Annotated in this window: 678 protein-coding genes, 10 tRNA genes, 6 rRNA genes and 24 pseudogenes (2 of these 718 only partly in view); 312 read left to right on the forward strand and 406 right to left on the reverse strand. The window is 41.8% G+C overall.

The genetic code is table 11. The features are described from left to right. Positions 1-6, forward strand: the final stretch of a protein-coding gene (gene tsaE, locus AXF23_RS07225; protein ID WP_107624837.1) for a tRNA (adenosine(37)-N6)-threonylcarbamoyltransferase complex ATPase subunit type 1 TsaE. It extends 405 nt beyond the left edge of the window; 6 of the gene's 411 nt are visible here — the last part of the coding sequence; its start codon lies off the left edge, out of view; its stop codon occupies positions 4-6. An 858-nt stretch (positions 7-864) separates the two neighbouring features. On the opposite strand, the gene AXF23_RS07230 is transcribed toward tsaE, so the two are convergent. The 3 genes from AXF23_RS07230 to AXF23_RS07240 are packed head-to-tail and all read right to left on the reverse strand — an operon-like array spanning position 865 to position 2,567. Further along, positions 865-1,137, reverse strand: a complete 273-nt coding sequence (locus AXF23_RS07230; protein WP_107624838.1) for a DUF4834 domain-containing protein — start codon at positions 1,135-1,137, stop codon at positions 865-867. Between the two features lie 18 nt (positions 1,138-1,155). After that, positions 1,156-1,860, reverse strand: coding sequence for a CDP-diacylglycerol--serine O-phosphatidyltransferase (pssA, locus tag AXF23_RS07235; protein WP_107624839.1), 705 nt, complete (start codon positions 1,858-1,860; stop codon positions 1,156-1,158). Positions 1,861-1,862: 2 nt separating this feature from the next. Next, positions 1,863-2,567: a phosphatidylserine decarboxylase family protein gene (locus AXF23_RS07240; protein WP_009012285.1), complete on the reverse strand. Its 705-nt coding sequence runs from the start codon at positions 2,565-2,567 to the stop codon at positions 1,863-1,865. A 131-nt stretch (positions 2,568-2,698) separates the two neighbouring features. On the opposite strand from AXF23_RS07240, the gene dnaE reads away from it, so the two are divergent. The 4 genes from dnaE to AXF23_RS07260 all read left to right on the forward strand — a co-directional run bounded on the left by dnaE (position 2,699) and on the right by AXF23_RS07260 (position 10,999). Next, positions 2,699-6,418 (forward strand): DNA polymerase III subunit alpha, encoded by a 3,720-nt coding sequence (dnaE, locus tag AXF23_RS07245; RefSeq protein WP_107624840.1) that lies wholly within the window; start codon positions 2,699-2,701, stop codon positions 6,416-6,418. 77 nt (positions 6,419-6,495) lie between these two features. Continuing rightward, positions 6,496-6,810, forward strand: a complete 315-nt coding sequence (trxA, locus tag AXF23_RS07250; protein ID WP_009012283.1) for a thioredoxin — start codon at positions 6,496-6,498, stop codon at positions 6,808-6,810. A 397-nt stretch (positions 6,811-7,207) separates the two neighbouring features. Continuing rightward, positions 7,208-9,517, forward strand: a complete 2,310-nt coding sequence (locus tag AXF23_RS07255) for an outer membrane beta-barrel family protein (RefSeq protein WP_107624841.1) — start codon at positions 7,208-7,210, stop codon at positions 9,515-9,517. A gap of 507 nt (positions 9,518-10,024) precedes the next feature. Further along, on the forward strand, positions 10,025-10,999 hold the full coding sequence (locus AXF23_RS07260) for a DNA-methyltransferase (protein WP_107624842.1): 975 nt from the start codon (positions 10,025-10,027) through the stop codon (positions 10,997-10,999). 577 nt (positions 11,000-11,576) lie between these two features. Here the strand turns inward: AXF23_RS07260 and AXF23_RS07265 are convergent. The 10 genes from AXF23_RS07265 to AXF23_RS07310 form a co-directional block, all read right to left on the reverse strand. Beyond that, a complete protein-coding gene (locus AXF23_RS07265; RefSeq protein ID WP_107625824.1) occupies positions 11,577-14,096 on the reverse strand; it encodes a zinc-dependent metalloprotease in 2,520 nt (839 codons plus the stop codon). A gap of 20 nt (positions 14,097-14,116) precedes the next feature. Then, positions 14,117-16,666, reverse strand: a complete 2,550-nt coding sequence (locus AXF23_RS07270) for a zinc-dependent metalloprotease (protein ID WP_107624843.1) — start codon at positions 16,664-16,666, stop codon at positions 14,117-14,119. 7 nt (positions 16,667-16,673) lie between these two features. Continuing rightward, the gene (locus AXF23_RS07275; RefSeq protein WP_107624844.1) at positions 16,674-18,101 is read right to left on the reverse strand and encodes a PKD-like domain-containing protein; all 1,428 of its coding nucleotides are present in this window, start codon (positions 18,099-18,101) and stop codon (positions 16,674-16,676) included. Between the two features lie 41 nt (positions 18,102-18,142). Continuing rightward, on the reverse strand, positions 18,143-18,850 hold the full coding sequence (locus AXF23_RS07280) for a DUF4843 domain-containing protein (protein ID WP_009012277.1): 708 nt from the start codon (positions 18,848-18,850) through the stop codon (positions 18,143-18,145). Positions 18,851-19,196: 346 nt separating this feature from the next. Beyond that, entirely contained in the window at positions 19,197-20,654 is a 1,458-nt protein-coding gene (locus tag AXF23_RS07285; protein WP_107624845.1) for a RagB/SusD family nutrient uptake outer membrane protein, read from the reverse strand. An 18-nt stretch (positions 20,655-20,672) separates the two neighbouring features. Then, the gene (locus tag AXF23_RS07290) at positions 20,673-23,924 is read right to left on the reverse strand and encodes a SusC/RagA family TonB-linked outer membrane protein (protein ID WP_009012275.1); all 3,252 of its coding nucleotides are present in this window, start codon (positions 23,922-23,924) and stop codon (positions 20,673-20,675) included. Positions 23,925-24,527: 603 nt separating this feature from the next. Further along, positions 24,528-26,627: a protein-disulfide reductase DsbD family protein gene (locus AXF23_RS07295; RefSeq protein ID WP_107624846.1), complete on the reverse strand. Its 2,100-nt coding sequence runs from the start codon at positions 26,625-26,627 to the stop codon at positions 24,528-24,530. 227 nt (positions 26,628-26,854) lie between these two features. Continuing rightward, positions 26,855-27,565: a UMP kinase gene (pyrH, locus tag AXF23_RS07300; protein ID WP_107624847.1), complete on the reverse strand. Its 711-nt coding sequence runs from the start codon at positions 27,563-27,565 to the stop codon at positions 26,855-26,857. 54 nt (positions 27,566-27,619) lie between these two features. Then, positions 27,620-28,411 carry a biotin--[acetyl-CoA-carboxylase] ligase gene (locus AXF23_RS07305; protein WP_107624848.1) on the reverse strand — a complete coding sequence of 264 codons (792 nt, stop codon included), beginning with the start codon at positions 28,409-28,411 and terminating at the stop codon, positions 27,620-27,622. 14 nt (positions 28,412-28,425) lie between these two features. Further along, complete coding sequence (locus AXF23_RS07310; protein WP_004360454.1) at positions 28,426-28,791, reverse strand: YraN family protein; 366 nt, start codon at positions 28,789-28,791, stop codon at positions 28,426-28,428. Positions 28,792-29,023: 232 nt separating this feature from the next. On the opposite strand from AXF23_RS07310, the gene AXF23_RS07315 reads away from it, so the two are divergent. The 4 genes and pseudogenes from AXF23_RS07315 to AXF23_RS07330 all read left to right on the forward strand — a co-directional run bounded on the left by AXF23_RS07315 (position 29,024) and on the right by AXF23_RS07330 (position 31,245). Beyond that, positions 29,024-29,476 carry a nucleoside deaminase gene (locus AXF23_RS07315; protein ID WP_107624849.1) on the forward strand — a complete coding sequence of 151 codons (453 nt, stop codon included), beginning with the start codon at positions 29,024-29,026 and terminating at the stop codon, positions 29,474-29,476. A 444-nt stretch (positions 29,477-29,920) separates the two neighbouring features. Then, on the forward strand, positions 29,921-30,370 hold the full coding sequence (locus tag AXF23_RS07320; RefSeq protein WP_233251255.1) for a hypothetical protein: 450 nt from the start codon (positions 29,921-29,923) through the stop codon (positions 30,368-30,370). Between the two features lie 6 nt (positions 30,371-30,376). Continuing rightward, positions 30,377-30,859 (forward strand): annotated as a pseudogene (locus AXF23_RS07325) (RNA polymerase sigma factor). Next, entirely contained in the window at positions 30,856-31,245 is a 390-nt protein-coding gene (locus AXF23_RS07330; RefSeq protein ID WP_107624851.1) for a PTS cellobiose transporter subunit IIC, read from the forward strand. Before AXF23_RS07325 ends, AXF23_RS07330 begins: the two are co-directional and overlap by 4 nt. A 234-nt stretch (positions 31,246-31,479) precedes the next feature. Here AXF23_RS07330 and AXF23_RS07335 read toward each other — a convergent pair whose 3' ends face one another. After that, a complete protein-coding gene (locus AXF23_RS07335; RefSeq protein ID WP_089365544.1) occupies positions 31,480-32,394 on the reverse strand; it encodes a Cbp1 family collagen-binding glycoprotein adhesin in 915 nt (304 codons plus the stop codon). Continuing rightward, positions 32,391-33,113, reverse strand: coding sequence for a 16S rRNA (cytidine(1402)-2'-O)-methyltransferase (gene rsmI, locus AXF23_RS07340; protein ID WP_089365543.1), 723 nt, complete (start codon positions 33,111-33,113; stop codon positions 32,391-32,393). The genes AXF23_RS07335 and rsmI overlap by 4 nt, the downstream gene beginning before the upstream one ends. A 527-nt stretch (positions 33,114-33,640) precedes the next feature. Between rsmI and AXF23_RS07345 the strand changes: the two genes are divergently transcribed. Continuing rightward, positions 33,641-34,240, forward strand: coding sequence for a thymidine kinase (locus AXF23_RS07345; RefSeq protein ID WP_107625825.1), 600 nt, complete (start codon positions 33,641-33,643; stop codon positions 34,238-34,240). An 8-nt stretch (positions 34,241-34,248) separates the two neighbouring features. Continuing rightward, the gene (locus AXF23_RS07350) at positions 34,249-35,373 is read left to right on the forward strand and encodes an AI-2E family transporter (RefSeq protein ID WP_107624852.1); all 1,125 of its coding nucleotides are present in this window, start codon (positions 34,249-34,251) and stop codon (positions 35,371-35,373) included. Positions 35,374-35,489: 116 nt separating this feature from the next. Here the strand turns inward: AXF23_RS07350 and AXF23_RS07355 are convergent, their stop codons facing one another. Further along, the gene (locus AXF23_RS07355) at positions 35,490-36,452 is read right to left on the reverse strand and encodes a type I phosphomannose isomerase catalytic subunit (protein ID WP_107624853.1); all 963 of its coding nucleotides are present in this window, start codon (positions 36,450-36,452) and stop codon (positions 35,490-35,492) included. Positions 36,453-37,008: 556 nt separating this feature from the next. Continuing rightward, positions 37,009-38,286 carry a glycoside hydrolase 5 family protein gene (locus tag AXF23_RS07360; RefSeq protein ID WP_199222170.1) on the reverse strand — a complete coding sequence of 426 codons (1,278 nt, stop codon included), beginning with the start codon at positions 38,284-38,286 and terminating at the stop codon, positions 37,009-37,011. A gap of 218 nt (positions 38,287-38,504) precedes the next feature. Here AXF23_RS07360 and AXF23_RS07365 point away from each other — a divergent pair, with 218 nt between their 5' ends. The 4 genes from AXF23_RS07365 to AXF23_RS07380 all read left to right on the forward strand — a co-directional run bounded on the left by AXF23_RS07365 (position 38,505) and on the right by AXF23_RS07380 (position 42,672). After that, positions 38,505-39,506, forward strand: a complete 1,002-nt coding sequence (locus AXF23_RS07365) for a methylenetetrahydrofolate reductase (RefSeq protein ID WP_089365539.1) — start codon at positions 38,505-38,507, stop codon at positions 39,504-39,506. Between the two features lie 18 nt (positions 39,507-39,524). Beyond that, the gene (locus AXF23_RS07370) at positions 39,525-40,664 is read left to right on the forward strand and encodes a DNA polymerase III subunit (RefSeq protein ID WP_107624855.1); all 1,140 of its coding nucleotides are present in this window, start codon (positions 39,525-39,527) and stop codon (positions 40,662-40,664) included. Positions 40,665-40,828: 164 nt separating this feature from the next. After that, positions 40,829-42,157 (forward strand): PSP1 domain-containing protein, encoded by a 1,329-nt coding sequence (gene ricT, locus AXF23_RS07375; protein WP_107624856.1) that lies wholly within the window; start codon positions 40,829-40,831, stop codon positions 42,155-42,157. A 20-nt stretch (positions 42,158-42,177) separates the two neighbouring features. Beyond that, the gene (locus tag AXF23_RS07380; RefSeq protein WP_107624857.1) at positions 42,178-42,672 is read left to right on the forward strand and encodes a gliding motility lipoprotein GldH; all 495 of its coding nucleotides are present in this window, start codon (positions 42,178-42,180) and stop codon (positions 42,670-42,672) included. Positions 42,673-43,742: 1,070 nt separating this feature from the next. Here AXF23_RS07380 and rodA read toward each other — a convergent pair. From rodA to AXF23_RS07415, 7 genes are all read right to left on the reverse strand, one after another. Further along, a complete protein-coding gene (gene rodA, locus AXF23_RS07385; protein ID WP_089365536.1) occupies positions 43,743-45,218 on the reverse strand; it encodes a rod shape-determining protein RodA in 1,476 nt (491 codons plus the stop codon). Then, positions 45,208-47,574, reverse strand: coding sequence for a penicillin-binding protein 2 (gene mrdA / locus AXF23_RS07390; RefSeq protein WP_107624858.1), 2,367 nt, complete (start codon positions 47,572-47,574; stop codon positions 45,208-45,210). Before mrdA ends, rodA begins: the two co-directional genes overlap by 11 nt. 3 nt (positions 47,575-47,577) lie before the next feature. Beyond that, positions 47,578-48,078 (reverse strand): rod shape-determining protein MreD, encoded by a 501-nt coding sequence (mreD, locus tag AXF23_RS07395; protein WP_107624859.1) that lies wholly within the window; start codon positions 48,076-48,078, stop codon positions 47,578-47,580. 111 nt (positions 48,079-48,189) lie between these two features. Next, complete coding sequence (gene mreC / locus AXF23_RS07400; protein WP_009012253.1) at positions 48,190-49,074, reverse strand: rod shape-determining protein MreC; 885 nt, start codon at positions 49,072-49,074, stop codon at positions 48,190-48,192. 12 nt (positions 49,075-49,086) lie between these two features. Then, complete coding sequence (locus AXF23_RS07405) at positions 49,087-50,109, reverse strand: rod shape-determining protein (RefSeq protein WP_009012252.1); 1,023 nt, start codon at positions 50,107-50,109, stop codon at positions 49,087-49,089. A gap of 47 nt (positions 50,110-50,156) precedes the next feature. Then, on the reverse strand, positions 50,157-50,753 hold the full coding sequence (locus tag AXF23_RS07410; protein WP_107624860.1) for an IMP cyclohydrolase: 597 nt from the start codon (positions 50,751-50,753) through the stop codon (positions 50,157-50,159). 194 nt (positions 50,754-50,947) lie between these two features. After that, complete coding sequence (locus AXF23_RS07415; protein WP_233251256.1) at positions 50,948-51,307, reverse strand: outer membrane protein assembly factor BamD; 360 nt, start codon at positions 51,305-51,307, stop codon at positions 50,948-50,950. Positions 51,308-51,518: 211 nt separating this feature from the next. On the opposite strand from AXF23_RS07415, the gene mutY reads away from it, so the two are divergent. Then, complete coding sequence (gene mutY, locus AXF23_RS07420) at positions 51,519-52,523, forward strand: A/G-specific adenine glycosylase (protein WP_107624862.1); 1,005 nt, start codon at positions 51,519-51,521, stop codon at positions 52,521-52,523. 155 nt (positions 52,524-52,678) lie between these two features. On the opposite strand, the gene AXF23_RS07425 is transcribed toward mutY, so the two are convergent. The 11 genes from AXF23_RS07425 to AXF23_RS07475 all read right to left on the reverse strand — a co-directional run bounded on the left by AXF23_RS07425 (position 52,679) and on the right by AXF23_RS07475 (position 67,856). After that, entirely contained in the window at positions 52,679-53,947 is a 1,269-nt protein-coding gene (locus tag AXF23_RS07425) for an MFS transporter (protein WP_107624863.1), read from the reverse strand. 956 nt (positions 53,948-54,903) lie between these two features. Continuing rightward, positions 54,904-56,319: a tetratricopeptide repeat protein gene (locus AXF23_RS07430; protein WP_107624864.1), complete on the reverse strand. Its 1,416-nt coding sequence runs from the start codon at positions 56,317-56,319 to the stop codon at positions 54,904-54,906. A 624-nt stretch (positions 56,320-56,943) separates the two neighbouring features. Beyond that, a complete protein-coding gene (locus tag AXF23_RS07435; protein WP_009012246.1) occupies positions 56,944-57,909 on the reverse strand; it encodes a PstS family phosphate ABC transporter substrate-binding protein in 966 nt (321 codons plus the stop codon). A 13-nt stretch (positions 57,910-57,922) separates the two neighbouring features. After that, complete coding sequence (locus AXF23_RS07440) at positions 57,923-58,804, reverse strand: energy transducer TonB (RefSeq protein WP_107624865.1); 882 nt, start codon at positions 58,802-58,804, stop codon at positions 57,923-57,925. A 35-nt stretch (positions 58,805-58,839) separates the two neighbouring features. Next, positions 58,840-59,526, reverse strand: coding sequence for an ExbD/TolR family protein (locus AXF23_RS07445; RefSeq protein ID WP_009012244.1), 687 nt, complete (start codon positions 59,524-59,526; stop codon positions 58,840-58,842). A 12-nt stretch (positions 59,527-59,538) separates the two neighbouring features. Beyond that, the gene (locus AXF23_RS07450; RefSeq protein WP_009012243.1) at positions 59,539-60,189 is read right to left on the reverse strand and encodes an ExbD/TolR family protein; all 651 of its coding nucleotides are present in this window, start codon (positions 60,187-60,189) and stop codon (positions 59,539-59,541) included. A 30-nt stretch (positions 60,190-60,219) separates the two neighbouring features. After that, a complete protein-coding gene (locus tag AXF23_RS07455) occupies positions 60,220-61,059 on the reverse strand; it encodes a MotA/TolQ/ExbB proton channel family protein (RefSeq protein WP_107624866.1) in 840 nt (279 codons plus the stop codon). Between the two features lie 228 nt (positions 61,060-61,287). Continuing rightward, a complete protein-coding gene (locus tag AXF23_RS07460) occupies positions 61,288-62,481 on the reverse strand; it encodes a pyridoxal phosphate-dependent aminotransferase (RefSeq protein WP_107624867.1) in 1,194 nt (397 codons plus the stop codon). Positions 62,482-64,105: 1,624 nt separating this feature from the next. Beyond that, positions 64,106-65,311: a bifunctional 3,4-dihydroxy-2-butanone-4-phosphate synthase/GTP cyclohydrolase II gene (locus AXF23_RS07465; protein ID WP_107624868.1), complete on the reverse strand. Its 1,206-nt coding sequence runs from the start codon at positions 65,309-65,311 to the stop codon at positions 64,106-64,108. Between the two features lie 4 nt (positions 65,312-65,315). Next, positions 65,316-67,262 (reverse strand): LptF/LptG family permease, encoded by a 1,947-nt coding sequence (locus AXF23_RS07470; RefSeq protein WP_107624869.1) that lies wholly within the window; start codon positions 67,260-67,262, stop codon positions 65,316-65,318. A gap of 201 nt (positions 67,263-67,463) precedes the next feature. Then, complete coding sequence (locus AXF23_RS07475; protein WP_009012237.1) at positions 67,464-67,856, reverse strand: START-like domain-containing protein; 393 nt, start codon at positions 67,854-67,856, stop codon at positions 67,464-67,466. A 451-nt stretch (positions 67,857-68,307) separates the two neighbouring features. Between AXF23_RS07475 and AXF23_RS07480 the strand changes: the two genes are divergently transcribed. Further along, positions 68,308-68,381, forward strand: a tRNA-Met gene (locus AXF23_RS07480). A gap of 589 nt (positions 68,382-68,970) precedes the next feature. Here the strand turns inward: AXF23_RS07480 and AXF23_RS07485 are convergent. Next, a complete protein-coding gene (locus AXF23_RS07485) occupies positions 68,971-69,138 on the reverse strand; it encodes a DUF362 domain-containing protein (RefSeq protein ID WP_008822033.1) in 168 nt (55 codons plus the stop codon). A 354-nt stretch (positions 69,139-69,492) separates the two neighbouring features. On the opposite strand from AXF23_RS07485, the gene AXF23_RS07490 reads away from it, so the two are divergent. The 3 genes from AXF23_RS07490 to AXF23_RS07500 all read left to right on the forward strand — a co-directional run bounded on the left by AXF23_RS07490 (position 69,493) and on the right by AXF23_RS07500 (position 72,107). After that, positions 69,493-70,239, forward strand: coding sequence for a type IX secretion/gliding motility protein PorT/SprT (locus tag AXF23_RS07490; RefSeq protein ID WP_107624870.1), 747 nt, complete (start codon positions 69,493-69,495; stop codon positions 70,237-70,239). Positions 70,240-70,440: 201 nt separating this feature from the next. After that, on the forward strand, positions 70,441-71,604 hold the full coding sequence (locus tag AXF23_RS07495) for an ATP-binding protein (protein WP_107624871.1): 1,164 nt from the start codon (positions 70,441-70,443) through the stop codon (positions 71,602-71,604). Between the two features lie 170 nt (positions 71,605-71,774). Continuing rightward, positions 71,775-72,107, forward strand: coding sequence for a hypothetical protein (locus AXF23_RS07500; protein ID WP_089365520.1), 333 nt, complete (start codon positions 71,775-71,777; stop codon positions 72,105-72,107). Between the two features lie 441 nt (positions 72,108-72,548). Here AXF23_RS07500 and AXF23_RS07505 read toward each other — a convergent pair whose 3' ends face one another. Together AXF23_RS07505 and AXF23_RS07510 are read right to left on the reverse strand one after the other, a co-directional pair. After that, complete coding sequence (locus tag AXF23_RS07505) at positions 72,549-73,388, reverse strand: bifunctional metallophosphatase/5'-nucleotidase (RefSeq protein ID WP_107624872.1); 840 nt, start codon at positions 73,386-73,388, stop codon at positions 72,549-72,551. A 20-nt stretch (positions 73,389-73,408) separates the two neighbouring features. Continuing rightward, the gene (locus AXF23_RS07510; RefSeq protein WP_107624873.1) at positions 73,409-74,173 is read right to left on the reverse strand and encodes a 5'-nucleotidase C-terminal domain-containing protein; all 765 of its coding nucleotides are present in this window, start codon (positions 74,171-74,173) and stop codon (positions 73,409-73,411) included. A 319-nt stretch (positions 74,174-74,492) separates the two neighbouring features. On the opposite strand from AXF23_RS07510, the gene AXF23_RS07515 reads away from it, so the two are divergent. The 3 genes from AXF23_RS07515 (at position 74,493) to rplS (ending at position 78,311) form a co-directional block, all read left to right on the forward strand. Then, the gene (locus tag AXF23_RS07515; RefSeq protein WP_107624874.1) at positions 74,493-76,628 is read left to right on the forward strand and encodes a TonB-dependent receptor; all 2,136 of its coding nucleotides are present in this window, start codon (positions 74,493-74,495) and stop codon (positions 76,626-76,628) included. A gap of 451 nt (positions 76,629-77,079) precedes the next feature. After that, complete coding sequence (locus AXF23_RS07520; protein WP_089365516.1) at positions 77,080-77,814, forward strand: acid phosphatase; 735 nt, start codon at positions 77,080-77,082, stop codon at positions 77,812-77,814. A gap of 134 nt (positions 77,815-77,948) precedes the next feature. Then, positions 77,949-78,311 carry a 50S ribosomal protein L19 gene (gene rplS / locus AXF23_RS07525; protein ID WP_009012229.1) on the forward strand — a complete coding sequence of 121 codons (363 nt, stop codon included), beginning with the start codon at positions 77,949-77,951 and terminating at the stop codon, positions 78,309-78,311. A gap of 355 nt (positions 78,312-78,666) precedes the next feature. On the opposite strand, the gene AXF23_RS07530 is transcribed toward rplS, so the two are convergent. Both AXF23_RS07530 and AXF23_RS07535 read right to left on the reverse strand, forming a co-directional pair. Then, positions 78,667-78,951, reverse strand: a complete 285-nt coding sequence (locus AXF23_RS07530) for a hypothetical protein (protein ID WP_107624875.1) — start codon at positions 78,949-78,951, stop codon at positions 78,667-78,669. A gap of 848 nt (positions 78,952-79,799) precedes the next feature. Further along, positions 79,800-80,174, reverse strand: coding sequence for a RidA family protein (locus tag AXF23_RS07535; RefSeq protein WP_009012227.1), 375 nt, complete (start codon positions 80,172-80,174; stop codon positions 79,800-79,802). A gap of 104 nt (positions 80,175-80,278) precedes the next feature. Between AXF23_RS07535 and AXF23_RS07540 the strand changes: the two genes are divergently transcribed. Next, positions 80,279-81,583 (forward strand): phosphoribosylaminoimidazolecarboxamide formyltransferase, encoded by a 1,305-nt coding sequence (locus AXF23_RS07540; RefSeq protein WP_107624876.1) that lies wholly within the window; start codon positions 80,279-80,281, stop codon positions 81,581-81,583. A gap of 11 nt (positions 81,584-81,594) precedes the next feature. Next, the gene (locus tag AXF23_RS07545) at positions 81,595-81,780 is read left to right on the forward strand and encodes a hypothetical protein (RefSeq protein ID WP_089365513.1); all 186 of its coding nucleotides are present in this window, start codon (positions 81,595-81,597) and stop codon (positions 81,778-81,780) included. 85 nt (positions 81,781-81,865) lie between these two features. Here the strand turns inward: AXF23_RS07545 and AXF23_RS07550 are convergent, their stop codons facing one another. The 5 genes from AXF23_RS07550 to hpt form a co-directional block, all read right to left on the reverse strand. Further along, positions 81,866-82,957, reverse strand: a complete 1,092-nt coding sequence (locus AXF23_RS07550; protein ID WP_233251258.1) for a hypothetical protein — start codon at positions 82,955-82,957, stop codon at positions 81,866-81,868. Between the two features lie 288 nt (positions 82,958-83,245). Continuing rightward, positions 83,246-84,025: a peptidoglycan editing factor PgeF gene (gene pgeF / locus AXF23_RS07555; protein ID WP_107624878.1), complete on the reverse strand. Its 780-nt coding sequence runs from the start codon at positions 84,023-84,025 to the stop codon at positions 83,246-83,248. Then, positions 84,018-85,190 (reverse strand): GTPase ObgE, encoded by a 1,173-nt coding sequence (gene obgE, locus AXF23_RS07560; protein ID WP_009012221.1) that lies wholly within the window; start codon positions 85,188-85,190, stop codon positions 84,018-84,020. The genes pgeF and obgE overlap by 8 nt, the downstream gene beginning before the upstream one ends. 153 nt (positions 85,191-85,343) lie before the next feature. Further along, positions 85,344-85,916, reverse strand: coding sequence for an adenylate kinase (locus AXF23_RS07565; protein ID WP_107624879.1), 573 nt, complete (start codon positions 85,914-85,916; stop codon positions 85,344-85,346). Further along, entirely contained in the window at positions 85,916-86,455 is a 540-nt protein-coding gene (gene hpt, locus AXF23_RS07570; RefSeq protein WP_009012219.1) for a hypoxanthine phosphoribosyltransferase, read from the reverse strand. Before hpt ends, AXF23_RS07565 begins: the two co-directional genes overlap by 1 nt. An 81-nt stretch (positions 86,456-86,536) precedes the next feature. On the opposite strand from hpt, the gene AXF23_RS07575 reads away from it, so the two are divergent. Then, positions 86,537-88,054, forward strand: a complete 1,518-nt coding sequence (locus AXF23_RS07575; protein WP_107624880.1) for an NAD(P)H-hydrate dehydratase — start codon at positions 86,537-86,539, stop codon at positions 88,052-88,054. 144 nt (positions 88,055-88,198) lie between these two features. On the opposite strand, the gene AXF23_RS07580 is transcribed toward AXF23_RS07575, so the two are convergent. Continuing rightward, entirely contained in the window at positions 88,199-89,212 is a 1,014-nt protein-coding gene (locus tag AXF23_RS07580; protein ID WP_107624881.1) for a class II fructose-bisphosphate aldolase, read from the reverse strand. A gap of 203 nt (positions 89,213-89,415) precedes the next feature. Further along, positions 89,416-90,126, reverse strand: a pseudogene (locus AXF23_RS07585) (MIP/aquaporin family protein); the annotation flags it as partial. Between the two features lie 253 nt (positions 90,127-90,379). On the opposite strand from AXF23_RS07585, the gene AXF23_RS07590 reads away from it, so the two are divergent. Continuing rightward, a complete protein-coding gene (locus AXF23_RS07590; protein ID WP_107624883.1) occupies positions 90,380-91,195 on the forward strand; it encodes a Cof-type HAD-IIB family hydrolase in 816 nt (271 codons plus the stop codon). 250 nt (positions 91,196-91,445) lie between these two features. Here AXF23_RS07590 and AXF23_RS07595 read toward each other — a convergent pair whose 3' ends face one another. From AXF23_RS07595 to AXF23_RS07680, 17 genes and pseudogenes are all read right to left on the reverse strand, one after another. Further along, complete coding sequence (locus AXF23_RS07595) at positions 91,446-93,263, reverse strand: MutS-related protein (protein WP_107624884.1); 1,818 nt, start codon at positions 93,261-93,263, stop codon at positions 91,446-91,448. 30 nt (positions 93,264-93,293) lie between these two features. After that, entirely contained in the window at positions 93,294-94,616 is a 1,323-nt protein-coding gene (locus AXF23_RS07600; RefSeq protein ID WP_107625826.1) for a thioredoxin family protein, read from the reverse strand. Positions 94,617-94,644: 28 nt separating this feature from the next. Beyond that, positions 94,645-95,310: a T9SS type A sorting domain-containing protein gene (locus tag AXF23_RS07605; RefSeq protein ID WP_107624885.1), complete on the reverse strand. Its 666-nt coding sequence runs from the start codon at positions 95,308-95,310 to the stop codon at positions 94,645-94,647. A 43-nt stretch (positions 95,311-95,353) separates the two neighbouring features. Further along, positions 95,354-96,142, reverse strand: coding sequence for an Omp28 family outer membrane lipoprotein (locus AXF23_RS07610; protein ID WP_107625827.1), 789 nt, complete (start codon positions 96,140-96,142; stop codon positions 95,354-95,356). A 5-nt stretch (positions 96,143-96,147) separates the two neighbouring features. After that, positions 96,148-97,775: pseudogene (locus AXF23_RS07615) on the reverse strand (DUF6029 family protein). 4 nt (positions 97,776-97,779) lie between these two features. Next, the gene (locus AXF23_RS07620) at positions 97,780-98,271 is read right to left on the reverse strand and encodes a TlpA family protein disulfide reductase (RefSeq protein ID WP_107624886.1); all 492 of its coding nucleotides are present in this window, start codon (positions 98,269-98,271) and stop codon (positions 97,780-97,782) included. 2,053 nt (positions 98,272-100,324) lie between these two features. Further along, entirely contained in the window at positions 100,325-101,191 is an 867-nt protein-coding gene (locus AXF23_RS07625; RefSeq protein ID WP_107624887.1) for a hypothetical protein, read from the reverse strand. 23 nt (positions 101,192-101,214) lie between these two features. Next, complete coding sequence (locus AXF23_RS07630) at positions 101,215-103,185, reverse strand: TonB-dependent receptor plug domain-containing protein (RefSeq protein ID WP_107624888.1); 1,971 nt, start codon at positions 103,183-103,185, stop codon at positions 101,215-101,217. Positions 103,186-103,260: 75 nt separating this feature from the next. Then, on the reverse strand, positions 103,261-104,055 hold the full coding sequence (locus tag AXF23_RS07635; protein ID WP_107624889.1) for an HmuY family protein: 795 nt from the start codon (positions 104,053-104,055) through the stop codon (positions 103,261-103,263). Between the two features lie 14 nt (positions 104,056-104,069). Next, positions 104,070-105,011 carry a calycin-like domain-containing protein gene (locus tag AXF23_RS07640; protein ID WP_107624890.1) on the reverse strand — a complete coding sequence of 314 codons (942 nt, stop codon included), beginning with the start codon at positions 105,009-105,011 and terminating at the stop codon, positions 104,070-104,072. After that, positions 105,008-105,487, reverse strand: coding sequence for a hypothetical protein (locus tag AXF23_RS07645; RefSeq protein WP_107624891.1), 480 nt, complete (start codon positions 105,485-105,487; stop codon positions 105,008-105,010). Before AXF23_RS07645 ends, AXF23_RS07640 begins: the two co-directional genes overlap by 4 nt. A gap of 615 nt (positions 105,488-106,102) precedes the next feature. After that, complete coding sequence (locus AXF23_RS07655; protein ID WP_107624892.1) at positions 106,103-107,416, reverse strand: DUF58 domain-containing protein; 1,314 nt, start codon at positions 107,414-107,416, stop codon at positions 106,103-106,105. A 124-nt stretch (positions 107,417-107,540) separates the two neighbouring features. Next, on the reverse strand, positions 107,541-108,515 hold the full coding sequence (locus AXF23_RS07660) for an AAA family ATPase (protein WP_107624893.1): 975 nt from the start codon (positions 108,513-108,515) through the stop codon (positions 107,541-107,543). A gap of 48 nt (positions 108,516-108,563) precedes the next feature. After that, positions 108,564-109,820: a DUF4350 domain-containing protein gene (locus AXF23_RS07665; RefSeq protein WP_107624894.1), complete on the reverse strand. Its 1,257-nt coding sequence runs from the start codon at positions 109,818-109,820 to the stop codon at positions 108,564-108,566. Next, positions 109,817-110,428 (reverse strand): DUF4129 domain-containing protein, encoded by a 612-nt coding sequence (locus AXF23_RS07670; protein WP_107624895.1) that lies wholly within the window; start codon positions 110,426-110,428, stop codon positions 109,817-109,819. The genes AXF23_RS07665 and AXF23_RS07670 overlap by 4 nt, the downstream gene beginning before the upstream one ends. A gap of 11 nt (positions 110,429-110,439) precedes the next feature. Further along, positions 110,440-111,432, reverse strand: coding sequence for a hypothetical protein (locus AXF23_RS07675; protein ID WP_107624896.1), 993 nt, complete (start codon positions 111,430-111,432; stop codon positions 110,440-110,442). After that, entirely contained in the window at positions 111,407-112,384 is a 978-nt protein-coding gene (locus AXF23_RS07680) for a stage II sporulation protein M (RefSeq protein WP_107624897.1), read from the reverse strand. The genes AXF23_RS07675 and AXF23_RS07680 overlap by 26 nt, the downstream gene beginning before the upstream one ends. A 102-nt stretch (positions 112,385-112,486) precedes the next feature. Between AXF23_RS07680 and AXF23_RS07685 the strand changes: the two genes are divergently transcribed. From AXF23_RS07685 to AXF23_RS07695, 3 genes are all read left to right on the forward strand, one after another. Beyond that, positions 112,487-113,212, forward strand: a complete 726-nt coding sequence (locus AXF23_RS07685) for an RDD family protein (protein ID WP_107624898.1) — start codon at positions 112,487-112,489, stop codon at positions 113,210-113,212. Positions 113,213-113,478: 266 nt separating this feature from the next. Continuing rightward, complete coding sequence (locus tag AXF23_RS07690; RefSeq protein ID WP_107624899.1) at positions 113,479-114,327, forward strand: SDR family NAD(P)-dependent oxidoreductase; 849 nt, start codon at positions 113,479-113,481, stop codon at positions 114,325-114,327. Beyond that, positions 114,324-115,835 (forward strand): class I adenylate-forming enzyme family protein, encoded by a 1,512-nt coding sequence (locus AXF23_RS07695; RefSeq protein WP_107624900.1) that lies wholly within the window; start codon positions 114,324-114,326, stop codon positions 115,833-115,835. Before AXF23_RS07690 ends, AXF23_RS07695 begins: the two co-directional genes overlap by 4 nt. A 337-nt stretch (positions 115,836-116,172) precedes the next feature. On the opposite strand, the gene AXF23_RS07700 is transcribed toward AXF23_RS07695, so the two are convergent. Both AXF23_RS07700 and AXF23_RS07705 read right to left on the reverse strand, forming a co-directional pair. After that, positions 116,173-116,586: an EamA family transporter gene (locus tag AXF23_RS07700; protein WP_107624901.1), complete on the reverse strand. Its 414-nt coding sequence runs from the start codon at positions 116,584-116,586 to the stop codon at positions 116,173-116,175. Positions 116,587-117,467: 881 nt separating this feature from the next. Further along, positions 117,468-120,491 (reverse strand): PEP/pyruvate-binding domain-containing protein, encoded by a 3,024-nt coding sequence (locus AXF23_RS07705; protein ID WP_107624902.1) that lies wholly within the window; start codon positions 120,489-120,491, stop codon positions 117,468-117,470. Positions 120,492-120,748: 257 nt separating this feature from the next. Here AXF23_RS07705 and gdhA point away from each other — a divergent pair, with 257 nt between their 5' ends. Next, entirely contained in the window at positions 120,749-122,086 is a 1,338-nt protein-coding gene (gene gdhA / locus AXF23_RS07710) for an NADP-specific glutamate dehydrogenase (RefSeq protein WP_107624903.1), read from the forward strand. 89 nt (positions 122,087-122,175) lie between these two features. Continuing rightward, positions 122,176-122,970, forward strand: coding sequence for a septal ring lytic transglycosylase RlpA family protein (locus tag AXF23_RS07715; protein WP_107624904.1), 795 nt, complete (start codon positions 122,176-122,178; stop codon positions 122,968-122,970). Positions 122,971-123,370: 400 nt separating this feature from the next. Here AXF23_RS07715 and AXF23_RS07720 read toward each other — a convergent pair whose 3' ends face one another. The 3 genes from AXF23_RS07720 to AXF23_RS07730 form a co-directional block, all read right to left on the reverse strand. Next, complete coding sequence (locus AXF23_RS07720; RefSeq protein WP_107624905.1) at positions 123,371-124,219, reverse strand: hypothetical protein; 849 nt, start codon at positions 124,217-124,219, stop codon at positions 123,371-123,373. Between the two features lie 856 nt (positions 124,220-125,075). After that, complete coding sequence (locus AXF23_RS07725; protein ID WP_107624906.1) at positions 125,076-126,560, reverse strand: hypothetical protein; 1,485 nt, start codon at positions 126,558-126,560, stop codon at positions 125,076-125,078. A 414-nt stretch (positions 126,561-126,974) separates the two neighbouring features. Further along, complete coding sequence (locus tag AXF23_RS07730) at positions 126,975-129,950, reverse strand: leucine-rich repeat domain-containing protein (RefSeq protein WP_233251259.1); 2,976 nt, start codon at positions 129,948-129,950, stop codon at positions 126,975-126,977. Positions 129,951-130,896: 946 nt separating this feature from the next. Between AXF23_RS07730 and AXF23_RS07735 the strand changes: the two genes are divergently transcribed. Together AXF23_RS07735 and AXF23_RS07740 are read left to right on the forward strand one after the other, a co-directional pair. Beyond that, entirely contained in the window at positions 130,897-134,283 is a 3,387-nt protein-coding gene (locus AXF23_RS07735) for a SusC/RagA family TonB-linked outer membrane protein (RefSeq protein WP_107624908.1), read from the forward strand. A gap of 12 nt (positions 134,284-134,295) precedes the next feature. Beyond that, the gene (locus tag AXF23_RS07740) at positions 134,296-136,209 is read left to right on the forward strand and encodes a SusD/RagB family nutrient-binding outer membrane lipoprotein (RefSeq protein WP_107625828.1); all 1,914 of its coding nucleotides are present in this window, start codon (positions 134,296-134,298) and stop codon (positions 136,207-136,209) included. A gap of 805 nt (positions 136,210-137,014) precedes the next feature. Here the strand turns inward: AXF23_RS07740 and AXF23_RS07745 are convergent. After that, positions 137,015-137,209 (reverse strand): annotated as a pseudogene (locus tag AXF23_RS07745) (PDDEXK nuclease domain-containing protein); the annotation flags it as partial. A gap of 187 nt (positions 137,210-137,396) precedes the next feature. Here AXF23_RS07745 and AXF23_RS07750 point away from each other — a divergent pair. The 9 genes from AXF23_RS07750 to AXF23_RS07790 all read left to right on the forward strand — a co-directional run bounded on the left by AXF23_RS07750 (position 137,397) and on the right by AXF23_RS07790 (position 147,172). Continuing rightward, positions 137,397-138,023, forward strand: coding sequence for a hypothetical protein (locus AXF23_RS07750; protein ID WP_107624909.1), 627 nt, complete (start codon positions 137,397-137,399; stop codon positions 138,021-138,023). A 22-nt stretch (positions 138,024-138,045) separates the two neighbouring features. Further along, on the forward strand, positions 138,046-138,528 hold the full coding sequence (locus AXF23_RS07755) for a hypothetical protein (protein ID WP_107624910.1): 483 nt from the start codon (positions 138,046-138,048) through the stop codon (positions 138,526-138,528). 792 nt (positions 138,529-139,320) lie between these two features. Continuing rightward, on the forward strand, positions 139,321-139,539 hold the full coding sequence (locus tag AXF23_RS07760; protein ID WP_107624911.1) for a DUF6140 family protein: 219 nt from the start codon (positions 139,321-139,323) through the stop codon (positions 139,537-139,539). Between the two features lie 27 nt (positions 139,540-139,566). After that, the gene (locus AXF23_RS07765) at positions 139,567-141,384 is read left to right on the forward strand and encodes a dynamin family protein (protein ID WP_107624912.1); all 1,818 of its coding nucleotides are present in this window, start codon (positions 139,567-139,569) and stop codon (positions 141,382-141,384) included. Between the two features lie 5 nt (positions 141,385-141,389). After that, the gene (locus AXF23_RS07770) at positions 141,390-141,782 is read left to right on the forward strand and encodes a hypothetical protein (RefSeq protein WP_146156734.1); all 393 of its coding nucleotides are present in this window, start codon (positions 141,390-141,392) and stop codon (positions 141,780-141,782) included. Position 141,783: 1 nt separating this feature from the next. Further along, positions 141,784-143,688: a dynamin family protein gene (locus AXF23_RS07775; protein WP_107624914.1), complete on the forward strand. Its 1,905-nt coding sequence runs from the start codon at positions 141,784-141,786 to the stop codon at positions 143,686-143,688. 3 nt (positions 143,689-143,691) lie between these two features. Further along, complete coding sequence (locus AXF23_RS07780; RefSeq protein WP_107624915.1) at positions 143,692-145,800, forward strand: dynamin family protein; 2,109 nt, start codon at positions 143,692-143,694, stop codon at positions 145,798-145,800. Between the two features lie 177 nt (positions 145,801-145,977). After that, on the forward strand, positions 145,978-146,643 hold the full coding sequence (locus AXF23_RS07785; RefSeq protein ID WP_107624916.1) for a hypothetical protein: 666 nt from the start codon (positions 145,978-145,980) through the stop codon (positions 146,641-146,643). Positions 146,644-146,653: 10 nt separating this feature from the next. Then, positions 146,654-147,172: a hypothetical protein gene (locus AXF23_RS07790; protein WP_107624917.1), complete on the forward strand. Its 519-nt coding sequence runs from the start codon at positions 146,654-146,656 to the stop codon at positions 147,170-147,172. Between the two features lie 77 nt (positions 147,173-147,249). Here the strand turns inward: AXF23_RS07790 and rplQ are convergent, their stop codons facing one another. The 36 genes and pseudogenes from rplQ to AXF23_RS07970 form a co-directional block, all read right to left on the reverse strand. Next, positions 147,250-147,732 carry a 50S ribosomal protein L17 gene (rplQ, locus tag AXF23_RS07795; protein ID WP_107624918.1) on the reverse strand — a complete coding sequence of 161 codons (483 nt, stop codon included), beginning with the start codon at positions 147,730-147,732 and terminating at the stop codon, positions 147,250-147,252. 58 nt (positions 147,733-147,790) lie between these two features. Further along, on the reverse strand, positions 147,791-148,789 hold the full coding sequence (locus AXF23_RS07800) for a DNA-directed RNA polymerase subunit alpha (protein WP_107624919.1): 999 nt from the start codon (positions 148,787-148,789) through the stop codon (positions 147,791-147,793). 13 nt (positions 148,790-148,802) lie between these two features. Beyond that, a complete protein-coding gene (gene rpsD / locus AXF23_RS07805) occupies positions 148,803-149,411 on the reverse strand; it encodes a 30S ribosomal protein S4 (protein ID WP_009012408.1) in 609 nt (202 codons plus the stop codon). A 37-nt stretch (positions 149,412-149,448) separates the two neighbouring features. Continuing rightward, positions 149,449-149,838 carry a 30S ribosomal protein S11 gene (gene rpsK / locus AXF23_RS07810; protein WP_004383890.1) on the reverse strand — a complete coding sequence of 130 codons (390 nt, stop codon included), beginning with the start codon at positions 149,836-149,838 and terminating at the stop codon, positions 149,449-149,451. A gap of 20 nt (positions 149,839-149,858) precedes the next feature. Further along, positions 149,859-150,239: a 30S ribosomal protein S13 gene (gene rpsM / locus AXF23_RS07815; protein WP_004361628.1), complete on the reverse strand. Its 381-nt coding sequence runs from the start codon at positions 150,237-150,239 to the stop codon at positions 149,859-149,861. A gap of 97 nt (positions 150,240-150,336) precedes the next feature. Further along, positions 150,337-150,453, reverse strand: a complete 117-nt coding sequence (gene rpmJ / locus AXF23_RS07820) for a 50S ribosomal protein L36 (RefSeq protein WP_004352823.1) — start codon at positions 150,451-150,453, stop codon at positions 150,337-150,339. 13 nt (positions 150,454-150,466) lie between these two features. Continuing rightward, a complete protein-coding gene (gene infA, locus AXF23_RS07825; protein ID WP_004352768.1) occupies positions 150,467-150,685 on the reverse strand; it encodes a translation initiation factor IF-1 in 219 nt (72 codons plus the stop codon). A gap of 7 nt (positions 150,686-150,692) precedes the next feature. Further along, complete coding sequence (gene map, locus AXF23_RS07830; protein ID WP_107624920.1) at positions 150,693-151,493, reverse strand: type I methionyl aminopeptidase; 801 nt, start codon at positions 151,491-151,493, stop codon at positions 150,693-150,695. 16 nt (positions 151,494-151,509) lie between these two features. Continuing rightward, complete coding sequence (gene secY, locus AXF23_RS07835) at positions 151,510-152,850, reverse strand: preprotein translocase subunit SecY (RefSeq protein WP_107624921.1); 1,341 nt, start codon at positions 152,848-152,850, stop codon at positions 151,510-151,512. 4 nt (positions 152,851-152,854) lie between these two features. Further along, the gene (gene rplO / locus AXF23_RS07840) at positions 152,855-153,301 is read right to left on the reverse strand and encodes a 50S ribosomal protein L15 (RefSeq protein ID WP_004361624.1); all 447 of its coding nucleotides are present in this window, start codon (positions 153,299-153,301) and stop codon (positions 152,855-152,857) included. A 26-nt stretch (positions 153,302-153,327) separates the two neighbouring features. Then, positions 153,328-153,504: a 50S ribosomal protein L30 gene (gene rpmD / locus AXF23_RS07845; protein WP_089366983.1), complete on the reverse strand. Its 177-nt coding sequence runs from the start codon at positions 153,502-153,504 to the stop codon at positions 153,328-153,330. A 19-nt stretch (positions 153,505-153,523) separates the two neighbouring features. Then, the gene (rpsE, locus tag AXF23_RS07850; RefSeq protein ID WP_018911353.1) at positions 153,524-154,036 is read right to left on the reverse strand and encodes a 30S ribosomal protein S5; all 513 of its coding nucleotides are present in this window, start codon (positions 154,034-154,036) and stop codon (positions 153,524-153,526) included. Positions 154,037-154,042: 6 nt separating this feature from the next. Continuing rightward, complete coding sequence (gene rplR, locus AXF23_RS07855; RefSeq protein ID WP_107624922.1) at positions 154,043-154,387, reverse strand: 50S ribosomal protein L18; 345 nt, start codon at positions 154,385-154,387, stop codon at positions 154,043-154,045. 21 nt (positions 154,388-154,408) lie between these two features. After that, on the reverse strand, positions 154,409-154,975 hold the full coding sequence (gene rplF, locus AXF23_RS07860; protein ID WP_107625829.1) for a 50S ribosomal protein L6: 567 nt from the start codon (positions 154,973-154,975) through the stop codon (positions 154,409-154,411). A 14-nt stretch (positions 154,976-154,989) separates the two neighbouring features. Next, complete coding sequence (rpsH, locus tag AXF23_RS07865; protein WP_004361620.1) at positions 154,990-155,385, reverse strand: 30S ribosomal protein S8; 396 nt, start codon at positions 155,383-155,385, stop codon at positions 154,990-154,992. 125 nt (positions 155,386-155,510) lie between these two features. After that, positions 155,511-155,813, reverse strand: a complete 303-nt coding sequence (rpsN, locus tag AXF23_RS07870) for a 30S ribosomal protein S14 (protein WP_004361619.1) — start codon at positions 155,811-155,813, stop codon at positions 155,511-155,513. A 5-nt stretch (positions 155,814-155,818) separates the two neighbouring features. After that, positions 155,819-156,373 carry a 50S ribosomal protein L5 gene (gene rplE, locus AXF23_RS07875; RefSeq protein ID WP_004361618.1) on the reverse strand — a complete coding sequence of 185 codons (555 nt, stop codon included), beginning with the start codon at positions 156,371-156,373 and terminating at the stop codon, positions 155,819-155,821. Continuing rightward, entirely contained in the window at positions 156,373-156,690 is a 318-nt protein-coding gene (gene rplX, locus AXF23_RS07880) for a 50S ribosomal protein L24 (protein WP_004383897.1), read from the reverse strand. The genes rplE and rplX overlap by 1 nt, the downstream gene beginning before the upstream one ends. A gap of 20 nt (positions 156,691-156,710) precedes the next feature. After that, positions 156,711-157,076, reverse strand: a complete 366-nt coding sequence (gene rplN / locus AXF23_RS07885) for a 50S ribosomal protein L14 (RefSeq protein WP_004352833.1) — start codon at positions 157,074-157,076, stop codon at positions 156,711-156,713. A gap of 2 nt (positions 157,077-157,078) precedes the next feature. Continuing rightward, complete coding sequence (gene rpsQ, locus AXF23_RS07890) at positions 157,079-157,345, reverse strand: 30S ribosomal protein S17 (RefSeq protein WP_004361615.1); 267 nt, start codon at positions 157,343-157,345, stop codon at positions 157,079-157,081. Between the two features lie 2 nt (positions 157,346-157,347). Next, positions 157,348-157,542: a 50S ribosomal protein L29 gene (gene rpmC / locus AXF23_RS07895; protein ID WP_004361614.1), complete on the reverse strand. Its 195-nt coding sequence runs from the start codon at positions 157,540-157,542 to the stop codon at positions 157,348-157,350. A gap of 5 nt (positions 157,543-157,547) precedes the next feature. After that, entirely contained in the window at positions 157,548-157,976 is a 429-nt protein-coding gene (rplP, locus tag AXF23_RS07900) for a 50S ribosomal protein L16 (RefSeq protein WP_004361613.1), read from the reverse strand. A gap of 14 nt (positions 157,977-157,990) precedes the next feature. Next, positions 157,991-158,719 (reverse strand): 30S ribosomal protein S3, encoded by a 729-nt coding sequence (gene rpsC / locus AXF23_RS07905; protein WP_004352815.1) that lies wholly within the window; start codon positions 158,717-158,719, stop codon positions 157,991-157,993. A gap of 8 nt (positions 158,720-158,727) precedes the next feature. After that, entirely contained in the window at positions 158,728-159,141 is a 414-nt protein-coding gene (rplV, locus tag AXF23_RS07910; protein WP_004383898.1) for a 50S ribosomal protein L22, read from the reverse strand. A gap of 36 nt (positions 159,142-159,177) precedes the next feature. After that, the gene (gene rpsS, locus AXF23_RS07915) at positions 159,178-159,447 is read right to left on the reverse strand and encodes a 30S ribosomal protein S19 (protein ID WP_004361611.1); all 270 of its coding nucleotides are present in this window, start codon (positions 159,445-159,447) and stop codon (positions 159,178-159,180) included. Positions 159,448-159,469: 22 nt separating this feature from the next. Further along, positions 159,470-160,297, reverse strand: a complete 828-nt coding sequence (gene rplB / locus AXF23_RS07920) for a 50S ribosomal protein L2 (protein WP_004361610.1) — start codon at positions 160,295-160,297, stop codon at positions 159,470-159,472. Between the two features lie 7 nt (positions 160,298-160,304). After that, on the reverse strand, positions 160,305-160,649 hold the full coding sequence (gene rplW / locus AXF23_RS07925) for a 50S ribosomal protein L23 (RefSeq protein WP_009012400.1): 345 nt from the start codon (positions 160,647-160,649) through the stop codon (positions 160,305-160,307). A gap of 22 nt (positions 160,650-160,671) precedes the next feature. Continuing rightward, entirely contained in the window at positions 160,672-161,301 is a 630-nt protein-coding gene (gene rplD / locus AXF23_RS07930) for a 50S ribosomal protein L4 (RefSeq protein WP_107624923.1), read from the reverse strand. Next, positions 161,301-161,915, reverse strand: a complete 615-nt coding sequence (gene rplC / locus AXF23_RS07935; RefSeq protein ID WP_036866539.1) for a 50S ribosomal protein L3 — start codon at positions 161,913-161,915, stop codon at positions 161,301-161,303. Before rplC ends, rplD begins: the two co-directional genes overlap by 1 nt. Before the next feature lie 71 nt (positions 161,916-161,986). Beyond that, positions 161,987-162,292: a 30S ribosomal protein S10 gene (gene rpsJ / locus AXF23_RS07940; RefSeq protein WP_004352787.1), complete on the reverse strand. Its 306-nt coding sequence runs from the start codon at positions 162,290-162,292 to the stop codon at positions 161,987-161,989. Between the two features lie 87 nt (positions 162,293-162,379). Then, positions 162,380-164,497: an elongation factor G gene (fusA, locus tag AXF23_RS07945; RefSeq protein ID WP_107624924.1), complete on the reverse strand. Its 2,118-nt coding sequence runs from the start codon at positions 164,495-164,497 to the stop codon at positions 162,380-162,382. 28 nt (positions 164,498-164,525) lie between these two features. Beyond that, positions 164,526-165,002 (reverse strand): 30S ribosomal protein S7, encoded by a 477-nt coding sequence (gene rpsG, locus AXF23_RS07950; protein ID WP_008821977.1) that lies wholly within the window; start codon positions 165,000-165,002, stop codon positions 164,526-164,528. A 220-nt stretch (positions 165,003-165,222) separates the two neighbouring features. Beyond that, entirely contained in the window at positions 165,223-165,606 is a 384-nt protein-coding gene (gene rpsL, locus AXF23_RS07955; RefSeq protein ID WP_004335835.1) for a 30S ribosomal protein S12, read from the reverse strand. 213 nt (positions 165,607-165,819) lie between these two features. Further along, positions 165,820-166,206, reverse strand: a complete 387-nt coding sequence (locus tag AXF23_RS07960; RefSeq protein ID WP_107624925.1) for a DUF1634 domain-containing protein — start codon at positions 166,204-166,206, stop codon at positions 165,820-165,822. Between the two features lies 1 nt (position 166,207). After that, positions 166,208-167,044 carry a sulfite exporter TauE/SafE family protein gene (locus AXF23_RS07965; protein ID WP_107625830.1) on the reverse strand — a complete coding sequence of 279 codons (837 nt, stop codon included), beginning with the start codon at positions 167,042-167,044 and terminating at the stop codon, positions 166,208-166,210. A 205-nt stretch (positions 167,045-167,249) separates the two neighbouring features. Next, positions 167,250-168,170, reverse strand: a pseudogene (locus AXF23_RS07970) (hypothetical protein). A 374-nt stretch (positions 168,171-168,544) separates the two neighbouring features. On the opposite strand from AXF23_RS07970, the gene AXF23_RS07975 reads away from it, so the two are divergent. From AXF23_RS07975 to AXF23_RS16585, 4 genes and pseudogenes are all read left to right on the forward strand, one after another. Further along, positions 168,545-168,904 (forward strand): hypothetical protein, encoded by a 360-nt coding sequence (locus tag AXF23_RS07975; protein WP_233251260.1) that lies wholly within the window; start codon positions 168,545-168,547, stop codon positions 168,902-168,904. 714 nt (positions 168,905-169,618) lie between these two features. Then, positions 169,619-170,311: an ankyrin repeat domain-containing protein gene (locus AXF23_RS07985; RefSeq protein WP_107624926.1), complete on the forward strand. Its 693-nt coding sequence runs from the start codon at positions 169,619-169,621 to the stop codon at positions 170,309-170,311. 298 nt (positions 170,312-170,609) lie between these two features. Next, positions 170,610-171,041, forward strand: coding sequence for a hypothetical protein (locus tag AXF23_RS07990; protein WP_107624927.1), 432 nt, complete (start codon positions 170,610-170,612; stop codon positions 171,039-171,041). 453 nt (positions 171,042-171,494) lie between these two features. Then, positions 171,495-172,201, forward strand: a pseudogene (locus AXF23_RS16585) (IS30 family transposase). Positions 172,202-172,451: 250 nt separating this feature from the next. On the opposite strand, the gene AXF23_RS08000 reads toward AXF23_RS16585, so the two are convergent. From AXF23_RS08000 to tssD (AXF23_RS08020), 5 genes and pseudogenes are all read right to left on the reverse strand, one after another. Continuing rightward, positions 172,452-173,099, reverse strand: coding sequence for a hypothetical protein (locus AXF23_RS08000; protein ID WP_107624928.1), 648 nt, complete (start codon positions 173,097-173,099; stop codon positions 172,452-172,454). Next, positions 173,083-174,288 (reverse strand): hypothetical protein, encoded by a 1,206-nt coding sequence (locus AXF23_RS08005; protein WP_107624929.1) that lies wholly within the window; start codon positions 174,286-174,288, stop codon positions 173,083-173,085. Before AXF23_RS08005 ends, AXF23_RS08000 begins: the two co-directional genes overlap by 17 nt. Continuing rightward, entirely contained in the window at positions 174,285-175,157 is an 873-nt protein-coding gene (locus AXF23_RS08010) for a hypothetical protein (RefSeq protein ID WP_107624930.1), read from the reverse strand. The genes AXF23_RS08005 and AXF23_RS08010 overlap by 4 nt, the downstream gene beginning before the upstream one ends. A 23-nt stretch (positions 175,158-175,180) precedes the next feature. Further along, positions 175,181-176,964: pseudogene (locus tag AXF23_RS08015) on the reverse strand (type VI secretion system Vgr family protein). Positions 176,965-177,145: 181 nt separating this feature from the next. Next, on the reverse strand, positions 177,146-177,544 hold the full coding sequence (gene tssD / locus AXF23_RS08020; protein WP_004384141.1) for a type VI secretion system tube protein TssD: 399 nt from the start codon (positions 177,542-177,544) through the stop codon (positions 177,146-177,148). Between the two features lie 824 nt (positions 177,545-178,368). Here tssD (AXF23_RS08020) and AXF23_RS08030 point away from each other — a divergent pair. Both AXF23_RS08030 and AXF23_RS08035 read left to right on the forward strand, forming a co-directional pair. Then, positions 178,369-179,052, forward strand: coding sequence for a DUF8188 family protein (locus AXF23_RS08030; protein ID WP_107624932.1), 684 nt, complete (start codon positions 178,369-178,371; stop codon positions 179,050-179,052). A gap of 152 nt (positions 179,053-179,204) precedes the next feature. Further along, positions 179,205-179,882, forward strand: coding sequence for a DUF8188 family protein (locus AXF23_RS08035; protein ID WP_107625831.1), 678 nt, complete (start codon positions 179,205-179,207; stop codon positions 179,880-179,882). Between the two features lie 293 nt (positions 179,883-180,175). Here AXF23_RS08035 and AXF23_RS08040 read toward each other — a convergent pair whose 3' ends face one another. From AXF23_RS08040 to AXF23_RS08050, 3 genes are all read right to left on the reverse strand, one after another. After that, positions 180,176-180,685 (reverse strand): hypothetical protein, encoded by a 510-nt coding sequence (locus tag AXF23_RS08040; RefSeq protein ID WP_233251263.1) that lies wholly within the window; start codon positions 180,683-180,685, stop codon positions 180,176-180,178. 66 nt (positions 180,686-180,751) lie between these two features. Then, positions 180,752-181,582 carry a PoNe immunity protein domain-containing protein gene (locus tag AXF23_RS08045; RefSeq protein WP_107624933.1) on the reverse strand — a complete coding sequence of 277 codons (831 nt, stop codon included), beginning with the start codon at positions 181,580-181,582 and terminating at the stop codon, positions 180,752-180,754. Positions 181,583-181,616: 34 nt separating this feature from the next. Then, positions 181,617-182,711, reverse strand: coding sequence for a hypothetical protein (locus AXF23_RS08050; RefSeq protein WP_233251264.1), 1,095 nt, complete (start codon positions 182,709-182,711; stop codon positions 181,617-181,619). A gap of 732 nt (positions 182,712-183,443) precedes the next feature. Here AXF23_RS08050 and AXF23_RS08055 point away from each other — a divergent pair. From AXF23_RS08055 to AXF23_RS08080, 6 genes are all read left to right on the forward strand, one after another. Beyond that, on the forward strand, positions 183,444-184,634 hold the full coding sequence (locus AXF23_RS08055; RefSeq protein WP_107624935.1) for a hypothetical protein: 1,191 nt from the start codon (positions 183,444-183,446) through the stop codon (positions 184,632-184,634). Positions 184,635-184,857: 223 nt separating this feature from the next. Next, positions 184,858-186,060, forward strand: a complete 1,203-nt coding sequence (locus tag AXF23_RS08060; protein ID WP_107624936.1) for a hypothetical protein — start codon at positions 184,858-184,860, stop codon at positions 186,058-186,060. A gap of 755 nt (positions 186,061-186,815) precedes the next feature. Beyond that, entirely contained in the window at positions 186,816-187,493 is a 678-nt protein-coding gene (locus tag AXF23_RS08065; RefSeq protein ID WP_107625833.1) for a DUF8188 family protein, read from the forward strand. 638 nt (positions 187,494-188,131) lie between these two features. Next, positions 188,132-190,951 carry a TonB-dependent receptor domain-containing protein gene (locus AXF23_RS08070; RefSeq protein ID WP_107624937.1) on the forward strand — a complete coding sequence of 940 codons (2,820 nt, stop codon included), beginning with the start codon at positions 188,132-188,134 and terminating at the stop codon, positions 190,949-190,951. A gap of 16 nt (positions 190,952-190,967) precedes the next feature. After that, positions 190,968-192,254, forward strand: a complete 1,287-nt coding sequence (locus AXF23_RS08075; protein WP_107624938.1) for a hypothetical protein — start codon at positions 190,968-190,970, stop codon at positions 192,252-192,254. A gap of 329 nt (positions 192,255-192,583) precedes the next feature. Then, positions 192,584-193,270 (forward strand): four helix bundle suffix domain-containing protein, encoded by a 687-nt coding sequence (locus AXF23_RS08080; protein ID WP_199222171.1) that lies wholly within the window; start codon positions 192,584-192,586, stop codon positions 193,268-193,270. Positions 193,271-193,614: 344 nt separating this feature from the next. Here AXF23_RS08080 and AXF23_RS08085 read toward each other — a convergent pair whose 3' ends face one another. The 20 genes and pseudogenes from AXF23_RS08085 to rpsU all read right to left on the reverse strand — a co-directional run bounded on the left by AXF23_RS08085 (position 193,615) and on the right by rpsU (position 211,746). Further along, entirely contained in the window at positions 193,615-193,944 is a 330-nt protein-coding gene (locus AXF23_RS08085) for a DUF3467 domain-containing protein (protein WP_004361672.1), read from the reverse strand. A gap of 194 nt (positions 193,945-194,138) precedes the next feature. Then, complete coding sequence (locus AXF23_RS08090) at positions 194,139-195,884, reverse strand: WG repeat-containing protein (RefSeq protein WP_107624939.1); 1,746 nt, start codon at positions 195,882-195,884, stop codon at positions 194,139-194,141. A gap of 34 nt (positions 195,885-195,918) precedes the next feature. Next, positions 195,919-196,224 (reverse strand): annotated as a pseudogene (locus AXF23_RS16590) (energy transducer TonB); the annotation flags it as partial. Positions 196,225-197,118: 894 nt separating this feature from the next. Beyond that, positions 197,119-201,489 (reverse strand): DNA-directed RNA polymerase subunit beta', encoded by a 4,371-nt coding sequence (gene rpoC, locus AXF23_RS08100; protein WP_107624941.1) that lies wholly within the window; start codon positions 201,487-201,489, stop codon positions 197,119-197,121. 28 nt (positions 201,490-201,517) lie between these two features. After that, positions 201,518-205,327, reverse strand: coding sequence for a DNA-directed RNA polymerase subunit beta (gene rpoB, locus AXF23_RS08105; protein WP_009012377.1), 3,810 nt, complete (start codon positions 205,325-205,327; stop codon positions 201,518-201,520). 149 nt (positions 205,328-205,476) lie between these two features. Beyond that, on the reverse strand, positions 205,477-205,854 hold the full coding sequence (gene rplL, locus AXF23_RS08110; RefSeq protein ID WP_009012376.1) for a 50S ribosomal protein L7/L12: 378 nt from the start codon (positions 205,852-205,854) through the stop codon (positions 205,477-205,479). A gap of 63 nt (positions 205,855-205,917) precedes the next feature. Continuing rightward, on the reverse strand, positions 205,918-206,436 hold the full coding sequence (rplJ, locus tag AXF23_RS08115) for a 50S ribosomal protein L10 (protein ID WP_009012375.1): 519 nt from the start codon (positions 206,434-206,436) through the stop codon (positions 205,918-205,920). 18 nt (positions 206,437-206,454) lie between these two features. Next, entirely contained in the window at positions 206,455-207,147 is a 693-nt protein-coding gene (gene rplA / locus AXF23_RS08120; protein WP_009012374.1) for a 50S ribosomal protein L1, read from the reverse strand. 21 nt (positions 207,148-207,168) lie between these two features. Beyond that, on the reverse strand, positions 207,169-207,609 hold the full coding sequence (gene rplK / locus AXF23_RS08125; protein WP_089366551.1) for a 50S ribosomal protein L11: 441 nt from the start codon (positions 207,607-207,609) through the stop codon (positions 207,169-207,171). A 54-nt stretch (positions 207,610-207,663) separates the two neighbouring features. Further along, positions 207,664-208,212 carry a transcription termination/antitermination protein NusG gene (gene nusG, locus AXF23_RS08130; protein WP_009012372.1) on the reverse strand — a complete coding sequence of 183 codons (549 nt, stop codon included), beginning with the start codon at positions 208,210-208,212 and terminating at the stop codon, positions 207,664-207,666. Positions 208,213-208,223: 11 nt separating this feature from the next. Then, the gene (secE, locus tag AXF23_RS08135) at positions 208,224-208,415 is read right to left on the reverse strand and encodes a preprotein translocase subunit SecE (RefSeq protein ID WP_004361442.1); all 192 of its coding nucleotides are present in this window, start codon (positions 208,413-208,415) and stop codon (positions 208,224-208,226) included. A 17-nt stretch (positions 208,416-208,432) separates the two neighbouring features. Beyond that, positions 208,433-208,505: transfer RNA gene (locus AXF23_RS08140), tRNA-Trp, on the reverse strand. Positions 208,506-208,565: 60 nt separating this feature from the next. After that, complete coding sequence (tuf, locus tag AXF23_RS08145; protein WP_009012371.1) at positions 208,566-209,762, reverse strand: elongation factor Tu; 1,197 nt, start codon at positions 209,760-209,762, stop codon at positions 208,566-208,568. Between the two features lie 71 nt (positions 209,763-209,833). Then, positions 209,834-209,905, reverse strand: a tRNA-Thr gene (locus AXF23_RS08150). Positions 209,906-209,915: 10 nt separating this feature from the next. Then, positions 209,916-209,988 (reverse strand) — tRNA-Gly (locus AXF23_RS08155). Positions 209,989-210,006: 18 nt separating this feature from the next. After that, positions 210,007-210,088: transfer RNA gene (locus AXF23_RS08160), tRNA-Tyr, on the reverse strand. Between the two features lie 27 nt (positions 210,089-210,115). Next, positions 210,116-210,189 (reverse strand) — tRNA-Thr (locus AXF23_RS08165). A gap of 87 nt (positions 210,190-210,276) precedes the next feature. Further along, positions 210,277-210,576 (reverse strand): ribosome hibernation-promoting factor, HPF/YfiA family, encoded by a 300-nt coding sequence (gene hpf, locus AXF23_RS08170; RefSeq protein ID WP_009012370.1) that lies wholly within the window; start codon positions 210,574-210,576, stop codon positions 210,277-210,279. Between the two features lie 22 nt (positions 210,577-210,598). Continuing rightward, on the reverse strand, positions 210,599-211,483 hold the full coding sequence (gene xerC / locus AXF23_RS08175; protein ID WP_107625835.1) for a tyrosine recombinase XerC: 885 nt from the start codon (positions 211,481-211,483) through the stop codon (positions 210,599-210,601). Between the two features lie 71 nt (positions 211,484-211,554). Then, complete coding sequence (rpsU, locus tag AXF23_RS08180) at positions 211,555-211,746, reverse strand: 30S ribosomal protein S21 (RefSeq protein WP_009012368.1); 192 nt, start codon at positions 211,744-211,746, stop codon at positions 211,555-211,557. A 662-nt stretch (positions 211,747-212,408) separates the two neighbouring features. Between rpsU and AXF23_RS08185 the strand changes: the two genes are divergently transcribed. Next, positions 212,409-212,609: a hypothetical protein gene (locus AXF23_RS08185; protein WP_107624942.1), complete on the forward strand. Its 201-nt coding sequence runs from the start codon at positions 212,409-212,411 to the stop codon at positions 212,607-212,609. A 164-nt stretch (positions 212,610-212,773) separates the two neighbouring features. Here the strand turns inward: AXF23_RS08185 and AXF23_RS08190 are convergent, their stop codons facing one another. Further along, positions 212,774-214,558, reverse strand: coding sequence for an aminopeptidase P family protein (locus AXF23_RS08190; RefSeq protein ID WP_107624943.1), 1,785 nt, complete (start codon positions 214,556-214,558; stop codon positions 212,774-212,776). A 266-nt stretch (positions 214,559-214,824) separates the two neighbouring features. On the opposite strand from AXF23_RS08190, the gene AXF23_RS08195 reads away from it, so the two are divergent. After that, a complete protein-coding gene (locus AXF23_RS08195) occupies positions 214,825-215,817 on the forward strand; it encodes a malate dehydrogenase (protein WP_107624944.1) in 993 nt (330 codons plus the stop codon). Between the two features lie 249 nt (positions 215,818-216,066). On the opposite strand, the gene AXF23_RS08200 is transcribed toward AXF23_RS08195, so the two are convergent. From AXF23_RS08200 to gltX, 8 genes are all read right to left on the reverse strand, one after another. Continuing rightward, positions 216,067-217,314, reverse strand: a complete 1,248-nt coding sequence (locus tag AXF23_RS08200) for a hypothetical protein (protein WP_107624945.1) — start codon at positions 217,312-217,314, stop codon at positions 216,067-216,069. A gap of 115 nt (positions 217,315-217,429) precedes the next feature. Beyond that, a complete protein-coding gene (locus AXF23_RS08205) occupies positions 217,430-219,604 on the reverse strand; it encodes a TonB-dependent receptor plug domain-containing protein (RefSeq protein WP_107624946.1) in 2,175 nt (724 codons plus the stop codon). A gap of 1,356 nt (positions 219,605-220,960) precedes the next feature. Then, positions 220,961-222,550, reverse strand: coding sequence for a SusD family outer membrane lipoprotein NanU (nanU, locus tag AXF23_RS08210; RefSeq protein ID WP_107625836.1), 1,590 nt, complete (start codon positions 222,548-222,550; stop codon positions 220,961-220,963). Between the two features lie 19 nt (positions 222,551-222,569). Then, positions 222,570-225,923 carry a SusC/RagA family TonB-linked outer membrane protein gene (locus AXF23_RS08215; RefSeq protein ID WP_107625837.1) on the reverse strand — a complete coding sequence of 1,118 codons (3,354 nt, stop codon included), beginning with the start codon at positions 225,921-225,923 and terminating at the stop codon, positions 222,570-222,572. Between the two features lie 649 nt (positions 225,924-226,572). Then, positions 226,573-227,661, reverse strand: coding sequence for a tryptophan--tRNA ligase (trpS, locus tag AXF23_RS08220; RefSeq protein ID WP_107624947.1), 1,089 nt, complete (start codon positions 227,659-227,661; stop codon positions 226,573-226,575). 40 nt (positions 227,662-227,701) lie between these two features. Beyond that, on the reverse strand, positions 227,702-228,190 hold the full coding sequence (locus tag AXF23_RS08225; protein WP_089366541.1) for a hypothetical protein: 489 nt from the start codon (positions 228,188-228,190) through the stop codon (positions 227,702-227,704). Then, positions 228,187-229,422 carry a 3-deoxy-D-manno-octulosonic acid transferase gene (locus AXF23_RS08230; protein WP_107624948.1) on the reverse strand — a complete coding sequence of 412 codons (1,236 nt, stop codon included), beginning with the start codon at positions 229,420-229,422 and terminating at the stop codon, positions 228,187-228,189. The genes AXF23_RS08225 and AXF23_RS08230 overlap by 4 nt, the downstream gene beginning before the upstream one ends. Before the next feature lie 33 nt (positions 229,423-229,455). Beyond that, positions 229,456-230,973: a glutamate--tRNA ligase gene (gltX, locus tag AXF23_RS08235; protein WP_107624949.1), complete on the reverse strand. Its 1,518-nt coding sequence runs from the start codon at positions 230,971-230,973 to the stop codon at positions 229,456-229,458. A gap of 141 nt (positions 230,974-231,114) precedes the next feature. Here gltX and AXF23_RS08240 point away from each other — a divergent pair, with 141 nt between their 5' ends. From AXF23_RS08240 to priA, 13 genes are all read left to right on the forward strand, one after another. Next, a complete protein-coding gene (locus AXF23_RS08240) occupies positions 231,115-233,166 on the forward strand; it encodes an HD family phosphohydrolase (RefSeq protein ID WP_107624950.1) in 2,052 nt (683 codons plus the stop codon). 532 nt (positions 233,167-233,698) lie between these two features. Further along, positions 233,699-235,384, forward strand: a complete 1,686-nt coding sequence (locus AXF23_RS08245) for a hypothetical protein (protein ID WP_107624951.1) — start codon at positions 233,699-233,701, stop codon at positions 235,382-235,384. 258 nt (positions 235,385-235,642) lie between these two features. Beyond that, positions 235,643-236,251, forward strand: coding sequence for a hypothetical protein (locus tag AXF23_RS08250; protein ID WP_107624952.1), 609 nt, complete (start codon positions 235,643-235,645; stop codon positions 236,249-236,251). A 36-nt stretch (positions 236,252-236,287) separates the two neighbouring features. Further along, positions 236,288-236,863: a cob(I)yrinic acid a,c-diamide adenosyltransferase gene (locus AXF23_RS08255; protein ID WP_107624953.1), complete on the forward strand. Its 576-nt coding sequence runs from the start codon at positions 236,288-236,290 to the stop codon at positions 236,861-236,863. Positions 236,864-236,916: 53 nt separating this feature from the next. Further along, positions 236,917-237,138 (forward strand): DUF2795 domain-containing protein, encoded by a 222-nt coding sequence (locus tag AXF23_RS08260; protein WP_004337463.1) that lies wholly within the window; start codon positions 236,917-236,919, stop codon positions 237,136-237,138. Between the two features lie 580 nt (positions 237,139-237,718). Beyond that, positions 237,719-238,672: a PorP/SprF family type IX secretion system membrane protein gene (locus AXF23_RS08265; RefSeq protein WP_199222172.1), complete on the forward strand. Its 954-nt coding sequence runs from the start codon at positions 237,719-237,721 to the stop codon at positions 238,670-238,672. 9 nt (positions 238,673-238,681) lie between these two features. Continuing rightward, positions 238,682-240,163, forward strand: coding sequence for a T9SS ring complex lipoprotein PorK/GldK (locus AXF23_RS08270; protein ID WP_107624954.1), 1,482 nt, complete (start codon positions 238,682-238,684; stop codon positions 240,161-240,163). Beyond that, positions 240,164-240,961: a type IX secretion system motor protein PorL/GldL gene (gene gldL, locus AXF23_RS08275; RefSeq protein WP_107624955.1), complete on the forward strand. Its 798-nt coding sequence runs from the start codon at positions 240,164-240,166 to the stop codon at positions 240,959-240,961. Between the two features lie 64 nt (positions 240,962-241,025). Then, complete coding sequence (gene gldM, locus AXF23_RS08280) at positions 241,026-242,615, forward strand: type IX secretion system motor protein PorM/GldM (RefSeq protein WP_107624956.1); 1,590 nt, start codon at positions 241,026-241,028, stop codon at positions 242,613-242,615. A gap of 118 nt (positions 242,616-242,733) precedes the next feature. Further along, complete coding sequence (gene gldN / locus AXF23_RS08285) at positions 242,734-243,777, forward strand: type IX secretion system ring subunit PorN/GldN (protein WP_107624957.1); 1,044 nt, start codon at positions 242,734-242,736, stop codon at positions 243,775-243,777. 259 nt (positions 243,778-244,036) lie between these two features. After that, complete coding sequence (locus AXF23_RS08290; RefSeq protein WP_107624958.1) at positions 244,037-244,666, forward strand: porin family protein; 630 nt, start codon at positions 244,037-244,039, stop codon at positions 244,664-244,666. Between the two features lie 714 nt (positions 244,667-245,380). Continuing rightward, positions 245,381-246,220 (forward strand): alpha/beta hydrolase, encoded by an 840-nt coding sequence (locus AXF23_RS08295; RefSeq protein WP_107624959.1) that lies wholly within the window; start codon positions 245,381-245,383, stop codon positions 246,218-246,220. Between the two features lie 4 nt (positions 246,221-246,224). Further along, on the forward strand, positions 246,225-248,531 hold the full coding sequence (gene priA / locus AXF23_RS08300) for a replication restart helicase PriA (protein WP_107624960.1): 2,307 nt from the start codon (positions 246,225-246,227) through the stop codon (positions 248,529-248,531). Between the two features lie 1,402 nt (positions 248,532-249,933). Here the strand turns inward: priA and rrf (AXF23_RS08305) are convergent. The 7 genes from rrf (AXF23_RS08305) to AXF23_RS08340 form a co-directional block, all read right to left on the reverse strand. Continuing rightward, positions 249,934-250,046 (reverse strand): 5S ribosomal RNA (rrf, locus tag AXF23_RS08305). Between the two features lie 299 nt (positions 250,047-250,345). Continuing rightward, positions 250,346-253,248, reverse strand: a 23S ribosomal RNA gene (locus AXF23_RS08310). 225 nt (positions 253,249-253,473) lie between these two features. Then, positions 253,474-253,547, reverse strand: a tRNA-Ala gene (locus AXF23_RS08315). A gap of 62 nt (positions 253,548-253,609) precedes the next feature. Beyond that, positions 253,610-253,683, reverse strand: a tRNA-Ile gene (locus AXF23_RS08320). A gap of 184 nt (positions 253,684-253,867) precedes the next feature. Further along, positions 253,868-255,398 (reverse strand): 16S ribosomal RNA (locus AXF23_RS08325). A gap of 568 nt (positions 255,399-255,966) precedes the next feature. After that, positions 255,967-256,329: a DUF1304 domain-containing protein gene (locus AXF23_RS08335; protein ID WP_107624961.1), complete on the reverse strand. Its 363-nt coding sequence runs from the start codon at positions 256,327-256,329 to the stop codon at positions 255,967-255,969. Positions 256,330-256,780: 451 nt separating this feature from the next. After that, positions 256,781-257,641, reverse strand: coding sequence for an OmpA family protein (locus AXF23_RS08340; protein WP_107624962.1), 861 nt, complete (start codon positions 257,639-257,641; stop codon positions 256,781-256,783). A 635-nt stretch (positions 257,642-258,276) separates the two neighbouring features. Between AXF23_RS08340 and purL the strand changes: the two genes are divergently transcribed. The 3 genes from purL (at position 258,277) to AXF23_RS08355 (ending at position 263,517) form a co-directional block, all read left to right on the forward strand. Beyond that, positions 258,277-262,023: a phosphoribosylformylglycinamidine synthase gene (purL, locus tag AXF23_RS08345; RefSeq protein WP_107624963.1), complete on the forward strand. Its 3,747-nt coding sequence runs from the start codon at positions 258,277-258,279 to the stop codon at positions 262,021-262,023. Between the two features lie 166 nt (positions 262,024-262,189). Further along, positions 262,190-262,783, forward strand: coding sequence for a chromate transporter (locus AXF23_RS08350; RefSeq protein ID WP_107624964.1), 594 nt, complete (start codon positions 262,190-262,192; stop codon positions 262,781-262,783). 158 nt (positions 262,784-262,941) lie between these two features. After that, positions 262,942-263,517: a chromate transporter gene (locus tag AXF23_RS08355; RefSeq protein WP_107624965.1), complete on the forward strand. Its 576-nt coding sequence runs from the start codon at positions 262,942-262,944 to the stop codon at positions 263,515-263,517. Positions 263,518-264,045: 528 nt separating this feature from the next. On the opposite strand, the gene rseP is transcribed toward AXF23_RS08355, so the two are convergent. The 6 genes from rseP to tsaB form a co-directional block, all read right to left on the reverse strand. Further along, entirely contained in the window at positions 264,046-265,446 is a 1,401-nt protein-coding gene (gene rseP, locus AXF23_RS08360; RefSeq protein ID WP_107624966.1) for an RIP metalloprotease RseP, read from the reverse strand. A 14-nt stretch (positions 265,447-265,460) separates the two neighbouring features. Then, positions 265,461-266,618 (reverse strand): 1-deoxy-D-xylulose-5-phosphate reductoisomerase, encoded by a 1,158-nt coding sequence (locus AXF23_RS08365; RefSeq protein ID WP_107624967.1) that lies wholly within the window; start codon positions 266,616-266,618, stop codon positions 265,461-265,463. 25 nt (positions 266,619-266,643) lie between these two features. After that, positions 266,644-267,165 carry a ribosome maturation factor RimM gene (gene rimM, locus AXF23_RS08370; RefSeq protein ID WP_107624968.1) on the reverse strand — a complete coding sequence of 174 codons (522 nt, stop codon included), beginning with the start codon at positions 267,163-267,165 and terminating at the stop codon, positions 266,644-266,646. Between the two features lie 226 nt (positions 267,166-267,391). Then, positions 267,392-268,705 (reverse strand): UDP-N-acetylglucosamine 1-carboxyvinyltransferase, encoded by a 1,314-nt coding sequence (gene murA / locus AXF23_RS08375; RefSeq protein ID WP_107624969.1) that lies wholly within the window; start codon positions 268,703-268,705, stop codon positions 267,392-267,394. A gap of 11 nt (positions 268,706-268,716) precedes the next feature. Continuing rightward, positions 268,717-269,316, reverse strand: a complete 600-nt coding sequence (locus AXF23_RS08380; protein WP_107624970.1) for a DUF4290 domain-containing protein — start codon at positions 269,314-269,316, stop codon at positions 268,717-268,719. A 57-nt stretch (positions 269,317-269,373) separates the two neighbouring features. Continuing rightward, positions 269,374-270,066, reverse strand: coding sequence for a tRNA (adenosine(37)-N6)-threonylcarbamoyltransferase complex dimerization subunit type 1 TsaB (gene tsaB, locus AXF23_RS08385; RefSeq protein WP_107624971.1), 693 nt, complete (start codon positions 270,064-270,066; stop codon positions 269,374-269,376). Between the two features lie 90 nt (positions 270,067-270,156). Here tsaB and AXF23_RS08390 point away from each other — a divergent pair, with 90 nt between their 5' ends. The 3 genes from AXF23_RS08390 to nadD all read left to right on the forward strand — a co-directional run bounded on the left by AXF23_RS08390 (position 270,157) and on the right by nadD (position 273,112). Continuing rightward, positions 270,157-271,035: a YicC/YloC family endoribonuclease gene (locus AXF23_RS08390; protein ID WP_107624972.1), complete on the forward strand. Its 879-nt coding sequence runs from the start codon at positions 270,157-270,159 to the stop codon at positions 271,033-271,035. Positions 271,036-271,239: 204 nt separating this feature from the next. Further along, positions 271,240-272,343 carry a guanylate kinase gene (gene gmk, locus AXF23_RS08395; RefSeq protein WP_107624973.1) on the forward strand — a complete coding sequence of 368 codons (1,104 nt, stop codon included), beginning with the start codon at positions 271,240-271,242 and terminating at the stop codon, positions 272,341-272,343. A 142-nt stretch (positions 272,344-272,485) separates the two neighbouring features. Beyond that, positions 272,486-273,112 (forward strand): nicotinate (nicotinamide) nucleotide adenylyltransferase, encoded by a 627-nt coding sequence (gene nadD, locus AXF23_RS08400; protein WP_199222173.1) that lies wholly within the window; start codon positions 272,486-272,488, stop codon positions 273,110-273,112. A gap of 141 nt (positions 273,113-273,253) precedes the next feature. Here the strand turns inward: nadD and AXF23_RS08405 are convergent, their stop codons facing one another. The 8 genes from AXF23_RS08405 to AXF23_RS08435 form a co-directional block, all read right to left on the reverse strand. Beyond that, positions 273,254-274,147, reverse strand: a complete 894-nt coding sequence (locus tag AXF23_RS08405) for a helix-turn-helix domain-containing protein (RefSeq protein ID WP_107624974.1) — start codon at positions 274,145-274,147, stop codon at positions 273,254-273,256. A 279-nt stretch (positions 274,148-274,426) separates the two neighbouring features. Continuing rightward, on the reverse strand, positions 274,427-274,600 hold the full coding sequence (locus AXF23_RS15950) for a hypothetical protein (protein WP_158267688.1): 174 nt from the start codon (positions 274,598-274,600) through the stop codon (positions 274,427-274,429). Positions 274,601-274,603: 3 nt separating this feature from the next. After that, positions 274,604-274,807 carry a hypothetical protein gene (locus tag AXF23_RS08410; protein ID WP_009010846.1) on the reverse strand — a complete coding sequence of 68 codons (204 nt, stop codon included), beginning with the start codon at positions 274,805-274,807 and terminating at the stop codon, positions 274,604-274,606. 130 nt (positions 274,808-274,937) lie between these two features. Further along, a complete protein-coding gene (locus tag AXF23_RS08415; RefSeq protein ID WP_107624975.1) occupies positions 274,938-278,372 on the reverse strand; it encodes a leucine-rich repeat domain-containing protein in 3,435 nt (1,144 codons plus the stop codon). An 830-nt stretch (positions 278,373-279,202) separates the two neighbouring features. Beyond that, a complete protein-coding gene (locus tag AXF23_RS08420) occupies positions 279,203-280,105 on the reverse strand; it encodes a hypothetical protein (RefSeq protein ID WP_107624976.1) in 903 nt (300 codons plus the stop codon). Continuing rightward, a complete protein-coding gene (locus AXF23_RS08425) occupies positions 280,102-281,151 on the reverse strand; it encodes an NAD-dependent epimerase/dehydratase family protein (RefSeq protein WP_107624977.1) in 1,050 nt (349 codons plus the stop codon). The genes AXF23_RS08420 and AXF23_RS08425 overlap by 4 nt, the downstream gene beginning before the upstream one ends. A 54-nt stretch (positions 281,152-281,205) precedes the next feature. Further along, positions 281,206-281,940 (reverse strand): IspD/TarI family cytidylyltransferase, encoded by a 735-nt coding sequence (locus AXF23_RS08430; RefSeq protein ID WP_107624978.1) that lies wholly within the window; start codon positions 281,938-281,940, stop codon positions 281,206-281,208. 77 nt (positions 281,941-282,017) lie between these two features. After that, positions 282,018-282,848, reverse strand: coding sequence for a LicD family protein (locus AXF23_RS08435; protein WP_107624979.1), 831 nt, complete (start codon positions 282,846-282,848; stop codon positions 282,018-282,020). A gap of 925 nt (positions 282,849-283,773) precedes the next feature. Between AXF23_RS08435 and AXF23_RS08445 the strand changes: the two genes are divergently transcribed. Together AXF23_RS08445 and AXF23_RS08450 are read left to right on the forward strand one after the other, a co-directional pair. Further along, on the forward strand, positions 283,774-284,289 hold the full coding sequence (locus AXF23_RS08445; RefSeq protein ID WP_107624980.1) for a hypothetical protein: 516 nt from the start codon (positions 283,774-283,776) through the stop codon (positions 284,287-284,289). 487 nt (positions 284,290-284,776) lie between these two features. After that, positions 284,777-286,219 (forward strand): lipopolysaccharide biosynthesis protein, encoded by a 1,443-nt coding sequence (locus AXF23_RS08450; RefSeq protein WP_107624981.1) that lies wholly within the window; start codon positions 284,777-284,779, stop codon positions 286,217-286,219. Between the two features lie 11 nt (positions 286,220-286,230). On the opposite strand, the gene AXF23_RS08455 is transcribed toward AXF23_RS08450, so the two are convergent. The 9 genes from AXF23_RS08455 to AXF23_RS08495 form a co-directional block, all read right to left on the reverse strand. Then, complete coding sequence (locus tag AXF23_RS08455; protein WP_107624982.1) at positions 286,231-287,193, reverse strand: glycosyltransferase; 963 nt, start codon at positions 287,191-287,193, stop codon at positions 286,231-286,233. Between the two features lie 7 nt (positions 287,194-287,200). Next, positions 287,201-288,625 (reverse strand): DUF6080 domain-containing protein, encoded by a 1,425-nt coding sequence (locus AXF23_RS08460; RefSeq protein ID WP_370445507.1) that lies wholly within the window; start codon positions 288,623-288,625, stop codon positions 287,201-287,203. A gap of 3 nt (positions 288,626-288,628) precedes the next feature. Then, positions 288,629-289,978: a DUF6080 domain-containing protein gene (locus AXF23_RS08465; RefSeq protein ID WP_107624983.1), complete on the reverse strand. Its 1,350-nt coding sequence runs from the start codon at positions 289,976-289,978 to the stop codon at positions 288,629-288,631. A 1,231-nt stretch (positions 289,979-291,209) separates the two neighbouring features. Further along, positions 291,210-291,599: a GtrA family protein gene (locus AXF23_RS08470; protein ID WP_107624984.1), complete on the reverse strand. Its 390-nt coding sequence runs from the start codon at positions 291,597-291,599 to the stop codon at positions 291,210-291,212. A gap of 2 nt (positions 291,600-291,601) precedes the next feature. Next, positions 291,602-292,207 carry an HAD family hydrolase gene (locus tag AXF23_RS08475; protein ID WP_107624985.1) on the reverse strand — a complete coding sequence of 202 codons (606 nt, stop codon included), beginning with the start codon at positions 292,205-292,207 and terminating at the stop codon, positions 291,602-291,604. A gap of 3 nt (positions 292,208-292,210) precedes the next feature. Further along, a complete protein-coding gene (locus AXF23_RS08480) occupies positions 292,211-293,101 on the reverse strand; it encodes a decaprenyl-phosphate phosphoribosyltransferase (protein WP_107624986.1) in 891 nt (296 codons plus the stop codon). Then, the gene (locus AXF23_RS08485; RefSeq protein WP_107624987.1) at positions 293,098-294,123 is read right to left on the reverse strand and encodes an acyltransferase family protein; all 1,026 of its coding nucleotides are present in this window, start codon (positions 294,121-294,123) and stop codon (positions 293,098-293,100) included. The genes AXF23_RS08480 and AXF23_RS08485 overlap by 4 nt, the downstream gene beginning before the upstream one ends. Before the next feature lie 35 nt (positions 294,124-294,158). Continuing rightward, positions 294,159-295,328 carry an acyltransferase family protein gene (locus AXF23_RS08490; protein ID WP_107624988.1) on the reverse strand — a complete coding sequence of 390 codons (1,170 nt, stop codon included), beginning with the start codon at positions 295,326-295,328 and terminating at the stop codon, positions 294,159-294,161. 52 nt (positions 295,329-295,380) lie between these two features. Further along, positions 295,381-297,291 carry a phosphoethanolamine transferase gene (locus tag AXF23_RS08495; RefSeq protein WP_233251265.1) on the reverse strand — a complete coding sequence of 637 codons (1,911 nt, stop codon included), beginning with the start codon at positions 297,289-297,291 and terminating at the stop codon, positions 295,381-295,383. Between the two features lie 268 nt (positions 297,292-297,559). Between AXF23_RS08495 and AXF23_RS08500 the strand changes: the two genes are divergently transcribed. Then, complete coding sequence (locus AXF23_RS08500; protein WP_107624990.1) at positions 297,560-300,133, forward strand: DUF2339 domain-containing protein; 2,574 nt, start codon at positions 297,560-297,562, stop codon at positions 300,131-300,133. Between the two features lie 137 nt (positions 300,134-300,270). On the opposite strand, the gene AXF23_RS08505 is transcribed toward AXF23_RS08500, so the two are convergent. Further along, positions 300,271-301,446 (reverse strand): ATP-binding protein, encoded by a 1,176-nt coding sequence (locus tag AXF23_RS08505; RefSeq protein ID WP_107624991.1) that lies wholly within the window; start codon positions 301,444-301,446, stop codon positions 300,271-300,273. A gap of 766 nt (positions 301,447-302,212) precedes the next feature. On the opposite strand from AXF23_RS08505, the gene AXF23_RS08510 reads away from it, so the two are divergent. From AXF23_RS08510 to AXF23_RS08545, 8 genes are all read left to right on the forward strand, one after another. Further along, positions 302,213-304,240, forward strand: coding sequence for a M13 family metallopeptidase (locus tag AXF23_RS08510; RefSeq protein ID WP_107624992.1), 2,028 nt, complete (start codon positions 302,213-302,215; stop codon positions 304,238-304,240). Between the two features lie 623 nt (positions 304,241-304,863). Beyond that, positions 304,864-305,760 (forward strand): diaminopimelate epimerase, encoded by an 897-nt coding sequence (gene dapF, locus AXF23_RS08515; RefSeq protein WP_107624993.1) that lies wholly within the window; start codon positions 304,864-304,866, stop codon positions 305,758-305,760. A 76-nt stretch (positions 305,761-305,836) separates the two neighbouring features. Further along, the gene (locus AXF23_RS08520) at positions 305,837-307,069 is read left to right on the forward strand and encodes an LL-diaminopimelate aminotransferase (RefSeq protein ID WP_107624994.1); all 1,233 of its coding nucleotides are present in this window, start codon (positions 305,837-305,839) and stop codon (positions 307,067-307,069) included. A 430-nt stretch (positions 307,070-307,499) separates the two neighbouring features. Then, complete coding sequence (bcp, locus tag AXF23_RS08525) at positions 307,500-307,955, forward strand: thioredoxin-dependent thiol peroxidase (RefSeq protein WP_107624995.1); 456 nt, start codon at positions 307,500-307,502, stop codon at positions 307,953-307,955. An 82-nt stretch (positions 307,956-308,037) separates the two neighbouring features. Continuing rightward, the gene (locus AXF23_RS08530; RefSeq protein WP_233251266.1) at positions 308,038-308,931 is read left to right on the forward strand and encodes a TIGR02757 family protein; all 894 of its coding nucleotides are present in this window, start codon (positions 308,038-308,040) and stop codon (positions 308,929-308,931) included. Positions 308,932-309,464: 533 nt separating this feature from the next. Continuing rightward, positions 309,465-311,621: a helix-turn-helix domain-containing protein gene (locus AXF23_RS08535; RefSeq protein ID WP_107624996.1), complete on the forward strand. Its 2,157-nt coding sequence runs from the start codon at positions 309,465-309,467 to the stop codon at positions 311,619-311,621. A gap of 205 nt (positions 311,622-311,826) precedes the next feature. Next, positions 311,827-312,927, forward strand: coding sequence for a helix-turn-helix domain-containing protein (locus tag AXF23_RS08540; RefSeq protein ID WP_107624997.1), 1,101 nt, complete (start codon positions 311,827-311,829; stop codon positions 312,925-312,927). A 765-nt stretch (positions 312,928-313,692) separates the two neighbouring features. Then, entirely contained in the window at positions 313,693-315,882 is a 2,190-nt protein-coding gene (locus AXF23_RS08545) for a glutamine synthetase III family protein (RefSeq protein WP_009010878.1), read from the forward strand. Between the two features lie 151 nt (positions 315,883-316,033). On the opposite strand, the gene AXF23_RS08550 is transcribed toward AXF23_RS08545, so the two are convergent. Continuing rightward, positions 316,034-317,026, reverse strand: coding sequence for a GNAT family N-acetyltransferase (locus AXF23_RS08550; protein WP_009010879.1), 993 nt, complete (start codon positions 317,024-317,026; stop codon positions 316,034-316,036). A gap of 79 nt (positions 317,027-317,105) precedes the next feature. After that, the gene (locus AXF23_RS08555) at positions 317,106-317,933 is read right to left on the reverse strand and encodes a glycerol acyltransferase (RefSeq protein WP_107624998.1); all 828 of its coding nucleotides are present in this window, start codon (positions 317,931-317,933) and stop codon (positions 317,106-317,108) included. A gap of 747 nt (positions 317,934-318,680) precedes the next feature. Here AXF23_RS08555 and mraZ point away from each other — a divergent pair. The 13 genes from mraZ (at position 318,681) to ftsZ (ending at position 335,161) form a co-directional block, all read left to right on the forward strand. Further along, complete coding sequence (gene mraZ / locus AXF23_RS08560; RefSeq protein WP_107624999.1) at positions 318,681-319,166, forward strand: division/cell wall cluster transcriptional repressor MraZ; 486 nt, start codon at positions 318,681-318,683, stop codon at positions 319,164-319,166. A 23-nt stretch (positions 319,167-319,189) separates the two neighbouring features. Further along, a complete protein-coding gene (rsmH, locus tag AXF23_RS08565; protein WP_107625000.1) occupies positions 319,190-320,134 on the forward strand; it encodes a 16S rRNA (cytosine(1402)-N(4))-methyltransferase RsmH in 945 nt (314 codons plus the stop codon). Then, entirely contained in the window at positions 320,127-320,720 is a 594-nt protein-coding gene (locus tag AXF23_RS08570) for an FtsL-like putative cell division protein (RefSeq protein ID WP_107625001.1), read from the forward strand. The genes rsmH and AXF23_RS08570 overlap by 8 nt, the downstream gene beginning before the upstream one ends. Before the next feature lie 3 nt (positions 320,721-320,723). Then, positions 320,724-322,880 carry a penicillin-binding protein gene (locus AXF23_RS08575; protein WP_107625002.1) on the forward strand — a complete coding sequence of 719 codons (2,157 nt, stop codon included), beginning with the start codon at positions 320,724-320,726 and terminating at the stop codon, positions 322,878-322,880. A gap of 63 nt (positions 322,881-322,943) precedes the next feature. Beyond that, a complete protein-coding gene (locus AXF23_RS08580; RefSeq protein ID WP_009010885.1) occupies positions 322,944-324,401 on the forward strand; it encodes a UDP-N-acetylmuramoyl-L-alanyl-D-glutamate--2,6-diaminopimelate ligase in 1,458 nt (485 codons plus the stop codon). Positions 324,402-324,464: 63 nt separating this feature from the next. Further along, positions 324,465-325,736 carry a phospho-N-acetylmuramoyl-pentapeptide-transferase gene (locus AXF23_RS08585; protein WP_107625003.1) on the forward strand — a complete coding sequence of 424 codons (1,272 nt, stop codon included), beginning with the start codon at positions 324,465-324,467 and terminating at the stop codon, positions 325,734-325,736. Between the two features lie 180 nt (positions 325,737-325,916). Continuing rightward, a complete protein-coding gene (murD, locus tag AXF23_RS08590) occupies positions 325,917-327,248 on the forward strand; it encodes a UDP-N-acetylmuramoyl-L-alanine--D-glutamate ligase (RefSeq protein ID WP_009010887.1) in 1,332 nt (443 codons plus the stop codon). A gap of 92 nt (positions 327,249-327,340) precedes the next feature. Beyond that, entirely contained in the window at positions 327,341-328,627 is a 1,287-nt protein-coding gene (locus tag AXF23_RS08595) for an FtsW/RodA/SpoVE family cell cycle protein (RefSeq protein WP_107625004.1), read from the forward strand. 86 nt (positions 328,628-328,713) lie between these two features. Next, entirely contained in the window at positions 328,714-329,820 is a 1,107-nt protein-coding gene (gene murG / locus AXF23_RS08600; RefSeq protein WP_107625005.1) for an undecaprenyldiphospho-muramoylpentapeptide beta-N-acetylglucosaminyltransferase, read from the forward strand. Between the two features lie 89 nt (positions 329,821-329,909). After that, entirely contained in the window at positions 329,910-331,286 is a 1,377-nt protein-coding gene (gene murC, locus AXF23_RS08605; RefSeq protein ID WP_089365749.1) for a UDP-N-acetylmuramate--L-alanine ligase, read from the forward strand. Positions 331,287-331,325: 39 nt separating this feature from the next. Then, positions 331,326-332,264 carry a cell division protein FtsQ/DivIB gene (locus AXF23_RS08610; protein WP_107625006.1) on the forward strand — a complete coding sequence of 313 codons (939 nt, stop codon included), beginning with the start codon at positions 331,326-331,328 and terminating at the stop codon, positions 332,262-332,264. Between the two features lie 50 nt (positions 332,265-332,314). After that, positions 332,315-333,769 carry a cell division protein FtsA gene (ftsA, locus tag AXF23_RS08615; RefSeq protein ID WP_009010892.1) on the forward strand — a complete coding sequence of 485 codons (1,455 nt, stop codon included), beginning with the start codon at positions 332,315-332,317 and terminating at the stop codon, positions 333,767-333,769. Between the two features lie 63 nt (positions 333,770-333,832). Then, on the forward strand, positions 333,833-335,161 hold the full coding sequence (ftsZ, locus tag AXF23_RS08620; protein WP_089365748.1) for a cell division protein FtsZ: 1,329 nt from the start codon (positions 333,833-333,835) through the stop codon (positions 335,159-335,161). An 83-nt stretch (positions 335,162-335,244) separates the two neighbouring features. Here ftsZ and AXF23_RS15830 read toward each other — a convergent pair whose 3' ends face one another. Continuing rightward, a complete protein-coding gene (locus tag AXF23_RS15830) occupies positions 335,245-335,424 on the reverse strand; it encodes a hypothetical protein (RefSeq protein WP_146156735.1) in 180 nt (59 codons plus the stop codon). A gap of 1,049 nt (positions 335,425-336,473) precedes the next feature. Here AXF23_RS15830 and AXF23_RS08630 point away from each other — a divergent pair. Together AXF23_RS08630 and AXF23_RS08635 are read left to right on the forward strand one after the other, a co-directional pair. Next, complete coding sequence (locus tag AXF23_RS08630) at positions 336,474-337,142, forward strand: hypothetical protein (RefSeq protein ID WP_107625008.1); 669 nt, start codon at positions 336,474-336,476, stop codon at positions 337,140-337,142. Positions 337,143-337,282: 140 nt separating this feature from the next. Further along, entirely contained in the window at positions 337,283-339,235 is a 1,953-nt protein-coding gene (locus AXF23_RS08635; protein ID WP_107625009.1) for a hypothetical protein, read from the forward strand. Between the two features lie 447 nt (positions 339,236-339,682). Here AXF23_RS08635 and AXF23_RS08640 read toward each other — a convergent pair whose 3' ends face one another. Then, a complete protein-coding gene (locus AXF23_RS08640; RefSeq protein ID WP_107625010.1) occupies positions 339,683-340,726 on the reverse strand; it encodes a YeiH family protein in 1,044 nt (347 codons plus the stop codon). A 1,251-nt stretch (positions 340,727-341,977) separates the two neighbouring features. Here AXF23_RS08640 and AXF23_RS08645 point away from each other — a divergent pair. The 6 genes and pseudogenes from AXF23_RS08645 (at position 341,978) to AXF23_RS08670 (ending at position 355,038) form a co-directional block, all read left to right on the forward strand. Further along, positions 341,978-345,055, forward strand: a pseudogene (locus AXF23_RS08645) (SusC/RagA family TonB-linked outer membrane protein). A 25-nt stretch (positions 345,056-345,080) separates the two neighbouring features. Next, complete coding sequence (locus tag AXF23_RS08650; protein ID WP_107625011.1) at positions 345,081-346,628, forward strand: RagB/SusD family nutrient uptake outer membrane protein; 1,548 nt, start codon at positions 345,081-345,083, stop codon at positions 346,626-346,628. 850 nt (positions 346,629-347,478) lie between these two features. Beyond that, positions 347,479-350,664, forward strand: coding sequence for a SusC/RagA family TonB-linked outer membrane protein (locus AXF23_RS08655; protein WP_107625012.1), 3,186 nt, complete (start codon positions 347,479-347,481; stop codon positions 350,662-350,664). Positions 350,665-350,691: 27 nt separating this feature from the next. Further along, positions 350,692-352,311: a RagB/SusD family nutrient uptake outer membrane protein gene (locus tag AXF23_RS08660; RefSeq protein WP_107625013.1), complete on the forward strand. Its 1,620-nt coding sequence runs from the start codon at positions 350,692-350,694 to the stop codon at positions 352,309-352,311. A 423-nt stretch (positions 352,312-352,734) separates the two neighbouring features. Beyond that, on the forward strand, positions 352,735-353,646 hold the full coding sequence (locus tag AXF23_RS08665) for a helix-turn-helix transcriptional regulator (RefSeq protein ID WP_107625014.1): 912 nt from the start codon (positions 352,735-352,737) through the stop codon (positions 353,644-353,646). Positions 353,647-353,796: 150 nt separating this feature from the next. Continuing rightward, positions 353,797-355,038 (forward strand): SGNH/GDSL hydrolase family protein, encoded by a 1,242-nt coding sequence (locus tag AXF23_RS08670; RefSeq protein ID WP_107625015.1) that lies wholly within the window; start codon positions 353,797-353,799, stop codon positions 355,036-355,038. Positions 355,039-355,368: 330 nt separating this feature from the next. On the opposite strand, the gene AXF23_RS08675 is transcribed toward AXF23_RS08670, so the two are convergent. The 4 genes from AXF23_RS08675 to AXF23_RS08690 all read right to left on the reverse strand — a co-directional run bounded on the left by AXF23_RS08675 (position 355,369) and on the right by AXF23_RS08690 (position 358,746). Next, the gene (locus AXF23_RS08675; protein ID WP_233251267.1) at positions 355,369-355,905 is read right to left on the reverse strand and encodes a PoNe immunity protein domain-containing protein; all 537 of its coding nucleotides are present in this window, start codon (positions 355,903-355,905) and stop codon (positions 355,369-355,371) included. A 330-nt stretch (positions 355,906-356,235) separates the two neighbouring features. Beyond that, positions 356,236-356,514, reverse strand: a complete 279-nt coding sequence (locus tag AXF23_RS08680; protein ID WP_107625016.1) for a hypothetical protein — start codon at positions 356,512-356,514, stop codon at positions 356,236-356,238. A gap of 37 nt (positions 356,515-356,551) precedes the next feature. Further along, entirely contained in the window at positions 356,552-357,274 is a 723-nt protein-coding gene (locus AXF23_RS08685) for a hypothetical protein (protein WP_107625017.1), read from the reverse strand. A gap of 224 nt (positions 357,275-357,498) precedes the next feature. Next, positions 357,499-358,746 (reverse strand): hypothetical protein, encoded by a 1,248-nt coding sequence (locus tag AXF23_RS08690; protein WP_107625018.1) that lies wholly within the window; start codon positions 358,744-358,746, stop codon positions 357,499-357,501. A gap of 409 nt (positions 358,747-359,155) precedes the next feature. On the opposite strand from AXF23_RS08690, the gene AXF23_RS08695 reads away from it, so the two are divergent. The 7 genes from AXF23_RS08695 (at position 359,156) to AXF23_RS08725 (ending at position 364,987) form a co-directional block, all read left to right on the forward strand. After that, positions 359,156-359,620, forward strand: coding sequence for an energy transducer TonB (locus AXF23_RS08695; protein WP_107625019.1), 465 nt, complete (start codon positions 359,156-359,158; stop codon positions 359,618-359,620). Between the two features lie 12 nt (positions 359,621-359,632). Beyond that, entirely contained in the window at positions 359,633-360,115 is a 483-nt protein-coding gene (locus tag AXF23_RS08700; protein ID WP_107625020.1) for an energy transducer TonB, read from the forward strand. 362 nt (positions 360,116-360,477) lie between these two features. After that, a complete protein-coding gene (gene gpmI / locus AXF23_RS08705; protein ID WP_107625021.1) occupies positions 360,478-361,995 on the forward strand; it encodes a 2,3-bisphosphoglycerate-independent phosphoglycerate mutase in 1,518 nt (505 codons plus the stop codon). Positions 361,996-362,141: 146 nt separating this feature from the next. Next, the gene (locus tag AXF23_RS08710; RefSeq protein ID WP_107625022.1) at positions 362,142-362,678 is read left to right on the forward strand and encodes a tail tape measure protein; all 537 of its coding nucleotides are present in this window, start codon (positions 362,142-362,144) and stop codon (positions 362,676-362,678) included. 278 nt (positions 362,679-362,956) lie between these two features. Continuing rightward, positions 362,957-363,259, forward strand: coding sequence for a hypothetical protein (locus AXF23_RS08715; RefSeq protein ID WP_009010914.1), 303 nt, complete (start codon positions 362,957-362,959; stop codon positions 363,257-363,259). Positions 363,260-363,421: 162 nt separating this feature from the next. Then, the gene (gene ung / locus AXF23_RS08720; protein ID WP_009010915.1) at positions 363,422-364,087 is read left to right on the forward strand and encodes a uracil-DNA glycosylase; all 666 of its coding nucleotides are present in this window, start codon (positions 363,422-363,424) and stop codon (positions 364,085-364,087) included. A gap of 309 nt (positions 364,088-364,396) precedes the next feature. Continuing rightward, positions 364,397-364,987, forward strand: coding sequence for a DUF3109 family protein (locus tag AXF23_RS08725; protein ID WP_107625023.1), 591 nt, complete (start codon positions 364,397-364,399; stop codon positions 364,985-364,987). 184 nt (positions 364,988-365,171) lie between these two features. On the opposite strand, the gene AXF23_RS08730 is transcribed toward AXF23_RS08725, so the two are convergent. Both AXF23_RS08730 and gyrB read right to left on the reverse strand, forming a co-directional pair. Next, positions 365,172-366,056 (reverse strand): helix-turn-helix domain-containing protein, encoded by an 885-nt coding sequence (locus tag AXF23_RS08730; RefSeq protein WP_107625842.1) that lies wholly within the window; start codon positions 366,054-366,056, stop codon positions 365,172-365,174. 549 nt (positions 366,057-366,605) lie between these two features. Further along, a complete protein-coding gene (gyrB, locus tag AXF23_RS08735) occupies positions 366,606-368,579 on the reverse strand; it encodes a DNA topoisomerase (ATP-hydrolyzing) subunit B (protein ID WP_009010918.1) in 1,974 nt (657 codons plus the stop codon). A gap of 231 nt (positions 368,580-368,810) precedes the next feature. Here gyrB and AXF23_RS08740 point away from each other — a divergent pair, with 231 nt between their 5' ends. The 4 genes from AXF23_RS08740 (at position 368,811) to hemG (ending at position 375,163) form a co-directional block, all read left to right on the forward strand. Then, complete coding sequence (locus AXF23_RS08740) at positions 368,811-370,868, forward strand: TonB-dependent receptor (RefSeq protein ID WP_107625024.1); 2,058 nt, start codon at positions 368,811-368,813, stop codon at positions 370,866-370,868. 111 nt (positions 370,869-370,979) lie between these two features. Beyond that, positions 370,980-372,182 carry an MFS transporter gene (locus AXF23_RS08745; RefSeq protein ID WP_107625025.1) on the forward strand — a complete coding sequence of 401 codons (1,203 nt, stop codon included), beginning with the start codon at positions 370,980-370,982 and terminating at the stop codon, positions 372,180-372,182. A gap of 184 nt (positions 372,183-372,366) precedes the next feature. Next, positions 372,367-373,731 (forward strand): oxygen-independent coproporphyrinogen III oxidase, encoded by a 1,365-nt coding sequence (gene hemN, locus AXF23_RS08750; protein ID WP_107625026.1) that lies wholly within the window; start codon positions 372,367-372,369, stop codon positions 373,729-373,731. 67 nt (positions 373,732-373,798) lie between these two features. Further along, complete coding sequence (gene hemG, locus AXF23_RS08755) at positions 373,799-375,163, forward strand: protoporphyrinogen oxidase (protein ID WP_107625027.1); 1,365 nt, start codon at positions 373,799-373,801, stop codon at positions 375,161-375,163. 248 nt (positions 375,164-375,411) lie between these two features. Here the strand turns inward: hemG and rpsT are convergent, their stop codons facing one another. Then, positions 375,412-375,666: a 30S ribosomal protein S20 gene (gene rpsT, locus AXF23_RS08760; RefSeq protein ID WP_004358670.1), complete on the reverse strand. Its 255-nt coding sequence runs from the start codon at positions 375,664-375,666 to the stop codon at positions 375,412-375,414. A gap of 210 nt (positions 375,667-375,876) precedes the next feature. Here rpsT and recO point away from each other — a divergent pair, with 210 nt between their 5' ends. After that, positions 375,877-376,602, forward strand: a complete 726-nt coding sequence (gene recO, locus AXF23_RS08765; protein WP_107625028.1) for a DNA repair protein RecO — start codon at positions 375,877-375,879, stop codon at positions 376,600-376,602. Positions 376,603-376,764: 162 nt separating this feature from the next. Here the strand turns inward: recO and AXF23_RS08770 are convergent, their stop codons facing one another. After that, complete coding sequence (locus tag AXF23_RS08770; RefSeq protein ID WP_107625029.1) at positions 376,765-377,367, reverse strand: ribonuclease HII; 603 nt, start codon at positions 377,365-377,367, stop codon at positions 376,765-376,767. Between the two features lie 168 nt (positions 377,368-377,535). On the opposite strand from AXF23_RS08770, the gene AXF23_RS08775 reads away from it, so the two are divergent. Then, the gene (locus AXF23_RS08775) at positions 377,536-377,829 is read left to right on the forward strand and encodes a hypothetical protein (protein WP_107625843.1); all 294 of its coding nucleotides are present in this window, start codon (positions 377,536-377,538) and stop codon (positions 377,827-377,829) included. Between the two features lie 95 nt (positions 377,830-377,924). Here the strand turns inward: AXF23_RS08775 and AXF23_RS08780 are convergent, their stop codons facing one another. The 10 genes from AXF23_RS08780 to AXF23_RS08825 form a co-directional block, all read right to left on the reverse strand. Beyond that, positions 377,925-379,142 (reverse strand): aminotransferase class V-fold PLP-dependent enzyme, encoded by a 1,218-nt coding sequence (locus AXF23_RS08780; RefSeq protein ID WP_107625030.1) that lies wholly within the window; start codon positions 379,140-379,142, stop codon positions 377,925-377,927. A 94-nt stretch (positions 379,143-379,236) separates the two neighbouring features. After that, positions 379,237-380,580: a Fe-S cluster assembly protein SufD gene (gene sufD / locus AXF23_RS08785; protein WP_107625031.1), complete on the reverse strand. Its 1,344-nt coding sequence runs from the start codon at positions 380,578-380,580 to the stop codon at positions 379,237-379,239. A 252-nt stretch (positions 380,581-380,832) separates the two neighbouring features. Next, positions 380,833-381,588 (reverse strand): Fe-S cluster assembly ATPase SufC, encoded by a 756-nt coding sequence (sufC, locus tag AXF23_RS08790; protein WP_008823623.1) that lies wholly within the window; start codon positions 381,586-381,588, stop codon positions 380,833-380,835. Positions 381,589-381,600: 12 nt separating this feature from the next. Further along, entirely contained in the window at positions 381,601-382,005 is a 405-nt protein-coding gene (locus tag AXF23_RS08795) for a hypothetical protein (RefSeq protein WP_107625032.1), read from the reverse strand. Between the two features lie 18 nt (positions 382,006-382,023). Beyond that, positions 382,024-383,469 carry a Fe-S cluster assembly protein SufB gene (gene sufB, locus AXF23_RS08800; RefSeq protein WP_107625033.1) on the reverse strand — a complete coding sequence of 482 codons (1,446 nt, stop codon included), beginning with the start codon at positions 383,467-383,469 and terminating at the stop codon, positions 382,024-382,026. Between the two features lie 356 nt (positions 383,470-383,825). Continuing rightward, positions 383,826-386,687: a translation initiation factor IF-2 gene (gene infB, locus AXF23_RS08805; RefSeq protein ID WP_107625034.1), complete on the reverse strand. Its 2,862-nt coding sequence runs from the start codon at positions 386,685-386,687 to the stop codon at positions 383,826-383,828. A gap of 135 nt (positions 386,688-386,822) precedes the next feature. After that, complete coding sequence (gene nusA / locus AXF23_RS08810) at positions 386,823-388,088, reverse strand: transcription termination factor NusA (RefSeq protein WP_089365723.1); 1,266 nt, start codon at positions 388,086-388,088, stop codon at positions 386,823-386,825. Positions 388,089-388,092: 4 nt separating this feature from the next. After that, a complete protein-coding gene (rimP, locus tag AXF23_RS08815) occupies positions 388,093-388,560 on the reverse strand; it encodes a ribosome assembly cofactor RimP (RefSeq protein ID WP_107625035.1) in 468 nt (155 codons plus the stop codon). A 392-nt stretch (positions 388,561-388,952) separates the two neighbouring features. Continuing rightward, on the reverse strand, positions 388,953-390,182 hold the full coding sequence (locus AXF23_RS08820) for an alpha/beta hydrolase family protein (protein ID WP_107625036.1): 1,230 nt from the start codon (positions 390,180-390,182) through the stop codon (positions 388,953-388,955). A 336-nt stretch (positions 390,183-390,518) separates the two neighbouring features. Next, a complete protein-coding gene (locus tag AXF23_RS08825) occupies positions 390,519-392,267 on the reverse strand; it encodes a S41 family peptidase (RefSeq protein ID WP_107625037.1) in 1,749 nt (582 codons plus the stop codon). 194 nt (positions 392,268-392,461) lie between these two features. Here AXF23_RS08825 and AXF23_RS08830 point away from each other — a divergent pair. Continuing rightward, positions 392,462-392,535 (forward strand) — tRNA-Asn (locus tag AXF23_RS08830). A gap of 231 nt (positions 392,536-392,766) precedes the next feature. On the opposite strand, the gene AXF23_RS08835 is transcribed toward AXF23_RS08830, so the two are convergent. After that, a complete protein-coding gene (locus AXF23_RS08835) occupies positions 392,767-393,135 on the reverse strand; it encodes a desulfoferrodoxin family protein (RefSeq protein WP_107625038.1) in 369 nt (122 codons plus the stop codon). A gap of 464 nt (positions 393,136-393,599) precedes the next feature. After that, positions 393,600-395,576, reverse strand: a complete 1,977-nt coding sequence (locus AXF23_RS08840) for an alpha-amylase family glycosyl hydrolase (protein ID WP_107625844.1) — start codon at positions 395,574-395,576, stop codon at positions 393,600-393,602. 630 nt (positions 395,577-396,206) lie between these two features. On the opposite strand from AXF23_RS08840, the gene AXF23_RS08845 reads away from it, so the two are divergent. The 3 genes from AXF23_RS08845 to AXF23_RS08855 are packed head-to-tail and all read left to right on the forward strand — an operon-like array spanning position 396,207 to position 399,941. Then, positions 396,207-396,701 (forward strand): sigma-70 family RNA polymerase sigma factor, encoded by a 495-nt coding sequence (locus AXF23_RS08845; protein ID WP_107625039.1) that lies wholly within the window; start codon positions 396,207-396,209, stop codon positions 396,699-396,701. Beyond that, positions 396,698-397,390, forward strand: a complete 693-nt coding sequence (locus tag AXF23_RS08850) for a DUF4974 domain-containing protein (RefSeq protein WP_107625040.1) — start codon at positions 396,698-396,700, stop codon at positions 397,388-397,390. The genes AXF23_RS08845 and AXF23_RS08850 overlap by 4 nt, the downstream gene beginning before the upstream one ends. A 4-nt stretch (positions 397,391-397,394) precedes the next feature. Next, the gene (locus AXF23_RS08855) at positions 397,395-399,941 is read left to right on the forward strand and encodes an outer membrane beta-barrel family protein (RefSeq protein ID WP_107625041.1); all 2,547 of its coding nucleotides are present in this window, start codon (positions 397,395-397,397) and stop codon (positions 399,939-399,941) included. Positions 399,942-400,316: 375 nt separating this feature from the next. On the opposite strand, the gene AXF23_RS08860 is transcribed toward AXF23_RS08855, so the two are convergent. The 4 genes from AXF23_RS08860 to AXF23_RS08875 all read right to left on the reverse strand — a co-directional run bounded on the left by AXF23_RS08860 (position 400,317) and on the right by AXF23_RS08875 (position 407,413). Next, positions 400,317-401,324 carry an Outer membrane protein SusF domain-containing protein gene (locus AXF23_RS08860; RefSeq protein WP_107625042.1) on the reverse strand — a complete coding sequence of 336 codons (1,008 nt, stop codon included), beginning with the start codon at positions 401,322-401,324 and terminating at the stop codon, positions 400,317-400,319. Positions 401,325-401,406: 82 nt separating this feature from the next. Further along, positions 401,407-402,588, reverse strand: a complete 1,182-nt coding sequence (locus AXF23_RS08865; RefSeq protein WP_107625845.1) for a SusE domain-containing protein — start codon at positions 402,586-402,588, stop codon at positions 401,407-401,409. 105 nt (positions 402,589-402,693) lie between these two features. Continuing rightward, entirely contained in the window at positions 402,694-404,325 is a 1,632-nt protein-coding gene (locus AXF23_RS08870) for a RagB/SusD family nutrient uptake outer membrane protein (protein WP_107625043.1), read from the reverse strand. A 22-nt stretch (positions 404,326-404,347) separates the two neighbouring features. Then, positions 404,348-407,413, reverse strand: coding sequence for a SusC/RagA family TonB-linked outer membrane protein (locus AXF23_RS08875; RefSeq protein WP_107625044.1), 3,066 nt, complete (start codon positions 407,411-407,413; stop codon positions 404,348-404,350). Positions 407,414-407,697: 284 nt separating this feature from the next. Here AXF23_RS08875 and AXF23_RS08880 point away from each other — a divergent pair, with 284 nt between their 5' ends. The 7 genes from AXF23_RS08880 (at position 407,698) to AXF23_RS08915 (ending at position 418,875) form a co-directional block, all read left to right on the forward strand. Then, positions 407,698-408,723: a LacI family DNA-binding transcriptional regulator gene (locus AXF23_RS08880; RefSeq protein WP_107625045.1), complete on the forward strand. Its 1,026-nt coding sequence runs from the start codon at positions 407,698-407,700 to the stop codon at positions 408,721-408,723. 172 nt (positions 408,724-408,895) lie between these two features. After that, positions 408,896-410,221 carry an MFS transporter gene (locus AXF23_RS08885; protein WP_107625046.1) on the forward strand — a complete coding sequence of 442 codons (1,326 nt, stop codon included), beginning with the start codon at positions 408,896-408,898 and terminating at the stop codon, positions 410,219-410,221. Positions 410,222-411,023: 802 nt separating this feature from the next. Then, entirely contained in the window at positions 411,024-413,717 is a 2,694-nt protein-coding gene (locus tag AXF23_RS08895; protein ID WP_089365276.1) for a 4-alpha-glucanotransferase, read from the forward strand. A 76-nt stretch (positions 413,718-413,793) separates the two neighbouring features. Further along, positions 413,794-415,707 carry a type I pullulanase gene (gene pulA, locus AXF23_RS08900; protein WP_107625047.1) on the forward strand — a complete coding sequence of 638 codons (1,914 nt, stop codon included), beginning with the start codon at positions 413,794-413,796 and terminating at the stop codon, positions 415,705-415,707. 244 nt (positions 415,708-415,951) lie between these two features. Beyond that, positions 415,952-417,838 (forward strand): glycoside hydrolase family 13 protein, encoded by a 1,887-nt coding sequence (locus tag AXF23_RS08905; RefSeq protein WP_370445513.1) that lies wholly within the window; start codon positions 415,952-415,954, stop codon positions 417,836-417,838. A 289-nt stretch (positions 417,839-418,127) separates the two neighbouring features. Further along, on the forward strand, positions 418,128-418,703 hold the full coding sequence (locus AXF23_RS08910; protein WP_107625049.1) for a zeta toxin family protein: 576 nt from the start codon (positions 418,128-418,130) through the stop codon (positions 418,701-418,703). Then, positions 418,693-418,875, forward strand: a complete 183-nt coding sequence (locus AXF23_RS08915) for a hypothetical protein (protein WP_004358753.1) — start codon at positions 418,693-418,695, stop codon at positions 418,873-418,875. Before AXF23_RS08910 ends, AXF23_RS08915 begins: the two co-directional genes overlap by 11 nt. Before the next feature lie 121 nt (positions 418,876-418,996). Here AXF23_RS08915 and AXF23_RS08920 read toward each other — a convergent pair whose 3' ends face one another. The 6 genes from AXF23_RS08920 to AXF23_RS08945 all read right to left on the reverse strand — a co-directional run bounded on the left by AXF23_RS08920 (position 418,997) and on the right by AXF23_RS08945 (position 426,476). Further along, the gene (locus AXF23_RS08920) at positions 418,997-419,524 is read right to left on the reverse strand and encodes a DUF6646 family protein (protein WP_089365372.1); all 528 of its coding nucleotides are present in this window, start codon (positions 419,522-419,524) and stop codon (positions 418,997-418,999) included. Between the two features lie 13 nt (positions 419,525-419,537). Further along, on the reverse strand, positions 419,538-420,986 hold the full coding sequence (locus AXF23_RS08925) for a hypothetical protein (protein WP_107625050.1): 1,449 nt from the start codon (positions 420,984-420,986) through the stop codon (positions 419,538-419,540). Positions 420,987-421,668: 682 nt separating this feature from the next. Further along, the gene (locus tag AXF23_RS08930; RefSeq protein ID WP_107625051.1) at positions 421,669-422,166 is read right to left on the reverse strand and encodes a hypothetical protein; all 498 of its coding nucleotides are present in this window, start codon (positions 422,164-422,166) and stop codon (positions 421,669-421,671) included. Positions 422,167-422,696: 530 nt separating this feature from the next. Next, positions 422,697-423,629, reverse strand: coding sequence for a redoxin domain-containing protein (locus AXF23_RS08935; protein ID WP_107625052.1), 933 nt, complete (start codon positions 423,627-423,629; stop codon positions 422,697-422,699). A gap of 128 nt (positions 423,630-423,757) precedes the next feature. Beyond that, complete coding sequence (locus tag AXF23_RS08940; protein ID WP_009010957.1) at positions 423,758-425,437, reverse strand: ABC transporter ATP-binding protein; 1,680 nt, start codon at positions 425,435-425,437, stop codon at positions 423,758-423,760. Positions 425,438-425,585: 148 nt separating this feature from the next. After that, positions 425,586-426,476 carry an NAD kinase gene (locus tag AXF23_RS08945; RefSeq protein WP_107625053.1) on the reverse strand — a complete coding sequence of 297 codons (891 nt, stop codon included), beginning with the start codon at positions 426,474-426,476 and terminating at the stop codon, positions 425,586-425,588. A gap of 134 nt (positions 426,477-426,610) precedes the next feature. Here AXF23_RS08945 and AXF23_RS08950 point away from each other — a divergent pair, with 134 nt between their 5' ends. The 4 genes from AXF23_RS08950 (at position 426,611) to AXF23_RS08965 (ending at position 431,714) form a co-directional block, all read left to right on the forward strand. After that, on the forward strand, positions 426,611-427,180 hold the full coding sequence (locus AXF23_RS08950; RefSeq protein WP_107625054.1) for a DJ-1 family glyoxalase III: 570 nt from the start codon (positions 426,611-426,613) through the stop codon (positions 427,178-427,180). 23 nt (positions 427,181-427,203) lie between these two features. Beyond that, positions 427,204-427,890 (forward strand): 2-C-methyl-D-erythritol 4-phosphate cytidylyltransferase, encoded by a 687-nt coding sequence (locus AXF23_RS08955; RefSeq protein WP_107625055.1) that lies wholly within the window; start codon positions 427,204-427,206, stop codon positions 427,888-427,890. A 448-nt stretch (positions 427,891-428,338) separates the two neighbouring features. Further along, complete coding sequence (gene recG, locus AXF23_RS08960) at positions 428,339-430,435, forward strand: ATP-dependent DNA helicase RecG (RefSeq protein WP_107625056.1); 2,097 nt, start codon at positions 428,339-428,341, stop codon at positions 430,433-430,435. 274 nt (positions 430,436-430,709) lie between these two features. Beyond that, positions 430,710-431,714: a M23 family metallopeptidase gene (locus tag AXF23_RS08965; RefSeq protein WP_107625057.1), complete on the forward strand. Its 1,005-nt coding sequence runs from the start codon at positions 430,710-430,712 to the stop codon at positions 431,712-431,714. Between the two features lie 133 nt (positions 431,715-431,847). Here AXF23_RS08965 and AXF23_RS08970 read toward each other — a convergent pair whose 3' ends face one another. From AXF23_RS08970 to AXF23_RS09015, 10 genes are all read right to left on the reverse strand, one after another. Further along, entirely contained in the window at positions 431,848-433,065 is a 1,218-nt protein-coding gene (locus tag AXF23_RS08970; RefSeq protein ID WP_107625058.1) for an anaerobic sulfatase-maturation protein, read from the reverse strand. Positions 433,066-433,525: 460 nt separating this feature from the next. Then, complete coding sequence (locus AXF23_RS08975; protein WP_199222174.1) at positions 433,526-433,969, reverse strand: hypothetical protein; 444 nt, start codon at positions 433,967-433,969, stop codon at positions 433,526-433,528. A 160-nt stretch (positions 433,970-434,129) separates the two neighbouring features. Beyond that, a complete protein-coding gene (locus AXF23_RS08980) occupies positions 434,130-434,909 on the reverse strand; it encodes a glycosyltransferase family 2 protein (RefSeq protein ID WP_089365289.1) in 780 nt (259 codons plus the stop codon). Continuing rightward, positions 434,906-436,180, reverse strand: a complete 1,275-nt coding sequence (locus tag AXF23_RS08985; protein ID WP_107625847.1) for a glycosyltransferase family 4 protein — start codon at positions 436,178-436,180, stop codon at positions 434,906-434,908. The genes AXF23_RS08980 and AXF23_RS08985 overlap by 4 nt, the downstream gene beginning before the upstream one ends. A gap of 692 nt (positions 436,181-436,872) precedes the next feature. Next, complete coding sequence (locus AXF23_RS08990) at positions 436,873-437,352, reverse strand: pyruvate ferredoxin oxidoreductase (protein ID WP_107625060.1); 480 nt, start codon at positions 437,350-437,352, stop codon at positions 436,873-436,875. After that, positions 437,342-437,854: an RNA polymerase sigma factor gene (locus AXF23_RS08995; protein ID WP_089365291.1), complete on the reverse strand. Its 513-nt coding sequence runs from the start codon at positions 437,852-437,854 to the stop codon at positions 437,342-437,344. Before AXF23_RS08995 ends, AXF23_RS08990 begins: the two co-directional genes overlap by 11 nt. Before the next feature lie 487 nt (positions 437,855-438,341). Then, a complete protein-coding gene (speA, locus tag AXF23_RS09000; protein WP_107625061.1) occupies positions 438,342-440,234 on the reverse strand; it encodes a biosynthetic arginine decarboxylase in 1,893 nt (630 codons plus the stop codon). Between the two features lie 91 nt (positions 440,235-440,325). Next, positions 440,326-440,898, reverse strand: a complete 573-nt coding sequence (locus AXF23_RS09005; protein ID WP_107625062.1) for a shikimate kinase — start codon at positions 440,896-440,898, stop codon at positions 440,326-440,328. A 94-nt stretch (positions 440,899-440,992) separates the two neighbouring features. Next, the gene (gene topA / locus AXF23_RS09010) at positions 440,993-443,329 is read right to left on the reverse strand and encodes a type I DNA topoisomerase (protein ID WP_107625063.1); all 2,337 of its coding nucleotides are present in this window, start codon (positions 443,327-443,329) and stop codon (positions 440,993-440,995) included. 78 nt (positions 443,330-443,407) lie between these two features. Then, positions 443,408-443,944 (reverse strand): NUDIX domain-containing protein, encoded by a 537-nt coding sequence (locus AXF23_RS09015; protein WP_107625064.1) that lies wholly within the window; start codon positions 443,942-443,944, stop codon positions 443,408-443,410. 327 nt (positions 443,945-444,271) lie between these two features. On the opposite strand from AXF23_RS09015, the gene AXF23_RS09020 reads away from it, so the two are divergent. Next, positions 444,272-445,096: an alpha/beta hydrolase gene (locus AXF23_RS09020; RefSeq protein ID WP_107625065.1), complete on the forward strand. Its 825-nt coding sequence runs from the start codon at positions 444,272-444,274 to the stop codon at positions 445,094-445,096. Between the two features lie 259 nt (positions 445,097-445,355). Here AXF23_RS09020 and AXF23_RS09025 read toward each other — a convergent pair whose 3' ends face one another. From AXF23_RS09025 to AXF23_RS09065, 9 genes are all read right to left on the reverse strand, one after another. Next, complete coding sequence (locus AXF23_RS09025) at positions 445,356-447,035, reverse strand: sulfatase family protein (protein WP_199222175.1); 1,680 nt, start codon at positions 447,033-447,035, stop codon at positions 445,356-445,358. 27 nt (positions 447,036-447,062) lie between these two features. Further along, positions 447,063-448,607, reverse strand: a complete 1,545-nt coding sequence (locus AXF23_RS09030) for an arylsulfatase (RefSeq protein ID WP_107625066.1) — start codon at positions 448,605-448,607, stop codon at positions 447,063-447,065. A gap of 589 nt (positions 448,608-449,196) precedes the next feature. After that, entirely contained in the window at positions 449,197-450,078 is an 882-nt protein-coding gene (locus tag AXF23_RS09035; RefSeq protein WP_107625067.1) for a carbohydrate kinase family protein, read from the reverse strand. 7 nt (positions 450,079-450,085) lie between these two features. Beyond that, positions 450,086-451,249 carry an MFS transporter gene (locus tag AXF23_RS09040; protein ID WP_107625068.1) on the reverse strand — a complete coding sequence of 388 codons (1,164 nt, stop codon included), beginning with the start codon at positions 451,247-451,249 and terminating at the stop codon, positions 450,086-450,088. Positions 451,250-451,414: 165 nt separating this feature from the next. Next, entirely contained in the window at positions 451,415-453,088 is a 1,674-nt protein-coding gene (locus AXF23_RS09045) for a glycoside hydrolase family 32 protein (RefSeq protein ID WP_107625849.1), read from the reverse strand. A 59-nt stretch (positions 453,089-453,147) separates the two neighbouring features. After that, positions 453,148-454,647, reverse strand: a complete 1,500-nt coding sequence (locus AXF23_RS09050) for a DUF4960 domain-containing protein (protein WP_107625069.1) — start codon at positions 454,645-454,647, stop codon at positions 453,148-453,150. A gap of 32 nt (positions 454,648-454,679) precedes the next feature. After that, positions 454,680-456,428, reverse strand: coding sequence for a RagB/SusD family nutrient uptake outer membrane protein (locus AXF23_RS09055; RefSeq protein WP_233251269.1), 1,749 nt, complete (start codon positions 456,426-456,428; stop codon positions 454,680-454,682). Positions 456,429-456,465: 37 nt separating this feature from the next. After that, on the reverse strand, positions 456,466-459,585 hold the full coding sequence (locus AXF23_RS09060; RefSeq protein WP_107625070.1) for a SusC/RagA family TonB-linked outer membrane protein: 3,120 nt from the start codon (positions 459,583-459,585) through the stop codon (positions 456,466-456,468). A gap of 198 nt (positions 459,586-459,783) precedes the next feature. After that, complete coding sequence (locus tag AXF23_RS09065; RefSeq protein WP_370445508.1) at positions 459,784-462,420, reverse strand: substrate-binding domain-containing protein; 2,637 nt, start codon at positions 462,418-462,420, stop codon at positions 459,784-459,786. A gap of 16 nt (positions 462,421-462,436) precedes the next feature. On the opposite strand from AXF23_RS09065, the gene AXF23_RS09070 reads away from it, so the two are divergent. Next, positions 462,437-462,622 (forward strand): hypothetical protein, encoded by a 186-nt coding sequence (locus AXF23_RS09070; protein WP_146156736.1) that lies wholly within the window; start codon positions 462,437-462,439, stop codon positions 462,620-462,622. Positions 462,623-462,629: 7 nt separating this feature from the next. On the opposite strand, the gene AXF23_RS09075 is transcribed toward AXF23_RS09070, so the two are convergent. From AXF23_RS09075 to AXF23_RS09085, 4 genes are all read right to left on the reverse strand, one after another. Then, complete coding sequence (locus tag AXF23_RS09075; RefSeq protein WP_107625073.1) at positions 462,630-464,534, reverse strand: glycoside hydrolase family 32 protein; 1,905 nt, start codon at positions 464,532-464,534, stop codon at positions 462,630-462,632. Between the two features lie 303 nt (positions 464,535-464,837). Then, positions 464,838-467,225 carry a hypothetical protein gene (locus tag AXF23_RS09080; protein WP_107625074.1) on the reverse strand — a complete coding sequence of 796 codons (2,388 nt, stop codon included), beginning with the start codon at positions 467,223-467,225 and terminating at the stop codon, positions 464,838-464,840. A gap of 80 nt (positions 467,226-467,305) precedes the next feature. After that, positions 467,306-467,467, reverse strand: a complete 162-nt coding sequence (locus AXF23_RS16095; RefSeq protein WP_199222177.1) for a hypothetical protein — start codon at positions 467,465-467,467, stop codon at positions 467,306-467,308. Positions 467,468-467,931: 464 nt separating this feature from the next. Beyond that, complete coding sequence (locus AXF23_RS09085; protein ID WP_107625075.1) at positions 467,932-469,026, reverse strand: lactonase family protein; 1,095 nt, start codon at positions 469,024-469,026, stop codon at positions 467,932-467,934. An 848-nt stretch (positions 469,027-469,874) separates the two neighbouring features. On the opposite strand from AXF23_RS09085, the gene rplM reads away from it, so the two are divergent. From rplM to AXF23_RS09135, 10 genes are all read left to right on the forward strand, one after another. Further along, on the forward strand, positions 469,875-470,339 hold the full coding sequence (gene rplM / locus AXF23_RS09090; RefSeq protein WP_107625076.1) for a 50S ribosomal protein L13: 465 nt from the start codon (positions 469,875-469,877) through the stop codon (positions 470,337-470,339). Between the two features lie 11 nt (positions 470,340-470,350). Then, positions 470,351-470,737, forward strand: a complete 387-nt coding sequence (rpsI, locus tag AXF23_RS09095) for a 30S ribosomal protein S9 (RefSeq protein WP_004358788.1) — start codon at positions 470,351-470,353, stop codon at positions 470,735-470,737. 254 nt (positions 470,738-470,991) lie between these two features. Further along, positions 470,992-471,807, forward strand: coding sequence for a 30S ribosomal protein S2 (rpsB, locus tag AXF23_RS09100; RefSeq protein ID WP_089365308.1), 816 nt, complete (start codon positions 470,992-470,994; stop codon positions 471,805-471,807). A gap of 128 nt (positions 471,808-471,935) precedes the next feature. After that, entirely contained in the window at positions 471,936-472,934 is a 999-nt protein-coding gene (tsf, locus tag AXF23_RS09105; protein WP_107625077.1) for a translation elongation factor Ts, read from the forward strand. A gap of 249 nt (positions 472,935-473,183) precedes the next feature. Further along, the gene (locus tag AXF23_RS09110; protein ID WP_107625078.1) at positions 473,184-473,801 is read left to right on the forward strand and encodes a fumarylacetoacetate hydrolase family protein; all 618 of its coding nucleotides are present in this window, start codon (positions 473,184-473,186) and stop codon (positions 473,799-473,801) included. A 208-nt stretch (positions 473,802-474,009) separates the two neighbouring features. After that, entirely contained in the window at positions 474,010-477,600 is a 3,591-nt protein-coding gene (gene porU / locus AXF23_RS09115) for a type IX secretion system sortase PorU (RefSeq protein ID WP_107625079.1), read from the forward strand. 60 nt (positions 477,601-477,660) lie between these two features. Further along, positions 477,661-478,827 carry a type IX secretion system outer membrane channel protein PorV gene (porV, locus tag AXF23_RS09120; RefSeq protein WP_089365310.1) on the forward strand — a complete coding sequence of 389 codons (1,167 nt, stop codon included), beginning with the start codon at positions 477,661-477,663 and terminating at the stop codon, positions 478,825-478,827. Positions 478,828-479,014: 187 nt separating this feature from the next. Continuing rightward, the gene (ispF, locus tag AXF23_RS09125) at positions 479,015-479,518 is read left to right on the forward strand and encodes a 2-C-methyl-D-erythritol 2,4-cyclodiphosphate synthase (protein WP_107625080.1); all 504 of its coding nucleotides are present in this window, start codon (positions 479,015-479,017) and stop codon (positions 479,516-479,518) included. Between the two features lie 856 nt (positions 479,519-480,374). After that, positions 480,375-482,099 (forward strand): hypothetical protein, encoded by a 1,725-nt coding sequence (locus AXF23_RS09130; protein ID WP_107625081.1) that lies wholly within the window; start codon positions 480,375-480,377, stop codon positions 482,097-482,099. Between the two features lie 81 nt (positions 482,100-482,180). Beyond that, positions 482,181-483,266 (forward strand): DNA/RNA non-specific endonuclease, encoded by a 1,086-nt coding sequence (locus tag AXF23_RS09135; protein WP_107625082.1) that lies wholly within the window; start codon positions 482,181-482,183, stop codon positions 483,264-483,266. Positions 483,267-483,511: 245 nt separating this feature from the next. On the opposite strand, the gene AXF23_RS09140 is transcribed toward AXF23_RS09135, so the two are convergent. The 3 genes from AXF23_RS09140 to AXF23_RS09150 form a co-directional block, all read right to left on the reverse strand. Then, the gene (locus tag AXF23_RS09140; RefSeq protein WP_107625083.1) at positions 483,512-484,666 is read right to left on the reverse strand and encodes a TlpA disulfide reductase family protein; all 1,155 of its coding nucleotides are present in this window, start codon (positions 484,664-484,666) and stop codon (positions 483,512-483,514) included. Between the two features lie 292 nt (positions 484,667-484,958). Beyond that, the gene (locus AXF23_RS09145; RefSeq protein ID WP_107625084.1) at positions 484,959-486,230 is read right to left on the reverse strand and encodes an NAD(P)/FAD-dependent oxidoreductase; all 1,272 of its coding nucleotides are present in this window, start codon (positions 486,228-486,230) and stop codon (positions 484,959-484,961) included. 110 nt (positions 486,231-486,340) lie between these two features. Continuing rightward, positions 486,341-487,582 carry a M16 family metallopeptidase gene (locus tag AXF23_RS09150; protein ID WP_107625085.1) on the reverse strand — a complete coding sequence of 414 codons (1,242 nt, stop codon included), beginning with the start codon at positions 487,580-487,582 and terminating at the stop codon, positions 486,341-486,343. 141 nt (positions 487,583-487,723) lie between these two features. On the opposite strand from AXF23_RS09150, the gene AXF23_RS09155 reads away from it, so the two are divergent. From AXF23_RS09155 to AXF23_RS09175, 5 genes are all read left to right on the forward strand, one after another. Beyond that, positions 487,724-488,662 (forward strand): carbohydrate kinase family protein, encoded by a 939-nt coding sequence (locus AXF23_RS09155; protein WP_107625086.1) that lies wholly within the window; start codon positions 487,724-487,726, stop codon positions 488,660-488,662. A gap of 103 nt (positions 488,663-488,765) precedes the next feature. After that, positions 488,766-489,956 (forward strand): FprA family A-type flavoprotein, encoded by a 1,191-nt coding sequence (locus AXF23_RS09160; RefSeq protein ID WP_107625087.1) that lies wholly within the window; start codon positions 488,766-488,768, stop codon positions 489,954-489,956. Between the two features lie 11 nt (positions 489,957-489,967). Continuing rightward, entirely contained in the window at positions 489,968-491,101 is a 1,134-nt protein-coding gene (locus AXF23_RS09165) for an acyltransferase family protein (RefSeq protein WP_107625088.1), read from the forward strand. Positions 491,102-491,498: 397 nt separating this feature from the next. Further along, the gene (locus AXF23_RS09170) at positions 491,499-492,017 is read left to right on the forward strand and encodes an LOG family protein (protein ID WP_107625089.1); all 519 of its coding nucleotides are present in this window, start codon (positions 491,499-491,501) and stop codon (positions 492,015-492,017) included. A gap of 699 nt (positions 492,018-492,716) precedes the next feature. Further along, on the forward strand, positions 492,717-494,735 hold the full coding sequence (locus AXF23_RS09175) for a glycoside hydrolase family 16 protein (RefSeq protein ID WP_107625090.1): 2,019 nt from the start codon (positions 492,717-492,719) through the stop codon (positions 494,733-494,735). 330 nt (positions 494,736-495,065) lie between these two features. Here the strand turns inward: AXF23_RS09175 and AXF23_RS09180 are convergent, their stop codons facing one another. From AXF23_RS09180 to AXF23_RS09200, 5 genes are all read right to left on the reverse strand, one after another. Further along, a complete protein-coding gene (locus AXF23_RS09180; protein ID WP_107625091.1) occupies positions 495,066-498,395 on the reverse strand; it encodes a glycoside hydrolase family 66 protein in 3,330 nt (1,109 codons plus the stop codon). Between the two features lie 140 nt (positions 498,396-498,535). After that, positions 498,536-498,754, reverse strand: coding sequence for a hypothetical protein (locus AXF23_RS09185; RefSeq protein WP_107625092.1), 219 nt, complete (start codon positions 498,752-498,754; stop codon positions 498,536-498,538). Continuing rightward, positions 498,751-501,045 (reverse strand): leucine-rich repeat domain-containing protein, encoded by a 2,295-nt coding sequence (locus AXF23_RS09190; RefSeq protein WP_107625093.1) that lies wholly within the window; start codon positions 501,043-501,045, stop codon positions 498,751-498,753. The genes AXF23_RS09185 and AXF23_RS09190 overlap by 4 nt, the downstream gene beginning before the upstream one ends. A gap of 910 nt (positions 501,046-501,955) precedes the next feature. Continuing rightward, positions 501,956-503,512, reverse strand: a complete 1,557-nt coding sequence (locus AXF23_RS09195) for a DUF6377 domain-containing protein (protein WP_042855983.1) — start codon at positions 503,510-503,512, stop codon at positions 501,956-501,958. A gap of 241 nt (positions 503,513-503,753) precedes the next feature. Beyond that, positions 503,754-505,892, reverse strand: a complete 2,139-nt coding sequence (locus AXF23_RS09200; protein WP_107625094.1) for a glycoside hydrolase family 97 protein — start codon at positions 505,890-505,892, stop codon at positions 503,754-503,756. Between the two features lie 252 nt (positions 505,893-506,144). Here AXF23_RS09200 and AXF23_RS09205 point away from each other — a divergent pair, with 252 nt between their 5' ends. Together AXF23_RS09205 and AXF23_RS09210 are read left to right on the forward strand one after the other, a co-directional pair. After that, positions 506,145-507,815, forward strand: a complete 1,671-nt coding sequence (locus AXF23_RS09205; protein ID WP_107625095.1) for a DUF6377 domain-containing protein — start codon at positions 506,145-506,147, stop codon at positions 507,813-507,815. 191 nt (positions 507,816-508,006) lie between these two features. Beyond that, on the forward strand, positions 508,007-508,561 hold the full coding sequence (locus AXF23_RS09210) for a DUF3332 domain-containing protein (RefSeq protein ID WP_107625096.1): 555 nt from the start codon (positions 508,007-508,009) through the stop codon (positions 508,559-508,561). Between the two features lie 431 nt (positions 508,562-508,992). On the opposite strand, the gene AXF23_RS09215 is transcribed toward AXF23_RS09210, so the two are convergent. From AXF23_RS09215 to pnp, 7 genes are all read right to left on the reverse strand, one after another. Further along, entirely contained in the window at positions 508,993-509,457 is a 465-nt protein-coding gene (locus AXF23_RS09215) for a copper resistance protein NlpE N-terminal domain-containing protein (protein WP_009011014.1), read from the reverse strand. A 114-nt stretch (positions 509,458-509,571) separates the two neighbouring features. Further along, on the reverse strand, positions 509,572-510,036 hold the full coding sequence (locus tag AXF23_RS09220) for a DUF4625 domain-containing protein (RefSeq protein WP_107625097.1): 465 nt from the start codon (positions 510,034-510,036) through the stop codon (positions 509,572-509,574). A gap of 202 nt (positions 510,037-510,238) precedes the next feature. Further along, positions 510,239-510,976, reverse strand: a complete 738-nt coding sequence (locus AXF23_RS09225) for a DUF4625 domain-containing protein (RefSeq protein WP_107625098.1) — start codon at positions 510,974-510,976, stop codon at positions 510,239-510,241. 196 nt (positions 510,977-511,172) lie between these two features. Then, positions 511,173-513,329 (reverse strand): TonB-dependent receptor, encoded by a 2,157-nt coding sequence (locus AXF23_RS09230; protein WP_107625099.1) that lies wholly within the window; start codon positions 513,327-513,329, stop codon positions 511,173-511,175. A 325-nt stretch (positions 513,330-513,654) separates the two neighbouring features. Further along, positions 513,655-513,993 carry a hypothetical protein gene (locus tag AXF23_RS09235; RefSeq protein WP_107625100.1) on the reverse strand — a complete coding sequence of 113 codons (339 nt, stop codon included), beginning with the start codon at positions 513,991-513,993 and terminating at the stop codon, positions 513,655-513,657. A gap of 546 nt (positions 513,994-514,539) precedes the next feature. Next, positions 514,540-515,151 (reverse strand): hypothetical protein, encoded by a 612-nt coding sequence (locus tag AXF23_RS09240; RefSeq protein WP_233251270.1) that lies wholly within the window; start codon positions 515,149-515,151, stop codon positions 514,540-514,542. A gap of 460 nt (positions 515,152-515,611) precedes the next feature. Beyond that, complete coding sequence (gene pnp, locus AXF23_RS09245) at positions 515,612-517,867, reverse strand: polyribonucleotide nucleotidyltransferase (RefSeq protein WP_009011020.1); 2,256 nt, start codon at positions 517,865-517,867, stop codon at positions 515,612-515,614. A 526-nt stretch (positions 517,868-518,393) separates the two neighbouring features. Between pnp and AXF23_RS16475 the strand changes: the two genes are divergently transcribed. Both AXF23_RS16475 and AXF23_RS09250 read left to right on the forward strand, forming a co-directional pair. Further along, positions 518,394-518,516: a hypothetical protein gene (locus AXF23_RS16475; RefSeq protein ID WP_254919360.1), complete on the forward strand. Its 123-nt coding sequence runs from the start codon at positions 518,394-518,396 to the stop codon at positions 518,514-518,516. Positions 518,517-518,990: 474 nt separating this feature from the next. Next, on the forward strand, positions 518,991-520,913 hold the full coding sequence (locus AXF23_RS09250) for a DEAD/DEAH box helicase (RefSeq protein WP_107625101.1): 1,923 nt from the start codon (positions 518,991-518,993) through the stop codon (positions 520,911-520,913). A 177-nt stretch (positions 520,914-521,090) separates the two neighbouring features. Here AXF23_RS09250 and AXF23_RS09255 read toward each other — a convergent pair whose 3' ends face one another. The 3 genes from AXF23_RS09255 to AXF23_RS09265 form a co-directional block, all read right to left on the reverse strand. Continuing rightward, the gene (locus tag AXF23_RS09255; RefSeq protein ID WP_107625102.1) at positions 521,091-523,214 is read right to left on the reverse strand and encodes a S46 family peptidase; all 2,124 of its coding nucleotides are present in this window, start codon (positions 523,212-523,214) and stop codon (positions 521,091-521,093) included. A gap of 161 nt (positions 523,215-523,375) precedes the next feature. Further along, positions 523,376-524,827 (reverse strand): oligosaccharide flippase family protein, encoded by a 1,452-nt coding sequence (locus AXF23_RS09260; protein ID WP_107625103.1) that lies wholly within the window; start codon positions 524,825-524,827, stop codon positions 523,376-523,378. A 90-nt stretch (positions 524,828-524,917) separates the two neighbouring features. Then, complete coding sequence (locus tag AXF23_RS09265; protein ID WP_107625104.1) at positions 524,918-526,144, reverse strand: nucleoside recognition domain-containing protein; 1,227 nt, start codon at positions 526,142-526,144, stop codon at positions 524,918-524,920. Positions 526,145-526,570: 426 nt separating this feature from the next. Here AXF23_RS09265 and AXF23_RS09270 point away from each other — a divergent pair, with 426 nt between their 5' ends. Then, positions 526,571-527,005, forward strand: coding sequence for a hypothetical protein (locus tag AXF23_RS09270; protein WP_107625105.1), 435 nt, complete (start codon positions 526,571-526,573; stop codon positions 527,003-527,005). Between the two features lie 637 nt (positions 527,006-527,642). Here the strand turns inward: AXF23_RS09270 and AXF23_RS09275 are convergent. The 6 genes from AXF23_RS09275 to AXF23_RS09300 form a co-directional block, all read right to left on the reverse strand. Further along, positions 527,643-528,659, reverse strand: a complete 1,017-nt coding sequence (locus AXF23_RS09275) for a M28 family peptidase (RefSeq protein WP_107625106.1) — start codon at positions 528,657-528,659, stop codon at positions 527,643-527,645. A 65-nt stretch (positions 528,660-528,724) separates the two neighbouring features. Beyond that, entirely contained in the window at positions 528,725-530,587 is a 1,863-nt protein-coding gene (locus AXF23_RS09280; protein ID WP_107625107.1) for a gamma-glutamyl-gamma-aminobutyrate hydrolase family protein, read from the reverse strand. 51 nt (positions 530,588-530,638) lie between these two features. Next, a complete protein-coding gene (locus tag AXF23_RS09285; protein ID WP_107625108.1) occupies positions 530,639-531,106 on the reverse strand; it encodes an Lrp/AsnC family transcriptional regulator in 468 nt (155 codons plus the stop codon). A 170-nt stretch (positions 531,107-531,276) separates the two neighbouring features. Further along, entirely contained in the window at positions 531,277-532,287 is a 1,011-nt protein-coding gene (locus AXF23_RS09290; RefSeq protein WP_107625109.1) for an FKBP-type peptidyl-prolyl cis-trans isomerase, read from the reverse strand. Positions 532,288-532,689: 402 nt separating this feature from the next. After that, the gene (locus AXF23_RS09295; RefSeq protein ID WP_107625110.1) at positions 532,690-533,598 is read right to left on the reverse strand and encodes an FKBP-type peptidyl-prolyl cis-trans isomerase; all 909 of its coding nucleotides are present in this window, start codon (positions 533,596-533,598) and stop codon (positions 532,690-532,692) included. Positions 533,599-533,688: 90 nt separating this feature from the next. Continuing rightward, positions 533,689-534,294, reverse strand: coding sequence for an FKBP-type peptidyl-prolyl cis-trans isomerase (locus AXF23_RS09300; protein ID WP_107625111.1), 606 nt, complete (start codon positions 534,292-534,294; stop codon positions 533,689-533,691). 256 nt (positions 534,295-534,550) lie between these two features. Here AXF23_RS09300 and AXF23_RS09305 point away from each other — a divergent pair, with 256 nt between their 5' ends. Together AXF23_RS09305 and AXF23_RS09310 are read left to right on the forward strand one after the other, a co-directional pair. After that, positions 534,551-535,243 (forward strand): SIR2 family NAD-dependent protein deacylase, encoded by a 693-nt coding sequence (locus tag AXF23_RS09305; protein WP_107625112.1) that lies wholly within the window; start codon positions 534,551-534,553, stop codon positions 535,241-535,243. A 158-nt stretch (positions 535,244-535,401) separates the two neighbouring features. Further along, entirely contained in the window at positions 535,402-536,016 is a 615-nt protein-coding gene (locus AXF23_RS09310; RefSeq protein ID WP_107625113.1) for a glutathione peroxidase, read from the forward strand. 249 nt (positions 536,017-536,265) lie between these two features. On the opposite strand, the gene AXF23_RS09315 is transcribed toward AXF23_RS09310, so the two are convergent. Further along, a complete protein-coding gene (locus AXF23_RS09315; RefSeq protein ID WP_107625114.1) occupies positions 536,266-537,201 on the reverse strand; it encodes a YitT family protein in 936 nt (311 codons plus the stop codon). 262 nt (positions 537,202-537,463) lie between these two features. Between AXF23_RS09315 and ruvB the strand changes: the two genes are divergently transcribed. Beyond that, positions 537,464-538,498 (forward strand): Holliday junction branch migration DNA helicase RuvB, encoded by a 1,035-nt coding sequence (gene ruvB / locus AXF23_RS09320; protein ID WP_089365342.1) that lies wholly within the window; start codon positions 537,464-537,466, stop codon positions 538,496-538,498. A gap of 477 nt (positions 538,499-538,975) precedes the next feature. Next, on the forward strand, positions 538,976-539,968 hold the full coding sequence (locus AXF23_RS09325; protein ID WP_233251271.1) for an acyltransferase family protein: 993 nt from the start codon (positions 538,976-538,978) through the stop codon (positions 539,966-539,968). A gap of 91 nt (positions 539,969-540,059) precedes the next feature. On the opposite strand, the gene yfcE is transcribed toward AXF23_RS09325, so the two are convergent. Next, complete coding sequence (gene yfcE / locus AXF23_RS09330) at positions 540,060-540,599, reverse strand: phosphodiesterase (protein ID WP_089365344.1); 540 nt, start codon at positions 540,597-540,599, stop codon at positions 540,060-540,062. A 359-nt stretch (positions 540,600-540,958) separates the two neighbouring features. Between yfcE and AXF23_RS09335 the strand changes: the two genes are divergently transcribed. The 4 genes from AXF23_RS09335 to AXF23_RS09350 all read left to right on the forward strand — a co-directional run bounded on the left by AXF23_RS09335 (position 540,959) and on the right by AXF23_RS09350 (position 547,727). Beyond that, positions 540,959-544,147, forward strand: coding sequence for a SusC/RagA family TonB-linked outer membrane protein (locus AXF23_RS09335; RefSeq protein WP_107625115.1), 3,189 nt, complete (start codon positions 540,959-540,961; stop codon positions 544,145-544,147). 29 nt (positions 544,148-544,176) lie between these two features. Then, positions 544,177-545,940, forward strand: a complete 1,764-nt coding sequence (locus tag AXF23_RS09340) for a RagB/SusD family nutrient uptake outer membrane protein (protein ID WP_107625116.1) — start codon at positions 544,177-544,179, stop codon at positions 545,938-545,940. Positions 545,941-546,039: 99 nt separating this feature from the next. Next, positions 546,040-546,969 (forward strand): DUF7017 domain-containing protein, encoded by a 930-nt coding sequence (locus tag AXF23_RS09345; RefSeq protein WP_009011041.1) that lies wholly within the window; start codon positions 546,040-546,042, stop codon positions 546,967-546,969. Positions 546,970-547,193: 224 nt separating this feature from the next. Further along, the gene (locus tag AXF23_RS09350; protein ID WP_009011042.1) at positions 547,194-547,727 is read left to right on the forward strand and encodes a hypothetical protein; all 534 of its coding nucleotides are present in this window, start codon (positions 547,194-547,196) and stop codon (positions 547,725-547,727) included. A gap of 502 nt (positions 547,728-548,229) precedes the next feature. On the opposite strand, the gene aspA is transcribed toward AXF23_RS09350, so the two are convergent. After that, complete coding sequence (aspA, locus tag AXF23_RS09355) at positions 548,230-549,642, reverse strand: aspartate ammonia-lyase (protein WP_009011043.1); 1,413 nt, start codon at positions 549,640-549,642, stop codon at positions 548,230-548,232. Between the two features lie 228 nt (positions 549,643-549,870). After that, entirely contained in the window at positions 549,871-551,079 is a 1,209-nt protein-coding gene (locus AXF23_RS09360) for a porin (protein WP_107625117.1), read from the reverse strand. A 662-nt stretch (positions 551,080-551,741) separates the two neighbouring features. Here AXF23_RS09360 and AXF23_RS09365 point away from each other — a divergent pair. After that, positions 551,742-552,377, forward strand: coding sequence for a DUF4294 domain-containing protein (locus AXF23_RS09365; RefSeq protein ID WP_009011045.1), 636 nt, complete (start codon positions 551,742-551,744; stop codon positions 552,375-552,377). A 278-nt stretch (positions 552,378-552,655) separates the two neighbouring features. Here AXF23_RS09365 and AXF23_RS09370 read toward each other — a convergent pair whose 3' ends face one another. The 3 genes from AXF23_RS09370 to dapB form a co-directional block, all read right to left on the reverse strand. Beyond that, on the reverse strand, positions 552,656-553,327 hold the full coding sequence (locus AXF23_RS09370; protein ID WP_107625118.1) for a WbqC family protein: 672 nt from the start codon (positions 553,325-553,327) through the stop codon (positions 552,656-552,658). 193 nt (positions 553,328-553,520) lie between these two features. Continuing rightward, positions 553,521-555,050, reverse strand: a complete 1,530-nt coding sequence (lepB, locus tag AXF23_RS09375; RefSeq protein WP_107625119.1) for a signal peptidase I — start codon at positions 555,048-555,050, stop codon at positions 553,521-553,523. Between the two features lie 314 nt (positions 555,051-555,364). Beyond that, positions 555,365-556,120, reverse strand: coding sequence for a 4-hydroxy-tetrahydrodipicolinate reductase (gene dapB, locus AXF23_RS09380; RefSeq protein WP_107625120.1), 756 nt, complete (start codon positions 556,118-556,120; stop codon positions 555,365-555,367). A 430-nt stretch (positions 556,121-556,550) separates the two neighbouring features. On the opposite strand from dapB, the gene AXF23_RS09385 reads away from it, so the two are divergent. From AXF23_RS09385 to ybeY, 12 genes are all read left to right on the forward strand, one after another. After that, positions 556,551-557,861, forward strand: a complete 1,311-nt coding sequence (locus AXF23_RS09385; RefSeq protein WP_107625121.1) for a DUF2851 family protein — start codon at positions 556,551-556,553, stop codon at positions 557,859-557,861. Between the two features lie 85 nt (positions 557,862-557,946). After that, positions 557,947-558,354: an acyl-CoA thioesterase gene (locus tag AXF23_RS09390; RefSeq protein ID WP_009011051.1), complete on the forward strand. Its 408-nt coding sequence runs from the start codon at positions 557,947-557,949 to the stop codon at positions 558,352-558,354. Between the two features lie 74 nt (positions 558,355-558,428). Further along, on the forward strand, positions 558,429-559,547 hold the full coding sequence (gene dprA, locus AXF23_RS09395) for a DNA-processing protein DprA (RefSeq protein WP_107625122.1): 1,119 nt from the start codon (positions 558,429-558,431) through the stop codon (positions 559,545-559,547). A gap of 437 nt (positions 559,548-559,984) precedes the next feature. Beyond that, positions 559,985-560,497, forward strand: a complete 513-nt coding sequence (locus AXF23_RS09400) for a DUF4252 domain-containing protein (RefSeq protein WP_107625123.1) — start codon at positions 559,985-559,987, stop codon at positions 560,495-560,497. A 13-nt stretch (positions 560,498-560,510) separates the two neighbouring features. Beyond that, complete coding sequence (locus AXF23_RS09405; protein WP_107625124.1) at positions 560,511-561,023, forward strand: DUF4252 domain-containing protein; 513 nt, start codon at positions 560,511-560,513, stop codon at positions 561,021-561,023. Positions 561,024-561,060: 37 nt separating this feature from the next. Further along, a complete protein-coding gene (locus AXF23_RS09410) occupies positions 561,061-561,570 on the forward strand; it encodes an RNA polymerase sigma factor (RefSeq protein WP_107625125.1) in 510 nt (169 codons plus the stop codon). Then, a complete protein-coding gene (locus AXF23_RS09415; protein WP_107625126.1) occupies positions 561,557-562,039 on the forward strand; it encodes a hypothetical protein in 483 nt (160 codons plus the stop codon). Before AXF23_RS09410 ends, AXF23_RS09415 begins: the two co-directional genes overlap by 14 nt. A 2-nt stretch (positions 562,040-562,041) precedes the next feature. Further along, entirely contained in the window at positions 562,042-562,500 is a 459-nt protein-coding gene (locus AXF23_RS09420; protein ID WP_107625127.1) for a DUF4252 domain-containing protein, read from the forward strand. 66 nt (positions 562,501-562,566) lie between these two features. Further along, positions 562,567-562,815: a hypothetical protein gene (locus tag AXF23_RS09425; RefSeq protein WP_089365361.1), complete on the forward strand. Its 249-nt coding sequence runs from the start codon at positions 562,567-562,569 to the stop codon at positions 562,813-562,815. Further along, entirely contained in the window at positions 562,812-563,225 is a 414-nt protein-coding gene (locus AXF23_RS09430; protein WP_107625128.1) for a type II toxin-antitoxin system VapC family toxin, read from the forward strand. The genes AXF23_RS09425 and AXF23_RS09430 overlap by 4 nt, the downstream gene beginning before the upstream one ends. Beyond that, the gene (gene coaD, locus AXF23_RS09435; protein ID WP_107625129.1) at positions 563,222-563,668 is read left to right on the forward strand and encodes a pantetheine-phosphate adenylyltransferase; all 447 of its coding nucleotides are present in this window, start codon (positions 563,222-563,224) and stop codon (positions 563,666-563,668) included. Before AXF23_RS09430 ends, coaD begins: the two co-directional genes overlap by 4 nt. 46 nt (positions 563,669-563,714) lie before the next feature. Next, positions 563,715-564,143 (forward strand): rRNA maturation RNase YbeY, encoded by a 429-nt coding sequence (ybeY, locus tag AXF23_RS09440; RefSeq protein WP_107625130.1) that lies wholly within the window; start codon positions 563,715-563,717, stop codon positions 564,141-564,143. A 503-nt stretch (positions 564,144-564,646) separates the two neighbouring features. Here ybeY and AXF23_RS09445 read toward each other — a convergent pair. From AXF23_RS09445 to AXF23_RS09485, 9 genes are all read right to left on the reverse strand, one after another. Beyond that, complete coding sequence (locus AXF23_RS09445) at positions 564,647-566,230, reverse strand: S41 family peptidase (protein WP_107625131.1); 1,584 nt, start codon at positions 566,228-566,230, stop codon at positions 564,647-564,649. A gap of 167 nt (positions 566,231-566,397) precedes the next feature. Then, the gene (locus tag AXF23_RS09450) at positions 566,398-566,781 is read right to left on the reverse strand and encodes a GxxExxY protein (protein WP_009011063.1); all 384 of its coding nucleotides are present in this window, start codon (positions 566,779-566,781) and stop codon (positions 566,398-566,400) included. A 216-nt stretch (positions 566,782-566,997) separates the two neighbouring features. Further along, the gene (locus AXF23_RS09455; protein WP_199222178.1) at positions 566,998-568,980 is read right to left on the reverse strand and encodes a DNA topoisomerase IV subunit B; all 1,983 of its coding nucleotides are present in this window, start codon (positions 568,978-568,980) and stop codon (positions 566,998-567,000) included. Positions 568,981-569,166: 186 nt separating this feature from the next. Continuing rightward, complete coding sequence (locus tag AXF23_RS09460) at positions 569,167-570,315, reverse strand: N-acetyltransferase (protein WP_089365366.1); 1,149 nt, start codon at positions 570,313-570,315, stop codon at positions 569,167-569,169. 294 nt (positions 570,316-570,609) lie between these two features. Beyond that, complete coding sequence (locus AXF23_RS09465) at positions 570,610-572,007, reverse strand: THUMP-like domain-containing protein (RefSeq protein ID WP_107625132.1); 1,398 nt, start codon at positions 572,005-572,007, stop codon at positions 570,610-570,612. Between the two features lie 125 nt (positions 572,008-572,132). Beyond that, the gene (locus tag AXF23_RS09470; RefSeq protein WP_107625133.1) at positions 572,133-572,867 is read right to left on the reverse strand and encodes a M15 family metallopeptidase; all 735 of its coding nucleotides are present in this window, start codon (positions 572,865-572,867) and stop codon (positions 572,133-572,135) included. A gap of 38 nt (positions 572,868-572,905) precedes the next feature. Beyond that, the gene (locus tag AXF23_RS09475) at positions 572,906-573,436 is read right to left on the reverse strand and encodes a hypothetical protein (protein WP_146156737.1); all 531 of its coding nucleotides are present in this window, start codon (positions 573,434-573,436) and stop codon (positions 572,906-572,908) included. A 10-nt stretch (positions 573,437-573,446) separates the two neighbouring features. Beyond that, a complete protein-coding gene (locus AXF23_RS09480) occupies positions 573,447-573,746 on the reverse strand; it encodes a hypothetical protein (protein ID WP_107625135.1) in 300 nt (99 codons plus the stop codon). A gap of 324 nt (positions 573,747-574,070) precedes the next feature. Further along, positions 574,071-575,267, reverse strand: a complete 1,197-nt coding sequence (locus AXF23_RS09485; RefSeq protein ID WP_009011070.1) for a serine/threonine protein kinase — start codon at positions 575,265-575,267, stop codon at positions 574,071-574,073. A 2,084-nt stretch (positions 575,268-577,351) separates the two neighbouring features. Between AXF23_RS09485 and tssD (AXF23_RS09490) the strand changes: the two genes are divergently transcribed. From tssD (AXF23_RS09490) to AXF23_RS09575, 20 genes and pseudogenes are all read left to right on the forward strand, one after another. Then, entirely contained in the window at positions 577,352-577,750 is a 399-nt protein-coding gene (gene tssD, locus AXF23_RS09490; RefSeq protein WP_004384141.1) for a type VI secretion system tube protein TssD, read from the forward strand. A 181-nt stretch (positions 577,751-577,931) separates the two neighbouring features. Continuing rightward, positions 577,932-579,743, forward strand: a complete 1,812-nt coding sequence (locus AXF23_RS09495; protein ID WP_107625136.1) for a type VI secretion system Vgr family protein — start codon at positions 577,932-577,934, stop codon at positions 579,741-579,743. 7 nt (positions 579,744-579,750) lie between these two features. Then, positions 579,751-581,055 (forward strand): tetratricopeptide repeat protein, encoded by a 1,305-nt coding sequence (locus AXF23_RS09500; protein WP_107625137.1) that lies wholly within the window; start codon positions 579,751-579,753, stop codon positions 581,053-581,055. After that, a complete protein-coding gene (locus AXF23_RS09505; RefSeq protein ID WP_304598327.1) occupies positions 581,052-585,365 on the forward strand; it encodes an RHS repeat-associated core domain-containing protein in 4,314 nt (1,437 codons plus the stop codon). Before AXF23_RS09500 ends, AXF23_RS09505 begins: the two co-directional genes overlap by 4 nt. 12 nt (positions 585,366-585,377) lie before the next feature. After that, positions 585,378-586,463, forward strand: a complete 1,086-nt coding sequence (locus tag AXF23_RS09510) for a hypothetical protein (RefSeq protein WP_107625138.1) — start codon at positions 585,378-585,380, stop codon at positions 586,461-586,463. Positions 586,464-586,558: 95 nt separating this feature from the next. Further along, positions 586,559-586,744, forward strand: a pseudogene (locus AXF23_RS16595) (RHS repeat-associated core domain-containing protein); the annotation flags it as partial. A 364-nt stretch (positions 586,745-587,108) separates the two neighbouring features. After that, complete coding sequence (locus AXF23_RS09520) at positions 587,109-587,594, forward strand: Imm26 family immunity protein (protein WP_107625139.1); 486 nt, start codon at positions 587,109-587,111, stop codon at positions 587,592-587,594. A gap of 620 nt (positions 587,595-588,214) precedes the next feature. Then, positions 588,215-588,469, forward strand: a complete 255-nt coding sequence (locus tag AXF23_RS16100; protein ID WP_199222179.1) for a hypothetical protein — start codon at positions 588,215-588,217, stop codon at positions 588,467-588,469. Then, positions 588,463-589,542, forward strand: a complete 1,080-nt coding sequence (locus AXF23_RS16520; RefSeq protein WP_304598328.1) for an RHS repeat domain-containing protein — start codon at positions 588,463-588,465, stop codon at positions 589,540-589,542. Before AXF23_RS16100 ends, AXF23_RS16520 begins: the two co-directional genes overlap by 7 nt. Before the next feature lie 5 nt (positions 589,543-589,547). Further along, on the forward strand, positions 589,548-590,219 hold the full coding sequence (locus AXF23_RS09530; RefSeq protein ID WP_107625140.1) for a hypothetical protein: 672 nt from the start codon (positions 589,548-589,550) through the stop codon (positions 590,217-590,219). A 183-nt stretch (positions 590,220-590,402) separates the two neighbouring features. Continuing rightward, on the forward strand, positions 590,403-590,801 hold the full coding sequence (locus AXF23_RS09535; protein ID WP_107625141.1) for a DUF2750 domain-containing protein: 399 nt from the start codon (positions 590,403-590,405) through the stop codon (positions 590,799-590,801). Between the two features lie 226 nt (positions 590,802-591,027). Then, positions 591,028-591,105: pseudogene (locus tag AXF23_RS16485) on the forward strand (hypothetical protein); the annotation flags it as partial. A 63-nt stretch (positions 591,106-591,168) separates the two neighbouring features. After that, the gene (locus tag AXF23_RS09540; RefSeq protein ID WP_233251273.1) at positions 591,169-593,337 is read left to right on the forward strand and encodes an HNH/ENDO VII family nuclease; all 2,169 of its coding nucleotides are present in this window, start codon (positions 591,169-591,171) and stop codon (positions 593,335-593,337) included. A gap of 12 nt (positions 593,338-593,349) precedes the next feature. Then, positions 593,350-593,805 carry an SMI1/KNR4 family protein gene (locus AXF23_RS09545; protein ID WP_107625142.1) on the forward strand — a complete coding sequence of 152 codons (456 nt, stop codon included), beginning with the start codon at positions 593,350-593,352 and terminating at the stop codon, positions 593,803-593,805. A gap of 104 nt (positions 593,806-593,909) precedes the next feature. Then, positions 593,910-594,782, forward strand: a complete 873-nt coding sequence (locus tag AXF23_RS16525; RefSeq protein ID WP_107625143.1) for an RHS repeat-associated core domain-containing protein — start codon at positions 593,910-593,912, stop codon at positions 594,780-594,782. Positions 594,783-594,785: 3 nt separating this feature from the next. Continuing rightward, entirely contained in the window at positions 594,786-595,346 is a 561-nt protein-coding gene (locus tag AXF23_RS09555) for an imm11 family protein (protein ID WP_107625144.1), read from the forward strand. 146 nt (positions 595,347-595,492) lie between these two features. Then, positions 595,493-597,124 (forward strand): RHS repeat domain-containing protein, encoded by a 1,632-nt coding sequence (locus tag AXF23_RS09560; protein ID WP_107625145.1) that lies wholly within the window; start codon positions 595,493-595,495, stop codon positions 597,122-597,124. A gap of 11 nt (positions 597,125-597,135) precedes the next feature. Beyond that, a complete protein-coding gene (locus AXF23_RS09565; protein ID WP_233251274.1) occupies positions 597,136-597,879 on the forward strand; it encodes a hypothetical protein in 744 nt (247 codons plus the stop codon). A 222-nt stretch (positions 597,880-598,101) separates the two neighbouring features. Further along, positions 598,102-598,842: an RHS repeat domain-containing protein gene (locus tag AXF23_RS16490; RefSeq protein ID WP_255413677.1), complete on the forward strand. Its 741-nt coding sequence runs from the start codon at positions 598,102-598,104 to the stop codon at positions 598,840-598,842. Further along, positions 598,842-599,171, forward strand: coding sequence for a hypothetical protein (locus AXF23_RS09575; RefSeq protein ID WP_233251275.1), 330 nt, complete (start codon positions 598,842-598,844; stop codon positions 599,169-599,171). The genes AXF23_RS16490 and AXF23_RS09575 overlap by 1 nt, the downstream gene beginning before the upstream one ends. Before the next feature lie 48 nt (positions 599,172-599,219). On the opposite strand, the gene AXF23_RS09580 is transcribed toward AXF23_RS09575, so the two are convergent. After that, positions 599,220-601,100: an IS1634 family transposase gene (locus AXF23_RS09580; protein ID WP_107625146.1), complete on the reverse strand. Its 1,881-nt coding sequence runs from the start codon at positions 601,098-601,100 to the stop codon at positions 599,220-599,222. Between the two features lie 429 nt (positions 601,101-601,529). Here AXF23_RS09580 and AXF23_RS09585 point away from each other — a divergent pair, with 429 nt between their 5' ends. The 4 genes from AXF23_RS09585 to AXF23_RS09595 all read left to right on the forward strand — a co-directional run bounded on the left by AXF23_RS09585 (position 601,530) and on the right by AXF23_RS09595 (position 605,777). Next, positions 601,530-602,201 carry a hypothetical protein gene (locus AXF23_RS09585; RefSeq protein ID WP_233251276.1) on the forward strand — a complete coding sequence of 224 codons (672 nt, stop codon included), beginning with the start codon at positions 601,530-601,532 and terminating at the stop codon, positions 602,199-602,201. A 131-nt stretch (positions 602,202-602,332) separates the two neighbouring features. Beyond that, entirely contained in the window at positions 602,333-602,788 is a 456-nt protein-coding gene (locus AXF23_RS16300) for a hypothetical protein (RefSeq protein WP_233251277.1), read from the forward strand. A gap of 6 nt (positions 602,789-602,794) precedes the next feature. After that, positions 602,795-603,193 (forward strand): GLPGLI family protein, encoded by a 399-nt coding sequence (locus tag AXF23_RS16305; RefSeq protein WP_255413683.1) that lies wholly within the window; start codon positions 602,795-602,797, stop codon positions 603,191-603,193. A gap of 4 nt (positions 603,194-603,197) precedes the next feature. Then, positions 603,198-605,777, forward strand: coding sequence for a TonB-dependent receptor (locus tag AXF23_RS09595; RefSeq protein ID WP_233251278.1), 2,580 nt, complete (start codon positions 603,198-603,200; stop codon positions 605,775-605,777). Between the two features lie 619 nt (positions 605,778-606,396). On the opposite strand, the gene AXF23_RS09600 is transcribed toward AXF23_RS09595, so the two are convergent. From AXF23_RS09600 to AXF23_RS09615, 4 genes are all read right to left on the reverse strand, one after another. Continuing rightward, the gene (locus AXF23_RS09600) at positions 606,397-607,155 is read right to left on the reverse strand and encodes a succinate dehydrogenase/fumarate reductase iron-sulfur subunit (RefSeq protein ID WP_009011083.1); all 759 of its coding nucleotides are present in this window, start codon (positions 607,153-607,155) and stop codon (positions 606,397-606,399) included. A 47-nt stretch (positions 607,156-607,202) separates the two neighbouring features. Next, the gene (locus tag AXF23_RS09605) at positions 607,203-607,556 is read right to left on the reverse strand and encodes a four helix bundle protein (RefSeq protein ID WP_107625148.1); all 354 of its coding nucleotides are present in this window, start codon (positions 607,554-607,556) and stop codon (positions 607,203-607,205) included. A gap of 110 nt (positions 607,557-607,666) precedes the next feature. Beyond that, positions 607,667-609,649 carry a fumarate reductase/succinate dehydrogenase flavoprotein subunit gene (locus tag AXF23_RS09610; protein WP_009011084.1) on the reverse strand — a complete coding sequence of 661 codons (1,983 nt, stop codon included), beginning with the start codon at positions 609,647-609,649 and terminating at the stop codon, positions 607,667-607,669. Positions 609,650-609,686: 37 nt separating this feature from the next. Then, the gene (locus AXF23_RS09615; RefSeq protein ID WP_009011085.1) at positions 609,687-610,364 is read right to left on the reverse strand and encodes a succinate dehydrogenase/fumarate reductase cytochrome b subunit; all 678 of its coding nucleotides are present in this window, start codon (positions 610,362-610,364) and stop codon (positions 609,687-609,689) included. Positions 610,365-611,142: 778 nt separating this feature from the next. Between AXF23_RS09615 and AXF23_RS09620 the strand changes: the two genes are divergently transcribed. Beyond that, positions 611,143-611,688, forward strand: a complete 546-nt coding sequence (locus tag AXF23_RS09620; RefSeq protein WP_233251279.1) for a hypothetical protein — start codon at positions 611,143-611,145, stop codon at positions 611,686-611,688. A 160-nt stretch (positions 611,689-611,848) separates the two neighbouring features. Here the strand turns inward: AXF23_RS09620 and AXF23_RS09625 are convergent, their stop codons facing one another. Together AXF23_RS09625 and AXF23_RS09630 are read right to left on the reverse strand one after the other, a co-directional pair. Beyond that, on the reverse strand, positions 611,849-614,434 hold the full coding sequence (locus AXF23_RS09625) for a beta-N-acetylglucosaminidase domain-containing protein (protein WP_107625149.1): 2,586 nt from the start codon (positions 614,432-614,434) through the stop codon (positions 611,849-611,851). Positions 614,435-615,516: 1,082 nt separating this feature from the next. After that, the gene (locus AXF23_RS09630) at positions 615,517-616,722 is read right to left on the reverse strand and encodes an MFS transporter (protein WP_107625150.1); all 1,206 of its coding nucleotides are present in this window, start codon (positions 616,720-616,722) and stop codon (positions 615,517-615,519) included. A 444-nt stretch (positions 616,723-617,166) separates the two neighbouring features. Here AXF23_RS09630 and AXF23_RS09635 point away from each other — a divergent pair, with 444 nt between their 5' ends. The 8 genes from AXF23_RS09635 to deoC all read left to right on the forward strand — a co-directional run bounded on the left by AXF23_RS09635 (position 617,167) and on the right by deoC (position 625,530). After that, positions 617,167-617,982, forward strand: coding sequence for a transporter (locus tag AXF23_RS09635; protein WP_107625151.1), 816 nt, complete (start codon positions 617,167-617,169; stop codon positions 617,980-617,982). Between the two features lie 124 nt (positions 617,983-618,106). Next, a complete protein-coding gene (mnmG, locus tag AXF23_RS09640) occupies positions 618,107-619,978 on the forward strand; it encodes a tRNA uridine-5-carboxymethylaminomethyl(34) synthesis enzyme MnmG (protein WP_107625152.1) in 1,872 nt (623 codons plus the stop codon). Positions 619,979-620,095: 117 nt separating this feature from the next. Continuing rightward, positions 620,096-620,626: an adenine phosphoribosyltransferase gene (locus AXF23_RS09645; RefSeq protein WP_107625153.1), complete on the forward strand. Its 531-nt coding sequence runs from the start codon at positions 620,096-620,098 to the stop codon at positions 620,624-620,626. A 303-nt stretch (positions 620,627-620,929) separates the two neighbouring features. Beyond that, entirely contained in the window at positions 620,930-622,765 is a 1,836-nt protein-coding gene (uvrC, locus tag AXF23_RS09650) for an excinuclease ABC subunit UvrC (RefSeq protein ID WP_107625855.1), read from the forward strand. Between the two features lie 31 nt (positions 622,766-622,796). Next, the gene (gene dtd / locus AXF23_RS09655; RefSeq protein ID WP_107625154.1) at positions 622,797-623,249 is read left to right on the forward strand and encodes a D-aminoacyl-tRNA deacylase; all 453 of its coding nucleotides are present in this window, start codon (positions 622,797-622,799) and stop codon (positions 623,247-623,249) included. Between the two features lie 98 nt (positions 623,250-623,347). Then, on the forward strand, positions 623,348-623,680 hold the full coding sequence (locus AXF23_RS09660) for a nucleotide pyrophosphohydrolase (RefSeq protein ID WP_025838401.1): 333 nt from the start codon (positions 623,348-623,350) through the stop codon (positions 623,678-623,680). Positions 623,681-623,690: 10 nt separating this feature from the next. Next, positions 623,691-624,527, forward strand: coding sequence for a CPBP family intramembrane glutamic endopeptidase (locus tag AXF23_RS09665; protein WP_107625155.1), 837 nt, complete (start codon positions 623,691-623,693; stop codon positions 624,525-624,527). Positions 624,528-624,582: 55 nt separating this feature from the next. Then, on the forward strand, positions 624,583-625,530 hold the full coding sequence (gene deoC, locus AXF23_RS09670) for a deoxyribose-phosphate aldolase (RefSeq protein WP_107625156.1): 948 nt from the start codon (positions 624,583-624,585) through the stop codon (positions 625,528-625,530). Positions 625,531-626,250: 720 nt separating this feature from the next. On the opposite strand, the gene AXF23_RS09680 is transcribed toward deoC, so the two are convergent. After that, positions 626,251-627,231, reverse strand: coding sequence for a polyprenyl synthetase family protein (locus tag AXF23_RS09680; protein ID WP_089365704.1), 981 nt, complete (start codon positions 627,229-627,231; stop codon positions 626,251-626,253). 92 nt (positions 627,232-627,323) lie between these two features. On the opposite strand from AXF23_RS09680, the gene polA reads away from it, so the two are divergent. The 3 genes from polA to AXF23_RS09695 all read left to right on the forward strand — a co-directional run bounded on the left by polA (position 627,324) and on the right by AXF23_RS09695 (position 634,258). Next, a complete protein-coding gene (polA, locus tag AXF23_RS09685; protein WP_107625158.1) occupies positions 627,324-630,086 on the forward strand; it encodes a DNA polymerase I in 2,763 nt (920 codons plus the stop codon). 538 nt (positions 630,087-630,624) lie between these two features. After that, a complete protein-coding gene (locus AXF23_RS09690) occupies positions 630,625-632,151 on the forward strand; it encodes a GH3 auxin-responsive promoter family protein (protein WP_107625159.1) in 1,527 nt (508 codons plus the stop codon). Between the two features lie 61 nt (positions 632,152-632,212). Beyond that, positions 632,213-634,258, forward strand: coding sequence for an Ig-like domain-containing protein (locus AXF23_RS09695; RefSeq protein WP_107625160.1), 2,046 nt, complete (start codon positions 632,213-632,215; stop codon positions 634,256-634,258). Positions 634,259-634,414: 156 nt separating this feature from the next. Here AXF23_RS09695 and AXF23_RS09700 read toward each other — a convergent pair whose 3' ends face one another. From AXF23_RS09700 to AXF23_RS09730, 7 genes are all read right to left on the reverse strand, one after another. Continuing rightward, entirely contained in the window at positions 634,415-635,740 is a 1,326-nt protein-coding gene (locus AXF23_RS09700) for an ATP-binding protein (RefSeq protein ID WP_107625161.1), read from the reverse strand. 656 nt (positions 635,741-636,396) lie between these two features. Then, positions 636,397-637,269 (reverse strand): acyltransferase family protein, encoded by an 873-nt coding sequence (locus AXF23_RS09705; RefSeq protein WP_370445514.1) that lies wholly within the window; start codon positions 637,267-637,269, stop codon positions 636,397-636,399. Positions 637,270-637,445: 176 nt separating this feature from the next. After that, positions 637,446-639,464: a type IX secretion system anionic LPS delivery protein PorZ gene (locus tag AXF23_RS09710; RefSeq protein WP_107625162.1), complete on the reverse strand. Its 2,019-nt coding sequence runs from the start codon at positions 639,462-639,464 to the stop codon at positions 637,446-637,448. 24 nt (positions 639,465-639,488) lie between these two features. Further along, a complete protein-coding gene (locus tag AXF23_RS09715; protein WP_107625163.1) occupies positions 639,489-640,382 on the reverse strand; it encodes a glycosyltransferase family 2 protein in 894 nt (297 codons plus the stop codon). Between the two features lie 13 nt (positions 640,383-640,395). After that, positions 640,396-640,977 (reverse strand): non-canonical purine NTP diphosphatase, encoded by a 582-nt coding sequence (locus tag AXF23_RS09720; protein WP_107625164.1) that lies wholly within the window; start codon positions 640,975-640,977, stop codon positions 640,396-640,398. A gap of 167 nt (positions 640,978-641,144) precedes the next feature. Then, positions 641,145-642,131 (reverse strand): YitT family protein, encoded by a 987-nt coding sequence (locus tag AXF23_RS09725; protein ID WP_107625165.1) that lies wholly within the window; start codon positions 642,129-642,131, stop codon positions 641,145-641,147. A gap of 155 nt (positions 642,132-642,286) precedes the next feature. Next, a complete protein-coding gene (locus tag AXF23_RS09730; RefSeq protein ID WP_107625166.1) occupies positions 642,287-645,193 on the reverse strand; it encodes a leucine--tRNA ligase in 2,907 nt (968 codons plus the stop codon). A gap of 593 nt (positions 645,194-645,786) precedes the next feature. On the opposite strand from AXF23_RS09730, the gene AXF23_RS09735 reads away from it, so the two are divergent. The 9 genes from AXF23_RS09735 (at position 645,787) to AXF23_RS09775 (ending at position 657,581) form a co-directional block, all read left to right on the forward strand. Beyond that, complete coding sequence (locus tag AXF23_RS09735; protein WP_233251281.1) at positions 645,787-647,964, forward strand: outer membrane beta-barrel family protein; 2,178 nt, start codon at positions 645,787-645,789, stop codon at positions 647,962-647,964. A 718-nt stretch (positions 647,965-648,682) separates the two neighbouring features. After that, positions 648,683-649,330 carry a hypothetical protein gene (locus AXF23_RS09740; RefSeq protein WP_107625168.1) on the forward strand — a complete coding sequence of 216 codons (648 nt, stop codon included), beginning with the start codon at positions 648,683-648,685 and terminating at the stop codon, positions 649,328-649,330. Between the two features lie 46 nt (positions 649,331-649,376). After that, the gene (gene rpoN / locus AXF23_RS09745) at positions 649,377-650,891 is read left to right on the forward strand and encodes an RNA polymerase factor sigma-54 (protein WP_107625169.1); all 1,515 of its coding nucleotides are present in this window, start codon (positions 649,377-649,379) and stop codon (positions 650,889-650,891) included. 40 nt (positions 650,892-650,931) lie between these two features. Then, positions 650,932-651,549 (forward strand): hypothetical protein, encoded by a 618-nt coding sequence (locus AXF23_RS09750; protein WP_004358931.1) that lies wholly within the window; start codon positions 650,932-650,934, stop codon positions 651,547-651,549. A 128-nt stretch (positions 651,550-651,677) separates the two neighbouring features. Then, a complete protein-coding gene (purE, locus tag AXF23_RS09755; RefSeq protein ID WP_004358933.1) occupies positions 651,678-652,184 on the forward strand; it encodes a 5-(carboxyamino)imidazole ribonucleotide mutase in 507 nt (168 codons plus the stop codon). A 167-nt stretch (positions 652,185-652,351) separates the two neighbouring features. Next, on the forward strand, positions 652,352-654,292 hold the full coding sequence (locus tag AXF23_RS09760; RefSeq protein WP_107625170.1) for a 4-hydroxy-3-methylbut-2-en-1-yl diphosphate synthase: 1,941 nt from the start codon (positions 652,352-652,354) through the stop codon (positions 654,290-654,292). A 515-nt stretch (positions 654,293-654,807) separates the two neighbouring features. Next, positions 654,808-655,866, forward strand: coding sequence for a sensor histidine kinase (locus AXF23_RS09765; RefSeq protein WP_107625171.1), 1,059 nt, complete (start codon positions 654,808-654,810; stop codon positions 655,864-655,866). 148 nt (positions 655,867-656,014) lie between these two features. Next, positions 656,015-657,004, forward strand: coding sequence for an aminodeoxychorismate synthase component I (locus AXF23_RS09770; protein ID WP_107625172.1), 990 nt, complete (start codon positions 656,015-656,017; stop codon positions 657,002-657,004). After that, complete coding sequence (locus AXF23_RS09775; protein WP_107625173.1) at positions 656,988-657,581, forward strand: aminotransferase class IV; 594 nt, start codon at positions 656,988-656,990, stop codon at positions 657,579-657,581. The genes AXF23_RS09770 and AXF23_RS09775 overlap by 17 nt, the downstream gene beginning before the upstream one ends. A 162-nt stretch (positions 657,582-657,743) precedes the next feature. Here AXF23_RS09775 and AXF23_RS09780 read toward each other — a convergent pair whose 3' ends face one another. Next, complete coding sequence (locus AXF23_RS09780; protein WP_107625174.1) at positions 657,744-659,069, reverse strand: reverse transcriptase family protein; 1,326 nt, start codon at positions 659,067-659,069, stop codon at positions 657,744-657,746. A 531-nt stretch (positions 659,070-659,600) separates the two neighbouring features. Here AXF23_RS09780 and AXF23_RS09785 point away from each other — a divergent pair. The 6 genes from AXF23_RS09785 (at position 659,601) to AXF23_RS09810 (ending at position 666,880) form a co-directional block, all read left to right on the forward strand. Further along, complete coding sequence (locus tag AXF23_RS09785; RefSeq protein ID WP_107625175.1) at positions 659,601-660,095, forward strand: RNA polymerase sigma factor; 495 nt, start codon at positions 659,601-659,603, stop codon at positions 660,093-660,095. A gap of 108 nt (positions 660,096-660,203) precedes the next feature. Continuing rightward, positions 660,204-660,812, forward strand: coding sequence for a hypothetical protein (locus AXF23_RS09790; protein ID WP_107625176.1), 609 nt, complete (start codon positions 660,204-660,206; stop codon positions 660,810-660,812). Between the two features lie 461 nt (positions 660,813-661,273). Beyond that, entirely contained in the window at positions 661,274-661,771 is a 498-nt protein-coding gene (locus AXF23_RS09795) for an RNA polymerase sigma factor (RefSeq protein WP_107625177.1), read from the forward strand. Beyond that, on the forward strand, positions 661,768-662,460 hold the full coding sequence (locus tag AXF23_RS09800) for a DUF4974 domain-containing protein (protein ID WP_107625178.1): 693 nt from the start codon (positions 661,768-661,770) through the stop codon (positions 662,458-662,460). Before AXF23_RS09795 ends, AXF23_RS09800 begins: the two co-directional genes overlap by 4 nt. Positions 662,461-662,466: 6 nt before the next feature. Beyond that, positions 662,467-665,043, forward strand: coding sequence for an outer membrane beta-barrel family protein (locus tag AXF23_RS09805; protein ID WP_107625179.1), 2,577 nt, complete (start codon positions 662,467-662,469; stop codon positions 665,041-665,043). Between the two features lie 532 nt (positions 665,044-665,575). Then, the gene (locus AXF23_RS09810; RefSeq protein ID WP_107625180.1) at positions 665,576-666,880 is read left to right on the forward strand and encodes a Fic family protein; all 1,305 of its coding nucleotides are present in this window, start codon (positions 665,576-665,578) and stop codon (positions 666,878-666,880) included. A 100-nt stretch (positions 666,881-666,980) separates the two neighbouring features. On the opposite strand, the gene mutS is transcribed toward AXF23_RS09810, so the two are convergent. The 6 genes from mutS to AXF23_RS09840 form a co-directional block, all read right to left on the reverse strand. Next, the gene (gene mutS / locus AXF23_RS09815) at positions 666,981-669,641 is read right to left on the reverse strand and encodes a DNA mismatch repair protein MutS (RefSeq protein WP_107625181.1); all 2,661 of its coding nucleotides are present in this window, start codon (positions 669,639-669,641) and stop codon (positions 666,981-666,983) included. 638 nt (positions 669,642-670,279) lie between these two features. Next, positions 670,280-671,122 carry a prolipoprotein diacylglyceryl transferase gene (gene lgt, locus AXF23_RS09820; protein WP_107625182.1) on the reverse strand — a complete coding sequence of 281 codons (843 nt, stop codon included), beginning with the start codon at positions 671,120-671,122 and terminating at the stop codon, positions 670,280-670,282. A gap of 72 nt (positions 671,123-671,194) precedes the next feature. Further along, positions 671,195-672,298 (reverse strand): redox-regulated ATPase YchF, encoded by a 1,104-nt coding sequence (gene ychF, locus AXF23_RS09825; RefSeq protein ID WP_107625183.1) that lies wholly within the window; start codon positions 672,296-672,298, stop codon positions 671,195-671,197. Positions 672,299-672,602: 304 nt separating this feature from the next. Beyond that, the gene (locus tag AXF23_RS09830; RefSeq protein WP_107625184.1) at positions 672,603-673,412 is read right to left on the reverse strand and encodes a DUF3108 domain-containing protein; all 810 of its coding nucleotides are present in this window, start codon (positions 673,410-673,412) and stop codon (positions 672,603-672,605) included. 1,001 nt (positions 673,413-674,413) lie between these two features. Then, positions 674,414-675,460 carry a ribonucleotide-diphosphate reductase subunit beta gene (locus AXF23_RS09835; protein ID WP_089365720.1) on the reverse strand — a complete coding sequence of 349 codons (1,047 nt, stop codon included), beginning with the start codon at positions 675,458-675,460 and terminating at the stop codon, positions 674,414-674,416. A gap of 90 nt (positions 675,461-675,550) precedes the next feature. Continuing rightward, positions 675,551-678,070 carry a ribonucleoside-diphosphate reductase subunit alpha gene (locus AXF23_RS09840; protein WP_107625185.1) on the reverse strand — a complete coding sequence of 840 codons (2,520 nt, stop codon included), beginning with the start codon at positions 678,068-678,070 and terminating at the stop codon, positions 675,551-675,553. 725 nt (positions 678,071-678,795) lie between these two features. Here AXF23_RS09840 and AXF23_RS09845 point away from each other — a divergent pair. From AXF23_RS09845 to AXF23_RS09855, 3 genes are read left to right on the forward strand one after another with little or no spacing between them, the layout of a single operon-like run. Continuing rightward, a complete protein-coding gene (locus AXF23_RS09845; protein WP_107625186.1) occupies positions 678,796-679,575 on the forward strand; it encodes a polysaccharide deacetylase family protein in 780 nt (259 codons plus the stop codon). Between the two features lie 13 nt (positions 679,576-679,588). Then, on the forward strand, positions 679,589-680,533 hold the full coding sequence (locus AXF23_RS09850; protein WP_107625187.1) for a glycosyltransferase family 2 protein: 945 nt from the start codon (positions 679,589-679,591) through the stop codon (positions 680,531-680,533). Positions 680,534-680,545: 12 nt separating this feature from the next. Continuing rightward, a complete protein-coding gene (locus tag AXF23_RS09855) occupies positions 680,546-680,953 on the forward strand; it encodes a GtrA family protein (protein WP_009012475.1) in 408 nt (135 codons plus the stop codon). A gap of 181 nt (positions 680,954-681,134) precedes the next feature. Here the strand turns inward: AXF23_RS09855 and AXF23_RS09860 are convergent, their stop codons facing one another. Together AXF23_RS09860 and AXF23_RS09865 are read right to left on the reverse strand one after the other, a co-directional pair. Beyond that, the gene (locus AXF23_RS09860; protein ID WP_107625856.1) at positions 681,135-682,259 is read right to left on the reverse strand and encodes a glycosyltransferase family 4 protein; all 1,125 of its coding nucleotides are present in this window, start codon (positions 682,257-682,259) and stop codon (positions 681,135-681,137) included. Beyond that, positions 682,252-683,433 (reverse strand): glycosyltransferase family 87 protein, encoded by a 1,182-nt coding sequence (locus AXF23_RS09865; protein ID WP_107625188.1) that lies wholly within the window; start codon positions 683,431-683,433, stop codon positions 682,252-682,254. The genes AXF23_RS09860 and AXF23_RS09865 overlap by 8 nt, the downstream gene beginning before the upstream one ends. A 270-nt stretch (positions 683,434-683,703) precedes the next feature. On the opposite strand from AXF23_RS09865, the gene AXF23_RS09870 reads away from it, so the two are divergent. Next, a complete protein-coding gene (locus AXF23_RS09870) occupies positions 683,704-685,569 on the forward strand; it encodes a DUF3413 domain-containing protein (protein WP_107625189.1) in 1,866 nt (621 codons plus the stop codon). A gap of 63 nt (positions 685,570-685,632) precedes the next feature. On the opposite strand, the gene AXF23_RS09875 is transcribed toward AXF23_RS09870, so the two are convergent. From AXF23_RS09875 to miaB, 6 genes are all read right to left on the reverse strand, one after another. Continuing rightward, a complete protein-coding gene (locus tag AXF23_RS09875; RefSeq protein WP_107625190.1) occupies positions 685,633-686,523 on the reverse strand; it encodes a glycosyltransferase family 2 protein in 891 nt (296 codons plus the stop codon). 277 nt (positions 686,524-686,800) lie between these two features. Then, positions 686,801-688,783 (reverse strand): LTA synthase family protein, encoded by a 1,983-nt coding sequence (locus AXF23_RS09880; RefSeq protein WP_107625191.1) that lies wholly within the window; start codon positions 688,781-688,783, stop codon positions 686,801-686,803. 626 nt (positions 688,784-689,409) lie between these two features. After that, a complete protein-coding gene (locus AXF23_RS09890; RefSeq protein ID WP_107625193.1) occupies positions 689,410-690,357 on the reverse strand; it encodes a lysophospholipid acyltransferase family protein in 948 nt (315 codons plus the stop codon). Beyond that, on the reverse strand, positions 690,354-692,366 hold the full coding sequence (locus AXF23_RS09895) for an LTA synthase family protein (RefSeq protein WP_107625857.1): 2,013 nt from the start codon (positions 692,364-692,366) through the stop codon (positions 690,354-690,356). The genes AXF23_RS09890 and AXF23_RS09895 overlap by 4 nt, the downstream gene beginning before the upstream one ends. Before the next feature lie 22 nt (positions 692,367-692,388). Further along, on the reverse strand, positions 692,389-694,248 hold the full coding sequence (locus tag AXF23_RS09900; protein ID WP_107625194.1) for an ABC transporter ATP-binding protein: 1,860 nt from the start codon (positions 694,246-694,248) through the stop codon (positions 692,389-692,391). A 100-nt stretch (positions 694,249-694,348) separates the two neighbouring features. Next, positions 694,349-695,677: a tRNA (N6-isopentenyl adenosine(37)-C2)-methylthiotransferase MiaB gene (gene miaB / locus AXF23_RS09905; protein WP_009012463.1), complete on the reverse strand. Its 1,329-nt coding sequence runs from the start codon at positions 695,675-695,677 to the stop codon at positions 694,349-694,351. Between the two features lie 291 nt (positions 695,678-695,968). Between miaB and AXF23_RS09910 the strand changes: the two genes are divergently transcribed. The 3 genes from AXF23_RS09910 (at position 695,969) to AXF23_RS09920 (ending at position 698,505) form a co-directional block, all read left to right on the forward strand. Continuing rightward, positions 695,969-697,213, forward strand: a complete 1,245-nt coding sequence (locus AXF23_RS09910) for a peptidase U32 family protein (protein WP_107625195.1) — start codon at positions 695,969-695,971, stop codon at positions 697,211-697,213. 62 nt (positions 697,214-697,275) lie between these two features. Beyond that, on the forward strand, positions 697,276-697,692 hold the full coding sequence (locus AXF23_RS09915) for a SufE family protein (protein ID WP_107625196.1): 417 nt from the start codon (positions 697,276-697,278) through the stop codon (positions 697,690-697,692). Between the two features lie 201 nt (positions 697,693-697,893). Beyond that, a complete protein-coding gene (locus AXF23_RS09920; protein WP_107625197.1) occupies positions 697,894-698,505 on the forward strand; it encodes a TrmH family RNA methyltransferase in 612 nt (203 codons plus the stop codon). A gap of 523 nt (positions 698,506-699,028) precedes the next feature. On the opposite strand, the gene AXF23_RS15960 is transcribed toward AXF23_RS09920, so the two are convergent. Next, positions 699,029-699,166, reverse strand: coding sequence for a hypothetical protein (locus AXF23_RS15960; protein ID WP_158267689.1), 138 nt, complete (start codon positions 699,164-699,166; stop codon positions 699,029-699,031). After that, positions 699,141-699,890: a protein-ADP-ribose hydrolase gene (locus AXF23_RS09925; protein ID WP_233251282.1), complete on the reverse strand. Its 750-nt coding sequence runs from the start codon at positions 699,888-699,890 to the stop codon at positions 699,141-699,143. The genes AXF23_RS15960 and AXF23_RS09925 overlap by 26 nt, the downstream gene beginning before the upstream one ends. A 937-nt stretch (positions 699,891-700,827) precedes the next feature. On the opposite strand from AXF23_RS09925, the gene AXF23_RS09930 reads away from it, so the two are divergent. Then, on the forward strand, positions 700,828-701,658 hold the full coding sequence (locus AXF23_RS09930; RefSeq protein ID WP_107625859.1) for a hypothetical protein: 831 nt from the start codon (positions 700,828-700,830) through the stop codon (positions 701,656-701,658). Positions 701,659-701,762: 104 nt separating this feature from the next. Here the strand turns inward: AXF23_RS09930 and AXF23_RS09935 are convergent, their stop codons facing one another. From AXF23_RS09935 to rnr, 4 genes are all read right to left on the reverse strand, one after another. Beyond that, positions 701,763-702,764, reverse strand: a complete 1,002-nt coding sequence (locus AXF23_RS09935) for a C1 family peptidase (RefSeq protein WP_107625198.1) — start codon at positions 702,762-702,764, stop codon at positions 701,763-701,765. A 162-nt stretch (positions 702,765-702,926) separates the two neighbouring features. Continuing rightward, positions 702,927-703,742, reverse strand: coding sequence for a hypothetical protein (locus tag AXF23_RS09940; RefSeq protein ID WP_107625199.1), 816 nt, complete (start codon positions 703,740-703,742; stop codon positions 702,927-702,929). A 27-nt stretch (positions 703,743-703,769) separates the two neighbouring features. Next, positions 703,770-704,426: a PAQR family membrane homeostasis protein TrhA gene (locus AXF23_RS09945; RefSeq protein ID WP_107625200.1), complete on the reverse strand. Its 657-nt coding sequence runs from the start codon at positions 704,424-704,426 to the stop codon at positions 703,770-703,772. Positions 704,427-704,434: 8 nt separating this feature from the next. Continuing rightward, positions 704,435-706,732: a ribonuclease R gene (rnr, locus tag AXF23_RS09950; protein WP_107625201.1), complete on the reverse strand. Its 2,298-nt coding sequence runs from the start codon at positions 706,730-706,732 to the stop codon at positions 704,435-704,437. Positions 706,733-707,041: 309 nt separating this feature from the next. Between rnr and AXF23_RS09955 the strand changes: the two genes are divergently transcribed. Then, on the forward strand, positions 707,042-708,031 hold the full coding sequence (locus tag AXF23_RS09955) for an NAD-dependent epimerase/dehydratase family protein (RefSeq protein ID WP_107625202.1): 990 nt from the start codon (positions 707,042-707,044) through the stop codon (positions 708,029-708,031). Between the two features lie 81 nt (positions 708,032-708,112). Further along, positions 708,113-709,081, forward strand: a complete 969-nt coding sequence (locus AXF23_RS09960) for a phosphatase PAP2 family protein (protein ID WP_107625203.1) — start codon at positions 708,113-708,115, stop codon at positions 709,079-709,081. A 140-nt stretch (positions 709,082-709,221) separates the two neighbouring features. On the opposite strand, the gene AXF23_RS09965 is transcribed toward AXF23_RS09960, so the two are convergent. The 8 genes from AXF23_RS09965 to AXF23_RS10000 all read right to left on the reverse strand — a co-directional run bounded on the left by AXF23_RS09965 (position 709,222) and on the right by AXF23_RS10000 (position 724,507). Next, complete coding sequence (locus AXF23_RS09965) at positions 709,222-710,355, reverse strand: AAA family ATPase (protein WP_107625204.1); 1,134 nt, start codon at positions 710,353-710,355, stop codon at positions 709,222-709,224. A 369-nt stretch (positions 710,356-710,724) separates the two neighbouring features. Continuing rightward, positions 710,725-713,202 carry a TonB-dependent receptor domain-containing protein gene (locus tag AXF23_RS09970; RefSeq protein WP_107625205.1) on the reverse strand — a complete coding sequence of 826 codons (2,478 nt, stop codon included), beginning with the start codon at positions 713,200-713,202 and terminating at the stop codon, positions 710,725-710,727. A 1,051-nt stretch (positions 713,203-714,253) separates the two neighbouring features. Continuing rightward, positions 714,254-716,275: a glycoside hydrolase family 97 protein gene (locus AXF23_RS09975; protein WP_107625206.1), complete on the reverse strand. Its 2,022-nt coding sequence runs from the start codon at positions 716,273-716,275 to the stop codon at positions 714,254-714,256. Between the two features lie 20 nt (positions 716,276-716,295). Continuing rightward, positions 716,296-717,528, reverse strand: coding sequence for a glycoside hydrolase family 99 protein (locus AXF23_RS09980; RefSeq protein ID WP_107625860.1), 1,233 nt, complete (start codon positions 717,526-717,528; stop codon positions 716,296-716,298). Positions 717,529-718,044: 516 nt separating this feature from the next. Then, on the reverse strand, positions 718,045-719,607 hold the full coding sequence (locus tag AXF23_RS09985) for a RagB/SusD family nutrient uptake outer membrane protein (RefSeq protein WP_107625207.1): 1,563 nt from the start codon (positions 719,605-719,607) through the stop codon (positions 718,045-718,047). 40 nt (positions 719,608-719,647) lie between these two features. Continuing rightward, positions 719,648-722,584 carry a SusC/RagA family TonB-linked outer membrane protein gene (locus AXF23_RS09990; RefSeq protein ID WP_107625208.1) on the reverse strand — a complete coding sequence of 979 codons (2,937 nt, stop codon included), beginning with the start codon at positions 722,582-722,584 and terminating at the stop codon, positions 719,648-719,650. 59 nt (positions 722,585-722,643) lie between these two features. Next, positions 722,644-723,864 carry a hypothetical protein gene (locus AXF23_RS09995; RefSeq protein ID WP_107625209.1) on the reverse strand — a complete coding sequence of 407 codons (1,221 nt, stop codon included), beginning with the start codon at positions 723,862-723,864 and terminating at the stop codon, positions 722,644-722,646. A gap of 136 nt (positions 723,865-724,000) precedes the next feature. Next, positions 724,001-724,507 (reverse strand): DUF5004 domain-containing protein, encoded by a 507-nt coding sequence (locus AXF23_RS10000; RefSeq protein ID WP_107625210.1) that lies wholly within the window; start codon positions 724,505-724,507, stop codon positions 724,001-724,003. A gap of 1,190 nt (positions 724,508-725,697) precedes the next feature. On the opposite strand from AXF23_RS10000, the gene AXF23_RS10005 reads away from it, so the two are divergent. Both AXF23_RS10005 and AXF23_RS10010 read left to right on the forward strand, forming a co-directional pair. Then, entirely contained in the window at positions 725,698-728,601 is a 2,904-nt protein-coding gene (locus AXF23_RS10005) for a right-handed parallel beta-helix repeat-containing protein (RefSeq protein WP_107625211.1), read from the forward strand. 174 nt (positions 728,602-728,775) lie between these two features. Then, the gene (locus tag AXF23_RS10010; RefSeq protein WP_107625212.1) at positions 728,776-730,374 is read left to right on the forward strand and encodes a DUF6377 domain-containing protein; all 1,599 of its coding nucleotides are present in this window, start codon (positions 728,776-728,778) and stop codon (positions 730,372-730,374) included. Positions 730,375-730,714: 340 nt separating this feature from the next. Here the strand turns inward: AXF23_RS10010 and rnc are convergent, their stop codons facing one another. From rnc to AXF23_RS10025, 3 genes are all read right to left on the reverse strand, one after another. Then, on the reverse strand, positions 730,715-731,779 hold the full coding sequence (gene rnc, locus AXF23_RS10015) for a ribonuclease III (protein WP_107625213.1): 1,065 nt from the start codon (positions 731,777-731,779) through the stop codon (positions 730,715-730,717). Then, the gene (gene fabF, locus AXF23_RS10020; protein ID WP_107625214.1) at positions 731,769-733,031 is read right to left on the reverse strand and encodes a beta-ketoacyl-ACP synthase II; all 1,263 of its coding nucleotides are present in this window, start codon (positions 733,029-733,031) and stop codon (positions 731,769-731,771) included. The genes rnc and fabF overlap by 11 nt, the downstream gene beginning before the upstream one ends. Before the next feature lie 88 nt (positions 733,032-733,119). Beyond that, a complete protein-coding gene (locus AXF23_RS10025; protein WP_004358972.1) occupies positions 733,120-733,356 on the reverse strand; it encodes an acyl carrier protein in 237 nt (78 codons plus the stop codon). A 334-nt stretch (positions 733,357-733,690) separates the two neighbouring features. Here AXF23_RS10025 and AXF23_RS16110 point away from each other — a divergent pair, with 334 nt between their 5' ends. From AXF23_RS16110 to AXF23_RS10150, 26 genes and pseudogenes are all read left to right on the forward strand, one after another. Continuing rightward, on the forward strand, positions 733,691-733,831 hold the full coding sequence (locus AXF23_RS16110) for a hypothetical protein (RefSeq protein ID WP_199222212.1): 141 nt from the start codon (positions 733,691-733,693) through the stop codon (positions 733,829-733,831). Positions 733,832-734,685: 854 nt separating this feature from the next. Further along, a complete protein-coding gene (tssD, locus tag AXF23_RS10035; protein ID WP_004384141.1) occupies positions 734,686-735,084 on the forward strand; it encodes a type VI secretion system tube protein TssD in 399 nt (132 codons plus the stop codon). A gap of 182 nt (positions 735,085-735,266) precedes the next feature. After that, positions 735,267-736,802 (forward strand): annotated as a pseudogene (locus AXF23_RS16600) (type VI secretion system Vgr family protein); the annotation flags it as partial. A 1,547-nt stretch (positions 736,803-738,349) separates the two neighbouring features. Next, positions 738,350-739,030: a hypothetical protein gene (locus AXF23_RS10045; protein ID WP_107625861.1), complete on the forward strand. Its 681-nt coding sequence runs from the start codon at positions 738,350-738,352 to the stop codon at positions 739,028-739,030. Between the two features lie 27 nt (positions 739,031-739,057). Then, entirely contained in the window at positions 739,058-739,402 is a 345-nt protein-coding gene (locus tag AXF23_RS10050) for a DUF4280 domain-containing protein (RefSeq protein ID WP_107625216.1), read from the forward strand. Positions 739,403-739,453: 51 nt separating this feature from the next. Continuing rightward, a pseudogene (locus AXF23_RS10055) lies at positions 739,454-739,799 on the forward strand (phage baseplate assembly protein V); the annotation flags it as partial. Positions 739,800-741,400: 1,601 nt separating this feature from the next. Further along, on the forward strand, positions 741,401-741,553 hold the full coding sequence (locus tag AXF23_RS16115; protein ID WP_199222180.1) for a hypothetical protein: 153 nt from the start codon (positions 741,401-741,403) through the stop codon (positions 741,551-741,553). Between the two features lie 117 nt (positions 741,554-741,670). Continuing rightward, a complete protein-coding gene (locus AXF23_RS10065; protein ID WP_009013422.1) occupies positions 741,671-742,195 on the forward strand; it encodes a hypothetical protein in 525 nt (174 codons plus the stop codon). 1 nt (position 742,196) lies between these two features. After that, entirely contained in the window at positions 742,197-742,541 is a 345-nt protein-coding gene (locus AXF23_RS10070) for a DUF4280 domain-containing protein (RefSeq protein WP_107625219.1), read from the forward strand. 51 nt (positions 742,542-742,592) lie between these two features. After that, positions 742,593-743,075: pseudogene (locus tag AXF23_RS10075) on the forward strand (phage baseplate assembly protein V); the annotation flags it as partial. A gap of 1,731 nt (positions 743,076-744,806) precedes the next feature. Continuing rightward, positions 744,807-745,331: a hypothetical protein gene (locus AXF23_RS10080; protein WP_233251284.1), complete on the forward strand. Its 525-nt coding sequence runs from the start codon at positions 744,807-744,809 to the stop codon at positions 745,329-745,331. 1 nt (position 745,332) lies between these two features. Next, positions 745,333-745,677, forward strand: coding sequence for a DUF4280 domain-containing protein (locus AXF23_RS10085; RefSeq protein WP_107625219.1), 345 nt, complete (start codon positions 745,333-745,335; stop codon positions 745,675-745,677). Positions 745,678-745,728: 51 nt separating this feature from the next. Next, positions 745,729-746,196: pseudogene (locus AXF23_RS10090) on the forward strand (phage baseplate assembly protein V); the annotation flags it as partial. A gap of 1,475 nt (positions 746,197-747,671) precedes the next feature. Then, entirely contained in the window at positions 747,672-747,800 is a 129-nt protein-coding gene (locus AXF23_RS16495; protein ID WP_255413678.1) for a hypothetical protein, read from the forward strand. Between the two features lie 297 nt (positions 747,801-748,097). Then, complete coding sequence (locus AXF23_RS10095) at positions 748,098-748,622, forward strand: hypothetical protein (protein ID WP_107625862.1); 525 nt, start codon at positions 748,098-748,100, stop codon at positions 748,620-748,622. Positions 748,623-748,653: 31 nt separating this feature from the next. After that, a pseudogene (locus AXF23_RS10100) lies at positions 748,654-748,969 on the forward strand (DUF4280 domain-containing protein). Positions 748,970-749,020: 51 nt separating this feature from the next. Next, positions 749,021-749,404 (forward strand): annotated as a pseudogene (locus AXF23_RS10105) (phage baseplate assembly protein V); the annotation flags it as partial. Positions 749,405-749,452: 48 nt separating this feature from the next. Beyond that, positions 749,453-752,650 carry an AHH domain-containing protein gene (locus tag AXF23_RS10110; RefSeq protein WP_158267690.1) on the forward strand — a complete coding sequence of 1,066 codons (3,198 nt, stop codon included), beginning with the start codon at positions 749,453-749,455 and terminating at the stop codon, positions 752,648-752,650. A 3-nt stretch (positions 752,651-752,653) separates the two neighbouring features. Continuing rightward, on the forward strand, positions 752,654-753,250 hold the full coding sequence (locus AXF23_RS10115; RefSeq protein WP_233251285.1) for an imm11 family protein: 597 nt from the start codon (positions 752,654-752,656) through the stop codon (positions 753,248-753,250). Positions 753,251-753,483: 233 nt separating this feature from the next. Then, entirely contained in the window at positions 753,484-754,371 is an 888-nt protein-coding gene (locus AXF23_RS15965) for an RHS repeat-associated core domain-containing protein (RefSeq protein WP_107625222.1), read from the forward strand. A gap of 35 nt (positions 754,372-754,406) precedes the next feature. After that, the gene (locus AXF23_RS10125; protein ID WP_233251286.1) at positions 754,407-754,826 is read left to right on the forward strand and encodes an SMI1/KNR4 family protein; all 420 of its coding nucleotides are present in this window, start codon (positions 754,407-754,409) and stop codon (positions 754,824-754,826) included. Positions 754,827-754,855: 29 nt separating this feature from the next. Next, positions 754,856-756,130, forward strand: coding sequence for an RHS repeat domain-containing protein (locus AXF23_RS16530; RefSeq protein WP_158267691.1), 1,275 nt, complete (start codon positions 754,856-754,858; stop codon positions 756,128-756,130). Continuing rightward, a complete protein-coding gene (locus AXF23_RS10135) occupies positions 756,123-756,677 on the forward strand; it encodes an SMI1/KNR4 family protein (RefSeq protein ID WP_107625224.1) in 555 nt (184 codons plus the stop codon). Before AXF23_RS16530 ends, AXF23_RS10135 begins: the two co-directional genes overlap by 8 nt. Before the next feature lie 135 nt (positions 756,678-756,812). Next, positions 756,813-758,144, forward strand: a complete 1,332-nt coding sequence (locus tag AXF23_RS16335; RefSeq protein WP_233251287.1) for an RHS repeat domain-containing protein — start codon at positions 756,813-756,815, stop codon at positions 758,142-758,144. An 8-nt stretch (positions 758,145-758,152) separates the two neighbouring features. Beyond that, entirely contained in the window at positions 758,153-758,713 is a 561-nt protein-coding gene (locus AXF23_RS10145) for a hypothetical protein (RefSeq protein WP_107625225.1), read from the forward strand. A 172-nt stretch (positions 758,714-758,885) separates the two neighbouring features. Then, positions 758,886-760,766, forward strand: coding sequence for an IS1634 family transposase (locus tag AXF23_RS10150; protein WP_107625226.1), 1,881 nt, complete (start codon positions 758,886-758,888; stop codon positions 760,764-760,766). On the opposite strand, the gene AXF23_RS15845 is transcribed toward AXF23_RS10150, so the two are convergent. The 9 genes from AXF23_RS15845 to AXF23_RS10195 all read right to left on the reverse strand — a co-directional run bounded on the left by AXF23_RS15845 (position 760,722) and on the right by AXF23_RS10195 (position 772,656). Further along, on the reverse strand, positions 760,722-761,129 hold the full coding sequence (locus AXF23_RS15845; protein WP_146156738.1) for a hypothetical protein: 408 nt from the start codon (positions 761,127-761,129) through the stop codon (positions 760,722-760,724). The two genes, AXF23_RS10150 and AXF23_RS15845, sit on opposite strands and share 45 nt — an antisense overlap. Positions 761,130-761,838: 709 nt before the next feature. Then, positions 761,839-763,719: an IS1634 family transposase gene (locus AXF23_RS10160; RefSeq protein ID WP_107625226.1), complete on the reverse strand. Its 1,881-nt coding sequence runs from the start codon at positions 763,717-763,719 to the stop codon at positions 761,839-761,841. Positions 763,720-763,827: 108 nt separating this feature from the next. After that, the gene (locus tag AXF23_RS10165) at positions 763,828-764,961 is read right to left on the reverse strand and encodes a hypothetical protein (RefSeq protein ID WP_107625227.1); all 1,134 of its coding nucleotides are present in this window, start codon (positions 764,959-764,961) and stop codon (positions 763,828-763,830) included. 2 nt (positions 764,962-764,963) lie between these two features. Next, the gene (locus tag AXF23_RS16340) at positions 764,964-766,283 is read right to left on the reverse strand and encodes a hypothetical protein (RefSeq protein WP_107625228.1); all 1,320 of its coding nucleotides are present in this window, start codon (positions 766,281-766,283) and stop codon (positions 764,964-764,966) included. A 310-nt stretch (positions 766,284-766,593) separates the two neighbouring features. Beyond that, positions 766,594-767,619, reverse strand: a complete 1,026-nt coding sequence (locus tag AXF23_RS10175) for a hypothetical protein (RefSeq protein WP_107625229.1) — start codon at positions 767,617-767,619, stop codon at positions 766,594-766,596. Between the two features lie 146 nt (positions 767,620-767,765). Next, positions 767,766-768,857: a hypothetical protein gene (locus AXF23_RS10180; RefSeq protein ID WP_233251288.1), complete on the reverse strand. Its 1,092-nt coding sequence runs from the start codon at positions 768,855-768,857 to the stop codon at positions 767,766-767,768. A gap of 139 nt (positions 768,858-768,996) precedes the next feature. Next, positions 768,997-769,281 (reverse strand): M23 family metallopeptidase, encoded by a 285-nt coding sequence (locus AXF23_RS16605; protein ID WP_107625864.1) that lies wholly within the window; start codon positions 769,279-769,281, stop codon positions 768,997-768,999. After that, positions 769,257-771,320, reverse strand: coding sequence for a hypothetical protein (locus tag AXF23_RS10190; protein WP_158267692.1), 2,064 nt, complete (start codon positions 771,318-771,320; stop codon positions 769,257-769,259). Before AXF23_RS10190 ends, AXF23_RS16605 begins: the two co-directional genes overlap by 25 nt. A gap of 169 nt (positions 771,321-771,489) precedes the next feature. Beyond that, positions 771,490-772,656 carry a hypothetical protein gene (locus tag AXF23_RS10195; protein WP_107625865.1) on the reverse strand — a complete coding sequence of 389 codons (1,167 nt, stop codon included), beginning with the start codon at positions 772,654-772,656 and terminating at the stop codon, positions 771,490-771,492. 277 nt (positions 772,657-772,933) lie between these two features. On the opposite strand from AXF23_RS10195, the pseudogene AXF23_RS16610 reads away from it, so the two are divergent. Then, positions 772,934-773,344 (forward strand): annotated as a pseudogene (locus AXF23_RS16610) (hypothetical protein). A gap of 64 nt (positions 773,345-773,408) precedes the next feature. On the opposite strand, the gene AXF23_RS10210 reads toward AXF23_RS16610, so the two are convergent. From AXF23_RS10210 to tssD (AXF23_RS10255), 11 genes and pseudogenes are all read right to left on the reverse strand, one after another. Further along, the gene (locus AXF23_RS10210; protein WP_107625232.1) at positions 773,409-774,611 is read right to left on the reverse strand and encodes a hypothetical protein; all 1,203 of its coding nucleotides are present in this window, start codon (positions 774,609-774,611) and stop codon (positions 773,409-773,411) included. A gap of 4 nt (positions 774,612-774,615) precedes the next feature. After that, positions 774,616-777,288: a hypothetical protein gene (locus AXF23_RS10215; RefSeq protein ID WP_233251289.1), complete on the reverse strand. Its 2,673-nt coding sequence runs from the start codon at positions 777,286-777,288 to the stop codon at positions 774,616-774,618. Between the two features lie 102 nt (positions 777,289-777,390). Next, positions 777,391-777,753 (reverse strand): annotated as a pseudogene (locus AXF23_RS16615) (PAAR-like protein); the annotation flags it as partial. Between the two features lie 6 nt (positions 777,754-777,759). Beyond that, a complete protein-coding gene (locus tag AXF23_RS10220) occupies positions 777,760-778,551 on the reverse strand; it encodes a hypothetical protein (protein ID WP_107625234.1) in 792 nt (263 codons plus the stop codon). A 432-nt stretch (positions 778,552-778,983) separates the two neighbouring features. Next, a pseudogene (locus tag AXF23_RS16620) lies at positions 778,984-779,370 on the reverse strand (phage baseplate assembly protein V); the annotation flags it as partial. A 25-nt stretch (positions 779,371-779,395) separates the two neighbouring features. Next, complete coding sequence (locus tag AXF23_RS10230; RefSeq protein ID WP_107625235.1) at positions 779,396-779,800, reverse strand: PAAR-like protein; 405 nt, start codon at positions 779,798-779,800, stop codon at positions 779,396-779,398. A 1-nt stretch (position 779,801) separates the two neighbouring features. Next, complete coding sequence (locus AXF23_RS10235) at positions 779,802-780,515, reverse strand: toxin-antitoxin system antitoxin subunit (RefSeq protein WP_107625236.1); 714 nt, start codon at positions 780,513-780,515, stop codon at positions 779,802-779,804. Between the two features lie 29 nt (positions 780,516-780,544). Then, positions 780,545-782,140 carry a T6SS phospholipase effector Tle1-like catalytic domain-containing protein gene (locus AXF23_RS10240; RefSeq protein ID WP_107625237.1) on the reverse strand — a complete coding sequence of 532 codons (1,596 nt, stop codon included), beginning with the start codon at positions 782,138-782,140 and terminating at the stop codon, positions 780,545-780,547. A 3-nt stretch (positions 782,141-782,143) separates the two neighbouring features. Continuing rightward, the gene (locus AXF23_RS10245; RefSeq protein ID WP_107625238.1) at positions 782,144-783,283 is read right to left on the reverse strand and encodes a DUF2931 family protein; all 1,140 of its coding nucleotides are present in this window, start codon (positions 783,281-783,283) and stop codon (positions 782,144-782,146) included. A 4-nt stretch (positions 783,284-783,287) separates the two neighbouring features. Continuing rightward, complete coding sequence (locus tag AXF23_RS10250) at positions 783,288-785,144, reverse strand: type VI secretion system Vgr family protein (RefSeq protein ID WP_107625239.1); 1,857 nt, start codon at positions 785,142-785,144, stop codon at positions 783,288-783,290. Between the two features lie 182 nt (positions 785,145-785,326). Further along, positions 785,327-785,725: a type VI secretion system tube protein TssD gene (gene tssD / locus AXF23_RS10255; RefSeq protein WP_004384141.1), complete on the reverse strand. Its 399-nt coding sequence runs from the start codon at positions 785,723-785,725 to the stop codon at positions 785,327-785,329. A gap of 2,165 nt (positions 785,726-787,890) precedes the next feature. Between tssD (AXF23_RS10255) and AXF23_RS10260 the strand changes: the two genes are divergently transcribed. From AXF23_RS10260 to AXF23_RS10290, 7 genes are all read left to right on the forward strand, one after another. Continuing rightward, positions 787,891-788,496 (forward strand): DUF4254 domain-containing protein, encoded by a 606-nt coding sequence (locus AXF23_RS10260; protein ID WP_009013131.1) that lies wholly within the window; start codon positions 787,891-787,893, stop codon positions 788,494-788,496. 166 nt (positions 788,497-788,662) lie between these two features. Continuing rightward, on the forward strand, positions 788,663-789,715 hold the full coding sequence (locus tag AXF23_RS10265; protein WP_107625240.1) for a glycosyltransferase family 9 protein: 1,053 nt from the start codon (positions 788,663-788,665) through the stop codon (positions 789,713-789,715). A 56-nt stretch (positions 789,716-789,771) separates the two neighbouring features. After that, positions 789,772-790,371: a hypothetical protein gene (locus AXF23_RS10270; RefSeq protein WP_107625241.1), complete on the forward strand. Its 600-nt coding sequence runs from the start codon at positions 789,772-789,774 to the stop codon at positions 790,369-790,371. 313 nt (positions 790,372-790,684) lie between these two features. Then, complete coding sequence (locus AXF23_RS10275; RefSeq protein ID WP_107625242.1) at positions 790,685-791,689, forward strand: glycoside hydrolase family 16 protein; 1,005 nt, start codon at positions 790,685-790,687, stop codon at positions 791,687-791,689. A gap of 69 nt (positions 791,690-791,758) precedes the next feature. After that, positions 791,759-793,657, forward strand: coding sequence for a 2-oxoacid:acceptor oxidoreductase subunit alpha (locus tag AXF23_RS10280; protein WP_107625243.1), 1,899 nt, complete (start codon positions 791,759-791,761; stop codon positions 793,655-793,657). A gap of 106 nt (positions 793,658-793,763) precedes the next feature. Continuing rightward, complete coding sequence (locus AXF23_RS10285) at positions 793,764-794,774, forward strand: 2-oxoacid:ferredoxin oxidoreductase subunit beta (protein ID WP_107625244.1); 1,011 nt, start codon at positions 793,764-793,766, stop codon at positions 794,772-794,774. A gap of 77 nt (positions 794,775-794,851) precedes the next feature. After that, the gene (locus AXF23_RS10290) at positions 794,852-795,685 is read left to right on the forward strand and encodes a LytTR family DNA-binding domain-containing protein (RefSeq protein ID WP_107625245.1); all 834 of its coding nucleotides are present in this window, start codon (positions 794,852-794,854) and stop codon (positions 795,683-795,685) included. 670 nt (positions 795,686-796,355) lie between these two features. On the opposite strand, the gene cysS is transcribed toward AXF23_RS10290, so the two are convergent. Continuing rightward, a complete protein-coding gene (cysS, locus tag AXF23_RS10295) occupies positions 796,356-797,843 on the reverse strand; it encodes a cysteine--tRNA ligase (RefSeq protein ID WP_107625246.1) in 1,488 nt (495 codons plus the stop codon). Positions 797,844-797,998: 155 nt separating this feature from the next. On the opposite strand from cysS, the gene AXF23_RS10300 reads away from it, so the two are divergent. Then, on the forward strand, positions 797,999-798,316 hold the full coding sequence (locus AXF23_RS10300) for a heavy metal-binding domain-containing protein (RefSeq protein ID WP_107625247.1): 318 nt from the start codon (positions 797,999-798,001) through the stop codon (positions 798,314-798,316). A gap of 151 nt (positions 798,317-798,467) precedes the next feature. Here the strand turns inward: AXF23_RS10300 and AXF23_RS10305 are convergent, their stop codons facing one another. The 11 genes from AXF23_RS10305 to AXF23_RS10355 form a co-directional block, all read right to left on the reverse strand. Continuing rightward, positions 798,468-798,668: a DUF4250 domain-containing protein gene (locus AXF23_RS10305; protein ID WP_009013122.1), complete on the reverse strand. Its 201-nt coding sequence runs from the start codon at positions 798,666-798,668 to the stop codon at positions 798,468-798,470. Positions 798,669-798,695: 27 nt separating this feature from the next. After that, on the reverse strand, positions 798,696-799,175 hold the full coding sequence (locus AXF23_RS10310; RefSeq protein ID WP_107625248.1) for a cytidine deaminase: 480 nt from the start codon (positions 799,173-799,175) through the stop codon (positions 798,696-798,698). A gap of 180 nt (positions 799,176-799,355) precedes the next feature. Beyond that, positions 799,356-800,822 (reverse strand): hypothetical protein, encoded by a 1,467-nt coding sequence (locus tag AXF23_RS10315; protein ID WP_107625866.1) that lies wholly within the window; start codon positions 800,820-800,822, stop codon positions 799,356-799,358. 60 nt (positions 800,823-800,882) lie between these two features. Beyond that, the gene (gene murI, locus AXF23_RS10320) at positions 800,883-801,722 is read right to left on the reverse strand and encodes a glutamate racemase (protein WP_089366938.1); all 840 of its coding nucleotides are present in this window, start codon (positions 801,720-801,722) and stop codon (positions 800,883-800,885) included. Positions 801,723-801,737: 15 nt separating this feature from the next. Next, positions 801,738-802,253 carry an OmpH/Skp family outer membrane protein gene (locus AXF23_RS10325; protein ID WP_089366939.1) on the reverse strand — a complete coding sequence of 172 codons (516 nt, stop codon included), beginning with the start codon at positions 802,251-802,253 and terminating at the stop codon, positions 801,738-801,740. A 455-nt stretch (positions 802,254-802,708) separates the two neighbouring features. Beyond that, positions 802,709-803,212 carry an OmpH/Skp family outer membrane protein gene (locus AXF23_RS10330; protein WP_089366940.1) on the reverse strand — a complete coding sequence of 168 codons (504 nt, stop codon included), beginning with the start codon at positions 803,210-803,212 and terminating at the stop codon, positions 802,709-802,711. Between the two features lie 95 nt (positions 803,213-803,307). Then, a complete protein-coding gene (locus tag AXF23_RS10335) occupies positions 803,308-803,853 on the reverse strand; it encodes an OmpH/Skp family outer membrane protein (RefSeq protein WP_042856459.1) in 546 nt (181 codons plus the stop codon). A gap of 136 nt (positions 803,854-803,989) precedes the next feature. Further along, a complete protein-coding gene (locus AXF23_RS10340) occupies positions 803,990-806,605 on the reverse strand; it encodes a BamA/OMP85 family outer membrane protein (protein ID WP_089366941.1) in 2,616 nt (871 codons plus the stop codon). A gap of 12 nt (positions 806,606-806,617) precedes the next feature. After that, entirely contained in the window at positions 806,618-807,370 is a 753-nt protein-coding gene (locus AXF23_RS10345) for an isoprenyl transferase (protein ID WP_009013114.1), read from the reverse strand. A 99-nt stretch (positions 807,371-807,469) separates the two neighbouring features. Then, positions 807,470-808,162 (reverse strand): type IX secretion system protein PorG, encoded by a 693-nt coding sequence (locus AXF23_RS10350; RefSeq protein WP_107625249.1) that lies wholly within the window; start codon positions 808,160-808,162, stop codon positions 807,470-807,472. Positions 808,163-808,184: 22 nt separating this feature from the next. Further along, complete coding sequence (locus AXF23_RS10355; RefSeq protein WP_107625250.1) at positions 808,185-809,546, reverse strand: DUF6242 domain-containing protein; 1,362 nt, start codon at positions 809,544-809,546, stop codon at positions 808,185-808,187. A 434-nt stretch (positions 809,547-809,980) separates the two neighbouring features. On the opposite strand from AXF23_RS10355, the gene AXF23_RS10360 reads away from it, so the two are divergent. Beyond that, positions 809,981-810,844, forward strand: coding sequence for a KilA-N domain-containing protein (locus tag AXF23_RS10360; protein ID WP_107625867.1), 864 nt, complete (start codon positions 809,981-809,983; stop codon positions 810,842-810,844). A 970-nt stretch (positions 810,845-811,814) separates the two neighbouring features. Here the strand turns inward: AXF23_RS10360 and pckA are convergent. Then, positions 811,815-813,428 carry a phosphoenolpyruvate carboxykinase (ATP) gene (gene pckA, locus AXF23_RS10365; protein WP_107625251.1) on the reverse strand — a complete coding sequence of 538 codons (1,614 nt, stop codon included), beginning with the start codon at positions 813,426-813,428 and terminating at the stop codon, positions 811,815-811,817. A 279-nt stretch (positions 813,429-813,707) separates the two neighbouring features. On the opposite strand from pckA, the gene upp reads away from it, so the two are divergent. Further along, positions 813,708-814,367: a uracil phosphoribosyltransferase gene (gene upp / locus AXF23_RS10370; protein ID WP_009013109.1), complete on the forward strand. Its 660-nt coding sequence runs from the start codon at positions 813,708-813,710 to the stop codon at positions 814,365-814,367. 214 nt (positions 814,368-814,581) lie between these two features. Continuing rightward, the gene (locus AXF23_RS10375; protein WP_107625252.1) at positions 814,582-815,844 is read left to right on the forward strand and encodes a S41 family peptidase; all 1,263 of its coding nucleotides are present in this window, start codon (positions 814,582-814,584) and stop codon (positions 815,842-815,844) included. Positions 815,845-816,005: 161 nt separating this feature from the next. Here AXF23_RS10375 and AXF23_RS10380 read toward each other — a convergent pair whose 3' ends face one another. The 12 genes from AXF23_RS10380 to AXF23_RS10435 form a co-directional block, all read right to left on the reverse strand. After that, a complete protein-coding gene (locus AXF23_RS10380; protein ID WP_107625253.1) occupies positions 816,006-817,736 on the reverse strand; it encodes an MAG1210 family protein in 1,731 nt (576 codons plus the stop codon). Between the two features lie 14 nt (positions 817,737-817,750). Then, positions 817,751-818,500, reverse strand: a complete 750-nt coding sequence (locus AXF23_RS10385) for a LemA family protein (RefSeq protein WP_013264589.1) — start codon at positions 818,498-818,500, stop codon at positions 817,751-817,753. A gap of 234 nt (positions 818,501-818,734) precedes the next feature. Continuing rightward, the gene (locus AXF23_RS10390) at positions 818,735-819,370 is read right to left on the reverse strand and encodes a hypothetical protein (protein WP_107625254.1); all 636 of its coding nucleotides are present in this window, start codon (positions 819,368-819,370) and stop codon (positions 818,735-818,737) included. A 570-nt stretch (positions 819,371-819,940) separates the two neighbouring features. Continuing rightward, positions 819,941-820,096 carry a hypothetical protein gene (locus AXF23_RS15975; protein WP_004359295.1) on the reverse strand — a complete coding sequence of 52 codons (156 nt, stop codon included), beginning with the start codon at positions 820,094-820,096 and terminating at the stop codon, positions 819,941-819,943. Positions 820,097-820,157: 61 nt separating this feature from the next. After that, entirely contained in the window at positions 820,158-820,511 is a 354-nt protein-coding gene (locus AXF23_RS10400; RefSeq protein ID WP_004359294.1) for a DUF6984 family protein, read from the reverse strand. A 26-nt stretch (positions 820,512-820,537) separates the two neighbouring features. After that, positions 820,538-820,858, reverse strand: a complete 321-nt coding sequence (locus AXF23_RS10405) for an RHS repeat-associated core domain-containing protein (RefSeq protein ID WP_009013104.1) — start codon at positions 820,856-820,858, stop codon at positions 820,538-820,540. 209 nt (positions 820,859-821,067) lie between these two features. Then, complete coding sequence (locus tag AXF23_RS10410; RefSeq protein ID WP_009013103.1) at positions 821,068-821,703, reverse strand: hypothetical protein; 636 nt, start codon at positions 821,701-821,703, stop codon at positions 821,068-821,070. Positions 821,704-822,167: 464 nt separating this feature from the next. After that, positions 822,168-822,698 carry a hypothetical protein gene (locus AXF23_RS10415; protein WP_107625255.1) on the reverse strand — a complete coding sequence of 177 codons (531 nt, stop codon included), beginning with the start codon at positions 822,696-822,698 and terminating at the stop codon, positions 822,168-822,170. 129 nt (positions 822,699-822,827) lie between these two features. Further along, positions 822,828-823,355 carry a hypothetical protein gene (locus AXF23_RS10420; RefSeq protein WP_107625256.1) on the reverse strand — a complete coding sequence of 176 codons (528 nt, stop codon included), beginning with the start codon at positions 823,353-823,355 and terminating at the stop codon, positions 822,828-822,830. Positions 823,356-823,379: 24 nt separating this feature from the next. After that, on the reverse strand, positions 823,380-824,459 hold the full coding sequence (locus AXF23_RS10425) for a Gfo/Idh/MocA family protein (RefSeq protein ID WP_107625257.1): 1,080 nt from the start codon (positions 824,457-824,459) through the stop codon (positions 823,380-823,382). Then, entirely contained in the window at positions 824,447-825,532 is a 1,086-nt protein-coding gene (locus tag AXF23_RS10430; protein WP_107625868.1) for a radical SAM/SPASM domain-containing protein, read from the reverse strand. The genes AXF23_RS10425 and AXF23_RS10430 overlap by 13 nt, the downstream gene beginning before the upstream one ends. 92 nt (positions 825,533-825,624) lie before the next feature. Continuing rightward, positions 825,625-827,334, reverse strand: a complete 1,710-nt coding sequence (locus tag AXF23_RS10435; protein ID WP_107625258.1) for a sigma-70 family RNA polymerase sigma factor — start codon at positions 827,332-827,334, stop codon at positions 825,625-825,627. A gap of 931 nt (positions 827,335-828,265) precedes the next feature. On the opposite strand from AXF23_RS10435, the gene AXF23_RS10440 reads away from it, so the two are divergent. Next, positions 828,266-828,994: a DUF1266 domain-containing protein gene (locus tag AXF23_RS10440; RefSeq protein ID WP_107625259.1), complete on the forward strand. Its 729-nt coding sequence runs from the start codon at positions 828,266-828,268 to the stop codon at positions 828,992-828,994. 30 nt (positions 828,995-829,024) lie between these two features. Then, the gene (locus tag AXF23_RS10445; protein ID WP_107625260.1) at positions 829,025-829,555 is read left to right on the forward strand and encodes a hypothetical protein; all 531 of its coding nucleotides are present in this window, start codon (positions 829,025-829,027) and stop codon (positions 829,553-829,555) included. Between the two features lie 481 nt (positions 829,556-830,036). Here the strand turns inward: AXF23_RS10445 and AXF23_RS10450 are convergent, their stop codons facing one another. After that, the gene (locus tag AXF23_RS10450; protein WP_102048133.1) at positions 830,037-831,746 is read right to left on the reverse strand and encodes a Na/Pi cotransporter family protein; all 1,710 of its coding nucleotides are present in this window, start codon (positions 831,744-831,746) and stop codon (positions 830,037-830,039) included. Between the two features lie 113 nt (positions 831,747-831,859). Here AXF23_RS10450 and AXF23_RS10455 point away from each other — a divergent pair, with 113 nt between their 5' ends. Next, entirely contained in the window at positions 831,860-833,527 is a 1,668-nt protein-coding gene (locus AXF23_RS10455; RefSeq protein ID WP_199222183.1) for a nucleoside kinase, read from the forward strand. 866 nt (positions 833,528-834,393) lie between these two features. Then, entirely contained in the window at positions 834,394-835,665 is a 1,272-nt protein-coding gene (locus tag AXF23_RS10460) for an O-acetylhomoserine aminocarboxypropyltransferase/cysteine synthase family protein (RefSeq protein ID WP_107625261.1), read from the forward strand. Positions 835,666-835,858: 193 nt separating this feature from the next. Here the strand turns inward: AXF23_RS10460 and AXF23_RS10465 are convergent, their stop codons facing one another. The 4 genes and pseudogenes from AXF23_RS10465 to AXF23_RS10475 all read right to left on the reverse strand — a co-directional run bounded on the left by AXF23_RS10465 (position 835,859) and on the right by AXF23_RS10475 (position 840,915). After that, positions 835,859-836,476: a Gfo/Idh/MocA family protein gene (locus tag AXF23_RS10465; protein ID WP_233251291.1), complete on the reverse strand. Its 618-nt coding sequence runs from the start codon at positions 836,474-836,476 to the stop codon at positions 835,859-835,861. 33 nt (positions 836,477-836,509) lie between these two features. Beyond that, positions 836,510-836,683 (reverse strand): annotated as a pseudogene (locus AXF23_RS16625) (Gfo/Idh/MocA family oxidoreductase); the annotation flags it as partial. Further along, positions 836,668-837,588 carry an IS982 family transposase gene (locus AXF23_RS10470; RefSeq protein ID WP_009013095.1) on the reverse strand — a complete coding sequence of 307 codons (921 nt, stop codon included), beginning with the start codon at positions 837,586-837,588 and terminating at the stop codon, positions 836,668-836,670. The gene AXF23_RS10470 and the pseudogene AXF23_RS16625, both read right to left, overlap by 16 nt. Positions 837,589-838,404: 816 nt before the next feature. Continuing rightward, positions 838,405-840,915, reverse strand: coding sequence for a TonB-dependent receptor (locus tag AXF23_RS10475; protein ID WP_042856463.1), 2,511 nt, complete (start codon positions 840,913-840,915; stop codon positions 838,405-838,407). 301 nt (positions 840,916-841,216) lie between these two features. Between AXF23_RS10475 and AXF23_RS10480 the strand changes: the two genes are divergently transcribed. After that, positions 841,217-842,878 (forward strand): IS1182 family transposase, encoded by a 1,662-nt coding sequence (locus AXF23_RS10480; RefSeq protein ID WP_107625262.1) that lies wholly within the window; start codon positions 841,217-841,219, stop codon positions 842,876-842,878. 161 nt (positions 842,879-843,039) lie between these two features. Here the strand turns inward: AXF23_RS10480 and AXF23_RS10485 are convergent, their stop codons facing one another. Beyond that, positions 843,040-843,984, reverse strand: a complete 945-nt coding sequence (locus AXF23_RS10485) for a Gfo/Idh/MocA family protein (RefSeq protein ID WP_042856461.1) — start codon at positions 843,982-843,984, stop codon at positions 843,040-843,042. Between the two features lie 163 nt (positions 843,985-844,147). Between AXF23_RS10485 and AXF23_RS10490 the strand changes: the two genes are divergently transcribed. Next, positions 844,148-845,074 (forward strand): DUF3298 and DUF4163 domain-containing protein, encoded by a 927-nt coding sequence (locus tag AXF23_RS10490; RefSeq protein ID WP_009013090.1) that lies wholly within the window; start codon positions 844,148-844,150, stop codon positions 845,072-845,074. Positions 845,075-845,189: 115 nt separating this feature from the next. Here the strand turns inward: AXF23_RS10490 and AXF23_RS10495 are convergent, their stop codons facing one another. Then, complete coding sequence (locus AXF23_RS10495) at positions 845,190-845,882, reverse strand: alpha/beta hydrolase (protein ID WP_107625263.1); 693 nt, start codon at positions 845,880-845,882, stop codon at positions 845,190-845,192. Between the two features lie 474 nt (positions 845,883-846,356). Between AXF23_RS10495 and AXF23_RS10500 the strand changes: the two genes are divergently transcribed. From AXF23_RS10500 to AXF23_RS10515, 4 genes are all read left to right on the forward strand, one after another. Beyond that, positions 846,357-847,887 (forward strand): 16S ribosomal RNA (locus AXF23_RS10500). Between the two features lie 416 nt (positions 847,888-848,303). Continuing rightward, positions 848,304-851,206, forward strand: a 23S ribosomal RNA gene (locus AXF23_RS10505). 233 nt (positions 851,207-851,439) lie between these two features. Continuing rightward, positions 851,440-851,552, forward strand: a 5S ribosomal RNA gene (gene rrf, locus AXF23_RS10510). A 499-nt stretch (positions 851,553-852,051) separates the two neighbouring features. After that, the gene (locus tag AXF23_RS10515; protein WP_107625264.1) at positions 852,052-852,723 is read left to right on the forward strand and encodes a DUF4112 domain-containing protein; all 672 of its coding nucleotides are present in this window, start codon (positions 852,052-852,054) and stop codon (positions 852,721-852,723) included. Between the two features lie 109 nt (positions 852,724-852,832). Here the strand turns inward: AXF23_RS10515 and AXF23_RS10520 are convergent, their stop codons facing one another. Beyond that, complete coding sequence (locus tag AXF23_RS10520) at positions 852,833-853,321, reverse strand: hypothetical protein (protein ID WP_107625265.1); 489 nt, start codon at positions 853,319-853,321, stop codon at positions 852,833-852,835. Between the two features lie 147 nt (positions 853,322-853,468). On the opposite strand from AXF23_RS10520, the gene AXF23_RS10525 reads away from it, so the two are divergent. Beyond that, the gene (locus tag AXF23_RS10525) at positions 853,469-855,115 is read left to right on the forward strand and encodes a glycogen/starch synthase (RefSeq protein WP_107625266.1); all 1,647 of its coding nucleotides are present in this window, start codon (positions 853,469-853,471) and stop codon (positions 855,113-855,115) included. Positions 855,116-855,166: 51 nt separating this feature from the next. Beyond that, a complete protein-coding gene (gene glgP, locus AXF23_RS10530; protein ID WP_107625267.1) occupies positions 855,167-857,722 on the forward strand; it encodes an alpha-glucan family phosphorylase in 2,556 nt (851 codons plus the stop codon). A 242-nt stretch (positions 857,723-857,964) separates the two neighbouring features. Here the strand turns inward: glgP and AXF23_RS10535 are convergent, their stop codons facing one another. From AXF23_RS10535 to aroQ, 12 genes and pseudogenes are all read right to left on the reverse strand, one after another. Continuing rightward, the gene (locus AXF23_RS10535) at positions 857,965-858,498 is read right to left on the reverse strand and encodes a hypothetical protein (RefSeq protein WP_107625268.1); all 534 of its coding nucleotides are present in this window, start codon (positions 858,496-858,498) and stop codon (positions 857,965-857,967) included. A gap of 122 nt (positions 858,499-858,620) precedes the next feature. Beyond that, positions 858,621-859,148, reverse strand: coding sequence for a hypothetical protein (locus AXF23_RS10540; protein ID WP_107625269.1), 528 nt, complete (start codon positions 859,146-859,148; stop codon positions 858,621-858,623). 360 nt (positions 859,149-859,508) lie between these two features. Continuing rightward, positions 859,509-860,105, reverse strand: a complete 597-nt coding sequence (locus tag AXF23_RS10545; RefSeq protein ID WP_107625270.1) for an HU family DNA-binding protein — start codon at positions 860,103-860,105, stop codon at positions 859,509-859,511. Between the two features lie 442 nt (positions 860,106-860,547). Beyond that, complete coding sequence (locus AXF23_RS10550) at positions 860,548-861,375, reverse strand: DUF4595 domain-containing protein (RefSeq protein WP_107625271.1); 828 nt, start codon at positions 861,373-861,375, stop codon at positions 860,548-860,550. A 460-nt stretch (positions 861,376-861,835) separates the two neighbouring features. Continuing rightward, positions 861,836-862,057, reverse strand: a pseudogene (locus AXF23_RS10560) (DUF3791 domain-containing protein); the annotation flags it as partial. A gap of 97 nt (positions 862,058-862,154) precedes the next feature. Then, positions 862,155-863,150 (reverse strand): virulence protein RhuM/Fic/DOC family protein, encoded by a 996-nt coding sequence (gene rhuM / locus AXF23_RS10565; protein WP_107625272.1) that lies wholly within the window; start codon positions 863,148-863,150, stop codon positions 862,155-862,157. Between the two features lie 134 nt (positions 863,151-863,284). Continuing rightward, positions 863,285-863,977, reverse strand: a pseudogene (locus AXF23_RS10570) (virulence RhuM family protein); the annotation flags it as partial. Positions 863,978-864,159: 182 nt separating this feature from the next. Beyond that, positions 864,160-864,410 (reverse strand): annotated as a pseudogene (locus tag AXF23_RS10575) (hypothetical protein); the annotation flags it as partial. 86 nt (positions 864,411-864,496) lie between these two features. Further along, complete coding sequence (locus AXF23_RS10580) at positions 864,497-865,729, reverse strand: FtsX-like permease family protein (RefSeq protein WP_107625274.1); 1,233 nt, start codon at positions 865,727-865,729, stop codon at positions 864,497-864,499. A 229-nt stretch (positions 865,730-865,958) separates the two neighbouring features. Beyond that, positions 865,959-866,294 (reverse strand): 30S ribosome-binding factor RbfA, encoded by a 336-nt coding sequence (rbfA, locus tag AXF23_RS10585; protein ID WP_004361056.1) that lies wholly within the window; start codon positions 866,292-866,294, stop codon positions 865,959-865,961. 150 nt (positions 866,295-866,444) lie between these two features. Continuing rightward, positions 866,445-867,110, reverse strand: coding sequence for an O-methyltransferase (locus tag AXF23_RS10590; protein WP_107625275.1), 666 nt, complete (start codon positions 867,108-867,110; stop codon positions 866,445-866,447). A 32-nt stretch (positions 867,111-867,142) separates the two neighbouring features. Next, the gene (gene aroQ, locus AXF23_RS10595; RefSeq protein WP_107625276.1) at positions 867,143-867,562 is read right to left on the reverse strand and encodes a type II 3-dehydroquinate dehydratase; all 420 of its coding nucleotides are present in this window, start codon (positions 867,560-867,562) and stop codon (positions 867,143-867,145) included. Between the two features lie 75 nt (positions 867,563-867,637). Between aroQ and xerA the strand changes: the two genes are divergently transcribed. From xerA to AXF23_RS10615, 4 genes are all read left to right on the forward strand, one after another. Next, entirely contained in the window at positions 867,638-868,582 is a 945-nt protein-coding gene (gene xerA / locus AXF23_RS10600; protein ID WP_107625277.1) for a site-specific tyrosine recombinase/integron integrase, read from the forward strand. Positions 868,583-868,694: 112 nt separating this feature from the next. After that, positions 868,695-871,511 carry a M16 family metallopeptidase gene (locus tag AXF23_RS10605; RefSeq protein WP_107625278.1) on the forward strand — a complete coding sequence of 939 codons (2,817 nt, stop codon included), beginning with the start codon at positions 868,695-868,697 and terminating at the stop codon, positions 871,509-871,511. Between the two features lie 626 nt (positions 871,512-872,137). Further along, the gene (locus AXF23_RS10610; RefSeq protein ID WP_107625279.1) at positions 872,138-873,073 is read left to right on the forward strand and encodes an AEC family transporter; all 936 of its coding nucleotides are present in this window, start codon (positions 872,138-872,140) and stop codon (positions 873,071-873,073) included. Positions 873,074-873,265: 192 nt separating this feature from the next. Continuing rightward, positions 873,266-874,216, forward strand: coding sequence for an alpha-hydroxy-acid oxidizing protein (locus AXF23_RS10615; protein WP_107625280.1), 951 nt, complete (start codon positions 873,266-873,268; stop codon positions 874,214-874,216). Between the two features lie 53 nt (positions 874,217-874,269). Here AXF23_RS10615 and AXF23_RS10620 read toward each other — a convergent pair whose 3' ends face one another. From AXF23_RS10620 to metK, 7 genes are all read right to left on the reverse strand, one after another. Continuing rightward, entirely contained in the window at positions 874,270-875,520 is a 1,251-nt protein-coding gene (locus tag AXF23_RS10620; protein WP_107625871.1) for a clostripain-related cysteine peptidase, read from the reverse strand. 128 nt (positions 875,521-875,648) lie between these two features. Further along, a complete protein-coding gene (tyrS, locus tag AXF23_RS10625) occupies positions 875,649-876,947 on the reverse strand; it encodes a tyrosine--tRNA ligase (protein WP_009012990.1) in 1,299 nt (432 codons plus the stop codon). A gap of 104 nt (positions 876,948-877,051) precedes the next feature. After that, on the reverse strand, positions 877,052-877,351 hold the full coding sequence (gene yidD, locus AXF23_RS10630) for a membrane protein insertion efficiency factor YidD (RefSeq protein WP_199222184.1): 300 nt from the start codon (positions 877,349-877,351) through the stop codon (positions 877,052-877,054). 57 nt (positions 877,352-877,408) lie between these two features. Next, positions 877,409-877,864: a ribonuclease P protein component gene (locus AXF23_RS10635; protein WP_107625281.1), complete on the reverse strand. Its 456-nt coding sequence runs from the start codon at positions 877,862-877,864 to the stop codon at positions 877,409-877,411. An 83-nt stretch (positions 877,865-877,947) separates the two neighbouring features. Beyond that, complete coding sequence (locus tag AXF23_RS10640; protein ID WP_009012993.1) at positions 877,948-878,703, reverse strand: uroporphyrinogen-III synthase; 756 nt, start codon at positions 878,701-878,703, stop codon at positions 877,948-877,950. 6 nt (positions 878,704-878,709) lie between these two features. Continuing rightward, positions 878,710-879,642: a DUF4271 domain-containing protein gene (locus tag AXF23_RS10645; RefSeq protein WP_107625282.1), complete on the reverse strand. Its 933-nt coding sequence runs from the start codon at positions 879,640-879,642 to the stop codon at positions 878,710-878,712. Between the two features lie 6 nt (positions 879,643-879,648). Beyond that, positions 879,649-880,941 (reverse strand): methionine adenosyltransferase, encoded by a 1,293-nt coding sequence (metK, locus tag AXF23_RS10650; RefSeq protein WP_107625283.1) that lies wholly within the window; start codon positions 880,939-880,941, stop codon positions 879,649-879,651. A 371-nt stretch (positions 880,942-881,312) separates the two neighbouring features. On the opposite strand from metK, the gene AXF23_RS10655 reads away from it, so the two are divergent. Next, a complete protein-coding gene (locus AXF23_RS10655) occupies positions 881,313-882,608 on the forward strand; it encodes a Fic family protein (protein ID WP_107625284.1) in 1,296 nt (431 codons plus the stop codon). A 286-nt stretch (positions 882,609-882,894) separates the two neighbouring features. On the opposite strand, the gene AXF23_RS10660 is transcribed toward AXF23_RS10655, so the two are convergent. The 5 genes from AXF23_RS10660 to AXF23_RS10680 all read right to left on the reverse strand — a co-directional run bounded on the left by AXF23_RS10660 (position 882,895) and on the right by AXF23_RS10680 (position 887,801). After that, the gene (locus AXF23_RS10660) at positions 882,895-884,124 is read right to left on the reverse strand and encodes a glycoside hydrolase family 27 protein (protein ID WP_107625285.1); all 1,230 of its coding nucleotides are present in this window, start codon (positions 884,122-884,124) and stop codon (positions 882,895-882,897) included. A gap of 234 nt (positions 884,125-884,358) precedes the next feature. Then, entirely contained in the window at positions 884,359-884,679 is a 321-nt protein-coding gene (locus AXF23_RS10665) for a hypothetical protein (protein ID WP_045167659.1), read from the reverse strand. 108 nt (positions 884,680-884,787) lie between these two features. After that, positions 884,788-885,594, reverse strand: a complete 807-nt coding sequence (locus tag AXF23_RS10670) for a hypothetical protein (protein WP_199222185.1) — start codon at positions 885,592-885,594, stop codon at positions 884,788-884,790. A 21-nt stretch (positions 885,595-885,615) separates the two neighbouring features. Next, positions 885,616-887,160: a hypothetical protein gene (locus AXF23_RS10675; RefSeq protein WP_107625286.1), complete on the reverse strand. Its 1,545-nt coding sequence runs from the start codon at positions 887,158-887,160 to the stop codon at positions 885,616-885,618. A gap of 32 nt (positions 887,161-887,192) precedes the next feature. Further along, positions 887,193-887,801: a DUF1643 domain-containing protein gene (locus AXF23_RS10680; protein ID WP_088438624.1), complete on the reverse strand. Its 609-nt coding sequence runs from the start codon at positions 887,799-887,801 to the stop codon at positions 887,193-887,195. An 87-nt stretch (positions 887,802-887,888) separates the two neighbouring features. Here AXF23_RS10680 and AXF23_RS10685 point away from each other — a divergent pair, with 87 nt between their 5' ends. Further along, a complete protein-coding gene (locus tag AXF23_RS10685; RefSeq protein WP_088438625.1) occupies positions 887,889-888,122 on the forward strand; it encodes a helix-turn-helix domain-containing protein in 234 nt (77 codons plus the stop codon). Between the two features lie 66 nt (positions 888,123-888,188). Here the strand turns inward: AXF23_RS10685 and AXF23_RS10690 are convergent, their stop codons facing one another. The 5 genes from AXF23_RS10690 to AXF23_RS10710 form a co-directional block, all read right to left on the reverse strand. Further along, the gene (locus tag AXF23_RS10690; protein ID WP_107625287.1) at positions 888,189-889,202 is read right to left on the reverse strand and encodes a hypothetical protein; all 1,014 of its coding nucleotides are present in this window, start codon (positions 889,200-889,202) and stop codon (positions 888,189-888,191) included. Between the two features lie 12 nt (positions 889,203-889,214). Continuing rightward, the gene (locus tag AXF23_RS10695) at positions 889,215-890,549 is read right to left on the reverse strand and encodes a tyrosine-type recombinase/integrase (RefSeq protein WP_107625288.1); all 1,335 of its coding nucleotides are present in this window, start codon (positions 890,547-890,549) and stop codon (positions 889,215-889,217) included. Between the two features lie 224 nt (positions 890,550-890,773). Then, a complete protein-coding gene (locus AXF23_RS16355) occupies positions 890,774-892,735 on the reverse strand; it encodes a DUF6371 domain-containing protein (RefSeq protein WP_233251292.1) in 1,962 nt (653 codons plus the stop codon). Between the two features lie 26 nt (positions 892,736-892,761). Next, the gene (locus AXF23_RS10705; protein ID WP_107625289.1) at positions 892,762-893,046 is read right to left on the reverse strand and encodes a helix-turn-helix domain-containing protein; all 285 of its coding nucleotides are present in this window, start codon (positions 893,044-893,046) and stop codon (positions 892,762-892,764) included. 645 nt (positions 893,047-893,691) lie between these two features. Then, positions 893,692-893,762 (reverse strand) — tRNA-Gln (locus AXF23_RS10710). A gap of 212 nt (positions 893,763-893,974) precedes the next feature. Between AXF23_RS10710 and AXF23_RS10715 the strand changes: the two genes are divergently transcribed. Further along, complete coding sequence (locus AXF23_RS10715; RefSeq protein WP_107625290.1) at positions 893,975-894,739, forward strand: winged helix-turn-helix domain-containing protein; 765 nt, start codon at positions 893,975-893,977, stop codon at positions 894,737-894,739. A gap of 201 nt (positions 894,740-894,940) precedes the next feature. Continuing rightward, the gene (locus AXF23_RS10720; RefSeq protein WP_107625291.1) at positions 894,941-897,004 is read left to right on the forward strand and encodes a TonB-dependent receptor; all 2,064 of its coding nucleotides are present in this window, start codon (positions 894,941-894,943) and stop codon (positions 897,002-897,004) included. Positions 897,005-897,395: 391 nt separating this feature from the next. Here AXF23_RS10720 and AXF23_RS10725 read toward each other — a convergent pair whose 3' ends face one another. Then, positions 897,396-897,671: an HU family DNA-binding protein gene (locus AXF23_RS10725; protein WP_009013001.1), complete on the reverse strand. Its 276-nt coding sequence runs from the start codon at positions 897,669-897,671 to the stop codon at positions 897,396-897,398. Between the two features lie 215 nt (positions 897,672-897,886). Between AXF23_RS10725 and AXF23_RS10730 the strand changes: the two genes are divergently transcribed. The 8 genes from AXF23_RS10730 to AXF23_RS10765 all read left to right on the forward strand — a co-directional run bounded on the left by AXF23_RS10730 (position 897,887) and on the right by AXF23_RS10765 (position 909,916). Continuing rightward, the gene (locus AXF23_RS10730) at positions 897,887-898,843 is read left to right on the forward strand and encodes a rhomboid family intramembrane serine protease (protein ID WP_107625292.1); all 957 of its coding nucleotides are present in this window, start codon (positions 897,887-897,889) and stop codon (positions 898,841-898,843) included. A 206-nt stretch (positions 898,844-899,049) separates the two neighbouring features. Then, positions 899,050-900,150: an endonuclease/exonuclease/phosphatase family protein gene (locus AXF23_RS10735; protein ID WP_107625873.1), complete on the forward strand. Its 1,101-nt coding sequence runs from the start codon at positions 899,050-899,052 to the stop codon at positions 900,148-900,150. Between the two features lie 105 nt (positions 900,151-900,255). After that, positions 900,256-903,276: a protein translocase subunit SecDF gene (gene secDF, locus AXF23_RS10740; RefSeq protein ID WP_107625293.1), complete on the forward strand. Its 3,021-nt coding sequence runs from the start codon at positions 900,256-900,258 to the stop codon at positions 903,274-903,276. A 604-nt stretch (positions 903,277-903,880) separates the two neighbouring features. Then, on the forward strand, positions 903,881-904,699 hold the full coding sequence (locus tag AXF23_RS10745) for a pyridoxamine kinase (RefSeq protein ID WP_009013005.1): 819 nt from the start codon (positions 903,881-903,883) through the stop codon (positions 904,697-904,699). A gap of 9 nt (positions 904,700-904,708) precedes the next feature. After that, the gene (locus AXF23_RS10750) at positions 904,709-906,370 is read left to right on the forward strand and encodes a putative transporter (protein WP_107625294.1); all 1,662 of its coding nucleotides are present in this window, start codon (positions 904,709-904,711) and stop codon (positions 906,368-906,370) included. A gap of 18 nt (positions 906,371-906,388) precedes the next feature. Then, positions 906,389-907,099, forward strand: coding sequence for an ABC transporter ATP-binding protein (locus AXF23_RS10755; protein ID WP_107625295.1), 711 nt, complete (start codon positions 906,389-906,391; stop codon positions 907,097-907,099). Between the two features lie 81 nt (positions 907,100-907,180). After that, positions 907,181-907,726, forward strand: a complete 546-nt coding sequence (locus AXF23_RS10760; RefSeq protein WP_009013008.1) for a hypothetical protein — start codon at positions 907,181-907,183, stop codon at positions 907,724-907,726. Positions 907,727-907,921: 195 nt separating this feature from the next. Further along, positions 907,922-909,916, forward strand: coding sequence for a helix-hairpin-helix domain-containing protein (locus AXF23_RS10765; RefSeq protein ID WP_107625296.1), 1,995 nt, complete (start codon positions 907,922-907,924; stop codon positions 909,914-909,916). A 50-nt stretch (positions 909,917-909,966) separates the two neighbouring features. On the opposite strand, the gene AXF23_RS10770 is transcribed toward AXF23_RS10765, so the two are convergent. Then, the gene (locus AXF23_RS10770; RefSeq protein WP_107625297.1) at positions 909,967-910,716 is read right to left on the reverse strand and encodes a hypothetical protein; all 750 of its coding nucleotides are present in this window, start codon (positions 910,714-910,716) and stop codon (positions 909,967-909,969) included. 363 nt (positions 910,717-911,079) lie between these two features. Here AXF23_RS10770 and AXF23_RS10780 point away from each other — a divergent pair, with 363 nt between their 5' ends. Further along, positions 911,080-911,880 carry a hypothetical protein gene (locus tag AXF23_RS10780; protein WP_107625299.1) on the forward strand — a complete coding sequence of 267 codons (801 nt, stop codon included), beginning with the start codon at positions 911,080-911,082 and terminating at the stop codon, positions 911,878-911,880. Positions 911,881-912,194: 314 nt separating this feature from the next. On the opposite strand, the gene AXF23_RS10785 is transcribed toward AXF23_RS10780, so the two are convergent. Both AXF23_RS10785 and AXF23_RS10790 read right to left on the reverse strand, forming a co-directional pair. Further along, complete coding sequence (locus tag AXF23_RS10785; RefSeq protein WP_107625300.1) at positions 912,195-912,944, reverse strand: hypothetical protein; 750 nt, start codon at positions 912,942-912,944, stop codon at positions 912,195-912,197. 166 nt (positions 912,945-913,110) lie between these two features. Further along, positions 913,111-914,109, reverse strand: coding sequence for a virulence RhuM family protein (locus AXF23_RS10790; protein ID WP_107625301.1), 999 nt, complete (start codon positions 914,107-914,109; stop codon positions 913,111-913,113). A gap of 294 nt (positions 914,110-914,403) precedes the next feature. Here AXF23_RS10790 and AXF23_RS10795 point away from each other — a divergent pair, with 294 nt between their 5' ends. Then, complete coding sequence (locus AXF23_RS10795; protein WP_107625302.1) at positions 914,404-915,438, forward strand: Fic family protein; 1,035 nt, start codon at positions 914,404-914,406, stop codon at positions 915,436-915,438. A gap of 252 nt (positions 915,439-915,690) precedes the next feature. Here the strand turns inward: AXF23_RS10795 and metG are convergent, their stop codons facing one another. Continuing rightward, positions 915,691-917,754 carry a methionine--tRNA ligase gene (gene metG, locus AXF23_RS10800; RefSeq protein WP_107625303.1) on the reverse strand — a complete coding sequence of 688 codons (2,064 nt, stop codon included), beginning with the start codon at positions 917,752-917,754 and terminating at the stop codon, positions 915,691-915,693. A gap of 142 nt (positions 917,755-917,896) precedes the next feature. Here metG and AXF23_RS10805 point away from each other — a divergent pair, with 142 nt between their 5' ends. Continuing rightward, the gene (locus AXF23_RS10805; protein WP_107625304.1) at positions 917,897-919,885 is read left to right on the forward strand and encodes a KUP/HAK/KT family potassium transporter; all 1,989 of its coding nucleotides are present in this window, start codon (positions 917,897-917,899) and stop codon (positions 919,883-919,885) included. A gap of 13 nt (positions 919,886-919,898) precedes the next feature. Here the strand turns inward: AXF23_RS10805 and AXF23_RS10810 are convergent, their stop codons facing one another. Continuing rightward, positions 919,899-921,614 (reverse strand): RluA family pseudouridine synthase, encoded by a 1,716-nt coding sequence (locus AXF23_RS10810; protein WP_107625305.1) that lies wholly within the window; start codon positions 921,612-921,614, stop codon positions 919,899-919,901. 201 nt (positions 921,615-921,815) lie between these two features. Between AXF23_RS10810 and AXF23_RS10815 the strand changes: the two genes are divergently transcribed. Continuing rightward, positions 921,816-922,746: the 5' portion of a patatin-like phospholipase family protein gene (locus AXF23_RS10815; RefSeq protein WP_107625306.1), read on the forward strand. It continues 62 nt past the right edge of the window; the window shows 931 of its 993 coding nt (coding positions 1-931); it begins with the start codon at positions 921,816-921,818; the stop codon falls past the right edge of the window.

The raw sequence follows: 922,746 nt of genomic DNA on the forward strand, positions 1-922,746 counted from the left end.
TGCTAACGAAAGATAGCAGGTGAGAAGGAACCTTACAAGGGCATGAGATGTCTTTCCATTCTTTGTGATTGATAGTGTCAAATACAGAGAAAGGGAAGATGTCTTGACATATTGACGTCGAACGGTGATGCTATGCTCCACAAGACAGCTCATAGAAATCACAGAGATACTCCCCTTGAAAATGTTCGCAGAAGTCGAAAGGAGCTTTCTTGCACATCAACAGCACAGATAGAAAGAGGTCTATTTGCACACATGTAGAGCCAGAGAAGGCGTTTCATCCGACAGATACCACAGTGTTCGTCTACTATAGTTGGTCGCTATGCCCTGTGCATTCGTGTACCAGAACAAGCCTCTCGGAGCTCTGCTTGTAGACAAGAGATTGTCTGGTTCCATGAGAAAATATCACTGAGACACCACAACAAGGAGAATGACAAAGAGTGAGAAAACGCTAAACTTGCAGGCATACATTGTCAAGATATTTCTGTAATCACACTCCCCTCTATTCGGAAAGAGGCTGAGCTTGATAGAAGAAGACGCCCTTCAACGTTCGAGAACATGCCCTTCTTGATGCAAGAAGACGCCTCTCTTGGAGCAAGAAAGGCGTCTTCTTCGGTACTGTTTGTAACCTACTGACCTGCTGTATGTTACAAACTAAGATTTAGGAAATATTCTTCTCCCATCTTAAGAATGTATGGTTCGATGCGTTGTAAGGATTTTTTATGATATTACAGGTAATCCCGACATGAAGAGATAAACCTCAATTCACGTCCTATCAAGCTGCAATTAAGAGAGAGAAGATAACAAAAAAGGACAAATCAAAGCGATTTGTCCTTTATTGTTTTGTATATAATAGAGTGTTATCTCTTATTCAGATTTAGTATCATCATCCTCCGTAAAGTCAACATACTCGCCCTCGCTGTCTGGTATCACCTGTTTATGGCGCTCCTCCATAGGCCGATTATCGATGATAGTATTCTCTGTTGAGTTTGCTTCCTGCTGTTGGTAGTCGTAAGGATTGTACTGACGACGCACACGAGTCACCTGCTTATAGAACCTGTAAAGCAACCATAAGATGAATACAAAGAAGGCTATAAAGAGGAAAAAAGCAAACTTGAAAAGGAAAGCAAAAAATGTCATATCTTTGAAATTATGCCCCTACTTTTGTGTAGAAGTCTGTTGTACGATAGCTGATAATATCACATACCATGCGACGATGATAGCGAATGCAGAGATACCGAAGATGGCCACCAATGGACAACAGGTTATCAAGAAGATATACTTCACCTCATTACCCTTAAATCCCCAGTGCTTGAACTTCAAAGCAAACATTGGAATCTCTGATACAAGCAACCATGAACTGATAAGAATACCCGCTATGATAAAGTATAATACCCATGAATGGTTTTCTAACTTATCCCCTACTCCAACAATGAGTGACCCCCAGAAGAGTGCGTTGGCAGGTGTTGGCAATCCGATAAAACCTAAGGCCTGACGCTCGTCGAGATTGAACTTTGCAAGACGCAATGCCGAGAAAGCAGCCATGATAAAGGCTACGTAAGGCAGATAGTCACGCAGTGGCTCAAGGAAAACAGGATAGGACATTACATGCAACATGGAGAAGATGATAGTAGATGGCGCCAAACCAAAGGTGATAACATCTGCTAAAGAGTCTAACTCCTTGCCGATTGACGAACTAACATTAAGTAAACGAGCCACCATACCATCAAAGAAATCAAACACTGCACCTATGATAATAAACAGCAAAGCCATCTCTATGCTGTTACCAAAGGCAAAGCCAGTAGCAATACAACCTGAAATAAGATTGCAACAGGTGATGCTGTTAGGAATATGTTTCTTCATCTTTACTTATTATTAGGCTTCAACTTAGCAATAACCGTTTGGTCGCCTGTTGTCGCCTGACCCATCTTTACACATACCTCAGAGCCTACAGGCAGGAAGATATCAACACGACTACCCAACTTAATAAAGCCAAGATGCTCATCAATATAACAATCCTCACCAGGCTTAGCGTAGGTCACGATACGACGTGCCATCGCTCCTGCAATCTGACGACAGAGTACATCTGTGCCATCAGGAGTTGTGATAATAGTGTCAGCGTGCTCGTTCTCCTCACTTGCCTTAGGTAGCCAAGCTTTGTGATAATTACCATCAAAGTGCTGTACGGACTTTACCACTCCGTCAACAGGGAACCAATTGGCATGCACATTCCACAGACTCATGAAGATGGATATCATCAATCGGCGATCATGGAAGTATTCATTCTCGTCTACTTCTTCAATGACAACGATATGACCATCGGCTGGAGCCACGACAATACCATCTGTCTCCTCACTACCAAAGTATCGGATAGGACACCGATAGAAGTTTAGTACTATACCATAGACGGTACCGAAGACTACTGCAAATATCCAAAATGGTATCTTAGTTGGAACTGCAAACCAGAGAATCAAGGCGATCAGGACAAGAGCGATGCCTCCGTAGAGTAACGTATTAGTCCCTTCGTGATGGATTCTAATCTTTTTGAGTTTCTTTTTTATTTTTCCCATGGTCGATAAACGACGTATTTGTTTTGTTGCAAAGGTACTTCTTTTTTGTCATTTCCACAAATTTTCACTCTCAATCTTTTGTTATGTCGCCTTTTCATAGTAACTTTACAGCTCAAAAACGCATAAGTTCAATGGAAGATTTCGTACATTTACACGTCCACACCAACTATTCTATTCTTGATGGTCAGTCGAAGGTCACACGTCTTGTTGATAAGGCTATTGCTGACGGAATGAGGGGTATGGCGATTACTGATCACGGTGTGATGTTTGGCATAAAAGAGTTTGCTGACTATTGTGCTAAGGTCAATAAAGGTAGGAAAGAGAAGGGTGAAGAGCCTTTCAAACCTATCTTTGGTTGTGAAATGTACGTAGCCCGTCGTACTATGCACGATAAGGATAAGAGTATGCATGATAATTCTGGCTACCACCTTATTGTATTAGCGAAGAATTATACAGGTTATAAGAATCTTATCAAACTGGTATCCAATGCGTGGGTAGATGGTTATTACTATCGCCCTCGTACGGACCGTGAGCAGCTTGAGAAGTATCATGAAGGATTGATTGTATGTACAGCTTGTATAGCAGGTGAGGTACCTAACAAGATTATCCATGATGATATCGAGGGTGCAAGAGAGGCTTGTGAGTGGTATCATCGTGTGTTTGGAGATGATTACTACCTTGAGCTACAGCGTCATGAAGTAAAAGATCCAACCTTGATGGCTAACCGTGAGGCTTATCCTCTACAGCAGAAAGCCAACAAAGTGCTCATGAAGTTTGCACAAGAATATGGTATAAAGTTAATATGTACCAACGACTGTCACTTTGAAGACAAAGAGACTGCCGAGGCTCATGACCATCTACTCTGCCTTTCAACGAACGAGGATTTAGACGATCCAAAGCGTATGCGCTACTCTAAACAAGAGTGGTTTAAGACGAAGGCGGAGATGAATGAGGCCTTCTCTGATGTCCCTGAAGCTATGGCAAACACGTTGGAGATTCTTGACAAGGTAGAGACGTATAATATTAATCATGGTCCTATCATGCCGTTCTTCCCTATCCCAGAGGACTTTGGAACCGAAGAAGAGTGGAGAAAGAAGTTCACTGAAGAAGACTTATACAAGGAGTTTACCACCGACGAGAACGGTGAGAACCCACTAACAAAGGAAGAAGGACAGAAGGTTATCGACCGTTTAGGCGGCTATGAGAAGATATATCGCATTAAGTTCGAGGCCGACTATTTAGCTAAGTTAGCCTACGATGGTGCAAAGAAGCTATATGGCGATCCTCTATCAGATGAGGTTAAGAACCATATCCGATTTGAGTTACACGTTATGAAAACCATGGGTTTCCCTGGTTATTTCCTTATTGTGCAAGACTTCATCAATGCTGCACGACAAGAGTTAGACGTGATGGTGGGTCCTGGTCGTGGCTCTGCTGCAGGCTCCGTAGTGGCTTATTGCTTGGGAATAACGCAGATTGACCCGCTGAAATACGACCTTCTGTTTGAGCGTTTCCTCAATCCTGACCGTGTCAACCTACCTGATATTGATACTGACTTTGATGATGATGGGCGCGGACGTGTGCTGCAGTGGGTAATGGATAAGTATGGACACGAGAACTGTGCACATATCATTACCTATTCTACCATGGCTACAAAGAACTCTATCAAGGATGTGGCACGTGTAGAGAAACTACCGTTAGATGTATCTAACGCTCTTTGTAAGGCGATTCCAGAACGCTTACCTGATGGCATGAAGATGAACTTAACGAATGCTATCAAGTGTACCCCAGAGTTGCAAGATGCTGAGGTTAGCGAAGACATAAGGGAGCGCAACACCATTAAATATGCCAAGATGTTGGAAGGAACAGTGCGTGGAACAGGTATCCATGCCTGTGGTTTCATTATATGTCGTAATCCTATTGATGAGTGGGTACCTATCTCTACGGCAACAGACCCAGACTTTCCAGAGAAGAAAGTACCTGTAACACAATATGACGGTCACGTGATTGAGTCTACAGGACTTATCAAGATGGACTTCCTCGGACTGAAGACTCTCTCCGAGTTAAAGGAGGCTTGCAAGGTTGTTAAGCAGACGACTGGCGACGTGATAGACCTTGAGAAGATTCCTATTGACGATGAATTAACCTACCAACTCTACCAACGTGGACAGACCGTTGGTACTTTCCAGTTTGAGTCGGCAGGTATGCAGAAGTACCTTCGTGAGCTTCATCCAACCGTGTTTGAAGACCTCATCGCCATGAATGCGCTCTATCGTCCGGGTCCAATGGACTATATCCCTGACTTTATCAAGCGTAAACACGACCCGTCACTGGTGAAGTATGATATCCCATGTATGGAGAAGTACCTCAAAGACACCTACGGTATCACTGTCTATCAAGAGCAAGTAATGCTCTTGAGTCGCCAGTTAGCCAACTTTACACGTGGTGAGAGTGATGCTCTTCGTAAGGCAATGGGTAAGAAGATGAAGGCTATCGTTGACAAGATGAAGCCTAAGTTCATCAAGCAAGGACAGGAGAATGGGCACGACCCACAGATACTTGAGAAGATATGGAGCGACTGGGAGAAATTTGCCAGCTATGCTTTCAATAAGTCACATGCCACTTGTTACTCATGGGTAGCTTATCAGACAGCCTATATGAAGGCGCATTATCCAGCCGAATATATGGCTGCGTTGATGACACGTCGCTTCAGTCAGATTACCGAAATCACCAAGTTAATGGAGGAGTGTAAGGCATTGAAGATTGCAACCCTTGGACCTGATGTCAACGAGAGTCAGATAGGCTTTGGTGTAAACAAGCATGGTGAGATTCGCTTCGGACTCTCTGCTATCAAGGGAATGGGTGCGAGTGCTGCAGAGAGTATAGTACGTGAACGTGAGAAGAACGGCCCTTACAAGGATATATACGACTTTGCAGAACGTGTCGACTTCAGTAATGTCAACCGCAAAGCATTTGAGAGTTTAGCCTATAGTGGGGGCTTCGATAGCTTCGGATTGCAGCGAGAACAATACTTTGCTATTACTGGGAAAGGTGATTCCTTCTTAGACACCATTGTCCGTTATGGGCAGCTTTTCCAAGCAGAAAAGGCCCAACAACAGAACTCTCTCTTTGCTGGTATGGATGCTATAGATGTAGTACATCCTGTCGCTCCAAAGGCTGAGAAGTGGCCAGTCATTGAGAAATTGAATAAGGAACGAGAGTTAGTTGGTATCTATCTATCGGCCCATCCCCTCGATGAATACAGTGTTGTACTGAACAATATGTGTAACACTCACTGTTCTAAGATAGGTCGCAATGCTGACATGACACAATTGGCAAAAGCTGACGAAGTGACATTCGGCGGTATTGTCACATCTGTTAACGAACGTTTCTCACAAAAGACAGGAAAGCCATTTGGCTTTGTCACGATAGAAGACTTTGGTGGAACGGGTGAGTTAGCACTGTTTGGTGACGACTGGGCACGATGGAACAACCTCTTGAAGATGAACTATACCGTCTATATCACAGCCAAGTGCCAACCTCGTTATCGCAACAATCCAGAACTGTTAGAGCTGAAGGTGCAGAAGATTGAGCAACTTTATGACGTGAAAAAGAATCGTTTGGAACGCCTCACCATCTCTATGGATGCGACAGCATTAGACGAAGCCTTTGTCAAGGAACTATCAACAGTCATCGAGCAACATACAGGTAACACACAACTCTACATACAGTTGCGAACGCCTGACAGCACAGTACTTATGCTAAAGAGCAAGAAAGGCGGTGTTAACGTTGACCGTAAGCTGATAGACTTTATCTCATCTAATGAGAAGATGGAGTTCCATATCAACTAAACCGAAAGTGGCACAATCTTTGATAAGAGGTTATAAACAGAAAAGACAATATTAATAAACTTATAAAAAGAATAACAATGGAAGTAGTAATTACTAACGAGAATTTAGAGACTTATAAGAATGGTGAGTTACCATTGGTAGTTGATTTGTGGGCAACATGGTGTGGTCCTTGTAAGATGATTGGTCCAATTATCTCAGAACTTGCCGAAGAGTACGACGGTAAAATCGTCGTTGGCAAGTGCGATGTAGAGGAAAATGACGACGTAGCCATCGACTTTGGCGTACGTAACATCCCTACCATCCTCTTCTTTAAGGGTGGTAAGTTGGTAGACAAGTTTGTTGGTGCTGCCTCAAAAGATGTTTTGAACGAGAAGTTCAAGGCATTGCTCTAAGCTAAGACTGATAAGTATAAGGCCATATTAGACTATCCTCTTGCAGGATGTCTGATATGGCTTTTTTCATGCAACAGCATTTTCCAAGTCCTCTTCTATTATTATACATTATATAGTAAAAGGTTCTGAACAACCATATAATACCAAGACTTTCATAAAGCAAAGGATAATCCTATAGCATGGCATCACACATCACTGACACGCAACATTATACTCATATTTCGTATAAAACATCATCTATAAACCACCTTACGCCTAAGAAAAACGTACGAAACTAAAAGTTTTTCCTTTTTTTTTATTGGTTTCCATATCTTTTCATACCTTTGTAGCTGAAACCTATCGCTTTTAAAAAGCGCAACTGAGTTTGAACCTTTCGTTTCACTTATCTTCATTAGTTATGGAAAAACTATTACTTATCCTCCTTCTGTTCTGCACTGGACTTCGAGCCAGCGCACAATCCGTATCTGGAAAGGTGCTTGATGAAAACAAGAAGCCTATCCCCTACGCAAATGTCATTATTCTTTCAGCCAAGGATTCTACCTTCATTGTTGGTACAACAACCGCTGATGACGGTAGTTTCAACTTCAAGGAGGTTACAGTAGGTAATATCCTTAAAGCCTCCTTTGTAGGTTATGAGCCCTTCACTACAGTTCTTTCCAACCAAGACAACCTTACTATCGTACTGAAAGAAGATGCAAAAATGATGAAAGAGGTGGTCGTCAAAGGCAATGCTCCCCTACACAAGATGACAACAGAGGGTATACAAACGAACATCGAGAACACCATACTGAGCAAACTCGGCACTTGTGAGGATGTACTTGCGCATGTCCCAGGACTGACAAAGAAGAAAGATGGCTACGAAGTATTTGGTAGAGGTACACCTATCATCTATATCAACGGTCGTCAGATGCGCGATGCAGCTGAGCTTGAACGCCTGAAATCAAGCGATATCAAGAGCGTTGAGGTGATAAGCAATCCCGGAAGCCGATATAATGCAGCAGTAAGAGCAGTCGTAAAGATACGAACGAAGAAGGCTGTAGGCGACGGCTTTGGCTTCGATGTACGCTCCGCCTACTACCAGTCGGAAAATGTAGACCTCTCAGAACAGCTGAACTGGAAATATCGCCATAAGCATCTGGAACTCTTTGGTACGCATGGCTATTCACTTGACAACAGCCTCGAACACAGCACAACAACTACTATTGTTCACGCTGACACCCTCTGGCAGCAGGATTTCACGCAAAAAGTCCCCGATAAGAATTCTATTGTCAAGAATACTATAGGAGCAGACTATCAGCTGAATGACAGCAATTCTGTCGGTATCAAATACATGATTAACTTCCCTCATAACTTCCCCCTATCTGTTTTTCTTAGTAGTGATGTAACGGCAAACGGGACTTTCTACGACCATATTAACACCTTTGCAACATGCAAGCAGTCCCATCGTCCTTCCCAATTCATTAATCTCTACTATGTTGGAAAGATAGGAAAGATGGACATAGACTTCAATGCGGATTATCTTTATAACAAGCAAAATAACCATACCACCTATCGAGAAGAAAGTCGCAACAAGGTTAGTCGCACCGTGACTTCCGACAATCAAGAGCGCAACAGGCTCTTTGCTTCTAAGCTAACTTTGGGCTATCCAGTTTTAGGAGGTAATCTGTCAGTGGGTGCAGAATATACCTATACGAACCGCAATGATGCATATAGCAATCCTGAAAACTATGTCCCAAGCTCATCCGCACAGCTAAAAGAGTCGAATATAGCCCCTTTTATGGAATACAAACACCAGCTATCTATCTGCCAGTTGACAGCTGGTCTGCGCTGGGAGGCGGTACGCTTCAACTATTATGAGAACGGACAGCACATTGCTAATCAGAGTCGTTCGTTCAGCAACTTATTCCCAAGTATCTCTGTAGCTACTCAATTAGGAGACCTACAGATGCAATTAAGCTATGCAGCGAGGACGCGTCGCCCTTCTTATAGTCAGTTAAGCAATAACGTTATATACGGCAATCGTTTCTTGATGCAGTCGGGTAACCCACTGCTTCAGCACGAATATATCCACGACATAAGCTTAGGAGCTATGTGGAAGTTCATCCAGTTTGGCATCTCATACAATGACCGTCGCCACGCCATTGTCTTCTGGAGCGAACAAAACAGCCATAATTCAGCTATCTCACGTCTTACCTACACGAATCTTCCAAGCATCAAGACAATATCTACTCAGTTAGCTTTTTCGCCAACAATCGGTATCTGGACACCTGAGTTCACGGCATTAATGAAGAAGCAATGGCTCACATTACATACGAGTACAAAGACTTATAAGCTGAACAAACCAATCTGGCAATTCAGTTTTAACAACACATTCGATTTCGGCAAAGGCTGGTTACTATCAATGGAGTCCTACCTCGTTACAAAAGGCAATAGCGAAATTAGCTCATTAGCAAGCAATAGAGGTTCGCTTGACATCAACCTTACCAAGTCTTTCCTAAAGGACAGACTCGCACTTCGTATTGGTGGAACAGACTTGTTCCATACCCAAAAAGAAGGAGGAATTAGCTACACAGAGTCTATGGAGACTCAATATATTGGTACATACGACAGCCGTCAGTTTGTTCTAACTGTTACTTATAAGTTCAATACTTCACGAAGCAAATACAAGGGTACAGGTGCTGGACAGGCTGAAAAGAACAGATTATAGCCTTCATTAAAGGCGTAACCTATCAAGCCATCAAGCTTCCAATCAACTATAAACGACAAGCCCCTCGCAAGGAGAAAACTACCTACGAGGGGCTTATTTTGTGTCGAAACCAAATTATTCTCATGAGTAGAAAGAATTATTTTCATGACAAAAAATATTTTTCTTCACGACAAGAAATATTTATTTTCATGAAAATAATTCGGTAAGAAGGATTAGGAAGGAGAGAAACAACCTGAGGCACTATATCCTCTGTCGTAGTTTACTATCTGCCGAAAGTGCTCGTTCGTAAAGAGAAAGCATTGGGTTAGATCGTAGAAAACGACGTTTTCGTTCTTATAAAACTATTGGATGGTAATAAATTAGAATTATTCATTTATTCTATCAAAAAACAAAATAGATAGTCGGAATAACTCACTTAAAGTTGTACCTTTGTATCAAGGAGTTCTTCGCCATAGTAGATACTCATGGACGAAGGGACACAGAAACGATAACAAAACAATATTTAAGATGCCTAATATGGAGAAAAATCGTGCAACACGAAACCGTACTATTGTCTTGTCTGATAGCGAACGAACAGACTTAAAGAAGGATTTATGTCAACTTAACACGTCGTCATCGGTAGATGAAGTACTCAATAAAATTTATAATCAAGATTTATTTGAGGCTATAGATTACCTACCCAAACATTTTGTAGACCTGCTTATCATAGATCCTCCTTATAACCTATCGAAAGACTTTGCAGGATTTAAGTTCAAGGCTACGGACGACAAGACCTATATTGAATATGTAAGATGTTGGTTTCCCAAGGTGTTAGAACTATTAAAACCTAACGGGAGTATATATGTCTGTTGTGATTGGAAAAGTACAAGTGCTATCTATCAAGTCATGAGTGAGTATATTACCATCAAGAACCGTATTACATGGCAACGTGAAAAGGGTCGTGGAGCTAAAACAAACTGGAAGAATGCTATGGAAGACATCTGGTTTGGTGTCCTCAATGATAAAGACTATTACTTTGACGTAGCATCCGTAATGCAGAAAAGGAGAGTTTTAGCCCCTTATAAAGTGGACGGAAAACCCAAAGACTGGATAGAGACTGAAGACGGAAACTTTCGCCTTACCTACCCATCTAACTTCTGGGACGACATCAGTATCCCTTATTGGTCAATGCCAGAGAATACAGACCACCCAACTCAAAAGCCAGAGAAGCTGATAGCTAAACTCATTTTAGCATCATGCCCAAGGCAGGGTGTCGTGTTTGACCCTTTCCTCGGAAGTGGAACAACATGCGTTGTTGCAAAGAAATTAGGTAGACACTATTGTGGTATAGAAATCAATGAGGAGTATGCCTTATTGTCATCTAAACGCCTACGTATGGCTGAAGAGAACAAAGACATTCAAGGTTACTCTGACGGTGTCTTTTGGGAACGTAACACATTAAGCCTACAAAAGAAATCGCAAAAGGCATCTGCAGAACAATAGAAACACATCATTATTTGTCTAATCTCGCCCTAAAATAACCTAAATAGAGAATTAAAAAGAACGGAGAACAATATCATAAAGGCTCATTGAAAAATCACTTGAAAAAACTAACAAACCGTAGTGATGGCATAAAGATGAAGTTTTCTAAGTCAAAAATCATGCGTTAAAACAAGAGACCATAGTAACCTAATTCTACCAAAACCAATTTTCCTGTCACTCCTGTCACCATCTATAAACATATAACTAATTAATTCCTATGCACTTACACGAAATGTTAAAAATGACAGCAAAGTAAAATTAAAAAAATATAGTATATAGGGAGATTGGCTTACGTAAGCAATTTATGGCTAACAAAGGACATTATCATCACACGTTAACAAGACTTTCCATATCATATCATAAAGCTACATCAAACCTCACAGAGAGATATAAAGATTTACGGAGGGACACTCAGTACCACCATAAAGAATAACAACAAAACGATACTCTATCCTAACACTGAACAAAAAGAAAGAGGGTATATCCAAGACACAGACGCCTGAGATATACCCTCTGAGATGTATGTTAACACGGTAGATTAACCATTCATATAACGCTGGACACGTGCATACATCAACTCATATTGAGACCTTACGGTCGTGTCCTTCGTTGTCTTGATGCGTTCCTGAAGAAGTTTCTGAAGCTTCTGTGCATAGTGGAACACATATTCAGCTGTACGGTCGATGGTCTCCGTCCACATTGTATCTGGTTCACCATAGCCAACACCAAAGCCGAGGAAAGCAACATCCTGCTTGTCATCACGCAAGCTGCGCACCTTACCAACCTGTTTAACCTCAACAATGTTTTCCTTCAGACGCTCAACATAGAGTTGCTGCATGGCGATATCATCGTCGTCGAGATTCTCATCACCTGCGATTGTCTTAGCCCAGACATTATTATACGTGTCTTCGCAATACTCCAAAGGAGAATAAGAAGTAGAGTCAGCATAATAGCTCAGTGCCAAACGTGCTGTTGCAGAGAGTGCCATCTCTTGGATACCACTTGCCAATGTCTTGTAAGGATGCGAGTTGATTTGAGGTAAACGGTTCTCAATACTCTCAACACCACGCTTACCAAACTTGCGTGCTTCCTGTAACAACCACATTGCAGCAGCACGTTGTTTCTCCTTAGGCATGACCTCATAACGAGGAATACCAGATGACTCTGTGCTCTGATTCAACTTGATACCACCAATGACAGCATAGACATTACGTGCATAACCGTAAGCTTGAGAAACCATCTGACGATAGAGCTTTGCCTTACGAGTACCGTCTGTACCATCAGGAATCCACTCATCAAAATGTTTGAGAATATACTCAAGGTTCTTCAGACCGTATGTACTTGACTTCACAGCATCGTCACCGAGATCCTCCTCAATGGCAGTCGGGTCATAACGATAGCGCGACTGCTGGAGAACATAACGATACATTGGGTCATCAGCATGGGCTGCTACGAGGGCCATCAACGGTTTCACATCATCCCTAAAACTCTTTGAGTTAGGGAAGACACGGTAGCCCCACTCTATTGCATACTTGTCATAAACACCGAGGTAAGGAGGAGTCAGCGACACACCCTTATCTGTTGGCTGTGCAACATAGTTGAAACGAGCATAGTCCATGATAGATGCTGTCGTCCCATACTTCTGTGTGAAGCTTGCAGAACGTAGCGAATCAGTTGGGATTGCAGCCGATGAAGCCATGTTGTGCATTAGTCCGAGTGTGTGACCCACCTCGTGCGTAACAATATACTCCAATGTTGGAAGCATAATACTGTCAGGCATATCCAATGTACGAGCAGCCGGATCAATCTGCGACGTCTGGATAAAACGCCAACTGTTGATGACATTTACGACATCATTATACACCAGTACGGTAGCTGTGATAATCTCACCTGTACGTGGATCGACCCATGATGGTCCCATAGCATTCTCTGTTGCCGTAGGCAGATAACGAATACAAGAATATTGGAAGTTATCTGGGTCGAAGTTTGGGTCATTGGTTGGGAAGTCCACAGCCTGCATCACATTCTTAAAACCAATACGTTCGAAAGCCTTATTCCATCTTAGAACGGCATTTCTAATCGCTGGTTTCCACTTTTCAGGGAAGGCATTATCGATATAGAACACGATTGGTTTTACAGGTTCACTGAGCTGACCAGCAAAATAAGCAGCAGGATCCTTAGGTTCTACACGCCAACGATTGATAAAGCTTGCATGGTCGATAAGACTGTCATTAACGATTGACTTCGGTGTGAGGAAGTAACCAAGACGTGTATCACTCAGACGTGGAGTCATCTTATCCTCTGGCAGGAGTGCTAAAGTAAACTGTACGCCGATAGAAACAGGATGATTGCTAATAGCAACACTACCACTATTACCAGTCATATTGGTAACGTAGTTGCGTATCATTGATATGCAAGCATTGTTAGCAAACGACTTCAAAGACGTTACCTTAATCCACTCTGGCCTCAAGTCAGCATCCACACGATATGGACCAGCAATCTTTGCAATCACTGGGAAATACTTACTTTCTCTCAAGAAGAAAGAAGACGCATCAAAAAGAATACCACCCGTCTTCTTGTTTCTCGCCTTGATAGGGAAGCTATAGAAGTCGAGGTTACGATAGTTCGTGGCTTGTGCTTGCTTCGCATCACCTGTAGGCAGTGCGTCAAGCAACTCTGAATTGATAGCCTGCATAACGATAGAACTATCTTTCTCTATAAAGCGTACGTGAGAGACAGAACCTGCACGTGTACCAACCTCAGCAAACTGTGGACTTGAAACAGAGGATATAGTAGCACCGATAAGCATGTCGCGACCAATAGACGATGGTGGTAACTCAACAAGAAGTTTCTCACCTGTCCTGTAGAAGGAAACGAATGGTCCCTTAGCAGAGTCTGTCTTCTCTTCAGTCAGAATGCGCTCATAGGCATCCTTCTTAGCCACCGTAGTAGTGGTGGTAGCCTTCTTTTTCTTCTTCTTAAAGAAAGGGAAAGCCTGTGCTGACAGTGAGAGACCTAAGAAGCCCACTGCCAGTAGGGTTACATGAACCGATTTCATTGATATAAATGAAGTCTTTCTCATTTCTTCACCTCCATTGTCTTATTGATTTTGAAGAGCATCATCTCATAGTGTGTACGCGCTTCAAGTGGCAAATTAGCCTTTAGACACTTCTCTAAAGCCGTTCTTAACTTCAACATACAGTTGTAGAAATAAAGCTCAGAGTTGTCAGCAAGAGAGATATCAACAGTTGGAGCAAGGTTCTGAGAAGGGTCGCCAAATCCTGGAGTAGCACCGAGATCATCACCCTTCAAAGCTGTACCAGCACCAGAACCACCGCCAGAACCACCGTTTCCAGTAGCCTTAGAGACAACACTCTGTGCCTGACTCATAAACGCACGCTGTAAAACACGCTCGCCCTGAGAGGGTGCGCGCATCTCAGCAACACTCTTGAAGAGGGTGTTATAGATATCATCAAAGTACTCTTTCTGTGTGTAACTGTTTGGATTCAAGTAAGAAGTGATAGCCACACGCATACGTGCTGCCATCAAATCGTAACCCATAAACTCTAAACTCTGGTCATAATAGCTCACTGACAAGTAGCCCTTACGCTCGTAGTTACGGTTAGCATACTTCTTAAAGCTCATTGCCTCTTGTAGACACCACAGGAGAGAACGACGCTGAAGATCCTTTGGAACAACCTGATACTGCGGTACTCCTGCTGAAATCTTCATGTTGTTAAGGTACATTCCACCAACATTACTCAACACCTGCTTGAACAAAGCGTAACGATTCTGTGATATCTGCAGGTATAACTGATCTTTGATACGAGTATCCTCATCGTTCTTAATCCACTTAGAGAGGTTGTTTTCAACGATTGTATAGTTCTTATTTGCAAGGTTTGCACTTGCAATCATATCGTTACCAAGTGCTCCTGCAGCAAGACGTGGGTCCCATTTAGCATTGCGCTCAGCATAATAACGAAGACGTGGGTTTGTCACCTTCTTGTCAACAAACGCCTCAAGTGTATTCTTCTCATCATTGATAGAAACATTATCGGTATCGAAGTAACGATAGTTCCAATCAATTGTAAAGTAGTCGTACATACCAAGTCCTGTTGGAGCAAGGCGTACACCATTATCTGTTGGCTGTGCAACATAATTGTAATGAACGTCATCCATAACAGAAGGAGCAAGTCCCATGGTAGTCGTGAAACGTGCATTATGCAATGAATCAGTAGAATAAGTAGCTGAAGCACCAAGGTTATCCAAGAGTCCTAACATACTACCAGTTTCCTTTGTAACCAACATCTTCAAACCTTCAGCAAACTTAGCTGCAGACAAACGGTTGCTACGTACTGATGGGTCAACAGCACCTGTTTCAATTAAACGCCACTTATGTAACAACTTCTCGACATCAGAATAGATGAACATAGAGGCTGCCATAATCTCTCCAGTATTAGGATTGACATAGATATCACTCTTTGGAGCAGATGAAGAACCACTTGGTATGTAGCGAATACAAGAATACTGAATGTTGTCTGGGTCGAAATCTCCTTGCTTCTGAGGGAAGTCAACAACTTCAATAGCATTCTTAAAGCCTATTCTCTCAAAAGCTTTGTTCCATTCAAGGATACCTTCACGGATGGGTTGCTTCCATGACTCTGGGAAAGTATTGTCCAAATAGAAACGGATAGGACTGACAGGTTGAGTCAACTTACCCTTTGCATACGCCTTCTTATCCTTTGGGACGAGGTTCCAACGATGTGAGAAGAAGATGCGCTTAGTACTTGCACCTTCCTGAGGAATACCCAAACGAACAGAATAATCCACACCGATACGTGAGTCCATGATACGTGGACGCATTGCAGACTCAGGCACAAGTGCTACGCTATAACTAACACCAACAGTTGTAGGACGCTCGCCACCGATAGGCATAGACATCAGAGAGGTTGACACACCATACGTAAAGTCATTGTTAACGATAACGTTTGTATCAAAACTCTTTATCCCACGAATGAACGAAAGTTCTGATTTTGGAGTTGCCTTAAGGCTATAATTACCATTCTTCGTTGGCATAACCGAGATAAGGTTAGTTGGCTTACCTAACAAAGAGGTTACATCAAAGACAACAGCAGAGCTGTCATTGTTGTAAGCTAAGATGTTAAAGCCCTGCCAAATACCATCACGATAGTTCAAGGCCAATGCACTATCAAGGTCTGCTGAGTTTGCATTCTCCTTGAAAAGAACATTGTTAGGAGTCTTCATAACGACCGAGCTATCCTGTATGTCAAAGTAGAACAAGACAGGGTTAGAACTTGTAGAACCAACAGTGACTGTAGATGCATCAGTTGTTGAGTTTACTACTCCACCAAGCATCATCTGTTTTTTCAACAAAGTACGTGGCAACTCAAAGTAAATCTTGTTATCAAGCTTATGAACAGTAATAAACTTACTGCGTGCAGTCTCTGTCTTCTTATCCTTAAAGAGTCTGTCATACTTCGTTTCCTTCTTAGGCTTAGACTTAGACTTGTCATCATCAGCTTTTGCAACAGTACTTTGCAATACAATGAGGAGCAATAATGCCCCTCCAAGTAAAGAGTTCTTAAATGAGAAATTCATTCTTATCATTTGTATGTTATTTATTTCTGAATAATGCCTTCACAATACGTCCCGTAATGTGCTGCTTTGACCAAAGTAGAGCATTTGTCTGCGTGTCATAACAATATAGACTACCTGGCATAGATGCCGATGTATCATTGGTTGCAACATAGATGAGATTATCATCATCTGAGAATGTCATATCAACTATCTTCTCCGTACTGTTCCCTACTGTAAACAGTGCAGAAGTTGGGAAGTTACTATTAGCAAGTACGTTATGTGCATAGACAGCATTGCCATTAGTGTAATAAACAATGTTCTTGCTACGAGCCGAGCGTACGACAGAGCCATTAGCGATACCAGAAGTAGAAGGCATTGCAACACGGTAAAGCACATTAGCTGCAATTCTCTTATCTGCAGAAGAAGAGTAGTAGCCTGGGAAGATGTATGTAAAGTAGAATGTTCCCGTGCTTGTCTGATTGGTAATCAAAGCAAGGTTACGCTGCTTGTTAACACTACCCATACCTACCAACGTATCACCAGTAAAGGTTCCCTTCAAGATTTCAGCAGGAACAGATGTATTCTCAATAGCCATTGCCAGCAGAGAACCATGTGCGTTGTCGAAATAAGCATCACCATGAGCATAGAAGAGGTCGTCTCTCCACCATGGTGTCATGCGGTCTGCAAACTTGACAGAACCTCCTACTGCGCTTGTGAAGCGTGATGTCTGTGAAATCAAATTGGTTGAATTCAAGCCCAAAGAATACAAGTTGTTCTTTGTGATCGCCATTACCTTCGGTGAACCTGGGTCAGAGTTTGCCTCTACCTGTATTACCTTCTCACCAACAGGAGTTTGGAAAAGTGATAGCATCTCATAGCCATCAAGCTGATAAAGTGTTGATGGATTGCCTGCAGCAATGATGAGAACATTATTTGTCTGACTACCAATCGTCTTGTTCCAAGCCATTGAGCAAGGTGTACCGAAGTTAGTATTCGGATTGTTAGCACCCAACACATCAAGTTGGAAACTCTTATTCACATCCTCTGTTGGTACGTAGGAAAGGATTGCCTTGTTGTCCTTTTCAGCCAAGAGGAAGACACCCTTCGTATAAGCATACTCTACGTTCACATTGAACTCATAGATCTGAATATTCTGACCATTGCTCAGACGCAGACGTCCAGTATAGGTTCCAGAGGTCTGAATAGGATAGACAAGTGCAGAATCACTCGATACCAACTTATGATTTATCTCCCATTCGTAGGTGAGTTTCTGCTTCCCATTGCTCTGCAATACCGTAGGATTAATCTTCAATGTATCTCCTTGATTAAGCGTATAGCTACTGTTCAGAGGTGTCTGCAGGCTGATTACAGACACATTATCGCCTCCTTCTGTCGAATCATCTTTAATACATGATGAGAAGGTAAGGGCTGCTATAGCCAAGAGATATAAATATTTCTTTACCATATTTCGTGTAATTATATTAATGGTTATACCAATGAATGTGATTACTCAGGGTTAGCAGCAAAGTATGCTTTCAACTTCTGAATATTCCTGTAAAGCTGTGTCCAACTTCGTGGGTTACTTACAGCCTTCTCTATCGCTCTTGCATCTGAATTATACAAGGACAGTAGATAGCGATACTTAGCTGGCGTATAAGCAGGAAGTCCCATTGCTTGGAGTGTAGGATTTGACCACCAATAAGGCTTTTCAAGTACATTATCGAAGGTGATTATCCTCTTTATCTTGTCAGGAAAACGAACACCAAGGTCGTCAGATGCTTCCAAACGCAGAACAAGACGAATACTGTCATTCTTCGTATCACTAAGGTTCTGACGCAGAAGAACTACTGGGAAACTCGCAGAAAGACTGTCAGCTGGTATTGTCTGGTCACTATTGATTGCTACAAAGTGAACCCCAGCCTTTGCCGAACTACTTGGGTCAACAACCACCTTATAGTGCTGTACCTGTGACTTTCTTACTCCTGCGAGTTTCACCTTCACATTGATTGTGTCAGAGGTCACGCTGGTAGGCAGTGTTCCGAATGAATAATTATATAATGTGTCAGAAGCATTATTGAGGTCGAAATAAACCTGATTTGCCCCTTCGAAAGTACCATCTTTTGAGTATTCTCCCTCGTAGTTATCGTTTGAACACGCTGTCAACGATAGTGCTATAGCACCGATAGCGAAGATGTTTGTGATTGATTTATACATAATCATTTGTTTTTTAGTGTTGTCCGATAAGTAATTCTCATGGTGAATCAGTCTTTTTTGCCCTACTGCATAAGACCATCATAAACTCACCATACCATATTCTACTCTGGTGTTAAGACTTATCATACACCATGTAAAGGGTAAACATCAATGGAATAGTATATTAGTCAGCCCTTTTAAAAGTATATCCTATTTAAGTCTTTACGAACTACAATATCTGTCTATACGTTTATATCTTTTCTTTTATACACTTAAGTCTGTGATTTAGCATAGCTAAACGCTTATTACAAATCGCCTTGCTCTTGTCGTTTAGCAGTGCTAAAACATACAGACTGCTTGATATGTATTATTCGTTATGAACTGCCTGATCACCATACTCATTCTCTCTATCTGGCCAAGGGAGATTAAAGATGGCATCTGAAGGCTGATATGTGTCAATATTTCTAAAGTCAGTAAAACTACGGTTGTAGTGCTTCAACGCATAGAAGGTCTGACCCATACCAGGGAACTCACGCATACGTTCACGCATCATCTCCTGCTCGAAGAGTGTACGTGTAGCTACCTTAGCTGCATCAACATCGCCTAATCCCCTACTCTTTCTAACCTGATTGAGCAGACTGATAGCCTCTGTCTTGTTTGAATCATAAAGACTTTCACTCAAGATGTAATACATCTCTGGCAAACTAATTAACACAAAGCCTTTCAATGCACCTCTTGTAGCCTCAGCATCATTCTGGATTAGACGAATAAAGCTGAAAGAAGAAGCTGAACCCGACGTATTTTCTCTAAAGAAAGAGGTGTATCGGAGGTCAGAGCTAAGAGCCGTGAATTGGTCGACCTCATAGAGACTACGCAAATCACGACGGCCTTCAACGAAGGACCCATAACCTGTTGAACGCAGGAATGTTGAACGAATAGTTGTTGAACGGTCGGCTGCATAAACTCCAAAAATCATCTCTTTACTTGCAGGGAAACGCATCACAGAATCAAGTGATGTACTTGTATTCAACTTAAAGTTCTGTGTTGCATTGATAACCTCACGGGCATATTTAGCAGCTGCTGTGTAGTTACCCATAGCGTAATACACACGAGCTTTCGTAGCTTTAACGGCAAACTTATTGAAAAGTATCACACGTCCCTTGCTGTAATCACGTACGAAATTGTTATCGTAGGTAACATCATTGTCGTCTGTCAATAATGAGTCTGCTTGGTTCAAGTCCTTAAGAATAAGGTTGAACGTTGCCTGCAAGGTGTAACGAGTGCGGTTCTTCAGATTGAACTCTGTTGCGTATGGTAATCCAAGCGTGTTTGCATCACTGCGCGTATAGTCTGTACAGTAGAGGCGAGCAAGGTCGAAGTGCATAAAGCCACGCAGACCCAAGGCTTCACCGTGAATCATCTTACGCTCCTGTGCACCTGCACTAATATCATTAATGTGCCTCAACACATTGTTGACATTAGAGATGTTGTTATACATATTGCTCCAGACAGCATCTACAACGTTGCGTGCTTGCTGGTTAGTATATTGATAGCGGTTCAAGTAGTAACTTACGTCTTGTGTATTGTCATAACCGAACTGCTGGCCTAACTCATCCACCATACCCCATGAGAGATTACTTCCATAGAGGTTAGATGAAGCTAACTTACCATAAATACCAAACATAGCATCCTCATAACCAGTAATATCAGTGAACATCTCGTCATCTGTAAGCTGCCCTTTAGGCTGTACATCCAAGAAGTCGTTACACGATGTAAGCAGCGCAACCACCATGGATATTCCTATATATTTCGTTATCTTCTTCATTGTTATCCTAATTTAGTTTTAGAGTGAGAAACGTACTGAGAACTCAAAACTCCTATCGTATGGATAATTCAAACCACGTTCTCTCTTCGCTGTTGACAGATAGAAGAGGTCGTTAGTGAGGAGTTCTAAGAACATACGCTTCAAGCCGTACTTCTGAATAAAGGTCGTTGGAACCTCATAAGAGAGCGAGAGACTGCTCATACGTAGGAAGTTATTCTTCTCTACAAAGCGTGATGTCTGATACGGAGTAGTTGTATCGTCAATACGCTTGTACTTTGCTATTGTTCCAGGAGTCTTCCATCTGTCATTTAATACACGCTCATCAGCATTGTATTTAGGATTAGCTCCCTCAACCTTTGTTGCTAAGGTTTCGTTGTAAAGAGAACCTCCGAAGGAGTACAAGAATGAGCAGCTCAAAGCAAAACGCTTATAGGTGAGATAAGAGTTGATAGATCCTGTACCTATAGGATTGGTATCTCCGAAGATTACCTTATCATTTGAGTCATAAACAAAGGTGTATGTTCCATCACGCTTAATGAAGATTTCCTGACCTGTTACAGGGTCGATACCTGCAGAAGGAACAACCTTCAAAGCAGTTAAAGACTGACCTTCTTCATAGATAGGAAGTGGTGCAACACCATTATCAGCCTTGTTCTTCTCATTTTGTTCACGCAGAGAATTACTGATCTTCTTAATCTTATTCTTGTTATAAGCGTATGTTAAACCGAGCGACCACTGCCAGTCTTTATTCTGAATTGGGAAGGTGCGCAGACGGAGCTCAAATCCTGAGTTCTGCACCTCACCAATGTTTTCACGTGAAGTAGTCACACCCACAGATGGTGCCTTGGTGATATCCAAGAGCAGGTTATCAGTATTCTTGATATAGTAATCGGCTGAAAGGTCGACACGACCACGGAAGGCAGTGAAGTCAACACCGATGTTGGTGCTCAATGTACGCTCCCACTTCAAATCTGGGTTACCGATAGTAATTGGCGTAGCACCAGTTCCCTTGCCATAGAAATATGAACTATTATAGCTATAAGTAGTCAGTGCTTGATATGGGTTAAAGTTGATGTTACCCAAATAACCTACACTGGCACGGAGCTTCAAGAGCGATACTTGCGAGCCCTTCATGAACTTTTCATTGTGAATATTCCATCCACCACCGACACTCCAGAATGGGGCAAAGCGCTGATTCTTACCGAAACGAGATGAACCCTCATAACGATAGATAAGGTCGAGGAAGTATTTATTATCCCAGATCGTATTGGCATTAACAAAGAATCCAACTCCTCTCGTCTGTGTATCAGAGCCACTTGGACGCGTTGCAGCATACGCTGTAGCAAAAGCTGGGTGTCCTAACTTATCAGAATAGAATCCTATTGAAGTATAGGAAGCCGCATCTGTTGACGTAGACTCCATACTACTACCTCCCATTGCAGTAAGGAAGAGCTTCTTAAAGAAGTAGTTGTTGTATGACAACATAAGTTTTCCCTGCAATGTAGTGGTGTTTACCCAACTATCAGTCAATGAACCACGCTGATCAGCCGTCTTGTTACGAATCTCATTATAGGCAAAAGGAGATGTAAAAGTACGTCTATCTTGCTTGCTACGGTCAATAGTGAAATCACCATCCAAACGAATCTTTTCACCGAACCACAACTGAATATTAGTTGTATTGAGGAAGTCGAAGTTGTTTGAATTACTATAACTACCTAACGAAGCATCATATAATGGGTTTGCTAAGTCATGATATAGCGAAGAACGCAACTGTCCATCAGAGTTATATGGGTTCTCATAAGGGTTCATCTTAACCCAGTCTGAGAAATCACCATAAGGTGACACGTTACTCGTTACAGACGAGAGTGTCGAACTGTTAGACACGAAGAACTTACCTGCAATATTGTAAGAGAGGCGGAAATTGGTTGAAAGACGAGTACGATCAGAGCCCTTCATAACACCAGAATCCTTTCCATAACGTACACCAAGATTATATTTCGCACGGTCGTCACCACCATCTACACTCAAGCTATGTGACTGAGAGATGGCATTACGCAATGGCTTAGACAACCAATCAGTCTCTACACCTCTTTGAATGTCATTATATATACGTGCATAATCCTTATCAAGTGTATATTGAGTTGCAGGACTTGTATCTGTAAACAAACCTGCAAGGCGCTCATACTCAAGTTTCTGACTTGCATTCAACAAGTGATAATCATGTAAGTCAGGCGTTGACAGACGTACTGTACCGCTATAGTTCACTTTCAGCTTACCACCTTTCAGTGTCTTTGTGGTAATAACGATGACACCTGCAGAAGCCTTCGCACCATAAAGAGCAGATGCTGAAGCATCCTTCAATACGGTTACGGTCTCAATATCGTTCATATCCATATCGGCAACATACTCTGCTGTTACCTGTGCACCATCTACCACATAGACCGGTGTATTGGCCTGTCCTTCGAAAGTGGCACGTCCACGAATATTGAGTTCTGCCACCTTATTAGGGTCAGAACCTTTGAGGTTATCATCTGCGATGACCATACCAGGGACGAAGCTCGCAATACTCTGCAATACATTCTTCGTACCTACATTCATCAACTGGTCACGACTTACAGCTACCTGAGAACCTGTAAACGAGTTCTTATTCTTAGTCTGATAACCGGTCACAACCACTTCTTGCATTTCCTTTGAGTCTTCACGCAACGTGATGTTGGCTATAGCACCATTCTTTACAGTCTTAGTAACAGTCTTATAACCAATATATGACACGGTCATGTGCACCTCTTTGAGGTCGGTCACAATGTCGTATTCACCATTAATATCGGTCACATAACCACCATTCACACCATCCACACGGATAACGGCACCAATGATAGGATCACCGTTATTATCGGTAACCTGACCACGAACACCACCTTTACGTTGCACCGTTTCCTTCTTTGCAAACGTCAAGGTGTTGCCCTCAACGGTATATGAGAGTGGGAACTGGTTTGCCAAGTTCAGTAACAAACTTGAAACTGACTGATCGCGTACATCAAGGGACACACCCTTAAACGCCTTCACATCATCATCTGCAAACTTTACATTCAATCCTGTCTGCTTAGCAACTTCATTAGCAAAATCCTCTACTGTCGCATCATGCATAGAGAGAGTTACTTTTGCACCATTCAGTTCTTGTGCTGACATAGGGAGACTTAATGGCCCAATGCATAAAAGGTTCAGTAGAAGAACACATATTACGCGCTGGAGGAATTTAATCTTCTGCATCGTTCTCTAAAATTATGAAATTCTGTTACTTGAAAATACAATCCTTTTTTAACTCGAAAACTCTTACGTTAATAATTGTTCAGAGAGAAGAAATGTCTTCTTTATAACTATTTATACTATTAATTAGTCACCTTCACAGGTAGACTATACCTATTTACATATTATTCTGCAAAAGTACGAAAAAAAAACAAAAATACAAGTGACTTTATTATTAAAAATAAAGAATTCTATTCATTATTATTGTTTTTTGATAGCCAAATGTACGTTTTAATGGTATTTTTTCACTTAACATTAACATCTACCAAACCAAATGACATATACTCACAGACTACCCTCTTACGATCTTCATCCTTACACCTTTTTATTCTTAAAAGCATTAAATAACATGGAAGAAACTAATGCTTTATCTGTACAAGGTACGTTTACCAAATAGTACGTATCCCCTCGTGCGTTAGTAAAGGCTTCAGGTATAAATAGAACAAAGGGTTGTATCAATCAAGACCTTCCAATGGTCTTTTTGATACAACCTCTTTCAGAACACATGACTATGCGGCTCTATACTATCTACGAGATAGTTAAGCGCAATATTGTCAGCCTATATCATTATTGCTGTTTGGCGTGATAATTTTCCAAGCCCTTATCGAGGAATTCAAGATAAGCAGGTACATCCTCCTTAAAACTAAAGCTACCATTCAACGGCTTACCCGCATTATCCAAAGGAACATAGAATGGCTGAGCCAGGTAACCGAACTTAGTCTGTTCCAGATAACTCCACTTGTCACCGATAGTACGCAGTGTACGTGACGTTCCATCAGGTAGTTTCACCTCAACAGGCTGCTTCAATGGAGTCTTGTCGTCTACATAAAGCGAAATAAGGACATAGTCTTTATTTAGCTTCTCAGCGACACGTGAGTCGGTCCAGACAGATGCCTCCATCTTACGACAGTTAACACATCCGAAACCAGTAAAGTCTATCAAGACGGGTTTACCAGCTGCAGCCGCTGCACGCATACCCTCATCATAATCCGTATAAGCAGCATGCACGGTCTGTGGAGCAAGGTTGAAGTCCTGTGTATTAATAGGTGGTGCGAACGCACTAACCGCTTTACAAGGTGCACCCCAGAGGCCTGGAAGCATGTAAACAGAGAAAGCTAACGAGCAAAGGCCCAACATGATAGCTGGTACTGGCATTGCCTTCTGTTCGAGATCATCATGAGGAAACTTGAGTTTACCAATGAGGTATAATCCCAAAAGGCCAAAGAGAACAATCCAAATGGAAAGGAATGTCTCACGATCAAGGATATGCCAACCGTAAGCGAGGTCGGCTACAGACAAGAACTTCAGTGAGAATGCCAACTCGATGAAACCCAACACGACCTTAATCATGTTCATCCATGAACCAGACTTTGGCGCTTTCTTAAGCAAAGTTGGGAAGAGAGCAAAGAAGGTAAATGGTAAGGCAAGAGCCAAAGCAAAACCAAACATACCCACTGCAGGAGCTACCCAGTCACCACTTGTTGCTGCCTGAACAAGGAGAAGACCTACGACAGGAGCTGTACAAGAGAAACTTACCAATGACAAGGTGAATGCCATAAGGAAGATAGAAAGCAAACCTGTTGTCGCAGAAGCCTTATTATCAACCGCATTACCCCATGAAGAAGGCAATCGAAGTTCAAACCATCCAAAGAAACTGAAAGCAAAGACTGCTAACAAAAGGAAGAAGAACACATTGAACGGTGCATTTGTTGCCAACTCATTCAACTTCTGTGGACCGAAAGCCCAAGTAACAAGCGTTGCCAAACCCATGTAAATAACAATGATTGACAAGCCGTATGTCACTGCATCACGTATACCCTTCTTACGGTCATCCTTCGCTCTTTTGAGGAAGAAGCTTACCGTCATTGGAATGATAGGCCATACACAAGGGGTAAGCAAAGCGATGAAACCACCTAAAATACCCATAAAGAAAATGCTCCAAAGAGAGCTATTAGTGCTGTCCTTGGTGCTATTGAAGGCTGATAACTCTTTGATAACAGGTTGCCACAAGTTAACATCTGCATTTACTTGTGCATTCTCTTGCTTTACAGATCCTGCAGTATCGCCTGGCAAAACATCAGACTTTTTTGCAGTATCTGCAGTCATTGCGGTAAGTGCAGATAAACCATCAGCTGCTACATCAGTAGCAGCTGTCGTTGTTTTTTCCGTTTCTGCGTTAGCAGCTGTTGGTGTTGCTGCGGGCGCTGAAGCTGGTCCATTGCCTTTAAAATTAAATTCTACCTGTGTTGGTGGCAAACACATCTCATCATTACAAGCACCATATTCCAAGTAACCTTTTATACTGTAGGTCTTGGCTGTTATCTTGTAACGCTGAACGAAACCAACGCTATTCTCGAAATAACGTAGTTTCATCTCGAAAGTCTTATCATAGACATTCAACTCTTTACCACGTGTTGTGAGCTTACCAACCGGTGTTACGCCCTCAGCTTTGTCCACATGTAAGGATGCAGATGTAGGACCATCAGCAGGAAGATTCGTTGAATATACATGCCATCCCTGGTCAATCTTCGCTGTGAAGATAACCTCTACCTCTGTTGGAGAGACCTGCTTCTGCTGTACAGAAAAGTGAACAGGGTTCTGCTGTGCCATAGCTGTGAGGCTAAACAACAGCGTAAAGAGGATAAATAGTGTATTTCTTCTTTTCATCGTTTTATACTATTAGAATTTGAACTGCAAAGATAAGAAAATTATTTTTATATCATTACATAATGTATATATTTAATATTTATATTCAATAACTTTTTATCAATCTATGTTCAAAAGGTTTTCAGGATTAAGATGAGTTCTCTCGTCGATTTTTATTTTACGTATATTGTTGCAGACAGATAGTCACCTACCTGCTGCAACGAATATTAGTTTAAGTACAATCAGGCTTAATTGTGCACCAATGTACCAATATCTTCACCATCCATAACCTTCTTCAGATTACCGACAACGTCCATATTGAAGACATAAATAGGTAGGTCATTCTCCTTACACATGGTCGTTGCCGTGAGATCCATTACCTTAAGACCCTTATTATAAATCTCATCATATGTGATTTCAGAGAACTTTGTTGCCGTTGGATCTTTCTCAGGATCGGCAGTATAGATACCATCTACACGTGTACCCTTAAGCATTACATCTGCCTCAATTTCAATACCTCTCAGACTTGAACCGGTATCCGTAGTAAAGTAAGGACAGCCCGTTCCTGCTGAGAAAACACATACATAACCAACCTCCATAGCCTCGATAGCTTTCCACTTGCTATAGAACTCACCGATTGGTTCCATACGGATAGCAGTCAAGACCTTTGCTTTCACATCGATTGCCTCAAGTGCTGAACTGAGTGCAAGGGAGTTGATAACAGTGGCACACATACCCATCTGGTCGCCTTTCACACGGTCGAAGCCTTTCTGGCTACCGCTTAAACCACGGAAGATATTACCTCCTCCGATTACGATACCAATCTGTACGCCCATTTCATGTACTTCCTTAATCTGCTTAGCATAGTCACTAAGACGCTCAGGGTCGATACCGAAGCCCTGCTTTCCCATCAAGCTCTCACCCGAAAGCTTTAAGAGTATTCTTTTAAATCTTGCCATTTTTATTGCTGTTGGAGGTGCTGAGGGAACTTCCTTACTTCCACCTACACCTTATTATATAATAAACTCTACTTCTTTGAATTGATATTCTCGTATCATACCCTTACTATCACGGAGGATAAGATGCCCATTGTCTTCTACCTCAACGATAGCTCCTTCAAACTCGCCATCGCTATCGCGGAATTTATAAAAGCCTCCACGGCGATACAAGGCTTCGTGATACATAGCACTGACATCATTGTATCCACCCATCTCTAACAGCCGATAGAGTTCTGAGAACTTCTTGACTATCTTCTTCAATAGTTCTTCTTTGTCTACCTCATGCCCTAAAATCTGACAGAGAGAGACAGGATTAGGAGCATCACTATGGAACGTTTCCTGATTTACATTCAGTCCCACACCGAAGACACAGTCTTTTATACGTCCCGCAGCGAGCTTTGTTTCAATCAGTGTTCCGCTCAGTTTCTTATCTTTCCAATAGATGTCATTGGGCCATTTCAGACGGATATCGTCTTTCACATAGTCTGCTAAAGCTTCTTTCAGAGCCAAAGCACCAGCTTCAGAGAGTAGGAACTGACTACGAACAGGCAGCATCGTCGGGTGTACAAGTACCGAGAACAACAGGTTCTTACCAGCTTCACTCTCCCAAGTGTTCGTCCCCTGCCCTTTTCCTGCAGTCTGATAATCAGCAACAACGACTGTCATTGGCTCATCTTCAGCAGGCTTGTAAGTGCGCAGATAAGCATTTGTACTATCGACAGCATCCAATCTTACGACTTTCACCTCTCTTTCTTTCTCTACTACTGTTGGCTTGAAAAAGCCTAATACGGCATCTATTATCTTCATTTACAATCTATTCTTTATATGAATGGAAGAAAGGCATCCTTCACGTGGCGCACTTCATTGGTTCCTGTTGGCTGCCCTACGACAGTGATTATATCAAAGCGGATATCCAAATTGATATTATATCGCTTGACGTATGCATTGGCAGCTATCGAGAGCGAACGCACTTTCTGCACGGTGACAGCCTCATCGGCATCAGCAAACTGCTCATTCTTTCGGGTCTTTACCTCAACGATAACCAGCGTACCATTATCTATAGCAACAATATCTAAGTCTCGATGATGATAATCCCAATCACGATGAAGAATGACATAACCCAACTGTTGGAGATAGCTTACCGCCACATCCTCTCCCCATTTACCTAATTCGTTATGGTATGCCATGCGTCTTTCTTTCCTCAACTTGCAGAAGTTTTAGAAGTTCAGACTATTAGAAGGAGATAAGATAATTCTTTATACGTATCAAATCGATTTACGGATGAAACAAAGGTATTGCCTACTTCTTCTAAAATCCTAAAACTTTATCACTCCCGTCAAGAATTGTGTACATTATTATTCACGCACAAAGTTAGAATAATCTTTCGTAAAATCAAAATAAAACCCGTATTTTTGCAGTATGAGTACAGAAGAACAAAGCAAGAAAGACCTATACTATATGCAGCGTGCATTGGCTGAAGCCGAAGCCGCTTATAAAGAAGGTGAAATCCCTGTTGGTGCTGTTGTGGTATGTCGTGACCGTATCATCGCTCGTGCCCATAACCTGACAGAGACACTCAATGACGTTACTGCACATGCAGAAATGCAAGCAATAACCATGGCTGCCAATGAGTTGGGCGGCAAATACCTGCAGGACTGCACGCTATATGTGACTGTTGAACCTTGCATTATGTGTGCTGGTGCCATCGGTTGGGCGCAACTCCGACGTATTGTCTATGGCTGTCCCGACGAAAAACGGGGCTACCACGAGTATGCACCCAAAGCCTTTCACCCAAAAGCTAACGTCACCTATGGTGTTATGGAAGAAGAATGTCGTGCCTTGATGCAGCAATTCTTCCAAGAAAGAAGGTAGGTTTTGAGGAGTTAAAGAGTGCGAAGAGAGTGAAAGGAGTTAAGACATTACTTTTGCTCCTAATACTAATAAAGATATAGAAAGAAAGGAGGAAGGATTTTACCCATGCTCTCTACGAATATTAGAGGTAAGAGATAAACTGCTGATAAATGCCCTTTTAACTTCTTATAGCTACATTCCAACGAATTATTTTCATGAAAAGAAATATTTTCTTTCATGAAGAAAAATAATTATTTACACGACAATAAATATTTATTTTCATGAAAATAATTCGCACAAAAGCTACAGTAAGCATAAATAAAACCGTTATCAGAAAAACAATTAATACCATAAAACAAATAAATTTACGCCTTTTAATGTCACCTTTTACAAACCAATAACGTTATACAAGTGAATCGGTTCAGAAAGAAAACCAAATGTATAACATATTAAAAACAAATGATTATGAATTATGTAATATTAGAATCAATCATTAAAAGTCTCGTTCCAATAGCAATTGTAGTAGTTCTTCCTATCATAATGGCTTGGCTCTCTTACCGTAACAAACAACACGAAACAGAAAAAAGAAGCGAGATTGTTACGGCTATTATTGAAAAGAATCCTGACATTGACGTGCAGGAGTTTCTCGACAAGCTGAACCCTTCAAAGAAATCATACAAAGAGCAACTGATGACAAAAATGCACCAGGAACTACTTTGGGGGACAATCTGTCTTATCGGAGGGGCGGCAACCATATTGGTTATTATAGTTTTGAGCATTTTGCAAAGTTTTGACAAAGGATATATCCATATAGGCTCTGTATTTGGTGTTGTCCCATTGGCAGTAGGCTGTGGGCTGTTAGCCGCCTACAACAGTGCCAAAAAGACTTTGGAAAACTTGAAAGACAACGATTAGGTTATTATGACAAGAGAACAATTCGTCGAACAGGTCGGTCGGGAACAGGCAGCATTACGCCGGTTCCTGACGGCCCTATGCTGCGGCAATAGTGCTGAAGCTGACGATATTGCTTAAGAGGCTCTCATCAAAGCTTACCTTCGCAGTAGTCAATATGACGAACGGGGACAGTTTTCGGCTTGGCTGATGAAAATAGCTTATCGTGTCTTCATCGACTCACGTCGCAAACAGAAACACCAACAGGAACTACCCCTTGAGAAGGCTATCACGCTCCAAGGAAACAGTAAGAGTGATGATGCCTTCCGCTATCAGGAACTACACACTGCGTTGGCAACGCTCTCGGAGACAATGCGCACAAGTATCCTGCTCTATTATATGCAGGGTTATCAGATAAAAGAGATTGCAGAGATAACCGAAAACAGTGAGGATGCAATTAAGAAACAACTCTCACGTGGACGGCAAGAACTTAAACACATATTGGAAAGATGAACGAAGATAAATTCTTGAAAGACTTACTCTCGGACTATCATCCACAACTGTCGGATGACAATGCCTTCATGCAAAGACTGCAACGACAGATGGAACTCATCGAAGAAGTCAAGGCGTATCAACGTGCGGAGAGCCGAAAGAACAAGCTGATGTCGCTTAAACTGCTTGTTGTCGGGGTTGTTTTGGGCTGTATTGTGACGCTTGCAAGTTTCACACTGCCTAACATCTTTGATAGATATATCAATGGAACTGAATCAGAATTCATCCTTACCTTGCTTCACAACGTTCAGTATATTGGATTGGCAATAGGCGCAGGCTTCGTCACACTCAGCCTATTGTTTACCACGAAATTAGTAAATCTAAAAGACGAAGTACCACTTCAATAGTAGTTTCTTTGGGCTTTGCTGAAGTTGACATAACAGATAACGCGATTACAAAAAAGGTAGACCTTTTTGGGCAAAAAGGTCTACCTTTTTTGAAGAAACCGTCAACCTTTTTTGAAGAAATAGTCACCCTCCTTCTGAATATATCCAATTATGAGAATGGAGTAAGTTTGGAGAAATAAAAAAGGAGATGTGCTGTTATAACACATCTCCTCTTTCTTATTTTGTATTTTATGATTATCTAACCTGAATAACCAAGTATTTACTTGTGCTCCAGAATGTCTGTGGGTCAGTGATACGGAGTACATACTGTCCGTTTGTATCAGTTGTTAGCGTGTAGCTGCTGCTTGGATGCGCTGTCAACAACTGTGCACTCTTACTATAAAGTTTGATCTCCTTGTTGATACGGATATCTATCTTTGTGAAATAATTCTTGTTGAACGAACCCTGTAACACCTTTCCTCCGTCGAGAATACGTTGTGCCTTCAACTCGCTCTTAGTACCGAATACATACCAACCAGTGTTCAACTGCTTGTCTTGTGTATTAATGGTTTCGGTCTTCTGGTTGCTTTCTGTTTGCAAACTCTCCTTCTCTTTCGTAAGGTTCTCTTTATCGGCTGTAAGGTTCTCCTTATCTGTCTTGAGATTAGCAACGTCTGTATTCAAGCCAGTGATAGTCTCATCAAGTTCCTTGATATGAATGTTCTTTGACTCTAACTCAGCCCGCAACTGCTTCAACTCACGCTCCTTAGAACTCAGTTGATTGGTCAAACGATTCAAAGTCTCCTTCATTGCGTCACCCTTAAAGCCTGTCTCGCGTAATTGCTGCTGTAGTTTCTTGATGAGTTCACGGTTTTCTTGCATACGCTGAGCGATAAACTGAATGTTTTCCTTCATCTGTTCTGCCTTATCAACACGCTCACCATCCTTCGCTATCGTCACTCTATTCTCAGCTTCATTGATAGCCGCAAAGCCCTGTTGGATGTCGTTCAACGTTCCCATCATATCGTTTATCTCGTGGTCACGAGCGTCAATGATGTTACGCAAAGAGTCACTCTTTATCTCAGATGGGTTTAATGCCGACTTCTTGTCTTGGTTGCAGGATGCCAGCGCAAGGGCTCCACATACTGCAAAAACTAATAGTTTATTCATACTTTCACGTTTTTATCCATTTGTTTCTTCCGTTCAGAAGACTTTACTTTGTCCTTTCCTGCCACAACAATAACGAACTCTCCTCGTGGTTCCGTCTCTTTGAAATGGGCGATAACATCTGCCAATGTTCCTCTAACACTCTCCTCGTGCACCTTTGAAATCTCACGACAGCAACTTACTTGTCGCTCTGCTCCAAACACCTCAGCGAACTGCTCCAACGTCTTCACTACTCTATAAGGTGACTCATAGAACACCATTGTGCGCGTCTCATCGGTTAAGCTCTCTAAATGAGACTTGCGTCCTTTCTTCTGAGGGAGGAATCCTTCAAAGCAGAAGCGGTCGCATGGTAAGCCACTTGACACTAATGCAGGTACAAAAGCGGTTGCTCCAGGAAGCGTCTGAACGGTTATCCCGTTAGCAGCAGCCTCACGAGCAAGGAAGAAACCAGGGTCGCTAATGCCCGGAGTCCCCGCATCCGAGATAAGAGCAATCGTCTCTCCAGCCTTCAGTCTATTGACAATATTGGCAGTACTTGCATGTTCATTAAACTTATGATGAGACATAAGACGGTTCTTAATCTCAAAGTGCTTCAATAGAATACCCGATGTTCGAGTATCCTCACACAATACTAAATCAGCTTCCTTCAGGACTCTGATGGCACGGAGTGTCATGTCCTCCATGTTTCCAACCGGTGTCGGTACAAGATATAATGTTCCCATTGTTGAATGCAAATGTAAAGCAATTGTGTAGAAGAACAAAATAAATTAGCTTTTTTTACATAACAAACATCTCCATTTGCAAGGGACAAAACTTAGTAACAATGATGTTATAATTTTAACCCAAAAGCGTTATTAAACATCATACTTATCATCTCATCCTTTCAAGCGTAAAGTCTTCTAAAACACAGTCTGTCAGTATGTTTTATAACAACAAGGCTAAAACAAACTCTTAATAAATCCTTTACTTTCCAAGAAAACTTAACAGACAAAAACCTTTCCAACAACATTTAATAACGCATTGAAAGCTAAATAAAGTTGATATTCAGTATGCCCACCACTCCTAATTAAGCCTCATCACGACCATAGAGAACGGTTGAAGAAAAGACTATTCTTATCAAATAACACTGGGAAAATCCGTCGAGTTGCCCAATTCTCACCCTCAAAAGAACAAAGAATAGGCCTACACAATAACTTTTAACGCTTATAGTATGACTATTCCTCGTAATTTATCTATCTTTGCAATAACTATGGCAAAGATAGATAATCATAATGGTGAAAGACGTCGACAAGGACGTATTGAGGTGATATGTGGCAGTATGTTCTCTGGTAAAACAGAAGAACTCATCCGTCGTATGAAGCGTGCTAAGTTCGCAAAGCAGAAGGTTGAGATCTTTAAACCTTCTATTGACACACGTTATTCGGACGAGGATGTAGTCAGTCATGACCAGAACTCCATCCATTCCACCCCTATTGATTCATCAGGAAACATTCTCCTTCTTGCCTCTGACATTGACGTCGTGGGTATTGACGAGGCCCAATTCTTAGACGAAGGACTAACAGATGTGTGCAACAAGTTAGCATACAACGGTGTGCGTGTTATCGTTGCAGGCCTCGACATGGACTATAAGGGTGTTCCTTTCGGCCCTATCCCAGCTCTTTGTGCTATTGCAGATGAGGTAACAAAGGTGCATGCAATCTGCGTGAAGTGTGGTGCCTTGGCATACGTTAGCCATCGTCTCATTGCCGACAATCGACGAGTGATGCTCGGAGAACAGCAGGAATACGAGCCTCTATGCCGTGAATGCTACAAGAAGGCGACACAGGAAGAAGCAAACAAAAACGTTTAAAAAGACTTATGAGACAAACAATTACTTTCGATAAGTTCATCCGTTGGGCACTCATAGCACTTGCTGTTCTAACAGTTGGATTTATCATCAATGCACTATCTGAGGTACTCCTACCCTTCTTCATAGCATGGTTATTAGCTTATCTCCTCTATCCGATTGTTAAGTTTGTACAGTATAAACTACACGTACCAGGCAGAGCTTTAAGTATTATAGTTACCTTACTATTTGTTATAGCTATCTTTGCTGCTATCTTCTATTTCATTGTTCCGCCAATGATAGACCAAGTAGATCGATTCATGCACATAGCCAATCGCTATCTAAACGAGACGACTCACACAAACAATGTATCGACAATGGTGCAGCAGTGGATAAAGGAGAACCAATATGAAATCGAACGATACCTGAAGAGTCCGGACTTTAGAAACACCATCAGGACCGCTATGCCGAAGCTTTTCTCGGTAATAGGACAGACGGCGAGTGTCGTTCTCTCCGTCATAGCCTCATGTATCACCCTGCTGTATATGTTCTTTATCCTGCTTGATTATGAGGTGTTGACTAACAATTGGATTAAGATATTCCCTAAGAATGCACGCCCTTTCTGGGCCGGACTGGCACAAGACGTAGAGCGAGAACTCAATAACTACATCCGTGGACAAGGACTGGTATCACTCTGTATGGGAGTACTCTTCTGTATTGGCTTCACCATTATAGACTTCCCAATGGCTATCGGACTGGGCATACTCATCGGTATTCTCAACCTTGTACCTTATCTTCACACCTTTGCCCTCGTCCCAACAGCGTTCTTGGCACTGCTCAAAGCGGCTGATACAGGGCAGAATTTCTGGATTATCTTTGGCTCGGCATTGGCCGTGTTTGCTATCATACAGGCCCTTATGGATATGGTGATAACACCGAAGATAATGGGTAAAGCCATGGGACTTAACCCTGCTATCCTACTCCTCTCACTCTCTGTATGGGGTGCCCTCTTGGGTTTTATCGGACTTATCATAGCCCTTCCACTCACCACGCTCATCATTGCCTACTGGCAACGATACGTAACAAAGGATATCGACAAAGACGGGATAGAGGTACTATCGACCCTCACTGAGGACGCAAAAGAGACGAAAGAGTAAACTTATCATCCATTAGTTATAAAGAAAACGGCTCTCCTTTTCATTCGAGAAGGAGAGCCGTTTTCTTTATAATCACCTCACAGATGATGCTTCAGAAACGTTACTTGCGTCATTGATTACACGTATGACTCCAAGAATTTGATAGTTCCTGAAACCTTGACAACCGTTGTTGTAGCAGGAAGGAGCACACTCTCACCTGCACGGAAAGAGATAGTATTACCCTCGGCATCGGTTATCTCACCTTCACCCTTCAGTCCAACGAAGATAACAAAAGAGTCTAAGTCACTGTAATCGAGTGTCATTGGCTCGGTAAGGTCATAGACAGAAGTAGTGAAATAAGGACAGCTAACGAGCTCTACTGGCTCATTCTGGCGTGCCTCATACTGTGTACGATAGTCTGGATAGACAGTATAATCAATGCACTCAGCAGCTTCCTTGGTATGCAACTCGCGATAATTACCCTCTGCATCCTGACGCTTGAAGTCATAAATACGGTAGGTTACGTCGCTTGTCTCCTGTATCTCTGCCAAGAAACAGCCTGCACCGATAGAGTGAATACGACCAGCTGGCAAGAAGAATACGTCGCCCTCCTTAACAGGATATTCTGACAAAGCCTCAGTAATGGTATCATTTTCAACCATTTCCTTGTACTGTTCTGGTGTAATCTGTTGCTTCAGACCACTGCGAAGAGATGCATCTGCATCGCTTTCCATCACATACCACATCTCAGTCTTACCACGACCCAGCCCCTGTGCCTGCGCCTGCTCGTCTGTTGGGTGAACCTGTATAGAGAGTTGCTGACGTGCGTCAATAAACTTGACAAGCAGAGGGAACTCATTGCCAAAGCGCTCAAAGTTCTCCTTACCCACCAGTTTATCCTTCAACGTGTCGACAAGCTTATTCAGTGTCCAGCCTTTGTACTTGCCATCAGAGACAACACTCTCATTGTCCTTAACGCCAGACACTTCCCAACTCTCGCCCACCTGTTTCTGATCAGAAGTCAGATGCTTGAAAGGTACTATCTTTTCTCCACCCCAAAGGATAGACTTCAAAAGAGGATTAAACTTAAACATTTCCATTTTTTATTGCTTTTTTAATGTTTCAAACGTCCTTATGACGAGGCCTGCACATGGCCTTCAATTGTACTGCAAAGTTACACTTTATTCCGTAGATAACCAAAGATTATACAGAAAGAAGACAAGTGTACGTCTTTAAGTAGGCAATTGCTTAATATCAGTAACTAAATGTCAAGACCCTTCCACACGTCTATCAAGTAGTGTAAAGCTCGTTTTTACACGCATTAAAGACCAAAGATACTCTACTTGCTATCGGTATGATAGATAGCGAAAAACCGTCGGGTATAAATTATTTTCACGAAGAAAAATATTTTTCTTCATGATAAAAAATATTTTCTTTCACGATAAAAAATATTTTTCTTCATGATAATAATTCGCAGACCAGAGACGAGAGAGCATGAAAAAAGGTGCCTAACTGAATCTCAATTAAGCACCTCTTTTTCTTTTATCGAGCATTGACGGCAACGCTATCAAAGCCTGATGATAATATAACTAAGCATTCTTTAACGACAAGAACACCATCGTTTATTGACTAAAAATAGTTCTCAAACAATCCAAACTACTTGATTTCAGACATACGTTTCGTATGCTTTTGAATAATCTTCAAGGTTGACTTGTCTGATGCAAACACACTATAAAATCCTTGTGGTTCATGTGCTGGGTCGCAGGTAAAGTCATCTCCTGCCTGCCAACGTTCATGTCGAGGCTTTGCATAACCTCCCCAACCCCAGAAGTTGCAGGCAACAAGGAGTCCACCATGCGCTGCATTCTCTGCAACAGCGTCCATAACATACTTGTAATAAGCATCGCGAGCCTTCGTCGAACTCTTCAATGAGAACGAAAAACCGTCCCGAGGATAACCAAACTCTTCAAGTATAAGTGGCTTATTAAGGCGCTTGCAGATGGCAAGATGGCTGTCGATATACTCTTGTGTCTGCTTAAAACTTGCCTTGAGGTCCTCCTTCAGATGTGTCTTTCTTGCCCATTGCCAGTTATAAGGCCAGATATGAATATTACAGTAGTCAACGTTCTTGTCAGCACAGATACGCTCAAAGCAACCATAATCACGTTCACAACCGAAGGCACCTTCGCTTCCAAGACTGATAAGATGGTTCTTATCCAGACTGCGAACAAGTGCTGTAGCCTCTGAAAGCCATTTCTCAAACTCTGGTAAAGCTTCCTTCGAGAAGGCACGAGGTTCGTTACATATCTGCCAAGACATGATGGTTGGGTCGTCTACATACTTTATTCCAGAGTATCTATTGGTACGGCTAAGGATGAAGCGGATATGGTCATAGAACATCAAATGAGCCTTCTGATTAGCAGCAAACTTACTGGCAAACTTCGTGTAAGCGCCATAGCCGTCCCTACGTGGTATCAAAGCTGGTCCCTCATCAGCCCACTCCAAATAAGCACCATAGCCTCCACTCCACTCCCAAGAGTTAGTGAGATAAAGCACAGCAACCATCTTTCGCTTGCTCATCTCCGTCAGGAGATAATCAAGACCAGCGAGGATAGAGTCGTTATACACCCCCGGACGAGGCTGTAAGACAGGTTCAACCTTATCTTCAACACCAGGCAGACCATCCGCACCCACCAAGATGCGGAGGTTATCTATGCCTAAACGCTGTAGCTCATCAAGCTCCCGACAAAGGCGCACACGGTCGCCCCCCGGCCCTTCAGAGCCAAGTATGGCTCCATACCAGAAGTTAGCTCCCACGTAATAGTAGGGTTTTCCACCACGGATAAAGCGTCCGTTCTTTACTTTCACAAAGTCTCCGGCCATCATATTTACGGCCATTGCTAAGGCAAGAATTGCCATAAAAACTCTTTTCATATATTAGTAGTAATTCTAAATAATACTCATTCGTCCTGCTTTATACCCCCTCTTTGAGAAGAAGCATCTACTTATTAATACACTTGAAGCATGTTTTTCCCTTACACAGAGAGCTACTTTTAGAAGAGCAAATAGGCTTTTACTTTTTTACTCTTTAAGTGTTTTACTTATCCAAACCTGCCCCTTTTCTCACAATTATTTACTAACTTTGTAGCCAAATGGACAACAACATAACATATATAAAGCAAATACTAAATGACGAGACGGGCGAGAAACATTTCTCATTTGAGGTTCTTCCCCCTTTGAAAGGTAGTGGAACAGCGTCTCTCTTTCGCAATATTGACCAGCTCAAGGAGTTTAATCCGAGCTTCATAAACATCACTACTCACCACAGTGAGTTTGTATATCACGAGCGTGAAGACGGTCTGCTGGAACGCCAGAGTGTACGTCGTCGCCCGGGGACAGTGGCTATCGCAGCTGCTATTCAGCAGAGGTATGGCATTCCTGTCATCCCTCATGTGATATGCTCAGGCGCTACAAAGGAGGATATTGAGTACGAACTACTCGACTTGCAGTTCTTGGGTATTGAAAACCTTATGCTCCTGCGTGGTGATAAAGCACGTGAAGACCGCTTCTTCACACCGACCGAGGGCGGGCATAGTCATACAACAGAACTGATTGAACAGGTGAACAGCTTCAACGAAGGAATATTCACTGATGGTTCTACAATGAAACATCCTGGTAAGCCTTTCGTATATGGTGTAGCATGCTATCCAGAGAAACATGAGGAGGCACCGAACCTCGAACAGGACCTACGATACCTCAAACAGAAACAGGACCTTGGTGCTACTTTTGCCGTAACACAGCTTTTCTACGATAATGAGAAATTCTATAATTTCGTAGATCAGGCTCGTAAGATGGGTGTTACCATCCCTATCATACCGGGAATTAAGCCGTTTGCAAAGCTGTCTCAGCTGCATGTCGTACCAAAGACATTCCACTGTGACATCCCAGAAGAGCTTGCTGGGTTGGCTTTGCTGTGTAAGACGGATGAGGAGGCACGCCTGTTAGGTATTGAATGGGCCGTTAGACAGGTGAAAGACCTTTATGCGCATGGTTTCAACAACGTACATTTCTATACCGTATCGGCTGTAAGTAGTGTGCACGAGGTGATGAAGCGGATAGTAGAGAGTGGTCTTCTACAACAGAACAGCAAATAAATAAGAATAGAAGAGAAGATGGACTTTTCAGAAGTTATAGGACAAGAAGCAGTTAAGGAACGGCTTATTCAGATGGTCAAAGAAGACCGTCTGCCTCACGCCTTGCTCTTCTGCGGTCCTCATGGAGCGGGTAAGATGGCACTTGCAATGGCTTTTGCCTGTTATTTGCTCGCTGGTGACGAGACGAAGGGAGAATCATCTCCATCCGTGTCTAATGCTCGTGCCATGCTTCGCAACTGGGAACATCCTGACCTTCACTTCTCTTATCCTACCATCAAACTGCCAAGCATGAGTAGTGAACACCAACCCGTAAGTACTGACTTTGCGAAGGAATGGCACGGACTCATCATGCAAGGGACTTATTTCACCATGAATCAATGGATGAGTCAGATGGGGGCTACCACACAGCAGGCTATCATCACGGGTGCTGAGAGTGACGAGCTGTCACGTGTCTTGGCGTTGAAATCAAGTCAGGGAGGCTATAAGGTGTCTATCATCTGGCTGCCAGAGCGAATGAACCTCACATCAGCTAACAAACTATTGAAGCTGTTGGAGGAACCACCACAGGGCACTGTCTTCCTCATGGTATGCGAGGAACCAGAGAAGCTACTCGAGACTATCGTTAGTCGTACACAGCGTATTGATGTGAAGCGGATAGAAGACAAAGCGATAGAAAAGGCCCTCGTCGACAAGAGGGGTATTGATGCTGATGCAGCTCACCGCATTGCCCGCATTGCAAATGGTAGTTGGTTGAAAGCATTGGAATCACTGGACGCTGGTAATGAAAACCGTGAGTTTCACAACATGTTTCAGATGCTTATGCGCTTATGTTACCTCCGTAACGTAAAAGACCTCAAACGTTGGAGTGAGATTGTGGCTGGCTATGGACGAGAGAAAGAACGTCGTATGCTTACTTACTTCCAACAGCAAGTGCGCGAGAACTTCATGTTTAACTTCCGAACTCCTGAACTTAACTACATGACACTGGAGGAGGAGAATTTTGCAAAGAACTTTGCTCGATTCATCAACGAGGCTAACGTCATTGAAATCAACGAACTCTTCCAACGTGCCAATCGTGATATTGGACAGAATGCAAACGCTAAGATTGTCTTTTATGACATGGCTCTGAAACTCATTGTGTTGTTGTTGAAGAAATAGACGAGTTGACAAGTAGACGAGTTGACAGGTGGACAAGTTGACAAGTTATATGCTTGAAAGCTGTACAATATAATTTATCATTGCTTATCACAGCCTACCATCCTTCTCTATCAGAGGTCAGCATGGAGGCTTCCAATATATATATAAACAAAAAGAAACAATCAATGGATTACAAAGATATGAAATTCAAGGTCTGGCATGGGTGTGACCGAGGTTTATGCCACAAAGGGTGTGGCAGACAAAACCACCAGCTGAACACCTTCGACTGGCTGGCTGACGTGCCTGGCAACAACCAGACAACCGACCTTGTTGAGGTTCAATTTAAGAATACTCGTAAGGGTTACTACCACAATGTCAACAACCTTGACTTGAAGAAGGGTGACATCGTGGCTGTTGAAGCTAACCCTGGACACGACATCGGAGTCGTTACGCTGACAGGAAGACTCGTCAAACTGCAAATTAAGAAATCGTCGACAGTGAAGTCACCTGACGACATCAAGCGTGTCTATCGCCTTGCTAAAGAAGTTGATATGCAGAAGTATCACGAGGCTAAAGCACGTGAGCACGCCACAATGATTGAGAGTCGACAGATTGCAAAGGGCTTAGGACTGAAGATGAAGATTGGTGACGTAGAGTATCAGGGCGATGGGAACAAAGCTATTTTCTACTATATTGCTGACGAACGTGTCGACTTCCGCCAGCTTATCAAGGACCTTGCTGCTGCCTTCCACGTACGAATTGAAATGAAACAGATTGGAGCACGACAGGAGGCAGGCCGCATCGGAGGTACAGGACCTTGTGGTCGTGAACTTTGTTGTGCTACTTGGATGAAGAATTTCTCAAGTGTCTCTACCACTGCTGCACGTATTCAAGATATCTCACTCAACCCTACTAAACTGGCGGGAATGTGTGCTAAATTGAAATGTTGTCTGAACTATGAGGTTGACGACTACATGGAGGCTGGCAGGAAACTACCAAGTAAGGAAGTGATATTGGAGACTATGGATGGTGAATACCATCTCTTTAAGACTGACATACTCAATGGTCTATGCACCTACTCTACCGATAAGAACCTTGCAGCCAACCTTGAGACCATCAGTGCTGAGCGTGCTAAGGAGATTATCGAACTGAACCGACGTGGTGAAAAGCCTCTATCGCTACTTGAAGATGGTAAGGCCAAACCGACGAAGAAGCCTGTCGACCTCCTTGCAGGTGCTGATCTCAGTCGATTCGACAAGGCTAAGAAGCGCAAGAAGAACAACCAATCGCGCAATAACAACGGTCAACAAGGGGGTAGACCACAACGTGAAAACCGTCGTAACCAGCGAGATGGACAGGATAACGGCCGTCAGCCAAATGACAACAGACGTCCACAGAACGACAACCGTCGCCCACAGAATGGTAATCGACGCCCTTATAACGGTCCTCGCCCTGCTCAGCAACAGAACGAAGATGGACCTCAGAACAATAGAAATGAAGGCAGACAGCCTTAGCAAACGGAAAGAACACAAGAATGAAACATAAGGTTTCCACCTTATTATATATAATAGTACTCATGATTACCATCATGAGTACTACTTCATGTAACGACCCACGCACCTACGACCAATACAGAGGTGTGTCGCTACAGGGATGGTTGCGCAATGACACACTTACTTTTGATATTCCTCGACAATGGGAGGGTAACTACCAGTTAGACCTTTGTCTACGTGCTGCGCGAACTTATCCTTACCGCAATATAAGTATGATTATTGAACGGAAGGTTATCAACTACAAGCAACGTAAAAAACAAGAGAGAACATACAACGATACTGTTAACTGCGAGATTGTCAACGACAAGGGTACTTTGGTTGGTCAGAAAGGTATCACAAGCACTGAGATACGTCAGCCTATCACTTCCTTCCAGCTCAATCGCAACGATTCGTTGCATGTCACAATACATCATATCATGAGCCGTGAGTCCGTCCCAGGAATTAGTGACGTTGGTATCAGACTTCTTAAGAAATAAGTAGTAAAGACAAATAATAAAGGCTGCTTCAAGCTCCACACATCGGAGTCTTAAAGCAGTCTTTATCTATACTATAATCTGTCCTTAGCTGAACAAAATAAGAAAGGGCGATAAACCGCAATAAACAAGTAATGCTAATCAAAGCGACATTACTATACTTGACAGTGTTGCTATTATTGGTGTATGGTAAATCTAATATCCTATTAGATAAGCACTTACATTATACTTTCTTTCATTCAACGGCGATTAATCCTCTTACTCACCATATTCTGTAATGATATAGACCATTATACACCTTACAAAGAACCGTGCCGCGTGAAATATTATGACCAATGACAAAGACACACAGACACATACTTTCAAAAGCAACAGACACCCCAAAAAGGGTTCTTCCGTTAAATGTGTAGATTGTAAATAGAATGAGATTAATCCACATACATGGTAAGCTTACCTCCAATAAAATTGTTTTATAAGGGGGAGGTAAACTATATGATAAATGTAATTAGGTGTGATGTCTATCTGTCATCTATAACCTACTTATTCCCTTATTAAATCATGTTTGTAAACTATTTTTGTACAGCTCAGACCCAATACATGCTCTTTTGGCTTCTAAAAGACGCCCTTCTGGCTTGCAAAAGATGCTCTTTAAGACCCTTGCTAACGCCCTTTTGAAGTCCAACTAAGCACCTTTTACTTTACTGCTTATAACTAATTGATATTCTGTTGATTGTAAACCTGCTTCATGTGTGTATTTTTGCCGTTATTTATAGATGTTTTCTTTGAAATTATGTAATGATTTTTTAACCCTTATCTGCAGGTTTTCGATGTCTTAAAACGAAAAGATTTTCAATGAAAGAGGATGAAAATAGGATAAATAGTTGACGACTTTCTCAGCTATATTTTTGTTTTATGAGTAACTTTGGCTCTTACGTTAAAGCACTACGAAAAGCGTCCACACATTTAACGGAAGAACTCCAAAAAGGGCTATTCCACATACAAAAAGAGCAAAGGAATATCCTTTTATCAGCATAAATCATAAAAGGAAAATCATCTAAGCGTAATCTTATCTCTTACTGACGGATAAGATTACGCCCAGCATCAATGCGGAGGAAGATAAATAAAAGTAATGTGAAACCCCAAAGAGAAGAACCTCCGTAACTAAAGAATGGTAACGGAATACCGATTACAGGCGTCAGACCGAGTACCATCCCGACGTTTATAAACACGTGGAACAGGAAGATTCCTGCCACACAATAGCCATAGACCCGTCCGAACTTAAAGGGTTGTCGGTCGGCAAGGTACATCAGTCGAAGGATAAGACAGAGGAACAACACAAGTACTGAGGCCGAACCAAGGAAGCCTTCCTCCTCTCCTACAGTACAGAAGATAAAGTCGGTGTCTTGCTCAGGCACGAACTTCAACTTTGTCTGCGTCCCATTCAAGAACCCTTTACCCTGCAAACCACCAGAGCCGATGGCAATCTCACTCTGATGCACATTATATCCCGCTCCTGCAAGGTCCTCATCCAATCCTAAGAGTACATTGATACGTACTCGTTGGTGGGGCTGCATGACATCGTTCAAAACATAGTCTGCTGAATAGAAAAAGGCTATTGAACCTAAAGCAAACAATGCTATATAGAAATAGTTGGCAAAGCGAGTATTCATCGCATTATAGACTAAATAGCCTATGACACATGCTGATATAACCAACTGAACCCAAACAACATCAAAAGGTATGACAAATTCAGAGAATAATAAGGCAAGGGCTGTAATACCAAAGACGTAGGTTAATAACAAGCGCATACGTCCCTTGTCGCCCACATACACCCATACCATAACGGATGAGAATACCTGAACAAGCAAGAGGACCACAAACTTTCCTAAAGACGTTGGTGTGTCCCACAACAATATATCCTCATACTTGATTCCAACAACGAAATAAATGATCATTGCCAGTCCCGTAAAGAGAAATGCACCAGACATTCCTTCACGATAAAGCATGAGGAAGAAAGAAAGATAAACCAATGCTGAACCTGTCTCGCGCTGCCCTACAATACATAACATCGGTAGGAATATGATTCCACAAGCACCTGCGAAATGCTTCCAATTCTTAATTGTAAAGCCGTAAGCAGACATAAACTTGGCAATTGCCAATGCCGTTGCGAACTTAGCAAACTCGGCAGGTTGAAGTCGGAGTGGACCAAGCACTATCCATGAACGTGAACCTTTAATACTATGAGGATTAAAGATTGTGGCAAATAGGAGGAGCACTAATAAACCATAGATTACGTAAGCAAAGGTGTCATAGAAGCGGTCGTCCATCATTAGAAGCACAAAGCCTAAACAGATAGAAGTACCAATCCACACGATTTGCATACCCGAACGAGTTGAAAGTGAGAAGATCTCTGTATCTCCATAAGTATAACTCGCACCGCAGACGCTTACCCACCCGAAAGTGAGTAACGCTATATAGATACCAATCGTCCACCAGTCTAATGAACGAAGAACACCCGGCTGTCTGTCTGCTGTATAATTACTTGGCACGATTTACTTTCTCCTTACTATTTTGTTTCGCCTTGGATTGACCCTTAGACTTATCTTTAATCTGCTCCTTAGGCTTATCTTTTACTTGCTCTTTAGTTTTATCCTTCGACCGTTCCTTAGGCTTATCTTTTGCCTGTTCTTTGGACTTCACCTTGGTTTGTTCCTTGGGTCTGTCCTTTGGTTGGTCCTTAGGCTTTTCCTTGTCCTTAGAATTCTCTTTACTCTCCTTTCGTGTTTCCTTATTCTTTTCTTTATCTTTTTCCTTCTTATCGTCGCCCTTATCCTTGTCTTTCTTTTCTGTCTTGACCTTCGTATCAGGCTCTACACGGATAGCAGGGTCGTTCTGAGGTTCCTTCTTCTTCTCCTTATCTTCTGCATCCTTCTTTGCCTTTGCCTCTTTAAGTTTCTCGGCTACAGCCATGTCCTGCTTTTCTCTGACCTTCTTCAGTGAGTCGCGAATAACATTCACACGTTTTATTGAATCGAGACGAACTGAGTCTGCACGTGAGAGAGGACGCTTAAAGGAGTAAGAGATGTGACGGCTCTGAAGAGCTGCAGCACGAGCTTCATCCCCTGGGGTCAGTTTACCGTTGATATACTGCTCTATCATGAGTGAGCCGATAGGCACACCGTAATCAGCACCAAACCCACCATTCTCAACATAAACGGCAATGGCTATCTTCGGAGTATCGACCGGTGCAAAGCCCATAAACACTGAGTGGTCCTTACCACGGTTCTGTGCTGTACCCGTCTTACCAGCTAACGAGTAACCAGGATGGACTGCATGCGCACATGTTCCACCACGAACGGAGGACATCATACCCGCTATTACCTCTTGATAAGCTTTAATGCTTCCCTTTGTACGATGCTTCTCAAGATACTTCTTATCCAGTTTCTTGCCTTGAATATTACGTACAACGTGTGGCGTAATGAAATATCCACGATTGGCAATCGTAGCACCCAAGTTGGCAATCTGTAATGGGGTAAGGTTGACCTCACCTTGTCCAATAGAGATAGAGATTACTGATAATGGGTTCCATTTCTTAAAGGCATTATCATAGAACTTCGCATTAGGAATCATTCCTCGCTTCTCTCCTGGAAGGTCAATACCAAGTTTATAACCAAAGCCCATTGATACCATATAATCGCGCCATACGTTCATCGCATCCTCCAACGTCTTATACTTCCTACGATTGGAGAGCATGTGATAGAGTCCCCAACAGTAATAACTGTTACAAGAAGTACTAATGGAAGGTACCAAAGAAATTGGGGAGGCATGAGCGTGACAACCTACATGGAGTCCCTTAAAGTTAAATCCATGATGACAAGGATAACGAGTTGAGTCAGTAACAATCCCTTCTGTGAAATAAGTAACAGCCTGTCCGGTCTTAAACGTTGAACCTGGAGGATACTGACCCATTATCGCACGATTGAGCAGAGGCTTAGCTGGGTCTAAGGTCATCTCACGCTGATACTTACCACGCAGTTTACCTATCATAGCACGAGGGTCGAAAGTAGGCGCTGAGACCATTGCTAAGATCTGTCCCGTCTTAGGTTCAATAGCCACGATAGCACCGAGTTTTCCTTCCATCAAACGTTCGCCAAGGGCTTGAAGATTGGCATCAAGACCAAGCTGAATGTCTCGTCCAGGATGTGGACGCTGATCATACTTACCATTCTGATAGCGACCTTGTATCTGACCATGCGCATCTCGCAGAAGTATCTGTACTCCCTTTACACCACGTAAGTCTTTTTCATACTCACGCTCGATACCCATCTTACCGATATAATCGCCTGCCTGATAGTAGTCATCATCCTCTATATCACTCTGACTTACCTCGGCAACGTCGCCAAGGACATGGGCTGCAATAGGTTGTTGATACTGTCGAACACTACGTTTCCTTATATAGAAGCCTGGGAAACGATAGAGTTTCTCTTGGAAAGCACTAAAGTCTTTATCACTTAACTGGCTCAAGAAGAGTTGTTGCGTGAAACGTGAGTATCCTGGATTCTTGTTTCTATCCTTGATATTAACCATCCGGTTAATAAAGTCGGCCTTAGTTATGTTCAAAGCCTTACAAAACTCGAGCGTGTCAAGATGGCCCCTCATCTCGTTAGTAACAACCATGATGTCGTAAGCAGGCTGATTATAAACCAGCAGCTTACCGTTCCTATCAGTGATAGTACCACGCGATGGGAACTCAATCTTCTTTAGGAAAGCATTAGAATCAGCACTCTTCCGATAGTCGTCACTGGCTATCTGAAGAGCAAAAAGGCGTATGATATATATCGCCACGATACCTATTGCAACAGCACTAAGCACGAGGCGACGTTTTTCTAAGTCATAATTCTTCATTTCTTATCGCCTCCTAACGTTCTCAACAACAAGAATAAGAATCACAGTGAGCAATGAACTACCTCCAATACACTGTAGCCATTCAAACACATTAAAGAAGCTGAACATCTCTAAAGAGAAGAAGACAACACAGTATATCAAGGTGAGAATGGCCACATACCACGTATATTGCGGTATACTTAACGTATCCATACCTGCTTGGAAGTTCTCACTACTATCGCGAGGAATGAACAGCTGCAACACAAAAGGTTGTAAAGCAGCTATTAAAGTCAACGAACTTGCAGCTACACCTGGCGTATTCGAGAAGGTGTCAATCGTTAGTCCCATCACAAAAGCCCATAACAGAATAGCCCACTGAGGATAATTACGAGGGAAAAGAAGAATGAAATAGATATAAAGCAATGGCGTGGCAACAGCAAACAGATGGATGTGATTAAGTACAAACACCTGTGCTACCGTCAAAACAGTAAACCAAAACAAACGTTTTAGAAAATCTATATTCATTCTTTCTATACGTGTATATAAAGGGGATAATAGTCACACAAAACGAAGAAATTGCTTATAAAGTGGACTTATCCGGCCTTTCTCCAAACTAATACTATTGATAGTCACAGCTTACTGTGCTTTATTTCCTATCTGCTCCTCAATAGGCTTGATAGAATCTTGTGCTGCTTTTATAACTTCTCGTTGGTCTCTTATAGAAGCATCGTCTATTACACAAACATCACGAAGATTACCGAAATCAGTTGAGAGCTGTATCTGCAAGCGATAAGAGAGACCATCCTCCGAATTATAGACATGCTTTACCTTGCCTACTAACACCCCAGCTGGGAAAACGGAAGAATATCCACTCGTCACGACACGATCGCCTAACTTAAACTTAGCATGTCGAGGTATATCATCCAAATAGGCTACATCAGATGCGCCACCATTCCAATGAAGATAACCAAAGTAGTCACGTCCTTGAATGGAACAACTGATATTTGACTTTGAATTCAGCACTGGGATAACAACAGCATAATGGATACCTGCCATATAGACAATACCTACAACGCCATTACCACAGGCTACACCCATATCCTTCTGTACTCCATCCCATGTTCCCTTATTGATGGTGATAAAGTTATTTGGCTTATCCAGCGAGTTAGCAACAACCTTTGCTTGTATCAAACGGAACTTAGATAGAAAACGATACTGACCTTTATGAAGAAAGGTAGAATCCTTTGTTTTATCATACAGTTGGGCGGACAATGCCTTAACTTGCTGTTCCAATTCGAGGTTACGCTTGGTTAAAGCTTCATTCACCTCACCCATTGTCAGATATGATGTAACCTTCGAACTCCCTTCATAAGCCAAACCAGCAACGTAGTTTGCCGACGTGAACCACACACTGCCCTGATAGTCATTGAATCGGAACAGGAGAACCATACTCAAGACTTCCAGGGCAACGAACAAGAACCAATGCTTGTACTTAGCAAGGAACTCTGTCAGATTGTGCATGAACAGTTATTGTTATCTCATTAAGAACGAGAATCGGTCTACGTTCTTCAATGCAATACCGGCACCCTTAGCCACACTGTGCAATGGGTCTTCGGCTATATGGAATGGAATATTAATCTTATCAGTCAGACGCTTGTCGATACCACGAAGCAAAGCACCACCACCACTGAGATAGATACCATTCTTTACGATATCAGCATAAAGCTCAGGTGGAGTGTTTTCCAATGCTGAAAGTACAGCATTCTCAATTTTTGCTACTGTCTTATCAAGGCAATGAGCAATCTCTTGATAGCATACAGGTACCTCCATAGGAAGAGCTGTTATACGGTTAGGACCATGTACGATGTAATCCTCTGGGGCCTCCTCACCAAGATCCGTCAGCGCTGAACCCACATGAAGCTTGATACGTTCTGCCATACGCTCACTGACCTTTACATTGTGCTGGCGGCTCATATATTCTTGAATATCAGCTGTAAGATCATCACCAGCAACACGGATAGAGTTGTTACATACGATACCTCCTAAAGAAATCACAGCTATCTCCGTACTTCCACCACCGATATCAACAATCATGTTACCCTCTGGTGCCTCTACATCAAGACCCATACCAAGGGCTGCTGCCATTGGTTCGAAGATAAGGTAAACATCACGACCATCAGCGTGTTCTGCTGAGTCACGCACTGCACGAAGTTCTACTTCTGTAGAGCCAGATGGCACTCCTATCACCATACGAAGTGAAGGAGAGAAGAAGCGATTACCAGTGTGAACCATCTTAATAAGTCCACGCATCATCTGCTCACAAGCCGTAAAGTCTGCAATAACACCGTCGCGTAAAGGGCGAATAGTACGAATATTGGGATGTTCCTTCTCGTACATCATCTTCGCATCACCTCCCACAGCAATCATCTTATCTGTGCGACGGTCCAGAGCTACTACTGACGGCTCATCAACAACAATCTTATCATCACTGATAATGATTGTGTTTGCCGTTCCCAGGTCCATAGCTATTTCCTGGATAAATGAAAATAATCCCATTAATAATATGTGTATTTTGTAAATTCCTAATTCTTTATCTTATGTGCTTATTCCGCTGCAAACCAACGATGAATAGCGGTATCATAATGACTACTAACACCAAAAGCACGCTCTGCAAACATCTTTCGGTCTTCAATATCTGTCTGTGCTCCGTTCGTGTTAAGTATCTGAAGCAACACAGGATATTCTGCTTTACTTGGCACAATGACAACATCCTTGAAGTTCTTAGCACCTGCACGTATCAGCGAGATACCACCAATATCAATCTTCTCAATGATATCCTCTGCACTGGCACCACTGGCTACTGTCTGTTCGAAAGGATAGAGGTCTACGATAACAAGGTCGATAAATGGAATATCATACTCCTCCATCTGTTCTTGATCGCCTGCATTATCACGACGAGAGAGGATTCCTCCGAATATCTTTGGGTGGAGTGTCTTTACGCGACCACCAAGAATAGAAGGGTAAGATGTAACCTCTTCAACCTTTTGGCACTCATAGCCTAAGGACTCAATAAACTCCTGTGTACCGCCAGTACTTAGGAACTTAACGCCTTCTTCGTGTAATTTCTTGAGCAAATCCTCAAGTCCATCTTTGTGAAAGACCGAAATAAGAGCAGTCTTAATTTGTTTTTTACCAGCCATTGTAAAACATTTTATGGATTTGATGTGCAAAGTTACTAATTAAAGGTGACTAAACAATATTTTAAATCAAAAAAAAACAAAAGGTGAGCAACTAATTGATTAAAGTCTAATAAGCTGCCATCTTTTGTTTTATTATGCTTGTTCTCTGAGCGCTGCTGTTTTGTTCTTAACTCCCTACAAAGCTCTCTTTAAGTTTATTCATTACGCTTGATACCGAGAGCATCTAATATACCTTGTATCTCACTACCGAGACCAAAGACACTATTCACCACTCCGTCCTTAGCTCCTCGCACCATATAGCGTGCACAATCGCCTTCGAGTCTACCGATACGCTGGCGTTCTGCAACGGTATAGTCATGCCGTGCTATCTCACGACGTATCCTACCGAACTTGTTCACAGCCTTACGCCACTTCTTTGCAGTATAATACTGACTGTTATCTCGCAATTCGTACGAAAATTTCTCTAAGTCATTAACAGCTGACTCACGTGTGGCACATGAGCTTACCGAGAGTGTTGCCACAATGAGGGCAAGGCCCATTAGTATTTTCTTCATCTTGTTTCTCATCTTTTATAACCTCTAATTCTACATTAATTTTCCCTATCCTCGGCTTGTATTTACAATACTTCCACTACATGATAAGTAATGTCATTTTATGCCATCGCAGGGTAATAGTCATGGCAAAAATAGGAAATAATAATGATTTTAGCAACAAATCGCCACGTTACTTTTCATTCTTTTTCTACTTTTTAACTACCTTTGCCCCATGAATTTCGCTGCAACACTCCTTCAATGGTTCAAAAACAACGGACGATGCCTGCCTTGGCGGGATACGAATGACGCATACGCTATTTGGCTTAGCGAGGTCATTCTACAACAAACTCGTATCGCTCAAGGTCTGAGCTACTGGCAACATTTTATGGAACAATGGCCTACGGTAAACGAACTGGCTGCTGCTACGGAGGACGAGGTACTAAAGGCTTGGCAGGGATTAGGCTATTACTCCCGTGCACGAAACCTACATACTGCTGCCCAACAGGTGGTTGAATTAGGTGGATTTCCACAGACTTTCAAGGGATTGAAAGCACTGAAGGGGGTGGGTGATTACACTGCTGCTGCCATTGCTTCTATTGCTTTTGGCGAACCGGTAGCCGTGGTGGATGGCAATGTGTATCGTGTCCTCTCTCGTTATTATGGCATAAAAACTCCTATTGACAGCACCAACGGCAAGAAAGAGTTTCAAACACTGGCTCAATCTCTTTTACCTACAAGCGAACCAGCTGACTACAATGAGGCAATAATGGACTTTGGTGCTATTCAGTGTACACCATCTTCTCCTCATTGCAACACTTGCCCTTTATGTGAAACATGCATCGCTTTCCGTGAGCAACGTGTTAATGAACTACCCATAAAAAGCAAGAAGGTGAAACAACGGGAACGCCATCTCACCTATTTATATATTGAATATGGAGACGAGATTGCCATCCATCAACGTGGTGCTGGCGATATTTGGCAGGGATTATGGGAATTTCCACTACCCGAACTGCTTGCTCCTTCCATAGGAGATAGATGGGAAACAGAAGCACAACTACTACGGAAAGGGATGAAACATGTTCTTACTCATCAAATTCTACTTGCTGATTTCTACCTTTGGCAGCCCAAGGTACAACCACAGTTACCCTCCGACTTCATCTGGATAGACAAGCAAGACCTTGAGAAATATGCCTTACCTCGCCTTATCGAAATTCTCCTGAAGGAAATTCCAACCTAAGCTTCTCTCCCCTTTCATCCTCCCTTCTCGCCTTCTGACTATTATCGCCTTTTCCACGGTCCATTTCTACAAGCCACCGCCTTTTAGCCAGTCTTCCCATGCAATGGCTACCTTCTCGCTCCTTTCCTTTCTCTTCAAAGCCCAGCCCCCAACCATTACTTCTTTCCAAAGTCCTCATCAATACGTAGCTGATGAGCTACCAAGAAGGGGAAGATGCAGACTATCATCACGATTACAAAGAACCAACGATAACCCACAGCCTGTGCTAATGTTCCCGCAAATAGTCCCGGAACCATCATTGACAATGCCATAAAACCCGTACAGAGGGCGTAATGACTGGTTTTGTGTTCACCCTGACTGAAATAAATCATAAAGAGCATATAAGCACTGAACCCAAAACCATAACCGAAATTCTCGATAAATACGGCTACACTAACGGCTATTACGTTGTCTGGAAGCATATAGGCGAGGTAAACGTAGGCCAAATTAGGCAACGTGATAGCTGCAGTCATCGGCCATATCCAACGCTTCAAACCATCACGACTAATCATCATTCCTCCTATAACACCACCTATCAAGAGGCCTACTGTACCAACTATACCATTCACTGTACCATACTCAATCTCGGAAAGTGCTATCCCTCCCTTTGCCTTCGATGCTTGTAGGAAAAGTTGAGAGATAGGTATAATTAATGCCTCTGGCAATCGAAAGAGTAATAGAAAGCAAATAGTGGTTAGTGCTTGTTCCTTTTTGAAGAAGGAGAGAAAGGTCTGCCCAAAGCTGCGTAATAAATGGCAAGCTGAAACTTGTTCTCTCTCTGCGTCTTCAGATGGACAAGGGAGTATCAAACGATGATAGAGAGCAAGACCCATAAAGAGTGCCATCAGGCCATAGAACACAAGCGACCACGTCCATTGTACATCAAAGCTCATGTGCAGAAAACCTGCAAGAGCAATCAGTCCACCCTTTCCGACGACCATAGAAATACGATAGAAGGTAGAACGAATACCAACGAAAAAGGCTTGGTCGTGCTGGTTGAGTCCCATCATATAGAACCCATCGGCAACTACATCATGCGTAGCACTACTGAAAGCAAGTAACCAGAAGAAACAGATGGTTCCTTGAAGCCATAGAGACGTGTTAACCGTAAAAGCTACTCCAGCAAAGGCTGCTCCCACAAGCGTTTGCATAATGATAATCCACCATCGTTTTGTCTTTATCAAATCAAGGAAGGGACTCCACAAGGGTTTGATAACCCAAGGCAGATAAAGCCATGATGTGTAAAACGTAACTTCGGCATCTGACAGCCCCATCTGCATATAGACTTGAAGTGACAACACCGTTACGGCAATATAAGGCAGGCCCTCTGCGAAATAAAGAGAAGGAATCCATGCCCACGGACTTATCTTTCTTTCTGTTTTCAATGCTTATCGTGTTATATGTTCTATTATTTTCACTATTGCTTGAGGTGTGTTCATCTTCTACCGTCTACTATCTGCAAACCAATTAGAGGTTATCCTATCATGTCAGCCAAGAGAGACATATAGGGCTAAGTAGACAAGCCGAACACTATTGAACACTTTGTTTTGTGACTTTTCAAACGTTCACAAAGATACACAAAATTAACGAGAAAAGATAAAATGACACTCACGAAAAAGGATAAGAAAGATAATTTATACATTAGAGTGCAATGATTTTCGCTTTTCTTGAAAGCATCTTTGAGAAATTTAACCTATCTTTGTGAACAGAAAAATGACATCCGTCATATTGTCACTTATATTCTCTACATGTGTTTAGATTAGTTCATAAAATACGAACAAAGAAACGACTCTAATACACTCTACCCTCTCTATTGGATATAGAGAACCATAGAGTAACACGATAAGGAAGCATGACACTAACAAAGGTCTGTCTAAAACTCAAAGTGATATGCTTCCTTCTTCGTTTGCAAAAGAATGAACAAGAATATAGCTAAACTTTACCTCCATTAATAACAGCCCAATCTAAGGGTAGAACCTATCATCTCTAAAGCTATAGAAACACCAATATTATCTGCTTAATTATTTCTTTCTTCTATCGCAAGAATCTATCTTCGACAATTTATTCTCGTGTGAAGAAATATTTATTTTCACGAGAAGAAATATTTATTTTCATGAAGAAAAATATTTTTTTTCATGAAAATAATTTGCAACACACTATTCTCTGTTATTGATAAGAGTAACTAAAACTCATCTATAATGGGGATTTAAAATGTTAGAACGACATAGGCAATAACGGATCTTACCTACGACAAGCCTCCTACGCCAGCGTTGTAACATTAAAAAAAAGGGCGATAGTCATTACGACCATCGCCCTTATACCTAATAAATATTACGGATAATTACATTCCTAAAGCCTTCTTTGCACCCTCATTGTTAGGGTTAACCTTCAGCACCTTGTTGAAGTACTCGTCTGCAAGAGGCTTATTACCCTTCTTTGAGTAATAGTAACCAAGACCATAGTAAACGTTCTCCAAATAGCTCTTGCTATCTTCGTCGAGTGTTGGCTTTGCCTCTTCGTATGCAGCAACCTTCTGATATATCTCAGCAACCTTATCTGGGTCGTTCATTAACTGAGCTACGTTAGCTTGGTTCAACCATACCCAGTCAGAGATTGTTGGGAACTTGGCAACCATCTGCTCATAAACGTCAAGAGCCTTAGCGAGAACCGCATTCTTTGCAGCACGGTCTGTCAAGCCATCTGCCTTTGCAATGTATGTGTTGGCAAGTGTTGCCCAGTCGTTGTTAGTAGCCTTCTTGCTCTTTGAAAGATACTCCTGCTGAACCTCAAGTGCTTTATCATCATTACCCTGTGCAGCATAGATAGCGGCCAAAGTCTTCAATGGTTCAATATTGTTCTTATCAGCTTCAAGTGCCTTGTTGACAGTGCTAATAGCCTCGTCATACTGCTGAGCACCACAGAGAGCCTTTGCATATACATCGTAGTCGTTAGCTACCTTCTTACCAGAACCAGCGAATACAGCCTTTCCATAGTTGATAGCTGAAGCATAATCCTTCAACTCAACAGATGCCATCATTGCTATACGGCTCAAGTACTCACTGTTAGGGAATTTCTGTAAACCCTGCTTTACAACATCCAAAGCTCTCTGGTAGTCTTTTGTTATGTATGCCGCGAAGCCATAGTTATAGAAGTTATCCTCTGACATATTAGCAGGATTAGCCTTACCATACCACTCCAAAGCTTCCTTATACTTACCGTCATTCAACATGATTTCAGCTGCAGTTGCCTCTACAGGATAGTCTGGCTTAACCTTACGAAGTTCTTCAAGTTTCTGAACAGCAACCTTTGAATTTACATGACGAAAAACCTTTGCATAACGCTCGTAAGCTGTTACGTTCTGTGGATCAACAGTAATTGCGTTCTGATACTGTGTAGCAGCTGCACCCGCATTACCAATAGAGTCCTTAAGAGCAGCAATGTCGCCCAAAAGAACGTATGCTAAGCTGCCCTTAAATTTCTTATTATTGATAACATTGTTGGCAATCTCTGTTGCTGCATCGTAGTTATGCTGCAAAAGATAAACATTACCCAACGCAACAATAGCCTCTTCACTCTTCTTAAAGGTCTTTTGATACTCCTTGATGAGGTCCTTGGCTGCCTTTGGATCATTTGGTGCAGCTTCGATAGCAGCTACAATAGGCTTTAGAGCTACTGCGTAATCAACATCCTGTGCCATTACTGGAGTTGACATTGCCAACATCAAAGCTCCAGCTATTAAATATTTCTTTGTCTTCATAATTCTCTCTCTTTAATTTTCAATTTAAGTGAACACATTATTTATTAAGACGCCTATCATGACATAATAGTTTAAAGAAAATATCCATAATTGATTATTATCAAGGATAAGCAAGATCATTTATCTCTATCTTATAACTACTTACTCTACGTCTATAACTACCTCTAATTTAATGTTTCTTGCCAAGACTTACCTGTTAGATAACACGTAATTAATACTTAAGCTACATACTTTGGTGATTTGTACAATACCTCCATCCAACTAAAGGGCTCGTAGTTAATTGCTTAAACCACATGTGATGAAAATTTGTACGGCTTTTCCAACACAACATGATTATCAGTAGTTAAGAATTAGACCATTTGTGATGGCTGTGCCTTTACCATACTTCCGACTTAGCAAGATGACCTATACTTAATACTTAAACCACCTGCGATGGCTGCTTGCACGATATGTCCAACTTAGCAAGAGGACACATAATCATTGCTCAACCACTTACAATGGTAGCTTACACCAATATCTTCGTCCCAGTTTGGGAACAAGTAATCTGATGCTAAAACCACATGCACTGGTAGCTCTTATTACATCTGTATCCTGTCAGATGATCCGTAGTTAATCATTAAACCACTACTGTGTCTTTACCTCTACCTCACGGATGTTAATCTCTCCACGATAAGGTAATAGACCAGCCTTGAAGATAATCTTCTGCCCAATAGGGTTCGTTACGAAGTTAGCAAATGCCCATGGAAGTGCCTTATGAGGGTCAGCAACTATCGCATAGATTGTTCTAACAAACGGATACCTTCCATCCAAGAGATAAGCTTGGTATGGCTGCCAACTGTTACCAGGCTGTGCTACAGTAGCCTGTGAGATACCTACTACGGTAATATCTTTCTTAAATGTAGTGTTTGTTGAGTCTCTGTGGTCATTCAACCAGTTTGAACCAATAACACCTATGGCGTTAGGAGTCTTATGAACATAGTCGACAACCGACTTACTATTGCTTGCAGCAACAATGTTCGCCCCCTTAATATTCTTTCCACCTAATATCGAATCGACTACATAGTGCAATGTTGCTGAAGCCTTGTTATCAAAGACAACTTCTATGTTACCTTTGTTATTCTTCGGGTTCAGTTGATTCCACTTAGTAATCTGTCCGCTGAGAATCTTCTTAACATTTGTGACCGTAATACATGAATCAGCATTCGTATTGTTCACAATGAAAGCAATTCCATCATATCCTATCGGGAATACCGCTGGAATAGGACCTTTCTCTCGTAACATGGCATCCTCTCCCTTCGTCAGTGCATGAGAAGTAAAGAAAAGATTAACCTTCTGGTCGAGAATCAGTTGCATACCTTTGTTGTCATCTGTATAGATTGGCAACAAGTGAGTTTGTGGGTAGCGGAACTGATAATTCTGTAACAGTTCCTCTATAATAGGACTAAAACTTTCGTCAGAGGCGAATTGAATCGTCCCTGACGTCGGTGTATCTGTTCTGCCGTCCTTAGCTTTCTTCTGTCCGCAAGCAGACAGAAGGAAGCCGAGGGATAGCATCAATCCTACTGTTATGTAGAATCTGGTTCTTTTCATATAATATTTGCTTTTACTGCAGTTTGAAGGTAATAGGGAGAGTAAACCAAACGTTTGCTGGCTGACCATTGTTCATACCAGGAGACCACTTCGGCATGCTGTTAACAACACGAAGCGCCTCACGGTCGAGTGACTGGTCAACACCACGAACAATCTGTGCCTGACTTACGCTACCATCGCGTCCTACAACGAACTTAACGATAACACGACCCTGCACACCATTCTCAGCTGCTACAGCTGGGTACTGGATGTGAGAAGCCAACCAAGCATTTACGTTCGGGAACGAAGGCATAACCTCTGCCACTGTGAAGACCTTATTCTCAACCTCCTGCTTTGGCTCTGGTTTTGGAGCCTCAACAACAGGCTTTTCGATCTTTGGTACAATCTGCTCAGGAGTAGCAACGGTACTACGAGCTGCAGTTTCAGTACGATCTTCCGTACCTTCCTTGTTCTCAACACCGACTGCCTTGGTCTCCTTGTTCATCTTGACCATTGGTGGCATCTCTTCCTTTACATCCTTATCATCCTTGATGACAGGGGCTGTAAACTTAACAGTTGCACGAGTTTCAGGAACAACCTTTTCAACGTCAACCTTCTTAGGTTCTTCCTTCTTCTGTTGCTTCTTACGCTCAGCCTGATCTTTCTTAGCCTGCTCAAGAGCAGCTAATTCCATCTTAGCAGCATAAGCAGCTTGAGCAGCCAACTCGTCGTTGTGCTTCTTAATCTGATAAGCTAAGTAACCACCACCGAGGAATGCAGCACAAAGCAGAATAGCTAACGCTTTGATGTTACGCTGAGAAACAGTTTTACGAAGCTTGTATGCACCGTACTCCTTGTTCTTGTCGGCGAACACCATGTCGACCCATTTAGGATCGCATAAATCTATTTTTGCCATTGTCTTTCTTTCTTTAATTGTTTACGAATCAGTGATTAAGCCTTTATACCTTTCTTGGCTAAGAGTGCCTTGTCTTGGTCTGTCAGCTTGTCAATGACGTAAGTTCCAATATATGAAATCTGCATTTCATCGAGGATGTCTACCAAGTGACGATATGAAGCATGATCAGTTGGTTTAATAATGACAGTCATGGTTGAAACCTTCTTGCCATCAATCATACCACCTTTAATCGATGCAATCTCAGCCTGATAGATGCTATCAGGATAAGCCTTAGGGTTCTCAGCCTTCTTGCGATTCAGATCCTTTACAGCGATATCCATATCCTTATATGGGATAGAGATAGCTTCACCAGTAGAAGGATCACCCACTTGCTTATGTTGAAGAACGTAGCGAATACCTTTTGAAGTATTACTCCAATCAGCAGGCTTCAGCCAATTAGCGTTATCATACTCTGGTTTACCATTACCATAGAAGATTTTATCTCCGTCAGCAATGTAAATTGTAATAGAGTGTGACTCCTTAGCCTCATTCTTCTGGTTCTCATTCTGAGTTTTATCATTACTTGGCATCGTCAACTCCATAGTTGAAGGCTTGCTAAGCGAAGTACAAAGCATGAAGAAAGTAATCAGCAACATAAGCATATCCACCATCGGCGTAAAGTCTACGCGGACGGTCATCTTCTTCTGCTTGCCGCCTCCTTTTCCTGTATCCATCATTTCCATACTTTGATCTCCTTACTTATTAGCTGCCTGAGCAGCCTTTTTAGCGTCCAACTGTGTGATCATATAGTAATGGCTCTCATCCATATCTTGGAGTTCGCTCATTACCTTCTTAACGGTACCATAAGGAGAGTCAGCATCAGACTTGATAGCAAGTCTAACCTTTGGGTTCACCTGGCGGGCTGCGTTAACCCACTGTTGGAACTCAGTCATCTCCTGTCCTTGGATACTATCGAGAGGAATACCCATCTTAGGGAGTTCTTTACTACGCTCTGCAGCAGGCTTAGACAAATAAGCAGCCAACTTATCGAGCGGAGTACCAAATGTAGACTCAGCAACAAAAGTTTTCTTCTGTGCAGGAGTCAATGTAATGCCCATATTGCCTACGATCTGTCCCAACTCATTGGTATTATCGTAGCTCATGAAAACCTGGCCTTCGCCAGTAGGCTTTCCATTAGGTCCTTTTTCAGGACTAACGAGAATTGTCAAGACACCATTCTCAGGCACCTTAGTTTCAGACACAGAACCCGGAGTATTTACCTTCACTGGCTCATTCTTAACGAAAGTAGAAGTCAGCATAAAGAAGGTAAGCAACAGGGTCATAACGTCTGACATAGGCGTCATGTCGATAAAAGTGTCATTCTTCTTAACTTTTACTTTACCCATAGCGATAAATTATTAAAGGGTTAGCAAAAATTAAGCCTCGTCTGTGTGGTTTACTTCGTATGTCTGAGCGATAGAATAACCAACCTCGTCGAGGGCGAAAGTCAACTTGTCAACCTTGTTAGAGTAGTAACCGTATGATACCACTGCACACCAAGATGTTGCAATACCGAAAGCGGTGTTGATCAACGCCTCAGAAATACCAGCAGAAAGTGCAGCAGAGTCAGCACCACCACCTGCAGAAAGAGCAGAGAACGACTTGATCATACCGGTTACAGTACCGAGAAGACCAGTAAGAGTACCAAGAGTTACGAGAGTAGCAATGATAGGGAGGTTCATTGTCAGAGTTGGCATCTCGAGCTGAGTAGCCTCCTCGTGAGCCTGCTGAATCTTAGCTACCTTCTGAGCCTTCTTAAGGTTAGCATTAGCACCAGTCTCCATATCCTTGTAAGCGTTCAAAGAAGCCTTAACAACGTTTGCTACAGAACCCTTCTGCTGATCGCAGAGTTGGTTAGCCTTAGCAAGGTCATTAGCGTTAAGAGCACTCTTGATGTTTGCAACGAACTTTGGAAGGGCACCCTTACCGAAAGCAGTCTTCAAAGCCATCCAACGCTCGATAGACATAGCGAGCACTGTCAACAAGAGAGTGTGGATAACAGGAACGACTACGCCACCCTTGAAGATAGTACCCCAAACGTCTGCTGGGTTCTCACGTGCAGCACCATCCTGGAAGTGCATCTGATTGCCGAACCAAAAGTAGAACAATGCGAACGCAACGATAGCGCAAAAGATGATAATCCAAAATGCACCTCTAACTCCTGTGAAGCCCTCAGACTTTTTCTGTGGGACTGGTTTTTGTTGTGTAGTTGCCATAATTTGATAAAATTTTAATTTTTAGGTTATTAATGAATTAATTTGTTAATATCTTTCTGATTTATAAGCATTTGTATGATACGAGCCGTATGTGAGCTCGTTCAACACAGTGTCTTATCTCCGCAAAGATAGTAATTAAAAGAAAAATAGAGATAGGATTAATAACATTTAACAGTTATAAATGTACGGTTTCTCTCTCTACTTTATTACTATCTACTCTTTCGAGCCCTATTTAAGTTTTGAAAGTACTTCTTTGATACGACGTAGTGCTTCCTTAATATTATCATCACTTGTTGCGTAACTCATTCGGAAACATTCTGGGGCACCAAAAGCGTCACCACCCACTGTTGCCACGCCTCCTTCTTCAAGAATATACATTGCGAGGTCTGACGAACTACGAATGACATGCTTACCATCTGTCTTGCCAAAGTAGCTTGAACATTTAGGGAAGAGATAGAATGCACCCTGTGGTACATTCACTTCAAGGCCAGGTATCTCCTTTGCCAACCTAACTATCAAGTCACGACGACGTCGAAATGCTTCACGATAGTCAGCCACGCAAGCTTGATCAGCCTCGTATGCAGCCACAGCTGCCATTTGACTTACACTACATGTACCTGACGTATATTGTCCTTGTAGCTTATTAATTCCTTTTGCAATCCACTCTGGTGCAGCAATCCAGCCTAATCTCCAACCTGTCATAGCGTAAGCTTTGCTAACACCATTGCAGAGTATCGTACGGTCTTTCATCCCTTGGCAAGAAGCAATACTACAATGACCACCTATATAATTAATGTGTTCGTATATCTCATCTGACAGAACGAACAAGTCATCATGTGCCAAGACGACCTTGGCTAAGCTCTCCAACTCTTCTGCAGAGTAGACACTACCAGTAGGATTACTTGGAGAACAAAGAATAATCATCTTTGTCTTGGGTGTAATCGCATACTCCAACTGTTCAGCCGTAATCTTGAAATCCTGTTCAATACCAGCAGAAACAATTACAGGAACGCCTCCAGCGAGTTTTACCATCTGTGGGTAACTAACCCAATAAGGTGCAGGAATAATGACCTCATCACCAGGATTAACCAAAGCCAAAATAGCATTGCATACACCTTGCTTACCTCCTGTGCCAACAACTATCTCTGAAACAGCATATTCAAGGTGATTCTCTTGCTTCAGTTTCTTAACAATTGCCTCACGCAGAACAGGATATCCAGGAACAGGAGAATACTTAGAGAAGTTATCATCAATAGCTTTTTTGCCCGCTTCCTTCACATGGTCGGGTGTCATAAAGTCTGGTTCACCCACACTCATATTGATAACATCAATTCCCTGCGCTTTCATTTCACTACTCTTCTGCGACATTGCTAATGTTTCAGAAGGCGCCAGTCGATTCAAACGATCTGATAGTTGTGCCATTTCGAACTTTATCTTTCTTTATGAATAATATCAAGTACAAAAGTACGTAAATTCATTCTGATAACGTAACTTTTCTTTCTTTATTTTATCATTATAACATTTTTACTGCCGATTTGACAGCTAAAACCACAAAAATATGGTTCTTCCGATACTAAAAGTGATAGAAATTAAATACTAAGAAGAATCTTGTTACAAGAACTGAACACCTATTCTACTCACCGAGTAACACATGAGTTATACTCAAATAGAGTTGATGGGTGGTGGGTGATGAGTGTTAGGTGATCGGTGTTAATGATTTGTGTTTGGTGGGTAGTAGGTGATGGAAAATGGGTGTTAGGTGATGGTGGATAGGTGTTAAGGGCTTGTGTTTGGTGGGTAATAGGTGTTGGATTATGGGTGTCAGGTGATGGTGGATGGGTGTTAAGGGCTTGTGTTTGGTGAGTAATAGGTGTTGGATTATGGGTGTTAGGTGATGGTGGATAGGTGTTAAGGGCTTGTGTTTGGTGGGTAATAGGTGATGGATTATGGGTGGTAGGTGATGGTGAATAGGTGTTAAGGGTTTGTGTTTGGTGGGTAATAGGTGATGGATTATGGGTGGTAGGTGATGGTGAATAGGTGTTAAGGGTTTGTGTTTGGTGAGTAATAGATGATGGAAAATGGGTATTAGGTGATGGTGGATAGGTGTTAAGGGCTTGTGCTTGGTGGGTAATAGGTGATGGAAGATGAATGTTAGGTGATGGTGGATGGGTGTTAAGGGATGGTGTTAGTGATGGGAGTAGGTAACGACTGATGGGTATTAGAGGCTATGGAAATCGCTCTCCCTCCCCTTTCTGTCAACTATTTTTACCCTTCATGAATAGAGTACACGCTTTTTAAGATAATAGAAGAGGCCTAACTGCATTCAAGAACATGCCCTTCTTGCATGTTGAAGACGCCCTTTTTGAAGCAAGAAGGGCGTCTTCTTTAAGACAATATGTAACCTATTGACTTATTGCATATTATAAGCTCTATCATAAGAGTTCTTATACTCATATTGTAAGGGTAATTAGATCGATATTATGTAATGATTTTTTACAGCTAAGCAAATTCCCTTAAAGTATAGAGCGGTACTTTTAAGATACTTATCGTAAAGCCAAACAGACATGAAATACAATAATATTTACATACCTAATATACTTTACTTTGCAAACAAAGACTTACCATATTCGTCTATATAAAACCTCCTTTTACATCTATCGACCTCTCTAACTTACATTCACTCAAGCAATTCATAGCTTTGTGCCTACCCTTCACACAACTTGCAACAAAAGCCCACACTTACCCTATTGAGTAACATCTCACCTGTCATAAACCTATAAGTGCAGCATTTTTCTCATATTTCCACATAGCAACTGGTAGCTAACAAACTTACACGAGTAACAACTGTCAGAGGTCACAAAACACTACCACCACTCTATCCTACTCCATTCGCCACCAGCCAACAGACCATTTTTGATTCGAACAGATTATGAAGATGAACTCCCAAAAGCATAAACAACAATCCCACTATAAAGAGACAGAACGCCTCTCCATAGTGGGATTGATAACAAGGCTTACTACAAAGCCTTTCAATAGTATATTATCTTTATAGATGCAAGTCGTGACCCATGCGATCACGCTTCGTCTTCAAATAGCGATAATCAAACTTATTAGGAGTAATCTCAATAGGGACATTCTCCTCAATCTCCAATCCGTAAGCTTCAAGCCCCACACGCTTCGTTGGGTTGTTTGTAATCAGACGCATCTTATGGACGCCAAGATGGCGCAACATCTGTGCTCCGCAACCATAATCACGTTCGTCAGGACGGAAGCCAAGGTGGAGGTTTGCCTCAACAGTATCAAGTCCTTCTTCCTGCAGTTTATAGGCAGCAATCTTATTCATCAAGCCGATGCCACGTCCTTCCTGTTGCATATAGATAAGGACACCCTTACCTTCTTTCTCAATCATCTCCATTGCCTTGTGCAGTTGCTCACCACAATCACAACGTTGACTACCAAGAATATCGCCCGTCGCACATGAAGAGTGTACACGCACAAGCACCGGTTCGTTTTCTGTCCACGTACCTTTAATAAGTGCCATGTGCTCTAATCCATTCGCTTGACGGAATGGAATCAGATGGAACATACCATATTTAGTAGGGAGATCTACCTCCTCACCGACAACAATACTTGTCTCGGTCTTCAAGCGATAAGCTATGATATCCTTGATACTAATAATCTTCAGTCCCCATTCCTTTGCACGTTTCTGCAAATCAGGCATACGCGCCATCGATCCATCTTCGTTCATTATCTCCATCAACACACCCGCTGGGAAACAGCCAGAGAGCTTACAGAGATCGACGGCAGCCTCGGTATGACCCGAACGACGCAGGACTCCATTGTCTTGAGCATACAATGGGTTGATATGACCAGGTCGGCCAAAGGTCTGTGGAGTAGATTTTGGGTCGGCTAACGCCTTGATTGTCTCAGCACGATCATGTGTAGACACACCTGTCGAACAGCCTTCCAGCTTATCAACGGTGACGGTGAACGGAGTACCAAGCATTGATGTGTTATCAGAAACTTGGTGAGGTAGGTCCAATTCTTCCGCCCGTGATATCGTAATAGGTACACAAAGCACACCTCGTGCATTCTTCAACATAAAGTTAACCTTCTCTGGTGTGATCATTTCTGCAGCCATAATAAGGTCACCTTCATTCTCTCGGTCTTCGTCATCAACAACGATAACGAACTTTCCCTCCCGAAAGTCTTTCAGCGCATCTTCGATGCTATCGAGTTTAAAGTCTTCCATATTGTTACTGATTGTTTGTTGTTTCGATACCAATAAACCTTTGTTCCTCTCTTTCCTTCATCCGTATTATCTCTGAGATAATCGTCACGTTACATCCAATAATCGTATGGAGATCACGATAAAGACGCAAGCGGAAACGCCACATGCGGAAGTAGAAGAAGATACCAGCTGGCAGTATCACTGCTGCAAGAATATTAGACCACTTATGGTCGAACGGTCTTGTATGTGCCTTAACAGCTAATATTGGGTATTTATTCAGTTCTGTCATGATGACCTTATTGCGTGTATTACCCAAGTCTTCAATGACAGTTTCAAGTTCGTCATTAATCTTCTCGATGACATGATCCGTATGATAACGGAAGAACACCTTTATTACATTAGGTGCTGACTTAAGTCTTCGAGTCTTAGCATAGTCCTCAATTCTAACGTTCAAATCCTTCAGTAGTTCTGCATCTTTATCATAGTCAGGGTCATGCAAGATAACTTCTTTGCTCGCAACGCTACGTTTCACCCTCATTCCAAACATCTTCATCAACATTCTCCTATACATATCTGCATTGAATACAGTTGAGTCATTGTTGGCTTTGTACGTAAAGAATATCGCCATTGGGATAAGTATGGCCATAGAAAGCCCCTTACCAAACCAGATAGCCCAGTCTCCCTGTCGCGACATTCGATAACCAGTGTTATCGAGGATATAAAAGATAATGAACACAATAACGCTGATAATGATTGGAATACCCAATCCTCCCTTTCGGATAATAGCACCGAGTGGTGCACCGATAAAGAAGAAGATAATACATATCAGCGATAACGTAAACTTATTAATAATCTCTATTTCATGCAATCGGATAAGCTTATCACCATCACTGGTTATCATACTCTTAAAATCAAGGTCGCTTACTTCTTGCTGAACAGTCGATAAAGCTTGGTCAACAACATAACGTCGTTGATCGGCAGGTAGCTTATTAAAGGCCGAATCTATGTTGAACGCCTTTTCTTCCGACAGTTTTATGGCCTCCTTCCTTTCGACAGCCTTTAACTTAGGCGTTCGATAATAAAGGGACTGTGCATCCTTATAGAAAGCGTTACCCACACTATCGTAGACGTGAACAAGGGAGTCCTTATCGTGCTGTATCTTCGTAATACTCTTCGTACGAGCATCATTTGAGATACCAGCCATATCCGTTAAGTTGAAGTCACCATCGAAGTCAAGGACGATATGCTTATGTGCAAAGGTCTCTCGACGATATGGGACACTGGCACTATTACCCATTTCTTGTGAGCGCATGTTCTCAAACCATTCTCCACTCCATAGGTTCAATACAAGGTGTTTCTTGTCTGCTGTAGACTGTAACATACCTGAATCAGCAAGGATAATAGCCTGGTCTTCGTAGCTGTCCGTCATCCTATACACCATAATATTATATAGGTGGCCAGTCTTCATATCCTTCTTTTCAACATAGAGGTTCGTCTGTGGTATACCATCATAGAAGATTCCTTCTGGTATTTCCAGCTCAGGACTCTTCTGTTTCATGGATATAAGTAATTGAGCAATATGCTTTTGTGCTGTTGGCCCCACATTGTTTTGGAAATAGAACGAGCCAAAAGCGATAAGAACACTAATAAAGATTAGTCCTCTAAACGACTGAATAAGAGAGATGCCAGCAGCCTTGATAGCCGTCAACTCCGAACTTTCGCCAAGGTTACCATAGGAGATTAGCGATGAAAGAAGAATTGCCAACGGAAGAGCCTGTGGTACCATCATTAAGCTCATGTACCAGAAGAATTGTCCAAGAACGTCCATTGACAATCCTTTACCTATCAAGTCATCAACATATCTCCACAAGAACTGCATCATCAACACGAACAAGCTGATGAAGAAAGTTCCCATGAAAAGCATACCAAATTGCTTGGCAATAAAGATATCTAACTTCTTGATTCGAAACATGATATAATGACAAGGAGTTTATTCTCCCTTATTTACATACGAGCTAAGACACATTAAGGATACAGAGGTCCCATCAGTGGAGAATAGCTTACCTTTTGCAAATTTACATAAAAATATCAGAGTAATTGTCTTTTTTAATATTTTTATTCTTTAACCAGCCTCTTTCATCTATCTGTTCACGCCAAATTAGCATCAAGGAGCTTACATTCCCGTTATGACATGTAGACGTTCTATGTTTTGATTCCACATCTGTTCTAAGCCCTCGACGTCATCGTCCTCTGCAAAGTCAGTTATATATAGATGGTAATTACCCGCAATCTCACTATGAAACATCTTTATCTCCCAATAAGCTTCATCCTCCGAAGCCTCCCAATGGAAACGTACATGGTCGTTCTTGACCATTTCAACGATTTTTGCTGTATGTATATCATGCTCACGAAGCGGGTCGCCCCATACAAAGGTTGCGACATCCTCATTTATTGTCACGTCATCTGCTAACCACTTCTTCAGCCCTATAGGTGTGCTAATCAGTGCCCACACAGCACTGCCTGAGCGTGTTTTCAATTCATATTCTAATTCTACTTTCTTACTCATAACTAAGTAAAGCGTTTTGTTTATGCTTATTTATCAACTTTCTATTGTGTCTCTTCGCCCTCATATTATCCTCTTCCAGGAATAAAGTCATCATATAAGTTTGTTCTTAGCAGTTACTTAAATAGCCGTTAGATATACTTGCGATAATATCATCATAGAACCGTTTTCTTCTCTTACTGCGCCAAACAGAAAGACATCCTTTAAACGTCTAAGTTCATACTTTTATTGTATTCCATCACTAATAAGCATAAATTAGGATGGTGTTCTTACTCAAAAGCATATCTTCTATCCTTATTATAATAAGCAGCAAACCATCGCCTCCCCTGCAGTATCCGACACAGAGAAAGAATGTTTTTAATGAATAAACCGCAAAAAAGTGAATTATTATTTGCAAGTATGATTTTTTCTTCATACCTTTGCACCCGCTTTCGAGAACGAAAGTAATATGGATGGCGGGATAGCTCAGTTGGTTAGAGCGTCGGATTCATAATCCGGAGGTCCGGGGATCGTAGCCCCGTCCCGCTACAAAAAGGTTGATAATCATTTTTGATTACCAACCTTTTTTGTTTATATACTATCCGTTTAATATAAAGAGACAGATATACCTACTTATAATGATTGGTATCTGATAAAGCTAACTCATATCTATAAGAAAGAAGTAATCTGGCATATAGTATTAGATTCAGCCCTCGTTTCAAGTGATTACACAACCTTTCTTTATTGCATTAGATTTCTCGTATTACTTTACAGTTGCCCATGCCAACAGAAAGCTCACTACATGTTCTATTTCTATGTACCAACTGCAAAGTAATTTCCAACCAAAACTCAACTTGCTGTCACTGCCGTCACACAAAGTTATCACTTAACTATCTTGTTTACAGAGGAGTTACGTCAAATGTTAAAAATGACAGCAAAACGAATTTAAAACTATTCTTGTAGTAGTACGTATTATATCCCTCTTATTTTAAAAAGTTGCATTCCTCCGTTAACCAGAACCATCATAAACTTTGCTGTTAAGAAAGAAAAGGCTAATAAAAGTTGCTCGGACATAAAACACAAAAAGGCGAGCCTTACGACTCGCCTTATGAATTTAATCAGTAACAGGTTATAAACCTTATGGAAGGCTAATAGCCTCATTTGGACAAACTGACGCACATGTGCCGCATTCTGTGCATGCGTCTGCGTCAATCTTATAGATATCACCCTCAGAGATTGCCTCTACTGGACATTCGTCGATACATGTACCACAAGCGATACAATCATTACCAATTACGTAAGCCATAATATAAATAATTTATAATGTTAATAATGTTCTTGTATTACAAATAGGTTTATACCTAAATTTGATGGTGCAAAGTTAGGAATAAATTCCTTAATACCTAAACATAATGAGATAAATTACAAATATTTAGACGACATAAAAATAGAATCACAAGGCCTTTCATAAACGTAACTAACTATTAAATAGAAACTTATAAACAAATAACACAACTATCACGAAGGCTACCCTCTATTACATTAAACAACATCGTTTTTCTTGCTTCATACCTAAAAAGGATGAGAGACACCTAAAGAAGAGGAAATATCAACAGGAAGATAGACAATAAAACAAGTAGATAAACGTTTGAAGAATAATATGAAAAGAATACTATTCGCACTTATCTCATTGGCTATTGTGCTTTCAAGCCATTCACAGGAACGGAGAGTTCAGAACCGTCCCTACACCGACTTGCGTGAATTTCATTTCGGTGTACTCGTCGGAACACATCTACAAGACCTCGAACTCAATAATGTCGGACCACAGATGGTAGACCTTGGAGATGGTAACGGACTGGTTCAGAAGACTATTTCAGTAGACCAAGACCGTTGGGATGCGGGTTTCACTGTTGGCGTCTTAGGTGAGTTACGACTCAACTCAACCCTCCAACTGCGTATGGCCCCAGCCATGTACTTTGGCACACGACATCTCACTTTCCGAAACCTCACAGACCTTAATACGCAAGGCGAACCTACTGAACAGGTGCAAGAACTAAAGACAGCATATATCTCATGCGCTTTCGACCTCATTGCAGCGGCCCCACGATTCAACAACCACCGCCCATACGTAATGTTAGGATTGAACCCTATGCTCAATCTCTCAGGTAAGGACAATGATTATATCAAGCTCAAACGTAGTGATGTCTTCGTAGAAGTGGGACTTGGATGTGATTTCTACCTCCCTTACTTTAAGTTACGTCCAGAATTAAAGTTCATGTACAGTCTTACTAATAGCCTTGACAAGAGTCATTCAAAGAACCTCCAAGACAAGAATATGCTCATGTACACCAACTCTGTCAACGATACACGGACAAAGATGATAGCCCTCACTTTCTACTTTGAATAAATCGCTTGTTTGCAAAATTAGCAGATATTACATCGAAGAAAGGCAACGGAAGAAGACTTACCATAACACTTATAGAATCTATGCAATATTGAAGTACAACTCCAAAATTGCATAGATTTTTTATTAAAAACACGCTTTTCACTTGTACACAGGCCCTTTTTTATGTAATTTTGGAGTTGAACTTCAATTTTACATAAACTTATGAACGATTATATACATCGCAAAATAGAGGAAACGATACTTGAGGCATCAAAATATTTCTCCGTGATAGCAGTCTCTGGACCACGTCAATCAGGCAAGAGTACATTGCTAACTCAATTATTCCCACTCTACGAGAAATACAGTCTAAAGGACCTCAACATTCTTGATTACGCAAAGAATGATCCCATAGCCTTCCTTAATCAGACAGATGAAGGAATGTTTATTGACGAGATACAAAGGTGTCCTCAACTATTAGACTACATACAAGGCATTGTAGATAACAATCCCAAGAGACATTTCGCATTGTCAGGAAGTTCGAATTTCGAGGTAATGAAGAATTTATCAGAATCTCTTGCTGGTCGTGCAGGGGTGTTCGAACTGTTGCCAATGTCCATACAGGAGGTTACAGGAAAGGTTGATTTAGACAATCTAAATCAAATCCTTTACAACGGGCTCTACCCTTCTATCTGTGCAAAGAAGAATATTGCTAAGTTCTTTTACCCCTCTTATGTTAGGACATACTTGGAGAAAGACGTTAGAGATCTCCTACAGATGAAAGACCAAATACGCTTCACAAAGTTCTTGAAACTGTGTGCAGCACGAATAGGCTCACTCTTCAACGCTTCTGAATTAGGCGCAGAGGTAGGCGTAAGTTCCAAAACTATCAGCCACTGGCTTTCTGTCTTGCAGGCTTCTTACCTCATAATGCTCCTCCCACCCTACTATGAGAACATACCCAAAAGACTGGTGAAGAGTCCTAAACTCTATTTCAACGACCCTGGACTGGCCTGTTATCTACTCGACATCGAGACTCCTCAACAGTTAGATAGGGATAAGATGCGTGGTGCTATCTTTGAGAATATGATTGTTATGGAGGCCATCAAGCATCGCTATAACATGGGCTTAGAAGGTGGAGTGTTCTTCTATCGCGACTCTAATCAGAATGAAGTTGACCTCTTAATCAAGCAGGAAGGAGAACTAACAGCCATTGAAGTGAAGTCTTCTATGACTTATAGTTCATCATTTGAAAAGACACTTACACAGATTGAAGGCTGGATAAAGACTCCCATAAGTAAGAAGGCTATTGTCTACTCTGGCGACTTTGAGAACTCGAGTGGTGATATCAACCTTATCAACTATCGCCATATATCTTCCATTCTATGAGTCTTTATTATCCAAGATAAAGTACTGCTTCTCTCCTACAGAAACTCTCCTCTTCTTTTTCCAATGCCGAATAGGTAGACAACAAAAGATGTTAAAAAAGTAAGAACTTTGTTTCACAATATAAAAAAATAGTATCTTTGTTACATTACTAATCGTAAACAAAAGTAGTTATGAGAAAGTTTATTATCCTTCTTTGTGCACTCGTTGCAAGTATAAACATTAGCGCACAGACCAAAGAAAAGCAAGATAGTCTGAACATCCCAGTGTTTCTTGTAGATGGAGTTGAGGTACAGAGCATCGATGACCTTGACCAGAAAGACATCATTAGTGTGCATGTTATCAAAAACAGCGACCTCAATAAGCTGTTTTATCCACGTACTGGCGGTATTTTACTGATTACAACAAAATCAAAGAAGTATCTGAAGCCTATCATCCAAAAGCATCAAGATGAAATGAAGAAGGCAAAGGGCAACAAGAAATCTGGGGAGATTTATATAAGATAAGGGCACCCACGAGCCTCTTTCATAACCCGAGAAAACTATCAGACTATAGCTTTTCACGTCATAACCCACGTCCAATAGTAGCCGTAATAACCGTCACCTCCAACTATTGGGTTTGGTTCTTGTAAACAAATGAGACCGCTTTCCACGAATTATTACCATGAATAAAAGAATTTATGTTCATGAAAAAAATATTTCTCATCATGAAAATAAATATTTCTTTTCATGAAAATAATTCGTATCAGACCATCTGCACGCTCTTTTATCTTTCTCTTCACGCTTATAGAATGGCGGAGAATGCGACAGTAGAAAGCATCTATTCACATACTCTCAACAACGTTCATAGCGCATGAACGACAATGGGCTGAATCAATAAGATATCCATTAACAACCTTATTGATACAGCCCACATTATTTATATATAGGTCCTATCGATTGAAAGACTTACTTTTTCTTCTTCATATCAAGTACTAACTTACCGACGTAAATAGCATGCTTACCATTCTGATCATCGCCAACCATCTTACCATCAAGGTCTTTCACGTATTCTAACTTAGTCAGGAAGGTATGCGAATGACCACCCAAAATGAGGTCGAGACCACGAGTTCCTGCGATAACCTCCTCATCACTGACCCCTTCTATATTCCATCCAAGATGGGAGATACAGATAATCAAGTCGCACTTCTTTGCTTTTAACTCGTTAATAACCTTCTGTGCACAAGCAACAGGGTCGTTATAAACAATCTTACCATAGTTAGCTTTCACCACAAGACCATCCAACTTAGGAGCAAGACCGAATACTCCTATCTTTAAGCCATTACGTTTCAAGATAACGTAGGGCTTTACCAAGCCCTGAAGTGGCGTACCCGTAAAGTCGTAATTAGCGCATACAATAGGGAACTTAGCCATCTTAAAGAGGCGAACCATATTGTCCATACCAAAGTCGAACTCATGGTTTCCTATCGTAGCAGCGTCATAGTGCATCTGATTCATTAGTCCCACTTCAACGTCACCCTTGAACATTGTATAATAAGGAGAGCCTTGTGAGAAGTCGCCACTATCGAAGAGTAGCAAGTCAGGTTGCTTCTTTCTCTCTTCTTTAATCATAGCCACACGACGCACGAAACCGCCTCGCCCAGCCTTCATCGTATCTGCGAGATTTGTATTAAGCGGATAGATCTGACTATGCGCATCGTTAGTATGCAAAATTGTTAAGTGCTTATCCTGACCGAAAGCGAGAACAGCCAGGAAGCAGAAAGTAATCAATAATATATTTCTTTTCATACATGTGTATCGTTAAAAGATTATTCCACTCGGATACGTCCTTCTTTATGTGAATTGACAACCTTACCTTGAGCAGTCTGCTCCTTAAAGTAGTTCATGATAAGGAAGCGTGTATTATTACTGCTTGCTTGGGGTGATACGACATTAGTAGCCGACTTGAAAGCCTCCATCTTATCATTACCTTGCGCCAAGTAGTCAAGTGTTGCAATACGATAAGTTGCCTTTGGGTCAATCTCCTTACCATTGAGACGAGCCGATTTCAACTTGTGGTCACGTGTAAAAACGAGTTCTACCCCATGGCTGACAGCCTCACCACCAGTATGTGCCATCTGTGAGAACAACTCTAAAACCTTCTCACCTGTGAGTGTCACAAAGCATATCTTATTCTCAAAAGGAGCAATGTCTAACACATCTCCATAGGTCACTTTACCCTTAGAAAGGGCTGCACGGATACCTCCCATATTGTAAACACCGAAGTCAACCTTCTCATTATAGCTGCCAGCAGACCATACCATAATATCTGCTAACAGGTTAGAAAGGTCACTCTCAGGCCGATGTGCCACCATCTCGTGGTCGACCTCGCCCACAACAGGTCCCATCACAGAGTCAACCTTATGCTTAAATGGTTCCATAAACTTTGCTGCTTCAGCATCAGGAGTAGCATCATACCTACTGTCAACCAGCACACGTGTACGCTGAATGCCCGCTAACTCATAATGAGAAGCACAGCCTGTCAACGCTAATACCGCCGTTAGTCCAGACAGATAAACTGTTTTCTTATACATATATAATGACATTTTATAGTTCTCATAAAGACCTGTCAGAACAAAGAATACACATCCTTTATTTGATAACCGATAATTTCCACCTAATTATATATAGGTAGCATCGCAAACTGACAACATCTAAAAAGACAATGCAAAAGTAAGAAAAAAAATCGAATACACTGCTTGTCTAAGAATGAAAGATAATCTCTCTTTTCATGAAAAAACAAACAACAGCATCCTCTACGACTCTAACTATACCTTGTTTTAGGTATTGTGAGTTTGAAAGACTATTTATACTTTTGTAACCGATTATTAATATTTAACGGATAGTGTTCACATGAAGAAAGAAGTAATTTACCTATCTCTTACAATGCTCACAATGGCTGCAATGCCTTGTAATGCACAAGCACAAGAGATGGAAGACACCACATTACAACTCAAAGAGGTAACGATTAGCACAACACGTATGCCTGAAGTAAAGCAGAATGCGGCTGCTACTGTTACCATCATTGACCAGAAGCAAATAGCAGAAATGAGTAAGGCTGCACCTGACATCACCCACCTTTTGGGTATGCTCACACCTGGTATGGCTCTATCGAGCAATACCACAAGCTCGCGCTCACAATCACTTCGCGGACGAAGTGCACTTATCTTGATTGATGGAATCCCTCAATCAACTCCTTTACGTTCAACCGATCGTGACATCAGAACCATTGACATCGCTGCTATCGACCATATAGAAGTAGTGAAGGGATCTACTGCTCTCTATGGTAATGGGGCTATCGGTGGATTGATAAACATCATCACTAAGAAGAATACTACCAATAAGTCTTTTGCAGGAGAGACGACTCTCTCAGGGTCAACCTACAATTTCTTCCGTAAAGGAAAAGGCCAAGGTTATCGCATCAACCAGCAAGTCTATGGACGTGTGGGTAATTTCGATTATCTCGTAAATGGTGCTTTCGGACGTACAGGTAGCGCTATTGACGGTGACGGAGAGTTTATTTCTCCACGTTACGGACTCGGTGATACTTACACCACGAATGCCCTCGTCAATCTCGGTTACAGCCTGTCTCCAAAGAACAGAATTGAGTTGATGTATAATTTCTATCGTAGTTTGCAGGACACAAAACTGATTCCTTTCGGTGGAAAGTATCTACAAAGCCCTTCTATTGGTGTCATTGGTAACAAGGACCCACAGGCAGTTGACGAGGGAACAAGGTACAACCACAATGCGTACCTCAAGTTTACTTCAAAGGACATATTCAAGCACACCGACTTAGAAGCGTCTGTTTATGGTTCAAGTTTATACACCGTATTCGATTTCCGAAAGGCTAATCCAGCACAACCAAGGTGGGAGGAAACAAGCGGACAGTCGGCTGTTAAGGACCGTAAATTCGGTGTTCGTGCTCAGTTCAATAGTCGTCTTATATTCTCTGACGATGCCTTTGCGCACATAGTCTACGGTTACGACTACCTCTATAATAAGACTTCTCAACCCTTAGTAGACGGCAGGTATTGGATGCCATGGCTCACAAGCAACAACCATGCACCCTTTGTTCAAATCAAGACAACGCTCTGGCAGCACCTTAACGTCAAACTTGGAGGTCGTTACGACTACATTAGTGTGAAGGTACCAGACTACGATGTACTGCGTAATAAGCTCTCCGACCCACAGGTTCAGGTCAAAGGTGGAACGCTGAAGTATAATAACATGTCTTTTAACGTAGGTCTTTCCTATAACAAATATCCTGCTTTTCAACCCTTCGTAGCCTACTCTCAAGGCTTTTCTATCTTCGATTTAGGTCGCACACTACGTGCTGCTAAGGCCGATGTACTCACTAAGATCTCCACAGAACCAGTCAAGACTAACAACTACGAGATTGGTGCTTACTCTAATATCAACCATTGGTTGCAACTCAATGGCTCGTTCTTCTACACCTATTCTAAGTTAGGAAGTGACCTCAAGATAGACCACGGCTTCTGGGTAGTCAATCGTACCCCACAGAAGGTATATGGCGTTGAGTTGAGTGCAGACGCACAAATCCTCAGTAACTTAAAGGCTGGTGCTAACTTCTCATGGTTCGAAGGTAAGCTCAAATCAGCTACTGGTGATTGGGACACATACATGTCGAATATCTCTATCCCAGCCGCTAAGTTGGCAATGTATGTCAACTATGCTCCAGTCAAGAACACCTATCTCCAGCTGCAATACATGCATACTGGTAAGCGCGACCGATTTGCTCCTAACGCATCAGGAAAGTATAATGAAGGAGAAGGAATAGTAAGTCGTATCAACTTACTAAACCTCACTGCAGGTGTTAAACTGAAGGTTTGTGACTTGAGTTTGGCTGTATCTAACTTGCTAAACTACACTTATTACACACCAGCATCTATGATGATGGCACGTAATGCAGAGTATGCTCATGCTGATGGACGCAAGATTACGCTCACAGCAGTGTTTAAGTATTAAGATTGAAACACTCTCTTAAAGATATTCACAGGTGTTGGGGGTATCCTAAATAAGGAAGCTGAGGTTGATTAAACAGTCCTCTTACACTTATACAAAAGGTCCTTTTAAACACTGACACACCTTATTTATATATTGTAACCCACAGGCAGGGAAGACGGAAAGCAACGCATGTTGCTCCTCTTCCCTGCTTTTCATTTACTCTCTTAAAGCCCTTATCCTATTAGCACGATTGTTGTTACGCAAACGAAGAAGTATTACGACACTATAATATAAGGTCACACTATCAGCCCTTTATACGTCAAGAAGCCAATAGTTGCAACCTCTCAGAAAGGCTGTCAATACAGAATGCAACTATTAAAAACCTATTAAACCTTTGAAAAACACGTACAATTCCCTACTTTTGCAGCATATAACACATATCAACTTAAATTCATTAAAACAATTATTCATTATGAGAAAGAGTTTGTTCGTAAGCTTTGTTATGCTATTAATAGGCATGACGGTGAATGCTCAGGATTACAAGAAGCAGTCGTTCATACCAGAGGCTGACATGCCAGATGCCGGTATCTACCTCCCAGCCCCACCAGACACAGCATCCTATCAGTTCGACTATGACTTCCGTCAATATTGGTGGGGTCGCAAGATGAGAGAGGATAAAGAGCGTGCTGCACAGGCTAAGTTCGATGCTAACTTTGATGTTGATTCAGTCCTCGTAGGCTTTGCTCCTTCCTTTGGCATGCTCATCACACCAGAGAAGACACCTGAGACTTACAAGCTCATGTGTATGATTGGTATTGATGGTAACCATGCTGTCGACCGCGCCAAGGCTAAGTATATGCGCAAGCGTCCATTTGCTCAGTTCCATGAGCATACCCTCCAACCACAGTTCGAGGCAGAGTTAATCAACAACGGTTCCTATCCTTCTGGTCATACTTGCCGTGGATGGATTTTCGGATTGACCTTAACAGCGTTGAACCCATCCCGTGGCAACGAAATCATGAAGCATGCCTACGAATATGGTCAGAGCCGAGTAATCTGTGGATATCACTATCAGAGCGATGTCGACGCAGGCCGTCTCTGTGCAAGTGTAGGCTTTGCTGCCGTACAGTCATCAGATGCTTTCCAGAAGCAGATGGCTAAGGCAAAGAAGGAGATTGCAAAGGTGCTTGCAACAAATAAGCATTAAAAAGCATATAAATACTTTGTCATTTCATTGAAAAGTAGTAACTTTGCATCGCTTTTGGCGTAACCGCTGGTCGTGGAAGAGTCATGGACTATGTTACGTTGGAACGACAAACAATATTTAATTAATAAAAGACAATGGATTTAATTAAAGTTGCTGAAGAAGCATTTGCAACCGGCAAGCAGTTCCCAGAGTTCAAGGCTGGTGACACTATCACTGTCGCTTACAAAATCGTCGAGGGTAATAAGCAGCGTATTCAGCTCTACCGTGGCGTAGTAATCAAGATTTCTGGTCATGGAGAGAAGAAGCGTTTCACTGTTCGTAAAATGTCAGGCACCATCGGTGTTGAGCGTATCTTCCCTATTGAGTCACCTAACATCGATTCTATCGAGGTGAACAAGCGTGGTAAGGTTCGCCGTGCGAAACTCTACTACCTACGTAATCTTACAGGTAAGGCTGCACGCATCAAGGAGAAGAGAACCGTTGCTGTTGAAAAGTAAATCCTTGAGAATCCAAGAAAATAAAAGCTCGAAACCATTGGTTTTGGGCTTTTTTATTTGTCTCTCAAAAGGTTTATTTACCACTACCTCACCTGTGACACGTTAGAAAGAGAGCGAAATCAATAACCCTGAGAACTTACATACAAACTTACATCTCACCTTTCGCTTAACTGTGAGACATGATATACCTCTGTCAAAGGTGGCATTAAAACAATGTAGGGATATACGCCTTGTTTATCTCATAACAGGCCTTACCTGCGGATAAACCTACCGTATGTCCCTACAAATCCTCACAGATAGTCTTTCAGCATCCAGTCTTCAAGACCATCCTCTACCCCATCATACAATGGAGTACTTAATCTTCATAATTCAACTTCGCATCGTTTTCGCCATGCAAAGCAGCACTTAAATCCTTCCAGTTTTGGAACCCTGCAAAGAGAGCCAGCCTATCTAATGTTTTTTTAGAAGGTTTTTCTATCCCCTTGAAATAGCCTATCAGCTTCTTCAACGATGCTGAACCCAAGTGGATGTGATAAAGTGCTAACCTGTCAGACAATCTCTCCAAATCGGAAGCCGACTCTTTACGCATATACGTCCTTTGCCCAAGCTCCTCGATAATGGTTCTAAGCTTCTTTCTCATACCTCATTCTCCAGTATAAATACTAACGTGTTACAAAAGTAATAAAAGAATAAGTAATTAAGTAATATTCAACGGCTTTTCTCAACGTTAAATATGTTAATTAAACTTGTAAACGAAGGGGTAATAATTTAATGAGCTCCATCACTATGCGATACCGCGTTGACTTAGAACGCCTTACGTCGTTTTCTAATAAAGAAAAACCTAATCTAACAAACCTTATTCTGAGTTATCTAACGCCTCATCCGCCCCCTTTCTATCCTCCATCCAAACAGTATCTCGGAAGGCGATTAAGCCTTAATACCATTCGTGCGAACACATCATATAACGACAGAAAAAGGGTGATTATCGTCTTTCCTACTCTTTCTATCTATCTTCCTAAGCAACAAAACGTTCCTCTTTTAAGCTTTTCTACCAGTGCAATAGACTTTTTAATGGATGTTCCATACCTTCTTCTCCCTATCTCAAGGGCATTTGTAGGTGTGTAAAAAATCATTACATATTATAGAGAAAAACTCTCTCATAGCAGGAATATAACATCCTCAACTATCGAGCTTATAATCCTCACTATATCAGCTTATTACAAACAGCATTGCAGAAGACGCCCTTCTTGCATCAAGAAGGGCGTCTTCTATAAGCAAGAAGGGCATGTTCTGCAATCTAATTAGGCCTCTTCTCTTAGCTTGAAGGGCATATACTGCTTTCAAGAGGGGTGAAAAATATTTACATCAAGACGATTGGGATAAATCCAGATGAGCGTTGCTTGTATGTAAACATCTGTACCACTCCGTGAGAGAACAAGTCATCCTCTCCACAAGCTAAGAGCATGCGATTAGATAAATCACACCACCTTACTTCACAGCAATGCACTCTACCTCAACGAGTGCACCCTTTGGCAAAGCTTTGACAGCGAAGGCTGAGCGGGCAGGATAAGGTTCCTTGAAGAACTCAGCATAAACCTCATTCATCGCTGCGAAATTCTCCATATCTGAAAGGAATACTGTTGTCTTAACGACATGAGACAGGTCAACACCAGCTGAAGCCAACACGTTACGTGCATTCGTGAGTGATTGGCGTGTCTGTTCCTTCACACCTCCTTCAGCGAAAGCATTGGTAGCTGGGTCAATAGGGAGCTGACCAGATGCGAAAATGAAACCATTAGCCTCGATGGCCTGGCTGTAAGGACCTACTGCAGCAGGTGCCTTGTCTGTGTGTAATGCTTGCATATCTATTATAATTTGTAAGGGATTAAAGGTAGCCGAGGGTGTATAGTCAATGACAAGACAGCCCTCTATGCTCCAAAGATTAATTTTTATCGAGTGTAAAAGTAATGATTTCTTTCAAAAGAAACAAACCTGAAGGACTAATTTACTTAAAAACAACGACCGTAACAACGTATTCCATTATTTTTCCTTACCTTTGCATAACCATTTACATATACCACATAAGTTATATGAAAGAATTAGCTCTTAAGTACGGATGCAATCCGAACCAGAAGCCTTCACGTATCTATATGGAGGAAGGCGAACTCCCCATCACAGTTCTCAGTGGTCGTCCAGGCTACATTAACTTTCTTGATGCACTCAACAGTTGGCAGCTTGTTAAGGAGCTGAAGGCTGCTACGGGTCTTCCTGCAGCCGCATCATTCAAGCATGTCAGCCCAGCTGGCGCTGCAGTAGGTCTTCCTTTGAGTGAGACACTCAAGAAGATTTACTTTGTCGACGACGTTGACTTCGAGCTTACACCGCTTGCCAGTGCCTATGCACGTGCTCGTGGAGCCGACCGTATGTGCTCATACGGTGACTTCTGTGCCCTTAGTGACACCTGCGACAAGGAGACTGCGCTACTTATCAAACGTGAGGTTAGCGACGGTGTGATAGCCCCTGACTATACTCCGGAGGCTTTAGAGATTCTAAAGGCGAAGCGTAAGGGGACATACAATGTTATCAAGATAGACCCTGACTATGTACCTGCTCCTATTGAGAGGAAGCAAGTCTTTGGTATTACCTTTGAACAAGGGCGCAACGAAGTGAAGCTTGATGACCCCAAACTCTTCGAGAACATTCCTACAAAGAACAAGACTTTCACTGCGAATGCCAAGCGAGATCTTATCATATCGTTGATTACTTTGAAATATACTCAGAGTAATTCGGTTTGTTATGTGGCTGATGGACAAGCTATAGGGATTGGGGCTGGACAGCAGAGTCGCATCCACTGCACCCGCTTAGCTGGTAATAAGGCTGATGAATGGTGGCTACGTCAGTGCCCAAAGGTTATGAATCTCCCATTCAAGAAGGATATTCGCCGTGCCGATAGGGACAATACTATCAACATCTACATCTCTGACGAGTATGAAGACGTGCTGCAAGATGGCGTATGGCAACAGTTCTTTACAGAATGTCCAGAGCCTCTGACACGTGAAGAGCGTAAGGAGTGGATTGCCAAAAACACTGGTGTTGCACTTGGTTCTGACGCATTCTTCCCATTTGGCGACAATATTGAGCGTGCGCATAAGAGTGGTGTAGAGTATATAGCACAGGCCGGAGGGAGTATTCGTGACGACCATGTCATCGACACATGTGATAAGTATAACATCGCAATGGCCTTTACGGGCGTTCGTTTATTCCATCATTAAAGAGATTAAATATGAGCGATATAGATGAAATCATCGAGAGTGGAGTGGTCTTTCGAGGTGCCTCGAAACCCAAGACCGATGATGGCAAGGTGAAAACCAAAGCCAAGAAAAAGAAGTATATAACTGGTGCTCATGGCTCTGGCAGTGCTAAGCAGAAGGCGAAATACCGTCAGCAACGTGCCAACCGACACAAGTAAATAAATCAACAAACGCCCTCGTTTGTCCGTCCCTATCGAAAGGAGCTGGAGAAATGAGGGCGTTTGCTTTTGGTTTTATAACTGTTTATTCATATCCATCACCAAAGTCTTCACCAGGATACTTCCTTAATAAGCTGGAAAAACGAGGATTATAATGAGACAACATAGCCGAATGGAAGTTTGTTGCCATCGTTATATCAGAGTCATACTCATGGTCTTTCTTTTTTGAAGACAAGGCAAGTGTTGCGTCAATAAAGTTGTAGGCCCACTGGTTATTATAAGCCATTACTGCCTCAAATAAGTATTTGTTACGAGGCAGCATACTACTATCATCTTTCTTTATTTCATAGTCTCGGATGCGAATCAGCAAAGGGACGAAATCTTGACAAGCCCAAACCGTAACAGCCAACAAAGCATTATCGGTTTCATCATCTTCCCTATCAACATCTTCATTCTCATTATCATAATGTGATAAAGCATCCAATAAGATAGATTTATCCTCCTCTCTACGATAGGAAGCTAAAGCTTTCAATGCCTGATAGGTTCGTTCTTTAAGAACGATCTCCTTTACCCTTGAGTAATAGCTTTCCTTCGGTGGAAGTCTCAATAAAAGTTTCTTTGTATATTGATATTTGGACAATCCGGGTGTATAGAGCGCTAAAGAGTCATTACGCAAAGAATCTTCCTTACTAATGACCGTCTTTTCTCTGCATGACTGAACATTACGTAAGAACACACTACCAGCATATTCCTCTTCTATAACATCATCTGACCGCACATAAATCTTCGTCGTATCTGTATAATTCGAGAGTAATATTTCCTCTAAGTGTGCATACTTTCGACGTATCAAAGCATCTGTAGCTGCAAGTCGAACACCCACAGAATAGCTCCTATTAGTAAGTTCGCAAAGTTCTTTCGTAGTACATAATGAATCTAATAAAGACTGCACCACAGGAAAAGCTCTTGGTCCTTTGCATGTTTTAATATAAGTCGTATCAATACCATCCAACAGACTATCCACATTCAGATAATACTGTCTACCGTTAGTATTTTGCATTTCATTGTATGCTCCAGTTCTATTCAACAGGAAGAGAACCTTCGCTATCTGCTCCTGTCGCTTGTCTGTACAAGCCACCAACAGCATACATATTGATAGGAAAAACAGGATTTTCTTCATACGATACAACAAATATCTCGGTACGGAATAAACGTCTCCTTAGACAGCAAAGATACTAAATTATTCACAAAGACATGCCTTTCAATCGCATTTCTTCACCTTATTATATCCCGACCTGAACGCTCAACACCACTTACACAAACACCCTTCTCGAATTCTTTTCATGATAAAAAATATTTTTCTTCACGACAAGAAAGATTTATTTTCACGACAAGAAAGATTTATTTTCACGACAAGAAAGATTTATTTACATGACAATAAATATGTGACAACACGTCATGTGGAAATTTATCGCAGGGCTATACCAGTGTAAATAGTGCCAAATCCCTCCTTTAGAATACGTGCTGAGAAGAAATCTGAAGCATTATCATAGGTGCAGATAGCCGTTTGAAGGATGTTAGCAGTTGGTACACCGAGTTCTTCTAATTGAAGTTGATTACAGAGCGGAAGGTCGATATGCCATTTCTCATACATCCGTGCAATACGTTCCATAGGGAAGCCTGCTTCAGAAAAGGCGTCATATACCTCCTGACCAACCTCAAAGTTCTTTAATGAGATGCATGGTCCTACAACCGCCTTAAGCTCCTTTGGGTTGGTACCGTACAGTTCTGTCATCTTACGAAGTGTATGTTGAGCGATACGTTGCACCGTGCCACGCCAACCAGCATGGGCTGCCCCAATAGCAGAGTGAACGGGGTCGTAAAAAAGAATAGGAACGCAATCGGCCGTATGAACACCAATGCAAACGTTACGACAATCAGTAACGACAGCATCTTTCCCTTCTTCCCTCTCATACTGTTCAGCGGCTGAAAGATGGAAGAAATCATCCGTCACGGTAAGACAGTGCGTCTCATGTATCTGATGAAGACGGACAATCTTATCTGCTTTGACACCAATCTCTGCAGCTACAGCCTGCAGGTTTTCAGCTACAGCAGATGGGTCATCCCCCCGATGAGGGTTGATATTCAGTGTTGCAAGTTTCCCCTTGCTAACACCGCCATGGCGGGTAGTGCTAAAGCAGACTACCTCGTCGGCAAGATTAAAGTAATGTAGAACAGGCTTAATCATCCGTATATTCAAAATCTTCGAGGTCTTCCACCTCATCTAACTCGTCTATTCCAACCTCTTCAACATCATCTATATCAGCATCCTCAGCCGCTAACTCGGCTGCAAAACGTGACATATCCTTATCACGATGGACAAGTGTGTCTTCTGAGAGAATACCCTGTAGCTTATTACTCTCAGCGTTCAGTTCCCTCCATAGAATATCCTTCAGCTCATCAAGACCTTGTCCGGTAACAGCTGAAATGAAGACTACAGGAAGGTCGGTTGGCAATGTCTCGCGCAGCATCTCAATGAGTTCATCATCAAGAAGGTCGCTCTTTGTTACCGCTAAAACACGGTGCTTGTCGAGCATCTCAGGATTAAACTGCTGCAACTCATTAAGTAGTATCTCATACTCGCGCTTGATGTCGTCTGTATCCCCTGGTACCATAAAGAGGAGAAGGGAGTTACGTTCGATATGACGGAGGAAGCGCAAGCCGAGTCCCTTACCTTCGCTTGCCCCTTCAATGATACCTGGAATATCGGCCATCACGAAGCTCTGATTGTCACGATAGCTGACAATGCCTAACGAAGGTTCCATTGTTGTGAAGGGATAGTTGGCTATCTTGGGCTTTGCACTTGAGAGAGAAGAAAGCAAAGTAGACTTACCTGCATTCGGGAAACCCACCAGACCGACATCAGCCAGCAACTTCAACTCAAGAATAACAGTCATCTCCTGCATTGGTTCACCTGGTTGTGCATAGCGGGGAGCCTGATTTGTGGATGTACGGAACTGAAAGTTACCCAATCCACCACGTCCACCTTTCAACAGCAATACCGTCTGTCCGTCGTGCATAACATCACAGACATACTTGCCCGTCTCGGCATCGTAGACAACAGTACCACATGGAACGTCGATATAAACATCCTTACCATCCGTACCATGACACTTGTCACGGCCCCCATTACCACCATGTTCAGCATAAATATGACGCTGAAACTTCAAGTGCAACAGCGTCCAATAATTGTGGTTACCACGCAGATAAACGCTCCCACCTTTGCCACCATCGCCACCATCTGGGCCTCCATTAGGGTTATACTTCACATGACGAAGGTGCATGGAACCTCTACCTCCCTTACCAGAGCGGCAGTATATCTTTACATAATCAACAAAATTCGAATCAGCCATAGCAAGTGATGAATGTTAGAGAATAGTATGAATAATCGTTTATATCAACTGACCCTTTGTTATTTAAGGTCTAATTAGCAAAAAGCTGATAGGCTTTAGGAAAAGACAATACATATAGTATCTGCCCATACCTAACACCTATCAGCCAGTATATTAAAGTTCTTCAATAACAGACGCAATACGTGCGAAGATCTCATCTACAGTTCCGAGACCTTCCACATGATGGTGGATATTCTCACCCTTGTACCAGTCGATTAATGGAGAAGTCTGATTGTGATACACGTTAAGACGCTTCTTAATTGTCTCCTCGTTATCGTCTGAACGGCCACTCTGCTGTCCACGGAGAAGTAGACGCTTCATCAACTCGTCCTCTGGAACAAATAGTTCAATCATTGCTGCTACGTTGTGACCACGCTCAGCCAGCATCTTCTTCAATGCTTCTGCTTGTGGGATAGTGCGTGGGAAACCATCGAAGATAACTCCCTTATGCTCTTTACCAAAGCTATCATAGACGCTTGCAAGGATGTCTATCATCAACTCGTCTGGAATGAGCTGACCATTGTCAATGTAGCCTTTTGCCGTTTTACCGAGTTCTGTACCATTCTTTATCTCATTACGAAGTACGTCACCTGTAGAGATATGACCGAACCCATACTTCTCAATCATCCTGTCGCTCTGAGTGCCTTTACCTGCACCTGGCGCACCGAAAATCACAATATTCTTCATTATTCTTGTACTAATGTGTATATATCCCTTAAGTTACGACCCTCTTGATCGTAGTCGAGTCCATAGCCAACGATAAAGTCGTTTGGTATTTCAATAGCTGCATACTCTATGTTCAAAGGTACTGTAAGCTTACCTGGCTTCAATAGTAAGGTTGTAATATGTAGTCCTGCTGGCTCACGTGTACCAAGTGTCTCGAGCATACGCTTCATCGTTGCACCTGTATCAACAATATCTTCTACAATGATGACCTCCCTGCCACGGATGTCTTCATTCAAACCGATAATCTCCTTGATAGTGCCTGTTGAAGTAACACCTTGATAAGAGGCTAACTTGACAAAAGATATTTCACATGGGATAGTGATATTCTTCATCAAGTCAGAGGCATACATAAAAGAACCATTCAACACGGCAAGGAACAATGGTTTCTTACCTTCAAAATCCTTATTAATACGCTCTGCTACCTGTTTCACCCTATCCAGAATCTCCGCTTCTGGTATAGATGTCTCAAACGTTTTATCCTTAATTGTTACGCGACTCATGCTTCTTTATTTATAATTTAGCGCAAAATTACGAAAATAATACCAAACTATCCGCATTTATTTTGTAAATTTGCCATCGTTATGAAGATATTTACAAGTGCCCAGATTCACGAACTGGACAGATACACTATAGAGCATGAACCAATCAAGTCGATTGACTTGATGGAACGTGCGGCCAAGGCTATTACTCGTGCTATCACTGAGGAATGGTCTACAAACACGCCAATTGTTGTCTTTGCAGGCCCTGGCAACAATGGTGGGGACGCTCTTGCTGTGGCCAGATTACTGATAAATGAAGGGTATAAGGTAAGTACATACCTCTTTAATATCACCAATCATCTATCGGAAGACTGCGTAACAAACCGTCAGCGACTGCTTGATGGTAAGCATGCAAAGGACTTTACGGAGATTACAGCAAAGTTTGATCCACCAGAGCTGACCGCTGACACTTTGGTTATTGACGGTCTCTTCGGATCTGGACTCAACAAGCCTTTGGCTGGAGGATTTGCTTCTTTGGTGAAATATATCAATCAGAGTCCTGCAAAGATTGTAAGTATTGATGTGCCATCAGGCCTGATGTCTGAAGACAACACTTATAATGTACGTGCCAATATCATCCATGCTACACTCACGCTGACCCTCCACGAGCGGAAACTCTCCTTCCTTTTTGCTGATGCACAGCAGTTTATTGGTAGACTGAAAGTACTTGACATTCGTTTAAGTCAGGAGTTTATTCAGAAGACAGAAGCACAGTATTATGTATTAGAAGAGAGCGACATTCGTTCACGTCTTATCCATCGAGACGATTTCTCACACAAGGGAGACATGGGGAATGCGCTTATCATAGCTGGTAGTTATGGTATGTCGGGGGCAGCAATATTGTCTGCTCGTGCTTGTCTACGCTGTGGTGTGGGCAAGACCACCGTACATACACCCAAGAAGAACTACGACATCATGCAGATTGCAGTCCCTGAAGCAGTCTTACAGATGGACCACGAGGAGACAGCCTTTACCGAAGCCGTTGATACAGATGACTTTGATGCATTAGCCATAGGACCCGGCTTGGGCAGACAAGAGCCTACAGCGATTGCGATGATAGCACAGATAAGACGTGCGCAATGCCCTATTGTTGCAGATGCGGATGCTTTGAACATCCTTGCAAGCCATCGTGCATGGATGCAACAACTACCAAAAGGAATCATAATGACACCTCATGCGAGGGAACTCGACCGTCTGACAGGCTCCCCTGCCAATGCTGATTACGAGCGACTCCACCGTACACGTGAGTTGGCAAAGTCGTTACAAGCCTACATTATACTTAAAGGACATAACAGTGCACTATGCCTTCCTAATGGCAACGTTATCTTCAACTCTACTGGTAATAGTGGTATGGCAACAGCTGGAAGTGGTGATGTACTCACCGGCATCATCACTGCCCTCCTTGCACGTGGCTATCATCAACAGAACGCTTGTATGGTGGGAATGTACTTACACGGCCTTGCTGGCGACTTAGCCGCTAAAGACTTAGGTAAGGAGAGCCTTGTTGCAAGTGATATCATCAACTATCTTCCTAAGGCCTTTAAGCTCTTAGATGATTAGCTAATCACCCACCCGTAGCCTATTATAATAAGGTATCAGCCTACAAGACATCGTCTCGTAGAAAACGAAATAACCAAAAAGCGGCAGCTCCAAAAGGAACTGCCGCTTATTTTTGTATCTAATCAAACTGATCTCAACTGACGATTAGTCGCAGTTAACGAGCTTGTTATCAGAACCAAGAACATCAGTGATCTTGTGCTTGTAAAGGTCCTCCATGTACTCACGAGCCTTACCACAGTACTGACGTGGATCGAAGTACTCAGGATGTTCATCAAATGTTTGACGAACGCCAGCAGTAAAGGCAAGACGAGAGTCAGAGTCGATGTTAATCTTACATACAGCACTCTTAGCAGCCTGACGGAGCTGATCCTCTGGGATACCTACAGCGTTTGGCAACTTACCACCGTGCTCGTTGATGATGTCAACATACTCCTGAGGAACAGAAGAAGAACCGTGGAGAACGATTGGGAAGCCTGGGAGCTGCTTCTCGATAGCTGCGAGAACGTCGAAAGCCAATGGAGGAGGAATCAAACGGCCAGTCTTTGGGTCACGTGTACACTGCTCTGGAGTGAACTTGTAAGCACCATGAGAAGTACCGATTGAGATAGCCAAAGAGTCACAACCAGTGCGAGTAGCGAAGTCAACAACCTCTTCTGGCTTTGTATAGTGAGATACCTCAGCAACAACGTCATCCTCAACACCAGCGAGAACACCGAGCTCAGCCTCAACAGTTACATCATACTGATGTGCATATTCAACAACCTTCTTTGTCAAAGCAATATTCTCCTCGTATGGAAGAGCAGAACCATCAATCATCACAGAAGAGAAGCCGAAATCTACACAAGACTTACATGTCTCGAAGCTATCACCGTGGTCAAGGTGAAGTACAATCTCTGGATGATGGCAACCCAACTCCTTTGCATACTCTACAGCACCCTCTGCGAGGTAACGAAGTAGAGTCTGGTTAGCATACTTACGAGCACCCTTAGATACCTGAAGGATAACAGGTGACTTCAACTCAGAAGATGCTTTGATAATAGCCTGAAGCTGCTCAAGGTTATTAAAGTTGAATGCTGGGATAGCATAACCGCCTTTGATGGCTCTCTTGAACATCTCACGTGTGTTCACGAGACCTAATTTCTTGTAATCTACTACCATAATTTCTATTATGCTTAAAAAATTAAAATTAATAAGTCTATACCTATTTTGTATTTGCAAAAGTACGGTTTTATTTTCTCATAACCAAGACATCACACATATTTAATAGCCTTTAAGTGTTAAAATCCCTAACAATTGCTCGTTGCCTCAAGATTATAGATTAATAGGCTTATTAGAACCGTCTGTCTAATAAGCCTATTCTATTACTTCTCTGATGAGTCGAGAACTCGCCAAATGACTGACGCTATTGCACCGCCAACAAACGGTCCGACGATGAATATCCATAGGTTACTCCATGCTGTGGAAGGACCTCCTACGAGCTTAACAAACAAAGCTGGACCAAATGAACGTGCTGGGTTGACTGATGTTCCTGTATAACGAATACATACAAGGTGTACGAGGATGAGCGACAAACCTATTGCTAATCCTGCAAACTTACCTGTTGTTCCATTGGTCTTTGACGTTGTACCCAACACTACAAGTACGAATACGCATGTAAAGATAATCTCTGCAAGTAGACCACTTACGACACTTATCCCTTCTTGCAACCCATTTGCGCCTAAGCCTGCACCTGCGGCTGCAAAGCTACTACCGGCATTCGTGACAAGAAGGAACAGTAGTGCTGCACCTATCAAACCGCCAATAAACTGGAAAAGCATGTACATCACGCAGTCTTTCGCACTCATTCGACCACTAAGGAAGACACCGAGTGTAATCGCTGGATTGATATGACAACCAGAGATACCCCCTATCGTGTAAGCCATCGCGACTACAGAAAGACCAAACGCCATGGCTGTTCCAACCACAGCTGCTTGATTGTTAACAGGGTCACAACCCAAAGATACAGCTGCGCCACAGCCCATGAGGACCAATACCATTGTACCGATCATCTCAGCTAAATACTTCTTCAGAACTCTCTTCGATTTTAATTACTATTTATTTATCCTGACTTTAATGTCTTTAGAATGGTTAATTCGCTGTATAAACGCTTTCGCCTACGATATATTATATTGGTCGTCTACTTTTTGAAAGTTTTTGTTTTATATCAAGAGAAACACGGCCTTTACTTCATAAAAAGCCGTACCTTTGCAAAGAGATTCGTGCGTCTCGATAAGATTTAGATGTTTTCCACAACCGAAAATACAAAGAATAAAGTATTAAAGCAATATGAAGTATAAGATGATAGTGCTCGACTTGGATGGCACACTGACCAACAATAAAAAAATCATAACCCCTCACACCCTGCAAGCCCTCATGCTGGCACAGGCTGCTGGAGTGCATGTTGTACTGGCATCTGGCCGCCCCACATACGGTATCGTCCCTTTGGCGGAGGAGTTAAAACTGAAAGAAAACAACGGTTATATCCTCGCTTTCAATGGAGGAAAGATTATCGACTGCACCAACAACAAAGTTCTTTTTGAACAGAAGCTGGACGAGCAGCTTGTTCCTCTGCTCTATCAGGAAGCGAGAAAAGCTAATATGGAAATCCTAACCTACCAAGGGGAGGGTATTGCGGCTACCAACAAAGACGATAAATACGTACAACACGAGGCATTCATCAATAAGATGCCCGTCATGCAATACGATGATTTCCTTCATCAGTTGGTCTATCCTATCAACAAATGTCTCATTGTTGGCGACCCTACCCCACTCCATGAGTTAGAATTAAGATTGTCTAAAGAGTTGGAGGGGAGGATGGATGTCTATCGTTCGGCCGACTTTTTCCTTGAGTGTGTACCGCTCGGCATCGATAAAGCCCGCTCTCTCGACCGCCTCATCTCATCGCTCGGTATTAGCCGCGAGGAGGTTATCGCCTGCGGTGACGGGTATAACGACCTTAGTATGATACGCTTCGCAGGACTCGGTGTAGCGATGGCGAACGCTGCAGAAGACATACAGAAAGAGGCCGACTTCGTCACCTTATCGAATGAAGAAGATGGTGTGGCACATGTCATCGAACGCTTTATTCTTCCAACTGAGTAGGCGAATTAAATTAGTTAACATCACTAAGACTGAATTATGTTCATGAAAAGAAATATTTTTCTTCATGAACATAAATATTTTTTATCGTGAAAAGAAATATTTCCCTTCATGAAAAGAATTCGAGAACAAGCTAAAGTCGACCAGTCTTTATAGTCGATTTAGCTTATTATTTACCCTTATTAAACACGCTGAAAACGATAGGATAGCCGTTCACCAACTATCTTATCCTGCCCTCAACTTACTCGACTATTCAAAAGACATTGGGCTTTAAGATTCCTTTCAGCAAGTATGTAGCATTCTGATTACGAGCTACTCCCTTGGTAATCTTATACGAATAGGTGATGTCCTCACCTAATTCTATCTCAAAACAATAGTTATGAAAACGTCCCTCATACTCATTCTCCATCTTTGAAAGCTCAAGGTCGTGCGTGGCAATGACGCCTGTCACATTGCGTTCTGCGATGTATTGTAAGAAAAGACGAGACCCATTCAACTTGTCGAGGGAGTTTGTTCCCTTCAATATCTCGTCCAAAATAATCAGACTTGGTACATCATCACGCAACGAGCCTAACAACTTCTTCAAACGAAGCAACTCCGCATTGAAATAAGAAATACCGTGGGTAAGGTCGTCTGTGGTGCGCATGCTCGTGAAAAGATGGAACACTGAGACCTTCAACTCGTCTGCAAAGACGGGCAAGCCATTCATCGCTAAGAGGTAATTAATACCTAATGAACGAAGGAAAGTACTCTTTCCTGCCATATTCGCACCCGTGACGATGTAGTACTCATGGTCGTGAATAGTGAAGTCGTTTGCCACAGCCTTCTCACCAAGGAAGGGATGGTAAAGACCCTTCGCTTCGTAGACAACCTTATTCTCCTCGCTGATTTCGGCCTTTACTGCTCTATCTTCATTCAGTCGATAGTTACCCATTGACACCAAAGCATCAAAGAGATTAAGACCGTCAATCCATTCTTTTGTGCGTTGCTCATACGTGTGTTGCCAACGAAGGAACAGTCTTACAATCGCAAGATCAATCAAGGCAAAGCTATTAAAGATGAATACCCCGACCTCATTACTTCTGTTATCTATCTTTTGTAAGATAAGTTCTAACTGCTCAAAGGAGGCCTCTGCACCCGAAAGCTGTGCTTTCAACGCTTGGAGTTCAGCCGACTTAAACTCAGTCGTGTTAATCAACTTCAATACTTGCAGGTAACCATCTACCTGTGCGTGTACCTTTGCTATCAGTTCAGAAATGACACGCATGTGCTTGTGTCCACAAAGGAAAGCGAACATAAAGTTGAACATTCCCCACCATAGAGGGAGTAAGGAGGGAGCTAAACCCATAATGGAAAGCACGATACTCACGTAGAACCCGAGTAAATCGGCATAACAGAAATAACGCAAGAGAGGGTTGTGGAAAATCTTTGGAAAAGTCTGCTGATGAATAGCCGTCAGTGCTTTCAACACTTCTGCTGTATTAATTCGCTCTTTAACGCCCAAAGACTTGAAGGTAGACAAGAATGTTTCGTCTTGTCCTAACTCGTCAATAGCGTCCATCCTCATGCGTATCTGTCCGATAAGCTGCTCCCTTTTCGTATGTCCCCACTCAGTAGACAGACAGGCAGCCAACTGGTCGCTACCACCAGTAGAGATGGTGCGGTTCATCCTTTGGAACAGTGATCCTACACCGAAGACATCCATATCAAAGGTGTAAGGATGTTGCGGATTAACATACTGTTCGCCAGCTTCAAAGCCTGAAAAATTGCCATGCTGGTAGTCTATCTCGTTCTGATAGACCCCCAGCAGTGCCTCTCCGTGCTTTATCTTTCGGTCGTTCAATACATCACGACGACGGATATAAAGATAGAAACACAAGGCGGCTACGGCACAGAGGAGTGTCCAAGCCGCATCAGCCAATAGCGTGTAGAGAACTACAAAACCAATGGCTACTAAAAAGGAACCGATTTCTGTCAAGATAAAAAACCGACTACGACTACGAAGAGAGACGAGTTGAGCGTTCGTTTCTTCCGCTTTATGCTGATACAAATCAGTTAAGTCTTTATTCATGCTTACACCTATATAATATTAAAGGAAACTTTATTTTGTCACCACCTCTTTGCTCACTCGCCCATCACTGTACCTCACGATGTTAATACCCCTTTGTGGAGTCGTGATGCGTCGACCGTCAAGTGTGTAGCGTCCTACCACTACTTCGCTACGAGTACCATCTGAAACAGAAGAGATGGCAGTGGCCTTTGGTTCAGAGATAACACACTTAGCAGCATTCTCAACATGCCCCGTTTGTGTGTTAATCAGTAGGACACAGACACGAAGATTCTCTTTCTTTTGTATGACTTTCTTACTATTAATATTCTTAAAGACATACGTGTGACTCTGTGTTTCATCTGCCTTGATTGGAGATTTAAGGTGACCTGTTCGAGCAGACATTACTCCATCTGCAGCAATAGCTACAAAGTTGTTATCAAGATTATAAATAGTTCCAGGCGCATTGACAAAATAATCGAGTTCATCTGATATGCCATAAAACTCCGTACGACCATTATAATAGTTAGCTTGTTTCCAATTGTGGCTTGACATTCCATCCTCTGTCAACACGTAAGCGAAGCCATAAGGAGCTTCTTCTCGGTTCAGTCGGAAGGTTACTTTAGGAGTCACTGTGATATTATTCTTCTCCTTGTCCCACATTGCTGACACTTCCAAATCCATATAAGCACCTTTTGATCGTTCCGTTTCAAACTCTGTTTGTGCTATATAAGACCCAAGTGGTACATCTCTATTCATAGTCAATGAAGGCCGATTCCTGTATTCTGCAGCTTTCCAAGCATAGTCCTCACAGTTTAATGGCTCATAACCACGCCCCGTATGAATAGCAATACCAATGAAATCATCACCATACTTATGTGCAAGATTCTCCATTAATGCTATACCACGTGGACAGTATTGGCACCACATTCCAGTGTACTCTTCGACAACAACTCTCCTATGAGGCACCTTAGTAACAGTTACTCTCGGAAGCGAAGCATAGTTGATTGTAGCATTATTCCGCTCTCCATTTACTTTCGTAATCGTGAAAATAAGATCATCTTCACCTAACTCCGTATATGGTGGGACATCAACTTCTATCGTAGTATCATCATAACGATTCAACGCTTGGGGCAGAACATAGTGCTTAGATTCTATTTCTTGCCCATTAAAAGAAAGTGTATAGTCGAAGTTTCGGACAATAGTTCTACCGTAATTGGAAACTGTCATCTTTCCCTTTACAGTCTTTGCTGAGAGAGGAACATATACCTTCTGCCCTGCTGCAGCAATAAGACTATGGTCTTGTGCCTTAACGTTTACCGCATAACAGATGACCGCAAGAAACGTTAGAAACTGTATATAAAACTTACTTAACATGTCAATTTGTGGTAAAAAAGGTATATGTTTAACGAACAACATATTTCTTTGTAGAGGCAACTCCCTTCTTCTTTACAATGTAAATACCCTTAGGGAGATTTGATAAAGACGTAATTTGCTTATATAACAACATACCCTGAGTATTGAAAACATCGTAATTAAGTCCTTTCTGTGACGCTACCGAAGCAATACCTGCTGCATTAGCATCAAACTTAATAGTAATAGATGGCCCCTCTATCTGCTGTTCAGATTTAGACTCTTTAGTAGTAAGCTTCAGTGTAATTGAGCCCTTCTCGCTATGCTCGTAAGTGTGTTCTATCGCAATAGACTCCCTCTCCGAGCCTGCCAACAGCGGTTGACTTCCTATCTCAGTACTGTTATCTTCTTCCAAAGGAGTACATCCGCCGAGTGCACAAACCGTCACATTGCCCCCATCAATGCTGCTAATTCTACTGTAAAGGGTTACTGTCAGGTCCTTATCCGACGTATTCTTAATATACACCTCACCTGCTATTTCCTTCCATCCAGGTGGGAACATGGCATCTTTCACAGCGTTTAATACCACCGTTGTACCGTTCGGAATAACCTTACCTTGCGCATCCACGAAGGCAACATCATTGTTACTTGTCTGTGCTTGAGCACTAACTAAAAGACTGGTCAGCAGTCCGATTAATACGAGTAAGCGTAATTTCATATTGTTCAATTTATATTTATCTACTTAATTGATGATGATTTATTTACGAGAGCGAAACCTTCTGGCGCACAGCCTGCAGTACTCCGCTATCGTTATAGACGAATCCTACGATCCACGCATTGCCTGGTACAACATCTTCTGGGAGTGTGTACGATGTATGCTCCACGTGCGTTCGCATTGAAGAGAGCGTTAACTCCGTTCCCCACTCCCCATTGATAGCAGCACGGAACACGTGGTTATGCACATACTCCTTATCCATCTTATTGTTTGGAAAGAGCTGTGGAGCCACGACACTATCCTCTACTAACCAAAGCTGAAGCCTTCCCTTCACATCATCGGACAATGTTTTTAAGTTGGTTTCAATCTTCACTTGACGTGTAGCAGCGTCATAGTGACATTGAAGGGCTATATTGATTGTAGTCGTTTGAGCGAACTCTTCGTAGATACGCCCAGCCCAAGTATCTTTCTGTAGGACGCCTCCACGACGATTGATAATGGCTTTCGGCACATTAGGAACTGCCCAATACTTGTAATAAACATCCCCTGCATCAGTGCGCAAGCCCTTAACTCCACCCATACTCTTTATTGCGAGCGGTCCAGCATGTATGCCCACGGCTATCAATCTGTCTGCTCCATAAAGTTTTTGCAGCTCTTCTATCGTCTGAGAAGCTGCCGGACAGAAGATACAACGCTGCCCTGTAAAGTCCTCTATGAGTACATTTCGCTGAACAGTTGCAGGTGGAATCTCTATCAATCGTTCGTCAGAACCAACTGAATCACAGCCTGTCAAGAGTGCAACAGCAGCCAAGATAAGTATATAAAAACGTCTCATTTCCATCAAAAGTTATAATTATAAGAGAGTGTCAAACCCTTTGTTGCAGGGATATAACGGCATACTCCACCCGAACAATTAAAGCCCGCACGTGTTCGACCATAGCCTAATTGCAGTCGATGTGCCCCGCCGCTATAGGTTACATAGCCTTGGTAGTAATGCACATGACTGTTACCTGCATTGTAGAGATCGCTCACAGTGACCATCCAATGCGGTGCGAACGATAGTTCTCCCAGCCCGAATAGCCAGTCTTTATCGCCCTCTTTTGATGCAAGATACTGCCCTTCGACACGCAAGATGGCGTTCGTTCCGAGTTTCTGTTTGACATCTGCGACGAAGATATGCGTGTTTAACATTCCTCCATGCCCTTCTAACAAGGTCTGATTGTACCGTTGATACATATACATCAGGTTTAACTTCGTTGCTTTAGAGAGTCGCTTCTCCAACTGCACATCAATATCTTGATAATAGGTAGCGTCCCCCATGCCCAAAACGGGCTACCATAACCCTCTGTACCCATCTCTCCTGCACCCTTCTTAAGCACTGAATGGACATGAGAGAAGTTCACTTTCGTTGTTGTTCCATACTTTCCTCCCATCCATGAGCCCTTTGGAAAGGTGTAAGCTGCCGTTGCTTGATAAGCCCACTCACCCTCGGGGCGTGTAGCGTAAGGGTAGAGTGCTGCCAAGGTATAGGTATGCTCCACCGTGAAAGGCGGTAGATGATTGATGAAAGAGGAGATACCTTCCATCCCTCTACGGCTTCGGAAGCCCATATTCGTACTGCGTTTTGCTTGCAACAATAGGCTCATTCCACGCTTAGAATAGGACCCAGAGAGCATTGCCACATAGCCATTACGATAGATGTAACCATTATCATGCGAAGGATCCTGCGTCTTCATTGCCATTTCTGCCAATACATTGAAGCCGTGATGTTGCACTCGTAGACGTAAATCGAACGCATTGACATAACGAGGAAGGCGCAACCGATGGGTCGGGTCGACCATCACCACCTCGTCTCTCTCGTATTTATTAAGGTAGGAACCACCCAACATTATATAGGTATTATGCTCTTGAAGCGACTTAAACGACTCTTCCATGTTCCATTCCACATCCGCTCCTGTCATCCAACTCTTATTGTGGTGCCAGTAACGACGCTGTCTACCCGTGAGCAACTTGACCGCAACTCCCGCACAAGGGAGATAGTTCAAGCGTGCACCTTGCAATGAGTTATCAATTCCAAGACTGCGTTCTTCATACGAACGGAGGATGAAACCAGAGCCAAACTGCTCATAGAAGCTACCCAAAGTAAGCTCCGCATTCTTATAACGACCCTTCAAGTAGGCGTAAGGAACGCCCCAACCCTTAAAGTCGCTCTCGTATCCTGGAAGCGGATGGGGCATATATTCCAACCTTGCACCAGCCTCAAAGTATCTGTTTGAAAGCCTCAAGTCGAGATAAGTATTCGTTCGGAAACGACTGCCTGTAGCCTCTGCGCCTGTCGCACTGTCCTTTTGTGCCAACAGCATATCACTCTGAAGACTTCCAGAAAGGTGTAATTTGTCGGACTCTTGTGCATAAATCGATGCACTACTCAGGCTTATGAGCAGTCCTATCATCATCCATCTTTTCATAAAATCACTTTCCTGCTACCTCTTTCACCTTCTTATATAGCTCCATCTCAGCGCCATCTGTGTAGCCATTATGCTTATAAACAATCCTGCCCTGACCATCAAGTAAGATCGTATAAGGCACAGACTGAATACCTAACGAGCGTCGGAACTCACCATTAGGGTCGAGTAATACATCATAACGCCAGCCATTCTGGTCGACCATCGGCTTCACTTTATTGACGTTTTGAGCCTGATCAATAGATACAGCAACGATTCGCACACCTGTTTCTTGGCGCCAATCGTCATAAAGCTCATCAATGCTTTTCAACTCACGGTCGCATGGCTTGCACCAAGTAGCAAAGAAGGTAATAACAAGAGGATTGCCATTATTAGAGATAGTGTCGGTTTGTACGGTCCTTCCTTCTATGTCTTTGAGTATCACTTTGGGCAGTCGCTCTTGTGCAGACAACGCAAAGCTCACCAACAACAAACAAAGGGATAGAAATAACTTATTCATTGTTTTTAATTATATTGGTGCTACAAAAATACGAAAAAAAAGCGATATAGCAAAGAAGAAACAGGCAAAGACAAACAACATTATACGTCTTGACCGATTTTAGACTTGTCCGTCATGTGAATTATGCTCACTTATCTCATTCGCTCGGGGTGGTTTTCTGCTATAATAATGATGTTGCTTGAGAGCGATAGGGAGTATTATCTCTCACGAAGGACATTTCTTTCTCTCACGAAGAACATTTCTTTCTCTCACGAAGGACACTTCTTTCTCTCACTAAGGATATTTCTTTCTCTCACAGAACTCACAGATCTGACAGAACTTTTTTGCGCACTGTTTCGAACTCACAGAAGGCCTCCGGCATACAGAATTCACAGAACGTTACTGCCAAAGATGGGTGTAAGGTTCTGTGAAATCGGTTGACTTAATGTCTCTGTGGAATGCTGTGTGTTCTGTTCTTCTGTGTTTTTCTGTGAGAGAAAGAACAATTGCGAGACTCGCTGGGGAGTTTTTTCTCTCACAGAACTCACAGATCTAACAGAACCTTTTGCGCACAGTTTCGAACTCAAAAGATAGTGGCCCCTCCCCCAACCCCTCCCCCGCAGGGAGGGGCGTAGTATGTGAGGTTACCCCTACTGGCCTGCTGACACGAGGTGTGAGTAAGCATTTCTTTCACGCTGGGGAGTTTTTTCTCTCACAGAACTCACAGATCTAACAGAACCTTTTGCGCACAGTTTCGAGCCCACAGAAGGCCTCCGGCATACAGAGTTCACAGAACCTTTCAGCTATTATCATTACTAATAAGGGACATAACGAAGCCTACATCCTCTCCATAGGGGTATCTCGGTGATCACGCCCCTTCCCTTCGGGGGAGGGGAAGGGGGAGGGGCCAACTGGTAGTTAGTATGTGAGGTTACCCCTACAAGACTGCCATTAAGGGACATAACGAAGCCTACATCCTTTTTATAGGGGTATCTCGGTGATTACGCCCCTCCCTTTTGGGGAGGGGAAGGGGGAGGGGCCTCTTCCTCACATGGGTATCTCGGTGATTACGCCCCTTCCCTTCGGGGGAGGAGAAGAGGGAGGGGCCAACTGGTAGTTAGTATGTGAGGTTACCCCTACTGGCCTGCTGACACGAGGTGTGAGTAAGCATTTCTCTCACGCTGGGGAGTTTTTTCTCTCACAGAGCGCACAGAGTTCACGGAGCTTTTTGGCGCACAGTTTCGAGCCCACAGAAGGCCTTCGGCATACAGAGAACACAGAGCGTTACTGCTAAAATCGCTTGTAAAGTCTGTGATAGCTTGTGCCTGAATGGACCTCTATGGGAACTTGATTCTGTAAGAGGAAATGTCCTTCACGACAAGAGGGAATCACTGAGAGACACCAACAAAGGTAATAGGAAAGAAAGAGGGAAGGCTAAACAAATTAGTAGAAATTATAAAACTATTTCATTAACAATCCCTTCTTAATTTGGAGAAAAGGCTTGACTCGATGCAAGAAAAGGCCCTTCTTCATACAAGAACATGCTCTTCTTGCCTCAAGAAGACGCCCTTCTTGAACGAAGAAAGGGCTTCTCTTTAACGCTACTTATAACATTCTGATTTCTTGCAGGTTACAAACTCAATTATAGAACACATCATACTCCTATATCGAGGACACTTAGTTTGAATGCTTGTAACGATTTTTTACCGTATTGTCAATTCCTCCAAAGTGGGAAGAAGATTGTTTGAGCCTATACTCATAACGATGAACAGAACTTATACAGATTGTTTGAGACTATCCTCAAAACGATGGATAGGACTTGTACAGATTGTTTGTAATCGACATCAAAACAATAGAAAGGACTTATATGAAACGTTTTTCATAGTAGAATACTAATGGGTATCGCCCGCTATCAATGGCTTAGTAGCCTTTTAGTGCGGCTGAAAGAAACAAAAAAAATTACTTGTCAGCAACCTCGCTATTGCCAACAAGTAATCTATACTGTATATATCATATTTCTTGAGAATAGGCAACACGATTACACATCGCCTACAGTAGTCCTCGTTATCACTTATTATCCACGCTTCTTCTTAGCACCTTTCATCCACATATAAACTATCAAGATGATGAAAGCAGCTAAGATGCAAAGTAGTTGAACACTGTATTCTTGTGGATGAACCCAGAACTCCTTGAAGAAATTAATACGTCCGAGAATCTCAATAGGAGTCCAAAAAACAATCACCGTTGCCACTGACATACGGATATTAGCACCCCATGAAGCGATGTGGAGCTGCTTCTTGAACATGAACAACGAACCGATAAAGCAACTAAAACCTATGAGATAAGTCACGGGATGATGGTCGCCAAGGAAGTTCTTATCGTAACAGAACATCAATAAAAGATAAGAAGCCCATAGAATCATATTGACTTCCATAAACGTGACAATAGACGTGTGGCGGGTCATCGGTTGAAAGGCTATCTCGTTCTTACGCTTTCCAAACAGTCGTTTCTGTATCCATGTTATAAAGTCACAACCATTACGTGTACTGAAGATGTACATCGTCATCATCATCATCCAGAACCCGAATGACGCAGGAAGTATCAGATATTCTGGCTTAGTAACGACCTGTCCGTGTTCAATCTCTGGTGGTACGCCATAGCGATTGGCGTAATATTGGAAGAGGAACTCTACCCATCCGGTCCAGAAAAGCAACCCTCCGATAAGTCCCCACAGTGTTTGACGAGTATCACCTTTAACAAATACACCAATGATAACGATGACCAATCCCACAAAACCCATGGCAAAGCCTGCATAATGCACAGCTTCTGGTGCCATGTTCTTATCCATCATAATCATAAGAGCATGACCTAAAGGCATCGTGAACAACACTAAAATAAACGAGGCGATGGCTCGCCAGAAGTAGATCTTATCCTTTTCCATAAATTAATTAAAGCTTTCAGTGCTTAAAAGAGTTTGTCCACATCGACCGACATCCCTATCATTAGGTTTGTTCCATCAGTCAATGGGCAGTTCAAATAATAATATTCTGGTTTATAATTAAAGATGTTATCGAGTAAAACACTTACCTTCACAGCCTTGCTGATACGCTGTACTAAGGATAGTTTGAAGAGTGCGTATGCTGGGTAATGGATATTCTTTATACCCTTAGAGATGTCATAGTAATCGACAAACTCTTCATTGTCGACTGCAGAGAGGAAGCGTCCATCGAGTCCGATGTTCGTTCCATAGTTCTTCGTCCACTGATGGTCCCAATCGACATGACCTGTCATTGAGTGTTTGCGAGCAGGTATATACTGGTTGTTAACAGCGTTGTTATTCTTGTCCTTAGGCAGACGCTCATTGGTATAAGCATAACTTAAACGGGCGGTAAGACCATTCGTCCAACGCGCTTGTGCCGTTGCTTCTCCCCCACTTACCGTATAGTTATTTAGGTTAAGATAAGGAAGATGAGGCATAACGTCCGATGGGTTCTTATAGTAAGGAGCACCCGTTGCTATCTTATTATCAATCTTGTTGCAATAAGCACTTACTGTAAAGTTATAGTGACCCTTTGTGTAATCAACCGAGGCATTGAAGTTCTGGCTCACTTCTGGCCGTAAAGAAGGGTTGCCTTCGACCACCCATATACCCGACATATCAAAGTTGTAGTACTTTTCTTTTAGTGTTGGTGCACGGAAGCCCATGCCATAACTGAGTCGAACATTTAGGTTTCTTATTGGTTGATAACGTGCACTTACCTTCGGAGTCAGTCTTGAAATGCGTCCATCAGAGAAGTAGTCGTAACGCAGCGCACCTACTATTTCCCAATACTTATTGATGTTCCAGTCGTATTGAGCAAATGCATCGAAGGAGTCTTGCTTACGTACTCTACCCTCTAAATTCGTATTGAAGAGGTAATCATGCATATAGTCTGCACCCACAGAGAGGACATTCTCGTTTTCAAACGTGTGCGTATAAAGTAGTCGAAGACTGTTCTGTACATTTGAATAGTCACGGATGTCCAGTCGAGTAATGCGCTGATAGTCTGACTTATCATACTGGTCGAAAGCATAAGAGAGGTCTACACTGTTGAAGAGGTCGGGTGTCCATGTTCCACGAAGGCCGCCTGTAAAGTCACGATAACGCTCTGGTACCTCCTCTGTACGTACCAACTGACGATAGAAATAACCAGCACGTCCTGTCAAGCGTAGCTTCTCATTCAGTGTATAAGTTAGCTGTTCCTTAAAGTTCCAGACGGCATCACCATAGATAGTAGATACGACGCGCGTAATAGGATTAGGTCCGTTGTGCACATTAAAGTTGTTGGAACTATTCCTGTTGACCGTCAGCAAGTTATTCCACTTGCCCCTTGCGTATTGCCAAGACAGTCCATAGCGTTGCTCATGATGGCGACCAAAACGCATGTTAAGGTTGAGTGCGCATGGATTGGGCTTTTTCTTTGTGATGATATTGATAACTCCACCAGCGGCATTAGAGCCATAGAGCGCTGATGCAGCACCTTTCACAATCTCGATATGGTCAACATTTTCCATACCAATACGGGTGAAGTCGACATCATCCATCGTCTCTCCAGCAAGGCGTTCACCGTCAACAAGTATCAACATACTCTGTCCACCAAAGCCAGAGAAGTTCATGTGTACCTGCTGATTCATGGCGTATGAGAACTCAACACCTGGTATTATCTGCTGTAAGACATCACGTAGATTGGTGGCATCTGTCTTCATTATGTCATTAGCAGTGATGAGTTTCGTCAACACAGGGGTATTGGCAAGCAATTTTGGGGTACGTGTTCCCGTCACTACTACTTGGTCTAACTCTATCGTCTGGGGGATAGAGTCATTGGGAACATCAGCCGACATACCTTCAAAGGTGAGGCTGAGTAGGACTGACAATATAATGGTCTTTCGCATCATAGCCAATAACAAATATTAATGAAGCCCCTTTCTTTTCCTCGAATAAAGCATAACGAAAGGGGTTGCATGTCTAATTTAATATGGGTACTTATAGTTAATAGTCAACCAGCACTTGGTCCCATCGGTACCAATATAGTTCTGTAACTGCAAGGCAGCATACTTTCCATTCTTCAGACGAACGATGAATACATGCTTGTTCATCGTGAAGGCTGGTGGCATTGGGGGTATATCGATTTTCAACCAAGACGATAGTACCTTATTAATACGTATTCCCTGGCATCCAATCAGGCTCATAAGCATCTGCGACTGGTCCTCCCAAACCTCGTTCTCTGTCCATTCATCTTCTTGGAATGATGCTCCTAAGAAATAGGAACTATTCTTTGGAAGCTCATTCAAAGAGGTATACTTCGTTTCAAGTACGGCCCCACCGTTCGTCCTTACATTGTTACGATGAAAGGCAATGCTCCACGACTGTGGTTCAGGCTGCGAATCAGTAGCAGTAAAGCCACGCTTTTCATTTACCGAGATACCTTTCCCGAAGACATCAAACCAGTAAGTGTACATACCCGTTTTCCCATCACCACTACCCGACGACAGACTTGTAGGGATGGCATAATGCGTGAAGTGCGTCTGTGCCTTGAGCAGTCCTGCCGTGTCTTTACGCTCGATATACATCTGTAAAGAGTCAAAGTCTATATAATACCAGTCCTTCCAACTGGCGGCATTAACAAGGAGTTGACCCTCTGTAGTTACACTTGATGAAGCAGAAGCCTCATCATATATATCATCAAAAATGCCATTGCAGGCTGTTACCAACATCATAATGGCACAGCCTGCAAGGATAGAAATAGGGCGAAATACTCTGTGCATGAGCGTATAACGTTTTACTTAGCCTTCTTACCAGTATATGTTGCTGAGATTGGGAGTGGCATATGTGTAAGCTTATAGCTATTTGTAATTGTCAAAGTCCCATTCTCATCAAGTTTTACAATAATCTTACTTGGTGACTCGAAAGCATAGTCTTTATTAAGACTCATCAAACCTCCTTCAGACTTAAGATAAACCTTGAGATCATCACTGCTATAATCACGACTAAAACTATTGGTTGCCTTATCGTAAGCAAGGTTCTTTACGGTGTATGTTCCTATTGTCAAGTTTCCTACCATAGGAACTCCAGTGTACTTCTCTTCTGATGTTGTCACATTGATAGAGCCATCTTCATTAGCAGTAACCTTATACCCAACCGTTGGAGATATGTATGAACCAGGCATTTCACCAATCTTCAAAGAGGTTGTACCAGTATAGTTTCCTGCCACCTTAGATGCTGCTGAAGCCTCAGCATAATGCCAAGTAATTTCAGTACCACCCATGAGTGATGGGATTGAAATCTTTATTTCTGTCATCGAACCACTCATTGTTGCATCATATTCCTCCACTGCACCGCCTGCTCTTGGGTTAGCAATCTTCATCTTACCAGTACCGTTAATGGCGTGATTAGCCATGGTTATCACGAAAGAACCAGTACCCCACTGAGTGTCAGAGAACTCTGCATGGAACTTACCACCGTCCTGCAACACCTTAATCTTAGCACCAGTGTCAAAACGAGCATTGTTGAGTACTCTGTTCTTTACAGTCAAATAGCCTGCAAACTCGTGTATCAACTTTGGCTGTGAAGGTGTCTCACTTGGCAAGAACTCAATCTTTGAAATATCTGATGCGTTATAAGTTACAACGCTACCATCAGTTTTTGTTACCTTTAATGACTGTGCCTGTACTGCGAGTGCACTCAAGAAAGATACGATTACTAAAGTAAAGATCTTTTTCATTTACGTATGAATTTAAATGTCTTAGATAATGATTTAACTACAAAAACGCCTGTTTGTCCGTCGAGAGGAATCTCAACAGTACCGCTTTGGCTTACGGTGGAACGACCTACCAACTGTCCATTAATGGTGTAAACAGCTACTTGGCTACCTGCTTTCAGGCCTTCTCCCTTCAAGGAGTTACCAAAAGAAAAGACTGCATTGTTGCTCTCTGCATTAAGAGACTCGATGCTTGTTGGCTGATCTTCGAAGGCAAAAGCACGGAAATCTGTCAGAGGATACTCTATTGTTTGGCTTCCAGCAGTCAAAACCATGGCAGTGGAAGTGAAGGTAACAGTAGGCTTATCAGACAGAGCAAAGTAAGTGTTATTGCCATCTTTGTCACTTACTTTCACATGGTTAGCCGCAGAGACAGGGATAGAAGTCATCGAAGCTAACAGCACAACAGCAAGTGTAAGAAATAAATTTTTAATTCTCATGTTACTGATTCAGTTTATATTAATTCTATTCGAATGCAAAGTTATAAGAAACATCAGTATGCCACAATACCTATTTATTATGATTTTAGCCCACAGAACACTTAAAAATTACTTACAAATGCTTATGAACAGCGACCTAAACGACGACAGAAGGCAGCGCAACGTACTGATTTCTCGAATTCTCCCAAGCAAATGCTACACCCTAACTTGGCTTCTTTATGCCCTCTTATCATCATCGTCAACATACAAGAAGAGCGTTAGGAACGAGCAACTCCTTGTCGTTTTCAAATTCTTTTCATGAAGAAAAATATTTTTTTTCACGACAAGAAATATTTATTTTCATGATAAAAAATATTTTTCTTCATGATAATAATTCGGCATGACTACTTTTGCCTATTTGGGAAACACGCCTTGCTGACTCTTTACCAGTAATATTCTCTATCGTTCATAGCCGTTATATCCTATCGAACGGAACGCATATAACGGTCGTTACGGTCGTCTTGTTGACCCATGAAAACAATAAAGGCTGAAACCCACTGTCGGATTTCAGCCCTTAAACTCTATGTATAAAAAACGCTACCAACCATTGACATTCATAATGCCAACAGCGGAATATTACGTTAGAATCTGCCTTTGCTTCATCTCTAAATACTTATTGATGACATCAATGCTAAGCTTGTCGGGGGTTGTCAATACGCTATATATACCATATTGACGCAGTGTTGAGACTATCAAACGCTTCTCGTAGGCGAATTTCTCAGCTATAACGTGCTGATAATACTCCTCCATAGAGCGTTTAGGGGAACGTATGTAATCGTTCATTTCAGCATCCTCAAAGAAGACAACGAGTACACGGTGCCACTGACTAAGCAGCTTCAAATAAGCTAACTGCCTATTGAGAGCTGTTATACCAGAGAAGCTCGTGTATATAATAAACAAACTCCGTTTGCTTACCTGCTTATGTACATTAACACACAAATTACTGAAATCGGTCTCACCGAAATTGGTTTCTTGTGCATAAAGAGCCTCCAAAAGGGTCTGCATCTGTCCTGTTCGGTGCGATGGAGCTACGAAAGTATCTATCTTATCAGCAAAGGTTATCAATCCCGCTTTGTCATCACGACGCATAGCAACGTAGGACAAGACCAAAGAAGCATTTATACTATAATCGAGAAGCGTCATTCCACGGAAAGACTGCTGCATGACACGCCCCTTATCAATCACCGAGAATATCTGTTGAGAACGCTCATCACGATAGACATTCACCATCAGCTGGTTGCGACGTGCACTTGCCTTCCAGTTTATACTACGGTAGTCATCCCCTTTCACATAGTCTTTTATCTGTTCAAACTCCGTATTGTTACCCACACGACGAATACGTTTTATACCCATCTCTGTGAGGTTATTGCTCATTGCAAGAAGTTCATAGCGATTTAACATCAGATAAGAAGGATAGACCTTAACGTCCTTTGCATCGCCCAAAGTATAGCGTCGCTCTACAAGTCCGATGCTGGTACGTGTGAAGCAACGTATCTTACCAAAGGAGTAGACGCCCCGCTTGACTGGTGTCAGTGTGTAACGAAGTACCGTATGACCCATAGCAGCAAGAGAACTCTTATAACTGATATCTCTTCGTTGGAACACTTCTGGAGCCTCATCGATAATCGTCAGCCACACTGGGAAGGAATAATTACTCTCAAGACTTATCTTGACAACATTCTTATCACCATTAGAGAAACGCTCAGAACAGCTTCGTTTTGCACTTATCCCACGACGATGATAAAGCATAACGGCATCTATCACAACCATTACAGCAAAGATAAACAGAAGTATCTTTACGCCTATAAAAAGCTGTGGGAACACATAACCAAACCCTGCTAAGAGGGTTAGACTTGCTAAGATGATATAAAACCGTTTGGTAAGGAACATTTCTTTATCTTTTGTTAGGTGTTAGCGGGTGTCGAGAGAGGACCATAAAGAAGATAACAAACTATCTTCCAGCATACAACATCAGTATGGCGACGCTGAGTTTATCATCCTCCGTCAGACACCATTACTTAGGTACTTCCACCTTATCAATCAACCTCTGTGCAACTTTCAACGGAGTGTAACCCTCCATTTCGGCCTCAGCTGTAAGGATAAGACGGTGTTGAAGAATACTTGGAGTGACGAACTTAACATCTTCAGGCGTCACAAAGTCGCGTCCACCCAATAGTGCACTTGCCTTAGAAGCATTGAGCATTGCCACAGAGGCACGTGGACTGGCACCAAGGAAGACAGCCTTTGAGGTGCGTGTCTGCTGTACGATGTTTGCGATATAGCGTAGAAGGCTCTCTTCAACATATACAGTATCCAACTTCTTACGCATCTGCAAAAGTTCGTCAATGGTCAACACGGGTCTAACATCGGCTAACTTAATGAGGTTTCGCTTCTCTTGATGACGTTTGAGGATGTTCATCTCTTCATCAACAGATGGATAACCCATGCTTATCTTAAATAGGAAACGGTCGAGTTGGGCCTCTGGTAGACGATAGGTACCCTCCTGCTCGACTGGATTCTGCGTCGCTATAATCGTATAGACATCACTCATACGATGCGTAGTGCCGTCTACTGTAACCTGACGTTCCTCCATTACCTCGAAGAGAGCTGCCTGTGTCTTTGCAGGAGCACGGTTGATTTCATCGACAAGGACGAGGTCTGAGAACACAGGACCTTCATGGAAGTCGAACTCAGAGGTCTTCATATTGAAGACAGTTGTACCGAGTACGTCGCTTGGCATGAGGTCTGGCGTAAATTGAATACGGCTGAAACGGGCATCTATCAAGCGTGACATCAATCGTGCTAATAAGGTCTTTGCTACTCCTGGCACACCTTCTATCAGCACATGACCGTCTGCAAGGATCGCTGTTAACAACAAGGCAACTGCTTCTTGTTGCCCAACGATAACCTTACTGATTTCCTCTCTCAACTGTCTAACCTTCTGACTAAACAATTCAAGGTCAGCTCTTTCTTCTTTATACTCTTCCATCTTATCTATTGTTTTCGCTTCATTAATACTTTACTTATTATGCGTCTATCACATTAAAAGATTATTGATTATCTTATCCATACCGTCTATTGCCTTCCGCAAAGCGGCATCATTGATATATTCATCAGCCTTTAGATAATGGTCGACACGGTCGAGAATCATCCTGACCTCAGCCTCTGGCATTCCTGCTCGGAGTGCTATCTGTGCTATATCATCTTTTCTTGTTTCGGTGTCCTCCACATCAACCATCATCAAACGACGAAGGGTTTCAGTAAAATAGGCATACTTCTTCTGCAATAAGTCATGGTTGATATGCTTCTGATAATAAAGAGTTCCGATCAGTTTCACAAACTCTAACGAACGGTTCTTAGGCTCTTCTACGACTGGGATAACACGCTGTCGTCTACGTGCATAGAACACACAGAAGAGTAATAGTCCTCCTAAGGTGAGATAGATAGCCCATCGGAGAGGCTCATTTTGTAGCCAAAAGCGCAGTGGAGTCTCCTCGTTAATCTCTGCTTGAGGCGTATAAGCCTCCGTACGAACGATTGGTAAGCCACGAAACTGTGACATCAAACGAAAGACAAGACCATTAGCTTGCTCGTCAAGAATACCATAGTTGGTTAATAACAATGGTTCACAAGAAAAGAAGAGTTCTCCTTTCCCTCGTTGAATACGAACTACACGGGGCACCCAGTAGCTATCAACCTTATCAGTATACTCATCTGTCTGCCTGTTCTTAACCAAGATATCATACTTAGCAGGCTTATCCACATCGACTTTGTCGCCTGACATTGCAGAATAAAGAGTGTATTTTTTTTCTTGATAAGGCGACTGCCTACACCAAACTAACGTATCGTATGGAATCTCTTGATTCTCAATTGAGGCCTTGACCTGCATGGGAGAGAAGACATATTGGCCACTAATCGTTAATTGTAGGTCGGGATAGAGAGAGTCAGGGTCTATTGATGACGTTGCAATAAACACCTTATTACCTGCTTTCAGAAGTCGGTCTAACGCACGGAGGTCGGTTGGTGAAGGGTTAAAATCGATTGATTGAATTAAGAAGCCGTGTGGTTTCTTTCCATAACCCTCGCGTTCCAACTGTGATAAAGTCTTTCGTGTCACCTCATAACCAGCAGGTACTGATTTCTTCATCAGCGAGTCGAACACCTCACAACCAAAGGGTTGCTTATCATGATGACTAAAGGTAGGACCCCAAACAAACTTTGAAGGCGCATTCCACTCTAATAGGAATACAAAGACAAGGAAGCCAACTATAAAGATCAAGAACTTTTTGTTCATCGCTTACCTCCTTCCTTTATCTTGCTTTCTAAGTCTAAGAGCAGCTTAACAGTTTCTTCCGAAGCTTGGTAATTACCGTATCTTACACGCATAAAAGCAGTTGTCATTCGCCCAAATTCAGCAGATAAGAATTCACGAGTGTACTGTGTTGGCGTCTTATAGAGTTGCCAACTAATCATATTATTATCTGATAACCATCGAAGTGTACGCAAATAGACTATTCGAACAGCCTTATAATAATCCTTCTGTGCCATTGCCTTCTCATAGACAGCGTCGAAATTGACTCCATAGATATTGTCTTCCTCGTCGTCGTCAGCCGTCACCTTGCCCGTTCTACCAAAGAGTTTGAATTGATGACGATACAAGATAAAAGCTATCAGACCCACAACTACAAGCCCAAGGAAGATGTAAACGACCATTCGAAAGTCCAAATCGCCACCATAATCAAAGATGTCAGAGAAGAAATCACCTATCTTCTGCATCAACCAACTCGTCCAGTCGAGTTCTGGAGCCTGTAACTCGCGTGCATAATCGTATGCTCCATCAGCGCAATACTGGTGAAGTAAGGTTGTGTCACACGACAGAGTATCAGTCAATGGTTGTAACATACGAATGGTTATCAGAGTTTATCAAAATTGTCAATATCGTTATCTTCCTCCTTCAACTCCTCAAAACGCTGTATATCCTTCTCTACTGAGAACCCATCTTCTTCCTCTGCTATACTTCCATAGTGGAACGCCAAGGCAAAAGTAGAGAGTGTCATCGTAAGATACATACAGAAGTTCATGAATACAGATGCCAAGTACACGCAGAAGCTATAGACTGGACTACCTACAAAAGCAGCCTGACTTGACTGATCTACTATAAAGACTCCTCTCACAATAGTCAGCATATACCATGGTAGAGTAGTAAAGGAACTGATGGTATTGCTTAGGAATCCCATCACAAAAATCAATCCTAACAATGACCAGAAGGATTTGAATCCTAACCTTATACCACGTAGAAGCGCATTGAACAAAGACTCGTCTTCTTCAAAGACATATACTGGTATTGCCATTGAAACAGGTAGACTGAACACAAGAATGCCCAGAAAGAAGAACACCACCAGTATCACCGTATCAAGAAGTACTGTGAATGTGATGAGAAGAGCCATAAGAACTATCAGGATAGCAACCAAGACCAAGGACATTACCAACGACCGTTTGATTACCTTAATAATCGTCGGTTTTAAGTCACTCATCATCACTCCACGTAGTCTGTTAGGGCTTGCTTGATAATACTTAACCATTCCAAAGCAGATACCCGTCAATAGAATAGTTCCAACCATCATACAAAGACAGTAGCCCAAGTACGCTCCTCCCATTCGAAGCAACATGCTATCTGACAAATCCATGTTGTTGCCTATACCCAACGTATTGGTATAAAAAGGCGTCAACACATTCATCATCACCTCCATAACAACCCCCTGTACCAAGCAAAGAGGCAAGAGTAGGTAGGTACATGCACGTAGTAACAACTTGAAATTCTCACGTATAAAGCCGAAAACAGCAGAGAATTTCTCGCCGAAACTACGCATCTCATAAAGTTCAATCTTTGGTCTTTCTATTTGCATTGCGCTGATAATTACGTTTATAAGGTAAGTAAATAAAATAAAACACGACAAAAGCTAATGATAACAGGATGATACTGAGCCGAACAATATCGTTCAGTTCCGTATGACGAGTTATGAAACTCTCGATAAAACCTGCTAAGATAAAGATTGGGATAGTCCCCACAATAATCTTCATTCCCCTCTTTGCGCCACGTTGGAAGCTAACAATACGTGAATAAGTACCAGGGAATAGCCATCCATTACCTATCGCCAATCCTGCAGCACCTGCCACAATGATAGCCGAGAGTTCCAATGTTCCATGCAACATCGTGGCTAAAAGACTTTCTCCTAATAGTCCGTGCTGATAAAAGAAGGTGTCGAAACAACCTATCATGATACCATTTCGGAAAAGTAGTATGCCCGACATAAAACTTGTCAGTACGCCAGAGACAAAGACATTAAACGACACCATGATATTATTTAGCGTAATACTGAGGAACATGTTTGCCTCGCTTTCTTGGCCATATACTCCCATTGGCTGACCCTTAGCTATATTTTCAAGTGTCATATCCATGTATCCATCACCCAAAATAAGCCGTGGGAAAGACTCGTCGCCTAATGTAGACACAACGCCAACCAGCACACTTATCATGAAGATAACAAAGGACAGAAGCAGCAAACGACGTTCTTTCCACATCACATCAGGCACCTCTTGTGTCCAAAAGGTTATCAGTCGTCCCCATTTCTCACGTTTATTGCGATAGATCTCATTATGTAGTGCTGAAGCAAGGTTGTTCAAGTAGATAGTTATACGCGAACGGGGATAATGTGTTTGAGCAAAGGCAAGATCGGCCGTCAGCTCGGTATAAGCATCAGCCAACTGGTCGGGCATCTCAGACTTAACATTCTCTATCATCCCTTCCATAGTCCTCCACTTAGCAATGTTATTGCGTATAAATAGTATCTCCTTCATGAAAAATCACATGTATAAGCGCACATTATTATTCAATTGAGCGCAAATTTAGAGTTTTTTTTCTACATTTGCAACAGAAACAACATATAATTAACAATAGATATGTCGGAAGCCAACATCATTACCGGACAATATGTGCAAATAAGTCAATCTCCTGCCAGCTTAGGTGAACGCATCATGGCGCAGGTTATTGATAGTGTTTTAATCATCTTTTATGTGATTGGCATCTCTATTCTCATTGTCGAAACCAAAGCTGACTTCTTTACGAATAACATCTTCTTCGCACTCGCTATATACCTACCAGCACTTTTCTATTCGTTCTTAATGGAGCTGTTTAATCACGGGCAAAGCGTGGGAAAAATGGTCATGCACACCCGTGTCGTGAAGAAGGATGGTACGACTCCGGGGATTGGTAATTTCTTCATGCGTTGGCTTCTGCAACTTGTCGACATCGGTTTCTCTTGTATTGGAGTCTTGATTATACTCGTTTCGAAGGATTCTCAGCGACTTGGCGACCTTGCTGCAGGCACTATGGTGATACGTATCAACAACTACCACAAGATACAAGTGTCGCTTGATGAGTTCTCATACCTCGATAGGAAGTATAAGCCAGTATATCCACAAGCAGAAGACCTCTCCCTAAATCAACTTGATGTCATCCAACGTACGCTTAACACAGAATACGGATATGAACGTGAAAGGCGCATCACCTCGCTTGCTGCTAAGGTTAGGGAGCATCTGAAGATTACTGATACTAAGACTGATGACGAGAAGTTTCTCTATACAATCTTACGTGATTACCAACATTTTACGTTGGAAATAATATAAAGAAATAGGGAAAAGACAAGTATAAAACAGCATGAATATCTAAGAAAACTGCGCTGTATAACTTTGGTATTAACGCCTTATGATGCCATGTTATAACGACAACTATAAAGCGTTCTACCCATTTTCATTCAACGTATTATTGCTTAGCACATAATGTGCGGATGCCCAACACACATGGTGTTCATGCCTAACACATGATGTGCGGAGCATTAATCACATCGCTATTGGTTATCAAAACAAGCACTACTGATTGTTAGAAAAGAGTTATGATGACGTCTCTCAGAAAAAAGATAATAGTTATTGGAGGTGCATTGGCTTACCCATCCATAAGTCTAACACCTGACATTACAAGAGAACACTTCTCTGGGAAGTGGGTACTTGTGACGGGTGCATCGCATGGAATAGGGAGAGCATTAACCGAAAAACTAATTAGTGCAGGTGCAAATGTCTTCCTCATTGCTCGAAGCGAAGCGGACTTATGCCTCTTATGTGCCAAAGCTAAGCAAATAGGAAGTAGTGCAGACTACTGCGCAATAGACCTAAGAGACAGAGAAAAACTGGAACTGCTTTGCCAAAAACTAAGGGAAACACTACCACGGTTAGATTACTTCTTTTGCAATGCCGGTAAATCTATCCATCGCAAGATCAATGATGCGCAGGACCGCCTACACGACTATGACCGTACGATGGACCTCAACTATCGTTCCTTGGTTGCACTTTCATTAGCTATCTTACCTGCCTTGAAGGCAAGTAAAGGGCATATCGTCTACTCTTCATCAGTGAGTACACTCTATCCAATGGCACCAGGCTGGTCGGCTTATCATGCTTCAAAAAGTGCGGCAAACACATGGTGCGAAACGGCAAACAGCGAGTTTGCGCCGTTAGATGTTCACGTGCAGATAGCTTATTTACCCTTGGTTCACACTGCGATGTCAGATGTCAACAAACAATACAAGCACTTACCTGCATACACACCAGCTGATGCAGCCAATATTCTATTGAAACTTGCTATACGGAAGGTCAGGACTTATAAACCTTGGTGGACAAAGTTTTCTGTCCCAATAGCCTATCTCATTGCTCCGATTATCCATCTATATTATAAGCGATTGCCATGAGAAGAAAGAATGAAGCTATCCTTTCTATTCTCTATCGCTTACACATAATCTCACCAAAGGGCATATTTGTGTGGGCTAAAAGCCTCATCTCTGAAGGCATCAGCCTAATGGCACTGCTCCGGTTTGCGGCTCATTTCTATCCACAACGCTGTGCCCTGAAAGATGGAAAGATGTCATTGACCTATCAAAAGGCTTACCAGAAGGCACAAGACCTTGCTCAGCTCCTTTATACGCAATACCATCTACGCCCTAACATGCGTGTCGCCATCTTAGGACGAAACAGTCTTATCCTTACTTTACTCCTCCCTGCTCTCTCTCGACTTGGCGTACAAACCGTCTTATTAAATACGGATATGGGAAGAGAACAACTATCCTACCACCTTAGAGGACGACAATATCAACTCTTTATCTATGACGACGACTTGATAGAAAACCTACCTCCTATCTCGTATCAGACTGTCACTACCACCGAACTTCACCACCTTATTATATATAGGGAATATCAGTACGAACGAAAAAGACTCCCTCGAATAGGGCGCGGAAGGGAGATTATCATCCATACTGGCGGTTCGAGCGGGAACTATCAGCGTGTGGAACGGCGCCCATCTGTCACGTCCTTTCTCCCACCACTCGTTGCCCTCCTTCGAGAGATAGGGGTCTATCAATATGAGAGTGTACTCATCGCTCTCCCTTTCTATCATGGTTTCGGACTTGCCACGCTCATCGTTTCTCTCTTGATGGGAAAGGAAATCTACTTACAAGGACGCTTCGATGCTCCAAAGACCTTAGAGATTATTCAGCATGAACACATCGAAGTGATGCCTATCGTCCCTGCCATGCTTTCAAGAATTTGGCAGACAAAAGGGGCAAAAGAGATGATGAAGAGTCTGAAATGTATGATTTGCGGTGGAGATAGTCTCCCTAAAAGCCTCATCAACCTAACCCATAATCAACTTGGCGAGATACTCTTCAATCTTTATGGTACGTCTGAAGCGGGCTTCTTCTTGCTGGCTACCCCTCATGACCTCGCTTCTTTCGACGAGCCAACACTTGGTAAGGCTATATGGGGAGTGCGCTGTAAGATTAAAAAGACCGACAAGGAGAATACGGGTGCCTTGTGGGTACAATCAAGTTGGGCCATGACAGGACGTAAGAATAAGTGGCAGAACACAAAAGACATTGTCTATCAGAACGCTGAAGGTTACTTTTTTCATCGTGGCCGTACCGACCGAATGGTTGTTTGTGGTGGTGAGAATGTACATCCCGAACACGTAGAGCAGGTGCTTCTCTCCCACCCTCTCATCGCCGCAGCACGTGCGTTCAGTGTCCCCAACCCCGACTTTGGCAATGTTATCCACGCTGAAGTAGAATGTGCTCACAATTCCTCTCTCTCCCAGTCTGCCCTCCTCAACTGGCTTCGTCCCCAACTCTCACGAGCAGAAATGCCACATGCTATCACCTTTAAGACCATTGATATGCTCTCTACTGGTAAGCAGAAAGCGCATTGAAATCCCTTATCTTCATCATCCTCCATAAGTCGTTTTGATTTATTTTCATGATAACAAAGATTTATTTTCATGATAAAAAATATTTTTCTTCACGACAAGAAATATTTTTTATCATGAAAATAATTCGCTAACAACCAAATGGGATGCTACTAACAGCATTGAATGGAACAAACTTAGAACACGTCTTTATAGTATTATTAGGGGTAAGGAAACACATTAGAAGAGCATAGACTTTCTACCAACAAACCCACTTCTGGCATAAAAGAACAATGGTTCTGTTAAGATATTGGGCATTCAAAGGAGGCAGACGGTGTAACTTGTTTATGAGTCTATCCGCTTATATTATCATAAAAATACTGCCCACGGCAATAAGCAAAGCACCTAAGATAACCTTAATTGATGGCTGTTCGTGTAGAAACAAGAAGGCTAACAGCATAGTGATAACGACACTCAACTTGTCAATAGGTGCAACGCGAGACACATTACCCAGTTGAATTGCCTTGAAATAAAAGAGCCAAGACAAGCCTGTAGACAGACCAGAAATAATAAGAAAGAACCACGTGTTCCTACTTACATCCTTCATTTCATTAAGATGACTACCGAAAATTACAATGCCCCAAGTCAGCATGAGGATGATAGTGGTACGTATGGCTGTGGCAAGGTCTGAGTTTATATCCTTAACACCAACCTTTGCAAAGATGGCTGTTAACGCAGCAAAAAGAGCTGAAAGCAACGCATATATTTTCCACATAATGACTTCTTTTAGTAGAACAAATTATCTTGACGTCAGGAAATCGCACCATTCCACGGCGACAACTATATAATATTTTAATCTTAAAGCAATTACTTACTCTTCATCCTTACTATTGTCGAATAATTCTATAACACATAAGCTTTACGCTGCCAGGCTATAACCATCCATCCTAATAAAATCCTTCTCGTTGTGTCGTACATTATCTGAAAGTCTGTATCGACACACTTAACGCTATCTGATAAGCCATCTGTCTATCTTCATCATCCCCGCTTTGTTCAGATGATTATTGCCCTATTCACTTAAAAACCTTAGCTAAATCATTCGCTTCTATAGCTCAATCAAGCCAACAAGGTTTATGACTATCCACAGTTCCAATCTTCTTCCCGACTTAACAAATGCAAAGGTAACATATCTATTACACTCCCCAAAATCTTTATACAATACTTCTGCGCAAGTAATCAAGAGTTCGCATAAATTAAGACAGGGGAAGACAAGAGTTCACAATATTATCTTTTGCACTGGCTGTTTCCACAGTGTTCCTTCTTCATACAAATTATTTGTTAGCCATAGGGAGTTATCGTTCCCCACAAACTTACCAAGGTTAATAGCACGAAAAGCAAAACCAAATTTGCTGTCATTACTGTCATGCTATGTACGCATCAAACTTATTGAGTACAAAACACTTACGAGAAATGTTAAATGTGACAGCAACTTAAAATAAAAAAAATAGTAGTATATTGTCACCAAGTCCTACTGATTTTAGCAGGTACTACCTTCGTTGAATTTATGGGGCTTACAACAAAGCCATCATCCACAGACTACTTCCGTGGATGATGGCTTTACTTTTATAGAATCATACCCTCTTTTAGAGAGGAAGCCTATTCCTTTTTCTCTTGAGGAAGCATGATAAGGGCTTCTTGTTTCTTACCATCCATCATAATCTTTAATGGATTTGGGAAACGAACATGGCGTACCCACTGAGTTTCTTCCACAGCAGGAAGGGCATCAAGTACACTGCGTTGATAGAATCCATCTTCCTTATAAGGATTAATTGTAAAGTAGCCTACACCGAAAGAAGTGAGGTTTTGGAAGAAATGCGTTCCTTGACTTGGGTCTACACGATAGTGTTCCAGTCCCTCCTCAACGATGACACGCGCTGCCGAGATATGTGGCCACTTCACTGGAATACCCAACCAAGGGTCGCTTGAACCCCAACGACCAGGACCAATGAGCACATAATTCTTGTCAGTATCAAGGAACTTGCGGTTTATCCGTTCTATCTCATCTGCTATAGTAGGATTGTTTGATGCAGAGAAAGAGCTGTCGGTCTTTACATATACAACATCTTGTACATCATCCGACACGCCATGTCCCAAAGAGTTATGGCTCCGCAAGAGACATTGATCGTCATGAATAGCCGTGAGGTCCTCGTCTAACATCTGTTTAGAATCAACTATCGGACGAATCTGCAGAAGGTATAGTTCACCCGTACGATCACTATTCAGATTGACAGCAAACTCAATTTCAACAGGGCGACGCATAGCCTCAGCACCATAAGTCATCGCCATTTGGAGTAACTCTGGTAGTGGGAAGACATTCTGCTGAAGAACTCCACAGAAAGAGATAACCTTCCGTCCACCCTCGTAGAGCCCATCATAGATAGCATTGTCCTCTGGCGAGTAAGTAGAAACGATATATTGTAGACTGCCATCAGCCTCAGCGTCTTTCACACGCAACTTGAGGATATTAAATCCATCATCCACCTTAAAGTCCTCGCTGATATGCTTCATGTCAAGCGCATAGAACTGGGTCTGTGTTTCACGCAAGGCTATTGCCATCTCACTCATCTGCAACACCTGATGTGGATGGAACGGACAAACACGCAGGGTCTGTCCTCCATCGACAATATACTTACCCAATCCCAATGCCAAAGAGGCAATACCTTCCTCTGCTTTCTCTTCTCCTATCGGGTAATAGTTGAGAGAACGAAGCACACCAGAGATGTTTGGATAGAAATGATCTCCATACTCCTTACCGACAACCTGCTGTAAGATGACTGCCATCTTCTCCTGATCAATTACATTACTTGTGGCTGTCATATAAGCTTTGGAGTCACGATAATAAACCGAAGCATAGACGGCTTTAATCGCACAAGCCAACATTCGGAGCATCTCATACTTATCCTCGAGATAAGGAATCATATAAGTAGAATAGATACCAGCAAAGGGTTGATAGTGACTATCCTCTAACAACGAACTTGAACGGACGGCTATTGGTGAGCGAGTAGCCTCAAAGAAGGTAAAGAAGTCGCCTATATACTCATCTGGTAACTGGGCACGAAGGAAGGATTGGAGTATCTCTTCGTCGCTTGCATCACTCAAAGCAATCTGGTAAAGATTGTTTTGTTCCATAAAGCTATCGAAGACATCCGTACAAAGGACGACCGTCTTCGGTATCTGTACCTTTGCATTGGAGAAACGATTGAAGTCTGGCCGGAGTTTGATGACGTTATCCAAAAAAGCCAAACCACGTCCCTTGCCACCTAACGAACCGTCTCCGATACGTGCGAAATGGGCATATCGGTCGAACTTATGTCTATCAAATAGGGCAACGACACCCACATTGCGCATCCTACGATAGGCAACAATGGCATCAAAGATAATCTGTCGGTGCATATCTACATCCTGTAGTTTATGCCATGTAATACCTTTTAGGAAGGAAGAAACTGGGAAAATGGCACGTGCAGAGAGCCAACGACTCATGTGATTACGAGAGATATGATAGAGCATAGAGTCACGAGGAATCTTAAAGATATTGTCTTGCAACTCTTTCAGATTACGAACACGCATCACCTCCTCATGAGTCTTCGGATTACGGAAGATGAAGTCGCCAAAGCCCATGTGTTCCTCAAGTAGTCGACGGAGGTCTACACTCATCTTCTTTGAGTTCTTATCAACAAAGCAGAAGCCTTCTGCCTCAGCTTTCTCACGGTTCTCACTTTCTGAACTCTCTATAATCAAAGGGAGATATTCATCCTCCTTTCGAATGGCACGAAGCAATTTTAAGCCTGCCTCAGGGTCTTTCTCTACGACAGGTACACTACCTTCTGCAGTAGTCTGAGTGTTTTCGTCTACATTATTAATAGGGAATCTTACATCAGAGATAACACCCAAACAGTTGTCCTTATAACGTTGATAGATATCCCATGCTTCCTCGTATGTACGCGCTAAAACAACCTTTGGACGTCCACGCTGGCGCAAAGAGGCATCGTGTCGGGTCAAGGCTTCAGTGGCAAAGTTCTGACTCTGCGTAAGAATATAGCTATATAAGTTAGGTAGAATAGATGAGTAGAAACGGATTGAATCCTCTACGAGTAATATCATCTGTACACCGACCTCATGGATATCATTGTCTATATTCATCTTATCCTCCATCAACTTAATGATAGAAAGGATGAGATTGGTATTCCCCAACCAGCAGAACACATAATCAAAGATACTGAGGTCTTCGTTTTGTATACGCTTTGTAATACCATGAGAGAAGGGAGTCAGTACGACACAGTGGATGTCTGGGAACTCTGCCTTTACAGCTCTTGCCACATCAAAGGCATCATTATCGGCATTACCCGGCATACAAATCACTAAATCAATGTCTACTGTGTTTAGCACCTTAGATGCCTCTTCGATAGTAGACACCTGTGTAAAGGTTGGCGGATAACGCAAACCTAACTCCATATACTCATTGTAGATCTTCTCCTCTACACGCCCATCATCTTCCAACATAAAGGCGTCGTATGGATTTGCTACAATCAAAACATTGTAGATTCGTCGCATCATTAGATTGACGAAACTAACGTCTTTTAGGTAAAAATTACTCCATTGCGCTGGTACTTGCTCACTCATAACAGAAAACTTAATTTTGAACAAAAATACAAAATAATTATAAGGTAACCTATCTTTTAGCTACTTAAATAATATTTTTTTTATTACTTTGCACACTGGTTACGTTCTTTTGCGACCATAGACACGTCCAAAAAGAAGCAAAGGAATAAAAAATTATTGCTTTTCATTTGGAGGTTTGATTTTATTTGGATATATTTGCCGTACCATTCTGAACTGAATGATACTATCTAACATAAACAAATAAAAGTCAATTTACTATGGAAGTCGAAAAAATCATGCAAGCACTGGAGCAGAAGCATCCAGGTGAGTCAGAGTATTTACAGGCCGTACATGAAGTACTCATGTCTGTAAAGGACGTTTACAATCAGCACCCAGAGTTTGAGCGCGCAAGTATTATTGAGCGCATCGTGGAGCCTGAGCGTATTATCACATTCCGTGTTCCTTGGGTTGATGACCAGGGAAAAGTACAGGTAAACATCGGTTATCGCGTACAGTTTAATGGCGCTATCGGCCCATACAAGGGTGGTTTGCGTTTCCACGCATCAGTAAACCTTAGCATTCTGAAGTTCCTCGGCTTCGAGCAGACATTCAAGAATGCACTCACCACATTGCCTATGGGTGGTGGTAAGGGAGGTTCTGACTTCTCTCCACGTGGTAAGAGCGATGCTGAAATTATGCGTTTCTGCCAAGCTTTCATGAATGAGTTATATCGCCACATTGGTCCAGATGAGGACGTTCCTGCAGGTGACATCGGCGTTGGTGGTCGTGAGATTGGTTATCTCTTCGGTCAGTATCGCAAGTTGACCCACCAGTTCCAGGGTATGCTCACAGGTAAGGGCAGAGAATGGGGTGGCTCTATCCTCCGTCCAGAGGCTACAGGTTATGGTGCACTCTATTTCGTTCATCAGATGATGGAGACTCATGGTCTTGACATCAAGGGTAAGACTGTTGCTATCTCTGGTTTCGGTAACGTTGCATGGGGTGCTGCTAAGAAGGCTACCGAACTTGGTGCAAAGGTTATCACATTGAGTGGTCCTGACGGTTACATCTACGATCCGGACGGCATCAGTGGTGAGAAGATTGAGTACATGCTCGAACTTCGCAACAGTGGCAACGATGTTTGTGAGCCATACGCAGAGAAATATCCAGGCGCAAAGTTCTTCAAGGGTCATAAACCTTGGGAGCAGAAGGCAGATATCTATTTGCCATGTGCTACTCAGAACGAGCTCAACGGTGAGGATGCCGACAAGATTCTTGCATTCAAGCCATTGTGTGTTGCTGAGGTTTCAAACATGGGTTGCACAGCTGAGGCTGCTGAGAAATTCACTGAGGCTAAGCAGCTCTTCGCTCCTGGCAAGGCTGTCAACGCAGGTGGTGTGGCAACATCAGGTCTCGAAATGTCACAGAACTCTCTCCGTCTCTCATGGAGTCCGGAAGAGGTTGACCAGAAGCTCCATTACATCATGAGTTCTATCCATGAGCAGTGCGTGAAATATGGTAAGCAAGCTGATGGCTACATCGATTATATTAAGGGCGCTAATATTGCGGGCTTCATGAAGGTAGCGAAGGCTATGCTCGCACAGGGTGTCGTATAATAAAGACCAGTCTTTCTATTCTCTCCCTGCCTTCAAGGTAGGGAGGGAATATATTCTCTTTGAGAAGGCTGGTAATACTTAACAATAAAATGTATAGAACCAAACTTCTCTTGATAGCGTTATTTACGCTATGCAATATCTTTACGCTGACCATTCAAGCACAGTCAGACGGTAAAGCTTCTTATTATAGTAATGGATTGCACGGTCGCCGAATGAGTAATGGCGAACGCTATGATCGTAATGCATTTACTTGTGCACATCGCACGCTTCCCTTTGGCACACGTCTAAAGATTACAAATCCTCGTAACGGAAAGTCGGTTATTGTCCGTGTAACGGACCGTGGCCCTTTTGTTCGTGGTCGTGTGGTTGACTTATCATACGCTGCTGCACGCGAGTTAGGTACGCTTGCCAGCGGTGTAGCCTACGTCAAGGTTGAACTGGTACGTAAAGAGACCGAGATTCCGTACCCTTCTGAGTCAAATGGCACAATTGAGATACCTGAAGTAGAATATGGTACTGCAGGTATCTGTTATGAGTTTATCCCAGAATGGGAGAAGGTTGAAGAGGATAAACCTAAGGAGATTGAACGTAAAGTGGATACTCACTTGAATAACAAGAGGGTGTCTAATCAGGCGAAGGTTGAGAAAGAATACAATACATCATACAAACAAAAACAGGCTGTTAGTTCTAACAATCAACAGACCTCTAAAGTTAAGCCGACAACAATACCTGCCCGTTCGTCTCAGCAAACAGCTAATCGACAGCAAACAACCCAACAGAACAAGACAAACACACAGTCACCAACGTCTAAAAATGGGTCAAGTAGTAGTTGGATGGACTTCTTTAAGCGAGTCAAGGATGGGGTAACAGGCCTCTTTGAATAAGTAATCAATTATCAATATATCAGCTCGTTAGGGATTTAGCATGCCTCATCTCATTGTCAAACAGATTGTTTCTCGTTATTATAAAGTTATACATTAAGCTACATAAACTTAGGGAGACAAACAAGATAACGACAAGATGTGTTAGCCTCAACACCATCTAATGAATTAAGGAACATCGTAGTCTAATAGCTTATTGCGCTTAAACTATTAGACTCAACATAGAAATAGGGGATGCATCAATTACCAGATGCATCCCCATTCCGTCATTTAAAGTTATCGTTATCAGTAGTTAGTACTTACACAATAATATCTTTATAATCTCTATCTAATTATATTCTATTAAGCAACAAGCACTTAAAAAGCATCCTTAGCTTTTGTCATCCATGCCTTGTTGACATTTCTATCGACTCGTATTCACACTTACGTTTGAGACCTTACAGATACTCTTCTGCCCTTGCAGAATAGTCAATGCAAATTGTGACACGCCATTCTTCAATTTCTTATCACCTCTTATATATATGATGTAACTAATGGTCTTGCCTGGCTCTATACGTTCTATTGGTCCAGAAGGATTGACGATAACATTCGCATTCCCTGTAGTCTCCATGACTGAAGGGCGCAAATTGTTAATAACACTTTCGCCATGATTAGTTACGTCAAACACTATCTTTCCTGCTTCATTGCGTGACAACAGTCCATCGTGGTTCTCATCTTCAAAACGAACGTTTGACAACTCAATCCTTGGAGCATTTTGATAAGTAGCCGATAGCCTGTCTACACTAATCTCCTTAGGAGTTGTCTTGTTCGGCTGAGCGACATTACTATTGTTCGCTACATCGCTATCTTGGAAGTTATAAATACGGTCGTCACCAGAGTTAGTATTATCAAAACCACTACTATCTACACCGCTTGGCTGAATATAATCATCCGTCTGATTATTATAATCATATCCCGTACGGTCTCTCCTCTCACGTGCCTTGCGTTGCTGCACCTTCTCATAGTGGTCGTGTACATCCTCTCTCTGACGCTGGTCTGCCTTCTGACCCATCTTAGCACCAATGATAGCACCACCAGCCATACCGACTATTGTACCAATATCCGAACCTCTTGCTCCACCAGTAATACCACCGATAGCACCTCCAAGAATACTCCCTAATGAGCCTCCGGACATTGCACCCGACCCAGCGTAAGTACCACAACTACTTAGCACTACTGCTGCGGATAGAGAAAGAATGAACCCCTTCGTCATAACTTATAATCTTTTAACGTTAGCAAATTTAGCTACATTTTTTCACACTTACAAAGATATTTCCCTACTCGATGGAGGGAAAACCCTATAACACACTTTTCGTATCTCAGAACTCATGATTATAAGCAATCCAAAACGCCTCTGTCAACCTTTTTTACCTCCGCTAAGAATCTACTTTTATCACCTCTCCTAAGCTCAAGTTTACCAACGAGACACTCCTATAAGGACATTAAGAAAGAGAATGAAAAAGTCATACATGCAGACAGGAATGTAGGGGTATATCGGTAAGCACTCCCCTTTTCTATTCGAAAAGGAGGCGGAGAGAAGACAATAGAGACCATGAGAAGAATTCCCTCTATTATCTTTTTGTCATCATTTTTCGCGCTACTACAATCCAACACATGCTCTTCAAGCTTTAAGAAGACGCCTTTCTATATTCAAGAACATGCCCCTCTTGCACGTTGAAGAGGCCTCTCTTAGAGCAAGAAAGGCGTCTTCTTCAATACTAAACGTAACACACTGATTACTTGAAAGTTGAGAACCCAAATAAAGAGGATATTGTAACCTTACATTTAGAGCCTTTTACTCGGTACTATGTAAAGGTTTTTCATAACATTGTTAACACCTTCGCTGTATGCGATAATTACCAAGAACATCTCATAAGCATGCAAAAGATATAAAAAGATGTATTTATCTTCTAAGAGACTAACAAGGATATTTGCACACAGGGTGAGCACAAACACAGGTAGCCCCACCTCCACTTCTTGTTTAAATACAGAGCGAAACTATCACAGAAATACCCCTACAACAGAGCTTGTAAACTTAGCAGACATCCCTTTCCTGCCTCATGCTTCGACTACAAAAGTGTTATAGTATCATTCGAACTGTCTGAAGTATTCTCTTTTATAGGGATGTACAACAACTGATTGTCAAAGGCGACATAACGTTTATCACCCCATGTAATAATACCAACAGCATCATCTAAGGTGCAACTCCTCAATTCCTCATGTTTAGAGACCGACACTCTATACTCTTTCCCAGCCTCATCTCTAACAGAAATGTATGTCGGCGTAATTGCTTCTAAGCCAAGATAGAAAGTATAAGAATAGGCCTCAAAGTCGTTTATAAGCTCTGTCCCTTCTCTCGTTGGAGGTATCCATCCTTCTTTTGCACGCCTCAACTGCATCGGCTGAAACCATGACACATCCATCATAAACGAGTCGAACGACATCAACAAAGGGTCATCCTCGTCGCTGAATGAGAAATATAAATAGGTAACATCATCCTTTGACAGTAGATCGTTATTAAGCCACTGCGCTACAGAGCGGGGATGTTGCACACAGGCATAGTCCTCACCATTACTGTGAAAAGTGACCGTGAATTGTTGCTGATGTAGCGTTTTATCCTCGTCGTCTTTGTGAAAATAATGAGTGAAAGCATACCCCGTTGCCGTCTCCTCAACTTCCCAATAGTCTGCATGATGTTCATTATGATGTTTGCCCAACCAATATCCGTCAAGATTAGGGTAGACTTGATTCCACTGTTCACGGCGACCAGTCTCCGCAAGTTGCTCTGTACTAACAAGAACAGAAAGATTACTAAGTACGTCTATCGTGAGCTTTATCAATCGAATACGGGTCAGCTTCTCCTCTACATCCTTCAAAGCTTTATGGAAGAGGGCCATTCGAGGTGTCTGTACAAAGAGTATATTCCGATGACAAACACCCGAAAAGAAACGATAGACACGCTCATATTGTGTTCGCATCTCCGCCACATTACCCTGTCGTGTCTCGACAGACTGAGGCAGAGCACCAAGCATTATCAAGAGGAAAATAGCCAGACAATAAACGTCTTTTGCCTTCAACTGCTGGAGAATTTCTCGTTTGCAACCCTGTTGCTGTTCGTCGATCTCATCATCGAAGATACATACATTGACTATCTGTTCACACCATGCAGTCTGATTGTTCACTTTATCTCCGCCTGTCAAGTACGCTTTATACTTCTCTATCAGCTTGGCAACTTGACTATAAGCATCCAACAGCCACTCAATAGAAACACCCATTTCGTCATACCATTCACGTGCCAACTCATGAAAGATGGCCCTACGAAGGAACGCATCTTTCCCACCAACACGACCAAAAGAGTTGTTGCCTCCACCCGACTTTCCTATATGTTGCCACAGTTCCTCACCGCTATTATAGAGTAAGCGGAGCTTAAACAGAGTGTTCAACTTCTCTTTCATCTCCTCATCATCTCTATCTATGGCTACCGACTTGCCTGATGACTCGACAGTTGTATGTTCTAAATTAAGGGTCTCATCACCTTTATTCTTATCTTTCATACTATTCTTTGTAAGTCGCTTCCTTCTTCTATCCGCTACTTTTCTTATATGTCTACCTCCCCTCCATGTGGAGAATAACAACTGGGTTTACGCACTTCAAGAAGAAAACAGACTCTTCCTTTCTTCATATATTACTAATCGCAGCACTAAAGCCACTCTCCTGCAAAAATACAAATTAATTCCTTTGTGCCTCTCACGAAGTTACATTTATTTTGCAGACTGAGTCAAATACTCTAAAGAAATATGAACGACACGACACTAACCGTAACTATCTGTATTATGCAAAACTATAGCACTACCCTACTCACAACGTCCTATATAATAAGAAAGAACAATCCCGAAAGTCTATAAAAACCTTCGGGACTGATAAATCCAACCTTCCCGCTTTCTCATGCGGACAAGTTTGAGGTCATTCTATTCAACAGCTACAACTTTTGAATAGCCCTTCGTTTTAATGATATAGACACCTGATGGTAGGCTAACCGTCTTACTCCCTCTCACCATACCAGAATACCTCAGTTTGCCATTTAACGTATAGATATTCAAATGTATAGGTGATGCAGTCGTAAAACTTAGGCAATTCTTGCCCCCAGATACGCTAAGTGCATCATTAGAAAGAGTGTCTATTTGATCCGAAACTGTGAAGATTCCTCCAATAGTCACAGAAGAAGTAACCTTGAAATTAGGCGAATCAACATCTTCATCGTTCAGTATTAATGTTTCAAGTTTATATCCAGACGCAGGTATTGCTTTAATAGTAAGCTCTGTATTCTTAGCCACCTTTGTACCCGTCAGAACCTCAACACCATCCGCTGTAAACACCTTTAATGTTCCACAGTCAGGCTTCTGTATGGTGATATATGCCATGTTACAACCAGTTCCATCACCCTCATAATCGATCGTCCAACCCTTCAACTTAGCTATAGACGCCTCTGCGTGCTCAGCATCATTATACTCTCCGTCTTTCTCACCACGAACGAACAGTGTGTTACCACGTGGCGTCTTTCCACTCTGAAGCGTAGGATAACGTGAAAGGCTATAATAAAGATCATTTAGAGTACATGCATCCCATCTATTACCACCTACGTTAAGATAGGTCAACTGATCATGTCCCGTGAGATCAAGACCCTCTAATCTATTGCCATCAACAGTAAGTGTCACAAGTTGAAGATTATTCTTTAAGTCTAAGTTTGAGACTAAATTATTAGAAAGCTGCAATGTCTTCAATTCAGGGTTCTTGCTAACATCAAGAGTCGTAATCTTATTATTTGAAACATAAAGTTCTACAAGTTCTGGCATATCCTTCACGTCAACTGCCTCTATCTCATTGCTACTTATATTCAAATAAACAAGCTTCTTGTTATGACTTAAATCTAAGCTTTCTAACCAATTATTCTTTACATCAAGATAAGCTAAATCGACAGCACCAGTAACATCTATATTATCAACTTGATTACCATAAACACGTAAATTAATAAGTTTGCTGTTCTTGCTTACATCCAAGGTGCTAAGATCCGAATAAGAACAATCAAGAGACTCAAGATCAGTTAGTTTAGAAACATCTATGGACGTAATTGAATTCATATACGTAGACAGAGAACGCAAATGAATATTATGACTCAGATCGACAGCAGTTATCTTATTATCAACACCTACACCTGGATAGCTTGAGAAATCAGCTCCTGTAACAGCACCATATATCGTTACAGTCGCACCAGACGTTTGCCCCTCTACCGTTGTTGGAGTCGATTTAACCTTCATCTTTACAAGTTCGCCATCTCCCCAGTCAATTGAAACATCTTTTTCCTCACCACTTACTGAAAGGAAATACTGTTGATCTATACCTGTAGGAACTGTTAGTTTGATATAATCATCATCACCAGAAACACTAAAAACAGGCTTTATAACTGCTGCTTCTGACACGACAAAGATACTATCAGCAATCAATTTTCCATTCACCTCCACGCCAACAAACTTTGCACCAGTAGGTGCTGTAGCATCAATCTTAATTGGGAAGCCAGGCAGAACTTTCCCTTTAATAGGCTCGTAAGTTGCAAAATACCCATTATCAGGGATTTGACTTAGTGTATAACTACCTCCATTTTCAGCCGCTTGCATCGTTATAGTGACAGAATCCATAGATGCAGTAGCATCACCATGAACATCTAATTTATAAGAATTGTCGGCATCATCATCTAAAGTCCCAGTGTTGGCATGCTCGTAGTTAGACCCTGATAGGAAAACATTCGTACGATAAGAATTACCTGTATGTGCCGGCATTGCCTTGAAAGTGAAGTTGAGTGACTGAGGAGTAGTATTCTTACAGTCACGCATATCAAGGTGATTCAGTCGATTAGTACCGATAGCACCATGCATATCAAGGAATTGTATTCCAGTATTCCGTACGCTCACACTACGTAAAAACCGTTGGTGAGATAAATCAATACGTTGTATCTTCGTATTATCAATATTAATTGTATGAAGATAAGCAAGGTTAGACACATTTAAACGAGACAACTTTGAGTCACTGAGTTCAAGCGTTGTTATATTCTTATTACTACTTAAGTCAAGCTTTGTGATGTCAGTATTAGACGCATCAAGCATAATAAGTTCTGGATTATTAATAAGGTTTAGCTCTGTTATCTTTGTTCCCTTTATAAGGAGTTTCTCAAGTTTAGTTTGTTGCGTAACGTCAATAGATGTTACTCCAATATTGTTACTGACATCAACATCACGTAACTCCGGATAATTATTACCCAATTCTAATTCTAACAAACTACCGTTTGAAAGATTAAGATAACGCAGATTAGGGAGACTGATAGGATAAAAGTGTGTAATATCTCCATCTGACAAATCAATATTTTTTAGCTCTGTACTGCCATTAGGAAATAAGACAGTAGCCAACAATTCATTATGATTGGCCGTAAAATTAGATAATTTCTTAAAATTGCGCAGGTCTAAACGCGTAATCTTATTATAGCTAAGGTCAAGTATAACAAGATTAGGAGCACCAAAGAAATCAACACCTTCGTAGGTTAATTCGTTCTTCTTTGCTTCAACTTGCTTTAAATTAGGCTGATTCTTAAAAGCAAGATATGTTGCTTTTGCGTCAGAGACCTCAACGGCCGAAAAGTCACCATAGACAACGATTGTGTCCTTTAGTAACTTTCCTGTTATCTTCTTATTACTACTCCACCCTTCTAACGTAGCCTCTTGTTTATTACCATCTCCCCAGTCAACAAATACTTTGCTGGCATCATCGGTTCGAGTAACACGGAATTCAAAGTCTTTCCCTACGGCTGTTGATGTTGCAATCTTCATTTCACCATTTGTTTGTGCGAACGTCACTAAAGACACAAACAAAGAAAACATCAGTAAAAATTTCTTCATAAGCTGTAATGTCTAAGCACTTTATAAGAAAGGTTTATCAAACGACAGAACATAGAAATTAACCATAGTTCTGTCTACCAAAACGTAAAGAACATCGTGATAGTGCTATTAAACCACAATATAAATCACGCTTTTGGTTGCAAATATAAGTAAAATAAATATAATCTGCAATATATTGTAACATTAACTATTATCATTTATTACATATCACAGAATAAGAGTCAGGTGTAAGTCCACAACAAATACTTAGATTTTGACATTAACGAATAAAGGAACATGAACTATACAATATCACCTGAAACATCTGAAAAATCGAGATTTTTAGGTAACAAAGTCTATTGTCGCATGGTAGAAGATGAGGGAATTGTAAGCAGCAACTGATTGTAAATAGCTGATTAGCCTATTCTCTCTACTTCGTTACAAATAATCATCTTAGTCATCTTAACCAAAGGACAACTCTTTCCGACCCACTCTCTTGTCTACTTACCTATTTACAAGTACCTCATCTTACCGCCTTTACATATTTACAAAAATTAATCGTCATTTTTATTGCTTAATATATTTATTTTATTTATATTTGCTCACATAATAAGAAATATATAGACAACCGTTAAGCAACACTTTATGTGTCGTAAAACATACTAACACTAACCTACAATCGAAATTACAATATCTACAATACTTAAAAACCATCTTTAGAGTATCAATCTGTTTACTCAAAGATATCAGAAATTATTAATAAGAACCTATAACTAACCAAATAAAAGTCTCTCTCAATAAGAGTTACAAGAGCGATAAATTCATTGCGGTAATAGCTGCTACACATAGCTAATATTCAAAACAACAAAACCTAACACAAAGAGCTGATACCGAATGAAAGTAAAATAGAGACATATATAAAACCTAAACAATAAATTTTACATATTAATCTTTAACTATAAGCAAAATGAACAACAAGCAGAACAAAGCGCAAGCCTTATGGCGAATCTGTATGATGGCACTGGTATGGATGTTCGCTACTGAGCTTTATGCGCAAAATGTCACGGTTAGTGGCATTGTGAAAGACCCAACGGGCGAGCCTGTAATCGGTGCTTCGGTAACGGTGAAAGGTACAAATATGGGTACTGTGACTAATATCGACGGGCAATACACCCTACAATGCCCCACAAAAGGCACATTAGTATTCTCATACTTGGGGATGAAACCTAAAAATGTAGATGTTAATGGTCGACAACAGATAAACGTTGCCCTTGAAGAAGAAGCCACTGCGCTTAACGATGTGGTGGTTACGGCATTGGGAATTAAACGACAAACAAAAGCATTGGGTTATGCTGTCACCGAGCTGAAAAGCGATGAACTGGAACGAGCTAACACTGTTTCTCCTGTCACAGCATTGCAAGGTAAGGTGGCTGGTGTAGAGATCAGCCAGTCAGACGGTGGAATGTTTGGATCTACTAAAATTCAAATAAGAGGTGCATCTACTCTTAATGCCAACAACCAACCTATCTTTGTAGTAGACGGTGTGATATTAGATAATGCTACAAGCCAGTCAGGGGACGCTGACTGGAATAGCAATATCAACGACTATGGTAACCAACTAAAGAACCTTAACCCCGACGACTTTGAGAGTGTGAGCGTACTAAAAGGCGCTGCAGCAACAGCATTGTATGGTTCACGCGGCTTGAATGGTGCTGTAGTAATTACCACTAAAAGTGGGAAAGCAGGCAAAGGTGTTACTGTAAAGGTTTCGCAAACTATAGGATTAGAAACAGTCTATCGTTCTCCAGATCTACAAAACACCTATATGATTGGTGCTTTCCCTGGTGCTGTAGATTACGGAGACGAATACACTGCCACGGGCAACCTTTGGAGCGATAACATGACATCGTTCGCTCGTAACTCTAAAGGTGAATACTCACTCATCGAACAATATGGGAACTATGCTTGGGGACCTGATATCTCATGGGCTGAGGGTAAACAGTTTGAACAGTACGATGGAACAATGGGAACGGCGAAGATGTTCCCGAACAACTATAAAGATGCTTACGACACAGGCTTTAATACTAATACGAATGTATCATTGCAAGGTGGTAATGAACGTACACAATTCTACGCTTCAGCATCTTATAAATACAATAAGGGTACTACACCACGCAACACCTTTAACCGTCTGTCGTTCTTAGGAAAAGCTTCACAAAAGATTGGGAACATCGTGACGGTAGATTTCAGCGTGAACTTTACGCAGTCACAGCCCCGTAATGCACCATTAAACATCGGAGAATACTTTGCTAATAGTACATTCCCACGCGAATACGATGTTAATCGTTATCGTAACCTTTACAAAGGGGAACATGGTGGACTTGCCAGCGAAAGATATGGCGATCTCTATCGTGCTGTACCTGGAAAGGAGCTGTGGTGGAGTATCTTTGAAAACGATTACAAACAAACAGAAACCATGTTTCGCCCTGTGCTTAACATCAATATTCAAGCACTGCCTTGGCTACAGCTTTCAACTGGTGGTTCGCTCAACTATTATGCCATTGATGGCGAACTAAAAGCCCCTGGTAGTGGTTATGCCAACGAAGGTGGTTCTTATGCTCTCTCTCACACGCACACTACACAAGAGAACTTGTACCTTGCAGCTAACCTAAACTATCAAATTAATAAGGACTGGGAAGTACATGGGTTCTTACGCGAGGAATATTTTAACCAATATGCACAGTATAATAGTGAGAGTACGAACGGTGGACTTATTGTGCCCAACCAATTCTTTATCAAGAATTCAAAACAACAAGCCAGCTTTAATGCGTATAAGTTCAACACCAAACGTATCGTTTCTACCATCTTTATGATTGGAACAAGCTGGAAGAATCAACTATTCCTGGACATAACGGGACGTAACGATTGGTCGTCAGCTTTGGTTTACAGCTACGGAACAGGTAATTTCTCTTATTTCTATCCTTCTGTTTCTGGCTCATGGATTATCACAGAAACCTTTAAAGACAAACTTCCTAAATGGGTTAGCTTTGCAAAAGTACGCGGTTCTTGGGCCCAGGTGGGAAACGACACGTCTCCTTATTATATTAATTCTGGCTATTCTGTGGCAACATATCAACGTGGCGACAAGAAGATTTACGGAATGAATATCCCTGAGAATATGAAGAGTACCAACTTAAAACCTGAACGTAAGAATGCTTGGGAAGTGGGACTTGACTGGCGTTTCCTTGACAGTAGGATTGGGTTAGACCTCACCTATTATAAGGAGAACACTCGAAACCAAATTATGACTATCAATGTACCTTGGGAATCGGGCGTAAAAGAAAAACTAATCAACGCAGGTAACATACAAAACTCAGGTATAGAAATAGCACTCAATACTACTCCTATAAAGAAAAAACAATGGCAATGGGACCTAAATTTCACCTACACTCGCAACCGCAATAAGATTGTAGAACTTAGTCCTGATGTAACATCTTACATTAATCTGGATGGTGCAGCAAACTATGGTAACTACCGCATAGCATCTGTTGCCAAAGTAGGTTCCGACTATGGTATGCTAATGTCTGACTCTTGGATAAAGACCGACGAAAAGACTGGCAAACCAGTTGTGGGCTACACAAATAAATTCCGAACAGTGTATTATAAGCGCGGAGGTACTGTAAAAGAAGTTGGATCGATGTTGCCTAACTTCCTTGGATCACTAAACTCTACCCTGAGATGGAAAGACCTTAGTCTCTATGTGCTCTTCGACGCACGCTTTGGAGGATACGTTGCTTCGTATAACTCACGTTATGCAACTGCATACGGTTTCTCTGGAGAGACCGAGAAATACCGTAAGGGGATGACTTGGACCAGCAAATACGCTAATGCGCAAGATAAGGTATTTACTGATGGCTTCATTCCAGATGTTGTTTTCGATGCTGGAACGATTGTTACAACACCAGGAGGGACTAACCAAGACGTTAGTGGAATGACCTATCAGGAGGCTTATGAAAAAGGTTATGTAGAACCAGCACACCTGCAAAGTGCTGCATACTTTAAGAATAGTTGGGGAACAGGCGTTATTAACGATGACTGGTTTAAGAAAATCAACTACATCGCTCTGCGAGAAATAACTCTCTCGTACAACGTTCCGACCAAAATTAGCAGCTATATCGGTGCAAAGAACTTATCCCTTAGTTTCACCGGACGTAACTTGGCATACCTACTGAACACTGCGCCAAATCACGAGAATCCTGAATCGGTACGTGGAACAGGAGCTGCGCAGTTCCGTATGCGATCATTTATGCCTTACACAGCAAGCTATCTCTTCACATTAAACGCTACATTCTAAATGCCTTTCATTATGAAACAGAATATTATAAAATTCAAGTCGCTCGCCTTTAGTATATGTGCCGCAAGCATGGTACTGACAACAGGATGTAGCGAAAGCGAATACGCAAAAATAAATACTGACCCATCGACTATCGCCGAAGGAAATCCTGTTTTCTTGTTCACTCAGGAGCAGGTGCAATACCAACCTTTCGATTACCTGCTGTGGTATTATGATGGGGCTTACACGTCAAAAATAGTTCAAGCATATTCACCATCAAGTAGTTTTAATGACTTGTATAACAAGTTGGCTGAACTGGGCGGTGTGGGTTCTCAACTCATTTATGTTAAACGATATGAGAACGATATTAAAGCTACTATCGATAAGATGCCAACCAACAAGGCTGCTCAATACTCGCACCTTTCGGCTATGGCAAACGCTCTAACAGTTTACATGGGACTGTTCGATACCGACCTCTTTGGCTCAAGACCTTACTCTGAAGCTGCACAAGCCAAGTATGGAGGCACATTAACTCCTAACTACGAATCGCAAGAGAGTCTATTCGACCAATGGTTGACTGAACTAAACACCGATCTGGATAAGCTGAAGTCAACGACAACGCAGATAAGTATTGGAGACAATGACTTAGCCTACGGGGGAGATACTAAGAAATGGGTGAAATTTGTAAACGGCATAAAACTTAAAATTGCGGTAAGACTTCTTCACCAAAACAAAGCTAAGGCCTTAAAAATAGCCGAGGAAGTGGGTGCTGACGATGCAAACGTGATGCAATCTATTACAGACGACTATGTATATAACAAAGGTACAGGTGGAGATGGCGGCAACAACACCTATGGAAGTGATAATAGTGTGAACTTAGGTGTTAGTAGTAAAAACGTTATCGACTTCATGAAGCGTAACAAAGATCCACGTATGCTGGTGATGTTTACTAAAAACGATTTCAACTCTGAGGTGGTGCAAGCTTTCTTTGATGCACAAGCAAGAGGAGATAACAACTGTGCTATTCCTAAATATATTTTAGACCAGGTGAACTATACAACAGATGCTTCTGGCAAGAAACATTTCGACAGTTGGAAAGGTGATGGGGAACCATGGGTGCGCTATCAGGGATTACCTATCGGTATGGCTATATCTGAAAAGACAGAATACACTGGCGTCAACAATTATTTTGTAACAACCAGATGGAAAGTAACTGACGGAGAAAAAACAAAAACCTACTCACCGCTATCGTACTTTAACGAGGAATTAGTGCGTGGCCGCGTTGACTTCACTTTTCCAACAGCTCCAAAAGGTAAGGTGGTACAAGACACTGAAGATAACCCGCTTTACGAGATGACCCTTTCCACAGCTGAAATGAACCTCTATCTGGCTGAGTTTAAGTTACTGGGTGCTAACTTGCCTCATACTGCAGCCGAATATTTCAAACTTGGCGTTGAGGCTTCAGCTAAGGCTTATAACCGTTTAGCGATACTGAACAAAATACCTTATTATGATAAGGCACATTGTAACGACAAGTTAGACGAGCCTGTTACCTACGACGATGCAGCCATTGCTACGATGATGGCTAATTCTGACTACCAACTAACAGGTAGTGTTCCAAGCGATTTAGAGAAGGTTTACATCCAATTGTATCTACATTTCTTCTATCAACCACTTGAGCAGTTTGTAACAGTGCGCCGCTCTGGCGTTCCTAAAGTTGGTAGCTCGCTCATTCCTTGGATTACAATGAAGCCCAACACTGAGTTGCCTCGCCGATTCTATATCGCTCAACCCGACCCAGCTGATAAGATGCGTACTATTATCGAGACAGCGATGACACAACAAGGTTTCACCTTTACCGATGGACAAAGACCTGAACTGCTTAACTCTGAAAGGGTGTGGTACGACAAGGGGGCTCCAAACTTTGGTGAAGGTCCTAACTACTAATAGGGAGACCTGCAGAATAAAGAGGCATCAATAAATACTGTGAAGAAGCAAGTGGGCAAAAACGCCCATAAACTTGCACTAATCTGCCTCAAAGTCGTTTTTCGTTAGATTATTAAAAGAGAGGGTGTGTCAATTATGAGCACACCCTCCTTCTTCATGAATTAAAAGAATCACAAGAGGTTTTACATCTCTTTTTGTCATATAAGCCATAAATTGTGGTTCTTCCGTTAAATGTGTGGACGCTTTTCGTAGTGCTTTAACGTAAGAGCCAAAGTTACTCATTAAACAAAAGTATAGCTGAGACAGTCAACTATCTATCCTATTTTCATCCTCTTTCATTGAAAATCTTTATATTTTAAGACTTCGAAAATCTGCAGACAAGGTTTGAAAAATCATTACATAATTTCAAGGAAAACACCTATAACTAACGGCAAAAATACACACATGAAGCGAGTTTGCAATCAACAGATTATCAATTAGTTACCAAGTGTAAAGTAAAAGATGCCTAATTGGTGTTCAAAAGGGCGTTAGTAAGGGTTTTAAAGAGTATCTTTTGCAAGCCAAAAGGGCGTCTTTTAGAAGCCAAAAGAGCATGTGTTGGATTTGAGCTGTACAAAAATAGTTTACAAACATGATTTAATAAGGGAATAAGCAGGTTATAGATGACAGATTGGCATCACACCTAATTACATTTATCATATAGTTTACCCCCCTTTATAAAACAATCTTATTGGCGGTAAGCTTACCATGTATGTATATTAATCTCATTCTATTAACGATCTACGCATTTAACGGAAGAACCTAAATTGTTCTGCCCTATATATTCGGCTTTGAATGATGTGACTTTAAGTTCGATAACATTGTATGGATGTCGTAGGATATCATAAAGGATGACATCGGCATAGAAATCAGAGGCACCAACCTCAAAATACTTCTGTTAGGCAACAAAAGTAAAACCACTGTCCTTTTCCAGAAGATATTTAGTGATATGAGAAACTAATTACCGCTCTAAGAGAAGAAAAACATCGGTGTTACGTCACATCAAGAGGTAAAACGCCTCATCTTTTCTTCATATATTACTAATCACAGTACTAATGTCATTCTCCTAATAAAATACAAATAAAATCCTTTGTACCTCTCACGAAGATACATTTATTTTGCAGACAAAAACAAAGACCTAATAAATTATGAACAAAACAACATTTATCTTAATTACTGGCATTACGTTGCTCTGCAGCACTACCTTACTCACAACTACCAGTTGTTCTCCTAAGACCCCTGAAGAGATACGGCAAGATAGTATCGAAGCATTCTATGCTACACCTGAGGGTGAGGCAGCTACTACTGTTGAGAAATATTTTGAAGCATTAAAAACAGAAGGACTTTCTGAAGCTGCGTCAAAGTTCTGTACTGGGAAACTGGCAAAACAATTAGAGTCCATGGCAGCACTTCTCAACATGGCGAATGGCGGTAGTGGTTATGATAGGTCAGACATGGGTTTCGAATCCGTAAAAGCTGCTACACTAACCAACTATCAAGATGTAGCAATGGTTGTACTTAAGAACAAAAAGGGAATCTTCACCGCAACGCTAATCCTACAAGAAGATGGGTGGCGGATTTTCTCCATAGAGCCTAATGATATGACTGGTTTTAAGAATATGATATTTCAAAACAAATTATCTGACAGCTATGACGTCTACCCTACAGACGGAGAAGACCCTAATGGTGGTGCTTCTGCTGCACGACAGTTAGAAGAGGATATGAACCAAGACTTCGACGACATATACGATAATAGCGATTCATACTCAGAATAAGAACCTCAAAATATACAGAGACATGACAACAGAAAACCTCATCAAAGCTATAAAAGATTACGAGTGCCATGCACTTCCCATAAGTAAAAATGTCTTTACAGGCAATAATATCACAGCAGAACTCATCGAAAAGCATTGCAGTCGCTATGGCATTAACTGTCAAGGAGAGCAACCGATACTCATTGTCAATGACTCTATCGTGGGTTCATTTGGTGGATATGGCTGGACGGGGCTGATGATTACCGACAAGACACTCTATTATAAGTGTACAAAGGATTCCTTCCTCAGTGGTTTAATTGCATTCAGTTCAAAAGGTATACTTCCTTTAGATCAAGTGCAGACCATTGCTATCGGAAATCACGATGCCTGCTTCGGCACAGCCTACGTAGGTCATCAACTTGTTATCAACAATGGAGTAATGGGTCTACTGCGTATGGGTGGGGGTATTGAGTTTGACGACAAGGCTATCAGCCAACTGAATCATATCTTTAAAGCCGCCAGATAAGCTTGTTCAACTCTGTCTTTCGCTATTAAAAAGTTGAAGAATAAACGTCCTTAGCAAATATGTTATATTTGGCTTTGGCAGTTATACCCTCTCTTAGCAATAAGTTGCTGGCATACTAACATCGTATAATAATGTGTTAGCACTTCAATTGCATTCGTATTAACATTCCGCACCAGTGGTGTTAGGCCTCCGCACCATTGGTGCTGAGCCTTAGCACCACCCGTACTGGACATAAATACGCAAATTGGAGAGAAGAAGAAAGATTCTTCACAATCATTACATTCTACGGAGTAATAGATCAGCAACCAACCTATATGAGAAAGGAAATGTGATAGCTTCCATTAGCTAAAACAGTAAACAAACTTTCTACTAAACATATTTTAGCAAGCAAATATATCGTAATTATATTCTTTAGAGTAGTATTAATATATACTTTTCATTGTGTTTTATTTACTTTATTTCATTATTATTTTGCTATTTCCAATAAATTCCCTACATTTGTGCCATGTTTGGTGGGCACTTTACAAACTACTCACCATTCATTGCACAAAACTTGCAAACGAGGTTATTCGACCCGGTTAAATCTGGAAAATTCAACTAAGGAGTCGTCACTAATCGAGTTTAGGCAGGTTCTGTGCCCCTATCCTATATGGGGGCATGGACTGTCTTTACTTTATTTTGACTCCAAGGTGTTTTCCAGAACCGAACCGGATAAATAAAGATAAAGCGGGCCGTGTCCCCTTTCTTCTTGTATCCTCGTCTAATACAAACATAACTAAAAACAATATTATTATGGCACTATTCAAAATTACCGTGAAGATGTCAAAGCACTGTGATGGCATGGTTATAGAACCAGGCATGAGCATCCAGTATGCTGCATTCTTCTCAAACGTTCTTTCAAACGACAAAGAACGAGACAAAATCAACACTCTCTTCTTCAACCACTTCGGTGTAGACCTTAAGAAGATGAATGCTTTGACCCCTGCGTATTTAATTGTAGAAAAGATATAATAAGAATACAATACAACTTAAACTATTATGAATAAGATTGAAGACTTACGTTCTATTGCAGAGTCCATAGGACTAACCAGCATAGTTGAAGAGTTAACATTAATAGAATTGCGGTCTAAGCAGGAAAATGCAAACATTATCCTTCCTTTAGTCGGCGAATTTAGCTCGGGTAAAACAACGCTTATCAATGCACTGACTGATAGTAAGGGTTTGGAAAGTGCTACTAAACCTACAACAGCAACAATTTATGAAGTGCATTTTGGCAGTGATTCTTGTCACGCAGAAGTAATCGATGCCAATGGTAACTGTATAGAAGTAGAAAATATAAATGACTTAAAAAACGAAGAATTAGCAGATGCAAAAGTTGTGACAGTATTTGACACATCTACACGCATTCCTGCTTCTACTATAATTGTTGATACCCCTGGACTTTCATCTCCTGATCCTCAACACAAACAAACACTTGTCAATTTTCTACCTAAGGCTGATGGGATATTACTTGTTACCGACATAAACCAGCAGATGACTCGTTCACTGACAGACTTTATCGAGATGATAAAATTATCTCAACGACCAATTTATTTAATACTTACCAAAAGCGACACTAAGTCAGAGGAAGATATCGAGTCTGCAAAACAATACATCAGCAAAAATTGTAAGATTCCTTTAAAGCAAGTAGCTGTTGTATCTGCAACAAAAGACTCACTCGAAGAGTTATACACCTTACTTGATTCTATTCAGGAGGAAAAGAAAGATATTCTGAAACGTGTTGATGATCAACGCCTGAAAAATATATCAAAAATGATGCTAAAGCAGGTTGAAGAACTAATGTCTGCCTCTTTATCCGACGAAAACACTGACGAAGCTATCAGAATGTGTCAGCAAGAACTTGACAGAGTCAAACGACAAATAGAACGTTTAGTTGATTCTGTTGCCGATGATATTGATGAACAGGAACGCACAACCACACGTAAATTTGAAGATATAATATTCGATAAACTTAACACGCTTGTAACAGGAAAAAGTTCAGATTTCGACAATGAAGCAATGACAACTATTAATAATACAGCTTCATTATTAATGAATAGCTACAAAAATGGTATACAAGCTGCTATCTGTGAGAAAGCAAGAACTCAGAGTGAGCGTGAAAAAGAAGATGGCATTTCATTAGAATCTCTAAAAAGTATGAACCTCTCAAACATCCAAATGACAGGCTTAACTTATAATATGGATTTGAATGGAATGGGACATGAATATGACCAATGGATAAAGGTGGGTGTAATTGCTGCAGCTGCTGTTGGAACAGTTGCTGCTGTTGCAGCAACTGCAGGAGGAGCAGCCGCAGCAGGTGGAGCATTAGCAAGTGGAAAAGCTATTGATGCTATTGATACAGTTTCTGACGTTGGTAGTATTATTTCTAACCAGAAAGCTGTTAGCAGAATAGAGAAGGCAGTTACATTAGCAACAAAAGTTACTCAAAAATATGAAACTATTGAAAATGGAGCACAAGCTCTATCAGGAAAAGTTGGAAGCGACAAGGGGCTAATAGACAGCATGGTTGGTTTTGTTACAGATAAACTCCTTTCCAAGCCACAACGTGCTCGCGCAGTTCGTAATTATATAGATTCATCTTTATCACCCGATTTCAATAACAGATTAAAGGAGATTTCGCTGGAATTAGTTAATATAGTTAGGGTTTCTTTGAATGAAGAAGCTACTGAAATTATTAACCAGAAAACAAATTCTCTTAATCAATTGAAAGCAGAACGTAAAGAACAAAAAGAACAATTTGAGCAAAGAATAAGTCAATTACGAGAATATAAAACATTATTATTAACTATATAAAACAAATGAAAATGATAGAACTAATTGGTGGAATTGTTATTGGTGGCGTTGCTGGAGTAGCTCTTAAGGACAAAATCGTAGGAAATTCTTCACAGTATGATAATAAACAAAGAGAGTTAGAAACACTTTATGCTGAAAATGAAAAATTCCGTCAGCGTAACAAAGAGGCTGAACGTCAAGTAGAGGATCTGATGGCTGAATTAGAAAGAATCCGAAAAAAGGCAAAAGAGAACAACGAAGAACAAGAAGACTTAGAAGACGAACTCGATAAAGCTAAATTCGAGTTAAAGTCCCTTCGTCAACAGAATGACGAACTTGCACGTAAAGTAAAAGAATATAAAGATGCATGTGAAGCACAAGCGGCTCAAATTTCTCTTTTGAAAGAAAAAATAGGATAGTATGGATTCAACAATAATCATATACATAATTGTAGATATTATTATAGCGGTTTTCATTTGGCTTTATTGTTCAGGTCAGACATCAAACAGTAAAACCTTGGCTTCTCAACTTTCAGTAGAGAATGAGAGGTTGAAGACCAAATTAGCTGAAACAGAAAAGAAACTTACTAACAGCGTTGACCTTGAGAACGAGTTGGACAAAATTGAGTCGAAATACAAGGCTTTGCTGAAAGAAGCAAATGAACAATGTGCACAGCTTGATGAACAGCTAAAGAATGCTATAGATGGGAAAATAGACAACTCTTTCAAAGAACAGTTAGCTCAAACTGAAAAACTGAAAAAAAAGATTGAAGATCTTGAAGAAGAAATCGAGGAAAATGAAGATGACATCTCTGATTTAAAAAAGAAGCTTCATTTAAAAGATGACGATATTGCTGAACTACAAGACAATCTAAAAACAGAACAAAAAACCACGAATTGTCTTAAAGAGGAACTTTCTTCTCTTAGTCAAACACTTGACGATAAACTTGAAGAACTAAAAATCAAGATGGGATCTTTGGATTTCATTCAGGAGATTCTTTCCGCAAAAGAAATCAGTACAGAAGATACACAGAAGTTATACAAAAGAATTAACGCTTTTGAATCTTTTGTAAAAGGATCATACCTTGATTTAAACTCTTATTTATACAATAGTGATGATATACCTTGGAAAGAGTTTATAGGAAAGCAAGCTATTGTTCCTAAGAAGCAATACGTCATAGACCATTGTGACCAATGGACTGCTACTAAGCGTAAAAGCTGGTTGGATGGGAAAAGAACAATAGCATTTGTAGGAGAGTTCTCAGCTGGTAAAACTTCTATCGTCAATAGAATTCTGACTCAAGATAATCCTGACATACCAAAACTTCCTGTTAGTACAAAAGCTACAACCGCTATTCCTACATATATTGCAGGAGGTTCTGTTGTATCCTATAGTTTTATCTCAGGTGACGGAAGGCGTAAAGAAATTCTTGAAGAAACATTTAAAAAAGTTTCAAAAGAAGTTCTTGACCAGATAAAAGGTGTATCTTCGCTTATAAAATACTTTGTAATGACGTATAAAAATCCTAATCTCAATGGATTAAGTATTCTTGATACACCAGGATTCAATTCTAATGACAGCGAAGACCGTGACCGCACCATTGATGTCATTAATGAGTGTGATGCTCTTTTCTGGGTATTTGATGTAAATGCTGGAACCGTAAATCGAAGCTCAATCTCTATTATCAAGGAGAAACTTAATAAGCCATTATATATTGTCATTAACAAAGTTGACACGAAGTCTGAATCCGAAATTCAAAAAGTTGAAGAACTTATTCAAAAAACCTTGAAAGAAGAAGGACTTAAAATTGAGCAGTTCATTAGATTCTCATCTAAAGCATCAATCGAAGATATTATGACACCTATTCATAGTGTCAAAAAGATAGAATCTCGTGAGAATTTTATTTCTGAAATAAAAGAAGACTTAGAACATCTACTCAAAGAACGCAAAGAGAAAGTAGATGAACAATACAAGTCATATACAGAAGAGTGTCAAAATGGTGAGAACATTATTGATGATTTGAATGAAAACTTCAATTTGCTATACAAGGATTGTGAGGCTGCCAGCCAAATTCCTCGATGGGAGACTCATATCTTCAGTAGTGATCGTTATGAAATGTCCGAAGAAGAATATGACCAATTAATCCAAGTTCTTAGTACCATTGCTGAAGAAAGGCCTAAAATAATTGCCGACAAAATAAACAATCTTATAGAAAATGCAGAAAAAGCACAAGAGACCTATTCAAAGCTATGTAATATAGAAAATGCATGGCAGAATATCAACGATTGTTTAGAACAGTATAAAAAAATAACAAAAGAGCTATAAGATATGGAACACAATTTGTTTGAAGAGTTACAAGCAAAAAAACAGCAACTCGTTGCATTCGCAACAAAGGCTGTAGAATATGGATGGATTTCAGCAACGAAAGAAGAATCAACGAACAAAGGAATAATCTCCTTAGAAGAGATAAAAGAAAAAATAGAAAAGGACACTCTAACTATTGGTGTCATTGGACAGATGAAATGTGGAAAATCGACTTTCCTAAATTCTTTTGTTTTTAAAGATAATGTTCTTCCTGCAGCAACTACGCCTATGACTGCTGCACTTTCAGTCATCACGTATGGAGAGAAAGAACATATCGTAGCCGAATTTTATACTGCTGACGAATGGGCAGAACAAAAGATACAAGCCTTAAGAGAAGAGAGTGAAGCGACAGACACACTTGATGCCTCAAAAATAAAAGCAGCAAAAGAGTTAGTTTCTAAAGCTCACAAATTAGGGACATCACTGGATAGTTACCTTGGTAAGACAAAAGAAGATAGTTTTGGACAACTCATAGAATACGTTGGAGCTGAGGGTAAATATGTCTCTATAACAAAGTCTGTCACCATCTATTATCCTAATGAATATCTAAAGGGAGTTGAAGTCGTTGATACTCCAGGATTCAACGATCCAATCGTTTCACGTGAAGAACGAACTAAAGCATTTCTTGCAAAAGCAGATGTTGTCATCATGATGCTTTATGCAGGCCGACCATTTGATGCAACCGATAGAGACATTATCTTCAAAAATGTACGCCAATGCGGAATCGGTAAAGTCCTTGTAGGTATTAATAAATACGACATACCTTATTGTAGCGAAACAAATCCTGAGGATGAAAACCAAATTAAGGATTATGTAAAACAGGAAATCAAAAAAGCCTGTCGCGAATGTAATGACAATACACTTGTTGAGATTCTGAATGATGTTGAGCCTATACCACTTTCCGCAGAGATGGCGTTACTCTCTGAATTACCAATGAGCAAGATTACCTCTTCTGATAGCTTTGAATTCGCATGGAAACGTCATTGCTCTAACTTTGGGATTAGTACACAGACTGAGATGTACAGGTGGAGCCACATAGATCAGTTTATCAAAGCTGTACAGAATATGATTGACAATGAGAAAGGAAAAATCCTATTCAAAAAGCCAATAAATGCAATACTTGCAGCAGGAGAAAAAATAAAAACAGATAATGAAGATGCTCTTAGCCTACTCTCAAATAAAATTACTCTCCTTTTAGCCCCTGACTCTGACCTTGAAGAAAGAGAAGAGAAACTATCAAAAGCAAAAAAGAGAATATTAAAGAAAATCGATTATCTTGAAGAAGACCTTAATGCAGAAATCCGTAATCTTGTTGGAAAAGGTAAAAATGAATTAGAAGACATTGTTGATGCAAGCTGCCGCAGAATGCTCAATATTGTACAAAACGAATGGGGAACTTTTAAGAGCTTTGATAGTATAAGTCCAAGACTTGATACGGAACTACAAGCTTTAAAAACAAGAAAACTTAAACGTGCAACAGAAAATATTTCAAAAGACTGCGAGAATAAAATAAAACGCAGTATTAAAGAATTTTTCTCTGACACAGAAGATATACTTTTGAAATATCTACCTGATTTCAACAACAAAGATTTTATAAAGTCCACTCAAAACAACATAACAATGGATATGGGTAAAAGTGATTTATTTTCTTATGCAAATGATGATGAGGAAGAGATTACTTGGGGTGATGTTATTGGCTCAATATGCAATGGTGCTCTTAATGGAGTCACATTAGGATTATGGGAAAAAACTATAGATTCAATAAGCCATAGTGGAATAAAAAAAGATGTTTCAGACGAAATTAATTCTATTAGTAGGGAATTCGACCCTAAACCATACCTAAATCAGGCTTTCAAGAGCAAAGATAAGATTATCGAGTATGTTCGCAATAGGTTTATTAATGAATTGATTGAGCCACTTCAAAAGCAATTAACAAGTGTACGTTCAAAAATTAATAACAAAGAACAAGAACTACATAATGCAAAAGAAGAATGTAAAGTCTTAGAAGAAACAAAAAGGGATATAGCAAGGCAAATAGAAGATATTCAAGCATTGCAAACAGAACTTTCTTAAGGTTTGAAGGCTTTAAAATCAATAAAAATCCATCAAAAGAGTACGTTAGTTATCTTCTATCGTACTCTTTTGTTACAAAAGGGCATAATTAAGTCTTTAAAATGTTTTGTGTAGATATTTTCAGAAAACGATATTAAATAATATCTATTACACACATAAACAGATTTAATATTGAGAATGAATAAAACAGTAAAACGCGAAATCAATAAGACTGAGTCTTTACTTCTGACCTATTACGAGAACCCACAATTAATAACATGTGACGAGAAGATGGAAGCACTCATCTTTAATCGTCGAATGCTCCTTAACCAACTATTCAAGCCAACAGATGAAAACTATCAGCTGTTAAAGGAATTCAACGAAACACTTAAAGAAGTAGTAATAAAAAACTATCAACAAAGTAGAGAGTTGTATTACAACACAAAAAAAATGTTGGCAGATAGTGGAAGTAGTTTGCTGTTTGAGGGTGTAGAATGTAAAATCTTCTTAGGAAAAGACAGACAATACTCAAAAAGTAATCCTTTTCAAGGAGAAGAATCAGAAATGATATGGGAGATTCTCAATGATGAAGGTTATAACGACATCTATTGCAAATATGGTTGCTGTATGAGCTTCGACGGATATCATGGAGAGGAAGATGACAAGACAGAAATGGAACTCATGGGATTGCAAGATGCTGATGATTGTTGGAATGAAGGGTTAGACCGAGAATGGAGTTACGACTTACACCTTCATCAGCACTTTCACAATCTATACGACCATACAAGCTTCAGCATCTTCGACTTCGTTTATGTTAGGGACTTCTACACAGAGTTTGAACTAAAATTTAATCAGAATACTTAAACAAGAATAAATGGAAAGAAAAGAGTTATGCATAATATCCGACTCTGATATCCCATCGGGTTCTGGTGGTATCAACGGAGAAGGCTATACATACGGACAATTACGCCATCAACCGATTATCGCAGAGATATTACAACGTATCACCCACCCTATTGCACGTCAAATGGCAGAGGACTGTAATGTACGCAACCGTAAAGATGGATTTACAATGTATAAGGTAGATGGTGAATACTGCTTTGAAGGGCTACGTGTTGGTCCAAACGTTAAGATACCAGAAAAAGACGAATTATTAGCTCTGTTAGGTGATCAACCCGTCAACGCTGCAACTATCCGTAACATCACATATACGCTCATACGTGAAGAATTAGCACGGTTATACGGAACATCTGTACAAGAGGCCGCTGACATCATTGGCAACCAACTTGATTGTGCTCCACACGAAGACATCTCTGGCTATATCTTTATGGTACCCAACTGGGCACATAAATGGTTCCGCCACAATGGCTATGTATCAAGAATGCTAAAGTAGAAAGCTTAATCTACAAAAAAACTCCCGATACATTAAGTACCGGGAGTTCTTTATTATAGAGATAAAATCTATTCGGATTATTCAGCCTTTGCCTCTTCAGCAACGTTCTCAACAGCCTCTGCAGGTGCATCAGCCTTCTTTGTAGAACGACGGCTACGACGAGTCTTCTTAGCTTCAGCCTTTGGTGACTTAGCCATATTCTCATTGTAGTCAACAAGCTCGATGAATGCTATCTGAGCAGCGTCACCCTGACGGGTACCGAGCTTGATAACACGTGTATAACCGCCTGGACGATCAGCTACCTTTACTGAAATCTCCTTGAAGAGCTCAGTAACAGCCTCTTTGTTCTGAAGATAACGGAATACAACACGACGTGAGTTAGTTGTATCATTCTTAGAACGTGTAATCAGCGGCTCAACATACTTCTTAAGAGCCTTTGCCTTAGCAAGAGTCGTAGTGATTCTTTTGTGCTGAATCAAAGCAACTGCCAAGTTTGAAAACAACGCAGCGCGGTGGTCAGCAGTACGACCCAAATGGTTGAATTTCTTATTATGTCTCATTTTGTTTTTAACTTGTTGTGGATAAACCCGTCAACTTGTCGTTTAGACAACTCGTCAACTATTCTTTATCCAATTTATACTTTGTAATGTCGGTTCCAAACGACAGATTCAGACTCTCGAGCAAATCATCAAGCTCAGAAAGCGATTTCTTACCAAAGTTACGGAACTTAAGAAGATCCGTCTTGTTGTACTGTACGAGGTCACCTAATGTCTCTACATCAGCAGCCTTCAAGCAGTTGAGAGCACGAACACTCAAGTTGAGACTTGTGTCGGTCAACTTGGTCTTCAAGAGTTGGCGCATGTGCAGAACCTCCTCATCAAACTCCTGGTTGCCCTCCTGATCAGGATTCTCAAGAGTAATCTTCTCATCAGAGAACAACATGAAGTGATAAATAAGAATCTTTGCAGCCTCTTTCAGTGCATCCTTTGGGTGGATGGAACCATCGGTCGTAACTTCAACAACCAATTTGTCATAGTCGGTCTTCTGTTCAACACGATATGGCTCAACAGCATATTTAACGTTACGAATAGGGGTGTAGATGGAATCGATTGGGAGTACGTTTACATCAGTGCAGTATTCACGATTTTCCTCAGCAGGAACGTAACCACGTCCCTTGTTGATGGTCAAATCAATCTGCATAGAAGCCTTGGAGTCTAAATGACAAATCACCAAATCAGGGTTTAACACTTCAAATCCAGTCAGATACTTACCGATATCACCTGCTTTGAATTCGGTAGAATTCTCTACGGTGATACTAACTTTCTCATTCTCGAATTCTTCTACTACTTGCTTGAATCGAACTTGCTTGAGATTCAAGATGATGTTGGTAACATCTTCCTTCACACCAGGAACTGAAGAGAACTCGTGCTCAACACCAGCTATACGGATAGTGTTGATTGCGAAGCCTTCCAGCGATGAAAGGAGGATGCGACGAAGAGCGTTACCAATGGTAACACCGAAGCCAGGCTCAAGTGGACGGAATTCGAACTTGCCGAAATGGTCATTGGCCTCCAGCATCACTACTTTATCAGGTTTTTGAAATGCTAATATCGCCATTAATTTAATGATTTTATTGTTTAGAGTACAACTCAACGATTAACTGCTCCTTAATATTCTCTGGGATGTCAGCACGATCTGGACGATGAAGGAACTTACCGCACTTAGCGTTATCATCCCATTCAAGCCAAGGATACTTGCTGTGGTTAAAGCCTGCCAAAGCGGCCTCGATAACCTCAAGTGACTTAGCCTTCTCACGAACGCCTACAACGTCACCAGCCTTTACTTGATAAGAAGCAATATTTACGACATTACCGTTAACAACAATATGTTTGTGGCTAACGAGCTGACGCGCAGCTGCACGAGTAGGAGCGATACCGAGACGGAACACTACATTATCCAGACGGCTCTCAAGACTCTGAAGAAGAACCTCACCAGTAATACCATCTGCCTTAGCAGCCTTGTCGAACAGATTACGGAACTGACGCTCCAAAACGCCATAAGTGTATTTAGCCTTCTGCTTCTCTGCAAGCTGAGCACCATACTCAGAAACTTTGCGACGACGGTTATTACCGTGCTGTCCTGGAGGGAAATTTCTCTTAGCTAATACCTTATCTGCGCCGAAAATTGGCTCACCGAAACGGCGTGCAATTCGTGATTTTGGACCTATGTATCTTGCCATAATTAATATGAATTCTTTTAATTGTTATAAGATGTGATTATACACGACGACGCTTTGGAGGACGGCAGCCGTTGTGTGGCAATGGAGTAACGTCAACGATTTCAGTTACCTGAATACCTGCTGCATTCACCGCACGGATTGCGCTCTCACGACCGTTACCTGGACCCTTAACAAATGCCTTAACCTTACGAAGACCGAGATCGAAAGCTACCTTTGAGCAATCCTCTGCTGCCATCTGAGCAGCGTAAGGAGTGTTCTTCTTTGATCCACGGAATCCCATCTTACCAGCTGAAGACCAAGAGATAACCTGACCCTCGTTATTAGCCAAAGATACAATGATGTTATTGAATGAGCTATGTACATGGAGCTGTCCAAGTGCATCAACTCTTACGTTTCTTTTCTTAGATGTTGCTGATTTCTTTGCCATAATTAATTTCCTCCTTAGAATTACTTAGTAGCCTTCTTCTTATTAGCAACAGTCTTCTTCTTTCCCTTACGGGTACGAGCATTGTTCTTAGTACTCTGACCGCGAACAGGAAGACCATTACGATGTCTAACACCACGATAGCAACCTATATCCATGAGGCGCTTGATGTTCATCTGGATCTCAGAACGGAGATCACCTTCAACTTTGAATTCAGCACCGATAATTTCACGGATCTTGGCTGCCTGGTCATCAGACCACTCGCTGACCTTCAGGTCGCGGCTAATACCAGCCTTATCCAATATCTTTGCTGAACTACTTCGACCGATACCATAGATATAGGTCAATGCGATTTCGCCACGCTTATTCTGGGGCAAATCTACTCCAACAATTCTTATTGCCATTGTTTGATAATTAAATAAATAAATGTCATTTAACGCTAAAAAGCACGCAAAGGTAAGCATTAATTACGAGAAAACTTACTCTTTACGCTTTTTTAACTTAACCCTGACGCATTTTGAACTTAGGGTTCTTCTTGTTAATAACGAACAGGCGACCCTTACGACGAACGATCTTGCAGTCAGCTGTACGCTTCTTTAATGATGCTCTTGTCTTCATATCTCTATGTTGTTTATTTGTATCTGAAAACGATTCGACCCTTAGTCAGGTCGTATGGACTCATCTCAACCTTCACTTTATCACCAGGAAGAATCTTGATGTAGTGCATTCTCATCTTACCGGAAATATGAGCGGTGATATCAACACCATTCTCTAATTCCACTCGAAACATCGCATTTGATAGTGCTTCGAGAATTGTACCGTCCTGCTCTATTGCAGTTTGCTTTGCCATATACTAATTAAAAATTTTGTCCTTCTAAATGTTCTACTTCTTCAAAAGAAGATAAAATATCAGCCTTACCAGCTCTAATCGCAATGGTATGCTCAAAGTGTGCTGCTGGACGACGGTCACGTGTAACAATACTCCATCGGTCTGGTAATATACCAATTTCTCGACTACCCAAAGTAACCATCGGCTCTATTGCTATACACATTCCTGCCTTCAGTAATACTCCACTCCCCCGCTTTCCATAATTAGGAATTGCTGGGTCCTCATGCATCTCACGTCCAATACCATGACCTGTTAGTTCACGAACAATACCATAGCCTTGTGCCTGACAATAGTCCTGAATAACTTGACCAATATCACCGACGTGATGCCCAGCCTGTGCCACCTCAATACCCTTATAGAGAGACTCCTTAGTCGTACGAAGTAGCTTCATCACATCTTCACTTACTTCTCCAACACAAAAAGTATAACAACTATCTCCATTGAACCCATTAAGTAAAGTTCCACAATCAATAGAAATTATATCACCATCCTTCAGCACAACATCTTCACTTGGTATTCCATGTACGACTTCATCATTAATAGACGCACATATACTACCAGGAAAAGGAGGGCCATAAGAACTGGGAAAGCCTTTAAATGTAGGTATGGCACCATTGTCACGAATAAACTCTTCAGCTATTTTATCTAACTGGAGAGTTGTGACACCTGGCTTAACATGACGACCAACCTCTGCCAGAGTTCTACCTACCAGCAGGTTGGCCTCACGCATGAGTTCAATTTCATCTTCAGTCTTTAGAAATATATTCATTCCCTAAGATAAAGATCTAATAAGCTGCAACACCAGCATTGCTACGTGTATGTCCTGAATTAAGAAGTCCATCATAGTGGCGCATCATTAAATGAGATTCAATCTGTTGAAGTGTGTCGATAACAACACCAACAAGAATCAACAATGAAGTTCCACCGAAGAACTGACCAAAGGCATCAGCAACATTTAAATATCCTGCCAATGCAGGCATAATAGCAATGAAAGCGATAAACAAAGCACCTGGTCCCGTAAGACGAGACATTACAGTATCAATATAATCTGCTGTATCCTTTCCAGGTTTAACGCCAGGAATAAAACCGTTATTACGCTTCATATCCTCAGCCATCTGAGTTGGATTAAGTGTAATCGCAGTATAGAAATAAGTAAACACTACGATAAGGAGCACATAAATACAGTTATACGCCAGACTCTTTGTGTTCATCAAAGACTGGAGGACAGGACTGGTATTATCAGATGAATACTGTACAATTGCCAATGGTATAAACATCAAAGCCTGCGCAAAGATGATAGGCATAACATTAGCAGCAAACAGTTTCAAAGGAATATACTGACGAGCTCCACCATATTGTTTATTTCCAACGATGCGCTTAGCATACTGCACAGGAATCTTTCGAGTACCTTGTACAAGGAGTAAAGCCGCACATACAACAGCATAAAGGACAATAATCTCTATGATAAGCATCACGATACCACCACCGATAGCCGCAGAAACGCGATTACTAAACTCCTGAATAAGAGCCTGGGGCAAACGTGCGATGATACCAATCATAATAATCAAAGAGATACCATTACCAACTCCTTTATCCGTGATACGCTCACCGAGCCAAAGAATGAACATAGAACCTGCAGCAAGAATAATTGTCGCAGGAATCATAAATGTAGTCCAATCGATGCCTGAAGCCAAAGCACCACCAGCCTGCACTTTTAAGTTCAACAAGTAAGACGGTGCCTGAAACAGTAGGATTACTACTGTCAGGACACGCGTATACCAGTTTATCTTCTTGTGGCCACTCTCGCCTTCACGCTGCATCTTCTGAAAATAAGGTACAGCGACGGCAAGGATCTGCAAAACGATAGAAGCTGAGATGTATGGCATAATTCCTAATGCGAAGATTGACGCATGAGAAAATGCACCACCGGAGAACATGTCCAAAAGTGACATAAGACCGCCCTTGGTCTGTGCCTGCAATTTTTCCAACAGGGTAGGATTGATGCCTGGAAGCACCACAAACGACCCAAACCGGTAAATAGCTGTGAACAGAATAGTAATGAGAAGTCGCTGACGCAAATCCTCAATTTTCCAACAGTTCTTCAGTGTCTCAATAAACTTTTTCATTAACTTAGATTATAGTTGTGTTACCACCTACTGCCTTGATAGCCTCTTCAGCAGTCTTAGAGAAGGCATTTGCTGAAACCTCCAACTTAGCCTTCAATTCACCATTACCGAGAACCTTAACAAGTTCCTTACCATTGGTAAGTCCAGCAGCCTTAAGCTCCTCAACACCAATCTTAGTAAGATTGTTCTTCTCAGCAAGTGCCTGAAGAGTTGAAAGATTTACAGCGAAATATTCCTTGTGGTTGATGTTCTTGAAACCAGCCTTCGGTACACGACGCTGGAGAGGCATCTGACCACCCTCAAAGCCAATCTTCTTCTTATAACCAGAACGTGACTTTGCACCCTTGTGACCACGAGTAGAAGTACCACCGAGTCCAGAACCTGGACCACGACCAATACGACGACGTGAATGTGTAGAGCCAACAGCTGGTTTCAAATTATTTAATTTCATAATTACTGTTTTCTTTAAAAGATTACTTAATCAATTACTGATACCAGGTGATGAACCTTACGAATCATACCACGGCAGCTTGGGGTATCCTCAACCTCTATAACCTGAGAAATCTTGCGAAGACCCAATGCACGTAAAGTCTCTTTCTGGTCTTTAGGAGCACCAATCTGGCTCTTAATCTGCTTAATCTTAATTTTTGCCATAATTAAATACCTCCTAAAATTAACCGTTAAATACTTTATCCATACTGATACCACGCTCACCTGCAACTGTATATGCATCACGCATATCAGCGAGGGCAGCAATAGTAGCCTTCACAAGGTTATGAGGGTTAGAAGAACCCTTTGACTTTGCAATCACATCAGTAACACCTGCACTCTCAAGAACAGCACGCATAGCACCACCAGCCTTAAGACCAGTACCTGCTGCAGCAGGCTTAAGGAGAACATGAGCACCACTGAAACGAGCCTCTGCTTCATGAGGAACAGTACCCTTCAAAACAGGAACCTTAACAAGGTTCTTCTTTGCTGAATCAGTACCCTTCTGAATAGCTGCAGTTACTTCTCCTGCCTTACCAAGACCCCAGCCAATAACGCCCTTACCGTCACCTACAACGACGATAGCTGCGAATGTGAAAGTACGACCACCCTTTGTAACCTTAGTTACGCGGTTGATTGCAACCAAGCGATCTTTCAGTTCTACGTCACTATTTACTTTTACTCTATTCATTGCCATAATCGTTTAGAATTTAAGTCCTCCCTCACGTGCAGCATCAGCTAAAGCCTGTACACGTCCATGATAGAGATAACCGTTACGGTCAAAAACAACCTGCTCTACGCCAGCAGCCTTAGCATGCTCAGCAACGAGTGTACCAACTTTCTTAGCCTGTTCAATCTTAGCCATCTTTTCAAGGCCAAGTGAAGAAGCAGAAGCGAGTGTTGTTCCCGTCAGATCGTTAATAACCTGTGCATAAATCTGCTTATTACTGCGGAAAACGCTCAAGCGTGGGCGCTCTGCAGTACCGTTCACACTCTTACGAATGCGGAACTTTATCTTAATTCTTCTTTGTTCTTTCTTTGTTGTCATAATCGTAATGATGTATTAAAGTTACTTAGCTGCAGCTGTCTTACCAGACTTTCTGCGAATAACCTCACCCTGGAACAGGACACCCTTACCCTTGTAAGGCTCAGGCTTACGGAAAGAACGAATCTTTGCACAGATGAGACCAAGCAGCTGCTTGTCAGCTGATTCAAGAGTGATGATTGGATTCTGGTTACGCTCGCTCTTTGTCTCAACCTTAACTTCTGAAGGAAGCTGAATAAAGATTGGGTGAGTATAACCAAGAGAGAACTCTACCAAGTTACCCTGGTTAGAAACACGATAACCTACACCAACAAGTTCCAATGTCTTTTTGTAACCCTCACTTACACCAACAACCATATTGTTAACAAGTGAACGATAAAGACCGTGGAAAGCCTGCTTCTGCTTGTAGTTTACTGGGCTATTCTCATCAATTTCGAATGTTACCTGACCGTCCTCGATGATAGTCTTAATAGAAGAATCTACCTTCTGAGAAAGCTCACCCTTAGGACCCTTTACTGTAACAACACCATTGTTAAGAGTAACTGTAACGCCAGCTGGAACACTAATTGGTAATTTTCCTATTCTTGACATATTCAATCCTCCAATTAATAAACATAGCAAAGAACCTCACCACCAATTTTCTCAGCAGCGGCCTCTTTGTCTGTCATTACACCTTTAGACGTGGAAAGAATTGCAATTCCAAGTCCGTTAATTACTCTCGGCATGTCTTTGTAACCAGTATACTGGCGAAGACCTGGGGTAGAAACACGCTTCAATTTCTTGATAGCGCTCTGCTTTGTTACAGGGTCGTACTTCAATGCAACCTTGATTGAGCCTTGGGGACCATCCTCGATGAACTTGTAGTTCAAGATGTAACCCTTCTCGAAGAGAATCTTTGTAATAGACTTCTTCAAGTTAGACGCAGGAACCTCAACAACACGGTGATGAGCCATGATTGCGTTTCTGAGTCTTGTCAGATAATCTGCTATTGGATCTGTCATAAAATATAAATGTTTAATTAATCGGGGCTACCCCGACAATATTAAAAAATCGCTTGAAAGCGGATAATGAGCTGCAAAGATACAAAATCTTTTTCACAATTCACTATCCGCGTCGATATATTTGTTTACCAGCTTGCCTTCTTTACACCTGGAATGAGTCCCTGAGATGCCATCTCACGGAACTGAATACGAGAGAGACCGAACTGACGAATGTATCCCTTTGGACGTCCAGTAATCTTACAACGATTGTGTAGACGAATAGGATTAGCATTCTTTGGAATAGACTGCAACTTACGAGCAGCCTCATAAGCCTCTTCAGGATCATTTGAAGTAGCGATAATCTTTTTCAGAGCTGCGCGTTTCTCCGCATAACGAGCTACAAGCTTTGCACGCTTTACCTCGCGAGCTTTCATTGATTCTTTTGCCATATCAATTAATCGTTTTTAGCATTCTTGAATGGAAGTCCGAAGCCCTTCAGCAAAGCATATCCTTCTTCATCAGTCTTAGCAGATGTTACGAAGGTGATGTTCATACCCTGGATACGGTCAACCTGATCGATATTAATCTCTGGGAAAATAATCTGCTCGGTAATACCGAGAGTATAATTTCCACGACCATCGAACTTGCTCTCGATACCCTTGAAGTCACGAATACGTGGCAAAGATACGCGAACGAGCTTCTCGAGGAACTCATACATACGCTCACGACGCAGAGTTACCATTACGCCAATAGGCATCTTCTTACGCAGTTTGAAGTTTGCAATATCCTTCTTTGAATAAGTTGCAACCGCCTTCTGACCTGTAATAGAAGAAATCTCGTTAACAGCAACCTCGATAAGTTTCTTATCCTGAGTTGCATCACCAAGACCCTGATTGATAACAATCTTCTTCAAAACAGGCACCTGCATAGCTGAAGAATAGTTGAACTGCTTCTGCAAAGCAGGAGCAATCTGCTCCTTATACTGTTTCTTTAACTGAGCTGTATTCATTACTTAATTTCCTCCCCTGACTTTTTAGCGATACGCTTAACAGTCTTGCCTTCACGCTCAATCTTGATACGTGTAGCCTTACCGCTCTTCGGATCGATGAGACTTAAATTTGAGATATGAATTGCAGCCTCCTGCTTAATGATACCACCCTGTGGGTTAGCAGCAGAAGGTTTTGTGCTTTTAGAGACCATATTCAAGCCCTCTACAATAGCACGTTCCTTATCTGCGATGACCTTAAGCACCTTTCCAGTCTTGCCCTTATCTGCACCAGCAAGAACAATGACCTGATCGTCTTTCTTTATATGGAATTTTGCCATTTTATTATTCAATTTAATAATTAAAGAACCTCAGGTGCCAAAGAAACGACCTTCATGTTCACTGCACGCAGCTCACGAGCAACAGGACCGAAGATACGGCTACCACGAATTTCGCCTGCGTTGTTCAGTAATACACATGCATTATCATCGAAGCGGATGTATGAACCATCAGCACGACGAATCTCCTTCTTTGTGCGAACGATCAAAGCCTTTGATACTGCACCCTTTTTCAATTCACTTGATGGGATGACGTTTTGCACAGCAACTACGATAACGTCACCAACACTTGCGTAACGACGACCAGTACCACCAAGTACACGAATGCACTTAGCTTCACGAGCACCGCTGTTATCACATACTGTAAGTTTTGATTCTGTCTGTATCATAATTACTTAGCTTTTTCTACGATTTGAACTAATCTCCATCTCTTTGTCTTAGAAAGAGGACGAGTCTCCATAATGAGTACTGTATCACCTACATTTGCCTCATTCTTCTCGTCATGAGCATGGTACTTCTTTGTCTTCTGGACAAACTTACCATAAATAGGGTGCTTCTCCTTGAACTTAGCTGCAATAACGATGGTTTTATCCATTTTGTTGCTGATAACGACACCCTGTCTTACTTTTCTTAAATTTCTTGTTTCCATCTGGACCATTGTTATTTATTAAGTTCTCTCTGAGAAAGTTCTGTTTTCATACGTGCAATATCACGACGAGCGGCCTTAATCTGAGATGGATTCTCAAGTGGAGTAATCTGATGATTCAGCTTCATTTTTGCAAGAGCTGTCTCAGCATTCTCAATCTTCTCAACCAAATCCTTGGTCTCGAGTTCTTTTACTTCTTTAATCTTCATCTTTCTTAAGCGTTTTTATCGAAATCACGTCTAACAATAAACTTTGTCTTAACAGGCAGCTTCTGTGCAGCGAGACGAAGTGCCTCCTTTGCAATATCAAAGCTTACGCCCTCTACTTCAAAGAGAACACGACCTGGAGTAACTGGTGCAACCCATCCTGCTGGATCACCCTTACCTTTACCCATACGAACATCGGCAGGCTTACGAGTGATTGGTTTATCAGGGAAGATGCGGATCCAGACCTGGCCCTGACGGTTCATATAGCGGTTTACTGCTATACGAGCGGCCTCAATCTGACGGCTGTCGATCCACTTAGCCTCAAGTGTCTTGATGCCGAATGAGCCGAAAGCCAGCTGTGTACCTCTGTGGGCGTTGCCTTTGTTGCCACGTCCGTCTTGAGGTCTTCTATATTTTACTCTTTTTGGCTGTAACATGATAGCTTCTTCTTTTAACGGTTATTGTTTCTTCTACGATTACCTCTTCCAGAACGGCCACCATTGTTAGAACGGCCATTGCTCTTCTCTTGAGTAAAGTTAGGTGTAAGATCTACCTTGTTGTAAACTTCACCACGGCAAATCCATACCTTGATACCCAACAGACCTACCTTAGTAAGGGCTTCTGTCTGACAATAATCGATGTCTGCACGGAATGTATGTAGAGGAGTACGTCCCTCTTTGAACATTTCCTTACGAGCCATTTCGGCACCGTTCAGACGACCTGTAATTTGAACTTTGATACCTTCAGCACCAGCACGCATAGTGTTAGCAACTGCCATCTTGATAGCACGACGGTAAGCTATCTTACCCTCTACCTGGCGAGCGATATTGTTACCAACGATGTTTGCATCAAGTTCAGGTTTCTTAACCTCGAAGATATTAATCTGAATCTCCTTCTTGAAAAGATTCTTCAACTCTTCCTTAAGCTTATCAACATCCTGACCACCTTTACCGATAACGATACCCGGACGAGCGGTGCAAATAGTAATGGTGACGAGCTTCAATGTGCGCTCAATGACAATACGGGAAACGCTTGCTTTTTCCAAACGCTTGTTCAGGTAAGTACGAATCTTACGATCTTCTACGAGATTATCCCCGAAATTCTTGCCACCGAACCAATTTGACTCCCAACCGCGGATGATACCAAGACGGTTGCTAATTGGATTAACTTTCTGTCCCATTCTACTATTTATTTATCATCATTATTAGCATCATTCTTTGAATCAACGAAAAGAGTGACGTGGTTAGAACGTTTGCGGATTCTGTAGCCACGGCCCTGAGGTGCAGGACGCATGCGCTTCATTGTAACACCTTCATCTACGAAGATCTTAGAGATAAAAAGTTCACCGTCTTCAGCCTTGCGGTCATTCTTTGTCTCCCAGTTGTTAATAGCAGAACGCAGAAGTTTCTCAACATTCTGGGCAGCTGCTTTCTTGGAGAATCTCAGTACGCCAAGGGCACGATTGACTTCCATACCACGAACCATGTCTACAACATAGCGCATCTTACGTGGAGAAGAAGGACAGTCCTTGAGCTTTGCAAAATACTGGCTTCTCAAAGCTTCTTTACGAGCTTCAGCCTTTATATGTTTTCTTGCTCCCATTATATTTTTCTATTTTCTAAATGGATTATGACCTGCTTACCTCTTATTATTACCAGAGTGACCACCGAAACGGCGTGTAGGACTGAACTCACCGAGCTTATGACCTACCATGTTCTCAGTAATGTAAACAGGGATAAATTTATTTCCGTTATGAACTGCAACAGTGTGACCCACAAAATCAGGGGAGATCATTGATGCTCTGGCCCATGTCTTTACTACATTCTGCTTACCACTCTCATTCATAGCAAGAATCTTCTTCTCGAGTGATACGTTGATGTATGGACCTTTTTTTAATGAACGACTCATAATTTACTCTTAATTACTTTGATTACTTCTTGTTAGCTCTCTCAATAATGTACTTGTTTGAAAGCTTCTTAGGTGCACGAGTCTTAAGACCCTTAGCGTACAAGCCCTTACGTGAACGTGGATGACCACCAGACTGGCGACCTTCACCACCACCCATTGGGTGATCAACAGGGTTCATAACAACACCACGGTTGTGAGGACGACGACCCAACCAACGAGAGCGACCAGCCTTACCAGACTGCTCAAGTGCATGATCAGAGTTACCCACACTACCTACAGTTGCCTTACAAGCTGACAAAATCTGGCGAGTTTCACCAGAAGGGAGCTTGATAACACAATAACTGCCTTCACGAGAAGTAAGCTGAGCAAAATTACCAGCCGAACGAACGAGCAATGCACCCTGACCTGGACGTAACTCAATGTTATGAATTACAGTACCAACAGGAATGTTAGCCAAAGGAAGAGCGTTACCAACCTCAGGTGCTGCCTCAGCACCTGACATCAGTGTTGCACCAACCTGCAGTCCGTTAGGAGCAATAATGTAACGTTTTTCACCATCAGCATAGTATAACAGCGCAATACGAGCTGATCTGTTTGGATCATACTCGATTGTTTTCACTACAGCTGGAACACCATCTTTCTCTCGCTTGAAGTCGATAAGACGATACTTCTTCTTGTGACCACCGCCCATATAGCGGACAGTCATCTTACCGGTGTTGTTTCGACCACCGGTAGAACGTTTACCGTAAACGAGAGACTTCTCTGGCACGGATGCAGTAATATCCTCGAACGTGCCAATAACCTTGTGTCTTTGTCCCGGTGTAACCGGGTTTAATTTACGTACTGCCATTTTTTATTTAAATATTGCTATAAAAATCGATTGAATCGCCATTCTTCAAAGTGACGATAGCCTTCTTGAATGCGTTCTTCTGTCCTTTCACAAGACCTGCCTTGGTATAACGTGCTTGACGCTTACCTGCATAACGAACGGTATTCACATCTACTACTGTAACGTTGTATAAAGCCTCAACTTCTTTCTTAATCTCAAGCTTGTTGGCCTCAGGCTTAACAATAAAACCATACTTTGGCTGTGCCAAAATAGTTCTCTTCTCACCCTTGTGCTTTACAACCTTATCCTCAGAAGACTTGTCTGTCAACTTGGTCATCTTTTCAGTGACCACTGGTTTAATGATAAATCCCATAATTCTTCTTGTCTCCTAATTATTACTTGGTTAAGATTTCGTCAATAACCTTCAGAGAGTTTTCTGTGATAACTACTACATCAGCATTCAAAACTTTGTATGAATTTACCTGTGAAGCAGTCATAACCTCAGCCTTCTGCAGATTACGAGCTGACAAATATACGTTTTTCTCTACTTCTGGCAAAACGAGAAGGACTTTCTTGCTATCAATTTTAAGATTTTTTGCAATATTTACGAAATCTTTAGTCTTTGGAGCGTCAAGATTGAAATCTTCTACTACAACAATAGCATTGTCCTGTGCCTTATAAGCCAATGCAGACTTACGAGCAAGAACCTTTACCTTCTTATTCAGCTTGAAACTGTAATCGCGTGGCTTAGGACCGAATACACGACCACCACCTACGAGGACTGGAGAATTGATATCACCACGACGAGCACCGCCGCCGCCCTTCTGACGACCCAACTTACGAGTAGAACCAGCGTGCTCACTTCTTTCCTTTGACTTAGCTGTACCCTGACGCTGATCAGCGAGATACTGCTTAACTGCGAGATAGAGGACGTGATCGTTAGGCTCAATTCCGAAGATATTCTCGTTAAGAGTTACCTTACGGCCGGTCTCCTGACCTTTGATATCTAATACGTTAATATCCATTACTTCTTAATTATTACGGTTGAACCATTACATCCAGCAACACTACCCTTAACAAGGATAAGATTGTGCTCTGGAATAACCTTTAACACCTGAAGGTTCTGAGTTGTTACTCTGTCGCCTCCCATCTGGCCGCCCATGCGCATGCCCTTGAAAACCTTAGCTGGGTAAGAACAAGCACCAATAGAACCCGGCTTACGTGCGCGGTCATCCTGACCGTGAGTAGACTGACCTACACCACCGAATCCGTGACGCTTAACAACACCCTGGAAACCTTTACCCTTAGATGTACCTACAACGTCTACGAATTTAGCATTGCTGAACAATTCAACAGTAATAGTGTCACCGAGGTTATACTCCTCGTCAAACTTGAACTCGGCCAAGTGCTTCTTTGGTGTTGTGCCGGCTTTCTTAAAGTGTCCCTGCTGTGGCTTAGAAGTTCTCTTCTCCTTAGCCTCGCCGAAACCTAACTGAACAGCCTTGTAACCATCCTTTTCTACAGTTTTAACCTGGGTTACAACACAAGGACCAGCTTCGATAACAGTGCACGGTACATTCTTACCGTCGGCACTGAAAACGGATGTCATTCCGATTTTCTTTCCTAATAATCCTGGCATTTCAATTAATGATTTTAAAATGAATGTAAATGCTTTTTGTATTAATTTGTTTCTTACTTATCAACAGTCGACTACACCTTAATTTCAACCTCAACACCTGAAGGCAACTCGAGCTTCATCAATGCATCAACAGTCTTTGCTGTAGAGCTATAGATGTCGATAAGACGCTTGAAATCTGAGAGCTGGAACTGCTCACGTGATTTCTTGTTAACGAATGTTGAGCGGTTAACAGTGTAAATACGCTTGTGTGTTGGCAATGGAATAGGACCGCTAACAATAGCACCTGTTGCCTTTACAGCCTTCACAATCTTCTCTGCTGACTTGTCAACCAACTGATGGTCGTAAGACTTCAGCTTAATACGAATCTTCTGACTCATGTGTAATTTATTATTTATTATTAATATGCATAAAGGTTGCTCCCTCATAAGAGTCATTCGCTATGAGAGAGCATTTCCCTATATTATTTACTTAACGAGGTCTGAATTACCCTTCAACTCATCAAGAATCTCCTTTGCAAGAGAACTTGATACTGGTGAGTGGTGATCATACTCCATAGAAGAAGTAGCACGACCAGAGGTAATTGTACGGAGAGCAGTTACGTAACCGAACATCTCTGCCAATGGAACCATAGCCTTAACGATACGAGCACCGCTACGAGCTTCTTCCATACCCTGTACAAGACCACGACGTTTGTTCAAGTCACCGATAACATCACCCATGTTCTCCTCTGGAGTAACAACCTCTACCTTCATGATAGGCTCCATAAGAACAGGGCCAGCCTTAGGACAAAGAACCTTGAATGCTTGATGAGCTACGAGTTCGAATGACAACTGGTCAGAGTCAACTGGGTGGAAAGAACCATCAGTCAAAGTAACCTTAAGACCAGTCAATGGGAATCCACCAAGTACACCACTATTGAGACAGTCTTTGAAACCCTTCTCTACTGATGGAATGAACTCCTTAGGTACGTTACCACCCTTAACGACATTGATAAACTGTAAGTCGCCCTCTTCGTAATCCTCATCTTTTGGCTCGATTGTTACATCGATACAAGCAAACTTACCACGACCACCAGACTGCTTCTTATAAGTCTCACGGCTCTGTGCAGCCTTTGTGATAGCCTCTTTATAGTTAACCTGTGGCTTACCCTGGTTACACTCTACCTTGAACTCACGCTTCAAACGGTCGATGATAATATCAAGGTGAAGCTCACCCATACCAGAGATAATAGTCTGACCACTCTGCTCGTCAGTACGAACGGTGAATGTTGGATCCTCCTCTGCAAGTTTAGCAAGACCATTATCGAGCTTAGCAACGTCTGCCTGGCTCTTTGGCTCAACTGCAATAGAGATTACAGTATCAGGGAATGTGATAGACTCAAGGATGATTGGTGCATTCTCATCACAGAGGGTATCACCAGTACGAATATCCTTGAAACCTACACCAGCACCGATATCACCTGCATCGATTGACTCCATAGGGATTTCCTTATTAGAGTTCATCTGGAACAGACGGCTGATACGCTCCTTCTTACCAGAACGTGTATTGAAAACATAAGATCCAGCAGAAACCTTACCTGAGTAGACACGGAAGAATACCAAGCGACCCATGAATGGATCAGTAGCAATCTTAAATGCCAACGCTGCAGTAGGCTCACTCTCACTTGGCTTACGAGACTCTTCTTCTTCTGTATCAGGATTAACACCCACAATAGCTGGTGTATCCAATGGAGAAGGCAAGAAAGCACAAACGTAGTCGAGAAGTGGCTGTACACCCTTGTTCTTGTAAGAAGAACCGAGGAGCATTGGGCAGCATTCCATTGAGATACAACCCTTGCGAATAGCTGCAATAAGTTTATCCTCTGGAATATCCTGACCTTCAAGATACATCTCCATCAACTCATCATCGTAGTTAGCTGCACCCTCAAGCAACTTCTCACGCCACTCTGCAGCCTCATCAGCAAGATCAGCTGGGATTTCTTCGATGTCGTATTCAGCACCCATAGTCTCATCGTGCCACAAGATAGCCTTCATCTTGATGAGGTCTACTACACCCTTGAAATTCTCCTCCGCACCGATAGGAATCTGAATAGCGATTGGGTTAGCACCAAGAATATCCTTCATCTGCTGTACTGTCTCGTAGAAATCAGCACCAGAGCGGTCCATCTTGTTTACATAACCAATACGTGGAACATTGTACTTATCAGCCTGGCGCCATACAGTCTCTGACTGTGGCTGAACACCATCAGCTGCAGAATAAGTAGCAACTGCACCATCAAGAACACGAAGTGAACGCTCTACCTCAGCAGTAAAGTCAACGTGTCCCGGAGTATCAATCAAGTTAATCTTATAAGACTTGCCAAGGTAGTTCCAGTTACATGTTGTTGCAGCTGATGTGATAGTGATACCACGCTCCTGCTCCTGTGCCATCCAGTCCATGGTGGCAGCACCGTCATGTACCTCACCGATCTTGTGAGTCTTACCTGTATAAAAAAGAATACGTTCAGATGTTGTCGTCTTACCGGCATCAATATGTGCCATAATACCGATATTACGAGTCAAATGTAAATCGTGATTTGCCATTTCCTTTTACCTTATTATAAAAACTTGATTAGAATCTGAAGTGAGCAAATGCACGGTTAGCCTCAGCCATGCGGTGCATATCTTCCTTACGCTTGTAAGCACCACCTTGGTTATTGAAAGCATCCATAATCTCTGATGCGAGCTTGTCAGCCATGCTCTTACCACCACGCTTACGTGCGAAAGCAATCATATTCTTCATAGACACACTTTCCTTACGATCAGGACGAATCTCTGTTGGTACCTGGAAAGTAGCACCACCGATACGACGGCTCTTCACCTCTACCTGTGGAGTGATATTATCAAGAGCTTGCTTCCACACCTCAAGTGGAGATTTCTCTTCATCCTTCATCTTACCACCTACGATATCGAGGGCTGCATAGAAGATTTCGTATGAGGTATTCTTCTTACCGTCATACATCAAATGATTTACGAACTTTGATACCTTCTGATCGTTGAACTTTGGATCTGGAAGGATTACACGCTTCTTTGGTTTTGCTTTTCTCATTTTTTATTTTAAACTTTAATTCTGCGGAGGCTGTCGTCTTTCGTTCTTCAACACCCTCTCTTGGGTATTTACTCAACCTTTGTGATTACAAATCTCCAGCAAAACTGTTTGTTTTTAGTTTGTTCTTTTTGAAAGAGCCTTGGAGCATCGACCATCACCGGCCGTTGCACCTCGGCTTTATGGATTGAAGTTTCTTTGTTGCCTTTGCACAACGCAGATATTACTTCTTAGCTGCCTTTGGACGCTTAGCACCGTACTTAGAACGACGCTGTGTACGATTAGCAACACCAGCGGTATCAAGAGTACCACGAACAATATGATAACGTACACCAGGAAGGTCCTTTACACGACCACCACGAACGAGAACAATACTGTGCTCCTGCAAGTTGTGACCCTCTCCCGGGATGTAAGAGTTAACTTCCTTCTGATTGGTCAAACGAACACGGGCAACCTTACGCATTGCCGAATTAGGCTTCTTAGGAGTTGTTGTGTAAACACGAACACAAACGCCACGACGCTGTGGACAGTTGTCCAAAGCCGGAGACTTGCTCTTGTCTACGATGTCCTTTCTGCCTTTTCTTACTAATTGTGAAATAGTAGGCATAATTTTACTTTTTATTGTTATATATTTATTTTGTTTATTTTCAATCCATTACAAACAAGTGCGATATAACCCAAAAGCCTATAATTCACACTGTTGTTTCGGGTTGCAAAGGTACAAATATTCCCTCAAACGACCTAATAATAAGAAAGATAATAAGCTCGCAAACTGCCTTTGTTAACAATAAATAACTTTTTACTTATTATTTAACATTACTCATCCCACTCCAACAAGCGAGTTCATGACAATTATGAGGAGAACTATCCCCGTTATGACGACATAAAGCCAGTCACGTTGAATGCTGAAATCTACCAAAGATAATACAACACGCATTACTGGTGTGAGCATGAGAACGACTACGCCTAATTGTACCCAACCTGCAGCTGACATCGCAAATACCGACTTGAAGATGCCTTCAAAGGTTGTATAACTTTCATCTCCTTTATAGAAAACCTTATAATCTGGTAATGCTGTTCCCGAAGTACTTACAACATACCAGATACCGCCTATCAAGGCTATAATACATGCCGTAAAGACTCCAATACGCAAGGTGTTACCTATCAGAGTATTCATATCATTCTTAGTGTTTGTATTTTCTTCCATATTAGAACTTTCCTATTATACCATTATATATCATGTTTAATGCTGCCAGCAGTATGGCTACAGCAAATATCTTTCTCAACACTTTTACATCTAAGTGTTTCAGTAACTTTGCTCCACTCATTGCACCTGCTAACACACCTACCATTATTGGGAAGGCAAGACCTGGCTCTATATAACCACGCTGTAGATAAACGACGGCGGAGGTTACAGCTGTCACACCTATCATGAAATTACTCGTCGTTGTACTGACCTTAAATGGGACTTTCATACATCCGTCCATTGCCAACACCTTCAACGCTCCACTACCTATTCCTAATAGTCCCGACAAAGCTCCAGCAAGTACCATCACCGAAAAGCCGCCTGACACGTTGGTTAACTCGTAATTTTGCAAATTCCCTTCCTTTGTAGGATAAGAGCCAAAAAGCTTCAGTTTCATCGCTAACCGACTACCTTTTACATTGACGTAATCGGCTTTCTGACGAAATTGTAAGGCTATTGTGAGAAGGAGAACTGCGCCGAAAACGATAGCTATACCATTGGTGGGCATCCACAAAGCAACTGCAGCTCCTATAACGGCACCAATACTTGTTGCTATCTCAAGAAACATTCCTAACCGGATATTGGTCATCCCTTCTTTTACATAAGCACTGGCCGAACCTGAAGAGGTTGCAATGGATGCTACTAAAGCTGCTCCAATAGCATAATGGAAATCGATACCGAAAACTAAAGTGAGCAGAGGAATAACTATTACTCCTCCTCCTAAACCTGTCAAGGAACCTAACAAACCAGCACAATAGGCACCTAATAATAATAGAATAGTAAATACAATAATACTCATTGAGATATTTTTTATGTGCAAAAGTAAGTAATTAGTATGAAAATAAAGAGGCCTCATCAAAAAAACACATATAATTAATGTGTTTATTCTACCGATAGGAACTAACTAACTAACGTTTTCCACCCCTTAAAACACTGTCTTTTCCCATTCACCTTTGCTTGTCATCCCCCATATTCATTGACTTTTAACACATGACTAATAGAAGTTATGCAGTCTGTCCATATACTTCATCCCACTTTCTCAATGCTTCAGCCATTACAAAGATTGTGCTCAGCTCTTTGTCGTTATCGCTGATTATAGCCATAAGGTATTGGGGCGTCACCCAAAGTGTTTCTTCTAAAATGCGAAGAATGTGTTCAATATAGGATAGAACTCGCTTCCATAACATGAGTGCCACGAGAGCATTCTTCATATCAGAAAAGAGTTCACCCAAAATTTGATATTCTGTGCCCCCCTTTTCCAAAGCCAAGACGATATATGTAAGGTAACACAGCGTTGCATCGGCTATCTAACCATTAAAGTCGCAACCTTGATAAGTTCCTAATCCACGATACTGCTTAGTTTCCTTGTTTTCTCTTTTCCTGATGCAGTAAAAAATCAAAGGGTATGATTGTATAACCGTCAAAGAATACACAAAGTAATAGTTTATAACCAATACACACCTACCTTTTACATGGTCGAAAACAAGACTGATACCCTCCATTCTCACACCACTATTCTCAAGCACAGTATCATCTATAATGAAACATGTCGTGGTATTGGATTGAGGAGCTTCGCCATACTTACGCAAAAGGCACATATAACGCAGGGCAAAGTGGTTCATCAAGCGTATCCAATCCATCTGCGGGCGAATCATCATGCGATAGAAACAGTTCTTACCATGATTTGAAAGCTCATATATCTTATGTTTGCATATACTATGGATGCTCTCACCGACAATGCGGAAGAGGCAAAGAGAAAGTATCAACTCCGAAGCGTAAACCCCGTCATGTTTCTCCAATGACAGGCGAGATAACAGGTGACCGATGCCAAACTTGCCAAAAAGATGAAACAAATCATCACTCATTCGAGTTTTAAAACTCAAAAGTTTGGATAACTCACTTATTTTCTCTATTTTTGCTTCCATAACAGTTTTGTTGTTTTGTCTTTAAAATCAGTTCTTTAGTGATTACTAATTTACAAAGAAAATTCGACAAACTGTTATTTTTCTATCTATCTATTAGGGTGGGAAACTTTAGTAATTAGCTTGCTGAGAGAGAATTCGCCGTATGGATGTGCATGGGGATTGTTATAAGAAAGTTAATATGCAAGGAGTATGAACATTTAAGATAGAAGGCTATAAAATTCAAGTTCATGCGAATGATGTAGACTCTTTACCTTATTTCTTCCCATACTCATACTCTTGATAATAAACTATCTATAGATAAACGGTAATGTTTCTAAAGTTCATAATGAAACTCAAGTTGATAAGTTAGGCAAGAATTCTCTGAAAAAATATAAATGATGAAAGTACTTCATATAGATAAAACGAAGATTATATGTGATTTCAAGAGATTAAGTGATATTTGGGACAGTTCAAATAATATCACTCTGTCACTTAATATAAGGCAACAAGATTTTGATTTTGTTGTAAGAAGATTAATAACATCTTTACCAAATGACTTAGCCTATAGTATAATGTCAGAAATCGCAGAATGTGAGAACTTAAATGAAGAACTTATGCAGCTTATATATGACAAAGGAGATAAAGGATGTAAAGTTGCGATTTGTTTAAATAAGAATTTGTCTCAAGAGTTACAGAAATATTGTGAGCAGTCTAATGATGTTGATATTAAGGAACATTATCAACAGAGAGAATGACAAACGATGATAAATGAAAACAGATAACTAATTTAGAACAGGTTAGTCAGTATGATTGCATGACAAACGGTGAATATGTTTATGACTGGTATGGCAACATTATTCAATAAGCTGATCACGATATCCATACTGACCTCAGTAACCATAAGGGTATCTGTGATTTCATTCCTTTCTGTCAGTTAGGACAGTACGAAGACTATGGGTCTCGCCTCTACTACAACAATTTTAGATATACATGTTACAAGAAATTAAAGTAAATAGGGATAGGTACTACAAAGTTGGTTACTATCCAGAACTCAAACATTATATTTTAGCCAAAACAATTACTTGGATTGCTTGGTATGAAAGGTATTATTCTATTTCGGAAGACAAGTATAAATGGTTTAATAATGATATAGATAAATTAAATCATTTGGCGGATGAGTTATATCATTCAGGAATATCTACTCCTCGTTTTACCTTTTCTGAAATGAGTACTGAGAACAACTATTATCAGACAATACTATTAAATAAAGTGTTTCAGAGAAGCATTAAAAACAAACCTCAACAAAATGAAGAGCACTATTCTGAGATTATACAGATATGTCATATAAATATGAACGAACGGTTCCTGTGATCCCTAATTTGTTATATATCAAAGATAAAGTAGGTTTAGCAGTAGTATTATAGCATAAAAAATGAACCAGCAATCCATGTTGGAATTAATCAATAAGAATGAATATGAAAAGAATAACTATTTTATTTGTGTGCCTATTTGGGGTATTAGGTTGTGGTTACTGTCAAGAAAAACGTCTTTATGACCATTATTATCTAACCATGAAGGCAATAAAAGAAGACAATCTATCTGACTTTGAAAACAACGTTAAACATATAAAGAATATTGACTCTTTGTTTCACACAGATACTGACTATTCTTATACACTGTTAGGTTATGCTTGTCTTTATCAGAATAAACGCTTTATCCAAAGACTCATAGGAATGAAGGCTAACATGGAATGTGTATACTCTGATGATATGTATTGCTATGATGCTCTGTATATGGCAATAGATAAGGGAAACAGTGAACTGGTAAAGTTGTTTTTGTCATTAGGTGCCAACCCCAACGAGGCTTATAATGAGGATGGACTTTGTCCTTTAGCAATGAGTTGCAATACGAACAACTTTCCAGTTGCTTGTCTTCTTTTACAATATGGAGCAAAGGCAAATGGCTTGGGTAACCTTGGTGGAGACTATATAACTTATCCTCTAATAATTGCAGTAGACAAGAATAATATAAACATGGTGAAAGTCTTATTGAAGTATGGGGCAAGGACAAAGGTGAGAGATAAGAGCGGAATATCACCTCTAATCATTGCTCGTCGTCATAAGAATGTCGAAATGATAAAACTATTGGAAAGATCGCGATAGGCAGCAATGGTCTATCTCAGTGATTAAGCGAGAATTTGATTCCTACCTTCTAATTTCAAATATCCCTTATAGGTTGGCAAACTTGTAGAGCCTATTGGATAGAGTGGAAGGCGGCTAATATAGGATGCTTACAATTAAGTATATACCCAAATATTAGATAACTATTGGTTCCACATAAAAGTGCTTCATACCCACATTAGTAGAAAGACTATTTCGTCCTTAAGATTTAGACATTAAAAGGTTGTTTGGTATGGGAACGTCGCTTATATGCTGGTAATAAATTAAACATTCAATGTGTATGGATTTTTCGATTGTAACAGATACTGCTGGTGCCAATGTTTCCGAACTGGGAACATCTTTAAGGGATTTACTGACGGATAAGGTAAACCAGAAATACAACAAGTATGATATCAGTATTGGCATTGCCATTCGCTGTTTACCAGAGTCTTACGGGAGGAAGTCCTTTGTTCGCTATACGAAATCCGACAATTATTTAACAATAGATTTCTGTGTTTCTGTTGAAGACTATGAGACAAAATATAAAGTAGAACAAAAGTTCGAACTGGGGAAAGTGTTTCTTCTATGGTTAGACAAGGGACTTACAAATAAAACCTTCAAAGAGAATAATCCTGACTTTGATAATGAGTCCTTTAAAGATTACGTTGTAATGTTAGGAGAAGAAAATGGATGGTTTAGCGATACTATTAACTGGGAATTAGAATTTACCTAACAAGAAAGTGATAGAACTGATACATTCTTCCCTATTTACCACGAGTAAACACGCAAGTTCAACATGGAACCGCAACCCCAAGTGCTGGTGTAGCTTAATGATCCATACCTGAAAACACTGAGGGGCTTGGGGGGCGAGCAGCTCCCATGAGTGGAAAATCAATGAGCAATGCATAAAAAAAGAGACCTCCGTCTCCCAAAGATTAATTAATTTTGCATTGCAATGTACAAATAATTAACCTCGGAGCAAAGGTACACAATTTCTGTGCTACTCCAAAATAGAACGAAACAAAAAGAGATAACCAAGGCGATAAATGTAAGTGCAAGTACAGTGTCTCGCGAGAAAAGACATAATAGTGGAGTCAGAAGACACTATAATTGGAAAACTGCTCAAGCAAATGCAGTACAAACAAGGCGCAGAAAGCCAGGCAATCGTTCAGTCGACAAGAATGGCATGGAAGAGGCGAAACGCCTTCTTATTACCGAGCAATGGTCTCCAGAACAAATATCTGGTGTATTGGCCAAGGACGGCAAGTATATTAGCCATGAGACCATATATCGTATGATACGTAAGGATAAGGCAGAAGGGGGAACATTATATAAACACTGTCGTCACAAGCTTAAGCATCGCACCAGGCCTGTTGGTGGCAAACGCATATCCATACCCAACAGAACAAGCATCAGTGAGAGACCTACTGAAGCTGATGGCAAACGCTTGGGGACTTCGAGATGGATACGATTGTTGGGAGAGGAAACCATGGTGCCATTGTAACACTAATAGAGCGTAGTACAAACATGCTGTTTATGAGAAAACTTAAGAATGGGAAAAATGCCAAAGAACTGGCACGAACTGTAATACACTTACTATCTCCTTTCAAAAACCATATCAAGTCTATTACAACTGACAATGGTACAGAATTCGTTTGTCATGAAATGATAGCCAAAAGCCTTGGTGTTACCATATATTTTGCTGACCCATACGCTTCATGGCAGAAAGGCGCTATAGAAAATGCTAACGGACTAATTAGGCAATACGTGCCAAAAAAAGAAACCTTTGAGCATATCAGCCAGCAACAAATAACTAAGTATTCAAAGAAAATTAACATGAGACCAAGAAAGAAATTAGATTTTAAACACCACAGGACTGCTTTTAAGAACTAATTAAGTAAATTTGCACTTGCTTGTTGAATTCACGAGTATGAACTTATTCCGCTTAAAGTTAATAAAGTTTTATAGAATCTCTATCGCCAAATATCCTTTCCACTTCATTTTTACTCTTTCTATTCTTTTTCTTTATTGCTGATTATAATCTTGTACTCACTATCGATGTCGGATATAATCTTATAAGTTGATTAGTTTATAATGATGAGACTTTTAAGGACTTTCGAAAATAAGTTATTCTAAACTTAAATTACCGAATGAATATATTTTGATTATAAAAGTATTTCTTTATTTTTTTATCAATATTTTTTTTATTATACCACATACCAAAATCAATAACGAACAGACACCACCAGATGTAAAAACAAATTGATCCTACCCCCCCTAACCATGCAAGGGGAGTACGTATAAAAGCTGCAACAAGTGGAGATGCTATTTCTTTCCCATTTACTATCAAACTTTCTGTATAGATAACTTCATCTGATTCAAAAGAATGGCCTTCTTCGGGGATAAAACGATCACTCTTTATATAATTACCATTTTTATCGTTATCAATAAAGAAACTTATAGTATCTCCTTTGTGGATTATGTAGTTGTCAAGTTTATATTTAGGAGGAAATAAAAAGAATGGATAAGAATTTTCATATCCTTGCCAGTAGGTATGACTGGTATCACCTTCCAAAGTAAAATTTGCCTCCCATCCACTATGAGATTTCTGCAGTATATGTATTCCATTTACAACACCTGTTCTATGTGGCAAATCATCTTTTACCGTGAGGAGACCTATCACATAGAAAGGTATCAAGAAAAATAGAGTCGCTGCCATAAAATATATTCTGGCAGGAATATTCCAAAACTTTAATAGCGAGTTGATCTTAAATTTATACTTTAATTTCATAAATACCAATTTTAGATAATGCACTAATTTCTTTATCCATGTCCTTATCTACTCCTGTTTTTAAAACCTTAATTGCGGTTTGACCGGCTATATTGGTTCCTATACATGCTCCATTCACTATAAAAAAGTCTTTAACGCTTTTTAGTATATTTTCCTTCAAAGCCATTTCTTTACTTAATGATGCGTTTCTCAATTTAACTTCTGCAGAAACTTCTTTCATATATTTGCTCAGAAGTTTATTAAGTTCACTTTTGGGCATACCTGTACGGTAAGTTGGGTCAGCTTTCACACGTCCCCATGAGACTTTCTTGACCTCTCCAGTAGCCCGAGTGCCAATGTTTAACTCAGTATTTATTCGAGACTGATTAGTATAAGGAGGTATTACCTCACTATCTCCTGGCTGATTAGAGATTCCTTTTTCAGCCTTATCTATATATTTTTCATCGTCATTTCCTTTCTTCGAATTTTCATATTTATCATAGTTCCCTGCAGTAATCCAGTTTGCTAATCCCGTCGAACTACTATCTTGGAGAATATCAATATGATGCCCTATTATATAGCCACCACCCATTAGTCCTGCGGTTACTAATCCTGCAGTAGTAGATCCCATTAGTCCTCCGCCAACTCCTGTAAAAACTTTAGCTGCAATTTTTCCTAAGCCAGTAATTCCAGTACCAAACGCAGCTCCTTCTAATATATTTAGGCTGTTTTTTAAGAAGAATATTGTTGCCATTCTACTTGCCACCGACTTATCAAAGAATAATTGTATATTACCAGAAGGTAGAAAGCCTAAAGGTGTACAAGTTATTTGAGCGGTGTGTACTAAAGCCTTGTTGCCAGAAATCAAAATATTTGGATGCGCACTGCCAGGTTGCCATAGTATTTCTTTAAGACAGAAATAACATAACATTGAACCTAAGGTAAAACTCCCAAGAACACCCGCTATGGTTGCTATAATTAGAGCAGCTAAAGGCCCTAATGTTGCTGCTAATGCTAATAGCATAGCCGCAACGACAGCAACTATAATTCCAGCCCATACACAACTAAAATTTGTAGGCTTATCTTTCAATGTCGCAATGAGTTTACCTTTGCTATTTTTGACGGTTGTTTGAGATGTAACTATCATTTTCCCCATTTTCATCCCATTTGTACATACTGCATATGTTCCTGCGGGTACCAGTGCTTTCATAAATTTTCCTTTATAAGTTCAATCTTGCATGCTACGTCAGAGACTATCGGTTCTAACACTTCACTTATGGTTAGTTCAATAGAGTTTGGCCAACGACTTTTATTATCTCTCTCAACTGAGCAGAATAAATCATATTTATATTCTCCCATCTGTTTCTTTAAGAACGGAAAGTTTCTAATAAATTCTGACTTAACCTCAGAATCTTCTCTACTATGTTTGTTTTTAAAGATTAGTAGATATGATGGTGTATCACTAAAGTAAACAATGTCATCTAAAGCGATAGAAACTTTTTTATTAATTTGAGGGAATAAAAGCGAGGAGGTATTATAAGGGAAAGTCTTATCATCTTCTCTTCTTATTCCATCAAAAGACAACAACCCCATTCCAAGAGTTTTATACAATGTCGTTTTGTTAAGTTCCGCTGCAAAAAATTGCGAGCCATGAGTATATTGCTGGTCTCCATCTGAGATAATTTTGGCAATCTCTGCCGATGGGTCTGTTATATCTGTTTTAATGCTTTCCCATTTTTCGTGTAGTTCTGAAAAATTCAATATATCCTTCAGTTTACCACTTAAATCCATTGATACAAATAAGTGTGACTGAATATCATTAACTTTATCAAGTAAGTTTAGATATTTCTGCTCTAAAAATTCTAGACCATAGTTATTGGCTTGGCTTAGTATTCTAATATCAAGCAAATAATGATTGCCTACAATCTCTGAGCATACAATACTCATTTTTATCTTTGAGCTTGTCTCAAATAGTGGTCTGCCAGCAATCGTATACTTAGAAGTAGTTTCAACTTGATATCTCCTAACGATATTATCAGGTAATACTTCTGATTTAGTAAAGTTATTTTTATTGTCCATTATATATTATACGTATTTTGCAATTAATTTATTATAATATCAGGCGCTCCTGATAATGTTATATTATCTTGTACTGATATTTTACTATCTTCTCCTTTTTTTATCTCAGTTTTTGTTGAACCATTGATAGTTATATTTGTGCCTTCACATTCTATGTTCTCTGCATGAAGAGATATTTTTCCTGTAGACATCTCAATATAAGTATTTTCATCAATCTTCAATTTTATTTTTTTATGTCCACTAAGCTCTATAACACCATCCTTGTCCATTCTTAAAACACTGGCGTCTTTACCAACAGTTGTTGTTGCAGATGCTCTGGTAGCTAAAGTTTGGTTACCAGCACCATCAAAAGTCATGGTTACGCCGCCCTTGTCGTGCAGCGTGACACTTCCTTTAGAATCATCAAGTTTCAAGGCACAGCCAGTGCGACTGGTGAGGCTCTTGCAGTTGTTGCCTTGGCCACCGCCACCACCTGTCGTTCCATTAAACAGGCTACCCATAACGTATGGCCTTGCTGGATCTCCGTGGCGGAAGCCGAGGAGAACTTGGTCGCCTACCTCTGGAATGAAAACGAAGCCACGGTTGCTTTTTACGTCTTTGCTGCCACCGCCATCTGGTGTCATCACACGCACCCAACTTGTTCGCATGTTGTCGGTCTGCCAGTTCATGCGCACCTGTACACGCCCCGCTCCATGTGGATCGGCATTGCTGAGTACCGTTGCCATCTGCGTTTCAGCCAGAGGCATTTCAACCTTTGGGTTAGGCAGACTCATTACAGTACCAGAATGGCTTTGAAACGGTTTTTGTAATAACAGCTCTCGCTAACTTCATGGGTCATCTCGATGATGATGAAATCGCCTAAGCTCTCTTGGGAGAGATTGCCAACTCCCTTTAAGAAAGAACTATACAAGCTAATCACCGAACCCACATGTAGCCTTGGGTCCTGGCTTTCGGCTGTGACGTAATGGGTTTCAGCCGTTTCGGCTGCTTGTTTTAGGAGTACATAATTCTCAAGATCATTGATAGAGCTGACACGCTGTATGGAGTGCTGGCGAGCTGCTTTAGGGTAGGAGGGAAGCGCAGCACGGAACGCATCACCCGCCATCCTGTCATGTCCGTAAGCTTTATCGGGCGTCTTGCGGTCCATCTCACGGTTTGCACCAGAATGGAACGTAAATACCTGCTCTGGACGAGCTAATGTTTGTAGGCCAATATTGAGGGAACTCAGCGACGTACCAAATTCCATCTTGATAGGGTCTGGTAATCGTCTTGGCTTACCGAAGACAAGTTTCAGACCATCATAGTACATCCACTCTTGATACTGCAAGGCGAGGCGACGAACGAAATCGAAGTCAGATTCCTCGTATTGGCAGATGTAATCCAACTGTTTCTTGTGTGCTGCATTCAATGCCAACTGCACCTTACCATCACTGCACAGACTCTTTACGACATCGCCAATCGACCTGTCGTTCCATGAGTAACAGCTCGGTGCCGTCTCCATACGATAAGTAGAGGAGTATCCAGACACCTGTATACATCCGAAGTCGCTACCATCACGATGCAACTCAATGTTCGTCACTATGCCACAGAAGAATGGTTTGTTCGCAGCTTTCACTATGATATCCTTGCCGAGCCACTCTTTACTACTACTGATGTTATGTACCTGTCTGTTACCTCCCGACTCAAGGTCAACCGTGAGGTCAAAGTGATGATGTGCCCCAGTACTTTGGTCGATACGAAGTGATTTGAAAGAAGAAAGTCCATCCTTCCCTATGGTGATGGAGATGGGATTAAAAGGTATTGCCATTGAATATATTTTTTGAGGTAATTAAGGCTGAAAAGCGATTTAATAAGATTTGTTCCCTATATATAATAAGGTGACGATCTCAGCAGCTTATAGGTATGTCCTACTGCGATGAGACCTAAATAGAAAGCTAAAAGGACCATGTCAAGCACGTAGCCCGACACAGTCCTTAAGTTTCTTAGACCTATGAACGAGGCCAGCGGTTGTCGAGTTCGGCATTACCCACGGTGATATTCTCAGCAGAGAAGGTCATCGCGATGGTCATCGGCGCCTCGTTGTTTACGTCGAGTGTCTCCTTGTAGTGAACGATGTAAGCATTCTTGAAAGAAATCTCCTTCATCTTAGCATCCTCCTCACTCTTCTTGTAAACAATCTTACCCTCAACAGGCTTGAACTGACTGTTGAGCATAGCCTCGATAGTAGAAGTGTCATCAGTAGACTCGATAGTGACGCTGATACGACCACCAGAGATACTTGATGCAGGCTGACCCTTCTTGTCAGTCGTACGACTGAACTCGTAGTTAGAATAGAGTACGTCGTACTCCTTGCCACCTAATTCCAATGTTGCTCTAAATGAACTCATGATAGATAATTTTAAAGTAGTTAGAAAAATAAGAAAACGAGGTCATCTTAATTTCCCTCACGTATGAGAAACAAAAAAGAGAAAACCCCTAACAACGTTTTGAAGTCTCCTCTGCGTGTGGCTGTAAAACAGTCTTGCTCTTTGGAAGAAGAGGAAGATTTGCAATCTGTTGTCATTTTCGTTGTCAAAAGTAATTATATAATTTCATAAAAGCAATTGATACAACACAAAATAACAAAGGTTTAATATCTTATACACATTCAAAGCCATATTCGCTTTACCCCTCATCCAGTATTAGCCATACCGTTTCATGCTGCAAACTTAGACTCATTCAGCCATATAAATTAAGCTCTCCGCTTCTTCTCCGCCTTCAGTCTCTCCCTGTCATTCTGTCATTCTATCTGAGAACATTAAAAGCGTTGTTCATTTTGTACCCTCCTTCTTTATGCAATTTGCACAATTCATAGTTCTATGTTGATGGTTGTTTTGTATAGTCCATACCGTTTTTATTCTTGCTGTATGCTACCGAAATAGAGGCAACTTATTGTTAGCAAATACCGAAAATCAAGTCAACCTATATAAAATCTATCCAACGTTTGTTTATTTAAAAACTATTATCTACATTTGCAGCAATATTATTCCACCGAAAGAAGTGATATTCTCGTTTTTAATTGCTACTTTTGTCATGTCAGATGTTTTATTTGTTTTTTTGTAGGTAGCACTAAGGTAAGTGAAATTTCTGACATATCCAAGTGTTTTGAGAACTTTGTTTCTCAGACACTTGGAGTTCTTACAAGAATTTATGCTGCGGAATTAAGGATATAATGACAAACAGATATTTTATACAGGGGACTAAGATATTCTCAACAGCAGGTACGCTCTTTGCTTCTATCGTTGGCGCACCGATACTTATTTTTATATTAACAAGATTTACGCTTGGTGGGAATAAAGATGCTATTCCTTATGCTGACACGTATATAAAGAATTCTGACACAATAGTAGTACACATACCCATAGACCATCGCAAAATAAAAGAGGATGACGATATCTTTACTACCAGCGGGTGGTTCATGGGAGTAGCACAAACACGCTCGGCAACCTATAGTATGTATTATTTCTATTCCCCTAAACATAAGAAGTATTTAGGAGTTGTTACTTTTATAGGCAGCTATAATACCATTCAGAGAGGTAGTGGCGAGAAAATCTGGTATGATGACATAGAAGGTAATAGACTAACTTTTCTCTATAGTATTAAAAGTTTCTCAGCCTACGTTAATCGCCAACAATGGCAGGATCCAACCTACGGCACAAAAGATAATCCTGTTCCCATCTTCTTTAAGCGGGCATTATCTTGGCCTGAAAGTTTAGGTGGTATAGAAGAATATATTACCATAAAGCCCAGTGTTAACAAAAAGTTCGTTGAACTATATCTTGCACACGAATTGTCTTCAAAAGAGTTCAACCGCCTTTATGGGGCGGATATGAAACGCTTGAGACTAAAGGATTGAACTGGTTGACAAGTTGACAAGTTGACAAGTTGCTTGATAAGTAAGAAGAGTGAACGAAAAGTTGAGAATGCTCCAGATTATTTGTACTTTTGTAATGAGAACTATTCGGATGTATGTACATGATATGGGTATTATCGCAAATTCATAAACTTATGAGCAACTTTTATTCAAGGATACCAGCCATAGGATCTACACTTGGGACTGTGTTTGCACTTACTGTAGCAACACCACTGGTAGTTAGCCTTATTGCAAAGTTCACCCTCGGTGGTAACAAGTCTGCTGTTCCCTATGCAGAAACATACATTCATAATTCGGATACAATAGTGGTCCCTATACCCTTTATCACGGCGATAACGCCAGAAGACAAAACATTCACTTCGCGTGCTTGGTTTGCAGGAACGGCACACACCGAGGTCTCTACTTATTCACAGATATGCTTCTACTCTCCTAAATATAAGAGATATCTGGCAGTTATTTCATTTATAGGAGGGTATAATGTGACACGAAGAGGAGTGGGAAAAGACGCATGGAAAGAAGACTTAGAAAAGCAAAGATTAGGAATAATTTATGAATCTAAGTCGATTTCAGCATACATTAATAAAACGCAATGGCAGGATCCTACGTATGGGACTAAAGATAATCCTATGCCAATATTCTTTAAGCGAGCTTTGTCTGGGTTTGAATGTGCTGGAGGCGTAGAAGATTACATTTATATCAAACCTTCTGTATATAAGAAATTTGTTGAGCTTTACCTTGCGCACGGACTGGAACCTGCGGAGTTCGACAGGCTCTACGGGACGGATATGAGGCGCTTAGGGCTGAAAGACTGAACATGGAAGATGGCAAGTGAATTGGTCTACGTTTGGTGGCAACAAGGTGGCTGTGACCATAGATACACATATTCGTAATCCATAAACGATAGTAGTTCTTATGAACTCCAATAGGATAAATTAGTACTCTATATTTAAGTGATAAATCCTAAATGTTATCGAGGAAAATGTCACAATACATCTTAATATTATCTTGCCAGTGTTATGTTGAAAACTTACACTGCGTTCAAGTATGTTTGTTAAATACCCTTCGTTAGAAGAACAAAAGATATTAAAACAGTTAATCGTCACTTCTATTTCCTCTTCGGTCTCCTCAATACTATTCTTAACGAATCAGTGAGTACTCTTTTGTCATTTCTCATAATGAAATCTGATGGTAAAACAAATAGAGCTAAAGAATCGTTGAGCTTATGCACCTCATCTTTACGCTCATAACCTAACTGTACAAGAACTAAACGATTCTTTACGTATGTATTGTTTTTTTTATATGTATCAATTGCAGAATAGGGATATGATTTTCCTACCCTTATATTCTTATCACAAAAACCCAATTTTAAGGAATCAGGATTGATTACATATTCTCCTTTTAAATCAAAGATAAGGTAATGCCAGCCATTAAAGTACATACCACTAACCTTAACCTTATTATTCTCCGATACAGAAATGTCATAGCTAAACTTGCTGTTATCTAACGGAAGCACAAATCCCGTATCACAGGATTGGACAGATAACATAAGAAACATGCAAAGCCCAAACCATTTAATGTGTCGACCACAATCTGTAACAATTGATAAAATCTTCATAATAATTCCTTTCTACTACAATGTTTTCTTTTAATAGTAATGCCCTCAAGACTTGACAAACATAGTTTAACGAGAATAACTGTTATGTTGATGCCCCTCAGTTGTTACGTTGTCCTTCCAATGAACCATATCATAAGGATAAAACGGATTGTCCTTAAGGTCAGAATCATCGATGTGCATTATCTTTGCAACAGCTGCAACCTCCCATGCCCAATAGCCTCGGTAACAGTACTTCATCAAATGATTATCGTGCCAAGGTGCATCTTTATTTAGATTATACCATTTCCCTATATAATCCTCAAGAGCTTTCTTTGCTTCTTGTGTATCTATTATCTTCGTTAACTTAAAAAGTCCTTTATATAACTTAGGGAAAGCAAGTTTATCTGCATACGTTTGTTTCTTATCATCTCCCAATCGAGCGTTCAGCAGAAACCAAAGTAACTGATCAGGTGTCCAGTCTACTGATTTAGCCTGCCCATCCATCTGCAGCACATAGTCAGCCAAACGATAAAAAGCTATATTATCTATGTCTAATAATATTCCCAATGATATTCTATCTAAATCATCTGCATACGTTGGATTCCTAAAATTAGCTCCAAGTATATAATTATCCAATGACCTTGTGTATAACTTTCTTAATTGTCCTATATCTTCACCCATAGAGTAATTTATTTCTATTGCCCGTATATGATCCACAGCAGAGCACCAATATAAAAAAGGTCGTACGATTCCATCATTGTTATTTCTTTCTTTTTGTATATACTTTTCATCATCTGCTATTTCACCTAACTTAATACTCAGCATCTTTTCAAAGTACTTTTTGTCCTTTAATTTATCCCTGATAGGTTTATCTTGTTCCCGCTTAGAACGGCAAAAGAAAGAATTTAATAGTCTCATAAATTATTACTCTTTAAATGATTAAAAGGTTATACTATTCACCAGACATACGATGTCTTTCTATCTCAACTCCTTCCTGATACCGGTCATAGTGCCTTTGTATTATCTTATCAAAGTCCTTCAGTTGGAAATAGTTATTCTTCTTGATGTATGAAACAAAGCCTTTCTGATAGTACAAGGCATATCCAAAACCTTGATTATCACAAGGTGTCCCCATACACTTCTCATACATAAGACCATAATAATACCCAATGTATGCACCGGCTTTGTATCTCTCTTCCTTCGTCAGATCGTCGAACTCTGGTTCATTCTCCAGGTCCAGCAAGGATGATAAATATTCATCCAACATACAGTAATATAGGTTCTGTCTGTTAGCATGTTTCAACATATACTGCAGCAGTGCTTGATGAATGAGAAGCCTTCCATCCATACCTTTTGAAACAAAGAGTTTCTTGTATTCTTTTCCTATAGGGAGTCCTTTCTCCCCTTTCACCTCATCTATCATCATCTTATTGATTACATCAGACTTGTCATAGCCGTATTTCAGGAACAAATCACGAAGGAAGTCCTTATCATTATTCATAAGCCAAGTGAGTGCATCCTTGCTGTCGTGGAAGATGAACTGATTTCTGTAAAAGATACTCTTATCTAAGGAATAGACGATCTTGCCTTTCTCTGTATCCATGTATTCCTCTCCATCTGCACCTTTAACGGTTCCTTTTATGGTAACAACTTGATCGAGCGAGGGTGAAAGAATTATACAATTGTATTGAGGTACGAACGTCTGTAAATCCCAAAAGGCACCAAAGGTCTGACCATCAGGGACCGTTTTCAAAGCCATGATATTCTTTTGCATATTTCGTTCCCTTGTGTTCCTTTTACCTGTATATATCCAGAAACCCTCCTGTATTAGTTCTACGGGACGTTTATTCAAATCGACTCCGAATATCTGATATACCTTTTTATAGGCTTCCTGGGAAGGAAGAGGCTTGAACCCCCTTCTTATAAGTTCCTGACAAATCAGACGAACAGCCAGGTCAGTACATTTCACCTGCATATCATTGGGCTGCACTATTATGCCTTCTGGCTCTTCTATTTCATAATAATCTCTTATCAATTGCTCTTCCATTGGCGAAAGTTTAAGTGTCGATTGGACTTGTTCTTTTCTTGTCTCAACCTTTTGACTCTTCCTTGGATATTTCTGACTTGTATTCTTACAGCTAATTATCAATAATAGTAATATTATTATTAAAAATTTATTCTCCATACTTTATATGATTAAATAAGCCTTAATTCGGCAACCAAATATTATAAGTTTTTGAAGAGCTATGCGTCCTCCAGTGTTTGCTATCCGTAGAATCCACACTAACTTTATGGTGCTAAACGATAATAGAACAGTTCTACGAAGCATGACAAAGATAGTAATAAAATATTAGAACATTACTCCTTATGATAGTCTTTTTTGTATGATGGGCGAGTCATGACCATTGGATTAGCAGACAATGGGACATAGAGCTGATACATTCTCCCCCATTTACCACGAGTAAACATTAAAGATTCGAACTGTAAATATAACATGTAAATGCGAACTTAGACTAAACACTACGCTATAATTCAACATCCATCTATGTCATAACAAATCGATTAGAAGATTTTATGTCACCAATACAATGCTATTATGAAAAGATTTTCTAAATTTGCACATGCTTGTTGAGTCCTACCAATAGACATTCATGTGATGTTAACAAAACGAGCTTAAGCTTACATGCTCATCATTTAACTTGGGCATGATGAGGAGAATTAAAAAAGAAAACGTCGCATCCTTTATCCCTTTATCACCCACCGCTCAAAAAAATAGAATATGAAACAAATAGTATTGATAGCGATATTAATGGTTTACACTGTCTCATTCTCACAGTGTAAATCAGAGCCTACAAAACCTGTTTCTCTGATGTCTAACAAAAAGGTCAGTGAGAATAGCGAACAAGAGGGAATAACAAAGGATTCTTTAAGATATTGGGGTATTGACAAAAGGGAACTTTTAAAGCACCTAAAACTTCAAGAACTTGCTTGGTATGGTGGTGACTTTCGAGATGATCAATCCAAGCCGAGATATGAGCCGAAACGGGAGGATTTTCTCTTAACAATACCATTGGTAGAGCATTATTTATATACGCATGGATGTAAGAAACCTTCAAAAGCATTATTCACAAAAAGGATAAAGGAGGTTTTTGGAAAGAGTCTAAAGGCAGGAGAGTTGCTTACAAGCCTTAAAGATGATATTAGTTATGACTTTGCTAATCCATTCTATGCCGTAAGTGAGAAGGGCTTTATTACTTACAATTGGCCACTCCGTGATTTAATTACTATCAAAAACAATAATGTTAGCCTAAAGAATGGGGTCCTACGACAAATCTTATTACTAAACAAGTTCTTGATTTATAATGATACAGACGCTTTGAAACAATTAGAGCGGTATCAATATCAAGGGGAGACAGACGACATTGGCGATTACTACGACAGCTCCCGAATGTTAGAGGATTTATTAAAAGAATATTCTTATTTTGGTAGTCCTGAATTAAATCAATGGTTCTTTAATACAGAAAGAAAGAATCCTTTTGCTTTCCTTTGCTATATCTTTGACAAAGGGAAAGGGAACAACCTAATCGTTCACCCAGAACTGATAGAGACTATTGAGAGGAATACAACAGGCAAGAACAGTTCTTTCTACAATGATAAGTTCCTAATATATGTGTATCAAGTGTTACAAGATGAAGATGGAATGAACACCGCACAATTTAATATAGACCAAAAAGCACGAATATTCTGTTATCTGGCAAATTCAGAATATAAGATGCGCAACAAATATGCTGATTATATTCCATCAACCAATTGGGGCCGAACATCTATGACGTATGTAATAATGACCAACTGTAAGAAAGTCTACCAGTATGCACGTGCACACATGTTCTTTGGTATCAGCAGTCCTAAAATGATGGATGAAATAGAACGGGAAGGATTAGACCTAAACCCTCCTATAGACAACAAGTAGAACAACAATGATGCATAATTCATCTTATCACATGGGAGTCAACACAAGGATATAAGACAGAACAGATAAACATGGTCATTATAGGAGCATTGAGACAAGACAAGATTAACTATATTCGCACACGTTACTTGTGTCTGTTGAAAAGGATTCCATTTGATTGAGCACAACCCCATTCGATATTGTTTTTATACTTTTGCAGTAGGTTATTCAAAGAAAAAGAGAGATGAGAAGAGTATTAGAATTAGCCCTTTTATTAGTACTGACAACTATGCTTGTTCAGTGTACTGAAAAGACAAAGCGCATGAACATTGTTTCTATGCAGGCACATAAGGCTACACATGCTCATTATGACAGCATAATCAGTATGGAAAAGTTAAAAGAGATGGGCATTGACAAAGGTACCTTGCTAAAACATATAGCATTACAAGAGAATGCATGGAATGGAGGTGACTTCCGTGATGACCAGTCCACGCCCCAATATATGCCTACAGAGACAGACTTCCAACTGACCATCCCCTTGGTAGAATATTATCTTACTACTCATAGCTACAACCAACCTTCTTCAAAGCTATTCCAAGAAAGGATCAAATATGTCTTTGGGACTCGATTAAAAATGGATAAGACAAAAGGCTATGAGGGAATTGGAAGCGATGGTGACTTCAGCTTTGCCCTACCCTATTATGCGATTTATAAAGACCGATTCATAACTTACAACTGGCTACTTCGTGACCTTTTATCCATAGAGGGAGATAAGATAAAACTAAAATCACAGGTCTTTCAACAAATTAAAGCACTAAATGACTTCATCTTCTATAATGATATGAAGGCTTTTAAGCTATTAGAAAACTTACAGGCGCAAGGGGATGATGACGGCCTTGGAACGCCTTATAATGGAGTAGACATCTTAGATGACTTATTTTCTACATACCGTTATTATCAAAGTCCCAAACTTAACCAATGGTATTTTCTCAGGCATGTAGATGAGCCATTTGACTTTGTAAATAGAATCTTTGATAAAGCTCCCAACAACAATATAATAGCACATACATTATTGATAGAGACCATTGAGAATAATACTACAGGCAAAAAGCATGACTATTATGATGACCATTTTGCCAATTACATATATGATCTTATGCGAGATGAGAATGATATGAATAGTAAGCACTTTACCCTTCAACAGAAGGCACAAATCTTTTGTTATTTCGCAAACTCAGAACATAAGATGCGTGAGAAGTATCGACAGTATATCACATCAAACCTATGGGACCCCATGCCATGGACTTGTCTGATAATGCTCCGCTGTAAAGAGGTTTATCAATATGCACGTACACATAAATACTTTGGTATCAGTAGTCCTAAAATAATGGAAGAGATGAAACAAGAAGGTTTTTCAGAAGAATCAGACGGACCTGATCCAGAGTAAATAACGAGGAGCTTTTCTGAATTATGTTCTACACCTTAGCAATAAATCAAATTCTTTTATAGCATATAGACAGCTACTAAGAATCTGCAAATATCTACCTGATTACTCGAGTGTTTTCCAAATACTCCTTATCGCCTTAAGGTTTGTTACGCAGCAAACTTTTAGTTTACTCTGTAAAAAAATGAAATAATCTACTTCACTTATCAGTATCTTCATGACGGTATCTCGGCGTTTTTGCCACAAGTTAGCAGAAATAACAATGTCGTAAAAAATCATTACATCGTATTAAGCTAAGCACCCACTAAACACAAATATATCGTCCCCATAGTATAACTTATAACATGCAATAAATCAATACGTTATACACAACATTATAGAAGATGCCTTTCTTTCCCCAAGAAGGGCGTCTTCAATAGGCAAGAAGGGCATGTTCTTGAACGCAGAAGGGCCTCTTCTTCCACCAAGCTCAGCCTTTCTTCGAATGTAAAGGGGAGTAGATTAAGAAATATCCTTACAATCCCTATCTGCACATTTGACGTTCCTCCACCTCCTATCGACAGTCTTACAAAGACAATCTCACATTCTGTTCCTCTCTCTATTCCGATGGGTTGCGAGGGTGAGGACAGCCTTCTGCGCTAAAAAGTCTTAAAGAATATACGATAACGACCGTTATTTCTATAGGAATGAATACCTTTGACAGTGCCTACATACATTTAGTAGCACCTAAGCAGCGGAGCTTTCAAAACCATAAGACAATGAATGACTTTATCAGATCAAGGATTCCTTCGATAGCCTCTAACCTTGGAACGGTGTTTGCACTTACCGTAGCAACACCACTGGTTGTCAGTCTTATTGCAAAGTTTACCCTCGGCGGCAATAAAGCTGCTACACCTTATGCAGATACATACATTCAGAATTCGGATACAATAGTGGTCCCTATACCCTTTGTCACAGCGATAACACCAATACACAAAACATTCACTTCACGTGCTTGGTTTGCAGGAACGGCACACACCGAGGTCTCTACTTATTCACAGATATGCTTCTACTCTCCTAAATACAAGAGGTATCTGGCTGTTATTTCATTTGTTGGAGGATATAACGTAATACAAAGTGAGACGGATAAAAATGTCTGGTATGATGTAGAGAAAGAAAGATTAAGTATAATTTACGACTCCAAAATGATTTCTGCTTACGTCAATCGAACACAGTGGCATGACCCTTCTTATGGAACAAAAGACAACCCTTTGCCTATTTTCTTTATAAAGAGCTTAACCGGTTTAGAGTTTTGTGCAAGTGAAACAGACCTACTTACGATTAAACCTTCGGTCAATAAGCGTTTTGTAGAGCTCTACCTTGCCCACGGACTGAAGCCTAAGGAGTTTGAGAGGCTTTATGGCAAGGACATGGAGCGGCTGGGTTTGAATGAGTAAAGGAGTGGACATGGAGCCTGAGAAGATTTCTTAAATTGGATAGACACGATAGAATAAATATCATTTGAACCATTTGAGAAATTGACAGTTGCGTTTAAGTGATAGCTTTACTGCATCACGTCTTTCTTTGAAGAAGGCCATGCTACCCATGGATGAGCTTAGAATACTAACGTTGTAAGGCACAAGTAGCAGAAAGAGGGCTCATAGGCTATATGAATGTAAACAATTTCATGGATAGAGTAGAGCCATTTTAATGAAGGTGAATACTCTCATCAGAATCATTAAGACCGCACTTGACTTTTGAGTCTATAGCCCTTCAAAACTTAAAGAAAGACGGACTCTAAAGACATGTGGACCATTTGGAACATCATTTATAAGGTAAGAAAAAGTCTCTATCGTTCCTATTGTTCATTAGTGTCTAAGATGTTAGGAAACCAAATAAAGTATAAGAAAAAGGGGTATTAAAACTAATAACTGATTGAGACAACAAGCCATAAGCCCATCTAACAGCCCTTAGAAATCACAATTTTTAGGTATTGTGTCATCGAGACAAAAAGGTTATCTTTGCTTTGTATTAGATTATGTTTTAGAAAAGATAGTCTAAATAGTATTTTTAAAGGGTAACCCAAATCCATTTCATGATAAAAAATTTCAAACGAGGCATTGCTTTATTAGCAATCACCTCTACTGTTAGTTTGAATGCGCAGACTATGTACAAGGCGCGTGTTATTAATAAAGACACAGGAGAACCAATTATTGGTGCTGTCGTAAGAGGCCAGAAAGGCATAGAAGCCGTCACAGATGAAGATGGTTTCTTCTCTCTAAATACAAACGACGACCAGACCCTCCACATCAGTTATATAGGTTTTAAGGAACAAGACATTAAGGCACAAACCTTAAAAGGTCAGCCAACCATCGGTCTTATCCCTGGTATAGACCTTCAGGAGGTACAGGTCACTGCCAGTATTTCCAGTGCTCGCAGTCAGAAAGCACTGGGCAGTAAGGTTGACCATATAGATATGTCTAACCTTAGCAAGAACGCCCATACCAACTCTCTCAGCGACATGCTTGATGGTAAGGTGGGTGGCGTCCAGATGTATCAGAGCAACGGTAAGGTGGGAATGCCTATCCGTTTCAATATGCGTAGTGGTGCAACAATGAGCATGGAGCGTGACCCTATTATCTATGTAGATGGTGTCAAATACAACAGTTCGCACATCTCAGACATCAATAGCTCGCAAGATGCGCTCAGTGCACTCAACGACTTAACCATTGACGACATAGCCTCTATCGACGTTATCAAAGGTCCTTCTGCTGCTGCCAGCTATGGTGCAGAAGCCGCTAACGGTGTTATTGTCATCACAACGAAACGTGGCAAGACGTCTAATGCGGAGAACAGAAAGGCCGATATACAGGTGAAGATGTCGTTAGGTGCGGCCACCCTTGCAAAGAAATACGACCAGTTTGTTAACAACGACCCCATCAACAATTTCTTTCAGACAGGTTGGCAGAAGACGATTTACACGTCAGTGTCAAAGGCCTTTAAGGGTAATCAGAACCTTTTCTTCTCATACAATATGAACGATGTAGCGGGTATTGTACCAGGCAACAAAGACAAGCGTCATAGTGCAAAAATGGCCTATGACCTTCGTTCTGGTCGTTTCTCTCTTGGTGCTACAGCCTCTTACATACACGGAAACATCAGTTTGCCGCAGACAGCAATGGGCCGATACGATGCCATTTGGAATCTTATGATTAATCAGACTCCATGGCCATACGTGGATGAAAGCACGTGGAGAGCACAGAGCTGGACCTACGGAAACGACCGTTTCATCGGTAACCTACGTCTGAGTTATATGTTACCAGCCGACGTAAAGATTGAGACTATCATCGGAGCAGACATCAATCATACAGAAGGTATCTATCGTCTGCCATTCGGCTATAAGTTAGGTAATAACGCAGAGGGAGCAAAGAATATTAGCAACCGACGCAACTCTAACTTTAACTGGGACATAAAAGCTACTCGTAAATTCCACCTTGCAGACAGATGGGACCTCACGGCTACGCTTCTCTCACAGATTGCACGCCAGTACGAAACACTGAACAGTATATCGGCTTCACGCTTTAGAAGTGATATTGATAACCTATCAGCTGCTACCGAACGGACGGTGACAGAATCGACCTTTGAGCAACGAACATGGGGTCTTTACGGCGAAGCCTTCTTGAATTATGATAACCGACTGTTTATTAATGCAGGCCTAAGACGTGACGCATCCAACCTCATTGGTAGGAATGTGGCAAGTATCTTCTATCCTTCTTTAAGTGCGTCATACAACCTCAAGAACCAAAAGTTCCGCATTGCCTACGGTGAGAGTGGTCGACTCCCCTACCCTACAGATGCCCGCACATCCTACGTGATGAGTGGGACCAGCGCCTACGGTCCTATTGTCAAGCCACAATACAAAGGAAACCCAGACATTAAACCTGAGCGCATGAGGGAGATTGAACTGGGAACAGACTGGACTATTCGTAACAACCATACGCTAAGTCTGACACTCTATGCGCAGTACACATCGGATGCCATTATCTATGATGAGCTCCTTTCGAGTGATGGATGGATTGGAAGTATCCCTCGCAACGTTGGACGTGTAAAGGGTCATGGACTTGAATTAAGCTACAATGGAAATCTGTGGAGGCAGGCCAATCGTCATTCTCTCGATGTATATGCAAACCTTAACTATCAGATGAATAAGGTGACTGACACTGGTGGAAGGGATATCGACAACTATCCTAATGTAGTGAAAGAGGGTCAACCAGTTTATGCATTCTATTATCATACAGTAGAGAAGCCAGCCTTCAATGCTGATGGTACATATAATGCAAATATAGGAGCAATAGAAAGCAAGGATTATCAGTATCTTGGTAAACCCTTCCCATCGGTCAATGGTTCGTTTGGTTTCGATTTGAAACTATTTAAGAACATCACTTTCGGAACAAAATGGAACTATGCATTAGGGGCATCAGTCTATAACCAAAGTTTCTATAACGTATCTGGATTGGGCGATAACCTCAAGAAACGTAACGATCAACTGCAAGCATTGTCTAACACCACAGTAGGGACAGCAGAATACAATCAGATAGCTGAGGAGTTAGCTCATAGTGCACGCTATAGAGCAAACTACATAGAGAAAGCCGATTTCCTGCGTCTGTCGACCCTTTACTTAGGTTATGACCTTTCGTCACTCTCACGTAAGCTAACAAAGAATGTCGTTAATGGTATGCGTTTCTCCTTTGCTATACAGAACGTGTTTGTCCTTACCAACTACTCAGGTGCTGACCCTCAAGTAGAAGGCAATGGTGGGACACGCAAACAAAGAGGTATCGGAAGCTTGTCACGTGACATCACCAACACGCCTCATCCACGTACTTACACAGCAACGCTAAGTTTCACATTATAAAAAAGAACACATGACAATGAAGAAGTCTATATATACCCTCCTTGCCCTCGCACTACTGCTCACAAGCTGCGACTCGTGGGTAGAGAATGCAGGGACGCCAAGTAATACACTTACAAAAGAACAATTGAATAAGTCTGCGATGATTGCTATCGTCCAAACAAATACTATCAGTGATGGTCCGTTGACTGCTTATGTGAAGACACTACAGGGTGATGCAGCTTCAGCAGCCTTCCTCGCATTAGGTACGACAGTCGACGAACTGACCGAAGGGACAATTCCTAATGCTCTACTTTACCGCCAGATAGCAACAGACAACCTCACTCCTACATCGGGAACACAAAGTGACTTGTGGAATAAAATACACAACTACTATGCTCGAAGTGTCGAACTGTCAGAGATTGCAGGTCAGATAACAGGAGCTAACGCTGAACAGACTGAGATTATAAAGGCATACGGCAAATACGTGGGACACCTCCATGCTGGCTATGCACTTCAACTGCTTGCAGAGTCATTCTCAACCACTCCTGCGGCAGAAGGTGGTTCTGTCATCCTTAACAAGACTGTGGTCTCACACGAAGCGATGCTAAATCAAGCTAAAGAACAGTATGAAGCAGCATTGAAAGAGGTTCAGTCTGACGCACTGAAGAACTATAGGGGGTTTGACAATGAGGCTGCCAGTAGACAGATAAAAACCTATGAACTGAAACTCGCTATGCACCTTGGACAGTATGCTGAAGCAAAGTCCTTGATAGGAGATGCACTGAAAGATGGTGAGAGCGTAGAGGTTATCTATAACAATGATGGGACTGATAACCCTCTTTACAGTGCGATTGGTCCTAATAGTCGTGACGTACAGGTAAGTCCGTCATTAGAGGCTGCAAGAACAACAGATGCTGAGAAGAAAGCTCTTCCACTGGCCCATGCAAGTGTCGACAAGAAGAACCCTAATCGTTATAACATTTATGCTTCGGCTTTAACAAGAAAGGGTACATTGACAATATCAGACGAGAATGATATCCATCTCGTCAAAGCAGAACTCATTGTAAGGGGTGTTATGACAGGTGATGCACTGACAGAAGTAAACAAAGTCATTGGGAAATATGATACTGCAAGTCAGCTATCAACGGTCCCTACCCTCCCTCAGATAGCCGCTCTGCGTCGTATCTTCCTTGCTTTTCGTGGTGAACGAACTGCAGATATCCGCCGTGGTTTGGAACAAGGAACAGCTGCAACAACTTGGTCAAACCGTAAGATTAAGTGGCTGCCAATGCCTGAGAAAGAATTACAAAGTCAAGGGCTATAAAGCATATCATATAACTATATTATCTGTAACGGACGCACATTTTCTGCGTCCGTTATTGTTTTCTTCTCTTTCAAACAGGTGTAAAGCTGAATAAGAATAGGTGCTTGACGAGTTTTCAAGGGAGTGTTTGTAGGCCCTCAAAAAGATATCTTCTTGAAATCAAACGGACATTTAGTCATAATCAACTCAGTACCTATATTATCTAAGCCATGCTTTCTACGTCGCTATAAGCTAACTATTAATTCTATGGGAGGAATAACTTTTGAAAGACATCTATTGACTTTATTCCTCTCTTTTTGTATCTTTGCTTTCAAAAGAAAACAATTTGTATGAAAACAAACCTACCTGAGAGTGCTCAAGATAATAATGAGGACAAAAACCTACTACGAAAGAACCAACAATGGAAGACATTGCGTTTCTATCAAAAGACTGATACTCTATATCAGTTAACTTTCTCCTTCTGTAAACGATTTCTTCCTCTCTATGGGGACCGCACAGTTGACCAGATGGTACAAGCGGCTCGGTCGGGAAAGCAAAATATCATCGAAGGAACAGAAGATGGTGTGACGTCTACTGAAATGGAGCTGAAGCTTATTAATGTAGCACGTAGCAGTCTACAAGAACTAAGAGCTGATTACGAAGATTACATCAAATCGCGACATCTTCAATTGTGGGGAAAGAATCATCCTCGCTATATCCCTCTCCTCAATTTCTGCAGGGTGAATAATGATTATGCTGCCTATAAACCATTCATCTATCGGTGGACAGCAGAAGAGTTCTGTAATACTGCTATAACCCTCTTACATATTACTGACCGAATGATGTGTCGCTATCTTGAACATCTTCAGAAAGCTTTCATTGAACAAGGAGGGATTAAAGAGCGAATGTATGCTGCCCGAACAGGCTATCGAAGGCAGCAAGACGAACTTATAAAAAGACTACAGGAAGAAAACAATGAACTGAAAGCTGAAAATGAGAGGCTAAGAAATGAGTTATTAATAATGAAGAATAAATGACAAGAGTATTCCTTTAGAGAAACAAGCAGGACTGCCAGAATTGGCAGACTCATCAGTAAAAGCAAATAACCAATAAGCTGATTGCTTAGCATGGCTAAGAATGCTAGCATGCCTAGAAATGCTAGCACGGCTAGGAATGCTAGCTTGCCTAGGAATACTAGTATGCCTAGAAATGCTAGTACGGCTAGGAATGCTAGCTTACTAGAGACGCTAGCTTGCTAGAGACGCTAATATAACCAGAAGGACCCTCACCGCCCTCCTATCCCACACCGTCCTATCATATAAACAACAAAGCCACCCAATACCTTGGGCGGCTTCATTATTTATTCCTTAAAGAGAGCTGTTTATGCATCAACCTTACCAGGACCGAATGGAGCAATCGTACGTGGTTCCTGCTCTGGCTCATGGCGATCAATCTTTCCAAACTCTTTCTCATAGCGAACAACATTGTCCTGCAAAGCTGCAAGAAGACGCAATGCATGTTCTGGAGCTATGATAACACGACTTGTAACAGTTGCCTTTGGTACACCTGGAAGAAGTGTAGCAAAATCAAGTACAAACTCTGAACTTGAATGAGAAATTATCTGGAAGTTTGTATAAACACCTTTAGCGATTTCTGGTGAGAGATCAATCTGTAACTGCTGACCCTCTTGATTCTGATTGTTATTGTCCATTTTAATTAAAAGATTTAGATAAATAATTCGTTTGTATTGCTTGAATAAACCGAACAAGGTTAAGCATTATCTACAACTTATATGCCTCGTATGGTCTAGCTTATGCAAAGGTAATACTTTCATTGCACTTACCCAAATCTTAACGCAATAGTTTTACAGAACTTATCAAAGGTCTGTACAGAACAACTAATCGACTAATAGGCTACGGCAGAATCTAGACAAACACTATCAACGTAATCCGCATCATCAGCATATGAATCACTTGTGGTCGTAACAGCATCATCAATACCCGTAAACATATTAAGGTTTATGGCATTAACATCAAAATTACCATAATTCAAATACACCTTATCACCATCGCTACCCACAAAGTAATAAGCATTGCCACTAGCGACTATCAACGCATACTCAGTCTCCTTGACAATCGTACCCACCTTCTTCAGCTTCGCCTTTAAACTTCTCGTAAGCTGACTCAAATGTCCTTTTAATAGCTTTTCATTGTAGAAGGTAACAGATATTTGATTAGGACTAATATTACTAAAGCCTGATGAGAAAGTGTAATCAGCAACATTATCATCAAACAAAGCAGCTATCTGAAACTTCACATTGTTGAAGTTCAAGTCAACACTAATATCATTAGAACACCTATACGATGAAGCATTGTTGCTAAAATCTCCTTCTCCATACTGCTTATCTAGGAAACTAAACGACTTTATGACATCTGCTACTTCCATGGTTAGGTTAAGCCCCAAGAGCCCATCCCTCTTTATATGTAATTCGTTAATGAATGACGTAAGATCTAAGTACTGACTTTCAAACTCGGTGTCTCCCTGATTATAGCTGAACTCATAAATATCAGCTTTCGTCTTAACTTCTTTACCCTTATCATCTATAATAATCCAACTATCACCATCATCCTTAACAAAATACTTATCACCCGGCAAAGGGTAAACTTCATCAAACTCATTAGGAGAAATAACATCTTCCTCCTCGGTAATTAGTTTCCATTGTGGGTCAATATGGTCATCAAGAACAAAAAGTTGGTTAGCCCCCGTAAACTTAATATTTGAATATTTTGGACGTATCAGAACTTCACCATTAAAGTCCATCAAGCCACATTGTTCACCATCACTAAAGATGAACTTACCATTCCTCATTCCTTTAATAGATCGTATCTTATGGGAGACATGAAGAATCCACTCCCCTTTCTCATTGATAAGTCCCCAATAATTATTACCATCGGTACCCTCCTTTGCTACAGCCAAGACATCATCACAGAAATAATCAACACCATCGGAAATCTTTGCTAAGGGGAACTCGGAAAGAACCTTACCAGACGTATCCAACACTGTTATTTTAACCTTAGATCTATCTTTTACTCCCTTATATTTGTTGTGAACTCCTATGAACTTACCATCTTTAGCTGATTCCAGTGCAAGATAGTCTGGCTTTATAACTACATTACCTGATGCGTCAATTGCTCCATAGTAGCCGCCACACTTAAATATTGCAAGTCCATCAGTGAAGTTCCTACACGAGGTAATAGCTACGCCATCTACATTACCCAATGTAAACCTTACTTTGCCGTTCTTATCAATAAAGTCAATAGCTTTACCTTTCTCAACGACAGGAGCTACATCCTCAATAAAAGCTCCTGCTTGCACATAATCCTTACCTACTTGTCTCGCATTCTTATCAGCGGTGTACATCTCCCAATACCCTGCTTTATTCTTAGCAAAGAATCGGTCATTCGACACGATAGTTGGCTCTCTCTTAAATTCATCTTCTAAGAGTACATCTCCATCTAAATTAATAAATCCCCATTTACCATCCTTTTCTGATCTAAAAGGTATATACTCTGCTACACTTTCCTCTTTCTGACAAGATGACAAAAAGGAGATAAGGGCGAACACGAAACTTAGTAATAGGTACTTTCTCATTATAATAAGGTTTTTAGGTATGTGACATTGATAATTATTGTAGTTTAAAAGTAATAGGAAGAGTAAACCAGACATTAGCAGGTTTTCCATGATTCATTCCTGGATTCCATGTTGGCATACTATTCACAACGCGTATTGCTTCTCTATCGAGCGACTGGTCAACTCCCCTTACAACTTGAGTCTGACTAACATAGCCTTCAGCAGTTACCACAAATTTCACGATTACACGCCCTTGAACACCATTCTCTGCAGCAACTGAAGGGTATTGAATGTGGCTAGACAACCAAGCATTCACATTCCCCTTAAACGAAGGCATTTGTTCTGCAATCGTATAAATTTTATCAGCATCTTCTGATGACATATCATCCGAGCTGTCGTATTCAAGCTCTTCACAATCAGGGTCCTCGCACGAATTACGGCTCTTGGATTTCGCTTTCTTCTTCGCAGTAGGACAATCATCATATACATATACATCATAGTCGCTAACTGGCCTAGATGGACGAGGCTGCACCGAACGTGGCTTAACAACACGTGGTCTATTCACAACTACTTTACGCTGTGGTGCAGGCTTCTTCACTGTTACTCTTACAGCAGGAGCCGTAGAATGTTGCCGTCTGGTGGGGAGCCTCAAGCCTTGTGCTTCAACATTCAAAGCCATTAGACACAATAAAACAAGATATATCAATCTGAGCATAATAGTTATATTTTAAAATTAATTATTAACATACCACAAATCGGTCTGTAGAATATCGGTCATCATCAAATTACATAATGACTCAAGCCATAAGTAACACATGCAAAAATACAAAATAATATGCCTCGTGGCAAACGAATATGTAAAAAACTACTAAAAAAAACGAATAAAAGCCCTTCTTACAAGTATCATTCCTTATGAAACCAACTTTCTAACCGTTCAAAACCACACTACTCCTCTCTTTATAAGCTTAACTTGTTCCTCTTTGCCAAATATTATTTTTCATTTCCCCTATTTGAAAAAATGCTGTATAAGGAACATTAATATTCCTGCTACAAGAACATTAGCCATCGCTATAAGAAGAGAAATTTAAAATAGAAGGTGTTAAATTGAATTAAAGTACAACCTCTCCTCGCTTGTCACTTTTACACCTTCACTTCTCGTACTAATAAAAACTTAAATAGCCAGAGCAATATACAAAAAAGGGACTTGCAAAATTATTGCAAATCCCTTTTAATCTTATGTATGAAAGGCTAAGGATTACTCCTGCGTAGCCTCTGCTTCTTGCTTAGAGAAATCAAGAACATTCTTCTTGTTTGCCTCCATGCGCTCATGCTCCTCCTGAGAACCAACGATAATCTTCTGCCACTGACGAAGACCAGTACCAGCAGGGATAAGGTGACCACATATAACGTTCTCCTTCATACCCTCAAGATTATCACTCTTACCACGGAGAGCAGCTTCATTAAGAACCTTAGTTGTCTCCTGGAAGGAAGCAGCACTCATGAAGCTCTTCGTTCCAAGAGCAGCACGTGTGATACCCTGGAGTATCTGGGTAGCAGTAGCCTGAACAGCATCACGCACCTGAACGAGCTTGAGGTCGCGACGCTTAAGACTTGAGTTCTCATCACGCAACTTACGTACAGAGAGGATCTGACCCTTATAGCAGTTTTCAGAATCACCTGGATCGGTAACAACCTTCTTACCCCAGATACGGTCATTCTCTTCTGCAAAGTCGAGCTTGTCAATAAGCTCCTGCTCAAGGAATGTAGTATCTCCTGGATCATCGATACGTACCTTACGCATCATCTGTCGAACGATAATCTCAAAGTGCTTATCATTGATCTTCACACCCTGAAGACGATAGACATCCTGAACCTCATTAACGATGTACTCTTGAACGGCTGTAGGACCCATGATAGACAAGATATCAGCTGGAGTGATAATACCATCAGACAATGGTGTACCAGCACGAACAGCATCATGTTCCTGTACAAGAATCTGCTTAGACAAGCTTACGAGATACTTACGCTGCTCACCTGTCTTAGAAGTAACGATAATCTCACGGTTACCACGTTTCACCTTGCCCATAGTAATCTCACCATCAATCTCAGATACAACAGCAGGATTAGATGGGTTACGAGCCTCAAAGAGCTCAGTTACACGTGGAAGACCACCAGTGATATCACCAGCACCTCCAACAGAACGTGGAATCTTAACGAGTGTCATACCCGTCTTAATCTCAGCACCATCGAGAAGTATCTGCTCCAAGTGACCACCTACAGGAAGGTTATATGTTCCGAGGATATCAGATGCAGCATACTGCCCATCAGCACCCTTCTTAGCGCCAACCTTAACAATGTTAACTGTAGGAAGTTTTGTCTTATCACGTGAATCAATAATGATACGCTCAGTAAGACCTGTTGCATCATCAGTCTCTGCCTTATAGGTAACACCTTCTATCACGTCATGTAAACGGAGAATACCAGCATACTCACTTACGATAACAGCATTGAATGGGTCCCACTTACAAATCAAATCACCCTTCTTGACAGTATCACCAGACTTGAAGTACAGAGAACTACCATAAGGAACATTATCTGTAAGCATGACAATACCAGTAGTTGGATCAACGAAGCGGATTTCTGCCAAACGGCTTACAACCATTTGACACTCCTTATCTTCATCGTCAACGAATGGTACGACACGAAGCTCATCAAACTCAATCTTAGCATCATTCTTAGCTGTGATAGTTGCATTTGCTGCAGCATTACCAGCCACACCACCAGCGTGGAACGTACGAAGCGTAAGCTGTGTACCTGGCTCACCAATAGCCTGTGCAGCGATGACACCAACAGCCTCACCCATCTGTACCATACGGGCTGTAGCAAGGTTACGTCCGTAACACTTCTTACAAACACCCTTCTTACTCTCACAAGTGAGTACAGAACGAATCTCTACCATCTCGATTGGAGACTCCTCAATAGCTTTAGCCTTTGATTCTGTGATTTCTTCACCAGCAGCAACCAAAATCTCACCTGTAGTAGGATTGATGACATCATGAACAGACACACGTCCTAAGATACGCTCATAGAGACTTGCAATCGTTTCATCACCATTCTTTAAGGCACGACACTCAAGACCACGAAGTGAACCACAGTCCTCCTCATTGATGATAACATCATGAGAAACGTCTACAAGACGACGTGTCAAATATCCAGCATCGGCAGTCTTCATAGCCGTATCAGCAAGACCCTTACGAGCACCATGAGAAGCAATAAAGTACTCCAATACTGACATACCCTCCTTAAAGTTAGAGATAATCGGGTTCTCAATAATCTGAGCACCTTCAGCACCGGCCTTCTGTGGCTTAGCCATAAGACCACGCATACCAGCAAGCTGTGCAATCTGGTCAGCAGAACCACGAGCTCCTGAATCAAGCATCATATATACTGCGTTGAATCCTTGGTCAGCCTCTGTCATGTGTTTCATCACACTCGCCTTAAGGTTATTGTTTACGTGTGTCCACGCATCAATTACCTGATTATAACGCTCCTTATCTGTGATGAAACCCATTTCGTAATTAGCCTTCACTTGGTCGACCTCACTCTGACCCTTACCTACGATATCTGTCTTCTCAACAGGAACGATGATATCATCGAGGTTGAAGGAAAGACCGGCAACGTAGGCCATACGATAACCGAGGTTCTTAATACCATCAAGGAACTCACAAGCACGAGCCATACCAACTGCCTTAATAACGTCAGCGATAAGACCACGAAGTGATTTCTTAGAGATAATACCATTGAAGAATCCAATCTCAGTTGGGATAATCTGATTAACAATTACACGACCAACTGAAGTCTCAACCATGCGCTTCTGGAGTTTACCATCAACGAGGTCATCAACGATTACCTTTACCTGTGAGTGGAGGTCACACTTCTTCTCATTGTAAGCGATAATTGCTTCCTCAGAGCCGTAGAATGTAAGACCTTCGCCCTTAGCACCTGGACGAATCTTTGTAATATAGTAGAGACCAAGCACCATATCCTGTGAAGGAACGGTGATAGGCGCACCATTAGCTGGATTAAGGATGTTATGGCTCTGAAGCATCAACACCTGTGTCTCCAACACAGCCTCATTACTCAATGGGAGGTGAACAGCCATCTGGTCACCATCGAAGTCAGCATTGAACGCTGTACATGCCAATGGATGCAACTGAATAGCTTTACCCTCGATAAGTTTAGGCTGGAATGCCTGAATACCAAGACGGTGAAGTGTCGGAGCACGGTTCAACATTACAGGGTGACCCTTCATTACATTCTCAAGGATATCCCAAATAACTGGCTCGCGGCGATCTACAATCTTTTTAGCACTCTTTACTGTCTTCACTATACCGCGCTCAATGAGCTTACGAATAATGAATGGCTTGTAAAGCTCTGCTGCCATCAACTTAGGCAGACCGCACTCACCCATCTTCAACTCTGGGCCAACAACGATAACTGAACGCGCAGAATAGTCAACACGTTTACCGAGGAGGTTCTGACGGAAACGTCCCTGCTTACCCTTCAGAGAGTCAGAGAGTGACTTCAAAGGACGGTTGCTCTCGCTCTTCACAGCTGAAGACTTACGACTGTTATCGAAGAGTGAGTCTACAGCTTCCTGCAGCATACGCTTCTCATTACGGAGAATAACCTCAGGAGCCTTAATCTCCATCAAACGCTTCAAACGATTGTTACGGATGATAACGCGACGATAGAGGTCATTAAGGTCAGATGTTGCGAAGCGGCCTCCATCCAATGGGACCAATGGACGAAGCTCTGGTGGAGTAACAGGGATAATCTTCATAATCATCCATTCTGGATTATTCACACCGATTGACTGACGGAAACCCTCTACAACCTGCAGGCGCTTCAAAGCTTCTGTCTTACGCTGCTGACTTGAGTCAGTTGTAGCACGATCACGCAATTCACCTGCCAAACGATCAAGGTCAATGCCTGTGAGGAGATCGTAAATTGCTTCTGCACCCATCTTAGCAATGAACTTACTTGGGTCAGAATCATCCAAACGTTCATTACCCTCTGGGAGTTTATTATCAAGGATATCAAGATATTCATCTTCAGAAAGAAGGTCGAACTTATGAGAACCATTCAAATCCTCATCTGTATCGGCATTCTTCATACCCTCTACGACACCCGGCTGGATGACAACATATTTCTCATAGTAAATAACAGCATCAAGCTTCTTGGTTGGCATACCGAGAAGATAACCAATCTTGTTAGGAAGGCTACGGAAATACCAGATGTGAGCAACAGGGACAACTAACTCGATATGTCCAGCACGTTCACGACGCACTTTCTTTTCTGTTACCTCAACACCACAACGATCGCAGACAATACCCTTATAACGAATACGCTTGTACTTACCGCAGGCACACTCGTAGTCCTTGGTAGGACCAAAGATACGCTCGCAGAACAAACCATCGCGTTCTGGTTTATAGGTACGATAGTTGATAGTCTCTGGCTTGGTTACCTCACCAAAAGAGTTCTCGAGAATCTCCTCAGGTGAAGCCAGTCCGATAGTAATCTTGCTGAAATTACTCTTTACTTTATTATCTTTCTTAAAAGCCATGTTTTACTTCTATTATGGGGTGTACGTATTAATCAAGTTTGATACTCAGACCGAGACCACGAAGCTCGTGTAACAACACGTTGAGTGACTCTGGAATACCTGGAGTAGGCATTGGCTCACCCTTAACGATTGCCTCGTAAGCTTTTGAACGTCCTACAACATCATCAGACTTGATTGTCAAGATTTCCTGGAGAACATGAGATGCACCGAAGGCCTCAATAGCCCAGACCTCCATCTCTCCAAAACGCTGACCACCAAACTGTGCTTTACCACCGAGTGGCTGTTGAGTAATCAATGAGTATGGACCGATACTACGAGCATGCATCTTATCCTCAACCATGTGACCAAGCTTCAAGAAGTAAGTAATACCTACTGTAGCAGGCTGGTCGAACTTCTCACCTGTCTCACCATCATAGATATAGGTAGAGCAGAGATTTGGCAGACCTGCCTTATCTGTCCACTCCTTCAAGTCAGAAAGCTTAGCACCATCGAAGATTGGAGTAGCAAACTTAACACCCAGCTTACGACCTGCTGCACCAAGGATAGCCTCGAATATCTGACCAAGGTTCATACGTGAAGGCACACCCATTGGGTTCAATACCAAGTCTACAGGACTACCATCCTCAAGGAATGGCATATCTTCGGTACGTACAACCTTTGATACAATACCCTTGTTACCGTGACGACCAGCAAGTTTATCACCTACCTGAATCTTACGTTTCTTAGCGATATAAACCTTAGCCATCTGCAGGACACCAGAAGGAAGTTCATCACCAATAGTGATAGCAAATTTCTTACGCTTCATCTCGGCATCCATCTGCTTGTACTTACGGATGAAGTTCATTATCAACTTCTGAATAAGAAGGTTGGTATGCTCATCATCAGTCCAGCCATTAGATTGAATACCCTCGTAATCAAGGTTTTTCAATGCAGCTACAGTGAACTTGCTTCCCTTCGTGATAATCTCTGCATCAGAGTAGTCTTTAACACCTTCTGAAACCTTATCTTCTGTCAGCTCAAGCAACTTATCAACCAAGAGATCCTTCAAGTCATTTATCTTAGCTTCCTGCTCTTCGTCAATCTTAGCAAGAATATTCCTATCCTGACGCTTGCTCTCACGAGTCTTAATAGCGCGGCTAAAGAGTTTCTTATCGATAACAACACCACTCAATGATGGGTTAGCCTTCAATGAAGAATCCTTAACGTCACCAGCCTTGTCACCAAAGATAGCACGGAGAAGTTTCTCTTCTGGTGAAGGATCACTCTCGCCCTTAGGAGAAATCTTACCTATCATGATATCACCTGGCTCTACACGAGCACCAATACGGATAATACCATTATCGTCAAGATCCTTTGTAGCTTCTTCGCTCACGTTAGGAATGTCAGCAGTGAACTCCTCAACGCCACGCTTTGTTTCACGAACTTCAAGTGAATACTCATCAACATGAACAGAAGTCAAGACGTCTTCACGAACCATTCGTTCGGAAATAACGATAGCATCCTCATAGTTATAACCCTTCCATGGCATGTAAGCCACTACAAGGTTACGACCCAATGCCAACTCACCATTCTCCGTAGCGTAACCCTCTGTGAGGATATCTCCCTTCTTCACACGCTGCCCCTTGTCACAAATAGGACGAAGGTCTACAACCATATTCTGGTTAGTGCGACGGAACTTAGGAATACGATATTCTTTCAGAGCAGGCTCAAAGCTTACAAACTCCTCATCATCTGTACGATCATAAAGAATACGGATTGTTGTAGCATCAACATACTCGATAACACCATCACCTTCTGCTGTAACCATAGTACGTGAATCTTCACATACCTGCTTCTCAAGACCTGTACCAACGATAGGCGCATCATTATGAAGCAAAGGAACAGCCTGACGCATCATGTTACATCCCATCAAAGCACGATGACCATCATCATGCTCCAAGAATGGAATAAGACCAGCTGATACAGACGCAATCTGCTGTGGAGAAACATCAATAAGTGAAACAGAATCAGGAGCAACAACTGGATAGTCAGCATCCTGACGACACTTAACGACGTCACGAATAAATGTACCATCTGCATTCAATGGAGCATTACCCTGTCCGATAATCCTATCCTCTTCCTCTTCAGCTGTTAAGAAGACAACATCCTTATTGTCCATATCAACCTTAGCATCATGTACACGACGATAAGGTGTAACGATGAAGCCAAGATCATTAATCTTAGCATACATACAGAGTGATGAAATCAAACCGATGTTAGGACCTTCAGGAGACTCAATAGGACAAAGGCGACCATAGTGTGTATAGTGAACGTCACGAACCTCGAAACCTGCACGCTCACGAGACAAACCACCAGGACCAAGAGCAGAAAGACGACGCTTATGAGTTACCTCTGCCAATGGGTTGGTTTGATCCATAAACTGACTCAATGGATTAGTACCAAAGAATGAGTTAATGACACTTGAGATAGTCTTTGCATTAATCAGATCCGTTGGCTGGAACACTTCACTGTCACGAACGTTCATACGCTCACGGATAGTACGATTCATACGTGCAAGACCAATAGAGAATTGGTTAGCTAACTGTTCACCTACAGTACGAACACGTCGATTTGATAAGTGGTCGATATCGTCTACTGTCGCATTTGAATTAATCAAACTAATGAGATACTTAATAATCTCAATGATATCGTCCTTTGTCAGCACACGTACATCCATATCCGTTTCCAAATTCAACTTCTTGTTGATACGGTAACGGCCTACCTCACCCAAGTCATAACGCTTGTCTGAGAAGAATAAGTTCTGGAACACCTCACGTGCACTCGCATCATCAGCAGCATCAGCATTACGCAACTGACGATAGATATAATTTACAGCCTCAATCTCTGAGTGGCTTGGATCCTTAGCTAATGTGTTGAAGATAATAGAGTACTTACTTGCAGCCTCTTCATCTTTATGTAGTAAGATTGTTGAAACAGAACTATCAAGTATCTGATCAACATTATCTTCTGTAATGATAGTCTCACGTTCAACAACAACCTCATTACGTTCGATAGATACAACTTCACCGGTATCCTCATCAACGAAGTCCTCAGTCCATGACTTCATCACGTTACCGGCAATCTTACGACCAATAGCTGCCTTAAGGTTTTTCTTATTAACCTTTACCTCCTCACAGAGATCAAAGATTTGAAGAATATCGCGATCCGTCTCATAACCAATAGCGCGAAGCATTGTGGTTACAGGCAACTTCTTCTTACGGTCAATATAAGCATACATAACATTATTTATGTCAGTAGCAAATTCTATCCATGAGCCCTTAAATGGAATGATACGTGCACTGTAAAGAACAGTACCATTTGCATGAACACCTTGACCAAAGAACACACCCGGAGAACGATGTAACTGGGAAACAACAACACGCTCAGCACCATTGATAACGAATGTACCATTGCTGGTCATGTAAGGGATTGTACCCAAAAATACATCCTGAATAAACGTTCCGAAATCCTCGTGATCAGGGTCAGTACAATACAGTTTCATCTTAGCCTTCAAAGGTACACTGTATGTCAATCCACGCTCTAAACACTCATCAATAGAGTATCTTGGTGGATCAATATAGTAATCCAGGAACTCAAGGACGAAATTATTACGCGTATCGGTGATAGGGAAATTCTCTGCGAACACCTTATACAAACCGTCATTCTTGCGTTCCTCAGGCGGAGTATCCAGCTGTAGGAAGTCACGGAAAGACTTCAACTGCACATCGAGGAAATCCGGATATGGATACGGATTCTTAACGCTGGCGAAATTTACTCTGGGTTTATTTTCTAATGCCATAACTGAAATTAAATATTCAAATGTTTAAAGTCCAGCGGCGGACTAAAAAAGGGGATAGTACCCTTATATATGTCAAAAGACACAAAAAGGTTAGGACTCACCTACTTGGTAAATCCTAACCATATTATATTATGTAAGGAGAAGTAGAATTACTTCAACTCTACCTTAGCACCCTCAGCCTCAATAGCAGCCTTCAGGTTCTCAGCCTCAGCCTTAGCCATGCCTTCCTTCAAAGTAGAAGGTGCACCGTCTACGAGGTCCTTAGCTTCCTTCAAACCAAGACCACAAGCCTCCTTAACTGCCTTAACAACCTTGAGCTTGTTAGCACCAGCTTCAACGAGAACTACGTCAAACTCTGACTTCTCTTCAGCTGCGCCACCTGCAGCAGCTGCAGCAGGACCAGCTACAGCAACAGCTGCAGCTGCAGGCTCAATACCATACTCGTCCTTGAGGACAGTTGCCAACTCATTTACTTCCTTAACAGTAAGATTTACTAACTCTTCTGCAATAGCTTTTACGTCTGCCATTTTATTCTAAATTTTAATTTTTTGTTCTAAAAATAATATATCTATTTGACTTTATTAGATTTTTTACTCAGGACGCTCGCCTAAAGTCTTAAGCACACCGTGGATGGTGCCAGCACCTGACTGGAGAGCAGAAACAACGTTCTTTGCAGGAGACTGCAGCAATGCCACAACGTCTGCAATAAGTTCGTTCTTGCTCTTGAGAGCTGAAAGTTCTTCGAGTTTTTCAGCACCAACGAACAGAGACTCCTCTGCGTAAGCAGCCTTAAGAGCAGGAATACCTTCCTTCTTATACTCCTTCAACAACTTTGCTGGTACGTTAGCAGTATGTGTAAACATAACTGCAGTATTACCCTTCAAAGAACTATACAGTGGTTCAAAATCTACATCTGAAGCTTCAAAAGCCTTATGAAGAAGATTATTCTTCACAACAACCATATTGATTTCGCTCTTGAAACACTTGCGGCGAAGAGAACTTGTAGCCTCAGCATTCAATCCAGTTACATCAACCAAATAGAAATGAGGATAGTTCTTTAACTTCTCACCGAGTTCAGCGATAATTGTATCTTTTACTTCTTTTTTCATTGTACAAAACTTTTAGAGTTATTCAACTGATTTAGGATCAATCTTGACACCCTTACTCATTGTGCTAGAAATAAAGATACTCTTGATATATGTACCTTTAGCAGCAGCAGGCTTCAACTTGATAACAGTAGAGATAAACTCCTTAGCGTTACCATAAATCTGCTCAGCAGTCATGCTAACCTTACCGATTGAAGTATGGATAATACCAGCCTTATCAACCTTAAAGTCAATCTTACCCTGCTTAACATCCTTAACTGCCTTAGCAACATCCATAGTTACAGTACCACTCTTTGGGTTTGGCATCAATCCACGAGGACCGAGAACACGACCCAAAGGACCTAACTTACCCATGCATGATGGCATAGTGATGATAACATCAATATCAGTCCATCCGCCCTTGATCTTTTCGATATATTCATCGAGACCAACATGATCAGCACCAGCTTCCTTAGCGGCAGCTTCCTGATCAGGAGTACAGAGACAGAGCACACGTGTGACCTTACCAGTACCATTTGGAAGTGACACGACGCCACGAACCATTTGGTTAGCTTTACGTGGGTCAACACCGAGGCGAACATCAACATCTACAGAAGCATCAAACTTAGTAGTAGTAATATCCTTTACCAACTGTGCTGCTTCATTCAATGAATATGCCTTCCCTGCTTCAACCTTCTCAGCTACTGATTTCTGATTTTTTGTCAGTTTACTCATTTTTACTTTTGAAGTTTAAAATTATTTACCAGGGAAGTCCCCTTTTACAGTGATACCCATACTACGAGCTGTACCAGCAATAAGTTTCATTGCACTCTCTACTGTGAAACAGTTGAGGTCTGGCATCTTATCTTCTGCGATAGCCTTTACCTGCTCCCAAGTTACGGATGCAACCTTTCTGCGGTTTGGCTCTCCAGATCCGCCCTTCACCTTGGCAGCCTCCATCAGTTGCACTGCAGCAGGAGGAGTTTTGATGATAAAGCTGAAAGACTTATCGTTGTAGTAGGTAATAACGACTGGAAGAACTTTACCAGCCTTGTCCTGGGTACGGGCGTTGAACTCCTTACAGAATCCCATAATATTAATACCCTTAGAACCCAATGCTGGGCCTACTGGAGGGGAAGGATTTGCAGCGCCACCTTTAATCTGTAATTTGATTAATCCAGCTACTTCTTTAGCCATTTCTTTGTTAATATTAAAAATTAAACTATAAGTTGAATAGTATCCGTAACAACACTATTCCTCTTTTGCGACTTGCATAAAACTTAGTTCCAATGGATTTTGACGACCAAAAATCATCACCATCACCTTCAGTTTATGTTTCTCAGCATTAACCTCTTCGATTATACCATGGAAACCACTGAAAGGACCATCAGTAACCTGAACAGTTTCACCAACTACGTATGGTACATTCTGAACTTCTTCAAGTTCAGTATCTTCCACATTACCCAACAGACGATTAATATCTGCCTGGCGTACTGGTGAAGGGTCAGACATACCTCCGAGAAAACCTAAGACATTAGGCATGAAACGCAACGTAGAAGCGATATCAGCAGTCATGTTAGCTTGAACAAGTACATAACCAGGGAGACTTAACTTCTCCTTTACAACACGCTTCCCATCTTTACGCACAGTAGCGTGTTTTTCCATAGGTAACAAAACCTCAAAAACACGCTCAGCAAGTTTTTCGTTCAGACGCAATTGAGCATCGATATATTCCTTTACCTTTGCCTCTTTGCCACTGACAGCACGAAGAACATACCATTTCTTTTCTGTCTCTGCCATTTCCTAATGAATTATCTTGGGTATACAAATTCCATAACACGCTGGAAAACTGAATCCATAGCAAACACTACCAATGCAATGATAACGGAAGCAGATATAACTACCATTGCACTATGTGTAAGCTGTGCGCGTGATGGCCATGTAGTTTTATGCGCAAGTTCGTCGTAGCAAGCCTTGCAATAATTAACTATCTTATTAAACATAAAATCTATTCTTTTTGCACGGGTTGAAGGGCTCGAACCCTCGACACCTGGTTTTGGAGACCAGTGCTCTACCAACTGAGCTAAACCCGTAAGTTAGTTCCCGATTCCCAAGAAAATCGGGAACTATATCTTGTAATATAAGATTACTGATTAGTTTACGTCTGGGAGAATCTCTGTAATCTGACCAGAACCTACTGTACGACCACCCTCACGGATAGCGAAACGAAGACCCTCGTTCAAAGCAACCTTATAGATCAATACAACCTCAATCTCTACGTTATCACCTGGCATAACCATTTCAACGCCCTCTGGGAGGTGGATTTCACCTGTACAGTCCATTGTACGGAGGTAGAACTGTGGACGATACTTGTTACCGAATGGAGTATGACGACCACCCTCTTCCTTCTTCAATACATAGATAGATGCCTTGAAGTGATCGTGAGGAGTGATAGCTCCTGGGTGTACGACAACCATACCACGCTTAACCTCAGCCTTATCGATACCACGAAGGAGGAGACCTACGTTGTCACCAGCCTGACCAGTTGGAAGGTTCTTACGGAACATCTCAACACCAGTGATAACAGACTTCTTGTCCTCACCGAGACCGAGCAACTGAACCTCATCACCTACCTTACAGATACCAGTTTCGATACGACCTGTAGCAACAGTACCACGACCTGTGATAGAGAATACATCCTCAACAGGCATCAAGAATGGCTTATCGATCTCACGCTCTGGCTCTTCAATCCAAGTATCAACAGTGTTCATGAGCTCCATTACAGAGTCAACCCACTTCTCAACACCATTAAGAGCACCGAGTGCAGAACCACGGATGATAGGAGTATCCTCCTCATAACCGTACTGCTCGAGGATCTCACGAACCTCCATCTCAACGAGGTCAAGCATCTCCTCATCGTCAACCATATCACACTTGTTCAAGAATACAACCAAGCGAGGTACGTTTACCTGACGAGCGAGCAATACGTGCTCACGAGTCTGAGGCATAGGACCGTCAGTAGCAGCTACAACCAAGATAGCACCATCCATCTGAGCAGCACCAGTTACCATGTTCTTAACATAGTCGGCGTGACCCGGACAGTCTACGTGTGCGTAGTGACGGTTAGCTGTTTCGTACTCAATATGTGCAGAGTTAATGGTAATACCACGCTCTTTCTCCTCAGGAGCATTATCAATCTGATCGAAAGACTTAACATCTTCTGTACCGAAGCCCTTCTCGTGAAGAACCTTTGAGATTGCTGCAGTAAGAGTGGTCTTACCGTGGTCAACGTGACCGATAGTACCAATGTTTACATGCGGTTTGGTGCGCACGAATTCTTCTTTAGCCATAGCTTTTTCTTATTTAATATTAAATGAATAATCTGTGCTTTTAGTTACACTAAATTAATAACAATTAGCAGAGCTGTAACTGAGAGTTGAACTCAGGACCTCTTCCTTACCAAGGAAGTGCTCTACCACTGAGCTATTACAGCAAAAGCTTAGAGCGGAAAACGGGGCTCAAACCCGCGACCCCCAGCTTGGAAGGCTAGTGCTCTATCAACTGAGCTATTTCCGCAAATTACATTTCTCAGTGTGGGTAGTGATGGATTCGAACCACCGAAGCTAGAAGCAGCAGATTTACAGTCTGCCCCATTTGGCCACTCTGGAAACTACCCTCAGAAATGTATCCCCCTTTCAAGGAGAGCCTCTTGTCGGATTCGAACCAACGACCCCGAGATTACAAATCACGTGCTCTGGCCAACTGAGCTAAAGAGGCATTACTTTGCAGCCGAAGGCTACTTGTCGTAAAACGGCTGCAAAGGTAAGACTTTTATTTTAATCTCCAAAATATTTGAGAGATTTTTTAATGCTTTCTTTGTTTTTCCTTAAACTTGGTGAGCTGAACCTTCATCGCATCTAAACAATTATCGATACCTTCTTCAAAAGTATCGCAAGTCTTTTCAACAAACAAGGTGTTACCTGGTACTGTTACTGATAGACTTGTTGTTTTATTTAAAGCTGTTGCTGGTTTCTCAACCTTCAATTGCACCTCTACTTTCTGAATGTCTTCGTAAGACTTTTCTAACTTCTCAGCCTTCTTGGTGATAAAGGCCTGTAATTTCTCGGTTGTGTCGAAATGAATCGACTGGATCTTAATTTCCATAGTTACCTCCGTTTTTAAAAGGTTAAGCCCTTGGATGGGCATTTTTATAGACTTTCTTCAACTGCTCAAAGGTTGTATGAGTATAAATCTCTGTCGTTGACAGACTCTCATGTCCAAGCAGTTTCTTTACACTTTCCAGTCCTGCATCATGATTGAGCATTGCCGTGGCAAATGTATGGCGAAGAACGTGTGGTGAACGTTTTTTCAACGTTGACACCTTTGATAGGTTTTTCTTAACCAATTCTCTCACCTGTTCACCTGTCATCCTTTTACCCTTCTCTGTCTGAAAGAAGGCTACGGAATCACCTTTTACAGTCGTATTGCGTACCTGTTGGTACTGTGCAAACAACTCGGCGAGTTCCTTTCCAAAGGGGATAATTCGTTGCTTATTTCTCTTACCTGTTACTTTGATTTCACAAGTGATATTATCAATATCCTTATCATCAAGACCTATCAATTCCGACAGACGTACACCTGTCTCATAGAATGTCACAATGATCGTACGTGCAAGTACATCTTTATAACTATCTGTCCACATCTTTGGATCCAGCAGTCTATCCATCTCTGACTCCTTAAGGAACTGAGGGAGTGGCTTTTGCTTTTTAGGACCTTGAAGACCATGAACTGGGTCTTTCTCAATAAGTTTACGGCGAAGTGCAAATCGATAGAACGATCTCAACGCACTGAGCCTTCTATTGACCGACGAAGCAGAGTTACCTCTGTCCATCATGTACTCCATCCAATTTCTGACAACATCAGAGTCTACAGACTCCCAAGAGAGCAGCGGGTCAAGTTCTTTATAAAACCGTTCAAACTCTATCAAGTCTTTACGATAATTGATTACCGTCAGTGGAGAATAATTTCTCTCGAACTTTATGTAATCTAAGAACTTATCTACCATCGGCACATTGTCAAACCATTTATATGGCAACGAATTTACGGAAATTAATCCAGACCACCAAATTTTTAAAGAAGATTTTACTCTTCTGCGTCGCGAAGATGCTGTACGTAAACGGCACGTTCCATCTTCAGGCGCTTCTTAACAGATGGCTTGTCAAACTGCTGACGAGCACGAAGCTCCTTAACAACACCTGTCTTCTCAAACTTTCTCTTGAACTTCTTGAGCGCGCGCTCGATGTTCTCACCGTCCTTTACTGGTACAATAATCATGCTTTTTGTTTTAAATTATTTATTAGTTAAACGTATTCAAAAGGGTATGACGCCACTTTTGCGCCTGCAAAGTTACACTTTATTCTCCTAACCTCCAAACGTTTGTGGATTTTTCTGCTTTGTTACCTCGTCTATACATGTCAAACAGAACATTTCTTTATGTTAATTATCTACTGTCTTAATCAACTATCTAATTTATCGTAACAAGACTAATGTGCGTCTTATTATATGAGCATTTTAGTTTATCACTACATATTTTGGAAGAACCAAAAATATGTTCTATTTTGAGAGAAAGTCCCCGAGCCAGCCCTATAAGGACCTTGATAAAAGAAGATAAAGTACGACACACGTGAGCAAAATTTGTAGGGATAATTCAATCTTCCTTTTCCTCTCCATTCGAGAAGGGCTTGGGGATGATTCGAGAGGGGCCCCTTCTACATTCAAGAACATGCCCCTCTTGCCTAAAGAAGACGCCCTTCTTGGGCCAAGAAGGGCGTCTTTTTCAACGCTATATATAACATGCTGATTTATTGTAGATTACAAGTTCTAACATAGAAGACATCTTACCCTTAATTAGAGGGTGTTTAGTTCAATACGCTGTAAGATTTTTTTGCAATTTTACTTTACCCTCCAAAGAATGGAACTATAATCGAGTTACTCGCATGGAGATGACGACAACAGTAATAGCACATATCATGCTTACAGGTTTCCACAGCCGAAACAGATGTATAGTCACCCAAGCAGGGACTATGAAGAATGGTGGCTACTCCTCTTTCTACGAGTTCCCAACGTGTGCTACAAGCTGTCGCTCTATAAAACCAGACCATGAGAGAACGAAAGCCTCATCAACTTGTGCTACATAAAAAAGGACTACGTGGAGCACTCTCATGCATCATTACGGCATCTAAACACTTGCAGAGAAATAGAAACACAACCCATAAGTTCTGTTTGAGACATACCTCACAATGTCTGATAAGTCCTACCTTCTTCGTATTGGGACGGAAGTTTTTTTTACGTACTATTGTACTTAAATAGCTTGAGTAGCTTCCTTTAGCCATGTTTTTTCAACCTCATCAAGATAAGGCGACAGACTCTCGTAGACACGACGATGATAGTTGTTCAGCCATTCACGTTCCTCAACACTCAACATCTCAAGTACTATCGGGGCTGTATCAATCGGTGCAAGTGTAAGGGTCTCAAACTTGAGGAACTCACCAAAAGCGGTTGTCTCCGCAGGAACAATGAGTAAAGTATTCTCTATGCGCACACCGAATTTCCCTTCAAGATAGAGTCCTGGTTCGTTCGTTACCGTCATACCAGCTTGCATAGGTGCTGGTCGCCACTCCATACGAATTTGATGAGGACCTTCATGTACATTGAGGTAACTCCCTACCCCATGTCCTGTACCATGCAGATAATTATAACCTTCACGCCACATCGGTGCACGAGCTATCGCATCCAACTGTGAACCACAGGCTCCTGCAGGGAAATGAAGCCTATCAAGTTGGATATGTCCTTTCAATACTAAGGTATAGACTCGTCGTTGTTCCTCCGTTAGTTCGCCCAAGGCAATGGTTCTCGTTATGTCTGTCGTACCATCTAAATATTGTGCACCACTATCAATGAGTACCAATCCATGTGGCTTTACTGGGATATCCGTCTCTGGTGTTGCCTCATAATGTACGATTGCTCCATGCTCTTCATACCCCACAATGGTGTCGAAGGAGATACCCTGAAACATAGGTTGCTCTGCACGTAGACCCGTCAGACGCTCGTCAAGCGATATCTCTGTCTCTTCACCTTTCTCAACAGCAGCCTTAATCCATGCTAAGAACTTAACCATTGCGACTCCATCACGCAACATAGCAGCACGGAAGCAGTCCTGTTCAACCTTGTTCTTTATAGCTTTCATCATCGGGATTGGAGACGTTCCTACATGTAACTTCTCACTCTCCACCGCAGTAGATAAGTTGTAGTTAGTAGAACTAACGTCTATCAAAAGTGCTTTCCCAGCATATCTCTTCAAGTCCTCCACTACCGCATCATACTCCTCTACATCTACATGCTCTGTAGAAAGATAGGCCTGCACTTCCTCTGATAATTTATCCTTATATATATATAAGGTAACTTTATCAGGAGCTATTAATAGATAAGAGACAAAGACCGGATTACAATGAACATCGTTTCCACGCAAATTCAGCACCCAAGCAATCTCATCTAAAGCCGTAACTAACAGTCCGTCCGCACCTTGTTTAACTAAACATTCACGTATTCGAGACAGTTTACTTTCTGTTGTCTCACCAGCATACTTCAATGGATGAAGACAGATCTTATTATTAGGAATGACAGGTCGGTCAAGCCATAGCACATCCATTGGATCATCAACACAACGCACCTGCATGTTCCCTTTTGTCGCCAAACTCTCTTTCAAATCAGCAACACTAACAAAAGTATTGACACTTCCGTCCACTCCAACAATAGGACTATCGTATTCTACCAGCTCACTTGCTAACCACTCACTAATAGAAGGAGTACCTTCTACATGTTCTTTCATCAATAGGAACTCACTCCCCACAAGCTCCTTTGCAGCTGCAATAAAGTAACGAGAATCCGTCCATAAGGCGGCGTGATGCAACGTTACTACGGCTGTACCAGCCGAGCCCGTGAAACCAGATATCCATTCACGAGTCTTCCAGTGGTCGGCCACATATTCACTATTATGGGGGTCACTACTTGGGAAAATAAAAGCAGTAAGCGCATTCTCCTTCATCCATCTGCGAAGAGCAACAAGGCGTTCATTGATTGTTTGCATAATATTTATTGGGTTAGAGGTTATAAAACAATACAAGAAAAGGAAATCTCTCCTATCCGCCTGCTAAGTTAATCAATAATTTCATAACATCCAAATCAAGAAGAACAAGAAATATCTATAAATGCAAAACCGACTTTGCAAAGGCTTACCCTTTTATAAATAATAACACAAATAATTCATTCTTTTTCTTCTCACATACTCTTTTTTTATTAACTTTGCGGTATCGAACAAAAGGGAAAATATACTTTTAAAATAAAATATTTATTATGAATTACTTAACAAACGAGAAACTTGTTATCGTCGGTGCAGGCGGTATGATTGGTTCAAACATGGTTCAGACCGCTCTTACACTTGGTCTTACTCCTAACATCTGTCTATATGATATCTATGAGCCAGGCGTTCATGGTGTATTCGACGAGATGGAGCAGTGCGCTTTCCCAGGTGCTAACCTTTCTTACACCGTTGACCCTGCAGAGGCTTTCACTGGTGCTAAGTACATCATCTCTTCTGGTGGTGCTCCTCGTAAGGAGGGTATGACTCGTGAGGACTTGTTGAAGGGTAACTGCAAGATTGCAGCTGATTTCGGTGAGAACATCAAGAAGTATTGCCCAGATGTAAAGCACGTTGTTGTTATCTTCAACCCAGCTGACGTTACAGCATTGACAGCTCTTATCCACTCTGGCTTGAAGCCAAATCAGTTGACATCACTCGCTGCTCTCGACTCTACTCGTCTACAGCAGGCTTTGGCTCATGAGTTCGGTGTACAGCAGGATAAGGTTACTGGTGCACACACCTACGGTGGTCACGGTGAGCAGATGGCTGTATTTGCTTCTCAGGTTAAGGTTGATGGCAAGCCATTGTCAGAGATGGGTCTCTCAGCTGAGCGTTGGGAAGAGATTAAGCATCATACAGTACAGGGTGGTTCAAACATCATCAAGCTTCGTGGCCGTAGCTCATTCCAGAGCCCAGCTTACAATGCTGTTAAGATGATTGAGGCTGCTATGGGTGGTGAGAAGTTCACCTTGCCAGCAGGTTGCTACGTTAACGACGAGAAGCTCGGCTTCAAGAACGTTATGATGGCTATGCCTACAACTATCGATGCTACTGGTGTTCACTACACTGAGCCAACAGGTACTCCAGAGGAGATGGCTTCTCTTCAGGCTTCTTACGAGCACCTCTGCAAGATGCGTGATGAGATTATCGGTCTCGACATCATCCCAGCTGTTGCTGAATGGAAGAACGACAACGCGAATTTGTAAGCAAGTTGACGAGTTGACAAGTTGACGAGTTAACGAGTTAACGAGTTAACAAGTTGACGAGTTATCTGATTACAAAGCAAAACATAAAAGGCAATCAACTTTTCGTTGGTTGCCTTTTTTATTGTACAAAGCTAAGTTAGTTGACGGGTTAACAAGGTGACGAGTTAACAAGTTATATGTTTACAAAGCAAAATAAAAAGAGGATGTATCAATTTTGACACACCCTCTTCTCTATTGTACAAAGCTAAATTACTTCTCAAAGCTATGGAAGAAACAAGGGTTACCCTTTACTTGAAGGATAGGACCTGCAACTTCTTTCGTATCTGGATTGTAAGTGTAGAAGCCTGTAGCCTTCTTATTAGCACTACCGAAGACTATCAAATTCTTATGCTTAGCAACTGCATTACATTGAGGATTAGAAATCTCCATTCCGTTGATAAGCGTCATCGTCTTTTGCTTCAAATCAACAACGATTGGAACACATGTAAAGCTGAGGTATGGATTTGTCAGACCATCAGGAGCAAGTGCAAAGGAGTTTCCATAAATATATAGTAAACCCTTACCCGCATAACACATAGCTGCGATATAGTCTATATGCTTGGTTGAAAGACCAGCAACCTCTGTCTTATCAAGACGAATCAGGAAGTCTGGGTCAATCTCTGTAGAACCATTCTTTATACGAGCGATACCACCATTCAGTCCAGGAACAAAACCGAATGAACCTACACAGTTAAAGTAAATATCCTTATTCTCATCCATAAAGATTGAACCAGCATCAATAGGACGAGTAGCAAAGCACATACCCAAAGACTCATTAACAATGTGTTTCTCTACCTTATTTGTCTTCACATCAATCATAGCCAGTTCAATGTTATTACGTGTTGGCATATACTGAGCATTCATTTGGTTCAGTCCAACGAAGAGTTTACCATCACGAATAATCATTGCTGCTGGTGCAACCCTCGTATCTGACTGTTTCAGATTATTAAGGTCAATATCAGCAATCTTTGTCATAGTTGTTGGGTTGAATACCATCACAACACCAATACCTTGTAAACTTAGATATGCTTTCTCACTACTTGCCTCAACGATGTTACATGCTGCAGCACCAGCAGGAATAGACAAGGCGCCTTCTTTCTTCCATGTACCATCGTTCATAATTCTATAGCGATTTATCTCCGCCTTCGTGTTACCCATATAATCAGGGAATGAGTAGACATTGCCCGACTCTGTTACAATTGGCGTAGCACCAAAACCGCAAGGAATACTATTGCTATTATCATAAGTACCAGGCAAGAAACTTGGTAATGCTTGTAAATATACATTACCACTACTACCCTCTGGATTGGTAATTCCCGTTGCGAAGACAACTCCATGGAAGTCCTTATTACCAGGATTAGGTTTAGGACCCGGTGTTGGGTCGTCACCATTATTTCCACAAGCGGTAAACATAGCCATCACAACAATGGCTGAAAGAATTGATTTAAGCTTTTTCATTGTTCTCTTTATTTAATATTAATATTATCTCTATAGACACACAAGATGCCCTTTCTTTATGAATCATACTTTATTCTTTCATATTACTTAATCCAAAATAAAGTCTTATTGCTTCTTACTTCAGAAGGTATCTAACCTTTACTCCTATATATCTTCCTGGCAGAGGACGATTAAACTCTGATACAACATGGCGATCCATAAGATTCTTTACCTTAAACGTTAAAACCCATTGGTCATTCTTGAAACTATGTTCTATTGCTGCATCCATTGTCAAAGCAGAAGGAATCTTCTTATCTTGATACCGACTTACTTCAAAATCATAGTAATATGTATGAACGTATGATGCATCAAAGAGGAAACGTGTGTTCTGTTCCTTTCCTCCAAAGAGGTTTTCTTTATGGAACTCTGCACCAAAGTTTGCTAATAGATAAGGTACGTTTGGGATACGTTTCATATAGGTGGGATTCTCGACAGTAGTACCGGGAGTTAGCTTTCTCACGTCACGAAGGTCTTGATAAGTACCATTCGCATAAAGATAAAGTACTGGACAGACATCTCCCTTAACATCAAGTTCAACACCTCTCGTACGTACACTACCAAAGTTACGATAGCGAGCCATCGTAGGAATCATATCAGGCGTGAACCTAATCATGTCTTTCAACTGATTATAAAAACCATTCAACTCTATCTCAACAAGTCCACCATCTTGTTTTAAGTGACGATAAAGCATACCAAGATTGACACCAGATGTACGTTCAGGCTTCAAAGCTGGGGATGCAAGGATAGAATATCCATTACCTATCAACTCCTCACTTGTAGGTATTCGCACCTCTGAATTAAAAGAGCCCTTTAGCATCAAGTCGTCTGTAAACTTATAACGAAAGGCATCACTAAAACCGAAATAAGATTTAAACACCCTTACAGGCTCTGGCGAACGTACCGAATAAACATCTATGCTGCGGGAATGAGATGAGAAAATAAAGTTCTTTAAAGTAAAAGCATTTTGGAAACGACCATCAAAGAGAGTCAAATCGTATGATAAACCCGTTGTTAAGGTTTTCATCTTACTTGGGAAATTTGATTGAAATCCCAAGGCTTTATCCATTAAAGAGTCATTCGGATGAAGTGAATTCCTATCAAAGTAAACATTCAGATTGATGCCATGATGCTTATCTATGGTATATCCCAAATTAAGCTTCGATGTCAACTCATTTGACCGGTTTCTTCCGTCTGAAGGGAAGTTATTCTGCTCTCCTCCGTATGGAGAGACTGCAGGCAACTTGTTTCCATCCCAATCATAACGATTTGAAGCCTTATCATTCAAACCATACTTACCTATGAAATAACCTATATCAAAGTCAAAATCAAGACCATCTAAAAAGAAATTCTTACGTTTTAGTGCCAATGTCGTCAATCCACTAACAGAATGGTTATAAGCCTCACGCACATCAAGGTCTATCCCTTGTATCTCCTGACGTGTCTTTAAGAAAATCAATTCCCACTTCACTTCATCAAACCACCATTTCGTAGCCTTAACTGACATTCCAGCCATGACTTTACTGAACTTATCATGATCTCTTTCTACTATTCTATTATCAAGATTTGCCAAGGTCATCTTATAATTGTTCTTTGAGAACGAGAAGGCTCCGCCAATACCAAATTGTAGACCAGTTTTATGATTGGTACGTTTAAACACCGTTGATACTTGATGTGTGTTAAATGAACCTAACTCGTATGAGAAATCAAAATAAACAGGTGGATATTCCTTTGTTACTACATTGACTGCTCCGCCTAAGGCTGAGCCACCAAACTTATAAGGGACAATACCTTTATATACCTCAATGCGCTCTATCATATTCGTAGGAATATCGTTTAAGGCAACAAAGTTACTCAACTGCGACATCGGAATTTCATCCACATACATTCCCATACGTTTACCTTCTAAGCCACGAAGTGAAATGCGAGAGGCACTACCTAAGCCTCCTGTGTTTCGTACTGTGACACCAACTGTACGCGCAAGTACGTCATTAATATTTGTCGCTGTACCTTGTAACTGACGCTGTCCTATAACGGATATAGGCATAGCCGACTCCTTCAGCTTCCTAATCTCGCTACGTGCTGTCACCATAACTTCTTTCATTTCAACAGTTGTATCACGCTTATTCACCTCTTGTGCATTTCCACTAAGCATGAAAAAACATGAAAAAAGTATTAGACAAATCGCCTTTTTATATAACGAATAAGTATTATACACCCCTGTACAGATAAGTCTTTTTCTGTTATTCTTCATCTAACTTGTAGTTTAAAGACTCCATGTTACAACGAATAGAGTCTTAAGTAAAAAATATGTATTCAACTATCGATGCAAAAGTATTAATATTCTATAGAGTGTGCAATACCTAAAAGTTAGTAAACCAACTGACAATAAGCAAGTCTACTATTAGAACAAATAGTCAAATGTATAGATTATTGGTTACCCATCACCATCAGTGTTCGCTATAAATATTACATGTACTAAATATCAGTTCACCATTAAAAGATAAAACATAAAACTCTTTATAATATATAATAAACATACAATAAGGTACAGCGAAATAATTGATATAAAATGCTTATCTGATAGTACTTATAGAAAATATACCATCGTGCTAATTACAAGCAAAAAAAAGGTCTTCAGCATTTTAGGGTGATAATGATTTGCCTAAGCTTAGGTCTCTGGCAAAATGTCACGCAGGGAAAAGGCGAGTTCGGAGTTTATCAAAACAAAACACTGGCACGCACGTAGGCACCGTCGGTGCGGGGAGCGACGTAGATAGTTTGTCAGCTTCGTTTGAGACTTTATACCCAAAGCATTTATCTCAAGACTTATCAAGAATATGTACGCTACACCTCTTTTGATCTTTGTGCCATCGGCTCCTCCGTGCTATTGCCTTTACCTCCGTTCACTCCGTAACTCTATGTACCTTATTATATATGAGTTTTAGTTTATCGCTCTATATTTCGCAAGAACCAAAAACCATTAAACGGTAGACAGATATTGTTGAGATTTTTTACTAACCACTTTCTTCTCCATTCGACAGAAGGCTGAAGAGGCAAGAAGAAGAGGCTCGTCAGTATTCGAGAACATGCCTTTCTTGCGTGTTGAAGACGTCCTTCTTGATGCAAGAAGGGCGTCTTCTTTAATATAGAATGCAACTTGTTGATTTACAATTTATTATAAATCCTATGAATAAGGATATTATACCCTTGCATTGAAGCTATCTGACTCGATTGGATGTAAGGTATTTTCATAAGCTTGTGGTAGCAACGTTCTACTGGCGAAGTCCCCTTTCTAAAGTGTTTCTCTATCCCTAAGGATGTTATGAAGGATACCAACAAAACTGTTAGATCTATCTTCAGCCAACTTTGTCAGTGATATAACAGTCAGCTTCGTCTCACATGCCTACTAAAAAGTTATTAGGAATCTGTACGCTACACCTCCGTGACTTTGCCTTTACTTCCGTCCCTCCTGTCCTTCTGTGTGCCTTATTATATGAGAGTTTTAGTTTATCATTCCAAATTTTGGAAGACCCAAAAGAAAAAGGGGAAAGACGAGAACACCTTCCCGCACTTCCCCTATAGAAATAAAATTCAATGGTCTTTTTGATTAATCTCCGTAGCCCGGAGTTTGTACCAACTCAGCATTGGTTGACTTCGTTGTCTCATCAATAGGCCACAACAAACGACTTGCGTTTGCCGTTGAATACTTAGTAGCCTTATCAACCAAACGGATATCGTGCCAACGCTTCCCTTCAAACAAGAACTCACGCATACGCTCTTTAAGGATAGCTTCTATTGGGTCCTCATCACCACCAACAAATGGGTTATCGGTATAGAAGTTGGTCAGTGCGGTACTTCCTCCAGTACTTACATCATTTGGATATTGCACCTCTGTATGAGCATTGAAGTAGGTTGCACCGTATGCACGACGACGAACTTGATTGATTTCTGTTGATGGGTCCTGACCTAAGAAAGCCTTAGCCTCAGCAATACCAAGCAAACACTCTGCATAACGATAGATAGGTTGATCATCATACCATGATGTGGCAGAACTACCAGCAAGCAATGTCCCGTGGAACTTATTACAGATATTACCCACGTAGGAACCATCTGAAGCCTGATAAACATCAGCCAGAGAAGCTTTCTTACGTTTGTCATTATCATTTGTATAGAGCTTAGTCCACAAACGTTTATCCAATGGGAAACGCATTACGCCACTACCTAAACGCAAGTTCAAATTATGTGACTCACTAAACTGAATTGCCTGACCAGCATCGTTATGCAGACGATAAGCACCTACATTCTGCTTGTTCATTACGAGTGAGGTATAAAGACCTCCCCATAAAGAAGTTTCGTTCTCACGATTATGGAGTGCATAGATAATCTCTTTGTTCTCCTTGTTATCATAAGCAAAGACATCTTCAAAATTATCAAGCAGACTCACATCCGCATTATTCTGAACATCTTGATAAGCTGTAAGCGCAGTCTGATAGTCGGCTGTACCACCACCCATCTGCTTTCCACTCCACAGATAAACCTCGCCCTTGAGCATCTTCGTTGCAGCAAGTGACCAATAAGTACGACCATTGGTGAACTTATAGTTATTGTTATAAGCCGTCTCTGAAGCCAAAATATCTGCCTTAATCTGCTTCATTACGTCAGCAGCAGCATCCTGCTTACGGGCAACCTTACTCAAGACGATAGTTTTTCCTTCCGTATGTTGTAGATAGACAATAACATCACCATAGGTGCGGAGCAACTGAAAATACAAGAAGGCACGCATACCATGAGCCCCTCCAAGATAGCTATTCTTCTCCGCATCGGTAAGATAGTCGGCTTCCTTCACCTTATCTATCATCAAATTGATTTGGTTGATACCAGTGTAAAGACCTCCATAGTTGCCTACCACCGCACTACTCTTCTCAAGTGTGTTATTCCATAGACGGTCATAACCCTGTGGAGCCTCACCACTAAAAGCGGTTCCACTATAGATATTACTTCGCATCTCACCCCAGACGATATACTTATCAGCATAGCTTCGCATCCAAGAACTCAGTCCTTGATTGAAAGCTTGTACTTGATCAGGATTCTTCCAGTAGTTGGCGTCGGTAATAGTACTAACTGGCTCAATGTCCATACAGCCTGTCAGCGAAAGGCTGAGAGCTGCAGCTGTTATATAGGATAGTAACTTTTTCATTGTAAGTAACATTGCTTAATTAAAATGTAACGTTTAATCCAAAGATAAGTGTGCGAGGAGTTGGGTAGCGACCGTAGTCATATCCACCTGCCGGCTCTGGCGAAGCACCGTCGTACGGAGTAAGATAGAAGAGGTTCTGTCCTGTCACATAAACATTGGCATTCGCCATCTTCATTGCCTTAATCCATGTTCTTGGTAAGGTATAACTCAATGTTATCTCACGCAAAGCCATGTAACCAGCCTTCTCAAAGAACTTAGAGCCTTCACGCCAGATGTTCTGTTTATTCAACTGGTCGGCATAACTGAATGCTGGATAGCTGGCACCTGGATTGGTCTCAGTCCACATGTCCTCTACATTCTCTATAAGATTGAACTGTCCTTGATACTGTCCCATAGAACGAGCCTTGAGGTCATTGTAGATTGTATGACCCAAAGCGTAATCGAAACGAGCAAATAAAGAGAGGTTCTTATAGCTTAACGTACTTGTCCAACCTCCTGTTACCGTTGGTCTTGAGTTACCCAACACCTTACGATCGAGCGAGTTGATGATACCATCTTCATTGATATCCTCCCAGCAAACATCACCAGGTTCAATAGCCTTCCAGCCTGTTGAGTTCTTATAAAGCACTCCAGTCTGTGGGTTTACTTCATCAGCAAGACCAGGACCGTACAACTTTGCAATGTTATCAATACGTTTGTTAGCATTTGCCTTTACATCATCCCAGTCTCTGAAGATGTGATCTTGGCTGTAACCATAGAGTTCTCCGAGTGTTCCACCCTCACGATAACCACCAATCCACTTAGTTGGAGTCTTGCCATCAGCGCCAACCTTGCCCGCAGCAACCTCTACTCCTTGAAGTTGATTGAATGGACGGTCGCTCTTAGGAAGCTGAATAATCGTGTTCTTTACGGTTGAGAGATTAAAAGAGAGGTCCCAACGGAAACTGTTCTTCAGGTGAATAGGAGTAGCACGCACCTCCATTTCAAATCCTTGATTACGCAACTTACCCAAGTTTGTTTGGATAGAAGAGAAACCTAAGTAGGAAGGAAGACTCACGCTCTGAAGCAGATTACTCGTATTACGAACATAGTAATCGAGAATCAATGACAAACGATTCTTAAAGAAGCCGAGGTCAAGACCAGCCTCAAACGTGTGACTCTGCTCCCACTTTAAGGCTGTATTCACAAGCGAACGGTCGTAGAAAGCTGTGTTACCATGATAGTTTGTAAGTTGGTCATAGATTCCATAGATATAGAAATCACCAATACCACTCACATTACCATTGCTACCATAACTGATACGAGGCTTGATATTGCTAACAAAGTTCGACAACTTAGACTCCTTCCAGAAGTCTTCTTCCATCATGTTCCAGCCCAAAGAGATACCAGGGAAGAAACCCCAACGATTATCTTTTAGCTTAGAGTTACCATCATAGCGGAAGGTAAAGCTAAGCAAATACTTCTGTTTGTAATCATAATTGAAGCGTCCGAAGAGAGACTCGATACGATTACCAGACTTCTCAGACTTTGGATTGCTATCCTTATCAGCACCAGCATTGAGTGTAGGGATATCATCTGTAGGTGAATTCTTTGTAGAAGCATTCATCCAGAAGTAGTTATAATCATAATACTCCGCACCCAACATGAAGTCGACATTATGATGCTCAGCAAACGTATCGAAGTAATTCAATATCGTATTAAGCTGTATCTGCGTATCCTTCATCATATAAGCATATGCACGACGTGTCGTATTGATGCTATTAGGATTGCTCTGTGTGTAATAAGCTTTATTGAAACTTTCATTCTGATTCAGCACATGATAAATAGATCCATTGGCTGACATCTTCAGATGCTTAGGTATCAATGTCAGGTCAAAGCCTATATTGAAGGTCTCTGAACGTGAACCATTCTCCATCGTGAGTTTATCATTCCAATACATATAGTTACCATCTGAGCTACTCCAACCTGGTGCTGGAGAACCATCAGCAAGGTAAGGATTCCATGTAGGACGCTGTGAACGGGTACGATAGAACAAAGAACTCCATGAGCCAAAATAACTATCTGGCTTCGTAAACCAAGTGTATTGCGCACCAGCACGTACCTTCAGCCAAGGCTTGATTTGATAATCACCCTTCACGCTACCAGTGAAACGACGGAAAGAAGTATTGCGTACAACACCATTCTCATTATAGTAACCTAAGGAAGCTACAAAAGATCCCATGTTATTACCACCGCTGAAGCTCAGATAATGGTCTTGTGTAAGGGTTTGATTATGGTAGATTGCATCTTCTAAAAGACCTCCATAATCCTTAAAGATAAGCTTTGCACCATTTGTTGCACCATAGTAAGGGTCGTCCATAACCTCCCATCCTTCCTCGGCAAGCAGTCTCTGGTGCTCAGGATTGGTTGCATCGTAATACATGACATCCGTACGTGGAGTGTAATCAGTATATCCACGACCAGAATAACCATTCTGTGCATCAACATTAGCAGCCCTTCCATGACCTTCCATAGCATCAGCATAACGCTTGAAACCCATTCGGTTATAGTAAAGATAGTTACGGGCATTCATGAACTTATAGTCATCACGTTTGAAATTTACACCGACCTTCAAACGATAGTTGATGCTGGAAGTTCCTGCTTGAGCACGTTTTGTTGTTACAAGGATTACACCTCCGTTTGCTCTCGCACCATAAATTGCTGTTGAAGCAGCATCTTTCAAAACTTCGATAGACTCGATATCAGCTGGGTTAATCTCTGATAACGTGCGTTCTACTCCGTCAACAATAATCAAAGCAGGGGCACTTCCTGTGATAGAAGCACCACCACGCAAGGTAATAGAAGGCGCAGTACCCGGCTGACCAGAGCTATTGACAACCTGAAGACCAGTCACACTACCCTGCAATGCACTACCGACATTGGAGAAAGCTGCCGCATCTAACACCTTATTATCCATCTTAGAGATAGCTGTTGTCAACGTAGCACGCTTCTGTTGACCACCATAACCTGTCACAATCAGCTCGTTTAGCGCATGTTGCTCCTCCTTCAACTTCACTTTAATGTCCTGTCCATCCCATTTCAACTCCTTTGTTTCCATACCAATGTAACTGATAACAAGAACACTACCAGGAGGGATATTCGACAGTGTGAAACGACCGTCTAAATCAGTGGCGGCCCCATTACTTGTACCTTTCACTTGAACAGTGGCACCAACAATAGGTTCGCCTTGTTCATCAAGAATAACACCTGTGCATCTTCCTGATTGCTGTACGCTCTGAACAGGCAGCTTTGACACAGCATACCCTTGCGTAGGCATAAAGAATGACACACTCATGCATAACGTAAAACCAATTGGCTTGATGTGTAAGATCATACGCATCTAACTTTTTAATAGATAAAGATTGTTTAGTTTCCTCCGCAAAGCAGTTGGCAAAGAGAGACATGCCTCAACCACACGAAAGAATATAAAATTATTATATGAAATCTTATTTATGTTCACGATTATTAATAGGTCAATACGGAAGAAAGACTTTTCTCCTCACCGCTGAAGACGCTATTCACCGATATTATATTGTTTAAGTTGGTTGAGACAAAAGTAGGGACTTTTTTTATTTGCCACAAATTATACTAATAAATATTTTCTAAATAATCATTAATTTTAATCAAGACGAGTGTAAACTCTACTGACTATCAGACAAAAAGGGATTCTTCATCTACCTTCCTCCACTCAATATAAATAATAACTAAGGCTTAAGAAAATGATTAACCTTTAGTAATATGGTTCTTCCCGACCAATAAATCGTTCGAAGAATTAGGACTTCTTGTAGCGTGCTAAGCCTCCGTACCAATGGTGTTAGGCGTCCGCACCATACGTGCGGGGCGTTCGCACGTACGTTAGAACAGGTAAGAAAACTTAATCAAAAGTACTAACTGCAAGACTAATAGACACAAAAAACAGTCTTATTCCTTCTATAGAAAGATGGAATAAGACTGCTATATGACTTTAAAGCAGAGCTAAAGACTTACTTCTGTCTGAATCGCTCAGCCTGACTCTGAATCAAATCGGTATCCTCGAAATAGTTAATCTGCATAGCTGCACGTACCTCATCCATTGTCTGGGCAGCGGTTTCTCGTGCTTCCAATGAACCCTTCTTGAGGATGTTATAAATCTCTGGAATATCCTGTTCGTACTCATGACGGCGCGCACGGATTGGATCCAACATCTTGTTCAAGACACTATTGAGCAACTTCTTACACTTCATATCACCGATACCACCAGCTGTATAAGCAGCTTTCAGCTCATCAAGGTTCTGGAACTCTGGCCAGAATTCAGCGAAGTCTTCATCGGTAGAGAAAGTATCAAGGTATGTAAACACAGTATTTCCCTCAACATGACCTGGATCAGACACATTCAAGTGAGTTGGGTCAGTGTACATTGTCTTCACCTTCTTCCATACGGTATCAGCATCATCAGAGAGGTAAATGCAGTTACCAAGACTCTTACTCATCTTCTCCTTACCATCTGTACCAGGCAAACGACGTGCCGTTGCGTTCTCTGGCAACATAATCGCAGGCTCAACAAGTACTGGTGCATAGATCTGATTGAAGCGACGCACAAGTTCACGAGTCAACTCCAACATCGGCTCTTGGTCCTCACCTGCTGGCACAGTCGTAGCCTTGAAGGCTGCAATGTCAGCTGCCTGAGACACAGGATAAGCAAAGAAACCCATTGGGATATTGGCTTCAAAGTTGCGCATCTTAATCTCTGTCTTCACCGTTGGGTTACGTTGAACACGGCTTACGCTGACAAGATTCATCAAGAAAGTGGTCAGTTCGGCTATTTCAGGAATCTGACTCTGTATATAGAGTGTACATTTCTCTGGGCTCAAGCCAGCAGAGAGATAATCTAAAGCTACCTCAATAATATTCTGTCGGATCTTCTCTGGGTTGTCAGCATTATCTGTCAACGCCTGTACGTCTGCCATAAAGACAAACATCTTATCGTAGTCTCCGAGGTTCTGAAGTTCCACACGACGGCGGAGAGAGCCTACATAGTGACCCAAGTGAAGTTTACCTGTAGGGCGGTCACCAGTCAAAATAATTTTTCCCATTTATCTTTTTCTATTTTATTCGTTATATATACTGTTGAAGCTATTCATCATGTGCATGTGAAGATAAGGTATCCTCTTCCTCTTCCTGATTCTCTTCAACCTGTTCTTCTTCCTTTTCTTTCGGCACTTCAGGTGCTGCAACAACCGTATCAACAGATGGAGTCTCCTCTACTTGGACCGGTGTTTCGTATGGAATCGTATCGTTAGGAATAGAATCACTCACCGTGGTCTCTGGCGAAGATGAACCCATAGCATAATAAGCCCCTACACCTCCCGCCAGTAAGAGAAGTCCAATCACAACACCCCAAAGGATTGCATTATTACCCTTCTTAGCTGTTTCTGCCTGTAACTGCTGGGGTTGCGGCGTCATACCAACAGACTGATCATATTGTTGACCAGCACTTACCAATGGCAGAGTCACCTCCATGATACCATGACAATGAGGACAAGTACACTCGATGGTCTGTCCTTCTTCAGCCTCAACGATAAACTGTGTACCACAGTTATCACATGTTATCTGATATTTCATAACTTTACGTTGCTTAGAACTTTATTTGTTGCACCAGCCAGACTCTCGACATAATCTCCCGCTAAAGCCCCACAAGTATTGCGGTATTCTTCATCTTCAGCAAACTGATTCATCAACAGACTGAAACTCTCAAGATCGAAGATCTCAAAGCCTCCACCAACCCGTAAGAGTCCTTGTGCCTCTGCAAAATGCTTATTGTTTGGACCGAAAAGAACTGGCATATCCCATACTGCAGCCTCAAGAACATTGTGGATTCCTACTCCAAAACCACCTCCTACGTAGGCTACATCGCCATAATGATAGATGGATGACAGCAATCCAAAACAATCAATAATCAACACATCTGCATCAGCAACAGTCTCTTCAGTTGCCTGCGTGTAGCGTATTACCTTCTTGTCCTCAATCAGTGAGAGGATGGTCTTGAGATGGTCTTCCCCTATAACATGCGGTGCTATGATGAGTTTCCAGTCTTTATGCTTATTAAAGTACTTAAGGAAGATTTCTTCATCAGGCTGCCATGACGATCCTGCAACGAAGACTTTTCTACTATCAGCAGCATCCCGATTGACGAAATTCTCCACCAATGGCAGTTTCTTGCTTGCCTCCTTAATTTGCAAAACACGGTCGAAGCGAGTATCACCCACAACAACAGCGTCAGAGATTCCCATCTTATTCAAGAGTTCCTTACTCTCCTCATTCTGTACAAAGAAGCGACTGAAACATCTTAAGACACGACCGTAACCACTGCCATACCACTTAAAGAAGATCTGATCTGGACGGAAAATGCTTGACACACTATAGACAGGAACACCACGATACTGCAGGACATGCAAGTAATTATACCAGAACTCATACTTAATGAAGAAAGCCATAACAGGCCGTACTGTACGTAGAAACTTACGTGCATTGCCCACCGTATCTATTGGTAGATAGGTAATAATGTCTGCTCCTTCATAATTTTTCCTTACCTCGTAACCCGAAGGAGAAAAGAAAGTAAGCAATATCTTGTATTGCGGATAGTCTTTCCGTATTTGCTCTATCAATGGTCGTCCTTGTTCGAACTCGCCCAATGAGGCTGCATGGAACCAAACATATAGAGCGTCTGGCTCCACTTTCTCACGTAAGACCTTCACTGCCTCCTGCTCACCTCGCCACATCTTACGTAGCTTTTCATTGAAAAGACTACCGACAGCGATGCCAAGCTGCATGGCATACATTATTATATTATACATACTCGGATCAATTAATTTAGCCTTTCAGAAGGCTTATCCCAACACCTCAATGGCCTTGCGCATACGCTTCAAGGTCTCCTCTTTGCCAAGAAAGGCAGATATATCGAACATTCCAGGACCCTTACCAATACCTACGAGGGTGAGACGGAAGGCATTCATAATATCTCCAAGCTTATAGCCTTTGTCCTCTACCCATTTCATTACGACAGGTTCCTGACCCTCAATACTGAAATCTTCTATTCCATCCAACACCTCAGCAAGTTCGCTCATCTGCTGTGCAGAATATTCCTTCCAACGTTTCTTAACGGTCTTCTCGTCATAGCTTGTTGGTGCAATGAAGAAGAAAGAGCAAAGCTCCCAAAGTTCCTTAACGAAGCTAACACGGTCTTTCATCATGTGTACAACCTGTGTCACCTGCTCCATAGTAGCCTCAACACCGTTGTTAGCAACGATTGGTGCGAAGAGTTGTGCTATCTCATCATCTGACTTACGGAGAATGTATTCGTGGTTAAACCACATACCCTTCTGATAGTCAAACTTAGCTCCACTCTTTGAACACTTCGTAATATCGAATGCTTTTACGAGTTCCTCAAGCGAGAAGAGTTCCTGTTCTGTACCCGGATTCCAGCCCAACAAGGCCAAGAAATTAACTACTGCCTCTGGGAAATAACCACTCTCACGATAGCCTGAACTAATCTCACCAGTCTTAGGGTCGTGCCACTCCAATGGGAACACAGGGAAACCAAGGCGGTCACCATCACGCTTACTAAGCTTACCCTTACCCTCTGGCTTCAACAACAAAGGCAGATGGGCAAAACGTGGCATGCTATCTTCCCAACCAAAAGCACGATAAAGCAATACATGTAACGGTGCACTTGGTAACCATTCCTCACCACGAATAACGTGAGAGATTTCCATCAAGTGGTCATCAACGATGTTTGCAAGGTGATAAGTTGGTAATTCGTCTACGCTCTTGAACAAGACTTTATCATCAAGGATATCGCTCTTGATACAGACATCACCACGAATCATATCATTGATATGAACTTCCTCGCCTGGCTCAACCTTAAAACGAACAACATACTGCTGCCCATCCTCTATCAGACTCTCAACTTCCTCCTTAGACATCGTCAAAGAGTTACGCATCTGCAGACGTGTGTGCGCATCATATTGGAAATTCTCAATCTCCTTACGCTTCGCATCCAACTCCTCTGGCGTATCGAAAGCAATGTATGCTTTACCAGCGTCTAAGAGCTGATTGACGTACTTTCTATAAATATCACGACGTTCGCTCTGACGATAAGGACCATGTTCGCCACCGAAGCTAACACCCTCGTCAAACTTAATCCCCAACCATTCGAAAGAATCAAGGATATACTCTTCTGCTCCAGGAACGAAACGATTAGAGTCTGTGTCCTCTATACGGAAGATTAATTTGCCGCCATGTTGACGAGCGAAAAGGTAATTATACAAAGCAGTACGCACACCACCAATATGCAAAGGACCCGTAGGACTTGGGGCAAAGCGTACTCTCACATTTCTTTCTGCCATTGTCTTAAATATTATTTTTCCTGCAAAATTAATGTTTTTTTTTGACTATACGCTATATTTTTAGTATTTTCGCAAGTTGTAAGAGGATAAACGTCAAGTTATTCAAACATTTATGTAACAAGATAATAACAATAGAATAAGATGATAAGATTTAAAAACATCAGCAGTCCCTACTGGCGCAATATGGTCTCAAGAATGGCATTGGTCATCGTTGCCGTCGTTTTGATAGTGCTTTTCTTACCACGTACGCAAGGTAAACTTTTCCATTATGACGAGGGAAAACCATGGATGTATGGGCAGTTGATTGCTAAGTTCGACTTTCCTATCTTTAAGACTGAAGCAGCGTTAAAAGTTGAGAAAGACTCCATTACTAAACATTTTCAACCTTATTATAACATCAATAAGACTGTCGAGCAAAAGAAGATTGAACAGTTCCGTGAGGCTTATAAGAATGGTATCCCTGGCTTATCAGAAGCCTACGTCGATGCTATTGCACACCGTCTACATGAGATTTACGAGGCAGGAATCATTGACCCACAACAATACTCCACACTTGCCAAGGACAGTAACAACCTTATCCGTGTCGTTACAGGTAAGCAGGCTGTCAGCGTACCTATCAATAAGACCTACTCAACACTGGGTGCTTACGAACAACTTTTCATGGACCCGTTGTTAGGTCCGAAGCGTTCCGTACTTCAGCAATGTAATCTGAACGACTACATCGAAGCAAACCTTGTCTATGACAAAGACCGTAGTGAAACGGAGATGAACGACATGCTAAGTCTTATTCCGCAGGCTTCAGGCATGGTGCTGGAGGGTCAACGCATCATCGACCGTGGTGACATTGTCGATGCAAAGACCTATCGTGTGCTTAACTCCTTTGAGCAAGCAATGGAGAAACGTAAGGCTACTGAAGACGAGATAACATCTACCTTCATCGGACAGACCATCTATGTCTTAATCTTCATTTGCCTTTTCACACTCTACTTGGCACTCTTCAGAAAAGATTACTTTAATAAGCCACGTTCCATATCACTCCTTTATGTGATGATAGTCATCTATCCTATCCTCACATCTCTGATGATGGAACATAACATACTGAGTGTTTACATCCTGCCGTTCAGCATGGCACCTATTTTTTTCCGTGTCTTCATGGACTCGCGAACGGCTTTCATCGGACATATCACAATGGTCCTTATCTGTGCTGTAGCCGTCAAATACCAGTATGAGTTTATTATCGTACAAATCGTTGCAGGACTCATTGCGATTTATTCCCTACGCGAACTATCAAAGAGAATTCAGATATTCCTTACCGCACTCCTCGTGACCATCGGGTCGGCAGCTGTCTATCTTGCCCTCCAACTCATACAGGCCGACGACTTGTCAAAGCTCGACCACACGATGTACTATCACTTTGCTGTGAATGGTTTCTTCCTTCTCTTCACCTATCCACTGATGTTGGTCATCGAGAAAGCCTTCGGTTTCGTGTCTACAGTAACGATGTTTGAGTTGTCAAACACAAATAACGAACTCTTACGCAGACTGAGTGAGGTGGCACCAGGAACTTTCCAACACTCTATCACTGTTGGTAATCTCGCTACTGAAATAGCAAGTAGAATTGGCGCTAAGAGTCAATTAGTGCGTACGGGAGCTCTTTATCATGATATCGGCAAGATGCTTAATCCAGCCTTCTTCACTGAAAATCAAGCTGGTATCAACCCACATGATAAACTAAACGACCTTGAGAGTGCACGTATCATCATCAGTCATGTGACGGAAGGACTTAAACTTGCCGAGAAATATAACCTCCCACGTGAGATTAAGGAGTTTATCACGACACATCATGGTACAGGTCTGGCAAAATATTTCTATATACATTATAAGAACGAACACCCAGACGAGGAGGTCAATGAAGACCAATTCCGTTATCCTGGTCCAAACCCTTTCACACGTGAGCAAGCTATCCTCATGATGAGCGACACTGTCGAGGCTGCCTCTCGTTCACTACAAGAATATACCGAAGAGAGCATCAGCAACTTGGTTAATCAGCTTATAGATGGACAAGTTGCCGATGGTAAGTTTACGGATTGCCCTATCACTTTCCGCGACATCACAGCTGCAAAGTCTGTACTCATCGAACGCTTGAAGGCTATGTATCACACACGTATTCAGTATCCACAGCTGAAAGTATAAGGAACTGAGAAGGAAAAAGAAAAAAGGGTAGAACAGTAATGAAGGTTGGGGTTTCTTCCTTACCCTCCTACTGTCTTACCCTTTTGTCATTTACAAAACTCCTTACTATTATTCCCTTTCGTTTTCTTCTCCCTACATGTCCGCTTTTTAGCCTCGTACAAATAACATGCAACAATAATGCTCTACATACGCTCTTGCCTTGTCAATGCCTAAACTCCCTACCCTACCCTACCAACAAGACCACTATCCTTCATTAGAAAGCAACCATACCACCTAATTCCAACATCCTTATTACGCTCAGCAGCCCTATTACGCCTAAACCAATACTATCTTATCCACCTACCCACCCCTCATTTGAGACACACTATAATATAAGGAATATCCGTCTACAACAACTTACTACATCCTCTTATCCTACTGCACATTTTAACTAATAATGAGAAAAAGTAGGCTTTTATTTGGATATTTAGAACAATATTCATAACTTTGCAACCAAATTATATAAGTTTTATATACACTTACAATTCAAAAGATGAAGTATCAGAAGACAGCTCTTGCCGCTCTATTGCTTGCAATGGCAACATCAACACAAGCCGGAGGATTGCTCACAAACACCAATCAGAACATCGCTTTCAACCGTAACTTTGCACGTGTCGGTGCAATTGGTATCGATGGTGTCTATTTTAATCCTGCTGGTGTAGCCTTCCTCGACCAAGGTTTTCACCTCTCTCTCAATTTCCAGAACGTATATCAGACACGTCAGATAACATCGGCTTTCAGCGTACCTGCTTTTGCTAACACCCCTTACGAGTATCCTTTCACGCTCAACGGTGGTGACAAAACTGATGGCAGTAAGTTTTATGAGGGCAAGGCTTCTGTACCTATTCTCCCATCTTTTCAGGTAGCATATAACAAAGACAAGTGGAGCTTCCAAGCTGGTTTTGGCTTGACTGGTGGTGGTGGTAAGGCTACTTTCAATGACGGTCTACCAACTTTCGAACGCCAGATAGCTATTCTACCAGCACTTATCAACCAGCAGCTCCCTACTTTCTCGGCACTTCTCGGACAGCAGGAGACACCTGCAACATCCTATAGTATGCAGAGCTACATGAGTGGCCATCAGTATAACTTCGGTTTACAGTTAGGTGTTGCATATAAGATTAATGAGAACCTCTCAGTCTTTGGTGGTGCAAGATTTAATTATATCTACAATAAATACGAAGGTAATATTACCAACATCTCGGCTGACGTGAACGGAAACAGTCAAAATCTCTACGAATATTTTGGTTCAAAAGCAAAACTGCTAACCGAGAAGGCTGCTGCGCTACAGGCTCAGGCTGTGGCTGCAAAGACCCAAGCTGATGCCTATCAGGCACAGGCTAACGCTGCTACCGACCCTACAGCAAAAGCTCAACTGCAAGCAGCTGCCAACCAATATGCAGCTGGCGCACAGCAGGCAAGTGCTGGTGCAAAGTTGGTCAGTGCTGGTGCTGATAAGTTAAACAGTAGTAAGGAACTCGTGAAAGACCGCTATGTAGAGGTTTCTCAACGTGGATGGGGTATCACTCCTATCCTTGGTATTGACTACCGCACAGGTAAGTGGAACTTTGCTGCACGCTATGAGTTTACGACAAAGTTCAATATTGAGAACAACACAAAGCGTGATGACACTAAAAAATATGAGAATGGTGTGAACACACCAAACGATATTCCTGGTATTCTGGCACTTGGTGCACAGTATGAAGTACTGAAGAACCTTCGCGTGATGGCAGGTTATAACCACTATTTCGACAAGGATGCCCGCATGGACAACAACAAACAGCGTTTCCTTAAGCACAACACACAGGAGTTCCTTGCTGGTGTTGAATGGGACATCAATCCATCTGTAACAGTCAGCGCAGGCGGCCAACGCACACTCTACGGACTTGGTGACGGTAAGTATTTGACCGACCTTAGCTTCGTGACAAGTAGCTACAGCTTCGGTGTTGGTGCTAAGATAAAGGTTGCCAAGAATGCTCACCTCAACGTAGCTTACTTCTTTACAAACTATTCTAAGTTTACAAAGAATTACGAAGATGCTATTACGATTGGTAGAGAACAGGTGACACAGCCTGACGGTACAATAAGCGTACAACCAAAGACACTTGCAACAAAAAATACTGACATCTTCACCCGTACGAATAAGGTGCTCGGTGTCGGACTCGATATTGATTTCTAAGCCACAACAAAACTACCGTTTTCATTACTAATACCATTATGAGGTGGTCGGAGTGATTCCGACTGCCTCATTTCTTTTCCTCCCCTCACATACTCATCATGAACAGATGCTTTACAAAACGCCATCAAAACAGAAAACAGAGACGATTTGTAAGGACCGAATAAAAGCGTTTCTGATAACGAAGAAACTACGTTTTTATTTCAAACCCTTCTGTAATAGAGGAAAAAATGTTAACTTTGCTGCCTATAATTATTCATCATGCTATATTATATTAAGCGTTCTATCGTCTGGCTAAGACGTGCACACCGTTCCAAAGGGTTTGGTGTACAGTCGCCTTGGGCATACCGTTTTATACGATATGTGGTGAATGAGCCTTATCCTTACTATAAGTATGAACAACTTGAAAAGCAGGTGTATGGCATTGACAAAAAGACTCGTAAGCTATGCAAACTATACTTCCGCTTGGCGAATTATCAACAACCTCATACCTTTATCGATTGTCACTCTACATCCTCATGCTATAAGATTTACGTAGATGCTGGCTGCCAAAAGGCTCAGTATAAGAAGCTAACTGGTGAGATGTCAGAAGCTGATTATTCGCAGTTGTTTGCCAACGTTGGGGAAGGTAGTATGCTGAGAGTACCCCTCATAGAGAACTATCGCTCAATTATCGATAAGTCGTTAGAACACCTTCCCTCGTCATCTATCCTCATTATAGAGAACATCAAGCGAGATAAGGAGGCGGCAGCCTATTGGCAAGAACTCGTTGCAGACCCACGCACAGGTATCAGCTTCGACCTATATTACTGTGGATTGATTTTTCTTAATAGAGATATGGTGAAGCAATCATACGTTGTCAATTTCTAAACCTACACACTGAAACGTTATAAATGTAATACTGTCATGAAGATATACACAAAGACTGGCGATAATGGCAAGACTTCCTTGTGCGACGGCAGTAGATTGCCGAAAGACGATATGCGCATAGAAGCATACGGAACATTAGACGAACTCAACGCAAACATTGGGTTACTCATCGCTATGCTACAGTCAGACACGCCCAAAGAAAGTCCTGTCCATGATAACAAACTCACGGAACGATTAGAAGAGATACAGGCTGAATTATTCGTGATTGGGACGGAACTCGCCTATATCGAATGCAAGGTCAAGACGATTGTTACTACAAAGGAAATGATTAAGAAGATAGAAGGCGACATAGACCTAATGGCTTCACAACTCCCTACACATCATCACTTTATACTACCAGGAGGGACCCTCTCGGCAGCACAAAGCCATGTTTGCCGCACAATCTGTCGCCGTGCAGAGCGTCGGATTGTCACTCTTTCCCAGATGACAACATATCCAGCAGAAATCTTAGAGTTTGTCAACAGATTATCAGACTACCTCTTCATTTTGTCACGATATTTGAACAATAATAGTAGAACAGGCGAAAAAACATGGGAAAATACTTGCAGATAAGAAAATAAATGTTACTTTTGCACGCACTAAGAAATATGTAAAAGAATAAGAATATGTATTGGACACTGGAATTGGCCTCTAAGCTGGAAGATGCTCCATGGCCTGCAACAAAAGATGAACTGATTGACTATGCAATGCGATCAGGTGCACCACTTGAGGTTCTTGAGAATCTTCAAGAGATTGAAGATGAAGGAGATGTCTACGATAGTATCGAAGATATATGGCCTGACTACCCTTCAAAGGACGATTTCTTGTGGAATGAAGACGAATATTAAACAATAGGAAAGAGTTTGTATCACACTGGTACAAGCTCTTTTTTGTTGTAGGTTATGACCTACAAAGGCCGAAATTACTCCTCCAACTAAGATGTATATGCACCCTGTGGCGTATATATAGAAGGTGTAATTGGCCTTTATTCGCCTCAAACACATGCGCTATTAAAGAGAAGACTTACACTATTGCGATAAGAAATATCATTACAAAACAACCACTATTATACTTAGTTATTTATTGACCCATTCCCGCTATTATCCGCTTTATAACCTTCTTGTTATCAAATAGTTGTAAACTCTATTTTAGAAGAGGCTTAGTAAGGACGAAGAAGGGCGTCTTCAACATGCAAGAAGAGCATGTTCTTGAACATAGTTAGGCCTCTTCTTGAAGCAAAAAGGGCGTTGAAACAAACTGAACCTATGAAATATAATTACAAACAACAGTTCTCTATGTACTCCTTCATACAATTAAGAAGATAGAAAAACACACGTATGTTTATTCTTCCACAGCAAAGAGATAGGTTTACATCTATATCAATCAGCCTTAATATTTATAGCTTAGAAGGCAATAAACCAACCTGTGATGCGTTATAAAAGCGTGTTTAAACGTTTCATATTCATATTTTCACTTGTCTGCCTGACAGTAATCTCTGTCAAGGCACAGTATGATCCGTCTTATAGTCACTACTGGGCGATGGAGCCATCGTTCAACCCTGCGACTGTAGGAAAGGATAATAAGCTGAATGTTGTGGGTGCATACGCACTCGACTTCGCTGGTTATGAACACAACCCAAACACTTTCTACGTAGGAGCTGACATGCCTGTCTATTTCATGAAACAATATCATGGAGTGGGACTCTCGATACTTAACGATAAGTTAGGAGCCTTTGTGCATCAGCGAGTGGCAGGACAATACGCCTTCCGCAAGGATCTTTTTGGGGGAATGTTGGCTGCTGGTGTTCAGGTAGGGATGCTCTTTGAGAAATTAGATGGCTCTAAGTTAGACCCAGAAGAGGCAAGCGACCCAGCTTTAACACAGGGAGAAGTAAGCGGACACAGCCTTGACTTGGGAGCTGGAGTTTATTATATGCGTAAGAATTGGTATGTTGGTGCATCCGTACAGCACCTCAATGCGCCCTTAGTAGAACTCGGTGAGACCAATGAACTACAGATAAATCGAACATATTATTTAACGGGTGGATACAATATTAAACTACGAAATCCGTTTCTAACAATACCGACTTCGGTCTTGGCACGGTATGATGGTGTGAACTATCGGGCTGACATCACGGCTCGACTGGTCTACACACATGAGAAGAAAGTGCTATATGGAGGTGTATCTTATAGTCCAACAAACTCAGTAACAGCCATGATTGGCGGTACGTTCCATGGCATCAACCTGGGCTATAGCTATGAGATGTACACAGGGACAGCAGCTTTCAAGAATGGTAGTCATGGACTATTCGTCAGCTATCAAACTGATATCAACCTGCAGAAGAAAGGGAGGAACAAACATAAAAGCGTAAGATTTCTATAGAAAGATATAATGAAAATGAAGAAAAGTATAGTTGCCATTTGCCTTGGTGCACTCGTCTTGGGAACATTGACAGGCTGTTTCGCTGGTAAGTCAACCGCTTCGTCTGGTCGTGGCGGTGAGGTTACTGGCGTTGGTGGAGGGCGTCCCTTCCGCGAACCGGCCCCTTACGGCATGACACTTGTCAAGCGTGGCTGGTTGAGAATGGGTTTGGAAAAGCAGGACTCCCTATGGGGTAAGAAGACTCCTGTTAAGGATATCTCTGTTGATGGGTTCTGGATGGACGAGACAGAGGTGACCAACTCCGAGTATAAACAGTTCGTTGAGTGGGTTCGTGACTCAATTATTCGTACACGCTTAGCCGACCCCGCATACGGTGGTGATGAGACTTATATGATTACAGAAGATAAGAATGGCGACCCTGTCACACCTCATCTTGACTGGAACAAACGTCTCCCACGTAAGCCAAACGAGGATGAGCAGCGTGCGTTCGAGAGCCTTTATGTGACGAACCCTGTCACTGGCGAGAAGAGTATCGACGCACGTCAACTGAATTATCGTTATGAGATATACGACTACACATCGGCTGCCTTGCGTCGTAACCGCCTAAATCCACAAGAGCGTAACTTGAATACTGACATCACTGTCGACCCTAATGAGGTGGTGATGATATCAAAGGATACGGCATATATCGACGAGAATGGCACTATTCATAACGAGACTATCAATCGCCCATTGACGGGTCCTTGGGATTTCCTCAACACCTATATTGTCAATATCTACCCTGATACAACTTGCTGGGTGAACGATTTCCGCAACTCAGACAATGAGATCTATCTCCGAAACTACTTTAGTAACCCTACTTATAACAACTATCCTGTTGTCGGCGTAACGTGGGAGCAGGCCAATGCCTTCTGTGCTTGGCGAACAGAATACCTGCTTAAAGGACTCGGTAAAGAGGCTCGGTACGTACAGCGTTATCGCCTTCCAACAGAGGCTGAATGGGAGTATGCGGCTCGAGGAAAGAACCAAGACGAATTCCCTTGGGACAATCAAAACGTGAAGAACGGTAATGGTTGCTTCTATGCTAACTTTAAGCCAGACCGTGGAAACTACACGAAAGATGGCAACCTGATTACGAGTAAGGTGGGTATCTATGGTGCAAACTCTAATGGACTATATGATATGGCAGGCAACGTTGCCGAGTGGACAAGTACTATCTATACAGAGGCTGGTGTCGATGCGATGAATGATCTCAACCCGCAGTTGGACTATAAAGCAGCCAAAGAAGACCCTTATCGCCTGAAGAAGAAGAGTGTTCGTGGTGGTAGTTGGAAAGACCCAGAGAGCTATATCCGTAGTGCTTGGCGTACTTGGGAATACCAGAACCAACCTCGAAGCTACATCGGTTTCCGTTGTGTTCGTAGCCTTGCAAGCTCATCAAGTGAGGCCGCTAAAGAGAATAAGAAAAGCAGTAAGAAAAAGAGAAGATAAATGACACAGTACAGCAAATACAACTTTGTTTACCATCTACAGAAGTGGATGGATAGCGTTCCAGGACAAACATTCCTCAACTATGGCTATAGCTGGGGTGCTTCGGTGGTTATTCTCGGAGCTTTATTCAAACTTACTCACCTCCCAGGAGCTAATATTATGCTCTACTTCGGCATGGGTACTGAGGTTATCGTGTTCTTCCTATCTGCTTTCGACCGTCCTTTCGATAAGACAGACGATGGTCGTGACCTCCCAACACACGTCACCGAGGAGTATCTTGAGGATAAGGAGAGTACTGTGGAACGCCCTACTGCTGCAAAACAGGTACAATACAGTGCCACAGAGAACCTTGCACAGAGTGTTCAACAGGCAATGCCTTCTGCCAGCGACATCGCTGCTGCCGTTGTTGGCCAGCAGAGTAAGGCTATCGCAGACGCACAACAACAGACGCCTGAGATGGTTGAGGCACAGACGAACTACGTCTCTGCACTGCAGAGTCTGACGGAGATGTTAGGCAAGGTGAACGACCAGAGCCAGCGTCTGACACGTGATAGCGAAGAGATGGAGAACCTTAATCGTACGCTTACGGGTATTGCAAAGGTTTATGAGATGCAACTAAAGGGTGCGAGCCAACAGATTGGTACAATCGACCAAATTAATGAGCAGACCCGTAAGATGGCTCAACAAATTGAGCAACTCAATAGTATCTATGCCCGAATGATTGAAGCTATGACGGTCAATATGCGGGTGGCAGCACCGGCTGCGACTGCTCAACAGACCAATTCTGAGAGCTTATAACGATGTATTATGGTAGGGAAGAGAATGCTTTATAGCCCTCTTCTCACTGCAAATAATAGAATTAATGGCTATTAAAAAGAGAAAGATTTCCCCTCGCCAGAAGATGATTAACCTCATGTATATCGTCCTCATGGCTATGTTGGCATTAAATATCTCCACCGAGGTACTCAATGGCTTCTCCGTTGTTGAGGAGAGCCTTAATCGCACAACGGGAAATTCATCCAAGGAGAACGAGGCTATCTTTGGCGAAATAGACCAAATGATGCGCAAGAACCCACAAAAGGTTAAACAGTGGTTTGTGATGGCATCAACGGTTAGAGAGATGAGTGACTCTCTCTATAATTATGCACAAGCGTTGAAAGTAGCCATCGTTCGTGAGGCTGATGGTGAGAAAGGTGACCCCTTGAAAATAGAAGGGAAAGACAATATTGAGGCTGCCAGCTATATCATGTTGAACCCTGCTAACGGACAGGGGCACAAGCTCTACGAGGCTATCAACAACTATCGAGCACGTATCCTACAGTTCGTAACAGACCCACGACAAAAGAGAATCATCGCAAGTAACCTCTCTACGGATGTTCCAAAGCATTCCATGGGGAAGAATTGGGAGGAGTATATGTTCGAGAACATGCCTGTTGCGGCGGCCGTAACGCTCCTCTCGAAACTACAGAGCGATGTTCGCTATGCTGAGGGAGAGGTTTTACACACCTTAGTGGCCAATGTTGGCTTGAAAGACCTACGTGTCAACAAACTACAGGCTTTCGTTGTTCCAAGTCAGACACGCCTTTATCCTGGCGAGACCATGACGGCACAGATGTTTATGGGGGCTGTTGACTCTACACAACAACCGCAGGTCTATGTCAACGGACAACTTATCAAGGGTAATCAGATTACCGTTAAGGCGGGTGCACCAGGTAAGCATACATTAAGCGGATACATCCTTATTAAGGACCTGACCGGTAATGTATTGCGTAGAACCTTCTCACAAGACTACTGGGTAACGGGTGGTCCGCAACCTAAAGAGTATATCAGTCCACAAGGAATGCAGAAGGTTCCTCCATTCGATGGCATGGCCACGATAGCAGCCGACCTCATGAATGTTCTCTATGCGGGCTTTGATAACCCCATCACCATCAGTATTCCGAACACGTCTCAGAGTGATGTACAGGCAACGATGTCGGGAGGATCACTCGTCGCAAGGGGTGGCGGCCATTTTATTGCACGTCCTTCAACCGTAGGTCAACCTGTGACAATAGCCGTTTCTGCCAAGGGTAGGAAGATTGGAGATTATAAGTTCCGAGTAAGAAAATTGCCGGATCCATCGCCATATATCGCTATGGGCGCAGATAGATTTAAGAGTGGAGCCCTCTCTAAGGCTGCCCTTATGTCAGCACCAGGCATCCAAGCTGCTATTGATGATGGTCTGCTTGACATTCCTTTCAATGTAACCAGCTTCCGTGTAGTCTTCTTTGATAACATGGGCAACGCTGTTCCATTAGCAAGTAACGGTGCTTCGTTCTCTGCACAACAGAAGGAACAGTTCCGACAGTTGAGTCGTAACAAGCGTTTCTACATCACTAATGTTGTCGTTCATGGGCCTGATGGTACCACTCGAACGCTCAATGGCAGAAATATGGAGGTTATTGTGAGGTAGTAGTTGACGAGTTGACGAGTTGACAAGTAGACGAGTTATTAGATAACACTGCTGCTATAACGGCTCATCACATGCTATGTCTGCCCCTTGCTTTTAGTAAAGAACAAACAAAACAACAATGAAAAAGATATTTCTCATAGTCTGCACAGCGTGTTTGGCACTCTCTGTAAGTGCACAGCCTGCTGCACGTCGTAATCAACAACAGCACCAATCGCCTGCTAACACCATTACAACACGTGCGCAGATATCCTTCCCTACAACGGCTCCTATGCAAGAGGATGTTGTTTGGAGACGTGATATCTATCGTGAACTCAAACTTACCGAGGATGCAAATGCTGGTTTGTACTATCCAACAGAACCTGTTGGCTCGCAAATGAATCTCTTTACTTACATCTTCAAGTTGATGATGAGTGGCCCTAACCGTGGTGGTATTGCGGCATATAACTACCGAATGGATGGCAATGAGATATTTACTGACTCTGCACGTATCAAACCTTTGCAGTTCCTCGATAACTATCATATCTTCTACGAACGCACCGACCACGGTATTCGACTTGATAATAGCGACATTCCATCAGGTGAGGTTAAGGGCTACTACCTCAAAGAGAGTGCTTATTATGACCAAGGTACAGCTACCTTCCATCGTAAGGTTGTTGCCCTCTGTCCGATTATGTATCGTGAAGATGACTTCGGTGATGGGGAGGTTAAATACCCATTATTCTGGGTTCGTTACGATGACTTGGCCCCTTTCCTTGCTAAGCAAACGATTATGACAAGTAATCTGAATAACGCTGCAACAATGAGTGTTGACGATTATTTCACGATGAACCTCTATAAAGGAAAGATTTACAAGACAACCAATATGCTGGGTAGAACACTCGCACAATACTGCCCTAATGACTCTGCGATGGCTGCTGAACAGAAGAAGATAGAGCGTGAATTGGTTGAATTTGAGAAGAACATCTATGGTGACCCTGCTCGACGTGATAGCCTTGATAGTATTACTGCTGCCAAGGAGGGTGAGAATGCACCACGAAAATTGGGCCGTTCACGTCGCACAAGTCCGTCTACAAGCAGCGTTAGACGCTCTCGCCGCCCGTCTTCTAATGGTAGTGCTGCTGCTTCACCAGCACGTGTCACGGTTCGCCGCGAGCGTCATTAATAATTTTTCTTAAGGTTGGTTCTATAAATTCCTCGATGGAATCTGCCTTTAATGAGTTATACTTAAAACATCATTAAAGGAATTTTATAGAACCAACCTTAATTAATTCTAATTGGGCAATAATACTCTTTCTGATAGGGTTTATGTATAAAGATGCTCGAATAGTAGTACTATTTCGGGTCCTCTCTCAAATGTGTAAGCATATAAACTTTGCATGATGAGGAGTGAATTTAGTTCTTTATCATTAACACTTAAGGTTATGAAGAAAATTATCTCATTGGCTTTCTTAGCCCTATCATTTATCTTCTCCACCCCTATTCAGGCTGACGAACCATTGAAATTTGGTGTGAAGGCAGGATTGAATGTAAGTGATTTCTACTTTGATAGTGATGTCTTTGACAAAACTAACCAAGCTGGCTGGTTCATTGGACCAACGGTAAAATTCACATTACCCGTTGTTGGCTTAGGTATGGATGCTTCTGTCCTATACGACTATCGTTCTGCTAAACTCGATTATGCCACGATGACGCAGACTGTTAAGCAACAGCAGATTGCAATACCAGTGAATGCACGATACTCTATCGGCTTAGGTAGCGTGGCAAGTGTATTCTTCTTTGGTGGTCCGCAAGTCGCTTTCAACATTGGAGAGAAAGAGTATCAATGGAACATGAGTAGTACCTACGCCTTAAAGAATAGTAATTTCAGTATTAACCTTGGCTTTGGTGTTACTGCATTTAAGCACCTGCAGGTGAGTGCCAACTATAATATCGCTTGCGGAAAGACTGGTCATGCTACCTGGAAGACGGCTACCGATGCTGCTACATCGGCCTTTAAGAAGAAGGATAGTCGTAATAGCTCATGGCAGGTGGGGGTGGCTTATTTCTTCTAAAACGAAGGACATCAGCATTACTCGTCTCAAATACGCACAGAGGGAACTGTCCGACAGATACAAAACGAGCATCCTCACCAGTGAGAACAGTATTCTCAGATTGGTGAGGATGCACTTATAAGAAGGGGAGAAGACGACGAACGTTCTAACAGGGAATGTAAATATATTTCATTAACCATTCTTCTCTCCATGCAAAGAGAGGCCGAATAAGAGGCAAGAAAACGCCTCTCTACGATCGAGAACATGCCTTTCTTGGATATAGAAGACGCCCTTCTTGAAGCAAGAAGGGCGTCTTCTTTAATGCCATATATAACAAGTTGTTTTACTGAATGTTACGAGTTCTACTTTAAGAAACATCATACGCATATATTGAGGGAATACATACTGCTACGAAGTAATGATTTTTCATAACCAAACTAACAGTTTTGAAACATAGAGGGATTAATGCACATAGCATAGATGAAGTATTTCTTCACACGAGAAGATAGAGTTCATGAGTTAAAATCTTGCTATTCGTCTGTCATTTCAATAGACGATTAAGTGTGTGTTCTCCTCATATCTCTCCCTAAACGTAAACTTGTTGAGACGCATGGTGACCTTAGCTAACCGAAATCACATGATATTGTTTTTTTATATTATTGTTCTATAAAGTTATCGTTCTTTCTTTTTTTCTTTGTACATTTGTATTCAGACTGACTTAAAATACTTGATAGAATGATGCTGAATAGAATAAAGTTCTTCTTAATCGTCGCAGTGTTGTTACTTACTCAATCATTGGTATTAAAGGCGCAAAAAAACTCTTCTGATGTAAATTACATGACAGTGAATGACATTCCTTACTCGATAAAGACGGATTCATACGCCCGCGAACGTCTAAAAGTTGATGTCTATTACCCACAAACGATGAAGGATTGCCCAGTTGTAGTCTGGTTTCATGGTGGTGGACTTACTTTTGGGCATAAGGGAATACCCATCGAACTGAAGAAGAAGGGTTTGGTTGTTATTGGTGTCAATTATCGACTGCTACCAAATGTGACGATTGATAGCTGCTTGGATGATGCCGCCGAGGCCGTAGCTTGGGCTTTTCATCATGCGAAAGAATACAACGGAGACTGTCGAAAGATATTTGTGACAGGACATTCTGCTGGTGGTTATCTGACAATGATGGTTGGTTTGAATAAGGCACTGTTGGGCAAGTATGGGATTGATGCTGATAGTATTCGTGGCTTGATACCCTTCAGCGGCCAGACTATCTCCCACTTTTCTTATCGAGAGATGCATGGAAGGGGTGCACTTCAACCGCTTGTTGATGAGTATGCCCCACTCTATTGGGTTCGTAACTTGGTCCCGCCAATGGTCTTAATCACAGGAGATCGAAATATGGAACTATTCGGTCGTTATGAGGAAAATGCTTACCTATGGCGGATGTTGAAACTCTGTGGACACGAAGAGAGCTATCTATATGAACTCGGAGGACACGACCATGGGGCGATGATGCAGCCTGCTTTTCACATTCTCTTGGATAACATAAATAGAATATTGGATAGAAAATAAGCTAATGACATACGCAAATATCATATTACCCTTACCTTTAGATGGGTTGTTCACCTATACGATACCAGATGCACTGGCTCCTAAGGTACAGGTCGGTGTACGTATTATTGTCCCATTAGGCAAGAGTAAGCGATATGTGGGTATCGTTGCTGAGTATCCTATTACTCCCCCTGCAACTGAAAAAGGAATAGAGAGTGGCGAAAAGAAGATTGTTTATAAAGACATTCTTGAGGTATTAGACGCTACTCCGGTGCTTCTTCCACAGCAGCTGAGACTTTGGTATTGGATTGCAGACTATTATATGTCACCTATCGGGGATGTCTATAAGGCTGCTTTGCCATCGGGTTTGAAGGAACAAGATGGCTATCGACCACGAACAGAACTTTATATCCGACTGGCAGATAACTTTCGCAATGAACGTACACTTACGCTTGTGATTGACTCTATGAAGCGTGCAACAAAGCAAGTGGACGTTCTTATGGCTTATCTACAGCTGGCTGGTGTCGATGAAATGGACCAAATTTCGCCCCAAACAGAGTTTCGTGAGGTGACAAGAGAGGAATTGATGAACGTTACCCACGCTTCTATCGGTATCATTCGTGCATTATTAGATAGGAAAATCCTTGTCACCTACGAGAAAGAGGTTGGCCGATTAAATCATGGTAGTCCTTCCCGTCCTGAGAACATGAAGCCTCTAAACGAAGCACAGACTGAGGCTTACAATCAGATTCTCATACAGATGATGGGGCATAGAGTGACTTTACTGCATGGAGTGACGTCTTCGGGAAAGACTGAAATCTATATTCACCTTATTCAAAAGGCTATCAATGAGAAGAAGCAGGTACTATATCTCTTGCCTGAAATTGCTCTTACAATACAGATTACAGAACGTCTGAAGGCTGTATTTGGCGATCAGTTGGGTATTTATCATAGTAAATACAGCGATGCGGAACGTGTTGAAATATGGCAAAAGCAGTTATCTGATAATCCATATAGTGTTATCTTGGGTGCGAGAAGTGCCATTTTTCTCCCATTTCATCGACTTGGATTGATTATTATCGACGAAGAACACGACCAAAGTTACAAGCAACAGGACCCTGCTCCACGTTATCATGCTCGTTCGGCCGCTATTGTCTTGGGACAGATGTATCCTGAGGCGAAAACGCTCTTAGGGACGGCTACGCCTTCAATGGAAAGCTATTACAACGCAAAACAAGGGAAATATGGACTTGTGGAACTGACTCGTCGATATAAGGACATACAGTTGCCGAAAATAGAAATCGTAGATATAAAAGATCTCTACCGCCGTAAGATAATGAAAGGGGCTTTCTCTCCTCGCCTGCTCTCTGCTGTTCGTGAAGCTTTGGGACGTGGTGAACAGGCTATCTTGTTCCAAAACCGACGAGGATTTGCACCGATGGTGGAGTGTAGACAGTGTGGATGGGTACCGAAATGTCCGAATTGTGATGTGTCTCTGACGCACCACAAGAATATGAACTACCTGTCTTGTCACTATTGTGGATACACGATGAAGGTGCCGGATGTGTGCCCTTGTTGTGAAAGTGAAGACATACGAGGACGTGGGTATGGTACGGAGAAGATTGAAGACGAGATAAGCTTCATTTTCCCTGAGGCTCGCATTGCACGTATGGACCTTGATACTACACACACACGCAATGCTTACGAACGTCTAATTAACGATTTTTCTGCAGGTAAAAGTAACCTTCTGATAGGCACACAGATGATTACGAAGGGGCTTGACTTTGATAAGGTTTCGGTCGTAGGTATCCTTAATGCAGACTCGATGTTGAACTTCCCTGACTTTCGAGCATACGAACAATCATTCATGATGATGAGCCAGGTGAGTGGACGTGCGGGTAGGAAGGGGAAACAGGGATTAGTTATTCTGCAAACAAAGAGCCCTGACTTGCCAATTATTCAGCAAGTCGTACATAATGATTATCAGTCGTTCTACAACGATTTGCTGGTCGAGAGGCGTGATTTTCATTATCCTCCGTTCTATCGACTCATCTATGTCTATTTAAAGCACAGAGACGAGAATATTGTAAATACTGCTGGTTTGGAACTTGGTAGTAGACTACATGAGGTTTTCGGTGACCGTATCCTCGGTCCTGACAAACCTGCTGTGGCACGTGTCAAAACTTTAAGTATAAGAAAAATCATGCTTAAACTGGAGATAGGCATCGATTATGCTCGTGTCCGCCAATCTCTCCATAATACAATACACGAACTTCTAAAGGATAAAAGATATGGTGCTCTCCAAGTTTACTTTGATGTTGACCCATTATAATTCAGCCCTTCCACCAAGCAAACACCCCATATACTTGATTCTCAACTATTACAATAAACGATTAATAGCCGTCTTCTCTCTAACTCCCATCAGAACCTTCCAATTTCTTCCAAATACCTCTCAAAATCCTCTCTAAATCTCCTCTATCCACTCTAAAGTCCCCTCTTAATCAACTCTAAAGCTCCATCCAAATACACTCTAGAGCCCTCTCTAAATCCATTCTACTCACTAAAGTTTCACTCTAAATACCTCTCTAACTCCATTCTACCCACTCTTGCTCCACTCTAAAGTCCTCTCTAATTCCATTATACCAACTTTAGTTTCACTCTAAATACCTCTCTAACTCCATTCTGCCCACTATTGCTCTACTCTAATTCCCTCACCATGTCCCCTCTAAATCACCTCCTCTACATGCCAGCCGTACCTTAACCACTGTCACCCAAAGCGCAATAAATAACATCCTTTTGTGCCTCTTAATATGTTAGAGAAAACGATTTAGGACATCTTCTAATAACATACTAAATAAAACTAATTACCCATCACAATACTTCTGTAAATCTAACCTATAGCCATTCTAAAGGGACTTTGGTGATATAATCTATTATACATTATATTACATTAATATATACCAATGCGTCTCACAATAAATCAGTGGTTATCCTAATAATCTCATTAATCTTATCAGCCATATAACATTAGACTTATAATCCTCATTACCCAATACTATCATCCCTATTAGTTATTAGTTTCAATAGCCCTATCCGCCCTACGCTATTAGACTCATTTGTCTTATCAGCCCAACGCCATTAGGCCCATTAGCCATATCAGCTCTGTCTATTAGGCCCATTAGCCATATCAGTCCAGTTCTATTAGGCCCATTAGTCCTATCAGCCCTACACTATTAGGCCCATTAGCCCTATCAACCCAACACTATTAGACCAATTACCCTTATCAGCCTTACGCTATTAGGCTCATTAGTCCTATCAGCCCTACGATATTAGGTTCATTAATCCTATCAGCCTTACGCTATTAGGCTCATAAGCCCTATCAGCCCTATTCTATCTGGCCCATCAGTCTTATCAGCCCAACGCTATTAGGCCCATAAGCCTTATCAGCCTTACACTATTAGCCCCCTCAGCCCAATCAGCCCCTGTTCTATTAGGCCCATCAGTCTTATCAGCCCAACGCTATTAGGCTCATTAGCCCTATCAGCCCAACGCCATTAGGCCCATTAGCCCTATCAGCCTTACGCCATTAGGCTCATTAGCCATATAAGGCTCATTGCTTTTATTAGCCTCATTAGCCCATAAACATCCACTAACAACACACTATCAACACCTATCAATAATCAACTAACAACAAAAAAAGAGCCTTGAAGATTTCTCTTCAAGGCTCTCATAAAAGAAGGCGGCCACCTACTCTCCCGCATTGCATTGCAGTACCATCGGCACAAACGGGCTTAACTTCTCTGTTCGGAATGGGAAGAGGTGGGACCCCGCCGCAATAACCACCTAATATTTCTCTCGGTTGACTAGTTCACAGTTGACAAGTTGACTAGTTATTTGTCTTTATCCTTGTCTTCTTTATATCTTCTTATCAGTAGAGCCGTTGTTAAACATTGTCTATAAAACTAATAACTCATTTACTCGATAACTCGTTATCTTGTCAACTCGTCTACTGACTTGTCAGCCGTATAAGGTGACGTATTTCCACAAGCAAAACATATAGAACTCATATCTTCCTATCAAGAAGATTACACAACTCAAAGTCTGAGTCACTGGTCTCCGCTCTCCAAACTCTGGAGGCGGAAGACCCGAAGAAAGTTTCGGGCAATTAGTAGTGCTCGGCTTTGACGTCACCGTCTTTACACCTACACCCTATCAACGTCATCGTCTATGACGACCCTTATGAGGAGCTCTCATCTTGCGGCTGGCTTCGCACTTAGATGCTTTCAGCGCTTATCCAATCCAGACTCAGATACCCAGCGGTGCACCTGGCGGCACAACTGGTAAACCGGAGGTCTGTCCAACACGGTCCTCTCGTACTAGTGTCAGCACCACGCAAAACTCCAACGCCCACGATAGATAGAGACCGAACTGTCTCACGACGTTCTGAACCCAGCTCGCGTGCCACTTTAATGGGCGAACAGCCCAACCCTTGGGACCTTCTCCAGCCCCAGGATGTGACGAGCCGACATCGAGGTGCCAAACCACCCCGTCGATATGAGCTCTTGGGGGGGATCAGCCTGTTATCCCCGGAGTACCTTTTATCCTTTGAGCGACGGAGTTTCCATACACATCCGCCGGATCACTATGCCCCAGTTTCCTGCCTGCTCGGCATGTCTGCCTCCCAGTCAAGCGCCCTTATGCCATTGCACTCTATAAGGCCGGTTACCAATCGGCCCGAGGGCACCTTTGGAAGCCTCCGTTACACTTTTGGAGGCGACCACCCCAGTCAAACTACCCACCAAGCAGTGTCCGCGCCACAGGCGCGTTAGACCTCAGACAGCCAAAGGGCCGTATTTCAAGGATGGCTCCACGAATGCTGGCGCACCCGCTTCAAAGCCTCCGGCCTATCCTACACATCGGATGACCAAGGTCAATGCTAAGCTGTAGTAAAGGTTCACGGGGTCTTTTCGTCCCATCGCGGGTAATCGGCATCTTCACCGATACTACAATTTCACTGAGATCATGGTTGAGACAGCGTCCGGATCATTACACCATTCGTGCAGGTCGGAACTTACCCGACAAGGAATTTCGCTACCTTAGGACCGTTATAGTTACGGCCGCCGTTTACTGGGGCTTCAATTCAATGCTTCCTATTGCTAGTGACATCTCCTCTTAACCTTCCAGCACCGGGCAGGTGTCAGGCTGTATACATCATCTTTCGAGTTTGCACAGCCCTGTGTTTTTGTTAAACAGTTGCCTGGACCTATTCTCTGCGCCTCATATTACTATGAGGACCCCTTATCCCGAAGTTACGGGGTCAATTTGCCTAGTTCCTTAACCATGAATCTCTCAACGCCTTAGTATATTCTACCCGACCACGTGTGTCCGTTTGCGGTACGGGTCGCAGTATCATTAAGTTTAGCGGATTTTCTCGGAAGTATGATTACCTGCACTCAACTCTTCCCGAAGGAAATGCTGTACTTTCGTGTTTCAGCTCAAGTGGTGGATTTGCCTGCCACTATCATAACCTACGCACTTAAACGCCCTATTCCGTCAGGGCGCGGCAGTGTCACTGCTCCGTCTCCACGTCACTGATAATGCGAGTTGCGGAATATTAACCGCATCTGCCATCGCCTTCGCCATTCGGCTGAGACTTAGGACCCGACTAACCCCGGGCTGATTGGCATCGCCCGGGAAACCTCGGTCTTTCGGCGAAAGGGAATCTCACCCTTTTTATCGTTACTTATACCTACATTTGCTTTTCCATAAACTCCAGGATCAGTTACCTTCACCATTCAACGTCGATGGAATGCTCCCCTACCGATACTTTTAATATACATTACTATCCCGCGCCTTCGGTATCTGACTTATACCCGATTATTATCCATGCCCGGACCCTCGACTAGTGAGCTGTTACGCACTCTTTGAATGAATGGCTGCTTCCAAGCCAACATCCTAGCTGTCACGGGGACCAGACTTCGTTAGACTAACTTAGACAGAATTTCGGGACCTTAGACGGCGGTCTGGATTCTTCTCCTCTCGGGGACGGACCTTAGCACCCGCCCCCTTACTGCACATCTGCTGTCCATAAGCATTCGGAGTTCGTCAGGTCTCGATAGGCGGTGAAGCCCTCTTGACCTATCGGTCGCTCTACCTCTTATGGAGATCGATGCACGCGGCACCTAAATGCCTTTCGGGGAGTACGAGCTATCTCCAAGTTTGATTGGCCTTTCACTCCTACACTCACCTCATCGGGAAGCTTTTCAACGCTTATCCGTGCGGTCCTCCATTCGGTGTTACCCGAACTTCAACCTGGGCAAGTGTAGATCACTTGGTTTCGCGTCTACCCCATCTGACTTGACGCCCTATTCAGGCTCGCTTTCACTGCGGATACGTAACTCTTGTTACTTATCCTTGCCAGACATGGTAACTCGTAGGTTCATTATGCAAAAGGCACGCCGTCACCGCTTACGCGGCTCCGACCGCTTGTAGGCGCATGGTTTCAGGAACTATTTCACTCTCCTAATCGGAGTGCTTTTCACCTTTCCTTCACAGTACTCGTTCACTATCGGTCTCACGGGAGTATTTAGCCTTACCGGATGGTCCCGGCAGATTCGCGCAGAATTTCACGTGTTCCGCGTTACTCAGGATACCACTACGTCTCGTCATGCTTCGGATACAGGATTATCACCTTCTATGATTCTACTTTCCAGTAGATTCTCCTCACAATCTAAGTACGACAACGTGGTCCTACAACCCCTGCTAAGCGTTGCCACAAAGCAGGTTTAGGCTCTTTCCCGTTCGCTCGCCACTACTAGGGAAATCATTAGTTTATTTTCTCTTCCTAGAGGTACTAAGATGTTTCAGTTCCCTCCGTTCGCCTCACTACGTCTGTAGTGATAACAGGTCTTCAACCTGCTGGGTTGTCCCATTCGGAAATCCTTGGATCAAAGGTTATTTGCACCTACCCAAGGCTTATCGCAGCTTATCACGTCCTTCATCGCCTCCGTGAGCCAAGGCATCCGCCATGCGCCCTTTCTTACTTTCTTCGCCTTCTTTGTAATTAATTACAAAGAATGTAGCTCATACTTTCAGCTGTTGTATGATTCTAAACATTATGAAGATTAATCTTCATGAATGAGAATACTAATTCTTCCTATATAATAAGGAATATTAGTTCTACTTACAGTCTTGCTTGTGTCAATATGTCAAAGATCTTGTGCTGTTACTCTTTGTATTCTGAGGCAGTGCCTCAGAAGCATGGAACAGCGAAGTGGAGAATAACGGATTCGAACCGTTGACCCCCTGCTTGCAAAGCAGGTGCTCTAGCCAACTGAGCTAATCCCCCAAGGGATAGAGAAAAGGATTAAAGGATATTCAGCCTGTTACACATTTGACTTAATCTATGTGTAGTCCCAGGCAGACTTGAACTGCCGACCTCCACATTATCAGTGTGGCGCTCTAACCAACTGAGCTATAGGACTGAGTTGGAAGAAATCACTTCGGCTATTCATGCCAGACTTCCTTTCTCTTATTCTTAAAACAGTATCAGTGAGTACAAGAAGAAAACGAACCAAAGGTTCTTTTATTTTCTTGATTACCGTTAACTTGTTAACATGTATACTTAAATACTTATCAACTAAATCAACTAATAAGCGAACTCTCCAGAAAGGAGGTGTTCCAGCCGCACCTTCCGGTACGGCTACCTTGTTACGACTTAGCCCCAATCACCAGTTTTGCCCTAGGCCGATCCTTGCGGTCACGGACTTCAGGCACCCCCGGCTTTCATGGCTTGACGGGCGGTGTGTACAAGGCCCGGGAACGTATTCACCGCGCCATGGCTGATGCGCGATTACTAGCGAATCCAGCTTCGTGGGGTCGGGTTGCAGACCCCAGTCCGAACTGGGACCGGCTTTCAAGATTTGATGCAATTTGCATTACACCATCCCTCTGTACCGGCCATTGTAACACGTGTGTAGCCCCGGACGTAAGGGCCGTGCTGATTTGACGTCATCCCCACCTTCCTCACACCTTACGGTGGCAGTGTCTCCAGAGTGCCCAGCATTACCTGATGGCAACTGAAGAGAGGGGTTGCGCTCGTTATGGCACTTAAGCCGACACCTCACGGCACGAGCTGACGACAACCATGCAGCACCTTCACAGAGGCCCCGAAGGGCGTCATTATCTCTAAATCCTTCCTCTGCAATTCAAGCCCGGGTAAGGTTCCTCGCGTATCATCGAATTAAACCACATGTTCCTCCGCTTGTGCGGGCCCCCGTCAATTCCTTTGAGTTTCACCGTTGCCGGCGTACTCCCCAGGTGGGATGCTTAATGCTTTCGCTTAGCCGCTGATACCAGGTACCAACAGCGGGCATCCATCGTTTACTGTGCGGACTACCAGGGTATCTAATCCTGTTCGATACCCGCACCTTCGAGCTTAAGCGTCAGTTGCGCTCCCGTCAGCTGCCTTCGCAATCGGAGTTCTTCGTCATATCTAAGCATTTCACCGCTACACGACGAATTCCGCCAACGTTGTGCGTACTCAAGGAAACCAGTATGCGCTGCAAGTCAGACGTTGAGCGTCTACATTTCACAACACACTTAATCTCCGGCCTACGCTCCCTTTAAACCCAATAAATCCGGATAACGCCCGGACCTTCCGTATTACCGCGGCTGCTGGCACGGAATTAGCCGGTCCTTATTCGTATGGTACCTGCAAACAATCACACGTGATTGACTTTATCCCCATACAAAAGCAGTTTACAACCCATAGGGCCGTCATCCTGCACGCTACTTGGCTGGTTCAGGCTCTCGCCCATTGACCAATATTCCTCACTGCTGCCTCCCGTAGGAGTTTGGACCGTGTCTCAGTTCCAATGTGGGGGACCTTCCTCTCAGAACCCCTACTGATCGTCGCCTTGGTGGGCCGTTACCCCGCCAACAAGCTAATCAGACGCATCCCCATCCATTACCGATAAATCTTTACTTCAAATCTGATGCCGTCATCGAAGACTATGCGGTATTAGTCTGCCTTTCGGCAGGTTATCCCACAGTAATGGGTAGGTTGGATACGCGTTACTCACCCGTGCGCCGGTCGACGTCCATTCAGTGCAAGCACTAAATGCCGTTTCCCCTCGACTTGCATGTGTTAAGCCTGTAGCTAGCGTTCATCCTGAGCCAGGATCAAACTCTCCATTGTAAAATATGTGTTGGTGATAAGTGATAGGTGATAAATGATAATGGATACCATGTTAACCTAAGCACTCCACCGAGTAATCTCTGTTTCAGAACGCTTATCCTAAAAGTATCAAGTAAAAAGCACCTTTTCTTTTGTTCCTTTAGTTTTGAGGCGGTGCCTCAAAAGTAGGGACAACGAATTGATCGGTTCGTTTCTTTTACCCATCCATTTGATATAAAACCAAACAGACGCTTCTTGTACTACTTCTCTGTTTATGTAAATCTTTTCAAAGAACTCTTTCTTTACTGCTTTAAGTAACTTGCCGGGTGGCTTGTTTTGTAAAGCGAGTGCAAAGGTATACAGAATTTCCGTTCCCTCCAAATGTTTTGAAGAATATTTTTCAAAAAACTTAAAAATCAATCAAAACCTTGACGCAAATCAACCAAAACGGCACCAAACACACCCCTACCGCAGCTCAGGAAGCCATAAAAACAAAAATAGCACTACAAAGCCATAAAACAAGGAATAGCCCCTTAAACGCAAAATCGAAAACAAGGGAAGTTTCAATTTTAGCCAAAACAACAAATACCTACAATAGAACAAAACTATATATTAATGCCACCAAAGCTGGCGCACCCTGCTTTAAAATAATAGTCGGACTACTTGTAATACCGCCATAAATAGCCACCAATGTTACATATAATAAAAAACAACGTGTCCAAAATAAATCATTCGTAACCCAAACTGCTATTAAAATCAGCACTGCCAATAAAAGATTATAGACACCTTGATTCTTAAATAACGTAGATACAATTGGGCGACTTAATTCCTCCACTTCCATATTGAATGTACGCGCAGTAGTTTCCGATTTAGTAAATATCGTTTCAAGACACATTATATATATGTGTTCGACAGCTACCAATGTAGCTAAAATCATAAAAGTAACATCCATATACAAACCTTATATTATAGGTTCTGCGGGATTTAGTGTGAATTAACATGCCGTATCCCGCATTAAGCGGCACGAAATTCGTATCTTTATAGTCAGTATAAAGAAATCAAGACCATCGGCAGAGGATATGGTACTGCCGAACGCTATCGGATAGCGATTCTATTCTTCTATGGTGGTCTAGACATATGTTAACTCACACTAATTACAGTAGAACCATATTATATATAAAGAAAAAATCTGCACCTTGTCAATATGATATAGACAAGATACAGATTCATATTTAATCAACGTTTTCGTTTCTATCAATGCAGTAAATACCACATTGTTTCTCCTAAAACACTTACCACAGGAACAAAACACATATCTGGAAAGTGTAACCAACAACCAATTTTATATAGCCATGGGCGTTACAGGAGTATTCCGAATAAAAACGTTTTTACTCATCAACAAGTTACTTTGCAGCCTTCGTTTCTGGAGCTTCACCAATGAGATCCATGAACTGGTCAAGTTTAGGAGTAATGATAATCTGAGTACGACGGTTACGCTGCTTACCTAACTCCGTATCATTCGTTGCAAGTGGGTTATACTCACCACGACCACCAGCAGTCAAACGCTTAGGATTAACACCGAAGCGATCTTGCAGATACTGTACAACAGAAGCAGCACGTAAACAAGAGAGATCCCAGTTATTACGGATATTTCTCATCTTATCATTTGCCGTATTAATAGGCACATTATCCGTATTACCCTCGATTAGCACATCATAATCTTTATAATCAGTGATAATCTTAGCAATCTTACTCAACGTCTGTTCAGCACGATCATTCACCTCATAAGATCCACTCTTATACAGCATATTATCAGCCAAAGAGATATAAACAACACCCTTCAGAACCTGTACATCAACCTCCTTCAACTCCTCACGGCTCAAAGAACGGGTAAGATTGTTTGTCAACACCATATTCAGTGAGTCGCTCTTAGACTTCACCTCAACCAAGTGACGGATATACTGATTACTCTCATTAATCTGATCAACAAGCTTAGAAATGTTGATATTGTTTGAATTGGCATTTCTCAAACTGTTATCAAGACTACCCTGCAACGCAGCAGCACTCTCTCTTGCCTGTGCTAATTGGTCCTCCAAACTCTTAATTCGTGCATTGTTAGCAGCGATAGTCTCCTTAGCATTTTGATAGTCAGCCGTCAACTGATTATTCTGTGTACGGCAATCTTCCAAATCCTTCTTGCTGGCACAGCTACTAAAAGCAAGTGTACCAACTGCTAAAGCCACCATAAAAAGACTCTTTTTCATATTTACTATTTTATTTTGGTTATTATTCTTATTTGTAATAAATCTTTTCACACAACTCGAAAGAAATTTGTTCTTATATCCTCGAAGGTGCCACCTTAATAATAATAGCGACCTCTCTCTAAAAATCCATTTCCTTCTCTATAATGCAGCAATCTCATGCAAAGATATTATAAAGACGTGTAAAACAAAGGGTTGTATAACGAGTTTAGGCATTTTTAACCTAAAACAATCAAATAGCAAGGCTTTTTTGATGAAATTATACAGAATAAACTGTTGATAGACAAAATACGGACAAGTCCTATAATAAGCCAATTTAATCATCGTTTCAACAATTTCTACTATACAAAAACACCTTCTGCAAGTCCAAAATACACCACCATTCCTAAATTATTTTCATGAAAGAAAGAAATTATTTTCATGAAAAAAAATATTTTTCTTCACGACAAGAAATATTTATTTTCATGAAAAGAAATTCAAGTCAACAAATACCACTTTAGCAAAATAAAGCAGACAAAAACGAGTCTGATTATTTATAATACCTAAGAAGACTAAAAAACACTGGACAAAAGGGCAGTATATCCAAAGAATATCGTATCTTTGCAAACAGAAGTAACACCAAATTTTATATAAAGACTATGATTCTTTTCTTCAGAACTCAGTCCAAAAGCGTGATTGCCACAGAAGTCAATCATGCATTGTCCGACGCGGAAATCAACGAACTTTGTTGGCTCTATGGCGATGCCACCTACTTGCAGAACGAACAGACACTGCAGGGCTACTATGTGGGACCACGCCGTGAGATGATTACTCCTTGGAGTACGAATGCCGTCGAGATTACTCAAAACATGAGTCTTGACGGCATTTTGCGTATAGAGGAGTACTTCCCTGTAAGCAGCAAAGAGGCTGATTATGACCCGATGTTGCAACGTATGTATGATGGTCTTGACCAGACTATCTTCACTGTCAACCACGAGCCAGAGCCTATCAAGCGTGTGGAGGTCTTGGAGAAGTTCAACGAAGAAGAAGGTTTGGCACTCTCACCAGAGGAGATGGAATATCTCCACAAGATTGAGAAGCAGAATGGCCGCCCACTCACCGACTCTGAAATCTTTGGTTTCGCCCAAATTAACTCTGAGCATTGCCGCCATAAGATTTTCGGTGGAGAGTTCGTCATTGATGGCAAGGTGATGGAGAGCAGTCTCTTCAGTCTCATCAAGAAGACTACAAAAGAGAATCCTGGTAAGATTCTTTCAGCCTATAAAGACAACGTAGCTTTCGCACAAGGTCCAGAGGTTGAACAGTTTGCACCAGCAAACCAGAGCACATCTGACTTTTTCCGAGTAAAGCCTATCGAGAGTGTTATCTCTCTGAAAGCTGAAACTCACAACTTCCCAACTACCGTTGAGCCATTCAATGGCGCCGCAACAGGTACGGGTGGTGAGATTCGCGACCGTATGGGCGGTGGCGTTGGTTCATGGCCAATCGCAGGAACAGCAGTCTATATGACCGCTTACCCTCGTCTGACAGAAGATGACGGTACAACTCCAGCCTTACGTGATTGGGAAGACATCCTTCCTGTCCGTCAGTGGCTCTACCAGACTCCAGAGCAGATTCTTATCAAGGCATCTAATGGTGCGAGCGATTTCGGTAACAAGTTTGGTCAGCCTTTAATTACCGGTTCACTACTCACATTTGAACATCAAGAGAATGGTGAGAAGTATGCTTACGATAAGGTAATTATGCTTGCTGGTGGCGTTGGTTATGGTACCAAGCGCGACTGTCTGAAGGGTGAACCACAGGCTGGTAACAAGGTAGTTGTCGTTGGTGGCGATAACTACCGTATCGGACTTGGTGGTGGTTCAGTATCATCAGTTGATACGGGTCGTTACTCAAATGGTATTGAGTTGAATGCCATACAGCGTGCTAACCCAGAGATGCAGAAACGTGCCTACAACCTTGTGCGTGCATTGGTAGAAGAGGACAACAACCCAGTTGTATCTATCCACGACCACGGTTCTGCAGGACACCTAAATTGTCTTAGCGAGTTAGTTGAAGAATGTGGTGGTAAGATTGATATGACACAGTTACCAATTGGTGACAAGACCTTGAGTGCCAAGGAAATCATCGCCAACGAATCACAGGAGCGCATGGGCTTGCTCATTGACGAGAAGCACCTCGACCACGTGAAGAAGATTGCTGAGCGTGAGCGTGCTCCAATGTATGTTGTTGGTGAAACTACAGGTGATGCCCACTTCGCATTCGTACAGGGCGATGGTGTAAAGCCATTCGACTTAGACGTAGCACAGATGTTCGGTCATTCTCCAAAGACAATCATGAAGGATGAGACCGTTGAGCGCAAATATGAGAATGTATCTTATAGTATAAATAAGGTGGAGGAATACCTCCAGCGGGTGCTTCAGTTGGAAGCTGTGGCATGTAAGGATTGGTTGACGAATAAGGTTGACCGCTCTGTTACAGGTAAGGTTGCCCGTCAGCAGTGTCAGGGTGAGATTCAGTTGCCACTCTCTGACTGTGGTGTTGTAGCCTTAGACTATCGTGGTCATAAGGGTATTGCGACCGCACTTGGTCACGCTCCACAGGCAGGACTCGCATCACCAGAGGCAGGCTCAGTCCTTTCAGTAGCCGAGTCATTGACCAACATCGTATGGGCACCATTGGCAGATGGCATGGATAGCCTGAGTCTTTCAGCCAACTGGATGTGGCCTTGTCGCTCACAGAAGGGTGAGGATGCACGTCTTTATAGTGCGGTTAAGGCATTATCAGACTTCTGCTGTGCTATCGGTGTGAACGTTCCAACAGGTAAGGATTCACTTTCTCTGACCCAGCAATATCCTAATGGAGATAAGATTATCTCTACAGGAACCGTCATTGTGACCAGTGGTGGTGAGGTAAGCGATGTTCGTCAGGTGGTTTCTCCAGTACTTGTTAATGATAAGAACACACGCCTCTATCATATCGATTTCAGTTTTGACGAGCAGCGTTTAGGTGGTTCAGCCTTTGCACAGAGCCTCGGCAAGATTGGTAGTGACGTTCCAACCGTGAAAGAACCACAGTATTTCTGCGACTGTTTCGATGCTGTACAGGAGATGATTCGTCGTGGATGGATACTTGCTGGACACGACATTTCAGCAGGTGGTTTGATTACAACATTGCTTGAAATGACCTTTGCGAATGCTGAAGGTGGTTTGCATATCAACCTCCATGACATCAAGGGTGACGATGTAATCAAGAAGCTTTTTGCAGAGAATCCGGGTGTAGTTATTCAGGTTGCTGATGAACATAAGGAAGAAGTTAAGGAGTTCTTAACGGAGAACTGCATCGGCTTTGCCCGTATCGGTACACCAAGTCCAGACAAACGCACGCTCAGTATTGCTGATGGTGATTGGAAGGTAGCGTTCGATATTGATGCAATGCGTGAAACATGGTATAAGACATCTTACCTGCTCGACCGCAAACAAAGTATGAACGGCATGGCTAAGAAGCGTGCTCAGAACTATAAGAAGCAGCCAATCGAGATGAAGTTTAATGCTGACTTCACCGGTACACTTCAGCAGTATGGCCTCGATGCAGACCGTTGGAAGACTTCAACACCTAACACCCATCACCAAACACCAAAGGCAGCTATCATTCGTGAGAAGGGTACCAATGGTGAGCGTGAGATGGCTTATGCACTCTATTTGGCAGGCTTTGAGGTGAAGGATGTTATGATGACCGACCTTATCACTGGTCGTGAGACTTTGGAAGAAGTAAATATGATTGTCTTCTGCGGTGGTTTCTCAAACTCTGACGTACTCGGTTCTGCAAAGGGATGGGCTGGTGCTTTCCTCTATAATCCAAAGGCTAAGCAGGCACTCGACCGCTTCTATGCACGCGAAGATACACTTTCATTGGGTATCTGTAACGGTTGTCAGTTGATGGTTGAGTTGAACCTTATCAACCCAGAGCACAAGCATCGTGCTCACCTCTGCCACAATACCAGCAAGAAGTTTGAGAGTTCATTCTTAAACTTGACCATTCCACAGAACAATAGTGTAATGTTCAGTTCTTTGAGTGGCAACAAACTCGGTATCTGGGTAGCACACGGCGAGGGTCGTTTCTACCTCCCAGAGGCAGAAGATAAGTACAATGTCATCGCTAAATACAACTACGCTGAATATCCTGGTAACCCTAACGGCTCTGACTACAATGTAGCAGGTATCTGCTCTGCAGACGGTCGTCACCTTGCAATGATGCCACACTTGGAGCGTGCTATCTTCCCATGGCAGCAGGCTTACTATCCACGTGAGCGTAGTCAGGACGAGGTTACACCATGGATTGAGGCATTTGTAAATGCTCGCAAGTGGGTTGAAAGCAAACTGTAAAGTTTACCTCTCCCCTATTGAAGGTGTAATAGATTAGCACACCTTTATATATAGACTATACTGAGAAACGCCCTCATCTGAGTAATATTACCTAATAGGTATATGTGAACAGATGGGGGCGTCCGTAGCTCTCAAACATTGATTTCACTATAAATAACAAGACACAGTGGACAAAGATAACATTTCATCAACACCCAACACTCAATATCCAACACCCAAAGGATTCTACTGGGAAGCCTTCAAAACCTTCTTTAAGATTGGAGCCTTTACACTTGGCGGTGGCTATGCTATGATATCAATCATTCAAAATGAGGTAGTAGTGAAGAAAAAGTGGATTCCCGAAGACCAGTTTGTTGACCTGATAGCTGTTGCACAAAGCTGTCCTGGTGTCCTTGCTGCAAACATCAGTGTCTTTGTAGGATATAAGATGCGAAAGACACCGGGTGCACTCGTAACTTGTTTAGGAGCTATCCTCCCCTCATTCCTCATCATTCTTTGTATAGCTCTCTTCTTCCATCAGTTTATGGACATCCCATGGGTGGCAGCAATGTTCCGCGGAATACGCCCCGCAGTGGTTGCCTTGATAGCTGTACCAACCTTCACATTGGCTAAAAGTGCTAAAATATCATTGGCAAACTGTTGGATTCCTATTGTCACCGCCATTGCCATTTGGCTGTTAGGTGTCAATCCTGTTTACGCCATTCTTGCTGCAGGATTAGGTGGATTCCTTTATGGGAAGTTTATTAAACCGACGGAATAAGAAAACCTCCCCCAGCCCCTCCAAAGGAGGGGAGAGCCTAACGGGATATAACTTCGCAAGAGAAATAGCAAACGAAAGTTTCGAAGGAAGAGAGAGACGAATGGGATAATTTCGGGAAAACAGCACACTAAGAACAGACTAATAAGAGAAATAACAACATGATATACTTAGAACTTTTCTACACTTTCTTTATCATCGGACTCTTTGGATTCGGTGGAGGATATGGAATGTTATCACTGATACAAACAGAAACGGTTGTGAACCATCATTGGCTTAGCTCTGCTGAGTTCACAAACATCGTTGCAGTATCACAAATGACACCCGGCCCTATTGGTATAAACTCTGCTACCTATTGCGGTTATACAGCTGTACATAATGCAGGCTTTGGCGCAGGTATGGCAGTATTGGGTAGTCTCACCGCCACCATAGCCCTTGTACTTCCATCGTTGATAATAATGATTCTTATCAGTAAGATGTTCCTCAAGTATATGAACACACCTGTTGTACAATCAGTCTTTGCAGGTCTACGCCCTGTAGTAGTGGGTCTATTAGCAGCTGCCACCTTATTATTATGTAATACTGAGAACTTTTCTGCACCAAGTGTAAACCCTTGGCAATTTTGGATTAGCTTGTTCCTCTTTGCTGCAACCTTTGTTGGTACGATGTGGTTAAAGATTAATCCTATCCGCATGATATGTTATGCAGGAATTGCTGGGTTAGTCTTACTTTATTAAGAAAGTCTCATCTGCAACCACCCTATAATGTGAGAAGGAGTGAGAACACAATATTTGTAAGTGCTATTGCTAAATGTCTTCTTCTATACTACATTATGGTCACAATAAAGAATTACGCAATATCTACCGTGGTAGGTGTTGCGTAATTTCGTATTAAGCCACAGCAGTATCGAATGAGACCTCATTATACCAGTTAAACATTAGTGCATATCGCACCTAATAACGCTTGTCATAGAGCTTTATAACCATCTTTTATTATTGTGTTAAGGCTTAGCACCTTTGGTGTTCATGCTTAGCACCATTAGTGCGGAGCCTCAACACATGAACAACATGTAGTATAGAAACGAGTATCCTACTGTACATAGAACTGCAAGAAAGGGAGAGAAAACTGCTAAACCTTTATAAATAAGCGACAAGAATAAACAAAAATCACGCAATACTTGCTATAGCTTGTATTGCGTGACTTCGTATTAAGATACTATTAACGGACTATTCGATAGAACTAAGTCCATTAAAGAAAACTTGTTCTTACATAATATGCAACCAACGAAGAATGTCGTTGAGGTTGGCAAATATCATAAGGAGGATTAGGATGGTTATACCAACATACTCCGCACGTACCATAAACTTCTCTGACGGTTTACGACGAGTAATCATTTCATAGAGAAGGAATACCACATGACCACCATCCAAAGCAGGGATAGGAAGAATGTTCATGAAGGCAAGCATGATACTCAAGAAGGCAGTCATTGACCAGAACATATACCAGTCCCAGAATGGAGGGAAGAGACTACCGATAGCTCCGAAGCCGCCTATACTCTTTGCACCGTCAGCTGAAGCAAGGTAACGGAAGTTACCAACATAGCCACGTAATACATTCCAACCATGCTTTATACCTGCAGGGAAACTCTCAAAGAAGGAGTATTCCTCCTGTACAGGCTTATAATAACTTGCCAATGTTGACTGTAAAACACCCAACTTCAAATCAGGTGTCAACATAAGTTTTAATGTATCGAGCTTTGCTGCGCCCTTATGCTGAACAGTCAGCACAACAGAACGAACTGCAAGAGAATCCTTATGCGTATTCTTCACTGCCAAGACATCACTCAAGACACCTGTCTGATAATTCATATCTGTCCATGTCTCAACAGGCTTTCCATTGATAGACTTAATGAGGTCGCCTGCCTTAATACCTGCTTTCGCTGCTGGTGTATCACCCAACACGCTATCCACCTGCGCTGGAATGAAAGGCTCCGCAAACAAAGGACGTGTCTTAATCATTGGCAGCATATCCATATCGCCAGGCAGAGCAATACTATGTTTCTTGCCATTACGCAATACGTCTACACGCTTTGCTTGTGCTATCTGACGGAAGAAATCACCATTCACATTCGCATACTCACGGAAAGGACCTTGGTCTGTTCCCAACATTACGTCATGGTCATGGAATCCCAAAGCCTTTGCATCAGCATTGAAACGCATACCCATACTCATGTCAGACACCTTGAAATAGCTGTCTCCCCATACAAACATCACCATTGAATAAATGAAGAGAGCGAGGACAAAGTTGACCAACACACCACCTATCATAATCAAAAGACGCTGCCAAGCAGGCTTTGTACGGAACTCCCATGGTTGTGGTTCCTGCTTCATCTGGTCGGTATCAAAGCTTTCATCTATCATACCAGAAATCTTGCAGTAGCCACCAAGTGGCAACCAACCCATACCATATTCCGTATCGTCTTTCTTAGGTTTCCAACTGAAAAGTTTACCTTTCCACTTACCGATGCCCACATCGAAGAATACGAAGAACTTCTCAACGCGAACGCCAAAAAGTTTCGCAAAGAACATGTGTCCGCCTTCATGCAGCAGGACAAGCAGAGAGATTGCCAGAATGAACTGAAGCAATCTGATCAGAAATGTTTCCATTATTTATCTATTCATTATTTATTATTCATAATCTCAAGTGCTACACGGCGTGCCTCAGCATCCGTCTGCACATATACATCATAGTCTGGATTGCTATCAAAAGCAACAGTTTGCATTGCCTTCTCAATGATGTCGCCCATTGCCAAGAAACTACAAGCACCCTTACGGAAGCCTTCATTGACAATCTCATTGGCTGCATTGACAATACAAGGCATATTGCCACCCTTGTTAATAGCTTCGTATGCCATTGCAAGACACTTAAACTTCTCCACATCAGGCTCAAAGAACTCTAATGGCTGACGGAAAAGATCTAACCTATCGCCGTCTAACGATAGACGTTGTGGGAATGAAAAGGCATATTGGATAGGTAATCTCATATCAGGAACACCTAACTGTGCCTTTACACCACCATCACAGAACTGTACCGCACTGTGAACAATAGATTGGGGATGAACCAATACTTGTATTTTATCAGCAGGTACACCAAAGAGCCATTTAGCCTCAATCACCTCGAAACCTTTGTTCATCAAAGATGCAGAGTCGATAGTAATCTTCGCTCCCATATCCCATGTTGGATGTTTGAGTGCATCGGCTGCAGTAACATACTTCAACTGTTCATGGGTAAAGGTACGGAATGGTCCACCAGAACAAGTGAGAAGAATCTTCTCAATCTCGTTCTCGTCCTCACCAACCAAACTCTGGAAGATAGCACTATGCTCGCTGTCCACAGGCAAGATAGGCACGTGATACTGCTGAGCCAACTGAAGAATCAACTCGCCAGCTACGACAAGTGTCTCCTTGTTTGCCAAACATATCTTCTTCTTTGCTTTGATAGCATGGATTGTTGGAGCAAGACCCGAATAGCCAACCATCGCTGTAAGTACCATATCTATTGATGGTGACTCAACGATGTCCTCCAAAGCTTTACTACCTGCATATACCTTTATGTCAGGCATATCAGCTAACTCTTGCGTCAAAGCGTCATAGTAAACCTCATCAGCAATGACAACCGCAGCAGGATTAAAGCGACGAGCCTGCTCAGCAAGTTCCTTCCAACGATGATTAGCAGTGAGTGCATAAGTCTCATAAAGGTCAGGATGCTGACTGATAACATCAAGGGCTTGCGTACCAATGCTACCTGTTGAGCCTAATATACAGATTTGTTGTTTCATTAATTCTTTTAGTTTATACCGCGAATCAGAGGTCAAGCAGTCCTGCTGGAATCCGCATCGTAATCGTCTTTGACGCTATGTCTGTCGCAACAATAAGTTCATCACTGGCAGGAATGAGTATTTCCTCGCCTTCAGGTGTGCTCACTTCAAAGAGCGTATTGACAGTTGTTTCATCTACAGCAACAATCTTGCCAATCACATTATTCGTTGCTTCATCTATCAAGGAATAACCGACAATCTGCGCCCATGACACATCATCTGTCCCTTCTTCTGCCAACTTATGTGGGAAATAGACAATACATCCCGTCAGTTCGCGTGCTTGTGCATCGCTATTGATGTCACAAAACTTCATCAGGGCTATCTCGTCAGAACGGAACCGATATTCCTCCATAAAGAAAGGAACAAGGATTCCGTCAATGTCCAATATCAGGTAATCGGCATCTACCACATCAAAAACGTCATCGGAGAACTGCAACTGCAACTCTCCGTGTACGCCATGCGGTTTCCCGATGCGCCCAATCTTATAGACTTCTTCCTTCTTTATCATCTTTTCATCTTATATCAGTAGTACTGATAAAACTACAACTTATTTCAATACTAAATTGTTTTTTCAATAAAACGGTCGACCCTTTCGCCTAAAACCGTCTACCTTTTGAGGAAAAAGGTCAACCTTTTTGCAAGAAAACGTCAACCCTTTTATGAGAATAGGTCAACCCTATTTATCTAAAATTCACAACACACTCTTTCAAAGTGCGGTTTTAGATACGATGGGATTAACAAACCTCTGCTCGCTGAATCTTTGCACCAAGGGCATTGAGACGTCCTTCAATGTTCTCATATCCTCGGTCAATCTGTGCGATATTATCAATACGGCTTGTTCCCTGTGCTGTTAGTGCTGCGATAAGCAGTGCAATACCGGCACGAATATCAGGACTTGACATACGACCTGCACGGAGTTTCTTGGCATTATCATGACCAACAACTACGGCACGGTGGGGATCACAGAGGATTATCTGTGCACCCATGTCAATGAGTTTATCCACGAAGAACAAGCGACTCTCAAACATCTTCTGGTGGAAAAGTACACTACCCTGTGCCTGTGTAGCAACTACGAGCAACACAGAGATCAGGTCTGGTGTCAATCCTGGCCATGGAGCATCGCTGATAGTCATAATCGTTCCATCAATAAAAGAGTCTATCACATAGTGGTCCTGACGTGGAATAAGGAGGTCATCACCATCTTCGATAATCTGTACACCGAGTCGACGGAAGGTATCAAGTATCAATCCCAAGTTAGGAACTGACACTTCCTTAATACGAACACCATCACCAATCATCGCAGCAATACCAATGAAAGAGCCTACCTCGATCATATCAGGCAGGATTCTATGGTCAGCAGAATGCAATTCCTTCACACCCTCGATAGTAATCAAGTTGCTGGCAATACCGCTAATCTTCGCTCCCATTGCATTAAGCATCTTACAGAGTTGCTGGATATAAGGCTCACAAGCAGCGTTATAAATAGTTGTTGTTCCTTCTGCTAACACTGCTGCCATAACAATATTGGCAGTACCCGTAACAGACGCTTCATCTAATAGCATATAGGTTCCAACAAGTTTATCAGCTTGTATCTCATATACATTACGGTCTTCAACACGCCCAAAGTGTGCACCAAGATTCTTGAATCCAAGGAAGTGGGTGTCCAAACGACGACGACCAATCTTGTCACCACCTGGCTTAGCTATCGTAGCCTTACCAAAACGGCCCAACAATGGACCAATCATCAAGACACTTCCACGCAGAGAAGAGCACTTCTTCACAAAGTCGCTACTCTCTAAATAATCGAGGTTTACTTCGTCTGCTTGGAAAGAGAATTCATTAGGGGCAAGCTTCTTAACCTTCACACCAATGTCCTGTAAAAGCTTGATGAGATTGTTCACATCGAGAATATCAGGAACATTGCGAATGATAACTTCTTCTGTTGTCAACAGGGTTGCGCAAATCACCTCCAAGGCTTCATTCTTTGCACCTTGTGGAGCAATCGTGCCACTCAGCCGATGTCCACCTTCTATGATAAAGGATTCCATGTGTCGCTATTTTACTTTTTCTTCTTATTACGAGGCTGGGCAAACTCTCTCGCATTACTTTTCTCAAACTTGAATGTATCAAGATCAAGCTGAATCTTACCATCCGTAAAGCGGGCAAGGTCCGAAGCTATCTTCTCATCATCACAGGTTCCATGTCCCCACTGCATCAGACTACGTTTCATCTGATTAGCAACCGAACGCACGAACGCATCCCGACGAGTCCCTGGTTCCATTGTCTTCAGCTCTTCAAAAGCTTCAAACAACAATTTTCCATAGTGTCTTACAGGAATATTCGACATCGGATAGCTCATTGGCTCTGGCTTAGTAGCAATCTTCAAAGCCTCTGACACATCGCAAGGATAGTCAATATCCAACTCAAAGTTTGCCATCAATGCCAGATGATCCCATAACTTCTCCATGTGATCAAAGTTACTACGGTTCTGGGCATTCATCCTATCCATAATGGAAATGATGGTTTCTGCACACCGCTGACGCTCTTCCTTTGTAGGGAGGCCAATGGCATAATCTACCATGTTTTGTATCTCTCGCCCATACTGTGGTAGTATGAGTCTCTCTCGCTGTGTGTTATAATCTAATCCTTCTATATTCATTGAGTGATGAATGTTTAATTGTAAGTGATGAGAACTATCCTAAGATAGTTACCTATACTATAGCAAAGGCTTAGCTTGCTTAGCAACGAAATCTTTCAAATAGAACGGTACAAAGTATGCTACATCCTCATATTTCTCTTGTGCAATACGCTTCTCTGCCAAAGGGAACATATTCTTTGCCAAGGCATCAATACCTTTAATCAAGTGTGCATTAGGATGATTAATAACATCCATACACTTCTCTGCGCCATCTCCAAAGAAATAGACAGGACCTCGATCAAGGTATTCTTTGTAAGTATTCTCGTCGACAACATCTGCTTGAATACCACGAACCTCCTTCAAAGCACGGTCATAGACAGCAGAATAAACCTCCATACGACGCGCATCTATCATAGGAACAAGGAGTGCTCCCTCCTCTATCTCTTCATGATGCAGCAGTACTGGTACTGCCAAAAGCTCGAGTGTAGGGATAGCTACGAGTTTTACTCCACGACCATAACAAATTCCCTTTGCCATAGACACACCAACACGCAAACCAGTATATGAGCCTGGTCCGCTACTAACGGCTACCGCATCAAGTGTCAAGGCGTTATCATCAATAAAGGCGAGCGCCTCGTCTACAAACGTTCCTAACTTTTCTCTATGCTTAGGATCGAACGTATCTTGCTTATCGAAAATACAAGTTCCATCCTGACTTACTGCAACAGAGCACACATTTGTACTCGTATCAATATTTAATATACAAGTCATAAAACACAATTATGTTCTAAATAACTTGCAAATATACTCTTTTTATTCCACATTTTTTGTACATTTGCAGAAAAATAATGCGAAAAGCTCATGATACTATCAATGACAGGCTATGGCAAGGCAGTTGTAGCCTACAAGGAAAAGAAAATCAACGTTGAAGTGAAATCACTTAATAGTAAGTCACTCGACCTATCTGCCCGCATCGCACCCCTCTACAGAGAAAAGGAAATGGAAATCCGTCGTATGCTTGCACAAAAGCTGGAACGCGGTAAGGTAGACTTCTCATTATGGGTAGAGAAGGAAGCAACGGTTGATGCTACTCCTATCAATGCGGCACTTGTAGAAAACTATTATAGACAGATTAAAGTCATCGCAGACAATACTGGTATTCCTGAACCAGAGAATTGGTTCGCTACTCTTCTCCGCTTACCTGACGTAACGACAAAGACTGAAGTTGAGGTGTTGGACGAGGAGGAATGGGACGTTGCACAGCAGGCTATCAATGACGCCGTTGAAAGACTTATAGATTTCCGTAAACAAGAAGGGGCAGCACTTCAAAAGAAATTTACTGAGAAGATTGATAACATTGCTGAATTGCTTAAAAGCATAGAGCCTTTTGAGAAAGGACGCGTGCCTAAGATTAAAGACAAGATTATCGATGGTCTTAAACAAATCCCCGAAGTCGACTATGACAAAAATCGTCTTGAACAAGAATTGATTTACTACATAGAGAAACTTGACATCAACGAAGAGAAGCAAAGACTTGCTAACCACCTCAAATATTTCCGTGAGACGATGAAAGAGAGTGGACATGGTGTAGGCAAGAAGCTCGGTTTCATTGCTCAAGAGATGGGTCGTGAAATCAATACTACTGGTTCTAAGAGCAATCAAGCTGAGATGCAGAACATCGTAGTTAAGATGAAAGACGAGTTGGAACAGATTAAGGAACAAGTGTTGAATGCGCTGTAAAGACCTCCCCCAGCCCCTCCGAAGGAGGGGAGTGCCTAACGGGATAAAGTTGGATAAAGGTAGTCACTACAATTGGAGATAATGAGGATATTGAAATAAGTGAGTAAACATACCTTCTTCTGAAAATAAGGAATAGTATCGCAAATAAGAAACATCTCCTATGTCAAAATATTCATAGATTATAAAACAAACTAAGTCGAAGCTATGGAAAAGAAAGATAAAGGACACTGTTATTTTGGGAACCTTCACTACCATACCAATGATGCTTCTACTTATCAGCTACTTTGTCAAAATGCAAAATATAATAGGAAACATCCTACTGAGGCAGAGGCACTTTTATGGGAATACCTTAGGGGAAAACAATTAGGTGTACGCTTTCGCCGACAACATCCTATCTATGACTATATCCCTGACTTCGTCTGCCTTACATTAAACCTTATAATAGAAGTTGACGGAGGATATCACACTATAAAGGAACAACGATTAAACGATGAGAAACGAGATGCCTACCTTGCATCCTTTGGTTTTCAAATCATACGATTCACCAATGAAGAAGTGCTTTACGATCTCAATAATGTATTAAACAAAATAAAAACAGCTATGAACAAGCTTTCATCTGAGAACCAATCTGCTAATACGACACCAACAGCAAAGATACAGGAAGACATTTCTAATTTCAATTCGTCTCCTAACATATCCCAAGACTGTCTGTTAGGCACTCCCCTCCTTCGGAGGGGTGGGGGGAGGTTACTCATTCTTTCAGCGCCTTCTGGTGCTGGTAAGAGCACCATCGTTCAATGGTTAATGAAGGAACATCCCGAATTGAAGTTGGCTTTCTCCATCAGTTGTACTACTCGTGCACCACGTGGTACAGAGCAGAATGGTGTGGAATATATCTTCCTCTCACCAGAAGAGTTCAAAGAGAAGATTCATAATGGAGAATTTTTAGAGTTTGAGGAGGTCTATGAGAATCGCTTCTATGGTACATTGAAATCACAAGTAGAAAACCAGGTAGAAGCTGGTCAGAACGTAGTCTTCGATGTAGACGTTAAGGGCGGATGTAATATTAAGAAATTCTATGGTGAACGTGCTTTGAGCTTATTTATTCAACCTCCATCTGTAGAAGAGCTCCGTCGTCGCCTTGTTGGCCGTCAGACTGATTGTGCTGAAGCCATCGAGAATCGTCTTGCTAAAGCGTCCTACGAGCTTACCTTTGCTAAGAATTTCGATAGAGTCATTGTCAATGATGACCTTGAAAAGGCAAAACAAGAGACATACGAGATTGTAAAAACATTTTTGGAAGGATAAGAAACTTCCCTCAGTTCTCCAAAGAGATAGACCTTAATGGGAAGACTAAGAGGAAGAATATCTTTATCATAAAGTTTAGAATTTCGGACATAACAGTTGCCTCTATGTTAATTCAAGTGATTAGTTCCACAACAACCTCTCTATGAAACCATCAACTAACTTTATTCCGTCAAGCTCTCCCGTCCCTTCGGAGGAGTCAGAAAGAGTTTCCATTGGTATCTTTGGGGGCTCCTTCAATCCTATTCATAACGGACATATTGCGTTAGCTGAGGCTTTTCTTAAGAAGAAGAAATTAGACGAGGTGTGGTTCATGGTGTCTCCTCTGAACCCTTTCAAAGTTAATCAACAACTCTTAGCCGACCAACAACGATTAGATTTAGTGCGCAAAGCAACAGCTGACAATCATCATTTTAAGGCTTCGGACTACGAGTTTCATCTTTCGAAACCTTCTTACACATGGAACACTCTACAGCATCTTAGTAACGACTACCCCACTCATCGCTTCACTCTTCTCATTGGTGGCGATAATTGGGAAGCCTTCGACCGATGGTATCATGCAGAGGATATCCTCTCCCACTACCCTATCGTGGTATATCCACGACACAATCAAAGACTCTCTGAGACCTCACTACCTCAGGGAGTCACTTTCCTTCAAACACCTTTTATTGATATCAGTAGTACAGACATACGCCAACGCGTAAGCCAAGGAAAGACTATTGACGGTCTGGTACCTACAACGATCATCTCTGATGTTCAGCGCTTATATTAAGTTGTTTCACAAGAGCAGTTTACAATAGTAGATTATCCATATTATATACAGACGAGCAAATAACCGACTAATAATAGGATGGTTTTACTAACATGCAATTGTCTCCTTCACCTATTATCTCATCCTTTCAAAAGTCAAACATCAACTCTTTGTTACTCTAAATGCAGTGGCTGTAATGCCTGTTCTCCGTTTATAGAACTTGCACAGCGAACTCAGAGACACAAAGTTGTACTCATCAGCAATCATCTTCAAAGACTTATTAGAATAACGCAATTCAAGTTCTATAAGCGTAATCAGGGTCTTATCAATCCACTCTTTTGCAGTAATTCCTGTTTCCTTTTTAATTATCATTCCTAAATAATGGGCAGTCATGCATAATTCAGAAGCATAGAATTCTAATTCATGCTCAATCTTAGCATTCTCATTTACCAATCGAATAAATCGCTCCACCACCTGCTTATTCCTCGACCAGCCACCTCGTGACTCTGTTGTCATCAGTTTATACTGTGACTGAGCATAATTCAATACAGAAACAAAAAGGAAGTGTAATGTCTCGTCACTTACTGATTGAAGAGATGACAAACTATAGAGCATTTGCGTATATTGCTCCCAGACCATTTGTTCTTTCTCATCCAAATGAATAGAGAAACATAAATCTGGAGACAGAAACAACTCCGGTAATTTTCCGCCAAAGACCATACGCATAAAGTCTTCTGTCATCGTAAAGCCATCAAAAGTCGTATCATGCCCAAAGGCATCATCATTAACCGTTGCTCCCCAGTTAATAAACAATAAGTCACCAGGCTTACAATGATACTTCTTATATCCAACAGTAGGCTCACACCATCCCCTCTTAACCATCGCTATTCGTGCTACATTTGCTTTCACAGGATAGTTATTATCAAGGAGCGGCTTAAAGAAGCTGTTGCAATTACGTGTAATAAGAAATTTAGAACCAACATAGATGTCGCCCTCTATATTTGCTCTTTCATTCCTTACAAAAGACAGAATGTCTCTGAAGTCCGATACCATCATTTTCGTTTTTCGTTTTTTCTAATTTAGTTCAAATTATTTTGTAAAATTAATGAATATCCTCGACATATTAGATAAAATGACCAAATTATTTCATTAATACGACAGTTTTATGCTACAAACAGCAACTATATTTACGATATAGCAACTAAATAGGGATTATATTCCATGTGATAAAGTACATTAATAACAAAAAGGGCAGACCCTCGTCACAAAGAGTCCACCCTCAAAACAAAGAGGTTAAATACTTAACTCACATTATTATTTTATTATAAAGACTATTTATCCAATAAGTCCATACATATATGCACAAAGGGCAATCATCATCAACGAGCATACACCAAGTAAACCTAATGCAACACGTTTCAGTATTTCTTTCATGCGATTGTGCATCATCTCTTTATAGAAATAGGTTCTTGCATCCATCATTTCAGAATGATGTGATAGTCGTATCATAGGTTATTCCTCCTCTTCCCAAGCTGTGAATTCATAAATAGGCTTTGCTGCTACCTCATCATCATCATCAAGGTCACCACCTTGACCAGGGGCTGTAGAAGACACGCGAGGACTTGTCTGTAAAACAGCTGTATGGTCGTCCATCAATCCCTCTGCCCTTAGATCACAACAAAGTATCTCCGGTGTTATATATTCTTTCTTTTCCATTATCTTATCTCCTTTAATTTTCTTTTTTAGTGAACTTGCTAATCATGGTGCTTCTTTTAGCTGTAGGGGAGTCGTTATGATTATGGACACTCAGACATCCCCTACAACATAAAAGCATCTTAGATTATTCTTACTTCAATACTACCTTCTTACCATTGTGGATGAACACGCCATGTTGTGGGTTCTCTACACGCTGGCCCTGTAAGTTATAATAAGCATTATTGTCTACGACATTGTTGTTCTCTACTGTTTCGATAGCATTTACAATGTTATGATCCTCACCATCGTCAAAGACAAACATTACCTTTACTGAAGCAGACAACGTTACCTTTGGACGAGCAACAGCCTTATGAACAGGGATCGTACGGTCAGTTCCTATCTTGAGAGGCTTAAAGATACCAGCAGTTGTCATTGCGAAGATTGGGTCAGAAGTAGATGACTGCTTCTTTGTATCCTTCACCGTCACACCTTCCATGATATTATTTGAGAGACTATATGTAACATTGTCCTTCTCACCGATAGCATAGTAGAAGTCTGCAGGAGTACTTGCTCCACTACGGCTCTCCAGTAACACACCTGTTTCTGCAGGTACATAATCATAGTCAGTTACGTTAGTATTACCATAATTAATACTCTTCATGATGAACTTAGTAGTCTGTACACCAGTAGCATCTGTCTCTGTTGACATACCAGCAGTCTGCGTAATGAAAGCACCAATGCGTCCTGCTTCATTGTTTTCACGTGCATAGATACCGAGGTCAGCATCAAACTCACGTGCGAAAGTACCATACCAATGTGCTATATTAATCTCACCTGGTATCTTATAAGATGTCTGACCTGCATAACGAGACCAACCTGTAGCAGTCTTATAAGCATTCTCAGCAGACTTCTTTACATAGACCTTAAGACTTGGTTCAAACTCCTTCTGGGTATAGTTACCTAAGTTGTCAAAGTATTCCCACTTTGTTGCACTCATATCCTTTGTAGGTTCAGTAGCGGTGAAGTAGATACGCTTAACGCTTGAAGTACCATTACTCTTCTTGAAGGCATCGAGACCTACATAATCAAGTGTATTCTTAAAGACAACCTCCTGTATATTGGTTGTGTTGTCATTCATCGCATAGTCGCCCCAAAGACGCACCTCGTATGTGTTATTGTTGTCATCTGTTACGGTTGGCTTTACTACGTATGTATAGACATCAGCTTGTGTACCAACAATCATTACAGCCTTCTTTGACAATGGGAAATATTCTGTTGTACCATTGCCAGCACCATTAGTTTCTTTGAAGAAAGAGACACCTCTGGTACGGAACTGACTCCATAACGGATCACTATCAAATGCTGCTTTAGCATCTTTACGTACACTAAGGTCTATCTTAGTCTTATCTACATTAGCAGGATTGAATGCTGATGCTGCAACATCAGTAATAGGAGTCTTACCTAAGAAGGCTATTGTATTCAAGTTACCAACACGGTCAAAAGCGAAATCTTCAATCTTCTTTACCTTCTCTGGAATTGTTACGTTCTCAAGAGCCTGTACGAAATAGAATGCTTGCTTACCGATTGTCTCAATAGTTGGAGGCAACATCGTATAATAGGTATTGGCCTTTGCAGGAGGGAATGATACTAATGTCTTCTTATCTTTACTCAATAAGAAGCCATCTACACTGGAGTAAACGGTATTGTTCTTATCTACTGTGAACTTTTCAAGTTTAGCACATTCTTGGAAGCCTGTAGCGTCAATTGTGGTCACACTTGCTGGGATTACAACCTCCGTCAAGCTCGAACAAGTATTGAAAGCATCCTTACTAATCGTTGTAACAGTACTTGGAAGCTCTATTCTCTTTAATGCTTTTGCATTTTGGAACGCACCTTCACCAATAACAGTCATTGTAGCAGGTTGCTTAAAGGTGATAGTCTCCAAACCAGAAGCACCATTGAAAGCTCCTCTCTCAAGGACTGTAACCTTCTCTGGAATAACAAAGCTCTTCAATTTATCATCACCACTGAATGCATCTGCCTGAATCTTATTCAATGTAGAAGAACCCTCAAAGGTAAATTCTTCAAGGTCCTTACACCCATTGAAAGCACCCGTATTGATTGATTGCAACTGTGAACCATCTGCAACAGTAACCTTCTTTAATTTAGTTGAGCCAAAGGCACTCCAACTAACAACTTCTAATGATGCTGGTATGTTAAGTTCGGTTAGTCCTGAACCTTGGAAGGCAAACGTACCGATAGTCTTAATCTTTGCTGGTGCTTCAAAAGTGATGTTCTCTAATTTTGTAGTTGCTTGGAAAGCATCATTATCAATCACTTCAAGATTACTATTGAAGTTCACCTTGGTTACCTTCTGAGCATAGTAAAAAGCTCTTTTACGAATCTTCTTTGTGGTTGGTAAAGTAGTATATTCACCAGCCTTACCAGCAGGGAACAACACAAGTTCTTCCTTATTCTTTGTGTAAATAACACCATCAGCAGCTGTATAGTTAGGATTTGCTGGGTCTACATCAAATGCAGAAAGGTCGTTATTACCACCGAAAGCGCCATCTTCTATCGTATCAACAGAAGGACCAAGCAATACATTTCTTAATTTAACAGCCTTGTCAAAAGCACCTTTAGCGAGTTTCTTTACACCATTCAGTTCGATAGCAGTAAGTCCATTAACCTGTGCGAAGGCTGCTTGCTCTATAGATTCTACACCATCAGGAATCTTGTAAACACTTGCGTTAGGCTGCCCTGTCACACCTTGATAAGCTGGATTAGTTGAAGAAGAACCTGCTTTCCCATTTGGATAAGCAATCAACTTTTTACCATCAGCCGATAAGAGGATACCATCAACAGACTTAAATGCCGTGTTACCAGCAGCAACAGCAATCTCTTTAAGGTTCTGAGCACTTGTATAACCATTGAACTCTGCTGTTGAAGGGGATTCCTTTAACGAAGCTGGTAAAGTAATTTTTGTTAGGTAAGATGCACGTTGGAAAGCATTTGTGTATACACCATAAACACCTTCTGGCACTGTATATTCTGCATCAGGTCTTGCCAAAGGATATGCTGCTACCCACTCTTTTGAATCCTTCTTCTCAATGAGCACACCATTATCAGAGCGGAAGTTTGGGTTCGCAGCATCAACGTTAATTGCTGTAAGGTGGCTCATCTGACCAAAAGCACCACTTTTGATTTCAGTGACAGATTTTGGTATTGTGATGCTTGTGATATTACCACCCTTAAACGCATTAGCCTCAATTCTCACGATTGTGTTAGGCATCGTGACAGATGTTGCATTAGGAACTGTACTGTTATTAGCAATAGCCGTTACATTAAAAGTATACTGGTTATTAGGATCCGTAACAGTTGCAGGGATGTTTACGGTAGTGTTCGTAGATGATACAAACGCCACATTGTAAGTTTTAGTAGTGCCTGGCACTGTCCCTGGAATCATCTCAGTAACTACGTACGTATTACCATCCCGAGTAAAGATGTCGTTCTTTATCAGTGCACTTGCATTGGTCACATATAGCAATGCAAGCAATACGAACAAAAGGAATTTAATTTTCTTCATTTTCGTCTTTAGTTTTAATTATTTGATATATCTTTTCCTTCTCTATTCAAAAGGGGGCTTTATCAAAAACTTCGAGTCCTGCGATGATGTCACATAATTATATATATACCATTCATTACCCAGACACACTGTACAACGGATAACCATCTTCCAGTCGTTAGAAAGACTCTCACGGAGTAGAACTTTGAGTTATTAGGCCGCCTCAGCGTGCTTGAATATTTTTGTCCTGACACCTATGTGGAGATATCTTAATTTTAGTATTGCAAAGTTAAAGCAAACCGCTTATAAGAAGATTATCGAATAATTGTTATAAATTTCCTTTTTATTCGTTTAATTTTCCTTTCCTTCTTTATTATTGCCCTTTTAGTTAAGCACTCCTAATCAAAGTTAAGTTGACCCGTAAAAATTACGATTATGAATATTATTTACACTTACAAATAATCTTATTAACTCTTGCTCGCCTTATATACAAACGTCATGATATTAAGAACAAAAATGGTTCACCACGAAAAGCGACTGCTATTACCTATTTAAATAAGGAAGACAAACACTCCTATTACCCTAATTTAATTTTAGTTTTAGTTGCTGTCATTTTAACATTTGAAGGATATCTTTTGATTATCAAGGTATTAGGAGCACACAAGACATGACAGATATGACAGGAAAATCATTTTCATATCAAATAGAGGTAATAAGAAAGTATAACAGACAAGAGGGCTGGGAGCGCATATTAGTCCCCAGCCCTAAAAGCTTACATATAAAAGAATATTTATCAAGAACGAATAGGATTGAGTGAGAACATACCTCTCTAAACAATCCATCACCTTATATTATATCTCATTCTTTAGTTTCTGGAAACGTTTCTGACACCGTTTCTTATAATTGTATTTGAAGATATGCTTTTCTATTTTCCGCATATTATAAGTAAACGAGAAGCACACCTTATCAAGCCACTTTGACTGCTCATCCGTATAGATAGAACGAGGAATCCTTACGAAGTAGAGGTCGGCTATTGTGTCAAATGCCGAGAACTGTCGATGGTTTCTCTCAAAAAGCCATACCTCAGAATAGAAACGATTGGTAGAAATAACCGCTTTATCAAAAGTTGGTAGTGTCCTTATATAAGCCGACCTTGCCCACCAGAAACTACCAGAATACATTGTATAGTTTCGTGGTGGCCATCGATAACAGCTATAGGTATCGTAGCCTTCATTCAGAATATTCACGGCAACCTTCCATTTATCAAAGATGAAATATTCCAACATCTCTCTCCAAGCCTCTATCTTCTTCTTAAAAGAGCAGAAGAGACGGTCGTTAGAGGTTAGCGACTGGTAAGAGATGCCCTTCGTATGGAAGTAATAGAAGAGACAATCCTCCTTTTCAGACAGTTGCTTAATAAACTCTAAAGCAGGATACTCATACCGCTTAGGATCGGTGACATTAGATATTATCACGAGCTTATCACTATTGATAATACGCTTCAGACAGTCCACATCCTCTTGATGGGCTGCTATACAACTCACGTAGAAAGTCGTTGTCGCATCCAGCAGACCACTCTTACGCAGATTATCTATCTGCCTTCTCACCAATGACTCCCATCCAGAGTCTAACATGACATGATAAACACCATAGATTGGCAGTTCATTCTTAGGGTCGCCCTCCCATCTTCGCAAGTCTTTTCGGTCGTAGACATGGAAGAGGCTCTCTCTTATCCGTTGCAGAAAACTACTCATACCTGTTCTTCCTCCATTGAAAGGATGAGTCGACGGAACATCTCCTTCATCCCATAATGAGGTTTCCATCCTAACTCCTGAATACGCTGTGTGGCAAGTCTGAGCTTGGTTGTTGGCGAATATCCCAAGCCTTCTTGTGGCTGTATCACCACCTTCACTCTCTGAGGATTAAACGTTGATGCAACCAACTCTGCCATCTCACGGATAGAGATATAAGTGTCTTTGTTTGCTACATTGTATGCTTCGCCATCCTTACCACGCAAGAGAATATACAGCATTGCCGTGACGGCATCTATCGTATAGCAATAGCAACGACTGAGCTCGCCTGTCGTATGTAGAATGATATCCTCATTCTTCATAACACTGCGTGCAAACTGTGCAAAGACACGATTGTCATTACCATTCACACCAGCACCGAAAGTCTGTGCCAAACGTGCCACCTTCACGTGGACACCATACTCGTCTGCGTAATTATGGCACAATGCCTCGGCAGCTCTCTTTGCTAACGGATAACTGCTACGAGTTGCCATTGGGTCAAGATAGCCCTGCATGTCTTCCGTAAGTGGGTGTCGGTCGTCAGTTACAGTACCATAGACTTCTAACGTTGAGGCTAACACCATCGAACTTACTCCATTCTCATGGGCGTAAGACAATAGGTTTTGCATACCGCCATAGACGGTGTTCATCGTCTCTACAGGGTGTTCAACAAAATCTTTTGAAGCTGTCGGGGCAGCAAAGTGGAAGAGGTAGTCTATTTTTTTTGTAGGTATGAATGGTTCAACACAAGAGAAGTCGTATGAATAATAGCTGATTTCATCGCTTGCCTGACCAAACATTCTCTCTGCCTTTTGTACGTTCCTTACAACAGCCACCACGTGTAAGTTGATACCTTTTTCTGTGCGTAGAGCCAACAGACAACGTACCATACACGCCCCCAACAAGCCAGTTGCCCCCGTTACAACAATCGTCTTCCCTTCCAATGCTGCTGAGAAAGGGAACGTATCAGCAAAATAGCTTATATCTTCTTTTAGTATTCTTTCCTTCATTCTAACCCTATAAAGTTATAAAAATCTCCATTCCATCGACACATAACAACAACTTTACAATCCAAATATCTGCTGATCTTCATGCACCTTCACCATCGCACGCAGCACGAAGAAATCTGTTGGGGTTGTAATCTTAATATTCTCCATCGGTCCGATAATCGTCCCTAACTTATAACCATAGTGGCTCATCATCGTACAAGAATCGATGAAATCGGCTTTTCCTTCCGCCAAGGAGCGTCTATGAGCAGTTATTATATCGATCAAACGAAAACTCTGTGGTGCACGAGCAATGAACGAATCGGCACGCGAAGGAATCTCTAAAGCATCATCAGCCTGCTTCACGATAAGTGTTTCTGTTGCTGGGATACAAGTGATACAACTCCCGACCTCTTCTACTTTCTTGATGTTATCTGTTATTGTCTCTTCTGTTATCAGCGGACGAACACCATCGTGAATAAGAACGGTTGTCTCTTCGTTGCTTACACCCTTGCTCTGTGCATATTCCTCTGCAGCACACAGTCCCTTGTAGATAGACTCTTGTCCAGACTTTCCACCTGGTATAATCTTCACTACCTTATTAATCTCAAACTTACGGAGCTGCTTCTCAAGGAAAGGAATCCAGCTTTCAATACATGCTACTACGATAGCATCTATATCTGTGTGGTTGTCAAACAACTCTAATGTATAGATGATTATCGGCTTTCCGTTTAGGTCAAGAAACTGCTTAGGGCGCGACTTCGTGTGCATACGTAGTCCAGAACCTCCTGCAAAGATTACTGCTATGTTCATACTTATATTTGGTTAATTGTTATTTTGAAGATGGAGATATCACAGTCTACTAATACCTACATTACTACACTATCCTACTACTTAAAGACAACATCTATCTTGTGTCTATCACGCTTGTCCCTTGGTGGTAAGTCCATGTAGTTCCCATAGGCGATACGACATAACTCATCAGCATCGGCTGGCCCTTCAAAGGTATGACCTTCAAAGACGATGTCTTTATGTGGTATCATGCAACGACGCGGGTTCTGCTCATAAAACCATGCACCGTAAGAGTGCATATAGAGGTCGGGATTACCAAATAGTTTCCCTATAAAGCGGAACACTGGAAAGACGATGACATGTAGGAACTTATAACCCATTTGCGCCAACTGAGGGTAACGACCAGCTAACTTTGTGTTAACATTGACTGATAGTTTGGCTGCCAAACGCTGCAACCAAGGAATCATGTTACCCTCATAGGGGAAGATGTCTACATGGAGTCCTCTAAATTTCTGCGCCTCGTGCATTCTTCGGTCAGCACTCTGCTGATTATCATGACTCCTGTTCTCGCTCTTTAAGTCACGCAGACAAGCCCATTCCTTATAGAAACCAGGGTCGGTATCGTTGTCTTGTAAGACGAATTGAGGGTGTGGATGCGCCTTCAGATAGTCACAGAGCCGTTTAAAATCCTTGTAGTCTACAACCATGTCAATATCATCATCCCAAGGAATAAACCCTCCATGACGCATTGCCCCTAACACATTTCCGCCATCAAGTCGGCAAGGAACACCTAGCTTCTTTGCTGTTTCTTGCAGATAGATAGCCATGTCGAGCAGCCTCAACTGTGCCTGTCGTAGCACAGAACCGTCTGGGTTATATTCCTGTCGGAGGCTTTCTTGTGTCTCTCCTGTGTTGAACGTTTCTATCATCTTCCGTTATTATACTTGTTGCAAAGATAATAAAAGAATATGACTTCACCTTCTCTCTCTATAAAAACTTATCCTTCAATATTGTTATTAGAACCAATATACATATATATGCACGGCCGAGAGGTCACAAAGGGAGAGGTGGCACCACTTGCTTTAAGCCCTGTGTGTTCTGTTCTTCTGTGTAAATCTGTGAGAAATAGAACGCACCCTCTCTATGAGATAACACACAAACAATTCGCTGGAGATTTTTTTCTCTCACAGAACTCACAGATTTAACAGAACATTTCAACCAACGTTTCGAACTCACAGAACGCCTCCGGCATACAGATATCACAGAGGCCTTTCAACTAAGATTGGCTGTAACGTTCTGTGAAATCGGTTGACTTAATGTCTCTGTGGAATGCTGTGTGTTCTGTTCTTCTGTGTAACTCTGTGAGAAAAAGAAATATCTTCTATGAGAGAAAATATCACAGAATTTTCCCTACAAAGATACTAATATAGGGCATAAGAACGTTAAACATACAAACAGATAGTATGAGAGACTGGCGGTGATTACGCCACATCCCATGAGGGATAAGTAGCGGGAAGAACCGCCACGAGGATAGGCTTGAAACAAGAAGAGGCCCTTCAATGTTCAAGAACATGCCCTTCAAGGGGCAAGAAGACGCCCTTCTTGAGGCAAGAAGGGCATGTTCTCAAACACTATTTATAACACGCTGATTTATTGTGGGTTATATATCAGCTTTTTCGAGACTGTTTCCTCCTATTGTGAGAGCGTTAAACGCTAACATTTATACAGGTTCTCTACCGTCAGAAAGATGCTCATCCAGCACTGCTTTTACAGCTAACATCAGCAGAGACACTCATTCTCTCTGCTGACAAAAGACCATCATGAACTCCCAACAGTACGAAATCATTATACGAAATGTGTACACAACAGCACAATATCTATAGGAAGGTTCGAAGCGCATTAAGCTACTTGATGTGGGCAGAACTGTTATGGCTAATATTCAATTGGATATCACCTTGGAAATTATGGAGCGATGCAAACACCTTGATTGTTTGTACATTACCTTGGTTGATACTCTTCTTTCTCATACGATATATCAAACGGAAATGGGAAGAAGAGGGTAATGCCAGTATAGGCTGTTTGTACACAAGCACGTGGATGACCGTCCCACTTATCATTGCACTACAACTCTTTTATCTTTGGATATCACCGCTATTCGACAAAAGCAACGAGATTGTGTACGAGGACACCCATTATCGGGTTACTATCCTTTATGGTTTCCTCGCTACAAATACTGACTTCATACGGATAGACGAGGTTTTCGGGCCTTTTCATCGTGAAGTTTATCAAAGCGAACGCTACGGAATTGACACGAAGAAATTAAATAGTACTACAGCCATCGAAGCCTTCCTAAAACAACAGGAACAGTAGGCAGCTGACTAACTCACGATAACAAGTGATTCTATTAAAACTAATTTTCCTGTCATTCCTGTCATGTATTGAAGGCAGATAACCAACTGTTTCTTAGCCTCTTACCGCAAATGTTAAATATGACAGCAAATGAATTTAAAACTAAATTAGGGGTTTGTGTAATCATTTTATGCCCCTCTTAGGGTAGACTTCACCGATGCGGCTATCAGAAAAAACGCCCTCATCGGGGTTGTTCGACCGTCCCCTGCTGAATACAACACAAAGGATATGATATTTGGCATTTCCAAAGAAAAACGCTACATTTGCAAGTTATATAAGGTAAACATAAAAAGATAGGAGCAAAGGAAAGGGGGACTCGCTATCACAAAGACCAATAAAGTGCTTCAAAAAGGATGTTAGTGCGAGGGGAAAAGACGCAACGGCAGACAAGCAGAGAGGCACTTCACAAAAGAAAAAAATGACTACGTATCACAGAGATACAAACAGAATGGAAAAAGAAACACTAAAGGAGAAAACAGCCAAAGGGCTCTTTTGGGGTGCATTGAACAATGGTACAATGCAGCTACTGAATATAGTTATCGGCATATTCTTAGCTCGTCTACTCACACCATCAGACTATGGTTTAGTGGGGATGCTGGCTGTCTTTACTGCAATAGCAGGTGCTTTGCAAGAGAGTGGGTTCACCACAGCACTTGCAAACATGGAACATCCCACTGACAATGACTATAACTCTGTCTTTTGGTTTAGTGCTATAACGGGGTGGGTATCCTATAGCGTACTATTCTTTTCAGCACCTTTAATAGCCAACTTCTTCCACCACACAGAGCTTATCAACCTATCTCGTTTCCTTTTTGCCTCCCTTTTGTTCTCATCATTAGGAACTGTTCCTGCAGCTTATCTATTTAAGAACATGATGGTAAAAGAAACAGCCCTTCTGCGTATCACAAGTCTTATCATCTCAGGAGTAGTGGGTATCGTGTTAGCCTTAAAGGGTTATGCCTATTGGAGTTTGGCCTGGCAGCAACTGCTTTATATCACCCTCACGAGTCTTTGGCGCTTCTTTATCATTCCTTGGCGTCCCTCATTTCACATCGATTTCAAGCCCGTCAAGAGAATGTTTCCTTTTAGTTATAAGATACTCGTAACGACCATCATCAATACAATTAGCCAAAACATACTAACCTTTATCTTCGGTCGTTTATACTCAGCAAAGGTGGTAGGTAACTTCTCTCAAGCCTTCAAGTGGGATACGATGGCAAGTACCTTCGTGTCTGGAACAGTGTCACAAGTAGCGCAACCAGTATTGGTAGAGGTGAATAATGACGTCAAAAGGCAAGTAAATGTGTTTAGAAAAATGATGCGTTTTACCGCCTTTTTGGTCTTTCCCGCTATGTTCGGATTAGCGATGATATCGCACGAATTTATCATTCTTCTTATATCAGATAAATGGGTAGAGAGTATTCCTTTGTTGCGTATTTTGTGTATTAGTGGGGCTTTCCTACCCTTTTATACAATGTATCAAAACCTCATTCTCAGTCGAGGTAAGTCTGCTGTCTATATGTGGTGTACGGTCTTATTAATCGTAGCACAGGTAGGACTCATTATCCTTTGTTACCAACAAGGAATCGTCTTCATGGTGAGTGTCTATACAGTTATTACTGTCCTTTGGTTGGGTGTGTGGCAGTTCTTCGCACATAAAGAGATTGGCATACGCCTCATAGATATCCTTAAAGATCTTTGTCCTTATCTATTAACATCCGCTGCGGTAATGATTTCCACTTATCTCATTACTTTATGGATACAGAGTCTTCTACTTCTATTATTGACGAGAGTCGTCTTGGCAGCCCTACTCTATTATATCGTAATGAAGTTGGGAGGTTCGCAAACACTAAAGGAATGTCTCAATTACTTTCATCGAAAGAAAGGATAATAGCATTCATCTTAGTGATACATGTACAACTGCATGATAGGATAAAGCATAGCACGAAGTAGTTTGACTGGTCCACCACCTCGTGTATGAAAGAGCTTCTTATAGTTCTTCGTTAGTAGATATTGTAAATGTAAGAAGGCAAAGACGCCCTGCTTGGTCTCCATTCGCATTACTTCGCGAGCTTCGATGAAATCGTGTATATTTGAATGTAAGCCCTCCATCAACATAAGCTTACCTTGAAAGATGGGGACAACCTTCTTACGTATCTCTTTATAATGGTTCAGACTCCACGTTAACTCAGTGAGAGCGTTCCTCCATGAGGGCAGACTACTACTATAATCATTGTAGGTAGTAGCCTCTGCATGGCGTCGGAAGTTCACTAACACCTTATTACAATACACAATACTGTCGTAGGATGCGGCAATAATACTCAACACTGCATCGTAAAGGGTGACCTTATAAACAAGACTCTCGAGGGGTGGTAGGAGATGAATCAATGCTCGCTTACATAATAAAGTATGGCCCGGAAGACCTAAGAACATCATTCGAAAGATATTCACATTGCGTGGTCTATTGTCAAAATAAGCAAAGGAACCATCTGTCGAGAAGGGTCGTGAGTGTCCACTACATAGCATCTTATCTTCTATACAACGCATCTGTGTCTCTATCTTATCCCTCTCCCAGATATCATCTTGGTCGGAGATGGCAATATAATCACCTGTTGCACGATGCAATGCAGAAAGGAAGTTCGCATTAACACCATGTTCGCCTTCATTCTTAAAAGTACGAATAACAGTATGTTTTGACGCATACGCTTGTAGTATCTCCCATGTATGATCCGTCGATCCATCATCTTGAATGATAATCTCATGGATAGGATAAGACTGAGCGAGCAGTGAGTCTATCTGCTCCCTCACGTATTTCTCACCATTGTAAGTACAGAGGACTATTGATACAGAGGCTTTGTTTTCCATAACTTTACTATAGTGTGAAGATAATTAGAGCACTGTTATAAACAATGAGATAGAAAGCTATCAAGGCTGTCAATAGGGTAATAGCATGCCTAATCCCACCTTTCATTGACTTTATCAGGCAACCTATACACAACGGAATGACGTAAGCCCAATGCGCAGTCATTATATATACCTCGTTAATACCAAACCCTAAGCCTATATGAAGTATCATGTCAAGGGCGAAGAATGATAAACACATCCACATCAGCTTACTACGTTTACCAGCCCAGATTCCACCTAAAAAGAGTAAGACGATAAGACCTTCAACAATATAGTTTACGACCCAATTATAACTAACAAAGACTGGACGGTCGCGAATAACATCACATAACGTGTACTTCTGGTGCAACTGTATAGACTCACCAAAGAGGTTTTCAACGAGTGTCTCACGCCGAGAAGTAGTCACATCTGTCCAGTTCAAGAACGGTTGTTTACTCACTGGCGTACCAGAATGAGCATATTGTGGTGCGCTATACTTTGCCTTCAACTGCGCCTTTCGGTGTTTTTTCCATAGTAACGCAAACGCTTCTGCCTGTTGTTGACTGTCTTTAAGATGCGTCGTATCGCTGAACTCTTTCCACATCTTGGTCTTCTCATCCTTTACAGCTTTCTTTTCGTGTGCCTTTCGTGTGTTAACACTATCGGCAACGAACGTTTTGTACTCCCAAAGACCAAAGCTCCAGATTGTTGCAGCAGGTAAGATGACAACAAGAATAAGGTTCTTAGGATGAAAGAAACGCTTCCCCCTTGAGAAAAGATCAGCTAATAACACCTTTAACCCATTATTAAGTGATACGCCAGCAGTAAGGATAAAGAAGACTATCGTCTGCCATCTCTTCAATGGTTTACGCTCTGTCATCTGCTTACCTGTCACATAAATCACTAAGAGAATGAGGAATAACGAAAGGATGAAATGGTCGGGAGAGATAGCTGCTAATAGTACGTATGCGAAGGAAAAGAGTAAGAAAGCGAGCACAGAAGACTCTCGTTGCGAGAGGTGAAGAAGCTCTTTTCCTATTCGCATCATCAATAGGAACGCATAAAGCGAACTAAGGAGAAGGACAATGGCAACGAGAAACTGTACACAGTTAATGCCCAATAAGCTCATTAATCCCTGATTGATAAGATAGACGGGATAGTAGAAGAAAGCCAACAAAGGGTGTCTATGCACATCGTAGGCTGTTGTCCAGTCGGTAACAACGCAGTAAGTGAGTGGGTCAAAACCAGAGACATGAAACCAATCGAGGAAGTTCTTTCGATAATCCTTTGATATTCTTGAGAACACCGAATAGTAAGGAATAATCACTGTAGCGTGCATGATGAGCTGCCACAGGAGGAATAAACAAACCGAAAGACGCTCGTCTTTTCTTATCTTAATAAACTTCATCCACATAGCTTACGACATTAAGTAATAGAATGTCTGTCCTGCATTGTAAATCCAAAGATAGATGGTTAGCATGATTAACGTCACACGCATCACTCTTAGCCATTTCATCGATAATTGTCTCAGTAAGTAACCGTAGGAGATGGGGATGATGAATGCCCATCCTGAGGTCATTATATACACCTCAGTGACGGCAAATCCAAGGATGAGATGCAAGGTGAGGTCACAAGCAAACCAAGCTAAAAGCATTTTAAAGAACCGCTGCTTATAGCTGAACACAATACCTACTATAAATAAGAGGACGATAAAAGCCTCAATGATATAGTTCACACTCCAGTTGTACTCCACGAAGATAGGACGTTCCCACGACACATCCATTAATAACGAACGCTGGTGAAGCTGAATAGACTCACCGAAGAAGTTCTCTACAATGGTTGGAACACGTGGCGTAGAGACATCCATCAACTTCGTTATTACCCCATCTCCCACAGGCTGACCAAGGTGTGTTCGCTGCCATTCGTCTCTTTGCTTCTTATGTTCGAGCACCTTCTGCGGGTTCTTCTTCAGTGTTTCGCTTTCGATATGACGCACAACTGCTTGCTGTGGAACCTCCAAAAGATAATATTGCGACTGTTGAATACCGAGCAATAAGAGCAAAGGAAGGACTACTCCAATAGAGATAAACTTAACGGTAAAGACCTTCTTTCCATTGGTGAATAAGCCTGCTAACAAAGTCTTCGCCCCGTTTGATGTTGCCATTCCTGCTGTAAAGAAGGTCAGAACCAACGATTGCCAAGCGGTTAGTAATTGTCCTTTCTTCATCTTCTTTCCCGTGATGTAAAGCGTCAGAGAGAGCAGCATCAGAGAAACAACGAAGTGGTCTGGCACCATGGTTGGAATGAGTACGTGTCCAAAAGAGAATAACAACAAGGTAAGTAGTCTTGCGTCTTTGCGCCTCAACTCCAATACCTCTCGGAAAACTCGGTACATAAAGAGTACTGCATAGAAGGCTGAAAAGACGATAATGACGGCCATGAAATACACTGCAAAGTTATATCCTACATTCTGTATGAGCCAGTCATTGAGCAGATAGAGCGGATAAAGAAAGGTAAGATACAACGGATGACGTGATGTAACGAAATGGATACGTCCTCCCGAAACCGTTATCCATGACCAACAATCATAGCCTGACATACGAAAGTTCTTGGTAAAGATGCTCCAAAAACCACCATGTACATCCATGGTGTAGACGTGATAGTGGCTTGCTATCACCATCGCATTGAACGTAACAAAGACTGCTAACATGACGAAAGCCAGCCAGCGTTCTTCTTTCTTCACCTTGAAAATATTGAATATGTGCATTGAGTAGCTTTGATTATTTGGTACAAAGGTACGAATTAAAGCACATTTAACAAAAGAATTTGGTAATGTCAGGCAAAACTTTTATCATTTACAGCAATCAATGGCATATTTGACTATACAAGTGAGTGGTCTTTTCTAAGAGGTTTTCCACTTCTCACATTCATGGTCTTAGTACTCATTACTCCTTATCGACATGTGTTTACTTGATTCAAAAAAACTATAATTATCTGCGTTAATTAATCGTCCTTTACAGCTGATTCTAATATTCCCATGTGCCTATTCCAGCAATTTCTCCACACTTTAAAATAGCAATCAGTGCTATGAAAAATCATTACATACAATCAGAACAAACGCCCCTAAGACCAGCGTATTACATCTTCTCTAACCGAAGATATAACCTTCAATAAATCAGCACGTTACGAACAGCAACAAAGAAGACGCCCTTCTTGCTTCAAGAAGGGCGTCTTTAACCTGCAAGAAGGGCATGTTCTTGAACATAGAAGAGCCTCTTCTTGTTGCATACTCGGCCTTTTCTCGGAAAGAGAAGGGAGTAGCTTGCAAAATATCTTGACATTTTCTGTTTACATGGTTAGTATGCTATCTCTCACGGAGGATATTTCTTTCTCTCACAGAAGAACACAGATGAACAGAACACACAAATGTCCACAGAGACATTAAGTCAACCGATAACACAGAACATTACAACCATCATTAGCAGTAACGCTCTGTGAACTCTGTATGCCGAAGGCCTTCTGTGGGATTGAAACTGTGCGCAAAAAGGCTCAGTGAACTCTGTGCGCTCTGTGAGAGAAAACCTCCCTCCCAACAATTCTCCAATGTTCTTTCTCTCACAGAAGAACACAGAAGAACAGAACACACAAATGCCCACAGAGACATTAAGTCAACCGATAACACAGAACATTACAGCCACAGAGGCCTCACCCCCAGCCCCTCTCCGAATGGAGAGGGGAGTGATTACCGAGATACCCCTGTATGTCATCCATGCGTTTAGCGTCTCTTCTCCATTTCTCAGCAGGCCAATAGGGGTAACCTCACATACTACTCCCCTCTCCAATCGGAGAGGGGTTGGGGGTGAGGCCAGCCCAATAGGGGTAACCACACATGCAACATCCTTGCCTGCTGGGGAGGTGTTGTGGGAGGTGCCAGCTATAGATAGGAGGGAGGCCACCTCCTTTCACTCACTTCTTCGGTTCTATCAAGAAATTTATCCTTACTTCCTACGTAGAAAAAAGCGCACCAAAAGGAAGTTTATTGGTACACAAATAGCAAACATAGGAATTAAGGCTAACTGCTTACTAAGCCCTAACCAAAGGAAAAGTTGTAGGAAAGTACTTTGTAAGACATAGTTAATAACATGTGAGAAAACAAAACCCACCCCTCGTTTCGTAGTAGACTTCACACGGAAGGTGTATCGTGTTGAGGCAATATAGTTGAATGTGAAGCTTACAAGATAAGCGATGGTATTAGCAATAAGAGGCTGTAACCAGCATATCATCAACAGATAAGTACCATACTGAATGGCTGCAGCTAATGACCCTACAATGATAAAACGCACGATTTCACTGAGCTTTTTCTTATCTTTAACCTGTCTGCTTAGCATCTTTACTCCGTCTCTCTAAAAGGTTTATAATATCCTTTGTCTGCATGGGCAAGTAGCTCCTTATCTCCTCTACTATCCCCAAAGGCAATCAACTCATAAGACTCACGTTGCGGATAGAGCTCCTTCAGTCGACTTACTTTCTCTTGTCCGTAGCAGTTCTTAGTGATAAACCGCCCAGTAAGATATCCTCCTTCCACTTCGATTTGAGTACCTATCACTTGTATCTTTTTATCGATTTCATCGAAGAAAGGACATACCCAGTTATCAACACTCGCACTGATTATGAGTACAACACTATCTTCTTCCTGTACAGCCATCTGTAGTCTCTTTACACCAGCAGGGCGAAGTAGCTGCTTGTTCTGCTGGGCAAAGTCAACACATAACCGATTAAAACTATCGAGGCTCATCCCCCTAAAGAACCAAGCGAAAACTCTTTGCTTAGCTTTCCAATTAGGATAAAGATGAAGCTTCATTAATATAAGGAGAGGAGAAAAGAGTAGGAAACCCAAGAACAGACGCACACTCCCCTTTGAGAAGCGGATAAACTCTATGAGTGTGTCCTTGGTTGTTAGCGTACCATCGAAGTCGAAAGCGTATATCCTCTTCATCTCTTATTGACTATTCTTAAATACATAGATAATAAAGAGGAAGGCAAGTCCGAAGGCTAACACTATCAGCTGCATGAAACGATCGTGTATCATCACCTTCGTTGGGTCACCACTCTTCTTATCAACAACCGATATCTGGATATAACGAAGTAGGCCCAAGAGCACAAAGACACTGGTCAGATAAAGGTGATCTGTGTGGAAATTAGCGATGGTTTCGGGACTTACTGTGTACATGATATAGCACACCAAGGTAACACTTGCCGTTATTGTTATCGCTTGATTAATGAAAGTAAGATTATATCGGATAGTATTCTGGCGAGGTGCATGGCCTGTCTCGTTCATCCTCACAACATCGTCACGTCGTTTAGCAAAGGACAGGAAGAGCATTAACAAGAAGGTCATCAGAACAATCCACTTACTCAGATGAATGTCTGTTGCATATCCTCCTGCCAGGATACGGAGAACGAATCCGAAGGCAACAACACACACGTCAATGATTGCATAACGCTTCAAACGAAGGCAATAACCTATATTTAACAGCCAATAGAAGATTATTACACTGGCTGTTTCAACCTGACGTGCATGCAACAAAAAGGTCGAAATCATCGATAAAGCAAACATCAACCCCATCAGGATATATCCCTGAACAATACTGACAGCACCAGAGGCCATCGGACGATGACACTTCACAGGGTGTTGACGGTCGTCATGAACATCGACAATGTCGTTCAGACAATAGATAGATGAGGCCGTCAGACTAAAAGACAAGACTGTGATAAATCCTGCGTAAACCGCTTCCCATTGCAGTAAAGCACCTCCAAAGAAGACTGGAAGGAAGACGATAAGATTCTTAATCCATTGATGTGGACGTATTAACAGTATAAGGTTCTTCATTTTATTCTATTCTCTATGGGCGTTATAATCCCTTTAATTATAGTTTGTAAGAGCCATGCAAATATCAGACTGAGGACAATCGTCACAACAAACTTAGGCCAATAAGACCAATCAGTCCGCTCAAGATAATCGAGTACGAAGTGGGAATGTATCAAATAAAGCTCCAAACTCAATGCACCAAAGACTTTTAGTATTTTGTTCATATACTTTGGTGTATGATGAAGGACTTGATTGAAGAGGATAATCGATGTAAACGTAAGGGGGATATAAAGCATACGTTCAAGGAATAAGGGGAACTGTCCGTGCTTCTCTTGTTCAAGAAACAGACAAGAGGAAAGAGCGATAACGAATGTTATCACTATCATCCAAATAGCCGAACCACCCACTGTTTCTTTCCGTTTCACCGCCTCTGCGATGTTAATACCTATAAAGAAGATGGGCGCACGGCTCCAAAATATCTCTAAATGACCCACTGCTTCATGCAGTGGGGTAATATATTCGACCACAACACACCACATTATCATGACTACAGGAGTCCAACGATAGATAGGATTCTTGGCGATAAGCATCATATAAAAAGGACTCACAAGATAGAAAACCATGATAGCAGGGATATACCAAAACGTTAGCTCGTTGTGCATCCAGAAGTCCCAGTTAATCGTTATATCCCCGATGAGATCGATGATATTCATACTGTGCCCACTATGTCCTGTGAGATTGATGTTAAGGAAATCAGGTATATAGTAGAGACAGGCCATGAAGAGCCAAGTAGGATAGACACGTAAGAAACGTCGAAGATAAAACTTTCGCAGCGAAGGGTGCTTTGTCCAAGAGAACCACAAGCCCATACCGCTCAAGAAGAGGAAGAAGTCTACACCGATGTTGCCCATTCTCTTCAAGCCAAAGAAGGCATCTTCACGTGGCAGCCCCACATGAAAAAGAATAACGAAGATGATGGCCAACCCCATCAACTCTCCTCGGTAACGGCTTATATCAGCTAATTCAATGTTTCTTATCTTCATTTATTGCGATGAAATCGTGTATTTATAAGACTCCTTTACTTTAACTTTGGACTCGGTATCTTCTTCATTAACTCTTTGAACAACCATGCTAAACAAAGTGAAGAGATAATGTAAAGGAGGAGCCCCGTCCAATATTCTCCCCCTCGAGAGATTGGAATAAATATCTTTCTTGTGATAGGATGACAGACGAAAAGGGCTGCTGAGATGCTGCCAACCCACGAGAGAATATTCATAACAGAGAAATACTTATTGCCAACTACGCCTTCTATCCAACTGAGTAATCTCACAAAAGTAATAGAGGCGACACATATTACAAGGGGTACAAAATACCATGTTATGTAGTTGAAGCTCATCAGCAATATGGCAAATAACGAAAGGACAAAGGCAACAAGGTTTGTAGCAGTCGTCCAGGCGTGTGCGAATCTCGCATAAAGTACACCAAAACCGAATGGCAGCATACCACCGATAAAGTTATATCTCCAGCGGTTCAAAGCCTCACTCTCTGGTTCACAAGATAACTGTATGGCAAAACAAAGCACTATCAACACAACATTCCACGCCCAATGTCGGCGATAAAGGCAAAGTCGATACACGATATACAACTGTATCATAAGCCCAAAGAACCAGTAAGGACCAGGCCAAATAATATCGTCAGGATTGGGAAGTAGATTATTAAAAAGTCCCATTTGACCGATAATATCCATCACATGGTAATCGTGGGGAGCGTCGGTAATAGCGTCAACCATCGTAAAAGCTACAAAACCAACTATCATCATACGGAAAAGTTTTACCCAATGATATTTGATAAAACCAAAGACTGGAAGACTTGACTGTACTTGCAGCATACTTGTTGGCACTGTTGGCTGTTGCTTCTCGTACTTCATCGTCAGACCGTAAGCCGATAAGAAGAGGAATACAGGTACTCCATAATGCCCAAAGAACGAAAGGATATGAAAGAAGAACAATTCGTTCCACGACCCCTGTAACACTTGATAAAGTTTGTCTACATTACGTTGGAAATACTGATATTCGTTCTCCTTTACCACTGGACGCAACCAATGGCAGTAATTATGTAGGAAGATTCCGATAATGGCAAGCCCTCTCAACGCATCACACTCTACCCGTGTAAGCAACGCTTCTCGGCGTTCTTTCCTATACTCTGGTGCGGAGTGTTCTGTATATGTATTCTTTTCCTTATTAAACATCCTAACTTTAATAATTAATTTTGTGGTCTTTTACGAATTACTTTACACTTCTCTAATTCATTTCTCTACGTTCACTACCCACCTTACAAGCTATCTTCTCTTTTGACATAGACTTCTGCTTTGGTAAGAGATGCTTCTCAGAAGGACGAGTAAGCTTATCGTAATCCGTTGTATTCTTTAATATTCTCGGTCTCATCTCATTGTATTGTGGACTGAGGATATTATATTCGGGATGATAGTCTTTCGTATGGATACCAGCTAAGTAAAGCAACAGATGCGGTAATGCATCCGTCATATAACGACGATGCTTAGCAGCGATGATTTCTTGGAAAATATCAGGGTGCTTCACAGCATACTTATGTGTACAGAAAATCCAGAAAGGTATTTCAAACTCATAGCGTGCTAAGTCATAATCAATAGCTGCTGAATGTTTACGACAAATGAAGCCTCTATTACCCTCAAAGCATTCTTCTCCGTGGTCAGGCATATAGATAATGATAGCCTCTTGATTCTCAAAACGACTAATGATAGCATCCACGATGGAGTCATTATATAGGATGGCATTATCATAATCAGCCAAGATACTACGCTGTTTACCATCGAGGTCAGAACGCTTTTCCGCATAGTCATCAGCCGTGAAATGGTGACGATCGCTCGGATAACGCTGTTTATAAGTGACATGCTGTCCGAGTAGATGGAAGATAATAAGGTTATGGTTTGTATTGTGTTGCTTTTGATTCTTATCGTAATCATCGAGTAATCCTCGATCAAATCGGTATAATTGGGAGTTACGAGAGTCGAACATTGCCGATGAAAGTTCTGGGTGATTTAAGAAGAAACCACCGCTGAAATCATATACAGCCTGCTTCGCTTTCGGTAGGAACTGATTGGTTATAAAAGTAACATGATAGCCTGCCTTACGGAACAGTGAAGGGAAGAGCGGATAATCACACCACTCCCCTTTCTCTCCAACAACATGCAGAGAGAAAACGTTCTTGAACACAAAGCTGGTTAAGTTCCATGGTGCTACGACATCACTGAACGGTACGAGTAATCCCGACTTTTCCCGTTTAATCTGACGAGGGGTCGTCGGCATGAAATAACCATATTGTTGTGAATGATGCTTACCATAGCTTTCTCCAATGATAAGGACAATATTTGGCGATTTATACGAACAGCTATCCACTTTCATCTTGTCCTTTGCTTCGATGAGACGATCGATTTGTTGCGATGCTAACTCATTTGAGAAGATACTGAACACAAGTCGATAGACAGGCAGATAGAACTGTGCACAATCGCTGGTTGTCAGTTCGTGCTCTACAGAACCAATAGTATCTAAGGAGAACATCTCCACCATCTCTTTCTTATTATGCGCTGATGAGTATGCCGACCAACAGAACAATACAATGCAAAGAGCCCCTAAGACAGGTTGCAGCCGAGCAAATACTCGATACATAACATCCATTTTATCGCTAACACCAATAGGGAGTTTGATTTTCTGTCCTACTACTACAAGAATCTGCAGAAGCATAATCAGTAGTAATAGTCCGACACTCGAGAAGAGGATATCGGTGGTCATGTAACTACTAAAAAACTCACCCGCCTCACGGCCATCAGTCTCACCTACAAGAAGGAGCATGGAGGGGTTTAATGTAGACTGGAACTTCACCCAACAAAAAAGGTCTGTGATACTTGTTGCGTATGCAATAACATACAATAAAGCACGTATCCATCGACGTACTTTCAAAGGAATAAGTGAAAGGAGAAGACAGATTATATACAAGTCAAAAAACAACTCTAACCAAAGATTACTATAGACAGTAGCATCAGGATTATTGGTAGGCAATTCCTCATACGACACCACAATGCCGATAAGATACATAAAGAAGAAAAAAGAGGCATTGCCCTTTATTGGTTGATACGCCTTGTTTAATAGATTGACAACTTGCTTAATAACTTTCATTCTCTCAACTATATTTACTTGCAAAGTTAACATTATTTTTAGGAGTAGTCAACTTTTACTTGCGTATTTAACATTGTTCTCATAGCATAACAGCTTTTTCACCTTATTACATGTGACAAACTCTTCCTCCTTATCATTAGACTTATATACGAGAATAAACAGTATGTTAAGAGGTAAAAAAACATGGCAATAAGATTTATTAGGAGTAATTATTTTTTTATTTCACACGTAATCATTAACTTTACCGCCTAAATAAACTCATAAAATCATGGATGAAGTATTTTTAGTCTTTCTTGGTCTCGCTTTATTAGCAGCCCCTTTTCTGCTGTTTTTTGTACTTATGTCTAAGATAAATGACATAAATTACACACTTAACAGCATCAGTTTTGAAATCTCCACACTGAAATCCATAATGGAAAAGATGCAGCGTGAAAAGGAGAGCAAACCTAATACTCCAATAGAGACAAAGCAAGAAGAAATCGCTACACAGCCAAAGGAGCAGCCAGAAGAAGCTCCGAAGGAAGAGACAAGACCTACTATTGTTCAAAACACGAACTGGTGGGAGGAAGAGATAAAGAATGAAATAGAGACCAAGGAAAAGACGGAAGAACCAGTAATCACACATGATAGTGAGCAATTAGAGGGACAGGAGACACCAGAGACCGTGGAAGTTCCTGTTGTAAACAATGAGAATGTAAGACCTTCTACTGTGGAAATCCCTGTCAAAGACACGAAAGAAGAAGCCTCTGAAAATACTGAAGAAAAACCAGAAACTACTGAAGAGCCAGTAGAAGAACCGAAGGAAGATCCAGCCATGGCCATGGAAGAAAAGTCTTCGATACGTGAAGAGGAGTCTTCTATGCTTGAAGAAGAACCACAAACAGAAGAATATACTATAAGAGAAAGCAACTTTGAGAAATATATTGGTGAGAACCTCTTCGGTAAGATTGGTATTCTCATCTTTATCATTGGTATTGGCTTCTTCGTTAAATACGCCATCGACCAGAACTGGATCAACGAGACAGCACGTACGTTGATGGGTTATGCCGTTGGAGTAGGTATGTTAGTACTGGCAGAAAGACTGCATAAACGCTATCACGCATTTAGTTCTTTGTTGGCAGGTGGTGCCTTTGGTATATTCTATCTTATCACGGCAATCGCCTTCCACTACTATGCTCTATTCTCTCATACGACCGCCTTCGTTATCTTATGTGCGACAACATTATTCATGTCAGCCGTCTCCATACTATATGATAGGGTTGAGTTGGCAGTTACGGCACTCGTAGGAGGATTTATAGCACCATTCATTATCAGCACAAACGCAAGTAGCATCATCTCTTTACAGATCTATATTAGTATTCTGAATGTGGGTATGTTCTGTCTTACAATGTATAAACGATGGGCAATACTACCTATCATATCCTTCTGTTTCACCTATTGTATTTTATGGGGAACTCAAGCAATAACATACATCTCAAGCAGTGAGACAAATAACATCTACCCTACTCTATTTGCTTTTGCTACATTATTCTATTTCATCTTCTTGCTGCCCGTGGTTTATATCCTGCGTACACAGTGTGAAGGAAAGACAAGGACAGGATTGTTATCTATCGTTACGATTAACAGTTTCCTCTATTTACTCTATGGCAATTATATCTTACAACAATATGAATCTACCAACGATGCTACGGCTTACTTGGCTTTCTTCATTGCAGCAGTCAACCTTGCTATCTATCTGTACGTACGCTTCCGCGTCGAAGGACAGGACACGCTGCGCAATTTAATGTTAGGACTTGGCATTACATTTGCGTCTATCGCCATCCCACTCTACTTCAGTACAGCTAACATAGCCATGGTATGGGCAGCTGAGGCAGTACTCCTTCTGTGGCTCTTCACCAAAGAAAAGAACCTATTATACGAATGGGGCGCAACGATACTTTTGCTCTTAACACTCGTTGTATTGGCATGCTATAGAGAGAGTGATGTGTTTATACACGATGCTGGCCATAGTTTGTTCTTCAATGGAAGTTTCTTCGTGACCATGTTCGTAAGTGTCGCCTTCTTTGTGACAGCCATCATCCTACAATGCAATAAAGAGTTATTTAAGGAGAACAACCGCATTCTCAGCTATACTCCTTGTAATGTGATAGCATGGGCGTTAGGATTTAGTATCTTATACCTTGCCTTCTGGGATGATTTCCACCTGCACCTTGCATACCCAGCGTCCGACTATGCGTCCTTACTCACAGCGAATGTACTAATCTTAGTAGGTGCACTCATCCTGCGTAAACGATTTGAGATAAGTAAATATCCTATTGCCTACGAAATAAGTATCTATATCACAGGAATTATCTTTGCGATAGCTGTATGGAACTCTGCAGTACCAGACCAACTAACTTACAGATGGTTGATAACGCTCGTAACGATTGCTTATATGATTTATAGTATGCGTGGAGTGCTATTGGCAACATCAAAAAGAGGAAACCTATACACTGAGTACGCTATCATCTCAACGCTGGTATGGCTCACAACGACAAGACTCTTGCTCGTCACATTTGGCGAGACAGGCTTTAGCACAGCCTTCTCACTGTCATTAGGTGTTGCAGCCTTCATCTTAATGTGTATCGGTATGCGCTATCATAGTAAGGAGATAAGAATTGTCAGCCTGTGTGAGTTTGCAATTATCATTGGTAAGCTCGTCCTCAATGACGTATGGGCAATGCCTGCTCTCGGTAAGATAATAGTCTTCATCAGCCTTGGAGCCATTCTCCTTATCCTCTCATTCCTCTATCAGAAGCTTAAAGATGCTCTCTTCAATGAGAAGGAACAAGAACAGGAGTAAGCCTCAGCATCAGACATTAACATAACAACAATCACCCTCATCTGTCCAAACTTCTTTTTTATCTTGGACTGATGAGGGCGATTGCTTTGGTATAGTATTCGTGTTTCTTACCTATTATATTAGGAGAGAGACAGTTCCTAATAATTCAAGCCAAACATCCAAAGAGGTATGATATTACCTGTACCAACCTCGATATCATCTTTTACTATATACCCCTTCTTAGCTTCAACAATCTGTTTCTGCCCCTTACTCTTTCCTCCGACTTCAAAGGTTACACCATTAATCTCAAAGTCTGAGATACGAGAAACTATAATATCATTATGTACTCTCAACTGATTATAGAAAAAGGTCTCCCTTATATTCCCAATATTAGCTTCACTACCTGCTAAGATATAAGCTAAATTAGGGTTATCAAGATAAACCTTATCGACCTTACCTAATCCTCTTATCCCACCAGTAGCATCTCGTAGTTGACTAATAATTCCAGCCTTCTCCATATACAAGAAATAATCTGGAAGCACATTCCTACTCACTCCCACCATTGTTGCCAAAGAATCCATAACAGGCTTAAAAGGTACGCTACGTGAAATTATAGCAAGTAACTTCTTTAGCTTACGACTTGTTGAAAGTGTCATATTTGCAAACTGTGGTATATCAACCTCCATCGTAAGATTGACACTTTGGTTTAGTAACATTATAAACTCAACGTCATCTCCAAATGGATAATACCCATGACGCAAATACTCTTTAAACAAAGGTAGTGGATGCTCCAGTCCTTTGGGGAGTTTCACACGATGTTGAAGAATATCTTCTAAACTATAAGCTGGAACAACAATGCCCTTAAACATCTCCAGATACTCTCTGAAAGAAAGTCCCTGCAAATGATAAACAGGAGCGCGACGACTAAGGTCTGCCTCTCCTTGTATTATATCAAGAACCGACGAACCAGTAAAAGCAACTTTCAAATCAACATGGGTATCATATATTTGCTTTAGTTCTTGTGCCCAACCTGAATACTTATGAATCTCATCAATAAAGAGATATTCTCCTCCTTCTCTGCAGAATTCATCTGCTAAATCAACAAGTGTATGAGATGAGAAATAGACATAATCAGCTGAAACATAAAGCATATTCTGCTCTGACTGATGCTCCTTTATATATTGTAGAAACATCGTTGTCTTACCGACACCACGTGGACCAACCAGTCCTAACATCTGTCTTCCCCAGTCTAAACGATTATATAGATAACGATGAAAAGTAGTAGAGGTGTACTCTATTCTTTCCCGCATAAATTGTATTAAACTAATATCCATAGATCTTCTTTTTGCTACAAAGATACAAAAAATGCACTAACCATAGTGCAAAATAAGCAATAAATTGCACTATAAGCAGTGCAATTTGTGTTAAATAATGCACTATCTACAGTGCATATCACAACGATTCCTGCACTATCCGTAGTGCAATTGAAATAATGCATAGCATAAAAGAATGCTTATGAGTACTGCACTCTGGCGAGTCTTTCCCATATATTGATTAGTTATTAGGCTCTGATTATCATCATTATAATAACCTTTAAATTTCTTTCTTCCCATCTTCAACCTATGTGCGAGTACTCCGCACACGTCGTGCTAATGGTTCGCACCAATGGTGTTTGGTGTCCGCACCATTGGTGCGGAGCACTAAACACATTAAAGAAGCTTACTAAAATAGATTCAAATTGTTGACAGAAGCATGTTATACTACCCAAACATATTAACCAATAAAAGGTTAAAGAAGTTCCACAGACAAGAGAATATCATTTTCTTAAGCAGATAGTCATAACACATAAAGCAGTTCTTGTAGTAGCTTAAAGACATAGAATATTACCGACGATGCGTGTTAAAAGAATTAAAAAAAGGTATTCCTTACGTAGTTTTTTATCAAAAAGAACGACTAATAAAATGACATTAGGCTTTTTTATTTACCTTTGTAGTAAGATAAAAAGGAGGGAAAGATTCTTTTCAATATTGCTATCCAAGATGAGAAATAGTAGTATTTAAGTATCAAAACAGAAATATTTATCACATAAACAAGATGCACATGAAAGCAAAAATTTTATTATTTGCAGCCTCATTCATAGCTACATCAGCTATGGCACAGGGCTTAAAGTCGGGCGTAGACCGCAACAACATGGACTTTAACGTGAAGCCCGGTGAGAACTTCTATGAGTACGCTGCAGGTAACTGGTTGAAGAGCCATCCACTTGACAAGGAACATCCAATGAATGGAGCCTTCGTTGATTTGGAAGAACTAAATAAGAAACGCATCCGTGAAATGGTTGAGGATTATGCGAAGAAGCCACAGACAAAGGGTACTGTAGCACAGAAGATTGCATCAATCTACAATCTCTATATGGATAGCGTACGCCGTAATCGTGAGGGATATGCACCTATTAAGCCTGTATTGGCAAAGATTCGTGCTGCGAAGAATCGTAAAGACCTCATCAAACTGATGTATGACCTCGACGTGAAAGGCTATGGCACCTTCCCTGTTGGCTTTGGTATGACAGTTGATGCAATGAACTCTGACCGTTATATCATAGGTATCTCACAAGGTGGTATTGGTCTTGATCCTGAATATTATACAAAGCCTAACGACCAACAGAAGGCTGTTATAGCAGCATATAAGAGTCTGAACAACGATTTGTTCAAGATGACTGGCAACGATGCTGCAACTGCTAAGAAGAAGATGGAGGCTGCTTTCTCTATTGAGAACCAGATTGCAAAGGTTAGCTATGACCAAGTAAAGTCACGCGACCCACAAGCTAACTATCACCCAATGACTTGGGAGCAATTCTTGAAAAACTATCCTGGCGTCGATTGGAACTATCTTTTGAAGGCTTCCGGCTACCCTAATAACGGCGGAAAGGTAGATGTTGGACAGCCAGAGCCTGTACATGAAGTTGAGAAGATACTTGCTACAGCTCCGTTAGACGCATTGAAAGCCTACATGGAACTTGCTGTTATCTCAAGTTCTGCAGGTATGTTGTCTGATAACTTCTCTGATCGTAACTTTGAATATACCAAGGTAGCATACGGTGTTCAGCAGCAACAGCCACGTTGGAAGCGTGCTTTGTCTTTCGTACAGGGTATCATGGGTGAGGCTGTAGGTAAGCTCTACGTACAGAAATACTTCCCTGAAAGCAGCAAGCAACGTATGATTACATTGGTAAAGAACCTCCAAGATGCTTTTGCACAGCGTATCGAAGAGAACACATGGATGACTGCTGCAACAAAGAAAAAAGCCATAGAGAAGTTGCAAGCATTTGATATTAAGATTGGTTATCCTGATAAATGGCAGAATATGGATAGCGTCTTCGTAATTGATGATAATAAGTCATTGATTGAAAACGTGAAAGCTGTACAGGAAGCAGCTATGAAGTATCGTATTGCTAAACGCTGGGGTAAGCCTGTTGATAAGAAGGAATGGCACATGACTCCACAGACGGTTAATGCTTACTATGACCCAACAACCAACAGTATTAACTTCCCTGCAGCTATTCTCCAGCCTCCATTCTTCGATCCAACAGTGGATGATGCAGCTAATTATGGTGCTATCGGTGCTGTCATTGGTCATGAGATGAGCCACGGATTTGACGACCAAGGTTGTCAATTTGATAAGGATGGTAATATGAAGAACTGGTGGACAGAAGAGGATAAGAAGAACTATGACGCTCGTACAAAGGTCCTTGTAGACTGGTTCAACAAGCAGGAAGTAATCCCAGGCTTGTATGTTAACGGTGAGAAGACACTCGGTGAGAATATCGGTGACAACGGAGGTTTGAACATTGCCTTCCGTGCACTTCAGAACAGTATGAAGACAAAACCATTGAGCGATATGGATGGTTTCACACCTGCACAACGTTTCTTCCTCGCTTGGGGACGTGTCTGGGCAAGCAACGTAGCACCTCAGTTTGTTGCTTATATTGTCAATTCTGATGTTCATTCACCAAGTATCAGCCGTGTGAATGCTGCCCTACCAATGATTGACAACTGGTATGATGCGTTCAATATCAAAGAAGGTGACAAACTCTTCGTACCACAACAGAGTCGTGCACATATTTGGTAAACGATAAACAACAAATAAGAAGATGCGTAAAAGAGAATTTATAAAGATAGTCATATTATCATATATATAAGGTAAGCAGCATCTTCAAAATATCAAAATAAGGGAGTGTACTCATTTAACTTGGGTATGCTCCCTTTCTTCTGTTACAACAACGAATGCCACAAAAGTTATTTATGAACAAAACGAGAGATTTGTAAATTAAAAAACAAGTACCTTTCGCTCTATAATAATTGCTTAAAATAGATAAAAAGTTTCCTTCAAATCAAACTTCACCTATATACAAGACGTACCCCAAAATAAAAACTTCAACAGGAAAGAACAAAGTGCACATCAATGAAGGAAAGGTAAAAAACCTTGATACTAATAACTATATATGACAAAAAACGAACAAATACTGAAAACTTTGAAAGTCAGTTATCAGTCACAAGCATACACTTCAAACATAGAAGGAGAAAAACTTTTGTAATAAATTAACAAGTAGACTAAAACAAACAACATAATCAATAAAATATATATTCTTGATAAGAAATACGATTATTTATCTATTAATTCAATAAAATATTGTATATTTGCACCCGATAATAAAATTAACGTCCCTCTAAGAGAGTAAAGAAAATTACACAATGGGTCAGAAGATAAAGTTTACCAAGATGCATGGTGCAGGTAATGACTACATTTATGTTGACACATTGAAGTATGATATACCTCACCCAAACGTTGCTTCTATCGCATGGAGTAATCGTCACATGGGTATTGGAAGCGATGGTTTAGTCTTGATTGGAAAGCCAACTGTAAAAGATGCTGACTACAGAATGCGCATCTTCAACGCTGATGGTTCCGAAGCAATGATGTGTGGCAACGCCAGCAGATGCATCGGGAAATATCTCTTCGAGAAAAAGCTCACTGAGAAAACAGAGCTTAGACTTGAGACGCTATCGGGGATTAAAGTGCTACAACTACATGTCAACGCTGACACAAAACATGTGGACTCGGTTACAGTCGACATGCTTGAACCTAAGTTTGATGTAAAGGAACAATACCAAGGGGCTTCTCCTAACCTCGTTCCTTACCATCTCCCCTTAGAAACAAGCAATGACGTGCACCCCACCTTCGTAAGTATGGGTAATCCACATTTCGTTGTCTTCCTTGATCAAAGCAAGATTGACGACACAAAGCAGCTCATCACTGACACCGACTTAACAGTCATTGGCAAAGCGTTAGAACATGACTCGGCTTTCCCTGAGCGTTGCAATATTGAGTTTGCATGCTTAACAGGAGCCAATCATCTACGTACACGAGTATGGGAACGTGGCAGCGGAATTACAATGGCATGCGGGACAGGAGCTTGTGCCACAGCGACTGCGGCTATAAAGAACAACATTGCCGACCGTTCTAAACCCGTTGAGATAGAAATGGATGGCGGTACGCTCTCCATTGAATGGAAGGATGATAACCACATCTACATGACAGGACCTGCGGCTTTTGCCTTCGAAGGTGAAGTCGAACTTCCTGAAGGATAAGAATAAGAAAGGATGTCTCTACAAGAAACGAGCGACACTATGCTTATAGACATATCCAAAACAGTACAAGCACAAGATGGCACATATAAACGAAGAGTTTCTTAAATTACAAAAGAATTACCTCTTTGCTGACATTGCAAAGAAAGTAAATGCTTATAAAACTGCTCACCCTGATAAGAAAGTTATCAGTCTGGGCATCGGAGATGTTACCCAACCTTTAGCACCCGCAGTAATTGAAGCAATGCATAAGGCGGTCGACGACATGGCGACTAAGGAACATTTCCATGGCTATGGACCAGAACAGGGCTATCTATGGCTCCGCAAAGCTATCGTCAAAAACGACTACGAGGCTCGTGGCATACACATTGACCCTTCTGAAGTATTTGTCAATGATGGAGCAAAGAGCGATACCGGAAATATTGGCGACCTATTGAGTCAGGACAATACAATGGCTGTGACCGACCCTATCTATCCTGTCTACATTGACTCTAACGTCATGGGTGGTCGCGCAGGAGTCTTCGAGAATGGCCGTTGGAGCAACGTCACATACATGTCCTGCAGTGAGGAAAATAAGTTTGTACCACAGATTCCCGACCATCGTGTCGATATGGTTTATCTCTGCTATCCAAACAATCCAACGGGCATGGTGATAACCAAGGAAGAACTTCAGAAGTGGGTTGACTATGCACTGGCACACAATGCTATCATCTTCTACGATGCTGCATACGAAGCTTATATTCAAGACGATGATATTCCTCACTCTATCTACGAGATACCAAATGCTAAGAAGGTTGCGATAGAGTTCCATAGTTACAGTAAGACTGCCGGATTTACGGGTATTCGTTGTGGCTATACCATCATTCCAAAGGAGCTGACAGCAACAACAAAGGATGGCAAATGTGTTGAAGTGGCACAATTTTGGGACCGTAGACAATGCACAAAGTTCAACGGAACAAGCTACATCTCACAACGTGCTGCAGAAGCTATCTACAGCTCAGAAGGTAAGAAGCAGATTAAGCAGACCATCAATTATTACATGGAGAATGCTCGTATCTTACGCAAAAGCCTTACCGAGTTAGGACTTACCGTCTACGGGGGAGAGAATGCACCTTACCTATGGGTGAAGACACCGGCTGACACTCCTTCATGGAAATTCTTTGAAGAGATGCTTAATGGTGCACAGGTTGTTTGTACATCTGGTGTTGGCTTCGGCTTAGCTGGCGAAGGTTTCATACGCATCACAAGCTTTGGAGACCGCAACGATTGCATCGAAGCAATGGCAAGAATTAAGAAATGGTTAAATAAATAAGAATACAGAAAGTCTTTTTCAGATAATCATACGTAAGAAATAACTACCAAATCCTATTTTTTATGGGATATTTTTAGTTACCAGTGGGATTTCATCGGGAGATGAGATCCCACACCTTTTTTTAATAATGAGTTACTTTTGAGGTCTGTTCCTATATTTAGCGTAATACAACAATAAGACTTGAGCAGCTCTTTGTCATGCAGAAGGAAATGCCGCACAAACCCTACAAAACGATAAATTCATAGTTATCAGACCTCCATCCAAGAGCTAATAAGTTCGTAATAACCTATGAGGAAACCCATACCAGCGTACCTATTAACTAATAATTATCTGCTAACATGTCATCTTTATAACCCCGTCCTGTAATCATGTCATTTCTTTTCAGTAACTTTGCGCACGGTTATATCATTAATTAAAAACAGAAAGAATTATGAACGTAGGAGATAAAGCACCAGAGATTCTTGGTACTGACCAGGACGGGAAAGAGATTAAGTTGAGTGATTATAAAGGTAAGAAGATTGCCCTCTATTTCTATCCAAAGGACTTAACATCAGGCTGTACAGCACAGGCTTGCAACCTTCGCGACAACTACAAAGAGCTAACGGATAAGGGTTACGCCATCATCGGAGTAAGCATCCAAGACGAGAAATCACACAAGAAGTTTATCGAGAAGAACGAACTTCCCTTCCCTCTCATTGCTGACACCGACTTGAAACTCGTCAACACCTTCGGCGTCTATGGTGAGAAGAAGATGTACGGGCGCACTTACATGGGTACTTTCCGCACCACGTTTATCATCAACGAAGACGGAGTTATCGAACGTATCATTGGGCCAAAGCAGGTTAAGACGAAGGATCATGCCGCTCAGATCCTTGCAGAGAAGTAAGTCCTTCGACAAAACGCTACCCTCTAATCTGTAACCCCTCATCTGATTGTAGAGGTGAGACAACAGAGCTATTAATACAACAATGTCTAAGAAGCAAAACGTAAAGAAGACATATCCTAAATGTCCAAGGACTACGAAAGCTGCGTCTCACACCCCTACCCCTCCACAGACAAGGGAAGGAAGAGGTGTGAGACGCCTTCTTAATGAAACAGAAGTAAGGTCATTACGCCGCAAACTCCTTTCGCTTGCGAATAAATACGAGGTGTCTGATTTTCTCAATGGCGACCCATCATGGTTTATGCACCAAGTGATTGGAGAACGAAATCAGGAGACTATCGCTTTCATTGCGTCCTGTCTTAGCTATGGTTCAAGAAACGTTTTCATGCCTCGCATTCAATATCTGCTCGACTGTTCGCGCTATGAACCTTACGAATGGATAAAGAGTGGGAAATACAAACTTGATATCCCTAACGACGACACGTGTTTTTATCGTCTTTATACCAATGCGATGATGTACGATCTCTTCAATGCGCTCCAAGCGATGTATGAGGTGTATGGAGACATGAAAACCTTTATTCGTTGTCATACTGGGCATAATGACGACAATTATCAACTCGAGGCTATTGAGGCAGTAGAGGCCATCTGTCATTATTTCCAAGAGCAAGAAGCTGTGGGAATCGTACCCAAAAACGCAAGCTCAAGTTGTAAACGTGTTTGTATGTTCCTTCGTTGGATGGTGCGCACTGACTCTCCTGTCGACCTCGGTATATGGTCTGACCTTATCCGTCTACGTTCGCTCATCATGCCGCTTGACACCCATGTCATACAACAGTCCTTACAATTAGGTCTTATAACAAGTAAAACCACCTCTATGTCGGTGGCTCGTAAACTTACAGACAAGTTATTAGAAATCTTTCCCGACGACCCACTAAAAGCCGACTTTGCCCTCTTTGGTTATGGCGTAAACCAGAAATAACATACAAGTCCCTACTTTTTCATGACTACGACAAGGAATCCTGATAAATCCTCCCATACCTTCTTAGGTCCTATTACTCGACCTTTCTAAAACGTCGTAAAGGAACAAGGCAAACTCATAAAAGTAAATAGAAACAGAAATCCCGACCACGTCATAAACGGAGTCGGGACCTTGTAAATACTCTCAAATTTCTAAATTACCTTTTTAATTAGGCAGCGATGTGATTGTTAACACTTACTGCCTTTGCTACTAATGCTGCTACTACAACAGCTGAAATTACTAATGAAACCATAATCTTTCTACCTTTAATGGGGAACGTTTTCCCCCAATTCATAATATGTTATCCTTTTAATTACGAGTGCAAAGTTAGGCAGAAAAACACTATCCAACAAAAGATACGCAGATGAACGTTGCCTTTTTGGCCTTTTATTATGCTGTATCAAGCCGATTGACATAAATCAAAGTAGCAACACTTGCTTTTCTCAAATATTTAAGCTAACTTTGCCTGCCGCAAACAAAAAAGGCACAAGAGAATGGAGAAAAACCAAGAATTACGCAATGCATGGGACTTTGTAGAACACACCGGAATTAGTATTTTCCTAACGGGAAAGGCTGGTACGGGCAAAACCACATTCCTTCGCGCACTTAAAGAACACAGCAACAAACGAAACGTCATCGTTGCCCCCACTGGTGTGGCTGCAATGAATGCTGACGGCATGACCATCCATTCCTTCTTCCAACTCCCCCTCTCGCCTTTTGTTCCTAATGCAAACATTAAGAATCGATTTGATTATAGCAAAGAGAAACGTAAGATTATGCGTACGCTCGACCTACTTATCATAGACGAGATAAGTATGGTAAGGGCCGACGTACTCGATGCCATCGACTCTGTGCTGCGCCGTTTTCGTGAACCCAACAAACCTTTTGGGGGTGTGCAGCTCCTCATGATAGGCGACCTACAACAACTCACTCCTGTCGTGACGCCCACAGAAGAAGAATTACTACAACGTTACTACGATACTCCTTACTTCTTCGGTTCAAAAGCTTTGCGTAGTATTAACTACGTTACGATTGAACTTACCCATGTTTATCGACAGCAAGACGAGACCTTTATCACCTTACTTAATAATATAAGGGAGGGTAACGTTTCGGAGAGCGACCTCCAAAGACTCAACCAACGTTACGACCCCACTTTTCAACCGAAGCAGGGAAGCGACTATATCAGACTGACGACACACAACAGGATGGCCGAAAGCTATAACGAAGACCAATTAAGAAATCTTCCGACAAGGGCCTATACCTTCAGTGCAGAGACAGAGGGAAACTTTCCAGAATACAACTATCCAACAGACTTCAACCTAACATTAAAGGTTGGGGCACAAGTGATGTTTATCCGTAATGATAACATTGGAAGATACTATAACGGCCGCATTGGACACGTCACCTACGTAGACAATGAGAAAATCAGCGTTCTTTGCCCTGGTGACGAAGAGCCCTTTGATGTTGAAGCAGAAACCTGGGAGAACACCAAATATACCTTGAATGAAAAGACTAAACAGATAGAAGCTGAGGTACAAGGAACTTTCAAACAGTATCCACTCCGCTTGGCATGGGCCATAACCATACATAAAAGTCAGGGATTAACCTTTGAACATGCTATCATAGACGCACAGGCATCCTTTGCGTCAGGACAGGTCTATGTCGCACTGAGTCGTTGTAAGTCATTAGAAGGTTTAGTCTTAGCCTCTCCTATCGGCAATACGGCTATCATTAACGATAGTAGAGTGAGCGATTATATCTCTCATCAAACAGAAGAGGCACAGAAGAGTATCTCCGTATTACCAACGCTCAAAGAGGAATATTATCGCCAGCTACTCATTGAGATGTTTAATTTCAACGACCTTAAAGTATATGAGGCCGCTCTCTTCCGAGTCCTTACAGAGTTCTTCTTTAAGTATACTAAGATAAATGCACTCCATAAGATGGCGTTGTCTGACTTAGAGAACAGAGTCATCGGAGTAGCGATGAAATGGGAGAAAACTATCAAGTCTATGACTACCGAGCAACTTCAGAGAGAAGATTTCAAGGAGAGAATAAAGAAGGGAGCTCTCTATTTCCATAGTGAATTGACGGAGATATTCAGCAAGACCATACCATTAACGAAAGAGGTAGAAACGAATAATAAGGTTGGGGCTAAACGCTTTGATAGTACTTACACGGAACTTAAACAGACATACGACGCCAAGCAGGACCTATTAGAGAGCATGATGGAAGAAGACTTCACCATAACAAACTATCTGACAAGGAAGCAAGAGGCTATTCTCAACAGTATTGGCGATGAAACCGAGAGAAAAAGAAGAAAGAGAAGAGAAACAAAAGACAGCCCAGCAGCTAAGAAGATTAGCACATACGAGCAGTCTTACATCCTCTATAAAGCAGGTAAAAGCATCGAAGAGATTGCTAAGGAACGTGGGCTCACCGAAGGAACCATTCAAGGACACCTCATTCCTTACATCAACAATGGAGATATAAAACTTGAAGATGTCATAGAGGAAAAGAAAATTAATATCATTAAACGTATCGCAAAAGCTGTAGGAAGAGAGAACGGCATCAAACCGATTAAAGAACAATGCCCTTCTGACATCACCTACAACGATATAAACTTAGTCATCAAAACAACCGTCCCCTGAGAGGGCCTATCGTTCTCGAGCATAGTGCTCACCTATTAGTATTGACAATATCACCTCCCCTCAGGGGCTTTATCAACCTTACAAACGAAGTTGTCTGATAACAGAAGATATGTTATCTCCTTAATCTTTCCAAAAAGAAGACTAAGAAACAAAGATTACGAGATAAATTTATTATCTTTGTATTAGACAACAACACAGACATATCATGATTTTAAGTTATGCAACATCATTAGTGGCTATCGCTGCGACAGCTATATGCTTTATCATCATTACATTAATGTATTGGAGGTCGCCAAGCGGTCCACTCACCTTCAAACGTAGAGTAATTATAGCAGACTACTGCCTGTTATTATTATATCTATGTTGCCATTTCTTTAGAAGCAGAAACGATGAAACGGAGATACTATGCGTTCCATCAATCCTTTCCTTGTATCTTCTTTGGGAATCCTTCCTCATTACTTGTACGACATTCAGTAATGGCAAGATCTATGCAAACAAGTATGCCTTATTGTTCTATAACCTTCTGCCCTTGTCTCTTCTGACGCCTCAGATGATATATGCGGCAAATGGTCATATCTATCATTTCCAGAACTACGACCAAGTGATGCAGGCTCTTAACCAAGCAATACCGATGGAGGCATATATGCGAATTGCTTTTGTAGCTGGTATCATATTCTGTATGCTACTAATGATAGTTGAAATCCTACTTCAACAGATAAAATACAAGCAACAGATCATAGAGGATAAAGGCGATATTAGAGGTGTTGCCCGACGCAACACACTGTACTTAGGGACGGGAATCCTCTTAGTTACTATAACCATAGGACAATTTATCCCTACAATAACATTCCATGCTATCTTAAAGATAGGGATTATCTTCACCGTCATAGCCATCACTCGATTCTATGTGAACCTACATAAGCACATCAAGAAATTAGAGTCTCACAGCTATAACCGGGGTAAAACAATCAAAGAGAAGATTGACCAATGGTTAGACCAAGACCCGTTCCCATTATCCAACACCGAGCTCACGATGGAGAAGACGGCAGCTTCGATAGGTATTCCTACCATGGCCCTCTCCTATTATATATATGAGTTTGCAGGTAAGACCTTCCTCTCATGGCAGAGTGAATGCCGTATGCTTCAGTGCCGCGAATTACTTAAAGACAACAACAAAAATATCTCCGAGATAGCCTACGAATGTGGCTATAGCGACCTCGCTGCAATGAGTAAAGCCTTCAAAAAGCGGTTCGGAGTGGCTCCGACAGTTTATAGAAAGAAACTTTCTGGGGAAAAAGGCCAATAACAAGACATACTTCTCAAAGGGCAACATTTATCGATGAAAAGGCCGAAAATAGAGGATAATTACAGTGAAATCTATAGTTATAATAAAAAAATAGGCTTATAACAAATATAAATCGTTTGCATGTCCTTTGTTATTCCAAAAAAATAACTACCTTTGCGAAGTCAATTAAAGATATTTCTTGAGTAGCAATCAAATTACGTTTAAATAGTTATTAGTAAGTTAATAGTCAAATTAAAGTAGTTAGGACAGTCCTCGTGAGAAGATAGCCTAATGATTTTTTTGAGTCAAATAATTTTTTGAGTTATTTAGTTAAGTGGCTGAGTGTATGTCTGCGTGAGCAGATATGCACTTTTTTTATGCCCGAAAGTTACACCTATCCAATATCTAACTTTCATCTTAATGACCCAACATGGCATTAGCACATACATACGATAGTATGCGAGTCGTTAGCCTTTATACCCTATTCACCTATTAGACATAAATAGAGAATACCGCTTTCTTTATATACCTCTCACCCCTATGATCCACATCGCCATCGTAACGTAGTATTTTCCAACGGCTCATTCAGATTATTAAATAGGAACGTAGACAGCATTAAGTACCCTATTACTATATACCGTAAACAGATAACATAATTCTTAACAAACAATTTAAGCGTTGAAATATAGGCTTTAACACACAAATAATAATATTCTTAAATACTTTGCAGGATAACTCGAAAATAGTTAATTTTGCACAGACAAGTTTCATTTTAAGACAAAGAATATGGCAAATTTAAGATTTGGAGCTATCGAAGAAGCATTCAAGAAACGCCCCTTAGAGATTAAGACACCGAAAGAACGTCCTGAAGATTTCTATGGTAAATACGTCTTCAATCGTGCAAAAATGTACAAGTATCTACCCGTTGACATTTATTATAAGCTCATAGATGTCATCGATAACGGGACACGATTAGACCGTTCTATCGCTAACGCAGTAGCACAGGGAATGAAGAAATGGGCCGAAGAGCACGGAGCAACACACTACACACACTGGTTCCAGCCCCTAACAGAAGGTACTGCAGAGAAACATGATGCTTTCATTGAACATGACGGAAAAGGCGGTATGATGGAGGAGTTCTCAGGAAAACTACTTGTTCAACAGGAGCCTGATGCCAGTTCTTTCCCTAACGGAGGTATCCGTAACACCTTTGAAGCACGAGGCTATTCTGCCTGGGACCCTACGAGTCCGGTATTTATCATCGAAGACACACTATGTATCCCGACAATATTTATATCTTATACTGGGGAATCACTTGATTACAAAGCACCATTATTAAAATCACTCCATGCTGTAAATGTGACAGCAACCAAAGTTTGCCAATACTTTTATCAAGACGTAAAACAAGTTCACACAAATCTTGGGTGGGAACAAGAATATTTCCTTGTAGACGAGGACCTCTACTTTGCTCGTCCTGACCTTATGCTTACAGGTCGCACACTGATGGGTCATGACTCTGCAAAAAACCAACAGATGGACGACCATTACTTCGGAACAATACCAGAGCGTGTGCAAGCCTTCATGAAAGACCTTGAGATACAAGCACTCGAATTAGGTATCCCTTGTAAGACTCGCCACAATGAGGTTGCACCTGGTCAGTTTGAGTTAGCACCTATCTTTGAGGAGTGCAACCTTGCCGTAGACCATAACATGCTCTTGATGTCACTCATGAAGAAGGTTGCACATAAGCATAGCTTCCGTGTTCTCCTCCATGAGAAACCATTTGCAGGAGTCAATGGTTCTGGTAAACATAACAACTGGAGCCTAAGTACCGACAATGGTATCCTCCTCCATGCAGCAGGGAAAACCCACAAAGACAACCTCCGCTTTGTTGTATTCATCGTAGAGACGCTCATGGCAGTCTACAAACACAATGGCCTCTTGAAGGCTTCTGTGATGAGTGCAACCAACGATCATCGTCTTGGAGCAAACGAAGCACCACCTGCCATCATCTCCTCTTTCCTCGGACGACAGATTAGCGACCTACTCGACCACATAGAGAAGGCTGACAAGGAGAACATCTTTAACCTAAGTGGAAAGACTGGTATGCAAATGGATATCCCAGAGATTCCAGAGTTGCTCATCGACAACACCGACCGTAACAGGACCTCTCCATTTGCCTTCACTGGTAACCGATTTGAGTTCCGTGCCGTTGGTTCTGAAGCCAACTGTGCATCTGCCATGATCGTACTCAACACAGCTATTGCAGAGGCTTTACAGAACTTCTCCGAGCGAGTAGATGCTCTGGTAGAAAAGGGAGAAGACTTGACATCAGCTATCATTGACATCGTTCGTGAGGATATCAAGGCCTGCAAGCCTATCCACTTCGATGGAAACGGATATTCTGACGCATGGAAAGAAGAAGCACGCAGACGTGGTCTCGATTGTGAGTCAAGCTGCCCTAAGTGTTTCGACCGCTACCTTGACGACGCTTCTATCAAGATGTTCGAGTCTATGAACGTCATGAAGCGTAACGAGTTAGAGGCTCGTAACGAGGTGAAATGGGAGACTTACACAAAGAAAATCCAAATTGAAGCACGTGTAATGGGCGATTTGGCAATGAACCATATCATCCCTGTGGCCACACACTACCAGAGTCAGTTAGCTAAGAATGTGCAGAATATGGTCAACATCTTCGGAGATGTAGAGGGTAAACAGCTCAGCGAACGAAATATAAAGATTATTCGTGAGATTGCTGAACGCACAACTATCATCGAGTCTGGCGTGGAGGAACTTGTCAACGCACGTAAACAAGCTAACAAGATAGAAAGTCAACGTGAGAAAGCTATCGCTTATCATGACACTATCGCACCCAAGATGGAAGCCATCCGATATCAGATTGATAAATTAGAGTTGGTGGTCAGCGACGAACTTTGGACACTTCCAAAATATCGTGAACTACTCTTTATCAGATAAAAGATAGCGATTTCATCGACAATTAATACTTTCTTCGCATCTTTACTTAGACACAGTAAAGGGCGAAGAAAGTAATAGAAGAAAGGCAGGTAATCCCAAAATCAACGGATTACCTGCCTTTCTTTTATTTCTATATATTCTTACCTTTATGTTATTCCTTCTCTTTATAGATAACATTATTAGCCCCGCTCGTAAACTTCAAAGCCTCTGGATGCTCGTCAACAAAGCTTTCTATATGCCGAATACGCTTCTCTTCGAAAATCTCATCAATGGCAATGAGTATTCCTGTCTCCTCTACATCACCAAAGCCATAGTTGATAGCAGTGCCAAAAAGCTTCATGGTTGGAGAAAGGTTCATATAGGCATTCACCAAAGGAGGGATATTATATCCCAATTCACGCACCTCATGATTTAGTATCTTATAGTCTTCTTTGAAGTTCTCACCTTGAAAGAGAGCATCCAACTCCGTCATTGGAGTGTCAATTTTCAGCGGTTTTATCGGTATTATAAGGTCATCCTTATCATCAAAATATTTCTTTAAGAAATAGAGAATCATATCCCTTCCACGTCGGATATACGAAGGATACATCGTCATCTTACCGAAGAAGTATTTACATTCAGGGTACAATACCGTTAATGCTCCCAGCCCATCCCAGAGGTTATCCAGCGCAAAGATGCTCTTAGAATTCTTACGAACGTTCTGGTAATCCAACGAGACAAACGAACGTCCAAGCTCAACGGTATAAGGAGCATACTCCTTCATAAACTTATCAGAGAAATGGAACATGTGACTTGTTGCCACCTTTGGTTGTCCGTTCTGGTCTATCTTCCACTCGCTACCAAAGATATAACGATACCCACCGATAATCTCCTCGGCCTCAGGATTCCAAACAATCAACTGCCTACAACAATTCTCCATCGTGTCGAACTCATCGATATCCATCGATTTTCCCGTTCCTCCACCCGCTGAACGGAAAGCTATCTCACGCAAACGTCCAATCTCCTTCATCACGTTAGGAGCTGTTTTAGCAGTCACAACATAAATCTCATTGTGACTCTTGTTTGTCGTACGAAGCATCCGGTCAGGAGTCAACTCGCCCTTGAGTAGTTCCTTGCTGATGGGTTGGATGATTTCTTCTTCCATATATTCTAATAAATCTTTTCTTTCTCTATATCTTATCGAGTGGTAAATCACTTCACCTTGTCTCCACTGAAGCTAATGATTATAGCTCGTAAACCATGTCTTCGACATATTTTGCCCATTCCATCGGTGTACGACTCTTATCGAATGTCTGCCAAGGGATAGGCTTCCCTATCGCTACTCGGAATGTCTTACCAACATTTCTATACATTTCATCGACAAGGAAGAGCATGGCAATATTCACCTTCTTGACGTATTTATCACTGAAATGAGCGATGCGATAGAACCGATCTGAATTGCGTCCACCAAAGAAGATAGGGACTACATCACGCTGATACTCTATACTCTTCGTGATAAAAGTTTTCTTCCACTCTAAATCATGTATCTTTCCATTAATCTTACGACTATTCAGTCCAGCTGGGAACATCAAGATATGATTGTCACTTTGAAATCCAGCCTCAACCATTCGAGGGAAATCACGGCTCTGTTTTCCCGTCTTGTTGATACCAATACTTACTGATTTCAATCCAGGGAGATTGAGTAATAAATCGTTAACCAGGTAGCGGAACTTACCATCATAGTGTTTCCCGATAATAGAACCGAGTGCTACACCATCCTGCCCACCAAGGGGATGATTTGAGACAAAGGTATAGAGCTTACCATCGTCCTTCTTTGGGAGATTTTCTAACCCTTCGATTTGTAGCGTCATATCAAGATAACGCACACACTCCGTGAGCCACTCCGTACCTGTCAAGCCACGACTTTCCCAAAGAAACTGGTTCACCTCGTCTTCATGGAGGATACGTTTTAGCCAATTGACAGCAAAAGACGGAACGAATTTAGCCTTCGCTCCCATCTTATCTCTTAGAATCTTGTCAATGTCTATCGTCTTCTCTATTTCTTCACTCATGTGTTCTATTCTCTCCTAACAAAGTGCAAAAATAACGAAACGATTTGGAATAGCCTGCTTTTTTTGCGAAAAATATGGGCTTAAACATAAAAAAATCATGTCATTAACTCGGTTGGGAGCACTCCTTAAAAGTCAAGTTCCCGATTATGCCCCACACTTTCTCATATCCCCCACTTTACTGACACACAACGAAACAAAGGCATAATATTAGCAAGAAAACGACTTCAACGCTTCCTAAAATAGATAATTTTCTTCGGAGAGAAGCCTTGATAAAGATTGCCACAGTCCTCTGTTTTGTAATAAAATTTCACCCTCTTAAAAGTAGACTACGCCCAACAACGTTACAGACAAGGCCCTTCAAGCCTATAGAAGACGCCCTTCTTGAAGCTTACTAACGCTCTTCTTGAAGCTTATTAGGCGTCTTCTTCATTGCCACCTCGCAAATATTTGAATACATGATACTTACACCAACATCCATAACCAGCTTTTCAGCCCTCAAAGAAAGACTTTTACACGGTTTAACTGTAAATATATTTCAAACAAGTAAACAACCGACATTGTCCACTCAACCAACAGTAAGACTCAAGCGCATGCTCTTGAATGATAATCATGAGGGAAGTAACGCCTCTTGAAGCGTTAATATAATAAAAATTAAGAGCGTTCTTAAAATATTGTGGAGTATAGTGGGGATATGTGGGGAAAAATGTGTAACTTTGAAGCCAAATACAGCTTTATAAAAAGACAGGTATGAGATTTTTAGGAAATATCGAAGCAAAAACAGACGCAAAAGGGCGGGCTTTCCTGCCAGCAGTCTTTCGCAAGGTGCTTAACGCATCTGGCGAAGAGTCGTTGGTATTGCGCAAAGATATCTTCGAACCCTGTCTGGTTCTCTACCCCGAGTCGGTATGGAACAAACGAATGGATGCACTTCGCAACCGTCTAAGCCGTTGGAGCCGTCGCGACCAAATGATTTATCGGCAATACGTCACCGATGTTGAGATGATTACATTGGATGGTAACGGTCGTTTCCTAATACCAAAGCGATATCTGAAGATGGCCAATATTGACCAACAAATTAGGTTCACAGGGATGGACGATTGTATTGAGATATGGGCAAACAAAGCTGACAACGAGCCATTTATGTCGGCTGAAGAATTTAGCAAAGCCATGGAAGAAACCATGGGGATGGAAGGAACCTTCTGGATTGACACTCCTTCACAGGACAACGAGTAATCAACAACACAAGAATCAACAGCATGATTAAGACTGCAGAATGTTATCATATTCCCGTACTCCTCAACGAAAGCATTGAAGGACTAAACCTTCATGCGAATGGAGTCTATGTGGATGTAACCTTCGGAGGTGGAGGTCATAGCCGAGAGATTCTTTCTCGCTTAGGAGAAGGCTGTCATCTCTATAGCTTCGACCAAGATGCTGATGCCGAGCAGAACATTGACAGCATGGGACTAAGCGATGAGCAAGTGAGCCGTTTCACGTTTGTTCGCTCTAATTTCAGATATTTGAAGAACTGGATGCGGTATTATGAGACAGACCATTTAGACGGACTCCTTGCCGACCTTGGCGTCAGCAGTCATCATTTCGATGATGAGACTCGCGGCTTCTCCTTCCGCTTCGAGGCCCCGCTTGACATGAGAATGAACAAAAGAGCAGGACTGACAGCAGCCGACATCCTTAACGACTATGACGAAGAACGATTGGCAGACATACTCTATCTCTACGGAGAACTGAAACAGTCACGCCGTATCGCCTCAGCCATCGTTAAAGCAAGAGAAAAGAAAACATACAAGACGACGAATGATCTACTGACGACCATCGAACCTTTCTTCCAACGGGCACGAGAGAAGAAAGACATGGCAAAGATGTTCCAAGCCCTTCGCATTGAGGTAAACCACGAGATGGACGCTCTGAAAGAGATGCTCACAGCAGCAACCGAGTTGCTTCGTCCTGGCGGTAGACTCTCTGTTATCACCTACCACTCATTAGAAGATAGAATGGTGAAGAACATTATGAAGTCGGGTAACATCGAGGGTAAAGTGAAGCAAGACTTCTTCGGACGAATAGAGACACCCTTCCGATTGGTCAATAACAAAGTTATCACAGCAAGTAACGACGAACAAGAAAGAAACCCACGAAGCCGAAGTGCAAAACTAAGAATAGCAGAAAAGAAAGCAAATGAATGACGAGAACGACAAGAAGAAGCCAATGGCAACGGAGCAAGCCCTCACAGAAGAGATAACACTCTTCACTGAGAATGAGCCAAACACTACGGAGCCACTCATCAAGACAGAAGCTGTAGAGGAGACAACACAGGCCTCTGCCAACAATGAAGCTGTAACACCACTAACAGAAGAAGAAGAGAAGGAGAAAGAAGAAGAGGAGGAAGTCGAAAAGATTAAAGCTGCTATAGAAGAGCAAGCACGTGAAGATGAGCAACCGCAATCTTCTAACTTTACCTTGAGAAAGATATTAGGTGGTGATATTCTCTCAGCACGGCTCCTTCGTAATAACATCTGGTTGATTATCACCATCGTCTTCTTTACCATCGTCTATATATCAAATCGATATAGCGTACAGAAGTATCTTATTGATATTGATAAGTTAAGGAATGAACTGGACGATGCTAAATATCGTGCACTATCAAGTAGTAGTCAACTCACTGAGAAGACACGTGAGAGCCATATACTTGAAATCTTGAAGACAAGAAAGGACAGTGTCCTAAAGATGTCAGACCGTCCACCTTATATTATAGATGTACCCGAGAAATAAGATATGAGTAAGTTTGATAATAGTAAAATAATGCCTCGTTACAGCGTCATAGCCATCATCATGTCGCTTATCGCTGTAGCTGTTATCGGTAAGACTATCTACACTATGACAGCAGGAAGGTCTTACTGGATGGAAGTGGCTGCTTCTCAGAAGAAAGACAGCGTTTCGACCAAGCCTACCAGAGGTAATATACTCAGTTGCAATGGGCAACTCATGGCAAGCTCAATACCTGAGTTTAAGGTTTACATGGACTTTAACGCTTTGAAAGTAGCAGGAAATGACACCGCTTTCATCGATAGTATCAACTATATAAGCAAAGGATTGAACAACATCTTCCCAGAGAAATCGGCCTCATACTTCAAGCAGTATCTCATGGAAGGATATCATAAGGTAAGTAAGCATTGGCCTATATGGAACGAACGTATCGACTATAACACCTTTAAAGAGATACAATCTCTTCCTATCTTCAAGATTGAGAACAAGAATAAGAGCGGATTCCACTGGGATAAGTTCAATGCCCGTCGTCGTCCGTTTGGCTCACTTGCTCAACGTACCATTGGCGATATGTTCGGTGCGAAAGATACGGCTCGCTGCGGTCTGGAGCTTTCTTACGACTCTATCCTTCGTGGTACGAATGGTATCATTCACCGTCGTAAGGTGCGCAATAGATTCCTTAATATCACTGACACACCCCCTGTTGACGGTGCCGACATCATAACGACCATTGATGTCAGTATGCAGGACTTAGCCGAACGTGCGTTGATTGACGAGCTGAAAGAGATTAATGGCAACGTAGGTGTTGCCATTGTGATGGAGGTAGCGACGGGTGATGTGAAAGCAATCGTCAATCTCGACAAATGTAGCGACGGTGAATATAGAGAGGTTAAGAACCATGCTGTAAGCGACTTGTTGGAACCTGGCTCTGTATTCAAGACTGCTTCCATCATGACAGCACTGGATGATGGAGTGGTAGACACGATGTACACCGTTCAGACAGGACCTGGTGTTTGGAACATGTATGGCCGAGACATGAAAGACCATAACTGGACACGTGGTGGTTACGGCACACTGACACTGCCATGGACATTGAAGTACAGTTCTAATATTGGTGTTAGTCGTATCATCGACTTGCACTATCACAAGAACCCAGAGAAGTTTGTTCAAGGCATCTACGACCTCGGACTTGCTACAGACTTCCATATTCCTATTGTCGGATATTCCCCTGCAAGGATTCGTATGCCACGTAAGAACAGCCGTGGCCAATATGTCAACTGGAGTGCTACGGCCCTTCCATGGATGAGTATCGGCTACGAGACACAGATACCTCCAATATCAACTATTGCCTTCTATAACGCTATCGCTAACGGAGGAAAGCTGATGCAACCACGCTTTGTAAAGCAGATTGTGAAGAATGGCGAGGTCATCTATGACAATCCGCCAAAGGTATTAAAAGAGCATATAGCAAAGGAAAGTACGATAAAACAGATTACCCGAATATTGACGGAGGTAGTATCAGAAGGTTTGGGTAAGAAAGCAGGATCAGACAAGTTCCTTGTTGCGGGTAAGACGGGTACTGCCCAGATGTCAAAAGGTGCCTTAGGCTATAAGACGGGAGGTACCAACTACCTGCTGAGCTTTGCAGGTTTCTTCCCTGCAAATAACCCTCGATACAGCTGTATCGTCTGCATTCAGAAGACAGGTCTGCCTGCTTCGGGAGGTGGAATGAGTGGAGTTGTGTTCCATCATATTGCTGAAGGCATTATGGCACAGAGTCTGAAACTAAATGTAACAGACGCACGTGACAAGGAATCTATCCTCATCCCAACCGCAAAGACAGGTAATCTATTAGCGACCGACTACGTGTTAAATGCGCTTGGCTTTAACATTACAAACGGATGGAACGGTTCTCTACCCTTCGGAAATCCTATTTGGGGAAAGACAATAACGAATAGTAAGACGCTATCCTTCCAAAAGGAGAACCTATCAAAAGCCCACCTTGTACCAGACGTACATGGTATGGGAGCTCGTGATGCGGTTTATCTGATGGAGACACATGGGATAAAAGCAATCATCATTGGTAGAGGTCGCGTTATCCAACAGAGTCTTGCACCAGGAGAGAAAGTAAAGAAAGGCATGCGCTGTGAACTAAGAATGGGATAAGAAAACGCTCAAAGGGATAATTCCCCTTACATTATAAAGAACGAATAAGAATAGAACAAAGATATGAAGTTAAGTAAACTACTTACAAATGTAAAGCCCATCGCTTGCAAAGGTGATGTAGACATTGAGATTAAAGGTGTGAATATTGATAGCCGCAAGATTGAGAATGGCCATCTATTCATCGCAATGAAAGGAACTCAAGTAGACGGACATAAGTTCATTAGCAAAGCTATTGAATTGGGAGCCGTTGCCATCTTACTCGAAGACATGCCAGAGGTATTGGATGATAAGGTAACATACATTCAAGTAGCTTCAACTGAAGAGGATGCTGGCAAGGTTGCCACTATGTTCTATGGAGACCCTTCACACAAACTAAAATTGGTTGGTGTGACTGGAACAAATGGTAAGACGACTATTGCCACCTTATTATATAGGATGTTCCGAGAGTTCGGTTATAAGGTGGGGTTGCTCTCTACGGTATGTAACTATATCAATGACGAGGAATACCCAGCCAGTCATACCACACCAGACCCCATAGAACTCAACTGTCTTCTTGCCAAGATGGTTGACGAAGGATGCGAGTATGCGTTCATGGAGTGTTCTAGTCATGCCATTCACCAGCATCGTATTGGGGGATTAGACTTTGTTGGAGGTATCTTCACCAACCTCACTCGTGACCATCTTGACTATCATAAGACATTCGAAAACTATCGTAATGCAAAGAAGATGTTCTTCGATGGCCTGTCTAAGAATGCCTTTGCCATCACCAATGCCGATGATAAGAACGGTATGATAATGGTTCAGAATACCAAAGCAACCGTCAAGACCTATTCTATCAAACGCATGGCAGACTTCCGTGCAAAGATATTGGAGTGTCACTTCGAGGGTATGTACCTTGAGATTGATGGTAAAGAAGTGGGCGTACAGTTCATTGGTAAATTCAATGTAAGCAACCTTCTTGCTGTCTATGGAGCAGCCATCATGTTAGGTAAGAAGCCTGAAGAGATACTGATTGCAATGAGTACGCTGAAGAGCGTTAACGGTCGATTGGAACCTATCCAATCACCAGAAGGCTTCACAGCTGTTGTCGACTATGCTCATACTCCAGACGCATTAGAGAATGTACTCAACGCTATTCACGACGTACTTGATGGTAAAGGAGGACATGTTATCACGGTCTGTGGCGCTGGTGGACACCGTGACAAGGGTAAGCGTCCATTGATGGCACAGGAAGCAGTAAAGCAAAGTGACACTGTCATCCTGACAAGTGACAACCCACGTGACGAAGAGCCACAAGCTATCATCGACGATATGCTTGCAGGTCTGGACACAACACAACGCAAGAAAGTTCTTACCATCGTCGACCGCAAGGAAGCCATCCGTACAGCAGCAATGATGGCGAAGAAGGGTGATGTTATCCTTGTTGCAGGTAAGGGACATGAGAACTATCAAGAGATAAATGGTGTGAAACATCATTTCGATGACCATGAGGTCATCCGTGAAATCTTTGGAATCAAATAAGCAACAATGCTGTTTTGATTTAAAGAACACCATCTAATAAGAATAAATAAAAAAAGAAATAACATGCTGTATTATATCTTCCGTTGGCTTGACCAGTTCGGTATCAGTGGTTCCCATCTATGGGGATACATCAGTTTCCGTTCTATCTTGGCAATGATATTAGCCCTTATCATCTCTGCATGGTTTGGAGAACGGTTTATAAAATACCTCAAGAAGAAACAGATAACAGAGGTTCAACGAGATGCACAGATTGACCCATTCGGTGTTAAGAAGATTGGTGTACCGTCAATGGGTGGTATCATCATCATCGTTGCACTGCTGATTCCAGTTGTCTTGTTAGGTAGACTACGTAACATCTATCTGTTGTTAATGATTATAACGACCGTATGGCTGGGATTCCTCGGTGGTATGGACGATTTTATCAAGATATTTCGGCATGACAAGGAAGGCTTGAAAGGTAAATACAAGATTGTCGGACAGGTAACTATCGGGCTTATCGTAGGCTTGGTTCTTTGGGCTTCTCCAGACGTTAAAGCTAACTTGAACCTTGAAGTAGCCAACCAGAATGGTAAAGAAATCGTCATCAAGCATGAGGCAAAAGCTGAGAAAACGCTTAAGACAACCATTCCGTTTGTCAAACTACATAATCTCGACTATTCAGAGATTATGGGTTTCTTAGGTCCCTACAAGACTGCAGGAGGCTGGATACTGTTTGTTCTTATGACCATCTTCGTCGTTACAGCCGTCTCTAATGGTGCCAACCTCAATGACGGAATGGACGGGATGTGCGCAGGAAACTCCGCTATCATAGGTGTCGTATTGGGTATCTTAGCCTACGTAAGTAGCCATATACAATACGCCGCCTACCTGAACATCATGTATATACCAGGTTCTGAAGAGTTGGTAGTATTCTTTATGGCCTTCATAGGTGCCCTGATTGGCTTCCTTTGGTATAATGCTTATCCTGCACAGGTATTCATGGGCGACACAGGAAGTCTTACTATTGGCGGTATCATAGCAGTAGGTGCTATCATCATTCACAAGGAGTTGATGCTCCCTATCCTCTGTGGTGTGTTCTTTGTTGAGAGCTTAAGCGTTATCGTTCAAGTGTGGTACTACAAGTTAGGAAAACGTAAAGGAGTTAAACAACGTATCTTCAAACGCACCCCTATCCACGATAACTTCCGCACACAAGACAGTCAACTCGACCCAGAATGTAAGTATCTCTTAAAGAAGCCACATAGTGCTATCCATGAGAGTAAGATTACCTTACGTTTCATCATTGTGACTATCATCCTCGCTGCAATGACTATCATCACACTTAAGATAAGGTAAAGAAGAGGTGTGTAGGGCGTTAACGAGAGCTGTATAGTTCACTGACACGATAGGAGTCCGAATTTAGCACCACCCTATTGAGGCGTATTTAAAAGAATAAACAACAAACTATCAGATGACAGTTAACAGCCCATCAAACAATAACATTTCATTTGTATAGAGTAAGGAAAGGAAAGATATATGAAAAGAATCGTAATACTTGGAGCCGGTGAGAGTGGAGCTGGCGCAGCTGTATTGGCTAAGAAAGAAGGCTTCGACGTCTTTGTTTCAGACATGTCTGCCATTAAGGACAAGTATAAGAAGATGCTTGACGAGCGTGGTATAGAATGGGAAGAAGGACAGCATACAGAAGAAAAGATTCTTAATGCAGACGAAGTCATTAAGAGTCCGGGTATTCCTAAAGAGGCGCCGATGGTTCAGAAGCTGATGGCACAAGGTACACATATCATCAGCGAGATAGAGTTTGCTGGTCGTTATACCAATTCTAAGATGATTTGTATCACAGGAAGTAATGGTAAAACTACCACAACAAGCCTCATTTATCATATCTTCAAGGATGCTGGATACGATGCAGGATTGGCTGGAAACATAGGTAACAGCCTTGCATTACAGGTTGCAGAAGACCCACATGAGTATTACATCATTGAGTTAAGTAGCTTCCAATTAGACAATATGTACGACTTCCGTGCAAATATTGCTATTCTTCTCAATATCACTCCCGACCATCTGGACCGGTATGACTATAAGTTTGAGAACTATGCCGACGCCAAGATGCGTATCATTCAGAACCAGACAAAGGAGGACAGCTTCATCTATTGGAATGATGACCCTGTAATAAAGAAGGAGTTAGAGAAGTTTGATGTGCATGCAGTATGCTATCCTTTTTCTGAATTAAAAGAGAAGGGAAGCATTGGATATATCGAAGAAGGACAATACACCATAGAGCAACCTGAACCCTTCAACATGGAGCAAGAGGACCTATCCTTAACTGGTAAGCACAATATCTATAACTCTCTTGCTGCCGGCATTGCCTCAGACATCAGTGGTATAAAGAAAGAGAACATCCGCAAGAGTCTGAGCGATTTCCCTGGTGTAGAGCATAGATTAGAGAAGGTCTGCAAGGTGGCTGGAGTGCAATACATCAACGACTCAAAGGCAACTAACGTTGATGCATGCTGGTATGCACTTGAGAGTATGAACACACCTACCGTTCTTATCCTTGGTGGTAAGGACAAAGGTAACGACTACAGCGTATTGAAAGACTTAGTAAAGCAGAAGTGTATTGGACTTGTCTACCTTGGTGCTGATAATAAAAAACTCCATGACAACTTCGATAGCCTCGGTATTCCTGTTCGTGACACGCACTCAATGAAGGATTGTGTGACGGCTTGTGCTGAATTAGCAAAGCCTGGCAATACCGTCCTTTTAAGCCCATGTTGTGCAAGCTTCGACCTCTTTAAGAATATGGAAGACCGTGGCGAGCAGTTCAAGAGTTATGTAAGAGCATTGTAGGAAAAGACTTATCTGGCTAATTGGGCTAATAAGACTAAATTGGACCAATAAGACTAATTGGACTAATAAATCCCATAAGGAACAACAAAACAATGAAGAATAAATCTCTCAGTAATATTTTTAAAGGAGACAAAGTAATCTGGATGGTCTTCTTCTTCCTATGTATCATCAGTATCGTTGAGGTCTACTCGGCTTCAAGCTCACTGTCGTTCACAAAGGGAAACTACTGGAGTCCTATCATCTATCATTGCAGTATTCTTATCGTTGGTATCGTCTTGATGGTGTTTGTACTTAATATTAAGTGCCGCTATTTCAAGCTCATAACACCCATCGTACTTATCTTCTCGACACTAATGCTTATCTGGGTGCTTGTAGCAGGACAAACAACAAATGGCGCAAACAGATGGATTACGCTTGCAGGTCTACAATTTCAACCCTCCGAATTAGCCAAAGGTGCATTGGTCTTAGCGGTTGCGCAGGTGCTTAGTGCTATGCAAACAGATCATGGAGCAGACCGTAAAGCCTTCAAATACATCATGTTACTCTCAAGTGGTATCATTCTTTTGATTCTCTTTGAGAACCTTTCTACGGCGATGCTCATTGCCCTTACAGTTCTTCTGATGATGTTTGTAGGAAGAGTTCCACTCAAGCAATTAGGTCGGTTGGTAGGCTTCATTGCCCTACTTGGCGTCTTAGCACTATCCTTAGTGATGCTGGTTGGTGATGACAAGAAGCTGGAAGACGATCTACCTGACAAACAGAACCTTACGGAACAGACGGTGGCAGCACAGCCGAAAGAGTCACCTGGCTTCATTGGGAAAACGCTTCACCGTGCTGACACATGGAAGGCTCGTATAAAGAAATTCTTTAATAATGAATATGTAGCACCTAAAGACTACGATTTGGATAAGGATGCACAGGTCGCACATGCCAACATTGCCATCGCTTCATCAGATGTTGTAGGAAAAGGACCAGGCAATTCTAACGAGCGAGACTTCCTCTCACAGGCCTTCTCCGACTTCATCTATGCTATCATCATAGAGGAGACGGGAATCGAAGGAGCTATCTTTGTGGCTTTACTCTATATCATCCTTCTCTTCAGAACGGGTATCATCGCCAACAGATGTGAGAACACTTTCCCAGCGTTCTTAGCAATGGGAATAGCCTTCCTCTTGGTTACACAAGCCCTATTCAACATGTTAGTAGCTGTTGGATTAGCCCCTGTAACAGGACAACCTCTACCACTCATTAGTAAGGGTGGTACCTCAACGATAATAAACTGTATCTACATTGGTGTCATACTAAGCGTAAGTCGCTCTGCAAAGAAGAAGAAGGAAGATAAGAGTTCAGCCGAAAATCTTTCTCACGCAACTGTCTAATTGACAGAGAAAAATAAAAAGGAAGAGTAAAGTTGAGCGAAGATAAAAAAAATGATTACCTTTGTAAGTTATAAAGAAGATTACACATGGACGAGGAATTAAGAATAATCATCAGCGGTGGCGGTACGGGAGGACATATCTTTCCGGCTGTGTCTATTGCCAACGCCATCAAAGCTAAGCACCCAGAAGCGAAGATTCTCTTTGTAGGTGCAGATGGTCGTATGGAGATGCAACGCGTCCCTGCCGCAGGATACGAGATAAAAGGTCTACCTATCAAAGGCTTCGACCGTACACACAAGTTAAAGAACTTTGAAGTACTCTACAAGCTTTGGAAGAGTCTTCGTATGGCTCGTCGCATCATTAAAGACTTCAAGCCACAGGTTGCTGTGGGTGTTGGTGGTTATGCCAGTGGTGCAACACTCTACGAATGTGCCAAGATGGGCATCCCATGTCTTATCCAAGAACAGAACTCATACGCTGGGGTAACGAACAAGCTATTGGCGAAGCGTGTGAAAAAGATTTGTGTTGCTTACGAAGGAATGGACCGTTTCTTCCCTGCAGACAAGATTATCATGACGGGTAACCCTGTCCGACAGAATGTCCTCTCTACCCCACTTTCTATCGAAGAGGCACGCGAGAGCTTCGGTCTCAACCCTAACAAAAAGACCATCCTACTTGTGGGTGGTAGTCTGGGAGCAAGGACTATCAATCGTTCTGTCATCGAACACCTCGACCTCATAGCACAGTCAGACGTACAATTCATCTGGCAGACTGGTAAATTCTACCATCAACAGATATTGGATTCGATGAAGGGTAAGGAATTACCCAACCTGAAGATAATGGATTTCATCAGTGATATGGGAGCTGCTTATAAGGCTGCTGACCTCGTTATCAGCCGCGCTGGCGCAAGTTCTATCAGTGAGTTCCAACTCATTGGCAAGCCAGTTATCTTAGTTCCGAGTCCTAATGTGGCAGAAGACCACCAGACCAAGAACGCTATGGCGTTAGTCAATAAAGATGCTGCCCTCTGTGTAAAGGATGCTGAAGCACCTGACACATTGATAAAGCTTGCCCTTGAGACGATCACAAATGACGAGAAGCTAGCAAGTCTAAGTGAGCATGTTAAGAAGATGGGGTTGAAGGACTCTGCTGAGATTATTGCTGATGAGGTTATCAAACTCATAAAGGCTTAATACACATACTCACCCAATAGCAATGCAAGAAACGGTAGTGAAACACAAAGCTACCATCAAACAAAAGACAGAAAAAGAATATATAACACATGGAACTCAAAGATATTAAATCAGTTTACTTCGTTGGTGCGGGTGGCATCGGTATGAGTGCTATAGCTCGCTATTTCCTTCATAAAGGGTTGATAGTGGCGGGATATGACAAAACACCATCCGAACTCACACACACTCTGGAGAAAGAAGGGATGAACATTCACTATGAAGAGAATGTTGAACTTATCCCAGCAGCCTGTAAAGAACCATCGTCTACGTTGGTTGTCTACACCCCTGCCATCCCAGCTAAGCATGCTGAACTGGTTTATTTCCGTGAGAACGGCTTTGAGATACAGAAACGTGCACAAGTGTTAGGTACTCTTACCCGCACACACAAGGGTCTTTGCTTTGCAGGAACACATGGGAAAACGACCACGTCAAGTATGTGCGCACACCTAATGCACCAGAGTCATTTGGACTGTAATGCCTTCCTTGGGGGCATCTCTAAGAACTATGGCACCAACTACATCCTCTCTGACCACAGCGACTTTGTAGTCATTGAGGCCGATGAGTTCGACCGTTCGTTCCATTGGCTGCGTCCTTGGATGACCGTTATCACCTCTACCGACCCCGACCATTTGGATATCTATGGTACTAAGGAGGCTTACCTTGAGAGTTTCCGTCATTATACAGAACTCATCAAAAAGGGTGGTGCACTCATTATCCATAAGGACTTAGAGATGAAACCGAACGTACAAGAGGGGGTAAGAACCTATGAATACAGTCGTGACGAGGGTGATTTCCATGCTGAGAACATACGAATTGCAAACGGAACTATCACCTTTGATTTCGTTTCCCCTATCGAAAACGTAAAGGATGTAGAGCTTGGACAACCTATTCCTATCAACATAGAGAATGGTATCTCTGCTATGGCTATGGCACAACTCAATGGTTGTACTGCCGAAGAGCTTCGCAATGGCATGAAGACCTACGGTGGTGTTGACCGCCGTTTCGACTTTAAGATTAAGAACGACCGCCATGTTTTCCTCTCTGACTATGCGCATCATCCAAAGGAGATACTACAGAGTGCGAAGAGTCTGAAGGAACTCTATGCAGACAAGAAGGTTACTGTCATCTTCCAACCTCACCTTTATACTCGCACACGCGATTTCTACAAAGAATTCGCTGATGCGCTCAGTCATTTTGATGAGGTCGTTTTGACCGAGATTTACCCTGCTCGTGAGGAACCTATCCCAGGTGTGACAAGTAAGCTCATCTACGATAATCTGCGTCCAGATGTCAAGAAGCAGATGATACAAAAGGATGATGTACTTAACTTTGTGGAGTCAAGAGACTTCGATGTGTTGGTCGTTTTGGGTGCAGGCAATCTCGATAACTATGTCCCACAGATTGCTGAAATACTCAACAAGAAGTAATATAAGAACGTAGAACACTGTAAGTAAGAGAGAATAGATATGCGCATTCGGTGGAAAAAGATAATCATCACTACGCTGGACTTCCTACTGGCTATTTATCTCATCGTGGCTGTTACCTCATGGAATAAGCCTGATGAGAGCAAAGAGCTATGTACCCAAGTGAACATCAACATCTCCGACTCGAATAACGCAGGCTTTCTTACCGCAGGAGAAATCAAGCAGATATTAAAGAAGGTAAACCTCTATCCGCTTAATAAGAAGGTAAAGGACATCAATCCTCGCCACATTGAGGAAGCATTAAAGGTGGGACCTTTTATCAAGACAGCGCAGTGCTACATAACAAAAGATGGTCAGGTCAATATCCAAATTACGCAACGTATGCCGATTATACGCATCAAGAGTAATACTGGGGCTGACTACTATCTTGATGATAACGGAGGGATACTTCCTAACTCTAAGTACACAAGCGACTTGATTATCGCTACTGGTAATATAGACAACAATTTTGCACGTCTGTATATAGCCCCTTTGGCAATGGCTATCAATGCCTCTCCATTATGGCTCAACCAGATAGAACAGATTAACGTACTGCCTGACAGAGGGATCGAATTAGTTCCTCGCGTCGGTAATCACATCATTTTCATGGGTTATCTGCCTAAGAACAATGGTCCATGGAAACGTAAACATGATATCAATGTCTTTGTGACAAAGAAGTTATCACGCTTAGAGAAGTTCTATCGATATGGACTCTCACAAGCTGGATGGAACAAGTATTCTTACATAGACATTGAGTTCGACAACCAAATCATCTGTAGGAGACGTGACGAAAAGGCAGAGAAGGCAGAAGAGGACGAGGTTATTAAGAAAGCTAAGTCTGAAAAGGTAGAAGACGTACAACGCACAGAAGAGGAGGAAAGGGAGAAGGCTCGTACGGAAGTGAAGCGACAAGAGAATGCTTCCGACGGTCTGACAGAATAAATAGCTAACAATTTAGAGAATATAAATAAGCAACAAAATACTTAACGAATATGGCAGAGTTTATAGTAGCCATTGAATTAGGCTCATCAAAGATTACGGGTATTGCTGGCAAGAAAAACCTTGACGGCAGCATCTCCGTACTTGCTGTTGTAAAGGAAGACGCTACACAGTGCATTCGTAAGGGTGTCGTTTACAACATCGATAAGACCGGACAGTGCCTCACCAGCATTATCAACAAACTAAGAAAACAACTGAAGTATGAAATCTCTCAAGTCTACGTTGGCGTAGGAGGACAGTCCATACGAAGCGTTCGCAATGTCATAGTAAAGGACTTACCAACCGATACTATCATTACTTCTGACATGATTAATGAGTTGATGGATGCCAATCGTAACATGACCTATCCGGACCAGGAGATCCTTGATGCTGCCACTCAGGAGTATAAAGTTGACAACCAGTACTCTCTCGACCCAGTAGGTATTAAGGCTTCTCGACTTGAGGGTAATTTCCTTAACATCCTTTGGCGCAAGGCTTTCTACGATAATCTCAACAACAGCTTTGAGAAGTCTGGCATCTCTATCGCTGAGATGTATCTTGCTCCTTTGGCCTTGGCTGATGCAGTATTGAGCGAGGCTGAGAAGCGTGGTGGCTGTGTATTGGTCGACTTTGGTGCTGATACAACCACGGTCTCTGTCTACTATAAGAATATCCTTCGCCACTTGGCTGTCATTCCTTTGGGCGGTAACAATATCACAAAGGACATCGCAAGCCTACAGATGGAGGAGAAGGATGCTGAGGCTATGAAGCTTAAGTATGGTTCTGCCTTTACTGAGAACAACGATATCGATAATACATTAAAGTATTCTATCGACGCTGAACGCTCTGTTGACAGCCGTAAGTTCATTGAGATAGTAGAAGCTCGTATCAATGAGATCGTTGAGAACGTGTGGTATCAGGTACCTTCTGAATATGCTGACAAACTTCTTGGTGGTATCATCCTTACTGGTGGCGGCATGAATCTCAAGAACATTGAGCGTTGCATGCGCAATACTACTCATATCGACAAGATACGTAAAGCGAACTTTGTCACACATACTATCTCTTCAAGCAATGCGGATATCACTGCAAGAAATGGTAACATGAATACTATTCTCGGGCTGCTTGCTAAGGGCGATATGAACTGTGCTGGCGCTGAATACAACCCTGCACAGACCAATCTCTTTAATAATGAGGAGATTGCTGTAGCGACTCCTATCGAACAACCTTACACTCCTTCCACTGCGGCAAGACAAGGTCAAGGCATCGTTCCTACTCCAGAAGAGAAGAAGAAGGCGGAAGCTGAACGTCGTAAACGTGAGGAGGAAGAACGCAAACTACGTGAGGAAGAGGAAGCAAGAGAGCGCGAACTTGAAGAAGAAAAGCGTCGCAATAGCTTCTGGAACAAGTTCACACACAAATCTAAAGAGTTCGTTAAGAAGATTATGGCAGAAGAAGACGACGAGTAAACACTCTTCTCTCCTGCACACAAGAAAATGAATATTGATCATAAACATAGATAACAGACTGTTATGGCAGACAACAATAATAAAATGGATATATTAGACTTCGGTGATGGCGATGTAGCCGATAGCATCATCAAGGTCATTGGTGTCGGTGGTGGTGGCGGCAATGCTGTGAACCACATGTACAGAGAAGGTATCCACGACGTGACCTTCGTTCTCTGCAACACAGATGCACAAGCACTCAACGACTCTCCTGTTCCAGTGCACCTGCAATTGGGTGATGAAGGACTTGGTGCTGGAAACCGCCCTGAACGTGCACGCCAAGCGGCTGAAGATACGAGCGAGGATATCAAAAACATGCTTAATGATGGTACGAAGATGGCGTTTATCACTGCTGGTATGGGTGGTGGTACGGGTACAGGTGCTGCTCCTGTCATCGCACGTATCAGTAAGGAATTAGGTATCCTCACCGTTGGTATCGTTACTATCCCGTTCCGTTTCGAGGGTGCTAAGAAGATTGATCAGGCCTTGGATGGCGTTGAAGAGATGGCAAAACATGTTGATGCGCTACTCGTTATCAACAACGAACGCCTGAGAGAAATCTACCCAGAACTGAGCTTGCTCAATGGTTTTCGCAAGGCAGACGACACCCTGAGTGTTGCAGCTAAGAGTATTGCTGAGATTATCACAGTGCATGGTATCATGAACCTCGACTTCAACGATGTCAAGACTGTCCTCAAAGATGGCGGTGTGGCTATCATGTCTACTGGTTACGGAGAGGGTGAAGGACGTGTGAAGCAGGCCATTGAGGATGCCCTCAACTCTCCATTGCTCAACGATAACGATGTTTATAAGTCAAAGAAGATTCTACTTTCTATCAACTTCAACAGTGACGACAAGGACAACCCTGGCTTGACAATGGAGGAGATGGGCGATGTGACAGAGTTCATGAACCACTTCAGTGCAGACTTTGAGTTAAAGTGGGGACTTGCTATCGACCCTGAACTTGATAAGAAGGTTAAGGTTACTATCCTCGCAACAGGCTTCGGTATCGAGGATGTTGATGGTATGGGTAGCCATATCAAGAAGCAGACTCAGGAAGATGCTGCTCGCCTTGCTGAGGAGGAGGAGAAAGCAGCTGAGCGTCGTGACCGTCGTGACCGTTTCTACAAAGACAATAACAACTCTCAATACAAGCACCGTCCACACATCTATCGCTTTACTGCGGATGAGCTCGACAATGAGGATGTTATCCTTGCTGTTGAGAACACTCCTACTTACAAACGAACGAAACAGATGATTAAGGACATCAAGCGCATCAGTACTCCTGAGCAGGATGCTGAAGACAACGATAACCAAGAGGGCACTGTTGAGGGTGTAATCAGCTTCGTATAAGCATGATTACAAGTATAAAGATAAGGCTGAACTTCGAAAGAGGTTCAGCCTTTTTTGTTTCATCTCACCTTTCGAATGATATCTTAATCATTCTGCCGCCCATCCTTATATCCGTCTTTGTAGTCAAGAGAGAATCCATCACAACACAAGCAGCGAAGAAAGATATCCTCGGTAATCGCAACCTTCTCCATTCGGAGAAGAGCATGGGGTAAGGTCTCCGATGGGTGTTGGGTGTTCAATGTTGGGTGTTGATGATTAGCCATAGGGGTATCTCGGTGATCACGCCCCTCCCTTCGGGGGAGGGGACGGGGGAGGGGCCAGTTCTTCTCTGCCTGCTCTCCCTGTTCGCAGAAAGGCTTCTGTTCATCTGTGAAAATCTGTGAGAGATAAAACACCCAACGAATCTCTTGCGTTCTAAACACTGTGAGAGAGAAAATCACTCCTAAACACTGAAGACTCAGAAAAATTATGACATAAAATCTAACAAAACATCATCAAAGTAAGACCAAGCTATCTTCTAAAACCAAGCTTGTAATCATCAACAAATCAATACATTACAAACAGCATTGGAGAAGACGCCTTTCTTGCCCCAAGAAGGGCGTCTTCTTTCCCCTTGAAGGGCATATTCTCAAACGAAGAAGAGCCTTTTCTGCATCCGTCACAGGTGTCATGTCGAATAAAGAGGAGAAATAACTACCGAAATAAATCAACTATTTGGAAATACTATCTCGCTTATAAAGGCTTATTCCGCACACATAATAAACAGTTGGGAGTGGTTCTTTTAGGTATAATTCCACATCATATCGCTCACAAATATTCGTAAGGTCGTAGCCCGAAAGCGAGTAAGTCCGCTTCGTGGCATGCCCCTTAAACCTAAAGTAAATACTGTTACCCCTATATGTAGAATACCCCGTCAATGGTACTCTATATGTCTTTTCTGGCAGATAATGCGACCTCACCATTAAGAGAAGCCCCACTATAACATAACAGGGGCAGGCGATATTGATTATATTATCATACCCCTCCTCGTTCCCGTCTGCCTATCGAAAATAAATGCAACAAAGATAACAGCAACAAAGAACACCCCCTCACACCACGAGATGTGTTTTTATCCTTATTTATAGAGGTTTTACTTGAAATTATCTAATGGTTTTTCAAAGCGTTATCCACCACTTCGAAGGAGTATGATAAAAGGGTCTTCTATATCGGAGGATGAGAAAAGAATAGATAGTGGGAACTACAAAAAAAACAACAAATACTTGCTTATTAATGTAGAAAAACGTAAATTTGTCCCATAACTAACTTTAACAATATGCAAAAACCGCAATGGAATAGGATAAAAGGCTTTGTTCAACGCAAAGAACTATCGCTTGCAATGGGTTTACACTTTGGTGCAATATTCCTCTGTGGATTGATTTATATCCTGCTACCCGAAGACGTACACCTACGTTGGGGACTGACTTACATACCAATTTGGGCTGCTCTTCTGTCACCAATAGCACTGATGATTGCTGCACGGAAAAGCAAAAGGAAGTTGGTGATACGCCTCTATAGTGCGCTGATAGGCATTGGTCTGTGGCTATTTGCTATTTTCCTTCAAGTCATAGGGGGCGACATTTTTCTCCCCTCCACCTGCTTATGCAAAGATGGTGATTACCTTGCAAGGCGATACCAATACGATTTCTTCGACAACAACATGACGGCTGTTTACAAAGTTAGCGGGCTGACAGAAAGGAGAGTTGCATTCTATCGCTACAGCAATCCCGACTCTATCAAGGTCTATGAGTCGCTGAATGTCATCGCTTTCTACTGCCCTTCCGAAATACAGGAAGACCCATGGCCCAGCGACACCATTGCGCCTATCCGTGTCATCGAACAGCTTCGCGACGACACAATAGAACCCGAACGGAAGAAGATAAAACAACTTGCCCACCGACTTAACGCCCGACTCGGCTATACACTGACTGGAAAACAAGAATAGTAATTCATAATGATGATTACCTACTATGAGAAAAGAAAAAGCTATAAACCCAAATCATAAAGTTCAAAGGACAATAAGGATTCGTGCCATTAGTGCCATTCGTAGTTGTTCGAATTTCAAATCATAAAGTTCAAAGTTCTATGCTTACAGTTCAAAGAATTAAAAAGTTCAACCTTAAACAACCTGTTTGCCTTTTCGCAACACTCCTCTCTATAACACTTCTTGGCAGTAGCTTCAGAAGTGGTAAGACTGATGTGCACGAGATGCCAGATAGCATTCAGATGGCTATCGACTCCATAAACAAGTATAATATCTTTGCTGCTACCTACGTACTCGGTCCAGAACATCATCGCTCTAAACAATATGACTACGCTGATTGGCTGCGCCGTCACGCCACACCCGACCAGTTAGCAGAGATAGCTAAGACAAATCCTAATCCTGCCACACGTCTTTGGGCACTTAGAATCTTGTTAGAGAAGCCTAACAAGCAAGTCTATGATGTCCTGAAAGCAGTTATCAACGACACCACAGAGACTGAGCAGATGAGTTATTGTTTATATACCAAGAAACCTTTTAACCTCAGAGCTTTCTCCCTCTACTATTTTGATCAAGTGAATAGTCAGACACCAGAAATGCAAGAGGCGATTGATAGTTTAGCTTTCTTCGACTATATGAAGCGTTATAGATATTCCTATGGAATACTCGAACACTTCAAACCTAAACAGAAATACTATGCAGCAGTAGTCGAAGCTGCCGACAACGGACAGGTAGAAGTCCTGCCATTGCTCATCAAATATAAGAATCCTAACGACCGAGAGCGTATCAGTAAGTTGCTGCAAGCTGACTTTGAGGAGAACAAGCGACTGACATACGATTCCCGTGAAATCCTCGAAGAATGGGGCAAACCAGACTTTGAAGAATACGCAAAAAGCGTTTGTCAAGCCGTTATTGGCAAACCAGATTACTTTAGCGTAAGAGAGTATTTCCCCCTTCTTTGGCAATATCCTGCACCTTGGAGCTATCAACTTCTCGAAGATATCCTTTCTGGTAAAGACAGATATAGTAACATTCACGAAATAAAGGAACACTTTATAAAGTATGCTAAGGAAGGACCTATCCCTCCTATCTTCCAACCGCTGTACGACAGATATCTAAAGGAAAGACGTTCAGTCAGAAGTGGAAGACCACAAACGGAAGAGTCGCTTAAAACACTTAGAATGGCTCTTGACGCCTTAAACAAAGAAACTTTCTTTTCTAAGGAAGAGAAAGTGGGCTCCTCTGATCGTTATCGTTTAATGCAATTTGACTATGCTGACTCATTGCGCTACAATGCTACAAGCGACCAGTTGGCTGAGCTTGCCCAAACAAGTCCTTCCCCTATCACACGTCTTTGGGCATTCAGAATCCTATTGGAGAAACCCAATGGGCAAATATTCAACATTCTTAAACAGGCTATAAACGACACAACAAGAGTAAACTGTATATCCAGCTCTGAAGAAGAATTCAAAGTTCCCTTCCACCGTTCTATTCTCAGCGTCTACTATAGTAACGTAGACGAGGACCTGCCAGCACAACAGCAAGCAGCCATTGACAGCTTAGTGTTCTTTGATTATATGAAGAAATATGGATATGAAGAAGCCTTCCTTCAGGACCTCCAACCACTCAAATCCTATTACCCAACCATCATCAAAGAGGCTGACAAAGGCAATGACGAGGTTTTGATGTTCCTTGCTCGATACAAGAACAAGAACGATATCGCCCGAATCAATAAGTTTCTGAAGCGCGATTTGAAGAAGAATGGGGAAATGACCAACGAATCTTATTGGCTGCTTAATAAGTGGGAGGACCCAGACTTTGAATGGTATGTAAAGACCGTCTGCCAAGCAGCAGCCAAAGAGAAGACACATTACGGTCAACCTCGTTACATCAGCCTCCTTTGGAGCTACCCTGCACCGTGGAGCTATGACATTCTTAAAGATATGATTTCCCAAGAAGAAAAATACAAGAACTTCTCAGATACAAAGGTTTTTCTTGAACAACATGCGAAAAAAGGAACGTTTCCTCAAGTCTTCCGACCGCTGATTGAAAAATAAGTGAAGTCTTATTCTCACAAAAAACATTACTCTTCTTTTAAGCTATCACACGTATGCTTGTAAACCTAATATAACAGCTTATTATCAAAACTATCGAAAGGAGATATCGCAACTTACTTAATGTCAAAATACTAAATAGCATCTTCATTCTGCTTGCATTACAATATTACAATTTCAACTTATCCCCCACTCTACCACAGAATCCCTCCTCGCATCGTTTAACATACAGCATCCGAGCAAACTCCCTACCAAACATGTTCCCTCAGATGCGCACTTTATCAACAACCAACACTCAACATCCATCATCCAACCCCACAACCAAACATGTTCCCTCAGATGCGCATTTCATCAACACCTAACACTCAACAACTATCATCCAACAAACATGTTCCCTCAGATGCGCACTTCATCAACACCCAACACTCAACACCCTTCACCCAACATTCATCACCCAACACCCATCAAAGGCACCACATACTTTGCGAGACAATAACCTCCACCTATCAGCCAACACCACAGGATAGCGGCCAAGAGGAAAGGCTTAAAGCCAGCTTTCTTAAACTTATCAATACTCGTTTCAGCCCCTAATGCTGACATGGCCATGGTAAGAAGGAAGGTGTCAAACGTATTAATGAAATCAACACACGCCTTCGGAAGTAAATTCAAGGAATTGAAACCGATGACTACAAGGAAGAGGATAGCAAACCAAGGGATGTTAATCTTACTACCACCGTTGCCCTCTGCCTCTCGTTCGGCAACGTTCTTTGCAACAAAGAAGGCAATGACTAATAATACAGGTACTAACATCATCACACGAATCATCTTAACGATAATCGCTGAGTTGCTTACTGCAGCACCCATCGCATTGCCTGCTCCAACAACATGAGCCACCTCATGAATCGTCGAACCAGCAAAGATTCCCATTTGAGCAGGCGGCAAATCGAATATACCCGCACGATAGAAAATAGGATAAAGAAACATCGACAGTGTACCAAAGATTACTACCGTCGCTACAGCCACAGCTGTTTTATAAGGCTTCGGACGGATAGCACCATCCACACCCAACACTGCTGCAGCCCCACAGATACCACTTCCACAAGCTGCCAAAAGCGCAATGCTACGGTCCATCTTCAATAGTCTTCCTACTAAAACACCTAAGAGAATCGTTCCACATACGATAATCGCATCTACAACAATGGCTGGTAACCCTACGGCAACCACGTCTTGAAAAGTCAAACGAAAACCATAAAGGATAATACCAAAGCGCAACACACGCTTCCCACAGAAGGCTATACCTGGCACCCACGTGTCTGGGAGATTGTTACGAAGGCTGTTGGCATAAAGCATACCTAAGATGATACCAACAACCATCGGACTCAAAGAGAGTGCTTTCACCCATCCCATATCACCGATATAGAAGGCGGCACACGCAAACAAAGTAATCAGCAGTACACCATGAAGCATACTACTACGCTGTTCTGTTAACTTCATAGACTTATACTATATTATAGATAAAGTTAAAAATATCCATGCTACAAGACTACAAAAGTAATAAAAACGAGCCAAATAATTAGTCTGAACCTCCTTTTTATCATACACAAGAGAATTTATTTAGACGCTTCTGACTTTAGATACGATGATGAAAAGACATCAAAAGGACATGATAAACCGACATAAATCAGGTAAAGTGTATTTTTTACTCACACTTACTTTGAGTTCTTTTACGGTTCTTCCGTTAAATGTGTGGACGCTTTTCGTAGTGCTTTAACGTAAGAGCCAAAGTTACTCATTAAACAAAAATATAGCTGAGACAGTCAACTATCTATCCTATTTTCATCCTCTTTCATTGAAAATCTTTTCGTTTTAAGACTTCGAAAACCTGCAGACAAGGGTTTGAAAAATCATTACATAATTTCAAGGAAAACACCTATAACTAACGGCAAAAATACACATTAGAAGCAGGTTTACAACCAACAGGGTATCAGTTAGTTATCAAGTATAAAGTAAAAGGTGCCTAATTGGACTTCAAAAGGGCGTTAGCAAGGGTCTTAAAGAGCATCTTTTGCAAGCCAAAAGGGCGTCTTTTAGAAGCCAAAAGAGCATGTATTCAAAATTATGACGTGAAAAATTATGACAGAATAATAAGTTATTAGCCTAATTAGCCCAATTGGACTAAATAGCCTAATTAGGCTAATAGGAATAAATTGTTTGTAGATGACAGATAGACATCACACCTAATTACATTTATCATATAGTTTACCCACCCCCTATAAAACAATCTTATTGGAGGTAAGCCTACCATGTATGTGGGTTAATCTCATTCTATTAACAATCTACACATTTAACGGAAGAACCTCTTTTACTGCTATCTTATTCGAAAGTCTTGCTGGTAGTGAGTCGTAAAAATCGTCTTTAGTCACCCAAGAGGATTAACATTCATTCAATATTCAGCACTTTCTTAAAGTGTACTGATTACATTCTGATATTTTTACAACGCTTTATAAAACACATTTTCGTTATTTTCATACCAAATACTACACATTATCACCATTCTTTATTAATAAATGTAAAATACCAGTCAATTATTTTCTTTTCTGCTTGGAACTTTAAAAATGGTGCACTATCTTTGCAAAGTGTTAAATATAACACCTACCTTTACTTGCATATAGCTTGTGATACCTTACGTTGTTAGCATTTGGGTCTGAAATAGTTTATTTATTATATTAACTAAAGCGAGAATTTATGGAAAAAAGACTAATGATGTTTTTAGTCGGCCTCTTCCTAAGTTTAGGAACAGCGCTGGCGCAAACAGAGATTAGCGGAACTGTAGTTTCCTCAGAAGATGGACTACCAGTCGTTGGCGCTTCTATCCTTGTAGCTGGCACACAGATGGGTACTGTCACTGACATTGATGGTAAATTCCACCTTATTGTACCAGCTGGGAAAAATCAGTTACGTGTACAATATGTTGGCTTAAAAACTCAGCTCGTCCCAGTCTCAGACGGCATAAAGGTGGTAATGAAACCTGACGCAGGCTCACTTGAAGAAGTTATTGTTACTGGTTATGGTAACTTTAAGAAATCAAGCTTTACAGGAGCTGCTGCTAATGTTGACCCGGGTAAACTGTCTGATGTTCCTGTAGCTTCTGTCCAAGACAAGATAGCAGGTTCGGTTCCTGGTGTTACCGTGACAAGTGCATCTGGTGCTCCTGGTTCTGTAAGTAATATCCGTATTCGTGGTATGGGTTCAATCAACGCTGGTAACGAGCCTTTGTATGTTATAGATGGTACACCTATGATATCAGGAGATGTCAATGGCTTCGGTCAAGGCAACTATAATGAATCCGGAACAAACGTACTTGCAACTCTTAACAGTAATGATATTGAGTCAATTACTGTCATAAAAGACGCTGCAGCAGCTTCTCTTTATGGTTCACGTGCGGCAAATGGAGTAATTGTAATCACAACAAAGAGTGGTAAGAAAGGAAGGACACATGTCGATTTCCGTAGCGACTGGGGATTCTCTAATGTTGCAATTAATTATCGTCCAGTATTAGGAGGAGACGAACGACGTGCGCTGCTATTCCTTGGCTTGAAGAACTATGCTCTTTATAAGGAGGGTAAGTCTGAAACAGATGCAGAGACTTTTGCTAAGGATAATATTGAAGACTATGCCTCAAAGCCTACAGTGGGATATGATCAAAGTGGTAAGCCTATTAAGGAGTGGACCGATTGGAAGAGTCTTCTCTTTAAGACGGGTCATCACCAAAACTATCAGATTAGCTTGAGTGGTGGTGGTGAGAGTACACGTTTCTACACCTCACTTTCTTATATGAAGCAAACTGGTATCTTCTCTAATCAAGGTATGGAGCGATTCACTGGCAATGCTAATATAACACATAAGTTTGGCCATTTCACATTGACATATTCTTCTTTATTCTCAAAGGTTAATCAAAGTCTTACCAACGATGGAGGAGCTTCTTTCTCAAGTCCTATAGCCAATTACGCATTTATTCAGAGTCCGTCTTCTATCGCTTACTTACCTGATGGAACCTTAGCTCGTGGAAGTGAAACAAATAGTTTGGTTAGTGTAAACCCAATCTATGAGGCATTGCATACGTATGATAAAACAGATATCAAGCGTGCGTTTAACTCATTGAAGTTGGATTGGAATATATGGGATGGTCTCCGTTTGAGCGAGAAGATGACATACGATTATACTTCAAATAATGAAGATGTACTTTGGGACCGTTTGTCAAATGATGGTAGTCCTGGGGGTACACTACAACGCTACACAGGTTCTATCAGCCAGTTAAATGGTCAAACACAGTTGGCATACGTGAAAACGTTTGGCCTACACAACGTTGATGCTCTTTTAGGCTATGAAACAGAGAAATATGTCACGAGGTATAATTACATTAATGGTAAAGATTATCCTGGTGACCTCTACGAATTTGGCAATGCTGGTACGACCAGTGCAGAGAGTAAAGTAAGTGGTTACACTCTTGCAAGTTGGTTAGGACGAGTAAACTACAACTATGATAATAAGTATTATGCTGGTGTGAGTTTCCGTCGCGATGGTAGTAGTCGCTTGGCTAAAGACAATCGATGGGGTAACTTCTAGTCAGTTTCTGCAGCATGGCGTTTTGGTTCAGAGAAGTTCATGGAGCCTATCAAGCAGGTTGTTAGCGATGGTAAGTTACGTGCAAGTTATGGTGTGAATGGTACGCTACCAAGTAGTTTCTATGGTTACCAAAACTGGTACAAATATGGTCAATATTATAATGGAAAATCTGGTATGGCTATTGTTGGTATTGGTAATCCAGAATTACAGTGGGAGAAAAACCGTTCTGTCAACTTTGGTCTTGACTTAACGTTACTTGATCGTATATCTGTGACATTCGATTATTATGTACGTACAACATCTGACCTAATCTTTGATTTACCAGTATCAGCTGTCCCTGGTTACTATAATAATGATAGAGATTCTAAGAAAGCTGTTAATGTTGGTTCACTACGTAATAGAGGTTATGAAATAACTATTCAAAGTAACAACCTCCAAACAAAGGACCTTACATGGACAACAATGTTGAACTTCGGACATAACCATAACGAACTTACTAAGATTTATGGTGAAGAAAATCAGATTATCAGTGGTGTTCGCATCCATAAAGTAGGTGAACCTTATTATAGCTACTATGGCTATGAGTATGCTGGTGTTGACCCAAATACTGGTAGAGAATCTTACTACCTCAATGATGGAACAAGCAATGCACGTAACACAACAGTCAATCCTAATGAAGCGAAAAAAGTTATTATAGGAAATCACGAAACAAAGATAGAAGGTGGCTTCAGTAATAATATCACATGGAAGTTTATTGATTTCGGTCTGAACTTTACATTCTCTCTTGGAGGTAAGGCTTTTGATGCTGCTACATGGCAACATAATAATGGAAACTATACTTTTGGTGGTCAGTTACCAACTTATTATGACATCAATAAGATGTGGACAGGTCCTGGCGATACGAATGCCTCACAGCCAGTGTTCCAGTATGGTAATTCAAGTGAAGTATCTTCTCGTTGGTTGATGCCAACAGATTATCTGCGTTTGAAGAGTCTGACGCTCGGATTTACGGCTCCATCACAATGGGTAACACGGATTGGTTTGAGTAAGGCACGTGCTTTCTTCTCTGCAAGTAACTTGTTGACATGGAAATCAAAGGATCTTTACGTTGATCCAGAAATGCGTGTCGATGGTGTATGTACTTTCCAGACACCTGCACTCCGCACCTTTACTTTCGGTATTGAACTCGGTTTTTAATGTCTATTAATTAAAAATATTGTTTATGAAAAGAACATATAAGAAAATATATAGCCTTATGCTTGCTGTCGTTGTAATGACTGGCGTGGCATCATGTGGTGATGAATTTCTCGATCAGAGACCGAGTGATGGTGTTTCAGAAGGAACTGCCATCAAGAGTAGTTCTGACATGGTCACAGCTCGTACAGGTATGTATGCAGCTTTGAAAGGTTCGTCCGGAGCCCAGGATTATTATGGCTTACAAATGTTTCTTTATGGAGAAATGCACGGAGAAGATTTGCAGTATAATTCTAAGTATGGTAGTAATCGTGCTTCGTTCTATTATAAGATGGAATATACTACAGCCTCTAATTTTAGTACTACTACTGCGATCTGGCAGTCACCTTATGTCGTAATTCAAACTGCAAATCATATCATAGAAGCGGCTGATGGTGGAAAACTAACAGATAAGGATGATGCAAAAGGAAAAGCATTGATAGGTCAAATCCGTGCCGAAGCTTTAGTTTTAAGAGCTATGGCAACCTTTGATTTAACTCGTGTCTATGGAAAGACTTACACCGAGGATAATGGTGCATCGTTAGGTGTACCATTGGTGACAAAGGTAATCTCAACAGAGGAGAAACCTTCCCGTAGTACAGTTGCAGAGTGTTATACTCAAGTAATCAAAGACCTAAATGAGGCTATTAGCTCTGGTAATTTACAAACAAAACCAGAGACTGGTTATATGAGTCTTTATGCAGCTAAGGCTTTGTTATCACGTGTTTACTTAACAAAAGGTGATTGGGCAAATGCTTTGTCTACTGCCGAAGATGTTATTAACAATTCGGGTAAAAAACTTTGGACAGCCGATGAATATGTTCAAGCTTGGAAAAAGGATGATAAGAGTCATTCTAATGAGATGCTTTTTGAACTCTCCGTTACCAATTCACAAGATTGGAATGACAGAGTGGGAATTGCTTATATCTATGCAGAGAATCGCCCTGACCTTCCTGGCTATGGAGATGTATGTGCAACAAAAAGCTTTGTGGAACTCCTTGCAGAAGATCCACAAGACGTTAGAGCTAACGTGTTCTTAGCCCCATCAGCTGATAAAAAGAAAGTGTTTAATGGTGCTAAGGTCTATCTGAATAAGATGCCAGCATATAACGGAGATGTTCGTTATGCGAATATTCCTTTACTTCGACTCTCTGAAGTTTATCTTAATGCAGCAGAAGTAGCCTTTAGATTAGGAGATACTACAAAAGCGGCTCAGTACTTGAATGATATTATCAAAAATCGTACAAGTGATACAACTAAGCAAGTTACAGCTTCAGATGTTACGTTAGCACGCATATTGTTAGAACGTCGAAAAGAACTTGTAGGTGAAGGACAACGTTTCTTCGATGCGCTCCGTAATAATGAGACTATCACTCGTTATACAAGTGATGCAACTCGTGGTTGGCATGACGTCTTAACGACAGAGGCTCGTAGTTACAATCGAGACTATTATAAGGCATATCCTGCTATTCCTGGTTATGAAGTTGACGCAAACGCTAATCTCAAAAAGCAGCAGAATAATGGATATAATAACTAATAATTAACAGCTTCTTCTAAAATATGGAGTGATAAACTAAGGTCCTTACATAATAAGGCAGACAGAATCTCTGATTAGAAAGAGCTAAACACAACATCACAGAGGTACCAACGGTACAAAGAGTAACAGCGGTGTAGCATACAGATTCCTAATGACCTTTGGAAAAAAAGCTTTGGGAATGAAATCTCTAATAAAGCCCGCAAAACACCCCGTTACTCCATGTACCAACGGTACCTCTGTGATTTTTACAGCTTTGTTCTAATAACCATCTGTACCCTCCATTTCTCCGTGTGCCATTTCTTCTAAACCCTAAACTTAGGCGAAACCTTATCACTACAAACTTCTGAAAAGCTTTTATTCGAACTCTTCTACCTTTACACACAATATTGTAAAGACATCTGAAGGGATTGATAAACCAAAACAAAACAAGTAAAGTGTATATTTCACCCACACTTACTATTAGTTTTTTTACCACTATTTTATTCGAAAGCCTTACTTGTATTTAGTCGTAAACACCTTCTTTTGCCAAGCTAAATAATTAACATTCATTTGATATTTAACACTTTCTTGGAGTGTATTACTTACAGTATGATGTATTTATAACGTATATTAAACAATAATTCCTTTATTTTCATGCAAAAAGCTTATACTCTCTTACTATGTATTATTAATAAATGTGAAAATTAATCTATTATGTTCTTTTCCATTTGGAACTTTAAAAATGGTGCACTATCTTTGCAAAGTGTTAAATATAATACCTACCATTACTTGTATATAGTTTGTAGAACCTTACGTATTAATATTTGAGTCTGAAATAGTTTATTTATTATATTAATTAAAGAGAGAATTTATGGAAAAAAGACTAATGATGTTTTTAGTCGGCCTCTTCCTAAGTTTAGGAACAGCGCTGGCGCAAACAGAGATTAGCGGAACTGTAGTATCCTCAAGTGACGGGCAACCTGTTGTGGGTGCATCTATCCTTGTGTCTGGAACTCAGACTGGTACTGTGACTGATATTGATGGAAAATTCCGTCTCTCAGCACCTGCAGGAGCTAAGTTGGTGGTGTCTTATGTTGGTATGGCATCAAAGACTGTTACGGCTTCAAGCAACATGAAAGTTACCTTAAATCCGAATGACAAGAATCTTGATGAGCTCGTTGTTGTGGCATACGGTACCGCTAAGCGTCAATCAATTACTGGTTCTGTTGCCGTTGTCGACTCTAAGAAGATCTCTGATCGTATTAGTACTACGGTAACGGGTGCACTGGAAGGTTCTGCTCCTGGTGTACAGGTAAATAACTCCTATGGCGAACCTGGCGCTACACCAAAGATTCATATTCGTGGTGTGGGTACATTGGTTAAAGATGCTGACCAGCCTCTCTATATTGTTGATGGTACTCCATTTGAAGGTAATATTGCTGAGTTAAATCCTGGTGACATCGAGTCTATGTCTGTATTGAAGGATGCTTCTTCTGCAGCTCTTTATGGTAACCGTGCAGCTAATGGTGTTGTCTTGATTACAACAAAGAAGGCTAAATTCTCTTCTAAACCAAATATCTCTTTGAAGATGGACCAGGGTTTCTACAGACGTGGTATCCCTGAGTATGACCGCTTAGGTCCAAACGAATGGATGGAGGCTTCTTGGGTAGCAATGAGAAATTATGCCCTCTCTGGAGGTATTGCTTCAACTGAGGCTGCAGCTGGTACTTTTGCTACTGAGCATTTAATGAGTGATTATGTAAAGCGTAATATCTATGATGCTGCTGGTAATGCCCTCTTTGATGCAAATGGTAAGCTGATTGCATCTATTCGTCCTGGTTATGACGATCTTGATTGGCAGAAAGCTGTTGAACGTACTGGTCATCGTCAAGAGTATAGCCTTTCTGCTGGTATAGCAGGCGATAAGTACAATATCTACTCTTCTGCTGGTTATCTGAATGAGCAAGGTTATACCTTAAACTCTGGCTATGAGCGTTTTACTGGTCGTATTAACACACAATATACAGCCAACAAGTGGCTTGAATTAGGTTTAAACCTCTCTGGTACTTCTTCTGTAAGAAGCTTTAATGAAGATGCTAAAGAAGCTTTCTATGCTAATCCATTCTATGTAACTCGTTACATGGCTCCTGTTTATCCTGTTTATTTGCATAACGCTGATGGTACATACGCTTTGGATGCAGATGGCAACAAGCAGTATGATACCACATCTGAGTATCTTGAAAATCGTAACCTTCCTTACGAGATGACGATGGATATGGACCGAGTACGCAGAAACGTATTGGATGGTCTGTTGTATACCAAAATCACTTTGCCATACGGTTTCTCTTTGACAGGAAAAGTAGACTTGAACCATGCGACAACAAACCGTCAGACCTATAACAACCCTGTTATCGGTGATGGTGCTTCTAACAATGGTCGTCTGACTGAGCGTTCTTACCAGTATATCTCCTATACAGGACAGGAACTCTTGAACTGGGATCATAACTTTAATCTTCACCATGTTGATGTCCTCCTCGGTCATGAGAACTACAGCTGGAACAAGAAATATGCTCGTGTGATGAATTCAAACGCAGCTATTGAAGGCTTACGTGCGTTGAGTAATTTCGTATTAAACTCTGATACAGAAGGCTATTTTGAGGATTATAGAACAGAATCTTACCTTGGTCGTCTCCGTTACAACTATGACGAGAAGTATTTCTTAGATTTCTCTCTCCGTCGTGATGGTTCTTCTAAGTTCCATAAAGATAAGCGTTGGGGTAACTTCTTCTCAGCTGGCGTAAACTGGAACATTAAGAAAGAAAACTTCATGAAGGATGTGAAGTGGGTTGACGCTTTACGTGCTCGCGCTTCATACGGTGAGGTAGGTAATGATGCTGCTGTTAATTTCTATGGTTATCAAGCACTTTATTACATTACAAAGAATGGTGGTAACCCAGCCTTGGTACGTCAGAAGCTATCAGCTCTCGATTTGAAATGGGAGACTACACAGACTTTCGATTTCGGCGTTGAGGGTACGCTCTTTGACCGTTTGAACTTTAGCTTGGGTTATTTCGATAAGCGTTCTAAGGACTTGCTCTTCGAAGTTCGTTTCCCATTGTCAGCTGGTTCATTCTTCGGTAATGATGCTATTGAGAACCTTACACAGTATCAGAATATCGGTACAATCTCTAACCGTGGCTTTGAAATCATGTTAAATGGTGATGTTGTTCGTTCTAAGGATTGGACATGGAACCTCTCTTTTGATGCTACCACATTGAAGAACAAGGTACTTAAGTTACCAAAGGGCGAAGATATCTTGCATGGTCAGCAGAACTATTCTGAGGGACACTCTGCTTATGAATGGTACACCTATCACTTCGTAGGTGTTGATCAAATGACTGGTAAGTCTCTCTATGACCTTGATCCAAAGCTGGAAGCTACTGCTGCTGCTGCAGACAACCTTGTTGAAATCAATGGAACAAAGTACACGACATCTACTTCTCAAGCAATCCGTAAGTGGGCGGGTACAGCTCTCCCTTCTGTCTATGGATCATTTGGGTCTAACCTTCGTTGGAAGGACTTAAGCTTATCAATGTTGATGACTTACAGCCTTGGTGGTAAGACAATGGATGGATCTTATAGGTCATTGATGTCTACTGGTTCAGCTTCTTCAGCAGCCGCACTTCATAAGGATGCACTCAACTCTTGGAATGGTATTCCTGCAGGTATGACAGCTACATCTCCTAATCGTATCGATCCTAATGGTACGCCTATCCTTGACTTCAACGGAAGCGACGATAACAATGCGCTTAGTGACCGTTGGTTGACAAGTTCTTCTTATTTCATTATGAAGAATATTATGCTCACTTATCGTTTGCCAAAGACTTTGGTAACAAAGTGGGGGCTTGGTGGCGTTTCAGTAAAGGCTGGTGTTGAGAACCTCTTCACGCTCACAAGCCGTAAGGGTTTGAATCCACAGTATAGTTTTGCTGGTGACAGTGACAATACTTATGTATCTGCACGTGTGTTCAACTTCGGCTTGACAGTCGATCTCTAATATTGTAGAATTTAAAAAAGGAATAATATGAAATATTCAATAAATAAATTCACCGCAGGGGCTTTACTTGCTGTAGCTGCTATAACAGCTTCTTGCTCCAGTGATTATCTCAATGTATCACCATCAGAGTCGGCTGAGCCATCAGCAGCATACGCTACCACAAGCAATGCACGTAATACTTTGAATGGTATTGCAAAGTCGATGACTGTACAGCAGTCTTACTACAGCCAGGGATTTGCGGGTGAAAATGCGATAATGCGTCTCTATGAGAATCTTCCAAGTCAGAACTATAACTACAACCGTTATGCTTCTGGTTGGGCACCTATCCATAATCAAACATTCCACTTCCGTGCAACGAGTATCTATGATTCATACGCGTGGACATACTATTACCAGATTATTAACAATGCAAATGCACTCCTTGCAAACATTGATAATGCTACTGGTTCTGATGCAGACAGAAAGTTTATCAAGGCTTCGGCATTGACTTTCCGTGCATACGCATTTGAGAAGTTAGTACATTATTACTGCTATCGTTGGCAGGATAGTAACAACGGTGCTTCTCAGGGATTGCCACTGCGTCTTGACACTTCTACAGGTGAGTTAAAGGCTTCTACACTTGCTGAGACTTATGCTCAGATTTATAAGGACTGCCAAGATGCTATCACACTCTTCACTGAAAGTGGTGTGACACGTTCAACATCAGAGTGTTGGATTCCTGATTTGAATACAGCTCACGCTGTCTACGCACGTGCTGCTTTGACTCGTCAAGACTACGCTACAGCTTTGGCACAGGCCAAATTGGCTGAGAATGGTCGTCCTTTGATGACTGGTGAAGCATACGCAGCTGGTTTCTATAAGCCAAACGATGAGTGGATTCTTGGTAGCTATGGCGACGCAAGTGAGCAGAACTGGTATTGGGCTTTTGGTGTACAGGGTGCTTGTAACGGTTACTATGCAACTACACAGAGTACGGGTGCCGGTACTATTGGTCATGAGTTAATCTCACGTATCCCTAATAATGATGCTCGTAAGCAGCTCTTTGTCACTGCAGATAAATTCCGCAGTATAGATATTACTGACAATTCACAGGTAAATCAGACCTATGGAATCTTAGGTGAGGGTAATGAGAGTGTATTGGCACAGGCCGACTCTATCGTCAAGAAACATCAAGTTTCTGGTCTCTCTGCTGCATACGGATCAGGCTATATCTATTTGGATGGCCAAATGAAGTTCTGGGTAACTGCACAGCCAGGTGTTAGTTATGTTCCTTTCATCCGTGCAAGTGAGATGGTTCTCATCGAAGCTGAGGCTAATTACTTCTTGGGTAATACTGCTGATGCACAGGCTGCATTGGTTAAACTGAATGCTACTACAGGTCGTAATTCAAGCTATACTTGTACGAAGACAGGCACTGACCTCTTCAATGAAATCAAGGATTACCGTGAGGTTGAACTTTGGGGTGAAGGCTTTGGATGGAGTGATTACAAGCGTTGGAACATTCCTGTTGTTCGTCACTCATTTGCTGAAGGTGGTAATGCACACGCTGCTGTTGCAAAAACAATAGCTGTGGACTACGGAAACAAGTGGACTTGGGTAATTCCACAGAAGGAGATTGATTATAATGATCTTGTGAAGAACAAATAGGTCTTATGTTATTATAAATGTAAAGGCAGGGAGAACAGGTTTCTTTCTGCCTTTCTTTGTTTTTAACTCAAATCGTTTATTAGCTTCTAAACATATATTGTTTTATTACCGAGAAGATTGTTTGTCTCTCTAAAACTAATTTTCCTGTCATTCCTGTCATCCAAAGTACTTGTCTAACTCGTTTGTTTGCAATGGAGTTATGTGAAATGTTAAAAGTGACAGCAAATCAAAATAAAACTATTCTTGTATGGTGTATAATAATCTCGTTCTTGGTAGGGAGTCATTATCACTTGCTATGAGAAGAGTCTTTTGGTATAGAGGATAGTGTCAGCGGTTAGGTATGATTTGGCATAAAAAAATGCTGTAGAGATTAATAAAAGTGTTGTTTCTGCGTTATATATCATATATCTATTCATTGTAAGAATGAGATTCGATAAATTAAAGAAGCAGTTAGAACTCCTAATTCTATTGTCTGACGGACGTAACTATACGGTCGAAGAGTTGTGTGAGCGGATGGAGTTGTCGCGAAGGAATTTCTATTACCTACTCGATTTCATCAAGCATGCAGGTTTTATCGTGTTCAAGAATCAAGGCTATTACCATATAGACCGTCGCTCTCCTTTCTTCACACAGCTGCTGCAGACAATTCAGTTTACAAATCAAGATGTGAAGACTATCCATAGTGTGTTGACGATAGCGGGTAATGACAGCGAAATGGTAAACCAACTAAGAGAGAAGTTAGAGAACACTTATAATTTCTCTGTATCCATAAACTCGCCCATACATAAGCAAATGGATAGTAACATAAAACTTTTGCGAAAGGCTATGGCAGAGAAGAAGACGGTTCGCTTAATTGGTTATTCAAGTCCACATAGCCATACACTAAAGGACCGACTTGTGGAACCTTACCTCTTGTTAAATAACAATGAGGATGTACGCTGTCATGAATTGGTATCGAAACAGAACAAGACATTCAAGGTATCACGTATGGCAGGAGTAGAGATATTGGATTCGCCATGGCTACATGAAGACAAGCATAGGCAGGTGTTTACGGACATCTTTATGTTCAGTGGTGAAGAACGTCACCGTGTAAAACTGCGTTTAGGCCAATTGTCACACAATCTCTTTAAGGAAGAATATCCGCAAGGGGCGCATTATCTTACACCGAATGAGGATGGCTCGTGGCTCTTAGACATAGAAGTCTGTGACTATCGTGGTTTGGGTAGATTTGTTCTCGGGCTTTTCAAAGATATAGAAATCATCGAAGGAGATGGTTTTAAGAAATACATGAGGGAGGAAATAAAGAGCCTCATCAATTCGTTAAACCTACAGTAACATGATTTAGGAAATTTATCCTTTATTGTATTATACATCAAAATAGTTCATTATTTATCATCATCCTTCCACCAACAGAGATACGCTTTCTGATAGTTCTCATTTACAGAAGACATTAAGGAGGACTTGGGAGGAAATAAATTCAGGACAATGTTTACACGTAAGATTTTATTCGTTTTATTGCTTTTTATCACACTCAACACTTATGCACAGCAAGAACGTTGGGTGGGTACATGGGCTTGTGCGCCACAGACAGTTGATAAGGGTTTTATGCCTTATAATAACCAAATGACGAATCGCTCCGTACGACAGGTCGTGAAGGTGAGTATCGGCGGCCCTGTTATTCGTTTGCAGTTGAGTAATGAACTGTCTTCTGAGCCTGTTGAGATTACCAGTGTTTATATTGCAAAGGCTGGAGAAGGGTCAGAGATACAGAAGAATTCAGCTAAGTATCTCCGTTTTAATAATAAACGTCGGGTAACGATACCTGCTGGTAAGGCTGCCTTTTCAGATGCGTTGAAATTCGATTTACAACCATTGGAGCGTTTGTCAATTACGATTAACTATCTTAAAGCACCAAAAGAACCTACTGTTCACATGGGTTCGCGTACTACATCTTATATATTACGTGGTGTGACAAATGCTAATACTGATTTCTCAACAGCTTTCAAAGAGGACCATTGGTTTAATATTTCTGCTATTGATGTCCTTGATGCCTCTGCTTCCAGTGTGGCTATCCTTGGTAATAGTATTACCGATGGAAAGGGTTGCGTGACAAATGCACAAGACCGTTGGCCTGATTTTATGTCTGCCGTACTGAATGGAGAACATGAGTCGAAGAGTCCGAAAACGGGTGTGTTGAATCTTGGTATTGGGGATAATCGTATCCTCTCTGTGGGTTTAGGACAGCCGGGAAAGGAACGTTTCGATCGTGATATCTTGGGACAAAGAGGACTTCGTGCAGTAATCATCTTCGAGGCTATTAATGATATCGGTACGTCAACCAATCCAGAAGAAACTGCTCGCCAGTTGATTGAAGCCTACCAAGTGATGATTAAGAAGGCTCGCCAACGTGGATTGAAGGTTTATATGGGTACGATAACTCCTTTCAATGGCTGCAAAGGTTACTTCACAGAGGCACGTGATGCAGCACGTAAGACTGTAAACGAATGGATAAGAACAAACCATGAAATCGACGGTTTCATAGACTTTGATGCACTCATGCGTGATCCGTCATCACCCGACAGACTACGCAAAGACTGCCAGATTGGTGATTGGTTGCACCCTAACCCTAAGGGGTATAAGATGATGGGAGAATATGCTGCCAAGAGACTCGAAGAGATGAATGTACCAACTCCCTCCAGTCAACGACCATTGACAGAAAGGAAGTAATAACATCCACATCGTTCGACTCCTATACGATAATGTCTATCATTCTTATTGAAAGTGAAGTATCACTTTAGAATGATAGACATTCTCTATTTATGGCAAAGCAAAATCTCTAAATAAAGTTTCCTGTCATATCTGTCATCCATTATAGCCATTTAAGTTGTTAATTTACAGTGGACTTACGCGAAATGTTAAATGTGACAGCAAAAGAAAATAAAACTAATTTCGTAATATTATGTACTATATTCTGACCGTAATAGATACTATTCCTTCCTAATTTAGAAAAGTCTACTGCTTCGTATATGACAAGGTGAAAGCAGTATCTGATCATTATTACTCATCGTTAGTTGTATCGTCTTCTTCCCAATGTACCATGTCATAAGGATAATATGGATTATCCTTTAGGTCGGAATCATCTATGTGCAGTATCTTTGCGACAGCTCCAACCTCCCAAGCCCAGTAACCACGATAACAGCTTGTTTTCAAATGATTATTATACCAAGGGGCATCCTTGTTCAAGTTATACCATTTCCCGATGTAATCTATCAAAGCTTTCTTCGCAGCTTGTGCATCAGACAACTGTGTTAATTTGAAAAGCCCTTTATACAACTTAGGGAAGGCAAGCTTATTTGCATGCGTTTGTATCTTATCCTCGTCCATCCGAGCGTTCAGCATAAACCAGAGTAAAAGGTCTGGAGTCCAATCAGCTGGCTTTGCCTGTTCGTCCATCTGCTGAACATAGGTAATCAACTGTTTAATGTTATCATCTGGAATATTTAACAATACGCCTAATGATACATGGTTTAGAATGTCATTATATATAGGGTTCTCTTTCTCAAAGCCATGTAGAAAATAGCTTAATGAATCCATATAGATATCTTTTAGGGGTCTTCAGGATTTTGGAGTGATAAGGTTTGCCACTTGTGTTTAGAGTTTGAAGCAATGTCACACGGAGACACGGAGAGAACGGAGGATTATTAAATACAAAGCTATAGTAGTAACAGAGGCACCGTCGGTGCATAGAGCAACGGAGCTTGTTTGCCAATTCTATTAGCAATTTATATACAAAACGTTTATTCCAAAATATTTGTCAAGAATCTGTATGCTGCATCTCCGTCGCTCTTTGTGCCCTCGGCACCTCCGTGACATTGCGTTACCTCCGTCCCCTCCGTGACTCTGTGTGCCTTATATGTAAGAGTTTTAGTTTATCACTCCATATTTCGGAAGAACCTCTTTTAGTTCTTTAATATCTGCATCCATTGAGTATTTTACAAAGATGACATCTATACAATTATCTGCAATAACACGATTTATAAATAAATTATTACAACCATTTGAAATAGTCAGTTTATCCTCATGAATCTCTGTCATTCTCTTTTCCAAGACTTTTTCAAAGTGCTTCCTATTCTTTATTTTATCCCTAATAGCTTTATCTTGCTTCTGTTTAGCATGGCTAAAGAAATAATCAAATATACCCATAACTTATTCTTTTATTAGGAAATACAACCCAATAATATTATTGCTTTATTGGTATTGACGAAGAACTCTTAGAGTCATGATATAATTCCTCTATGCTCTTCCAATCAGTAGGACAATCATCCCGAATTGTTTCAACAGCCTTTTGGATATATAATGTCTCTCCATTAATCCCGTCAATAAGATAAATGTCATTCCTATTATCTTTCCAATGAGCACAGACTATATAAATCGGTCGCTTAATATACTCTCGTTCTTCATAACGTCTTACACTAAACACTTCCTTCTTATCCATGAGATTTATACCATATTGGTGCAACATTTTTACTTTTAATGAATCTATGCTAAACTTATAAGGCAAATCATAATCTACACATTTTACTTCATGTCCATGACCATCGAATTGATATCCTTTACCTACTGGCATTTGATAAAGATATGCACAATATGCTGTTATATTTCCCTCCGTGTTATACAGATAGATATATTCGTATGGAGAGTCTCTATATGTATGAGACTCTCGAAAGCCAGCAAAGGAGTAATTTACGTATTCATCACTTAATTCTATAAGCTCACCCAACTTTCCTTCTTTGCGTATACGATAAGCAGTAGGATTTTTTCTTACTAACCTCTTATACTCCTCAATATCAAATCGCTTATATCTTAAAGTATCCTTGTCACTATTATTACCTAAATTATCTTGCCCAACACATGTTGTCGCAAACAATAATAACCATAGAATTACCGATAACTTACTCATCATTAAATATTCTTCTTTTATAATTATGATTCGTGATAAGCCACATACACACTTACATTATTGCGATTATAGATTTCTACTCTGCATGGGAATAATACCTATCTAAAGAATAAGAAAGGCTTACTCTGCAGTCAGCTCGAGGAATCTACTTGAACCCTCGTTGGCAGAGAGGACCATCAAACCTACCTTCATCAAATAGTCACCAGTGTACCTTTGTCCATTACAAGTTAATGATGAAGTTGTGGTAGGTATAAGGCTGATTTATCCTCTGCTGCAAGTTCTATATCTGTTTCAGAAAGTTCTTCTTGTGACTTTTCCATCTTCTTTTTCATTCTACTTTTAATTGATCTAATGGCTTGTGACGTACAACAGAAGGCGTCAGCTTTCTGCTCGTCGGTCATCCCATTATGTTCCATTATATAGTAGAATGTCTCCTTAGGAGTGAACGCATAGCGAGGATTATTGAGGATATAGGCAAGGTCGTAATTGAAGTTAGGCATAATAGCGTTGAGAGCCTGCTGTTCACGTTTACCCATCTGTGAGATATTTCCACCTTTTAGAATGGTGTAGAGTGTGTCTATTCCCAACTTAGTTTGTTCGATGGAATCGGCTGTTTTTGTATCTTCGCTATGATTAGGAACCTTTAGTTTCAACTGTTCTAACTCATTAATCTTTTGGTCGACTTCTGCTTTCATCTCATCTATCGTTGCATCTTTTCGGCGGAGCAACTGCTGAATATTCAGCTCTGTCATCTCTTGTTGTCTGCGATAGGCATGTAGTTGTTGGCGCATACGATGGCGAAACCATACTACGATACCAGATGTAAGGAGTATCAAGATGATAACAAGATAAGCGATATAGAGTTGAAGTTGCAGGGCTTTACGCTGTGCGATAGCCACTTCATAACGGTCTTGTATCTGTACAATCTCAATATCTTTCTCCGGTGAAACCGATAAAATCTGACGTTTCTCAATGCGTGTTCTTAGTTGATTAATACTCTGCTCTTGGTCTTTACGAATACGAGGCTTGAAGGCTTCAGCCTTCTTTACGTACAGCAGGGCAGAGTCGCGTTGTCCGATTTGGTTGAAAACAGAGGCTTTACCGAGGTAAATATCCGTCAACCTGTGGCTTTTCTTACTATCATTCGCATAGCGAGCAGTATGGTCGAAGTAGTCAAGTGCCAATTTATAAGCACCGTTCTGGGCATTCAATAGAGCTATACGGTAGTATGTAGCAAACTTCAAAGAGTCTTCTGTTACGTTGAAAAGGTGCTTTTCTGCCGATTTTAGCTGATACATCGCATTCCTTGTGTCATGCTTAGCCATGAAGAAAGCAGCACTATCGAGCCTCATCCGAGTGATACCATCGTCTGTTGCAGGATAGTTAGGTAGTTTTCTTTGGCTGCATGAAAGCAAAGTCAAAAGAGTAATCAGTAATAAAATCGGTTTTTTGTTCATATTTGCAAAGATACACATTCTACTGCGTATTGCCAAATTAGGGTGGGAGGAAAGAGGATGAAAAGGCATCTTAAAGCTCTGTAAAGTGCGAAAACGAGGGAACATTTAGATGCTTTGTTGTGTCAAAGGATTAGTCTGTTTATGCGTAAGTTGTTGATAGTCAGGTGCTGTTTTGCAGTTTCTGTGTCAACACTAAAGTGGCTATTGCATTGCATTATATTCTTCTTTACCTTTGCATCGACAATAAGTTCCAATATATGTCATCTGCATTTCATAAACCTGCGGCGGCGTGATTGCGTTTAAGCGTTGGCGCAGGTTTTAATTTAAGAATGTTCGAAAGGCTCTTCAAAGCAAAGAGTTTGTTTATAATAATCTCTCGAAAGGCTGCGTTTAGTAGCTGTAAAGGAGAATAAAACAAAAGGTTTATATGATGAAACGAATATTGTTTGCAATATCACTTAGTATCTGTATGGAAGGAACTGTTACTGCCCAACAGAAGAATATGTCGATGAAATCTTATGAAAATGAGGTTCGGAAAGATACAATCGATACCTTAGAAGTAAAAAACGAAAGGCATAAAATATTTGATTGTTGGTTTCCTCCAATGCCATCTTTCCCAGGTAATATCCAACAATTCCTTCGTGCTCACCTTGTATGGCCAGCTGGTCGTAAGAACAAAAAGGTTGAAGGAAAGGTGATTGTTAAGTTTTATATAGAACGTGACGGCACTTGTTCTCAGTTCAAGATACTTCGTTCGTTGAGTCCTGCTTTTGATACAGAGGCGTTAAGGGTATTGAAGTTAATGCCGAAGTGGAATGTGGATTCAACGGCTAAGGGTGGGACTTGGTTTATTTTGCCTGTTAGATTTAAGAAGCAAAAAAGTCAACTTTAAAAGTATATTGTCATGATAAAGAAATTGTTGTTAGTCCTATTAGTAAGTTTGTTTGCTGTTGGTAATGTCAATGCGCAGAAGCTGAAAAAGTCGATGAAACCGAAGAAAAAGGAATGTTTTGAACGTCCTTATTGTGGAGAACCAAGTACTTCGCCTGTTTGCGATACATTGAATGTGGACACCTTAGGGGCAAAGATGTTTGAAACTATTGAGGGATTGAAACCTTCATTCCCAGGTGATCTCTTCAAATTTATAGCGGCACATCTTCAATATCCGCCTGAATTGGCAGAAAGCTCAGTTTCGGGAAGAGTCATAATAAAGTTCTTTGTGACCCCTTCAGGTCGTTGCTGCCTGTTTAGGGTTATGCGTTCTGTAGACCCATACCTTGACCGAGAGGCACTCAGAGTACTCAAACTTATGCCTGCATGGAAGTGGGAAAGACGACCGAAGCAAGGAGTTTGGCAGCTTGTACCTGTCACTTTCAGATTATTATAAGCCTGCAAAGTTCTGTTTATAGCTATCTATCACAAGATTATTTATCGTTAACGAAACAGCGGTCCATGCTCCGCACCACTCATGCTGGGTGTTATCATGTCATTTGAGGATAAGTGACAAGAGCGATAACAGTCATGCTAAGAACTCTTAACTCATATCCTTTCACATCACAAAAGCCTTATTTACAGACTTCTATCATTTCAAATTAGACTTTCGAAGAGTAGCAGAAAGAACGGAGTAGACCTATATCTCTCATTCAATACACTTCCCCTTCAAATTTCCACAGGCTTTTTGCACCCATCTTATACTTTTATCGTACCTTTGCAGTAACGAAGATAAAAACAATATATAAAGGTAAAATTATGGCAAAGAAAGCTTTATTGATGATCCTTGATGGATGGGGTAACGGTAAGCATGGTAAGGGTGATGTTATCTATAACACCCCAACACCCTACTTAGATTATTTGAATGCAGTTAGTGCACACTCTGAGTTGCAGGCATCAGGCGAGGATGTAGGTCTGCCAGACGGCCAAATGGGTAACTCTGAGGTAGGTCACTTAAATATAGGTGCAGGTCGTATTGTTTATCAAGACCTCGTAAAGATTAACAAAGCATGTCAGACAGGTGACATCTTGAAGAACCAAGGTATCGTCGATGCATATAGCTATGCACAGAAGACAGGTAAGAAGCTTCACTTGATGGGTTTGACCTCTACAGGTGGTGTTCACTCTTCTCTCGACCACCTCTTCAAGCTGATTGAGATAGGAAAGGAGTACAACCTCAAGGATGTTTACGTTCATTGCTTTATGGACGGACGTGATACAGACCCAAAGAGTGGTGCTGGTTTCGTTGGAGACATCCAGAAGGTTTGTGACGCAAATGGCGCACATATTGCTTCTGTCGTTGGTCGTTTCTATGCAATGGACCGTGACAAGCGTTGGAATCGTGTGAAAGAAGCATACGACTTGCTCGTTGAAGGCAAGGGTGTACAGGCTACTAACATGGTTAAAGCGGTTGAGGCAAGCTATGCAGAGGGTGTAACAGACGAGTTTATCAAGCCTATCAACAACTCTTCTGTAGATGGAACTATCCAAGAGGGTGACGTCGTTATCTTCATCAACTTCCGTAATGACCGTGCTAAGGAGTTGACCGAAGTACTCACACAGCAGGATATGCCAGAGGAAGGGATGCACACAATAAAGGACTTACAGTACTACTGTATGACTCCTTACGATGCTAACTTCAAGAACGTTCATGTCCTCTTCCCTAAGGAGAACGTAATGGACACCTTAGGTGAATACCTCAGCAGACTTGGTAAGAAACAGCTTCATACAGCCGAGACAGAGAAGTATGCACACGTAACCTTCTTCTTCAATGGTGGTCGTGAGCAGCCTTACGAGGGTGAGGACCGCATCTTGGTTCCTTCTCCAAAGGTGGCAACATACGACTTAAAGCCTGAGATGAGTGCTTTCGAAGTGAAGGACAAGCTCGTTGGTGCTATAAAGACACAGGAGTACGACTTCATCGTTGTGAACTTTGCTAACGGTGATATGGTTGGTCATACAGGTGTTTACAATGCTATTGCAAAGGCTGTTTGGGCTATCGACCACTGCGTTAAGGAGGTTGTTGAGACTGCAAAGGCTAACGATTATGAGACGATCATCATCGCTGACCATGGTAATGCAGACAACGCAATCAATGAGGATGGCACACCAAACACAGCTCACTCACTCAACCCAGTACCATTCATCTATGTTACAAACAACAATTCTGCAACAGTGAAGAATGGTCGTTTGGCCGACGTAGCTCCTTCTATCCTTCATATTATGGGCTTAGAGCAGCCAGCAGATATGACTGGTGAGAATCTTATCACAGACTAAGTCAACGTTAATAAAATCAAACAAAGCAAATCCCAAAGGCATTTTATGGCTTTTGGGATTTGTTTTTTATTACCTTTGCCACTGTGTGTCTTACTGTTGACTCACCCATAATTAGGTGTTAGTATTTATTTTTAATATTAAAGACAATGAAGAATCGTAGGTTAGTATTATCATTAGTAGCCCTTGCAGGACTCTCTTCTCTCAGCGCACAAGCACAGACCAACAATACAGAAAAGCCTCATGAGACTATCATGCAGCGTGTTGACACGTTGGCAAAGAAGGTAGGTGCTGCTGTTAAGAAGGCTGAAACTACTGAGAAAGCAAAGCTCAACGCAGACAAGCAGAGAGTTAAAGCAGACCTTGCTAAGGACAAGGAGAAAGTAAACAAGGTTTATCAGGATGATAAGGCAAAGTTCAATGCTGATGTAAAGAAGGCTGAGAACGGTCTTGCTAAAGATGAACAGAAAGTAAAGAATACTTATCGTAAGGATGAGGCAAAGGTAAAGCAGGGTGTTGCTAAGGATAAGCAGAAAGTAAGAAACGCATATCGTAAGGACAAGGCAAAGGTTAAGGCTGACGTAAAGAAGGTTAAGCAAGGTCTTGCTAAGGACGGACAGAAAATCAAGAACACTTATAACAAGGACAAGGCAAAGGTTAAAGCGTTCTTTAAGAAGAAGAAGTAATCGACTTAGATAGAGACAATTAATTCATTGAAGATAAAAGAGTCGTGTTCATTCACGGCTCTTTTTGTTTGGTGATTTAGAAGAAAAAAAGCATAAATCACGGTTTACATAAATTCACTAAACAAATGGTTAAATTGTAATAAATCTAAAATTCACAAACACAACGAGCTTTTTTTGCCGTTGGAAAATCTTTTTTCATTACCTTTGCGACCATAAGGATTTATATCCTTTTCGAGTTTTATAGGTATTAAAGTGTAATTTTTAAACAGTAAAAGATTATGGATTTTAAGAAAATAGCATTATCATTCGTAGTAGCATTCAGTGTATGTTCACTCAGTGCACAGGCTCAGAGCCAGTGCTCAAAGAAGTGTGACAAGGCTCCTAACGAGCAGGTAGAGAAGCAAGCTAAGCAGTGTCCACAGAGCGGTAAGGCTTGTGACGAGAAGGCACAGAAGGCATGCGACAAGCAGAGCAAGGAGTGCTCAAAGGATAAACAGGCTTGCTGCAAGGGCAAGAAAGACGCTAAGAAGCCTCAGCGTAGCTGCTGTAAGAAGCAGGCTCAGCCTAAGAAGAACAAGTAATAGATTAACTTGAATAGAAGAAAGTCGTGTCGAAAGGCACGACTTTTTTGTTGTTATCAGAACTTTATCGTACTTTTGTAGTAACAAAACTGCGTGTAATAAGACGAGATAAGTAAATCTTCTCTATCGCTCCTATTACGCTTATAGACAACAATCATAGCTATGGATGTAAAGATAGAGCCTTCATGGGCAACGCAATTAGGGGGAGAGTTTGAGAAACCCTATTTCCTGCAGTTGATAGAACAGGTGAAACAAGAGTACGCTCAGTTCCCCTGCTATCCTCCTGGAAGACTGATTTTCAATGCTTTCAATCTCTGTCCTTTCGATAAGGTGAGGGTTGTGATAATCGGTCAGGACCCTTATCACGAACCTGGACAGGCAATGGGATTGAGCTTCTCTGTGCCTGATGGGATACAACTCCCGCCATCACTGCAAAATATCTATAAGGAGATTGCAGCCGATTTGGGTACTCCTATCCCACAATCAGGCGACCTTACGCGATGGGCTAAGCAGGGAGTTCTCTTACTGAATGCAACACTTACTGTTCGTGCCCACATTGCTAACAGTCATCAACGATTAGGATGGGGACTCTTTACAGACGCTGCCATCAAGGCGCTCAGCGATGGTCGAGAGAACTTAGTATTCATGCTTTGGGGCGGATTTGCACGAAGTAAGAAGGCACTTATCGACCAACAGCGTCACTGTGTCATAGAGAGTGTACACCCTTCTCCACTCTCTGCGAACCGTGGAGGGTGGTTTGGACAACATCAATTCTCACGTTGTAATGCCTACTTAACCGCTTGTGGGCTGCAAGCTATTGAGTGGTAAGTATAGAGGTCGACGAGTTTTAGGGTTGACAAGTTGCTTATTATTAGGCTTATAAGGCCCATTAGCCTAATAAGCCCAATAAGAAAAGAATAATCAAATAAGCTCTTTATAGTCCCGAAAGAATGTTAGGACGGAATTATTCTCACGAAAAAAAGAATTTATTTTCATGAAGAAAAATATTTTCTTTCATGAGAAAAAATATTTTTTTTCATGAAAATAATTTGAAGAACAAGACTGAGACTGTAAGAATAAACTGTTAGGTGAACAGTAAGACACAGTTAGGAATGAAATAATTTAGCGCAAAGAAAGATGGTAAATACGTATGATCATATCTTCATGGTGGGTGATGTGCTTGTCTCACCAGACATAATCAATGTGAAGTTCTGCTGCGATCTTGACAAGTGTCATGGTCAATGCTGCATTGAAGGAGATGCTGGTGCACCCGTAACCTTGGATGAGACGATGGAAATAGAGAATGTCCTCGACACTGTTTGGGGCGATTTGTCAGCTTCTGCACAGGCTGTTATCGACAAGCAGGGTGTTGCCTATACCGATGAAGAGGGCGATTTAGTGACGAGTATCGTAGGTGGTAAGGACTGTGTCTTCACCTGCTATGAGAATAACTGTTGTCTTTGTGCTTTAGAGCGTTCCTATCGTAATGGCAAGACAGGCTTTGTGAAACCCATTTCCTGCTCATTGTATCCTATCCGAGTAAAGGAATTTAGCAATGGAACCTGTGGTATTAACTACCACCATTGGCGCATCTGTGCCGATACAAGAAAGAAAGGGGAAGAGCTGAATCTTCCCTTATATAAGTTTTTGAAGGAGCCTCTTACACGAAGATTTGGCAAGGAATGGTATGACGAGTTATGCGAGGTTGCGGAGCAGTTGTTAGGCTAATTACTATTAGGGCTATTAGGCTTATGGGCCTTATTGGGCTAATTATCTTATTAGCCCTATGAGGCTTATAGGCCTAATAAGGCCAATTATATTATTAGCCTTATTAGCCTTATGGGCCTTATTAGCCCAATTATCTTATTAGCCCTATGAGGCTTATGTGTCCAATAAGGCCCATAATCCCCTATTATCCCTTCCTAAACCTTGAAGGACTAACACCCACATGCTCCTTAAAATATTTCCCTAAGAAGCTCTGATTAGCAAAGTTGAGTTCCTCAGCAATCTGCTTGATGCTCATTGTCGTATTCCTTAACATCACGAGTAACTCACGTGTTACGTAGGAGTCAATCCACTCACTCGGTGTTCGCCGACTAACACTACGAACAGTCTCAGAGAGGTATTTCGAGGTGATACATAGCTGTTGGGCATACCAACCGACACGACGTTCCGTGCGATAGTTCTTCTCCACCGACTGAATAAACTTATGAAAGATAACCTCTGCACGCGTCTTTGAGTCGTCACCTACTTGCTGGAATCGATAGATAACATTACTCATATCAATGATAAGAGCCTTGAGCATGGTCATAACCAGCTCACGACGGAAACGATGACCAGTATCTTCAATCTTCCTTTTGATGCGCTGTACATCGTTCTCCAAGGCCTTTGTCTGTGCATTATTAAGGTGGAAAACAGGATGAGTACGGGCAAAGAGGAAGAGAGCTGCCAGTTCGTGAATACCACTTACGATGTTTTGAAAGAAATCATACGACATGATTAACGCTAAACCCTCGCAATCAGGCGAGAGCTGATAGTCGGCAACAACCTGTTCTTCACTAATGATAATGACATCTCCGGCACTCACTTTATGTTCCTTAGTATCAACAGTATATTGTGCACTACCGCCTGTGCAGAGTGCAAGAAAGAGTGACTTCATGCGAGAAGCACTTGCAGGAAGTGGCACTTTGGTGATATCCTCGAAGAGAATAATATCATTGTCAATGTAGTCACCATCAGGATATACGAGTTTTGCCTGTGCTACATTAACTTCACGGAGTCGTATGTTTCTGTTCATATCCTCATTATTTGGGCCTACAAATATACTCATTTATTTCTTTTTAAGAGAAATTTATGTAGAGAAAAGAGCTATTAGAAGAGAGAATATAAGTATTTATAGGAGTGATATGGACAATTAATAATTTTTTGAAAGGGACTTTTAGCATAGTTTTAATACGCTATCTACACATTATGACAAGGTGTTTATGTAAGCTGAAAGGGCTGATATTCAAGGGTATTATAAGTATAATAGTAATATATTTAACCATCAATAGCCTACGCATTAACCCATAATGTGAAATTAGAAAACGGATAGTAAGGTCTTTTTATGACTATCGTCAAAAAAGAGAGGATAGCTGAATAACAAAGGTGAACCATGTATTTACTTATAGTATAACGTAAATATTCCTTCCTTTTGTATTGTTCTTTCTGACTTCATAACACCAGCCCTATCATTCAAGAATACGAATGGATAAAAGAAAAAGACTCCCTTTCTCATTCCGTGAGAAAGGGAGTCTTCATTATATTCTTAGCCTTAAAAGGCCGCTTTTAGTATATTGCAATAGGCTTACGCATCAATGTTAGCGTAGGTTGCATTCTTCTCGATAAACTCACGGCGAGGCTCAACATCATCGCCCATTAGCATAGAGAAGATCTCATCTGCATCAGCAGCATTCTCGATAGTAACCTGCTTCAAGAGTCGAGTCTTTGGGTCCATAGTTGTTTCCCAAAGCTGTTCTGGGTTCATCTCACCAAGACCTTTGTAACGTTGTGTGTGGATAGCCTTGTCTTCTTCATCGCCATTTGCATACTTATCAATGAAGGCCTGGCGCTGTTGCTCAGTGTAGCAATACTCACTAACCTTCTTGTAAGTACACTTATAGAGCGGAGGCGTAGCAATGTAGAGGTGTCCGTGCTCGATAACTTTCGGCATATAACGATAGAAAAGAGTCATAATCAGCGTGTCGATGTGGGAACCATCGACGTCGGCATCGGTCATTATGATAATCTTATCATAGCGGAGTTTATCAGTGTTAGCCTCAAAGTCGCCTTCACCCTCTACTCCAAAGCGAACGCCGATAGACTGAATAATATTCATAACAGACTCAGCCTCGAATACACGATGACGCTGAACCTTCTCTACATTCAGAATTTTACCACGAAGAGGAAGGATAGCCTGTGTATAACGGTCTCGTCCCTGCTTAGCAGAACCACCGGCAGAATCACCCTCGACGAGGAAGATCTCACAGTCCTTAGGGTCCTTATTAGAACAGTCAGCGAGCTTACCAGGCAAACCTCCACCGCTCATCACGTTCTTACGCTGTACGCTTTCACGTGCCTTACGAGCTGCCACACGAGCTGTAGCGGCAAGGATAACCTTGTTACAAATCATCTTTGCCTCGTTAGGATGTTCCTCAAGATAATCAGTCAGCGCCTCACCAACAGCCTGCTGTACGGCTCCTGCGACCTCACTGTTACCCAGTTTCGTCTTTGTCTGACCCTCAAACTGTGGTTCAGCAACCTTGATAGAGATGACAGCTGTCAATCCCTCGCGGAAGTCTTCACCTGCTATTTCAATCTTAGCCTTCTCTAACTGCTTTGAAATCTGTGGGTCGTTGTCCGCGTATGCCTTCAGTGTACGAGTCAATGCAGCACGGAATCCCTGCAAGTGAGTACCACCCTCGATAGTGTTGATATTGTTAACGTATGAGTGGATGTTCTCTGTATAATCAGTGTTGTACATCACTGCGACCTCAATAGGAATATTCTGCTTCTCGGTCTTGAGATAGATAACATCATCGAAGAGATGCTGACGATGGCGATCAACATAACGAACAAACTCCTTCAAACCGTCCTTAGCATGGAAGACTTCTGTACGTGTCTTACCTGTCTCTGGGTCTGGACGAAGGTCGGTAAGTGTAATCTTAATACCAGCATTGAGATAAGCCAATTCACGCATACGGCGTGCAACGATTGACCATTGGTAGACTGTCGTAGAGAAGATATCTGGGTCTGGCCAGAACTGCTGTCGTGTACCCGTCTTATCGGTCTCACCAACAACCTTCACTGGGTAGAGAGGCTTTCCTTTCTCGTACTCCTGCTGATAGATCTTACCATTACGAAAAACCTGAGACATCATGTGTGTAGAGAGAGCATTTACACAACTCACACCCACACCATGCAAACCACCGCTGACTTTGTATGACCCCTTGTCGAACTTACCACCTGCGTGTAGGACGGTCATCACGACCTCAAGGGCGCTCTTATGCAGCTTTTCGTGCATATCAACAGGGATACCACGACCGTCATCTTCAACGGTAATGGAATTATCCTCGTTTATCGTAACTTCAATATTATGACAGTAGCCCGCCATGGCCTCGTCGATAGAGTTATCAACGGTCTCGTTAATCAAGTGATGGAGTCCCTTTTCACTGATGTCACCAATGTACATAGCAGGACGCTTGCGAACTGCCTCCAAGCCTTCTAAGACCTGAATGTTACTGGCGGAGTAATTATTCTCGTTTTCTGGATTTGCCGTCATTGTTGTTTCTGATTATACTTATAGTATGCAAAGATACACTTTTTCCTTTATATTTGAAAATAAAAACCTGCAAAAAACACAAAAGAAAGCATATCAAATTGCTGTTTTGTGCTGATAGTTAGCTTTTATTCTTTTTAGTGGTAATATTTAATTTCCTTATAAATGAGGATTGTTCGAAAAAGTCATTATCTGTACCTTTGCAACACAAAAACATTAACAAAAACCATCTTTATGTTAAATACCTTATTACTTGCATCCCTTGCTATCAGCGGGGTAGCTGGAGTGACTCCAGACTCAGTAGTGAACAAAGATGTATCACTTAACGAAGTAGTCGTTACTGACTTCAAGCAGAACAAAAGAAACCTAACTTCTATTGCAGTTTCAACCATTAACAGTCAACAATTACTGAACAAGCAAATTGTGAACTTGAAGGAGTTAACGGCAGTTATGCCTAACTTTTACATGCCCAACTATGGTTCATATGCTAACACACCTATCTTTATTCGTGGTATCGGAGCAAAGACGAAGGGTTCTGCTGTGGGGTTCTATGTAGATGGTGTGCCTCATTTTGAGTCGTCAGCATTTAATATTGATCTCAGTGATATTGCTGCTGTAGATGTGTTTCGAGGTCCACAAGGAACCTTATATGGTCGTAATACTATAGCAGGTGTTATCAATGTCTACACACATAATCCTCTTGATTATCAGAAGACACGTATAAAAGTAGGCTATGGAAGGTATAACGATCTTGTAGCACAGGCTTCTAACTATTCTAAGCTGACTGATAAACTTGGTTTGTCGAGTGCTATTTCTTATCATCATAACGATGGTATGTTCACCAATCAGTTCCTGAATGTTAAGGCGGATAAGGTGAATGAGGTTGAAGGACGACTCGGACTTTACTGGCGACCAACCATGAATTGGCTTATTCATCTCAATAGTACGCTTACCCATAGTAAGCAGAATGGTTATCCATATGCGCCATACGACCTGACGAAAGATGCACTATCACCTATTAGTTATAACCGCAATAGCACTTACAAACGTCTGATTTCAACAACAGGTCTTAATGCTCGATATGAGAATAGTCGTATTAGTTTCAATAGTCAGACGTCTTATCAATTCATCAAATCACATCAAGGGATAGATCAAGATTTCACACCAAAAGACCTCTTCTATGCTGATAATAGCTATCATCAGAATATGCTTTCGCAAGAGCTAACCTTGAAATCGAATGATAAAGGTCGTTACCAGTGGATTATTGGTATGTTTGGTATGCTACTCCATTCTAACCCCTTTATAGAAACAAGCTATTATACAAAGGATTTCTCGACTCCAACTTCCTATAAGAACCCTACAGCAGGCTATGCGATCTATCATCAGAGTTCTTATAATATATGGAGGGGGTTATCGGCAACTGTTGGTTTACGCTTTGATTATGAGCATGCGAAGATAAACTACAATCAAGATAAGGTAACGTTAACAACAGGTGCTAATACACATGTAAAGGACTTTATTAGTATTGCTAACTTCCGCCAGTTCACTCCTAAGTTTACGCTTCAATATCTTACAAACAGGGACAATCTCTACTATGCGAGTGTCACTCGTGGTTATAAGCCGGGTGGATTTAATACTATCTTTAAGACTGATGCAGAGCGTGCATACGACCCAGAATACAGCTGGAATTACGAGGTAGGGGCTCGATTGAAGTTCTTGAATGGACGATTGACAGCTGAAGCAGATCTTTTCTACATTGATTGGCGACACATGCAGACTACCTATACTGTTCCTGCTGTGGGTAATCTAATTGCGAATGCAGGACATACGGATAGTAAAGGTTTCGAACTTTCATTTGCTTATCATCCAATAAAGAGCTTACAGTTTAGTATGAACTATGGTTACACCCACGCTCGTTACTTGGAATATAAGAAGAGTGCTGCAGAGGATTTCTCGGGTAATAGACTTCCAATGGTGCCTAACCACACGTTCTCAATAGATGGGACTTACACCGTTTTGCAGGCAGGTTGGTTTGATAAGATTGTCGTTAATGCAGGCTTAACAGGTCTCGGTCGTATCTATTGGGCTGATGATAACGTTGTACGCCAGAACTTCTATGCGACGCTTAATGCAAAGGTTAGTCTCACAAAAGGTATATTCACATGGGATTTATGGGGTAAGAATCTGACAGGGACTGACTATATAGTGTACAGTTTCAAGATGTCAACTGGTAACTATGCACAGAAGGGTAAGCCTCTTACCTTTGGTACTTCTCTCAGTGTGACATTCTAAGGAGAGAATGAAGGATTGGAGAAAAAGGATGCTACAGCTAATTCTGATTATTTCTCCTAAAGTCCTTTCTCATGATATGTAACACGCTGCTCTACTTATATAATTCACTACATGTTCAACAGCATTTCATCCAAGAAACTAAGTTTTGGTACGTTCTTCTGTCTATATATTGCACAGATGGTACCGTCATCCTTTCTTATGACAGCCTTACAGGTTATCATGAGGGAAGGACAATATAGTCTTGCAACCATTGGTTTGCTAAACCTTGTCCGAGTTCCATGGACGATAAAGTTCCTATGGTCGCCTTTTGTTGACCGCCACTGCGTAACAGTGCGTGACTACAAACGTACGATTATCGCTACAGAGTTGATATATGCCGTTGCACTCTTAGCCACAGGGCTGATTAATGTACGTTCAGAAATCATGCTTGTAGTCATTCTGGCGTTTATCTCTATGCTTGCTTCGGCTACGCAAGACATTGCTACAGATGCACTTGCCATCCTTTCTTTTAAGAAGCACGACCATAGTATGCTCAATAGTATGCAGTCTATGGGAGCTTTCGGAGGTGCTGTTATTGGTGGAGGAGTCTTGCTTATCTTACTGAAAAGCTATGGTTGGAATGTCGTAGTTCCCTGTTTAGCCTTGTTTGTTTGTATGATGATTATTCCTTTAATGTTTAATCCTCATATCAAGATAGAGAATGAGAAACCGAGAGAACGTGCCAAGTGGACTGACATCTTTAGTTTCTTTGGACGTAAGGAGATATGGCGACAGATAGGTTTCTTGCTGCTGTATTACATGGGAATCATCGGTATTCTTTCCATGATGCGTCCTTACCTCGTTGATAAGGGGTACGATATGAAGGAGATAGGATTCCTTACGGGTATCGTCGGAACTGCTGCTTCCTTCGTTATGGCGTGGTTTTCTGGAGTTCTCATACGCCGAATCGGAATTTATAAGGCTCGTATTATCATTGCAGGACTTATTGTTTTGGCACCTATCTACTTCCTTGCAATGACTTTTGCCGACTTTAACAAGACTGCATTTGTCATCGGAATCATTTATATCCAAGCTTGTTACGGATTGGCAACTGTGGTTCTTTACACTACAGCCATGCGATGCGTACGTCCTGGTAGAGAAGGGACTGACTTTACCATACAAATTGTTATTAGTCATGTAAGCGGTCTGCTCGTTGCGGTATTAGCGGGAACGGTGGCGCATATCTTCGACTATCGTGGTCTTTATATAGCTGAAACAGTGGTGGCTATCATCAGCCTTATTTATGTTCTCTCAGCCTTTAAAAGGGAAGAATAAGCCATGGTTCCTTTACTGAAGAACATAGCTTTAAACCAGACCGGTCACATATTGTAGCCTAATGATCTATTCGGGTAAAAGCATAGTAAAGTAAGGTTTGGAAGTGTATAGTGCTTTCCTTATAAATGAGGATTGTTTATGTTAGGAGGTATTCTTACCTTTGTCATATAATTTATTTCGACGAATGATGCAAGAACTGATTGATAAATACAATGTATCTGTACCTCGTTATACGAGTTATCCACCAGCTAACTTCTTCCGACCTTTTACTGGGGAAGAGTTTTTGAAGGAGGTTGATTATAGCAATGAGGTGCGTGAGAAGAATCTTTCCTTTTATTTTCATATGCCTTTCTGTCGACGTCTGTGTCATTATTGTGGCTGCAACTCTTACCCTATGGCAAAGGAAGAGCATGTTGAAGCTTATGTGCAAGCGTTGCATAAGGAGATAGATCTCGTAGCAAAGCATATAGATAAAAGTAGACGTATATCGCAGATTCATTATGGTGGTGGTAGTCCAACGGCTATGCCTGTAAGTGTTCTTAAGGAACTGAATGAGCATCTGCTGTCGATTTTTTCTACGATAGAACAGCCTGAGATAGCCATAGAATGTCATCCAGGTTATCTAACAGCTGAGGACTGGCAAGGACTGTTGGATGCACGATTTAATCGTTTTAGTTTAGGTGTACAGGACTTCAATGAAGAGGTGTTGAGGCTTGTTAATCGTACGCCTTCTGAATTGCCAACAGAGGAAATAGTATCAATTCTTCGTAGTGCGGATGTTAATATTAATATGGATTTCCTCTTTGGCTTACCGCTTCAGACATCGGATAGCTTTAAGAAGACGATAGAGCGTGCTGTAGCAATGCGTCCCGACCGTGTTACAACATTTAGTTATGGACACTGCCCATGGATATTTAAACGTCAGATGATACTTGAAAAGTCGGGTCTTCCTGATACTGAAGAGAAGGCTTTGATGTTCCAAAAAGCTAAAGGTGTGCTGCATGAGGCGGGTTATCTTAGTGTTGGTTTGGACCATTTTGTACTTCCTAATGATGAACTATCTGAGGCTTTACAATCTCATCGACTACATCGAAACTTCCAAGGTTATTGCACTCGTCGCACAACAGGACAGGTGTATGCCTTTGGTGTGACGGGTATCAGCCAATTAGAGACTGCCTATGCACAGAATACAAAGTCGATAGACGAATATATAGCAGAAGTCTCTGCGGGTACGTTGCCTACCCGAAAAGGCTACCAATTAATGCCCAAAGAACGTATAGTACGTGAGGTAATTGAACGTTTGATGTGTAACTATCATCTTGATTGGACACATATTGCGGAAGACCTTGCTGTGTCGGTAGCTGACGTGAAAGGGGCTATCAATTATGATGTTGAACGTCTGCAAGAGATGGAAAGAGATGGTATTCTTTGTTTGACAGAGAATACCTTGGAGATGACAGGGGAGGGGAATCCCTTTGTTCGTACTGTGGCTGCTGTGCTTGATCCGATGATGGTGGCTACGGATAAGAAGTTTTCTAAGCCGATATAAACGTTTTACGCTCCCTTTACGTTGGGGAGAGATACTTTGGAAGGGGAATCTATAAAGCATTAATATTATGGAAGAAAGAAAGATAGTTGTCGTTGGTGCAGGTCTTACTGGTCTTACTTGTGCTTCTTATTTGCGTCGTAAAGGTCAAGATGTAGTGGTCTTGGAGGCTACCGACCGTATCGGTGGACTTATGCAGACGGAGGAGGTTGACGGCTTTGTGATGGAACAAGGACCGAGTACGGGTACTATTAAATACCCTGAAGTGGCTGAACTCTTCGATATGTTAGGCGATGATTGTACGCTGGAGGTGGCACAGAGTTCTGCTAAATGCCGTTTGATATGGAAGGATGGACGCTTTCATGCTCTACCTTCTGGACTTTGGTCTGCTATTACAACTCCTCTCTTTACGCTGAAAGATAAGCTCCGCATTCTTGGTGAGCCATGGCGTAAGAAGGGAACAGAGCCTAATGAGAGTGTGGGAAGCCTCGCAGAACGACGTTTGGGACGGTCTTTTGTGGATTATGCAGTCGACCCTTTCCTTTCTGGCGTGTATGCTGGTAATCCTTATCAATTACCAACTCGCCTTGCTTTGCCTAAACTCTACGACTTAGAACAGCGTTATGGGAGTTTTATCAAAGGGGCTATAGCACTTGCAAAACAACCGAAAACGGACAGGGAAAAGCGTGCAACAAAGGCAGTCTTCTCTACTCGTGGAGGTTTCCGTAGTCTTGTTTCTGCGTTAGGGAGAGTTATAGGTGATGAGAGAATCCTAACGAATTGTAAAGAACTAAGTATAGAGCCGTTAGGAGATAAGTGGAAACTATCTTGGGGTAGGAATACGATAGTAGCTGAGCAGGTTGTTACAACTTGTCCTGCTTATGCCTTACCAAAGTTGTTGAGCTTCTTGCCTAAGGACCAACTTGACGATTTAAGCAATCTTTATTATGCTCCTGTGATTGAGATAGGAGTAGGAATGAAGAATACGGGGGATGTACATTGGAATGCCTTTGGCGGATTAGTACCGTCTAAAGAAAAACAGAATGTGTTGGGAATCCTTATGCCTTCCGCTTGTTTTCAGGGCCGTTCGCCTAAGGATGGAGCTAATTATGCGTTCTTCATTGGTGGTGCTTGTCATCCAGAATATCTCAATAAGACGGATGAAGAACTGACAGAATTGGTTAATACGTCCCTTCATACGATGTTGGGATATCCCAAAGGTACCCGAGCCGACGTCATTCGTATTTATAGGCACAGTCATGCTATTCCACAATATATGCCCGAAACGGATGTGCGCCTTCGTACTATTGATGCCGTAGAACGTGCTTATCCAAGTTTACATATTATTGGTAATCTGAAAGATGGTATCGGTATGGGCGATAGAATCAAGCAAGCTGTGGATATGGCTGAGAAGATTAATTTAGCTTTATCGTAAATACAGCTGTCTTACACGTGGTTTTCTTTATTTTAATTTGCTGTCACTTTTAACATTTCATTTATACCTCTGTAAGCTAATAAGTTAGGTGCTTACAGTGGATGACAGTAGTGACAGTAAATTGAAATGCCTCCATTTGTCCAAGCACTTTCTATAAGTCTAACAAGTGTATAATATGCAAAAAGCCATAATCCCAATAGGATTACGGCTCTTATTGTTCTTTTCAGCTATGACTGAAAGTATTTTTTTTATCCCAATGCAGCTACGTGCTTGCAGAGAGCAGACTTCAAATTAGCTGCCTTGTTCTGGTGGATAACGTTAGTCTTTGCCAACTTGTCCAACATCTTCTGTACAACAGGATAGAGCTTAACAGCCTCTTCCTTATCCGTCATGCTACGCAACTTGCGAACAGCGTTACGCATAGTCTTTGCATAATATCTGTTGTGCAAGGTCTTAACCTTGTCCTGACGGATTCTCTTCAATGATGATTTGTGATTTGCCATCTTTGTTTTCTTCTTTTATTTTACTTGTAGTCCCTAGCAGAGTCGAACTGCTCTTTAGAGAATGAAAATCTCTCGTCCTAACCGATAGACGAAGGGACCATAGCTGATTTTGCGGGTGCAAAGGTAGCCCATTTATTTTAATCAGCCAAACTTTTCGCTAATTAATTTTCATAAGAGGCTGTATTTTTGTAATTTTGCATTGTTTTTTATATGATTTTGAAGTCGAAAGCTATCGTTTTGCATTCTCTTAAGTTTGGTGATTCATCGTTGATAATCGACATGTTTACCGAATTAGAGGGTCGTATTTCTTTTATAACACGCATACCCAAGACGGCAAAGGGAAAGATTAAGAAGCAGTATTTTCAACCATTGACAATGCTTGATCTTGAATTTGATTACCGCCCACGAACATCCCTACAGCGTATAAAAGAAGTACGTATCCTTAGACCTTATAGCTCTATACCTTTCGACCCTGTGAAGTCGGCTATCCTCCTCTTCCTATCAGAATTCCTTTATTATGTTACACGTGGGGAGCAGCAAAACATCCATCTATATAAGTATGTGTGTGCAAGTATGGAATGGCTGGATGAAGCAGAACATGACTATGCAAATTTCCACCTTGTCTTCATGATGCGCCTCAGCCGTTTTATAGGTTTCTTTCCCAACCTTGATGCCTATCAAGAAGGAGCATGTTTCGATCTTCGCAATGCCACCTTTACAGAGCATACACCCCTCCATTCTGATTATCTACTTCCTGTAGATGCTGCAGAAATTAACCAACTGATTCGTATGGACTATGAGAATATGCACCTATTCCGTCTTTCTCGTCATAATCGAAACCAAATCTCTGACATTGTATTGCATTACTATCGACTCCATGTACCTGATATGCCTGAACTAAAGAGTTTCCACGTTCTGCGTGAACTGTTCAGCTAACGTTTCCTATGACGTTTTCCATAGCTTTATAAACATTCCTATAGGTTAGGTGTTGACCCATCGCACGAATGGTACTAATAATAGACACCATTGATAAATTAGGTTCCCTTAAAGCAAAATGGTTAACCTTCAAAATCCATTATACAATTCAATCGACTCTTTCTAAAAGTCAAGTGTTAGCTGACCATCGCCCAAAAGGTTGAAACTCTTGCGATGATAGGGTGTAACTCCATGTTCACTGATAGCTTGCCTATGCTTCTTTGTAGGATAGCCCATATTTGACTGCCAATCATATTGCGAATATTCCTTTGCCAACGCCTGCATGTAATCATCACGATAAGTCTTAGCAAGGATTGATGCCGCTGCTATAGAAAGATACTTTCCATCACCTTTTACTATAGTAGTAAAGGGAAGCTCTTGATAAGGTTTGAAACGATTGCCATCAACAATGATAGCTTCTGGGCGTACTTTCAGCTGGTCTAATGCTCGATGCATTGCAAGGAAAGACGCATTCAGAATATTTATTTTATCAATCTCTTCTGGCGTAACAACCCCAACCGCCCATGCAATAGCATCTCGTTCTATCTCTGTACGAAGTGTATAACGCTTCTTGGCTGATAGTTTCTTCGAATCATTGAGTAACTCGTTTTCGTAGTCGGGAGGTAAAATAACCGCTGCAGCGTAGACACTCCCAGCAAGACAGCCCCTACCTGCTTCGTCGCAACCAACTTCAACAAGACCTTCGTAATAATGACTTAACAACATACAATAACCCTTAAGATGTTAAAGAACCTTTCAAATTAAATTTATATAACAAATAAAAATTACGGAGTGAACATTCATTGCACAGCCTGTTTCTATTTTTGCAACCGTAAACCAAAGATGGGTTTTACGCCTATTATATATATAGCAAACAATTAATAAGACATGAATATGAAAAAGGAAATGACTCTCACAGAACGTAACACTTCGTTTACTGAGCTTAGCAACTTCATTAAAGATGCCACAGCATGGTTTCAGACCCCAATGGAATGGTTGAGAAAATACTACAGTGCTGTACTCGAACGAGAGGTAAGTAGCAAACAGGCTTCTTATATCACACAAGCACAGTTGGCCCTTATCTTAGCAATATTGCCTATCATCCCTTCACTATTAGTACAAGTTCTCAACTTTGCTTGGTTTGGATTTGCACTTTATAAATGCAAAAAAGCGAATAAGTCAACATGATCTTTACCCACAAAGGAGGGAACTACAGAAAAGAGATAGGCGTTCATAAACATAATTGAACGCATAAGAACACCTATAATAAACTGCTTATAGTCTTAGAACATCATGGATACTCGCTTGATACCTGACACCAAGGCGTCTACTTCCTCACGGGTGTTATAAAGTCCAAAAGAGGCACGAACAGTTCCGAGAACACCCAAGCGATCCATCAAGGGCTGGGCACAATGATGACCAGTCCGGACTGCAATACCAAGTTGATCGAGGAGTGTACCGAGGTCCATGTGGTGGATATTGCCTACATTAAAGCTGATAACGGCATCGCCACTATCCCCAGCATGCCCGTAGATGTTCATTCCTTCTATCTCACGCAACTGCTGAAGGGCATAATGTGTGAGGTATTGCTCATGCGCAAAGATGTTATCCATTCCCAAAGCAGAGACATAATCGAGGGCTTTGGCAAGTCCGTGAGTAGCTACATAGTCGGGAGTTCCGGCTTCAAACTTCAATGGTGGACGCTCAAAGGTGGTCTTCTCAAAGCTGACATGCTCTATCATCTCACCGCCACCTTGGTAAGGTGGCATCTTGTCGAGCCACTTCTCTTTACCATAAAGAACACCTACACCCGTAGGACCATAGACCTTATGCCCACTGAAAGCAAGGAAATCACAATCTAAATCCTGTACGTCAACAGCAAAATGCGGTACACTTTGTGCACCATCAATCATAACTGGTACACCATGTTCGTGGGCTATCCGAATCATTTCCTTTACTGGATTGATGGTGCCAAGAACATTACTTACCTGCATTACACTGACGAGTTTCGTACGTTCGGAGAAGAGTTGCTCATAAGCCTGTAGGTCGAGAACTCCCTCATCGGTCATCGGGATAACCTTCAAAACAATCCCTTTGCGCTGTTCTTGCAACTGCCATGGAACGATATTAGAGTGATGTTCCATTGTAGAAACAATCACTTCATCGCCTGCTTGCATACATCCTTCGGTGAAGCTGGAGGCAACAAGGTTCAGACTCTCCGTCGTTCCACGTGTAAAGACAATCTCCGTAGTGGAGCGAGCATTGATAAACTTCCGCACAGTTTCGCGTGCCGCCTCGTGTAAGTCAGTTGCCTGTTGCGACATCCAGTGTACTCCACGATGCACATTTGCATTCACATTAAGATACTCTTCACGCATGGCGTCCAGCACACAGAGCGGTTTCTGCGTGGTAGCACCATTGTCAAAGTAAACTAACGGCTTACCATAGACGGTGCGAGAGAGTATCGGGAAGTCTTCTCTAACTTTATTAATATCGTACATCTTCTATTGGGTTAATGGGCCATATTAGGCTAATTGGACTAATGAGGCTTATTGGGCTAATTGGGCCAATAAGGCTAATTAGCCCAACATCTAATTACTTACACAAGTTGCAACCTTCACACTTATCAAGTTCACCACGGAAGCGCTTTTCTACCAAATGGTGGAGGCGGTCACGCAGTGGTTCGAGTTCCATCTTGTCGATAACTTCATTGATAAAGGCAAACTCAAGGAGGAGTTTAGCTTCTTTTCTATCGATACCACGTTGCTCCATATAGAAGAGAGCGGCATCATTGAGCTGCCCAACTGTTGAACCATGATTACACTGAACATCATCAGCATAGATCTCAAGCATTGGCTGCGTGAACATTCTGGCAGTCTTGCTGGCACAGAGGTTACGGTTATTCTCTTGTGAGAGTGTCTTCTGTGCGCCCTTACGTACGAGTACACGACCTGCGAAAGCACCCACAGCATTCTCGTCAAGTACATATTTATAGAGTTCGTTGCTTGTACAATGAGGTACCTGATGGTCGATAAGTGTGTTGTTATCAACATGCTGATTCTTGTCAGCTATCACACAACCATTACAGAAACACTCACTACCCTCACCCTTAAAGACAAGGTCGAGCATGTTTCGGGTTACTCCATTGTGCAACGTGATGACGTTATGACTTGCACGTGAATTGCGTTGCTGTTCAATATAAACATTCGAAACACGCACATTCTTGGCATGTGTTTCTTCCATACAGTTCAGTTCCAGGTTCGCATTATCGCCCACAAAGGCTTCGATCACCTGTGTTGCAAGGAAGTTTCGATCGTCAGCTGCGTGGTCACAGAAGAGGAATTGTGCCTTAGCACCTTCTTCGAGCACAATAAGTACACGCCGATTGACCATCAAGTCAACATCAGAACGGAGGATATTTATTACCTGCACCGTACGGTCAAGCTGCACATTCTTAGGCACATAGATAAAGAGTCCGTCCTGTGCTAACATCGTATTCAGTGCCGTAACAGCATCTTTCTCAGTGTCAGCCAGCTTACCATAGTACTTCTTCACCAACTCTGGACGCTCTTTAGCCACACGACTCAAACTGTCAATGACTACTCCATCGTTGAGTTTTACGTTTGGAAGTGCCTTTGTATAGAACTGATCGTTGACTATAAAGTAAAGAGATGTACTGAGATTGGGCACATCACATCTGAATGTCTCGTATGGATCAACGGGTATTTCAAGTCTGTTGAGGTTCAAACCATAATCTGGCTCAAATAGCTTTTGCATGTCCGTGTACTTATAGCGTTCCACCTTCTTTGATGGAAAGCCCAGTCGACGGAAATCGTCAAAAGCCTTATCGCGCACCTCATTCATCACAGGAGCAGCATGTTCCTTTATGATTTGCTGCGCCTCTGTATAGAGGTCTATATATTGTTTTTCGCTTTGCATGTTTGTTTTAAGAAGTTTTGAAGCAGTGAAAGAGCAGTCTTTGTAATCCTTTTTTACCGTTTATTACGACCTAAATAGCAGTTTTATAACTCACTGAAAACCATCATATTACAGATAATCAAAATTCTCTTATAAGACAATTGAATTTCTCTTATAGGACAATTTGAATTCTCTTATAAGACAATTTCAACTTTCTACTAATGCTTTTTCTACTCGCCCCATTATGTAAATACTTTTTCTTACACGACGTTATCAGTCGTTATCCACTTCTTCCTTTATCCAATCGTAACCGCGTTGTTCAATCTCCTTTGCCAATTCTGGTCCTGCCGTCTTCACGATACGACCTTTATAAAGTACGTGAACAACGTCTGGTTTGATCATATCAAGCAGTCGCTCATAGTGCGTGATGACAATGTATGAGGTTTTATCAGTATGCATCTTGTTAACGCCATCAGCTACAATGCGCATGGCATCAACGTCAAGACCAGAGTCAGTCTCGTCCAGAATACTAAGCTTTGGCTCCAACATTGCCATCTGGAAGATTTCATTACGCTTCTTCTCACCACCCGAAAAACCTTCGTTTACACTGCGACGAGAGAGTGTGGAGTCCATCCCCACCAACTGACGTTTCTCACGCATGAGTGCCATAAACTCAGCAGCCTTCATTGGTTCTAATCCTTCATAGGCACGCTTTGCATTGATAGCAGCCTTCATGAAGTTAGTCATACTTACGCCTGGTATCTCAACAGGATATTGGAAAGAGAGGAACAAACCCTCGTGAGAGCGGTCTTCTGGCTTCATCTCCAATAGGTTTTTGCCATTAAAAATAGCCATACCATCGGTCACCTCATAGAGAGGATTACCCGTCAGTACGGCACTCAGCGTTGATTTACCCGAACCATTAGGTCCCATGATAGCATGCACCTCACCATCTTTTATCGTGAGGTTGATACCTTTTAATATTTCTTTTCCTGCAATGGTAGCATGCAGGTTTCTTACTTCTAACATATTATCTTTGCTTTAATTATCCTTCACTAAAAATGAATTAACAACATCTAACAACGTATCGAATATGAAATCAGAGAAGTGATACTCACCACGAGCCATCTTTTCTACTCTCTCTTGCTCTATTTGCTCTTCAAGAAGCGAGGACGAATAAGCATCTTTACCAAAGAAAGACTTTGATTTCTTCTTATAAGCTGGCAAGTTACCTATCATCTCCGAGCCCGTAACTGTACGATAGAGGCGAGTATCGAAGGGCTTAGGTGTATACGGCAACCCCATCACAGACTGGCATGTAATCGCTGTATCCTGCTTCACTTGCTCATCAATCAAATATTTCTGCCACGGCTTTATTTGCCATGACTGGGCTTGAAGCATTGTTGTAAGGAGCAAGCCAAACGTGATAAGAATGAGCTTTCGCATGTTGTTGGTTCAGTTATATTATCCTACTGTTCCTTCCAAAGTTACAGAGAGGAGTTTCTGTGCTTCAACGGCAAACTCCATTGGAAGTTTGTTGAGGACATCCTTCGCATAACCATTAACAATCAAGCCGACAGCATCCTCGGTAGGAATACCACGCTGATTACAGTAGAAGAGTTGGTCCTCACTAATCTTCGAAGTGGTTGCTTCATGCTCAACAATAGCAGTATCGTTGTGGATGTCCATATAAGGGAATGTATGTGCACCGCAATCAGAACCTAAGAGAAGAGAATCACAACTTGAATAGTTGCGAGCATTCTCAGCATTCGCTGTTGCGCGTACCAAACCACGATAAGAGTTCTGACTGTGTCCGGCAGAAATACCTTTCGAGATGATTGTACTCTTCGTATTCTTACCCATGTGAATCATCTTCGTACCCGTATCAGCCTCTTGGTAGTTGTTTGTCACAGCAACAGAATAGAACTCTGCCTGTGAGTTATCACCCTTCAACACACAAGAAGGATACTTCCAAGTAATAGCCGAACCAGTCTCTACCTGTGTCCATGACAGCTTAGAGTTTACACCACGAAGTTCACCACGCTTTGTAACAAGGTTCAAGACACCACCCTTACCATTCTCATCACCAGGATACCAGTTCTGAACAGTAGAGTATTTTACTTCTGCATTGTCCAAGACAACGATTTCAACTACTGCTGCATGTAACTGATTCTCGTCACGCATAGGAGCAGTACAGCCCTCAAGATAGCTAACATACGAATTATCATCAGCTACAATCAATGTACGTTCGAACTGACCAGTATTAATAGCATTGATGCGGAAGTACGAACTAAGCTCCATCGGACAGCGAACACCTTTAGGAATATATACGAAGGAACCATCACTAAAGACCGCAGAGTTGAGTGCTGCAGAATAGTTGTCACGATAAGGAACAACACTACCAAGGTATTTACGCACCAAGTCAGGGTGCTCCTTGACTGCCTCACCGATAGAACAGAAGATAATCCCCTTCTCAGCCAACTGCTTCTTAAAGGTTGTCTTCACTGACACGGAGTCCATAATGGCATCAACTGCCGTACCACTCAAAGCAAGACGCTCTTCCAAAGGAATACCTAACTTATCGAAAGTCTTCTCTAACTCTGGATCAATCTCCTTGTTCTTAGGCTTCTTCGCCAACGGATCAGCATAATAGGAGATATCCTGCAGATGTAACTCTGGCAAATGCAAGTGTCCCCACGTTGGTATAGGGAGCGTCTGCCAGTAACGGAAAGCCTTCAAACGAAAATCGAGGAGCCACTCTGGTTCCCCTTTCTTCTGCGAAATAAGTCGAACGACATCCTCGTTCAAACCCTTCGGAATGACCTCCGTATGTACATCAGTCGTAAAGCCGAACTCATACTTCTGCTCTGCGACTTTCTTTACAAATTCATTATTCTTGTTCTCAGACATTTGTTTTGTGATTAAAGAGAGGAGAGGCTGTTCAGTCGTTAAAGAGGTTAAAGGGTGTCAGAGAATTCAAGATCAATACTTACAATTGCCGTAGATCTCTTTATCTCTAACGTTTAGCCCATCTGAAAAACACTCTTTACCTTTCTTATACCTATTGCTTGACGCATCAAAACCTATCGTTCCTCTTCATCCGACAATAGGTCTTTTTAGCTCTCACCATCTCTATTCTCGATACTAAATATACACTCTATGACCATACAAGATGTATGCCATGAAGTTCTACGGCAACATTTGTTACCATGAAGAAAAAACCGTCTTTACTCCTTTACCGGAGAGAAGACGGTTTTTTTATGTTGTTACAATTTCTGTTCAACCTCAATCTCCGTGAAGGTTTCGATGATGTCATCCACCTGTAAATCATTATAGTTGACAAGCGAGATACCACATTCGAGACCCGTCGCAACTTCCTTCACATCATCCTTATAACGCTTCAGAGCATCAATAGGAGCAGTGTGAATAACGATACCATCACGGACTACGCGACCTTTATCCTTGCTATGAACCTTACCTTCAGTAACCATACCACCGGCAACCGTTCCAACCTTGGATATCTTGAAGACTTGTTTCACCTCAAACTGACCAGTGACAATCTCCTTCTTCACCTTGTCAAGCATACCCACCATCGTTGACTTAACATCATCGATAGCATCATAGATGACAGAGTAAGTATTGATCTCAACACCCTCACGGTCGGCCAAGCGGCGTGCATCGGCAGAAGGACGAACCTGGAAGCCGACAATAACAGCATCAGAAGCAGATGCTAACATAACGTCACTCTCAGAGATCTGACCTACCGCCTTACTGATTACATTCACATTAACCTTCTCTGTTGACAGTTTGATGAATGAGTCAGACAATGCCTCGATAGATCCATCAGTATCACCCTTCACAATGATATTCATCTCATGGAACTCACCACGAGCGATTCGGTGAGAGATATCAGACAGTGTAAGACGTGTCTGTGTACGCAAGCCTTGCTCACGTTGCAACTGCTCACGCTTGTTAGCAATCTCACGTGCCTCCTGTTCAGTCTCCATAACATGGAAGGTATCACCAGCTGTTGGTGCACCATTCAGACCAAGGATAATAGCTGGTTCTGCTGGTCCTGCACTCTCGATGCGTTGGTTACGCTCATTGAACATAGCCTTGATACGTCCCCATGAAGTACCAGCGATAACGTTATCACCAATCTTCAACGTACCATTAGACACAAGAACCGTACTTACATAGCCACGACCCTTATCAAGAGAAGACTCAATGATAGTACCTGTAGCCTTACGGTTAGGGTTAGCTTTAAGATCCATCATATCGGCTTCAAGAAGGACTTTGTCGAGAAGTTCATTCACTCCCAATCCCTTCTTAGCACTAATCTCTTGACACTGATACTTACCACCCCACTCTTCAACAAGCAGATTCATCTGTGACAAGTCTTCACGTATCTTATCAGGGTTAGCTCCTGGCTTATCAATCTTATTGATAGCGAATACCATTGGTACACCAGCAGCCTGTGCATGCGCAATAGCCTCCTTGGTAGTAGGCATAACAGAGTCGTCCGCCGCAATGATGATAATCACGATATCGGTAACCTGTGCACCACGAGCACGCATAGCAGTAAAGGCTTCGTGACCCGGAGTATCAAGGAAGGTAACTTTACGGCCATTCTCCAATGTTACACTATATGCGCCAATATGCTGGGTAATACCACCAGCCTCACCAGCAATCACATTCGTGTTACGGATATGGTCGAGCAAAGAAGTCTTACCATGGTCGACATGACCCATGACAGTAACGATAGGAGCACGTGAAACGAGATCGTTCTCATCATCAACCTCCTCGCTAACAGCCTCCTGCACCTCAGCACTGACATACTCTGTCTTGAAGTCGAACTCATCAGCAACGAGATTGATAGTCTCAGCATCCAAACGTTGGTTGATAGAAACCATGATACCGACAGACATCAATGTTGAGATGACATTCGTTACAGGAACATTCATCATTGTTGCCAACTCTGAAACAGTAACAAACTCGGTCAGCTTCAATATCTTACTTTCCTTGCGCTCTGCCTTAGCCTCCGCATTCAGACGCTCTTGAACAGCATCACGCTTCTCCTTACGGTACTTAGCACCCTTCTTGTTCTGGCTCTTACTTGTCAGACGAGCAAGTGTCTCCTTTACCTGACGTGCTACTGCCTCATCATCAACCTCTAATGGTTTCTGATTACGGTTGCGGTTCTTCTTTCCCGCATTCTTGTTGCCACCGCCATTGTTATTACCTTTCTTACCATTCTGGTTTTGCTGTTGATTAGCGGCAGCATTGATATCTACGCGTTCCTTATTAATACGAACGCGTTTTTTCTTGCCTTGACCATTATTCTGACCAGCCTTCTCCTCACGCTCTTTACGGCGTTCTTCCTTACTCTTCTTCTTAGGACGAGTACTCTGGTTCAGCGTACTAAGGTCTATCTTACCTAAGACATTCACCTTAGGAGTATTCAAGATCTTCTTCTCGTTCTTGGTCTGGAACAAGCCATTATCTTTCTTCTCTTCTACAGCAACAGGCTCAGCCTGAGGCTTAGAAGTAGCAGGTTCACTCTTAACCTCTGGTTTAGTCTTCACCTCAGCCTCAACAACAGGAGCCTCCTTCTTTACAGACTCAACCTTCTTCTCTACTGGTTTCTCAACCTTAGGAGCCACCGGTTTAACCTCTTCCTTGCTTGTTACAGGCTTTTTACTTGTCTCATGCTTCTCAACCTCCTTCTTCTCTTCTGCTGGTTCCACGGCAGCTGCAGCAGGAGCAGGAGCAGGTTTTTCCTCTATAGGAGCAACAGCTTTCTTAGCAGCGGGTTTATTCAGCTGATCAAGGTCTATCTTTCCGACAGGTTTATACTGCTGGCGTTCAGCCTTCAAGATCGTCTCACCTTTATGATCAGCAGCGCCTTTCTTCTCCTTAGTCTTCTTCTGTAAGAGTTTAGCTGCGTCCTTCTTTACCTCCTTATCATTATTGAAGGCACCTACGAGAGCCTTATACTGGTCCTCGCTTAGCTTAAAGTTAAGTTCGTTCTTCACCTCGCCTAACTCTGGCTTCTTCTCCAAGAACTCCACTGCCGTTTGGAGTCCTATATTCAATTCACGAATTGCTTTGTTTAATCTGATGCTCATTAACTTTATTTTACGGTGTAGGGTGTTGGTTGTTGAAATGCCTTTTGGTAGAGAGGGGTTCCGAACATGGAGTTGCTGAATAGTCACACCCGTTAGCTTTCAGTCAACAACCATCACCCACCAACCAATCACCTTTTACTGTTCAAACTCTGATCTCAATACGTTCAACACGCTGTCTACGGTCTCTTCCTCCAAGTCCGCCTTTTCTATCAGCATCTCTCGTGGAGCATTGAGCACCTGACGTGCTGTGTCGAGTCCGATACCCTTGATGGCATCGATAACCCACTGATCTATCTCATCAGAGAATTCATCCAAGTAAATATCCTCCTCTGCGTTCGTTTCGTCAAGTTCACGGAACACGTCAATGGTGTATCCTGTCAGCATACTTGCCAACTTGATATTCATACCACCACGACCGATAGCAAGACTAACCTCCTCTGGCTGCAAGTAAACCTCGGCCTTCTTATTCTCTTCGTCAACTGTCAAGCTGCTCACCTTAGCTGGTGCAAGTGCACGCTGAATGAAGAGTTTGGTATTTGCTGTCCAATTGATAACATCGAGGTTTTCGTTGCAAAGCTCTCTAACAATGCCATGAACACGGCTACCACGTACACCTACGCAAGCACCTACTGGGTCGATACGCTCGTCAAAGCTCTCAACAGCAATCTTTGCACGCTCACCAGGCATACGAGCAATCTTACGAATAGCTATCAAACCATCGTTGATTTCAGGCACCTCAGCCTCAAGCAGACGCTCAAGGAACTCTGGGGCAGTACGTGAGAGGATAATCTTTGGATTATTATTCTCGTTATCAACGCGATGGATCACCGCACGAACTGTCTCACCCTTACGATACTGATCACGTGGAATCTGCTCGCCCTTAGGGAGAATCAACTCGTTATTCTCTTCGTCAACAAGCAGTACTTCACGTTTCCAAGTCTGATAAACCTCACCAGAGATAATCTGACCCACACGGTCCTTATACTTATTATATAGAGAATCGTGCTCCAGCTCAAGAATCTTAGAAGCCAATGTCTGACGAAGATTCAAGATAGCACGGCGGCCAAACTTATTGAAATCGACCTCTTCACTAACATCTTCACCAACCTCATAGTCTGCTTCTATCTTACGTGCATCCGTAAGACTAATCTCCTTATTCTCATCCTGAACCTCGCCATCAGCCACAACCACGCGATTACGATGTATCTCGAAATCACCCTTATCAGGGTTTACAATCACGTCGAAGTTCTCGTCACTACCGAATATCTTAGCGAGTACGTTACGGAAGCTCTCCTCCAAAACGCTCACTAACGTGGTACGATCGATGCTCTTGGTATCCTTAAACTCCTTGAAAGTCTCGATCATATTCGGACGTTCTTCCTCTATTTTCCTTGCTGCCATAGCTTTACTTGAAACTTATTATGTATTTTGTATATTTTACTTCATCCATCTTGTACGCATGGTCTACGTCCATCTTTACAGGACGCTTCTTGCCTTCCACTTGTACCTTCTCGTTGACAGCCACAATAAAGTCGTTGCCATCAACACTCTTCAATACGCCTTTGACTTTCTTTCCATCCTTACCAAGCACCTCTACTTCCTTTCCGATGAAGTTGTGATACTGCTGTGGAACTTTGAAAGGTTGACCTAATCCGGCAGAGCCTACCTCAAGTTCATAGTCTTCCTCATCACGGGAAAGACGGTCTTCGATATACTTGCTCAACTCTACACAGTCTTCAATCCACACACCATCGGCATGGTCAATTTCAACGACTATCTTGTCGTCAGAACTGATCTGTATGTCAACCAGGAAGTACTCCTTACCTTCCAGCCACTCGTCAACGAGTCCTTTTACAACGTTTTTATCTATCATAAGCGTTTTAATATGAAAAATGAGGGACTATTAAAAAGCCCCTCATTCCTCTGAATGAGTGCAAAGTTACGAATATTTTCGGCATAGACCAAATGTTTTACAGCTTTTTTTTATCTGCTTATAAGCGATTTAGACGAAATATATCCAAGGTTTTTCTAACCCGAAGAAGCCATCGATTCCAAATTCTTTTCATGAAAAAAAATATTTCTTTTCATGAAGAAAAATATTTTTTTACATGAAAAAAAAATCTTCTCGTCATGAAAATAATTCTAAGTCTACCTTTATTTAGATTGATAGGACGTAGGATGAAGCAGTATAAGGTTCATTAAATCAGTTATTAATAACTATATACACGCTCTTAGAAATCCATTAGGAACAACCAAGTTGATAGCTTATTGTTTGATAAAACGGACGATATCTTCTAAGACTTCTGGTGAGACGGTTTCTTCTATCATCCTATACTCTGAGACATTTCCCGTCTTACAATGTTGGAATAGATGGTTAAGCGAGGGATACTCTTTGATGATGTTTTTCGGATTAGGCTTTAGATGGGCCTTTATCCCCGCTAGATTAAGCGACGATATCACCTGAATATCACGACTCCCATTAATAGCCATAACAGGACAAAGCGTCTTTGAGATATCCGCTGATGGGTCATAATCAATAAAGAAATTCAACCAAGGTGACCTCTTTATAATTGCATTCATACGATACTGATGCGTAGAGTAACGCATTGATTGCCCCGTAAGTTCGAGTATCTTGTTTGCTTGTGCTGTCAACGCCGTGTCTCCTTTCACGCCAACCCCAGCCATACTAATGACAAAATCAACTTTCCCTTTCGCACCCAACATGAAGGCTATAGACCCACCTTCACTATGTCCGAGTATGCCGACCTTACCAAATTGCTTCGAAGTGCGCAGGAAATCAACTCCACTTGCAGCATCTCGCATAAAGTCAAGCGTCGTTGCATGTCCCACATCTCCGCCTGTCGATTTACCAAAACCTCGGTCGTCATACCGCAAAGTGGCTACACCATGCCGTGCCAGATAGTCTGCTATAACAAGGAAAGGCTTATGATCGAAGATTTCTTCGTCTCTGTTCTCCTGCCCACTCCCAGTAACCATCAAGACGACAGGTGTCTGTCCTTTCTTATAACCAATAGGGTATGAGAGTGTTCCTACAAGTGTTGCGCCATCTGCAACGTTCTTAAAAGCCACTTCTTCTGTCTTGTATGGATAAGGAGCTACGGGGTTCTGTGGCCGATTTAGTTTCTCTTCTCCTCGCTTCAAGACTAACGGGAAGGATTGACCTTGTGTAAAAGTACCGACTATCTCATCTCCTTTCAATTTTCCTTGAAAGCTGAGAGCCAAACTTGCGAGGCTTACACTGATAGAATCAGACAAGCAGTAGTCTGTCTCTACCGCTATTCCCTTCGCCCCTTGATCGGGACTATCGAGCGTACATTCAGCCTTTCCTTGTGCATCACAGTTCACATGCAACACAATTGTCAATGATTGTGGACCAAGGTTCAGCTTGCCCATCCAATCTCCTTCTATGGGTTTCTGCGCAAAAGCTCCAACCCACGAAAACAATAAACAAATGCTTAAAATAATCTTTTTCATTACTATAAAAATTAAAGAACAAAGTATTATAAGGGAAATATGCAACTAAGAAAACATCGTTTCTAAGTCGCTCTCTTTTATCATTCCACACCCTCTTTGGTGCTGAATAACAAGTAAATAGCGTTTACACAGGACAAAGATAACAAAAAAACTTATAAGTCAACTCCTTTGAGAAGAAATATATCATATAAACGAAAGATATTTCACATAAGAAATAGTTTACCTTCATTTTATTTAATAACACGTAAACAGATAAATAAAATGGCTATATAAAAATAAGGCCTATAAGTCCCTACCGAACTTATAAGCCTTATTCTTTCTTTTATAATGTTCCCTCTATTTCGCCTTTGTTTTGTTCTTTTTATCGACGACAACACTGCTTGCGGGTTCAATCTTGACTAATGGCTGACTAACAACTGGCTGTAGAAGTTTCTTATACTCGGCTGGATGCTGCAAAATCTCCACAGCTTTTTTCCACTGCTTATCAAACTGCAGACTATTCTCTATAGAACCTTTCTGATAGTAGTAAGCTGACACAAGATCGCTTGTCAACAGCTTCTTTAGTGCCTGCTTGTTATATTCAAGGTCTTTGGCAAGGTTATGTGTGAGTTTCTTCTCCAAAGCGTCAAACTCTGGTTTAGCATCATCATAATAGCCTTCGAACCTTGCTAATTTCACAAGATTCTCTAAATACTTCTGACTCTCACGGTCGTATTTGAAGCCACTCTTCATCACTGCTTGCTTAAAGTCCTCAAAGTCGGCATCTGAAATGACGAATGTTTTTGCAGGACCGATGGTTGGATGCTTCTTAATATACTGTAATTCCCAGTTCCACATCACCTCCGTAGAATCGCGACCAGAGGAGGCAAGATAGAAAGCAATATTAGGTAAAGAGTCTGGACGTACCTCTATATCTGGCTTAATACCACCACCATCACGCACTTCACGTCCGTTTGCCGTATGGAACACATGTGTTAATGAGTCGGGAACATGCTCTGTGTACCCGCCATTAGCATGCTTGTAGTTGATTGCCTGTATGCAACGCCCACTTGGGATATAATACTTACTTGACGTGAGCTTTAAGTTTCCATTATAAGGGAGGTCCATTGACACCTGTACAAGCCCTTTACCGTAGGTGCGAGTACCAAGGACTACAGCACGATCGAGGTCTTGTAGACTACCACTGGTAATCTCACTTGCACTCGCTGTCTCGTCATTCACCAAGACAACAATCGGCATAACGGTGTCGATAGGTTCGACTGTCGTCTTATACTCTTTGTTTGCACGCTCCATCTTACCTACGGTCTTGACAAGGGTTATACCCTTCGGTACAAACATATTTACGATGTTAACCGCTTCTTGTAAACTACCACCACCGTTGTTGCGAAGGTCGAAGACAAAGGAGGTCATACCCTGCTTTTTCATATCAAGGAAGGCACGACGCACATCCTTAGCACAACCCGTTGTGAAAGAGTTGAGGTTTAAGTAGCCTACTCCACCATCCTGTACACCATAATAAGGTACGGCTGGGAGCTGGATAGCACGACGAGTAATCTTAAACTTCATCTTCTTATTCGTTGATGGACGCTGAATAGTCAGGATGAAGGTCGTACCAGCATCGCCGCGTAGATGATTGCTGACGTAGGCAACATCCTTCCCCACCATTGAAGAATCGCCTATAGCAAGAATGACGTCACCTTTCTTCAATCCAACTTCCGCAGCTGGCATATTCTCGTATGGCTCATCTATCACCGTGTTCTTTAACAAGAAATTATAACGAATCAATGCACCGACACCAGCATACTTACCCGAAATCATCAAGTCGAGGTCTTTAACCTTGTCTTCTGGGTAGTAAATCGTGTAAGGATCAAGTGAACGGAGCATGTAATTGATACCATTACCGATTACTTCATCGGCATTCAGCGTATCAACATACATCAAATCAAGATACTTGTAAATAGCCGAAAAAGTCTCAAGGTTCTTTGCTACATTGAAATTATGCTCCTTCTCCGCAGTGCTTTGTGCCATAACAGACCCACTGAAAGCAAGTAGCCAGAGTCCGAAAGCCAAAAACAATTTTCTCATTATATATTATTCGTTTGTTGTTTAATACTGTAATAATGGGACAAAAGTACATTATTATAATGGAAAACACGCCTTCCAACGTACGAAAATAAAGAAAATTACGATTTTATTGAAATTTTCTTCAAAAACATTTGGTAGTTTCAAAGAAACATACTACCTTTGCAACCGCTTACAAGAAATAAGCAATACAAACTGCTTCAGTAGCTCAGTTGGTTAGAGCACCTGACTGTTAATCAGGGGGTCGTTGGTTCAAGCCCATCCTGGAGCGCATCAAAAGGAATTACGAAAGTAATTCCTTTTTTTATTTTATACGCTTCCAAGAGACTTTACTGTTAGTTCTGTAGCAAGATGTGAGAATTAGTCTAATTAGCCTAATTGGGCATATTAGGCTTAATATGATGATAGAAAGTAATGGAAGGTAGAAAAGAAAAAAGGCGTATGCCCCCTTTTGAAGGAGATGCATACACCCACTATTATATGTAAGTCTGAAAAGTTGCTCTTACTTTGAGCGCCAGAGACCATGGAGGTTGCAGTACTCACGTGCGTAAACCTCAGTTGCATCAGTCTTGAACTCAGCTACTGGACGGTCTGTTGGCTCGAGATACTTACGGAGAACTTCGTTGTTATTAGTTACCAACTCAATCCAAAGGATAGAGTGAGCCTCTGTCATTGGGTGCTCAACTTCACCAACAGTTACACGGTAGCCACCTTCAATCTTCTCAACAACAGGTACGTGCTTCTCTGTAGCAGCATCAGTAGTATTCTCAACTAAATGCTCCATACCAGCAACACCACACTCACCGCCTACTAATACTTCAACGATCTGACCACTCTCTGAACACTTATATAATTCGTTTCGCTTTGACATAATAAATTATTTCTTAATGTTTTATGTCTGCAAAGATATATCTATTTTCCGAAAGAAACAAACTTTCCGCTTGTAAACATTACAAAATTTACATACTTTAAGACTTTATTCGTTACGATGGCTACCTTGTATTTACACAATATCTTACCTTATTAGCAATCAAAAACATTATCTACTCCATCCTTTTCCACCATCTTTTACCATCGTATTGACGCCTAACACCAATGGTGTTAACGCCCAGCACCAATGGTGCGAACCATGAGCACGCAAAGTGCGGAGGGCTAATCACCAAAGAAATCATCATATAAAGAAGTACCACATGACGTTAGGAAAAACGTATAAAACAAAAAGTAAGTCTCCTTAATATGATAAGAAGACTTACTTTCTCAAGGTTGATACACCTCTAAATATAGGATATTACATAGAAAACTGTATGCTTTTATCTTTTTATCTGATAGCTGTACTTACTTTACAACTATCTTCTTGCCTGCATGGATATAAACGCCACGCTGCGTAGGCTTGCCAGTGAGTCGCTGACCAGAGAGTGTGTAATAATACTTATCGCCCCTGCTCTGTTTAGTATCAACCTCAACTCCCTCAATACCAAGAACTTCTCTCGTCACGTTATTGACTACATACTTACCATTCTCCTTTGTTGATGAGATAACAAAGTAAGACGTTTTCTTCACGCGTTCGATGTCTAAACTTTGATTACCACTGGCATTTGAAGCCGTACCAATACTAAACACAAAGTTCACATAGTCATCTGCTTTTGTGAGCGTATAGTCCTTATAGAACCAAGTCTTACCATTCAGGGTTGTCTTTGAAGTAACCTTATCACCCGGCCATGCCGTTGCTGTGTGCGTACCACCCCATGAATGATAATTCACGTATGTCTTCCAATTCACCTGATCAGTATTCACATAGACACGAATCGTCTCTGGTGTGAAGGGGACTGGAGCCGTAACCTGATAGCTGCGAGTAATAACCTTACCCACTACACCACCTGCCAACAATGCCACTTTCAAGGTTGTTTCACCCTCAGGGAGAGTTATCTCCGTTCCAGAAGCCACCTGCGTACTGCTTGCCGTTGGCTCTGTACCATCCGTTGTATAAACAAGTTTAGCTCCCGCATTGGCAGACACCGCAGTTAGTTTAACCTTTAAGTTCTCTACTTCATACTGACCACTCGCCTTATCAACCCAAGGCATCTCTGCATCATTAGTCAAATAATAAGCGTAGTGATAACCACTCAACAACTTAGTATAACGTGAAGTAGGAACTATTAGTTGGTTAGCATTGCTACCCACAACGACCAAGAGTTTTCCGTTCGTACCTGTTACAACATTGGCATAATAATCTTTTGAAGAACGATAGACCTGATAACTGCTCGTATTCGTTACCCCAGCTAACTTACGAGCATCGATCATTGACTTTATTTCCTTTGGATAAGCAAGATAATGAGTATAGAAAACACAAGGTGTTCCAGGCATTGCCAAGAGATAAGCATTGGCTGCTAACGTATCTTTACGGATAGGATCTGGGCTGTAACCGCTCGTCGTACCCCTGTCTTGAACATCATGATTTTCAACAAAGGTAACAGCATATTGCTTATAAGAACCATTATCAATATTAAGCCCCGTAGGTCTTGTATCACTAAGAACACGCCAATCATTCTGATTGATAGCATCACGAACAGCATAGCGGAAAGCAAAGTCAAAGGCAGCACTACGTTTTCCTGTGGCATCAATCCACGCCTTTACAGTATTCGCATTGCCGTCCCAAAACTCACCTACCGAGTATTTTACGTTTGCTGCTGTATTATAATCACCAACATGAGAAGCGCCAAATCCCTTCACCATATCATATCGGAAACCAACATAACCGAGGTCATTAAGCAAGAAATTTTCGTATGCCTTAACAATCTTCTGAACGTTACCACTCTTGTGATCAAGGTCGCGCATACCGCCCCAACCTTCTCCTTCGTCATTGTTCTGACTAAGTTGAGTGCCCGTTTTTCTTGCTTCTGTAGCAGCCGCTCCACCGTCATCATCAGCACAAACATCCGTAGAAAGGTTCTGATATGTTACTCCCTTATATACTTCTGCAGGGAAACCAAACCATCCATTATTCGTTCCATGATGGTTGATAACCACATCGGCAATCGTACCAATCTGCTTGTTCTTGAAGGTAGTAATCATACTCCTCAATTCCGCCTCGGTACCGAACGATGAGTTCTGATTGAAGTAATAGAGCGGATCATAGCCCATCGACTTCGAGCCAGCAGCCTTACCACTCTGCGGACCCCACACAAGGTCGAAGTAACCCGATAGGTCGTCGGCTTTCTTTTCAAGCACTGTCCACTGCGAATCGTCGAACGAATCCCAATAAAAACCTTGTAACATCACACCGCCATAACTACTTGGCCAACCCTGTGCCATAGCACATAAGGATAGAAAGAGTGTGCATAAGCAAGTCAAAATACGTTTCATATAGATTTTGATTTTAGTTATCTCTTGTTGATGAGTGCAAAGTTAGTGATTTTCAATACATTGTCTTTCAATACGGATAACGGCATACGCTTTTTTTCATGCAAACGTTTGCACTTCGAGCTGGGTATATTCACGACCACAACTAACGGCTATGACCTCCCCACGTCTTCCTTTCCTCCACCCTACGATACGCCCATTCTGATTCAAGATAATACACTTTCAATCACTACCAATGCTTAATAATGAGAGTTTCAAGCCTTGAGACTGTGCGTTTCAGAGCCTGAAACTCTGTGTCTCACAGCCTGAAACTGTGTATCTCATTGCTTGAGACTATGCGTTTCAAAGCCTGAAATGATGAGTTTCATAGGTTGAAACTTAAACAAACAATATATACCACTAATGAAAAAGACTATCATTGAAGAGGAAAGATAAGTCTTTATGACATACAAACAGCGTACTTTAACGTTTTTCTTGATAGTAAACAGCTTATTAAAGTATAATCGTTACCTTTGTAATCTAATACAATAAAAATCATTGTCAAGCTTTACATTTCCACCTTCTGAGCTGTAAGAATAGTGTATGATACATGAAAATACTGACATAGAAAGGCTTTTCAAGCGTTATTACCAACCGATGTATCGGGTGGCAAAAGGGATTCTCTACGATCAAGATGAATGTAAAGACGTGGTGAGTGACGTGTTTGCCAAGGTCTTTGAAGAGGGTATAATACTGCTTCCAGAGACGGAGGAAGGCTATTTGATAAGGGCTGTTCGCAATCGTTGTCTGAATATTATTGCACATAAAGACATACGAGAAAGGACCTCAAAACTACTTTTGAATGATGCTGAGACTATTCTCTCCGAACATGACGAAACCCTACTTGACCGCCTAATGCTACTCATTGAACATTTAGAGCCGCCTATTCGTCGTCAGATTCTGCGCCTACGTCATGTGCAAGGACTACCCTTTCAGCGCATTGCCGATGACTTAGGAGTGAGCAGAGTAACTGTGTATCACCATCTTTCAGAGGCTATTAACATCATTAAAAGGCAACTTAACCAAGCAAGACAATGAACAACAAGCAATCAGAAGAGAAACAAAGGATATTCCTCAACATGCTGGACCATCCTAAGAAATACACCACGAAAGAGATAGAAGCACTGCTTGCGGATGAGGAGATAAGCTCGTTTGCATCCAATCTGGCTATGACTAAACGTGCAATGAAACGTCATGAGGATGAGCACATAGACGTTAATGCCGAGTGGGAACGCTTTGCGATAGAACATTCTATACCACAAAGACGCAACTGGAAGCGGATTGCGGCATCTACTATCGGTATCATCTTTATATCAGGCTTGGCGTTTGCTGCTACAGTTCAGTTGGGTATTCTGCCTTTCTTTAATAGTAAAGAGGAGGTTGAAATACACCCAAAAACTACTCATATAACGGCTACAGACTCTATAAAGAAGGCGCAGGCAGAACGCAAAGCAGTTTCAGACAGCCTTAACCGAGTACTCCTTCACAAGACAGATAGTATTCCTCCGCAACCTATTGTGTTTGAGGATACATCCTTGAAGACCATCGTTGATGCTATGGCAGCATATTATCATGTCGACGTGAAAGTGCTAAATCCAGTATCAACACACATCCGTCTCTACTTCAAATGGGATAGACAGTGTAGTCTTCAACAGAATATTGAACTGCTGAATGCCTTTGACCGCGTAAAAGTTAGCTATTCTGATAACACATTAACAATAGAGTAAAGCTATGGAAAGATATCTTATTATTCTGCTACTCCTCATCAGCTCGCATGGAGTATCAGCCCAACGTATCAGTCGACAATATAATAATGTATCCATGGCGCAGGCGTTGAAGGAGATAAACTACCTGCAAAACCGATACACCGTGAACTTCATTTACAACGACTTAGAGGACTTCCGCATCACTACTAACATCAAGAATAAAAGTGTTCCAGATGCTATTGAACAACTCATAGGCTTCTATCCCATCCGAATGACACGTCGCGGAGACGTTATCATGGTGGAATGTACACACAAGACAAGGCGACATCTGACAGGAAAGGTCATTGATGAGACCGGACAGCCAGTGCCTTACGCTAATGTTCTACTATTGTCTGTTGTCGACTCCACTGCTATATCAGGTGGAGTTAGTAATGAGAGTGGTGTCTTCGTAGTACCATTTGAGCCATCAAAGGTCATCGCCCGCATTAGTTACGTGGGTTATAAACCAGTTTATCGTACCTTTTCAACAGAACAAGCAGGTATCATTCAGCTTCAACCCGATGCCTTAAAACTGAAGGAAGTGACCATTAAAACGTCCCGTCAACTATACAAACAGACCAGTGGAGGGATGAGTATCAACGTTGAAAATTCCCTTTTATCGAAATTAGGAACAGCTATGGATGTCTTAGGACAGCTCCCTCGTGTCACAACCAATGGTGATAATGTGCAGGTGTTTGCCAAGGGTACGCCGCTAATATACGTCAATAATCGCAGAATAAGTGATATGAAAGAACTTACGGAACTAAAGTCTGACAACATAAAGAGCGTAGAAGTCATTACAAGTCCCGGTGCGCAATACGATGCACAAGTACAGTCTGTCATCCGAATCAAAACTATTCGCAGGCAAGCTGACGGTCTTAGCTTTCGCAATGATACTCGGATAGAATACAATGGGAAGTGGACAGGTTCGGAGGCAACCAAGTTTACCTATCGAACTAAGCACTGGGAGCTTTTCAATAACCTCACTTGGATGAACTATAAAGACCAAGAGAAGAATTATCTCTGCTCTCAAATACATACCAGTAGAGAGGATATTGAGACGCAACAACATATCAGATACGAGAGTAACCATAATATCCTTTCTGAAAATATTGGTGCTTCTTACTTGATAAATGATAGCAATACCATCGGTGGAGCTTATCGTTATTACACCGACTATCACATGGATGGGTCTATAGATAACAACCAAAACATCTATAAGAATGGTACTTTAGAAGGAACAATAGCACAGAAAGGAGACGTGGAAGTGCGTGTTCCTGCTCGACATCAGGCAGACTTGTATTATGTGGGACAGCTTGTAAAACTTAGCATAGATTTCAATGCTTCTTACATGAGTATAGGCACAAAAGAAAGGCACGTCCAATCGGAACACTCCAACGAGTTCCCTAACCGTGAAGTACACTCCACGGGTAATCAACACAGCAACCTCTGGGCAGGGAAACTGGTTCTTACTCACCCATTATGGGGCGGAAATATATACTGGGGAACGGAACTTTCCAGCACAAACTCACGTGGGGATTTCAATAACAAAGAGCAGATTGTAGCGGCATCAGAGACCAATATCAAGGAGAGGTATCATGCGCTATTCACTGAATATACCCATTCTTTCGGCAATTTCATACTTAACACAGGACTAAGATATGAGCATGTAACCTCCAACTATTACTCTTTTGGAGTGAAACAAGACGATGCCAGTAAACATTACAGCAATCTCTTCCCTTCCTTTTCCCTATCATGGAATCACGAGAAGTGGAGCTTTCAACTCAATTATAACAGTAAAATCCATCGTCCAAGCTACCGTACTCTGCGCAACTTCATACAGTATAACAATCGTTATGCCTATGAAGGGGGTAATCCGGAACTGCATCCTGAACAGATACACAACGTAGAAATAAACGGGATATATCGTTGGTTGAGTCTCTCGATAGGCTATAAGTACTACAAAGACGTGATGTTCTGGACTCATAAACTATACAATAATCAGGCTATCTCATTCTCTTCAACCTACAACTACGACCATTCTGAGAACCTTTATGCAAGTATCTCAGCTTCTCCTAAGTTCGGGTTATATCATCCAACAGCACAGTTTCATTACATGCAGCAGTGTTTCCACGCACCATCAGACGATGGAACATTAGTGAAGAACAGCCCTTGTTTCATCTTCTCATTAAACAACACGTTTGCTTTCAGTAAGTCTTTCATAGCAAGCATATACTTCAGAGCACGCACGAAGCTGTACGATGGATTCCAAACAATCAATGGATTCGCAAAGACCAATATATTTCTTCGCAAGTCATTCTGCAACGAAAAACTCATATTCACAATCTCGGCTGACGATATCTTCAAGTCCGAACGTGAGCGATGGACGCTTCATGGCTATGGAACAACATTAGACAAAGATTGCTACAACTACTCCCGCGCTGTCTCACTGACCGTCACTTACAACTTTAATGCTAAGCGAAGCAAATACAAAGGTACGGGTGCTGGTAATGCAGAGAAGTCCAGATTGTAGCCAAGCAGAACTCATATAATAGACATTATCAGCGTATGGTAATGGGATTTTCACGCCTTGAGACTGTGTGTATCAGCGCCTGATACTCTGTGTCTCACATACTTGAAACTCTGTGTTTCATGGGCTTGAGACTGTGCGTTTCAAAGCCTGAGACGATGCGTTCCATAGGATGAAACTCTGCGTTCCATGTATTGAAACTCTGCGTTCCATGTATTGAAACCCTGCGTTCCATGTATTGAAACGATGAGTTTCATAGACTGAAACTGGAATGAGACATATCTGACACGAGGACAGATATACACAAGGAGCATGAAAAAAGTGCGCTGGCTAACAACGAACCAACGCACCTTAAATATATAAATAGAAATTCAGAGTCTATGGAACAAGTTCCATGGTGCAGTGTGACTTGCTGTCACAAGAGAGATACAACTTGATGTTGTACTTACCAGCTGTTACGTTGATATTACCGCCCTTAAAGGTGATGTTATCCAATGAACCGCCCCAGTCTAACACCCAATCACTATTCGCACGGAACTTCATCTCACCTGTTGTCAGGGTTACGTTATCAAGTTCCCAGCACTTTTGAGCCGCATTGTAGGTCATTGCTGCATCTGAACTCCAACCATTAGGAGTGGCAGAACCAATGATACCGACACTATTAATTGCGGTGTAAGTAATGGTTTGTGAGGTCAGATCAAGGTCTACCTTATAGAAACCAGCAGGCTCAGTCATGACAATGTTAGCACCCTTCTCTACAAGATTCTGACCATAGTCAGTACCATTCCAATTCTGTTGGGTAGCAAACTTAAAGCCGTTCTGATTGAGATACATAAAGCCTGTGTACTTGCCATCAGCAGCTGGACTATAGAGCGGATCACTGAATGACCAACCATTAGCGTCGCCCGACATATAGAGATACTGTGTGAAGGCAGGAGCAACACAAGTGACCTTTGCCTTTACATTCTGCGACAGACTATAGCCCTCGCCACGCTGTAATTTAATCTTATTGGTCACCGCCATGGCAACTTCATGCTGGTCGCCATTCTTACCATAAAGGTTCTCTATGGCAGAAACAAGTTCTGTACTCTTCACCTTTCCCGCATCGCTAACATTCAAGGTTGCCGTCTTATTGTTGTTAGAAAGTACGGCAGTCAAGGTCTGTCCAGCAACGGCATCAGTTGAAACCACTGATGGAGTAAAGAGCAGAACAGAGTCGGCAGTCACCGTATTGAAGTCGATTGCGGGTGCTTCAGCTACAGTGAACTTCACAGAGTTAGCTGTCTCCTCAGCATTAGACTGTGGCTTAGCCCACTCTTCATATTCATTGCTACCACAAGAAGCAAGGAGCAGTGCAGTACTTGCTAAGACTAATATCTTCTTCATATCAATTCTTGTTATTAAGAAGAAGGTGTGCCCTAAGGTAATGCCCAAAGGCACACACCCTCTAAAAGGTATCTTTTATTTGTTATTGTTTTACGAAAGAATACTGACCAGTGATGTCGTTGAAGTAAACTGTGTACGTTCCCTTCAAGTTACGAACGTTCTTGCCACCCTTAGTTGCAACGCCGTATGGGAAGTTTTCAGCACCCCAATTTACATCCCAAGTACCATTAGCAGCAAACTTACAGCCCTCACCATCAGCACCTGTTGACTTCTCAGCGAATGTCACTGTAGCCTTCCAATCGTGGTTCTCAACAACAGAAGTCTCGGCAGTCATTGGTGTACCACCTGCAACAGTCCAGCCATCGTGCTTGCCTGGCAATGCCATTGAAGTATAGACAGTAGGTGCAGCACCAGTGTAAGGTACAATCTTTAACTTAGGATTCTTTGTATCGAATGTAATCGTATAGTAGCCTGCTGTTGGCACTTTAATATCTGATGAGCCGCCATCGTTATATTTGAAATCACCAAAGCTTGCGCCCTGACCAACCTGACCATCATCCCAACTTGCAGGGTTCTTCTTCAACTTGAAGCCTGCTGTTGATAGATAACCAGTCCAAGAGATAACGCCCTTACCTGTTTTCTTGTCATATTCCTGACCTTCCTGTGGAAGCAAAGGTACGACCTGACTATTGCCCCATGAGCCATCACCGAAGTTACCACCAACGAGATACCAGGTCTCAACAGGAGCATCAGATAGCTCAACATAATAAGGAGCAACGCTTACTTTAACAGCATTTGAATAGATGGTATCACCATTAACAAGTGAATAAACACGTGCATAGAGGTCTTGGCTGGCTGGCACATGACCATCCTCATAACGCTCCATCTTCTCTATTGCGGTCGCAAGTTCGGCTGCGCTAACCGACGTACTACATGTTCCTGTTGGTGTTCCTACTGGTGCGTAGTCGCCACGTTCAGCATCCATATCAACCACCTTGTCGACTGATTTAGTCCACTTATTGGTAGTTGAGAATTGCATACCATACTCGGCAGCTATCGGAGCACCATATTCTGGCTGTGACCAAGTGAAGTTCAACTTATCAGCAACCTTTAGGTCAACTGTCTGTGCAGCATAGGTAGGAGTATTCAGCTTGAATGTCTTTGGTGTTTGAAGGGTTGGATTATGGTCCAAGTCCTTGTCACAAGCAGAGAACAACGCTACACCTGCACACAATAACAATGATGACTTTATTATTGATTTCATATTAATTATCATTTAATCATTTATGTTCTATTCGATTGTTCAATCTTCTTTCTATCCAATACTTAGCCTCTGGTGTGCGCCATCAGCTAAGTATTGGCATATACCTTAATTATATCCTTGGTTCTGAACAAGATTTTCGTTGGCAGTCAAGTCAGATGAAGGAATAGGGAAGAGATTGAGGTGAGTATCAAAGTTACGGCCGCTCTTGACGCCACCCTTCCAACTCCAGTTATAGTTAACATTACCTCCAAAGTAACCGAAACGTATGAGTGTTGTGCGACGGAGACCCTCGAAGTAGAACTCACGGCTCCATTCGTCACAGATCTGACGCAGAGAATAAGCGGTATGAGTGGTAGCGTGCGCACGACTACGTATTGCGTTGATGTATTGTGTACCATCCGTTGTTGTTGTTCCACCATTCATACGAGCATCAGCCTCTGCATATATCAGATAAGCTTCAGCAGCACGCATGAGGAAGAAATCGGTATCTGGGAAACTTGAGTTATGGCCAGCAGAACCGTCCGTCTTAAAGTTAGTGAACTTACAAACGGCAAATCCGTTGGTAAACACTTTCACATCAGTTTCATTATTACCATTATCTACGTTTCTACCATCACCATCGAAAAGCGCACGATCATCATCGGCAGCAGCTGGCATAGCGTATGCACCAATATTAGGAGCGTCATTGTTAGGGAAGAACTTCTGTACCAAGTCTGGGCGCATGCGGTTACCAGCCCATCCTGCTGTTGTGTTGTTACCCTTTGTAGTAGCATCCTTTATATGCTCGCTGTTGTCATTTGAGCCAGCCATGAGGTAAAGAGTTGTACCGTATGAGGTAGTTGTCTTACCATCTTGGAGGATTGGGAAGATAGCCTCAACAGATGCTCCACTCTCGCCATTATCGCCCATGAAAAGCTGTTGATAAGCACTCCACTGTCCTTTCTTAGTTGTGTAGAGCTTATAAGGAGAGTCGATGACCTTCTTTGCATATAGCTTAGCATTAGCCCAGTCAGCTGTACCTGTATATACCTCAGCGTTCAGATAAAGACGAGCTAAGAGCATCCATGCAGCAGCCTTATCAACACTACCATAGCCAGCAGTAGCTGATGTCTTTGGTTGTGGTTCGCCTAACTTAGGCTCAACATTGGTCTTTAGTTCATCAACAAGCCACTTGTAAAGATCAGCACGTTCAATACGAGCTGGATTACTAGACGATATTGCTGTCGTAAATGGTACGTTACCGAACTCATCCAAGAGGTAATAATAGTTCAAAGCACGGAGGAAACGAGCCTCAGCAGACATCTTTTCGTTATGGTCACCATAGTCAGCAAGATACTGATTACAGTAAGTAATACCTGCGTAAAGACGGCTATAAAAACCCTTCAACATAGGATGTGAGGCATCGTAAGTATTGAAGTTGAAGTTAAGAATACCTTCATCACCACCCCAAGCACAGATGGCTTCGTCGGTTGTAAGCTCTTGTGTATTGAACAACTGACGGATATAACCACTCGTACCACCATCTATACCATCGACATCACTATCACCATTAGCTCCTCCATTACCTGCCATTGCGATGGTGGCATAGCACTTGTTTAAGGCGCTTTCAGCCTTTGTATTAACCTTTGTCTTTAGGTTTGGATCAATTGGATTAACATCCAAATCACTTGTACAAGAGGTTAGTCCTACAGACAGCATAAAGGCTGCTGCAGAGAATATATATTTAATGTTATTCATTGTAACTACTCTTTAATATGGATTAGAAATTCAAGTTCAGACCCAAGATGAATGATATTGGACGTGGATAGAGGTTATTGTCAATACCATTGAATACCTCTGGATCAAGTCCCTTATACTTAGTAAGACAGAACACATTGTTCACTGTACCATAAACGCGACCAGAGATTCCATTCCAAGTATTCTGTTTGAGAAGGTTAGCGAAACTGTAACCAAGGGTGATATTATCCATCTTTAGGAATGAAGCATTCCGTACCCAGTAATCAGTCTGTATAGACTTTGTCTCTGTTGTCTGCCAATTGTCAGCCAAGACGTCCGTTGGACGGTTAACAAGAAACTTACTCTTTGAGAACAACTCAGAGTTTGACATGTTGGCAACACTTGCGAAAGCATCATTGTAAACATAGTTACCAAGACTTGCACGGAGAGCAAAACCAAGGTCCCAGTTACGATACTCAAAGCGAGAAGCAAAGCCCATGGTTACTGGAGCAGCAGGTGCCTTGTAATAATACTTATCTGCATCTGTAATCTTGCCATCACCGTTGCGGTCAACAACCACACCTTCTATTGGCTTACCGCTCTTATCATATACCTGCTGGAAGACGTGGAATGAGTTGACAGCATTGCCTACATGCTGTGCCTGAATGTTACCACCTGTACCAGCAGAGATACCACCTGTTGGAACAAAGTAGTCTGCATCATTACCACCATTTAGGTTAGTAATCTTATTATAGTTATAGGTGAGGTTGTAATCCATTGTCCAGTTGAAATCCTTAGCGTTCACTGCCAACCAATGGATACTTGCTTCAACACCCGTGTTATACATCGAACCGATGTTACTCATTACCTGGTTACGGAAGTTTGAACCAGCTGACACTGTTGCACTATTAAGCAGGTCGCTTGTCTTACGATAGTACCAATCAACGCTACCTGTAAGGCGCTGCTTAAGAATACCCCAATCCAATCCTACATTATAAGAGGTGGTTGTCTCCCACTTCAGACTTGGGTCGTATGCCTTTGGACGTGCTAACGTACCATCGCCATAGACAGGATAGTAAGACTCGATACCTGTATTCATCTCATAAACAGCGAAGTAGTTGTAATCACCAATACCTTCTTGCTGACCAGTCATACCCCAGCTAAGACGTAACTTGAGATCAGACAACCAATCAATCTGCTTCAATAGGTTCTCTTCGTTCATACGCCAAGCGAAAGCAAATGATGGGAACAATGCCCAATGCTCCTTGAAACGTGATGAGCCATCCTCACGTACAGTTGCTGTTACCATGTAACGACCATCCATCAAAGACCAGTTTGCACGACCGAAGAAGGATACAAGGTAGTTCTCTGTCGCATAGTCATACTTGGTGCGGTTGCGTTCTGTACCAGCAAGTGTCGCATCGTTGTTTGTCTTTGGGTAGTAGCTCCAATAAGAGTTATGCGTGTTATGCCAGAAATGAGCCCATTCATAACCTGCCATAATATCGAAGTGGTTCTTCGCTTTATCATTGAAGTCATGATAGTATTGAGCGTATGCAGAAAGTTGCATATTGCGCTTCAACTGTGTTTCCCATCCGTATGAACCATAATAGGTTGCCTGTGGAGAAGCTGGATCTACATCTGTATCTTGACGACCCTTAGCGATATCTATACCAGCTGTAACATGTAAACGGAGGTCTTCAAAGCCGTGTACTTTATAGTCAACATCGGCACTTCCCAAGAAATCACGGCTGATAGCACGGTCGTTCTTTAGGTTAAGAATAGACACAGGGTTCTTTGTTGCCAATGAATAATAGGTTTGTGGCCATGTAGGGTCATTGAGAGCTGTACCAATATCTAACCATTGGTAATAACCTCCGAAATTATCAAATCCATTAGCACGAACTGGCTGTGTTGGGTCAAACTGGCGTGCAGCCTTAATTGCCTCACCATCAGCATAGCGGTTCTTAGTCCACATTCCCTTTGCATTCAACGTCACCTTCAAGTGGTCGTTCAAAAGTGAAGGGTTCAAAGTCAAGGCTCCTGTAAAACGTTCAAAGTTAGAAGTTTTGATGATACCCTGCTGGTTTGTGTATCCAGCACTTACACGATAAGGCAACCAATTAGCTGCCTGACCAGAGATAGCTACGTTATGGTCATGTCCAATAGCTGTACGGAAGATTTCATTCTGCCAGTTAGTATTAGCCTTACCAAGACGTGCATAAGCTGTTGGAACTTGATTACCATTAGCATCGAGGGTGTAGAGATCAGTACCAAACTTATTTGCTATGAGGCTACGATACTCGTCAGCAGACAACACATCAAGATTCTTTGAATTTCTACTCACCGTAAAGCTACCATTATAAGACACCTGCAAGCCACGACGTCCCTTCTTAGTTGTAATGATGATAACACCATTTGAACCACGAGAACCATAGATTGCAGTAGCTGAAGCATCCTTCAAAACGTTGAAAGACTCAATATCCTGTGGGTTTACGAGTGACAGTGGATTGCTAACACCCTTAATACCTGTCTGGTCCATAGCCACACCATCAATCACAATCAATGGATTGTTAGATGCATTAAGAGATGAACCTCCACGAATGCGGATATTAGAACCGCCACCAGGAGTACCACCATCGCTTGTCACACTCACACCGGCAACTTTACCAGCGAGCATATCCTGCGCATTAACGACAAGACCCTTATTCTTGCTGTCTGGCTTTAACGCTGTTACAGAACCCGTAAGGTCACTCTTCTTAACAGCACCATAACCAATAACAACAACCTCGTTCATCTGCTGCGCCTGGTCTTCTTGAAGAGTAATAACCATACCATTGGCAGCAGCCACCTGCTGCTTCTGGAACCCAATGTAGGAGATTGTCAAAGTTGCACCCGGCTGTACATTGACAGAGAAGTTACCATCAAGGTCGGTCACAGTACCATTACTTGTCCCATTGATAAGGACAGAAGCACCAATGATTGGCTCACCAGTAGCATCCTTCACCTGTCCCTTTATCGTAGACTGCGCAAAGGCACTAACTGAAAGGAATAGACTCAATAATAGTGTCACCATCCTAACAGGAAATTTGCATTTTACCTGCTTCATCTTTGTTATTGTTAAAGTAATTTATAAATTGATTAAAGTAATATATTCGTTTAGCTCTATCAAAGTTAGGTTAATAGCCGTTTTATGGGCTTACTCTGCTGCAAAGTTAGTTGAGATTAAGCTACTTTATACTATTTTTGCGTTGAATTTGCAAAATAGTAAGCGCAAACGATTGCACAAACAAATATAAAATAAATAAATTGATATAGGTCAACAGATTTGTAAAAAATGTGTATATTTGCGTTATAAAACAATGTGATAGACTAAAAACAAGGCTAAATCGCATGAGTGACTCAACCAACATAACAATGAAAGATATAGCACGCGACCTCGGAGTCTCCGTTGCTACAGTCTCTCGTGCGCTCAAAGACAGCCCTCGAATATCTGCTGAAAAGAGAGAGGAAATAAAGAAGTATGCACAAGAACATAACTTCTACCCTAACATCCTTGCAGAGAGTCTGCGCAAGAGTAAGGTACAGCCGATGAAAATTATCGGTGTTATCGTCCCTCAACTCGACCATTTCTATTTCTCATCTATCCTCTCTGGCATAGAAGAAGAGGCTTCCTCACGTGGCTATCGACTTATGGTTGCACAGAGCAAAGAGAACTATGAGAACGAAGTTAAGATTTGTCGGGCTTTCTCAGAGAGTAAGGTATGCGGCATCATCGTTTCACAAGCGAAGAATACTACTAAGTATGACCATTTCCAAACACTCTTAGAGAAAGGTGTACCACTGGTCTTCTACGATCGTATCAGTACGGGCGTCAATGCCAGCCGAGTGGTTGTTGATGATTATATGGGTGCCTTCACGGCTGTCACACACCTTATTAATATAGGCTGCAAGCGTATTGCTTATTATGGTACTTCGTTAACAATGGAAATAGCAAAGAACCGCTATAACGGATACCGCGATGCCCTACTAAAGAATGGGATGCATCCTGATGAGCAACTGATAAGGAACTGCGACAATAGAGCAGATGCCGAGCTTATTACTCCAGACGTTATGCAACTTCCTCAACCACCAGATGCGTTCTTTGCTGTCAACGACGACACAGCTATCGGTATTCTCTATTCCTGTAAACGATTAGGGTTTCGTGTGCCTGAAGACGTCTCTATCTGTGGTTTTACTAATGGTCAACGTGCCATTGCCTGCGATCCTATGCTGACAACTGTCGAACAACGGGGAGTACGCGTGGGTGAAGAGGCTGCAAGTATTCTCATCGATCAAGTGGAGGGAAGACTTCCTAAGAATCGTGTGGAGAGACGAGTGGTGAGGACAAGACTCATCCTTAGAGGGACAACAAGGTGAGAGAATCTCCCCCAACCCCTCCGAAAGAGGGGAGTGCTGAGGACTTTATTGGGCATATTAGCCCTATAGGCCTTATAAGCCTAATAGTCCTCTCTTCAAAAGAAAACAAACAACACAAGCTTCGTACACCCTCTTCAGAGGGAGTCAAAGAGGCACAAAAACTAACATAACAATGAAACAAAAACCTAACTTAAGCTTCTGGCAACTTTGGAATCTCAGCTTTGGATTCTTTGGAGTGCAAATTGCCTACGCACTACAGAGCGCCAACATCTCTCGTATCTTTGCAACTTTAGGTGCTGACCCTCATAATCTTAGCTACTTCTGGATACTCCCGCCTCTAATGGGTATCGTCGTGCAACCGATTGTTGGAACACTCTCTGACATGACGTGGACACGCTTCGGACGCCGCATTCCTTTCCTCTTCGTAGGTGCAGCCGTTGCTGTTCTTGTGATGTGCCTTTTGCCGAATGCAGGTTCTTTAGGTATGGCTGTCTCTACGGCTATGATATTTGGTCTCGTCTCATTGATGTTCCTTGACACAAGTATCAACATGGCTATGCAGCCATTTAAGATGTTAGTAGGCGACATGGTCAACGAGAAACAAAAAACGCTCGCCTACTCTATTCAGAGCTTCCTCTGCAATGCTGGCTCTATTGCAGGCTATGTTTTCCCCTTCTTCTTCACTTTCTTAGGTATCTCCAACCAGGCTCCGTCGGGTGTAGTACCTGACTCTGTGGTCTATTCTTTCTATATCGGTGCAGCCATCCTCATCCTCTGTGTTATCTATACCACAGCCAAGGTAAAGGAGATGCCACCAAAGGTTTATGCCGAATACCATACCGTTGAGAAGAAAGAAGAGACTTCTAAGTCTAATGTCTTCACCTTATTAAAGTTTGCACCATCAACCTTCTGGAAGGTAGGTTTGGTACAGTTCTTCAGCTGGTTTGCCTTTATGTATATGTGGACATACACCAATGGAACCGTAGCAGCCAACTGTTGGGGTGTTGATATGCTTGCACATGATGCGACGATGACAAAGGGTTATCAGGAAGCAGGCAACTGGGTAGGTATTCTCTTTGCCATTCAGGCTATAGGATCAGTAGTCTGGGCAATGGTTCTTCCACAGTTCAAGAACACCAAACTGGCATACTCCTTCTCGCTTATCTTAGGTGCTGCAGGTTTTGTTCTCGCATCCTTCGTACACGACCAATACGTTCTCTTCATTCCATTCCTCCTCATCGGATGTGCATGGGCAGCTATCTTGGCAATGCCATTCACCTTCGTCACCAACGCACTTGAGGGTTATGGGCACATGGGAGCTTATCTCGGACTGTTCAACGGAACTATCTGTATACCACAGATTATTGCTGCTGCTATTGGCGGAGTGATACTTCAGATGGTTGGTTCCGTACAAAGTAATATGATGATTGTAGCAGGTGTTTCCCTCTTCCTCGGTGCACTCTCCGTTGGAATTATCAAGGTGAAGCGGCCTGCATAACAAGGGTAACAATAACTTTTTTATAATCTCTCTGAATTTAAGGGTGTGCTGAAAAGTGTTTCAGCACACCTTTCCTTTTGCTTGCCATCGGTTTTCTTTCAGCTTATCAATCCTAAACAGAAATCTAAAGTAGCGTCTAAGCGCTGCCTACATTTAGTTTTCTATCATCTTACCGACACTAAACAGAAACTTAGGATAGCGTGTAAGACACGCTTACAGTTAGTTTTCTATCGCCTTATCAATCAACGAGAAAAACATTACCTTTGGTTTTCTTCATCCCAATCCACCTCTTTTCTTCGAATTATTTTCATGAAAAAAAATATTTTTCTTCATGAAAAAAAATATTTCTTTTCACGTAAATAAATATTTCTCTTCATGAAAAGAAATCATAAAAGACAATGGGTTCGGTAGGAAATAGACGTTATGAATGTTGTAAATCACCATGTATAACCATCGAATAAACATCTTCCTATACGTTCGCCAACCATCGTTTACAAGTATTATAGTCCTTATCACAAAGTTTATTCCTCGTTATTCAACCAAGATGCCACAATCCAACTCGAGTTGTGTTTGGGCTAAACAACAACGATAAAGACTACCGACACGCAAGGAAAAGATTGTTAGAAGACCGTGAAAACCAAGTTTTATCCATCCTCATAGAGCGACAGTTCATTAGCCATGAATTATCACCAATCTGTCACTATGCAAACGATTGCATATAAATTGATATAAATCATGTGTATGGGTGTTGCTTTTTCTAATTAATATTATTATCTTTGAAGCAAAATAACTACCCAACTCTATGAACATACAATTTCACATAGACTACCAGACCTATTACGGTCAAGACCTTGTCTTAAACATCATTACAGGTCATCATAACGGGGCTGTTGAGGCCTCACAGTACAGAATGCGCACGTCAGACGGCTACCACTGGGAGGTAGAAGTGAAGAAGGACGCTAAGCCTGGAACGCATATTGAATATTACTACAGTATTCTCTGTGGCGATAACGAGCAGCGGAAGGAATGGGGCGTACTCCATCATAAATTAGATTTCGATACAGAACGCAGCCTGACCTATCGTGTTTACGACCACTGGAGTGACATTCCTGACAACGCTTACCTCTACACCTCTGCCATCACCGATTGTGTTGTTGGTAAGAAGGTAGCTAAATGTAAGCTTAATAACTATAACAAAGCTGTCACACTGAAGGTGCGTGCACCACAGTTAGGAGCTACCGATGAGCTCTATCTCGTTGGTGCTGAACCTGCATTGGGTGCTTGGAATGTGAAGAAAGCACTCAAGATGGTACAGCATAACATCAACGAGTGGAGTTATACCTTAGATGCTTCAAAACTCGTTGGAGACCAGATTGAGGTGAAGTTCCTCATTAAGAACAATGATAATAATGAGAATATTGTATGGGAATACAGCGACAATCGCACCTTGACATTGCCTACAATGGAGGAAGGCGACGTTGTTGTATATGAGTTGGCAGAAGCTGCTTTCCCACTCCCAGCCGTTCGCGTTGCAGGAACATTGGTCCCTCTCTTCTCTCTCCGTTCGCAGACAAGCTTCGGTATTGGCGACTTTGGCGACTTGAAGAAGATGATTGACTGGGTGAGTATGACCCATCAGCGGGCTTTGCAAATTCTTCCTATCAACGATACAACTATCACACATACTTGGACTGACTCCTATCCTTATAGCTGTATCTCTATCTTTGCCCTCCATCCTCAGTATGCTGACCTTACCTCACTACCTGAGTTGAAGGATAAGGAACAGCGTGAGAAGTTTGAGAAACTGCGTAAGGAGCTTAACGCTCTACCACAGATTGACTACGAGCGAGTGAACGATGCGAAGACAGAATACCTCCGTCTGCTCTTTGAACAGGAAGGAGAAAAGGTGCTCGAAAGCAGTGCTTTCAAGACTTTCTTTGCTGAGACAGAGAGCTGGCTCGTACCTTACGCACAGTATTCATACATGAGAGACAAGTTTGGCACAGCCGATTTCTCTCACTGGCCAGACCATAAACAATGGGACGAGGCCGACCGTAAGGCTCTGTCTAACCCTAAGGACAAGGCATATAAAGAGGTGGCTTTCTTCTATTACGTACAGTTCGTACTGAGTAGTCAGCTCAAAGCAGTACACGAATACGCACAGGCTCACAAGATTATCCTTAAGGGTGACATCCCTATTGGCGTCAATCGCTATGGCTGTGACGTATGGACAGAACCACGCTACTTCAACCTTAACGGTCAAGCTGGTGCTCCACCTGATGATTTCTCAGTAAATGGTCAGAACTGGGGGTTCCCTACTTACAACTGGGATGAGATGATTAAAGACGGATGTCAATGGTGGGTAAGACGCTTCCAGAATATGGCGAAATACTTTGATGCTTACCGCATCGACCACGTTCTCGGCTTCTTCCGCATTTGGGAAATACCTATCCATTCGGTACACGGCCTACTTGGTCAGTTCTCTCCAGCACTCGGTATGAGCCGTGAGGAGGTGGAAGGCTACGGTCTACATTGGCAGGAGGAACTATTCACAGAACCATTTATAACAGACTGGGTGCTCGACCGTATTTTCCGTGAGCATGCTGAGGAGGTGAAACAAAAGTATGTTGAACACGTATGGGGCGACAGATATAAGATGCGTCCAGCCTTTGATACACAGCGAAAGGTGGAGAAAGCATTTGCTGGTAAGACCTCTGATGTAGATATCTGGTTGCGTGATGGACTCTACGCTTTGATTAGTGACGTTCTCTTCGTTCGTGATCACAAGGATCCAAACCGCTTCCATCCACGCATCAGCGTACAGTTCGATTTCATTTACGAGACACTCTACGATAGTGATAAGGCTATCTTTAATAAGCTCTACAACGACTACTACTATCGTCGTAACAACCAGTTCTGGTATCAAGAGGCAATGAAGAAACTACCTAAGTTGGTCAATGCAACTCGTATGCTTGTCTGTGCAGAAGACTTAGGAATGGTTCCTGATTGCGTGGCATGGGTGATGAACGAGCTTCGTATCCTCAGTCTTGAGATTCAAAGTATGCCTAAGAACCCGAAGGTGCGCTTTGGCTATCTCAGTGAGAACCCTTACCGCAGCGTTAGCACCATATCTACTCACGACATGGCTACCCTACGTCAGTGGTGGGATGAAGACTGGGAACGTACGCAAGACTACTTCAACAGCATGCTACATCGTGGTGGTCCTGCTCCTCACCCATTACCAGGTTGGTTGGCAAGAGATATCGTTAGCCGTCACCTGACATCCCCAAGTCTACTCTGCATCCTCGGTATTCAAGACTGGATGAGCATTGATGAGGAATTGCGTCTGGCTGACCCTAATGCCGAGCGTATCAATGTTCCGTCTAATCCAAAGCATTACTGGCGTTATCGTATGCACGTTAGTATTGAAGACTTGATGAAGAATAAGACATTCAATGAGCAGATAACAGACCTGATCTATCAGGCTGCTCGCTAATAAGAATAGGTGATGATGGCCGTTATAAGTCATTATAACGATCCATCATCACTTATCACTAAACACCCAACACCCAATGAAACTCAAATATAACATAGCGGCTTCTGTGGCCGCTTTTATACTCTCACAGAGCGTTGCTGCACAACAACGCTTTAACGAGATGACGTATTCTCCTAACGAAACAACCTTCCGACTTAACGCTCCCAACAAACCAACGCTTCGCCTTTATGAGTCAGGAAGAGGTGGAAAAGCCTACAAGAAGGTTAAACTTACGCAGAGTGGCGATAACACATGGACTACTACTGTGAAGGGAGACCTCAAAGGTAAGTTCTATACCTTTGATATCGGACATGGCGAAACACCCGGTGTCTTTGCCAAGGCCGTAGGTTGTAATGGTGGACGTGGTGCCGTCGTCGATATGAAGGAGACTAACCCTACAGGCTGGGAGACCGACCGTCGTGTGCCAACTAAGAGTCCGGCAGACCTTATCATCTATGAGTTGCATCATCGTGACTTCTCTATTGACCCCTCATCGGGCTTGATGCACAAGGGTAAATACCTTGCTCTGACTGAGAAAAAGGCTATTGACTATTTGAAGAAGTTGGGTATCAACGCTGTACATATCCTCCCTTCGTTCGACTTTGCTTCGATAGATGAGTCCAAGCCTGACGTCCCACAGTATAATTGGGGGTATGACCCATTGAACTATAACGTACCAGAAGGTAGCTACTCATACGATGCCAATCTGCCAACACGCCGTATATTGGAGTTTAAACAGATGGTACAAGCATTGCACAAGGCGGGTATCAGGGTGATCCTCGACGTTGTTTATAATCATACCTTCGACCTTGCGAACAGCAACTTCGAGCGTACCTATCCTAAAGCCTACTATCGATACAAAGCTGATGGTACTCCTTCTGATGGCACGGGATGCGGCAATGAGACGGCAAGTGAGCGTCCTTTGATGCGCGAGTATATGTTGGAATCAATGAAGTATTGGGTGAATGAGTATCATATCGATGGCTTCCGCGTTGACCTTATGGGTGTGCATGACATTGAGACGATGAATGATATACGTCGTGAACTTAATGCTATCGACCCAGAGATATTTGTCTATGGAGAGGGATGGAGCGCTGGTACGTGTGCTTACCCTCACGATAAGTTGGCTGTGAAAGCTGCTATCCCACAGATGCCTGGTATTGCGGCCTTCTCTGATGACATCCGTGATGCCTTGCGTGGACCGTTCTCTGACGACCACAAGCCCGGTTTCCTTGGTGGTATTACAGGCTTGGAAGAAAGCTTGAAGGCGGGTATTGCTGGTATGATTGAGCACCCACAGGTAGACTACTCGAAGGTGAACTATTCTAAGAAACCATACGCCCTTGAGCCAACTCAGATGATTTCTTATGTTAGCTGCCACGACGACATGTGTCTTGTCGACCGTCTGAAAGCTTCTATTCCAGAGGCTGAATATGACGAGAATGAGCTGATTCGTCTGAATGAACTTGCCCAAACGGCTATCTTCACATCGCAGGGTGTACCATTTATGCTCTCTGGTGAGGAGATGCTACGTGATAAGAAAGGGGTGCATAACTCGTATAATTCACCCGATAGTATCAATCACCTCGATTGGAATAACCTCAAGACTTATCCGCAGGTATTCAACTATTACAGTGGACTCATCAGTCTTCGCAAGAATCATCCAGCCTTCCGATTGGGCAAAGCCGACCTCGTTCGCAAGCATCTTGAGTTCCTCCCTGTACAGGATTGTTTGGTTGCCTTCCGTCTAAAAGACCATGCTGGTGGGGATAAATGGAAGGATATATACGTCATCCTCAATGCTAACAAGGAGCTTCGCACCGTCAATATCCCTAAGGGACAGTACACTATTGTGTGCGCTAATGGCGAGGTGAATGAGGCTGGCTTAGGTCAGATGGAAGGTGGCGAGGTAATGGTTGATGGCCAGTCTGCCCTTATCCTCCATAACTAAGAAGCTGACCTCTCCCCCACTCCTCCCACGAAAGGAGGAGTGCTGACCATTCAGCAGATTATTAATAGCTGTTAAGGATATTGGGGTTATTGGCCCTATTAGGCTAATTAGGCTAATAAGCCCAATACCACAGCAGAACAAATTACCTATTATAAACCTCTAACAAATGACGAACTATCCTACTCTTTCACACTTTCAAAAGATTTGGAAGACGCTTTTATTCTTACTTCTCTTATCAACATCTATGACCGCTCAGAATAGTACGGCAGCTCCTAAGAAAGCCAATAAACGCACAGCTTCACCCGACGTAACCCGCATTGACCCTACTAACTGGTTTGCTGATATGCAGGACCCAACGCTGCAGCTGATGGTGTATGGCAAGGACATTAAGTTTGCAGACGTCACAACAGACTATCCTAACGTAAAAATTGACTCGCTTGTACGCCTCGACTCACCTAATTACCTCCTTGTTTATCTTAACTTAAAAGGTGCGAAACCGGGTGAGATAAACCTTACCTTCTCTAATAAGAATGGTAAAAAAACAACTAAGAAGTTCCAACTAAAGGCACGTGAGATGGCTGGAGCAGACCGCAAAGGCTTCGATATATCGGATGTTTTGTATATGTTGATGCCCGATCGTTTCGCCAATGGTAACCCAAAGAACGATGTAATCAAAGGGATGGAAGACCAGCTCTGCAACCGCAATGAGCCAAGTCTTCGACACGGAGGCGACCTTGAAGGACTCCGCCAACACCTCGACTATTTCACTGACCTTGGTGTTACTGCCCTCTGGCTCACCCCTGTATTGGAGAATGATCGCCCTGCCGATAATGGTAAAAACAGTACTTACCACGGCTATGCGACCACCGACTACTATCGTGTTGACCCTCGCTTCGGTACGAATGAGGAGTATAAAGCCCTCGTTGACGAATGTCATAAGAAGGGCTTAAAGGTGGTAATGGATATGATTTTCAACCATTGTGGAGACTATCACCCATGGGCTAAGGGTACACGCATTGATGAAAACGGCAAGACAATCAAAGACTATCCATCAAAAGATTGGTTTAACAGTCCTAACTATGGGCTACAAACAAGCTACAAGCTTACACCAGTTCTCGACCCATACGCCAGCAAAGTGGATATGAAAGAGACTGTTGACGGATGGTTTGTACCCTCTATGCCTGACCTCAACCAGCGTAATCCGCACGTTATTAAGTATCTGATTCAGAATTCTATTTGGTGGATTGAGACCGTAGGCATTGATGGAATCCGTATGGATACTTATCCTTACGCAGATCGACAAGCCATGGCTGATTGGATGAAGGTGCTCAACAAGGAATATCCTAACTTCAACACCGTTGGCGAAACATGGGTAACAGAACCTGCTTATACGGCAGCTTGGCAGAAAGACAGCAAACTCTCTGACATTGACAGCAATCTAAAAACGGTGATGGACTTCGCCTTCTTCGATCGTCTTTCGCAGGCAAAGAACGAGGAAACAGATGATTGGTGGAAGGGATGGAACCGCATTTACAACTCTCTCTGCTATGATTACCTCTACACTGACCCATCTTCTGTGATGGCATTCATTGAGAATCACGATACTGACCGCTACCTTGGCAATGGCAAGGACTCAACGGCTTTAAAGCAGGCATACGCTCTCTTGCTGACTATGAAGCGTATTCCACAACTCTATTATGGTACCGAGATTCTGATGAACGGTACAAAAACGGAAACAGATGGTAATGTGCGACAAGACTTCCCAGGTGGTTTCCCTGGCGATAAGGTCAACAAGTTCACACGTGAAGGCCGCACCAAAGCCGAGAATGCTATGTTTGATTGGACCAGTCGCCTACTCCATTGGCGACAGAACAACGATGTAATCATCAACGGTTCTCAGACACAATTCATTCCTCACCATGGTGTTTATGTACTTGCTCGTCAACATAATGGCAAGACGGTCCTCACCATCCTCAATGGTAAGAAAGCTGACAACCAAGTCGATGTAGCCCGCTATGCCGAAGTAATTGGTTCACATACCACTGCAACCGATGTCCTTACAGGTGCTACCGTAGACCTTACAAAGAACATTCCTTTGGTACAACGACAAGCAATGGTGCTCAGCTTCTAATTCCTCTGTAAGTTAGAAGGATTATATAATTATTAATTACGCATTAGACAATAGCACAAAAACTTTTCATACACGCAATATATAGGCAATAGCTACTGACTCTATTTGGTTGCTATTGCCTTTATTTTTCTTTCTTATCGAGTAAATATAGCCTTCAAACATACCAAGAACTTATTACAAACACAATCGATTTTTAGGTACAAATTTAAAGGAACAAAAAAGAAATGACCTATTAATAAAAAGGCTACTCACTTGTTTTATTCATAATAAAAGATTATCTTTGCATCGAATGGTAAAACATTTATATATCATAGCAGGATGTAATGGGGCTGGAAAGACAACTGCCTCTATGACAATATTACCAAAAACTCTTTTGGTAAAGGAGTTTGTCAATGCCGATGAAATAGCAAAAGGATTGTCACCACTCAACCCTGAAGGTGCAGCCATTGAAGCAGGAAGGTTGATGCTTCAACGAATAGATTACCTCTTAAGCAAAGATGAGTCATTTTCTATTGAAACAACACTTGCTACTCGCTCTTATATAAAACTCATAGAGAAGGCACATCAAAGAGGATTCGTAGTCAATCTCTTATTCTTTTGGCTACCATCACCAGAGCTTGCAAGCATACGTGTAACAGAAAGAGTAAGAAATAGCGGACACAACATTCCTAAAGACATAATATACAGAAAATATGTATTGGGAATATCAAACCTATTTAACTTGTTTATGAATAAGGTTGATATATGGTCAATATATGATAATAGCATACAACCTAAAGAGCGTATTGCTTTTGGAGGAAATAGTATAAGAACCAGAATTAGTAATGACGTAAAATTTAGAAAGATAAGAAGTTATGTCAAATAAAGAAATAGAAGCCTATTTAAAAACGATTGAAGAAGGATTCATTGAGTCAGAACGAATCTTGTTAAAAGAGAAAGCTGCCAAAAATGAACCTGTCATCAATTGTGATGAAAACGGTAATATTGTTAGCATTCCAGCGAAAGACATTATTGCCAGACACCGTCAGTATCAATAAAAAGCCTATTATCATCCAATAAAGGCTATCCGAAACTCCGATAGCCTTTATTGTTTATTTGCCACACGAACTTCACTACTCTGACATTCAAACATCACAAAACAGTAGTGGACAAATAGCTTTAAAACGTAACAGTCAGACCCACAGAGAGTGCTGTTTTGCCTTGATAGACGCGCCCATGTTCCACATCATCGCCAAAAGTCTTGAAGAGATTCTGCCGCACCTGCCCATAAAGTCCGAATGTCTCACTAAAGTTATAGCGTACACCTGCCTGCAAACCAGCTGTTCGCAAGCCGACGGAAACACCACTATAAATATCCAGTACGGAGGGTAGTTTCAGTACTTCAGCCCAATGATAGTTACCCGTCAAGCTGAAATCATACCCCATAAAGGCTCTATCACGTCCCTCGTCATAGTCCTTCACGTTGACATAAGTTAGCTGTCCGCCTACTGAGACAAAGTCGCTAAGCGCATAATCGCTGCCCAACTCTATACCAGACCTTCCTCCAACATTGGCATAACCAGCATAAACCTTAATATCTCCTTCTCCGTCCCACGCCTGTGCCTGTGCGCTATGCGGAACACAAAGCAGACAACCAAGCAGTAAAAGCCATTGAAAGAGGCGGAATTTATCTACATTTCTCATCATCTTCATAGCTCAATTATTTTATAGTGTACTTTGTAACAGCAAACACTTTACGGCGTTCACCAGTCTTAGTATTCTTCACCACCTGCGTTCCATAGACAAGGAAGTTATCTCCATACCAGTACTGAGAGTTAGAATAACGCATCTTCTTAACATCTTCGTCTTCATTATCCGTTTCTATAATCTCTGATGTACGGTCTTGAATCACATTTCCATCCGCATTCCTAAAGAGCTTTGATACCAATCTGTTCTTATCAGTAAAGAGAAGATTCACATTGTTACCCTTCATACTTGCAGAAACAAAATGCTTCACATACATCGGCATGAGGCGTGGCTCCATAGGGAAACATTCATCCCAAAGCAGATTACCTGCAACATCAAACTTTGCAAGAACAGCGTGTGTATAGTTATAACCAGCGAAGGTTGTAATCATGGTATTACCAATCCAGGTTGTACGATAAACTGGATAGTAAGCCTCACCAAGATAGAAGTAATCCTTACCATCCGTCATAATACGATGAGAAGCCATCAGATACTTCAGCGAATACTCCTTACCAGCCTTCTCTGCCTTTTCCTTTCTGCGTTCAATCTTTGCTTGCTTACGGTCGCTCATATACTCCGTAAAGTTCTTCAACTTTAAGAAGTTATAGAACTTGATATTATTAAACTTATCGTCTTTCAGCTCTGAGAAGAAGATACCTTCAGCCCCACCTTTCTTCGATTTAGAGTAAGTTCCTGTGACAAAGAACCTATTTCCAGCCTTTGAAACTGATGCCGAGATGATTCGTTCGGCAATATCAGCAGTGAGATTGTTTGCTCCTAACTGATTGCCCTGCATATCTAAACGTAGCAGATAGACATCGGTCTCTACTCCTACCAACGCATAGATAGTATTGTCTATCACGGTATTTTCAAGCACAAAGATATTCTTATCCTTCACTTTTGGGAAGTGAATATCAGTAAATCGACAGTTACCCGTCTTCAAATCAATGATACCAATGCGGTCTAACTTCTTCTGTGTTGAACTGAAAACGACTGATCCATTTGCAATAACGAGATTTCTCATCGATCCTTTACGGGTATATTCACCATCCGTTGTGGTTATTTTATGTGTTGCAGGATTGAAAGCAACGATCATAAACGAACCATCCTTCTGGCGCAAAACAGTATAAAGCACACCACTCTCAACCACATCTGAATAGAAATACATACCCTTATCAATCAATATTGAATCGGTACTTATCAACTTCATTGCGGTTGAATAAAATTCTGTCTTGAAGTAACGCTTACCCTCCTTGCTGTCCTTAGCAAACGACTGAATGACCAGTCCCTTGTCATCCACAGGCAACACGACCTGATCTTCATAGTCAGCACGGTGAGGATACTCTATTCTTCCTGTCACCTGAGCAGTCATACTCATCACCTGAGAGCACAACGCAATAACACATAATAGCAGAGTTCTCATAATTACTTTATCGTTAATAGTTAATGATTAAGATTGTCTTTATATTTTAAAAAACTATCTAAAAGTTCGTTACACTATATAATTTTAGGTTCTCTTCATCCTCCTTTTAGAGTTTTAACTTACTGAACACAAAAGTACATTTTTTATTGGATAGTTACAAATAAATCAAAGAAACTTTCACTGCCTCCTATTATTTTCATCCAAATTAACCTAATCTATTGACCATAAAGAGGTTTTGAAAGATTATTGCATACAACTTATTCACTCCTTAAAAAAGTTTTTTAATAGATATACAAGGTTCTCCAGAGCCATGTAATAATGAAGGCTCTCTAATAATAGATACTTATTCAAAGTATACAAGAATAAGTTTTATTTTTGTTTGCTGTCACATTTAACACTTCGTGTAAGCCTACTGTAAACTAAACAGTTAGATGATGACTTTGAATGACAGCAGTGACAGCAACTTTTGTTTTAGATAAAAAGAAATCATATCGAATACAGACTCAGCGCATTGGCAGAGTTCTCTATTTCCATGAACATTTCAAGCTGTTTAGGGAGCAACGAAAGACAGAAATAATAAAGTAGAATGACCATGCCAAATGAGAAGTCGGATAACTCATCTATAAACACAACAGAGAGGCAGTACAAACGCTCTTCTCGCTGCTTTTATACGTCTTTCTCCCTATTCAGCATCATACACCTTTAACAGTTTCATGAGTTTCTTGAACTCGGAGGAGTATTTTACTCCGGTCTGTCCCCAGTCATATTGATATTGAACAGTCTTTCCCGGATAATAGAAATAAATGTAGAGTCCACCCAAATCACTGCAATAGTTGTTATCTTCTACAGCCACAATGTCCTTTGCAGTACCCTTGACGTATATATCGTCAATAAGATATTGCACTCTCCGACCATTGGCGTCACTAAAACGAACAGTTCTGACAGTGTCTTTACCATCGTCAGATGCAAATACAGATCGCGTACATTTCGTTACAGTTCCATCCTTATATAACATCCAATAATCCTCCGTAAGACGGCAACTAAAGCCGGGATCACGTTCAATAAGAACGGAGTCATACATCCCGAGTGCATCCTTTTCCTTGATACTACCTCGATTACCTTCTGTACAACTGACGACTGCGAAGGCAATTATTCCACATAACCATAATAACTTATTCATCCTTCTAAAAATTTAAAAAGTCAGACATTATCAATCTATCCTACTAACTATATCGAAATGTAAGACACCGTAAAACAGTGCGACTATCGGCCGTAACCTACCCTTCATATATCTTTCACAAAAGTAAGCATTAATATTCTTGTTTCCAAACATTGCTCAACAAAAACCTTTCTGACCCGTCTTTTCTCTATCTACCAACACGACTTCAGCCTTTCAATAAGCGTCGACTTAGATAGGACGTCGCCCTCATTATGAGCCTTTCTCCTCGTCTTCTACTGTGGTAAAAAACCATCTTTTCTTACTCTCCTACAAACGACTATCCCACTACCTCACTGCGCTTTCGAAATTATTTTCATGAAGAAAAATATTTATTTACGTGAGAAGAAATATTTTTCTTCATGAAAAAAATTATTTCTTCTCATGAAAAAAAATCGAGAGATCCAATGTTCAAGGTATAAAAAGGTAGAAGGCTGCCCTCGTTAGGACAGCCTTCTGTATCATATTTAAGATTTGCTTGCAGTCTAATTAGCCTATGACTGGAAGACAATATTAACTGTTGTCTTGCTCTTAACAGGCCTACCATTCTGCATAGCAGGGTTCCACTTAGGCATATTGTTAGTAAGACGAACGGCCTGTTCTTTGTAGTATTCAACGCAGTTGTCCAATACTCGCTTCTGTTTCTCAGCCTCCATCTTCATGAAATGCTTGCTTGTTCCCTTCACGTTCTTCACCTCCACGACACGAGCACCAGTGACTGTGCCATCCATCTCGACGTTGAAGACGACAGTCATCTCGGCATGCACCTTTGAACGGAACGACTGAATGCTACGCCGCTGACTCTGTGCAAAATAGTTATTAATAGCTTCCTGACCACCTTCAAAGGTTGGGAGCACTTCAGTCTTACTAACCTGTGGAGTCAGAGAAAGGGACTCTAACTTCGCTTTCAGCTTACTTATCTCAACCGTACCCATAACTATTTTACCCTCTGGGTCGATGAGATACATTGAAGGAATCCAATCTATCTTATACAACTTGTCGATAACTGTGTTCTTCCTAAACTTCTTCAGCTCGCTCACCTGTGTCCAGTGCATCTGATACTTACCCCAGTAAGTCTGCGCCCAGACCTCACGGTCGGTGTCAAAAGAGATACCAATAAACTGCACTCCATAATCACGGAACTGCTCGTAAAGGGCCTTCATTGCCGGAATATCACGTCGACAGTCTGGACACCAACTTGCCCAGAAATCCAATACCACGTAGCTACCACGATACTGGCTCAACATTATGTCCTTAGCATCGTATGTCTTCAACTTAAACTCAGGCGCACGTGTACCTGGCTTGAGCATATTCGTGGCATACTTAGCATCTAAATCCGTAGTCTGTTCGACGTTTGTTGTCTGCGCAAAAGCCATTGGTGCTGACATAAGAAACGCACTAACAATGGCTAAAAGAATTCTTTTCATATCTAATCTGATTCTGTTTTCTTTTTCTATCTACCAATAATAACAATGGACTTTACAGTTTTTAGTACTCCTCTCAGCTTTCAGTAGTGTTGCAAATATACGACCTTATTTTGAATAACGCAAGTACATTATTGTATTTTTTCTATGGTTAATGTCTGGTCACAATAGTCTACAACAGCCGGACGGTGGGTGATGAATATCACTGTCTTATCATGATTAGAGAGGATATTACCCAAGAGTTCACGCTCAGTATGCGGGTCTAAGGCCGATGTAGCCTCATCGAATATCATGATACTACGGTCGCGTAACAACGAGCGGGCTATGGCAATGCGTTGTGCCTGTCCTTCACTAAGTCCTCCTCCCTGCTCTGAACAGAGGGTGTCGAGGCCCAAGGGGAGGTGAAAGACAAAGTCGGCACAACTCTTCTTTAGTACTTCTATCATCTCTTCCTCCGTTGCATCGACCTTACCAAGGAGTAGGTTCTCACGGATAGTACCGCTAAGAAGCGTGTTACCCTGTGGGACATAGACGAAATTAGTACGCATTAATGGTGTCAACTCCTTGCTCTCTTTGTCATTGTAAATCTCCACAGAGCCTGTATTAGGCTTCAACAAAGCAAGAAGCATACGTACAAGAGTCGTCTTACCAGCCCCTGTCTCGCCAAGAATAGCCGTACAAGAGCCTGGATAGAAGTCGAAGTCAAGATTCTTTAATATCTCCCGCTCGCCATCATCATACCGATAACTGACCTGACGAAGACGGATGCCGCAAGGACCAACAACCTCTATCGGGTCTCCTTGTTGCTCTAATGGGTTCTCTTCAAGTTCCATGAGTCGCTCTGAGGCGGTGAACACTGAGACGAAAGCAGGAACCAGCTTCGTGAGCTGACGAGCAGGACTTTGGATTTTATTTACTAATTGTAAGAAGGCCGTCATACCGCCAAATGTCAACGAATGAGCCGACATTCGGAGGGCTGCCCACGTAAAAGCAACAAGATAACCAAAGGCAAAACCAAAGTTCAAAACGAGGTTTGAGAAGACAGAAAACTTTGTTCTTCGCACTACCTTACGGCGCAACTCGTGTTGAGTTCCCTCTAACTTACCAACGATAATATCGTCACTTTCAAGTGTCTTGATGAGCATTCGGTGTTGAATAGTTTCTTGTAAGACACTCTGAACCTTGGAGTCTGAGTCGCGAACCTCACGTGTCAAACGTCGCATCTGGCGTACATAGACCTTACTAATAAGGACAAACAGCGGTATCATAACGACGATGATGATAGCAAGACGCCAATCCATCGACATCAGATAGAAGAAGGCTCCGAGGAACATCGCCAATGTTGAGATTGAATTAGGGATAGTCTCTGTGAGGAAACTCACCACGTTAGCAACGTCTATCTCCAGTCGGTTGAGCACGTCACCACTGTGATGACGCTCCTTTCCATGCCACTCAGAGCGTAGAATACGGTCGAGCATGCGTTGTTGCATACGGTTCTGCGCTTTGATTCCTAATAGGTTTCTCACCCATACAGAGGCTATATTCAATGCGAAATCACATAGTATTAAAGCCCCCATAATGCTCACTGCCACATAGATGCTGCCTTCTCTGGCATGAGATGCCACGTCAATGGCATGCTGAACAGCCCATACAGTAGCCAAGGAGACGCCTACGCTGAGAATACCTATCACTGCATTCAATACAGCCTGCTTACGATTACCACGCCAGGCGTTCCACAACCAGCGGAATATCTGCTTACTTGTGTAATGCGTTTCAGGGATTTGAAAGAGTTTCTTTATCTTGTTTAGCATTATTGTTTCTTATCTTTATTTTTTTTGATAGCCATGAGTAACTAGCCTTACTAGCCTCTCTAGGATAACTAGGGAAACTAGGACAGCTATGAAAACCAGCCTAACTAAAAAGCCTATCACCGCCTTTTCTCACTAACAACCAGCCTTCCTAAAGCTGACGAGTATCCGCTCCCCACATCAACTTCTCGCGTAGTGTCGAGAAGAAACGCTGCCCATAGACCTTCACAATACGCACCTTATGGGGCGCTTTCCTTATCTTCAGCGTCACACCCTCGCTGAGTTTCTCTGACCGACCGTCCACAGCTGCGAGGAAGTTGTGGCTTCGACTCTTTACTTCCAACTTTATCTCAGCCTCATCACTGATAACTATCGGACGAATATTCAGACTATGTGGGGCAACAGGAGTCATACTTAAAATGCCTGATTGAGGTACGATAATCGGACCACCAACCGACAATGAGTAAGCTGTTGAGCCTGTCGGCGTACTGATAACGAGTCCGTCAGCTAAATAAGTTACTAAGTATTCGCCATTAACACTTGCCTTAATCGATATCATCGCAGCATTATCACGTTTCAAAATCGCAATATCATTCAAGGCAAAAGGGCAGTTCTCAAGGGCCTTTCCGTCTGCTTCAAGTTGGATAACAGCACGCTCCTCGATCTCATATCTTCCTTCAAAGACATTATCAAGTACGTCTTTAATTTCTTCTGGAGCAACATTTGCGAGGAAACCTAACCGTCCCATATTCACGCCTATGATAGGTATTTGCTTGGGACCAACCTTACTTGCTGCCTTCAGAAAAGTACCATCGCCACCTAAGGAGATGACAAAATCGACATCAAAGTTTACCCCCTCGAATACACCCGCTATAGAAATTGACTTCTTAAGCTCCTTTTGTAGGCTATTATAAAAGTTCTGTTCAATATATACATCAGCCTCATGCGCCCACAGATAACCTAAGATTTCAGTTATCTGATGCGAGTCAAAAGCCTTGGAAGCATTGCCGAAGACAGCAAAACTAAGTTTCCTTTCTGCCATAAAACGGTATCTTTTTTAATTCTTTTAGTCTTACAAGCCACACAATACCATGATTATTTAGTATATTTGCAGACACTATTCATTTGCAAAAGTAAAGATTTTAATTGGATTTATTACTTAAAAACAAAATAATTATGGCTAAGGTATATGAGTTTCTGGCTAATGGTTTCGAAGAAGTAGAGGCTTTAGCGCCTGTTGACATCCTACGTCGTGGGGGCATAGAGGTTAAGATGGTTAGCGTGACTGGCAGCAATCTCGTTGAATCTTCACATGGTGTCGTCGTTAAGGCCGACCTCCTTTTCGAGAACATAACCGACTTCTCGGATGCAGACTTGCTGATGTTACCTGGCGGTATGCCTGGTTCAAAGAACTTAAATGAGCACGAAGGCGTGCGCAATGCCCTTAAAGCGCAGTTTGAGAAGGGTAAACGCGTTGCTGCTATCTGTGCTGCTCCATTGGTATTGGCATCTGTTGGCTTGCTAAAAGGTAAGAAGGCAACCATCTATCCAGGTATGGAAAGCTACTTAGGTGAGGATGCTGAGTACACAGGAGCACTTGTTCAGGAGGACGGAAATGTAACAACTGGCGCAGGTCCTGCCGCTTCCTTCCCTTACGGATATAAACTTCTAAGCTATTTCCTACCTGCTGAGAAGGTGGAAGAGATAAAGAAGGGTATGATTTACGACCGTCTTCTTAATTCATAAACCATATTTTATAGCGTAGAACAGTGGCTCATATTACGTCAAAATATGCCATCATTGTCGCTGGCGGAAAGGGCTTGCGCATGGGGGCAGACATCCCTAAACAGTTTCTTCCTGTGGGTGGGAAGCCTGTCCTCATGCACACCATTAGCCGCTTCCATGCCTACGACAAGGACTTAAAGGTTATCCTCGTCCTACCGAAAACACAACAAGCTTACTGGCAGGAGTTGTGCGAACAGTATCATTTCGACGAGGACTATCAGTTGGCCGATGGTGGTGCAAGTCGCTTTCAGTCGTGTAAGAACGGCATATCAATGATTCCTACCGATGCTGTAGGCCTTGTTGCCATCCACGACGGAGTGCGTCCTTTCGTCTCCTGTGATACCATCTCACGCTGCTTCGATACTGCAGAGACAGCCAAAGCGGTTATCCCAGTGCTACCCGTTACGGACACCTTGCGTTTTATCGGTGACTCTCAAAGTGGAAGAAACGTACTGCGTAGCGACTACAAAGCCGTACAGACGCCACAGGTCTTTGACATTCAGCTTATCAAACAGGCATACGAACAAGACGAAAGTGCCGATTTCACCGATGATGCGAGCGTTGTTGAACGACTCGGACAAGTGGTGACAATGGTGGAAGGCAATCGTGAGAACATTAAAATAACTACTCCGTTCGATTTGAAAGTGGCTGAGGTTCTTTTAGAGCTGTAGGCGTTATACTATGTTCATAACCTCGGATAAAAATTGAAGAGTGGCTACTAACGGACGAAAAAGACAAGTGGGTGGAGGCGTAAGAAGGATGTTTTATCCTGATAAACAGCATTATAAAAGGACAAAGAACATAGGAATAAGAAGTGTGAAAGGTCCTATCACCGAATTATCTTCATGAAAAAAAGAAATTATTTTCATGAAAAAAAATATTTCTTGTCGTGAAAAAAAATATTTCTTGTCATGAAAATAATTCGCAGTAAGCAAAGGACTATATAAAAACTAGGACTGAACAACGGTTTTATTCACTCATCTCGCTACCCAAAGAGAAGACTTTATCCCCCCACAGAGAGGCCGATTAACAAGTTTACCCATTGTTGGTTGCTATAGAAAAAACAAACATCAAGAATCCTAAACACGGATTCTAATACCCCAATTCAGAGTAAAACGAATGGATATACTATCGCAAGACATAATGTATTTACCCGGTGTAGGACCGCACCGAAAGGAGATTCTGGGCAAAGAACTTGGTATTCATACCTATAGAGATTTGTTGGAATACTTCCCATACAAATATGTTGACCGTACAAAACTTTATCTTATATCAGAGCTTTCACAGGATATGCCATTCGTACAAATCAAAGGGAAGATCCTTAGTTACGAAGAGGTTGAGATGGGGAAACGCAAGAAACGAATCGTTGCACACGTCACCGATGGCCATGGAGTAGTTGATATTGTGTGGTTTAACGGTACGAAATATATCTATCAAAACTATCAAATAAACAAAGAGTACATCATCTTTGGGAAGCCTAACTACTTCAATGGTAGGTTCCAATTCACGCACCCTGACATCGATGATGCGGGTCAGCTGCAACTCAACGACATGGGTTTACAGCCTTTCTACATCACAACAGAGAGGATGAAGAAGGCCGGTATCACCTCACGTGCAGTAGAGAGAATGACGAAGATGCTTATCAGTAAGCTCACAGAACCATTAGATGAGACACTCCCACCCTTCATCACTTCGCATCTACATCTTATCTCTCGGGATGCTGCCATGCGCAAGATTCATTACCCAAAGTCGGTTGATGACACCCAGCGTGCCCGTGTTCGCTTGAAGTTCGAAGAGCTTTTCTACGTACAACTGAATATCCTCCGTTATGCCAGCGACCATCGACGCAAGTACCGAGGCTATATCTTCAATCGCATTGGAGCACAGTTTAATTGGTTCTACACCCATAACCTGCCCTTTGAACTTACTGGTGCACAGAAGAGAGTGATGCATGAAATACGCGCAGACATGGCAAGTGGGCGACAGATGAACCGTCTGTTGCAAGGTGATGTAGGCTCTGGAAAGACGCTCGTTGCCCTGATGTCTATGCTGATAGCCATTGACAACGGTTATCAGGCATGTATGATGGCCCCTACGGAGATACTGGCAGAGCAACACCTACAGACTATCAAGGAGTTTCTTAAAGGTATGAACCTCCGCATAGAACTGCTGACAGGTATCGTGAAGGGTAAGAAGCGGAAGGAAGTATTGGATGGTCTCTTGGACGGATCAATAAATATTATCGTAGGAACACACGCTATCATTGAGGATAAAGTGCAATTCCACCACCTTGGAATGGCTGTCGTTGACGAACAGCACCGCTTTGGAGTGGAGCAACGAGCTAAGCTATGGAGCAAGAGCGAGAACCCTCCTCACGTGTTAGTCATGACTGCCACGCCTATACCCCGTACCCTTGCAATGACCATCTATGGCGACCTTGACGTCTCTATCATCGACGAGTTGCCACCTGGACGTAAACCTATACAAACGATCCACAAGTATGATGACCAGATGGCAAGCCTTTATAGCGGTATAAGACAGCAGATACAGTTAGGTCGACAAGTCTATATTGTCTATCCACTCATCAAAGAAAGCGAGCGAATGGACCTCAAGAACCTTGAAGATGGGTTTGAGTTTATGCGCAACGTCTTCCCTGAGTTCGAGCTAAGTAAGATTCATGGAAAGATGAAAGACAAGGAGAAAGAGATGGAGATGCAGAAGTTTGTCAGTGGACAAACGCAGATTCTCGTTGCTACAACAGTGATAGAAGTAGGTGTAAACGTGCCCAATGCAAGTGTTATGGTTATCCTTGATGCCCAGCGTTTCGGCCTGTCTCAGCTCCATCAGTTGCGTGGCCGCGTTGGTCGTGGGGCCGACCAAAGCTATTGCATACTTGTCACAAACCACAAGCTCACCAAGGAGACACGAAAACGCATTGATATTATGTGTGATACAAATGATGGGTTTGAGATAGCAGAGGCCGACCTCAAGCTACGTGGACCAGGTGATTTGGAGGGTACACAACAAAGTGGTATCGCCTTCGACCTCAAGATTGCCGACATAGCTCGTGATGGTCAGATTGTGCAAATGGCAAGAGAAGAAGCGCAGAAGATTATTGATGACGACCCAACCTGCCAAAAGATAGAGTATAACCTACTATGGGAGAGGCTCAAAGCGTTAAGAAAGTCTAATATTAATTGGGCCGCTATTTCATAGAAAATAACACCCCCGAATAGGCCTCAAATGCCCTGTTTCAGCGACTTGACATAAATCATGTGCAGGCAAAAATACGTAGTATTCCTTTGTTAAACAGGCTAAAAAAATGGGCAAACTGCAATTTATTCTATATTTTTTCGTTATCTTTGCGAAGTCTTTCGGTAAAAAGCTACCTTCTTATTAAGGTCGTTCAATGACTTTACCGATAGAAAGGGATATGAAAATCTGTCCCGTGCCGCAAGGCATCCGAGTATAGAAATAAAATAACTTGATTATGACTTTTAAGAAAATAGTTAGGACTTTCGCACTAACAACACTCTTAACTTTGACAGCAAACTCAGCAAACGCCCAAGACCTACTTGCCCGTCAGGCACCTATCGACCGCCGTGCAAAAGCATTAGACACAATGGTCATCAACCGTCTTCGCGAAGCTGAAGAGATTGAAGAACCATCATCAGAACTCTACAACGATTGGAATAACAACTATGCACATCGTGGAGGTAATCTCCCAGATGTCTATAAGATAGACTTACGTGGCTTCCACATGCCTACTCCAAGTCGTGTTATTACAAGTAATTTCGGCCGCCGCTGGGGTCGTCGCCACCAAGGATTAGATATCAAGGTATATATCGGTGATACTATTCGTGCAGCCTTTTCTGGTAAGGTTCGTGTAGTGAAATACGATGCTAACGGATATGGTAAGTATGTTGTTATACGCCATAATAATGGTCTTGAAACTATCTATGGTCACCTCTCTAAGCAAATCGTATCTCCTAACCAGACTGTTCGTGCAGGCCAACCTATCGGCTTAGGTGGTAATACGGGTCGTTCAACAGGTTCTCACCTACACTTTGAGACACGCTTGGCAGGTGTTGCCTTAAATCCAGCACTCTTCTTTGACTTTGCTAATCAGGACGTAACAGGCGACTACTACGTATTCCATCGCAATACAGTGGCACAAGAGTCAGAACGTGCAACGGCTGCTCGTGGTACATCATCAAGCCTTGGCTATTCTCGTGAGAACATTCAGGGTAAAGGCTACCAAAGCCATAGTACACGCCAAGAGAGGACTTACAACACGGATTTCTCTAATTATACACCACGTACAGAGCCTACATCTGATAACGGAAAGATATTCTATCACAAGGTTCTCAACGGTGAAACGTTAGAGACAATAGCCAAACAACATGGTATCAGTATCGAACAGTTGTGTCGTCAGAACCGCTTAGGCAGATTTACAAGAGTCTCGGAAGGACAACTACTATCGATTACGAAGTAAACGCTCCACACCTTATACAAACAGCTCCGATGGACATTGTCTATCGGAGCTGTTGCTGTTTATATATCTTACTTACCGTTAACGCAAAAAAAGAGGTAAGCAAACATTCATCTCTTATAAGCTCAGTAAGAAGCTACCTACCGAACACTTGGTTCATTACATTAGCTGGTGGACGTTGGTTCTCAAGCTCGTTTTTCATAAAGTCCATGTAAGGTGCTACATGCTCAAAGAACTGATAATACCCTTTACAGAGGTAGTTAAGGCCCGTGTTGCCGTACTTATCGCGTATAAAACGGTTCTTAGGGCACTCTCCATGACATGCAAACTGATACTTACACTCCCTACACTGTTGCGGAAGTAACCTATACTTCATCTTTGAGAACTCCTTTTGTCGGTCGCTGTTCATCATCTCATAGATGGTTTTAGACGCCAAGTTCCCAAGTTTATGTTCTGGGTAAACGAAATGATCGCACGAGTAGACGTCACCATTATACTCCATTACACCAGCATGACCACACTCTTTTGCCATCGTACAGATACCTGGTGCGACCCCAACCCAATTAGCCAGAGTGGCATCAAAGAGCTGTATGTAATATTCGCCAACATCATGATGTACCCACTCATCGAAGATGGTACAGAGGAAAGACCCCCATTGTTCGGCCGTTACAGAGAAGTCTGTTAACTCGCCTCCTTCCTGCATTCCAGGGGCTAAGGTCAGCCCATCCGTACGCTTAACAATACGCTCAACGATAGGTGTAAACTGTATATAACGACAACCAATATCCTTGAAAAAGTGATAGAAATCCAACGGATAGTCTGCATTAAAGTCATTGACTACAGCAAGCGCATTCCATTCTACACCGTACTTATTTAATAAGTCGATACCTTTCATCACTTGTCTAAAGGACGGTTTGCCCGTTGCTGTACGCCTATACTCGTCATGGAACTCTTGTGGACCATCTATTGACACCCCGACAAGGAAGTTGTTTTCCTTGAAGAAGCGGCACCACTCGTCGTTTAAGAGTATGCCATTCGTCTGAATACTATTGTCTATCTGACGCCCACGAGCGTAATATCGTTGCAGTTCTAAGGCTCGACGATAGAAAGAGATAGGCCGCATAAGGGTCTCACCACCATGCCATGTGAAGAGAACTTGTGGTGTTGTCTGTGCCTCGATGTATTCTTTAATGAATTTCTCAAGCAATGCATCGGTTATCACATGGTTCTTATTATCTTCGTATAGCTTACTCTTCTCCAAGTAATAACAGTACTTACACCGCAGGTTACAAAGCGAACCAGCAGGCTTAAGCATGATATACATGGGATGACTAAAGGGTACTATGGTATTCATAATAATCTTGTTTCGGACAACAAAGGTAGCTAATTATTTACTAATGACAAAACTTTACAGATTACTTATAAGGCTCTTTTTCAATCTATTCGAGCCTAAACTCTTTTCTAATAACAACTGATTTCGAGCCAATCCTACCATAGATAACAGTCGAGAGAAGGCTCTACTCTACCTGTCCGGAGCGTCCGGACAAAGTGTCCGAGGCCTCCGGACAACTTGTCCGAAGCGTCCGGACAAAGTGTACAAAGCATCCGGACGACTTGTCCGAAACCTCCAGACAACTGCTAAGAAGGGTAAAGAAGAATTGTAAAGGACGTTTTTATGGGTCGAGAACACCATGATTAACATGCGCAAAGGGCTATTAATCATACCGTATAGATATAAAAAAAACGTGTTACAAGACTATCCATAATATATGATTTTAGCCTTGGAACACGTTTTATAAAGTATGAGATGACAACTACTTGGTCGTTGTTGAGTCTGGCTTAAAGGAGTCTGAGATGTCTTTACCAAGCTTCTTAAAGAACTTCTTACTGCCATTGCCTATCCTACGAGTTACTTCTCCTACTGACTTAGCTTCCCGTTTAAAGACCTTACCCACGCCACGTGAGAGTGTCTTAAAGCCCTCTTTCACCTCTGTTTCACCAGCTTCATTGTTATTAGACTGCGGTGCATAGTTATCGTTCTTACTATTCACTTTACCCTCATTTGCCGTCTTAGGCTTCGAAGCGGTAGCCGTAGTAGCTGGCTTACTACTATGATTAGCCTGCTTATTAGCAGCCTGCTTCGCTGCTCTCACCATCCTTGGAGAGGCTCCAGCGATACCACTATACTCTGTCTGAGCCGTCGCCGAGAGGCATAAAAACAACAGAGCAACTAACATCTTAATCCTAATTCTTTCCATAATCGTAAGTTTTAGTCGTTGAGAGAGACGCTCAAAGTCCTTCTTCGGCCTATCCTCTCAATAAATACAATCTGTATATAAAACGAAGGAACAGCATGGAAATTGTAGCCCTTAACAATCAATAGGACGTATTAAGGGCCTTTAAGCCACCCTGTTTATCCTACTTTATGACACTTCGCACTACAAACCAAGCATGTAGGAAAAGTGTCTGTATCAAGCCATAGTGCTTACACATCACATGAAAACGCTCTCGAAGCGACTCTTTATGATGAAGAGTTGTCTGCCCTTCCTGCACATAATCGGCCACAACAGCATGTATATTGCGCAAGAGGAGATGCTGACGTTCGCCCTCCTTCATGACCCGGATGCACCAATCAACGTCTGCTGAATAACGATAACTGGTATCAAAGAGTAACGAGCGAGCTATATCCAAACGAGCATAAAACGCCTGATGGCAAACCAACATACCATAACGGAACGAACGCCACGTAAGCCGTTCGGACGGACTAAGCCTACGATGACAAAGGAAATTACCCTTCTCATCAATGATGTCAGTATCACCATAAAGGACAGCAGGATGCTCCTCTCCATCACCAACAACCGCAGCAAGTACCACTTTGTCTAATGTGTCAGCCTTTGGGAAACGGTCGCCAGCATTCAGAAAGACAATATAATCGCCTGTTGCCTGCTGTAGTCCCTTGTTCATAGCGTCGTAGAGTCCATCGTCAGGTTCGCTTTGTATGCGTACTATATGCTCATTCTCAGCCTCATCAGAACGCTGCTGATAAGCCTTAGCAATGGCGACAGTGTCGTCTGTTGACGCCCCATCAATGATGATATGTTCCACATGTGGATAGTTCTGCATGAGCACGCTGTCAAGTGTCGGTGCCAGAACAGAGGCCGCATTATAGGTTATTGTGACTATAGAAAATGTGATCATAATCGGAAATTCTTATAGGCAAGCGCCTCATTATATACTTCAAGATATCGCATAGCTACACTTCTCTGCGAATAACAACGCAGTACTTTCCCTACCGAAGCCTCTGAAAGGGCTGCATAATCAGCCTCGTCAAGTATCCAACGGATACCCCTTGCGAGGTCGTCTGCACTGCGTTCTGCAGCGACATAACCATTCACACGATGGTCTATCATCTCTGGTATGCCTCCAACCTTAAACCCTATCGAAGGTACACCACATGCCATTGCCTCCATAATAGTATTTGGGAGGTTCTCTGACAAGGATGGTAAGACAAACACATCACAGGCATTATAGACATCAACTATCTGTTGGGTGTCATTGACATAACCCAACTCACAGACCTCGAAGTCGAACTCTTCTCTTAAATCCTCTGCATGTCCTCCGAGTATAGCCACGGCAGTGTTGTCCACCATCTCTGAGTATTTCGTAGCCAATTGATGGCATGCTTCGACAAGATAAGAGATACCCTTATTCACATTCGTTACTCGTTGTGAAGCGAAAAGGATTATCTTTTTATTCAAAGGGAGCCCTGTCTTGATACGAGCTTGCTTGCTGTCGGCAGGATGGAAAACGTGTGTATCAATGGGATTAGGGATAGAACGTACCTGTTGACCAGCGAGGATTGCACTTTTGCGGGCCTCTTTCTCAAGCCACTTGCTACATGTAACAAACATGACGTTACGCCCTTCAAGCATCCTCTTCTTACGTTCTAAGACCCGATGAGATAGGTCGTTTGTAGATCCACCATTGGGTAACAAGCGGCAATTACCACATGCTGACTGATAGCGCAGACAGTTTAATGTAATATGACAAATGCCTGTTGCGGGCCAAATATCATGCATCGTCCACACGACAGGCTTCCCACTATCAAGAATCTTACGGATACCTTTCAGCGAGAGCATGCCCTGATTAATCCAAGACAAGTGTATGATATCAGCCTCCTTGAACTCACGCAGCTTCGTAATGTCCGTTCCTGTGTTTGCTAAGTCTATCTCAAAGAGATGGTTCTGAGAGAAGTTAAGGTTCCAATATACGCAGAAACGCTCCCATAACAAGTTCCATTGGTTACGCCATTCATGCCCAAGACTGACCACAGTGATGTCATCTGTCAGTTTATCTCGTACTAACATCTTTGCCTTAACTCCGTTGTTATTCAGAGCATCTTTGAGTCGGTTGGCTGCAACAGCAGCCCCACCCGTTTTCTCACTGGTATTTACAATCAGAATTCTCATTAACTTTTCCTTTGCAGCAAAGTTACAAGAAAACCAAGAAAGAGCCAAGAAAAGTAGCTAAATATTGATTGTTTGCGCACACAAAGAGTTGACTTGAATCAAGAAAAGGTCGTTTTTAATATAAAAGACCATCGAACAGTTGCACAAGAGACGAAAACCTTCTACCTTTGCATCGTCAAAAGGTTAATAGATTGTTTAGGTTAGTAGTAATAGATTTAGGTTTTTAGTTATTTTATTAAGGTAAAAGTTTAACGATTAATCTGGATGACAAAGGCAACCGTGAGGTTCCCTTTCATTGAGAAAAGATTTCTTAGTTAAACATACTGATAGCGCCGAAGCTCGTTGAGAGTATCGGCGTTTTTTTGTATAGTTACATCTTATTATACTGCTTTGAGAAGCTACCTTTCACCCTTGACCATTGTTATAAGGCCGTTAGGCACTGGACTTTACCAACTTAGCTTGCGTCTGTCAGTACAGAGCTTATGCCTTAGAGACTTTAAAAGATAAGTATTCAAAGGTCTAAGCTCTACCCTTTAAGCACCAAGAACAAAAAAGAGAAGAGCCGACACTCGCAATGAGTATCGGCTCTTCTACGTTAGTATGTTATGAAAAATTTGAGAGAATTGAGACTTCTCAGCCTCGAGTTGTTTTACTTAAAATGATTATTTATATAGAGAAAGCATAGAAATTGTCTACTTTGTAATCGTTGACACAGGGGTCTGTATCTTGTGTTGAAGGGTGTCACTCAGCACTGAGTCGGCCTTAGCAACTGATGGTCCTTCCTGCGGTTTATCGATAGACGCACCACTTGTCTTTACCTGATGAGCATCCTCATCAGACACAGCAACCTGCATGGCATTGCCTAACGTGAGGAAGATAGCTACCACAGCAGCAGCCTTGAAGAGTGGCATAAGCCGATGACGCATGGTTATCACGCGTGCTCTTACTGGTTCGTCCTCCCGTATTTGTCCAAGGACTCTTTGGTCAAAGTCATCGCCCAAGACCTCTATCTCCTTCTCGCTCTGCTCATAAACGAACAGGTCACGATAAGGTAGCAGCGTCGCTGGGATGTCCTCCTGTGAGAAGAACATACGCAAGATTTCCTCCTCTTGGAGCGAAGTCTCACATTTCCAGTAGCGTTCTAATAGTTGTTCGATGTACTTATAATCCATAATTATCTAATTTCAAATACCTTTGTTTGACCGTCTGGCGTGCTCTGAAGATGTTAATCTTTACTTGTTCTTCAGTGATCTCGAGTATTTCAGCAATCTCTTTGTACGTCTTTCCTTCAAAATCTCTTAGCTGTATGCAGCTTCGTTGCTTCTCTGGAAGGCCGTCAACAATCTGCTTTACAAGATTAATCTTGTCCTCTGCGATCATACGGTCTTGTGGATTAGATGAGGAAAGAGGCTCCGCTACCTTCACATCTTCTAAGGAATCATTCGTATTCTCCTTCTTCTTGATGCGGTCGAGCGACAGATTCCGACATACAGTGAGACTGAATGCTTCGATGGACTCGATGTTCTCCCACTCAAATCGGCGGTTCCAAACCTTTATCAGTGTGTCCTGAACGATGTCCTCAGCCTCAGCTCTGTTGAGCGTGATACGGAGTGCAAGTCGAAAAAGCTCGTTCTTCAACGGCAACACATCGTTACGGAAACTGACTTTCTTCATCTTCTCTCTGCTTAAATGACGTTTAACTATGGGGGAAAGTTACATGCTTGGGGGCAAAAATGCCATTATTTAACTTTCATTAAGATGTTAACTATTATCATTACGCTGCTTTATACAGCTATTGAACTTGATTTTTACTCTGTAAGAAGTTCCTCAACTCTGAATTATCTTCACGAGGAAAAATATTTTTTTTCACGATAAAAAATATTTTTCTTCATGATAATAAATATTTTTTTCATGAAAAGAAATTCGCAAGGGGAGGCTTTCTATTTCAATAGAAGGAGTTTTACTATATAATAGAACTACTTAATGACTCATAAAAACAACCTCTTTTATAATCTCTCTATCCGTGACTTGGGGATGTATTAGGCGTATTCTCAACCGCTTCTCATGTGACCTTAATCCGCTGGACAGACCTTACACCCCGTCAAAGAAATTCCCCTTCTCTATCAACAGACTACTATTGACACAGAAGGGGAATAAGTTTCTACTCCAAATAGGTGTAGCCGTAGAGTCCACTGCGATAGTTACTCAAGAACTCTTTTCCCTCTTCAAGTGATATCTTACCTTGCTTTACGCTCTTTGTCACCCATATTTCAAGTTGACGAACGAGCTTCTTAGGATTGTACTGAACATACTCCAATACCTCTTCAACCGTCTCTCCATCGAAGATCTGATCGATATGATAGCTGCCATCCTTTACTGAAACATGCACTGCATTGGTATCTCCAAAGAGATTATGCATGTCGCCCAATATCTCTTGATAGGCTCCAACGAGGAAGACACCGAGGTAATAAGGCTCGTTCTTCTTTAAGGGATGGATAGGAAGAACATGACTGCTACGGCCCATAGCGACGAAGTTTGAAATCTTACCATCGCTATCGCAGGTGATATCCTGTAAGGTTGCATTACGCGAAGGACGCTCATTCAGTCGTTGGATAGGCATTACAGGGAAGAGTTGGTCAATCGCCCAGCTATCTGGTAGAGACTGGAAGAGCGAGAAATTACAGAAGTATTTGTCGGCAAGAAGCTTATCCATATTACGCAACTCGTCTGGTACATGCTTCATATTCTTTGCCAAATTGTTGATTTCATGGCATACGCTCCAATACATCGCTTCAATCTCTGCACGCGTCTTGAGGTCGACCAAGCCGTGAGAGAACAGCTCTAACGCCTCCTCACGTATCTGTTCGGCATCGTGCCAGTCCTCTAACATGTTACGAGAATCAAGGTTATCCCATATATCATAGAGGTCTTTCACCAACTGATGGTCGGTATCCTTGGCCTCAAAATCTTCTGACATCTCTGGTAGAGAAGCCGTCTCAAGGACGTCAATCACGAGGACAGAGTGATGAGCAGAAAGACTTCTACCACTCTCAGTGATAATATTTGGATGTGGAATATTGTTCTTATTGGCTGCATCCACAAAGGTGTAGACACAGTCGTTGACGTACTCTTGAATACTATAGTTGACAGAGCTCTCACTACTTGCAGAACGAGTACCATCGTAGTCGACGCCTAAACCACCACCACAATCGACGAAGTCAACGTTATACCCCATCTTTCTAAGATTCACATAATACTGTGCTGCCTCATTGAGGGCCGTCTGAATACGACGAATCTTCGTTATTTGCGAACCGATATGGAAGTGGATAAGATGCAAACAATCGTGCAACCCCTTACTATCAAGCGTCTCTAACGCCTGCAGAAGTTCAGAGGAAGTAAGGCCGAACTTAGATGCGTCGCCACCACTATCAGCCCATTTACCAGAGCCACTGGACGCCAGTTTGATACGAATACCAAGGTTTGGCTTAACATTCAACTTCTTTGCTGCACGTGCGATAAGCTCTATCTCGTTCAGTTTCTCCACTACAATAAAGATACGCTTACCCATCTTTTGGGCCAACAAGGCCAATTCGATATAGCTCTGGTCCTTATATCCATTGCAGACAATAAGCGAGTCACTCTGGCACTGTACGGCTATCACCGCATGTAACTCAGGCTTAGAACCAGCTTCCAAACCCAAGTTAAACTTACGTCCGTGGGAGATAATCTCCTCAACCACAGGTTGCATCTGGTTGACCTTGATAGGATAGATGATGAAGTTCTCGCCTTTGAAGTCGTATTCCTTCCTTGCCTTCTCAAAACAAGAGGATGTTTTCTCGATACGATTATCGAGGATGTCGGGGAAACGAAGCAACACTGGAGGTGTCACATCACGCAGGGCAAGCTCGTCCATAACGTCACGTAAGTCAATTTGTGTATTGTCCTTACAAGGCGTTACGTACACATCACCTGCGTTGTTAATACCAAAGTAAGATGTACCCCACCCTGAGATGTTATACAACTCTTGAGAATCTTCAATCGTCCACTTTTTCATTTCTATTCTTCTGTCCCTATATGTAATCTTGATTTAATCAATTGCTTGTCTTGAAAAACTTACGTTTTATTAATGAGTATCAGCCATCCTACTACTGATTATCAGCCTTTTCCAACTTTAGAAGCTTACAAAGCTGACTAACCGAGACGTGTATCTTATCGTAACTATCCATCAGACTCACGTCAAGGATATGCTTTGCTTTTGTGTAGAAAACCTCCCGCTCGGCCAGATGCTCAGCTATAAACTGGTTGACTTCATCCTCCGTTTTATTGAGCAGAAGCGGTCGGACAGACTTTCCCATCAGCAGGTGCTTATGAAGAACATCTGTCTCCGCCCTCAAATAGACAGTTTCGCCCTGTTCGTTCATATATTCCATATTATCAAAGAAACAAGGAGTTCCACCGCCACAAGAGATGATGACATTCTCAAACTCGGCCACTTCGTGGAGCATAGTCCGCTCAATAAGACGAAAGCCATCCTCGCCCTTCTCATCAAAGAGCTGCTTTACCGTCTTGCGCATACGGTTAGAGATATACCAATCTAAGTCGTAGAAAGGTATATTCAATTCCTTTGATAAAGCCCTACCGACGGTTGTCTTCCCAGCTCCCATATATCCTATTAGGATAATGCGGAGTGGCTTGTAATCCTTTGTATGTGCTGTCATACTCACGTTTTATCTATTATCCACCTTATAGTTAACGATGATTAAGCCACAAGGTGGACACCCTCCTTCTTCTAATTGGTGAGCATAAAGCCCTTTACTTCTTACGTTTAGGCTCCGGTGCATTCCTTACGATGTCCATACACTGGTCGTATGTAAGTTCTGCTGCCTTATCATGAAGCGCCTTAGGCATACGGTAGTTCTTACCATCATACGCAATATAAGGACCATAGCGACCATTCATCACCTCCATCTTAGCATCTTCCTCGAAAGTCTTTAAGTGACGTTGTGCATCCTGCAGACGTTTCTTTTGGATAAGGTTGATAGCGGCATCGAGGCTAATCGTGAGTGGGTCTTCCTCCTTAGGAAGCGAGGTGTACTTCTTATCATGCAGTACGTATGGTCCAAAACGACCAGCACCAATCACGACATCTGTCCCTTCAAACTGACCAAGGTTACGTGGTAACTTAAACAACTCCAAAGCCTCATCAAGTGTAATCGTCTCCATACTCTTATCAGAAGGGAGTTGAGAGAAACGTGGTTTGTCATCATCATCGGCACTACCTATCTGTACCACAGGGCCAAATCGACCAATCTTAACAAACACAGGCTTGCCTGACTTAGGGTCAACACCCAGTTCTCTTTCACCAGCCTTATGCTCAGAGCGGGCATTCATAACCTTCTCCACCTCTGGCTCAAAGCCTTGATAGAAGGTCTTCATCTCCTTATTCCACTCTGCTTTCCCCTCTGCTATCTTATCGAATTCCTGCTCTACTTTAGCCGTAAAGTTATAGTCCATGATCTCAGGGAAATTCTCCATAAGGAAGTCATTGACCACAATACCGATGTCGGTTGGGATTAACTTACCCTTATCAGCACCTGCCATCTCCTTCTTAGTCTTGGACGTTATTTTCAAGCCCAACAATGAGTCAACAGCATACTTACGTTCTTCACCCTTGCGATCGCCCTTCTGCACATATTCACGTTGCTGTATGGTTGAGATGGTTGGAGCGTATGTAGATGGGCGCCCGATACCGAGCTCTTCCAGTTTACGTACAAGGCTTGCTTCAGTATAACGGTTAGGTCCTTGAGAGTAACGCTCTGTTGAGGTTATCTCACGACGCTCTAATGCTTCGCCTTCATGCATCACAGGGAGTGCATGAGAGTAGTCCTCGCTATTCTCTTCATCGTCAGTTGACTCATGATATACCTTTAAGAAACCCTCAAAAGCAACTACCTCTCCATTGGCAACGAACTGCAAGTCAGTGGTACTCTGGCCTTCTTCTGATTCGAGCGAAATGTTGACAGTAGTCTTCTCTATCTGTGCATCAGCCATCTGAGAGGCAATGGTACGCTTCCAGATAAGGTCATACAAGCGCTTTTCCTGACTGGTTCCATCAATCGAAACATTATCGATATAAGTAGGACGAATAGCCTCGTGCGCTTCTTGAGCACCTTTGCTATGTGTCTGATATTTCCTTACTTTACCATAGTCTGCGCCATAGAGACGTTCAATCTCTTCTTTACAGGTGTTAATAGCCAGTGCTGAGAGATTCACACTATCGGTACGCATATAAGTGATACGACCTGCCTCATAGAGTCGTTGGGCTACCATCATCGTCTGACTAACAGTGAAACCGAGCTTTCTTGCAGCTTCCTGTTGTAGTGTAGAGGTAGTAAAAGGAGGAGCAGGAGTACGTTTCAAAGGCTTCTTCGCAATCGATGATACCTTAAAAGTCGATGTCTTACACAACTCAAGGAACGCTAAAGCCTCATCATGAGACTTGAATCTTTTATTCAATTCGGCCTTCACTTCATGCTTTGAGCCGTCCTCACCCTCAACAGCAAAGACCGCATTTAGACGGTAGTAAGGCTCCGAATTAAAGTTCTGTATCTCACGCTCGCGTTCAACTATCAGTCTTACAGCAACACTCTGAACACGTCCTGCACTCAAGGCAGGCTTAACCTTGCGCCATAACACAGGTGAAAGGCGGAAACCAACAAGGCGATCAAGCACACGGCGGGCCTGTTGTGCGTTCACAAGATTCATATCCAAACGACGCGGAGTTTCGATAGCCTTTAATATAGCAGGCTTGGTAATCTCATGAAAAACAATACGATTTGTCTTATCCTCATCCAATCCCAATACTTCGCAAAGGTGCCAACTGATAGCCTCTCCCTCGCGGTCTTCATCGGAAGCTAACCAAATCTTCTCAGCAGCTTTAGCACTCTTCTTCAGTTCACTGACCACTTTCTTCTTCTCATCAGGGATTTCGTAGTCAGGAGTTAACGTGTCGAGATCAATGCTAAGTTCCTTTTTCTTTAAGTCACGGATATGTCCATAAGACGACATCACCTTATAGTCCTTACCGAGAAACTTCTCTATGGTCTTAGCTTTGGCCGGACTCTCTACTATTACCAAGTTTTCTTGCATAATCAATCTTGTACATTTTTTCAAGGACGCAAAAGTACTTAAACTTTTTGCTTACACCTTATATAATAGGCAAAATTTCTACTTTTTTAAGTTTTCGAGCTCTCTTTGCAGGAAATCATGTAGTGCTTGTCGGATAGAACGGAGCCCAAACTGCTCAGTATGAACCTCTGACAAAGGCGTCCAGATAGCCTCTTCCACATCATCAGCAGCCTTAAGAGCCGTCTCGTCCACCACCTTACAGATAAAGAAGGCATCGAGTGTTGGGATATCAAAGTCGCTGTATCGATACTTATTCGGTAGTGAACAGAAGTAGTGTTTTTCCTTAATATCAAGGTTGGTCTCCTCCTTCACCTCACGTATCAATGCTTCGCCAATAGTTTCACCAATATCGCAGAAACCACCAGGAAGGTCTAAGGTGCCACGACCCGGCTCATATTTCCTACGTGTTACAAGCAGTTCACCTTCCTTATTGAGGATAAACGCAGCAACAGCAGAGCTTGGATTTAAGAAATACTCAAAGCCACAACTCTCGCAACGTTTGCTTTTTTCATTCTGTACCACAAAGTGTTTACTTCCACAAACAGGGCAATATCGAAACTTATCTAATACGTGCATCTTGAGATTGTATATTATTCTTATGTACTGAGGTTACTCTTTCAACAACGAGCCAAAAAGGATTTGTTAACAGTAATACGAAATCTTTAAAATTCGTTTACGCCTATCACCTTTTATCATTTCTGCTTGCAAATATACTAAAAACTCTAAACATGTACTATTGAAATCGTATCTTTTTGTTAACTTTGCATCTATACGTACAAAATCACACGCTTTATTCCTCTTCCAACTCACTGTAACGTGCTGTTTGCTGTAACTCATCTACCGTGCAGAACAGCATAGAAAGGGAGAGAATAAACGAACAAAACAAATAAACAGAGTATAGTAATGAATTTAAGAAAACTTTTTCTCGTAATTGGGTTGACTACTGCTACGATGACAATGTCTGCTCAGAGCGTCTTTGACGTTAAACTCTATAATGGTAGGCCACCCTACAATAACGGTGACGAAAGCGACTCTGCCAAGGTACGTGTGTTCCTTCCAGCTGAGAAACAGGCTACTGGCCGTGCTATCGTCATCTGTCCTGGTGGTGCTTACGAGACCCTTTCCATGGAGAAAGAAGGCTACGATTGGGGCGAGTTCTTCCAAAACCAGGGTATTGCAGCCGTCGTATTGAAGTATCGTATGCCCCATGGTCAGCCAGAGGTACCGGTTTCTGATGCCGAACAAGCTATGAAGCTTGTACGCTTGAATGCAACAAGTTGGAAGATTAACCGTAACGACGTTGGTATCATGGGCTTCTCTGCAGGAGGCCACCTTGCGGCAACCATTGCTACAAGGAGTCAAGGTGAGGCTAAGCCAAACTTTCAGATTCTCTTCTATCCAGTTATCTCAATGATGGAAGGTTACGGACATGACAGAAGTCGTATGAACTTCCTTGGTAAGAACCCAAGCAAGCGTGACGAGAAAAAATACAGTGCTGACTTGAACGTAAGTCGTGTTACTCCACGCGCTTTCATCGCCCTCAGCGATGACGATGACACTGTTCCACCAGCTAATGGAGTAAATTATTACACCGAGTTATACCGCAATGACGTTCGTGGTTCACTCCATGTTTATCCTGGTGGTGGTCATGGTTGGGGCAGCAAGATAGGTTTCCGCTATCATGAGGAGATGATGATGGACTTGAAGGCATGGTTAAAGAGCTTCTAAGCAGGTTCTAATCTTCCCCTTCAGTGGACTGAACCTTATTTGATTTTGTGGTATCTGAACAGATTACCTACGCTATAACAAAGGGATACACAGCCTGTGTATCCCTTTTTCTTTCCCTATCTTTTCCTACAGAATAGGATAGATGCTCGGATATACTAATATCTGTCACGCATATTATAAAATCCCAACACGATGGTTATCGTTGGCAGACTTCTTTTGTAAAGTCCCTTACGTCCCAAATAGTCTACAATACAGGAGTTTAGTATTCATCGACTTTCAACTCCTTACGATAGTCGTTCAAACGTTTCATCAGCTGCTTTGTTACCTTCTCCGTACCCTTCTTTCCGTAGATGTTATTCAACTCATCAGGGTCATTCTGCAGATCATAAAGCTCGTAATAGCTTACATCAGCATCGTCGTTGAAGTAGTGTGTAGCATTCAAATACTTCAGACAGTTATTCTCACTCGTACCCGGAATCTTCTGATACTTATTCTCCTCCACAGCACGCATACCACCCTTTCCATAGAAATAGATAAGTTTATAACGCTCATTACGTACACCATCGTGTTTACGAACAAGATGATAAGTAGGATAATCATAGTAGTGATAATACAAGTCCTTGCGCCAGTCCTTTGGTTTCTGACCTGCAAGCAACGGCTGCAGTGGTCTACCAGTCATCTCCTTAGGCTGTTTCACCCCTGCAAAAGCAAGGAAAGTAGGAGCAAAGTCGATGTTCTGTACCATGTCAGCGTTTTCCACTCCCTCTTTTACATGACCTGGATAACTAATAATAAGTGGTGTGTGTAAAGACTCCTCATACATGAAACGCTTATCAAACCATCCATGTTCGCCCATATAAAAGCCCTGATCAGAGGTATAGATAACCACTGTATTCTTATCCAAATCATGTGCCTTAAGGTAATCTAACAGCTGACCAACGCTCTCATCTACCGAAGCTATGACAGCCATATAGTCACGAATATAATTCTGATACTTCCATACAGCGAGTTCTTTTCCCGACAGTTTTGCCTCGATGAAACGGCGGTTTCTTGGCATATAGTACTTATCCCAAGCCATTCTCTGCGCCGCTGTCATACGTCCAAGTTCGCCCATCAGACCAGCGTATGACGCCATACTCTCCACATCCGACGTATCGAGGAGTTCTGGTATCTTAAAGTCTAAGATTAACTCCATATCCTTCTCTATATTCATCTTCTGTGTTCTTGCTGCCGAACCACGGTCATCATAATTGTCCCAGAAGGTTTTAGGCAGTGGGAAGTCTACCCCATCATACATCCCGATATGCTTTGATTCAGCAAACCAGCTGCGATGTGGAGCCTTATGATGCACCAACAAGCAGAACGGTTTATCCTTCTCACGATTGTCAAGGAACTCTATCGCATGCTTTGTCGTCAGCGAAGTGGCATACCCCATCTCCTGTTCATACTTACCATAGTTACCCGTCTTGCAAAAAGTTGGGTTATAGTATTTGCCCTGACCATCAAGGATATGATAGTAGTCAAAGCCCTTCGGCCTACACATCATGTGCCATTTGCCTACGATACCCGTCTCGTAACCAGCTTTCTGCAGCAGCTCTGGGAAGAAAGTCTTGGTCGTGTCGATACCCTCAGCCAACTGTCTTTGTCCGTTCTGATGGCTGTAGAGTCCTGTCATCAGGCAAGCTCTACTTGGCGTTGAGAGTGAGTTTTCAACAAAGCAGTTGCGGAAGAGCATACCTCGCTTTGCCAAACGGTCTATGTTCGGGGTAGGTGCTAACTTCGAAATAGGACTACCGTATGCACTGATAGCCTGCATAGCATGGTCGTCACACATAATGTAAAGGATATTAGGACGTGCCGTATCCTGTGCAAGCATCCTGCCTTGGGCACACGACAGTGCCGCCAACGGCAAGATTGCCTTTGCGATGTTCTGATTCATATAGAATGGTTTTTAGTTGTATCTGTCTTATTTCTCCCTTTTCATCGGCATTGTTATTGGGAATAGCGGATTGTCAACATGCTCCTGATAGATAATCTTCACCATCTCGTCGACTATCTCTGGATATGCTTGTGCCACGTCTTTATCTTCGTGAAGGTCGGTCGCAAGGTTATACAGATGCGGTACTCCACGAATAACAATGAGCTTCCAATCTCCCATACGCACGCCTATCTGATTGGTCTCAGCAAACTCCCAATAGAGGTGAGGATGCTGTTTTTGTGCCTTTTCATCGCTCATCAAGGTAGGATAAATAGAGATTCCATCGAAATAATCGACAGTCTTCTTCTTATTTGTATAGCGTTTTTGAAAATTGCGTACACCAGCCACATCACAGAAGGTAGGCATGAGGTCGTAGAACGCAAACGGCAAGTCGTTGGTCACTCCTTCCTTTATATGTCCTTTCCAACGGGCAATGAATGGAATGCGAATACCTCCTTCGTAACACTGTCGTTTAAGTCCTCGTAGTTTCCCATCACGATTGAAGAAGGCTGGGTCAGCCCCACCCTCCTCATGAGGACCATTATCACTGGTGAAGATGACGAGTGTGTTGTCGGCAAGTCCCTGTTCGTCCAATGTACGAAGAATTTCTCCTACATACGCATCGAGGCGACTTATCATCGCAGCAAACTGCGCATGGGTATGCTCGACGGCGTTATAACGTGAGCCTTCTTGCCCTCCCCACGTCTTATCCTCAAAGAACTTCTTCTTATAAAAGGCCACAAGCGAGTCGTTGGGTTGTGTCAACTCGGCATGGGGAAGCGTATAAGTGAACACACCAAAAAAGGGTTTACCCTTTTGTTGGTGCTTCAGCCAGTTCAAGGCGTGCTGGTGGATGAGGTCGGCCGAGTAGTCTTTGCGCTGTGCATACTGGTCGCCAAACATCGGATAATCAATATTATTCTGCATCACCACACGTCTTACCGCACTATCTCCACGCTCCCTACTATACTCATTGAGGAAGTTAGGATAATAAAGATGGGCTTGGAACTGACAGATATAACCATAGAAATCATCTACCCCACGCTTGTCAGGCGTAGAGACCGACCCCTCGTAGCCACCAGCCCACTTACCGAACATACCCGTCCGATAGCCATTGTCTTTCATTATCTCTGGTAGGATAACATGTTCTGGGTCGTAAGGATGTTGCCCAACAACGCTGAAATCGCGGTTTTTTCCATAGTAGATAGGTTTGCTCGGAGCCCAATACTCTTTATTTCCACGCACCTCCGTATGTCCAGAATGTTGTCCTGTCATAAAGCAGGCACGCGATGGAGCACTCACAGGTGCACCCGCATAAGCCTGTGTGAAGCGCATCCCCTCCTTTGCCATACGGTCGATATTCGGTGTAAGAATATACTGCTGACCATAGCAACCAAGGTCGCCATAGCCCATGTCATCACACATAATATATATAATGTTAGGCTTTTGTTGTTTTCTCTGTGCCACTGCTTCTGCTTGTCCACAAGCCAATATTGCTATAGGCAGAAATGTTTTTGTTAGATTCAGACTCATAATTAATATTATACTTAGGTATTTTCTTTTCCTTATACTTAGCCTTAGGTTCTGTAAGACTCTAATGAGCATACAAACTTACATAAAAAAAACGAATTGACAAACACTAACTTGGTAAATCAAACAAAGTAACTACAAGCGCCTACAAAAACATCTTTTACTTTCTATTGCGTTATCTTTAACACCTGTCTCTGCCATTTTCAAAACAATTGTAGTAACTCTTTTATACTCTATTTAAGTTGATTATCACTACCAACTCACGCCCCTCTCCGAATTATTTTCATGAAGAAAAAGATTTATTTACGTGAGCGGAAATATTTCTTTTCATGAAGAAAAATATTTTTTTTCATGAAAATAATTCGGAGAGAAGAGGAGTACATAGAAAAGAACAGGATAATTTGCTCGTAAATAGTAGGAAGACAAACATACAAAAAAGCCCGAATTAATCGAGAAAAGTAAAACTTCACGCAATCAATTCGGACTTACTATTTAATCAGAAAACCCTTATCAAATTACCTAACGAGGTAAACGCAAGAAAGAGTCGTTACCTCACTCGGGAATAGTGTTGGGGTTAGAGACAAGGACAAGCCTACTTTATTCTATCCAACAGTTCCTTTGGCAGCTTTGGCATAGCACCATTCTGTGTGCAGACATACGCACTGAAATCAACACCTAACTTGTGAGCTTCGGTGATAGCCATGCCTGCAAGGAGGGCAGAAGTAAATGCCCCTGTGAAGGAATCACCAGCGCCAACAGTGTCCGCAACCTCTACTTGTGGCGTCTCATAGAACGACTTGTGTCCTGGAGCAAACACATAAGAGCCATTAACACCGCAGGTTAGCACAAGCATGTCGAGGTTGTACTTCCCTAAGATGAGCCAACACTTGTTCTCTATATCAAGACCTGGATAGCCAAAGAGGCGTCCGATGGTCACAAGTTCCTCATCATTAATCTTAAGAATATTAGCATGTTGAAGCGAGGACGTGATAACCTCCTTTGAATAAAAGTTCTGTCGAAGGTTGATATCGAATATCTTTAGACAGTCTTTGGGTGTTGTCTCAAGGAATTTCTGTATCGTCTGGCGGCTTACACTACTGCGCTGTGCAAGTGAGCCAAAGCATACCGCACGACAGTTCTTGGCTGCTTCTTCAATCTCAGGAGTAAACGGTATGTTATCCCATGCCACTCCCTCTTTAATGTCATAGGTAGGTATACCTTCACTGTCGAGTTCCACCTGCACCGTTCCTGTCTGATAATCCACCTCTGGCATAAAGTAGTTTACACCCTTTTTATCGAACTCATCGAGTGTTTCCTTACCTAAGGCGTCATTACCAACAGCGCTAATAGCCAACGAATCATGCCCAAACTGTCCTGTGTGATAAGCAAAGTTTGCTGGTGCACCACCGAGCTTTCTTCCTTCAGGAAGACAATCCCACAATGCCTCTCCGAGGCCAACGATTAACTGTTTCATATCCGTATTATTTATTGTTCATTCTTGGTATATAAGTAAAGAGGTAGAGTACGCCCACTGCCATGACGATTACAGCACCGAGCTGTTGCGCCATTGCATCGCTTGCAAAGCCCATGAAGAGCGGGAAGATTGTACCTCCAAAGAGTCCCATTATCATCAGTCCGCTTACTTCGTTCTGCTTGTCAGGCACACTCTGAAGGGCTCTGGCGAATACCATAGAGAATATATTGCTATTGCCATAACCGACAAGTGCGATGGCTACATATACTGCTCCAACACGTGTTCCAACGCCCAACCAGACCATAGCCGCAGCCATCATCAATACCGAAATAGCAAAGAACAGCTTATTATTCATTACTCGCAAGAAGAATGAACCAGTAAGACATCCAAGCGTGCGAAAGATGAAGTAGAGTGAAGTAGCAAATGCTGCATCATTCAGAGTCATGTTGAATCGCTCCATAAGTATCTTTGGTGCAGTGGTATTAGTACCTACATCGATTCCAACATGGCACATGATTCCAAGGAAGCTAAGCAATACGATTGGTTTACCCAATAGGCTTAAACATTGTATGAAAGAACTTGCCTTACCTTCAATAGGCTCTTCCTTGATAGGAGTTGAGAAGAGCAAGAGAGTGGTAAGAACGCCTATTACAAGATAAATAGGGAATAGGACACGCCATCCAAGACCAAAGGCTGGGATGCTGGCTTGCGCTCCCCACATGGCAAGATAGGGTGCCATGAAAGAGGCGATAGCCTTTACAAACTGTCCGAAGGTGAGGGTTGAAGCGAGGTTCCCACCCTTCATAACGGTAGAAACAAGCGGATTCAACGAGGTTTGCATCAGTGCATTGCCTATTCCAAGGAGTGAGAATGACACGAGCATAAGCCCGTATGACTCGCCAAAGATGGGGAGTAGCAATGAAAACAAGGTGACGATGAGACTGAGCAGAACTGTCTTCTTGCGCCCAATCTTGTTCATCAACATCCCCGTCGGCACTGAGAAGATGAGGAACCAGAAGAAGACAAGAGACGGAAAGACATTGGCTGTGGAGTCAGACAGCTGTAAGTCGTTCTTCACATAATTGGAGGCAATACCCACCAAGTCGACAAAGCCCATCGCAAAGAAACATAGCATTACGGGTAGTAGTACGAGTTTATTGGTCTTTGACATAATCTTTAAATTTTTAGTTTGTGTAGTTCTATTATTTTAATTATACTTGCAAAGTTACTTTTTTACGAAGAAAGAAACCTTGAAATTCCGTTCATTAATATCAACAAATATATCTCTAACAAGATTACATATAATTAATAGACAGAATTAATATTTTTTCTTTTATTACTTTTGATCCTTCAATTCATAAATCTTTACTTTGCATCCCTTTACTATTATCTTATCATAAGGCTTTGACGGAAAAACGAGGTTAGTCATTGCGACTTTACCTTCAGTATCAAAAGCTTCAATACTACAACGGTCTATAAATATTTGCATTGATTTAATAACACCATTAGTTGGAGCTACCGTCTTAGCCTTAAAGTCACTATGGAAATCAGTAACACCACTCTCTGTACGATCCATACTGAAAGTAGCATTCTTTCCATCATAAACCATAGTAACTCGTTCTCCCTTGTCATTACTTAACACTATAGAAGCATTACTCTTAATATTGGTCACTTCTATATAAGCAGCAGGTTGGAGGCGTCCAGACGGTTTCTTCTCAAAGGCAGCAAAGACTTCAGGTGATGGCTTTACGCTAACATAATCTTCCCCATTGTAACTATAAAGCCCCAAGTCTCTTGGCAAACCATTGGCTGAACGGAACTGCTGTGTAGGTACTTGATTAGCATACTGCCAGTTACTCATCCATGGAAGAACGACAATTCTACCATCAGGAGCATTGCTGAACGATACGGTTGCATAGTGATCTTTTCCATAATCCATCCACTTTGTTACCTCAGGTTTTGATTCGCAAGTGAATTTATGACCATCAAATGAGCCTACAAAGTATTGAGTTGCACTACCACCAAAGGGACCTCCAGGGTTAATATTACAGATAAGCACCCACTTATCACCCATCTTCAAGAGGTCAGGACATTCCCAAACACCTCCATGATTACCATACCCCTCTCCAAAAGAACTCTCAAACTTCCAGTCTTTCAAGTTCTTTGAACTATATATATTCATCTGCTGTCCTGCTGCAAGAATAAGATTCCAGTGAGAAGCCTCATCATTCCAAAGAACCTTTGGGTCACGGAAATCAGGAAGGTTACTTGTCAATATAGGATTATCAGAATACTTCTTGAAAGTCATACCATTGTCGGTACTATATGCCATACTCTGAGTCTGTGACTGACCTGCAGAGGTGTAATAAGAGATGATGGCCCCTTCTCCAAATCCGGCAGTGTTTTTATAATCAACTACAGAAGAACCAGAAAATATTGTACCTAAGGCATCAGGCTCTATTACATCGCCCTGATATGTCCAGTGCACAAGGTCAGTAGACGTGGAATGTCCCCATGTCATATTCTCCCATGTTGAGCCATAAGGGTTATATTGGAAGTAGAGATTCCACACGCCATCCTTATAAAACATACCATTAGGGTCGTTCATCCATCCGTATGTAGGGGTATGATGATATATAGGACGCCAGCGTGTCTCACGGTTGGCCGTATCTATCTTATCTGTATAATCAATCTTTGTCCAGCATACATAGTTCTTTATATCACTATGTCTTCTGTTGCGGCCATCCCCAAAGTCCACGTCAATGAGTGCATCCTTACCATTAATTACTGAAATGTCAACAGGCACATAATAGTCCACCTTGTTGACAGCAAGACGAACATTGAATTCCTTGACAATTTTGTTATTATAAATTATCTTTATATGTGCCCCTTCTTCGACCTCTTCGACAGGCAACATAAGATAATTCTTCTGCCCAGAGATACGCTGCATAGCATGGCGCTCACTAAGAACTTGTACCTGACTCTGGGCTACCGACGAGACGCATCCCATGAGTATAAGCAAAGTTGTTATAAGTATTTGCTTCATAACTTTTGATATAGAATGTTTTGTTAGCGAGTTTTGAGATATTCGATACTATTCTTAGCCAACTTGAGGATTGACTCCTGATTGACGTTGTTCTTTGGATGGGCACTTACATCTGCAGAGCCATCAGCATTACGCATAGAGAATTCGCAACCACCATTACCGATACAGATTGCTGTACCCTTGTAGTCGCTGTTGCCCTGACGGCATTCCCATACATTGAGTTGTGAAACTGACCTTATTTGCGAATCCCATACGCCAAGAGGATATATGCCGTAAGTCTCTGTTATTGTAGTATAGGCAGAGAGTTTGTCATTAGCTATGCCAGACAGTACAGAAGGGATGTTGAAGTATAGACAGTTATGATCCTCTGTCCATCCAGGTCCCTTCATATCAATGAGTTTGATGCCGTTAGAAATACGTACTGGAATCCCCTTATAGATAGGGTGAGTAGTGAAGTCTATGAGACTTCCTTCGATGTTCAAACATGCACCCATACTCCAGTTATCATTATTGATACCACCATGTCCAATACCGATAGTATGGTCATTTCCTCGGAATAGACTTTGCTCAAAGCGACCAAGGTTAGTGAGGTAAGTTGTTGCATGCTGCCAGAGCAGTATATTTCCACCATTTTTGTACCATTCTGAGATGTAAGGTGTTGCAGAATTCACAACCGCTGGAAGACTCCATACATCATCCTCTGTACCTTGCTCAAGGTCACGCAACCAAAATGCCACACGATAAGGCTCCATGTCAGTAGCCGACTTAATATTACCGAAATACACGAACTGTGCGTTAGGATATGTTTTATGAAGCCACAGCCATGCAGATGCTTCGTCATCGTCACCATTAGCAATGAGTTCCTCTGGCGTAGCATATATGCTGAGGAATGCGATAGCCGTCTTACCGATTTTCAGGCTTGACGTTGTTGCCATTGAGGTTCCTTTATCGTTGATAGCACGCAGAGTAACGTTCCATGTGTCGCCATATACTACGTTAGGAATTGTATAGCTATAAACAGAACCTGAGAGGGTCTCATGAATAGTCCGTGTGCCATTGGTAGCAATTAAGTCGATGGATGTGGCATCAGTAGTTTTATTCCATGTGATGGCAGCGTCATATCCACGTCCCTTCTCAACCTGTGACATAGAAAGACCTGTAATCTGTGTTGCACCCTCACGTGTATAATTCTTTACTACACCAGAAGAGACATTATCACCATCGCTGACTTTGAAGACATAAACAAAAGGAACGTTGGTCTGAACACTCTTGTGCGTAAAACTGTTGCCTGTCACAGTCTCCGAAGAAAGCAATGTACTTCCTTCATAAACCATAACATACATTGACTGACCTGGTGTTAGCTGTGGCCATGTCCATGTGTAGTCATCACCTGTAAGATTACCTGTTATCTCTTCAGCATTGATAGCCTGAAGAAGCATTGGAGCTCTTTCGATATCCTTGTCCTGACAAGCAGTAAAGATAAGCGCAACCAATACCGTTAATATGATTGATATCTTTTTCATAATTTCTGTCTATTTTACTTCTTTTCTCTAACTTAGTATCCTCTGTTCTGAGAGTAAAGTCCTGGGATGTAATACAACTGTGGATAAGGTACAGGGAAGTACTCGTTCTTGCCTGGCGTGAAATGTGCACCCTTATAATACTGTGCATACTTCTGTCCATTGTATTCATCATTCTGCTCCTTCTTAAAGTAATTGTTGAGAGTTGTTGAGAGAAGACCCCAACGGCGGAGATCAAAGAAACGTTCATGCTCCATACCCATCTCCAGACGACGCTCCCAGCGCAGACACAAACGTGCCTTCTCCTTATTCTGGAAGTATGTATCAGGATAGAGACTTATCTCACACTGATTAGCGGCATAAGAGATATGCTTATTGATGGAGTTGGCTGCACGTTGACGGATATCGTTGATAATCTGGCGTGCCTCAACAAAACGGTCCAATTCGATAAGAGCCTCAGCGCGGTCGAGCATTGACTGAGTATAGCGAATTACATAGTCATTCATTGCGAAAGACTGCCATGGGCTGTTGTATGTCTCTCCCTTTGAACGCTGCGGAACCTCTTTCATAGAGCAATAATAACCATAGGTGTTAGGTGTACGTGAGTTCGCAGTTGTCAGAGTGTAGGCTCCCTCGTACTTATAAGGGAATGAAGGCATACCCACTGTGTGGAACAATCTTGGATCCCATTTTTGAGATGATGGTGCTCCATTTACTGGGTGGGCATTTTCATCCGCATAGTCATTAAACTGTGGAAGTCCGTTGTGAGTTTTGAAAGCATTTACGAAGTTCTGTGATGGCTTATGGAAATCCCATCCGCATGACCAAATACCCCATACACCATTAAGAAGATTTGACCAGTTGCCACGTCCGTAAGTTGTGTGGTCATCCTCGTAATTAGAATGTTGTACTGCAAATATACTTTCCTTACTGTTGTGATGCTCTGGAAGGAATATGTCACCATAGTCCTCAAGATAGCCATATTGTGAGCTCTTCACTACATCAGTGTATTCAACAACCTTCTTCATATCCTCCTTATTGACAAAGTTGGCACCAGTGCTACCCTCGTAGCCGTCACCCCATCCTTTCTCAAGATAACATTTTGCAAGATAAGCGGCGGCAGCAACTTTATTGACACGTCCGCCCTGAGACTGCGTTGCTGGAAGAACATCATAAGCCTCCTTAAAGTCAGCAATGATTTTCTCCCATAGTTGTTCTGCAGTGTACTCATCATTCTTAATTTGCTCCTGACTGTTATTACGATAAGCATCCTCGTCAATCCAAGGCACTTTATTGAACACCATCTTAAGTTTGAAATAGAAATGAGCACGAAGGAACTTTACCTCGGCAATACGCTGTTTTGTTGTCTCAGCACCGAGTTTCGCTTCACCATTATCCTGCAATGCCACGAGAGCACGATTACAACGGCTGACAGCAATATAGAGATGATACCACAACTCGTCAAGATGTCCTAATGTAGGGGTAAGAGTTGTGAATACCTCCACCTGATGATAATCTGTATCTGTTGTTCCTGAACCACCCTTGAGAGCATCATCAGAAGCCACATCACCATATGTCCAGAGATTGAAAGGGTATCCATACCAGTCATCACCCAGCATGGCATAGGCACTATTCACCATCTCGTCTGGGTTTTGGAATGCCTGCTGCTCATCGACAACAGCTGTTGGCTTATACTCCAGATAATCGTTACAACTTGCCAAGGAACCTACCAGGCAAAGAGTCATACAAGCCTTTTTGATATTATTATATATGATTGTTTTCATTGTTATAATCTTTTATGATGAACATATCGTTTTATCTTTAGAATCCTACCTGCAGACCAAATGAAATAGATGTGGCCAATGGATAAGCCCAGCTTGGATTCTCTGGATCTGAACATGTCAGACTGGAACTCTTGAGTGTCAGAAGATTCTGACCTGAGATATATGCTCTGAGGCTGGACATCTTGAGCTTTGAGATAAACTTCTCAGGAACATTGTACCCAAGCTGCAGTGTGCGGAGCTTCAGGTAAGAACCGTTCTCAACATAATACGTAGAAACACGACCTTCGTCAGCAGTATTGTTAGTTGTCAGAGCTGGGATTGAAGAATCAGTATTATCGGATGTCCATGCATTAAGCATACGGTTTCCCTTGTTTGAACCAGCATCAGTTATACTCCAGAAATCTGTCTGGAATTTCTGATTGTTGTAGATATCCTGATCGGCTACACCTTGCCAAAACATACTGAGATCAAAGTTCTTGTAACTCAACGCAACATTCAGACCATAAGAGAATGCAGGTACGGGATTCATAATCCATGTCTGGTCATCCTGATTGATACGTCCATCCCCATTCAGGTCAGCATATTTCAGACCACCTACACGAGCGTTAGGCTGACCTGACGCATAAACCTCCATATAGTTTTGGAAGAGTCCGTCAACAACATATCCTACAATACTACCATAAGGTTTTTTTGCCTCAACAATATTCTGCTTTGAGGTGTGTGCATAAGCACCTGTTGTTGTCTTTGGAAGAGATGTAACACGATTACGGAAGAAATCAATGTTACTATTAATATCGATGCCTAAGCCATTAGAAAAGTTCTTACGGTAACCTAAGGTAAGTTCCATACCCCAGTCGCGAAGCGATGGGCCGTTCTGCCACTGATTTCCACCTTCTCCCTTTGCTGCAAGGTATCCTGGGTTGATAAGCATGTCTGTAATGTTCTTGATATAGAAATCAGCTGTTCCATAAAGACTGCTGCGGAACAGACTATAGTCAATACCTATATTATATTGTGTGGTTGTCTCCCACTTCAAGTTCTCATTAGCTGTCTGTATTGCACGATAGCCTGATGGGAAGGTGCCACTACCTGCAAGATTGAGGTCGTAGGCTGTTGATGTAGTACGCTCAAGACCATAGTCCGCAACATACAAGCCATAGTGTGCATTATTGTCAATGCCTTGATTTCCGGTCTTACCCCAAGAAAGACGAAGCTTCAGGTCGTCAAGCCAGTCTTTTTTAAGTAGCTGTGAGATACGGAAACCCAGTGATGCTGCAGGGAAATTACCCCAACGGTTGTTCTTTCCAAAACGGCTTGAACCGTCATGACGTAGTGTGAAAGATGCAAGAAGCAAGTCGTTGTAGTTATAGTCAACCTTACCAAAGAATGAAGCCAGACGGTATCCAACCATTGCACCAGTGTTACGAGCTGTACCAGTTGCTGCATTTGGGTACATATATTCCACTGACTCCAGAGCATATCCCTCAGAAATAGCATGAAAATCAAGATAAGTTTGCTTATTGATTTCTGAACCAAGAAGTACATTGAAATGATGAACATTCTTTATATCGAAGAGATAGTTCAGAGTGTTAGACCATGTGTAATTAGTATTGTTGGTCTGACCAAGGTCGGTTCTTGCTGTATTGTTATTCACAACATCTGATGCAAAGGTATGCGTCAGTGCATTAATGAATGATGTAGTATAGTCGACTCCGAAATTTGAGCGAAACAACAGCCCCTTGACAGGGGTAATGTCAACATACATATTTCCGAATACATGCCAATAGTCAAGATGATTATCCTTATTATGATACAGTTCGCGCATAGGATTCTGTCGGTCGCTCATACCACCAACAGGACCACCAAATGTAACACCGTTCTTTTCATAAACAGGTACTATTGGGCTCATCTTCAGAGCATTCTCCATAGGAGCACCATCAACCTGTTTGTTGTAGCTTATAGTGAAGTTCTCACCTACTTTGATGATGTTATTGAGTCTGTACGAGTTATTCATACGGGCTTGAATACTTGAGAAGTTTGTGTACTTCAGGATACCATCATTTTTCTTATAGCCCAAAGAGAACATCGATGTTAACTTATCTGTAGCAGAAGAGATAGATACGCTGTAATTACGGGAGAAACCTGTGCGAGAAATTTCTCTGACCCAATCCGTATCTGAGAACATCATGGTACGCTTAGCATTGATAAAACCGTCATAGAGACCATTTATAGTATAGTTTACATACTGATTTGTTGTAGGATTCCATACCCTGATTCCCACACCTTCTGCAGCATTGAGGTTCAAGCCATAGTTGCTTGCGTACGCTACAGGATCTATACCATCATTAAGTGCAGCTTGAGCCATTGCGGTAGCATAACCCTTAGTGTCAAGAAGTTTCATCTTTGACTGCTTTGTATAGAACTGAGCAGTAAGATTAGCTGTAAAGTCTACTTTTAGTTTGTCAGCCTTCTTTCCCTGTTTTGTTGTAATGATAATAACGCCATTAGCAGCACGTGAACCATAGATACTTGCTGAAGCAGCATCCTTCAGAACCTGCATGCTCTCGATATCGTTAGAGTTAAGTGTATTGATACCGTTTGTCATTGGCACACCATCTACAATAAAAAGAGGATCCTGAGAAGAGTTGAATGATCCGATGCCACGGATACGAATTGTTGCAGTACTTGATGGCGAACCGGTGTCTGTGATAGTCATACCAGCCACACGTCCCTGAAGTGCCTTCATTGGATCAGAATCTGGAGATGTCTTGACAGCATCAGTCTTCACAACTGATACGGCACCAGTAAGGTCGGCCTTACGCTGAGTTGTATAACCAGTTACGATGACTTCGTTCAATTCATTGGCTTCTTGCTTCAGCTGTATATTCATCTTAGCTGCAGCCTTGGCTTCAATAGTAGAATAACCAATGTAAGAGATTGTGAGAGGTGCACCCTCATTTGTACTTAAACTAAAGTTACCGTCAATGTCAGTTACCGTTCCATTGGCTGTACCTTTCTCCATTATTGTGGCACCAACGACAGGAGAACCAGTCTCGTCGACAATTGTACCACTAACAGTGACCTTGTTCTGAGCATATATAAGCGAACAGAACATAAGCAATACTGCACTCGAAATAATTTTCCTTAGGCTTTCCATTTAGAAAATGATTGATGTTAGTAATTTTGGGTTTATAAAATTTATGCCGCAAATTTACTATCATCAAAAAGAAAGCCTTCAAAAAAATCGTTCCTTACCTACAACAAATGTTACTTGAACAGAATCCTTATAGCAAATGAACGATTTATAAGAAAAGGGCCTTTTTTTTATTCTCTTCAAAGAGAAACTGCACACAAATTACTTCTTAGGACTCTCCCCAAACTCGTCTTTATAGCATTTTGAGAAATAGCTTGGAGTAGAAAAACCTACTGAATAAGCCACTTCTGACACCGATTTCTCTGTTGTCCTGAGCAGATGACGAGCACGCATAAGACGGGCTTTGCGGAGCATCTCCACAGGAGAATGCCCTGTCAATGCTTTTACTTTTCGATAGAGCTGTACACGAGAAAGACCGATTTCATCGCCAATTCGCTCTACATTAAACTCACTATCACCAAGATTTTCCTGGATTATCTTGCGCAACTGAGTAACAAAAGTTTTATCCGTCTCATTCGATAACTTCTCACAAACACCGTTTTCATCGGTATTTGAGAACATCTGACTGAGCTTCTTCCTACTTTCTATAAGGTTATCAATACGTGAGAAGAGTAGTTCCAAAGAGAAAGGCTTTGCGATATAGGCATCAGCACCATGCTTATAGCCCTCAGCACGTTGCTCGTCTAAACTGCGTGCAGTAAGTAGGATAACAGGGATATGACTAATTGCTTTATCCTGTTTCAGCTGACTACAAAACTCCAATCCGTCCATCACAGGCATCATAATATCAGAGATAACAAGGTCGGGAACTATCCGCCTTGCCATTTCCAGTCCACTCTTACCATCAACAGCTTCGCTCACCTTGTAGGTTGAAGAGAGTGCTCTACGAAGATAGGAACGAATATCACTATTATCATCAATTATCAATACTTCTGGGCGAGCTGCCTCATCTGGCAACACAAGGTCGTCAATATGACGTGCCTGATTAGGTACCTCTTCCGTTGAACTAATCTCCACAACTGATGAGTATGGCTGCTGAGACTTTGAGGTACTCAGTTCACCAGCTTGAGAGAGTGGCAAAACAATAGTAAACCTACTACCCTCTCCCTCTTTACTCTCAACCGTTGCTTCTCCGTGATGTAGGTCAGTGAAAGCCTTGACAAGTGCCAAACCGATGCCAGTTCCTTGAGCTGCATTCTTTGCTTGATAGAACCGATTGAAGATATAAGCTTGTTCGTCGGCTGCGATACCAATACCATTGTCACTTACCTCTATCTTTACTTTGTCGCCTTCCACAGTGGCAGCAAAGGTAATCTTACCCCCATTAGGAGTGTATTTCATCGCATTGGTTAAGAGATTATAGCAGATACGCTCTAACTTGTCATGGTCGGCACGCATCGGTATAGTCTTTGGTGCTTCAAGCTGTAGATTGATATTCTTCTTCTGTGCAGAGACAGTAAACAGTCCTATCCACTGCTGCATACACTCTATCAAGTCGAAGTCGGACAAATGAAGTTTCATCTTTCCATTCTGTACCTTACGGAAGTCAAGTATCTCACCAACCAAGCGCATCAGCACAGACACATTACGTTGAACAATCTGAAGCATATCTCGCTGTTGTGCACTCAGGTTGCTGTCACGGATGATATAGTCAACAGGATCGGCTATCAAAGTCAATGGTGTGCGTAGTTCATGACTAATGTTTGTAAAAAACTGAAGTTTAGCTGTAATCGTCTCCTCCTCTATTCGATGCCGTGTTACTATCGAACGATAGGCATAGACAAGAATGCCAATAACCAAAATGACGATAATACTGAAAAGGAGGAAGTAAACCTTCTGGTGATTATATTGTGCTAAATAATTATCCACCTTACCATGAAGCGATTGAAGACGAGCTGTCTGCTTCATGATTTCTTCATTTTGAAGGAGTAGCGCATTGGCATTATCGATCGTCACAAGTGTTCCTTTCAAGTAGTTATCACGATGAAATGGCTTCTTTTCCAAGATATTTAACGCCAACTGCATAACAAGATCGCCACGCGTTGGATAAATATAAGAGGCCACCAAACGGCCATCACGCACATCTTCCATACCCCCACCCGCAACAGGAAGAGCATCAATACCAACAAACTTTATAGCCTTTTCGCCGCGTTGCATCGCCAACTTTCGTGCGCCAGCTGCTATACGATCATTCTGCCCAAAGACATAATCTATCTTCATTCCTTGTGCAAGGATGCTGTCCATGACTGCAGCCCCACGCTCTTCCTGCCAATCAGTATAATAACGTCCTACGATTTTTATATCAGGATAAGCCTTCAAAGCCTCCGTAAAACCACGGTCACGTTCAATAGCTGGTGAAGAACCTTTCAATCCACCTATCTCCACAACGTTCCCTTTTCCACCGAGCTGATGCGCAATAAACAGTCCCATCTCATGCCCAGCCTCGTAGTTATCGGCTCCTATAAAGGCTGTGTACTTCTTTGAATCAGTCTTACGATCGAATAAGATAACAGGAATACCAGCATCGTATGCTTTGTCAATTACCGATGAAATGGTATGAATTTGATTAGGAGAAACTATGAGAAGGTTGACACCTTCTTTTATAAACTGTTCTATCTGTTGTTTCTGTAGTTTGTCATTATCATTTGCTGAAGCAAATTTCAACGAGACATTATCATGCTGATAAGTACTCATTACCAGCTCGTCGTTGAGTTTATCACGCCAGATATCTTCTGAACACTGAGACACTCCGATGACATATTTCTTTGTATTGTTATCTGAACAAGCCGAAAACAACAAAGTGAAAAATAGAATGTATAAGCATTGCTTCATCTGCATAAATATCGAAAAGATTATGTACAATACAGCTTTATTGCAGCAAAGTTACATTCTTTCTTCTGCATTTGCAAGTATCGGAGCAAGTAATTCTGTCTATAAAAAGCATCCATTCACAGCCTCAATAGCTATTCTGTGGGCTTACTATGCCTTACAAGTAAAGACTGTCACGATCGCTACTCAAACACGGATAAGCAACTATTAACGAACGTCTAAGGTTTTATCAAGCCCAATTCGTTCACCTTTATGTTTCTGAAAGCAGCTCTATTGCCATCTGAATAGAACTTAACAGAAGCGTAAGGCTGCGTCGGGAAGACAAGATTGGTCATAGAGATACGCCCACCATTGACAAAGATTTCAATCGAACACTTGTCAACAAAGATATTCAAGTGATAGGTGTCGGAGTCGCAGAGGCTTAATGGTGCCCATGTTCCGAGTGCAAAGTCGTTCTTATAATTAATAGAGTTCAGCTTCCGCTTCGCACCTAAAGGCTTCTGTCCCTCACGCTCATCATAGTCAGTTTCAATCTTATGTGGCTCTGACTTCTCACCAAACTGAACCTTTCCACTCTCCGTACGATCCATAACAAGCCTACCTGCCTTCATATCAAAATAGATATCTACCCTCTCACCCTTATCATTATAAAGAACAATTCCGGTCTTAGCTGCCTTATTCGGTGTTACATCCATCTCTAATTCAAAAGCATTCTCTTTGCTGACTGATACATTCTCTGCGTCCCGTTCGTGAGCGATAAGCAGGTTAGGTAAGCGCTTATACTTCCTTCTTAATAAGACTACCTCTGGCACAACATTAGAAGACATATAGATTTGTCCATCTTTACCTGTGAAGAGTTTCAACTCACGTGGAAGCGTATTGGCACCACGATATTGACGAATAGGAGTAACGTTAGCATACTGCCAGTTGCTCATCCACGCAATACCCAACACACGGTCTTTAACGCCTGAGAAGGTAACAGTGGCATAATGGTCCTTACCATAGTCGAGGAACTTAGCCACAGAAGGGTCGCTATCACAGGTGAAGTTCGTGCCATCGAAGTCACCAACGAAATACTCCGTAGCACTACCACCAAAGAGACAGCCGGGATTGATATTCACAATCATCACCCATTTCTTCTTATTCGGGTTACCATCAACAGGGAGTTCGAAGAAATCGGGACATTCAAACTGGTTAGGTTGTGCACCATATCCCTTACCAAAAGCACTGACGTAGGTCCAATCCTTAAGGTTTGGCGATGAGTAGAAACGCATCTCTTTGTCCGCAGAGACTATCATATACCACTTCTGCAATGGCTCATACCAGAAGACCTTTGGGTCTCGGAAATCTTTCACCCCATCAAATGGCTTCAAAACTGGATTCTTATCATACTTATGGAAAGTATAACCGCCATCGGCACTATAAGCCATACATTGCGTCTGTGCATTCTCCTTGCTATCGGATGTATAAAGGGAGATAATCGCATTCTTACCATAACCAGCCGTACCCTTCTTATCTATTACCGTACTACCAGAGAAGATATGCCCCATTGGGTCGCGGTGAATCGTCGGCTCTACCTCTTTCCAGTAAATAAGATTATAACTTATAGCATGTCCCCAATGCATATTTCCCCACATAGAGCCGTAGGGGTTATACTGATAACAGAGGTGATAGACACCATCTTTATAAAACATACCAACAGGGTCGTTCATCCATCCATAGGAAGGAGTATGATGATAAGAAGGACGATAGAAGTCGGTATTGGTCACATCCCAAACGTTTGAGAGTCTTAACTGCCCTTGCTTGAGGGTTAGCGCATCCTCTTTTAGATTTAAGATCTTGACTATCGAAGTCTTACCCTTATTGAGTTTGAATGGTACATAATAGTCGGTTTTACCTTGTGCCAGCCTTATATCCATCCACGTATCCGTCTTCTTGCCATTATCAAGCATCACCTGCGCCTCATCTTTCCCCTCTTCAATCGGAAGGAGAAGATACTGTGGCGACTTTACTATCTTCACAATCGTCGTATCTCTAACACGTGTGATGTTCATTGTCTGTGCCGTAGCCGATACGGAAAGAGCTGTCAAGGCTGCATAAAGGAGAAGATTTCTTTTGTTCATAGTTATTTCAGTTATGGCGTTACCATTTAAATGCCGCTCAATGGTTGCACCCGAGTTACTGCAACAAAGATACATTCTTTCTTTTGTATTTGCAAGCAATTTGTCCCTTTCTCGTCTATATACAACAATGTGTTTAATCCTCCGCACCACTCGTGCTAAGCCTTCGCACCACTCGTGCTAACCAATGACACGATATGTGCGGAGCTTCAACACGCCGATTAAAAACCCACATAAAAAATATCTGTGATACCCTTTCGGATACCACAGATACTTAATATTATAGATAATTCTAATGTTAGCGAATTAGTCTGCGTATGGAATACTCTTTCTCCACAAACGAACAGGAGCTGCACTCTTATAACCCTTTACATATCTTGAATCAGCACCATATACTGGATCATTTTGCTGATCTGCAGGAGGGTTAACATAAAGATAATAGTTCATGAAACCACTCACATTCTCCTGATCAGATTGACCCTTGAAAGATACAGATTGCTTAGGAGCTTGGTGAAAACAATCTTCCATATAACCTTTATCTCCTTTAACAAAATATCGTGCTCCTGTCAAAGCATCATTAGGTGTCCAGTATTGTGTACCTTTTCCAATTGAATTATAATCAAAATACCACCAAGTTTGACCATCCGTACTACCAGCAGGTCTACCTGGTTTTGGAGTTTCAGCAGCAGCATTTATACCTGCGTAAGGGAAAACACGTGTTACATCAGCAGGATAAGTTACATCATAATTCTTTGGAGCAGCCCAGAAATCTTCATTAGAGATATCATCGATATCAAGAACGAAACGTGGACCAAGATAACGCTGTGTAAGTACAGCAGCACCATTCTTATCTTCCCAACGAATAGTATAGCGATAGTCATTGTTGCCAACCCATTTAGTCACATTAAGACCAGATGCCACTTGACCAGCAGCTACATAAGAAGACTTTGCATAGCCTCTATACACTCGTCCCTCAGAGCCATCATTTATATAATCAGGTCTCTTAGACATACCAATCATATAAGAAATGCCGTTATCAGCTATAGCTTTAGCGTAAGAGTGGTATACAAGTTTTGTTTCTGACCAACCTGGAAGTTTCGCAGGTGAAACAAAACCCATTGAGTATTTTGTATATCTCAAGTTACCACTGCCATCCTTACGGAAACCAGGGAAGCCAAAGAACTGTGGAATAATGCTACGCCAATATTCATGGTCAGCAAACATATAGTTAGAAGGGATGGTTGAAAGTTTAGTTTCTATCTCACTATACAGATAACGTGTCGTATGAGCAATATCTTGATTAGCTGTACTTGACAGCTCAGCTTCATTACCAAAGTTGTCATGCTTAGCAATATAGCTCAATGGAGCGAACTTATACACAACATCACCTTTAGCAGGATAGTTTGCACCAGACTCATAAGCATGAAGTGTACCGTATGCAGGAAGCATATTAATAGAAGTTGGCACAACACTATTTCCTGTACCATTTCCATTTGGCACAGCCATCAACAAGAACTGGGTCTTAGAAACCTTCTTTAAATCATAACTTCCAGTTCCTTCTTCATCACCATTATAAATCTTCACTGCCTGCTGCTGTGGTGCCATCCAAACATAGATATAGCTTGGAGCAGGCTGACCATTTGGAACATTATCAAAGTTATTACCAGATTGCTTCTTCAAGAAGATATGATCGTAATAAGTAAGTGCAGTATTAAGAGTTCCTGACTTTTCGTCTGCGTAATCCTTAACATATGTACCATGAAGACGGAAACGATTGGTGTTTTTAAGACCATTCTCAATAGCAGCATCATCCAATGGACGCTGATAGAACTTAAACGCCTTAAAAGCATTCTTGTAAGAAGCAGACTTAGCAGAAGCAATGGCAGCATCCTGTGTATCAACAAGGTCTGAAACCGCAACATCATTGAAGCTATTCAAGTCGAACTGACCACAAAGGATATTACTTGTGATGATACGAACACCATTATACATGAAATCGAAATCAGTCTTATTGGTAACTTTCAGACGTACGATAGAACCAAACTGCTTGAACAAAACCGCCTTTTCAGCCTTAATAGTCTTGTTTGCAGCATTGGTTGTCAACTTACGCCAGCTGAAGATATAAGGAATGTTTGCACCCCAAGTCACCTTAGCACCTGCATCATTGAGAGCAACCTGTCCCTCAGAATAACCATTAAACTTCACCTGATTGTTACCTGGCAACATCTCACCACCTAAGATACCACATACAAACCATGTACCCTTGCTAAGATCGGTACCAGCAGCCATATCGAAGTGATCATTTGCCATTAATGCTAATTTACCACCCTTCTTATAAGTCCAATAGGTTACAACCTTTGTAATAGGCTGGGTAGTGTCTTTACTCTTAAAGATAAGGAGCACTGGCACCTTCGTACCATCAGCAATTTCCTTACCATCAATTCCAGTCTTATCAAAGATACCGATAGGTGTTGGGAAACCATCAGAAACTCTTGTTTCATAACCAATAGGATTTGACTGAACACCAGCACGGCTTGCAGGTGCAGTCTGCCCCATATCACCCTCCATCGTCATGGACACAGTAACACCAGGCTGGTTATTCTCATTTGAGATAGACTCAACAACATCCTTGTCTGCACAGCCAGTGAAAAGCAATGCAAAAACAGCGATGCACGAATAAAATAGTTGTTTCATTTATTTTTTTGTTATCGTTATGTAGGTAAATTATTCCCTACAGGTTTGTTTTCTAATTTTATCAAATAATTCTCTTAAAATTAAACAGCAGTTGGGTTATGCTCCTCAGGATCGTCTTCATCATCACCTGGAGTAAGGCTACCCTTTATACTACTGTGTGCATGGAAGCCACCTTCCATAAACTCATCCGTGTAAAGACTCAACACTTTAGCATCTGGCTTTACATAATCTTTCTTTTTCATAAACCTTTATTGTAATATAGAATTTTGATAATAATCGATGGTTAATTGCATTCCTTTTTGACACAGAATAGACCTTAAAGATATCCTTTGAGAATCTGTTAATTTAGCAAGCTATCTCGAATACGTTTATTAAATTTTGTGCAAAAGTACGTATTATTATTGATATAGCAGGTATACACAAGCAAACATTTCAAATATTTAACACTTTCCTTGTGTCTGAAAACTAAAGAGTTAAGGGAGGTATTAAGGAGTTAAAGGAGTTAAGACAATAGTAATATAAAAGAGTAAAGGAGCGAAAGGAAAAAGACTAACCAAGAGGAGTTAAGGAGTTAAGGAGTTAAAGGGAGTTAAGACAATAGTAATATAAGGAGTAAAGGAATGAAAGGGAAAAGACTAATGTCTTAACTCCCTTTAACTCCTTAACTCCTTAACTCCTCTTGAAATCTCCTTAACTCCAAAGGACACTACTCTGGATAGAACTTGATACAGGCAGGGTGACTAAGGATAACATCTTGATTAGTATTCTTAAGCATACCCGTACTCTTATCACGTGAGTAAACCTGTATTGAGTTGTCATCACGGCAAGCAACAAGAAGGAACTTACCATTTGGGGTTATAGCAAAGTTACGTGGGTGTTTACCCGTACGCTGTGCACCGACACGAGTCAATGTACCATTGTTATTTACACGGAAGATTGTGATACCATCACCCTTCAGACGTGTACTGGCATAAACAAACGAACCATCAGGACTAACATGGATATCAGCACCACCACGTGCGTTAGCGTAATCGGCAGCAATAGACTGGAGTTCCTTTAACTTACCATCACTATAACTGTAAACTGTCACCTTACCAGACAATTCACTCATAAGGTAAGCATACTTACCATTAGGAGAGAAGACAAGATGACGTGGACCAGAGCCTGGCTTCACATGAGCAGCAATACCATGGTCCTCTAACTTCTTATTACGTTCATTATAAGAGAAACAAAGAATACGGTCGCCACTGAAGTCGGTTGTAAGGATATAACCATCAGGCGCAAAGATAGCACAATGTGCATGAGGTGTGTTCTGACGTGAACGATCTGGTCCTCCTTTCTTACTACCTACCTGAAGCAAAGACTTACCAAGTGTTCCATTCTTAAGAATAGGGAAGACAGAGATAGTACCCCCAGAGTAGTTAGCTGTAAGTGCAATCTTGCCATCTGTAGCAACATAACAAGGATCGCCACCATGCGTTAGCTGAGAGTTCTTAAAAGCGAAAGTACCGTTTACAGGGTCGTAACCAATACTATTGAGAACAGCCGTTGCATTATTCTTCTCGCTAACAGCATAGATGTTACGGCCATCCTTACTGAAAGTAAAATAAGAAGGATTGTCTACCTTCAACGAAGCAATGCCTGATGCAGTACCCGTAGATTGGTCGAAAGAGAAGGAATACAATCCCTGACTACCTGCATCGGTATAGGTACCAACTACCATCTTAATATTACTGTCGGCAAAACCGAACACAGGAACGAAGGCTAAAGCCATGCTTAACAATTTAGATTTTAATTTCATCTTGGTTTATATGTTTATGTTCAATATTTAGATCTCTATCGTATCATCCGCCCTACGCAGCCCTCTTTGAGAAAAGACATAGCACAACAATACGTTGTTGCAAAAATAAATAAAACAATTATAAGACACATTCTTTTTTATCATTTTTGGCTATACAGACTGAATTTTAAGTTTTTGAAATCATTGATAAGAAACATAAAAGAATACAAGAGAATTCGTTATGAGTTTTATCTCTCACAGATTTTCACAGATGTACAGAAGCCTTTCTGCGAACAGGGAGAACACACAAACGCCGATTGACGGCAACAGATATGAATGATATAATTAGGGGTCATACTATTTGGAAAGTGAAGGCAATAGAACTGGATACAAAAAGACAGAATAACAAAGAGTCAGATGAGTAGTTATTCCTTTTGTTATACACAGAACTAATAAAGCCATTCTCGTCACCATACATAACTCATCAATTCTAAGAAGGAGAGGCTTTACGGAAACACCCTTATATATAGGATAAGGAAATAAGGGAAAGGAGTAAGACTAAATGCACATATAGTCATGTACAGATATCATGGCATTCACTCCCCCACTTCAAAAATCCCCATGATAGATAGTGATACTCATATTAATTTAGTTAAATAATCATAAACAACACGTAGCTATGCTATTCAAATCTTTTATATAAGGTTGAAAATAAGTACCTTTGCAGTCCGATTATTAACGGGGATACACTTAGAACCCCATACGACACGTGTTAATAGTGTTGTCTTTGGCCGGACAGCATGGTTAGGTCAAGCACAGTCGTAGAAATAGAAAACGTTTTTTAGTAGTAAAATTATTAATTTTTTAGAATGGACACTTTAAGTTACAAGACTATTTCCGTAAACAAGGAAACAGCTAAGAAAGAGTGGGTCGTTATTGACGCGAGCGATCAGATTGTAGGTCGTCTTTGCTCTAAAGTAGCTAAGCTTCTTCGCGGAAAGTACAAGCCAACTTTCACCCCACACGTAGATTGTGGTGACAACGTAATCATTATCAATGCAGCTAAGGTTGTATTCTCTGGTAAGAAGGAGACTGATAAGGTTTACACACGTTATACTGGTTACCCTGGTGGTCAGCGTTTCAACACCCCTGCACAGCTTCGTACTCGTAAGAACGGTATTGACAAGATGATTCGTCACGCTGTTAAGGGTATGTTACCAAAGGGTCCTTTAGGTCGTCATCTGTTGGATAACCTCTATGTTATCGAAGGTACAGAGCTCAACGGTCTCGAGGCACAGAAGCCAAAGGCAATTGATATTAACCAGTATAAATAATAAGGAGAAAGATGGAAGTAATTAATGCAATTGGTCGCCGTAAGAGCGCTGTAGCGCGTGTTTACCTCTCAGAGGGCACCGGTAAGATCACAATCAACAAGAAAGATTTAACTGAATTCTTCCCATCAGCTATCCTGCAGTACGTGGTTAAGCAGCCACTGCAGTTGCTCGGTGTAGAAGGTCAGTATGACATTAAAGCCAACCTCGATGGTGGTGGCTTTACTGGTCAGAGCCAGGCACTGCGTCTTGCTATCGCTCGTGCATTGGTTAAGGTTAACGCTGAAGATAAGAAAGCACTTAAGGACCAGGGATTCCTGACACGCGACAGCCGTACTGTTGAGCGTAAGAAGCCAGGTCAGCCAAAGGCTCGTGCTCACTTCCAGTTCAGTAAGCGTTAATATTTCCTTTATGTTCTTTGGGACATTGAACTTAGGACATTGAACCATACAGTCTGCTCTATTCAATAAATAGAAAGACAAAGGTTCAAAGTGTAAATACCAACGTACAAAGGAATAAAAGGAAATGGTTTAGTATCTAAACTGACGCGATTCCTTATCGGGGGACTACCCGTCAGTTGATTCTAACAAAGCGTGGTGAAGCTCATTCGCCAAGAAAGAATTAAAAAGAAAGTAAACAAGTAAAAACAAACAAAATGTCAAGAACAAATTTTGACCAGTTATTGGAGGCAGGATGTCACTTTGGCCACCTCCGTCGCAAGTGGAACCCAGCTATGGCTCCTTATATCTTCATGGAGCGTAACGGTATCCACATCATCGATCTTCACAAGACTGTAGCTAAGATTGACGAGGCTGCAGAGGCACTCAAAGGTATTGCAAAGAGTGGTAAGAAGATTCTGTTCGTCGCTACTAAAAAACAAGCTAAGGAAGTTGTAGCTGAGAAGGCTGCAGCTGTAAACATGCCATACGTAAACGAGCGTTGGGCTGGCGGTATGCTGACCAATTTCCCAACCATCCGTAAGGCAGTGAAGAAAATGACGAACATCGACAAGTTGATGAACGACGGAACATTCTCTAACCTCTCTAAGCGTGAGCTTTTGCAGATTTCACGTCAGCGTGCTAAGCTCGAGAAGAACCTCGGTTCTATCTCAGACTTGACTCGTTTGCCATCTGCACTCTTCGTTGTAGACGTAATGAAGGAGCACATCGCTGTTAAGGAGGCTAACCGTCTCGGCATCCCAGTATTCGGTATCGTTGATACCAACTCTGATCCAAAGAACATCGACTATATCATTCCAGCTAATGATGATGCTAAGGATTCTGTAGAGGCTATCCTCGCTGCTTGCTGCGGTGCTATCGCAGAGGGCCTTGAGGAGCGTAAGGCTGAGAAGGCTGACGAGAAGGCTGCTGCAGAGCAGGCAGAGGAAGCTGCTGAGGCAAAGCCAAAGCGTGCTGCTCGTAAGGCAGAAGAGGCTCCAAAGACTGAGAACGAGGCACCAGCTGCTGAGTAATTAAACGAAACATAGTGGGCGCTGGTGAGTGCTAATGAGCTTCTATATTATTTATAATAATAGGTGAAGTTTATTATCCCTCATCAACGCCCACAATATTTAATAATATTAGAAAGGAAAACAAAAAAATGGCTGTATCTATTGAAGATATTAAGAAGCTCCGCGCTATGACAGGCGCAGGTCTGGCTGACGTAAAGAAGGCTCTCACAGAAGCTGAAGGCGACTTCGACAAAGCAAAGGAATTGATTCGTGAGCGTGGTTTGGCTATCGCTGCTAAGCGTTCTGACCGTGAGACATCAAACGGTTGTGTACTCGTTAAGCAGGTAGATGGCTTTGCTGCTATGGTTGCTATTAAGTGTGAGACAGACTTCGTTGCTAATGGTCAGGACTTCATCGCCCTCGTTCAGGAGATTCTGGACGCTGCTGTTGCTAACAAGTGCAAGAGCCTTGATGAGGTTAAGGCATTGAAGCTCGCTAATGGCGAGGATGCTGCTACAGCAGTTCAGCAGCGTTCTGGTGTTACTGGTGAGAAGATGGAGCTCGACGGCTACAACTTCCTTGAGGGTGAGAACTTGTCTGTTTATGACCACATGAACAAGCACACTCTCGCTACTATCGTTCAGCTCAACGAAAACAACGAAGAGGCTGGTCACAAGGTAGCTATGCAGGTTGCAGCTATGAAGCCAGTAGCTCTCGACGAGGCATCTATTCCACAGTCAGTTAAGGACGAGGAGTTTAAGGTAGCTGTTGAGAAGACTAAGGAAGAGCAGGTAGAGAAGGCTGTTGTTGCTGCTATCAAGAAGGCAGGCATCAACGCTAACCTCGTTGACAGTGATGACCACATTGAGTCTAACATCAAGAAAGGTTGGTTGACTCGTGAGGAAGCTGACAAGGCTATCGAAATCCGCAAGACTGTATCTGCTGAGAAGGCAGCAAACCTCAATGAGGGTATGATTCAGAATATCGCTAAGGGTCGTCTGAATAAGTTCTTCAAGGAGAACTGTCTCGTTGATCAGGAGTTCCAGTTTGGTGATGGTGACAAGCAGAGCGTTAGCGAGTGGCTTAAGGCTCAGAGCAAGGATCTTAAGATTGTTGCTTACAAGCGCTTCACTCTCTCTGCTGAGTAATCATAGAGATTCTTTAGAAGAAAAATATAGGAGTTGCAGGAAAGCCATCAGGCTCCTGCAACTTTTTTTTGCTTATTGGGTTATTGGCCCAATAAGGCTAATAGGGCCAATAAGGCTAATAAGGCTAATAAGGCTAATAAGGCTAATAAGGCCAATAGGGCTAATGAGGCTAATAAGGCTAATAAGGCTAATAGGCCTAATAAGGCCAATTAGGCTAATAAGGCCAATAATCCCCCAAAAACATCAATAATGAAAATCTTTGCAGTCGGCATGAATTATGCCGAATATAATAAATCGCAAAACGAAACGTTATCTAAAAAGGAAGGACCAGTTATCTTCACAAAGGCAGACTCTGCCCTACTGAAAGATAAAAAGCCTTTCTTCATTCCCGATGACTTGGGAACGATTGAATATGAAACGGAACTCGTGGTACGTATCTGTCGATTGGGTAAGACCATCTCAGAGCGTTTCGCACATAGATACTACGATGCTGTGACTGTTGGTATTGACTTTACAGCCCGTGAATTACAGCAGAAGCTGAGAGCACAAGGGCTACCATGGGACCTCTGCAAAGGATTTGATGGTTCGGCAGCCTTAGGCGAATGGATACCAAAGGAGAAGTTCCTTAACATACAACGACTCCGCTTTCACCTTGATATCAATGGGCAAACCATTCAGGAAGGATGTACAAGTGATATGTTATACAAGGTAGATGAAATCATAAGTTACATCAGTCGCTACTTCACCCTCAAAACTGGCGACATTCTCTACACAGGTTGTCCATCAGGTTGTGCACCTGTACATATCAATGACCATCTGGAAGGATACATAGAAGAGAGAAAGGTTCTCGACTTCAATTGCAAGTAAAGAAGACAAGAAAAGATAGACTATCAAGAGACTATCACACATGGTTTAGAAAACAATACATTGTTAACTAACAAGTAGCTTGCGTCTCTCTTCATTTTACCAGCACAAGGTATAGAAGATAATACATGTTCAACAAACAAGCACAAATAAGAAAACCGAACAGAGGGAATAACTGACCAAAAGACATAAGGAGGAATACATAGATAAAATGACAAAAGGATTCTACGAGCTGATAATGAAACGTTCAGCAATACTCTGCCTCATTCTCCTGTTGAGTTGTATAAAGCTATCAGCTCAGCAGCAAAGGTTTTTCAATCTAACAGTTCAAGATGTGACAATAGACTCAGTATTGCCACATTTCCACTATGCTATTCCCATAGGTGAGCAATATGCTGACTCTATCTACGACTTAGAGATACGTTACCCAGAGTTCATAGATATGAGCCAGGCAGACATTGCCCGATATAATGCACTGACAAGTATTATACCACCCACATTACCAGAAATACACCAGCAGATGACCGTCGAACGCAAGCGTGGGGTATTAGAGATTTCTCTAATGCCAATCGTTCAGCGCAACGGAAAAAAGCAGTTCCTCGTCAGTTTCATGATAGCTCTTACATCGCATCCAAAGAAGAGAACGACAAAAGGGCTTACTACTCGTGCAGGTAGTGGAGCCTCATCCACTACTACAAGTCGCTATGCAGAACATTCCGTTCTCGCCAATGGTAAATGGGCAAAGATACGTGTGCCTGCCAATGGTGTCTATCAGTTAACCAACGACCTCATCCGCCGTGCGGGCTTCTCTAATATAGATAAGGTGAAAATCTATGGTTATGGCGGGCACTTACAAAAGGAAGTACTAACAGCAAATGACATCATTTCGCATGATGACTTAAGAGAAGTTCCTACCTATAATAGTAATGGTAGACGCCTTTTCTACGCTCGTGGCCCTATCAGTTGGGAAAGTAACACATCTGTGAAGAGAGTCCGCAATCCCTATTCAGACTATGGCTATTACTTCCTAACTGAGGATAATAACACTGCTCCTACGACTATTTCAGACAGCACCACCTTCCTTAATAGTTTTTATCCTTCGGCTGACGACTACCATAGTCTACATGAAGTAGATAATTTCAGTTGGTATCATGGAGGGCGCAACCTCTTTGAAGAGACACCATTAAAGCTCAACGAAAGTAAAATTTTCACCTTATCTAACAAAGCACATGCGACAAATGCAAAGCTCACAGTAGCCATAACAACAGGCTCCTATACCTCAACTGTAAAGGTAGAAGCAAACGGTCAGCATCTTGGCGATATCAGAGTATCTCCTCAAGATTCCTTTGACAAAGGCTACGAAGAAGTCAGGACCTACACACTCAACACACTCCATGCTGTTGATAGTATCAAATTGACCACCCTGTCAGGCGGTCCTGCACGTCTTGACTATCTCATCATGACTTACCCTACACCTGCGCCAGCCCCTTCTTTGAAGGCTTCTTTCCCTGCCTCTGAGTATGTTTATAATATAACCAATCAAGACCATCATGCTGACGATCCAGTCAACATGGTGATTATCATCCCTACAAGTCAGAAGTTATTAGCACAGGCAGAACGCTTAGCAGCCTTCCATCGCACACACGATAACATCACTGTACGCATTGTCCCAGCAGACGAACTCTATAACGAGTTCTCAAGTGGGACTCCTGATGCTATGGCTTATCGTCGTTATATGAAGATGCTTTACGACCGTGCTACTACCACCAATCTCCCACAGTCGCTCCTTCTCTTTGGCGATTGTGTATGGGATAATCGTATGGTGACCAGCGCCTGCCGCAATCTCAACCCCGATGACTATCTCTTGGCATACGAGAGTGAGAACTCATTCAGCGAGACCGACTGCTATGTCAATGATGGTTGGTTTACTTTAATGGATGATGGTGAGGGAGGAGACTTACTGAGACGTGACAAAGAAGACCTCGGAGTAGGTCGCTTCCCAGTTACTGATCCCTCAGAAACAAAGATATTAGTCGATAAGACTATCAGCTATGCAGAGAATAAGAATGGTGGGAGTTGGGAGAACGTCATCATGTTCATGGGCGATGATGGCAACAACAACCTTCACATGCATGATGTCAATGAGACCGCAGAAACCATTATGTCGACCTATCCCGACTATCAAGTAAAGAAGGTGATGTGGGATGCTTACCCTCGTGTATCGTCTGCCACCGGTAACACCTACCCTGAAGCAAGTGCTATCATCAAGCAACAACAATCACAGGGTGCACTTATCATGGATTATGCGGGACATGGAAAAGAAGACCAGATATCCCATGAAGCAGTACTCCGACTTAATGACTTTGCTAATTTCACCAATGCTAATCTACCTCTCTGGATTACTGCCAGCTGTGATATTATGCCTTACGATGGTACCATCCCGACCATCGGTGAAGCAGCAATGTTAAATAAGAAAGGTGGTTCAGTAGCCTTCTGGGGTACTACCCGCACGGTATATGCCTACTATAACAAGGCTATCAACACCGCTTTCCTTAAGCATGTACTAAGCTTTACAGATGGAAGACCAACCACGTTGGGCGAGGCGCAGCGTTTAGCTAAGTGTGAGTTGATTAACTCAAACAGCGACCTCACACCGAACAAGTTACAGTATGCCCTATTAGGCGACCCTGCCCTCTCCCTTAACCTCCCAACCTTAGAGATTAAAGTAGAGACAATTAACGGACAAGCCCCCAATGCGTCAGGCTCAGTTACACTCAAGGGTGGCTCGGTTGTGACCGTCAAAGGATACATAGCAAAGGCTGGTAACAAACAGACCGATTACAAGGGACTGCTCACAGCAACCGTTCGTGACACAAAAGAACTCATCACTTGTAAGCAACAAGAGGAGACATCCACAAGTGCTTTCCAGTATTATGACCGCCAGAAGGTGCTCTACAATGGTACTGACAGTATCAAGAATGGCGAGTTCACCTTTACCTTTGCCGTACCACGCGACATCAACTATGCAGCAGGTACGGGCCTGATTAATCTCTTTGCTATTAATGACAACCACACCCTCATGGCCCAAGGTCACGAAGAAGGGTTCACGATTGACGGCACAGAAGTTGTTTATAACGATTCTATCGGACCATCTATCTATGCCTATCTCAATTCATCTTCGTTCGTCAATGGCGGTGAGGTAAACAGCACTCCATACTTCTATGCACAGATAACAGACAAAGATGGCATCAATGCTTCTGGTAATGGTATTGGACATGATATGCAGTTGACTATCGATGGTAAGTTGACACAGACCTACATCTTAAACGACAACTTCCGATATGACTTCGGTAGCTATACCTCAGGAGCAACAGGTTTCAGCCTACCAGAGCTCTCTGAGGGTCCACACACGCTACAGTTCCGTGCATGGGACATACAGAACAACCCTTCAACCGTCACCCTTCAGTTCAAAGTTGTCAAGGGATTGGCCCCTGAAATCTATAGTGTCAATGCCTCAAAGAACCCAGCTACGACAGAGACAACCTTCATCGTCACCCATAACTACATTGGTTCAGATGTCGATATAGACATAGAAGTATTCGATATGAGCGGTCGACTGCTATGGCACCGCAGCGAGACAGCTGTTGCATCGGGCAATGCCATCACCGCCAACTGGGACCTTACCGTTGAGAGTGGGGCAAGACTCAAGACGGGCGTCTACCTCTATCGAGTACGTCTCAGCAGTAATGGAGCCACCAAGGTATCGAAAGCTAAGAAACTAATTATCTTAGACAATAAATAAGACAGATAGAACGTTTCTATCCATATAGCAACATAAAACAAGCAACACAATTAAAACAGAATGATTAATAAGCTTCGTATAGCCATCCTCTCACTGACGGTACTTGCCTCGTCTACCGCTTTTGCGCAAGAGAAGAAGGATATCTTTAACCCTGTCAACACATCAGTTACTTCACAGACCATCGCTCCAGACGCACGTTCGGCTGGTATGGGTGATGTCGGTGCAGCCACTGACCCCGATGTCAACTCACAGTATTGGAACCCTGCTAAATATCCTTTTAACATCTCCCGTGCGGGTGTCTCACTGAACTATACGCCTTGGCTCCGCCAGTTAGTGAGCGATATCGACTTAGCCTACCTTGCTGGCTACTATCGTATCGGTGACTATAGTGCTGTCTCAGCATCATTGCGTTACTTCTCTTTGGGTGAGGTGCAGATGACTGATGGCTCTAATATGACCATCAACCCCTACGAGATGTCATTGGATGTAGCCTACTCCTTGATGCTAAGCGAGCATTTCTCATTAGGTGCTGCAGTACGTTGGATATACTCCGACCTTACCTATAACTATACAGACGACACCGCTCCAGGTTCTGCCTTTGCTGCCGACCTGTCATGCTACTACCAGAACTATATCAATATCGGCGAACGCGAGTGCCAGTTAGGCTTAGGTATGAACATCTCAAACATCGGCTCTAAGATTACCTTCGGTGGTGACAACCGTTCTGAGTTCATCCCAACCAACCTCCGTTTAGGTGCTTCCTTGATGGTTCCTATCGATGAGTTCAATCGTTTTACGATAGCTGCTGATGCCAATAAGTTATTAGTTCCTACCTATCCAAAGCGCAAGGCTGATGAGACACAGGTAGACTATGACAATCGACTCCAGAAGGATTACTATGACGTATCATCTATCTCTGGTATCTTTAAGAGCTTTGGCGATGCACCTAATGGTGCTTCTGAAGAGTTACAAGAGATACAGTGGAGCTTAGGCGCAGAATATACTTATAATGACAAGTTCTCCCTTCGTGCTGGTTATCACCATGAGAGCGAGAACAAAGGTAACCGAAAATACTTCACTGTGGGCGCCGGCTTTAAGATGAATGTCTTTGCTTTGGATGCAGGATATGTCATTGCAACAGCCAAGAACAACCCACTCGACCAGACTCTCCGCTTCTCCCTCACCTTTGATATGGATGGTATTAAGGACTTGTTTAAGAGAAGATAAGCAACAACTGGCCCCTCCCCAAACCCCTCCCCAAAAGGGAGGGGAGTGATTACTACAATTAGCAAAATCCTTGATAGTAATCTTCTTTACATAAGTATTATAAGACTTTTAATATAAACCAATAAAAACCTATCCCTTGCATTAAACATCCTCTACCTTAGAAGAGCTTGGGAAGGTCCCCATTATTATGACCAATTCTACTCAACCCATCCCATCTTTCCGCGTCGGAATGGGATATGACGTACACAAACTTGTGGAAGGACGCGACCTTTATTTAGGTGGTATTAAGATTGAGCACAGTCTCGGTCTTCTCGGACACAGTGATGCCGACGTATTGATTCATGCCATCTGTGATGCCTTACTCGGTGCTGCTAACATGCGCGACATCGGTTATCATTTCCCAGATACTTCTGCTGATACGCTCGATATGGACTCTAAGATTATCCTTCGTAAGACCATTGACCTCTTAGCAACAAAGGGTTTTCGTGTAGGGAACATCGATGCTACGGTGTGTGCCGAGCGTCCAAAGATAAACCCACATATCCCCGCTATGTGCAAGTGCTTGGCTGACATTATCGGTTGCGACGTCGATGCCGTATCTATCAAGGCCACCACTTCCGAACGCATGGGTTTTGTTGGTCGCGAAGAGGGCATGGCCGCCTACGCTGTATGCCTTATCATGAAAGGCTAATAGTCATCGCATAGACAACAGATAAGCTACGAATACATATCCGTACTATCTTATCATCATCATAAAAAAGCAAAGGCTGAAATCCAAAAGAGGGTTTCAGCCTTTTTTACGTTTGGTGGTTTCGCCCCCTTTTTACTCCTCCACAAGGAGGGACATAGCCACCAAGATAACCCTATAAAAGGTAGTTCTACCCCCTGCCCCACCCTCGCTGGGAGGAGAATAGAATATGAGATTACCCCCCCATTGGACTATGAATAATAGAAAATAGAACGCCAAATATATACAGAGGACGTGTGAGAGTAGAACCGTCATCGCTCCCTCTTCATTCGAGGAAGGGCCAAGGATAAAACACTTTCTTCGCTCTTAATGTCAACTTTTTTCGCCTCTTTCACATCCAATACATGCTCCACAAGGTGCAAGAAGAGGCCTTTCTACATCCAAGAACATGCCCTTCAAGGGGCAAGAAGACGCTCTTCTTGAAGCAAGGAAGGCGTCTTCTTCAACGCCTTCTATAATCATCTGATTATATGAAGGTTACAGACTCCATTCTTGATAAAATCATACTCCTTTCTTGAGGGTTATTGATACGACAATTCGTAATACTTTTTTACCATTCCACTAACACCTCCAAAATGTAGTATGCTGCTCCATAATACCTGTAAAGACTATTTGCTTAGCAGCTCGTCTCGTCTTTCTACTCCGCTGAGAACAGCTTTCAAGGAACAAACCTACCTTCTTAACGGCTTTTTCCAATAAAAAACATTAACTTTGCAATAGAATGATTTGCAGCTAACCCAATAGCGTTTGGCTCGTAAATAACAGCAATTAAAAACCAACACACTATTTATAAAAAAGCATGAAACATTTCTTACACATCTTAGCATTAACACTTCTGTGGGTCTCACCACTACGAGTTTGTGCTGACACAGTCACCTTCGATTTCACTACTGACGGAGGACTCAACGCTTTAGGAATCGGAAAGCCTAATCCGAAAAAGGGTACAGACCTATCCGACAAAGGGTATACACTCCAAGATGTAACCTTAACGCAAAAGAAAAACAATGCCTCAACGCCTACACGAATATGGAACTCTAAAGGCAATATAGAGTTACGTTTCTATGCAAATAGTGAGCTTACACTTAGCGTACCAGCAGGGAAACAGATTACAAGTATTATTTTTACTGGTAACTTGAAAAGCACATGTAACAGCGGAGCACTAAATGATTTGTCATGGACAAACAATAATTTAGTGATTAATTCAGTGACTTTTAAAGCATCTGCAACGAATAATATCAAAACGATAACAGTCAATTATTCAGCAACACAACCAACGAAACCTATTGCAAAGGTGAACAGTATAAAAGAACTCAAGACCTTGGCAAGTGGAACAAAAGCTACCCTCACCCTTACCGATGGCAATGAGGGCAGTATGGCACGTGTCCTTTACGTATTCGGAACAGGCAACACACAGGAGGCATACGTACGTGACACGACTGGTGCGGTATGCTTCTATGGTATCAATCCAAACGTACCATTCGTTAGCAATCAGCACTTAGCAGGACAGATTACAGGTGAGTATGTCGTGGAAAATGGTGTTCCATACTTTAAAGCTATCCCTAATGTGACTAACACCTCACTGCTTGTCATTGCAGCACCTGTTACTGAACAAGCTGTCCAGCCAAAGGAGATTGAAGCAAAGAATTATCTTGATAACACTGCTGATTGGGTATGCTTGAAGGACCAGACACTTATCGATGATGCCCTCACCACGCAAGACGGTATTGTCATCAACAACCGCTTTGGTAGTAACGAGAAATACACTGCACCGTATCAAGGCACTATCATTGACCTTGCAGGTATCGTTGTTCCGAATAGTGGAAGGAAGGAAATCAACCCAATCTACCTGAACAACCATCGTCCTGTCACCTTTATTATCGACGAAGAGAAGGCTTTTGTATTGCCTCAAAGCGATATTACAGACGCATCTGTCCGTCTTAAGCGTACGTTCTCAGCAGACCATTGGGACACTTTTGCCGTTCCATTCGACATTGAAGCAAAAGACTTAGCAGGTGTGAAGATAGCAACATTCACCAAGCAGGTAGAAGACAATACTCTGATATTTGATGATAAGCAAACCCAAATAGAAGCAGGTAAGCCCTACCTCATCAAGTGGAACATCGAGAACCCAACCTTTGAAGGAATAACACTCAAAGCGACAACGCCAGAGACAGTAACGTCAAACGATGGACAATACAGTTTCGTGGCTGTTTATAGTCCGAAAACTCTCGCCGTGGATAAGACCGAACGTTATCTCTCTACAGATGAAAGCCTCAACTATCCAGTAAGTGCTAACAACAAGGCCAACCTTCTGAAAGGTTTACATGCCTACTATCGTGTACCAGCAACAGCGACTGTTAAGATTTCATTCTCACCGACACCAAATGCGATTACACGCCCTTATATGCTTACAAATAAGGCGATGAAGGTGTATAACCTCAATGGTCAATACGTGGGTAGTACGCTCACTAACCTACCAAAGGGAGTGTACATCGTGAATGGACATAAACTGATTATCAAATAAGAAGGAACACAACGTTATGAAGAAAACATATAACACACCGATGATTATGAACATTATTGCTAAAAATAAGGAGGATTAAAGATGAAACAGAATATTATCACTTCACTATTGTTGCTCCTTAGCATAACAGCTACAGCACAAAATAAGAAACAAACTATCACGATTACTACCAAACTGGGCGAGGTGCATACCTACGTCATGGGTGAAACGATAGATAGTACACGTGTGATTGAGGGCGTGGGGATAAAGGTCTACCCTAAGGGAAAGACTGTTTCAGAGGATTTCCTCTTCTCTCAGATAGAATACACCATCACTGAAAACGTCACACCTACCCCCGAGCCAACAGGCAACAATGCCAATCGTAACACTGCCGATGACCTAAAAAAGAACCGTGAAGGTTGGCGATTGGAGTTTCCTCGCTTCTATCAAGGAACCAACAAGACGTATGAAGTGACGCATTACACTACTGAGGCGAACCTTGGAGAACTGCGTAACTACTCTATCGAATGGGACGCTAAACTCAAAGCAAACCGTTGGACCTGCTATGAACTGTATGATGTTCTCTTGAAGAAGAACGTAAAGAGACAAGATGACTTCCGACAAGATCCAGAGATACCAGCAAATGAACAAACGTCGCCTGACGATTACAGAGGGAGTGGCTTTAGCCGTGGACACCTCTGCCCATCTGGGGATAGGCTCTATTCTGCCGCTCAGAACAAGCAAACCTTCTATCTAACGAATATGCAACCACAGATACAAGGGCACAATGGTGGCGTATGGGGGAAGCTTGAAGAGAAGGTACGCGATTGGGCTGGACGATGTGATACACTCTATATCGTGAAGGCTGCTACTATTGATAAGGACGAGTATATCTGTAATCAAACCGATTTGGAAGAGATGGCACAGAAGGAAAAACCCCACAAGTCACTTCATTTCAATGGTATCGTACCAAAGTTCTTCTATATGGCACTGCTTGCTTACGACAAGAAAACCAACACCTATCGTGCTCTCGGTATCTGGTCGCCTCATTACAATAACAGTAAAAGCGAGTATATCACCATACAGGAGCTACAGAACCGTACTGGTATAGACTTCTTCTGTAACCTTAGTGACGATATAGAGCAGGCTGTAGAGACAACCATCGACCAAACGTACTGGGGATACTAACATCTTTAGACGTTAGTGTGTGACGTATAAAAACATGAAATAAAAGTTGCTGTCACTCCTGTCATACCCTTACCTCTCATATACCCTTAGCCAACAACGAGTTATGAGAAGTGTTAAAAATGACAGCAAACGAAACTAAAACTAAAATAGGTTATTGAGATAGAGATTCTATATCAATAACCTATTCTATTTTAAGGAATATTCTTTTCGTCGCTTAACGCTCAGAATGAGTAAAGAACAGACGCTTACAACAAACGTTCTATCTCCTCATCAAGATTCTTAATCTGTGATGGGTTCTTCACAATATTATTACCTCTATCAATGAGATAGATGATTGGAACCGTCTGTGCTGGAGCCGTATAAGCCTGACTAATACCCGTATCATCGTAGACATTAATCCACGGCAGGTTAGCAACCTGCTCTTTCCAGAAGTGCGCATTATCATCCAGAGAGACCATGTAAATCTCCAATCCACGGTCATGATACTTGTTATATAGGTCGCGCAAGTGCATTATATACTCTGTAGAACCCTTCGCTGCAAACACATGGAAGTCGAGTAAGACCACCTTACCCTTCAAGTCAGTTAGATGACGTTCGACACCTTTATTATCACGTAACGGCAGGTCGACAACACCAAGTTCCTTGGCTTCTATCTCCACAGGCTTATTCTGCGCTTTAACAATACGCTCGTCTTTCATGCCTTTAATGGTGATATTGTGGAGATTTTGCGTACGTTTAGACCCAGGATAATAGGTATCCCAGCTTGTAGCCACAGCTCCAAAGACCTTGTTATCAGCTGCATCTCGTGACGGATCGAATATCAGATGAGCCTGATTACCTATGACTATATATTGGAAAAGAGCAAAGTAACTATAAGCACGCATAGGCTCCTTAAAGATATAATTACGTGATACATCTTGCTTATAGTCGTTCATTAACACAGTAATGATGGAGTCTGCAATATCAGGACGCTCTGCAAGAATAGACTGACAACGTGCTTGTAGGTCAATCTGCTTCAATGCTAACTCCTTTATCTTCTCGTTTTCAGACGAGCCTTTCACCGTGTAGTCGGTAGCCATCTGCGGATAAGTAGCCTTGACATCGACTGTCTCTGTAGAGTCAATACCTATGTTGATAATCTGTCCAGCTATACGAAGACGATAGAACTCAGGGTTGTCCACCTTATCACCAGAGAAGGAGAAACTCCCCTTTTCATCGAGTTTTACTGAGTCAACAGTACTGAATCCATCGAGTCCGTTGTGTTCGAAATAGAGCAAAGAGTCCTTGGCATTTGCAATAGAACCCGTCACATGGAACTTTTCTCCCGCACAACTTGCCAGCGCAGCAAGTCCAACAATAGCAAAACCTGCCGCTAAAATGTTTCCGATATTATGCTTCATCCTTTAATAGATATTACGTTTTTACTTTATGTTTCGTGCAAAGGTAACGCAAAATGATAAGACTGCAAAGCAAATACCATCAAATATTATCAAATAGGGACACATTAAGACTGGGCTAATTAGATAGTGGACTAAAAGGGAGAGAAGGACTAACAAGACAATAAGAAGCTATAATCAACGCAATAATAGACTATTTTATATATAACAAAACACTTCCCCTATTGGTAGAGAATCAAGTCACCAATAGGGGAAGAGGATTGATACTATTTTCTAAAAGTATGGAACAACCATCTTATTTCGCCTTCAAAATTAGACGAAGACTTTGCTTATAATTAATGTAATTCCAAATCCAATTCAGCAAGATAAACGTCTTGTTCTTTACACCAAGGATAGAACGAAGATGGACGATGAGCCATAATACCCAAGCAGGGAAACCACCAAATTTCTTTCCAGCTATCTCAGCAACAGCGTGATTACGTCCGATTGTTGCCATCACACCAAGGTTCTTATATTTGAAAGGCTTTGGTTCTTCTCCTTTAGCGATTGCTTTGAGGTTCTTTGCAACCGTCTTTGCTTGTTGCATCGCTACTTGTGCTAACTGCGGATGACCAAGAGGATACTCCTCATCACCCTCTATCAAAGAGATGTCACCTATCGCATAAACATCTTTCAGACCTTTCACACGACAAAAGCGATCGGTAAGAAGTCGCCCAGCATGGCCGATACTCTCAGCAGGAAAGCCTGCTATCTTATTCGCACAGATACCACTCACCCAAATAACGGTCTGTGTAGGTATCTCCAGTCCAGCACTGGTCTTGAGAATACCATCCTTATACTCCGTAGCAAACTGTGGTTGACGAATATGTACATGCAACTCTTTTAGGTCGGCTTCAGCCCGTTTAGACGACATTGGATCCATAGCAGAAAGAAGTCGATCACTTGCATTCACAAGATAAATATGCATCTGTGACGAGTCAAGGTCGGGATAGTCACGAGCTATAATATTCTTCTTCATCTCGGCTACCGCACCTGCAATCTCTACACCAGAAGCACCACCACCAACGACAACAATATTCATCAAGGCTTGTTTTCGTGTAGGGTCCTCTTCAGTCAAAGCCTTTTCAAGGTTACGGAGTATGGTATTACGGAGTCGCATAGCCTCACTTACCGATTTCATCGGGAGTGTAGTTGCTTGGATATCCTTGTTCCCAAAGAAGTTTGTAGTAGCCCCAGCAGCTATGACAAGATAGTCATATTCTATCTCTCCGACAGTCGTTAGAATGGTCTTTTTTGCCGTATCCACCGATTCTACCTCAGCCATTCGAAAGAAGAAGTCCTTGTGTCCTTGGAAAAGACGGCGGAACGGAAAGGAGATACTACTTGGTTCAAGACCACCAGATGCCACTTGATAGATCAAAGGTGGGAACTGATGATAATTATTCTTATCAACCAGTACAACCTGATAATCGCCGTCTACTAACTTAAAAGCTAAGTCTAAGCCTCCTAATCCACCACCAACAATGACGACTCTCTTCTTGTCTGTGCGTTCAATATTTGCTTTCATTACTTTGCTATCCTTATGTTTATTATCCTTTATTATATCTTTATCTACCTAAATTCTATAGAAATAACTATGCCAAAAAAACCTCATTAATCCTTTATGAAATCTATTCCTTATATATAGACCAACTTTGTTAGTCGTTCTTCAGGGAACAATTCGCATGCAACCTGTTGTACATCCTCAGCCGTAATAGCGTCTATATCACGATAAAGTGCTGTGATATCTTTCTTCCACCCATAGTGTAGAAAACCCTTACCAAAGTCTAATGCAAGGTTTTCTCGGTTGTCACAAGCAATACCAATCTGCCCTTTTAACTGCTGTTTAGCTATGGACAACTCCTCATCTGACAATGGAACCGACATGAAACGGTCGAGTTCTGCACGAACAAGGCGCATACACTCGGCTCTATCATCAGCATCACAACCAAAGTAAACACTCCACAGACCCGTCTGGGAATAGCTTACCATTGTGCTTTCTACCGTATAAACGAGTCCTCGTCGCTCACGAAGTGCAAGGTTCAAACGGGCACTCATGCCCGGTCCTCCTAATATATTATTCAGTAGATAGAGTGCCATTCTCCGCTTGTCATGTATGCTATAAGCTCTATTTCCTATCATTACATGCGCTTGATGGGTATGTTTGTCTATCTCCACCACCTGTGGCTGATATTCGCTTAACGGTGGAAGAGATGATTCTACAGGCTTTTCTACCTCCTCTATCACCTTCACCTTCGCTCCATTCTCCTTCTCTAAAAGTCGAAGTAAATACTCGAAATCAACGTCACCATACGCAAAAAACACCGAATTCATCGGCAAGTAATACTGCTTAGTGAAGCGTAACGCATCGTCAGTAGTAAACCTTCGCACACGCTCAGACGTTCCGAGAATACTATGTCCTAATGGATGACCACGGAAGATAAGGTTTTCAAACTCGTCATAAATCAACTCAGCCGGACTATCATTATACGATTCTATCTCATCACAGATAACCTCTACCTCTTTATTAATCTCCTTTTGAGGATAAACACTATGGAAGACAATATCTGTCAGAAGGTCTATCGCACGAGGAAGATGGTCCTTCAGAATAGCAGAATAATAAACCGTATCGGTCTTGGTCGTAAAGGCATTGAGGTCGCCCCCTACTTGTTCAAGACATTGGATAACATCTATTGCCGTACGACGGGTAGTACCCTTGAAGGTTACATGCTCACAGAAATGAGCTATCCCCTCCTCTCCTGGCAGTTCATTAGCTGTCCCAGCGCTGAGTTGATAACCGCAATAAACCACCGGAGAAGCCGTTGGAAGGGCTATGATACGCAGTCCGTTATCCAAGACTGCAGTCTGATATCTTGTCATAAGGTGCAAAATTAAGAAAAAAGAATGAAAACTAATAGACTTTAATCGACAAAGAAAAAAGAACTTAATTCATTTTGTGTTACGCCTAAATTTCAGTATATTTGCACAACTAAAACGAGACACAACATAATTCACAATAAAATGCGGAAAGTTATAGGTATAGGTGAAACCGTCTTAGACATCATCTTTAAGGAAAACAAACCAGTTGAGGCAGTTCCTGGAGGGTCTATCTTTAATGCCATCACATCGTTAGGACGTTGTGGCATCAATACTTCGTTCATATCAGAAGCAGGCAATGACCATGTTGGGAAATACATCGTTGATTTCTTGAAAGACAATGGCGTGAATGCTGATAACGTCACTACCTTCCCCGATTCTAAGTCGCCTGTATCACTGGCATTCCTCAATGATAAGAATGATGCTGACTATATCTTTTATAAGGAACATCCACATCACTTGTTAGACTTCACCTATCCGGAGATAAAACCCGATGATATCGTGATTTTTGGTTCGTTTTATGCTGTCAATCCAATGATTCGCCCGCAGGTTCTCGGCCTACTCGACTATGCTCGCTCACATGGAGCTATCATCTATTATGATGTGAACTTCCGTCCAGCACATAAGGATGAGGTAATCAGGGTTACGCCTAATCTCATCGAGAACCTCGACTATGCCGATATTGTTCGTGGTAGTCATGAGGACTTTGCGACACTTTACAAGAAAGAAGATGCCGATAAGGTGTATAATGCCGAGATATCCTTCTATTGCAAACAATTCATCTACACACAAGGAAGCCAGCCTGTAGAGGTGCGTAGCGGTAGGACATTAAAGAAGTCTTACCCTGTCCTCGACACAAATGTGATCAGTACTATTGGGGCTGGTGACAACTTTAATGCAGGCTTCATCTTTGGTATGTTGAAGCATAACATTACCCGTACTGACCTCGAACAAGGACTGACGGAGGAGCAGTGGGACAAACTTATCAACTATGCTCTGATGTTTTCAGCAGACTGCTGCAAGGACATTTTCAATTATGTAAGCAAGGAATTTGGTGAGAAGATGAAGGAGGAGGCTTTATAAATAAGCCGTATTAGCCTAATAAGACTTATTGGCCTAATAAGCACAATTGGCCTAATAAGCCCAATAAGCTAACTAAAAGGAACTACATAAAATCAAAAATATAATGATAGAAATTGCCAATAAAGTTTATTACGTAGGAGTTAACGACCGCAACAAGAATCTCTTCGAGGGATTATGGCCACTGCCCTATGGTGTTAGCTACAATTCTTATCTTATCGATGACGAGAAGGTTTGCCTTATTGACACAGTTGAGGTAGATTTCTTTGTACAGTTTATAGAGAGACTTCGTGAGGTGTTGGGCGACCGACAGATAGACTACTTAGTCATCAACCACATGGAACCTGACCACTCTGGATCACTTGCTTTACTGCGTAAGTATTACCCTAACATTCAAGTTATCGGTAATAAGAAGACCTTCGATATGATGTCTGGATTCTATGGAATCAAGGACAATACGATTGAAGTAAAGAATGGTGAAGAGCTTAACTTAGGTAATCATACCCTTCAGTTCTACATGACTCCAATGGTACACTGGCCTGAAACAATGATGACTCATTGTAAGGGTGAGGTCAGCTACCTATTCACTGGCGATGCTTTCGGCTGTTTTGGTGCATTAAACGGCGGTCTCATCGATAAGGACATAGACACTGACTGGTGCTGGTTGGAGATGGTTCGCTACTATTCTAACATTGTTGGAAAGTACGGAACACCTGTTCAGAACGCATTGAAAAAGCTTGCTGGTATCCATTTCGACTATATTTGTTCTACTCACGGACCAGTATGGCATCAATATGTTGATAAGGTTGTCGCATTGTATGACCGTATGTCTAAATATGAGACAGACCCAGGTTTGGTTATTTGCTACGGTACGATGTATGGTAACACAGAACGTATGGCAGAACAGATAGCCCGCTCAGCGTCTCTTGCTGGTGTGAAGAATATCCGTTTGTACAACGTCTCTAAGACACATCACAGCTATATCCTCCAGGACATCTTCCGCTTCCGTGGCTTGATAGTTGGTGCTCCTACTTATAATGCAGGACTCTATCATGAGATGGATGTACTCTTGCAAGAGGTTGCCAATCGCGACATCAAGAACCACCTTATCGGTTGGTTTGGTTCTTACTCATGGGCTTCAAAGGCTGTTGCAGCCATTGGCGAATGGAACGAGAACCATCTCCACTTTGAGAAGGTAGGCGAACCTGTTGAGATGAAGCAAGCACTCACACCAGAGATTAAGGAAGAGTGCAACCGCTTAGGCCGTGAGATGGCAGCTAAATTATTAGCTGAATAAAAGGGTCTAAGATGATTAGAACGAACAAAGATAGCACACTGTCACAGGTTATTACGGCTTTACGATTCCCACTAATCGTATTAGTATTGTTCGTTCATTCTAATTTCAAAGGTGTATCATTTGCTTGGGACAATGCTTTAAAAGCATCTTTTTCACCCCCAATCGGTAATATCAACCTGTCATTAGGAACATTCATCGACTTTATATCGGGTTCGCTTGCTCCATTAGCGAACCCGTTTTTCTTTTTCATTAGTGGCCTGTTGTTTTTTCATTGTAGACAGTTTACACGAAAGGTGTATATCAACAAGATCCGTCATAGGCTGCAATCGTTGCTCATACCTTATATATTATGGAACTTATTGTTCCTCCTAATCATCGCCATTGGTAGTTCTTTACGCCCAGGATGGACTGCTATTATTGATAAGCCGCTATCTAATTTCACCATTAAAGATTATCTTTTAATCTTCTGGGACACAAGTCTGATTGGCCAGAAAGGTGGTCTTGCTACCCCTATAGACATTCCTTTATGGTTCGTTCGCAACCTTATGGTATTGTCACTTGCCTCCCCATTCATTTATACAACTATCCATCTCCTTTCTCGATGGCACAAAAAATTAGCATTATGTATGCTTCTAATATTTCTATATGCTGTCCATTATTTACCTGATCAATGGGAAGGATGGGGACAGAGTCTATTATTCTTTAGTCTTGGAGCAACCTTTACCATTCTGAAATGGGATATAACAAAGCTGTTTAAACCCTACGGAATATATGGAATCATCGGTGCCTGTCTCTTCTATTGGGCACAACTTGCTAACCTCATGTATGCTGCCTTAATCGTTACTATAATCTCTCTGACAACATACATCATTGAGCGTAGACAGCAACAAGGGCTTACTTCTAAATTAATTCCTAATATATTAACGGATTCATCGTTCTTTATCTATGCGGCACACACACTTCCTCAAGGTATTATTTTGTGGTCTCTCAAATTGGAATGGTTACCTATCACTGGAGCTACAAGTGTACTGATTGTTTATTTCTTTTCCCCCGTTATCCTCACAACTGTTTGCCTTCTATCTTTCATATCACTTAGACGTATATCTCCTATCTCACTCTACTTCTTAACAGGAGGACGACAATAAACCTCAGAAAAGGTTATAAATAGATCTTTCAAAAGCCCTAATTTTGTTTTAAATATAGTTGTTGCCACTTCGTATATTTAAGCTAACTTATCGATTACTAAGGATTTATATATAAGGAGAACGTAACAGTAATGATTGCCAAATAAAACCTATTCTTCAACAACCAATACTTATTTAATTCTTCCCTTACTATTTTCTTTAACCTCACCTCATTTTCCTTTCAATTATATGAAGCTTTCATACCAAATGTATCTAAGCTGCATACACCTACTCAAAAGTACTTCGCACATCACAGAAGATCCTCTCGTAATAATGAGAAAAGGCACCGAAGAACTATAAGATATACTGTATTCAATTATTTTTTGTATCTTTGTACACAAATAAAAATAGGAATAAGATGAATATAGCAGTATTTTGTTCCGCAAACAATAACATTGATTCCAACTACTTCCGTGCTGCGGAAGAGTTGGGACGATGGATTGGAGAGAACGGACATACCCTCGTTTACGGAGGTGCCAATAGTGGACTGATGGAGTGTATAGGAAAGGCTGTACACAAAGCTGGCGGTCGCACTATCGGTGTTATCCCTCGTATCTTGGAAGAAGGACGTAGGGTAAGCGATTACGTAGATGTTGAGATTCCTTGTGAAGACCTCACCGATCGCAAAGCACTCATCATGGAACGCTCAGATGAGTTCTATGCACTGCCTGGAGGAATAGGGACTATTGACGAGATTTTTACCGTTGCAGCCTCTGCTTCTATTGGTTATCATCATAAGAAGGTTACCTTAATTAATGTGGAGGGGTTCTGGGACAGTCTTATAGCCCTACTCGATGACCTTCTAAAGAAAGACATGTTACGAGGCTCTCTCAGCGACTACATTGAGGTAAAGACTATTGACGACCTAAAGAAATGATTATTTTCTAAGCAATAGTTCGACACCGCTTCAAAACATAAAGACGACAAATAAATAAGGTTCTTCCTTGTTTTAACCTGATAAGCAATGCTCTAATTAGAGGAAGAACTTTATCTTTATTACAAGCCTACTTATCATCGTAGCTGCAGTTAGTACATATCCTCTACATAAACAGCATATTATCAATCCGTTAATCAGTCATCGTGAAGGGCAGGATTAGTAGTAAACCTAATCTATAAAAATCGTCTATCGTATATAAGCATCTTATATTCTTAGGAGGAAAAGCATATCTAACACCTTATTATATATCGTTTTTACCGCTTAAGATAACAAGAGTTACCCTCCCTAATCTTCGTTATTCTCTTTCTAATCTACAAGCTGCTTACGTAAAGACAACAGTGTCTTTCAAGCCATTAGACGAAACATAAATAAACAAAAGACGTATTGATTTCATATTATTCAACATAAAATGAGTAGGTTTACAATACCTTATAAATATTTTACACAGCTCAAACACTATATAAGAAGTCCCTATAAAAAAAATGATGTAAATTTGCACACGAGGTTAGTCTACCATAGATACAAATGTCATGACACCTTACTTTTATTCGTAAGTTCCGATGTATCTATCCGACAGGACCACCTCTAAACTATTTTCTCAACATTGAGTAGGATACAACTACTCCTAATTCAGACAACATGAAAACAACAGGATTAATACTTTGCGGACTGTACTTAAGTCTTTCCAAGCTTTCTGCACAAGTGACACAGCATGCCATTCCACCATTGGCAGGCTGGAATTACTACGGAGGAGACGAGTTTAATGGTAATAAGATAGATGAGACTCGATGGGGAATATACGGAGACTCGAAATATAACTATAAGTTCGATGATTATGGTAACACTTACGACCAAGCAAGCGTACAGTATTATCGTGACCAAATGGTTAAGGTGAGAGATGGTGTTGTCTATATCACAGCCTCACGAGAGCCTATCACTACTGGACGACGTCGCGACTATAAGCACGACCCAGCAGGTACCGATTATAGCGTAAAGACACAACCTCCCTTCAAACCCAAGCATGAGTTTGGGAAATATGGTTGGTGGTCAGGAGCACTCTCCAGCCGTAATGCCAACGGAGCAGACCTAAAGTCAGGGGTCGGATTAGACAAAGGTACCTATTACCCTCTGTACTCTCGCATAGAGATAAAAGCTAAGATTCCATACGTCTTCGGCACATGGATGGCGCTATGGCTTCGTCATTGTAATGGTGCAAGTACCTTTGAAATAGACTTACAAGAGTTCTTTGTCAATGAAGACCGAAAAGATGCAATGAAGGAGAAAGGCTTCTATCTGCATCAGACAACGCATGGCATGGACTATAATGCTGGTTGGAACAATGGGATGCCTAAGTCTACTTATAACCACAACGACTATGGAGACCGTGTAAGAGAGATTGATTTCGACCCAGGTAAGGACTTCCATGTATATGGAGCACAAATAGATCCTGAGCCAGGCGACCCTCTGAACTTAGCTGTGACCTTCCTCTTAGATGGCAGGGTACGCTCGGTATTCCGTACAAAGGACGATAGATACAAGAGAAAAGACCCTCGCTATCCCTACCAGTACAATGCCCTTTTAGCGCAGAACCTATCTAAGTATGGGGAAGACCGTGTCTGGGACGTTGCTATAACAGGCCAAGTTGGAGGAAAGGCCTATAAGGCTGGGACTACGATAACACCTAACATGTATCCTTACAAAGGCTTTTCTGGTACGCTCTACCCCGAACTCAATCCTCAGTACGGAGGTGATATTAACAAGGTACCAAAGGCGTTTGTGACAGAAATCGATTGGCTTCGTGTGTTCAAGCGAGCTAATGAACTGCTTTGGATTGGTACTGTTCCGGTACATAGAGAGAACCAGAAGATCAGTGTAGACATTGCTAAGGACAAGTTCAAAAAACTTAATACAGGCGACCAATTGGTGATGGACCTTGAGGTTTGTGACCCTACACAGAAAGCGAGTCTCGACCTCTATAATAGAAAAGGTGAACCTATCACTACGCTAAAACCTGAACTCTCAAAGAACGATGCACAGATGACTTTCGTTGTATCAGAGGCACTTAGCAAGCAACTAAAGGGTGAAGGGTGTATCTTAAAAGGTGAGAATATCCGCTTGTACACCGTTTGTCGTTCTTCTAAGGACGCCACGTTATGGAATGGTTTTAAGGAGATTCAGTGGGGCGAGACGCTCATTCCTGCCGAACAATTTGCAGGTATAGGAGAAGGGCAAAAGCTTGAAATTGTGGTGAGAGACGTTAAACCGAACGCAAAAGTTTACTTACGACAGAATACAAAGGTTGAAGGTCAACCCAACAGACCTAAGCTCTCGTTCTCAGAACAATATGGAAATATTGTAAACCTGACAGAGGGAAAGGACGAGAAGACTTATATCGTTGAACTTGAACCAAGTACTATCAAAGAGTTAAAGCAGTATGGTTTAGCCATAACAGGACAGGGCTACTACTTACGTAGCGTCAATGTCGTTGGGAAAAGTGCGAGTAATATCAACACATCTGTGGATAAGATAGCGATAAATCAACGACCCAAAGGTGCTGTCTACACTATCAATGGCTTCAAAGTAAGGGATGCTAACGACAATAGCAAACTGAGTCCTGGTATCTATATCATTGATGGTAAGAAGGTTCTAATCAAATAGAATATTCACAAGTAGCCAAGGGCTTTACAAAAGTAGACGCTTTACTGCCACAAAGATATGCAAAAGTTTCAGTAGTCATACTTGGTAACAAAAGTTACTGACATATCCATCTAACAGAAGAGGATTGCCTCAATCGACACGATTGAAACAATCCTCTTTTTCGTATTCAGGTAGCTTACCAAGGATTCTTACCTTTGTTTTATATCGTGCGAACGCCTTGTACACATACTATCAAGCCTAAAGACCAATCGTGTAGGACATCGATACGAAAACAGAACGGCATTTTTAGTTAGTAAAGCACCCATTTGAAAGCTCTTCACCAAGACTCTTCTACTTACCCATTATCTTCTTTCCGTTATGGATATAAACCCCTTTCACGGGCTTATCTACCTTGATACCAGACACAGTATAGTAACCTGTACGTACGTTATCAGTTACATTAGTAATCCCATCAGTAACAGGGACTAATGGCAACGATGCTTGTAAAGTCTTTGCAACAGTAGCAGGAAAAGACAAGTAAGCCTCACCCACTGGGACAGCCTCATCCTTTGCCTCAACGAAAGACTCACCTTGAAGAACATAGTTCTTTACCTCTGTCTCACTACTATCAGCCTTATTTCCATGCTCAACAACTACCATTGTCCAATACGCAAGCGATGGTAATGTGAAGGAGACCTTACCCTCACGTTGAGAGAAGACAACCTCTTGTGGTGCACCACCTAAGTAGTCAGGACTTGCTACCCATATACGTGACACCGAAGTAGCATCGTCAAGAACAATTTTCTTGTTCTTCAAGACATTAGGCTCAGGCATCGTCTCCTTCAAATCACGTATATTAAAGTTGTCTCTTGACACGTTACTGTAATTAAGTAACTGTATCATCGTCACGTCACCCTTTGTTGTACTGTACGTATTCACACTGTACGGCTTTGGTCCTATCGTCTGATTAGCAGCTTCAGCAACACCTGGATTAGGATTAGACAGGTCCCATGCAGCCACGTTAACGCCGTCCATTGTCATATTAACAGAGGTTTCAACGTTCCCATCTCGTAAGTAGTTCTCATAAGCAACAAGGAAGTCATAATAGTGAACGATAGACTTCTGCAGTTTTTCCGACATTTTTCGGGCATTATCAGGGAAGTATTCTGTGAACAACATGTGGTCACCACTCAACTCTATACGTGAACCTCCAAGTGCGAAGATAGTAGCATTACCAAACAACGCACTGCTTGTATGGAACTGACCACCATTTCCATTGCGACAGTGTAGATAAGCTGCAAAGACTGTATTAAAAGTATTCTTACCATTATTACGACGGTTGTCCTGTATTATCTTACGGTAGTTCCACAGATAATCGTCGTCATCCCACATCTCATTATAGCCGAATTCAACGTTACCAGTACCAACAATCTTTGCGCCACCGAAGGTTGAGACCGCATTCATCACAAGATACTTATTATGATTATCATCCTTCATACGATTGATGAAATTGGCAAAGTAGTCTTCAAAGTCATGTGTGTCACGGCGGTCACCGTCAGTATAAACCTTCTTTCCGTTCACTTTCTTACTCTTCAAGTTGACATAGTAGGCTTCACGCTGATGGCCTAACTGGTCGATATGATACCCATCAAAGCGAAGGTTCTGATAGACCTTATTGATAGAACCAGAAAGATAGTTAACCCATTGCGGATTACCCGGATTCATCACATAAATGCTGGGCCAAGCGCCAAGAGGGTACTGCACCTGACGAAGGTCATAGCCGCCTCCTTTCTTTTCATGCAAGTCTATCCAACCCCAATCACTACTAATACCGTCATGACCATCAAAGTTATCAACAGTTTCAGGCTTTCCATCGATCATTCTACCAGTCACACCATACACCAAGTCATAGAACATACACTTACTTCCTACACCATGCAACTGATTAATATAGTTCTCGATTGACGACTTATAGACATTACGCAAACCAATATCTTTCCACTTTGTAGAGTCTTGAGGGAATGGTATATGATGCTTCCACTGCCAGTCATAGAACTGAATACCCGTCATGTGATAGCGATTAAGCATATCTACTTCCTTCTTAACCTGCTCTGGCGTCTTATCAGAACCATAGTGAGAGACGAAACCATAACGTGGGAAACGACCCCATTCGGTAGACACATCTATTCCTATTGTCGCAAGTGTCTGCTCTGATGTACCATTATCTACATAAAGCTCAGCCATATATCCTGTGAAATTCTGTGCTGGCACTTTCCATTCCCAACGCTGTTTTCCACCGATTTCATCGGTCTTTATGACAGTATTACCATGTAGATAACGCACCTTTGCATTGTCTGGGAGAAGATACTTCGATGTAAACGTAACTATTGTTTCAGGCTCATAACGCACCTTGTCAGTCGTCAGTTCTACAGGAGCATAGTGTGAGGTCATATCCTCTCTCACCTTTGAAGCAATCGCCTCAACGGTAGTCCCTGTTGAAACACGTAGTGCGTTATCAGCATACTGAGGGGCACTATCAGCCAATCGAAGCTGATAGATGATATTAGGTGTAGCCTCAAGGACAAGTCCCGTACCAGCACTTGCTGTCGTAACAGCCGTCAAAGCTACCGAACTCTGCCCACTATTTCCCTTTGCAATATATGCTTTTAGCCCCGTAGCTGCACTGAAATCAACATCGAAAGGACGTGAGAAGGTAGCATACTTACTGTTCTGCTGATAAGGGAAACTATCCTTTACCTTGTCAGAGACATAGGCTATTCCTTGCAAGACAGGCAATGCTGATGGTTTTACATAGAACCCAAAATCATTGGAAACATCGACAAAAGTGTTCTGACCAAGGCTTGGACAACTACTACCTAAGTAATATACAGCAGACAAATGACAGCATCCATTGAAGGTTCTGTCACCGATGTTCGTAAGAGAGGATGGTAGAACAACCGACTCAAGGGCTGAACACGTATAGAAAGCCCCCGTCCCTAATGTTGTTACAGACAGAGGAATTTGCACCGTCTTCAGGCTCTTACAACCCTCAAAAGACCATTCGCCAATTTCCTTTATGCTCTCAGGAAGTTCTAAGGAAGCCAATCCACTATTCTTAAAAGCATGGTCCTTTATATACTGAATACCTTTGTTAAACTCTACGTTTGTTAGTTGGTGACAATCTTGAAAAGCCTCTCCACCAATCTCCTTCACGCTTTCAGGTAATACAAGACGTGTCAAGGCAGTACCTGCAAAAGACCGATAACCAATCTTTTGTAATGTCCCCGATAAAGTTACAGAAGTCAGACTCGTACAATCAGTGTACTCAAAGCCTTGCATCTCGACGACACGTGAGGCATCCATCACACGTTGTAAACCTTTACAACTATTAAAGGCACTGTAGCCAATAGTGCTTACCGAACTTGGTATTGTCACAGCTGTAATAGCATTGTTACGCTCAAAAGCATTATGCGCAATGGCTGTAACGGAATAAACCTTTTTGTTATTGCGAACTACAGAAGGGATAATGACCTCTCCACTCGCACTCTTTCCATCTACTAAAGTCACTGATTTGTCCGAGCTTGTAGTGTATTTAAGATTGTCATACACGAAGTCGTCTGCAAAAGAGAACACAGATGCCGACAATGCGACACACAGAATAAGCAATCGTTTTAATCTCATGGTTTTAATTCTTATTGGTTTTCTAAATAGGCCTATACGGCTCCTTTCATGCTTGATGGTAAAGTAGAAAGGCATCACCACAGTCTGACTTCTTTCAAGCCAAGCCTTAGCAATGCCTTCATTATAAACGATATTAATAATTATTCATCCCAAAGAGAGTGCTTACCAATACTGATATCACCATTAGAGGTAACTCTCAACGCATCATCAGTCTCATCCTCATCAGAATCAAATGTGTTCTTCTTTGACAATGCAGACCCTGGATCAGCAGGTGTATCATCAAAAGATAAGTCCAATAAATGCTGCTCTATCTTCACTGTGATTTGCTCTGTTGTAGGAGCTATATAGTTATGTTTCATCGTATAATAACTTTTTTACCGTTCTTAATATATACACCTTTCTCCGTAGGGTTGATTACCTTTACACCAGAAAGCGTATAATAAACATTCTCCTCATCTGCCTTCTTGTTCTCAACGCTGCCGATACCCGTTGTATCATTAGACGTATTACCATCTTCATCGTCAAGACTTAAACCGAAGACTACTGGCTTTGCGCCTTGAACACCTGTCTCGTTGGTTTCATGAACATAAGCTCTACCACAGTAGATGGTCTTTGCGTCCTGAGTTAAGTGCAACTTATAATCAGACTGTAGTGTCCAGTTACTCTTACCGTCTGTCTCTGTCTGATAAAGAAGAGTATCTTCGCGAACTGGCATTACCTTGTTATCAGCGAGCTTAGCAACAGCTGACTCTGCGATACGGTAGGTGTAAGTAGTACCAGGTGTACCAGCAAGGATAACACCTTCGTTGGCTGCGATTGAAGTAGACTTTGTCATCTTCAATATCTTCTGAACCTTTGTAGGCTGCGTAACCTTGTATGTGCTCTTACCTACGTAAGCTTCCATAGCATCACGACCATTAGCAGCAACGAAGTCTACAGGGAAGTCGTGGGTGAAAGTAGCATACTTTGTGTGCAATGTCTGCTCGTAAGTATCCTTCAAGTTGAGTGTATTCCAATCAGCATTTGACTGATAAGCAGACAACTTACTTGCCTTTACATAGACATTCTTTGGTGTGTTATCGAATGCGTTAGTAGCCAATGTTGCAGGCGTTTCAGCCAAGATATTAACGTAATTCAAGTGTGAACAACCATTGAAAGCGTTAGCCTTTATCTCTGTTACAGTAGATGGGAGAGTGATGAAAGGCAGACTTGTACAACCTGCAAACATGCTTTCTGCCACGTATGTCAATGGCTGAGTAGCTGAAGATGTAGCAGGGAACTCTACGTACTTCAAGCTTGTACAGTTCATGAAAGCCTCTTTACCGATAGTCATATCCCCCTTGAGGTGAACACAAGTAAGTCCACTCTCTCGGAAAGCATCAGCACCGAGTGTCTTAACAGAACCCTTGAAGAAGAACTTCTTCAATGCACCAGTAGACCAGAAAGCACCGTCACCGATAGTTTCAACCTTAGTACCATAGTCTACTGTAGCTAAATGATCACAGCTTCGGAAAGCCTGCGCATCAATTGTCTTAAGCTCTGCTGGCAACTTAATAGTAGTCAAAGCAGTACACATATTGAATGCATTTGCACCAATCTTAGTGATGTTATCCCATGCACCTGGCTGTCCAGGAATACCCTTGATAGTTGTTAGTTGGCCACAAGCCCAGAATGTATTTGCAGGAATTTCTGTTACAGCTGCAGGCCATTCAACAGATGTTAAAGGTGTCCCCCAGAACACACCTGTGTCCATCTTCTTGATTCTTGAGAGGTCAACAGACGTCAAAGCAGCACAGTCATAGAAGCAGTTATCGCCTAACTCCTCTACAGATTGAGGAATTTGAGACCATGTGATTTTATCGCAATTCCAGAATGCGCAGCTGTTTAAACGCTTTGGGTTATAACCATTCCAATCAATAGTTGCTAAGTTCTTACAGTTCTTGAAGGTGAAACTTGACACATTGCTTGAAGCGTAACTGCTTGGGAATTTAAAAGAGGTAAATGACTCACAACCTTCAAACACACCACCACCTTCTATAGAATTAGCAGCATCATCGCCTAAGTAAGTTACTGAATTAGGAAGCGTGATAGACGTCAACTTCTTACAGTTTAAGAATGCATGTGAATCAATCTCCTTTAACTGAGAAGTACCATCAGTAGCACCTTCAATTACAAACTCAGTCATGTTCTCACATTGATCAAAACAACGTGATTCAATGTGCTCAACTGTCTTTGGGATTGTAATCTTAGTAATCTGGCTTGTTACATTAGTATCTGCTGCACGGAAAAGGTTAGCACGAAGCATGGTAACCTTATAAGTAGCAGTACCTTGAAGTACTCCATTGTAAGTAACACCGGCTGTAACTGTTTCAGGAATAGTGACTGCTCCTACCTTACGAATGGCGTTATACTGCGCATCAGCCAAAGCTGCATCCTTCTTTGCATCAGTGCTCAAATCAGTCAAAGTTGTCCAACCACAGAACTCAACAGCGTTTTCCTGTGAGGAAACACTCACGAATTTCTGGATACTAAACAGCATACCATTGTACACAAACAGGTTGTCTCTTCGCTGAGCATCTGTTGGTTGAGAGTCGGCAAAGCATCCTAACGAGATGAATGCAAACAATAATAGTAGTAATTTTCGTTTCATTTTTTTTATTTAATAATTAATTTGGTCCGTATTGTTGATAGTAAACTACACGACTGAAGACCTTGAAACAAGTGGCTATCCTCTCTGATGTCGTCTCGTCTACATCTTTATATATAATGTCGTCTTCCATTCTCTATACGAAATAAAAGTTATTTTTAGTTTCAAACACCAAACAGAAAGACTGGCACAAAGGTAAGAAAATAAACAATTAATAAAACCTTTGGAACAACAAATACAAGTTATTAAAAAGCGTATTGAGCATTATGACAGTCAGTTATAAAGTTCTATCACAACCTATAATACAAACATTGTATAACGATAATAACACTTTATTAAGAAATTGTCAAGCAGACATTAAACTTCTATCTACTAATCATCACACTTTTTAATAAGACTTGTTTTTACCGATGAAATCAGTATTTTTATAACAAAAAGATACCAGTTAAGACTCAAAACAAAAATTTCTTAGTGTAGTATTAACCCTTACAACCGAAAAAGAAAAGACTCTTCTCCGAATTATTTTCATGAAAAAAAATATTTCCACTCACGTAAAAAAATATTTTTCTTCATGAAAAGAAATTATTTTGTTCATGAAAAGAAATAGAGATTAGGGGTGTTCAGAAATCGTTTTGCTTATAAAGTAGAGAGAACTGAATGCCAGACAACATAAATTACAATGCCATTAATCTACCGTTCTTACCATGTTTACTCAATGTATTAGTGCCTTTTGCCCAAACTATTGAAACTTGTCATGTACGGGAATAACGGTAGGATTAAAGGAATAAATTATCCCTTTGCAACTCGACAAAAGGGACAAAAAGAAACGTGCGACAGTCCAATGTACAAGACATTGGACTGCCGCACGAGGCTCATCTTTTATCTAATAAATAAAAGAGAGAAGCTTCTTCAACTATAGTTTTAGCACCATTTCATCGAAGGTATCGGGGTTGATTGACTTCAGACGGACACGTGAACGATAAGCATAAACCGTTGCCTTTGAACAACGAAGAAAAGAACAGATTAGCTCGTTCTCGTTTACTCCAAGTCGGATAAGCGCAAAGATGCGAAGATCAGTAGACAGATGACCAGGCTGTTTAGGGACTATCTGTTCCTCTGGCTTGAGTAACGCGTTGAAGTCGGACACGAAGTTAGGGAAAAGACCAAGGAAGGTCTCATCGAAACTGGCGTAGAAAGAATCCAACTCACGGTCGATCACCTCTTGTGACTTTAATGTGTTGAGCAGTTCAGTACGCTTGTTTCCAGTGACAAGGCGGTAGATCTGTTTGCGATAACTGTCTAATTTGTCGATATAATCAGAACACTGAGTAAGGAAGCGTGTGATATATTCGTCTTTAATATGATTTGATTCCTTCAACATCTCATTAGTGTTTGAGAGTCGAGCACGGATGGCACGAAGCTCTATAATACGGCGACGAATATAGATAATCATCATGAGAAGGAAGATAGATAACAGACTAATCAACACAAGAGAGACAGTAAGACGGAGTGTGCGGCTCTTTGCCTCACGTTCATGCGACTTAACAATAACAGGCCAGATGTCTGACATTGCTATCGTACGTTGGCGTGCGTTACAGAAGACAGCATCGTTCATAGCCTTATCCATATAGGCGTATGCACGTTTGGTATCGCCCTCTTCAAAGAGGATGACAGCCAACTGCTGGAGCGCAAGATACTCCTTTACCGAGTTGCGAATATCAGAGATAGACGCAGCGATAAGGTACTGTTTCTCAGCCTCAAGATTCTTTTCTTTACCGTAGATATCGGCAAGCGATATGGCAATAAAAGCCGTCTGGCGATCGCCCAGAGCGTGTTGGCGATAGGCATCGAGGAGGATTTTCTTAGCTTGCTCATACTGTTGGCGATTGACAAGTTGCTCAGCACGCGACCAAATATCGGGCGAAGCGTTGTTGTCAACGACTGAGTCGTTGCAAAGCTTCTCCATTCTCTTATATTGTCGCTTCTGCCATGAGGTCAACGAAGCGTCAGCAAGCGTACGATAGAGGGTTTTGCGGGTGGAAAAGTAATAGAATGACAACTCATTACCGATTTCTTTTCGAGGAATAGAGTTAACGATGTCGTTAGCTTCCAAGAGCTGACCACCTCGGATAAAGAGGTAGGCAAGGTTAAGTTTGGCGTCGTTGATTTTATGTTTATCCCCCATCTGTTTAGCGATTTTCTGCTTATTAAGCGCATAGACAATGGCAGAGTCGACTGAATAAGAGGTATAAAGATTGAATAGCTTATCAGAGAGTTCGTAACGAGCCTGATTGGTTCGTGCATCATGAAGTTGCTTCTTCACGCTACGGATATAGTCTTCAAACTTCTTATCATAGCGGGGGGACATGGCTATCTCATGGTCGAGATCGTCAAGAGTGAGTATTTGGTTCTGTGCCTTCGTCAGTAAAGACGTACATAACATGATACAGATGCTTACGATTATTCTCATTCGTTTCATTATCATTTGGGATATAATGTCATTGTATATAATAACGTCTTTATAAAGACTTTTAGTATGTAATAGTGCAAGTAAGTTGGTGCTTAGTATAAGAGGCATAATAAGCCACAGAGAGACGTTAGGCATCTATCGGAGTAGATAACACTCTGATGACATGGATACTTACGTTTCTCTGTGGCTTTATCATTTATTGTTTCATCTGTATCGGTAGTTACCGATAATTAAATTCATCCTAAAGTGCTTTCAAGCTGATGGCGAAACCACCTCCACGCACCTCTTGAAGCTTGAGTACATCACCCTTCTTAACAGTGCGCTTGGTAATAGTGTAGGCCTTTGGATTCTTCTCGTAATCAGCGTCCTTAGCGTCAGCATAGATGGTAGCCTCGTACTTTCTGCCCTTATCAAGGAAGTCGAGTTTGAGGATACTAAGGTGGGGTGCGATACCAGTCTTACCTCCTACAAACCAGTTGTTAGTACCTTTCGCCTTACGAGCAACGGTAACGTAGCGCGCAGGCTCGGCCTCAAGATAACGGCTGTCATCCCAGTCAACGGCTACATCCTTAATGAACTGGAAGGCATCATTATACTTCTGATAGTTCTCAGGGAGGTCGGCAGCCATCTGAAGTGGACTATACATTGTTAGATAAAGCGCAAGCTGACCTACGAGGGTTGTGTGAACATAGCTCTTATTATTGCACCATGTAGAGAGTTGAGTCTCAAGAATACCAGGGGTATAGTCCATTGGTCCACCTTGAAGACGGGTGAATGGAAGAATGACAGTATGGTTAGGATCACTTCCTCCAAATGCTTCGTATTCTGTTCCACGTGCTGACTCGTTACCGACAAGGTTTGGCCATGTACGGCAGAGGCCAGTTGGACGTGTTGCTTCATGCCCATTCACCATAATATGATGCTTAGCTGCTTCCTTAATAACATGTAGGTAGTGGTTGTTCATTGACTGTGAATAGTGATGGTCGCCACGTGGGATAATATCGCCTACATAGCCAGTCTTCACAGCATCGTAGCCATACTTATTCATCAAATTGAAGGCTTCCTCCATGTGACGCTCATAGTTCTGAGTACTTGAAGAGGTCTCGTGATGCATCATCAACTTTACGCCCTTAGAGTGAGCATACTCATTCAAGGCCTTGATATCAAAGTCCGGATAAGGAGTAACAAAGTCGAACACATAGTCCTTCCAGTGGCCGAACCAGTCTTCCCAACCGATATTCCAACCCTCAACCAATACTTGGTCTAAGCCGTTAGCAGCAGCAAAATCGATGTACTTCTTCACGTTCTCGGTGTTAGCAGGGTGATGTCCGTTAGGCTTAGCATGGGCATAATCAGTCTGACCAAGCTTCACTGAACTAAATTCATCAGTATAAGCCCAAGACTTACCACCAGCTATCATCTCCCACCAAACGCCACAGTACTTTGTAGGATGTATCCATGACGTGTCTTCAATCTTACAAGGTTCGTTGAGATTAAGGATGAGATTATTTGCAAGCATATCACGTGCATCATCGCTGACCATCACCGTACGCCATGGAGTCTCGCATGGAGTCTGCATGAAACCCTTTCGTCCTGTAGCGTCAGGAGTAAGCCATGACTCAAAGGTCATGGTTTTGTCGTCTAAATTCAGATGCATTGTAGCATAGTTAGCACATGCTGCTTCATGAATGTTAATGTAGAGTCCGTCAGCAGACTTCATCTGTAAAGAGGTCTGAACACCTGTTTCTGAGAAGACTGCAACAGATGAGTTGCTCCAGTTAACAGCGTCATGGAAACGCTTGCGGATTTCGGACAGCTTTGATTCCTGCGTCTCCTGCTCCTGCGTGTCATAGTCTCCAGGAAGCCACCATGCCGTATGGTCGCCTGCCATAGCGAACTGTGTATGTTCCTCTTTGATAACGAAGTAGTTCAGTTCTGGCTGTTGTGGGAACTCGTAACGAAGGCCCATTCCATCGTCATAGACACGGAAACGGATAACAATATTACGTTTGCTGCTTGGCTGATTGAGGTCTACTTCCAACTCATTATAATGGTTGCGAATAGTAGCAGTTTCTCCCCAAACAGGTTTCCAAGTCTCATCAAAGGTAGTGGTCTTGGTTCCTGTCTTCTCAAAACCGTCCATTAAGCTGGTTTCATCCATTCCTTTACTGGCATGCTTGTCCTTTGCCAATTCTAAACCTAAGTGTGAAGGCTTAACAACAGCCTTACCCTTATAAGTCATCTCATAGGTTGGCACGCCATTTCCCGTTAGTGAGAACGTCACAGCAACATTACCATTTGGAGACTTAACTGTCTGCGCATTCGCAATGCTTGCCCACCCCATTAAAAGCCCAATAAGGGCAATATTGGTTTTCTTCATTGTTTTGTTTAAGTATGTTGGTTATTATTTCTTTGATTAAGGATTGTAAGTTTTTAGCTTACTGATAGATGCAAAGTTAGCAAAAAAGCCTAAAAGAAAATGCAATAGTAGTGTTTAAGTAGATTTAAGAAACGATAAATACAAGATAAAGAACTTATTATCAATTATTTAATAAGTTGCTATAATTTATCTAAGTAGATAGCTTTTAATTCCACTGAAAGTATTATCTTTGCATTGAATAGCGTTTTAGTCATGAGAAAACTATTATTATATGTACTTTTGCTGTTACTCCCTACGACAACATTTGCAGGTAGTAACACTGAACAACTAGGCCAGAAATTAGACAAGCTATTGGCCCAAAGGAATTCACTTATCAATGCTAAGTACAAAGACATCAAACGGTTAAAGAAATATCTCACGGCTAATGGTAATGCTATTAACCATCTTCAAACCTACGAACAACTCTATGAAGAGTACTATGTCTTCCAGTTTGACTCTGCAATGACCTATCTTGATAAGGGTATTCAACTGTCTCGACAAATAAAGAACAGCTACTACTATAATACTAATGTTATACGAAAGGCTGAGTTACTGTCTATTGGTGGCCTTTATAGTGAGGCTGTTCACGAGATTGAACAAGTAGATACTACGCTTCTTGATAGGCCTCAACGCTTTGAATACTATTTCTCTCTCTTCCGTATATACACCTATTGGGCAGACTTCTGTAACGATAAGACATATACTCCAACATACCGAGAAAGAGCTAAGAACTACCTTAAGAAGGCTATGCCTTACTGCGATGAAACCGATAAAAGTTATGAGTATTACTGCGGTGAATACGCTGTTTTTGTCCTAAACAATCACATGAAGGCACGTGCTCATTACCTTAAAGCAATAAAGCAACTACCGTCGTCTTCACGTTACTATGCGATGGCTTGCTTTGCACTCTCGGGTAACTACGGTAGTGAAGGGGATACTGAGAAACAGGAGGAATACCTCTTATTGTCGAGTATTGGGGATATGGAGAACTGCACAATGGAGAACTTTGCACTGCAAAACCTTGCCATGTATATCTTTGAACATAATAAGGACGAACTCGACCGAGCGCAACAATACATACAGACTGCCCTTGAGGATGCCCGTTTCTATAATAACAGACTTCGTATAATAGAGATTTCAAGTAAGTTTCCTGCCATTGTTAGCAGTTATCAACAGACGCTTAACCAGCGGAATAAAGTGCAGATGACAGCCATTATTGTTATCTCACTGTTACTTCTCTTCCTGCTTTTTGCGGTCGTATATATCGTAAAACAGACCAAACGACTTAGTCTTCAACAGCAAAAGTTACAACTAAATAATAATCAACTATTCAATCTCAACACACAGCAAAAACAGCTGAATACACAACTACACGACCTTAACGCTTTGCTTGTAGACACCAATCGAAAGCGCGAAAGATTGGCGAAGTTGTATATTGACCTTTGTGCTAAATATATTGCAAGACTAAAGAAACAACAGACATTGGTCAAGAGGAAGATAAAAGCCAACCAAACTACTGAATTGCTTAGTCAGCTCTCCTCTGAGCGACTCTCAGAGGAAGACGCTGCTACATTCCTGTCTCGTTTCGACAAAGCGTTCCTTGATCTCTATCCAGACTTTACTGAAGAACTTAATAACTTACTCTTACCTGATGGCAAAATTCAGAACAAAAGCAATGATGGACTTACCACCGAGCAACGCATTATGGCCTTAATCAGATTGGGCGTAAAGGAGAGCTCTGAGATAGCCGACCTCCTTTTCTATTCTCCACAGACCATCTATAACTACCGTTCAGTACTTAAAGGGAAAGCTGTAAACAAAGAGACTTTTGAAGAAGAGGTAATGACGTTGTGTCGTGTCATTGGTAAATCGAATACCAACTAACTGAAAACAGGAGTTAAGAACAGCCTTTGCTATGTCAATAAAATTAACGAATCAAGTTAAAAACCACAAACTTTCAATAGCATAAAATAAATTAATCACTTAATAGAAATAAGTGTGCTACTTTTGTATTCATAATTAAGTCGATCAGTGATAAGTAGGTATATATTCACCAAAAAGACTATATAGAAAGTATGAAAACAAAAGGTTTTAAGTCAATGGTTGCCCTCTTGATTGGTGCAACACTCATGAGTTCATGCGTAGGGTCGTTTGCTTTGTTCAATAAACTTGCTCATTGGAATAAGCGAGCAACCAAGTCTAAGTTCGTCAATGAGATTATCTTCATCGTTCTCACACCTGCCTACGCCTTCTGTGGAGTTGCTGATGCTGTCGTTCTAAACTCTATTGAGTTCTGGACAGGCGACAATCCCGTTGCTAACCAGGTTGGAAAGACACGTAACATCAAGGGTGACGATGGCTTGATATACGCTGTTAAGTATCTTGAGAACGGTTATCAGATAACAAAACCAGACGGTAGTGTATTCTACTTCACCTACAACAAGCAGGAGAACACTTGGTACATGAATGCAGAAGGCAAAGAACAGAAGGTTATCCACTTTAACGGTGACGGTTCTGTAAAGGCTTTCCTCAATAATGGTTTGACTGCTGATGTAACGTTGGATGCCGCTGGTTTATATGAAGTACGTCAGCTGCAAGCAGGTACAAGCTACTTTATGGCAAGAAGATAAAAGTCATTCTTGCTACATTGCAATATCAAATAGGGGCACAGACGTGTCCCTATTTTTGTTTCTATAAGGAGTTTCAGCCGTCATATAAAGCGTTTTATGCAGTCTTGATAAGCATCGCTCACTTGACCAATCATTAGTGTTTTCTATGGAAATATACGACGAGAAAGCATCAATATTCTCATCGTCACCATTGGTGTTAACGCTCCGCACCAATGGTGCGGAGCGTTAACACCAATGGTGCGTAAGCCTAAACACACTCCTATCTATTCTTATAATAAACGCTACATACCATTAGAAAAGAGCCATACAATCGAAGAGAAGTATTCATTACATGATAAAGACGATTCATCCCTACCCTACTAAAAAAGGGCTTGCACAAGGTATAACACCCTTGGCAAGCCCTTTTATATTAATGTTTTGCTTACAGATCCTTACTTCAACTTCAAGTCGTAGTTCATATCCTTGGTATTTGTTGCAGGCTCCTCGAACTCGTCATTAACAAGACGGAGTGTAGAATCGTTCACAACAAGGAAGTTTGTCTTGTTGCCCTTACCCAATTCAAACTGGTAGTAAGTATTCTTCTTGCCCTTAACATCCTTCTCAATAACCTGATACTTACCGTTATAGTTATAAACAGTATCAGCCTCAGAAGCAGATTTCATATAAGCCTCAGATACGCTGAAACCGTTTGATGAATCCTTAGCCAAAGCCACACGATACTTGATACCAGCAACATCAGCAGCAGGTGTCAGGCCTTCGTAAACAGCAGAGTCGCCAGCAGCAGCAGTTGAGTCCTGTGCTGATGAGTCTGCACCCCCATTGTTTGCTGTAGTCTTGCCATTGTTACAAGCTACCATAGCTGCGCATGCAGCTACCATAAACATAATCTTTTTCATAATCATTTTAGTTTTATATGTAAACTCTAATTTAACTCTCGAGCTGCAAAGATATTGTATTTAGATTTAAAAACAAGAATGTTTTAACCTTTATTTGTTCTTATCGTGCAAGTTTTACTTTATTTTTATCGCCATAGCACGTATCCCTTGTCCACCCTGCGAGTTCGTTGCTCTAATTACAAAATGATAATCCCCTGGTTGCGCATTAGCCGGGATGTAGATGCTTTGACGGGCGTCATAGTCTTTATTACCACGTGGGATAACAAAGTCCTGATTATAATAGAACGCATTCTTCTGAGGCTCTTTCTTTGCGTCTAAGGCGCATGTCTGTCCTTGTGTTCCGTGTGTATGGTGGTCGAAGTTATTATGGATTTCAAGGTTATAACTACCTAACTCCTCATGACCAGTAATTCGATAGTGGAAATAAATACTATCTCCACGGCTATACACCTGGCAGTCTACAGGATTAGCCGTTATACCTAAATCAGTAATAACTGGTACCTCTACGCTTTCTGTTGAGCAAGACACCATCCCGAGGAGGGCTGCTACAGCTGCTAAACTAAATAGAATCTTTTTCATAATGTGTGCTTTATTACTTAATCCGTTAGGGTTAATTCTGTTTCAATACTTTGTTTTCTTATCTTTAAGATTTAACCTACTTACAAGAAGACAACACTCCCTTGTCACTCACTTTACTTGTTATGAACAAACAAGCTGAAGCACATCCCCTTATAAGTAGGTCCTCATCATTTATCAAGCATGTATCGTTTTCGTTTCTTACTTACTTAACGATAAAGTCCTCAATCTCCTCAGTAGTCTCGCGACCCTTAGTATCCTTCACCGTGAAATGGATATGATAAGTACCTGGCTTACACTCAGCAGGGATAGTAACCTCCTGTGTGAAAGTAATGTTACCACTCTTTCCTTTGTAACCATCCACGTCTATCTCATGCTCTTTATCACCATGGAACTCTATCTCGATTTCGTCAATAGGGTCCTTGGTAACGATGTTTGCAGAGAAAGTAAGCTTACCATTCGCTGTTCCAGACATAGCATTCACCTTCAAATCAGAAATCTTTGGTGCATTAGGGTCTACCACCTTCTTCTGCAAATTTACCTTCTCTACGATGGTGTTGACGCCTCCCTGTTCGTTAGTAACCTTAATTGTGCAAGTGTAGACACCCTCAGCAAGTGTTTCAGGAAGGTCGAGATGTTCGTGGAAAGTAGTGTTGAGCACTCCAGCATACTTGAGACCGTTGTAAACCCTACCCACCTTATTATTCTCATCCTTGTAGAAAGAGACGCTGACAGACTTTATCTTAGAACTTGACTGTATTTTACATTCCAAGTGGATGTCGTCGCCAATTGTGCCAACCTTGCTGTTGTCATGTCCGATCTCTATTTCGCTAAAAGTGATACCACCGTTTGCAGGAGAATCGTTATCGTCACTACATGAAGTAAGTGTCATTGCAAACACGCTCAAAAGCGCCATAGCGCCCATTAAAAGTTTCTTTTTCATTGTTTAATCTGTTTTTGATTGAAGCTTTCGCTTCGGTTTTCTATTATGTTGTTTATCTCATTTTTTACGTTGTGAAAGGATGACATGGGAGACAGTGTGTTGTTAGTCCGTCTCTCCATGTCTATCCAATCGAAGTCTCAGATTAGTGTATTTGATCAAGCAATTATATTGTTTTCGTTATTGAAGTTACTGTTCATCAGAACTCAAAGGTAGCTATCAGTGCCACGTTGCGGCCTGGCTCTGGCACATCTATGAGTCGATAGAAACTCGTGTGGTCGTAATACTTACGATTGAGGAGGTTCTCTGCGTTAAGACTCAGTCGTAACGTACGCTCACCAAAGGCAAAGTCTTTCCCCGCAGTGAGGTTCAACGTGTAGTAACCCGGCGTCGGCTTCTCTGGTGGAACTATGTTATTTTGTCTACCAGTGACGTGCATGTTCATTGCGACAAAGCCTTCATTACCTACGTTCTTACGACAGAAGGCATAACGAAGGGTAGCGTCTGCCGACCAAGGAGTACTGAACGGGAGTGTATAACCCTTCTTTTCGCCTGACAACTGTTCTGCATATAGATATTCACCCTTGAACTCTGCACTCAATGAAGGTAGTATCTTCCAGTCTGCCTGTAGCTCAAAACCACAGCGGATAACCCTACTCTGCGTGTAATAATACCATTGCAAACCTTCATAATAGTTCGGTGTCGGATTCATATAGATGTAGTTTGGGAAATAGTTGAGATAGGGGTCGAACTGAATCGTTAGTCTATCGTTTCCCCAATGAATACCAGCATCCAACTGATAGGACTCCTCCGGGTTCAGATTAGGATTACCTTTCTCATATCGGAAGATGTGATAATTAACACCATCTGTGCCCAACTCCTTTGGAATAGGTACTCGGAAGCTCTTTCCTATATTTGCTTTTAGAATCCAACCTGCCGTTGCGTAGTTGATACCTGCCGACCACGTGAGACTATTGAAAGAACGACACAGGTCCTGCGAACGTTCTTTATAAATGGTATCGGTGGCACTTACAGGTGTCTTAAACCAGTCGGTGTAACTATGGATATTCGTCCTTACGTGGTCGTAACGTACTCCAGCGTTTACAATCAGGTCTTTCTTAATTGTGTACCGGTCGAAGGCATACGCACCAAACGAGGTTGTCTCAAAGTCAGGGATGATAAAACCCCAGCCCGCACGACGGTTGTGTTGATACTCACCATTGACTCCTGCCGACAGACTATGGCGTTCGTTCAAGTCATAACGTGTCATCAGATTGGCCGTGTAAGTATCTTTCTTGAACTCACGCTCCAGTGAGTTCGGTGGCGTAGGCATGTATCCATGTGCGATAGGTTCGGTTAGTTCCTTGCGATGGTTGTTCTGATAGGCTAAATTTAACTCTAAAGCAAGCTGCCCTTCTTGGTAGACTGTATGACTCATCACCTTGAAGTGGTTCACACTCTGGTAGGGTAAGTCGATGTCTCGACGTGACTTATCATAGTCGATGCTCGACAGTCTCACCTCTAACCCATGTGCGTTAGCAAAGAAGCCGTTCTTTGTGTAGGCATCCGACAGCTTGAGCTCGGTATGGAAATTAATACCCTTATAACCCAACGTCACACTCCCATCTCGTTCAAGACCAGCCGTATTGCGAAGGAGCTTGTCCTTCAATGGGATGTCGTAAGAGAAGTACTGGATGCTATTCGTTGGCACTCTGTAATCGGCATAGTCGATAAGTGTTGTGTTAGCCTTCCAATAGAAGCCCCCTGTGATACCCTGTAAGCGAGCCGACAGACCAACTGATGCATTGTTGCTACGGCCGAAGAGCGACACAGCCCCTTGGAATTTCTTCGTCGGGATATAGTTGCTATAGAGGTTTATCACGCCACCAATGGCATCTGAACCATAGAGTAACGCTGCCGGACCCTTGACAACATCAATATGATCGATGGTAAACTGGTCTATTTCCAACCCATGGTCGTCGCCCCACTGTTGCCCTTCATGCTTGATACCATCCTCGGTTACAACCATACGATTAAATCCCAAACCACGTATCGTTGGCTTTGATTGACCCGAACCAATACTCATTGCCTTCACGCCAGGGATGCCTCTAAGGCTCTGCATCAAACTTCCTGAGAAGTTATTCTGTAGGAACTCTTTGCCAATACTTATCGTATTGACTGATGATCTCATCTGAATGTCTTTCTGTCTGTTGCCCAACACGGTCAGATCTTGCATAACAATACTACTGTCAACGCCTGCTTCAAGCGGTGCTGAAGGTGCTTTTGACGTGTGATTGTCTGCCAATGCTGTCATGCACACAGGAGAAAGAACAAAAGCTAATAAAGCCTTATTCATTTCCAAATGTTGTTGAATGTTGATAAAATTATGGGATGTCAGCCTTGTTTTATACGTGCGAAAAGGCGTGTATAACAAGACTTTTTTAGGCACATTGACGACAGAAAAGGGACTATCCTACGGGGTTCTAATTATCCTCGAAGGCTACTTTCGCCTATTACGGCCAAAGCTGACAAGGCGTAACTATCCCCTTTTAGTGTCTGTGCCAGAGCTTGTTTCTGCTTCGGAATCGGTAATAACCAATGGTTTGGACTACTCACATCAGTATCCAACACCCTCTTTGACATATAGATAATATGCCATGACAAGCAGACACAATCTCTCTTTAGAATCGTGTAGGAGGTGCCCTAAGGCTGATAACATCCACTTCTGGGCGTACATACCTCGTTACGCAAGCAAGGAAAAGGAAGTCAAGTAAAATGATAACTACGTCATTCAACTGAATGCTCGTAGCTTTCATGTAATTGAAAAAGGCAAAATGACAAATCTTACAGGTGTCTGTGTCATGGCTCTGACTGTGTTGACCAGCCGTCTTATGACCTACAGCAAGCTCAGACTCTACCTGACATACATGCACAGCCTTAACTACCATTGGTAACATAAAGAGTACCAATAGCAGCCATGCAACGAGCATCTGTCTTGTATTTCTGTTCTGCTTTGCCATTTAAAAACCTTTATAATCGCTCGACAAAGATATTTATTATTTTGGGAGAAAGCAAATAATATGTTTTTATTTTTGCTATTATTAACAGTAGAAAACGATTGCTAAACTTTCTTCTCGGGGTTGTTATGACGCTAATCAGTGCTTTTTTATGATATTACCTAAGTCTTTTTTGCCCCCTATCGGTCGACTATTAGGAGTCTCCATGGCCCTACTTTCAAATTCTTTTCATGAAGAGAAAGATTTATTTTCACGACAATAAATATTTTTTTTCATGAAGAAAAATATTTTTTTTCATGAAAAAAATTCGCTATTGACTATGGGCAGACCTCTTCAAGGGGGATATAAATAGGGTTGCATCGGCTTAATTGGTTCATATATGGGTACGTTCTGTACAGATATTCAAGTCTGTTTGTGGATGAATATATCCACTCTTCATAGCCCCCAAAGGGTTCAATCGGCATAAAAAAGGCAGGAATACACGATGTATCCCCGCCTTCCTTCATCTAAGAAAAAGCTTGTCACCAAACTATCTTGTCTCTTCCATGCTTATGGAAGGTGCTTTATTGCAGTGTAATAAGTCATATCATGGTATCGTTCAACTCTATTCACACTACTCCCATCTTTATATTCCACGAATGGAATAAACCTACTGTCAGCATCGTTAAAAGTTCCAAGAAGATTTAATCTGCTTGTTTCTATCGGCATATAATACCACCCCTTCGGGTTAAAACCATTATAAGGAGCATTAAAAGGCTTGTCCTTAGAGCGAATAAAATCCCACTCTCCTAAGTAATAATTATAGTAGAATCCATTACTGCCATTCAACAAATAGGCCACTTCAAGGCCGAAATTGTCTACTATATTATTGTTAGGATCTTTCAAGTCGATGTTCCAACCGTCTTTACAAATATACTTTGAATAGCGTACACAACCCGTAACAGCCGATGGAGTAGACACTCCTGAGCCTGTATTGATTACTTGATAGGCCTTATTCTTAGCAACTACTTCTGCATCCCCTGTGCCCGCAGCTAAACAAATAGACCTTCCTGCAGGAATTGAAGTGGTTGAGTTTCCTGGCATACCGACACTACTGCTTCCTCGACTCAACGCTTTGAGGTCGGTCAGATTAGCGACATATAATGCTTTAAAAGGTTCCACATTCCATGGGTTTGGACTCACAAGATAATAGCCTTTCAACGATACCGTCTCTCTTGAAGCGTTCGTTATCTCAATCCAACTACGCTCCCCCGTCTCAGCAGACGAGTGGTAGGTAGATGTGGTTACACAATCAGGTTGATATGGTTATACCGTATAGAAAGACGCAGTTACACTATCTGTTTCATGCGGTTATACCATTAGATAGATCAGATTACACCATCAAGTAGATACGATTATACTACTAAATAGATGTCATTACACCATCAGGTTGATACGACTATACCATTAGATAGATGCGGATTCACTATCAGATTTATGCGGTTACATCGTAGGTAAACATTGTATGCACAGTCATTAGAAACAAGGTTTGCGTACTGTGCATCTTAAACAAAGGTGAGTATAATTCCCCCACAAGCCACTGTAGGCCTGCAGGGGACTATAATTTAATTACGAATAAAGTTTATTCGTGGTTCCCAAAATCATTGTTCTCACGACGTGGACGACGCTCGCCATCACGACGATCACCCTCACGACGTGGACGACGGTCGCCTCTTGGACGGCGTTGTGGCTCAACATAACCCTCTGGTTTGTCGAGTAACACACGACGAGAAAGCTTATACTTACCAGTCTTAGGATCGATCTCAAGGAGCTTAACCTTAATCTTATCGCCCTCCTTAATACCAGCTTCTTCAACAGTCTCAAGGCGCTTCCAGTCGATTTCTGAGATGTGTAACAAGCCGTCTTTACCTGGGAGTATCTCTACGAAGCAGCCGTATGGCATGATAGAACGTACTACACCCTCATAGACCTCACCAATCTCAGGAACAGCAACGATAGCCTTAATCTTACCGAGAGCAGCGTCGATAGAGTCCTTGTTTGGCGCAGACACCTGTACCTTACCTACTCCTTCTGTCTCTTCAATAGTGATAGTAGCACCCGTCTCTTCCTGCATCTGCTGAATAATCTTGCCTCCAGGGCCAATGACAGCACCGATGAACTCCTTCGGAATCTCCAACTGTACGATACGAGGAACCTGTGGTTTCATCTCTGCACGTGGCTCGGCAATTGTCTCAGTCATGATGTTAAGGATGTGCTCACGAGCTGCCTTAGCTTGCATAAGCGCCTTCTCAAGAATCTCGAATGACAATCCGTCACACTTGATATCCATCTGAGTTGCAGTCAAACCATCCTTTGTACCAGTTGTCTTAAAGTCCATATCACCCAAGTGATCTTCGTCTCCAAGGATGTCACTCAACACTGCATACTTGTCTTCACCAGGGTTTTTAATAAGTCCCATAGCGATACCTGAGACTGGTTTCTTCATTGGAACGCCTGCATCCATCAGTGCAAGTGTACCCGCACATACGGTTGCCATGGATGAAGAACCATTTGATTCGAGGATTTGACTAACCAAACGAACAGTGTAAGGGAAGTCCTCTGGGATCTGACCCTTTAGTCCTCTCCATGCAAGATGACCATGCCCAATCTCTCGACGACCAACTCCTCGCTGCGCCTTAGCCTCACCTGTACAGAAAGGAGGGAAATTATAGTGAAGAAGGAAACGTTGGTAGCTCTTCTCCAAGACGTTATCAACCATCTTTTCATCCATCTTTGTACCGAGAGTACAGGTAGAGAGAGACATTGTTTCACCACGTTGAAAGAGCGAACTTCCGTGTGGCATTGGTAGAGTATCTACCTCGCACCATATAGGACGTATCTCATCTGTTGCACGACCGTCCATGCGCTTGCCTGTATCAAGTACGCTACGGCGCATAGAGTCACGCTGAACATCAGCAAAGTAACGGTCGATAAGTGTGTGTTTTTCTTCGAGGTCGTCTTCTGAAAGGTCTGTGTGAGCTGCATCATAAGCCTCAGTAAATTCAGACTTAATCTTATCGTAAGTCTCTTCACGGTGCTTCTTATCATCGTCACCACTCTGAGCCTGTGCGTAGCAAGCATCGTATGTAGCCTTGCGAAGCTCTTCACGGAGCTCTTCATCATTGACTTCATCTTCGTATGCACGCTTAACATCTGTTCCGCAAGCCTTTGACAGCTCCTCTTGCATCTCACACATTGGTTTGATAGCATCGTGTGCAGCCTTCAAGGCACCGATGAGATCCTGTTCAGAAACCTCATCCATCTCACCTTCAACCATCATGATATTGTCCTTGGTAGCGCCTACCATGAGGTCCATATCAGCCTCCTTCATCTGCTCGAAGGTTGGGTTAATAACGTACTCGCCGTTAACTCGTGCAACGCGAACCTCTGATGTAGTATGCTCGATAGGGATGTCTGAAGCAGCAAGAGCTGCTGAAGCTGCCAATCCAGCAAGTGCATCAGGCTGATCGACGCCGTCAGCTGACAGCAACATTACCTGTACATAAACTTCACAGTGGTAATCTGATGGGAAAAGTGGACGAAGAACACGGTCCACAAGGCGTGATGTAAGGATTTCGTCGTCATTGGCTTTGCCTTCGCGCTTGGTGAAACCACCAGGGAAACGACCTGCGGCAGCATACTGCTCGCGATAATCAACTTGCAAAGGCATGAAGTCTGTGCCCGGAACTGCCTCTTTAGCTGCACAAACAGTGGCGAGAAGTACGGTGTTACCCATGCGGAGTACCGCTGCTCCATCAGCCTGCTTTGCAACCTTTCCGGTTTCAATTGAGATGGTTCTCCCATCTGGCAACTGAACTGTTTTCGTAATTACGTTCATCTAAAAATTATAACTTATTGTTTTGACCAACATCTTTGGGAACCAAAAGCGGCAACAATGCGCAAGGTTCTAAAGTCTTGATGTTACCTTCTCACGCGTCCCGAAAAAAATTAATCCGTGCAAATTTACCTATTATATATGTAACACACAAATAAATAACCATATTTTTTGCGGTGCTAATTATCAGATGTTAAATCGCTTTTCACTATAGGCTCTCAGCTCAAACACGACCTTTTTGATTTTAGGTGATAGTTTTCTACTTTCAAGGCAATTGTCGGACCGATGCTAAAGTAGGGTCTTTCATGGTACAGAAATCGTCGTTTTCATCGTAAGAAATCTATGTTAATGAATTATGACAACCTTACTCTCTCGAATTATTTTCATGAAAAAAAATATTTTTATTCATGAAGAAAAATATTTCTTATCGTGAAAATAAATATTTTTGTTCATGAAAAGAATTTGAAATTATCGGTCAATTGGTAACGAACGAAAGGTGTTAACCGGCCGTCTCGAGCGATAATAAACAATGAAGAAACGCCTCTCAGCAGTAGTATTCACTCCCCTCTCCTATCAAGAAGAAACCAAGGCAGGGCCTTACCTTAGCCTAAAAATAAAAAGGCTTCGCATCCCTGCGAAGCCTTTCGTTTAACATCAATCTTACTCACGTAAGTTTTGTGTCCTTGTACTAACTCAAATAATTAACTTTAATAACGACTATTTTCTATTTGACAACGCAAAGTTACAAAAAAAACACATAAATAAAATGAGATTTAGAAATAATCATTAATACTTTTAGACTTTATAACAGAAAGCGCAGTTTGGCGTATTTTTTTAATAGGTTTTGACACAACTATTTCTTCTCTTAGCCTTATTTTTAATAGTGTTCACGGTCTTTTCCTTGCTCTTACACCAACTATTTGCCCCATAACCTTGATTTATAATCAGTTTTATTTGTCCATATCAACATCTTGCCGTACCTTTGCAACCAATAAAAAGGTAACATACCACCTGAGAGTCTGCGTACTGACTGGTTGAAGCCCGTCGCAGGCAAGTGTCTTTTTAGTGGGTTCGTTTGGTGGTGATCTTACCTTTATATAGGATAATAAATAATAAACAAACGAATTTGAAGACATTTGAAGAGTTAGGTGTGAGCGAAGAGATTCGTCGCGCCATTGGTGAGCTTGGATTTGAACATCCAATGCCTGTACAAGAAGAAGTAATCCCTTATTTACTTGGTAATCGTAACGACGTCATCGCACTGGCACAGACTGGTACGGGTAAGACGGCTGCCTTCGGTCTTCCTCTGCTGCAACGCATTGACACAAGCAGCAAGGATACGCAGGCGATAGTGCTTAGTCCTACACGTGAACTGTGTTTGCAGATTGCTGATGACCTAAAGGAGTTTAGCAAGTATATCCCTCATCTACACATCGCAGCGGTTTATGGCGGTGCATCTATCGATACACAGATTCGCCAGTTGCGCCATGGTGTACAAATAATCGTGGCTACGCCGGGTCGTCTGATTGACCTTATGCACCGTGGAAAAGCTCGTCTTGATAATGTGAGAAACGTTGTCTTGGATGAAGCCGACGAAATGCTTAACATGGGTTTCCAAGAGAGTATCACCGAGATATTGACTGGTGTGCCTGAAGACCGTAATACACTGCTATTCTCTGCCACGATGAGTCGTGAAGTAGAACGGGTTGCAAAGGGTTATCTACACGACTATAAAGAGATTGTAGTGGGTAGCCGCAACGAGGGAGCCGAGAGTGTTAACCATATTTATTATATGGTGAATGCACGCGACAAGTATCTTGCCTTGAAACGACTGGTAGACTTCTACCCAAAGATATATGCGATAGTTTTCTGCCGCACAAAGCTTGAGACGCAAGAAATTGCTGATAAGTTGATTAAGGACGGATACAATGCTGAAGCCTTGCATGGCGACCTCTCACAGCAGCAACGTGACCTTACGATGCAGAAGTTCCGCTCACATCTCACACAGATTCTCGTCGCTACAGACGTTGCAGCACGTGGATTGGATGTGAACGACTTGACACACGTTATCAACTATGGGCTACCTGATGATATAGAGAACTATACTCACCGCTCTGGCCGTACAGGTCGTGCAGGAAAGAAGGGTACTTCTATCTCGATTATTCACTCACGTGAGAAGTATAAGGTACGTAATATTGAACGCGAAATCAGTAAGGAATTTGTTGACGGAACACTGCCTTCACCAGAGGAAATCTGTAAGAAGCAGCTGTTTAAGACAATGGATGACATCCTGAAGACAGACGTCGATGAGGACCAGATTGCCCCTTACATGAAGGATATCAACCGCCAATTCGAGTATATCGATAAGGAGGTTGTCATCAAGAAGATTGTTTCTGCAACCTTCGGTCGTTTCCTTGACTATTATAAGAATGCTCAGGAGATTGAGAAGCCATCATCACGTAGTGCACGTGAAGATAGCCGTGGCGCAAGAGGTGAAGGCAGAGGAAGCCGCAGCCGTGGTCCACGCAAGCCGGAGAGTGGTTATAAGCGACTCTTTATCAACTTAGGTAAGGCAGATGGTTTCTATCCGGGCGAGGTGATGCAGTTCATCAATAAGAATGTGCATGGTAAGCAGGCTGTAGGACATATCGACCTCCTTGCTAAGCAGAGCTACATCGAAGTACCAGAGCAGGACGCACAGAAGGTGATGCAATCGCTGGACGGTGCTACCTATAAAGGTCGTAAGGTACGTTGTAACGATGCTGAAGAGGGTGGTCACGGACGCTCGGCTGGTGGTCGCTCGGCCAACAGCAATGGTCGTCCTGCAGGCGGTCGTGGTGGTTACGGCAGCCGCGGAGAAGGTCGTCAGGACGCTCGTGAGCGTAGAGGACGTGGTCGTCGACAGAATGATGACAATGCTTTTGGCGCACAGTATAAGTTCAAGAAAGATGATTGGAAGGAACTTATGAAAGGTGCACCAGCTAAGCTAAAGGGCGACGAACCCGATTTCTCTGAAGAAGGATGGGCCAGACGCAGACCAAAGAAATAGGGAGCTATACTACAGCTCAGTCTGAAAGGATGGAGGACTTAGCGTATAAAGGTGAGGAGTAAACTGATAGTAAACACCTCATCTACTGCATTTTATCCTTCAGAGTGGCTTAAAGAGCTATCAAAAAAGCCCCATAGCATCGATGCTATGGGGCTTTTTATATATTAAGACAGACCCTTACTGTGGATTAATCTCGTTCAGCAAACGATCAGCGTGACCCCACTTATCCATTAAGTAGAGTACATAACGAATGTCAACACCAATACAACGTGCGAGCTTGCGATCGAAGTTGATATCGCTTGAAAGGCTATCCCAGTTACCGTCGAAAGCAAGACCAATAAGGCGACCCTTACCATCGAACATTGGAGAACCTGAGTTACCACCAGTGATATCATTGTTAGTAAGGAAGCAAAGCTGCATCTTTCCTGTTGTCTTATCAGCATAACGGCCGAAGTCCTTAGCACTCATAAGCTCCATCATGACGGGCTCTACCTTGTAATCCTCAAGCTTCTTGCCCTTCTTCATCTTCTCTACAATACTCTCAGCGGCCGTGTAATAGTTGCTATCAAAGCCTCCAAGCATATAGCCACCCACCTGTCCATAAGACAAGCGCATGGTGAAGTTGGCATCACTATAGTGTGGCATATCCATCTCCATCTGCACCTTTGCCTCGCAGAGCTTCTTCTCCTCGTTGGCAATAGCATCTTCCTTCGTGGCATAATCAGCTAATACTTTCTGATACACCATTACGAGCTGCACTCCAAGTAAGATACCTGGGTCTTCAAGAGTCTTCTCATCATTATAGAACTTATGCCCTTTAACGAGTAACATACTCTTTGAATAAAGCCAGTCAACATACTTCTTATAATTATTGCCAAACTTAGTCTTGATTTCATTATACGCCTCTGGGAGATACTGGGCAGGCACATGTTCGGCATAATTCTTCAACATTGCGGCTGTCATCTCCTTGTCAAGAGCTAAGTTCCAATCGTTACTATTGTCCTTAAACAGTATGTACTGTCCCTTAGGATCGTTCTCTGGCCCCTGTGGTTCGATAGCTCCACGAGTAATATCAAAGGCCCTCTGTATAAACTCAGACACCTTCCAGAAAGACTCTCTCCAATAAGCTTGAACCAAGGCAGGCTCGTTACTTTCTTTATAAAGCCTACTCAATTTAGCAAAGTCGACATCTACAGAAGGGTCTTTGACCTTCTTCTCGTCTAACCACCTTTGTATCTTAGCCTCGTATTCAGCCTTTTGACGAATCAAACCAATGGAGTCTATGCACTTATTCATACCCATTGAGTTCTTCCAATAGTTCGCTGCTCCAACGTACTTGTCCTCATATTGGATACGAGTCTTCTCACTCTTGTCCATATAACGCTTTAGGATAGCAAGCTTAATACCACGTGCTTGCACCTGAACAGCGTTGTTTATGTCTCTACGTTGCTGTATACCGTATGAAGAAAGATACCGATTAGTAGAGCCCGGATAGCCTATTGTCATCGCAAAGTCCTTGTCCTTATAGCCTTCAAGACTTACTGGTGCCCAGTTAGCAGGCTTATATGGCACATTATCCTTTGAGTAAGCAGCTGGTCCATTAGTCTTTGGATCAGCATAGATACGGAACACTGAGAAGTCACTTGTCTGTCTTGGCCACATCCAATTGTCCGTCTCTCCACCGAACTTACCCATGCTCTTGGGAACAGTAAAGACCAGTCTCACATCAGGAAAATCCTGATATGTAGTTGCATAGTACTTGTTTCCCTCATAGAAAGGGTCTATACTGATATGCAGGGTCTTGTCGATAGCCTTAATAGAGTCGGTCAGATGGTTGGTAAGAGAGTCTATGATAGCCTCGGTCTGTTCGCTGTTCTTCCCTGCAACAAGCTTACTCACGCGAGCCGTAATATCCTCCTGTTTCTTCATGAAGGATACAAACAAGTCTTTATTTGGGAGTTCCTCAGCATAGGTCTTGGCGTAGAAACCATTCTTCATATAGTCATGTTCTACGGTGGAATGGGCATTAATTGCACTAAATCCACAATGGTGATTGGTGAAGACCAGACCATTCGGAGAAACAACAACGCCTGAGCAATAGCCAGAGAAATTAATAACTGAATTGCTGATAGCGTTTGGAGCGCCATAAAGCATAGCCTGTGGCAACTGGAAACCCTCAGCTACCATTTGTTCATAGACGGCCTCTGGCAAGTTATAGAGCGTCCACATACCTTCATCAGCATGCATAGCTGTACTACCCAATGCGAGAAGTCCGGCAATAAGTAATGTCGATTTCTTCATATTGATACTATTAATTAATTGATACTTACTTGTTTTCTACTTGTGTATAAAGGGTTAACAAAAGTCTACAGGGAGCATAGAGAGGGTGCGCCTACTTATCTTTAACGCTCTATAAGACGATCCTTTATAGTCTTACAAACCCTCTTCTCCCACAACATCTCTTATTTCTTACCAAATCGTTTACGCAGTTGTTGCAGCGGGAAGTCATGGTATAAGACATGAGCAATGAATAGGATAATAACCAAAGTATTAATTCCTAAAGCCGCAGCAACAGACAGGTTGGCATTAGTATAGCTAATAATAGCAAAGAAGAGACCACCTATAAGGACATAGACCCCAATACTCTTTAATGGATAATCTATCGGATACTTACGTTGACCGACGATATAAGACAGCACCATAGCCGTAGCGTTACCCAAGAAACCTGCCCATGCACAGGCGATATAACCGTATTTTGGTACGAAAATCACGTTGATTCCGATGATTACAGCACATCCGATGCCTGAGAAATAGGCACCCCAAATCGTCTTATCAATGAGTTTATACCAGAAACTAAGGTTGAAGTAAACACCTGTCATGATACCTCCTGCCATCACGATAGGCACAACTTTCAATCCTACCCAGTAGTCACGCCCAATGATATGACGCAGAACATCCATATAGCCCATCACCACCAAGAAAGCTAAAAGCGTAAAGATGATAAAGAACTTCATAGCTCTTGCATACGTCTCCTTATTGTCCTTGTCGCGAGCCTTACCAAAGACGAATGGTTCATAAGCATAGCGAAAGGCCTGCGTAATCATCGACATGATCATAGCTATCTTACTTGCAGCCCCAAAGATACCCAACTGTGTATGCGCATCGCTATTCTTATAGACGTATGGGAAGATGATATAACCTGCCGTTTGATTAAGAATACCAGCAATACCAAGGATGAGGATAGGCCAAGAATAGGATAGCATCTTCTTCGCCAAAGGCATATCAAGGAGCTTACCACCGGCAAAGAAGCCATCTTTCAACTCTCTCCAAAAGCAGAAAGTGATAGTTCCTGTACAAACAAGGTTGATGTAGAAGGCATAACCTACATCATGTCCGCCTAAGAAGAGATAGTAAACAAGGTTCAAGATGATATTCAACGCAATGAATAACAGTTTGAAGGCAGCAAACTTAATAGGGCGCTTCTTATATCTTAGATAGGCGAAAGGAATAGCCTGAAAAGCGTCTATCGCAACCGTGATAGCCATCACCCACACATACGAAGGATGTTCTGAATAGCCCATAAAGTCACAGATAGGCTGTAAGAAAACAAAGACCATCGCTATAAACAGCAGTGATGACAATCCTACTAAAGACAGAGTAGTTGAGTAAACCTTCTGTGGGTCTTGGTCAGTCTTGTTGGCATAACGGAAGAAAGTAGTCTCCATTCCATACGTCAGAACTACCAACAGCAAGGCTGTATAGGCATAGATGTTTGTTATAACACCATATCCACCGCTCGCAGCACTAATCTTTGCTGTATAGAGGGGTACGAGAAGATAGTTTAAGAACCTTCCGATAATACTGCTAAAGCCATAGATAGCAGTGTCTTTTGCCAGTGATTTTAAATTTGCCATTGTCGTTTTGTAGTTTAGCTTATTTGCCCTATTAGGCTAATAAGGCTTATAGGGCTAACAGCCCAATAGTTTAATAGACTCTATTATCTCCTAAAAGAATATATAGCAGACGGCGATAGCGGCTATTACACCCACCAAATCAGCTAACAGTCCACAGGCCAATGCGTGGCGTGTGTAGCGTATACCGATACTGCCAAAATAAACTGCAAGAATATAGAAGGTGGTATCTGTTGAGCCTTGGAAGATACAACTCAATCTGCCAACGAATGAGTCAACACCAAAGGTTTTCATTGATTCCAACATAAGGCCACGTGCTCCACTACCTGAAAGGGGCTTCATAAAGGCTGTGGGGAGTGCATCCACGAATCTTGTATCAAGTCCACATTGCTGTACAACCCACCTTATACCATCTATCAAGAGGTCTAACGCACCAGAAGCACGTAGCACCCCTACTGCCACAAGGATAGCTACTAAATAAGGAATAATACGTACTGCGGTTTGGAAACCATCTTTCGCTCCTTCGATGAAAGCGTCATAAACGTTCACTTTCCGCCACATTCCAACAACGATGAAAAGGACGATTATCGACATGATAATCAAGTTTGACGCTACTTTAGTTACCGTATTCATCGTTTGCTTATCCATCTGTCCGAATCCCCACATTACCAGTCCGACAAAGCCAATGATACCAACAAGACCCAAGAACAATGTTGGCTGGAAGATATTGACACGTTGCCACGCAGCTGTAAGGAGTATACCTGCTATCGTCGCAACCGTTGTTGCCAACAAGATAGGGATGAATACATCCATTGGCTGTGCTGCTCCGTTCATACTCCGATAGCCAAGAATAGTCGTAGGGATAAGCGTCAAACCCGAAGTATTCAGTACTAAGAACATTATCATTGGGTTTGTTGCCGTGTCTTTCTTGGTATTCAGTTCTTGCATCTGAGCCATCGCTTTCAGTCCTGTAGGGGTAGCTGCATTGTCAAGGCCCAACATGTTTGACGCAATATTCATAAAGATAGAACCCATAACAGGGTGATTCTTAGGAATATCAGGGAAGAGCTTTGAGAAGAAAGGGCTTAACATACGTGCAAGAACATTTACTACACCAGCCTTTTCGCCAATCTTCATGATTCCCAACCACAGTGCTAAGACACCCGTAAGACCAATAGAAGTCGTGAAAGCTGTCTTAGACGAGTCGAATGTGGATAGCATCATCCTACTAAATATGTCTGTATCTCCCATCAAGAGAGAGACGAGTCCGAAGATAAATGAGATGAGAAAGAATCCTATCCAAATATAGTTCAGTGCCATTTATTGCTGCTTATAATTGTTTTAAGATGTCTGTTATATATCAGAAGCGGGGACAGACAGCCCCACAAAGGTACCATGCTTTCCCAATGCAAAGATAAACATTTCTGTGTGAACCTACGGCATAATAAACTAAAAAGATGTTGTTTGTGTCCGTGTTTCTAATTGTTTTTTCGATAATATGTCGTGGGTTGTTTTCTTAAACCATGTCTAAACAACCCTTATTACACCTTATTTTTCTATCTTTTATCGATGATTAAACCGTTAGACGCATATTGTTTAATCTTTTTAACACACCTAATTATGTATATATAGTACGAAGTCTTTATCTTTGCAAACGTCTTTTTCGGATAGAATTGTATCTCTTTCCGATTACTATTAATACATAATTAGTCACTTTGCGAATACAGATAGTAACTGTAAGACTATATGGGTATATTCGATTTGTTTAAGAAGAGTAAGCGAGAAACGCAACAGAAGGGCCAATGTTTCTTAGATAAAGAGGAGACCGAGGAGGTCGATTTATGGTCTAATGCTTGTGTAGCAGAGCCTCAATGTTATGAAAAAGAGGGCAAGGAGAAGCTCCTTAGTTTCGTTATAACAGAGGGTGTCAACACTATCCTACCAATGTTTCCTAACGAGTTATACAAGAACAAGGAAGATAGCTTCGCTGACATACGCCTTAAATTCGTTAGTACAACGAACCAAGGAGAGGTAGTCGACCTACCTTTCTTTCATTGTGTACCTGCTTTATCGAACTATGCTGTGGAGTACAGAGAGCCTAATGTATTGATTAGAGGGCTGAATGCGGCTGAGATGTGCTTGCTGATTTCAAGTGTTAAGCAGTCATTAAACCGCCTATAAACGCCTGAAAAGGAGACTACATTATCAATCGTCAAAAATACCGATTATGGTTGCAAGAGATTTTGCCCATAGTCGGCTTTTTCGTTTTCAACCTTCTTAAATGTCCCATTCCATCGAAGAAAAAGGGGCAAATCTACCCTCCCTTCTTCTCAAAACGCTGCTCATTACCGACACGAAAAAGATTAGTTAGCCTTTGAGACAAGTTGCGATTTAGTGCTTAGACCATCCTTCTTATTCCCTTCTATCAACTGATTTACACCCACAAAGACACTCCCCAGCGAATTATTTTCATGAAGAAAAAGAATTATTTACATGAAAAGAAATATTTTTTTTCATGAGAAGAAATATTTTTTTTCATGAAAAAAAATCGGAGAAGGATGGTATGCAGTGCGAAAAGGATGGTATAATAACCTTTTAGTTCAGCCCTTTCAGCCCTTTAATGACGGCTTCTTCCACCCAAGAAATAAGTAGGTTACACACAAAAACCCCTATCCCTTTGTTCATAACCTGCCCCTTGTCACTTTCTATGTCATGGTTAGCCCCAAAAGAGGTAGGCAAGAAAAAGAAAGGCTGAAATCCCTGACAGAATTCCAGCCTCTTATGTTCACGAATAATAAAAACGTCTATCGTTACTCTTTTATAATGAATACAACACCTGAATAACAGTCTGTCCTACTGCCTGCAGCGTATTTTTATCAATATGCTCCATCGTGTCGTTGACCGTATGCCAGGTCGGACCGAAAGAGCTTTGTTGGCAATCAGGATAGTAAGGAATAATGTCTACGGTAGGAATACCGGCATACTGATTAACAGGAACATGGTCGTCTGTAACCATCCCGCCAATGTTATCTGGGAAATAAGAGCCATAACCAGCCGACTTAGCAGCTTCCCAAACACGGCCTACGACGTCAGGAGCAAGCTGAACAGACATGCCCTCGCGATAGAACTGCGCTCCTTCGCCTCCTACCATATCAAGAAGAATACCGAACTGAGGCTTAACTGCAGTCGGGAAGTTCTTTGCGTAGTATTGAGCACCTAATGCCCAAGAGTCTTCACTGTTCTGATATCCAGTCGCCCAGGTCGGTACTCCCCAGTCTTCTGCATCGAAACAAACGAAGTCAACACCCACTGTTAGCTTCTTATCGGCCTGTAACTGACGCGCTAACTCGAGCATTACAGCCACGCCACTGGCCCCATCATTGGCAGCCATGACAGGCTTCTTGTGGTTAGTCGAGTCTGGGTCGTTGTCTGCCCAAGGCCTACTATCCCAGTGCGCACATATTAAGATACGCCTCTTAGCTTGTGGATTGAATCGTGCAATGATATTGGTTGACTTCAATACCGTACCATCGTAGCCTTTTAAGTCAGCCGTTTGTTCCTTGACCTCACAGCCATATTGCTTGAACTTCTCTACTATCCACTTGCCACACTTGTCATGGGCAGCAGAGTTCATCACACGTGGTCCGAACGCACACTGCGCTGCTGTGAAAGCGTAGGCAGAGTCTGCATTGAACGAAGGACCGACAGGTTTGGCCGTAGCAACAGTGTCAGTAGTATTCACATTACCACTTGCTTTACCCTTACAGCCGAACGTTACGGTTGTAAGCAACACTGCCACGAGGCAACCAAAAAGGGGATTTAAGTTTGTTCTCATCGTTGATTACGTTCTTATTCTCCGCCACCTCTATTTAAAAAGTAGCTGAAGACGATTCTATTCGTTTACTTTCTTACACTCTGTACCTTTGCCATTACACGAAGCCAGTTGGCTCCCCATATCTTTTCTATGTCTCGTTCGCTGTACTTACGACGGAGGAGATGGAGGGTGAAGTTTATCATTTCGCTGGCATCACACATACCTCTTACAGTGCCATCACCGTCGAAGTCGGTGCCAACTCCTACATGATCGATACCCATAATGTCGATGGCATGCTCGAGATGGGCTATGGCGTCCATCACTGTCGCCTCTCCGCTTTTCTTCAAGAAACCCTGATAAAGCGTGATGTGGGCCACTCCACCCTTCTTTGCCAAGGCTCTCATCTGGTCGTCAGTAAGGTTACGAGGGACGTCACAGAGTGCTTTACTGTTTGAATGACTACATACGATTGGCATCGAACTGATGTCTAATGCGTCATAAAAACTCTTCTCTCCGCCATGGCTAAGGTCGACCATAATACCATTGCGGTTCATCTCTTTGATGACTTCCTCACCAAACTTACTTACTCCACCATGGGTGTTGCAGCCTCGTGCAGAGTCGCATATATCATTGTCACCATTGTGACAAAGGGTAATATAGGTCACACCTCGCTGTGCAAAATGCTTGACATTCTCAAGCTTATGTTCTAAGGCAAGACCATTCTCAATGGCAAACATGATGCTCTTACGCCCCTTACGCTTGTCTTCATAGAGGTCGGATGGGGTGCGAGCTATACTGATATAACGTTGATTCTGCTTGACTATCTCCTCGATTTTATCGAAGATAAGGTCGGCATAAGCGGCAGGTGAGAGATGATCTAACACCTCTGTAAGGTTAGGATTAAAGCGTTTTAGCCCCTCAACATCAATCTTTGATGAGAAAGACTCACCTATCTTCGGTTGTGGAAGGTATGCGGCCATCGTCACAGCATCCTGTCTTCCATCCGTCATCTTGTGTAGATCGTATAGAATACGAGGGTCGCGCTGTTCAAAGTGGACGCCTTGTGGGAAGAACATCGGGGTGTCGCAGTGTGTATCAAGCGTCAGGATACGCTGGTGAAGTTGCTTGGCAAGATAGAAGTTGTTGGCCTGTCCGACAAGCCACTGAAATAGTTTGCCACCTTCTTCACCCATCCATTCAGGATGCCACTGTACTCCCATGATAGGCTTAAACTCACTACTCTCTATACATTCGATAACTCCATCGGGAGAGAGAGCCGTCACACGGAAGCGATCTCCAACCTCCTTCACCGCTTGATGATGGAAACTATTGACCATAATGCGTTCTTCCTTGTAGAGAGCATAGAGTACAGAAGACTTGAGAACGGTCACGCTATGCGTCGCTTCACTGCGTTCTGCGTCCTGTGAATGCTTGAGTGTTGCAGCATGAAAGGTTGTGATAGTCTTGTCTTTGCTCAACTTCTTCTCTACAGTCTCATCCGTTTTGATATAGTCTTCATAGATGTCCTGCTGTATTTTCCCGCCTAAGGCGACAGCAAGATTTTGTATTCCTCGACAGATACCAAGGATAGGCACTTGTCGATTATAGGCCAAACGAATTAGCATAAGTTCTGGTAGATCACGCTCAGCATTGATGTTATGCAGCTTAACTGAGGGTTCTTCTCCGTACCAAAGAGGGTTAATATCGGCCCCACCAGTGAGGAGAAGGCCATCTAAATGGTCGAGTGTATTGACAAGAACATCCTTATCAGCAATAGGAGGAACCAACATTGGAACGCCACCAGCCGCTACCACCTGCTTATAATAGACATTCCTTAACGCTGCATCACCATTCATATAATTGGTTGTAATACCTATTATAGGCTTACGCTTAGCCTCTGGGAATGTGGCATACACCTTTTCAAGGTGTTCCTGAATATCATATTGCATTCTAATTACTATTTAATAAGTCGTTTAATCATTATTAGTTGGGAGGGAGACTTAGAGGAGTTCCTCTACAATAGGTATCTCTCTCTTAATGCTTTGTTCAAGAGATATAAGCGTCTCAGTCGATACCACGCCTGCAATACCTTGTAGTTGATTGTTAAGAAGGTCCATGAGTTGCTCATTATCTTTGGCATATAGCTTGACAAGCATTGTATAAGGACCCGTAGTAAAATGGCATTCAACGACCTCGGGAATGGCACTTATGCGCTCAACTACCTTCTTATACATAGAACCACGTTCAAGGTTAAGACCCACGTAGGTGCAGGTGCTGTAGCCTAAACTCTTCGGATTGACATCGAAACCACTACCCGTAATAATACCATTCTCTATGAGGTGCTGTACTCTCTGGTGTATAGCGGCACGTGACACACCACATTGAGCGGCCACATCCTTAAATGGCATGCGTGCATTCTGCGATAGAATACCTAATATCTTCTTGTCTAAACGGTCTACTTTTTCCATATTCAAGGCTGGATTACATTACTGGTTCGATAATTGAAAGATATAAATTGATAGCGAGCAAAAGTAGGGAATTAATATGGAACAGGCAACAATATGACAGAAAAAATGCGCCTCTTGGGCGCATTTTGTCTTTATTTTAAGGAATAGAACAGTATTTCACGGCTCTTACCTTACTTTTTCATAGTCTTCTTTGACTTCTGTGTAGGGGCTTTCTTAGCGGGTACCAACTTAGCAGCCTCCACTACTTTCTTCTCCTTTTCGGCTGGGGCTTCAATGCCTTTAAGGTCGAGTGTGAAGATAAGTGTTGAATATGGAGCAATGTCACGACCTGCGCCACGCTCGCCGTATGCCAAGTTTTCTGGTATAACAATCTCCCATGTTGAACCTACAGGCATCATCTTTAGAGCCTCGGTCCAGCCCTTTATGAGTCCATTCACATTGAAGGTATCAAACTCAACACCATGACGTGATGTGGCATCAAACACCTTTCCGTCAACAGTCTTACCTTCATAGCTTACCTGAACACGGTCGCCATCCTTTGGGAGAACGCCATCACCCTTCTTAATGATACGGTATTGCAAACCAGAAGGGAGTGTTACAACCCCTGCCTTCTTCTTGTTTTCTTCCAGATAAGCCTCATTCTTAGCCCTTGCTTCAGCCTCTTTCTTTACTTTCAGTTCAACTTGTTTCTTCTCAAAGAGCTGCTCAGCGACTGCTTGCTTTAGTACTGTAGAGTCTTTTGCAAGTGCTGCTACAAATCCTCGATAGAGTAAGTCGGCATTAATAGGAGCTGGTGTATCCTCAAACTGGGCTGTGACATTAGGCAACATCGTCTTCTCTACCTGCGAACTGATGACTAATCCGGCTACATAAGCAGCAAAGGCAGAGTCCTTACGATGGTCTATTCCTTGGCGCAGGCCACGTAGGAAGTCAGGCATCTGGGCTTCTTTCACCCCGAACTGATTAGCGAGATAATCGTTCAGACCGCGAGTCATGGCCATACCTGCCGCATAACTCAACGAATCAGACGGTGTTCTTAACTCTACAGGAGTTGTTTTACAAGCCAGTTGACACTCAGTATTCTGTTTGCCGACCTTGTTTTTCTTCTTACTCTGTGCACTTGCAGAGTTGAAGACTGAACCTGCTGCGATGAGCAGAGCCAGTATAATTACTTTCTTCATTGTTTTGTCGTTTTAAAGAAAAGATGTTTTTATTTTTAAGAGGGTGTAGATTAAATAGTATCAGCAGAATTTCTGTTCTCCATCTGTCGAACTTTAATGCCCTCTTGTCTGCTTTTTTGGAGGTTTATTCAGGGTCTAAACCATTGGCTCTAAGCGTTTTTTCGATGAGTGATAATACTCTTTTAAGCATCTATACATCTTCCTTTCCATGCTACAAGAGTCTCATTATTGAATTATTCTCATGAAAATAAATAATTACTTTCATGAGAATAAATATTTTTTTTCACGACAAGAAATATTTTTTTTCATGAAAAAAAAATCGCAGTCATCGTGAAATAGGAATTCAATAGACGCTCTTTCGCAAAGGAAAGGAAGCCCCATCGAAATAGGATTAAGCCTTAATTACTTCACAGCAGGTGCTGGCTGTGACATTGCTGGCTGCCCTTGTGGAGCCTTCTCGATACCGAGCAATTCTACAGTAAACACGAGTGTTGAGAATGGCTTGAGGTCTGGACTTGGCTGTTCAGCGCCATAACCTGCTGTATAAGGGATAGTAATCTCCCACTTAGCACCAACAGGCATCTTAGTCAAAGCCTCTGTGAAACCTGGGATAACACCTCCTACAGGCATTGTAGCACCATCGCGCTGGTCGAAGACCTTACCGTCGATAGTCTTACCAACATAGTTAATCTTAACTACATCAGAAGCTTTTGGAGTAGCACCAGAGCCTGCCTTGAGTTCTTTCACCTGTACACCATGACCGAGAGTCTTCACTCCTGGCTTCTTGGCGTTGGCTGCCATGTAGGCATCACTCTTCTTTTTGTTAGCGCCGTAAGTCTTTTCTGCAGTCTTCATCTGGATAGCCTTTGATGTTTTCTGCTCAATCTCACGAGCCTGCTCAACGGTCATCTTCTGGCCCTTACCCTTTGCACTTGCTGCAAAACCAGCGAGGAAGTTATCCAAAGAGATGCTCTTTGTTGAGTCTTCACCAAAGATTTGACGATTGAGTTGTTGCTTAATAACCATGTTCATCTGCATTCCTGCGCTTACACCAGCATTGTAAGCAGCACGCTTCTTATCGTCGGCATTCTTTGCACCATCGTTCATTCCCTTTACAAACTCGTCTATGTAAGCGGTATCTATCTTCATTTGTTGAAGATACTGCTTAACACCTTGACCCTGATCAACACCGAATGCGTAGCTCAAAGAGTCTACATCAGATTTCAAACTCTCCTTTGGAGCTGAATTGCCACAGGCTGTGAAGCCTGCAGCTGCAATAGCCATAGCAGCTAATAAATAAACTTTCTTCATTATACTTTTATTTGTTTAGTTCCTTAAGCAATATTATTTAAGTAGGCGATAACCAACGACATGATCGCTTTCAATCGCCTACAATACTCATTATTTTACCTCTATCAACTCTACATCGAATACGAGTGTAGCAAAAGGAGGTATCTGTGCACCTGCACCACGCTCACCGTATGCAAGCTTATAAGGGATAAAGAAGCGATACTTAGCACCCTCCTGCATGAGCTGTACACCCTCGGTCCAACCAGGGATAACCTGATTCAAGCCGAATGTAGCAGGCTGATTGCGCTGATAAGAACTATCGAAGACAGTACCATCAATCAGCGTTCCTTCATAATGACATACTACTTGGTCTGTTGCAGAAGGCTTCTTACCATTGCCTTCCTTCAACACTTGATACTGTAAACCTGATGGTAAGGTAACAATACCCTCCTTCTTACCATTCTCAGCAAGGAAAGCCTCGCCCTCAGCCTTTGCTGCCTTACCAGCCTCAGCGGCTGCTGCTTGCTGCTTAACCTCCTGCTCTTGGAAGAAATTCTGTACCAGTGTCTGTGCTTCAACATTGTCAACTTTCAGCTGTGAACCCGAAATAACATCCTTGATAGCCTGTGCGAAGTCGTCAATATTCAGTTCTTTTGCACCCATTCCAGCAAGTTGTGAACCGATACCGATCCCCAGTGCATAGCTTAATTTATCCATTCTTGTTCTTAATATGTTAATAATTAATGTGCAAAGATACTATTTTTAAGGTATAGTAGGGCATTAATCGGATTAAAATTACTAAATTTGTCATAGAGAACGGAGGATTAGTTAGTAAGTTGTTACTTATTACCTAAATTCTGAAAGATAATCTATTGGCATTCTCTTTGCCATACTCTCCTTTCAAGAACTTTATGGAATAGGTACTTATTAGATATTCTCCTTGTTCAAGCCTCAACTCAATAAAGATCGAAGTATGAAGAGAATCGTATTCTTAACAGGTGCTGGAATGTCCGTGGAGAGCGGCTTCAAGACCTTTCGTGGTAATGATGGATTATGGGAAGACTACCCTGTTGAACAGATAGCTACCCACGAGGGCTGGCTTGCTAACCCTACCCTCGTCAATAACTTCTACAACCGTCTACGCAAGAAACTATATGCGGCCAAGCCTAATGAGGGTCATCTCCTTATTAAAGAACTTGAGAAAGACTACGACGTAACAGTGATTACGCAGAATGTTGACAATCTCCACGAGAAAGCGGGGACTGAAAAGATTATCCATCTACATGGGGAACTGACTAAGGTGTGCTCAAGTAAGGACCCTGACGACCATAGATACATAGTAGAACTACCTGCCGATCACTGTGAGGTAGAGCCAGGTCAGCTTGCAGGCGACGGCAGTCTCTTGCGTCCGTTCATAGTCTTCTTTGGTGAAGCAGTCCCTATGATTGAGCCTGCAGCAGAGCTTGTAGCACAGGCAGACATGCTTGTCATCATTGGGACATCGCTTGTTGTCTATCCTGCCGCTGGTCTTGTGCAATACACCCGACCAGGGACTCCTATCTATCTAATCGACCCTGACGATACGCCTACACGTGCTTCTGGTAGATTTACACATATCAAGAAGGGCGCAAGTGAGGGTATGAAAGAATTTATAAAACTATTGTAAGGAGTCGAGGATAGTATTACATGTAACTAACTACAGGACAGTCACTCCCAATACTGTACCCCTATTAATAACCAAGAAAGAATATATACGATACCAACCATTTATCCCCTACCCTCTCATTAGGGCTTAAGTGAATGTGAATATCAATGATTAAATGTATGAAGAAACTATTATCAATCATCTTCTTAGCCCTTATGGCGTTGCCAACCATGGCTCAGAAGAATGTTTACAAGTTTAGTGTGAAGGACGGTAATGACCATACCGTTAAGTTGAAAGACTACAAGGGTAAGGTGCTGCTCATCGTGAACACGGCGACAAAATGCGGATTTACACCACAGTACGAGGCCTTACAAAAACTCTATGAGACCTATAAGGATCAAGGATTTGTCGTCCTTGACTTCCCTTGTAATCAGTTTGGTGCACAGGCACCTGGCTCCTTCCGCGACATTCATGCCTTCTGTACAGGCAACTATGGGACCACTTTTCCACAGTTCGCAAAGGTTAATGTAAACGGACGTAACGAGTCACAGCTCTACACTTACCTAAAGGCTCAACAGCCATTCAAGGGCTTTGACATGAATAATAACATCGGTAAGTTCCTCGATGAGAGGTTTCGCAAGGAGAACCCAGACTACTTCAAGGATCCAAGTATCAAATGGAACTTCACAAAGTTCCTAGTAGATAGACAGGGACATGTCATCGATCGCTTTGAACCAACAGCTGATATGAAAGACGTTGAGGCTGGTATTAAGGCGGCTTTGAGGATGAAGTAAAGGCTAAGAAGGCTATTAGGCTTATTGGGCCAATGGGCCTTATAGGGCTAATAAAGCAATTAGCCTTATTAGGCCAATGGGCCTTATAGGGCTAATAAAGCAATTAGCCTTATTAGGCCAATGGGCCTTATAGGGCTAATAAAGCAATAAGCCTTATTGGGCCAATGGGCCTTATAAGGCCAATAAACCCAATACTCCCAAAGCAAAGCCGGCTAACACGCAACCACGTGTCAGCCGGCTTTGTTCGTTTTATTGCTTAGGCAGATTAGTAGAGTTCTGCTTATTCTTATTAGGTGACTTCTTCTTCACCTTAAACTTATCAAATCCTTTACCAAACACACCCATTACCTGACTCTGAGTTACGAATGCATCAGGGTCTATCTCATCAATCATTCGATACACATAGGAGGCTTCGCGCTGGCGAGTAACTACTATAACCAACTTTATCTCATGCCCAGTATAATAGCCCTTAGCATCGATTATCGTACTTGTACGGTGTGGTTGCTCTTGCGAAATCATATCACAAATCTCCTTATACCGCTCTGATATGATAAGAAACTGTACTGATCGCCGACTCGAACTGATAACTTGATCGAGCACAAACGACGTGATAATCAAGTTAACATAACCATAGATAACCAGCTCCCAACTGTGAAGAACAAGGTAGCTGCCCGTCACGATGGTCATATCCACTAACAAGATAACTCGTCCAAGGGAGATATCACGATACTTGTTAACTATCGCTGCGACAATATCCGAGCCTCCTGAACTACCGTTATAAGACAGTCCAAAGGCTAAGCCAACGCCACAGAACGCTGCACCAATGATTGCTGCCATGAACGGCTGACCGTGTAAGAGCCCCGGATTAGGGAAGAAATGCCCAAAAGCACGCGTCATTAAGGTCAGCATTACCACCCCATAGATGGTGCGAATGCAGAACTTTAAGCCTAAAACCTTTAATGCAACAGCTAAGAGAATAGCGTTCAGAACAAAGTAAGTAATACTTACGTCTATGTTCTGTCCCCATTTCAAGATGGAAGCTAAACCTGCTACTCCACCATTACCAATGTGGTTTGGAAGTAGGAAAACCATCCATCCGATAGCGTAAGACATCATACCTACGGCTATCATCACGTAGTCTAAGACTTCACGATACAGTACTTTCTTGTTGATCTTGTTAATCATATATTTAAGGATATGAGTTGAATGACGCTACAAATTTAGATATTTTTTCTGAAACAAAGCCCTCGCACAGAAAAAATAGAGTACCTTTGCAGAAAATTATATCTTCCCATTAGAGACAGACCTAACGCCATATTCGACTATTCATAGGCAAGCATAGCAGATGTATCCATAAAAGACTATGTTTTAGGGGGTATGCGAACAATGTGCGAAGACATGGTCTATTCTCTCTAAAACTTACATCTTTTTGCAGAAAGATAGCAACATGCCAGAAGAATTTGACATACATGAAGAAAGGCAGAACTCGCTTGAAAAAGATTTCGAGAACGCTCTGCGCCCTCTGAAGTTTGATGATTTCAGCGGACAGCAGAAGGTTGTTGAGAACCTTAGCGTGTTTGTTGAAGCTGCTAAATTCCGTGGGGAACCACTCGACCACACCCTCTTGCACGGTCCTCCAGGATTGGGTAAGACAACATTAAGCAATATTATTGCTAACGAGCTCGGTGTCGGCTTCAAGCTTACCTCTGGTCCGGTTCTCGACAAACCGGGCGACCTTGCGGGCATTCTCACCTCTTTGGAGCCTAACGATGTGCTATTCATTGACGAGATACACCGCCTTTCTCCCGTCGTTGAGGAGTATCTTTACTCAGCGATGGAGGACTATCGTATCGACATAATGATTGATAAAGGGCCATCGGCACGGTCTATCCAAATAGACCTTAACCCGTTCACTCTCATAGGTGCAACGACGCGAAGTGGACTGCTCACAGCCCCTCTCCGCGCTCGATTCGGTATCAATCTACATTTGGAATATTATGATCCAGAGACCTTGAAGCGTATCATCAAGCGTTCAGCAACACTATTAAAAGTGCCCATTGTCGACGAAGCTGCAGTAGAGATTGCACGTCGTTCACGTGGCACACCACGTATCTGTAACGCCCTACTTCGCCGTGTTCGCGACTTTGCACAAGTGAAAGGTAATGGTACTATCACACCCGAAATAGCCACCATATCACTACAGTCATTGAACATAGACACGTATGGTTTGGACGAAATCGATAATAAGATACTACTCACTATCATCGATAAGTTCCATGGCGGTCCGGTAGGTGTTTCGACCATTGCGACGGCCATCGGTGAAGATTCTGGTACGGTTGAGGAGGTCTACGAGCCTTTCCTTATCATGGAGGGATTTATCAAGAGGACACCACGAGGGCGTGTGGCAACAAAGCTTGCCTACGACCACTTGGGACGAAACTACGGTTCATCAAACCCGCTTCAACCAGGGTTATTCGACTAACAAACGCTCCATTGCAATTGTTCATACCGAACAGACGCAATGGAGTTCTTGTTTTTTATCATCTTAGAACGGCCTTTACGCAATCATTATAAAGCTCATATTCAACACTTTATCACAGCCTCCCCTACCCTCTCATACCGTCTCATTCAATTTATTTTCATGAAGAAAAAGAATTATTTACGTGAAAAAAAATATTTTTCTTCATGAAAAGAAATATTTTTTTTCACGTAAATAATTCGCTGAGGTAAAATTTCTCTATGAAGATTCCTACAGGAATTGGCCTCAACTTATAGGTGGACTCCTACTCTACTAATACTCTTTATTGGCCATAAACTCCTACTTGTAGCAGCCAATAAGAGCCAAATACAGAGTTTTAAGAGGGTAATTATTCTTTTACAACCATATCTTTTTGAAGTGTCGTGCTTATTTCCTAACTTTGTCGACATGATTATTCAAATGCATAAACCTAAGCCAAGGATGGAAAAACTGGACTTTCTTAAGTTCGTCTTCATCACACTGATGATTGCTTTCCACCTTACTTATATAGGCGACACCTACCCTGTTGCCAAACAGCTGGTCTATACCTTTCACATGCCGGGCTTCTTACTGGTGTCGGGTTATCTGTTTAATGTGAACAAGTCATGGGCTGCTTTTGGGAAAACAATGCTTTGGATATTCATTCCATATACGTTGATGGAAAGCGGATACACCGTGATGGCTTCGCTTCTACCTATCCGTGAGCATATAGACCATCTGACGGTAGGAATACTGATCGACCATATCTTCCTTCATCCGATGGGCCCTTACTGGTATTTGCATACACTCATGCTGTGCGGTATCTCGTATTATCTCGCTTTCAAAAGACCAAAAAGAGCCTTTTCATCGAGCATTAAACAAGAGAAACCACTACTCCCTATCAAAATGATGAGTTCGGAGAATCAGGTGCTGTTGGGCAAGTTTACGCTCTTTGCCCTGTTCCTTTGGCTGCTCTCTTACGGCTGTGGACTACTCTCAATAGCCAATGCGGCCTATTTCCTTATAGGTGCTCTTGTACGCCAATCAGTAGGTAACTTCCGCCAAGCCTTCCCCGGTCGTTGGTGGACAGTGGGCCTTTTAGTGGTGTGGTGCATCGACCCTTCCCACTATGATAAAGCAACCTTTGCAGGGGCTTGTGTGGTTTTCTTGGTTATCAGTACACTGTTGTGGGTCTATCAGTTAGGTATTCCTCAGCCCCTACGCAACCTCTTTCTCTTTATCGGACGTAATACTTTACCGCTCTTACTCTTCTCCCCCATCTTCACTATTCTTGCCAAATACTATCAATCTCTACTGCTCCGTATGGAGCCAACAGGAATGTTATTCCTTGTCGTTAGTGTAGCCTTCGCCATTGCAGGCTCGTATGGAATAACGTGGCTGATGGATGTCACGGGATTATCAAAGTTCTTCTTTGGCAAGAAAGGACTGATATAAGGAAGGGGATTAGGTGGTTATTGATTATTGACTTTATGGGCCTTATTAGCCCAATTAGACTAATAAGGCCCATAAAGTCAATAATTTCTCCCTATATTCTCTCCTGCTTTAGCGGTGTTCCATCAAGCGTATAAGCTGTGAAGACACCATGCTCGTAAGTCATGAAAGTAGGTACGTTTCCTCCTTTGGGGAAAGTGATAGACCCAAGATTACAAACGAGTGTACCCTCCTGCTGGGTTAGCTCCCACAGATGAGTATGTCCATAGACAATCGCATCGACACTGCCTTTCGGCATGGACGACTTATTATAGATATGTCCATGTGTCAGGAAAAGCTTTCGACCCTCATCAACTAACATCAAATAGTCGCCCATCATGGGAAATTCAAGTAGCATCTGGTCTACCTCAGCATCACAGTTTCCACGTACGGCAACAATGTTATTCGCCCGTTTGTTCAGTGCTTCCACAATTCCCTTAGCGTCTATTCCCTCCGGAATAGAGTTTCGTGGACCATAGTTAAGTATGTCTCCGAGTACACAAAGCATATCGCAATGCTCGCGATCATAGAACTGTAGCACCTTTTCCAGTGCTGGTAGACATCCGTGGATATCTGATACCAATAGATACTTCATATCACTTTCATTGATTGTTTACGTGGCAAAGGTAATGTTATTTTCCCATATAACCTTTTAATTTAACCCCAACTAACACATTACAGACCATCAAACAGGAGAAAGCCGACTGTTGAAAGCACTTAAAACGAGGTAACCTTTTGATAATAAAAGGCCACAGAGAAATATGTAAAAAGAAGACACTGTAGTCTAAGAGCATACTTGTATAAATAACACTAACACAGACTAATAGCATTAAATACTATTTTTTTAAATTATTTCCTTGATTTTATTTGATTGTTTGAAACTTTTAGCTATATTTGCGACATAATTATCTATTACAATCAACCTTACTTGGAAATAACATAAAGACCAACCTTATGAATACGAAAAGACTCTTTTTATTTACCCTATTGATGCTGTCGACACTCGCCAGCTTTGCCCAACAGGTATTCACAACCACAGGTGTTGTAGTTGACGAAACAGGCGAAACGATTATTGGTGCAACTGTTCAAGTAGTCGGGGACAGCAAACTAATAACAGCAACAGACATGGACGGTAAGTTTACACTTGCCAATGTCAAGTCTGGTGCTAAGTTGGAAGTATCTTATGTCGGCATGAAGACTTTTACAGGTCTTGCTAAACCGACAATGAAGATTACGATGCTTAATGACAATTCAGCGCTTGACGAGGTGGTTGTTACGGCCTTCGGAGAGCAGAAACGTTCGGCATTTACAGGCTCTGCAGCTATTGTTGACTCTAAAAAGATTGAGCATAAACAAGTCAATAACGTGATGAGTAGTTTGAAAGGTGAGGCTGCTGGTGTTCAGATTATAGACAACAGTGGTGAGCCTGGAGCTACCCCTTCTATCCGTGTACGTGGCTTTAGTAGTATTAGTGCAGGGCAGAGTCCATTGATTATAGTGGATGGTGCACCTTATGATGGCGGTTGGAATAACCTTAACCCAGCCGATGTGGCTTCTGTAACCGTCCTGAAAGATGCGTCTTCAACCGCACTCTATGGAGCACGTGGAGCCAATGGCGTTATCATGGTGACTACTAAACATGCACAGGTGGGCAATGCCCGTATATCTGTCGACATGAGATGGGGTACGAATAGTCGTATTAATCGTAACTATGAGACCATAGATGACCCTGTTAAGTACTATGAGGTCTACTATGATGCACTTTATAATTATCAGCTACATGGGCTTGGCTTGACTCCTGCTCAGGCTGTAATAGAGGCTAACAAACAGCTCGTCTCATCTGGTGCATCAGGTGGTCTGGGATATCCTATATTTACTGTTCCAAACGGAGAACAGCTCATTGGAGCTGATGGACACATGAACCCTAACGCTACATTAGGGCGTGTCATAGAACATAATGGGAAGCGTTATACTATCATACCAGACGATTGGAAGAGCTATGCCTTCCGTAATGGAATGCGCAAAGAATATGATATTAACTTGACAGGAGGTAGCGAGAAGATGCAATACTACCTTTCATTAGGTTACTTAAACAATGAAGGTGTTGCCTACCACTCGGACTTCGACCGTCTCACTGTTCGTGCTAAGGCTGACTACGAGGCACGTAAATGGTTGAAGGTGGGTACGAACATGAACTTCTCTCGGGCTAAATACCATGTGATACCATCGGACGGTAATGGTCTTTTCTATCAGTTGAATAATGTCGCTCCAATATACCCTGCCTTTATTCGAGACGAACAAGGAAACATCATAACAGATGAGAATGGACAGATGTTTGACTATGGTAATGGTGCTGTCATTGGTCTTAGACGTCCGATGCTACCTAATATCAACCCACTACAAGAGAATGCTCTAAATACGAATAGTTCAAAGGTTAATATGTATTCGCTCCATGGTTATGCGAATATCATGCCTCTTGAGGGATTGAAACTTACCTTTAATGGTACGGTGACTGTCAACAACTCTCGTGCAACTGAGACTAAACAGCCTTTCTATGGATATAGTCATACGGCCTACCCTACGGGTGTTGTGACAAGAACAAGCGACCAAACGTACTCTTATAACTTCCAACAACTGATCAACTACAACCACGATTTCGGTCATCATCACATGGAGTTACTCCTTGGACATGAGTTCTATCGCTACAGCTACGAAAACTTGTGGGGTAGTAAACTTGGTATGGCATCTTATTTCACCAACCAAACTCTTGCCGGAGCAATAAAGTTGGATAGCACAGGAGAGTCTGGTAATGGAGAGTATGAGTCTGAGGGTTTCTTCTTCCGAGGCCAGTATGACTACGACCAAAAGTACTTCGCAAGTCTTTCCTTCCGTCGTGACGCGTCAAGCCGATTTGACCCAGACCACCGCTGGGGTAACTTCTACTCATTTGGTGGTGCTTGGACCATTACGAAAGAGTCTTTTATGAAACCTTATCGTTGGTTGAATATGTTCAAGCTAAAGGCTTCTTTTGGTCAGCAAGGTAATGATAATATTGGTGACTTCCACTATCTTGACACCTATAGTATCGTTAATACAAATAATAAGGTTGGATTAGTTCTATCAGAGAAGGGTAATCCTAATATCACTTGGGAGACCAATAATAACTTCAATGCAGGCTTCGATTTCGAAATGCTCAATAGCCGCTTGCGTGGAAGTATCGAATACTTCTATAAGAAAACGACTGATATGCTATGCTTTGTCTTTGCCCCTTACTCTGCAGGCTACAAGGGAACGTACGACAATATAGGTGATATGGTGAACAACGGAGTGGAGATTGACCTCGCTGCTACAGTCTTAAAGACTAAGAATATATCATGGGATGTCAACGTGAATGCCACTACTTACAAGAATGAAATTACCAAACTCGCTGATGTACTCAAAGCTGATCTCGTTGTAGATGGCCACCCTGGCTATAGTAGTGGTGATAGACTCTATGCAGAGGGACTCCCTATTTACGAGTGGTACATGCCACGTTATGCTGGTGTATCTAATGAAGGAAAGGCTATGTGGTACTACACTGACCCTGACGGAACCCTTAAAACGACAGATGTATATGGTAATGCGGGCTATTACTCATGTGGAAGTCCACACCCAGACCTCTATGGTGGCTTCGGAACAACGCTGAATGCGTATGGTTTCGACTTCTCTATCTCCTTTGCTTATTCGTTAGGAGGACTCTCATACGACAATGGTTATGCAGGTTATATGGGTCCACCGAGTGGTACCTTAGGAGGTGCAGCAATCCATAAAGACGTTCTTAACTCTTGGTCAGCAAGTAATCCGACCAGTAATATACCTCGTTGGCAATATGACGACCCAAGTGTCAGTGCTCAGTGCGACCGTTTCCTTATCAGTGGCAGTTATCTATCTCTACAGAACATCAACCTTGGCTACACCCTACCTAAGATATGGGTAAACAAGATAGGATTAGATAACATACGCATTTATGTGGCTGCTGATAACGTGTACTTCTGGAGTAAACGCAAGGGATTCGACCCTCGTGGCTCTTTCTCTGGAGGAAGTAGTACATCCACTTATAGCCCTACGAGAACCATCTCTGGTGGTATTAAACTAAGCTTCTAACCATCTTCTCACATTAATACTACGTCATTATGAAACGCTTAATATCAAATCACATCATATCATTGACTATCGTTGCAGCAGCAACCTTCGGTCTTGTTTCCTGTATCGATAGTATAGAACCATCAGAGGTACTGACTTCTGACCAAGTAAAGAAGATATCTTCCTCACAAGAAGGACTTATTAATGGTATCCTTTCTTATATGATAACCTTCGACTCTTGGGGTTCAGGCGATCCACTAAACGACTGGGGCTATCCTTGTCAGATGTTTTATAGGGAAATATTAGGGAGTGACATCCCTGTATACAGTAGTAACTACAGCTATTGGACAACGGTCGAAAGCGGCGTAAACACCCGTTTCAAGGCCTATTACACCTATCGTTTCTATTACGATTTCATTGCCACCTGTAATAATGTGACAAGTGTCGTAGACCCAGCCACGGCTTCTCCTACTTCAAAGAACTACTTAGGTATAGCTCTAACTTACCGTGCAATGGCTTATCTTGATATAGCCCGTCAATTCGAGTTCAAGAAGACTGGCATTGCAAGTCTTGATGATAAGGCATCAAAAGATGGGATATGGGGACTCACAGTTCCTATCGTCACCGAGAAAACAACTAAAGAGATGCAGCGCCACAATCCACGTGCTCCATTCTACAAGATGTACCGCTTCATCCTTACCGATCTCAACCATGCAGAGGAGTACTTGGCCAACTACGCACGTCCCGACAAGACTTTGCCTGACCTTAGTGTAGTCTATGGACTCAAGGCTCGCCTTTGGATGGAGATGGCAAGCCGTTTCGACCAGAGCAGTGCCGACCTTGCTGCAGCCGTTGCAGCCGAGGACTCAGCAAGTATTGAGTATGACAAGTTAGGTATAACCACCGCCCGTGAGTGCTACGAAAAGGCACGCACCTACGCTCGCAAGGCTGTCAGTGGTTACAGTCCAGTCACCGAAGCCCAGTGGCTTAGCACACAAGACGGATTTAACAAGGACAATCAAGCATGGATGTGGAAATTAGGTTATACCACACGTGAGCAAATCAGCTATATGTACTACACCTTTACCAGCACCGTGACATCGGAGACTAATTGGGGACTTGCTGGCACATACGGTGCAACACGTATGATTGGTAGTGCGCTATACGACAAGATGCCGGAAGGCGACTGGCGTCATTATGCATGGATTGACCCGACTGCAGCAGGTACACACGAGGGTTATGAGAAATACGACTCAGTCACCATTGGCACCAAGAAGGAGAAGTTAACCCTCTTAGACGAGGACGCATGGAAGGAGCTACCAGCCTATGCTAACATCAAGTTCCGCCCAGCAAAGGGTAACATCTCCGACACTTACGAGGGACAATTCATAAGTCTTCCATTGATGCGCATGGAGGAGATGAAGTTTATCGACATCGAAGCGACTGCTCATTTAGATGGTGTTGCAGCAGGTGTTACGGCTCTGAAGGATTTTATAAACACTTATCGTTACACCGACAACTCCTATCAAGCAAACAATGCCACCACGATGGAGGACTTTATCAAAGAACTTATGATACAGAAACGCATAGAGTTCTGGGGCGAGGGAATCACTTACTTCGACTATAAACGTCTTGGCTTACAGGTGCGCAGAAAGGACAACACCAATTATGAACCATCTGCTCGCATCAATTCTAAGGAAGGTTATGTATGCCCATGGATGAACTTCTTCATCCTTGAATACGAGACACACAACAATGTAGCATGTAAACCTAACCCCGACACATCTGGTAGTTTGACAGTTACAAATCAATAATAACGGATGTTAAGACAGATAGTTGTTAAATAAAAAGCAGACGCTAAGAGGCGAACCTATTGTTTCGTCTTTGGCGTCTGCTTTCTTAATAGAGGAAAGATGGAGATAAGAGACATCTTTACACTTCGTAAACAAGGGCGAACAGAAGAGGCTTACGCAGCCATTCTCCCTATGTATGCGGTCCACAAAGGGCATTATACCACCATTGCCATGTTCTGGGTAGGGGTCGACATGATGAAGCTCCGCTATCAACAACGGCAGTTAGAAGAAGCTTATAAGATATTCCGAAGTCTGTTGAGGCTCTATCCTACGATGGACGACAAGGACCTTAAAGGACAGAGCACTTTAATGCGTGCTGCCTTGTTGGTCTTCGAGCACCATCCAGGATTTTCCATGATCGATTTCATAACACAGTGGGGTATCACCCGACTAACGGACGATGATTGGCGAATGGAGCAAGGGAACGGCCATCCAATACCCTCTATAGGAATGCGTATAGTAGGGAAAGTCTTCAAGGAGGTAGAGAGTAAGCCTACTGTTGACATGGCGTTGAAGGCTGCACCGATATTAGCAGAGGCGCTAAAGCACAGCCCCTATAACATGCACAACCAACGTTACAAGGCGATGATATATCGAATTATGGGCAAGAAGGACAAGGCTATCAACATCTACACCCATCTTATCAAGAACCACCGACAGTCTTATCTCTTTCACGAACTATCCGAACTCATTGACGATGAGCGCTACAAGATTGCACTTCTCTGTAAAGCCATCGCTGTACAACGTGAGGAAAAGTTCCGACAGCGCATGCGCTTTACCCTTGCGGGGCTACTCTTCAGAAGAGACAAAGCCCGTGCTCGTTACGAACTCGATAAATGTATTGCTATGCGCAAGCAGTTAGGCTATTCCATCACATGGGAGATGCAGAACCTTGCAGCAAGTCTGGCAGATATAGCACCAGTATCAGAAGCTAACGAAAAGAGCTTCTATAGGGAGCAAGAAGTAGTATTGAAAGAGCTTGCAAGATAGTCGTTCACATGCCCAATTACCATATTGTTCAAGATTTGCAAGGCTTGGACAGATTCTTACATAGCATAATCTAAACATCAACTAACAATACACTGTAAGCTCATCGTTACTACCCTACAAAAAGAAATATCCCTTCTTTTGTCATTTTCTAATAATTTCTTATCGATTCCACTACCTTTTTAATACCTTTGCAAAACATGTTGTAAAACACTTTCATCAGCTTTATGAAACACTTATATCTATCCGCTTTATTCCTTTTGGGCTTAACATCCTGTCAAATAGGAGGCTTAACTTCGGGTTATTCACATCTTTCAGCTACACAAAAGGAGAGAGTCGTAACACTTGAAGACGATATTGATGCTATTCATGACTTCTCAAAAGTATATACAGTCAGCATCAATCAGGTAAAACAATACATCGAATCACACGATAGAGTACTGCTATATGACTATACACCCTTTTGTCGTTCAACCTATTGTGTGTCGCCTTCAGCCTTAGTATCTCAGTGCAAAGACAAGGGAATTAACGTCCTTGTCATATCGAATATATATGACGACATATTCAAACAAAAGCATACTACCTTCCCTATGCTGATGATTGATACGAAGCAGTTCTCGACTAAATGGAGAGCAAAATACCATGATCTTTTCTATTTACCCTTGACCGGACATACAGACAAGGAACTGAACTACGCCAGTTTTCATTACTTTGAGAAAGGAAAATACATCAAGAGTTTCAAAAGCCCAAACGACATTTAACTCTCTTATTCACGGCAGAATAATACATTCCCAAGCCGCAGAATGACATAGTATATACCAATAACAAGGAAGTAGAGGTTGGACATTTATCGTCCAATCTCTACTTTTCTTTTCGCCAAGTAATGGCCAATTAATACATCACCGAGACTGAAAACGCACAATATCGAGCAGCGACAAGGAGACATCACCACGTCAAATTCAAATTATTTTCATGAAAAGAAATAATTATTTTCACGACAGGAAATATTTTTTTTCATGAGTGGAAATATTTTTTTTCATGAAAAAAAATCGGAAAGGCACATCTATCAGAGGAAAAAGACACAATCGGAAACAGTGTTTTTGGACCATATCAGACATCTTGTCAGCGCTATGCAAGGCAACACCCACAGCCCCTATAAAACGAAAGATGCCGTATCCAACTCACAAATACGGCATCTTCACTATAGTAATCATGCGAGAAACAGCTATGTACTGTTAGTCTACACGACCGAAAAAAAGCATTTTATTTCACTCTCTCCTCTGGTGCGAGCATGTGTTCTGGTGATAGGATAGCATCGAGTTTCTCCTTAGAAAGCAGCTTGTGTTCGAGTACGAGGTCGTAAACAGAGCCTCCTGTTGCAAGCGCCTCCTTAGCAATTTTCGTGCTATTCTTGTATCCTATGTATGGATTAAGTGCTGTCACGATACCAATAGAGTGCTTAACCATCTCAAGACAACGGTCCTTATTCACCGTGATACCGTCGATACACTTCTCACGCAGCGTGTCCATTGCATTAGGCAACCATGTTAGGTCCTCAATAAGACACTCAGTGATGATTGGTTCCATCACATTCAACTGCAACTGACCAGCCTCAGCAGCAATCATCACAGTCGTATCGTTACCAATAACCTTGAAACATGTCTGGTTCGTAACCTCAGGGATAACAGGGTTCACCTTACCTGGCATGATACTTGAACCCGGTGCCATCGGTGGGAGATTAATCTCATTCAGACCGCAACGAGGACCAGATGCCAACAAACGAAGGTCGTTACAAATCTTAGAAAGCTTAACGGCAAGACGCTTCAACGCACTTGAATAGCTTACGTATGCACCTGTGTCAGGGGTTGCCTCGACAAGGTCAACACCAGCAATGAACTCCATTCCCGTCAGTTCGCTGAGCTTTTCTGCACAAATCTTAGGGAAGCCAGGGGCAGCATTAAGACCAGTTCCGATCGCAGTACCACCCATATTAATTTCATGTAAGAGGGCAGCATTACGATTTAAGTTAGCTATCTCCTCCTCCAAAGTATTCGCAAAAGCATTAAACTCCTGTCCGCTTGTCATAGGGACAGCGTCCTGCAGCTGTGTACGTCCCATCTTAATGACATGCTTAAATTCCTCCCCTTTCCTACGGAAAGCAGCGATAAGCTCGCTAAGAGAGGCCACAAGCTTCTTATTAAGCAGGATAAGTGTCAGACGAATAGTCGTTGGATAGACATCATTCGTTGACTGTCCGCAGTTAGCATGGTCGTTAGGAGAGCAGTACTGGAACTCTCCCTTCTTATGACCCATAATCTCGCAAGCACGGTTAGCGATAACTTCATTGGCATTCATATTGACAGATGTGCCCGCACCTCCTTGTACCATATCGGTCACAAAGTTCTCGTGCATCTTGCCATCGATGATTTCACGGCATGCTTCCGACATCGCATCAGCCACCTCGTTACTAATCTCACCGAGTTGACGATTAGTCTCTACAGCAGCTAATTTGACGTAAGCTATTGCCACGACATAGTCTGGGTAGTCGCACATACGCTTGCGTGAGATGTGGTAGTTGTTAATGGCACGCTGTGTTTGTACGCCATAATAAGCCTCTTCTGGCACTTTTAGTTCACCTAAGAGGTCGCTTTCTACACGAAATTTCTTTTCTTCCATGATTCTATATTGATAAAGTTAGCGTTATTCTCGTTCGCATGTGGGAAGAGAATGAACAGTTTTTTTCATTTATGAGGATGTTTCTGAGGACCGATAGCGGCAGCGTTTACTACTGCTATTAGGCTGTCCGTTTAGACCGACAAGCCGTTTTCCACTTCCTTAACCATTAAGGAACAGCAGTCTGACCGGTCCCCCTCAGTATATTTCTAATCCCTTTGTTTCTCACATTTAATAAGCCTTTATTCTGTACTTAAAGCCCAACTCGATGCGGTTAGTATTGTATTTATCCAAGCCAACACCATTCTTATAGGTCATCTTACGCCCCACATAAGCCAAAAAGACACGGAAGTCTTGACTCTTAACAGGGTAATACTCCACGCTGCCAACATATCCGTAACTCTTACGAAAGTCTTTGAAACGGTCGACCTTCGTAACACTTGCCGTCTCATACATGCCTTTCAACATCAGATTCCATTGTGGAGCAAACTGCCAATTAAGCTTTGTTATGAACGACGTATAGTGCACATCGCTCATCCAAACCTCTTCTCCAACAGCTGGGAAGAAATCCCTCACTTCTCTTGATGCCAAGCCAAAGCGGTCGAGTCCATCATTCTGATACATATAATCGAAGTACCATTGCAGTCTGTCTAAGTTCAGTTTCTGGCCAAGAATAAGCATACGACTATACTTATGGCGGGCTTCTCCTTCTATTCCCCACGACCATCTCGTAAGCAACCTATTGTTCAGAAAGCTACCATTCCAGCCCAAGCTGTATCCGAGTGGAATGCGTGTCTTCTCCAATATACGGTTTTGTGTACCGTCACCTTCGATTGCCAGGGAGTTATCACCATACACATCAGCAAACTTATCATTGTGAGCATTGGTCACGCCAACGACAATTTCCTGTGTAGGGACAGGTTTATAATTAACGACAACACCACCTAAATAGCACTCCAAGCCGCCAGTCAAGTCCGAATACTCATAGATATAGATAGGGTTCTCATCCACTTCATAGCCACCAAAGGGCTGAAATATCTTACCAGCCTCAACTGAAAGCTTATCAGAAAACCTATATCCAATCATCACGACATCGGTAGATCGGGCGAAATTATCCTCACTTCTTGCCACGTTCGAATTAGTCATACGATAGCAGAAACGGTAGTATAGCTTATCAGTTAAGTTACCTTTAATCTCAAGGCGCAAGTGTTTATTCTTAAAGCCCGTACTCCATTCGTGCTCATTGTCCGTCTCCACCTGTGCACTGGCAGCAGTATTGAGATAGACATTGAACATATCATTACTCTTTTTCAGCTTTGTCACCTCTTCAGCAAGCGATTTAAAGTGACCATCATCACCTCCGTAGCCATGATTATCTTGTGCGTTCATACTTACAGAAAGCGCTAACAGGCAGCAGCACAATAGTGTCTTCCTCGTCATGATATATGTCTTAATTCATTAATATTTTTAAGGATAACCCCTACAAAAGAAGGCGAACACGCTCCTTATCCAGCATTATCCAAACGATTAATGGTTGTTTTAGCCGTAACAGACTTACATCTAAGAAGATAGTAACCCTTATAGAGAGTGTTGTTTTCAACGTAATGGTTTGTTTCACAAAAGTAGGAAAAATATTGATAGGTCGCTCATTTGAGATAAATAAAAATATCGCATTTAACTTTCTTTAGCGTCATATAGCAAGCTAAAGGGGCAAAAACTCCAAAGAAGAAAAGGTGTAATATTAACATTTTGTCAGCCCAAATGGCCTCATCATCCCCCTCTTCTCACTTACGACATCAGCCGAACAAGCCTCAAAAGCATCATTTTTCTCATGCGAAACAACGTCATATAGGACGAATATATAGCATAAACTACAAATTATTAATAAAAACCTAACCCACGTCAGAAATAATCGCTACATTTGCAGAAAGCTAATTACACGTGGCAAAAGGATTGTGTTATCGGGTAGCACAGACGAATGATTAGACCGCAACGGCCTGTGTTCATCTCGGCTCTTGAGGTAGGATAAACGCCAAATCCATCGTAAATTCTCCCCTCATTAACGTCCACAACAGCAGCGTGTAGTACTATTCTTATCAGTTATGAGTAAACGATTGCTTTTCACACTTGGACTTTCAATGTTGCTCTCGACGGCTGCAACAGCACAAGACCATATCAACCCCGAGGATCGCACGGTCGATATGGACTCTCCAACGTTCGTCCCTATGGTCCATATAGGTAAGGCGAAGGTAGGAGCAGACAGTATTCAATATGTCAGAACAAGCAATGTTTACGTCTTCCCTCCCTTAGAGTTTAAGAATAAAGCACAAGAGACAGCCTATTACCGACTGGTTTATAACATCAAAAAGGTTCTTCCGGTAGCCAAAGAGTGTCACCAGATTATTCTTGAGACGGGCGCATATCTTGAGACAATCCCAACCAAGAAAGAGCGTGACGAACACATGAAGAAGGTAGAGAAGGAAATCTGGAACACCTATAAGCCACGTATGAAGAAACTAACTTTCACGCAAGGTAAGCTACTTATTAAGCTCATTGACCGTGAATGTAATTCAACATCCTACGAGCTTGTACAAGCCTTCCTCGGTCCTGTAAGAGCTGGTTTTTATCAAGCATTTGCCTGGGCCTTTGGTAGTAGTCTTAAGAAACGATACGACCCAAAGGGCGCTGACAGACTCGTAGAGCGAATTGTCTTGCAGGTTGAGGCTGGTCAGTTATAGTCCTACTGTCCCTTTTCTCCAACTTAGAAGAGGGCAAAACAAAACCGATCAAAGGCTGAATAGAAAAGGCGTAGAGCTGTTATAATACAACACCTCTACGCTTTTTTCAAATTCTTTTCATGAAAAAAAATATTTTTCTTCATGAAAAGAAATATTTCTTGTCGTGAAAAAAAATATTTTTTTTCATGAAAATAATTCGTAAGACTTACTTTTTAGACATTTAGCGAGTAAGATAGAAGGGTATTATTACAGCTTAGTAAACACTGTGCTGACGACCTTTATAGGTATAATACACTCTCATTACCCTCATTGAAAAGTAAGTCGAGGATACTAAGATTAGGTAGGAAACCAAACTTCTGTTGGTAGACTTGATAGTAGCGACGAGGAACAAAGTCGGTGTCAACGCCTGGATGTTTCGGACGAATAGCTTCTCTAAAATCGACGGTTCCATCGGGAAGAGTCGTCTGATAACTATCTGTGCGTCGCATACACGGCATAATATCGATGAGTTCGCACATTTTAAGCGTTATCTCCCAGTTGAAATCATAGAGAAAGTCCCATTTCCGCTCGAAAAAAGGGCGTATATCGTCCTCATAATACTCAAAGAATGGACTCTCACCATAGGACGACTGCAAGGCATTCCAGTGTTGATGGCGCCAGTTATCATGGTCGCTAATACGCACATCCTTCATCGGACACTTCAGTCCCTCATACTTTTCAACAGGGATAGAGAGGGCTTGCGGACCATTCGCAGACGCAATTACGCAACGATTACGATAGGTTTGCTTAATGAAATTATCGTGTTGTTCTATCAAGCAGCTACTATATCGATTCAGTTTTTGGTACCATTGAATAGGTGCAAAGTAAGCAGAGGATAACAAGACCTCACCACCCTCTTCAGAAGAAGGGAATGTTAAGTCGTTGATGTTGCCATTATCAAGATAGGTCATAAAGCTTATTTTTGAAGATAATAATATGATTAAGGGATAAAAAAAGGGAGAGGATGCGCAAGCTACCAAGCTCTGGTAAGCATTGCACCTCCTCTCCTTCAGAAGTATATGGAGACATCCTGCCTCCTATTGCGCCCTATTCGACATTCCTCATGTCCCCTCTTTCGAGACGGATTGGGGAAGTCCTTTAGACTTACTTAATATTATCTACCCAGTTGAACAGTCTGTGCCAACGAATACCACTAAATCCCTTGCGGTCAGGATCACTTGACCACCAGATGAAGATAGGCTTACCGACGATGTGATCCTCAGGTACAAAGCCCCAATAACGACTGTCGGCAGAGTTATGGCGGTTGTCACCCATCATCCAATAGTAGTCCATCTTGAAGGTGTAACTATTGGCAGGTTTACCGTTGATGTATATCTTTCCGTTCTTAACCTGTAGGTCGTTGCTCTCATAAACCTTGATACAACGCTCATAAACAGGAAGGTTCTCTAACGTTAAAGTAACCGATTTACCCTTTGCAGGAATCCATATAGGACCATAGTTATCACGTGTCCAGCCTGTATAAGCATTGAGTGGATAGTAAAGACCAGCGTAGATATCCTTGTCAGTAACAATTCGCATAGACTTAACAATACCTTGTCGCTTCAACTCTGCAGCTGCACTTTTAGTCAATGGCATATATCCATCGTAAGCCAATGTAGCTCTATTAAGCACGTAGCCTTGGTTGAGGTCGTAGCCATGTAGACGTCCTAATGTCTGTACATCTTCGTCACTTATGTTATACTCCTTGCGGAGCTCGTCGAAACGCTCACCCATGAAGTCAGCGACAGAGATATTCTTAAACTTGATAAAGTAGGTATATTCTACATTCTCAGGCTCTTTATTAGGTTTCCCATCGAGGTAGACTATCCTATTCTTTATCTGTAAAGTCTGTCCAGGCAGACCCACACAACGCTTCACGTAATTCTCTCTTCTGTCAGTAGGACGCCATCCTAACGTACCGAAAGTGCCCACGTTTTTGATGATATAATTCCTTCCCATAGCGTAAGCCTTATCAAAGAAAGCACGCTGTTGGAGGGTGTTCATGTCTGCCAAACGAATGTTTCTATTCTGTTGAGCAAGGAAGTTTGTGCCGTATGTATAGGCGTCATGATAGTAGTCATTACCCTGGTAAGCAGGCTCAGTCATAATGGTGTCGCCTGCAGGAAAGTTGAAAACAACAATGTCATTCAACTCTACTTTACCCAAGCCCTTCACCCTACGATAGTCCCAATGTGGCCAAGAGATATAGCTCTTAGTATTGATAATAGGCAAGGTGTGCTGGGTCAGCGGCATTGTCAACGGTGTCTCCGGGATACGCGGACCATAGCTAACCTTCGAAACAAAGAGGTAATCGCCCGTAAGGAGCGACTTCTCAAGGGAGGAAGAAGGGATAACATAGTTCTGGAAGAAGAACAAGTTGATGAAATACACAGCCACCAACGCAAACACAAGTGCGTCTACCCATCCCATGATAAAGCGGATCGGGCCCTCAGAGTCCTCCCACCACTTCCATCGAATCTTCTTTGTTATATAATAATCGAAGATAAATGGAACTACTAATAGTCCCCACCAACTCTTTACCCAAACCAGGAAAAGAAGGTAGAGAACAAGCACACAAATAAACTTAGCCCATTGTTTCTTAGGGTTTAGGGCTGCCTTTTCTTTATCTATCATACTGTATATTGAGGTGATAAATGATGATTAATGAGTGATAACGGTATATTAGCTATTCAATATCAGTTGGAGGAAGAGTGTTACGAGGAATCTTCTACTTTGTTGTAGGTTACTTTCAGCGTTGTTATAAATGATTGTCTGTATTATTATAAATGGTAGTTCACCTTATTATATATAGCTGTCAGCTTTATTATAAACGCCTTTCAGTACTATTATAAATGATTGTCAGCCTTATTATAAATGCCAGTCAATGTTTATGCTAAATACCTTTCAGTAACCATCAACACCTAACATTCAACACCCAACACCCATCACTAAAACTTAAACAAGTCGCTTGTCGTAAGCAGACCTGTATGGTCTTTCGTGTACTCGGCCGCTAAGACAGCTCCAAGAGCAAATCCCATGCGGTTATGAGCATCGTGAGTAATGGTTATCTTATCGGCTTCTGAATCGTAAATAACACTATGGATGCCCGGTACTTCACCGCAACGAATAGAAGTGATAGGCAACTCGTTGGGCGCAACATCATTCGTTCCTGACTCCGTTCCATCGGCTGCACGCTGGTAGCCCTTCACCCACTTGTCTTTGCGATCGAGGTCGTTAACAACCTCTTCAGCAAGAGTTATGGCTGTACCTGATGGTGCATCGAGTTTGTGCATGTGGTGAACTTCCTCTAACTCAACGTCATACTGTGGGAAACCATTCATTATCTTTGCTAAGTAACGATTGACAGCTGAGAAGATGGCAACACCTACAGAGAAGTTACTTGACCAAAACAAAGTATGTCCCTCTTCGTTACATAGACGCTCAATCTCGGCCTTTTGTGTTTGCATCCAGCCTGTAGTACCACTTACAACCTTCTTGTTACGACCAAAAGCACGCATGCAATTACCGAAAGCAGACCCTGGTCTTGTAAACTCAATGACGACATCGGCCGATGCAAATCCAGGTGAATCAATCTCTTGAACATTATCAAGATCAACGATACTTACGATTTCGTGGCCACGTGCAAGGGTCACCTTCTCTATCATCTGGCCCATCTTACCATAGCCTATCAATGCTATTTTCATAACTAAATCTGTATTAAAAACATTGCAAAGGTAGCTGATTTACGGCATAAAACAAAATAAGTTGATATATTTTTAGGCCTCCCCTGTATTTCAAGTGATTGTGCTGTCGATGCTTTCCTATGAAATACTTAACAGCATACTCGCATGTGCTCTGTCGCTTTCTAATAACTTATAGCATCTTGCCTTAGGTAGTCAAAATGCTTCATAACGTACGTCCGTTTTGCTTTCAGTGGTGGTTTGCACTTTTCTCTATGATGTGTAAGTATCGAGTAAAGGGAAGGTAATACTATTAAAGATAAACCTATAGAATGGAGACAAAAGTCTTGTCTTCTACACTCAGATAATAATAAAAACAGAAAATACATTGTTAAGAAGGCCAATTCTACCATTTTATTTGTATATTTGCGTATTGTTAAACCAAGAATCTGTTATGGAACAACTCATCCACTACGTCTGGAAGCATAAGATGTTTCCGTTGACAGGACTCAAGACTACCGACGGACAGGAGGTAGAAGTTATTGATCCTGGACTGCATAATCGCAATGCTGGACCCGACTTCTTCAATGCCAAGGTGAAAATAAACGGCACTCTGTGGGTGGGAAATGTGGAGATTCACGACCGAGCATCGGACTGGTTCCTCCATAGACACGACCGTGACCCTAATTATAACAACGTTATACTACACGTGGCAGCGTCTATCGACGTTGATGTTAAGACTCAACGAGGAGAGTATCCACCACAGGTACGACTGAAGGTGCCACCTGACGTGCGTGAACACTACGAGGAGTTGCTCACAACAGATGAGTATCCTGCATGCTATCGCATCATCCCTAATCTCTCTAAACTGATGGTTCATTCGTGGATGAGTGTCTTACAAACAGAGCGATTAGAGCAGAAGACAGACGCAATAGTACAACGGCTGCATGACTGTGAAGGCTCGTGGGAAGCGGCTTACTTCGTTACCTTGGCTCGTAACTACGGCTTCGGTATTAATGGCGATGCCTTTGAGACATGGGCAAAACACATACCTCTGCAGGACATAGCCCACCATCGTGACGATATTAAGCAGATTGAAGCCTTCTTCTTAGGCCTGGCAGGACTATTGGAAACGAACTCCATACCCGAACGCTACCAAGAGAAGGCATTGAAAGATGCCTACTTTGCACAATTAAAAAGCGAATATCAGTATCTTTCACATAAGTTCGGTCTACAGCAGATGGATGCTACACAATGGCGCTTTCTACGCTTACGTCCACAGAACTTCCCACATATTCGGATTGCACAACTGGCCCTTCTCTATTATAATCGACAAACAGGATTATCGCAGTTGTTGGATTGTGAGACGGTTAAAGAGGTCCGAAAACTATTGACAACACAGGTGACACCCTACTGGGAGAGCCATTATGTCTTTGGAGAAGAGAGTGCGAAATGTGAGAAACGACTGTCTACAGCATCGTTGAACCTACTGATTATCAACACTGTTGTGCCTATCCTCTTCGCATACGGTACTCATAAGAATGCCGAGAAGTACTGTGATCGCGCCTTCAACTTCCTTGACACGCTGAAAGCAGAGCGTAATCACATTGTTAGAATGTGGCAGGAAGTGGGATTGACAGTGGATACTGCGGGTGATTCACAGGCCCTTATACAATTAAAGAAGGCGTATTGCGACCGCAAAGACTGCCTCCGTTGCAGAATAGGATACGAGTATCTGAAAGGGAATTCAGCATTAAAGGAATAAGAGAATAGGGCTAATAAGGCTAATGAGGCCTATAAGGCTAATAGGCCTAATAAGCCTAATAAGAGTCTAAAAAACCAAATAGATTATGGAAAAGAAGAAATATGTCTTTGAGACAAGACTGGATGTTCGCGACTACGAGTGCGACATCCAAGGTATAGTAAACAATGCTAACTACTTGCATTACACCGAACATACACGTCACAGGTTCCTCAAGTCGTTAGGTGTAAGCTTCTCTGAACTACATGCAAAAGGCGTTGATGCCGTCGTAGCACGTATGCAACTCACTTATAAGGTGCCGTTTACTTGTGACGACGAAATCATCTCTCGCATGTCACTAAAGAAGAGTGGACTACGTTGGATATTCTCTCATGACCTCTTCAGGGCCAGTGATGAGCGTCTTTGTTTCCATGCTGATGTAGACCTTGTGACGCTTATCAACGGTCGTTTAGGCAGTAGCAAAGAATATGACGAAGCGTTTGCTGCCGTATTATAAAACCTTGTCTCATCTCCTAACGTCCTCCCCCTCGTGGGAAGAACGTTAGGGGTGAGCTTATCAATCACACCACCATGGAATCATTAAACTCAATTCTACTAACCCGACTCAGCCGTTTCAATCTCGTTGAATTAGCTGAACTCTACAGACGGGCAGGCTCTGCCACAACGGTCATCGAGCACAAAAGAGACATTAGAGAGATACTCCCTGATGCCTCAACACATCTTATACAAGCATTGAAAGACATTGACATCTGCAGAGAATGGGCTGAAAAGGAATTAGAATACGACCACCTACATGGCATTGAGCCTATCTGCATGAATGATGAACGCTATCCACAACGGCTCAAGGAGTGCCCAGACGCACCCATCCTACTCTACTTCTTCGGTAATACCGACCTCAATCAACGTCACGTAATCAATATTATTGGGACACGACACTGCACCCCTTACGGTCGAGACATTATCCATTCATTTGTCAGAGAACTGAAGGCTCTATGTCCAGACGTACTTATCTTAAGTGGATTAGCATACGGTGTAGACATCCATGCACACCGAGAAGCCTTGGAGAATGGCCTTAACACTATCGGCGTATTAGCCCATGGACTCGACGACATCTATCCCCGTGGACACAGAGAGACCGCCCAAAAGATGATACATCAAGGTGGGTTACTCACCGAATACGCCACACGAACACAGCCTATAGCCCGCAACTTCGTACAACGCAACCGTATCGTAGCTGGTTGTGCAGATGCTACTATCCTCATAGAGTCGGCTGCGAAGGGTGGAGGACTTATCACTTGCAGTATTGCACGTAGCTATGGACGTGAGGTGTTCGCCTTTCCTGGCTCGGTTCATTCGGACTTTAGCGAGGGATGTAACAATCTTATCCGAGACAACGGGGCATCTCTTATCACCTCTGCCACCGACTTCATAAAGGCTATGGGGTGGGATGATGCTATCAAACTGGAGCAAGCTCAACAGCGAGGTATCGAGCGAACGCTTTTCCCAGATTTGTCTTCTGATGAGGAGACTATCGTCCGCGTGCTCACTAAAAACAATGATCTACAGATTAATCTCTTGTCTATTCAATCAAACATCCCTATCTCACGCCTCACAGGACTACTGTTCACTTTGGAAATGAAAGGCGTTATCAGGGCTATGGCTGGCGGTTGTTACCACCTTTTGGCATAGTCTATGGAATAGTAAGGGAGAGCGAAAGCTATAAGCCAACACCCTGTTTCTCTGTACCATCCGACGTATCGTCCTTTCTATAAGAACCTTTAATAGCTTTCAATCTATGGTCATAAACACCCGAACTCACCACCCTCAACCATCCTACGGAGGCTCATCACGTATCATGCCGACCTCTTTCTCCCTTCGCACAGATAGATAAACATCCATCTCATAAAGGGTCTACCCCCCGTCAGAGAACCCTCAATAGAGGTAGAACTCAACATTAGAAAGACCTCACCCCATCCTAAGCAAACAGACACCCAACAATCTATAATATACATATATAGCATCTTTTTAAAGAAAAAAAAGGCTTTTCTTGCCACAAATCATTCTTCCCTTCCGTCTCTATAGATGTGGACAAAACAGAATCATTAACCCCATTAAATATCAAGACAATGAAAACAACAATCTTTACTATCGTATTTGTTGCAGTCATCATGTGTACAGGATGCACCGCACAAGCCAACTCTTCAACCGTTACTAATGAACCGATGAACGATTCAATAGAAACGCTTATTAAGGAGTTCAGGAAGGAGAAGAACGTTACTTACGTCAATCTCCCTAAGTCACTCATACAGATAGGAATGCAAATGGCCGACGACGAGGATGCTGATAAGTTTCTTAAGCAAGTGGACGGAATACAGATTTTAAGCTTCGAGGAGGCTCCACAGAAGACAAAAGACAAACTCTTCGACCATATCAATAACTTGGAAACACAGGGTTATGAGCCTATGGTGAAGGCCAACGAGGACGGAGAGAAGGTAAGAATACTCCTTAAAGGGGATGAGAAAGTTATACATACCCTCCTTATCTTTGCTATCGACAAAGAAGACTGTTCGCTTATTAAGATTGACGGACATATCAATCCCGCTGATGTTAACGATATCGTAGATACACAAATAAACTAAACAAGACTCGACCATGAAACGATTTATCATCTTATTCGCCCTCATCATCTCTGCTGTTGGGGCCTCAGCACAGAGCATAGGTACGTTATTCAGACAATACAGATACGAGGAGAAGGCCAACTACATACACATTACTCGTTTCGCAATGTCCATCGTCAAGGCCTTTGCTAAGACCGATTCAGAAGACAAAGAAGCACTCAAGGCACTCTCTTCATTCCGAATTCTCTCCTTGGAGGACTGTACCTCGACCGTCAAACAGAGCTTTCAAAAGACGCTCCAGACCTTCCGTCCAACAGGATACACGCCTTTCATCATCGCAAAAAAGAATGATGAGGTCGCTTACATCTACCTTAAAGAGAAGGACGGATTTATCCGTGAGTTGCTCATCCTTACCACTGACAATCATGATGGAGCCATTGTGCAGATTAAAGGGAAATTAAGACCAGACGACATAGACGCCGCTATAGAAAAAGGCACTAAGAATAACAAACTTAAAAAATGTAAGTTATGGGACAAACATGCGTAGACAATAGTCTATGATAACCCACTCTCTACATCTGCCTATGCAAGCAAGCGATTTCAAACAGCTATTCCTACCCTGCCATCGGAAGCTCTTTTCGGTGGCATATAGGCTGATGGGGAATGTTCAGGCAGCTGAGGACTTAGTGCAAGAGACCTTCTTAAAACTATGGATGCAGCGTGACAAGATGGGAACAGTAGACCATCCAGAGGCTTATAGCATAACTGTTCTGCGTCGATTGTTCTATGACAAGATGCGGACAGGACGCTTGCAAGAGGTAGACAAAGATGTGGGAACCTTGCAGGTCAGCTCCTTACTGAACATAAGTAGACAATTAGAGCAGGCCGACGAATACCAACGAGTAAGACAAATGATAGTTAGCTTGCCCGAACCACAGGCGAGTATCATGCTGATGCGTGATGTTGAAGACCGCAGTTATGAGGAGATTAGCATAGAGACAGGGCTTACGGAGGTGAATATAAGGAGTATTCTCAGTCGTGCCCGTAAAAAGATTAGAGAACAGATAAAAGCAATGAGATATGATAAAGACTGAAGACATAAAGCGTTTACTTGACCGCTACTATGATGGGACGACCACCGAAGAGGAGGAGAACACGCTGCGCACCTACTTTAACGGCAGTGACATCGATGCCAGCCTAAGGGAGGAAAGCGTCATCTTCACGGCACTTCAGTCTTCAGAATGCCCTGTACCAACAGGGATGGAGGGACGTCTCAGCCGTCAGATAAGCCAGTGGAACAACATAGAAGTTGCCACTCAACGCACGATTAGGCACATCAACCTGCGCTGGGTAGTAGGGATAGCAGCCAGTCTGTTGCTCCTCTTCGCTACTGGAGCTATCGTTTACCAACACGAGAACAACTCTCCACAGACAGAACAGGACACCTATACTAATGCTAAAGACGCTTACGCCGAGACATCCAAAGCACTGATGAAATTCTCAAAGTCGCTCAACAAGGGTATTGAAGCTACCGAGAACGTCACTAACAAAACAAGAGATTGATTATGAAGAGATTTATTTTAACGCTTTCTTTGGCACTGTTTGCTTGTATAATGGCCTCCGCTCAGAAAGCATTGTTCGATAAGTACAGCGAAACCGACGGTGTCTCTACCGTCTATATATCGCATAAAATGATGCGAATGATGGGGAATGTGAAGGCAGGCAACAAAGATATCAGTAAGATAGCCAGCCGACTTGACTATCTACAGATACTCTCTTGCGAGCGTCGCTCACTGATTCCTTCCATCAAGAAGACGGCTCAAAGCATCTTCTCTCAGCAGCGTTTTTCGGTTGTTATGCAAGTCAATGAGGGTACAGACCATACCACCATCTACGAACGCCACTACCCTAATGGGAAGAACGAGTTTTCCTTGTTGGCCATAGAACGCAATGAGATTACGATTATCAATCTGTTGGGTAATGTAACACTACAGGATATCCAAGGGATAGCTAATGGTAAATAATACTGCTGCTTATTTGGTTATATAATAGAAATAAAGTACTTTTGCAGAAAATAAGGAGGTATAATTATGAATAGGACCATAAATATTCCAAGTGCAGACAACGCCTTCTTGGAGATGTTAGCACAAAAGATGGGATGGACTATAAGTCAAATCAACTCTCATACAGAGAACTATAAAAAGCCAGACTTAAACACACCAGAGAAAAGGAAAAAAGCAATAGAGTTGCTTCAATCCATCGCTGGTAAACTGCCAAACAGTCATTTAGAAAGCTGGAAACAAGCAAAAGAAGAGTATCTAAGAACAAAATACTTATGAGAATCTTCTTAGATACCAATATCCTCATAGATCTTCTTGAGGCAAGAGGTGAGTTCACACAGAATGCACTGAAAGTGGCAAGTATGGTTATTAACAACGGAGACGAACTTTTATTAAGTGATTTATCAGTTGTAAATGCTTGTTATATCGAAAGAAAATCCTTAGGGAATAGGGGTTTTATAGCAACATTCTCTGCTATTAGAGATTGTTTTGAAATTATCAGTATGGGAGCACCTGCGATAGATTCTGCGCTCACTGCTAATTGGAATGATTTTGAAGATGCAATGCAATACTTTGCAGCTCTTAATGCAAATGCTGATATCATTGTCACAAGAAACAAGAAAGATTTTGCTACCAGTGAGATAAGTGTTGTAACTCCTTTGGAATATATAGAAGGTAAAATCAAATGAAAACAGGCATATTCGTTGGAAGCTTCGACCCTTTCACGGTGGGTCATGACTCTATTCTACGCCGTGCTTTACCACTCTTCGACAAGATCGTTATTGGTGTTGGCGTCAATGAGCGAAAGAAGTGCATGCTCAGTGCGGAGGAACGTACCGAGCGCATAGCACGACTCTATGCCAACGAACCAAAGATAGAGGTAAAAGCATACAGCGACCTTACCATCGACTTTGCTCGAAGAGAGGGAGCCGAATATATCATTAAGGGTGTGCGTAGCGTAAAGGACTTTGAATATGAGCGTGAACAAGCAGCCATCAACCGCCGCTTGAGTTCTATTGAGACCCTCTTACTTTTCGCTGAACCCGAATTAGAAAGTATCAGTTCAAGTGTTGTGAGAGAACTGCATAACTTTGGAAGAGACATCACAGAGTTCCTGCCAAAGGGGTATTGACGATTAAACATAGGCCGACAAGCCTCATTGATAAAACATAGACACGATGATAACATATAGTGCTGAAGGCGTTAAGATGCCTAAGATAAAGAAGAGAGAGATTTCTCGTTGGATTAAAGCTGTTGCCGCAACGCACGGTAGAAAGGTAGGAGAAATTGGTTACATGTTCGTTAATGACGAGAAGATTCTCGATGTTAACAATGAGTATTTAGGCCATGACTACTACACGGACATCATTACCTTCGACTATGACGAGGGTGATGTGCTCAATGGCGACCTTGTTATCTCACTTGATACGGTGCGTTCTAATGCCGAGCTCTTCAAGAAGACGTATGAAGACGAGCTACATCGTGTTATCATTCACGGTATCCTCCACCTCTGTGGCATCAATGATAAAGGACCTGGAGAACGTGAGATTATGGAAGAGAACGAGAACAAAGCGCTCGCTCTATTAAAGGAGATGAGTGGCGAATAACGATGGACTTCAACCTAATTCGGTTGATACTCCCATAGACGAAATTGAAGGGCTGGAATCCTACCTTGGGTTTCAGTCCTTATTGTTTGCCCTTTCGTCTCTGCCAAAGGATGATTGTATAGCTGCGAAAGGGGTTAGGAGTCGAATATAGACAACCGTCCTTTTAAGAGAAATCTAAGCTGTAAGAAGGGCGTATTACCCCTCTGTTCGACCGCAGAATATCTATTGCACCGAATTATTTTCACGACAAGAAATATTTATTTTCATGAACATAAATATTTCTTTTCACGACAAAAAATATTTTTTTTCATGTAAATAATTCGAGAAGAGACAAAGAGACCTTCTTTAATCGAGCAAGAAACGGATAAGACAGCGACCTTAAAGCGCACAAAAAAAGTGCTTAATTGGAGTCCAACTAAGCACCTTTTCATATACTCCTCACTTACCTATTGCGTCGTCATAGACGTCAACAGCAACGGGCCAGAGCACATTCTCTTATCTAACTACTTATCCGTAGCCAACTCTACCGCCTTATTGACGATATCACTCTGCGCATTCCATACACGGAAATACTCATTCATATCCCAGATGTCTCGGGCTGTGAGCGCCTTTATCTGTAGTGCAATATTAGGAAGCGTAGCCTTTAACTCGGCCGCATCCTTAGGTTCTATCTTCTCTTTCTTGCCCTCTGCGACGATTTCATCGAGCAATGACTGTGGTACATCATAACCCTTATTAAATGCGTCAAACGACTTGTATTTGGCCTTTAACGCTTGCCGATTAGCATCAACATACTTCAAGTAAGCATTGATGATAATACTCTTTGCAGCTAACATACGATGATAACGTGTGAACTTAGCAGTATCGAGTGGGACAAAGTTATCAGGCATTATACCACCGCCACCATAGACAACTCGGTGCTTGCGAATGGTGTAATACTTCAAAGAATCAGAGAATTGAATACTGTCAGGATTGGTCAACTCGCCATGCTTATAGCGTTTCTCAATATCCATCTCGTAATCTTTTAGGTCGCCTTTCTTATATGGCTTTTGAATACAACGGCCACTTGGGGTGTAGTAATGAGCGATAGTCAGACGAATCATACTACCATCAGGCAGGTCGAGTGGACGCTGTACAAGTCCCTTACCAAAGGTTCTACGACCAACAACCGTTCCACGGTCGTTATCCTGAATAGCACCTGTAACAATCTCTGCAGCCGAAGCCGTGAGCTCATTCACCAATACATAGACTTTCACATCCTGCAGACGTCCATTGCCAATCGCCTTGAAATTCTGTCGACGAGCGCGTCGTCCTTCGGTGTAAACAATCATATCATTGTTCTTGAGGAACTCATTTGATATCTGAACAGCCGACTGAAGATAACCGCCACCATTGTCTTGTAGGTCGAGAAGGAGGGTCTTCATGCCCTTCTTCTTCAGTGAGTCAACAGCCGCCATGAACTCGTCATGTGTCTTCATACCGAAGCTCTCTATACGGATATAGCCCACATTAGGACGTATCATATAAGAGGCATTGATAGTATGGACAGGTATCTTAGCACGTGTAACGACAAAGGTAAGCACCCCTTTCACGCCACGACGCACAATACCCAACTTCACCTTCGTTCCCTTCTTACCACGAAGCATCTTCATGATGTCGATACGTGACATCTTTATGCCAGCTATTGTAGAGTCGTTCACACTGACGATACGGTCGCCCGCCAGGATTCCCACCTTCTGAGAAGGACCATTGACAACAGGCTGAATAACGACAAGTGTGTCTTCAATCATATTGAACTGTACGCCAATACCCTCAAAGTCGCCTTGCAGTGGTTCGTTCATTGCCTTGGTCTCCTTCGCATCCGTGTAGGTAGAATGGGGGTCGAGCTTCTCAAGCATACCCCTAATACCATCTTCGACTAACTTCTGCTCGTTCACAGAGTCTACATAGAAGTTAGTGATAGCCATCTCTGCTATCTGCAACTTCCGTAAAGGAGAGTCGGAGCCCATATTACCTTTAACCTGCGCCTTACCAACAACTGGCAGCAAAGCCATCATCAATAATATTATAATTGCTTTTTTCATCATTTAGAACTTATAAATTATTTTGTTTCTTCTTATCCTTATCTATTCGTATCAATAAGATTTCACACAGAGAAACGGAGAGCACTGAGTGAAAAAGAATATACTCTTTAGGATAGTTTTTTAACATTCACGGAGGTGCTAAAGCACTAAGAGAGTTTTAGGAGTAATTATTAATAACCATTAAGAACTCTATGAATACCGTCCTTAAGCATAGTAACATCAAAGTTTATAAGATAACCATATCTTAGATTCTGTAACTTTAAATAAGTCATTAATTGCTTAAAATGCACTGGTAACAACTCTCCCACCGACTTAATTTCTATAATAACTTTTCCATCAACCAGCAAATCTATTCGATAGACCTCTCCAAGTTCTATTCCTTTGTACAGTACTTTTATGGGCACCTGTCTTTCTACCTTAAAGCCTTTCTGTGTCAATTCATACATCAAAGCCTTCTCATAGACACTCTCTAAGAGCCCTGGCCCCAATAATGAGTGAACTGTGTAAGCACAGGCTAAAAGCCTATGTGTGTATTCATCTGATATTTTTTCCATGATTCTTTAAGGTTATAGTTCTACTATCTATAATAGATTACGTTCAAGGATTACAATTCTCCTTATTCTCACTCCTCCTCGTTTTCAAGCTAAAAAAGTCTTCCAGCACCTCTTTGTGCCAAAGGCACCTCTCTACTCCGTGCCCTCCTTGACTCTGTGTGAACCTTATTTGGAAGTAAGAGTTAGCCTCTATAGCACCCTTTCAAATAAAACCCTTTACTCTTTCTCCACGTCAGGCAAGTCCTCTTCTATTACGAGGTTGTCAATGATGAAGTTTTGACGCTCCATAGTGTTCTTTCCCATATAGTACTCAAGCAACTTTGCAACTTGATCATTCTTATGGAGTGTGACCTGTTCAAGGCGCATGTCGGGTCCTATAAAGTGTGCGAACTCATCAGGGGAAATCTCTCCAAGACCTTTGAATCGTGTTATCTCTGGTTCTGGGCCAAGTTCGTTGATAGCTGCCACACGCTCCTCTTCAGAGTAACAGTAGCGTGTGATAAAGTCGTTCTTCTTCTCTCCTTTCGCACGACGGGCGTCGGCATCAGCAATAACCTGCTTGTCCTTGATTTTTGTTCGACGGTTGCGAACACGGAAAAGGGGCGTCTGAAGGACATATACATGCCCTTTCTTAATCAGCTCAGGGAAGAACTGAAGGAAGAAAGTTATTATCAACAAACGGATGTGCATACCGTCGACATCGGCATCCGTAGCCACTATCACCTTATTATATCGGAGTGAGTCGAGTCCGTCCTCAATATCGAGCGCAGCCTGAAGAAGGTTGAACTCCTCATTCTCATACACTACTTTCTTTGTCAATCCGAAGCAGTTAAGCGGCTTACCACGCAATGAGAAGACTGCTTGTGTGTTGACATCACGACTCTTAGTGATACTTCCACTGGCCGAATCACCCTCTGTTATAAAGATAGAACTCTCCTCTTTTCGATCGTTCTTCACGTCACAATAGTGTACACGACAGTCACGTAACTTACGGTTATGGAGGTTGGCTTTCTTCGCTCTCTCACGTGCCAACTTCGTTACACCAGCCATTGCCTTACGCTCTCGCTCGGTCTCCTTGATTTTATTCTCAAGTATATCGGTGAAGTCTTCCTTATGGATATGGAGGTAGTTGTCGACGTTTGTCTTGATAAAGTCGCCCACATACTTATTGATAGACTCCCCATCAGGCGACATCTGTGTGGACCCTAACTTAATCTTAGTTTGTGATTCGAATACTGGTTCTTCAACGTTTACAGCGATGGCAGCCACCAACCCGTTACGAATGTCACCATACTCATACTTGCCGAAGAACTCTTTTATCGTCTTGGCAATATGCTCCTTAAAGGCTGTCTGATGTGTACCGCCCTGCGTTGTATGCTGTCCATTCACGAAGGAGTAGTACTCCTCGCCATATTGATTGGTGTGTGTGAAAGCAATCTCAATATCCTCTCCCTTCATGTGGACGATAGGATACAATGGATCAACAGTCATATTATCAGTCAGAAGGTCCTTTAAGCCGTGTCGACTAAGTATGCGACGCCCATTGTACATGATGGTCAATCCTGTATTCAGGTAGGTATAGTTACGGAGCATCTCCTCTACTATATCATCATGGAAGCTATAATGCTTGAAAAGAGTATCGTCTGGTTCGAAATAGATGTAGGTTCCATTCTCATCAGTCGATTTCTTTGTTTTGTCGCTTTGGAGGTTTCCTTTCTCAAACGACAGTTCGCGTACCTTCCCATCACGGTAGCTCTTCACCTCGAAATGAGAACTCAACGCATTAACAGCTTTCACACCTACTCCATTCAAGCCAACACTCTTCTTGAACGCTTTGGAGTCATACTTACCACCCGTATTCAACACTGATACAGCCTCAACAAGCTTTCCCTGTGGAATACCACGACCATAGTCGCGCACACTAACACGCAGGTTTTCATCCACATCAACCTCGATACGGTCGCCAGCATTCATCTTAAACTCGTCAATAGAGTTATCAATAACCTCCTTCAAGAGTACATAAATACCATCTTCAGGCAACTTTCCATCGCCCAAACGACCAATATACATACCCGGACGGGTACGTACGTGCTCCATATCCGATAGATGTCGGATATTATCGTCAGTGTAAGAAACGGGTGTTGGGGGTTGAGTGTTGGGTGTTGGGGACTGAAGGTTGGGTGTTGATGATTTATCCATGTGCTGGGTTGTTGGCTGTGAATTATTGGTTATTGAGGGTTAATTATTAGGTGATAAGGGCTTAGCTATTTTATGATATTGAGTGTTCATTAATGAGCAATTAGGTGTTGAAATAGAAGAAACACGTGAAATTATAGAAAGAACACATGTTAAAACTGTCCATCAACACCCAACACTCAACATTTATCACCCAATAGCTTTCCTATAGCATCTACGCTTCTTGTGCATTGTTGGGTCTAATGGGCCCCACTGACTCTGTACGCTTTCGTTGGTTTCCATCTCCACATGCGTTTCACCCCACTTGAAGCCGTACTTCACATAACGTGGAATGAGGTCAGCGAAGACAAGGGAATTAGCTCCCTTTGAGCGATACTCTGGTAGAACACCAATAAGGAGAAGGTCTACAACCTCCGTCTTATGGAACTTTATTGCACGTAGTAAATGCCACCATCCGAATGGGAAAAGACGTCCACGGTGGCACTTCTGTAACGCACGAGTCAGTGATGGAATTGTAATAGCAAGCCCAACTAACTGGTTGTCCTTATTCCCATCCTCTACAACAGTTATCAGATCGAGGTCGGCAAGAGGGAAGTACATCTTGACATACTGGTCTATCTGACGTTCACTCAACTCAGAGAAGCCATAGAGATGAGAGTAAGTAACATTGATTAAGTCGAAGAGCTTCTTACCATAGCCGCCTTCGAAGATATCTTTCTTGGTCAGTTTGCGTGCATGGAGATTGTAACGTTTCTCCACCATCTCCGCTATCTTGGTATATTTCTCTGGTGCTGTCTCTGGGACATCAAGCCTATATTCTACATAATCATTATCCTTCTCCCAGCCACCAAGCTTCTCCATGTGCTTTGGATAATAATCATAGTTGTAGCTGGTTGCCATTGTACCGAGCTGATCGAAGCCCCATGTCAACATGCCCTCTGGGTCCATATCGGTGAAACCGAGCGGTCCAACGATAGAGTCCATGCCCTTTTCTTTACCATAGTCTTCGACCGCCTTTAACAAAGCCTTTGACACTTCTATATCGTCAATGAAGTCTATCCAGCCGAAGCGGACATCCTTCGTACCCCATTTCTCGTTTGCTCTATTATTGATGATACCGGCTACACGCCCTACTACCTTGCCTTCTTTCAAGGCAAGGAAATACTCAGCTTCGCAAAAGTCAAAGGCAGCATTCTTGTCCTTTGACAACGTTTTCAACTCATCGCTATAGAGGTTTGGGGCATCATACTGATTGCCCTCGTAGAGATCATAATGACACTCAATGAAAGCCTTTAGGTCTTTCTTCGTCTCTACTCGCTTTATCTGAACTGATGACATTTAATATCTTATTTCGTTATTTTCCTAATCTTAAACGTGCAAAAGTACTAAAAAAAAGATAGATAGGCAAATTTAGACTCCTTTTTATTGACTATATGGACTTCTATCATCTGTTAATAGCACTGATATTCACCAACTTCACATACCGTATTAGGCCTCAGTATCCTACATATCTGCCATTAAAACTATTCGTCTTCATGCTCGGCACACTTCTAAAACACGCTGTTACAAACATATTCCAATCGTCCATAAAGTCTACCATCACACCATTGTTTTATTGAAGGTAGTGCCAGTCTACATGCCTATCTTCTCACAAACGAAGAGGAGATGTTTGTTTTCTGCATCTGTGGTAGCAAAGAGGTAGTTGTCACCTCCTTCTTTTATCTTTAGCCGTTTACGGAGTTCAGCAACACTCATAGGGAAATTGCGCACAGCAAGATTGGCCTTGTCTATCCCTGACAGACTATGACGTAATTCCTTCTTATTAAACGAAGAGACGGCTGTTATCCTAAACTTACGACCAGGGAAAGCATCGATGGCCTCATCAGAGACAAAAAGATGAGAATTCAAACTTAATGCTGACAATGAATAACGGGCGGTGAGAAGGGAGAAACAGCCTGCTTTCATCAACGAAGCATTAGGCTCATAGAGATACTGACCGGCCATGGGGGCTGTCGAGAGGATACGCTGTGACACTCCTAAAGTCTCTCGAAGGGAATAAGAAACGACACTATCATCATTCACACAGAACATCTGTAAGCTTTTGTCTACAGCCGTCGTCGCCTCCATCTCACCCTTAGTCTTCTGCAAAACAAGCAACAACTCTTTACATTCATTGCGTACGGAAACGATATGAACCTCACGAACAACGCTATCCAAACGGTTGAGTTCGTCTACTGCACGGTGCCAATCGAGCATAGGCGATAGCTTTATTACAACCGTGTCGGCCTTCTCCAAGAGCTCTTCCTCTAATGTTAAGACATCAGGGGTACAATCACTTATCAGCACGGTCTTGCCTCCCTGCTCGTTACGGCGGGCTGGGTCGAGGAATATCACGGCTACATAGTCGAGCTGATGGAGGTAGGCTGTACCGTCGCCATTGACTACCTCGGCTTGTGTTAAGCCTAAGGCACGAAAGTTATGACGTGCCACTTCGCACAACTCCTCCTGTTGTTCGACATAAATAGCACGCTCAAAGCGACGTGACATAAAGGAGAAATCAACACCAAAGCCACCTGTTAGGTCGCAGAAGGTCTCTCCCCTACCTTTCTGCTCAGTTCCTTCTCGTGGCGTCAGTGTCGCACTTTCCACTACAGAAGGACTGCTCTGCTCATTTTGAGGACTATTAGTAACCAAAGAGGACAGCCTTATTAAACGTGATACCAACTGCGCCTTATACTCCGCAGTATGCTCACTCGAACACTGTTCCATAGACAGATGTGGGGGATAGATGATATCCTCCTTCGCTGCCCAAGACGGTAGTTTCGTACGTGCTGTCTGCCATCCTGTAAGCTGATTGAGCAGGTACGGCATATCAATATCGGGGTAACGGTGGGATTGAAGGGCAAGAAGCCTCACCCCCGCCCCCTCTCCGAGTGGAGAGGGGAGTGAAATGTTATGTTTGCTTAGAACGTCCCGCACATATCTTGGCAGTGGTAGTTCTGAATGACTTATATCGTTTTTTTGCTTCATCTAATCCTATATTTGTATTGCCTTAATAGTCCTTAGAATTTTATTCTTACCATCTATCACAGTAGCAAAGTCGGTAATCACTCCCCTCTCCATTCGGAGAGGGGGCGGGGGTGAGGCATCTTTTTTTACCTCACCACCCTCAAATTCTTCTTTGCCCAGGCCCTTGTACAAAGGTTGAAGTGCCACCACTCTGTACGTAAAGGCATGAAGCCTGCAGCACTCATCACCTCACGAAGGAGTCTGCGGTTGGCGAATGCCTCACGAGAGATTAGTCGATGAGAAACGAGCTCATTCTCTTTGTCGATATGACTGACCAGTCCCATGTGGTCGACTTTTGCACCCATTGGGATCGTATCTATCAAACAACGTGTGCCACCATCACGCCATGTAGCATCATTCCATGAGGCCTTGCAGATACTGATATCTACAGCCATTCCATAGTTATGCATACCTCCTCCGTGCGCAGGATTAGACACATAGAAATACTTTGGGGTATCTTTCACTGCGTCCCACATCGTCTGCTGCACGCTCATCGGCCGTGTGGCATCGAAGATACAAAGGCTCAAATCTGGACGACGACGCTTCAACTCCGCCTGCGCTTTACGCAATGCTTCTGCACAAGCAGGTAATACGTAGGCGTCACGAAGCTCATGATAGAGTACACGATTACAGAAGTTATCCGTACGAGCATACATCAGTGCCACCTTGATAGAAGGTACTACATGCTTTATATTTACCAACCCCTGCTGTTCCATTGACCGTCCTGCTGCCTGTCGACGACTCATCGATGGTGTCTGTGCTTGTATGTTGCTTGCAAACAGTAAAGCAGGAAGCAGTAGCTTATATATAATTCTACACATTGTTATTCATCCTTTAAGTCTATCATTCTTCCCATATATTATCCCCAAGCATTATGGAAGATATTACCAGGATAAGGGTTTATATATCCCTCTAACCTCGTACCTTTCTTGCCATTCTCACCCTGTATAAAACGTAAAGAAAGCATCGCAGGCTCACTATTTATTCGTGAAGTATTCCCTTTTATATTCTTACAAAATGCAATATGCAAACCAGAGAGGAGTTTAATCAGTTGTTTTCTTGACAAGATATAATACTCGGGACTATTCTCATCTTTCAAATAAATAAACACATAAGGTCCCTTAATCTCTTTATTTAAAAGGTCTATATTAATACTCTCAGATAGATTAAATCCTGTTGGAAAGTCTCTCCCTCTACGAGCTTTCACTTGTATCAACAATGACTTATGCGTCCAAGTAGCGTCATCATATCTAATACATACAATATCTATTGACCTATGATTTCTTACCGATGAATTGGCATTCAGTGCTACATAACCTCTCTTGATAAGCTCTGTTACGACAAGTGCTTCACCATAAGCACCTGTCATCTGGGATTGATTGTTACTCATCCTTTAATTATTACCACGTTATATCTTTAACTTCAAAACCCTGCTTTTCGCACATCCTCACAAACCGACAATAACCATTCTGCGTTCCAAAGAGAAAGCTTACACGCTCTGTTAAACTTAACTCATCGTCTGATGATGGGTAATCTGTCAATGTTAATGCATCTCCAGTAGCTATAATTGCCTCATAAAAGCGGTCATAATTATTACGAAACTCTTTCATCACAAGGCTACAACTACCACTTTCTTCAAGAAAATACAAATCTATGTTATCAGAATCATAGATGCATGTATAATACTTTAGGTCCTTCATATTATATTTATTTAATCTCCTTAAAAAGTTAGCTATTATTTCTCTTCTGTCAAATTACTCATAGGTTTTATAGCTATATACTGAAAGCATGAACATAACATGACCCTCAATAATACTATACCTATCCCATAACACATCTACTTTTCAGTGTAGATATAATGGTTAAAAACAGACAGGGACAGACACTGTCTCCCTCTCATACGTATTAAAGGTATTGAAAGAAAGCACAGACTCTGCCCCTGTCATCTATAAGACTAACCGCCGAATGAGTTAGGTAACATCCTTATAAGCTGTCTACCATATATTCATCCGCATTCGTAGCTATTATTTCAACGCAGCCTTCTTCTGCTTTACATAATCGCCAAAGACACGATCCACTTCTGCACGCTGCTCACTGTCGAGTGTGTCGTTGGCCTGAATAAGTCCCTTGTAATAGGCCTTAATAGCCTTTGTAAGCTTCGCCTTGTCTGCAGAATTCTTCTCAAAGAGACGGTCAAGGTCCTTATAAAGGGCTGGCTTCATCTTATTCATAAAAGCAAGCTTACCAGTGGCTGGCTGCTCAGTAGCTGTCGAAAGACTGTCTGACTGTGCTGAAGGCTTCATCTTTACCGTGTCTTCAGGCGCCGTCTCTGCGTCTGACTTAAAGACAGATGACATATCAATCTTACCAACCTGGTCGACTAAAGCACCACCATAGTTATATAACAATATGCCAACTCCTATCACCACAGCAGCAATCAAAGCCAACATAACAGTGCCTTTGCCTATCTTTGGCATAGTGAACGATGGTCCTTCATTATTTAAGTCGGCTAAGAACTCATCAATATTACTATAACGGTCGCTCCGCTTAAAGGCACAACAACGCTTAATAACATCGCTATAAGCTAATGTCAAACCCATCACCTTCATGATAGTACCGAGGGAATAGATGTCAGCCGTACCGTCAGCTGCCATCGTCTCATCCTTGATCTCTGGTGCCATGAAGCGTGTTGTATCAGCTGTCAACTTCACATCTTCAGGCGAAAGAACACTGAAATCAATGAGTTTAACATAGTCACCTTGATTGGCAACAAGTACATTTGATGGCTTTAGGTTACGATGGATAACCCCTTGCTGATGGGCATAACGCAGTGCATCAGCAATCTGATTGATGATACCAAGCTTCTCATCATCGGTATGACTCTCCTTAAGATAAGCCTGTAAAGTACGTCCTTCTACATACTCTTCCTCAATACAAAGTCCGTAACCATCAACCTCTACCAACCCTTGATAGCGTACAATACCAGCATGATTGAGTCGTTGGCACTGTTTAAACTCACGTTTCAATGCATTACGAAGCAACGCACGCTCACGATACGCATCCTTCAGTGTCTTCAGAACGACGGTCTGGTCGCCCTTACGACACTTCACTATCATACAGTATCCCTGCGATGATATTACCTTATATTCGGTATAACTGGCCTTTACAGGCGCATCAGCAGTCTGTGCTTGTTCATTAGTGGAAAGTTTGTTCTCACTCATCAATATTCGTAGGTTTTAATTCTCTTAACGTCATTTGCGTACAAAAGTAGTAAAAAAAAACGAGATAAGACAGAAAAGAAGGGGGTAAAATGCTGTATTACAATTATTCTCATCTCATAGAATTAATAAACATCAGGATTCTATTTTACAACTTATACTGATATGTTCTTACCCAACACATGTGCTGTTAGCGGTGAACACCAATGGTATTGAGGGCCAAATACCATGTAATATATTACTGCTATACAAGCATATTGTTGTTTATAAAGAGCTATACAACCGGAAGTAAACAAACTTTATTTGGTTAGAAGGCTTATTCTTACAAAAGAAACACAATATTATCTACTTAGAAAAGAATTAGCATAAGGAGTAAACTGTTATAGTTTTAGCAGTCAACAAAATTAATAATTAAATATAGACGTGAACCATGTATATAGCCTTCGTCATTAACCCCTACCTTTCACTACATTTTTATTGAGACTTTTCATACTCACATCGAGTTACACAGACAAGCAAACACTACGGCTTACTTAAATGGGAGGAAGACGGACTGTTCATAGATTGAATGACATATAAAAAGATGATATAATGCCACATGGGAATAAGACTGGTATGAACTATACTATACAACTATCTACAAAGAACTACGAATTACGCGAATTGCACGAAGACAGAGGATACAGAATGAACAACACTTTAAATGCTCTCAGACAGAAGGACATAACGACATAGAGTGACCGAAAGCTCATACATAAACAGAAGAACATAATGACAAAGAGTGGATAAGGGGCAGAATGAAGATGGGGTACGACATCTGAATGGTGTCATTGGCTTCATTTCTTTAGGAGCATGAGGAATGCTGATGGGCATACCGGAGCAGTCTTTCTCTTGGTAAAATCACGCTGGATTCGATACAAAGTATGGTTTGTAATTCACTGGTGATATAAACCATCGTTTTTCTTGATGTTGCAAAGATACGACAGTATTTCTGAGCTTCCTTATCTTTGGATATGTAACTTCAAGAACATATAATAATTGGAAACGGTCGACAAACTTTTTATTGTGTTAGCTGGTAGGACAGTTGAAATGACATCGTCCCGACCTTAAGAAATTAATTGTACGATTTAGAGGTATAGGCGTAGAGTTCCCATATAAACCAGCCATGAATAAAACTAAGGAAAAAGATAGATGATGTAAAAATTTATCGCATACACCATCGCTAATACTTACTTTTCATGGTTCAAGAAGACGCCCTTCAGCCTTCAAGAACACGCCCTTCTTGATGCTTGTTAAGGCTCTTCTTGTGTTTTAATAAGCATCTTCTCCGCCACTGCTCACAACACACTGATTTAATGCAGATTATAGACGTGAATCATGTATATAATCTTCGCCATTACCCCCTACCTTTCACTACATTTTTGTTGAGACTTTTCATAATCACATTGAGTTCCACAGACATACAAATACGCCGGTTTAATTGAGTGGCACAAAGACGGACTATCCATAAATAGAATGACATATTAAAAGATGATATAATGCCACATGGGAATAAGACTGGTATGGACTATACTAAACAACTATCTACAAAGAACTACGAATTATGCGAATTACACTAAGACAGAGGGGACAAATTGAACAACGCTTTTAATCTTCTCAGACAGAATGACATAATGACATAGAGTGACTGAAAGCACTGAACGATTGGAGATTTTAATATTCTCAGACAGAAGGACATAATGACATAGAGTGACTGAAAGCTCTTACATAGACAGAAGGACATAATGACAAAGAGTGGATAAGGGGCAGAATGAAGATGGCTTTGAATGTGTATAAGATATTAAACCTTTGTTATTTAGTGTTGTATCAATTGCTTTTATAAAATTATATAATTACTTTTGACAACGAAAATGACAACAGATTGCAAATCTTCCTCTTCTTCCAAAGAGCAAGACTGTTTTACAGCCACACGCAGAGGAGACTTCAAAACGTTGTTAGGGGTTTTCTCTTTTATTGTTTCTCATACGTGAGAGAAATTAAGATGACCTCGTTTTCTTTTTTTTCTAACTACTTTAAAATTATCTATCATGAGTTCATTTAGAGCAACATTGGAATTAGGTGGCAAGGAGTACGACGTACTCTATTCTAACTACGAGTTCAGTCGTACGACTGACAAGAAGGGTCAGCCTGCATCAAGTATTTCTGGTGGTCGTATCAGCGTTACTATCGAGTCTACTGATGACACTTCTACTATTGAGGCTATGCTCAACAGTCAGTTCAAACCTGTTGAGGGTAAGATTGTTTACAAGAAGAGCGAAGAGGATGCTAAGATGAAGGAGATCTCTTTCAAGAATGCTTACATCGTTCACTACAAGGAGACGCTCGACGTAAACAACGAGGCACCGATGACCATCGCTATGACCTTCTCTGCTGAGAATATCACCGTGGGTAATGCCGAACTCGACAACCGCTGGCCTCGTTCATAGGTCTAAGAAACTTAAGGACTGTGTCGGGCTACGTGCTTGACATGGTCCTTTTAGCTTTCTATTTAGGTCTCATCGCAGTAGGACATACCTATAAGCTGCTGAGGTCGCCACCTTATTATATATAGGAAACAAATTTTATTAAAACGCTTTTCAGCCTTAATTACCTCAAAAAATATATTCAATGGCAATACCTTTTAATCCCATCTCCATCACCATAGGAAAGGATGGACTTTCTTCTTTCAAATCACTTCGTATCGACCAAAGTACTGGTGCACATCATCACTTTGACCTCACGGTTGACCTTGAGTCGGGAGGTAACAGACAGGTGCATAACATCAGTAGCAGTAAAGAGTGGCTCGGCAAGGATATCATAGTGAAAGCTGCGAGCAAACCATTCTTCTGCGGGATAGTGACGAACATTGAGTTGCATCGCGATGGTAGCGACTTCGGGTATATACAGGTGTCTGGCTACTCCTCTACTTATCGTATGGAGACAGCACCGAGCTGTTACTCATGGAATGACAGGTCGATTGGTGATGTCGTAAAGAGTCTGTGCAGTGATGGTAAGGTACAATTGGCATTGAATGCAGCACACAAGAAACAGTTGGATTACATCTGCCAATACGAGGAATCTGACTTCGATTTCGTTCGTCGTCTCGCCTTGCAGTATCAGGAGTGGATGTATTATGATGGTCTGAAACTTGTCTTCGGTAAGCCAAGACGATTGCCAGACCCTATCAAGATGGAATTTGGTACGTCGCTGAGTTCCCTCAATATCGGTCTACAAACATTAGCTCGTCCAGAACAGGTGTTTACGTTCCATTCTGGTGCAAACCGTGAGATGGACCGCAAGACGCCCGATAAAGCTTACGGACATGACAGGATGGCGGGTGATGCATTTCGTGCTGCGCTCCCCTCCTACCCTAAGGCGGCTCGCCAATACTCCATACAGCGTGTCAGCTCTATCAATGATCTTGAGAATTATGTACTCCTAAAACAAGCAGCCGAAACGGCTGAAACCCATTACGTCACAGCCGAAAGCCAGGACCCAAGGTTACACGTGGGTTCGGTGATAAGTTTGTATAGTTCTTTCTTAAAGGGAGTTGGCAATCTCTCACAAGAGAGCTTAGGCGATTTCATCATCATCGAGATGACCCATGAAGTGAGCGAGAGCTGTTACTACAAAAACCGTTTCAAAGCCATTCCTGGTACTGTAATGAGTCTGCCTAACCCAAAGGTTGAAATGCCTCTGGCTGAAACGCAGATGGCAACGGTACTCAGCAATGCCGACCCACACGGAGCAGGGCGTGTGCAGGTGCGCATGAATTGGCAGACCGATAACATGCGAACAAGTTGGGTACGTGTGATGACACCAGATGGTGGTGGCAGTAAAGACGTAAAGAGCAACCGTGGCTTTGTGTTTATCCCAGAGGTAGGCGACCAAGTCCTCCTCGGCTTCCGCCATGGCGACCCCGCAAGACCATACGTTATGGGTAGCCTGTTTAATGGAACAACAGGTGGTGGCGGTGGTCAAGGCAACAACTGCAAGAGCCTTACCAGTCGCACTGGCTGTGCCTTGAAACTTAATGATTCTGTAGGCAGTGTCACGTTATCAGATCCAGGAAAGACCAGCATTCACATGGACGGTTCTGGTAATGCCACATTTGATTCGTCTGACAAAATACTCATCTCCTGTGGTAGTGCTACTATTGAGTTGCACAAAGATGGTACGATAAAGATAAATGGTAAGGAGATATCAGTTGGAGGCACGGATATCTCCATGGCAGGTACATCAAGTATTGTCGCTGGTGTAGGGGAAGGCGAGACACCAAGTACTGGTATTGGTATGACTACGACAGACCTTAACATAACTTCTGCAAAGACTTGTATTGATGGCACCAGTGAGACTAATGTAAGTTCAAGTAGTGGAACAACGTCTGTTACCGCATCAAGTGAGGTGATTGTAGGTGGAAGTAAAGTAAAACTAAACTAATAGTGGTATGAATCCAGTACGATTGGAATTACTAAAGATAGACAGACAATGGTATGAGCAAGTAAAAGCACATACCGATAAACCACTATTTGTATGCTTGGGCGAGAAGCACACTCTAAACATGTTTGATGTTTATTTTAAGAGTCATGGTGCAGATGAGGTAGAAAGTAACGACGTTTTCCTTGTGAATTATAAACCATTTGAGGATGCACAGCGGTATGGTGCAGAGCTATTAGAAGAACTACATTTGGTTTATAAGTTGTGGAGAGAACATAATCTGACTTCTGTTCCATGTAAAGAATGGAATACGGACATTATCGTTCCTAATGATAAAGTAAAGACTGATGCAGGGAATACTGCTAAGGCGCTAATAGGACTATACGAATCTTTTCCGCCACTACGTGGACACAAGATATTTATTCTCTTATCACCACAACAGATAAGTAGTATACCTTTATATGAACAGTGGCTGTTTGATTGGTGTGCTAATATGAATAGCAGTGATGTCAAGATTGTAGTTCTTGAAAAACATGAAGGTCGGCTGTTAAAGAAACTGCCTAATAACAGACATGAATTTGTACTTACCGGTACTGACATTGCTTCTTTGATGAACAATGTGGCAGCCCAGACTGCTGCAGATCCTAATGATGAAGAAAATGTTCTGCAACAACAAATGCTATTGGCAAACGTTCACTTTAGCAGGCACGAGTTTGATAATGCTCATGTAGCTTTGGCTAAAGCTATTGCCATAGCCAGCCGACACAATCTTAAGGATGTGCTATGTACAGCTCACCTCTTAGATGCTTATGTATGGCTTACACAAAATGAACAGGAGAAAGCACATGACACATTCCGTACCTTATTGAGTCTTACTGGTGAAGAAACTCTATTGTCTGCACAGATGCATGTGAATTATGGTGGTTTCTTGCTTGCTATACGAAGAAAAGAGGATGCAATAGATGCGTTTGAGAAATCAGCTGAGATTGCAAAGAATATAAAGAATCCATTACTGGAAATGGAGTGTTATCGTATTATGGGTCAAATACAAGATGGTACATTTACAGATTCACAAACCATTGCTTATTATGAGAAGTGTATAGAGATAGGTATGACTATGAACAATGAGGAAAGACAACAAAGTTCATTAGCTTACATAGCTACTCTATTACTAAAGAAATATGGAAACTCTAAAAAGGCAGAAGAACTTTGCAAACAAATGGAGCAATATTTAGGTGCAGATTGGCAAACTAACATACAAGTCCCCAACATGGATGACCTATATCATTCACCCTTAACAAGTGTATCCTCATGAAGATAATAGCAAAGAAAGCCAATGTAACGAGTACTGCCGTACAGCATGTGGCCAAACATTTTGATTTGGTATTAGGTATAGACATCCACTGGACGAAGCTTCCTGTGCCACCTATTCCTCTTCCCCTACCACACCCTTTCATAGGATTTATCTTTGACCCCATGGAGTATGCAGACTTTAGCATACCAGTCCCTTCTCTGTTACAAAAAATGTTCAACCTCCCAGAAAAGATTCCTATGGGAGCATCAGTTTTTGTTCATGGTCGTATTAAGGCTACGACAACAACATCTGTCTTTGGATTTGGTTGTTCTATAAAACCTAAAGGTGGCGCTGCAAGTATGTTAGGAGCAGCTATGGTTGGGAATATTATACCTATCAAACATATAACAGGTGGTCTGCCTTTCTATAAAATATTCTTAGGAGACTTGGAAGGTCCGCATGATGGTGAAATCTATTTCGGGTCGGAAAGTGTCATTATCAATGGTAGTGAGTGCAGTGGATCATTCCCTCAGCAGGTTCTGACTTGTTGGGGTATACCCTTCGGACACCAATATTTTCCTCCAGCATGGCTTGCTCTCTACCAGCATATATTAACAATGTATGTGCAAATAAACGTCAAACCGCCTGTGCTGGTAGGTGGAACTTTCATCCCTCATAAGTACACGCTTTCTGATATCTTGATGCGTGCAGCAGCTGTACTATTCATGAAAGCGCTGGGAGCAATTGCCAAAAAAGGATTGACCAAATTTAATCATTTCCTTCAGGGTAAATTCGGTAAGAACCCTATATCTAAATTGTTGTGTTTCTTCGGTTTGGAGCCAGTGAATTTTGTCACGGGAGCAATGAATTTCTCTTGGGACGACTTTGAGCTATTTGGTGAGCGTACCATTCGTTGGACAAGTGCGTGGCAGAGTGACATTACTTATTCTGGCATTATGGGTAATGGAGTGATTTGTAACTATGATCTGTTCATCATCCCACAAGAAGCAGACGGAGTTGCAGCTTACAATAACCCAGATGAGAATCAAGTATTCCCGATTCCAATGCCAGAAGTGGGAGGCAAAGAGGAGTATTATCGTTCTCTAAAGCTATGGCAGCATAGGCCAAACAAATCTAAATGGATTGTAAGGACAGAGACAGAAATTCGCACCTATCGTGCCTTCTCTGACGAGGAGTACGGTACAATATATCTTACTGAAAGGATAGACTATGTGGGAGGTGGTTTCCTATTGTTGGATTATAGTGGGCGTAAGCACTTGCTTTCTACTATTAAGGACCACCTTGGACGTCTTATAATCTTTGGACAGGATGAGGAACGAGGTCTTATCCGCTCAGCAATGTATAAACATGGTGATGTCATAGATCAATTGGTGGCATACGACTATGATGAAAAGAGTAATCTCATACGTGTACGTGATCGATTTGGTAAAAGTATTGAGTTTGAATATGATGGTGCCAATAGAGTCGTTCTACGTCGTAACCGCAACAATATGATGTATACATGGGAGTATGATGCCGAGGGACGTGTTATCCATACTACTGGTGAAGGTGGCGTACAGGAGGGTTATATCTCTTACCATGACGGATATAATGAAGTAAGATACTCTGCTACAGGAGCTACGGAGCAGTATTATTATGACGATAACAACCTTGTATATAAAAAGGTGGATGCCATGGGTGGCGAGACCTGGTATGGATATAATTCCTGGCATGAACGCACGTTGGTGGGTACACCAGAGGGTAAGGTCGTAGGATATGATTATGATGACCGTGGTAACCTTATAAGATTGACGGCTGCTGACGGAGCTGAGACAGTTTATGAGTATGATGACCATAATCGCCTAATAGCACGTACGGATGCTGCTGGTAATAGAGAAGAATGGGTCTATGATAAAGAGACTGCACTGTTGCTGAAACATAAGGAAGCGGATGGTACTGTTGTTACTTATACATACGAGAAGGATAAGCAGCAGCCTTCTGCTATTGAGTATGGTGAAGAACTACGTGCTGTTCTACAATATGACACTTTAGGATTAATCTCAAATATTACAGATGGGCATGGCGTTTGTGAAACATTCGCTTACGATGACTATGGGCGTCCACTGAAACACAGGCATGCGGATGGGAATAGTACAGAATGGCAACGTGACCGACTTGGCCGTGTTACTCGCTACGCAACTCCTGGGCAGAGCGTGATGCGCATCTCCTACGATGCCTACGACCTGCCTGTTGAAGTTACCAGTGGCAACGAGGTGTGGACTATGGAGTACACTCCTATGGGTAACCTGCGCCGTCAGACACGACGGACAAGCAGTATGCGCATGGTCAGTGCGCTGAACTATGAGTATGATTCCTATGACAGGCTGAAGTTTGTCGAGAACGAACACGGTGAACGATACTTCTTTGAACGTGACCTTAATGGCGAGATCATCTGTGAGAGGGGCTTCGACGGAGCGGAACGCCACTATATCCGTGACCTTGACGGCACGGTGATTACTACACAGCTGCCTGATGGTACGGCTGTGCATCATCAGCATGACCAAGCTGGACGACTTACCTATAACAAGTACACCGATGGTAGTTGGGAGGCTTGGGAGTACGATAAGGCCGGAAGACTCACCAAAGCGTACAACAGAGACAGCGTGACGGAGTTCGTGCGTAATGCTTTGGGGCAGGTCATAAAGGAAACGCAGGACGGGCGTACAGTGGAGCATAAGTATGATGAGCGTTCCCAACTTTCAAATATCGTCAGTGCATTAGGAGGAAGTATTACCTACGGATATGATATAAAAGGCGCTGTCAACCACATATCAGCTGGTATGTCAGGAAAGAGGAAGCCTTGGGAGGCGGATATAGTATACGACCGATTCGGGCGTGAAACATCACGTATGATGCCTGGCTGTGTAGAGAATACTATGCACTATGACAGCATTGGCCGTCCTGCACATCAGCGTGTCCGTCATAATGGTCAAACGCTGTATGACAAGTCATATACTTGGGGTGATAATCTTCGTCTTTTACGAACGTTTGACACAATAAACGGCAGAAGTGTCCGTTACGATTATGATACCTTCGGTTCTCTGTCAGGGGCAGTATTTGGTGACGGCAGCCGTCAGTGGCGCAACCCGGACCTGATGGGTAACGTGTACGATAGCCCTGACCGAACGGACAGGAGCTATGGTCGTGGTGGACAGCTGCGTGAGGACAAGAAGTGGCGGTATTATTATGACAGCCATGGCAACCTTGTGCTGAAGACCATGCGCAGGTCGGGACCATCCCTTGAAACTGGAATGCGGGATGAGTTCCTTGCTTGGCAGAGCGGTGACTATGCCTATACATGGCAGGGCAATGGTATGCTTAGAAGTGTAACACGGCCGGACGGCAAGACCGTTACGTTCAAGTATGACGCTTTAGGCAGACGCATTGAGAAGGTCTTTGATGGACGAGTATATCGCTACCTCTGGAATGGTGATGTCATCCTACATGAGTGGGACTATGCCGAGGCTGACCGTCCGAATACGATTGTTACCGAGACTGGTGAGGTCACACTTGACAGACCAGAACCAGTTGAGAATCCCATCACGTGGGTTTACGACAGTGACAGCTACGTCCCTACTGCCAAGATTGTTGGTGACAGGCATTACAGTATCGTCAGCGACTACATCGGTCGTCCTGTCCAAGCGTACGATGATAATGGTAATATTGTCTGGCAGGCAGACTATGACATCTATGGTAACGTCCGCAACCTTAACGGCAGCAGGCAGTTCATTCCTTTCCGCCAGTTAGGACAGTATGAGGACGAGGAGACTGGACTGTATTACAACAGGTTCAGGTATTATGACCCGAGGATTGGCATTTACATCAGCCAGGACCCGATAGGATTAGCAGGAAATAATCCAACGCTGTATGGGTATGTAAGTGATTCAAATAATCGGATGGATTTGTTGGGGTTAAACAAAACGTCTTGGTGGCTTCATGATTCAGATGGAAGTTTACTTGACTCTGGAACTATGAAGCCGGATCCTAAAGCAAAAACAATACCTGGGAGAGTAGGAGATTCTGAGCAGAAAATACTAAAAACAATAGAAACAAGACATGCTGGAAATCTTGAGGGAACAAAACTTACAATAAATTCTGAACCAACATTTATTAAAACTCCTACAGGTAAAACAGTTAAAATTGAAGGTATAAAACCGTGTGATTTTTGCGATGCAAGAATGGACGAATTTACAATAAAGAATAAGATGCAAATTGAATATAATTATAGAGGGAAACAAGTTAGTTATCCAAAGACTAAAGTTTGCTCTTAAAACAATAGAAAAATGAAAATTAATTGGCAATATTATCAAGCACCAAACAGGGACGCAATTGATGCAATACCTTATCAGCTAGATTATTTGTTCTCTACCAAGGACTCGTCAGAAGATATAGAGTATTTCCTTTATAATGAATTAGCTCCCAACATAAAGCATCAAAATAGAATATATAGTATAATAGAACCTGTAATTGAAGTTATGGAGTTCAACATATGTCAAAAAGGAAAGATACAATATAAGAATGAGATCTTAAACTTTTTAGGATATATATTTCAAGAGTATATTCGAGATGAAAACAGTATTTTGGTAACCCCTATAGAATACCAAACGGCCGCACTGAAGTTGTCATTACAATATTCTGAAGAGTTTGAATCTTACAAAAGATTTCAATCCTTTATGAAAAGAGTTTTCCCAGACACTATTGAACCACAAATGCCAGATGTGATTTTTTATAAATCCACATTAAATGACTGTCAAAAAACTTTCGAAACATTAATATATAATGCTGACCAACAAAATATAGGAGAGTCCCTTTTTGCATGTGGATTGATGAGTTTCAAAAACCCCAATTTAAAACTACATGATTTAGAAATGATTCAACAGGATAGTATTACTAATCTGGGCTTATGTATAAACCAAATGGCGTTTGACAAAAGACTTGCGGTTAAATCGCTTTCCACACCCACACAGTACCCATTTGTGTGGGGAAATGGTTTTGAATGCGTATTGGCAACATCGTCACTGATGATAGATAGTATACATCAAGATTTAAGATGTCAGAAAAATACAATCAATGATATAATGAAGGGTTACGAAGCAATTAGAGATATGAATATTGATGAAGATATTGATTTTCCACCCCATAAGTTTATGTTAGAAGACTTGAGTAGTGTTCTGTTTCAAGAACATCTTGGAAAAGGGCGACTGCTCGATCCCCAAAAACTAACAGGAATACAATCATATTTTTACAATTTACTGTCAAAAGAGTATCGCACACATACTTACACACTGCTTTATGCAGGGATAGTCCCCAATGGGATGTCTATAGAAGAAGCTAATAATATAAATGATATTTACAACTGTTACAACTAAACCGCAACCGAAAATTATATCTGTAGTATAGGTTTTAAACGTGGGTGTATGCGAAGGGCTTATATTTCTATAATCGCAAGGTTATCCGAGACTTAATTCCTTTCCGCCAGTTAGATCAGTACGAAGACGAGGAGACTGGACTGTATTACAACCGCTTCCGCTATTACGATCCGAGGATTGGTAATTACATCAGCCAGGACCCGATAGGATTAGCAGGAAAGAACCCAACGCTGTATGGATATGTAGAGGATTGTAATACACAGATTGATCCATTGGGGGTAGACACATTTGGTGTTAATCAAGATGTTTATGCCCTTTATAATGAGGTTGACATTGTGAACGATATTCCGAAAGAAGGAGCTAAACCATATTATATTGGAATAAGCCAAAATTCAGATATACGTTTAAGACAATATACGAGCAATGGTAGATTCAATCCTAAAACTGATGTAAAAATAGATTTACATAAAGATATTGACTATGCCAAAGCAAGAGCATACGAACAATATTACATTGAGAAATATAAAACAATAGATAAAACAAATCCTAAAGCAAATCAACAAAATTCTTTCAGACATAATCGAACAGATGCAAGAGGAAAGGGTTTTGAAGCAGAATACAAGAAGATTAAATACCAATAGAATTATGAAAAAAGTTATTGTTTATCCTGGAGAAATATTTTGTATCCCCTTGTTTATGCCCAAAGATGATTGGAATTTAAAAAAGAAATTATCTGATGAAGACTTAGATAAAGAATTTGCATTTGGAAGAGTTATAGAGACGAGTTCTTCGGTTTTAGTAGAGATATTCAAAAAAATAGGTTCTGCTAAAACAAGTATAAACGAAATCGTAAACTCGGGTATTTTGTTTTCCCCATTACAAATATTTTGGGATGGTGTTATTAGAAAACGGTGGCGAATAATCGGCAAAACTGAAAACTACGATAAATATAAGCATTCAAATTATAATAAACTAAAAATGATATTTGGAATAGACGGTGCTTTTCGATTGAGAGATTTTGGTACGAAAAAAGAGATACCAATAACAAGAGAAGAATTTAACGGATATGAATTTTCAATAGTTTGGTTTCCTATTGATTTAGAGAATAGAATATTAAAGGCTATTGAGTAGAAATAACCCACCTCATTCAACAGTCCTTCTCTTTCGCCTTTGGCGACATATTGACGGTTATTTTTTGTATCTTAGCCATAGAAAAAAAACTTTTTTGCAAAAAAGTTCTTCTCAAGAACCTTTTTGGGAGGGTATTTTCGTTAAATGCGTAGCTACCTTTCGTATAGCCTTAAAGGAATATCAGAAGTTATGCGTGATGTGAATAGATAGCCAAGACGGTCTTGGCTGTCTGTTTTATTTATCCTCTGACACAAAAGAGCTTTTCATGTTAATGCTTCGGTAAAATGCAGATAAAATATTGAAAAATCATAACATAATTTCATATAAAACAACTACAAATAAAGACTAAAATGCGTGTAAAAGGAAAGGCTGCATCCCACAGTAAATCAATCAGTTAAGAAGTCGTAATATAAAGGTGCCTAGTAAGGCTTCAGAAGGGCGTTAGTTAGACCTCTAAAGGGCATCTATTGCAAGTCGATCAGGCGTCTTCTCTAAGCCAGAAGAGCATATATCGGTTTTAAGTTGTACGAAAATAGTTTACAGGTATCGGTTAGTATAGGGATAAGTTGTTTGTAGAAGACATAAAGATATGGTAATGGGTAGACATAGTATTTATTATCTTGGGTGATAATCTTCGTCTTCAGCAGACGCTTGACACAATAAACCGCAGAAGTGTCCGTTACGATTATGATACCTTCGGTTCTCTGTCAGGGGCTGTATATGGTGACGGGAGTTGTCAGTGGCGTAACCCAGATACAATGGGTAACGTGTACGATAGCCCTGACCGCACGACAGGAGTTATGGTTGTGGTGGACAGCTGCGTGAGGACAAGAAGTGGCGGTATTATTATGACAGCCATGGCAACCTTGTGCTGAAGACCATGCGCAGGTCGGGACCATCCCTTGAAACTGGAATGCGGGATGAGTTCCTTGCTTGGCAGAGCGGTGACTATGCCTATACGTGGCAGGGCAATGGTATGCTTAGGAGCGTAACACAGCCTGACGGAAAGACCGTAACGTTCAAGTATGACGCTTTAGGCAGACGCATTGAGAAGGTCTTTGACGGACGAGTGTATCGCTACTTTTGGGATGGTGATGTCATCCTGCACGAGTGGGACTATGCCGAGGCTGACCGTCCGAACACGGTTGTTACCGAGACTGGTGAGGTCACACTTGACAGACCAGAACCAGTTGAGAATCTCATCACGTGGGTTTACGACAGTGACAGCTATGTCCCTACTGCCAAGATTGTTGGTGACAAGCATTACAGTATCATCAGCGACTACATCGGTCGTCCCGTCCAAGCATACGATGATAACGGTAATATTGTATGGCAAGCAGACTATGACATCTACGGTAAGCTCCGCAACCTCCACGGCAGCAGGCGGTTCATTCCTTTCCGCCAGTTGGGTCAGTATGAGGACGAGGAGACTGGACTGTATTACAACAGGTTCAGGTATTATGATCCGAGAATTGGTAACTACATCAGCCAAGATCCTATAAGGTTGGCAGGAGGAAACCCTACGCTATATGGGTATGTAGAAGACTGTAATAAGTTTTTTGACTTATTTGGATTAGACTGCAAGGCAAATAAAAAGCAAGGCACATTAGCTGAAGACAAAATATACAATGATTTGCTACATAATTCAGATGTTATTGTTTTGGGACGACAAGTGTATATTAAAACGCCAGGAATAGGGAGAGGAAGATATTCCGATGTTCTTATCCAGAGCAAGAAGACTGGTAAAATTATAAATGTAGAGATTAAATCAGGAGGTGCTGTTAGGAGTACTTCGCAAATAAAGAAAGATATTTTGATAAATTCTGGAGGTGGAGTTTTCGGAAAGAACGCCCCCTTAGATATGAATGGTAAACCATTAGCGGATATGAAGACTTCAAATGTTACGTCAAGTGTCCGAAACGTTCCATTATGGGAAATTAATATGTAAAGAATATGGAAAAGAAAAATGTCATAAGCCAAATAGTAAATACGATTCGAGATGCTTTCGAGCAAGATGGGTTTAAATTGAAAGGTCCAAACAAGTTTGAGAAAAAAAAGGGAGACAGTTTATATATTTATGAGATTTGTGTGACAAAATCAAAGACATATTTTTCATTGCATCTTAGACTTAAGTTACAAAACAGAAGTATTTCCACTGATGTGAATAATGTTCTAAAAAAAGTATTGAAGGATCCTATTATAAAATATCCAACTAATTTCACTGACAAAGTAATAGATAGCATTGTCAAAGGAAGAACTACTAACAAAGATATTTATGGATTGACAGACTGGAGATTCTTTAAGGAAGACGAACAAACTTTGAACGAATTTAATGCAAAATTCTCTATTTGGTTTTCTAATTTTGAGAAATTGGAGGAAAAGGATAATTGGCAGACAGAATTATTACAAAGTGTCGATTATGCAAAGAGCTGGTTTACACTGGTTGATAATGATGCATATTTAATAAAGCATACTGATTATGTTGCAATGTGTTTATTAAAGAAGTTTAATAATGTAAAGGGAGTTGAAACAAAATATAAAGAAATCTATAATAGAATGAGAACTTTAGGTCAGGATACACAGGAATTAGAACTCTTCTATAGGTATTTATTCCAAGAGAATTAAATAAATGTAGAGCTTTTTGTCATAGTTTAAAAACTTGTAAATCATATTTGTCATACTGAATGCTTTTTAAAGGCTTTGATTATGAACATTCTAATTTACAATTAGCTTCATTACACAAACTTCAGCATAAATATGATAATTTTGGAAGATTAAATAAAAGAGTAAAAATAAAACTATGAGGTTATGGATGTATCTAAACAAGAAATTGAGGCAGTAATAAAATTGTCTCCAGAAAAACGTTATACATATTTCATTAAACGAATATGTGATTGGGAGCTAATTTGGACATTATATGAAGATGATTCTATTATTCTAAACGAAGGAAAAAATGGAGAATTATATATAATTCTGTTCCCATTTATTGATTTTGCTTCATATTATGTAACCAAAACAAAAGAAATGTCTGGCTCTCTGTGTAAAAGTTTTGAATTAGAAGAATTCCTTAATACAACTTTAGGAAAGCTACAATCGCATAATATAAATAAAGCGTTAATATTCCCCGTCCCAAATGGATTTGGGCTGAATGTTTCTGTAAGCAAACTGATAGAAGATATAAATAAGGAATTAGAGAATTATAAATAGAAGAACAAGAACATAACTCTTTTCTACATAGATTTAAGTGGGACCAACTTTGAGCTGATAGTGTATAAAATATTTACTATGGCATTTCAGTTTGATCTACAGAAAAGTTTTTATCTTTTTGTAAAATCTATTTATAGAAAGTTTGAAATTATGACTTTGCTCTCCTACTCGCCGAAACACTACATAAGAAAACATGATTGATAGTTGATTAGGAGTAAGTGTTACGGACGGGCATGGCGTTTGTGAAACATTCGCTTACGATGACTATGGCCGTCCACTGAAGCACAGGCATGCTGACGGGAATAGTACAGAATGGCAGCGTGACCGGCTTGGACGTATTACTCGTTATGCGGCTCCTGGACAAAGTATGATGCGCATCTCCTACGATGCCTACGACCTGCCTGTTGAAATTACCAGTGGCAACGAGCTGTGGACAATGGAGTACACTCCTATGGGTAACCTGCGCCGTCAGACACGACGGACGAGCAGTATGCGCATGGTCAGTGCGCTGAACTATGAGTATGATTCCTATGACCAGCTGAAGTTTGTCGAGAACGAACATGGCGAACGTTACTTCTTTGAACGTGACCTTAATGGTGAGGTGATTTGTGAAAGGGGCTTTGATGGATTAGAACGTCACTATATCCGTGACCTTGACGGCACGGTGATTACTACACAGCTACCTGATGGTACGGCTGTGCATCATCAGCATGACCAAGCTGGACGACTTACCTATAACAAGTACACCGATGGTAGCTGGGAGGCTTGGGAGTACGATAAGGCAGGACGGCTCACCAAAGCGTACAACAGGGACAGCGTGACGGAGTTCGTGCGTAATGCTTTGGGGCAGGTCATAAAGGAAACCCAAGACGGGCGTACTGTGGAACACAGGTATGATGACCGCTCCCGACTCTCACATATAGTAAGTGCATTAGGGGGGAATATTACCTACGGATATGATGCAAAAGGCTCTGTCAACCACATATCAGCTGGCATGTCAGGGCGGAAGAAGCCTTGGGAGGCGGATATAGCATACGACCGATTCGGGCGTGAAACGTCACGTATGATGCCTGGCCGTGTAGAGAACACGATGCACTATGACAGCATTGGCCGTCCTGCACATCAGCGTGTCCGTCATAATGGTCAAACGCTGTATGACAAGTCATATACTTGGGGTGATAATCTTCGTCTTTTACGAACGTTTGACACAATAAACGGTAGAAGTGTCCGTTACGATTATGATACCTTCGGTTCTCTGTCAGGGGCAGTGTATGGTGACGGCAGCAGTCAGTGGCGCAACCCGGACCTGATGGGTAACGTATACGACAGCCCCGACCGCACGGACAGGAGTTATGGGCGTGGTGGACAGTTGCGTGAGGACAGGAAGTGGCGGTATTATTATGACAGCCAGGGTAACCTTGTGCTCAAGACCATGCGCAGGTCGGGACCATCCCTTGAAACTGGGATGCGGGATGAGTTCCTTGCTTGGCAGAGCGGTGACTATGCCTATACGTGGCAGGGCAATGGTATGCTTAGGAGTGTAACACGACCGGACGGAAAGACCGTAACGTTCAAGTATGACGCTTTAGGCAGACGCATTGAGAAAGTCTTTGACGGACGAGTATATCGCTACCTTTGGGATGGTGATGTCATCCTGCACGAGTGGAACTATGCAGAGGCTGACCGTCCGAATACGGTTGTTACCGAGGCTGGCGAGGTCACGCTCGACAGGCCAGAACCAGTTGAGAATCTCATCACGTGGGTTTACGACAGTGCCGGCTACGTCCCAACTGCCAAAATTGTCGGCGATAGGCATTACAGCATCGTCAGTGACTACATCGGCCGTCCTGTCCAAGCGTACGATGATAACGGCAATATCGTTTGGCAGGCAGACTATGACATCTATGGTAATCTCCGTAACCTTCACGGCAGCAGGCAGTTCATTCCTTTCCGACAGTTAGGTCAGTATGAGGACGAAGAGACTGGACTGTATTACAACCGCTTCCGCTATTACGCCCCAAGTTCGGGCAACTATATTAGCCAGGACCCGATAAGGTTAGCAGGAAATAACCCAACGCTGTATGGGTATGTCCACGATTCGAATAATAGAGCAGATGTATTAGGGTTAAGTAAGTTTTGTCCCATTAAAGTTTTGGGAAGAAAGGTGTATCAAAACTCTACAGATTTTGGAGGAGGAGTTCCTAAATACGTTGATCCCATTGTAGGAAAAACTAATCCAACAGTGCAAAAATTACTGGATGCGGGTGCATCAAATTATGATTTGATGAGTAAAGGATATGCTCCTATCGGCACAGATGGAAAACAAGTAAATTTGCATCATGTTATCGGTGAAGAGCCTGGTCCGATGATAGAATTATTGGACAGTACTCATAAAAGATATTATAAGCCATTACATAGTTTAATCGAAGATGGTAACAGTTTTAGGAACAACAAATTACTTAAAAGGCAATACGAAAAGTTTCGTGGAAATTATTGGAAAGAAAGAGCAAAATCATTTAAACCAGATTATCATTAATAATAATATATTATGGACTATCTAGCAAGATTAAAACAAAGTGAAGATTTTGAATATTGGTTAGGAGCTGACAAGGAACAGATTCTTTATGTTGAAAAAGAACTAAATATTAAACTCCCAAAACACTACAAAAATTTCTTATCCCAGTGCGGTATGTGTAATTTTGGTGATGTCAGTATACTTGGAATAGCAAAAGATGAAAATACTGTTAGTTATTCGGTTGTGGAAGTTACTAAGCAGATGAGGTGTGAAGTAAATCTTTCTAACAATTTTATCGTTCTTAACTACGAAGTAGGCGAATATTTAACCTTATACAAAGTTTCTGCAGAACAAGAATTAGAAGATAATCCAATATATGGAGTGGAAATAAGGTATGATAGTACTGAAAAAATTGTTCTTGGAAGAATAGAAAAATTATATTCATCGTTTAAGGATTTCTTTGAGGATTTTATCGAATTAGGTTCTTAAACTTAACCTTCCCCTATCAATGCAGCTTTTAAATTATTCTTGGCCTGTCATCTTTTAGAGACGAAACAGTAGACAGACGCATAGAGAAGGTCTTTGACGGACGAGTGTATCGCTATCTTTGGGATGGTGATGTCATCCTGCATGAGTGGGACTATGCCGAAACTGATCGTCCGAATACGGTTGTTACCGAGACTGGTGAGGTCACACTCGACAGGCCAGAACCAGTTGAGAATCTCATCACTTGGGTTTACGACAGTGCCGGCTACGTCCCAACTGCCAAGATTGTCGGCAACAGGCATTACAGCATCATCAGCGACTACATCGGCCGTCCTGTCCAAGCATACGATGACAAAGGTAATGTTGTCTGGCAGGCAGACTATGACATCTATGGTAATCTCCGTAACATCCACGGTAGCAGGCAGTTCATTCCTTTCCGCCAGTTAGGGCAGTATGAGGACGAAGAGACTGGACTGTATTACAACAGGTTCAGATACTACGATCCGAGGATAGGCAATTACATCAGCCAAGACCCGATAAGGTTAGCAGGAGGTATGTCACTTTATGCATATGTCCACAATACTAACCGTTGGATAGATTTGTTAGGGCTTAGTGGAATGCCTAAAGGTGGTTGGAACTATGGTAATATGCCAAAGTTAGAAGGTTATCAATTACATCACGTCATACCAAAATCGATGCCAGAACACCCTACCATAAAAGCAGCGGGTTTTGACGTTAATAAACCAAGTAATTTGATTTATTTACCGATAGAAGATGGAATCCATTCAACAAGAAGCATTCATAATGGATGGAATAAAGCGCATGTCAATTACAATGCCGACATCAAGCAAAAGTTAAATGATCTTGTTAAATTCGGAAATGCTGATCGCTGGGGTAGGCAGCAGTATTTAGATGCAATAGAGAGTCTAAGAGAAGAAACAAGATTAGGTTTACGAAAAGGTGAAATTAAATGTTATTAAATTATGTATTATCAGTTAAGCGAGTTTTATAAAAGGGATATATATCTTCAATATGCAGAAGAAAATAGTATCCAATATAATGCCTTTGAAAAAGGAGAACGTATAGAAATAAAAAGTGAGATCTTCTATAAAGTTGACAAGATAGATGATTATTTGAATAACTACGATGTCTTGCCAACATATGGGACACCGTTAGTAAGTTCAAAGTTCGTAAAGTTGTTCAAAGGATATGAGGAAGATGTTCAATTTTTAAGAGTAAATATAAAAGATATGGATGGAAACACAAACAGGAATTTTTACATTCCAAATATTCTTAAGATAGTCCCTTGTTTAGATGAGGTCAGATCGGTCATTGAAACTAAAAGATATGGTTCTGCTGTTATAAAGATAATAAAACAATTATATATCGTTCCGAATTCAATTCGTAACTCTTTGATGGTAAGAATGAAAGAAAAGATCTCGTACATTATTGTTACAGAACAATTTAAAAAACTTTGTGAATCTGCTAATTTAAAAGGAATAAACCTTATAGAAGAAGGTTCTTCAGTTTATACAAATATCTAAAAAGATGAGGGTATGTCAAAATGCAAATATCATTTTGATAATCTTACAGATTAAAGGCTCTATAACGAACCGTGTGGAGAGGGAGGAATGATTACGGCCAAGGCTCATTATGACATCTGGACGGATGAGGAAATGAGCACTGCATCATGCGCAAGTATGACCGTATAGGACGCCACGTGCACGCCGAGAGCAGTCTTGGTGCAAGCATTGACTATTCCCACGATAAGGATGGCAACCTCAGTGAGATGAACAGCGAAGGATGGTCAGCCAGATGGCAGCGTGACAGGGTAGGACTGGAGACGGAGCGTGAACTTACAGGCGGAGTGCATATAAAGACACATCATGACAGCCTTGGACGTGAGACCTACAAGTCGGTGGGTGCACGCAATGTCGAGCAGTTCCGTCGCAGCTATACCTGGGGCATCGGCAACCGTCTTCATGCAACCGAGGACGGTCTTACTGGGCGTCGGGTCCGCTATGACTATGATGAGTTCGACAATCTTCTTTCCGCCGAGTACAAGCAGGGGAATGACGTGGAGCGTATCTACCGTATTCCTGACCGTATCGGCAACCTCTTTGAGACACGTGAGAAGGATGACCGTAAGTACGGCACGGGCAGCCGGCTGACGGATGACCGTGACTACTTCTATCACTATGACTGCGACGGCAACCTCGTGTTCAAGGAGTTCAGGACGCTGGACTGGGCCGGTGTGTCCGTTCCGCTCGGCGGGCAGAAGGCGCATATGAAGGAGGGGCTCGGCATAACCTTCCGTACCTTTGGTGCAGGATGGCGTTATGACTGGCAGAGTGATGGTATGCTGTCGAGGGTCGTCCGTCCTGACGGCAAGGAAGTGTCATTCGCATACGATGCGCTGGGCAGGCGGACCGAGAAGACCTATGGGGGTGTGACCACTCACTTCGTGTGGGATGGCAATGTGCCGTTGCACGAGTGGCAGGAGGTCTCTTCTGATGCCGGAAGGGCAGATGTCACTACCTGGCTTTTCGAGCAGGACACGTTCATTCCAGCTGCCAAGCTCGCTGCCAACGGCGAGAGCTTCTCCATCGTGTCTGACTACCTCGGCACTCCCCTGCAGGCATTTGACAATAACGGCAACAAGGTTTGGGAGCAGGAGCTTGACATCTTCGGCAGGAAGAGAAGGAAGGGCAACAATAATTCCTCCTTCATTCCGTTTAAGTATCAGGGTCAGTATGAGGATGTTGAGACGGGGCTGTACTACAACCGCTTCCGCTACTATGACTCGTGTACGGGTAATTACATTAGTCAAGATCCGATTAGGTTAAATAGCCGTATGTATAATTTCTATTCATATGTTTCTAATACAAATCATACTATTGATATTTTTGGTCTTGACTGGAATTATGTCTTGGTAAATTCTAAAGAGGAAACATATTACCATGGAAGAGCCTCTGAACAGCAAAAGTTACAGGATGTTGCAAGAAGGCATGCAGGGACTCAAGGTAAAGACGGAGTAAGATTTGGCGAAGGTGATACATTGAAGAGGAAGACACCAATAAACACAGACTATGATATTGTAAGAGGTATTGAGCAACGAGGAATTAGTGAAAATAAATTATTAGGAAGAAGAAATGAAAATGTAAGAGGAAATAAAATTAACGGTATTTCTGAGGCAAGACAAAAGACTATAATTGGTAAAAAGCGATTGGCTAATGCTGATAATTATCTATCAGGGAAAAAACCAAGTGAATTGCCTACTTTGGACGAATTAAACTACGATGATTTTAAAGGACACCATTAACTATAAATAATATGGAACATGATGAATTGATTAAATTAATATTTAAAGAATATAAGATGGCAGACAAGGATAAATATACAAATTTATTTCTATCAAGCCTTAGTACCCACTGCTTAGAATGGAGATGTGGACTTTCAGTCCTTGCAGTTATGCAAAGTTTTCCTTTTCATCATTTTCAAAGCCATCCTCTACCACCAAACTTTATATATTTAAGTGAGGAAGACAAGAATTTCGTAATAAAACGTACGCCTTGTATAATATGCTCTAACTATAAAGAAGAATTTGTCAATTCTAACAATCAAAATAGTAATGACTTTGGAGGCCTAATAGATTACAATCTATCTACATTTTATCAATATCTAAAGAAAACGAATACTATGGAGAATGTTCTTCCTAACGAAGATGACATTAATATTTTCCTACAGATATTGAGATACATACAGGAAATAGATTATAATGAGACTATCAAGAGAGGAATAACCTCTTTAATTAGTAAGATAAAAGGATTTGAAACCAATTTGTTTGAACTTCAACTACTTTTAGAGACCTTAGGATATTGTAGTATATTGGAAACAAAGGAACACAAAGGGCTGCTTCACCAATATACAAACTTATCAATAGCACCAAGAAAGAGACATAATTCAGACTGGCATTATCCTGTTGATTTTTGGACAGGAAAAGATGGTATAAATAAGAAAGCTTTGGATTATTGGTTTGGTCGTCATCTATCGGCGAAAGAGAATCAGTGTACCTGAGGCAGTAACGAGGAAAGGCTACTAAGTGGTCAACTTCAAACAAGTTACCTTAGGGCTAATAACTAAGAACACGCATTTCTTTGAGGTGGCAATGCGCTGCTGCACGAGTGGTAGGAGGTTTCTTCTGATGCCAGAAGGGCAGATGTCACTACCTGGCTCTTCGAACAGAACACGTTCATTCCTGCTGGCAAGCTCGCTGCCAACGGCGAGAGCTTCTCCATCGTGTCTGACTACCTCGGCACTCCCCTGCAGGCATTTGACAACAACGGCAACAAGGTATGGGAGCAAGAGTTTGACATCTTCGGCAGAAAGAGAAGGAAGGGTAACAATAATTCCTCCTTCATTCCGTTTAAGTATCAGGGGCAGTATGAGGATGTTGAGACGGGGCTATATTACAACAGATTTCGTTACTATGAGCCGAATACAGGAACTTATATCAGTCAGGATCCGATAGGATTGGTGGGCGGAAATCCGACACTATATGCGTATGTTGGAAGTCCTAACAACTGGTATGATATATTTGGCTTACGATCATTCGGACATGCTGTGGGAGATATTGGTGAGAAAGCTGTAATTAATGACCTTAAAAAGAACAATTATGAAATTATAGACGTAAAATACGGCTCTAACAAGGGTATTGATGTGCTTGCCAAGAATCCAAGTACAGGAAAATATGATGCTTTTGAGGTAAAGTCCTCTACGGTAGGGAAATTCAATCTTTCTAAAGACCAGCTGAAGCCGGAGAACTTTGTTAAGACACGAGTGAATAATGCTGTAGCAAATGGCAAAATTAATAAGAGAACTCGCAGGGATATCATGACTAATTTAGGGGATAGAAAAGTAGCCTATGTGGGTATAAAGCGTGGTGAAAAAGGGAAATTGTATGCAGATTCCATCAGGTATGAGAATTGGGATACAGAAGCAAAAAGACAACAAAAACTTAAAACAGGAGGACATCATTAATGAAAAAGAAAGTATTTGATCGACTTGTGGAAAAGGAACTGAAAAAATTCAAGAACTATGTGCTAGACGATGATGAATTCATGATAGAATTTCTTTCAAATATGTCTATTGATTTTGATAATTACATTACGCACGACACAGTATTTGGAGATTACTTTGGCATGCACTTCTACCCTTTCTGGCATAATCCCAACCAAGAGGACTTTACTGGCATTATCGATTCCTTTATGCTGGAATATATGGTTTGCACAATGTACACCCATGACCCAGAAAAGAAGTTTCGCTATATGTTGGTTGGCGCATCTTCTCTCTTTTTAGCCCAAGTTTAACACCCACTTTCGCCTAATCTAACTGTCACCGTGCTTTCATCGTTTTTCTTATGGGCTCTGTGTCCTACAAATTTTATTCTTTTTGAATGGTGAGTGTTTTAAGTTCAACTTATCGTATATCTGTTTTGCTTGTTTCGAAGGACTACTGCATTGGCGCATCTCGATGGTTTCACCTAATGGATTCTTCCCTTGTGTGGTGACAAGCTTTTGGGTGCTCATACGTCGTACTATCTCGGTCCAGTAACAGGATTCTCCTTCCCGTTTTAATTGACAACGGATGGTGTTTACCACCCAGTAGGCTAATAAACCGAAGAAAAGGTGTGCGTCGCTTCGCTCATCTTTCTGATGATAGATTGGACGGAGGTTGAGATCATTCTTTAGTTGTCTGTTCGTGCATTCTATCTCGCGAATGAGATTGTAGTATTCCCATGTCACACGCTCAGAAAGTGTCCTGACATTGCTGCGGAGGAAATAGACTCCATGACCAGATTCCATTGCTGAGAGGTCTTTTATCTCCCAGTCTACACGTAGCATCTGCTTGGGTTTCTTCTCATTTTTTATGTAGCTTATCTGGTAGAACTTCGCTATAGAAGGGTACTTCTGTATGGCACGTCCTGTACGTTCAACAACCTTTTCATAGGTTTTTGTTCCACCTTTCTTGGAAATTCCATCGTTTATCCTCTGCAGTTCCATCTCAAAACGCTCTCTCCAGACTCTGTTCATGGACGACTCTGTCATAGCTTTCGAAGGAGATGTTATTTCGAGATAATAATCCTTATCATCCTCTGTCTTAACCTCTTTCAGCGTTATCTTCTGCCGACGGGCATCCATTACCGTAACGCTCTTATTATCATCACTGAGCGTATAGTCTTTCATTTTCGTACGGGATACGCAGAGATAATTGTAACCCTTTTTCTTTATTAGCTCCAAGTTCTCTTCCGTGGCAACACCTGCATCCATGACAACGAGCGTATCCTTGATTCGTGATGGATTTCTCTTTGCCAGCGTATCAATCATATTGGGTAGAGACTTGGGATCTGCTGTATTACCCTCCAAGATTGAAGAATAACGTATAAAACCTTCTTTATTGATACATAATGCAAGTACAAGTAGCTTACAGTCAGAGCGTTTTTCTTTTGAACGACCGAACTTGGCTTTATCGCTATTACGCTTGCTACCCTCGAAATAGAAGTTGGTTAAGTCGAAGAGCATCAACTTGTTGTCTATATTAAAGAGATCGTCAGTAACGCTGCACAGATGACGCTCTAACTGTTCCTTTAGTTCATATAACTTGTCTGTGATTTTATACAGAGAATTGATTCCTAGTGTCCAGCCAGGAATTCCACTGCAAAGTTCTCCAGCAGCCGAGTTATCGCGCAAATAATAATAAGATGAACGTTCAGAAACTGCATATACCGTACGGACAATCAATGCTGACAAAGCCGTGTGTATCGTATTCTCCGTCCAGCCGTTTTTGCGCAGAAAACCCTCTAATTGCAGCTTGTCGATTGTCTGCTTGCAGAGCCACTCAGCACCGACATCCCTTGCGTCAGTATAGTTTGCCGTCTCAAGGTCAATATAGTTCTCATATTTTCTCAGCGACTTCTGCTCTTCCTTATTAAACCGATCGATTCCACCTTCTTTCTCCATACGGATCCACCATTCGTCAGCCTTTGCCTGTTCAATAGGAGTAAGTTCTTCAAGACGCTCTTTGAAAAGCGAGGGTGTATTTCTTGTTTTGAAGCGTTTGGTAAGAGCGTATGCAATTTTTCGAACCTGTACAGCAGTAAGTGAAGGTTCGAACCCGATGTTTAACAAAATTAGCGAATGTACATGACCCTGCACGTCACGATATGACTCCTTGATGCGATAATAAGGAGCCATGTCGCCTGTTACAGGGTTGAATCGTGTCTGTACATTTGCGTGCATGAGTGCAAAGTAACAAAATAATTTTGATATGGCTGTGTCCTACAAATCAGATTTTACTCCTCGTTACAATACCCTATGTTTGATTATCAATTATTTATCAAATTAATACTACACAAAATATCCCGAAAATTTATGAAAAATAATTTTGCCGGTTAAACTTGGGTTGGGTTTATTCGTTTCAAAAATACGCCCATTCACTATGAGGAAATATTTTTAGAAAATATATCTCATCTTTATGGGTTTATAAGTTCCAGATAAACTATTTAACCCAACTTTAACAGGCAAAATTATTTTTCATAAATTTTCGGGATGTTTTGTGTAGTATTAATTTGATAAATAATTGATAATCAAACATAGGGTATTGTAACGAGGAGTAAAATCTGATTTGTAGGACACAGTCATATCAAAATTATTTTGTTACTTTGCCTCATGCACGCAAATGTACAGACACGATTCAACCCTGCAACAGGCGACATGGCTCCTTATTATCGCATCAAGGAGTCATATCGTGACGTGCAGGGTCATGTACATTCGCTAATTCTGTTGAACATCGGGTTCGAACCTTCACTTACTGCTGTACAGGTTCGAAAGATTGCATACGCTCTTACCAAACGATTCAAGACCAGAAGTACACCCTCGCTTTTCAAAGAACACCTTGAGGGTCTTACTCCTATTGAACAGGCAAAGGCTGACGAATGTTGGAGCCGTATGGAGAAAGAAGGTGGAATCGATAGGTTTAATAAGGAAGAACAGAAGTCGCTGAGAAAATATGAGAACTACATAGACCTTGAGACGGCAAACTATACTGACGCAAGGTATGTTGATGCTGAGTGGCTCTGCAAGCAGACAATAGACAAGCTGCAATTAGAGGTTTTTCTGCGTAAAAATGGCTGGACGGAGAATACGATACACACGGCTTTGTCAGCATTGATTGTCCGTACGGTATATGCAGTTTCTGAACGTTCATCTTATTATTATTTGCGCGATAACTCGGCTGCTGGAGAACTTTGCAGTGGAATTCCTGGCTGGACACTAGGAATCAATTCTCTGTATAAAATCACAGACAAATTATATGAACTAAAGGAACAATATGTAAAATAAGAAAAAAGGCTTGTCTATTTCTCTCTTTTTACCTATATTTGCAGGAATAAGAATAGGAAGAAAATAACCTGAGGGCAAATACACGAGTCTTGAGTCATGCTTGCAATGTTCAAACCTAAAAACCTATCCAAATGAAGAAGTACATAATCTTACTTATCCTTCTCATCAGCACGACTTGTTTGTCAGCTCAGACACTTGATTTCTCTAAGTTAGAAGGGCGGTGGGACACAACCAAGACGGTACAATTTGAGTCTGCACAGTATCAGATCGTTTATGATTACAAGTATGCAAAAGACGCAAAGTATCCTGATGCAAAACGTACGGCAGTAACAATTCTAAGAATTGGTACACAACACAATATGTTCATTGACTATGGACAACTTACCTTCGACTCTATCTCCGCTTCAATTGCAAGAGGGGAATCTCAGGCGACATCGGATGGTCCAAAGCTTATCGGTGCTTTAAAAAGCATAGGATTTCAAGAACTCATCCTTCTGAATAGAGAGACAAAAAAAGAGTTTATCCAACGTAAAGCAGGAGGACTTCAAAGGTATCAATATGAAGAAGAAGCTCCTCAGTTGGAGTGAGAATTACTGCAAGGAGACAGTACTATTGCCGGATATCAGTGCCAAAAGGCTAAGACAAGACTCTTTGGACGAGATTACATAGCCTGGTATGCACCTGATGTAGAGTTGCCATACGGACCCTATAAGTTCTATGGATTACCTGGACTCATCTTTAAGGTGCAGGACACACAGAACAACTTCATTTTCACCTTGACAGGATTAGAGAAGGTAAAGAGCTATACTCCAATCTACATGTACGACAAAAGTGCTGTGACGAAGAGTACCCGAAAGACTGTCAGACAAATGTACAAGAACTATTGTGCTGACCCTATAAAAGCCTTAACAGGAGATGGAAGCATTACCGTATCGGCTGATGTTGCAGCAACAGTGAATGCAAAGCCTTACAATCCGATAGAATTAGAATAACATCTTGCGACGGCTACTTCTTTTATTCTACCTCCTTACCACCTGTTTCACCCTTTTTGCACAGCAGGAGGAAGCGCTGGTAAAGCTAACGATTGAGGTCAGGGACTCTGCCAGCCTCCAACCGTTAGCAGATGTAATGTGCCGCATAGTAAGTCCAAAGGGCAAGATGCTGAGCTATAAGATTGCTGACGGAAGGGGCAACCTCAGCCTCACAGCACACCAAGAGGATGCACTGGTGTTCACACTCATTGGTTACAGTAAACGGAAAATAAACGTAGCTGACATCCATCAGACTACAAATCAGCCAGCTATTATCCTACTGTCTTCCAAGCAGGTGGAACTAAAAGAAGTCGTCGTAAAACTCTCTCCTATAAGAAAACAAGGTGACACACTGGTCTACAATGTTGGTTCTTTTCTACAGAAGGGTGACCGTCATTTAGAAGATGTACTCAAAAAACTACCGGGAATCAAGGTTTCTGAAAACGGTTCAGTATCTTATCAAGGTCGTGCAATCAACCGATTTTATATTGAAGGACAGGACATGATGGGTAACAACTATACGCAAGCAACCCGCAATATGCCTATTAATGCGGTGCGTAATGTCGAAGTTTTGGAGAATCATCAACCTGTTAAGATGATGCAAGGACGCAAACCATCAGAATCAGCAGCATTAAATATCCGCCTTGACAAGAACCACAAGGCTCGTCCTTTTGGGGAGATTACTGGTAGCTTAGGCCTCAAACCCACTGTTTGGGACAATCAGCTGTTTCTCACACAGGTGACGAAACATTCGCAAACACTTGTTTCTGCCAAAATGAGTAACACGGGAAAAGACCTTTCTAAGGAAACTAAAGAGCATATTGATGTCTATAATCTCGATGCATACGAGCCACTTCCACAGGGTGTTCTGCAAGAAGACATAAGCCAAGAGGCTCTCCCACAAGAGCGATACTTACAGAACAAGTCTTATAGCGCAGGTTTTAATAATATCATTACACTATCGAAAGATATAACACTACGCAGTAACGTTCTTCTTTATGAGGATCATGCTGGATATAACCAATCGACTACAAACTATTATGGAGGACTTACTCCTATCACATTAGAGACGTCAGAATGGATGAAGCAACGCATATTTCGCATCGTACCAACACTGAAATACGAAGAAAATAGCACGCATAGATTCTTTTCTGACGAACTTAAATACTCCTTTGGACGACAGACAACCGAAAATCAAGTAGTCACGAATGGGATTGGAATTACTGAGCAGATACGCATAAAACCGTCTTATATCAAAAACTATCTGTCTTCTTCCTTCAAATTAGGGAAAAGTATGCTGCAAATCCACTCGCTCCTTAGATACACTGACCGTAGGGAAGAACTGTCAACTGCCTCTGATTCCTTACCACTCTATAATGTTACAGAATGCTTTGCAACACGGTCAACTATGACCAGAAACAGTATTACAACATCAATCCCTACACTCGGAAATGATTTGGATATATCCTTACAAGCTTATTACAGGAATAACTCGTACAATTATCAAGGTGATATCTATCATCGTACATTCAAACTACAAGGTGAACCGGGCTACACATGGAAATATACAAAGCAAAGCTATGTTAGCTTTGGACTTCCTATTGAATGGACAAGAATCAGCCTTTCAGAGAAGAACAACAAACTGTCTGTACGCAACTTCATAGCGTTTAAGCCCTACTTGACTTTACAACAAGTACTGACGAGCAAACTGACAGTAAACCTATCTTCCTCAATCTCTACAGATGACAACTCTCTTGATTTCTATGCTTTGAAGCCTTTAAGAGAGGGATACAGAAACATACAGGTAACAGGAAATGACGTTTATAAGTCTACACACCTATACACTTCGCTCCATTTCCGCTATCGTAATCTCGCAACGATGCTCTTTGCTAACCTTTCACTTACCTACTCTGATACAAGAAGCGAGGCTTATTGCCACTATGAGTACAACGACTCAATGACAATTATGAAATGGGTAAGAGGCAGTAACCACCGGCATAGCACTGCTATAACTGCCATGTTGGACAAGACTTTCATCCCCATAGGCGTTTCCTTAAAGTTTGATGCGACATATAACAGAGATTCTTATCTTGTTTCACAATCAGGTGTTATGGTCAATAACCATTCTCACCACGCTTCAGGAACGTTCACCACAAGTTTCCAAAAGATATCTTGGCTGCGCCTATCAGCCGCTTTTACAGCTAAATATTACTGGGAACGGAGTAGTATCATGAAGTTGGATGTTCTTTCGTCCTATACAACCAATGTAGCTCTTTACCTCTTCCCTACAAAGAAGTTGGAACTAAAAATGAAGTTCTATAACCTTACAAACGAAGTTATGGATGGACATTACCATACATGTAGCCTATTAGATGGCGACTTCAACTACAAGATTAATAATATGTGGGAGCTGGGAGTATCTGGGACAAACCTATTAAACAGCAAATCTTACAGTATTACGCAGAATACAGGTATCAATACTTTCAACACATTCCTGCCTTTACGTGGCCGTGAAATACTATTCCGCTTACAACTGAGATTGTAATAACATCAGTATCTTATACGAACAGTCAATTCACATACCACTGACATTTGTAAACAATTTTAGATACATTAATCCAATACATGCTCTTTTGGCTTCTAAAAGACGCCTAATTGACTTGCAGAAGACGCCCTTTTGAAGGCTAACTAAGGCCCTTTTGAAGGCTAACAAAGCACCTTTTATCTTACTACTATATAACTACTTGATTCTATGCTGATTGCGAACTTGCTTTTATATGTACTTTTGCTGTTATTTATAGATATCTTACTCGAAATTATGTAACGATTTTTCAAAGTCTTATCCATGGAATTAACCGTTGTTTATCGCTATAAATAACAAGTCTACTCATCAACTTCTCAACTCGTAAACTATCAATTAGAGACTTCTAATTAAACAGATTACGTTGCGATAAGGATTCGTGTAATTAGCGCAATTCGTAGTCGGTGAAAGTAAAATCATAAAATTCAAAGGTCAATAAGAGGTTCAAATCATAAAGTATTGCATACTAACTTAACTAAGACATATAAACAAAAATCCCATAACTCATATACAAGAGCTATGGGATTTCATATTCTAAATAAGCTTGGTCACAGTCTATAGGACTACTACCAGTGGCTTATGATTAATCAGCAAACTTTGCCTTGATAAACTCACGGTTCAAACGAGCGATGTTAGCAATCTTCTCGTTCTTAGGACATACTGCCTCGCAAGCACGAGTGTTAGTACAGTTACCGAAGCCAACCTCGTCCATCTTAGCAACCATTGCCTTAGCACGCTTAGCAGCCTCAGGCTTACCCTGTGGCAAGAGAGCCAACTGACTAACCTTAGATGATACGAAGAGCATTGCAGAACCATTCTTACAAGCTGCAACACAAGCACCACAACCGATACATGTTGCACAGTCCATAGCCTCATCAGCATTGTCCTTAGAGATAAGAATAGCGTTTGCATCCTGTGCTTGACCAGTGCGGATTGTTGTGTAACCACCAGCCTGGATAATCTTATCGAATGCTGTACGGTCTACCATACAGTCCTTGATAACAGGGAAACCAGCCGAACGCCATGGTTCAACAGTGATTATATCACCATCGTTGAAACGGCGCATGTAGAGCTGACAGGTTGTTGCACCACGCTCTGTCTTACCATGTGGAGTACCATTAATATATAGTGAGCACATACCGCAGATACCCTCGCGGCAGTCGTGATCGAAGACGAATGGTTCATCACCAGCCTCTATCAACTCCTCGTTGAGGATGTCGAGCATCTCAAGGAAAGAGGTGTCATCTGGGATATTCTTCATCTCATGTGTATCGAAATGACCCTGATCTTGTGGGCCGTTCTGCTTCCAATACTTAATTGTGAATGATATATTCTTTGCCATTGTATTATGTTTTAGTTGACAAGTAAACAAGTTATAAAGTAAACAAGTTATTTGTTCAGAGATTTAATCAAAGACGTTAGCATCCTAATTATGCCTTGGGTCTTATCGCATAGTTGCCGTGCAAGTTCTGTCGGGATATACCCTAAGTCTTTTGATAGAATCAATTGAGTTTCTAACTCACACGCAGAACCTAATGCTATACTAAGGAATCTCTCAGTTTCACGAGTATGGATTCTGCCATAGCCTTCTGCTATGTTCGAGGGAATTGATACAACGGCTCTACGCATTTGGGAAGCTAATCCAAATAGTTCTTCCCGTGGATATGTCTTTGTAGCTTTGTATACTTCTAGGACAAGTTCCATTGCTTTCTGCCATACAATCAAATCCTTGTGAGTATTCATCGACCTTGTTTGTATTACATCTTGTATATTGTCTGTATTATACTAATAGAATATGTTTAAGGCAGAACAAGCTGACAACTTGTCAACTTGTTCTCCCGTCAACTCGTCAACTAGTTTTTATAATTACGTGTTTGTACCTTGATTGCCTCATACTCGAGAGGTTCCTTGATAAGCTCTGGAGTCTTGGTGTCATCACCCTGATACTCCCAACAGCCAACATAGAAGAAGTTCTCGTCGTCACGCTTAGCCTCACCTTCCTCTGTCTGGTGCTCCTCACGGAAGTGACCACCACAACTCTCCTCACGATGCAATGCATCATAAGCTACGAGCTCACCCATGAGGATGAAGTCACGGAGGTGGATTGCCTTATCAAGCTCAACATTCAAGCCTTCCTTCTTACCAGGGATAAAGAGGTTAGTGTTGAATTCCTCGCGGAGAGCCTTCAACTGCTTGAGACCTTCCTCGAGTCCTTCTTTGGTACGACCCATACCTACATACTCCCACATAATATGACCCAACTCCTTGTGTATAGAGTCAACAGAACGCTTACCATGGATACTCATCAAGCGATCAATCTCTGCACTGACAGCCTTCTCAGCCTCATCAAACTCAGGGCGATCGGTTGGAACCTTTGCCCAGAGTGCCTGATCAGCAAGATAGTTCTGAATAGTATATGGCAACACAAAGTAACCATCAGCAAGACCCTGCATCAAAGCAGAAGCACCAAGACGGTTAGCTCCGTGGTCAGAGAAATTACACTCACCAATAGAGAACAGACCAGGAACGGTTGTCATCAGCTCGTAGTCAACCCAAATACCACCCATTGTGTAGTGGATAGCAGGGAAGATCATCATTGGATTGTAGTACTTCACGCCGTTAATCTCATTAGCGAGCTCACCTGGGTTAACGTCTGTAATCTCCTCATACATATCGAAGAGGTTACCATAACGCTGAAGAATTGTATCAATACCGAGGCGGTTGATAGACTCAGAGAAGTCGAGGAACACAGCAAGACCAGTGTTGTTAACACCGAAACCATGGTCGCAACGCTCCTTAGCAGCACGTGATGCAACGTCACGTGGTACGAGGTTACCGAAGGCAGGGTAGCGACGCTCCAAGTAGTAGTCGCGGTCTTCCTCTGGAATATCAGAGCCCTTCTTTGTACCAGCCTGCAATGCCTTAGCATCTTCGAGTTTCTTAGGAACCCAGATACGACCATCATTACGCAGAGACTCTGACATCAATGTCAACTTAGACTGCTTGTCGCCATGTACAGGAATACAGGTTGGGTGAATCTGAACGTAAGATGGGTTAGCCATGTAAGCACCCTTACGATAGCACTGAACAGCGGCTGTACAGTTACAACCCATAGCGTTGGTTGAAAGGAAGTAAGTGTTACCATAGCCACCAGTTGCTATAACAACTGCGTTTGCAGTGAAGCGCTCTAGCTTACCAGTTACGAGGTTCTTCGCAATGATACCACGTGCATGACCGTCAACGATTACGACGTCTTCCATCTCATAACGTGTATAGAGCTTTACCTTACCAGCCTGAATCTGTGCGCTTAATGATGAGTATGCACCAAGCAACAACTGCTGACCTGTCTGTCCCTTAGCATAGAAGGTACGGCTTACCTGAGCACCACCAAAGGAACGGTTAGCCAACATACCGCCATACTCACGAGCGAATGGCACGCCCTGAGCAACGCACTGGTCGATGATGTCGTTAGACACTTCTGCCAAACGATAAACGTTAGCTTCACGTGCACGATAGTCACCACCTTTCACCGTATCATAGAACAAACGGTAAACAGAGTCACCATCGTTCTGATAGTTCTTAGCAGCATTGATACCACCCTGTGCAGCGATTGAGTGTGCACGACGTGGTGAGTCTTGGATGCAGAAGTTATATACGTTGAAGCCCATCTCACCGAGAGAAGCGGCAGCACTGGCACCAGCCAGACCGGTACCAACAACGATAACATCCAGTTTCAGTTTATTTTTTGGGTTAACCAAACGCTGATGAGCCTTGTAGTTAGTCCACTTCTCGGCTACAGGACCTGCTGGTATTTTGGAATCTAATATCTTTGTCATGATTGTTTTGAATTTAGTTTTCAATTTAGATACTTAACTATGCAAGGCTAGGAGCACATCCGAAAGCGAATGCGAGAACTACAACGAGGAAGCCGAGCATCAACAGCGTAACATAGATGTTACCAATGGTCTTCCAACGATTGAACCATACTTTACCGTTGATACCAACAGTCTGCATAGCACTCCAGAAACCGTGAGAGAGGTGGAACCACAATGCACAAATCCAAACAATGTAGAGAACTACATACACAGGATTAGAGAAAGTGTGATGAATGTAAGCAAAACCATCAGCTGGTTCATACATAAATTTGACATGAAGAAGCTCTGCAAACATCATATTGTACCAGAAATTGAAGAGGTGAAGTCCAAGACCAAGCAACACGATAAGACCGAGAACAAGCATATTCTGGCTTGCCCACTCTACTGCTGCAGGCTTCTCTGTGACAGCATAACGATTGTCACCACGTGCACGGCGGTTCTGCGCTGTAAGGATAAACGCATAAACGATGTGACAAACTGCCAATGCGCCAAGACCAACCGTAGCTGCTACTGCATACCAGTTGGCACCCAACAACGCACAAATCATGTTGTAAGCATCTTTAGAGAAGAGCGCAACAAGATTCATACAGCAGTGGAACGTCATGAATAGGATCAGGGCCATGCCAGTCACTGACATAATCACCTTTCTACCAATAGATGAATTGATTAACCACATAAATGTTTTGATTTTAAATATTTAATACTGTTAGAATTATTATTCCTATATGTATGAATGCAACGAGAAGGCCGTTCTCAGTCTCCTCATCGTAATTATTGTTCATTAAATCAGATACCAAGATGTTGGTATGAGCGCATACATTATGCGTTGCAAAAATACTATATTTTAATGATTTATCAAAGTATTTTAAATAAAATGTATAGTATTTAGACTTAAAATAAGGAGGCTCAGGCTATCCTAATAAATGAGGATAGTTTTAGAAGACGCACAAACCTCGAAAATTAAACAAAATCTTTCGGTGTTGTATAGTAATTTTAAGTCATCAGTGAAGTGGAACAAAAAGATTAGTACTGGCTGATAAACTCTTCCCATATTAGTGATCTATTAGCACATTACTATGTGTTATTAAGACCTATTCTTCCCATCTTTAGCCGATGTGTTAGTACTCAGCACATGCCGTGCGATTGGTAAGCACCAATGGTGCGGAGCGTTAGCACCAATGGTGCGGAGGGCTAAATATCTTGCTGTATGTTACAGAAGTGGAGGCAACTTGTTGTTAGCAAGTACCGAAAACGAAGTCAACCTATCTAAAATCTATCCAACATTTGTTTATTTAAAAACTATTATCTACATTTGCAGCAATATCAATGTTACTTTACAAGAACTGCAACAAAACAGCTACTATTCGCAAACAAAGGTGACGAAAAGCATTTATTGAATTCAAACATTCACAGAATTCTAATGAATGAATGTATCAACATTAAAGAATTAAGCAATGAAAAAGACTATTTTAAGCTTATTACTTACATTGTCCTGCATGGTTGTCAACGCACAAGATAACAATCTGGACTATAAGAGCAGACCAGCTTTTTTGAGGTCAATATTCAACAACTGTAAAAGCGAGATAGAGCTATCTATGGATGCTTATGCCAACCTCCATATCGTTGTGGGCAAGACAATCGCCATCAAGGGTAAAGCTCCAGAAGCATATTTCATTGTTATACCTGACGAAGATGACGTATGTGACAAGTTCTATAAGGTTTACAACGCTCATTTTAACGGCGTAAGCGTACAATACAGTACCTATGCTTATGCTGACGTATTAAGTCTGACTATCAATAAAGAAGACTATCATATAAACGAATATGATGGTGCATGTGATTCGCATATCAAAAACTTAAGGCATCAATATAAGAAGACTAAGACCGGAGAAATCCTAACGTTGACTTGCACCAAAGACATTCCTTTGTTTAGTGACTATTCCAATCGCAGGGTTATCTTGAAGAAAGGTTCAGTGTTAACCTTTAACGTAAAGAAATAAATTCGGGCTTCATCACCTCATTTCTCAGTTTATCATTCACTCGAACATATTACAAACAAATAGGGGCAGACGCCATCGTCTGTCCCTATTGTTATTTATTTGTTGACTTTCAACAAGCAACTTGTCTACTTGTAGACTCGTCAACTCGTCAACCAATGTCTTACTTCTTTGGAATAATCTCGAACACTTCAGCCTTGCCAATCAGCTCCATACGCGTTACTTTCTTTGCCACATTAACAGTGAAGAAAGGCTCATTAGAAGTGAACTCAGCCTTTAGCTTGTTACGCTTATCATACTGACAAATGCGAACAGAGCCACCCTCTGGCAATGAGAGAAGGAAGGTGTAAGAAGTCATACCACTTGGTACCTCAAACGAAACAGCACCAGTATTCTTGAAAGACGTACTTGGCTGATGGTCGAACGCACGAAGGACGGCATCAGAAGCAGCGTTAGTACCACCAAACTCAAGCGTTGCAGCACCATCAGGAACCACTACGAACGAGCGAATAGCAGCCCAGTTCTTACGGTCGGAGTCAAGACGACGCAAACGAATATAACGTGCTTGCACCGGCTCACCCTGCCAAAGAATGTCATACTGGTTCTTCAAATCACCCAACATTGGCTTCCATGTCTTGCCATCAACCGAATATTCAAGTGTTGCATGGTCGTAGAAGTCGCAATCATCCTTAGAGTTACGACCCTGAAGGATATGCACCTCACGTACAGCCATTGGTTCAGGGAGGGCAACACCCATCCAGTCACCAGCCTTCTGAGCTTCCCCAGAGGTGTAATGTGTTGTACTATCGCCATCAAGCATCAATCCTGCTTGTGTCGTCTTTAGGCTCTTATAAGACCCGATACCACGTAGTGTGAATGCTTTCTCGCCTGAGAGCTTCTCATAGAAAGCGTCACCGAGGTCGTTCATAGCGACGTCATAGAACGGCTGCAATTTCATTGTGCCCGACTTATGTGCCTCATAAGCATTCTTATCGTCCATGGTCATACGGCTCTTAACGTACTGACTCCAGAATTTCAAGTTGTCACCACTACGATAGAGGTCCATCAGTTCGATAGCTTTCTTACCACGTTCGCCTAACTTAGCGAACTCAGTCAGCCAAGGCTTCAGCTCCTTCATCAACAAACTATCTGTGCAACCAGCCTCAATTTCAGCAGGTGCTTTAGCCACACGCTCGAACTCCTCGTATAGTTTATCACGTTTCTCCTTAGTGTAATCAGCCAAACGGAAGGTCTCAGTCTCCCAAGACTCGTCACGACGATAGCCTGTTTCCGTATCGGCAGAATGGATAGCAAAGGTGCGGTAAGCATCCTTCGCACGTGGCATCATCACTTCCAAGCCACGCTCCCAACTGTCGATTGGGTTATAATCAGATGGATTCCATGTATAATCGGCTACACTGTAGAGAGAGAGCTTTGATGCTTCTCCATGCTCCATAGGGTTGCTGACGAGTCCACACATATCCTTATCGGTGAGTGAAGTATCCAAACCATAAACAGGACCCTGCAAGACAAGGTTACGAACATAGTCTGTTACGGCATAGTTCCACCAGAAGAAAGCAGGACGCTTAATGCGACTGTCCACCCAATCGAGCGTACTCTTTGTCACATCGCTACAAACAACATCGCCTGTCCAGAACACACGTACAGATGGGTCGAGGGTCTTACCATAGATGCTCAATGGTCCGTTCTCGTCTGCCTTTGCCCATAACTTAGAATAGTCTGTAGGACAAATAATAAGCGGAGCAACGTCGCCCTTCGCCTTTACAAACTCCTTTGTCAAACGATTCAACAGCTCAACTTGTCGGTTAGGGTTAGTTCCCTCGCCTGAAATATCATCGAAGAAGATAGCAAATGACTTCACACCAGCTTGATACATAAGGTCGAGCTTGTGCTTAAGGTTTTGATAGTCTTCCTCGTTCCACTTGATGTCCTTACCTGGATGAATAGCCCAAACGAAGTCTACACGGTTCTTCTTGCAGGCTGCAACAAGTTCCTTGATGTCCTTCATCTCATTCTCTGGATAAGGCAGACGCCAGTTAGGTGAACTGTGATAAGGGTCGTCCTTTGGTCCATAGATATAAGTATTCATCTTGTACTTACCGTAGAAGTCAATCAATGAAAGACGCACTGCATGTGACCATGGTGTACCATAGAAACCCTCAACAACACCACGATAGGCGAATACTGGTTCATCGCCGATTTCCAAACAAGGTAGTTTCTTACCGCCTTCTACGGATGGGTTCTCCATAATCTGACGTAGTGTCTGAATGCCATAGAACACTCCTAAGTCATCAGCAGCCATAAGTGTGATTCCTTTCTTGGTTATTCTTAGTGTGTAAGCACCGTCTACATCGGCCCCACTCTTCTCCCCATCTTTCAAAACAACAGGTATCTTTACTAATTGTATCTTCATTGGGAAGCCCTTCTCAGCCCGAGAAAGGAAGTTAAGATCAGTCCAATAGTCCCAACTCTGCTTACGAGCAGGCTGCGGTTGGTCAAGTTTAACACCACCACTGATGTCTACTGTTCCCTCACCTGTCAGTTTCACGTAACGTGGTGTAGGGTTAATAACGAGTCCCTGATGGTCTATCTTCTTACCAGGAACAGGATTAACTAACTGCACTTCCGAACGTTGACTGCCTAAGTCGAAGTCATTATCCTGTGCATGGGCTGCCGTTAGGGCACAGAGACCCAAAGCGAAAGTCACTAAAAACTTCTTTTGTTTCATGTAGGTTTATTAATGTTTAGATTCCTGCCTGCCCTTACCTATCGAACAAGCATGTGTGATTATTATTGCGTAATAAAATTGATTGATGCCACAAAGATAATGAATTAATTGGAATTAAACGACCTGTACTATCGTAAATAACGCTTTTCTTGTAAGATTATACACTTATTCCATGATTTCTGGCACGCTGGTGTATCCATTATATAAGCTACCTCAGCTCCATAACAAACCAAAACTCACTGACCGAAGAAAAGTAACGAATGGGAGAGGAGAATGTAAGTTTACCGCTATAAGGCTGCTCGTAAAGGTCCTTGGAAATCTTATCTCTCACAGAGGATACAGAGCTTACAGAACCTTTCAGCACATGTTTAGAGACCATGAACGGCCTTCGGTCGACAGAAGACGCAGAGCATTTTCGCTACTATTGGCTGTAATCTCCGCGACATCGCATGCATAAACAGACCTCTGTGGAACTGTTCCTATAAACAAACACCTGTGTCTATCTATGAGAGAAATCACCGAAGCGACTCCTATAAGGCTACCAACAAAAGAAGACAGGAGGCTGGATAGATAGCGAGGGAATGTTAGGATTTTTCAGCAACTATTCTCCTCTTCGCTCGAGAAGAGGCCGAGGAAGCATCAAGAACATGCCCTTCTACGTTCGAGAACATGCCCTTCTTGCATGTAGAAGACGCCCTTCTTGGAGCAAGAAAGGCGTCTTCTTGAATGCTATTTGTAACGTATTGATTTACTGACGATTGTAGACTTGTTTATAAGAGGTATTATACTCTTTTATTGAAGGAGCTTAGCATGTTTCAACGTAAAGATTTTTTACCACACCCGTAGGGTCCTTTAGCGTCTAAAACTAAAGCGTTATATCATCATTCTACAGGATAGTTGAGCTATTGATTAGTTCTCATTTCTACTACGCTTAACAACCCTAAATAACTTAGAGAGCAGGTTGCTATCATTCTTACCAGTACACATAAACGACTGACTGATAGCTTTGCCTAACCGTAGAAAGGACTACGAGTATGGCAGCAGACGTAGAGAAAGGACAAAAAGTGTTGACGGCCACCACCCTACTCACGCTTCATCTTTGGCAAATAGACGGCTATAATACCTAATAAAGGGAGTAAGGTACTTACCTTAAAGACAAAGAGAATACTCATCTGGTCGGCTAACCAGCCAAAGAAAGTGCTTCCAAGACCACCAAGACCGAACGAGAGTCCATAGAAGATACCGGCTATCGTACCGATATGATTGGGCATAAGGTCGGTTGCATAGACCAATATTGCGGAGAAAGCTGACGCTATGATGAGGCCAATGACAGCCGACAAGATAATCGTCCCAGCAAGACTACCCACGTATGGGAGCATGATTGTGAATGGCGCTGCCCCAAAGATAGAGAACCATATCACGTATTTACGCCCGTAGCGGTCGCCTATCCAGCCTCCAAGAAGGGTTCCGACAACCTCTGCCGCTAAGAAAACAAACAGGCAGAGTTGGGAGGTTTGAATAGAGACTCCGAACTTCTCTATCAGAAAGAAGGTGAAATAGCTAACCATACTCTCTGTATAGAAATTCTTAGAAAACATCAAAACGAAGAGGATAAAGACAAATCCATAGATTTGATGACGGGTATAGCTCTTTGCTGTGGTCCATCGTGCCCTACTCCGTTTACGGACAACTTTCAGTTGTTTGACGTGCCACTTCCCTATAAAAATTAGTATTACGGCTAAAAGAAGGGCTACGAAAGCAAACCAGCGCACACCACTCAGGCCGACAGGAATCACTATCAGAGCTGCAAACAATGGACCTGCTGCGAAGCCACCATTGCCTCCCACTTGGAAAATACTTTGTGCTAAACCATTGCGACCACCAGAGGCTTGCTGCGCTACTTGCGACCCTTGTGGGTGGAAGATAGATGAGCCTAAGCCAAACAACGACACAGAGACTAAGATAACAAGGAAACTATCGGCATACGAAAGCATAAAGATACCGATGAGCGTGAACACCATACTCACTGGTAACTGCCACCAACCATGATGCTTGTCGGCATAGAGTCCGACGAAGGGTTGGATGATGGAGGAGGTTAACTGTAGTACTAACGTTATGATACCCACCTGAAAGAAGGATAATCCAAACTCACTTTTCAACATGGGATAGATAGCTGGTAGCATGGAGTGCATTGTGTCGTCTAAAAGATGACAAAAACTTATCGTGAGCAGAATACCTAAGGCTGTGCGTTCTTCGCTGCTTTCTTCTGTCTTTTTAATTAGTTCCATTTTTTCTGTTATTATGTCCAAACATGCAAAGTTACACATTATCTTTATAAACAAAGAACGTATGGCGTAATAACCATGAGGCCTTGCCGCCTGTTTAGGCGTTTGATTTCTTTCGTCGACAACACCACCGCTTAAGAGGGTTCGGGACATTAGTACAACTTCTGTGGGGCAGTATTGTAACATCTGTGGAACGTTAACACAAAGATAGAAAGGGACAGAAAGGAGGGTTATTAGCCATAAGACAGAGCGCAAAACAGCTGTGATTTTCGAGGATAAGGCATACTTTACTCCCTAAAAAGATTGTTTTCAACCGATTAATGCGTATCTTTGTAGCTGGCATGATAGCCCCCTATATGAAGATGAGTATCAAAGGATAATAGTACAGATAGAGGACTGTAATTCACATCAAAACAAACAGAAACATTATCAAAGAGAAAGAAGACTATGATAGCCTATCTTATAAGTGGTTTGAGGAGAACTCTATGTCTGTCTCTCCTTATGCTCGGCTCTGCGCGCTCTATAGCACAAGAAACGATTGATTTCTCACCTGATGCACCCGGCGCAACGACTGGTGTCGACATCATGAAGCAAGGAAAGATTGATTGGGAGACAGGTATCGTACTTGAATGGGACAGGAAGAACGGCGAACACGCACGTACCTTCACTATCAACACATCTATGTTTCGACTCGGACTGACACCTCAGGCGGAAGTGAGACTACAGATTGATGAATGTATTACTCATACGCCTGAAGGGAATTTTGGGGGTATTGCGAATGCCGCTATTGGTACGAAAATCAAGGTTTATGAGGGTGGGAAGGTGTTTCCAAAGGTTGCCTTTATGGGTACGATGCTCATCCCTGGCGGTAGTAACGCACACTATCTACCTAAGCATTTGGGCTTTCAAGCTCACCTCTTGTTCGAGAACGAGCTGAGTAGTAAGTTCACCTTAGGCTATGACTTGGGAGCAGAATGGAACGGAGACACTGAGAGTCCCGACCTTTTCTTTGGTGCTAACCTCACGTATCAACCGTCAGAAAGATGGAGCTTCTTCGTTGAGAGCTATAATAGATATAACTCAAAACGACAAGACGATTGGGCTAAACCGGGACAAGACAGCCACTTTAACTTTATGAGTGAGGCGGGATTGGCTTATAAGGTATCACCACGTCTGTACGTAAACACTTTCTATGACATCTCTTTCAACGAGTTCTCACGATACAGTAACGTTGGTTTAGGCGTTGCGTGGCTGCTGAATTAAGCGAAAGAGGGGAGTCAGGAAGGAACTTTTCTATCTATAATATAGATATAATTCGAATTTATTTCTTAATTTTGTGACGATATAAATTAGGGGTATTGTGCCCCTATACTTTTGTAAAAAGACGATGAGATTCAAGTATGACGTACTTGTTATCGGTGGTGGACACGCAGGTTGTGAGGCTGCAACAGCAGCTGCCAACATGGGTGCAACGACCTGTTTGATAACAATGGATATGAATAAGATCGGTCAGATGAGCTGTAATCCTGCTGTCGGAGGTATTGCTAAGGGTCAGATAGTCAGAGAGATAGATGCTCTTGGAGGCCACATGGGACTGGTTACCGACGCTACAGCGATTCAGTTTCGTATGCTGAACCGATCTAAAGGACCTGCCGTTTGGAGTCCACGAGCGCAGTGTGATCGTGGTAAATTTATCTGGGAATGGCGCACAATACTCGACCATACGGACCACCTCGACATCTTTCAGGATCAAGCCGACGAGTTGTTGGTAGAGAATGGTAAGGTATTGGGTGTCAAGACAATATGGGGTATTGACATCTACGCACGTACAGTGGTTATCACAGCAGGAACTTTCCTTAACGGACTGATGCACATCGGTAAGCGAAAGGTGGAGGGTGGACGATGTGCAGAACCTGCTGTTCACAACTTTACAGAGAGCATTACGCGTCATGGTATTCGTGCTGATCGCATGAAGACGGGTACGCCTGTGCGCATTGACCGCCGTTCAGTACACTTTGATGAGATGGAACCACAACCGGGAGAGACGGACTATCATCAGTTCTCTTTCTATGGTCCGCATCGCCATCTGCCACAGTTGCCTTGCTGGACATGTAACACGAACGAGGAAGCGCATGAGGTGTTGCGACGTGGAGTGGCTGACTCTCCCCTATTCAATGGGCAGATTAAGAGTACAGGTCCACGCTATTGTCCTTCGATAGAGACGAAACTTGTAACCTTCCCAGACAAGAATAGCCATCCTCTCTTCCTCGAGCCAGAGGGCGTTGACACGAATGAAATGTATCTGAATGGCTTCTCTTCGAGTATGCCTTGGGATATTCAGTTGGAAGCTATACACAAGATTCCTGCGCTACGTGACGCTAAAATCTATCGTCCTGGCTATGCTATCGAGTATGATTACTTTGATCCTACACAGCTGAAGCAGTCTTTGGAGTCGAAAGTAATCGAGGCTTTGTTCTTTGCTGGGCAGGTGAACGGTACGACAGGATACGAGGAAGCTGGCGGACAAGGCTTAGTGGCGGGTATCAATGCTGCCCTACTCTGTGCGGGTAAGGATCCTTTCGTGATGAACAGAGACGAGAGTTATATCGGTGTATTGATTGATGACCTCACGACAAAGGGCGTTGACGAACCTTACCGCATGTTTACTTCGCGTGCGGAATACCGTATTCTCTTGCGCCAAGACGATGCTGATGCACGTCTGACGGAGCGTGCTTATAATATAGGTATAGCTAAACAGGACCGTTACGACTGGTGGATACAGAAGAAGGAGCATATCAATCGTATCCTTGACTTCTGTAATAACACTTCTGTTAAGCCCGAGGTTGTCAATGGATTCTTGGCTCAGTTGGGCACTTCTCCTATCAAGGGAGCAACGAAGATAGTTGACCTTGTTGCACGTCCACAGGTCAACTTTGATAATCTTTCGGCTGTTGTTCCAAGTTTGAAGGAGGCTATCGAGGCTTCTCCTAACCGTAAAGAAGAGATTGCCGAAGCTGCAGAAATAAAACTGAAGTACAAGGGATATATTGAACGTGAACGTGTGTTCGCTGAGAAGATGCACCGACTTGAAGATATAAAAATCAAAGGACACTTCAAGTATAGTGAGCTGCATGACCTCTCAACAGAGTGCCGACAGAAGTTAGAACAGATTCAACCAGAGACGCTCGCACAGGCAAGTCGTATCCCTGGAGTAAGCCCAAGCGATATTAATGTGCTTCTTGTCTTGATGGGGAGATAATGTCTTCGGGGCTCAACAGTATAAAAATGTGAATAAGAGAGGCCTCAGATGAGATTGAGAAAGGTCTCGTTTCACGTGAAACAATTGCATAAAACAAAACTATATAACAATCTGAAAATGAACAAAAAACTATTATTAGACAACCTGAGATGTATCCCAGATTGGCCTATCAAGGGAGTTAATTTCCGTGATGTGACTACCCTATTCAAATCGCCAGAGGCTCTCAAGGAAATTACGGACGAGATGGTCGACTTATACAAGGATAAGGGTGTGACCAAGATTGTGGGTATCGAGAGTCGTGGTTTCGTCATGTCGTCTGCTATTGCGACCCGTTTGGGTGCTGGTATCGTACTCTGTCGTAAACCGGGAAAACTTCCTTGTGAGACTATTCAAGAGAGTTACCAGAAGGAGTATGGCGTAGATACGATAGAAATTCATAAGGATGCTATCGACGAGAACGACGTTGTTCTGCTCCACGATGACCTCCTTGCAACAGGTGGAACGATGAAGGCTGCATGTGACTTGGTTAAGAAGTTCAATCCTAAAAAGGTGTATTGTAATTTCATCATCGAACTCCATTCGGAATTTCCTAACAGCCGTGAACAGTTTGATAAGGATATTGAGATTAGCTCTTTGCTCCAATTCTAACAAACAGACTGTGATGAGAAACGTTCTTTCCTACCCCATATATATAAGGTGGAAAAGCTGAATTATATAAAAGGTGAGAATGAGATAAATTCAAATCAAGGAGGAGCAGCCAACACTAAGGGTCGCTCCTCTTTGCTTTAAGAAGTTGTCCAAGAAGATAGAACTTATCCTCCTAAAACAAAGATAACGTCCCCTACTATGCTCGCTGACGCTTAGCAGGATTCATAACAACGTGGAACACGATTCATGTTCCACGTGAAACAAATCGTCTTAAAAGCCCTTTATACAAAGGAGTTACGCCAAATGAATAAAGAAGAGAACTTGAAGCGAATAGCTTACCTTAAGAACATTGTACTCAATATGCCAGAGAAACCGGGTACATATCAGTTCTATGATAATGAGAAAACAATTATCTATGTGGGTAAAGCGAAGAACCTTAAACGGAGAGTATCATCTTATTTCCATAAAGAGGTAGACCGTTTCAAAACGAAGGTGTTGGTTTCTAAGATTCACGACATCTCATATTCTGTTGTTAAGACAGAGGAAGATGCGCTTCTAATAGAGAACCAACTTATCAAGCAATACAAGCCGAAATACAACGTGTTACTCAAAGATGGCAAGACTTATCCAAGTATTTGCGTAACGAATGAGTATTTTCCACGTATCTTCAAAACACGTACTATCAATAAACGTTATGGTACTTTTTATGGTCCTTATAGCCATATTGGTAGTATGTATGCTATTCTTGATATTATTAAGAAGGTATATAAACCGCGTACTTGTCGCTTTCCTATCACAAAAGAAGGTATCGAACAGGGTAAATACAAACCTTGCTTAGAATATCATCTACATAATTGTGGTGCGCCATGTATCAATAAACAAAGTTATGAAGATTATCAAGAAGCTATAAAACAAGCACGAGAAGTATTGAAGGGAAATACGCGTGATGTTCAAAAACTCCTCAAACAAGAAATGGAAAAGTATGCCGAAGAATTGCGGTTTGAGGATGCAGAGATATGTAAACAACGTTATTTAGCTCTCGATAACTTCGCTGCAAAGAGCGAAATAGTAAGTTACACGATTACAGATGTTGATGTTTTCACTATCGTAAGTGATGATTCAAGAAAGAATGCGTTTATTAATTATATCCATGTAACTAATGGTGCAATCAATCAAAGCTTTACTTATGAATATAAGAGAAAACTCGATGAAACCGATGAAGAGTTGCTTAACGAGGCTATTCCAGAGATTCGAGAACGCTTCAACAGTACTGCAAAAGAGATTATCGTACCTTTTGAACTTGACTTCAAGGTGAAAGATGCTGAATTCTTCATACCTCAACGTGGTGATAAGCATCATCTATTAGAACTCTCTGAGATGAATGCTAAACAGTATAAGTTCGACCGATTAAAACAGACTGAGAAGCTTAATCCTGAACAGAAACAGACTCGCTTGATGCGAGAACTGCAAGAAAAGCTGAAATTATCGAAGCTCCCTTACCACATAGAGTGCTTTGATAACTCTAATATCTCTGGTTCGGACGCTGTCGCAGGATGTATTGTTTATAAAGGGATGAAGCCTTCTAAGAAAGATTACCGTAAATATAACATCAAGACTGTAGTAGGTCCTGACGACTATGCGTCCATGCAGGAGGTCGTAAGACGACGTTACAGCCGTATGCAAGAGGAGGGGTCTCCACTACCCGACCTCATCATTACCGACGGTGGAAAGGGTCAAATGGAGGTGGTAAGAGAGGTTATTGAAGACGAGCTCCACCTGAATATCCCTATTGCCGGACTGGCGAAAGACGACCGTCACCGCACAAATGAACTCCTTTTCGGCTTCCCTCAGCAAACAATAGCACTCGACATCAAGGGCGAACTATTCAAGGTTCTTACCCAGATACAGGACGAAGTGCATCGTTTCGCTATCTCTTTCCATAGAGATAAACGCTCTAAATCACAACTACACAGTGAGTTGGACGATATAAAAGGTATCGGACCGAAGACTAAGGATGCATTATTAAAGGCTTTAAAGACCGTGAAAAGAATCAAAGAAGCTGATATTCAAGTACTTACAAACTCCATCGGAGCAAGTAAAGCAACCATTGTCTATAATTATTTCCATGCTAATCAGTAACTAATTAAAATAAATATTGTACATTTGCGATATGAGAACTGTAATACAACGGGTCACCCAAGCGTCTGTTACTATCGGTGGACAAGTAAAGTCTTCAATAGGGACAGGATTACTGATCCTATTAGGCATTGGAAAAGACGATACTGAAGAGGATATCAACTGGTTGGTAAAGAAAATCATAGGTTTGCGTATTTTCGACGATGAAATGGGCGTAATGAACCGCAGCATCATGGATGTAAATGGTGAAATACTCGTCGTCTCACAGTTCACACTTATGGCAAGTTATAAGAAAGGGAACCGTCCAAGCTGGATTCATGCCGCCCCACACGAGCTCTCTATTCCACTCTATAATCGTTTCTGTGACGCTCTAAGCGAAGCTATAGGGAAACAAGTAGGCACAGGAGAGTTCGGTGCTGACATGAAAGTAGAGCTCCTCAATGATGGTCCTGTAACAATCTGTATGGATACAAAGAATAAGGAATAGTGCTATTTTTCACCTTTTTATCACCATAAAAGTACTTTAAATGGCGAGATATCAATAACATTATCCCCTATAAGGACATAAAAAACAGAACAAAAAACATGACAATACAAGAAGCACAAGAAGCCGTTGACCAGTGGATAAAGCAATATGGCGTTCGTTATTTCAGTGAGTTGACTAACATGGCATGCCTTACAGAAGAGGTTGGGGAGTTGGCTCGCGTCATTTCACGTACCTATGGAGACCAGAGTTTTAAGTCTGGTGAGAAGTCTAACTTAGGAGAAGAGATGGCAGATGTACTGTGGGTACTCCTCTGTTTAGCCAACCAGACGGGCGTGAACCTCACCGATGAGCTTCAAAAAAGCATAGAGAAAAAGACCAAAAGAGACAAAGACAGACACATAAACAACCCTAAGTTAAATAAAAACGAGTAACCTGTACTGTATGAAAGACCATAAAAACATCAAGTTATGGAGAGACATTATCTTCGTAATCGGCGGTATTATCCTCTTTATTATCGGTTCAACTATACTATCACTTGGAGTATATACGGCATCAGAAAGCGACTATTACCTCATAAACATACCAATATTCCTTATTACGGCAGTCGTCCTCTTACTGTTATATAACCTTTTAATAAGATACGTAGAAGCTAATGACGCCTGTAAAATAGCACCCAGAAAAGATATCTCAAGCATAGGAAATGGACTTTTCATCGGCTTTTCCTACTTTATTATAGTAACGGTAACGATGTCACTATGCGGTTATTACCATATAAAAAGCATACAATTCGACTGGGAAAAACAACTCTTCTCCTTTACATTGTTCTTCCTTGTAGCTGTATCAGAAGAAATTTTCTTCAGAGGTATCCTCTTCCGCATGATAAACAGACGATGGAACATATGGGCTGCATTGGTTATTTCAGCATTAATTTTTGGTGGATTGCATATATTCAACGACAATGCAACCCTTTGGTCGTCTATTGCTATAGCCATAGAAGCAGGTTCTTTACTCGGCGCAGCTTATGCATACAGCAAGAATATATGGTTACCCATAGGCATCCATTGGATATGGAACTACACACAAGGTAATATTTTAGGCTTCCCTGTGTCAGGTGAAGACAATGTTACAAGTATTATCACACCCGAAATAAGTGGTCCTCAATGGCTCACAGGAGGCTCTTTTGGCGCAGAAGCATCAGTTATCTCCGCTGTCATAGGTCTACTAATATCACTTTGGTTCATAAGAAAAACCATACAACAGAGGCATTGTGAACAATAAAGCAAAGGCACAAACGAAGAAATAAATATCAAAATAACAAATAAAAATAAACATCATGGGAACAATTAAAGAGACTGTTTCAAAAGACATTCAGGCACAAAAAGCCGTTGGGATAGTCGAAAAGAGCGAGTACGATCAAGCCTTATCTCAGTACAACCTTAACATCACTGACGAGGAAGTAAAGGCAGCTGTAACAAAGATAATAGCTGAGAAAGTATCAGAGAACGACAATCTCGAAGTAAAGAAATTCCTATTGGGTAGCGTTGAACTTACAACCCTCAGCACAACAGACACAGAAGAGAAAGTACTCGAAATGGTAGAGAAAGTGAACCGTTTCGACAGTGAGTACCCTGATCTTCCTCATGTTGCAGCCATCTGTGCCTACCCTTGTTTTACTAAATTAATGGCAGACAGCCTTGAAGTAGACGGTGTTGACATTACAAACGTGACGGGTAATTTCCCGTCTTCTCAAACCTTCTTAGAGGTGAAAACAATCGAAACAGCACTCGCAATAAAGGATGGAGCAACTCATATAGATATCGTTATGCCAGTCGGTAAATTCCTTTCTGGTGATTACGAGGGCGTTTGCGACACCATCAACGAGCTTAAACAAGTGTGCGGAGACGTACCGATGAAGGTCATTCTTGAGACTGGTGACCTTGGCAATGCACGCGCTATCAAGACCGCCTCCCTCCTCTCTATGTATGCTGGAGCAGACTATATAAAGACAAGTACAGGCAAGGAGAAGATTAGTGCGACGCCTGAGTCTGTTTATGTAATGTGCCAGGCTATTAAGGAGTATTACGATAAGACAGGCATACAGATTGGCTTAAAACCAGCCGGAGGTATAAATACAGTAATGGACGCAGTCATCTACTACACCATTGTTAAGGAAGTTCTCGGTGAGAAATGGCTCACCAACTATTGGTTCCGCATGGGTACCAGCCGTCTGACTAACCTATTACTAAGTGAAATTATCGGTACTGAGACCAAATTCTTCTAACCTTTTCTATCATCTTGTCTATGCAAAGCAATAGCATAGACAAGGATAAGGTAAAATAAAAAGAACTATCAAGGGGCATCCACAAGGCATGCCCCTTTGTTGTATATAAGCATGAAAGAAAACGACAAATAAGCCAACCTTTAGAAAAGAAGAAATTCGATTATATTTTATAATATAGTCTATAATACTTTTATATATGGTTTATATTATTGAAAAAAGTCGTAAAAAAGACCATAGAAAACCGTCCGTAAAAGAGGAGAAAAGGCCAAGAAAATTACACAAAAATAGTAAAAACAACTATAAAAAAGCATCTCCTTTACCCTTGTATAAAGTAAATAAGACAACACAGAAAAGCCTTATAGAACTCACTAAAGAACATTATTGAAATTAGATGATAGTCAAATAATATCATTATAAGCACATATCACTATCAACTAATCAATAGAATATATTGTAAAAGATGATGATCAACACTGATGTTAAACCATCTGTCTCCTTATGTAAGGCTATTATCCTAATCTTACAAAGTCCTAACACGTATATTATCAACAAATAGTCCTATAAATATTAGACAACAGCTACATCTATAAAAGGCATAAAAAAAGAATTTCTCTTTATGTGATGTATAATCCATCGACATAAAGAGAAACTATTTAAATCACCAAAAAAAATAACCTTATTAACGATGAAAAGGGCCTTTTTATTATTGCTTTAACCTAATTACTTCTTCCTTTTAATAACGTAATCAAGGTAAGCCTGCAGCGAAGAACGGATACTATCACTCTTCACATAGTTATCAATGAAGGTCTGAGCTTCAGCATGAAAGTCCCACATACGACGTTCTGCATATTCAATACCCCCATTTTCCTTCGCAAAACTCACCATTTTGTCGATTTCATCGCGTGTCACTTCACGTGACTTAACTTTACGAGCTAAATTCAACATATCCTCGTTTTTTGTCGAATTCAACGCATATATAATAGGTAGGGTAAGCTTCCCTTCCGCCATATCATTTCCCGTAGGCTTACCAATCTCAGCCTCAGAGTCATAATAATCAAAGATATCATCACGAATCTGGAACACTATTCCGAGGTGTTTACCAAATAGTCTTGCAGCTTCAACCTCCTCTTCAGAGGCATTGGCCGACTCAGCCCCGATAGCAGCACATGCTTCAAAAAGCGCAGCCGTCTTACGTTCAATAATCTTATAGTAGACCTCCTCCGTGATAGCCTTACTCTGAATATTCGAAAGCTGAAGAATTTCTCCGTCACTCAACGTACGTCCTAACTCCGCCAAACGACGTACGATAATCTCAGCATGCGTGTAACTAACATGTAACAAGGCCGTTGAGAGAACATAATCACCCACCAAGACAGCCACCTTATTATCATAGTCAGCATTCACACTTGCCTGTCCCCTGCGTGCATCAGCTTCGTCGACAACATCGTCATGAACAAGTGATGCAGTATGCAAAAGCTCCAATCCCACAGCTGCATGCTGTGTTGCTTGAGAGACCTTACCAAAGTTCTTAGCCATCAGGAGGATGAGAATAGGGCGCATACGCTTCCCAGCACGTTGCTTAATATGGTTAAGTACCGTCTGCAACAAGCCATCCTCATGGTCGAGAGCATGATTGAAAAGGTCGATGAAATCGGCTAATTCTGTCTCAATTGGCTGTTTTATGAGTGAAAGAGTATCCATTTTTGACTTGAAATTTGATACAAATTTACTCATTTTATCGGAGATTATGGAAGAAAATTAGTAATTTTACAGCATAAACAGAATAATTAGTTATGTCGAAACTCTTTCTTATTGATGCCTACGCGCTCATCTATCGTTCCTATTACGCATTCCTTAGGAACCCTCGTATAAACTCGAAAGGACTGAATACATCCGCTATCATGGGCTTTTGTAACACACTTAATGAAGTGCTTACAAAGGAGAGTCCAACGCATATCGGTGTAGCCTTCGACCATGGAAAGACTTTCCGCCATGATGCCTTCCCTGAATATAAGGCACAACGAGAGGAGACACCAGAGGACATCAAGCTCTCTGTGCCCCTTATCAAGCAGATACTTGAAGCGATGCATATCCCTATTCTACAAGTAGATGGCTTTGAGGCCGATGATATCATCGGTACTGTAGCAACACGTTTTGGCTCCGATGGAATCGAGACTTTTATGCTTACGCCCGATAAGGACTATGGTCAACTCATCGGTCCTAACGTCTTTATGTATCGTCCTCGCCATGGTGGCGGCTATGAGATAATAGGAGAAAAGGAGGTAGGAGACAAGTATGGCATCCCTACCCCAGCCCAGGTCATCGACCTCTTGGCGTTGATGGGCGACACAGCCGACAACTTTCCAGGTTGTCCGGGCGTCGGTGAAAAAACAGCAGCTAAGTTAATTAATCAGTTTGGAAGCATTGACAACATGCTTCAACACACCGACGAGATAAAAGGTAAACTACGTGAGAAAGTAGAGAATGCCGTTGAAGACATAAAGATGTCTAAGTTCCTTGCAACGATTCGTACTGATGTTCCAATGCAGCTCGAGTTGGATAATCTCAAAGTAGAGCAACCTGACGAGGCAAAATTGCGTACGATATTTGAAGAGTTAGAGTTTAGGACACTCATCAACAAGTTTCTTAATAAAGATGAAGTAAAGTCAAAAACAGACAACAATCAGCTTGATTTATTTGCAGAAAACACGACCAATGAGTCGAGTGAACCTAAATTTGCGAAATATGAGAGCATAAAAACAAATCAACATGAGTATCAACTCATTGAAAATGAGGGTGAATTACGTCAGTTATGTGACTTTTTTATTACAAAAGAGTTTGTTAGTATAGACACAGAAACGACCTCAACCGATGCAATTAATGCTGAATTAGTAGGTTTAAGCTTCTCAGCTGAAGAAAGCAAGGCATTTTATGTCCCCGTACCAGACAATTACGAAGAAGCGTTAAAAGTCGTTCAAATATTTAAACCACTATATGAGAGCGACAAAATCATGAAAATCGGACAGAACATCAAGTATGATTATGAGGTGTTAACCCGATATGGCGTGACCATTCAAGGTAAGATGTTCGACACGATGATTGCCCACTACCTCATCCAACCAGAGTTACATCATAACATGGACTATCTGGCTGAGACCCTTCTTGGTTATCAAACGATACACATAGAAGAGCTGCTCGGTCCGAAAGGAAAGAAGCAGAAGAATATGCGCAACCTCTCTCCTACTGACATCTATGAGTATGCTGCAGAGGATGCAGACATCACCTTGCGACTGAGAAACGTACTTGAGCCTCGATTAAAGGAGCTTGGCGTCGAAGAACTCTTCTGGAATATAGAGATGCCATTGGTTCGAGTGTTAGCAGACATGGAACTAAATGGTGTCTGCTTAGACACAGAAGCACTGCAAGACACGTCAAAGATTTTCAATGAACGTATGAGAGAATACGAGCAGGAAATATACAAGGAGGCCGGTGAAGAGTTCAATATCTCAAGTCCAAAACAAGTGGGTGACATCCTCTTTGGTAAGTTGCAGATCATGGACAAACCTAAGAAGACAAAAACAGGACAATACGTGACGAGTGAGGAAGTGCTTCAGAGTCTTGAAAATAAAAGTCCTATCGTACGTAACATACTCAATTACAGAGGAATAAAGAAACTTCTGAGTACGTATATTGATGCTCTTCCAAAGTTGATAAACCAACGTACAGGACATATCCACACATCGTTCAATCAGGCTCTGACTGCTACTGGGCGTCTCTCATCAAGCGACCCAAATCTACAGAATATCCCAGTACGCACGGATGATGGGAAGGAGATACGTAAGTGTTTCATCCCAGAAGAGGGTTGTCTGTTCTTTTCAGCAGATTATAGTCAGATTGAGTTACGTATTATGGCCCACCTTTCTGAGGACGAAAACATGATGGAGGCCTTCCGTGAGGGGCATGACATCCATCGTGCAACGGCTGCAAAAATATGGCATGAGGACATAGATAAGGTCACTGACGCACAGCGAAAGAAGGCAAAACAAGCCAATTTCGGTATTATTTATGGTATCACCACCTACGGACTTGCCCAACGCATGGACATCTCAAATGCTGAGGCAAAAGACCTCATACAAGACTACTTCCGCACATTCCCAAAGGTACAAGCCTATATGGAACATGCGAAAGAGATGGCAAGAGCCAAAGGCTATGCCGAAACACTCTTCCATCGTCGCCGCTATCTGGCTGATATAAACAGTCGCAACGCCACTGTCCGCGGGTTTGCTGAGCGTAATGCCATCAACGCACCGATACAGGGAACGGAGGCAGACATCATCAAAGTGGCAATGGTACGCATCTGGGAACGCTTTAAGAAAGAAGGAATCCGCTCAAAGATGATTCTTCAGGTGCATGATGAACTTAACTTCTCCGTCTACCCAGAAGAGCGCGAACAGGTGGAGCGCATTGTCATTGAAGAGATGCAGAACGCCTATCCACTGAACGTCCCACTGATAGCTGATGCCGGATGGGGCAAAAACTGGTTAGAAGCACATTAAAAAGAAAAGGCCTCCCCTTGTCCCTCTGAAGGCAGGGGGAGGCTTACAAAAAGAGGTATAAGGAGTATATAGGAAATCAAATAATGCCTCTTTTATAGACTATAATATATATAATAATAGACTATAATAATCAACTAAACATAAAGAAAAGGATTTATTACCTCCTTATAAAGCATCCCCATGAGTACTGATAAGGCCAATTAGATAGCTAAAAAATAGGCTATACTGTCACAAAAAAAAAGGATTAAGGCCCTACCCTACCCCTTTCATCGAATTTTGTTCATGACAAGAAAGAATTATTTTCACGACAAGAAATATTTATTTTCATGAAGAAAAATATTTTTTTTCATGAAAATAAATTAGAGAGGGGGGCTGAAAGATGAGAATAAAGGAGGATGAAAAGTCACATTACTAATCATGCACAGAATACAAGGAAAGACCCATCATGCAGCTTAAAAGCAGTGTTAAAATATAGAAAAAGGCTACTCGTTTAGCTTTTTTGGCGTAATTTTGCAATTTAATCAACCAGAGAAATTGAATGAGTCTTACTAATATAGTAAACAAGTTGTACTTCCATCCACGACGTAAGGAGCTTGAGCACTACCTCACGGATGGAGAGGCTATCCAGCGGGAAGTCATGCAATACCTCGTTGAACGAGCCAAGGACACCGAATACGGACGCAAACATCTCTTCTCAACGATAAAGTCATACGAAGATTTCACACAGAACATTCCAGTCAACACATACGAGGAATTGAAGGGTGACATCGACCGTATGCGCCATGGAGAACGCAATATTCTATGGCCAGGACAGGTGAGATGGTATGCTAAGTCGTCTGGTACAACAAACGATAAGAGTAAGTTCATTCCTGTTTCCCACGAAGGATTACAGACAATTCATTACCAAGGTGGAAAGGACGTTATCGCTTACTACCTTAGTAATCACCCAGAGAGTAGACTCTTCAACGGTAAGAGTCTTATCTTAGGTGGGAGCCATTCTCCAAACTACAACTTATACAACTCACTTGTAGGCGACCTAAGTGCTATCCTCATAGAGAACATCAATCCACTCGCAAACCTGTGCCGTGTACCTAAGAAATCAACAGCTTTACTGAGCGATTTCGAGGTGAAACGCGACCGAATTGCACAGGAGACCCTCAAGCAGAACGTTACCAATCTATCCGGTGTTCCGTCTTGGATGCTCTCTGTCATAGTACGTGTTCTCGAATTGAGTGGTAAACAACACTTAGAAGAAGTATGGCCTAATTTAGAAGTGTTCTTCCATGGTGGCATTGCTTTTACACCCTATCGTGAGCAGTATGAGCAGCTCATTACCAAGCAAGGGATGAACTATATGGAGACATACAACGCTTCTGAGGGCTTCTTTGGAATACAGGATGACCCAACAGACAGCAGTATGTCGCTCATGCTCGACTATGGCGTATTCTACGAGTTCTTGCCTATGGACGAGTTTGAAAGTGAACATCCGAACATCGTCCCACTGTCGGGTGTGGAGATAGGGCGCAACTATGCGATGCTGATTAGTACTGCTTGTGGACTTTGGAGATACGAGATAGGAGACACAGTACAGTTCATTTCGACCAACCCTTATAAGTTTGTTATCACCGGAAGAACCAAGTATTTCATCAATGCCTTTGGTGAAGAGCTCATCATGGACAATGCCGAGAAGGGTCTCGAAGCCGCTTGCAAAGCCACTGGCGCACAGCTGTCTGATTACACAGCAGCCCCAATGTATATGGATGCGAAGGCTAAATGTCGTCATCAGTGGCTCATTGAGTTTGCGAAAGAACCCTCTTCACTTGACGAGTTTGCCAAAGTTCTTGATGACAAACTACAAGAGGTTAACTCAGACTACGAGGCGAAACGTTTTCATAACATTACCCTTCAACCGCTTGAGATAATTGTTGCACGCAAGGACCTCTTCAATGACTGGCTCAAAATAAAGGGTAAGCTCGGTGGTCAACATAAGATTCCACGCCTTTCAAACAGCCGTAACAACCTTGAAGAACTACTGAGTATGAACCAGCAAAAGACTACAGAGTAAAAAGGATAAAACAACCTTTATGAGGTAAAAAGCAAAAGGGTAAACAAGTAAAACCAGCGATATGAAGAAACAACAACAGAGATATTGCCAAGAAGTTATAGGTGGAAGGGATGGCCTTTCAGCTAAGGTTAGTCCTTACCTTGCGGTGTTCTACCAACCAAAGGTTTTACTTCTTTTCCTTTTTACCATACTCCTTTTGACACTGTCGTCCTGTGCGAAGATGAGACAACCAGATGGTGGATGGTACGATGAGACCCCTCCAAGAGTGTTGGCTGCCTCCCCCTCTGAACGAGCAACTGATGTAAACAGTAAGAAGGTGAACATCTATTTCAACGAGTTCATCAAATTAGACAACGCATCTGAGAAGGTTGTCGTATCGCCTCCACAGATAGAAGCACCCGAAATAAAGGCTACAGGAAAGCATATCACAGTGAGTCTCCAAGACAAGCTACAGCCAAACACCACCTACACCATCGACTTCTCTGATGCTATCTCAGACAATAACGAGGGCAATCCATTAGGGAATTACACCTACAGCTTCTCTACTGGCGATCATATTGACACCCTTGAGGTGTCTGGCTACGTGTTAGAAGCAGAGAACCTGGAGCCTGTAAAGGGTATTCTCGTGGGTCTTTACAGTAATCAGAACGACTCTGCTTTCGAGAAACTACCTATGCTTCGCGTCTCACGCACCGATAGTCGTGGTCGCTTCAGCATACGAGGTGTTGCCAAGGGAGACTACCGCATTTACGCTTTACAGGACATGGACGGTAACTATAGGTACAATCAAAAGAGCGAGAAATTGGCCTTCACGCCCGAAGTCATTATGCCTTCATGGAAGCCAGACATACGACAAGACACACTCTGGATTGACTCTTTGCATATTAAAGACATCAAACAGGTGCCTTACACCCATTTCCTTCCAGATGATGTGGTGCTGAATTCCTTTACACCTACGCAGACTGACCGTTTCTTCCTCAAGTCTGAACGCAAGGAGCCAAACCATTTCACGCTCTTTTATAGCTATGGTGATGCCGACCTCCCACAGCTTAAAGGACTCAATTTCAATGCTAAAGATGCCTTCATAACAGAGCCAAGTCTGAACCAAGACACCATCATCTATTGGCTTCGTGATACGGCCCTTGTAAATCAAGACACGCTGCGAATGCAGATGACCTATAACATGACGGACAGTATGGGTAAACTTGTGCCTAAGACAGACACGCTGGAGATACTCTCAAAGGTGCCCTACGCAAAGCGTCTGAAGCGTCAACAAGAAGAGTACGACAAGTGGTTTAAGAAGCAGGAGAAGGCCAAAGAACGTGGAAAAGACTTCCAAACGGCTATGCCGGTCACACCTTTAGAGGTAAGATACAATGTCTCCTCGCAAATGGACCCAGACCAAAACCCAACGTTCGAGCTCCCTACTCCACTTGAAAAGACCGATACCTCCAAGATACATCTCTATGAGAAGATAGACTCTATGTGGTATCGAGCGAAATACAGCTTCGGTGCCGAACCTGGTAGACCACGGTTAATGAAACTCGTCAGCACCTGGGATCCGGGTCATGAATATAGTCTTGAGGTCGACTCAGCAGCCTTCACAGATATCTATGGAAAGGTGTCTGCAAAGTATAAACAGGGCATCCGTATCCCGTCAATAGACGAGTATGGCACGTTGATGATGACCTTACAGGGCATGGAAGGTAAGAATTGCCTATTGCAACTACTCAATGAAAGCGACAAGCCAGTGAAGGAGACGTATGCAAAGAACAATCAAGCGACCTTCCACTACGTAAAGCCTGGGGTCTACTACCTACGTGTCATCGTCGATGAAAACGACAATGGTAGATGGGATACGGGTGATTATGCGACCCAGCGACAGCCCGAAGCCGTCTATTACTACCCCAAGTCTATCGAGTGTAAGGCCAAGCGTGACGTACAGGGTACGTGGAATCCGCGTCTACTCCCACTCTACAAGCAGAAGCCGGGAGCCATAACAAAGCAGAAGGCTGATGCCCAGCGCAAGATAAAGAGGCGTAATGCCGAACGCGCTCGCAGCCTTGATATCCCTCTACCTGCCGACCTCCTCAACACAGCTCATTAGAGACAATAGAAATAATAACGCACGAAACGCTGGTTTATCACAACCTATCAATACCCATAAACGCCCTCGTCTATCCCCTACTCTATTAAGTTTTAGGGTCGACGAGGGCGTTTTTAGTCCTTATATATGCCCCTGTGTAATGGTCAAACCAATTATCTATATATCGTCCAAAGATAAACAACCAAGACTTAACTTATAGCTCCGAAGCTCTGAACAGTTCTGCAATAGATTATCTACCTTAGCTCGAAGGATAGCCTCATCATATTTGTTAGCATTGCGTTTCACCTCATACACCCATGCAACCTTATCTATTTCGTTCACTGCAATAAGGTCTATTTCATTCTCGCCCTTGCGGTCCCAGTACTTTCCTATCCGTGTATAATCACCTGTCTCACGCAGTTTACGCTCAAAATACCTTTCTAACATGAAGCCTTCAAGCATGTTGATATCACGTTCGATAAGGCGTGCAAGTTGCTTCAAAGCACCATTCTCAACGAAAGCCTGATACTTGAAGAAGAAACGAAACCACAATGTAAGGAAATTATCGCATAGTGTGTAGCGCACCTTCCGAGAATTACTCTTTGCGAAAATAGGCTGATGACGTTCTATCAAACCATAATACTTCTCCAGTCGTTCAAGGTAGCTTCCAATGCCACTGGCCTCCATTCCGATCTTATTCTCTATCTCTTTACGCGTAAGTTGACCCTCAGATATACAAATAAGAATAGAAAAGTAAATGGAGTAATCAGTCCCAAACTCCTCTATTAAAACGTTCTTACCCTCATTGATAAAAGGCGAATTTACCTCCGTAAGCATACTGTATATCGTCTTTCTTACCGTCCGCTTGTTATCCATCAGTAAACTGATATACCATGCTACCCCACCCGATACAGTGAAGAGTGCCAATAAGTCCTCTGCAGTATAGGATGGATTAAAGTCACGAAGAATCTCCTTTAAGGTGTCAGTAGTAAAAGGCTGCAGATTTATAATGCGTCCTGCACGTGAGAAAAGTGGCTCCTTACTATCCTCAAATAGCTTATGCATCATCGAATAAATCGAACCACTAACTATCAAATTAAGGTGACTTCCACCCTTATTCAAGTCCCACTCACGTTGTAACTCACTGAATATAGAGGAATTAACACGCCCGAAGTCCTGAAACTCATCGATGATTAAAGTGAAAGCACGTGTCTTAGACAATTCCATCACATGATGAAAGAGCTTTGAAAAAGATGTATATCGTCCAATAGGAACCTGCAGTGTCTCTTCTATCACAGCACGAAAATCATCACACAACAGTGCTTCCGACTTACGTGCTACGAAGAAATAAAGCAGCGTAAGGCGCTCTCCACTCTTCAAGGTAAGCTCGGTCTTGCCAATACGTCTACGACCAATCAGCACCGTCATTTGGGCCTCTTGGTGGCTCAATAGCTCTACATCAGAGAGCAGTTTTAGCTCATTTATTCTATCATAAAACCTCATAAACATTCCTTTTTAGTAATAGCTATTACCGTAATAGTCATTACTTTATTTTGCAAAGATACTCTCTTTTATTGATAAAAGCAAGTAAATCAGTTACTTTCAACCCTCATCAATATTGCATACAAGTATCAACAAACACCTCGAAATAGGCTTTTAGGTGTGATAAAAGTAAGGTAAACAACCCATAAGATTTCTTTTCATGAATTTATTTTCATGAAAAAAAATATTTTTCTTCATGAAAATAAATATTTCTTGTCATGAAAAAAATTCTTTCTCTTCATGAAAATAATTCGATAAAGCGTATCAGTTCAAGTTTATATCACACTGTTCGGCTATTGAGTAAACATGGGGAAAGAGACATCAAAAGACCTATAAGGAGTGCTTAGGAAGCCAAAGAATAAGACAGACAGCACTCAATAGGAACCATTAACATGGCGTTAAAAATAGAGAAACAACAACATATCCGTCCTTGTCAAGTGTTACCAAGAAGATAGCATACATACAAAGATAGCGATTTTCAGCTTTCTTTTGTCTTATTTCAAGCGTTTTATCTGTTCGCCTTCAGTATACCAAACACCATCACAACCGGTTTTCTCTGCCTTTAGAAGCAAATATTTCAACTGCTTTCTGTTTGTTATCTCTTCGTTAAAAAGGAGCTACTGCCTCTTTCCTATCATAAATGATAAGTAGCGATAGACGATTACAACAATACCGCTTGCCACTATACAGACTAAAGCATAGGCTATCAGTACACTATAGTAAGCCCCATGATAGTCTAACCCCACCTTCTCAAGTGCTAAAGATAAGCAAAGAGGAACACCTCCACAGACGAAATAATAAACAATACTATGCGCTCCAACCCATTCTACCAGCTTGCATCTTGGCAACTGCTTACAAACATTAACAAGTAAGAAAATGCTCGTCAACATATCAAGAAAGAATAGGAAATAAGAGTCTATACTCATTGGATATATCATCGTATGCACCCCTTTGCACGTTGCATAACCTTTTATTATTATAAGGGATATAAAGAGAAATGATGTGTATAATGGTGTGTTGATACGGTTGAAAACTTCTTTTCGACATTGATAAAACCATCCGATATAAAGGAAAAGGACTGCCTGCAGGGCATTGTTGATACACCAAGGATAATCAGTGGATTGTTTCGTTAAAAGTACCGAACCAACAAAAGCACACAAAGAGAGAATGAGTAAGGCTATAACTTTTCCACGAGTTATCCACAAAAAAAGGCTGAAAACAATTTCAGAAACTACCAAAGCAGCAATAAACCAAGAGGCCCTACCTGTCAAGATAGGCAATAATAAACTCTCCCAGTCTAAACTATGACCATGTGCAAAGGCCTTTGGTAGTGCCAAAACTATAGTAAAGAGCAAATAAGGGAGAAGTAAACTACGCCCTATTGAAACCATCTTACGCTTCATAGAAAAGCCTTGCTGTTTGTACATTAGGTATCCTGACAGAAAGAAAAAGACGATTAGAACATTCGAAACATACCAATCATAAGGAATAAGGTTACCTCCTGTTTAATAGATTTCAGTATGATCCAACAATATTGCCAACATACAGAAACCTCGTAGCATATCTATCCAATGTTCTCTCTCTAACTCCATATACCCTATTGATAATCCTTCATTATAGTTGTTTCTTATAGTAAGATTATTATGAAATGAATATTTTTTTTGTTCTATCTCACAATCGCAACCTTACAAACAACGCCATTGTTACCATCCTCATCAGCACTTTCAACCATGTAAACACCTGATGCAACGGGTTTACCAGACTTGTCTTTGCCATCCCAAACAAAGCTACCACCATTGCTAACACCTGCTGCAACGAGTACACCATTTGTAGTAACAATCTTCACATCAGCGTTCATTGAGAGTCCAACAATGGTGATTGGACCTGTATAACCGGGCTTAACTGGATTTGGATAAGCGTATGTTTTGTCCTCACTCGGTTGGTCGGATGGTGTCGTCGCATCGCTCATATAAGAGCATAAACCCTTGTCCGTACCAAAGAATACTTCGCCTGTTGCGTTGTTGATAGCGATAGAAAGGATATTATCCGATAGGAGTGGACTATTTGAAGAGAGGATATGTTTCACCTGTGTCATATTATCGGCACTGATGAGATAAACGCCATTCGCCTTTGTTCCAAACCATTTTCTGCCTCCTCCATCAATAGCCATACAGGTGACATCAATGCCCGACAGAAGATAATCAGCAAGGTTGGTACCATCGTTACGAGGCACTTTTACCTGTGTAAAAACGGCTGTTTCAGGGTTATCAATAGCCGAACGAGACAATAGAAGTGGTCCTATCGTAGTGGTAACCCACACATCTCCATTCGACAAAGGCATCACGCTATGGGGTACTAAGTCTAAGCTCGAACCATCCTCATTGACAAATCTAGTGAAAGAAAGCAACTTGTCAGTTGCTGGTTGGTAATAGAACAAAGCCGGATAGTCCCAGTGATCATTACAGAACCATAAGTTATTGCGATTATCGAAGACCATACTTGTTAGGACCGAGCCCCCTACTCCATTCTTCATAAGGGATGGCTTACTGAAAGAAGTCATCTGTCCATCAGCCGAAAGGCGCAAGAGATTCTCTCTGGAGGTTTGACTGTTCAATATCCAAAGGTTGCCTATATTATCGAAACAGAGCCCATCAATAAGCACATAATTGTTTCCTAACTCTCGTCCTCGGTCCATTGCACCTTGCAACAAACTGTTGTCTTTATTATAATAAGCCTTTAATTGTCCATCAAGAAACTCGTATAAACCTGTTCTTCCACCAACAAATACATGGTTAGCATTGCGTGGATCGACTGCAAGAACATTGTTATCAAGATAGTCATAGCCCGTTTTTAACGATAGATTCTCTTGATAATTCGTCCACTCGCCATCGTGTAGAATCTGCACAGCACCAGGTGTATTAGAATCTCCATAACCTGATTTAAACATACCAGGGACGGTATATAAGCGGTTATTAAGGTATTGGATATAGACAAAACCATTATACTTTGGACCTCCAGGATTCAATGTTTTCGCTTGATTAAGGAGGTTTGCATCCATCGTCTTCGGTCTTTCCACATAGCCACCAACCTGTGTCCAGTTGTTCTTATCGAGCAAGTTTGTCGTTAACGGAGCACGATATAGCCCATTAGACTGGCTTGCAGCATAGATGTAAGAACCTTCTATATAACTGTAATTAACCGGAAAGGAGAGGTTGTAACTATCGCTTATTTCTGCCTTACCAACATTCAGCTTGACAAGTCCGAAGCCTGTTGAAAGATAGCAATAAGCCCCATTCATATCAATACTATAGACTGTCTTGTCGGAAGTCAAAGCCTTTAAATAATAGTCGGGTACGTTCGTAACGTTCCCCTTAGCGTCCATTAGATCGATATTATTGTCTTCGTAGACAATAACAAGACGTTTGGCGACTTCATTCCAACCAATGAATCGGATGCCAATAGAACTTAGTCCGTTCTGTTTATCGTATGTCTGAATACTTTGATCAGCCTTATTATAGGTGTAAAGGTCATTAGATGCAAGTACATATAACCGATTGCCTCCTTGCTCAACCCATTGTATGTTGGCATAAGAAAGGTAAGACTTCCATGTCCCAATACCTCCTGCAATAGCAGAGAGAGAGGATATAAGAATGATAAAAGATAGGATAATTCGTTTTATTGTCATAGTGGGTTCTTGTCGAAATGAATATTATCTTGCTTGCTGCTCAAGGCTTATATAATACATGAGCTTATATAGATTAAACAGAAAAATACTTGGTTTATTGCTTTCCAAACGATGTTTTAAGGGCTTATGAAGCAACTTGAAAGCCAAAAAGAGGAGCTTTGCGAGGTGGAAATGATGGATTCTTTCAACCATCTTGAGCAGTGAAGAGAAGTTGATTAAGTCCTTTCTGAATTGGAGGAGAGTGTGTAATGCCTCCTCGGTCTTGCTTATGTATGTCTCATTAGACTCAAAGTTACAGAACAGAACGGGGTTATCAATGTGGTTAATAGTAAGTCCTTGCTGTTGAAAACGCTTCCCCAACAACACGTCCTCATAGCCATAACGACTAATGCGCTCGTCGTATGGACATTCACCTAATGCACTTCTTCGTATGAGGATATTGGTTGCAAGATGTTGAAAAGGTTGTTTTTGTCGTTTTTCTATGGTGTTATTAGCTTCGCACACACACTCATATTTATATCTAAGATTCCCTTTCCATTGTTCTGGATTGCCACCTATTCTAATACCACCAACGACCACATCACCTTCTGCTTGCGTGTATCTACGAATAAAATCGGGATTATCAAGGGATAAATCACCATCTATGAAGAGGATACAATCACCTTTTGACTGCGAGAAAAGGAAGTTGCGAATGGCTGACCGACCGACATTCTCCTGCCTTATAATATACCGCACGCCCTCTAACTGACCAATGACTTTGTTACGCTCAACGATGTGCTGATTCATAGTATCAGCCATTGTTCCATCGTCAGCCACGATAATCTCATACGCAATACCACACTCCATACATTGCCGTTGGAGTTCTGTTACCAAAGCCACACAGCTGCATTTATAAATAGGAAGGAGTATCGATAGCATGTAGATGAATACTTTAATAAGACGAGGATAAGTACTCTGCCAACTTCTTTACAGCCCTTGCACGATGAGAAATCTGGTTCTTTATCTCCTCACCAAGTTCTGCAAAGCTCTTGTCATAACCCTCTGGAATGAAGATAGGGTCGTACCCGAAGCCCTCCGTTCCATGCTTCTCTGTAGCGATTCTACCCTCTACCTTACCCTCAAACTGATGTTCTTTACCATCAATGATGAGCGAGATAATGGTGCGAAAGCAGGCTTTACGATTGGCTTTCCCTTCTAAGTTTGCCAATAGCTTACGCATATTCGCCTCGCTATCGTGGTCGGTTCCCTCTGCATAACGAGCTGAATGTACACCGGGTTCACCACCGAGTGCCTCCACCTCAAGCCCCGTATCATCCGCAAAACAATCGTGGCTGTAATGCTCAACGATGTAGGTTGACTTTTGGCGAGCGTTCTCCTCCAATGTAGCTCCAGTCTCAGGGATATCCTCATGACAGCCAATCTCAGACAAAGAAACGATTTCAAAGTCCTTTCCAAGGATGTCCTTAATCTCTTCTAACTTGTGTTTATTATTTGTTGCAAATACTATTTTCATCTTCGTAAATCCTTTCCTTACTATGAAAAAACTATGTTATCACATCAAGACCCTTGTCAACACGACAGGGACCCACCACTCATGTGCTCGCAAAAGATTACAGCCATTGAACACACGAGTCATGTGTCCCTGTGGTATAGTATGTGGAACACAGCCCTTCTGCTTATTTATTTCTTTTCATTCGCAGGCTTTTTCATGGCTTCAGCCAACTTCTTTTCCTGCTTTTTCATTTCCTTTTTCGCCTTAATCTTTATCTGGTCGAAGCCTTCACCATAGACACCAATCACCGAACTCTGGCTTACGAAGGCTGTTGGGTCAACCATCTTGATGATACGGAAGATAGTTTTACTCTCGTTACGCTTTGCCAACAAGCAGATAACCTTCATATCATTACCAGTGTACCAACCATGTCCATCGAGGATGGTCAGGGCGTGTTCGGTCTCATCGACGATAGCCTTGGCTATTTCCTCATGTTTCCAAGAGAAGATCATGAACTGTACTGACTCGCGCCGCATGTTCATCACGTGGTCTAACATAAAACATTCGATGAACATAGTACAGTATCCAAAGACCATCTTATGTAGGCGCTCCATGATATCACCAAACTGTGGGAAGAAGAGACAACTACCCACAATCAGAATATCGACGCCCATCAAGACTTGTCCTAACGAGATATCATGATACTTATTGACGCAGGCAGCAATGATATCCGTACCTCCCGTACTTCCATTATTTAGGAATACAATAGCCAATCCAGTGCCTGTCAGACAGCAACCAATTATCAATGACATAAAGTCCTGCCCCTCACCAAGCATCTTGATAAAGTGCCCTGCGGAATCTTTCGGCATCAAGTCCTGTGCAAAGAGAAGCATGAAATAAAGGGCAAAGATGGCATAGATGGTCTTCATCAAGAACTTAAAGCCCAATATCTTCAGTGCAACAATCAGCAAGGAGACATTGATGATGATATAAGTGTTTTCTATCTTAAAGCCTGTAGCATAGTAGATAACAGCCGACATACCCGTCACTCCGCCCGTAACAATCTCATAAGGCATGAGGAAGATAGTAAAGGCTGCTGCATAGATAAGTAAGCCAACGGTCAAGAAAAAGTAATCTTTGGCTTCGGATCGGATGAGTTGTTGATCAATAGTCATAGGCTCTTAGAATGGTTATAATGAAGAGGATGTATCGAAACACAGCTGTAGCGTTCTTCACAAACGCACCTCACCTTCGTAGATGGCTCCCGCTTGTAGAGAAACAAGCCAACAGCACTGTTTCCATACAGCCTCTTCTATGGTTTATTGAATAGTTATTTGCAAACGATGTTGATAATCTTCTTCGGCACAACGATAATCTTTACGATTGTCTTACCGTCGATATAGTGCTGGCTTCGTTCGTCTTCTAAAGCCTTCTTCTCAATATCTTCCTTCGTTGCATCAGCTGGGAAGGTCATCTGGAAACGTGCCTTACCATTGAAAGATACAGTCAGCTGCACCTCATTCTCTACGAGATAAGACTCGTCCCATGCTGGCCATTCAGCATCGAAGACACTCTTTGTCTCACCACCCAACTGCTCCCACAGCTCTTCTGCCATGTGAGGTGCGAATGGAGCGATGACAATAACCATCTTCTTCAATAGCTCACGATTAGCACACTTCTGCTGTCCGAGTTCGTTAACACAAATCATAAACGCAGAAACAGCTGTATTGTAAGAGAACTGCTCAATATCTCCTGTCACCTTCTTGATAAGCTTGTGAACGCTCTTCAATGAATCCTTTGAAGGCTCATCATCGTTGAGTTCCTGCTGATAAAGCTTCCAGAACTTCTTCAAGAAACGGAAACAACCATCGATACCGTTCGTATCCCAAGGCTTACTTGCCTCTACAGGACCGAGGAACATTTCGTAAAGACGGAGTGTGTCTGCGCCATACTGCTCAACAATCACATCTGGATTGACAACGTTGAACATTGACTTAGACATCTTCTCTACCGCCCAACCGCATTTGTAGGTGGCGGGTGTTGGGTGCTGGGTGTTGAGGGTATCTGATGATGATGTGCCATCTTCGAAGATGAATTCAGCATTGTTATATTCTGGACGCCAAGCCTTGAAAGCCTCAACATCGAGTACATCAGCATGAACAATGTTGACATCAACATGGATAGGAGTTGTTTCATACTTGTCTTTCTGCCCTAAGCTGACAAATACTGGTGCCTTTGAGTGGTCGTCAGAGTTGATACGATAAACGAAGTTAGAGCGTCCTTGGATCATTCCTTGGTTCACCAACTTCTCGTATGGTTCCTCTTTACAACTGCAACCACAGTCGAAGAGGAACTTATTCCAGAAACGACTGTAAATCAAGTGACCTGTTGCATGTTCGGTACCACCGACATAAAGGTCTACATTCTGCCAATACTCGTCTGCCTTTTTGCCCACCAGTGCTTCGTCATTGTGTGGGTCCATATAGCGAAGATAGTATGCTGAGCTACCAGCAAAGCCTGGCATCGTATTCAACTCCAATGGGAAAACAGTCTTATCGTCAACCAATGACTTCTCAACAACCTTACGCTCAGCCTCATTCCAAGCCCAAACCTTTGCACGACCCAATGGTGGTTCGCCGCTTTCTGTTGGTTCGTACTTGTCAATTTCAGGTAGTTCGAGAGGCAAACACTCCTCTGGAATCATGTAAGGCATTCCCTGCTTGTAATAGACAGGGAATGGTTCACCCCAGTAACGCTGGCGTGAGAAGATAGCATCACGCAGACGATAGTTCACCTTCACACGACCGATACCCTTCTCAGTAACAAACTGCTTGGTCTTCGCAATAGCCTCCTTCACCGTAAGACCATTGAGAGAGAAGCCGTCCATGCTCTCTTTTCCTGCAGCAGGAGAGTTGGTTACGATTCCTTCCTTTGCATCAAAGCTCTCTTCTGAGACGTCAGCACCCTCAATCAATGGGATGATTGGGAGGTTGAAATGCTTTGCAAAGGCATAGTCACGACTGTCGTGAGCAGGCACAGCCATAATCGCTCCTGTTCCATATCCAGCTAAAACATACTCTGAAATCCAAATAGGAATCTGCTCGCCAGTGAATGGATTGATACCATATGAGCCTGAGAAGACACCTGTCACCTTACGGTCAGACATGCGCTCCAGCTCTGTGCGCTTCTTTACATACGCCAAATACTCCTCTACCTCAGCCTTCTGAGCCTCTGAAGTGAGTTCTGCAACGAGTTCTGACTCTGGTGCCAATACCATGAAGCTAACACCAAACATCGTATCAGCACGCGTTGTAAAGATAGTGAAATGACCCTCCTTTACCTCTCCACCTGCTACTGGAGTCTGGTACTTGAATTCAACCTCTGTACCCTCAGAACGACCAATCCAGTTCTTCTGTGTCTCTTTAATTGAGTCAGACCAGTTGACAGTCTCCAATCCATCAAGCAATCGCTGTGAATAGGCTGACACACGAAGACACCACTGCTTCATCAACTTCTGTACGACAGGATAGCCTCCACGCTCACTCACACCATTGACAACCTCGTCATTAGCAAGCACTGTGCCGAGTCCCGGACACCAGTTTACCATCGTCTCACCGAGGTAAGCAATACGATAGTTCATCAACTTCTCCTGCTGTTCCAGCTCGTCCATGCTCGACCAATCACGTGCTGAGAAAATCAGTTCCTCACTCTGTGCGACATTAAGGTTCAGTGTTCCTTCTTCCTCAAAGTGGCGAACAAGGTCCTTGATAGGCAATGCCTTCTGTTGTGTATAGTCATAATAAGACTCGAACATACGCTCGAAAGCCCACTGTGTCCAGTGGTAATAACGTGGATCACAGGTGCGTACCTCACGATCCCAGTCGAAACTGAAACCTATCTTATCCAACTGCTCACGGTAACGAGCAATGTTCGTATCGGTTGTCAGCTGTGGATGCTGACCCGTCTGAATGGCATACTGCTCAGCAGGAAGTCCGTAAGCATCATATCCCATAGGGTTCAACACGTTGAAACCCTTCAGTCGCTTATAGCGTGCATAGATGTCACTTGCAATATAACCCAATGGGTGTCCAACGTGCAATCCGGCTCCTGATGGATAAGGGAACATATTAAGTACATAGAACTTCTGCTTGTTCTCGTCCTCAACAACTTTGTAGGTCTTATTCTCAACCCACTTCTGTTGCCATTTCTTCTCAATGTCAATGAAGTTGTATTCCATTCTTATTTTCTATTATAACTAATGTGCAAATTTACAAAAAGTTTCCGTAAAACACTTCGTTTCGATGGGAATTATAGAACGAAAAAATATAATATTCTTTGTTTACTTAGGGTTGAATAAGTCCTTTATAACAATAAACTGCTCTTATCTTAACTGCATATTGCATGACTTTCACTCCTCCGCACCACTCGTGCGAAGCGTTCGCACCATTGGTGCGGAGCCTCAACACCACTTGTGCTAAGCCTCAATACGTCAGTAGTTAAGGGCAGGAACAGGGCGATTTGTTGTTAAATTAAACCCTTGGTAAGGCTCTATTGACATACCATATATGGAAAAAGTATTATCAAAACCCTATTAATCAACACATTAAAAGAGGATTCATTCTGTTTGACCATCTGCTTTCTAACCGAACACTATGCGCATTTCTGCATTGTAATTTTCTTGCATATTAATAAAGAAAAAAGCACTAAAAAGGAGTCAATTATGAGACATAAAGACAAGAATGTAAAAATACTTTTGAAATAAATTGCAACTTATTAAGAAAAAACATATATTTGCATCATATTGATAACTATGAACTTAACGCTTTGACTATGTGGAATAAATCAATACTATTACTCACTGCTTGCATCTCTGCAACAGCCCTATCAGCCCAGAATACAACTAAAACAGACTCCACAAAGACACAGAAGTTGGAGGAAGTCGTCGTAGCACAAAGACGTCAGCTTATCAAGAATGATATTGACAAGCTAACCTATGACGTGCAGCATGACAAGACTGCACAGACGAAGACGACCTTAGAAATACTCAAGAAAATACCCCTTGTCACCGTTGACGGACAAGAAAACATCAGGGTTCAAGGCTCTACAAGTTTTAAGGTGTATAGGAACGGACATCCTGACCCAAGTCTTTCGGGGCAGAACCTTAAGGATATTCTCAAGGCAATACCTGCTTCTACGATCAAAAGGATTGAGGTAATCACTGACCCCGGTGCCAAGTATGATGCTGAAGGGACTACAGCTATCCTCAACATCGTTATGATGAGCAATACTAAACTACAAGGAATATCAGGCAATGTAAACTCTGATGTCGACACTCACGGCTCTGTAAGGCTTGGTACTTACCTAACAACAAAGGTGGGAAAGCTCACGACAACTGTCAATTATAACCTAAGGAACCAAAGCAGAAAACAAACAGAAAACTATAGAGAGGAGGTTTACAACTACGTAAAGACGGGCGAACAAAGACGTGAATATGGGACTAATAGCACTGCAGCAATATTACATTTCGGTAATATCAGTGCCAGTTACGAGATTGATTCACTCAACTTGCTGACCGCATCGACCAATTTTCTTGGCTATAAAGCCGATGCCAACGCACAATATACAAATGAACGATGGGACAAGAACAGTCAGTTGATTTACAAATTCGACAATAATATGACTACCCCAGGCTATTCTCATCTTAATATTGGAGGACGTTTGGATTATCAACATAAGACTCATTTAGATGGAGAAATCCTAACGCTTTCTTATATGTTGGCAGCTACACGACCACACACCATCTTCCGTGAGATGTATAACAACATGGTTAACTTCCCTGTCAGCTATACAAGTTACGACCAGAACACGCGTAAACGCTTCACTGAACACACTTTCCAGATTGACTATGTACGCCCCTTTGGAAAGCACCATAAGTTAGAAAGCGGAACAAAATATATCCTTCGTTACAACAATAGTACGTCATTAATGGACTATCAAGGGACTACCCCTGACATGGAAAGTAAGTTTAAACATAACGCACAAGTGGCTGCTGCCTACCTCTCATATATCTTCACCGCTGGCAAATGGGCTGCTCGTGCAGGATTGAGATATGAGTTTACTCGCATGAAAGCATCCTATCCCGATGGTAGTAATGCCGATTACCATGCTAATCTCAATGACTGGGTACCATCAGCAAGCCTACAATACAAGATTAGTGATGGTCAAACACTGAAGTTTAGCTATAATACCAGCATCAACAGACCCGGCATCGGCTATCTCAATCCAGCCATCATTAGCACACCAACGGCGGTCTCTTTCGGTAATGCAAACTTAGGAAGCAGTCGCAACCAAAAGCTACAACTTATGTATATGTTGGTTGCTTCAAAACTTACTTTGCAATTAAGTCCCTATTATTCATTTACCAACAATGGTATAGGTCGTATCTTGTATGAACAGAATCGTAAAGATGTTTCTACCTTTCAGAACATTCTGAAAAGTAAAATATTTGGTATTTCATCCTACACAGAATGGACTCCATTAACTGGAACGTCGTTTACACTCAACGTTTCCATGCGTTATGCCCGAATCACATTGCCCACACCTGCTATCAAGAACAGCGGATGCGGTGGTGGTATCTACTTTAATTGGGAGCAAAAAATGCCTTGGGAATTAACGTTGACAACCAGTATTGGAGGTGAATATGGTAATAGGATTTACAATCCGTATGCCATTGAAGGACGCTGGTTCTACTATAATTTCACCTTGACACGTCTCTTTTTTAAAGACAAGCTAACAGTATCTTTATCAGCAAATTCGCCTTTCAGCAAAGATAAAGCAACTACATATAATATCGTTCGAGGCGATTATACTGGTTATGAACGCTCCGTTATGTACCCTCGATACTTTAATATCGGATTTTCATGGAGCTTTGGTAAGTTAAAGGCAAGCGTCAAGAAGGCTGTACGAAGCATTAAAAATGATGACTTAGTGGGTGGAGAAAAGAAGTAGAAACAGGTCGGTAGGACTGCATAAACGGCAACTTAACATACCTAATTCTTAGGTTCTTCCGTTAAATGTGTGGATACTTTTCCTATTGCTTTAACGGAAGAATCGAAGTTACTCATGAAACAAAAACCATGGCTAAGACAGTCAACTTTCTGTCCTCTTATCATCCTCTGACATTGAAAATCATGTCTTTTTAGACTTCAAAAATATGCAGATAGAAGTTTGAAAAATCATTACATAATTTCAAGGAAAACATCTATAACTAACGGTAAAAACACATATAAGAAGCAGGTTTGCAATCAACAGAGAATCAATTAGTTACCAAATGGCAAAATAAAAGGTGCTTAATTGGACTTCAAAAGGGCGTTAGTAAGGGTCTTAAAGGGCATCTTTTGCAAGTCAATTGGGCGTCTTTTAGAAGCTAAAAGAGCATGAATTCAAAATTATGATGTGAAAAATTATGACAAAGTAACAGGCTATTAGCCCTATTGGGCTTATTAGCCTAATTAGGCTAATAGGGAATAAGTTGTTTATAGAAGACAGATAGAAATCACTTGTCAACTCATCAATCCGTTAACTCGTTAACTTTCTGCCACTTTCTTTTGCCATTATAATAAAAAAGGAGTATCTTTGCGAAAAACAAATATAGATACCCTTTAGACAAGTATTTCTCCTCCTTCTCTACTCGAAAGAGAGGAGCAAGAGTGGATATTTTACGCTTATGGCAACACATCCTTTATGGTCTGACGACTACTGGCTACTACTCCTACAGCTTTATCTTAAAAAGCCAGAGGGGATGAAACCGATGTATTCACGTGCGTTGGTAGACCTCAGTTTGGAACTACACATACCACCAAAGAACCTCTATGAACAGCTTTTTAAGTTGCGACACCGTGATATGCCCATCATTCATCTGATTTGGGAAACGTATGGAGAGAATACAAGAAAGCTCAACAAAGACGTAAAGAAACTGCGTTCGATGAAGGGATTTGGCCAGCCAAGGGAGTTCTACGATGGTGTGAAGGTGCGCGAAACCTTTGAACATGACTTCCTTCCAGTGGAAGGGGCTACGGAGTTGAAGCCTTTTATGCTCATTATGATTCTCGACCTCTATTTCCGTCTTACCCCTATTACGATGGCAGCAGAGACACCTGAGGTGATAGACCTTGCTAAACTGATGAAGATAAAGCCACAAATGGTTGTAGAAGTAATGGAAGTGTTCCAACTCTGCGACCCCTATCTGAACCGTGACGACCTTCTGATATCGCCCTTATTAATGCCCTGTCAGGAGGTATGGAACCGCTATGGAAATGATAACCCAGAGAAACTTTCTGCCTTGGCAGCACAATTAAAGGAATATTTCACTTGATTATACTTGTTTTTTTAGTACTTTTGTAGCACAATTCAGGTAAACAATGGCACAGGAACAAGTACAGATTCAGACCCAGAAACAGCAACAAGTGCAGCGTCTCTCACAACAGCAGATGCTGCAAGTAAAGTTGTTGGAGATGCCACTGACAGAATTAGAGGAAAGTGTCAATGCTGAACTCGATGATAATCCTGCCTTAGAAGCAGGAGGAGAGGAGACCGATAGCATTGACGACAACGATACTGTAGAGCATTCAGAAGACGATGATTTCGACACACTTCAGGAACGAGAAGAACGACAAGATGCGCTCGACTCGGCACTGGAGCGTATGCGTTCGGATGATGATCTTCCTACATACGATTCAAGACAGCAACGAAATAATGCTGAATATGAGGAGATTGTGTATGGAGATACAACGTCCTTTATTGATAAACTCAATGAGCAGGTGGGCGAAAGAGAGCTTACTGAAAGGCAGAAGAGTATCTTGGAGTATCTTATCGGTAGTCTTGATGATGACGGACTCTTGCGAAAAGACCTCGATAGTATCAGCGATGAGTTAGCTATCTACTATGGGATTGACGCGTCTACTAAGGAATTAGAAGAGGTACTGAAGATTCTGCAGGACTTTGACCCAGCTGGTATCGGTGCAAGAGACTTGCAAGAATGTCTCTTGTTGCAGATAGACCGTAAGGTTGAGAATGGTGAGTGGGAGAAAGATAGTCATCTGTATAAATACATCTACAACATCCTTTCACATCATTTCGATGCTTTCAAAAAGAAGCATTGGGATAAGATTCAAAGCGCACTGTCGCTGTCTGACCTTCAAGTAGAGGCGCTACAGCGTGAGATTCGTAAGTTAAATCCGAAGCCGGGGTCGTCTATGGGTGAGACACAAGGACGTAACCTGCAACAGATAACACCTGACTTTATCGTCGACACAGAGGATGATGGTACGGTTACTTTCAGCTTAAACCACGGCAATCTACCAGAGTTGCACGTTTCGCAGGCCTTCAACGATATGATGGAGACCTACCGAAACAACAAAGCTAATATGAATCGACAGGAGAAGGAGGCGTTGCTTTATGCCAAAGAAAAGGTGGAAAAGGCACAAGGATTTATCGAAGCGGTAAAGCAAAGACGTCATACATTACAAGTGACGATGAAGGCTATCATCGATATTCAGCGGAAATTCTTCCAAGATGGAGATGAGGCTGACCTCAAACCAATGATTCTTAAAGATATTGCCGACCGTACAGGATTAGACATCTCTACCATATCACGTGTGAGCAACATCAAGTATGCACAGACACGTTGGGGTACATTCCCGCTGCGTTTCTTCTTCACTGATAGCTATACAACGGAAGATGGCGAGGAAATGTCTACTCGTAAAATCAAGTTGGCACTCAAAGAAGTAATCGACAAAGAGGACAAACGCAAGCCGCTCAGCGATGATGCGCTTGCCAAAGTGATGAAAGAAAAGGGCTTCCCAATAGCCCGCCGCACCGTTGCCAAGTACCGCGAACAACTCGGATTACCTGTGGCAAGACTGAGGAAGGGGTGATGTAATTAGGTGTTGGATGTTAGGTGTTAGGTGTTAAAGTATGAACGAAAAGAACATTATATTAACAGCAAGGGTTGTGAGTATGGTTCTCACACCATTCTATTTACCCGTTGTGGGCATATTGGCTATCTTTACTTTTAGCTATCTTAGTATGTTCCCGTGGCAGGCAAAGCTGTCGTATGTCTTTTTGGTTTACGCTTTTACGGTCCTTATCCCTACCTTACTCATCCACCTTTATCGCCAATACCACGGCTGGACATTGATTCAGTTAGGGCAACGAGAGCGAAGAATGGTTCCTTATGTGATTTCTATTCTTTGCTACTTCACGTGCTTTTATATCATGAACATCCTACACCTGCCTCACATGCTGACGTCTATACTTATGGTAGCATTGATCATTCAGATTCTATGTGCTATCATCAACGTATGGTGGAAGATATCAACACATACGGCAGCTATCGGTGGTGTGACAGGCTCTTTAATAGCTTTTTCACTGCTTTTCAACTTCAATCCGATGTGGTGGCTTTGTCTTACGCTCATCGTTTCAGGGTTTGTAGGTAGCAGTAGAATGATTCTCAGGCAACATTCATTGGAGCAAGTGGCATCGGGTTTCTTCTTAGGAATCATCTGTTCATTCATTACAATCATCGTTGTATAGAATCAATAGCAGTAGAAAAGTACACTGATTGCCAAAGAATAAAGAATAAACCGACAGGAAATTACATCTGTCTTAAGAATAAATACACATAAAACAAACAAAGAAAATAAACTTAATACATAAAGAATATGAAGCCATTAGTTAGTATTATCATGGGTTCAACAAGCGATTTACCCGTAATGGAAAAAGCTTGTAAGTGGTTGGAAGAGCAAGAGATTCCTTTTGAAGTGAATGCACTCTCTGCTCATCGTACACCTGACGCAGTAGAGACTTTTGCCAAGGAAGCAAAAGGTCGTGGCGTAAAAGTCATCATTGCTGCGGCTGGTATGGCTGCAGCTTTGCCTGGAGTTATCGCCGCTTCAACACCACTTCCAGTCATTGGCGTGCCAATTAAGGGTATGCTCGATGGCCTTGATGCCTTACTTTCTATCGTTCAGATGCCTCCTGGCATTCCAGTTGCTACTGTTGGCGTCAATGGAGCACAGAATGCTGCCATCCTTGCAGCTGAGATGATAGCACTCGGTGATGAGGCTATTGCAAAGAAGATTGACAACTGGAAGGCTTCATTAGGAAAGAAGATAGAGAAGGCTAACAAGGAGTTAGCTGAGCTAAAGGATTATAAGTTTAAGTGCTAAGACCGTCCCTAACCCCTCAAAAAGGTGGAGTAACAATGGGAAACAATTAGGGTAAAGGTCGTTACCATTTATTACCTCTTACTATAACCCCTCTCTCAGAGGGGCGTAGGGAGGTTTTTCATCATCCCAAAAGGGCTTGGGGAGGTACCCCATTATCCAAATAGAACATGATAGATTTATTCAACTTTGAAAGAAGGAAAACCTCTGTCACGCATGTTGGTGCACTCAACATTGGTGGAGAGAACCCTGTACGCGTACAGTCAATGACAACGACTTCCACCGATGATACCGAAGGAAGTGTTGCACAAGCTAAGCGTATCATTGACGCAGGAGGAGAACTTGTACGCCTCACAACGCAGGGAAAGCGTGAGGCAGAGAACTTAAAGAATATCAATGCACAACTACGTGCAGACAATTATATGGCTCCGCTCTGTGCGGATGTTCACTTCAATGCAAATGTAGCAGACGTTGCTGCCCTCTATGCAGAAAAGGTTCGTATCAATCCGGGTAACTATGTCGACCCTGCTCGTACGTTCAAAAAACTGGAGTATACCGATGAGGAATATGCGCAAGAGCTACAGAAGATTGAGGACAGACTGATTCCTTTCATCAATATATGTAAGGAGAACCACACCGCTGTACGTATCGGAGTCAACCATGGTAGCCTCTCTGACCGTATTCGTAACCGTTATGGCGATACACCAGAAGGTATTGTAGAGAGCTGCATGGAGTTCCTCCGCATCTTCCGTAAGTATGACTTCCATGACATTGTCATCTCTATCAAATCCTCAAACACGGTTGTTATGGTTCGTTCCGTACGCCTTCTTGTGGCTGAGATGGACAAGGAAGGTATGCACTATCCGCTCCACCTTGGTGTTACCGAGGCGGGTGAAGGTGAAGACGGACGCATTAAGAGTGCCGTAGGTATTGGTGCCTTACTCGCTGATGGTATCGGTGACACGATCCGTGTATCACTGAGTGAAGAGCCAGAGTGCGAGATTCCAGTGGCTAAACACCTTACATGGTATATCCGTCGACACGAGAAACATCTTCTCATCCCTGCCGAACAGTATGATGGCTTTGATTATCTCCATCCTAACCGACGTGAGACAGTGGCTGCAGGCAATATCGGTGGCGAGAATGTTCCTGTTGTTATTGCTACTCGAAAGGCTGGCCAAGCAACTGCCGAGGTGTCATCACCAGAGCTACCAAAGCCCGATTATATCTATGTACAGGGCGAACTGCCTGAGAAAAGGGCAAAGAAACAGAAGTATATCCTTGATTATGATGCCTATATGGACCTTGCCAACAGTGGTAAGCAGTCCTTAGAGAACGTCTATCCTATCTTCCCTGTGACGGGAATGCCTTTCATCAGTGCGATAAACAGTGATGTTAAGTTCCTCGTCTTGAAGTTCGGTACACCTTCAGAGGAGTTCCTTGCTTGTCTGAAAACACATCCAGAGGTGGTTGTGGTATGTATGACAAGCCATCAGAACCGCCTTGGCGACCAGCGTGCATTGGCGCATCAACTGATGATAGCAGGGGTAAAGAACCCTATCATCTTCGCCCAGATGTATCAGCATTCAACTACCGAAGAGAAGGAAGAAAGCAGTAACAGCCAACAGGCTGAGACAACTACGGCTAAAGAGAAGTTCCAATTGGAGGCTGCAGCAGATATGGGTGCACTCATGATGGACGGACTTACCGATGGTATCTGGCTGATGAACAATGGCAACCTCTCACAAGAGGATATTGAACAAACGGCTTTCGGTATTCTTCAAGCAGGTAGATTGCGCATGGTGAAGACTGAATACATCTCTTGCCCGGGCTGTGGTCGTACACTCTACGACCTTCGTACGACGATTGCCCGCATCAAAGAAGCTACCAAGGGAATGAAAGGACTGAAGGTAGGTATCATGGGCTGTATCGTGAATGGTCCCGGTGAGATGGCTGATGCAGACTATGGATATGTGGGTGCAGGACCTAAGAAGGTGAGTCTCTACCGCAAACAGGTATGTGTTGAACATAATATACCAGAAGAGGAAGCAGTCGAACACTTGCTTGCACTTATCAAGTCAGACCAAAACAAAGCCCAAACCAAGGATTAAGGTTTGATAGACAAAGGTCATCATCAGCGTAGGTCGCGATCTAACCAACGGTGGGAGCGTCCCTCCCATCTCGTTTCCTACCATGGTGCTAACGCCTAATACAAGTGATGCTAACGCTCAGTACCACCCCGTACTAAGCATAGACACCAATAGTGCAGGGGCCTAACACCATTGTAATCAATGGTTCACTCCATGCTACGACAGCCAATATTGATACAATATCAGTCAATAGTTTAACTGTCAAAAAGCATGCACTTTGTAGGAGGCGATAACAGACAAGAGGCTTAAAGATTGAGAATAAATAGTAAATAAAGATTAGATAATCAGACTGAAAACGACGATTAATCTGATTGAAAGATTGTACCAACTGGGCTAATTTGCCTAACAAGCGCAACAATACACCCACGTAACAACTTGATTTACCGATATTTATCCTCAATGTTAAAACTAAACAAAGTACGAATGTAGCGTAGATTCTGCTTGTTTCTTTCCTTATAAAAGACTATCTTTGCACTATGAAGATATTGGAGGAGATAAAGAAACTATGCCTGAGTCGCTACAACCTGTTCGTTATTGGCGTACAGGTAGCCATTTATGTACTTCTTGTTTCTATCTGGTCATTGGTGATTATGTTGCTTGAACACGATGTCAAAGCAGCAAAAGAGTCAATGTGTGTCAACTCCTTTGTGCTCTTCTTACTGCTGATAGTTTTCATGGTCAATTTCTATCTACTTGTTCCTTACCTCTTTGAAACGAAGAATAAGACCAAACACTGGGCCTTCTGGATTATCAACCTACTGTTCATAACTTTGTGGAACCACCATATCTTCAGCATATACAACGAAGACATGCCCAATGCTCCTATCCGAGTAGGGTTCTATCAGTTTGGTGTTATGTGGATGATCCTCAACTACACGATGGTAGTTGCTGCTATCTTCGTAAGGTATTATATCCGACATAACATACTGAGAAGGCAACTTAGAGAGGAGAAACAGAAGATGACAGAGGCCGAATTAGCATGGCTTAAGAACCAACTGAACCCCCACTTCCTCTTTAACACGCTCAATAACATATCGTCGCTCACCCAGACAAGTCCCAACAATGCCCAAAAGGCTATCGAACAACTGTCTGAACTGCTGCGCTATGCACTCTATGAAACGCAGCCGAAGGAGGTAAGTCTGAATGGTGAGATAGCTTTCATCAAGAACTATATTAACCTGATGAGAATACGGTATGGCAGTAACGTAGAGATAAAGAGCCAATTCGTCATCCATAACTCACAGTTGCTCATTGCGCCATTAGTATTCCTTACGCCCGTAGAGAATGCTTTTAAGCATGGTATAAGTGCCAATAAACCATCGTTTGTCCACATCTCTATCACAGAAGACAACGGTAAGATAGTATTCCTTTGTGAGAACAGTAACTATCCAAAAAACGACACTGACAAGAGTGGAAAGGGTATCGGATTAGAGAATATGTACCGCCGTTTGGAGTTAATATACCCCGAACGCTATCACATCGAACAGCAAATAACAGCAGAAGTCTACCATCTCAAAATCATTATCAAGCCCTAAGATAATTGTAATCAGCACGCTCGCCCACAATTCATCACCACCCATCATTCAACACCAAACACCCATCACTCCAACACCAAACACCCATATAAACAATTCATCAACACCCAACATTCACCACCCAACACCCATCACCCTATCCCCACCCATGTTACTCCATAATCAAACACAAGCTATTCAGCGAATGAACACGCTGGCCAAGGAAGGTAAAGACTTTTTCTTTATCATTAATTATAGAGCCGATAGCGCCTACATAGAGGAGTTTACGAACATAGACCCACGTGAACTGCTTTTTTCTTTCCCAACTCTTTCTAATATACCAGAGGCCGAAAGCTATAGCAGTGAGGCTGTCGAATGGCATACTGAACCACCCACAAGAGAAGACTATGAGCACCGCATCAATCTTGTCAAGCAAAGAGAGCGTGAAGGCGACAGCTATTTAGCCAACTTGACCTGCAAGATTCCCATACGAACAAACCTCTCTCTGCATGATATCTTTATGCGTTCAAAGGCCTTATACCGCTGTTGGATGAAAGAGAAATTCGTTTGCTTCTCCCCTGAAATATTCGTTCGTATCAACAGAGAAGGACTTATCAGCTCCTTCCCAATGAAGGGTACGATTGATGCAACACGTCCTGAAGCCGAGAAGGAACTGATGGAAAATAAGAAAGAAGCTGCCGAACACGCTACTATCGTTGACCTTATCCGTAACGATCTGAGCATGATAGCAGAGAAGGTGCAAGTGAAACGCTATCGCTATGTCGACCATCTGACGACTAACAAGGGTGAAATCCTTCAGACAAGTTCGGAGATTACAGGACAGCTCCCTGTCGACTATCGTCAGAACATCGGTACGCTTCTCTTCCGTTTGCTCCCTGCTGGCTCCATTACGGGTGCTCCTAAGCCTCGTACAATGGAGATTATCGATGAGGCTGAGGGGTATGAAAGAGGCTTTTATACAGGTGTAATGGGTTGTTATAACCAAGGACAATTAGACAGTGCAGTGATGATTCGCTTTATTGATCAGGATAAAAACGGACAGCTCCACTATAAGGCTGGGGGTGGCATTACGGCTCAGAGTAATAATGATGACGAATATAAAGAGGTGATAGAGAAGGTTTATGTGCCAATATATTGAGACAATAAGGGTGGTAGACGGCTGTGTCTGTAATCTTGCCTACCACGAACAGCGGATGAATCGCACACGAAAAGAGATGTTAGGACAGCCAGAGCCGTTGCGCATAGCTGACCTTCTAAAGGCTGTTAGCCTACCGATGGGATGTTCGAAGCTACGCTTTGTCTATGATAAAGAGGGCATCCACGATATCACCTGTACACCTTATACCTGCAGAGAAATCCGCTCCTTGCACCTTGTCTATGACGATAACATCAGCTATCCCTACAAGAGTACTGACCGCTCGGCACTTAACGAACTAAAAAAACAGCAAGGTGACTGTGACGAAATACTTATTGTTCGTAACAATCACCTTACAGATACATCCTATACTAACATTGCTCTCTATGATGGCAAACAATGGTTTACACCCTCTACACCACTCCTTTGCGGTACAATGCGGCAACGACTGCTCGATTGTGGACTGCTTCAAAAGCGCGAAATCAGTGTTTCAGACATCCCTAACTATCAATATATAAGCCTCTTCAATGCCATGATTTCATTAGGAGAAATTATCCTTCCTATTGATAGAATTAGGTAAACAGCGAATTACTTTCACGACAAGAAATATTTTTTTTCATGACAATAAATATTTTTTTTCATGAAGAAAAATATTTTTCTTCACGAAAATAATTCGATAACAACAGTTGCCTTTATGACAAAAGTAAGGGAGAATCCTACTTACAAACCTACTTTTTAGTGCTTATCTACGTGACTTAAAATACATGAAGATAAGTATAATAGCAGCGAAAATGATAATCTTCACTATAAGAGAAAGGATACGTCTCGACTTTTCTCGTGGGTCATAAAAATCGCCACTTATGGTTCCACGCTGTCGACATGTGCTACTATCATCTGGAAAGACAGTACTTTCTCTACTCCTATCTTTGCTTGGATTAGAAAGATACTTACCCATATAAGCCTTATATGCCACCTCTTTTATCTCTCGTTTATTTGTTTGCTGTAAAGCAGTATAACGACTAACAAAACGCTGATAGAGCGGGTCGTCGGCTCCACGTACCATCTTCATATAGTTCAATTTACCCCTCAGAACAGCATTAAGAGGTACACAATGCTGATGTCCCTTTGTTTTTCCATGCTGCTGCCTGTAGCTCTTCCACGCAGCCCGACAGGCATCTTCATAGCCATAACGCTCCCAGATATACAACAAAGAACGGATTTCACGCACATAACGGCGGCTTACATTCACTTTCTCCGTTACCATCAAGCCTGTTACCTCCTGCCGCTTTCCACGGCGCTGTAGGTGGGTTTTCGCTTCGTTCAGTCGGAAACCATAACGCTCAACGATAGCCTTAACCTGCTGTACAAGTTCTCCCTGCGGACGAAGGATGTCTGTGTCAGCACTGAAAGTGAGGTCGTCAGCATAACGGGTAAAGGTAATTCCTTGTGCAGCAGCTATGCTCGCAATCTCCTTATCCATCTCCCGACAAATAAAGTTCGACAGCGTTGGCGATGTAGCAAAGCCCTGTGCCAATACTTCTTCATTGTTCTTTGTGCGCACAGTAGCCAACCCAGAGACGAGTTTTGCAGCCAATGACGAGAAGCCAAAAGGCTCTGCCGTCAGACAGTCAGCCACCTGCTGGCGTGTAATAGAGGGGAAGAAATCCTTTAAATCAAGGTTTAGAATATAACGTTTCCCCACATGTGGACGTGCATTGTCAACCACAGAACGACCACAGACAAAGCCAAACGCCCAAGGAGTAGGCTCGTCGTAGGTCTGAAGAACTATGTTCAACGCATGCAGGATATCATGAAGTGCCCCTTTCGGTGCGGTAATCTCACGATAGCCACCATGCTTTTTGCGAAGTAGGAAAGTCTTGCAGCGTCGATTAATATTATTGGTATCAGCTAAAAAACTTAGTTGTTTCGCACGAAAAACATAATAGGGATAAGGCTCGCTCAGTTCGTTCAGTAGCTTAGCAAGTTCTTGCGAATCACTTAAATAACGCAACCGATGATCAAAATCAGCCTTTGTATAGTTTCTTGCATTTACTGTTTTAGTTGCCATAGTGCACTTATTAAAAAAAAAAAATAGGAACGCTGTAAGGGAATTACTTTTATCGTGAACCTTCGTTAACGATAATAACAATACTTCGTATCAAACTCCAGCGAATACGCCGGAAACTACTTCTAATTCTTTCAGACGTTCCTATCTGTGGCAAAGATAGATATTAATATCAGAACATCAAAACTTTTCAAGCATTAAATCATATCTATAAGGCTATTTATTAGGTTTTTGAAGACTGACTATCACGCCTTACTCACTAAAAGATAGGAATGTTAGACAGCATTAATCCTTATATCTTTTATCCTTACTCATCTGTTTATAGAATGTAATCATAATGTTGTTAATCATTGATAACTAACACTTTAAGCGGGGAGAATAACCTTGTTTGAAGAATAAATAAAAGCTTCAAAGACTTGTATCTATGGCTATAAAACAATACTTTTGCACTCAAAAAAGAAAGAATTTCAGCTTTACAGTGTAGTTTTTAACCCACTACGTGCGTCTAAAAGACAAAAATCAACCTATCAAAAGATGGACAACCTACAAAATGAACAAGACTTCTCGCGAATCGTGAGAGAACATAAAAGTACGATTTATACCGTATGCTATATGTTCTCGAAGAATGAAGACGAGGTGAACGACCTCTTTCAGGAGGTGCTGATAAACCTTTGGAAGGGTCTGCAGAACTTCCGAGGAGAAAGCGATGTGCGCACGTGGATCTATCGCATCAGCCTCAACACCTGCATCTCATGTGACCGAAAGAAACGGAAACGGAAAACGATTCCACTTACGATGAACATCAATCCCTTTACGGATAGCGATGATGACAGCCGACAAATACAGCAGCTTAACCACCGTATCAGCCAGTTAGGTCCTTTTGACCGAGCCATTATCCTGCTTTGGTTAGAGAATATGAGCTATGAAGAGATTGGCAAAATCGTCGGTATCAGTACTAAGAATGTATCTGTAAGACTGTTTAGAATTAAGGAGAAATTAAAGAAAACGAATGTAACAACAGAGGAGTAGGGGAGAAGACTATTAATATTATTGGCCTAATTAGCCCTATTAGTCTAATTAGCCTAATATGCCTAATACCCTACAAAGCTTAACAATCACATTAAAAAGAAAACTACAATGGAAACAAAAAATACAGAGTTAGAAGAAATGCGACAACAGTTAGGAATACTAAAGAGTAAACTTGACAATCAAACACTCATCAACGATAAGCTTATCAGACAGTCAATGCTCAATAAGATGTCGTTTATGAAGAAGTACACATGGGTGTCATTCTTAGCGTTACTATTTATTTATTACGTTTACAATGATATTCGAATAACGTTTAACCTATCGTGGTGGTTCTATGGAGCTACTGTAATATTTATGACTTTCACTGTTTGTTTCGATGCTTATATCAACCGTTTCAATAAGGAAGCGTTCCTTAATGGTGACCTCATAGCAACATCCTTACAAATGCAAAGGATGAAGAAATTACGCAAAAGGTCCTTATTATATGGTATCTTCTTTATGACAATATGGGTTTCTTGGTTCGTTATCGAGTTATACAATGGTTCAGGTGCTGCGAATGGAGGAGAAAATACATCCATGTTCTATGGTATGCTGGTTGGTGGTGGCGTTGGCTTAATCGCCGGAGTAGCCATCGGTATATGGTTATATCTTCGTATGCAACGCATTAACTCCGATATTATCCAACAGATTGATGAACTTACAAAAGGGACAGAATAAAGAGGAATAAAGACAGAGTAACATATAAACAAAGTACAGGGTAACATAAGAACTTATTGCTTGTTCTTATGTTACTCTGTTTTTTTAACCTTTTATTCTTCCCTTAAACCCAATGAACTATAGTAGCAATTAAAGAATTGTTATACCCAACAAATAGATATTTTACACCCAGAGGTTGGGTACGATAGGACTTGTTAGCTAAGTTGTCTGGAGCTTTTCAGTAAAAGCTTAAGAGCTTTTTAGTAAAAGCTTAGGAGCTTTTCAGTAAAAGATTAGGAGCTTTTTAGTAAAAGATTAGGACTTGTTAGCTAAGTACGATAAGACCCAAAAGTTGAGTACAAAACAAGCAATTAATAAGGTCTTTTCCAACTTTAAAGACAATTTATAGTATTAAGGGGTTGGGAAAATCCACTTTCATTCGTTATAAGGATGAGAACAGATAAAAAAACGAATAGATATCTATGTCGAAAGAAGAAACCATTGAGCACCTGTTTCGAATGCACTACGGCGCAATGTTCAGGCTGGCAGTGGCAATGCTACACGATTCTGACGAGGCGAAAGATGCCGTGAGTGAGGTATTTGTGCGGTTGTTCCGTGACAATTTCCACCTGCCTAAGAAAGGAACAGGCACTTATCTACTTGTAAGTGTACGTAACCAGTGCTTAGACATCATCAGACAGAAACAGATGAAAGAGCGTGTCAATAAGCTGTTGACAATAGAAACAGAGCCTGACTTATCGCCCATACAGCACCAGACTGATTGCTACATGGAATTATTGGCTTTTGCAGACAATAAGCTGACAACACAGACCCGTACAGTCTTCCGTCTACGCTTTGACAAGCAACTGTCCTATAAAGCCATTGCAGAACAGGTTGGCATCAGCGAAGCTGCTGTCTACAAGCACTTGATACAGGCAATTAGGAAGATGAAAGAACAATTTAATCCCAACCAGAAATGAAAAAAGATAGTTACAGACAGATGGAAAGGTTGCTTGACATGATGGAGCATCCTGATCAATATACTGATGAACAGCTTAATGAACTGTTGCGTGATGATGAGTTGAGGCAAACATATCAACTTATATCAGACACTACCAGTGCATACGAGTACAGACGGACTTCCGATAAACTGACAGATGAAATCATAGAAGAGGAATGGCACAAGTTGATGGAAAAGAAATCTACCTCCAAACCTGTACACCGTTATTACAGACAGGTAGCTGCAGTAGTCATCGGTATTCTCACTGTATCGGGAATTGCCATAGCTGCAGTTAGCATTGTCAAAGGTAGTAGAAAACAGTTGGCAACGGATTCAGCTGTTACGGTCACAAACAACATAGCTCATACAAAAACATTAAGGGAAAAAGGCTCTACACGCACAACTGTCACATATAGCAAGCTGGAAGAAAAGAGAGTAGGAGAGATACTTCCTCCCAAACAGTTTGATAATGTTATGTTACAGGACATTGTTCAAGAAATATCAGATTACTATGGGATAAAAACTGTCTGTCGTAACCCAGAAGCAGGACAGCTACGTTTGCGCTTTCTTTGGAACAGAGACCAAAGTGTAGAACACGCAGTAAAGACACTAAACATGTTTGAAAAAGTACAGCTAACTTTGGCTGACAGTACAATCACCATAGAATAAAACACTATGAGAAAGCATCTCTTTCTTGGTATACTGCTACTGATTGTCTGTGGTGTACAGGCGCAGCATATTACCCGAAACTATAATAAGACATCCCTACCACATGTGCTGACTGATATTGACAATGCTAGCCAAAGGTATACAATCAACTTCATATATAATGAATTAGAGGATTTTACAGTCACTGTAAACCTACGTAACCGCACCGTTCCCGAAGCAATACGAGAGGTATTGGGTTTCTATCCCATGCGCATGACCGTCAGTGATAGCCTTATCTTCGTAGAATGTACACAAAAAGTACCTACAAAGGTCATCGGACACATTGTTGATCAGCACAACCAGCCTGTACCGTTTGCCAATGTAGCTTTGTTGAATCCATCAGATTCCAGTTTCATCAATGGCGGAGTGACCAATAACGGGGGAGACTTTGTCATACCATGTAGTCAACGGAAGGTCTTACTACGGGTTTCTTTCGTTGGATTTGCTATCTACTATAAGCTGATTAATGTCGGCAATATCGGTACTATCCGTATGAAGACTGAACCATATACACTGAAGTCCGTGACAGTAAAAGGTATGCGCCGGGTTATTAAAAATGATGTTGACCGACTGCAATATCTCGTCAGTAATGACCCTTTCTCCAAGGGGATGAATGGTATAGAAGTGATGGGGCGTGTACCAATGCTAAATGTCAGTGACGAAAGTGTCAGCATCATAGGTAAGGGCATTACCCATATCATGCTTGATGGACTTATCCTTGAAATGACTGCCGATGCTGTAAAGGCAAAACTCCGCAGCCTGAAGGCAGAAGATATTGAGCGTATAGAGGTGATAACTATTCCACCAGCAAAATATAAGGCAGAAGCCAATGCAGGATACATCAACATCGTCATGAAGCGTGACCAGTCGAAAGGGTGGAGTGGGAGTATCAGTGAGGAGGTACAACGACAGTACCGTGGGAGGTATTTCCAAGATATAAACCTCAATTATGCCAGTAGGAAACTTGAGCTGTCCACTGGTCTGGGAATGTCTTTGGATAAAGTAATCAACGACTCATATTCTGTCTATGACTTCAAAGATGGACACCAGCGCAGTACAAGAAAGCGGACCATAGCCCCTTGGTCGTCGTATAATGCTGATGCCATCGTGAAATATCATGCTACCAAGCGCTTGGAACTGGGTGTTATGACATCATTTTATACCGATCACACCTCTCCCGATCACACGTTTGTCTCAATCAACAGGGACACGACATTTACGACAGCCCATGCCCCTGCTGTCTGGAACAACAACATAAGTACGACACTGTATGCAGAATACAAGCTCGACTCATTGGAGAAGACACTCAATGTTAACTATAATTTCTTCAACAGCAATGCTCCCACACAAAGCGAAAACGTATCGGTAACAAACGGAATAACTGAATCACTACGCAATAAAAGCAAGGCAAATTACAAGATAAATGCCTTAAAACTTGATTTTTCCCTTCCCTTCAAGCATCTCTATATGGAGACAGGGACATCTTTCTCTGCCATCCGCAACAAGACAAGTCTGATGTTGGAGAACTTTGCCAACGGACAGTGGAAGTACAATGCGGCCGAAAGCAATGAATTCCTGTACAAAGAGCGAACCCTTGCAGCCTATCTATCGGTAAAGAAACAGCTCACGGAAAAGCTTCAGGTGCAGGCCGGATTACGCTACGAACATACATGGACGGAAAGCAACCAGCTCACACAGGGACAGATCAGCCGCAGTCATTACGGACGCTTCTATCCCACGCTGCACCTGAACTGGCAATTGAAAGGGAATCAGAATCTGGCATTTGCTGCCAACTGGGGGATAGAACGACCCGATTTCAACGACCTCAATCCTTTCCGTATCTATACATCTACCACTGATTACATGACAGGAAACCCTTATCTCGCAGCTGCCTATACTCGCAACATGGAGATAAACTATAGCAATGGGAAAGGACTTTATGCCGTTCTCTACAGCAGTCATGGCAAAGGGGAGACAGGCTGGAGAACCACATTCCTCGCAAACGGAAGTCAGGTAACCGGTCCCTATGACGGCCTGCGCCATGAAAAGACAGGTATCTATGCTAATTATAACCGCAATGTCCTGACATGGCTGAACCTTAACATAGGAGGAGAAGTATATTACTATGATTCCCATTCTGATTATCGGACGGACGTGTTACAGATACATGGATGGGGTAAGCGTGCTGAAGGTTCGCTCTCTTTCATGCTCAACCATCAGAAAACACTCATTGCCGAGGTCAACTATCGTCACAGGTTCCGAGAATATTTTGCACAAACTCAAAGTGACTCTTATGCTTACCTCAGGATGAGCCTTAAATACAGTTGTTTAGACGACCGTTTGAAAATAAGTTTTACCATTAGCGATCCCTTCCATCAGAATATCAATCGAAATACCATATTCTATCAAGAATATACTAACACGAACCAATTTGATAATCATTCTCGATATATCGGACTTCGTGCTACATGGTCATTTGGTGGCAAACAGGTTCATCGTACCTATCATGACAACCGTGATACAGAATCACAGCGCGCAAAGTAGGAAAGAGAATAAGTAAAAACTACAGAGTAGCACACAAAGGATGAGGCAGCAACAACATTAAGCGGCATGAGAAATAACTCTTAGCTTTTCAGACTATAATCATTTTTCCTGTCACATCTGTCAGTATTATAAAACACATATATATCTGGAAAATAAGCAATTAGTCTTAAATGTTAAAAGTGACAGCAAAATAGAATTAAAAATGTTCTTGCATATACATTAGTTCAATATTACTTCACAGTATTGTACAGCTATGAGAATTATCAGAATAACTAAGTTGGATTAGAAAAAGCAAATTCTTATTTCTATGACATGATAAAAAGACAAGGTAACAAAGGAACTAATCTGAGTTATTCACTTTGTTACCTTGTCTTTTTTATGCTCTTTTTCTTCTTATCAACCTAATCTTTCAACCATTATTTGAAAGTACCAATTCTTGCAAGTTCTTGAAGAACTTGCAAGAATTTATGTTAAATCTTCACTATTAACCGTTTAATATAAGAGAAAAGTATTATATTTGCAAAAAAGAATTATGATAGAACAACCTCCCAAGTTAGATACCAAACTTATACAAAAAGCAACAAAATTATCTGCACGAACAGACGTTACTCCATTGATACGCAATATCAATGATGATTACTTGTATTGGACTGAAGTAAAATACAAGTCTCATCCAGCTGATCTTTCATCTGAACACATTTGGGCAGCTGCTAAACTTAACCGTCTCATGCAACAGATAAAAATATGGGAGGACTGTCCTTTCACACTATCCATTACCAACAATATGCAAAAGCTATGTCATTATTTTGACATGAACTTTGGAGGTTCTTGGGAAAATTCAGCTATTATTCCTTCAGAAGACAGAGAGCGATATCTCATATCCTCACTAATGGAAGAAGCTATATCATCCAGTCAGATGGAAGGAGCAGCTACCACCCATAGAGTTGCCAAAGAGATGCTAAGAAAAAGTATATCACCTCATAACAAATCAGAACAGATGATTGTAAATAATTATGAGGGAATACGCTTTATTGCTGAGCATAAGGATGATAAAATGAGTATGGAACTACTCTTGAAAATCCATTCTAAGATGACAGCAAAGACATTGAATGATAGTACCAATGAAGGAAAATTTCGTCAGAATAACGATATCGTTGTTATTGATGGTATCACAAATGAGATAGTACACACACCTCCTTCTTATAAAGAGATACCTGACTTCATAAACAGAATTTGTGAATTTGCCAACAATGAAGCAAAGGACGTTTTTATACATCCTATTATCAAAGCCATCATCATCCACTTCCTCTTAGCTTATCTTCATCCCTTTGTAGACGGAAATGGCAGAACAGCAAGAGCATTATTCTATTGGTATATGCTCAAAAATGGCTACTGGCTAACAGAATACTTATCTATCTCTCGTATTATCTATGCTTCAAAACGACAATATGAAAAAGCTTACTTATATGTTGAGACTGATGATTATGACTTAGGTTATTTCGTAACTTATCATCTGAAAGTACTTTCACTTGCCTTCAAAAAACTACAAGATTATATTCAACGAAAAATATACCAGCGACAAAATAGCATCAATCTGCTTAAGTTAGGCTCCATAAATGAGAGACAAGCTATTATTTTATCTTTGTATCGTGATAACCCAAAAATGATAATGACCGTAAAAGAAGTAGAAAATCGCTTCTCTGTCAGCCATACGACGGCAAAATCTGATCTTGATGGGCTTGTTTCGCAGCAGTTTTTAAAGAAAATACCTATTAATAAGGTAAAATTCAGCTACATTAAGGGAGAACTATTTGATTCTAAAACAAGACTTGTATAAGTACTATTTGATAATATTTCTATGTATAATTTCTGCCAATTCTTGCAAGTTCTTGAAGAACTTGCAAGAATTGGCAGGTATTTGAGAGATTGATTAAGCCTTATCCTTTCAGTATCTTCTTAATATCATTCAGCTTATTGAGGGCTTCAACAGGTGTAAGATTGTTGACATCAAGACCAAGGATTTCGTCACGAATCTGACTGAGGACAGGGTCGTCGAGTTGAAAGAAGGATAGTTGCATACCATCTCTACTCTGATCAAGATGCTCAACAGCCGCCTTACCGACACTACCCACTTGTGAATTATCCTTTTCAAGCTCCTTAAGTATAATGTTTGCACGCTTAACAATAGAACGAGGCATACCCGCTATCTCTGCTACATGAATACCGAAGGAATGCTCACTACCGCCTTTCTCTAACTTACGAACGAAGATGATCTTTCCATCCACTTCCTTAACAGAGACGTTAAAGTTCTTAATACGAGGGAAATTCTTCTCCATCTCGTTCAATTCATGGTAGTGTGTAGCAAAGAGGGTACGTGCTTGTGCACGTGAATGTTCGTGTAGATACTCTACAATCGCCCACGCAATGCTAATGCCATCATACGTACTTGTACCACGTCCAAGCTCGTCAAAAAGTACAAGAGAGCGTGGAGTGACATTATTAAGGATGTTTGAAGCCTCCGTCATCTCAACCATAAAGGTTGATTCTCCTAATGAAATGTTATCCGAAGCACCCACACGTGTGAAGATTTTATCCACCATTCCGATGCGAGCTCGTTCAGCAGGAACAAAGCAACCAATCTGTGCCAACAATACAATAAGGGCTGTCTGACGCAACAAAGCAGACTTACCTGCCATATTTGGACCCGTAATCATCATTATCTGCTGGTGTTCCGTATCAAGCAATACATCATTAGGCACATACTGTTCACCTATCGGCAACTGCGTTTCAATCACTGGATGGCGACCTTGTAGGATGTCTATAACCTCCGAATCGTCCACTACTGGGCGCACATAACGCTGCATCTGTGATACCTTCATAAAGGAAAGAAGACAGTCAAGATGGGCAATAAGATTGGCATTGATTTGTATCTGCGGAATAAACTCCTGCATATCCTGTATCAGTTCCATATATAGCTGAGTCTCCAAAGCCAATATCTTCTCATCGGCACCAAGTATCTTCTCCTCGTATTCCTTAAGTTCAGGGGTGATATAACGCTCTGCCTGCGCTAATGTCTGCTTACGAATCCAATTCTCAGGCACCTTATCTTTAAACGTATTGCGCACCTCCAAGTAATAACCGAACACGTTATTAAATCCTATCTTTAGTGAGGTAATACCCGTCTGTTCTACTTCCTTCTCTTGAATCTCCAATAGATACTGTTTTCCATTATCACGAATAGAACGCAAGTCATCAAGCTCCTGGTTATAACCCAAGGCTATCACATTACCTTTCGCCACTAACTGTGGAGGGTCGGCCTGTATCTCCTTTTCTATTCTATCACGTAAAGACTCACAGAGATTCAACTGTTCTCCAATCCTCTTCAGTGTCTCGCTCTTTGCATAAAGGCAGGCTGTCTTAACGGGTTGGATAGCCATAAGGGCATTCTTCAGCTGCACTACCTCACGAGGAGACACTCTACCAACTGCTACCTTTGAGATAATACGCTCTAAGTCGCCAATGCGATGGAACTGCTCATTGATACATTCGCGGAAATCTGGCTCTCGGAAGAGATAGTCAACCACATCTAAACGCTCATTGATAGGCTTTTCATCCTTCAGTGGGAAGACCATCCAACGACGCAACATACGTCCACCCATTGGCGTAACAGTATTGTCAATAACGTTCAAAAGCGATGATCCACCCTCATTCATTGGTGCAATCAGCTCCAAAGAACGGATAGTGAAACGGTCCATACGCACGTATTTGTCTTCTTCAATACGTGCTAAAGAAGTGATATGATTGATTTGTGTGTGCTGTGTTATCTCTAAATACTGCAGAATAGAACCTGCTGCAACAATTCCATTATTGAGATGGTCGACACCGAAACCCTTTAGATTCTTTGTTCCGAAATGCTTTAATAGTTTCTGACGTGCCGTCTGGTCAGTAAACACCCAATCGTCCATCTCGAACGTACAAAGGCGTGTACCGAAGTAGCGTTCGAACTCTTGTTTCTTCGCACGGTCGAAAAGTACCTCCTTAGGTTGGAAATTTCCTAATAGCTTTTCGACGTAGTCAAAGGTGCCTTCACCTGTCAGAAACTCTCCTGTAGATATATCTAAGAAACTAACACCACATGACCCTTTACCAAAGTGTACCGCAGCAAGGAAGTTATTTTCCTTATAGTTCAGTACGTTATCGCTCATAGCAACACCTGGAGTGACAAGTTCTGTGATACCACGCTTCACCATCTTGTCCATTGCCGACAAACCCTTCTTGCCTTTGATAGCCTCACGTTTCTTCTTTGGATCCTCTAACTGGTCACAGATAGCCACACGCTTTCCAGCACGGATAAGCTTAGGAAGATAAGTATCAAGGGCGTGATGTGGGAAACCAGCCATCTCTATCGAGTCGCCACTCCCCCCATTATTACGACGTGTAAGGGTAATACCGAGTATTCTTGCCGACTCCACAGCATCCTCACCATACGTCTCATAGAAGTCACCACACCTAAAAAGCATTAATGCACCAGGATGTTGTGCCTTCATTGAGAAGAACTGTTTCATCATTGGGGTAAGTCCCTTATCATCTTTTGCCATATCTTTTACTTCCTTATTAAGTCTTTTCTTATTTTATCCTTAGACTTACAAAATTACAAAAATAAGGAGGAAAGCCCAAACAATCCACTGTTTTTCATCGTCTTTTTAATATCTACTTACAGAAATAAATAGGTTCTTCCGTTAAATGTGTGGACGCTTTTCGAATTGCTTTAACGGAAAAATCGAAGTTACTCATTAAACAAAAACATAGCTAAGACAGTCAACTTTCTGTCCTCTTATCATCCTCTGACATTGAAAATCATTTCTTTTTTGGACTTCGAAAATCTACATATAATTGTTTGAAAAATAATTACATAATTTCGAGTAAAACATCTATAAATAACAGCAAAACCACATACAAAAATCAAGTATGTAATCAAAATCAAATCAATTAGTTATAAACAGTAAAGTAAAAGGTGCTTAACTGGACTTCAAAAGGGCGTTAGTAAGGGTCTTAAAGGGCATCTTTTGCAAGCCAAAAGGGCGTCTTTTAGAAGCTAAAAGAGCATGTATTGGTTTTGAACCGCACGAAAACAGTTTACAAACTTCAACTAATTACTATTAATAAAACAAATTGCACGAATACTCATTGATAAGGAATATTCGTGCAATTAGCGTAATTCGTAGTCGAAAACGAGTTATGGTAGTTTTCCTTCTTTGCCTCTTGAGCGTAGAATTGACCATACACCGAGGGCAATAAGAGGAATACTTAATATCTGTCCCATATCGATTGGCAGACCTGCCTCAAATGCTTCCTGTATCTCCTTTGTGTATTCAATGAAGAAACGGAAGGTGAAGATAAGTGTAAGACAGAGTCCGAAATAAAGTCCTGTACCCACTTTCTTAGGATATTTCCTATATATGAAGTAAATAAAAAGGAAGATAATTAAGTAGGCTATTGCCTCATAGAGCTGTCCCGGATGACGTGGTTTATCGTCTACATTATAGAAGATAAAAGCCCAAGGAACGTCTGTTACCTTACCAATAATCTCTGAATTCATCAGATTTCCAAGGCGAATAAAGCAGGCTGTGATACCTGATACGATACCGAAGAAGTCAAGTACTACCCACGTATTCATCTTCGTCCTACGAATATAAAGGAAGAGGGCAATCAGTAATCCAGCCACTCCACCATGCGATGCGAGTCCTTGATAACCCACATACTTCCATGAACCGTCAGCCATTTCACGGATAGGAATAAAGATAGTCATGATTCCTTTCCAAGAAGTGAGGAACTCCTCTGGTTCATAAAAGAGACAATGACCCAAGCGAGCACCAATCAGTACGCCAAAGAAGACATAGAGGAAGAGTGGATCAAACTGTGATGGAGGGAATTTATGACGCTTAAAAAGCCACTGCATCATAAAATATCCCAAGGCAAGACCTACTAACCAACACATTCCATACCAACGAATAGGAAGGGGACCAAGCTGGAAAATCACTTCACTTGGCTGCCATGCAATATAAAGTAGATTGTTCATAGTTATGCTATTAAAAGTGAAGATAGCACCAATAATTATCCCCTCTCTGAGCAGAGAGGGGTTAAATAGGGGCTATACATTAAATCTAAAGTGCATGATGTCACCGTCTTGTACAACGTATTCCTTACCTTCGATGCCGAGTTTACCAGCCTCACGAATAGCTGCCTCAGAACCATATTTGATGTAATCGTCGTACTTGATGACCTCTGCACGGATGAATCCCTTCTCAAAGTCGGTATGGATAACACCCGCACACTGCGGTGCTTTCCATCCCTTATGGAAAGTCCATGCCTTTACTTCCATCTCACCAGCGGTGATGAAGGTCTGGAGGTTGAGCAGATGATATGCTTTTTTAATGAGTCGGCTCACACCACTTTCTTCCAAGCCAAGCTCGTCAAGGAACATTTTCTTATCCTCATAGCTCTCCAAAGAAGCGATATCTTCCTCTGTCTTAGCAGCGATGATCATTGCTTCAGCACCTTCTTCAGCTGCAATCTTCTCAATCATCTGACTGTATTCATTACCTGTCTTCGCACTTGATTCGTCTACATTACAAACGTAAAGTACAGGTTTTGTTGTCAAGAGGAAGAGATCGTGAGCTGCTTGCTGTTCTTCCTTGCTTTCAAACTCAACGCTACGAGCATTCTTACCCTGCTCTAACATTTCTTTATAAGCCTCCAAGACAGATACCATTACCTTAGCATCTTTATTGCCTGCAGCAGCAACCTTCTGCTGTTTAGCAAGCTGTGCCTCGATGGTTTCAAGGTCTTTAAGCTGCAACTCTGTATCGATAATCTCCTTATCTTCAAGCGGGTTGACTGCCATACCACCCTCACGTACCACGTTATCGTCCTCGAAACAGCGGATTACATGAATGATAGCATCGCACTCGCGGATATTACCAAGGAACTTGTTACCCAATCCTTCACCCTTTGAAGCACCCTTAACAAGTCCTGCGATGTCGACAATCTCACAGGTAGCAGGTACGATTCGTCCTGGATGAACAATCTCAGCGAGCTTATTCAAACGCTCGTCAGGAACGGTGATAACGCCGAGGTTCGGCTCAATCGTACAGAAAGGGAAATTAGCTGCTTGTGCTTTGGCACTGCTCAAGCAGTTGAAAAGAGTAGACTTACCTACGTTTGGCAGTCCTACTATACCACATTTTAATGCCATATCTTAAATAAACGTTTATTTCTTTTGTACTTACATGAGGCAAACAAGGCCAAAGGAAATTATCTTTCTATTTGCTCTATGTTGCTTATTAGCTGCAAAATTACATAATAAATTCGATATAACCGAGAAGAAGAGGAAATAAGGTAGATTACTCATAAAGTCCATCTCTAATCTATCCTACGATTATAGGGATATAACGCATGTATTACGTTATATCCCTATAAGTAGGAGGTAGGATTCTATATAAACCTTAATAAAAACCTATCCTTTATATATATAAGATAAGACTATACCTAAGTCTTGCTTATTTCACCTCTGAAGTAATCGGACTGTTAATACCCTTCATTGAAACAAGGAACGCCTTAGCAGAACCGAACTTCAAGCGCATATCAAGACGAACAGGGATATGGTTGCTGTCGTCCGTTACATAGAAATTAGCAATTTCACGCCACTTATCATCCTCATATTCATAATAGGTGAGACGTAAACAACGATACTTATGATCATTATCAGCTTTGATGTTCTCCTTACCACCATAGACAATGCGAGCAGTATGACGGCTATTACCATCCACGATAGGGAACTTCACTACCTCACCTTTCTTCCAGTTCTCTGGGTTAAAACTACGTGCACGAAGGAAGATACTCATCATATCGAAAGAACAATCATCATGAGTATTCTCCATCCATTGATGTTTTCCTTCATGATTAATCCTATGCTGACGTATCTTACATCTACCATTTGGATAAGAGTAGAACACCTCATCCACCGTATAGCGCTTTCCTTCCCTTGCTCCCTTACGGAAGTATAGAGGCTCCATCTGCTTTGAGTTGTATGCAAGCAACGTATCTCTCAATATAAAGTAGTCGTCAAGCTTACCATTACCACGTGTTGTCAATGAAGCACGATAAGCCGGAGTACCCTTATAAGTAGAGGAGACTGTGTACCAAGAAGCCGTACCTGCCTTCACCCATATAAACTTCCAGTTATAATAAAGGTTGTAGGTTAGATACTCCCCACTACTAAAAGCCGTATTACGGAATGTACACTGTGCGGTGGCACTGACGGCTATCATCGCAAACAAACATACTATATAAATCTTCAACTTTCCCATATTCTCCGTTTTATCCGTTCAACTTTAATATTATTCTTTATTTCTCTCTAAAAGAAAAAAGAATGTTTTAGTATGATGGCTTGTGGATTAGTGCAGAACTTTTCAGCCGTTTTCTTGCCTGGAAAGTTATCAAACTTAGAGGTTACTTTATTAACAAGTTATTCTCATGTCTACCGTTTGATATTCAGGTACTATACTGAGTTATCAACATTATCCACAGTTGATGCAAAGATAATAAGTTTATATCTTTTTTGATATGTAAGTTGTGTAAAACTTCTATAAAACTGCATTAATAACCCTGTGGATATCCACAAAGAACCTTCTTCTCCTATTGCTGTGTGGATATCCACAGACTTATAAAGTAGTTATCAACATAGTTTTCCACAGAGTTATCAACAGTTATTGACGAAGAAGTTATATGTTTTTATGCGATACTGATTTCTTCTCTATGTTAGTTATGTGTGTTTTAAAATCCATTCTAAAAACTTTTATTTTCTTCTCCGATATATGGAATGATAAAGACTACCTAACACAAGATTTTATAACAACTTATACAAGATTATTTTTTATATTTAATTGCTGTTATTTTTAATATTTCGTGTAATACTACTGACTATTAATAAGTTAAGTGATAAGTTTTGATGAAAGTAATGACAACAACTTTTATTTTGCCTGAAAATACTTCTTATCGGAACAGAGTGACAATATGATGTAATCATACTTAGCTAAGCACTAATCTTGTTGAGCTTTAATGATAATATAAAAGGTGTATAAGAAAGATAGAATATGTGTTTAATAAAGTATTAGACAACCAAAGGTTGATAACAGGTCCCTTGGTATTTTCCATTCTGACAGTTAGATAGATATAAAATAAAAGTTCACAATTAAGAATTAAATTAAGCTTCAATTCTTAATATTATGGTAAGGATGATTTCCTTTCATAATACCCGAAACAAGCACTTATACTTCTTAATTGTGAACTATCTGATAGTGATGACGCTTTATAAGTCGTCCACTAAAGCAGTACTCTTAGCGTAAGCAGTACTCTTAGCCTCAAAGAAGTCGGTCTTTACCATATTAGCGTTAGAATACTGTCCAACCCACTTCATGTTCTCAGGTTCCTTCTGGTTGTCATCATAAAGGAAGCCGAAGCCAAGACCAGACCAGCGGAGGTTGCCCAAATAACGGATATAATCAGACACCATCTGTTCGTTAAGACCTTGCACATCATTGCCGATAACGTATTGTCCCCATGCTATCTCCTGACGCACACCTTCACGCATCATATCCTCATACACCTTTACCTTCTCAGGAGTAAACATATCAGGCTCCTCTTTCTTCAGCTCAAGAATAATACTGCGGAACAACCACAAGTGCGTATTCTCATCCCTATTGATATAACGAATTTCCTGAGCTGATCCCGACATCTTGCCGTTTCGACTTAGATTATAGAAGAACATGAACCCACTATAGAAGTAGATACCTTCAAGGATAAAGTTAGCAATGAGCGTCTTCATCAAGCTGAACTTATCTCTCTTCTCATGGAACTCATTGTAACAGTCGCCAATAAACTTATTACGGTTTAAGAGGTGCTCATCTGTCTTCCATTGATAGAGGATATCGTTACGCTCTTCAGGACTACAGATAGTGTCAAGCATGTAGCTATAACTCTGACTATGAATACACTCTTGGAACGCTTGAATATGCAAACAAAGATTTACCTCGTTAGCAGTGATGTATTCACTGACTGTTGGAAGATTGTTACTTTGAAGCGAATCAAGGAAGACAAGGAAACTAAGAATCTTGTCGTATGCTGTGCGTTCAGCCTTTTCAAGACGTGGATAATCCTTAAAGTCCTGTGAAAGATTGATTTCTTCTGGAATCCAAAAGTTATTCATTGCCTGTCTATACCAGTCACTTACCCATGAATACTTCATGTTATTGAAGTCATTCAGATTAGTGGTGTTACCCCCAATCATTCGTCTCAAGCGCAAGTCTGTATCGCCTGAAGGGTTGAATAAGGTATTACGTTTTAATTGATTGTCCATCATTTATACGTTTTCTTTATTGTTTTTATGTTTTTTATCCTATATCTTCCTTAGTCTCTTTAGCTATTGTCAAGATTCTTATTCCTATTCTTAAGATGAGCAGCTCTCGCACTCTTCCACCTCTAAGGACTTACTACGCACATAATAGATAGTCTTAACACCCTTTTTCCAAGCAAGTAGGTAAAGGTCGAGTATCTGACGCATTGTGAAGTCATTGGTGATATATAAGTTCATACTCTGTGCCTGGTCAATATGACGCTGACGTACACCAGAGGCAAGAACACTCCACTTTTGGTTAATAAGATAAGCACTCTTATACATCCAGTAAGTCTCGTCTGAAAGTTCAGGAGCGACACGTGGCAGCATACTTCCCTTCTTCTCTTCTAAGAAGAAACGCTTCATGATTGGGTCTAAACCAGCTGTTGTACCCGCAATAATACTTGTACTACTGGTTGGAGCGACTGCAAGTAGATAAGCATTGCGCATACCCTGCAAGGCAACAGTCTTACGAACGTCCTGCCATTCAGCACTGTCATAACCACGCTTATCGAAGTAAGCGCCCGTTTGCCAGTCACTTCCTTCAAAGAACTGATAGCTTCCTTTCTCCTTAGCAAGGTTTGAGCTGGCAAGAATAGCTGCTCGGTTGATAGTCTCGAACACCTTATCCATAAACTCCAAATGCTCTTCGCTCTCCCACTTAATGCGACGCTTAGCCAAAGCATGGTGATAACCACTGATACCCAAACCAATAGAACGATAACGCTGGTTGGTTATCTGTGCATAAGGAACAGGATAGAAGTTAAGGTTGATAACGTTGTCAAGTGCACGAACAACCGTTGCCACCTTCTCTTGCATCTGTTCCTCGTCCTCCAATGGGAGCCTACCAAGAGACAGACTTGCCAAGTTACATACAACAAACTCACCTGGGCGAGTAGTTGTAACAACGATAGTATCGCCGTCTTTTGTCTCTATTTCCTTTGAAACAGTCTCTATTGGAGCCATGTTCTGAGCTATCTCTGTACAGAGATTAGAGCAGTAAATCATGCCCTTATGGGCGTTAGGATTAGCTCTGTTGACCGTGTCACGGTTGAATGTAAATGGTGTTCCGGTCTCAACAGCAGAACGGAGAACCAATCTGATAATATCCTTAATACTAATAACTCGACGTGAGAGACGCTGGTCGTTGACACAGTCAAGATACTTACGTTCCCACTCCTCGCCATAACAGTCCTCAAGACAATAGCCTTTAATACGCATGATTTCGTTCGGACAGAAGAGCGACCAGCTCTGATTAATGTCTTCTTCGGCCATCTTCCAAAACAGGTCTGGATAGCAGATAGCTGGGAAGATGTCGTGAGCCTTCATACGATCGTCACCATTATTGGTACGTAGTTGAAGGAACTCAGGTAAGTCTTTGTGCCATACATCTAAGTAAACGGCTACGGCACCTTGGCGCATACCCAACTGATCAACGGCTACAGCAGTGTCATTAACAAGTCTCATCCAACGGATAACACCACCTGCTACACCCTTAAAACCACGGATATTGCCACCTGTAGCACGTACCTTACCGAAGTACATACCCATACCACCGCCAAACTTGCTCACCTGTGAGAAGTTATCTAAGCTACGATAAATACCATCCAAACTGTCTGGTACGGTATCAATGAAGCAACTTGACAGCTGATGACTTGGCTTACGAGAGTTAGAGAGGGTAGGGGTGGCCATCGTTACTTCCAACTTACTAAGCAAGTCATAGATGCGACGTACCCACATAAGACGGTCTTCCTTCTCTGGCATAGCAAGGTGAAGAGCAATACCAAGGAACATCTCTTGTACGCGTTCAATCACCTTTCCAGAGTAATTCTTGATGACATAACGCTTTAAGAGAAGGTCGAGTCCAGAATAATTAAGTAGTTTGTTGCGTTCAGGGTCAATGAAGGTAGCAGCTTCATTGATTTCTTCTTCGCTATAGTTCTGAAGGATATAGTCGCCATAAAGGCCCTCTTCGGTCATGTATTTCAGCTTTCTATAGAAGGTTCTGAGCCCCATCTCCTCTTCTAATCGGCTGATATTCTTTTCTGAACGATATGAGAGAATACGTGCTGAAATCATCTCCCAAGATGGAGCCTCAGGTGTTGTCAATTCTACAGCAGCCTTGATGAGGGCGTCGATAGCGTCCTTCTGTGACATACCAGGCTTACTGAAGCTTGAAAACTTCTCCTGAAGAGTCACCATACTATACGACCGCTCGCGATATTCGCGTGCCACGCTTTGTAAGACATCAGCCAACTTACGGTCGTCAGCTGCCCACGCAATGTAGTTGATAGCTTGTCGTTGCTCATTACGTTGATAGCGGAAGAGGATGTAGTTCTTCGCCTCGTCATAATGACCATGAGCCATAAGACACTTCTCCACACGGTTTTGAATATCCTCAACAGTGCGTAGTTCGGGATTGTCAGTGATGAACTGTTCTACTTCACTTACCATTCCGGCTATCTCACTATCTGAGACTTCCTTCCCAGTACTGATGAAACTCTTTTTAATGGCTATCGAAATCTTGTTGTTATCATAGACTTCTATCTCTCCATTGCGCTTTGTTATATCCATTACTTATTATGTATAGTTTTCTTTTTTATTCTACTCTGACTACTTTATCACATTTACTTATTTGCTAATAAGTACCATTCTCTCAATTAGTTATCTTATTTAGTAGTTTTAATTAGCGACAAAGTTAAGGAAAAAAAACGAGAAGAAGTTATCCAGAATGGAATATTTTCAGTACTTAATCACTTTTAATTATTCTCTAAAAAAGATGACTTCTGACTACTCATTATTAGTGAGTTTGATACTAAAAATTGCTGTTTATACAAAGAGAAAAGTACTGTTTATAAGCCTTAAAATTCTGTTTTATCCTCGTTATCAGTTCTTCTCATCTGCCCCTTCATCTTTTCCTGCGAATTATTTTCATGAAAATAAATATTTTTTTTCGTGAAGAGAAATATTTTTTTTCATGAAAATAAATTCTTCCATTCGTGAAAATAAATCAGTGAAGACAAGAGGTTACTATGGAAGAAGAGCTGTTAACGTAGTTTATCAGTCCTCCTCAACCTTCTTATCGATGGTTAATAAGCACCAAAATCAATGTCTTCTTATAGAAAGAATATCAGAGATTTATTGTAACTTTGCAATAGTTTCCACAGAAGAAAGGTTTCTGCTGTATATGAAAACACTATCAGAAGACTTGAAACGATAGGTTGTCAGCTGAATAGGACTGTGCAGGATAGCTTTCTTTCGATAGTGGAAAATAGGATAAACAAAGAGACAGAAGAGAAATGATATTACTAAGTTTCGATACGGAAGAGTTTGATGTACCACGCGAACACGGGGTAGACTTCTCGCTTGAAGAGGGGATGAAGGTGTCTGTGGTAGGTACGAATCGTATCCTCGACATACTGAAAGCGAATAACGTCTGTGCTACCTTCTTCTGCACAGGTAACTTTGCAAGACTGGCACCAGAGGTCATGGAGCGCATAAAAAACGAAGGACACGAGGTGGCTTGTCATGGTGTTGACCACTGGCAACCCAAACCAGAGGATGTTTTTCGGTCGAAGGAAATCATCGAGGAGGTGACGGGTTTGAAGGTTGAGGGTTATCGTCAGCCACGTATGTTCCCTGTGTCAGAGGAAGATATAGAGAAGGCTGGCTATCTTTATAACTCCTCTCTTAATCCTGCTTTCATACCGGGTCGATACATGCACCTCACTACTCCACGCACATGGTTTATGCAAGGTAAGGTGATGCAGATACCTGCCAGTGTCAGTCCTCACCTACGCATCCCACTCTTCTGGTTGTCATTACACAATTTCCCAGAGTGGTTCTATCTTCGTTTGGTTCGACAGGTATTACGTCACGATGGCTATTTTGTGACCTATTTCCATCCATGGGAATTTTATGAACTCAAGTCGCATCCAGAGTTCAAGATGCCTTTCATCATCAAAAATCACAGTGGACAGGAGTTAGTAGGACGGCTCGACCGCTTCATCAAAGCGATGAAGGCAGACAAACAAGAGTTTATTACCTATACCAACTTTGTGCATAGACAGAAGCAATAGGCGCTAAAAAGATATGATAAAACTTGCAACGGTCTCTCCTTGTTACAATGAGGAAGAGGTTTTAGAACAGTCGGCAGCACGGCTCATGGAGCTTTTCGACGAACTTATCAGTCAAGGGAAGATTTGCGATGACTCTATGATTGTGTTTGTCAATGACGGTAGTCGTGATCGGACATGGGAGATTATCCAGCAGCTCCACAGCCAGTATCCACGCATAAAGGGCATTAATCTTGCCCATAACGTGGGTCATCAGAATGCTATCATGGCTGGTATGATGACAGCAAAAGACTGGGCTGACGCTGTTATCACACTCGATGCCGACTTGCAAGACGACTATAAGAAATGTATTCCACAGATGGTAGAGGCCTTTGAGGAAGGTAACGAGATAGTCTATGGAGTGAAGGTTTCGCGCAAGGCCGACCCTGTGTTGAAACGTATGTCAGCCCAAGCCTTCTATCATCTACAGGAGAGAATGGGCGTGAACAGTATCTTTAATCATGCTGACTTCCGTCTGATGAGTCGTCAATCCTTAGAGATACTCTCTCATTATAAGGAGCGCAACCTCTATCTGCGGGGTCTCATCCCATCTATCGGACTCAAGTCAACGACTGTCGACGACCGCATCAGCGAGCGTACAGCTGGTACTTCGAAGTACACACTACGTAAGATGCTTGGGTTGGCATTAGACGGTATCACGTCATTCTCCGTCAAACCTGTCTACTATGTCATCTATCTTGGTATCGCTTTCTTGCTCATCAGCCTGTGTATAGGTATCTATGTCATCCATGCTTTCATAAACCATACGGAGGTGGCAGGCTGGGCTTCGCTCATTCTGAGCATCTGGCTCGTGGGTGCTATACTGATGATTTCAATCGGTGTAGTAGGTGTTTACATTGCGAAGATATATGAAGAAGTGAAGCAGCGTCCGCTTTATAACATCAGTCAGATACTCGATTAAGGTTCATTCTATATGTCGACACGCATCAAAGAGCTTTGGCAGCGATGGCAAAAAGACTTCTGGCGACTGTTCCGTTTTGGCATAACAGGAACGGTGTGTTCGCTTATTCACTATGGAGTCTATTGTCTTTGTTTGCTCTTTACGAACACTACTATAGCCTATACAGCTGGCTATGGCGTAGGACTTCTTTGTAACTACGGACTGACAACCTACTTTACTTTTAAGGGAAAGCCGTCAAAGCGTAATGTAGCAGGCTTTGTAGGCAGTCATATTCTCAACTACCTTTTGGAGATAGGACTGCTCCAACTCTTTCTTTGGTTAGGTGTTAGCAAATGGCTGTCGCCTGTCCTTGTGATGGTGATAGTCGTGCCTATCAACTTTGTTCTACTACGTCTTGTGTTCGTGAAAAGAAAGAGGTAGATGGGTGATGGGTGTTAAGTGTTGGGTGATGATGGTTAGTAAGGTGGTTGTTGAGTATTCACAGGATAGGTGTTGACTTATACCACGGTATTAGATGAGCGGTAGGACATTAATAGAAAAGAATAAGAAAAGAGTTATCCCCAAGCACTTTCTGGAAAGGAAGGCGCTTGGGGATAATACTTTACACCTTATTATATACCTCAAGAATCTGTGAGGCTACATCTTGATTCTCAAATCGTTTTACGTAGTGTTGGCTCTTAACGACCATTTCCTGGCGATGCTCTATTGCTGAAAGGATTGCAGCTGCATTGCCGTCGACGTCGTCTGGACCCACATAAAGGCAGTCTGGACCACCTGCTTCCTCTAAGCAACTACCCGTGGCAGCCACTACTGGGAGTCCACTCTGTATGGCTTCGATGATAGGAATACCAAAGCCTTCATAGCGAGAAGGATAGATGAAGGCTTCAGCCTGATTGTAGATTGCTGCAAGAAGGTCGTTGGGAACACCCTGTAAGAAATGGATTCGGTTGCCAATCCCTAATCGTCTGATTTCTGCATCGAGCTTCTTCTGATATTTCGTCAGCCTGCCTACGACGACAAGATGGAGGTCGGAAGGTAGTTTTGCCATAGTTTGAATACCCAAGAGGATATTCTTTCGCACTTCTACCGTCCCTACATTTAATATATAACGTTGTGGGAGTTGATACTTACGACGGGCCTCTTCAATCAGTGAAGGACTGACTGACTGACTGAAGCGGGTGCTACAGCTTTGATAGACAAGGTCTATCTTGTCCTCTGGGAAGTCACCATAATATAAGATGTCACGCTTCGTACATTCGCTAATCGCAATAATACGGCTTGCCTCCCGTAGTGTTTGATAGAACTTACGCTTGTAGAAGAAAACGTCAATAGGGGGATAGAACTCCGGATGACGTAGGAAGATAAGGTCGTGAACAGTAACTACACTGGGGATGCCAGCTGCTGCCAAGCCAGAAGGGAGTTCGCCTGAAAGACCGTGATAGAGCTCTACTCCATCAGTCTTTAAGTCTTTTACCACCCCTTTAACACGCCACCAGTCACGCTGTAGACGGAAGCGAAGGTGGTCAGGGTAGCAGAACTGTATGTTATCTCGTAGTTCCACCTGATTGCGAAGGTCGTCTCGTCCAGCATCAGGAGCATAGAGTCGTAAGTTTGTGTCAGGCATTAACGGAGCAAGGTCGTTGATGAGTGTACGCCCATAGCTGCCTAATCCAGTGCCATTCCTTACTATTCGTTTGGCATCATAACCTATTATCTTCTTATTCATGAGCATCAACCTTTTCTATTGGGGTATAGTCCTTTGTGCATAACTCGTAACAAAGCCACAGCCAAACAATACTGATAGGAAGTGCACGGAGTGCGTAGGTCTGTATATAATCATGTCTTATCGTCTTTGGAATGAGGTCGCAATTACCCATACCAGATAGGATGAAGACAAATACCATTAGTGCTATCGCCCACTTACCACGCTTCCATGGAGCTGCGGTGTACCATATACAAACGCCTAACAAGGCTATCACGTATCCGCTGGCTTCGCTACCTGTACTAAAGAGGATGACAAACAAGAGTACAGAGGCGAGTATGGTCTCACGGAAGGTAAGGTTCTTATACTGTGAGAAACGTAGGTAAGGAAGGGCAAAGAGTGCCATTCCAGGGATGATAAGCCACAGGTCTGAATAGTCCGCATGCCCTGTTGTACGACGAACAAAGCCTAATAATGAGATGTTTTGAGCAAAGGAGTTGAGGTTATGTGTGTTCTTCTCCACAAGACAAGTGAACCACTCGTGGTATTGTCCGATGATATAATCAGGCGAACTGATGGCCATTGGGGCTAAGAAAAGTATTACCGACCACACTGCTAACCATAGTGTCAATCGTAGCTTATGCCGTGAAAAGAGAAAGAAGGCCAATCCCACAATGCCATAAAGCTTCACCAACGTACCTAAGACGATGAAGAAAGCTGCCCATCCTTCGTGCTCCTTCTCAATAAGAAAGAATGATGAGAGGATAATAGCGGCAATAGCTATGTTGAACTGCTGCATGAATAGGGCTGTTAACAATGTGAATCCGCAGAACCAATAGATGTAGACTTGCTGTGATTTACGCAGTCCTGACCAATAGATGGCCGCAAACAACCAACCAGATAAGAATAGTAACCACAATAGCATACCAGCCCATTCGGGTAAAAGGGCAAAGGGGGCTATGATTAAAGAGAATAGTGGACCGTAATGATTGACGTCGCTATACTCTGACGGATAGGCTGCATAGAGTGATGTTCCATTCACTGTGTGCCAGTAAACACCCTTAAATATAAGGAAATTATTGTGACTACGATGCAACTTCAGCATACCTACTAATGATAGTAGGGTCCATATACCTAAGAGAACACGGCGGTCGGAGAGAAAGGGGAGGGTAAGGAATTGTTTTATTCTTTCTTTCATATCAAATTTGTTTGCTTGCTTTATATGCGAATAACAGCACAAAAGTAACAATAAAGAATGATATATATGCCATTAATAACCTATTATTTATGAAAAGCCTACCGACTCAATAGTGTTCTCTCATAGTTATTTCGGGCTGTAAAGGCTTTTTTCATAAGAAAAGAGAAAGCTATACTCTTATTTAGAAAATTATTATATATCTTTGTAGGTATCATCATTTATTATCCTTTATACGGCTTTAAGCTGTGATACAACTGATAAAAAGAATTTATGACAACCGAGAGAAAAGATAATATCAAGCAAGGATTCGTTTATTATGTCCTGTCGACTCTTACATTGGCCATCATATTCTTCTCCTATATCTTTAATGGGCAGAGTACGGAAGTGATGGATTGTGTGGGTTGGATCTACTTTGTTTCGTCATGTATTACGCATGCTGCATTGTTTACGCTTGTTCCTTTTCTTATCTTGCAAGTGCCCTTGGCTGCTGTTGGTTGCCGTCAATGGATTACAAGAACTATTCTTTCAATAGTCTATGCCTTACTGTTTATCGTTGCTGTAGTGAACAGTTATGTTTATGGAATCTACCATTTTCATATCAATGGGCTTGTGTTGGAAATGCTAACAGGGCCTGGTGCATCAGAGATCTTTGTGTTTAGTGTGTGGGCATATATGAAGGCCATTGGTCTTGCCTTAAGCTTTGTCTTGCTTAGTATAGGACTGGCTTTCATTGCAAAGTTTATTTCTAAGCGCCTTATAATTAGACATCTCAATCGAAACATATTGTTAACACTACTTAGTTTCGTACTTCTCTCACAAGGAATACATATCTATGGAGGGGCAACGATGCAGAGTTCTATCATTGAGTCGACTGACGTTTTACCTTATTATTTCCCACTTCGCGCTAACAAACTACTGGAGAAATTAGGACTCATAAGCATTGAGAAGATTAATCAAATACAACTGAAAGGAGGCGTGAACAAATTGCGTTATCCATTGGAACTGCTTAAGACGGGTCGTATTGACCATCTTGGTAAACCTAATGAGAAGTATAATATCGTCATCCTATGTATTGACTCTTGGAATCCACGTACTCTTACACGTGAGTGTACACCAAATATATGTGCGTTTGCTGACCATGCAGAGACATTTACTAAGCACCTTAGTTCGAGCAACGCAACCAGTGGTGGCATCTTTGGAATGTTCACTGGGATATCTGCATACTACTGGAAAAGCTTCGAATCAAGCTGTATGCAGCCCTTACTCATTAAGCAGTTGCTTAAAGAAGGGTATCATGTGCAAACTTATCCAAGTGCTACATTAGAGTATCCACCCTTTGCTAAGATGCTGTTCCGTGATGTGAAGGGTCTAAACGTAAGTACTCCGGGTAAGACAACGATTGAGCGTGACAACCGTATCACGCATAACTTCATTGCTGATATTGATAAATACGATGGTAAGAAACCTTTCTTTGCCTTTGTGTTCTACGATATTGCCCATAATATGGACCTCCCTAAGAGTAAGCAATATCGGTTCAAACCATGCTGGGAGTACGTGGACTACATGAAACTTAACAATGATACCGACCCAACACCATTCTTTAATCTCTATAAGAATTCCGTTGCTGAAGCTGACTCGCTCATCGGTTTGACTCTAAACAAGCTCCGAGAGAAAGACTTACTACGCAATACAGTGGTCATCATAACTGGTGATCATGGGCAGGAGTTCAATGAGAACCATAATAACTACTGGGGTCATGCCTCTAATTATTCGTTATTTCAAGTTGGAACGCCGCTCATTTATTATTATCCCGGCTGTAAACCAGGTAAAAGAAACTATCGAACAACTCATTATGACATCTCCCCAACATTGATGCACAGTGTGTTAGGTGTGACTAATCCGCCTTCAGATTATTCAATGGGGACATATCTTGATGACTCTTCCCCACGTGACTGGCATCTTGTAGGGCATGAACTCTATTATGCTTTTATCCGTTCTGACGGTACAATCATTGAGAAGCAAGGAGCAGGAAACCTAAAGATAATGGATCCAAAGATGCACGTCATACCGAATTATCCGCTCAAACCAAAGGACTTACAAGCTGTTATTCAGAAGATGAATAGGTTTTATAAATAGCATACAGATACTGTTTGGCTATTTAACCAACTGATTCTAAGATTTCTTGTTAAGCGTAAGTTATCAATCTTCCCAGATGTTCTTAATACGGACATCACGTAGAACAGTAAGCACTTTCTTTATCTTACTGCGGAAAAGGTCGGCCTTTAAGCGAGTCGACATATCCTTAACTTCATTATAAGGTTCGCCTCTCTGAAGGATATCACGTAAGAAGGAAGATGAGGTTATACCCCATTTACGAAGGAACTGTGTGCTTCCATCGTTCTTTACTATACGATGAGTAGAACGTGCTTCGAAGTGATAAACGCGGCTACGGTCTATTCCTTTGAACAGACGAACACCTGCTTTCCATAGCTTAGCAGAGAAGTCTGGGTCAGAATACATACCTGGACTGAACTCAATGCTATAGCCTCCTACAAGATCCCACACGTCACGATGGACGATATTTGGCGGCCATGTCGAACCTTTCCAATCCCCATGTGGCAACGTGGCATACTCCTTCAGCAATCGAGACTCATCAAAGTCGTCAACACTCTCACCATAGTTAGCAGGCGCAATCACGCTCTTATCATAGAAAGGACGTGGCTGAATGAGTGTTGAAGAGAAGAAGAACATATTGTCAGGCAGCTGCTGTATCTCCTCAAATAAGGCTTTATCCCACTCAGGACACACATACATGTCATCGTTCATATATAGGATATAGTCTGTTGATACCAATGGGCGCAACCTATTTAAGGCAAAGCAAACACCTACATTCTCATCAGAAGCTGTGTACTTCAGTCCTTGTTGCTCTACCCACTCACGTGTTCCGTCACTTCCATCATTGATATGAACGAGTATTTCATGCTCATAACAAGAGTTCTTTCTGATACTTTCAATGCACAATTTAAGGAATGACAGATTATTCCAAGTAGGTATTAAAATCGAGAAAAGAGGCTTAACTGTATTGTCCATACTTATTATTGTAGTGTTAACCAGACTATTCCTCACCCGAAGACGAGGCTATTAAAAAATCTAACAATACCACCCGATGTACATAACACTTAGCTATTACAAAGGAAATAGTGCTATATCTTCGTTTATGTTATCTGCTTTATAATAAAGAATATAATGTTCTCTCTTTCAGTTAACATGGTGCAAAAGTACAGAAAAAAATCGTATCTCTGCCCATGAGAAGCTGAAAAAGAGATATTAGTTGTACGTTTCTATGCTTATATTCACTATTGTTTAGTTACTGTTCAGTCCTCCAATACAAGCCAAAATACACCTGACGCAGTAGATTGCGGGCTGCTGTAAGTCGCTCAGCTTCCTTTTTATAGGTAGGAACAGACTCTATTTGGTCAACGTTAGCACTGTAATAAGTACTGTCTGGCACGGTGGTATCTAAGAGATTATGGCCCATCTTGAAATACTTAGTATCATGGAAAGTAAAGGGAGCCAGCGTCGCTAAGATATCGTCATGGCTTCCCCAACGATTAGTTAGCTTGTTGTAAGCCTCCTTCCGTAGGTAAGTTGGCAGATAGATATAGAGCGGTACGGAGTGTTCATACCGTTTGTCGACAGCATCATAGTCAAGGATAGAACGCACGTTATGGTCGCCTGTGATAATGAGTATCGTATTCTTTGCCGCAGCAGAGGCCTTGAAGCGGTTGAGAAACTCGTTTAACACCTTATTATAATAGCGAAATCCCGTGAGATACTTATCCAATACCTTACGATTATGCTCTGCAAAGCACTTCTTAGCATAGAACGACTCTGGTAGAGGGGGGAGTTTCAAGTCTTTTGGGAACTCAAAGGGTGGGTGATTGGTTGTTGTCATCACTGCAATCATCTGCCGTTTCCTTGATGGTTTCTGCAGTCTGTCTAACAACGCTTGGAAGAGGTATTCGTCGTAAACACCAATGCTATTATAAGTCGCATGAGGATAGTCTTTTAAGAGAGAGAACTTATCATAGATAGCATCAAACTGTTGATGAACCAACGCTTCGGCACAGTTTTCCCATGCAGCGTCCATTCCCGACATGAATGTCGTTGTGTAATTGCTGGCTTTGAAAGGTAGGGCTATCGACGTAGGGAGAGTCTTAAATCGATAAGCCGAGGCAAAGAAGCGTGGGAAAGGGGTAGAGACATAGAGGTTCTCAAGCGATGCTACCGTACCATTCTGTACTGATTGGAAGTTACGGAAGAGTAGGTCGTCCTTGAAATGACGCTCTAATCCGAAGTACATCTCCGCATCCTTCTGTTGGAGATTGAACAGATAATTGCTCCAACTCTCGCTATATATGATTACAATATTTGGTTGAGGCTGTTTCAGACTGTCGCCTACTTCTTCGAAGAGAGCATGCTGCAGCGCTGTTAGCGTGTCGTTCTTCACCATCTTCACCTTCCCATCTGTATAGACATCCAGGGCTTCCTGCAAACTCTTGAACTTATATTCATGCAGTAAGTCGTCTGTCTTTGCTATCTTGAAAGCGTTGTTTTTCTCCTTATAAGCCTTTTTCAACATGTAAATAGCGTTCGGAACAAGGTCGTTCAGAGGTTTCTGATTTGACACAAACGTGTCTTCTATCTGTAGAGGGAAGCGCCATACCGACCCACGCAGACCGATGACTAAAAAGGCAATATACAATAGGATGGTAGCCGACAGTTTAATGACTTTGAGGCGTGAAGGTCGCTGCCTGCTTGCCGAATGGAGAGCGTTACGAGCGGACGACTTGCCCAACTCAATTCTACGGATAAGTAGAAGGATTGGTAGAAGGATAAGAAGAAAGGCGATAGCCTCGTAGACACAGTGATATTCTTCCCATATTGTTTGAATCAAACTCATTGGTCCTTCGTTGAAGAAATCGAAGAATGTGAGGTTGATATGGCTATTGAAATTGGCGTAAAAGCCCATATCAATACCGCTAATAGCCAACAGGAGCGCGCAGACAATAGAGAAATAAAGTCTACGGAACCGACTTAACACACGTTCTGTCCATGGTTTTCTAAGGGCTGCAAAGACGAAAGTTAGAACCGTTGGGAGTATCAACACGTAGCATACTACTTGCACATCAAAACGCAAGCTATTGAATAGTAAGCGAGGTAGAACAGTTAGGTTACTACTGATAATACTCATCGGGACGAACGCAATGGCAAAGCAAATGCGCACGAAAAATAGGATGACAAGGATTATAGCGGAATGCTTTATGAGATATGATAAGTTCTTATACATTATTTCTTTTGACTTATTTCGGGTTTAAGATAGGGTTCTTTCGATAAGAGTGGAGCATCGACAGGCATCGTTTTCGCCGTCATCTCTACTCGTAAAAAGCCTCACGAGTAAGCTTCCCTACGGTTGATAATCATTTTTCTTCACGATGAGAAACATTTTTCTTCATGATGAGAAATATTTTTCTTCATGAAGAAAAATATTTTTTTTCATGAAAAAAATTCGCACTTGACACGCTGTTAGAACATTCTGACACGTAGAATGGAAGGGAAAAGATGGCCTAAACAGCTGTAAAAGAGCTGTTTTTAGGGTGTTAAACATGATGTCCTTCAAGTCAACACCTAACACCCAACACCCATCACCCACTGTCTTATAGGTATTAAACATGATGTCCTTTAATTCAACACCTAATATCCAACACCCATCACCCACTGTTTTATGTGTATTAACCATTGTGTCTTTCAATACAGCTTGTGTCATGTGGATGGTTTATCTTTTATGTTTATGATGTGAGACGACCTGTAGGACTGCATCTTTTCGTCATGATTTTCTAAGGTTCTGAGCCCTCTCTCCATTTTAGTCGATTGTGAAGAGATGTGGTTCTGTTATGTTCTACGAGGTTTCGTAAATCATTTCTTACCTTCTTTCAATCGTACTTTACCATCCACCTCTTCAAAGTTTTCTTCAAAGTAAGCCCGTGTACGCTTCCATCTATTGTGACTCCAAAGATAGATTTCAGGCTGACGACGTATCGACTTCTCCAACTCTTGGAAGTAAAGGTCGGTTATCTCGTAGTCGGGCAGTCCCTTTGTTTCTTCTCGGATGATGCGGAACTCACAGTTATAATGCCCACGGCTCGTGCGTGTCATGTCGCCATAAACAAAGACTTGGCGTGTGTGCTTCACGATACGTTCAGCCCCTGTGAGCACAGGAGTCTCCTGATTCATGAACTGAATCCAGTGATGTATGCTCCACCAGAAGGGTGTTTGGTCGGAGATATAACCAACAACAAGGGGCTTACCGTTGCGTCCAAATTGTATAATCTTACGTAGTGACTCCTGCATAGGGATACAAAGCGCACCTTGTCGTTCGCGAACATACTTGAAGAGGCGGTCGAAGTATTCGTTTTCTAATGGGTGGTAAAGCTGACAGCAGAGGGCATTGTCCACCCAATAAGGGAGGGAGGTAATCCATTCCCAGTTGCCTAAATGGCCTAAATAGACGCCTGCCGACTTTCCTTCCGACAGAATTCTGTTTAACTCTTCAGTCCCTGTAAAGGTCATGCGCTTCATCAGCTGTTCCTTACTCATTGTTATCAACTTCAGTGTCTCAACAATGTAATCACAGAACCAATGGTAGAATCCTCGTTCTATCAGGCGTAACTCGTTGTCAGTCTTCTCTGGGAAGCTGTTCTTAAGGTTCTTCCATATCACCTTGTGGCGATACCTCACCACTCGTGACATTAGTAGATAAAGGCCATCGGAGAGTAGATACAGCACTGGAAAAGGTAGCAGGGCTACCAGATACCAGAAGCCGTAAGCGATGATGTAAAGGGTCTTATTGAGGGCTCTTTTCATTGATCTTCAGGGTTATTAATCGTTGGGTGCATCTTATCGTGTACCATACGATACATATACTGATAGATGATAGCTTTCAGTTCTCGTTCCATCTTTGCTTGCTCAGGCACGTGTCCGAGAAGATTGTGCTTCATCAGTGCGTCGGTTACTCGATAGATAGCTTTAGTCTGTTTACCGTCCCATTGGAGTACATAACCATACTTAACGTATTGATAGATACCGTTCAGATAGTTGACAGCCCAAGTTTCCTTCGCCGGTGTATGTAGTAGGTCTTTACCGAAAGCGAGGTATGGTGTTGCGTTATAGCCAATGTGGAAGAGTAGTGTTGGCATAATATCAATCTGCTGCGCCACGCCATCTACACGTCCTGGCTTTATCTCTCCGGATGGGTCATATATAATAATAGGTGAACAGAAACCGCCTATGTCGGTCTTATACTGCTCATGGTCGCTCTGGTTAGTATGGTCGCTTGTGAGGACAAAGATAGTATTCTTAAACCAAGGTTGCTTGCTGGCAGACTCGAAGAACTTGCCTATCGCCATGTCGGTATAACGGATACACTTTTGGATAGGGAGATGTTCCTCCTTATAGATGTTCTTATATTTCTCTGGAACAACAAATGGGTCGTGACTTGAGACAGTAAAGAGAGCCGTCATGAAAGGCTGCTTCATTTCGCCCATCTTCGCACAGTAATACTGCAGGAAAGGTTCGTCCCATATACCCCAGTTGCCATCGAAGTCCTTATCCCCACCAAAGCGAGGGTCTTCGTCATAGTCTTGTCGACCATAGTAGTGCTGAAATCCAATCTTATTAGCAAATGCAAGGAACCCCATAGAACCACGATTAGCACCATGAAAGAAGGCTGTTTGATAGCCCCACTTACTAAGGAGTCCAGGCATACCAGTATAGTTGTTCATTGAAGCTGGGGTTAGGATGAAGGGTTCTCCAAAGCGAGGAATACTGCAGAGGATGGATGGCATGCCATCAATACTCTTACGTCCATTACAGTAAGAGAAGCGGTAGACGAGGCTCTTATCGATGAGCTTGTCTACATTCGGGGTGTATCCCTTGTATTTACCACCGAAGAAGTCACGATTAAACCCTCCTATATACTCACGTCCGAAACTCTCAACAATGAGGATGACGATGTTCTTCTTGTTAGGAAGGCGTTCGTTTTCGTTTGGCCCTGGAGCCTTATAAGCCATCCACTTAATAGGGTTGTAGACCTCTGTGGCAGCTGCCAAGGATGGGAAATAATCTGGGACAACAAAGTCGGACTTGCCTATCGTACGGATTAACGCAAAGGGGGTATTAAGCACCAAGGCGCAGTCAGTAGGACGTTCTACGTACTGGTTGGCGTTACTGATGGTTATCGGACGCACACCCGACTGTAGTCCACCTCGACAACCAGCCACGGTAAGGACGGCAGCTACGGAAAGACATACGAAAAGTTGTGCCCCATAGACTAAGCGCTGACGCAGACTTTTATAGCGGCTGTGGTCGGTATGTGGCATAACATACAACTTATTGGCAAGCCAAAGAACAAGAATAAAGATAATGATAAGGTACCAGTGTGTGATAGCATTGTGGAACAAGATGCCAGCAATGTTGTTTTCATTATCGAACTCACGGAACACACTGGTTGTTGTGCGGCGCAATGTGAAAGGGAAATACACCGAGTCGGCAAGGTTAATGGCAAGTGAAAGCGCATTAACAACCATGAATATCCACTTACAAAGCCTGTGATAGGTTTGGTTCTCCTTCCTCCATAGTGGCAAGAGCATCATTACGATGTAGAGAATATGCGTATAAAGGATGGCTGTTGTATCAAAGAGAAGACTTCCTCTCACCCACATCCAGAGTGAAGAAGCACTAAGTCCGTCTATGAAATAACTGTAATTGACAAAAAAGTATGTCAATCGTGCTACAAAGAAAATGGCATACGCCAATAGCAAGTTGAGCACTAATGCTATTGGCGAACCAAATGTTGTTGTTAATAATCTCTTCATATCTTTCAATCCTTTTGGACCTTTATATCTCTTGCATGTCATGTAGTTTCTTATAGTAACCTTCGATGTCCATAAGCTCATCGTGCGTTCCTCGCTCTACAATCTCACCTTCGTGCAGCACGCAAATCTCATCGCTATTCTTAATGGTAGATAGGCGGTGGGCCACAGCTATGGTCGTTCTTGTCTTCATAAGCTTATAGAGTGCATCCTGTACAAGGCGTTCGCTCTCTGTGTCAAGGGCTGATGTAGCCTCGTCAAGGATAAGGATAGGCGGATTCTTAAGGATAGCACGCGCAATACTCACACGCTGACGCTGTCCGCCAGAGAGGCGTCCTCCACGGTCGCCGATGTTTGTGTCGTATCCTCTCTCACTCTGCATGATAAACTCATGAGCGTTGGCAATCTTCGCCGCTTCGGCTATTGCCTCGTCAGTTGAGCTGACTCCGAAGGAGATGTTGTTCTTGAAACTATCGTTGAAGAGGATTGCCTCTTGGTTTACATTACCTATAAGCTGGCGGAGATCATGTACTCCTAAATCCTTGATGTTTATTCCGTCAATGAGAATTTCACCTTCTTGTACATCGTAGTAACGTGGGATAAGGTCGAGTAAGGTGGACTTTCCACTACCGCTCTGGCCTACCAAGGCTACGGTCTTACCCTTTGGGATAACGAGGTTGATATCCTTTAATACCCAATGAAGCTCTGGGTTGTCCTCATCATCTTTACCATCAGTATAGGCAAAGCTGACATGGCGGAATTCAATCTCATGTTCGAAGTTATCGATATGGACTGGATTTTCAGGGTCATTTATCTTTACTTCTGCCTTAAGTATCTTATCAATACGCTCCATAGAGGCAAGTCCTTTAGGGATGTTATAGCCTGCACGAGAGAATTCCTTTAATGGATTGAGAATGCTGTAGAGGATAACAAGATAATAGATGAAGGTTGGTCCGCTGATAATCGGATATTGTCCTAATACGAGAGTACCGCCAAACCATAGTACAACAACAATCATGACTGTTCCAAGGAACTCACTCATCGGGTGGGCTAATTGCTGACGAATGTTCACGCGCATGATGTCATTGCGGTATTCTGAGTTTATCTTATCGAAGCGTTCATTCATCATTCCCTCAGCACAAAAGGCTTTGATGACCCTTAATCCGCCTAAGGTCTCTTCTACTTGGCTCATTGTGTCACTCCATAACTTCTGGGCTGTCATACTGTTCTGCTTTAGCTTTCTACCAACAAAGCCCATGAACCATCCGAAGATAGGTACGAAGATGAGCGTGAAAAGTGTCAACTGCCAAGAGATAACAAGTAGTGTGATGAAGTAAATGATGATAAGAACAGGGTTCTTAAAGAGCATGTCGATAGATGACATGATGGAGTTGTCAACCTCTTGGACGTCACCACTCATACGGGCGATGATGTCTCCCTTCCTTTCCTCGCTGAAGAAGCCTAAAGAAAGGGATGTTATCTTTTCATAGAGTTGGTTACGTATGTCGCGAACTACGCCTGTTCTGATAGGAATGATTGAGGCAGAAGATAGGAAATAGGCTCCTGTCTTTAGGAAAGTCATAAAGGCAAGAATTAAACCGATGGCCAATAAGACCGTTGTTGGTCCCCAACTGGTAATGTATATCTGCGTGTAATAATCTGCATTGTTCGATAACACCTCCTTAAAAGAGCCTTCACTCCATGACATTGCACGCATCGCACCCGTTCCTGCATCTACCTTAAAGAGTATTTGAAGGAGTGGGATAAGGGTTGCAAAGGAGAATATGTTGAGAAAAGCTGACAATATATTGAAAATGATTGACAGCACAAGATACTTCTTATAGGGCGGTACGAACCTGCGTAAAACGTGTATAAATTCCTTCATCAACTAATCTTCTTATCTGTTTATCAGTTCTGCAAATATAGCTATAAATAGTAAAACCGCAAAAAAGATTTGCGGTTTTATATCCATACATATAGTATATTTACACTTCTTCTCCAAAGAGTGTGGCACTTGTTGAGCCTGTGATGCGTACACGGACGGTCTCACCAATATGGTGATTGCCCTTTGGCATGACTACAGCCTTGTTCTGTGGCGTACGTCCCATTAGCTGTTCACGACTTCGTTTACCAAAGCGCTCGATAAGAATATCAAACTCTTTGCCCTCGTCTTTCTTGTTCTGTTCGGCAGAGATCTCGGTCTGAAGGCGAATTAACTCATTCAAACGGCGTATCTTCTCTTCCTCAGGAACATTGTCGGGGAGGTGCTTTGCTGCGTAAGTACCTGGTCGTTCAGAGTACTTAAACATAAAGGCTGAATCGAAGCCTACCTCTCGCATTAATGAAAGCGTTTGTTGGAAGTCTTCTTCTGACTCGTTGTGATATCCAATGAAGATGTCAGTTGTCAGTCCACAGTCTGGTATAAGCCTACGAATAGCAGCCACTTTCTCAAGGTAATCCTCACGAGTATATTTGCGATTCATCACCTTCAACACGCTATTACTACCACTTTGGGCAGGGAAGTGGATATGGTTACAGAGGTTAGGTTCGGTAGCTACCGCCTCAATGATGTCCTCTGTCATATCTTCTGGGTTGGAAGTCGTGAAGCGTACACGCATGTCTGGAACGCTTTGTGCCACCTTATGTAACAGTTCTGCAAATGAAACGCCATTCTCAGGACGCTTACCATTAGGCAACAAGCCGTATGAGTTGACATTCTGACCTAATAGTGTTACCTCCTTAAAGCCTTTATCATGTAAATCTTTAACCTCCTTCAAGATGCTTTCCACATCTCTTGAACGCTCCCGACCACGGGTAAAAGGCACGATACAATAGTGACAGAAGTTATTGCAACCACGCATGATACTAACGAAGCCTGACACTCTATTGCCACCAATACGCTGTGGGATAACATCACGATAGGTCTCCGTAGTAGAGAGTTCGATATCCATAGCATTCGTGCCGTTCTCACACTGCGCTATCATATCAGGTAAGTTTAGGTACGAATCAGGCCCACAAACAAGGTTGGCATGGTGGTTTTGGATCAAATCGTTCCTTACTCGCTCTGCCATACAGCCTAACACGCCTAAGATAAGGTCACGACCTTTCTTCTGCTCAGCGTGCAATGCCTCTAAACGGTTGTATATCTTGTTCTCTGCGTTCTCACGTACAGAACAGGTGTTAAGGAAGATTGCGTCTGCTTCCTCCTCTTTTTCGCATACGTCATAGCCTGCCATTTTCATGACAGAAGCCACCACCTCTGAGTCTGCCACGTTCATTTGGCACCCGTATGTCTCAATATATAGTTTCTTCATTATGCTGTTATCTCGAAAAATTTAGCATGCAAAGTTACTAAATTTATCGCATACAACCGAAGAACAGTCTGACTATTTGATGCTTAACAACGCCTGATACGTTCTTTTTTGCAAAACTTACAAAGTCCTTTACGGCCTTTATCGGATATTTTCCGTACCTTTGCAAACTGAATGGACACTGTCTTAACAAATAAAGGATAGCTACAGGTCAGTTAAAGCATAGGAATTAGTCTACGAAAGGTTACAGATAGCCTGACTGCTTGATAACTGCCTGGTAATGACAATAAAACAATGAACAAAAATACAAATGATTATGAGATAATGGCACCTGTGGGCTCTCGTGAGTCGCTTGCAGCTGCCATCAACGCTGGAGCCAACTCTGTTTACTTCGGTATAGGGAAGCTGAATATGCGTTCACATTCGGCTAATCACTTCACTATCGACGATCTCAAGGAAATTGCCGAGACCTGTAATGCAAAGGGGATAAAGACTTATCTGACCGTTAACACCGTCATCTATGGTGAGGATATAGCAACGATGCATGAGATTATCGACGCTGCTAAGGCTGCTGACATCACCGCTGTCATTGCAAGCGACGTAGCTGTAATGATGTATTGCCGCCAAGTGGGCGTTGAAGTTCACCTCTCTACGCAGCTGAACATATCTAATATTGATGCATTGAAGTTCTACGCTCAGTTTGCTGATGTTGCCGTATTGGCACGCGAGCTGAATATGGATCAGGTGAAGGAGATACACGAACAGATTATCAAACAGAATATCTGCGGACCAAAGGGACAGCCTGTTCGTATTGAGATGTTCTGTCATGGTGCTTTTTGTATGGCCATTTCGGGTAAGTGTTATATGAGTCTTCACGACTCTAACCGCTCTGCCAATCGTGGTGCCTGCACCCAGATATGCCGCCGAAGTTACACGGTTACAGACAACGAGACGGGCAATCAGTTAGAGATTGACAATAAGTATATAATGAGTCCAAAGGACTTAAAGAGTGTACGCTTCATTGACAAGATGATGGACGCAGGTGTTCGTGTGTTTAAAATAGAAGGACGTGCACGCGGACCAGAGTACGTCCACACCGTTGTTAGCTGTTATAAAGAGGCTATTGAGAGTGTTCTTGATGGTAGCTTTACCGAAGAAAAGAAGGACAAGTGGGACGAACGGCTCTCAACAGTCTTCAATCGTGGCTTCTGGGATGGCTATTATCAAGGACAGAAGATGGGCGAATGGACCAAAGACTATGGTAACAAGGCTACTGAGAAGAAGGTTCTTATTGGCAAGGTGATAAAGTATTTCTCACGTCTCGGCGTGGCTGAGGTGGCCGTTGAGGCTAATACTTTCGTAAAGGGGGAGAAGTTGCTTATCACAGGTAACAGTACTGGCGCTATGTTCCTCAATGCTGAAGAGATTCGATACGAGCTTAATCCTGTTGATAAAGCCGAACAAGGCTGGCGTGTTTCTATCCCTGTTCCTGACAAGGTGCGCCCGAATGACAAGCTATTTAAGCTGGTAGTAAATTAATGTAGAATACGTATTTCAGAGGTGATAACAATGTTCTCTGAATTAGATAAACTGATAGTACAATGACAATAAACGAAGCGCAAGATGCAGTAATTGGTGAGTTCGAGGACTTTACCGACTGGATGGACAAATACCAAATGCTCATTGATTTGGGTAATGAGCTTGAACCATTAGACGAAAAGTACAAGAATGAACAGAACCTCATAGATGGTTGCCAGAGTAGAGTATGGCTACAGTGTGATAATGTAGAGGGTAAACTTGTCTTTACAGCCGACTCAGATGCACTCATCACAAAGGGTATCATCGCTCTTCTCATACGTGTATTGAACAATCATACACCACAAGAGATTATTGATGCCGACCTCTATTTCATTGATAAGATAGGCCTTCGCCAACATCTATCACCAACCCGCAGCAATGGACTACTCTCTATGGTGACAAAGATTAAGGCGTATGCAGTAGGCTTTAGCTTGCAGTAAAAGAAGTCATCTCCAACCCCTCTGACGGGAAGGGAGGGCTGAAAAAAAACATATACAGGCTAACATTCTAATTTATAAGGCGCTTAAAAGAACGCTCCACTATATCGGACTATCTCGCTATCCACGCTCTTCCGTATGGGAGATGGGTAGGGGGAGGGCCTATTAGTGGGTTCTGCAGTGTGGGCATCTTTCATATTGATTATGAGAAAACTACGTACAATCGAAATGAATCGGATCTCTGTTGAGGAGTTTAAGGAGGCTGATAAGTTACCACTCATCGTTGTCTTAGACGATGTGCGGTCGTTATATAATGTGGGAAGTGTCTTCCGTTCGGCCGATGCTTTCCGTGTTGAGGCTGTCTATCTATGCGGTATCACGGCCACACCTCCTAATGCTGAGATTCATAAAACAGCACTTGGTGGAGAGGACTCAGTAGACTGGCGTTACTTTGAACGTACTGAAGATGCTGTCGAAGAACTCCATCGTCAAGGCGTGTTTGTATATAGTGTCGAACAGGTAGAAGGCTCAACAAAGCTACAGGAGCTTAATACTCAACATTCTAATCCTCATCACTCATCATCTAACAATTCGTCACACAACACATCATCAACACCTATCACCCAACACTCAACACCCAACACCTGCTACGCTATCATCATGGGCAACGAGGTAAAAGGTGTAAAACAAAGTGTCGTAGACATGAGCGACGGTTGCCTTGAAATACCTCAATTCGGTACCAAACACTCACTGAATGTAAGTGTGACAACTGGTATTGTCATTTGGGAATTTGCTCGTCAAATACTCTTAAAGTAAGTATCTAACAACCTATATCAGCATATTTTGGGGGCTTTTTAGCCCCCTTTTCTTTTACAACTCATGCGCTGCACAGCTATAAAAGTTGTCCTCCATCCATCGTAAAGCTTGTTTTTCTACAATTTCTTTTCATGAAAATAATTTGTAGTTGACTGTATTTATGTAATCTATAAGCGTCTGTAAGGTCTTTTCTATAAAGTGTTTTTATGATGTTAAGAGGGTTTTCAGAATGGTTTGTAGGTATTCTTTAAAAGCAAAGGAATGCTCTACCTCGTGTAAAGAAAGTTGAGACTAAACACGGTTGAAGCGTTTGAGAGAGGCATTAGGACACTACAAAGTAGTCTTTCTGACCAACTGTTTCTTGCAAAATGTGGGTTAATTCTGTTGCTATCGGTCTGAAACATAAGTACTAAATATGCTCTACCTAATACGGTCAGCGTTCCTCTTCCGCCTTAAAGAGATAGAAAGGAGAGGTGTAAAGACCGGTGAAGACATAGCGTTTTATCCATGGTTGGCACTCCTTCTAAAAGTCTTTTCCGGCATACGCCAGCCCTGTAGCGGTTGAAAGCACAGCTCCTGCACCAGCCAGTAGATAGTCAGTCTTGTCAATAAGGAGCTGTAGTTCGACAATACATTCAGATAAGCTGTTGGTATAGTGCATAGTCAGTATCTTTGAATACATTGAAGATAACAGTCTTTACATGCCGTCTTGGGTATTCCTTAACAGTCTTAACAGCTATCTTGGCAGCTAACTCTTGTGGAAATCGAAATGCTCCTGTAGAGATACAACAGAAGGCAATACTTTCCAAGGAGTAGTCTTCTGCGAGCTTGAGCGATGAACGATAGCATGAGGCAAGGAGCTCTTCCTGTTCCTTAGTTGGTTTTCCGTTGGGGATGATAGGACCTACAGTATGGATGACATAACGTGCAGGAAGGTTGAAGCCTGGTGTTATCTTTGCTTGTCCAGTAGCTTCTTTGTGTCCTTGTGCTTGCATTATTTCGTTGCAGTAACATCGAAGTTGGATGCCAGCAGCCGAGTGTATGACATTATCAATACAAGCATGTAAAGGCTTAAAACAGCCGAGTAGCCTACTGTTAGCCGCATTCACGATAGCATCTACCTTTAGTCTGGTTATATCTCCTTGCCATAGATGTATCCCTTCCTGCCTTATCTCCACGATACCTTTCTCTTCTCTTTGTGCTGCCAGCTCCTTGTCTTGTGCGTCGATAAGCTCTTGTGAAGGTTTGTCGGGCTGTCGAACATTTATCAACGAACGCATTAGGCGTTGTTTGAGTGGCAAGGTGTCTGGGTTAGTCCATCCTGTTTCCATTTCTGAAAGCATGATGTTAATAGCATTGTCAATGTTTTTTAGTCTGTCCATCATTTATCCTTTCTTTATGAACCGTTCACCTATAAAGCCTTTACTTTCCGTATGCTCAATGAGATTGAAGTGTCGGTAAATAGGTAGAGTAGGGCGCAGGTCATAGTAATTAAGCCTTGTTTTCGATTACAAAGGTATATGAAGTTTTCCATTACTACAAGAAAGTAGCTTTATGTTTCATACTTTCCAAATAATAAGAAACAGATAGTTACAGGGGCTCTTAGAATTGAGTTTAACAAATGGGGAGTATCAGTAATGTCATAACTGATGTTCTTTTCTTATTTTTATAACCCAAAGTTTTATTGTAATGACTGGTAAGAACATCAATCTTTCCTATTTAACTTGTCCTATATGGTGGGTTATCAGTCGTTTTGGCGAGAAATGGTTAGTGCTCGTTCTATACGTTATTATTGTAAGTACAAAGGCTATTCTACATCTCAAATAGGCTTCTTTGGAGTTTAGACGGATGATATTTATAAAATAAGAAGGAGGCGATTACCCCTTCTAACAAGGCAACTCTTTGTTTCATCTAATGGCTCTTTTTAGTATAAGGAGTAGGTGTCTTATAAAGCAATCGACCCCTGTTTGTAGCAGATAATAGTTCCCCTCTCCGAATTATTTTCATGAAAAAAAATCTTTTTCTTCATGAAAATAAATATTTCTTGTCGTGAAGAAAAATCTTTCTCTTCATGAAAAGAATTTAGAGGCATCGCATTGTTCGGTTGCTTATCGTTGTGGGGATGGCTCGTTTAGATGCTTGTTTCTATTGCAAATTAGGGTATATAAGGACCTTAAAAACAATTTTTTAGGGTCGATTTAGTTGTTTATTTCAAAATAATTCATACTTTTGTAAAAGACTAAAATCTATGTAGAAAGAGGGTATGAACCGAAGAGTTGATATCTGAATATTACTTAACTTAAAACTATTAATGGTATGCTTATGAAGAAACGATTATTGTATCTACTCGCTTTACCAGTAGTTATGTTGCTATTGGCAAGCTGTCATTGTGAAGAGGACGACTTTATTGATAGGCCAGATCCTAAGAGTTTGATTATTAAAGGGGTTGCTAAAACGCCAGATGGACAGCCTATTCCTAACATAGAAGTGAAGTTGGATTATATGATTATGTCTGGTATTTTTTCTACTAAGGTATATCATAAGGCCAAGGCAACGACGGATAAGGATGGTGACTACATAATGTTTTTCAACTTAAGTAACAAAGAAATAAAGTCTTTGACCACTGATTCAGCTGAAGTAGGCACCTCGTACTCTCTACAGATGACGTTGGATTTGAGTAAGTTGGATGATAAAGTGTATCTATTACCTACTGATATCACAGCAGTACATCCGTTGAGTGAGAAAAAGATCTTCTATTCGTATTATATAGTGCCAGGTCGTTTACAGAAAGGGCAGGTGTATGAGCAGAATATATTCATCCCTCGCAAGCAGCTTGTGAAGGTAAGGATAGAAACGAATGGGACTATTAACGAGAAGGATAGCTTTGCCATTTGTAATAAAGTCTGGTATGGTATGGAGAATCAAATACCGGAGGATTTTAATCAAGCAAGAGGCTATTTAAACTTTTACCAACCCGTGAAACTGAAGAATACACATAGTCAGACGGTGCAGATCTCATGTGCAGTTGAGGAGAACAGTAAGCTTAGCTTGTATCGTCGACCATATGGAGAGTATAATTATAAGGAGTATTCTTCGGAGGTTGAGGTCCCTGTGATGCAGACAGGAGGTGAGTTGATACTTAGGATGCATTAGGCTTATTCTGTGGCTGTTTAGTCTTAGTAGGGCTGCTCTCGTGGGTATAGTAACAAAAATAGGGGCTGAGTGCTCAGTCCCTATCACCTTGTATTGTTTTTGTATTAAATAGCTCGAAGCACCACAGCAATGGTCTTCATACGCACATAGTTCTCACTTAAGAACATAAAACCATGGTAGCGATTGGCTGTTCCCCAACTATTCTTGCAGAGAAAGAAGCGTCGACCGTGTTGGTCGTGAGCCAATCCAACGATTTCCATGACGTGGTCATCGGTTGTGCGATGCGCTTCAAAAGAAGCCTGTCGACGCTCGGCAGTCACCTTTTTGTCTTCATGTTTCAACACAGCAAAGCCATTTCCAAATAAGAAACCAGGCTCTGATATGTCGCCTTCCCAGCACACAGGGTGTCCAGAACGTAGGTTTTGTACGATGCGATTCATCATCGTGTCGAGTGGAACATTTAGGAAGCTATTATGGAAATAGTTGTCTGGTACTTCCAAAGGGAAGCGTTGTCCGTATGGATGATGCGTGAAGCTCGTCATAGCTAAGTATTCATCATCTGTGCATACACTATGGGCAAACTCCAAGGGGGTGTATAGTGCGCCTAACATAAAGACCTGCTTCGGTAGCGGTCCGATATATTTATCTAACAAATCCTCCGTGTTCTTGCCATAATCCAACTTACGACAGAGAACGTTATAGTCCATATCAGGCCTATGATGATAGGCATCATAATGCTGCAAACCGTATGTCTGTATGAGGTCGAGTGCCATGGTGCTCATACCACGAGTTGTAATGTCTTGCTCCTTCTGAAGCATCTTGTGGGGCAGAAACCGACGCCGATTTGCCTGCTCACTAAGGTACATACGTGCCACATAGTCAGGACTTAAGTTTACAGAATCACCCCGCATAATATGCTCTGTCTCAAGGGTTGCAAGCATACCATAGACCCAGCAGAGCGAACTCGACCCTTGATCCTTCACTGGGGTAGTAGGAAGACACAAGTCGAGTGTGAACTTCTCTTCTGGAAAAGAGATGTTACTCCGTTGCTGCCCACAGCTTACTAACACTAAACATGTCAAGAATACAAAGATACTTTTCTTCATTCTTCAATTCAATATTAACGTTTCTGCTTTGTACTTGGTTGTAGATAATTGTGCATTACCCCATAACCAGTACTAAAAACAATCGCAAAGTTAACTATAGAACATTTGTCTTAACTCCTTTCACTCCCTTTCACTCCTTAACTCCTTAACATCCTCTCTTGCTCAATACTCCACCATCTTGGTCCAAGCCTCAGCCACTTCCTTGTCTAATGGTGGGACAACAGCAGGGATAGAGAAGGTCCAAATGCTGTTCTTCTCTTTCTTTATACGTTTGAGTTCACTCTCTGTAATGGTCATACGATCAGACACATAGAACTCACTCCATACATCAATTCGCTCGTCATCGTCCTCTCCACGATAGTGAGCAAAGAAGGTTTGATGCTTCTGTGAGGCAAGGAGAAGATTGTTAGATAGGTAACTCTCGCTTTCATCATACTGTGTCATCCGCGCCACAATACCATACATACGCAGCTGACTCATGTCTACTTCGTGCTTTGGTTGTCCGACAAGTTCGTCCATCTCAAGGGTTGTCACGATCTCTGTCTTCCCATTAATCTTCCGCTTCTCCTTGCTTATCTTACCGCATTTATCCGCCCATCGGTATACATCCCCATTGTTACGAGTGGAATACTCTTCGCTGTCAATACTCTTAAGGAGGGTCTGCCGTTCCAGATTGGGGAGTGACATCTGCACAAAGGTATCGTCGCCATTGGCTTTCGGAGCCTTACGACGACGCTCACCAAGAAACTTTCGTTCAACAAAAGGCGATCCTTTCTTCCCTTCTGAAGCCTCAGTAGCAGTGTCAGAAAGCGGTATATAAAACTCCATCATACCATCAATAAAATAGCTAAGCATGGAGTTTGTGGTCTGATAGACACGATAATAACCTTTCAGACGAGTGTATTGTCGTTCCTGCGCCTGTGTATTCACGACCAAAAGAATGAGTATTATAGAGAGCAAAAAACTACGTTTGAACATTTCTTTTAGTGTTTGTATGAGTGCAAATTATATGTATTCCATTAGGATGCCCCATACGGCAATGATGTGACAGAGACTACCTGCAAGGACAAAGAAGTGGAATACTGTGTGCATATACTTACGCTTGTTGAGCGAATAAAACAGTGCTCCGGTAATGTACATGATCCCTTCTGCAAAGATCCAGACAAGCGACTGTGTTGCTAAAGAGGTTACTAATGGCTTGAAAGCGACCAATACTGATAACCCCATACCGATGAATGTCAACGTTTCTAAGTTACTATGGTCACGCAGTTTACGGAAGGATGAGATTGTGCCAAGTATTGCACAGAACCATACAAAGGCAAACAAGCCCCATCCCCAAGCACCTTGATTGCGCAAGGCTATCAGTGTTATGGGCGAATAAGAACCTGCTATATGCCAATAGATAGCGGCATGATCCCACTTCCGCAACCGTTCTTTCCATACAGAATGGGCAGAGAGGGCATGATAGACGGTAGACGTGATATAACTGAAAAGCATCCCGACAAGATATAATATCACACCCGCTGTTGCCCAACCAGACCGCTCTTTAGAGCACCAAACAAGGAAAATCGTACCGAACACTACGCCCAGTACGATTCCTCCACTATGACTCCATGAGTTCCATAGTTCCTCTTTGTGTGAAAAGAATATCTTTCGTCTCACCTTGATAACTACTTTCTTCTGCGGCTCTTGCTACCACGCTTGCTGCTCTTTCGGTCGTTCTTCCTATTTACAGCATACTCGGCAGCGGTCTGCTTAGCCTTTAATGGGCGACCATCATCAAGTGCGAAGTCGAGTTGTCTACGCTCTAAATCGGCCTTAGCCACCTGAATGCGGATAGGATCACCAAGCTGATAGACGTGGTGACGACGACGACCAACAAGACAATAGTTCTTCTCATCGAAGTCGTAGTAGTCATCATCGAGGTCACGCATTGGTATCATACCCTCGCAATGGTTCTCATCTATCTCCGCATAGATACCGAAACTCTGAATACCAGATATGTGTGCATCATAGCATTCACCGATATGCTCGCTCATAAACTCAACCATCTTATACTTGATAGAGTCGCGTTCTGCATTCTGTGCAACGAGTTCCATGTCTGAACAATGCTCACAAAGCTCCTCATAATGTTCCTTATTAGCCGAGCGACCACCGTTCTGGTAGCGTGTTATCAAGCGATGAACCATCGTGTCAGGATATCGACGAATAGGCGAGGTAAAGTGGGTGTAATAATCAAAAGCAAGTCCGAAGTGACCGATGTTATGCGTAGTATACTTCGCCTTCATCATCGAACGGAGTGCAATCGTCTGTATCACCTTCTCTTCACGTTTGCCTTGCACCTCGTCCATCAGCTTGTTCAATGCCCGAGCTGTGGCACCCTTGGTGCTGGCAGACTTGAGTTTATAACCGAACTTAGCTGTAAATTCACGCAAGTTCTCGAACTTCTGCGGGTCAGGATTGTCATGAACACGATAAGGAAGGGTCTTTGCTTTCTTGCCTTTCTTCACGATTCCGACACTTTCAGCTACTGTCTTATTAGCCAAGAGCATAAACTCTTCAATCAACTTGTTGGCATCCTTTGAGCGCTTAAAGTAACAACGGATTGGCTTACCCTTCTCATCAATGTCGAAGTGGAGTTCTTCTGAATCGAACTTAACGCTTCCTGCCTTCATACGACGACCACGAATCAACTTTGCAAGACGGTCGAGCGTAACGATTTGTTCGGCATTCTCGCCCTTATATCCAGCCTTTCCTGGGGCTGGAGCAGGCTCGCCCGTACCGTCAACAACACCGTTGTCTTCCAATATCTGCTGTGCCTCTTCGTAGGCATAACGACGGTTAGACTTGATAACGGTATGCACAATGCGGTAAGCCTTTACGTTTGCTTCCTCGTCAAGGTTGAAGATACAACTGAAAGCAAGTTTCTCCTCGTCTGGACGAAGCGAACAGATAAAGTTACAAAGACGCTCTGGAAGCATCGGGATAGTGCGGTCTACGAGATAAACTGACGTCGCACGCTGTTGGGCTTCACGGTCAATAATATCGCCTTCTTTGACATAATGCGACACGTCAGCGATATGTACGCCCACTTCCCACAGTCCACTCTCTAACTTTTGGATAGAAAGTGCATCGTCAAAGTCCTTTGCGTCGCGTGGGTCTATCGTACAAGTCCATACGTCACGGAAGTCTTCACGCTCCGCATAGTCCTGTGCTGTGATCTCAGCACTTATCTTCTCGGCAGCATCCTCGACACGTTTAGGATACTTATAAGGCAATCCATACTGAGCAAGGATGGTGTTCATCTCTACATCATTGTCACCAGCTTCACCCAAGACGTCCACCACTTCGCCCACAAGGTTCTTATGTTCGGCATCAGGCCACTTGGTAATCTTCACCAAAGCACGGTCGTCTGTCTTTCCTCCCTTTAGTTTCTTCTTAGGGATAAGGATGTCATGAATAAAGAGATTCTCCTGCGTTACAAGAAAGGCAATGTCCTTCTCGACCCGCAACCTTCCAACGAAGGTGTCTTTCTTCCGTTGCAGTATCGCGATGACCATTGCCTCTTTTATATGATTCTGACGGCGTGCCATGAACTGAACTCTCACTTGGTCGCCATTCAAAGCTGCCATAGAATTACGCTCAGAGACAAAGACTGGTGTACCACCATCCTCTGGCAGGAATGTATTCTTACCATTTGCTTTGCGGATAAAGGTACCTTCCTGCACCTGTCCCTTGGTGTTCAATATATAAGCACTGTCTCCTACCTTTGACAGGAAATCGTCCCATGCCAATTCCTCCATCACATCTATGGCCAACATCTTAGCCGGATGAGTAGTAAGCTTGAGTGCATGAAATATCTGTTTGAAGCTGAATGTCTCTTCTGGTTGCGTCTGAAAGAAACTCATGAGTTTCTCTGCAAGCTGCTTCTTAGTCAATCGCTTGCTGCTTTTCTTTTCTTTCCTCATAGTGGAATTAGTAGTTTGAAGCTCAAATAAGGTTATCCTAAGCAGTCGAGAATACCATCAGTTAGTTTTGTCCGGAGGCCCCGGACAAACTGTCCGGAGTAGCCGTAAGGGTTGTCCGAAGCCTTCGGACAAATTGTCCGGAGTAGACGTAACAACTGTCCGGTAGGTCAGGACTATACGAGTTGAGGCTTAGTTGCCATGTAGTTCATTACATACAAAACATCTAAAAACCATTACTTGAGTTTTATTATTTTCTACAAAGTAACGAAAAAGTTTGTATCTTTGCAAACGTTTGGAACGATTTTTTTAATGAAAAAGATACTTATAACAGGCGCATCAGGCTTCATCGGCTCCTTTATCGTGGAGGAAGCACTGCGCAGAGGTATGGAAACTTGGGCGGTAGTACGCCGTACTTCTTCACGAGAATACCTACAGGATGAGCGGATTCATTTCATAGAATTAGACTTCTCATCTGTCGATAAACTAAAAGAACAACTCTCTGGACATCAGTTCGACTATGTTGTTCATGCCGCTGGTGTAACAAAATGCTTGAATAAAGAGGATTTCTTCCGTGTCAATCGAGATGGTACGCGCAACTTTGTACAGGCGCTGCAGGAACTTAATCAGCCTTTGGAGCGTTTCGTTTTCCTCTCAAGCCTTAGTATCTTCGGTGCTATCAGAGAGCAACAACCTTATAAGGAGATTGAGCCAACAGACACTCCTCGACCTAACACGGCTTACGGTAAGAGTAAGTTGGAGGCTGAACAGTTGTTGCCTTCGTCCTTCCCTTATATCATCTTGCGCCCAACTGGTGTGTATGGACCACGTGAGAAGGATTACTTCCTAATGGCAAAGAGTATCAAGGGGCATAGCGACTTCGCTGTTGGCTATAAGCAGCAGGATATCACCTTCGTATATGTTAAGGACGTGGTGCAGGCTACCTTCCTTGCACTTGACCACGGAAAGATAGGCAGTGCCTACTTCCTAAGTGATGGAAAGGTCTACCAGAGCACTACTTTCAGCGACCTTATCCACGAGGAGTTAGGTCGTCCTTGGTGGATTCGCATCACAGCTCCGATATGGGTATTACGTGTTGTCACGTTCTTTGGCGACCTTATCGGACATGCGACAGGTAAAATTTCGGCTTTAAACAACGACAAATACCAGATTCTAAAGCAGCGTAACTGGCGTTGTAACATCCGCCCAGCGATTGAAGAGTTAGGCTATAAGCCTGAATATGACCTCAAACGAGGCGTGAAAGAGACTATTGAATGGTATAAAAAAGAAGGCTGGCTGTAAAGAAAATTATCATTATTAGCCTTATTGGCCCAATTAGGCTAATAAGGCTAATAGGCCTAATAAGCCCAATAACAACAAACAATGAAACAATTCATCATAGACTTATTTAAATTAGAAAAGAAGCCCGTAAAAGGACTTATGGCATACGAATGGGTGGTAATGGCTTACTTGGTGTTGACACTCATCGTCATCTTCTTTATGTACACCACTATCAATAACCCGCAGGCAATGATCTTCGGGCGTCTACGCATCGTCGCTTTGACGGCTGCTATGTGGGTGGTTTATCGCTTAGCTCCCTGTAGGGCGACTCGTTTCCTGCGTGTTGGCGTACAGTTAGGACTGCTTGCTTGGTGGTATCCTGACACCTTTGAAATCAATAGACACCTGCCCAACCTCGACCATCTCTTTGCGCAATGGGAGCAAGACCTCTTTGGTTGTCAGCCAGCCCTACTCTTCTCAAAGGCTTTGCCGGGTCCTATCTTTAGCGAGTTGTTCGACATGGGCTATGCAGCCTACTATCCAATGATAGCCGCAACAGCTGTTTATTACTTCGGGTGGTACTATAAGGAGTTTAATAGAGCTACCTTTATCATCCTCTCTTCTTTCTTTATTTATTACATCGTATTCATCTTCGTACCTGTAACAGGACCTACCTTCTATTACAAGGCGATTGGTTTACAGAACGTGACAGCGGGTATCTTCCCTAATGTTCACGACTACTTCAACCATCATCAGGAGTGTTTACCAAGCCCCGGATACACTGACGGCATCTTCTATCACCTCGTTGAGGATGCTAAGGCGGCTGGCGAGCGTCCTACTGCAGCCTTCCCAAGCTCACACGTTGGTGTCAGCACCATCTGTATGTTACTCCTTTGGCACGATCGCAACTATAAACTTTTAGCTATCCTTGCACCTTTCTATCTTCTGCTTTGCTGTGCCACAGTTTATATTCAAGCGCATTATCTCATTGATGCCATCGCTGGTTTCATCACTGCAGTTATCCTCTTTGCCATCCTCCTACGCATATCACGTAAGATGATAACGGAGTAATGTGACACTATGGATAAGGAATAAGACTATAATAAAACCAATTAAAGGCGTCAAGTCAATAGTTTCTTCGTATAAGAAAAGTATGTAATACGATAAAAACTATTGACTTGACGCCTTTTATTTTATGCATTCTCTGATTCTTAAAACATCATTTTCCGTTGAAACCACTTGGCAAAAACAGGGTCAGTAATAGCCAACTCTACCCCATGCTTTTCTATCAAGTCACGCTCAAGGAGTGCTTTCTGCAATCGGTTGATATTCGAGTAACTACCCAACTGATATTTCTCTCGTATCTTTGCAAGTCCAAAGTCTTTCGTAACACCAGAGCATAAGGCACGCAGAAAGTTAAGTTGATACTCCGAGAGGGGTTCAACCATCTGCATAAAGAGTACCTCATTTGTCGCTAAGAGGTCGTCTGTTGCCTGCTTGATATCGCTCTCATCCACTGCCTCTCCTTCTTCCTTCTGTGTATAAACGAGCCAAGATAACTGCTGAACATAGGCTGAATAGTTGTCGGTGAAGCTACATATCTCCTCCGCAAGGGCTGAACTGATAGTCCTCTTACCATCTGCAAAATGACTGACAATATACTCCACCCACTCAGCCGATGGTATCTTGTCGAGTACTATCAAGTCACCAAATTGATAGAAAGGCATACTGCGGTGTAGGAAGATGCTACTCATCAAGTGATGCTTACTACCGAAAAGACAGTAAGATACGTGCTTCTGATGTTGCCATACACTCCTTAATCGTGCCTGTACATGCTTGCTATCGGTCATTTCACCTATCTGTTGGAACTCATCAATACAGACAACAATCTGCTTTCCTTTCTTTATGGCAATTTTTTCAGCCATCTCAAGCACTTCTTCTGGCGTATGTGTCTTCGGAGTTATACCCAAAGAAATAGCAAAATCACTGTTCGGTTCGGGACTAAATGATATCTTTGGCGTAAGTCTATACAAGAACTCCTTTGCCTCCTCGAGCCACATACTCTGCTTTGATGCCGTCTGCTTCAGTATTTCTGATGCCAAACGGTTGTAAAAGTCATATTCGCTCTTACAACCAAAGATGTCTAAATAAATCGTTATAATATCTTCTGACTTCAACTTTTCACACACACGCATCACCAAGGAAGTCTTTCCCAGTCGACGAGGAGACATCAGAATGGTATTGATACCACCTCTGAAATTATTCATCAATCGCTTTGTTTCCACTTCTCTTCCTATGAAGTTATAATCGGAAACAGCTACTCCATAAACAAATTTCTTGCACATAACGATTACAGTTTTAGCTTGTCTTACAACTGCAAATATAGTAATAAAATAGCAATCACACAAGTTTGTGTCACACAAGTTTGTATCACACAAACTTGTGTGACAATTAACACGCTTACAAACAAGCATTTATAAGATACAATGAAAGGGAAAAGCGATATCAAAAACACCTTGATATCGCTTCTTTTTTATGCTCTTTTTACGTAGGATAAACATGTGGGAAAACAACATTCTACGGATGTTTATCCTACAGAAAGACCGCAACTACGAATTCTTTTCATGAACGAAAATAATTATTTTCACGACAAGAAATATTTTTCTTCATGATAAGAAATATTTATTTTCATGAAAATAATTCGTCGATAGGGACTACATACCGTTACCAGTACCCATTCCTATACTGTTCATTTGTTGGTCATTCTTCTTTTCTTGATAGTCATTTGTGATCTTACTCTCATGTGTTTGGAACTGCTTTTTAGTGTTTCCAAAGTTCCAAGTGATGGTTAATGCCACGTGTTGTGCTGGTATCGTGATATTCATGTGGTTCTCGAAATTAGCACCATGGCTGTATTGTTTGATGTGCATCTTTCCTGTCAGCGGTACGAAATACATCAAATTAAGGTTGAGTTTGTCCTTGATGAAACTCTTTGAAAGGGTTGACGTGAACATATTAAAGCCACCGCTATATCCCTGCAATGAACGTTTCTTTGTCAGTCCACCCATAAATATACTCCAATTCAGCTTCCATGGGAAGGTCTGCTGTACGCCCAAGAATGCGCTTGCTTGCCAGCCATGGTTGTATTCGCCCAACTTCTCTGAACGAATATCTCCATAGTCAACTCCTCCATTGAGCATGATACGAGTCTTAGGGGTGACTGCATAGTTCATAAACGTACTGAAGTTGGTCCAACGGCTACGTACGATATTGCCATAAGTTGTGTTCAGCACTGTTCCATTCATAAATGAATACTGCTCAATCTGATTGTTGGCAAAAGCCTCACCGAGTGTCATGTTCATCATAAACTTCGGTGTGAAGTAATTGAATACTAAGCTAACGTTGTGGCTCTTCTCAATCGATAGGTCTGGATTACCGTAACTCAAGACCGTAGGATTAGACCGATCGATATATGGGTTGAGGTAACTAACACCCGGACGACTGATGCGCATGTTATAATTCAAGCCTAAATTAACTCCTCCAGAGATATTATAACTGAGGCTGGCAGAGGGAACAAGACTTCCATAATTCTTCTTAAAGTCAGCACCAGAACCAACAATAAAGTTCACCTTCTCCCACGTATGTTCATAACGCAGACCTGCCTTTGCACCAAACTTACCCATTGTCGCACTGTACTCGGCATACTCTGCTAAGATACTCTGTGTGTTCTTATAGTTCACACTGTTAGCAGCATTATAGACTTCTGTGCCTCCTGTGATGTCATAGAACTTAGAATCAGACGAGTTGCGATGAGAGATAAACTTCAAACCAGTACTCAATGTCTGTCCTTTTCCTAATGGAGTCGTAAAGTCAACCTGCACAGTATGCTCCGTTCCACGTGTCTTTGCTGTTGAATAAAGGTCGGATAAAGGAATCGTCACACCTGCTGGAAGCGCGTCATAAGTGCGTCGGTTATTACTCTCAGCAGGGGAAGTAGTGAAGAGGTAACTCAATGTCAAGCTACTTGTATGTTCCTTATTGAAGAAACGCTGATAGTCAACACTTCCGTTAAACGACGTACTCTTATTCTCCATCGTCATCTGATTGCCATACGTGAAACCACTTCCATAGCTTCCACCAGAGAAGGTTGTCGTAGGGTGTCCATCGTTTTTCATCGTGTGACCAGTCAACCCGAAGGTAGCACCAATATTACTCATAGAGTCGAGTTCATAGCCTAAGCTAACATTACCCATCGTGAAATTAAAATTCGTATTACCCCTCTGCCAATAGTCCATACGTGACCCATCAGATGAAGTACGGCGCATCTCTGTTTCCGTTCCGTCTGCCTTACCCTTTGAAACCATCAGGTTAGCACTGTAAGTGAGCTTTCCTTGCTGTCCACTCAAGAAGGTTGAACCACGATACCCCTTGTTGCTTATGGTGGCAGCAATACTACCGTTGTATCCGTTCAACTTCGTTTTAGCCTTTCCATCAGCATTATTCATGACGATATTCAGCACACCACCGACACCCTCTGCATCATATTTTGCACCAGGGTTTGTGACTACCTCGATTGATTTCACAGCCGAAGCAGGCATCGCCTTGAATATCTGTGAGGGATTGGAAGAGAACATTACGTTAGGTTTTCCGTCCACATAGACCTTGAAGGAACCTTGTCCATTGACGGTGATGTTGTCCTGTCCGTCTACTGTTACCATCGGAACCTTACGCAACATATCAAGTACGGTGTTCGTCTTGACATCATTGTCACTCTGAACATCGTAGGTCATCTTGTCGGTTTCCATCTTTACAAGCGGTTTCTGAGCCACGACTTCAACCCCTTTCAGCTGCTTTGTATCGTCTTGTACGAGGAGGTTTCCGAGGTCGATAATACCTCCTGCTTCCGTGAGTTGTACCCTACGCACAATCTCTTTACGACCCATTGAAGTAAAGGAAACAATATAGCTGCCCTGTCCTGTTACCTTTTGAGAGAACTTTCCGTCCTCTGCCGTCACCGACATAGCCACCGGTGTTTCGCTTTTCTTACCTTTGTAGACTCTGATAGTGGCGTATGGTTCACCCTTATGGGTCAAAGAATCGAGTAATACACCCGATATCGTTGAGGTCTGACCATGTGCGGTAATGGCCATAGTCATCATGCCTAACGTAACAATTAACCTATTAACTTTCATATTATTTATGGTTTTATGACTACAAAGATGGTATGAGTATCAGGTTAGCTTAATCCTTGTAATGAGCAATAACACCAAAGACTTGCCTCTGAAACCATCTTACAAGCTGTGTTTTACACGTCATTTATGTGCGTGATAGGGTGCAAATATAACAATAAGATACTAATATCACAAGTTTTCAAAACAAAAAATAACAATTTTGAATATCATCCTTTCTAATCGTTTGCAGCATCTATAATAAATGTATAGACCATCCGCTCGTTACACATGGGGCATCAACAGACAGACTGAAAAGGGTAGGTGAGAGGGCTTATTGGTAGGATAAGCACTATTGTAAGCCTTGAATGATAAGCGTAATGACGGTAGATGATTATCAAACTGTACAAAAATAAGGTTCTTCCGTTAAATGTGTAGATTGTTAATAGAATGAGATTAATCCACATACATGGTAAGCTTACCTCCAATGAGATTGTTTTATAAGGGGGGGGTAAACTATATGATAAATGTAATTAGGTGTGATGCCTATCTGGCATCTATAACCTGCTTATTCCTTTATTAAATCATGTTTGTAAACTATTTTTGTACATCTCAAACCCAATACATGCTCTTTTGGCTTCTAAAAGACGCCCTTTTGGCTTGCAAAAGATGCCCTTTAAGACCCTTGCTAACGCCCTTTTGAAGCCCAACTAAGCACCTTTTACTTTATACCTGGTAACTAATTGATATCCTGTTGATTGCAAACCTGCTTCATGTGTGTGTTTTTGCCGTTAGTTATAGGTGTTTTCTTTGAAATTATGTAATGATTTTTCAAACCCTTGTCTGCAGATTTTCAAAGTCTTAAAACGAAAAGATTTTCAATGAAAGAGGATGAAAATAGGATAGATAGTTGACTGTCTCAGCTATATTCTTGTTTAATGAGTAACTTTGGCTCTTACGTTAAAGCACTACGAAAAGCGTCCACACATTTAACGGAAGAACCAAAAATAAGATGATTATCAGGTCTCGATAGTTTTATCATCGAGGCTTGATAATCATCTTGGAAAATATTTTCTTATTTCAAACAAACCAACTGGATAGCAAAGCCACCACTCTTAGCCAAGTGCAGGTTAAGTACAGTTTCGCTATTAACCACCTGCTGTTCGATCGTCATAGAGTAAGGATTCTTATCGTATTCAGCATCTGGACCATCCTTATAGATGATAGCCTTGTAGCTTGTACCAGGTGAAAGGAAGTCGAGTTTCAACTTGATATCACGTGCATTCTCGTCACTCATACCTCCAACAAACCAGTTCTCACTATCGCGATCCTTACGTGCAGTAACGATATACTTGCCTATCTCCGCCATTGGAATCACAGTCTTTTGCCAGTTAGAAGGCATCGCCTCGATGAAAGCGAAGGCTGGTTGGTCCTTGTAGTTTTCGATTTCGTCGGCTGCCATCTGCCATGGAGTATAAATAACAACATACTCAGCCAACTGCTTAGCAAGTGTTGTGTGCGGATGCGTATTAGGATAAACCCTACCTTCAAGGTTGAAGATTCCGGGTGTAAAGTCTATCGGTCCAGCTAATTGACGAGTAAAGGGAAGCACACAGAGGTGGTAAGGTGGGTTGCCACCATTGCCATCCCAAGCATTCCATTCTTGCCCTCTTACACCCTCACTGGCGATGAGATTGGGGTAAGTACGCTGTAAACCAGATGGCATAGCAGGCTCATGATTGACAATCATGAGGTGGTGGCGGGCTGCAGCCTCTATCACCTTGCGATAGTGACGCACACCATATTGAGAGTGCTGGTGCTCCTTATCGTCCATTAGATTATTGACATAACCCGTCTTAACAGCCTTGATGCCCATCTTCTCATAGAGAGAGAAGGCTTCTTCTAACTGGTTCTCATAGTTCTTTGCAGCGCCACCTGTCTCGTTGTGAGCGATGAGTGAGACACCCTTTGACAGTGCATACTTCTGCAATCCCTCAAAGTCATAATCAGGATAAGCCTTTGTGAAGTTGAATTTATCACCTTCCTTACCCCAGTCGTTTTCCCATCCATAGTTCCAACCTTCAACTAATACGCCCTTGAAACCATGCTGTGCAGCAAAGTCGATGTAGCGTTTTGTATTCTCGGTTGTGGCACCATGCTTAGGACCTATAGCCCAAGTGGCTGTCTGCATGTGGTAAGACCACCATACACCAACATACTTTCCTGTTGTAATCCATGATGTATCCTTAATCTTACAAGGGTCGTTAAGGTTCAACATGACACGGTTTGTAATCAAACCGCCTACCTTATTCTCCACTGACAACATACGCCAAGGACTGACGAAAGGAGCTTTTGCACGCACCAAGTCGCCATTTGACCATGGTACTAACTCAGCCTTCAATCTTACGCTACCATCTTTTGTCTCTACAGGCTTAACATTCAGCGAAGAATAGTCTGTCAAATTTGCCTCATGAAGCATCATATAAAGGTCTGGCTTCGCCTCGATAGTAACAGGGGTGCATACCTTTCCCTTCTTACTCAAGTGATCCTTTGTCCACAGTCCCTCATAGTAACCAGCATCATAAGGCAATGTCCATGCCTCTGGATCACCCTTAAAGCAGAACTCAGTAGCCTCATCTGTGATGACAAAGTCCTTCAACTGCTTTTGTTCAGGGAATACATAACGGAAGCCCATACCATCATCAAAGACACGGAAGACGATATTCAGCTGTCGCTGCAGCCCTTTCTTCTGTGCCAACTTCATAGTCAACTCGTTATAATGGTTGCGCACATCGACTTCTTCTCCCCATGGTTGGCGCCACGTTTCGTCCTTTGTAGCTCTTACAAAAGCCACAACACGAAAGTCACTATCAAGACTTCCATCTTTCAGTTTCATGCCCAAAGCTGAAGGGAGAAGGATTACCTCCCCACCACGACGCAAAGAATAATAAGGTCGTCCAGCATTATCAACACCCGCAGTCAACGTCAGATTGCCCGAAGGTGAACTTACCGTAGCTTCCTGCTTTGCCATCATTGCCATTGGAAGGAGTGCAAAGCACAGCACTAAAAAGAGATTTTTAAAACGTTCTGTTTTCATTTATTGAGATTTTAATAATATTAATTCTTACCATTGATGCCATCTAACAATGCCTTTGCCTCAGCCGTCTTCAACTGTACAAGGGCGTTATAAGCCTCCTTTACCTTCGCATTATTAGGTTGTGCAACACGTGCTTGATACCAGCGATAGATAAGTTCTAAGTCGGCTTGCTGATAGCTTACGCCAGTGAACTTCTGCAACATAAGGAGGTATTTATACCCATACTCCAATGTTGGTTCGATAGTAGTTCCCTCGCCATAGTCGTTCCATGTGCTTATTTGCAGATACTTCAGACCTGCCTGTCGGGCTGCATCAAGCTGCCTTTGGAACAACGCTCCGTTCTCAGCACTGTATGTCTGATAGCCTGTACCGCCCTCACCTTCTTTGTAATAGTCCCAGAAGCCAGGCATAGCACCGCCTACAAAGCACTTATAATCCTTTGCTATTGCGTAGTTAGGATTAGGATTTACCCACGTATAAACACCTTGTGCATTGTCTGAATAGGTGGCATTATTAACACTTCCCATCTTTCCTTCCAGTACAAGGAACATTGGTTTTGTGGTGAGGATAGAGAAACTACGATACCAGTCTTTTGGCGATTCCATCTGAATAGGACCGAAGTCTAATAACAATGGACGACCCTCAACCTTCAAATAACTATCGTCCTTAAAGAAGTTCTCAGCTAAATAGCGGAGGTCCTGACGTACTGTTCCAACCTTATCCGTCACCCCTTCGAGTGTTCTGTCCTCATAAACGACACTCATCTTGAGCCCTGCACGCTTCAAAGCACGGAAGAGTGCTTCAGTATTCGACTTATGTAAGGCGATTGAATTATCACTATTAATGCCATACCAATCGACCATTACACCGTCTAAGCCGGCATATTTCATCAGTAAACACTGATAATCCAACACAGCCTCATCGCCACTTGCGTAAGGACCCGTCTGTGGATAATAGTGTGAAGCTATCTGTCTTTTGCCGTTAGCATCGGTCTTGTTAGGGTCACAGTTCTTCATCGTCCAGTGGTAACCCCACTTTCCTTCGTTCTTAGGGTTGGATGTGGTGGTTTCAAACCAAGGCATATAATGTGCATACACCTGCATGGTGTTCGACTTCGTAACGGCAACAGGCACAACTTGCGTAGTCTGCTGACTGCCTTCAGGCTTCTTAGGTGCACCCTCATAGCTGTCTGCACAAGACGCAAGAAGTAGTCCTGAGACAGCTGCAAAAGTAAATACTGATTTCAACTTCATCATGTCTTTTATTCTCTTAGCTGGCTTTCTCGTTCTCGAAATAGGTACTGACAGAGTCTTATCTGTCCAATTGATGCTGCCACGCTACGTGCTACCGCTGTGCAAAAGATGCCCTTTCGTAAGTACAAAGATAAACTTTAAATGCCGTAAAAAAGCACTTCGACAGTGTAAAACGTCATCTCGCTTGAATTATTTTCATGAAGAAAAATATTTTTTTTCATGAAAGGAAATATTTTTTTTCACGATGAGAAATATTTTTTTTCACGATGAGAAATATTTTTTTTCATGAAAATAATTCGCGTCAGACAGCTACCCTATAGAGGAAAGTCATGTTATTAATGTGATATTACGTGGGTTGTTCCATCATGGAGGAGGCTGTTCTTGTGTCACTTAGCGGTTTGTTTTAATCCGTCAAAGCCCTACTGATTAAAGCCCTCAATACCCAATGGCAACTGTATGGACCATCAGTCCCTACCGTACCATTGGGCATCTTCATAACACAAAACCCATCAAAGATTAATTCTCATAGCCTGGATTCTGCTTTAAGTTAGGATTTTTACTCAACTCCTCTTGTGGAATTGGATAGATACCCGTGTGCTTGTCGGCAGGATCGGCAGGCTTTTCCCACCACGGTTTGAAGTAAGTTCCGAAGCGGATGTTGGTTGTTCGACGTAGATTCTCAAATACAAACTCATGCTTCCATTCGTTGTCAAGGTCGTCGAGGGTGAGCGTTGTGAGGTCGTCGAGGCCTGCTCGCTTACGAATCTGATTGATATAAGTGAGTGCTGTAGGGGTGTAACCTAAACGGAAGTTACACTCTGCTTGCATCATCAAAATCTCTGCATAGCGCATTAGTACCCAATCGTTGTCGCGCTCCCAAGAGTCATTAGCACTCCATTCATACTTGTTCAGACGTGCACCAGCATTCTTAGCAGCATCGGTAAAGTTGTCTATTTCCTCTGTGTAGTTCAACGGTGAGCCATCATCCATCAGTACTTCAGAACCATCCTTAGCACTGTATTGCTGACCGATGAGCAGACTCTGGCGTCGAACATCCCTTGCGTCGAACGAAGAATAGAGCCCCGGTTGTGCGCAGATACCGTTACCACACCACTGATAAACGCCAGCTGGGTCGAAAGCCAACTTCTGATTATAGTGGTAGGTCATACTTGCAAGGTAGTTACCTACGGTTCCCTGCTTATGATCATACGGTATAGAGAAGATGATTTCAGGCGACTTTTCGTTCTGAATAGCGAAACTTGCCTTATAATTAGGCGTCAGCGAATAGCCTTGAACCTTATTACAAGCATCAAGACAGTCCTGCCAACGAGCCGTACCAGTAAACACCTCGGCATTAAGATAGAGTCGTGCCAAGAGCGTATTGGCTACGTTCTGGGTAAAACGACCGTAGGTAATGCCAGAAGGCAAGAGTGGGATAATCTCCTTGAGTTCCTTCTCAATGAAAGCAAAGACATCCTTACGCGAAGTATTTGTTGGGAGTTCCTTCTGCGTGAAGTCGGTCACAACAGGTACGTTTCCAAAGCAGTCGAGCAGGTTATAATAGTAGTAAGCACGCAAGCCACGCAACTCTGCCTCCACTTTCTGCTTATCCTCTGTGGTCAGTCCACTCTGTTCTACCTGATAGATGATGGCATTCACCTTTGAAACACCAGTGAAGTTATATCGCCAAACAGAGAGGATACCAGAGTTCTTAGCATCCCAGTTGTGGCGTTGGAACTGCTGATAGCGACCACCATCATACCAGTCTGTACCACGGGTTGGGATACATGCCTCATCACTTGAGCACTCCTGTGTGAAGAATACATACTCACAAGTAGGATAACAGATGATACCTGCGCCCTCAGGAGTACCAGAACCATAGCCTCGGAGGGTAGCGTAAGCACCTCCAACGATAGTTGCTACCTCTGAAGAAGTCTTGCCATAGTCATCCTGCGACACCTTATCGTAGAGTTGTTCGTTAAGGTCAGTACAGGAAGCCAACGCCAAGAGCAGTCCTACTCCTAACCAAGCTTTGCGTGTGGGAAGGATGTTTGATATGTTAATATTCAATCGTTTCATAATAATTATGTTCTTATTAATGTTGAAGATTACGGTAAGATTAGAAGCCGATGTTCACACCCAATGAGAAAGTGCGTGGTCGTGGGTAACTGTTGAAGAAGTCAATACCAGGTGAGTTCAGTACGTTGTCTGGTACACTTACTTCTGGATCGATACCCTTATAGCCTGTAATACAGAAGAGGTTTTCGCCTGTCACATAGAAACGTAGACGACTAAGCCCCATCTTCTTCACTGCATTCATCGGAACAGAATAGCCTAAAGTGATAGACTGTAGACGGAAGAAATCACCATTCTCTATGAAGTAATCAGAGAAAGTTGGATTATCTGTAATACCGCTCTTCATGAAGTCGTCGAGGGTATTCTGTGATGGGAAGCGTGTTGGATCATACATCACCATACGGCTAACATTCAGTACCTTCTGTCCGAACATACCGTATGCAGCTATGCTTGCATCAAAGTCATGCCATGTTGCATTGAGTGAAAGACCAAGGTTCCACTTAGGCATTGCGGAGCCTAAATAGCCTTCCTTCACCTTTCCATTCTCGTCTTTTTCAAGCATATACTTGCCGTCGTCTGATATTCCTGTGCAATGAGGACCCCAGAAGGCACCTGCTGGAAAGCCCTCTTTGATGACCTGTGCGTAGGTGTTTGACATACCACGAACACTGTGCAGAGGACCTGCTTGAAGTCCTACTGCCTGATATTGGTCGTTAGAAAGCTTCGTAATCTCCTGATGGTTGTAGGCAAGAGAGAGGTTAGCATCAAGTGTCCAATCCTTCGTACGGACTGCTTTATAACCCAACGTAAGCTCAAATCCCTTGTTTACTAAGTCACCAACATTCGCCAACATCGTACCCACAAGGTATGGAGGTTGTGGCACTGGATAAGTCCAAAGGAGGTCGGAAGTCTTCTTATAGTAAAGTTCTAACGTACCATTCAATCTATTGTATAGAGAGAAATCAACACCAAGGTTCCACTGTGCTGTTGACTCCCATTTGAGGTCAGGGTTAGGGTTTTGAATCTGTGTGTAGGAGTTCTTCCATGTTCCTGTAGTCCCATCGTAGTAGGCAGAACCTGCTGCAGAGAGGATAGAAAGCGACTTATATTCGCCAATACCATTCTGATTACCAGTCACACCGAAGCCTGCACGAAGCTTTAAGTTGTCGAGCCACTCACGTGTTGAAGCCATGAAAGGCTCTTCAGAGATACGCCAAGCCAAAGAAAGAGAAGGGAATACGCCCCACTTATGGTGCTGACCGAAGCGAGAAGAACCATCATTACGCAGCGTAGCAGTAAGCATATAGCGGTCCATCAGGCTGTAGTTCACACGACCAAAGAACGAAATGAGTTTTGATTCACCCTTATAAGAACCCACATCTCCTTGTCTGTGGTCTGTTCCTGCACCTAAGTTGTTATATCCGAAAGCATCAGAATCGAAGCCAGAGCGTGTTGAGCTGAAGCCTTCATAGGTGTTATCGAGGTAAGAATAACCACCCATAAGATTCAAATGGTGGATGTCTGCGAACTTTTTATCGTATGTTAAGTAAAGTTCTAACTGCTTATTTGTATAGTCATCATAGATTCTTTGACCCCATCCATGCTCACTCTGTCCCTCCATTCGAGCGTAAGTAGGCTTGTATAAACCCGACTTAACAGAGTTGAATTCGTATGATGTATTGACCGTAGCAACCAATCCTTCGAGGAGAGAAAGCTCTGCCTTCAAGTAGCCTAAGAAGCGATGACGTTTGCGATCTTCGGTTCTGTTGTTGTTTAACTCAACTGGATTCTCTGTGTTTGTACCATTGAATTGAGCATAGCTGCCGTCTTGATTATAGACAGGGAAGGTTGGTTGAAGGTTAGTCATACGTTCAAAGATACGGTTATCGACTGGATGCCAACTGCCAAAGTTGGTATTGATGCCCTCATCCAAGCGTAAACGACCATTCATTCCAGTCTGATAAGCAGAGAGAGAACCAGCAAGTCGGTTCATAGTATTGTTCTTTATGACTCCTTGATTGTTGTTATAAGTGAAGCTGGCACGGTATCCATGCTTCTTCTTTGACGATGAGAAGTTGATATTATGCCCATGAGAGACAGCCGTACGCATAAGTTCTTTCTGCCAGTCGGTGCTTGCTCCGAAGTCTAAAGCACTCATATTACCTGTAGAACGAACATAACTACGCCACTGATTTGCCGATAGTAAGTCGAGTGTTTTGGCTGCAGAAGCTAAGGCAACATAGCCATTATACTGAATAGTATTCACCTCAGTGTCTGAGCCTTGACGATTGGTAGTAATGATGATAACACCATTTGCACCACGAGAACCATAGATAGCCGCAGCAGAGGCGTCCTTAAGAATATCCATACTGACAATCTCTGAAGGTTGAACAGAGTTGATATCAACACCTGGAATACCATCTACAACAACCAACGGACCATTACTTGCCGACAAAGATGTACCACCACGAAGACGGATAGAAGCACCTGACTCAACAGCTCCAGAGCTTTGTACGATAGAAAGACCAGCCACCTTACCCTGCAACAACTGCTCAGTAGAGGTGATCACACCCTGTTTCATATCCTTAGAATTGACTGAGGCAATGGCACCCGTAAGGTCACTCTTGCGCATCTTACCATATCCGACGCCCACAATAGTCACCTCATCAAGTGTCTTGGCATCCTCTTCCAACACGACTTTTAGGTCTTTTCCTGCTTGCACCTTACGACTTGTATAGCCCACATAAGTAACTTCAAGCATATCACCTGGCCTACACTGGATAGTGAAATTACCATCAATATCAGTGATAGCACCCACCTTACCGCCTACAACACTCACCGAAGCACCAATAAGTGGCTCATGACCGCTATCGGATACCGTACCAGTAGCAGTGAAGTCCTGTGCTGATACCTGACTACAGAACATCATCAACGCAAAGAGGATGAGTCCCGATAGTTTATTTTTTATTGTTAGTTTCATAGATTTTAATGCTTTTATGGATTGAATAAGACGAGGAATCATTCTCTCCTCTTCCGTTATTAATCAGCCACAACGAGCGGTATTGTTGATGTGACAACCGTCTTATCGTGCTGATCCTTTACTGTTACCTTCAGCTCAGAAGCTTCCACACCCTGCAACTCCTTGTTCAAGTCGAGTGTTGCCTCACGCTTATCGCGCACGCCAGGCATAGTACCAGTAATCGTCTTTGTACCTGCCACGATAGTATATTTCAAGTCACCAGCCGTACGCTCATTGTATTCACGCGTCAACGTAAGGATGTCCTTACTGCTTAGACGTGTTGGGAAATAAGAGAAAACAGGGTCTGGATAAGGAGTAGCCGTACCAGCCTTCTGCTTTTGGTCACCACTATTCACGCCCCACTGGTTAGCTCCTGCAGCATCCTTTATGACCTTTATGATAAGATAAGTCATATTTTCAAGCTGAAAAGCTGCCTTTTCATCGGGATCAGCAAGGATGGTTGGCTTGTCTGCCTGCCCTGCATCTTGTGGGTTATAAGCATAGTATTCACTTGGAACACCTACATTCCAAACGTACAAACCATTAGAAAGTTTCTTCAAACCTGTCTTTGCCAACACTGCAGGACGCCATACATCCAAGGTCTGTTGTACGGTCCAATCGTTCAAACCTGAGTGTGCAGCAAACTCTACGAAGTCTGCATCTTTTGCCAATTCTGTCAGTGTCTTCTCACCTAACTTATAGACATCAGGATTGAAAACAACCGTCAACGGCTCGTCTAAGGTGAACTTATCGGTGAAACCCTTATCTTTCTTGCCGCTGAAGAAACGGATTCCATCACCCGATTTCTTAAACTCCTTGAACTCAGAACGGCTGTCAGGAGCTGCAAAAACACCCGACCACATACTACCATCCTTCGTCTTCAGACGCTGCCAAAAGCCTGGCCATGCATCATCTTCAAACTTAGACACATCACTGTTGAAGTATTGTGTTGGTACCATAGTCTTCTTGTAAATGTTATTACCGAGGTATTCCAGCTTCGCAAAGTCAGACGAATTACCACCATGACCAGCGTCTGGTTCAGTCGGTTGCCATGCCCATAGATAGAGGTCAACACCCTCTTGAAATCCTACATCGGTCATATCGTAGTAGAAAGTAACCTCTTCATCAGCCGTGAAGACAGCCGGAACTGTCCAGCACTTTGGTGCCTTCGGTAGTTCTACACCATCAGCAAACAATGCCAAGGGGAACAAGCACATCAATGCAAATAATATTTTCTTCATATTGATTCTGTTATTTTAGGGGAGTTTGGAAGTAATAAAGTAAGATGGTAACTTATAGAAAAGTCCTACAAAAGGAAGACTTTGAAGCTTTGATAAGCCCAAGAGAATAAGTACTGATAACTTCCACACTCCGAAATTACTTAACCGCCTGTGTCAAATTGTAAGTGTAAGAGACAAAAGGCTGCCCATTTGTCTTACGTGTCAAACGGTATTCCAGCGTCTTCGTATTACCCGGTACGGCCGTTACAGTGAGTGCTGTCTCAGCCTTTCCATCGTTGAGAAGGAGTCGACTTGGCGTGTTGTCGCTCTTAGTGAAGTTATAGTCCATCTTCCATGTACCACTTGTTGGCAACAGCATCGGTGCACTTCCTTCCACCGTGAAGGTCGATGGGTTGCCAGCTTCATCTTGGTTTAGATTGATGACAAACGTGTCAAAGTCGAGCAAATCAGTCAATGTCTTTGTGCGAGCATTCGCTTCATCAGTCTGCATAACAGAGTTAACCACCCACTTACCACTAATCTTCTCGCTCAGTGTTATCGGTGTTGTGTAACTTCCGTCATCAACTGTAGAACATCCCGTGAACGCCATTGCCGTAGAAAAGAGTAGTCCAATAGCGAACAAATTACCTGTGATTGTTCTCATAGTGAATCTTGTTTTTAGTTATTGAATAGTTGTTTTATAATTTCATTCTCTATTGGCAAAGTTAGCTATCAAATTCCAATAAGTAAAGAAAACTACCAATTGTATAAACATAAAAGGGTGATGTGAAAATGCAAATGACTGAAAATCAGTTCTTATCTGTTGCCCTTTAATTATAATGATATAACTCTAATATTACAGTTTTCAGCCCTGTTTAGCATGTAATTGAGCCTTTTCAATCAAAATAACAGTCGATTTTACGTCTTTCTGTTGACGTTGATATTCATCCCACAGCGGTCTACTACGGAATTATTTTCATGAAAAAAAATAATTATTTTCATGAAAAAAAATATTTCCACTCGTGAAAAAAAATATTTCTCTTCATGAAAAGAAATCGTTTGTGCACATTTTTGAATAGCTTATCAAGTGTCTATGACTATCGTGTTGAGCAATGAATAAGAATAAAAAGAAGGTCGAATGACGTATCAGATGAGGCTTGTTAGGAGTGAAGAGAAAGCCGAACAGTAGTGGAGAGGATAAAAAATATAGAGCCTATCTCACGACAGACTCCACACTCTTGAATTAACTTATAAAATGAGTTTAATTAATTCTATATTACTTAAATTACCCAAATAACAAATATATATACCAAATATTATAACGAAGTTCACACTCCTAAATAAACTAAACCTAATCCGTATTATTATTATATGAAGCTCTTCATTCCACTGAATAAGAAACCAAACAATCTGTTTCTATAGTCGAAAACGAAGCTGATAGACTTGTTTTCGGTTAGCGAAATTACTAAAAAAAACATGGATGGCAAGTGGTTTAGAGGATTGTCAATGACAAATATAAAGAAAACGAAGGGTAGATAATGTTGCTTACCATTATAAGGTGCTGGTTTACAGAGATGTTTTGAAAAGTGTGTACACCCTATAATATAAGCTTGTTATTTGATGAGAATGAAGGTAAAAACCCTTGTTAAGTGTCTTTCTTACGTAAGATAATCTTTGTATTAAGTTCAATTAATATTCGTTTAATACATTGATTATCAGTAGTATAGCCTCTTCATGATGCGTAAACACTTAGAATTGGCTTTTTTAACTTCATATTATAGTATGAAAACTCTATTTTTGTGATTGTAAAGTCTAACCTTAAGACCTTATTAAACAAGAACTAAATTAAGTGATATGATGAAGAAAAAGTTATTAATCGCACTGACACTTCTATTGTCTTATACAATGGTGTCAAAGGCATCAAAGGCCGACGAGTGGAAGATACCATCGGCTGATGCCAAAGGACGAGTGGGTGCTTTGATGCCTTACACACGTTACGACTCAGAGACTGCAGCACTGGGAGGAGGCGCAACATTGAAGACCTCGCCTACATGGGACCGTAAGAACATTGCTTCGCAGGCTTCCCGTCAGTCGTATGTTGACCTCCCAACGAATGGTGCTTACGCCGAATGGACAATGAGAGGAGACGCTAATGGCGTCACATTACGCTTTACTATGCCTGATTCTCCTGACGGGATGGGACTGAATGGTTCGTTGGATGTCTATGTAAATGATAAGAAGGTGCAGACAGTCAATCTGACGTCTTATTATATGTATCAGTACTTCTCTGGTGGTAATCCAACTGATAAAAGTGACGGTGGAACAGCTTGTTTTGCCTTTGATGAGACCCACTTCCTTCTGAATAAGGCACTCCGAGCAGGCGATAGAATCCGTATTCAGAGTTCTGGGGCTAATGGTTATGACTATGGAGTAGACTTTATTGAGACCGAGGTAGTACCAGATGAGATAGAATGTCCTGCTGGTGCGGTGAACGTAACAGACGCTAAATACCTCAAGTATGTCAAAGGGAATGATTATCTCAAGGCTTTTGAAGAAGCATTGAAAGATGCAGATGCAGGGTCAAAGATACTTTATATCCCTGCAGGAACCTTCGAATTGAGTAGTATCTGGTATATCTTTGCATCCGACGTAACGATTACAGGCGCTGGTATGTGGTACACTAACCTTAAGTTTACGAACCCTAATCCATTCGGAGGAGGTATTTCGGGCGGTAATGGCTCACATGGTAGAGATGGCTATTGTAGTAATGTTGAAATCTGTAACCTATACCTCAACTCTAATCTGAGGAGTCGACACAACCAGCAAGCAGTGTATAAATGCTTCATGGATGTCTTCAAAGACGGTAGTGTTATCCATCATGTATGGGAAGACCACTTTGAGTGTGGCTTCTGGATAGGCGACTATAATGGTGCAATGGATTACAGCAATGGACTGAAGATAGTAGACTGTCGTATCCGTAATAACTTTGCTGACGGAGTGAACTTCTGCCAAGGAACATCTAATGCAACGGTTTATAACTGTAGTGTTCGCAACAATGGCGATGACGGTTTGGCAATGTGGAACGATCATACGATGGGGGCGGTAGACGAAAAGAACAACACCTTCGCTTACAATACCATAGAGCTTATCTGGCGTGCAGGCGGTATTGCCCTCTATGGTGGTGATGGTCATAAAATCTATAACAACTATCTTGCTGACATGTTCATGGCTTCAGGTATTCATCTGAATGATGTATTCTCTGGTCCAAAGTACACGAACACACAGAAGATTAGCTTTGATAACAACATACTCGTGCGTTGTGGTACCAACGATGACAGCTGGCATGAAGACTTAGCTGCCATTGATATCAAAGGTGGTGTACGTAATGTAGTCTTCAACAACACTAAGATCTATGATTCACCTTTTGATGCTATCCGTGTCATGTCAGGCCCATCAGGCATTGAATTTAAGAACACAGAGATTCTTGGTGCATCCCTTGCAGGACAGACAACAAAGTATTCTACATGGGAACACTCTACTGGTGCTATCCGTTTGGACGTCGATGGTGTGAAGTTTAGCAATGGTATTAAGATTGCAAACGTCGGCGAAGACAAGATTAAGAACAACCAGACATGGCCTGTATGGACAGATAATAACAAGGCGCGTGCGGCAGCTATTGGTTATGAATACCTAAGTGACGCTACGTATAAAGTTCCTGATTTCCCAGAGGCAGACACCAGTCAGCAGGGAGGAATCGTCAATCCGTTAGAAGGAATCAAAGGATATGACGTCGATCTACAGGGTTTACGATGGGAGAATACCGATGGTAGTACCTCACTGAAGGAGGGAGATGCTGTTACCTTTAAGTTTGCTCTTACGAACGTAAGTAATGTTGACATTCCTGCAGGGGTCAATCTTGGCGTGAAGGTGACTGTCGATGGACAGGAGAGCTTCGTCACAACAAGTTATAAAAAAGGGTTGAAGGCAAAGCAGACTATTATCCTTACGACACAGACAGCATGGAAGGCAGTAGCCGGTGGACACGTGGTAAAGGCAGAAGCCGACTATCGTAACCGACTGACAGATGAGCTAACAAGAGACAACAACAATTGTGAGAAGAAATTTAATGTAGCTGAGAACGAGGACGATGGCGACTATACTCCTGTCACAGGAGGCTATGACCTCGTTGTAACAAAGGTTGCCTTCGACAAGGAAACCATTAACCTTGGCGATGAAGTACGCTTCACAGCGACGATTGTAAATGCTGGTGACAGAGACGTTCCAGCAGGTACAAAGCTCGGTGTACAGTTCCAGATTGATGGTAACACGAGTGTTATCACATGGAACGATAAGCACTATGGCGGTCTGAAATCACATCAGAAGATAACGCTTTCAGCAACTGGTGGTACGAACGGAAAGAGCACTTGGACAGCTACAAACGGTGTTCATACCCTCACAGCATGGGTAAATGACACGCACGACTATAGAGACGAGGTGAATGGCAGCGATGATGCAAATAAGAAGAGTATTGAGTTGAAGATCCCATTGGGAGCTGTCAGATTCTTCTCAGCAAGTGAGGTCAGTTCGCCAGACGACTTGAATAACCTTAACCAAGCCAATGCTATTGACAGTGTGAAGGGTAGGACAGAGGCGGAAGGTGCCTACTATGACCTCCAAGGAAACAAGGTGGCCACAACAAAAGAGAACCTTAAGCCAGGGCTTTATATCCACAATGGAAAGAAGATCATCGTAAGGTAATAGCAGAACTAATCATGGGAAAGAGTAGGAAACACGCTTTCCTATAAAAGATAAAAGTATCGGCCGTAAGAAAGTTACGGTCGATATTTTTTTGTAGTTATTAATAATTGTTTTATTTTTGCAGGTAGATTAGAAGGAAAGAAACCTTCTGATTGTCAATAAACAATACCTCAGATGAATACGCTTATGAAGTTATACCTGTCATTTCTATTCCTGCTTATTCCCTTGCTTGGCGTTGCAAACAATGGAGAATGGGAGAAGCGACTATACCAACTCGACCAAAGTTTAGAGAAAAAGAAGGTATATGAGCATGAAAAACTTGAGAATATCAAACGATTGAAACAACGTTTGAAAACGACTCCAAGGGCTGACAGATTTGATATTAACCGACAACTCTTCAACGAATATTCATCCTATCAATATGACTCGGCCTACGTCTATGCCAATCACCTGCTCGCTGAGGCTCACAGACTGCAAAACCCTAACTATGAAGTAGAGGCACGCTGCGACTTAGTCTTCTGTCTGTTGTCCGCAGGACTGTATTCTGAAGCCTTTAACGAACTACATTCTATTCACATCGAAGGGACAAGCGCCAACGTAAGAAAGCTTTACTTCACAATGGCATCACGCCTCTATTATGACGTGTCAGACTATACCCGCACCGAACCTTACCAGAGTCAGTATGTGAAGCAGGCTGGCGTTTATACGGACTCTTTGCTTCATTATCTCCCCAAAGGGTCGGCTGAGCGACTCTACGCCATAGGAATGAGACAGATGAAGGAACGGAAGTACGAGGCATCACTCGACACTTTCAAGCAGTTCCTACAAGGAAGAAGAGTAGACCTGCACCACAAGGCAATTGTTACCTCTTGTATTGGATGGATTTATCTCTTCCTAAAAGAGAATGACCAAGCCATGGACTATCTTGCACAGGCAGCCATCTATGATAACGAAGGGGTTGTAAGAGAGACCACAGCTCTATGTACCTTGGCTAAACTACTTTATAAGGAGGGTGACATACAACATGCAACAGAGTATGTCAGAGAGTCGCTCTCGAATGCAAACTTCTATGGAGCACGCCAACGAGTGATAGAGGTTAGTAGTGTGTTGCCCATCATCGAACAAGATAGATACAAGATAATGCAGGCGCAACGCAATGCTATAGCCATCGCAGCAGTCGTCTTCATCCTCTTTCTTATTGGTCTGTTGATGGCAGGATGGTTCATCCGTAAACAGATGATAAAGCTGAAGAAGGCACAAGCACTTATCGCACGACGCAACCAACAGTTAGAGGCTAAGAACGAACAGTTGGAGGAGGTGAATAAAATTAAAGATGAATACATTGGTAGATCGTTCTATATTAATTCGGAATACATCAATAAAGTGGAAAAGCTCTACCGCTCTATCGATCGTAAGATATCGATGAAACGATTCGATGACCTGCGTTCCTCGTTGAAAGAAAGTGAATTAGGAGAAGAGAGGAAATCAATGTTTATTGATTTTGATGAGACTTTCTTAAAACTCTTCCCACAATTCATAGAAAAGTACAATAAACTCTTTGACGAACCCGACCAAAGACCTGTTGAGAAGAGACAGCTCACGACAGAGATGCGTATCTTTGCCCTTATCCGATTAGGTATCAGTGATTCTGAACGTATTGCGTCGTTCTTAAACTATTCTGTACATACCATTAACACTTATAAGACACGCGTAAAGAACCGCTCAAACGTTGATAATGATAAGTTTGAACGCTATATAATGGAGATTAATTAGGAGTACTCTTTATGTGCGATGAGGCACTGAATGTGCGTTGCTGTTCGTAAATTCCAACCGTGCTAAGGCTTTTCACTAATAGTGCTAAGGCTTTTCTACAATCGTGTTAAGGCTCTTCATTAAGCAAGTTAAGGCTTCTTATCAATTGTGTTAAGGCTTTGTAGTAAACGTATTGGAAGTAAGATGTTGTATAGGCTTGTATGCCATCGAATGAAGGCCATCAAGGGAAAGAAAACAAACAAGCGTTTATAGGTGATGATAAGTAGGTGACTACGGAATAATAGTAGTCTACTTATAACCAGCTATAAACGCCTGTTCTTAATTGTGTTAAAACAGTATTTTAGGCATCAAAGGCCTCTTTTTCGGCCGCAGCAATGATAGCTTCGCGGTCAATATCCTTTGAATGAGAAATATCTGAGAGGTCGAAATTATCGGTGTCCTCACCTTCTTTCGTCTGCTCTGAAGCCTCCGTATGGTCAACGTTCTTCTCGTCAGCAGCTGAAGTCTTCTCATCATACACCTCTGTATGGAAAGGATTCTCGTGTTTCTTGACATCCACTTCAGAACCTACGATAAAGTTCATGTCCTGAGAAGTCTCTGGAACATTGAGGACAGGTTCCTCTTCCATCTTTGTACGGTTGGCCTTTGCTACAAATATCTCGTCTATGAACTGAGGTTCCCGACGAAGTCGTTGTAGGGTGAGCTTGGACGCCTCTTGCTGACTCTCCTTCTTAGAATAACCATGACCTTCCCCACATGGGATGCCCTCCATAACCACTTGAAAATGGAAAGTAGGACTGCCCTGTTTGTCTTTCTGGTTTTCAATCAGCTTAAACTCCATCTTAACCTTGTTCTTCTGGCTCCATTCGATGAGCTTAGACTTGAAGTTTACCTCCTTATAAGCTACCTTATCAATATTGATAAGCTTACCAAGAACTTGCTGCTTCATAAACTTCATGCAAGCATTATAGCCATGGTCAAGATAGAGCGCACCAACAAGTGCTTCGAAAGCATTACCACCAAGATAACTGTTATGCGAAGATGTGTGGCCGTTAGAGAGTATCAACTGACCGATTCCCATCTCTTTTGCCAGACGATTCAGCGTATCGCGTTGTACTAATTTAGAACGGGTGTTCGTTAAGAAACCTTCGCGCTTCCCAGGGAAATGCTCGTAAACAATGTCACCAACAATGGCGTCCAATATAGCATCACCAAGGAACTCAAGCCGTTCATTGTTTACTGGCTTGCCTTTCTCGTTACGACGCGCTACGCTCTTGTGTAAGAGTGCAGTCTTATAATAACTGATATCGTGGGGGATAATGCCGATGATTTGGTACAAAGACAAATAAAGCTCCTTCTCCTTACGGAAAGGGAGCTTTATTCTATCGATAATCTTATTCAGCATACTTCTTGAATATGACACAAGCATTGTGGCCACCAAAACCGAAGGTGTTGCTGAGCGCAGCACGTACCTCACGCTTCTGAGCCTTGTTGAACGTAAAGTTCAAGTTATAATCCAATTCTGGATCCTTGTCATCATCTTCATGGTTGATAGTAGGAGGAATGATGTCATCCTTAACAGCCATTACACAAGCTAAAGCCTCTACAGCACCAGCTGCACCAAGAAGGTGACCTGTCATACTCTTTGTAGAAGAGATATTCAACTTGTAAGCAGCCTCACCAAACAAATCCTTGATGGCCTTTGCCTCTGAAATATCACCTACAGGAGTTGACGTACCGTGAACGTTGATATAGTCAATGTCCTCTGGCTTCATACCAGCATCTGCAAGTGCTGCCTTCATAACGAGCTTAGCACCAAGACCCTCTGGGTGAGAAGCAGTGATATGATGGGCGTCAGCTGACTCGCCTTCACCAACCATCTCTGCGTAAATCTTAGCACCACGAGCCTTTGCATGCTCTAACTCTTCAAGGATAAGACAACCAGCACCCTCACCCATTACGAAACCGTCGCGGCTTGCTGAGAATGGACGTGATGCGTGCTGTGGATCATCATTGCGTGTTGAAAGGGCGTGCATAGCATTGAAACCACCTACACCGCAAGCGCAGATGGCTGCCTCGGCACCACCACTAACAATGACGTCAGCCTTACCAAGACGAATCTGGTTGAATGCTGCAGCCAAAGCGTTGGTTGAAGAAGCACAAGCTGAGGTTGTAGTGTAGTTTGGACCGTGGAAGCCAAACTGAATACTAATCTGGCCTGAAGCAATATCAGCAATCATCTTAGGGATGAAGAATGGATTGAACTTAGGACCATTCTCAGGATGCTGTGCATAATAAGTTACCTCATCTTCGAAGGTCTTGATACCACCAATACCTACACCATAGATAACACCTACACGGTTCTTATCAATCTTCTCCATGTCAAAGTTGGCATCCTTAACACCCTGAATGGCACTAACCATTGCTAACTGAGTGTAACGATCAAGCTTACGAGCCTCCTTACGATCAATATAATCATTGATGTTAAGGTCTTTTACCTCGCAAGCAAACTTTGTCTTGAATAAGCTTGTATCGAAATATGTAATAGGAGCAGCACCACTCTTGCCTGCAAGCATATTCTTCCAAGTCTCCTCAGGAGTGTTACCCAATGGAGTAACAGCACCAAGACCTGTTACAACTACTCTTTTTAATTCCATGTGTGAAATATAAAATAAAAAAGTAAAGTAAAAAAAAGCCAAGCAAAGGAATAGACGCTTTGCTTGGTTCTTTTATCTTGAGTAAACCTTACTTAGCGTTCTCCTCGATGTAAGAGATAGCGTCGCCTACTGTAGAGATCTTCTCAGCCTTATCGTCTGGAATAGAAATACCGAACTCCTTCTCGAACTCCATGATGAGCTCTACTGTATCCAAAGAATCAGCACCGAGGTCGTTTGTGAAGCTTGCCTCTGGTTTTACCTCAGCTTCGTCAACACCAAGTTTCTCTACGATAATAGCCTTTACTTTTGATTCAATTTCTGACATAATTGTAAGTTTTAAATTGTTTAATATTGATTTCCAAATTCAAAATGCGGTTGCAAAGGAACTGTTTTTTTTCCATGTATGCAAGTTTTTTGATTAAAAAAGCACTCTCTATTGCACAAATCATATATCTTTGTGCATGTTTTTATACGTTTTATCACATTATAATGCGGTAAATCAAACAATTATATAGTATTATTCTAAACTTTATTTATGCCTCAGATTTTAGCTGAATTAGTTTTATAAACTGGTACACCTTATTATTATAAAGACAAAATCAAGGTCTTCAGACTTTTGGAGTGATAATGATCAGCCTAAACTTTAGGTCTCTGACGAAATGTCACACAGAGAAATGGAGAGTACGGAGGGATATCAAAACAAAGCACTGGTAGGCAAGGAGGCACCATCAGTGTGTGGAGCAATGGAGATTGTTTGTCAATTCTATGGTTCTTCCGTTAAATGCGTAGATTGGAAATAGAATAAAGGCTTATGCACTTGCAAGGTATGCCTGTCCAAAATCACATGGTCTTATATCGGAAGATAAACTACAAGATAAGATGCAGAAAAGGCAAATTGATGCTGTGTCTGTTCATTAGCATGTCTTTCTGCCTATACATACAAATTATTACCATAACATCGGTGTCTGTAAATATTTTTACGCAGTTCAAAACTGACACATACTCTTCTGGCTTCTAAAAGACGCCTGATTACCGTGCAATAGATGCTCTTTTAGCGTGTTACTAACGCCCTTTTGAAGTCCAATTAAGCACCTTTTAAAAATGACTTGATAACCAGTTGATTGACTGCTGGTTATAAACTTACTTTTTTGCATTTGTTTTTTATATTTGCAGATGATATGTCTGAAATTATGTAATGACTTTTCAAACTCTTGTCTGTATTTTGAACGTATTAAAATAAAAAGGTTGTTTTGCATCGGAGGGTGATGATAGAATGGACAGTTGACTGCCTTGCCCATGTTTTTGTTTGATGAATTATTTTGGGTCTTCTGTTAAAGCTGTACGAAAAGCATCTACGCATTTAACGGAAGAGCCAGAATAAATATGGCTTTGAATGTGTATAAGATATTAAACCTTTGTTATTTAGTGTTGTATCAATTGCTTTTATGAAATTATATGATTACTTTTGACAACGAAAATGACAACAGATTGCAAATCTTCCTCTTCTTCCAAAGAGCAAGACTGTTTTACAGCCACACGCAGAGGAGACTTCAAAACGTTGTTAGGGGTTTTCTCTTTTTTTGTTTCTCATACGTGAGGGAAATTAAGATGACCTCGTTTTCTTATTTTTCTAACTACTTTAAAATTATCTATCATGAGTTCATTTAGAGCAACATTGGAATTAGGTGGCAAGGAGTACGACGTACTCTATTCTAACTACGAGTTCAGTCGTACAACTGACAAGAAGGGGCAGCCTGCATCAAGTATCTCTGGTGGTCGTATCAGCGTCACTATCGAGTCTACTGATGACACTTCTACTATCGAGGCTATGCTCAATAGTCAGTTCAAACCTGTTGAGGGTAAGATTGTTTACAAGAAGAGTGAGGAGGATGCTAAGATGAAGGAGATTTCTTTCAAGAATGCTTACATCGTTCACTACAAGGAGACACTCGACGTAAACAACGAGGCACCGATGACCATCGCGATGACCTTCTCTGCTGAGAATATCACCGTGGGTAATGCCGAACTCGACAACCGCTGGCCTCGTTCATAGGTCTAAGAAACTTAAGGACCGTGTCGGGCTACGTGCTTGACATGGTCCTTTTAGCTTTCTATTTAGGTCTCATCGCAGTAGGACATACCTATAAGCTGCTGAGATCGTCACCTTATTTATATATAGGGAACAAATCTTATTAATTCGCTTTTCAGCCTTAATTACCTCAAAAAATATATTCAATGGCAATACCTTTTAATCCCATCTCCATCACTATAGGGAAGGATGGACTTTCTTCTTTCAAATCACTTCGTATCGACCAAAGTACTGGTGCACATCATCACTTTGACCTCACGGTTGACCTTGAATCGGGGGGCAACAGACAGGTGCATAACATCAGTAGCAGTAAAGAGTGGCTCGGCAAGGATATCATAGTGAAGGCTGCGAGCAAACCATTCTTCTGTGGCATAGTGACGAACATTGAGTTGCATCGCGATGGCAGCGACTTCGGGTGTATACAGGTGTCTGGCTACTCCTCTACTTATCGTATGGAGACGGCACCAAGCTGTTACTCATGGAATGACAGGTCGATTGGTGATGTCGTAAAGAGTCTGTGCAGTGATGGTAAGGTGCAGTTGGCATTGAATGCAGCACACAAGAAACAGTTGGATTACATCTGCCAATACGAGGAATCTGACTTCGATTTCGTTCGTCGTCTTGCCTTGCAATATCAGGAGTGGATGTATTATGATGGTCTGAAACTTGTCTTCGGTAAGCCAAGACGATTGCCAGACCCTATCAAGATGGAATTTGGTACGTCACTAAGTTCCCTCAATATTGGTCTACAAACATTAGCTCGTCCAGAACAGGTGTTTACGTTCCATTCTGGTGCAAACCGTGAGATGGACCGCAAGACGCCTGATAAGGCTTACGGACATGACAGGATGGCGGGTGATGCGTTCCGTGCTGCGCTTCCCTCCTACCCTAAAGCAGCTCGCCAGCACTCCATACAGCGTGTCAACTCTATCAATGATCTTGAGAATTATGTACTCCTAAAACAAGCAGCCGAAACGGCTGAAACCCATTACGTCACAGCCGAAAGCCAGGACCCAAGGTTACATGTGGGTTCAGTGATAAGCTTGTACAGTTCTTTCTTAAAGGGAGTTGGCAATCTCTCCCAAGAGAGCTTAGGCGATTTCATCATCATCGAGATGACCCATGAAGTGAGCGAGAGCTGTTACTACAAAAACCGTTTCAAAGCCATTCCTGGTACTGTAATGAGTCTGCCTAACCCAAAGGTTGAAATGCCTCTGGCTGAAACGCAGATGGCAACGGTACTCAGCAATGCCGACCCACATGGAGCCGGTCGTGTACAGGTGCGCATGAATTGGCAAACCGACAACATGCGAACAAGTTGGGTGCGTGTGATGACACCGGATGGTGGCGGCAGCAAAGACGTAAAGAGCAACCGTGGCTTCGTTTTCATCCCAGAGGTAGGCGACCAAGTCCTCCTTGGCTTCCGTCATGGTGACCCCGCCCGTCCCTACGTTATGGGTAGCCTGTTTAATGGTACGACAGGTGGTGGCGGAGGTTCAAATAATAGTATTAAAAGTCTTAAGACACGTAGTGGCATTTCTGTTATTCTAAATGATGATAATAGGTCACTTGAAATAAAAGATGCAGGTGGTAGCGCCATTCATTTGGATGGAAATGGAAATATCTTGCTTAACGCCCCTAAGAACATACAGCTCCATGCTGGTAATGATATGTCCTTAATAGTAGGTCACGACCTACAAGTTAATGTTGGAAACTCTCAAACAACGAACATTGGTAATATGATGCTGACCAATGTAATGCAGAAGATATTGATAAACACTCCATTCATGCAGCAGCTTGTTGCAGATTTCTTCCATACACAAGCAGGAAAGGCATTGCTCAACTCTCAGAATCAAATAAAGATTGAGGCTCCAGAGACGAATGTTGTTGGTGAGCAAAGATTATTCATACATAGTGCAGAGAAAACTATTGTTAACTCTCAAGGTATGATTGAGCTGAGAGGTGAACAGGGGACAAGCGAGTTTAATCAAGCCTTCTCCTATCAGAAAACTGTGGAAGAAAAAGCCAAACGATGTGTTGTGTATTTCAAGCGTTCCGAACACTATAATGGCGAATACGGCTTTGACTGGTTCCATCTGGGTAAGCAAGAGGATATGTCGAAAGGAGACTATAAGTTTGTCGATACCATAGGACATCACTATGAAACAGACAACGACGGAAAAAAAGTCACATGCACAGACGGCAATGCTGCATACAAGTATCCTTTCGAAGTGTTATCTACACAGATAGACAAAAAGAGGAACAGTTTTGAGTATTTCAACATAGGCTTCAAATTAGCAAAGGCAAGAATCGGCGTGACACCCCTTGAGGATTTCACCTACTATATTCCTCGTATGACAATGATGCCAGACACGGAAATCAACCTCGTTGCCGAGATTGAACTTGACAGAGAGGAAAACAAACCAAAAGAAATCAAACTCCAATTTGACAAGGCGGATAATCTGAAACTAAGCCATACAACTCTCCCTGTACGTGCTGGAAAGGTTACCCTCACAATATCTTGTACAGGTGAGTTGACAGAAAAGCGAACGCTCACTGCAGTTACTGATGATGGAGATACTGTAGGAACGTTGTTTATTCTGCCTAATAGTAAAGAGCACCAAAGAGATATAAAGGTGGTATTTGTCAAAGTGAAAACAAAGTTGGACGGACAAAAAGAAAAAACAGGCACAGTAATTTCTAAATCCAAAACTTTGTTTCTTAATGTCCTACACCAAGCCCTTGTAAATGTAGATGAAGGTGTTAAGGAAGTGGAAATTAATTGTACAGAGAAGGAATTCGCCGAAAATTTTAGATATTTAAAAGGTATAGAATATGGTATAGATGAAAGTAAGGCTCAGTTGCTTCAAGAATATGTAATGAAAAAAATGGTAGCTACTTTCAACACAACTTATAAATGTTACTATACTGTATTCTTTTTTGGTGACAAATGCTTTACTGATGAGGGACGTCTAAATGGATATGCCTACCAAAACTCCACGTATGGGGTGTTCTTCGATGGGTATAACTCCGCCACAGTACCCCATGAGATGCTGCACGCAATGGGATTACCCCATTCTTTTGACTATCAAGGAGTTCCGTTTGCATATAAATATCACACAACGGATAATATTATGGATTACAGTCACCATTTACCCAATCCAATAGAGCGTATGAGCTTGTTCTATTGGCAATGGGGAATATTAAACAACAAAATCGTATAAAAGGTATGAAACATCTCATTCTAATATTATTAACTGCGTTATGCTGTACTTGCTGCAATGCGCAAAAAGACAAGGAGACAACAACAATGAAGACAACTGAAAGATTCGATGTACAATATTACAAAAATATAATCAAAGAGAAAAATACCTATGAGAGTGCCACATTTGCTCAATATGTGGAGAGGAATGGTACTGAGACCTATGTGTCATTTAACGAAGATGGCTTTGTCTTACAAGAAATCAAGCCATTTACTTATGAGATGATAGTTAAGAACTATTATAAGAATTGTATTCTCAAATCCAAAGGGAAATTGCTTTGCCATTCAAGTGTCAAAATTGGTATTTGGCGCGAGTATGACAATCAAGGCAACCTTATAAAAGAAACCGATGAGGACAAGAAGTTTGAGGACCTGCGCCTGAAACCTATAAATATCCTGCGCTGGCTTGAGCATGAGGGGTATATAGACAGGAAAACAGGAAAGGGTCAGGAGAAGTTCGTGAAACAAGGGAATGAGCCAGGTATTAGCATAAGTTTTGGCAAGATAGGTGCGCCCAATGCTAAATTTGAAAAAGATTCTGTTCTTTGGACGATTACCATAACCGATAAAAGCGGTGATATAACTTATACATGGAATGCCAAGAATGGAGAACTACTCAGCAAAGAGATATTGCAAGCCATAGAATAAAAAGGTAGAATGAACTAAACTGAGTTTATGTCTAAAATTATAACTCACGGAGCAACGATGTATTGTTCCCTTGGCACAGAGAAACCCAACCTAACTGTGACGAGCCAAACATTCCGTAGGATAGCTGATGCTCTTGTTGGTACAGAAGGTGATAATAACGGGATGGTAAATATCCCAAGTTTTGGAGTTTGCAAATGTAGTTCTCCGAATCCTCCTTGTACTCCCCAGCCACAAGGCTGGCAGCAAACAACACAGAAAGACAGTATCAATGGAATGAAAAAGTTGACGGAGCAGTCATTCTGTATGTGTGCTAAAGGAGGAAGAATATCGTTCGTAGACACAGGAAGTAATACTTTTGTTGAAAGTGAATAAAAGTACTCATGCTCTACCTTTATGATGCGTTGTAGATGTCTTTATACCGATAGACTGCGTATGCCACTGGCTGAAACACAGATGGCAACGGTGCTAAGCAATGCCGATCCACACGGAGCGGGTCGTGTACAGGTGCGCATGAATTGGCAGACCGACAACATGCGAACAAGTTGGGTGCGTGTGATGACACCTGATGGCGGTGGCAGTAAAGACGTAAAGAGCAATCGTGGCTTTGTGTTCATCCCAGAGGTAGGCGACCAAGTCCTCCTCGGCTTCCGTCATGGCGACCCCGCCCGTCCCTACGTCATGGGTAGCCTGTTTAATGGTACGACAGGTGGTGGCGGAGGTTCAAATAATAGTATTAAAAGTCTTAAGACACGTAGTGGTATTTCCGTTATCCTGAATGATGATAATAAGTCACTTGCAATAAAAGATGCAGGCGGTAGTTCCATTTATTTGGATGGAAATGGAAACATCTTGATTAATGCCCCTAAGAACATACAGCTCCATGCTGGTAATGATATGTCCTTAATGGTAGGTCACGACCTACAAGTTAATGTTGGAAACTCACAAACAACGAACATTGGTAATATGATGCTGACCAATGTAATGCAGAAGATATTGGTAAACACTCCATTCATGCAGCAGCTTGTTGCAGACTTCTTCCACACACAGGCAGGAAAGGCATTGCTCAACTCTCAGAATCAAATAAAGATCGAGGCTCCGGAGACGAATGTCGTTGGTGAGCTGGAAGTTTTTATACATTCTGCAAACAAAACGGTGGTGAATTCACAAGGTACGATGGAGATGCGTGGAGAGCAGGGTATGCACGAACTGAATACGGCAAAAGAATATGAAACAGTAAAAAAGGAAATAGGTACAAAGGTATGTGTACAGTTTAGAACATCAAAAAGTTATAATGGCGAATTCGGCTTTGACTGGGTACGTTTTGCAGACTCGGGTAGAACTGGAGATACAGAGAAAAACCGCTACGACAAGATAATCGGTACTTGTGAGGGGGAAGGTAAAAACTTCAAACAAGAAACGAGCAGATATAAACAGTTCCTATTTGAATATAAGCATCAGTATATAATTCCTTGGAAGAAGAAAGAGGCAGAATCTGCTATGTCAGCAGTTACTTCGGAAGCAACCAGGGATGCTGCTACAAAAAAGCCGGATTATCTCTATGTAGTACCTGTGATGACTTTATTAAAAGATCAATGTGCTGATTTGACCTTGAATATCGATGTTCATAAAAAAGCTCAACGGTTAGAATATGAGTATGATAAGGATTTTTTTACTTTGAATCAAAGTTCTGCACCTATTCTTGATATCGGTCATTATCCATCGGCTGATGACCTTTCTATAACGTGTAATAAGGAGTTTTCGGAAGATAAGGAGATATGTCTTTATGCCTATGACGAACAGGACAATAAATCGCTGGCAGGTAAATTAATTGTAAAGGCAAATGATGACAGGCATCGGTATACCTTGGATGTAGTAATGGTGAGGGTGAAAACAGATCTATATGCAGAAGGAAAAAGCTTAGGTAATATTCCTCCTAAGGATCCTTCTCGTAAAATAATATTGGATAAATATTTTTCTCAATGTTATATAGATGCAAATATAGAGGAATGTGAGCTTGATTTGACAACTCCAGATCGGAAAGAGGCTTTCCTTGCCTATACATAAGGAGGCTATCTGAAGGGGAAGGAGTTGCCCGCTGAGGTATTTGAATACCTCACGAAGACATTTAATGAAGACAACATAACATCAAAATATAAGGAGTATCACAAAATATTTTTTCTTAACGAAAAGAATGAAGATGAAAGCTTATATGGACAAGCCAGGAAAATTTGCTCTAAGGAAGTCGTTGTATTAGCACCAGGCTTGCATGATACCACCTGCGCACATGAGCTATTTCATGCATTGGGATTATACCATTCATTTAGTAGTTCAAACTTACATACTTTTGAGAAGAATAAAACAGATAATATTATGGATTATTCAGACATATCTGACAAGCCTATACCTGTAGTAGCTACATGGCAGTTCCAATGGAACATTCTTCAAGAGAACTTACCGACGGTAGAACAGTGGAAAGAGAATAAGAGAAAGAGAGAGGAAAAGAAAAAACAAATCAACAAATAATGAAAAAGTAATAAAAAGATGGTAAGGCAAATCATAATTTCATTGGCAACGCTTATGATAATAAGCAGTTGCAAAGCACAGAATACAGATAATAATAATATTAAAAAGAATAAGAATATGGAAAGGACAACAGAGAGATTTGACACATCTACCTATTATATGGAAAGACAAGGACATGAATATCAATTTGAGCATTACTTGCGAGGTAAAGTGCGGCAGTTTGGAGGTGATAATGGCTCTAATTATATAGAATATGCCAGAAAAGACAACAGCCTATTTGGAACGTGTAAGGAGTATTACAATAAAACGGGAACTCTAAAGTTAGTGGGAAAATATTATTATAATAGATTTAATGCGGGCATCTGGAAAGAGTATGATGAGAATGGTTATTTAATAGATGAATACGACCAAGATGCCCCTTATAAAAACTATCCATGGGAAAAAGTGGAGAAGTTTGTAAAGGAAGAGTTAAAGCTGGATTTATTCGATAAGAATGTTTCTATAAGGCGATATGTAAGTGATAAAACCAATATACCAGTATGGATTATTCATTACAAGGTAGGATCAAATATAGTTTCTATTAAAATAAATGCCAATACAGGAGAAATTATAAAGAAAGGTACAAATCCTATAATAAAGTAGAATGGTAAAAATTGTAACTGATGGAGCTATTATGTGTTGCACTTTAGGAACTTGGCAAGCTAAGTTGATGGTTCTTAGTCAAAGTTTCCGAAGTATTTCGGGAGCATTGGTAGCGACGGAGGAGGATAAAATTGGTTTAAATAATATTCCAAGTTTTGGAGTTTGCAAATGTAGTTCTCCGAATCCTCCTTGTATTCCCCAGCCACAAGGCTGGCAGCAAACAACACAGAAAGACAGTATCAATGGAATGAAAAAGTTGACGGAGCAGTCATTCTGTATGTGTGCTAAAGGAGGAAGAATATCGTTTGTAGACACAGGAAGTAATACTTTTGTTGAAAGTGAATAAAAGTACTCATGCTCTACCTTTATGATGCTTTGTAGATGTCTTTATACCGATAGACTGCGTATGCCTCTGGCTGAAACACAGATGGCAACGGTGCTAAGCAATGCCGACCCACATGGAGCGGGTCGTGTACAGGTGCGCATGAATTGGCAGACCGACAACATGCGAACAAGTTGGGTGCGCGTGATGACACCAGATGGTGGTGGCAGCAAAGACGTAAAGAGCAACCGTGGCTTCGTTTTCATCCCAGAGGTAGGCGACCAAGTCCTCCTCGGATTCCGCCATGGCGACCCTGTAAGACCATACGTTATGGGTAGCCTGTTTAATGGAACAACAGGTAACGGTGGAGGGTCAAATAATAGTATTAAAAGTCTTAAGACACGTAGTGGCATTTCCGTTATCCTGAATGATGATAATAGGTCACTTGAAATAAAAGATGCAGGGGGTAGTTCCATTCATTTGGATGGAAACGGAAACATCCTGCTTAATGCTCCTAAGAACATACAGCTCTGTGCTGGTAATGACATGTCCTTCATGGCAGCTCACGACCTACAGGTCAACGTTGGGAACTCACAGACAACGAACATTGGTAATATGCTGCTGACCAATGTAATGCAGAAGATATTGATAAACACTCCATTCATGCAGCAGCTTGTTGCAGACTTCTTCCATACACAAGCAGGAAAGGCATTGCTCAACTCTCAGAATCAAATAAAGATTGAGGCTCCAGAGACGAATGTTGTTGGTGAGCAAGAACTTTTTATACATTCTGCAAACAAAACGGTGGTGAATTCACAAGGTACGATGGAGATGCGTGGAGAACAAGGCATGCATGAACTGAATACAGCCAAAGAATATGAAACTGTAAAAGAGGAAATAGGAACAAAGGTATGTGTACAGTTTAGAACATCAGAAAGTTATAGCGGCGAGTTTGGCTTTGACTGGGTACGTATTGCAGACACAAAGAGAACTGGAGATATAGAGGAAAACCGCTACGACAAGATAATCGGTACTTGTGAGGAGGAAGGTAAAAACTTCAAACAAGAAACGAGCAGATATAAGCAGTTCCTATTTGAATATAAGCATCAGTATATAATTCCTTGGAAGAAGAAAGAGGCAGAATCTGCTATGTCAGCAGTTACTTCGGAAGCAACCAGGGATGCTGCTACAAAGAAGCCGGATTATCTCTATGTAGTACCTGTGATGACTTTATTAAAAGATCAATGTGCTGATTTGACCTTGAATATCGATGTTCATAAAAAAGCTCAACGGTTAGAATATGAGTATGATAAGGATTTTTTTACTTTGAATCAAAGTTCTGCACCTATTCTTGATATCGGTCATTATCCATCGGCTGATGACCTTTCTATAACGTGTAATAAGGAGTTTTCGGAAGATAAGGAGATATGTCTTTATGCCTATGACGAACAGGACAATAAATCGCTGGCAGGTAAATTAATTGTAAAGGCAAATGATGACAAGCATCGGTATGCCTTGGATGTGGTAATGGTTAATGTGAAAACTTGTATTAAGGATGATAATTTATCATCTCCACCCTCTAACCCCTTTCGCAAAATTACTTTGCAGAAATATTTTTCTCAATGTTATATAGATACCAATATAGAAGAATGTGAGCTTGATTTGACAACTCCAGATCGGAAAGAGGCTTTCCTTGCCTATACTGATAAAGAATTATTAAAAAGGGAAGATTTAAGTAACTTGAAAATATATGATTATTTGACAAGTGTGCTAAATAGTAATTCATATACGGCAAAGTATGCTTCTTATTATAAAATATATTTAATAAATGAGGATGCTGATGGAGATTCGTCTTTATATGGACGTGCCCGTGATATATGCTCTGAGGAAGTAATCGTGTTGGCTCCGGGTCTTGATGATACCACCTGTGCACATGAACTTTTTCATGCTTTAGGGTTATACCATTCGTTTAGTGAGTTAAACCAACACACTTTTGAAAAATATAAAACGGACAATATTATGGACTATTCTGATGTTGGAACAGAAAAAATACCAGTGATAGCTACATGGCAGTTCCAATGGAACATTCTTCAAGAGAACTTACCGACGGTAGAACAGTGGAAAGAGAATAAGAGAAAGAGAGAGGAAAAGAAAAAACAAATCAACAAATAATGAAAAAGTAATAAAAAGATGGTAAGGCAAATCATAATTTCATTGGCAACGCTTATGATAATAAGCAGTTGCAAAGCACAGAATACAGATAATAATAATATTAAAAAGAATAAGAATATGGAAAGGACAACAGAGAGATTTGACACATCTACCTATTATATGGAAAGACAAGGACATGAATATCAATTTGAGCATTACTTGCGAGGTAAAGTGCGGCAGTTTGGAGGTGATAATGGCTCTAATTATATAGAATATGCCAGAAAAGACAACAGCCTATTTGGAACGTGTAAGGAGTATTACAATAAAACGGGAACTCTAAAGTTAGTGGGAAAATATTATTATAATAGATTTAATGCGGGCATCTGGAAAGAGTATGATGAGAATGGTTATTTAATAGATGAATACGACCAAGATGCCCCTTATAAAAACTATCCATGGGAAAAAGTGGAGAAGTTTGTAAAGGAAGAGTTAAAGCTGGATTTATTCGATAAGAATGTTTCTATAAGGCGATATGTAAGTGATAAAACCAATATACCAGTATGGATTATTCATTACAAGGTAGGATCAAATATAGTTTCTATTAAAATAAATGCCAATATAGGAGAAATTATAAAGAAAGGTACAAATCCTATAATAAAGTAGAATGGTAAAAATTGTAACTGATGGAGCTATTATGTGTTGCACTTTAGGAACTTGGCAAGCTAAGTTGATGGTTCTTAGTCAAAGTTTCCGAAGTATTTCGGGAGCATTGGTAGCGACGGAGGAGGATAAAATTGGTTTAAATAATATTCCAAGTTTTGGAGTTTGCAAATGTAGTTCTCCGAATCCTCCTTGTATTCCCCAGCCACAAGGCTGGCAGCAAACAACACAGAAAGACAGTATCAATGGAATGAAAAAGTTGACGGAGCAGTCATTCTGTATGTGTGCTAAAGGAGGAAGAATATCGTTTGTAGACACAGGAAGTAATACTTTTGTTGAAAGTGAATAAAAGTACTCATGCTCTACCTTTATGATGCTTTGTAGATGTCTTTATACCGATAGACTGCGTATGCCTCTGGCTGAAACACAGATGGCAACGGTACTCAGCAATGCCGACCCACATGGAGCGGGTCGTGTACAGGTGCGCATGAACTGGCAAACCGATAACATGAGAACAAGTTGGGTGCGTGTGATGACACCAGATGGTGGTGGCAGTAAAGACGTAAAGAGCAATCGTGGCTTCGTTTTCATCCCAGAGGTAGGCGACCAAGTCCTCCTCGGTTTCCGCCATGGTGACCCCGCAAGACCATACGTTATGGGTAGCCTGTTTAATGGAACAACAGGTAACGGTGGGGGGGCAAATAATAGTATTAAAAGTCTTAAGACACGTAGTGGTATTTCCGTTATCCTGAATGATGATAATAAGTCACTTGCAATAAAAGATGCAGGCGGTAGTTCCATTCATTTGGATGGAAATGGAAATATCTTGCTTAACGCCCCTAAGAACATACAGCTCCATGCTGGTAATGATATGTCCTTAATGGTAGGTCACGACCTACAAGTTAATGTTGGAAACTCTCAAACAACGAACATTGGTAATATGATGCTGACCAATGTAATGCAGAAGATATTGGTAAACACTCCATTCATGCAGCAGCTTGTTGCAGACTTCTTCCACACACAGGCAGGAAAGGCATTGCTCAACTCTCAGAATCAAATAAAGATCGAGGCTCCGGAGACGAATGTTGTTGGTGAGCTGGAAGTTTTTATACATTCTGCAAACAAAACGGTGGTGAATTCACAAGGTACGATGGAGATGCGTGGAGAGCAGGGTATGCACGAACTGAATACAGCCAAAGAATATGAAACAGTGAAAGAGGAAATAGGAACAAAGGTATGCGTACAGTTCAGGACTCCGAAGACATACAAAGGTGATTACGGCTTTGACTGGATACGTTTTGCAGATTCCGACAGAGCTGGGGATATAGAAGATAATCGTTATGACAAAATAATCGGTTCTTGCGAGGGAGAAGGGGATAATTTCAAACAGGAAACAAACAAATATAAGCAATTCCTGTCCGAATACAAGCAACAGTATATCATACCTTGGAAGAAGAAAGAAGCAGAAGCCGCTAAAGCAGCTACTCTTAACACAGGGACTAATGACGGTAAAAAATCAACAGACTATCTCTATGTAGTTCCAGTGATGGCTTTGAAGAACGGAAACTCTGCAGATTTAGAATTAAATATAGATGTTCATGAAAAGGCTGTAGCACTTAAATACGAGTATGATGAGGAACTGTTTTCTTTGAGTAAGAGCACAGCTAAAACTCATAACAAGGGTTTCCATAAAAAAGGTGATAAATTGAAAATAACATGCAAACAAGAGTTCTCGGAAGATAAGGAAATATGTCTTTATGCCTATGACGAGAAAGATAATAAATCACTGGCAGGAAAGTTAATTGTAAAAGCTAATGATGAGCACCATCGATATGCACTGAACATAGCGATGGTGAGGGTGAGAACAAATCTTAAAAGGAATGGTAAAAGTAAAGGAGTAGAACCACCTGAAAATTCTTTCCGTAGAAGAATATTAGAGAAATATCTTGCTCAGGCATATATCGATACTAATATTGTCGAATGTAAGCTTGATTTAACAATACAAGAACGAAAAGAAGCCTTTCTTGCCTATACAGAAGGAGGCTATCTGAAGGGGGACGAGTTGCCCGCTGAGGTATTTGAATACCTCACGGAGACATTTAATGAAGACAACATAACATCAAAATATAAGGAGTATCACAAAATATTTTTCTTAACGAAAAGAATGAAGATGAAAGCTTATATGGACAAGCCAGGAAAATTTGCTCTAAGGAAGTTGTTGTATTAGCACCAGGCTTGCATGATACCACCTACGCACATGAGCTATTTCATGCATTGGGATTATACCATTCATTTAGTAGTTCAAACTTACATACTTTTGAGAAGAATAAAACAGATAATATTATGGATTATTCAGACGTATCTGACAAGCCTATACCTGTAGTAGCTACATGGCAATTCCAATGGGACATTCTCCATAAAGATTTGATTACCGTAGCGCAAGGGAAGGATAGTATGACAAACAATAAATAAGATTCAAATGTAAATAGTAACTATTCAACGATAAGGCGATAAACTATTATTGATTATCAATAAGTTAAATAAACAGGCACATACGGATTTTGATGAATAATGTCATTTCGAGCCTTTTTCCCACAATATAACGTTTATAAGTTCTTAATATTCAACGTTCATTATCGCTGAATAATTACTGTAAATAAAAATAAAGGAATGGTAAGACAAATAATTATTTTACTTACATTACTCGTTGTAATAGGTAGTTGTAAGGCACAAGACAATAGTAGTAATAACATCAAAAAAAACAAGAATATGGAAAGGACAACTGAGAAATTTGATTCATGGAAATATTACACACATAGAGAAAATGACGACTATGAGTTTAAAAGTTATTTAAAAGGCAAGGTACGTCAGTTCGGAGGAGAGAATGGTTCTAATTATTTTGAATACGCCAAGAAAGATAAGGAGTTATTCGGTACATATAGAGAGTATTACAATAAAAGTAAGACCCTTAAGCTGATAGGGAAGTACTATTATAACGATTTTGAAAGTGGTATATGGAAAGAGTATGACGAGAATGGTTATTTAATAGCTGAATACGATCAAGATGCCCCTTATAAAAACTATCCATGGGAAAAAGTAGAGAAGTTTGTAAAGGAAGAGTTAAAGCTGGATTTATTCGATAAGAATGTTTCTATAAGGCGATATGTAAGTGATAAAACCAATATACCAGTATGGATTATTCATTACAAGGTAGGATCAAATATAGTTTCTATTAAAATAAATGCCAATACAGGAGAAATTATAAAGAAAGGTACAAATCCTATAATAAAGTAGAATGGTGAAAATTGTAACTGATGGTGCTATTATGTGTTGTACTTTAGGAACTGGGCAAGCCACGTTGACGGTTCTTAGTCAAAGTTTCCGAAGTATTTTAGGAGCATTGGTAGCGACGGGGGAAGATGAAATTGGTTTAATTAATATCCCAAGTTTTGGAGTTTGCAAATGTAGTTCCCCCGAATCCTCCTTGTCTTCCCCAGCCACAAGGCTGGCAGCAAACTACTCAGAAAGACAGTATCAATGGGATGAAAAAGCTGACGGAGCAGTCATTCTGTATGTGTGCTAAAGGAGGAAGAATATCATTTGTAGACACAGGAAGTAATACTTTTGTTGAAAGTGAATAAAAGTACTCATGCTCTACCTTTATGATGCTTTGTAGATGTCTTTATACCGATAGACTGCGTATGCCTCTGGCTGAAACGCAGATGGCAACGGTGCTAAGCAATGCCGACCCACATGGAGCAGGTCGTGTGCAGGTGCGTATGAATTGGCAGACCGATAACATGCGAACAAGTTGGGTGCGTGTGATTACACCAGATGGTGGTGGCAGTAAAGACGTAAAAAGCAACCGTGGCTTTGTTTTCATCCCAGAGGTAGGCGACCAAGTCCTCCTCGGATTCCGCCATGGCGACCCTGTAAGACCATACGTTATGGGTAGCCTGTTTAATGGAACAACAGGTAACGGTGGAGGGTCAAATAATAGTATTAAAAGTCTTAAGACACGTAGTGGCATTTCCGTCATCCTCAACGATGATAATAGGTCACTTGAAATAAAAGAGGTTCTTCCGTTAAATGCGTAGATATGGCTTTTTAATGTTTATAAGCTCTTGGCGGATTCAACAGGCAAGTCCAAGTGGGTTGTAAGGACAGAGACAGAAATTCGCACCTATCGTGCCTACTCTGACGAGGAGTACGGTACAATATATCTTGCAGAAAGGATAGACTATGTAGACGGTGGCTTCCTTTTGCTGGATTACAGTGGGCGTAAGCACTTACTTTCTACTATAAAAGATCACCTTGGGCGTCTCATTATCTTTGGGCAGGACGAGGAACGAGGTCTTATCCGTTCAGCAATGTATAAACATGGTGATGTCATAGACCAATTGGTGGCATACGACTATGATGAAAAGAGTAATCTCATACGTGTACGTGATCGATTTGGTAAAAGTATTGAGTTTGAATATGATGATGCCAATAGAGTCGTTCTACGTCGTAACCGCAACAATATGACGTATACATGGGAGTATGATGCCGAGGGACGTGTTATCCATACTACTGGTGAAGGTGGTATACAGGAAGGATATATATCTTACCATGACGGATATAACGAAGTAAAATACTCTGCCACAGGGGCTACGGAACAGTATTATTATGACGAAAACAATCTTGTATATAAAAAGGTGGATGCCATGGGTGGTGAGACCTGGTATGGTTATAATTCTTGGCATGAGCGAACATTGGTAGGTACACCAGAGGGTAAAGTCGTAGGATATGATTATGACGATCGTGGTAACCTTATAAGATTGACGGCTGCTGACGGAGCTGAGACTGTTTATGAGTATGATGACCATAATCGCCTGATAGCACGTACAGATGCAGCAAGTAATAGAGAAGAATGGGTCTATGATACAGAGACAGCATTGTTGCTGAAACATAAGGAAGCGGATGGTACTGTTGTTACTTATACATACGAGAAGGATAAGCAGCAGCCTTCTGCTATTGAGTATGGTGAAGAACTACGTGCTGTTCTACAATATGACACTTTAGGATTAATCTCAAATATTACAGATGGGCATGGCGTTTGTGAAACATTCGCTTACGATGACTATGGCCGTCCACTGAAGCACAGGCATGCTGACGGGAATAGTACAGAATGGCAGCGTGACCGGCTTGGGCGTGTTACTCGCTACGCAACTCATGGGCAGAGCGTGATGCGCATCTCCTACGATGCCTACGACCTGCCTGTTGAAGTTACCAGTGGCAATGAAGTGTGGACAATGGAGTACACTCCTATGGGTAACCTGCGCCGTCAGACACGTCGGACGAGCAGCATGCGCATGGTCAGTGCGCTGAACTATGAGTATGATTCCTATGACCAACTGAAGTTTGTCGAGAACGAACACGGTGAACGATACTTCTTTGAACGTGACCTTAATGGTGAGGTGATTTGTGAAAGGGGCTTCGATGGATTAGAACGTCACTATATCCGTGACCTTGACGGCACGGTGATTACTACACAGCTGCCTGATGGTACAGCTGTGCATCATCAGCATGACCAGGCTGGACGGCTTACCTATAACAAGTATACCGATGGTAGCTGGGAGGCTTGGGAGTACGATAAGGTAGGACAGCTCACCAAAGCGTACAACAGGGACAGCGTGACGGAGTTTGTACGTAACGCATTGGGACAGGTCATAAAGGAAACCCAAGACGGGCGTACTGTGGAACACAGGTATGATGACCGTTCCCGACTCTCACACATAATAAGTGCATTAGGGGGAAATATTACCTACGGATATGATGCAAAAGGCTCTGTCAACCACATATCAGCTGGCATGTCAGGGCGGAAGAAGCCTTGGGAGGCGGATATAGCATACGACCGATTCGGGCGTGAAACATCACGTATGATGCCTGGCTGTGTAGAGAATACGATGCACTATGACAGCATTGGCCGTCCGGCACATCAGCGTGTCCGTCACAATGGCCGGACGCTGCTTGACAAGTCATATACTTGGGGCGATAATCTTCGTCTTTTACGAACGTTTGACACAATAAACGGTAGAAGTGTCCGTTACGATTATGATACCTTCGGTTCTCTGTCAGGGGCAGTGTTTGGTGACGGCAGCCGTCAGTGGCGCAACCCGGACCTGATGGGTAACGTGTACGATAGCCCTGACCGAACGGACAGGAGTTATGGTCGTGGTGGACAGCTGCGTGAGGACAAGAAGTGGCGGTATTATTACGACAGCCATGGCAACCTTGTGCTGAAGACCATGCGCAGGTCGGGACCATCCCTTGAAACTGGAATGCGGGATGAATTCCTTGCTTGGCAGAGCGGTGACTATGCCTATACGTGGCAGGGCAATGGTATGCTTAGGAGTGTAACACGGCCAGACGGCAAAACCGTAACGTTCAGGTATGATGCTTTAGGCAGACGCATTGAGAAGGTCTTTGACGGACGAGTATATCGCTACCTTTGGGATGGTGATGTCATCCTGCACGAGTGGGACTATGCCGAGGCTGACCGTCCGAATACGGTTGTTACCGAGACTGGTGAGGTCACACTCGACAGACCAGAGCCAGTTGAGAATCTCATCACGTGGGTTTACGACAGTGACAGCTATGTCCCTACAGCCAAGATAGTTGGTGACAGGCATTACAGCATCATCAGCGACTACATTGGTCGTCCTGTCCAAGCATACGATGATAAAGGTAATATCGTCTGGCAGGCAGACTATGACATCTACGGTAATCTCCGTAACCTCCACGGCAGCAGGCAGTTCATTCCTTTCCGCCAGTTAGGACAGTACGAGGATGAGGAGACAGGGCTGTATTACAACAGGTTCAGATATTACGACCCGAGGATTGGCAACTACATCAGCCAGGACCCGATAAGGTTAGCGGGAGAAAATCCGACGCTGTATGGGTATGTGGAGGATTGTAACAAATTTATTGATTTATTTGGGTTAAAAGGGGATTATTATCAAATACCCCAAATACCAGGACACCAGAAACATCACATCATTCCTCAATCTACAAAACATCCATTGTTGGACAGATTAGGGTTCGATGTTCACCAAAACAAAAATATTATACAATTACCAACTAATCCATCAATAGACGCAACGCGAACTATCCACAAAGGGAGGCATAATTCTGCTTATGATCGTATGATTTTAAATAGACTTGATGCTATAGAGTCTTTAAATGCTAGTGACCATATAAAAAAGTTGCATTTGGATGATATGATGGAGAATATTGGTGATGATTTGAGAAATAAACGAATAAAATTAAATTGCAATTAACTTATGAATGGATATATTTTAACAACAACAAAGAATACATATGGCTGGGTTGAATATGATAATGACATTTCTTTAGATTACAAAGAATTTCTCAAAGGGGAACGTCTACTGTACAAAGACCTGCCATTATTCTATAATATTCCCAAAAGTTCAAACTTAAAAAAAATAAGATCTGCAGTGTTGTTGGAATCAACTGGTCCTGAACTAGTATGCAGACAATTTAAAGAAGTATTAGAAACACAAGTGCAGGACATTCAATTCTTTAATGTGAACTTAGTTTGTAACAATGAAAGGATTAATGGCTTTTACGCCATGAACGTGCCACACCTCATGAAATGTATTGATTTGGAGAACAGCGAATTCCGCCTCATGAATTTTGACAGAAATAATCCAGATTATATGTTTTATTACATGAAACTTAGAAGAAATCTCTTTGATAACAATAAAACTGATATTGTACGTTGTGAAGAGATGCATAGAAGTATTGTTGTAAGTGAGAAAATTAAGACAGCATTATTTGCAGCTGGATTGAAGGGGCTACAGTTTAGTGACAGTATAGATATGACACCAAAAGAAAGGACTTTCTATGAAAGAATTTAGTAGAAACCTGCCATACACAAAGTCCATTTCTTATTAAAATCTTCTCGGTAATCTTACAGGAGGGGAAACATACTTACAATTTTCTCCAGTGCTTAATCTTGACATCATTAAGTATCTGTGGCGAAGAAAATGGAGAATTAATATTGAGCTGGATCGCATGTACTAATAAGAAGAATTATCATGCTTAGATATAAACCTTAGGCAGAAGCTTTGAGAAAGTCTTTGACGGACGTGTGTATCGCTATCTATGGGATGGTGATATCATCCTGCACAAGCGGGACTACGCCGAGGCTAACCGCCCGAACACGGTTGTTACCGAGGCTGGTGAGGTCACACTTGACAGACCAGAACCAGTTGAGAATCTCATCACGTGGGTTTACGACAGTGACAGCTATGTCCCAACTGCCAAGATTGTTGGTGACAGGCATTACAGTATCATCAGTGACTACATCGGCCGTCCCGTCCAAGCATACGATGATAATGGTAATATCGTCTGGCAGGCAGACTATGATATCTACGGCAATCTCCATAACCTCCACGGCAGCAGGCAGTTCATTCCTTTCCGTCAGTTAGGTCAGTATGAGGACGAGGAGACTGGACTGTATTACAACAGGTTCAGATATTATGATCCTAAGATTGGTAATTATATCAGCCAAGACCCGATAAGGTTAGCGGGAAATAACCCGACACTGTATGGGTATGTGGGGGATTTAAATAAGTGGGCTGATGTTTTTGGTTTAGATTTTAAGACTGTAGATTTCTCTGGACATCCAGACTTGTACCAAGGTCCAGGGAAAAATACTGTAAAAATAAAACTCACTGGTGATAGAAGTTCTGATTTCACAAGAGCTTATAAAGAAGCTGGTATAACGAAAGCAGATGCAACAGGATATACTTGGCATCATGTTGCTGATTTTGATCCTAAAACTGGGGAATCAACAATGCAATTAATAAAAACGTCAACACACGAAGCAAATTTGCCACATAAAGGTTCAGCTGGACAGTTTGCAGATTATTTCGGTGTCCAGTATGATAGTTTTGAAGCTAAGATGAAATCATTTGAACAGGGTTGGAGGAAAGAACCTAAAAGACAAGCAAAAAAAATAACCTGTAAAAAATAAGTATTATGTTTACCAAATCATCACATTCGATTACAATGTCAGATATAGATTTTTTAGAGCATTCTATAGAACAAGGTTTACCTAATGACTTTATCTCTCATTATCTAAAAAATAATGGTGGAGTCCCTAATAAAACATATTTCTATGTTGAAAAGGACGATGGTTATGTTGAAGTAAGTTTCTTTCTACCAATTAGGTTCGATACTACTGAACTGAGTAATATGACCATTGAAAGAAGTTACTCAAACTTGACCTCAAAAGGGATACCAAAAAACTATCTTCCATTTGCATTAGATTGGGGTGGAAATTATTTTTCAATAGACCTTGAAACTAATAATATCGTTTTACTGCTTATGGATTTAGGGCCCTTCACAGACGACGCAGTTAAATATTTAACAAGAGGGTTTAGTAATTTTATAGACAATTTAGAAGAAGGAGAAGAGGAAGATGTATAAGCTTCTATGATAGATGACCCGCCGATGCTGTGGTCAACGTCTTCTGCAGTCGTGACCGCAGGGACAGGGAATATGGGAAGGGCGGAAGGATACTCCGTGACCGCCATTATGACTATCTCTATGACGTAGAAGGTAACCTTATCCTGAAGACTCCACGTCGTGGGCTGACACAGCATCCGAACCACGACGTGTCGGAGGAAAGTGGCACGCATATTGCTTGGCAGACTGGTGACTATGCCTATGAATGGTATGGCAACGGTATGCTCAAGGAGGTGCGGCTTCCATACGGTAAGACCGTCCGCTTTGAATATGATGCTCTTGGGCGTCGCACGGCAAAATTCTTCAATGGTCACGTCTTCCGTTACCTTTGGGACGGCAACGTGATGGTGCAGGAGTGGCAGTATGAGGAGAAGGACCGACCACAGCATAGCATTGACGAGTTTGGCCGCATCCGAATGTTAGGCGAAGAGCCGGTAGAGAACCTTGTCACGTGGGTATATGAGGAAGGTTCGTACGTGCCTGTAGCAAAGCTGCAGAACGGTGAACGCTATACGATCATCAGCGACTATATGGGTCGCCCAGTGGAAGCGTATGACAGCTATGGTACTGTTGTCTGGCAAACAGACTATGACATCTATGGTAATCTTCGCAACCGCAAAGGCATCCGTGACTTCATTCCTTTCCGCCAGTTAGGACAGTATGAGGATGATGAGACTCGCCTCTACTACAACCGCTTCCGCTATTATGACCCGAGGATTGGTAATTACATCAGCCAAGACCCGATAAGATTAGCAGGAAATAATCCAACACTGTATGGATATGTAGGGGATGGAAACTCAAATGTAGATATCTGGGGGTTATCAATAGACTATTACTCTTTAGACCATTTAGGTCGACCAACTGGAGGATTGGCAGAAATATCTTTAGATTCTACAGGCTCTTTACCTAAGGGTACTGATGCAGGAATAGATCCACCAGGGTGGAAAGGAGGTCAGCATCCATATCACCAACAGAGAGGACATTTAATAGCAAAAAATCATGGAGGGAGCGGAGTAGACCCAAGGAATATTGTAACGATTACAGATGGTACTAATCACCCAGGAATGACAAAATATGAGAATATAATAACTAGGCGTGTCAAGAATGGTGATACGATTCTACTAGAGGTAAAAGCCGTATATGATGGAGATAACCTCACCCCTAGTAAAATAACAATGTATGCTATTGACCAAAAAGGTAATGTTGTTGTAGATGCAGAAATAAAAAATGGATTAAGACAGAAAACATCATGTTGTCATGGATAAAAAAAATACATTCGAACTTGAAGTTATAGGTTCTCAAAAGTGTTTTGGGGATTTACCAGCATTAAGTACATATAGGTTTAATAATGGGAGGAGATTTCCATTATCTTACATTCGTTTCGTAACGAAATATGGATATGGTCTTACAGTAGACCTTTTTCACATCTATATTCCATTGTCAGAGCATGGAGACTCTATCTTCATCAGGTCTGATGAAATACGTTCGACTTATTATGAAGATGTAGTCAATGGAGATATATGGTTTGAGGTTGCTGCAGACATCTCTCTCTCAACCCTAAAGAATCTTTACCCATTTGCAAGTAGCGATAATGGTGAATACTTATTTTGGGATATCAATTCGTATAATAAAGAAGATGATGAGATGGACATCTATATGACTGACTTTAGGAGCATAGAATTGAGAAAAGTCGCTTCTAATCTCAATGAATTTATTGATAAAATTACAGATGTCAATAGATATAAAGAACTTCTCCCCTTTTCTATTCAGCCTCTTCCCCGTATATTTAAAGTGTTAAACCTTGTTGATTAGCACTTCTATATGTTTTTGATATCTGTAACACTTGTTTAGTCCTAATATAAATATTGAATTGAGAATCGGGAAGAGAAGATTGTACGTGATAGCGAGGGACTGAAGATAGAGAAGAACTTCTCTGGTGGCATCCGTATGACACGTACCTACGATGCCTACGGTAATGTTATCTCACAGAAGAGCCGTTCGTTTCGTCAGGACGGCTACGACCGACGTTATGCGTGGAATGCGTCAGGACGTCTGCAGAATGTGATAGACGGAATCACAGGAGGCAGAACAACCTATGCCTATGATGCGGTTGGCAGTCTGATGAGTGCCTGCTATGAGGACGGTACGGACGACTATCGTATGCCTGATGCCGTAGGAAACGTCTTCTGCAGTCGTGACCGTTGGGACAGAGAATACGGCAAGGGTGGCAGGATTCTTCGTGACCGGCATTATGACTATCTCTATGACGTTGAGGGTAACCTTATCCTGAAGACTCCACATCGTGGACTGACACAGCATCCGAACCATGAGGTTTCGGAGGAAAGTGGCACGCATATTGCTTGGCAGACTGGTGACTATGCCTATGAATGGTATGGCAACGGCATGCTCAAGGAGGTGCGGCTTCCATACGGCAAGACTGTTCGCTTCGAATATGATGCCCTTGGGCGTCGCACGGCAAAGCTCTTCAATGGTCACGTCTTCCGTTACCTCTGGGACGGCAATGTGATGGTGCAGGAGTGGCAGTATGAGGAGAAGGACCGACCGCAGCATAGCATTGACGAGTTCGGTCGCATCCGTATGCAGGGCGAAGAGTCGGTAGAGAACCTTGTCACGTGGGTATATGAGGAAGGTTCGTACGTGCCTGTAGCAAAGCTGCAGAACGGTGAACGTTACACGATTATCAGCGACTATATGGGTCGCCCAGTGGAAGCGTACAACAGTTATGGCAACGTAGTTTGGCAGGCTGACTATGATGTTTATGGTGACCTTCGAAACATAAAAGGCATTCGTGACTTCATCCCTTTCCGCCAGTTGGGACAGTATGAGGACGATGAGACTCGCCTCTACTACAACCGCTTCCGCTATTATGACCCGAGGATTGGTAATTACATCAGCCAAGACCCGATAAGGTTGATGGAAAATAATCCTACGTTGTATGGGTATGTGGCAGAGCCGAATAATCTAGCTGATATTTTCGGACTAGAATGTTTTAGAAGTAATCCTAAAAAGAAAGTAAACTCAGCAAATTTAAGTGACATCGTGAGAACTCCAACTACAGATCCTGAAGACTTCGTTCCAATTAAGAATTCACGTAATTATAAAAATATAAATACAGATGAAATTTGGTCAAAAAGTTTCACAAACCATAGTCATAGCAATGGAGGAGAATGGAAAGTAGGTATTGGCAAATCTGCACCAGCTAAGAAAAAGACAATAACAGTTTCACAGAACGGCCATATAATTAAAATAGATAAGTAAGTAGTGTTATGGACAATTTCAACTTTAATATCCAAAAATGGGTAGATTTGGATTCTTATACCGATAGTAAAGGTTGGAAAGGATATTGTAGAAGGGATAAACCTTTCACACTTTTTCGTGCAAATAAAATAGTTGATAATTTTATTGCTTTTTTCAGAAAGCACACAAAGAATGTGATTATAATTTCTAATATCTTTAGAAAACAAGAGTATACTTTAACTAATAGTAATATAGGACATTATATAAAGTATATAGAAAAGTATTTGATTGATTTTAAATATATAAAAATTAAAAGTAATTCTATCTACAACAATCCTAATTGTTTATCTCAAGATTTTAAAAGAATAAATGCAGGTTATGATATTGTATCTATGTTCTCCTTATTGACAATGATGGATGATGGAATTGACGGGCATTGTTTTTTTGTTTTTGAAGATTTAGGACTTATTACTTACCCTCATGATGATACCGGTTTTGGGTTTATTCGTTTCAAAAATACGCCCATTCACTATGAGGAAATATTTTTAGAAAATATATCTCATCTTTATGGGTTTATAAGTTCCAGATAAACTATTTAACCCAAGTTTAACAGGCAAAATTATTTTTCATAAATTTTCGGGATGTTTTGTGTAGTATTAATTTGATAAATAATTGATAATCAAACATAGGGTATTGTAACGAGGAGTAAAATCTGATTTGTAGGACACAGGCATATCAAAATTATTTTGTTACTTTGCACTCATGCACGCAAATGTACAGACACGATTCAACCCTGCCACAGGCGACATGGCTCCTTATTATCGCATCAAGGAGTCATATCGTGACGTGCAGGGTCATGTACATTCGCTAATTCTGTTGAACATCGGGTTCGAACCTTCACTTACTGCTGTACAGGTTCGAAAAATTGCATACGCTCTTACCAAACGCTTCAAAACCAGAAGTACACCCTCGCTTTTCAAAGAACATCTTGATGGACTTACTCCTGTTGAGCAGGCAAAGGCTGACGAATGGTGGATCCGTATGGAGAAAGAAGGTGGAATCGATCGGTTTAATAAGGAAGAGCAGAAGTCGCTGAGAAAATATGAGAACTACATTGACCTTGAGACGGCAAACTATACTGACGCAAGGAATGTCGGTGCTGAGTGGCTCTGCAAGCAGACAATAGACAAGCTGCAATTAGAGGGTTTTCTGCGCAAAAACGGCTGGACGGAGAATACGATACACACGGCTTTGTCAGCATTGATTGTCCGTACGGTATATGCTGTTTCTGAACGTTCATCTTATTATTATTTGCGCGATAACTCGGCTGCTGGCGAACTTTACAGTGGAGTTCCTGGCTGGACACCAGGAATCAATTCTCTGTATAAAATCACTGACAAGTTATATGAACTAAAGGAACAGTTAGAGTGTCATTTGTGCAGCGTTACTGACGATCTCTTTAATATAGATAACAAGTTGATGCTCTTCGACTTAACCAACTTCTATTTCGAGGGTAGTAAGCGTAATAGCGATAAAGCCAAGTTCGGTCGTTCAAAAGAAAAACGCTCTGACTCTAAGCTACTTGTACTTGCATTATGTATCAATAAAGAAGGTTTTATACGTTATTCTTCTATCTTGGAGGGTAATACAGCAGATCCCAAGTCTCTACCCAATATGATTGATACGCTGGCAAAGAGGAATCCATCACGAACCAAGGATACGCTCGTTGTCATGGATGCAGGTGTTGCCACGGAAGAGAACTTGGAGCTAATAAAGGAAAAGGGTTACAATTATCTCTGCGTATCCCGTACGAAAATGAAGAACTATACGCTCAGTGATGATAATAAGAGCGTTACGGTAATGGATGCTCGTCGGCAGAAGATAACGCTGAAAGAGGTTAAGACAGAGGATGATAAGGATTATTATCTCGAAATAACATCTCCTTCGAAAGCTATGACAGAGTCGTCCATGAACAGGGTTTGGAGAGAGCGTTTTGAGATGGAACTGCAGAGGATAAACGAAGGAATCTCCAAGAAAGGTGGGACAAAAACCTATGAAAAGGTTGTTGAACGTACAGGACGTACCATACAGAAGTACCCATCTATAGCGAAGTTCTACCAGATAAGCTACATAAAAAATAAGAAGAAACCCAATCAGATGCTACGTGTAGACTGGGAGATAAAAGACCTATCGGCAATGGAAACTGGTCACGGAGTCTATTTCCTCCGCAGCAATGTCAGGACACTTTCTGAGCGTGTGACATGGGAATACTACAATCTCATTCGTGAGATAGAATGTACGAACAGACAACTAAAGAATGATCTCAACCTCCGTCCTATTTATCATCAGAAAGATGAGCGAAGCGATGCACACCTCTTCTTCGGTTTATTAGCCTACTGGGTGGTAAACACTATCCGTTGTCAATTAAAACGGGAAGGAGAATCCTCTTACTGGACCGAGATAGTACGACGTATGAGCACCCAAAAGCTTGTCACCACAAAAGGGAAGAATCCATTAGGTGAAACCATCGAGATGTGCCAATGTAGTAGTCCTTCGAAGCAAGCAAAACAGATATACGATAAGTTGAACTTAAAACACTCACCATTCAAAAAGAATAAAATTTGTAGGACACAGAGCCCATAAGAAAAACGAAAAAAGCACGGTGACAGTTAGATTAGGCGAAAGTGGGTGATAAACTTGGGTTATCTCTTCTACTTGGCTGCTTGTCAATGAAAGTTCTATCTTTGCCATACCATCCTGTTCTATACGAAGTGGTGCAAAATTGGTAAGATATTGCTTTCCATTCAAACTTTTATAATAGAACCGTGCTTCGACGGGAATATCTCCTGTTCCTTCAAATTTTGTATGGGCATAAACAACGTGTCGCCTTCCCATATAATGCGTCGCTTTTTCGTTTGCATCTTTCCACTCTAAAGAAACAAACTTGGATTCAGATACCGTGAGGGTGACATAGCCGCCACCTTTCTTGCTGCCGCGATTCTGCACATAGGTAAACACTTTATACTCCCCCTCCTCGGTAAAAAAAACGCAAAGGTGGTTCTAACAACCCTCCGATATCTCTTTTCCGTTGTGGGTTATATCCCACTTCACCGGTGTAGATGGGTTGGTATTTCGTGTTAGTGTATGCACAAAGAGAAATTTTTCATTGCCATGAACCCTCTATGAAACATTTACAGTGCCGTTCACACGTACACCGTTAACGAACGCATTCTTGGAAAATTGTTTCGAAGAAGCATCTCTTTCCTTTGGTTCTTTCTTTTGTATACTTTTGGTATCCTCTTTTTTAAATAGGGGATTGGAATAAACAACCTGTCCTGCTTCTCGCATAGAAAGAGGAGGAGTTATCATAACCTGCTGTCCGGAAGTTTTGAATGTGGTTTTGCCTCCACATACGCAGGTCCCTTCACTTTTCATGGTGAGTGGACAAAGGGAATATCCGATAAGAATCTTATCATAAGACTGATTCCATTGGATGACACATTACTGTACTTCTGCCGTCTCGCAGACATCTCAAATTTATTCGTTATCATTGGATGGATTTAATTCCAATCCCTCTTGTTCCATTTCTTCCATCATTTCAGGTTTACTTATTCCGAAAAACTTATGTGCCTGAGCTTCCTCATAAATACTTTTACCCCAAGTTTATCACCCACTTTCGCCTAATCTAACTGTCACCGTGCTTTTTTCGTTTTTCTTATGGGCTCTGTGTCCTACAAATTTTATTCTTTTTGAATGGTGAGTGTTTTAAGTTCAACTTATCGTATATCTGTTTTGCTTGCTTCGAAGGACTACTACATTGGCACATCTCGATGGTTTCACCTAATGGATTCTTCCCTTTTGTGGTGACAAGCTTTTGGGTGCTCATACGTCGTACTATCTCGGTCCAGTAAGAGGATTCTCCTTCCCGTTTTAATTGACAACGGATAGTGTTTACCACCCAGTAGGCTAATAAACCGAAGAAGAGGTGTGCATCGCTTCGCTCATCTTTCTGATGATAAATAGGACGGAGGTTGAGATCATTCTTTAGTTGTCTGTTCGTACATTCTATCTCACGAATGAGATTGTAGTATTCCCATGTCACACGCTCAGAAAGTGTCCTGACATTGCTGCGGAGGAAATAGACTCCGTGACCAGTTTCCATTGCCGATAGGTCTTTTATCTCCCAGTCTACACGTAGCATCTGATTGGGTTTCTTCTTATTTTTTATGTAGCTTATCTGGTAGAACTTCGCTATAGATGGGTACTTCTGTATGGTACGTCCTGTACGTTCAACAACCTTTTCATAGGTTTTTGTCCCACCTTTCTTGGAGATTCCTTCGTTTATCCTCTGCAGTTCCATCTCAAAACGCTCTCTCCAAACCCTGTTCATGGACGACTCTGTCATAGCTTTCGAAGGAGATGTTATTTCGAGATAATAATCCTTATCATCCTCTGTCTTAACCTCTTTCAGCGTTATCTTCTGCCGACGAGCATCCATTACCGTAACGCTCTTATTATCATCACTGAGCGTATAGTTCTTCATTTTCGTACGGGATACGCAGAGATAATTGTAACCCTTTTCCTTTATTAGCTCCAAGTTCTCTTCCGTGGCAACACCTGCATCCATGACAACGAGCGTATCCTTGGTTCGTGATGGATTCCTCTTTGCCAGCGTATCAATCATATTGGGTAGAGACTTGGGATCTGCTGTATTACCCTCCAAGATAGAAGAATAACGTATAAAACCTTCTTTATTGATACATAATGCAAGTACAAGTAGCTTAGAGTCAGAGCGTTTTTCTTTTGAACGACCGAACTTGGCTTTATCGCTATTACGCTTACTACCCTCGAAATAGAAGTTGGTTAAGTCGAAGAGCATCAACTTGTTATCTATATTAAAGAGATCGTCAGTAACGCTGCACAAATGACACTCTAACTGTTCCTTTAGTTCATATAACTTGTCAGTGATTTTATACAGAGAATTGATTCCTGGTGTCCAGCCAGGAACTCCACTGTAAAGTTCGCCAGCAGCCGAGTTATCGCGCAAATAATAATAAGATGAACGTTCAGAAACAGCATATACCGTACGGACAATCAATGCTGACAAAGCCGTGTGTATCGTATTCTCCGTCCAGCCGTTTTTGCGCAGAAAACCCTCTAATTGCAGCTTGTCTATTGTCTGCTTGCAGAGCCACTCAGCACCGACATTCCTTGCGTCAGTATAGTTTGCCGTCTCAAGGTCAATGTAGTTCTCATATTTTCTCAGCGACTTCTGCTCTTCCTTATTAAACCGATCGATTCCACCTTCTTTCTCCATACGGATCCACCATTCGTCAGCCTTTGCCTGCTCAACAGGAGTAAGTCCATCAAGATGTTCTTTGAAAAGCGAGGGTGTACTTCTGGTTTTGAAGCGTTTGGTAAGAGCGTATGCAATTTTTCGAACCTGTACAGCAGTAAGTGAAGGTTCGAACCCGATGTTCAACAGAATTAGCGAATGTACATGACCCTGCACGTCACGATATGACTCCTTGATGCGATAATAAGGAGCCATGTCGCCTGTGGCAGGGTTGAATCGTGTCTGTACATTTGCGTGCATGAGTGCAAAGTAACAAAATAATTTTGATATGCCTGTGTCCTACAAATCAGATTTTACTCCTCGTTACAATACCCTATGTTTGATTATCAATTATTTATCAAATTAATACTACACAAAACATCCCGAAAATTTATGAAAAATAATTTTGCCTGTTAAACTTGGGTTACAATTGGTCATCATGATATATGTCCATGAAGTTCTGCCCCAGTCGCCGGTATCCATATACTCCGCATATTTATTCCGCATCTTGTATTCCGAATTAGCAAAATGGCAAAATATCCTCGCTTTTTCTTCAAGAGTATAATTGTTGGAATTCATACCATCCTCATTTTGTAACATCTGATACACGTAAAGTCCAAAATTATTAAAATAAGTCCCGTTCTTACCTGTCGAATTCCTTTCCACTGTTTCTATTAAAGAAGGATGTACAACTAGTTTCTTATTTGAAGTCTGTTCAAAGATTCTGCTTACAAAGCCATAAGGTACATCTTTTTGCTTATTAAAATACCATTGGTTTAACAGCGAACTTCCAAAATAATTATAAGTTGAGAACAAATCATCTAAAATCATCTTTCCACTATAAAAGTCTCCTAAATCATTTTCATCCCCTTCATACTTAGATAATTCCAAAATTTTAAATGCTGAAGGGTCATCATAAATAAGAAATTTATTGAGTGCAAGAATTTGTTGAAATACCTCTGACTTTAACTTAATTTTATCTCCCTCTATGGATAGCATATCACGGAGCATCCAATTATATGTTATAAAATTTTTATCACATATACTATAATAGCTATGGGCAAAGTCAAAAGAACCATCCCCAACGATTTCTTCATAACTTTTGGAGCTATGCGTTTTTAGTCCTATGCCAAACACTTTCTTGATTCTATCTTGAAACAGCTTTTCTGTCGGGCGTTTATAACCATGTGAGGATAAGTAGTAATCCACAAAGGGTATTGTTAGTAGAAAATCTAATTCTGTGGGTTCGTATCTAGGCTTAGATTGGTCATCGCGGAAGTCTCCGCCATACCAGGCTAACTCCTGCAATTTCATGTGCTTGGTCAAGTTTTTTTTGTCTATTCCCATTTCTTTCAATCTTTCCATATTGATGATATTATCATTTAAGGATTGCAGTGTATCTTGTTGGTTCGTATCCACACTCACTTTCCTGCTTTTTGAACTACACTGATAAAATACGATTGCTAATACAATCATTGAAATTGATGTAATAAGTCTTCTCATGTCTATTTTTTTGTATAATGTACTGCAAAAGAATAAAAATAGCAAAGCTTTGGAGAATGACCAAGCAAATGATAGTCTGTCCTCTTGAACTTCATTTTTATGACTCCTCGTAAATGGATGTCAGGTTTACGCTCTCGAAATATTCCATTATCATTTACAGGCTTTTCGTTATTTACAGTAGAACTAATAGCTTCTATTGTGGTAACTATATCATTTTGTTCATCGTACTCGATTACTACTCCTGTGTGTCTTCTCCATAAGAAGATGTCTCCTGGCTTGGGTATATAATTGGCATTTTTGTGTTGAATAAGCCACTTCGGATGGTTCCTACCATATTCTATCATACTAGCTGTTGTCCATCCCATAGGTTTCTTTGACCATTCTATTTTTGCAGCATAACGCCCTACCATTTCTGAACAGTCCATTGTTTTAGCACCACTATCTTTGATGCGATTTTGAACCTGGCAGTATGGTATCTTATATTTGGTCTTTCCTACACTTTCTATTGGAATGCAGATACTCTCAAGCCACTTGATACCTTCTTCTATCTTTAGTTCCTTATCTGTCACCGTTTTCACTCTTTTAGCCTTTGATTGGATGTTACAATCGGAGACAGCAAAGCATTTAGATGTTATGTTTTCGAAAGCACTTTGTTTTCCTATATAATCTACATTACTACCAATACCTGCAGAGATAATATCTTCATTCATTTCTCCATTGGATTTAATTTCTAGATTTCTTCCAGATTTAGACCAATAAGCCATGCATGCAACCATTGCGACTTCAATATCTGTACCAACTAGATTTGCATCAGCCTCCGAATTTATAATATTCTTACTGAGTAGCTTTTCCGTGTAATTATTGGTTATTGTATAATTTGAGCGTCCTGTTATCTGCACCAGTCCCCGCCCTTTGAATTTCCAACCATCTCCAACTTGAGTATTACCTAATTTCCTTTTCTGTGAGCAATTTTTGTCATCATATACAACATTAGCTATCATCTCTTCATTTGCAGCCTGAATACCTTGGTCATTATATCTATACAAGTCCTTACGACCATATTTTTCTGCTAAATCCGGATGATTTACCATATAAGAATATGGTGATTTTTTTGATTTACCATCTGTAAAATAACCACCCTGTCTTGTTTGAGTATTACCTTGTACCCAGTGTTTTCCATTAACGTTGTCTCTCCCTTTCATACGCCTTGCGGAGTAGTTGAAACTTTCGGTCTTAATATTGAAAGAATCTCCCACTTCTATCTTCGCCTGTGCAAAGAAATGTGCTTTATTCCAACAGGTGTCCATCTTAAAATACCTCATGTGCTTATTATAAGCATCAGCAATTTTTATACGTGTTTTTTCTGAAGTTTTTGGGAAAACCTTTTTAAGCTACTCTGCTGTAATTGGAGCAATACAGCGTGGATATCCATCTTTTTCAGGCTCTGTGCGATTAACATTCGCCTTGCTGGGTTCTGCCTTTGGCGTGGGGATATGCCGCTTGACAGAGAAGAGGACTTCTTTCCCTTTAAGTATGTATTGTTTGGGTTCCTTTGATGTCTGTCTGCCAATATTATTATTTACATTTCCATTGGAAGATTGACTACTACTGAAAATCCACGAAACAACAGCTTTAATTCAACTGATAGAACTCTCCATCGTCATTGATACGGTAAACGTCTATGGAGGTTTTCTTGCCTTCTACAGTTCGCACATAGATTGTACCATCCGTAAAGATAGCGAAGTCTTCCTTTATGTCATTATATGAGCTGAAGGCAAGGATGTTGATATTGTTGTCGTCGTCTATCATCCCATTCTTGTAGGTATATATAAGAAACTCATCGTCTTCGTTGCAGTTATAAGCAACAAAAATGGGGAAAGACTTATAGTTAGGAAGTTTCACGAAATAGAAACCACCAATGCCATTTATATGGGATATACTCTTCCCCATACATGCTCTCAGTTTTCCTTTATAGGGACGAATATTATATTCACGGGCACGCTTGCTACTCATCTCCTTTTTTAAATCCTTATACATGTCAGTTTGCGTGTATTCCAGCTTTGCATCAAGGGAAGGCAGTCCCTGCCCCGATCTTCTTACGTATTTGAAAACACCAGCAATGTTATTATGATACAACACAAGGTACTCACCAGTATAAATATACTCCAGCATATCGCTGTATATCTCGTGCTCCGATGACTGTATAAGCAGAACAGGAACTGAGTTGGACATATTGATACCACGAAGAGCAAAGTAATCCTGTAGATAGGCGTAGTAAAGTGCATCGCGTTCGTACATAAATGGGTCACGGTCAGTACGGCAAACCTTGATTTTCTTCCCATTCAGATAAAGGATAGAGTCACCAAGTATCTGTATCTTCATTTTCCGAAGTTCCTCTAAGCTATTCTCATTTTCTGTGACCGAATAATCATAGTAGGACACAAGTTCCCAACTGTCCTTCGGCTCGTATTTATTTGCGGCATACGTGCGATGGATAGCATTCCAGTCTGCCAGCGTCTTGTCGCTGACAGGCTGAACCAAGGAGCCTGCAGCTCCTTTATGCACCTTTGGCAAAGGACGCCCTGTCTTTCTCTGTGCTTCAGAGTGCACTATGAAAAACAACAAGGCAATTAGTATCAGTACTACCTTCCTTTTCATATCTTGACTTTTATCTATGCTATGAACAGCTGTTTACAGGATGAATTAGCTACGATTCTGAACATTCAACGCCCCCCTTCCGGCAATATAGAATGTTGATACATATACGATGTCTTCATAACGTCAAAAGATAGCATAATATTATGCTATTCACCAGACATACGATGACTTTCTATCTCAACTCCTTCCTGATACCGGTCATATTGAATTTGTATTATCTTATCGAAGTCCTTTAGGTGGAAGTAATTATTCTTCTTGATGTATGAGACAAAGTCTTTCTGATAGTACAGTCTATACCCAAAAGCTTGAATATCACAAGGTGTCCCTATACATTTCTCATACATCAGACCATAATAATCCCCGATGTATGCACCGGCTTTATATCTTTCTTCCTTCGTCAGACCTTCAACCTCTGGTTCATTTTCTAAATCCAACAGATATGATAAATATTGATCCAACATACAATAATACAGATTCTTTCTGTCAGCATGTTTCAACATATACTGCAATAGTCCTTGGTGAATGAGAAGCCTTCCATCCGCAGCTTTTGAAACAAAGAGTTCCTTGTAATCTTTCCCTATAGGGAGTTCTCCTTCCTCTTTCACTTCATCTATCATCATCTTATTGATAATATCAGACTTGTCATAGCCGTATTCCAGGAATAACTCACGAAGGAAGTTCCTGTCATTATTCATAAGCCAAGTGAGTGCTGCCTTGCTGTCGTGGAAGATGAACTGGTTTCTGTAAAAATAGGCTGTATCTATCGAATAGTAAAGTTTCCCTTTCTCAACTATATCATCGTCGGCATCTTCATTGTCAAATCCTTGAAGCTCAACAGTGTTTTCTATGGAAGGATAGGATACGATGTAGTTATACTTTGGAACATAGATACTCTTATTCCAAAAGTAAGAAACTGTTTCCGAAGAGTCTACCTCCATAGCCTTTCGCTGTTCCAACCGTTCTTTAGAAGCTCCATCTTTGAACACATATCTACGAAGTTTGTTCCCCGCCAAGTAGGTGTTGTTTTCAGAGATATCAATGTTATAATATTTTTTGATAGCCTTTCGTGCTTCAGCATTGCTGACAGACTGGTATCCCATTCTTTTGAGCGCATCATAAGTAAGTTCTATTGCCAAATCTGTATACTCTACTTGTTTGTCTATAGGCATTACCGTAACTCCATCAAGTCCGACTTCCGCCAGTTCTCTATAGTAGTTTCTGATTGTCTTTTCATTCATACAAATCAAGTCTTTCTGCTTCACATTTTGAACAGTTCCTTTTATGTCTGTAGGTTGCCTCTGTCTTACATTTTCTTGACAACTTACATGCGACAGAACTAAAACCGAAATCATAAGTATACATAGAATCTTTTTCATTTTATTTTCTCCCATAAAAATCTTTTAATTGTCCTTTCTTCATTCTTTCTTCCTGTTTCCTTTTTTCTTCTGGTGACATCTTCACCTTATAATATACATAATATGCAGGATTACATCTTTTAGTCAGATCTCCACATCTTCTTTCTGACCTTATTTCAAAATGCAGATGAGGACCACAAGTTCCATCTCTAATACCAGAAATACCCGAATAACCAATAACCTGCCCAGCATATACACTACCTTTTTTTACAAGAATGTAACTTAAATGATAGTAGACAAGATATATATGATTAGAATTTTCATCAAATCCTTCACCCTGTTTTTTTCGCCGTCATAGGTTGGATTATAGTCTCTTCTCCTTTGTCTGAAATAGTTTATTTGTTCCTTATCTGTTATTTTTAACACAATGGTCTGTCCTTGTCCTTTAGGAGAATCCGTTATTGATTCTACAATACCATCCAAACACGCATATACATTTGATCCTTCTGTACAAAACAAATCAACTCCCTGATGATAATGTCCATTAGGTCTTTTCGCACCAAAAACCGCATTTGAAGGCTCATTACGTCCACTCTGAGTCCATATCGTTATCTGTGGATTATCCACAGGTTCGTGCCACTTTCCCTGTTTAGGAGTTTGTTTTGGTGGTTCCTTAACATTCCACTTACAATTATCCACAATAAAAGCAACAGAAGTCCTATTAGTAAAGGCTTCTTGTTTCTCTTCGTAGTTCGATTTACCTGTATCTTTGTTTGTTTCTTTCATTCCAACAATTGTAGAAATACCTGTTGTGTTTTTATTCCCATTGCAGAGTCTGTACATATCTGCATTTTTCCATTTGAAAAAAGCCATGGAAGCAACCACTGCAAGTTCAAAATTTTTGCCAACTTGATCTGATTTCTCTATACTACTTGTGATATCGCAAGAATAACCTATATCATGCAATATTTTTTCAATTGCAGTATAGCAACTTCTACCAGTTAATTGTATTAATCCTCTACCTCTGAAGTGCCATCCGTCATTTGGATATTTGTTTCCCAGTTTTTTTCCCTTGCTGAACTTATAAGAATATGCATAGTTTGCTATCTTTATTTGGTTTTCTTTTGAAACAGCATTCGCTTTGGTTGATTTCTTTTCCGCACGCCCCCATTTTCTTGCATAATTTCTTCCTTCATCTGTTCTGAAGGCTGATAATTTGGTTGGTATGATTTCCCAATAGTAATTAAAGGATTCTCCCTCCTTTACGTCAAGTCTACCTCCTGTTTCTTTATAGGCTTGAGCAAAAAAATGTGCCTTAATCCAACACGTATCCATCCTCAACTCTTTCATATACTGAGTATAAATTCTTGCAACAATTGATAATTTTTCAGGTGACACTCCCTTGAAAATCTTCTGTAGTCTTGGAAGCATATCCGTCCATTTTTCTCTACAGCGTGGACATCCATCCTTTTCAGGCTCTGTGCGATTAACATTCGCCTTGCTGGGTTCTGCCTTTGGCATGGGGATATGCCGCTTGACAGAGAAGAGGACTTCTTTCCCTTTAAGTATGTATCGTTTGGTTTCCTTTGAGGTCTGTCTGCCTGTATTATTATTTACATTTCCGTTGGAAGATTGATTACTACTGAAAAGCCATGAGACAACAACCTTGTAGGCTGTACCTTCCTTGTATGGAGGCGCTGCCAACGTCAAAGAGAACTTATAGACACCCGTACTATTGACAGGACAACTGGTACTATATACAGGTGATGGTTCTGAACTTTTCTCTTTGCTAGCACTTGTTTCGTGCTTATACACATCCAAACGTATTTTGCCTATCTCTATATTGGATGTAGACACACGCACATATACTGTACTCCCGCTGTCAGCAATACCACCCTGCAGTTTTTCTTTGCAATCAGAATCTTTATAAATGACTATGCTGCGGAACTCTATTTTGTCATTGAACAGGATAGGGTGTTGTGAAGCCTTTGTAAGGTTTTCTATCCAATGACGAGAACTCAATTCCAGATGTATCCTTATTTTCTGCCCATTGCTGAAACGCTTACGGTCTTCTATTATCTTCTTTAACTGGTCGCTTGAAAGGGAAAGGGCTATCTTTACTTTTCCTGCAGCAGACAAGGTAATTGGAGTAAGGGCGGATAGATAGGTTTTCCCCTCATATCCATTATAATAAAAGCAACAATTGACAGATATACCCTTACAGCCCGGCAAAGATACATGTGCAAACACTTTATTACGCAACCCTATGTAAGTAACAGACTTCCCGTTCTCGTCCTTCCATTCTGTGCTTTTGGACTTGGGGTAGGATATGGTTATCCTGACCACACCTTTGCCTTTGGGTGAGCCTGGTTTATGAACATAAGCGTATACAGAGGAGACTCTGTATATCTGTATGCCTTATTATGTAAGAACTTTAGTTTATCTACATGTTTTGGAAGAAAAAAAATCATTAAGTAAACGGTTTAAACTATCATTAAGTGCATGAGGCATCCAATTATTCTCCAGTTTGCGAAGCCTTTACGGAGAAATCGTAGTCCTCATAAATCTTATCGCAGATTTCCTTAAACCCTGGCAGTTTATAATAATGATGCTTTTCCAGATTATCTCTGAACTCATTATTATAATACAGCTCATTGGCAAAGCCTGTACTCCCAATCTGCTGATATCGAAGACGGTCTTTATATAAGTAATATCCCAGATAGGCAGCAGCTTTGTATCGTTCCTTCCACGTAAAGTGCGCCATCCAATATGGACACCCCGCCTTGTCTTTTTTCAAGAGATAATCAATATACGTTTCAAGAATTATTTGCCATTTCAAATTTTTATCATTGGCTGGTAACTGAAGTATAGTCTTCATTAGCCCCTCTCGGATTTCTATATGAGGTTCTTTGTCATATACCTTACGAATAAACGTATTTATTAATCCAGAGACATCTTCCACATTGGTATATTCGTTCGATATATCCTTTAGTACCAGTTCATTGATAGTTTCATTCGTATCATATCCATAAGATAGAAGCAAATCTTTCAAAGCTTCAGGATTATTGTGTAGTAGCCAGCCGAAACTCGCTTTGCTATCATTGAACAAAAATCTATTTAGATGTACAATCTCATTACTTAAATGAAATGCTATTTTACCCTTATTATTCCTCAGAAAGGAATCCAACATAGGTTTTGGTAGGCAGAAATTATAGCCCTTGACAAATATATTACTGATAGGAGCGTATCGAATATATTCATGTTCTTTTTTGTCAATACCGTCTTCTGCTATGTCATCGGTCCATCCCTGCATAATTGTCGGTGAGGAAAAATAGTGTTTATATTCATAGATATAAGGCTGTTTCTGCCTTTGCTCGGGAGCAAGACCTAACTCTTTCAACTTTTTGTTGTACAAAGCAGAAGATACAGGTATAAAACCACGCTTCGCCAAATCGTTGAAAGCATAAGGTATCAGGATGTTGATATATCGTTCATCAATATGTACTTCATCCTCTTCTTCATCCTCAGAGGATGATTGCAGGTAAGAACTCTGATAGACTTTCATTAACGAGTCCATTCCTTGAGAGTTTATGGGTAGAATCATATCCTCTGGAATTCCTATTTTCTTACATAGAGACGAAGATATTGAATCTTTCTCCAGTGTTGTATGCACTATCTTCATTTCTGCACCTTTCTTATTTGTACAACTTATACACCCAATTGACACAAAGGCCAATACGCCTAAAAGAAAAAACTTTATTATTACCATAGAATTACTTATAACCTTTTTTATTTCTGTTACGCTGTATATTCATTTCAGCTTCTATTAATTGACTTTTCTTTTTATAATCTAAATAACATAAGTTCGACGAATTATAAGTGTTTGTTAATTTGTGGATTAGCGGAATTTGATGAAGCTTTAAGGTCTAATACACAGATAGTTACTAACAAAAATCGCTATAATCACCGAGGACAAAGTTACTGAAATGTTTTGTATGGCAGACGACTTCTGCAAGCTTTTTGATGCAATGACTGCAAAATATACGCTAAAACCTACTGGAAAAAGAAAATATCATCGAAGTTCTACAATGTCAAAGGCAGAAGTTGTGCTGATAATGATTCATTTCCACGATTCTAGTTTTCGTGTTTTATAGAAACAGGAATGATGAACTTAAGACATTGCGCAAGTGGAACACTCCAGACAAAGATGCTTTGACCATTTCATCGTCAACTTTTTAGGAGCAATTGCTGCTTATTGCTTGTTTTCAAAGAAGCCGTGCATCAATATACAAAGAACCATTGACGCACAGCTTACATTGTTCAGAATTCTTCAAACTCACGTTAAGATAACTATTTTGACATTCGTATAACCTTCAGCTCTTCTTTTTGCTAATTGACCCTTGGGTTTTAAACATTCTAAGCTCCCTTCACGATTTACTCTGGGTCAGGTCCGTCTGATTCGTCTGAAATCCCTTCATGTTCCAATTCTTCCATCATTTTAGGACTACTGATACCAAAGTATTTATGCGTACGCGCGTATTGATAAATCTCTTTACAGCGGAGCATTATCAGACAAGTCCAAGGCATAGGATCCCATACGTTTGACGTGATATACTGTCGATACTTCTCACGCATCTTATATTCAGAGTTTGCGAAATAACAAAAAATTCTGGCTTTCTGTTCAATAGTAAAGTGCTTACTATTCATACCATTTTCATCTCGTATAAGGTCATATACGTAATTGGCAAAGTGGTCATCATAATAGTCATGCTTAGTACCCGTAGTGTTTTTTTCTATTGTCTCTATCAATAATGTATGCACAATTATATTATTATTGGGAGCTTTATCAAATATTCTGTTTACAAAATCATAAGGTTCATCTTTATACTTGAGAAAATACCATTGATTTAGCATGGGACTTTTATAATAGTTGTAAGAAGAAAACAAGTCTTCTAATATGTTTTCTCCATTATAAAATGTTCCAAGACCATCATCATCTCCTTGGGATTGTAAGTTTTCCAAGAGTTTAAAAGCATTTACATCATTATATAAGATAAAGTTGTTTAGTGCTTTAATTTGCTGAAAGACCTGTGATTTCAATTTTATCTTGTTTCCCTCTACGGACAATAGGTCACGAAGTAACCAGTTGTAAGTTATGAACCTATTCTTATATATCGCATAATAGGGCGAGGTAAAGTCGAAGTCACCATCAGTCCCAATTCCCTCATAGCCTTTTGTCTTATCCATTTTCAACTGATATCCAAAGACATACTTGATTCTTTCTTGAAATAACTCTGTAGAAGGTCGCTTGTAGCCATGGGTTTCAAGATAGTATTTTACCAAAGGAATAGTCAACTGAAAGTCTGTCTCTGTAGGCATATATTGCGGTATAGATTGGTCGTCACGGAAATCACCTCCATTCCATGCATTCTCCTGTAATTCTATATGTTTTAACAAGGTGTTTCTGTCAATGCCTATTTCTTTTAATCTTTCCATACTGATTATACTATCATAGTGAATATGTGTTGTTTTATGCGATTCCATAGCAACAGTATTCACACGTTTCGAATTTCCTGTACACTGAACAAACATAATTGTCAGTGCAAATAAAGGAACTAAGCCTAATTTTTTTTTCATATCTTTATTTCTTTGAATAATGTACTGCAAAAGTATAAAAATAACATCGAACCGGATTGTACCCTATCAAATGGAATCCTTTTCTAAAGAAATGCATTTTAATGGTCCCTGCTAATTTCTTATTCTCATTTTCTTTATATTTTTCTCCTCTTTCATTTAAAGCTTTCTCTTTTTTAATAGATGACTGGATAGCTTCTATTGTTGTAACAATATCACTTTCAGAATTATAATTTATCACAACTCCTGTGTGTCCTCTATAGTGCGATACTCCTTTTTTATCTACTCGCTTTCCATACCACAAGAAAATATCCCCTCTTTTAGGAATATAGTTGGGGTCATTATGTTTTATAAGCCATTTGGGATTTTTTATTGCATAATCAACCATATAACATGTTGTCCAACCCATAGGTTTCTTACACCATTCTATTTTTGCAGCATAACGTCCTACTAGTTCTGAGCAGTCCATTGTTTTTGCACCACTTTCCTGAATGCGATTGCCATCTTGAACATATGGGACTTTATACTTCACCTTACCTACCTGCTCTAAAGGTATACAGATACTTTCCAGCCATCTGATGCCTTGTTCTATTTTTAGATCCTTATCTTCTTGAGTAGATGAAGAATTATCTTTTTTCGATTTGATGATACAATCACTTACTCTAAATAAATTAGATGTAATGTTGTTGAAACTATTCCTTTTTAAATCATAATTTGTCTCTTTTTTTGAGCCAACTTTATTTCCAATTCTCCTAGAAATAATATCCACATTTTTTTGACCATTAGACCTTGTAGCTAATCCTTTTTCCTTTGACCAAAATGCCATACAAGTTACCATTGCAACTTCTATATCAGTTCCTACAAGGCTAGCATCCTTGTCTGAGTTTATAATATTTTTACGTAAAAGTTCTTCTGTATATTTATTTGCGTGAGTGTAGGCTTCACGGCCAGTAATCTGTATCATTCCTCTCCCTCTAAAGCGCCAGCCATCTCCAACTTGAGTATTACCTAATTTCCTTTTCTGTGAGCAATTTTTGTCATCATATACAACATTGGCTATCATCTCTTCATTTGCAGCCTGAATACCTTGATCATTATATCTATACAAGTCCTTACGACCATATTTTTCTGCTAAATCCGGATGACTTACCATATAAGAATATGGTGATTCTTTTGATTCACCATCTGTAAAATAACCACCCTGCCTTGTTCGAGTATTACCTTGTATCCAGTGTTTACCATTAACATTGTCTCTCCCTTTCATACGCCTTGCGGAGTAGTTGAAACTTTCAGTCTTAATATTGAAAGAATCTCCCACTTCTATCTTCGCCTGTGCAAAGAAATGTGCTTTATTCCAACAGGTGTCCATTTTAAAATACTTCATGTGCTTATTATAAGCTTCAGCAATTTTTATACGTGTTTTCTCTGAAGTCTTTGGGAAAACCTCTTTAAGCTGCTCTGCTGTAATTGGAGCACTACAACGTGGACATCCACTCTTTTCAGGCTCTGTGCGATTAACATTCGCCTTGCTGGGTTCTGCCTTTGGCGTTGGGATATTTCGCTTGACAGAGAAGAGGACTTCTTTCCCTTTAAGTATGTATTGTTTGGGGTCCTTTGAGGTCTGTCTGCCTGTATTATTATTTACATTTTCGTTGGAAGATTGAGTACTACTGAAAATCCATGAAACAACAACCTTGTAGGCTGCACCTTCCTTGTATGGAGGCGATGCCAATGTCAAAGAGAACTTATAGACCCCCGTACTATTGACAGGGCTACTGGTACTATATACAGGTGATGGTTTGGAACTTTTCTCTTCTTGGTTACCTGTTTCGTGCTTATATACATCCAGACGTATCTTGCCGGTTTCCATATTGGCAGTAGAGACACGCACGTATACTGTACTCCCGCTGTCAACAATACCACCCTGCAGTTTTTCTTTGCAGTCAGAATCTTTATAAATGATTAGGCTGCGGAACTCTATTTTGTCATCGAATAGGATAGGGTGCTGTGAAGTCTTTGTAAGGTTTTCTATCCAATGTCGAGAACTCAGTTCCAGATATATCCTTATTTTCTGTCCATTGCTGAAACGCTTACGGTCTTCTATTATTTTCTTTAACTGGTCGCCTGAAAGGGAAAGGGCAATCTTTACTTTCCCTGCAGCAGACAAGGTAATTGGAGTAAGGGCGGATAGATAGGTTTTTCCCTCATATCCATTATAATAAAAGCGGCAATTTACAGGTATACCTTTACAGCCCGGCAAAGATACATGTGCAAACACTTTATTACGCAACCCTATGTAAGTAACAGGTTTGCCATTCTCGTCCTTCCATTCTATACTTTTGAACTTGGGGTAGGATACGCTTATCCTGACCACACCTTTGCCTTTGGGTGAGCCTGGTTTATGAACATAAGCATATACAGCGTACGTACCTTCTTTAGTAAAGTAAGTACGTGCTGGAGCTTCTGTCAACCCTTTTGCAATCACACGATTGCCATGACAGACATCCCACTTGACACCAGTCCCCCGCATACTCCCTGCTGTTAGTGACGTAGTGAAAAGAAGTTCTTCATGATCATAAGGGGTTATGGTTATCTCTCTCTTTCCATTGACAAGAACATTGTTTACCTGTACCGCTGCCGGAACACGTTTGTTCTGACTCTTCTCGTCCTCCTGCGGCAAATACTTCCAGTCTTCTTCTGTAAAGATCGGACTCTTATGTGCCGTACTGTTTGCCTTACGTGGTGAAGCAGAAGGCTTTACTACAACCTGTTGACCAGATGTCTGTATATTGATTCTACCGCCTCCAGCTTTACAAGTACCAGAACTCTTGACCGTTAGGGGATACATCTTACCCTTTATGGCAATCTTATTATATGTATTACTCCAAACGATATTCGGAGAACAAGGCCCATTATTCTTTGCTGCACAGCTTCCAAAATTTAAGGACTTTATATCCTTGTCTTGGTCTGTAGCAACAAGTTTTCTTGCGCCGTTACAGTAAATCTTCTGCTGGCTGGTAACACGGAAAGTTCCTGGTTTGGAACCTTTGTCACATGTGCAAATTGCACTATCCGCAACAATCTCCTCACTGTTCCCAGTCTGTTTACGATTACGGTCTACTGATGTATTTTTGCCTGTTTCCATTCTTCTTTATTGAAAGGTTAGACTTATTTCAATATCCTTAAGTATCTGCTCCCGCCCTTTAACCATATAATGATTATATATAGTCTGAGGACCTTCTGTAAGGTTGGTTATCTTTACAACACAATGTTGTTCTATAGATGTTATATCTTCTATTTGAGCCTCACCAAGGAGGAAAATCTTTTCAAGCTGTACTTCATTCTTTCTCAAGTCAGTATTTCCAATAATGTGTAGCGATATTCCTTCTTCTGTGTCCTCAATGGAACAATCTTGTGAGAAGAGAAGTGGTACTCCCAAGGCTACCTCTTCGTGCTCTCTGCGTCCTTTCCCTTCTGTGAATTCTATGCCTGACCAGTCGGCTTCCAGCCACTCTGAAAGTACGTAATATCTTTTCATCATGTTAAGTAGAAGCTTCTTGTCATGAACCCTATCAGTCAACAACTGTAGTTCCTTTTCAACCCATTCTCCTTCATATCTGGCACGCAAAAGAAAGAGACTGTCATCCCAGCGTCTACAGAGTTCGTCATGGTCTGAAATCCCAATACATTTCCCTCTACTGTCTAATTCCATACATATCGGGTTAAGAGTAGATTCTATATCATGTACAAATGCTGCCATGGCATCGTCTTCATCCGCAATGGCATGTAGATACGCTACAGCTTTGACTTTGCTATCTTTAGGAAGCGGAATAAATTCGATAGAAGCCTCACATTTGGTCTCACTCACCCCGTCTGGCATAACTTCTGTCCTGACTCCATGCACCTTGCATGACCCTGTCAGTGCTTTAAAAGGAATATACATAGTTTAGAACAGATTTACTTTTTCAGAACTCTGGATGTTGACCTTCTTTGGAGAAGATAGGTCAAGGTCCTCCATCGTACTGTCAATGTTTATTTTCTCTGCCGTCTCCGATATTGTAGATGCCTGAAGATTATGTTCTTCTGTGACCTGTACGTTGGCATCATTAGCAGATAGGACATAACTGTCTGCTGCTATCTCTGTGAGAGATTCACCTGCCTGTATAGATGTACTTTCACCAGACACACTGGTAATATCCTGCTCTGCATTCATATTGATGGATTCCTCCGCAAGGATGTTGGCATTTTTGCAGTTCACGGTGAATGTCTCTCCTGCATTGATAGTAATATTTCGCTTTGCATTGATGATGATGTCATCTCCTACAGAGTCAATATGAATGGAATTGCCCTTTATGTCTTTAATGGTAATTCCAAGTGACGATAGTGAATCGTTCAACTTTATAGTATGCCCACTGCGAGTTGTGAGACTCTTCATGTGATTTCCTTCGAGACCGCCACCACCTGTCGTTCCATTAAACAGACTACCCATGACGTAGGGGCGGGCTGGGTCACCATGGCGGAAGCCGAGGAGGACTTGATCGCCTACCTCTGGGATAAATACAAAACCACGGTTACTCTTTACGTCACTACTGCTACCGCCATCAGGTGTCATCACACGCACCCAACTTGTCCGCATGTTGTCGGTCTGCCAATTCATGCGCACCTGCACACGACCCGCTCCATGTGGGTCGGCATTGCTGAGCACCGTTGCTATTTGCGTTTCAGCTAATGGCATACGCACCTTCGGACTTGGCTGCGCAAGTTTACAGATAAAACCGGACGTAGTATTATATTGGAGCTATCGGACAAATATCTGCAATATGTTCAATGGGGATTTTAGCAAAATCAAATGCTCCTAAGACTTTATATTGTCCAGTATGTTGAAAACTAATACAATTAGGTGAACCTAAAGCACACGTCCCAATACTATCATCAAGTAAGGGATAAGATGTACCATTGATGCTCACTCCATCATAGTATTTCTCCCATTTGACTATAGCAGGAGTGCAGGGACAGTTATTGTGTAAGCTGCAAGTTCCAAAAGTAGGAAAGAAAGTATTTCCTAATGTGTTTGTTGTGGCAGTGCGATTACCGTTCATAGTAACGCCTGTATTATCATTCACCAACAATTGACCTGCAGAGGTTCCATATTTGCAGATCGCTTTTGCTCCTTTGACAATATATTCTCCCATATCACTCTTCTATTATGTTTATATCCACCATCTTGCGGTAGTAGCCTTCATTAGACATTTCTACTTTTAGCTCCATATGAATTTTTGATGGAAATTCGAATGCTCCTTTTGTTATTTCCAGTATGCCTTTTCCTTTTACGAAGTAAGGCATGTTTCCTATCGGTTGTGCATCCAAGGACCATGTTTGTGGGGTTGTTTCACTTAAACTCTTCTTCAGTTCCCAAGATAGTTTTGCATCAGTATTGGGAAAATTCGGAATGTTAAGTGTTTCCTGATTATGCCTAAAGAGTATGAACTGTAGAAAGGTTCCTTTCATCATCGAGTCCAGAAATATCTTTTTATCCTTCATCACTCCACTACTGCTCTTTATGTAGTCTTTTACATAGTCTGATTTTTCTTCTTTACAAGCCTTTTCACAATATGTGTTCCAACGTACCTTCACTTCTTCGAAGTTTGTAAGTTCATAGCTATTCTTATTTCTTTGAAATATAAGAGGATAAGCTGTTTGACCTAAGTCAAAAGCTATTTGGGTAGCTTCTGATAAGGGTTTATTATCAAAGGAGGATTCTTTTGCCCCCAAAAAGGTAATCTCATAGAGATCTTGTTTAATGATTCTAAAATTAATCAACTCTGTCTGTGATAATACCGAGGATATACCACTAGGAACAATAATCGTGTTATTTAATGTATATTTGATATTAATTGATCCTTTCATTTACAAAGGTTTTCTTTTATATAGGTTAATCAATCATATATTACTTCTCGATAATACAAATATTTATATTTTGCATTTTTTGAATCATTGTCACGTGGTCTCATCCCTGTATCGTCATATGCAGACAAGTGTATAAACTTAGGTCTTATAAAATAGAGTTGGCTTTCTATCAAACCTTTATACCTTTTCTTAAATGTGATATGATCATCTACTATTTCGAAGAAACCTTCTCCACGATCTGCCAGTGCAATCATAATATTTTTTAAGGATGCGAGTGTATTTAATGACTTTGCTAAAAATCTAACATCAGCATTACTCTTCTTAGTAATTGGTGGTGGAGGTGTTAGCTTAGAATAATTTTCAAATTTTTTTAGATTGAAATAAGAAATAGGTATTACCCCCTGGGTTAAATTATACATTATTGTGTAAGGAATACGAGCAAAGTCATTTTTTATTATTCTATACGGTGGTTTTAATGGAGGTATATATCCTATCAGTTCCCACGTCTCTTTTTTAATATTATTGTAAGATAGACGTGCGTGAGGATAAAAATACCTGACTGCTCTAAAGAGTGCACCTTTGTCATTTTGCATAGAAAGATGACTTAAATATATTTTATAAGCATTTTCATATTGTACGTCATTAATCCAGTGATATTTATGTAATAGTTGTAAGGATAGATACCCTTGGAACTTTATAGAATTCTCATCTGTTAAGTCATATGTTGATGGCCATTTTTCCCATTCTTTCACATGCTTATTAGTATCAAAATAATAGAGATATTCAATTTCATCTTGATTGTAGCCTCCACCTATATCAGAATGTGAGCCAGGTAGAACTATTTCTATGTAATTTAAAGGTGATTTTTTGTCTCTTACTTTTATACTTGTAACTGGGAAAAATTTTCGATATTCGTTTGCTGCAACAAGATGTACTACTTTTTTTATATATTTGGGTAATTTTATATTATATGACCAGCCAAGAGTAAGGTCGGATAAGACCGTATCAAATAACCCGAGGAAATCTATATCAATGTGACATCTTATTTTATATTCTGCGTTGATTGTATGTAGTAAAGCAATTATATTTCCTGGTTGAATAAAACGTCTAGCAATAGCTGCGCCACGGCTAAATCCAAATACATCCAGTTTTAGATTAAGAATGGTTGCTTGACCTAATTTAGTTTTCAGTTTCTCTTTAATTAAATCATTAGCCTTGTTCTCTTTTTCTTGCATTCCGTGGGTGAATTGACCCAATCCAGCTGAAAAAAGGGAATCAGATTCTCCTGTGGAATAAAAATGTTCATCACCAGCCTTGTCTTTATATGATGAGGGTGGAATTACTCCTGGTCCTTCTATATAAATTTTAAAATCATCTCCTTGAGTTTCGTATGTTTTGTATAGTTTAGTGACATTTGTATAGTCCCCTCTATAGCTACCGTATGTATAATTCCAACCATCACTATAATCTTTATAGGGATTTTTTTTACGATAATCTGTGCTGTAATAACTATTTAAGGTACCATCAAAGAACACACCGACACGAATCTCTATACACTGACTTTCTTCCTCAGTTTGTTCTTTGTAATAATTATTTGTACATTTAACATTTGAATATTTTACCATGACCTATTCTCCTATAAAATGTATATATTTTGAATTTATCTCTCTATGGTTATTATAAATTACAACTGCCTTGTCATCAGAATCATTAACTCCTTGTTTAAAGACATGGATCTTTGTCTTTTCAAATTTATATTTCTTGTTGTCCGCTTCCAAATAGATATCGAACCAATTATTATATTTACTTACTTGAACGATAAGTTTTCCTGCCTGTGTAGGATTGTTACCATAAACCTCCATAAATGCTTTTTTCACTTCTTCTTCATCAAAATAAAAATGTCCAGTATAAAGCATACCATCTGTAATCCATTGGAACTCCATTTTATTTGGTCTTGAAGGCTGTTCGAAATACCCTGGGTCATCATGATTCAGAATCTCGCCATTAGCAAACTTAATCACGAATCGTCCCTTGCGTAGCTCTGTCTGTTTGTTCTCAAATTGTATATCAAATTGATAATTAAAACGTTGTGCATAGAATGCCCATATCTTGTCATACTCGGAGCCGTGTTCGTTAAAGAAAGAATTCTCTTTTTCATCGGAACAAAGACTATCAACTGTTTGGAAAGCATTATAAAACCCTTCACTGAATTCTTTAAGTGTCATGTGCGTTTCTTCTCCCCTTAATGAATCGCAAATAAGTACCCTTCTTAAATTTCCTATCCCCAAGTATAGCCATAGATGTCCTTCTGGAAGAATTGTTACATTAAACTCGTTAAAATCCATATTACTTTCTCTCCAGTGGCTATAAAATCCTTCCCTAAAGGCTTTTAGAAGTTTGTTTTGTATTTGTTGGGAGAATTTAATATTTGCCCTATAAATCTTTTTATCTGCTATTGACACCCACACCATGTCTATACCCTTGGGAATACTGACTTCGCCTTGAGGTGGATTTACTGAAAAAGGTGTTGCTGTAACATTACCGAGACCCGCCATAGCAGTTTCATCAAAAACATCTACCGTTTCCTCTCCTTTATCTCCATAAAAAGCCTTTGCATATTTTAATTCTGAGCTATAATGTACTGGGGATGATACATAAAAATCCCAACTAAACTTTGTTTTCATATTATTTCCGTTTGATAGACCTTTACATGACAATGTTGTTACGCAAAAGACCAAAATAAATACTACTGGATAAATCTTCTTCATATTCTTATTCTTTAGCTATATCCACATTGGTACTGCTTTTAATATATAAATTATCTAGTGATGTAATTGTGGTGACTCCATACGATTCGTAAGTAGAGTCTTCACATATTTTAGTTTTAATTGACTTCATAATGCTTAAGTTCATATTACCGTAAATATCGGTTGTTTGGTTACCACTAACAGATGATTTTGCATCTTCCATTATACTCAAAACGGAACTTCCATTTATAGAAAGCGAAGAGTCTTTCCCGATGTTGACAGACGATTGTTCTCCCACCTGCATTGTAAAGTTCTTACCCACATTTACATTCATGTTCTCTGATGCATTGATGTTGACATTCTTCGTATTGACATTTACTTCTTCGGCAGAAGATATGGTAATGGTGCCATTTAATTCATCAATGAAGATTTTATTGGCACGAGTTGTCTGTAAGAGAATGGTATGGGCTGTATCGTCAAAGGTAACGGTCGAACCGCGTCGGGTGGTAAGGCTTTTCTTGTGGTTGGAATCAAAGCCTCCCTTACCCGTCGTACCATTAAACAGACTCCCCATGACGTAGGGGCGAGCGGGGTCGCCATGACGGAAGCCGAGGAGGACCTGGTCGCCTACCTCTGGGATAAATACAAAACCGCGGTTGCTCTTTACATCTTTGCTACCGCCACCATCTGGCGTCATCACACGCACCCAACTTGTTCGCATGTTGTCGGTCTGCCAATTCATGCGCACCTGCACACGCCCCGCTCCGTGTGGGTCGGCATTGCTTAGTACGGTTGCCATTTGTGTTTCAGCCAGAGGCATTTCAACCTTTGGGTTAGGCAGACTCATTACAGTACCAGGGATGGCTTTGAAACGGTTTTTGTAGTAACAGCTCTCGCTCACTTCATGGGTCATCTCGATGATGATGAAATCGCCTAAGCTCTCTTGGGAGAGATTGCCAACTCCCTTTAAGAAAGAACTGTACAAGCTAATCACTGAACCCACATGTAGCCTTGGGTCCTGGCTTTCGGCTGTGACGTAATGGGTTTCAGCCGTCTCGGCTGCTTGTTTTAGGAGTACATAATTCTCAAGATCATTGATAGAGCTGACACGCTGTATGGAGTGCTGGCGAGCTGCTTTAGGGTAGGAGGGAAGCGCAGCACGGAACGCATCACCCGCCATCCTATCATGTCCGTAAGCCTTATCAGGTGTCTTGCGGTCCATCTCACGGTTTGCACCAGAATGGAACGTAAACACCTGTTCTGGACGAGCTAATGTTTGTAGACCAATATTGAGGGAACTTAGTGACGTACCAAATTCCATCTTGATAGGGTCTGGCAATCGTCTTGGCTTACCGAAGACAAGTTTCAGACCATCATAATACATCCACTCCTGATATTGCAAGGCAAGACGACGAACGAAATCGAAGTCAGATTCCTCGTATTGGCAGATGTAATCCAACTGTTTCTTGTGTGCTGCATTCAATGCCAACTGCACCTTACCATCACTGCACAGACTCTTTACGACATCACCAATCGACCTGTCATTCCATGAGTAACAGCTTGGTGCCGTCTCCATACGATAAGTAGAGGAGTAGCCAGACACCTGTATACACCCGAAGTCGCTGCCATCGCGATGCAACTCAATGTTCGTCACTATGCCACAGAAGAATGGTTTGCTCGCAGCCTTCACTATGATATCCTTGCCGAGCCACTCTTTACTGCTACTGATGTTATGCACCTGTCTGTTGCCCCCCGATTCAAGGTCAACCGTGAGGTCAAAGTGATGATGTGCACCAGTACTTTGGTCGATACGAAGTGATTTGAAAGAAGAAAGTCCATCCTTCCCTATAGTGATGGAGATGGGATTAAAAGGTATTGCCATTGAATATATTTTTTGAGGTAATTAAGGCTGAAAAGCGAATTAATAAGATTTGTTCCCTATATATAAATAAGGTGACGATCTCAGCAGCTTATAGGTATGTCCTACTGCGATGAGACCTAAATAGAAAGCTAAAAGGACCATGTCAAGCACGTAGCCCGACACGGTCCTTAAGTTTCTTAGACCTATGAACGAGGCCAGCGGTTGTCGAGTTCGGCATTACCTACGGTGATATTCTCAGCAGAGAAGGTCATCGCGATGGTCATCGGTGCCTCGTTGTTTACGTCGAGTGTCTCCTTGTAGTGAACGATGTAAGCATTCTTGAAAGAAATCTCCTTCATCTTAGCGTCCTCCTCACTCTTCTTGTAAACAATCTTACCCTCAACAGGTTTGAACTGACTATTGAGCATAGCCTCGATAGTAGAAGTGTCATCAGTAGACTCGATAGTGACGCTGATACGACCACCAGAGATACTTGATGCAGGCTGCCCCTTCTTGTCAGTTGTACGACTGAACTCGTAGTTAGAATAGAGTACGTCGTACTCCTTGCCACCTAATTCCAATGTTGCTCTAAATGAACTCATGATAGATAATTTTAAAGTAGTTAGAAAAATAAGAAAACGAGGTCATCTTAATTTCCCTCACGTATGAGAAACAAAAAAAGAGAAAACCCCTAACAACGTTTTGAAGTCTCCTCTGCGTGTGGCTGTAAAACAGTCTTGCTCTTTGGAAGAAGAGGAAGATTTGCAATCTGTTGTCATTTTCGTTGTCAAAAGTAATCATATAATTTCATAAAAGCAATTGATACAACACTAAATAACAAAGGTTTAATATCTTATACACATTCAAAGCCATCTTCATTCTGCCTCTTATCCACCCTTTGTGTTTGTGTCATTCTGTCTATGTAAGAGCTTTCAGTCACTCTATGTCATTATGTCTTTCTGTCTGAGAATATTAAAATCTCCAATCGTTCAGAGCTTTCTGTCACTCTATGTCATTATATCCTTCTGTCTGAGAATATTAAAATCTCCAATCGTTCAGAGCTTTCAGTCACTCTATGTCATTATGTCATTCTGTCTGAGAACATTAAAATCTCCAATTGTTCAGAGCTTTCAGTCTCTTCCTGTCATTATGTCATTCTGTCTGAGAACATTAAAAGCATAGTCCATTCTGTCCCCTCTGTCTTAGTGCAATTTGCGTAATTCGTAGTTCTTTGTAGATAGTCGTATAGTATAGTCCATACCAGTCTTATTCCCATGTGGCATTATATCATCTTTTAATATGACATTTTATTTATGGATAGTCCGTCTTTGTACCACTCAATTAAACCGCCGTATTTGTATGTCTGTGGAACTCGGTGTGAGTATGAAAAGTCTCAACATAAATGTAGTGAAAGGTAGGAGTTAATGACGAAGGTTATATACATGGTTCACGTCTATAATATGCATTAAATCAGTGTGTTGTGAGTAGTAGGGAAGAAGATGCTTATTAAGACACAAGAAGAGCCTTAACAAGCATCAAGAAGGGCATGTTCTTGAGGGCAGAAGGGCGTCTTCTTGAACCATGAAAAGTAAGTATTAGTTATGGTGTATGCGATAAATCTTTACATCATCCATCCTTTCCCTTAGTTTTATTCATGGCTGGTTTATATGGGAACTCTATGCCTATACCTTTAAATCGTACAATTAATTTCTTAAGGTCAGGACAATGTCATTTCAACTGTCCTACCATCTAACACAATAAAAAGTTTGTCGACCGTTTCCAATTATTATATGTTCTTGAAGTTACATATCCAAAGATAAGGAAGCTCAGAAATACTTTCGTATCTTTGCAACATCAAGAAAAACGATAGTTTATATCACCAGTGAATTACAAACCATACTGTGCATCGAACCCAGCGTGATTTTACCAAGAGAAAGACAGCTCCGGTATGCCCATCAGCATTTCTCATGCTCCTAAAGAAATGAATCCAATGACACCATTCAGATGACGTACCCCATCTTCATTCTGCCCCTTATCCACTCTTTGTCATTATGTTCTTCTGTTTATGTATGAGCTTTCGGTCACTCTATGTCGTTATGTCATTCTATCTGAGAATATTGAAATCGTTGTTCCTTCTGTGTCCTCTGTCTCTCTATGTCATTATGTCCATCTGTCTGAGAACATTAAAATCTCCAATCGTTCAGAGCTTTCAGTCTCTTCCTGTCATTATGTCATTCTGTCTGAGAACATTTAAGGTGTTGTTCATTCAGTCCCCTCTGTCTTCGTGTACTTCGTAGTTCTATGTTGATAGTTGTTTAGTATAGTCCATACTGTTTTGGGGTTTCTTCATAATTTTGGAGTAATAATGACTCGCCTAAGCTTAGGTCTCTGATGAAATGTCACATAGAGAAAAGGAGAGTACGGAGAGTTATCAAAATAAAGTACTGTTAGTCATGGAGGTACCGTCGGTACGTAGAGTGACGGAGATTGTTAGCCAGTTTTATTAGAGCTTATATACCCAAAGTGGTTAACCCAAAAGATTTATCAGGAATCTGGACGCTACACCTTCGCTGCTCATTGTACCTATTAGGGGTATGATATCGTCTGTTACGTCGGTTTAACATTCTATTTTTGATGTTGCCTGTTATTTCCTACCTTTATATACAAGGTGAGTTTAGGTAATTAACGATGAAAAACAATAGCTTTTATTTTGTCCTTTAAGGAATTTACTTTATATTTGCAGAATAAATAGAAAAATAAAAACCGAATGTCATTTACAACACATTGTAACGAGATTTTCAATCAGGCAATCCGTGATTATCATATTACGGATAATGTTGATACACCGATTAGTAACCCTTATGACAGAGATTCTATCGAAAATCGTCTCTATCTGAAATGCTGGATTGACACTGTACAGTGGCATTTCGAGGACTTAATTCGTGATCCGCATATCAATCCTGAAGAAGGGATGAGCCTTAAGCACCGTATAGACCGTTCTAATCAGGACCGTACTGACCTTGTTGAGCAGATTGATTCATATTTCCGTCAGCTCTACTCTGATGTGACGCCTCTCCCAGATGCTACTATCAATACCGAAAGTCCAGCATGGGCAGTAGATCGCTTGTCTATCCTTGCATTGAAGATTTATCACATGAAAGAGCAGACGGAGCGTACAGATGCTTCGCCAGAACACATCGAGAAATGTAAGTCTAAGCTGAACATCCTCCTCGAACAACAGAAAGATCTCAGTCTTGCCATCGACCAATTGCTTGATGACATCGAGCATGGTCGAAAGTACATGAAGGTTTATCGCCAGATGAAGATGTATAACGATCCTGCAACAAATCCGATTCTTTATAATAAGAAATAGAATGATACCCCTCCCACAAAACATAGGGAGGGGTGTAATTACTCGTCTTGAGTAAATGCAAATATGCTTTATAAGGTTATTGAATAAGTATATCTTATTTGCTTATCCTAACTGATAATAGCCAGTGTTCTCGTTTCTTATTCTGCTTATTTATTCTTGTTAGCCTATGAAAACCCCACATATTCTTATCATTCGATTCTCTGCCATGGGTGATATAGCCATGACTGTTCCTATCGTTTATTCGCTTGCAAAGCAGTATCCAAATGTGAGAATAAGTGTGCTTTCTCGTCCTTTTGCACGACCATTCTTCCAAGGTCTTGCCTCTAATGTATGCTTTATGGAAGCTGATCTGAAAGGGGAATATAAGGGATTGACGGGTCTTAACAAACTATATAGGCGCTTGGTGGCAAAGCAGTTTACTGACATAGCCGACCTTCACAATGTACTCCGCACTCGTTTCCTTCGCTTCCGTTTTCTCCTTGGTGGCTATTCTGTGGCACATATCAATAAACATAAGCAAGGTAAGAAATTGCTTTGTCGGGAAGAGAATAAGGTTTTCATACAACAGCCCACATCCTTTCAGAATTATGCTGATGTTCTCAAGGAATTAGGTTATCCTATTAAACTCGAATTTACGAGTATCTTTCCACCTGAAGGAGGCGACTTGCAACGTCTGCCAAACATTATAGGAAATAAGCAGAAAGAGGAGTGTTGGATAGGTATTGCACCCTTTGCAGCTCATGCGGGTAAAATGTATCCACAGGAGAAAATGGAACTTGTGATAAGTAAACTAACTGAGCAACACCCGTCTTGGCGTTTGTTTCTTTTTGGTGGAGGCAAGGAAGAGATTGAAGTACTCAATCGTTGGGCTACGCAATATCCACAATGTTTATGTGTGGCAAGTGTCCTTAAAGGGTTAGAGCAAGAACTTATCCTTATGAGTCACCTCGATACAATGGTCTCAATGGACAGTGCTAATATGCACCTCGCTTCCCTCACAGGTACACGAGTTGTAAGTGTGTGGGGCGCAACCCACCCTTATTGTGGATTTATGGGTTGGCAACAGAAGGAAGAAGATGCCGTTCAAATCAATACACTCTCTTGTCGTCCTTGTTCAGTCTTTGGTAACAAACCCTGCCATCGTGGCGACTTTGCTTGTATGAATAATATTCTTCCAGAAGAGATTGTGCGTCGTCTTGAAGATGGGTTGCATTCTTAATAGAAGAATAAAAGAACGAACGTGAAAAAGAGATAAATCTTTAAGCTTCCAATAATATGAAACAAACGGTCACTCTACTCGTCTTTCTTCTTACCATGCTGTCCTCCTGCTGTAATAAGACAAGTTCCAAGCTGACGGAGAATAATCCATTAGATAGTCTGGTTCTCGTTGATACAGTACAGATGAAGACCGCCTTTCTAAGTTGTATTCACGATTTTGTTAAACAATATCCTAAGGATAGTACGTTTATTCTTAAAGCTGGATATGGCTATGAAGACCATGGTGTTATTAGCAATGGTGTCTATATCAACAATGACATCTTTGTTATCCAACCTGCTTATAATGATGCTTTTATGGGAGGAGAATGGTCTATTGAAGATATGTATCCTTCTCATTATTTCAAGGTTGACAATCGTATTGTTTTCCTCTGTTCACGTTCAGACTCCTTCATGAAGCAAGAAAAATATAAGAAAGCTTATCATCAGATAGTGCCTGATAGCCTCCATGTGCGCTATGATGACTACGCCTTTATACTTATTGAACATAATGACAATAAGGCAACATTGCTGTCAAGTGACGAAATAAGAAAGAAAACGATTAGTCCTATCAGTCCTTTCAGAGAAAGAATCAAGTTTATTCCACCGAAGATTAAGTAATAAGAGTGGAGGATGAATCGTTTTACTCTTTTTAAGCCCTTAAAAGGTTAATTTCTTGAAGGTTTTTCCTTGTAATATATAAAAATATTTTTTTTCTCCTCAAAAGATTTTGTTTTCTCAATAATATTTTGCACTTTTGTCCTCAGAATATACTAACGTAAACAAAAGATAATCTAAAAAAGTGTAAGTCGAGAAAGTTACATGAGGGAAAGCAGACCAATGTCATGTTATGAACCCTCTGTTATCACCTATTTATAAGGAGGATACTATGCTTTCCAAGTACTACCGTTTCAGATAAGATCTTAATAAATTCATGTCACAAAAGAAGAACATCAAGAGAATGCTTGCAGTGCTTATAATGGCATTGTTATCCACAATATCGTTTGCACAAGATGTTAACTTGGCAAATGGTGTTGAGCCTTTGCCATCTGGTGAGCAAACTCCTGGTTCAGAATACACACTTGTCTTCCATGATGAGTTTAATGAACCAAACGGCACCTTACCTAATACAAAGGTGTGGAGATACTGTACGCGTTATCCTAAAGTGACATGGGCACGTTTTTTGAGCAGCTCTCCTGAAGTCGCATATATGCAGGATGGTAATCTTGTTTTGCGTGCTATCCCTAATCCAGACAAGTCGAAAGACAACGTGGAAATGCTCTCAGGGGGAATAGAGACCAGTCAGAGTTTTACGTTCCGCTTTGGTCGAGTAGAATGTCGGGCGCTGGTTAATCCGTTTATCGGTAATTTCCCTGCTATTTGGATGATGCCAAAGACAACATTAGGATGGCCGAAAGGCGGTGAAATTGATATCTTTGAGCAGATTGATAATGAGCAGAGAGCTTATGCAACCGTACACTCTGCGTGGACACAAAGTCATGGAAATGATCCACATTCTGACAATCTTTGGATGCCTATGAATCGTTATCATATTTATGCGGTAGAGTGGGAAGAAGACGTGCTAAGCTTCTTTGTAGATGGTAAACGTGTTTACCAATATAAGAAGCAGAATGATAGTCAGGAGCAATGGCCGTTTGATAAGTCTAATTTCTACCTGATTCTCAATCAGTCAGTGGGCAATGGTTCATGGGCGAAAAAGCCAGATGTTAATCATACCTATGAGATGCGCATGGATTGGATACGTGTCTATCAGAAACAAAAGCACATCCCTACTGTTATCAGCGTCCCTATGACGAAGATTAAAGAATGCACGGAGAGCAACGATGTCTATTCGCTACAGGGGACTAAGATGGAGATGAAAGAGAGTGAACTGCTCAAGGGCATCTATGTCTCTAACGGCAAGAAATTTATAAAATAAGCTTTACTGCTATGGTAGAAAAGCTAAATAATACAGAAACGATTTACTAACATAAACAAGAAATAATCTATGGAAGAACAAATCGAAGTGAAAGAGCTCGACAGTGTTGTAGTACACTTTTCTGGTGACTCAGGTGACGGTATGCAACTTGCAGGTAACATTTTCACTACTGTCTCGGCATCTGTCGGCAATGGTGTGTCTACTTTCCCAGACTATCCGGCTGATATTCGTGCCCCGCAAGGTTCCTTGACAGGTGTGAGTGGATTCCAAGTTCATATCGGTGCGGGTAAGGTTTATACTCCTGGTGACCGTTGTGACGTCCTTGTAGCAATGAATGCTGCAGCGTTGAAGATGCAGTATAAGCACTGCAAGCCCAACGGTACGATTATTATTGACACCGATTCTTTTGGCCAACGCGACCTTCAGAAGGCCGAGTTCCGCAGTGATGACTATTTAGGCGAGATGGGTATCGACCCTGATCGCGTAGTGGCTTGTCCAATAACCAAGATGGTGAAGGACTGTTTGGCAGATACTGGTATGGACAACAAATCCATGTTAAAGTGCCGTAATATGTTTGCCTTAGGTCTTGTTTGCTGGTTGTTCAATCGTGACTTAGAGTTGGTAAACAACTATCTTGAGACAAAGTTTAAGAAGAAACCAGCCATTGCAGAGGCAAATATAAAGGTTGTACGTGCAGGATATGACTATGGTCATAACGTACATGCTTCTGTTCCTAATACTTATCGTATAGAGTCTAAGGTCAAGGAGCCTGGCCGCTACATGGATATCACTGGTAATAAGGCAACTGCTTATGGTCTGATGGCTGCGGCTGAGCGTGCTGGTTTGCGACTGTTCTTAGGTTCTTATCCTATTACTCCAGCCACAGATATCTTACACGAGTTGGCAAAGCATAAGTCAATGGGTGTGACAACCGTTCAGTGTGAGGACGAGATTGCGGGCTGTGCATCAGCTATTGGTGCTGCTTTCGCAGGTGCTTTAGCTGCTACTTCAACCTCTGGTCCTGGTATCTGTTTGAAGAGTGAGGCCATGAACCTTGCGCTTATCGACGAGCTTCCATTGGTGATTGTTGACGTACAGCGTGGTGGACCATCAACCGGTATGCCTACGAAGAGTGAGCAGACCGACCTCTTGCAGGTGCTTTATGGCCGTAATGGTGAGAGTCCAATGCCTGTTATTGCAGCGACAAGTCCTACCGATTGCTTCGATGCAGCATATAACGCTTGTAAGATAGCACTGGAACACATGACGCCAGTCGTGCTCCTTACCGATGCTTTCATTGCTAATGGTTCATCTGCTTGGAAGCTACCTAATATCGAGGAGTTGCCAGAGATTCATCCTCATTTCGTCACAGAAGATCAGAAGTATAAGTACACTCCATACAAACGTGACCCTGAGACGTTGGCACGTTACTGGGCTATCCCAGGTACGGAAGGGTATGCACATATCTTGGGTGGGCTGGAGAAAGACGGAGAGACAGGTAGTATCTCTACTGACCCAGAGAATCATGACAAGATGGACCACATCCGTTGGAACAAGGTGGCACGTATTCCTGTACCTGACTTGACTGTTTTAGGCGACAAGGATGATGCCGACTTACTCATTGTAGGCTTCGGTAGTACATATGGTCATCTCTATTCAGCTATGGAGGTGTTGCGTGGTAAGGGACATAAGGTTGCTTTGGCACAATTCAAGTATGTGAACCCATTACCAAAGAACACTGCAGAAATACTTGCTCGATACAAGAAGGTTGTTGTTGCAGAACAGAACCTTGGACAGCTTGCTGCCCTCCTTCGTATCCGTATGAACCATTTCGCTCCTTATCAGTATAACCAAGTTAAGGGTCAACCTTTCGTTGTCACCGAGTTGGTTACAAGTTTCGAGAAGCTCCTTAAGGCGCCTCTACCAAAGGAGGAAACGGGTACTTTCTATACGAAGATACTTGAGTAAGCATATTGACGAGTAAACAAGTCACAGGATGACGAGTTACTTGTTGATAATGCAGAGTGAATAGCAGTAATCATAATTACGTATGATGAATTAAAACAAAAAAGTCATGAATCAATATACAGCACAAGATTTCAAGAAGGGACAGCCACGTTGGTGTCCTGGCTGTGGCGACCATTTCTTCCTTGCCAGCCTACAGAAAGCTATGGCAGAGTTAGGTGTTCCACCTTACGAAACAGCCGTTATTAGTGGTATCGGATGTTCAAGTCGATTACCATATTATGCAAATACATACGCTATGCAGACTATCCATGGTCGTGCAGCAGCTATTTCTACAGGTGCAAAGGTCACAAATCCGAACCTTACCATTTGGCAGGTTTCTGGTGATGGCGACGCTCTTGCTATCGGTGGTAACCACTTTATCCACGCTATGCGCCGTAATGTAGACTTGAATATGATTCTCCTGAACAACCGCATCTACGGTCTTACGAAGGGACAATATTCCCCAACAAGTCCACGCGGCTTCGTCTCTAAGTCAAGTCCATTCGGTACAACGGAGGACCCATTCCGCCCAGCTGAGCTCTGTTTCGGTGCTCGTGGTAACTTCTTCGCACGTAGTGTTGCCAGCGACAATACTGAGACAATCGCTATCCTCAAGGCTGCCTATCAGCATAAGGGGGCTGCCGTATGCGAGATTTTACAGAACTGTGTTATCTTCAACGATGGTTGTCACAATTCTGTCTACACCTCTCAAGGTCGTAAAGAGAATGCTATCTACGTCAAACATGGCGAACCTTTGATCTTTGGAGCCAATCAAGAGTTTGGACTCGTGCAGGATGGCTTTGGCTTAAAAGTAGTGAAAATAGGTGAGAATGGCGTTACCCGTGATGATATCCTCATACATGACGCTCACCGTCAAGATAATACTTTACAGTTGAAGCTTGCCATGATGAGTAATGAAGAGGGTTTCCCAATCGCCCTCGGAGTTATTCGTGACGTTGAGGCTCCTACCTACGACGCTACTGTTAATCAGCAGATAGAGGAGGTAAAGGCGCAGAAACATTACCACACCTTTATGGAGATGCTCGAAACCAATGATATTTGGGAAGTAAAAGAGTAATAATTTAAGACGAAATACACTTGCACGAAAAGAGGAAAAGATGTATCTTTGTGGGCAGAACAACCATTTAAGACATCATGAGTAGACTAACCTCATTTCTACGTAGCAAGTATATGATACATGCAAATGCCAGTTCCTGGCGCACAAGTGTTGCGTTGGGAGTTGGCATTTTTTTGTTTCTTTACCTCCTGCAGCCATTTGGAATCAGTCGATATAGGGGTAGTATCTTCTTGATGTGTCTTGGTTTTTGCGTTATGACCATAGGAGTTCAGTGGCTATGTACCTTTCTTTTCTTCAGACGACCAGCGCAGAAGAAGATGCCAGTAACCAATGGTTACATGATTATTTACAGTGTTGCTATCGAGTTTGCGTTGGCCATCTCTCTGACGCTCTATGCTGCTTTCTTCTTCCACATACCGTTGTCATGGCAGCTCTTTTGGGTGTTCTTTTATTGGACCTTCCTTGTTTGGGTAATCGTTACGGCTATCTTTACGTTGTTAAACTATAACCGTATGTTGAATAACAGACTGGAAGAGATGATAAAGAAGACTACGGACGAGCAAGAGGATGTCATCATCACGCTGCACGACCAGAACCTTCGAGGGACCGACCTGACCTTACCTATCAACAATCTACTCTATATCGAAGCACGAAAAAATAATGTTTGTGTTTGTTATATAAAGGAAGGTAGGTTACAGAAGACCGAGCTCCGCTCTACATTGACAGCCTTGAAGGATGACCTTCCATACGATAATATCTTCCAATGTCACCGTTCCTTCCTTGTAAATATCAATAACATCGTATCTGCAAAAGGTAATTCTAACGGCTATCAGTTGCTCCTTACTGGTTGTGAAGACATCATTCCCGTTTCTCGTACGTTTGTTCCAGGCCTTCGCCACTTTGTTGGTTAAGGTCTTTGCAGGCTGTAGTCAGCCTTCTGTTTAGTGCTAATAGCATTGTTAAAATGCGTATTCTCTCCGCTTGATAGCCGTCTGTAAGTTCTCTCTACCTACTTGTTCTACCCCTCGCAAACGAATTAGGAACGACTAAACCACCCATCCTTTCGAATTATTTTCATGTAAGAAAGAAATTATTTTCATGAAAAAAAATATTTTTCTTCACGACAATAAATATTTATTTTCATGAAAATAATTCGCAAGAGGGGGGATAGTCTGATAATAAAGACAATAAGAATACTTGTACTAAACAGCTTTTACTACTATAAAACACGTCAAAAGAAAAGGGAGAGTAGACTTTTTATATACCAAGAAAGTAGTTGTTTACGTTCAAGCCAATAGAATTTCTATGAACAAGAAAGTAAGTGATTATGTTCAAGTAAATAGGCTTGCTATATTCAAGAAAGGATGTGTCTATTTGGTAGGGGTACGCCTATTTTACAAGAGAGGGAGAAGAAAAGGACAGCTATACAGCATGTGGTGAGATCATATCACTGACACAGTGCAGGAATAGCTGTCCTTTGTTTGAATAATATTTATAGATGACTAAGGATATTTTCCACTATCATCATGCTGACTTCAGATGACAAACCATCATAGAGATGAGGCTGAATAAGGCTAATGCCTATCGGTCAAGTTTCCACGTAACACCGTCCTTGGTGTCCTTAACTTGGAAGCCTGCGTCAGCAAGTGCATCACGGATTTGGTCGCTGACAGCCCAGTTCTTTTCTGCTTTCGCCTTTGCACGGAGGTCGAGAACCATGTCGACTACCTTGCCGTAAGCCTCCTCACGGGCATCATTATTAGCCCCACGCTCATTCTGAAGACCGAGAATATCGAAGGCAAAGAGCTGCATAGCCTCTGTTAACTCCCTAAGGTCGTCGGCTGAAATCTGCGCTTTATGGTCGATGAGGATGTTCACTAAGTGGCAAGCCTCAAAGAGAGTTGAGATGACAGCAGGGGTCATCAAGTCGTCATTCATTGCGTCGTAACACTTCAGACGGAAGCCATCAACAAACGTCTTCGTATTCTCATCCGTCGTAGCAGCAGGTTGGATGCGTGCTAAATCCTCAATGCCATTCATCAAACGCTCGTATCCCTTCTCAGCAGCCTGTAGTGCCTCGTTAGAGAAATCGACTGTTCCACGATAGTGAGCAGAGAGGATGAAGAAACGAATTGTCATTGGAGAGTAAGCCTGTGTGAGCGTGTCATGATTGCCCGTAAAGAACTGCTCAAGCGTAATAAAGTTACCAAGCGACTTGCCCATCTTCTGTCCATTGATGGTAATCATATTGTTGTGCATCCAATACTTCACCATTTGGTCGCCTTGTGAGGCAACTGCTTGTGCAATCTCGCACTCGTGGTGAGGGAAGATAAGGTCCATTCCACCACCATGAATATCGAAGTGATCGCCCAAATACTTGCGTCCCATTGCTGTACACTCGCAGTGCCAACCAGGGAAACCATCGCTCCAAGGAGATGGCCAACGCATGATATGCTCTGGCATAGCACGTTTCCAAAGTGCAAAGTCAATCTGATTACGCTTCTCACCAACGCCCGCCAACTCACGAGAATTGTTTATCATGTCGGTGATGTTACGCCCAGAGAGAACGCCATAGTGGTGGTCTTTATCGTATTTCTCTACATCGAAGTAGATACTTCCATTGCTTTCATAGGCATAGCCATTGGTTAGGATTTGTTTTACTAACTCCTCTTGTTCAATGATATGACCCGTTGCGTGCGGTTCAATACTTGGTGGAAGTACGTTAAGCAAACGCATAGCATCGTGATAACGATTGGTATAGTGCTGTGCTATCTCCATTGGCTCCAACTGCTCAAGACGTGCCTTTTTCTCAATCTTGTCGTCGCCCTCGTCAGCATCATGCTCCAAGTGTCCCACGTCAGTGATGTTACGAACATAACGCACCTTGTACCCTATGTGTTTAAGATAGCGGAAAAGGATGTCGAAAGTGATAGCTGGACGAGCGTGTCCGAGGTGTGGGTCGCCATAAACGGTTGGTCCACAAACATACATTCCAACGTTAGGAGCTGCAATCGGTTGGAAGAGTTCCTTCTTACGATGCAGTGTATTGTAAATAACTAAGTCTTGCATAATGCCGTTGTTTATATCTTATTGATGCAAAAGTACAAAATTATTGTCAGCCATGATGCGTCTACATAGAATTTTTATTATCTTTGTCATGTATTTGTAAGACATCAAGTAATAAGTCTACATATCAATTATATTATTAATACTGACAAAAGATTATGATTATCACAACAACCCCAACCATTGAAGGTCGTCCTATCAAAGAGTATAAAGGAATTGTTACAGGAGAAACAATTATCGGTGCTAACTTCATAAAAGACTTCCCTGCTGGCATCAGGGACTTCATCGGTGGACGTAGCGAAGCCTATGAAAAGGTGCTGCGTGAAGGCAAAGAAACCTCCATTCAGGAAATGATGCAACGTGCAGAAGCACTTGGTGCTAACGCTATCGTTGGTATTGACCTCGATTATGAGACTGTCGGACAGGGTGGTTCTATGCTCATGGTCACCTGTTCTGGTACTGCCGTAGTAATATAAGAAACGGTTGTCACAAGTCTTAAAAGGCTCTGAAATACAGAAAAGAGTACTTTCCCTTCGATGAATAATAGTGGGGAATCGTATTGAACATATAAATAAAGCACGCCATGCAGGATTGTATGGCGTGCTTTATTTATCTACTATTACCTATTTATTCATCAAAACCTATTGGGCGAAACTGGTGTTGCTCCTCGCTATAGACGTAACCAGCATCATGTAAGTAGGCTTTGAGTCGCTCGGCATCTTCGTTGAAGTTATAACAAAGAGACTCTAAAGAGTCGAATTCTTCATCACGTAGTAGCATGTTAACACTGCTAACTAATATCTCTGGGTCTTTTGGTAAATGGTCCATAATAACTAATTTTTAAGAATGAAAAGGCTACTTCATTGACTCTCCAATAAACTGAAGAGGCAGCAAGTCCTTTATACTATTGATTACATATACGCCCGCCGTACCATAAAGAAGGATACGAATAGGCTGTTTATAACGGTCTTCTATTTCTAAGATAACTTGTCGACAAGCACCACAAGGTACTATCGGGTCACGCATCAAACCATATTCATTGGCTGCGGCAATGGCAAGTGTGGTCACTGCTTGGTCTGGATAGACAGACTGAGCAGCAAAGATTGCTGAGCGCTCAGCACATAAGCCTGATGGAAAAGCAGCATTCTCCTGATTGGCTCCGATAACTTCTTCACCATTAGCAAGCAATAACGCTGCGCCAACACGGAAGCGGCTATAAGGAGAATAACTATTACCTGTTGCCTCCACAGCCCTTTGAATGAGGTGCTGATCAGCCTCCGAAAGTTCATCTTGTTGGCAAAAACCAATCTTGATGCTTATGTCTATTGTTTTCATTGTTGATATTTATTGTTGGTGATGGGGGTTATTGGGCTTATTAGGCTTATAAGGCTAATGGGGCTAATAGGCCTTATAGGGCCAATAAAGCTTATTGGGCTAATGGGGTTAATAGGCCTTATAGGGCCAATAGGGCTTATTGGGCTAATGGGGCTAATAGGCCTTATAAGGCCAATAAAGCTAATTAGCTATCAGCTCATAACAGCCGATATCTGGCTTACTATCACGCTGCTTACCATCATGGTCGGTTGCAAAACGGGGGTCGCCAAGGGCCAGTCCCGCATCAATTGCAGGATATTTCTCTCCTTTTTCAGCCTTCTTTAGATGGAAATCATAGTTCTGCTTGTCGCCATCTACCAGTACAAACTGCTTTGAACCGCCCTCTGGATAGTCCTTACTATTCTCCCATGTGACGTCTGTGAAACGTGCCATAAGAGACGAGTCCTTAGGTTTTGATGTACGAAGAAGACAATTATAGAAGTGATAGTTGGCTGTCACATCCTCCTTATTATTGCCCATAAGCACAACATCCGCATATCCTGTTACAAGTGAATTGACCACGTGGAGGGTCTGGAGCGGGTAGTCCTTGTTGTCAATATGATTGCCAAAGCTCAATGCAGCACCACGGTTACTATCGAAGGGATAGAACTGTGCGAAGGTACAATGTGTCAGGGTCACCTCGCCACCCACAAAGTCAGCACAGTCCATCAGCGTATTAGAGAACTGAGTGTTATAAGCAACGATCTTACTGTTAATGGCTTGTAAGCCATAACCCTGACAGTTATGAACAGTAGAGTTCGCTATTGTCAGTTTCGTACGTGCAGCCATTGCTGTATCGCAGAGAATACCATTATAGGTAGAATGGATGTCGGTGTGTTCCAATAGATTATCATAACTATCCTTGTGAAAACGCACACCTTGCCACTGACCACTGACCCGGTCGTATGGTAAATACTTGAACATTTTATCTAATCGGTCGCCACGTAGTGTCACAGGATTAGCTGCCGTACCCTCACAACGCAGTGTTCCGTAAACGTCAAGGGCAGCCTTCTGAGAGAAGTAGACGGTCGTACCGGCAGGAATCGTCAGTGTAGCACCCGCTTCAACCCGCAATGTATCTTGGAAGACTATAGGTTTTGTACTATTCAGTGTGGTGTTTGTTGTAATCTTCCTACCCTTAATCAACTCCGCATCCCAGCTGTAAGCAGACAGGTTAACCTTCTGTTGTACACCGCTTTCGAGCGTAAATAATAGGTTATCAGACAATTCTTGCGGTGTCAGTGCATTGTTCAAAGGGGATGTCATCTCAACGAACACCTGAATACTATCCTTGTTCCTAACCTCAAGGTTGCTAACTTGATAGCCGTTCTCAGCCGACAGTTCGATGCCATCTACGTTCACTCTGAATCCTGTTTGATTACCTTGTGCGAGGCGAACATTAGTTAATCGCAATCCATCCCCCGACTTATTATACACCCAGAAAGTCTTAGTAGATGTCGGAACATTGGAGAATGTGGTGTCAAGTCGTAGTGTATCTGTTGAGAAAGAGAGGAGATTACTGCGCGATGTAGTGAACGTATCATCATCCGTACAGGCCACCATCAGCATGACAACAGACAGAAAAAAGAATATAGAAAACTTCTTCATCATTAATCTTATTAGTTCTTATCTAACGACTCAACAGGCTGTTTTATTGCCTTTGGGTGTCTATTCCAAGTCTACATGCTCCACATCGACTTGTTCATGTAGGAAGATACGTGCCGTCTCCTTGAACTTCTCGGGGTTTTCTGTGGTGAAATACTTCACGCTACCATGCTTTGTACAACGTGCATCCATATCGGGATGACGTCGAAAGTAGTCTTTCAGACTCTCTGCGACATACTCACCCTGAGCAACAATCTGTACGTTTTTTGGTACATGCTTCTGTATTTTTGGCATGAGGATAGGGTAGTGTGTACAGCCAAGGATGAGCGTGTCAATTAGTGGGTCACGTTCCATGATAAGGTCGATACGCTTTTTCACGAAGTAGTCAGCACCGGGCGTATCTGCTTCATTGTTCTCAATGATTGGTACCCAAAGCGGACAAGGGATACCCGTCACCGTCACGTCGTCCCATAATTTCTGTATTTCAAGCTTATAACTATGACTCTTTATCGTCCCTTCAGTAGCCAACACCCCCACGTGACGTGACTGTGTAAGTTTGCCTATCACCTCAGCAGTAGGACGAATTACGCCCAACACTCGTCTATCTGGGTCGAGCTTCGGTAGGTCATTCTGCTGAATAGTGCGCAAGGCCTTGGCCGAAGCGGTGTTACAACCTAATATTACCAAGTGGCAACCGAGGTCGAATAGCTTCATCACAGCCTGCCGTGTGAACTGATAGACCACGTCGAAGGAGCGTGAACCGTATGGTGCACGTGCATTATCACCCAAGTAAAGATAGTCATACTCAGGGAGCAGCTGTCGAATACCATGTAGGATGGTCAGTCCACCATACCCAGAATCGAATACACCGATAGGTCCCGGCTGTTTAGAATATGCTGTCATTTATCCTTACTAATATTATTTCAGCACTGTAATCAGTGCGTCTGTGATATCTTCTCCCATGGTTGTGTTAGCGAAAGGTAGCCCGTTATTATCCGTATTAAGGATGAACGCATAGCCTCTCTCCTTTCCCATCTCACGAACAACATTGTTCAGTTTAGTGCGAACAGGTGCATAGATATCTTCTTCAGCCTTCTTCAACAGTCGTTCTGACTCCTTACGAAATGCGATGTTGCGGTCCATCAGTTCCTCTAACTCTGCTTGACGCTTACGGAGAATAGATGGTTCCAACTTACGCTGTACGTCAAGGAAATCTTCATATCTGTTGTTGAAATCCTCTACTGAACGCTTTGTTTCAGCATCATACTTTGCTTTTAGGTCGTTTAAATTACGTGTTGCAGAAGCATAGTCGGCCATAGCACGAAACACTTTATCATAGCTAAAGTATGCGAACTTGAATGCTGGTACACTCTGCTGTGCCGTTGCCAAGAGTGGCAAAAGCATGAAAACGAAGGAAAAGATTAGTTTCTTCATTACGTTATATATTATCTTTTCTATATTTAAACATAAGTGAGGTCATCGCAAGAACAGAATATTCGTGCGGTGACCTCACCCTTTTTTCTCCCTTTATTTAGTGTCGGTTCGTTGAAAGAAATATTCTACTTTCTAACCAGCGGCCTGTCTTTCTCGAATTCTTTTCATGAAGAAAAATATTTTTTGTCGTGAAAAAAAATATTTTTTTTCATGTAAATAAATTCTTCTTGTCATGAAAATAATTCAGTGTCATCAGATTGTTTGATGCTCAAAGACAAACTATCAGAGAAATACTTACCAGTCTCAAGGGCTTAAAAGAGCATTAGCATGTTTCGTCAGATACCTTAGTAGCCCTCGACAAGCTAACCTTCTCTGGCAAAGAAATTCCTACTATAATAGCCCGTTCATTCTAAACAATGGAGAAACAAACACGGGGCAAAGGCACCCGCATTGCTTTACTTCATCTTAGCCAACTGAGCCTTTACCTCTGCAGTGATATCCTTGCTGAGTGCCTCGTTGATATACAATGGCTGACCAGCTGCCTTCTCCATGATGTAAACATAGTTACCTGCCTTAGCGACAGCAGCGATAGCGTTACGAACCTTCTCAAGGACAGGGCCGAGCTGCTTCTGCTGTTCCTCGTTGAAAGCCTTCTGGTTGTCCTGAGCAGTCTGCTGAATCTTGTTATACATATCCTGCAGATTCTTCTCGGTCTCAGCCTGTTTTGTAGCGTTCATAGTGCTCTTAGACTTGTCGTAAGCCTCAGCTTGACGCTGCAACTCAGCCTGCATGTCCTCAATCTGCTTCTGATACTCCTTGCCCTTAGCCTCGAGTTTACTCTGAACGGCTGTAGCCTCTGGGAGAGACTGAAGCAAAGCCTGTGAATCAAGATGACCAAACTTCTGTGCGAACAATGTCATTGGTGCGCAAAGCATCAACATCAAAAATAACTTCTTCATTTCTTTCTATTGTTTAATTGTTTATTAATTTACTTTTTATCTGTGGTGATAGTATTCCTAGGATAGCTAGGAGAACTAGTTTTCCTAGCCTCCCCTTACTGATAAGAATATCCTAATTTCTGCAGCACCTCATTACTGATATCCACCTTTGGAGACCCATAGATAATACCAGAGGCATTGCTTGAACGGTCGATGACCAGACTATAGCCACGTTGGTCAGAGATATCCTTTACGGCATTGTAAATCTCGTCCTGTATCGGAGTAATCAAGCTCGTACGCTTCTTGAAGAGCTCGCCCTCTGGGCCGAAATACTTACGTTTGAGGTCGGAAGCCTGCTTTTCCTTAGCCATGATAGCGTCTTGACGCTTCTTCTTCTGGTCCTGTGAGAGGAAGACTACCTCGTTCTGATAGTTCTTATACATTGTTGAAGCCTCAGTATTGAGCGCCTCAACCTCAGCTTGCCACTTCTTACTAACCTGATTCAACTGCTCATTTGCACGCTCGTAAGCAGGTACATTCTTGAGGATATACTCCATATCAATCAGCGCAAACTTCTGTGCTGATGCCATTAAAGGCATAAGAGTAAACACACAAAGAGGTAAAACGTATCGTAATACACTCTTAAACATATTCTTCTTCATCCTTTACTAATTCAATATTTATAACTCTTAATTCTCTTTACCGATAGTTACTCAGCCTATTAGAACAAGCAACTTGTCTACTCGTTTACTCATTTAACTCGTCTACTCGTCTACTTGTCAACCAGTCAACTCGCCCTTAAAACTCCTGTCCAAGGATGAAATGGAACTGACTTCCGCCCTTTGTACCAAAGACTTTGTCGAAGCCATAAGCCCAGTCGATACCCATCATACCCACCATTGGGAGGAAGATACGAACGCCAAGACCAGCAGAACGCTTCATGTCAAATGGATTGAACTTACTTGTCTCTGTCCATGCGTTACCAGCCTCAACAAATCCAAGACCGTAGATGGTCGTGTTACCCAAGAGGAAAGGATAGCGAAGCTCTAACGACATACGAGTGTAAGCATAACCTTCAGCACCACGAGGAGTAAGTGATCCATTCTCATAACCACGTAATCCAATCGTTTCTTCAGCGTATCCTGTAGTATAACCACTCATACCATCACCACCCATGTAGTAGGTTTCAAATGGACTTTTCTTGTTTTTATTGTAACTTCCCAACAAACCGAACTCAACACGGGTCATCAAGACGAAACATTTCTGACCACTTGTGAGGGCTGTAAAGGTACGAGCCTTGAACTTCCACTTGTGATATTCTATCCAACGATACTTCTCCTGCTGCTCCTGCGAGAAGGTTGGAGAGTTACGGTCGGTTGCCAAGTGAGCATAGTCCTTATGATCCCACTTAGACCAAGGCGGAGTAATCGTCAATGATACCGAGAAGTCAGAACCACGACGTGGGAAGAGTTGGTTGTCTGTTGACGTACGATTAAGCGCAATGTTAAGGTTCAAGTTGTTTGCTGAACCATTCGACATAATAAAGTATTGCCAGTTACGCAACATATAACGCTGATACTGCAGCTGGAGTGACAAGGTGAAATAGTCATCAGGCCAGCTCAAACGCTTACCCCAACCAGCATAGACACTAAAGAGTTTCACATACTTGTCTGGGTCATAATAGTTCTCGTAGCTATTGTAATTGTAGTTACCATAACCGTAACGATAGTTGTTATAGTTATTCATGTAACCACTGTTATAATAGTTGCTTGATACGTCAGTCTGCTTTGAATATGACATACCCACACTGAACTGGATAGGACGCTTACCTCCCAACCAGTTGGTAGAGTACTGTGCATTGTATGACTGGTAGTAAGTACCGTTGGTCTGTGCGCCTAATGAGAGTGTCTCACCATCTCCGATAGGCATGATACCACGGTGATCGCGATTCTTACGGAAGAGGTTTGCCATTGAGAAATTATTCAACTTCAAACCAACACGGCCGATAACACCCGTCTGACCCCAACCGAGTGAAAGTTCGACTTGGTCGTTTGACTTCTGTTTGAGGTTATAGTTGATGTCGACAGTACCGTCCTCATAGTTTGGCTCTGGTACAGGGTTGATTGCTTCTGGGTCGAAGTGTCCCATAGAAGCCAACTCACGTGCAGAACGCTGAAGCGCTTCCTTAGAGAAAAGGTCGCCTGGCTTTGTACGCAACTCACGACGAACAACATTCTCGTAAAGGCGGTCATTACCATTAATCTTCACTCGATTGATATGAGCCTGCTGTCCTTCTGTGATACGCATCTCAAGGTCTATGGAGTCGCCGACAATGTTCACCTCTGTTGGTTGGAGGTTATAGAAGAGGTAACCATTGTTCCAATAAGCATTACCCACAGCATCCTCATCCTGTGAAAGACGCTTGTTCAGGTAAGTCTGGTTATAGACATCACCCTTCTTCATATCGAGCAAACGAGAAAGATAGTCGGTTGAGTAAACCGTGTTACCTACCCATTTGATGTTGCGGATGTAATACTTCTTACCCTCATCCACCTTTACATAGATGTCAACATGCTTTGGGTCGACATTCCAGACACTATCCTTTGTAATCATAGCATCACGGAAGCCATACTCGTTATACTTTGTAATAAGGTTCTTCTTATCCTCTGCCCACCGTTCTGGTGTGAACTTCTTTGACTTTAAGATATTAGCAAGCTTGCCAGCCTCGTGGGTCTTAGTAAAAGCACCCTTGCTTAAGAGGCTACCTTTAATCTTCTTATCACCCAACTGGTTGTCGCCGTCAATCGTAATTGTGCGTACTTTCAGTTTCTCCTTCTTATCTACATCAATATCAAGGATGACCTGGTTCTTTGCTGCAACGTCATCTCTCTGACGGATGAAGACCTCAGCATTCTTATAACCCTTGTCTTCAAAGTACTTCTTGGCAAGTATCTTTGCACGGTCAATCATGTTAGGAGTTATCTGACCACCCTTTACAAGCCCGAGTTTCTTCTCCATATCCTCACGCTCAGTCTTCTTTAGTCCATTATAGTTAATGGTTGAGATACGAGGACGAGGTGCAAGGTGTATCTTCAAGTAGATATTATCTCCTACAATAGAGTCGGCCGAAATGGAAACATCAGAGAAGAGTCCATGCTTCCAGTAACGCTTCACAGCATCTGTGATAGCCGTTCCCGGAACCTCCAACTCCTGTCCAACGCTAAGTCCGGAGATACCTGTTAGGACATAATCCTCATAGCCTTCAATACCGGTAACGGATAGTCCTGCCAACTTATAAGTCTTAGGCGTACCAGAATAAGTGATGTCTGGGTTTACAATCTTCTGCTGTGCACTCACCGTAAGCGAAACTCCCGAGAGTGCAAGGAGCATCAACACCTTATTTATTTTAGTCATCTATTGCGTAACTTAATTGTTTTCTTTTTCTTCTACTTGTTTCTCAGTCTTTCCAAAGCGACGCTGTCTACTTTGGAAACTCGCAATGGCTTTCTGTAAGTCCTGCTCATTGAAGTCAGGCCAATAGGTATCACAGAAATACAGCTCAGAGTAAGCTATCTGCCATAAGAGGTAATTGGAGATGCGAAGCTCGCCTCCCGTTCTTATCAAGAGGTCGGGGTCGGGCATGAAATTGGTCTCTAAATGCTCGCTAATCAGCTCCTCCGTGATTACTTCAGGACGCAGTGGTTCAGCGGACTTAGCCTCATGTTCAGCAACGATATCCCTCATTGCCTTCGTTATCTCCCATCGTGCGCTATAACTAAGAGCAACAACCATTGTCATGGCAGCGTTCTTCGCTGTGTGTTCCTCCGTCTCTCTCAGCTTTTTCTGCACTTCTTCTGGCAGGCGAGCCATGTCACCGATAACACGGAAACGCACATTATTCTTCATGAAGATTTCGTCTTCCAAAGATGTAAGGACAAGCCCCATCAATGCAGCTATCTCATCAGAAGGACGATTCCAATTCTCCGTTGAGAAGGTATAGAGCGTGAGAAACTTCACACCCAATCGTACACACTCTGACGTGATACGACGCACGGTATCCACTCCGGCCTGATGTCCGTATGAACGTGGCTTATTGCGTTCTGTAGCCCAGCGACCGTTACCATCCATTGTGATGGCGATGTGCTGGGGTATTCGTGTCATATCTAATTCTTCTGCCATATCTTTTGAAGAGATAAACCTTTGTTTTTTATGTACAATATGTATGTTTGTACGATGTGGACTACACCTTATTATATATGCTCTGGACTTCTTTGTCCTTTACTCATCCTCGTTATGACAGGTCTTACACTTTGCCATAAAACTATAAGAGAACGTCAGCTGTAGGGTGGAATAACTGTCCGTATTCTTGAAGATTCCACTACTCTTAATGCCATAGGGATCTTTCTGTCCGTCTAATTCATCACTGAACGAGAAGTGTACTGCCCATTCTAAGCCTACGTTCATACGCTCGCTGACCTTATATTTCACACCTACTCCGATAGGAAGATTAGCCGTCAAGACTGACTTACGGTCGCCTCCTTTTATGTTTACGTAGGTGGCACCTAATCCTATCATAGCGTAGGGTGACAAGCGCTGTGCACCTCGATAGTCACGACCTGTGCCGTATGGCAGGAAATTATATTCGTATGCAAGGCCCACATCAACCAATGCGTTGTCGAAGGTATAGGGTGCTGAGGCAAAACGAGGATAGTAAGTCTTGACATCAGCAGACGACCCTTTCATCTTTCCAAACGATACATTCATCTTTACTCCCATGTAAGGACTGAGATTATATCGTGCTAACAACGTCGCCATCGCCTGTAGGTCTTTCATTAACGACCCATTGAAATCGCCTAAATAACCCATCACTCCGACGCCAGCGCCAATCTCCATCTTATACTCGGGGTCGGACTGCGCCCAAAGTGGCGTAGTAGCAAGGAAGAGGAGAAGACTGATGAAGAGTCGTTTCATTCTTATTACTTATCGTCTTATCCTACTCAGCCAATCGACTAAGGTTCAAAGCCCATCCTACACGATTGAGTCTTCCACGCCAAACCTTTGTACCGCTGATAATCCAGAGGTATTGGTCGCTATCGACAGTAGCTGCGAAAGTAGCACCTGCCTGCATGTCTTTTGGATAAGTAAAGTCCTTGTCGGCCTTCCAAGTGATACCACTATCACGAGAGAGGAGCATAGAAACCACTTTGTTACTATTGTCGATACCCAAGGCAAGGGCTGCTCTGTCATAGTCGACAACGGTAAGGTTCTTATAAAGAGGCAACTGGAACTTATCTGCATTGCTCTCAACATAATTCCACTGCTCGCTTGGTCGATAAGAAACCTTCGTCCATGATGTATTGTGCGTACCACTTGTTGGTTTGCCAACGAGTAGCACACTGTACAGATTAGACGTAATCGTTGTATATGAGTAATTGATATTGCTTGTTGGTAATAATGATGTGCTACTATCTAATGACTCAGCAGTCCAGGTTGCACCATTATCTTTTGATGACAACAGACTACCTGTGTTAGACAAAGCAAACAGCTCAACTGGTGATGCTGCCACCAATTGTTTCAGACTGCTGTTAGTAGCAATAGTCGTCCAAGTGTTGCCCTCTGTGGAGCTATACACCGCTCCATTATCGATGACAAAGAGTTTATCTCCTTGTGTCACAACACTCTTATAAGCATCAGCAGCGAAAGTCTTGTTCAGCTTAGTCCAGCTATTTCCATTGTCTTTTGTCGCAGCATAAACGACGGTCTGGCTACCATTGGTACCGAAGACAAACACCTTGCTACCCGTACTAACGGCCTTCATTGCTGTGAAGGAAGCAAAGTTGCTGTTTGCCTGCAGTGTTTCCCAACTAAACACATTCCCTTTTTGCTTATGAACATTGACGGTCACCTTATAATCTCTATACTCACTCCCCTTGTTTGAATAAACACGGAGAACACGAGGAGTGCTAAAGTCGATAGAGTCATTGCTGTTGTAATAAGTAAATTTCTCTTCAGTCGTTGACTTAAGAACCACAACACCACTGTTCTTGGCTACAATCTTAGCCAATACACTTGACGACTTCGAACCGTAAGGCAAAGAGTCAGGGTTATAAATCAGCCCCTGCGCCTGATCAATATAGAACTTAACCTTAGCCGCATTAAACTTAGTTGTATAAACGCTATCGCTTCCGTTCTTAGCAATTGTATCACGCACTTGCGCCATTTGTCCCAAAGAAAAGCTCAAAATAGCCGTGTCTTTGTAACTTACACTTTCTTTCTCGTCGTCGTCTTTAAGACAAGAAGTTATCGTCAAAGTAGCCATCATTAAAGCTACGAGAGTATATATCTTATTACGCATCAGATACTAATAATTGGATTTAACTGCAAATTTAATCAGAATTCTTCATATTCAACGTCTTTAACGAGGTTAATTATGTAAAATATCGAAAATATCTGCGTTTTTTTAAGTTTGTTTAGTAAGTATTGCCAAAGTAACGATAAACTTGAAGAAAAACGACCAATAAATCACATCTGATAAATTTCTGCTATCTTACTTACCTTCACATGAACTTTCCAATTGGTACTATCGCTTTTTTACTCGACTTTGCTCAACTTAAAACCTTATCCCTCTTCGACTTTTCTACGACTTTGATTGTTTACTTATTTTACATTACATCACACCACCATTTGCCCTCATTGCGGAGAAATAATCGTATAAGAAGCAAAAAAGACCCTAACAATACTGAGGAGTGTTTTTTATTTGTTACTTTTGCTGATATAATAACTAAAAATATGAATACATCAAAGAAGATAACAGTACAGAGTACAGAAATATCTGTGCTGATAGGAAAGAATGATAACGACTACATCAGTCTAACGGATATGGTGAAAGCCAACGATGAAGAAGACCTTATTCGCAATTGGATGAGAAATAAAAACACCTTAGAATATCTTGGTGTTTGGGAAAGCCTGAATAATCCAAATTTTAAAGGTGTCGAATTCGACACCTTTATGAAAGAAGCAGGATTGAATAGGTTTAATATGACTCCAAGGAAGTGGATAGAAGCAACTAATGCTATTGGCATCGTATCAAAAGCAGGGAGAAATGGAGGGACTTATGCACACAAAGATATAGCCTTTAACTTTGGTATGTGGATTAGCCCAACATTCCAACTTTATATTGTAAAGGAATACCAACGGTTAAAAGAACAAGAGAGCGATCCACTTTCGTTAGAGTGGAACGCAAAGCGAATACTATCCAAAACCAATTATACACTTCATACTGATGCTATTAAAAACGTGATTATTCCTAAAATGGACATTAATGCTATCAAGCATGGGATTATCTATGCAACAGAAGCTGATATGTTAAATATAATTCTCTTTGGGTGTAAAGCAAAAGAATGGGCTCAAGCTAACCCAAATTTGGCATCTAAAGGAATAAATCTTAGAGAAACTGCAAGCATCAACCAGTTAGTAGTATTATCTAATATGGAATCTGCTAATTCTGAAATGATAAAACAAGGGGTACCAAGAAAGCAACGTTTTGAGATTCTCCATAAAATGGCAAAAGAACAGTTAAAGGTACTTGACATGAACAATACAGAACAAAGATTTAGAAAGATCTTACCTGATAGCACAAAGAAAATAGAGTAATTAGTATCGAAATAGTTTATACATTTAAGGAATTATATTCGCCTTGATAGTCTACTGCTAATCAAATAAATATCTATCGTAGCTCATCCTACTTCTTTCAGTCAACGTAATGATGCTTCGCACATCTTGTGCGGAGCGTCCGCACAGGTTGTGCGGAGGCTGAACACGAGTGGTGCGGAGTACTCAATTCATTCGCCATAATCCCCATTAGAAGTTTGATAATCAGATGAAAACCTTTAAGCAAGCCTGCAACATGATAAACCATACTAAGAAACTGAGGGAAACGGAGGTTGGATATTCACAAAAATATGGGTCTTCAGAAATTTGGAGTGATAATAATCCGCCTAATCTTAAGTTTCTGGCGAAATATCACACAGAGAAATGGAGGGTACGGAGGAGTATTAAAGCATACTGATGGTAGTTCACAAAGGCACAGTCAGTGCATAGAGCAAAGGAGATTATTTGCCAGTTCTATTAGCAATTTATATACAAAGCGTTTATCCTAAAAAGTTATTAGGAATCTGTACGCTACCCCTCCGTCACTCATTGTGCCACCAGCACCTCCACAACATGGCGTTTAGCTCCGTCTCCTCTGTATCTCCGTGTGCGTTATTATATAAGTGCTTTAACATATCACTCAACATTTTGGAAGAACAAAAAATCCTAACAGGGATTTTCTATATGAATAATTAAATCATAAGAGACAGAACATAATCATACCAAAACAAACTTTGCTGTCACTCCTGTCATTCAAAACATACACTTAACTCGTTAAGATTCAGTAGTATTACACGAAGTGTTAAAAGTGACAGCAAAACAAAATTAAAACTACGCTTGTAATAGTATGTAATATTTCTACTTACTATTAACGGTCTTACTGTTTTCTATTACAGAAGGACAAACAAAAACTCCCACCCGTATTGCTACGGATGGGAGCTATTATTATCTATTCAGAAATATTCCGAAAGGATTAGAGCTGTGGACCAGCTGCTACGAGAGCCTTACCAGCCTCGTTGTTCTCGTACTTCTTGAAATTCTTGATGAAACGAGCTGCGAGGTCCTTAGCCTTCTCATCCCACTGAGCTGCATCAGCGTAAGTGTCACGTGGATCGAGGATCTCAGTTGCAACACCTTCGAGCTTTGTAGGAACAGTGAAATCGAAGTAAGGAATCTGCTTTGTTGGAGCAGCGTCGATTGAGTGGTTCAAGATAGCGTCGATGATACCACGAGTATCGCGGATAGAGATACGCTTGCCTGTACCATTCCAACCAGTGTTAACCAAGTAAGCCTTAGCACCACTCTGCTGCATCTTCTTAACCAACTCCTCAGCATACTTTGTTGGGTGGAGCTCCAAGAAAGCCTGACCGAAGCAAGCAGAGAATGTTGGAGTAGGCTCAGTGATACCACGCTCTGTACCAGCCAACTTAGCTGTGAAACCAGAGAGGAAGTAGTACTTAGTCTGCTCTGGAGTCAAGATAGATACTGGAGGCAATACACCGAAAGCATCAGCTGAAAGGAAGATAACCTGCTTAGCAGCTGGACCCTGAGACTCAGGACGCTGGATGTTCTTAATGTGGTAGATTGGGTAAGAAACACGAGTGTTCTCAGTTACGCTCTTATCAGCAAAGTCAATCTTACCATTCTCGTCAACTGTTACGTTCTCGAGGAGAGCGTCACGTGTGATAGCGCCATAGATGTCTGGCTCAGACTCCTTGTCAAGGTTGATAACCTTAGCATAGCAACCACCCTCGTAGTTGAAGATACCCTTGTCATCCCATCCGTGCTCGTCATCACCGATGAGCTTACGCTTTGGATCGGTAGAAAGAGTAGTCTTACCTGTACCAGAAAGACCGAAGAAGATAGCTGTGTTCTCACCGTTCATATCAGTGTTAGCAGAGCAGTGCATAGAAGCCATACCCTTCAATGGCAAGAAGTAGTTCATCATAGAGAACATACCCTTCTTCATCTCACCACCATACCATGTGTTAACGATTACCTGCTCCTTAGTTGTTACGTTAAACATAACGCAAGTCTCTGAATGAAGACCGAGCTCCTTCCAGTTCTCAACCTTAGCCTTAGAAGCGTTGTAAACGATGAAGTCTGGCTCCTGATCGAAGTCTGCCTCTGACTTTGGACGGATGAACATGTTTGTTACAAAGTGAGCCTGCCAAGCAACCTCAACGATGAAACGAATCTTCATACGTGTATCCTTGTGAGTACCGCAGAAACCATCAACTACGAAAAGACGCTTGTTAGAAAGCTCCTTCTTAGCGATGTCCTTAACAGCTGTCCAAGCTTCCTTGGTAGCACGGTGGTTATCGTTATGGTATTCCTCAGAATCCCACCATACTGTATCGTGAGAGTTCTCATCATCAACGATGAACTTATCCTTAGGAGAACGACCAGTGTAGATACCAGTCATTACGTTTACTGCACCAAGCTCAGTCTCGTGACCCTTCTCGTAGCCCTCAAGACCTTCTTTTGTTTCCTCATTGAACAATACCTCATAAGAAGGATTGTAAAGTACTTCTGTTGTACCTGTAATACCGTACTTCTCAAGTACGCTCTTATCAAACTTTGCCATTTTTATAAATGTATTTAGTTGAAAATTGATTTGTTCCCTGTTTTTATGTCTTCTTTATTAAGACACCGCAAAGGTAATATAATTATTAATTTCACACAAAAAATACCGAAGAAAAAGTATCAAAGTATTTGCTTAGATAGTTAAAGAAATAAAAAAAATAATGAGCATGGCTATATTTGCAAATTAGACTTAGCAAAACCTCAGATTTATTTGCTACTTTTGCCGAAATTTTGCAGAGCAAGTTGCTAACTTGCTTATCTATAACACCTAAGATAGAAAATGGACATCATTAATTTTTCAGAGCAGAACTCTATTATCAATCAGTATTTAGCAGAAATCCGTGATAAGGATTATCAGAAGAATCGTTTGCTCTTCCGCAACAATGTTATGCGTATCGGAGAGTTCGAAGCTTTTGAGATTTCTAAAACATTGAACTACGAACCAAAGGATGTTGTTACTCCATTGGGTACGGCTCAGGTTAATGTACCAACTGACAAAATTGTTTTGGCTACTATTTTCCGTGCTGGATTGCCTTTCCATAACGGTTTCCTTAACATATTCGACCATGCTGGTAATGCTTTCGTTAGTGCTTATCGAGAATATACGGATGCTGAACATCATGAGGTAGGTATTCACGTTGAATATCTTGCTACACCAGACATCAATGGTAAGACACTTATCATCGCTGACCCAATGTTGGCTACTGGTGGTTCTATGGAGTTAGGCTACAAGGCTATCCTTTCAAAGGGAACTCCTCGTCATGTGCATGTTGCTTGTCTTTTGGCTACACCAGAAGGTATTGCACATATCCGCAAAACTTTCCCAGAAGACTCTACCACCATCTGGTGTGCAGCTATTGATGAAGGATTGAATGAGCATAAGTACATTGTTCCTGGCTTCGGTGATGCTGGTGACTTGTGCTATGGTGAGAAGTTGTAGAAGCGATTTTAGTATAATAAGAATTATATTGAAAGCAGCTAAGTGAATTGGAACAAATGGTGAGGTAATTTCTGTATATTACCTTACCACCAATTTGGGTTAAGGTGTTTACACTCTGTGCAAGAGATAGAAACACTTTTTGTACTTATAGCGATGTCTTTTAGTTCATTATGTTTCCTTTTGATGTCAAGATACCATATAATATAATTGATTTATGAAGAAGTTTGTAATATTAAGTATCACTCTCTTTGGATTAATAGTATCCATATTTGTAGTATTTTTGCTAAATAGATGGAATCCAATGCATGGACAGGTAGATTGGAATGAGGTTCAACGTTATACAGCAGACAAGATACCTGTCAATCCAAAAGACTTCCGAAGTGATTTCGAAGAAATATTCGAACAGGTCAAAAAGAAGTACCCATATACTACAAAGAAACACATCAACCTTGATTCGATTCACACCACATGCCTTCAACAAATTGACACCATGCAATCGAAAGTGGCTTATTCATTACTTATAATGGAATTCTTTGCCAATTTGAAATGCACTCATGCAAATAATGAAAGCATACTATATCCTTGGTTCATACAAGGGGATAATATCACAGTCATTGAGAATCGTGTGTTTATTAATCATCCTTCAGTCTTTGCTATAAAGGCTGGATTGCAAGATAAAGACGAGATTATAACTGTTGATGGTGTACCTACAAATAAATGGGTGATGCATAATAGCAAAAATGTCTCTGCTTCGACAGATGCCACTCGCTATCTACTATCAGCTTTAACCATACTCTGTAGTTATACAAGTCCTATAAAGACACTTGGAATTATTCGCCATGGAAGACCCATAACTATCACCATTCATCTGCAATCGAAGTCTGTTCCGACAAAGGAAGAGGAACAAAATGTAACTTGGAGAAAGGTTTCTTCAAAGGTTGGATATATAAATGTGAAAAGCATGCAAGATAATGCTGACACTGAATTCACCAAAGCTTTGAAGCATCTAAGCAAACTTCCATACTTGATAGTTGATGTGCGTCAGAATGGGGGAGGCAACAGTTGGATAGGAGATAATATTGCGCAGAATTTAATAAAAGGAAAACGACGTAATTGGAATGGGTCTATAATTTCTCCTTCCACTAACAGCTATAAGGGAAAAGTAATCATCTTGATGGGTAATTACTCCTGTTCTTCCGCTGAGACTTTTCTCATTACAATGAAAGAAAGTGGTGATGCCGTGTTGGTTGGTACATCTTCAGCTGGTGATACAGGTGGTGTTATTTATCTTTTTAAGACTTCACACGGAATATTCTATCGACTTCCTGTAGGACATTCGTCAGGTTCTTCTCCCAAGGGTTTCCCATTAGAAGGGAAAGGAATAAGCCCGAACTATTTGGTACCAATGAAAGTTAATGATTTCTTATCAGGGAAAGATACTCAATTGTCTTATGCTCTTCAACTGTTTCAAAAATAGCAGCCAACATTAGAAAGTACATGTGTATGATTGTTCTCAAATATATTGTTGAATCTAAGACAAGCATTTCATTTCTACGTAAGACTCCCCTTACATAAACAAAGGACGATAAAAGCGAAATACTTCTATCGTCCTTTGCTATTCATTCTTGCTTTCTCTGCTTATATCTTAGAGGCAATATGCCTTCTATATACATCTAAGTGCGATTTCTGTAAGACGTCACTGATATGGCTCATACGCTGTTTCTGACTCATGTCAGTATCGTTTTGAGTCTCATCCTCCTGCAACATAATACGACCATTGCCCTCAACAGGTAAGAACTCATACCACTCTACGGGTACATCATGCCATGAACCGTCACCACCATACTTACTGATATACGACATACGACGCTCTGAACGGAAGCCATAAGCTGTCACGTTAATCAGCGTACTGCCATCCCCCTGTGCCGCAGAAGAAGTCTTCATAATACAAGGAGTCACACAATCGGGATGCTGGAAATTCTCCTGTCCCCAAAAGTTAGCCAATGCTTCATGTTCCCAGAACGAACTCTTCTGTTCCATATCATGTCCGTAGATATCCTTCTGTGGACGTATCTGCTGATACATCGGCACACACAACAAAGGTGCAAAACCAAAGTAGATAGCACGGAAGTATCTCTCATTGATTTCGTAAAAGTCTTTCTTAGCCTTCTCAAAGTCAAAACTGCGATACTGAGCAGGGTTCATATCGAGGTCTAACACTTGTAGATGTTCTGGCATGATAGTGTTTATCATGTAATGCTTATCGAAATCAAAGTCATCACCATAGCCTTCTTTCTCGTCCATCAGCAGTGCCATCATACTCTGTTGTGCCAATGGTGTGAAGAGTAAAGCGTATTGCTGATTGTTATTACGATTACTTGTATTGAACGCAACCTCAAACTCTTCATTCGTCAACATCGCAAAATCACCACTCTCAAGGTTGCGTGCTTTACGCCTCAACATAAACCGATCCCACTTATAACGCAACGAACCTTCCTTTCCTGCCAGCCCACTTGGTTTACGATAGAAGGTCAAATCGGGTGCAGCTGTATTACCATAGATAAGCCTTGTACGCTCAAAGTAATTAGGATAAGGTGCTGTCACACTTGCATGTAAGGTTTCTGAGTGAGACACAGTACGTGGTTTTCCATCAGGACCCGTTTCTGTTGTTGTCCAGAAAATGGTTTTCTGACCGTGATAAGTCTTCTCTCCCATCTCCATCTTTCGTGTTCGACAGATGACAAAAGGATTACCATTAATAAGTCCAGAATGGGAATAAAGCACCGAGCGCTCGGTATTAAAAGAGTCGTTCCATCCGTATGTTTTACGAAGGTCTGCCAGTCGTTGTGTCGTAAAATAAGGGTCGAACTCCAGTCTGGGTACAGTCTTCGACATCATACGCGTAAAGACATCCCAGTCATAAAGCCTATTCAGAGCAGCCATCTGATTCCATGCCTGTTCCTTCAAAGTTTTCACCTTATTGTCTAATTCATTGTGCTGAGTACGTAAGGACTTCAACTTTGGATGTACCTTGAGTAATAGAAAGACAAGCAGTAAAACCGCCCCTCCACCTATCATCAAGAGATGCTCCATTGGAAACTCATTCCACTTCACATATACAACAGCACCACCTGCCACCACAACTATCCACAGAATGACGCATAGGATAGTCCACATCGTGATACGACCAGACACATCCGCAAGATTCTTCTCACCTGCATAGATTTGTCGACACGTCTCACGATTAGCCTCAACATCAACCTGAGCCTCGTCAGCAAGTGCATTAAAGGTTTCATCAGCCACCTTCTTAAACTTATCCTTAAAGGTGCTGATGTATTCGTTTAGTGGATCATATATATCCTCTACCATTTACTTCTGTAGTCTTAGAAGAACTTACCTCTTGCAGCCTCTCTTGTCTCTGCTGTTGCAGTAAATGGTATGCGTGTTGTATAACCCTGCTGAGCAGCAACAATCATCTTTGTTGGCCAAGAGAAGATATCAGTATTCCATTGTGTCACACGACTGTTATAAACAGTACGAGCTGCCGTAATCTCACGCTGCAAGTAGTTATTCTGTTGCATCGCATCAGCAATGGCATTGTGTGCTTTCAACTCTGGATAAGCCTCAACCTGTGGGAAGAGACGACCGAAGGCTGTATTTACTTGTGCATTCACATCACTTCTGTTACCTTCGTTCACACCACCACTACGAAGGGCTGCAACGGCTTTCATCACGTCTTTATCAAGGTCGATAGCACGTTCTACCAGTCCTACTACATTCTGCAGTATCTGTACGCGCTGTTCCAAATAGTTATCAATATTAGACGCCTCAGCCTGAATACGCTGTTCTAACTTCTGGAAATAGTTGCGAGCTGATATCTTCATAAAGATAAAGATAACACCTGGAAGGATTCCCACCAAACAGCCTACTACCCCTACAAGCAATGGATTTGTCATCGTACTACCCAATAACAGCACAAACAACAATACCAACACTGGACCAACTACCCACAAAGCAATCTGAAAGAGGGTTGAACCAAAACCAACTTCAACAGGAAGTTGCTTGTCTATTACATGTACATCACGGCCAGCATCATTAACTGGTCCTGTCACTTCGTCTAATGAATTTGCCATAGCTTAAATCGTTCTTTGTTTTCAATAATATCTGTTTTTAGGCTTCAAAGATACATTTTTTTCTTAAAGAGAGCAAATCTATACTCCTTATCTTCGCTTTTATGAAGACTTGATGACGATTTATAGTATCTATTAGCATAATTCCTTTGTGTGATAAAGTACCTCACAAAGAAAGGGGCATACGCTTGGTACGCCCCCAATCTTTATGAGTTTAATGCCTTCAGCATATTACCTCTACTTGCAAAAGTCTATCAGATTACGTCCCCATGCAGGTTTCAGTCCATTCTGCTTCTCCTTGGCATACAGTTCTTTGATGGTCTCTAAGTCCTTTGGACCATTCATACTCGGCTGTCCTGTCTGCTTGCTCATAATATCAAAGAACATGTAAAGGAGAATACGAGGGCGAGGGTTCGTTGGGTTAATGGCAATAGCTGACTTGTAACAACTGATTGCATCGCGGTAATAAAGTTTACCATTCTCAACAGGATTCTGCGTGATAAGTGCTGTGTAATAGAACCCCTTCAATGTAAACAGCTCTGAACGGTCAACGTCATTCTTTGTTTGTAGCGCCTCGACATCATCCTTCACTGCGTCTAAGAATAAAGAAGAATAATCGCTCTGTGGGTCTCGAGCAGCATACTGAAGGGCATAGAACACACGATAATAGGTAGGAAGCCAAGCATCAGGATACTGATTTTCCATGTGTTTCAAGTCATTCATTACCTTTACAATAGATGTAGGTGCGTTTACATTGACGACACTTAATGAGTTTTTTAACTGTGCATCGAACTGATTGTTGTTCTGTGCATTCATACTGGTTGCGCACATAAGGGCAACGATAACGACGATTTTAGAAACTAAAGTTTTCATACGCTTTGATTTTAATAAGTGAAACAATGATTTCTGTTGCAAATGTATGAAAGCTTTTTAGAGTCTCCAAATAATGGGGACAGACGACAAGAATGTGGTTTAGATAACTATCCAAGCCGCTGAATTACTATGTTCTGGGACGAATAACTAACATGCTTAGTTCGTTGGATAGGTAAGAGAATGATGTTATATTTCTGACTAAAGTAAGAAGACACGCACTACTCATTTCTACAAGAATAATTTTACTTTTAGTTTGCTGTCACTTTTAACACTTCGCATAACCCTACTGTAATTTAACAAGTTAAGTCATCATAATGAATGACAGGAATGACAGGAAACTCAATTCTAAAAGAATTACCTTACGATAGACAGAGAAGAATAGAGTGGATAACCTCTATATAAAATAAAGTTATTTACAGCTTTATAATATGGTGTAAAATAGTTTTATTGTTAATTAATATAGAGGCTGTTCCTGTCATATTATGTAGAACACTATAACCTTTTCTACTAACTTGCACGTGAGCCATAAAGAACTTGTGCCCATCTTGTTTTACTGGAATGTGTGAAATATTACCTTCCATAAATCATATCAACAGTTCCTACTCCTAGCCAACTGGCACCAAAAGATCCACAAATACCACCTACAGCACCTCCTATGATTGCTCCAGGAATAGCACCAACACCTCCAAACCATGCTCCTATCGCCGTATCAACCTTTGCTCCCAATGTCGAACCAGATACACTAGATACGAATACACTGGTTAAGTTAAGTTCATTTCATGTCTGATTATATCTGTGGGATATCCTCCATAGAGTCTACGGAAGGAATATGGCAAATTTCTGAATCATCTACCTTCCAAAAATCTAATTCATAGAGCGTATCATTAGAATCTATTAAAAGATAAACCGCTACTTCAACATTATCAACATCATGAAACTTGCAACATGAAAGAACTCTACTTTGTCTTCGAGTATATTTCTGGTTATTTTTAAAAAGCCCAATACTGCCTATTTTCTCTTTTGTGAGAGGATAAGCGATAAATTTATTTTCCCAATTACTTTCTAATTGGAATTGAGCTTTGGACGCTAGAAAGGCAATAAGAGCTACTTCCTCAGGAAAAATTTTTCTTTTATATTCCATGAATCCGACCTATATTATAAATATATTCACCATTCTCCAACCTTTTGGACACCACTAGATAAGCCATGTGCACCAGCTCTCAATAGTTCATGTCCAAAAGTTCCAACGCCATTAAAAATTGAGCCTATTCCATAAGTAGCGGCAGCACTAGCTGCACCTAATAAAGCCCCTTTCCATATGGGCTTGTCTGACATAGCTGCATTCATGGCACCCATCATTGCTCCCATTGCAGTTATTGCGATAAAATCGTCAAGGACAAATACATTACCACTAGGATCAGCATATTTGAGAGGATTATTCAAACAATAACTATAGCTGTTATAGTTAAATCTGTCTTTTGTTTTCAATAATATCTGTTTTTAGGCTTCAAAGATACATTTTTTTCTTAAAGAGAGCAAATCTATACTCTTTATCTTCCCTTTTATGAAGACTTGATGACGATTTATAGTATCTATTAGCATAATTTCTTTGTGTGATAAAGTACCTCACAAAGAAAGGGACATACGCTTGGTACGCCCCCAATCTTTATGAGTTTAATGCCTTCAGTATATTACCTCTACTTGCAAAAGTCTATCAGATTACGTCCCCATGCAGGTTTCAGTCCATTCTGCTTCTCCTTGGCATACAGTTCTTTGATGGTCTCTAAGTCTTTTGGACCATTCATACTCGGCTGTCCTGTCTGCTTGCTCATAATATCAAAGAACATGTAAAGGAGAATACGAGGGCGAGGGTTCGTTGGGTTAATGGCAATAGCTGACTTGTAACAACTGATTGCATCGCGGTAATAAAGTTTACCATTCTCAACAGGATTCTGCGTGATAAGTGCCGTGTAATAGAACCCCTTCAATGTAAACAGCTCTGAACGGTCAACGTCATTCTTTGTTTGTAGTGCCTCGACATCATCCTTCACTGCGTCTAAGAATAAAGAAGAATAATCGCTCTGTGGGTCTCGAGCAGCATACTGAAGGGCATAGAACACACGATAATAGGTAGGAAGCCAAGCATCAGGATACTGATTTTCCATGTGTTTCAAGTCATTCATTACCTTTACAATAGATGTAGGTACGTTTACATTGACGACACTTAATGAGTTTTTTAACTGTGCATCGAACTGATTGTTGTTCTGTGCATTCATACTGGTTGCGCACATAAGGGCAACGATAACGACGATTTTAGAAACTAAAGTTTTCATACGCTTTGATTTTAATAAGTGAAACAATGATTTCTGTTGCAAATGTATGAAAGCTTTTTAGAGCCTCCAAATAATGGGGACAGACGACAAGAATGTGGTTTAGATAACTATCCAAGCCGCTGAATTACTATGTTTTGGGACGAATAACTAACATGCTTAGTTCGTTGGATAGTTAAGAGAATGATGTTATACTTCTGACTAAAGTAAGAAGACACGCACTACTCATTTCTACAAGAATAATTTTAATTTCAGTTTGCTGTCACTTTTAACACTTCGCATAACCCTACTGTAAATTAATAAGTTAAGTCATTATAACGAATGACAGGAATGACAGGAAACTCAATTATAAAGGAATATCTATAGAAAAAAAGATAAGATGAAGATGGAATATTGACAATACTATATGGCACTTGACCTGATATATACCAGCCCAAGTGCCATATTTAGAATAGACACCTACATCTTTAATTCTCAGGTAAACCTATTTCTGGATTGAATTTTACAGAGACTTTTCTATTCTGAACAATATTTACTTGTCCATTATATGCAATATTAGATTCATCATATTTCATGTTTGGGTTAGCATAGTACACTTTCAGGTTATAATTACCAGATGTCAATTTGCTAATCTTAAAATTAATGTCGTATTTGCAAATACAATCAGCCAGTGCATCAAGGACATTATGGTACACGATAAGGGTTATCTGATTATCTTGATTAGCAATATTCACATAAATCTTTCTTACGGAACAGTTGGCTTTCAAATCTTCCAGTAGACACTGGGCTATACCGTCTTTGTCCAACTCTATACTTAATTTTGCTGGAATAGCATTGTTTTCTGCATAGAAGTCAGGACGTGTATCTGTCGGAGAGATGCTTAATTTACAATTAGAATTTGCAACATCATAAATTCTTAATGGCTCAAGAGATACCTTCTCAGAGGAACATGCAGATAATCCACAGAAAAGGATTAGGCTGTAAAATACTTTTTTCATAATTACAAGGATTTTATATGTTGATATTTATATAAACGTAATTACAAGTTATTTCTTGCTTATATTATTACGTATTTCTGTTATTGCTGAAATCCGCAATAAAGACATACATTTTATGGATAGTGTTTACTATTCAATCAACTTCCCGTGTTTTTTGAGTATTGAGAGAAACTCTCCCCATTCTGCCGCTCTTTTTTCTTTTGCTTTTTGAATGGCCTTGTTCTCTTTAACATATTGACTATTGTCCTCAATATTGCGTGGGTAACAGTCACTCAGATAAAACTTGCCAGATTCTGAAACTAATGATAAGTCTGTGAAAATTTGACTATTGAAAGATGACACAAACGTTGAGATATGGAGTAGAACCTTACCATACGAATGTATTTCTATGTTACGATAAATGGGAAAGAGCAGACTTGTCGGCTCAAAATCTTGAAAAATAATCTCACGGGTCTGCGCATTGAAAGACTTGATGTTGTCAAGTGTAAAGAGATAGGGGCTTGAAGCGGCTCTTGTCATTCGGACTGTCCCTATAGCAAACAATTCCGTTTTCGATGCTTGCACTGTGGGAGTTGAAGCAGACTCATCTTCATTGCTGCAACCAATAAACAGCAACGAGAAGATGAACGCCTGTAATACACAAAAGTACCTTTTCATAATTTGTTGGAATTTAATTAGTTATTATAATATGTGGTCGTCAATTATGTTCATATACTTCTTTATTTCTGCCATTAAGGAATAAACATGATTAACACTTTCCAAACCCAAAGCATAATTAGCCTCATGTTTGTTTTCAATCATGTCGGCAAAAGTCTTGATTTCAGAAAAGAACCCTTGTGAAACGATTTGGTTATTCCAAATAGTTGGGACAAAGTTGTTTCTTCCGTAGAGACAAATTGTTGCTCCATTGTTTGGAAAGACTTTCTCCAACGGAATCCCTAACAATGCTGAGCGTCTCGGCATGAAATCAAGTCGCTCCATGTTTTCCAACACATAAAGTCCTTTATCTGTACTGATATTTAGCTGTTCCTGTGCTTCTTGCCAAGAATAATCTGTTGATAGTTCCAACATTCCTGTTATATCTTGGTGCTCCAATACAAGAAATAAAGTTTGGGCACCATCTCTACTGCGAATGACATCCAAGTTCTTTATCTTTGCCTCTCCAAAAAGGAATGTTGCATAGTCAAGAGGATGGATGAATAGGTCAAGTAAAGTATCTCCTTCAGGGTATAATCCTGTCAGATAGCGATAATGATAATGCCGTTTGCCATCACCTTTCAATCGTTTTTTCAATACTTGAGTGGCAGGGGCAAAACGCCTTTGCAGTCCGACAACGATATGTTGTGAGCCATATAGCATGATAGTATCGATTAAAGACTTTAATTCTCTTTCATTCTCACAGGGTGGTTTCTCTATAAATAAGGACTTTCCTGCTTTTATAGTTTCGGTTGCAATCTGAAAGTGTGAATGGGGATTAGCTGCCACAAAAACACCAGAAACAGTATTATCAAGCAGTATATCCTGTAAAGAAGTTGTTCCTTTGACTCCTTTATACTTTTGAGAAATCAGCTCGGCTTTCTTCTCTGAGGTACAGCAGATATATTTCAGTGGTAACTGAAGATACTGTATGACGGGCAGAAGGTTGTTTGCACAATGATTGCCAAACCCAACAAGAGCATACTGTTGCGTGTAAGTATGACTCAACTCTCTCATACTGCGTATATACTTGTATCTGCCTATGATGTTATCTAAATATCCCATTTTAGCTTTGCTATTATTCGTTTGAAATGTTTATTATAGGTAGTTTGCCTATTGCTGGTCCATTGATATTTCCCATAAAACAACTCTATCAATCGTTTGGGGATTATCTTTTCTATATTTTTTAACAGGATAATGTCATATTTTCGGTGATAGTTGATCCAACATTGATTGCATTCTTTGGAGTACTGACATTGAATTTTGCACGTATTCTTTGAATTGAATATCTCATCGAGTGTATTCTCGTGAATATTACCCAAGATTACATCTAAATTCTGGCATAAGGGGACATCCCCATTAGAATGGATGACCAATTCACTGAATATGCTATGACACCGTAACTTAAGTCTATTATTCTTCCACTCGTCATACAAAGCTACAAAGTCAAAGTTCTCATATGTTTGATGTATGGAAGAGGGTATCTGGCTGATGAAATCCGCATCATTGGATTCTATTAAACCTTTGGTTGTGTCGAAGAATGACATTGTGCTGTAAATGCCAATACGTACATCAATGTTATATTGTTTAGCACAATCTATGACATGTCTCATATCCTCAAACGAGTTCCATGGAGAAAGACAAAACATTAGGGAAATAGGCACAATGTCTTTACATGCCTCTATAACCTTGATCACTTTGTCATACCCATCTCTCCCACGCATATAACGATAGGTTTCTCTATTACCGTCAAGTGATATGTATAGATGTTTGAAATGATGATTCTTTACAGCAGAAATTACCTTGTTCGTTGCAAGGCAGTTGGACAGCAATGTATAATTAGGATGGTTAGTATCAAACCATTCTAATATATTGTCTGCTTCGGGATGGAGGATAAACTCACCTCCTTCCAAACCTACTATCGTGCTTTTTGTTACACATTTACTATTCATTATTCTGATAATATCAACCAGACTTAGATTTTCTGTAGGTTTTTTCCAAATGGAACAGTGTTTGCAACGAGACTGACAACTTGTTGTGGAATATATCATTAGAGAGGTAAGTTCCTTATGCTGTCTTCGTACTACATTGTTGACAAATACCATTCCATTGTGGATGTAGTCATAAATACTGTACATCTTTTTTAAAGTTTTGTCTTTTACTGTAAGAGTAGAAAACAAAAAAAAGACTGCACAGTTTTGTAACTTTTTTATCAATTCATTCTCTCCATTTACCAAGTAAGCCGTAATCCGAATGGTACGGTAATGATAAACGGATGCTCTGTACGGTAAGTTTCGAGACTACTACCATTTCTAAAATAATAGAACATATTTGGTTCTATATACAGGCTGAAAGGTTTGAATAGCTTGTACTGCACACCGGCACCTAAGTTTACAGACCACTGAGAACGTGGCTTGATGTCACCCTTTAACGTGTAGGACGAGTCAGACGTTATGATATACTTCTTATCAAGTGAACTGTGAACTGGCATCTCGAATGTCACTCCACCGGTCGTATAGGCATTGAATCGTCCCTTGCTCCATATACGATAGGTCAATCGCAATGGTATGCCCACATAATCAATCTTCTGGGTCTTCAACAAAGTCGCACCATTAAACTCGCTCTCAAAATCAGACTTCAACCTTGTATAGGTCAATCCTGTGCCAAAAGTCCAATGCTGACTTAATTGCTTATTAAGCGATAAACCAAATGTTTTTGGGCGGTAGTGATGCGCCTTCTCACCTAAAGACGCATTGCCCTCTGTTGCATTATTCAGTGCAATCCATGACATTTTTGCCCTCTCTACAGAATCCATCAGCGCATTGTTCCTGACTAAATAATTTACATAATCATCCCAGGTATATAGTTTGGCAGCCGCACCGCCGTTAGCATAATCTACCACCGAGAGATAGTTCAAATTAGACATAGCTCCATTGGCTCCAGCATTGGAGGAATAGCCGAAGTTGAATGTCCACGGGTATTTCTTCTTATGGTTTACATCGAGGTTCATGTTTCCATTCGATGCCAACATTTTATCTTCTGAAATTTGTGGAATACGGAGCACGGAGTCGTCTATACTGATTTCACCAGTAGCCAAATACTTTGGCAAGGAATCTACATGGAAGAATACTGGCTGCTGCTCTGATTCAACACTGTCTGTTATGATCTGTGAAGAAATATCTTCAGTAGGAATAGTCTTTTTTACCAAAACACGCCTATCATTTCCAATAGCGCTTGAAGGTATAGAATACCTTGGCTGCCCATTCTTTTGAGAAGCAGCTCCATTTTGTTGAACTCGTTTTGGAAAGTTCTGATGAGTATCTAAAGCCGTTGATCTATTATCAGATGTGTCAACGAACTTGTCCCTCGTTACGAAATAGATATAGACAGGTATCAGGATGGGAAGCAAGAATAGCATCCAATACTTAATCAATATGACACGTAGCATTTTCTTTGCCCGAGCCAACTGCGAAGAAGAACTGTGTGGATTGATACCAAGCAGATCCCCTATTTCCTTATGTGAAAGACCGTCCAACACTGAGAGTTTGAAAATTTCTCGGTTCCCCTCTGGTAACAGTTCTATCGCTGACAGCAACAACTCCAGCTCTATATTCTTTTCTTTATCGTCTTCTTCGCTCAACACATCTTTCCCCAGACTGGATAAAAGAATATTACTTTTTTCTGTACTTTGTAGGAATCTCAACGAAAGGTTTCTCACAATCGTTATCATCCATCCTTCCAATTTTGAGTTGTCCTTCAGCGAATTAATAGAGGTAAAAATGATGATAAAAGCATCGTGCAAAATATCTTCTGCCGTACTTTCATCTTCCACATAGTGCAGGCATATTCTCTTTAATCTGTCGGAATATGCCTTATATAAATTTCCGAGAGCCTTACGTTCTCCCTGTTTACATGCGTCTATATTAACATCTATTTTCATAGATATACCATACCTTTTTATTAAAAGGAGTATGTTTTGCTTAAAAGACTGCACGGATTTAGGAACTTTTTTTGAGAAACTTAGAAAAATATTTAAAAGATATGACTAAAAACCTCTTTTTAATAGCTGTTTCGTTATCTAAAAGAGATAGTTGCCACCTTGACTTATAGAAAACACTTCATGCCGTATCACAACACCTACAGCAAGCGAAAATAACGTATCTTTCCCATATTTCTAATTTCTTTGAAGTATTTTTTAGTTTAGATTTATCATTACATTCGATTTCAGAATATCACCTTACAAAGGTAAGAATATAATAGCAAACAGTATGTTTTTATGGGAAGATTACCAGTATTTTTTTAATAGTAACTGAATATTTCTATTACTAACTACGCTACAAAACTTTCTCTTGCACCATCTTAGCCCTTTCCTCAGTGTTCCTTTTTATGTAATAGCTTTAGTTTATCACTCCCTATTTCAGAAAAAAAACTTTCATCTTAATACTTAAAAAACCTCCAAATAATGGGGACAGACAACAAGAAAGCGGTTTAAATAACTATCAAGCCCGCAGAAATACTATCTTTTGGGACGAATAACTAACATGCTTAGTTCGTTGGATAGTTAAGAGAATGATGTTATACTTCTGACTAAAGTAAGAAGACACGCACTACTCATTTCTACAAGAATAATTTTACTTTTAGTTTGCTGTCACTTTTAACACTTCGCATAACCATACTGTAAATTAGCAAGTTAAGTCATCATAATGAATGACAGGAATGACAGGAAACTCAATTATAAAGGAATTGCTTTACAATAGTCATAGAAGAATAGAGTAGACAACCTCTATATAAATGTTAAAGAAAATTACATCTTCGTCAGGGTTGATGGTTTTTAGTATCTTTGAAACCATATTACTTATAAAACCACAACTATGGGACTATTCAACTTCTCACGTAAACTAACAGACGAACAATTACGACGTATCTCCCTAAGTGCACAATACCAAGAACAACAGGGAGGTAATCATTTTACGCTTTCGGCTAAGATTGGTTCACGTGCGAAGGTCTTTCTCCAACAAGGATGGGGCATCACAGACCATCAAGAACTCTGCGATACCATAGAGACACTACTCGGACGTATTCGCTCGGCTGACATTACTGTTATTAAAGAAGAGATAATAGCAGAGTTACAAGAGGATAGTAATATCAATACAGAGGAACAACGCTTATGCTCAATGGCTGGTATTGCTGGTAAGTATCACATTACAGAGGAAGAAGATTTAGACGACTTGCTCAATATGTTGAACAACTATATCGCAGATCTTGACGCTCTGCACGCCAATCAATTGATAATTTCATGGGATGCCATAACAGGAAAAGACGTTATAGGATGGGATATAGGGCGTGCTGCCTATCTCGTACGTGTAGGCGTAGAAGTGAACTATTTAAAGGCAGACGAGGCATGGAACTACCTCGAGAGAGCGTATCAGAGAGCCATTAGCACATTCAACACATGGGAGGAGTTCGGACATTCCTATATCATCGGCCGTAGTTTCTGGGCTTATTCACCAGAGGTTCGAGACGTCTTAGGCTTTTGTAACGTAATGAAATGGCTTATGAAACATCCAGATAGCCCATGGCTAAAAGTTACTCTGAAATAAACAATTAATAACATATAAATCATTAAGATTATGAGTCAAAGTATTATTCCGTTTATCTTCATGTTTGTTGCGATGGCCGTTATTGCCTTTTCGTTGATGCTCTATGTATATAGAAAAGGCAAGAATAGTAAGGGAGTCTACACTGCAAAGGCACTGGAGTTTATTGCAAAGAAGTATCCTACTATCGACACAAGCAATATCAAGTGTGTAGAGTTTTGGTATCCTCTGGGCATAATGGGGAAAGCTGATGTCGCACTCGTTGCTTACAATGATGACGACATGTATATTATATCTGTTCTTCCTCGGCCTATACCAGGTTTTTATAGAATCGTTCCTAATGAAGAGTCTGAATGGGATATGGTTTATTATCCTATGTCAAGTATCGAACAGGCAGGCTTTGATGAGAAGCAAAAGAATTTCATTTTCACTGTCAACGGTAGGTCTATAAAACTGAAGATAAGAAAGAGGAACGGATTCCAAGAAGACCAGCAAGCAGAACTACATGACTTCTTTACAACAATATCACAGGCTTTACAGAAGAATAAAGCATTGAACGTATAGCCTCTAAGGGAGATACATCAATAACACACAAGAGGGTGCATAAAAGCTATATAAAGTCTTTTATGCACCCTTGTTTATGTGTGACTGGCTCTCTCTATACAACCATTACCAAATTATTTTCACGAAGAAAAATATTTTTCTTCATGACAATAAATATTTTTTTTCATGAAAATAATTCTCAGAGAGGGGTGTTTTATGGGTCCATACGTCAGACTTCACTTTTTAATTCTTTATCTTTTCCCTTCGAAAGAATGGCTTTTATTTGCTTATGCTTTTGTCTTTTTGTCGTTTGTTTGGTCCCGTTCTTTTCTTGTTGGACGGTATCATTCGCTGCAATCAGTTTACTTATTCAGTACGAATGAGCCTGATGGGTAATGTCTCTAATGGTTACGAACAAGCGAAAAGGCCTCGCTTCCAAAGCGGATGCGAGGCCTTTTATATTAGCAAAGTAATGTTTCTACGATGATAAAAGCCAACGGCTTTATGCGTCCTGTTGGCGGACACCCATACGAGCTTCGACGACATTGACCACATAGTCGCCAAGTTTCTCGCACTCCTGAATGATGTCCATGTACATTGTACCTATTGCGTAGGTGTACTTATGGTCGTTTACATCGTTGATATTCTGCGACCTCAACTGGTTACGATAGTTGTTGATTTCGGTCTCAATATTGAATGATCGATTTACATCATTGTCTTGGCGGTGACCAACAAGGATACGGTTCATCTGTGTCAGAGCGTCGTCTGTCAGTTCAAACATCTGGTGTATGTGGTCATACTGCTCTGGGATGAATTCTTCCTTACTATTGATAAGGCGGTTGGTGGTACGTGCTATGTTATAACAAGCATCTCCGATACTCTCCAACTCAGATATCTCACGGAGCATAGAGCGCACCTTCTCTTTTGTTTCATCACTCAGATGAGCATTGGAAACTTGGTCGAGATATTTCGCAATCTCTATCTCCATATTGTCAGAAATACCTTCGTACTTCTCCACACGGCTGTAGAGTTTCGTAAATTTATCCATGTCACGCTCGCCAAGTAACTCACGAACCATACCAAACATACGCTGAATACGCTCGGCAAACGACTTTATCTCCTTTGAAGCCTCAAGTACAGAGAGTTCTGGAGTCTTCATGATACCAGCCTGAATGAAGTGTAAACGGAACTCGTCTTCGTCCTTGTTTGCCTTCGGCTTGATGATGATGCAGACCAGTTTCTCTAAGTATTTGATTGGTCCAACAAGGATAGTTGTGTTGGCAACGTTGAAGGTTGTGTGGAAAGCAGCAAGTACAAAGCTTAGTTTAGCAGCATTGGCAGCAAAGCCAGGAGCGCCCTTTGGCATTGTAACGTCGTATCCCACCCAGTCGCAAATCATATTAATAAAAGGATGGAAGATACACAACACCCAAATAACACCGAAGACATTGAACACCATGTGAGCCATAGCTGCTCGACGAGCCTGCGTGTTTGCAGTCAAGGCCGCAAGGTTTGATGTGACTGTTGTACCGATGTTCTCACCCATGACGAGTGCGATACCTTGATAAATAGGCAATACGCCCGTAGAACAAAGTATCATCGTGATAGCCATGATAGCTGCAGAACTCTGCACACACATGGTCAGCACACTACCAATAAGTAGGAAAACGATAGTCGTAAAGAAGCTCTGTGGGTCGAAGTTACTAAAGAAATCGAGTACAGCCTGGTTGTGGGCAAGGTCCATATCGATACCCGTCTGACGCAAGGTTCCCAATCCCAAGAACATAAATGAGATACCAAAGAGGAAGTCACCAATGAGTTTACGTTTCTTAGAGTAAATCAGTACGATGCCAATAAAGAATGCTGGCCAGACGAAATCAGTGATGTTAAACGAGAAGCCAGCCGACATAATCCATGCTGTCAGCGTCGTTCCGATGTTCGCTCCCATGATAACTGAGATGGCTTGCACCAATGTCAGCAATCCAGCATTCACAAAGCTGACTGTCATAACAGTTGTAGCTGTTGATGACTGTACGGCAGCTGTGATGAACGTACCAGTGAGAATACCCGTAAAACGATTAGTAGTCATTGCACCAAGGATATGGCGCAACTGTGGACCTGCCATCTTCTGCAGAGCCTCACTCATGGCTTTCATACCGAACATCAGCAGAGCTAATGCACCAATGAGCTTAAAGAAAATCCAAATCGACATATAATAACTTAATTTGTGGTGTCCGTTTCTTGTGTAATTGCAAAACTTTCTTTACCTTTACAATCCTATTTACTAAAGGACAATTTTGTTCCCTGACACTTTAACCATATTGAATGATTATGAGACAAGTATTGTATATCCGTTGCAAAAATAATAAAAAAACTCAAGAAGTCCCAATTGGAAGTACACTTTCTGACATTTATAAGCAAATTAATCTGCAATTGCCATACGGACCAGTGAGTGCGAAGGTGAATAATAAGGTGGAAGGGCTTCATTATAGAGTCTATCATAATAAAGATGTGGAGTTCCTCGATTTGCATAGTCCGTCAGGTATTCGCACCTATACGCGTTCGCTCTTCCTTGTGCTCTGTAAGGCTGTTCACGACCTTTATGCAGGTAGTAAGGTCGTTATAGATATCCCTGTTTCAAATGGTTACTACTGCAACCTGCAACTTGGACATGAGATAACTGCAGAGGACGTCGACCGTATTCGTAGACGAATGCAGGAGATTATCGATGCGAAAATGCCTATTCAGCGTTACGAGGCTACAACAGAAGAGGCTATTAAGATGTTCTCTGACTTGGGGGATATGCAAAAGGCTAAACTCCTAAAAAGTAGTGGTAGCCTGTATTGTGTTTATTATGTGCTCGACGACTATAAGGACTATTACTACGGTTCGATGCTTACCAATACTTCACAACTTCATCTTTTCGGACTGGAGCCTTACTTTGATGGTGTCCTTCTGCGACTTCCTTCCACACAAGACCCTTCTAAATTAGGTGAGATGATACGCCAAGATAAGATGTTTGAGGTGTTTAAGGAGCATCATAGATGGCAGAGTATCTTAGGGATAAAGACTGTGGGCGATTTCAATGAGGCTGTGAAGAATGGACAAGCCACTGACCTTATCAATGTTAGTGAGGCACTACAAGAAAAGAAGATATCACAGATAGCTGATACAATCGCTGGTAGGAAAGGAATAAAGGTAGTACTGATAGCAGGACCGTCATCAAGCGGTAAGACTACCTTCTGCAAGCGCCTCTCAGTGCAACTATTAGCAAGTGGGGTGAAGCCAGTGCAAATCTCTTTAGATGACTACTTCGTAAACAGGACAGAGACACCGAAAGACGAGAATGGAGAACTTGACTATGAGAGTATCTATGCACTGAACATCTCGCTTATCAATGAGCAATTTAATGCACTTTTCCGAGGGGAGGAAGTGGAGCTGCCAAAGTATAATTTCCAAACAGGGATGAGTGAAAAGAGCGGTAACAGATTACATCTTGGGGAGAACAACGTATTGGTTGTGGAGGGTATCCATGCCCTTAATCCTGTGTTAACAGAACAGATTGCCGACGACAAAAAATTCAAAATCTATGCTTCTGCACTCACAACGATTCTCTTAGACGACCATAACTATATCCCCACAACCGACAATCGACTGCTTCGTCGTATTGTTCGTGACTATAAGTATCGTGGTTGTTCGGCACAGGATACCATTCATCGCTGGCCAAGTGTGCGTGCTGGAGAAAATAAATGGATATTCCCTTATCAGGAGCAAGCCGACATCATGTTTAATACAGCTCTTCTCTTTGAGCTTGCTGTTATCAAACCTCAGGCGGAGGAGGTGTTGGAACAGGTCCCAGAAAACTGTGAGGAGTATGCTGAGGCCTATCGACTACGTAAGTTCCTTAAATACTTTGCACCACTGCCTTTCCGTAATCTCCCACCAACCTCATTGCTCAGAGAGTTCTTAGGAGGTAGTTCGTTTAAGTATTAGGATATTAAGGCATGGCGAAGGGACACGTATGTTCTATTCGTTTTTATGGTGCAGAAGACTGTTAGATACATTCTATGAATGTTATGAAAACGAAAGGAATGGGGTAAGTTTAGGTTCTTCCGTTAAATGTGTGGACGCTTTTCGTAGTACTTTAACGTAAGAGCCAAAGTTACTCATTAAACAAAAATATAGCTGAGACAGTCAACTATCTATCCTATCTTCATCCTCTTTCATTGAAAATCGTTTCGTTTTAAGACATCGAAAATCTGCAGATAAGGGGTTGAAAAATCATTACATAATTTCAAGGAAAATACCTATAACTAACGACAAAAATACACACATGAAGCAGGTTTACAATCAACAGAGTATTAATTAGTTATAAGCAGTAAAGTAAAAGGTGCTTAATTGGACTTCAAAAGGGCGTTAGCAAGGGTCTTAAAGAGCATCTTTTGCAAGCCTAAAGGGCGTCTTTTAGAAGCCTAAAGAGCATGTATTGGGTCTGAGCTGCACGAAAATAATTTACAAGCATGATTTAATAAGGGAATAAGCAGGTTATAGACGACAGATAGACATCACACCTAATTACATTTATCATATAGTTTACCCCCCCCCTTATAAAACAATCTTATTGGAGGTAATTATACCAGTGTTGGGTGATGGTTGTTGGGTGTTGAGCCTTTATAAAACAATCTTATTGGATGAAATCATGCCATGTATGTGGATTAATCTCATTCTATTAACAATCTACACATTTAACGGAAGAACCTAAGTTTATTTCAGAAAGTCAGTAAGAAGGTGTACGAATCTTATAAAATTGACTATCTTTGCAAAAATAGAGATATTATTAAATAAAAAGCAAACTCAATATGGGAAAAAGTCTTGAAACCATCTGTATTCATGGAGGATGGAAACCTCAGAAAGGAGAACCGCAACAGTTACCAATTTATCAGAGTACAACTTTCAGATATGAAAGTAGTGAACAAATGGCTCGTCTGTTCGATTTAGAGGACAGCGGGTATTTCTATACGCGTCTGGCAAACCCTACCAATGATGCTGTGGCTAAGAAGATAGCTGCGCTTGAAGGTGGTGTTGGGGGCGTGTTGACCTCTTCAGGACAGGCTGCTAACTTCTATGCGATTATTAATCTGTGTGGGGCAGGCGATCATTTCGTTACTTCTAATACCATCTATGGGGGTACATTCAACCTCTTTGGGGTTACAATGAAGAAATTGGGTATTGAATGTACGTTCATTGATCCAGACTGGGATGATGAGAAGATAGAGTCTGCTTTCCGTCCTAATACAAAGTGTTTCTTTGGTGAAACAATCTCTAACCCTGGTGGAAAGGTGTTTGATATCGAGCGTTTTGCTGGTATGGCACATAAGCATGGAGTGCCATTGATTATGGACAATACGTTTGCTACACCTATCAACTGTCGTCCTTTTGAGTGGGGTTGTGACATCATTACACACTCTACGACAAAGTATATGGATGGACATGCAGCACAGGTAGGTGGTGCGGTGGTCGACTCTGGTAACTTTGATTGGGAGGCTTACGGTGAGAAATTCAGTGGGTTAACAACCCCAGATGATAGCTATCATGGCATTGTTTACACCAAGACGTTTGGGAAGATGGCTTACCTTACAAAGCTGGTAACACAGCTGATGAGAGATTTAGGTAGTATTCCTGCACCGCAAAACTCCTTCCTTCTTAACTTAGGGCTTGAGACTTTGTATCTTCGCATGCGTCAACACTGTGCCAATGCACAGAAGGTTGCAGAGTGGTTAGAGCAGAATGAGAAGGTGGCATGGGTGAACTATTGTGGACTCCCTTCTAATAAGTATTACGCTTTGGGGCAGAAGTATTTGCCGAATGGCTCATGTGGCGTGATAGCCTTTGGTTTGAAAGGCTCACGGGAAGATGCAATTAAGTTTATCGATAAGCTTGATTTCATTTCTATCGTGACCCATGTGGCTGATGCTCGTACGTGTGTACTGCATCCTGCGAGCCATACCCATCGTCAATTGACTGATGAGCAGCTCCGTGAGGCTGGGGTTGCACCCGACTTAATACGTCTTTCTGTAGGTATAGAGAATGTTGATGATATCATTGCCGATATCGAACAAGCATTGAGATAATTTGTAATAAAGATATGGAAAAAGGACACTCAGTTGCTGAATGTCCTTTTTTCAGTTTTATAATTTTATAAAATGTCTTGTTCGAAAAAAGTATAGGCTCATATCTTATCTTTGTTAATTATCTACCTCTCCAAGCGGGGTGGAGTAGGGGTTAGACTACCATCTTTTGGTGTAGAGATAGAGGTGAGACTTCTTATCTCATCACCTTCACTATTTCTACTGACCTTTCAAGCCACGCCTCCATCTGCTTATAATCCTTCTTCTCCCAGACATCTTTGAAATCGATAAATTCGTGGGCAAGGCGACTTTCGTAGGCATTACGACGGTAGCTGGTTAGCTTTCCTTGTCTCATTATCTCGACACTACCAAACTCATTAGCAGGGGTTGGGATGTGTATCCACCCCTTTTCACCTTGAATAAGTATGAATGACGGACTACTTGAATCCTTTGCAGCCGTACAGGTTGCTGTCATCGTGGGATAGGAAAGTATCATTACGCCAGAGGTGTCGATACCATTGTGCCCACGGTTGGCAAAGTATTGTGTTGCGGTAGGTTGTCCGAAAAGACCGATGACAATATTGATATTGTAGACATTGAGGTCGTTCAGTGCGCCACCACCTAAATCAGGATTGAAAGCTGGGGCAATGTCTCCCTGTAGATAGCGGTCATATTTACTTGAATACTGTGAGAAATTACACTGAACGAAGTGGACGGGACCAATCTTCTTTAGGCTTTCCTTGACCATACAGAAATTAGGTGTATGAAGTGGGGAGATTGCTTCAAAGAGGTATAACTTTCTTTCTCGTGCCATTGCGGATAGTTCTTCAGCTTCGGCAACAGTGAGAGTGAAAGGCTTCTCAACAATCACGTTCCTACCAGCCTCTAAGGCTTTGCGAGTAAATTCGTAATGGACACTATTGACTAAGGCAATATAAACGAAGTCGGCTTTGTCTTCTTTGAGTAATTGAGCATAGTCTACGCCAGTTCGGGATAAGGATTTGCTTAGAAAAGTTCCAATTGCCTACTCTTTTCAATGCGCACGGGCAGTGCCTCTGGCTTATTCTCGAAGAAATAGTATGCAGCCAATGCCGCACAGAGATTCATGAGGAAGTTATGTACGGAGCGATGGCGTGAATGAGCAAGGTTGGCCTTGTTCTTGAGCAGTTCGTTGATGCATTCTATTATATATCGCTTGCGCAGCATCATCTTGTCCCACAAGGGCATAAGCTTGTTTTTCATGTTTGATTTGAGCCCATGAACGAGATGGATGCCTTGGTTGAAGAGGTTCTCAAAGAACTCTTGCTTGATGTAGCCCTTATCGGCAAATACTTTGCTGTAGAGCACCTTGGTGAAGACCTGCCACACCCTAGGGTCCCTGTCGTCCACGTTTGCGGGAGTTAGGCAGAACGTGAGTACATCGCCCATCTCGTTGCACAGCAGATGAAGCTTGAAACCATGACACCACCCCATTGTTCCCTTTCCGTTCTTAGCAAGTCCATCAAACACCTTGTTGAAATTCCTTCTCATGTTGTGGCATACGGGAATCATCGTGCTGTCCACGAAACTAATGCCCGTGCACTTTCCAAAACCTTGGATGCGCATGAAGGCCATCAGCTCGAAGAACACGCGAGGCATGAGTTCCACGAAACGCGTGTAGGACACGGCCTTAGGGAAGTAGCTTGCCATATGCTCCTTGATGAAGAAGAGGTAATAGTGCTTGAAGTTGCGGAAAGAGCCAAAATGATAGCACAACAGGATGGTCATGATTTCGCTCTTGGACATCTGTCCTTTACGGTTTCGCATGCGCTTATATCCCTCGTCTATGGGGGCGATATGTAGGTTTTTAGTTAACTCGGCATCTAAATTCTTGCAGAACTCATCCAATATACAAAATATTTCTGTAACTTTGTCTGTGGTAATCATCGCTATATATGTTTTGTAAGTGATTGATTTTCAACTATAAAGTTACAAAATAATAGCGAGATTACCAACTTTTTAGAGAACTTTCTTATCCCGAACTGGCGTACCACTTAGTCTCAACACTTTGCAAAATGGTGCAAAATACACTGCGTTTTGCAGCAAAACGCACTGCTAACTCGTGCTAAATGCAGTGCTAACTCGTGCTAAACGCAGTGCTAACTCGTGCTAAACGCAAGGCTAAATGCAGCAAAATGCAAGGCGTGTGAGCAAAGGGCGCGACCCAATTTATGCAAAAACAACTGACGTGAACCACAAAAAAGTGGGAAAAAGGCGCAATAAGCATAGAATTAGCACCTTTTTCTCACTAAAAACTCAAAAAGCAGCGCAAAAGTTATGATTTAAGCTCCTGCCTTTATGCAATATTCATTTTTGTGTTAGCGTGCTTATGCACAAGCACTTACACCATTTTGGTCTCGTTTGGGGCATTAAAAGCCTATTTTGGGGCATCGCCTACAGGCGTTTTTGCCTTTCTAGAAGTGGTGTAGTACTGAAATGCGTTTTGTAAAGTCTATTTACCGTAGCTTTCAATCATTACACCCAGCTTTTTAAACCCAAATCAATTGTAAGACCACTAATCACACAATTGATGTTGCTTACATTTCATCCAGTTCATCTTTTGTTTGCTTGTCGGCATCTTGCCTATGATATTGTTTGAGCGTAGTGCACCACATTTTCAATAACAACATCGGCAATGTGTCCAGCAATACACAAAATCAAAACAACTCTACCCACTGTTTTTGGGTAAAAAAGACATAATACCTAGTACGAAAACTTCACCCCAAGAAACAAACTGCGGGGTTGAGTAGGTCCGTAAACATAGTCGGAGGCACGCGAAGCCCCTTTATCCAAATCCTTTTGGTAAGCATCGAGTATGTTTTGCACCCCCGCACTAGCCTCCAATTTCACCTGCTTAGTTATGTAGAAATTATAGGCAAGCTTCAGGTTAAGCGTGAGAAACGCGGGAGTGTGCTCAATGATAGCAAAGTCGTTGGTGCGCTCGCTCCCCCCTTTGGGGTGGCCAACATACATTCTACCCGTGTAAACGCCCGATAACGATAGGGCAAAATCGATGGTGGGATGCACAGTGAGGGTGAAATATCCGTAGGTGTCGGGCGTTCGCAGCAGACGTTTAGTGGTTTTAAACTCGGGAGCAGCATCGTCGTCCCATTCTTCGGGCGTGCGATAACGGCTGCTTTGCCAAGTAAAACCAGCTTGCAATTGCGCCCACGACGAGAGCGAAGCCTTGCCCTCGAGGTTAATTCCATACACCGTTGCGCCGTTAGAATTGAAGCGTTCTTCAACACGTGCGCCATCAATAATCACATCATCAGCCAGTTTGCGTGTAGCAAACATGTTGTTAAGGCGTGTGTAAAAGCCCTCAATAAGAACGTTGGTTTGTACTGTTCCAAAACTTTTATAGAGGTCGGCCGATACACTAAAGCTGTGCGAACGTTCCTCTTTCAAATCCTTAGCCAACGCAATTTTCACACGGTCGCCATCAGCAATACGCGTATGAAGGTCTTCATCAAAAGCCTGTGGGGCTCTAAATCCGCCAGCGTAAGTAAGTCGGAAATTGGTGTTGGGCGTGGGATTGTAGCGCAGATTAACGCGCGGACTAAAGATAAGATGCGAGATAAGGTTGTGTTTGTCTAGTCGTCCGCCCAGAAGCAAGCCCCAATGGTTGTTTTTCCATTCGTTTTGAGCAAAGAAGCTACCAATGTTCACGCGCTGTTCCATCAGGCTGTTGTAGCCCAGCGAGTGGTCTTTAATACGGTCGTAGCTATATTCGGCCCCCACAACAAGACTCGAAGGCATGAACCACAGACGGTCGAAATTGTGCACATATTGCGCACCAGCAATGTAATTGATGTTATGTGTAACGTTGTAGGCACGTTGTGCTTTGTCGTATGCTTGCGCATTGGCCAGCGTTTGTTGTTGGTTGGCGGGCAGCGTGGCGGCATCGTCTTCGCTCATATCGAGGTTAAGACCCAGTTTATAGGCTTCGTTCAAGGCCTTAAGTCCATCGGCAGCAGTGGCCAGTTCGCCCAGTCCGCCGTAATAACTCTTACGGTCAACGTTTTGAAACGAGGCATAAGCACTGAAATGTCCCTTACCATTAAGGCTAAAGAGGTCGTAGCCCAAGCTTCCGCCGTTGATGGTATGTTCGATTTGTTCGGCAATATTGGCCTCGTGAGCAGGCAAGTAAAGTTTGTTTCCGCCGCGTCTATACTCCTTCAAGCCGTGGTATTTAAGGGTTATTTTGGAGTAATCGGTTAGTCGGAAGAAAGAGCTAAGCCCCACGGTTTTATTATCTAGCGTGGGAAGGTCGGTGTAACCATCGCCATCGCGGTCGTAAGCAGCGCGGTGTCTGCTTTGTCCATAGAGATAAAACCCAGCTCTATTATTGGTTGTAACAACCGATAGGTTGCCCGTGGTGTTGTTGTCGAAAGCAGTAGAGCCATTAGTTGCGCCTGTGATGGTGTGCGCCACATCGGCCGAATTTTCGCTAGGTTCTTTGGTAATGATGTTGATGGTGCCACCAATGGCCGAAGCACCGAAGAGCGCCGAGCCACCACCGCGAACAATTTCAACACGTTGCACCATGTTAGAGGGTATCTGTTCGAGTCCATAAACACCTTGAAGGGCCGTGAAAACGGGTCGCGAGTCGATTAATATTTGCGAATAATGACCATCAAGCCCATTGATGCGCACCTGCGAGAATCCGCAATTGGTGCAATTATCTTCGGTTCGCACGCCCGGTTGGAAGTTTAAACCCTGCGCCAAGGTTGTAGAATGGGTAGACTCGAGCAACTTCGTGTCCAGAACATTCACAACCACAGGCGACTCACGTCTAAGTGTTTGACTACGATTGGCCGACACAACAACCTCGTCGAGCGCAATTTCGTCGGGTTTGAGCATCACATTCAGCTCATGGGTATTATTTTTTTGCGTTGTCACCTCGTGTTTGTAAGCCCTATAACCAGCCGAGCGCACTTCCACAATCACCTTTCCCACAGGCAGATTTCGCAGCATAAAATGGCCATCGGCATCGGTGGTGGTAGTGATAACTGTACCCAAAACCAGCACGCTCGCGTGCGAAAGAGGATGTTGTGTTTTACTATCCACAACGCGTCCCTTAATGTTGGCTTCGGTATTAACTTTCACTTCGTTCTCGTGCCTTGCGTAAGTGGGCAGCGAAAGAACGAACGTAGCGGCGAAAACAAACGCCGATTTACATAAAATCTGTTTTACGGTTCTTTTCTTTATCATTTTAAATTGATTTAAATTCAGGTATGTTCTGTAAATCTTCGATATAGTCACAGCACGCCCCATAGGGCTTTTTGTGACCTTATCAATGATTCTAGAGCTCACCTTTGATTTGTTAATGCAAAGGTAGGATGTTGTAAGGAATAGTGCAATACCTAGAAGTAGGGAAAAAGCCTCACCCCTCTGGAGGGTGTGTCAAAATGTACACATCCTCTTTTTTATGCACAAAGCCCCGACTTTCTCAAGCCAGGGCTTTGCTATTTCCTAAAGTTTTTGTACCTTTAGGCATTCAAAAATTCTCATTATGACAAAGGTACACTTTCGTTCTTACATACACAAGAAAATGATTCTTTTTCCTCAAAGAATCGATAAGGATATCGCAGAAGATGACCCTGTTCGTCTTTTAGATGCCTTGGTGGATAATCTTATGTTGGATAATGTCTACAAGCTTTATAAGCCCAGTGGTCGCAAGCCTTATCATCCACAAATGATGCTCAAGGTGATTCTTTACGCCTACATGAATAATATCTATTCCTGCCGTCGTATAGAGTCGCTCCTCAAGCGTGACATTCATTTCATCTATCTGGCAGGATATGAACAGCCTGATTTTATTACCATCAATCGTTTTCGTAATCGTGTGAAAAAGGAAATCAACAATATCTTCACACAGGTTGTATTAATACTTGCAGCCAAAGGTTTGATAAGTCTTGACGTTGAATATATTGACGGCACAAAGATAGAATCGAAAGCCAACAAGTATACCTTCGTTTGGAAGAGAACCGTGGAAAAGAACCGCGCCAAGTTGCAGGAACAAATACGCACACTCTTGCTTCAGGTTGACGATGTTATAGCGCAGGACAATGCAGCAAAGAAAGAAGGTGTTGAGTTCACTGCAGATCTGCTCAGCGAGATATCCGAGGAATTGAACAAGTCTTTGGAATCAGTCCCTGAGCCTAAGACAAAAGAAGAGAAGCAGGCTGTTAGAACCAAGAAAAAACAGCTTAAAGAGCTAGAGAAGAAACGTAATAAACTCCAGGAGTATGACCAACACCTTGAGGTTATGGGAGAGAGAAACTCCTACAGCAAGACCGATCCTGATGCCACGTTTATGCACATGAAGGAGGATGCTATGCGGAACGGACAGACTAAGCCTGGATATAATCTGCAGATAGCAACGGAGAACCAGTTCATCACCGACTTTGCACTCTATGCCAATCGTACCGATACACTCACACTACCTTCTTTCTTGGAGTCTTTCAAATCACGCTATCATCGTTATACCAAGACAGTCGTAGCCGATTCAGGGTATGGCTCCGAGGAGAACTATCTGTTCATGGACGTACATAATATGGAAGCCTATGTGAAGTATAACTACTTCCATAAAGAGCAGCGTCCACGTTACACACCTAACCCATTCAGTCCCGCAAGCCTTTATTATAATAAGGAACAGGATTTCTACGTCTGCCCTATGGGACAGCATATGAAGCGTATAGGTATGAAGCGTTCCCTAACCTCTAACGGATTCGTTACTTACAGCGTACGTTATCAGGCAGAACGCTGTGATGGTTGTCCCTTGAGAGGCTCATGTTTTAAGGCAAGAGGGAACAGAATTATAGAAATAAACCATCAACTACAGCACTATAAACAAAAGGCACGGGAACTACTGACCTCGGAAGAAGGCATCAAGCATCGAGGACGAAGGTGTATAGAACCTGAAGCTGTTTTTGGACAAACAAAATATAATAAAGCCTACAAGATGTTTAGGCATTTTGGGAAAGACAAGGTCAATATGGACTTTGCCTTCTTCGCTATTGCCTTTAACATAGGGAAAATGTGCAGAAAAACCAATCTCAAGGAACTAAAAGCCGTTATGGAGCTACTTTTAGTAACCTTCAGATGCTCTATACAAGTTTATATAGGCTATTTAAAGCCAAACAAATCATTTTATATGAAATTAGCAGCATAGCTATAGTAAATAATGAATTATATGGTAGACAAGGTAAAGGAAGAATGAAAAGAGGATATATCAATTTTGACACACCCTCTTTTTTCAGTTTTATAATTTTATGAAATGTCTTGTTCTGAAAAAGTATAGGCTCATATCTTATATTTGTTAATTATCTATCCTTATTTCATCACCTTCACTACTTCTATTGACCTTTCAAGCCATGCTTCCATCTGCTTATAATCCTTCTTCTCCCATACGTCTTTGAAATCGATAAACTCGTGGGCAAGGCGACTTTCGTAGGCATTACGACGGTAGCTGGTTAGCTTCCCTTGTCTCATTATCTCTACACTACCAAACTCATTAGCAGGGGTTGGGATGTGTATCCACCCCTTTTCACCTTGAATAAGTATGAATGACGGACTACTTGAATCCTTTGCTGCCGTACAGGTTGCTGTCATTGTGGGATAGGAAAGTACCATTACGCCAGAGGTGTCGATACTATTGTGCCCACGGTTGGCAAAGTATTGTGTTGCGGTAGGTTGTCCGAAAAGACCTATGATGACATTGATATTGTAGACATTGAGGTCGTTCAGTGCGCCACCACCTAAATCAGGATTGAAAGCTGGGGCAATATCTCCCTGTAGATAGCGGTCATATTTACTTGAATACTGTGAGAAATTACACTGAACGAAGTGGACGGGACCAATCTTCTTTAGGCTTTCCTTGACCATGTGGAAGTTAGGTGTATGAAGTGGGGAGATTGCTTCAAAGAGGTATAACTTACGCTCTCGTGCCATTGCGGATAGTTCTTCAGCTTCGGCAACAGTGAGAGTGAAAGGCTTCTCAACAATCACATTCCTACCAGCCTCTAAGGCTTTGCGAGTAAATTCGTAATGGACACTATTGACTAAGGCAATATAAACGAAGTCGGCTTTGTCTTCTTTTAGTAACTGAGCGTAGTCAGTATAAATGCGCTCAATATGATTCATCTTCGCAAGATATTCTGCTTTTTCCTCATTGCTATGTGAGAATATACTGGTGATTTCTATTCCTTTGACTTCTGTCTTGAGCAGTGTGATAACTTCTGTAGCTATCATCCCTGTCCCTACAATACTAATCTTCATCTTTTCTATTGCTTTAAAGAGCATGTTCTATAAGCTGCTTTTTAATGTGTGAAGCCTATAGAATGTGCTGCGTTACTAACCTTGTGCAACAAAAGTAGGGAATGTTTTGCAAATAAAAAGGGAAATGACTATTTTTGTTGTCTATTAACAAGCATTAGTTGATATGAATAATAAAAATCTTTTAGGCCTTTTAGCATCTCTTTTACCTATTACTATTGTTGTAGGATGTAAAGGTGAAAAGGCTTCAGCGGCAGAATGTGTGAAGGATTCTGTTGTCTCTCTTTCTATTGATAATGACTCTGTTATAAAAAAGAAGGACGTACCTTTGGTCGTTGATTCCATTGGTAAGTCGTATAGTTCGGATAAGGGTACTGTTGATTTTGCTTATTCCTTCCCTGTGGCGGGCCCTCATGTGTTGGTCGATTCAATACGTGCTTACCTCTCGTCTGAGATGAAAGGTGCTGCAGATAGTTTTGGGGAAGAGAACTCAAAGACTAAACCTTTTCCCAGGCTTACAGATGGTAAGGCTATGATAAACTATTATGCGAAGATTGCATGTGAAAATGTAATACGTACTTTTGATGATGTTGACTATCCTGATTCTAAATGTCCACCAGAACTTTCTATGTTTGTGTTGAAGGGGAATGAAACCAGTCGTTATATTACTTATGTCTCTTCTTTTTATCTATATTCGGGTGGTGCGCATGGAATGTATTCTGAGTATGCGGTTAACTTTGACAAGAAGACGGGAGTTATATTGCGTGATATATTGAATCCAAAGGATATAAAAGCATTGCAACCTATCCTTAGAAGTGGACTTGAAAGTTTTTTTAGAAAATTTGATGTTGTTGATGGAGAAAAGGATGTAGAAGGTCGTATTAAGGCTGATATGGACAATCTTTTTATTGAAAATGGGATTATTCCGCTGCCTAAGAGTGGGGTTTATCTTTCTCCAGAGGGAGTTGTCTTTATTTATGAACAGTATGAGATTGGTGCGTATGCTATCGGAACACCTACCTTTACTGTGCCTTATAATAAGATTGGAAAGTTTCTCTCAGCAGAAGCACAATGCCTTGCGGGGATTAAGTAATCTTTCATAGTTTCGTAAGTAAGGTTGGCTCATATTTGTTAATGGAATTAGAGAAGATTCTATAAAGGTCTTTTTCACAGCCTGTTCTAACCTATGGAAGGAACAGGATGTGTGTTTATTGTTGCATTAACCATAGGAAACCTTTGGCTATCCTTATACCATTGTCTTGAAAATGATTGCCTTCATTCCATTCCATCTTACAGTTGACACCTTTGTTTTTGAATATTTGTTCTTGGGAAAGGATGTCTTGCTTGATGGTTGACATTATTTTTGTTTTTGTTTTCTCTTCTTTGTCGCCAAGGCTTAGATAGGCGTGTTCTATTTGTGGTTGGTGGGTGTTGGCATAGTCTAACCAGCCTGTATACCATGCGGAGGGGGATGCTGAGACTATCCCATGGATGGGGATGTTATGTTGATAACTTGCCCAAAGGGAAAAGAGCCCAGCTAATGAATAGCCTCCTAAAATGGTGTTTCTTTTATTAAACTCTATAGAATAACGTTCCTTTAAGGTTGGGAGGAGTTCGTCTACTATATATAATAAGGTGGAATGAGCACCATTGCCAAAGGGGATCTTACCAAATACGGGTGGGGCGGGCCAGGGTGTTAACTCAGCATTCCATTTCTCAATACGTACGGCAATATGCATGAATGGTGTTTGCAAGTTATCTTCTATATATGTAATTTGACGCTCTAACTCTTCTGTATCATTGCTGTCAACAGGCTGAATAATGAAAAATTTTGCATTTTCTTCGCTATGTAGGATACAGACATGTGCTCCAACAGTGATAATATCTTTTTTATGTCTCATAATTCTATATGCTTGTTTGAGTTGCAAAAATAATCATTTTTAAGCAAATTAGTTGATTTGAGTCAATTTTAAGCAAAAATAGTCATTTCTTTTAAAAATATTCTTCAAAATGTTTGGAGGGTAAGGAAATTCTCTATACCTTTGCACTCGCTTTACAAAACAAGCCTCCTGGCAAGTTGGTTAAAGCATAGAAGAAAGAGTTCTTTGAAAAGATTTACATAAACAGAGAAGTAGTACAAGAAGCGTCTGTTTGGTTTTATATCAAATAGATGGGTAAAAGAAACGAACCGATCAATTCATTGTTCCTACTTTTGAGGCATCGCCTCAAAATACTGTGGAACAAAAGAAAAGGTGCTTTTTACTTGATACTTTTAGGATAAGCGTTCTGAAACAGAGATTACTCGGTGAAGCGTTTGGGTTAACATGGTATTCATTATCATTAATCACCCATCACTTATCACCAAAACATATTTTACAATGGAGAGTTTGATCCTGGCTCAGGATGAACGCTAGCTACAGGCTTAACACATGCAAGTCGAGGGGAAACGGCATTTAGTGCTTGCACTGAATGGACGTCGACCGGCGCACGGGTGAGTAACGCGTATCCAACCTACCCATTACTGTGGGATAACCTGCCGAAAGGCAGACTAATACCGCATGGTCTTCGATGACGGCATCAGATTTGAAGTAAAGATTTATCGGTAATGGATGGGGATGCGTCTGATTAGCTTGTTGGCGGGGTAACGGCCCACCAAGGCAACGATCAGTAGGGGTTCTGAGAGGAAGGTCCCCCACATTGGAACTGAGACACGGTCCAAACTCCTACGGGAGGCAGCAGTGAGGAATATTGGTCAATGGACGAGAGTCTGAACCAGCCAAGTAGCGTGCAGGATGACGGCCCTATGGGTTGTAAACTGCTTTTGTATGGGGATAAAGTCAATCACGTGTGATTGTTTGCAGGTACCATACGAATAAGGACCGGCTAATTCCGTGCCAGCAGCCGCGGTAATACGGAAGGTTCGGGCGTTATCCGGATTTATTGGGTTTAAAGGGAGCGTAGGCCGGAGATTAAGTGTGTTGTGAAATGTAGACGCTCAACGTCTGACTTGCAGCGCATACTGGTTTCCTTGAGTACGCACAACGTTGGCGGAATTCGTCGTGTAGCGGTGAAATGCTTAGATATGACGAAGAACTCCGATTGCGAAGGCAGCTGACGGGAGCGCAACTGACGCTTAAGCTCGAAGGTGCGGGTATCGAACAGGATTAGATACCCTGGTAGTCCGCACAGTAAACGATGGATGCCCGCTGTTGGTACCTGGTATCAGCGGCTAAGCGAAAGCATTAAGCATCCCACCTGGGGAGTACGCCGGCAACGGTGAAACTCAAAGGAATTGACGGGGGCCCGCACAAGCGGAGGAACATGTGGTTTAATTCGATGATACGCGAGGAACCTTACCCGGGCTTGAATTGCAGAGGAAGGATTTAGAGATAATGACGCCCTTCGGGGCCTCTGTGAAGGTGCTGCATGGTTGTCGTCAGCTCGTGCCGTGAGGTGTCGGCTTAAGTGCCATAACGAGCGCAACCCCTCTCTTCAGTTGCCATCAGGTAAAGCTGGGCACTCTGGAGACACTGCCACCGTAAGGTGTGAGGAAGGTGGGGATGACGTCAAATCAGCACGGCCCTTACGTCCGGGGCTACACACGTGTTACAATGGCCGGTACAGAGGGATGGTGTAATGCAAATTGCATCAAATCTTGAAAGCCGGTCCCAGTTCGGACTGGGGTCTGCAACCCGACCCCACGAAGCTGGATTCGCTAGTAATCGCGCATCAGCCATGGCGCGGTGAATACGTTCCCGGGCCTTGTACACACCGCCCGTCAAGCCATGAAAGCCGGGGGTGCCTGAAGTCCGTGACCGCAAGGATCGGCCTAGGGCAAAACTGGTGATTGGGGCTAAGTCGTAACAAGGTAGCCGTACCGGAAGGTGCGGCTGGAACACCTCCTTTCTGGAGAGGATGTTTATCGGTTATCAAGTTGATGAGTATCTAAGTATACGAGCCAACAAGTTAACGGTAATCAAGATGAAAAAAGAACCTTTGGTTCGTTTTCCTTCTTGTACTGCAATGACTCTGTATTATATAAATGTAGGAGAGAAGAGTTTAAGGCTCACATGAAAGGTTCAAGTCCTTACCCTCCACTTAGCTGTTCCATGCTTCTGAGGCACTGCCTCAGAACACAAAGAGTAACAGCACAAGATCTTTGACATATTGACACAAGCAAGACTGTAAGTAGAACTAATATTCCTTATTATATAGGAAGAGTTAGTATTCTTATTCATGAAGATTAATCTTCATAATGTTTAGAATCACACAACAGCTGAAAGTATGAGCTACATTCTTTGTAAGTAATTACAAAGAAGGCGAAGAAAGTAAGAAAGGGCGCATGGCGGATGCCTTGGCTCACGGAGGCGATGAAGGACGTGATAAGCTGCGATAAGCCTTGGGTAGGTGCAAATAACCTTTGATCCAAGGATTTCCGAATGGGACAACCCAGCAGGTTGAAGACCTGTTATCACTACAGACGTAGTGAGGCGAACGGAGGGAACTGAAACATCTTAGTACCTCTAGGAAGAGAAAATAAACTAATGATTTCCCTAGTAGTGGCGAGCGAACGGGAAAGAGCCTAAACCTGCTTTGTGGCAACGCTTAGCAGGGGTTGTAGGACCACGCTGTCGTACTTAGAATGTGAGGAGAATCTACTGGAAAGTAGAATCATAGAAGGTGATAATCCTGTATCCGAAGCATGACGAGACGTAGTGGTATCCTGAGTAACGCGGAACACGTGAAATTCTGCGCGAATCTGCCGGGACCATCCGGTAAGGCTAAATACTCCCGTGAGACCGATAGTGAACGAGTACTGTGAAGGAAAGGTGAAAAGCACTCCGATTAGGAGAGTGAAATAGTTCCTGAAACCATGCGCCTACAAGCGGTCGGAGCCGCGTAAGCGGTGACGGCGTGCCTTTTGCATAATGAACCTACGAGTTACCATGTCTGGCAAGGATAAGTGTCATGAGACGCGCATCCGCAGTGAAAGCGAGCCTGAATAGGGCGTCAAGTCAGATGGGGTAGACGCGAAACCAAGTGATCTACACTTGCCCAGGTTGAAGTTCGGGTAACACCGAATGGAGGACCGCACGGATAAGCGTTGAAAAGCTTCCCGATGAGGTGAGTGTAGGAGTGAAAGGCCAATCAAACTTGGAGATAGCTCGTACTCCCCGAAAGGCATTTAGGTGCCGCGTGCATCGATTTCCATAAGAGGTAGAGCGACCGATAGGTCAAGAGGGCTTCACCGCCTATCGAGACCTGACGAACTCCGAATGCTTATGGACAGCAGATGTGCAGTAAGGGGGCGGGTGCTAAGGTCCGTCCCCGAGAGGAGAAGAATCCAGACCGCCGTCTAAGGTCCCGAAATTCTGTCTAAGTTAGTCTAACGAAGTCTGGTCCCCGTGACAGCTAGGATGTTGGCTTGGAAGCAGCCATTCATTCAAAGAGTGCGTAACAGCTCACTAGTCGAGGGTCCGGGCATGGATAATAATCGGGTATAAGTCAGATACCGAAGGCGCGGGATAGTAATGTATATTAAAAGTATCGGTAGGGGAGCATTCCATCGACGTTGAATGGTGAAGGTAACTGATCCTGGAGTTTATGGAAAAGCAAATGTAGGTATAAGTAACGATAAAAAGGGTGAGATTCCCTTTCGCCGAAAGACCGAGGTTTCCCGGGCGATGCCAATCAGCCCGGGGTTAGTCGGGTCCTAAGTCTCAGCCGAATGGCGAAGGCGATGGCAGATGCGGTTAATATTCCGCAACTCGCATTATCAGTGACGTGGAGACGGAGCAGTGACACTGCCGCGCCCTGACGGAATAGGGCGTTTAAGTGCGTAGGTTATGATAGTGGCAGGCAAATCCACCACTAGAGCTGAAACACGAAAGTACAGCACTTCCTTCGGGAAGAGTTGAGTGCAGGTAATCATACTTCCGAGAAAATCCGCTAAACTTAATGATACTGCGACCCGTACCGCAAACGGACACACGTGGTCGGGTAGAATATACTAAGGCGTTGAGAGATTCATGGTTAAGGAACTAGGCAAATTGACCCCGTAACTTCGGGATAAGGGGTCCTCATAGTAATATGAGGCGCAGAGAATAGGTCCAGGCAACTGTTTAACAAAAACACAGGGCTGTGCAAACTCGAAAGATGACGTATACAGCCTGACACCTGCCCGGTGCTGGAAGGTTAAGAGGAGATGTTACTAGCAATAGGAAGCATTGAATTGAAGCCCCAGTAAACGGCGGCCGTAACTATAACGGTCCTAAGGTAGCGAAATTCCTTGTCGGGTAAGTTCCGACCTGCACGAATGGTGTAATGATCCGGACGCTGTCTCAACCATGATCTCAGTGAAATTGTAGTATCGGTGAAGATGCCGATTACCCGCGATGGGACGAAAAGACCCCGTGAACCTTTACTACAGCTTAGCATTGACCTTGGTCATCCGATGTGTAGGATAGGCCGGAGGCTTCGAAGCGGGTGCGCCAGCATTCGTGGAGCCATCCTTGAAATACGGCCCTTTGGCTGTCTGAGGTCTAACGCGCCTGTGGTGCGGACACTGCTTGGTGGGTAGTTTGACTGGGGTGGTCGCCTCCAAAAGCGTAACGGAGGCTTCCAAAGGTGCCCTCGGGCCGATTGGTAACCGGCCTTATAGAGTGCAATGGCATAAGGGCGCTTGACTGGGAGGCAGACATGCCGAGCAGGCAGGAAACTGGGGCATAGTGATCCGGCGGATGTGTATGGAAACTCCGTCGCTCAAAGGATAAAAGGTACTCCGGGGATAACAGGCTGATCCCCCCCAAGAGCTCATATCGACGGGGTGGTTTGGCACCTCGATGTCGGCTCGTCACATCCTGGGGCTGGAGAAGGTCCCAAGGGTTGGGCTGTTCGCCCATTAAAGTGGCACGCGAGCTGGGTTCAGAACGTCGTGAGACAGTTCGGTCTCTATCTATCGTGGGCGTTGGAGTTTTGCGTGGTGCTGACACTAGTACGAGAGGACCGTGTTGGACAGACCTCCGGTTTACCAGTTGTGCCGCCAGGTGCACCGCTGGGTATCTGAGTCTGGATTGGATAAGCGCTGAAAGCATCTAAGTGCGAAGCCAGCCGCAAGATGAGAACTCCTCATAAGGGTCGTCATAGACGATGACGTTGATAGGGTGTAGGTGTAAAGACGGTGACGTCAAAGCCGAGCACTACTAATTGCCCGAAACTTTCTTCGGGTCTCCCGCCTCCAGAGTTTGGAGTGCGGGGACCAGTGACTCAGACTTTGAGCTGTGTAATCTTCTTGATAGGAAGATATGAGTTCTATATGTTTTGCTTGTGGAAATACGTCACCTTATACGGCTGACAAGTCTCAGTAGAGAATTTAAATTTTGTCTACTTGAGATAAGAGAACTTAAGAGATATACGCAAAATATATGTAACTTTAAGTCAAGTCATCCGAAAGAAATATCAGGTGGTTATTGCGGCGGGGTCCCACCTCTTCCCATTCCGAACAGAGAAGTTAAGCCCGTTTGCGCCGATGGTACTGCAATGCAATGCGGGAGAGTAGGTGGCCGCCTTCTTTTACGAGAGCTTTGAAGAGAAATCTTCAAGGCTCTTTTTTTTGTTGCTGGTACGTGATGGTAGAGTTTACGAGGGATGGTTATTAGCCTAATGGGCCTTATATGGCTTATAAGGGGCTAATGAGACCAATGGGCTTTATAGGGCTTATAAGTCAAATTAGGCTAATATTTTAATTGGAAACCAAAATCCTATGCTATTAATGTTTCTTATGTTATTTTGCTTTAGACTCTCGATTTATAATTTGCTGTCACTACTGTCATTCATATTAGCTTGTTAATTTGTTAGATTCCAGATGATTTCACGATGTGTTAAAAGTGACAGCAACTAAAAGTAAGACTAAAATTGGTTATTTACTGCGCATCTATTACATTACAAAACTAGTATTATTCTTGAGAGGTAATAAGGTGTTAAATTGATGAAAGAGCTGATGATAATATTTTATGCATTTAAGCGTTATAGTGTTTAGGTTATTATAATTTGTTTCTAATTTATTGCAATATGATGAAAGGAAAGAATGTAATAGAGGATCAGTCTAATTTTGATGGTCGTGATACTTTAGTTGGAGAAGATGCAGGATTTGTTTTGGATGACTCGGACCCTCTTAAAGATGTTAGAGATTCTTTTGATAAGGGTAGTAATGTTTTTAATCGTAAAGAAGAACTTCGTCGACAAAGAAGGGAGAAAGAAATTAGTGAATTAAAATCGTCGAAGGCTTATATGTTTATTAGTACAATAACTATTTTAGCAGATAAATATTTTTTAGATGCACTTCTTGGTTTTGTACCATCCGTAGGTGACCTTGTCTCATCTATCTTTGGATTACCGTTTATATATGTCACTTTATTTAAGGTCAAGTCTATTCCGCTCACATTAGCTGTCATCTATAACTATTTAGTAGACATTTTATTGGGAAGTATCCCTTTCTTTATCGGTGATGCAATAGATTTTTTCAGTAAGGCTCACGTAAAGAACTTAGATTTAATTACACGCTATGTGGAAGGAGATAAGAAAACAATACGTCAGGTGAGGTCGAAAGCATTGCTGACATCTATTCTTATTATTCTTCTCAGTATTGTCATTTATTTCGTCTTTAAGTTATTGATTGGAGTTACTGAATTGACGTGGACAGTGATTATCTCAGTATTAAAATGGTTGATAGGACTTTTCTAAGCATTTTAGAAGTATAGTATTTACGCTTAGATTATAAAAAGTAGACCCTACTAATTGGCATCCATTTGTCATTAGTAGGGTCTCCTTATATAATATTAGAGTTTCGTTATTATTTACAGTAGAAGGTTAAATCCTTTGGTATCTTCACCCACTTATTATTTACGACAATCTTCATCGTACTACCCTCAAGTCGCGTAAGTGTATACGTTCCATCTGAATTATATTTCAGTTCAGCCTTAAGGTCTTCGCTGCCATAATCGTTGATAATGGTCAGTATAGCCTTCTTACCTTTAATAGACGCATCAGACACAATCCATTTACGAGTGTCACGTTTAGCACCGAAGTATCCGGGCACCTCTCCGAAAATCTCTTGTCGTGGTACAGTAATGTTATTATGGTAGAAATCAATATCCATCCACACTTGGTATTCATCGTTTACAAGATGTGCTCGAAAGATAGAATCCTTATTCAGAACAGTCTTATTACGTTCTGTAGTGGATGTTGTCTTCTTACCTTCATCAGATACATTGTTTTGTGCGGTGATGTTCGCAGATGATGCTAACAACGCTATTATAATCAGTATAATCTTTTCCTTCATATCTATGACTATTAGTTATTTGCAAAGTTAGAACAAATAAATCAATTAATAGTACGTAATAAATAAAAATATATCGATTAAATTGTTGCTTTCCTTATTTTGTATTACCTTTGTGGGCGATATATATCAAATGTGTTAAAGGATAAGATGTTGTTTCCAGATTATATTTTTGAGACCAGCTGGGAGGTATGTAATAAGGTCGGAGGAATTTATACAGTACTTTCTACTCGTGCAAAGACATTACAAGACAAGATAAAGGATCATATTATCTTTCTTGGTCCTGATTGCTGGCAAGAGACACCGTCCCCTTATTTTAAGGAGGATAAGAAACTATTTGCTGCATGGCAGCAGCAAGCAGCCTCTGAGGGTTTAGCGGTTAAGGTAGGTCGCTGGGATGTTCCTGGTGAGCCAATTGCTATGCTCGTAGATTTCCAATCTTATTTTGCTCATAAGGATGAGATTTATGCCGAATTGTGGGAGTATTATCATGTAGATAGTCTCCATGCTTACGGCGACTATGACGAATCTGCTATGTTTGCTTATGCTACGGCACTTGTCGTAGAGAGTTTCTATAGATTCTATCTTAGTGAGAAAGATAAGGTTGTCTTCCATGCAAACGAATGGCAGACAGGCTTTGCCGCACTTGTATTACAGCATCGTTTACCACAGATAGCATCTATCTTTACTACTCATGCAACGGGTATTGGACGTAGTATCGCGGGCAATAACAAGCCATTGTACGAATATCTCTGGGCATATAATGGTGACCAGATGGCTTCAGAGTTGAATATGGAGAGCAAGCATTCTATCGAGAAGCAGACTGCACATTATGTTGATTGCTTCACGACTGTAAGTGATATTACTGCAACAGAATGTAAAGAGTTGCTTGACAAACCAGTTGATTTGGTTCTTCCAAATGGTTTTGAGAACGACTTTGTACCAAAGGGTGCAACCTTCACAAAGAAGCGTAAGACAGCACGTAAACGTTTGCTTGATGTAGCTAATGCATTGACAGGAGACGATATACAAGATGATGCGTTAATCGTATCAACCAGCGGACGATATGAGTTCCGCAATAAAGGTATTGATGTGTTCATTGAGTCAATGAACCGCTTGCGTTTTGATGAAAACTTGAAGAAGCAGGTTGTAGCCTTCATTGAGGTTCCAGGATGGGTAGCGGGTCCACGTCAGGACCTTGTAGAACGCCTCAACAGCGGTAAACAGTTTGATACACCATTGGAAAAGCCTGTACTCACACATTGGCTCCACAATATGGACCATGACAATGTACTGAATATGCTCAGTTCTCTCGGTATAAACAATGCAAAGGGAGATAAGGTGAAGGTCATCCTCTTGCCTTGCTATCTAACAGGTGATGATGGCATTATGAATATGAGCTATTATGACCTCGTATTGGGCAATGACCTCTGTGTCTACCCATCTTACTATGAGCCATGGGGATATACACCATTAGAGGCGGTAGCCTTTAAGGTTCCTTGTATTACAACCGACCTTGCAGGCTTCAGCTTGTGGGCAAATACAGAGAAGGGAAAATATAGTGAGATAGAAGATGGTGTGAAGGTATTACATCGTACAGATTATAATTATTCAGAGGTAGCTGAGGGTATTAAGGATACCATAGCCCGTTACTCTTGCTTTACGAAGACGGAGGTGAACAAATGTCGTTCAAATGCCGAGAAGCTCTCTCGTAAGGCTCTTTGGAGTGAGTTTATCATCTATTATGAGCAGGCTTACGACATAGCATTAAGGAAAGCAGCTGCAAGAAACAAGTGATAACTGCTTAGTAACGAAATAAAGAAATAACAGTCAAAACTATAATAAGTTATGAAAATTAAATCAGATTATTCCAACGAACCTCAGTGGAAAGAGGTAACTGTAAAGTCAACTCTGCCAAAGGAACTGGCATGTCTTGATGAGCTTGCTCACAATATGTGGTGGGCATGGAATTACGAAGCACGCAACATGTTCAAAGCTCTTGATGAGGAACTCTATGAAGAGGTTGGACATAATCCTGTCCAGCTCCTTGAGCGTCTTAGCTATGACCGTAAGGAAGCTATCGTAAAGGACAAAAAGCTGATGAAGCAGGTGAGTGATGTCTATAAGAAGTTCCGTACTTATATGGACGTTAAGCCTAATAAAAAGCGTGCTTCTGTTGCTTACTTCTGTATGGAGTTTGGTCTTAACCAGGCTTTGAAGATTTATTCTGGTGGTCTTGGTATCTTGGCAGGTGACTACATAAAGGAGGCTTCTGACTCTAACGTAGACTTCTGTGCTGTAGGTTTCCTCTATCGCTTTGGCTACTTCACACAGAGTCTTTCTATGGATGGTCAGCAGATTGCTAAGTACGATGCACAGAACTTCAACTCTCTTCCTATTGAGCGAGAGCTTGATGAGAACGGCAATCAGGTTGTTGTTGATGTACCTTACCGCAACTATATGGTACACGCACTTGTATGGCGTGTGAACGTTGGTCGTATTAAGCTTTACTTGCTCGATACAGACAACGATATGAACTCTGAGTTCGACCGTCCTATCACCCACTCTCTCTATGGTGGTGACTGGGAGAACCGTTTGAAGCAAGAGATTCTGCTCGGTATCGGTGGTATTCTTACTTTGAAGAAATTGGGTATCAAGAAGGATATCTATCACTGCAATGAAGGTCATGCAGCACTTTGCAACCTCCAGCGTCTTTGCGACTACATCGAGAGTGGCTTGACATTTAATCAGGCTATGGAGCTTGTACGTGCTTCATCACTCTATACCGTTCACACTCCAGTTCCAGCAGGTCACGACTACTTCGACGAGGAACTCTTCGGTAAGTATATGGGTGATTATCCAGCAAAGCTCGGTATCTCTTGGGATGAGTTTATCGGTATGGGTCGTACCAATCCTGATGATCACAGCGAGCGTTTCTGTATGAGTACCTTCGCTTGTAACACCTGTCAGGAGGTCAATGGTGTGTCAAAGCTTCACGGTTGGGTAAGTCAGAAGATGTTTGCTCCATTGTGGAAGGGTTACTTCCCAGAGGAGAATGCTGTAGGTTATGTAACCAATGGTGTACACCTCCCAACATGGACCGCAACAGAGTGGCGTAAAGTTTACGACAAGTACTTTGATGAAAGCTTCATGAGCGACCAGAGTAACGAGTCTATCTGGCACGCAATCTATAATGTTCCAGATTCAGAAATCTGGGAGACACGTATGGCATTGAAGCAGAAACTTATCAAGTATATCCGTGATAAGTTCACCAAGCAGTGGCTCCGCAACCAGGGTGACCCAGCTAAGGTCGTTTCTATCCTTGAGCGTATCAACCCTAACGCATTGATGATTGGTTTCTGTCGTCGCTTTGCAACGTATAAGCGTGCACACTTGCTCTTCACTGACCTTGAGCGTTTGGAGAAGATTGTAAACAACCCAGAGCGTCCAGTTCTGTTCTTCTTCTCAGGTAAGGCTCACCCAGCTGATGGTGCAGGACAGGGACTTATCAAGCGTATCTTTGAGATTTCACGTATGCCACAGTTCCTCGGTAAGATTATCTTCCTTGAGGATTATGATATGCAGTTGGCTCGTCGTCTCGTTTCTGGTGTTGATATCTGGATGAATACACCAACTCGTCCACTCGAGGCAAGTGGTACATCTGGTGAGAAAGCAGAGATGAATGGTGTTGTTAACCTCTCAGTACTCGACGGCTGGTGGGTTGAAGGCTACCGTGAGGGTGCTGGATGGGCATTGCCAGAGAAGCGTACCTATCAGAACCAGGGCTATCAGGATCAGCTCGATGCAGCTACTATCTACGGTCTGCTTGAGAATGAGATTGCTCCTCTCTACTTCAATAAGAATCAAGATGGCTATTCTGAGGATTGGGTAAAGGTTGTAAAGAACTCTATTGCAACTATCGCTCCTCACTATACAATGAAGCGTCAGCTTGATGACTACTATGACAAGTTCTATGAGAGTCAGGCTAAGCGTTCTCATAAGCTCGAGGCTAACGACAATAAACTTGCTAAGGAGATTGCTCTTTGGAAGGAGTCTGTTGCTGAGCGTTGGGACAGCATCTATGTTGTTTCTAAGAATGAAGATGCATTGCAGGATATTTCTACAGGTCATAAGATTAAGGTTACTTACGTTATCGACGAGCAGGGCTTGAACGATGCAGTAGGTCTTGAGTTGGTATTCTTGAAGAATGCACCTGTTGATGATGTAAACATCCATAAGGTTATCCCATTCAAGATGGTGAAGACAGAGGGTAATCACTATACCTTCGAAGCTACTTTCGATGCAACTGTAGCAGGTGCTTATAAATACGCTGTACGTATGTATCCTAAGAATGCCCTCCTGCCACATCGTCAGGACTTCGCTTATGTGAAGTGGATTGGATAAAAACAGTCTGAGGACTAATCAATAAATAAAAGCCATTCCTAAACTCTGTAAAGGGTTGGGAATGGCTTTTTTGTGTTTCTATGCGAGGTTTTTAGTTCTTTATCTTTTTTACTTTCCCAAACTTGATATATATCTATGTTCTTATTAACTACAAATGTGTTGTCAATCTTATGCCAGATAAAACGAGTTTTTCAGCATGGAATTTTTGGAATATGTATATGTTTCTTTGTTAGCTGATGCTTTTACTCTATATCGTGTTTTAATTTCACAAGCCTTTTGCCATGGACTACATACTCTTCTGTTCGTGAGTGTCCAATACTTGCTCGTTCGTATATTCGTTCAATATAAGAGAAACCAATGACAATTCTCTGTAGTTCAGGATTTCTGTCAACTACATGATTATATAAATATAAGGCAATTGTATCTCCAGTTTTACTTGGTAACGAAAAGAATGTTGTGGAGTCTTTTATCTCAATACGAAGAGAATATGCATAGGGGTTGTTCTGAAAAACAGAGTCACTGACTAATGCTTCTCCTTTTTTATCAATATTATAAAGGTATCTACTTGGAGACTTCCAATTATCCCTTTTTTCCAACTCCTTGAAATAATATTCTTCTTTTGCTGAATACTCTGGCTGGTTGTTAGGCTTAGCTCTATGCAATGAGACCCACAGAATATAATGTGTACAAGTACCCACAGAGAAGAGAATACAGGTCCACATTAGAATCTGAAGGATAATTCTCTTCCTTTTTCTTGTTTTTCTTTTCGTTCTCATACTTAACACATGTATATGTTCATATCGATTACTAATGTGTTACCAGTCATATACCAGATAAAAAGGACTGTTCAGCATTGAAGTCTTGGAACAGCTATATATTTCTTTGCTAACTGGTGCTTTTACTCCATATCGTGTTTTAATTTAACAAGTTTTTTCCCACGAACTGCATATTCACTTTTGCGAGAATGTCCAATACTTGCCCGTTCATCTAATTCTTCTTCATAATTGAATATTATTTCTATTCTTCGTAGTTGAGGTGTTCTGTCAACCACATGATTATATAAGTATAAGGCAATAGTGTCTTCTGTGTTTGCTGGTAAAGAATAGAAAGTTGTAGAATCCTCAATATCCACACCGAATGAATATGCATAGTCCTTGTTAAGAAAAACAGAATCATTGGGCAAAGGTTCTCCTTTTTCATTTATATTATAGATGTATCTATCTAAATCCCTCCAATTATCCCTTTTCTCCAACTCTTTGAAATAAGATTCTTCTTTTGATGAATACTTTGGTTGGTTGTTAGGCTTGGCTCTATGCAATGAAACCCATATAATATAACGTGTGCAAGTACCCACAGAGAACAGAATACAAGTCCACATTACTATTTGAAGGATAATTCTCTTCCTTGTTCTTCTTTTCTTTTCCATTTTTCATGTATTTCTAATTGTCTCTCAGCAGTGGGAGTGCTTTCTGTCTTCATCATTAATTCCTAAATGAGGTTGTCAACAGGCGTATTCATCAATCTAAACAACTGCACGTCAGCAGGCAGGGTATGTCTGTGGTGATCATTCTATTCTGTGAAATGGTGTGACTCTGATTGAGCAGTTCAACGTCATAATGATGACTGTTAAGTGTTAATTGTGCTGTTACAAACATAGGTTGTTAGTTTTTATGTTTCTACAAAGATAATATTTTCTTCTGATAGATAATGTATACAGAAGATATTTTATACATTATAGGTTACTTTGTACGGGGCGATAGGGGTCGCTTGTATGTATTTTTTCGTCCTATGTCTTTCTATAGATCTTGCGGTAACGTGAGCCAATGTTGATGATTTTCTTTTCACGTTCTAACTGTGCTGTAAGTTGATAGGCGTAGGTTGTAGAAAGGTTCAGACGGCGACGGAGGTCGTTAACGGTTATTATCGGACTCTTATCAAACAACTCTTTTAATGCAGCGTTAACAGCTGCTTTCATGGGAAGAGAGGGTGTACCGTCCTTATAGGTTTTGTCGTCAAAGTCTATATCTCCCAAAGCTTCAAAGAAATCCTTATCGGGGCGAAACCTTATTTTGCGTACCGCAGCATTATGGAGGTAGTGTCGATGCGTCTTAGGGTCTTCGTAGATATTGCCTTTTAGGGCAAGGGAGAAGAAGCCGAAACCAGGTATATGAACTGTATTCCCGCTTTTTAATTCTTCTGTTAATTCTGTTTTCAATGCTGAGATAGTACCGAGAATGTCGGCAGTAGTGAATGTAGTAGCCTGTTGGATACGCTGACAGATGCTCTCTATACCTGTTACGTCTTTCTTGATAGATACTATTCTCAGTGGTGTACGCTTAGCCAGCTTACCGCTTGTTCTTAATAGTTTGTAATTTACAGTCATAACTTTATGTATATATTAAAGGGTTAATAATCTTCTTTTCTATGTGCCATAGTTCTATAGAATGTAGGGCTATCCTCTACAATCTTAGGCTTGGGCTGAATTCTTTTCATGAAAAAAAGAAATTATTTACGTGAAAATAAATCTTTCTTTTCATGAAGAAAAATATTTTTTTTCATGAAAATAATTTGTGATTTCTGCTGCAAAGATACTGTTTCGTTGTTCGCCTTGCAAGGACGAGCTATGTAGTAATCTGTGTATTTATACCCTTTTGCGTGGGTAAAGATATGAGTTTGGGGAGTAGAAAGCAAAAGAAAAGCTCTCAGACCAGTGTGATGTATGGTCTGAGAGCTATGGCTTGAAAGTCCCCCCTATAGAATTACTTTCCGAGTGTACTATATAGAAGGGTGATGATAATTATATGTAATGATACAGAACTCGTTTTTTACCACCCGAACTTGTATTGATGGCTACCGCTTGTCATTGCTGTTGGGAAACCATTACTATTGACAGTCCACGTAAAGTTGTTTTTGTTGCCGTTCTTATTAATAAGCTGTACAGGCAAGTTCTTTGTTGCTTTTCCAAGTAATCCTGCATAGTAGGCGTATTTAATTGCACCCATGTCAATTCCAAACGTTGTATTAAAAAGCATAATGTTGCCCTTGTTCACTATAGGAGTAGGGGTTGTATCTGAGGTATAAGCAACTTTGCAAGTGTCTTTTTTTCTTGTTGTTGTTTGTGAAACGATAGTTTTTGTCTCTATTTCAGAGATGTTGCTATCTTTATAAGTCAAAGTAAATTCTTTGTAGTCATCTGCTGAATGGATTATATTAATTAGTTGCTCATTATCGTTATAAGTGAACCTCCATGTATCTTCCTTTGTGTTTTCTTTTTGTTCCCTCATGCATCCTCTAACAAAACCATTGTTGCCCAGGAACATTATGTAGACCGTTGTATCTCCATTATGTTCTACTTTCATGAAGACATTTGGGATTACAAAAGTACGTGTTTTTGTGTTATTGTATTTGAAAGATACCGTTTCATTCTTAGTCTTTATGCCTGTAACCAATCCATTGTCATCTGTTTGGATAGTCATACTATCCACCTCTTTAGGTATGCCATTAGTAAATACCCTTGAAAGGTCAATTCTTACAGGTGGTGGCCAGCACTCAATAATCCTATCATCATCATTTTTGAAGCTGCAAGATGATAAAATAAACGTAGCGCTTATTACTGCTACAGCAAGTAATGAGATTGTAATAGTCTTTTTCATTGTTCCTTTTTTTTGTTATAATTAGTAATTGGCACGTTCTTGTCAACTCATTGGCTTGTGCTTTTGTTCTCTGTTGCAAATATATAAAAAACTTTCTTCAATGACCCGTTTCTATACTATGATTTTATTAGTTTAGGGTGAAAAAGCATATAATAAACTCTATATTATAGATTTGCTTTGTTCTCTATGTATTTTATAACATTTACCTTCGATAGTCTCCAGTCATTAATTCCTGCTGTAGAAAAGCGTATGTATAGCCGGGACTTTGATAATATAATCCTGTTGACTGGTCTTGAATACGGTTGTAAGTGTCAGAGTTATAGAGCATATCAATAGCTTCGGACATAGTATAATGTTTGTCTTTCATCAATAAGGCTATAAGTTCTGCACATATATCCTCTTTCATCATATCAATCTGTTCGTTGGTCAGTTCTATGGTTTTATTAGTTTGGATTTGATATTTTAGTGTACCACCATCCCTCTCACAGATGATAGAGATATCATGAATAGCATCTTCAAAGGATTGCGTATGTAGGATATCATAAAAGGACATTAGGTAGTCTATTCCCTTAAAACGTTTAAGGTAATTGTATGCCTGTCGCTGACCAAGATTAAATTTCTTGGCAAACTCTGCTATTAAAGCAATGATGTAGCGTATTTGATTTGTTTCCTCTCTTGACATACTTTGCTTCTTATGTTTACGACAAAGTTAATAATTATTTTTTGATATACTCCTATCTGTTTGCTAAAAGTTTCATAAGTTGTTATTGAAGAGTGGGTTAATTGGCTTGGTTGATAAGGTTCACCACAACCTTTACCATTATATCCTTTTCCTCTGTTTTGCTCTCTGCAATCATCAGCGTGAGGGCAACGAGCGTATTGTCAGCAATGCGTTTGGATCCATCGGGACGATAGAGAATATTGTTGTTATTCATGAACCAGAGGAAGAGGGTAGCTGCAATGCGCTTGTTACCATCGCTGAACGAGTGGTTTTTGGTGACAAGATAGAGAAGCATAGCCGCTTTCTCCTCCACACTCGGATATAGTTCCGTGCCATCAAAGGTCTGATAGATTTGTCCGATAGAACTTTTGAAGGAATCGTCCTTCTCATTACCAAAGAGTACAGAACTACCAAACTTCTGTCGAAGAACATCTATCTCGTGCATAGCATTCTCGTATGTGGCATGGAAGGGTTCTTCTTTGGTGGTCTTAGCGATATGGAGTCGCTGGTAATCATAGTTATCGAGTGTGTCGAGTGCGTAGGTATAGTCTACCACAACATCAAAGAGCGCATTGCTTTCGTCCGTTGTCTTTGCAGGTTGTTGTTGGATGGCTCTGCCTAATACTTGTATGAGTTGGCGCAGTTCTGCAATCTGATGTTTTCGTATGTTCTCGTTGATAGCATAGCCTTTGACAAGATATTGCTTAAGAACAGAGTTTGCCCATTGGCGGAAACGGATACCACGTTTTGTATTTACACGATATCCCACGGATATTATCATATCAAGATTGTAATAAGCGACTATACGAGAAACTTGCCGTTTGCCCTCTTGTTGAACTGTTCGGAATTTCCGAACAGTTGAGTTAGCATCGAGTTCATCATCTTCTATGATGTGTTTTATATGCTCGCTAATCGTTGCTTTACTGGATTGAAAGAGTTCAACCATCTGTGCCTGTGTAAGCCACACGGTTTCTCCTTCCAACTTCACATCAAGTTGAGTCTTACCATCTTCACTTTGATAGATGATAATTTTGTCGTTTAGGTTTTCAGTCATATTGTTTAGGTTTATAGTTGTTATTTAATAGATGAGAAATATCTTAATAGCTCATAGATTTATTGCTTATATAATGTAAAAGACTTCAAGTAAAAAGCTAAACGATAAGGATAATTATTATATGTCAATGGAGCCTGATAGATTTGTCCCATAGAACTTTTGAAGGAATCATCCTTCTCATTACCAAAGAGTACAGAACCACCAAACTTCTGTCGAAGAACATCTATTTCGTGCATAGCATTCTCGTATGTGGCATGGAAAGGTTCTTCTTTGGTGGTCTTAGCGATATGGAGTCGCTGGTAATCATAGTTATCAAGTGTGTCGAGTGCGTAGGTATAGTCCACCACAACATCAAAGAGCGCATTGCTTTCGTCCGTCGTCTTTGCAGGTTGCTGCTGAATGGCTCTGCCTAAGACCTGTATGAGTTGGCGCAGTTCAGCAATCTGTTGTTTTCGTATGTTCTCATTGATAGCATAGCCTTTGACAAGATATTGCTTAAGAACAGAGTTAGCCCATTGGCGGAAGCGTACCCCTCTGTGACTATGTACACGGTAACCAACGGATATAATAACATCAAGAGTATAAAAAGGAACTGGCTTTTTAACACCATTAACGTGCAGAAAATGCACGTTATTCTCTCGTGGGAGTTCTGCTTCATTAAAGACATTGTTTACGTGTCTTCGTATGTTTGATTCTTCCTTATCGAAGAGTTCTGCCATTTGCTTCGTGTTTAACCACACGGTTTCTCCTTCCAACTTTACATCAAGTTGAGTCTTTCCATCTTCACTTTGATAGATAATAATCTTGTCATTTAGGTTCTCAGTCATGTTGTTTAGGTTTATAGTTGTTATTTAATAGATGAGAAATATCTTAATAGCTCATTGGTTTATTCCTTATATAACGTAAAGGACTTCATGTAAAAAGTTAAACGATAAGGATAACTATGAGGGCGATTATGATGTGTTAATGGCGTCGGATAGATTTGATAGATGAAACTTTTTAATAAGATATCATATTTATCGAGTGTGTCAAGAGTATATGTATAGTCTACCACAACATCAAAGAGTGCATTGCTTTCGTCCGTCGTTTTTGCGGGTTGTTGTTGATGTGTAGGCTTACATTCTGCTTGCTTGTTTGAAATAGTTCAACCATCTGTGCCTGTGTAAGCCATACGGTCTCTCCTTCCAGCGTCACATCAAGTTGGGTCTTACCATCTTCACTTTGGTAGATAATAATCTTGTCATTTAGGTTCTCAGTCATATTGTTTAGATGTTTAGTTATGCGTAAGTGTGATAATCACTACTCGTGTTTTGCGGTAGAAGTGCAGGTTATGTATGCTGCTATTGTCATTCTTTCGTCAGTTTACGACTCATATAACGTACAGGATACCATACGGAGAGCCAGCCCACAAGGATAACAGTAAAGAAGATAGTAACGATGTCTTCGGGGTGAACGCTAATAGGATAGGCATTGACAACAAAGTTTCCTGCTTGATCACCAAGCTGTACAAGGCCGTATGTCTGCTGTAACCAGCAAAGTAATAAGCCGAGTGCAATACCGATGACAGCACCAGCAGCGGAAATCATCCTACCTTCAAAGAGGAAGATACGGCGTATCTGACCATCCGTTGCACCGAGGTTACGCAGGGTGATGACGTCATTCTTCTTATCAATAATGAGCATAGAAAGTGAGCCAATGATATTAAAGCAGGCCACCATAAGTATGAAAGTAAGGAAGACATAGGCAAAGAGTTTCTCAATGCGCATGATGTTAAACGTGTCAGCCTGTTGCTCGTAGCGGTCTAATACTTTGTATTTATCGCCGAGAAGGGTCTGTATTTCGTTCTTTGCCTTATCAATGTCAACACCCGGTTTCATGCGTAACTCAAGTGAAGTAATCTCTCCTTGTCGGTTGAAGATACGACGTGCGAAATCGAGGGAGGTGATGATATATCCCTTATCATACTTCATCTGTTTCACTTGAAAGAGTGCTCCTGGGGATATCAAAGAGTCCTTTACAAAGGCATCTGTAGGGTTAGAGGCATCATACTGTCCCTCACGTTGTGGCGCATAGATGTGTAAGTAGTCCTGCCAAGCTACTCCTGTACCAAGGTCTTGAGCCAGTCTAATACCAAGGACACCATATTGCAAGTTAGCAGTATGGAGTCTGAAATCACCATCACCATAAAGAATATTACTGATATGAGTCAGCGAGTCGAAGTTATCTTCTACTCCCTTCACGTTCACCATGGCCTGTTTGTCGTGATAGATAGCCAAGGCCTGATCCTCAACACACTCCGTTGCAACCTCTACAGTAGGAAGATGTTTCACTTTAAGGAGCAAGGGATCATTAGCAGTCATGGCCTTACCTTTAGCAGCTTCAATCTTCAGTTGTGGGTCGAAGTTGGTGAAGAATGATGCAACAAGGTCGGAGAATCCATTGAATCCACTTAATACAACGACCAATGCCATTGTTGCCACCGACACACCGAGTACTGAGATGAGGCTGATGATATTAATGGCATGTGTGCTCTTCTTTGAGAAGAGGTAACGTCGAGCAATGTAAAAAGGGAAGTTCATGATGGGTGTTAGGTGTTGAATGTTGGGTGATGATGTGTAGAGTGTTGGGTGTGATGGGTGTTTGGTGATGGGTGTTAGGTGTTGAATGTTGGGTGTTGATGAATTGATAACTGGGGGTGGTGGATTTCTGAATAGGCTTAGGTACCTATTTACTAATCGTCAACACCTACCTCTTAATACTTATCAACAATTCATCAACACCCAACATTCAACACCCATCACCCACCTTCTACTTCTTTAGTAACTCATCAATACGCTCCAAGTAGTCGAGGGAGTCGTCAATGAAGAAGCGTAGTTCAGGGATGATACGCAGCTGATTATGCACACGCTGGCCTAAGTCGTAACGGATAGTCTTCTCATTGGCATTGATGTTTTTCAGTATTTCGTCTCCCTTTTCAGATGGGAAAATACTGAGGTAGGCGGTACAGATACTGAGGTCTGGGCTTACCTTAACACGTGTTACACTAACCAAAACACCATGCATCATACGTGTCTGTGTCTGGAAAATACTTGCTAACTCCTTTTGAAGGAGGCGTGATATGCGGTTTTGTCTTGTCTCTTGCATTGTCTTATCTATTTATTGTTTTATCCTGCAAAGGTACTGAAAGTTTGAAGAATACACAAACTTTTAGTGTTGGGTGTTGGGTGTTTAATGTTAGGTGTTAATGGTCGGTATGTTTGGTAGGGAGGGTGGATACTAAGACAGGAGAGGGCTTTATTTCTTCCTAATCAGCGTTAACCCATCACGAAGGGGCAGTATAACCTTCTCTACACGGTCGTCTTTGGCAACGAAGTCATTGAATTGTCGGATACCAATCGTTTGATGGTCGTGGTCGTAGGCTGGGTCAATGACGTGCCAATCCCACAGTGTATTGTCAGCGAGGATATAGCCACCAGAACGGATGATAGGCAGTAGTTTCTCATATACCTCTGTATAATTGCGCTTGTCACCATCGACGAAAGCCATATCAAATATAATCCCTAACTTGGGAGCCTCTTCTGCAGCGTCACCGATACGGAAATCAATCTTGTCGGCAACAGACGACCCTTCAATCCAAGGACGTGTGAAATCCTCCATCTCGTCATTGATTTCAAAGGTATAGAGTTTGCCCCCTTCCTCTAATCCTTCAGCCATACTGATAGCCGAATAGCCACTGAAAGTACCCACTTCGAGGATATTCTTAGGACGTATCATCTGTACAAGCATCTTTAGTAGACGCCCCTGCAGATGACCACTTGCCATACGTCCATGTATTGTATGGATGTTTGTGGCACGATAAAGACGGTAAAGATAATCGCCTTCTGGGTCGATATGCGAGGCAAGATAGGCATCGCAGCCCGCCTCATCGGTGAGGGAAGTATAGGTGTTGGTTGTTGGCATGGGTGATGATAGTGATGATGAGTATTGAAAGGTTATAGGAGTGACAATGCTTCTATAGCCAATCTGTAGCTGTTAAGACCAAAGCCTTGAATCGTACCCTTGCAGGCAGGGGCAATCATTGAGTGTCGACGGAAGTCCTCACGGTCGTTAACATTACTGATATGCACCTCAATCACTGGCGTTTGTAGAGAGCGGATGCAATCTAAAAGCGCAATACTTGTATGTGTATAAGCCCCAGCATTGAGGATAATGCCATCATATGAGAAGCCAGTCTCCTGTAGTTTGTTGATGAGTTCGCCCTCGATATTACTTTGATAATAGTCAATGGTACAGTTAGGATAGCTTTCTCGCAGTTGTGAAAGGAAGGTGTCCATAGACATACTACCGTATATTTCAGGTTCACGCACCCCTAACAGGTTCAAGTTGGGACCATTAATAATGATTACTTTCATATCTCTTTCTTCTCAAATATCGTTTTTTGATGTATCTTTGCATATAAATTGCAGTATGCAAAAATAAGAAATTAAATGGAAACAGGCAAGAATTCAAAAGATATTGTAGGTCGTTACCGCCGTTATCTGAAGTTAGAGAAAGGCTACTCGGCTAATACGTTGGATGCTTATCTGCGTGATGTGGATAAGCTCTTACGCTATCTTGCCTTAGAGCAGGTCGATGTGTTAGATGTGAAATTAGAAGATTTAGAACATTTCGCAGCCTTTATCTCCGACCTTGGCATTGGTCCTCGTTCATTGGCACGTATCCTTAGTGGGGTGCGACAGTTCTACCGCTTTCTTGTTGTTGATGGTTATTTAGAGGTTGACCCAACTGAGTTATTAGAGTCGCCCAAGCAGCCTGACCACTTACCAGAGGTGCTCTCCACAGCAGAAGTCGACCTTTTAGAGCAGGCAATAGACCTGACGAAGTGGGAGGGACACCGCAATCGTGCCATTATCGAGGTCTTGTTCTCTTGTGGACTACGTGTGTCAGAACTTACAAACCTAAAGTTATCCAATCTATATGTCGACGAACAGTATATAAGAGTGATGGGTAAAGGGTCGAAGGAACGCTTAGTTCCGATCTCACCACGAGCCTTAGACGAGCTAAACTACTGGTTTGCTGACCGTAACGAGATGAAGATTAAGCCTGGCGAGGAGGATTATGTCTTCCTTAATCGGCGTGGTCACCATCTTACACGTACGATGATACTTATCATGATAAAGCGCTATGCACTCGAAGCAGGTATCAAAAAGACTATCTCTCCTCACACTCTTCGCCACTCCTTCGCCACCTCCTTGCTCGAAGGCGGTGCCGACCTACGTGCCATACAGGCTATGTTGGGACACGAAAGTATCGGAACAACAGAGATTTATACCCATATTGATACCTCCACGCTACGACAGGAAATTCTCGAACATCACCCCCGTAATATCCAGTATGATGAGCGTCAACAAGCCGACTTACTATCAGAATAATCTTTATTGATGCCCATCAACATGTAAAAAAAGGATAAAATCGAATTGCGTAACGGATTTTTATGTATCTTTGTGCCATTAAACTAATATTAAATTACAAACAACGTTTAAGATGAAAGTCAAACATTTATTCTTAATCGTCTTACTTTTTGTCACTGGTTTGGCCTCTGCTCAGCAGATGGGGCCTATCCCTGTGAATAAGAATGTAAGACAAGGTAAGCTCAGCAATGGCTTAACTTACTACATCCTTCACAATGAATGGCCAGAGCATGTAGCCAACTTTTACATTGCGCAGCGTGTGGGTTCTATTCAAGAAAACGACAAACAGCGTGGTTTGGCACACTTCCTTGAGCACATGGCATTCAATGGCTCAGAGCATTTCCCTGACTCTACGCTCCTCGAATTCACCCGTTCACTCGGTGTGGAGTTCGGTAGTAACTTGAATGCTTACACCAGTATCGACCAGACGGTCTATCGTATTTGTGACGTGCCTACAGCTCGTCAGACTGCGCTCGACTCTTGTCTGTTAATTCTTAAGGACTGGTCAAATGGCTTGACATTGGCTGATAAGGAGATAGATAAGGAGCGTGGTGTTATTCATCAGGAGTGGCAGCTACGCCGTTCACCAGTGATGCGTATCTACGATGACGTGTTACCGAAGTTTTATCCTAATTCTAAGTATGGTCATCGTATGCCAATTGGCTTGATGAGCATTGTCGATAAGTTCCCTTATCAGGACCTTCGCGACTATTATAAGAAATGGTATCGTCCAGACAACCAGTGTATCATCGTTGTTGGTGATGTCGATGTAGACCATACCGAGAACGAGATTAAGAAGCTTTGGGCTAACTCTACCGTTCCTGCTAATGCTGCACAGGTTGTAGAAGAGGCTGTGCCTGACACGAAAGATGCTATTTACGTGTTTGGTAAGGACAAGGAGTTGCCTTACAGCCAGGTAGGTTTCAGCATGAAGCATGACGCCTTCCCTGACGCACAGAAGGGCGATATGTACTACTATGTAGACTCTTACGCAAAGAACATCATCACTATGATGCTCAATCAGCGACTCGCTGAATTGGCACAGAAAGCCGACTGTCCTTTCACTGGTGCTTATTCTGAGGATGGCGACTACATGCTTTCAAAACCAAAGGCTGCCTTCAGTATGGCTGCAGATGCTAAGGAAGGAAAGGACCTCCAAGCCCTTGCTGCTATCTATCGTGAGGCACAGCGCGTTCGTCTTTATGGCTTTACTGCAGGCGAATACGACCGTATGAAGGCTGAATACCTCTCTCAGTTGGAGTCTGCTTACGTTAATCGTAACAAGGTGAAGAACGCTCAGTATGGTGATGAACTTCGTGATCACTATCTTTCTAACGAACCTATCCCAAGCAAGGAGGACGATTATCAGATCATGAAGCAGCTTATTGAGATGCCTGCATTGAATGTTGATGTTATCAATAAGTATGCGCAGGAACTCATCACTGACAAGGACAGCAACTTCGTTGCATATATCTTTGCACAGGATAAAGCGGGTGCTACTTACCCAACTGAGGCTCAGATGGCACAAACCATTAATGCTGTACGTGCCGAGAAGATTGAACCTTACGTTGACAACGTAAAGCAGGAGCCACTACTCGACGAGAAGAAGCTACCTAAGGCTGGTAAGATTGTTAGCGAGAAGGAGAACAAAGTGCTTGGTTTTAAGGAACTGACATTGAGCAATGGAGCACGTGTCATTCTGAAGAAGACCAACTTCAAGGATAATGAAATTCAGTTCCAGGCTTTAGCGAAGGGCGGTAAGGGTCTCTATGGCAAGGCTGATTTCAGTAACTTACAGCTCTTCGAGGCTGTCATCGGTTATAGTGGCTTGGGTAATTTCTCACGTCAGGAACTGCAGAAAGCACTCTCTGGTAAGCAGGCTTCTATGAGCTGTGGCTTGTCAAGCTACTATCAGTCAGTAGGTGGTTCATGTGTTCCTAAGGACATAGAGACGATGATGCAGTTGCTTTACCTTAACTTTACGAATGTTGCAAAGGATGAGGCTTCTTACAAGGCAATGATGGCACAGTTGGAATTAGGGCTGAAGAATAAGGACCTTTCACCTGAGAGTGTGTTCAGTGATTCGCTTAGTTTGACCATTTTTGGCCATGAAGCACGCTTCGCCCCAATGACGCTGAACACCTTGAAGAACGTTAACTACGACCGTATCTTACAGATTTGGAAGGAGCGTTTTGCCAACCCTGGTCAGTTTGTTTACTACTTTGTAGGTAACTTCGATGAGTCTTCTCTGCGCCCATTGATAGAGAAGTATATCGCTTCTCTGCCTAAGGGCAAGGCTGAAACATGGAAGGAAGTACCAAGCTACGTGAATGGTAACGTGGTTAATAAGTTCACTCGTAAGTCTGAAACACCAAAGGCTATTGCCTTCGAGTTCTGGCATGCGCCAATGGCTTACACTCTTGAGAACGAAATTCTTACCAGTGCTGCAGCCCAAGTACTCTCAATGGTCTACTTGAAGAGCATTCGTGAGGATGCCAGTGCGGCCTACTCTGTAAGCGCAGGTGGCTCTTTGCGTCGTCTTGGCAATAAGTCTACTGCTGTCATTCAAGCATATTGTCCTATGGATCCAGCTAAGTCCGACCTCGCTCTGAAGCTTCTTGCTGAGGGAATAAAGGATAATACAGTGAAGATGGATGCCGATAAGGTGCAGAAGGTAAAGGACTTCATGCTGAAGGATGCTGAGCTTGCTGCTAAGAATAATGGGCATTGGATGGATATCCTCGATGAGTATGTTTGGACAGGTGTAGACTTCCAGACAAACTATAAGAAGACTGTTGAGGCTATTACTCCAGCTAAGCTTGCAGCTTATCTGAAGCAGATCTTGGCTGCTGGCAACCATGCTGAGGTTGTCATGACACCTGCGAAATAATACGAATAGGGCGTGTGGAGAAGGACATTTCTTTGTCTTTTTCCATGCAGCCAATAACCGATTACGAATTATTTACACGACAATAAGTATTTCTTTTCATGAAGAAAAATATTTTTTTTCATGAAAGGAAATATTTTTTTTCATGAAAAAAAATCAATGAGGGGGGACTTCTCTTCTATCGATTGGGGGAGTGGTGGATAGGAGGTGAGGGCTTTCTTAGGTGTTAAAGGGCTATGGCTTGTTGGCCTAATAGGCCCAAATAAGGCTAATAAGATGGTGCTTAATAGTCTTGGGGACTATTGGGCTTATTGGCCTAATAGGCCCCAATAAGGCTAATAAGATAGCGCTTAATAGTCTTGGGGCTATATGGCTTATTAGGCTAATAAGCCCCAAATAAGGCTTAATTAGATAGTGCCCAATAGTCTTGGGGAGACTAAATAGCTTATTTGACTAATAGGCCCAAATAAGGCTAATCCTGTCACACTAAATAGAAAAAGAGAATACATACTATTCGTGAAGACAATCTTTAATTACGCTTAAAGCATTGTTTCGTTTGGTAGTATCATGCTTTTTATCTATATTTGTGCATTGTAACAAATACAAAAAGGATAATAATCGACAAATAGATGAAAGCTATCGAAATACTTTTCCCTGTCTTCTTTATGATGTTTCTCGGCTGGTCAAGCCACAGAAGAGGGTGGGTGACGGCTGAACAGAACGAAGGAGCGAAGTCGTTGGTGTTTAATATTCTATTCCCGTTGTTGGTCTTTCACGTTCTTGTGAAGGCCGAACTATCTACAAATTTCATATATGAAATACTCTTCTTAGATGTCGCTTGGATTCTTGTCTATCTGATAGGAAAGAGCATAGCTAACCCTATTAGTGGACGTTATGCCCGTTTGGCACCGTTCTTACTAATGACCTGTGAGGGTGGAAGCGTTGCCCTACCACTTTATATAGCACTTGTAGGAGCAAAACATGCAGTGAACATTATCACCTTTGATGTGGCTGGAATCCTCATCAACTTTGGACTTGTTCCGGTGCTCATCATGCGTCAAACGTCAAGAGACGTGTCTTTTCTACCATTGGCAAAGCGGATTATTAGTGCTCCCTTCATCATAGCTGTTGTCGTTGGTATCGTTGTTAATCTGTTGGGATTATACCAATGGTTGGCGGAGAATGGCTTGAACAATATATATGATGGTACGATGGATATGGCGATGTCACCTATTGCAAGCATAATCCTCTTCACCCTCGGCTACGGTTTCCACTTACGAACGGGGCAGCTTAAACCGCTATTGACATTGACACTGGTGCGTCTAATGTTGTGTGGCACTATTGTAGTAGGCTTTTTACTCTTGTTCCCTGGATTGATGAAGGTGAAGATATTTTTCGTTGGCGTACTCCTTTACTTTGCTTGTCCAACAGGTTTCCCAGTCCCGCTACAGATAGAAAGTCTTTGTAACGATGAGGATGACAAAAGTTTTATGTCGGCTTTTATCTCTATCTTCATCCTTGTGGCGATGATAGTATATACGTTGATAACATTATTCTTGATATAGGGAATTTAAGGAGTTAAGGCGATATTGGTAAGGGGTTAAGGGATGAAAAGAAGCAAAAGAAGTAAAGACAATAGTTTTATAGGGACAAGAAGGGAGTGGAAGAAGTGAATATATGAATGGGACATGAGGTCACTGAACTTTCGTCTCAACCGCCTTCACTATTTCACACCTTCGCTCTTAAACAGAAAAAATATGAATGATAATGTAAAGAGTCCATGGCCAGGACCGGCGGGAATGATACCCGTAACAAGTGGCAGAGCTGATGATGCTAATGTGTTTAACCGCAACTACTTGGATTCTATCCATGTTGAGATGCGTGTTATTGATGCCATCGAACCATCATTGAAGACGGTCATCTTCGGTGAAGAGTTCGACTCACCGATTATGATGCCAGCCTTCTCACATTTGAATAAGGTGTTGAAAGATGGTAAGAAACCGATGTTAGAGTATGCTCGTGCAGCCAAGAAGCTAAAGACAGTGAACTGGGTTGGTATGGAGCCCAACGATGAGTATGCGGAAATCGCAGCTGAAGGGGCACGGACAGTGAGAATTATTAAACCGTTCGCTGACCATAGTATTATTTTAGATGAGATTCGGTTTGCTATCGAACAAGGTGCGATAGCTGTTGGTGTAGACATCGACCATGTCCCAGGAACAGACGGACGATATGACGTTGTAGACGGTATTCCACTCGGGCCGGTCATGCTCTCCGATCTAAAAGAGTATGTGAAGGCCGCTGGTAACGTACCCTTCGTAGCCAAAGGGGTGTTGTCTGTGCAAGACGCCATGAAGTGTAAGGAGGCAGGTTGTGCTGGAATTGTTGTCTCTCATCACCATGGTAGAATACCTTTCGGCATTGCGCCACTAATGGTTCTGCCTAAGATAAAGGCAAGCTTAGCGGGAAGTGGAATCGCTATCTTCGTCGACTGCGGTATTGATACGGGTTATGATGCTTACAAAGCATTAGCGTTAGGGGCTGATGCCGTAGCTGTCGGCAGAGGTATCCTCAAACCTTTACTGCAACAAGGAGCTGAGGGAGTAGAGGAGAAGGTAAAGAAAATGAACGAAGAACTTTCTGAGCTGATGATGTACACCTGCGTGAAAGACGTCCGTTCATTCGATGCGTCTGTGCTTTATATCTAAGAAAATAGCATCTATAGGTACTGCTTAGTATTCCTATAGATGCTATTTTAATATTAATGTGTAGTCTGATAATAACGGTTACTACCAAGAGAATTTGTCACTGTCTGGTTGGTTGATGGGTCAGAAATCGTTATACCTGAATATGACTGGATAGGTATTATATTGAAGCCAGCCGTTCGAAGTGATGTATAATAGGCATCTGTATGTCTTTTTTCAGGTACAAGACGATCGAGTTGACGGTTGAATTTTGCCAATAGCAGAGGGTCGTTCTGTGCGAGCTGACGCACGTAATCGCCCATATCATAGAATATTGAAGGGGTGTAACCATCCATACTTTGAATGTTACTCTCCGTGATTGTTGAGAGAGAACTTGATGCGTTTATCTCCTTCATGATGTCAACCATGGCCTCCACCTGCGAGCAGTCGATTACACTAATCGTTCCATAAGGATAAGGAGTACCCTCATACTTGTAGTTACTATAGAAGTTGATGAAGTTGGTACAGATACTATGATAGTCTGGGTTGACCTTTGATAGTTCGCTCCACAAGAGCTTGTACGGCATACCATACGCCATTATCTCTGTTGGACTACCAATGATATGGTTCGTAGCATTGCGTAGTTCGTAGGCTACTTCTATACCCGTCATATTACAGTCATCGAAGAGGATGTACTGAAACTTACCAATCCCTGAGTCCTCTATACCCTTGTCAAAGTCTGAGATGTTCGTCTGATAGGCATTACCTCCTAACCAGCGGGTTGGTGGACCAGCCTTACCAGCATTTTGGCTAAGTCCGAAAGGTGAGGCAGCAGGACGATTGATACGTGTGCTTGGCTTGGCTGGTATCCATCCCATACCGTGACATCCCACAATCATAGAGTAATGGTTAGCAGGCGCTTCTTGCTTAACTCGTTTCAACAGGGTTGTTATCCACTCTGCTGTATTGAGCTTTAAGCCAGGTTGGGTATTGTCATAAATGGCCACAGTATCGTCTATACAACTTCCATTCTTGTACTGAACATTAATCAGTGCACCCTTATCTACCTTCGTGGAGATAAATATCATGAGCTTCTTGTTACCAAGTCCACCTTGGTTGACAATCGCAGTCTTTATGTCTTGTATATTGGTGAGGAAGAAGCTATAAAGGCCAGGGTCTTTCTTAGTGGGACCTGACCATGGCATATAAACAAAGATAGTATTTGTTTCTATGACAGGTGGTTGAGGTGCTGGATCTGGGTCTTCATCACTACAAGAGGCAAAGAGGATGAAGGCTGCCAGCTGTAAGAAAAGGACGAGTTTCTTCATAATCAAACTTTTTAAGCCCATGTCTTGCTTGTTTGTAGTCCATGGGAAAGTGGTTAATTAAAAAGCCTTGCGACGCCACAAGGGACGTAGTAAGGCTTTTCATAGCTGTAATGATAGTTCGTAGATACTTATTTTACGATAATCAGAGAGTAGTTCTTCTTACCCTTCTGGATGAGAAGATACTTGCCATCGATGAGGTCTTCAGAGGTTACTGGCTGGTCGAAGGCTGCAAGCTTCTCCTTGTTAAGGGATACACCACCGCCCTTTACGAGCTTACGCATCTCACTCTTGCTTGGGAAGATCTGCATACCTTCCTGATTGAAGACCTCGACTGCGGGTTGACCAAGTACATCCTTTGATACCTCATAATGGGGTACATCCTTAAAGACATCGGTGAAGGTCTGCTCGTCTAACTGCAGTAAGTTCTCCTTAGTGCTCTTACCAAAGAGGATGTTAGAGGCTGCAATGGCCATATCAAGGTCTTCCTGTGAGTGTACCATACGAGTGACCTCTTCTGCAAGACGGTACTGAAGTGTACGACGACCAGGGTCTTGACGATGTTCTTCGATGAGGTTGTTGATGACATCCTGCTCCAAAGATGTGAAGATCTTAATATATTTCTCGGCATCATCATCACTGACATTCAACCAGAACTGATAGAAGGCATACGGTGTTGTTCGGTTGCGATCGAGCCAGATATTACCGCTTTCTGTCTTGCCAAACTTCTTTCCATCGGCCTTTGTAATCAGTGGACAAGTAAGGCAAAATGCCTCAGTCTCGTTACCTAAGGTACGACGAATAAGCTCTGTACCAGTGGTCATGTTGCCCCATTGGTCATTACCTCCTAACTGCAACTTAACGCCGAATTTCTCATAAAGATAGAGGAAATCGTAACCCTGTAAGAGCTGATAAGTGAACTCAGTAAAGCTGAGTCCGTCGCGAGCCTCACCACTCAAGCGCTTCTTCACACTGTCCTTAGCCATCATGTAGTTGACGGTGATGTGCTTGCCAACCAATCGAGCGAAATCAAGGAAGGTGAAGTTCTTCATCCAATCATAGTTGTTAACCATCTCAGCCTTGTTTGGCTCGTTGCCATCAAAGTCCAAGAACTTACTTACTTGCCTCTTGATAGCCTCTTGGTTATGGTAAAGTGTTTCCGCATCAAGTAGGTTGCGCTCCTGACTCTTGCCTGATGGGTCGCCAATCATACCTGTGGCTCCACCAACGAGGAGGTAAGGCTTGTGGCCACAACGCTGCAAATGGCGCAACATCATGATACCACAAAGGTGACCGATGTGCAATGAGTCAGCTGTAGGGTCAGTACCTAAGTAAGCTGAAACCATCTCTTTTTGAAGCATTTCCTCGGTTCCTGGCATCATTTGAGCCAGCATACCACGCCAACGGAGTTCTTCTACAAAGTTCTTCATCTATGTCTTTATACTTTAAGGAGTCGAGGGGTGAAGATTTTAAAAGCGTTCTGCCCTATCTTCAAAAACCTCTACTCTGTATTAATATTCTGTTGTTAGCATCGTTAGGGAACTGGGTCATAACCACTGCCTCCCCACGGATTGCATCTTAATATGCGCCATATCGTAAGCGCCAAACCCTTAAAAGGACCATGCTTGAGGATTGCTTGTCTGCCATACTCCGAACAGGTAGGAGTGAAACGACAGGAGGGTGGGGTAAAGGGAGATATGAACTGACGATAGAAGAGTATCGGGAGTATCAATAACCACGATAAACCACGTGTGAAAAGACGCCATAGCTTGGCAAAGATGTTTTGAGATTGCACTCCAGATGAGGCTTTCTCTTTTCTCTCCTTCTCATCCATTATTTCTGTTCTCCTATTCTTTTATATTGGTTCCTCTATCCTTTTGTTTCCGTTCCTCTATCCTTTTATATCTGTTTCCTTATCCTTTAATATTCGTTCTCCTATTCTTTGAAGTAGGTTGCAAACCCGCTGTTCGATGGTGACGGAGTCCGTCAATTCGTCTGAAAGCCATATAAAAGCTATCAACAACTGTTTATCTGTTAGTTTGTCCACACTTTGTGTGACAAGACGCTTGCGCTTTCGATAGGCTTCACGTACCTGGCGTTTCACCCTGTTACGCTTTACGGCACGCTTAAAATGCTTTTTCGGAACACTGACTAAAAGCTGTACATTAGGCTCTGTGAGCGTTTCTTGCGATGTAGAAACCTCTGACTTACTGTCGATTAGTCTGTAAACAGCCTTCAAGGGGAATACCGTCATCGCATGACTTCTACCAGGTCCAAAGAGCGTATCTATGAGCTTCTTGCTGCATAGACGTTCTCCTTTCCTCAGTCTTTCTTCATGTTTTTCCATCCTTGTTAGCCTATGTTTACCGTATGTCCGGTACTGATGTCGGCTCCTTCCCCATCCTTTCAGATGAGGCAGAAGCCGTTATTCTATTTATTCTTCTTCTCTTCTTCTAAGAAAGCACGCAATGCTCCTGTCATAGAAGGATACTCTTTAGATGGAGCTTGGAGGTCGAGTCTCAACCCTTGTGCCTCCACTTCCTTCGCTGTAGCAGGTCCAAAGGCTGCTATCTTGATATCTCCTTGCACAAAGTCGGGGATATTTTCTTTCAGAGCCTTTACTCCTGTTGGACTGAAGAAGACAAGCATATCGTAATCAAAGTTCTTTACCTCTTCCTCTGTTAAGCCATTGCTCACTGTGCGATACATCACACATTCCTTGTGCTTGAGCTTATTAGCATCCAACAACTCGCTCAGTGCCTCCGTATGCACAGAACTTTGTGGAACGAGATATTTCTCTGTCTTGTGCTTAGTCATTGTTGGAATGAGGCTATCTATCTTTCCTGTATTACCGAAGAACACCTTACGTTTGCGGTACTGCACATACTTCTGGATATAAAGGGCAATCGTTTCAATCACACAGAAATACTTCATATCCTCTGGGATAGTGATGCGCATCTCCTTTGCAAGGTTAAAATAATTGTCTACAGCATGCCGAGAAGTAAACACTACAGCCGTATAGTCCAATATATTTACCTTCTGTTGACGGAACTCTTTGGCTGAGAGTCCCTCCACCTTAAAGAATGGTCTGAATACCAAGTCAACTCCTAAGTCCTCTTCAATGTCGTAGTAAGGAGACTTATCGCTTGACGGCTTTGGCTGAGAAACCAAGATCTTTTTTATCATCGTGTCCTAAAAGTTTATTATCAAATAGTTATCTGTAATGAACAAAATGCCCCACAATACCATCAGCGGCATCAATTCGAGCGCACAAAAGTACAAAATTATTTGCAGACTGGCCCCCATTCTCTTAAAAAAGATGGTATAACTCTTATAAAAAGCAAGCATTTTGATAAATAACATAACAATTAGTGTATAAATCAATGCAGCATGGAGTGACAGCGAGAAATAAACCTGCAAGAGTATAATAGGGAATAACAAGACCCCTTCAAGAGCGTATAAGAAGATTTGTGTATGCCTCCATTGTCCATTATTTTTCCTATCGAAGAACACCCAGTTAACGAACCCATAGACCAGATACTTGAATAGGAAATATACGAGGAAGACGCCAAAAAAGCATCCTATCGCCCCAAGTTGTGAGTCATTCGAGAGTCTACCGCCCCCAACATCACGTACGAAGAAATAATAGAGGATACTACCTAAAAGAGAGGTCTGTGCTATTAAGATAGGTTGAAAGCGTATTTCTTCATTTGCTTCAACGACCGACTCCTTGCTACGGCTACCACGAAAGAAGCTTTTTACTTGCCGTTCTATGAAATTCCTCGATAGAGAGAAGGCCACCATTGCCATTATAAAGCAGCCCAAGAGCATTGCTGCAATAACATTGTCATTGCTTACCGCGTATGGAGCAGGGATACCCGACACACCATCAGCATGAATGTCTCCACGTCCCAACTTAAAGTACTTGTTACCTTTGAAGTATCCTTCTTCTGCAAACTTGAAATCCGTTAGCTGAAACCTCTTCTGTTTTTTAGGGCGCAACAAGATTGACGAGTCAGTAGTCTGACTCGCCTTAGCCACAGAATCAACATTCGCCTTCTTCCCTGCTGCCAATGTTTTCTTCAGCAACAGAGACGGGCGAACAATGGAGTCAGTTGTCGGCATTGTCTATTAAAGTCCGAAGGTTCTTTTGATATCATCAACTCGGTCGAGCTTCTCCCATGTGAATAGCTCAACATCAAGTGTCTTTGCGTCATGGTAACGGCTCTCGAAAGTCTTTTTGACCACCTCGTTCTTACGTCCCATGTGACCATAAGCTGCTGTCTCCAAATACATTGGCTGACGAAGTTTTAATGTCTTTTCGATAGCCTTTGGACGTAAGTCAAACAGCTCCTTAACCTTTTCTGCAATCTCACCATCAGTTGCTTTCACATGTGAACGACCGTAAGTATTCACATAAACACTAACAGGCTCGGCAACACCAATGGCATAAGCCAACTGCACGAGTATCTCATCACTCACACCAGCTGCCACCATGTTCTTAGCGATATAGCGTGTTATGTAAGCTGCTGAGCGGTCTACCTTACTTGAGTCCTTGCCTGAGAAGGCACCACCACCATGGCCACCTTTACCGCCGTATGTGTCTACAATAATCTTACGACCAGTCAGACCCGTGTCGCCATGAGGTCCACCAATCACGAACTTACCTGTTGGGTTGACGAGATACTTTATATCATCATTGAACAAAGCCAGTACTTTCTCTGATTTAATCTGTGCTTTCACACGTGGCATGAGAATCTCAAGTACGTCTTTGTGAATCTGTTCCACCATCTCTTTATCGGCCTTCAGCTGTGCCTCACGTGAGTTGTCTGCTGGCTGAATAAAGTCGTCGTGTTGTGTAGAAACGACGATTGTGTCAATGCGCTGAGGGATGTTATCATCGCTATACTCCACTGTCACCTGACTCTTTGAGTCTGGACGAAGGTAGGTCATGTGCTTACCTTCTTTGCGGATGTCGGCTAATGTGGTCATAAGGAGGTGTGCTAAGTCGAGGGTTACAGGCATGTAATTGTCTGTCTCGTTACATGCGTAACCGAACATCATACCTTGGTCTCCGGCTCCTTGGTTCTCTGTGTCGCCATTATCAACACCACGATTGATATCATCACTCTGCTCGTGAATAGCAGAGAGAACTCCACAGCTGTTACCATCAAACTGATACTCAGCTTTTGTATAACCTATCTTGTTGATTGTCTTGCGGGCTATTGTCTGAAGGTCAACATATTCCTTAGATCTCACCTCACCCATGATTACCACCTGTCCTGTGGTGTTAAAGGTTTCTATAGCGCAACGTGCATCCTCGTCGTAAGCCAAGAACTGGTCGAGTAAAGCGTCGCTTATCTGGTCGGCAACTTTATCTGGGTGACCCTCAGATACTGATTCCGATGAAAACAAATATGCCATATCGTTATCTTATATTTTATGTTTGAAATTACTGTTAACTCTCTGTTTAAGTTTGCAAAGTTACTGCAACTTAGTGGGATAACAAAATAAATAGGTAAGATTTATGCTTTATTGGCGGGCGATTGATGGGTGTTGGGTGTTGAATGTTAGGTGATGATGATTAGTTTTGGAGGGTGTTAGGTGTTGAGTGTTGGGTGTTGATGATTAGTGGGTGATGGTGAAAAGGGGTGATGATGTTTCTTTTCAAAAACGTTGTAAAAGGTGCGTTATTTGAGAAAATATTTGGAGTTTCGGTATTAATTAGGTATTTTTGTCGCATAATCTGCGACGATATGAGATATAAATCGTTGCATAAATGATAAGAGAGGATGATGTATATACACGAAAGAGACAATTGGACTGACTTTCGTTGGGACATTTCAAAGGTGGAACTACTTCAAGAAGAGATATTCCGTAAACAAGGTTTACTTTGTGGAAGGTTGAGCTCGTTGGGTTTTGATAGCAAACTTCGTGCAATGGCTGAGAACCTGACAGCTGACATCGTGTATTCTTCCGAGGTTGAAGGTGTTCGTTTAAACGTGGAACAGGTGCGCTCTTCTATTGCAAGAAAGCTTGGAATTAAGAACGTAAAATATACTGCACCATCCCACTACATAGAGTCAGTTGTCAACGTAATGCTCGAAGCTATTCAGCATTATGACACACCTCTTAATAAAGAGAAGCTGTGTGCTTGGCAGGCAGCGTTTTTTCCTTCTGGTTATAGTGAGGGTAGTCAGATAGAGGTTGGGCAGTATCGCACTAATGAGGAGTATATTGTCAGTGGTATGTTTGGGCGTGAGAAGATACACTATATAGCTCCTTCACCAGACCGCATTGAGCTTGAGATGCAACAATTCCTTGCTTGGTTTGATAGAGAAGAGCCCGTAAATAGTGTTATCCGTTCGGCTATTGCCCATTTTTGGTTTGTAAGTATCCATCCTTTTGAGGATGGAAACGGACGATTAGCACGTATTCTTTCAGACATGCTCTTGGCTCGTGGCGAGAAAAGTGAGTTCCGTTTCTATAATATTTCATCACAGATAAACAAAGACAAGAAGCACTACTACGACATTCTCGAGCGTATGCAGCGTGGCGATGGAGATATTACGGAGTGGTTAGTGTGGTATATGCAGAAACTGGTGGATGCGCTCGATGAAGCCGATTCTGCTGTCTCTACAATCTTAAACAAGAGTTTCTTCTGGCAGAAGGCATCGGCTGTTCCCATGACAGAACGGCAGACACAAGTGATCAATCTCTTCCTTGATGGCTATGAAGCTAAGATTAGTTCAAAGACATGGGCGGCGTTGGCAAAATGCTCGAAGGATACTGCTATCCGTGATATACAGGATTTGGTCGATAAGAATATACTCGTAGAAACAGTCCCGGGAGCTAAGAGACCAAGCTATTCTATCGTCTATGACGTAGAGGATTTGACGCAGTTCTTTACTGACGTGACCATAACGGAGGAAAAAGGAATCCCTTATCTCCACGCTTTATTCAAGGGGGCAAGACCTATACACGAGCGGGTGTTGAAGCTTGATGCCGACCGATATGAGAAGGGTGAGCTGTCGTTGCGCGATTTGCTCAGTAAGTATTGCGCATATATGGTTGCAAACAATAGAGGGTGATAAGTCGCTTTTCCGAGGAAGAGTGGGGTTTTATGGAGGCCCAAAATGGCTGTTTGGGCTATGAGCTTATCGGTGAGTTAAGTGAGTGTAGCATATTTTGAAAGGCGATAATAAGCGTCAATAACATGAAATGTAAAGCCACTTAATATCGCCTTTCAAGGTTTTGAGGAGTCTTAGTCCTTATCTTCTATGATTTCTTTTCATGAAGAAAAATATTTTTTTTCATGAGAAGAAATATTTTTTTTCACGACAAGAAATATTTTTTTTCATGAAAATAATTCGAAGATTATCGTGTTGTAACGGTAAACACCTTTGTTTCGTGAGGTTGTAAGGTGCCTTGCCACGTCTTATGTTGGCGTGTTGTTTTATGCTCCCAGACGTCTCTGAAATTGTATTCTTTCGTGTTCCCAAGGATAGAAAGCGGCAACTGAATACGCTGAGGAGTGTCAGAAGGATTCATGATGGCAAGCGCCTGACGGTTACCACTTAGTTGACGAAGGTAGACACGGCACTTTCCAGGGACGTCAACTCTGTGGGCTACTTCGCCAAGGGCGTCTTGGTTGATAGCTATTATCTCTTTGTTGAGTAGGATGCGACGTGTTTCTTCGTTCTCATGAAGGATGTCGTGGCTCATCGCCAGGGGTGAAGCAAACATACACCACATAGACATTTGGGTCTGATACTCCGTATATGTGCAGCCAACACCACCCAAATCGCTTGATGGACCACCCTTTCCATCGAGTCCAACGACGAGCATGTCCATGTCGAGCCAGTGTCCTGGGCCTGCGTATTTATAAAGTGGTTCGGCAATGTTGATGATGTCGATGATACCCATACCACCCTGTTTCACGATATCTTTCCACATGTCTCGCACGTCAAAGCTCACGCGCCAGAGCGAACCACCAGCCTGTCTTGCCCACTTCTCAGGGTTCAGTTGTCCCCATTCACAGACACCCAAGACAATTTTCCGACCTGAGTTCTGCAGTGCATCAGCCATCTTTTTATAGCGTTCGTGGGCAACAGCGCTGTCAGAAGGAGCGTGACAGTAGTCGTATTTAAGGTAGTCAATCCCCCATTCGGCAAAGGTCTTGGCGTCTTGTTGCTCAAAACCATAACTTGCAGTATAGCCAGCACAAGTCAGCAAAGCAGCATCTGAGTAGATACCGAGGCGTAAACCCTTTGAGTGAACATAGTCGGCAAGGGCCTTCATGCCGCTTGGGAACTTCTCTGGATCAGGTAGGATGTTATTACGTTTGTCGCGTCCTCCCTGCCATGCATCGTCTATGAAGATGTATTTATATCCTGCTTCTGCATAGCCGTCGGCTGCCATCTTGTCGGCAATCTGTCGTATCAGCTGTTCGTTGATATCCTCCTTATATTTGTTCCAAGTCATGAAACCCATTGGAGGCGTCAGTGCTAACGAGTCACGATTAGCTGCTGTTGTGTGTAAGGAGGTTAGGAGAGCGATTGCAAAAAACAATAGCAATCTACGGAATTTAGTTTGTTGATAGGTCATAAATATTATCATTTAGTAATGAGCATAAACTAAAAAATCCGCAGAAACATAATGAATCTGCGGATAATCTGTGTTGTCCCAGGCGGTCCTCAATTATAGTCTATAATATACAATGTGATGTTTGTTGACACATTACATCTCATTAAAAAAAATAATGGTGGTGCTATATATATCATTATACTTCACAATATATTATACAATTGAGACCCATATTGGGACCTTGCGGTTTTGGAGTTATTCTTCTCCTATTATTAAATATCCGTCTAAATCGTCTTGGTCATTGGAGAATAATTTATCCCCTATTATATCCCATGTAAAGACAGAACCTATTAAACAACGTAAGAGATTGGACAAATAGTATATATCCTCCAAAGTTATTTTTGCACGTTTCTTCCCGATAAACAAAAGTTTGCATTTTTCGTTAGGTTCTATCTTGATGATTTCCCCCAATAATTGAAGAATATGTGTGTTGTTTGATAATTCTGCAAATCCAAGTGATAAGACGCAATTTGACTCTCCTTTTATGAGTTTGAATGTGAATGATTTCTTGCACATAACTTTTTCGAGATAAGTCGATAATAGAGGAAAGACACAGATAAAGTAGCTTTTCCTCTATTATCTTTACTTTTCATTTTGCATCATTATCTTTGGATTCATGGAGTGTTATCTCTCTATTCTAAGAGCTTTCAAATGAATCTTAGCCATTCTTTCCATTTGTTCTGGAGTTAATGATTTTGAAGACTTTGCTTCGTCTAAACTTTCTTGCAATTCTTTGGACTTCTTGATAAGAGCAGGGTAGTCAAGTGCAGCATCTATTGGATGATTTCTTTTCATCTTCTTCATTATGGCAATTGTTTTATCTACATATTCTTCATAATCATCTAAGACTTTATCCCATTTTTCCGTATCATCGGATGAAACATCGTTACCATCTTCAAGGCTACTACTTTCTCTACTCTCATCGGGTTGGATTTCTTTAGAACTGATGATGAAAGTTGCAGCCCCCTCTGGGAGGGCATTGTTAATAAATGCTTCAAATGAAATCCAATTTTCATCTTTTTTTCTCATCATATCTTTGAGTAAACCGTCATTTTCAAAGCTACTTGCTAATTCGGGTATCTTTGCAATAGGTGCACCATTCTTATCACAAATGACAATGTAGAGTGGTCCGTCATTACCGTCTTTAAATCCATAGTCGTTAGGGTTACCGACTCCTATAGACTTTACCTTTACTTGGATAGAGACTTTGCTAAACATTTCAGCAGAGTAGTTTAATTTATACTCTCCGTCTACAACCTCTAACACATCAGATAAATACCCCTTTACCTCCTTTGAATAGGGTTTTACCAAAACTGTTTTGTCTTGTCGTGCTTCTTCATTGTTAGCACTACGGCGATTAGAACAACTTCCGCATGATGTTAGGAGCTGGGTAGTAATAATGACTAATAAAATTAAAAGATTCTTTCTCATAATTGAACGGTTTTGTTAAAGTTATTTTTTATTTTCGGATAAAAATATTGTCAATAGTTCTTCTTCTGATGATGCCTTCTTGAATGCTCTCTCAATCTTCCCAATTCTCTGATTGTACCATTGGCGCATCTTTGAACAGACGATTGTATATTGCTTCAAAATCTTAAGCGCCTCATATACATCCTTATCTTTTAACTTTGATGTTAAGTATCTTGTTGTATGGAGGTATGCTTCATAAGAATATGGATGTTTATTCGGGACATTGTCACTATATCCTTGTTGCCCCCAATAATAAGTATATGAACATTCTATATAGTATAAGTCTGGCTTTATTTTTTCTATGACATCCGTTATTTCAAATAGGGTATAGAATTCTTTTTCAAGGGTATATATATCAAATGTATCAAGAAGTTCCTCTAAAGCGTGTATCTCTTTTTCAGTTTTCTTATACGCATATTTATTGTCTCCAACCTTATATAAAATACCTTTTTTACTAAACCTCCTGTATCTATTAGCCGTTATGTATGTTTTTGCAACATGCTTATTTAGATAGTTTATAAGAGAATCTATCTTTTCTGTACTTTCATAAGCTGCTTTCCTACAATGGCCACCATATTTGTCTTTTGCTTGTATCTGTAGGGCATGTCTGTAGTCGCACATTTTTTCATATAGAGAGTCTAAATAGGGAGAAACTCTTTCCTCGTATAAATTGTATAGCTCATCATACTGCTCTGCTAGTTTCTGGTCTTTTCTAAGATTCTCTATACTATACCCATTTTCGTCCATTGTTTCAGTTGAGACAACCTCACCATTCTTATAAATTTTGGTTTCCATGAAGTTATACCCACCCTCGTTAATAGGACGTATGGACTTGATTAATTCTCCATTTTGGTAGAACTCTGTTGTTCGTGTAGTTTTATATTCTTTTCGGATGATGTTTATACCGTCTTCATCATAGTAGTTATATACATTGTTTTCTATCGTTGACTTAATTTTCCCATCTTCTGAATAATATGAAGAGGATATGATAGAATCAGTATAATGTAAACTCACTTGTGTTGCTTCTATATTTCCGTTTTCATACCACCATGTTTCATATACTTTCTCTCCAGCAAATTTTACATTGTGTTTCTTTTGCTCACTCTTTTTGGGATTTACATAATAGTCTGTATATTCAATTAAATCGTCATCTTTATATATACAGGTATGTGAAATGCAATTTGAACAATTAAAGTCCCACGAGTAAGATATCTCTTTTCCGTTCTTTTTTCCATTGACGTAATTTGTTATACAACATATGTCATCTGATTCACCCCCAAAATATTGGACGTACTGCCCATGTAATATTCCACGTTTGTAATGGGCAGTATTCCATAAAGCTCCTACTTGATTATATTCCTTATAAAACCCATGCTTTTTGGGCGTACCTGCAATTACGGTATAAATTTCGTGTAGTTGAGTACGAGACCAATCCCAGTAGGTTCTTATTACTTCAAGTCTTTGAGAGTAAACATTATTTGTAAATAATATTATAAAGTAGGAGAGTAGGATGATTTTAGGTTTCATTTATATTCTTTTTATAGGGTGAATACTTAAAACTATCTTGTATTATTGTATAATATTTTTTCTAACTTTACTTCTTGTAGTTTATCATTCTTCCGCATGAGAAGTGGATGAGCTGGGAATCCGCTTTTTGTTATTTTGTATGTCTTAAAGGTGTAATCTCCTTGGAATAAGGTCATTATTCCTTGTATATTTTTCTTTTGGTTACCTACCAAGAGATCATGTAAAAATCTACGCTTACCATTGGCAATGTGGCTTCCCCAAGCACACCATACATCAGCACATTTAATGGATTCTAATAGATTCTTTATTGAATCAATATTTGTTAAGTGAAGTTCCATTTGGTAGTTTTTATCTGTGTCTACATCGTTGAAGTTAGTTGCTCGTTGAGGATAGACATTAATCATATACCATGCATTATATTCTCCACTGTTTTGAGCATACTTCTGCACTCTTGAAAGTGTAGGGTCAAGCAATGTTGGTATTGCTGTACTTGGGTTAATACCAATGCAAATCAATGCTTTTGTTTTACTTTTATCAATTTCTCTTCCTAAGATGTAGCGTACAGAAGTAAACTCATAATCACATTTTTGAGTATCTTCGTAAATGTACGACCAACCATCTTTTTCGATTCTTCGTCTCATATCTTATCCTAATTTAGGCGATGCTTATTATTACTAAGCGCAAAGATAATTATTTTTTCTAACTTTACTGCCTAAAATTAGTTTTTTATGAAGTCAAAGATCGATTTGTTTGTTATTACTCGGATCAAAGAAAGGAGAATGCAGAAGAATATATCCCAACGAGGATTAGCTGCGATACTGGATTGCTCCCCTAGTTTTATTGGGCAAGTAGAGAGTGAGAAGTTTGATGTTAAGTATAGTGTACATCAGGTTTTTCTCGTTGCCCAATTCTTTGAATGCTCCCCTGCAGAGTTTTTCCCTCCTATTGATTTTGATTATTGAAGTTGGAAAATACATGAGTACTTTTCTATAAATATCCTATATAGTCATATTTTAAACAGAGAATAATTAAGAATTCTGATTGTAATCATTTTTTCTATTTCTTTCTTTATAATGGACTACTTGCGTATGATATGCACTGAATAACTCATCTATATTCTCTCTATTTATATTAGTTAAATATTGACGGAACTTCTTCCTTTCCTCAGCATTTTCTTTCGCTATAAGTAGCTTAAATTGATTTATATATTTTATCATAGAAGTTTCTTCACATCCGACAAGAGTAGCAATGAATTTTCCTATAACTTCTTGGCTTTCATCCATGAGTAATTCTTCCGTAAACAAGCGATATAGAAAATACGCTCTATGCTTAATTGGTATTTTTCTGTATATCTTATTTTTTTTATTTTCTTGACGGCCTCGTTCTAAAAAAAATATTATTTTTTCGGCTTTTTCTTTAACTGAATATATTGCATCATTTAATGTCGAGATAGGGATTGTAAGCTCTTTACTATCTATTATTTTATTAATGTTATTTTTGAGTTTTATAAGATCTCTAATATATACATCATAACTTTCTTCTATCTCGCATGCCTTAATAGTTTGCTTGCAATTTTCAAAATGTATTTCTATGAGGTTTTTATCTAAGAAAAGTTTTCCCAAGCTATTACCAATAGCAGGTGTACATATTTTATATTCCTGGTTATTATTAGCTCTTACATACTGTTGTCTTGCTTCGTAAAAAGAAAATTCATCAGTGCATGATTCTATATCATAAAATCTCCCATTATATAAAAATTTATCTAGAAAAGAATCTTGTCCTATTCTTATATTAATTAGTACTTGACCACTAAAGATTTTTTCTTCTTTATAGTAATAGTCCTTAAACCTACTCTTTTGTATATAGTTCCATATCTTAACTTCAAGAGCGTCAGAAAGAGTGTCCAACCTATTAAAAAGAGTAATTTTCTGATTACTTCTCTTTGTATATTTTATTTCTTCTTGAACATTGAATAGGATTTCATTGACTATAAATATAAATTCATCAAGTAATTTCTTGCACGGTTCTTGTTCTTTTGCCATAACTTTAATGTTTTATTTGAAAAATGAATGTTTACTTAATGAAATAGCGTTTTCTTCTTTGGAGATCCTGATATACTTCATAAAGCTTGACTCTGTCCTATGCCCTGTGATTTGCATTATAGACAAACTCGGAATACCTGCCCTGTAAGCATTGGTAGCAAAACTTCTTCGTGCAGTATGACTAGTAACCATATCGCACTTTTCACGAGTGATTTCCTTACGTATACCACCACTTGTTTCCATTATGGAGACAAAATTAGTTATTTTTGCCTTACGACACAATTTTTTTAGCATCCGATTTATACTTTGGTTGGATTGTGCTTTGGGTGGATTATTATTATACTTACGGAGAATAGCTTCCACCTTAGGATGTATAGGAATTATCACCCTTGTGTTAGTCTTTTGAGTGACAATCGTCAGCAGTTTTTTCTCAAAGTCCAAATGCTTTTGTTGCAACCTTGCAATATCTGAATACCGTAGGCCTGTATAGCACGAGATAATAAAACTGTCTCTTACATTAGATTCGCTTTCATTTAGTTTAAGTTCGTACAAGCTGGACAGTTCAGTTTCTGTTAGGTATATGGTTTCTACGTTCTCTTTATACGCCTTAAATTCTTTGCGTTTGAATTCATCGTTTTGGGTGTAATGGTTGTCGTAAGCATATCGTAGCATTACTTTTATGTTTTTGATATACTTTCCGATTACATTTGTTTTGTATGTGCCACGAGAATGTTTTGCCTCATTCATGAAAAGCACAAAGTCATGGTAGAAGTTCATGCCCATATTATCCATTTGAAGAGTTGTATTCCGTTCTTGACAATACCGCTTTAGTATTGTTTTTGTAGCTATATACCCTTTGATTGTACCAGGGACAAGTCTTGCGCCTTTACTATTCAGTATTGTGCCATTCTTACATAGGGAAATATAATATTCCATATAGTTGATGAAGTCTGCAAATCGCTGCTTTTCTTTTACTTCGTATTGTAGTTCTTTTCTCAGTTTTTTTCGTACAAGTTCAGCAGTTAGGCAAATGTCGTGTAGCTTTAATTCTTCCAATACGGTAATCAGGGCATTGGTGGTCTTTTCTATCTCCTTGTTGATATTCCGCATGATTAGTTGAAGCTGCGGATTTCCCTTTAAGTCTGGATTTCTTTTGCTATCCTCAATTGCACCTCCTACCTCTTTGTCCCAATGCTTGGGGCAAATCTTATAGTCTTGTGGTAAATAGAATGTCATACGTTCGCCATTCAGGTTAATGCGTAGCCTAATTGGTGATAACTCTTTTGTTGCATTTTTAAGAGAGAAGCGTATCATATTTCTCCCATAAAATAATCCTTTTCTTTCCATTTATTTCTCTTGTAGTTTATTATTATTTTCTTGCAAAAAGCAGTCCAGATTTCAACTTTTTGCAACGGCTCTCAAAGTGATTTCTCTTGAATGAAATTTTGAAACATGACGAAGCGTCATATAGGTTATGACAGCTCGTCATGTTGATTGTCACATGTCATACGAAAAGATTGTTTGTGATAGGTCTACCACTCGAAGTATATTCTTTCGGTGGATAAGACTGGCTATATAACAATCTTTTCTGTATTATAGCAATCCAGCTGGTTTCTAATATCTTCAATGATAGCGTCTGCGTGTGTTGACATATTATTCACAGAGTTTTTAATGCGTTCTATCTCTTTCATCTGACGGTTTCGGGCATTGCGTGATTTGGGCTTATATATTCCCAAGTCCTTGATTTCTTGCTCTATTTTCCTCATGTCTCCATTGTAATAGCGCAAGATGTTCAATATTGCATAATCCTTGAAGTTGTAAATGGAGAGGGTGTGATCGGAATACATATTATTATTGGAACATGTAAACACCTTATTAAACTGTGTCAATACTGCATTGGGATTAGCTGACATTACACTCTGGAAGGAAGTATCTACAATATCCAAATCACGCATAATCTTTCGCTTATTCTCTAACTTCACCTCAAATCTAACTTTACCTCTAAAGTATTCTGTAATTTGGGTAGAATTGCTCAACATTGCTAAGAATTGTTTATTCTTGGAAGCTACAATCTCTTTTTCCTTGTTATAGATAATAATTTCTTCTCTGCAGTCTTTAGACCTTACATCTTTTTTGAATGAGATAGAATCATTCTCATATCTTTTCCACTTATACCTACGATAATTGTTGGTATAGTGATTGAGTGTATTGAGGGTGGTGTCGTTAAGTCTCATATCAATATCTTTGGTTATGTGTAGTTTGTTAAATTCGCAGTCCTTACATATTGCGTCAATATCAAGCTTACAAAGTCCAATACGCTCCATATTACTCAAACACTGTCCAAAGGTATCCTTAGATATCAATTGCGGATAATCCTCTAATAATAGTTTTGAGGAAAATTCAATAGTCATTCTATTGGACAATTGGTTGGCACGGATATATAAGGAGAATGGAATATGAGCCCAAGCCGTAGAATTGGAATTAGAATTGAATTCCAAAGACTCAACCTCAGCAGTCTTTGTGTTTATTTTGGTGACAAACAGCTCCTCACCCTTATCTAACAGCTTGATATTTTTGCTTGAGGTTGAAAATCTTACTGTATCAAATGTAATCTTATTTCTTTCCATTGATTTTTTATCATTAATGTTACTAAAATGGGTGCTAAGCCCCAACTTGGTAGAAAACATAGCCTTGTCGTATTGTTCCGAGATTATTTTATCCTCATTTACTAATTGCAGGGCTATCAGAATATCGCTATACGAGAATTGCTGCTCAAGCATTTTTAATGCTATGGTTGCAATACTTCTACGGTCTCCAATATAGTCCCATTTTCTTAGTATATCTATCTGCTGATACACTTGTGTACGTATTCCATTCTTTACTAAGTAATCAGTAATTTGATAGGCTTCGTTTAAGTTGGAATATTCTGGGAATAATGTTACTTGTGTCCTTTGTTCTCGTATTTCCCTTACATTATACGGATGAAACAGATTCACGCTGAACTTGCCCTCATATCCACTTGCAATCCATGTTGCGTATGGGTAGATGATAGACATAACTATAGCGTCAATCGGTGAGGTTACGACGCATATCTCCTTTGCTCTTAGGATCCTGTTAAGTCCAAAAGGAGTTGGAATTTTCTTAAGCTCATAACCCTTAGCTAATTCTGCACCAATAGAAAAATAGCAATTAAGGAATGGGCAAGGATCGTATGGAATATGGCTAAACTGTTTTGAAGTCTTTTGCACATAGATGTGATTATCCCCATTATTGCTCTTGACGATTGAACCCGTTTTAGGGTTTGTGAGCATTACTCTAACGTCACGGATTTTGTTTTCAATGTTTTTGAAAGGAAGAATCACTCCATAGCCTCCTTGATAGGAATACCTTGTGTCTATTCTCACATTGTAATCTCTTAATATCACATCAACCTGCTTCTTAGGAAAATAACGATACAGGAACATTGCCCATGTAGTACGACTATAATCCTCATTAGAAAACCTGTACACGCGTTCTCGTGTAATGTAATTCATAGGATTTTTTTTCTTTTGTTGCATGATTATATGTTTAAATCTGATTTTTTGATAAATTCATTGATAGTTTCTTCAGGAATTAGCACACGACGGTAGGCTTTTTTCGCTTTCAAATCGCCATTCTTTATCATGCGATTAGTCGTGCTGCGAGATATTTTGAGTATCTCGCATACCTGCGCAATAGTGAAAAACTTGGGCAAAGTCGTTTTGTTTACTTCTGCCTTTAACGAAGCTATTTCAGACTTTAGCCCGTACAGCGGTTCGAGTTGTTTTTGCAAGTCAGAACCATAAAGAATATTGACTTTTGTCATCTTTTTTATTATTAACCTCACTCTTAATAGGTATTTAGCCTTATCGCAGTGAGATGATTATTGATTCTGCTTGCAAAGGTAGATTAGATACAAAAAAAATGAAAAAATAACTATCTAAGTAAATTTGTCGATTGTCTAAGAAAAATTTGATTTAATCTATATTAATATAACGCAACATAACATAACATAACCTGACAATCAATGCTTAATGCTATTTTGACTTTAGCGTGAAAATGTAATGAATAAGGAGGAAAAGGCACATAATAGTATCTAATTGGTAACCAATATAGACTTAAACTGCCAAGAGAAAGTGGAAGAAAGAAATAAACAGAAAAGGAAATACATGTGAAAAGAGACCAAGTGAGAGACCAAGTTTGACATTAAAGTATATCTGCACTGTAGTTTGAAGATATTAATTTGGTCTCGAAATTGGAATCGACCCAAATGTTATCCCAATAATAACCTCTTTATATTAAAATGTTAATTCCTTAGAAAAAGAAAATCAAAGAATTGAGTACTTAGAATTAGAGAAATAATGGCTAATAGTGTATCATAATATGCCATAGACAGGGAACCAAACCTGGTCTCCCAAAAAGTAAAGCCCCTAAAAGCATTTGACTTTCAAGGGCTTTGCAAATATAGTTGTTGTCCCAGGCGGATTCGAACCACCACTGACAGAACCAAAAACTGTAGTGCTACCATTACACCATAGGACAATCGTGTGTGCAAAGGTAATGTTTTTTCGGTTAATGCCCAAATTTTACTGTATAATTTTGCGTCTTAATGTTGTTTGAAGAGTAAATATACTGTGTTTCTATGGCTTTTACGCTATATTTCTCGTCCCTAATTTGTATTTCATGACAGAATATACTATCTTTGTGACAAGCTATAGCTCAAACAGTTCTTACACCTCTTATTATATAAGCCTATGAAACCTATATCGGCAGTTGTTGTATTCTTATTTCTCATTTGCTCGGCAGTGTGGGCAAGTGTTGACGGTTATCACTGTGCAGAAACAGCAATAGTGCAAGACATGAATCAGGCTTTGTCGAAGACTCTTGCACAGAAGCGTGAGGCGTGGATAACGCCAGACACGATAGAAAACTATCGCCAACATTTACAGATAGCTGCCCTAAGACGTCGCTCGGTTGTGTCGTATGCTTTGGGTGAAGACGCCCATTCGCTTTGCAGTAGACAGATGAAGTGGCGGTCTGGCAGTCGTTCGCTGAGAGTTCAGAGTTATGCTGATTGTTCCTTTGCAACGGTGTGGGGCTTGTCAGACCAGCGTTTGTCGTTTCTCTTTTTGATGTTATCATTGGGCTGGATGGCGGTGTCTATCGTTTATCTTCGGCGTCATCAATCAGGTCGGTTGGTGTTGGGTAAGATGGTGTATGCCACTTCCGACCGCAGTTTTCGTGACTGTCATGGAGAGAGGATAGCCTTTACGCCAATGCAACAACAGCTGATGGAGCTATTTATCAGTGCGTCTAATCGTAAATTGACAAAGGCTTTTATCTGTGAAACTCTATGGCCTAAGAAACCCGACGCAAGCGAGACGCTTTACACACTTATCCGTCGGTTGAAACCTATAGTCAGCGAGCGTTGTGGATTAAAGATTGTTGCTGATAGGGGAGATGGCTACCGACTTACTTCTGATTTGGCCTCAAAGAAAGAAAAGGACTGTCTTTCTTAATGGAAAGAATGTCCCTTTTGCTTTATAAATCTTAAGCTTATTTTATAGGAGTATTATGCTTGGCAAGTTCTTGTTAGGTAGGTTCAGTTGTGCTTTCTACTTGTCTGTCGACCCTCAATTAGCTAATGTCAGCTAATTGTCAGTGTACTTTTTTGCCCTAATAGGAGCTGAACTCTATCTTTGTAGCAAAAAACAAAGACTATGAGAAAAGGTTTATGGATGTTGTCATTATGCTTTCTTGCACTACCTATGGGGGCACAGACCGAGAAAGAAAATGGTGAGAAGGCAAAGAGTGTAGTGATGAAAGAGGTGACAGTTGAGGCTGCACGAGTGACGAAAAAGGTTGATGGACTGTTGATTATACCGTCTGATGCACAACGAGAAGCGTCAACAGACGGATATAGTCTGCTTGCTAAGCTGTCGCTTCCACGCCTTAGAGTAGACGAGGTGATGCGTACTGTCACCCCTTTGATGAATGATGGTAGCGTGCAAATCAGGCTGAATGGAACCTTAGCAAGTAAAGAAGACCTGCTCGCTCTGGACCCAAAACTTGTGAAAAACATTGATTTCATCGATAATCCGGGTGTACGATATGGTGAAGGAATAGGCTATGTTATTGACATTCAGACAAGACGTAACACGACTGGTTATGTGCTTGGAGCTGATTTGTCGAACGCTGTTACAACACTGAATGGCGATAATACGCTCTATGCAAAGTACAATCATAAGAATTCAGAACTGGCTTTAACCTTTACTTCCCTTTATAAAGACCAGCATGGTTTTCGGTCTTCAGAAGTGGCTGACTATACCTTGAACAACGGTAGTCATTATCTGGTTTCACGCAATCAGACCGATGGAAGGAGTCGTCGTTTTGGTAATCAGTTTGAGATAAAGTATAGTCTTGCCGACTCGGCTACGTATGTTTTCCAAGCAAATCTGTCAGTGGGAGGAGGCAATACGCCTGGTAATTATGCTGATTTTGTGTATCGGGACGGAACGATAGAAAAGTCTTTTCGGACAATAGATGTGTCAAGTGATTTCTCTCCAACTCTTGATCTTTACTTCTTTCATCAGCTTGGTAAGCATCAGAGTGTTACGGCTAACGTTGTTGGTTCGGGTATTTACACGGACAAGCGGGGATATAATGGAGAAGGGAGAACTTATGCCTATGATGTTGATGGGCGTACTTGGTCGCTGGAGAGTGAAGCTATTTATGAGAATAAACTCAAGCCTTTCACCCTTTCTGCAGGTTTGGAACACTCGGTGTCGTTTACAAATAATGAATATACTGGCGATGTATCTGCTCTTAACAAGATGCGGAGAGGAGAACTTTATCTATTCTCTGAGGTGAAAGGAAGATGGAAGCAATTAGGCTATTCGGCAGGTGTAGGGGTTGCTAATAAGACCTATTCGCAGGAAAACTATAGCTTTGACTACTGGACCTTCCGTCCGAAACTGACGTTGAGTTACGAAGTCTTGACAGGGTTAAGTGCTCGTTACACCTTTGAAACCTATCGTCGTGTGTCTTCATACGCTATGGTGAGCGATGCAAAAATCAGAGAGAATAGTCGTGAATGGAAGGTTGGTAACCCTAATCTACAACCTTCAAGGGTCATAAAGAATATTTTTGATATAAGTTATAATGGTAGTCGTGTTAGCTGTGGGGCAAATATAGAGTACCGACGTGACCTTGGTAGCAATATGAGTGTGTATGAACGTACGGCAACAGATGAGTTCCTTTATTCACAACAGAATGTCGGTAATATCATGATGATAGCTAATCAAAACTATGTGCGGTATGATGTCGTACCCGAACGGCTGTCTGTAACACTTTTTGGAGGTGTCTATCGTTTCTTTAATGTGAGTAGCCTGTATCGTCATTACCTAACGAGTTACAACTATGGGGGCAATGTTGAGGCCTATCTTGGACGCTGGACACTCACGGGATATGCCGACAATGGTTGGAAATTTGTTGAAGGAGAGCATGAGGGAAGGAATGGTCCAGCAGTCTATTTTGGGGTTAGTTACAGGTGGAGTAGGTGTAGTCTGTCACTTTTTATGCAGCATCCTTTCCAGCAACATCCCGTCATACAGCGTGGTAAGGTACTGAATGAAAACCTTTATAAAACCTACAGTTTTCGTAGTAGAGACTTGGGTAACATGATAACGCTAAAGTTTAGTTGGAAGCTGTCAAGGGGTAAGAGCTATAAAGAAATAGAGAAGAAAGTACAGAACGAAGGGTATAAACAGACGGGAATCATGTAGGGTAATGATATTATTCATCTGTGATAGTAGGGGAAAGTTCGCTTTTCTGTCCTTTGATTTATTATCGGGAGGGATTGAAAAGGGAGCTTTCCCCTTTCTTTTTATGGGTAGTCAATCATCTTGTTGATTGTGTTCAGCGAGCCAGAAAGATGTTATTTCCAAATTATTTTCACGTAAGAAAGAATTTATTTTCATGAAGAAAAATATTTTTTTTCATGATAATAATTATTTTTTTTCATGATAATAATTCGAGACGGATAGGTCGAGGGGGTAAGTAAAAAGGGATGGAGAGGGGGAAGAAAACTGATGATAAGGTGAGAACAAAGGGTATAAAAAAGAAAAAGGCAGACCCTTGGCCTGCCTAATTATATCATGTATTTATATTTACAGATTACTTGTTCACAGCGTCTGAAAGGTCAGCACCAGCCTTGAACTTAGCTACCTTCTTAGCTGCAATCATAATCTTCTCCTTAGAACTTGGGTTGATACCCTCATGAGCAGGACGTTCAGTTGTAGAGAAGGTGCCAAAACCTACGAGCTGTACTTTATCACCAGCAGCGAGTGCATCCTTAATTGCTTCTGTAGTTGCGTCTAAAGCTTTCTTAGCAACAGCCTTGCTTACCTCAGCATTAGCTGCAATCTTCTCGATCAATTCCGTTTTGTTCATAATTTTGATTTATTTATTGATTAATTGTATGAGTGATTACAAGATTATGATGCAAATATACTTGATTACTTTTATAAATCAAATAAAATCAAGGGAAAAGTGTAGAAAATCATAAAAAATAGTCTTTATGTTGCTTGTTTTATGCTTAATAACGATAGAATTTAGTATTTTTGCATTGATAAATAATACGTTGTAAAGATTAAGACATCACTTAAATGCGAAATATACCCGTAATAACAAAGAATCTTCTTATCATCAATGTGCTGGTTTTTGTTGCCACATACGCTTTAAGAGGATTGAATATTGATTTGGATACCCTCCTTGGTTTACATTTCATTTTGGCTCCTGATTTCCGTGCTTGGCAGTTTGTTACCTATATGTTCATGCACGGTGGCGTAACTCATCTGTTGATGAATATGTTCATGTTGTGGATGTTTGGCATGGTTGTAGAGAATGTTTGGGGTCCAAAGAAATTCCTTTTTTATTACATGGTCTGTGGTCTTGGCGCTGGTGTTTGCCAAGAGTTGGCACAGTATGGTACGTATGTAGTGGAGGGTCTGGCGCAGTATGAAACTTTGAGGATAGCTAATTCGATTATTCCTATGAGTGAGTATCTGAACATGATGTACACTGTTGGTGCCTCTGGAGCCATCTATGGTTTGCTACTTGCCTTCGGTATGTTGTTCCCAGAAGAGCGTATGTTTATCATACCTATCCCTGTCCCTATTAAAGCAAAGTGGATTGTTATAGGCTCAGTAGTAGTTGAATTGTTCTCTGCTATTGGTACAAGCAATGACGGAGTGGCGCATTTGGCACACTTAGGGGGTATGCTCTTTGGTTTTATTCTTATCCGTTATTGGAAGAAACATCCGTATTCTGGCTATGGAGACTTCGGTATGAATAAGGGGCATCAGTTCTTTGATCGTATGAAGAATTCGTGGGAACAACGTGGAGGTGCGACTCCTCATACGAATGCGAATGGTAGTAGGGAGTCTTGGACGGATGCTTCACATAATAATACTACGGATAGTAATAGTGATTGGGAGTATAATGCTCGTAAAAAACAACAGCAAGAAGAGGTCGATCGTATCTTGGATAAGATTCGTAAGAGTGGTTATGACAGTTTGACGAAAGAGGAGAAACAGAAGCTCTTTGATAGTAGTAAGAAATAAGGTAATCCCTCTGTTGCTGGTTGGTTGGGTGTTGATAAAATCTGAGAAGGATATATGTCAGCAAGGAATTAAGACGTGAGTAGATAGTAGGTCGTTATTGTTTGACGGTATAGTACTTACTTTATAGCTCTTTTGTGACTATTTAATAGGATTGTTGAAAACTAAAGGAACCAATGGTAGTGAGTACCAGCGTGCTTGGTGTAGAGATGTTTAGCAAATTTAAGAAACTTACATATAGGGTTTTATTGATAGGTAATATCATCGTTGTTCTGTTGATGTTACTTGTCGGGAATATCGGTAGGCTCAATCCTGTCGACTATCCTTCGTTGGCTAATTTGGGCTTAGGTTTCCCAATATTGCTTGTGTTCAATCTCGTGTTTCTTGTCGTTTGGTGCTTTTGTCGATTGCGTTCTATTTGGTTGCCGTTGTTAGGCTTTATTCTTTGTTCTGGCCCTATCCGGACGTATTCACCCTTTAACTTTCCTGAAGATAAGCCACATGGCAGTATAAAGGTGCTGTCTTATAATGTCTTTATGTTCTCTTCTTGGGATGAACCGCATGGTGCGAAGAATCCAATCGTTGATTATATCGTAAAGAGTAAGGCTGATATTGTCTGTTTGCAAGAGGCACAAGCAAGGTTGGATAACGGCGATCAGATATATTCTACACTGAAGAAACACTACCCATACTTCAAGTTGATGATAAAAAAACACCCTGGTGCTGATTATATCGTATTACTGAGTAAGTATCCTGTTCTTTGGCAAGATACAATCCCGTATGGCTCAAGTAGTAACCAGAGTGTGGCTTATATGCTTGATATCAAAGGAACTAAGACACTCGTCGTGAATAACCATTTCGAGAGTAACGGACTGAGTTCTGGCGACAAAGAAGGGTTTAAGACACTCGTGAAGGGTGAGTTGAAGACCGATGAAGCTAAGAAACAATCGGTCCATCTAATCAAGAAGTTAGGGGATGTATCGGCTCGACGTGCACCACAGGCAGAGGCAGTTGCACGTTTTGTTAAGAAATATCTCGATAAGCAGATACCTGTTATCTTGTGTGGAGACTTCAATGATAGTCCATTAAGCTATACACATCATGTCATCTCAAAAGAGCTGAATGACTGCTATGTAGAGAGTGGAAATGGACCAGGGATAAGCTATCATAAGAGTGGGATGTACTTTCGCATTGACCATATCTTTTGTTCTGACGATTTTGAGTCGTATGGGGCTAAGGTCGACAACAGTGTGACTACTTCTGACCATTATCCCATCTATTGTTGGCTTAAATACCGTCCAAAACCTTAAAAAACACACATTTATAAGTTATAAATTTCTCAAAGTGTGAAAATTTGCTTATCTTTGCACGTCTATCAGGCGTAGTGAAACAATAATTAAATACAATCAAATAAAATGCAAAACAAAGGATTAGTAATTTGCGTAGCCATTCTCTTGACGCTCGCAAGTATCTTCTACCTGTCATTTTCAGTAGCGACAAGCTACTATGATGGTATGGCAGCAACGATTAAAGACCCTATTGCGCAACAGGATTATAAGGATTCTGTAAAGTATTTGGGTATCTACTCTTACCAGAAATGCCTTGAAACACAGATCGGTCTTGGTCTTGACTTGAAGGGCGGTATGAATGTTGTACTTGAGATTTCAGTACCTGACGTTATTGATTTCTTGGCTGATCATAAGCAAGAAGCTGCTTATCAGAAGGCTTTAGAGATGGCTAAGCAGGAAGAGACGAAGAGTCAGAAAGACTTTATCACACTCTTTGTTGATGCCTATCATCAGGTAGCTCCAGGTCATAAGCTGGCTGAGATTTTCGCTACACAGGAGTTGAAAGGTAAGGTAAGTACCCAGAGTACGGATGCAGAAGTTGTTAAGGCACTTCGCGAAGCAGTTGCTTCAGCTATCGACAACTCCTACAATGTTGTTACAAACCGTATCGACCAGTATGGCGTTGTACAGCCAAATATCCAGAAATTAGAGGGTCAAGAAGGTCGCCTTATGGTTGAGATGCCTGGTATTCGTGAGCCTGAGCGCATGCGTAAACTCCTCCAAGGCTCTGCTAACCTTGAGTTCTGGGAAACTTACAACAACCAAGAGATTAATCCTTATCTTACTCAGCTCGATCAGCGTTTGGCTAATGCTGATACAAAGACAGACACAACTGCTACTGCTTCAAATAAGGAGGTACAGGGAAAGAAGGCCCCAGCTAAAAAGTTAGTACTTGACAGAAGCGATGCAGCTGAGGGTGGAAACGCTCAGATGGATGCTATGAAGAAGATGCACCCATTGCTCTCTATGCTGCAGACTATTCCTGGTAATGCGCTTAGTCTCGTAGGTTATGCAAGCGTACGAGATACTGCTGCTATCAATAAGATTATTTACAGTCAGCTTGCTAAGCAGATCTTCCCAAGCGACTTGAAGCTTCTTTGGGGTGCAAAGCCAGCAGAAGGACTTAATAAGAAGAATGTCTTTGAGCTTTATGCACTGAAGGTAACAACCGCTGACGGTCGTGCTCCATTGGAGGGTGACGTTGTTACATTTGCTAAAGACGAGTTTGATCAGCATGGTCGTCCTCAGGTTAGTATGACAATGAACTCTGAGGGTGCTCGTGAGTGGGCTGCTTTGACAAAGGCAAATGCAGGTAAGGCAATCGCAATCGTACTCGATGGCGTAGTTTATTCAGCTCCAAACGTAAAAGGTGAGATTACTGGTGGACAGTCAGTAATCTCTGGTAACTTCACAATTGAGGATACTAAGGACTTGGCAAACACATTGAAGTCAGGTCGTATGCCTGCTCCTGCGAAGATTGTACAGGAGGAAGTCGTAGGTCCTACACTTGGTGCTCAGTCTATTGAGCAGGGTCTTATTTCATTTGCTATCGCTTTCGTCCTCTTGATGCTTTACATGATTGTCATGTACAACTTCATTCCTGGTATGATGGCTAACCTTGCTTTGATAGCCAACCTCTTCTTCACTTTGGGTGTCTTAGCGTCCTTCCAGTCGGCATTGACTATGCCAGGTATTGCCGGTATCGTGTTGACCTTGGGTACAGCCGTGGATGCTAACGTGCTTATCTATGAGCGTATTAAGGAGGAGTTGAAACTCGGAAAGGGTATGAAAGTGGCTTTGAAAGAAGGTTACGGTAATGCCTTCTCAGCTATCTTCGACTCTAACTTGACATCACTCATTACTGGTGTTATCCTTCTTGTGACTGGTACAGGTCCTATCCGTGGTTTCGCTACCACTTGGATCATTGGTCTTGTTATCTCATTCTTCACCGCAGTATTCCTCACACGTATCGTATTTGAGAACCGTGTAAGCAAGGATAAGTGGTTGAATCAGACCTTCACAACAGCGTTCTCAAAGAACTTCATGCAGAATAAGAGCTACCACTTCCTCAGTATGTATAAGACTACATTCACTGTTTGGGGTGTTGCTGTCTCAGTATGTATTGTTAGCTTCGCTGTTCGTGGCTTGAGTCGTAGTATTGATTTCACTGGTGGTCGCAACTACGTAGTCACTTTGAACAAGCCAACTCACGTAGAGGATGTTCGTAAGGTGATGACGGGTGCCTTCGTTAATACGGTTGGTGAGAATGCTGGTAAGCCTGCAACGACGACTGTTATTGCGTTGGGTACAGACGGTAAGACCGTTCGTATCTCTACGAACTATAATATTGATTCAAACAACCCAGCTGAGGATGACAAGGCAGAGACAATCCTTTACAACGCATTGAAGAAGGGTGGCTTTGTTAGTCAGGCAAGTGTTGTCAACTTCAAGAACCCAGATATCCGTGAAGGTGGTTCTATTATCCAGAGTGCGAAGGTTGGTCCTTCAATCGCAAAGAACATTACTTATAATGCAATCATGAGTGTGTTGTTGGCTATCTTCTTCATCTTCTTGTACATACTCTTGCGTTTCCGCAACATAGGTTTCTCTGTTGGTTCTATTGTTGGACTTGTTCTTGACACGACAATCGTTATCGGTTGCTTCTCATTATGTTATGGTTGGATAGGCTTCTCACTTGAGATTGACCAGACGTTCATCGGTGCCATCTTGACAGTTATCGGTTATGATATCAACGATACAGTGGTTGTTTACGACCGTATCCGTGAGAACTTGGGTAAACACAAGCATAATCTTGCTAAGGCTGATATTCAGAAGATATTCAACGACTCTATCAACCAGACCCTCTCACGTACTATTAATACGTCTGTATCAACCTTGATAGTACTCGTGTCTATCTTCGTCCTTGGTGGTGAAAGTATCCGTAGCTTCTCTTTCGCAATGATTATCGGTATTATCATCGGTACTTTGAGTTCAATCTTCATCGCATCTCCTGTTGCTTACCTCGTATTGGGTAAGAAGATTGAGAAGCGTTCACACGAACTTGCAGAGGCACCTGTTGAGGCTTAATCAATAGATAGTCAGAATTAAGGTTTTACACCTTATTATATATAACAGCCCGTTATCAGCAATGATAGCGGGCTATTTTCGTCTTGTTAGAAAGCGCATTTTAGACTTTTAAGAATACTATTTCAAACTTATTAAAGGCCTATCTCAGAGGTGTGTCGGCCGTAAAGGAGGGGCGAGAGAGGGAGCGTTTTGTGTGTTCTATACGTTGGCTTGCGAATTATTTTCATGAAAAAAAATATTTTTTGTCGTGAAAATAAATATTTATTGTCGTGAAAATAATTATTTCTCTTCATGAAAAGAAATCATAGCAGTTGATGAGCAAGTCGCTAAAAGACTTTGAACGAAGTGTTTAAGTGGTTCTATAGGCTATGTTCCTAACGCTTATAGTCGGCTTGCATTGTTGGTCATCTTCTCTTGTTATAACCCTCATTACCATTGGTGCTTAGCCTTAACACGATAGGATAGGAGCATCAGCACCACTTGTGTTCGACGTCAGTAGGACTGTAGAAGATGGAAAGCAAGACTTATTATGGTGATTTATTGGTTTTTATTTTGCCGTTCATGCGGTTTGCACTACCTTTGTAGTCTAATTTAAAAAGATAGAATGAGCAAGAAACATATACTACTTATAAATGATATAGCAGGGTACGGAAAAGTCGCAACAGCGGCTATGCTCCCTATCTTATCATACTTAGGACACCCTGTTTACAACCTTCCTACGGCCTTGGTGTCCAACACGCTCGACTATGGTAAGTTCAATATCCTTGAGACAACAGACTATATTAAGGGCGTTTTCCCAGTATGGAAGGAGCTTGGCTTTAGTTTTGATGCCATTGCAACAGGCTTTATTGCTTCAGAGCGACAGGCTAAATTGGTAGCCGACTACTGTCGCGAACAGGCAGAACGAGGTACGACCATCTTCGTCGACCCTATCATGGGCGATGAAGGAAAACTCTATAATGGTGTGACGGCAGCTGCGATAAACTCCATGCGTGAGATGATTAGCGTAGCCGACCTTACTTTCCCTAATTACACAGAGGCCTGCTATCTTACGTCAAGTAAGTATGATGAGCAGGGAGTAAGTTTCGATGAAGCCAAGAGACTGCTTGATGGACTGCGCCTAATCGGTACGAAATCGGCCTTGATAACGTCTATCCTTGTTGATGGAACACCGTCTGTCGTAGGCTATAACCACGTGACAGATAAGTATTTCTCACTACCTTATACAGAGATACCCGTCCATTTCCCAGGCACAGGCGACATTTTCTCGGCTATTCTTATTGGTCATCTCTTGGACGGCGAACTACTTATTCCGAGCACGCAGAAGGCTATTGACGGTGTTTACAGGCTGATAGACCTCAATAAGGACAACTCGGATAAGAACAGGGGAATCCCTTTGGAGAAGTATCTTCAGGTATTGTAATGATAAGATATGAACTGGATTGACGGACTATTTAGCATCCCTTCTGCCCTACAAGCAGTAGTGGTTCTCTCACTTGTATGTACAGTGGGATTGGGATTAGGTAAGATTAGGATAGCAGGTATATCTCTTGGTATAGCCTTTGTATTCTTCTTTGGTATCGCTGCGGGTAGCTTTGGGCTGCAAGTAGACGAGCAGATGCTCAATTACTGTGAGACTTTCGGGTTGGTAATCTTTGTTTATACGCTCGGACTGAGCGTTGGTCCAACCTTCTTTGGGTCCTTCCGGCATGAAGGTACCTTGTTTAATCTGTGGAGTTTAGGCGTTATCTTCTTAGGAACGATTATGTCTGTCGTCCTCTCCTACGCCATGAACGTACCGATGTCAAACATGGTTGGTATCCTTTGTGGTGCTACAACGAACACGCCAGCACTTGGTGCTGCACAGCAGGCATTGCAACATGCGGGGCATAGTGGTGGTCCTGCAGCCTTGGCAACAGCCGTCACTTATCCATTGGGTGTGGTCGGTGTTATCTTTGCCATGATATTTCTTCGCAAGTTCTTTTTGCGACCTTCCGACTTAGTAGTGCACTCTGGCGCAGAAGACGACCATACTTATATCGGACAGTTTGTCGTTCTCAATCCAGCTATTAATGGTAAGTCAATAGCCGAAATAGCTCAGGGTACCCACCGCAAGTTTATCATCTCACGCATTTGGCGTGGTGAAGACGTGATTGTCCCAATGAGTTCAACGGTGTTGCAAACCAATGATAATCTCCTTGTAGCAACCAAACGTGATGAGGTATCAGCCATGGAAATACTCTTCGGACAGATGGTCAACCGTGATTTGAACAAGGAGCAAGTCGATTGGAACCACCTTGACACAAAGGTGGAGAGCCGTGTTATCATCTTGTCAAACGGGGTGTTAAATGGAAAGAAGCTTGGACAACTTCATTTGCGCGATGCTTATAATGTCAATGTGAGCCGTGTTATCCGTGCAGATATCAAGCTACTTGCGACGCAGGACCTTGTCCTCCGTTATGGAGACCGCCTTACCTTAGTGGGTCAACCAGAGGCTATCGACCATGCAGAGAAGTTCCTTGGCAATTCAGTTAAGACCCTCAATGAGCCTAACCTCGCTGTTATCTTTCTCGGAATGGTGTTTGGTTTGGCCTTAGGAACAATCCCTATCAATCTTCCAGGTATGGAGTCTCCAATCCGATTAGGCATTGCTGGCGGTCCTATCATCATGGGTATATTGGCCGGAGCATTTGGTCCTCGATTGCACTTCATCGCTTATACCACACGTAGTGCGTCTCTTATGTTGCGTAAGTTAGGCTTGTCACTCTATCTTGCTTGCTTAGGCTTGGATGCAGGTAAAGACTTCCTCGCCACCGTCGTACGCCCAGAGGGCTTGCTTTGGATAGGCTTAGGCTTTGCACTCACCGTTGTTCCAGTAGTCATTGTAGGCTTGATCGCCTTGCGATTGAAGAAGTTTGACTTCGGAACTATCTGTGGTATCCTTTGCGGTTCGATGGCTAATCCGATGGCGTTGGGCTATGCCAACGATACAGTCAAGGGCGAAACAAGTAATATTAGTTACGCTTCAGTCTACCCGTTGGGCATGTTTGCCAGGGTCATCATCGCACAGATATTGGTCATGTTCTTCGTTTGATAGGGGAGTGTAAGTGTCATGATTATCAGTTTGTCACACCTGACTATAGGCTATTCTGCGTCCCATCCCATCATTACTGATATTGATTTAGCATTGAGGAGTGGGCAACTTTCATGCTTGATAGGGGAGAACGGCATTGGTAAGTCTACACTTCTGAAGACGCTTACAGGCTTTCTTCCTAAGTTAGGTGGCAATCTATTGCTCGATGGACGTGACATACAATCCTATTCACAACGTGAGTTGGCACGAGAGGTGAGCATTGTCTTGACGCAAAAACCAGATGTTCAAAACCTCACGATAGAGGAGATAATAGGCTTGGGAAGGTCGCCTTACACTGGTTTCTTTGGTCGGTTGCGTGCTGAAGACCGCTTGGTTGTTGAGGACGCAATCGCTGCGATGGGGATTGAAAAGCTCAAAGGGAGAATGATACAGACCTTGTCTGATGGCGAAAGGCAGAAGGTGATGATTGCGAAAGCACTCGCTCAAGAAACGTCAGTCATCTTACTTGATGAACCAACAGCCTTCCTCGATTTCCCTTCTAAGGCCGAAACCTTTCAGACATTACGGCGAATGGCACACGAGAGGGATAAGCTCATCCTCCTTTCTACTCATGACTTAGAACTTGCAGTACGCTTTGCAGATAGTTTGTTGGAGGTGAGAGAGGGACGTCTTAAGGAGGTTTCTGCTGCCGATGTGAAGGCTTCTATGCAGACAATTATGGGCAGTTAAGACTTGTAGATACTATTATTTCGCATACTGCCCCAACCTTATTCGTAATAAAAACAACATTAAATAAAATAGAAAGAACTTATGAGAAAGAATGTATGGATAGCTCCTATCGTCCTTTTATTGGCTTTGCTCTTGAATAGTTGTGGTACACAACAGAAGGCTACAGCGCCTGTAGCGACTCCTGTCGTTAGAGACACAGTGGTCGCAGTTGAGCCTTTGAAGGATGTTATTAGTATTGCTGAGGCTTTGGATATGTATCAGAATCCAAGTAAGGTAGATGCCATCACGAAGAAATATGGCTACAAGTTGAAGACGAACTATGAGGTTTATCGACTTGATAAGTTCACTAAGATGTACTATAAGAACTGTGCTCTTGCAAAGCTTCTAACGGCTGATAAGTATGAAGACTATCCAAAGCCAATGCGCAAGGGTGTGTCCAGTTACGTTGCTTTTAAGGATGGTGCTATCATCATAGCAGTGTTCAATCAGCCCGCATACGACAATCTTGTAGCTCAGGTTAAGGCTGCCGGATTTACCTTGGATATGCCTGGTAGCGAGGATATCTATACCAATGGCAGTCGCACTATCGCCTGTTATAAGGATGGCAAAAGTGTGAGAATCCAATAAGCTAACCTTTGTTTGCCGTGCTATTCATACTTTTTAGCACAACCCATAACCCTCTCTTTCTCTCTCTCCAACCCCGTATTTGTTGGTAGAGCGACATAAGAGAGGGTTTTCTTATCACTTTTCTTGTTGTTTTATTTGCTTTTCTCAGTAACAAAGACTATATTTGTTGTCTTAATACTAAGGAAATCTAACTAAATGAGACACCTACTACTAACCTGCCTATTGGGCCTTTTTAGCCTCACGTCTACAGCACAACAGCCTTTAGAATGGGACGAACTGTTAGAGGAACTCTATGCGACAAATGACGAGAATAGGGACGCAAGGGAGGATGACTACGACGTCTTAGCCGACCTCGCAGCACATCCTTTGAATCTAAATACGGCAAGTAGGGAAGAACTTGCACGTATCCCGTTCCTCACAGCAGAACAGATAGAGGACCTACAAGCCTACGTCTATCAATATCATGGTATGCAGTCGTTGGGCGAGTTGGCTATGATTGAATCCTTAGATGCTCTCCGTCGTCAGCTTCTCCCTTATTTTGTCTATGTCTCACCAGTTGAGGAACAACGCAAGTTCCCCTCCCTTAAAGCCATTGCTAAGGGTGGGAAGCACTGCTTCTTATTGACTGCGAATGTTCCGTTCTACCAACGAGAAGGCGACCGGCAAGGCTATCTTGGCTATCCCTATACCCATTCCTTCCGTTATTCTTTCCGTTATAGCGATTATGTTCAGGCTGGATTGGTGGGTGCACAAGATGCTGGCGAACCCTTCTTGGCGCATGGTAATGGCCTTGGATACGACCATTATAGCTTTTACTTACTGTTGAGAAAGATGGGACGGGTGAAGGCTTTGGCTATAGGACGCTATAAAGTGAGTTTCGGACAAGGACTCGTTATCAACAACTCCTTAGGTTTTGGGAAGCTTGCTATGCTCTCTATGTTAGGCAGACAAGCTACGGCTATTCGGGCACACTCCTCTCGCTCGGCTGCTAACTATCTGCAGGGAGCTGCTTCAACAATAGAGATTGCAAAGCACCTCAACCTCACCACCTTCCTTTCCTACCGTAGTATAGATGCCACACTGACTGACGATGGGACTATCAAGACCATCCTTAAAACGGGTTATCACCGTACTTTGCGTGAAATAAGCCGTAAAGATGCAGCTTTCCAATTAGCTGCTGGCGCACACGTCGGTTGGTCGTCTGGTGCACTTAGCCTCAGTTTGTCAGGCGTTTATAGCCGTTTTAATAAGGATTTAACCCCTAATACGTCTTTATATTACCGTCATTACGCCCCCGCAGGTAATGACTTTTGGAACGTAAGTGCCGATTATAGCTATCAACACCCACGTTGGGCGTTGACAGGGGAGACGGCAATAGATGGTAAGGGACACATAGCTACGGTGAATAACCTTTCTTTTCAAGCCGCTCATAACCTGTCGCTTCTTGCGGTGCAACGCTATTATGACTATCAGTACACTGCCCTCTTCGCTCGTAGCTTTAGTGATAACGGAACGGTTCAGAATGAGAGTGGCTTGCTCATAGGTGCTAACTGGGGGCTAACTCGTGGTTTGTCGCTCATGGCTTACACTGATTTCGCCTATTTCTCACACCCTCGTTTTGGTGCACATACAGCCAGTAAGGCGTGGGATAACCTACTGATGCTTACTTATAATCGGCAACGTTGGTCGCTCTTGGCCCGTTATCGCCTTCGAATACGTGGGAGAGACAATGCTGATAAGACGATGCTTCTAAACGAGGTGGCGCAGCGTGGGCGTCTTGCCTTGACCTATTCTGCAGCTTCTTTAGCCTGTAAGAGTCAGTTGGATGTCGCTACAAGCAGTAGTGTAAAGCGTAGTATCGGCTATATGGTGAGCGAATCTGGAACATGGAAACCCCTTTCGTGGCTCACGCTGAATGGTATGATTGGTTATTTTCAAACGACAGATTTCGCTTCACGTATCTATGTTTACGAGCGTGGTCCACTCTATTCTTTTAGTTTTCCTGCCTTCTTTGGTAAGGGTATGCACTATAGTCTGTTTGCTCGGGCAGACCTATCGAGCCGTCTTATGATAATTCTTCGTAGTTCTACCACACATTATTTCGACCGTGACCACATATCCTCAGGACTTCAGCAAGTCAATTCCTCAACGCTAAGTGGACTTGATATTCAGTTGCGTTGGCGGTTTTAGGTGCTGATACTTGCTGTGGTTACGATTTATGGGGAGGATAACATAGGTTACTATTCACCAAAGGCTTCATAGTTTCCCATCCATAAGAGCATTGGGAAATGGCGTCGGTAGCGATAAAGAGAGAAGTCACCTTCGTCGTCAAACGCCGTAAAATCGAATTGATGTGTGGCTTGATACTTTGCAGTAGAATTGTGTTCTTCAACGTAGATGTTCGTCAAACAGGGTTGTCCATCAGACATATTGATAAGGAGTTGATAGTAATATTTGTATCCTTGTCCACCCTCATAACTCAGTTCTATACCCTCTTTTCCCGTCGTAATCTCCTCAAAATTTAGCATTGCATACATCTCCGTGTTACGGATAACATTGCTATAAACCCATCTTTTTCCCTTGTATTCAATGGCAAGAAGACGGTCGGTAAAGATCGAATCCGTGATGCTGTCTATGCTTGTCGTCATCGTTATCGGAGACAAAATAGCGGCATTCATCCCCTTGAAAGATGCTTCACCCGTCTTCACATAGAAGTTAGATATCTTAAACCCCTTCCATGTATAAAAGCCCTTCCAGCGGTTTGGTGTAGGACAACTAAGCGTTATGGTGTTATTCGCAAAGCTTGTCAGGTGCTGAATTGGCTTCCCATAATATTCCATAACCGTATCAGCATCGACATCATATCCGTCCTCTATCAGTGGATTATCAGCCTTTTTACTTGTCTTTGTGGTATCGGCAGAAAGGTTGCAAGCCATGCAATTAACAGCAAACAGCGTGAATAATAAAAAGTTGAAAGTCTTATTTCTCATATTACTAACCCTCTTTTGTTTTATAATTAACTATCGATTCTATCCTTTCCTACGGTTGCAAAAGTAATTAAAAGTACCGACATAAACAAGTAAGAACTATGCTTGCCGAATTATTTACATGAAAATAAATATTTTTTGTCGTGAAAATAAATATTTTTTGTCGTGAAAATAAATATTTATCTTCATGAAAATAAATTCTTCTTATCATGAAAATAATTCGTAGGAGAGGATTGTTGTGCTATTGATCTACCTTCTTTTTGATTAGTAAACACATAAAGTTTGGTGATAATAAAAGCTGTTTTCTGTCGCTTGATATCCTTTTTTTTATCTATATTTGCAGATGAAAGTAATACAATATGCGACATGAAACAAGTCAGTAAGATAATTCTTTGTTTGCTCTGTATGGCAATGGCGTTGGCAGGTTGCCGTGATAAGGTACAGTCAAAAGCCGATGCTGCCGACCCTCAAGCCGCGGTAAGCCAGTCAATGAAGCGTATATCAAAGGTGGAAAAACAAGGAGATATGCATCAATATGATGTTGCTGACCAGCAGCAAATAACTGATTTCATTCCCAAAGGTTATAAACTATTTGAGAAGATATCGGGTGACTTGAACAAAGATGGGCTTGAAGACTGTGTGTTAATCATCAAGGCAACACGCAAGGATGGCTTCGTAAAAAACAGTTTTGATAAAGTAGTAGACCGTAACCGTAGGGGAATTATCATACTGTTTACCGAGAAAAATGGTTATAAACTTGCGTCGAAGAATTACAATTGCTTCTCATCAGAGAATGAAGATGGAGGTAATTATTTTTCTCCAGAACTGTGGGTAGAGGAGAGAAAAGGGAATCTTTATTTGCGTTATTGTCATGGTCGGTATGGTTATTGGGAGTATTGTTTCCGTTATCAGAACTCAGATTTTATGCTTATAGGCTATGAAGTGTCTCATGATCGTGGACCAGTAGTCTTATTTAAAACGAGCATCAACTTTCTTACAGGCATCGTATATGATGATGAGAATATTAATGCTGACAAGTATGATGCAGATTCTGATGATGACTCAGAAATAGATGAAGTGTTCAAGAGGACTGTCGTTAAGTTGAAGAAAAAGCCATTAATGAAACTCTCGGAAATAGAAGATTTCGACGAACTAAGGTTTGAATAGTTATCTTAAACAAAGGGATTACGAATAAAAGAGTTTATATGTTGTCGTTTTGTTCTTAGTTTTAGAAAAGGTTCCTTTTATCGCTTTTGGTAAATAAAACGCGTTGAATATGTTGGTTTTAAGGGCTGTGTAGAGTTATCGAGCGCTTGCCTTTAAAACATATAGAGCGTAAGAATCGGCTCAAAATACCATTCCTTCTACTCGTTTTTAAGTTCGCCTTCAACGTTAAGTGGACTCGATATTCAATTGCGTTGGCGGTTTTAGGTGTTGATACTTGCTGTGGTTACGATTTATGGGGACGATAGTGTAGGGCGTTATTCACCAAAAGCTTCATAGTTTCCCATCCGTAAGAGCATTGGGAAATGGCGTCGGTAACGATAAAGAGAGAATTCACCTTCGTCGTCAAACGGCGTAAAATCGAATTGATGTGTGGCTTGATACTTTGCAGTAGAATTGTATTCGTCAACGTAGATGTTCGTCAAACAGGGTTGTCCATCAGACATATTGATAAGGAGTAGATAGTCATATTTGTATCCTTGTCCAGCCACATAACTCAGTTCTATACCCTCTTTTCCTGTCCTAATCTCCTCAAAACTTAGCATTGTATCCGCCTCCGTGTTACGGATAACATTGCTATAAACCCATCGTCTTCCCTTGTATTCAATGGCAAGAAGACGGTCGGTAAAAATCGAATCCGTGATGCTGTCTATGCTTGTCGTCATCGTTATCGGAGACAAAATTGCGGCATTCATTCCCTTGAAAGATGCTTCACCCGTCTTCACATAGAAGTTAGATATCTTAAAGCCCTTCCATGTATAAAAGCCCTTCCAGCAGTTTGGTGTAGGACAACTAAGTGTTATGGTGTTATTCACAAAGCTTGTCAGGTGCTGAATTGGCTTCCCATAATATTCCATAACCGTATCAGCATCGACATCATATCCGTCCTCTATCAGTGGATTATCAGCCTTTTTACTTGTCTTTGTGGTATCGGCAGAAAGGTTGAAAGCCATGCCATTACCAGCAAACAGCGTAAATAATAAAAAGTAGAAAACCTTTCTTCTCATATTCCTAACCCTCTTTCGTTTTATTATTAACTATCGATTCTATCCTTTCCTACGATTGCAAAAGTAATTAAAAGTACTGATATAAACAAGGCGAGACCATGCATGCCGAATTATTTACGCAGAAGGATAGTTCAAGGAGATATTTGTTGGTATGGTGTACAAGTTTCTATTTGTTGGTAAGACCTCTTATCTCCCTATCAAAATCAGAGTCTATTTTTTGTGTCTTATTGAATATATCATATTCATTTTCAGCCTTTTCTTTAGCTTGTAATGCTGAAATACGACCTTTGTCAGGCAGGATTTTATATTGACGGAAAGTAAGGAAAGCATCAACACTCTTAGCGAAATCAGACATCGTGAATGTATTCTCTCGTTCAACTAAATCCTCAATATAATCAAAGAATCCTGTGACAGCTCTCTCTAATTGTCTTATTTGAATCTCAGATAAGTAGTTTTTGGCTATTGTAACATCTGATTTCAGTATTCGTCCATTTGGAGAATTTTTCCAAGTTGTTAGTCCCATGTGTTCTTGGTTGTGGTCGGCTTTTGTGTATATAATCTCAGCTGCAGTCTGTCCTGTGATTGCATAGTGGAAACGATTTTGTATCATGGAATAAAACTCTCGTGTTGTTGGCGCTTGTTTGTCATAGTCTGTGCTACATTCTGCATAGATATCTGTTATCTGTTGCCAAATACGTCGTTCGCTTGCGCGGATAGAACGAACACGTTCTAAGAGTTCTTTGAAATAGTCTTTTCCGAAAATCTCCTTTCCTTGTTTGAGGCGTTCATCATCTAATATAAACCCTTTATGGATATATTCTTTTAATATACCAGTTGCCCATTTGCGGAAATTAGTTGCCTTAATAGAATTTACACGATAACCAACAGAGATGATTGCGTCAAGATTATAGAATGTCAATTCTCTATTAACGTTACGTTTTCCTTCTTTTTGAACTACCGAGAATTTCTCGGTAGTTGATATTTCGCTTAATTCTCCTTCCTTGAAAATATTTCTCAGGTGTAGCCCTACATTATCTACAGTACAATCAAAAAGCTGTGATATAGCTTTTTGTGTCATCCATAAAGTTTCATCCTTGACAAGTACTTGTACGTTTTCACCACCTTCAGGACTATTGTATAGTAGGAATTGTATTTCGTTGTTCATTTATTTATACGCTGCTAATGGTTATATTTTTCTATTACAAAAATAAGAATTTGAGGTTAAAAAAACAAGTATTCAGTATTATTCTTTTAGATATTAAATCACAATTTGAATTATAAGAGGGTATTGTATAAAGAATTTTAAGTTTTGCGTATAAGCCTCGAGCGTTTGCCTTTAAAACATATAAAGTGCAAGAATCGGCTCAAAATACTATTCTTTTTACTTGTTTTTAGGCTTACGATGAGCCGATAATTGGCTTTTTATTGCTATATTTGCACCGATTAAGGTTTGTAAGTCATGAATGAATCAAGAGATATATTACAATATCTGCATTATCATCCACTCTCTTCTCGTGGTGATATTACTACAGGAACGGCTTTCAAAGGTAGTGATGCGACTTTGAAACGTATGATAGCAGCTGGCATTAAGGCAGGAGACATCGTGGCAGAAGGAAAAGCACGTGCTACTCGTTATAGGCTTTCTCCCCAAGCCCAGTTGCTGATGCCACTCAATCTTGATACTTATTTCGCGCTTGAAGTGGATGAGCGACAAGTGCAAAGCAGTTATAATTTTGAGCTAATTAATGGTCTACTTGCAGAAACAAGACTTTTCTCTGACAAAGAGCAGTCACACTTTGATGCATTACAAGAAGAGTTTCGGCAGCATGTCAGTGAGTTGACTGATAATGAGTATCGTAAGGAGATGGAGCGATTAGGAATTGATCTTAGTTGGAAATCTTCGCAAATAGAAGGTAACACATATACTTTGCTTGAAACAGAACGTTTGCTCCGTGAGAGTAAGACAGCTGAAGGTAAGACGAGAGAAGAGGCTGTGATGCTACTCAATCATAAGGATGCTTTGAGCTTTGTCCTTGATAATCCAGACTATCTAAAGGAACTAACGGTTAGTCATATAGAGGATATTCACCAATTACTAACAAAGGAACTTTCTATAGATAAAGGTCTTCGTCGTCATCGTGTGGGCATTACAGGTACTAATTACCACCCTTTAGATAATGAATTCCAAATCCGTGAAGCTATGAGAGATGCCTGTGAACTAATCAATAGTAAGTCTAATATCTTTGAGAAAGCCTTACTCACACTCATACTTCTGTCTTATATTCAACCCTTCTCAGATGGGAATAAGCGCACAGCACGTATTACGAGCAATGCAATACTTATTGCTAATGACTATTGTCCACTTAGTTTTCGTTCTATAGACTCAATAGACTACAAGAAAGCTATGCTCATCTTTTATGAGCAAAATAGCCTTTATGCCTTTAAGCAAATCTTCATGGAACAGTTTGAGTTTGCCGTAAAGGAGTATTTCTAATATGTAATATGTATGTGACTTTGGACTTTCAATTACTGTCTATGAGATGTAAAGGTGAGAAGAAGAGCAAAGTTTAGTTTGAAAGTGAGAGATTTCTTTTCTTCAAACTACGATGTAAACAAAAAGAGTCAACGAACTTAGCGTATTATCTTAAGGTATTGAAACTTAATAAAGAAGGCAATTATAACGTGTGGAGATGCACACATTATAATTGCCTTTTTAGGTTATTTGAAAAAGCCACTTGGGCTTATCTTATCCCACTTGACTACCTGGTTTCACCTCACCCATTGTTGTTGTGACAGAGAGGGAACCATCGAAATTAACGGCAGAGAGTATCATTCCTTGACTCTCGATGCCCATCATCTTACGAGGAGCAAAGTTTGCAACGAAAAGAACGTCCTTACCAGTGAGCTGCTCTGGCTCGTAGTAGGCAGCAATACCACTAAGAATCGTGCGCTCAACACCCGAACCATCGTCGATAGTGAACTGCAAGAGCTTCTTACTCTTCTTCACCTTCTCGCATTTAATGATATGTCCTACACGGATATCAAGTTTCTCGAAATCCTCAAAAGGAACATCTTTCTTGATAGGTTCAGCCTTGTAGGAAGCGGCTTTGTTAGCCTTCTTAGTCTCTTCCAACTTACGCAACTGAGCCTCGATAGCCTCATCGTCAATCTTGTCAAAGAGTAGTTCTGGTTCAGCCAACTGCTTTCCAGCTGGGAGAAGGTCGGTAGAACCAAGTTCACTCCAGTTATACTCCGTCATGTTAATCATCTCACGAAGTTTCTTACTACTAAATGGCAAGAATGGTTCGAAGGCAATACTGAGGTTGGCAACGAGCTGAAGCGAGATGTAGAGAATCGTCTCCACACGCTTAGGGTCGGTCTTCCAAAGCTTCCAAGGTTCTGTCTCAGCGATGTATTTATTACCGATGCGGGCGAGGTTCATAGCCTCCTTCTGTGCCTCACGGAACTTAAAGATTTCAAGATAAGCCTCAACCTTCTCCTTGACATCCTTAAACTCTTGTATTGTCTGGCGGTCAATCTCTTCTAACTCACCACAGGCAGGAACCACACCGTCCCAATACTTCTTTGTTAACTGTAGTGCACGGTTTACGAAGTTACCGTAGACAGCAACGAGTTCAGAGTTGTTGCGCTCTTGAAAGTCTTTCCATGTAAAGTTGTTATCTTTGGTCTCTGGTGCGTTCGCAGTCAGTACATAACGTAGTACATCCTGCTTTCCTTCAAAGTCACGGAGATACTCGTGGAGCCATACAGCCCAGTTCTTACTTGTAGAAATCTTATTATCTTCGAGGTTAAGGAACTCGTTGGCTGGTACGTTATCAGGTAAGATATAGTCGCCATGAGTCTTTAGCATGGTTGGGAAGATGATACAATGGAAGACGATATTATCCTTTCCAATGAAATGAACGAGACGTGTCTCTGGGTCTTGCCACCATTTCTGCCATGTACCGAAATGCTCTGGATCATTCTCGCAAAGCTCCTTCGTGTTTGATATATAGCCAATTGGCGCATCGAACCATACGTAAAGAACCTTACCCTCAGCACCCTGTACAGGAACAGGAATACCCCAATCAAGGTCGCGGGTCATAGCACGTGGTTGCAAATCCATGTCTAACCAGCTCTTACACTGCCCATAAACGTTTGGTCGCCACTCCTTGTGATCCGTCAAAATCCACTGCTTCAGCCACTCTTGATAGTCATTCAGAGGGAGGTACCAGTTCTTTGTACGCTTGATGACAGGCTGTGAACCTGAGATAGTAGAGTGTGGATTCTTCAGTTCCATAGGGCTTAAGTCACTGCCACACTTCTCACATTGATCGCCGTATGCATTTGGATTACCACAGTGAGGACACTCACCCATGATATAGCGGTCGGCAAGGAACTGGTGAGCCTCCTCATCATAGTACTGCTCACTCTCCTGTTCAACGAGCTTGCCATCGTCGTATAGCTTACGGAAGAAGTCTGAAGCGAACTTATTGTGCGTCTCACTTGTAGTGCGACTGTAGATGTCGAAGGAGATACCAAACTCCTCAAACGAGTCTTTAATGAGTTTATGATAGCGGTCACATACGTCTTGTGGGGTGACACCTTCCTTCTTTGCACGGATGGTGATAGGCACTCCATGCTCGTCACTACCACAGATGAAAGCTACTTCACGGTTCTTCAATCGGAGGTAGCGTACGTAGATGTCGGCTGGAACATACACTCCGGCAAGGTGTCCTATATGCACACCACCATTCGCATAAGGCAATGCGGCCGTCACAGTAGTACGCTTGAATTTCTTTTCTTCCATATCTGTTTGATTGTTGTTTTATACGTGCAAAGTTACTGTAAATAAGGTAAACGACAAAAGAAATATAGATAAAAGCCAATAGTTAGTTCTCTTGTTACCGTGATTTTATTTACCTTTGCACTCGTTTTAAGTATTTATAAGAATGACTCAGGATAACAATTGCAGTAATGCAGCACACCATAAGCTTAGCTTGGTGGGCGTTCTTGTGACCTTAGGTATCGTGTTTGGCGATATTGGTACGTCTCCTTTGTATGTGATGAAGGCTATTGTCAGGGCAGGAAACCCTGTCAATGCAGAGTATATCATTGGTGCTGTATCGTGTATTATATGGACTTTAACTCTCCAGACAACCGTTAAGTATGTCTTGATAGCCCTTCGTGCAGACAATAAAGGGGAGGGAGGAATACTCGCTCTGTATGCTTTGATACGTCGACATAGTCGTAAGTGGTTTTATCTCTTAGCCATTGTCGGAGCCAGTACACTGATAGCTGATGGAGTCATAACCCCTTCTATCACTGTTCTCTCTGCTATTGAAGGATTAAAAGTATATGAGCCAGAGACCCCAGTAGTACCTATTGCCTTGTGTATCGTTACAGTATTGTTCTTTATTCAACAATTCGGAACAAACATGATCGGTAAGTTGTTTGGTCCATTGATGTTCGTATGGTTCTCGATGTTAGGCGTGTTAGGAGCCATGCATGTCGGTGATTATGTCCCTATCTTACAGGCTTTTAATCCCTTACATGCCATTCGCTTGCTGACGAGCAACCCTGAGTGGTTCTTAATCTTGGGCGCAGTGTTCCTCTGTACGACTGGTGCTGAGGCCTTATACTCCGACTTAGGGCATTGTGGAATTAATAACATCCGCACGAGTTGGGCCTTTGTTAAAGTCATGTTAATCCTCAACTATCTTGGTCAAGGGGCTTGGATAATTGCGCATGCTAATAGTCTTCCTGCAGGAACGAACCCTTTTTATGCCATCATGCCCCACGGCATGCTCTTTTTCGGTATCGTCATGGCAACGATAGCAGCCATCATTGCGAGTCAAGCATTGATTAGTGGCTCGTTTACTATCTTCAGTGAAGCAATGAACTTAAAGTTTTGGCCACGTCAGAAGATTAAGTATCCGACCGATGTTAAGGGACAACTTTATATCCCATTTGTCAATATGTCGCTCTTTATCTTATGTGTGATTGTGATACTTTTCTTCAAGAGTTCGGAGCGAATGGAGGCTGCTTACGGTCTTTCTATTACGATAACCATGCTCATGACTACCTTCCTCTTGAGTGCTTATCTTACTATTCGTCGTGTAAATCGTTGGCTCACACTCCTGTTCCTTATCGTCTTTGTCGGTTTGGAGAGTATCTTCTTCGTCGCAAACATGGCAAAGTTTATGAATGGAGGTTGGGTAACCATGCTTCTTGCCAGTGTGATGATAGCTATCATGTACGTATGGTATAACGCCACAACCATTCGTAATTCGCAGATACAGATACGTGATGTTCGCGAATCGTTCAGTATCATTTCTGATATCAAGAGCGATGAGTCAATCCCTAAGTATGCAACAAACATAGTCTATCTAACCAAGCTTGGGGGTAAATACGACATCGAACAGAAGATTCTCTATTCAATCATTAACAAGCATCCAATGCGTGCTGACCATTATTTCTTGCTGCATATAGACTATCAAGACAGCCCTTCAACACTGGAATATGACGTTACCACGCTCGTTCCCGATACTCTTTATCGTATCAACCTACGGTTAGGCTTCCGCATCCATCCACTTGTCAATCGTTATTTCAGGCAGATAATAGAGGATATGGTGGCTAAGGATGGCTTCTCACTTGCGTCGTCTTATCCTTCATTGGCTAAGCATAATGTGATGGGAAACTTTGTCTTCGTACTTATTAATAGGATTTACTCTGCTTTCACTTCTTTCTCTTTTAAGGAGCGACTCATCATGGATGCCTATGAATGGATTGACCATTTGAAGTTGAGCATGAACCGCTCTTTAGGACTGAACACAAGTAATGTGCTGATAGAGAATGTGCCACTAACAGTGAAGGTACATACAAAGAAGGGTGGAGACGGTATTCCAAGGGTTGAAAGAATAGAAGAAGAGGAGGAATAGAGAGCCCCGATACTTATAAAGGAGTATCGAATCTCATTCGTCTCTGAGTGATAGGATGAGTGAACTCAAGGTGCTCTGCGTGTAGCCAAAGGCGTTCTGCTCGCTGTCCGTAGAGGTTATCGCCAATGATAGGAGTACTCAATCCGTCTGGATGAGCACAATGAACGCGCAGTTGGTGAGTACGACCTGTCAACGGATAGAGCGCTATCTTCACTGCTTCCAATGCTTTTTCTCCGTATGTTGTCTTACCGATAAGGCGATACTCAGTGATAGATTGTTTCCCATTAGTCCTATCAACGCGCTGCCGAGGACGGTCGTCTGGGTTGGGAGAGAGCGGGAGGTCTATCCGTCCCTCTGTTGGTAACTGCTTTTCGAGGACAGAGAGAGGAAGCAAAGCAACATACTTCTTCTTGACCGTTCGCCCAATAAACTGTGCTTGTAAAGCCTTATGAATTTCAGAAGTACGTGCAACAACGAGTAAACCACTTGTTGCCATGTCTAATCGATGTACCATAAATGCATCGCTCTTACCCTTCCATCGTTCGCTTAGAATACTATAAACGGATGGTTGACAGCCTTTTCCAGGAACAGAAAGCATGCCCGACGGTTTGACAACTACTGCAAGATAATCGTCTTCATAGAGTATTTTTAGTCTTTCAGAAAGAGCTAATTCGGTTTCACAATCTGTCCTATTGCAATCTTTATAGTCAACGTCTATCCCTTCCAACATCCATTCCAAGATAGGTTTACACTTTCCATTACAAGCAGGATAGTAGTTTCCATACTGTCTTATCTCGGTCTTTGGCGGTGGTCCCCACCAAAACATTGCCATGCTAATAGGCTTATAACCATGAAGAAAGGCATATTGTAAGAGCTTTGGTTCACAGCATTCACCTGCGCCTGAAGGTGGAAGTAGTGAAGCTGCGAGACTCTCCTTGGCAGCACGTTCAGCAGTATTCACATTTGTTATATGGGCCGCCTTCGTGCGAGCAGGACTATTCTTTAGATAGTAATCACGGAAAATATCGAGTAAGTTCTTACGTTCTCCGTGTGCATTGAGTAGTGAGAACTGGGAGAAAAGCCAACGTTGTAGCCGGTCAGACTTCATCTTGCGTTCTCGCTTCCATGCATTTATCTGTTCTTGATATCTGTTCATAACTGTCTGTGCAGCGGTAATCTGTTCAGCATAAACCTTTTTCTTACGTTGCAATTCGGCTTTAAGAAACTGGCTCTGACGTGTCATCTCATTGCGTTCTACCTCTGAAATAAAAGCCTCCTTACGGCGTTTGTCACGTAAGAACTTAGCACCTTGCATCACTCTCCGTGCTTCTTCGATAGCCTTTTCTGCCTCTTGCCGAATCGATTTTAGGTTTTCCTGTGCCTGTCGATAGGCTGTTGAGGCTTTTAGTTGGGCTATCTTTTGATTCAATTGGGTAATCTCAGCCTCATGAATCTTGAAGTAACCATTGGGCTGGAGATAGTCGAAAACAGCTGGAACAAAGTCTTCTCCCTCATCAGCTATCTGTCCTGAGTAGGCTTGCAAATAACCAATCTCTCCGTTTCGCTCAACAATCAGAACGCCATACATCTTTCCTTCGATTGGTTCAATGGGGAGATCTGCCTGCAACTGCTTGACTGCTGCACGGCAAAGAGCGTCCGGTTCGTAATCGAAAGGATTATTAAACCGAGCGGGTAGGGGCTGTTCTGATAGGATAGGATGGAACTTCATGATGCAAAGGTAAGGAAAAGTTGACGAGTAGACAAGCTGACGAGTAGACGAGTTGATTGTTTTGGAGTTGACAAGTAGACAAGTTTACGAGTGGACAAGTTACTTGCTTTTGAGGAAATATGAAGATTGTTGGAGAAATGAAAAGCAACAATAAAAGGAAAAAACACGCTTTTCTCTTAGAAAAACATTACTTTTGTCGCTATGAAAAAATACTTACTTGTATTTCTGATGCTGATATGCTGTGGTTTATCTGTGAAGGCACAGCAACAGAACGAAGGTGGGAAGACCCGCCCAAAGGTGGGACTTGTGCTTGGTGGCGGTGGTGCGAAAGGTGCTGCAGCCATAGGAATACTTAAAGAGTTGGAGCGAGAAAAGATTCCTATCGACTATATTGCAGGGACGAGTATAGGGGCAATTATAGGCGGACTCTACGCTCAAGGTTATCGGGCAGACGACCTCGATAAGCTTTTTCGGTCGCAGAATTGGTTGTCGTTATTGGCTGATAGAGATACAGCTCTTGTAGGAAAGATGTACAAGGAAGAGGATGGTGTGGTCTATGTCTTCGGTTTCCCTGTCCATAAGAAGACGGATGTTGGTGGACAGAAAGGATTTGGCATCTTACATGGCGACCATGTCTACGACTTTCTTGACAGCCTTGTCAGTCGTTCGCCTGTGCAGCGTGGTGCTCTCCGAAAGGCTATTCCCTTTGCATGTGTAGCCTATGATATTCGTTGCCAACAAGAGATAATTCTCGATACAGGGTCTGTTGTGCGGAATATGCGTGCCAGTATGGCTATCCCAGGGGCGTTTAAAGCCATACGAATGGACACGCTGATGCTGGTAGATGGCGGTATGAGTAACAATCTTCCAGTAGATGTTGTGCGCAAGATGGGGGCAGACGTGGTGATAGCTGTCGACCTTCAGCAACATAAGTATGATGACTATCATTCGCCTTTCGCCTTTCTGAAAGGTATGGGTGGTATTCTGAAGTGGTTGGCCGAACGGCCAGATATAAAGAAATATAATGTCAATCGAACGCAAGCCGACCTTTATATTAATCCTGATTTAGGCCGTTATGGTGTCACCGACTTCAATAAGAAGGCCATAAAAGACATCCTTCGAATAGGCGAAG

The sequence above is a fragment of the Prevotella sp. oral taxon 313 genome, assembly GCF_003043935.1.
Lineage (GTDB): Bacteria > Bacteroidota > Bacteroidia > Bacteroidales > Bacteroidaceae > Prevotella > Prevotella jejuni.

Excerpts from the sequence above, each read along its gene's own strand:
- AXF23_RS07230 (WP_107624838.1), bottom strand. The coding sequence starts at position 1,137 with ATGACATTTTTTGCTTTCCTTTTCAAGTTTGCTTTTTTCCTCTTTATA.
- pssA (WP_107624839.1), bottom strand. The coding sequence starts at position 1,860 with ATGAAGAAACATATTCCTAACAGCATCACCTGTTGCAATCTTATTTCA.
- AXF23_RS07240 (WP_009012285.1), bottom strand. The coding sequence starts at position 2,567 with ATGGGAAAAATAAAAAAGAAACTCAAAAAGATTAGAATCCATCACGAA.
- dnaE (WP_107624840.1), top strand. The coding sequence starts at position 2,699 with ATGGAAGATTTCGTACATTTACACGTCCACACCAACTATTCTATTCTT.
- trxA (WP_009012283.1), top strand. The coding sequence starts at position 6,496 with ATGGAAGTAGTAATTACTAACGAGAATTTAGAGACTTATAAGAATGGT.
- AXF23_RS07255 (WP_107624841.1), top strand. The coding sequence starts at position 7,208 with ATGGAAAAACTATTACTTATCCTCCTTCTGTTCTGCACTGGACTTCGA.
- AXF23_RS07260 (WP_107624842.1), top strand. The coding sequence starts at position 10,025 with ATGCCTAATATGGAGAAAAATCGTGCAACACGAAACCGTACTATTGTC.
- AXF23_RS07265 (WP_107625824.1), bottom strand. The coding sequence starts at position 14,096 with ATGAAATCGGTTCATGTAACCCTACTGGCAGTGGGCTTCTTAGGTCTC.
- AXF23_RS07270 (WP_107624843.1), bottom strand. The coding sequence starts at position 16,666 with ATGATAAGAATGAATTTCTCATTTAAGAACTCTTTACTTGGAGGGGCA.
- AXF23_RS07275 (WP_107624844.1), bottom strand. The coding sequence starts at position 18,101 with ATGGTAAAGAAATATTTATATCTCTTGGCTATAGCAGCCCTTACCTTC.
- AXF23_RS07280 (WP_009012277.1), bottom strand. The coding sequence starts at position 18,850 with ATGTATAAATCAATCACAAACATCTTCGCTATCGGTGCTATAGCACTA.
- AXF23_RS07285 (WP_107624845.1), bottom strand. The coding sequence starts at position 20,654 with ATGAAGAAGATAACGAAATATATAGGAATATCCATGGTGGTTGCGCTG.
- AXF23_RS07290 (WP_009012275.1), bottom strand. The coding sequence starts at position 23,924 with ATGCAGAAGATTAAATTCCTCCAGCGCGTAATATGTGTTCTTCTACTG.
- AXF23_RS07295 (WP_107624846.1), bottom strand. The coding sequence starts at position 26,627 with ATGAAAAGAAGAAATACACTATTTATCCTCTTTACGCTGTTGTTTAGC.
- pyrH (WP_107624847.1), bottom strand. The coding sequence starts at position 27,565 with ATGGCAAGATTTAAAAGAATACTCTTAAAGCTTTCGGGTGAGAGCTTG.
- AXF23_RS07305 (WP_107624848.1), bottom strand. The coding sequence starts at position 28,411 with ATGAAGATAATAGATGCCGTATTAGGCTTTTTCAAGCCAACAGTAGTA.
- AXF23_RS07310 (WP_004360454.1), bottom strand. The coding sequence starts at position 28,791 with ATGGCATACCATAACGAATTAGGTAAATGGGGAGAGGATGTGGCGGTA.
- AXF23_RS07315 (WP_107624849.1), top strand. The coding sequence starts at position 29,024 with ATGAGTACAGAAGAACAAAGCAAGAAAGACCTATACTATATGCAGCGT.
- AXF23_RS07320 (WP_233251255.1), top strand. The coding sequence starts at position 29,921 with ATGAATTATGTAATATTAGAATCAATCATTAAAAGTCTCGTTCCAATA.
- AXF23_RS07330 (WP_107624851.1), top strand. The coding sequence starts at position 30,856 with ATGAACGAAGATAAATTCTTGAAAGACTTACTCTCGGACTATCATCCA.
- AXF23_RS07335 (WP_089365544.1), bottom strand. The coding sequence starts at position 32,394 with ATGAATAAACTATTAGTTTTTGCAGTATGTGGAGCCCTTGCGCTGGCA.
- rsmI (WP_089365543.1), bottom strand. The coding sequence starts at position 33,113 with ATGGGAACATTATATCTTGTACCGACACCGGTTGGAAACATGGAGGAC.
- AXF23_RS07345 (WP_107625825.1), top strand. The coding sequence starts at position 33,641 with ATGGCAAAGATAGATAATCATAATGGTGAAAGACGTCGACAAGGACGT.
- AXF23_RS07350 (WP_107624852.1), top strand. The coding sequence starts at position 34,249 with ATGAGACAAACAATTACTTTCGATAAGTTCATCCGTTGGGCACTCATA.
- AXF23_RS07355 (WP_107624853.1), bottom strand. The coding sequence starts at position 36,452 with ATGGAAATGTTTAAGTTTAATCCTCTTTTGAAGTCTATCCTTTGGGGT.
- AXF23_RS07360 (WP_199222170.1), bottom strand. The coding sequence starts at position 38,286 with ATGAAAAGAGTTTTTATGGCAATTCTTGCCTTAGCAATGGCCGTAAAT.
- AXF23_RS07365 (WP_089365539.1), top strand. The coding sequence starts at position 38,505 with ATGGACAACAACATAACATATATAAAGCAAATACTAAATGACGAGACG.
- AXF23_RS07370 (WP_107624855.1), top strand. The coding sequence starts at position 39,525 with ATGGACTTTTCAGAAGTTATAGGACAAGAAGCAGTTAAGGAACGGCTT.
- ricT (WP_107624856.1), top strand. The coding sequence starts at position 40,829 with ATGGATTACAAAGATATGAAATTCAAGGTCTGGCATGGGTGTGACCGA.
- AXF23_RS07380 (WP_107624857.1), top strand. The coding sequence starts at position 42,178 with ATGAAACATAAGGTTTCCACCTTATTATATATAATAGTACTCATGATT.
- mrdA (WP_107624858.1), bottom strand. The coding sequence starts at position 47,574 with ATGAAGAATTATGACTTAGAAAAACGTCGCCTCGTGCTTAGTGCTGTT.
- mreD (WP_107624859.1), bottom strand. The coding sequence starts at position 48,078 with ATGAATATAGATTTTCTAAAACGTTTGTTTTGGTTTACTGTTTTGACG.
- mreC (WP_009012253.1), bottom strand. The coding sequence starts at position 49,074 with ATGCACAATCTGACAGAGTTCCTTGCTAAGTACAAGCATTGGTTCTTG.
- AXF23_RS07405 (WP_009012252.1), bottom strand. The coding sequence starts at position 50,109 with ATGGGATTATTTTCATTTATCCAGGAAATAGCTATGGACCTGGGAACG.
- AXF23_RS07410 (WP_107624860.1), bottom strand. The coding sequence starts at position 50,753 with ATGGCTGGTAAAAAACAAATTAAGACTGCTCTTATTTCGGTCTTTCAC.
- AXF23_RS07415 (WP_233251256.1), bottom strand. The coding sequence starts at position 51,307 with ATGAAGAAAATACTAATGGGCCTTGCCCTCATTGTGGCAACACTCTCG.
- mutY (WP_107624862.1), top strand. The coding sequence starts at position 51,519 with ATGAATTTCGCTGCAACACTCCTTCAATGGTTCAAAAACAACGGACGA.
- AXF23_RS07430 (WP_107624864.1), bottom strand. The coding sequence starts at position 56,319 with ATGAAGACAAAGAAATATTTAATAGCTGGAGCTTTGATGTTGGCAATG.
- AXF23_RS07435 (WP_009012246.1), bottom strand. The coding sequence starts at position 57,909 with ATGAAAAGAACCAGATTCTACATAACAGTAGGATTGATGCTATCCCTC.
- AXF23_RS07440 (WP_107624865.1), bottom strand. The coding sequence starts at position 58,804 with ATGGCAAAAATAGATTTATGCGATCCTAAATGGGTCGACATGGTGTTC.
- AXF23_RS07445 (WP_009012244.1), bottom strand. The coding sequence starts at position 59,526 with ATGGAAATGATGGATACAGGAAAAGGAGGCGGCAAGCAGAAGAAGATG.
- AXF23_RS07450 (WP_009012243.1), bottom strand. The coding sequence starts at position 60,189 with ATGGGTAAAGTAAAAGTTAAGAAGAATGACACTTTTATCGACATGACG.
- AXF23_RS07455 (WP_107624866.1), bottom strand. The coding sequence starts at position 61,059 with ATGGCAACTACACAACAAAAACCAGTCCCACAGAAAAAGTCTGAGGGC.
- AXF23_RS07460 (WP_107624867.1), bottom strand. The coding sequence starts at position 62,481 with ATGGCACAACTATCAGATCGTTTGAATCGACTGGCGCCTTCTGAAACA.
- AXF23_RS07465 (WP_107624868.1), bottom strand. The coding sequence starts at position 65,311 with ATGGAAGACTTTAAACTCGATAGCATCGAAGATGCGCTGAAAGACTTT.
- AXF23_RS07470 (WP_107624869.1), bottom strand. The coding sequence starts at position 67,262 with ATGTTTCGAATCAAGAAGTTAGATATCTTTATTGCCAAGCAATTTGGT.
- AXF23_RS07475 (WP_009012237.1), bottom strand. The coding sequence starts at position 67,856 with ATGAGTAAGAAAGTAGAATTAGAATATGAATTGAAAACACGCTCAGGC.
- AXF23_RS07485 (WP_008822033.1), bottom strand. The coding sequence starts at position 69,138 with ATGGCTTACGTAATTGGTAATGATTGTATCGCTTGTGGTACATGTATC.
- AXF23_RS07490 (WP_107624870.1), top strand. The coding sequence starts at position 69,493 with ATGAAAAGAATACTATTCGCACTTATCTCATTGGCTATTGTGCTTTCA.
- AXF23_RS07495 (WP_107624871.1), top strand. The coding sequence starts at position 70,441 with ATGAACGATTATATACATCGCAAAATAGAGGAAACGATACTTGAGGCA.
- AXF23_RS07500 (WP_089365520.1), top strand. The coding sequence starts at position 71,775 with ATGAGAAAGTTTATTATCCTTCTTTGTGCACTCGTTGCAAGTATAAAC.
- AXF23_RS07505 (WP_107624872.1), bottom strand. The coding sequence starts at position 73,388 with ATGAAAAGAAATATATTATTGATTACTTTCTGCTTCCTGGCTGTTCTC.
- AXF23_RS07510 (WP_107624873.1), bottom strand. The coding sequence starts at position 74,173 with ATGTATAAGAAAACAGTTTATCTGTCTGGACTAACGGCGGTATTAGCG.
- AXF23_RS07515 (WP_107624874.1), top strand. The coding sequence starts at position 74,493 with ATGAAGAAAGAAGTAATTTACCTATCTCTTACAATGCTCACAATGGCT.
- AXF23_RS07520 (WP_089365516.1), top strand. The coding sequence starts at position 77,080 with ATGAGAAAGAGTTTGTTCGTAAGCTTTGTTATGCTATTAATAGGCATG.
- rplS (WP_009012229.1), top strand. The coding sequence starts at position 77,949 with ATGGATTTAATTAAAGTTGCTGAAGAAGCATTTGCAACCGGCAAGCAG.
- AXF23_RS07530 (WP_107624875.1), bottom strand. The coding sequence starts at position 78,951 with ATGAGAAAGAAGCTTAGAACCATTATCGAGGAGCTTGGGCAAAGGACG.
- AXF23_RS07535 (WP_009012227.1), bottom strand. The coding sequence starts at position 80,174 with ATGCAAGCATTACACACAGACAAGGCACCTGCTGCAGTAGGTCCTTAC.
- AXF23_RS07540 (WP_107624876.1), top strand. The coding sequence starts at position 80,279 with ATGATTTCTTTCAAAAGAAACAAACCTGAAGGACTAATTTACTTAAAA.
- AXF23_RS07545 (WP_089365513.1), top strand. The coding sequence starts at position 81,595 with ATGAGCGATATAGATGAAATCATCGAGAGTGGAGTGGTCTTTCGAGGT.
- AXF23_RS07550 (WP_233251258.1), bottom strand. The coding sequence starts at position 82,957 with ATGAAGAAAATCCTGTTTTTCCTATCAATATGTATGCTGTTGGTGGCT.
- pgeF (WP_107624878.1), bottom strand. The coding sequence starts at position 84,025 with ATGATTAAGCCTGTTCTACATTACTTTAATCTTGCCGACGAGGTAGTC.
- obgE (WP_009012221.1), bottom strand. The coding sequence starts at position 85,190 with ATGGCTGATTCGAATTTTGTTGATTATGTAAAGATATACTGCCGCTCT.
- AXF23_RS07565 (WP_107624879.1), bottom strand. The coding sequence starts at position 85,916 with ATGAAGAATATTGTGATTTTCGGTGCGCCAGGTGCAGGTAAAGGCACT.
- hpt (WP_009012219.1), bottom strand. The coding sequence starts at position 86,455 with ATGAGTCGCGTAACAATTAAGGATAAAACGTTTGAGACATCTATACCA.
- AXF23_RS07575 (WP_107624880.1), top strand. The coding sequence starts at position 86,537 with ATGAAGATATTTACAAGTGCCCAGATTCACGAACTGGACAGATACACT.
- AXF23_RS07580 (WP_107624881.1), bottom strand. The coding sequence starts at position 89,212 with ATGGTAGTAGATTACAAGAAATTAGGTCTCGTGAACACACGTGAGATG.
- AXF23_RS07590 (WP_107624883.1), top strand. The coding sequence starts at position 90,380 with ATGAAGTATAAGATGATAGTGCTCGACTTGGATGGCACACTGACCAAC.
- AXF23_RS07595 (WP_107624884.1), bottom strand. The coding sequence starts at position 93,263 with ATGAATAAAGACTTAACTGATTTGTATCAGCATAAAGCGGAAGAAACG.
- AXF23_RS07600 (WP_107625826.1), bottom strand. The coding sequence starts at position 94,616 with ATGTTAAGTAAGTTTTATATACAGTTTCTAACGTTTCTTGCGGTCATC.
- AXF23_RS07605 (WP_107624885.1), bottom strand. The coding sequence starts at position 95,310 with ATGAAATTACGCTTACTCGTATTAATCGGACTGCTGACCAGTCTTTTA.
- AXF23_RS07610 (WP_107625827.1), bottom strand. The coding sequence starts at position 96,142 with ATGAGACGTTTTTATATACTTATCTTGGCTGCTGTTGCACTCTTGACA.
- AXF23_RS07620 (WP_107624886.1), bottom strand. The coding sequence starts at position 98,271 with ATGAATAAGTTATTTCTATCCCTTTGTTTGTTGTTGGTGAGCTTTGCG.
- AXF23_RS07625 (WP_107624887.1), bottom strand. The coding sequence starts at position 101,191 with ATGGAAAAGGATAAGATCTACTTCTGGCGAGCCATCGCCTCGTTTATT.
- AXF23_RS07630 (WP_107624888.1), bottom strand. The coding sequence starts at position 103,185 with ATGATGCGAAAGACCATTATATTGTCAGTCCTACTCAGCCTCACCTTT.
- AXF23_RS07635 (WP_107624889.1), bottom strand. The coding sequence starts at position 104,055 with ATGCACAGAGTATTTCGCCCTATTTCTATCCTTGCAGGCTGTGCCATT.
- AXF23_RS07640 (WP_107624890.1), bottom strand. The coding sequence starts at position 105,011 with ATGAAAAAGATCTTTACTTTAGTAATCGTATCTTTCTTGAGTGCACTC.
- AXF23_RS07645 (WP_107624891.1), bottom strand. The coding sequence starts at position 105,487 with ATGAGAATTAAAAATTTATTTCTTACACTTGCTGTTGTGCTGTTAGCT.
- AXF23_RS07655 (WP_107624892.1), bottom strand. The coding sequence starts at position 107,416 with ATGTTCCTTACCAAACGGTTTTATATCATCTTAGCAAGTCTAACCCTC.
- AXF23_RS07660 (WP_107624893.1), bottom strand. The coding sequence starts at position 108,515 with ATGGAAGAGTATAAAGAAGAAAGAGCTGACCTTGAATTGTTTAGTCAG.
- AXF23_RS07665 (WP_107624894.1), bottom strand. The coding sequence starts at position 109,820 with ATGAACAAAAAGTTCTTGATCTTTATAGTTGGCTTCCTTGTCTTTGTA.
- AXF23_RS07670 (WP_107624895.1), bottom strand. The coding sequence starts at position 110,428 with ATGTTACAACCATTGACTGATACTCTGTCGTGTGACACAACCTTACTT.
- AXF23_RS07675 (WP_107624896.1), bottom strand. The coding sequence starts at position 111,432 with ATGCAAATAGAAAGACCAAAGATTGAACTTTATGAGATGCGTAGTTTC.
- AXF23_RS07680 (WP_107624897.1), bottom strand. The coding sequence starts at position 112,384 with ATGAAGGAGATACTATTTATACGCAATAACATTGCTAAGTGGAGGACT.
- AXF23_RS07685 (WP_107624898.1), top strand. The coding sequence starts at position 112,487 with ATGTCGGAAGCCAACATCATTACCGGACAATATGTGCAAATAAGTCAA.
- AXF23_RS07690 (WP_107624899.1), top strand. The coding sequence starts at position 113,479 with ATGATGACGTCTCTCAGAAAAAAGATAATAGTTATTGGAGGTGCATTG.
- AXF23_RS07695 (WP_107624900.1), top strand. The coding sequence starts at position 114,324 with ATGAGAAGAAAGAATGAAGCTATCCTTTCTATTCTCTATCGCTTACAC.
- AXF23_RS07700 (WP_107624901.1), bottom strand. The coding sequence starts at position 116,586 with ATGTGGAAAATATATGCGTTGCTTTCAGCTCTTTTTGCTGCGTTAACA.
- AXF23_RS07705 (WP_107624902.1), bottom strand. The coding sequence starts at position 120,491 with ATGAGTGAGCAAGTACCAGCGCAATGGAGTAATTTTTACCTAAAAGAC.
- gdhA (WP_107624903.1), top strand. The coding sequence starts at position 120,749 with ATGGAAGTCGAAAAAATCATGCAAGCACTGGAGCAGAAGCATCCAGGT.
- AXF23_RS07715 (WP_107624904.1), top strand. The coding sequence starts at position 122,176 with ATGTATAGAACCAAACTTCTCTTGATAGCGTTATTTACGCTATGCAAT.
- AXF23_RS07720 (WP_107624905.1), bottom strand. The coding sequence starts at position 124,219 with ATGACGAAGGGGTTCATTCTTTCTCTATCCGCAGCAGTAGTGCTAAGT.
- AXF23_RS07725 (WP_107624906.1), bottom strand. The coding sequence starts at position 126,560 with ATGAAAGATAAGAATAAAGGTGATGAGACCCTTAATTTAGAACATACA.
- AXF23_RS07730 (WP_233251259.1), bottom strand. The coding sequence starts at position 129,950 with ATGAAGAAATTTTTACTGATGTTTTCTTTGTTTGTGTCTTTAGTGACG.
- AXF23_RS07735 (WP_107624908.1), top strand. The coding sequence starts at position 130,897 with ATGAACAACAAGCAGAACAAAGCGCAAGCCTTATGGCGAATCTGTATG.
- AXF23_RS07740 (WP_107625828.1), top strand. The coding sequence starts at position 134,296 with ATGAAACAGAATATTATAAAATTCAAGTCGCTCGCCTTTAGTATATGT.
- AXF23_RS07750 (WP_107624909.1), top strand. The coding sequence starts at position 137,397 with ATGAACAAAACAACATTTATCTTAATTACTGGCATTACGTTGCTCTGC.
- AXF23_RS07755 (WP_107624910.1), top strand. The coding sequence starts at position 138,046 with ATGACAACAGAAAACCTCATCAAAGCTATAAAAGATTACGAGTGCCAT.
- AXF23_RS07760 (WP_107624911.1), top strand. The coding sequence starts at position 139,321 with ATGGCACTATTCAAAATTACCGTGAAGATGTCAAAGCACTGTGATGGC.
- AXF23_RS07765 (WP_107624912.1), top strand. The coding sequence starts at position 139,567 with ATGAATAAGATTGAAGACTTACGTTCTATTGCAGAGTCCATAGGACTA.
- AXF23_RS07770 (WP_146156734.1), top strand. The coding sequence starts at position 141,390 with ATGAAAATGATAGAACTAATTGGTGGAATTGTTATTGGTGGCGTTGCT.
- AXF23_RS07775 (WP_107624914.1), top strand. The coding sequence starts at position 141,784 with ATGGATTCAACAATAATCATATACATAATTGTAGATATTATTATAGCG.
- AXF23_RS07780 (WP_107624915.1), top strand. The coding sequence starts at position 143,692 with ATGGAACACAATTTGTTTGAAGAGTTACAAGCAAAAAAACAGCAACTC.
- AXF23_RS07785 (WP_107624916.1), top strand. The coding sequence starts at position 145,978 with ATGAATAAAACAGTAAAACGCGAAATCAATAAGACTGAGTCTTTACTT.
- AXF23_RS07790 (WP_107624917.1), top strand. The coding sequence starts at position 146,654 with ATGGAAAGAAAAGAGTTATGCATAATATCCGACTCTGATATCCCATCG.
- rplQ (WP_107624918.1), bottom strand. The coding sequence starts at position 147,732 with ATGAGACATAATAAGAAATTCAACCATTTGGGTCGTACTGCTGACCAC.
- AXF23_RS07800 (WP_107624919.1), bottom strand. The coding sequence starts at position 148,789 with ATGGCGATATTAGCATTTCAAAAACCTGATAAAGTAGTGATGCTGGAG.
- rpsD (WP_009012408.1), bottom strand. The coding sequence starts at position 149,411 with ATGGCAAGATACATAGGTCCAAAATCACGAATTGCACGCCGTTTCGGT.
- rpsK (WP_004383890.1), bottom strand. The coding sequence starts at position 149,838 with ATGGCAAAGAAATCAGCAACATCTAAGAAAAGAAACGTAAGAGTTGAT.
- rpsM (WP_004361628.1), bottom strand. The coding sequence starts at position 150,239 with ATGGCAATAAGAATTGTTGGAGTAGATTTGCCCCAGAATAAGCGTGGC.
- rpmJ (WP_004352823.1), bottom strand. The coding sequence starts at position 150,453 with ATGAAGACAAGAGCATCATTAAAGAAGCGTACAGCTGACTGCAAGATC.
- infA (WP_004352768.1), bottom strand. The coding sequence starts at position 150,685 with ATGGCAAAGCAAACTGCAATAGAGCAGGACGGTACAATTCTCGAAGCA.
- map (WP_107624920.1), bottom strand. The coding sequence starts at position 151,493 with ATGAATATATTTCTAAAGACTGAAGATGAAATTGAACTCATGCGTGAG.
- secY (WP_107624921.1), bottom strand. The coding sequence starts at position 152,850 with ATGAAAAAGTTTATTGAGACACTGAAGAACTGTTGGAAAATTGAGGAT.
- rplO (WP_004361624.1), bottom strand. The coding sequence starts at position 153,301 with ATGAAATTAAATAATTTGAAACCAGCTGTTGGCTCTACACATTCACGT.
- rpmD (WP_089366983.1), bottom strand. The coding sequence starts at position 153,504 with ATGGCAAAAATTAAGATTAAGCAGATTAAGAGCCAGATTGGTGCTCCT.
- rpsE (WP_018911353.1), bottom strand. The coding sequence starts at position 154,036 with ATGGCAATGAATAGAGTAAAAGTAAATAGTGACGTAGAACTGAAAGAT.
- rplR (WP_107624922.1), bottom strand. The coding sequence starts at position 154,387 with ATGACAACAAAGAAAGAACAAAGAAGAATTAAGATAAAGTTCCGCATT.
- rplF (WP_107625829.1), bottom strand. The coding sequence starts at position 154,975 with ATGTCAAGAATAGGAAAATTACCAATTAGTGTTCCAGCTGGCGTTACA.
- rpsH (WP_004361620.1), bottom strand. The coding sequence starts at position 155,385 with ATGACAGATCCAATAGCAGATTATCTGACAAGACTCAGAAACGCAATC.
- rpsN (WP_004361619.1), bottom strand. The coding sequence starts at position 155,813 with ATGGCAAAAGAATCAATGAAAGCTCGCGAGGTAAAGCGTGCAAAGCTT.
- rplE (WP_004361618.1), bottom strand. The coding sequence starts at position 156,373 with ATGAATACAGCTCAGTTAAAGAAACAGTATAAGGAGCAGATTGCTCCT.
- rplX (WP_004383897.1), bottom strand. The coding sequence starts at position 156,690 with ATGGCAAAATTCCATATAAAGAAAGACGATCAGGTCATTGTTCTTGCT.
- rplN (WP_004352833.1), bottom strand. The coding sequence starts at position 157,076 with ATGATACAGACAGAATCAAAACTTACAGTATGTGATAACAGCGGTGCT.
- rpsQ (WP_004361615.1), bottom strand. The coding sequence starts at position 157,345 with ATGGTCCAGATGGAAACAAGAAATTTAAGAAAAGTAAGACAGGGTGTC.
- rpmC (WP_004361614.1), bottom strand. The coding sequence starts at position 157,542 with ATGAAGATTAAAGAAGTAAAAGAACTCGAGACCAAGGATTTGGTTGAG.
- rplP (WP_004361613.1), bottom strand. The coding sequence starts at position 157,976 with ATGTTACAGCCAAAAAGAGTAAAATATAGAAGACCTCAAGACGGACGT.
- rpsC (WP_004352815.1), bottom strand. The coding sequence starts at position 158,719 with ATGGGACAGAAAGTTAATCCAATTAGCAACCGTCTTGGTATCATCCGC.
- rplV (WP_004383898.1), bottom strand. The coding sequence starts at position 159,141 with ATGGGAGCAAGAAAACATATAAAGGCTGAAGCTCGTAAAGAAGCTTTG.
- rpsS (WP_004361611.1), bottom strand. The coding sequence starts at position 159,447 with ATGAGTCGTTCATTAAAAAAAGGTCCATACATCAACGTATCACTCGAG.
- rplB (WP_004361610.1), bottom strand. The coding sequence starts at position 160,297 with ATGGCAGTACGTAAATTAAACCCGGTTACACCGGGACAAAGACACAAG.
- rplW (WP_009012400.1), bottom strand. The coding sequence starts at position 160,649 with ATGGGATTTATCATTAAACCAGTGGTCACTGAAAAGATGACCAAGTTG.
- rplD (WP_107624923.1), bottom strand. The coding sequence starts at position 161,301 with ATGGATATTAACGTATTAGATATCAAAGGTCAGGAGACCGGCCGTAAG.
- rplC (WP_036866539.1), bottom strand. The coding sequence starts at position 161,915 with ATGCCAGGATTATTAGGAAAGAAAATCGGAATGACATCCGTTTTCAGT.
- rpsJ (WP_004352787.1), bottom strand. The coding sequence starts at position 162,292 with ATGAGTCAGAAGATTCGTATTAAGCTGAAGTCTTACGACCATCAGTTG.
- fusA (WP_107624924.1), bottom strand. The coding sequence starts at position 164,497 with ATGGCAAATCACGATTTACATTTGACTCGTAATATCGGTATTATGGCA.
- rpsG (WP_008821977.1), bottom strand. The coding sequence starts at position 165,002 with ATGAGAAAAGCAAAACCAAAGAAGCGTGTAATCCTTCCAGATCCAAAG.
- rpsL (WP_004335835.1), bottom strand. The coding sequence starts at position 165,606 with ATGCCTACTATTTCACAATTAGTAAGAAAAGGCAGAAAGGACATCGTA.
- AXF23_RS07960 (WP_107624925.1), bottom strand. The coding sequence starts at position 166,206 with ATGGAAGAAAATACAAACACTAAGAATGATATGAATACTCTGATAGGT.
- AXF23_RS07965 (WP_107625830.1), bottom strand. The coding sequence starts at position 167,044 with ATGAGTATTATTGTATTTACTATTCTATTATTATTAGGTGCCTATTGT.
- AXF23_RS07975 (WP_233251260.1), top strand. The coding sequence starts at position 168,545 with ATGATGAAAGTACTTCATATAGATAAAACGAAGATTATATGTGATTTC.
- AXF23_RS07985 (WP_107624926.1), top strand. The coding sequence starts at position 169,619 with ATGAATATGAAAAGAATAACTATTTTATTTGTGTGCCTATTTGGGGTA.
- AXF23_RS07990 (WP_107624927.1), top strand. The coding sequence starts at position 170,610 with ATGGATTTTTCGATTGTAACAGATACTGCTGGTGCCAATGTTTCCGAA.
- AXF23_RS08000 (WP_107624928.1), bottom strand. The coding sequence starts at position 173,099 with ATGAAATTAAAGTATAAATTTAAGATCAACTCGCTATTAAAGTTTTGG.
- AXF23_RS08005 (WP_107624929.1), bottom strand. The coding sequence starts at position 174,288 with ATGAAAGCACTGGTACCCGCAGGAACATATGCAGTATGTACAAATGGG.
- AXF23_RS08010 (WP_107624930.1), bottom strand. The coding sequence starts at position 175,157 with ATGGACAATAAAAATAACTTTACTAAATCAGAAGTATTACCTGATAAT.
- tssD (WP_004384141.1), bottom strand. The coding sequence starts at position 177,544 with ATGAGTTCATTTAGAGCAACATTGGAATTAGGTGGCAAGGAGTACGAC.
- AXF23_RS08030 (WP_107624932.1), top strand. The coding sequence starts at position 178,369 with ATGACAAACAGATATTTTATACAGGGGACTAAGATATTCTCAACAGCA.
- AXF23_RS08035 (WP_107625831.1), top strand. The coding sequence starts at position 179,205 with ATGAGCAACTTTTATTCAAGGATACCAGCCATAGGATCTACACTTGGG.
- AXF23_RS08040 (WP_233251263.1), bottom strand. The coding sequence starts at position 180,685 with ATGAAGATTTTATCAATTGTTACAGATTGTGGTCGACACATTAAATGG.
- AXF23_RS08045 (WP_107624933.1), bottom strand. The coding sequence starts at position 181,582 with ATGAGACTATTAAATTCTTTCTTTTGCCGTTCTAAGCGGGAACAAGAT.
- AXF23_RS08050 (WP_233251264.1), bottom strand. The coding sequence starts at position 182,711 with ATGGAAGAGCAATTGATAAGAGATTATTATGAAATAGAAGAGCCAGAA.
- AXF23_RS08055 (WP_107624935.1), top strand. The coding sequence starts at position 183,444 with ATGAAACAAATAGTATTGATAGCGATATTAATGGTTTACACTGTCTCA.
- AXF23_RS08060 (WP_107624936.1), top strand. The coding sequence starts at position 184,858 with ATGAGAAGAGTATTAGAATTAGCCCTTTTATTAGTACTGACAACTATG.
- AXF23_RS08065 (WP_107625833.1), top strand. The coding sequence starts at position 186,816 with ATGAATGACTTTATCAGATCAAGGATTCCTTCGATAGCCTCTAACCTT.
- AXF23_RS08070 (WP_107624937.1), top strand. The coding sequence starts at position 188,132 with ATGATAAAAAATTTCAAACGAGGCATTGCTTTATTAGCAATCACCTCT.
- AXF23_RS08075 (WP_107624938.1), top strand. The coding sequence starts at position 190,968 with ATGAAGAAGTCTATATATACCCTCCTTGCCCTCGCACTACTGCTCACA.
- AXF23_RS08080 (WP_199222171.1), top strand. The coding sequence starts at position 192,584 with ATGAAAACAAACCTACCTGAGAGTGCTCAAGATAATAATGAGGACAAA.
- AXF23_RS08085 (WP_004361672.1), bottom strand. The coding sequence starts at position 193,944 with ATGGACAATAACAATCAGAATCAAGAGGGTCAGCAGTTACAGATTGAT.
- AXF23_RS08090 (WP_107624939.1), bottom strand. The coding sequence starts at position 195,884 with ATGAGAAAGTACCTATTACTAAGTTTCGTGTTCGCCCTTATCTCCTTT.
- rpoC (WP_107624941.1), bottom strand. The coding sequence starts at position 201,489 with ATGGCTTTTAAGAAAGATAATAAAGTAAAGAGTAATTTCAGCAAGATT.
- rpoB (WP_009012377.1), bottom strand. The coding sequence starts at position 205,327 with ATGGCATTAGAAAATAAACCCAGAGTAAATTTCGCCAGCGTTAAGAAT.
- rplL (WP_009012376.1), bottom strand. The coding sequence starts at position 205,854 with ATGGCAGACGTAAAAGCTATTGCAGAAGAGTTAGTAAATCTTACTGTT.
- rplJ (WP_009012375.1), bottom strand. The coding sequence starts at position 206,436 with ATGAAAAAAGAAGTAAAAGATACAATTATCGCTGAACTCGGTGAGAAG.
- rplA (WP_009012374.1), bottom strand. The coding sequence starts at position 207,147 with ATGAGTAAACTGACAAAAAATCAGAAATCAGTAGCTGAGAAGGTTGAA.
- rplK (WP_089366551.1), bottom strand. The coding sequence starts at position 207,609 with ATGGCTAAAGAAGTAGCTGGATTAATCAAATTACAGATTAAAGGTGGC.
- nusG (WP_009012372.1), bottom strand. The coding sequence starts at position 208,212 with ATGGCAGAGACAGAAAAGAAATGGTATGTTCTTCGTGCTGTCAGTGGC.
- secE (WP_004361442.1), bottom strand. The coding sequence starts at position 208,415 with ATGTTTAATAAGATAGTTAATTATTGCAAGGCTTGCTACGACGAACTT.
- tuf (WP_009012371.1), bottom strand. The coding sequence starts at position 209,762 with ATGGCTAAAGAAGAATTCGTGCGCACCAAACCGCATGTAAACATTGGT.
- hpf (WP_009012370.1), bottom strand. The coding sequence starts at position 210,576 with ATGGAAATTAAGATCCAGTCGATTCATTTCGACACAACCGAGAAATTA.
- rpsU (WP_009012368.1), bottom strand. The coding sequence starts at position 211,746 with ATGATTATTGTACCAGTAAAGGACGGTGAGAACATCGAGCGCGCGCTC.
- AXF23_RS08185 (WP_107624942.1), top strand. The coding sequence starts at position 212,409 with ATGGAGATGACGACAACAGTAATAGCACATATCATGCTTACAGGTTTC.
- AXF23_RS08190 (WP_107624943.1), bottom strand. The coding sequence starts at position 214,558 with ATGCAAACAATCAATGAACGCCTTGTTGCTCTTCGCAGATGGATGAAG.
- AXF23_RS08195 (WP_107624944.1), top strand. The coding sequence starts at position 214,825 with ATGAATTACTTAACAAACGAGAAACTTGTTATCGTCGGTGCAGGCGGT.
- AXF23_RS08200 (WP_107624945.1), bottom strand. The coding sequence starts at position 217,314 with ATGAAAAAGCTTAAATCAATTCTTTCAGCCATTGTTGTGATGGCTATG.
- AXF23_RS08205 (WP_107624946.1), bottom strand. The coding sequence starts at position 219,604 with ATGAAGAATAACAGAAAAAGACTTATCTGTACAGGGGTGTATAATACT.
- nanU (WP_107625836.1), bottom strand. The coding sequence starts at position 222,550 with ATGAAAAAGTTACTATCCTATATAACAGCTGCAGCTCTCAGCCTTTCG.
- AXF23_RS08215 (WP_107625837.1), bottom strand. The coding sequence starts at position 225,923 with ATGATCTTACACATCAAGCCAATTGGTTTTACGTTATGCATGAGTGTG.
- trpS (WP_107624947.1), bottom strand. The coding sequence starts at position 227,661 with ATGGGAAAAATTATTTTGACTGGTGACCGCCCTACAGGTAAACTTCAC.
- AXF23_RS08225 (WP_089366541.1), bottom strand. The coding sequence starts at position 228,190 with ATGAAATATCAGATAACATGTGATAACTGTGGTACACAGTTTATCGTT.
- AXF23_RS08230 (WP_107624948.1), bottom strand. The coding sequence starts at position 229,422 with ATGTATAATATAATAATGTATGCCATGCAGCTTGGCATCGCTGTCGGT.
- gltX (WP_107624949.1), bottom strand. The coding sequence starts at position 230,973 with ATGGCAGAAAGAAATGTGAGAGTACGCTTTGCCCCAAGTCCTACGGGT.
- AXF23_RS08240 (WP_107624950.1), top strand. The coding sequence starts at position 231,115 with ATGATAAGATTTAAAAACATCAGCAGTCCCTACTGGCGCAATATGGTC.
- AXF23_RS08245 (WP_107624951.1), top strand. The coding sequence starts at position 233,699 with ATGAAGTATCAGAAGACAGCTCTTGCCGCTCTATTGCTTGCAATGGCA.
- AXF23_RS08250 (WP_107624952.1), top strand. The coding sequence starts at position 235,643 with ATGCTATATTATATTAAGCGTTCTATCGTCTGGCTAAGACGTGCACAC.
- AXF23_RS08255 (WP_107624953.1), top strand. The coding sequence starts at position 236,288 with ATGAAGATATACACAAAGACTGGCGATAATGGCAAGACTTCCTTGTGC.
- AXF23_RS08260 (WP_004337463.1), top strand. The coding sequence starts at position 236,917 with ATGTATTGGACACTGGAATTGGCCTCTAAGCTGGAAGATGCTCCATGG.
- AXF23_RS08265 (WP_199222172.1), top strand. The coding sequence starts at position 237,719 with ATGCGTTATAAAAGCGTGTTTAAACGTTTCATATTCATATTTTCACTT.
- AXF23_RS08270 (WP_107624954.1), top strand. The coding sequence starts at position 238,682 with ATGAAAATGAAGAAAAGTATAGTTGCCATTTGCCTTGGTGCACTCGTC.
- gldL (WP_107624955.1), top strand. The coding sequence starts at position 240,164 with ATGACACAGTACAGCAAATACAACTTTGTTTACCATCTACAGAAGTGG.
- gldM (WP_107624956.1), top strand. The coding sequence starts at position 241,026 with ATGGCTATTAAAAAGAGAAAGATTTCCCCTCGCCAGAAGATGATTAAC.
- gldN (WP_107624957.1), top strand. The coding sequence starts at position 242,734 with ATGAAAAAGATATTTCTCATAGTCTGCACAGCGTGTTTGGCACTCTCT.
- AXF23_RS08290 (WP_107624958.1), top strand. The coding sequence starts at position 244,037 with ATGAAGAAAATTATCTCATTGGCTTTCTTAGCCCTATCATTTATCTTC.
- AXF23_RS08295 (WP_107624959.1), top strand. The coding sequence starts at position 245,381 with ATGATGCTGAATAGAATAAAGTTCTTCTTAATCGTCGCAGTGTTGTTA.
- priA (WP_107624960.1), top strand. The coding sequence starts at position 246,225 with ATGACATACGCAAATATCATATTACCCTTACCTTTAGATGGGTTGTTC.
- AXF23_RS08335 (WP_107624961.1), bottom strand. The coding sequence starts at position 256,329 with ATGGATGTTACTTTTATGATTTTAGCTACATTGGTAGCTGTCGAACAC.
- AXF23_RS08340 (WP_107624962.1), bottom strand. The coding sequence starts at position 257,641 with ATGAAAAAGAGTCTTTTTATGGTGGCTTTAGCAGTTGGTACACTTGCT.
- purL (WP_107624963.1), top strand. The coding sequence starts at position 258,277 with ATGATTCTTTTCTTCAGAACTCAGTCCAAAAGCGTGATTGCCACAGAA.
- AXF23_RS08355 (WP_107624965.1), top strand. The coding sequence starts at position 262,942 with ATGATATACTTAGAACTTTTCTACACTTTCTTTATCATCGGACTCTTT.
- rseP (WP_107624966.1), bottom strand. The coding sequence starts at position 265,446 with ATGGAAACATTTCTGATCAGATTGCTTCAGTTCATTCTGGCAATCTCT.
- AXF23_RS08365 (WP_107624967.1), bottom strand. The coding sequence starts at position 266,618 with ATGAAACAACAAATCTGTATATTAGGCTCAACAGGTAGCATTGGTACG.
- rimM (WP_107624968.1), bottom strand. The coding sequence starts at position 267,165 with ATGATAAAGAAGGAAGAAGTCTATAAGATTGGGCGCATCGGGAAACCG.
- murA (WP_107624969.1), bottom strand. The coding sequence starts at position 268,705 with ATGGAATCCTTTATCATAGAAGGTGGACATCGGCTGAGTGGCACGATT.
- AXF23_RS08380 (WP_107624970.1), bottom strand. The coding sequence starts at position 269,316 with ATGAATATAGAAGGATTAGATTATAACACACAGCGAGAGAGACTCATA.
- tsaB (WP_107624971.1), bottom strand. The coding sequence starts at position 270,066 with ATGACTTGTATATTAAATATTGATACGAGTACAAATGTGTGCTCTGTT.
- AXF23_RS08390 (WP_107624972.1), top strand. The coding sequence starts at position 270,157 with ATGATACTATCAATGACAGGCTATGGCAAGGCAGTTGTAGCCTACAAG.
- gmk (WP_107624973.1), top strand. The coding sequence starts at position 271,240 with ATGGAAAAGAAAGATAAAGGACACTGTTATTTTGGGAACCTTCACTAC.
- nadD (WP_199222173.1), top strand. The coding sequence starts at position 272,486 with ATGAAACCATCAACTAACTTTATTCCGTCAAGCTCTCCCGTCCCTTCG.
- AXF23_RS08405 (WP_107624974.1), bottom strand. The coding sequence starts at position 274,147 with ATGATGGTATCGGACTTCAGAGACATTCTGTCTTTTGTAAGGAATGAA.
- AXF23_RS15950 (WP_158267688.1), bottom strand. The coding sequence starts at position 274,600 with ATGATACGACTATCACATCATTCTGAAATGATGGATGCAAGAACCTAT.
- AXF23_RS08410 (WP_009010846.1), bottom strand. The coding sequence starts at position 274,807 with ATGGAAAAGAAAGAATATATAACACCGGAGATACTTTGTTGTGATCTA.
- AXF23_RS08415 (WP_107624975.1), bottom strand. The coding sequence starts at position 278,372 with ATGAAGAAAATTAAATTCCTTTTGTTCGTATTGCTTGCATTGCTATAT.
- AXF23_RS08420 (WP_107624976.1), bottom strand. The coding sequence starts at position 280,105 with ATGAGTAGTTTTCTGCAACGGATAAGAGAGAGCCTCTTCCATGTCTAC.
- AXF23_RS08425 (WP_107624977.1), bottom strand. The coding sequence starts at position 281,151 with ATGAAGGAAAGAATACTAAAAGAAGATATAAGCTATTTTGCTGATACG.
- AXF23_RS08430 (WP_107624978.1), bottom strand. The coding sequence starts at position 281,940 with ATGAACATAGCAGTAATCTTTGCAGGAGGTTCTGGACTACGTATGCAC.
- AXF23_RS08435 (WP_107624979.1), bottom strand. The coding sequence starts at position 282,848 with ATGATAGAAACGTTCAACACAGGAGAGACACAAGAAAGCCTCCGACAG.
- AXF23_RS08445 (WP_107624980.1), top strand. The coding sequence starts at position 283,774 with ATGTGTACACAACAGCACAATATCTATAGGAAGGTTCGAAGCGCATTA.
- AXF23_RS08450 (WP_107624981.1), top strand. The coding sequence starts at position 284,777 with ATGGAAAAAGAAACACTAAAGGAGAAAACAGCCAAAGGGCTCTTTTGG.
- AXF23_RS08455 (WP_107624982.1), bottom strand. The coding sequence starts at position 287,193 with ATGGAAAACAAAGCCTCTGTATCAATAGTCCTCTGTACTTACAATGGT.
- AXF23_RS08460 (WP_370445507.1), bottom strand. The coding sequence starts at position 288,625 with ATGTGGATGAAGTTTATTAAGATAAGAAAAGACGAGCGTCTTTCGGTT.
- AXF23_RS08465 (WP_107624983.1), bottom strand. The coding sequence starts at position 289,978 with ATGCACATATTCAATATTTTCAAGGTGAAGAAAGAAGAACGCTGGCTG.
- AXF23_RS08470 (WP_107624984.1), bottom strand. The coding sequence starts at position 291,599 with ATGCTAAGCAGACAGGTTAAAGATAAGAAAAAGCTCAGTGAAATCGTG.
- AXF23_RS08475 (WP_107624985.1), bottom strand. The coding sequence starts at position 292,207 with ATGAAGAGGATATACGCTTTCGACTTCGATGGTACGCTAACAACCAAG.
- AXF23_RS08480 (WP_107624986.1), bottom strand. The coding sequence starts at position 293,101 with ATGAAGAACCTTATACTGTTAATACGTCCACATCAATGGATTAAGAAT.
- AXF23_RS08485 (WP_107624987.1), bottom strand. The coding sequence starts at position 294,123 with ATGAAGATAAGAAACATTGAATTAGCTGATATAAGCCGTTACCGAGGA.
- AXF23_RS08490 (WP_107624988.1), bottom strand. The coding sequence starts at position 295,328 with ATGTTTAATAAGGAAAAGAATACATATACAGAACACTCCGCACCAGAG.
- AXF23_RS08495 (WP_233251265.1), bottom strand. The coding sequence starts at position 297,291 with ATGAAAGTTATTAAGCAAGTTGTCAATCTATTAAACAAGGCGTATCAA.
- AXF23_RS08500 (WP_107624990.1), top strand. The coding sequence starts at position 297,560 with ATGGATGAAGTATTTTTAGTCTTTCTTGGTCTCGCTTTATTAGCAGCC.
- AXF23_RS08505 (WP_107624991.1), bottom strand. The coding sequence starts at position 301,446 with ATGGATATTAGTTTAATACAATTTATGCGGGAAAGAATAGAGTACACC.
- AXF23_RS08510 (WP_107624992.1), top strand. The coding sequence starts at position 302,213 with ATGAAAGCAAAAATTTTATTATTTGCAGCCTCATTCATAGCTACATCA.
- dapF (WP_107624993.1), top strand. The coding sequence starts at position 304,864 with ATGGGTCAGAAGATAAAGTTTACCAAGATGCATGGTGCAGGTAATGAC.
- AXF23_RS08520 (WP_107624994.1), top strand. The coding sequence starts at position 305,837 with ATGGCACATATAAACGAAGAGTTTCTTAAATTACAAAAGAATTACCTC.
- bcp (WP_107624995.1), top strand. The coding sequence starts at position 307,500 with ATGAACGTAGGAGATAAAGCACCAGAGATTCTTGGTACTGACCAGGAC.
- AXF23_RS08530 (WP_233251266.1), top strand. The coding sequence starts at position 308,038 with ATGTCTAAGAAGCAAAACGTAAAGAAGACATATCCTAAATGTCCAAGG.
- AXF23_RS08535 (WP_107624996.1), top strand. The coding sequence starts at position 309,465 with ATGGAGAAAAACCAAGAATTACGCAATGCATGGGACTTTGTAGAACAC.
- AXF23_RS08540 (WP_107624997.1), top strand. The coding sequence starts at position 311,827 with ATGATTTTAAGTTATGCAACATCATTAGTGGCTATCGCTGCGACAGCT.
- AXF23_RS08545 (WP_009010878.1), top strand. The coding sequence starts at position 313,693 with ATGGCAAATTTAAGATTTGGAGCTATCGAAGAAGCATTCAAGAAACGC.
- AXF23_RS08550 (WP_009010879.1), bottom strand. The coding sequence starts at position 317,026 with ATGGAAGAAGAAATCATCCAACCCATCAGCAAGGAACTACTCAAGGGC.
- AXF23_RS08555 (WP_107624998.1), bottom strand. The coding sequence starts at position 317,933 with ATGAGTGAAGAAATAGAGAAGACGATAGACATTGACAAGATTCTAAGA.
- mraZ (WP_107624999.1), top strand. The coding sequence starts at position 318,681 with ATGAGATTTTTAGGAAATATCGAAGCAAAAACAGACGCAAAAGGGCGG.
- rsmH (WP_107625000.1), top strand. The coding sequence starts at position 319,190 with ATGATTAAGACTGCAGAATGTTATCATATTCCCGTACTCCTCAACGAA.
- AXF23_RS08570 (WP_107625001.1), top strand. The coding sequence starts at position 320,127 with ATGAATGACGAGAACGACAAGAAGAAGCCAATGGCAACGGAGCAAGCC.
- AXF23_RS08575 (WP_107625002.1), top strand. The coding sequence starts at position 320,724 with ATGAGTAAGTTTGATAATAGTAAAATAATGCCTCGTTACAGCGTCATA.
- AXF23_RS08580 (WP_009010885.1), top strand. The coding sequence starts at position 322,944 with ATGAAGTTAAGTAAACTACTTACAAATGTAAAGCCCATCGCTTGCAAA.
- AXF23_RS08585 (WP_107625003.1), top strand. The coding sequence starts at position 324,465 with ATGCTGTATTATATCTTCCGTTGGCTTGACCAGTTCGGTATCAGTGGT.
- murD (WP_009010887.1), top strand. The coding sequence starts at position 325,917 with ATGAAAAGAATCGTAATACTTGGAGCCGGTGAGAGTGGAGCTGGCGCA.
- AXF23_RS08595 (WP_107625004.1), top strand. The coding sequence starts at position 327,341 with ATGAAGAATAAATCTCTCAGTAATATTTTTAAAGGAGACAAAGTAATC.
- murG (WP_107625005.1), top strand. The coding sequence starts at position 328,714 with ATGGACGAGGAATTAAGAATAATCATCAGCGGTGGCGGTACGGGAGGA.
- murC (WP_089365749.1), top strand. The coding sequence starts at position 329,910 with ATGGAACTCAAAGATATTAAATCAGTTTACTTCGTTGGTGCGGGTGGC.
- AXF23_RS08610 (WP_107625006.1), top strand. The coding sequence starts at position 331,326 with ATGCGCATTCGGTGGAAAAAGATAATCATCACTACGCTGGACTTCCTA.
- ftsA (WP_009010892.1), top strand. The coding sequence starts at position 332,315 with ATGGCAGAGTTTATAGTAGCCATTGAATTAGGCTCATCAAAGATTACG.
- ftsZ (WP_089365748.1), top strand. The coding sequence starts at position 333,833 with ATGGCAGACAACAATAATAAAATGGATATATTAGACTTCGGTGATGGC.
- AXF23_RS15830 (WP_146156735.1), bottom strand. The coding sequence starts at position 335,424 with ATGGCTAATCATCAACACCCAACATTGAACACCCAACACCCATCGGAG.
- AXF23_RS08630 (WP_107625008.1), top strand. The coding sequence starts at position 336,474 with ATGCAAAAACCGCAATGGAATAGGATAAAAGGCTTTGTTCAACGCAAA.
- AXF23_RS08635 (WP_107625009.1), top strand. The coding sequence starts at position 337,283 with ATGCTTACAGTTCAAAGAATTAAAAAGTTCAACCTTAAACAACCTGTT.
- AXF23_RS08640 (WP_107625010.1), bottom strand. The coding sequence starts at position 340,726 with ATGAAGTTAACAGAACAGCGTAGTAGTATGCTTCATGGTGTACTGCTG.
- AXF23_RS08650 (WP_107625011.1), top strand. The coding sequence starts at position 345,081 with ATGAAAAGAACATATAAGAAAATATATAGCCTTATGCTTGCTGTCGTT.
- AXF23_RS08655 (WP_107625012.1), top strand. The coding sequence starts at position 347,479 with ATGGAAAAAAGACTAATGATGTTTTTAGTCGGCCTCTTCCTAAGTTTA.
- AXF23_RS08660 (WP_107625013.1), top strand. The coding sequence starts at position 350,692 with ATGAAATATTCAATAAATAAATTCACCGCAGGGGCTTTACTTGCTGTA.
- AXF23_RS08665 (WP_107625014.1), top strand. The coding sequence starts at position 352,735 with ATGAGATTCGATAAATTAAAGAAGCAGTTAGAACTCCTAATTCTATTG.
- AXF23_RS08670 (WP_107625015.1), top strand. The coding sequence starts at position 353,797 with ATGTTTACACGTAAGATTTTATTCGTTTTATTGCTTTTTATCACACTC.
- AXF23_RS08675 (WP_233251267.1), bottom strand. The coding sequence starts at position 355,905 with ATGGATTCATTAAGCTATTTTCTACATGGCTTTGAGAAAGAGAACCCT.
- AXF23_RS08680 (WP_107625016.1), bottom strand. The coding sequence starts at position 356,514 with ATGGGTATATTTGATTATTTCTTTAGCCATGCTAAACAGAAGCAAGAT.
- AXF23_RS08685 (WP_107625017.1), bottom strand. The coding sequence starts at position 357,274 with ATGATGAGTAAGTTATCGGTAATTCTATGGTTATTATTGTTTGCGACA.
- AXF23_RS08690 (WP_107625018.1), bottom strand. The coding sequence starts at position 358,746 with ATGTGTATCTTTGCAAATATGAACAAAAAACCGATTTTATTACTGATT.
- AXF23_RS08695 (WP_107625019.1), top strand. The coding sequence starts at position 359,156 with ATGATGAAACGAATATTGTTTGCAATATCACTTAGTATCTGTATGGAA.
- AXF23_RS08700 (WP_107625020.1), top strand. The coding sequence starts at position 359,633 with ATGATAAAGAAATTGTTGTTAGTCCTATTAGTAAGTTTGTTTGCTGTT.
- gpmI (WP_107625021.1), top strand. The coding sequence starts at position 360,478 with ATGGCAAAGAAAGCTTTATTGATGATCCTTGATGGATGGGGTAACGGT.
- AXF23_RS08710 (WP_107625022.1), top strand. The coding sequence starts at position 362,142 with ATGAAGAATCGTAGGTTAGTATTATCATTAGTAGCCCTTGCAGGACTC.
- AXF23_RS08715 (WP_009010914.1), top strand. The coding sequence starts at position 362,957 with ATGGATTTTAAGAAAATAGCATTATCATTCGTAGTAGCATTCAGTGTA.
- ung (WP_009010915.1), top strand. The coding sequence starts at position 363,422 with ATGGATGTAAAGATAGAGCCTTCATGGGCAACGCAATTAGGGGGAGAG.
- AXF23_RS08725 (WP_107625023.1), top strand. The coding sequence starts at position 364,397 with ATGGTAAATACGTATGATCATATCTTCATGGTGGGTGATGTGCTTGTC.
- AXF23_RS08730 (WP_107625842.1), bottom strand. The coding sequence starts at position 366,056 with ATGAACAGAAACATACGACTCCGTGAAGTTAATGTAGCACAGGCAAAA.
- gyrB (WP_009010918.1), bottom strand. The coding sequence starts at position 368,579 with ATGACGGCAAATCCAGAAAACGAGAATAATTACTCCGCCAGTAACATT.
- AXF23_RS08740 (WP_107625024.1), top strand. The coding sequence starts at position 368,811 with ATGTTAAATACCTTATTACTTGCATCCCTTGCTATCAGCGGGGTAGCT.
- AXF23_RS08745 (WP_107625025.1), top strand. The coding sequence starts at position 370,980 with ATGTTCAACAGCATTTCATCCAAGAAACTAAGTTTTGGTACGTTCTTC.
- hemN (WP_107625026.1), top strand. The coding sequence starts at position 372,367 with ATGATGCAAGAACTGATTGATAAATACAATGTATCTGTACCTCGTTAT.
- hemG (WP_107625027.1), top strand. The coding sequence starts at position 373,799 with ATGGAAGAAAGAAAGATAGTTGTCGTTGGTGCAGGTCTTACTGGTCTT.
- rpsT (WP_004358670.1), bottom strand. The coding sequence starts at position 375,666 with ATGGCAAATCACAAATCATCATTGAAGAGAATCCGTCAGGACAAGGTT.
- recO (WP_107625028.1), top strand. The coding sequence starts at position 375,877 with ATGATTTTGAAGTCGAAAGCTATCGTTTTGCATTCTCTTAAGTTTGGT.
- AXF23_RS08770 (WP_107625029.1), bottom strand. The coding sequence starts at position 377,367 with ATGTTGTTAAGTCATTATTACGAAGGTCTTGTTGAAGTTGGTTGCGAC.
- AXF23_RS08775 (WP_107625843.1), top strand. The coding sequence starts at position 377,536 with ATGAAAAAGGAAATGACTCTCACAGAACGTAACACTTCGTTTACTGAG.
- AXF23_RS08780 (WP_107625030.1), bottom strand. The coding sequence starts at position 379,142 with ATGTACGATATTAATAAAGTTAGAGAAGACTTCCCGATACTCTCTCGC.
- sufD (WP_107625031.1), bottom strand. The coding sequence starts at position 380,580 with ATGCAAAGCGAAAAACAATATATAGACCTCTATACAGAGGCGCAGCAA.
- sufC (WP_008823623.1), bottom strand. The coding sequence starts at position 381,588 with ATGTTAGAAGTAAGAAACCTGCATGCTACCATTGCAGGAAAAGAAATA.
- AXF23_RS08795 (WP_107625032.1), bottom strand. The coding sequence starts at position 382,005 with ATGCGAAAGCTCATTCTTATCACGTTTGGCTTGCTCCTTACAACAATG.
- sufB (WP_107625033.1), bottom strand. The coding sequence starts at position 383,469 with ATGTCTGAGAACAAGAATAATGAATTTGTAAAGAAAGTCGCAGAGCAG.
- infB (WP_107625034.1), bottom strand. The coding sequence starts at position 386,687 with ATGAGCATCAGATTAAACAAAGCAATTCGTGAATTGAATATAGGACTC.
- nusA (WP_089365723.1), bottom strand. The coding sequence starts at position 388,088 with ATGGCAGCAAGGAAAATAGAGGAAGAACGTCCGAATATGATCGAGACT.
- rimP (WP_107625035.1), bottom strand. The coding sequence starts at position 388,560 with ATGATAGATAAAAACGTTGTAAAAGGACTCGTTGACGAGTGGCTGGAA.
- AXF23_RS08820 (WP_107625036.1), bottom strand. The coding sequence starts at position 390,182 with ATGAAAAAGATTATTTTAAGCATTTGTTTATTGTTTTCGTGGGTTGGA.
- AXF23_RS08825 (WP_107625037.1), bottom strand. The coding sequence starts at position 392,267 with ATGAGAAAATTGTTTTTGGCTTTCGGACTCTGGCTACTTGCTTTCAGT.
- AXF23_RS08835 (WP_107625038.1), bottom strand. The coding sequence starts at position 393,135 with ATGTCAAAGCGAAACGAATTATATAAGTGTTCAGAGAGTGGTCAGATC.
- AXF23_RS08840 (WP_107625844.1), bottom strand. The coding sequence starts at position 395,576 with ATGGCACAGGGTTGGCCAAGTAGTTATGGCGGTGTGATGTTACAAGGT.
- AXF23_RS08845 (WP_107625039.1), top strand. The coding sequence starts at position 396,207 with ATGATACATGAAAATACTGACATAGAAAGGCTTTTCAAGCGTTATTAC.
- AXF23_RS08850 (WP_107625040.1), top strand. The coding sequence starts at position 396,698 with ATGAACAACAAGCAATCAGAAGAGAAACAAAGGATATTCCTCAACATG.
- AXF23_RS08855 (WP_107625041.1), top strand. The coding sequence starts at position 397,395 with ATGGAAAGATATCTTATTATTCTGCTACTCCTCATCAGCTCGCATGGA.
- AXF23_RS08860 (WP_107625042.1), bottom strand. The coding sequence starts at position 401,324 with ATGAAGAAGATATTAGTCTTAGCAAGTACTGCACTGCTCCTTGCTTCT.
- AXF23_RS08865 (WP_107625845.1), bottom strand. The coding sequence starts at position 402,588 with ATGAAATCAATAATAAAGTCATCATTGTTATTGTGTGCAGGTGTAGCG.
- AXF23_RS08870 (WP_107625043.1), bottom strand. The coding sequence starts at position 404,325 with ATGAATAACATTAAATATATATTCTCTGCAGCAGCCTTTATGCTGTCT.
- AXF23_RS08875 (WP_107625044.1), bottom strand. The coding sequence starts at position 407,413 with ATGAAGCAGGTAAAATGCAAATTTCCTGTTAGGATGGTGACACTATTA.
- AXF23_RS08880 (WP_107625045.1), top strand. The coding sequence starts at position 407,698 with ATGAGTGACTCAACCAACATAACAATGAAAGATATAGCACGCGACCTC.
- AXF23_RS08885 (WP_107625046.1), top strand. The coding sequence starts at position 408,896 with ATGAAACAAAAACCTAACTTAAGCTTCTGGCAACTTTGGAATCTCAGC.
- AXF23_RS08895 (WP_089365276.1), top strand. The coding sequence starts at position 411,024 with ATGAACATACAATTTCACATAGACTACCAGACCTATTACGGTCAAGAC.
- pulA (WP_107625047.1), top strand. The coding sequence starts at position 413,794 with ATGAAACTCAAATATAACATAGCGGCTTCTGTGGCCGCTTTTATACTC.
- AXF23_RS08905 (WP_370445513.1), top strand. The coding sequence starts at position 415,952 with ATGACCGCTCAGAATAGTACGGCAGCTCCTAAGAAAGCCAATAAACGC.
- AXF23_RS08910 (WP_107625049.1), top strand. The coding sequence starts at position 418,128 with ATGGTAAAACATTTATATATCATAGCAGGATGTAATGGGGCTGGAAAG.
- AXF23_RS08915 (WP_004358753.1), top strand. The coding sequence starts at position 418,693 with ATGTCAAATAAAGAAATAGAAGCCTATTTAAAAACGATTGAAGAAGGA.
- AXF23_RS08920 (WP_089365372.1), bottom strand. The coding sequence starts at position 419,524 with ATGATGAGAAATGTAGATAAATTCCGCCTCTTTCAATGGCTTTTACTG.
- AXF23_RS08925 (WP_107625050.1), bottom strand. The coding sequence starts at position 420,986 with ATGAGAACTCTGCTATTATGTGTTATTGCGTTGTGCTCTCAGGTGATG.
- AXF23_RS08930 (WP_107625051.1), bottom strand. The coding sequence starts at position 422,166 with ATGAATAAGTTATTATGGTTATGTGGAATAATTGCCTTCGCAGTCGTC.
- AXF23_RS08935 (WP_107625052.1), bottom strand. The coding sequence starts at position 423,629 with ATGAAAAGAATTCTTTTAGCCATTGTTAGTGCGTTTCTTATGTCAGCA.
- AXF23_RS08940 (WP_009010957.1), bottom strand. The coding sequence starts at position 425,437 with ATGCTAAACAAGATAAAGAAACTCTTTCAAATCCCTGAAACGCATTAC.
- AXF23_RS08945 (WP_107625053.1), bottom strand. The coding sequence starts at position 426,476 with ATGGCAGAAAGGAAACTTAGTTTTGCTGTCTTCGGCAATGCTTCCAAG.
- AXF23_RS08950 (WP_107625054.1), top strand. The coding sequence starts at position 426,611 with ATGGCTAAGGTATATGAGTTTCTGGCTAATGGTTTCGAAGAAGTAGAG.
- recG (WP_107625056.1), top strand. The coding sequence starts at position 428,339 with ATGGATATACTATCGCAAGACATAATGTATTTACCCGGTGTAGGACCG.
- AXF23_RS08965 (WP_107625057.1), top strand. The coding sequence starts at position 430,710 with ATGACTTTTAAGAAAATAGTTAGGACTTTCGCACTAACAACACTCTTA.
- AXF23_RS08970 (WP_107625058.1), bottom strand. The coding sequence starts at position 433,065 with ATGAATACCATAGTACCCTTTAGTCATCCCATGTATATCATGCTTAAG.
- AXF23_RS08975 (WP_199222174.1), bottom strand. The coding sequence starts at position 433,969 with ATGGAAAGAATTAGGATTAAGATGTTAGTTGCTCTGTTGTTTTTATGC.
- AXF23_RS08980 (WP_089365289.1), bottom strand. The coding sequence starts at position 434,909 with ATGATCACATTTTCTATAGTCACAATAACCTATAATGCGGCCTCTGTT.
- AXF23_RS08985 (WP_107625847.1), bottom strand. The coding sequence starts at position 436,180 with ATGAGAATTCTGATTGTAAATACCAGTGAGAAAACGGGTGGGGCTGCT.
- AXF23_RS08990 (WP_107625060.1), bottom strand. The coding sequence starts at position 437,352 with ATGGATTATAAGTACATCGAACAACTATTAGAACGCTACTGGAAATGT.
- AXF23_RS08995 (WP_089365291.1), bottom strand. The coding sequence starts at position 437,854 with ATGAAGAAAGTCAGTTTCCGTAACGATGTGTTGCCGTTGAAGAACGAG.
- speA (WP_107625061.1), bottom strand. The coding sequence starts at position 440,234 with ATGAAAAAGTGGACGATTGAAGATTCTCAAGAGTTGTATAACATCTCA.
- AXF23_RS09005 (WP_107625062.1), bottom strand. The coding sequence starts at position 440,898 with ATGACAGCACATACAAAGGATTACAAGCCACTCCGCATTATCCTAATA.
- topA (WP_107625063.1), bottom strand. The coding sequence starts at position 443,329 with ATGCAAGAAAACTTGGTAATAGTAGAGAGTCCGGCCAAAGCTAAGACC.
- AXF23_RS09015 (WP_107625064.1), bottom strand. The coding sequence starts at position 443,944 with ATGCACGTATTAGATAAGTTTCGATATTGCCCTGTTTGTGGAAGTAAA.
- AXF23_RS09020 (WP_107625065.1), top strand. The coding sequence starts at position 444,272 with ATGAATTTAAGAAAACTTTTTCTCGTAATTGGGTTGACTACTGCTACG.
- AXF23_RS09025 (WP_199222175.1), bottom strand. The coding sequence starts at position 447,035 with ATGAATCAGAACATCGCAAAGGCAATCTTGCCGTTGGCGGCACTGTCG.
- AXF23_RS09030 (WP_107625066.1), bottom strand. The coding sequence starts at position 448,607 with ATGAGTCTGAATCTAACAAAAACATTTCTGCCTATAGCAATATTGGCT.
- AXF23_RS09035 (WP_107625067.1), bottom strand. The coding sequence starts at position 450,078 with ATGAAACAGTTAATCGTTGGCCTCGGAGAGGCATTGTGGGATTGTCTT.
- AXF23_RS09040 (WP_107625068.1), bottom strand. The coding sequence starts at position 451,249 with ATGTCAAAGACCAATAAACTCGTACTACTACCCGTAATGCTATGTTTC.
- AXF23_RS09045 (WP_107625849.1), bottom strand. The coding sequence starts at position 453,088 with ATGGGATGCGTCTCGTCGGTAGCCCAGAGTCAGGTACAAGTTCTTAGT.
- AXF23_RS09050 (WP_107625069.1), bottom strand. The coding sequence starts at position 454,647 with ATGAAAAAGATATCAATCATATTAACGGTATTGGTTGCGCTTATCTTT.
- AXF23_RS09055 (WP_233251269.1), bottom strand. The coding sequence starts at position 456,428 with ATGAAAACAATCATATATAATAATATCAAAAAGGCTTGTATGACTCTT.
- AXF23_RS09060 (WP_107625070.1), bottom strand. The coding sequence starts at position 459,585 with ATGGAAAGCCTAAGGAAAATTATTTCGAGTGCAGTATTGCTTATGTTC.
- AXF23_RS09065 (WP_370445508.1), bottom strand. The coding sequence starts at position 462,420 with ATGCAGATGAAGCAATGCTTATACATTCTATTTTTCACTTTGTTGTTT.
- AXF23_RS09070 (WP_146156736.1), top strand. The coding sequence starts at position 462,437 with ATGTACAATACAGCTTTATTGCAGCAAAGTTACATTCTTTCTTCTGCA.
- AXF23_RS09075 (WP_107625073.1), bottom strand. The coding sequence starts at position 464,534 with ATGAACAAAAGAAATCTTCTCCTTTATGCAGCCTTGACAGCTCTTTCC.
- AXF23_RS09080 (WP_107625074.1), bottom strand. The coding sequence starts at position 467,225 with ATGAAACAACTATTTTATTCGTGCATCGCTGTTTTTGCATTGCTTTTC.
- AXF23_RS16095 (WP_199222177.1), bottom strand. The coding sequence starts at position 467,467 with ATGAAAAAGAAAGATTATGTAAAGCCAGATGCTAAAGTGTTGAGTCTT.
- AXF23_RS09085 (WP_107625075.1), bottom strand. The coding sequence starts at position 469,026 with ATGAAATTAAAATCTAAATTGTTAAGCATGGCTTTAGCCTTCGTTCCT.
- rplM (WP_107625076.1), top strand. The coding sequence starts at position 469,875 with ATGGACACTTTAAGTTACAAGACTATTTCCGTAAACAAGGAAACAGCT.
- rpsI (WP_004358788.1), top strand. The coding sequence starts at position 470,351 with ATGGAAGTAATTAATGCAATTGGTCGCCGTAAGAGCGCTGTAGCGCGT.
- rpsB (WP_089365308.1), top strand. The coding sequence starts at position 470,992 with ATGTCAAGAACAAATTTTGACCAGTTATTGGAGGCAGGATGTCACTTT.
- tsf (WP_107625077.1), top strand. The coding sequence starts at position 471,936 with ATGGCTGTATCTATTGAAGATATTAAGAAGCTCCGCGCTATGACAGGC.
- AXF23_RS09110 (WP_107625078.1), top strand. The coding sequence starts at position 473,184 with ATGAAAATCTTTGCAGTCGGCATGAATTATGCCGAATATAATAAATCG.
- porU (WP_107625079.1), top strand. The coding sequence starts at position 474,010 with ATGACAAAAGGATTCTACGAGCTGATAATGAAACGTTCAGCAATACTC.
- porV (WP_089365310.1), top strand. The coding sequence starts at position 477,661 with ATGATTAATAAGCTTCGTATAGCCATCCTCTCACTGACGGTACTTGCC.
- ispF (WP_107625080.1), top strand. The coding sequence starts at position 479,015 with ATGACCAATTCTACTCAACCCATCCCATCTTTCCGCGTCGGAATGGGA.
- AXF23_RS09130 (WP_107625081.1), top strand. The coding sequence starts at position 480,375 with ATGAAACATTTCTTACACATCTTAGCATTAACACTTCTGTGGGTCTCA.
- AXF23_RS09135 (WP_107625082.1), top strand. The coding sequence starts at position 482,181 with ATGAAACAGAATATTATCACTTCACTATTGTTGCTCCTTAGCATAACA.
- AXF23_RS09140 (WP_107625083.1), bottom strand. The coding sequence starts at position 484,666 with ATGAAGCATAATATCGGAAACATTTTAGCGGCAGGTTTTGCTATTGTT.
- AXF23_RS09145 (WP_107625084.1), bottom strand. The coding sequence starts at position 486,230 with ATGAAAGCAAATATTGAACGCACAGACAAGAAGAGAGTCGTCATTGTT.
- AXF23_RS09150 (WP_107625085.1), bottom strand. The coding sequence starts at position 487,582 with ATGACAAGATATCAGACTGCAGTCTTGGATAACGGACTGCGTATCATA.
- AXF23_RS09155 (WP_107625086.1), top strand. The coding sequence starts at position 487,724 with ATGCGGAAAGTTATAGGTATAGGTGAAACCGTCTTAGACATCATCTTT.
- AXF23_RS09160 (WP_107625087.1), top strand. The coding sequence starts at position 488,766 with ATGATAGAAATTGCCAATAAAGTTTATTACGTAGGAGTTAACGACCGC.
- AXF23_RS09165 (WP_107625088.1), top strand. The coding sequence starts at position 489,968 with ATGATTAGAACGAACAAAGATAGCACACTGTCACAGGTTATTACGGCT.
- AXF23_RS09170 (WP_107625089.1), top strand. The coding sequence starts at position 491,499 with ATGAATATAGCAGTATTTTGTTCCGCAAACAATAACATTGATTCCAAC.
- AXF23_RS09175 (WP_107625090.1), top strand. The coding sequence starts at position 492,717 with ATGAAAACAACAGGATTAATACTTTGCGGACTGTACTTAAGTCTTTCC.
- AXF23_RS09180 (WP_107625091.1), bottom strand. The coding sequence starts at position 498,395 with ATGAGATTAAAACGATTGCTTATTCTGTGTGTCGCATTGTCGGCATCT.
- AXF23_RS09185 (WP_107625092.1), bottom strand. The coding sequence starts at position 498,754 with ATGAAACATAACTATATAGCTCCTACAACAGAGCAAATCACAGTGAAG.
- AXF23_RS09190 (WP_107625093.1), bottom strand. The coding sequence starts at position 501,045 with ATGAAACGAAAATTACTACTATTATTGTTTGCATTCATCTCGTTAGGA.
- AXF23_RS09195 (WP_042855983.1), bottom strand. The coding sequence starts at position 503,512 with ATGAGAATAATCGTAAGCATCTGTATCATGTTATGTACGTCTTTACTG.
- AXF23_RS09200 (WP_107625094.1), bottom strand. The coding sequence starts at position 505,892 with ATGAAGAAAACCAATATTGCCCTTATTGGGCTTTTAATGGGGTGGGCA.
- AXF23_RS09205 (WP_107625095.1), top strand. The coding sequence starts at position 506,145 with ATGAGAAAACTATTATTATATGTACTTTTGCTGTTACTCCCTACGACA.
- AXF23_RS09210 (WP_107625096.1), top strand. The coding sequence starts at position 508,007 with ATGAAAACAAAAGGTTTTAAGTCAATGGTTGCCCTCTTGATTGGTGCA.
- AXF23_RS09215 (WP_009011014.1), bottom strand. The coding sequence starts at position 509,457 with ATGAAAAAGATTATGTTTATGGTAGCTGCATGCGCAGCTATGGTAGCT.
- AXF23_RS09220 (WP_107625097.1), bottom strand. The coding sequence starts at position 510,036 with ATGAAAAAGATTCTATTTAGTTTAGCAGCTGTAGCAGCCCTCCTCGGG.
- AXF23_RS09225 (WP_107625098.1), bottom strand. The coding sequence starts at position 510,976 with ATGAAAAAGAAACTTTTAATGGGCGCTATGGCGCTTTTGAGCGTGTTT.
- AXF23_RS09230 (WP_107625099.1), bottom strand. The coding sequence starts at position 513,329 with ATGAATAAGGCTTTATTAGCTTTTGTTCTTTCTCCTGTGTGCATGACA.
- AXF23_RS09235 (WP_107625100.1), bottom strand. The coding sequence starts at position 513,993 with ATGGCAAAGCAGAACAGAAATACAAGACAGATGCTCGTTGCATGGCTG.
- pnp (WP_009011020.1), bottom strand. The coding sequence starts at position 517,867 with ATGAACGTAATTACGAAAACAGTTCAGTTGCCAGATGGGAGAACCATC.
- AXF23_RS16475 (WP_254919360.1), top strand. The coding sequence starts at position 518,394 with ATGAAGAAACGCCTCTCAGCAGTAGTATTCACTCCCCTCTCCTATCAA.
- AXF23_RS09255 (WP_107625102.1), bottom strand. The coding sequence starts at position 523,214 with ATGAAGAAATCGACATTACTTATTGCCGGACTTCTCGCATTGGGTAGT.
- AXF23_RS09260 (WP_107625103.1), bottom strand. The coding sequence starts at position 524,827 with ATGGCAAATTTAAAATCACTGGCAAAAGACACTGCTATCTATGGCTTT.
- AXF23_RS09265 (WP_107625104.1), bottom strand. The coding sequence starts at position 526,144 with ATGGCACTGAACTATATTTGGATAGGATTCTTTCTCATCTCATTTATC.
- AXF23_RS09270 (WP_107625105.1), top strand. The coding sequence starts at position 526,571 with ATGGGTATATTCGATTTGTTTAAGAAGAGTAAGCGAGAAACGCAACAG.
- AXF23_RS09275 (WP_107625106.1), bottom strand. The coding sequence starts at position 528,659 with ATGAGAACAAACTTAAATCCCCTTTTTGGTTGCCTCGTGGCAGTGTTG.
- AXF23_RS09280 (WP_107625107.1), bottom strand. The coding sequence starts at position 530,587 with ATGCAATATGATATTCAGGAACACCTTGAAAAGGTGTATGCCACATTC.
- AXF23_RS09285 (WP_107625108.1), bottom strand. The coding sequence starts at position 531,106 with ATGGAAAAAGTAGACCGTTTAGACAAGAAGATATTAGGTATTCTATCG.
- AXF23_RS09290 (WP_107625109.1), bottom strand. The coding sequence starts at position 532,287 with ATGAAGAAAGTAATTATACTGGCTCTGCTCATCGCAGCAGGTTCAGTC.
- AXF23_RS09295 (WP_107625110.1), bottom strand. The coding sequence starts at position 533,598 with ATGAAGAAAGTTTATTTATTAGCTGCTATGGCTATTGCAGCTGCAGGC.
- AXF23_RS09300 (WP_107625111.1), bottom strand. The coding sequence starts at position 534,294 with ATGGATAAATTAAGCTATGCACTGGGGATCGGTATCGGTTCACAACTT.
- AXF23_RS09305 (WP_107625112.1), top strand. The coding sequence starts at position 534,551 with ATGAAGAGAATCGTATTCTTAACAGGTGCTGGAATGTCCGTGGAGAGC.
- AXF23_RS09310 (WP_107625113.1), top strand. The coding sequence starts at position 535,402 with ATGAAGAAACTATTATCAATCATCTTCTTAGCCCTTATGGCGTTGCCA.
- AXF23_RS09315 (WP_107625114.1), bottom strand. The coding sequence starts at position 537,201 with ATGATTAACAAGATCAACAAGAAAGTACTGTATCGTGAAGTCTTAGAC.
- ruvB (WP_089365342.1), top strand. The coding sequence starts at position 537,464 with ATGCCAGAAGAATTTGACATACATGAAGAAAGGCAGAACTCGCTTGAA.
- AXF23_RS09325 (WP_233251271.1), top strand. The coding sequence starts at position 538,976 with ATGGAAAAACTGGACTTTCTTAAGTTCGTCTTCATCACACTGATGATT.
- yfcE (WP_089365344.1), bottom strand. The coding sequence starts at position 540,599 with ATGAAGTATCTATTGGTATCAGATATCCACGGATGTCTACCAGCACTG.
- AXF23_RS09335 (WP_107625115.1), top strand. The coding sequence starts at position 540,959 with ATGAATACGAAAAGACTCTTTTTATTTACCCTATTGATGCTGTCGACA.
- AXF23_RS09340 (WP_107625116.1), top strand. The coding sequence starts at position 544,177 with ATGAAACGCTTAATATCAAATCACATCATATCATTGACTATCGTTGCA.
- AXF23_RS09345 (WP_009011041.1), top strand. The coding sequence starts at position 546,040 with ATGGAGATAAGAGACATCTTTACACTTCGTAAACAAGGGCGAACAGAA.
- AXF23_RS09350 (WP_009011042.1), top strand. The coding sequence starts at position 547,194 with ATGAAACACTTATATCTATCCGCTTTATTCCTTTTGGGCTTAACATCC.
- aspA (WP_009011043.1), bottom strand. The coding sequence starts at position 549,642 with ATGGAAGAAAAGAAATTTCGTGTAGAAAGCGACCTCTTAGGTGAACTA.
- AXF23_RS09360 (WP_107625117.1), bottom strand. The coding sequence starts at position 551,079 with ATGACGAGGAAGACACTATTGTGCTGCTGCCTGTTAGCGCTTTCTGTA.
- AXF23_RS09365 (WP_009011045.1), top strand. The coding sequence starts at position 551,742 with ATGAGTAAACGATTGCTTTTCACACTTGGACTTTCAATGTTGCTCTCG.
- AXF23_RS09370 (WP_107625118.1), bottom strand. The coding sequence starts at position 553,327 with ATGACCTATCTTGATAATGGCAACATCAACGACTTAACATTCCCTTCT.
- lepB (WP_107625119.1), bottom strand. The coding sequence starts at position 555,050 with ATGATAGATAAAGAAAAGGCAGCCCTAAACCCTAAGAAACAATGGGCT.
- dapB (WP_107625120.1), bottom strand. The coding sequence starts at position 556,120 with ATGAAAATAGCATTGATAGGCTATGGTAAGATGGGCCAGATGATAGAG.
- AXF23_RS09385 (WP_107625121.1), top strand. The coding sequence starts at position 556,551 with ATGGAACAACTCATCCACTACGTCTGGAAGCATAAGATGTTTCCGTTG.
- AXF23_RS09390 (WP_009011051.1), top strand. The coding sequence starts at position 557,947 with ATGGAAAAGAAGAAATATGTCTTTGAGACAAGACTGGATGTTCGCGAC.
- dprA (WP_107625122.1), top strand. The coding sequence starts at position 558,429 with ATGGAATCATTAAACTCAATTCTACTAACCCGACTCAGCCGTTTCAAT.
- AXF23_RS09400 (WP_107625123.1), top strand. The coding sequence starts at position 559,985 with ATGAAAACAACAATCTTTACTATCGTATTTGTTGCAGTCATCATGTGT.
- AXF23_RS09405 (WP_107625124.1), top strand. The coding sequence starts at position 560,511 with ATGAAACGATTTATCATCTTATTCGCCCTCATCATCTCTGCTGTTGGG.
- AXF23_RS09410 (WP_107625125.1), top strand. The coding sequence starts at position 561,061 with ATGCAAGCAAGCGATTTCAAACAGCTATTCCTACCCTGCCATCGGAAG.
- AXF23_RS09415 (WP_107625126.1), top strand. The coding sequence starts at position 561,557 with ATGATAAAGACTGAAGACATAAAGCGTTTACTTGACCGCTACTATGAT.
- AXF23_RS09420 (WP_107625127.1), top strand. The coding sequence starts at position 562,042 with ATGAAGAGATTTATTTTAACGCTTTCTTTGGCACTGTTTGCTTGTATA.
- AXF23_RS09425 (WP_089365361.1), top strand. The coding sequence starts at position 562,567 with ATGAATAGGACCATAAATATTCCAAGTGCAGACAACGCCTTCTTGGAG.
- AXF23_RS09430 (WP_107625128.1), top strand. The coding sequence starts at position 562,812 with ATGAGAATCTTCTTAGATACCAATATCCTCATAGATCTTCTTGAGGCA.
- coaD (WP_107625129.1), top strand. The coding sequence starts at position 563,222 with ATGAAAACAGGCATATTCGTTGGAAGCTTCGACCCTTTCACGGTGGGT.
- ybeY (WP_107625130.1), top strand. The coding sequence starts at position 563,715 with ATGATAACATATAGTGCTGAAGGCGTTAAGATGCCTAAGATAAAGAAG.
- AXF23_RS09445 (WP_107625131.1), bottom strand. The coding sequence starts at position 566,230 with ATGATGAAAAAAGCAATTATAATATTATTGATGATGGCTTTGCTGCCA.
- AXF23_RS09450 (WP_009011063.1), bottom strand. The coding sequence starts at position 566,781 with ATGGAAAAAATATCAGATGAATACACACATAGGCTTTTAGCCTGTGCT.
- AXF23_RS09455 (WP_199222178.1), bottom strand. The coding sequence starts at position 568,980 with ATGGATAAATCATCAACACCCAACCTTCAGTCCCCAACACCCAACACT.
- AXF23_RS09460 (WP_089365366.1), bottom strand. The coding sequence starts at position 570,315 with ATGTCATCAGTTCAGATAAAGCGAGTAGAGACGAAGAAAGACCTAAAG.
- AXF23_RS09465 (WP_107625132.1), bottom strand. The coding sequence starts at position 572,007 with ATGAAGCAAAAAAACGATATAAGTCATTCAGAACTACCACTGCCAAGA.
- AXF23_RS09470 (WP_107625133.1), bottom strand. The coding sequence starts at position 572,867 with ATGTGTAGAATTATATATAAGCTACTGCTTCCTGCTTTACTGTTTGCA.
- AXF23_RS09475 (WP_146156737.1), bottom strand. The coding sequence starts at position 573,436 with ATGAGTAACAATCAATCCCAGATGACAGGTGCTTATGGTGAAGCACTT.
- AXF23_RS09480 (WP_107625135.1), bottom strand. The coding sequence starts at position 573,746 with ATGAAGGACCTAAAGTATTATACATGCATCTATGATTCTGATAACATA.
- AXF23_RS09485 (WP_009011070.1), bottom strand. The coding sequence starts at position 575,267 with ATGAGTGAGAACAAACTTTCCACTAATGAACAAGCACAGACTGCTGAT.
- tssD (WP_004384141.1), top strand. The coding sequence starts at position 577,352 with ATGAGTTCATTTAGAGCAACATTGGAATTAGGTGGCAAGGAGTACGAC.
- AXF23_RS09495 (WP_107625136.1), top strand. The coding sequence starts at position 577,932 with ATGGCAATACCTTTTAATCCCATCTCCATCACCATAGGAAAGGATGGA.
- AXF23_RS09500 (WP_107625137.1), top strand. The coding sequence starts at position 579,751 with ATGAATCCAGTACGATTGGAATTACTAAAGATAGACAGACAATGGTAT.
- AXF23_RS09505 (WP_304598327.1), top strand. The coding sequence starts at position 581,052 with ATGAAGATAATAGCAAAGAAAGCCAATGTAACGAGTACTGCCGTACAG.
- AXF23_RS09510 (WP_107625138.1), top strand. The coding sequence starts at position 585,378 with ATGAAAATTAATTGGCAATATTATCAAGCACCAAACAGGGACGCAATT.
- AXF23_RS09520 (WP_107625139.1), top strand. The coding sequence starts at position 587,109 with ATGAAAAAAGTTATTGTTTATCCTGGAGAAATATTTTGTATCCCCTTG.
- AXF23_RS09530 (WP_107625140.1), top strand. The coding sequence starts at position 589,548 with ATGGAAAAGAAAAATGTCATAAGCCAAATAGTAAATACGATTCGAGAT.
- AXF23_RS09535 (WP_107625141.1), top strand. The coding sequence starts at position 590,403 with ATGGATGTATCTAAACAAGAAATTGAGGCAGTAATAAAATTGTCTCCA.
- AXF23_RS09540 (WP_233251273.1), top strand. The coding sequence starts at position 591,169 with ATGATGCGCATCTCCTACGATGCCTACGACCTGCCTGTTGAAATTACC.
- AXF23_RS09545 (WP_107625142.1), top strand. The coding sequence starts at position 593,350 with ATGGACTATCTAGCAAGATTAAAACAAAGTGAAGATTTTGAATATTGG.
- AXF23_RS09555 (WP_107625144.1), top strand. The coding sequence starts at position 594,786 with ATGTATTATCAGTTAAGCGAGTTTTATAAAAGGGATATATATCTTCAA.
- AXF23_RS09560 (WP_107625145.1), top strand. The coding sequence starts at position 595,493 with ATGCGCAAGTATGACCGTATAGGACGCCACGTGCACGCCGAGAGCAGT.
- AXF23_RS09565 (WP_233251274.1), top strand. The coding sequence starts at position 597,136 with ATGGAACATGATGAATTGATTAAATTAATATTTAAAGAATATAAGATG.
- AXF23_RS09575 (WP_233251275.1), top strand. The coding sequence starts at position 598,842 with ATGAAAAAGAAAGTATTTGATCGACTTGTGGAAAAGGAACTGAAAAAA.
- AXF23_RS09580 (WP_107625146.1), bottom strand. The coding sequence starts at position 601,100 with ATGCACGCAAATGTACAGACACGATTCAACCCTGTAACAGGCGACATG.
- AXF23_RS09585 (WP_233251276.1), top strand. The coding sequence starts at position 601,530 with ATGCACGCAAATGTACAGACACGATTCAACCCTGCAACAGGCGACATG.
- AXF23_RS16300 (WP_233251277.1), top strand. The coding sequence starts at position 602,333 with ATGAAGAAGTACATAATCTTACTTATCCTTCTCATCAGCACGACTTGT.
- AXF23_RS09600 (WP_009011083.1), bottom strand. The coding sequence starts at position 607,155 with ATGGCAAAGAATATATCATTCACAATTAAGTATTGGAAGCAGAACGGC.
- AXF23_RS09605 (WP_107625148.1), bottom strand. The coding sequence starts at position 607,556 with ATGAATACTCACAAGGATTTGATTGTATGGCAGAAAGCAATGGAACTT.
- AXF23_RS09610 (WP_009011084.1), bottom strand. The coding sequence starts at position 609,649 with ATGACAAAGATATTAGATTCCAAAATACCAGCAGGTCCTGTAGCCGAG.
- AXF23_RS09615 (WP_009011085.1), bottom strand. The coding sequence starts at position 610,364 with ATGTGGTTAATCAATTCATCTATTGGTAGAAAGGTGATTATGTCAGTG.
- AXF23_RS09620 (WP_233251279.1), top strand. The coding sequence starts at position 611,143 with ATGAAAAAGACTATTTTAAGCTTATTACTTACATTGTCCTGCATGGTT.
- AXF23_RS09625 (WP_107625149.1), bottom strand. The coding sequence starts at position 614,434 with ATGAAACAAAAGAAGTTTTTAGTGACTTTCGCTTTGGGTCTCTGTGCC.
- AXF23_RS09630 (WP_107625150.1), bottom strand. The coding sequence starts at position 616,722 with ATGGAACTAATTAAAAAGACAGAAGAAAGCAGCGAAGAACGCACAGCC.
- AXF23_RS09635 (WP_107625151.1), top strand. The coding sequence starts at position 617,167 with ATGATAGCCTATCTTATAAGTGGTTTGAGGAGAACTCTATGTCTGTCT.
- mnmG (WP_107625152.1), top strand. The coding sequence starts at position 618,107 with ATGAGATTCAAGTATGACGTACTTGTTATCGGTGGTGGACACGCAGGT.
- AXF23_RS09645 (WP_107625153.1), top strand. The coding sequence starts at position 620,096 with ATGAACAAAAAACTATTATTAGACAACCTGAGATGTATCCCAGATTGG.
- uvrC (WP_107625855.1), top strand. The coding sequence starts at position 620,930 with ATGAATAAAGAAGAGAACTTGAAGCGAATAGCTTACCTTAAGAACATT.
- dtd (WP_107625154.1), top strand. The coding sequence starts at position 622,797 with ATGAGAACTGTAATACAACGGGTCACCCAAGCGTCTGTTACTATCGGT.
- AXF23_RS09660 (WP_025838401.1), top strand. The coding sequence starts at position 623,348 with ATGACAATACAAGAAGCACAAGAAGCCGTTGACCAGTGGATAAAGCAA.
- AXF23_RS09665 (WP_107625155.1), top strand. The coding sequence starts at position 623,691 with ATGAAAGACCATAAAAACATCAAGTTATGGAGAGACATTATCTTCGTA.
- deoC (WP_107625156.1), top strand. The coding sequence starts at position 624,583 with ATGGGAACAATTAAAGAGACTGTTTCAAAAGACATTCAGGCACAAAAA.
- AXF23_RS09680 (WP_089365704.1), bottom strand. The coding sequence starts at position 627,231 with ATGGATACTCTTTCACTCATAAAACAGCCAATTGAGACAGAATTAGCC.
- polA (WP_107625158.1), top strand. The coding sequence starts at position 627,324 with ATGTCGAAACTCTTTCTTATTGATGCCTACGCGCTCATCTATCGTTCC.
- AXF23_RS09690 (WP_107625159.1), top strand. The coding sequence starts at position 630,625 with ATGAGTCTTACTAATATAGTAAACAAGTTGTACTTCCATCCACGACGT.
- AXF23_RS09695 (WP_107625160.1), top strand. The coding sequence starts at position 632,213 with ATGAAGAAACAACAACAGAGATATTGCCAAGAAGTTATAGGTGGAAGG.
- AXF23_RS09700 (WP_107625161.1), bottom strand. The coding sequence starts at position 635,740 with ATGAGGTTTTATGATAGAATAAATGAGCTAAAACTGCTCTCTGATGTA.
- AXF23_RS09710 (WP_107625162.1), bottom strand. The coding sequence starts at position 639,464 with ATGACAATAAAACGAATTATCCTATCTTTTATCATTCTTATATCCTCT.
- AXF23_RS09715 (WP_107625163.1), bottom strand. The coding sequence starts at position 640,382 with ATGCTATCGATACTCCTTCCTATTTATAAATGCAGCTGTGTGGCTTTG.
- AXF23_RS09720 (WP_107625164.1), bottom strand. The coding sequence starts at position 640,977 with ATGAAAATAGTATTTGCAACAAATAATAAACACAAGTTAGAAGAGATT.
- AXF23_RS09725 (WP_107625165.1), bottom strand. The coding sequence starts at position 642,131 with ATGACTATTGATCAACAACTCATCCGATCCGAAGCCAAAGATTACTTT.
- AXF23_RS09730 (WP_107625166.1), bottom strand. The coding sequence starts at position 645,193 with ATGGAATACAACTTCATTGACATTGAGAAGAAATGGCAACAGAAGTGG.
- AXF23_RS09735 (WP_233251281.1), top strand. The coding sequence starts at position 645,787 with ATGTGGAATAAATCAATACTATTACTCACTGCTTGCATCTCTGCAACA.
- AXF23_RS09740 (WP_107625168.1), top strand. The coding sequence starts at position 648,683 with ATGGCAACACATCCTTTATGGTCTGACGACTACTGGCTACTACTCCTA.
- rpoN (WP_107625169.1), top strand. The coding sequence starts at position 649,377 with ATGGCACAGGAACAAGTACAGATTCAGACCCAGAAACAGCAACAAGTG.
- AXF23_RS09750 (WP_004358931.1), top strand. The coding sequence starts at position 650,932 with ATGAACGAAAAGAACATTATATTAACAGCAAGGGTTGTGAGTATGGTT.
- purE (WP_004358933.1), top strand. The coding sequence starts at position 651,678 with ATGAAGCCATTAGTTAGTATTATCATGGGTTCAACAAGCGATTTACCC.
- AXF23_RS09760 (WP_107625170.1), top strand. The coding sequence starts at position 652,352 with ATGATAGATTTATTCAACTTTGAAAGAAGGAAAACCTCTGTCACGCAT.
- AXF23_RS09765 (WP_107625171.1), top strand. The coding sequence starts at position 654,808 with ATGAAGATATTGGAGGAGATAAAGAAACTATGCCTGAGTCGCTACAAC.
- AXF23_RS09770 (WP_107625172.1), top strand. The coding sequence starts at position 656,015 with ATGTTACTCCATAATCAAACACAAGCTATTCAGCGAATGAACACGCTG.
- AXF23_RS09775 (WP_107625173.1), top strand. The coding sequence starts at position 656,988 with ATGTGCCAATATATTGAGACAATAAGGGTGGTAGACGGCTGTGTCTGT.
- AXF23_RS09780 (WP_107625174.1), bottom strand. The coding sequence starts at position 659,069 with ATGGCAACTAAAACAGTAAATGCAAGAAACTATACAAAGGCTGATTTT.
- AXF23_RS09785 (WP_107625175.1), top strand. The coding sequence starts at position 659,601 with ATGGACAACCTACAAAATGAACAAGACTTCTCGCGAATCGTGAGAGAA.
- AXF23_RS09790 (WP_107625176.1), top strand. The coding sequence starts at position 660,204 with ATGGAAACAAAAAATACAGAGTTAGAAGAAATGCGACAACAGTTAGGA.
- AXF23_RS09795 (WP_107625177.1), top strand. The coding sequence starts at position 661,274 with ATGTCGAAAGAAGAAACCATTGAGCACCTGTTTCGAATGCACTACGGC.
- AXF23_RS09800 (WP_107625178.1), top strand. The coding sequence starts at position 661,768 with ATGAAAAAAGATAGTTACAGACAGATGGAAAGGTTGCTTGACATGATG.
- AXF23_RS09805 (WP_107625179.1), top strand. The coding sequence starts at position 662,467 with ATGAGAAAGCATCTCTTTCTTGGTATACTGCTACTGATTGTCTGTGGT.
- AXF23_RS09810 (WP_107625180.1), top strand. The coding sequence starts at position 665,576 with ATGATAGAACAACCTCCCAAGTTAGATACCAAACTTATACAAAAAGCA.
- mutS (WP_107625181.1), bottom strand. The coding sequence starts at position 669,641 with ATGGCAAAAGATGATAAGGGACTTACCCCAATGATGAAACAGTTCTTC.
- lgt (WP_107625182.1), bottom strand. The coding sequence starts at position 671,122 with ATGAACAATCTACTTTATATTGCATGGCAGCCAAGTGAAGTGATTTTC.
- ychF (WP_107625183.1), bottom strand. The coding sequence starts at position 672,298 with ATGGCATTAAAATGTGGTATAGTAGGACTGCCAAACGTAGGTAAGTCT.
- AXF23_RS09830 (WP_107625184.1), bottom strand. The coding sequence starts at position 673,412 with ATGGGAAAGTTGAAGATTTATATAGTATGTTTGTTTGCGATGATAGCC.
- AXF23_RS09835 (WP_089365720.1), bottom strand. The coding sequence starts at position 675,460 with ATGGACAATCAATTAAAACGTAATACCTTATTCAACCCTTCAGGCGAT.
- AXF23_RS09840 (WP_107625185.1), bottom strand. The coding sequence starts at position 678,070 with ATGGATATAACAAAGCGCAATGGAGAGATAGAAGTCTATGATAACAAC.
- AXF23_RS09845 (WP_107625186.1), top strand. The coding sequence starts at position 678,796 with ATGATATTACTAAGTTTCGATACGGAAGAGTTTGATGTACCACGCGAA.
- AXF23_RS09850 (WP_107625187.1), top strand. The coding sequence starts at position 679,589 with ATGATAAAACTTGCAACGGTCTCTCCTTGTTACAATGAGGAAGAGGTT.
- AXF23_RS09855 (WP_009012475.1), top strand. The coding sequence starts at position 680,546 with ATGTCGACACGCATCAAAGAGCTTTGGCAGCGATGGCAAAAAGACTTC.
- AXF23_RS09860 (WP_107625856.1), bottom strand. The coding sequence starts at position 682,259 with ATGAATAAGAAGATAATAGGTTATGATGCCAAACGAATAGTAAGGAAT.
- AXF23_RS09865 (WP_107625188.1), bottom strand. The coding sequence starts at position 683,433 with ATGAAAGAAAGAATAAAACAATTCCTTACCCTCCCCTTTCTCTCCGAC.
- AXF23_RS09870 (WP_107625189.1), top strand. The coding sequence starts at position 683,704 with ATGACAACCGAGAGAAAAGATAATATCAAGCAAGGATTCGTTTATTAT.
- AXF23_RS09875 (WP_107625190.1), bottom strand. The coding sequence starts at position 686,523 with ATGGACAATACAGTTAAGCCTCTTTTCTCGATTTTAATACCTACTTGG.
- AXF23_RS09880 (WP_107625191.1), bottom strand. The coding sequence starts at position 688,783 with ATGTATAAGAACTTATCATATCTCATAAAGCATTCCGCTATAATCCTT.
- AXF23_RS09890 (WP_107625193.1), bottom strand. The coding sequence starts at position 690,357 with ATGAAAAGAGCCCTCAATAAGACCCTTTACATCATCGCTTACGGCTTC.
- AXF23_RS09895 (WP_107625857.1), bottom strand. The coding sequence starts at position 692,366 with ATGAAGAGATTATTAACAACAACATTTGGTTCGCCAATAGCATTAGTG.
- AXF23_RS09900 (WP_107625194.1), bottom strand. The coding sequence starts at position 694,248 with ATGAAGGAATTTATACACGTTTTACGCAGGTTCGTACCGCCCTATAAG.
- miaB (WP_009012463.1), bottom strand. The coding sequence starts at position 695,677 with ATGAAGAAACTATATATTGAGACATACGGGTGCCAAATGAACGTGGCA.
- AXF23_RS09910 (WP_107625195.1), top strand. The coding sequence starts at position 695,969 with ATGAACAAAAATACAAATGATTATGAGATAATGGCACCTGTGGGCTCT.
- AXF23_RS09915 (WP_107625196.1), top strand. The coding sequence starts at position 697,276 with ATGACAATAAACGAAGCGCAAGATGCAGTAATTGGTGAGTTCGAGGAC.
- AXF23_RS09920 (WP_107625197.1), top strand. The coding sequence starts at position 697,894 with ATGAGAAAACTACGTACAATCGAAATGAATCGGATCTCTGTTGAGGAG.
- AXF23_RS15960 (WP_158267689.1), bottom strand. The coding sequence starts at position 699,166 with ATGCACTATACCAACAGCTTATCTGAATGTATTGTCGAACTACAGCTC.
- AXF23_RS09925 (WP_233251282.1), bottom strand. The coding sequence starts at position 699,890 with ATGATGGACAGACTAAAAAACATTGACAATGCTATTAACATCATGCTT.
- AXF23_RS09930 (WP_107625859.1), top strand. The coding sequence starts at position 700,828 with ATGAAGAAACGATTATTGTATCTACTCGCTTTACCAGTAGTTATGTTG.
- AXF23_RS09935 (WP_107625198.1), bottom strand. The coding sequence starts at position 702,764 with ATGAAGAAAAGTATCTTTGTATTCTTGACATGTTTAGTGTTAGTAAGC.
- AXF23_RS09940 (WP_107625199.1), bottom strand. The coding sequence starts at position 703,742 with ATGTTCAAACGTAGTTTTTTGCTCTCTATAATACTCATTCTTTTGGTC.
- rnr (WP_107625201.1), bottom strand. The coding sequence starts at position 706,732 with ATGAGGAAAGAAAAGAAAAGCAGCAAGCGATTGACTAAGAAGCAGCTT.
- AXF23_RS09955 (WP_107625202.1), top strand. The coding sequence starts at position 707,042 with ATGAAAAAGATACTTATAACAGGCGCATCAGGCTTCATCGGCTCCTTT.
- AXF23_RS09960 (WP_107625203.1), top strand. The coding sequence starts at position 708,113 with ATGAAACAATTCATCATAGACTTATTTAAATTAGAAAAGAAGCCCGTA.
- AXF23_RS09965 (WP_107625204.1), bottom strand. The coding sequence starts at position 710,355 with ATGTGCAAGAAATTTGTTTATGGAGTAGCTGTTTCCGATTATAACTTC.
- AXF23_RS09970 (WP_107625205.1), bottom strand. The coding sequence starts at position 713,202 with ATGAAAGTTAATAGGTTAATTGTTACGTTAGGCATGATGACTATGGCC.
- AXF23_RS09975 (WP_107625206.1), bottom strand. The coding sequence starts at position 716,275 with ATGAAAACAGAACGTTTTAAAAATCTCTTTTTAGTGCTGTGCTTTGCA.
- AXF23_RS09980 (WP_107625860.1), bottom strand. The coding sequence starts at position 717,528 with ATGAAGTTGAAATCAGTATTTACTTTTGCAGCTGTCTCAGGACTACTT.
- AXF23_RS09985 (WP_107625207.1), bottom strand. The coding sequence starts at position 719,607 with ATGAAACGATTGAATATTAACATATCAAACATCCTTCCCACACGCAAA.
- AXF23_RS09990 (WP_107625208.1), bottom strand. The coding sequence starts at position 722,584 with ATGAAACTAACAATAAAAAATAAACTATCGGGACTCATCCTCTTTGCG.
- AXF23_RS09995 (WP_107625209.1), bottom strand. The coding sequence starts at position 723,864 with ATGAAGAAAATATTATTTGCATTGATGTGCTTGTTCCCCTTGGCATTG.
- AXF23_RS10000 (WP_107625210.1), bottom strand. The coding sequence starts at position 724,507 with ATGAGAACAATCACAGGTAATTTGTTCGCTATTGGACTACTCTTTTCT.
- AXF23_RS10005 (WP_107625211.1), top strand. The coding sequence starts at position 725,698 with ATGATGAAGAAAAAGTTATTAATCGCACTGACACTTCTATTGTCTTAT.
- AXF23_RS10010 (WP_107625212.1), top strand. The coding sequence starts at position 728,776 with ATGAATACGCTTATGAAGTTATACCTGTCATTTCTATTCCTGCTTATT.
- rnc (WP_107625213.1), bottom strand. The coding sequence starts at position 731,779 with ATGCTGAATAAGATTATCGATAGAATAAAGCTCCCTTTCCGTAAGGAG.
- fabF (WP_107625214.1), bottom strand. The coding sequence starts at position 733,031 with ATGGAATTAAAAAGAGTAGTTGTAACAGGTCTTGGTGCTGTTACTCCA.
- AXF23_RS10025 (WP_004358972.1), bottom strand. The coding sequence starts at position 733,356 with ATGTCAGAAATTGAATCAAAAGTAAAGGCTATTATCGTAGAGAAACTT.
- AXF23_RS16110 (WP_199222212.1), top strand. The coding sequence starts at position 733,691 with ATGTCACACAGAGAAATGGAGAGTACGGAGGGATATCAAAACAAAGCA.
- tssD (WP_004384141.1), top strand. The coding sequence starts at position 734,686 with ATGAGTTCATTTAGAGCAACATTGGAATTAGGTGGCAAGGAGTACGAC.
- AXF23_RS10045 (WP_107625861.1), top strand. The coding sequence starts at position 738,350 with ATGAAACATCTCATTCTAATATTATTAACTGCGTTATGCTGTACTTGC.
- AXF23_RS10050 (WP_107625216.1), top strand. The coding sequence starts at position 739,058 with ATGTCTAAAATTATAACTCACGGAGCAACGATGTATTGTTCCCTTGGC.
- AXF23_RS16115 (WP_199222180.1), top strand. The coding sequence starts at position 741,401 with ATGGATTATTCAGACATATCTGACAAGCCTATACCTGTAGTAGCTACA.
- AXF23_RS10065 (WP_009013422.1), top strand. The coding sequence starts at position 741,671 with ATGGAAAGGACAACAGAGAGATTTGACACATCTACCTATTATATGGAA.
- AXF23_RS10070 (WP_107625219.1), top strand. The coding sequence starts at position 742,197 with ATGGTAAAAATTGTAACTGATGGAGCTATTATGTGTTGCACTTTAGGA.
- AXF23_RS10080 (WP_233251284.1), top strand. The coding sequence starts at position 744,807 with ATGGAAAGGACAACAGAGAGATTTGACACATCTACCTATTATATGGAA.
- AXF23_RS10085 (WP_107625219.1), top strand. The coding sequence starts at position 745,333 with ATGGTAAAAATTGTAACTGATGGAGCTATTATGTGTTGCACTTTAGGA.
- AXF23_RS16495 (WP_255413678.1), top strand. The coding sequence starts at position 747,672 with ATGGATTATTCAGACGTATCTGACAAGCCTATACCTGTAGTAGCTACA.
- AXF23_RS10095 (WP_107625862.1), top strand. The coding sequence starts at position 748,098 with ATGGAAAGGACAACTGAGAAATTTGATTCATGGAAATATTACACACAT.
- AXF23_RS10115 (WP_233251285.1), top strand. The coding sequence starts at position 752,654 with ATGAATGGATATATTTTAACAACAACAAAGAATACATATGGCTGGGTT.
- AXF23_RS10125 (WP_233251286.1), top strand. The coding sequence starts at position 754,407 with ATGTCAGATATAGATTTTTTAGAGCATTCTATAGAACAAGGTTTACCT.
- AXF23_RS10135 (WP_107625224.1), top strand. The coding sequence starts at position 756,123 with ATGGATAAAAAAAATACATTCGAACTTGAAGTTATAGGTTCTCAAAAG.
- AXF23_RS16335 (WP_233251287.1), top strand. The coding sequence starts at position 756,813 with ATGACACGTACCTACGATGCCTACGGTAATGTTATCTCACAGAAGAGC.
- AXF23_RS10145 (WP_107625225.1), top strand. The coding sequence starts at position 758,153 with ATGGACAATTTCAACTTTAATATCCAAAAATGGGTAGATTTGGATTCT.
- AXF23_RS10150 (WP_107625226.1), top strand. The coding sequence starts at position 758,886 with ATGCACGCAAATGTACAGACACGATTCAACCCTGCCACAGGCGACATG.
- AXF23_RS10160 (WP_107625226.1), bottom strand. The coding sequence starts at position 763,719 with ATGCACGCAAATGTACAGACACGATTCAACCCTGCCACAGGCGACATG.
- AXF23_RS10165 (WP_107625227.1), bottom strand. The coding sequence starts at position 764,961 with ATGAGAAGACTTATTACATCAATTTCAATGATTGTATTAGCAATCGTA.
- AXF23_RS16340 (WP_107625228.1), bottom strand. The coding sequence starts at position 766,283 with ATGAGGTATTTTAAGATGGACACCTGTTGGAATAAAGCACATTTCTTT.
- AXF23_RS10175 (WP_107625229.1), bottom strand. The coding sequence starts at position 767,619 with ATGAAAAGGAAGGTAGTACTGATACTAATTGCCTTGTTGTTTTTCATA.
- AXF23_RS10180 (WP_233251288.1), bottom strand. The coding sequence starts at position 768,857 with ATGAATGAAAAGACAATCAGAAACTACTATAGAGAACTGGCGGAAGTC.
- AXF23_RS10195 (WP_107625865.1), bottom strand. The coding sequence starts at position 772,656 with ATGAAGATAGTGCATACAACACTGGAGAAAGATTCAATATCTTCGTCT.
- AXF23_RS10210 (WP_107625232.1), bottom strand. The coding sequence starts at position 774,611 with ATGAAAAAAAAATTAGGCTTAGTTCCTTTATTTGCACTGACAATTATG.
- AXF23_RS10220 (WP_107625234.1), bottom strand. The coding sequence starts at position 778,551 with ATGTATATTCCTTTTAAAGCACTGACAGGGTCATGCAAGGTGCATGGA.
- AXF23_RS10230 (WP_107625235.1), bottom strand. The coding sequence starts at position 779,800 with ATGGGAGAATATATTGTCAAAGGAGCAAAAGCGATCTGCAAATATGGA.
- AXF23_RS10235 (WP_107625236.1), bottom strand. The coding sequence starts at position 780,515 with ATGAAAGGATCAATTAATATCAAATATACATTAAATAACACGATTATT.
- AXF23_RS10240 (WP_107625237.1), bottom strand. The coding sequence starts at position 782,140 with ATGGTAAAATATTCAAATGTTAAATGTACAAATAATTATTACAAAGAA.
- AXF23_RS10245 (WP_107625238.1), bottom strand. The coding sequence starts at position 783,283 with ATGAAGAAGATTTATCCAGTAGTATTTATTTTGGTCTTTTGCGTAACA.
- AXF23_RS10250 (WP_107625239.1), bottom strand. The coding sequence starts at position 785,144 with ATGGCAATACCTTTTAATCCCATCTCCATCACTATAGGGAAGGATGGA.
- tssD (WP_004384141.1), bottom strand. The coding sequence starts at position 785,725 with ATGAGTTCATTTAGAGCAACATTGGAATTAGGTGGCAAGGAGTACGAC.
- AXF23_RS10260 (WP_009013131.1), top strand. The coding sequence starts at position 787,891 with ATGTCATTTACAACACATTGTAACGAGATTTTCAATCAGGCAATCCGT.
- AXF23_RS10265 (WP_107625240.1), top strand. The coding sequence starts at position 788,663 with ATGAAAACCCCACATATTCTTATCATTCGATTCTCTGCCATGGGTGAT.
- AXF23_RS10270 (WP_107625241.1), top strand. The coding sequence starts at position 789,772 with ATGAAACAAACGGTCACTCTACTCGTCTTTCTTCTTACCATGCTGTCC.
- AXF23_RS10275 (WP_107625242.1), top strand. The coding sequence starts at position 790,685 with ATGTCACAAAAGAAGAACATCAAGAGAATGCTTGCAGTGCTTATAATG.
- AXF23_RS10280 (WP_107625243.1), top strand. The coding sequence starts at position 791,759 with ATGGAAGAACAAATCGAAGTGAAAGAGCTCGACAGTGTTGTAGTACAC.
- AXF23_RS10285 (WP_107625244.1), top strand. The coding sequence starts at position 793,764 with ATGAATCAATATACAGCACAAGATTTCAAGAAGGGACAGCCACGTTGG.
- AXF23_RS10290 (WP_107625245.1), top strand. The coding sequence starts at position 794,852 with ATGAGTAGACTAACCTCATTTCTACGTAGCAAGTATATGATACATGCA.
- cysS (WP_107625246.1), bottom strand. The coding sequence starts at position 797,843 with ATGCAAGACTTAGTTATTTACAATACACTGCATCGTAAGAAGGAACTC.
- AXF23_RS10300 (WP_107625247.1), top strand. The coding sequence starts at position 797,999 with ATGATTATCACAACAACCCCAACCATTGAAGGTCGTCCTATCAAAGAG.
- AXF23_RS10305 (WP_009013122.1), bottom strand. The coding sequence starts at position 798,668 with ATGGACCATTTACCAAAAGACCCAGAGATATTAGTTAGCAGTGTTAAC.
- AXF23_RS10310 (WP_107625248.1), bottom strand. The coding sequence starts at position 799,175 with ATGAAAACAATAGACATAAGCATCAAGATTGGTTTTTGCCAACAAGAT.
- AXF23_RS10315 (WP_107625866.1), bottom strand. The coding sequence starts at position 800,822 with ATGAAGAAGTTTTCTATATTCTTTTTTCTGTCTGTTGTCATGCTGATG.
- murI (WP_089366938.1), bottom strand. The coding sequence starts at position 801,722 with ATGACAGCATATTCTAAACAGCCGGGACCTATCGGTGTATTCGATTCT.
- AXF23_RS10325 (WP_089366939.1), bottom strand. The coding sequence starts at position 802,253 with ATGAAGAAACTAATCTTTTCCTTCGTTTTCATGCTTTTGCCACTCTTG.
- AXF23_RS10330 (WP_089366940.1), bottom strand. The coding sequence starts at position 803,212 with ATGAAGAAGTTATTTTTGATGTTGATGCTTTGCGCACCAATGACATTG.
- AXF23_RS10335 (WP_042856459.1), bottom strand. The coding sequence starts at position 803,853 with ATGAAGAAGAATATGTTTAAGAGTGTATTACGATACGTTTTACCTCTT.
- AXF23_RS10340 (WP_089366941.1), bottom strand. The coding sequence starts at position 806,605 with ATGACTAAAATAAATAAGGTGTTGATGCTCCTTGCACTCTCGGGAGTT.
- AXF23_RS10345 (WP_009013114.1), bottom strand. The coding sequence starts at position 807,370 with ATGGCAGAAGAATTAGATATGACACGAATACCCCAGCACATCGCCATC.
- AXF23_RS10350 (WP_107625249.1), bottom strand. The coding sequence starts at position 808,162 with ATGAAACGACTCTTCATCAGTCTTCTCCTCTTCCTTGCTACTACGCCA.
- AXF23_RS10355 (WP_107625250.1), bottom strand. The coding sequence starts at position 809,546 with ATGCGTAATAAGATATATACTCTCGTAGCTTTAATGATGGCTACTTTG.
- AXF23_RS10360 (WP_107625867.1), top strand. The coding sequence starts at position 809,981 with ATGAATACATCAAAGAAGATAACAGTACAGAGTACAGAAATATCTGTG.
- pckA (WP_107625251.1), bottom strand. The coding sequence starts at position 813,428 with ATGGCAAAGTTTGATAAGAGCGTACTTGAGAAGTACGGTATTACAGGT.
- upp (WP_009013109.1), top strand. The coding sequence starts at position 813,708 with ATGGACATCATTAATTTTTCAGAGCAGAACTCTATTATCAATCAGTAT.
- AXF23_RS10375 (WP_107625252.1), top strand. The coding sequence starts at position 814,582 with ATGAAGAAGTTTGTAATATTAAGTATCACTCTCTTTGGATTAATAGTA.
- AXF23_RS10380 (WP_107625253.1), bottom strand. The coding sequence starts at position 817,736 with ATGGTAGAGGATATATATGATCCACTAAACGAATACATCAGCACCTTT.
- AXF23_RS10385 (WP_013264589.1), bottom strand. The coding sequence starts at position 818,500 with ATGGCAAATTCATTAGACGAAGTGACAGGACCAGTTAATGATGCTGGC.
- AXF23_RS10390 (WP_107625254.1), bottom strand. The coding sequence starts at position 819,370 with ATGAAAACTTTAGTTTCTAAAATCGTCGTTATCGTTGCCCTTATGTGC.
- AXF23_RS10400 (WP_004359294.1), bottom strand. The coding sequence starts at position 820,511 with ATGGAATATAAAAGAAAAATTTTTCCTGAGGAAGTAGCTCTTATTGCC.
- AXF23_RS10410 (WP_009013103.1), bottom strand. The coding sequence starts at position 821,703 with ATGAAAACTTTAGTTTCTAAAATCGTCGTTATCGTTGCCCTTATGTGC.
- AXF23_RS10415 (WP_107625255.1), bottom strand. The coding sequence starts at position 822,698 with ATGAAAAAAGTATTTTACAGCCTAATCCTTTTCTGTGGATTATCTGCA.
- AXF23_RS10420 (WP_107625256.1), bottom strand. The coding sequence starts at position 823,355 with ATGAAAAGGTACTTTTGTGTATTACAGGCGTTCATCTTCTCGTTGCTG.
- AXF23_RS10425 (WP_107625257.1), bottom strand. The coding sequence starts at position 824,459 with ATGGGATATTTAGATAACATCATAGGCAGATACAAGTATATACGCAGT.
- AXF23_RS10430 (WP_107625868.1), bottom strand. The coding sequence starts at position 825,532 with ATGTACAGTATTTATGACTACATCCACAATGGAATGGTATTTGTCAAC.
- AXF23_RS10435 (WP_107625258.1), bottom strand. The coding sequence starts at position 827,334 with ATGAAAATAGATGTTAATATAGACGCATGTAAACAGGGAGAACGTAAG.
- AXF23_RS10440 (WP_107625259.1), top strand. The coding sequence starts at position 828,266 with ATGGGACTATTCAACTTCTCACGTAAACTAACAGACGAACAATTACGA.
- AXF23_RS10445 (WP_107625260.1), top strand. The coding sequence starts at position 829,025 with ATGAGTCAAAGTATTATTCCGTTTATCTTCATGTTTGTTGCGATGGCC.
- AXF23_RS10450 (WP_102048133.1), bottom strand. The coding sequence starts at position 831,746 with ATGTCGATTTGGATTTTCTTTAAGCTCATTGGTGCATTAGCTCTGCTG.
- AXF23_RS10455 (WP_199222183.1), top strand. The coding sequence starts at position 831,860 with ATGATTATGAGACAAGTATTGTATATCCGTTGCAAAAATAATAAAAAA.
- AXF23_RS10460 (WP_107625261.1), top strand. The coding sequence starts at position 834,394 with ATGGGAAAAAGTCTTGAAACCATCTGTATTCATGGAGGATGGAAACCT.
- AXF23_RS10465 (WP_233251291.1), bottom strand. The coding sequence starts at position 836,476 with ATGGCACGAGAAAGAAAGTTATACCTCTTTGAAGCAATCTCCCCACTT.
- AXF23_RS10470 (WP_009013095.1), bottom strand. The coding sequence starts at position 837,588 with ATGATTACCACAGACAAAGTTACAGAAATATTTTGTATATTGGATGAG.
- AXF23_RS10475 (WP_042856463.1), bottom strand. The coding sequence starts at position 840,915 with ATGATAAAGAAAAGAACCGTAAAACAGATTTTATGTAAATCGGCGTTT.
- AXF23_RS10480 (WP_107625262.1), top strand. The coding sequence starts at position 841,217 with ATGACAAAGGTACACTTTCGTTCTTACATACACAAGAAAATGATTCTT.
- AXF23_RS10485 (WP_042856461.1), bottom strand. The coding sequence starts at position 843,984 with ATGAAGATTAGTATTGTAGGGACAGGGATGATAGCTACAGAAGTTATC.
- AXF23_RS10490 (WP_009013090.1), top strand. The coding sequence starts at position 844,148 with ATGAATAATAAAAATCTTTTAGGCCTTTTAGCATCTCTTTTACCTATT.
- AXF23_RS10495 (WP_107625263.1), bottom strand. The coding sequence starts at position 845,882 with ATGAGACATAAAAAAGATATTATCACTGTTGGAGCACATGTCTGTATC.
- AXF23_RS10515 (WP_107625264.1), top strand. The coding sequence starts at position 852,052 with ATGATGAAAGGAAAGAATGTAATAGAGGATCAGTCTAATTTTGATGGT.
- AXF23_RS10520 (WP_107625265.1), bottom strand. The coding sequence starts at position 853,321 with ATGAAGGAAAAGATTATACTGATTATAATAGCGTTGTTAGCATCATCT.
- AXF23_RS10525 (WP_107625266.1), top strand. The coding sequence starts at position 853,469 with ATGTTGTTTCCAGATTATATTTTTGAGACCAGCTGGGAGGTATGTAAT.
- glgP (WP_107625267.1), top strand. The coding sequence starts at position 855,167 with ATGAAAATTAAATCAGATTATTCCAACGAACCTCAGTGGAAAGAGGTA.
- AXF23_RS10535 (WP_107625268.1), bottom strand. The coding sequence starts at position 858,498 with ATGAGAACGAAAAGAAAAACAAGAAAAAGGAAGAGAATTATCCTTCAG.
- AXF23_RS10540 (WP_107625269.1), bottom strand. The coding sequence starts at position 859,148 with ATGGAAAAGAAAAGAAGAACAAGGAAGAGAATTATCCTTCAAATAGTA.
- AXF23_RS10545 (WP_107625270.1), bottom strand. The coding sequence starts at position 860,105 with ATGACTGTAAATTACAAACTATTAAGAACAAGCGGTAAGCTGGCTAAG.
- AXF23_RS10550 (WP_107625271.1), bottom strand. The coding sequence starts at position 861,375 with ATGAAAAAGACTATTACAATCTCATTACTTGCTGTAGCAGTAATAAGC.
- rhuM (WP_107625272.1), bottom strand. The coding sequence starts at position 863,150 with ATGACTGAAAACCTAAACGACAAAATTATCATCTATCAAAGTGAAGAT.
- AXF23_RS10580 (WP_107625274.1), bottom strand. The coding sequence starts at position 865,729 with ATGAACTTCCCTTTTTACATTGCTCGACGTTACCTCTTCTCAAAGAAG.
- rbfA (WP_004361056.1), bottom strand. The coding sequence starts at position 866,294 with ATGCAAGAGACAAGACAAAACCGCATATCACGCCTCCTTCAAAAGGAG.
- AXF23_RS10590 (WP_107625275.1), bottom strand. The coding sequence starts at position 867,110 with ATGCCAACAACCAACACCTATACTTCCCTCACCGATGAGGCGGGCTGC.
- aroQ (WP_107625276.1), bottom strand. The coding sequence starts at position 867,562 with ATGAAAGTAATCATTATTAATGGTCCCAACTTGAACCTGTTAGGGGTG.
- xerA (WP_107625277.1), top strand. The coding sequence starts at position 867,638 with ATGGAAACAGGCAAGAATTCAAAAGATATTGTAGGTCGTTACCGCCGT.
- AXF23_RS10605 (WP_107625278.1), top strand. The coding sequence starts at position 868,695 with ATGAAAGTCAAACATTTATTCTTAATCGTCTTACTTTTTGTCACTGGT.
- AXF23_RS10610 (WP_107625279.1), top strand. The coding sequence starts at position 872,138 with ATGAAAGCTATCGAAATACTTTTCCCTGTCTTCTTTATGATGTTTCTC.
- AXF23_RS10615 (WP_107625280.1), top strand. The coding sequence starts at position 873,266 with ATGAATGATAATGTAAAGAGTCCATGGCCAGGACCGGCGGGAATGATA.
- AXF23_RS10620 (WP_107625871.1), bottom strand. The coding sequence starts at position 875,520 with ATGAAGAAACTCGTCCTTTTCTTACAGCTGGCAGCCTTCATCCTCTTT.
- tyrS (WP_009012990.1), bottom strand. The coding sequence starts at position 876,947 with ATGAAGAACTTTGTAGAAGAACTCCGTTGGCGTGGTATGCTGGCTCAA.
- yidD (WP_199222184.1), bottom strand. The coding sequence starts at position 877,351 with ATGGATGAGAAGGAGAGAAAAGAGAAAGCCTCATCTGGAGTGCAATCT.
- AXF23_RS10635 (WP_107625281.1), bottom strand. The coding sequence starts at position 877,864 with ATGGAAAAACATGAAGAAAGACTGAGGAAAGGAGAACGTCTATGCAGC.
- AXF23_RS10640 (WP_009012993.1), bottom strand. The coding sequence starts at position 878,703 with ATGATAAAAAAGATCTTGGTTTCTCAGCCAAAGCCGTCAAGCGATAAG.
- AXF23_RS10645 (WP_107625282.1), bottom strand. The coding sequence starts at position 879,642 with ATGCCGACAACTGACTCCATTGTTCGCCCGTCTCTGTTGCTGAAGAAA.
- metK (WP_107625283.1), bottom strand. The coding sequence starts at position 880,941 with ATGGCATATTTGTTTTCATCGGAATCAGTATCTGAGGGTCACCCAGAT.
- AXF23_RS10655 (WP_107625284.1), top strand. The coding sequence starts at position 881,313 with ATGTATATACACGAAAGAGACAATTGGACTGACTTTCGTTGGGACATT.
- AXF23_RS10660 (WP_107625285.1), bottom strand. The coding sequence starts at position 884,124 with ATGACCTATCAACAAACTAAATTCCGTAGATTGCTATTGTTTTTTGCA.
- AXF23_RS10665 (WP_045167659.1), bottom strand. The coding sequence starts at position 884,679 with ATGTGCAAGAAATCATTCACATTCAAACTCATAAAAGGAGAGTCAAAT.
- AXF23_RS10670 (WP_199222185.1), bottom strand. The coding sequence starts at position 885,594 with ATGAGAAAGAATCTTTTAATTTTATTAGTCATTATTACTACCCAGCTC.
- AXF23_RS10675 (WP_107625286.1), bottom strand. The coding sequence starts at position 887,160 with ATGAAACCTAAAATCATCCTACTCTCCTACTTTATAATATTATTTACA.
- AXF23_RS10680 (WP_088438624.1), bottom strand. The coding sequence starts at position 887,801 with ATGAGACGAAGAATCGAAAAAGATGGTTGGTCGTACATTTACGAAGAT.
- AXF23_RS10685 (WP_088438625.1), top strand. The coding sequence starts at position 887,889 with ATGAAGTCAAAGATCGATTTGTTTGTTATTACTCGGATCAAAGAAAGG.
- AXF23_RS10690 (WP_107625287.1), bottom strand. The coding sequence starts at position 889,202 with ATGGCAAAAGAACAAGAACCGTGCAAGAAATTACTTGATGAATTTATA.
- AXF23_RS10695 (WP_107625288.1), bottom strand. The coding sequence starts at position 890,549 with ATGGAAAGAAAAGGATTATTTTATGGGAGAAATATGATACGCTTCTCT.
- AXF23_RS16355 (WP_233251292.1), bottom strand. The coding sequence starts at position 892,735 with ATGAATTACATTACACGAGAACGCGTGTACAGGTTTTCTAATGAGGAT.
- AXF23_RS10705 (WP_107625289.1), bottom strand. The coding sequence starts at position 893,046 with ATGACAAAAGTCAATATTCTTTATGGTTCTGACTTGCAAAAACAACTC.
- AXF23_RS10715 (WP_107625290.1), top strand. The coding sequence starts at position 893,975 with ATGAAACCTATATCGGCAGTTGTTGTATTCTTATTTCTCATTTGCTCG.
- AXF23_RS10720 (WP_107625291.1), top strand. The coding sequence starts at position 894,941 with ATGAGAAAAGGTTTATGGATGTTGTCATTATGCTTTCTTGCACTACCT.
- AXF23_RS10725 (WP_009013001.1), bottom strand. The coding sequence starts at position 897,671 with ATGAACAAAACGGAATTGATCGAGAAGATTGCAGCTAATGCTGAGGTA.
- AXF23_RS10730 (WP_107625292.1), top strand. The coding sequence starts at position 897,887 with ATGCGAAATATACCCGTAATAACAAAGAATCTTCTTATCATCAATGTG.
- AXF23_RS10735 (WP_107625873.1), top strand. The coding sequence starts at position 899,050 with ATGTTTAGCAAATTTAAGAAACTTACATATAGGGTTTTATTGATAGGT.
- secDF (WP_107625293.1), top strand. The coding sequence starts at position 900,256 with ATGCAAAACAAAGGATTAGTAATTTGCGTAGCCATTCTCTTGACGCTC.
- AXF23_RS10745 (WP_009013005.1), top strand. The coding sequence starts at position 903,881 with ATGAGCAAGAAACATATACTACTTATAAATGATATAGCAGGGTACGGA.
- AXF23_RS10750 (WP_107625294.1), top strand. The coding sequence starts at position 904,709 with ATGAACTGGATTGACGGACTATTTAGCATCCCTTCTGCCCTACAAGCA.
- AXF23_RS10755 (WP_107625295.1), top strand. The coding sequence starts at position 906,389 with ATGATTATCAGTTTGTCACACCTGACTATAGGCTATTCTGCGTCCCAT.
- AXF23_RS10760 (WP_009013008.1), top strand. The coding sequence starts at position 907,181 with ATGAGAAAGAATGTATGGATAGCTCCTATCGTCCTTTTATTGGCTTTG.
- AXF23_RS10765 (WP_107625296.1), top strand. The coding sequence starts at position 907,922 with ATGAGACACCTACTACTAACCTGCCTATTGGGCCTTTTTAGCCTCACG.
- AXF23_RS10770 (WP_107625297.1), bottom strand. The coding sequence starts at position 910,716 with ATGAGAAATAAGACTTTCAACTTTTTATTATTCACGCTGTTTGCTGTT.
- AXF23_RS10780 (WP_107625299.1), top strand. The coding sequence starts at position 911,080 with ATGAAACAAGTCAGTAAGATAATTCTTTGTTTGCTCTGTATGGCAATG.
- AXF23_RS10785 (WP_107625300.1), bottom strand. The coding sequence starts at position 912,944 with ATGAGAAGAAAGGTTTTCTACTTTTTATTATTTACGCTGTTTGCTGGT.
- AXF23_RS10790 (WP_107625301.1), bottom strand. The coding sequence starts at position 914,109 with ATGAACAACGAAATACAATTCCTACTATACAATAGTCCTGAAGGTGGT.
- AXF23_RS10795 (WP_107625302.1), top strand. The coding sequence starts at position 914,404 with ATGAATGAATCAAGAGATATATTACAATATCTGCATTATCATCCACTC.
- metG (WP_107625303.1), bottom strand. The coding sequence starts at position 917,754 with ATGGAAGAAAAGAAATTCAAGCGTACTACTGTGACGGCCGCATTGCCT.
- AXF23_RS10805 (WP_107625304.1), top strand. The coding sequence starts at position 917,897 with ATGACTCAGGATAACAATTGCAGTAATGCAGCACACCATAAGCTTAGC.
- AXF23_RS10810 (WP_107625305.1), bottom strand. The coding sequence starts at position 921,614 with ATGAAGTTCCATCCTATCCTATCAGAACAGCCCCTACCCGCTCGGTTT.